854 protein-coding genes, 10 tRNA genes, 3 rRNA genes, 1 other RNA gene, 9 pseudogenes and 3 riboswitches (2 of these 880 only partly in view) are annotated in these 915,210 nt (G+C 70.7%); of the genes and pseudogenes, 499 read left to right on the forward strand and 378 right to left on the reverse strand.

Annotated features, from left to right (window positions below; all coding sequences use genetic code 11):
* Positions 1–112: the 3' portion of a COG1361 family protein gene (locus tag IW248_RS26165; RefSeq protein WP_196929068.1), read on the forward strand. It extends 968 nt beyond the left edge of the window; only the last 112 of its 1,080 coding nucleotides appear in the window; the start codon falls outside the window, past its left edge; the stop codon is at positions 110–112.
* A 12-nt stretch (positions 113–124) separates the two neighbouring features.
* On the opposite strand, the gene IW248_RS26170 is transcribed toward IW248_RS26165, so the two are convergent.
* Positions 125–820, reverse strand: coding sequence for a YoaK family protein (locus IW248_RS26170; RefSeq protein WP_307788243.1), 696 nt, complete (start codon positions 818–820; stop codon positions 125–127).
* A gap of 195 nt (positions 821–1,015) precedes the next feature.
* On the opposite strand from IW248_RS26170, the gene IW248_RS26175 reads away from it, so the two are divergent.
* Positions 1,016–1,987 (forward strand): NADP-dependent oxidoreductase, encoded by a 972-nt coding sequence (locus IW248_RS26175; RefSeq protein WP_196929070.1) that lies wholly within the window; start codon positions 1,016–1,018, stop codon positions 1,985–1,987.
* Between the two features lie 4 nt (positions 1,988–1,991).
* Here the strand turns inward: IW248_RS26175 and IW248_RS26180 are convergent, their stop codons facing one another.
* The 4 genes from IW248_RS26180 to IW248_RS26195 form a co-directional block, all read right to left on the reverse strand.
* Positions 1,992–2,582 carry an HAD family hydrolase gene (locus IW248_RS26180; RefSeq protein ID WP_196929071.1) on the reverse strand — a complete coding sequence of 197 codons (591 nt, stop codon included), beginning with the start codon at positions 2,580–2,582 and terminating at the stop codon, positions 1,992–1,994.
* A 17-nt stretch (positions 2,583–2,599) separates the two neighbouring features.
* A complete protein-coding gene (locus IW248_RS26185; protein ID WP_307788244.1) occupies positions 2,600–3,856 on the reverse strand; it encodes an RNA polymerase sigma factor in 1,257 nt (418 codons plus the stop codon).
* Between the two features lie 2 nt (positions 3,857–3,858).
* Positions 3,859–4,206, reverse strand: coding sequence for a YciI family protein (locus IW248_RS26190; RefSeq protein ID WP_124822484.1), 348 nt, complete (start codon positions 4,204–4,206; stop codon positions 3,859–3,861).
* 86 nt (positions 4,207–4,292) lie between these two features.
* On the reverse strand, positions 4,293–4,961 hold the full coding sequence (locus IW248_RS26195; protein WP_196929073.1) for a winged helix-turn-helix transcriptional regulator: 669 nt from the start codon (positions 4,959–4,961) through the stop codon (positions 4,293–4,295).
* Positions 4,962–5,033: 72 nt separating this feature from the next.
* Between IW248_RS26195 and IW248_RS26200 the strand changes: the two genes are divergently transcribed.
* On the forward strand, positions 5,034–5,756 hold the full coding sequence (locus IW248_RS26200) for a hypothetical protein (RefSeq protein WP_196929074.1): 723 nt from the start codon (positions 5,034–5,036) through the stop codon (positions 5,754–5,756).
* A gap of 57 nt (positions 5,757–5,813) precedes the next feature.
* Here IW248_RS26200 and trpS read toward each other — a convergent pair whose 3' ends face one another.
* Positions 5,814–6,872 (reverse strand): tryptophan--tRNA ligase, encoded by a 1,059-nt coding sequence (trpS, locus tag IW248_RS26205; RefSeq protein ID WP_196929075.1) that lies wholly within the window; start codon positions 6,870–6,872, stop codon positions 5,814–5,816.
* A gap of 268 nt (positions 6,873–7,140) precedes the next feature.
* On the reverse strand, positions 7,141–7,611 hold the full coding sequence (locus IW248_RS26210; RefSeq protein WP_196929076.1) for a PRC-barrel domain-containing protein: 471 nt from the start codon (positions 7,609–7,611) through the stop codon (positions 7,141–7,143).
* A 156-nt stretch (positions 7,612–7,767) separates the two neighbouring features.
* On the opposite strand from IW248_RS26210, the gene IW248_RS26215 reads away from it, so the two are divergent.
* From IW248_RS26215 to IW248_RS26235, 5 genes are all read left to right on the forward strand, one after another.
* Positions 7,768–8,016: an SCO4848 family membrane protein gene (locus tag IW248_RS26215; protein ID WP_196929077.1), complete on the forward strand. Its 249-nt coding sequence runs from the start codon at positions 7,768–7,770 to the stop codon at positions 8,014–8,016.
* Positions 8,017–8,760: 744 nt separating this feature from the next.
* Positions 8,761–10,277: ribosomal RNA gene (locus IW248_RS26220) — 16S ribosomal RNA — on the forward strand.
* A 389-nt stretch (positions 10,278–10,666) separates the two neighbouring features.
* A 23S ribosomal RNA gene (locus IW248_RS26225) occupies positions 10,667–13,777 on the forward strand.
* Positions 13,778–13,863: 86 nt separating this feature from the next.
* Positions 13,864–13,980 (forward strand): 5S ribosomal RNA (rrf, locus tag IW248_RS26230).
* The 16S, 23S and 5S rRNA genes sit together here, the layout of an rRNA operon.
* 400 nt (positions 13,981–14,380) lie before the next feature.
* A complete protein-coding gene (locus tag IW248_RS26235; RefSeq protein WP_196929078.1) occupies positions 14,381–14,647 on the forward strand; it encodes a hypothetical protein in 267 nt (88 codons plus the stop codon).
* On the opposite strand, the gene IW248_RS26240 is transcribed toward IW248_RS26235, so the two are convergent.
* A complete protein-coding gene (locus IW248_RS26240) occupies positions 14,644–16,464 on the reverse strand; it encodes a VanW family protein (protein WP_196929079.1) in 1,821 nt (606 codons plus the stop codon). The two genes, IW248_RS26235 and IW248_RS26240, sit on opposite strands and share 4 nt — an antisense overlap.
* A gap of 182 nt (positions 16,465–16,646) precedes the next feature.
* Between IW248_RS26240 and nudC (IW248_RS26245) the strand changes: the two genes are divergently transcribed.
* Positions 16,647–17,627 carry an NAD(+) diphosphatase gene (gene nudC, locus IW248_RS26245; RefSeq protein ID WP_196929080.1) on the forward strand — a complete coding sequence of 327 codons (981 nt, stop codon included), beginning with the start codon at positions 16,647–16,649 and terminating at the stop codon, positions 17,625–17,627.
* Here nudC (IW248_RS26245) and IW248_RS33275 read toward each other — a convergent pair.
* A pseudogene (locus IW248_RS33275) lies at positions 17,533–18,801 on the reverse strand (lipopolysaccharide biosynthesis protein); the annotation flags it as partial. The gene nudC (IW248_RS26245) and the pseudogene IW248_RS33275 overlap by 95 nt on opposite strands.
* Positions 18,798–23,255: an alpha-(1->3)-arabinofuranosyltransferase gene (locus IW248_RS26250; protein ID WP_231396446.1), complete on the reverse strand. Its 4,458-nt coding sequence runs from the start codon at positions 23,253–23,255 to the stop codon at positions 18,798–18,800. The gene IW248_RS26250 and the pseudogene IW248_RS33275, both read right to left, overlap by 4 nt.
* 167 nt (positions 23,256–23,422) lie before the next feature.
* Here IW248_RS26250 and IW248_RS26255 point away from each other — a divergent pair, with 167 nt between their 5' ends.
* From IW248_RS26255 to IW248_RS26265, 3 genes are read left to right on the forward strand one after another with little or no spacing between them, the layout of a single operon-like run.
* Positions 23,423–25,300 (forward strand): hypothetical protein, encoded by a 1,878-nt coding sequence (locus tag IW248_RS26255; protein WP_372432768.1) that lies wholly within the window; start codon positions 23,423–23,425, stop codon positions 25,298–25,300.
* Positions 25,301–27,010 carry an MmpA family trehalose lipid delivery protein gene (locus IW248_RS26260; RefSeq protein ID WP_196929081.1) on the forward strand — a complete coding sequence of 570 codons (1,710 nt, stop codon included), beginning with the start codon at positions 25,301–25,303 and terminating at the stop codon, positions 27,008–27,010.
* A 35-nt stretch (positions 27,011–27,045) separates the two neighbouring features.
* Positions 27,046–27,240 carry a hypothetical protein gene (locus IW248_RS26265; RefSeq protein ID WP_196929082.1) on the forward strand — a complete coding sequence of 65 codons (195 nt, stop codon included), beginning with the start codon at positions 27,046–27,048 and terminating at the stop codon, positions 27,238–27,240.
* Here the strand turns inward: IW248_RS26265 and IW248_RS26270 are convergent.
* Positions 27,225–28,403: a glycosyltransferase family 4 protein gene (locus IW248_RS26270; protein ID WP_196930372.1), complete on the reverse strand. Its 1,179-nt coding sequence runs from the start codon at positions 28,401–28,403 to the stop codon at positions 27,225–27,227. The two genes, IW248_RS26265 and IW248_RS26270, sit on opposite strands and share 16 nt — an antisense overlap.
* A gap of 116 nt (positions 28,404–28,519) precedes the next feature.
* Complete coding sequence (locus IW248_RS26275; RefSeq protein WP_196929083.1) at positions 28,520–29,776, reverse strand: acyltransferase family protein; 1,257 nt, start codon at positions 29,774–29,776, stop codon at positions 28,520–28,522.
* A gap of 112 nt (positions 29,777–29,888) precedes the next feature.
* Here IW248_RS26275 and pgfA point away from each other — a divergent pair, with 112 nt between their 5' ends.
* Positions 29,889–31,094 (forward strand): cell envelope lipid trafficking protein PgfA, encoded by a 1,206-nt coding sequence (gene pgfA, locus IW248_RS26280; protein ID WP_196929084.1) that lies wholly within the window; start codon positions 29,889–29,891, stop codon positions 31,092–31,094.
* Between the two features lie 52 nt (positions 31,095–31,146).
* On the opposite strand, the gene IW248_RS26285 is transcribed toward pgfA, so the two are convergent.
* Together IW248_RS26285 and IW248_RS26290 are read right to left on the reverse strand one after the other, a co-directional pair.
* Positions 31,147–31,911 carry a class I SAM-dependent methyltransferase gene (locus IW248_RS26285; protein WP_196929085.1) on the reverse strand — a complete coding sequence of 255 codons (765 nt, stop codon included), beginning with the start codon at positions 31,909–31,911 and terminating at the stop codon, positions 31,147–31,149.
* A gap of 165 nt (positions 31,912–32,076) precedes the next feature.
* Positions 32,077–33,747 (reverse strand): DUF885 domain-containing protein, encoded by a 1,671-nt coding sequence (locus IW248_RS26290; protein WP_196929086.1) that lies wholly within the window; start codon positions 33,745–33,747, stop codon positions 32,077–32,079.
* Between the two features lie 130 nt (positions 33,748–33,877).
* Here IW248_RS26290 and IW248_RS26295 point away from each other — a divergent pair.
* Positions 33,878–34,983: pseudogene (locus tag IW248_RS26295) on the forward strand (DMT family transporter); the annotation flags it as partial.
* Here the strand turns inward: IW248_RS26295 and IW248_RS26300 are convergent.
* Positions 34,866–35,939, reverse strand: coding sequence for a PHP domain-containing protein (locus tag IW248_RS26300; RefSeq protein ID WP_196929088.1), 1,074 nt, complete (start codon positions 35,937–35,939; stop codon positions 34,866–34,868). The pseudogene IW248_RS26295 and the gene IW248_RS26300 sit on opposite strands and share 118 nt — an antisense overlap.
* 2 nt (positions 35,940–35,941) lie before the next feature.
* The gene (locus IW248_RS26305) at positions 35,942–36,709 is read right to left on the reverse strand and encodes a M23 family metallopeptidase (RefSeq protein ID WP_196929089.1); all 768 of its coding nucleotides are present in this window, start codon (positions 36,707–36,709) and stop codon (positions 35,942–35,944) included.
* Between the two features lie 64 nt (positions 36,710–36,773).
* On the opposite strand from IW248_RS26305, the gene IW248_RS26310 reads away from it, so the two are divergent.
* The 4 genes from IW248_RS26310 (at position 36,774) to IW248_RS26325 (ending at position 38,679) form a co-directional block, all read left to right on the forward strand.
* Positions 36,774–37,163 carry a hypothetical protein gene (locus tag IW248_RS26310; protein ID WP_196929090.1) on the forward strand — a complete coding sequence of 130 codons (390 nt, stop codon included), beginning with the start codon at positions 36,774–36,776 and terminating at the stop codon, positions 37,161–37,163.
* A 111-nt stretch (positions 37,164–37,274) separates the two neighbouring features.
* The gene (locus tag IW248_RS26315; RefSeq protein ID WP_167493094.1) at positions 37,275–37,442 is read left to right on the forward strand and encodes a hypothetical protein; all 168 of its coding nucleotides are present in this window, start codon (positions 37,275–37,277) and stop codon (positions 37,440–37,442) included.
* 117 nt (positions 37,443–37,559) lie between these two features.
* Positions 37,560–38,087 (forward strand): tRNA adenosine deaminase-associated protein, encoded by a 528-nt coding sequence (locus IW248_RS26320; protein ID WP_196929091.1) that lies wholly within the window; start codon positions 37,560–37,562, stop codon positions 38,085–38,087.
* Positions 38,088–38,232: 145 nt separating this feature from the next.
* On the forward strand, positions 38,233–38,679 hold the full coding sequence (locus tag IW248_RS26325) for a nucleoside deaminase (RefSeq protein ID WP_196930373.1): 447 nt from the start codon (positions 38,233–38,235) through the stop codon (positions 38,677–38,679).
* Positions 38,680–38,692: 13 nt separating this feature from the next.
* Here IW248_RS26325 and IW248_RS26330 read toward each other — a convergent pair whose 3' ends face one another.
* Entirely contained in the window at positions 38,693–39,847 is a 1,155-nt protein-coding gene (locus IW248_RS26330) for a sensor histidine kinase (protein ID WP_196929092.1), read from the reverse strand.
* Positions 39,844–40,500, reverse strand: coding sequence for a response regulator transcription factor (locus IW248_RS26335; RefSeq protein WP_196929093.1), 657 nt, complete (start codon positions 40,498–40,500; stop codon positions 39,844–39,846). Before IW248_RS26335 ends, IW248_RS26330 begins: the two co-directional genes overlap by 4 nt.
* Positions 40,501–40,641: 141 nt before the next feature.
* Between IW248_RS26335 and IW248_RS26340 the strand changes: the two genes are divergently transcribed.
* From IW248_RS26340 to IW248_RS26355, 4 genes are read left to right on the forward strand one after another with little or no spacing between them, the layout of a single operon-like run.
* Complete coding sequence (locus IW248_RS26340; RefSeq protein WP_231396450.1) at positions 40,642–41,154, forward strand: hypothetical protein; 513 nt, start codon at positions 40,642–40,644, stop codon at positions 41,152–41,154.
* Entirely contained in the window at positions 41,151–42,242 is a 1,092-nt protein-coding gene (locus tag IW248_RS26345) for a peptidoglycan-binding protein (RefSeq protein ID WP_196929094.1), read from the forward strand. The genes IW248_RS26340 and IW248_RS26345 overlap by 4 nt, the downstream gene beginning before the upstream one ends.
* Positions 42,239–42,934 (forward strand): ABC transporter ATP-binding protein, encoded by a 696-nt coding sequence (locus IW248_RS26350; RefSeq protein ID WP_196929095.1) that lies wholly within the window; start codon positions 42,239–42,241, stop codon positions 42,932–42,934. The genes IW248_RS26345 and IW248_RS26350 overlap by 4 nt, the downstream gene beginning before the upstream one ends.
* Positions 42,934–44,133, forward strand: a complete 1,200-nt coding sequence (locus IW248_RS26355) for an ABC transporter permease (RefSeq protein ID WP_196929096.1) — start codon at positions 42,934–42,936, stop codon at positions 44,131–44,133. Before IW248_RS26350 ends, IW248_RS26355 begins: the two co-directional genes overlap by 1 nt.
* Before the next feature lie 110 nt (positions 44,134–44,243).
* Here the strand turns inward: IW248_RS26355 and deoD are convergent, their stop codons facing one another.
* A complete protein-coding gene (gene deoD / locus IW248_RS26360; RefSeq protein ID WP_074315244.1) occupies positions 44,244–44,951 on the reverse strand; it encodes a purine-nucleoside phosphorylase in 708 nt (235 codons plus the stop codon).
* Positions 44,952–45,026: 75 nt separating this feature from the next.
* Here deoD and IW248_RS26365 point away from each other — a divergent pair.
* Positions 45,027–45,113 (forward strand) — tRNA-Ser (locus IW248_RS26365).
* 57 nt (positions 45,114–45,170) lie between these two features.
* Here IW248_RS26365 and IW248_RS26370 read toward each other — a convergent pair.
* A complete protein-coding gene (locus IW248_RS26370) occupies positions 45,171–45,920 on the reverse strand; it encodes an SDR family oxidoreductase (protein ID WP_196929097.1) in 750 nt (249 codons plus the stop codon).
* Between the two features lie 167 nt (positions 45,921–46,087).
* Here IW248_RS26370 and IW248_RS26375 point away from each other — a divergent pair, with 167 nt between their 5' ends.
* Entirely contained in the window at positions 46,088–46,774 is a 687-nt protein-coding gene (locus tag IW248_RS26375) for a TetR/AcrR family transcriptional regulator (RefSeq protein ID WP_196929098.1), read from the forward strand.
* On the opposite strand, the gene IW248_RS26380 is transcribed toward IW248_RS26375, so the two are convergent.
* Positions 46,755–47,891 (reverse strand): ice-binding family protein, encoded by a 1,137-nt coding sequence (locus IW248_RS26380; RefSeq protein WP_196929099.1) that lies wholly within the window; start codon positions 47,889–47,891, stop codon positions 46,755–46,757. The genes IW248_RS26375 and IW248_RS26380 overlap by 20 nt on opposite strands.
* A 126-nt stretch (positions 47,892–48,017) precedes the next feature.
* Positions 48,018–48,953, reverse strand: coding sequence for a TetR/AcrR family transcriptional regulator C-terminal domain-containing protein (locus IW248_RS26385; protein ID WP_196929100.1), 936 nt, complete (start codon positions 48,951–48,953; stop codon positions 48,018–48,020).
* Positions 48,954–49,136: 183 nt separating this feature from the next.
* On the opposite strand from IW248_RS26385, the gene IW248_RS26390 reads away from it, so the two are divergent.
* Positions 49,137–50,840 carry a carboxylesterase/lipase family protein gene (locus tag IW248_RS26390; protein WP_196929101.1) on the forward strand — a complete coding sequence of 568 codons (1,704 nt, stop codon included), beginning with the start codon at positions 49,137–49,139 and terminating at the stop codon, positions 50,838–50,840.
* A 47-nt stretch (positions 50,841–50,887) separates the two neighbouring features.
* Here the strand turns inward: IW248_RS26390 and IW248_RS26395 are convergent, their stop codons facing one another.
* Positions 50,888–51,535 carry a response regulator gene (locus IW248_RS26395; RefSeq protein ID WP_196929102.1) on the reverse strand — a complete coding sequence of 216 codons (648 nt, stop codon included), beginning with the start codon at positions 51,533–51,535 and terminating at the stop codon, positions 50,888–50,890.
* Positions 51,523–52,743 carry a sensor histidine kinase gene (locus IW248_RS26400; protein ID WP_196929103.1) on the reverse strand — a complete coding sequence of 407 codons (1,221 nt, stop codon included), beginning with the start codon at positions 52,741–52,743 and terminating at the stop codon, positions 51,523–51,525. Before IW248_RS26400 ends, IW248_RS26395 begins: the two co-directional genes overlap by 13 nt.
* Before the next feature lie 109 nt (positions 52,744–52,852).
* Between IW248_RS26400 and IW248_RS26405 the strand changes: the two genes are divergently transcribed.
* The gene (locus IW248_RS26405; protein WP_196929104.1) at positions 52,853–54,013 is read left to right on the forward strand and encodes a serine hydrolase domain-containing protein; all 1,161 of its coding nucleotides are present in this window, start codon (positions 52,853–52,855) and stop codon (positions 54,011–54,013) included.
* Between the two features lie 38 nt (positions 54,014–54,051).
* Positions 54,052–55,605: an alpha/beta hydrolase gene (locus IW248_RS26410; RefSeq protein ID WP_196929105.1), complete on the forward strand. Its 1,554-nt coding sequence runs from the start codon at positions 54,052–54,054 to the stop codon at positions 55,603–55,605.
* Positions 55,606–55,619: 14 nt separating this feature from the next.
* On the opposite strand, the gene IW248_RS26415 is transcribed toward IW248_RS26410, so the two are convergent.
* The 4 genes from IW248_RS26415 to IW248_RS26430 form a co-directional block, all read right to left on the reverse strand.
* Positions 55,620–56,114, reverse strand: coding sequence for a hypothetical protein (locus tag IW248_RS26415; protein WP_196929106.1), 495 nt, complete (start codon positions 56,112–56,114; stop codon positions 55,620–55,622).
* 92 nt (positions 56,115–56,206) lie between these two features.
* A complete protein-coding gene (locus IW248_RS26420) occupies positions 56,207–56,761 on the reverse strand; it encodes a hypothetical protein (protein ID WP_196929107.1) in 555 nt (184 codons plus the stop codon).
* Positions 56,762–57,142: 381 nt separating this feature from the next.
* Positions 57,143–57,334 (reverse strand): DUF397 domain-containing protein, encoded by a 192-nt coding sequence (locus IW248_RS26425; protein WP_196929108.1) that lies wholly within the window; start codon positions 57,332–57,334, stop codon positions 57,143–57,145.
* 115 nt (positions 57,335–57,449) lie between these two features.
* Positions 57,450–57,534, reverse strand: a tRNA-Ser gene (locus tag IW248_RS26430).
* Between the two features lie 82 nt (positions 57,535–57,616).
* Between IW248_RS26430 and ffs the strand changes: the two genes are divergently transcribed.
* Together ffs and IW248_RS26440 are read left to right on the forward strand one after the other, a co-directional pair.
* Positions 57,617–57,706: signal recognition particle sRNA small type (gene ffs / locus IW248_RS26435), an RNA gene on the forward strand.
* Between the two features lie 233 nt (positions 57,707–57,939).
* Positions 57,940–61,125 (forward strand): DNA polymerase III subunit gamma and tau, encoded by a 3,186-nt coding sequence (locus IW248_RS26440; protein WP_196929109.1) that lies wholly within the window; start codon positions 57,940–57,942, stop codon positions 61,123–61,125.
* Positions 61,126–61,181: 56 nt separating this feature from the next.
* Here IW248_RS26440 and IW248_RS26445 read toward each other — a convergent pair whose 3' ends face one another.
* The gene (locus IW248_RS26445; protein WP_196929110.1) at positions 61,182–61,853 is read right to left on the reverse strand and encodes a DUF998 domain-containing protein; all 672 of its coding nucleotides are present in this window, start codon (positions 61,851–61,853) and stop codon (positions 61,182–61,184) included.
* A gap of 201 nt (positions 61,854–62,054) precedes the next feature.
* Here IW248_RS26445 and IW248_RS26450 point away from each other — a divergent pair, with 201 nt between their 5' ends.
* The 7 genes from IW248_RS26450 (at position 62,055) to IW248_RS26480 (ending at position 69,302) form a co-directional block, all read left to right on the forward strand.
* Positions 62,055–62,363 carry a YbaB/EbfC family nucleoid-associated protein gene (locus IW248_RS26450; protein WP_007466279.1) on the forward strand — a complete coding sequence of 103 codons (309 nt, stop codon included), beginning with the start codon at positions 62,055–62,057 and terminating at the stop codon, positions 62,361–62,363.
* An 8-nt stretch (positions 62,364–62,371) separates the two neighbouring features.
* Complete coding sequence (recR, locus tag IW248_RS26455) at positions 62,372–62,965, forward strand: recombination mediator RecR (protein WP_124823358.1); 594 nt, start codon at positions 62,372–62,374, stop codon at positions 62,963–62,965.
* 313 nt (positions 62,966–63,278) lie between these two features.
* Positions 63,279–64,940 carry an ABC transporter substrate-binding protein gene (locus tag IW248_RS26460; RefSeq protein WP_196929111.1) on the forward strand — a complete coding sequence of 554 codons (1,662 nt, stop codon included), beginning with the start codon at positions 63,279–63,281 and terminating at the stop codon, positions 64,938–64,940.
* 85 nt (positions 64,941–65,025) lie between these two features.
* Complete coding sequence (locus tag IW248_RS26465) at positions 65,026–66,030, forward strand: ABC transporter permease (protein WP_124823356.1); 1,005 nt, start codon at positions 65,026–65,028, stop codon at positions 66,028–66,030.
* The gene (locus IW248_RS26470; RefSeq protein ID WP_124823355.1) at positions 66,027–66,989 is read left to right on the forward strand and encodes an ABC transporter permease; all 963 of its coding nucleotides are present in this window, start codon (positions 66,027–66,029) and stop codon (positions 66,987–66,989) included. The genes IW248_RS26465 and IW248_RS26470 overlap by 4 nt, the downstream gene beginning before the upstream one ends.
* Positions 66,990–67,111: 122 nt before the next feature.
* Positions 67,112–68,122 (forward strand): ABC transporter ATP-binding protein, encoded by a 1,011-nt coding sequence (locus tag IW248_RS26475; RefSeq protein WP_196929112.1) that lies wholly within the window; start codon positions 67,112–67,114, stop codon positions 68,120–68,122.
* A gap of 76 nt (positions 68,123–68,198) precedes the next feature.
* Entirely contained in the window at positions 68,199–69,302 is a 1,104-nt protein-coding gene (locus tag IW248_RS26480; protein WP_124823353.1) for an ABC transporter ATP-binding protein, read from the forward strand.
* Between the two features lie 25 nt (positions 69,303–69,327).
* Here the strand turns inward: IW248_RS26480 and IW248_RS26485 are convergent, their stop codons facing one another.
* Positions 69,328–69,717, reverse strand: coding sequence for a hypothetical protein (locus IW248_RS26485; protein WP_196930374.1), 390 nt, complete (start codon positions 69,715–69,717; stop codon positions 69,328–69,330).
* Positions 69,693–70,349: an HNH endonuclease family protein gene (locus IW248_RS26490; RefSeq protein ID WP_196929113.1), complete on the reverse strand. Its 657-nt coding sequence runs from the start codon at positions 70,347–70,349 to the stop codon at positions 69,693–69,695. Before IW248_RS26490 ends, IW248_RS26485 begins: the two co-directional genes overlap by 25 nt.
* Before the next feature lie 107 nt (positions 70,350–70,456).
* On the opposite strand from IW248_RS26490, the gene IW248_RS26495 reads away from it, so the two are divergent.
* A complete protein-coding gene (locus tag IW248_RS26495) occupies positions 70,457–71,950 on the forward strand; it encodes an MFS transporter (RefSeq protein ID WP_196929114.1) in 1,494 nt (497 codons plus the stop codon).
* A 29-nt stretch (positions 71,951–71,979) separates the two neighbouring features.
* On the opposite strand, the gene leuA is transcribed toward IW248_RS26495, so the two are convergent.
* Positions 71,980–73,731 (reverse strand): 2-isopropylmalate synthase, encoded by a 1,752-nt coding sequence (leuA, locus tag IW248_RS26500; protein ID WP_196929115.1) that lies wholly within the window; start codon positions 73,729–73,731, stop codon positions 71,980–71,982.
* 237 nt (positions 73,732–73,968) lie between these two features.
* Positions 73,969–75,240 carry an MFS transporter gene (locus tag IW248_RS26505; protein WP_196929116.1) on the reverse strand — a complete coding sequence of 424 codons (1,272 nt, stop codon included), beginning with the start codon at positions 75,238–75,240 and terminating at the stop codon, positions 73,969–73,971.
* Between the two features lie 76 nt (positions 75,241–75,316).
* On the opposite strand from IW248_RS26505, the gene IW248_RS26510 reads away from it, so the two are divergent.
* Entirely contained in the window at positions 75,317–76,303 is a 987-nt protein-coding gene (locus tag IW248_RS26510) for an ArsR/SmtB family transcription factor (protein WP_196929117.1), read from the forward strand.
* Between the two features lie 13 nt (positions 76,304–76,316).
* Here the strand turns inward: IW248_RS26510 and IW248_RS26515 are convergent, their stop codons facing one another.
* Both IW248_RS26515 and IW248_RS26520 read right to left on the reverse strand, forming a co-directional pair.
* Complete coding sequence (locus IW248_RS26515; RefSeq protein ID WP_196929118.1) at positions 76,317–76,847, reverse strand: nitroreductase family protein; 531 nt, start codon at positions 76,845–76,847, stop codon at positions 76,317–76,319.
* 85 nt (positions 76,848–76,932) lie between these two features.
* The gene (locus tag IW248_RS26520; RefSeq protein ID WP_307788247.1) at positions 76,933–77,724 is read right to left on the reverse strand and encodes a hypothetical protein; all 792 of its coding nucleotides are present in this window, start codon (positions 77,722–77,724) and stop codon (positions 76,933–76,935) included.
* 261 nt (positions 77,725–77,985) lie between these two features.
* Between IW248_RS26520 and IW248_RS26525 the strand changes: the two genes are divergently transcribed.
* Together IW248_RS26525 and IW248_RS26530 are read left to right on the forward strand one after the other, a co-directional pair.
* The gene (locus IW248_RS26525; protein WP_124823345.1) at positions 77,986–79,251 is read left to right on the forward strand and encodes an aspartate kinase; all 1,266 of its coding nucleotides are present in this window, start codon (positions 77,986–77,988) and stop codon (positions 79,249–79,251) included.
* Positions 79,252–79,256: 5 nt separating this feature from the next.
* On the forward strand, positions 79,257–80,318 hold the full coding sequence (locus tag IW248_RS26530) for an aspartate-semialdehyde dehydrogenase (RefSeq protein ID WP_196929119.1): 1,062 nt from the start codon (positions 79,257–79,259) through the stop codon (positions 80,316–80,318).
* Positions 80,319–80,467: 149 nt separating this feature from the next.
* On the opposite strand, the gene IW248_RS26535 is transcribed toward IW248_RS26530, so the two are convergent.
* Positions 80,468–81,832, reverse strand: a complete 1,365-nt coding sequence (locus tag IW248_RS26535) for a diguanylate cyclase (RefSeq protein ID WP_231397827.1) — start codon at positions 81,830–81,832, stop codon at positions 80,468–80,470.
* A 243-nt stretch (positions 81,833–82,075) separates the two neighbouring features.
* Between IW248_RS26535 and IW248_RS26540 the strand changes: the two genes are divergently transcribed.
* Complete coding sequence (locus IW248_RS26540) at positions 82,076–82,855, forward strand: phosphodiesterase (protein ID WP_196929121.1); 780 nt, start codon at positions 82,076–82,078, stop codon at positions 82,853–82,855.
* Between the two features lie 10 nt (positions 82,856–82,865).
* Positions 82,866–83,516 carry a histone deacetylase gene (locus IW248_RS26545; protein WP_307788248.1) on the forward strand — a complete coding sequence of 217 codons (651 nt, stop codon included), beginning with the start codon at positions 82,866–82,868 and terminating at the stop codon, positions 83,514–83,516.
* Positions 83,517–83,562: 46 nt separating this feature from the next.
* Here the strand turns inward: IW248_RS26545 and IW248_RS26550 are convergent, their stop codons facing one another.
* Entirely contained in the window at positions 83,563–84,360 is a 798-nt protein-coding gene (locus tag IW248_RS26550; RefSeq protein ID WP_196929122.1) for an alpha/beta fold hydrolase, read from the reverse strand.
* 276 nt (positions 84,361–84,636) lie between these two features.
* Here IW248_RS26550 and IW248_RS26555 point away from each other — a divergent pair, with 276 nt between their 5' ends.
* Entirely contained in the window at positions 84,637–86,343 is a 1,707-nt protein-coding gene (locus IW248_RS26555) for a bifunctional metallophosphatase/5'-nucleotidase (RefSeq protein ID WP_196929123.1), read from the forward strand.
* A 259-nt stretch (positions 86,344–86,602) separates the two neighbouring features.
* Here IW248_RS26555 and IW248_RS26560 read toward each other — a convergent pair whose 3' ends face one another.
* The gene (locus IW248_RS26560) at positions 86,603–87,889 is read right to left on the reverse strand and encodes an MFS transporter (protein ID WP_196929124.1); all 1,287 of its coding nucleotides are present in this window, start codon (positions 87,887–87,889) and stop codon (positions 86,603–86,605) included.
* Between the two features lie 150 nt (positions 87,890–88,039).
* On the opposite strand from IW248_RS26560, the gene IW248_RS26565 reads away from it, so the two are divergent.
* Positions 88,040–88,513 carry a hypothetical protein gene (locus IW248_RS26565; protein WP_124815161.1) on the forward strand — a complete coding sequence of 158 codons (474 nt, stop codon included), beginning with the start codon at positions 88,040–88,042 and terminating at the stop codon, positions 88,511–88,513.
* 68 nt (positions 88,514–88,581) lie between these two features.
* Here the strand turns inward: IW248_RS26565 and IW248_RS26570 are convergent, their stop codons facing one another.
* The 5 genes from IW248_RS26570 to IW248_RS26590 form a co-directional block, all read right to left on the reverse strand.
* Positions 88,582–89,406, reverse strand: coding sequence for a class I SAM-dependent methyltransferase (locus IW248_RS26570; RefSeq protein WP_196929125.1), 825 nt, complete (start codon positions 89,404–89,406; stop codon positions 88,582–88,584).
* Positions 89,407–89,505: 99 nt separating this feature from the next.
* Positions 89,506–90,954 carry a hypothetical protein gene (locus IW248_RS26575; RefSeq protein ID WP_196929126.1) on the reverse strand — a complete coding sequence of 483 codons (1,449 nt, stop codon included), beginning with the start codon at positions 90,952–90,954 and terminating at the stop codon, positions 89,506–89,508.
* The gene (locus IW248_RS26580) at positions 90,951–91,517 is read right to left on the reverse strand and encodes a SigE family RNA polymerase sigma factor (protein ID WP_196929127.1); all 567 of its coding nucleotides are present in this window, start codon (positions 91,515–91,517) and stop codon (positions 90,951–90,953) included. The genes IW248_RS26575 and IW248_RS26580 overlap by 4 nt, the downstream gene beginning before the upstream one ends.
* Positions 91,518–91,684: 167 nt before the next feature.
* Positions 91,685–91,761, reverse strand: a tRNA-Pro gene (locus IW248_RS26585).
* Between the two features lie 64 nt (positions 91,762–91,825).
* Positions 91,826–92,719 (reverse strand): metallophosphoesterase, encoded by an 894-nt coding sequence (locus IW248_RS26590; RefSeq protein WP_196929128.1) that lies wholly within the window; start codon positions 92,717–92,719, stop codon positions 91,826–91,828.
* Positions 92,720–92,744: 25 nt separating this feature from the next.
* Here IW248_RS26590 and IW248_RS26595 point away from each other — a divergent pair, with 25 nt between their 5' ends.
* The gene (locus IW248_RS26595) at positions 92,745–93,200 is read left to right on the forward strand and encodes a GatB/YqeY domain-containing protein (protein WP_196929129.1); all 456 of its coding nucleotides are present in this window, start codon (positions 92,745–92,747) and stop codon (positions 93,198–93,200) included.
* 115 nt (positions 93,201–93,315) lie between these two features.
* Here IW248_RS26595 and IW248_RS26600 read toward each other — a convergent pair whose 3' ends face one another.
* Positions 93,316–95,733: a transglycosylase domain-containing protein gene (locus tag IW248_RS26600; RefSeq protein ID WP_196929130.1), complete on the reverse strand. Its 2,418-nt coding sequence runs from the start codon at positions 95,731–95,733 to the stop codon at positions 93,316–93,318.
* A gap of 407 nt (positions 95,734–96,140) precedes the next feature.
* Here IW248_RS26600 and IW248_RS26605 point away from each other — a divergent pair, with 407 nt between their 5' ends.
* Positions 96,141–96,461: a WhiB family transcriptional regulator gene (locus tag IW248_RS26605; protein WP_030328078.1), complete on the forward strand. Its 321-nt coding sequence runs from the start codon at positions 96,141–96,143 to the stop codon at positions 96,459–96,461.
* 6 nt (positions 96,462–96,467) lie between these two features.
* Here the strand turns inward: IW248_RS26605 and bagB are convergent, their stop codons facing one another.
* From bagB to IW248_RS33920, 3 genes are read right to left on the reverse strand one after another with little or no spacing between them, the layout of a single operon-like run.
* The gene (bagB, locus tag IW248_RS26610) at positions 96,468–97,619 is read right to left on the reverse strand and encodes an ArsA family ATPase (protein WP_196929131.1); all 1,152 of its coding nucleotides are present in this window, start codon (positions 97,617–97,619) and stop codon (positions 96,468–96,470) included.
* Between the two features lie 53 nt (positions 97,620–97,672).
* Positions 97,673–98,650 carry an ATPase BagA gene (gene bagA / locus IW248_RS26615; protein WP_124815483.1) on the reverse strand — a complete coding sequence of 326 codons (978 nt, stop codon included), beginning with the start codon at positions 98,648–98,650 and terminating at the stop codon, positions 97,673–97,675.
* 26 nt (positions 98,651–98,676) lie between these two features.
* A complete protein-coding gene (locus IW248_RS33920; protein WP_372432769.1) occupies positions 98,677–99,405 on the reverse strand; it encodes an Rv0361 family membrane protein in 729 nt (242 codons plus the stop codon).
* 444 nt (positions 99,406–99,849) lie between these two features.
* Between IW248_RS33920 and IW248_RS26625 the strand changes: the two genes are divergently transcribed.
* The 7 genes from IW248_RS26625 to IW248_RS26655 all read left to right on the forward strand — a co-directional run bounded on the left by IW248_RS26625 (position 99,850) and on the right by IW248_RS26655 (position 107,904).
* Positions 99,850–100,332, forward strand: coding sequence for a hypothetical protein (locus tag IW248_RS26625; protein ID WP_196929133.1), 483 nt, complete (start codon positions 99,850–99,852; stop codon positions 100,330–100,332).
* Between the two features lie 44 nt (positions 100,333–100,376).
* Positions 100,377–100,532, forward strand: a complete 156-nt coding sequence (sp36, locus tag IW248_RS26630; RefSeq protein ID WP_007466198.1) for a Sp36 family protein — start codon at positions 100,377–100,379, stop codon at positions 100,530–100,532.
* A gap of 55 nt (positions 100,533–100,587) precedes the next feature.
* The gene (locus IW248_RS26635) at positions 100,588–101,049 is read left to right on the forward strand and encodes a RidA family protein (RefSeq protein ID WP_124815393.1); all 462 of its coding nucleotides are present in this window, start codon (positions 100,588–100,590) and stop codon (positions 101,047–101,049) included.
* Positions 101,050–101,172: 123 nt separating this feature from the next.
* On the forward strand, positions 101,173–102,009 hold the full coding sequence (locus IW248_RS26640; protein ID WP_196929134.1) for an MBL fold metallo-hydrolase: 837 nt from the start codon (positions 101,173–101,175) through the stop codon (positions 102,007–102,009).
* Complete coding sequence (locus tag IW248_RS26645) at positions 102,006–105,656, forward strand: adenylate/guanylate cyclase domain-containing protein (RefSeq protein WP_196929135.1); 3,651 nt, start codon at positions 102,006–102,008, stop codon at positions 105,654–105,656. Before IW248_RS26640 ends, IW248_RS26645 begins: the two co-directional genes overlap by 4 nt.
* A 217-nt stretch (positions 105,657–105,873) precedes the next feature.
* Entirely contained in the window at positions 105,874–106,377 is a 504-nt protein-coding gene (locus tag IW248_RS26650; RefSeq protein WP_231396451.1) for a hypothetical protein, read from the forward strand.
* A 30-nt stretch (positions 106,378–106,407) separates the two neighbouring features.
* Positions 106,408–107,904: a serine/threonine-protein kinase gene (locus tag IW248_RS26655; protein WP_196929136.1), complete on the forward strand. Its 1,497-nt coding sequence runs from the start codon at positions 106,408–106,410 to the stop codon at positions 107,902–107,904.
* Here IW248_RS26655 and IW248_RS26660 read toward each other — a convergent pair.
* Entirely contained in the window at positions 107,891–108,223 is a 333-nt protein-coding gene (locus tag IW248_RS26660; RefSeq protein WP_196929137.1) for a hypothetical protein, read from the reverse strand. The genes IW248_RS26655 and IW248_RS26660 overlap by 14 nt on opposite strands.
* Positions 108,224–108,400: 177 nt before the next feature.
* Between IW248_RS26660 and IW248_RS26665 the strand changes: the two genes are divergently transcribed.
* The 4 genes from IW248_RS26665 to IW248_RS26680 all read left to right on the forward strand — a co-directional run bounded on the left by IW248_RS26665 (position 108,401) and on the right by IW248_RS26680 (position 111,964).
* Positions 108,401–109,342: a transporter substrate-binding domain-containing protein gene (locus IW248_RS26665; RefSeq protein ID WP_196929138.1), complete on the forward strand. Its 942-nt coding sequence runs from the start codon at positions 108,401–108,403 to the stop codon at positions 109,340–109,342.
* Entirely contained in the window at positions 109,339–110,538 is a 1,200-nt protein-coding gene (locus tag IW248_RS26670; protein WP_196929139.1) for a hypothetical protein, read from the forward strand. The genes IW248_RS26665 and IW248_RS26670 overlap by 4 nt, the downstream gene beginning before the upstream one ends.
* Positions 110,539–110,606: 68 nt before the next feature.
* Positions 110,607–110,954, forward strand: coding sequence for a PadR family transcriptional regulator (locus IW248_RS26675; RefSeq protein WP_196929140.1), 348 nt, complete (start codon positions 110,607–110,609; stop codon positions 110,952–110,954).
* Positions 110,951–111,964, forward strand: a complete 1,014-nt coding sequence (locus tag IW248_RS26680) for a hypothetical protein (protein ID WP_196929141.1) — start codon at positions 110,951–110,953, stop codon at positions 111,962–111,964. Before IW248_RS26675 ends, IW248_RS26680 begins: the two co-directional genes overlap by 4 nt.
* A gap of 63 nt (positions 111,965–112,027) precedes the next feature.
* On the opposite strand, the gene IW248_RS26685 is transcribed toward IW248_RS26680, so the two are convergent.
* The 9 genes from IW248_RS26685 to IW248_RS26725 all read right to left on the reverse strand — a co-directional run bounded on the left by IW248_RS26685 (position 112,028) and on the right by IW248_RS26725 (position 123,126).
* Positions 112,028–113,218, reverse strand: a complete 1,191-nt coding sequence (locus IW248_RS26685; RefSeq protein ID WP_196929142.1) for an acyl-CoA dehydrogenase family protein — start codon at positions 113,216–113,218, stop codon at positions 112,028–112,030.
* Complete coding sequence (locus IW248_RS26690) at positions 113,215–115,209, reverse strand: ATP-binding protein (protein WP_196929143.1); 1,995 nt, start codon at positions 115,207–115,209, stop codon at positions 113,215–113,217. The genes IW248_RS26685 and IW248_RS26690 overlap by 4 nt, the downstream gene beginning before the upstream one ends.
* Before the next feature lie 69 nt (positions 115,210–115,278).
* A complete protein-coding gene (locus tag IW248_RS26695) occupies positions 115,279–116,880 on the reverse strand; it encodes an acyl-CoA carboxylase subunit beta (protein WP_196929144.1) in 1,602 nt (533 codons plus the stop codon).
* Between the two features lie 114 nt (positions 116,881–116,994).
* Positions 116,995–118,191 carry an acyl-CoA dehydrogenase family protein gene (locus IW248_RS26700; RefSeq protein ID WP_196929145.1) on the reverse strand — a complete coding sequence of 399 codons (1,197 nt, stop codon included), beginning with the start codon at positions 118,189–118,191 and terminating at the stop codon, positions 116,995–116,997.
* The gene (locus IW248_RS26705; RefSeq protein ID WP_196929146.1) at positions 118,188–119,864 is read right to left on the reverse strand and encodes an acyclic terpene utilization AtuA family protein; all 1,677 of its coding nucleotides are present in this window, start codon (positions 119,862–119,864) and stop codon (positions 118,188–118,190) included. The genes IW248_RS26700 and IW248_RS26705 overlap by 4 nt, the downstream gene beginning before the upstream one ends.
* On the reverse strand, positions 119,861–120,658 hold the full coding sequence (locus IW248_RS26710) for a TIGR03084 family metal-binding protein (protein WP_196929147.1): 798 nt from the start codon (positions 120,656–120,658) through the stop codon (positions 119,861–119,863). The genes IW248_RS26705 and IW248_RS26710 overlap by 4 nt, the downstream gene beginning before the upstream one ends.
* A gap of 37 nt (positions 120,659–120,695) precedes the next feature.
* Positions 120,696–121,301, reverse strand: a complete 606-nt coding sequence (locus tag IW248_RS26715; RefSeq protein WP_196929148.1) for a TetR/AcrR family transcriptional regulator — start codon at positions 121,299–121,301, stop codon at positions 120,696–120,698.
* A 290-nt stretch (positions 121,302–121,591) separates the two neighbouring features.
* Positions 121,592–122,335 (reverse strand): metallophosphoesterase family protein, encoded by a 744-nt coding sequence (locus IW248_RS26720; RefSeq protein ID WP_196929149.1) that lies wholly within the window; start codon positions 122,333–122,335, stop codon positions 121,592–121,594.
* 113 nt (positions 122,336–122,448) lie between these two features.
* Positions 122,449–123,126 (reverse strand): Crp/Fnr family transcriptional regulator, encoded by a 678-nt coding sequence (locus IW248_RS26725; RefSeq protein ID WP_007466162.1) that lies wholly within the window; start codon positions 123,124–123,126, stop codon positions 122,449–122,451.
* 143 nt (positions 123,127–123,269) lie between these two features.
* On the opposite strand from IW248_RS26725, the gene IW248_RS26730 reads away from it, so the two are divergent.
* The 6 genes from IW248_RS26730 (at position 123,270) to IW248_RS26755 (ending at position 128,572) form a co-directional block, all read left to right on the forward strand.
* Complete coding sequence (locus IW248_RS26730; protein WP_196929150.1) at positions 123,270–123,977, forward strand: adenosylcobinamide amidohydrolase; 708 nt, start codon at positions 123,270–123,272, stop codon at positions 123,975–123,977.
* An 11-nt stretch (positions 123,978–123,988) separates the two neighbouring features.
* Positions 123,989–125,167 carry a CapA family protein gene (locus IW248_RS26735; RefSeq protein ID WP_196929151.1) on the forward strand — a complete coding sequence of 393 codons (1,179 nt, stop codon included), beginning with the start codon at positions 123,989–123,991 and terminating at the stop codon, positions 125,165–125,167.
* 32 nt (positions 125,168–125,199) lie between these two features.
* On the forward strand, positions 125,200–125,997 hold the full coding sequence (nth, locus tag IW248_RS26740; protein WP_231397836.1) for an endonuclease III: 798 nt from the start codon (positions 125,200–125,202) through the stop codon (positions 125,995–125,997).
* On the forward strand, positions 125,994–126,641 hold the full coding sequence (locus IW248_RS26745) for a TlpA family protein disulfide reductase (protein ID WP_196929153.1): 648 nt from the start codon (positions 125,994–125,996) through the stop codon (positions 126,639–126,641). The genes nth and IW248_RS26745 overlap by 4 nt, the downstream gene beginning before the upstream one ends.
* The gene (locus IW248_RS26750; protein WP_124817196.1) at positions 126,638–127,330 is read left to right on the forward strand and encodes an NUDIX hydrolase; all 693 of its coding nucleotides are present in this window, start codon (positions 126,638–126,640) and stop codon (positions 127,328–127,330) included. Before IW248_RS26745 ends, IW248_RS26750 begins: the two co-directional genes overlap by 4 nt.
* A 63-nt stretch (positions 127,331–127,393) precedes the next feature.
* Positions 127,394–128,572, forward strand: coding sequence for a MarP family serine protease (locus IW248_RS26755; protein WP_196929154.1), 1,179 nt, complete (start codon positions 127,394–127,396; stop codon positions 128,570–128,572).
* A 19-nt stretch (positions 128,573–128,591) separates the two neighbouring features.
* Here the strand turns inward: IW248_RS26755 and IW248_RS26760 are convergent, their stop codons facing one another.
* The 3 genes from IW248_RS26760 to eccCa form a co-directional block, all read right to left on the reverse strand.
* On the reverse strand, positions 128,592–129,389 hold the full coding sequence (locus IW248_RS26760; RefSeq protein ID WP_196929155.1) for a phosphatase PAP2 family protein: 798 nt from the start codon (positions 129,387–129,389) through the stop codon (positions 128,592–128,594).
* Between the two features lie 52 nt (positions 129,390–129,441).
* Positions 129,442–130,782: a type VII secretion-associated serine protease mycosin gene (gene mycP, locus IW248_RS26765; protein ID WP_196929156.1), complete on the reverse strand. Its 1,341-nt coding sequence runs from the start codon at positions 130,780–130,782 to the stop codon at positions 129,442–129,444.
* A gap of 74 nt (positions 130,783–130,856) precedes the next feature.
* Positions 130,857–134,840, reverse strand: a complete 3,984-nt coding sequence (eccCa, locus tag IW248_RS26770) for a type VII secretion protein EccCa (protein ID WP_196929157.1) — start codon at positions 134,838–134,840, stop codon at positions 130,857–130,859.
* 101 nt (positions 134,841–134,941) lie between these two features.
* Here eccCa and eccD point away from each other — a divergent pair, with 101 nt between their 5' ends.
* A complete protein-coding gene (eccD, locus tag IW248_RS26775; protein WP_196929158.1) occupies positions 134,942–136,345 on the forward strand; it encodes a type VII secretion integral membrane protein EccD in 1,404 nt (467 codons plus the stop codon).
* A 31-nt stretch (positions 136,346–136,376) separates the two neighbouring features.
* On the opposite strand, the gene IW248_RS26780 is transcribed toward eccD, so the two are convergent.
* Positions 136,377–136,883, reverse strand: coding sequence for an inorganic diphosphatase (locus IW248_RS26780; protein ID WP_091403280.1), 507 nt, complete (start codon positions 136,881–136,883; stop codon positions 136,377–136,379).
* A gap of 624 nt (positions 136,884–137,507) precedes the next feature.
* Here IW248_RS26780 and dacB point away from each other — a divergent pair.
* The 3 genes from dacB to tilS all read left to right on the forward strand — a co-directional run bounded on the left by dacB (position 137,508) and on the right by tilS (position 141,071).
* The gene (gene dacB, locus IW248_RS26785) at positions 137,508–138,905 is read left to right on the forward strand and encodes a D-alanyl-D-alanine carboxypeptidase/D-alanyl-D-alanine endopeptidase (protein ID WP_372432770.1); all 1,398 of its coding nucleotides are present in this window, start codon (positions 137,508–137,510) and stop codon (positions 138,903–138,905) included.
* Between the two features lie 92 nt (positions 138,906–138,997).
* The gene (locus IW248_RS26790; RefSeq protein WP_196929159.1) at positions 138,998–140,068 is read left to right on the forward strand and encodes an Rv3626c family coenzyme F420 biosynthesis-associated protein; all 1,071 of its coding nucleotides are present in this window, start codon (positions 138,998–139,000) and stop codon (positions 140,066–140,068) included.
* Positions 140,069–140,078: 10 nt separating this feature from the next.
* On the forward strand, positions 140,079–141,071 hold the full coding sequence (tilS, locus tag IW248_RS26795; RefSeq protein WP_196929160.1) for a tRNA lysidine(34) synthetase TilS: 993 nt from the start codon (positions 140,079–140,081) through the stop codon (positions 141,069–141,071).
* Between the two features lie 9 nt (positions 141,072–141,080).
* Here tilS and IW248_RS26800 read toward each other — a convergent pair whose 3' ends face one another.
* Complete coding sequence (locus tag IW248_RS26800; protein WP_196929161.1) at positions 141,081–142,043, reverse strand: GlxA family transcriptional regulator; 963 nt, start codon at positions 142,041–142,043, stop codon at positions 141,081–141,083.
* 138 nt (positions 142,044–142,181) lie between these two features.
* On the opposite strand from IW248_RS26800, the gene IW248_RS26805 reads away from it, so the two are divergent.
* The 4 genes from IW248_RS26805 (at position 142,182) to folE (ending at position 146,255) form a co-directional block, all read left to right on the forward strand.
* Complete coding sequence (locus tag IW248_RS26805) at positions 142,182–142,331, forward strand: hypothetical protein (RefSeq protein ID WP_196930472.1); 150 nt, start codon at positions 142,182–142,184, stop codon at positions 142,329–142,331.
* 100 nt (positions 142,332–142,431) lie between these two features.
* Positions 142,432–143,007, forward strand: a complete 576-nt coding sequence (gene hpt / locus IW248_RS26810) for a hypoxanthine phosphoribosyltransferase (RefSeq protein WP_196929162.1) — start codon at positions 142,432–142,434, stop codon at positions 143,005–143,007.
* A 528-nt stretch (positions 143,008–143,535) separates the two neighbouring features.
* A complete protein-coding gene (ftsH, locus tag IW248_RS26815; RefSeq protein ID WP_124820165.1) occupies positions 143,536–145,554 on the forward strand; it encodes an ATP-dependent zinc metalloprotease FtsH in 2,019 nt (672 codons plus the stop codon).
* A 35-nt stretch (positions 145,555–145,589) separates the two neighbouring features.
* A complete protein-coding gene (gene folE / locus IW248_RS26820; RefSeq protein WP_196930378.1) occupies positions 145,590–146,255 on the forward strand; it encodes a GTP cyclohydrolase I FolE in 666 nt (221 codons plus the stop codon).
* Positions 146,256–146,359: 104 nt separating this feature from the next.
* Here folE and IW248_RS26825 read toward each other — a convergent pair whose 3' ends face one another.
* Together IW248_RS26825 and IW248_RS26830 are read right to left on the reverse strand one after the other, a co-directional pair.
* The gene (locus IW248_RS26825) at positions 146,360–147,004 is read right to left on the reverse strand and encodes a hypothetical protein (protein WP_307788400.1); all 645 of its coding nucleotides are present in this window, start codon (positions 147,002–147,004) and stop codon (positions 146,360–146,362) included.
* Positions 147,005–147,107: 103 nt separating this feature from the next.
* Positions 147,108–149,669, reverse strand: coding sequence for an FtsK/SpoIIIE domain-containing protein (locus tag IW248_RS26830; RefSeq protein WP_196929163.1), 2,562 nt, complete (start codon positions 149,667–149,669; stop codon positions 147,108–147,110).
* Positions 149,670–149,864: 195 nt separating this feature from the next.
* Here IW248_RS26830 and IW248_RS26835 point away from each other — a divergent pair, with 195 nt between their 5' ends.
* Positions 149,865–150,422: a hypothetical protein gene (locus IW248_RS26835; RefSeq protein ID WP_196930380.1), complete on the forward strand. Its 558-nt coding sequence runs from the start codon at positions 149,865–149,867 to the stop codon at positions 150,420–150,422.
* Positions 150,423–150,424: 2 nt separating this feature from the next.
* Here IW248_RS26835 and IW248_RS26840 read toward each other — a convergent pair whose 3' ends face one another.
* The 7 genes from IW248_RS26840 to IW248_RS26870 all read right to left on the reverse strand — a co-directional run bounded on the left by IW248_RS26840 (position 150,425) and on the right by IW248_RS26870 (position 158,928).
* Positions 150,425–151,024 (reverse strand): hypothetical protein, encoded by a 600-nt coding sequence (locus IW248_RS26840; protein ID WP_196929164.1) that lies wholly within the window; start codon positions 151,022–151,024, stop codon positions 150,425–150,427.
* A 13-nt stretch (positions 151,025–151,037) separates the two neighbouring features.
* Positions 151,038–152,216 (reverse strand): M23 family metallopeptidase, encoded by a 1,179-nt coding sequence (locus IW248_RS26845; RefSeq protein WP_196929165.1) that lies wholly within the window; start codon positions 152,214–152,216, stop codon positions 151,038–151,040.
* Positions 152,213–152,770, reverse strand: coding sequence for a hypothetical protein (locus IW248_RS26850; RefSeq protein ID WP_196929166.1), 558 nt, complete (start codon positions 152,768–152,770; stop codon positions 152,213–152,215). The genes IW248_RS26845 and IW248_RS26850 overlap by 4 nt, the downstream gene beginning before the upstream one ends.
* Entirely contained in the window at positions 152,767–154,722 is a 1,956-nt protein-coding gene (locus IW248_RS26855) for an MFS transporter (protein ID WP_196929167.1), read from the reverse strand. Before IW248_RS26855 ends, IW248_RS26850 begins: the two co-directional genes overlap by 4 nt.
* A 1-nt stretch (position 154,723) precedes the next feature.
* Positions 154,724–158,167 carry an ATP-binding protein gene (locus IW248_RS26860; RefSeq protein ID WP_196929168.1) on the reverse strand — a complete coding sequence of 1,148 codons (3,444 nt, stop codon included), beginning with the start codon at positions 158,165–158,167 and terminating at the stop codon, positions 154,724–154,726.
* A 70-nt stretch (positions 158,168–158,237) separates the two neighbouring features.
* Positions 158,238–158,600 carry a hypothetical protein gene (locus IW248_RS26865; RefSeq protein WP_053654782.1) on the reverse strand — a complete coding sequence of 121 codons (363 nt, stop codon included), beginning with the start codon at positions 158,598–158,600 and terminating at the stop codon, positions 158,238–158,240.
* Between the two features lie 13 nt (positions 158,601–158,613).
* On the reverse strand, positions 158,614–158,928 hold the full coding sequence (locus IW248_RS26870; RefSeq protein WP_074315118.1) for a hypothetical protein: 315 nt from the start codon (positions 158,926–158,928) through the stop codon (positions 158,614–158,616).
* 356 nt (positions 158,929–159,284) lie between these two features.
* Here IW248_RS26870 and folP point away from each other — a divergent pair, with 356 nt between their 5' ends.
* From folP to IW248_RS26905, 7 genes are all read left to right on the forward strand, one after another.
* The gene (folP, locus tag IW248_RS26875) at positions 159,285–160,181 is read left to right on the forward strand and encodes a dihydropteroate synthase (protein ID WP_196929169.1); all 897 of its coding nucleotides are present in this window, start codon (positions 159,285–159,287) and stop codon (positions 160,179–160,181) included.
* Positions 160,178–160,546, forward strand: coding sequence for a dihydroneopterin aldolase (folB, locus tag IW248_RS26880; protein WP_124820155.1), 369 nt, complete (start codon positions 160,178–160,180; stop codon positions 160,544–160,546). The genes folP and folB overlap by 4 nt, the downstream gene beginning before the upstream one ends.
* Complete coding sequence (gene folK / locus IW248_RS26885; protein WP_196929170.1) at positions 160,543–161,070, forward strand: 2-amino-4-hydroxy-6-hydroxymethyldihydropteridine diphosphokinase; 528 nt, start codon at positions 160,543–160,545, stop codon at positions 161,068–161,070. Before folB ends, folK begins: the two co-directional genes overlap by 4 nt.
* A 19-nt stretch (positions 161,071–161,089) precedes the next feature.
* The gene (locus IW248_RS26890) at positions 161,090–161,626 is read left to right on the forward strand and encodes a DUF3180 domain-containing protein (protein WP_196929171.1); all 537 of its coding nucleotides are present in this window, start codon (positions 161,090–161,092) and stop codon (positions 161,624–161,626) included.
* Between the two features lie 119 nt (positions 161,627–161,745).
* On the forward strand, positions 161,746–162,960 hold the full coding sequence (locus IW248_RS26895; RefSeq protein WP_196929172.1) for an ABC transporter permease: 1,215 nt from the start codon (positions 161,746–161,748) through the stop codon (positions 162,958–162,960).
* A 53-nt stretch (positions 162,961–163,013) separates the two neighbouring features.
* Positions 163,014–163,322 carry a hypothetical protein gene (locus IW248_RS26900; RefSeq protein WP_124820151.1) on the forward strand — a complete coding sequence of 103 codons (309 nt, stop codon included), beginning with the start codon at positions 163,014–163,016 and terminating at the stop codon, positions 163,320–163,322.
* A gap of 125 nt (positions 163,323–163,447) precedes the next feature.
* Positions 163,448–163,879, forward strand: coding sequence for a hypothetical protein (locus IW248_RS26905; RefSeq protein WP_307788253.1), 432 nt, complete (start codon positions 163,448–163,450; stop codon positions 163,877–163,879).
* Between the two features lie 54 nt (positions 163,880–163,933).
* Here the strand turns inward: IW248_RS26905 and IW248_RS26910 are convergent, their stop codons facing one another.
* Positions 163,934–164,938, reverse strand: a complete 1,005-nt coding sequence (locus IW248_RS26910) for an ABC transporter ATP-binding protein (RefSeq protein WP_196929173.1) — start codon at positions 164,936–164,938, stop codon at positions 163,934–163,936.
* A 2-nt stretch (positions 164,939–164,940) separates the two neighbouring features.
* On the opposite strand from IW248_RS26910, the gene IW248_RS26915 reads away from it, so the two are divergent.
* The 4 genes from IW248_RS26915 to IW248_RS26930 all read left to right on the forward strand — a co-directional run bounded on the left by IW248_RS26915 (position 164,941) and on the right by IW248_RS26930 (position 169,410).
* On the forward strand, positions 164,941–165,627 hold the full coding sequence (locus IW248_RS26915; RefSeq protein WP_124820149.1) for an ABC transporter permease: 687 nt from the start codon (positions 164,941–164,943) through the stop codon (positions 165,625–165,627).
* A complete protein-coding gene (locus tag IW248_RS26920) occupies positions 165,624–166,364 on the forward strand; it encodes an ABC transporter permease (protein ID WP_196929174.1) in 741 nt (246 codons plus the stop codon). The genes IW248_RS26915 and IW248_RS26920 overlap by 4 nt, the downstream gene beginning before the upstream one ends.
* Positions 166,365–166,564: 200 nt before the next feature.
* A complete protein-coding gene (locus IW248_RS26925) occupies positions 166,565–167,569 on the forward strand; it encodes a glycine betaine ABC transporter substrate-binding protein (protein WP_196929175.1) in 1,005 nt (334 codons plus the stop codon).
* A 110-nt stretch (positions 167,570–167,679) separates the two neighbouring features.
* Positions 167,680–169,410: a hypothetical protein gene (locus IW248_RS26930; RefSeq protein ID WP_196929176.1), complete on the forward strand. Its 1,731-nt coding sequence runs from the start codon at positions 167,680–167,682 to the stop codon at positions 169,408–169,410.
* A gap of 18 nt (positions 169,411–169,428) precedes the next feature.
* On the opposite strand, the gene IW248_RS26935 is transcribed toward IW248_RS26930, so the two are convergent.
* The 3 genes from IW248_RS26935 to IW248_RS26945 all read right to left on the reverse strand — a co-directional run bounded on the left by IW248_RS26935 (position 169,429) and on the right by IW248_RS26945 (position 172,882).
* Positions 169,429–170,616 carry an NADH-quinone oxidoreductase subunit D gene (locus tag IW248_RS26935; RefSeq protein ID WP_196929177.1) on the reverse strand — a complete coding sequence of 396 codons (1,188 nt, stop codon included), beginning with the start codon at positions 170,614–170,616 and terminating at the stop codon, positions 169,429–169,431.
* Positions 170,613–171,818 (reverse strand): SAM-dependent methyltransferase, encoded by a 1,206-nt coding sequence (locus tag IW248_RS26940; protein WP_196929178.1) that lies wholly within the window; start codon positions 171,816–171,818, stop codon positions 170,613–170,615. Before IW248_RS26940 ends, IW248_RS26935 begins: the two co-directional genes overlap by 4 nt.
* A 155-nt stretch (positions 171,819–171,973) precedes the next feature.
* Positions 171,974–172,882 carry an SDR family oxidoreductase gene (locus IW248_RS26945; protein ID WP_196929179.1) on the reverse strand — a complete coding sequence of 303 codons (909 nt, stop codon included), beginning with the start codon at positions 172,880–172,882 and terminating at the stop codon, positions 171,974–171,976.
* Positions 172,883–173,001: 119 nt separating this feature from the next.
* On the opposite strand from IW248_RS26945, the gene IW248_RS26950 reads away from it, so the two are divergent.
* From IW248_RS26950 to IW248_RS26985, 8 genes are all read left to right on the forward strand, one after another.
* Positions 173,002–173,574 (forward strand): TetR family transcriptional regulator, encoded by a 573-nt coding sequence (locus tag IW248_RS26950; protein WP_196929180.1) that lies wholly within the window; start codon positions 173,002–173,004, stop codon positions 173,572–173,574.
* Positions 173,575–173,687: 113 nt separating this feature from the next.
* A complete protein-coding gene (locus IW248_RS26955) occupies positions 173,688–174,662 on the forward strand; it encodes a Rossmann-like and DUF2520 domain-containing protein (protein ID WP_196929181.1) in 975 nt (324 codons plus the stop codon).
* 55 nt (positions 174,663–174,717) lie between these two features.
* Positions 174,718–175,566, forward strand: coding sequence for a pantoate--beta-alanine ligase (gene panC / locus IW248_RS26960; RefSeq protein ID WP_196929182.1), 849 nt, complete (start codon positions 174,718–174,720; stop codon positions 175,564–175,566).
* Between the two features lie 45 nt (positions 175,567–175,611).
* Positions 175,612–176,040 (forward strand): aspartate 1-decarboxylase, encoded by a 429-nt coding sequence (gene panD / locus IW248_RS26965; RefSeq protein ID WP_196929183.1) that lies wholly within the window; start codon positions 175,612–175,614, stop codon positions 176,038–176,040.
* Positions 176,041–176,136: 96 nt separating this feature from the next.
* Positions 176,137–177,033 (forward strand): septum formation family protein, encoded by an 897-nt coding sequence (locus IW248_RS26970; protein WP_196929184.1) that lies wholly within the window; start codon positions 176,137–176,139, stop codon positions 177,031–177,033.
* Between the two features lie 98 nt (positions 177,034–177,131).
* Positions 177,132–178,829 carry an L-aspartate oxidase gene (locus IW248_RS26975; protein ID WP_196929185.1) on the forward strand — a complete coding sequence of 566 codons (1,698 nt, stop codon included), beginning with the start codon at positions 177,132–177,134 and terminating at the stop codon, positions 178,827–178,829.
* A 56-nt stretch (positions 178,830–178,885) separates the two neighbouring features.
* The gene (nadC, locus tag IW248_RS26980; RefSeq protein ID WP_196929186.1) at positions 178,886–179,782 is read left to right on the forward strand and encodes a carboxylating nicotinate-nucleotide diphosphorylase; all 897 of its coding nucleotides are present in this window, start codon (positions 178,886–178,888) and stop codon (positions 179,780–179,782) included.
* A 17-nt stretch (positions 179,783–179,799) separates the two neighbouring features.
* On the forward strand, positions 179,800–180,558 hold the full coding sequence (locus IW248_RS26985; protein WP_030489971.1) for a type III pantothenate kinase: 759 nt from the start codon (positions 179,800–179,802) through the stop codon (positions 180,556–180,558).
* A 35-nt stretch (positions 180,559–180,593) separates the two neighbouring features.
* Here IW248_RS26985 and IW248_RS26990 read toward each other — a convergent pair whose 3' ends face one another.
* The gene (locus IW248_RS26990) at positions 180,594–181,334 is read right to left on the reverse strand and encodes a class I SAM-dependent methyltransferase (RefSeq protein ID WP_196929187.1); all 741 of its coding nucleotides are present in this window, start codon (positions 181,332–181,334) and stop codon (positions 180,594–180,596) included.
* Between the two features lie 88 nt (positions 181,335–181,422).
* Here IW248_RS26990 and lysS point away from each other — a divergent pair, with 88 nt between their 5' ends.
* From lysS to IW248_RS27005, 3 genes are all read left to right on the forward strand, one after another.
* Positions 181,423–182,931 (forward strand): lysine--tRNA ligase, encoded by a 1,509-nt coding sequence (lysS, locus tag IW248_RS26995; RefSeq protein ID WP_124819007.1) that lies wholly within the window; start codon positions 181,423–181,425, stop codon positions 182,929–182,931.
* Positions 182,932–183,043: 112 nt separating this feature from the next.
* A complete protein-coding gene (locus IW248_RS27000) occupies positions 183,044–183,388 on the forward strand; it encodes a histone-like nucleoid-structuring protein Lsr2 (RefSeq protein WP_036392792.1) in 345 nt (114 codons plus the stop codon).
* Positions 183,389–183,879: 491 nt separating this feature from the next.
* Positions 183,880–186,423, forward strand: a complete 2,544-nt coding sequence (locus IW248_RS27005; protein ID WP_124819003.1) for an ATP-dependent Clp protease ATP-binding subunit — start codon at positions 183,880–183,882, stop codon at positions 186,421–186,423.
* Positions 186,424–186,979: 556 nt separating this feature from the next.
* Here the strand turns inward: IW248_RS27005 and IW248_RS27010 are convergent.
* Positions 186,980–187,891 carry an iron-sulfur binding domain-containing protein gene (locus IW248_RS27010; protein WP_196929188.1) on the reverse strand — a complete coding sequence of 304 codons (912 nt, stop codon included), beginning with the start codon at positions 187,889–187,891 and terminating at the stop codon, positions 186,980–186,982.
* A gap of 96 nt (positions 187,892–187,987) precedes the next feature.
* Here IW248_RS27010 and IW248_RS27015 point away from each other — a divergent pair, with 96 nt between their 5' ends.
* The 3 genes from IW248_RS27015 (at position 187,988) to IW248_RS27025 (ending at position 189,898) form a co-directional block, all read left to right on the forward strand.
* Complete coding sequence (locus IW248_RS27015) at positions 187,988–188,500, forward strand: glycine cleavage system transcriptional repressor (protein WP_196929189.1); 513 nt, start codon at positions 187,988–187,990, stop codon at positions 188,498–188,500.
* The gene (locus IW248_RS27020; RefSeq protein WP_124818997.1) at positions 188,497–189,069 is read left to right on the forward strand and encodes a peptide deformylase; all 573 of its coding nucleotides are present in this window, start codon (positions 188,497–188,499) and stop codon (positions 189,067–189,069) included. The genes IW248_RS27015 and IW248_RS27020 overlap by 4 nt, the downstream gene beginning before the upstream one ends.
* A 118-nt stretch (positions 189,070–189,187) precedes the next feature.
* Positions 189,188–189,898, forward strand: a complete 711-nt coding sequence (locus IW248_RS27025) for a hypothetical protein (protein WP_196929190.1) — start codon at positions 189,188–189,190, stop codon at positions 189,896–189,898.
* 5 nt (positions 189,899–189,903) lie between these two features.
* On the opposite strand, the gene disA is transcribed toward IW248_RS27025, so the two are convergent.
* From disA to IW248_RS27045, 4 genes are all read right to left on the reverse strand, one after another.
* On the reverse strand, positions 189,904–191,088 hold the full coding sequence (gene disA / locus IW248_RS27030) for a DNA integrity scanning diadenylate cyclase DisA (RefSeq protein ID WP_124818993.1): 1,185 nt from the start codon (positions 191,086–191,088) through the stop codon (positions 189,904–189,906).
* A gap of 131 nt (positions 191,089–191,219) precedes the next feature.
* Positions 191,220–192,677 (reverse strand): DNA repair protein RadA, encoded by a 1,458-nt coding sequence (radA, locus tag IW248_RS27035; RefSeq protein ID WP_196929191.1) that lies wholly within the window; start codon positions 192,675–192,677, stop codon positions 191,220–191,222.
* An 85-nt stretch (positions 192,678–192,762) separates the two neighbouring features.
* On the reverse strand, positions 192,763–193,542 hold the full coding sequence (locus IW248_RS27040; protein WP_196929192.1) for a hypothetical protein: 780 nt from the start codon (positions 193,540–193,542) through the stop codon (positions 192,763–192,765).
* A gap of 140 nt (positions 193,543–193,682) precedes the next feature.
* Positions 193,683–194,570 (reverse strand): UbiA family prenyltransferase, encoded by an 888-nt coding sequence (locus tag IW248_RS27045; protein WP_231396454.1) that lies wholly within the window; start codon positions 194,568–194,570, stop codon positions 193,683–193,685.
* Here IW248_RS27045 and IW248_RS27050 point away from each other — a divergent pair.
* The 4 genes from IW248_RS27050 to IW248_RS27065 all read left to right on the forward strand — a co-directional run bounded on the left by IW248_RS27050 (position 194,569) and on the right by IW248_RS27065 (position 198,366).
* Entirely contained in the window at positions 194,569–195,342 is a 774-nt protein-coding gene (locus tag IW248_RS27050) for a class I SAM-dependent methyltransferase (RefSeq protein ID WP_196929194.1), read from the forward strand. The two genes, IW248_RS27045 and IW248_RS27050, sit on opposite strands and share 2 nt — an antisense overlap.
* Positions 195,343–195,383: 41 nt before the next feature.
* Positions 195,384–196,550, forward strand: coding sequence for an acyl-CoA dehydrogenase family protein (locus tag IW248_RS27055; RefSeq protein WP_124818984.1), 1,167 nt, complete (start codon positions 195,384–195,386; stop codon positions 196,548–196,550).
* A gap of 94 nt (positions 196,551–196,644) precedes the next feature.
* Complete coding sequence (locus IW248_RS27060) at positions 196,645–197,694, forward strand: type III polyketide synthase (protein WP_196929195.1); 1,050 nt, start codon at positions 196,645–196,647, stop codon at positions 197,692–197,694.
* A 24-nt stretch (positions 197,695–197,718) separates the two neighbouring features.
* Positions 197,719–198,366 carry a hypothetical protein gene (locus IW248_RS27065; protein ID WP_196929196.1) on the forward strand — a complete coding sequence of 216 codons (648 nt, stop codon included), beginning with the start codon at positions 197,719–197,721 and terminating at the stop codon, positions 198,364–198,366.
* 8 nt (positions 198,367–198,374) lie between these two features.
* Here IW248_RS27065 and IW248_RS27070 read toward each other — a convergent pair whose 3' ends face one another.
* On the reverse strand, positions 198,375–199,067 hold the full coding sequence (locus IW248_RS27070; RefSeq protein ID WP_196929197.1) for a hypothetical protein: 693 nt from the start codon (positions 199,065–199,067) through the stop codon (positions 198,375–198,377).
* A 329-nt stretch (positions 199,068–199,396) separates the two neighbouring features.
* On the opposite strand from IW248_RS27070, the gene IW248_RS27075 reads away from it, so the two are divergent.
* From IW248_RS27075 to IW248_RS27090, 4 genes are read left to right on the forward strand one after another with little or no spacing between them, the layout of a single operon-like run.
* A complete protein-coding gene (locus tag IW248_RS27075; protein WP_196929198.1) occupies positions 199,397–199,882 on the forward strand; it encodes a CarD family transcriptional regulator in 486 nt (161 codons plus the stop codon).
* A gap of 54 nt (positions 199,883–199,936) precedes the next feature.
* The gene (gene ispD, locus IW248_RS27080; protein WP_196929199.1) at positions 199,937–200,632 is read left to right on the forward strand and encodes a 2-C-methyl-D-erythritol 4-phosphate cytidylyltransferase; all 696 of its coding nucleotides are present in this window, start codon (positions 199,937–199,939) and stop codon (positions 200,630–200,632) included.
* 13 nt (positions 200,633–200,645) lie between these two features.
* Positions 200,646–201,131: a 2-C-methyl-D-erythritol 2,4-cyclodiphosphate synthase gene (gene ispF, locus IW248_RS27085; RefSeq protein ID WP_196924679.1), complete on the forward strand. Its 486-nt coding sequence runs from the start codon at positions 200,646–200,648 to the stop codon at positions 201,129–201,131.
* 10 nt (positions 201,132–201,141) lie between these two features.
* Entirely contained in the window at positions 201,142–202,170 is a 1,029-nt protein-coding gene (locus IW248_RS27090; RefSeq protein ID WP_196929200.1) for a tetratricopeptide repeat protein, read from the forward strand.
* On the opposite strand, the gene IW248_RS27095 is transcribed toward IW248_RS27090, so the two are convergent.
* Positions 202,167–203,357, reverse strand: coding sequence for a homogentisate 1,2-dioxygenase (locus IW248_RS27095; protein WP_196929201.1), 1,191 nt, complete (start codon positions 203,355–203,357; stop codon positions 202,167–202,169). The two genes, IW248_RS27090 and IW248_RS27095, sit on opposite strands and share 4 nt — an antisense overlap.
* A 94-nt stretch (positions 203,358–203,451) precedes the next feature.
* On the opposite strand from IW248_RS27095, the gene IW248_RS27100 reads away from it, so the two are divergent.
* The 6 genes from IW248_RS27100 to IW248_RS27125 all read left to right on the forward strand — a co-directional run bounded on the left by IW248_RS27100 (position 203,452) and on the right by IW248_RS27125 (position 208,328).
* A complete protein-coding gene (locus tag IW248_RS27100) occupies positions 203,452–204,321 on the forward strand; it encodes a hypothetical protein (protein WP_124818968.1) in 870 nt (289 codons plus the stop codon).
* Complete coding sequence (fahA, locus tag IW248_RS27105) at positions 204,318–205,514, forward strand: fumarylacetoacetase (RefSeq protein WP_196929202.1); 1,197 nt, start codon at positions 204,318–204,320, stop codon at positions 205,512–205,514. The genes IW248_RS27100 and fahA overlap by 4 nt, the downstream gene beginning before the upstream one ends.
* A gap of 176 nt (positions 205,515–205,690) precedes the next feature.
* Entirely contained in the window at positions 205,691–205,900 is a 210-nt protein-coding gene (locus IW248_RS27110; RefSeq protein WP_196929203.1) for a DUF397 domain-containing protein, read from the forward strand.
* Between the two features lie 144 nt (positions 205,901–206,044).
* Positions 206,045–206,527: an SRPBCC family protein gene (locus IW248_RS27115; RefSeq protein ID WP_196929204.1), complete on the forward strand. Its 483-nt coding sequence runs from the start codon at positions 206,045–206,047 to the stop codon at positions 206,525–206,527.
* 80 nt (positions 206,528–206,607) lie between these two features.
* On the forward strand, positions 206,608–207,864 hold the full coding sequence (locus IW248_RS27120) for an outer membrane protein assembly factor BamB family protein (protein WP_196929205.1): 1,257 nt from the start codon (positions 206,608–206,610) through the stop codon (positions 207,862–207,864).
* A gap of 101 nt (positions 207,865–207,965) precedes the next feature.
* Positions 207,966–208,328: an LPXTG cell wall anchor domain-containing protein gene (locus tag IW248_RS27125; protein ID WP_196929206.1), complete on the forward strand. Its 363-nt coding sequence runs from the start codon at positions 207,966–207,968 to the stop codon at positions 208,326–208,328.
* Between the two features lie 38 nt (positions 208,329–208,366).
* Here the strand turns inward: IW248_RS27125 and IW248_RS27130 are convergent, their stop codons facing one another.
* The 6 genes from IW248_RS27130 to hppD form a co-directional block, all read right to left on the reverse strand.
* Positions 208,367–209,290: a hypothetical protein gene (locus tag IW248_RS27130; RefSeq protein ID WP_196929207.1), complete on the reverse strand. Its 924-nt coding sequence runs from the start codon at positions 209,288–209,290 to the stop codon at positions 208,367–208,369.
* A 127-nt stretch (positions 209,291–209,417) separates the two neighbouring features.
* Positions 209,418–209,972 carry a hypothetical protein gene (locus IW248_RS27135; protein WP_307788255.1) on the reverse strand — a complete coding sequence of 185 codons (555 nt, stop codon included), beginning with the start codon at positions 209,970–209,972 and terminating at the stop codon, positions 209,418–209,420.
* A gap of 139 nt (positions 209,973–210,111) precedes the next feature.
* Positions 210,112–211,215 (reverse strand): histidinol-phosphate transaminase, encoded by a 1,104-nt coding sequence (gene hisC / locus IW248_RS27140; protein WP_196929208.1) that lies wholly within the window; start codon positions 211,213–211,215, stop codon positions 210,112–210,114.
* Positions 211,212–212,225 carry an RDD family protein gene (locus tag IW248_RS27145; protein ID WP_196929209.1) on the reverse strand — a complete coding sequence of 338 codons (1,014 nt, stop codon included), beginning with the start codon at positions 212,223–212,225 and terminating at the stop codon, positions 211,212–211,214. Before IW248_RS27145 ends, hisC begins: the two co-directional genes overlap by 4 nt.
* 76 nt (positions 212,226–212,301) lie before the next feature.
* On the reverse strand, positions 212,302–213,003 hold the full coding sequence (locus IW248_RS33280; RefSeq protein ID WP_196929210.1) for an RDD family protein: 702 nt from the start codon (positions 213,001–213,003) through the stop codon (positions 212,302–212,304).
* 11 nt (positions 213,004–213,014) lie between these two features.
* Positions 213,015–214,220: a 4-hydroxyphenylpyruvate dioxygenase gene (gene hppD / locus IW248_RS27155; RefSeq protein WP_124818951.1), complete on the reverse strand. Its 1,206-nt coding sequence runs from the start codon at positions 214,218–214,220 to the stop codon at positions 213,015–213,017.
* A 139-nt stretch (positions 214,221–214,359) separates the two neighbouring features.
* Here hppD and IW248_RS27160 point away from each other — a divergent pair, with 139 nt between their 5' ends.
* The 5 genes from IW248_RS27160 (at position 214,360) to IW248_RS27180 (ending at position 222,857) form a co-directional block, all read left to right on the forward strand.
* Complete coding sequence (locus IW248_RS27160; RefSeq protein ID WP_196929211.1) at positions 214,360–214,863, forward strand: Lrp/AsnC family transcriptional regulator; 504 nt, start codon at positions 214,360–214,362, stop codon at positions 214,861–214,863.
* Positions 214,864–214,933: 70 nt separating this feature from the next.
* Complete coding sequence (locus tag IW248_RS27165; RefSeq protein WP_372432772.1) at positions 214,934–216,379, forward strand: outer membrane protein assembly factor BamB family protein; 1,446 nt, start codon at positions 214,934–214,936, stop codon at positions 216,377–216,379.
* A 125-nt stretch (positions 216,380–216,504) separates the two neighbouring features.
* The gene (locus IW248_RS27170) at positions 216,505–218,172 is read left to right on the forward strand and encodes a fumarate hydratase (RefSeq protein WP_196929212.1); all 1,668 of its coding nucleotides are present in this window, start codon (positions 216,505–216,507) and stop codon (positions 218,170–218,172) included.
* Between the two features lie 261 nt (positions 218,173–218,433).
* Positions 218,434–221,412 carry an AfsR/SARP family transcriptional regulator gene (locus IW248_RS27175; RefSeq protein WP_196929213.1) on the forward strand — a complete coding sequence of 993 codons (2,979 nt, stop codon included), beginning with the start codon at positions 218,434–218,436 and terminating at the stop codon, positions 221,410–221,412.
* 35 nt (positions 221,413–221,447) lie between these two features.
* Positions 221,448–222,857 carry a class II fumarate hydratase gene (locus IW248_RS27180; protein ID WP_196929214.1) on the forward strand — a complete coding sequence of 470 codons (1,410 nt, stop codon included), beginning with the start codon at positions 221,448–221,450 and terminating at the stop codon, positions 222,855–222,857.
* 15 nt (positions 222,858–222,872) lie between these two features.
* On the opposite strand, the gene IW248_RS27185 is transcribed toward IW248_RS27180, so the two are convergent.
* Positions 222,873–223,163 (reverse strand): hypothetical protein, encoded by a 291-nt coding sequence (locus IW248_RS27185; RefSeq protein ID WP_196929215.1) that lies wholly within the window; start codon positions 223,161–223,163, stop codon positions 222,873–222,875.
* A gap of 417 nt (positions 223,164–223,580) precedes the next feature.
* On the opposite strand from IW248_RS27185, the gene IW248_RS27190 reads away from it, so the two are divergent.
* The 3 genes from IW248_RS27190 to IW248_RS27200 all read left to right on the forward strand — a co-directional run bounded on the left by IW248_RS27190 (position 223,581) and on the right by IW248_RS27200 (position 225,241).
* The gene (locus IW248_RS27190; protein ID WP_196929216.1) at positions 223,581–224,393 is read left to right on the forward strand and encodes a helix-turn-helix domain-containing protein; all 813 of its coding nucleotides are present in this window, start codon (positions 223,581–223,583) and stop codon (positions 224,391–224,393) included.
* Complete coding sequence (locus IW248_RS27195; RefSeq protein ID WP_196929217.1) at positions 224,384–224,566, forward strand: DUF397 domain-containing protein; 183 nt, start codon at positions 224,384–224,386, stop codon at positions 224,564–224,566. The genes IW248_RS27190 and IW248_RS27195 overlap by 10 nt, the downstream gene beginning before the upstream one ends.
* Positions 224,567–224,656: 90 nt before the next feature.
* Positions 224,657–225,241, forward strand: coding sequence for a GNAT family N-acetyltransferase (locus tag IW248_RS27200; protein WP_196929218.1), 585 nt, complete (start codon positions 224,657–224,659; stop codon positions 225,239–225,241).
* Here the strand turns inward: IW248_RS27200 and IW248_RS27205 are convergent.
* Positions 225,208–225,753 (reverse strand): CGNR zinc finger domain-containing protein, encoded by a 546-nt coding sequence (locus tag IW248_RS27205; protein WP_196929219.1) that lies wholly within the window; start codon positions 225,751–225,753, stop codon positions 225,208–225,210. The two genes, IW248_RS27200 and IW248_RS27205, sit on opposite strands and share 34 nt — an antisense overlap.
* An 86-nt stretch (positions 225,754–225,839) precedes the next feature.
* Between IW248_RS27205 and IW248_RS27210 the strand changes: the two genes are divergently transcribed.
* Genes IW248_RS27210 through IW248_RS27220 form a run of 3 tightly spaced genes read left to right on the forward strand, consistent with a single transcriptional unit; the run spans position 225,840 to position 229,402 of the window.
* Entirely contained in the window at positions 225,840–226,838 is a 999-nt protein-coding gene (locus IW248_RS27210) for an EamA family transporter (protein WP_196929220.1), read from the forward strand.
* Positions 226,839–226,883: 45 nt separating this feature from the next.
* Complete coding sequence (locus tag IW248_RS27215; protein ID WP_196930383.1) at positions 226,884–227,627, forward strand: HAD family hydrolase; 744 nt, start codon at positions 226,884–226,886, stop codon at positions 227,625–227,627.
* Between the two features lie 56 nt (positions 227,628–227,683).
* Positions 227,684–229,402, forward strand: coding sequence for a S8 family serine peptidase (locus IW248_RS27220; protein ID WP_196929221.1), 1,719 nt, complete (start codon positions 227,684–227,686; stop codon positions 229,400–229,402).
* A gap of 125 nt (positions 229,403–229,527) precedes the next feature.
* Here the strand turns inward: IW248_RS27220 and IW248_RS27225 are convergent, their stop codons facing one another.
* Complete coding sequence (locus tag IW248_RS27225) at positions 229,528–230,637, reverse strand: hypothetical protein (RefSeq protein ID WP_196929222.1); 1,110 nt, start codon at positions 230,635–230,637, stop codon at positions 229,528–229,530.
* A 276-nt stretch (positions 230,638–230,913) separates the two neighbouring features.
* Positions 230,914–231,552 (reverse strand): IclR family transcriptional regulator, encoded by a 639-nt coding sequence (locus tag IW248_RS27230; protein ID WP_307788402.1) that lies wholly within the window; start codon positions 231,550–231,552, stop codon positions 230,914–230,916.
* A gap of 168 nt (positions 231,553–231,720) precedes the next feature.
* Here IW248_RS27230 and cysS point away from each other — a divergent pair, with 168 nt between their 5' ends.
* Positions 231,721–233,136 carry a cysteine--tRNA ligase gene (cysS, locus tag IW248_RS27235; protein ID WP_196929224.1) on the forward strand — a complete coding sequence of 472 codons (1,416 nt, stop codon included), beginning with the start codon at positions 231,721–231,723 and terminating at the stop codon, positions 233,134–233,136.
* Complete coding sequence (gene rlmB / locus IW248_RS27240) at positions 233,136–234,269, forward strand: 23S rRNA (guanosine(2251)-2'-O)-methyltransferase RlmB (RefSeq protein WP_124818921.1); 1,134 nt, start codon at positions 233,136–233,138, stop codon at positions 234,267–234,269. Before cysS ends, rlmB begins: the two co-directional genes overlap by 1 nt.
* Before the next feature lie 136 nt (positions 234,270–234,405).
* Here rlmB and IW248_RS27245 read toward each other — a convergent pair whose 3' ends face one another.
* Positions 234,406–235,497, reverse strand: a complete 1,092-nt coding sequence (locus tag IW248_RS27245; protein WP_124818919.1) for an ABC transporter ATP-binding protein — start codon at positions 235,495–235,497, stop codon at positions 234,406–234,408.
* Between the two features lie 339 nt (positions 235,498–235,836).
* On the opposite strand from IW248_RS27245, the gene IW248_RS27250 reads away from it, so the two are divergent.
* A tRNA-Thr gene (locus IW248_RS27250) sits at positions 235,837–235,913 on the forward strand.
* A 73-nt stretch (positions 235,914–235,986) separates the two neighbouring features.
* On the opposite strand, the gene IW248_RS27255 is transcribed toward IW248_RS27250, so the two are convergent.
* The 13 genes from IW248_RS27255 to IW248_RS27315 all read right to left on the reverse strand — a co-directional run bounded on the left by IW248_RS27255 (position 235,987) and on the right by IW248_RS27315 (position 244,516).
* Complete coding sequence (locus IW248_RS27255; RefSeq protein ID WP_196929225.1) at positions 235,987–237,228, reverse strand: tyrosine-type recombinase/integrase; 1,242 nt, start codon at positions 237,226–237,228, stop codon at positions 235,987–235,989.
* Positions 237,228–237,425 carry a helix-turn-helix domain-containing protein gene (locus IW248_RS27260; protein ID WP_196929226.1) on the reverse strand — a complete coding sequence of 66 codons (198 nt, stop codon included), beginning with the start codon at positions 237,423–237,425 and terminating at the stop codon, positions 237,228–237,230. Before IW248_RS27260 ends, IW248_RS27255 begins: the two co-directional genes overlap by 1 nt.
* A 32-nt stretch (positions 237,426–237,457) precedes the next feature.
* Entirely contained in the window at positions 237,458–239,257 is a 1,800-nt protein-coding gene (locus tag IW248_RS27265; protein WP_196929227.1) for a replication initiator, read from the reverse strand.
* The gene (locus IW248_RS27270) at positions 239,257–239,523 is read right to left on the reverse strand and encodes a hypothetical protein (protein ID WP_196929228.1); all 267 of its coding nucleotides are present in this window, start codon (positions 239,521–239,523) and stop codon (positions 239,257–239,259) included. Before IW248_RS27270 ends, IW248_RS27265 begins: the two co-directional genes overlap by 1 nt.
* Positions 239,520–240,236 (reverse strand): hypothetical protein, encoded by a 717-nt coding sequence (locus IW248_RS27275; RefSeq protein WP_196929229.1) that lies wholly within the window; start codon positions 240,234–240,236, stop codon positions 239,520–239,522. The genes IW248_RS27270 and IW248_RS27275 overlap by 4 nt, the downstream gene beginning before the upstream one ends.
* A complete protein-coding gene (locus IW248_RS27280) occupies positions 240,236–240,646 on the reverse strand; it encodes a hypothetical protein (protein ID WP_196929230.1) in 411 nt (136 codons plus the stop codon). Before IW248_RS27280 ends, IW248_RS27275 begins: the two co-directional genes overlap by 1 nt.
* Complete coding sequence (locus tag IW248_RS27285) at positions 240,643–241,050, reverse strand: RRQRL motif-containing zinc-binding protein (protein WP_196929231.1); 408 nt, start codon at positions 241,048–241,050, stop codon at positions 240,643–240,645. The genes IW248_RS27280 and IW248_RS27285 overlap by 4 nt, the downstream gene beginning before the upstream one ends.
* Complete coding sequence (locus IW248_RS27290; RefSeq protein ID WP_196929232.1) at positions 241,047–241,346, reverse strand: hypothetical protein; 300 nt, start codon at positions 241,344–241,346, stop codon at positions 241,047–241,049. The genes IW248_RS27285 and IW248_RS27290 overlap by 4 nt, the downstream gene beginning before the upstream one ends.
* A complete protein-coding gene (locus tag IW248_RS27295; protein WP_196929233.1) occupies positions 241,343–241,783 on the reverse strand; it encodes a DUF6197 family protein in 441 nt (146 codons plus the stop codon). The genes IW248_RS27290 and IW248_RS27295 overlap by 4 nt, the downstream gene beginning before the upstream one ends.
* Before the next feature lie 84 nt (positions 241,784–241,867).
* Entirely contained in the window at positions 241,868–242,077 is a 210-nt protein-coding gene (locus tag IW248_RS27300; protein WP_196929234.1) for a hypothetical protein, read from the reverse strand.
* Positions 242,074–242,943, reverse strand: a complete 870-nt coding sequence (locus IW248_RS27305; protein WP_196929235.1) for an FtsK/SpoIIIE domain-containing protein — start codon at positions 242,941–242,943, stop codon at positions 242,074–242,076. The genes IW248_RS27300 and IW248_RS27305 overlap by 4 nt, the downstream gene beginning before the upstream one ends.
* Before the next feature lie 83 nt (positions 242,944–243,026).
* Positions 243,027–243,959: a hypothetical protein gene (locus tag IW248_RS27310; RefSeq protein ID WP_196930384.1), complete on the reverse strand. Its 933-nt coding sequence runs from the start codon at positions 243,957–243,959 to the stop codon at positions 243,027–243,029.
* 236 nt (positions 243,960–244,195) lie between these two features.
* Complete coding sequence (locus IW248_RS27315; protein ID WP_112681382.1) at positions 244,196–244,516, reverse strand: hypothetical protein; 321 nt, start codon at positions 244,514–244,516, stop codon at positions 244,196–244,198.
* Between the two features lie 176 nt (positions 244,517–244,692).
* On the opposite strand from IW248_RS27315, the gene IW248_RS27320 reads away from it, so the two are divergent.
* Positions 244,693–245,451, forward strand: coding sequence for an XRE family transcriptional regulator (locus tag IW248_RS27320; RefSeq protein ID WP_196929236.1), 759 nt, complete (start codon positions 244,693–244,695; stop codon positions 245,449–245,451).
* 4 nt (positions 245,452–245,455) lie between these two features.
* Positions 245,456–245,926 (forward strand): NUDIX domain-containing protein, encoded by a 471-nt coding sequence (locus IW248_RS27325; RefSeq protein WP_196929237.1) that lies wholly within the window; start codon positions 245,456–245,458, stop codon positions 245,924–245,926.
* Here the strand turns inward: IW248_RS27325 and IW248_RS27330 are convergent.
* The 5 genes from IW248_RS27330 to IW248_RS27350 form a co-directional block, all read right to left on the reverse strand.
* Positions 245,914–246,477: an HD domain-containing protein gene (locus IW248_RS27330; RefSeq protein WP_196929238.1), complete on the reverse strand. Its 564-nt coding sequence runs from the start codon at positions 246,475–246,477 to the stop codon at positions 245,914–245,916. The genes IW248_RS27325 and IW248_RS27330 overlap by 13 nt on opposite strands.
* A gap of 747 nt (positions 246,478–247,224) precedes the next feature.
* On the reverse strand, positions 247,225–247,839 hold the full coding sequence (locus tag IW248_RS27335; protein WP_372432737.1) for a HEPN domain-containing protein: 615 nt from the start codon (positions 247,837–247,839) through the stop codon (positions 247,225–247,227).
* The gene (locus IW248_RS27340; RefSeq protein WP_196929240.1) at positions 247,820–249,001 is read right to left on the reverse strand and encodes a DUF262 domain-containing protein; all 1,182 of its coding nucleotides are present in this window, start codon (positions 248,999–249,001) and stop codon (positions 247,820–247,822) included. Before IW248_RS27340 ends, IW248_RS27335 begins: the two co-directional genes overlap by 20 nt.
* A 96-nt stretch (positions 249,002–249,097) precedes the next feature.
* Positions 249,098–250,042, reverse strand: a complete 945-nt coding sequence (locus IW248_RS33795) for a BsuBI/PstI family type II restriction endonuclease (protein WP_196929241.1) — start codon at positions 250,040–250,042, stop codon at positions 249,098–249,100.
* Between the two features lie 167 nt (positions 250,043–250,209).
* Complete coding sequence (locus IW248_RS27350; protein ID WP_196929242.1) at positions 250,210–251,730, reverse strand: Eco57I restriction-modification methylase domain-containing protein; 1,521 nt, start codon at positions 251,728–251,730, stop codon at positions 250,210–250,212.
* Between the two features lie 871 nt (positions 251,731–252,601).
* Here IW248_RS27350 and IW248_RS27355 point away from each other — a divergent pair.
* Positions 252,602–253,342 carry a hypothetical protein gene (locus IW248_RS27355; RefSeq protein WP_196929243.1) on the forward strand — a complete coding sequence of 247 codons (741 nt, stop codon included), beginning with the start codon at positions 252,602–252,604 and terminating at the stop codon, positions 253,340–253,342.
* Positions 253,343–253,446: 104 nt separating this feature from the next.
* Here IW248_RS27355 and IW248_RS27360 read toward each other — a convergent pair whose 3' ends face one another.
* The gene (locus IW248_RS27360) at positions 253,447–253,848 is read right to left on the reverse strand and encodes a hypothetical protein (protein WP_196929244.1); all 402 of its coding nucleotides are present in this window, start codon (positions 253,846–253,848) and stop codon (positions 253,447–253,449) included.
* Positions 253,849–253,876: 28 nt separating this feature from the next.
* Positions 253,877–255,256 carry an SIR2 family protein gene (locus tag IW248_RS27365; RefSeq protein ID WP_196929245.1) on the reverse strand — a complete coding sequence of 460 codons (1,380 nt, stop codon included), beginning with the start codon at positions 255,254–255,256 and terminating at the stop codon, positions 253,877–253,879.
* Positions 255,257–256,035: 779 nt separating this feature from the next.
* Between IW248_RS27365 and IW248_RS27370 the strand changes: the two genes are divergently transcribed.
* The 4 genes from IW248_RS27370 (at position 256,036) to IW248_RS27385 (ending at position 258,280) form a co-directional block, all read left to right on the forward strand.
* Complete coding sequence (locus IW248_RS27370; protein ID WP_196929246.1) at positions 256,036–256,437, forward strand: helix-turn-helix domain-containing protein; 402 nt, start codon at positions 256,036–256,038, stop codon at positions 256,435–256,437.
* Between the two features lie 35 nt (positions 256,438–256,472).
* On the forward strand, positions 256,473–256,892 hold the full coding sequence (locus tag IW248_RS27375) for a VOC family protein (RefSeq protein WP_196929247.1): 420 nt from the start codon (positions 256,473–256,475) through the stop codon (positions 256,890–256,892).
* Between the two features lie 10 nt (positions 256,893–256,902).
* The gene (locus tag IW248_RS27380) at positions 256,903–257,574 is read left to right on the forward strand and encodes a DUF998 domain-containing protein (protein WP_196929248.1); all 672 of its coding nucleotides are present in this window, start codon (positions 256,903–256,905) and stop codon (positions 257,572–257,574) included.
* Between the two features lie 67 nt (positions 257,575–257,641).
* Positions 257,642–258,280: a histidine phosphatase family protein gene (locus IW248_RS27385; RefSeq protein ID WP_231396456.1), complete on the forward strand. Its 639-nt coding sequence runs from the start codon at positions 257,642–257,644 to the stop codon at positions 258,278–258,280.
* Here the strand turns inward: IW248_RS27385 and IW248_RS27390 are convergent.
* Positions 258,273–258,824, reverse strand: a complete 552-nt coding sequence (locus tag IW248_RS27390) for a hypothetical protein (protein ID WP_196929249.1) — start codon at positions 258,822–258,824, stop codon at positions 258,273–258,275. The genes IW248_RS27385 and IW248_RS27390 overlap by 8 nt on opposite strands.
* A 165-nt stretch (positions 258,825–258,989) precedes the next feature.
* Here IW248_RS27390 and IW248_RS27395 point away from each other — a divergent pair, with 165 nt between their 5' ends.
* The 3 genes from IW248_RS27395 (at position 258,990) to IW248_RS27405 (ending at position 262,144) form a co-directional block, all read left to right on the forward strand.
* Complete coding sequence (locus tag IW248_RS27395; protein WP_196929250.1) at positions 258,990–259,757, forward strand: enoyl-CoA hydratase/isomerase family protein; 768 nt, start codon at positions 258,990–258,992, stop codon at positions 259,755–259,757.
* 203 nt (positions 259,758–259,960) lie between these two features.
* Positions 259,961–260,476, forward strand: a complete 516-nt coding sequence (locus IW248_RS27400; RefSeq protein ID WP_196929251.1) for a hypothetical protein — start codon at positions 259,961–259,963, stop codon at positions 260,474–260,476.
* 78 nt (positions 260,477–260,554) lie between these two features.
* Complete coding sequence (locus IW248_RS27405) at positions 260,555–262,144, forward strand: serine/threonine protein kinase (protein WP_307788259.1); 1,590 nt, start codon at positions 260,555–260,557, stop codon at positions 262,142–262,144.
* Between the two features lie 70 nt (positions 262,145–262,214).
* Here IW248_RS27405 and IW248_RS27410 read toward each other — a convergent pair whose 3' ends face one another.
* From IW248_RS27410 to IW248_RS27420, 3 genes are all read right to left on the reverse strand, one after another.
* A complete protein-coding gene (locus IW248_RS27410; RefSeq protein WP_196929252.1) occupies positions 262,215–262,658 on the reverse strand; it encodes an HNH endonuclease in 444 nt (147 codons plus the stop codon).
* Positions 262,659–262,870: 212 nt separating this feature from the next.
* On the reverse strand, positions 262,871–264,079 hold the full coding sequence (locus IW248_RS27415; RefSeq protein ID WP_231396457.1) for a hypothetical protein: 1,209 nt from the start codon (positions 264,077–264,079) through the stop codon (positions 262,871–262,873).
* A 157-nt stretch (positions 264,080–264,236) separates the two neighbouring features.
* Positions 264,237–265,790: an MSCRAMM family protein gene (locus IW248_RS27420; RefSeq protein WP_196929253.1), complete on the reverse strand. Its 1,554-nt coding sequence runs from the start codon at positions 265,788–265,790 to the stop codon at positions 264,237–264,239.
* Positions 265,791–265,943: 153 nt separating this feature from the next.
* Here IW248_RS27420 and IW248_RS27425 point away from each other — a divergent pair, with 153 nt between their 5' ends.
* Positions 265,944–267,800 (forward strand): hypothetical protein, encoded by a 1,857-nt coding sequence (locus IW248_RS27425; RefSeq protein WP_196929254.1) that lies wholly within the window; start codon positions 265,944–265,946, stop codon positions 267,798–267,800.
* A 61-nt stretch (positions 267,801–267,861) separates the two neighbouring features.
* Here the strand turns inward: IW248_RS27425 and IW248_RS27430 are convergent, their stop codons facing one another.
* Together IW248_RS27430 and IW248_RS27435 are read right to left on the reverse strand one after the other, a co-directional pair.
* Positions 267,862–269,391 carry an FAD-dependent oxidoreductase gene (locus tag IW248_RS27430; RefSeq protein ID WP_196929255.1) on the reverse strand — a complete coding sequence of 510 codons (1,530 nt, stop codon included), beginning with the start codon at positions 269,389–269,391 and terminating at the stop codon, positions 267,862–267,864.
* 25 nt (positions 269,392–269,416) lie between these two features.
* The gene (locus IW248_RS27435; RefSeq protein ID WP_196929256.1) at positions 269,417–269,905 is read right to left on the reverse strand and encodes an MSMEG_6728 family protein; all 489 of its coding nucleotides are present in this window, start codon (positions 269,903–269,905) and stop codon (positions 269,417–269,419) included.
* Positions 269,906–270,000: 95 nt separating this feature from the next.
* Between IW248_RS27435 and IW248_RS27440 the strand changes: the two genes are divergently transcribed.
* From IW248_RS27440 to IW248_RS27465, 6 genes are all read left to right on the forward strand, one after another.
* Positions 270,001–271,971, forward strand: a complete 1,971-nt coding sequence (locus tag IW248_RS27440) for a potassium channel family protein (RefSeq protein WP_231396458.1) — start codon at positions 270,001–270,003, stop codon at positions 271,969–271,971.
* 91 nt (positions 271,972–272,062) lie between these two features.
* Positions 272,063–272,353 carry a type II toxin-antitoxin system TacA family antitoxin gene (locus IW248_RS33290; RefSeq protein WP_210817687.1) on the forward strand — a complete coding sequence of 97 codons (291 nt, stop codon included), beginning with the start codon at positions 272,063–272,065 and terminating at the stop codon, positions 272,351–272,353.
* Positions 272,350–272,871, forward strand: a complete 522-nt coding sequence (locus tag IW248_RS27450) for a GNAT family N-acetyltransferase (RefSeq protein WP_196929258.1) — start codon at positions 272,350–272,352, stop codon at positions 272,869–272,871. The genes IW248_RS33290 and IW248_RS27450 overlap by 4 nt, the downstream gene beginning before the upstream one ends.
* A gap of 68 nt (positions 272,872–272,939) precedes the next feature.
* Positions 272,940–275,792 (forward strand): AfsR/SARP family transcriptional regulator, encoded by a 2,853-nt coding sequence (locus tag IW248_RS27455; RefSeq protein WP_196929259.1) that lies wholly within the window; start codon positions 272,940–272,942, stop codon positions 275,790–275,792.
* 30 nt (positions 275,793–275,822) lie between these two features.
* On the forward strand, positions 275,823–276,812 hold the full coding sequence (locus IW248_RS27460) for an ATP-binding cassette domain-containing protein (RefSeq protein ID WP_196929260.1): 990 nt from the start codon (positions 275,823–275,825) through the stop codon (positions 276,810–276,812).
* Entirely contained in the window at positions 276,809–277,594 is a 786-nt protein-coding gene (locus IW248_RS27465; RefSeq protein ID WP_112582898.1) for an ABC transporter permease, read from the forward strand. Before IW248_RS27460 ends, IW248_RS27465 begins: the two co-directional genes overlap by 4 nt.
* Before the next feature lie 19 nt (positions 277,595–277,613).
* Here IW248_RS27465 and IW248_RS27470 read toward each other — a convergent pair whose 3' ends face one another.
* Both IW248_RS27470 and IW248_RS27475 read right to left on the reverse strand, forming a co-directional pair.
* Positions 277,614–278,849: an APC family permease gene (locus IW248_RS27470; RefSeq protein ID WP_196929261.1), complete on the reverse strand. Its 1,236-nt coding sequence runs from the start codon at positions 278,847–278,849 to the stop codon at positions 277,614–277,616.
* An 11-nt stretch (positions 278,850–278,860) separates the two neighbouring features.
* A complete protein-coding gene (locus IW248_RS27475; protein ID WP_196930387.1) occupies positions 278,861–279,598 on the reverse strand; it encodes a phosphatase PAP2 family protein in 738 nt (245 codons plus the stop codon).
* 119 nt (positions 279,599–279,717) lie between these two features.
* On the opposite strand from IW248_RS27475, the gene IW248_RS27480 reads away from it, so the two are divergent.
* Positions 279,718–280,941 carry a DUF4032 domain-containing protein gene (locus IW248_RS27480; protein WP_196929262.1) on the forward strand — a complete coding sequence of 408 codons (1,224 nt, stop codon included), beginning with the start codon at positions 279,718–279,720 and terminating at the stop codon, positions 280,939–280,941.
* A gap of 87 nt (positions 280,942–281,028) precedes the next feature.
* On the opposite strand, the gene nagA is transcribed toward IW248_RS27480, so the two are convergent.
* Genes nagA through IW248_RS27495 form a run of 3 tightly spaced genes read right to left on the reverse strand, consistent with a single transcriptional unit; the run spans position 281,029 to position 284,011 of the window.
* Entirely contained in the window at positions 281,029–282,138 is a 1,110-nt protein-coding gene (gene nagA, locus IW248_RS27485) for an N-acetylglucosamine-6-phosphate deacetylase (protein ID WP_196929263.1), read from the reverse strand.
* Positions 282,135–283,085 (reverse strand): ROK family protein, encoded by a 951-nt coding sequence (locus tag IW248_RS27490; protein WP_196929264.1) that lies wholly within the window; start codon positions 283,083–283,085, stop codon positions 282,135–282,137. The genes nagA and IW248_RS27490 overlap by 4 nt, the downstream gene beginning before the upstream one ends.
* Positions 283,082–284,011, reverse strand: coding sequence for an SIS domain-containing protein (locus IW248_RS27495; RefSeq protein ID WP_124816278.1), 930 nt, complete (start codon positions 284,009–284,011; stop codon positions 283,082–283,084). The genes IW248_RS27490 and IW248_RS27495 overlap by 4 nt, the downstream gene beginning before the upstream one ends.
* Before the next feature lie 198 nt (positions 284,012–284,209).
* On the opposite strand from IW248_RS27495, the gene IW248_RS27500 reads away from it, so the two are divergent.
* From IW248_RS27500 to IW248_RS27525, 6 genes are all read left to right on the forward strand, one after another.
* Positions 284,210–284,995, forward strand: coding sequence for a DeoR/GlpR family DNA-binding transcription regulator (locus IW248_RS27500; protein ID WP_091403015.1), 786 nt, complete (start codon positions 284,210–284,212; stop codon positions 284,993–284,995).
* Positions 284,996–285,116: 121 nt separating this feature from the next.
* Complete coding sequence (locus IW248_RS27505; protein WP_269155096.1) at positions 285,117–286,127, forward strand: ABC transporter ATP-binding protein; 1,011 nt, start codon at positions 285,117–285,119, stop codon at positions 286,125–286,127.
* Positions 286,124–287,140, forward strand: a complete 1,017-nt coding sequence (locus tag IW248_RS27510) for an ABC transporter permease subunit (protein WP_124816274.1) — start codon at positions 286,124–286,126, stop codon at positions 287,138–287,140. The genes IW248_RS27505 and IW248_RS27510 overlap by 4 nt, the downstream gene beginning before the upstream one ends.
* Before the next feature lie 110 nt (positions 287,141–287,250).
* Positions 287,251–287,652 carry a DUF3263 domain-containing protein gene (locus IW248_RS27515; RefSeq protein ID WP_196929265.1) on the forward strand — a complete coding sequence of 134 codons (402 nt, stop codon included), beginning with the start codon at positions 287,251–287,253 and terminating at the stop codon, positions 287,650–287,652.
* A gap of 121 nt (positions 287,653–287,773) precedes the next feature.
* Positions 287,774–288,598 (forward strand): hypothetical protein, encoded by an 825-nt coding sequence (locus IW248_RS27520; RefSeq protein WP_196929266.1) that lies wholly within the window; start codon positions 287,774–287,776, stop codon positions 288,596–288,598.
* 149 nt (positions 288,599–288,747) lie between these two features.
* On the forward strand, positions 288,748–289,257 hold the full coding sequence (locus tag IW248_RS27525; RefSeq protein ID WP_196929267.1) for a GNAT family N-acetyltransferase: 510 nt from the start codon (positions 288,748–288,750) through the stop codon (positions 289,255–289,257).
* Between the two features lie 52 nt (positions 289,258–289,309).
* Here IW248_RS27525 and IW248_RS27530 read toward each other — a convergent pair whose 3' ends face one another.
* The 8 genes from IW248_RS27530 to IW248_RS27565 form a co-directional block, all read right to left on the reverse strand.
* Positions 289,310–290,242 carry an NHL repeat-containing protein gene (locus IW248_RS27530; RefSeq protein WP_196929268.1) on the reverse strand — a complete coding sequence of 311 codons (933 nt, stop codon included), beginning with the start codon at positions 290,240–290,242 and terminating at the stop codon, positions 289,310–289,312.
* A gap of 93 nt (positions 290,243–290,335) precedes the next feature.
* Complete coding sequence (locus IW248_RS27535) at positions 290,336–292,540, reverse strand: AAA family ATPase (RefSeq protein ID WP_196929269.1); 2,205 nt, start codon at positions 292,538–292,540, stop codon at positions 290,336–290,338.
* A gap of 36 nt (positions 292,541–292,576) precedes the next feature.
* Positions 292,577–293,089, reverse strand: coding sequence for a hypothetical protein (locus IW248_RS27540; protein WP_196929270.1), 513 nt, complete (start codon positions 293,087–293,089; stop codon positions 292,577–292,579).
* A gap of 38 nt (positions 293,090–293,127) precedes the next feature.
* Complete coding sequence (locus tag IW248_RS27545) at positions 293,128–293,886, reverse strand: GTP-binding protein (protein WP_196929271.1); 759 nt, start codon at positions 293,884–293,886, stop codon at positions 293,128–293,130.
* On the reverse strand, positions 293,864–294,346 hold the full coding sequence (locus tag IW248_RS27550) for a DUF742 domain-containing protein (RefSeq protein WP_196929272.1): 483 nt from the start codon (positions 294,344–294,346) through the stop codon (positions 293,864–293,866). The genes IW248_RS27545 and IW248_RS27550 overlap by 23 nt, the downstream gene beginning before the upstream one ends.
* The gene (locus IW248_RS27555) at positions 294,343–294,816 is read right to left on the reverse strand and encodes a roadblock/LC7 domain-containing protein (RefSeq protein ID WP_124816260.1); all 474 of its coding nucleotides are present in this window, start codon (positions 294,814–294,816) and stop codon (positions 294,343–294,345) included. The genes IW248_RS27550 and IW248_RS27555 overlap by 4 nt, the downstream gene beginning before the upstream one ends.
* A complete protein-coding gene (locus IW248_RS27560; RefSeq protein WP_196929273.1) occupies positions 294,813–297,437 on the reverse strand; it encodes a sensor histidine kinase in 2,625 nt (874 codons plus the stop codon). Before IW248_RS27560 ends, IW248_RS27555 begins: the two co-directional genes overlap by 4 nt.
* A complete protein-coding gene (locus IW248_RS27565) occupies positions 297,424–298,602 on the reverse strand; it encodes a hypothetical protein (protein ID WP_196929274.1) in 1,179 nt (392 codons plus the stop codon). Before IW248_RS27565 ends, IW248_RS27560 begins: the two co-directional genes overlap by 14 nt.
* Before the next feature lie 372 nt (positions 298,603–298,974).
* On the opposite strand from IW248_RS27565, the gene IW248_RS27570 reads away from it, so the two are divergent.
* Positions 298,975–301,839 (forward strand): alpha/beta fold hydrolase, encoded by a 2,865-nt coding sequence (locus IW248_RS27570; RefSeq protein ID WP_196929275.1) that lies wholly within the window; start codon positions 298,975–298,977, stop codon positions 301,837–301,839.
* Complete coding sequence (locus IW248_RS27575) at positions 301,839–302,705, forward strand: ABC transporter permease (RefSeq protein WP_124815188.1); 867 nt, start codon at positions 301,839–301,841, stop codon at positions 302,703–302,705. Before IW248_RS27570 ends, IW248_RS27575 begins: the two co-directional genes overlap by 1 nt.
* 9 nt (positions 302,706–302,714) lie before the next feature.
* Here IW248_RS27575 and IW248_RS27580 read toward each other — a convergent pair whose 3' ends face one another.
* The gene (locus IW248_RS27580; protein ID WP_196929276.1) at positions 302,715–303,428 is read right to left on the reverse strand and encodes a DUF4232 domain-containing protein; all 714 of its coding nucleotides are present in this window, start codon (positions 303,426–303,428) and stop codon (positions 302,715–302,717) included.
* Positions 303,429–303,696: 268 nt separating this feature from the next.
* Here IW248_RS27580 and IW248_RS27585 point away from each other — a divergent pair, with 268 nt between their 5' ends.
* Positions 303,697–304,158: a DoxX family protein gene (locus tag IW248_RS27585; protein WP_196929277.1), complete on the forward strand. Its 462-nt coding sequence runs from the start codon at positions 303,697–303,699 to the stop codon at positions 304,156–304,158.
* A 212-nt stretch (positions 304,159–304,370) separates the two neighbouring features.
* Here IW248_RS27585 and IW248_RS27590 read toward each other — a convergent pair whose 3' ends face one another.
* Positions 304,371–304,676 carry an ArsR/SmtB family transcription factor gene (locus tag IW248_RS27590; RefSeq protein WP_124815519.1) on the reverse strand — a complete coding sequence of 102 codons (306 nt, stop codon included), beginning with the start codon at positions 304,674–304,676 and terminating at the stop codon, positions 304,371–304,373.
* A gap of 91 nt (positions 304,677–304,767) precedes the next feature.
* On the opposite strand from IW248_RS27590, the gene IW248_RS27595 reads away from it, so the two are divergent.
* The 4 genes from IW248_RS27595 (at position 304,768) to paaN (ending at position 310,226) form a co-directional block, all read left to right on the forward strand.
* Positions 304,768–305,730 (forward strand): DMT family transporter, encoded by a 963-nt coding sequence (locus IW248_RS27595; RefSeq protein WP_196929278.1) that lies wholly within the window; start codon positions 304,768–304,770, stop codon positions 305,728–305,730.
* A 68-nt stretch (positions 305,731–305,798) separates the two neighbouring features.
* Positions 305,799–305,934, forward strand: a riboswitch (SAM riboswitch).
* 9 nt (positions 305,935–305,943) lie between these two features.
* Positions 305,944–307,230, forward strand: coding sequence for a threonine synthase (gene thrC, locus IW248_RS27600; RefSeq protein WP_124815522.1), 1,287 nt, complete (start codon positions 305,944–305,946; stop codon positions 307,228–307,230).
* A 252-nt stretch (positions 307,231–307,482) separates the two neighbouring features.
* A complete protein-coding gene (locus tag IW248_RS27605; protein WP_196929279.1) occupies positions 307,483–308,502 on the forward strand; it encodes a GNAT family N-acetyltransferase in 1,020 nt (339 codons plus the stop codon).
* Positions 308,503–308,552: 50 nt separating this feature from the next.
* A complete protein-coding gene (paaN, locus tag IW248_RS27610) occupies positions 308,553–310,226 on the forward strand; it encodes a phenylacetic acid degradation protein PaaN (RefSeq protein ID WP_196929280.1) in 1,674 nt (557 codons plus the stop codon).
* 108 nt (positions 310,227–310,334) lie between these two features.
* Here paaN and IW248_RS27615 read toward each other — a convergent pair whose 3' ends face one another.
* Positions 310,335–310,865, reverse strand: coding sequence for a GNAT family N-acetyltransferase (locus tag IW248_RS27615; RefSeq protein ID WP_196929281.1), 531 nt, complete (start codon positions 310,863–310,865; stop codon positions 310,335–310,337).
* 211 nt (positions 310,866–311,076) lie between these two features.
* Here IW248_RS27615 and IW248_RS27620 point away from each other — a divergent pair, with 211 nt between their 5' ends.
* From IW248_RS27620 to groL (IW248_RS27630), 3 genes are all read left to right on the forward strand, one after another.
* Entirely contained in the window at positions 311,077–311,280 is a 204-nt protein-coding gene (locus tag IW248_RS27620; RefSeq protein WP_124815530.1) for a cold-shock protein, read from the forward strand.
* 95 nt (positions 311,281–311,375) lie between these two features.
* Entirely contained in the window at positions 311,376–312,548 is a 1,173-nt protein-coding gene (locus IW248_RS27625; RefSeq protein WP_196929282.1) for a hypothetical protein, read from the forward strand.
* A gap of 269 nt (positions 312,549–312,817) precedes the next feature.
* A complete protein-coding gene (groL, locus tag IW248_RS27630) occupies positions 312,818–314,440 on the forward strand; it encodes a chaperonin GroEL (protein ID WP_196929283.1) in 1,623 nt (540 codons plus the stop codon).
* Positions 314,441–314,498: 58 nt separating this feature from the next.
* On the opposite strand, the gene IW248_RS27635 is transcribed toward groL (IW248_RS27630), so the two are convergent.
* From IW248_RS27635 to IW248_RS27645, 3 genes are all read right to left on the reverse strand, one after another.
* The gene (locus IW248_RS27635) at positions 314,499–314,747 is read right to left on the reverse strand and encodes a hypothetical protein (RefSeq protein WP_124822245.1); all 249 of its coding nucleotides are present in this window, start codon (positions 314,745–314,747) and stop codon (positions 314,499–314,501) included.
* A 78-nt stretch (positions 314,748–314,825) separates the two neighbouring features.
* Positions 314,826–315,761, reverse strand: a complete 936-nt coding sequence (locus IW248_RS27640; protein ID WP_196929284.1) for a GNAT family N-acetyltransferase — start codon at positions 315,759–315,761, stop codon at positions 314,826–314,828.
* Between the two features lie 69 nt (positions 315,762–315,830).
* The gene (locus IW248_RS27645; RefSeq protein WP_196929285.1) at positions 315,831–318,434 is read right to left on the reverse strand and encodes a S8 family serine peptidase; all 2,604 of its coding nucleotides are present in this window, start codon (positions 318,432–318,434) and stop codon (positions 315,831–315,833) included.
* Positions 318,435–318,659: 225 nt separating this feature from the next.
* Between IW248_RS27645 and IW248_RS27650 the strand changes: the two genes are divergently transcribed.
* Complete coding sequence (locus IW248_RS27650) at positions 318,660–320,474, forward strand: glycerol-3-phosphate dehydrogenase/oxidase (RefSeq protein ID WP_196930389.1); 1,815 nt, start codon at positions 318,660–318,662, stop codon at positions 320,472–320,474.
* A gap of 88 nt (positions 320,475–320,562) precedes the next feature.
* Positions 320,563–321,096: a hypothetical protein gene (locus tag IW248_RS27655; RefSeq protein WP_196929286.1), complete on the forward strand. Its 534-nt coding sequence runs from the start codon at positions 320,563–320,565 to the stop codon at positions 321,094–321,096.
* Positions 321,097–321,106: 10 nt separating this feature from the next.
* On the opposite strand, the gene IW248_RS27660 is transcribed toward IW248_RS27655, so the two are convergent.
* On the reverse strand, positions 321,107–322,507 hold the full coding sequence (locus IW248_RS27660; RefSeq protein WP_196929287.1) for an FAD-binding oxidoreductase: 1,401 nt from the start codon (positions 322,505–322,507) through the stop codon (positions 321,107–321,109).
* A 68-nt stretch (positions 322,508–322,575) separates the two neighbouring features.
* On the opposite strand from IW248_RS27660, the gene IW248_RS27665 reads away from it, so the two are divergent.
* Positions 322,576–322,860, forward strand: a complete 285-nt coding sequence (locus IW248_RS27665; RefSeq protein ID WP_124822250.1) for a DUF4031 domain-containing protein — start codon at positions 322,576–322,578, stop codon at positions 322,858–322,860.
* Here IW248_RS27665 and IW248_RS27670 read toward each other — a convergent pair.
* Positions 322,832–323,488, reverse strand: a complete 657-nt coding sequence (locus IW248_RS27670) for an HD domain-containing protein (protein ID WP_307788264.1) — start codon at positions 323,486–323,488, stop codon at positions 322,832–322,834. The genes IW248_RS27665 and IW248_RS27670 overlap by 29 nt on opposite strands.
* Before the next feature lie 139 nt (positions 323,489–323,627).
* Here IW248_RS27670 and IW248_RS27675 point away from each other — a divergent pair, with 139 nt between their 5' ends.
* Positions 323,628–324,830, forward strand: coding sequence for an FUSC family protein (locus tag IW248_RS27675; RefSeq protein WP_307788404.1), 1,203 nt, complete (start codon positions 323,628–323,630; stop codon positions 324,828–324,830).
* Between the two features lie 25 nt (positions 324,831–324,855).
* On the opposite strand, the gene IW248_RS27680 is transcribed toward IW248_RS27675, so the two are convergent.
* The gene (locus IW248_RS27680; RefSeq protein ID WP_372432738.1) at positions 324,856–326,124 is read right to left on the reverse strand and encodes an aminotransferase class V-fold PLP-dependent enzyme; all 1,269 of its coding nucleotides are present in this window, start codon (positions 326,122–326,124) and stop codon (positions 324,856–324,858) included.
* A 46-nt stretch (positions 326,125–326,170) separates the two neighbouring features.
* A riboswitch (SAM riboswitch) is annotated at positions 326,171–326,291 on the reverse strand.
* 23 nt (positions 326,292–326,314) lie between these two features.
* Between IW248_RS27680 and IW248_RS27685 the strand changes: the two genes are divergently transcribed.
* Positions 326,315–327,805, forward strand: a complete 1,491-nt coding sequence (locus IW248_RS27685; RefSeq protein ID WP_196929289.1) for a PrsW family intramembrane metalloprotease — start codon at positions 326,315–326,317, stop codon at positions 327,803–327,805.
* A 7-nt stretch (positions 327,806–327,812) separates the two neighbouring features.
* On the opposite strand, the gene IW248_RS27690 is transcribed toward IW248_RS27685, so the two are convergent.
* Both IW248_RS27690 and IW248_RS27695 read right to left on the reverse strand, forming a co-directional pair.
* On the reverse strand, positions 327,813–327,980 hold the full coding sequence (locus IW248_RS27690) for a hypothetical protein (RefSeq protein ID WP_167493175.1): 168 nt from the start codon (positions 327,978–327,980) through the stop codon (positions 327,813–327,815).
* Positions 327,981–328,073: 93 nt separating this feature from the next.
* Positions 328,074–328,412: a GroES family chaperonin gene (locus IW248_RS27695; protein ID WP_196929290.1), complete on the reverse strand. Its 339-nt coding sequence runs from the start codon at positions 328,410–328,412 to the stop codon at positions 328,074–328,076.
* Positions 328,413–328,517: 105 nt separating this feature from the next.
* Here IW248_RS27695 and IW248_RS27700 point away from each other — a divergent pair, with 105 nt between their 5' ends.
* On the forward strand, positions 328,518–329,882 hold the full coding sequence (locus tag IW248_RS27700; RefSeq protein ID WP_231396462.1) for an AI-2E family transporter: 1,365 nt from the start codon (positions 328,518–328,520) through the stop codon (positions 329,880–329,882).
* Between the two features lie 10 nt (positions 329,883–329,892).
* Here the strand turns inward: IW248_RS27700 and IW248_RS27705 are convergent, their stop codons facing one another.
* Positions 329,893–332,097: an ATP-dependent DNA helicase gene (locus IW248_RS27705; protein ID WP_196929292.1), complete on the reverse strand. Its 2,205-nt coding sequence runs from the start codon at positions 332,095–332,097 to the stop codon at positions 329,893–329,895.
* 103 nt (positions 332,098–332,200) lie between these two features.
* On the opposite strand from IW248_RS27705, the gene IW248_RS27710 reads away from it, so the two are divergent.
* A complete protein-coding gene (locus tag IW248_RS27710) occupies positions 332,201–332,707 on the forward strand; it encodes a DUF402 domain-containing protein (RefSeq protein WP_124823125.1) in 507 nt (168 codons plus the stop codon).
* Between the two features lie 28 nt (positions 332,708–332,735).
* Here IW248_RS27710 and sigJ read toward each other — a convergent pair whose 3' ends face one another.
* Positions 332,736–333,701 carry an RNA polymerase sigma factor SigJ gene (sigJ, locus tag IW248_RS27715; RefSeq protein ID WP_196929293.1) on the reverse strand — a complete coding sequence of 322 codons (966 nt, stop codon included), beginning with the start codon at positions 333,699–333,701 and terminating at the stop codon, positions 332,736–332,738.
* Positions 333,702–333,891: 190 nt separating this feature from the next.
* Between sigJ and IW248_RS27720 the strand changes: the two genes are divergently transcribed.
* The 3 genes from IW248_RS27720 to IW248_RS27730 all read left to right on the forward strand — a co-directional run bounded on the left by IW248_RS27720 (position 333,892) and on the right by IW248_RS27730 (position 336,599).
* On the forward strand, positions 333,892–334,833 hold the full coding sequence (locus IW248_RS27720) for a PPK2 family polyphosphate kinase (RefSeq protein ID WP_196929294.1): 942 nt from the start codon (positions 333,892–333,894) through the stop codon (positions 334,831–334,833).
* Between the two features lie 127 nt (positions 334,834–334,960).
* The gene (locus IW248_RS27725; protein ID WP_124823128.1) at positions 334,961–335,587 is read left to right on the forward strand and encodes a DUF47 domain-containing protein; all 627 of its coding nucleotides are present in this window, start codon (positions 334,961–334,963) and stop codon (positions 335,585–335,587) included.
* A gap of 4 nt (positions 335,588–335,591) precedes the next feature.
* Positions 335,592–336,599, forward strand: a complete 1,008-nt coding sequence (locus IW248_RS27730; RefSeq protein ID WP_124823129.1) for an inorganic phosphate transporter — start codon at positions 335,592–335,594, stop codon at positions 336,597–336,599.
* Between the two features lie 66 nt (positions 336,600–336,665).
* Here IW248_RS27730 and IW248_RS27735 read toward each other — a convergent pair whose 3' ends face one another.
* Complete coding sequence (locus IW248_RS27735; RefSeq protein ID WP_196929295.1) at positions 336,666–337,634, reverse strand: Gfo/Idh/MocA family protein; 969 nt, start codon at positions 337,632–337,634, stop codon at positions 336,666–336,668.
* Between the two features lie 185 nt (positions 337,635–337,819).
* Between IW248_RS27735 and IW248_RS27740 the strand changes: the two genes are divergently transcribed.
* A complete protein-coding gene (locus IW248_RS27740; protein WP_196929296.1) occupies positions 337,820–338,653 on the forward strand; it encodes an NUDIX hydrolase in 834 nt (277 codons plus the stop codon).
* 302 nt (positions 338,654–338,955) lie between these two features.
* Here IW248_RS27740 and pstB read toward each other — a convergent pair whose 3' ends face one another.
* From pstB to IW248_RS27775, 7 genes are all read right to left on the reverse strand, one after another.
* Positions 338,956–339,732 (reverse strand): phosphate ABC transporter ATP-binding protein PstB, encoded by a 777-nt coding sequence (pstB, locus tag IW248_RS27745; protein WP_124820311.1) that lies wholly within the window; start codon positions 339,730–339,732, stop codon positions 338,956–338,958.
* 17 nt (positions 339,733–339,749) lie between these two features.
* Positions 339,750–340,838: a phosphate ABC transporter permease PstA gene (gene pstA, locus IW248_RS27750; protein WP_196929297.1), complete on the reverse strand. Its 1,089-nt coding sequence runs from the start codon at positions 340,836–340,838 to the stop codon at positions 339,750–339,752.
* Positions 340,835–341,926 carry a phosphate ABC transporter permease subunit PstC gene (gene pstC / locus IW248_RS27755; protein WP_196929298.1) on the reverse strand — a complete coding sequence of 364 codons (1,092 nt, stop codon included), beginning with the start codon at positions 341,924–341,926 and terminating at the stop codon, positions 340,835–340,837. Before pstC ends, pstA begins: the two co-directional genes overlap by 4 nt.
* Before the next feature lie 34 nt (positions 341,927–341,960).
* The gene (gene pstS, locus IW248_RS27760; RefSeq protein WP_196929299.1) at positions 341,961–343,067 is read right to left on the reverse strand and encodes a phosphate ABC transporter substrate-binding protein PstS; all 1,107 of its coding nucleotides are present in this window, start codon (positions 343,065–343,067) and stop codon (positions 341,961–341,963) included.
* Between the two features lie 290 nt (positions 343,068–343,357).
* The gene (gene mshD, locus IW248_RS27765) at positions 343,358–344,284 is read right to left on the reverse strand and encodes a mycothiol synthase (RefSeq protein WP_196929300.1); all 927 of its coding nucleotides are present in this window, start codon (positions 344,282–344,284) and stop codon (positions 343,358–343,360) included.
* Between the two features lie 58 nt (positions 344,285–344,342).
* Positions 344,343–345,218, reverse strand: a complete 876-nt coding sequence (locus IW248_RS27770) for a polysaccharide deacetylase family protein (protein WP_196929301.1) — start codon at positions 345,216–345,218, stop codon at positions 344,343–344,345.
* Between the two features lie 157 nt (positions 345,219–345,375).
* Positions 345,376–346,095, reverse strand: a complete 720-nt coding sequence (locus tag IW248_RS27775) for a winged helix-turn-helix transcriptional regulator (protein ID WP_196930392.1) — start codon at positions 346,093–346,095, stop codon at positions 345,376–345,378.
* Between the two features lie 241 nt (positions 346,096–346,336).
* On the opposite strand from IW248_RS27775, the gene IW248_RS27780 reads away from it, so the two are divergent.
* From IW248_RS27780 to IW248_RS27795, 5 genes are all read left to right on the forward strand, one after another.
* Positions 346,337–347,395 (forward strand): hypothetical protein, encoded by a 1,059-nt coding sequence (locus IW248_RS27780; protein ID WP_196929302.1) that lies wholly within the window; start codon positions 346,337–346,339, stop codon positions 347,393–347,395.
* 104 nt (positions 347,396–347,499) lie between these two features.
* Complete coding sequence (locus IW248_RS27785; RefSeq protein WP_196929303.1) at positions 347,500–348,288, forward strand: LmeA family phospholipid-binding protein; 789 nt, start codon at positions 347,500–347,502, stop codon at positions 348,286–348,288.
* A gap of 105 nt (positions 348,289–348,393) precedes the next feature.
* Positions 348,394–348,471: an Ms5788A family Cys-rich leader peptide gene (locus IW248_RS33925; protein ID WP_310503780.1), complete on the forward strand. Its 78-nt coding sequence runs from the start codon at positions 348,394–348,396 to the stop codon at positions 348,469–348,471.
* Positions 348,472–348,677: 206 nt separating this feature from the next.
* A complete protein-coding gene (locus IW248_RS27790) occupies positions 348,678–349,526 on the forward strand; it encodes a sulfurtransferase (RefSeq protein ID WP_124820320.1) in 849 nt (282 codons plus the stop codon).
* 2 nt (positions 349,527–349,528) lie between these two features.
* A complete protein-coding gene (locus IW248_RS27795; protein ID WP_196929304.1) occupies positions 349,529–349,849 on the forward strand; it encodes a DUF1416 domain-containing protein in 321 nt (106 codons plus the stop codon).
* Between the two features lie 70 nt (positions 349,850–349,919).
* Here the strand turns inward: IW248_RS27795 and IW248_RS27800 are convergent, their stop codons facing one another.
* A complete protein-coding gene (locus IW248_RS27800) occupies positions 349,920–350,126 on the reverse strand; it encodes a hypothetical protein (protein ID WP_196929305.1) in 207 nt (68 codons plus the stop codon).
* A gap of 305 nt (positions 350,127–350,431) precedes the next feature.
* On the opposite strand from IW248_RS27800, the gene IW248_RS27805 reads away from it, so the two are divergent.
* Positions 350,432–350,878 (forward strand): winged helix-turn-helix domain-containing protein, encoded by a 447-nt coding sequence (locus tag IW248_RS27805; protein ID WP_196929306.1) that lies wholly within the window; start codon positions 350,432–350,434, stop codon positions 350,876–350,878.
* A 71-nt stretch (positions 350,879–350,949) separates the two neighbouring features.
* On the forward strand, positions 350,950–351,813 hold the full coding sequence (locus IW248_RS27810; protein WP_196929307.1) for a hypothetical protein: 864 nt from the start codon (positions 350,950–350,952) through the stop codon (positions 351,811–351,813).
* Positions 351,814–351,832: 19 nt separating this feature from the next.
* Here IW248_RS27810 and IW248_RS27815 read toward each other — a convergent pair whose 3' ends face one another.
* The 3 genes from IW248_RS27815 to IW248_RS27825 all read right to left on the reverse strand — a co-directional run bounded on the left by IW248_RS27815 (position 351,833) and on the right by IW248_RS27825 (position 354,718).
* Positions 351,833–353,887, reverse strand: a complete 2,055-nt coding sequence (locus IW248_RS27815; RefSeq protein ID WP_196929308.1) for an amylo-alpha-1,6-glucosidase — start codon at positions 353,885–353,887, stop codon at positions 351,833–351,835.
* Positions 353,884–354,264, reverse strand: coding sequence for an SCP2 sterol-binding domain-containing protein (locus IW248_RS27820; RefSeq protein WP_196929309.1), 381 nt, complete (start codon positions 354,262–354,264; stop codon positions 353,884–353,886). The genes IW248_RS27815 and IW248_RS27820 overlap by 4 nt, the downstream gene beginning before the upstream one ends.
* 79 nt (positions 354,265–354,343) lie before the next feature.
* Complete coding sequence (locus tag IW248_RS27825; protein WP_112584197.1) at positions 354,344–354,718, reverse strand: DsrE family protein; 375 nt, start codon at positions 354,716–354,718, stop codon at positions 354,344–354,346.
* Positions 354,719–354,730: 12 nt separating this feature from the next.
* On the opposite strand from IW248_RS27825, the gene mtfM reads away from it, so the two are divergent.
* The gene (mtfM, locus tag IW248_RS33585; RefSeq protein WP_030327764.1) at positions 354,731–354,835 is read left to right on the forward strand and encodes a small membrane protein MtfM; all 105 of its coding nucleotides are present in this window, start codon (positions 354,731–354,733) and stop codon (positions 354,833–354,835) included.
* A gap of 55 nt (positions 354,836–354,890) precedes the next feature.
* Positions 354,891–355,478 (forward strand): heme-binding beta-barrel domain-containing protein, encoded by a 588-nt coding sequence (locus IW248_RS27830; protein WP_124820326.1) that lies wholly within the window; start codon positions 354,891–354,893, stop codon positions 355,476–355,478.
* A 21-nt stretch (positions 355,479–355,499) separates the two neighbouring features.
* On the opposite strand, the gene IW248_RS27835 is transcribed toward IW248_RS27830, so the two are convergent.
* Positions 355,500–356,378 carry an aminotransferase class IV gene (locus tag IW248_RS27835; RefSeq protein WP_196929310.1) on the reverse strand — a complete coding sequence of 293 codons (879 nt, stop codon included), beginning with the start codon at positions 356,376–356,378 and terminating at the stop codon, positions 355,500–355,502.
* Between the two features lie 69 nt (positions 356,379–356,447).
* On the opposite strand from IW248_RS27835, the gene IW248_RS27840 reads away from it, so the two are divergent.
* The 4 genes from IW248_RS27840 (at position 356,448) to IW248_RS27855 (ending at position 359,890) form a co-directional block, all read left to right on the forward strand.
* The gene (locus tag IW248_RS27840; protein ID WP_124820328.1) at positions 356,448–356,876 is read left to right on the forward strand and encodes a Fur family transcriptional regulator; all 429 of its coding nucleotides are present in this window, start codon (positions 356,448–356,450) and stop codon (positions 356,874–356,876) included.
* Positions 356,873–357,985, forward strand: a complete 1,113-nt coding sequence (gene ygfZ, locus IW248_RS27845) for a CAF17-like 4Fe-4S cluster assembly/insertion protein YgfZ (protein ID WP_196929311.1) — start codon at positions 356,873–356,875, stop codon at positions 357,983–357,985. The genes IW248_RS27840 and ygfZ overlap by 4 nt, the downstream gene beginning before the upstream one ends.
* Positions 357,986–358,008: 23 nt before the next feature.
* Entirely contained in the window at positions 358,009–358,836 is an 828-nt protein-coding gene (locus IW248_RS27850) for a beta-keto acid cleavage family enzyme (RefSeq protein ID WP_196929312.1), read from the forward strand.
* A gap of 94 nt (positions 358,837–358,930) precedes the next feature.
* On the forward strand, positions 358,931–359,890 hold the full coding sequence (locus IW248_RS27855; RefSeq protein WP_196929313.1) for an asparaginase: 960 nt from the start codon (positions 358,931–358,933) through the stop codon (positions 359,888–359,890).
* Positions 359,891–359,897: 7 nt separating this feature from the next.
* Here IW248_RS27855 and IW248_RS27860 read toward each other — a convergent pair whose 3' ends face one another.
* Positions 359,898–360,695: an alpha/beta fold hydrolase gene (locus tag IW248_RS27860; RefSeq protein WP_196929314.1), complete on the reverse strand. Its 798-nt coding sequence runs from the start codon at positions 360,693–360,695 to the stop codon at positions 359,898–359,900.
* 112 nt (positions 360,696–360,807) lie between these two features.
* Between IW248_RS27860 and IW248_RS27865 the strand changes: the two genes are divergently transcribed.
* The 6 genes from IW248_RS27865 to IW248_RS27890 all read left to right on the forward strand — a co-directional run bounded on the left by IW248_RS27865 (position 360,808) and on the right by IW248_RS27890 (position 365,049).
* A complete protein-coding gene (locus IW248_RS27865) occupies positions 360,808–361,419 on the forward strand; it encodes a helix-turn-helix domain-containing protein (protein ID WP_196929315.1) in 612 nt (203 codons plus the stop codon).
* Positions 361,416–362,060, forward strand: coding sequence for a hypothetical protein (locus tag IW248_RS27870; protein WP_196929316.1), 645 nt, complete (start codon positions 361,416–361,418; stop codon positions 362,058–362,060). The genes IW248_RS27865 and IW248_RS27870 overlap by 4 nt, the downstream gene beginning before the upstream one ends.
* Positions 362,061–362,131: 71 nt before the next feature.
* Positions 362,132–362,446: a DUF2516 family protein gene (locus tag IW248_RS27875; RefSeq protein ID WP_124820335.1), complete on the forward strand. Its 315-nt coding sequence runs from the start codon at positions 362,132–362,134 to the stop codon at positions 362,444–362,446.
* A complete protein-coding gene (locus IW248_RS27880; RefSeq protein WP_196929317.1) occupies positions 362,443–363,330 on the forward strand; it encodes an alpha/beta fold hydrolase in 888 nt (295 codons plus the stop codon). The genes IW248_RS27875 and IW248_RS27880 overlap by 4 nt, the downstream gene beginning before the upstream one ends.
* A gap of 11 nt (positions 363,331–363,341) precedes the next feature.
* Positions 363,342–364,079: an alanyl-tRNA editing protein gene (locus tag IW248_RS27885; protein WP_196929318.1), complete on the forward strand. Its 738-nt coding sequence runs from the start codon at positions 363,342–363,344 to the stop codon at positions 364,077–364,079.
* Between the two features lie 55 nt (positions 364,080–364,134).
* Positions 364,135–365,049, forward strand: coding sequence for an SDR family oxidoreductase (locus IW248_RS27890; protein ID WP_196929319.1), 915 nt, complete (start codon positions 364,135–364,137; stop codon positions 365,047–365,049).
* Here the strand turns inward: IW248_RS27890 and IW248_RS27895 are convergent.
* Genes IW248_RS27895 through IW248_RS27915 form a run of 5 tightly spaced genes read right to left on the reverse strand, consistent with a single transcriptional unit; the run spans position 365,040 to position 369,605 of the window.
* Complete coding sequence (locus tag IW248_RS27895) at positions 365,040–366,008, reverse strand: helix-turn-helix transcriptional regulator (protein ID WP_196929320.1); 969 nt, start codon at positions 366,006–366,008, stop codon at positions 365,040–365,042. The two genes, IW248_RS27890 and IW248_RS27895, sit on opposite strands and share 10 nt — an antisense overlap.
* A gap of 23 nt (positions 366,009–366,031) precedes the next feature.
* Positions 366,032–366,673, reverse strand: a complete 642-nt coding sequence (locus tag IW248_RS27900; protein WP_124820340.1) for a response regulator — start codon at positions 366,671–366,673, stop codon at positions 366,032–366,034.
* Complete coding sequence (locus IW248_RS27905; protein ID WP_231396464.1) at positions 366,670–367,938, reverse strand: sensor histidine kinase; 1,269 nt, start codon at positions 367,936–367,938, stop codon at positions 366,670–366,672. Before IW248_RS27905 ends, IW248_RS27900 begins: the two co-directional genes overlap by 4 nt.
* Positions 367,939–367,949: 11 nt before the next feature.
* Positions 367,950–368,684 (reverse strand): ABC transporter permease, encoded by a 735-nt coding sequence (locus IW248_RS27910; RefSeq protein WP_124820342.1) that lies wholly within the window; start codon positions 368,682–368,684, stop codon positions 367,950–367,952.
* A gap of 12 nt (positions 368,685–368,696) precedes the next feature.
* On the reverse strand, positions 368,697–369,605 hold the full coding sequence (locus tag IW248_RS27915; RefSeq protein WP_196929322.1) for an ABC transporter ATP-binding protein: 909 nt from the start codon (positions 369,603–369,605) through the stop codon (positions 368,697–368,699).
* Between the two features lie 197 nt (positions 369,606–369,802).
* Here IW248_RS27915 and IW248_RS27920 point away from each other — a divergent pair, with 197 nt between their 5' ends.
* Both IW248_RS27920 and IW248_RS27925 read left to right on the forward strand, forming a co-directional pair.
* A complete protein-coding gene (locus tag IW248_RS27920; protein ID WP_196929324.1) occupies positions 369,803–370,594 on the forward strand; it encodes an EI24 domain-containing protein in 792 nt (263 codons plus the stop codon).
* Position 370,595: 1 nt separating this feature from the next.
* Positions 370,596–371,120 (forward strand): O-acetyl-ADP-ribose deacetylase, encoded by a 525-nt coding sequence (locus IW248_RS27925; protein WP_196929325.1) that lies wholly within the window; start codon positions 370,596–370,598, stop codon positions 371,118–371,120.
* A gap of 298 nt (positions 371,121–371,418) precedes the next feature.
* Here IW248_RS27925 and IW248_RS27930 read toward each other — a convergent pair whose 3' ends face one another.
* Together IW248_RS27930 and IW248_RS33930 are read right to left on the reverse strand one after the other, a co-directional pair.
* Complete coding sequence (locus IW248_RS27930) at positions 371,419–371,973, reverse strand: XRE family transcriptional regulator (RefSeq protein WP_196929326.1); 555 nt, start codon at positions 371,971–371,973, stop codon at positions 371,419–371,421.
* Complete coding sequence (locus tag IW248_RS33930) at positions 371,862–372,149, reverse strand: helix-turn-helix domain-containing protein (RefSeq protein ID WP_372432739.1); 288 nt, start codon at positions 372,147–372,149, stop codon at positions 371,862–371,864. The genes IW248_RS27930 and IW248_RS33930 overlap by 112 nt, the downstream gene beginning before the upstream one ends.
* 194 nt (positions 372,150–372,343) lie before the next feature.
* Between IW248_RS33930 and IW248_RS27935 the strand changes: the two genes are divergently transcribed.
* Positions 372,344–372,649 (forward strand): hypothetical protein, encoded by a 306-nt coding sequence (locus IW248_RS27935; RefSeq protein WP_196929327.1) that lies wholly within the window; start codon positions 372,344–372,346, stop codon positions 372,647–372,649.
* Positions 372,646–372,921, forward strand: a complete 276-nt coding sequence (locus tag IW248_RS27940; protein ID WP_196929328.1) for a hypothetical protein — start codon at positions 372,646–372,648, stop codon at positions 372,919–372,921. Before IW248_RS27935 ends, IW248_RS27940 begins: the two co-directional genes overlap by 4 nt.
* Before the next feature lie 47 nt (positions 372,922–372,968).
* Here IW248_RS27940 and IW248_RS27945 read toward each other — a convergent pair.
* The 9 genes and pseudogenes from IW248_RS27945 to IW248_RS27985 all read right to left on the reverse strand — a co-directional run.
* Positions 372,969–373,115 (reverse strand): annotated as a pseudogene (locus tag IW248_RS27945) (GNAT family N-acetyltransferase); the annotation flags it as partial.
* 20 nt (positions 373,116–373,135) lie between these two features.
* On the reverse strand, positions 373,136–376,027 hold the full coding sequence (locus IW248_RS27950; RefSeq protein ID WP_196929330.1) for a CBM96 family carbohydrate-binding protein: 2,892 nt from the start codon (positions 376,025–376,027) through the stop codon (positions 373,136–373,138).
* Between the two features lie 80 nt (positions 376,028–376,107).
* On the reverse strand, positions 376,108–377,004 hold the full coding sequence (locus IW248_RS27955) for a GNAT family N-acetyltransferase (protein WP_196929332.1): 897 nt from the start codon (positions 377,002–377,004) through the stop codon (positions 376,108–376,110).
* 269 nt (positions 377,005–377,273) lie between these two features.
* Positions 377,274–378,281 carry a LacI family DNA-binding transcriptional regulator gene (locus tag IW248_RS27960; protein WP_196929333.1) on the reverse strand — a complete coding sequence of 336 codons (1,008 nt, stop codon included), beginning with the start codon at positions 378,279–378,281 and terminating at the stop codon, positions 377,274–377,276.
* Between the two features lie 19 nt (positions 378,282–378,300).
* Positions 378,301–379,680 (reverse strand): GH1 family beta-glucosidase, encoded by a 1,380-nt coding sequence (locus tag IW248_RS27965; RefSeq protein ID WP_196929334.1) that lies wholly within the window; start codon positions 379,678–379,680, stop codon positions 378,301–378,303.
* Positions 379,677–380,510 carry a carbohydrate ABC transporter permease gene (locus IW248_RS27970; RefSeq protein ID WP_124820352.1) on the reverse strand — a complete coding sequence of 278 codons (834 nt, stop codon included), beginning with the start codon at positions 380,508–380,510 and terminating at the stop codon, positions 379,677–379,679. The genes IW248_RS27965 and IW248_RS27970 overlap by 4 nt, the downstream gene beginning before the upstream one ends.
* The gene (locus IW248_RS27975) at positions 380,507–381,487 is read right to left on the reverse strand and encodes a carbohydrate ABC transporter permease (protein ID WP_196929335.1); all 981 of its coding nucleotides are present in this window, start codon (positions 381,485–381,487) and stop codon (positions 380,507–380,509) included. The genes IW248_RS27970 and IW248_RS27975 overlap by 4 nt, the downstream gene beginning before the upstream one ends.
* A 69-nt stretch (positions 381,488–381,556) precedes the next feature.
* Positions 381,557–382,861 carry an ABC transporter substrate-binding protein gene (locus IW248_RS27980; RefSeq protein ID WP_196929337.1) on the reverse strand — a complete coding sequence of 435 codons (1,305 nt, stop codon included), beginning with the start codon at positions 382,859–382,861 and terminating at the stop codon, positions 381,557–381,559.
* Positions 382,862–383,099: 238 nt separating this feature from the next.
* Positions 383,100–383,858, reverse strand: coding sequence for a maleylpyruvate isomerase family mycothiol-dependent enzyme (locus tag IW248_RS27985; RefSeq protein WP_196929339.1), 759 nt, complete (start codon positions 383,856–383,858; stop codon positions 383,100–383,102).
* Between the two features lie 69 nt (positions 383,859–383,927).
* On the opposite strand from IW248_RS27985, the gene IW248_RS27990 reads away from it, so the two are divergent.
* A complete protein-coding gene (locus IW248_RS27990) occupies positions 383,928–385,010 on the forward strand; it encodes a UDP-N-acetylmuramate dehydrogenase (protein ID WP_196929340.1) in 1,083 nt (360 codons plus the stop codon).
* A 125-nt stretch (positions 385,011–385,135) separates the two neighbouring features.
* On the opposite strand, the gene IW248_RS27995 is transcribed toward IW248_RS27990, so the two are convergent.
* Positions 385,136–385,924, reverse strand: coding sequence for a class I SAM-dependent methyltransferase (locus IW248_RS27995; RefSeq protein WP_196929342.1), 789 nt, complete (start codon positions 385,922–385,924; stop codon positions 385,136–385,138).
* A 19-nt stretch (positions 385,925–385,943) separates the two neighbouring features.
* On the reverse strand, positions 385,944–386,708 hold the full coding sequence (locus IW248_RS28000; protein WP_196929343.1) for an SDR family oxidoreductase: 765 nt from the start codon (positions 386,706–386,708) through the stop codon (positions 385,944–385,946).
* 204 nt (positions 386,709–386,912) lie between these two features.
* On the opposite strand from IW248_RS28000, the gene mshA reads away from it, so the two are divergent.
* From mshA to IW248_RS33935, 3 genes are all read left to right on the forward strand, one after another.
* Positions 386,913–388,277: a D-inositol-3-phosphate glycosyltransferase gene (gene mshA / locus IW248_RS28005; RefSeq protein WP_196929344.1), complete on the forward strand. Its 1,365-nt coding sequence runs from the start codon at positions 386,913–386,915 to the stop codon at positions 388,275–388,277.
* A 57-nt stretch (positions 388,278–388,334) separates the two neighbouring features.
* Positions 388,335–388,856: a type III secretion system chaperone family protein gene (locus tag IW248_RS28010; RefSeq protein ID WP_196929345.1), complete on the forward strand. Its 522-nt coding sequence runs from the start codon at positions 388,335–388,337 to the stop codon at positions 388,854–388,856.
* 352 nt (positions 388,857–389,208) lie between these two features.
* Positions 389,209–390,096 carry a hypothetical protein gene (locus tag IW248_RS33935; protein WP_196930393.1) on the forward strand — a complete coding sequence of 296 codons (888 nt, stop codon included), beginning with the start codon at positions 389,209–389,211 and terminating at the stop codon, positions 390,094–390,096.
* A 365-nt stretch (positions 390,097–390,461) separates the two neighbouring features.
* Here IW248_RS33935 and IW248_RS28020 read toward each other — a convergent pair whose 3' ends face one another.
* Entirely contained in the window at positions 390,462–391,757 is a 1,296-nt protein-coding gene (locus tag IW248_RS28020) for an MFS transporter (RefSeq protein WP_196929346.1), read from the reverse strand.
* A gap of 74 nt (positions 391,758–391,831) precedes the next feature.
* On the reverse strand, positions 391,832–393,112 hold the full coding sequence (locus tag IW248_RS28025) for an MDR family MFS transporter (RefSeq protein WP_196929347.1): 1,281 nt from the start codon (positions 393,110–393,112) through the stop codon (positions 391,832–391,834).
* A gap of 153 nt (positions 393,113–393,265) precedes the next feature.
* Between IW248_RS28025 and IW248_RS28030 the strand changes: the two genes are divergently transcribed.
* Complete coding sequence (locus tag IW248_RS28030) at positions 393,266–394,033, forward strand: phosphoglyceromutase (protein WP_091403562.1); 768 nt, start codon at positions 393,266–393,268, stop codon at positions 394,031–394,033.
* Between the two features lie 64 nt (positions 394,034–394,097).
* On the opposite strand, the gene phoU is transcribed toward IW248_RS28030, so the two are convergent.
* The gene (gene phoU, locus IW248_RS28035) at positions 394,098–394,751 is read right to left on the reverse strand and encodes a phosphate signaling complex protein PhoU (protein ID WP_091403559.1); all 654 of its coding nucleotides are present in this window, start codon (positions 394,749–394,751) and stop codon (positions 394,098–394,100) included.
* Positions 394,752–394,955: 204 nt separating this feature from the next.
* Here phoU and IW248_RS28040 point away from each other — a divergent pair, with 204 nt between their 5' ends.
* Both IW248_RS28040 and IW248_RS28045 read left to right on the forward strand, forming a co-directional pair.
* A complete protein-coding gene (locus IW248_RS28040; protein WP_196929348.1) occupies positions 394,956–396,239 on the forward strand; it encodes a sensor histidine kinase in 1,284 nt (427 codons plus the stop codon).
* Between the two features lie 24 nt (positions 396,240–396,263).
* The gene (locus IW248_RS28045) at positions 396,264–396,947 is read left to right on the forward strand and encodes a response regulator (protein WP_030329696.1); all 684 of its coding nucleotides are present in this window, start codon (positions 396,264–396,266) and stop codon (positions 396,945–396,947) included.
* A gap of 380 nt (positions 396,948–397,327) precedes the next feature.
* On the opposite strand, the gene IW248_RS28055 is transcribed toward IW248_RS28045, so the two are convergent.
* Positions 397,328–398,125: a DUF3109 family protein gene (locus IW248_RS28055; RefSeq protein WP_124817992.1), complete on the reverse strand. Its 798-nt coding sequence runs from the start codon at positions 398,123–398,125 to the stop codon at positions 397,328–397,330.
* A gap of 79 nt (positions 398,126–398,204) precedes the next feature.
* On the opposite strand from IW248_RS28055, the gene IW248_RS28060 reads away from it, so the two are divergent.
* Positions 398,205–399,149: a Ppx/GppA phosphatase family protein gene (locus IW248_RS28060; RefSeq protein WP_124817988.1), complete on the forward strand. Its 945-nt coding sequence runs from the start codon at positions 398,205–398,207 to the stop codon at positions 399,147–399,149.
* Positions 399,150–399,224: 75 nt separating this feature from the next.
* The gene (locus tag IW248_RS28065) at positions 399,225–400,031 is read left to right on the forward strand and encodes a sugar phosphate isomerase/epimerase family protein (protein ID WP_124817989.1); all 807 of its coding nucleotides are present in this window, start codon (positions 399,225–399,227) and stop codon (positions 400,029–400,031) included.
* 31 nt (positions 400,032–400,062) lie between these two features.
* Here IW248_RS28065 and IW248_RS28070 read toward each other — a convergent pair whose 3' ends face one another.
* The 3 genes from IW248_RS28070 to IW248_RS28080 are packed head-to-tail and all read right to left on the reverse strand — an operon-like array spanning position 400,063 to position 402,109.
* Positions 400,063–400,650: a CGNR zinc finger domain-containing protein gene (locus IW248_RS28070; protein ID WP_196929349.1), complete on the reverse strand. Its 588-nt coding sequence runs from the start codon at positions 400,648–400,650 to the stop codon at positions 400,063–400,065.
* 18 nt (positions 400,651–400,668) lie between these two features.
* A complete protein-coding gene (locus IW248_RS28075) occupies positions 400,669–401,835 on the reverse strand; it encodes a glutathionylspermidine synthase family protein (protein ID WP_196929350.1) in 1,167 nt (388 codons plus the stop codon).
* Between the two features lies 1 nt (position 401,836).
* A complete protein-coding gene (locus tag IW248_RS28080) occupies positions 401,837–402,109 on the reverse strand; it encodes a hypothetical protein (RefSeq protein ID WP_307788271.1) in 273 nt (90 codons plus the stop codon).
* A 107-nt stretch (positions 402,110–402,216) separates the two neighbouring features.
* Between IW248_RS28080 and IW248_RS28085 the strand changes: the two genes are divergently transcribed.
* The 9 genes from IW248_RS28085 (at position 402,217) to IW248_RS28125 (ending at position 411,228) form a co-directional block, all read left to right on the forward strand.
* On the forward strand, positions 402,217–403,137 hold the full coding sequence (locus IW248_RS28085) for a proline dehydrogenase family protein (protein ID WP_196929351.1): 921 nt from the start codon (positions 402,217–402,219) through the stop codon (positions 403,135–403,137).
* Positions 403,138–403,247: 110 nt separating this feature from the next.
* Positions 403,248–404,537, forward strand: a complete 1,290-nt coding sequence (locus IW248_RS28090; RefSeq protein WP_196929352.1) for a hypothetical protein — start codon at positions 403,248–403,250, stop codon at positions 404,535–404,537.
* 40 nt (positions 404,538–404,577) lie between these two features.
* Positions 404,578–405,960: an efflux RND transporter periplasmic adaptor subunit gene (locus tag IW248_RS28095; RefSeq protein WP_196929353.1), complete on the forward strand. Its 1,383-nt coding sequence runs from the start codon at positions 404,578–404,580 to the stop codon at positions 405,958–405,960.
* Entirely contained in the window at positions 405,957–406,916 is a 960-nt protein-coding gene (locus tag IW248_RS28100; RefSeq protein WP_307788273.1) for an ABC transporter ATP-binding protein, read from the forward strand. Before IW248_RS28095 ends, IW248_RS28100 begins: the two co-directional genes overlap by 4 nt.
* Positions 406,913–408,097 (forward strand): ABC transporter permease, encoded by a 1,185-nt coding sequence (locus IW248_RS28105; RefSeq protein ID WP_196929354.1) that lies wholly within the window; start codon positions 406,913–406,915, stop codon positions 408,095–408,097. The genes IW248_RS28100 and IW248_RS28105 overlap by 4 nt, the downstream gene beginning before the upstream one ends.
* Positions 408,098–408,309: 212 nt before the next feature.
* A complete protein-coding gene (locus IW248_RS28110) occupies positions 408,310–408,519 on the forward strand; it encodes a helix-turn-helix domain-containing protein (RefSeq protein ID WP_007465625.1) in 210 nt (69 codons plus the stop codon).
* A 270-nt stretch (positions 408,520–408,789) separates the two neighbouring features.
* Entirely contained in the window at positions 408,790–408,891 is a 102-nt protein-coding gene (locus tag IW248_RS28115; protein ID WP_007465623.1) for a 30S ribosomal protein bS22, read from the forward strand.
* Between the two features lie 122 nt (positions 408,892–409,013).
* The gene (locus IW248_RS28120) at positions 409,014–410,090 is read left to right on the forward strand and encodes an NAD-dependent epimerase/dehydratase family protein (protein WP_196929355.1); all 1,077 of its coding nucleotides are present in this window, start codon (positions 409,014–409,016) and stop codon (positions 410,088–410,090) included.
* 256 nt (positions 410,091–410,346) lie between these two features.
* The gene (locus tag IW248_RS28125; RefSeq protein WP_124819110.1) at positions 410,347–411,228 is read left to right on the forward strand and encodes a lysophospholipid acyltransferase family protein; all 882 of its coding nucleotides are present in this window, start codon (positions 410,347–410,349) and stop codon (positions 411,226–411,228) included.
* Positions 411,229–411,251: 23 nt separating this feature from the next.
* Here IW248_RS28125 and IW248_RS28130 read toward each other — a convergent pair whose 3' ends face one another.
* The 3 genes from IW248_RS28130 to IW248_RS28140 form a co-directional block, all read right to left on the reverse strand.
* Positions 411,252–412,121, reverse strand: coding sequence for an HAD family hydrolase (locus IW248_RS28130; RefSeq protein ID WP_196929356.1), 870 nt, complete (start codon positions 412,119–412,121; stop codon positions 411,252–411,254).
* Positions 412,122–412,247: 126 nt separating this feature from the next.
* Positions 412,248–413,126 (reverse strand): DUF5667 domain-containing protein, encoded by an 879-nt coding sequence (locus tag IW248_RS28135; protein WP_372432740.1) that lies wholly within the window; start codon positions 413,124–413,126, stop codon positions 412,248–412,250.
* A 279-nt stretch (positions 413,127–413,405) separates the two neighbouring features.
* Positions 413,406–414,362, reverse strand: coding sequence for an ECF subfamily RNA polymerase sigma factor, BldN family (locus IW248_RS28140; protein ID WP_196929358.1), 957 nt, complete (start codon positions 414,360–414,362; stop codon positions 413,406–413,408).
* A gap of 586 nt (positions 414,363–414,948) precedes the next feature.
* Between IW248_RS28140 and IW248_RS28145 the strand changes: the two genes are divergently transcribed.
* From IW248_RS28145 to IW248_RS28155, 3 genes are read left to right on the forward strand one after another with little or no spacing between them, the layout of a single operon-like run.
* Positions 414,949–416,556, forward strand: a complete 1,608-nt coding sequence (locus tag IW248_RS28145; RefSeq protein ID WP_307788280.1) for an AMP-binding protein — start codon at positions 414,949–414,951, stop codon at positions 416,554–416,556.
* On the forward strand, positions 416,546–416,800 hold the full coding sequence (locus IW248_RS28150; RefSeq protein ID WP_030329740.1) for a glutaredoxin family protein: 255 nt from the start codon (positions 416,546–416,548) through the stop codon (positions 416,798–416,800). Before IW248_RS28145 ends, IW248_RS28150 begins: the two co-directional genes overlap by 11 nt.
* A 20-nt stretch (positions 416,801–416,820) precedes the next feature.
* Entirely contained in the window at positions 416,821–417,483 is a 663-nt protein-coding gene (locus tag IW248_RS28155) for an HAD family hydrolase (protein ID WP_196929360.1), read from the forward strand.
* On the opposite strand, the gene IW248_RS28160 is transcribed toward IW248_RS28155, so the two are convergent.
* Both IW248_RS28160 and IW248_RS28165 read right to left on the reverse strand, forming a co-directional pair.
* Positions 417,464–418,117 carry a response regulator transcription factor gene (locus IW248_RS28160; RefSeq protein ID WP_030329744.1) on the reverse strand — a complete coding sequence of 218 codons (654 nt, stop codon included), beginning with the start codon at positions 418,115–418,117 and terminating at the stop codon, positions 417,464–417,466. The two genes, IW248_RS28155 and IW248_RS28160, sit on opposite strands and share 20 nt — an antisense overlap.
* A 58-nt stretch (positions 418,118–418,175) precedes the next feature.
* On the reverse strand, positions 418,176–419,480 hold the full coding sequence (locus IW248_RS28165; protein ID WP_124819094.1) for a sensor histidine kinase: 1,305 nt from the start codon (positions 419,478–419,480) through the stop codon (positions 418,176–418,178).
* Positions 419,481–419,849: 369 nt separating this feature from the next.
* Here IW248_RS28165 and IW248_RS28170 point away from each other — a divergent pair, with 369 nt between their 5' ends.
* The 6 genes from IW248_RS28170 to IW248_RS28195 all read left to right on the forward strand — a co-directional run bounded on the left by IW248_RS28170 (position 419,850) and on the right by IW248_RS28195 (position 426,532).
* Complete coding sequence (locus IW248_RS28170; RefSeq protein WP_124819092.1) at positions 419,850–420,620, forward strand: redox-sensing transcriptional repressor Rex; 771 nt, start codon at positions 419,850–419,852, stop codon at positions 420,618–420,620.
* Entirely contained in the window at positions 420,617–422,014 is a 1,398-nt protein-coding gene (locus tag IW248_RS28175) for a glutamyl-tRNA reductase (RefSeq protein WP_196929361.1), read from the forward strand. The genes IW248_RS28170 and IW248_RS28175 overlap by 4 nt, the downstream gene beginning before the upstream one ends.
* The gene (gene hemC, locus IW248_RS28180; RefSeq protein WP_196929362.1) at positions 422,011–422,979 is read left to right on the forward strand and encodes a hydroxymethylbilane synthase; all 969 of its coding nucleotides are present in this window, start codon (positions 422,011–422,013) and stop codon (positions 422,977–422,979) included. The genes IW248_RS28175 and hemC overlap by 4 nt, the downstream gene beginning before the upstream one ends.
* On the forward strand, positions 422,976–424,556 hold the full coding sequence (locus IW248_RS28185) for a bifunctional uroporphyrinogen-III C-methyltransferase/uroporphyrinogen-III synthase (protein WP_124819086.1): 1,581 nt from the start codon (positions 422,976–422,978) through the stop codon (positions 424,554–424,556). Before hemC ends, IW248_RS28185 begins: the two co-directional genes overlap by 4 nt.
* Positions 424,557–424,577: 21 nt before the next feature.
* Positions 424,578–425,561: a porphobilinogen synthase gene (hemB, locus tag IW248_RS28190; RefSeq protein WP_196929363.1), complete on the forward strand. Its 984-nt coding sequence runs from the start codon at positions 424,578–424,580 to the stop codon at positions 425,559–425,561.
* 395 nt (positions 425,562–425,956) lie between these two features.
* On the forward strand, positions 425,957–426,532 hold the full coding sequence (locus tag IW248_RS28195) for a helix-turn-helix transcriptional regulator (protein ID WP_196929364.1): 576 nt from the start codon (positions 425,957–425,959) through the stop codon (positions 426,530–426,532).
* A gap of 66 nt (positions 426,533–426,598) precedes the next feature.
* Here IW248_RS28195 and IW248_RS28200 read toward each other — a convergent pair whose 3' ends face one another.
* The 3 genes from IW248_RS28200 to IW248_RS28210 form a co-directional block, all read right to left on the reverse strand.
* On the reverse strand, positions 426,599–429,877 hold the full coding sequence (locus IW248_RS28200) for a lamin tail domain-containing protein (RefSeq protein ID WP_196929365.1): 3,279 nt from the start codon (positions 429,875–429,877) through the stop codon (positions 426,599–426,601).
* A gap of 92 nt (positions 429,878–429,969) precedes the next feature.
* On the reverse strand, positions 429,970–430,986 hold the full coding sequence (locus IW248_RS28205; protein ID WP_196930397.1) for a GNAT family N-acetyltransferase: 1,017 nt from the start codon (positions 430,984–430,986) through the stop codon (positions 429,970–429,972).
* Positions 430,987–431,058: 72 nt separating this feature from the next.
* Positions 431,059–432,510, reverse strand: a complete 1,452-nt coding sequence (locus IW248_RS28210; protein WP_196929366.1) for a lytic transglycosylase domain-containing protein — start codon at positions 432,508–432,510, stop codon at positions 431,059–431,061.
* 37 nt (positions 432,511–432,547) lie between these two features.
* Between IW248_RS28210 and IW248_RS28215 the strand changes: the two genes are divergently transcribed.
* On the forward strand, positions 432,548–432,763 hold the full coding sequence (locus tag IW248_RS28215; RefSeq protein WP_196929367.1) for an FmdB family zinc ribbon protein: 216 nt from the start codon (positions 432,548–432,550) through the stop codon (positions 432,761–432,763).
* Between the two features lie 152 nt (positions 432,764–432,915).
* Positions 432,916–435,756, forward strand: coding sequence for an ATP-binding protein (locus tag IW248_RS28220; RefSeq protein WP_196929368.1), 2,841 nt, complete (start codon positions 432,916–432,918; stop codon positions 435,754–435,756).
* A gap of 128 nt (positions 435,757–435,884) precedes the next feature.
* Here IW248_RS28220 and IW248_RS28225 read toward each other — a convergent pair whose 3' ends face one another.
* Positions 435,885–436,421 carry a phospholipase gene (locus IW248_RS28225; protein ID WP_196929369.1) on the reverse strand — a complete coding sequence of 179 codons (537 nt, stop codon included), beginning with the start codon at positions 436,419–436,421 and terminating at the stop codon, positions 435,885–435,887.
* Positions 436,422–436,601: 180 nt separating this feature from the next.
* On the reverse strand, positions 436,602–438,260 hold the full coding sequence (locus tag IW248_RS28230) for a glycoside hydrolase family 10-like protein (RefSeq protein WP_196929370.1): 1,659 nt from the start codon (positions 438,258–438,260) through the stop codon (positions 436,602–436,604).
* A gap of 202 nt (positions 438,261–438,462) precedes the next feature.
* Here IW248_RS28230 and IW248_RS28235 point away from each other — a divergent pair, with 202 nt between their 5' ends.
* Entirely contained in the window at positions 438,463–439,965 is a 1,503-nt protein-coding gene (locus IW248_RS28235) for an amino acid permease (protein WP_196929371.1), read from the forward strand.
* Positions 439,966–440,072: 107 nt separating this feature from the next.
* On the opposite strand, the gene IW248_RS28240 is transcribed toward IW248_RS28235, so the two are convergent.
* From IW248_RS28240 to IW248_RS28250, 3 genes are all read right to left on the reverse strand, one after another.
* Positions 440,073–440,798 (reverse strand): methyltransferase domain-containing protein, encoded by a 726-nt coding sequence (locus IW248_RS28240; protein WP_196929372.1) that lies wholly within the window; start codon positions 440,796–440,798, stop codon positions 440,073–440,075.
* Between the two features lie 294 nt (positions 440,799–441,092).
* On the reverse strand, positions 441,093–441,401 hold the full coding sequence (locus tag IW248_RS28245; protein WP_124822832.1) for a hypothetical protein: 309 nt from the start codon (positions 441,399–441,401) through the stop codon (positions 441,093–441,095).
* Positions 441,402–441,439: 38 nt separating this feature from the next.
* Positions 441,440–443,077 (reverse strand): ABC-F family ATP-binding cassette domain-containing protein, encoded by a 1,638-nt coding sequence (locus IW248_RS28250; protein ID WP_196929373.1) that lies wholly within the window; start codon positions 443,075–443,077, stop codon positions 441,440–441,442.
* A 62-nt stretch (positions 443,078–443,139) separates the two neighbouring features.
* Here IW248_RS28250 and IW248_RS28255 point away from each other — a divergent pair, with 62 nt between their 5' ends.
* The 3 genes from IW248_RS28255 to IW248_RS28265 all read left to right on the forward strand — a co-directional run bounded on the left by IW248_RS28255 (position 443,140) and on the right by IW248_RS28265 (position 444,825).
* Complete coding sequence (locus tag IW248_RS28255) at positions 443,140–443,910, forward strand: ROK family protein (RefSeq protein WP_124822830.1); 771 nt, start codon at positions 443,140–443,142, stop codon at positions 443,908–443,910.
* A 175-nt stretch (positions 443,911–444,085) separates the two neighbouring features.
* Positions 444,086–444,454, forward strand: coding sequence for a tetratricopeptide repeat protein (locus IW248_RS28260; RefSeq protein ID WP_196929374.1), 369 nt, complete (start codon positions 444,086–444,088; stop codon positions 444,452–444,454).
* A 116-nt stretch (positions 444,455–444,570) separates the two neighbouring features.
* The gene (locus IW248_RS28265) at positions 444,571–444,825 is read left to right on the forward strand and encodes a Smr/MutS family protein (protein WP_007465523.1); all 255 of its coding nucleotides are present in this window, start codon (positions 444,571–444,573) and stop codon (positions 444,823–444,825) included.
* A 57-nt stretch (positions 444,826–444,882) separates the two neighbouring features.
* Here the strand turns inward: IW248_RS28265 and IW248_RS28270 are convergent, their stop codons facing one another.
* From IW248_RS28270 to IW248_RS28355, 18 genes are all read right to left on the reverse strand, one after another.
* Positions 444,883–446,034 carry a tyrosine-type recombinase/integrase gene (locus tag IW248_RS28270; RefSeq protein WP_231396468.1) on the reverse strand — a complete coding sequence of 384 codons (1,152 nt, stop codon included), beginning with the start codon at positions 446,032–446,034 and terminating at the stop codon, positions 444,883–444,885.
* 91 nt (positions 446,035–446,125) lie between these two features.
* Complete coding sequence (locus tag IW248_RS28275; protein WP_196929376.1) at positions 446,126–446,320, reverse strand: helix-turn-helix domain-containing protein; 195 nt, start codon at positions 446,318–446,320, stop codon at positions 446,126–446,128.
* Positions 446,317–446,520 carry a hypothetical protein gene (locus IW248_RS28280; protein ID WP_196929377.1) on the reverse strand — a complete coding sequence of 68 codons (204 nt, stop codon included), beginning with the start codon at positions 446,518–446,520 and terminating at the stop codon, positions 446,317–446,319. Before IW248_RS28280 ends, IW248_RS28275 begins: the two co-directional genes overlap by 4 nt.
* A gap of 89 nt (positions 446,521–446,609) precedes the next feature.
* Positions 446,610–448,202 carry a replication initiator gene (locus IW248_RS28285; RefSeq protein ID WP_196929378.1) on the reverse strand — a complete coding sequence of 531 codons (1,593 nt, stop codon included), beginning with the start codon at positions 448,200–448,202 and terminating at the stop codon, positions 446,610–446,612.
* Positions 448,199–449,059: a hypothetical protein gene (locus IW248_RS28290; protein ID WP_231396469.1), complete on the reverse strand. Its 861-nt coding sequence runs from the start codon at positions 449,057–449,059 to the stop codon at positions 448,199–448,201. Before IW248_RS28290 ends, IW248_RS28285 begins: the two co-directional genes overlap by 4 nt.
* Positions 449,056–449,343, reverse strand: a complete 288-nt coding sequence (locus IW248_RS28295; protein ID WP_196929379.1) for a hypothetical protein — start codon at positions 449,341–449,343, stop codon at positions 449,056–449,058. Before IW248_RS28295 ends, IW248_RS28290 begins: the two co-directional genes overlap by 4 nt.
* Positions 449,344–449,360: 17 nt before the next feature.
* A complete protein-coding gene (locus IW248_RS28300) occupies positions 449,361–449,951 on the reverse strand; it encodes an NUDIX hydrolase (RefSeq protein WP_196929380.1) in 591 nt (196 codons plus the stop codon).
* A gap of 80 nt (positions 449,952–450,031) precedes the next feature.
* Positions 450,032–450,379 carry an RRQRL motif-containing zinc-binding protein gene (locus IW248_RS28305; RefSeq protein WP_196930398.1) on the reverse strand — a complete coding sequence of 116 codons (348 nt, stop codon included), beginning with the start codon at positions 450,377–450,379 and terminating at the stop codon, positions 450,032–450,034.
* Between the two features lie 776 nt (positions 450,380–451,155).
* Entirely contained in the window at positions 451,156–451,578 is a 423-nt protein-coding gene (locus tag IW248_RS28310) for a DUF6197 family protein (RefSeq protein ID WP_196929381.1), read from the reverse strand.
* The gene (locus IW248_RS28315; RefSeq protein ID WP_196929382.1) at positions 451,575–452,111 is read right to left on the reverse strand and encodes a DUF6197 family protein; all 537 of its coding nucleotides are present in this window, start codon (positions 452,109–452,111) and stop codon (positions 451,575–451,577) included. Before IW248_RS28315 ends, IW248_RS28310 begins: the two co-directional genes overlap by 4 nt.
* A gap of 84 nt (positions 452,112–452,195) precedes the next feature.
* Positions 452,196–452,381 carry a hypothetical protein gene (locus IW248_RS28320; protein ID WP_196929383.1) on the reverse strand — a complete coding sequence of 62 codons (186 nt, stop codon included), beginning with the start codon at positions 452,379–452,381 and terminating at the stop codon, positions 452,196–452,198.
* Positions 452,378–453,256 (reverse strand): FtsK/SpoIIIE domain-containing protein, encoded by an 879-nt coding sequence (locus tag IW248_RS28325; RefSeq protein ID WP_196929384.1) that lies wholly within the window; start codon positions 453,254–453,256, stop codon positions 452,378–452,380. Before IW248_RS28325 ends, IW248_RS28320 begins: the two co-directional genes overlap by 4 nt.
* A gap of 109 nt (positions 453,257–453,365) precedes the next feature.
* Positions 453,366–454,295: a hypothetical protein gene (locus tag IW248_RS28330; RefSeq protein ID WP_196929385.1), complete on the reverse strand. Its 930-nt coding sequence runs from the start codon at positions 454,293–454,295 to the stop codon at positions 453,366–453,368.
* 121 nt (positions 454,296–454,416) lie between these two features.
* Positions 454,417–454,749: a hypothetical protein gene (locus tag IW248_RS28335; protein ID WP_196929386.1), complete on the reverse strand. Its 333-nt coding sequence runs from the start codon at positions 454,747–454,749 to the stop codon at positions 454,417–454,419.
* A 186-nt stretch (positions 454,750–454,935) separates the two neighbouring features.
* Complete coding sequence (locus tag IW248_RS28340) at positions 454,936–456,132, reverse strand: helix-turn-helix domain-containing protein (protein WP_196929387.1); 1,197 nt, start codon at positions 456,130–456,132, stop codon at positions 454,936–454,938.
* A complete protein-coding gene (locus tag IW248_RS28345; protein ID WP_196929388.1) occupies positions 456,125–456,442 on the reverse strand; it encodes a putative quinol monooxygenase in 318 nt (105 codons plus the stop codon). The genes IW248_RS28340 and IW248_RS28345 overlap by 8 nt, the downstream gene beginning before the upstream one ends.
* Before the next feature lie 649 nt (positions 456,443–457,091).
* Entirely contained in the window at positions 457,092–457,721 is a 630-nt protein-coding gene (locus IW248_RS28350; protein WP_196929389.1) for a hypothetical protein, read from the reverse strand.
* Between the two features lie 3 nt (positions 457,722–457,724).
* Positions 457,725–458,123 (reverse strand): hypothetical protein, encoded by a 399-nt coding sequence (locus IW248_RS28355; RefSeq protein ID WP_196929390.1) that lies wholly within the window; start codon positions 458,121–458,123, stop codon positions 457,725–457,727.
* An 843-nt stretch (positions 458,124–458,966) separates the two neighbouring features.
* Here IW248_RS28355 and IW248_RS28360 point away from each other — a divergent pair.
* The 4 genes from IW248_RS28360 to IW248_RS28375 all read left to right on the forward strand — a co-directional run bounded on the left by IW248_RS28360 (position 458,967) and on the right by IW248_RS28375 (position 461,720).
* A complete protein-coding gene (locus IW248_RS28360) occupies positions 458,967–459,473 on the forward strand; it encodes a hypothetical protein (protein WP_196929391.1) in 507 nt (168 codons plus the stop codon).
* A gap of 529 nt (positions 459,474–460,002) precedes the next feature.
* The gene (locus tag IW248_RS28365; RefSeq protein WP_196929392.1) at positions 460,003–460,350 is read left to right on the forward strand and encodes a hypothetical protein; all 348 of its coding nucleotides are present in this window, start codon (positions 460,003–460,005) and stop codon (positions 460,348–460,350) included.
* A gap of 109 nt (positions 460,351–460,459) precedes the next feature.
* Positions 460,460–460,816 (forward strand): hypothetical protein, encoded by a 357-nt coding sequence (locus IW248_RS28370; protein ID WP_196929393.1) that lies wholly within the window; start codon positions 460,460–460,462, stop codon positions 460,814–460,816.
* A gap of 337 nt (positions 460,817–461,153) precedes the next feature.
* Positions 461,154–461,720, forward strand: a complete 567-nt coding sequence (locus IW248_RS28375; protein ID WP_196929394.1) for an NUDIX hydrolase — start codon at positions 461,154–461,156, stop codon at positions 461,718–461,720.
* Here IW248_RS28375 and IW248_RS28380 read toward each other — a convergent pair whose 3' ends face one another.
* Positions 461,721–463,130, reverse strand: a complete 1,410-nt coding sequence (locus IW248_RS28380) for a helix-turn-helix domain-containing protein (protein ID WP_196930399.1) — start codon at positions 463,128–463,130, stop codon at positions 461,721–461,723.
* A gap of 148 nt (positions 463,131–463,278) precedes the next feature.
* Here IW248_RS28380 and IW248_RS28385 point away from each other — a divergent pair, with 148 nt between their 5' ends.
* Positions 463,279–463,614 (forward strand): hypothetical protein, encoded by a 336-nt coding sequence (locus IW248_RS28385; RefSeq protein ID WP_196929395.1) that lies wholly within the window; start codon positions 463,279–463,281, stop codon positions 463,612–463,614.
* A 663-nt stretch (positions 463,615–464,277) separates the two neighbouring features.
* Here the strand turns inward: IW248_RS28385 and IW248_RS28390 are convergent.
* The 3 genes from IW248_RS28390 to IW248_RS28400 are packed head-to-tail and all read right to left on the reverse strand — an operon-like array spanning position 464,278 to position 466,026.
* Positions 464,278–464,772 (reverse strand): GNAT family N-acetyltransferase, encoded by a 495-nt coding sequence (locus IW248_RS28390; protein ID WP_196929396.1) that lies wholly within the window; start codon positions 464,770–464,772, stop codon positions 464,278–464,280.
* A gap of 31 nt (positions 464,773–464,803) precedes the next feature.
* Positions 464,804–465,430 (reverse strand): class I SAM-dependent methyltransferase, encoded by a 627-nt coding sequence (locus tag IW248_RS28395; protein WP_196929397.1) that lies wholly within the window; start codon positions 465,428–465,430, stop codon positions 464,804–464,806.
* Positions 465,427–466,026: a DinB family protein gene (locus IW248_RS28400; RefSeq protein WP_196929398.1), complete on the reverse strand. Its 600-nt coding sequence runs from the start codon at positions 466,024–466,026 to the stop codon at positions 465,427–465,429. Before IW248_RS28400 ends, IW248_RS28395 begins: the two co-directional genes overlap by 4 nt.
* Positions 466,027–466,124: 98 nt before the next feature.
* Between IW248_RS28400 and IW248_RS28405 the strand changes: the two genes are divergently transcribed.
* Positions 466,125–466,622: an NUDIX hydrolase gene (locus tag IW248_RS28405; RefSeq protein WP_196929399.1), complete on the forward strand. Its 498-nt coding sequence runs from the start codon at positions 466,125–466,127 to the stop codon at positions 466,620–466,622.
* 190 nt (positions 466,623–466,812) lie between these two features.
* Here IW248_RS28405 and IW248_RS28410 read toward each other — a convergent pair whose 3' ends face one another.
* Together IW248_RS28410 and IW248_RS28415 are read right to left on the reverse strand one after the other, a co-directional pair.
* Positions 466,813–467,172: a hypothetical protein gene (locus IW248_RS28410; protein ID WP_196929400.1), complete on the reverse strand. Its 360-nt coding sequence runs from the start codon at positions 467,170–467,172 to the stop codon at positions 466,813–466,815.
* A gap of 32 nt (positions 467,173–467,204) precedes the next feature.
* Positions 467,205–467,426 carry a hypothetical protein gene (locus tag IW248_RS28415; RefSeq protein ID WP_196929401.1) on the reverse strand — a complete coding sequence of 74 codons (222 nt, stop codon included), beginning with the start codon at positions 467,424–467,426 and terminating at the stop codon, positions 467,205–467,207.
* A gap of 239 nt (positions 467,427–467,665) precedes the next feature.
* Between IW248_RS28415 and IW248_RS28420 the strand changes: the two genes are divergently transcribed.
* Positions 467,666–468,439: a 2OG-Fe(II)-dependent halogenase WelO5 family protein gene (locus IW248_RS28420; protein ID WP_196929402.1), complete on the forward strand. Its 774-nt coding sequence runs from the start codon at positions 467,666–467,668 to the stop codon at positions 468,437–468,439.
* A gap of 16 nt (positions 468,440–468,455) precedes the next feature.
* Entirely contained in the window at positions 468,456–469,397 is a 942-nt protein-coding gene (locus IW248_RS28425; RefSeq protein ID WP_196929403.1) for a threonine/serine dehydratase, read from the forward strand.
* Between the two features lie 4 nt (positions 469,398–469,401).
* Here the strand turns inward: IW248_RS28425 and IW248_RS33800 are convergent, their stop codons facing one another.
* Entirely contained in the window at positions 469,402–471,552 is a 2,151-nt protein-coding gene (locus IW248_RS33800; RefSeq protein WP_124822822.1) for a tetratricopeptide repeat protein, read from the reverse strand.
* Between the two features lie 280 nt (positions 471,553–471,832).
* Between IW248_RS33800 and IW248_RS28435 the strand changes: the two genes are divergently transcribed.
* Entirely contained in the window at positions 471,833–472,321 is a 489-nt protein-coding gene (locus IW248_RS28435; RefSeq protein WP_196929404.1) for a hypothetical protein, read from the forward strand.
* 59 nt (positions 472,322–472,380) lie between these two features.
* Here the strand turns inward: IW248_RS28435 and IW248_RS28440 are convergent, their stop codons facing one another.
* A complete protein-coding gene (locus tag IW248_RS28440) occupies positions 472,381–474,801 on the reverse strand; it encodes a M28 family peptidase (RefSeq protein ID WP_372432741.1) in 2,421 nt (806 codons plus the stop codon).
* Between the two features lie 290 nt (positions 474,802–475,091).
* Between IW248_RS28440 and IW248_RS28445 the strand changes: the two genes are divergently transcribed.
* The 7 genes from IW248_RS28445 (at position 475,092) to IW248_RS28475 (ending at position 483,803) form a co-directional block, all read left to right on the forward strand.
* Positions 475,092–476,291, forward strand: a complete 1,200-nt coding sequence (locus tag IW248_RS28445) for a PP2C family protein-serine/threonine phosphatase (protein ID WP_196929405.1) — start codon at positions 475,092–475,094, stop codon at positions 476,289–476,291.
* Positions 476,288–478,021, forward strand: coding sequence for a sensor histidine kinase (locus tag IW248_RS28450; protein WP_196929406.1), 1,734 nt, complete (start codon positions 476,288–476,290; stop codon positions 478,019–478,021). Before IW248_RS28445 ends, IW248_RS28450 begins: the two co-directional genes overlap by 4 nt.
* Entirely contained in the window at positions 478,018–478,470 is a 453-nt protein-coding gene (locus IW248_RS28455; protein ID WP_196929407.1) for a response regulator, read from the forward strand. Before IW248_RS28450 ends, IW248_RS28455 begins: the two co-directional genes overlap by 4 nt.
* The gene (locus IW248_RS28460) at positions 478,463–479,272 is read left to right on the forward strand and encodes an inositol monophosphatase family protein (RefSeq protein ID WP_196929408.1); all 810 of its coding nucleotides are present in this window, start codon (positions 478,463–478,465) and stop codon (positions 479,270–479,272) included. Before IW248_RS28455 ends, IW248_RS28460 begins: the two co-directional genes overlap by 8 nt.
* A 180-nt stretch (positions 479,273–479,452) precedes the next feature.
* On the forward strand, positions 479,453–480,469 hold the full coding sequence (locus IW248_RS28465; protein ID WP_196929409.1) for a coiled-coil domain-containing protein: 1,017 nt from the start codon (positions 479,453–479,455) through the stop codon (positions 480,467–480,469).
* A 36-nt stretch (positions 480,470–480,505) separates the two neighbouring features.
* The gene (locus IW248_RS28470; protein WP_231396471.1) at positions 480,506–482,068 is read left to right on the forward strand and encodes a fused MFS/spermidine synthase; all 1,563 of its coding nucleotides are present in this window, start codon (positions 480,506–480,508) and stop codon (positions 482,066–482,068) included.
* Between the two features lie 82 nt (positions 482,069–482,150).
* The gene (locus IW248_RS28475) at positions 482,151–483,803 is read left to right on the forward strand and encodes a serine/threonine-protein kinase (protein ID WP_196929410.1); all 1,653 of its coding nucleotides are present in this window, start codon (positions 482,151–482,153) and stop codon (positions 483,801–483,803) included.
* A 94-nt stretch (positions 483,804–483,897) separates the two neighbouring features.
* Here IW248_RS28475 and IW248_RS28480 read toward each other — a convergent pair whose 3' ends face one another.
* Complete coding sequence (locus tag IW248_RS28480; protein ID WP_196929411.1) at positions 483,898–484,566, reverse strand: potassium channel family protein; 669 nt, start codon at positions 484,564–484,566, stop codon at positions 483,898–483,900.
* A 17-nt stretch (positions 484,567–484,583) separates the two neighbouring features.
* Positions 484,584–485,918: a TrkH family potassium uptake protein gene (locus IW248_RS28485; protein WP_307788282.1), complete on the reverse strand. Its 1,335-nt coding sequence runs from the start codon at positions 485,916–485,918 to the stop codon at positions 484,584–484,586.
* A gap of 139 nt (positions 485,919–486,057) precedes the next feature.
* Here IW248_RS28485 and IW248_RS28490 point away from each other — a divergent pair, with 139 nt between their 5' ends.
* Together IW248_RS28490 and IW248_RS28495 are read left to right on the forward strand one after the other, a co-directional pair.
* On the forward strand, positions 486,058–487,170 hold the full coding sequence (locus IW248_RS28490) for a glycerophosphodiester phosphodiesterase (RefSeq protein WP_196929412.1): 1,113 nt from the start codon (positions 486,058–486,060) through the stop codon (positions 487,168–487,170).
* A gap of 492 nt (positions 487,171–487,662) precedes the next feature.
* Positions 487,663–488,418 carry a DUF5131 family protein gene (locus tag IW248_RS28495; protein WP_196929413.1) on the forward strand — a complete coding sequence of 252 codons (756 nt, stop codon included), beginning with the start codon at positions 487,663–487,665 and terminating at the stop codon, positions 488,416–488,418.
* 36 nt (positions 488,419–488,454) lie between these two features.
* On the opposite strand, the gene IW248_RS28500 is transcribed toward IW248_RS28495, so the two are convergent.
* From IW248_RS28500 to IW248_RS28520, 5 genes are all read right to left on the reverse strand, one after another.
* On the reverse strand, positions 488,455–489,090 hold the full coding sequence (locus IW248_RS28500) for a hypothetical protein (RefSeq protein WP_196929414.1): 636 nt from the start codon (positions 489,088–489,090) through the stop codon (positions 488,455–488,457).
* Positions 489,091–489,338: 248 nt separating this feature from the next.
* Positions 489,339–490,130 (reverse strand): IS21-like element helper ATPase IstB, encoded by a 792-nt coding sequence (istB, locus tag IW248_RS28505; RefSeq protein ID WP_196927835.1) that lies wholly within the window; start codon positions 490,128–490,130, stop codon positions 489,339–489,341.
* Positions 490,130–491,356, reverse strand: a complete 1,227-nt coding sequence (gene istA / locus IW248_RS28510) for an IS21 family transposase (protein ID WP_196927836.1) — start codon at positions 491,354–491,356, stop codon at positions 490,130–490,132. Before istA ends, istB begins: the two co-directional genes overlap by 1 nt.
* Positions 491,357–491,403: 47 nt before the next feature.
* Positions 491,404–491,778 (reverse strand): three-Cys-motif partner protein TcmP, encoded by a 375-nt coding sequence (gene tcmP / locus IW248_RS28515; RefSeq protein ID WP_231396472.1) that lies wholly within the window; start codon positions 491,776–491,778, stop codon positions 491,404–491,406.
* Positions 491,779–491,958: 180 nt separating this feature from the next.
* Entirely contained in the window at positions 491,959–492,225 is a 267-nt protein-coding gene (locus IW248_RS28520) for a GntR family transcriptional regulator (protein WP_231396473.1), read from the reverse strand.
* 261 nt (positions 492,226–492,486) lie between these two features.
* Here IW248_RS28520 and IW248_RS28525 point away from each other — a divergent pair, with 261 nt between their 5' ends.
* The 8 genes from IW248_RS28525 (at position 492,487) to IW248_RS28560 (ending at position 501,234) form a co-directional block, all read left to right on the forward strand.
* Complete coding sequence (locus IW248_RS28525; protein ID WP_196930404.1) at positions 492,487–492,726, forward strand: hypothetical protein; 240 nt, start codon at positions 492,487–492,489, stop codon at positions 492,724–492,726.
* 226 nt (positions 492,727–492,952) lie between these two features.
* Positions 492,953–494,152: a substrate-binding domain-containing protein gene (locus IW248_RS28530; RefSeq protein ID WP_196929415.1), complete on the forward strand. Its 1,200-nt coding sequence runs from the start codon at positions 492,953–492,955 to the stop codon at positions 494,150–494,152.
* Positions 494,153–494,154: 2 nt separating this feature from the next.
* Positions 494,155–494,898 carry an ABC transporter ATP-binding protein gene (locus IW248_RS28535; protein ID WP_196929416.1) on the forward strand — a complete coding sequence of 248 codons (744 nt, stop codon included), beginning with the start codon at positions 494,155–494,157 and terminating at the stop codon, positions 494,896–494,898.
* Positions 494,898–495,677 carry an ABC transporter ATP-binding protein gene (locus IW248_RS28540; RefSeq protein ID WP_196929417.1) on the forward strand — a complete coding sequence of 260 codons (780 nt, stop codon included), beginning with the start codon at positions 494,898–494,900 and terminating at the stop codon, positions 495,675–495,677. Before IW248_RS28535 ends, IW248_RS28540 begins: the two co-directional genes overlap by 1 nt.
* Positions 495,677–496,567 carry a branched-chain amino acid ABC transporter permease gene (locus tag IW248_RS28545; RefSeq protein WP_124815814.1) on the forward strand — a complete coding sequence of 297 codons (891 nt, stop codon included), beginning with the start codon at positions 495,677–495,679 and terminating at the stop codon, positions 496,565–496,567. Before IW248_RS28540 ends, IW248_RS28545 begins: the two co-directional genes overlap by 1 nt.
* Positions 496,564–497,667 (forward strand): branched-chain amino acid ABC transporter permease, encoded by a 1,104-nt coding sequence (locus IW248_RS28550; protein WP_196929418.1) that lies wholly within the window; start codon positions 496,564–496,566, stop codon positions 497,665–497,667. The genes IW248_RS28545 and IW248_RS28550 overlap by 4 nt, the downstream gene beginning before the upstream one ends.
* A gap of 129 nt (positions 497,668–497,796) precedes the next feature.
* Positions 497,797–499,926: a RecQ family ATP-dependent DNA helicase gene (locus IW248_RS28555; RefSeq protein WP_196929419.1), complete on the forward strand. Its 2,130-nt coding sequence runs from the start codon at positions 497,797–497,799 to the stop codon at positions 499,924–499,926.
* Between the two features lie 381 nt (positions 499,927–500,307).
* Positions 500,308–501,234 (forward strand): DUF8832 domain-containing protein, encoded by a 927-nt coding sequence (locus IW248_RS28560; protein ID WP_196929420.1) that lies wholly within the window; start codon positions 500,308–500,310, stop codon positions 501,232–501,234.
* Positions 501,235–501,284: 50 nt separating this feature from the next.
* Here IW248_RS28560 and IW248_RS28565 read toward each other — a convergent pair whose 3' ends face one another.
* The gene (locus IW248_RS28565; protein ID WP_196929421.1) at positions 501,285–501,701 is read right to left on the reverse strand and encodes a helix-turn-helix domain-containing protein; all 417 of its coding nucleotides are present in this window, start codon (positions 501,699–501,701) and stop codon (positions 501,285–501,287) included.
* 246 nt (positions 501,702–501,947) lie between these two features.
* Between IW248_RS28565 and IW248_RS28570 the strand changes: the two genes are divergently transcribed.
* Entirely contained in the window at positions 501,948–502,388 is a 441-nt protein-coding gene (locus tag IW248_RS28570; protein WP_196929422.1) for a hypothetical protein, read from the forward strand.
* An 11-nt stretch (positions 502,389–502,399) separates the two neighbouring features.
* Here IW248_RS28570 and IW248_RS28575 read toward each other — a convergent pair whose 3' ends face one another.
* Complete coding sequence (locus tag IW248_RS28575) at positions 502,400–503,560, reverse strand: class I SAM-dependent methyltransferase (RefSeq protein WP_196929423.1); 1,161 nt, start codon at positions 503,558–503,560, stop codon at positions 502,400–502,402.
* Positions 503,561–503,648: 88 nt separating this feature from the next.
* On the reverse strand, positions 503,649–505,370 hold the full coding sequence (locus IW248_RS28580; RefSeq protein WP_196929424.1) for a DEAD/DEAH box helicase: 1,722 nt from the start codon (positions 505,368–505,370) through the stop codon (positions 503,649–503,651).
* 414 nt (positions 505,371–505,784) lie between these two features.
* Between IW248_RS28580 and IW248_RS28585 the strand changes: the two genes are divergently transcribed.
* Complete coding sequence (locus tag IW248_RS28585; RefSeq protein WP_307788287.1) at positions 505,785–506,420, forward strand: ferritin-like fold-containing protein; 636 nt, start codon at positions 505,785–505,787, stop codon at positions 506,418–506,420.
* A 76-nt stretch (positions 506,421–506,496) separates the two neighbouring features.
* Here the strand turns inward: IW248_RS28585 and IW248_RS28590 are convergent, their stop codons facing one another.
* Complete coding sequence (locus IW248_RS28590; RefSeq protein WP_124822399.1) at positions 506,497–506,724, reverse strand: DUF3107 domain-containing protein; 228 nt, start codon at positions 506,722–506,724, stop codon at positions 506,497–506,499.
* Between the two features lie 64 nt (positions 506,725–506,788).
* Positions 506,789–507,427, reverse strand: coding sequence for a TetR/AcrR family transcriptional regulator (locus IW248_RS28595; RefSeq protein WP_110563158.1), 639 nt, complete (start codon positions 507,425–507,427; stop codon positions 506,789–506,791).
* A 149-nt stretch (positions 507,428–507,576) separates the two neighbouring features.
* On the opposite strand from IW248_RS28595, the gene IW248_RS33940 reads away from it, so the two are divergent.
* The 6 genes from IW248_RS33940 to IW248_RS28625 all read left to right on the forward strand — a co-directional run bounded on the left by IW248_RS33940 (position 507,577) and on the right by IW248_RS28625 (position 515,961).
* Positions 507,577–510,888, forward strand: coding sequence for a hypothetical protein (locus tag IW248_RS33940; RefSeq protein ID WP_196929425.1), 3,312 nt, complete (start codon positions 507,577–507,579; stop codon positions 510,886–510,888).
* Between the two features lie 23 nt (positions 510,889–510,911).
* Positions 510,912–511,886: an alpha/beta fold hydrolase gene (locus IW248_RS28605; protein WP_196929426.1), complete on the forward strand. Its 975-nt coding sequence runs from the start codon at positions 510,912–510,914 to the stop codon at positions 511,884–511,886.
* A 5-nt stretch (positions 511,887–511,891) separates the two neighbouring features.
* The gene (locus tag IW248_RS28610) at positions 511,892–512,746 is read left to right on the forward strand and encodes a DUF3152 domain-containing protein (protein WP_196929427.1); all 855 of its coding nucleotides are present in this window, start codon (positions 511,892–511,894) and stop codon (positions 512,744–512,746) included.
* A gap of 188 nt (positions 512,747–512,934) precedes the next feature.
* Positions 512,935–513,672 (forward strand): DUF3152 domain-containing protein, encoded by a 738-nt coding sequence (locus IW248_RS28615; protein WP_231396474.1) that lies wholly within the window; start codon positions 512,935–512,937, stop codon positions 513,670–513,672.
* 123 nt (positions 513,673–513,795) lie between these two features.
* The gene (moeZ, locus tag IW248_RS28620; RefSeq protein ID WP_196919866.1) at positions 513,796–514,977 is read left to right on the forward strand and encodes an adenylyltransferase/sulfurtransferase MoeZ; all 1,182 of its coding nucleotides are present in this window, start codon (positions 513,796–513,798) and stop codon (positions 514,975–514,977) included.
* A 147-nt stretch (positions 514,978–515,124) separates the two neighbouring features.
* A complete protein-coding gene (locus IW248_RS28625) occupies positions 515,125–515,961 on the forward strand; it encodes a prenyltransferase/squalene oxidase repeat-containing protein (RefSeq protein WP_196929429.1) in 837 nt (278 codons plus the stop codon).
* Here the strand turns inward: IW248_RS28625 and IW248_RS28630 are convergent.
* Positions 515,958–517,199 carry a glutamate-5-semialdehyde dehydrogenase gene (locus IW248_RS28630; protein WP_196929430.1) on the reverse strand — a complete coding sequence of 414 codons (1,242 nt, stop codon included), beginning with the start codon at positions 517,197–517,199 and terminating at the stop codon, positions 515,958–515,960. The genes IW248_RS28625 and IW248_RS28630 overlap by 4 nt on opposite strands.
* Positions 517,200–517,314: 115 nt before the next feature.
* Positions 517,315–518,472 carry a glutamate 5-kinase gene (gene proB / locus IW248_RS28635; RefSeq protein ID WP_196929431.1) on the reverse strand — a complete coding sequence of 386 codons (1,158 nt, stop codon included), beginning with the start codon at positions 518,470–518,472 and terminating at the stop codon, positions 517,315–517,317.
* 13 nt (positions 518,473–518,485) lie between these two features.
* Between proB and IW248_RS28640 the strand changes: the two genes are divergently transcribed.
* Genes IW248_RS28640 through IW248_RS28650 form a run of 3 tightly spaced genes read left to right on the forward strand, consistent with a single transcriptional unit; the run spans position 518,486 to position 521,754 of the window.
* On the forward strand, positions 518,486–518,800 hold the full coding sequence (locus tag IW248_RS28640) for an MGMT family protein (protein WP_196929432.1): 315 nt from the start codon (positions 518,486–518,488) through the stop codon (positions 518,798–518,800).
* A 32-nt stretch (positions 518,801–518,832) separates the two neighbouring features.
* Complete coding sequence (locus IW248_RS28645; protein ID WP_196929433.1) at positions 518,833–520,218, forward strand: MFS transporter; 1,386 nt, start codon at positions 518,833–518,835, stop codon at positions 520,216–520,218.
* Between the two features lie 27 nt (positions 520,219–520,245).
* Positions 520,246–521,754 carry a pyridoxal phosphate-dependent decarboxylase family protein gene (locus tag IW248_RS28650; protein WP_196929434.1) on the forward strand — a complete coding sequence of 503 codons (1,509 nt, stop codon included), beginning with the start codon at positions 520,246–520,248 and terminating at the stop codon, positions 521,752–521,754.
* Between the two features lie 182 nt (positions 521,755–521,936).
* On the opposite strand, the gene IW248_RS28655 is transcribed toward IW248_RS28650, so the two are convergent.
* Both IW248_RS28655 and IW248_RS28660 read right to left on the reverse strand, forming a co-directional pair.
* A complete protein-coding gene (locus IW248_RS28655; RefSeq protein WP_196929435.1) occupies positions 521,937–523,142 on the reverse strand; it encodes a hypothetical protein in 1,206 nt (401 codons plus the stop codon).
* A complete protein-coding gene (locus tag IW248_RS28660; protein WP_196929436.1) occupies positions 523,135–523,695 on the reverse strand; it encodes an RNA polymerase sigma factor in 561 nt (186 codons plus the stop codon). Before IW248_RS28660 ends, IW248_RS28655 begins: the two co-directional genes overlap by 8 nt.
* 195 nt (positions 523,696–523,890) lie before the next feature.
* On the opposite strand from IW248_RS28660, the gene IW248_RS28665 reads away from it, so the two are divergent.
* Together IW248_RS28665 and IW248_RS28670 are read left to right on the forward strand one after the other, a co-directional pair.
* Positions 523,891–524,472 (forward strand): NADH-quinone oxidoreductase subunit B, encoded by a 582-nt coding sequence (locus tag IW248_RS28665; RefSeq protein ID WP_196929437.1) that lies wholly within the window; start codon positions 523,891–523,893, stop codon positions 524,470–524,472.
* 51 nt (positions 524,473–524,523) lie between these two features.
* Positions 524,524–525,840 (forward strand): DUF2252 domain-containing protein, encoded by a 1,317-nt coding sequence (locus IW248_RS28670; protein ID WP_196929438.1) that lies wholly within the window; start codon positions 524,524–524,526, stop codon positions 525,838–525,840.
* Between the two features lie 16 nt (positions 525,841–525,856).
* Here IW248_RS28670 and IW248_RS28675 read toward each other — a convergent pair whose 3' ends face one another.
* On the reverse strand, positions 525,857–526,903 hold the full coding sequence (locus tag IW248_RS28675; RefSeq protein WP_196929439.1) for a glucose 1-dehydrogenase: 1,047 nt from the start codon (positions 526,901–526,903) through the stop codon (positions 525,857–525,859).
* A gap of 105 nt (positions 526,904–527,008) precedes the next feature.
* Between IW248_RS28675 and IW248_RS33315 the strand changes: the two are divergent.
* Positions 527,009–527,605 (forward strand): annotated as a pseudogene (locus IW248_RS33315) (NADH-quinone oxidoreductase subunit C); the annotation flags it as partial.
* 356 nt (positions 527,606–527,961) lie between these two features.
* Positions 527,962–528,924, forward strand: a complete 963-nt coding sequence (locus IW248_RS28685; protein WP_196929441.1) for a complex I subunit 1/NuoH family protein — start codon at positions 527,962–527,964, stop codon at positions 528,922–528,924.
* A 128-nt stretch (positions 528,925–529,052) separates the two neighbouring features.
* On the opposite strand, the gene IW248_RS28690 is transcribed toward IW248_RS28685, so the two are convergent.
* The gene (locus tag IW248_RS28690; protein WP_196929442.1) at positions 529,053–530,072 is read right to left on the reverse strand and encodes a glutathione S-transferase family protein; all 1,020 of its coding nucleotides are present in this window, start codon (positions 530,070–530,072) and stop codon (positions 529,053–529,055) included.
* An 81-nt stretch (positions 530,073–530,153) separates the two neighbouring features.
* Here IW248_RS28690 and IW248_RS28695 point away from each other — a divergent pair, with 81 nt between their 5' ends.
* On the forward strand, positions 530,154–530,582 hold the full coding sequence (locus IW248_RS28695) for an ester cyclase (RefSeq protein ID WP_196919851.1): 429 nt from the start codon (positions 530,154–530,156) through the stop codon (positions 530,580–530,582).
* Here IW248_RS28695 and IW248_RS28700 read toward each other — a convergent pair.
* A complete protein-coding gene (locus IW248_RS28700) occupies positions 530,563–531,135 on the reverse strand; it encodes a Uma2 family endonuclease (RefSeq protein WP_196929443.1) in 573 nt (190 codons plus the stop codon). The two genes, IW248_RS28695 and IW248_RS28700, sit on opposite strands and share 20 nt — an antisense overlap.
* 104 nt (positions 531,136–531,239) lie before the next feature.
* Here IW248_RS28700 and IW248_RS28705 point away from each other — a divergent pair, with 104 nt between their 5' ends.
* The 8 genes from IW248_RS28705 to IW248_RS28740 all read left to right on the forward strand — a co-directional run bounded on the left by IW248_RS28705 (position 531,240) and on the right by IW248_RS28740 (position 540,174).
* Entirely contained in the window at positions 531,240–531,836 is a 597-nt protein-coding gene (locus IW248_RS28705) for a NuoI/complex I 23 kDa subunit family protein (protein ID WP_124820924.1), read from the forward strand.
* 25 nt (positions 531,837–531,861) lie between these two features.
* Complete coding sequence (locus tag IW248_RS28710; RefSeq protein WP_196929444.1) at positions 531,862–532,422, forward strand: NADH-quinone oxidoreductase subunit J family protein; 561 nt, start codon at positions 531,862–531,864, stop codon at positions 532,420–532,422.
* A complete protein-coding gene (nuoK, locus tag IW248_RS28715) occupies positions 532,419–532,781 on the forward strand; it encodes an NADH-quinone oxidoreductase subunit NuoK (protein WP_124820926.1) in 363 nt (120 codons plus the stop codon). Before IW248_RS28710 ends, nuoK begins: the two co-directional genes overlap by 4 nt.
* Positions 532,778–534,709, forward strand: coding sequence for an NADH-quinone oxidoreductase subunit 5 family protein (locus IW248_RS28720; protein ID WP_196929445.1), 1,932 nt, complete (start codon positions 532,778–532,780; stop codon positions 534,707–534,709). Before nuoK ends, IW248_RS28720 begins: the two co-directional genes overlap by 4 nt.
* Positions 534,710–534,764: 55 nt before the next feature.
* A complete protein-coding gene (locus IW248_RS28725; protein ID WP_196929446.1) occupies positions 534,765–536,273 on the forward strand; it encodes a complex I subunit 4 family protein in 1,509 nt (502 codons plus the stop codon).
* Complete coding sequence (locus IW248_RS28730; RefSeq protein ID WP_196929447.1) at positions 536,270–537,769, forward strand: NADH-quinone oxidoreductase subunit N; 1,500 nt, start codon at positions 536,270–536,272, stop codon at positions 537,767–537,769. The genes IW248_RS28725 and IW248_RS28730 overlap by 4 nt, the downstream gene beginning before the upstream one ends.
* A 114-nt stretch (positions 537,770–537,883) precedes the next feature.
* Entirely contained in the window at positions 537,884–538,759 is an 876-nt protein-coding gene (htpX, locus tag IW248_RS28735; protein WP_196929448.1) for a zinc metalloprotease HtpX, read from the forward strand.
* A gap of 155 nt (positions 538,760–538,914) precedes the next feature.
* Positions 538,915–540,174 carry an MFS transporter gene (locus IW248_RS28740; protein ID WP_196929449.1) on the forward strand — a complete coding sequence of 420 codons (1,260 nt, stop codon included), beginning with the start codon at positions 538,915–538,917 and terminating at the stop codon, positions 540,172–540,174.
* Between the two features lie 252 nt (positions 540,175–540,426).
* Here the strand turns inward: IW248_RS28740 and IW248_RS28745 are convergent, their stop codons facing one another.
* The gene (locus IW248_RS28745) at positions 540,427–540,921 is read right to left on the reverse strand and encodes a YajQ family cyclic di-GMP-binding protein (RefSeq protein ID WP_124820931.1); all 495 of its coding nucleotides are present in this window, start codon (positions 540,919–540,921) and stop codon (positions 540,427–540,429) included.
* 147 nt (positions 540,922–541,068) lie between these two features.
* Between IW248_RS28745 and IW248_RS28750 the strand changes: the two genes are divergently transcribed.
* From IW248_RS28750 to IW248_RS28770, 5 genes are all read left to right on the forward strand, one after another.
* Positions 541,069–541,152, forward strand: a tRNA-Tyr gene (locus IW248_RS28750).
* Positions 541,153–541,981: 829 nt separating this feature from the next.
* Positions 541,982–542,275: a hypothetical protein gene (locus IW248_RS28755; RefSeq protein ID WP_196929450.1), complete on the forward strand. Its 294-nt coding sequence runs from the start codon at positions 541,982–541,984 to the stop codon at positions 542,273–542,275.
* Positions 542,276–542,568: 293 nt separating this feature from the next.
* Positions 542,569–545,163, forward strand: coding sequence for an EcoAI/FtnUII family type I restriction enzme subunit R (gene hsdR, locus IW248_RS28760; protein ID WP_372432742.1), 2,595 nt, complete (start codon positions 542,569–542,571; stop codon positions 545,161–545,163).
* Between the two features lie 55 nt (positions 545,164–545,218).
* Positions 545,219–546,766, forward strand: coding sequence for a class I SAM-dependent DNA methyltransferase (locus tag IW248_RS28765; RefSeq protein ID WP_196929452.1), 1,548 nt, complete (start codon positions 545,219–545,221; stop codon positions 546,764–546,766).
* On the forward strand, positions 546,763–547,341 hold the full coding sequence (locus tag IW248_RS28770; protein WP_196929453.1) for a restriction endonuclease subunit S: 579 nt from the start codon (positions 546,763–546,765) through the stop codon (positions 547,339–547,341). The genes IW248_RS28765 and IW248_RS28770 overlap by 4 nt, the downstream gene beginning before the upstream one ends.
* A 367-nt stretch (positions 547,342–547,708) precedes the next feature.
* Here the strand turns inward: IW248_RS28770 and IW248_RS33945 are convergent, their stop codons facing one another.
* Positions 547,709–548,389, reverse strand: a complete 681-nt coding sequence (locus IW248_RS33945; RefSeq protein ID WP_372432743.1) for a GntR family transcriptional regulator — start codon at positions 548,387–548,389, stop codon at positions 547,709–547,711.
* Positions 548,390–548,683: 294 nt separating this feature from the next.
* Between IW248_RS33945 and IW248_RS33320 the strand changes: the two genes are divergently transcribed.
* The 4 genes from IW248_RS33320 to IW248_RS28795 all read left to right on the forward strand — a co-directional run bounded on the left by IW248_RS33320 (position 548,684) and on the right by IW248_RS28795 (position 551,091).
* Positions 548,684–549,019 carry a hypothetical protein gene (locus tag IW248_RS33320; protein WP_231396477.1) on the forward strand — a complete coding sequence of 112 codons (336 nt, stop codon included), beginning with the start codon at positions 548,684–548,686 and terminating at the stop codon, positions 549,017–549,019.
* Between the two features lie 91 nt (positions 549,020–549,110).
* Entirely contained in the window at positions 549,111–549,356 is a 246-nt protein-coding gene (locus tag IW248_RS28785; protein ID WP_112726490.1) for a precorrin-4 C11-methyltransferase, read from the forward strand.
* 149 nt (positions 549,357–549,505) lie between these two features.
* Entirely contained in the window at positions 549,506–550,327 is an 822-nt protein-coding gene (locus tag IW248_RS28790; protein WP_196929455.1) for a GntR family transcriptional regulator, read from the forward strand.
* Positions 550,315–551,091: a glycosyltransferase family 2 protein gene (locus IW248_RS28795; protein ID WP_307788290.1), complete on the forward strand. Its 777-nt coding sequence runs from the start codon at positions 550,315–550,317 to the stop codon at positions 551,089–551,091. The genes IW248_RS28790 and IW248_RS28795 overlap by 13 nt, the downstream gene beginning before the upstream one ends.
* Here IW248_RS28795 and IW248_RS28800 read toward each other — a convergent pair.
* Positions 551,081–551,530 carry a hypothetical protein gene (locus IW248_RS28800; protein WP_196929456.1) on the reverse strand — a complete coding sequence of 150 codons (450 nt, stop codon included), beginning with the start codon at positions 551,528–551,530 and terminating at the stop codon, positions 551,081–551,083. The genes IW248_RS28795 and IW248_RS28800 overlap by 11 nt on opposite strands.
* A 940-nt stretch (positions 551,531–552,470) precedes the next feature.
* On the opposite strand from IW248_RS28800, the gene IW248_RS28805 reads away from it, so the two are divergent.
* The 10 genes from IW248_RS28805 to IW248_RS28850 all read left to right on the forward strand — a co-directional run bounded on the left by IW248_RS28805 (position 552,471) and on the right by IW248_RS28850 (position 560,846).
* Positions 552,471–552,866, forward strand: a complete 396-nt coding sequence (locus tag IW248_RS28805; RefSeq protein WP_091402451.1) for a transcriptional regulator — start codon at positions 552,471–552,473, stop codon at positions 552,864–552,866.
* A gap of 145 nt (positions 552,867–553,011) precedes the next feature.
* Positions 553,012–554,637: an FtsK/SpoIIIE domain-containing protein gene (locus IW248_RS28810; protein ID WP_372432744.1), complete on the forward strand. Its 1,626-nt coding sequence runs from the start codon at positions 553,012–553,014 to the stop codon at positions 554,635–554,637.
* Positions 554,634–554,900, forward strand: coding sequence for a hypothetical protein (locus tag IW248_RS28815; RefSeq protein ID WP_196929457.1), 267 nt, complete (start codon positions 554,634–554,636; stop codon positions 554,898–554,900). Before IW248_RS28810 ends, IW248_RS28815 begins: the two co-directional genes overlap by 4 nt.
* 3 nt (positions 554,901–554,903) lie before the next feature.
* The gene (locus IW248_RS28820; RefSeq protein WP_091402447.1) at positions 554,904–555,092 is read left to right on the forward strand and encodes a hypothetical protein; all 189 of its coding nucleotides are present in this window, start codon (positions 554,904–554,906) and stop codon (positions 555,090–555,092) included.
* The gene (locus tag IW248_RS28825; RefSeq protein ID WP_196929458.1) at positions 555,089–555,631 is read left to right on the forward strand and encodes a DUF2637 domain-containing protein; all 543 of its coding nucleotides are present in this window, start codon (positions 555,089–555,091) and stop codon (positions 555,629–555,631) included. Before IW248_RS28820 ends, IW248_RS28825 begins: the two co-directional genes overlap by 4 nt.
* Positions 555,628–557,382: a replication initiator gene (locus tag IW248_RS28830; RefSeq protein WP_196929459.1), complete on the forward strand. Its 1,755-nt coding sequence runs from the start codon at positions 555,628–555,630 to the stop codon at positions 557,380–557,382. Before IW248_RS28825 ends, IW248_RS28830 begins: the two co-directional genes overlap by 4 nt.
* The gene (locus IW248_RS28835) at positions 557,379–557,564 is read left to right on the forward strand and encodes a helix-turn-helix transcriptional regulator (protein ID WP_030329852.1); all 186 of its coding nucleotides are present in this window, start codon (positions 557,379–557,381) and stop codon (positions 557,562–557,564) included. The genes IW248_RS28830 and IW248_RS28835 overlap by 4 nt, the downstream gene beginning before the upstream one ends.
* Positions 557,561–558,997: a tyrosine-type recombinase/integrase gene (locus IW248_RS28840; RefSeq protein WP_196929460.1), complete on the forward strand. Its 1,437-nt coding sequence runs from the start codon at positions 557,561–557,563 to the stop codon at positions 558,995–558,997. Before IW248_RS28835 ends, IW248_RS28840 begins: the two co-directional genes overlap by 4 nt.
* 330 nt (positions 558,998–559,327) lie before the next feature.
* Positions 559,328–560,338 (forward strand): hypothetical protein, encoded by a 1,011-nt coding sequence (locus IW248_RS28845; protein WP_196929461.1) that lies wholly within the window; start codon positions 559,328–559,330, stop codon positions 560,336–560,338.
* A 34-nt stretch (positions 560,339–560,372) separates the two neighbouring features.
* Positions 560,373–560,846 carry a hypothetical protein gene (locus IW248_RS28850; RefSeq protein WP_196929462.1) on the forward strand — a complete coding sequence of 158 codons (474 nt, stop codon included), beginning with the start codon at positions 560,373–560,375 and terminating at the stop codon, positions 560,844–560,846.
* Between the two features lie 459 nt (positions 560,847–561,305).
* On the opposite strand, the pseudogene IW248_RS28855 reads toward IW248_RS28850, so the two are convergent.
* Positions 561,306–561,520: pseudogene (locus IW248_RS28855) on the reverse strand (ADP-ribosylation/crystallin J1); the annotation flags it as partial.
* 461 nt (positions 561,521–561,981) lie between these two features.
* Here IW248_RS28855 and IW248_RS33595 point away from each other — a divergent pair.
* The 57 genes from IW248_RS33595 (at position 561,982) to truA (ending at position 605,622) form a co-directional block, all read left to right on the forward strand.
* On the forward strand, positions 561,982–562,116 hold the full coding sequence (locus IW248_RS33595) for a hypothetical protein (RefSeq protein ID WP_269155099.1): 135 nt from the start codon (positions 561,982–561,984) through the stop codon (positions 562,114–562,116).
* 102 nt (positions 562,117–562,218) lie between these two features.
* Positions 562,219–564,747: a putative bifunctional diguanylate cyclase/phosphodiesterase gene (locus IW248_RS28860; RefSeq protein WP_196929463.1), complete on the forward strand. Its 2,529-nt coding sequence runs from the start codon at positions 562,219–562,221 to the stop codon at positions 564,745–564,747.
* A 93-nt stretch (positions 564,748–564,840) separates the two neighbouring features.
* Positions 564,841–564,913, forward strand: a tRNA-Thr gene (locus IW248_RS28865).
* Positions 564,914–564,937: 24 nt separating this feature from the next.
* Positions 564,938–565,010 (forward strand) — tRNA-Met (locus IW248_RS28870).
* Positions 565,011–565,142: 132 nt separating this feature from the next.
* A complete protein-coding gene (rpmG, locus tag IW248_RS28875; protein ID WP_007073056.1) occupies positions 565,143–565,310 on the forward strand; it encodes a 50S ribosomal protein L33 in 168 nt (55 codons plus the stop codon).
* 123 nt (positions 565,311–565,433) lie between these two features.
* Complete coding sequence (locus IW248_RS28880; RefSeq protein WP_196929464.1) at positions 565,434–565,880, forward strand: MaoC family dehydratase N-terminal domain-containing protein; 447 nt, start codon at positions 565,434–565,436, stop codon at positions 565,878–565,880.
* Between the two features lies 1 nt (position 565,881).
* On the forward strand, positions 565,882–566,274 hold the full coding sequence (locus IW248_RS28885) for a MaoC family dehydratase (protein ID WP_124820950.1): 393 nt from the start codon (positions 565,882–565,884) through the stop codon (positions 566,272–566,274).
* A gap of 129 nt (positions 566,275–566,403) precedes the next feature.
* Positions 566,404–566,476: transfer RNA gene (locus tag IW248_RS28890), tRNA-Trp, on the forward strand.
* 212 nt (positions 566,477–566,688) lie between these two features.
* On the forward strand, positions 566,689–567,078 hold the full coding sequence (gene secE / locus IW248_RS28895; RefSeq protein ID WP_124820951.1) for a preprotein translocase subunit SecE: 390 nt from the start codon (positions 566,689–566,691) through the stop codon (positions 567,076–567,078).
* Between the two features lie 38 nt (positions 567,079–567,116).
* Complete coding sequence (gene nusG / locus IW248_RS28900) at positions 567,117–567,839, forward strand: transcription termination/antitermination protein NusG (protein ID WP_196929465.1); 723 nt, start codon at positions 567,117–567,119, stop codon at positions 567,837–567,839.
* Between the two features lie 186 nt (positions 567,840–568,025).
* Positions 568,026–568,457, forward strand: a complete 432-nt coding sequence (rplK, locus tag IW248_RS28905) for a 50S ribosomal protein L11 (protein WP_124820953.1) — start codon at positions 568,026–568,028, stop codon at positions 568,455–568,457.
* A gap of 79 nt (positions 568,458–568,536) precedes the next feature.
* Positions 568,537–569,253 (forward strand): 50S ribosomal protein L1, encoded by a 717-nt coding sequence (gene rplA, locus IW248_RS28910; RefSeq protein ID WP_124820954.1) that lies wholly within the window; start codon positions 568,537–568,539, stop codon positions 569,251–569,253.
* Positions 569,254–569,332: 79 nt separating this feature from the next.
* Positions 569,333–570,223 carry an ABC transporter ATP-binding protein gene (locus IW248_RS28915; protein ID WP_196929466.1) on the forward strand — a complete coding sequence of 297 codons (891 nt, stop codon included), beginning with the start codon at positions 569,333–569,335 and terminating at the stop codon, positions 570,221–570,223.
* The gene (locus IW248_RS28920) at positions 570,220–570,909 is read left to right on the forward strand and encodes a hypothetical protein (protein WP_196929467.1); all 690 of its coding nucleotides are present in this window, start codon (positions 570,220–570,222) and stop codon (positions 570,907–570,909) included. Before IW248_RS28915 ends, IW248_RS28920 begins: the two co-directional genes overlap by 4 nt.
* A gap of 340 nt (positions 570,910–571,249) precedes the next feature.
* Positions 571,250–571,795: a 50S ribosomal protein L10 gene (rplJ, locus tag IW248_RS28925; RefSeq protein ID WP_124820957.1), complete on the forward strand. Its 546-nt coding sequence runs from the start codon at positions 571,250–571,252 to the stop codon at positions 571,793–571,795.
* Positions 571,796–571,849: 54 nt separating this feature from the next.
* A complete protein-coding gene (gene rplL, locus IW248_RS28930) occupies positions 571,850–572,233 on the forward strand; it encodes a 50S ribosomal protein L7/L12 (RefSeq protein ID WP_196929468.1) in 384 nt (127 codons plus the stop codon).
* Between the two features lie 569 nt (positions 572,234–572,802).
* Entirely contained in the window at positions 572,803–576,234 is a 3,432-nt protein-coding gene (rpoB, locus tag IW248_RS28935; RefSeq protein ID WP_124816383.1) for a DNA-directed RNA polymerase subunit beta, read from the forward strand.
* Between the two features lie 80 nt (positions 576,235–576,314).
* The gene (locus IW248_RS28940) at positions 576,315–580,202 is read left to right on the forward strand and encodes a DNA-directed RNA polymerase subunit beta' (protein WP_196929469.1); all 3,888 of its coding nucleotides are present in this window, start codon (positions 576,315–576,317) and stop codon (positions 580,200–580,202) included.
* Between the two features lie 95 nt (positions 580,203–580,297).
* Positions 580,298–580,666 (forward strand): hypothetical protein, encoded by a 369-nt coding sequence (locus IW248_RS28945; RefSeq protein WP_124816387.1) that lies wholly within the window; start codon positions 580,298–580,300, stop codon positions 580,664–580,666.
* Between the two features lie 616 nt (positions 580,667–581,282).
* Positions 581,283–581,705, forward strand: a complete 423-nt coding sequence (locus tag IW248_RS28950; RefSeq protein ID WP_307788291.1) for a hypothetical protein — start codon at positions 581,283–581,285, stop codon at positions 581,703–581,705.
* Positions 581,706–582,212: 507 nt separating this feature from the next.
* A complete protein-coding gene (gene rpsL, locus IW248_RS28955; protein ID WP_007465318.1) occupies positions 582,213–582,587 on the forward strand; it encodes a 30S ribosomal protein S12 in 375 nt (124 codons plus the stop codon).
* 1 nt (position 582,588) lies between these two features.
* Entirely contained in the window at positions 582,589–583,059 is a 471-nt protein-coding gene (gene rpsG / locus IW248_RS28960; protein WP_030489583.1) for a 30S ribosomal protein S7, read from the forward strand.
* Positions 583,060–583,133: 74 nt separating this feature from the next.
* Positions 583,134–585,230, forward strand: a complete 2,097-nt coding sequence (gene fusA, locus IW248_RS28965; protein WP_196929470.1) for an elongation factor G — start codon at positions 583,134–583,136, stop codon at positions 585,228–585,230.
* Between the two features lie 212 nt (positions 585,231–585,442).
* On the forward strand, positions 585,443–586,636 hold the full coding sequence (tuf, locus tag IW248_RS28970) for an elongation factor Tu (RefSeq protein WP_030489585.1): 1,194 nt from the start codon (positions 585,443–585,445) through the stop codon (positions 586,634–586,636).
* Between the two features lie 349 nt (positions 586,637–586,985).
* Positions 586,986–587,294 (forward strand): 30S ribosomal protein S10, encoded by a 309-nt coding sequence (gene rpsJ, locus IW248_RS28975; protein WP_007073037.1) that lies wholly within the window; start codon positions 586,986–586,988, stop codon positions 587,292–587,294.
* 11 nt (positions 587,295–587,305) lie between these two features.
* Positions 587,306–587,971, forward strand: a complete 666-nt coding sequence (gene rplC / locus IW248_RS28980) for a 50S ribosomal protein L3 (RefSeq protein ID WP_088987574.1) — start codon at positions 587,306–587,308, stop codon at positions 587,969–587,971.
* Complete coding sequence (gene rplD, locus IW248_RS28985; protein WP_124816393.1) at positions 587,968–588,618, forward strand: 50S ribosomal protein L4; 651 nt, start codon at positions 587,968–587,970, stop codon at positions 588,616–588,618. Before rplC ends, rplD begins: the two co-directional genes overlap by 4 nt.
* Positions 588,615–588,917, forward strand: a complete 303-nt coding sequence (rplW, locus tag IW248_RS28990; protein ID WP_007465304.1) for a 50S ribosomal protein L23 — start codon at positions 588,615–588,617, stop codon at positions 588,915–588,917. The genes rplD and rplW overlap by 4 nt, the downstream gene beginning before the upstream one ends.
* 12 nt (positions 588,918–588,929) lie before the next feature.
* Positions 588,930–589,769: a 50S ribosomal protein L2 gene (rplB, locus tag IW248_RS28995; RefSeq protein WP_088950237.1), complete on the forward strand. Its 840-nt coding sequence runs from the start codon at positions 588,930–588,932 to the stop codon at positions 589,767–589,769.
* A gap of 12 nt (positions 589,770–589,781) precedes the next feature.
* Positions 589,782–590,063 (forward strand): 30S ribosomal protein S19, encoded by a 282-nt coding sequence (gene rpsS, locus IW248_RS29000; RefSeq protein WP_007465299.1) that lies wholly within the window; start codon positions 589,782–589,784, stop codon positions 590,061–590,063.
* Between the two features lie 41 nt (positions 590,064–590,104).
* Positions 590,105–590,563, forward strand: coding sequence for a 50S ribosomal protein L22 (rplV, locus tag IW248_RS29005; RefSeq protein WP_007465297.1), 459 nt, complete (start codon positions 590,105–590,107; stop codon positions 590,561–590,563).
* On the forward strand, positions 590,563–591,435 hold the full coding sequence (gene rpsC / locus IW248_RS29010; protein WP_196929471.1) for a 30S ribosomal protein S3: 873 nt from the start codon (positions 590,563–590,565) through the stop codon (positions 591,433–591,435). Before rplV ends, rpsC begins: the two co-directional genes overlap by 1 nt.
* A gap of 3 nt (positions 591,436–591,438) precedes the next feature.
* A complete protein-coding gene (rplP, locus tag IW248_RS29015) occupies positions 591,439–591,864 on the forward strand; it encodes a 50S ribosomal protein L16 (protein ID WP_053653940.1) in 426 nt (141 codons plus the stop codon).
* A complete protein-coding gene (gene rpmC, locus IW248_RS29020) occupies positions 591,864–592,100 on the forward strand; it encodes a 50S ribosomal protein L29 (RefSeq protein WP_007465283.1) in 237 nt (78 codons plus the stop codon). The genes rplP and rpmC overlap by 1 nt, the downstream gene beginning before the upstream one ends.
* Positions 592,097–592,375 carry a 30S ribosomal protein S17 gene (gene rpsQ, locus IW248_RS29025; protein ID WP_030489590.1) on the forward strand — a complete coding sequence of 93 codons (279 nt, stop codon included), beginning with the start codon at positions 592,097–592,099 and terminating at the stop codon, positions 592,373–592,375. The genes rpmC and rpsQ overlap by 4 nt, the downstream gene beginning before the upstream one ends.
* Before the next feature lie 93 nt (positions 592,376–592,468).
* On the forward strand, positions 592,469–592,837 hold the full coding sequence (gene rplN / locus IW248_RS29030; RefSeq protein WP_023358185.1) for a 50S ribosomal protein L14: 369 nt from the start codon (positions 592,469–592,471) through the stop codon (positions 592,835–592,837).
* Entirely contained in the window at positions 592,834–593,154 is a 321-nt protein-coding gene (rplX, locus tag IW248_RS29035; protein WP_196929472.1) for a 50S ribosomal protein L24, read from the forward strand. Before rplN ends, rplX begins: the two co-directional genes overlap by 4 nt.
* Positions 593,154–593,720, forward strand: a complete 567-nt coding sequence (rplE, locus tag IW248_RS29040) for a 50S ribosomal protein L5 (RefSeq protein ID WP_196929473.1) — start codon at positions 593,154–593,156, stop codon at positions 593,718–593,720. The genes rplX and rplE overlap by 1 nt, the downstream gene beginning before the upstream one ends.
* Position 593,721: 1 nt before the next feature.
* Complete coding sequence (locus IW248_RS29045; protein ID WP_007465272.1) at positions 593,722–593,907, forward strand: type Z 30S ribosomal protein S14; 186 nt, start codon at positions 593,722–593,724, stop codon at positions 593,905–593,907.
* Positions 593,908–594,022: 115 nt separating this feature from the next.
* The gene (rpsH, locus tag IW248_RS29050; RefSeq protein WP_124816396.1) at positions 594,023–594,430 is read left to right on the forward strand and encodes a 30S ribosomal protein S8; all 408 of its coding nucleotides are present in this window, start codon (positions 594,023–594,025) and stop codon (positions 594,428–594,430) included.
* Positions 594,431–594,446: 16 nt separating this feature from the next.
* Positions 594,447–594,989, forward strand: a complete 543-nt coding sequence (gene rplF / locus IW248_RS29055; RefSeq protein WP_091402383.1) for a 50S ribosomal protein L6 — start codon at positions 594,447–594,449, stop codon at positions 594,987–594,989.
* Positions 594,986–595,375, forward strand: a complete 390-nt coding sequence (gene rplR / locus IW248_RS29060) for a 50S ribosomal protein L18 (RefSeq protein ID WP_091402381.1) — start codon at positions 594,986–594,988, stop codon at positions 595,373–595,375. Before rplF ends, rplR begins: the two co-directional genes overlap by 4 nt.
* A 33-nt stretch (positions 595,376–595,408) precedes the next feature.
* On the forward strand, positions 595,409–596,023 hold the full coding sequence (gene rpsE / locus IW248_RS29065; protein WP_007465263.1) for a 30S ribosomal protein S5: 615 nt from the start codon (positions 595,409–595,411) through the stop codon (positions 596,021–596,023).
* Complete coding sequence (rpmD, locus tag IW248_RS29070; protein WP_007465262.1) at positions 596,023–596,205, forward strand: 50S ribosomal protein L30; 183 nt, start codon at positions 596,023–596,025, stop codon at positions 596,203–596,205. The genes rpsE and rpmD overlap by 1 nt, the downstream gene beginning before the upstream one ends.
* Positions 596,205–596,648: a 50S ribosomal protein L15 gene (rplO, locus tag IW248_RS29075; protein WP_030329906.1), complete on the forward strand. Its 444-nt coding sequence runs from the start codon at positions 596,205–596,207 to the stop codon at positions 596,646–596,648. Before rpmD ends, rplO begins: the two co-directional genes overlap by 1 nt.
* A 233-nt stretch (positions 596,649–596,881) precedes the next feature.
* Positions 596,882–598,210, forward strand: a complete 1,329-nt coding sequence (gene secY / locus IW248_RS29080) for a preprotein translocase subunit SecY (protein ID WP_124816398.1) — start codon at positions 596,882–596,884, stop codon at positions 598,208–598,210.
* Positions 598,211–598,864 (forward strand): adenylate kinase, encoded by a 654-nt coding sequence (locus IW248_RS29085; RefSeq protein ID WP_088950228.1) that lies wholly within the window; start codon positions 598,211–598,213, stop codon positions 598,862–598,864.
* Between the two features lie 87 nt (positions 598,865–598,951).
* Positions 598,952–599,803 (forward strand): type I methionyl aminopeptidase, encoded by an 852-nt coding sequence (map, locus tag IW248_RS29090; RefSeq protein WP_196929474.1) that lies wholly within the window; start codon positions 598,952–598,954, stop codon positions 599,801–599,803.
* 144 nt (positions 599,804–599,947) lie between these two features.
* Positions 599,948–600,481 (forward strand): DUF1707 SHOCT-like domain-containing protein, encoded by a 534-nt coding sequence (locus IW248_RS29095; RefSeq protein ID WP_372432773.1) that lies wholly within the window; start codon positions 599,948–599,950, stop codon positions 600,479–600,481.
* A gap of 321 nt (positions 600,482–600,802) precedes the next feature.
* Positions 600,803–601,024 (forward strand): translation initiation factor IF-1, encoded by a 222-nt coding sequence (gene infA / locus IW248_RS29100; RefSeq protein ID WP_007073013.1) that lies wholly within the window; start codon positions 600,803–600,805, stop codon positions 601,022–601,024.
* 91 nt (positions 601,025–601,115) lie between these two features.
* Positions 601,116–601,229 carry a 50S ribosomal protein L36 gene (rpmJ, locus tag IW248_RS29105; protein WP_088952025.1) on the forward strand — a complete coding sequence of 38 codons (114 nt, stop codon included), beginning with the start codon at positions 601,116–601,118 and terminating at the stop codon, positions 601,227–601,229.
* A 265-nt stretch (positions 601,230–601,494) separates the two neighbouring features.
* On the forward strand, positions 601,495–601,875 hold the full coding sequence (rpsM, locus tag IW248_RS29110) for a 30S ribosomal protein S13 (protein ID WP_030329917.1): 381 nt from the start codon (positions 601,495–601,497) through the stop codon (positions 601,873–601,875).
* Positions 601,876–601,962: 87 nt separating this feature from the next.
* Entirely contained in the window at positions 601,963–602,370 is a 408-nt protein-coding gene (gene rpsK / locus IW248_RS29115) for a 30S ribosomal protein S11 (protein ID WP_030329919.1), read from the forward strand.
* Between the two features lie 13 nt (positions 602,371–602,383).
* On the forward strand, positions 602,384–603,010 hold the full coding sequence (gene rpsD, locus IW248_RS29120; RefSeq protein WP_030489600.1) for a 30S ribosomal protein S4: 627 nt from the start codon (positions 602,384–602,386) through the stop codon (positions 603,008–603,010).
* Positions 603,011–603,108: 98 nt separating this feature from the next.
* A complete protein-coding gene (locus IW248_RS29125) occupies positions 603,109–604,131 on the forward strand; it encodes a DNA-directed RNA polymerase subunit alpha (protein WP_007465227.1) in 1,023 nt (340 codons plus the stop codon).
* Positions 604,132–604,165: 34 nt separating this feature from the next.
* Complete coding sequence (rplQ, locus tag IW248_RS29130; RefSeq protein WP_196929475.1) at positions 604,166–604,723, forward strand: 50S ribosomal protein L17; 558 nt, start codon at positions 604,166–604,168, stop codon at positions 604,721–604,723.
* Between the two features lie 68 nt (positions 604,724–604,791).
* Complete coding sequence (truA, locus tag IW248_RS29135) at positions 604,792–605,622, forward strand: tRNA pseudouridine(38-40) synthase TruA (protein WP_196929476.1); 831 nt, start codon at positions 604,792–604,794, stop codon at positions 605,620–605,622.
* A gap of 12 nt (positions 605,623–605,634) precedes the next feature.
* Here truA and IW248_RS29140 read toward each other — a convergent pair whose 3' ends face one another.
* Positions 605,635–606,750, reverse strand: coding sequence for a hypothetical protein (locus IW248_RS29140; RefSeq protein ID WP_231396478.1), 1,116 nt, complete (start codon positions 606,748–606,750; stop codon positions 605,635–605,637).
* 130 nt (positions 606,751–606,880) lie between these two features.
* On the opposite strand from IW248_RS29140, the gene IW248_RS29145 reads away from it, so the two are divergent.
* The 4 genes from IW248_RS29145 to IW248_RS29160 are packed head-to-tail and all read left to right on the forward strand — an operon-like array spanning position 606,881 to position 611,004.
* Positions 606,881–607,486, forward strand: a complete 606-nt coding sequence (locus IW248_RS29145; protein WP_124822879.1) for a class I SAM-dependent methyltransferase — start codon at positions 606,881–606,883, stop codon at positions 607,484–607,486.
* A 41-nt stretch (positions 607,487–607,527) separates the two neighbouring features.
* Positions 607,528–609,207 carry an ABC-F family ATP-binding cassette domain-containing protein gene (locus IW248_RS29150; protein WP_196929478.1) on the forward strand — a complete coding sequence of 560 codons (1,680 nt, stop codon included), beginning with the start codon at positions 607,528–607,530 and terminating at the stop codon, positions 609,205–609,207.
* Positions 609,204–610,004: a nucleotidyltransferase domain-containing protein gene (locus IW248_RS29155; RefSeq protein ID WP_196929479.1), complete on the forward strand. Its 801-nt coding sequence runs from the start codon at positions 609,204–609,206 to the stop codon at positions 610,002–610,004. The genes IW248_RS29150 and IW248_RS29155 overlap by 4 nt, the downstream gene beginning before the upstream one ends.
* Before the next feature lie 55 nt (positions 610,005–610,059).
* On the forward strand, positions 610,060–611,004 hold the full coding sequence (locus tag IW248_RS29160) for an aldo/keto reductase (RefSeq protein ID WP_196930410.1): 945 nt from the start codon (positions 610,060–610,062) through the stop codon (positions 611,002–611,004).
* Positions 611,005–611,065: 61 nt separating this feature from the next.
* Here the strand turns inward: IW248_RS29160 and IW248_RS29165 are convergent, their stop codons facing one another.
* Positions 611,066–611,635 carry a hypothetical protein gene (locus tag IW248_RS29165; RefSeq protein WP_231396479.1) on the reverse strand — a complete coding sequence of 190 codons (570 nt, stop codon included), beginning with the start codon at positions 611,633–611,635 and terminating at the stop codon, positions 611,066–611,068.
* 65 nt (positions 611,636–611,700) lie between these two features.
* Positions 611,701–617,475: a ThuA domain-containing protein gene (locus tag IW248_RS29170; RefSeq protein WP_231396480.1), complete on the reverse strand. Its 5,775-nt coding sequence runs from the start codon at positions 617,473–617,475 to the stop codon at positions 611,701–611,703.
* Between the two features lie 369 nt (positions 617,476–617,844).
* Positions 617,845–617,954: riboswitch (TPP riboswitch) on the forward strand.
* On the opposite strand from IW248_RS29170, the gene thiE reads away from it, so the two are divergent.
* The 7 genes from thiE to thiC all read left to right on the forward strand — a co-directional run bounded on the left by thiE (position 617,949) and on the right by thiC (position 623,885).
* Positions 617,949–618,575 (forward strand): thiamine phosphate synthase, encoded by a 627-nt coding sequence (gene thiE / locus IW248_RS29175; RefSeq protein WP_196929482.1) that lies wholly within the window; start codon positions 617,949–617,951, stop codon positions 618,573–618,575. (Overlaps the previous riboswitch by 6 nt.)
* Positions 618,572–619,726: a glycine oxidase ThiO gene (gene thiO / locus IW248_RS29180; RefSeq protein ID WP_196930411.1), complete on the forward strand. Its 1,155-nt coding sequence runs from the start codon at positions 618,572–618,574 to the stop codon at positions 619,724–619,726. Before thiE ends, thiO begins: the two co-directional genes overlap by 4 nt.
* Positions 619,717–619,917, forward strand: a complete 201-nt coding sequence (gene thiS / locus IW248_RS29185; RefSeq protein WP_124819810.1) for a sulfur carrier protein ThiS — start codon at positions 619,717–619,719, stop codon at positions 619,915–619,917. Before thiO ends, thiS begins: the two co-directional genes overlap by 10 nt.
* Positions 619,914–620,693, forward strand: coding sequence for a thiazole synthase (locus IW248_RS29190; RefSeq protein ID WP_196929483.1), 780 nt, complete (start codon positions 619,914–619,916; stop codon positions 620,691–620,693). Before thiS ends, IW248_RS29190 begins: the two co-directional genes overlap by 4 nt.
* A 65-nt stretch (positions 620,694–620,758) precedes the next feature.
* Positions 620,759–621,493: a thiamine phosphate synthase gene (locus IW248_RS29195; RefSeq protein WP_307788408.1), complete on the forward strand. Its 735-nt coding sequence runs from the start codon at positions 620,759–620,761 to the stop codon at positions 621,491–621,493.
* Positions 621,490–622,275, forward strand: coding sequence for a bifunctional hydroxymethylpyrimidine kinase/phosphomethylpyrimidine kinase (thiD, locus tag IW248_RS29200; protein ID WP_196929484.1), 786 nt, complete (start codon positions 621,490–621,492; stop codon positions 622,273–622,275). Before IW248_RS29195 ends, thiD begins: the two co-directional genes overlap by 4 nt.
* 17 nt (positions 622,276–622,292) lie before the next feature.
* Complete coding sequence (thiC, locus tag IW248_RS29205; RefSeq protein ID WP_196929485.1) at positions 622,293–623,885, forward strand: phosphomethylpyrimidine synthase ThiC; 1,593 nt, start codon at positions 622,293–622,295, stop codon at positions 623,883–623,885.
* Positions 623,886–624,138: 253 nt separating this feature from the next.
* On the opposite strand, the gene IW248_RS29210 is transcribed toward thiC, so the two are convergent.
* The 4 genes from IW248_RS29210 to IW248_RS29225 form a co-directional block, all read right to left on the reverse strand.
* Positions 624,139–627,474: a hypothetical protein gene (locus tag IW248_RS29210; RefSeq protein WP_196929486.1), complete on the reverse strand. Its 3,336-nt coding sequence runs from the start codon at positions 627,472–627,474 to the stop codon at positions 624,139–624,141.
* Between the two features lie 76 nt (positions 627,475–627,550).
* The gene (locus tag IW248_RS29215) at positions 627,551–627,859 is read right to left on the reverse strand and encodes a cupin domain-containing protein (protein ID WP_124819805.1); all 309 of its coding nucleotides are present in this window, start codon (positions 627,857–627,859) and stop codon (positions 627,551–627,553) included.
* Positions 627,856–628,806, reverse strand: a complete 951-nt coding sequence (locus IW248_RS29220) for an LLM class F420-dependent oxidoreductase (RefSeq protein ID WP_196929487.1) — start codon at positions 628,804–628,806, stop codon at positions 627,856–627,858. Before IW248_RS29220 ends, IW248_RS29215 begins: the two co-directional genes overlap by 4 nt.
* A gap of 2 nt (positions 628,807–628,808) precedes the next feature.
* Positions 628,809–629,594 carry an ABC transporter ATP-binding protein gene (locus IW248_RS29225; protein WP_196929488.1) on the reverse strand — a complete coding sequence of 262 codons (786 nt, stop codon included), beginning with the start codon at positions 629,592–629,594 and terminating at the stop codon, positions 628,809–628,811.
* A gap of 270 nt (positions 629,595–629,864) precedes the next feature.
* On the opposite strand from IW248_RS29225, the gene IW248_RS29230 reads away from it, so the two are divergent.
* Positions 629,865–630,896: an ABC transporter substrate-binding protein gene (locus IW248_RS29230; protein WP_196929489.1), complete on the forward strand. Its 1,032-nt coding sequence runs from the start codon at positions 629,865–629,867 to the stop codon at positions 630,894–630,896.
* A 103-nt stretch (positions 630,897–630,999) separates the two neighbouring features.
* Positions 631,000–631,857: an ABC transporter permease gene (locus IW248_RS29235; RefSeq protein WP_196929490.1), complete on the forward strand. Its 858-nt coding sequence runs from the start codon at positions 631,000–631,002 to the stop codon at positions 631,855–631,857.
* 215 nt (positions 631,858–632,072) lie between these two features.
* Here the strand turns inward: IW248_RS29235 and IW248_RS29240 are convergent, their stop codons facing one another.
* Complete coding sequence (locus IW248_RS29240; protein ID WP_196929491.1) at positions 632,073–633,251, reverse strand: ABC transporter substrate-binding protein; 1,179 nt, start codon at positions 633,249–633,251, stop codon at positions 632,073–632,075.
* 444 nt (positions 633,252–633,695) lie between these two features.
* Here IW248_RS29240 and IW248_RS29245 point away from each other — a divergent pair, with 444 nt between their 5' ends.
* The 4 genes from IW248_RS29245 (at position 633,696) to IW248_RS29260 (ending at position 638,339) form a co-directional block, all read left to right on the forward strand.
* Complete coding sequence (locus tag IW248_RS29245; protein ID WP_196929492.1) at positions 633,696–636,875, forward strand: sensor histidine kinase; 3,180 nt, start codon at positions 633,696–633,698, stop codon at positions 636,873–636,875.
* Complete coding sequence (locus IW248_RS29250) at positions 636,872–637,279, forward strand: roadblock/LC7 domain-containing protein (RefSeq protein WP_007465177.1); 408 nt, start codon at positions 636,872–636,874, stop codon at positions 637,277–637,279. The genes IW248_RS29245 and IW248_RS29250 overlap by 4 nt, the downstream gene beginning before the upstream one ends.
* Positions 637,280–637,369: 90 nt before the next feature.
* The gene (locus tag IW248_RS29255; protein ID WP_007465174.1) at positions 637,370–637,735 is read left to right on the forward strand and encodes a DUF742 domain-containing protein; all 366 of its coding nucleotides are present in this window, start codon (positions 637,370–637,372) and stop codon (positions 637,733–637,735) included.
* Complete coding sequence (locus tag IW248_RS29260) at positions 637,716–638,339, forward strand: GTP-binding protein (protein ID WP_030329978.1); 624 nt, start codon at positions 637,716–637,718, stop codon at positions 638,337–638,339. The genes IW248_RS29255 and IW248_RS29260 overlap by 20 nt, the downstream gene beginning before the upstream one ends.
* A 45-nt stretch (positions 638,340–638,384) precedes the next feature.
* Here the strand turns inward: IW248_RS29260 and IW248_RS29265 are convergent, their stop codons facing one another.
* From IW248_RS29265 to IW248_RS33805, 6 genes and pseudogenes are all read right to left on the reverse strand, one after another.
* Positions 638,385–639,473, reverse strand: coding sequence for a uroporphyrinogen-III synthase (locus tag IW248_RS29265; protein ID WP_196929493.1), 1,089 nt, complete (start codon positions 639,471–639,473; stop codon positions 638,385–638,387).
* Positions 639,473–639,820 (reverse strand): nitrite reductase small subunit NirD, encoded by a 348-nt coding sequence (gene nirD / locus IW248_RS29270; RefSeq protein ID WP_196929494.1) that lies wholly within the window; start codon positions 639,818–639,820, stop codon positions 639,473–639,475. The genes IW248_RS29265 and nirD overlap by 1 nt, the downstream gene beginning before the upstream one ends.
* A complete protein-coding gene (nirB, locus tag IW248_RS29275; protein ID WP_196929495.1) occupies positions 639,817–642,354 on the reverse strand; it encodes a nitrite reductase large subunit NirB in 2,538 nt (845 codons plus the stop codon). Before nirB ends, nirD begins: the two co-directional genes overlap by 4 nt.
* Positions 642,351–643,790 (reverse strand): FAD-dependent oxidoreductase, encoded by a 1,440-nt coding sequence (locus IW248_RS29280; protein ID WP_196929496.1) that lies wholly within the window; start codon positions 643,788–643,790, stop codon positions 642,351–642,353. Before IW248_RS29280 ends, nirB begins: the two co-directional genes overlap by 4 nt.
* A complete protein-coding gene (locus IW248_RS29285; protein WP_196929497.1) occupies positions 643,787–645,961 on the reverse strand; it encodes a molybdopterin oxidoreductase family protein in 2,175 nt (724 codons plus the stop codon). The genes IW248_RS29280 and IW248_RS29285 overlap by 4 nt, the downstream gene beginning before the upstream one ends.
* A gap of 405 nt (positions 645,962–646,366) precedes the next feature.
* Positions 646,367–646,697: pseudogene (locus IW248_RS33805) on the reverse strand (hypothetical protein).
* 267 nt (positions 646,698–646,964) lie between these two features.
* Here IW248_RS33805 and IW248_RS29300 point away from each other — a divergent pair.
* The 9 genes from IW248_RS29300 (at position 646,965) to glmM (ending at position 653,863) form a co-directional block, all read left to right on the forward strand.
* The gene (locus IW248_RS29300; RefSeq protein ID WP_196929498.1) at positions 646,965–647,732 is read left to right on the forward strand and encodes a DUF5753 domain-containing protein; all 768 of its coding nucleotides are present in this window, start codon (positions 646,965–646,967) and stop codon (positions 647,730–647,732) included.
* Entirely contained in the window at positions 647,723–647,920 is a 198-nt protein-coding gene (locus IW248_RS29305) for a DUF397 domain-containing protein (RefSeq protein WP_196929499.1), read from the forward strand. The genes IW248_RS29300 and IW248_RS29305 overlap by 10 nt, the downstream gene beginning before the upstream one ends.
* Before the next feature lie 434 nt (positions 647,921–648,354).
* A complete protein-coding gene (locus tag IW248_RS29310) occupies positions 648,355–649,050 on the forward strand; it encodes a class I SAM-dependent methyltransferase (protein ID WP_196929500.1) in 696 nt (231 codons plus the stop codon).
* Positions 649,051–649,164: 114 nt separating this feature from the next.
* Positions 649,165–649,422, forward strand: coding sequence for a DUF6364 family protein (locus IW248_RS29315; RefSeq protein ID WP_091403518.1), 258 nt, complete (start codon positions 649,165–649,167; stop codon positions 649,420–649,422).
* Positions 649,412–649,705, forward strand: coding sequence for a hypothetical protein (locus IW248_RS29320; protein WP_124778100.1), 294 nt, complete (start codon positions 649,412–649,414; stop codon positions 649,703–649,705). The genes IW248_RS29315 and IW248_RS29320 overlap by 11 nt, the downstream gene beginning before the upstream one ends.
* Before the next feature lie 142 nt (positions 649,706–649,847).
* Positions 649,848–651,230: a nitrate/nitrite transporter gene (locus IW248_RS29325; RefSeq protein WP_196929501.1), complete on the forward strand. Its 1,383-nt coding sequence runs from the start codon at positions 649,848–649,850 to the stop codon at positions 651,228–651,230.
* A gap of 209 nt (positions 651,231–651,439) precedes the next feature.
* Positions 651,440–651,883, forward strand: coding sequence for a 50S ribosomal protein L13 (gene rplM / locus IW248_RS29330; RefSeq protein ID WP_053653864.1), 444 nt, complete (start codon positions 651,440–651,442; stop codon positions 651,881–651,883).
* Between the two features lie 20 nt (positions 651,884–651,903).
* A complete protein-coding gene (gene rpsI, locus IW248_RS29335; RefSeq protein ID WP_196929502.1) occupies positions 651,904–652,386 on the forward strand; it encodes a 30S ribosomal protein S9 in 483 nt (160 codons plus the stop codon).
* 118 nt (positions 652,387–652,504) lie between these two features.
* Complete coding sequence (gene glmM, locus IW248_RS29340; RefSeq protein WP_196929503.1) at positions 652,505–653,863, forward strand: phosphoglucosamine mutase; 1,359 nt, start codon at positions 652,505–652,507, stop codon at positions 653,861–653,863.
* 52 nt (positions 653,864–653,915) lie between these two features.
* Here the strand turns inward: glmM and IW248_RS29345 are convergent, their stop codons facing one another.
* The gene (locus tag IW248_RS29345; RefSeq protein ID WP_196929504.1) at positions 653,916–654,788 is read right to left on the reverse strand and encodes a class I SAM-dependent methyltransferase; all 873 of its coding nucleotides are present in this window, start codon (positions 654,786–654,788) and stop codon (positions 653,916–653,918) included.
* Positions 654,789–654,915: 127 nt separating this feature from the next.
* A complete protein-coding gene (locus IW248_RS29350; RefSeq protein ID WP_196929505.1) occupies positions 654,916–655,497 on the reverse strand; it encodes an XRE family transcriptional regulator in 582 nt (193 codons plus the stop codon).
* Between the two features lie 148 nt (positions 655,498–655,645).
* Here IW248_RS29350 and IW248_RS29355 point away from each other — a divergent pair, with 148 nt between their 5' ends.
* The gene (locus IW248_RS29355) at positions 655,646–657,190 is read left to right on the forward strand and encodes an MFS transporter (protein WP_307788304.1); all 1,545 of its coding nucleotides are present in this window, start codon (positions 655,646–655,648) and stop codon (positions 657,188–657,190) included.
* Positions 657,191–657,235: 45 nt separating this feature from the next.
* Here the strand turns inward: IW248_RS29355 and IW248_RS29360 are convergent, their stop codons facing one another.
* Positions 657,236–658,429 (reverse strand): pyridoxal phosphate-dependent aminotransferase, encoded by a 1,194-nt coding sequence (locus tag IW248_RS29360; RefSeq protein ID WP_196929507.1) that lies wholly within the window; start codon positions 658,427–658,429, stop codon positions 657,236–657,238.
* A gap of 43 nt (positions 658,430–658,472) precedes the next feature.
* On the reverse strand, positions 658,473–659,147 hold the full coding sequence (locus tag IW248_RS29365) for an MmpS family transport accessory protein (protein WP_196929508.1): 675 nt from the start codon (positions 659,145–659,147) through the stop codon (positions 658,473–658,475).
* Between the two features lie 596 nt (positions 659,148–659,743).
* Here IW248_RS29365 and glmS point away from each other — a divergent pair.
* The gene (gene glmS, locus IW248_RS29370) at positions 659,744–661,657 is read left to right on the forward strand and encodes a glutamine--fructose-6-phosphate transaminase (isomerizing) (RefSeq protein ID WP_124816105.1); all 1,914 of its coding nucleotides are present in this window, start codon (positions 659,744–659,746) and stop codon (positions 661,655–661,657) included.
* A 3-nt stretch (positions 661,658–661,660) separates the two neighbouring features.
* Here the strand turns inward: glmS and IW248_RS29375 are convergent, their stop codons facing one another.
* The gene (locus IW248_RS29375; RefSeq protein WP_196929509.1) at positions 661,661–663,268 is read right to left on the reverse strand and encodes an alpha/beta hydrolase; all 1,608 of its coding nucleotides are present in this window, start codon (positions 663,266–663,268) and stop codon (positions 661,661–661,663) included.
* On the reverse strand, positions 663,265–663,561 hold the full coding sequence (locus IW248_RS29380) for a hypothetical protein (protein WP_196929510.1): 297 nt from the start codon (positions 663,559–663,561) through the stop codon (positions 663,265–663,267). The genes IW248_RS29375 and IW248_RS29380 overlap by 4 nt, the downstream gene beginning before the upstream one ends.
* A 174-nt stretch (positions 663,562–663,735) precedes the next feature.
* Between IW248_RS29380 and IW248_RS29385 the strand changes: the two genes are divergently transcribed.
* The 6 genes from IW248_RS29385 (at position 663,736) to ung (ending at position 669,243) form a co-directional block, all read left to right on the forward strand.
* Entirely contained in the window at positions 663,736–664,104 is a 369-nt protein-coding gene (locus IW248_RS29385; RefSeq protein ID WP_124815487.1) for a holo-ACP synthase, read from the forward strand.
* 55 nt (positions 664,105–664,159) lie between these two features.
* Positions 664,160–665,629, forward strand: a complete 1,470-nt coding sequence (locus IW248_RS29390) for an NAD(P)H-hydrate dehydratase (RefSeq protein WP_196929511.1) — start codon at positions 664,160–664,162, stop codon at positions 665,627–665,629.
* Positions 665,630–665,719: 90 nt separating this feature from the next.
* A complete protein-coding gene (gene alr / locus IW248_RS29395; protein ID WP_196929512.1) occupies positions 665,720–666,838 on the forward strand; it encodes an alanine racemase in 1,119 nt (372 codons plus the stop codon).
* A gap of 55 nt (positions 666,839–666,893) precedes the next feature.
* Complete coding sequence (locus IW248_RS29400) at positions 666,894–667,997, forward strand: alpha/beta fold hydrolase (RefSeq protein WP_196929513.1); 1,104 nt, start codon at positions 666,894–666,896, stop codon at positions 667,995–667,997.
* Complete coding sequence (gene tsaE, locus IW248_RS29405) at positions 667,994–668,476, forward strand: tRNA (adenosine(37)-N6)-threonylcarbamoyltransferase complex ATPase subunit type 1 TsaE (protein WP_196929514.1); 483 nt, start codon at positions 667,994–667,996, stop codon at positions 668,474–668,476. The genes IW248_RS29400 and tsaE overlap by 4 nt, the downstream gene beginning before the upstream one ends.
* 65 nt (positions 668,477–668,541) lie before the next feature.
* A complete protein-coding gene (gene ung / locus IW248_RS29410; RefSeq protein ID WP_196929515.1) occupies positions 668,542–669,243 on the forward strand; it encodes a uracil-DNA glycosylase in 702 nt (233 codons plus the stop codon).
* 47 nt (positions 669,244–669,290) lie between these two features.
* Here ung and IW248_RS29415 read toward each other — a convergent pair whose 3' ends face one another.
* Positions 669,291–669,995, reverse strand: a complete 705-nt coding sequence (locus IW248_RS29415; RefSeq protein WP_196929516.1) for a helix-turn-helix domain-containing protein — start codon at positions 669,993–669,995, stop codon at positions 669,291–669,293.
* A 456-nt stretch (positions 669,996–670,451) separates the two neighbouring features.
* On the opposite strand from IW248_RS29415, the gene tsaB reads away from it, so the two are divergent.
* The 4 genes from tsaB to IW248_RS29435 are packed head-to-tail and all read left to right on the forward strand — an operon-like array spanning position 670,452 to position 672,916.
* Positions 670,452–671,129, forward strand: coding sequence for a tRNA (adenosine(37)-N6)-threonylcarbamoyltransferase complex dimerization subunit type 1 TsaB (tsaB, locus tag IW248_RS29420; RefSeq protein WP_196929517.1), 678 nt, complete (start codon positions 670,452–670,454; stop codon positions 671,127–671,129).
* The gene (gene rimI, locus IW248_RS29425; RefSeq protein WP_196929518.1) at positions 671,126–671,608 is read left to right on the forward strand and encodes a ribosomal protein S18-alanine N-acetyltransferase; all 483 of its coding nucleotides are present in this window, start codon (positions 671,126–671,128) and stop codon (positions 671,606–671,608) included. Before tsaB ends, rimI begins: the two co-directional genes overlap by 4 nt.
* Positions 671,601–672,647, forward strand: coding sequence for a tRNA (adenosine(37)-N6)-threonylcarbamoyltransferase complex transferase subunit TsaD (tsaD, locus tag IW248_RS29430; RefSeq protein WP_124821699.1), 1,047 nt, complete (start codon positions 671,601–671,603; stop codon positions 672,645–672,647). The genes rimI and tsaD overlap by 8 nt, the downstream gene beginning before the upstream one ends.
* A 14-nt stretch (positions 672,648–672,661) precedes the next feature.
* The gene (locus IW248_RS29435; RefSeq protein ID WP_053660576.1) at positions 672,662–672,916 is read left to right on the forward strand and encodes a hypothetical protein; all 255 of its coding nucleotides are present in this window, start codon (positions 672,662–672,664) and stop codon (positions 672,914–672,916) included.
* 32 nt (positions 672,917–672,948) lie between these two features.
* On the opposite strand, the gene IW248_RS29440 is transcribed toward IW248_RS29435, so the two are convergent.
* The 8 genes from IW248_RS29440 to IW248_RS29475 all read right to left on the reverse strand — a co-directional run bounded on the left by IW248_RS29440 (position 672,949) and on the right by IW248_RS29475 (position 680,481).
* Positions 672,949–673,689: a DUF4142 domain-containing protein gene (locus IW248_RS29440; protein WP_196929519.1), complete on the reverse strand. Its 741-nt coding sequence runs from the start codon at positions 673,687–673,689 to the stop codon at positions 672,949–672,951.
* Positions 673,690–673,814: 125 nt separating this feature from the next.
* Positions 673,815–674,111: a DUF1707 SHOCT-like domain-containing protein gene (locus IW248_RS29445; protein WP_196929520.1), complete on the reverse strand. Its 297-nt coding sequence runs from the start codon at positions 674,109–674,111 to the stop codon at positions 673,815–673,817.
* Between the two features lie 19 nt (positions 674,112–674,130).
* Positions 674,131–675,312: an ROK family protein gene (locus tag IW248_RS29450; RefSeq protein WP_196929521.1), complete on the reverse strand. Its 1,182-nt coding sequence runs from the start codon at positions 675,310–675,312 to the stop codon at positions 674,131–674,133.
* Between the two features lie 22 nt (positions 675,313–675,334).
* On the reverse strand, positions 675,335–676,597 hold the full coding sequence (locus tag IW248_RS29455; RefSeq protein ID WP_124776159.1) for a sugar ABC transporter permease: 1,263 nt from the start codon (positions 676,595–676,597) through the stop codon (positions 675,335–675,337).
* On the reverse strand, positions 676,594–677,412 hold the full coding sequence (locus IW248_RS29460; protein WP_124776161.1) for an ATP-binding cassette domain-containing protein: 819 nt from the start codon (positions 677,410–677,412) through the stop codon (positions 676,594–676,596). Before IW248_RS29460 ends, IW248_RS29455 begins: the two co-directional genes overlap by 4 nt.
* Before the next feature lie 114 nt (positions 677,413–677,526).
* Positions 677,527–678,615 carry a sugar ABC transporter substrate-binding protein gene (locus IW248_RS29465; protein WP_196929522.1) on the reverse strand — a complete coding sequence of 363 codons (1,089 nt, stop codon included), beginning with the start codon at positions 678,613–678,615 and terminating at the stop codon, positions 677,527–677,529.
* Positions 678,616–678,794: 179 nt separating this feature from the next.
* A complete protein-coding gene (gene ybaK / locus IW248_RS29470; protein ID WP_124821692.1) occupies positions 678,795–679,274 on the reverse strand; it encodes a Cys-tRNA(Pro) deacylase in 480 nt (159 codons plus the stop codon).
* 10 nt (positions 679,275–679,284) lie between these two features.
* Positions 679,285–680,481, reverse strand: a complete 1,197-nt coding sequence (locus tag IW248_RS29475) for a THUMP-like domain-containing protein (RefSeq protein ID WP_196929523.1) — start codon at positions 680,479–680,481, stop codon at positions 679,285–679,287.
* Between the two features lie 265 nt (positions 680,482–680,746).
* On the opposite strand from IW248_RS29475, the gene groES reads away from it, so the two are divergent.
* The 3 genes from groES (at position 680,747) to IW248_RS29490 (ending at position 684,591) form a co-directional block, all read left to right on the forward strand.
* Entirely contained in the window at positions 680,747–681,055 is a 309-nt protein-coding gene (gene groES, locus IW248_RS29480; RefSeq protein WP_007465101.1) for a co-chaperone GroES, read from the forward strand.
* 70 nt (positions 681,056–681,125) lie between these two features.
* Positions 681,126–682,766 (forward strand): chaperonin GroEL, encoded by a 1,641-nt coding sequence (gene groL, locus IW248_RS29485; protein ID WP_124821690.1) that lies wholly within the window; start codon positions 681,126–681,128, stop codon positions 682,764–682,766.
* Between the two features lie 163 nt (positions 682,767–682,929).
* On the forward strand, positions 682,930–684,591 hold the full coding sequence (locus IW248_RS29490; protein ID WP_196929524.1) for a molybdopterin-dependent oxidoreductase: 1,662 nt from the start codon (positions 682,930–682,932) through the stop codon (positions 684,589–684,591).
* 438 nt (positions 684,592–685,029) lie between these two features.
* On the opposite strand, the gene IW248_RS29495 is transcribed toward IW248_RS29490, so the two are convergent.
* Positions 685,030–685,587 carry a hypothetical protein gene (locus IW248_RS29495; RefSeq protein WP_196929525.1) on the reverse strand — a complete coding sequence of 186 codons (558 nt, stop codon included), beginning with the start codon at positions 685,585–685,587 and terminating at the stop codon, positions 685,030–685,032.
* Positions 685,588–686,526: 939 nt separating this feature from the next.
* Positions 686,527–686,910 carry a WhiB family transcriptional regulator gene (locus IW248_RS29500; protein ID WP_124822179.1) on the reverse strand — a complete coding sequence of 128 codons (384 nt, stop codon included), beginning with the start codon at positions 686,908–686,910 and terminating at the stop codon, positions 686,527–686,529.
* A gap of 253 nt (positions 686,911–687,163) precedes the next feature.
* Here IW248_RS29500 and IW248_RS29505 point away from each other — a divergent pair, with 253 nt between their 5' ends.
* Complete coding sequence (locus IW248_RS29505; protein WP_124822178.1) at positions 687,164–687,979, forward strand: helix-turn-helix transcriptional regulator; 816 nt, start codon at positions 687,164–687,166, stop codon at positions 687,977–687,979.
* A gap of 83 nt (positions 687,980–688,062) precedes the next feature.
* Here IW248_RS29505 and IW248_RS29510 read toward each other — a convergent pair whose 3' ends face one another.
* Complete coding sequence (locus IW248_RS29510; RefSeq protein WP_196929526.1) at positions 688,063–688,482, reverse strand: DUF5319 domain-containing protein; 420 nt, start codon at positions 688,480–688,482, stop codon at positions 688,063–688,065.
* 186 nt (positions 688,483–688,668) lie between these two features.
* Between IW248_RS29510 and guaB the strand changes: the two genes are divergently transcribed.
* Together guaB and IW248_RS29520 are read left to right on the forward strand one after the other, a co-directional pair.
* Positions 688,669–690,231 carry an IMP dehydrogenase gene (gene guaB / locus IW248_RS29515; protein ID WP_091406429.1) on the forward strand — a complete coding sequence of 521 codons (1,563 nt, stop codon included), beginning with the start codon at positions 688,669–688,671 and terminating at the stop codon, positions 690,229–690,231.
* 30 nt (positions 690,232–690,261) lie between these two features.
* Complete coding sequence (locus IW248_RS29520; RefSeq protein WP_196929527.1) at positions 690,262–691,380, forward strand: GuaB3 family IMP dehydrogenase-related protein; 1,119 nt, start codon at positions 690,262–690,264, stop codon at positions 691,378–691,380.
* Between the two features lie 71 nt (positions 691,381–691,451).
* Here the strand turns inward: IW248_RS29520 and IW248_RS29525 are convergent, their stop codons facing one another.
* Complete coding sequence (locus IW248_RS29525) at positions 691,452–692,567, reverse strand: sugar phosphate isomerase/epimerase family protein (RefSeq protein ID WP_196929528.1); 1,116 nt, start codon at positions 692,565–692,567, stop codon at positions 691,452–691,454.
* A 185-nt stretch (positions 692,568–692,752) separates the two neighbouring features.
* Between IW248_RS29525 and IW248_RS29530 the strand changes: the two genes are divergently transcribed.
* Positions 692,753–694,159, forward strand: coding sequence for a M1 family metallopeptidase (locus IW248_RS29530; protein ID WP_196929529.1), 1,407 nt, complete (start codon positions 692,753–692,755; stop codon positions 694,157–694,159).
* A gap of 110 nt (positions 694,160–694,269) precedes the next feature.
* A complete protein-coding gene (locus IW248_RS29535; protein ID WP_196929530.1) occupies positions 694,270–695,727 on the forward strand; it encodes a M1 family metallopeptidase in 1,458 nt (485 codons plus the stop codon).
* 7 nt (positions 695,728–695,734) lie between these two features.
* Here IW248_RS29535 and IW248_RS29540 read toward each other — a convergent pair whose 3' ends face one another.
* On the reverse strand, positions 695,735–696,853 hold the full coding sequence (locus tag IW248_RS29540) for an LCP family protein (protein WP_196929531.1): 1,119 nt from the start codon (positions 696,851–696,853) through the stop codon (positions 695,735–695,737).
* 145 nt (positions 696,854–696,998) lie between these two features.
* On the opposite strand from IW248_RS29540, the gene IW248_RS29545 reads away from it, so the two are divergent.
* Entirely contained in the window at positions 696,999–698,696 is a 1,698-nt protein-coding gene (locus tag IW248_RS29545; protein ID WP_196929532.1) for an FAD-dependent oxidoreductase, read from the forward strand.
* A gap of 143 nt (positions 698,697–698,839) precedes the next feature.
* On the forward strand, positions 698,840–700,396 hold the full coding sequence (guaA, locus tag IW248_RS29550) for a glutamine-hydrolyzing GMP synthase (protein WP_124822170.1): 1,557 nt from the start codon (positions 698,840–698,842) through the stop codon (positions 700,394–700,396).
* 7 nt (positions 700,397–700,403) lie between these two features.
* Here guaA and IW248_RS29555 read toward each other — a convergent pair whose 3' ends face one another.
* Positions 700,404–700,772 carry a PspC domain-containing protein gene (locus tag IW248_RS29555; protein WP_124822169.1) on the reverse strand — a complete coding sequence of 123 codons (369 nt, stop codon included), beginning with the start codon at positions 700,770–700,772 and terminating at the stop codon, positions 700,404–700,406.
* A 143-nt stretch (positions 700,773–700,915) separates the two neighbouring features.
* On the opposite strand from IW248_RS29555, the gene IW248_RS29560 reads away from it, so the two are divergent.
* From IW248_RS29560 to IW248_RS29570, 3 genes are all read left to right on the forward strand, one after another.
* Positions 700,916–701,866 (forward strand): NUDIX hydrolase, encoded by a 951-nt coding sequence (locus IW248_RS29560; protein WP_124822168.1) that lies wholly within the window; start codon positions 700,916–700,918, stop codon positions 701,864–701,866.
* A 1,142-nt stretch (positions 701,867–703,008) separates the two neighbouring features.
* Positions 703,009–704,001 (forward strand): NUDIX domain-containing protein, encoded by a 993-nt coding sequence (locus IW248_RS29565; RefSeq protein WP_307788307.1) that lies wholly within the window; start codon positions 703,009–703,011, stop codon positions 703,999–704,001.
* 347 nt (positions 704,002–704,348) lie between these two features.
* Complete coding sequence (locus tag IW248_RS29570) at positions 704,349–705,284, forward strand: CDP-alcohol phosphatidyltransferase family protein (protein WP_196929533.1); 936 nt, start codon at positions 704,349–704,351, stop codon at positions 705,282–705,284.
* Between the two features lie 57 nt (positions 705,285–705,341).
* Here the strand turns inward: IW248_RS29570 and IW248_RS29575 are convergent, their stop codons facing one another.
* From IW248_RS29575 to IW248_RS29585, 3 genes and pseudogenes are all read right to left on the reverse strand, one after another.
* A complete protein-coding gene (locus IW248_RS29575; protein WP_196929534.1) occupies positions 705,342–706,595 on the reverse strand; it encodes a phosphatidylserine decarboxylase in 1,254 nt (417 codons plus the stop codon).
* A 620-nt stretch (positions 706,596–707,215) separates the two neighbouring features.
* Positions 707,216–707,464 (reverse strand): annotated as a pseudogene (locus IW248_RS29580) (hypothetical protein); the annotation flags it as partial.
* On the reverse strand, positions 707,461–709,248 hold the full coding sequence (locus IW248_RS29585) for a PspC domain-containing protein (protein WP_231396484.1): 1,788 nt from the start codon (positions 709,246–709,248) through the stop codon (positions 707,461–707,463). The gene IW248_RS29585 and the pseudogene IW248_RS29580, both read right to left, overlap by 4 nt.
* Positions 709,249–709,403: 155 nt before the next feature.
* Between IW248_RS29585 and IW248_RS29590 the strand changes: the two genes are divergently transcribed.
* The 7 genes from IW248_RS29590 (at position 709,404) to IW248_RS29620 (ending at position 717,699) form a co-directional block, all read left to right on the forward strand.
* Complete coding sequence (locus IW248_RS29590) at positions 709,404–710,669, forward strand: ATP-binding protein (protein ID WP_196930415.1); 1,266 nt, start codon at positions 709,404–709,406, stop codon at positions 710,667–710,669.
* A 2-nt stretch (positions 710,670–710,671) separates the two neighbouring features.
* On the forward strand, positions 710,672–711,358 hold the full coding sequence (locus IW248_RS29595) for a response regulator (RefSeq protein WP_196930416.1): 687 nt from the start codon (positions 710,672–710,674) through the stop codon (positions 711,356–711,358).
* Between the two features lie 607 nt (positions 711,359–711,965).
* Positions 711,966–713,603, forward strand: a complete 1,638-nt coding sequence (locus IW248_RS29600; protein WP_196929535.1) for a peptide ABC transporter substrate-binding protein — start codon at positions 711,966–711,968, stop codon at positions 713,601–713,603.
* A gap of 148 nt (positions 713,604–713,751) precedes the next feature.
* A complete protein-coding gene (locus IW248_RS29605; RefSeq protein WP_196929536.1) occupies positions 713,752–714,678 on the forward strand; it encodes an ABC transporter permease in 927 nt (308 codons plus the stop codon).
* Positions 714,671–715,639, forward strand: coding sequence for an ABC transporter permease (locus tag IW248_RS29610; RefSeq protein WP_196929537.1), 969 nt, complete (start codon positions 714,671–714,673; stop codon positions 715,637–715,639). The genes IW248_RS29605 and IW248_RS29610 overlap by 8 nt, the downstream gene beginning before the upstream one ends.
* 25 nt (positions 715,640–715,664) lie before the next feature.
* Positions 715,665–716,693: an ABC transporter ATP-binding protein gene (locus tag IW248_RS29615; RefSeq protein ID WP_091406372.1), complete on the forward strand. Its 1,029-nt coding sequence runs from the start codon at positions 715,665–715,667 to the stop codon at positions 716,691–716,693.
* Positions 716,686–717,699, forward strand: a complete 1,014-nt coding sequence (locus tag IW248_RS29620) for an ABC transporter ATP-binding protein (protein WP_196929538.1) — start codon at positions 716,686–716,688, stop codon at positions 717,697–717,699. Before IW248_RS29615 ends, IW248_RS29620 begins: the two co-directional genes overlap by 8 nt.
* 128 nt (positions 717,700–717,827) lie before the next feature.
* Here IW248_RS29620 and IW248_RS29625 read toward each other — a convergent pair whose 3' ends face one another.
* Positions 717,828–720,866, reverse strand: coding sequence for a non-ribosomal peptide synthetase (locus tag IW248_RS29625; protein ID WP_196929539.1), 3,039 nt, complete (start codon positions 720,864–720,866; stop codon positions 717,828–717,830).
* Between the two features lie 354 nt (positions 720,867–721,220).
* Here IW248_RS29625 and IW248_RS29630 point away from each other — a divergent pair, with 354 nt between their 5' ends.
* A complete protein-coding gene (locus IW248_RS29630) occupies positions 721,221–722,375 on the forward strand; it encodes an argininosuccinate synthase domain-containing protein (protein WP_307788308.1) in 1,155 nt (384 codons plus the stop codon).
* A gap of 45 nt (positions 722,376–722,420) precedes the next feature.
* Here the strand turns inward: IW248_RS29630 and IW248_RS29635 are convergent, their stop codons facing one another.
* The 8 genes from IW248_RS29635 to IW248_RS29670 form a co-directional block, all read right to left on the reverse strand.
* Positions 722,421–723,404 carry an aldo/keto reductase gene (locus tag IW248_RS29635; RefSeq protein ID WP_196929541.1) on the reverse strand — a complete coding sequence of 328 codons (984 nt, stop codon included), beginning with the start codon at positions 723,402–723,404 and terminating at the stop codon, positions 722,421–722,423.
* Positions 723,401–724,207, reverse strand: coding sequence for a methyltransferase domain-containing protein (locus IW248_RS29640; RefSeq protein ID WP_196929542.1), 807 nt, complete (start codon positions 724,205–724,207; stop codon positions 723,401–723,403). The genes IW248_RS29635 and IW248_RS29640 overlap by 4 nt, the downstream gene beginning before the upstream one ends.
* A gap of 102 nt (positions 724,208–724,309) precedes the next feature.
* Positions 724,310–727,465, reverse strand: coding sequence for a non-ribosomal peptide synthetase (locus tag IW248_RS29645; protein WP_196929543.1), 3,156 nt, complete (start codon positions 727,463–727,465; stop codon positions 724,310–724,312).
* Positions 727,466–727,478: 13 nt separating this feature from the next.
* The gene (locus IW248_RS29650) at positions 727,479–730,616 is read right to left on the reverse strand and encodes a non-ribosomal peptide synthetase (protein WP_231396486.1); all 3,138 of its coding nucleotides are present in this window, start codon (positions 730,614–730,616) and stop codon (positions 727,479–727,481) included.
* On the reverse strand, positions 730,603–731,376 hold the full coding sequence (locus IW248_RS29655) for a thioesterase II family protein (RefSeq protein WP_196929545.1): 774 nt from the start codon (positions 731,374–731,376) through the stop codon (positions 730,603–730,605). The genes IW248_RS29650 and IW248_RS29655 overlap by 14 nt, the downstream gene beginning before the upstream one ends.
* The gene (locus tag IW248_RS29660; protein ID WP_196929546.1) at positions 731,373–731,585 is read right to left on the reverse strand and encodes an MbtH family protein; all 213 of its coding nucleotides are present in this window, start codon (positions 731,583–731,585) and stop codon (positions 731,373–731,375) included. The genes IW248_RS29655 and IW248_RS29660 overlap by 4 nt, the downstream gene beginning before the upstream one ends.
* Positions 731,582–733,873 carry an acyl-CoA dehydrogenase family protein gene (locus tag IW248_RS29665; RefSeq protein ID WP_196929547.1) on the reverse strand — a complete coding sequence of 764 codons (2,292 nt, stop codon included), beginning with the start codon at positions 733,871–733,873 and terminating at the stop codon, positions 731,582–731,584. Before IW248_RS29665 ends, IW248_RS29660 begins: the two co-directional genes overlap by 4 nt.
* A complete protein-coding gene (locus IW248_RS29670) occupies positions 733,870–737,166 on the reverse strand; it encodes a non-ribosomal peptide synthetase (RefSeq protein WP_231397974.1) in 3,297 nt (1,098 codons plus the stop codon). The genes IW248_RS29665 and IW248_RS29670 overlap by 4 nt, the downstream gene beginning before the upstream one ends.
* Positions 737,167–737,422: 256 nt before the next feature.
* Between IW248_RS29670 and IW248_RS29675 the strand changes: the two genes are divergently transcribed.
* Genes IW248_RS29675 through IW248_RS29695 form a run of 5 tightly spaced genes read left to right on the forward strand, consistent with a single transcriptional unit; the run spans position 737,423 to position 743,178 of the window.
* A complete protein-coding gene (locus IW248_RS29675) occupies positions 737,423–738,187 on the forward strand; it encodes a sulfotransferase-like domain-containing protein (protein ID WP_196929549.1) in 765 nt (254 codons plus the stop codon).
* Positions 738,184–739,095 carry a thioesterase domain-containing protein gene (locus IW248_RS29680; RefSeq protein WP_196929550.1) on the forward strand — a complete coding sequence of 304 codons (912 nt, stop codon included), beginning with the start codon at positions 738,184–738,186 and terminating at the stop codon, positions 739,093–739,095. The genes IW248_RS29675 and IW248_RS29680 overlap by 4 nt, the downstream gene beginning before the upstream one ends.
* Positions 739,088–739,921: a class I SAM-dependent methyltransferase gene (locus tag IW248_RS29685; RefSeq protein ID WP_196929551.1), complete on the forward strand. Its 834-nt coding sequence runs from the start codon at positions 739,088–739,090 to the stop codon at positions 739,919–739,921. Before IW248_RS29680 ends, IW248_RS29685 begins: the two co-directional genes overlap by 8 nt.
* 46 nt (positions 739,922–739,967) lie before the next feature.
* Complete coding sequence (locus tag IW248_RS29690; protein ID WP_196929552.1) at positions 739,968–741,851, forward strand: non-ribosomal peptide synthetase; 1,884 nt, start codon at positions 739,968–739,970, stop codon at positions 741,849–741,851.
* A gap of 10 nt (positions 741,852–741,861) precedes the next feature.
* Positions 741,862–743,178, forward strand: a complete 1,317-nt coding sequence (locus IW248_RS29695; RefSeq protein WP_231397977.1) for an MFS transporter — start codon at positions 741,862–741,864, stop codon at positions 743,176–743,178.
* A gap of 98 nt (positions 743,179–743,276) precedes the next feature.
* On the opposite strand, the gene IW248_RS29700 is transcribed toward IW248_RS29695, so the two are convergent.
* The 4 genes from IW248_RS29700 to IW248_RS29715 form a co-directional block, all read right to left on the reverse strand.
* Entirely contained in the window at positions 743,277–744,071 is a 795-nt protein-coding gene (locus tag IW248_RS29700; RefSeq protein ID WP_231396487.1) for a LuxR C-terminal-related transcriptional regulator, read from the reverse strand.
* Between the two features lie 52 nt (positions 744,072–744,123).
* Entirely contained in the window at positions 744,124–744,882 is a 759-nt protein-coding gene (locus IW248_RS29705) for an AfsR/SARP family transcriptional regulator (RefSeq protein WP_196929554.1), read from the reverse strand.
* A 371-nt stretch (positions 744,883–745,253) separates the two neighbouring features.
* Complete coding sequence (locus tag IW248_RS29710) at positions 745,254–746,180, reverse strand: serine protein kinase RIO (RefSeq protein WP_231396488.1); 927 nt, start codon at positions 746,178–746,180, stop codon at positions 745,254–745,256.
* 310 nt (positions 746,181–746,490) lie between these two features.
* Positions 746,491–746,844, reverse strand: a complete 354-nt coding sequence (locus IW248_RS29715; RefSeq protein WP_196929556.1) for a chorismate mutase — start codon at positions 746,842–746,844, stop codon at positions 746,491–746,493.
* A 326-nt stretch (positions 746,845–747,170) separates the two neighbouring features.
* Between IW248_RS29715 and pcrA the strand changes: the two genes are divergently transcribed.
* Positions 747,171–749,612 carry a DNA helicase PcrA gene (gene pcrA, locus IW248_RS29720; RefSeq protein ID WP_196929557.1) on the forward strand — a complete coding sequence of 814 codons (2,442 nt, stop codon included), beginning with the start codon at positions 747,171–747,173 and terminating at the stop codon, positions 749,610–749,612.
* 103 nt (positions 749,613–749,715) lie between these two features.
* Here pcrA and IW248_RS29725 read toward each other — a convergent pair whose 3' ends face one another.
* Entirely contained in the window at positions 749,716–750,483 is a 768-nt protein-coding gene (locus tag IW248_RS29725) for a M23 family metallopeptidase (RefSeq protein ID WP_196929558.1), read from the reverse strand.
* A gap of 263 nt (positions 750,484–750,746) precedes the next feature.
* On the reverse strand, positions 750,747–751,454 hold the full coding sequence (locus tag IW248_RS29730; protein ID WP_196929559.1) for a M23 family metallopeptidase: 708 nt from the start codon (positions 751,452–751,454) through the stop codon (positions 750,747–750,749).
* A 476-nt stretch (positions 751,455–751,930) separates the two neighbouring features.
* Here IW248_RS29730 and icmB point away from each other — a divergent pair, with 476 nt between their 5' ends.
* From icmB to sucD, 3 genes are all read left to right on the forward strand, one after another.
* Positions 751,931–752,335 carry a coenzyme B12-dependent isobutyryl CoA mutase small subunit gene (gene icmB, locus IW248_RS29735; RefSeq protein WP_030491849.1) on the forward strand — a complete coding sequence of 135 codons (405 nt, stop codon included), beginning with the start codon at positions 751,931–751,933 and terminating at the stop codon, positions 752,333–752,335.
* Between the two features lie 431 nt (positions 752,336–752,766).
* Entirely contained in the window at positions 752,767–753,945 is a 1,179-nt protein-coding gene (gene sucC / locus IW248_RS29740) for an ADP-forming succinate--CoA ligase subunit beta (RefSeq protein WP_091406357.1), read from the forward strand.
* A 2-nt stretch (positions 753,946–753,947) separates the two neighbouring features.
* On the forward strand, positions 753,948–754,835 hold the full coding sequence (sucD, locus tag IW248_RS29745; RefSeq protein WP_124822699.1) for a succinate--CoA ligase subunit alpha: 888 nt from the start codon (positions 753,948–753,950) through the stop codon (positions 754,833–754,835).
* 61 nt (positions 754,836–754,896) lie between these two features.
* Here the strand turns inward: sucD and IW248_RS29750 are convergent, their stop codons facing one another.
* Positions 754,897–755,163 (reverse strand): DUF4190 domain-containing protein, encoded by a 267-nt coding sequence (locus IW248_RS29750; RefSeq protein ID WP_124822700.1) that lies wholly within the window; start codon positions 755,161–755,163, stop codon positions 754,897–754,899.
* A gap of 200 nt (positions 755,164–755,363) precedes the next feature.
* Here IW248_RS29750 and IW248_RS29755 point away from each other — a divergent pair, with 200 nt between their 5' ends.
* Entirely contained in the window at positions 755,364–756,641 is a 1,278-nt protein-coding gene (locus tag IW248_RS29755; protein WP_196929560.1) for a cell division protein PerM, read from the forward strand.
* Positions 756,642–756,702: 61 nt separating this feature from the next.
* On the opposite strand, the gene IW248_RS29760 is transcribed toward IW248_RS29755, so the two are convergent.
* Positions 756,703–757,260 (reverse strand): DUF4190 domain-containing protein, encoded by a 558-nt coding sequence (locus IW248_RS29760; protein WP_196929561.1) that lies wholly within the window; start codon positions 757,258–757,260, stop codon positions 756,703–756,705.
* A 290-nt stretch (positions 757,261–757,550) separates the two neighbouring features.
* On the opposite strand from IW248_RS29760, the gene purN reads away from it, so the two are divergent.
* On the forward strand, positions 757,551–758,171 hold the full coding sequence (gene purN, locus IW248_RS29765) for a phosphoribosylglycinamide formyltransferase (protein ID WP_124819649.1): 621 nt from the start codon (positions 757,551–757,553) through the stop codon (positions 758,169–758,171).
* Positions 758,168–759,739, forward strand: a complete 1,572-nt coding sequence (gene purH, locus IW248_RS29770; RefSeq protein WP_196929562.1) for a bifunctional phosphoribosylaminoimidazolecarboxamide formyltransferase/IMP cyclohydrolase — start codon at positions 758,168–758,170, stop codon at positions 759,737–759,739. The genes purN and purH overlap by 4 nt, the downstream gene beginning before the upstream one ends.
* A gap of 84 nt (positions 759,740–759,823) precedes the next feature.
* On the opposite strand, the gene IW248_RS29775 is transcribed toward purH, so the two are convergent.
* The 5 genes from IW248_RS29775 to IW248_RS29795 form a co-directional block, all read right to left on the reverse strand.
* Positions 759,824–760,861 (reverse strand): ABC transporter ATP-binding protein, encoded by a 1,038-nt coding sequence (locus IW248_RS29775; protein WP_196929563.1) that lies wholly within the window; start codon positions 760,859–760,861, stop codon positions 759,824–759,826.
* On the reverse strand, positions 760,842–761,873 hold the full coding sequence (locus IW248_RS29780; RefSeq protein WP_196929564.1) for an ABC transporter ATP-binding protein: 1,032 nt from the start codon (positions 761,871–761,873) through the stop codon (positions 760,842–760,844). Before IW248_RS29780 ends, IW248_RS29775 begins: the two co-directional genes overlap by 20 nt.
* Before the next feature lie 70 nt (positions 761,874–761,943).
* Positions 761,944–762,900: an ABC transporter permease gene (locus IW248_RS29785; RefSeq protein WP_196929565.1), complete on the reverse strand. Its 957-nt coding sequence runs from the start codon at positions 762,898–762,900 to the stop codon at positions 761,944–761,946.
* Positions 762,893–763,831 (reverse strand): ABC transporter permease, encoded by a 939-nt coding sequence (locus tag IW248_RS29790; protein WP_091406336.1) that lies wholly within the window; start codon positions 763,829–763,831, stop codon positions 762,893–762,895. The genes IW248_RS29785 and IW248_RS29790 overlap by 8 nt, the downstream gene beginning before the upstream one ends.
* 197 nt (positions 763,832–764,028) lie before the next feature.
* Entirely contained in the window at positions 764,029–765,630 is a 1,602-nt protein-coding gene (locus IW248_RS29795) for a peptide ABC transporter substrate-binding protein (RefSeq protein WP_196929566.1), read from the reverse strand.
* 483 nt (positions 765,631–766,113) lie between these two features.
* Here IW248_RS29795 and IW248_RS29800 point away from each other — a divergent pair, with 483 nt between their 5' ends.
* Together IW248_RS29800 and IW248_RS29805 are read left to right on the forward strand one after the other, a co-directional pair.
* Positions 766,114–766,974 carry a bifunctional methylenetetrahydrofolate dehydrogenase/methenyltetrahydrofolate cyclohydrolase gene (locus tag IW248_RS29800; protein ID WP_124819639.1) on the forward strand — a complete coding sequence of 287 codons (861 nt, stop codon included), beginning with the start codon at positions 766,114–766,116 and terminating at the stop codon, positions 766,972–766,974.
* Positions 766,975–767,113: 139 nt separating this feature from the next.
* Complete coding sequence (locus IW248_RS29805) at positions 767,114–768,064, forward strand: malate dehydrogenase (protein ID WP_196929567.1); 951 nt, start codon at positions 767,114–767,116, stop codon at positions 768,062–768,064.
* 159 nt (positions 768,065–768,223) lie between these two features.
* Here the strand turns inward: IW248_RS29805 and IW248_RS29810 are convergent, their stop codons facing one another.
* Positions 768,224–769,030, reverse strand: a complete 807-nt coding sequence (locus tag IW248_RS29810) for an MBL fold metallo-hydrolase (RefSeq protein ID WP_196929568.1) — start codon at positions 769,028–769,030, stop codon at positions 768,224–768,226.
* 137 nt (positions 769,031–769,167) lie between these two features.
* Here IW248_RS29810 and IW248_RS29815 point away from each other — a divergent pair, with 137 nt between their 5' ends.
* Complete coding sequence (locus IW248_RS29815) at positions 769,168–770,385, forward strand: NADP-dependent isocitrate dehydrogenase (RefSeq protein WP_196929569.1); 1,218 nt, start codon at positions 769,168–769,170, stop codon at positions 770,383–770,385.
* A 496-nt stretch (positions 770,386–770,881) separates the two neighbouring features.
* Here IW248_RS29815 and galT read toward each other — a convergent pair whose 3' ends face one another.
* The 4 genes from galT to IW248_RS29835 form a co-directional block, all read right to left on the reverse strand.
* Complete coding sequence (gene galT / locus IW248_RS29820; RefSeq protein ID WP_196929570.1) at positions 770,882–771,958, reverse strand: galactose-1-phosphate uridylyltransferase; 1,077 nt, start codon at positions 771,956–771,958, stop codon at positions 770,882–770,884.
* A gap of 12 nt (positions 771,959–771,970) precedes the next feature.
* Positions 771,971–772,780, reverse strand: a complete 810-nt coding sequence (locus tag IW248_RS29825) for a DeoR/GlpR family DNA-binding transcription regulator (RefSeq protein ID WP_196929571.1) — start codon at positions 772,778–772,780, stop codon at positions 771,971–771,973.
* A gap of 111 nt (positions 772,781–772,891) precedes the next feature.
* Positions 772,892–774,421 carry an adenylyl-sulfate kinase gene (cysC, locus tag IW248_RS29830; protein ID WP_124822267.1) on the reverse strand — a complete coding sequence of 510 codons (1,530 nt, stop codon included), beginning with the start codon at positions 774,419–774,421 and terminating at the stop codon, positions 772,892–772,894.
* An 88-nt stretch (positions 774,422–774,509) separates the two neighbouring features.
* Complete coding sequence (locus IW248_RS29835; protein ID WP_196929572.1) at positions 774,510–776,024, reverse strand: glycosyltransferase family 2 protein; 1,515 nt, start codon at positions 776,022–776,024, stop codon at positions 774,510–774,512.
* 239 nt (positions 776,025–776,263) lie between these two features.
* On the opposite strand from IW248_RS29835, the gene IW248_RS29840 reads away from it, so the two are divergent.
* The 5 genes from IW248_RS29840 (at position 776,264) to IW248_RS29860 (ending at position 780,605) form a co-directional block, all read left to right on the forward strand.
* Positions 776,264–777,178: an ABC transporter ATP-binding protein gene (locus tag IW248_RS29840; protein ID WP_124822269.1), complete on the forward strand. Its 915-nt coding sequence runs from the start codon at positions 776,264–776,266 to the stop codon at positions 777,176–777,178.
* A complete protein-coding gene (locus tag IW248_RS29845; protein WP_196929573.1) occupies positions 777,171–778,076 on the forward strand; it encodes an ABC transporter permease in 906 nt (301 codons plus the stop codon). The genes IW248_RS29840 and IW248_RS29845 overlap by 8 nt, the downstream gene beginning before the upstream one ends.
* The gene (locus IW248_RS29850; RefSeq protein ID WP_196929574.1) at positions 778,076–778,987 is read left to right on the forward strand and encodes an ABC transporter ATP-binding protein; all 912 of its coding nucleotides are present in this window, start codon (positions 778,076–778,078) and stop codon (positions 778,985–778,987) included. Before IW248_RS29845 ends, IW248_RS29850 begins: the two co-directional genes overlap by 1 nt.
* 4 nt (positions 778,988–778,991) lie before the next feature.
* The gene (locus IW248_RS29855) at positions 778,992–779,702 is read left to right on the forward strand and encodes an ABC transporter permease subunit (protein WP_124822272.1); all 711 of its coding nucleotides are present in this window, start codon (positions 778,992–778,994) and stop codon (positions 779,700–779,702) included.
* Between the two features lie 258 nt (positions 779,703–779,960).
* On the forward strand, positions 779,961–780,605 hold the full coding sequence (locus tag IW248_RS29860) for a hypothetical protein (RefSeq protein ID WP_196929575.1): 645 nt from the start codon (positions 779,961–779,963) through the stop codon (positions 780,603–780,605).
* Between the two features lie 44 nt (positions 780,606–780,649).
* Here IW248_RS29860 and valS read toward each other — a convergent pair whose 3' ends face one another.
* The 8 genes from valS to IW248_RS29900 form a co-directional block, all read right to left on the reverse strand.
* Complete coding sequence (gene valS / locus IW248_RS29865) at positions 780,650–783,214, reverse strand: valine--tRNA ligase (protein ID WP_196929576.1); 2,565 nt, start codon at positions 783,212–783,214, stop codon at positions 780,650–780,652.
* Between the two features lie 93 nt (positions 783,215–783,307).
* Entirely contained in the window at positions 783,308–785,188 is a 1,881-nt protein-coding gene (locus IW248_RS29870; protein WP_196929577.1) for an ABC transporter ATP-binding protein, read from the reverse strand.
* On the reverse strand, positions 785,185–787,041 hold the full coding sequence (locus IW248_RS29875; protein WP_196929578.1) for an ABC transporter ATP-binding protein: 1,857 nt from the start codon (positions 787,039–787,041) through the stop codon (positions 785,185–785,187). Before IW248_RS29875 ends, IW248_RS29870 begins: the two co-directional genes overlap by 4 nt.
* 37 nt (positions 787,042–787,078) lie before the next feature.
* Positions 787,079–787,588: a methylated-DNA--[protein]-cysteine S-methyltransferase gene (locus IW248_RS29880; protein ID WP_124822278.1), complete on the reverse strand. Its 510-nt coding sequence runs from the start codon at positions 787,586–787,588 to the stop codon at positions 787,079–787,081.
* Positions 787,585–789,111, reverse strand: a complete 1,527-nt coding sequence (locus tag IW248_RS29885) for a DNA-3-methyladenine glycosylase 2 family protein (protein WP_196929579.1) — start codon at positions 789,109–789,111, stop codon at positions 787,585–787,587. Before IW248_RS29885 ends, IW248_RS29880 begins: the two co-directional genes overlap by 4 nt.
* Before the next feature lie 87 nt (positions 789,112–789,198).
* A complete protein-coding gene (locus IW248_RS29890; protein WP_196929580.1) occupies positions 789,199–790,614 on the reverse strand; it encodes an FAD-binding oxidoreductase in 1,416 nt (471 codons plus the stop codon).
* 227 nt (positions 790,615–790,841) lie between these two features.
* Positions 790,842–791,342 (reverse strand): hypothetical protein, encoded by a 501-nt coding sequence (locus tag IW248_RS29895; protein ID WP_196929581.1) that lies wholly within the window; start codon positions 791,340–791,342, stop codon positions 790,842–790,844.
* Complete coding sequence (locus IW248_RS29900; protein ID WP_196929582.1) at positions 791,339–791,848, reverse strand: SigE family RNA polymerase sigma factor; 510 nt, start codon at positions 791,846–791,848, stop codon at positions 791,339–791,341. The genes IW248_RS29895 and IW248_RS29900 overlap by 4 nt, the downstream gene beginning before the upstream one ends.
* A gap of 139 nt (positions 791,849–791,987) precedes the next feature.
* Between IW248_RS29900 and IW248_RS29905 the strand changes: the two genes are divergently transcribed.
* Complete coding sequence (locus IW248_RS29905; protein WP_231396489.1) at positions 791,988–792,491, forward strand: hypothetical protein; 504 nt, start codon at positions 791,988–791,990, stop codon at positions 792,489–792,491.
* A 93-nt stretch (positions 792,492–792,584) separates the two neighbouring features.
* A complete protein-coding gene (locus IW248_RS29910; RefSeq protein ID WP_196929583.1) occupies positions 792,585–793,319 on the forward strand; it encodes a Type 1 glutamine amidotransferase-like domain-containing protein in 735 nt (244 codons plus the stop codon).
* Between the two features lie 3 nt (positions 793,320–793,322).
* Here IW248_RS29910 and IW248_RS29915 read toward each other — a convergent pair whose 3' ends face one another.
* Positions 793,323–793,883 carry an exonuclease gene (locus IW248_RS29915; protein ID WP_231396490.1) on the reverse strand — a complete coding sequence of 187 codons (561 nt, stop codon included), beginning with the start codon at positions 793,881–793,883 and terminating at the stop codon, positions 793,323–793,325.
* A gap of 152 nt (positions 793,884–794,035) precedes the next feature.
* Between IW248_RS29915 and ychF the strand changes: the two genes are divergently transcribed.
* The gene (gene ychF / locus IW248_RS29920; protein ID WP_124815243.1) at positions 794,036–795,121 is read left to right on the forward strand and encodes a redox-regulated ATPase YchF; all 1,086 of its coding nucleotides are present in this window, start codon (positions 794,036–794,038) and stop codon (positions 795,119–795,121) included.
* 146 nt (positions 795,122–795,267) lie between these two features.
* Here the strand turns inward: ychF and IW248_RS29925 are convergent, their stop codons facing one another.
* From IW248_RS29925 to IW248_RS29945, 5 genes are read right to left on the reverse strand one after another with little or no spacing between them, the layout of a single operon-like run.
* Positions 795,268–795,525, reverse strand: a complete 258-nt coding sequence (locus IW248_RS29925; protein ID WP_030333696.1) for a hypothetical protein — start codon at positions 795,523–795,525, stop codon at positions 795,268–795,270.
* 22 nt (positions 795,526–795,547) lie between these two features.
* A complete protein-coding gene (locus tag IW248_RS29930) occupies positions 795,548–796,174 on the reverse strand; it encodes an EndoU domain-containing protein (RefSeq protein ID WP_196929585.1) in 627 nt (208 codons plus the stop codon).
* Between the two features lie 10 nt (positions 796,175–796,184).
* Positions 796,185–796,910: a WXG100 family type VII secretion target gene (locus IW248_RS29935; protein ID WP_196929586.1), complete on the reverse strand. Its 726-nt coding sequence runs from the start codon at positions 796,908–796,910 to the stop codon at positions 796,185–796,187.
* A gap of 19 nt (positions 796,911–796,929) precedes the next feature.
* A complete protein-coding gene (locus IW248_RS29940; protein ID WP_196929587.1) occupies positions 796,930–797,244 on the reverse strand; it encodes a hypothetical protein in 315 nt (104 codons plus the stop codon).
* Entirely contained in the window at positions 797,244–797,636 is a 393-nt protein-coding gene (locus IW248_RS29945; protein WP_196919699.1) for a YbaB/EbfC family nucleoid-associated protein, read from the reverse strand. Before IW248_RS29945 ends, IW248_RS29940 begins: the two co-directional genes overlap by 1 nt.
* A gap of 444 nt (positions 797,637–798,080) precedes the next feature.
* Between IW248_RS29945 and IW248_RS29950 the strand changes: the two genes are divergently transcribed.
* The gene (locus IW248_RS29950) at positions 798,081–798,842 is read left to right on the forward strand and encodes a DUF6928 family protein (protein WP_196929588.1); all 762 of its coding nucleotides are present in this window, start codon (positions 798,081–798,083) and stop codon (positions 798,840–798,842) included.
* A 26-nt stretch (positions 798,843–798,868) separates the two neighbouring features.
* Here IW248_RS29950 and IW248_RS29955 read toward each other — a convergent pair whose 3' ends face one another.
* The 3 genes from IW248_RS29955 to IW248_RS29965 form a co-directional block, all read right to left on the reverse strand.
* Entirely contained in the window at positions 798,869–799,240 is a 372-nt protein-coding gene (locus tag IW248_RS29955) for a hypothetical protein (RefSeq protein WP_231396491.1), read from the reverse strand.
* A gap of 20 nt (positions 799,241–799,260) precedes the next feature.
* Positions 799,261–800,025: a hypothetical protein gene (locus IW248_RS29960; protein ID WP_196929589.1), complete on the reverse strand. Its 765-nt coding sequence runs from the start codon at positions 800,023–800,025 to the stop codon at positions 799,261–799,263.
* A gap of 106 nt (positions 800,026–800,131) precedes the next feature.
* On the reverse strand, positions 800,132–800,680 hold the full coding sequence (locus IW248_RS29965) for a DUF3592 domain-containing protein (protein WP_196929590.1): 549 nt from the start codon (positions 800,678–800,680) through the stop codon (positions 800,132–800,134).
* A 40-nt stretch (positions 800,681–800,720) separates the two neighbouring features.
* Between IW248_RS29965 and IW248_RS29970 the strand changes: the two genes are divergently transcribed.
* A complete protein-coding gene (locus IW248_RS29970; protein WP_196929591.1) occupies positions 800,721–801,491 on the forward strand; it encodes a class I SAM-dependent methyltransferase in 771 nt (256 codons plus the stop codon).
* A gap of 40 nt (positions 801,492–801,531) precedes the next feature.
* Here IW248_RS29970 and IW248_RS29975 read toward each other — a convergent pair whose 3' ends face one another.
* Both IW248_RS29975 and IW248_RS29980 read right to left on the reverse strand, forming a co-directional pair.
* Complete coding sequence (locus tag IW248_RS29975; RefSeq protein ID WP_196929592.1) at positions 801,532–802,338, reverse strand: nucleotidyltransferase domain-containing protein; 807 nt, start codon at positions 802,336–802,338, stop codon at positions 801,532–801,534.
* Between the two features lie 60 nt (positions 802,339–802,398).
* Positions 802,399–802,773: a VOC family protein gene (locus IW248_RS29980; protein WP_196929593.1), complete on the reverse strand. Its 375-nt coding sequence runs from the start codon at positions 802,771–802,773 to the stop codon at positions 802,399–802,401.
* A 115-nt stretch (positions 802,774–802,888) separates the two neighbouring features.
* Between IW248_RS29980 and IW248_RS29985 the strand changes: the two genes are divergently transcribed.
* The 3 genes from IW248_RS29985 to IW248_RS29995 are packed head-to-tail and all read left to right on the forward strand — an operon-like array spanning position 802,889 to position 804,140.
* Complete coding sequence (locus IW248_RS29985) at positions 802,889–803,347, forward strand: SRPBCC domain-containing protein (RefSeq protein ID WP_196929594.1); 459 nt, start codon at positions 802,889–802,891, stop codon at positions 803,345–803,347.
* Positions 803,344–803,694, forward strand: coding sequence for an ArsR/SmtB family transcription factor (locus IW248_RS29990; RefSeq protein WP_196929595.1), 351 nt, complete (start codon positions 803,344–803,346; stop codon positions 803,692–803,694). Before IW248_RS29985 ends, IW248_RS29990 begins: the two co-directional genes overlap by 4 nt.
* Before the next feature lie 2 nt (positions 803,695–803,696).
* Positions 803,697–804,140, forward strand: coding sequence for an SRPBCC family protein (locus IW248_RS29995; RefSeq protein ID WP_196929596.1), 444 nt, complete (start codon positions 803,697–803,699; stop codon positions 804,138–804,140).
* Here the strand turns inward: IW248_RS29995 and IW248_RS30000 are convergent.
* The 5 genes from IW248_RS30000 to IW248_RS30020 all read right to left on the reverse strand — a co-directional run bounded on the left by IW248_RS30000 (position 804,070) and on the right by IW248_RS30020 (position 808,107).
* Complete coding sequence (locus IW248_RS30000) at positions 804,070–805,401, reverse strand: MFS transporter (RefSeq protein ID WP_196929597.1); 1,332 nt, start codon at positions 805,399–805,401, stop codon at positions 804,070–804,072. The genes IW248_RS29995 and IW248_RS30000 overlap by 71 nt on opposite strands.
* 82 nt (positions 805,402–805,483) lie before the next feature.
* Complete coding sequence (locus IW248_RS30005; protein ID WP_196929598.1) at positions 805,484–805,684, reverse strand: hypothetical protein; 201 nt, start codon at positions 805,682–805,684, stop codon at positions 805,484–805,486.
* 100 nt (positions 805,685–805,784) lie between these two features.
* Positions 805,785–806,519, reverse strand: a complete 735-nt coding sequence (locus tag IW248_RS30010) for a class I SAM-dependent methyltransferase (RefSeq protein WP_196929599.1) — start codon at positions 806,517–806,519, stop codon at positions 805,785–805,787.
* A gap of 223 nt (positions 806,520–806,742) precedes the next feature.
* A complete protein-coding gene (locus IW248_RS30015) occupies positions 806,743–807,105 on the reverse strand; it encodes a PH domain-containing protein (protein ID WP_030337500.1) in 363 nt (120 codons plus the stop codon).
* Between the two features lie 117 nt (positions 807,106–807,222).
* Positions 807,223–808,107 (reverse strand): LysR family transcriptional regulator, encoded by an 885-nt coding sequence (locus IW248_RS30020; RefSeq protein WP_196929600.1) that lies wholly within the window; start codon positions 808,105–808,107, stop codon positions 807,223–807,225.
* A 218-nt stretch (positions 808,108–808,325) separates the two neighbouring features.
* Between IW248_RS30020 and IW248_RS30025 the strand changes: the two genes are divergently transcribed.
* Positions 808,326–808,748, forward strand: coding sequence for a VOC family protein (locus IW248_RS30025; protein WP_196929601.1), 423 nt, complete (start codon positions 808,326–808,328; stop codon positions 808,746–808,748).
* On the opposite strand, the gene IW248_RS30030 is transcribed toward IW248_RS30025, so the two are convergent.
* Complete coding sequence (locus IW248_RS30030) at positions 808,735–809,043, reverse strand: 4a-hydroxytetrahydrobiopterin dehydratase (protein WP_196929602.1); 309 nt, start codon at positions 809,041–809,043, stop codon at positions 808,735–808,737. The genes IW248_RS30025 and IW248_RS30030 overlap by 14 nt on opposite strands.
* A 183-nt stretch (positions 809,044–809,226) precedes the next feature.
* On the opposite strand from IW248_RS30030, the gene IW248_RS30035 reads away from it, so the two are divergent.
* A complete protein-coding gene (locus IW248_RS30035; protein WP_196929603.1) occupies positions 809,227–809,670 on the forward strand; it encodes a (deoxy)nucleoside triphosphate pyrophosphohydrolase in 444 nt (147 codons plus the stop codon).
* A gap of 144 nt (positions 809,671–809,814) precedes the next feature.
* On the opposite strand, the gene IW248_RS30040 is transcribed toward IW248_RS30035, so the two are convergent.
* The 5 genes from IW248_RS30040 to IW248_RS30060 form a co-directional block, all read right to left on the reverse strand.
* Complete coding sequence (locus tag IW248_RS30040) at positions 809,815–810,879, reverse strand: succinate dehydrogenase/fumarate reductase iron-sulfur subunit (RefSeq protein WP_196929604.1); 1,065 nt, start codon at positions 810,877–810,879, stop codon at positions 809,815–809,817.
* On the reverse strand, positions 810,876–812,804 hold the full coding sequence (locus IW248_RS30045; protein WP_196929605.1) for a fumarate reductase/succinate dehydrogenase flavoprotein subunit: 1,929 nt from the start codon (positions 812,802–812,804) through the stop codon (positions 810,876–810,878). Before IW248_RS30045 ends, IW248_RS30040 begins: the two co-directional genes overlap by 4 nt.
* Positions 812,805–812,816: 12 nt before the next feature.
* Positions 812,817–813,623, reverse strand: a complete 807-nt coding sequence (gene sdhC / locus IW248_RS30050) for a succinate dehydrogenase subunit SdhC (RefSeq protein WP_112583731.1) — start codon at positions 813,621–813,623, stop codon at positions 812,817–812,819.
* A gap of 244 nt (positions 813,624–813,867) precedes the next feature.
* The gene (locus tag IW248_RS30055) at positions 813,868–815,265 is read right to left on the reverse strand and encodes a TldD/PmbA family protein (protein WP_196929606.1); all 1,398 of its coding nucleotides are present in this window, start codon (positions 815,263–815,265) and stop codon (positions 813,868–813,870) included.
* Between the two features lie 120 nt (positions 815,266–815,385).
* Positions 815,386–816,822: a TldD/PmbA family protein gene (locus IW248_RS30060; protein WP_196929607.1), complete on the reverse strand. Its 1,437-nt coding sequence runs from the start codon at positions 816,820–816,822 to the stop codon at positions 815,386–815,388.
* Between the two features lie 573 nt (positions 816,823–817,395).
* Between IW248_RS30060 and IW248_RS30065 the strand changes: the two genes are divergently transcribed.
* The 5 genes from IW248_RS30065 to IW248_RS30085 all read left to right on the forward strand — a co-directional run bounded on the left by IW248_RS30065 (position 817,396) and on the right by IW248_RS30085 (position 823,484).
* The gene (locus IW248_RS30065) at positions 817,396–818,451 is read left to right on the forward strand and encodes an ABC transporter ATP-binding protein (protein ID WP_196930418.1); all 1,056 of its coding nucleotides are present in this window, start codon (positions 817,396–817,398) and stop codon (positions 818,449–818,451) included.
* 55 nt (positions 818,452–818,506) lie between these two features.
* Positions 818,507–819,532 (forward strand): ABC transporter ATP-binding protein, encoded by a 1,026-nt coding sequence (locus IW248_RS30070; RefSeq protein ID WP_196929608.1) that lies wholly within the window; start codon positions 818,507–818,509, stop codon positions 819,530–819,532.
* Positions 819,529–820,536: an ABC transporter permease gene (locus IW248_RS30075; protein WP_196929609.1), complete on the forward strand. Its 1,008-nt coding sequence runs from the start codon at positions 819,529–819,531 to the stop codon at positions 820,534–820,536. The genes IW248_RS30070 and IW248_RS30075 overlap by 4 nt, the downstream gene beginning before the upstream one ends.
* Positions 820,537–820,609: 73 nt before the next feature.
* Positions 820,610–821,596, forward strand: a complete 987-nt coding sequence (locus IW248_RS30080) for an ABC transporter permease (protein WP_124817857.1) — start codon at positions 820,610–820,612, stop codon at positions 821,594–821,596.
* Positions 821,597–821,741: 145 nt separating this feature from the next.
* Positions 821,742–823,484 (forward strand): ABC transporter substrate-binding protein, encoded by a 1,743-nt coding sequence (locus IW248_RS30085; protein ID WP_196929610.1) that lies wholly within the window; start codon positions 821,742–821,744, stop codon positions 823,482–823,484.
* A gap of 151 nt (positions 823,485–823,635) precedes the next feature.
* Here IW248_RS30085 and IW248_RS33330 read toward each other — a convergent pair whose 3' ends face one another.
* Complete coding sequence (locus IW248_RS33330; RefSeq protein ID WP_231396492.1) at positions 823,636–824,850, reverse strand: DUF427 domain-containing protein; 1,215 nt, start codon at positions 824,848–824,850, stop codon at positions 823,636–823,638.
* On the opposite strand from IW248_RS33330, the gene pip reads away from it, so the two are divergent.
* Positions 824,828–825,784 (forward strand): prolyl aminopeptidase, encoded by a 957-nt coding sequence (gene pip, locus IW248_RS30095; RefSeq protein ID WP_196929611.1) that lies wholly within the window; start codon positions 824,828–824,830, stop codon positions 825,782–825,784. The two genes, IW248_RS33330 and pip, sit on opposite strands and share 23 nt — an antisense overlap.
* 19 nt (positions 825,785–825,803) lie before the next feature.
* Here the strand turns inward: pip and IW248_RS30100 are convergent.
* Positions 825,804–826,337, reverse strand: a pseudogene (locus IW248_RS30100) (XRE family transcriptional regulator); the annotation flags it as partial.
* Between the two features lie 221 nt (positions 826,338–826,558).
* Between IW248_RS30100 and IW248_RS30105 the strand changes: the two are divergent.
* The 3 genes from IW248_RS30105 (at position 826,559) to IW248_RS30115 (ending at position 829,194) form a co-directional block, all read left to right on the forward strand.
* Positions 826,559–827,728: an NsdA family TPR-like regulatory protein gene (locus IW248_RS30105; protein WP_307788312.1), complete on the forward strand. Its 1,170-nt coding sequence runs from the start codon at positions 826,559–826,561 to the stop codon at positions 827,726–827,728.
* 136 nt (positions 827,729–827,864) lie between these two features.
* Positions 827,865–828,032, forward strand: a complete 168-nt coding sequence (locus IW248_RS30110; RefSeq protein ID WP_196929613.1) for a hypothetical protein — start codon at positions 827,865–827,867, stop codon at positions 828,030–828,032.
* A complete protein-coding gene (locus IW248_RS30115; RefSeq protein ID WP_307788314.1) occupies positions 828,022–829,194 on the forward strand; it encodes a helix-turn-helix domain-containing protein in 1,173 nt (390 codons plus the stop codon). The genes IW248_RS30110 and IW248_RS30115 overlap by 11 nt, the downstream gene beginning before the upstream one ends.
* A gap of 346 nt (positions 829,195–829,540) precedes the next feature.
* On the opposite strand, the gene IW248_RS30120 is transcribed toward IW248_RS30115, so the two are convergent.
* Positions 829,541–830,533 carry a MerR family transcriptional regulator gene (locus IW248_RS30120; RefSeq protein ID WP_196929614.1) on the reverse strand — a complete coding sequence of 331 codons (993 nt, stop codon included), beginning with the start codon at positions 830,531–830,533 and terminating at the stop codon, positions 829,541–829,543.
* 161 nt (positions 830,534–830,694) lie between these two features.
* Positions 830,695–831,000, reverse strand: a complete 306-nt coding sequence (locus IW248_RS30125; protein ID WP_307788316.1) for a winged helix-turn-helix transcriptional regulator — start codon at positions 830,998–831,000, stop codon at positions 830,695–830,697.
* A gap of 165 nt (positions 831,001–831,165) precedes the next feature.
* On the opposite strand from IW248_RS30125, the gene IW248_RS30130 reads away from it, so the two are divergent.
* A complete protein-coding gene (locus IW248_RS30130) occupies positions 831,166–832,005 on the forward strand; it encodes an NAD(P)H-binding protein (RefSeq protein WP_196929616.1) in 840 nt (279 codons plus the stop codon).
* Positions 832,006–832,116: 111 nt separating this feature from the next.
* Here the strand turns inward: IW248_RS30130 and IW248_RS33950 are convergent, their stop codons facing one another.
* A complete protein-coding gene (locus tag IW248_RS33950; protein ID WP_196929617.1) occupies positions 832,117–832,263 on the reverse strand; it encodes a zinc-binding dehydrogenase in 147 nt (48 codons plus the stop codon).
* 20 nt (positions 832,264–832,283) lie between these two features.
* Between IW248_RS33950 and IW248_RS30140 the strand changes: the two genes are divergently transcribed.
* Positions 832,284–832,718, forward strand: coding sequence for a nuclear transport factor 2 family protein (locus IW248_RS30140; RefSeq protein WP_196929618.1), 435 nt, complete (start codon positions 832,284–832,286; stop codon positions 832,716–832,718).
* 121 nt (positions 832,719–832,839) lie between these two features.
* On the opposite strand, the gene IW248_RS30145 is transcribed toward IW248_RS30140, so the two are convergent.
* Both IW248_RS30145 and IW248_RS30150 read right to left on the reverse strand, forming a co-directional pair.
* On the reverse strand, positions 832,840–833,760 hold the full coding sequence (locus IW248_RS30145) for an alpha/beta fold hydrolase (protein WP_196929619.1): 921 nt from the start codon (positions 833,758–833,760) through the stop codon (positions 832,840–832,842).
* 126 nt (positions 833,761–833,886) lie between these two features.
* Positions 833,887–836,031: a prolyl oligopeptidase family serine peptidase gene (locus IW248_RS30150; RefSeq protein WP_196929620.1), complete on the reverse strand. Its 2,145-nt coding sequence runs from the start codon at positions 836,029–836,031 to the stop codon at positions 833,887–833,889.
* A gap of 87 nt (positions 836,032–836,118) precedes the next feature.
* Here IW248_RS30150 and mshB point away from each other — a divergent pair, with 87 nt between their 5' ends.
* The 3 genes from mshB to IW248_RS30165 all read left to right on the forward strand — a co-directional run bounded on the left by mshB (position 836,119) and on the right by IW248_RS30165 (position 838,068).
* Positions 836,119–837,045 (forward strand): N-acetyl-1-D-myo-inositol-2-amino-2-deoxy-alpha-D-glucopyranoside deacetylase, encoded by a 927-nt coding sequence (gene mshB / locus IW248_RS30155; protein WP_124817836.1) that lies wholly within the window; start codon positions 836,119–836,121, stop codon positions 837,043–837,045.
* 17 nt (positions 837,046–837,062) lie between these two features.
* A complete protein-coding gene (locus tag IW248_RS30160; protein ID WP_196929621.1) occupies positions 837,063–837,500 on the forward strand; it encodes a hypothetical protein in 438 nt (145 codons plus the stop codon).
* 103 nt (positions 837,501–837,603) lie between these two features.
* Complete coding sequence (locus IW248_RS30165; RefSeq protein WP_196930421.1) at positions 837,604–838,068, forward strand: hypothetical protein; 465 nt, start codon at positions 837,604–837,606, stop codon at positions 838,066–838,068.
* Between the two features lie 5 nt (positions 838,069–838,073).
* On the opposite strand, the gene IW248_RS30170 is transcribed toward IW248_RS30165, so the two are convergent.
* On the reverse strand, positions 838,074–839,045 hold the full coding sequence (locus tag IW248_RS30170; protein WP_196929622.1) for a GNAT family N-acetyltransferase: 972 nt from the start codon (positions 839,043–839,045) through the stop codon (positions 838,074–838,076).
* A 79-nt stretch (positions 839,046–839,124) separates the two neighbouring features.
* Here IW248_RS30170 and fdxA point away from each other — a divergent pair, with 79 nt between their 5' ends.
* The 5 genes from fdxA (at position 839,125) to IW248_RS30195 (ending at position 843,062) form a co-directional block, all read left to right on the forward strand.
* Complete coding sequence (gene fdxA, locus IW248_RS30175; RefSeq protein ID WP_196929623.1) at positions 839,125–839,451, forward strand: ferredoxin; 327 nt, start codon at positions 839,125–839,127, stop codon at positions 839,449–839,451.
* A complete protein-coding gene (gene dapC, locus IW248_RS30180) occupies positions 839,448–840,551 on the forward strand; it encodes a succinyldiaminopimelate transaminase (RefSeq protein WP_269155263.1) in 1,104 nt (367 codons plus the stop codon). The genes fdxA and dapC overlap by 4 nt, the downstream gene beginning before the upstream one ends.
* 183 nt (positions 840,552–840,734) lie before the next feature.
* A complete protein-coding gene (locus tag IW248_RS30185) occupies positions 840,735–841,754 on the forward strand; it encodes a prephenate dehydrogenase (RefSeq protein ID WP_196929624.1) in 1,020 nt (339 codons plus the stop codon).
* 13 nt (positions 841,755–841,767) lie between these two features.
* Positions 841,768–842,415 carry an SIMPL domain-containing protein gene (locus IW248_RS30190; RefSeq protein WP_196930423.1) on the forward strand — a complete coding sequence of 216 codons (648 nt, stop codon included), beginning with the start codon at positions 841,768–841,770 and terminating at the stop codon, positions 842,413–842,415.
* On the forward strand, positions 842,415–843,062 hold the full coding sequence (locus IW248_RS30195) for a nucleoside/nucleotide kinase family protein (protein ID WP_196929625.1): 648 nt from the start codon (positions 842,415–842,417) through the stop codon (positions 843,060–843,062). The genes IW248_RS30190 and IW248_RS30195 overlap by 1 nt, the downstream gene beginning before the upstream one ends.
* A gap of 17 nt (positions 843,063–843,079) precedes the next feature.
* Here IW248_RS30195 and IW248_RS30200 read toward each other — a convergent pair whose 3' ends face one another.
* A complete protein-coding gene (locus IW248_RS30200) occupies positions 843,080–843,637 on the reverse strand; it encodes a sugar O-acetyltransferase (RefSeq protein WP_124817825.1) in 558 nt (185 codons plus the stop codon).
* 110 nt (positions 843,638–843,747) lie between these two features.
* Here IW248_RS30200 and IW248_RS30205 point away from each other — a divergent pair, with 110 nt between their 5' ends.
* Positions 843,748–847,137 (forward strand): S8 family serine peptidase, encoded by a 3,390-nt coding sequence (locus tag IW248_RS30205; protein WP_196929626.1) that lies wholly within the window; start codon positions 843,748–843,750, stop codon positions 847,135–847,137.
* 51 nt (positions 847,138–847,188) lie between these two features.
* Here the strand turns inward: IW248_RS30205 and dapD are convergent, their stop codons facing one another.
* Positions 847,189–848,148, reverse strand: coding sequence for a 2,3,4,5-tetrahydropyridine-2,6-dicarboxylate N-succinyltransferase (gene dapD / locus IW248_RS30210; protein ID WP_124817822.1), 960 nt, complete (start codon positions 848,146–848,148; stop codon positions 847,189–847,191).
* Between the two features lie 78 nt (positions 848,149–848,226).
* Between dapD and dapE the strand changes: the two genes are divergently transcribed.
* Positions 848,227–849,300, forward strand: a complete 1,074-nt coding sequence (gene dapE, locus IW248_RS30215; protein ID WP_196929627.1) for a succinyl-diaminopimelate desuccinylase — start codon at positions 848,227–848,229, stop codon at positions 849,298–849,300.
* Between the two features lie 39 nt (positions 849,301–849,339).
* Here dapE and IW248_RS30220 read toward each other — a convergent pair whose 3' ends face one another.
* Positions 849,340–849,507 carry a hypothetical protein gene (locus IW248_RS30220; protein WP_196930473.1) on the reverse strand — a complete coding sequence of 56 codons (168 nt, stop codon included), beginning with the start codon at positions 849,505–849,507 and terminating at the stop codon, positions 849,340–849,342.
* 154 nt (positions 849,508–849,661) lie between these two features.
* On the opposite strand from IW248_RS30220, the gene IW248_RS30225 reads away from it, so the two are divergent.
* From IW248_RS30225 to IW248_RS30255, 7 genes are all read left to right on the forward strand, one after another.
* A complete protein-coding gene (locus tag IW248_RS30225) occupies positions 849,662–850,528 on the forward strand; it encodes an LOG family protein (protein ID WP_196929628.1) in 867 nt (288 codons plus the stop codon).
* Positions 850,528–851,073, forward strand: coding sequence for an LOG family protein (locus IW248_RS30230; RefSeq protein ID WP_124817817.1), 546 nt, complete (start codon positions 850,528–850,530; stop codon positions 851,071–851,073). The genes IW248_RS30225 and IW248_RS30230 overlap by 1 nt, the downstream gene beginning before the upstream one ends.
* A gap of 169 nt (positions 851,074–851,242) precedes the next feature.
* Entirely contained in the window at positions 851,243–854,806 is a 3,564-nt protein-coding gene (locus tag IW248_RS30235) for an ATP-dependent helicase (protein ID WP_196929629.1), read from the forward strand.
* A 79-nt stretch (positions 854,807–854,885) separates the two neighbouring features.
* Positions 854,886–858,323: an ATP-dependent helicase gene (locus tag IW248_RS30240; protein WP_196929630.1), complete on the forward strand. Its 3,438-nt coding sequence runs from the start codon at positions 854,886–854,888 to the stop codon at positions 858,321–858,323.
* Positions 858,324–858,549: 226 nt separating this feature from the next.
* Positions 858,550–858,753, forward strand: coding sequence for a transcription antiterminator/RNA stability regulator CspE (gene cspE / locus IW248_RS30245; RefSeq protein ID WP_007464836.1), 204 nt, complete (start codon positions 858,550–858,552; stop codon positions 858,751–858,753).
* Between the two features lie 224 nt (positions 858,754–858,977).
* Positions 858,978–860,291 carry a DEAD/DEAH box helicase gene (locus IW248_RS30250; RefSeq protein WP_196929631.1) on the forward strand — a complete coding sequence of 438 codons (1,314 nt, stop codon included), beginning with the start codon at positions 858,978–858,980 and terminating at the stop codon, positions 860,289–860,291.
* A 246-nt stretch (positions 860,292–860,537) separates the two neighbouring features.
* Positions 860,538–860,738 (forward strand): hypothetical protein, encoded by a 201-nt coding sequence (locus IW248_RS30255; RefSeq protein WP_196929632.1) that lies wholly within the window; start codon positions 860,538–860,540, stop codon positions 860,736–860,738.
* A 229-nt stretch (positions 860,739–860,967) separates the two neighbouring features.
* Here the strand turns inward: IW248_RS30255 and IW248_RS30260 are convergent, their stop codons facing one another.
* From IW248_RS30260 to IW248_RS30275, 4 genes are read right to left on the reverse strand one after another with little or no spacing between them, the layout of a single operon-like run.
* The gene (locus IW248_RS30260; RefSeq protein ID WP_196929633.1) at positions 860,968–861,408 is read right to left on the reverse strand and encodes an RrF2 family transcriptional regulator; all 441 of its coding nucleotides are present in this window, start codon (positions 861,406–861,408) and stop codon (positions 860,968–860,970) included.
* Between the two features lies 1 nt (position 861,409).
* Entirely contained in the window at positions 861,410–862,294 is an 885-nt protein-coding gene (locus IW248_RS30265) for an ABC transporter permease (protein WP_196929634.1), read from the reverse strand.
* Positions 862,284–863,063 carry an ABC transporter ATP-binding protein gene (locus tag IW248_RS30270; RefSeq protein ID WP_030490447.1) on the reverse strand — a complete coding sequence of 260 codons (780 nt, stop codon included), beginning with the start codon at positions 863,061–863,063 and terminating at the stop codon, positions 862,284–862,286. Before IW248_RS30270 ends, IW248_RS30265 begins: the two co-directional genes overlap by 11 nt.
* The gene (locus IW248_RS30275) at positions 863,060–864,124 is read right to left on the reverse strand and encodes an ABC transporter substrate-binding protein (protein ID WP_196929635.1); all 1,065 of its coding nucleotides are present in this window, start codon (positions 864,122–864,124) and stop codon (positions 863,060–863,062) included. The genes IW248_RS30270 and IW248_RS30275 overlap by 4 nt, the downstream gene beginning before the upstream one ends.
* Positions 864,125–864,297: 173 nt before the next feature.
* Here IW248_RS30275 and IW248_RS30280 point away from each other — a divergent pair, with 173 nt between their 5' ends.
* The 4 genes from IW248_RS30280 to nudC (IW248_RS30295) all read left to right on the forward strand — a co-directional run bounded on the left by IW248_RS30280 (position 864,298) and on the right by nudC (IW248_RS30295) (position 869,193).
* On the forward strand, positions 864,298–865,413 hold the full coding sequence (locus IW248_RS30280) for an LLM class flavin-dependent oxidoreductase (protein WP_196929636.1): 1,116 nt from the start codon (positions 864,298–864,300) through the stop codon (positions 865,411–865,413).
* 10 nt (positions 865,414–865,423) lie between these two features.
* Positions 865,424–866,734, forward strand: a complete 1,311-nt coding sequence (locus IW248_RS30285; RefSeq protein WP_124822948.1) for a M16 family metallopeptidase — start codon at positions 865,424–865,426, stop codon at positions 866,732–866,734.
* Positions 866,735–866,849: 115 nt separating this feature from the next.
* Entirely contained in the window at positions 866,850–868,196 is a 1,347-nt protein-coding gene (locus tag IW248_RS30290; protein ID WP_196929637.1) for a M16 family metallopeptidase, read from the forward strand.
* 37 nt (positions 868,197–868,233) lie between these two features.
* On the forward strand, positions 868,234–869,193 hold the full coding sequence (gene nudC, locus IW248_RS30295; RefSeq protein WP_124822950.1) for an NAD(+) diphosphatase: 960 nt from the start codon (positions 868,234–868,236) through the stop codon (positions 869,191–869,193).
* A 127-nt stretch (positions 869,194–869,320) separates the two neighbouring features.
* On the opposite strand, the gene IW248_RS30300 is transcribed toward nudC (IW248_RS30295), so the two are convergent.
* The 3 genes from IW248_RS30300 to IW248_RS30310 form a co-directional block, all read right to left on the reverse strand.
* Positions 869,321–869,596 carry a hypothetical protein gene (locus IW248_RS30300; RefSeq protein ID WP_196929638.1) on the reverse strand — a complete coding sequence of 92 codons (276 nt, stop codon included), beginning with the start codon at positions 869,594–869,596 and terminating at the stop codon, positions 869,321–869,323.
* Positions 869,597–869,835: 239 nt separating this feature from the next.
* Entirely contained in the window at positions 869,836–870,075 is a 240-nt protein-coding gene (locus tag IW248_RS30305; RefSeq protein WP_124822952.1) for a DUF397 domain-containing protein, read from the reverse strand.
* Between the two features lie 74 nt (positions 870,076–870,149).
* Positions 870,150–871,130, reverse strand: coding sequence for a helix-turn-helix domain-containing protein (locus IW248_RS30310; RefSeq protein ID WP_196929639.1), 981 nt, complete (start codon positions 871,128–871,130; stop codon positions 870,150–870,152).
* 215 nt (positions 871,131–871,345) lie between these two features.
* Between IW248_RS30310 and IW248_RS30315 the strand changes: the two genes are divergently transcribed.
* Entirely contained in the window at positions 871,346–872,719 is a 1,374-nt protein-coding gene (locus IW248_RS30315; RefSeq protein ID WP_196929640.1) for an MFS transporter, read from the forward strand.
* On the opposite strand, the gene IW248_RS30320 is transcribed toward IW248_RS30315, so the two are convergent.
* The gene (locus tag IW248_RS30320) at positions 872,709–872,951 is read right to left on the reverse strand and encodes a mycoredoxin (protein WP_030337579.1); all 243 of its coding nucleotides are present in this window, start codon (positions 872,949–872,951) and stop codon (positions 872,709–872,711) included. The two genes, IW248_RS30315 and IW248_RS30320, sit on opposite strands and share 11 nt — an antisense overlap.
* Positions 872,952–873,043: 92 nt before the next feature.
* On the opposite strand from IW248_RS30320, the gene IW248_RS30325 reads away from it, so the two are divergent.
* The 3 genes from IW248_RS30325 to IW248_RS30335 all read left to right on the forward strand — a co-directional run bounded on the left by IW248_RS30325 (position 873,044) and on the right by IW248_RS30335 (position 876,075).
* Positions 873,044–875,209 (forward strand): ATP-dependent DNA helicase UvrD2, encoded by a 2,166-nt coding sequence (locus IW248_RS30325; RefSeq protein ID WP_196929641.1) that lies wholly within the window; start codon positions 873,044–873,046, stop codon positions 875,207–875,209.
* Positions 875,210–875,363: 154 nt separating this feature from the next.
* Positions 875,364–875,579, forward strand: coding sequence for a hypothetical protein (locus IW248_RS30330; RefSeq protein WP_196930424.1), 216 nt, complete (start codon positions 875,364–875,366; stop codon positions 875,577–875,579).
* 130 nt (positions 875,580–875,709) lie between these two features.
* Positions 875,710–876,075, forward strand: a complete 366-nt coding sequence (locus tag IW248_RS30335; protein ID WP_030490434.1) for a WhiB family transcriptional regulator — start codon at positions 875,710–875,712, stop codon at positions 876,073–876,075.
* Between the two features lie 306 nt (positions 876,076–876,381).
* Here the strand turns inward: IW248_RS30335 and IW248_RS30340 are convergent, their stop codons facing one another.
* The 3 genes from IW248_RS30340 to IW248_RS30350 form a co-directional block, all read right to left on the reverse strand.
* Positions 876,382–877,728, reverse strand: a complete 1,347-nt coding sequence (locus IW248_RS30340) for an ABC1 kinase family protein (RefSeq protein WP_196929642.1) — start codon at positions 877,726–877,728, stop codon at positions 876,382–876,384.
* Positions 877,725–878,837, reverse strand: coding sequence for a TOMM precursor leader peptide-binding protein (locus IW248_RS30345; protein ID WP_196929643.1), 1,113 nt, complete (start codon positions 878,835–878,837; stop codon positions 877,725–877,727). Before IW248_RS30345 ends, IW248_RS30340 begins: the two co-directional genes overlap by 4 nt.
* A gap of 222 nt (positions 878,838–879,059) precedes the next feature.
* Positions 879,060–879,230 carry a DUF5679 domain-containing protein gene (locus IW248_RS30350; protein WP_167457767.1) on the reverse strand — a complete coding sequence of 57 codons (171 nt, stop codon included), beginning with the start codon at positions 879,228–879,230 and terminating at the stop codon, positions 879,060–879,062.
* Positions 879,231–879,743: 513 nt separating this feature from the next.
* Between IW248_RS30350 and IW248_RS30355 the strand changes: the two genes are divergently transcribed.
* Together IW248_RS30355 and IW248_RS30360 are read left to right on the forward strand one after the other, a co-directional pair.
* Entirely contained in the window at positions 879,744–880,274 is a 531-nt protein-coding gene (locus tag IW248_RS30355) for a M48 metallopeptidase family protein (protein WP_124822960.1), read from the forward strand.
* Between the two features lie 412 nt (positions 880,275–880,686).
* Positions 880,687–881,295 carry a hypothetical protein gene (locus tag IW248_RS30360; RefSeq protein ID WP_196929644.1) on the forward strand — a complete coding sequence of 203 codons (609 nt, stop codon included), beginning with the start codon at positions 880,687–880,689 and terminating at the stop codon, positions 881,293–881,295.
* Between the two features lie 256 nt (positions 881,296–881,551).
* Here the strand turns inward: IW248_RS30360 and IW248_RS30365 are convergent, their stop codons facing one another.
* Positions 881,552–882,817 (reverse strand): zinc-dependent metalloprotease, encoded by a 1,266-nt coding sequence (locus IW248_RS30365; protein ID WP_231398015.1) that lies wholly within the window; start codon positions 882,815–882,817, stop codon positions 881,552–881,554.
* Positions 882,818–883,001: 184 nt separating this feature from the next.
* On the opposite strand from IW248_RS30365, the gene IW248_RS30370 reads away from it, so the two are divergent.
* The 6 genes from IW248_RS30370 (at position 883,002) to IW248_RS30395 (ending at position 889,101) form a co-directional block, all read left to right on the forward strand.
* On the forward strand, positions 883,002–884,015 hold the full coding sequence (locus IW248_RS30370) for a YlbL family protein (RefSeq protein WP_196929645.1): 1,014 nt from the start codon (positions 883,002–883,004) through the stop codon (positions 884,013–884,015).
* A gap of 96 nt (positions 884,016–884,111) precedes the next feature.
* Positions 884,112–887,102 carry a UPF0182 family membrane protein gene (locus IW248_RS30375; protein ID WP_231396496.1) on the forward strand — a complete coding sequence of 997 codons (2,991 nt, stop codon included), beginning with the start codon at positions 884,112–884,114 and terminating at the stop codon, positions 887,100–887,102.
* 184 nt (positions 887,103–887,286) lie between these two features.
* Complete coding sequence (locus tag IW248_RS30380) at positions 887,287–887,796, forward strand: RNA polymerase sigma factor (RefSeq protein ID WP_196929647.1); 510 nt, start codon at positions 887,287–887,289, stop codon at positions 887,794–887,796.
* Entirely contained in the window at positions 887,786–888,715 is a 930-nt protein-coding gene (locus IW248_RS30385) for a hypothetical protein (RefSeq protein ID WP_196929648.1), read from the forward strand. The genes IW248_RS30380 and IW248_RS30385 overlap by 11 nt, the downstream gene beginning before the upstream one ends.
* Before the next feature lie 83 nt (positions 888,716–888,798).
* A tRNA-Met gene (locus IW248_RS30390) sits at positions 888,799–888,872 on the forward strand.
* Between the two features lie 152 nt (positions 888,873–889,024).
* Positions 889,025–889,101, forward strand: a tRNA-Met gene (locus tag IW248_RS30395).
* Between the two features lie 118 nt (positions 889,102–889,219).
* Here the strand turns inward: IW248_RS30395 and IW248_RS30400 are convergent.
* Positions 889,220–892,993, reverse strand: a complete 3,774-nt coding sequence (locus IW248_RS30400; protein WP_196929649.1) for a S8 family serine peptidase — start codon at positions 892,991–892,993, stop codon at positions 889,220–889,222.
* Positions 892,994–893,156: 163 nt separating this feature from the next.
* Here IW248_RS30400 and IW248_RS30405 point away from each other — a divergent pair, with 163 nt between their 5' ends.
* Positions 893,157–893,411, forward strand: coding sequence for a hypothetical protein (locus IW248_RS30405; protein WP_196929650.1), 255 nt, complete (start codon positions 893,157–893,159; stop codon positions 893,409–893,411).
* A gap of 22 nt (positions 893,412–893,433) precedes the next feature.
* On the opposite strand, the gene IW248_RS30410 is transcribed toward IW248_RS30405, so the two are convergent.
* Positions 893,434–894,789 (reverse strand): ABC transporter substrate-binding protein, encoded by a 1,356-nt coding sequence (locus IW248_RS30410; RefSeq protein ID WP_196929651.1) that lies wholly within the window; start codon positions 894,787–894,789, stop codon positions 893,434–893,436.
* Between the two features lie 139 nt (positions 894,790–894,928).
* Between IW248_RS30410 and IW248_RS30415 the strand changes: the two genes are divergently transcribed.
* Positions 894,929–895,762, forward strand: a complete 834-nt coding sequence (locus IW248_RS30415) for a phosphoribosylaminoimidazolesuccinocarboxamide synthase (RefSeq protein WP_196929652.1) — start codon at positions 894,929–894,931, stop codon at positions 895,760–895,762.
* Between the two features lie 15 nt (positions 895,763–895,777).
* Here IW248_RS30415 and glpK read toward each other — a convergent pair whose 3' ends face one another.
* Positions 895,778–897,262, reverse strand: a complete 1,485-nt coding sequence (gene glpK, locus IW248_RS30420) for a glycerol kinase GlpK (RefSeq protein WP_196929653.1) — start codon at positions 897,260–897,262, stop codon at positions 895,778–895,780.
* 101 nt (positions 897,263–897,363) lie between these two features.
* Here glpK and IW248_RS30425 point away from each other — a divergent pair, with 101 nt between their 5' ends.
* Positions 897,364–898,302 carry a ribose-phosphate diphosphokinase gene (locus tag IW248_RS30425; protein WP_196929654.1) on the forward strand — a complete coding sequence of 313 codons (939 nt, stop codon included), beginning with the start codon at positions 897,364–897,366 and terminating at the stop codon, positions 898,300–898,302.
* Positions 898,303–898,328: 26 nt separating this feature from the next.
* Here the strand turns inward: IW248_RS30425 and IW248_RS30430 are convergent, their stop codons facing one another.
* Positions 898,329–898,784 (reverse strand): ATP-binding protein, encoded by a 456-nt coding sequence (locus IW248_RS30430; RefSeq protein WP_196930425.1) that lies wholly within the window; start codon positions 898,782–898,784, stop codon positions 898,329–898,331.
* Between the two features lie 119 nt (positions 898,785–898,903).
* Here IW248_RS30430 and macS point away from each other — a divergent pair, with 119 nt between their 5' ends.
* Both macS and IW248_RS30440 read left to right on the forward strand, forming a co-directional pair.
* Positions 898,904–900,037, forward strand: coding sequence for a MacS family sensor histidine kinase (macS, locus tag IW248_RS30435; RefSeq protein WP_196929655.1), 1,134 nt, complete (start codon positions 898,904–898,906; stop codon positions 900,035–900,037).
* Positions 900,038–900,051: 14 nt separating this feature from the next.
* Positions 900,052–900,705: a response regulator gene (locus IW248_RS30440; RefSeq protein ID WP_196930426.1), complete on the forward strand. Its 654-nt coding sequence runs from the start codon at positions 900,052–900,054 to the stop codon at positions 900,703–900,705.
* Between the two features lie 7 nt (positions 900,706–900,712).
* On the opposite strand, the gene IW248_RS30445 is transcribed toward IW248_RS30440, so the two are convergent.
* The 3 genes from IW248_RS30445 to IW248_RS30455 form a co-directional block, all read right to left on the reverse strand.
* Complete coding sequence (locus IW248_RS30445) at positions 900,713–901,285, reverse strand: DUF5709 domain-containing protein (protein ID WP_112583682.1); 573 nt, start codon at positions 901,283–901,285, stop codon at positions 900,713–900,715.
* 88 nt (positions 901,286–901,373) lie between these two features.
* Positions 901,374–902,168, reverse strand: coding sequence for an ATP-binding protein (locus tag IW248_RS30450; protein ID WP_196929656.1), 795 nt, complete (start codon positions 902,166–902,168; stop codon positions 901,374–901,376).
* Positions 902,168–903,166: an SDR family oxidoreductase gene (locus IW248_RS30455; RefSeq protein ID WP_196929657.1), complete on the reverse strand. Its 999-nt coding sequence runs from the start codon at positions 903,164–903,166 to the stop codon at positions 902,168–902,170. Before IW248_RS30455 ends, IW248_RS30450 begins: the two co-directional genes overlap by 1 nt.
* A gap of 224 nt (positions 903,167–903,390) precedes the next feature.
* On the opposite strand from IW248_RS30455, the gene IW248_RS30460 reads away from it, so the two are divergent.
* Complete coding sequence (locus IW248_RS30460) at positions 903,391–904,590, forward strand: glycosyltransferase (RefSeq protein ID WP_196929658.1); 1,200 nt, start codon at positions 903,391–903,393, stop codon at positions 904,588–904,590.
* 46 nt (positions 904,591–904,636) lie between these two features.
* Here the strand turns inward: IW248_RS30460 and IW248_RS30465 are convergent, their stop codons facing one another.
* The 4 genes from IW248_RS30465 to aroA form a co-directional block, all read right to left on the reverse strand.
* Positions 904,637–905,491 (reverse strand): hypothetical protein, encoded by an 855-nt coding sequence (locus IW248_RS30465; RefSeq protein ID WP_231398019.1) that lies wholly within the window; start codon positions 905,489–905,491, stop codon positions 904,637–904,639.
* Positions 905,492–905,550: 59 nt separating this feature from the next.
* Entirely contained in the window at positions 905,551–906,369 is an 819-nt protein-coding gene (gene hisN, locus IW248_RS30470; protein ID WP_196929659.1) for a histidinol-phosphatase, read from the reverse strand.
* A gap of 28 nt (positions 906,370–906,397) precedes the next feature.
* Positions 906,398–907,393, reverse strand: coding sequence for a ribosome small subunit-dependent GTPase A (gene rsgA / locus IW248_RS30475; protein WP_196930427.1), 996 nt, complete (start codon positions 907,391–907,393; stop codon positions 906,398–906,400).
* Positions 907,394–907,529: 136 nt separating this feature from the next.
* A complete protein-coding gene (aroA, locus tag IW248_RS30480; protein WP_196929660.1) occupies positions 907,530–908,831 on the reverse strand; it encodes a 3-phosphoshikimate 1-carboxyvinyltransferase in 1,302 nt (433 codons plus the stop codon).
* A 103-nt stretch (positions 908,832–908,934) separates the two neighbouring features.
* On the opposite strand from aroA, the gene IW248_RS30485 reads away from it, so the two are divergent.
* From IW248_RS30485 to rsrA, 5 genes are all read left to right on the forward strand, one after another.
* Complete coding sequence (locus IW248_RS30485) at positions 908,935–909,645, forward strand: SOS response-associated peptidase (protein ID WP_196929661.1); 711 nt, start codon at positions 908,935–908,937, stop codon at positions 909,643–909,645.
* 194 nt (positions 909,646–909,839) lie between these two features.
* Positions 909,840–910,232, forward strand: a complete 393-nt coding sequence (locus IW248_RS30490) for a WhiB family transcriptional regulator (RefSeq protein ID WP_030336652.1) — start codon at positions 909,840–909,842, stop codon at positions 910,230–910,232.
* 51 nt (positions 910,233–910,283) lie between these two features.
* A complete protein-coding gene (locus IW248_RS30495; RefSeq protein ID WP_196929662.1) occupies positions 910,284–910,901 on the forward strand; it encodes an alpha/beta hydrolase family protein in 618 nt (205 codons plus the stop codon).
* Between the two features lie 235 nt (positions 910,902–911,136).
* Positions 911,137–911,964: a sigma-70 family RNA polymerase sigma factor gene (locus IW248_RS30500; protein WP_124818865.1), complete on the forward strand. Its 828-nt coding sequence runs from the start codon at positions 911,137–911,139 to the stop codon at positions 911,962–911,964.
* 1 nt (position 911,965) lies between these two features.
* Complete coding sequence (gene rsrA, locus IW248_RS30505) at positions 911,966–912,253, forward strand: mycothiol system anti-sigma-R factor (protein ID WP_124818863.1); 288 nt, start codon at positions 911,966–911,968, stop codon at positions 912,251–912,253.
* Positions 912,254–912,386: 133 nt separating this feature from the next.
* Here the strand turns inward: rsrA and IW248_RS30510 are convergent, their stop codons facing one another.
* On the reverse strand, positions 912,387–912,572 hold the full coding sequence (locus IW248_RS30510; protein WP_112624378.1) for a 50S ribosomal protein bL37: 186 nt from the start codon (positions 912,570–912,572) through the stop codon (positions 912,387–912,389).
* A 110-nt stretch (positions 912,573–912,682) separates the two neighbouring features.
* Between IW248_RS30510 and IW248_RS30515 the strand changes: the two genes are divergently transcribed.
* A complete protein-coding gene (locus IW248_RS30515; protein WP_196930429.1) occupies positions 912,683–912,904 on the forward strand; it encodes a biotin/lipoyl-binding carrier protein in 222 nt (73 codons plus the stop codon).
* Positions 912,901–913,410, forward strand: coding sequence for a GNAT family N-acetyltransferase (locus tag IW248_RS30520; RefSeq protein ID WP_196929663.1), 510 nt, complete (start codon positions 912,901–912,903; stop codon positions 913,408–913,410). The genes IW248_RS30515 and IW248_RS30520 overlap by 4 nt, the downstream gene beginning before the upstream one ends.
* Here IW248_RS30520 and IW248_RS30525 read toward each other — a convergent pair.
* A pseudogene (locus tag IW248_RS30525) lies at positions 913,311–914,031 on the reverse strand (TetR/AcrR family transcriptional regulator). The gene IW248_RS30520 and the pseudogene IW248_RS30525 overlap by 100 nt on opposite strands.
* Positions 914,032–914,142: 111 nt before the next feature.
* On the opposite strand from IW248_RS30525, the gene IW248_RS30530 reads away from it, so the two are divergent.
* A protein-coding gene (locus IW248_RS30530) for an MDR family MFS transporter (protein ID WP_196929665.1) crosses the window boundary here: on the forward strand, positions 914,143–915,210 show its 5' portion. It continues 519 nt past the right edge of the window; 1,068 of the gene's 1,587 nt are visible here — the first part of the coding sequence; it begins with the start codon at positions 914,143–914,145; its stop codon lies off the right edge, out of view.

Here is a 915,210-nt window from a genome sequence, read left to right on the forward strand (position 1 = left end):
GGCGTACCTGTACCGGCGCCGCAACCGGGCGCAGAGCAAGGCACGCGAGGACGCCCGCGTACGCGACGCCGTCGAGCAGGCGCTTCGTGGCCCGGAGCCGCAGACCTCCTGATCGCGGCTCCGGTCAACTCGGCTGGCTTCGGCCGGCGGCGGTTCCCGCGCGGTGGGTCAGGCCGATCGCGATCGCGATCACAGCGACCACCAGCACCGCCGCCGGCACGGATGCCCAGGTCGGGGCCGTACGCAGCACCACAGTGCCGAGCACGGCGCCCACCACCAGCCCCGCCAGTCGGCCGACGCCACCCACGTCGGCGAACCGGTGCGGGTCGACGACGCGACGCCTGACCAACTCGGTGAGCGAGCCGGTCAGGTAGGTGGTCGACGCACCCCGTACGCCGGCGGCCACGGTGATCACGCTCTGGATGCCGCTCGACACGGCCGCCATCGCCAGCAGCACGAGCCCGAAGCCGTACCCGGGACGTGCCGAGCAGGCCAACCAGCCCACGGTGAAGCCGAGCAGCAGCACCGCCTCGACCGACGTCACCACAGCGGTACGGCGGTTCCAACCCGGCGGGGTGTGGCGCAACGGCACGGTGGCACCGGCCACGCCCACCGCGTACCCGCCGACCGCCACCACCGCCCCCGCGAGCGAGCGGGTGTCTGCCGTGGCGAGCGCGTGGCCGAAGTGCACGAGGTTGCCGGTGATCACGCTGGCGAAGTAGCCGTTGAGCTTGGTCAGACAGATCACGTCGATGCAGCCGGAGGCCGCGGCGAGTGCCACCAGGAGCCAGGCCGTGGCCCGCGTCGACGGAGCGTGCACGATGCCCCTTCCGTCGGTCCAGCGGCCAGTGCGACGCGCCCCGGCGCGGTACGCGGACATTCCCGTGCCCGCCCCGGCTACGCCTGCCGAGCCTGGGCGTTCGTCCTTGTGGGTGAACGACGCTCAGCTCCGGGCCACGACTGTCCCCCAGCCGGCATGCTGCGACGGTGACGCCGGCACGGAGAGGGAATCCACATGGTTGACGGGGATGTGCCAGAGCGGATGCAGGCCGCGGCCTTGGACGAGTTCGGCGGCCCGGAGGTGATCACCCTGCGGAAGCTGCCGATCCCGCAGGTCGCCGACGACGAGGTGCTGATCAAGGTCTTGAGCGCGGGTGTCGGGGTGTGGGACGCGTACGAGCGGCAGGGCGTGCTGGTGCCGGAGGGTTCGGCGCTGCCGATCGTGCCCGGCTCCGACGGCGCCGGAACGGTCATCGCTGCCGGCAGCAAGGTGACCAGCCTGAAGGTGGGCGACCTGGTCTACGTCTCCGCCACGGCCCGCCCGAAGGGCGGCTTCTACGCCGAGTACGCGTCGGTCAAGGCGGAGTACGCGGCGAAGGTGCCCGACGGTGTGCCAGCCGAGCATGCCGGCGCCATGCCCACCGACGCGCTGACCGCGTTGGCCGGGCTCGACGCGATCAGCCTGTCGGCCGGCGCCTGGCTGCTGATCTTCGGTGCGAGCGGTGGTCAGGGCCACCTGGCCGTGCAGTTGGCGAAGCGGCAGGGGCTGAACGTGATCGCTGTGGCATCCGGGGCGGACGGCGTCGCGCTGGTGACCCGGCTCGGAGCCGACGTGTCCCTCGACGGCCACGGCGACATGACCGACGTGCTGGCCACGATCCGGGATGCCGCGCCGGGCGGAGTGAACGCCATCCTGGCGATGGCCGGCGGCGGAACGCTGGACCGGCTCACCGAGGCGCTGGCCGACGGCGGGGTGGTCGCGTACGCCCACGGGGTGCAGCCGGAGCCGCAGGAACGGCCGGGCGTCACGGTCCGCGCGTACGACGGCGAATCGAACCCTCGACAGTTGCAGCGCCTCAACGAACTCATCGAGGCCGGGCCGTTCGTGGTGCACGTCGCGGAGAAGTTCCCGCTGGGCAAGGTGCGGGATGCGCACAAGCGCCTACAGACGTCCTACGCCGGCAAGCTCCTGCTGACGGTCGCCTGAGACGTCAGGGCGTGCGCTGTTGCGGCACGCGTACCGAAGCCATGCCGGCCGCCGTCGCGGCCTGGATGCCCAGGTCGGTGTCCTCGAAGACCAGGCAGGACTCCGGCGTTACGCCGAGCTGCTCCGCCGCGAGCAGGAACGCCTGCGGGTCGGGCTTGGCCCGGGTGTAGTCGTCGGCGCAGACCAGCACGTCGAACCGGTCCAGCAGGCCGAGCGCGTCCAGGGAAGCGGTGACCGACGCGCGGGTGCTGCCGGAGACGACGGCGAACGGGACCCGCCGGTGCGCGTCGTGGATGTGCGCCAGCACCTCGGGCACGGCGGCGAGCTGCGGCAGCAACTCCTGGTAGTAGCTCTCCCGGCGTTCGACGACTGTCGCCACCGGCATGGCCAGACCCTGCTGCTCGTTCAGGGCGACGATGATGTCGGCGGTGGGCCGGCCGCCCCAGGCGTAGAAGAGGTCCTCCGGGAACTCGCAGCCCCACTCCTGCAGGGCCTGCTGCCAGGCCAGGTAGTGCAGCGGCATCGAGTCGACGATGGTGCCGTCGCAGTCGAACAGGTACGCGGCGAACGGGCCGGGAGGCAGAGGCAGACTCACCCGGGGAAGGGTACAGCTCACTCGCCCGTGACGGTCTTCAGCTGTTCGAGCAGGTACGCGCGCTCCGGTTCGGTGCCGACAAGCGTCAACGCGCTGCGGTACGCGGCCGCGGCCTCGTCGTACCGTCCGAGCCTGCGCAGCAGGTCGGCCCGCGCCGCCGGATAGGGATGATGGCCGCGCAGGCGCGGATCGTCGGCCAACCCGTCGAGCAGCGCGAGCCCGGCCTCCGGCCCGTCCCGCATGGCCACCGCGGCGGCCCGGTTGAGCGCGACGATCGGTGAGGGCACCAGGCCGAGCAGCACGTCGTAGAGCGCCACCACCTGCGGCCAGTCGGTGCTGGCCACGTCGGCGGCCTCGTCGTGCAGCGCGGCGATGGCGGCCTGCAGGCCGTACGGGCCGGGCGCTCGGCCGGTCAGCGAAACCACCACCAGGCCGCACCCCTCCTCGATCATCTGACGGTCCCAGCGTCCGCGATCCTGGTCGTCGAGGAGGATCATGGTGCCGTCCGGTCCGGTACGCGCGTCGCGTCGGGCGTGGACCAGCAACATCAGGCCGAGCAGCCCGGCGACCTCCCGCTCGGCGGGCAGCAGCCGGCGCAGGATCCGGCCCAGCCGGATGGCCTCCTCGGCCAGGTCGATCCGTTGCAGATCCGGGCCGGAGCTGGCCGCGTACCCCTCGGTGAAGACCGAGTAGACGGCCTGGAGCACGGTGGGCAGACGACCGGGCAACTCGTCGGGGCCCGGCACCCGGAACGGGATGCGTGCGTCGCGGATCTTCCGCTTGGCCCGGACGAGTCGCTGGGCCATGGTGGCGGTCGGCACCAGGAAGGCCCGCGCGACCTCGGCCGTGGTGAGGCCGGCCAGGAACCGCAGCGTGAGGGCGCCACGGTCCTGCGCGGCCAGGGCCGGGTGCGCACAGGTGAAGAAGAGCGCCAACCGGTCGTCGGGCAGGTCACGGTCCGCGTCGGCGGGCGGCGCGTGATCGGCCCGCTCGGCCTCCGCCCGGAGTACGGCGAGCCGGGTCGCCAGCACCCGGTCGCGGCGCAGCCGGTCCACGGCTCGACGCCGAGCCGTGGTGAGCAGCCAGGCGCCCGGCCGACTCGGGACGCCGTCGGTCGGCCAGTGCGTCAGTGCCGCCTCGATGGCCTCGGAGGCGACCTCCTCGGCCAGGTCGAGGTCGCCGAAGCGGCGCACCAGCGAGGCGAGCAGTCGGCCGCGTTCCTCCCGGAACACCGCCTCCACCGACGACCCGACCGCCACCTCCTCACCCGGCACGGTCAGACCTGCACGTCGATCTCGAAGATCGGACGGACCTGGACCGACCCGGTGCCGATGGCCCCGGGGCTGCGGGCGGCCCACTCCAGCGCGGCGTCGAGGTCCGGCACGTCGATGACGTCGTACCCGCCGAGCAGCTCTCGGGTCTCGGCGAACGGCCCGTCGGTGATCGTGCGCTCGCCGCCGGGGCCCACCTGCACTGTCGTGCAGGTGGTCAGGTCCTGTAGCGGATGCCCGGAGACCCAGACCCCGGCGTCCTTCATCTCCCGGTCGTAGCGGACCCAGTCCTCGAAGCTGCACCCGTTGTCGACGACCTCCCCGTCGACCATGGGGCTCATGAACAGCAGCATGTACTTCACGTTTCGGCTCCTCTCGGTGCGGCGTGTCGCCGTACAGCATGACGACGCACGGGGGCCGGGGATATCGACACGGCCGGTCAGGTTTTTTGTGACCGGGCGGCACCCGGCGCCGCTCCGAAGAGCAGGAAGAACCGCTCGGCCGCCGTGCTGTCGCCGTGCACCTCGATCTTGCCCGTGGAGACCGCCGACCGCAGCGGCGTGCCGCCGAACATCAGGTCCCGCAGCGCTCTGACCGTGCCGGTGACCGTGACGTCGACCTGACCCGACCGGCCACGGACCACGCTGATCCCACTCGGGGACACCCCCACCTCGAAGGCGTCGGCGCCCACCTGCAACCGGAGTCGAGCGGTCACCGGCGCGTCGGTCGGTGGTCGGTAGAGGGCCTTCAGCAACAGCATGAACGCGTCGGTGCTCATCTCGACGTCCGGCTCCGCGGGCAGGCCGGCGCCCCACCGCGACAGCTCGATCAGTGTCGGCTCCAGTTGCCTACCGCGTTCGGTCAGCTCGTACGCGTGCACGCTGGCGGGTGGCCCGAGCTGCACCCGCCGGACGATGCCGGACTGCTCCAGCTCCCGCAGTCGCTGGCTGAGCACGTTCTGGCTGGCCTTCGGCAGGCCGGCCCGCAGATCACCGAAACGCTTCGGGCCGAACACCAACTCTCGGACGACCAACAGCGCCCAGCGCTCGCCGACGATGTCCATCGTGCGTGCCGCCCCGCAGGCGTCCTGGTAAGTCCGCTGAGTCACATCGCCATCGTAGTCGGCGTCCACCGAGCAGTGCTAACGTCGGACTAGCTAGTCCTAACTTAGGAGCGCGTAATGGATGCACTGCTCGCCAAGGTGATCGAGCGCCACGGCGGCCTCGATCGCTGGAACACCGCGTCTACCCTCACCACCCGGCTCACCTACGGCGGCCCGTTCTGGGCGTTCAAGGGCCGCCCCGACTTCGACAGCACCGAACTGGTCGAGGCCGACCTGCACCGGCAACGGATCCGCCACGTCCAGGAGGGCACCGGCCAGGTCACCGAGTACGACAGCGACACCGACCGGGTCACCGTCACCGCGGCCGACGGCAGCCTGATCGACGAGCTGACGAATCCCCGGGCCAGCTTTGCCGGCTACACCGGGGAGAGCCAGTGGACGCTCGCCCAGGCGGCCTACTTCCGTGGCTACGCCACCTGGCACTACCTCGTCGAGCCGTTCCTGTTCACCTGGCCGGGCGTCGAGGCGCACGAGGTCGAGCCGTGGACGGAGGACGGCGAGTCGTGGCGCGTCCTGCGCGTCACGTTCCCCGAGAGCCTGCACACCCACACCGACACCCAGCTGTACCACTTCGACGACGGCGGGCTGCTCCGGCGCATGGACTACCAGCCGGCGGTCAACGGCTCCTCCCGGGTCGCGCACTACGTCAGCGGGTCCACCGAGGTCGACGGGCTGATCGTGCCGACGCGCCGCCGGATCCACCTCCGCCAGGATGACCGCACCCCGGACCTCTCCTGGACGCCGATCACCCTGGACCTGGCTGACATCCGGATCCGCTGAGGCCCGGTGGTGTCGCAGCGGACCCGGCGTCACGTCGCCGACCGGGCGCCCCGGCCTTCAGGTCGAGGCGTCCGTCCGGCGCCGGCTCCGCTCAGCCCGCCGCCGCACCTGCTGGTACGCGCCGGTCAGCCCCATCGCCCGGCGTACCTCGAGCACCGTCTGGCGTACCTCCTGACGGGTCCGTTCCGTACCCTCGACGATCAGTCGGTCGACCAGGCCCCGGTCGGCTTCGATCTCGGCCCGGCGCTGCCGGATCGGCGCCAGGAACCCCTCCAGCGCGACGACCAGCCGTTCCTTGACCTCCACGTCGCCCACCCGCCCAGCCCGGTAACGCCGGGCCAGGTCGGCCACCTCGTCGCGGTCCGGATTGAAAACCTCGTGGTACGCGAACACCGGATTGCCCTCCACCGTGCCCGGCACGTCGGCTCGCACCCGGTTCGGGTCGGTGTACATGCCGAGCACCTTGCGACGCACAGTCGCCGCGTCGTCGGAGAGCGCGATCGAGTTGCCCCGGCTCTTGCTCATCTTGGCGGCGCCGTCGGTCCCCACCAGGCTCGGTGTGTCCGCCGGGATCAACTCGGGCACCGGGAAGACCGGGCCGTACAGGTGGTTGAACCGCCGGGCGATCTCCCTGGTCACCTCGACGTGCGCGGCGTTGTCCCGGCCGACCGGGACCACCTCGCCCTTGACGCAGAGGATGTCCGCGGCCTGGAGCACCGGATAACCCAGCAGCCCGTACGGCATCTCCTCCTTGCCGGCGTCACGGGCCATGTCCTTGAGCGAGGGCACCCGCTCCAACCGGGGGACGGTCACCAGGTTCTGGAGGAGGGTGTTGAGGTCGCCGACCTCGGGGATGGCCGACTGGAGGTAGAAGGTGGCCCGCTCCGGGTCGACCCCGGCGGCGAGGATGTCGGTCACCATCTCGCGGGCGTTGCCGGCAACCTGGTCGATGTCCTCGCGGCGGTTGCGAGTGGTGAGCATGTGCAGGTCGGCGATGATGAAGAAGCTCTCGTAGCGCCGGTGCAGCTTCACCCGGTTGGCGATGCTGCCGACGTAGTGGCCGAGGTGTAGGCGGCCGGTGGGCCGGTCACCGGTGAGCATTCGTGCGACGGACATGGTGGTGCCTCTCGTATCCGAAGGTGGGTCACGCGTGGGCGCGCGCCGAGCAGGGCTGGCTCAGCCCTGCTCGGTCAGCGGGTCGACTCAGCGAGTCGCCCGCCATCGCGCGCCGGCGCGAAACCGCAGACCACCGGCACGGAGGACGTTCAGAAGTTGCTCGCGGCCATCGCCGGAGCTGGTCGGGATCTCGGACACGGCACCGAAGGGGAGGCCGTCGACCAGGTCGACCGCCTCCGGTGCGCAGTTGCCCGTCCGGACCACGGCCTCAGATTACCCGCGGGATGGCACCGGGAGGGGGGAGGTAGCTGTCGGCGTAGTAGGCGCCCACGCGCTCCCGATACTCCTGGTCGGCCGAAACCGGATCGAACGGTGGCGCGTCCTTGATCTGCTGGCGGGTCCGGTCGACGTACACGACGCGTTCCTGGTGATCCACCCGGTCCACCGTTCCGGCCGGCAGCAACACCTTCTGGCCGAAGATCCACGGACCGGTGTCCACCACCAGGTGCCCGGCGTCCGCCTCGTCACTCGCCTCGTCGATCGTGCCGATGCGCCCGTCGCTCGCCTGCACCTGATAGCCCACCAGGTCGACGGGTGTGCCCGGGCCGGGGGCGTCCGGGCCGTCGTGCCCACCCTCCTGATCATCCGGCGGGGTGACCGAGGGCGTGGTCTGCGTGTAACCACCGGCCAGGGCGGACGGGTCACGCCAGGCCCAGGGGTTGAAGATCGAGGGTTGCATGGGGCACCTCCAGGGGACGGTCCTCAGCTGTCCCCCCTCGCAGTGCCCATCCCGCTACCGACGGAAACAGCCTGCGCCCTGCGCGGCGGCGCTCCTGGCGAGGTGTGGCAGCGCGCTGGCGTCCGCTGAGCAGGTGCGCTGGCATACTCGGCTGCCATGGTGCTGTCGCGAGGGTGGAGTCTCTTCCTGGTCGGAGTCGGCGTCTGGACCTGGGTGATCTGGCCGAGGTTCGCGGTGGCCATCTGGCAGGACCCGCGGTCCTGGGGGTCCGGCACGGTCGCCGACGGAGCAGCCACCAGCTTCCTGTGGGTGCACGCGCTGCTGATCGCCGCGTCCCTGGCAATCGGCACCACAGCGGGCGTCCTCGGGGTCCGGGCCTGGCTCGCCGCCCGACGGACGTCGTGATCGCCCGCCGCCGGCTCTGGGATCAGGCCGTCGGTGCCCGTACCGCTGGTAGGCGCCGAGCCCCCGTTCCTGCCGGAGCGCTTCTGACCTGCGAGAACCGTTCGGATGGGCGAATGTGACGCGCGCCGCTACCCGTGGATTTGACGATCAAACCCGCAGACGCGTAACTTTCTCTCTGCCAGCGCGGAACGGGGCAAACGGGACGAAGGTCCTGGAGCACCGAAACGGGATGGCAACCGGGTCAAGCAGGGGTTCGCTCCTGGGAGACGCGGTCCGGGCGGGGCTTGCCGGATCGGCCGCGAGGCGGATTTGGTGCGGCGAAGCCGACCGGGTAAGGTTCACGACCGGCAGGGAACCGGGCGAGACTGCGGGAGATCGCAGCGGCCGGCTTGCCGAATCCGACGACCTGACGCAGCGGTTCGCTGCTGCGTGAGTGCGCCGGCGCTGACCCGTACGAAGCATGGCAGACCGGGACACACGGTTTGACACGGCGAAGACGGTGAGGTAACGTAGTAAAAGTGCCCGGCGCGAGAGCGGCGGGGACACGGTACGGATAGCCCCGGTTGGGGTTCCACTGTGGTGGGGCTTCTGGTCGGTGTGTGGTTGTTCTTTGAGAACTCAACAGGGTGCTTGTAAAGCCAGTGCCAATTATGATTTATACCCCGGACTGGTCAGTTTTTGCTGGCTGGTTGGGATTCCTTTGGCAACATTTGTTTGTTGTCAGGATGCTGTTCAACTAATTTTTTGTTGGAGAGTTTGATCCTGGCTCAGGACGAACGCTGGCGGCGTGCTTAACACATGCAAGTCGAGCGGAAAGGCCCTTCGGGGTACTCGAGCGGCGAACGGGTGAGTAACACGTGAGCAACCTGCCCCAAGCTTTGGGATAACCCTCGGAAACGGGGGCTAATACCGAATATTACTTCTGGCCGCATGGCTGGTGGTGGAAAGTTTTTCGGCTTGGGATGGGCTCGCGGCCTATCAGCTTGTTGGTGGGGTGATGGCCTACCAAGGCGATGACGGGTAGCCGGCCTGAGAGGGCGACCGGCCACACTGGGACTGAGACACGGCCCAGACTCCTACGGGAGGCAGCAGTGGGGAATATTGCACAATGGGCGGAAGCCTGATGCAGCGACGCCGCGTGAGGGATGACGGCCTTCGGGTTGTAAACCTCTTTCAGCAGGGACGAAGCGAGAGTGACGGTACCTGCAGAAGAAGCACCGGCCAACTACGTGCCAGCAGCCGCGGTAAGACGTAGGGTGCGAGCGTTGTCCGGATTTATTGGGCGTAAAGAGCTCGTAGGCGGCTTGTCGCGTCGACCGTGAAAACTTGGGGCTCAACTCCAAGCCTGCGGTCGATACGGGCAGGCTAGAGTTCGGTAGGGGAGACTGGAATTCCTGGTGTAGCGGTGAAATGCGCAGATATCAGGAGGAACACCGGTGGCGAAGGCGGGTCTCTGGGCCGATACTGACGCTGAGGAGCGAAAGCGTGGGGAGCGAACAGGATTAGATACCCTGGTAGTCCACGCTGTAAACGTTGGGCGCTAGGTGTGGGGGACCTCTCCGGTTTCCTGTGCCGCAGCTAACGCATTAAGCGCCCCGCCTGGGGAGTACGGCCGCAAGGCTAAAACTCAAAGGAATTGACGGGGGCCCGCACAAGCGGCGGAGCATGCGGATTAATTCGATGCAACGCGAAGAACCTTACCTGGGTTTGACATGGCCGCAAAACTCGCAGAGATGTGAGGTCCTTCGGGGGCGGTCACAGGTGGTGCATGGCTGTCGTCAGCTCGTGTCGTGAGATGTTGGGTTAAGTCCCGCAACGAGCGCAACCCTCGTTCGATGTTGCCAGCGCGTTATGGCGGGGACTCATCGAAGACTGCCGGGGTCAACTCGGAGGAAGGTGGGGATGACGTCAAGTCATCATGCCCCTTATGTCCAGGGCTTCACGCATGCTACAATGGCCGGTACAATGGGCTGCGATACCGTGAGGTGGAGCGAATCCCAAAAAGCCGGTCTCAGTTCGGATCGGGGTCTGCAACTCGACCCCGTGAAGTCGGAGTCGCTAGTAATCGCAGATCAGCAACGCTGCGGTGAATACGTTCCCGGGCCTTGTACACACCGCCCGTCACGTCACGAAAGTCGGCAACACCCGAAGCCGGTGGCCCAACCCCTTGTGGGAGGGAGCCGTCGAAGGTGGGGCTGGCGATTGGGACGAAGTCGTAACAAGGTAGCCGTACCGGAAGGTGCGGCTGGATCACCTCCTTTCTAAGGAGCACCTTCACCTGAAAGGGTGCAAGGAGCCCGCGGCCCACGTATGTTGGGTCGGGGTGCTCAGATGGCGGAGACACTGGCAAGTTTTGCCCTGGCAACGGCCGGCGGCGCTTAGTACAGCCTAACTTTCGGGTTGGTGGGAACGGTTGCTGTTGGTGCGGCTGGGGGAGAATGTGAGCACCCTGTTGGGTCCTGAAGGAACAACCATTGGTTGTTGTTTCAGAGACTTGGCCAGCCTCCCGTTGTGGGGGCTGGAAGTCTGCCAGGCATGGCCTGGCCCCACATACCGCTGGTCCCCTTGGGACTGGGTTTTGGTGTGGGGCGGATCGGGTTGTGGGTTGGTCGTTTGTTGAGAATTGCACAGTGGACGCGAGCATCTTTGTGGTCAAGTTGTCAAGGGCGAACGGTGAATGCCTTGGCACCAGGAGCCGATGAAGGACGTGGGAGGCCGCGATAGGCCTGGGGGAGCTGTCAACCAAGCTGTGATCCCAGGGTGTCCGAATGGGGAAACCTGGCACCAGTCATGTGGTGTCACCCACACCTGAACACATAGGGTGTGTGGAGGGAACGCGGGGAAGTGAAACATCTCAGTACCCGTAGGAAGAGAAAACAATTTAGTGATTCCGTGAGTAGTGGCGAGCGAAAGCGGATCGAGGCTAAACCGGCTGCGTGTGATACCTGTCAGGGGTTGCGTGGTCGGGGTTGTGGGACCCTGCTAAACAAGCTGACACTTGTTTGAGAAGTTACAAAGTTAGTGGCTAGTCGAACAGTCTGGAATGGCTGACCGTAGACGGTGAAAGTCCGGTAGGTGAAAGTTGCTGACCTTCTGTGGGTGTTCCCGAGTAGCGGCGGACCCCTGAAATCTGCCGTGAATCTGCCAGGACCACCTGGTAAGCCTAAATACTTCCTGGTGACCGATAGCGGACAAGTACCGTGAGGGAATGGTGAAAAGTACCCCGGGAGGGGAGTGAAATAGTACCTGAAACCGTTCGCCTACAATCCGTCGGAGCCTTACGGGGTGACGGCGTGCCTTTTGAAGAATGAGCCTGCGAGTTAGTGGCATGTGGCGAGGTTAACCCGTGTGGGGGAGCCGTAGCGAAAGCGAGTCTGAATAGGGCGATTCAGTCGCGTGTCCTAGACCCGAAGCGGAGTGATCTAGCCATGGGCAGGCTGAAGCGCGGGTAAGACCGCGTGGAGGGCCGAACCCACCAATGTTGAAAAATTGGGGGATGACCTGTGGTTAGGGGTGAAAGGCCAATCAAACTCCGTGATAGCTGGTTCTCCCCGAAATGCATTTAGGTGCAGCGTCGCGTGTTTCTTGCCGGAGGTAGAGCACTGGATGGTCTAGGGGGCCCACAAGCTTACCGAAATCAGCCAAACTCCGAATGCCGGTAAGTGAGAGCGCGGCAGTGAGACTGCGGGGGATAAGCTTCGTAGTCGAGAGGGAAACAGCCCAGATCACCAGCTAAGGCCCCTAAGCGTGTGCTAAGTGGAAAAGGATGTGGGGTCGCATAGACAACCAGGAGGTTGGCTTAGAAGCAGCCACCCTTTAAAGAGTGCGTAATAGCTCACTGGTCAAGTGGTTCCGCGCCGACAATGTAGCGGGGCTCAAGCACACCGCCGAAGCTGTGGCATTCACATTTTAACCTCGCTTGGACTTGATTCCTTGTGCAGGTGTGTGGATGGGTAGGGGAGCGTCGTGCCGCGAGTGAAGCAGCGGGGTGACCCAGTTGTGGACGCGGCACGAGTGAGAATGCAGGCATGAGTAGCGAAAGAAGGGTGAGAAACCCTTCCGCCGGATGACCAAGGGTTCCAGGGCCAGGCTAATCCGCCCTGGGTGAGTCGGGACCTAAGGCGAGGCCGAGAGGCGTAGTCGATGGACAACGGGTTGATATTCCCGTACCCGCGAAAGAGCGTCCCTGATGAACCTCGTTGTGCTAACCGCCCGAACTTGGTGAGGTCTTCGGACTGATCTGAGGGAGCGTGGGAACCTGATGGGTAGTAGTCAAGCGATGGGGTGACGCAGGAAGGTAGCTGAGCCCGGCCGGTGGTTGTGCCGGGGTAAGCGTGTAGGCCGTGTTGTAGGCAAATCCGCAACACATGAAGGCTGAGACGTGATGCCGAGCCGATTCAGGTGAAGTCAGTGATCCTATGCTGCCGAGAAAAGCCTCTAGCGAGTTCTTAGCGGCCCGTACCCCAAACCGACACAGGTGGTCAGGTAGAGAATACCGAGGCGATCGGGCGAACTGTGGTTAAGGAACTCGGCAAATTGCCCCCGTAACTTAGGGAGAAGGGGGGCCGGAGACGTGAAGCCCCGCGCGGGTGGAGCGTTGTATGGCCGCAGAGAGCAGGGGGAAGCGACTGTTTACTAAAAACACAGGTCCATGCGAAGAAGTAATTCGATGTATATGGACTGACGCCTGCCCGGTGCTGGAACGTTAAGGGGACCTGTTAGCTCTTTCGGGGGCGAAGCGGAGAACTTAAGCGCCAGTAAACGGCGGTGGTAACTATAACCATCCTAAGGTAGCGAAATTCCTTGTCGGGTAAGTTCCGACCTGCACGAATGGCGTAACGACTTCCCCACTGTCTCAACCACAGGCCCGGCGAAATTGCAGTACGAGTAAAGATGCTCGTTACGCGCGGCAGGACGGAAAGACCCCGGGACCTTTACTATAGCTTGACATTGGTACTCGAATTAGCTTGTGTAGGATAGGTGGGAGCCGGTGAAGTCCATACGCCAGTATGGGTGGAGGCAATCTTGAAATACCACTCTGGTTGATTTGGGTATCTAACTTCGGACCGTTATCCGGTTCAGGGACAGTGTCTGGTGGGTAGTTTAACTGGGGCGGTTGCCTCCTAAAAGGTAACGGAGGCGCCCAAAGGTTCCCTCAGCCTGGTTGGCAATCAGGTGTTGAGTGCAAGTACACAAGGGAGCTTGACTGTGAGACTGACAGGTCGAGCAGGGACGAAAGTCGGGACTAGTGATCCGGCACTTGCGAGTGGAAGCGGTGTCGCTCAACGGATAAAAGGTACCCCGGGGATAACAGGCTGATCTTCCCCAAGAGTCCATATCGACGGGATGGTTTGGCACCTCGATGTCGGCTCGTCGCATCCTGGGGCTGTAGCAGGTCCCAAGGGTTGGGCTGTTCGCCCATTAAAGCGGTACGCGAGCTGGGTTTAGAACGTCGTGAGACAGTTCGGTCCCTATCCGCCGTGCGCGTAGGATACTTGAGAAGGGCTGTCCCTAGTACGAGAGGACCGGGACGGACGAACCTCTGGTGTGCCAGTTGTCCTGCCAAGGGCACGGCTGGTTAGCTACGTTCGGAAGGGATAACCGCTGAAAGCATCTAAGCGGGAAGCCTGCTTCAAGATGAGGTATCCCACCCACTATGTGGGGTAAGGCCCCCAGCTAGACGACTGGGTTGATAGGCCGGAAATGTAAGCCCGGTAACGGGTTCAGTTGACCGGTACTAATAGGCCGAGGACTTGACTACTAAGCTGCTACGCGTCCACTGTGCAACTCTGAACAAGCGAACACCCGTGACATTATGCCCGGGGTTGTTTGACATGTTCATAGAGTTACGGCGGTCATGGCGGAGGGGAAACGCCCGGTTACATTCCGAACCCGGAAGCTAAGCCCTCCAGCGCCGATGGTACTGCACTCGTGAGGGTGTGGGAGAGTAGGACGCCGCCGGACAATTTTTCAGAAAAGGCCACCCCTTTCGGGGGTGGCCTTTTCTGCGTTCCCTCGGATTGTCGATCGGCCTGGGTCCTGATGCCTCGGGGTTGCCCGATGACCGGTGAGGCCGTGCACGGGATTTCGACGCGCCGAAGCCAGCAAGGTCACGCTCGATCCTGGTTGTAGTGGTGTCCGCACGTCCTGAGGCCACTACAACCAGGATCGAGCGCGATCTTGTGGCCAAGCCAGGTGTCGGGCAGCAGGTCAGCGGTCTGGGCCCGCACCCGCGCCCCTCTCACTCCGCGATCTTGCAGTTTCTGCGGCGACAAACCAGCTCAGAGTTCGCGTTGCGACGACCGAAAGTGCAAGATCGCGGCGGTTCAGGACCGGGTCTGGCGCCCAGGGCTAGGCTCCGCCTATGGATGAGGTCCTGATATTCGTGGTGTTCGCGGGCTGCGTGGCGGCGGTCCTGGGCATCCTCTGGTGGCTCGCGTCCCGGGTCCGTCGTCGTGGCATCGGTGGCGAGGTCATGGGCCCGTTCGAGGAGATGTGGCACCCCGCGGCGCACCGGTTCCGGGCCGAGATCCGGGTGCAGGAGACTCGTACGGTCCCGATGCCACCGCAGGGCGGCAAGCGCAACGAACACGGCCGCAACGCCGATAAGTTGACCTCGGAGCGGGCTTAGGAAGGCTTCGGACCGCAGACGTAGCGGGGCTCCGCGTCGTAGCGCCAGGTGAACTTCTCCCGCTTGACCACCGCGCCGGCCTTCTTGATGACCCGGAAGGCGTCCTGGGTGAAGCCGTTGATGCCATTGGTCTCGATGCAGGAGGGGCCGGGTGCCAGGTGGATCTGCTTCGGCGTCGTGATGTTGCGGCGCGGCCCGTACTCCGTCTTCACGCTGTCGTAGATCTTCGTGCTCCAGATCGACACGGTGATCGAGCTGGACGTGTACGACGTGTCGATGAGCACCCCGTACTCGGTGTTGTTGCGGAACTTGAAGTCCAGGTTCGGCCAGAAGATGGTCGACTCGATGACCGCCGGGTACCTGTCGAACCAGTACGAGTGCGGCTTGTGCTCGACGTCCTCCAGGCCGGCGTAGTAGGTCGCGTTGAACAGCGTTGTGGTGAACTGCGAGGTGCCGCCGCCGACGCCCGGCACCAGCTTGCCGTCGAGGATCACCGGCGCGTCCCGGTAACCCTGGGCGTAGCCGCGTTCGCCGGTGTGGCCGTTCAGCGAGAACGCCTTCCCGGGCAGCACGACAGTGCCGTCGACCTTCCTCGCGATGGTCGCGATGTTCTGGCTGCGCGACGAGGCCATGCCGCCGGTGAACCGGGTGGTGAAGGTGGACACCCGCTCCTTGATGCCCAGGCCGGCGAGCTTCTCCCCGGTCAGCTGCGGCGGCGTCGGCTTCAACTCGCCGGTCACCTCGCGGCCGTCCGCCTTCGGTAGCACGGCCAGCAGGTCCCGACTGAGGGCGCCCGAGTCCAGTTGCTGCCCCGACCGCCCTTCCTTGGCGGTGGGCCGGCCACCGGAAATTGTCATCGTGGCGTCCTTCGGCGGCACCTCGATGGCGGTCAGCTTGTCGCCGAGAGCCGCCCGAAGCCGCTTGACGTCCACCGACGGGGTCAGCTTGCCGGTCTTGTCGGCGGCGAATCGCAGGCTCTTCGCGATGGCGGCGGGCGCGATCGTCACCTGGCCCTTGTTGGTACGCAGGGTGACCGGCGCGGCAACCGCCGGCTTCGCCAGCTCGCTGACCAGCCGGTCCAACTCTTCCGGGGTGGTCGCCGGGTGGCTCTCCACCAGAGGCACGGTGACCGGGGTGGCTGCCAACCAGCCGGCGCGGACCACCTCGGCGGAGCGCTGCGGGTTCAAGGCCAGCCCGGGCCTGGGCTGTACGACCTTCGGCGTGGTGCCCTGATAGGTGATCGCCGGCATCGTCATGCCCTGGGCCTGGTCGCCGAGCACCTTACGGAGCGCGTCGTCCAACCGGCCCACGTCGACGGTCACCACCGGCTGGACCGTGCGGGAGCCGACCAACCGGCTGACCGGGTGCGCCTCGGCCTCAGCGGCTGCGGCGACGGTCGCCGGCACGTCGACGGCCAGCCCCACGTCGGCAGGGTTGATCTCGGCGGTGCGCCCGTCGACGGTCACCTTCAACGGTGTGGCGAGTGTCGCGGCCCGCCGGTCCAGCTCCGCCCGCAACTCCCGGTCGGCGTCCGCACGGCTCCGGCCACCCAGCTCGGTGCCGAGCACGCTGGTGCCACGGGGAACGTCACCGGCGTACGCCCACGCACCGGCACCCGCCACGGCGGCCAGGACGCCACCGGTGATGCCGGCGGCGAGCAGCACCCGCACCCGACGCGGGCGGCGCGGGCCGCCATCCGGCTCGCCAGGAGCGGCTGTCGTGACCGGCGCAGGCCCATCGTCCGGCCAGGTGACCGCGGTGACCTGCACGGTGGGCCGGTCGTCGGCGGGTGGACTGTTTTCGCCGTACAGCGTCACTGCAACCTCGATCGCCAGGGTGCCGCGGGAGGTCCTCCCTCCCGGAGGCACCTACGGTAACCAATGCCCGGCCGTCGTCGTGGGCTGCGCCCACCAGGCGCTGCTACCGCGTGTCGTTCGGCGTGTCGTGCCGGCCCGGGGGCGGTGGCGACGGCAGACCATCGACGTGGCACGGTGACCGGGTGAGCACTGCGGAGCGAGTGTTGGCGTACGGGGGCAGTTGGCTGGACCGCGCGGGCCCGTTGCGCACCGATCCGGCTCGGTTGAGCGCGCTGCTCACCGAGTCGACCACCGTGCTGCTGCCGATGTGGCGGGACCGCTGTCTCGTCGACGGCCACGGACCGGTTCGGCTCAGCACTGAGCGCGCGGCGCTGGTCCGATCCGCCGCCAGCGAGACCGTCTTCCTGGGGCTCGACGCGGAGGTAGCCGTGTTCGCCGCGGACCTCTCCGCACTCCCCGAGCAGGCCGCCGTCGAGATGGCCGGTGCGGTGAAGTCCGTCGACGTGCGGGCACTGGTCGGGCGACTCGAGCCCGGCGACGCGGCCGCTCAGGCGTACGCCAGGGGTTTGCTGCACTGGCACCGGCAGCAGCGATTCTGCGGAACGTGCGGCGCCCCGGCCGTCACCGACGGCGGCGGCCACGCGCGGACCTGCACCGGCGCGGAGTGCGGACGCCTGCTGTTCCCCCGGATCGAACCGGCGATCATCGTGTTGGTCGAGGCACCCGGTCGGTCGGGGCGCTGTCTGCTGGCCCGGCACGCGGGTGCGCCCGAGGACGCGTACTCGACGCTGGCCGGCTTCGTCGAGATCGGCGAGAGCCTGGAGGACGCGGTCCGTCGGGAGATGGCCGAGGAGGCCGGCGTGACAGTCACCGACGTGACCTACCAGGGGTCGCAGGCGTGGCCGTTCCCCGCCGGCCTGATGGTGGGCTTCCGGGCCACCGCCACGTCCGAGGAGGTACGCGTCGACGGCGAGGAGCTGCTGGAGGCGCGCTGGTTCACCCGGGCGGAGCTGCGGGACCGGGCTGCCTCGGGTCGTTCGCTGGGTCGGGTGGACGCGATCGACCATCGCCTCCTGACGGACTGGCTCGCGGAGAGTTGGTCGGGTCCGCCACCGGTGCAGGAGCGGGGTGACGGGCCGCCACCGCCATCATCGCTGTGGTGACCATCGCCGTGCCCAGGGCCGCGAGGAGAAGACCACTGACGGTGTGGGGTCGGAAGATCGCGGTGCCGGCCACCAAGCCGGCCACGCCCACCCACAGCGGTGCCGCCGCCCATCGCGCGCCAGCCGCTAGACGGTCGTTGAGCAGCACGAACGTCACCGCGTAGAGCGCACCGACCGCCGCGAAGACTGGCGCGTACCGGCCGAGGTGGTCGTAGTCGGGCCCGCCGGCGAGCCGGAAGGCGAGCCCTCCGGCGAGTGTCGAGGCGAGGACCAGCACCGTGCCACAACCGCCCGTCACCGCGAGCGCAACCGTTCGGCTGCGCCGGTCGCCGCGGGCCAGCCGCGGTAGGGCGAGGACGGCGGCGACCTGCGGCGCCCAGAGTGCGCCCTTGCTCAGGACGGTCCCGACCGAGTACGCCCCGGCATCCGACGGGGACAGCAGTTGCCGGGCCAGCAGCAGGTCGGCGTAGGAGACGACGAGCATCGCCAGTGTCGCACCGCAGCCGGCAACGACCCGAGCGGCGCTCAGTCGTGGTGCGGTGGACGGTCGTCCAGGCTCGCGGGCGAGTCGGGCCAGCACCGCCGGGGCGAGCACGGCGGTCAACGCGCCGACCGCCAGCGCGCCGGTCGGTCCCGCGCCGAGCAGCAACCCGGCGATCACGCCGCCGTAGCGGCCGGCGGCGAGCACTGCCATCCCGACGGCGAGTCGCACGAAACGCTGGCCACCCTGCAACTCCCCGAGGGACCGTGAGGAGAGCACGATCGCCGCGGTGGTGACCGCCAGCAGCGCCGGCATCTCGACCGGGAGATCCAGGGCGGCGACCAGCAGGGGTGTCGCCGCGACGAGGGTTCCCGCGCACACGGCGGCGGTGACCGCGGTGAGCCGCCGGGTGTCGGAGGATCCGTGCCGGGCGTGGTGCACGGCCACGGCCAGTTGCAGACCGAGCCCGGGCACACCGACGATGGCCACCAGACCGAGGGCGGCGGCGAGCTCACCGAGGTCGGCCGGGTCGAGCCGTCGGGCGGCCAGCACCGGCACCAGGTAGGCCAGGCCGTTGACGAGAACCCCCGCCAGGGTGACGCTGACCCCAGCAGCGCCGAGGCCCGTACTCCATCCGCGTCTCAGCTCCGTCTGGGCAGTCGTCTCCCGACGGACAGGTCGTCGGGGGCTCACGTGATCTCGGAGAAGGTCGGAAGCTGCCCGTCGGCTGGCCCGGCCGACTGGCCGGGCCTCGCCGGCTCGGCCGCGTCGTGCACGGCCGGCCCGCTGGCGTCCTGCTCAGCCGCAACCGACCCAGCCGCAACCGGCTCGGTCCCGTCCGGCTCGGTGGCGTCCGGCTTGACCGGGTCCGGCTTTGGTCCCTCCGCGACCAGCGCAGCCGTCGCATCGACCGAGGTCCCGGCGGTTGGTCTGGGCCGGCGTGCGGGCCGTCGTCGGGCGGCGGTGGAGAGCCAGAGGGCACCCAGGGCGACGACGATCGTGAATTGCACCAGCGCGTCGGTGTTCCGTCGCGTCGAGTCGAGGTAGAGCCACCCGGCGAGCAGGACGAGCGCGCCCGGGAGCCACGTCTCGACGGCCCGACTGATCGTCCTGGCCCGACGTGGGTCGGCCGGCCAGGGCAGGCGGCGTGGGCCGGGCACCGCCAACATGAATCCCGCAGCGACCAGCAGGCCGCCGATGAGGCCGCTCCACAGCACCAGCGCGGCGGCCCCGACGGCCAGCAGTGGCAGCGAGCGGATGACCCGGCGTCGGCCGCGCGGTACGGCGGCCGCCGGGGTTCGCCCGGTGGGCTGTCGGGCAGGCAGCACCGCGAGCAGGACCACCACCGCGAGCAGGACGCCGCCGAGCAGCAGGCCCGCCCGGTACGTCGTGTCCGGGGCGAAGCGCAGTACGACCTCGCCGGACGTGCCGGCGGGAAGAATCCAGCCCTGCTGCCACCCATCCACCACCAGTGGCTTCAGCGTCTGCCCGCCGAGTGTCGCCTGCCAGCCGGTGTTGGTGTTCTCCCGTACGGCGAGCACCCGGTCGACGGGGTGATCGGCCACCCGTACCCGTCGTTCGGTGGCTGCCCAGGACCCCACCTCGATGGCGCTGGCGACCGCGGCGGGGGTAGGCGTGGACGTCCGCGGCACCAGGGCGACCCGAGTCGGCGAGGCGAGCTTGCTCGGTGTGGTCACGAGGCGGTGCTCGCCGGGGCCCAGGTCAAGCTGTCGGGGCGTGGCCCGGCCGCACGGCACCACCGGCATTTCGCGCATTTCCAGCAGGTCGCGGAGCGTGCCGCGCAGCGAGGTGGTCACCCGCGCCGCGCCGATCTGCAGCGTGGGACCCGATCCGCAGGCCAGCGACAGGGGCGTGTCGAGGCGCGGTCCGACGGTGGGCGCTCCGGGTAGCACTGTCACCTCACCGACCGCGATGGGCAACTTCTCCGGCAACCGCAGCTTGTACGGGTCGGTGCTGGTGGCGGACGGCTTGTCGAGGAACTGGATGGTGATCTCGTCGGTGCGCATCGGCGGGTCCAGGCGGAGCAGCCCGTCGTCGCCGAGCAGGCTGCTGCGGAAGCCGTCGTCGCCGACCACCCGCACACTGCCCAGACGGGTGGCGGCCGTCTTCTCGTCGACCGAGAATCGGAGCCCGGTGATGGTCTGCGGCTTGAGCCACTTGAGTCGCAGGATCGGCGCCTCGTCGTCGATCGTCGGTGACCAACTGGTGGCCGGGTTCCCGTCGAGCGCCGCGCCGGCCCGGCCGGTCGGGTCGGGCACGGCCGTCGAGGAGGCGCTGATCTGCGCCGCGAGGCGCAGCGGCTGCGCGTCGGTCACCAGCTTGTCGAGGGTGTTGTCCAGGTCGGGGCCGGCCGTCGGCCGCGCCCACAGCTTGGCGTCGTACGTGCCGGGCGCCGGCAGGGTCAGGGTCCGGTCGATGGTGGACGCGTCCTCGGAACCACGGATGGCGTCGGTGGAGCAGCGAGGCTGGCCGTCGACGGAGAAGCAGGCCGGCGTGGTGGGCGCAGCCGACACGACGACGGTCGCCGGCCGGTCGGTGACCGGTGCAGCGGGAAGGACCAGGGTGCGGCTGGTCTGGATGCCCGGAATCTTGATCTCGGCGATGCCGACCGAGCCGTTTCCGAACGGGCGGAGGTCGTACGCGCCGTCGACCGAGACCCGGACCTCGCGGGTGGCGTGGACGCCGGGCAGCTCGAACACCATGTGATCGCTGAACTGTTCGAGGGCACGGCTCTCGTACCCGGCGGTGACGGTCACCGTCGTGGGCAGGGCGTCGGCCTTCAGGTCGAACCAGACCTCGACCCGGGTGACCCGTGTCGGGTTGGCGAGGCCGACCTCGACCCACTGGCGGTCGCTGGGCGAGTACGGCGCGGACTGCCAGGAGGTTTCGGGATTGCCGTCCATCGCCGCGTACGGCTGGTGCTCGGGGCGGGCGCCGCCGGGTGAGTCCGCCTGCGAACGGGCGGTCGACGCGCGGATCGCGCTGATGCCCTCGAAGCGGGCGACGGTGGACTGCTGCGCCCCCCACTCGGGCAGGTAGTCGTGGGCGGGTGCCGTCACCTCGAAGGTGTCGTCGGCGGTAAGGGTCTGTGAGGCGTTGTCGCGCGATCGGCCGAACGACACGTCCCGTCTGCGCAGCCCGTCGGTCATCGCGACCGGCCCGGCCCCGCCGGCCGCCGCCGCGTCGCCCGCCAGGACCGTTGGCGCCGCGCCGAGCTGCCCCGCTGCGGCGAGGTCGAGGAGCGATTCCGGGCCGCCCACCACGGTGGTCACGTCGTCACGGTCGTACGCGACCACCGGCTCGACTGGCCGGTCGACCCGGTAGACCTCCAACGCCCGGACGGGCACGTCGAGCCCCTGGTCGCGGAACTCGTCCGGGGACGAGGGCCCGCCGCGCAGGGGGCCGAAGGAGGTGACACGGGTCAACCCGGGTGAGCGCTCCAGTGCCTGGCGGACCACTGCCGGGCGGGCCGTGTCGGAGCGGCCGTGGTCAAGGTCGGCGCGGAACAGGACGTGGCTGATCCCGGACCGGGCCAGCAGGTCGGCCAGCCCGGTCGAGCCGGAGCCGGTGGCCAGTGTCGACTCGATCGCGTCCAGCAGCCGGATCGTGGTCGGTGGGGTGAAGGGGATGGCGTTGCGTACCGCCCACCGGCTGTTCAGCAACGGCTGGGCGATCTCATCCGTGGTGTTGCCCCAGTCGTACGAGGGGAAGCGCGCCCCGGGTACGACGAGTACCCGCCCGCGCCCGGTGTTCGCGTCGAGCCAGTCGGTGGCCTGATGCCAGTAGCCGGGCACCGCCTTGACGCCGCCTGGCGTGGCGAGACCGCCGGCGAGCGCGGGCGTGGCAACCGCCGTGACGGCCACCATGGCCACACCGGCCGTGAGCCAGGCGCGTGCGACCGTTCGTTGGCGGTGCTGCTCGGGCGCGGTGCGTGCCGCGCGGACGGCCAGGCCGATCAGGTGCGCCATGCCCAGGGCCAGGGGCAGGCGGAGCAGGACGTCGAACTTGTGCACGTTGCGCAGCGGGGCACCGACGCTGTCGAGGAACTCCCGCTGCGGGCCGGCGAGGATGTTTGGCAGGTCACCGACGTGCCCGAGACCGACCAGCGCGGCGCCCAGCACCAGACCGGTGATGAGGAACCGGCGGTGCGGCATCCCGCGTCGGGACAGCCCGAGAACACCGAGGGCGGCGACCACCAGGGTGGCGGCGACCAGTAGCGCCTCGTTGGCGAGTCGTGCACCGGGCGGAAGGGCCGGCCCGAACGGCGAGGCCAGGTAGGCGAGCCAGTAGGAGGCGCCGCGGAGCGTCGTCACCGCGTCGGTGACGCTGGTCGTGTTCCGGGCGGTCTCGATGTAGTCCAGGAAGGGTGGGCTGTACCGCCCCAGAACGAGCAGCGGAACCAACCACCACGCCGTGGCCAGCGCCACCGCGCCACACCAGGCGGCGATGGCGGTGACGCGGCGGCGTACGGGCTGGAGGGTGGCGAGCCAGAGCACTGCCAGTGGCACCACCGCGAACACGGCTGTGGCGTTGACTCCACCGGCGCAGGCGACGGCGACGGCCGACCCGGCGACGGCGCGCCGCAGGGAGGTGCCGCGGGCGAGGCCCACCAGCGGGATGAGCACCCAGGGGGCGATGGCGCTGGGCCAGGACTCCACCGAGGCCCAGCCGAGCTGGGTGAGGATGCGGGGTGACAGCGCGAAGGCGACACCGGCGATCATGCGTCCGGCGGGCGTGCCGATGCCCAGCCTGCCCGCTAGCCGTACCACTCCCAGGTAGGCGACACAGAAGATCAGCGCCCACCACAGCCGCTGGACCACCCACGGCGCGAGGCCGAGTTCCGATCCGAGCAGGAAGAACGGGCCCATCGGCCAGAGATATCCGTACGCCTGGTTCTGTAGCTGACCGAACGTGCCGGTGGGGTCCCAGAGGTGCAGCGAGCGGAGTAACCACCCTGCCGCGTTGACGTTCAGGTCGATCTTGGTGTCGGGGACGACCTGACCCGGGACCTGCTGAAAGGCGAGGGCGGTGAGTGCGATGCAGATGGTCAGGTGCCGGAACCGTCGAGCCGTGTGCCGGGTACGGCTGGACCCCGGAGCGGCGCCACTGGCCACCTCTGCACGCATTTCGGCTCCTGTCTACACCGGCCGGACGCGCACCTGCAGCCGACGACTGTCGCGCGACGTTATCCGGACCGGGCACGGACGGGCGACCAGGGGCGCTGCGGTGGCGTTATCGGGAGAACGGCCGTCCCCACGGCGTGTAAGCGTGTGGCAGGCTGCCGACCATGTCAATGCCAGAAGCTGAGGCCGAGACGCATCCGGAACGCGTCGCGTCCGACGGCGACGGGCCGGGGCCGATCGGCCGATGGCTCCGCGCTGACCCCGTCCGCGCCGTGGCGATCGCCCTGATCGCCGTGTCCGTCGCCTGGCGTGCCGGCCTCGCCACCCGCGGCTGGTTCTCGCAGGACGAGTTCGTCATCGCCGCCCAGGTTCTCGACACCGGGCTGGACGCGGACTATCTCCTGCGTACGTTCAACAACCACCTCATGCCCGGCGGCCTGTTGGTGGCGTGGGCGATGGTGCGGGCGGCGGGCTTCGCCACCTGGCCGTGGGTGTTGCTGCTGGCGGTTGGCCAGGCGGCGACCGGGATCGCTCTCTACCGGCTGCTGCGCGATCTGCTCCGGCCCGGTTGGGGCCTGCTCATTCCGTTGTGCCTGTTCGTGTTCAGCCCGCTGACGCTTGAGGTCTCCTCGCTGTGGTTGGTCGGGCTGCTCGTGCTGCCGATGCAGTTGGCCCTGGTCATGGCGGTGGCAGCCCAGGTCCGGTACGTGCGGACCGGTCGCCTGCGGCACCTGGTGGCGGTCGTCCTGTGGGTGGTGTTCGGCCTGCTCTTCGACACCAAGTCCCTGCTGATCGTGCCGCTGCTGTTCCTGCTGACCGTCTTCCTCTTCACGTCGGGCGGCGCCTGGCGCAGCCTGGTGACTACGGTCCGCCGACACTGGCCGGCGTGGCTGGTGCTCGGTGCGCTCTCGGGGGCGTACCTGGCGTTCTATCTGACCCGTCCCGCCCGCGAGTTGGACGAACCCACATCCGTCGGTCAGGTCCTCAAATTCCTCGGTGACCTGGTCGGCGAAACCGTCGTTCCGGGTCTACTCGGAGGCCCCTGGCGTTGGTCGTACGCCGGTGACGGTCCTCCGCCCGTGAACCCGTACGACATCGCCAAGTGGCTGTCCTGGGCGGTGCTGGCGGCTCTCATCGTGGTCACCGCGAGGCGGCGGCCGTCGGCCCGGCGGGCCTGGCTGCTGCTCGCGTGCTACCTCGGGCTGGTCGCCGCGCTCTTCGCCGTGACCCGCCTCGGCGGGCCGCTCGGCACGTTGGTGGGCATCATTCCGCGCTACGTCGCCGATGTGGTGCTGGTCGCCGCGATCTGTGTCGGCGCGGCCCTGTTGGGGACGAAGGACGCCGATGAGGACGACGTGTCCGCGTGGCCGGTGCCGACCGTTCTGCGGGAGCCGGGTGCCTTCGCGGTCGGCCTGGTCTCGATAATCGTCGTCCTGGCCACCATCGGGGTCGGCGCGCTGTGGAGCACGGCCCGTTTCGGGGACAACTGGAGCACCAAGTACGGACGGGACTACCTCGCGACGACGCAGATCGAGCTTGCCGCCGCCGCGCCGGGCACCGTCTTCCTGGAGACCACCGTCCCGGACCGCGTCATCGCCGGCTACTTCTGGCCGGACAATCTCCAGTCGCACTTCTTCCGCCCGGCCGAGCGGCGGCCCACCTTCGTGGGGGAGGCCGAGCAACCGTTCATGTTCGACGACTTCGGCCGGATCCGTCCGGTCGTTGTTCAGGGGCGGAAGATCGTGCCGGGGACGGTGCCCGGCTGCGGGCACCTGGCGGAGGGTGGTCAGCCCGCCCGGATCCCGTTGGACGGGTACCTGGAGGAGTGGCCGTACGCGGTCCATTTCGGCTACGTCAGTTCGGGCGACTCGACGGCACTCTTCCGTCTCGGGGACGCCGTCCGGGTAATCACCCTGAAGCGCGGGCTGAACGACGTGTTCTTCCTGCTGGAGGGGGCTGGGGACGCCGTCGAGGTGACAGTGAGCACCTCGGGGGTCAGGGTGTGCACCCAACTGATCACCGTCGGCCGCGCGCAGCCGGCACCGTGAATGGTTGAGCAGACCACCGGCGTCGGGGCCCCACCGGTGCGGCGGGTGCGGGAAACGCTGCCGCTGTACGCCGTTGCGGCGGCTGTCACGGTGCTGGTGCTGGCCCCGCTCGCGGCGCCCGGCTACGCACTGCTGTACGACATGGTGTTCGTACCCCGGCAGCCGCTGAGTTGGGATCTCGTCGCCCCGGCGCAGACTCTGCCCCGGGCGGTGCCGATGGACGCACTGATGTCCCTGGTCACCCAGCTCGTGCCGGGATGGGCGGTGCAGCGGGTGGCGCTCGGTGGGGCGGTTCTCCTGGCAGCGGTCGGCGCCGGTCGTCTGGTGCCGACCGAACGGCTCGCGGTCCGGTTGCTCGCCGCGGTGGCGTACGCGTGGACGCCCTACCTTGCCGAGCGGCTGCTGATCGGACAGTGGGGGCTGCTGCTCGCGTACGCCGCGCTGCCCTGGTTGGTCCGGGCGGCGCTGGACCTGCGGGCGGGTCGTGATGGCGCGCTCGCCCGGGTGGTGCTCGCCGCCGCTCCCGCCGCGATCACCCCGACCGGCGGGTTGATCGCATTGGGCACTGTGGTCCTGCTGGTGTCGGACCGGACGCGCCTTCGCCGGTCGGCGCTCGTGGTGGGTGGTGTCGCGTTACTCAACGCCCCCTGGGTGACCGCGGCCCTGGTCACCGGTGCTGGCGGTGCATCCGACCCGGCGGGGGTGGCGGCCTTCGCGGCGCGTTCGGAGAACTGGGCCGGCCCGCTGGTGGCGCTCGCGGGTACGGGTGGCGTCTGGAGCGCACAGGCGACCCCCGCCAGTCGCGCGGCACCGCTGGTGCCGCTGGCGACCCTGATCCTGCTGATCCTGGCCGGTGTCGGTGCCGGCCTGCTGCGGCGCCGGCTGCCCCCGGGTACGGCGGTACGGCTGGCGGTGCTCGCCGGAATCGCCTGCCTTCTCGCTGCCCTCGGGGTGCTCCCCGGCGGGGCCGCCGCGTTGCGTTGGGCGGTGGTGCATCTGCCGGGTGCGGGGCTGCTTCGAGACGGCCAGAAGTTCCTGGCCCCGTACGCCCTGCTGCTGGTGGTGTGTGCCGCGTTGGGAGCCGAGCGGCTGGTGGCCAAGATCGGCGGGGAGGTGGCGGGGGTGGTTCTGGTTGGCCTGCTGCTCCTGCCGGTGGCCGTCATGCCGGACCTCGCCTTCGGCGGTGCCGGCCGGCTTCGTCCGGTGAGCTATCCGGCGGACTGGCAGGCGGTGGCCGAGCGGGTGGCCGGCGAGCCGGGGGAGATCCTCGCGCTGCCGCTGTCCGCCTACCGGGCCTACCCGTGGAACCCGGGACGTGTCGTCCTGGATCCGTTGCCGCGCTATCTACCGGGGACGGTGCTGACCGACGACACGCTCCGGGTCGGCGACGTCGCGGTGGCCGGGGAGAATCCACGGCTCCGCGAGGTGCGCCGGGTGTTGGCCGAGGGGCGGCCCGTCTCGGCCACCGGCGTGCGCTGGGTGGTGGTGCAGCACCAAGGGCCCAGCGAGGTTGACCCGGCGACCCTTCGTGATCTCGAAGTCGTCCACGAGGGACCGTTTCTCACTCTCTACCGAAATCCGGCTTTTCCTCCGGAATCGGACCCTCCTGGACGTGGCGCGTGGGCCGTCGTGATGGCGCTCGGCGCTGCCCTTCTGGTGGCCATGGCTGCCGCCATTTCGGCACTACACCGGCGACCTACCGCGTGGTAACGTCCGCTCGCACGTCTCGCCATTGGAGGATTGGCATGCGTAGAGCTCTGACCCTGGTCGTCTCCGGCATGGTGGCGGCGTTGCTGGGGATCCTGGCCCTCGGCGGGCTCTCGGCCGCCGCGACCGCCACCGACAAAGAGGCGGCCAACGAGGCCAAGAGTGCTTCGGAAGCGGCCAAGCTTGCCGGAAAGAAGGACCCGTACGCCCCCGAGGTCTACGGCGACAGGTAGGACGGCTCGCCCCGCCGCCGCATTGGGCGGGGCGACTCCACACCGTTCAGCAGGTCCGCGAAGTGCCCACCTGCGGCCTGCCAGGTGAAGCTCGCCGCGTGCTCCCGGGCCTGCGCCCCCATCTCTCGCCGCAATTCGTCCTCGCGCAGAAGCATGCGCACCTTCGCCAGGTAATCGTCGATGTCGTCGGCCAGCAGGCCGGTACGCCCGTCGACGACAGCTTCGGCGACTCCACCCGCTGCCCGGAACGCAACCGTTGGCGTGCCCGCGGAACCCGCTTCGACAATCGTCAGACCCCAGCCCTCCTTGAGTGACGGGGTCAGGGCGACCCACGCCGAGGCGAGCAGGGCGGCTTTTTCCTCCTCCGTCACGAAGCCCCGGAACTCCACCCGCTCGGTGATGTCCAGCTCCGCGGCGAGCTCGCGTAGGTGCGACTCCCACCAGCCCTGGCCGGCGACGACCAGCCGCAGCTGGGGCAACTCGTCGGCGAGGGCCGCGACCGCCCGCAACGCCACCTCCACCCGCTTGTGTGGCACCAGCCGATTCAGCGTCACGAGCAGCGGGAACGGCGCCCGCTCGACGTCGGTGCGGGGCAGCGCCGGGGTGCCGTTGTGCACCACGGCGACCTGCTCCGGCGGTACACCCAGCACGGCCAGTTCTCTACGGGTGGCCTCGGAGACGGTGACGTATCGGCACCGCCGGTAGACGCGTACGGCAAGCGACGACTCGACCCACCAGCCGAACCGGGCGGCCCACTGCGGAAGGACCACCGGCCACTGCTCGCGATGCACGTGGTGGATCAGCTTGACCACCGGGCGCCGTGTCCACAGCGGGGAGAGGAACGGCAACCCGTTGCAGACGTCGACCAGGATGTCGGGCCGGCCGCCCCGACGGCGCGACAGTGGGCCCACCCCCACTGCGCCGGCCAGGTAGCAGAGCGCCGCCCAGAGGTAGACGGTGTGTCTGCCGCCGCGCCGCACCAGCCGTACGCCTGCCTCGTTGACCTCGTCGCCGGGTGCCTCGCTGTGGGCGGCGCAGAAGAGGGTGGCGCGGAAACCGCGCGCCACCAACTCGGCGGCGATCCGTTCCACGTACACCTCGGAACCGCCACCCTCGGGGTTACGGGTGTCCCGCCAGTTGAGGAACAGCACGTGTCCGGGCATGCCGAAGCGACGCTCCACGCGAACCCTACTCTCAAGTAATTTAGGGACGCGCGTCACACTAGGGGCTGGGGTGGCGGCCGGCAATGCCCCGATGGGGCAGCGCTGATCGGCTGGCGCTACGCGCCGACCGTGGGCGCCGCAGTGACCGTCGGCGCCGTGACGGCCGGTGCGGCCACGTCGACGGCGGATGTCCCGGACACCGGCCCGCGCCTGGCCGGTCGCTTCCGACGCTGCGATCCGAGCACCTGCAGGGGCCGCTCGACGCCGTAGTAGCTGACGGTGGCGTACACCAGACCGAAGACCATGGTGAGTGCGAAGGTGTTGAACAGTCCGCCGGTGAAGAGCGGTCGGTCGTCGATCAGGTAGATCAATTCGATGACCAGCGGGTGCCACAGGAACAGTCCGTACGAGACGGTGCCGAGCCATCGGGCGGACCCGGCGCCGAAGATCTCCTTGACCCGCGTCCGCCCGCCGAAGGCCACCGGGATCAGGATCAGCGTCGCGATCGCGAGGTACAGGGTCAGCTTGACCGTGAACTCGACGGCTGTCGGACCGGCGAGGTCGCGGGGCCCGGCGATGGGCGTCGTCGCGATCGCCATCAGGCCGACCGCCGCTGCCCAGCAGGCAATCGGTGCGGAGGCGAGGTCGTCCAGTACACGGAAGGCGGCGGGCGCGGTCCCGGTGCGCAGGGCGACGTGCGCCGCCGCCAGGGCCATCCCTGCGCTGAACCAGGCCGCGTACGAGGGGAGCCACATGGTGTGCAGGCCATTGCTGAGCCAGCCGATCCCCAGCAGGGTGAGCCATCCCGCGGTCACCAACAAACCCCCGCAGACGATCACGACGGTTCGGACGGGACGCCATGACCGACCAACAGCGAGCACGGCGACCAGCGGCAGGATCAGGTAGAACGCGACTTCGGTGGCGAGACTCCAGGTCTGGCTGAGCCCGGAACGCAACTGGCCGGGCCCGTAGATCTGGGTGAAGGTGAGGTGGCGAATCCAGTCACCGGCGGACGCCGGCCGATTCTGCGGCAGGACGATCAGGCAGACCAGCACCGCGAGCCAGTAGGCGGGCAGGATTCGTAGGGCCCGCCGCCAGAGGTACCGCCCGGCGCGCGGTCGGGCCTGTCCCGTCGCAGCGTTCAGGGCCCACGGTCGGAACAGCAGGAATCCGGAGAGCACGAAGAAGATGGCAACGCCGACGTCGAGCCGGGCCAGCCAGCCGCCCCCCGGGGTGTTCATGGTGGCGGCGGTCTGAAACCCGACGTGGTGACCGACGACCGCCACGGCGCCAATTGCTCGCAGCGCGTCGAGTGCGGGGAGTCGGTCGGTAACCGAAGTCTGCGGAACTGTTGGCGCGGCGGCTGTGGACATCTGGACATCCAGGGGGTCGCTTTTGAAGGTGACCGGGGAGTAACCTCCCGCCATGTTAAGGATCGGGTGCCCCGGACAACATGTCGTAGGGCGGCAGGTTACAGGAGGATGAGTGAAGCTTCGCGTGGGCGCCGCGCTCTTCGGGCTCGGTGTTTTGTTGCTGGTCTTCGCGGCTGGGCTGCCGTTCTATGTGGCCCCCTCCGTGACCAAGCTCCCCTATGATCTTGAACCAACGACGTCCGTCGCAGAGGCAAAGAACGCGAAGTTCCTGAAGATCACTCGCGTCGACGAATCGGTGAGCATCGAGGTCCTGCAAGGTGATCTCGTCTCCAGCGTCGAGGTCATTCCTCAGCCGGACGACACGAGGGACCGGCTACCCACGGAACTCAAGGGCGACGCGGTGATCTGGGACGTCTACCAGACCGTCAGGCGTGCCGACACCCCGGATGCGGTCAGCCAATACAGCACCGAGCTGGCTCTCTACCGGATTTCCGGCGCGGCCGCTCCGTGGAAGGAGCAGTGGCTCAACGAGAGCGGTGCTGAGCAGACTCCGGTCGGGAACGTGAGTTACTCCGGCCAGATCTACAAGTTCCCGTTCGGCACCGACAAGCGGGACTACCAGGTTTTCGACCGTGACCTGAAGCGGGCCGTCCCGGCGAAGTTCGTCGGCACCGAAAAGATCAAGGGCATCGAGGCGTACCGCTTCGAGCAGCGAATCGAGAACGAGGTGCTGAACACCCCGGAGGCGAGCCTCAAGCCGCTGCTCGGCAGGTTCGCCCCCGGCGCCACCAGCGGTCAGATCGTCTACAGCAACACCCGTACGCTCTGGGTCGACCCGGTGACGGGCTCCTACGTGAACGTCCGGGAACAGCAGAACAAGGAGTTGCGCCCGGACACCGGCACCGCCACGGTGCTGCTGGACGCGGACTTCAACTACAACGACGACACGGTCAGCCGCAGTGTCGAGACGGCCAAGGACAACCGCTTCAAGATCGGCCTGATCAGTTTCTGGGGCCCGATCGCCGCCGGTGTCCTTGGTCTGATCGCCCTCGTCATCGGCGTATGGCTGGTGACGCGGACCAACGACGGTGCCGCCCGGCACCGCGCCGACGCGGCTGTGGCACCCGGCACCGACCCGACTCAAACCCGGGTGGACCAGGAACCCGTACGCGACGCGGAGACCGCCGAGCAGCCCAGGACCGAGCCCCCAGCCGGTCCACTGACCGACGAGATCCCGCCGGCGTCGACGAACTGGAAGTCCGAGGACCCGACGGTGCCGACCCAGCGCCCGGCGCACGGCGAGGTGGAGCAGCGCTAACGGGTACGACAGAAAACACGACCGAGGGGTGGGCCGCGATGCGGGCCACCCCTCAGTCGTGAAGCGGCTCCTGCCTCGGACGCCCTGCCCGGCGTACCGCGTACCGGGTGCAGACCCAGTCTTCGCTGTACAGCAGATCGCGCCACTGCCCGACGATCTCCCCGTCGTGTGCGGCCATGAGCCGCACCATGTCGGCGTGCGGGACGACAGTCATCTTCATCGGCGCCGGGTAATTGAGCAGGTGGCACTGTGCCCAGCTGATCAGGCGGGACGGCGCCAGATGCCAGACGATGCCCCTGGCCGTACGCCCCGGCTCGGTTGGCAACCCCACGACGGCGATGCCGCCTGGCCGCAACACGCGCAGGAACTCGGCCAGATAGTGATCGATGGCGGGGCGCGGCAGGTGTTGCAACACCAGGGCGCTGTAGACCAGGTCGAAGTGGCCGTCGGGGAACTGGCTCAGGTCCGGTGCGTCATTGAGGACGAACCGGATGTTCTCGGCGCTCCGGTTCAGGCGTCGGGCGGCCTCCAGCATGGTCGGAGCGATGTCCACACCGACGACCTCGTCCGCGTGTGGGGCGAGTGCCTGCGACAGTCGCCCGACGCCGCAGCCGAAGTCGAGCACCCGCTCCCAGCGGGTGGGCAGGCCGAGTTGGCGAAGTTGGCCGGACGTCTCCTCGACGTCGGTGCGGCCGGTGGCCAGGAACTCCCCGACGTCCCACCGTCCGCCGCGTTTGCCGGGCTCAACGAGTACGGCCCAGAGTGGATCTTCAGCTCCGAGCTTGGTCCAGTCGCGTCGCACGTCGTTCAGATGCACGCCGAAACCCTAGGACCTCGGGCCTTTCAGCGGGGTCCTGCTGTCTCCAGGATCGCCTGGATGTTCGGACGAGAGGATGAGCCGAACGGCTCTCCGCGACCTCATCCGCCCGACGGCTCCGGGCACCGACGACTCGTACCGTCGGTGCCCGGAGCCGTCAGTGGGTCAGAGCCGGGCGAGCGCCCGGCGCAGCGGGTCGAGACCCAGCGCGCCCAGGTCCAACGCCTGCCGGTGGAACTCCCGCAGGTCGAAATCGGCGCCCTTGCGGGCCTTGGCGTCCTCGCGGGCCTGGAGCCAGATCCGCTCACCCACCTTGTACGACGGCGCCTGCCCCGGCCAACCCAGGTAGCGGTTCAGCTCGAAGCGCAGGTTCTCGTCCGGGACCCGGCAGTGCGCCCGCATGAACTCCCAGCCCAGCTCGGGCGTCCACCGCTCGCCCGGGTGGAAGCCGAAGGGATTGTCCTTCGGGATCTCCAGCTCCAGGTGCATGCCGATGTCCACGATCACCCGTGCCGCGCGCATCGCCTGGCCGTCGAGCATGCCCAGCTTGTCGCCCGGATCCTCCAGGTAACCCAGCTCGTCCATCAGCCGCTCCGAGTAGAGCGCCCAGCCCTCGCCGTGCCCGGAGACCCAGCAGAGCAGCCGCTGCCAGCGGTTGAGCAGGTCGGCCCGGACGGCGGTCTGCGCCACCTGGAGATGGTGACCCGGCACGCCCTCGTGGTAGACCGTGGTCACCTCCCGCCAGGTGGAGAAGTCGCTGATGCCCTGCGGCACCGCCCACCACATCCGACCCGGACGGGAGAAGTCCTCACTCGGGCCGGTGTAGTAGATGGCGCCGTCGCTGGTCGGGGCGAGGCAGCACTCGATGCGGCGGACCTGCTCCGGGATGTCGAAGTGGGTGCCGTCCAGCTCGGTGATCGCCTTGTCGGCCAGCGTCTGCATCCAGTCCCGGAACGCCTCCTTGCCCTGGATGGTCCGGGCCGGGTCGGCGTCCAACGTGGCCACGGCCTCGTCGACGGTGGCACCGGAGCCGGAGATGCGCCCCGCCACGACCCGCATTTCCGCCTCCAGGCGGGCCAGCTCCGCGAAGCCCCACGCGTAGGTTTCGTCCAGGTCGATCTTGGCGCCGAGGAAGTACTGCGAGGCGAGCTCGTAGCGCTCCCGGCCGGCGGCCTGCTTGTCCCGCCCGTGCGGGGCCAGCTCGGTACGCAGGAACTGGCCGAACTCCGCGGTCGCCGCGGTCGCCGCCGCCGCACCCCGACGCAGTTCCGAGCCGAGCGTGCCCTCGGCCCCGAGCCGCTCGACCAGCCCGTGGAAGAAGTTGTCCCCGGTCGGGTCGACCCAGATGTCGCACTGCTTGGCCACCTCGACCAGCTGCACCTTCGAGCTGACCTCACCGGCGGCGAGCGCCTCACGCAGCGTGGTCTTGTAGCCCTCCAGGGCGGCGCCGAAGCCGTTGAGCCGGGCGGCGATGTTGGCCTGATCGTCGCTGGTCGCGGCGGGCATCAGGTCGAACACCATGCGAATCTCGTGCAGCCCGCTGGTGATCACGCTGACCTCGCTGGTCACCTCGCCGGCGTCGTACCGGGCGAGGTCCAGGCCGAGCCGTTCCTGCATGGCCTCCTTGGCGGTCCGTTCCGATTCGGTCTCCGGCTCGGTCACCTCCAGCCCCGCGAGGGTCCGGCGGGTGAGGTCCGCGCGCGCCGCGTAGCCGTCGGGCGAGAGATCGTCGAGCTGGTCGTCATGGCCGGCGATGCCGACGAAGGTCGCGCCGGTGGGGCTCAACGGCGCCCACTCGGCCACGTAGCGGTTGGCGAGTTCATCAATTCGTCCCACGCTGCGACCCTACGTGACCACCCCACCCCGTTGTCGCCCACGTTTGCCGTGTTGGACCTGCGGGTTCGGGCACGGCGCGACGGGTGAAAGGCGCGCGACTTTGTCGTACGGATGCGGCAGAGTGTCAGGGGTGACCACCGATACCACTCCTGACAGAGCGCCGGTCCGCGCCTGGCTGCCCGGCTTCGTCGCCCTCGCCGCGATCTGGGGTTCCAGCTTCCTCTTCATCAAGGTCGGGGTGGCCGAGCTGCACCCGGTTCAACTCACCCTCTACCGGGTCGTCGCCGGCGCGTTGACCTTGCTGGTGGTGCTCGCCGTGCTGCGCGACCGGCTGCCCCGCGAACCCCGGGTCTGGGCGCACCTGACCGTCGTCGCCGCCTTCGGCGTGGCCGTGCCGTTCACCCTCTTCGGTTACGGCGAGCAGCGGGTCGAGTCGATGCTGGCCGGCATCTGGAACGCCACCACGCCGTTGATCGTGCTGCCGCTGGCCGTGCTGGTCTTCCGCACCGAGCGGCTCACAGTGCGCCGTGCGATCGGGCTCGGGCTGGGCTTCGTCGGGGTGCTTGTGGTGTTGGGGGTCTGGGAGGGCATCGGCGGGGCGCACTTCACCGGGCAGCTCATGTGCTTCGGTGCGGCGGCCTGCTACGGCCTGGCCATCCCGTACCAGAAGCGGTTCGTCGCCGGCAGCGCGTACTCGGGTCTGTCGCTCTCCACCGCGCAACTGCTGCTCGCCGCCGCGCAGCTGGCCATCGTCACCCCCTTCGTCGCGGGCCTGCCGCCGCTGCCCACCGAGCTGTCGACGGGGGTGGTGGCAAGTGTGCTGACCCTCGGCGCGCTCGGCACCGGCCTCGCGTTCGTGATCAACATGCGCAACATCCGGCTGGCCGGGGCGAGCACCGCGTCCACGGTCACGTACCTGATCCCGATCTTCGCGGTGCTGATCGGTGCCGTGGCGCTCGACGAACGACTCAACTGGCACCAACCGGTCGGCGCGCTGATCGTGCTGCTCGGGGTCGCGGTCTCGCAGGGCATGTTCGGCCGCCGCCGGACCAGCCCGGTCGTCGGCGTCGGCGCACCCGCCACACCCACCGCCGAACTCGCCCGCCGCTGACAGCTGGTCAGGGGCGGTGGTGCGTCCAGGCCACCAGTTGTTCTGCCGACCAGGTGTTGATCACACGGTCGGCGGGGACGCCGCAGAGGGCGGCGCGTTCGCAGCCGAAGCGTTGCCAGTCGAGTTGGCCGGGCGCGTGCGCATCCGTGTTGATGGCGAACTGGCAGCCGGCCTCCAGCGCCCGGCGGATCAGGCGCTTCGGGGGGTCCTGCCGCTCCGGGCGAGAGTTGATCTCGACGGCGGTGTCGTGCTCGGCGCAGGCGGCGAAGACGGCGTCCGCGTCGAAGTCGCTCTCCGCCCGGGTACGCGCGCGGTGCCCCCGATCGCCCGGACCGGTCACCCCGGCGGGGCGGGACGACACCATCCGGCCGGTGACGTGGCCGAGGATGTCCAGGTGCGGGTTGGCGACAGCCTTCAGCATGCGCCGGGTCATCTTCGACCGTTCGTCCTTCAGGCCGCTGTGCACCGACCCGACCACCACGTCGAGTCGCGCCAGCAGGTCGTCGTCCTGATCCAGGGAGCCGTCGGCGAGGATGTCCACCTCGATCCCGGTGAGGATCCGGAAACCCTCGGGCAGCGCCGCGTTGACCTGCGCCACGTGGTCGAGCTGCCGGCGCAGCCGTTCCGCGGTCAGCCCTCGGGCCACCGTCAGCCGGGGCGAGTGGTCGGTCAGCACCAGGTACTCGTGGCCCAACTCCACAGCGGCCAGCGCCATTTCCTCAATGGGCGAGCCGCCGTCGGACCAGTCCGAGTGGGTGTGGCAGTCGCCGCGCAGGGCGGCGCGCAGCGCCGTGGCCTCGGCGTCCAGGTCGCTGCCCTCGGTCGCCACCAGCCGGCGGAGGTAGACCGGCTCCTCACCGGCGAGGGACTCCGCCACGCAGCGAGCCGTGACGTCACCGACCCCGGCCAGCTCGGTGAGCGTGCCGTTGCCGGCCCGTTCGGCCAGCTCGGCCGCAGACAGGCCGGCCAGTGCCTTCGCCGCCGACCGGAACGCGCGTACCCGGTAGGTGGCCTCGTTGGCGCGCTCCAGGAGGAACGCGATCCGGCGCAGATCGGCGATGGGATCTCTCGCGTCAACCATGATCAGGGCGCCTTCGGGCAGCCGTGCTTGCGTTGCCACGCGATGACCTCGGCGGCCGGTTCGCGATTGCCGCCGCGCCGCCAGGAGTCCAGGTAACGCGCCGGCCAGATCACCCCGCGCCGGATCCACCAGCCGTCCTTGCCGGTGCACGCCGGCGAGATGCCGAAGTGCACGTGGCAGACGTTGTTCGCGTTGCCGGTGCGGCCCACCTTGCCGAGCTGCTGCCCGGCGCGGACCCGCACCCCGACGTCGACGCCGCTGGACACGACGCTCAGGTGCGAGCCGTAGTAGCGCACCCCGTCGTCGCCGAGCAGGGAGACCGACAGGCCGCCGTTGTCCGGGCCCTGTGGCCCGCGCTTGCGGTACCTGTCGACCCGGCTCACCTCCAGCACCGTCCCGTCGGTCACCGCCACGAACGGCTCGCCGCAGTCGGCGAAGAGGTCCGTCCCCGGGTACGCCCCGTGGGTCGGGTGGTAGTCGACGTTGTCGGTACGTACCGGAAAGACGTGCTTCAGCCCGGTGCGGGGTGCCGTCGCCGACGGCCGGGCCGACGACGGCGCCGGCGGGCTCGGGTCGGTCGCCGTCGGTGTGGGCGTGGGCGACTGCGACGTCGGCTGGTCGGCGGTCGCCCAGACCGCCGGTGGCGTCGGCGCGGCGCCGTCGGGCACCCCCGGCCGGGTGGTCGCGCAGCCGGCGGCCAGCACCGGGGCGAGGAGCAGCAGGACCGGGTACGCCGGACGAGCGCGGCGGCTGATCGTCGGCGAGGACATCCGGTCATCCTGGCAGAGCCGGTACCGTGGGTACGAGCGGCACGCGTGAGGGAGGGCAGCGACGGTGACCATTGCCCGACCCGAACCTGGCCCGGATTTCGGTGCCGCCCGCCCGGTGCCGCGTACCCCGTCGGGTCTCTTCCCCTCCGGGCCACCGACCCGGCCCACCTACCGTGAACCGCACCCGATCACCGGCGGTGGTGTCGCCGCCGGCGGCGGCACGGCGGCCGGTTGGCTGCTGCTGTTCGGCCTGCTCGGCACCGACGTGGCCAGCTACGCGTGGTGGACGGTCATCGCCGGCCTGTTGGCCTGGGTCACCGCCCTGGTGTTGGTCCGCTACGGCGACCGAGGGGTGGCCACCGGCGTCGCCATCGTCACGGCGGGTGGCTGGAGCATCGCCGCCGCCGTGGTGGCGGTCCGCTGGGCGACCGGTGGTGACTGGCCGCTGTGGTGACCGGCACGGACAGGCCCCGAAAAGGCACTCGTTGACTGCACCGTGTGCCCGGTTGGCTGCGTAGCGAACGCCGTCTTGACGTGGCCGCCCAGACTCGGCACGCTCGGGGCTATGGCCTGGACCACTCCCCGGCAGGATCCCGATCGCAGTCGCCGTCGCCTGCAGTTGCTGGCGGAGTTGGCGGGCGCCCGGGCGGTCCGCCAGCGCAGCCGGCCGCAGCGGCAGCGCACCGAGCGTCTGCGCCAGCTCATCGCCACCCGCCGTCGAGTCGTCGGCTGATCCGACTTTGTCAGGAATGACCCGTCCTTCGGGGCGTTGACGGGTCGCCTGCCGACTCGACCGGCTAACGTGCACGCGTAACGAGTCGACGCTGTGTCGAGGGCTATTGGGGGGACCGTGTCGTACTTCGCTGCGGCCGTGGTGCGCGACGACAGTGGCTGGACCGCCGCCGAGGTCAGCCTGCGTGGCGCCACCGACATCGACGAGGTTGCCGACCGGCTGCGGGACGTCGACCTGGAGGCCGACGTGTCGCTGCTCTTCGTCGAGGCCGACGACTTGTACCTGGTGATCCTGCGCCTCGACGAGGGCGAGGACCTGCGGGTGTTCGGTTCGGACTCCGCGTACGCCGAGGAATCGCAGCTCGGGTCGCTGCTGGTCGGTGACCTGAAGACCTCGGTCACCGGGCTCGACGGTGACGACGAGCCACGCCCGGTGAGCACCGGTGACGAGGAGAGCGAGCAGCCCGTCGTCGACCCGGAGGCCGACCCGGTCGGTGACGCCGACCTGCTGGCCAACCTGGGCATCTCCGCGCAGAAGCTGCTGACCCTGTGCACGCACGAGGGGATGATGCCGGCGGACGTCACCTCCGAGATCTGCCAGGTGCTCGGCTGCGCCGACGAGGTCGAGGAGCTGCGTGAGGTCTGAGCCGGCCGACGCCACCGATCCGTCTCTGGAGTCGATCCGGCCGGGACAGCCGACCCCCGGTGCGGTGGGCCGCGCCGGACCCGGCGCCCACGAGGGCCTCGCCGACCCGGGTGAGGTCGGCCGACGGCAGCGGCACGAGCTGTGGATGCGCCGCGCCCTGGAGATCGCCGTCGCCGGTCCGCCCGTCGACGACGCCGTCAGTACCGACGTCGACGACGTGCCGGTGGGGGCGGTGCTCTACGGGCCGGACGGCACCGAGTTGGCCACCGGACGCAACGAGCGGGAGCTGACCGGCGACCCCACCGCCCACGCCGAGGTGCTGGCCCTGCGCCGAGGCGCCGAGCGCACCGGCCGGTGGCGGTTGGACGGCTGCACCCTGGTCGTCACCTTGGAACCGTGCACCATGTGCGCCGGGGCGCTGGTGTTGGCCCGGGTCTCCACAGTCGTGTTCGGCGCGTGGGAGCCCAAGACCGGCGCGGCCGGGTCGCTCTGGGACGTGCTGCGGGACCGTCGGCTCAACCACCGCCCCGAGGTCTACGGCGGGGTGCTGGAGGCCGAGACCGCCGCCGTCCTGCGCGCGTTCTTCCGCTGAGGCCGGCCGCCGGTCAGGCCGGCGGCAGAGTGACAGTGACGATCAGACCGCCGCCCGGGCGGGGCTGCGCCTCGGCGGTGCCGCCGTGGGCCCGCGCCACCGCGCGGACGATGGACAGCCCCAACCCGAAGCCCCGTGCCCCAGCCACCCGCTCGCGTGACAGCCGGCGGAACGGCTCGAAAATCGGCTCGACGTCGTAGCCGGGGATGACCGGGCCGGTGTTTGTCACAGTGAGGGTGGGACGGCCGTCGACCAGCCCGGTGCGCACCTCCACCCAACCGTCGGCGGGCAGGTTGTGCCGCAGCGCGTTCTCCACCAGGTTGAACGTGAGCCGCTCCAACAGCACCAGATCGCCGCTGGTCGGCGCCGGGGCCAGCGCCCGCCGTACCCGCACGCCGGGGGCCTGCTTCCCGGCCTGGTCGGTCGTGTGCGCGCAGACCTCGGCCAGGTCGACAGGCGTACGTTCGGTCAGCTCGTTCTCCGAGTCGGCCAGGGTCAGCAGGCCGTCGATCAGCCGCTCATGGCGTTCGTTGACCGCCAGCAGCGACTCGCCAAGTCGCCGGGTCTCGGCCGACGCGTCCGGGCGGGTGATCGCCAGCTCCACCAGGGCGCGGTTGAGCGCCAACGGGGTACGCAGCTCGTGCGAGGCGTTCGCCACGAAACGGCGCTGCCCGTCGAAGGAACGGTCCAGCCGCTCCAGCATCTCGTCGAACGTGTCGGCGAGTTCGCGTACCTCGTCGGGAGGGCCGGTCAGCGCGATCCGCTCGTGCAGACCGCGGCCGGCGGTGTCCGCGCCGGCGATCCTGCGGGCCGTGCCGGTGATCTGGTGCAGAGGCTGCAACGCCCGACCGGCGAGCAGCCAGCCGAACGCGATCGCCACCGTCGACACCACGATCAACGCGATGCCGCCCTGGGTGAGCAACGACTCCAACGCGTTGCGCTTCGCCTCGTCCTGCACCTCCTGCAACAGGGCGCGGATGTCGTCGACGTTCTGCCCGCTGGGCGTCGTGAGGGAGGTCTTCGGCAGGTCGCGCAGTTTCACCCCGAACGGCTGCGGCATCCGCTGATCCACGAGCACGTACGTGACGGCGAGCAGGACCACGCCGGCCAACAGGAAGAGCCCGCCGTAGATGAGGGTGAGCCGGGCGCGGATCGTCAGGCGTTTCATCGGATCTGGTACCCCGCCCCGGGGACCGTCTCGATCACCGGCGGGTCGCCGAGTTTGCGGCGCAGCTTCATGACTGTCACCCGGACCACGTTGGTGAACGGGTCGATGTGCTCGTCCCACGCGCGTTCCAGCAGCTCCTCGGCGGAGACCACCGCGCCGTCGGCGCGCAGCAGCTCGGCCAGCACCGCGAACTCCTTGCGGGACAGCGCCACGTGCCTGTCGTCCCGGCGTACCTCGTGTCGGGCCGGGTCGAGCTGAATGCCGGCGCGACGCAGCGTCGGCGGCGCCGCCGGGCGGGACCGGCGAGTCAGCGCGTGCACCCGGGCCGACAGCTCGACCAGGGCGAACGGCTTGGTCAGGTAGTCGTCGGCGCCCAGCGCCAGCCCCGCCACCCGCTCCCGGACCGCCGCCGACGCGGTCAGCATCAGCACCCGGGTCTCCCCACCCGCGTCCACGATCGCCCGGCACACGTCGTCGCCGTGCACCACAGGCAGGTCCCGGTCCAGGACCACCACTGCGTACTCGTTGACGCCGAGCCGTTCCAGCGCGGCGTCCCCGTCGTACGCCACGTCGACGGCGAACGACTCCCGACGCAGCCACTCGGCGATGGCGTCCGCCAGCACGTTCTCGTCCTCGACCACCAGCACTCTCACCCCTCCATGGTGCTCGGGGTGCGGTAACGGCGGCATAACCGCCGACGGTAACGCCGCAGATACGTCCGTTGCCGTGCACTGGGTGTCACGTTCGGCGAACCGCGTCGGACCTGAGCGGAAGCGGACACCATGCGACGACAGATGCTTGCGATCCCCGTCCTGCTCGCCCTGGCGCTGTCCGGGTGCGGCGCGGGAGGCGACGACGACGGCGGGGTAGCGACCGCCGGTGGGGCGAAGGCCGGGGCCACGGCGAGCGGCACGCCGGTCAGTGACTCGGACCGGCAACTCGCCTTCGCCAGGTGCATGCGGGAGAACGGGGTGGACATGCCCGACCCGGAGGCGGGCGGTCGTCCCGGCTTCCGGTTCGGCGCGGACGTGGATCAGCAGAAGGTCCAGGCGGCCATGGAGAAGTGCCAGGACAAGCTGCCCAACGGCGGGCAGGGACCGCAGCTCAACCCCGAACAGGCCGAGCAGATGCGCACGCTGGCCAAGTGCATGCGGGAGAACGGGGTGCCGGACTTCCCGGACCCGGACGCCGACGGGCGGGTCCGGATCGGGACGGGGGGCAACGCCATCGACATCAGCGATCCGGCCATGAAGGCCGCGCTGGAGAAGTGCCGGCAGCACGCGCCGCAGTTCGGCGGTGGCCGGTGACCGGCGCCATCCGACGCTCGCGGCTGCGCGCCGCCGTCACCGGAGGCGTCGTTCTGCTGGTCGCCGCGGTGGGCGTGATCGCCGCGGTGGGTTTCGGGGGCGGCGCCGACGGGGGCCGCGCCCAGGCCGGCAGCGTGCCACCCTCCACCGCCACTGTCACCCGGCAGACCCTCGCCGACTCGGAGACCGCGGACGGCGAGCTGGGGTACGGCACGACGCGTACCGCCACGGCGAAACTCAGCGGCACGGTCACCGCGCTGGCGGCGACCGGGTCGACGGTACGACGGGGCAAGGCGCTCTACCTGGTCGACAACGAGGAGGTGGTGCTGCTCTACGGCGGGTTGCCCGCGTACCGGACCCTCGCCCCCGGGGTGGAGGGTGCCGACGTCGCGCAGTTCGAGCGGAACCTCGACGCGCTGGGCTACAGCGGGTTCACTGTCGACGACGAGTACACCGGCGCCACCGCGGACGCCGTCCGGGAGTGGCAGGAGGACCTGGGTCTGACCGAGACCGGTCGGGTCGAGCCGGGGCGGATCGTGTACGCCGACCGGGAGGTCCGGGTGGAGGGCCAGCAGGCCGACGTCGGCGATCTCACAAAGCCCGGCCAGGCGGTGCTGACCTACACCGGCACCAGCCGGGTCGTCACCGTCGAGTTGGACGTGGACGACCAGCGGTTGGCCAAGCGCGACGCGAAGGTCACCGTGCGGCTGCCGGACGGCCGGACGGTGGCGGGCACCATCAGCACTGTCGAGACGGTCGTCCAGGCCGCCGCCGCTGGCGCCAACGGGCAGTCCGACGACGCCGAGACGAAGATCGAGGTGACCGTCGCGGTGACCGACCCGAAGGCCCTCACCGACTTCGACCAGGCCAGCGCGGATGTCACGTTCACCGTCTCGGAGCGCCGCGACGTGCTCACCGTGCCGGTGGCGGCGCTGTTGGCGCTGGCCGAGGGCGGCTACGGCGTCCAGGTCGCCGAAGACGGCGCGAGCCGGGTCCTCGCCGTGACCACCGGGTTGTTCGCCGACGGCCGGGTGGAGGTCACCGGTACGGGCATCACCGAGGGCACGACGGTTGTGGTGCCGACATGAGCGACGAGGTGATCGTGCTCGATCGGGTCAGCAAGCGGTACGCCGGCGGCGTCGTCGCGTTGGACGACGTGTCGCTGAGGATCGGCCACGGCGAGTTGGTCGCGATCGTCGGCCCGTCCGGATCGGGCAAGTCGACAATGCTGCACCTGATCGGCACCCTGGACCGGCCGTCGTCGGGCAGCGTCCTCATCGACGGGTACGACGCGGCGAAGCTGACCGACCGGGAGCTGTCCGCGTTGCGGGCCACCCGGATCGGCTTCGTGTTCCAGCAGTTCCACCTCGCGCCCGGCGTCCCGGTCGTGGACAACGTGGCCGACGGCTTGCTCTACTCCGGCGTACCGCTGCGGCGGCGGCGCGACCGCGCGGAGGCCGCGTTGGTCCGGGTTGGCCTGGGCCACCGGTTGGGGCACCGGCCGCACGAGCTGTCCGGCGGGGAACGGCAGCGGGTGGCCGTGGCACGCGCGGTGGTCGGCGAGCCGGCGGTGCTGCTGGCCGACGAGCCGACCGGCAACCTCGACTCCCACTCCGGTGCCGGGGTGTTGGAGCTGCTGCACGATCTGCACCGGGCCGGCACCACCGTCGTGGTGATCACCCATGACCGGGAGATCGCGGGAAGCCTGCCCCGGCAGGTGCGGATGCGCGACGGCGCGGTGCGGCACGACTCGGCCCTCTCGTCGGGCGGGGTCGGCTGATGGCGACGCTGACCCCGGCCCGACTGGGACCGGCGGACGTCCTGCGAGTCGGCGGGGTGGGGCTGCGGACCCGTCCGCTAAGGGCGTTCCTCTCCGCGTTGGGCATCGCGATCGGCATCGCCGCGATGATCGCGGTAGTCGGCATCTCCTCGTCGTCCCGTGCCGAGCTGGACCGGGCGCTCGACGCGCTCGGCACCAACCTGCTCACCGTCGCGCCGGGCAGCACCCTGTTCGGTGCGGACGCGCAACTGCCCGAGGAGTCGATCGCGATGATCGGGCGGATCGGCCCGGTGACCGAGGTGTCCGCCACCGGGCAGGTCTCCGACGCCAAGGTGTACCGCTCGGACCGGATCCCGGCGGCGGAGACCGGTGGCATCGCCACCCAGGCGGCCCGGCTGGACCTGCTCGGCACCGTGGGGGCGGAGGTGGCCACCGGCACCTGGCTCAACGATGCGACCGCCCGCTACCCGGCGGTCGTGCTCGGCGCCACCGCTGCGCAGCGGCTCGGGATCATCACGGCGGACCCACAGGTGCAGGTGTGGTTGGGTGGGCGGCCGTTCACAGTGGTCGGCACCCTCGCCGCCGCACCACTCGCCCCGGAACTGGACACCTCGGCGTTGATCGGCTGGCCGGCGGCGACCGAATACCTGGGCTTCGACGGCCACCCGACCACCGTCTACACCCGCGCGCAGGAGTCTCAGGTCGAGGCGGTCCGGTCGGTGCTCGGCGCGACGACCAACCCGGAGGCGCCGAACGAGGTCGAGGTGTCCCGGCCCTCGGACGCGCTGGCCGCCGCCGAGGCCACCGACGACGCGTTCACCGGGCTGTTGCTGGGGCTGGGCGCGGTCGCCCTGCTGGTCGGTGGGGTCGGCGTGGCGAACACCATGGTGATCTCGGTGCTGGAGCGCCGAGCCGAGATCGGCCTGCGCCGGTCACTCGGAGCAACCCGCGGTCAGGTACGGACCCAGTTCCTCACCGAGTCACTGCTGCTCTCCGCGTTCGGCGGGATCGGTGGGGTGGTGCTGGGCATCGTGGTCACCTCGGGCTACGCGCTGTCGCAGAACTGGCCGACAGTGGTGCCGGCCTGGGCGATGCTCGGCGGGGTGGGCGCGACAGTGGTCATCGGCGGCTTCGCGGGCCTCTACCCCGCCGTGCGCGCCGCCCGCCTCGCGCCGACCGAGGCCCTGGCCGCCGCCTGACTTTCTCCGGCCAGGCGGGCCTGCTGCAAAGAGCGTGATGACTGTGCGACATCTTGATGCCCCACAGTCATCACGCTCTCCGCGGTGTTGCCCGCCTGGCCGGAGACGGCTCAGGCGATGATCGTGTCGAGGGCGATCTCGACCATCTGGCTGAAGGTCTGCTCGCGCTCCTCCGAGGTGGTCTTCTCACCGGTCTTGATGTGGTCGCTGACGGTCAACACGGTCAGCGCGCGGGCCTTGAACCGGGCGGCGATCGTGTAGAGCGCCGCCGACTCCATCTCCACCGCCAGCACGCCGTAGTCGGCGAGGGTGTCGTAAAGGTCCGGCCGGTCGGTGTAGAAGGCGTCCGCCGCCAGGATCGGCCCGACGTGCATGGTGATGCCGCGCCGCTCGGCCACCTCGACCGACGTACGCAGCAGCCCGAAGTCGGCCACCGGGGCGTAGTCGATCAACCCGTCGAAGCGCATCCGGTTCATGTTCGAGTCGGTGGACGATCCGATCGCCGCCACCACGTCCCGCAGTTGCAGGTCCGTGCTGAGGGCACCACAGGAGCCGACCCGGATCAGCGTCTTCACGCCGTACTCGTTGATCAACTCGTGGGCGTAGATGGAGGCCGACGGCATGCCCATGCCGGAGCCCTGGACGGAAACCTCGACGCCGTTCCAGCGGCCGGTGAAACCCAGCATGCCCCGAACCGTCGAGTAGCAGGTAGCGCCCTCGAGGTAGGTCTCCGCGATCCACTTGGCCCGCAGGGGGTCACCCGGCATCAGGACCCGCTCGGCGATCTCGCCCGGCTTCGCGCCGATGTGCGTACTCATGGCAAAGATCCTGCCAGGCCGGCCCGGGCGATACCGGTTCGGCGTCGGAACCGGCGGTCCTGTACCCTCGTCGGCGGTGGCGTGTCCGAGCGGCCTAAGGAGCACGCCTCGAAAGCGTGTGAGGGTTAACGCCCTCCGAGGGTTCAAATCCCTCCGCCACCGCTCATGAAATGCAGAAACGCCCGGTCGATCCGCGAGGATCGACCGGGCGTTTTCGCGTCAGAGCTGTTGCTCGCCACCGTCGACGAAGATCTCGCCGCCGGTCATGAAGCTGCTCTGGTCGGAGGCGAGGAAGAGCGCCGCGTTGGCGATCTCGTCCGGGTGCGCCATGCGCTGCATGGGCACGCCCGAGGCGATGGCCTTCAGCAGCCCGGGGGCCTCCGCGGGGCTGGGCGCGAGGCCCGCGAGCCCGGGGGTCTCGGTCGAGCCGGGGATCAGGGTGTTGACCCGGATCTTCCGGCCGATCAGCTCGGCGGCCCAGGTGCGGCCGAACGAGCGGATGGCTGCCTTGGACGCGGCGTAGACGCTGAACGCAGGGGTGCCGTTGCTGGCGGCCGTCGAGCCGGTCAGCACGATCGAGGCGCCCTCGTTGAGCAGGGGTAGGGCCTTCTGCACGGTGAAGATGGTGCCGTAGATGTTGGTGTCGAAGGTGTTGGCGACGTGCTCGACCGTGATCGAGTCGAGCGGACGGAACTCCCCACCGCCGGCGTTGGCGAACACCACGTCCAGCCCGGCGCCCCGCTCCTCGATCGCCCGCATCACCCGGTCCAGGTCGTCGAGCTTGCTGACGTCGCTGGCGATGCCTGTGGCGTTGGCGCCGATGCTGGCCACGGCCTCGTCCAGCGGGCCCTTGCGGCGGCCGGTGACGAAGACGTAGGCGCCTTCGGCGGCGAAGCGGCGGGCGGCGGCCAGGCCGATGCCCGTGGTGCCCCCGGTGACGAGGGCGGTCTTGCCGTCGAGCTGTCCCACGATGGATCTCCTCTGTTGGGGTGTGGCGGTGTGCGGCCGGCCGGGCCTCCAGCAAGTTCTGTACCGGGCGGTCCGTAACCGACCGTAGCAACCGCCGACCGGGTCCGCAAATTTCTGTACCGATCGGTTTTGTCGCCGCTAGGATGTGCGGGGAAAGGGGGTGGGCTGTGCCGCAGCGAGGGCGACCGCGGGGCTTCGACGCCGACGAGGCGCTGGAGCGCGCGGCGGAGGTGTTCTGGCGCCAGGGGTACGAAGGCGCCTCGGTGACCGACCTCACCGAGGCCATGGGGATCAACAAGCCCAGCCTCTACGCCGCCTTCGGCGGCAAGGAGGAGTTGTTCCGCAAGGCCGTGGCCCGCTACGCCGAAAAAGACATGGAGTACGCGCGGGACGCTTTCACCCAACCGACCGCGTACGAGGTGGTTGCCACCCTGCTACGCGGGAACGTGATCGCCGTTACCCGGCCCGACCGACCGCTCGGTTGTCTGTCGATCCAGGGTGGTGTCGCCTGCGCCACGGAGAACGCGCCGGTCGCCGGGTTCCTCGCCACCAGCCGCCTGGCCGGTGAAGGTGCCCTCGCCGACCGGTTCGCCCGCGCCGTCGCCGAAGGCGACCTACCCGCGCACGCCGATCCGGTCGCGCTCGCCCGCTTCGTCATGATCGTCACGGAGGGGCAGGCGGTGCATGCCGCCGCCGGGGTCAGCAGGGAGGACCTGCGCCAGGCGGCGGAGATCGCACTCGCCGGTTTCGCCGCCGCGTCCGGGGCGCGGCTGCCTGAGCGGGCTGCGGACCCGGCCTGGGCGTCCTCGTTCGAGCAGCCGTCGGCGGCAGCCTTCAGGCGACCGAGAACGTGATCGTTCCGGTGTAGACACCCGCGACGGCCGTCAGGGGGATCTGGACCGAGACCACGGGATCCCAGGTGGCCGAGTTGTTGCCGACGCCGTCGGCCAGAGTGAACGCCGTGCGCTCGACATTGATGATCTCTGCATCTCCCGAGGTGGGTTGGCCTGAGGTGAAGGTGCCGATACCGCTGGTTGCGGTGGCCGGGCCCGACCAGTAGGAGGCGTTGGTGTTGGAGATCGTGTGAACCGGGACGCCGCTGGTGACGAAGTCCGTCGCGACGACGGTGGCGGTCCAGGTCGGCTCCGACAGAAGACGCTCATCAGTCACCGTGACCGGTCCCAGATTGCCCGACGCGACTCCGCCCAGGCTGGCGCTGCCCAGATCGGCCGTCTCCGGCGCGCTGATCGACAACTCTCCCGGCTCCGCGCAGGTCGACCTTGTGACCGTGTCCGTGTCCATGGTGACCGCGCCGTTGATCGCCATCGCCCGGCCGTCCACCTCGAGCGCCGCGCCGACCGTGATCGAGGTGAAGGTGAGGAGGTTGCCGCGAAACAGGGAGTTGGCACCGAGCGTGACGGAGCTTCCCACCTGCCAGAAGACGTTGCACGACTGGGCGCCGTTGAGCAGGTTCACAGTGCTCGACGCGCCCGTGATGAGGGTGCTGGTGGTCTTGAAGATGAAGACCGCGTTCGGGTCACCCTCCGCGTCGAGGTTCAGATCCCCGCCGATGGTGAACGTGCCCGCGGCGGATTCGTACACGCCGGTGGTCTTGGTGGTGCCGGCGAGTTCACTGTCAACGATGTCCGTGGTCGTCCGCGAGACCGCGTCGTTGTAGGCGATGACGAGATCGCTCTGGGCCTGCACGGCAGGGCCGTCGTTGGAGTGGATCGCCCCGTTCAATTGACCGGGAGGGAAGCCGGTCACGGCGGTGCCTGGGCTCACGCCGAGGTCACCGGTGACCATGCTGGGCCCGGTGTTGGTGACAGTCGTGCCGGCGAGGATCGCGAAGTTCGCGGCCGTGCCCAGCGGCACCGGCGGCTCGGCGGCGCTCGCGCTGCGTGGTCCGGCCAGGACGGCCAGGACGGTGGTCGCGGCGACCAGAGTCAGGGCGGTGGCTACCCGGGCCACCCCCGTGACCTTCCGAGATGCGCCACTGTGGGCAAGCGTCGCCATGATCTCCTCGGACAGCTCGATGGGTGGTAGCGCTTCAGCGACTCATAGTTGCATAAACAGGCATTAAAGTGGCGTAACCGGTCATTGCTCTAGTAGCTGTTCCACGCCGTCGAGCAAACGTTGCAGACCGAATTCGAAAAGACTTTCGACATTGAGGTCGACCGCTGTCCGGGTGAGCCGGGCCAGATGAGGAAACTCGCCCGCCGCGAGGAGGCCGCCCAACACGTCGGCCTGGGCCGCCATCCACTCGTCGTCGGTCAGGCCGGTGTCCTGCTCCGCCTCGGCCTCCCGTTCCAGGTTGACCGCCGTCCCGCGAACATGGTTGGCCAGTGCAGCGACCAGGTGGAGTTGGTTGTGTTGACCCAGACCACGCCCGGAGAGCGCGCGCAGCGCCCATTCGGTGTGCGCGACGGCGTGCGGTGCCATCAGCGGGCGGGTCAGCGAGATGACCTGGGCCAGCCAGGGATGTCGCCGGTAGATCGACCACTGGAGCCGGCAGAGCAACTCCAGTTGGGCGCGCCATCCGGGCGGGAACGTGCGCGGCAGCCGATGCGCGGCGAAGGCCGCGTCCGCCATCAGCACGAGAAGCTGCTCCTTAGCCCGGACCTGCCGATACAGCGACATCGTGGGGACGTCCAGCTCGGTTGCGATGCGCCGCATGCTCAGCGCCGACAACCCCTCGGCATCGGCGACCTCCATAGCGGTCCGCACCACCTGGTCGCGGGTCAGCCCCTGGGCGGGAACCCGCCGACCGCCGGCCAGCGCGCCCCGAATCGGCGTGGTCGGCTCTGCGCCGGTCACCACCATGCCCACACCTGGCACCGCCCGCACCAGACCCTCCTGCCGCAGCGCGGTGAGGGCACGGCTGGCAGTCGCCATGGCGACGCCCCACTCCCGGACGATCTGCCGAGTGGAAGGCACCCGGTCGCCCGGGCCCAACTCGCCCGCCATGATGCGCCGCCGCAACTCCCCGACGATGCGCAGATAAGGGGGAGCGGTCTCGTCGATCTCCGCCACGGTCGCCTCCCGTCAGCCTTGCGGTGACCGTAGCGCACTAGAACACCGGCCGACGCCCCCGTGGCTGGTCGCGCCCTTCCTGTCACGGCGTACTAGAGCTCCCTGGCCGGGTTGTTGCCAGCTCGACATGCTCAGCGCAGCCGGGTGCGTACGCCGTACCGGCACCGACGAATGGGGAGAGTCATGACCAGCATCCCGTACCCCCGGTGGGTGGTCGCGTTGGGCGCCGCCGCGATTCTCGCGCCGGCGATGGCCGTCGGTCCGGCCGCCGTCGCGGCCGACCGGCATGGCGCGGCCGTCGTGCGGACCGACCAAGGCGCGGTGCGGGGGACCGTCGCGGCGGACCACCGCTCGTTCCAGGGCATTCCGTACGGGCGCCCGCCGCTGGGGACGTTGCGCTGGGCACCGCCACAGCCCGGTCCGACCTGGACCGGAGTACGTGACGCGACTCGGCCCGGTGCCGCCTGCGCCCAACTGCAAGGGCTGCCGATGGACGCGCCGTCGAGAGCCGAGGACTGCCTTTACCTGAACGTCACCACCCCGCGCTCCTCCGCACGAACGGCTCGACCGGTCCTGGTCTGGTTGCACGGCGGCGACTTCCGGTTCGGTAGCGGCGACGGGTACGGCGGGCAGCGGCTGGCGGCCGGTGGTGACGTCATCGTCGTCACGGTGAACTACCGGCTCGGCGCGCTCGGCTTCCTGGCGCATCCGGCGTTGGCCGGTCGGGACGGAATCACAGGCAACTTCGGGTTGCAGGATCAGCAGGCCGCGCTGCGCTGGGTACGGCGCAACGCGGCGGCCTTCGGCGGAGACCCGGGCAACGTCACCCTGTTCGGCCAGTCCGCCGGGGCGACGAGCGTCTGCGCGCAGCTCGCCGCGCCGGGCTCCGCTGGCCTGTTCCATCGCGCGATCATGCAGAGCAACTCGTGCGCCAACCCGGTCCAGACCCGGGCTGAGGCGATCGCGGCGGCAGAGGAGTTCGCTCGGAGGATCGGCTGCACCGATCCGGCCGCGGTCGCCGCCTGCCTGCGCGGACGTACCCCAGCCCGGTTGATCGAGACGGCCGGCTATCCCGGCGCGGGTGTCGACCTCGGCCCGGTCGTCGACGGCCACACGTTGCCGGTGGACCCGGCCGAAGCGCTGACCACAGGGAGGCTGCACCGGGTGCCGGTATTGACCGGGATGAACCGGGACGAGTCCCGGCTCGCGGTGTGGGGGATGGAACGGGTGGGGCTCAACTGCCCGGCGCCCTCGTCGCCACCGGGGACGGCACTCTCGCGGCAAGAGCCGTCGCCCGTGCCGTCGTCCGTGCCCGTGCCGTCGTCCGTGCCGTCGTCCGAGCCGGAGCCGTCGTCCGTGCCGGAGTCGTGCCCGCTCACCGATGATCAGTACCGCGAACAGGTGCGGGCCATGTTCGGTTTCCACGCGGACGAGGTGCTGAGCCGCTATCCGCGCGACCGCGCACATCCCGCCAGCGCGACGTTGGGCGCCGTGCTGACCGATCACGAGTACGCCGAGCCGGTCTACTCCGCCGCGTTGGCATTCGCGCGACGGGTGTCGACCTTCATGTACGAGTTCGCGGACGAGGACGCGCCGTTCTTTACCGAGGGACCCGAACCGACGTTCGCCACCGGCGCGTACCACTGCGCGGAGCTGCCGTACCTGTTCACGGTCGACTATGCCGAGGCGCTTACGCCGACCCAGCGGCGGCTCTCCGACGAGATGGTCCGTACCTGGAGCGACTTCGCCCGGACGGGCCGGGCGGGCTGGCCTCGTCTGCGTCCCGACGCCCCGTACGTGCGGGTGTTCACCGGTGGCGGCGGATCGGTCAGGACGGACTTCGCGGCGGCCCACTCGTACGACTTCTGGCGGTCGCTCGGGCGCTGATGCGGTCGCCGGCAGGAGCGGGCCGGCCCTCGGGGAATCCGGCCCGCTCATCGGCCCGGATCCTTCAGGAAGGTGAGCACGGCGGCGACCCGGCGGTGCACGTCGCCGTCGGGTGGCAGGTCGAGCTTCGTGAAGATGTTCCCGATGTGCTTGCTCACCGCGCGCTCGGTGATCACGAGCTGGGCGGCGATGCCCGTGTTGGTGCTGCCTCCGGCCATCAGCGCGAGCACCTCGCGTTCCCGGGCGGTGAGGCCGGTGAGCGGATTGCGCCGGGCGGTGACGAGCTGGGCCACGACCTGCGGGTCCAGCACGGTGCCCCCGGCGGCGACCCGACGCAGGGCGTCAAGGAACTCCTCGACCCGGGACACCCGGTCCTTGAGCAGGTAGCCGACGCCGCCTTGCCCGTCAGTGAGCAGCTCGGTCGCGTAGGCACGCTCGACGTACTGGGACAGCAGCAGCACCGGCAGCCCGGGGTGCAGCCGGCGGGCGGTCAACGCGGTGCGCAGCCCCTCATCGCGGAACGACGGCGGCAGTCGGATGTCCATGATTGCGATGTCGGGCCGCTGTCGATCGATTGCGGCGATGATGTCGTCCGGTGTGTCGACCGCAGCCGTCACCTCGAAGCCGGCGGTGCTGAGCAGCAGGTTGAGCCCTTCCTGGAGCAGGACGTTGTCTTCGGCGATCAGGACGCGCACGGCAACTCCACCCGTAGCACGGTCGGCCCGCCGACCGGGCTGCTCAGCTCGACAGTGCCATCCAGTGCCGCGACCCGGCGCCGGATGCCGGTCAGGCCGGTGCCGGTCGACGACTGTGCGCCGCCGATGCCGTCGTCGGTCACGTTGACCACCAACTGACCCGCCCGGTGCTCCACCTGCAGGTCACCACCGGTGGCCCTGCTGTGCCGGGTGATGTTGGCCAGCGCTTCCGCCACGACGAAGTACGCCGCGCTCTCCAACGCCGCCGGCAGTCGTTGCAGCGGGGTGACCCGGACCGTGAGCGGCACCGGACAGTCGGCGGCGAGCGCGTGCACCGCGCCGGGCAGCCCCCGGTCGGCCAGAATCGGCGGGTAGATGCCCCGCACCACGGCGCGCAGCTCGGTCAGCGCTGCCTCGACGCTGGTCCGCGCCCGTTCGACCAGTTGGTCCGCCAGCGCCGGGTCAGTCGCCCGTTGACGTTGCGCGACGCCGAGCTGGATGGCGATCGCCACCAACCGTGCCTGGGTGCCGTCGTGCAGGTCGCGCTCGATCCGCCGTAGCTCCGCGGCGTGGGCGTCGAGTGCGCCGGCCCGGGTGGCGGTGAGCTCTGTGACTCGCCGCTCCAACCGGCTCCGCGACGACGGCGCGAACGACACCCGCGCCGCCCGGGCGTACGCCACGGCACAGGCCGGGACGGCCCACCGGAGAAGTGCCAGCGCGGCGAGCCCGAGCAGGGGCGGCACCAGCAGCGCCTGCGCCCAGCTGCGGATCGGCACGACGAAGGTGAGCGGTGCCTCGACCGGCACGGCCCACCACATCAGCGGCACGATCAACCCACCCAGCGCGAATAGCCAGAGCAGCAGCACACCGACAGCGAGCGGCACACCGGCGATTGCGTGCACCGTCAGCCAGACCGCACTTCGGTAGGTGGCCGGATCGGCAGCGGCGACGCGCAGCCAGGCGGCCCGACTGGCGCACGGCACCCGAGGCTCGGCCGGAGCCGCCCTGCCCAGCAGCCGGTCTGCGCGGCGTCGCTCAAGGCGAGCGAGCGAACGGAGGCCACGCACGGCCGACGGCAGCAGTGCGACGCCCACCGCGAGGAGGCTCAGGCCAAGTGCCCCGGCGAGCGCGCCGATCGCGACCGCCGACGCCACCGCTGTGGCCCCGCCGGTCACCAGGTACGTCGTCGCGAACCATGCCCGCCGCATCGTCACATTCTCCGTCCACAAAGGCGGCCGGGCAGTGTAGCCAGCTACACCATTGATTCGGGCCTCTGCTCCCTCGTGGGTCCGCCCAGCCGTCCCTAGCGTCGACGGCATGAGAAGACCGACACGACGACGGCACACATTCGGCGTGCTCGCCGGAGTTGTCCTGCTCACCCTCGTCGGCGCGGTTGCACCGGCCGCGGCTCGTCAACCAGGGCCGGCGTGCTCCGGCCGACCCGCGACGAGCGCCGCGCTGAACGACCTGACCGGCACCCATCGGTTGGTCGGCGCGGCCATCGAGGTGGACGGGCCCGGGTGCGGCCGCTGGTCTGCTGCCAGCGGCCGGGCCGACCTGCGAACGGGCCGGCCGATGCCTGTCGACGAACGGATCCGGATCGGCAGTTCGACGAAGACATTCACCGCGACCGTGGTCCTGCAACTCGTCGCGGAAGGCCGTCTCGTCCTGGACGCCCCGATCGAGAGGTACCTGCCGGGTCGGGTCCGGGGCAACGGGTACGACGGCCGGCGGATCACCGTCCGCGATCTGCTGCGGCACACCAGCGGCCTGCCCGACCACGTCGACGCGCTCGACTGGGACCGGATGGATCGTTGGCGGTATCGGCACTTCGCGCCGACGGAGCTGATCGCGCTGGCGCTGTCCCAGCCGGCACCCGTCACGAGCTGGCACTACTCCACCACCAACTACGTCCTCGCCGGCATGGTCGTCGAGCGGGTCACCGGCCACGACATCAACGTGGAGATCGCCCGGCGGATCATCGGGCCGTTGGGCCTGCGCGATACCTACTGGCCGGGCGACTCGGTGCGGATCCGGGGGGCCCATCCGCGCGGCTACGCGTTGGTCGACGCCGAGCGGCGGCGCGACGTCACCGAGTTCAACATGTCGTACGGCGGCGCTGGTGGGGCGCTGATCTCGACCCTCGCCGACCAGAACCGGTTCTTCGCCGCGCTGCTCGGCGGCCAACTGTTGGACCCTGTCCGCCTCGCCGAGATGACGGACACCGTGCCGACCGATCCGGATCGGCTGTGGCCCGGCGCGCGGTACGGGCTCGGGACCATCTCGACGCCGTTGGCCGGCTGCGGCGGTGCCCTGTACTGGGGCCACGGTGGCACGACGCCGGGCTTTCGCACCCTGGGCGGGGTCACCGCCGACGGTCGCCGGGCGCAGCTGGTGGTGAACGACGAGCCGGCGTCGTACGAGAGCTGGCAGGCATTGTCCACGACTCTGCACACCGCCCTGTGTGAGGCCCGGTGAACCGCCACCGGACCGATTCCCCAACCGAGGAGATGACGATGACCTGGAAGAGATGGACCGCGACGGCGATGAGAATGGTGGCCGCGCTGACTGCGCTGGGAATCACCGTCACTGCCGCCGGGCCGGTGTCGGCCGGGGCTGACGCCGACGACCTGGCCGGTTCCCAGCGACAACGGCTGGACTGGCACACCTGCCAGCAGGGTTCGGCCGACCAGGCTGGTGCCGAGCTGGATCAGGCCGGTGCGACCTGCACCGAGTTGACAGTTCCGCTGGATTACGCCCGCCCGAACGGCCGCACCATCACCCTGGCACTGTCCCGGCTGCGGGCGACCGACACCGCACACCGGCTCGGCGTCCTGCTGCTGAACACCGGCGGTCCCGGCGCGCCGGGGATGTCGGACGTCCTGCCGATCCGACAGTGGCTGGGTGACGTCGGGGCGAGGTTCGACCTCATCGGGCTGGACCCTCGGTTCGTCGGTCGCAGCACCCCACTCGACTGCGGCTGGCCTACCGGCACCTGGACCCGCTCCGCAGGGCCAGACCGTGCCACGTTCAATCAGCTGACCGCATTCCAACGGGACCTGGCTGATCGGTGCGCCCGCCGCCACGCCGAACTGCTGCCGCACGTCACCACCCGGAATACGGCCCGCGACATGGACCTCCTCCGAGCCGTTCTCGGCGAGCAGAGGCTGTCCTACCTCGGCTATTCCTACGGCACCTACCTCGGCGCGGTCTACACGCAGATGTTCCCCGGGCGCGTGGATCGGGTCGTCCTGGACAGCGCGGTCGACCCCGCCGAGTATGGCGCGCGGGTGGTGCGCGAGGCCGGGCCCGCCAACGAGGTCGCACTGCGCGACTGGGCGGAGTGGGCGGCCCGCCGCCATGACCGGTACGGCCTGGGCAGCACGGGCGGACAGGTGCTGGCCATGGTGGACGGGATCCTCGCAGCGGCAGCCCGCCGCCCGCTACAGGTGGGTGGTTATGAGGTTGACCGGCAGTCGGTGCCGTACCTGCTGCTCAATCGGCTCGGTGACGATCGGGACGAGACCCAGGCCGACCTCGCGGAGACGGTAAAAGTGCTTCGGCAAGCCGTGCTGTCGGGCTCGGCGACACCGACCGCGTCATTGGCGGACACGCTGTCGTTCCTGTTCACCGGTGCCGAGTCGGCGACCGGCAGCGTGCAGGCCGCGATTCTCTGCGGGGATGTGCCGGTGCGCCGCGATCCCGAACACTACTGGCGTGACATTCGTCAGCACCGGAGCAGCGAGCCTCGATTCGGGGAGTTGACCAGGTTGATCAGCCCGTGCGCATTCTGGCCACAACAGCCCCGGGAACGGCCGACTGTGGTGCAGAACGCCGTGCCAGCGCTGATCGTCCAGTCCACGGGGGACACTCGCACGATCTATCGGCACGGCCAGGCCATGCACCGGGCGCTCACCGGCTCCCGGCTGCTCACCCTGCGCGACGCTCGGATCCACGGTGTCTTCGGCAACTACGGCAACGTGTGCGTGGACGATGCGGTCGTCACCTATCTTGCCGACGGAAAGCTGCCGGCCAGAGACCTCGACTGCGTCGGCCACACGTCGCCCTGATCAGTCCGCGCCGGTCAGCACGGGCCCGCTCCCTCGTCGAAGAGGCGGCGGGCCCAGTCCGCGTACCCGGCGATGGTTTTTCGGACCGTGCGCCCGTCGTGCAGAAACAGGTACGCGCGGTCGCCGCTGCGGGCGAGCAGCCCGTCGAGGCGGTGCGTTCCCTGTGGAGCGCGCAGCCGGCTGACCTCCGGATAGCGGTCCCAGACCTGGTTGACGGGCGAGCCCGCCGTTATGCCCTCCGGTGTCCGCATCGGGTCGCCGACCCAGAGCAGTACGAGTTTGTCCTCCACGAAGACCGGGCTGACCGTGTCATGGCCGGCAAGCACCGGCCCGCAGGCATCCAGGCTGGTACGCAGGATGCCGCGTCGGGTCAGCTCGTCCTCGGTGGCACCGAACTCGATGTTCTGTAGGCCGTTCAGGCCGATGATCTCCACGCTGCCGGCGGGCCGGCCATCCGGGATCGGCCTGGTTGGCGGTACGCCGCTGCCAGCGATCGAGGCAGCCGTCATCAGCATGGCAATAAAAGCAAATTGTCGCAATTTCATGGAATCCCCCAGTCCCCAACGGGACGGGAGCGTTCAGGTTGCTGCTGGTGGCCGAATTACTGGTTTTCCCACTGTTCGACTAGCTCATCCCAGTAGTCGGCGCTGAGTCGACGTCGCCCGTGCGCGAGCCAGCCGTCGGTGTTCCGCTCCAGGTGCAACCCCAGTTCGGCGAACCTGTCGATCCAGGTGCCGGGCTCCACGCCGAGCCGACTCAGCGCACCGTTGATCGGCCACTGCTCGCGCGACGCGTCCAACTCGTCGTCGAAGCGCGGGCCCCAGGACAGCACCCCGCCCAACCACACCACCGCCGACTGGTAGCCGACGCCACCACCGAATTCCGCCTCCAGATAGGCCACCGGCCCCGACTGTGACCAGCGAGTCAGCACCTCGACCAGCGCTGTCGACAACACCAGGCCGAACGGGCGGGCGGCGCTCCGGTCGTCCGTCGCGAAATCCGGCAACGACCCGGTCAGCTCGATCACCAACTGCGGGGTGACCGGCAGCAACGCGAAGTCCTGGCGCAGCTCGCCGAGGAACGCATGATCCAGCTCGGCGGTCTGCTCGCGGAGCAGCTCAGCGTCCGCGACGACCGCGCTGAGCTGGTAAGCCATCGAACCCTCCGCCGTCCACAGCCTGTGGATAGAACATGTGTACGACGGTCCCGGACTCGCCGGCCGCGCCTCCGGACGGTACCCGTCGTCCGCGCTCAGGTGCGTACTACCGAATGGCGTTTGCGCAGTCCCGGCCGCGAGAGTGCCGTCAATCGGCGGCCGGCCGGTCGTCAGCCCGCCGGCCAGGATCAAACCAGCCCTCAACCGGCACGGACGGTGCCCGCGCATCGAGCCTTCCCGGCATCAAATCCCCAGATCTTGGACACTTTCCGTTCCGCGCGAACGGAAACTGTCCAAGATCTCGACCGAGTTGCGGGCGGCGGGCCGCAGCCGGCGGGCGGGCCGCATCCGGCCGGAGGGGTGACGGATCGTCGGGGCCGTTCAGGCCCGCCGGGCGAGCTGCGTGACGAACGCGCGCCAGGCTGCCGGCGCGAAGGCGAGCGCCGGGCCGGTCGGGTCCTTTGAATCCCGTACGCCGACGACGCTGGGCAGGTTGTCGGCGACCTCGACGCAGGCGCCGCCGTTGCCGCTGCTGCGGCTGCTCTTGCGCCACCGGGCGCCGTTCAGCTCCATGACTCCGCCACTTCCGTAATGAGTTCGACCGACTGCCAGTGCGACAACACCGCACAAACGATTCAGGGCCGGTCCCCGTTGGGGCCGGCCCTGTCGTTCGTGCTGCTCAGATGAGCGGAGGATACGAGATTCGAACTCGTGAGGGTGTAAACCCAACACGCTTTCCAAGCGTGCGCCCTAGGCCTCTAGGCGAATCCTCCGCGAGCCAGGATACAGGCCCGCGTCGGCCGGGCCACCCCACCACCCCCTGAAGATCGACGGGCGGTCGGGTAGGCTGGGCGTCACCTCCCGTGCGGCGGTATCTCGTGAACCTCCCCAGGGCCGGAAGGCAGCAAGGATAAGCGAGCTCTGCCGGGTGCACGGGAGGCCTTTTTGTCTGTGGGCTGGTTGATCCACTCGACATCCGTGATGTCGCGGTGTCCCGGCCACGCGGACACCGCGGTTTCCAGGAAGCCGAGTCGATCAAGCCTCGGCGGCCAGGAAGCCGAGTCGATCAAGGCCGATAGCCGAGTCGATCAAGCCCGAAGGCCCAGGCGCCCGGGGTGGTGGGTGGTCACCCGCTCCCGACCGGCGCAGAATGGCTCGGTCGAGAGGAGGCGGGACGAGTGACGCTGGCGCTCTACCGCAAGTACCGGCCGCGTACCTTCGCTGAGGTCATCGGTCAGGAGCACGTGACCGAGCCGCTGTCGCAGGCGCTGCGTAGCGGACGGCTCAACCACGCCTACCTCTTCTCCGGCCCGCGCGGCTGCGGAAAGACCTCCAGCGCCCGGATCCTGGCCCGCTCTCTCAACTGTGAGCAGGGCCCCACCCCGGAGCCGTGCGGCAAGTGTGAGTCCTGCCGCTCGCTGGCCACCGACGGCGCCGGTTCGATCGACGTGATCGAGATCGACGCGGCCAGCCACGGTGGTGTCGACGACGCCCGCGAGCTGCGCGAGCGCGCCTTCTTCGCGCCGGCCAGCAGCCGCTTCAAGATCTACGTCATCGACGAGGCGCACATGGTCTCGACCCAGGGCTTCAACGCCCTGCTCAAACTGGTCGAGGAGCCCCCGGAGTACGTCAAGTTCATCTTCGCGACGACCGAGCCGGAGAAGGTCCTCGGCACGATCCGCTCGCGCACCCACCACTACCCGTTCCGGCTGATCCCGCCGAAGGTGCTCCGCCCGTACCTGGAGCAGCTCACCCAGGCCGAGGGCGTCTCCGTCGAGCCGGCGGTCTTCCCGCTGGTGGTCCGCGCCGGTGGCGGCAGCGCCCGGGACAGCCTCTCCGTGCTCGACCAGCTCATCGCCGGTGCCGGTCCGGAGGGCGTCACTTACGCACGGGCCGCCGCCCTGCTCGGGGTCACCGACGCCGCGTTGATCGACGAGATGTGCGACGCGCTGGCCGCCGGGGACGGCGCCGCCGCGTACGCCACCGTCGACCGGGTCGCCGAGGCCGGGCACGACCCGCGCCGGTTCGCCTCCGACCTGCTGGAACGGCTGCGCGACCTGATCGTGATCCAGCAGGTGCCGGACGCCGCCGCGAAGGGCCTGATCGAGGGCCCGGCCGACCAGATCGAGCGGATGGCCGCCCAGGCTTCGCAACTCGGCCCGGCCACGCTGTCCCGCTGCGCCGACATCGTGCACGACGGCCTGGTGGAGATGCGCGGCACCACCGCGCCCCGCCTGCTGCTGGAGCTGATCTGCGCCCGGATGCTGCTGCCCGGCGTCGATGACTCCACCGGCGGCCTCCTCCAGCGCCTTGAGCGGATGGAACGTCGGCTCACCCTGAGCGGCACCGACGCGCCGTCGGCCGCCGCCGGCTCCGCGCCAACCAACCACCCAGGGGTACGCCCACAGCCAGCCACCCCGGTCCCGGCTGCCGCCACCCCGGCACCCGCGAACGCCCCGACCTCCGCACCGCCGTGGGCGGTCGACCCGGCGGCGTCCCCGACCCAGAGCGCCGCGGCCTCGGGCGCTCCCGCCCCGGCCGCTTCGGTCACCGGAGCTCCCGCCTCGCACGCACCCGTCTCGGGCGTGCCGGCCTCGGGCGTGCCGGCCTCGTACGTCTCGGCGGCCGACTCGCCGATCCCGGCGTCCCCCGGTGCGTCAACTGGGCCGGCACCCGCTGACCAGGCCGTACCCGTCTCGCCCGCCGGGCCGGCCCCGCGTCGCGTGGTGCCACCGTCGGCGGTGCTGCCCGACCCGGCCACGCCCGCGCCGCCCCGACCGGGGGCACCGCCCGCCGCGCTGGACGCGGTCGCGGTCCGCCGCGTCTGGCCCGACGTGGTCGGCAAGGTCAACCGGACCAACAAGCGGATCGCCGCCCTGATGCGGGACGCGGTCGTCCGCGAACTCGACGGCGACATGCTGGTGCTGACCGTGAAGTCCACGGTGCTGGCCAAGATGATGGCCGACCACGCGGCGGTGCTCACCGACGCGCTCTACGAGGAGTTGGGCGGGCGCTGGCAGATCCGGTGCGAGGTGGCCGGCGAGCGCGGTGGCGTGTCGTTATCCGGCTCAACGCGCTCGCAACCCGCCGCCCGACCCGCCGCGCCGTCCTCCGGGCCGGACACGCCGCCCGCTGCGACGAACGCCGCGACCCCGGCTGCCGCCGCCGGTCCGACGAGCGCGCCGCCAGCCGCAGCGACCTCGAACCCCGCGCCAAGCTCGAACGTTGCGTCTGCCTCGAACGTTGCGCCTAGCTCGATCCCCGCGTCAGGCTCGAACCCTGCGCCAAGCTCGAACGTTGCGCCTGGCTCGCACGTTGCGCCTGGCTCGCACGTTGCGCCTGGCTCGCACGTTGCGCCTGGCTCGCACGTTGCGCCTGGCTCGCACGCTGCGCCTGGCTCGAACCCTTCGTCAGGCTCGCACGCTGCGTCAGGCTCCAACGTCATGCCGGGCTCGAACCCCGCTCCGGGCTCGAACCCTGCCGGGTCGGGGAGTGTGGCACCTAACGCCCCGAACGCCGCCGACTCGACGAACGCCCCGTTCACCTCGGCGAACCCGGCCGGCGCTGCCGGCTCGGCTTCGCGCGGCGGTGTTGGCGCGGGTTCTGGTGGTCACGGTGCCGGTCGGCAGGGTGCGGCGCCGTCCGCCCCGGCGGCGGACGACGAGGGCGACTGGCCGGAGGCGGCTCGCCCCGGCGGCGGCGCTCCCGCCGTCGAGGCGACGGATGACGAGGACTGGCCTGAGGCCGCCCGTCCGGGCGGAGCCTCGGCCGGAAACGAGTCGAGCCCCCACTCTGCACCGGCGTCGACTGGCGCGAACGGCAGCGCCACGATCGGGAGCGCCGGAAGCGGCAGCGGCACCAACGGCATTGGCACCAACGGCGGTGGTACCAACGGCGGTAGCGCGAACGGTGGCGGCGCGAACGGCACCGGACCGGGCGGTTCGGGCGGTCCCGGGACAGCGGCCGGTGGCGGTAAGCCGGGCGGGCGGGGTAACCCGACACCGGCGGCCCGGCAGCCGGCGACAGCCGGTGGTGCCCCGGTGAGCAGCGCCATCGCCGCGGCTCGCGCGGCGGCGGCGGGGCGCGGTGCGCGTACCGGAGCGGCAGCCCGGCCCGTCGCGGACGCCGAATGGGCCGGCGAGCCGCCCTACGACCCGGACTTCGACGGCCCGGCGCGGGCCGGCCGGCCCGGCGGCGCGGCACCGGCGGCGGCCCCGGCCTTCGAGGGGTTCGACCCGGGCGACGAGCCGTTGGACGAGATCATCGACGAGAAGACGGCGCGGGAGTCGAGCGAGGAGCAGGCGGTACGGCTGCTCCGGGAAACCTTCGGCGCCGAGAAGATCAACGAGATCGACGCCCGCTAACAGCCCCGACTCGGCGATCTTGCAGTTTCGGTCGTCGTCTTGCGAAGAATGCCCCCTTATGTCGAGGCAGAAAGTGCAAGATCGCGCAGGGGAGGGGGTTCGGCTAGCAGGACTCCCAGGGCGCAGGCCCAGAGGGGGAAGGGTAGGACGGCTAGGCGTTCCATGCCTCCTACACCGATCCCGACGCCTTGCTGGGCGAAGAACAGCACAGTCCCGGCCAGCGCGATTAGCCCGGCGGTGAGGGTGAGCGGTCGCCAGCGGCCGAGCGTCGTGCTGTGCGGAGCGAAGCCGGCGAGGAGTAGGCCGACGTTGCCCATCCCCATGATCAGGAATGCGCCGAGGACGTGCAGGTTCTCGTCCACGTCGGCCGGGTAGACGGCTGCGAGGGCGTATCCGCCGGTGGCCAGCAGTAGGAGCGTCTGGGCCGAGCGCACCACACCGCCGCGACCGAGGATCCGCCAGGTCAGCAGGAGCCCGACGGCGAGCAGTACGGCGGTGGCCAGCATCGCGGTGTTCATGAGTGGGTGCCACGGCGAGCAGACGTAGCGGGGGCGGGTGGTGTCCCAGACGCCGCAGTGGGCGTTGCCGAGGTCGCTGATGTTGTGGGTGGCCCAGCTGTAGGTGGGCTCGCGCCACCGCAGCCCGCTGATCAGGCTGGCGACGAGGAAGATGGGCGCGGCCGCGAGCCAGCACAGCGCGCCGACCCGGCCGGTGCGGTTGAGGTTCATGACACGAGCAGACCAGTGCGGCGGCTCCCAGCGCACTACCAGCAGATGGCCGGTTCGGGGTAGGGGTAGCCGTACCCAAGGCTCGGCGTGGGCGGGACGAACCGGGCGGGGCGAGGTCGGTCCCAGCGGATAGGCTGAGCGGCGGTCGAGCAGACGAGTGTGAGAAGGAGCCATCCCGTGCGCCCAGGTGGACAGCCGAACATGCAGCAGATGCTGAAGCAGGCGCAGAAGATGCAGCAGCAGATCGCCGCCGCCCAGGCCGAGCTGGCCGAGGCCGAGCTGACCGGCACCGCCGGTGGCGGGCTGGTCACCGCGACCGTCTCCGGCTCCGGCGAGCTGAAGGCCATCAAGATCGACCCGAAGGCCGTCGACCCGGACGACGTGGAGACGCTGGAGGATCTGGTCGTCGCGGCCGTGCACAACGCCGCCGAGGCGGCCCGAGAGTTGACCGAGCGCAAGATGGGCCCGGTCGCCGGCGGCATGGGCGGCCTCGGCCTGCCCGGTTTCTGAGCCGGCAGATGTACGAAGGTGCCATCCAGGATCTGATCGACGAGCTGGGTCGGCTGCCGGGCGTGGGCCCGAAGAGCGCTCAGCGGATCGCGTTCTACGTCCTGTCGGCGGATCCGGCCGACGTCAACCGGCTGGCCGGCGCGCTGCGCAAGGTCAAGGAGCTGGTGCGGTTCTGCACGACCTGTTACAACGTGGCCGAGTCCGAGCAGTGCCGGATCTGCCGCGACCCGCGCCGCACCGACGAGGTGCTGTGCGTGGTGGAGGAGCCCAAGGACGTGGTGGCGGTCGAGCGGACGGGTGAGTTCCGCGGTCGCTACCACGTGCTGGGCGGGGCGATCAATCCGCTGGAGGGGATCGGCCCCGACAACCTGCGCATCCGGGAGCTGATGACCCGGTTGAGCGGTGGGGAGGTGCGGGAGTTGATCCTCGCCACCGACCCGAACACCGAGGGCGAGGCGACCGCCACCTACCTGGCGCTGATGGTGAAGCCGATGGGCATCTCGGTGACCCGGCTGGCCAGTGGGCTGCCGGTCGGCGGCGATCTGGAGTACGCCGACGAGATCACCCTCGGTCGGGCGTTCGAGGGGCGCCGGGCCGTCTGATTCCCTGACGTACGGCCGGTGGCCGGCACCCGGGTGGGTGCCGGCCACCGCTGTGTCTCTGCCCGGAAATGATCTGACACCTGTCCCCTCATCGGGGCTGTTCGACGTAACAGTTCGGCATCGCGGATGCAGATTGATCGGTTTTTGCCGCTGTTTACCTAAGAATCGAATGCCAAGCGGCGGTTGAGGCACGATTCGATACCAACCGTCTACCCGGCGGTTTCCGGGTGGACGGATCGGGAGCTATGGTCACCGCCATCGGTGACCCCTGTCACCACGTTGTCCGTACCCCCAAGGACGAGGTGAAGCACACATGCGTGCACCCAGGCCGAAGGTCGCGATCGCGGCCATCGCGGTCGCGGCCCTCGCGGTAGCAGGCTGCGCCGAGAGCAACCGCGACGACAAATCCGGCGGTAGCAAGAAGGACACCCTCGTCTTCGGCGTCGCCGGAGACCCGAAGGTGCTCGACCCGAGCTTCGCCAGCGACGGTGAGTCGCTGCGCGTGGCGCGTCAGGTCTTCGAGACCCTGGTCCGACCGGAGGAGGGTGGCACGAAGGTCACCCCCGGCCTGGCCGAGTCCTGGACCCCGGACGCCGCCGGCACCACCTGGACCTTCAAGCTCCGCTCGGGCGTGAAGTTCCACGACGGCACCGACTTCAACGCCGAGGCCGTCTGCGTCAACTTCAACCGCTGGTACAACGCCAAGGGCCTCATGCAGAGCCCGGACGTGACCGCGTACTGGCAGGACGTCATGGGCGGCTTCGCCAAGAACGAGAACGCGGATCTCCCGCCGAGTCTCTTCAAGTCCTGCGCCGCCAAGGACGCCACCACTGTGGACCTGTCCTTCACCCGGGTCTCCAGCAAGATCCCGGCCGCGCTGATGCTCCCCTCGTTCTCCATCCACAGCCCGAAGGCGCTGCAGGAGTTCGACGCGAGCAACGTCGCGGGCACCGCCGAGGACATCAAGTACCCGGCGTACGCGACGGAGCACCCGACCGGCACCGGCCCGTTCAAGTTCAAGACCTGGGACGTCGCCAACAAGACGCTGACCCTGGAGCGCAACGAGGACTACTCGGGCGCCAAGGCCAAGCTGAAGACCCTCATCTTCAAGACGATCTCGGATGAGAACGCCCGCAAGCAGGCGCTGCGCTCCGGTGACATCCAGGGCTACGACCTGGTTGGCCCGGCCGACGTCGAGCCGCTGAAGTCCGAGGGCTTCAACATGCTCACGCGCCCGGCGTTCAACGTGCTCTACCTGGCGATGAACCAGAAGGGCAACCCGAAGCTCGCCGACATCCGTGTCCGGCAGGCCATCGCGTACGCCCTGAACCGTCAGCAGCTGGTCACCTCCAAGCTGCCGCCGGGAGCCAAGGTCGCCGACAACTTCATGCCGGACACCGTCGAGGGCTGGAACGGTGACGTCACGAAGTACACCTACGACCCGGCCAAGGCGAAGGCGCTGCTGGCCGAGGCCGGAGCGTCGAACCTGACGCTGAAGTTCCACTACCCGACCGAGGTCACCCGGCCGTACATGCCGAACCCGAAGGACATCTTCGAGTTGCTCTCGGCGGACCTGAAGGCCGTTGGCATCACCGTCGAGGCGATCCCGCTGAAGTGGAGCCCGGACTACCTGAACGCCACCACCTCGGGTAGCAAGCACGACATCCACTTCCTGGGCTGGACCGGTGACTACGGCGACGCCTACAACTTCATCGGCACCTTCTTCGACCGGCCGAAGGACGAGTGGGGCTTCAACAACAAGGCCCTGTTCGACCAGTTCAAGGACGCGGACAGCACCGCTGACATCGCGGCCCGGACCGAGAAGTACAAGGCCCTGAACAAGTCCGTGATGGAGTTCCTGCCCGGTGTGCCGATCTCGCACTCGCCGCCGGCGATCGTGTTCGGCAAGGACGTGACCGGCGTCAAGGCGAGCCCGCTCACCGACGAGCGGTACGCGACCGCCGAGTTCAAGTAAGTCCTGATCTGACGCAGCAAGGAACGCGGGCGGGCGCTGTCGCACAGCGCCCGCCCGCAACCCTCCGCACCCCTTCGAGGCCGCCGTGTTCCGGTTCATCGTCAGGCGCCTGCTTCAGCTGATACCCACGCTGTTCGGGCTCTCCCTCCTGCTCTTCATCTGGCTCCGCCGACTCCCCGGCGGCCCCGAGACCGCCATTCTCGGCGAGCGCGGCACACCCGAGATGCGGGCCGCGATCCGCCGCAACATGGGGCTCGACGAGCCCATCCTGGTGCAGTACGGCCGTTTCGTACGGCGGATGATCAAGCTCGACCTGGGCACCTCGACCTCCACCAAGCGGGCGGTCACCACGGAGTTCATCGAGCGTTTCCCCGGCACCGTCGAGCTGACCATCACCGCGATGATCATCGCCATCGGCGTTGGCATCCCGCTGGGCTACCTGGCGGCCCGTCGTCGCGGCCGTTTCCTGGACCACGCGTCCGTGGGCGGCTCGCTGATCGGCATCTGCATCCCGGTCTTCTTCCTGGGCTACGTGCTCAAAGCGATCTTCTCGGAGAACCTGCACTGGTTCCCGTCCAGCGGCCGGCAGGACCCGACTCTCGGGGCGACCCGGGTCACCAACTTCTTCGTCCTGGACGGGTTGATGACCCGTGAGTGGGACGCCGCAGCCGACGCCCTCTGGCATCTGGTGTTGCCCAGCATTGCGCTGGCCAGCATCCCGCTGGCGATCATCGTCCGGATCACCCGGGCGAGCGTGCTGGAGGTGCTGAACGAGGACTTCGTGCGAACCGCCGAGGCAAAGGGCCTGACCCAGCAGACGGTTCGTCGCCGGCACGTCCTGCGCAACGCCATGCTGCCGGTCGCCACCTCGATCGGTCTGCTCGCGGGCGGCCTGCTCTCGGGCGCGGTGCTGACCGAGACCGTCTTCGCCTTCAGCGGCATCGGAGCGTTCGTCGCCGAGGCCATCGGCCAACGCGACTATCCGGTGCTGATGGGCTTCATTCTGATCATCGCGGTGGTGTACGTGCTGGTGAACCTGCTGGTCGATCTCTCCTACAGCTTCATCGACCCGAGGGTGAGGGTGCGATGACACTCAGCCCAGGCAAGAAGCGCGAAAAGATCGACCGGCTCTCCGAGTTGGCCGCCCGTGACGACGAGCGGGGTGTCAGCCTCTGGCAGGAGGCGTTCCGCCGGCTGCGCGGTAACCCGGCCGCGATCGTCGGCGCCGTCATCCTGGCGCTCTTCGTGCTGGTCGCGGTGGTCGGCCCGTTCCTCGTGCCGTACGCGGCGACGGACACGATCGGCATCCGGGAGGGGCTGATCAAGCCGGGTGTCATCCCCGGCCCGACCGGTGAGCACTGGTTCGGTTACGACCACCAGGGCCGGGACGAGTTCAGCCGGATGATCGTGGGTGCCCGTCAGACCCTGCTGGTCGGCGTGGTCTCCACCCTGATCGGTCTGGCGATCGGCGCCCTGATCGGTGGCGTCTCCGGCGCCGCGGCGGGTCTCGGTGGCCGGTGGGGGCGGTGGATCGACACCACCCTGATGCGCTTCATCGACATGCTGCTGGCGATGCCGAGCCTGCTGCTGGCGGTGAGCATCGCAGCTCTGCTCGGGGCCAGCCTGACCACTGTGATGATCGCGGTCGGTGTGGTCTCGGTGCCGGTGTTCGCCCGGCTGCTGCGCGGCTCGATGATCTCCCAGGCCAACAGTGACTACGTGCTGGCGGCGACCTCGCTCGGCGTGAAGAAGTCGAAGATCGCGCTGACCCACGTGGTGCCGAACTCGCTCGCCCCGGTGATCGTGCAGGCCACGTTGACCCTGGCCACCGCGATCATCGAGGCTGCGGCGCTCTCCTTCCTCGGCCTCGGCAATCCGGACACCGCCGTGCCGGAGTGGGGGGTCATGCTCGCCGACGCGCAGCAGTACCTCGGCATCCGGCCGTCACTGGCGATCTATCCGGCCGTCGCGATCATCATCACCGCGCTCGGTTTCACCCTGCTGGGTGAGGCGATGCGTGAGGCCCTCGACCCGAAGCTGCGGAAGTAGGCCCGTATGTGTGAAGCGCGAGGAGTGAGCTTGCGAGCCCCGCAGTCGCGAACTGTAGGCCGCTTGTGTGAAGCGCGAGGAGTGAGCTTGCGAGCCCCGCAGTCGCGAACGGAGGGCCAGTAATGGCACTGCTCGAAGTTGAAGATCTCGCCGTCACGTTCACCCGCCGCGGTCAGCGGGCCGTGCACGCGGTCGACGGGGTGTCCTTCTCGGTCGACGCCGGTGAGGTGGTCGGCCTGGTCGGCGAGTCCGGCTGCGGCAAGAGCGTCACCTCGCTCGCGATCATGGGCTTGTTGCCCAAGCAGCCCGGCCTGCGGGTCGGCGGCAAGGCCGTATTCGACGGCACCGACCTGCTCCAGCTCGACGACCGGTCGCGGCGGGACATCCGGGGTCGGGACATCGCGATGATCTTCCAGGACCCGCTCTCCTCGTTGAACCCGGTGATCCCGATCGGGTTGCAGGTGACCGAGGTGCTCAGCCGGCACCGGGGGATGAAGGGCGAGGCCGCGTCGAAGGAGGCGGCGGCGCTGCTGGACCGGGTCGGCATCCCCGACCCGAAGCGGCGGCTCAAGGAGTACCCGCACCAGCTATCCGGTGGGATGCGCCAGCGTGCGCTCATCGCGATGGCGGTGGCCTGCCAGCCACGGCTGCTGATCGCCGACGAGCCGACCACCGCGCTGGACGTCACCATCCAGGCCCAGATCCTGGAGCTGCTCAAGGAGCTGGTCCGGGACTCCGGCACCGCGCTGTTGATGATCACGCATGACCTGGGCGTGGTGGCAGGCATGTGCGACACCGTCAACGTGCTCTACGGCGGCCGGGTGGTGGAGACGGCCCGCCGTCGTCCGCTGTTCCGCCAGCCGCGTCACCCGTACACAGTGGGTCTGCTCGGCTCGGTGCCGCGCCTGGACGCCGGGCGGGGCGAGAAGCTCAACCCGATCCCCGGTTCGGTCCGCGACCTGCTGCCCTGGCCGGATGGATGCGCGTTCGCCCCGCGCTGCGCGCGCCGGATCGACGAGTGTGTGGGCGAGCCGCCGGAGCTGGTGCACGCGCACGACGGACGGAGCTACCGGTGCGTCAACCCGGAGCCGCTGCCGGGCCTGGTGCCCGCCCCGCGCGAGGAGTCAGTGTGAGCGAGCGTAGCGAGCGAACCATCAGGCACAGCAGCGTGGCGTCTCGCGCCGGCGCGGAGCGAAGCGGAGTGCTGGCGTGAGTGAGAACGACATCCTCGTCGAGGTGCGCGACCTGAAGGTGCACTTCCCGATCAAGCGGGGGGTGCTCTTCGACCGGGTGGTCGGCCACGTGAAGGCCGTCGACGGGGTCGACCTGAGCATCGCGCGCGGCAAGACGTACGGCCTGGTCGGCGAGTCCGGCTGTGGCAAGTCCACATTGGGTCGGGCGCTGCTCCAGCTGACCCCGCCGACCGCCGGTGAGGTCAGCTTCGACGGTGTCGAGCTGACCACGCTGCCGTCGGGCAAGCTGCGCAGCATGCGTCGCCGGATGCAGATGATCTTTCAGGATCCGATGTCCAGCCTCGATCCTCGGCAGAACGTGGAGTCGATCCTGACCGAGGGCCTCCAGACCCACGGGATCGGCACCGACCGCACCGACCGGCGGCGGATCATCGGCGAGACCCTGGACGCGGTCGGGCTGCCGCGCTGGGCGCTGTCCCGCTACCCGCACGAGTTCTCCGGCGGGCAGCGGCAGCGCATCGGCATCGCCCGCGCGTTGGTGCTCGGGCCGGAGCTGATCGTCGCCGACGAGCCGGTGTCGGCGCTCGACGTGTCGATCCAGGCCCAGGTGGTCAACCTGCTGGACGAACTTCAGGACAGCCTGGGGCTGACCTACCTGGTGATCGCGCACGACCTCGCGGTGGTGCGCCACATCTCCGACACGGTCGGCGTCATGTATCTGGGCGCGCTGGTCGAGGAGGCACCGAGCGACAGGCTCTACACCGAGCCGCTGCACCCGTACACCCGGGCGTTGATGTCGGCGGTGCCGGTGCCGGACCCGGACGTGGAGGACCGCCGGGAGCGCATCCTGCTCGCCGGTGACCTGCCGTCGCCGGCCAACCCGCCGTCGGGCTGCCGGTTCCACACCCGCTGCCCGTGGGCGCAGCCCACCCGCTGCGCCGACGAGCGACCGGTGCTGCGGGACATCGGCGCCAGCCGGGTGGCCTGCCACTGGGCCGAGCAGATCGCCAGCGGCGAACTGCGCCCGCACGGGGTCAGCGCGCAGATCGTCCGGCCCGAGGGCGAGGGGGACGCGCCGGCCGTGGTCTCCGCGCCCACCGAGCCCGGCTCGTACGTCTGAGACTGGACGCGGTGCCCGGCGCTCGTCAGCCCTCGGGGCGGTTCAGCAGCCCCACCGCGACGCCGTGCACCGCGTCCAGCCCGGCCGGGTCGGCCAGCGTGACCGACGCGCCGGTCACCGCGTACCACTCGTCCGCGTCCTTGTACTGCACCCGCACTGTGACTGTGCCGTCCGCGTACTCGGTGCGCAGCGTCAGGTCGCCGGTGACGACCCCGACCTCGTCGGTCATCACGCCGCCGGGGCCGGGCACGATGTCGGTGGTGCGGCTCTGTGGGCCGGCCGCGCCGCCCGAATCCGCGACCATGCCGGCACCAGGCACGGCGGCGGGGGTCTCGGCGGTGCCGTCCGCTGTCATGCCGGCGGCGGACGGGCCGGTGTCCCCGGCGGCGGTCACGAGTCGCTCCCCACTGAACAGCCCTCCAACATGTCGGTCAGGGCGGCCTTCTCGGCGCTGGTCACCGTCAGCTTCCAGTAGTGCTTGACCGTCACCCAGTCTTGCGCATATTTACACCAGTAAGACCGGTTTGCCGGCTTCCACTGGGACGGGTCCTGGTCACCCTTTGACCGGTTCGAGGACGCCGAAACCGCGAAAAGCTGCGGACGGGTGGTGTCGTTGGCGAAATCGCCGCGCTTCGCGTTGTCCCACTCGTCGGCACCCGAGCGCCACGCGTTGGCCAACGGCACCATGTGGTCGATGTCCACGTCGGAGGGATCCGAGAAGCTGCGACCGTCGTACACGCTCTCCCAGCGCCCACCGACCACGTTGCAGCCGGAGAGCTTCACGTCCTTGCCGTCGCGCTGGAGGATGCTGTCCCGCACATCGCAGTTCTTGCCGGTGTCCCGCCAGTGCGGAAAACGCTCCCGGCTGTAGCCCTTCATCGAGCCGGCGGTAGCGACGGCGAGCTGGCTCAGCTGCTCCGCGGCGTTGCCGCCGTCGCTCGGCGGCGGTGTGGTCGGCTCATCCTGCGGGACGCAACCGGCCACGCCGAGCGCCAGCGCCGCGGCAAGCGCGGCCACCGCCGCTCGCGGTCCTGATCTGGTACGCACAGACGACACCTCTCCAGCTTGGGGGCTCCCGGCGATTGCGCACAGTACCCGGGCACGGTTTCGGCGTTTCGTGGCGTCTCCCACATGATGCAAGGCACATTGGTGGGATGACCGCACCCGTACCGGCGTCCCCCCTCCGGATGGGCACCACTGCCGGCCGCGGCACGCTGCTCGCCGCCGTACTCGCCTCTGGCATGGTCTTCCTCGACGGCACCGTCGTCAACGTGGCGCTGCCGAAACTCGGGCAGGACCTCGGCGCGAACGTCGCCGATCTCCAGTGGACCATCAACGGCTACCTGCTGATGCTGGCGGCGTTCGTGCTGCTCGGCGGCGCGCTCGGCGACCGCTTCGGCCGGCGACGCATCTTCCTCATCGGCGTGGTCTGGTTCACCGCCGCCTCCGTGCTCTGCGGGCTGGCCCAGGACACCGGCATGCTGATCGCGGCCCGGTTCCTCCAGGGCGCCGGTGGCGCGCTGCTCACGCCCGGGTCGCTGTCGGTGCTCCAGGCGAGCTTCCATCCCGACGACCGGGGCCGGGCGATCGGTGCCTGGGCCGGGCTGTCCGGGGTGTCCACAGCGCTGGGCCCGTTCATCGGGGGCTGGCTGATCGACACGCTCTCCTGGCGCTGGATCTTCTTCCTCAACCTGCCGATCGCCGTGCTGGTGCTACTGGCCGCCCTGCGCTGGGTGCCGGAGAGCCGGGACGAGAGCGCCTCCCGCACCGAGGGACGGGATCGGGCCCGACGGCGGTTCGACGTGGCCGGAGCCCTGCTCGGAGCGCTCGCCCTCGCCGGCGTCACCTACGCCCTGATCGACGCGCCGGCCCGCGGGTTCGACTCCGCCGAGGTGCTGATCGCGGCAGTGGTCGGGGTGCTCTCCGCGGTGGCCTTCGTCCTGCTGGAGCGGCGGCGTGGCGACGCCGCGATGCTGCCCACCGGGCTGTTCAGCAGCCGGCTCTTCTCGGTGCTGAACCTCTTCACAGTTGTCGTCTACGCGGCGCTCAGCGGCTTCACCTTCTTCTTCGCCGTCTACCTGCAGAACGTGGTCGGGTGGTCGGCCTTCCGCACCGGCATCGCGTTGCTGCCGATGACCCTGCTGCTGTTGGTCGGCTCCGCGCGCGCCGGTGCGCTGTCGGCGCGGATCGGCCCACGGCTGCCGCTCGCCATCGGACCGGTGATCGCCGCGGTCGGCCTGCTGCTGCTGCGCGGCGTCGGACCGGGCGCGTCGTACTGGCGGGACGTGCTGCCCGGTGTGCTGCTCTTCGGCATCGGGTTGACCCTGGTGGTGGCGCCGCTGACCGCGTCGGTGCTGGCCGCCGTGCAGGACCGGTTCTCCGGAGTGGCCAGCGGCTTCAACAACGCCGCGTCCCGGGCCGGCGGTCTGCTCGCGGTGGCGGCGCTGCCGCTGCTGGTCGGGCTCTCCGGCGCCGGGTACGAGCAGAAGGCCGACCTGACCGACGCGTTCCGGGGCGCGATGAAGTGGTGTGCCGGGCTGCTCGTGGCCGGCGCGGTGCTGGCCCTCGTGCTGGTCCACCGACCGCCCCGGAAAGCTCCGCCGTCCCAGCCCTGCCATTCGCTGCCCGTCGCGACACCCCCGAAGTAGGGAACCACCCCGGGGGTGTCGCGCGTAGGTCAGCGGCGGGCGCGGTTGACGGCGCTGGTGACCGCCTTGATCGACGCGGTGACGATGTTGGCGTCGGTGCCGACACCCCAGACCGTCTTCCCGTCCACCTCACACTCCACGTACGCGGCGGCCTGCGCGTCACCACCGGAGGAGAGCGCGTGCTCGTGGTAGTCGAGCACCCGCACGCCCACTCCGACCGACTGGAGCGCGTTGACGTACGCGTCGATCGGGCCGTTGCCGACGGCGGCCAGGGACCGCTGCTCGCCGCCCACACCGACCTGGGCCTCGATCTCGACCTTGCCGTCGGCCGTGCCGATCGTGTAGCCGGCCAGCCGGACCGCCGGGTCGGGCTGGTGGTCGAGCAGGTAGTGCGTCGCGAAGATCTCCCACATGGCGGTCGGGTCGACCTCGCCGCCGTCGTGGTCGGTGACCTGCTGCACCACCCCGGAGAACTCGATCTGGAGCCGGCGCGGCAGGTCCAGTTGGTGCTCGCTCTTCATGATGTACGCGACGCCGCCCTTGCCGGACTGCGAGTTGACCCGGATGACCGCCTCGTAGGTGCGGCCCAGGTCCTTCGGGTCGATCGGCAGGTAGGGCACCGCCCAGGTGTGCTCGTCCACAGGTACGCCGGCCGCCTTCGCGTCGGCGGCGAGGGCGTCGAAGCCCTTCTTGATGGCGTCCTGGTGGGAGCCGGAGAAGGCGGTGTAGACCAGGTCACCCGCGTACGGGTGGCGCTCGTGCACCGGCAGCTGGTTGCAGTACTCAACCGCTCGCCGGATCTCGTCGATGTTCGAGAAGTCGATCATCGGGTCGATGCCCTGGGAGAAGATGTTGAGCCCCAGCGTCACCAGGTCGACGTTGCCGGTGCGCTCACCGTTGCCGAACAGGCAGCCCTCGATGCGGTCCGCGCCGGCGAGCAGGCCCAGCTCGGCGGCGGCCACCCCGGTGCCCCGGTCGTTGTGCGGGTGCAGGCTCAGCACCACGCTGTCGCGGCGCGGCAGGTGCCGGTGCATCCACTCGATCGAGTCGGCGTACACGTTGGGGGTGGCCATCTCGACGGTGGCCGGCAGGTTGATGATCAGCGGCCGGTCCGGGGTCGGGTCGATCACGTCGATCACCCGGGAGCAGACCTCCAGCGCGTACTCCAGCTCGGTGCCCGTGTACGACTCCGGCGAGTACTCGTAGAAGATCTCGGTGTCCGGGGTGTGGATCTCCGCGTACTTCTGGCAGAGCCGCGCGCCGCTGGTGGCGATGTCGGCGATGCCGTCCCGGTCCAGCCCGAAGACCACCCGTCGCTGGAGCGTCGAGGTCGAGTTGTAGAAGTGCACGATGGCCCGCTTGGCGCCGCGCAGCGACTCGAACGTCCGGTCGATCAGGTGCTCGCGGCACTGGGTGAGCACCTGGATGGTGACGTCGTCCGGGATCATGTCGTCTTCGATGAGCTGCCGGACGAAGTCGAAGTCGGTCTGGCTGGCCGACGGGAAGCCGACCTCGATCTCCTTGTAGCCCATCTGGACCAGCAGCTGGAACATCCGGCGCTTGCGCTCCGGCGACATCGGGTCGATCAGGGCCTGGTTGCCGTCGCGGAGATCCACCGCGCACCAGCGGGGGGCGGCGTCGACGGTGCGGGTCGGCCAGGTGCGGTCCGGCAGTTCGACCCGGAACTGCTCCCGGTACGGCTGGTAGCGGTGGTACGGCATCCGGCTGGGGCGCTGCCGGGCGATCGGATCGGTCTCAGCGTCGGTGACAGGTTGAGCCATCTCAGAGTGCTCCCTGGAACATGTGGCGTCAGCAGATCGGAAGGTGTCGGCGAGATGCCGGGCGACGATGCGCGGCGGTGCCGAGAAGAAACTCGGATGTGCTGGACGGCGCGATGCGACTCCGCGACGAGGTGCCGGCCGGTCAGGCCTCGTCGCGGCGGCTAAGGAGGAGCAGCGCCTGCCACATGACCAGGTCACCCTACGTGATGGAACGGGGGGTGGAAAGACAGGTCCGGACTATGGGACCGGAGTCATGGGCTGCTCCGCGACCTCGGCACCCAGCCGTGGCGTCCGTTCGGCCCAGCTCACCGCGGGCACGATCGCCAGCCCTACCAGCACGAAGATCGCTGCCGTCGGTAACCAACCCCACCCGCCGGTGGACACCCCGAGCGCGGTCAGCCCCGCCGGCGCGATCAGGTACTGGACCTGCACGCCGAGCCCGAGCGCCCCCACGTACGCACCGCGCTGGTCGGCCGGCGGCAGGGTGGCGGTGAGCCCCCAGGTACCCGCCGACTCGATCAGCTCGGCCAGGATCAGCAGCAACGCGGCGGCCACCAGCACCACCACGGTGAGCGCCCCGCGAGTGACGCCGGAAACCGGCAGCACCAGGCAGAACAGGGCGACCAGCAGACCGCCCCGGCGGGAGGCCCGGGCCGCGCCCGCCGCAGTGTCCGCGCCCCGGCTGACGCGTACCTGGAGCAGCACGATCAGGATCGTGTTGAGCAACACCAGCCCGGCGATCACCGTCTTCGGGGCGTCGGTGTGGGTGAGGATCCATAGCGGCAGGACCGTCAGGTAGAGCACCCCGTGCGCGGTGAGCAGCCCGGACAGCACTGACACCGCCATGAACGGCCGGTCCCGGAGCACGGCGAGCCGACTCATCGGCTCCGTCGGTCGGGCCACCTGCGGCAGCCGGGGCAGTCGCCGCACGAACAGTGCCGTCACGAGGAAGACCGTCGAGATGAACCAGACCATCCCCCGGTACGCCGTGATCGTGTCCACCGCCAGCACCAGGCCGCTGATCACCGCGCCGAGCCCGAAGCCGACGTTCAGCGACGAGCGCTGGTACGCCATCGCCGTGACCCGTTCGGCGGGCGGGAGCGCGTTGATCGAGTAGACCTGCCGGGCCACGCCGACAGCGGCGTCCACGGCGGCCAGCGCCACCACCACGGCGAGGAACCCCGCGAAGCCGCCCACGAACGGGTAGGTCGCGAACAGCGCCGCATTCAGCACCAGCCCCACCACCCAGACCCGCTGCGGTCCGTACCTGTCGGTGAGCCCACCCAGCGGCACCGTGCCCAGCAGCGACACCCCCGCCGCGATGGACAGCCCCAACCCGACCTGGGCGGCGCTGAGCCCGAGCGCCCGGGTGAAGAAGACGGCGCTGCCGGCATGGAACAGGCCGCTGCCGACGGCGTAGACCATGGCCTGCACCGCCAGGGCGCGGGTCAGCCCGGCCGGCGGTACGACGTCACGAACGGCGGTGCGGATGGTTTCGGTAGCCCCCATGAGCGGAGTGAAGCCGGCCCCCATCGTTCCGGTCGAGTCTTTTAGGCTGGACCGAATCCTGCTCCGGGGGGGGCGTGTGTCCGAGTTGCGGTTCAGCCTGGCCGACGTGGCGGGTGTGCGGCTCGCCGTGTCACCTGTCAACGAGACGGTCATGAGCATGTGGGCGCTGGCCAAACCGGTCCGCTACGCGGTGCACCTGCCCTGGATCGACCGGGCTCGGGTGACGTTGCGTCGTCCCGAGGTGGCCGACCGGGTCCGACCTCTGGTGGGGTTGGTAGTGCCGGGTCGCTGGCTGCCCGACTTCCTCACCCCGGCGGCCCGACCGAACGTGGAGATGGCCGAGCAACTCGACCAGATCGCCGCGACGCCGCCGGCCGTGGTGGTCCAGGACCTGCTGGCGACCACCTCGCGCCGGCCGCTGACCCCGTTCGGGCGGGCGCTACTGGCCGACCCCGGCGGGCTGCTGCCGCAGGTCGTCGACGCGGTGCGGGTCTGGCACGACGAGGCGATCGCCCCGGACTGGCCGCGGATGCGGGCGCTGCTCGACGCCGACGTGGCGTACCGGGCCGCTCAGCTCGCCGAGAGCGGTGCCGGTCGGTTCTTCGAGCAGCTCCACCCGAGCCTGCGCTGGCACGGCGACCGGGTGATCAGCGACGACACGTTCGAGCGGGACTTCGACCTCCGCGGTCGTGGGCTGGCGCTGAACCCGACGGTGTTCACCGAGCGGCACGTGCTGTGGAACCTGCTGGAGGATTCGCTGCCGGCCGGGGCGTACCCGGTTCGTGCCGTCGGGACGCTCTGGGAGGCGACCGCTCCGCCGCCCGGCGACCCACTGGCACGGGTGATCGGGCCGGGCCGGGCCGCGCTGCTGCACCTGCTCGAGACGGCGCTGACCACCACCGACCTGGCCCGACTCACCGGGATGTCCGCCGGGAACGTCTCCCAGCACCTGGCCGCGCTGCACGGCGCCCGCCTGGTGTCCCGGTCCCGCGAGGGTCGGCACGTGCGCTATCGCAACACCGAGGCCGCGGCGGTCCTGCTCCGGGCCAGCCGGGGCCTGTGACCCCGGCGCTCGATCAGCGCAGCAGCAGGTCGGCAACCGGACGGCGGCGGCGCAGACCGGTCTCCCGGGCACGCAGCTCGGCCGGGAGGGCGAACGGGTCCCCGAGCCGGCCGACGGCGGCGACCACCAACGGGCGGACGCCTCCGGGCAGGTCGAGTTCGGTGGAAAGGCCGGCCCGGTCGAAACGGGTGAGCTGGTGCACGTGCAGGCCGAGCGCGGTGGCCTGCACGGTCAGGTGGGCGATCGCCTGCCCGAGGTCGTACGCGGCGCGCTCGGTGTCGAGGCCGGTGTGGGCGCCGACCACAAGGGTCGCGGCGTGCCGGATCCAGGTCTGGTCGTCGACCGGGAGGCTGATCAGGATCCGTTTCCAGGTTTCGTCGTCCCGGTGGCCGAGGGCGAACCGCCAGGGCTGCCCGTTCTCCGCCGACGGGGCCCAGCGCGCGGCCTCGAGCAGCGAGGCGGACTCCTCCGGGGTCAGCTCGGCGCTCGGGTCGAAGGCTCGTGGACTCCAGCGGTAGGCGAGCAGCGGGGTGAGGTCGGCCATACGACGGATCGTCCTGTATGGGCGATTCGCCCTCTCGGGCAGGGGTGGCTGAATGTGGGCAAGAGCACCCGTAACGGGACGAAGGTCAGGGCGTTGTCGCGCCCGTGCTCTCCGACGGGTCCGGGGTCGGCGGCGCCGCGGTGTCGAGCGGCTCCCGGTCGACCACCACCGGGCCGGCCAGCTGCACGGTGGCCGGCGCCGGGCCGGGTGGAGCGGCCAACCGCAGCGTCCCGGCCCCGGTGCGGACGCCGGTCGGCGTGCCGTCCCGGTCGTAGCAGTAGATGCCCACGTCCAGCGGGGCGTTGAGCGACGCCGAGGTGGAGTCCACCGAGTAGCAGGTGCCGGTGACACCCTCGGGCGCGTCGGCCGGGGCCACCGCCAAGGGCGCGCGTCGGTCGGTGAGCACGTCCAGCCAGTCGGTGAGCGGGTGCTGGACCCGGGGGTCCGACCGACGTGGGATCGCGTCGTCGCGATCACCCAGGCGTACGCAAGTCGCCGACTCGGCATGACCGGCCGACGGGAGGGCGCACTGGAACAGCCCGTCGGCCGTCTCGGCCATCGAGACGTCGGCCGTGCCACCCAACGCGCCCCCCGGCACGTCGACCCGCCAGCTGCCGTCGTTGGCACTGGTTAACACGATGGTGCGATCGGGTCGACCCGTCTGGCTGTACACGTACTGGGCCACCAGGTGGCGGTCCTGGGCCGCCGCGGCCAGCGCGGCCAGCTCATCCCGCGCGGCGTCCACGTCGACCGGCCCCGGATCGGCGGGCGGCGGAGCTGGGGGCTGCTGCGCACTGGTGCAGCCGGCCAGGAGCGCGGGCAGGGCGAGGACGAGCGGCCCGAGCACGCGGCCGGCCGAGCGGATGAGGACGGGCACCGGCCCATTCTGGTGGGTGCGGGCGATCGGTGGGTGCCGACGCGTACCGTGGCTCGCCCCGGCGTGTCGGGCGAGGCCGTGTCCGCGTACCGCCCGACCTGGTGGGATCCGGCCCGGCCGGCCCCGGGCGGGCCGGATGGTGGGATCACCTGACCCGGCGTCGTTACCCGCCGGATACCCTCAAGGGGTCTGACACGCGCCGCCGGCCCCGGTTCCGGCGGCGTCGGCACGCTCAGGGTCGCTGGGAGGGAGTGCACCGTCGTGGCACTCGTGGTGCAGAAGTACGGCGGGTCCTCCGTCGCCAACGCCGAGCGGATCAAGCGGGTGGCCGAGCGCATCGTCGCCGCCCGCAAGGCCGGCGACGACGTGGTGGTGGTGGTCTCCGCGATGGGCGACACCACCGACGAGCTGCTCGACCTGGCCAACCAGGTCAGCCCGCTGCCGCCGGGCCGCGAGCTGGACATGCTGCTCACCGCCGGGGAGCGGATCTCCATGGCCCTGCTGGCCATGGCCATCCACAACCTGGGGTACGAAGCCCGCTCGTTCACCGGTTCGCAGGCCGGCGTGATCACCACGTCGGTGCACGGCCGCGCACGGATCATCGACGTCACCCCCGGGCGGCTCAAGGGCGCGCTCGACGAGGGGTCGGTGGTCATCGTGGCCGGCTTCCAGGGCGTCTCACAGGACACCAAGGACGTCACCACGCTGGGCCGCGGTGGTTCGGACACCACCGCCGTGGCGCTCGCCGCCGCCCTGCACGCCGACGTCTGCGAGATCTACACCGACGTGGACGGCGTCTTCACCGCCGACCCGCGGATCGTGCCCAACGCCCGGCACATCCGGCACATCACCTATGAGGAGATGTTGGAGCTGGCCGCGTGCGGCGCGAAGGTGCTGCACCTGCGTAGCGTGGAGTACGCCCGGCGGGCGGGGTTGCCGATCCACGTCCGTTCGTCATACTCGACCAACACCGGCACGATGGTCACCGGATCGATGGAGGACCTTTCCGTGGAGCAGGCACTGATCACCGGGGTCGCGCACGACCGCAGCGAGGCCAAGATCACGATCGTCGGGGTGCCCGACGAGCCGGGTGCCGCCGCGCGGATCTTCGACACCGTCGCCGGCGCCGAGATCAACATCGACATGATCGTGCAGAACGTCTCCACCGAGGGCACCGGTCGGACGGACATCTCGTTCACCCTGCCCAAGGCCGACGGCCCCACCGCGATGGCGGCACTCAGCAAGATCCAGGAGCCGGTCAAGTTCAAGGGCCTGCTCTACGACGACCACGTCGGCAAGGTCTCGCTGATCGGCGCGGGCATGCGCTCGCACCCCGGTGTGGCGGCCGGCTTCTTCGCCGCGCTCGGCGCCGCCGGGGTCAACATCGAGATGATCTCCACCTCCGAGATCCGGGTCTCCGTGGTCTGCCGGGACAGCGACCTCGACGCCGCCGTCCGCGCCATCCACGACGCGTTCGAGCTGGGCGGCGACACCGAAGCCGTGGTCTACGCGGGGACGGGTAGGTAGCGCCGATGACGGCGCTGCCCACCCTCGCCGTGGTCGGAGCGACAGGTGCCGTCGGCACCGTGATGTGTGAGCTGCTCACCGGGCGACGCAACGTCTGGGGTGAGATCCGGCTGCTCGCCTCCGAACGCTCCGTCGGGCGCCGGGTGCGCTGCCGGGGCGAGGAGATGGTCGTCCAGGCGCTGACCCCCGAGGCGTTCGACGGGGTCGACGTGGCCATGTTCGACGTGCCCGACGAGGTCTCCGCCGAGTGGGCCCCGATCGCCGTCTCCCGAGGCGCGATCGCTGTCGACAACTCCGGCGCGTTCCGGATGGACCGCGACGTCCCGCTGGTCGTTCCGGAGATCAACCCTGAGCAGGTCCGCAACCGGCCGCGGGGCATCATCGCCAACGCCAACTGCACCACGCTCGCGATGATCGTCGCGATCGCGCCGCTGCACCGCGAGTACGGCCTACGAGAGCTGGTCCTCGCCTCCTACCAGGCGGTTTCCGGCGCGGGCAAGTCCGGCGTCGACATCCTGCACGACCAGCTCGCCAAGGTCGCCGGCGATCGGGCGTTGGGCTCGCGCACCGGTGACGTGCGGCAGGCGGTCGGCGACGACCTGGGCCCGTTCCCGGCACCCATGGCGCTCAACGTGGTCCCCTGGGCCGGCTCCCCGGCGGACAGCGGCTGGTCATCCGAAGAGATGAAGATCCGCAACGAGTCGCGGAAGATCCTCGGCCTCCCCGACCTCAAGGTGTCCGCCACCTGCGTCCGGGTGCCGGTCGTCACCGCCCACTCGGTAGCCGTGCACGCGGTCTTCGCCACCGAGGTCGACGCCGAGGGCGCCCGTGAGGCGCTGCGCAACGCCCCCGGAGTGATCCTGGTCGACGACCCCGCGGCCGGGGAGTTCCCGATGCCGATCGACGCCGTCGGCACCGACCCGTCCTGGGTCGGCCGGATCCGCCGCGCCCTGGACGACCCCCGCGCCCTCGACTTCTTCGTCACCGGCGACAACCTCCGCAAGGGCGCAGCCCTCAACACCGCCCAGATCGCCGAGCTCCTAGCCAAAGAACTCCGAACCCCCTAACCCCCGCCCTCGCCCCCGCGCTCCCCGCCCTCGCCGCGGCGATCTTGCAGTTTCTGCGGCGGCATAGGGGATGAATGCGGACAAGACGACGACCGAAAGTGCAAGATCGGCGAGAGCTCGGGGCTTGGGGACTCGCGAGGGGCGGTGGGTTAGGCGGCGGAGAGTAGGACGCCGTCTCGGCCTTGGCGTTTTACCGCGTAGAGGGCCTGGTCGGCTCTTTTCAGCGTGCGGTCTGGGGTTTCGCCGGGGCGGGGGAGGGCGACGCCCACGCTGATCGTGCGGCCGATGCGTCGGGCCGCCTCGGTCAGCCGTTCGGCGATCCGGACCGCCTCCTCCGGGCGGCTCACCTCGATCACCGCGACGAACTCGTCGCCACCGATCCGGTACAACTCGTCGCCGTGCCGCAGCGCCTCCTCCAGCGCCCGGGCCAACCCGACCAGCACCCGGTCGCCGGCCTGGTGGCCGTACGTGTCGTTCACGGTCTTGAAGCCGTCCACGTCGATCGCCAGCAGGGCCGTACGTCCGGGGGTGGCCGCCGCGATCCGCTGCCCGAACGGGCCGGTGTGCCGCAACCCGGTCAGCGGATCCGAGCTGGCCTGCTCCCGCAGCCGGGCCAGCGTGCGCAGTCGGTCCACGCTCGTCCAGGCCTGGCCGGCGAGCAACTCCATCAGGCTGACAGTGGTCGGGTCCGGACGCAGCGCGCGTTCGTCGGCGACCAGCAACACCCCGCCGGCGTCCGTCGGCCCGACCGGCACGGCGACCAGCGTGCGTACCCCCGCCCGGGTCAGTGGACGGTAGTCCTCGGTGGGGGGATGTCCGGCCTCGCCCAGCGTGTACCCGGCGCCGTACCGGTGTGCCCGGTCGACCATCCGGTCCAGGGCGGCCGGACCCGCCCCAGCCAGCTCGGCGCGGATCCGGGTCTCCAGGTCACTCGGCGTCGCCGGGGACGGGCCGAGCTGACCGCCGAGCAGGAGCAGCGCGGTGGAGAGCGTGGAGACCTCCCGGGCGGCGCGGGCCGCCACCCCCATCACCTCCCCCTCGGTCGGTGCGGAGGAGAGCGCGGCGGCGTGCCGGAGCAACTTCTCGCTGCGGCTCTCTGCCGGCGGGCCACCGAGGGCGGCGATCCGCGCGCCGAGCCCGTCGGCGAGCCGCTGCGCGGTCTCCCGCCACGGCTCCAGGTCGGTCGGCTCACTCCACTGCAGGTCGAGCACGCCGATCGCCCGACCCGTCGGGTCCAGTACCGGTACGCACAGCTCGGCGGTCACGTCCGGGCGTACCGGCAGGTAGTCCGGGTCGACTGTGACGTCCGGGACGACGGCGGGAGCGCCGGTGGCGTACACCCGGCCGACGATGCCGGTGCGTGCCGGCACGGTGGCGAAGACCTGCCAGGCCCCGGTCGCCGCGACGCAACGCAGGCGGTCGTGGACCGCGAGCAGCACGGAGATGGTCGCCGGGGTGTGGCGGGACAGCGCGGTGACCGTCCACCGACACGCCTCCGGCGTGCTCGACGCCATCGGCAGGCGGGCGGTGACGTCACGGATGACTCGCTGATGATCCACTCGCACGTCGTTCCAGGTAGGGGAGGGGCCCGGCCGACGCCGAACCGCTCGATCAAGCGTACTCACGGTGGCTGGAACAGTCGGGTTTCGTACACACGTGCTATCCACAGGCTGTGGACGCAGCCTGTGGACGCACGCCCCCCGGGATGCCGCGCCTGGCGATAGCGTGGAGCATCCCGGCGCCGAGGAGGCGAGCCCATGCTCATCGCCCAGCTCAGTGACCCGCATCTGACCACCGGCCTGCTCGCCGCCGAACCGGCCGCCGGGTTGCACCGAGCGCTCGGCCGGGTGCTGGCGTTGCGACCCCGACCGGCCTGCGTGGTGATCACCGGCGACCTGGTCGACCACGGCCAGCCCGACGAGTACGCGGCCCTGCGCGAGGTGATCGGCCGGTTCCCGCTGCCGGTGCACCTGACCACCGGCAACCATGACGACCGGGAGTCCCTGCTCGACGCGTTCGGGGGCACTCCGTGGCTCGGCGGCGGCTTCTCGGCCTACTACCACGTCGACCACGAGGCGGCGTCGGTCGTGGTGCTCGACTCGCTCGTCCCCGGCAGCGACGGCGGCCAACTCGGCGAGGAGCAACTCGGCTGGCTCGACGGGGTGCTGGCCGGGCGGCCCGAGGTGCCCGCCGTGCTCTTCCTGCACCATCCGCCGGTCGCGGTCGGCATCCCCGCGGCGGACTCCATCCGGCTCGCCGACGGTGACGCGCTCGCCGAGGTGATCGGCCGGCACCCCCACGTCGTACGGGTCGCCGCCGGCCACCTGCACCGCCCGGTCACCACGGCGTACGCGGGCACGGTCCTCACCGTGGCGCCCAGCACGTGGAAGCAGAGCACCCTCACCATGAGCGCCGACGAGCAGATCGGTTGGGTCAACGAGCCCACCGCCTTCCTGCTGCACTCGGTCGAGGCCGGCGGCTGCGTGACCCACACCGTGCAGGTGAGCCACTCCGCCGGGCAGACCTGCGGCTTCTGAGGGCGTCGTCGTGCTGGCCTGGTACGTCTCGTACGGCTCGAACATGCACGCGGCCCGACTGGGCTGGTACATCGGCGGCGGCTGCCCACCCGGCGGAAAACGGACGTACCCGGGCTGCCGCGACCGGCGTCCACCGAGCCGGTCGACGCCCGTGTCGCTGCCCGGCGGCATCTACTTCGCCGGCGAGTCCGGTGCCTGGACCGGCGGCATGGCCTTCTACGACCCGCACCTGCCGGGCGAGGCCGCGGCCCGCGCCTACCTGGTCACCCTGGAGCAGTTCACCGACATCGCGGCACAGGAGATGTACCGCCCGCCGGGCGACACGGTCGACCTGATCCCCGCCACCGGCGCGGCCATCGACGCCGCCGTCGCCAACGGACGAGCCACGCTCGGCCCGGGACGGTACGAGACGCTGATCTGCCCGGGCAGCCGCGACGGCGTTCCGCTGCTCACCTTCACCGCCCCCGAGGGGGCGTCAGCCGTGCCGTGCCGACCACCCGCGCCGATCTATCTCGGCATGATCGCCCGGGGCCTACGCGAGTCGCACGGCTGGCCGGCCGAGCGGATCGCCACCTACCTGGCGGCCCGGCCCGGCGTGGCGGGCGCCTGGCCACCTGACGCCGTAGCGGCCCTGGTCGAGAAGGCGCTGGTCAACAGCTGACCCGCCCAGGCCCGCCGCCCGCCGGCCGGGTGGTGCGCTGGCGCCGTCAACCGAGGAGGAACTCGCGCAGCGCTGGGGCCAGCGTCGTCGGCGGCACATCGTGGTAGCCGCCGTCGAGGCTGACGGACCGGCCACCCGGAACCGCCTCGGCAGCCGCCAGGCTCGCGTCCCGCAACCACTGTGGACTGCCGGTGCTGTCCACCGCGAGGGTCGGTGTGGTGATGGCCGCCAGCTGGCCCTCGGGGAGTCGTCCTCCGGCGGTGATGATCGCGTCGTACACCAGGGTGTGCGCGACCGCGGTCAGCCCACCCCACATCGGTTGCGACCTCATCGCGGTGATCTGCTCGGCCGGCAGCCCCACCGAGGCGCCGAGGAAGGTCTCCACCGCGCCATCCCGGTCGTCGGCGGCGATCAGCTCGATGAGCTGTGGGGTGATGTTCTTGCGGACGCCCACGTGCGAACCAACCTGGAACGGCGGCTCGAACAGGACCAACCCGGTCACCGGCAACCCCTCAGCGGTGGCGAGGGCGGCCAGGACCGCGCCGGAGGAGATGCCGTAGACGGCGGCGGAACCACCTGCTGCCGCGATCAGGGCAGCCAGGTCGTCGATCTCGCGGCCGATCTCGTACGGCATGGTGTCACCGCTGTGGCCCCGACCCCGACGGTCATAGCCGAAGACTGTGAAATCCGGTGCCAACGCCGCACCCAGGTCCCGGGTCGCGTTGCGATCACTGAACGCGCCGCCGACCAGGATGACCGCCGGCCCGGCACCGGATCGTTCGAACGCGATGGGCGTGCCGTCCGCCGATCGCACCTGCTCCACCACCGGAGTCGATCCGCTCACGATGCCTCCTGTCCGCGTTGGCTGTCCCGTCCTTTCTAGACCCTGGGTCCGACACTGTCCGGCAGACCGCGTTAAACGCCGATCGATTCGGGCCTCGGCGTCCGCGCTGCTCCGATGTGCTGCCCGGGTCGACCGGTCGGCATCCGGATGAGAGGCTGTCGGGGCGGGGGCCATGCTCAACCGCCGCCATCCGCGACCCTTTCGACGGCGTCCGTCGGCGGCCCCGGTCGACCCACAGGCCGGGCACCGTACGCGCCGATTCTCACGAGGAGATCCATGTTCATACCCGGGATGCGTCGGGCCGCTGTCGGCCTGACCGCGCTCGCGGTGGCCGCCCTCGGCGCGGTCGCCACCAGCCCTGAGCAAGCCGACGCGCGGCCGAAGCCGGTCGACGTCACACTGCTGGCCCTCAACGACTTCCACGGCAACCTCGAACCGCCGAGCGGATCCAGCGGCACCATCGCCGGGCAGCCCGCCGGTGGTGTCGAGTTCCTGGCCACCCACCTTGCCGAGCTGCGTGCCGCAGCCAAGAAGAAGAACACCATCACGGTCGCCGCCGGTGACCTGATCGGCGCGTCCCCGCTGCTCTCGGCCGCGTTCCACGACGAGCCGACCATCGAGGCGCTGAGCATGGCCGGGCTCGACTACGCCAGCGTCGGCAACCACGAGTTCGACGAAGGCGCCGCCGAGCTGCTGCGAATCCAGAACGGCGGCTGCCACCCGGTGGACGGCTGCGTCGACGGCACCCCGTACCGCGGGGCCGGCTTCCAGTACCTGTCCGCGAACGCCTTCACGACCGCGACCGGCAAGCCGCTGATGGCCCCGTACGCCATCCACAAGGTGCAGGGCGTCAAGGTCGGCTTCATCGGCATGACCTTGGAGGGCACCCCGCAGATCGTCAGCCAGCAGGGCGTCGCCGGCCTCAGCTTCGCCGACGAGGCGGACACCGCAAACCGGTACGCTCGCGAGCTGCGCCGCAAGGGCGTACAGGCGATCGTCGTCCTGCTGCACGAGGGCGGCACCCAGGCCGCGACCGGTGGGATCAACGACTGCGTCGGCATGACCGGCCCCATCGTGGACATCACCAACCGGATGGACCCGTCGATCGACGTGGTGGTCAGCGGGCACACCCACCAGGCGTACAACTGCGACATCAACGGCAAGCTGGTCACCAGCGCCAGCTCGTTCGGTCGCCTGGTCACCGACATCGACCTCAAGATCGATCGTCGGAGCGGGGACGTGCTATCCGCAGCCGCGAACAACGTCGTGGTCACCCGTGACGTCGCCAAGGACCCGCGGCAGACCGCGCTGATCAACCGGTACAAGACGGTGCTCGGCCCGGTCGCCGGACGCGAGGTCGGCGTGACCAGCCAGGCGATCACCCGGAGCCAGGAAACCCTCTTCGGTACGAGTCTGGGCGAATCGCCACTGGGCAACCTGATCGCCGATGCGCAACTCGCCGCCACCGACAACGAACAGAACGCAGTCGCCGCCTTCATGAACCCGGGCGGGGTCCGGGCCGACCTCGACGCCGGCCCGGTCACCTACGAGGAGGCGTTCACGGTGCAGCCGTTCGCCAACAACCTGGTGACACTGGACCTCACCGGCGCGCAGCTCTACTGCGTACTGGAACAGCAGTTCGTCACCGGTCGGACCCTGTACCCGTCCGCCACCGTGGGCTACGTGGTCGACCCGAACGGCACCACCGGCACGGTCGCCGAGCCGTGCGCCGGCACCCGCGTGGTCCGGGGCAGCCTCACCCTCGGCGGCACCGCCGTCGACACCGCCGCCACCTACCGGGTGACGGTGAACAACTTCCTGGCCGGCGGCGGTGACGGCTTCAGCGCCCTCACCGGCGGCACGAACCTGGTCACCGGCCAGATCGACCTGGACGCCTTCGTGGACTACCTGACCGCCCAGTCGCCGGTCTCCGCACCGACGCTGGACCGGATCCGCACCACCGCCGAGGTCCCCGCCACCTGACGGCCGACCCCGCGATCATCGGGCCCCGGAGCACCAGCTCCGGGGCCCGACCCGTCCCAGACACCGCCCACCCGTGTCCGCGCTCGGGTCCGTGTCCGCGCTCGGGTCCGTGTCCGCGCGATCTTGGCGCGCGACAAGATCAATGAGGAAGATCCGCGCAACATCAGGGTTGTTGGTGCCTCCCGCGCGCCCGAGGCACCAACATCCGGGAAGTTGCTCGGATCTTGGCGCGGGGCGCGAGGTTCGGGGGTGTTCGAGGTCAGGCGGCGGGGGCGGGCGCGGGGTTGGGGGACGCCGGGGTGGTCGTCGCCAGGCCGTCCTGCTCGGTGGTGAGCAGCCGGCGCAGGGACAGCGCTACCAGCGAGGCGAGCAGGCAGCCGCCGACCACTGTCGCAACCCAGACCATGCCGTTGGCGGCGGCGAGGAGCGGGCCGGCGGTCACTGGGCCGATCACACCGCTGATGCCGAAGATCATCGAACTCATCGCGTTGTACCGGCCGCGCAGCTCGTCGGTGGCCAGCGCGTTGGTCAGAGCGGGCATCACCGGGGACAGCATCGTCTCGCCGAAGCCGAAGATCGCCGAGCAGAGCACCACGCACAGGGCGGCCAGCGCGGCGTTCTCACCGCTGACCAGGCCGGCAGCGCCGAGGACCAGCCAGGCGGCGGCGAACACCGCTCCCACCACGGCCAACGCCCGGGTGCGGCTGCGCCCTTCGATTCGGCGGATCACCAGCAGTTGCGCGAGCACGATCATCACGGTGTTGGCCGCGAGCGCCCAGGCCACGACCCGGGGGTTCACCTCGGCCACCCGCACCGCGTACGCGGCGAAGCCCACTTCCACTTGCGCGTACCCGCAGGTGGTGAGGATCAGCCCGAAGATCACCAGCCGCCGGAACGGGCGGTCACGGAGCACCGTCAGGTAGCCGCCGGGCGACGGCTCGTCGGCGCCTCGACGTTTGCCGAGTCGGTGGCCCACGCCCGGCAGGGTGAGCAGGATCAGCGCCGGCAACAGGTAGGTCACAGCGTCCAGCAGGTAGATCGTGTGGAAGGTGCCGGGCCGGGCGGTGTCGACGATCGCGCCCGAGGTCATCCCACCGATGCCGATGCCGAGGTTGAGCAGGGCGAAGTTCAACCCGAAGACGCGTTGCCGCTCATCGTCGTCGGTCAACGACGCGAGGATGGTGTTCTGCCCGGACCAGATCGCCGAGCTGCCGATGGCGATCACCGTCATCACCAGCAGGGCCGAGCCGGTCGAGTGGACCAGCGCCAACGAGCCGGTGCCGATCGCCTCGATGAGCAGGCAGGGCACTACCACCCGGCGGGCGCCGATCCGGTCGATCAGCGTCCCGCCCAGCGGTGACAGGGCCAGGGTGACCACGCCGTACCAGCCGATGACGAGCCCGGCCCGGGTGTCGGTGAGCCCGCGTACGTCGGTCAGGTAGATGAACAGGAACGGCAGGGTCAGACCCCGCCCGATCGCCGACAGCAGAGTGCCGAGGAGGATCCGGCGAGCTTCCGAACGGCGGGGCAGGGCACGACGCAACATGCCCGCATTCTGTTCGGTGGGTCTGACGCCACGCGAACCGTTTTGCCCACGTCTCGCGGCCATCGGGGCCGCCGGGTGACCAACCCCACGTTGATCCACTCGCCGTGATCGCGGTCGGGCGGTGTCCGCCGGGTCTGCGATGCTGGCTCGATGACCGGCACCTGGCGACATCTGCCCGCTACCGCCCGCGCCATCGCGGTGACCGCGACGACTGCCGTCGCCGCCGCCCAGGCACGCGACGGTCAGGCGTACGACGAGGCGGTCGGCGGTCTCGCCGCGGACGAGCGTTCCGGCCTGGTGCTCGGCGCGGTGGTCCGGTTGCTGCTGGAGGAGAGCCATCCGGACGGGTTGACCGGCGACGACATCCGCCAGGTGTTGACCCGCTGCGTGCAGGAGTCGACGCGGTGGCGAACGGACGTCGACCCGCACGTGGTGCTCGTCCTGCTGGCCGGCGCCTTGGGGGTGTACGACCCCGACGGCGACGAGTCACCGCCGGACGCCTCGGCGCTGGCCCGACACGCCCCGCTGCTCGTGGCCGACCTGTTGGCGGCGACCAGCGTGCCGTTGGACGACTACCTGGCCGCCGCGTTTACGGAGATCGAGCGCACCGAGCGGCAGGACTGAGATCGCGCGTACCGACCGGCAGGACTGACCGGCCTGCGTCACCTCGAACGGCGTGGCGCGGACGTGCGTCAGGCCGGGTCGGGGGCCCGCTGCGCCACGACCTCCAGGTATTCTGCCGGGATGCGGACCGTGGCGTCGGTGGCGCGGTTGTGGGTGCGGGCCAGCTCCACCAGATCGGCGTGCAGGTCCGGGCGTCGTTCCTCGGGCAGTGCCTCGAACGCCTTCAACGTCGGCCCGTAGTTGACTCGGAAGAAGTCGGCGAACTCCTCAGGTGTGCCGAAGCGGAAGACGAACTCCCGGCGTACCGCCCGCAGTTCACTGACGGCCGCGCCGAGCAGCTCGCGGACCCGGCCCTCGTCGCCCCACTCGGCCGGCGGGCGCAGCCCCGCCGGTGGCGGCACGTGCCGCCCCACCGTGCGGAACAGGTCGCCGATGAAGCCCTGCGGCGTCCACGACGCCAGCGCCACCGTGCCGCCGGGCCGGCAGACCCGGACCAGCTCGGTCGCCGCCCGCTCCTGGTCCGGCGCGAACATCACGCCGACGACGGAGAGCACCGCGTCGAAGGACCCATCGGCGTACGCCAGGCGCTCCGCGTCGCCGGTCACGAACGTGATCGGGAGTCGTTCCGCAGCGGCACGGGCCTTGCCGCGTTCCAACAGTTCGGGTACGTAGTCGACGCCGGTCACGATGCAGCCGCAGCGGGCGGCGGCGATGGCGGCGTTGCCGGACCCGGTCGCCACGTCGAGGACGCGGGCGCCGGCCGACAGGTCGGCGGCGGTCACCAGAAGCTCGGAGATCGGGTGGATGAGCGCGGCGACCGCGCCGTAGTCACCGCTGGCCCACGTCACCTGCTGGCGTGCCTTCACGGCGATGAGATCGGGTGCGATGGTCATCGGTGGTCCCCCTCGGACATTGTGGTGTGCCGCTGACGTTAGGGGCGGCCGCCCCTCGGGGGATCGGTAGAAACACCTATATTCGCAGCTCGGACGCGATCAATCCTGGTTCCACGTGTCGGTCGCGGGTGTCCCCTGGGCATCCTGCTTGGCCACCTGTCCGCTGGCAATCGTCCCGCGGGACGCGTCGAGCGCCTCCACGACCAGGCCCGCGGTCGGGCGGGGCACCTGCATGGCCGTCCCGGACCCGCTGACGGCGCTCCGCGCCACCTCCTGCCCGTCGCGCAGGACACGCACAGTGGTGGCGGCTGCCGGCGTCACCACGAGCAGGAGCTGCTGACCCTCGCTACCGCCGGTTTCAACGCCGATGGGCACGGCCAGCACGCCGGCGGGATCGGTCGGGTCGGCCGTCGTGGTGAAGGAGGTGCCGGTGCCGAGCACGCCGTCGGACCGTGGCTGATCGGGGGCGATCGACACCTCACCGATCCAGTCGCCGCCCACCCTGGGTGCAGCCAGGACCGTCACCTGGCCGTCCTCCACCGACGGCTCTCCAGCGTTGGGCGACCCGTCGGTCAGCCAGGCAGGCAGGCCAGCAACGTGCCCGCCCCACACCACGCTCGGAAGGGCGGTCAGGCGGTAGCCCTCGGACTGGGCCAACTGGTACACCAGCTCCCGGGCACGTTGCTGCCCGACACTGCCGCGTACACGGGACATCGCCGTCGCGAGCTGAGCGTCGGTGATCGGCTTGGTGGCCAACGAACCCGGCCCGGGCGTTATCTGGCGGGTCACCGCGCCGCAGTCGACCCGCCACCACTCGGGCCTGTGGGTCTTCGCGGTGCGGATCAGGTAGGACCCGGTCGGCTCCGGGGCCCACCGGAAGGTGTTTCTGTCGGGCAATGGTGAGCTGAGGAAGACGCAGCCGGCCGGGGCGATCGCCACGTGTGCCGCCTCCGCGTCATCCACGGCCAGCCTCTCGTACGGTTCCAGCGCGTCGCTGACCCCCCGGATGGCGGCGGTGCTGGCCAGTTCCTGGGCGCTGGCACCCTTGTCGGCGACCAGCCACACCGCGGCGCTCGGCCAGCCGGTGACCGGGTCGGGCTGGTTGCGGACGAAGGCGGCGAGGGCGACCCGGTGGCCGTCCACGTCGTCCGCGAAGAGGATCTTGACCCCGCTCACCGGCACCTTCAGGCGGGAGAACTCTCCCCGGCGTTGGGCCGCCAACAACAGTTCGGAGAGCTGACGCACAAAGCTGCTGTCCCCGGCGACGGCACCGCGCGGCGGCGACTGGAGGAGTCTGTCCGACCACACCAGCACTGGTGCGATGGACTCGGTCGGGTCGGCAGGTAGCGGCTGCGTGGTCCGGCCCGGGCTGGCGATGGCGAAGGCGGTGCTTCCCACGGAGACCACGAGGGCCAGAACCAGCCCGCCGAGGCGTCGCTGCCGGTTCCGTCGGTATCGCGCCCTCGCTCGGCCGTACGGGTCTGGCTGCGGGGTCAGTGTCCTGCTCAGCTCGGCCAGGGCCCGGCTCAGCTCGTCGTCGACCGTCATGGTGTTACCCCCGTCATCTTCGTCGTCCCGGTCGGTGCTGGATCAGCTGACGCTGGTGTCGAAGTCGGGAGCTGTGCCGACGGGGGCGCGTCCGGCGCCAGCGCCAGGCGCAGGCGAGCCAATCCACGTGACGCGCGACTCTTGACCGACCCGACGGAGCAGCCGAGAGCGGTCGCGACCTCGGCCTCCGGCAGATCGACGACGTACCGAAGCACGATCACGGCACGGGTACGAGGTGTCAGCGCTCGCATGGCCTCGTAGAGAGCGCGCCGTTCGGTGACCAACTCGGTCATGTCCCGGGTGGGCCGCTCGGGGAAGAACGCCGTCACCACCTCGTGCATCCGGTGGCGGCGCCAAAGGCTGATGTGCTGGTTGATCATGACTCGTCGCAGGTAGGCCATCGGGTCGTCGACCCGCCGCCACCGACGCATCACCTTCACCAGCGCGGCCTGCACCAGATCCTCGGCATCCTGGGTCGAGCCAGTGAGGTGGTACGCCACGCGCAAGAGATCCATGTAGCGCGTCTCGACGAACTCCCGAAAATGCTCGTCGTCACCTGCCATTAGCCCCCGCCTCGATTGGTTACCTCTCACGACTCCGTCGAGGGCCAAAAGGTTGAAGGCCGGCAGCAGATGGTGAACGTGATGCGGTTGCCGCTGGGACCTGCGCCGCTGCGGACCGTAGATATGCCGGAGGGCACATCCATGGATCGGATGTGCCCTCTTGCCTCTGGTCGGGGTGGCCGGATTCGAACCGACGACCTCTTCGTCCCGAACGAAGCGCGCTACCAAGCTGCGCCACACCCCGAGGCGTGCCGACAAATAGTAGCCCACCCGCCCCGATGGTCAAACTCGGTATCCCCGGCGGGCGGTCAGCGGGGGATGAGGGTGAGGATGCTCGCCTCCGGGGGGCAGGCGAAGCGGATCGGGGCGGTCGGGTGGGTGCCGAGGCCGGCGGAGACGTGCAGCCAGGAGTCCGAGCCCGGCCACCGGTGCAGGCCGCGCGCCATCGAGCGGGGTAGGCCGCAGTTGGTCACCAGCGCCCCGAAGCCCGGTACGCAGACCTGACCACCGTGGGTGTGCCCGGCCAGCAGCAGCCCGAAGCCGTCCGCCGCCATCTGGTCGAGGACCCGTGGCTCGGGTGAGTGCGTCAGCGCGATGGAGAGGTCCGCCGACGACGACACCGCGCCGGCGACGGCGGGGTAGTCGTCCCGATCGATGTGCGGGTCGTCGACGCCGACCAGGTCGAGTTGTCGGCCACCGGCCTTCAGCGTGGTCCGGGCGTTGTTGAGGTCCGCCCAGCCGGCGCCCGTGAACACCTGCCGCAGCTCCTCGTAGGGCAGCTCGACGCCCTCGGTGTACTCCCGGTCGGGCAGGAAGTAGGTGAAGGGGTTCTTCAACACCGGCCCGGTGTAGTCGTTGGAGCCGAACACGAACGCGCCCGGGTAGTCCAGCAGCGGTTGCAGGGCCCGCAGCACCCCGGGCACCGCGCCCGGGTGTGCCATGTTGTCACCGGTCACCACCACCAGGTCGGGGTCGAGGGCGGCCAGCGACGCCACCCAGCGCTGCTTGCGCGCCTGGTCGGGCATCATGTGCAGGTCCGACAGGTGCAGCACGCGCAGCGGCTCCGCGTCGGCCGGGAGCACCGGCACGTCGTACCGCCGCACTGTGAACATGTTGCGCTCGACGAGCGACGCGTACGCGAGCGTGGCCGCGCCGATCGTGGCGGTTCCGGCGGCGAGCCGGAATAGTGTGCGCTTTCGCATGGCGTTCAGGGTAGTTTGACCGTCCATGAGCACGCTGAAGGACCGCCTCACTGCCGACATGCGTTCCGCGCTCAAGGCGCGCGACGAGCTGACCACCTCCACGCTGCGGATGGCCCTGGCCGCCGTCGGCACCGCCGAGGTCGCCGGCAAGGCCAAGCGCGAGCTCACCGATGACGAGGTGCTCGCGGTGCTGACCAAGGAAGCCAAGAAGCGTCGGGAGGCGGCCACCGCCTTCGCCGACGCCGGCCGCGCCGAGCAGGCCGCGAAGGAGAGCGCCGAGGGTGAGGTGTTGGACCGCTACCTGCCCAGGCAGCTGTCGGACGCCGACCTGACCGAGCTGGTGTCGGGGGCGCTCGCCGCGGGCGGCTTCACCGGCAAGGCCCAGATGGGCCCGGCGATGAAGGCAGCCCAGGCCGCGGTGGCGGGCCAGGCCGAGGGTGGCCGGGTGGCCGCCGAGGTACGCCGACAGCTCGGTCTCTGACCCGCAAGCGTCGGCGGCGCGGCGCGACGGTTGTCGCAGCCGCTCGCCGGTCCGGACAGACGAAACGGGCGGGCACCCGAGGAGGGTGCCCGCCCGTCGTGTCCTACTCGTCGGCTCAGCCGCCGGGGCGACCACCGGGTCGGCCCCCGGGCGGGCCGCCCGGATTGCCGTCGGTGTTGCCCGGCGTGCCACCGCCGCTGCTGACCTCGATGGTGACCACACCACCCTTGCTCGTGCGTCCGTCCGGGTTGGTGCCGGCCGCTTCGCCCTGCTTGCAGGAGGACGGCACCTTCGCGCTGGAGACGACCGGCTCGAAGCCGGCACCCTTGAGCCGGGACTTCGCGGTGTCCACCGAAACGCACTTCACGTCGGGGATGCTGCGCTGGTCACCCACGGAGATCTTCTCGCCCGGTGCCGCGAAGTCGACGCGGTCCTTGCCCTTCATCGCGTCCCGCAGCGTCTCCCACACCGGTGGGTTGATGCCGTCCTTCTCCGCGTGCTTCATCTCCACGTTGGTCTGCGGCCAGTCCGGGTCGGCCATGATGCCCGCCACCGCGTACTGCTTGGTCATCGCGACCAGCGCGGCGGTCTTCTCCGAGTCGGTGGTGCCGGACTTGCCGGCCACCGGGAAACCGACGTCGCCGCGGACATTACCGGCGGTGGCTCCCGCGCACCGGGAGGACGACGACTTGTCACCGACCGGGCATCGGGCCGCGTCCACCGCGGCGCGGGCCACCTCGGTGCTGAACCGCTTCTCGCAGCGCGGGTTGGCGATGTCCAGCTTGTTGCCCTCGGGGTCGCGGATCTCCTGCACCGGGATCGGTTCGCAGTACTTGCCGTCGGCGGCCAGAGTGGCGTAGGCGTTGGCCAGGTCCAGCGGGGTGGTCTGCGAGACGCCCAGGGTGAACGCGCCCCACTGGTGCGCGCCCTTCTCCAGGTCCAGGTCTTCCTGGGACCGGAAGTTGATGCCCAGCCGCTTGGCGGCCTTGACCACGTTCTCGGCGCCGACCTGCTGCTGAAGCGGCACGAAGTAGGTGTTCACCGAGCGACCGAACGCGCTCCACATGTTGTGTACGCCGGCCATGCTCTCGGTCGAGTTGGTGGGGCAGTAGAAGTTGGTCCCCGGGCAGGCTGCCGGACCGGGTCGGATGATGTATTCCGACTTGAACTGCTTCGGCGCGTTGATCGTGTGGCTGAGCGGGACGCCCTTCTCCAGCGCCGCGACGATTGTGAACATCTTGAACGTCGACCCGGCCTGGTAGCCGGTGATGCCGTCACCGCCGGTGAGCAGCGGGTTGACAGTCGCCGGGTAGTTGCCCCGGATCTTCTTCTTGCTCTTCGCGGGATCGCTGGAGATCTTGTTCTTCGGGTGCTTCGGGTCGTCGAGCTTGAACTGCCGGTTGACAGCGAGCGCGCGCACCCGGCCGGTGCCCGGCTCGACCACCGCGACCATCGCCGCTTCCTTGCTGTTCTCGCTCTTGGCCTTGCGGACCGCCTTGTCCGCGGCGCGCTGGGCCTGGACGTCGATCGTGGTCACGACGTTGTAGCCGCCGCTCTTCAGCCGGCGCTCCCGGTCGTACCTGGTCGAGCCGAACGTCTCCTGGTCCATCCACCAGCGGTAGAAGTAGTCACAGAAGAAGCCCCAGCTGTTGACGTTGGCGGCGACGCAGCCGTTCGGGGTGCGCTTGTCCTTCACCACCAGCTTGGTCGCCTTGGCGACGTCCGCCTCCTGCTGGGTGATGGCCTTGATGTCGACCATGTTCTGGATGACGTAGTTGCGCCGATCCAGCGCGAGCGGGTAACCGGCCTCGGTGGTCGGATCGTTTGTCGTCGGCGCCTTGACCATGCCGGCCAGCAACGCCGCCTCTTCGATCTTCAGCTTGCTCGGCGGCTTACCGAAGTAGACCTGGCTGGCGGCGAAGATGCCGTACGCGCCGTTGCCGAACGAGGCCAGGTTGAGGTAGCGGGTGAGGATCTCGTCCTTGGAGAATTCCTTGTCGACCTGGAGGGCCAGCTTCATCTCGCGCAGCTTGCGGGCGCTGGTGTCCTCGGTCGCCGCGACCACGTCGGCCGGGTGGGTGGCCGAGTAGGCGATGGCCAGCCGGACGTACTGCATGGTCAGCGTCGAGGCGCCCTGCTGGCCGGAGCCCTCGGTCTGGTTGTTGACGAACGCGCGGGCGACACCGTTGATGTCGACGCCGTTGTGCTTGTAGAAGTCGTGGTCCTCGGCCGCGATGATGGCCTTCCGCATGGGCTCGGAGATGTCGGCGAGCTTCACGTCCCGTCGGTTCTCGTCGTACATCGTCGCGAGCGGGGTCTTGCCGTCCGACGCCAGCAGGTAGCTGATCTGTGGCGCGCGGGCCACCGTCAGCTCCGTGGGCAGAGCACCGAATGTCTCGGCGCCGGCCTTCGCGGCCAGGCCGGACATCGCTACCGCGGGGAAGGCCGCCGCAGCGACCACCACGCCGGCCAGCAGGCCACACACGAGTAGCGATGCGGCGTTGGTCAGCACATTGTGGTCACGTTTCCGCATCCAGGTCACCTCGGCATGGTACGCGAGTAGGGAACGAGGGGCGCTGGGGCGTTCTTTCCCCATTTCCTGCGCGCGCTGCCCTCGTTGTGCTAAACGCACGACCCCCGGTGCTTGGTTGCGTGTGAACTGGCGTGAGTCTCCTCCGATTCAGTGAGGCGGCGCAGCGTTATCGCTGACCTCGGCGGGGTAACCGGCGGTCGAAGGCCCGGGAAGCCGGGAGTGTCCGAAATGATGGATTTCGTCGACAACGTTGCGTAATCAGTCGACTACAGAGCATGATGGGGGCGGCGACAGCGCCACATGTCGTCCGTGCCGCCTTGGGGAAGGCAGGCCGGGCGATCGGGGGGAATTGCCGGCTGACGTGCATCGACGAGGTCGGTAGGTACTGCAAGGGGGGACGTGTACACATGGGCATGATCACTGACTGGCCGTCGCTGGCGGCGTGTCAGAACGGGGACCCGGACGCGTTGTTCGTACAGGGCGCCGAACAGAACGTGGCGAAGCGGATCTGCCGGAGCTGCCCAGTTCGGTACGAGTGCCTGGCCGACGCGCTGGACAACCGGATCGAGTTCGGTGTGTGGGGCGGCATGACCGAACGCGAACGGCGGGCGCTACTGCGTCGTCACCCTCAGGTGACGAGCTGGCGCAAGATGTTCGAGGCCGCGATGAAGAAGAACAGCAAGGACAAGGCCGGCAAGGACAAGATTCTGGTCAGCGCGGCCAACTGACGCCGGTCACGGCCGGCTGATCGCCGCGCCGATCGTCCGTAGCCCGTCGACGTCGTGCACGTCGGCGGGCTGCGCCGTGACCGACACCGCCGGCACGGCCGGGAACGCCTCGGTGAAGCGCGCGGCGACCTGCTGCTCGCGTACCGCCTGGCGAGCCAGCGTCGCGTGCGCCCGCAGCACGTCGGCGGTGGCCTCGTGCCCACCCAGCTCGGTCAGCCGCTCGGCGGCGACCCGGCTCTGCTCGGCGTCCAACTTCGGAACCGACGGGCGGTGCACCCGGTTGAGCACCAGCCCGGCCAGCGGCATCCGCTCGTCCCGCAGGCGGCCCGCGAAGTAGGCGGCCTCCCGGACCGCGTCCGGCTCCGGTGTCGCGACCAGCAGAAAGGCCGTCTCCCGTGCCTGCAGGATGCGGTACGTCTGCTCGGCGCGCTGCCGGAAACCACCGAACATCGAATCCAGTGCCGCCACGAAGCCGGACAGGTCGGTGAGCAGCTGTGCGCCGAGCACCTTCTGCACCACCTTCGAGAACATCCCGAACGAGGCCGTGACCAGGCTGAACATGCTCCGGCCGCCGCTGCGCGCCGGGGCCAGCAGCAATCGCAGCATCCGGCCGTCCAGGAATCGGGAGAGTCGAGCCGGCGCGTCCAGGAAGTCAAGTGCCGAGCGGGACGGTGGTGTGTCCACCACGATCAGGTCCCATTCGCCCCGGGCGTGCAGCTGGCCCAGCTTCTCCATCGCCATGTACTCCTGCGTGCCGGCGAAGGTCGAGCTCATCGCCTGGTAGAACGGGTTCGCGAAGATCTCCGCGGCCTTCGTCGGGTCGGTGTGCTGCAACACGACGTCGTCGAAGGTGCGCTTCATGTCCAGCATCATGGCGTGCAATTCGCCGCCACTGCTCTCGACGTCGATGCCCTTGACCTGGCGGGGGGTGTTGTCCAGCTCGGTCAGGCCCAGCGACTGGGCCAGCCGGCGGGCCGGGTCGATGGTGAGCACCACAGTGCGCCGACCGTGGTGCTCGGCGGCCCGCAGCGCCAGAGCCGCGGCCGTGGTCGTCTTTCCCACCCCGCCGGCACCACAGCACACGACGATCCGCACGCCCGGGTCGGCGAGGATCTGGTCGACGTCCAGCTGCGGCGCCGCGTCTTCGGAAGGCACCAATCGAGCGTATCGGGCCGGTGGGTCCGCGCGCCCGTGCTGCGCTCAGGTGTGAGTCATTCGGCGCGGACGAGGGCCTGGGCCAGCGTCGCGAGCCCCGCCCGGTCCACCCCGTCGGGCAGCAACGGCAGCTCGATCATCGGCAGCCCCAACTCCACCAGGTCGGCGCGGAGCGAATCCTCCAGTTCGCGCCGGATGAGCTGGTCACGTGCCTCATCGTGCAGCCCGGTCACGATGTCCCGATCGGCCGGCAGCCCGGCGGCGACCAGCCCGCGCCGCAACTCCGCGGCGGTGACCGCCGGCCCGGCGGGCAGCGGGGGTCGGACGCCGTTGACGAGCACCCTCCCGACGCCGAAGCCGAGGGCGGTCAGGTCGGCGATCGCGTCGACCGTCTCCTGGATCGGCATCTCCTCCAGCAGCGTGACCACGTGCACCGCGGTCATCGGGGACCGCAGCAACGCGGCGACCCCCTCGCTCTGGGTCTTGATCGGGCCCACCTTGGCCAGCCGGGCGGTCTCCGCCGTCACGTTGAGGAATCGGCCGATCCGCCCGGTCGGCGGGGCGTCCAGCACCACCGCGTCGTACGCGCGCCGCTGCCCGGTGGTGCGGGTGGTGGCCTCCTTCACCTTGCCGGTGAGGAGGACGTCCCGCAGGCCGGGCGCGATGGTGGTGGCGAAGTCGATGGCGCCGAGCTTGCGTAGTGCGCGGCCCGCCGCACCCAGTTTGTAGAACATGTCCAGGTACTCGAGCAGCGCCTCCTCGGCGTCCACCGCGAGCGCGCGCACCTCACCGCCGTCCGGCGCGTCGGCGAGGTGCCGTTCCTCGTAGGGCAGCGGGTCGATGCCGAACAGCTGGGCGATGCCCTGCCGCCCCTCGACCTCGACCAGCAGGGTGCGCCGGCCACCGGCGGCGAGCGCGAGGGCCAACGCCGCCGCCACGCTGGTCTTACCGGTGCCACCCTTGCCGGTCACCACGTGGAGGCGGGCGGGCCAGCCGGTACCGGCCGGGTCGATCGGGCGCTCAGCTGCACACACCCGTCGAGCCTATCCAGGCGTCGCGGTCACGCGACCTCGCAGACCCACCAACCCGTCTTCTGCACCACAGTGAAGCGCAACTCCTGGTCGGCCACCTTCTCGTCGGCGGTGGTCATGGTGAGCCGGGTGGAGACGGTGGCCCGTTCCCCGGTCTGGTTGTCCACCTTCGGGGTGGTCCACCGGAAGCGCGGGTTCTGGTACGTGGAGGCGTACTTCTCCACCTCGGCCACCTTCGCGGCGATCTTGTCGTCGTCTCGGGAGGCGGCGCAGACGCGACTGGCCGCCCTGGTCGCGTCGCGATCCTTGTAGACCGCGGTGAGGAACTCGTCGACGGCGACCGTCGGCTCCTTGGCGCCCTCGCCGGTCTCGGCATCGCGCAGGGTCAGGAAGGCCACCACACCGCCGCCCACGCAGAGCACCATGATCACGACCAGTGCGATCGCCGCGATCAGCAGACCACGCTTCTTCTTCGGCTCGGCCGTGCCCGGGTAGGGCGGGTAGGCCGGCGGGGGCGGGGGGATCGACGAGGGGTTCGGGGCGCCCGACTGTGTCGATGCGGCGGCCGAGGTGGGGCCGCCGAGCCCTTCCGGCTGCCCGGCGCCGGTGGGCTGCCCGGGGAAGGGCGGCTGGCCGTTGCCGGTGGGCTGCCCGGGGAAGGCCGGTGAGGCAGGGGCGGCGGGGAGCGCCGGCGGGGCGGGGGATGCGGGAAGGGCGAGCTGCCCGGGCGGCGGGGCGGGGGTCGGCTGGCTGGGGATGGCCGGCGCGCCGGACTGACCGGCGGGATCCGGGTGGGCCGGCGGGTGAGCGGGTGGGCCGGCCTGGTCGCCGCTGGGCGGGTGGGTCATGTCGTTCCCCCAGGGGTGCGGCGCCCGCCGCCACCCCTGGCGTCGAGCGTGATCGAGCGGGCGGCCGGGCGCTGCGCGACCGTCCGACCGGAAGGGTAGCGGTCGATGACCGGCTCGGTGTCGCCCCTGCCGGTCGGTTGGCCCCAGCGGTCCGGTGAGCGGTACCCGCGTCGGTTTCGGTGTCAGGCCCCCGACCTGCGGTGTGTCGCATATGTGACTGTTGGTGACCTCTTGTGCGCGTCCTGCTGGCGGGACTGCGGTCACAGACCTACCTTCGTCCCGGTGCGGGGGCCGGAACGGACGAATGGGTCCGGGCCGGAAGCATGGTCCGAGAGGTACGACCGGAGGCAGTGCATGCGCGACGCGGACAACATCCCTCGCACCCAGTTCCCGACGAACGACCGGCCCCGCCGGCCCGGGTCCGTGGTCGAGGCCGGCGGGCAGGTCACCAACCAGCCGATCAACGAACGGTCGTACCGCCGGATGCCGGAGCAGGCGGAGACGGCCCGGGTGCCGAGCCAGCCCGCCGAGCGGACCCGCGAAGACGACGAGCCGGGCTTCGTCATCCACCTGCCGATCCGGGTGCCGAACCTGGCGGCGGCGACAGTGCTGGCCGGCCGGGTCGCGGTGTCCCTGGGGTTCCTGCCCGAGCTGGACGCCGGCGAGACCACAGTGTCGAACGCCGACGATCAGAACAACCGGCACCGGGTCTTCTGTGACCTGCTGCTGCCCGACCGGTCCCGCTGCCCCCAGGGGTACGAGCACGAGGGGCACTGCGGGGAGCTGCCGGCCACGCCGGAGCAGCGTCCCGTACCTCGCCCGGCCAGCGGACCGTAGGCTGTCCCACGAACAATTCCGCACCAAGAGGGAGCCCTTCAGCGATGCAGAAGTGGGAATACTCCACGGTCCCGCTGCTGGTCCACGCGACCAAGCAGATCCTCGACAACTGGGGCGAGGACGGGTGGGAACTCGTCGCCGTGGTCCCCGGCCCGAATCCGGACCAGCTGGTCGCCTACCTGAAGCGGCCCAAGGCGTGAGCGCGAGGAGTGCAGCGGAGCGGAGCCCCGCAGTCGCGAACATCGGGGTGGCGCCGTGAGCAACGGTCCGCACGCGAAGCTCGCCGAGTTGGGTCTCGAACTGCCCGAGGTCGTGCCGCCGGTGGCCAGTTACGTCCCGGCGGTGCAGTCCGGGCAGCACGTGTACGTTTCCGGCCAGTTGCCGATCGCCGAGGGCAAGCTGCTCGCGACCGGCAAGGTCGGCGCCGGGATCTCCGCCGACCAGGCGAAGGATCTGGCCCAGCGGTGCGCGCTCAACGCGCTGGCCGCGGTCGACTCGCTGGTCGGCCTGGAGAACGTGGTCAAGGTGGTCAAGGTGACCGGGTTCGTGGCCTCCGCGCCCGGCTTCACCGGTCAGCCCGCCGTGATCAACGGTGCCTCCGACCTCTTCGGCACCGTCTTCGGGGAGGCCGGCCGCCACGCGCGCAGCGCGGTAGGTGTGGCCGAGTTGCCGCTGGACGCCCCGGTGGAGATCGAACTGATCGTCGAGGTCGCCTGACGCGTCCCCATCGCCCCGCGATCTTGCACTTTCTGCCCCGACGAAAGCCCTGAACGGGGATGAATCAGGGGCCGCAAGTGCAAGATCGTGGGGTGTGGCGGGCGGGGTCGTACGATCGCAGCCATGAGCGGGCACGTGACGGGGGCGGTGGCGGCGCTTGCCGACGAACTGCCCGGCTGGGTTTCACTGCTGCGTGCGCCCAACCCGGGGCCGATGACCCTCGACGGCACCAACACCTGGGTGCTGCGTGCCCCGGCGGCCGAGTACGCCATCGTTGTCGACCCGGGGCCGGCGCACGAGGGGCACCTCACCCGGATCGCCGAGCACGGCCCGATCGGGCTGATCCTGATCACCCACGGCCACGCCGACCACACCGAGGGCGCCGCCCGCCTGAGCGAACTGCTCGGCGGGGTGCCCGTCCTCGCCGTCGACCCGACGCACACCATCGGCGGTGAGTCGCTGACCGAGCCGGGCGAGCACCTCGGCGGCTTCGGCTTGGAGATCCGCCTGCTGCAAACGCCAGGGCACACCGCAGACTCGGTCTGCTTCCTGGTCGAGCACGACGACGAGCGGGTGGTGCTCACCGGTGACACCATTCTCGGCCGGGGCACCACTGTTGTCGCCCACCCGGACGGGCATCTCGGTGACTACCTGACCAGCCTGGAGCTGCTGTCCGCGTACCGGGGAATCCCGGCGCTGCCCGGACACGGCCCGGCGCTGGCCGACTGCGCCGCCGCCGCCGACTTCTACCTCGCCCACCGCCGGGCCCGGCTCGACCAGGTCCGGGCGGCGGTCGCCGCCGGCGCCCACACCCCCGCCGACGTGGTGGCGACGGTCTACGCCGACGTGGACCGCTCGCTCTGGTGGGCGGCCGAATGGTCGGTCCGTGCCCAACTGGAGTATCTGGGCGTCGACACCGGGGAATCCGCGCCCGGGGTCAGTGGGTTGGAGCACATGTGACCTGCCCCGTGTGTGGAACCGTTGCCGTTCCCGGCGCGCGGTTCTGCCACAACTGCGGTGCCGCGCTGCCGGCCGCCGCCACGTTGCCGGCGGCCGAGCGCCGGGTGGTCACCGTGCTCTTCGGTGACCTCTCCGAGTTCACCTCCTGGTCGGAGGACCTCGACCCGGAACGCGTCGGCGCGGTCACCGACCGGGTGCTCGCCGCCCTCGCGGGTGCGGTGAAGACGTTCGGCGGGCACGTCGACAAGCTGACCGGTGACGGCATCATGGCGGTCTTCGGCGCCCCGGTGGCGCACGAGGACGACGCCGAACGCGCCGTCCGGGCCGCCCTGTCCATGCAACGGGCCGTCCGCCGGGTGCTCGACGACGAGCGGGGCGGCGGCGCGCCGCTCGGGCTGCGGGTCGGGCTGAACACCGGCGACGTCATCGCCGGCATCCAGGCCGCGATCGAATACACGGTCATCGGCGACACGGTGAACACCGCGGCCCGGCTCGCCGACGCCGCCGCGGTCGGGGCCGTCTACGCCGGTGGACGCACCGCCGCCGCCACCAGGCACGTCTCCTCCTGGCGGGCGCTGCGCCCGCTGCGGCTCAAGGGCAAGCGTGAGCCGGTCGAGGCGTACGAGCTGTTGGGTCTGCTGGATGCGCCGGGCACCCGCTCGGGGCTCGGCGACGAGGCGCCGTACGTCGGCCGGGAGACGGAGATCGGTCGGGTCGCCGGTCGGCTCGCCGAGGTGATCGACCAGGGCGACCCGCGGGTGCTGCTGATGACCGCCGAGGCGGGTATCGGCAAGTCCCGGTTCGCCGCCGAGGTGGAGCGCCTCGCCGCCGGGTACGACGTCGGTGCTGGCCGCTACGCGGCGCACACCGGCGCCCGGGTGCTCTCGGTGCGCTGTGCCGCGTTCGGTGAGCGGCGACGGCTCGCGCCCCTGGCCGACCTGGTACGGGCCGCCGTCGGTCTGCCCAGCGACGCGTCCACCGCGCTGACCCGCCCGGCGGTGGAGGAGCGGCTGCGCCGGCTCGGGCAGCGGCTCGCCCGCTCCGGTGCGGAAACCGCGCCGATCGCCACGGAGCAGCTGCTCGCCCTGCTCGGCTATGCCGAACTTCCGGCGCACTCCGGCACCGACAGCGGTGAGTGGGGCGGTTCGGGCATTCCGGCCGCGGATGCCGAGGTGGTGCCGAACGCGGTCGCCGACCTACTCAGCGGGCTCGCCTCGGAGGCGCCGCTGGTGATCGTTGTGGACGACCTGCACGATGCCACCCCCGAGACGATCAGCGCCCTCGGGTTGACCCTGTCCAGGCTCACCGGCCCGGTGCTGGTGCTGCTGCTCGGCCGCCCCGAGTTGGTGCGTACCGCCGGGGCGCTGACCCGGGTCGCGGACGCCGAGGTGCATTCGCTGCCGCCGCTGCGCGGCGCCGACGCGGCCCGGCTGCTCACGACCTACCTCGGCGGCGGCAAGCTGCCACAGGCCGACGCCGACCGGTTGCTCGCCACCGCGCAGGGCAATCCGTTCTACCTGGCTGAGCTGGTCACCCTGCTTATCGAGCGGGGTGCGCTCACCACCGAGTCGGTGCGCGGCGCTGCCTCGACGCGGGGTGCCGCAGGGGATCGGTCCGGCTCCGGCGAGCGGGAGCAGAGCGGGTCGGCCGGCTGGCGGTTGGTGCCGGGTTCGCTGGGCAGCCGGCTGCTCTCCCGGGACCTCGCCGCCGTGCTGGCGGCCCGGATCGACGCGCTGCCGCCGGACGCCCGGTCGGTGTTGCGTGACGCGGCGGTCACCGGCGACACGGTGCCGACCGGCGCGTTGGAGGCGATGCGGGAGCAGTACGGCCGCCGGGACGGTCGACCGTCGGCAGTGGTCGCCGTGGAGCTCGACCGGGCGGTCGAGGAGTTGCTGCAACGTCGCATGCTGCACCGCTCGCGTACCGGCTACTCGTTCGCGACACCGCTGATGCGGGAGGCCGCGTACGCCGGGGTGAGCAAGGCCGAGTTGGCCGAGCGGCACGCCGCGCTGGCCCGCTGGGCGGCGCCGGTGGACGACGCCACGGCCAGCACCGTGGGCGGCTTCACCGACGAGGCCCGGGACGACTTCGTGGCGACGCACGTCGAGCGGGCCGCCACGCTCGCCGACGCGGTGAAGCTGCGCCCGGACGCGCCGGCCCGGGCGGTGGTTCCGCTCGGTGTCGCCGCGCTCGGTCGGGCCGCCCGCCGGTCGCTGTCCGCCGGTGAGCCGGCCATGGCCGTCGAGTACGCCGAGCGCGCCACCGAACTGGCCCGCGACGGGGTGCCGGCAGCCGATCGGGTGGTGCACGCTCGGGCGCTGCTCCAGGTCGGCCGCGTCTCCGACGCGTTGGCGTACGCGGAGAAGATCGCCGCGAACGCGGGGGACGAGGTCACCCGGGTCAGCGCCCTGCTGTTGGCGGGGCAGGCCCAGGAGACCCTCGGCGACCAGGGCCGGGCGGTGACCGCCTGGCAGGAGGCGTTGCAGGTGGCCACCGAGGGTCGGCTGCCCACGCAGCGGGCAACGGCGATGCGGCGGCTCGGCATGGCCGACTTCGTGGCCGGGCGGCTGAGTCAGGCAAGCAGCCGGTTGGCTGCCTCGTACCAGGTCAGCCTCGGCGCGCAGGACCGACGCGGGCAGGCGTGGTCCCTGCAGAACCTGGCCTGGGTGACCACCACCCGGGGTGACTTCGCCGGCACCGACGCGGTGCTCGGCAGAGCCGCCCGGCTCTTCGCCGAGCTGAAGGACCCGTACGGGCGGGCCTGGCTGCGCGGCACCACGGCGTTCGCCCGGCTGCTCGCCGGCCGGCTGCGCGAGGCGTGTCGGATGGCGCAGGTGTTCCTGCCGTTCGGCGAGCGGGTCGGTGAGGCGTGGGCGGTGGGAACGTTGCGCGCGGTGGCGGCGTTCGCCACTGCCGAGCTGGGTGACCTGGCCGAGGCGGACCGGGAGGCCCGGCGGGCGTACCGGGAGTTCGCCGCCGCCTCCGACGACTGGGGACGCGGGTTCGCCCTGGTGGTCCGGGCGGTGGTGGCGCGCGGGTTGGGCGAGCCGGAGCACGCGGCGGACCTGCTCACCGACGCCCTGGCGTACGCGGAGCGCACCTCGCATCCGCTGCTCACCGGGATGGCCGGGACACTGCGTGGCTTCGTCGCGTTGGACATGGGCGACTGCGAGACGGCCGAGCGGGTGGCCCGCTCGGTGTTGACCGCCGTGGAGCCGCACAACCCGCAGGCTCCGGCGCAGGTGGCGCCCCGGGTGTTGCTGGCGACGGCCCGTCTCGCCGCCGGCGACTCGGCGACCGCGGTCGGGCTGCTCGCCCCGGTGGCCACTGCCGCAGCGAACGCACCGTCGTTGCTCTTCTCCCGCCGCCAGACGATGGCCCAGTACGCTGCGGCGCTGCTCGCTCACGGCCAGCGGGAGCAGGCGTTGGACTGGGCCCGCCGAGCGGTCACCGCACCGGCCGAGGACGTGCGCAGCCAGGTGATCGCGGCGAGTGTGCTGGCCGAGGCGTTGGCCGCCTGCGGGCACCCAGCGGAGGCGCTGTCCTGTGCGCAGGAGGCGGTCCGCCTGGCGTACGCCACCGAGCAGCGCAGCGAACGCGCAGCAGCCGACGCCCTACAAGCCCGCCTGACAACCGCCCAGGCCTAACCCACCCACCCCCACCCACCCACCCCGTTGATCATGAAGTTATTGCCCCGACACGCCGACGCGCAGGGCAATAACTTCATGATCAGCGCGACCCCCCGGGGTGAGGTGGAGGGTTTTGCCGGTTCTGGGGATGTGGTGGTCGGGGTGAGCGGCTAGCGTGTCACCACCGCGTACGGGTCCACAGTGGTGACCGTCGCCGTGCCTGGGGAGGCCCTTCATGAAGCTGCCGCGATCCATCGCGGGCTGGACCATCGCGGTCTTCGGCGTGTTGGCGCTGGTGATGGGCGCGGTCGGGCTGCTCTGGCCGGAGGCGCAGCTGCGCATGCTCGGTTTCGAGGTGCCGGAGACGCGGGCCGTCGGTGACCACACCGGGACGTTCCTGCTGGCGTCCTCGATGGCGGCCTTCAACATGGGCGTCTACTACCTGCTCGCCACGGTGACCGAGTGGCGGGCGTTCTACCGGTTCACAGTGGTCTTCCGACTTGTCACGTTCACCGTGTTCACCATCGCGGTGCTGGCCGACATCGCTCCCGACCGGTTCTTCGGGGTGGCGGCGTGGGAAGGGCTGGGAGCGGTGGCCACCGCCATCGGTCTGCGCCTGGATGCCCGCCGGGGCAGCCCGGCCGGTGGGATCGGATCGACCGAGGGTGCCGGAACGACTGCGGTCGCCGAGGAGGGTACCGGTCCCGCCGGTGCCGCTCCGGCGGACGCGGTGCGCTGAGCCATCGGTCGGGTTGGGTATTTTCGAGCGGTGACCGACAACCCGACCGGCGGCCTGCCAGTGCCGATCGTGCCCGGCCTGACTGATTTGCGGGTCTTTGCCCGGGGCGGGTACGCGACCGTCTACCAGGCCACCCAGATCTCCGTGGGCCGCGAGGTCGCCGTGAAGGTGGAGAACCGCACGCTCGACAGCGAGCGGGACCAGGCCCGCTTCCTGCGCGAGGCGCGGGCGGCCGGGCGGATGTCCTCACACCCGCACGTGGTGGACCTCTTCGATGTTGGGGTCACCATCGACCAGCACCCCTACCTGATCATGGAGCTCTGCGACGGTTCGTACGCCGAACGGATGCGCACCTCGCCGCTGGGCCCGGTGGAGGCTCGCGACCTCGGCATCAAGATCGCCGACGCGCTGGCCCACTCGCACGCCGCCGGGGTGCTGCACCGGGACGTGAAACCGGCCAACATCCTCTACTCGCACTTCAACTCGGCGGTGCTCGCCGACTTCGGGCTCGCCGTTCTCGCCGAGCACCGGGACGCCTCGGTCACCCTGGAGGTGCTCACCCCGGCGTACGCGCCGCCGGAGATGTTCAGCCACAGCCCGCCGTCCCCGGCCGTCGACGTGTACGCGCTCTGCGCCACCCTCTACGCCGTGATGCACGGCCGGCCGCCCCGCTGGCAGTCCGAGCGCAACCCGAGCCTGGTCACCGTGCTGGAGATGTTCAACCAGCCGCTCCCCGCCCTGCCCGGGGTGCCGGACGAGCTGATCGACGTGCTGCGCGTCGGCATGGCCAACGAGCCGACCGAGCGTCCCTCCGCCCTGGAGCTGCACGACCTGCTCACCAACCTGCCACTCGGCTCGCCGGCGACACCTGTCAGCGGCGCTCCGGTCAGCGGTGGCGCGACGCTCTCCGGCCCGTACGCGGCCGGCCGGCCGGTGCCCCGCCCGCCCATCGAGGACACTCAGCGAACTCTGCCCACCGGTCGGCGTTGGCGGCGTTGGCTCTTCGGCGGCGCCGGGGTGCTCGCGCTGGCCGCCTCCGCGACCGCCGGGGCCTGGGTCGCCGACCGGGCGCCACCACCCGCTCCGTACCCGTCGGCGACGCAGATCGCCGCACCGGCGACCGGGCCGCTGCCCGGCTGCGCGACCGGCACCGGTGTGCCCACCGCCCTGCCCGATGGCGCCCGCTGCCTGCCCGAGCTGGAATGCTTCGGCCCGATGCGGATCCGCGGCAGCCGCGCCGAGGCGGCTCGGCTGTCCTGCGCGGGCCGACACACCTGGGAGACGTACGCCGAGGGCATCCTGCCGGTGTCGCTGGTCGGCGCCGACTACGAAGAGGTGACCGCCGCCGAGCCGGTACGGCAGGTGTGCAGCTCCACGACGTTCCGCCTGACCACCGGGATCGCCGAGGCGACCGGCTGGCACCTGGAGGTGCTACCGCCGGTCGACGGCAGCATCGACCGGACCTACCGGTGTCTGGCGGGGCGCGGCGTGGACGCGCTCACCGCGCCCACGCTCACCGGCCGCTGAGCCCGTCCGACCCACGTCGGCGGTCACGCACCGCACGCAACGCGTCCCGGGGATCCAGGGCGTCGAGGGTGTCCGCGTCGATCCCGTACGGCATCAGCTCGGGCGGCCCGAACGCTGCCGACCGGTCCGCCGGCTCCGGATCGTCGACCTGACGAGCGGCGGAGACCGCGACCCCGGCGACCATGGTCATCAGCACGCACAGCAGCGCGAGAACCACGCCGAGGAGATCCTGTCGGCGCCACACGACCAGCATGACCAGCGGCGCGAGGGCTCCCAGCGCGGCGAGCACCGCCACCGCGCGTGCATCTGGTCTGGACAATCGGCTCACCCGTCCAGCATGTCGTGACGAGGCCCGCTGTCAACCGCTGAGCCGACCGCCGCGCCGATCGGCGTCGATCCGAGCACCGGCCCGACATGGGCCCACGGCATCCACACGGATTGGACAAGAACGGCTACTCTCGGTGTCCCGCAGGCTCTTCCGGCAGCGAGGTCGCCCATGAGCTCAGGCAGTTCGCAACCCCGACTCCGGTCGATCGCGTCGACGCTGGCGGTCGCCCTCACCCTCGTGCTCGCCGCCGCCGCCGGTTGCGACAGCCGGAAGGAACCGGAACTGCCCTCCGTGCAGGAGAAGATGCGCGAGACGCACATCTACGGTTCGTCGAAGCTCCGGATCGGTGTCGCCACGAACGAGCCGCTCATGGGCGATCTGCGAAACGGCCAGCACGTCGGGTTCGACGTCGAGATCGCCAGGTACGTCGCGGCCTCCCTCGGCTACGAGGGGGACCAGCGGCTGGAGTTCGTGTCGGTCGCCACCGAGGACCGCATCCCGTCGCTCCAGGGCGGCACCGTCGATCTCGTGGTGTCCAGCTTCTCCATGACGGAGGACCGTAAGCAGTTGGTCAGCTTCGCCGGGCCGTACTTCGTCACCACTCAGGAGGTGATGGTGCCGGTCCGACTGAAGGACAAGGTCCGCACCATTGAGGATCTGCGGGACCCGGCCTACAAGGTCTGCACCAGCGGCGGCTCCACCACCGAGGCCGAGTTGGAGAAGCACCAGGTCAAGACGTTCGTGGTCAAGGACGTCGGCGACTGCGTCGATGGCATCCGGAAGGGCCGGTACGACGCGGTCAGCTCCGACGAGTCGATCCTTGCCGGTTTTCTGGCCAGCTTTCCCAAGGAGTTCGAGATCGTCGACATGCCGTTCGGCACCAGCGAGTTGCTGGGCGTCGGCGTGCCGATCGGTGATCCCGCGCTGCGCGACCTGGTCGCGTACTTCCTGCAGAAGAGCTACGAGCAGGGCCGCGACGGAGATGCCAGCCCCTGGCAGACCGCGTACAACCGGACCCTGGGCCCGTGGTTGAAGGCCGAGAAGCGCCAGCCGCAGCCGCTGGAAGTGCCGAAGCTCGTCGACTTCGACGACAAGGCGCCCGCGAAGTGAGCACGGCGTCGACCGCCACCGGCGGCGACGGGCCGGTCCCGCCGCCCCGTACCTCCGCGCCCGGCGTCGCCGTCGACTCTTCGACAGTCGACGGTACGGCCGCGGCAGCGCCGGTCGTCGACCGCCCGGCGGTCGGTGACGTCACCTGGCCGGCCGGCGTGCCGGTCGCCGAACCGGCCGAGCCGGTCGTCGCCGACGTCGGGCGGGTCCGCTGGGATCCGGCCGAGCGACGTGCACGGGCCAGCCAGTCGTTCTGGACGGCAGTGGTGGGCGTACCGGCGATCTTCTCGGTGCTCCGCCTCGGCGTGGAGGCCGGCGGGGAACTCCAGACCACGCTGCTGCTGGTGGCCAACGTCGGGCCGGTCAACCTGCTCGCCGGCTTCCTGACCACGGCGGCCCGGCTGCTCTCCACCGGCCTGGTGGCCGTCTTCGCGCTCGGCGCGGTGCTGGCCGTCAGCGCGGATCGACTTCCGCCGGGCACCCGTCGCCGTCCGCTCTTCGCCCGCTGGGCCGACATCACCCCGGCCTGGGTGGTGCTGGCCAGCTTCCTGCTCGCCCTGATCACCTGGCCGTTGCTCTACCTTCCGCTGCTGTTGCCGGCGTTCGTGGCCGCGTTCCAACTGCGTCCCGGGCGGCTGCACGAGCGGGTCGTGCCTCGGCTGCTACTGATCGGCGCTCTGCTCGCCGGGTACGGCTGGCTGATGCTGCCCACCCTGCGTGCGGCGGTGCGGCAGGGCGACGAGTGGTTGGCGCTGGCGCTCATCGTGGTGCCTCCGTTGCTGGCCCTGTTCATCGCGGGGCCACTGCCAGGCATGGTGATCCGGCCGCTGGCATCGGTGACCGAGGTGGCGGTGCTGGCCACCCTGGTCTGGGCCGCGGTGCCGGTGATCAGCACACCTGTGTTGCCGCTGACCGTCACCACTGTCGGTCCGGAGAGTGGGCCCACCGAGGACGTACGCGGGCATGTGGTCACCACCGACGACGTCAACATGGTGATCCTCCAGGAGAAGGGCGGCGTCCGGTACGTCCCGGTCGGCCTGGTCCGCGCCCAGGTGCTCTGCCCGAGCGAGGAGGAGCTGCCCCGCCACCAACTGCGCGTTCACGACTTCCACGTCGAGGATTCACTGTTGGAGGGCATGGGCCGCCGGGTCCGCCCGGTGCACCGCATCGACGCCGCCTGCCGTACCCCGGCCTGACCGCCGCAAGCAGACTTCACGGTAGGAGTCTCACCGTATATACAGTCGGACGGTATATGCTGCGGGTCATGGCGAAGGCTTCCATGCATGAGTCCACCTATCTGATCCTCACCGCGCTCGTCGAGGCCCCACGACACGGGTACGCGCTCCTCGACGAGGTTCGCCGAATCTCCGACGGGCGCGTCGACCTGCGTGCCGGCACCCTCTACGCAGCCCTCGACCGGCTGCGGACCGATGGTCTCGTCGACATCGAGCGCGAGGAGCAGGTGCAGTCCAGGTTGCGCCGGTACTACCGACTCACCGCGCCGGGGGCGCGTCGCCTGGCCGAGGAGTCGGCGCGTCTGCGCAGCAACGCCGACGCGGCGAGCGTGCGACTGCGCCGTGCCGGTCTCATCTTCGACGGCGGTGTGGCGTGACGTTGGACCACATCTACCGACGGCTGATGGCCTGTTATCCCCGCGCCTACCGCAGGCAGTACGAGGACGAGATGGTCGGCGTCTTGCTGGACGACGCGGCCCCAGGCCAGCGCAGGCCGGCGGCGCGAGACGTGCTCGCCCTGCTCGGCGGGGCGCTCCGGGCGCATGTCCGCCAGGCTGGTGCGCGATTCTCGGCCGACCCGTGGCGGGAGGCGGCGCAGGCGCTAGCTCTGATCGCCGCGCTGACGTTGTTCGTGCGCGCTGCACGCGTACCGGTGCTGCACCTCGCCATGCTCGCGGAGAGCTACCCCGTTGGGATCGGGGAGCCGGTCGTCCTTTGGCCGGGTGGCCCGGTGTCGGTGCTGTGGCTCATCGTGGCGGTGTTGGCCGTGGTCGGCTGGGCTCGGGCAGGAGCCGCGGTCGCCGTCTGCGGAGCGGCGTTCGAGGTGGTTCGGGTCGCCGCGGACTACGGACAATATTCGACAGTGTTCCATCTGTGGCCCGCCGTGCTCGCCGCGATGGTCCCGCTGGCGCTCGCGGTCCGCGCTCCCCGTTCCGCCGCGGCGGCCCTCGCGCGCTGGCGGCTTGGCACACTGGTGGCAGCGACGCTGGTCAGCGTCGCTGCTCCGAGCGTCGCCCAGGTGACGGGTGCTGATAACGACACGGCTCCCATCTACGGCACGTGGATCTTCACCTCCGGTGTCGGCCGGATCGAGGCAATCCTGCTGACGGCGGGATACCTGCTCTTCGCCCTTGCCATCCTTTCGGCGCCGGCGGTGTTGCGGCGGCGCCTGCTGGCGCTTGTGGTTCCGGTGGGCGTCACGCTGCTGCTCACCCGGGTGGGCTTCGGTGCCACGGGGACGTTCCTGAAGCGCTCCACCCACGACGGTGTCCTCGCTGCGCTCACCCCGGCGCAGTGGCTGGTGTTGGTGCTGACGCCCACGCTGTTCTTCGCGGTGGCCGTGGCGATCCTGCACCACCGGGAACGGCCGGGCCGCCGAGGAGCGTGAGGAGGTCGCACCAGGCTGCCTGCGGCAGGCGGACCGGTCGACCGGTCCGCCTGCGGGGCGGCGTCAGTACGACTTGTCCTGACCGAGGACGTGTTGGGCCACGAAGTTGAGGATCATCTCGCGGCTGACCGGGGCGATCCGCCCGGCCCGGACCGCGCCGAGCAGGGTCGCCACCCCGTACTCGGTGGTCATGCCGGCCCCGCCGAGCACCTGGACGGCGGTGTCCACGGCGAGCGCGGCAGCCTCCCCGGCCGCGTACTTGGCCATGTTGCCGGCCACCCCGGCCTCCAGGTCGCGGCCGGCGTCGTACAGGGTGGCCGCTTTCTGGATCATGAGGCGGGCCAGCTCCACCTGCACCGCCGCGTGTGCCAGCGGATGCGACACCCCCTGGTGGGAGCCGATGCTGCGACCACCCCAGACCTTGCGGGTGGCGGTGTACTCACTGGCCCGCTCGATGGCGTACCGACCGGTGCCGGCGCCCATCGCGGCCACCGTGATCCGCTCCGGGTTGAGCCCGGCGAAGAGGGCCGGCAGTCCGGCGTCCAGCGACTCACCGAGCAGCGCGTCGGCGGGCAGCCGCACGTCGTCCAGGTAGAGCAGGAACTGGTTCTCCGGGGAAACGATCTCCATGTCCAGCTTGGACCGGGTCAACCCGGCCGCATCGGTCGGCACCAGGAACAACGCCGGCTTCAGCTTCTGTGGAGACGCATCCGCTGAACCGGCTGGGCCGTCATCGACGGCGACGCGCGCCACCACCAGCACGTGACCGGCCTCGTCGACCCCGGAGATGTAGCACTTGCGGCCGTTGAGCAGCCAGCCGTCGCCGTCGCGGCGAGCCACAGTGGCGAGCCGGTGGAAGTTCGAGCCGGCCTCCGGCTCGGTGATCGCGAAGACGATCTTCTGCGAGCCGTCGGCGAGGCCCGGCAGGTGCCGCTTGCGCTGCTCCTCGGTGCCGTGTCGGCTGAGGACTGTCGCCGCGATGGCGGGGGAGACCACCAGCAGCAGCAGCGGGCAACCCGCCGCCGCCAACTCCTCGCAGACGATGGCCAGCTCGGTGATGCCGCCGCCCCCGCCGCCGTACTCGGTGGGGATGTTGACCCCCAGGTAGCCGAGCCGCCCGGCGTCCGCCCACAGTTCGGTGGTGTGCTCGCCAGCCTTCGCCTTCTCGACGAAGTAGCTGTGGCCGTAGCGGCGGCCCAGCGCCCGGACGGCGTCGCGCAGCTGGTCCTGTTCGGGGGTGAGGTCGAAGGTCATCGGCTGTCCTTTTCGTCGACAACTGCCAACACGGCGCCCGTCTGCACCTGACCGCCGGTCGGTACCGGCAGCTCGGCGACCACGCCGTCGATCGGGGCGAGCACGGGATGTTCCAGCTTCATCGCTTCCAGCGTGAGCAGCGGATCGCCGGCCGTGACCCGCTGGCCGACCTGGACGTGCACCCGGGTCACCACGCCGGGCAGTGGCGCGAGCAGCGACCCGGCCGCCACCGCCGCGGTGGGCAGCGGGAGACGCGGCAGCTCGGCCAGGCTCGCCGCCCCGTCCGGGCCGTCCACGAAGACAGCCGACCCCACAGGGTGTACGCGGTACGCGCGCCGAACTCCGTCGACGTCGAGCACCACCCGGTCCGGGGTGACCTCCACGAGCACCACATCGGGCGCTCCCGCTGATTCGGCGGCGTCCTTCGTCGGTGTGCTGGCCCAGTCGGCGAGCCGGCCGGTCCGATCCAGGCGGTAGCGGATCTCGATCTCGTCGCCGCCCGGCCCGACGAAGCGGGTGACCTGCGGGACGGCTGGCACGTTGCGCCAGCCGGAGGGGAGCCCGCCCAGCACCTGCGCGGTTGCCCGGCGATGGGCCGCACCCGCCAGCGCGGCGGCGAGGGCGGTGATCGGAAGCCGGTCGGCGGGGAGCAGCGGGGCGAAGACCTCCGGGTGCCGGTCCAGGAAGCCCGTGTCGATCTCCACGGCGGCGAACGCGGCGCTCCGCAGCACCCGGACCAGTAGATCCCGGTTGGTGGTCACCCCGTGCAGCTCGGCCCGGGCCAGCGCGCTGGCCAGCAGCCGGGTCGCCTCCGCGCGGGTACGACCCCAGGCGATCACCTTCGCGAGCATCGAGTCGTAGTGCACCCCGACCACCGAACCGGCCACCACACCCGAGTCGAGCCGCAGACCCGGCCCGGCCAGCCCACCGAACTCGGTCGCCACCCCGCCAACTGTGAACCGGTGCAGGGTCCCGGTGGCCGGCCGCCAACCCGCCGCCGCGTCCTCCGCGCACAGGCGTACCTCGATCGCGTGTCCGGCGCTCTCCGGCAGGCTCGCCGGCAGCGGCTCGCCCTCGGAGACGAGCAGTTGCAAGCCCACCAGGTCCAGCCCGGTGCACAACTCGGTGACCGGGTGCTCCACCTGGAGCCGGGTGTTCATCTCCAGGAAGAAGAACTCACCGCCCGGGGCGAGCAGGAACTCCACGGTGCCCGCGCCCAGGTAGTCCACCGCGTGCCCGGCGGCCACCGCCGCCTCGTGCAACGCCGTCCGCACCCGCTCGGGCACGACCGCCGGCGCCTCCTCGACGATCTTCTGGTGGCGCCGCTGGATCGAGCACTCCCGGTCACCGAGGGCCACCACCCGACCGTGCGAATCGCCGAAGATCTGCACCTCGACGTGCCGGCCACGCTCGACGTACCGCTCGATGAAGACAGTGCCGTCGCCGAACGCGGCAGCCGCCTCCCGGCTGGCGCTGGCGGCGGCCTCGGCCAGTTCGTCGGCGTCCCGCACGATCCGCATCCCGCGCCCGCCGCCACCCGCGGACGCCTTCACCAGCACCGGGAAGTCAGTGACCTCGTCGGTGTCGGTCCAGCTCGGCAGCATCGGCACGCCCGCCTCGGCGAGCAGTGCCTTCGCCGCGAGCTTGTCGCCCATCGCGGCGATCACCTTGGCCGGCGGCCCGACCCAGGTCAGTCCCGCGTCGGTCACGGCCGCCGCGAACTCCGCGTTCTCGGCGAGGAAGCCGTAGCCCGGGTGGACCGCGTCCGCGCCGCTGCGCCGGGCCGCGTCCAGGATCAGGTCGACCCGCAGGTACGTCTCGGCCGGCGAACTCCCCGGCAGGCGTACGCCAAGGTCGGCCTCGGCCACGAAGGGCGCGTCGGCGTCCGCGTCGGAATACACGGCGACGGTCTGCACGCCCATCGCCCGGCAGGTGGCGAAGACCCGGCGGGCGATCTCACCCCGGTTCGCCACGAGCAGTCGGTTGATCATTGCGCCCTGAGCCTGCCTTTCGTTCGCGACTGCGGGACTCCGCTTCGCTGCGTTCCTCGCGCTCACGGTTTACATCCGGAAGACGCCGAAGCCGTCGGCGCCCTCCACCGGTCCGTTGTGGATCGCCGAGAGGCAGAGCCCGAGGACGGTCCGGGTGTCCCGGGGGTCGATCACCCCGTCGTCGTAGAGCCGGCCGGAGAGGAAGAGCGCGCCGGACTGCGACTCGATCTGCTGCTCGACCATCATCCGCATCGCCGCGTCGGACTCCTCGTCGTAGTCGCGCCCCCGTGCGGCAGCCGCCTGCCGGGCCACGATCGACAGCACCCCCGCGAGCTGCGCCGGGCCCATCACCGCCGACTTCGCGTTCGGCCAGGTGAACAGGAACCTCGGCTCGTACGCCCGGCCGCACATGCCGTAGTTGCCGGCCCCGTACGAGGCGCCCAGGTTCACAGTCAGGTGCGGCACCGTCGAGTTCGACACCGCGTTGATCATCAGGGCGCCGTGCTTGATGATGCCGCGCTGCTCGTACTCGGTGCCGACCATGTAGCCGGTGGTGTTCTGCAGAAAGACCAACGGGGTGTCCGAGGCGTTCGCCAGCTGGATGAACTGGGCCGCCTTCTGCGCCTCCGCGCTGAACAGCACCCCTCGGGCGTTGGCCAGCACCCCCACCGGGTACCCGTGCAGCTCGCCCCAACCGGTGACCAGCGCATCCCCGTACGCCGGCTTGAACTCGTCGAAGTCGCTGCCGTCGAGGATCCGGGCCAGCACCTCCCGGGGGTCGAACGGCACCTTCAGGTCGGCGCTGGTGATGCCGAGCAACTCCTCCGGGTCGTACTTCGGCGGCTGCGGCACCGCCGTACGCCGCGACGGGCCCCGCTTGCGCCAGTTCAGCCGGCGGACGCACTGCCGGGCCAGCCGGATGCCGTCCCGCTCGTCGGCGGCCAGATAGTCGGCGAGCCCGGACGTGCCGGCGTGCATCGCCGCGCCACCCAACGACTCGTCGTCGGTGACCTCACCGGTCGCCATCTTCACCAGCGGCGGACCGGCCAGGTAGACCTGCGACCGGTCCCGAATCATGATCACGTGATCGGACATCCCCGGCACGTACGCGCCACCGGCCGTCGCGTTGCCGAAGACCACGCTGACCGTCGGAATGCCGGCCGCCGAGAGCCGGGTGAGGTCACGGAACACCCGGCCACCGGGGATGAAGATCTCCGCCTGGGTGGGCAGGTCCGCCCCGGCCGACTCGACCAGGTTGACCATGGGCAACCGGTTGGCCAGGGCGATCTCGCCGGCCCGCCGGGTCTTCGCGAGCGACCACGGGTTGACCGCGCCCCCGCGTACCGTCGGGTCGTTGGCGACGATCAGGCACTCCACGCCCTCAATCACCCCGATACCGGTGACCACGCTGGCCCCGACCGGAAAATCCGAGCCGTACGCGGCGACGGGCGACAACTCCAGGAAGGGGCTGTCGGCGTCCACCAGCAGCTCGATCCGCTCCCGGGGGAGCAGCTTTCCGCGTGCGTGATGCCGCGTCACGTACTTCTCGCCGCCACCCGCCCGCGCCTGATCCAGCGCGGCGTCCAACTCGGCCAACCGCTCCAGCAACGCCGCCCGGTTCGACACGTACGAGGGTGCGGACGGATCGACCGCACTGTCCAGGATGGTCACCGTGCCTCCTTCGTTCGCGACTGCGGGGCTCGCAAGACCGGCTCACTCCTCGCGCTCACCGTGCCTCCTTCGTTCGCGACTGCGGGGCTCGCAAGACCGGCTCACTCCTCGCGCTCACAGGCCCATGCCTTTCGCGATGATCTCGTTCATGATCTCCGTGGTGCCGCCGCCGATGCCGAGGATCCGCGCGTCGCGGTAGTGCCTCTCCACCTCGGCGTCGCGCAGGTAGCCGAAGCCGCCGTGCAGCTGCAACGCCTGGTCGACGACGTGGTCGCAGGCGGCCACCGCCACGTTCTTCGCCATCGCCACCTCGGTCACCACCGGCTCGCCGGCAGCGACCCGACCCGCGACCTCGTGCACGTACGACCGGGCCGCCTCGGCCCGCGTGTGCATCTCGGCCAACCGGTGTCGGATCAGCTGCCGGCTGGCCAGCGGACGCCCGAAGGTCTCCCGATCCCGGCACCAGCGCACCGCCAACTCGACGCAGCGCTGCGCGGTCGCGTACGCCTGCGTCGCCAGGGACAGCCGTTCCGCCGCGAAGTGCTGCATGATCGCCAGAAAGCCGGTGTTCTCCGCGCCGATCCGGTTGGTGACCGGCACCCGCACGTCCGCGAACGACAGCTCGGCGGTGTCCGAGCAGTGCCAGCCGAGCTTCTCCAACCGGCGTCCCACTGTGAACCCGGGCGACCCCTTGTCGATGACCAGCAGGGTGAGTTCACCGCTGCCGGGGAAGTCGGTACACACCGCGGTGGTCACGAAGTCGGCCCGGTGCCCACTGGTGATGTATGTCTTCGACCCGTTCACCACGTAGTGGTCGCCGTCGCGGCGGGCGGTAGTGCGGATGCCGGCCACGTCCGAACCACCGTCCGGCTCGGTGATGGCAAGCGCGCCGATCATCGTGCCGGACAGGGTGGGCCGGACGTACCGCTCGATCAGACTGTCGTCGCCCGGGGACGCGGTGCCGCCGAGCCGACCGCCCAGCGAGCCACCGGTGCGGGCACCGGCCGCAGCGACCATGTGCGGCAACGCGATGCCGTGCGTGAACAGGGCCGCCACCAGCCCGGACGAGCCGCCGGAGCGGATCAGCTCCTCGGTCACGATGATCGAGTCGAGCAGGTCACCGCCGCTGCCACCGACCGACTCCGGGAAGCCGATGCCGAGCAGGCCGAGCTTCGCGGCGGTGGCGTGCAGCGCCCGGGGCACCTCGCCGGACCGCTCCCAGTCGTCCAGGTGCGGCAGCACCTCCCGGGTCACGAACGCCCGGGTCAGCTCGCGTAGCTGCCGGCGCTCCGGGGTGTCCACGATGCTCACCGGCTTTCCCCCGTCGGAAGATCGACCGGCAGGTCGACGATCCGGGCGCGCAGCAGCTCGCCGAGCGCCTTGGCCTGCGGGTCGAATCGGGTGGAGGCGGCCACCCCCGCGCCGAGCAGGCCCTCGATCACGAAGTTGACCGCGCGCAGGTTCGACAACTCGTAGCGCCGTACCGACAGCGGCGCGGTCTCCGGCAACAGCTCGGCCAGCCGTTCGACTGTCAACCAGGTCCGCAGCCACGCGTACCCGGCATCAGTTCGTGCCCAGACGCCGAGGTTGGCGTCGCCGCCCTTGTCCCCGGAGCGCGCGCCGACCACCTCGCCGAGCGCCCCACGCCGGGTCGGGCCGTCGACCGCAGCCTCGCCGCCCGGGGCGGATTCGTCCTGCGGGGTGGGCGCGGTACGGATCGGCGGGGCGATCGGCACCCGCTCGCCGCCGGGCAGCACCGCTACGTGCACCACCGCGTCCTGCGCCACGGCGTCGGCGGTGAAGACGCCGTACGGTGTCGCGTCGCCGGGCAGCGTGGTCAGCGTGCAGCCCGGGTACGAGGCCAGGGCCAGCTCCACCGCGGCGGCCGAGAAGGCCCGCCCGGCCCGCGCCTTGTCGGCGTCGCGCAGGTGTACGTGCAGCAGGGCGCTGGCCGCCTCGGTGTCGGCGGCGTCCGGATGGTCGGTCCGGGCCAGCGTGAACTCCAGCCCGTCCTTGCCGACCGCCTCCTCGACCTGCCCACGGACCAGGGCAGCCTTCGCCTCGACGTTCAGCCCGCAGAGGACGAAGGTCATCGAGTTGCGGAAGCCGCCGAGGTTGTTGACGCCCACCTTCAGCGTGGGCGGTGGCGGTGTGCCCCGTACGCCTGCGACCCGGACCCGGTCCGGCCCGTCGGGGCGCAGCGTCACAGTGTCCAGTCGGGTGACCACGTCCGGCCCGAGGTAGGACGGCCCGCCGATCTCGTAGAGCAGCTGGGCGGTGACCGTCTCCACTGTGACCGCGCCACCGGTGCCCGGATGTTTGGTGACCACGGACGACCCGTCGGAGTGCACCTCGACGATCGGGAATCCGGGCCGGTGACCGCCGTCGGGCAGCTCGGTGAAGAAGCTGAAGTTGCCGCCGGTGACCTGTGCGCCGCACTCGACGAGGTGCCCCGCGACAGTGGCTCCGGCCAGCTCGTCGAGGTCGTCGCGGCCCCACCCGTACCGGGCGATGGCCGGGCCGACCACCAGCGACGCGTCGGTGACCCGACCGGTGACCACCACGTGCGCACCGGCGTCGAGGCAGGCGGCGATCCCGAACGCGCCGAGGTAGGCGTTCGCGCTCAACGCGTCCGGTCGCTGGATCGTGTCACCTTCGACGTACCCGATCTGGGCCGGCAGCCCGAGCCGTTCGGCGAGCTTCGCGATGGCGGCGGCCAGGCCAGCCGGGTTCAACCCGCCGGCGTTTGTCACGATCCGCACCCCTCGGTCGAGGGCGGTGCCGAGGCAGGTCTCCAGCTGCCGCAGGAACGTCTTCGCGTAGCCCAGGTCGGGGTCGCGCAGGCGGTCGCGGGCGAGGATCAGCATGGTCAACTCGGCCAGATAGTCGCCGGTCAGCACGTCCAGCTCACCGCCGTCGAGCATCTCCCGCCAGGCGGTGAACCGGTCGCCGTAGAAGCCGGAGGCGTTGCCGATGCGGATCATGCCCGTACCCCGTTTCCGCCGGCCGGCTTGCGGCCGTCACCCGGCGGCCCGGCGAAGGCCTGAGCCACGTCGAGCCACTCGTCGGCGACCGGCCCGGTGGCGACCAGAGCGAGGTCCGTGCGGTGTCGGCGCTGGGTGACCAGCTGGCAGAAGTCCCGGGCCGGGCCGGTGACCCGGTCGGCGGCGTCCGCCGGACCCCAGGCCCACGTGTCGCCACCGGGCCCGACCAGCTCCACCCGGACCGGCGCCGTCGGCGCCTCCCGGCCGTGCGCGGCGAAGCCGTGCCCGAGGGTACGCACGCCCAGGTGCGCCACGTGCCGAAGTCGGTCGCTGTCGGGGCGGACCACGTCGAGGGCGTCGGCCACGTCCGTGCCGTGCGCCCACGTCTCCATGATCCGGGCGGTGGCCATCGAGGTGGCCGACATCCGGGTGCCGTACCAGGGCAGCTTGCCACCGGCCGGAACGGCGGCCAGTGCGTCGACGAGCGCGGTTCGCCCGGCCCGCCAGCGGGCGAGAAGGTCGGCCGGCGGGGCGAGGAATTCCTCGGCGCCGACGTCGACGAGTCGGGTCACGTCCGACGCGGCGGTCACCGTCGCGTAGAACGCCTCGGGATCGGTGGCGGCCAACAGCGCGACGTGGTCGGTCCAGGCGAGGTGGGCGATCTGATGCCCGATGCTCCAGCCCGGCGCGGGGGTCGGCCTCGTCCAGTCGTCCGCGGGCAGTGGTGCCACCAGGGCGTCCAACTGGGCGGACTCGTCGGCCAGGTCCGTGAGCAGGTCGCTGAGGTCGACCATGGTGCCTCCGGTCGGTGGTGGCCGGTACGGCCGGCGGTCAGGGCGTGAGCAGGGTGGCGAGCTGGCGCTTCCAGGTGGTCAACAGGGCAGCCCGGCGGGTGGAGTCGTCGCTGAGCAGGTTGGCCACCCCGAGCCCGCGGAGCAGGTCGAGCGTGGCCTGCACCGCTTCGCGGACACCGGGTCGACGCTCGTCGACACCGAGCAGGGCGACGGTGAGCCGGTGCATCTCCCGCCCGACAGTCGCCTCCAGCGGCACCAGCGCGTCCCGGAGTTCCCGATCGGTGCGGGCGGCGACCCAGAGTTCCAGTGCGGCCACGAACAGCGGCCCGGTGAACGCCACGGCGAGCAGGTCGACGACCCGGTCCAACCGTTGTGGCCCAGCCGGCAGCGCCTCGGCCTCGGTGCGCAACTCGTCGGCCCGCCGCTCGGCCAGATGGGCCACGGCGGCCGTCACCAGCGCCGCCTTCGTCGGGTAGTGGTGCAGCTGCGCCCCACGCGAGACACCGGCCCGCGCCGCGACGACGGTGGTCGTGGTGCCGGACCAGCCGTGCTCGATCAGGCAGTCGACGGTCGCCTCCAGCAGCCGGGCCTGGGTGGCGCGGCTGCGTTCCTGCTGAGGGACACGCGTCGATGCGGTGGGCACGGGGACAGCCTGGGGCCTACGAAACAAACAGTCAAGACTGACTTTTTCTAGGTCCGTGTCCCTCGGGTGGGTGCGGCGGGTGGACTCGCGATGGTGTGGCGGGGCGCACGAGGTGGCTCGGGTGCGTTGGTCTCGCTTTGGAGCTGATGTCACAAACGACTCAGCTCCAAAGGCTCCCCGACCCGTATCCCGGCTCCCGCCCAGCGGTGCTCGGACTGCCGCTCCGTCGCGCTCGGACCGCCGGCTCAGTGGCGGTCCGACCACGGCTCAGCGGCAGTCCGACTGCTCGCTCAGCGGCCGTCGCGGGGGCCGAAGGCGGTCAACGCGTCGGCGTCGCTGTGCTGGGAGCGCAGGTACTCGTCGGCCCAGGCGGTGGCGTCGGGAAAGGTCGACTCCGTCGCCACCCGGGCGCAGGCCGCGTCCACGTTGAAGGCGGTGCGGCGCAGCTGGACGCCGGGCCCGAGCAGCGCCCACCACGCGCCCACACCCCCGTACGGCATGCCGATGCTGCCCGGGTTGACCACCAGACGCCGATCGACCAGCCGGGTGAAGGGCATGTGCGTGTGGCCGCAGACCACGGTGGAGACCTCGGCGGGAAGACCATCGAACACCTCGGCCCAGCGCGCCATCCGGGAGTCGACGAGCACGACCTCCTCGTCATTGCGGGGCGTCGCGTGGCAGAACAGCGTCGGCCCGAGGCCGTCCACCTCCAGCGTCACCGTCGCCGGCAGCGCGGCGAGCCGGGCGACCTGGTCGTCGCGCAGCTGGCCGGCGGCCCAGTTCGACACCTCGATCGACGCGGGGCGGCCGGCCCGGGCCTCGACCAGCTCGCGGTCGGCGTTGCCGCCGACCCAGCACACCCGGTCGCCCAGGCCGGCGAGCACGTCCAGCACCTCGACCGGTTGCGGGCCCGCGGCGATGTCACCGCTGAGCACGATCAGATCGGCGGCGGCGACGTCCGGCTCGGCCAGTACGGCCTCCAGCGCCGGCAGGACGCCATGGATGTCGGAGAGCACGGCAACACGGTTCACCATGGCCCCACCCTCACCGCTGACACCGCACCCGGGCCAGCGATTCTGCGTCGGGCAGACATGGCAAACGTCCCCGCCTGCTGCCGGTGGCGGCAGGCGGGGACGTTTCGTGCCGCTCAGACGCGGGCGCGACGGGCCAGGCGCTCCGGGTCCAGGATGATGATGCTCTTGCCGTCCAAGCGCAGCCAGCCGCGCGAGGCGAAGTCGGCAAGCGCCTTGTTGACGGTCTCCCGGGAGGCGCCGACGAGCTGGGCGATCTCCTCCTGGGTGAGGTCGTGGGTCACCCGCAGAACGCCCCCGTCGCGGGTGCCGAAGCGGCCCGCCATCTGGAGCAGGTTCTTGGCGACCCGGCCCGGCACGTCCGTGAAGATCAGGTCGGCGAGCGAGTCGTTGGTCCGGCGCAGCCGCCGGGCGAGCACCCGGAGCAACTGCTCGGCGATCTCCGGGCGGTTGTTGAGCCACGGCCGCAGCGCCTGCTTACGCAGCCGCACCAGCCGGGTGTCGGTAACCGCGGTGGCGGTCGCCGTACGCGGACCCGGGTCGAAGAGCGACAGCTCACCGACCATGTCCGACGGCCCCATCACCGCGATCAGGTTCTGCCGGCCGTCCGCTGCGCGGCGACCAACCTTGATCTTCCCGGACAGCAGGATGTAGAGGCTGTCACCGGGCTCGCCCTCATTGAAGACGATCTCGCCCTTGCGGACTTCGATCGTCTCCATCTCCTTGGCAAGCGCCTCGGCAGCTTCCGGGTCAACACCCTGGAAGATCCCGCTGCGGGCCAGTACCTCGTCCATTGCGCACCTCCGGTTGCGCGTGCCGTCCGTCGGCCGGGGCCGCCGTCCGCTGATCCCCTCGCGCGCCGCCAAGTCTAGGCGCACGTGAGCATGAATCAGAGGTCGCCCCTGGAATCTTGATCGGTGGGCGTAACCTGCCCGACGTGCTGAGCGACCCGATTCTGACCAGCCGCGCCGAGGACGGGCGGCACGTTCCGCTGCTCGTCTGGCGCGCGGGCGTGCCTCTGCGGTCGGTCAGCAGTGGCCCGCTGGGCGGTGGGATCGGGGTCCGGCGGTGGGTGCTGAACGCGACAGTACCGATGTCGTACGACCGGGAGGACCCGGCGGCGCACCTGGCCTCGCTCGCCGCTGAGCTGGCCCTCGACGGGCCCGGGGTTGGTCTGCTGACCGGTGTCGACGTGACCGAGGTGGTGGCGCGGACCGACACCGGGGTGCGGGCCTGGGCGACGGTCGGACTCGGCACGCCGGTGCCCGCGGCCGCGCCGACGCCGGCCGCGCTCGCCCAACGCGTCGGCACTGTCAACATCGTGGTGTACGTGCCGGCCCGGCTCGCCGACTCGGCACTCGTCAACGCGGTGGCGACCGCGACCGAGGCGAAGACCCAGGCGATCACCGAGCTGGGGGTGCCGGGGACCGGCACGCCCACCGACGCGGTCACAGTGCTCTGCCCGGCGGTCGGGCCGGAGGCGGCGTACGGCGGTCCGCGCTCCACCTGGGGCGCCCCGCTCGCCCGAGCGGTGCACGCGGCGGTGCTCGCCGGTGGCGCCCGGCCGGTCGTGCCGTGGTCCGAGCAGGTCAGGGGCGCAAAGTCCACCCGATCGGCTGTCGTCGGCGCGTTTAACGACCGGTAGGGTCGCGGGCGATGTATGCTCCCGCCCCCCTCGCGTCCCGCCCGCGTCGCCGCGTCGCCCTCGGCCTCGCCGCGCTGCTGGCCGCCCTCCTCGTGGCCGGCTGCACCGACCCCGGTGGAGAGGCGCCCGTCTGGCAGCCCGGCGCGGGCGGTGGTGGCACCGGCGCTCCGGTGTCCACGGCCGGCCCGAAGGCCACCGGGCCCGCATCCGCCGGTCCGGGAGGCGCGATCTCGCTCTCCGCCACCGGCGACATCATCATGGGCAACGCGCCCAGTCGGCTGCCCGCCGGCGGCGGTAAGGGCTTCTTCAACTCGGTCACCGAGGCGCTCAAGGCCGACCTGGTGATGGGCAACCTGGAGGAGCCGCTGACTGTCGACACCGGCACCGGCAAGTGCGGGGCCAACTCCACCCGTTGCTTCCAGTTCCGCGCCCCGCCGGAGTACGCCGCCCACCTGCGTGACGCCGGCTTCGACGTGCTCAACCAGGCCAACAACCACGGCTATGACTACGGGCCCAAGGGCTACGAGAACACCCAGAAGGCACTGAAGAAGTACGACCTGGAGCACACCGGCGCACCGAACGAGATCACCGTGGTCGACGTCAAGGGCGTCAAGGTCGCCGTCGCCGGCTTCTCGTCGTACGTCTGGTCCAACAGCCTCGTCGACATCGCCAAGGCGAAGGCGGTGGTCGCCAAGGCCGCCACCATGGCCGACCTGGTCGTGGTGCAGGTGCACATGGGCGGCGAGGGTGCCGACAAGACCCGGGTGAAGCCGGGCACCGAGATGTTCCTGGGCGAGAACCGGGGCGACCCGGTGAAGTTCTCGCACGCCATGATCGACGCTGGCGCCGACCTGATCGTCGGGCACGGCCCGCACGTGCTGCGCGGGATGGAGTTCTACAAGGGGCGCCTGATCGCGTACAGCCTGGGCAACTTCGCCGGCGGCGGCAACTCGCTGAGCAACGACGGTCGCCTCGGCTGGGGCGGGGTGCTGAAGGTGTCGCTCAAGCCGGACGGCAGCTGGGCCGGCGGCTCGTTCACCTCGACGTACATGAACTCCGCCGGCAAGCCGACGATGGACCCGGACGACCGGGGTCTGGGTCTGGTCACCGAGTTGAGCCGCGCCGACTTCCCGAAGGGCGGCGCTCGCCTCGACGGGCAGGGGAAGATCTCGCCGCCGGCCGCCGGCTGACCCGAGCAGGACCGTCCGGGGTGCGACGTAGGCTGACCGTCGTGACCAGTAGCCCTGCCGGTGTCAGCGAGACCGATCTCGGGCGCAAACGCCGTGCCCGCAAGATCGGCCGGGTGCTGACCGAGACGCACCCCGACGCGCATTGTGAGCTGGACCACTCCAACGCTCTGGAGTTGGCCGTCGCCACGATCCTGTCCGCGCAGTGCACGGACAAGAAGGTCAACGAGGTCACCCCGAAGCTCTTCGCCCGCTATCCGAGCGCTGCCGCGTACGCCGGCGCCGACCGGGGCGAGATGGAGGAGCTGATCCGGCCCACCGGCTTCTACCGCAACAAGACCGACTCGCTGCTCAAGCTCGGTCAGGCCCTCCTCGACAGGTACGACGGCCAGGTCCCGGGCCGGCTCGTCGACCTGGTGACGCTTCCCGGCATCGGCCGCAAGACCGCCAACGTGATCCTCGGCAACGCCTTCGACGTCCCGGGCATCACCGTCGACACGCATTTCCAGCGGCTGGTCCACCGGTGGCGACTGACCACCGAGACCGACCCGGTCAAGATCGAGCACGCGATCGGCGCGCTGTACGACAAGCGCGACTGGACCATGCTCTCGCACCGGATCATCTTCCACGGTCGACGGGTCTGCCACGCCCGCAAGCCGGCCTGTGGCGCGTGCACCCTCGCGAAGCTCTGCCCTTCGTACGGCACCGGCCCGACCGAGCCGGTGGCCGCGGCCAAGCTGCTCAAGGGCCCTCGGGCGCGCGACCTCGCGGTTGCCGCCGGGGTCGACCCGGAGCTGGTGCCGGCGCAGGCGATCGCTGCGGAGGTGCCGTGAACCGCCGCCTCGCCCTTGCCGTCCTGCCGTTGCTGCTGGCGGTCACCGCGTGCACCAGCGGCACCGTCGACGACGATCCGGCACCGCGTCCGGCCGCAGCTGAGCGCCCATCCCCGTTCCGGGACTGCGCCACGCTGAGCACGGCGCCCACGGCCGCGTCGCCCGGCTCGGGCCCGACGGCCTCCGGAACGCCCGGCACGACGGCCCGCGCCGCTGGCGGGTCGGCGCTGCCGGAGCTGACGCTCTCCTGCTTCACCGGCGGCGCCCCCGTCGTGCTGCGGGAGGTGGCCGGGCCGGCGGTGATCAACGTGTGGGCCTCCTGGTGCCCGCCGTGCCGTAAGGAGTTGCCCGCCTTCCAACGCCTCAGCGAGCGGACCGCCGGTCAGCTCCAGGTGGTCGGGGTCAACAGCCGGGACAGTCGCAGCGGCGCCCAGTCCATCGGTGAGGACTTCGGCGTCCGGTTCCCGATCCTGGTGGACCAGGGCGAGGCGCTACAGCGCGAGTTGAAGCGCAACGCCATCCCGCTGACCCTCTTCGTCGCCGCTGATGGTCAGGTGCGGCACATCGACGCCAGCGGCGCTCTCGACGACGCCACGCTCGCCAAGCTGGTCCGCCAGCACCTCGGCCTGGCGGTGCCGGCGTGACCCGTCGGCCACCCGAGTGGATCGAGCCGTTGCTGACCCGGCTGGGCACCGCCCGCGCCGAGGACTTCACCCGGCTGATCACCCCGGCCGAGGGCGGTCGGGAGAGCGCGGTGCTGGTGCTGCTCGGCGAACAGCCCGGCGCGGGTCCCGACGTGCTGGTCCTGCAACGCGCCGCGACCCTGCGCAACCACGCCGGCCAACCGGCCTTTCCCGGGGGCGCGGCCGACCCGGAGGACGTCGACGTCCGCGCCACGGCCCTGCGCGAGGCGAACGAGGAGGTGGGCCTCGACCCGGCCAGTGTGACAGTGCTGGCCGAGCTGCCGAAACTGTGGATCCCGGTCAGCGACTTCGTGGTCACGCCGGTGCTGGCCTGGTGGCACGACCCGCATCCGGTGCACCCACGGGAGCCGGCCGAGGTGGCACACGTCGCCCGTCTGCCGGTCAGCGAGCTGGTCGATCCGGCCAACCGACTGCGGGTCCGCCACCCGAGCGGCTGGATCGGGCCGGCGTTCTCGGCGCGCGGGATGCTCGTCTGGGGCTTCACCGCCGGGGTGCTGGCCACCCTGCTGGAGATGGGCGGCTGGGCCCGTCCGTGGTCGCGCGGCCGGGTGGTGGAGCTCCCGCCGACCGGGGCGACACCGGCCCCGTCCGCCGGCACCGACGACGCTGACGAGAACGCCCTGCGCTGACCGCGCGGTCACCATCCGCAAGCGGTGGTCATCCGGCGGGCACACTGCCCGTACGCTTGACCCGTGTCCGTCGTGGATCTCGTCCTGCTGCTGCTCATGCTCGTGTTCGCGATCAGCGGATACCGCCAGGGTTTCGTCATCGGCGTCACGTCGTTGTCCGGCTTCTTCCTGGGTCTGCTGCTGGGTCTCCAGCTCGGGCCGCTGTTCGCCAGACAGTTCGTGGACGCCGGCACCCGCGTGCTGATCTCGCTCGTGGCCATCTTCGGGCTGGCGGTGGTCGGGCAGGCACTCGCCGGATGGCTCGGCTCGCACCTGCGCAAGACGATCACCAGCGACGTGGGCAAACGGATCGACGACGTCGGTGGGGCGTTCGTCTCGCTGTTCGCGGTGCTCCTGCTCGCCTGGCTGGTCGCCGTGCCGCTCGGCTCGTCCTCGGTGCCCTGGCTCGCCGCCTCGGTCCGGAACAGCGCGTTGATCACGGTGGTCAACCAGGTGCTGCCGGAGAAGGCCAACCAGTTGTCCACTGCGTTGGAGGACACCGTCGACACCGACGGGTTCCCGGACGTCTTCGGCGACCTCGCGCCCACCCGGGCCCGGCAGGTCGACCCGCCGGACCCGGCACTGGCCGGCTCGCAGGTGGTGGTCAGTGGTCGGCAGTCGGTCGTCAAGGTGCTCGGCTCCGCGCCCAGCTGCTCACGCCGGATCGAGGGTTCCGGCTTCGTGTACGCGGACGACCGGGTGATGACCAACGCGCACGTCGTGGCCGGCACCCGCTCGGTCTCCGTGGAGTTGGGCGGCGAGCGGTACGACGGCAAGGTGGTGGTCTACGACCCCAACCGGGACCTGGCGGTGCTGCTCGTGCCCGGGCTGCCCGGGCCGTCCCTGCGGTTCGCCGCCGGCAACGCGGGCAGCGGCTCCGACGCCATCGTGCTGGGCTTCCCACTCGACGGCCCCTACAACGCGCAGTCGGCGCGGGTCCGGGACGTCGACCGGATCAAGGGCCCGGACATCTACTCCTCCAGTGACGTGACCCGGGAGATCTACACGATTCGGGCGCTGGTCCGCAGCGGCAACTCGGGCGGCCCGCTGCTCTCCGCCAACGGCCTGGTGCTCGGCGTGATCTTCGCGGCGGCGTCCGACGACCCGAACACCGGCTTCGCGGTGACGGCGGCCGAGGCCCGCCCGGTCGCGTTGGCCGGGGCCGAACGCAACCGGCAGGTCGGCACCGGCGAGTGCACCTGAGCGTCGCCGCCGGGTCAGCTCAGCTCCTCAGGCCGCTCCCGGGATGCTCGACCTCGGGAGCGACGCCGTCGCGGGTCGGCCGGACCGGCCGGAGACCGGTGTGTGCCCGCCAACTGGTGAACGCGGCGCTGGTCGCCGCGACCACCGCCACACCGAGCAGCCATCCGCCCACCACGTCGCTGGTGAAGTGCACGCCGAGCGTCACCCTGCTCAGCCCGGTCACCACGGTGAGCAGCACCGCCGCGACCCAGAGCGCGCCCCGCGCCGCCCCCCGCCCGGCGTAGGGCAGGAGCACCAGCAGCAGCACCCCGGCCGCCAGGGTGGCGTTCAGCGCGTGCCCGGAGGGGAACGAGTAGCCGGCGGCCCGGGCCACCGGGTCCAGCAACTCCGGCCGGTCCCGGCCGACCAGGAGCTTGAGCAGCGGACCGATCAAACCGCCGACGACCATTGTGGTGGCCGCCCAGAGGGCCAGTCGGCGGGCGCCCCGACGCAGCAACCAGACCACCAGCAGCAGTGCGACGGCGCGCAGCGGCATCGGTGCGAACACCTCGGTCCAGACCCGCATCAGCACGACCCAGGCCGGGTGGTCCTGCGCGTAGCCGTGCAGAGCGTCGGTGACCGCCGTGTCCAGCCGGTGCAGCGGCGCCCAGGCGCCGAGCACCAGCAGTGTGAGCAGCGCGAAGGGCACCAGCACCAGGAACGCCGCCGTCGCGGCCAGAGTGAGCCGCAGCCCCAGCGCCCGGTCCCTGTCGAATCGACGCTGCCGCCAGGACTGCTGGCCGGTGCGGGCGAGGACGGGCGGCCGGTGCGTACTCATGGGTCCGTTCTACCCGGCCGGGCGGCCGGTCAGGCCTGCCGGGTGGCCGGGATCAACGGGTTCGCTGGCGGAGGCGACGGACCATCAGCGCCGCACCGCCGACCAGAGCGACGAGCAGCACGACGCTGATCCACAGTTGCTCCGGCGCGGACGTGTCCTGACCGCCCGCCGCCCGAGCCGTCCACCGGCTCTGCTGACCGGATGCGGCGAGACCGAGTGGGTCACTGCCGGCACCGGCCACCGGAGCGTCGTCGACCGAGCCGGGCGCCGGACCGAAACCGGTCACGCCCGGCGACGTCTGGTCGTCCAGCGGGTTGACGGTCACCGGCGGCACCTGAGCGGTCAACGCGGCCACCGGGTCGACCACCCCGTACCCGAAGCGGTCGTCCCGCCCGGTCGGGCCCACATCCCGGGCGGTGGCCAGCAACCGGTTGACCACCTCACCCGCGGGCATCTGCGGATAGCGGGACCGGACCAGCGCGGCGGTCGCCGCCACCAGTGGCGCGGCGAAGCTGGTGCCCTGCACCCGCCAGTACCCGCCGGGGGGCTTGGCGCCGACCAGCCCGCTGGCGGGAGCGGTGAGCACCGTCGCCCGACCGGTGATCGAGCCGGACCACAGGTTGTCGCTGCTGCGTTCGAGGCCGGCGACCGCGATCACACCCGGCTCCCGAGCCGGGTACCAGACCTTGGTGCCGCTGGAGGTGGCCAGGTTGCCGGTGCAGGCGACCACGACCACGTCCCGGACGAACGCGTAGTCCAGGGCGGCGGCCAGGGCCGGGCTGTCGCCGCTGCCGCCCAACGACAGGTTGATCACGCGGGCGCCGTTGTCGACCGCCCAGCGCACCCCCTGGGCGACGATCAGCGCGTCGTCGTAACGGTTCTCCTCGTCGAGCACGCGGACCGGCAGGATCCGGGCGTCCGGTGCCAGCCCGACCACACCCCGCTTGTCGTCGCTGCGCCCGGCGATCAGGCCGGCGACCGTGGTGCCGTGGCCCACCGGATCCGGGCCCGGAGCGCCACCGGGGCCGACCAGGTCCTTGCCGGGCAACACCTGGCCGACCAGGTCGGGGTGGGTGCCGTCCACTCCGGAGTCGACCACCGCCACTGTCACGCCCCGCCCGGTCGAGCTGCGCCACGCCGTCTCGGCCCGCAACTCGTCGAGCTGCCACTGCTCGTCGCGGACCTGGTCGGTGCGGGCGATGGTGTCACCGGGAGCGAACGCCATCGGCGCGCCGGCGAGCTGTCCGCCGTTCGTGGGCGCGGCGACGGGCAAACCCGCCGCGGTCGGGGCCACGACGGCGAGCGCCGCGGCCAGGCCGAGCAGAGCCCGGCCGGTCGCTCGTCGGGCCGCTGACGGACCGCTGTACCGCACCCCAGTCACATCCCCAGCCATTCATCCCGACGGAACCATGACGATCGGAGATTACCGGTTTCCCCACCAGTCACGGGAAGAACCGGCGAGTCAGGTCATTGTGGCGGCAGTTGCGCCAGCTGGACGAGGCGCACCCCCTCCCGCCGGGTGACCAGCCGACCACGCCCCGGCGGTAGCGGTCCGGGCCGCACCGGCCCGACGAGCGCGCCCTCCTCGGGGCTGCCTGCCATCACCAGGCCGGAAGTGGACAACTCCCGCAGCCGCTGCACGATCGGCTCGTACTGCGCCCGGCCCGCCCCACCCGACCGGCGGGCCAGTACCAGGTGCAACCCGATGTCCCGGGCGTGCGGCAGGTGCTCCTCCAGCGCGTGCAACGGGTTCGCCGGCCCCGTCGCCACCAGGTCGTAGTCGTCCACCAGCACGAACAGCTCCGGCCCGGACCACCAGGACCGGTCCCGCAGCTGTTGCGGAGTGACCTCCGGCCCGGGGGCCCGCCGCTCCAGGTAGCCGGCGGCCGACTCGACCAGGTCGGCGGTGTGTGCCGCGGCGGTGCCGTACCCGATCAGGTGTGGCGTCTCGATGGCGCCGAGCAGGCTGCGCCGGTAGTCGACGAGGATCACCCGGGCCTGCTCGGGAGTGAACCGGGTGATGATCGACGTGGCCAGCGCGCGCAGGAACGACGACTTGCCGCACTCCGAGTCCCCGAAGACCACGAAGTGCGGCTCGCTGGCGAAGTCGAGCAGCACCGGGCGCAGGTCCGCCTCCGCGATCCCGATCGGCAGCCGCAGCCCGGTCGTCGAGGTGAGGTCCAGATCGGCGTACGGCAGCACCGGTGGGAGCAGTCGTACCCGGGGCGCCGGAGGACCCGCCCACCCGTCGGCTGCCCTCTTGACCAGATCGGCGGTGTCCCCGCCGGCGGCCCCGAGCTGAGGCAGCGCGGTGAGGAAGTGCAGGCCCTCCGCTGTCACCCCGCGGCCGGAGCGCTCCGGCACGTTCGCGGCCGCACGTCGGGCCACCAACGAGTCGGCCGGGTCACCGAGGCGCAGCTCCAGCCGGGAACCGAACAGATCCCGGATCGCCGGGCGGAAGTCCAGCCAGCGCAGCGCGGTGGCGACCACGTGCAGCCCGTACGACAGACCCCGGGTGGCCAGATCGGTGACGAGCGGCTCCAGGTCGTCGTACTCGCCCCGGATGGTGCTCCACCCGTCGATCACCAGGAACACGTCGCCGTACGGGTCGGCGCCCGGTTGACCTGCCGTCCCCGCCGCCGCTCGACGCTGCCGGTACGCGGCCATCGACTCCACGCCCAACTCGGCGAAGCGGCGTTCCCGGTCGACCAGCAGGGTGGTCATCTCACCGACGGTGCGTCGTACGGCGGTCGGGTCGGCGCGGCCGGTCACCCCACCCACGTGTGGAAGGTCGCGCAGCGCGGCCAGCCCGCCGCCACCGAAGTCGAGGCAGTAGACCTGCACCTCGGCCGGTGTGTGGGTGAGCGCCAGCGCGCAGATCAGCGTGCGCAGGGCTGTGGACTTGCCGCTCTGTGGCGCACCGACCACCGCGACGTGCCCGGCAGCGCCGTCCAGCGTCAGCCAGAGCAGGTCCCGGCGCTGTTCCAAGGGTTTGTCCACGACCGCCATCGGCACGCCGAGCGCGCCGTGCAGCTCCGGGTTGCCCACTGTGAGTCCGCGCCTCGGGTGCACCTCGACCGGACCGAGCAGCTCGTCCAGGGCCGGCGGCTGGCCGAGCGGCGGAAGCCAGACCTGGTGCGCGGGCGGGCCCTGCCCGACGAGCCGGTCCACCAGCAGGTCGAGCAGTGTCCTACCGCCCTCCTCCTCCGCCACGACGGGCACGACCGGGGCTGTCGGCTCGGGCACCGGTACGACGTGGGTGGTGAAGGTGAGCAACCGTGCGCCCCCCTCGGCGGCGACGCCGCCCGACGCGGCCCGACGGCGCACGGCACCGGAGACGTACGCGGCCTTGAAACGGGCCAGCGGGTCGGTGCCGGCGCGTAGGTAGCCGTGGCCCGGCGAGCGGGGCAGCTCGTGCGCGTCCGCCACGCCGAGCACCGTCCGGGACTCCAGCGCCGAGAAGGTGCGCAACCCGATCCGGTACGAGAGGTGGGTGTCCAACCCGCGGAGGCGGCCCTCCTCCAGCCGCTGGCTGGCGAGCAGCAGGTGCACGCCGAGCGACCGGCCCAGCCGGCCGATCTGCACGAACAGGTCGATGAAGTCGGGCTTGGCGGAGAGCAGTTCCGAGAACTCGTCGCAGATCAGCAGCAGCGACGGCAGCGGTGCGAGAGGGCTGCCGGCCGCCCGGGCCCGCTCGTAGTCGCGCACGCTGGCGAAGTTGCCGGCCCGCCGCAGCAACTCCTGGCGGCGGACCAGCTCCCCGTTGATCGCGTCCACCATGCGATCGACCAGGGGTAACGCGTCGGCCAGGTTGGTGATCACGGCCGCGGTGTGCGGCAGCCGGTCGAACGACGTGAAGGTGGCGCCACCCTTGAAGTCGACGAGCACGAAGTTGAGCTGCTCGGAGCTGTGCGTGGCGGCGAGCCCCAGCACCAGCGTGCGGAGCAGCTCGGACTTGCCGGAGCCGGTCGCCCCGATCAGCAGGCCGTGTGGGCCCATGCCGTCCTGAGCGGACTCCTTGAGGTCCAGCTCGATGGCGCCGCCGTCCGCGCCCACCCCGATCGGCACCCGCAACCGGTCCCGTGCCGAGCGCGGCAGCCAGCCCTGTTCCGCCGTGAAGCTCTCCGGGTCACCGAGACCGAGCAGCTCGGGAAGGCCCAGGTCGGCCTGGAGCGGGGCGTCCGGCCCGCGTGCCGCGCCGGCGAGCCGCAGCGGCGCCAACCGTCGGGCGACCGCCTCGGCGTCGGCCAGGTCCAACTGGTCGGCGGTGCCCACCTCGGCATGCCCGTCCGACGACCACGAGTGCAGCCGCCGGCCGTGCAACTCCAGCAGCAGCGCGTACCGGTCCAGCAGTCGGGGCGGCGGGGTGTCCAGGTCCAGCACGGTGACCGCGTCGATGCCGCCGTCGCCGGTCAGGTCACTGGCGCCGGTCAGGTCGCCGCCGTCGAGGACCACCACCACGTGTGGGCCGTCGGTGGCTGCGCCGGCCGGGCTGAACCGGGATCGGGTGGCCAGCACGTCGGCCAGCAGCGCCTCCAATTCGGCGGCGGAACTGGTGACCAGCCGTACCGGGCCGAGCGCGTCGGTCCGGCCGGGGTGGTGGGCGTGCGGGAGCCACTTCACCCACTCCCAGCAGGCGCGGCGCTCCGGCCCGGCGCAGACCGCGACGAGCAGCTCGTCGGGGGCGTGGAAGACCGCCAGCTGGGTCAGCACGGCCCGGACCAGCGCCTGCGCCGCCGGGTCGCCGGTGGGTGGCCCGCCGGTGGTCGGGGTGGTCGCCCGGCCACGGCCGGCGGGACGCACGTGCACCCGGGCGAAGCTGCGCAGCGACAGCGCCACCGGCAGGTCCGGCACCACGGAGTACGCGTCCAGGAAGCGGCGAAGCGCGCCGGCGGTCATCGGCTCAAGCTCTTCCAGCGGCCGGGTGACAGGTGGAACGAGTGGGGTGGCCAGGGTCTGCGGCCCGACGGCGACCCGCACCACAGCGAAATCCGGGTCGGCGGGGCGCCGCTCCCAGACCCGGTGGCTGTCCACCGTCGACCAGAGCCGACCCGGATCCGGGTGCCGGTAGTAGAGCCCGGCCCGTTGCTGGCCCGCGGTCCGCCGGACCCGCCGCCGCAGCGTGGCCAGGTGGCGCAGGTACTCCCGGCGGGCGGCCATCATCTCGGACTTCTTCGGGGTGCCGGAGGCGCTGCCCCAGGACGTCACGAGCATCGCCAACGAGGAGAGCCCGAACATCCCGCCCACCACGTACGAGTAGGCGCCGCCGCCGCGGCCGAACATCATCGCCATCGCCACCGTGCCGCCGAGCATGGGCAGCAGCATGAGCATCTGCTGCCACCGCCCGCCGGTCACGACGGGAATCTCCGGCGGTGCCTCGACCGGCAGCTCACCGGCGGGGATCTCCGGTGCTGGTCGGCGCGGCGGGCGCTTGATGACGACTGTGGACACTCGGCCTCCTGACAGCGCTGGGTAACCCGAGCCTGGCTCATGGTAGGTAAAGTCCTGTCGTCCGCGCAGCCTCCGATCCCCCTCGATATGGAGACCAGTCGATGACTACCGGGCTGGCACGCGTCACCATCAGCGCGCCGCAACGACGGGTGGACGTCGCCCTGCCGGAGCAGGTGCCCCTGGCCGAGCTGCTGCCCGACGTGCTCCGGCACGCCGGTGTCGGGCTGGCCGACGACGGCGAGCAGCACGGCGGCTGGGTGCTCCGCCGTACCGACGGGGCGTTGCTGGTGACGGCACAGGCGCTGCTGCCGCAGGGGGTCCGCGACGGTGAGGTCCTGCACCTCGTGCCGGCCCGCGCGTACTGGCCCGAGTTGGAGTACGACGACGTCATCGAGGCGATCGTCGACGGTGCTCGCCGCCGCGGTGGCGCCTGGTCGCCCACCGCCACCCGGGCAGCTGGTCTGGCCGGTGCCGCCGTACCGCTCGCGGTCGGACTGCTCGCGCTGCTCGCCGGTGGCCCGACGCACCGGGCCGGTTGGCTGGTGGCCGTGGCGGTGGCGCTGGTGCTCACAGTGGCCGGGACGGTGGCCTCCCGCGCCAACGGCGACGGCGCCGCCGGGGCGACGCTCGGCGGTTACGCGCTGCCCTACGCGTTCACGGCCGGCGCCCTGGCGGTCGGCTCCGGCGACCCGGTCGGGCCGTTCGGGCCGGTCCGCTGGGTGGGCGCTCCCGAACTGCTGGCCGGCTCGGTCGCGCTGCTGCTGGTGGCCCTGATCGGTCTGCTCGGGGTGGCCAGCCGGCTGCGGGTCTTCGTGGCCGGTGTCACTGTCGGCCTGGTCGGCGCGGGGGCCGCGTTCGGTGGGCTGCTGATGACCACTGCCGGTACGGCGGCGGTGCTGCTCAGCGCACTGGTCTTCGCCGTCGGCGTGATCCCCCTGCTGGCCATCCGCCTCGGCAAGCTGCCCCTGCCGCCGATCAACCTGCCGACCTCCACCCCGGCGGAGGAGCCGGAGCGGGTCCGGGATCTGCCGGATCGGGGCCGGGTGCACGCCGCGGTGATCCGCACCGAGGAGATGCTCACCGGGATGCTGATCGGCCACGCCTTGCTGGCGGTGGCCACCGCTGTCGTACTCGTGGTTGCCGGTGGCACGGCCGGGCGGGTGCTGGTGGCTGTCACGTCGGCCGTGCTGCTGCTGCGGTCGCGGCTGTTCGTGGCGCTGCGACACCGGGTGCCGACGGTGCTCGCCGGGCTGGCCGGCTACGCGGTGCTGGGTGCGGTGCTGGTCGGTCGGGCCGACGAGACCGGCCGGTTGGTGCTGGTTCTCGGTGGGGCCGCGCTGGCCCTGGTGGCGGCCGCCAGCGGCACCGGGTACGCCCGCCGGCCGGTCTCGCCGTACCTCGGGAGGGTCGCGGACCTCACCGACACGGCCCTGGTGGTCGCCGTGGTGCCGATCGCCTGCGCAGTGCTCGACCTGTACGACCGGGCCCGAGGGCTGCTCGGTTGAGCGACCCTCGGGCCCGGTGCGTCAGCAGTCGTCAGTGCATGGATTCGCCGCGCGCCTCGGCGTCCCTGGCCCGCTGGTAGGAGGCGTGGATCTCGGCCTCGGCCTCGGTGCGGCCGACCCAGGTCGCGCCCTCCACCGACTTGCCGGGCTCCAGGTCCTTGTACACCTCGAAGAAGTGCTGGATCTCCAGGCGGTCGAACTCGCCCAGGTGGTGGATGTCGCGCAGGTGCTCCTGGCGGGGGTCCTCGTAGGGCACGCAGAGGACCTTGTCGTCCCCGCCCTTCTCGTCGGTCATCCGGAACATGCCGATGGTGCGGCAGCGGATCAGACAGCCCGGGAAGGTCGGTTCGGGGACCAGCACGAGGGCGTCCAGCGGGTCGCCGTCCTCGCCCAGTGTGCCCTCGATGAACCCGTAGTCGGCCGGGTACTGGGTGGAGGTGAAGAGGGTGCGGTCCAACCGGATCCGGCCGGTCTTGTGGTCCACCTCGTACTTGTTCCGGTGACCCTTGGGGATCTCAACCGTCACGTCGAAATCCATCTGCACGCTCCCTCGTCTGCCCACGCTGGCTAACGGAACCACTGGCGGCCCCCCCGGACAGGTGAATGCCCACCCGCCGACTCCGGCCGCCGCATAGTCTTCGGACCGAAGTAGTGTCACCCAAGCCGATTTTCGCTGGGGGAGGAGGGGGTCGTGGGGAGGGAAGATTCACACTACCGCCCGGACGGTGGCTCCGCGCACGGTACCGGACGATCCGGCTCCGGCAGTGCCAAGGGGCGGGTCCCGGTGCCGGAGGCGCACCTCCCACGGGCTCCCGAACCATCGATCCCGGCACCGGAGACGGTGCCCGAACGGCCCCCGCCGCTGCCCTGGCGCCCACCGGCCGGTTCGACGTCGCCCCCTCCGAACACCGGCCACTTCCCGGAGGTCGGCGGTGAACGGCCGGTGAGCGGTCCGCCGCGCGGCAGTGCCACGGTCCCGGTAAGCCCCGCGCCGGTCAGCCCGTCGTTCGGCCCCGGGCCGGTCACCCCCGGCCCCGGCGGGGTCCCCCCGTTGGGCCCGCCGATCTCCGCGCTGCCGGCACCCGCCGACGCCGCGCCCGCACCTGCACCCACACCTGCACCCACACCCGCCGCGCCGCGCCGCCGGACACGACTGCCGCTGGTGCTGGCCGCCGTGCTCCTGCTGGCGCTCGCCAGCGTCGGAGTCGTGATCATCCGTCCCGGACCGGTCGCTGGGTGGTTGGGCGACGACGCCGGGTCCGGGCCGAACGCGGCCGGCGTGACCCAGGATCCCGCCCCGTCGGACGTGTTGGCCGGACCGGATTCGAACGCCCCGGTGCCCAGCCCGGACGGGGTCCGTGCCGCGCTCGATCCACTGGTCGGCGTCGCCGCATTGGGTAACCGGGTGAACGTCTCGGTCGCCGACGTGATCACCGGTCAGACGCTGTTCGCCAAGGGGGCGGACGACGGCACCGTCCCCGCGTCGGTGACCAAACTGGCGACCGCGGTGACCGTGCTGGCGGCCCGGGGGTCCGGTTACCGGATTCCCACGCGTGCGGTGGCCGGCGCGAAGGCCGGCGAGGTGGTGATCGTCGGGGGTGGCGACCCGACCCTCGCGATCAACAAGAAGGGCTACTACCCGGGTGCGGCGCGCCTCGACGACCTGGCCGCCCAGGTGCGTGCCGCGCTCGGCGGCACGCCCCCGACCAGTGTCACGGTCGACGGTTCGGTCTACTCCGGCCCGGTCTACGGCCCTGGCTGGGACGACGACATCCCCACCGGCGGTTCGGGGGGCGCGGTGACCGCGTTGATGACCGACGGCGCGCGTACCGACCCGGGCGTCGAGCACGGGTCCGCCCCGCGGTTCGCCGAGCCGGACCTGGCCGCCGGCAAGGCGTTCGCCCGGTTGCTCGGGGTGCCGACCGACTCCGTGAAGCGGGGCGCTGCCCCGCCTCAGGCGGCGACCGGTGCCAGCCCGGCACCGGGTACCGAACTGGGCGTGGTGCAGTCTCCGCCGCTGATCCGGCTGGTCGACGTCATGATCAGCGAGAGCGACAACCTGGTGGCCGAGGCGCTTGCCCGGCAGGTCGCGTTGGCCCGCGGTCAGCCCGCCTCGTTCGACGGCGGCGCCGCCGCCATGGACGCCGAGGTGGCGGAGCTGGGCCTGCCCGCCGACGAGATCAGCGTCTCCGACGGCAGCGGCCTGTCCCGGCTCAACCGGATCAGCCCGTCGCTGCTGACCGATCTGATCCGCTTGGCCGCGACTCCGGACCATCCGGAGCTGGCCGGCGTCTTCGGTGGTCTGCCGGTGGGCGGCTGGTCCGGAACCCTGAACGAGCGCTACCGCAACACAGCGGGCACCGCCGCGGGCGCGGGCAGCGTCCGGGCCAAGACCGGCACCCTGACCGGCGTGCACTCCATCGCGGGCCTGGTCACCACCGCCGATGGTCGGCTGTTGACCTTCGCGGTGCTCACCGACAAGGTGCCGGGCGACCGGGACACCGCCCAGCCGGCGCTGGACCGGATCGCCGCCGCGCTGGCCGGCTGCGGCTGCGGCTGACCGTCGCCGGTCCGGGGTGCCGCGGTCGCCATCGGTGTCGATCGAGGGCGCGAGCCCGGGCCGGGGTGTCGCGGCGCGGGTACGGTGGGTCCATGGCGCAGTTCGTGGACTGGGATCTGGCCGCCGCCACAGCGGGGGCGTTGAGCAAGTCTGGCCCCCGCGTGTCGTACGCCGAAGCCAGTGACGTCGTCGGCGACCTGCGCCGGCTGACCGACGAGGCGGCTGGGCACGTGGCCGACTACACGGGGCTGCGGGCGCAGGTGTCGCATCCGCCGGTCCGGGTGGTCGATCGCCGCGACTGGGCCGCGACCAACATCGCCGGGCTCCGCGAGGTGATCACTCCGCTGATGAGTCGGCTCTCCGGCGACAAGCAGGCGGGCGCGTTGACCGAGGCGATCGGGTCCCGGCTGACCGGTGTGCAGGCCGGCACGGTGCTGGCCTACCTCTCCGGCCGGGTGCTCGGCCAGTACGAGGTCTTCTCGGCTGACCCGGGCCAGTTGCTGCTCGTCGCACCGAACATCGTCGAGGTGGAGCGCAAGCTCGGCGCCGACCCTCGGGATTTCCGGCTCTGGGTGTGTCTGCACGAGGTCACCCACCGCACCCAGTTCACGGCCGTGCCGTGGATGCGGGCCTACTTCCTCAGCGAGGTGCAGGCGTTCGTGGACGCCTCGTCCAGCGGGAGCGAGCACCTGGTCGAGCGGTTGCGGCGCGGGGTGGCCACGTTGTCCGAGGCGGTCCGTGACCCGGAGAGCCGCACCAGCGTGCTGGACATCGTGCAGACCCCGGCGCAGCGGGCCGTACTGGACCGGCTCACCGCGTTGATGACCCTGCTGGAGGGGCACGCCGAGTTCGTGATGGACGGCGTCGGCCCGCAGGTGATCCCGAGCGTGGAGCGGATCCGGGCGTCGTTCAACCGACGCCGGGAGACGGGAAACCCGCTGGAGAAGGCGATCCGCCGGCTGCTCGGGGTGGACGTCAAGATGCGCCAGTACGCCGAGGGGCGCAAGTTCGTGCACGGCGTGGTGGAACGCGTCGGCATGGACGGTTTCAACTCGATCTTCAACTCGCCGCTGACCCTGCCTCGGCTGTCCGAGTTGGGCGACCCGGACGCCTGGGTCGCCCGGGTGCACGGCCCGGCCGGCACCATCCCGGCCGCTGGCTGATCCCCCGCCGGTGGCCGCGCTCGCTCCGCCGGTGGCCGCGATCCGGGTGGCGGTACGCCGCGCCCTGACCGGCCTGCCGTCCGGCGGTCCGGTGCTGGTCGCCTGCTCCGGCGGTGCCGACTCGCTCGCCCTCGCGGCGGCCACCGTGTTCGTGGCACCCCGGCTGGGCCGCGCCACGGTGCTCGTCAGCGTCGACCACGGCTTGCAGGACGGCTCCGCGGAGCGCGCGGAGGCGGTGGCCACCTGGGGCCGGGAGGTTGGTTTCGCATCGGCCACGGTGGTCCGGGTGGAGGTGGCCGGGCGTCCCGGTGGGCCGGAGGCAGCCGCCCGCGAGGCCCGCTACCAGGCGTTGGCCGAGGTGGCCCGACAGCAGAACGCGGTCGCGGTGCTCACCGGGCACACCCGCGACGACCAGGCGGAGACGGTGCTGCTCGCGCTCGCCCGGGGCGCCGGCCCACGAGGGCTGGCCGGGATGCCCGCCCGACGCGATCTGGGCGGGGTGCCGCTGCTGCGCCCCCTGCTGGAGATCAGCCGGGAGCAGACGCGTGCCGCCTGCGCGGTGCTCGGGCTCAGCCCGTGGCAGGACCCGCACAACACCGACCCGTCGTACGCCCGGTCGAGGGTGCGCGCCGACCTGCTGCCGGCGCTGGTGCGGGCGCTCGGACCCGGCGTGGTCGACAACCTCGCGCGTACCGCCCGGTTGGTGGCCGCCGACAACACCGCGCTCGACGAGTTGGCCGGGACGGCGCTGGCGGCGGCCCGGTGTCCCGACGGAGGGCTGTCCGTACCGGTGCTGCTCGGCCTTCTCCCGGCGGTCCGCGGCCGGGTGCTGCACTCCTGGGCGCGTGAGCTGGGCGCCCTGCCGGGTGCGTTGTCCCACCGTCACGTCGCCGCCCTGGACGCGTTGGTCACGGGCTGGCACGGCCAGGGTCCGACCGACCTGCCCGGGGGTGTCCGGGTGCTCCGCCGGGCCGACCGATTGGCCCCCGTCATCCCCGGCTGAGCCCTCTGGTCAGCCGCTGTGCGCCCGGTCCCGGAAGGTCGTCCGGTAGCTGTGTGGGGTGGCGCCGACCCGGCGGCTGAAGTGATGGCGCAGCGCGGCCGCGTCGCCGAAGCCGGACTGGTCGGCGACCGCCTCCACGCTCAACGGGGTCTCCTCCAGCAGCCGCCGGGCGAGCAGCACCCGCTGGTTGGTGAGCCAGTCGTGCGGGGTGGTGCCGGTCTCGGCGCGGAACCGGCGGGCGAACGTGCGGGGCGCCATGCCGGCGCGGGCAGCCACCTCCTCCACCGTGATCGTCCGGTCCAGGTGACCCATCAGCCACTCCAGCACCGGTTCGAGGGTGGGTGCCTCGGGTGCCTTCGGGATGGGCGCCTCGACGTACTGGGACTGACCGCCGTCGCGGTGCGGCGGGACCACCATCCGCCGGGCCAGCCGGGTCGCGGTGGCCGAGCCGTGCTCCTGGCGGATCAGGTGCAGGCACGCGTCGATGCCCGCCGCCGTGCCGGCGCTGGTGAGTAGCCGGCCGTCCTGGACGTAGAGCGAGTTGCAACGCACCCGGGCGCGCGGGTGCCGACGTTGCAGCTCGTCCACGTACCGCCAGTGGGTCGTGCACTCGCGGTCGTCGAGCAGCCCGGCCTCGCCGAGTAGGAAGGCGCCGGAGCAGACGCTGAACAGGTGCGCTCCGCGGGCGTCGGCCCGGCGTAGCGCGTCGAGCACCGGGCCGGGGACGGTGGTGCCCTGGCCGTGCGCGGGGATTGCCACCAGGTCGGCCTCGTCGACCGGGCCGAGGTCCGCGTGTGGGGTGAGGTGGAAGCCGGACGAGGTACGCACCGGAGCGCCGTCCGGGCTGCACACCTGGAAGCGGTAGGCGGGAAAACCGTCGGCCGTCCGGTCGGTGCCGAACACCTCGGCGAGTACGCCGAGCTCGAAGGGGGCGACCTGGTCGAGGGCGAGGACGGCAACGGACCGCAGCATGTGACGAGGGTAACCCGACAGGTGGCAGTAAATCGATGACCAATGGCATTCCTGCCACTGTCCGGTCGCTTCGTGAGGTCGCAGACTGGTCTCAGTCCGGTGCGCACCGGCGGCGAAACCGACAGCAATCATGCGAAAGTGAGCGCCGCCATGGAGTTCCTCGTCTTCCTCCTGTTCCTCGTCCTGCTCGTCGCCGCCTCGGCGGCCGGCCTCACCGTCGACAGTCACGATTCGGCCGACTGGAAGCCCACCGACGATGGCCGCCGCTGGCGGTCACGCACCAACTGACGTGATTAGCCTTGTTTGCGCAGAAAATCCTTGGCGGGACCGCGCCAAAAGGTGCGGCCCCGCCGACGGAGGCCATCCGACGTACGGCAGGCTAGGAGTCATGGCTGACGGCTCCTGGTACGACGCCGACATCGACCACGTGATCATTTCTGAGGCGCAGATCCGCGAGAAGACGGCGGAGCTGGCCAAGCAGGTCTCCGCCGACTACGCCCACGTGAACGACGGGCTGCTGCTGGTGTGCGTACTCAAGGGCGCGGTGATGTTCATGGCGGACTTCGCCCGGTCGCTGGGCCGCAACGGCCCCCCGGCGGAGCTCGACTTCATGGCCATCTCGTCCTACGGACAGGGCACCACCTCCTCCGGGGTGGTCCGCATCCTCAAGGACCTGGACCGGGACATCGCCGGTCGGCACGTGATCGTCGTCGAGGACATCGTCGACTCCGGGCTCACGCTCTCCTGGCTGCTGCGCTACCTCGAGTCGCGCTCGGCGGCGAGCGTCGAGGTGGTCGCCCTGTTCCGCAAGCCGGACGCGGTGAAGGTGCCGGTCCCGGTGAAGTACGTCGGCTTCGACATCCCCACCGAGTTCGTGGTCGGGTACGGCCTCGACTTCGCTGAGCGCTATCGGGAGCTGCCCTACGTCGGGGTGCTCAAGCCCGAGGTCTACGCCCGCTCCTGACGACCGACCCGACCCGTTGGGCGGCCCGCCGGCCGGCATGAGCCCAACTCGCATCGGTACTCATCAAGCCGACGTTCAGCGCGCTCTCAGCTGATGCGGTTACCGTGTAGCACGGTGGCCCGGAGGTTACTCCGCGCTCGACCCCCTCGATCGCGTGACCGGGCGCTCGGGTGGCCGAGCCGGACTCCCCGCCACGCCGGCTTCCACCCGGACTCGCCGTACGTTGGCTGCGGGGCTGGTGGGCCTGCCCACGGTGCGTGTCGTCGATGTCGAAGGCGCGCCGAGTGCGGGGGCTCGCAGGCTCACTGCTGGCGTACGCGGTCTTTTGATGGTGCACGACTGCGGGGCTCGCAAGCTCACTCCTCGCGTGCACGGTGTACCGTCGAATGACCGCGGCGCGGCAGTTTTCGCGCCTCGGGGTCGAGGCCGGCCCGCACGGCGGCTCCGGCCGCCGCTCAGCGCGGCGACACCATCAGACGGTCAGGACGTCGATCAGGAGGATGCGGGCGCTCCGCGCTCGACAACAGTATGGAACGTACGCGTTTCTTCCGCCGACCGGTGGTCTGGATCATCCTGGTCATCCTCGGCGCCGTTGTGCTCAGTCAGCTGTTCACCGCTGGTCCCAGCTACCACCGCGTGGACACTTCCGTTGCGCTCGATCAGCTGCACACCGCCAAGATCAACAAGGTGGTCTTCCAGGACAAGGAGCAGACGCTCCAGCTGGACCTGGCCCAGAAGACCAAGTTCGGTAAGACCGAGACCAACAAGATCGAGGCCCAGTTCCCGTACCAGGCTGGCGACCAGATCTGGAACGAGGTGCTGGACGCCAAGGCGAACAACCGGGTCACCGGCCCGGCCGACGCCAAGGTCTCCTCGGACAGCATCTGGGTGAGCCTGCTGGTCAACCTGCTGCCGATCGCGCTGCTCGTCCTCCTGCTGCTGTTCTTCATGTCGCAGATGCAGGGCGGCGGCTCCCGGGTGCTCAACTTCGGCAAGTCCAAGGCCAAGATGATCACCAAGGACACTCCGAAGACGACCTTCGCGGACGTCGCGGGTGCCGAGGAGGCCGTCGAAGAGCTGTACGAGATCAAGGACTTCCTGCAGAACCCGGCCAAGTACCAGGCCCTGGGCGCCAAGATCCCGAAGGGTGTGCTGCTGTTCGGCCCGCCCGGCACCGGCAAGACGCTGCTGGCCCGCGCGGTCGCCGGCGAGGCCGGGGTGCCCTTCTACTCCATCTCCGGCTCCGACTTCGTGGAGATGTTCGTCGGCGTCGGCGCCAGCCGGGTCCGTGACCTGTTCGAGCAGGCCAAGACGAACGCCCCGGCGATCGTCTTCGTCGACGAGATCGACGCCGTCGGCCGGCACCGTGGCGCCGGCATGGGCGGCGGCCACGACGAGCGGGAGCAGACGCTCAACCAGCTGCTCGTCGAGATGGACGGCTTCGACACCAAGGGTGGGGTCATCCTCATCGCGGCCACCAACCGGCCGGACATCCTCGACCCGGCGCTGCTGCGCCCGGGCCGGTTCGACCGGCAGATCCCGGTGGACGCCCCCGACATGGAAGGCCGCAAGGCCATCCTGCGGGTGCACGCCAAGGGCAAGCCGTTCACGCCCGACGTCGACCTCGACGCGGTGGCCCGTCGCACGCCGGGCTTCAGCGGCGCCGACCTCGCCAACGTGATCAACGAGTCGGCCCTGCTCACCGCTCGCAAGGAGCAGCGGGCGATCTCCAACGACTCGCTCGAAGAGTCGATCGACCGGGTGGTCGCCGGTCCGCAGCGGCGGACCCGGGTGATGAGCGACAACGAAAAGAAGATCACCGCGTACCACGAGGGTGGCCACGCGTTGGTCGCCTGGGCACTGCCGCACGCCGCGCCGGTGCACAAGGTGACGATCCTGTCCCGTGGCCGCTCGCTGGGCCACACCCTGGTGCTCCCGACCGAGGACAAGTACACCCAGACCCGCGCCGAAATGATCGACACCCTGGCGTACGCACTGGGCGGTCGGGCCGCCGAGGAGCTGGTCTTCCACGAGCCGACCACCGGCGCCGGCAACGACATCGAGAAGGCCACCCAACTGGCCCGCGCGATGATCACCCAGTACGGCATGAGCTCCAAGCTCGGCGCGATCAAGTACGGCACCAGCGGGGACGAGCCGTTCCTCGGCCGCAACATGGGCCACGAACGGGACTACTCGGACTCGGTGGCCGCCGAGATCGACGGCGAGATGCGGGCACTTGTCGAGCTGGCGCACGACGAGGCCTGGGAGATCCTGGTGGAATACCGGGACGTCCTGGACAACATCGTGCTCGAGCTGATGGAGAAGGAAACCCTCTCCACTGCCGACATGGCGCGGATCTGCTCCCGGGTGGTCAAGCGCCCGCCGCTGGCGCCGTACAACGGCTTCGGCAAGCGTCAGCCGTCCACCGAGCCGCCCGTGCTCACCCCTGCGGAGAAGGACAAGCTCAAGGCACAGGCCCAGGCTGACGGCGCGCAGGCGTCGGTCGGCGGGGTGGCACCGTCCAACAACTCGGACGGCACGCACTGAGCAACGACCCGACGGCCAGCTCCCCCCACCGGGAGCTGGCCGTCTCCGCGACCGAACCCGACGGCGACGACGAGCTGGACTACGTTGCCGCACGGCTGATCAGCGGCAGGCTGACCGGCCGCCCCGTCGAAGACGCGGTCGACCTCGGCCGGATCGAGAAGGCCGTCCGCGAGATCCTCATCGCGGTCGGCGAGGACCCGGACCGCGACGGACTCCAGCAGACCCCGGCCCGGGTCGCCCGCGCGTACGCCGAACTCTTCGCCGGCCTCCGGGTCGACCCGGCTCAGGTGCTCAGCACCACCTTCGAGGCCAACCACGAAGAGTTGGTCATCGTGCGGGACATCGACGTGATGAGCCTCTGCGAGCACCACCTGCTGCCCTTCCGGGGCAGCGCGCACATCGGCTACATCCCCGGCCCCGACGGGCGGATCACCGGCCTGTCCAAGCTGGCCCGACTCGTCGAGGTCTTCGCCCGTCGGCCCCAGGTGCAGGAGCGACTCACCTCGCAGGTCGCCGACCTGCTGATGAGCAAACTCGCACCACGCGGCGTCGTCGTCGTGCTCGAATGCGAGCACATGTGCATGGCGATGCGCGGCATCCAGAAATCCGGTGCCAAGACCATCACATCGGCCGTGCGCGGAATCCTGCAGTCGGACTCCAAGTCGCGGGCCGAGGCGATGGCGCTGATCATCCCCCGCTGACACAGCGACGCACCACGGCCGGCCGACGCCCTTCCGGGACGGCCGGCCGTTGCGTTCCCGCACCGCCCGCGTTGTTCAGGCCGGACGGTTCCGGCCAAAGCGGGTCAGCCGGCGAGCAGGGCCAGCAGCAGGCCCGCCGTGGCCAGCACCGCCGGCACCAGGCACACCAACGCGCCGAAACGCACCGTGCGGTCCAGCCGTTCGGTGGGGCTGACCCGGAACAACCGTCCAATGGCGATCCAGCCGGCGACGAACGCGACCGCCGGCATCGGCAACCCGCAGATCAACGCCGCCACAGTGGCCGGCCCCGCCCCCGTCGCCGCCAGAACCGCGACCTGGATCAGTGGCACCAGCAACGCGAACGGCCCGTACACCAGGAGATTGCGCACTCGCGCCGGCCAGGACCCCGGCCGGATCCGGCGGCGCGCCGCCAGCGCCGCGTCCGCCGCCTCGGCCCAACCTCGCGCGGTCCGCAACGCCGCCAGCACGGCCGCCGGGCCACCCACCATCGAACGGGCCGCCTCGGTCAGCTCCGGCGGCGACGGCACCAGGGAGATCGGCGGTACGCCCAACTCGCGCAGCCGATCCTGCTGACTCGCCAGCCCGGTACGGACCACCGTCAACTCCTCCCGGGCGGCCTCCGCCGAGCGGGCCTGCTCACCTGCTGCGGCAGCCGCGCTGCGGCGTACCCCGTCCAGCTGGCGGGCGGCCGCAAGATACCCCGCCCAGGCCGTGCTGGGCTCGAGCACCGGCGGCTTGGCGTCCCCGGTCGCCGCGGCGGCCCGCTGCCGCCCCGGCCCGGTCACCGTCGCGTTCGGATTCACCTCGACACCCTCCACGCGCGCCACCCGATCAGCCGGCCACGTCGGCGAACGGCACCAGGACGGTGCCCCGCTCGTCCGGACCGTCCCAGAGCACCGCCCGGTCGGGGCGCGCCTGCCACTCGACCGGCCGACCGAAGACCGCTGTGAGCTGCGCAACCGGCACGTCCATCACGACCACCGCGGCCAGCTTGTCGACCTCGCCCGCCGGCTCGAACAACGAGGCGAACGGCGGCACCGCACGCCACCAGCCCAGCAGATGTCTCCCCGCCGGAGGCCCGTCCCGCAGAAGCGACCGCAGCCGTTCCACCGGCAGCTCCCGAGGACCCGGCCGGTCCAGCCCGAAGACCACCAGGTACGCGGGCAGTTCGTCGGCCGCGTCCGCGAACAACGTCGGCAGATCCACCAACTCGGCCGAATGCCGGGCCGCCAACTCGGCCGTCAACGCCTCCGCGAGCGCCCGGGAGCCCGGGTCCGGTGCCGCCACCAGGAAGCGGGCGCTGCCCGGTGCGTGGTGAGCCGACGTGCTCCGCGCCGCCGTCGCCAACAACCCGCCCGCCGCGGTGCCCGAGCCCAGCACCGCGAGGTTGCGCCCCGCCGCCGGACCCAACGGCACGGCCACCGTCGAACGGGCCACGTCCACCGCACGGCCCAGCAGAGCCGCCGGCCCGTGCGCCTGTCCCGCCAGGGCTGCCCGGTGACGCGGATCGTTGCCCAGCAGTGGCCGGGCGTAACCCGCGAAGACCACCGGCGGCACCGACCCGGCCGGACGCGCCGCCCACAGCTCGTGCCGCAACTTCTCCACGACCTCCGGATGATCCTGCGGATCCGGATGACGGATCAACCGTTCGTGACCCCGGGTCGCACCCCGAGGGCCACCGAGCCCGCCGGCCGTGTTCACCACCGCGCTGCCCACCGGCAGACCCGCCGCCGAGTCGTTCGTCGGCTCCAGCACCGGACTGCCGCCCGGCAGCGCCACCCGCACCGGAAACTGCCCGAGCACCGAATCCCGATGACCAGCATCCGCGCGCGTACTCAGCCCCAACTCGCCCGCGCCCGCCAAGACCAGGTGCACGCCGTACGCACGACCGGCCCGGGCCAGCCCGTCCAACTGGGCGGCGACCTCGCCGGCCAGCCGGTCCCGCTCGGCGAAGAGCAGCGGCACATTGTCCACCACACAGACGATCCGCGGCAGCGGCTGATGCTGACGCAGCTCCGCGAAACGTTGCCCCCCGGCCCGGGCACCCGCATCCGAGCGGCGCTGAACCTCGGCCGTCAACTCCTCCAGCAGATCCCGCACGTACTCCCGGTCGGCGGCCATCGCCGCCGCGCGCACCTGCGGAACCCACGACCGGTCCCGCTCCGTCTGCAAAAACTCCACGAAGGACTCGCCGTCGCCGAGATCCGCCAAGTAGAACGCCAGGTCATCCGGGCCGTACCGGGCGGCCAGGCCGAGCAACGCGGTGGTCAGGAACGCCGCACGACCCGCCGCGGACCGGCCACTCACCAGCCAGTGCGGGGTCAACTCGGTGAAACCCAGCGGCACCGCCCGGCCCCCGGCATCGCCGACGGTCGTGGTCAACCCATCGGCCGAGTCCGACTCCCACAGCCGCTCACCCGTCGGCGGCAACAGAGCACCCAACGCCAACCGGGAACCCGCCTCCACCTGCTCGGCGAGCCGCCGACAGACCGCGTCGACCAACTCGGCCGGCGGGTCCGACTCGACGAAGACCGGCGAGTTCAGACCGCCCGGCGGATCGGCCCCCGGCCCGGCGAACGACGCCCCAGGCGGGTCGCCGAGCAGCGCGTACGCATTACGCAGCGCCAGCGAAGTGGTGTGCGGCAGCGGTGCCCGGGCCGAGTACGGGCCGGCGGGAGGCCAACCCGCCACCACCAGGTGCAGCCCAGCGGCCGGCCCCTGCTCGGCCAACGCCTCGATGCGCGCCAGATCGGTCGGGCCGGTCGACTCCGGCAACGCGGCCACCACCAGCAACAACGTCCGATCGTGCCGGCGTCGCCCACTCGCACCCGGCGTGACCCACTGCTCCGCCTCGGTCAACACCGCGCGCAGACCCGCCACATCCACCGCCGGCGGCGGCAGCAGGCCAGCATCCGCGAGCGCCCCGAACGGCGCCAACACCGCCCCGGTGGCATCCACCGCGCGAATCAACAGGGCACCCGCCGGTGCCGCACCCAACAACCGCAGGAGTACGGCCCGGAGCAACCCCGCCACCCGCGGCTCCCGCGCGTCCGCGTCCACACTGAGGTGACCGGTGCCGACAAGCGGCACCAACGCGGGGAAACGAGCGTCATCCAACGGCGCCGCAGTACCGACCCGAACGAACGGCGGCGGACCATCACCCGCCGGCGAGTTCACAGTGAGCGAATCCAGTGCCGCGCCCGCCCAACCCGGAGCCAACACAGCCGCAGCCGTCCGGAGACGATCGGCCACCTCGTACTGACGGCGCTGATCGGCCGGAGCCGGCCGCGTCTCGTCCAGGATCCCGGCAGCTGCGGTCGCGACCGCCGTCGCCCGACGATGCAGGGCTGCGGCGCGGTTCGTGCGAGCCTTCGGACCGGCCACCGCGTCCACCCCCTCTACCCGAGGTTGGCAACCCCTCCCCAAGCAGAGACGGTATCCCAGCCGAGGGCGCACCTCCGGGAGGTGCCTCGGCGCTGCGCCGGTGATGTCGTGGATCTCACCGGTGGGGAGGGGCCCGTCACGATCCGCTGCATCTGAGGCATTGGCTCCGGGGCGTCCAGCCGATAACTTCAGGAGGTGGAATCAGTGCAGCCCCCCGCCGGTTCCCAGGTCTCCCGCGTACCGGCCCAGCGGACACCGTCCGAGCAGCTGCCGCCCGCCCCGGCGCCGCCGGCACCGCAGCCGCCACGCCGTCGAATGCGGACGGCGCTCACGGTCGTCGCCGGCGTGCTCGCCCTGCTCTGCCTAGGCGGAATCGCAACCGCCTACGTGTGGTACGACCGCGCCTCAACCCCCGACCGCAGCGCACCCGACGTAGTCGTGGACAACTATCTGCGCGCATTCCTCGTGGATCGCAACGACACAAGAGCGGACCTCTTCACCTGCGAGAGCGGGCCGCAGTTGGAGGCGTTGGATGCTCTGCGGGCCGATCTGCTCGCACGAGAACAGCGTTTCGGAGCCACGATAACTGTTAGTTGGGGGCCCTTGGCGGTGCAGAAGCAGGGTGATGTAGCTGCCGTTGAGGTCACGCTGATCATCTCGGCCCGAATCGACGGGATGAACCAGAGCGATCGGCAGCCCTGGCAATTCGAGACCCGGCTAGCCGACGGCTGGCAGGTGTGTGGCGGCGCGCGCGCTAGCTAACGTCACTCAATCCACAACAAATGGACCGGCACTTCCAACGTGGTGGGTGACTGGCCGCGCCAGGCCCACCGATACCACTCCACCTCGGGTGTGACTCGCACGCAGATGTCCCCTTCGGCGCCCGAGTAGGTCTCGGTTACCGCTCGAAGGTCACGGTGCTCCAGGCCGCCCTCGACGTGCACCACCCGCCGACCGGTGACCGCGTCGGCTTCGAAGACCGGTGTGGGGGTCCGGTGTGCCGGGCCGTCCAGCGAGACCAATCGGATACCCGTATCCCGTGTGCCGTCCACCCCCGGTCGACTGCCGACGGTCTCCACCCAGACCCGCTCCACCGGCACCAGTGGCGCGAAGACCTCGACCTGGTCGGCTTCGGCCCGGTACCACTCGTGCTCGGGGATCACCGGCACGTAGGTTCGGGCGCTCTGCACCACCCGGTCGTCCGCACGCAGGTCGCCGCGCCACCCCAACCCCGGCAGGCCGACCAGCACCCGTCGCCCGCGTAGCTCGACCCGTTCGGTCGCGGGGACGATGGCCAGCGGTCTAGGTGGCTGCGGTGCCCAGTCGGGCTGGTCGGCGAACGGGTCGGGCAATGGTCCGGTCATACCCGCGATGGCCTCACTCAGCGGCGCGCAGCGGGGCGCCCCGCTCGCGCATGAACGGGACCGGGTTCACCGCGCCGGACGCGTTGCGGTTGTTACGCAGGTGCACCTCGAAATGCAGATGCGGACCCGAGGAGTTGCCACTGCTGCCGACCTTGCCGATCACCTGACCGGCCGTCACGACCTGATCCTTCTTGACGAAGGGTTGGACCACCATGTGGCAGTACCGGGTGATGTAGCCACCGGCGTGCAACAGGTCGACGAACCAGCCGCAGCCCCCCTTGCCGGGGAATCCGTCCACGTTGCAGTCTTGGCGGCCGCGGCGGTCCTCGTCGCAGGTCGAAACCAACACTCGACCGGTCGCTGCCGCGCGGATCTCGGTGCCCTTGGCCGCGCCGATGTCGACTCCGTTGTGGCTGGGCCGACTGGCGGTGCGAAAACCGGAGCCGACTCCGCCAGGGATCGGCGCGGTCCAGCCGGAGGCGGCGATCTGGCCGCGCTCGGCCGCATTGCACATCGCCTTGCCGTTGATCTCGACGGTGCGGGCCGCGCCGCCGGCCAACGCGTCCACGATCCGGCTGGCTACCTCTTCGTGTTTGGCGTACGCGTCCGGGTATGCGCTGACCTGCACCCGCTGCGCGACCACGGTCAGTGGTCGGCGTTGCCAGCCGTCCACCTTGACGAGCTTCTCGTAGAACTTGCGGGCCGCGTAAGCGGGGGTCAACCGCTGGGCGACCGTGCCCCACCCCGGCCGCTGCTGGAACAGGCCGAGCGAGTCGTGGTCCGCGCCAACGCCCTCGTGCGGCAGGGCCAGGGACTCGGGCACCCCGCTGTTCGCCAGGTTGCGCAGGGCGGACTCCTGCATCGCGGTGCCGAGGGCGATCACCCAACCTCGCGAGGGCACGCCCATGTCCTGGCCGACCTTGATGATGATCGCGGCATTGCGGACCTGGGTGTCGCCGTACTCGGCGAACCGCGGCAGCTTGCCCGCGACGTTCACCGCTCGGACCGGTCCGCACTCCATACCTGCCAGGGTGTCCCCGTTCTCGGCGTCGTCGCCGCCGAGCCCGGTGAGGAAGAACGCCGCGGTGCCGCCGGTGCAGCAGAGCAGGAGCAGCATCCCGGTGAGCACCGCGGCGACCACACCGAGCCGGAGAGGCCCGCGGCGGATTCCGGCGCTACCAATGTCGTTCATGGCCGCTCCCAGTCCAGAACGTCGACCAGCCAACCATCGTCGGAGGTGACCAGCTCCAGCCGGAGCCGGCCGGCATCAAGGGGGAGCAGCAACTCGACGAACGTCTCGGTCCGCTCTCGCATGGTGGGCGGACCGGCGACCTTCTCGGCGGGCACGCTCTCGGGCTCGGCGCCGATCAACTTCTCCCGCAGCGTTGGCGTGGAGAGCGGCCGTAGGCCAGCCTGCCACTCCTCGGTGGTCATCCCGGGGCGGCCCAGCCAGGCCTTGGTGAAGCGGTCGGCGGTCTGCTCGGGCGTGCGGGCGCCGGGCGACGTCACGGGTGACGGCGGAGCCGCACTGTTGAGCAGACCGTCGTCGCCGGCCGTCGGGTCCACGGTGATGATCGGCCCGTCGGGACGGTTGCTCAACCCCTCGGCTGAATCGACCGGGTTGGAGATCAGCCGGGCCGCCCCGAGCACGCCGATGACCACCACCCCGATCAGCAGCGCAACGCCCAGCCGGGACCGCAGCGCCCGAGTGAAGAGGAACTCCAACGCCCGTCGCATGACCGTCACCTCGCCTCTGAGCGCACCCGTGGTCCGGTGCGATCCGGTGCCCGCTCGGTGGAGCCCGGACGGTAGACCACGAACGACGGGTTCTCAGCCGGTACATCCGGCTCGGTCCAGGTGGCTGGCTGTCGGCGTCGCGGCTGCGGAGCGACCGGGCGGCCGCGCCCCCCGCCCTTTTCCGTCGGCGCTTCGTCGGGCCGCTCTCGACCGTCCGGGCGCGCCGCGTCTGCTCGTCGGCCCTCGGCCGCAGCGGTCGGCACCGGGGTCGGGTCCTCTCGCCGCGCCTCCGGTCGAAGCCGGGTCTGCGCCGCTTCGGGTGATCGTCGACGTCCGCCCACCGGTTCGGCGGTGCCACCTGGCTCCGCCACGTCCAGCCGTGCGGCGGTCCGCATGTCGCGGAAGAACCGGCGGTGCCAGGACCCGGCCGAACTGACCGCTTCGCTGCTGTCCTTGCCGCCGAGTTGGGTGATCCGCCGGTACGGCCGCAGCAGCAGCCATCCGACCACCCCGCAGAGCCACACCAGCACCACCTGAAGCCAACCGGGAAGGGCGGGGGTACTCATGATCAGATCGACGGCGAACAGGTAGATGGCGGCCCCGGTGCCGAAGATGGCGATGTTGAACACTGCGGCGACCACGGCGTTCGCCAGTCGCCGGAGGCCCGCGCTGGCAGGCCGGAGCAGACCGATGGTGCCGAGGATGGGCGCCGCGATCACCGCCCACCGGAAGATCAGGAAGCCCAGCAGTACCAGCACCGACGCGGTCAGGTCAAACATCGCGAAGAGCACGGCCGCGAGCACGGCGATGAAGCCAGAGCCGATTCGGTCCATATCGCGGGTGCCCGTCAGGAACTCGTACGCCTCCGGGTCCTCGGCCTTGATCTGCTCCGCGACCGTCATCCACTGCTGCTGCTTGGCCTGGATCGTCGCTGGCCGGGTTGCCGGGTTGGCGCGCAGCTTTTCGGCTTCCTCCCAGGAAAACGCCTTAGCGTCGTACAGGGCAGGGCCATACTTGCGGGCGGTCTCGCTATCCGCCGAGCCGAGCACTCCGCGCAGCCAGTTGCGGTAGAGCATCGCCTCGGTGGCAGTGTCGCTGGCCCGAACAGCGGGCGGTCTTTTATCCACACAAGCGTCTGGGTTGGGAACGGCGCAACGATCCGCCGGTGTATCCCGAGCTGCGGGACCCACCGCATCGTGCACCACGCCGAGCGAGGTGATCAGGGTGCCGTCGGCGATGTTCGCCGACTTGACCGGCCAGGCCGCCAGTGCGGTGACCGCCACCATCACCAGTAGCGCCCACCCAGCCGTCGTCATCGCATTGCTCATGTCCGACTGGCGTGAGCGCCAGAGCAGATAGAGACCCACCACGCAGAGTGTGACGATCCCGAAGACGCTGAATACCTTTTGATAGACGGCTTTGGTGGCCTTCTCCACCAGTGGGTCGGCCCAATCCCACATGGAGCGAGGATCCCAGGCCCGCTCGCGCAGGGCGTTCGAGGCGCCCACGACCGCCGTGGCGATCATGAGCTCCCCGTTGGCGACGGTCGTGGTGAACTTGTAGTCCGGATGGAGAATGGTGGAGGCACAGCCACCCTCCACGTCATACGTGTTGAAGCTGTAACCGCCGTAGCCGTAGTCGCTGTAGATGCCCTTTGGCCCGGCCAGCTTCGACGAGTCCGGGCGAGAGGCGAACCAGCCGGCGAGGCCAGAATCCGGTGCGGACGGCACGGGCGGCTTCCGGCAGTCGATTTCGGCCTGACTGACCTGCTTCAGCTTCGCTACGCAGGCGCGGAAGTCAGCTTGCCATTCCGCGGTCGTGCAGAGGTCAGCGCGGGCCTGGGCGGCGGGCGGTGCGGCGGCTGCGGCCTCCGCGCCGATCAGCGGCCAGGTGAGGGAGGCCCCGGCCAGTACGCCAAGGGCGAGCAGGAACGACACAGTCCTTGCCCAGGCCCTAGCCATGTCACGCCTCCAGATCCGGCAGGGGGATGCTCGGTAGGACTCCGGCCGCTGCGGCGATAGCGGCGGGCGTCGTGTCGAGGTGGTCCAGCAGCCCTTCGACGTACGAGACGTCGACTCGGACCTTCTGCACCCGGCCGTCGACGTCGCGCATCACGAACTCGCGGAAGCCGAGCCGGCTGGACGAGCTGGTGTCGGCGGCGGAGAGTGAGGCGAGCGTGCCCTCGTACCCGTCGTTTACCGGCACCCGCAGCAGTCGCAGAGCTTCGGAGGCGATCTCGGCGTCTTCGGCGATGCGGCCGACGAAGACTGTGGAGACGAGGTTCTGGACGTCGAGGCCGAGGATGTCTTTGGGGTTCTGCGAGGCGACCAGCGCGGCGAGGTTCCACTTGCGGGAGTCGCGGGCGAGTCGGACGAGGAAGGAGCGCCCGGACCGCCAGCCCTCCATGAAGTGCGCCTCGTCGAGGCCGACGAGCTTGCGGGATGACATCGAGCCGCCGTAGCAGCGCCGCACGGCGAGCCGGTGCGCGGTGTGCAGCATCGGCAGGGCCAGGGCCTCTTCGGCTGACCAGTACTCCCGTTCGATCTTGAGGTCGGGCAACCGTAGCCCGGCCATGGTGATCACGGTGAGTGCCGCGTCGGCACCGAGCAGCCCCTCCGGCGGTCGGCCGAAGAAAAGCATGGCCAGTGGCATCTCGGCGGTGTCCAGCAGGAGGTTGGCCAGTTCCTTGCCGGCGTCGTCGTCGAGCCGCCCGAGGCAGCTCACCACGTCGTCCAGGGTGGAGGTTTCCTCGGCGGGGACCTGGCGGACGGCGTGCCGGAAGAGGGTGGCGGTCGACGCCTCCCTGGCGACCTGCGGTGGGACGAGCATCATGCAGATGTCCTGGACGAGCATCCGCCGCTCGGCCCGGGCGTTGGAGACGGCGATCTCGAACTCCCGGTCACCGGCGGCGCCGCTGCCGAACTCGGAGCGCAGCGGCGTCGGGATGAGCGAGTAGGGCGCCAGGGTGCCGTGTTCCGAGCCGGTCAGGTTCAACACCCGGGAGTACGGCCGCAGTTCGGGCATCGCGCAGAGGCGGGCCAGCGGGCCGGACGGGTCGAGCAGGGTCACCTGGACACCTCGGCGGGCGGCCAGGTAGCCCAGGGCGCCGAGCAGTGTCGACTTGCCGCCGCCGGGTTCTGCGACGAAGACCGCGAGCCCGGAGCGTTCCCGGACCTCCATGGGGAAGTGCAGGTCGAGGAAGACCGGGCGGCGGCAGGTGCCGGCGGTGCGGCCGATGAGGTCGCCTCGCCGGTCGCCCACGTTCGACGCGGCCTGGGGGAGCGCGGCGGCGAGCAGTGGCACCGGCATGCGTCGGACGTAGCCGGTGTTGGCGATCGGCTCGCCGGGGATGAACTCGCGGGCCAGCCAGTCCTGGTTCTTCGGGTGCTGCAGCGAGATGCGTAGCTCCCGGGAGTAGAGCTGGATGAGCCGGCGGGCCCGCTCCAGGCATTCCTCCCTGGTCCGGCCGCCGACGGCGATCCGGTGCCAGCCGTGGGCACGGGCCGAGTCGACAGGCAGACCGGTGGTCATCTCGTCGCCGATCACCAGGGCGCGCTTGGCCAGTCGTTCCAGCTCTGGGGGCGCGTCGATGCCGTGCTCGGCGTAGTCGAGCTGTTGCGAGCGGATCATCCGCAGCCGGTGTTCGAGATTGCGGAAGGAGTCGCCGGAGCCGAGGATGTCGACGCGGGTGGAGATTTCCATCGGCCAGGGCAGCCGCTCGTGGAAGTGCAGCCAGGGCTCGTGCCGTTCGGGGATCTCCAGCGGCTCCATCCGACCGACGGCGAGCACGGCGACGTGCCGCTCCTCGCCGGTCATCCGGTTGACCAGCTTGACCGTCGAGCCGTACGGGGTGCGGTAGCGCTCGACCTGCTCGGTCATGGCGAGCAGGTCGCCGCGCTCCCAGCGCCCGTCGGTGACGGGGGAGAGGGTGCTCGGCGGCGACATGCACAGCGCCACCGAGCGGTAGAGCAGCCACTCCAGCTCCTGGGCGGTGACCCGCCGGCCGCGCATGCCGAAAGCGCCGAGCACCTCGTCGAACTGCTCCACGGTGCGGCCCAGCTTGCGGCGCTCCCCATCGGCGGTGCCCCGGCCGAAGGTGCGCAGCAGCCGCTCGGTGAGCGAGTCGCCGAGGGAACGGCGGGCGAAGGTGACACCCAGGTAGGTCTGCCCCTCGGCGTGGTTGACCGACATCAGGTGCCGTTGGGCGGCGACCAGGTGATCGGCCCAGCCGGTGGTGCCGGGTACGTCGGGAAGTGGTGCCGAGGTGTGCGTGTCGATCGTGCGCGCCCACTCGTCGGCGGGGAACGGCCGGGTGGTGCGGCGCAGGTGCAGTCGGAAGCCGGCCAGGCCGGCGTACTGCTCGGAGATCGCCGACAGCAGCGCCTCGCGCTCGGCGTCCGGCCGGAACGCCCAGCGGACCTCGGGCAGCCAGTACCAGGCCGTGACGGTGTTCGGCGTGAAGGTCAGGTGGCCGGCGATCTCGGTGATGGCCAACTCGACCGACGGATCCCGATCGCCGAATTTGATCTTCGGAGCGCGAACCCGGGTCGGCTTGATCGGTCGGTCCGGTCGGCTCGGCGTGCGCTGTCGGGGCGCGGCGACCTCTTTCCCGGTGGACGCGGTGCCGGTGTTCCTGGGCCGCTCCGGGTCGGTGGTCCGCCGCGCCGTGCGCTCCAGCGCTGGCCGATCGGTGGCTGCGATGCTGGCCGGCTGCTCGACCGGTGGCGTGGGCCGGCCCACCGGAGCCGTCGGGGTGGCCGTGGGTCGGCTGCCCGGCAGGGCTCCGGCCGTCCGGCCGGCGGGGCCGGTGAACGCCGTCGGCGAGCCACTGCCGGTGGTCGCCGCCGCCGGGCCACGGCCGGTGGACGGGTCGGGCTCCTCCGGCAGACGCAGCATCGGCCGTCGATCGCCGGCCTGATGCGGCACCCGGGACTCGCTGGCCGGGTGGCCACCGCCGTGCCGTGGCTCGACCGGCCGGCCACCGCTGCCGGGCTGGTCGGCGGGTGTCCACGGTGGCTCCAGCTCGGGAACCGCGCGGGCTGGTGCGGGGCTGGGGGTGGGTGGCGGCTGGTGCGGGATCGCCGGCTGTTCCCGGGTGCTCGGGCCGGCCGTGACGGCTCGTGCCGTGCCGGGTCGTCCCCCGCCGCCGAAGAGGTCCAGGAAGGGGGAGTCGATGTCGGCGTTCTCACCGGCCGACACGGCGGTGGGCTCGGCCGGTGGCGTCCGGCGGGAGACCGGCCGGGGCGCCTGGAACACGCCGACGGCACCGTGACCGGGCGACGTCACAAGCGCGGGGTCGAGGGCAACCTCGTCCTCGTCCTCGACGTAGTCGAATGAGTGCGCACGGTGACCGGCTGGCGCACCCGGGCGGCCGGCCGGGGAGCCCGGCGTGGAGGAGCGGCTCATGCGATCGCCTCGGTGACCGTCGGCAGACCCTTGCCCGCGTCCTGCGACGGACCGTTCGACGTACGTCCGGTCATGCCAGCTCCTCCCGAATCCTGATCCGGCTGCCGACCAGACGCGGATCGCGCTGCTCGACCGCCGGCTCCCGAGTGCGTCGCCAGTCGGTCAGCGCGGTGCGGATGACCACCCGCGCCGGCCGATCGGGGTCGACGTGCCGGAAGATGAACGACGTGGTCACGATGGCGAGCGCGATCTCCCAGGCTGGGAAGAGCTCGACCGTCAACGTGAACAGCCAGTGGATGAACATGTAGAGGGGGACCAGCAGCATGAAGAGCCCGTACTGGGCGTAGGGCAGGTGGACCGGAAGGGTGTAACCGGGCGGCCCGAGGTAGACCAGGCGGGCCCGGTAGATGTCGTCGTCGGTGCGCAGCCGCATCTGGTGAACGCGCCTATTCGAAGATCAGGTCGATCAGATAATCGCCGACGAAGAAGAGTGTTGCCGCGCCGGCGATGAAGGCGAGCCCGACGATGGCGATCGCGGAGCTGGTCAGCACCTTGGAGATCTCGCCCCGGCTGGCACGGCCGATGAAGATGACGCCCAGGACGGCGAGCAGGATCGGCGCGATCTTGCTGGCGAAGAAGGTGACGACACTGTTGGTGTCGATCCCCTTCGGTGCCGGCTCCGCGAGTGGAGTCGACGCCAGGGTGGAGAGCGCGTGGGCGACGCCGGACGACGCCGTCTCCATGAGCTCGAAGGCGATCACTGGAACCTCCCCATAGCGCGGCCGGCGGTGCCGCGGCGGTGCAATAGGCAAGCCTGGCGGGAAAAGTGCTCCACAGGGCATGGCGTTCTTGACCCTGTGTTCGTTACTCACCACGGAGGGTGGCGAGGTTTGGGCGGTTTTCCCCCGCTTCGGCCCTCCCTCCAAGCTTCGCCATCTCGATGCTGGCCAATTCCAAAGCGTACGGGCCGCCCCGGATTGCGACAAGCCGCGAAGGGACTGCCCGATGCTGCCCGAATGACCGATCGTACACCTGTTCTAATTGGCACGTCAGGGGCAGTGGTGTGGGGGCGACCCGGGTCGCTGGGCGCCGCTGCCGCGACCGGTACCGTCTAGTCGTGACCGATCTGGTGCGGGCCTCGGGCCCGGTGGTGATGGGCGTCCTCAACGTCACACCGGACTCCTTCTCCGACGGCGGACGGTACGCCGACCTGGACGCCGCCGTCGGACATGGCGTCCGTCTCCGCGACGCGGGTGCGCACCTGGTCGACATCGGCGGCGAGTCGACCCGTCCGGGCGCTGAGCGGATCGACGCTGCGACCGAGGCCGAGCGGGTGTTGCCGGTCATCCGCGAGCTGACCGCCGCCGGCGTGAGGGTCAGCGTCGACACCAGCCGCGCACGGGTCGCGGAGGCGGCTCTGGCCGCCGGCGCGGCGGTGGTCAACGACGTCTCCGGTGGCCTGGCCGACCCGGACATGGCCCGTGTGGTCCGCGACGCGCACTGCCCGTGGGTGCTGATGCACTGGCGTGGGCACTCCCGTGGGATGCGCGAGCTGGCCACCTACACCGACGTGGTGGCCGACGTCCGGGCCGAGTTGGCCGAACGGATCGACGCGGCGCTGGCCGCCGGGGTGTCCGCCGACCGCCTCATCGTCGACCCCGGGCTCGGCTTCGCCAAGACGGCCGCCCACAACTGGGAACTCAGCGCCCGCCTGCCGGAGCTCCTGGATCTGGGCTACCCGCTGCTCTTCGGGGCCAGCCGTAAGTCGTACCTCGGTGGGTTGCTCGCCGCGTCGGACGGCACGCCGCGACCGACCGCCCAGCGGGAGGCGGCCACCGTGGCCACCAGCGTGCTGGCGGTCGCGGCGGGCGCCTGGGGCGTACGCGTGCACGACGTGCAGGCCACCGCCGACGCGCTCGCCGTCTGGGTCGCCACCGGAAGCCCGCGCCTGGCCGTGCCGCCGCACGACCGGAAGCGAGCGCAACACGACCACGAGCATGGGGTACGGCGATGACGACGGATCGGATCCACCTGACCGGCCTGCGGGCGCGCGGCCGGCACGGGGTGTACGACTTCGAACGCGTACAGGGGCAGGACTTCGTGGTCGACGCCGTCCTGGAGCTGGACCTCGGCCCGGCTGCCGCCACCGACGACGTCACCGCCACCGTGCACTACGGCGAGTTGGCCGAACGCCTGGTCGCGGTGGTGACGGGCGAGCCGGTGAACCTGATCGAGACCCTCGCGGACCGGCTCCTCGCGGTCTGCCTCGCCGACGAACGGGTCGACGCCGCGACGATCACCGTGCACAAGCCGGAGGCCCCGGTGCCGCACACCTTCACCGACGTGGCCGTCACCATGACCCGGGCGCGTGCCAGGTGACCCGGGCGATCCTCTCGCTCGGCAGCAACCTGGGTGACCGCCTGGAGCACCTGCGCACGGCCGTCGCCACCCTCGGCGACGCGGTGCTCGTGCTCTCCGGGGTGTACGAGACTCCACCGTGGGGCGACACCGAGCAGCCCGCGTACCTCAACGCGGTGGTGCTCGCCCAGGACGAGAGCGCGACCCCGCGCGACTGGCTCGAGCGGGCCCGCGACGCGGAGCGCGCGGCCGGCCGGGTCCGTGACCCGCAGCGGCGGTTCGGGCCGCGCACCCTCGACGTGGACGTGATCGCGGTCTGGGGCGACGACGACGAGCCGGTGCTCAGCGACGACGAGGAGCTGACCCTGCCGCACCCCCGGGCGCACCTGCGCGCCTTCGTGCTGCGTCCGTGGATCGACATCCAGCCGTACGGTCGGCTGCCCGGCCACGGCTGGCTGACCGACCTGCTGACCACCGGTCCCGCGGCGGACGAGGCGTTGGAACTGCGTCCCCGGCCGGAGTTGGCGTTAGAGTCGACGGCATGACCGAGCGGAACCGGCCGGCATGACGCAGGCGAAGCCCTCACCCCGCGGGTCGGGCCCGGACGGGTCCCGGATGGGCCCCACCCGGATCTCGACCCTTGTCGTGGCCGGCCTGGGTGCGGCGGCGGTGGCCTGGCTGCTGATCAGCTCCCTCTACTACAGCGGCATTCCCCGGCTGCCCTGGCTGCCGGTGGTGACGCTGGCCGGCCTCGCCGTGCTGGAGGCGTACGCCGCGATCAACACGCGGGGCCGGATCGAGCGCAAGCCGGGCCGGGAGCCGGTCAACCCGCTGGTGGTTGCCCGGTTCGTGGTGCTGGCCAAGGCGTCGGCACTCGCCGCGGCGATCTTCGCGGGCTTCTACGCGGGGCTCAGCGGCTGGCTCTTCGTGGAGACCACCCGCGCAGCCCTGGACGATCGACCGGCCGCTGTTGGTGGCCTGCTCGCCTCGCTGGCCCTGGTCGGCGCCGCGCTCTGGCTGGAGCGCTCCTGCCGGGTGCCGGAACGCCCGGACGACGAGCGCGAGCAGGACCCATGGGAGAGCCACCCCGGCCAGCGCTGAGCAGGGGGTTACGCCCGGCTGCGGGCGCGGGTACGGTGCCTGCGATCGGAGAGCAAGGGCCGCCCAGGGTCCGTCCGCGCGCCGGACCGGGGACGGCCGGCCACTGGGGAGGCGGCGTCATGGGGTACGAAGAAGCGGGCCGGGACCGGTCGGCCGAACCCTCGTCGGGGGTGCCGGCCGCCGTACTGGACAACGTCTTCGACGACCCCACCCACGGTGAGCCTGGCCGGGACCGGATCGGCGTACACCTGGGGTGGGAGCTGCTGCTGCTGGTTGGGCTGGCAGTCGTGAGCTGGTTGCTCTGGCAGGAGGATCCGGCCGCCGTGCGCGACGGCAACCTACGGACGCTGCTGATCGACGCGGTCGGGCTGGGGTTGCTCGCCCTGGCGGCGGGGCTGAGCCTGCGTACGGCCGCACCGAACCTGGCGGTCGGCCCGGTCGCGGTGGCGGCGGCCCTGCACTACGCCGAGCAGGGTGATCGGGGCCTGCCGGCGTCGATCGGGCCGGCCCTGGCGGTCGCCGCGGTGGGCGGGCTCGCGCTGGCGCTGGCCGTGGTGGTGCTGCACGTGCCGGGCTGGGCGGCCAGCCTGGCCGGCGCCGCCGCCGTGGTGGTGTACATCGAACGCCGTTCGGCGCCGGTGCTGGTGCAGGGCGACTACGACCCCACCAGCAGCGCGGGGTATCTCTTCGCCGGCTTCGCCGCGGTGGCCGTCCTCGGCGGGCTGTTCGGCGCGATCCGGGCGATCCGCCGGCTCGTCGGCCGGTACCGACCGATGGCCGACCCGGCCCTTCGGCGGGGCGCGGTGTCCGCCGTGGTGACCGCCGTCGCCCTGGTCGTCTCCACGGTGCTGGCCGCTCTCGCCGGCGTGCTGCTCGCCGCCAACGACCCCGGGCCGGTGGCGCCCACCTCGGGGCTGGACTCGACGGTGCTGGCGATCGGCGTGGCCCTGCTCGCCGGCACCAGCGCGTATGGCCGCCGGGGCGGCGTGTTCGGCACGCTGCTGGCGGTCGGCCTGGTCACCGTCTTCCAGGTGTACGCGGTGGAGCGCGGCTGGACGTTGAGCAACTGGGTGGTCGGTGGGGCCGCGCTCGGCGTCGGGCTGCTGGCCACCAGGCTGGTCGAGACGCTCGGGCGGCCTCGACCGGGCAGCCCGGAGAGGCCGGAGCCGGTCAGCGACGGCACGATCAGCTCGGGTTGGACCATGCAGCAGCCGCAGTCCGTCGAGAACTGGCCTCCCACGCTGCCGACCCAGGCCGCGCCCCAACCGGTCGACCCGTGGCGGGATCCGCGCTGGGAGGACGGCCCGCGGCGGTGGGACACAGACGAGCGGTGACCCCCGTCGCGTCCGCCGAGCCGGAGCTGATCTCGACCGTTAGGCTCGGCGACATGACCGACACACCTGCCGCCACCCCCGGCGGAACCTCGTTCGAGGAGCTTGACGCGCTGTCCACCGAGGAGCTGCGGGAGCGGGCGTTCGCCCGGGCCCGGGAGCGTCGGGACGTGGGCTTCTACTGGTCGGTGCTGCGCCGCCTGCCGAACGCGGACGAGGCGACGGTGCTGGACGGCGCCCCGAACTCGATCGGCCCGACGATCGACGAGGCCAACGCGCTGTGGCGGGAGCTGACCGGTCACGGCTACGAGGAGTCGGCGCCGCTGCTGCGGGCCGCCTTCATCGACTACCTGATGAAGCACTGAGCCGCTCGGGGCAGCCCAGGTCGGCCCGAGCCACCGGTTCGGGGCCTGGGCGGATCGCGTCGCTCATCCACCGCTCCGGCCCGGTCAGCCGCTACGGCACGGCCGCCGGCACCGGGGCGCTCGCCGTGCTGCTGCTGGTGGGCATCTGCGGCAGTCCGGCGTACACCGGTTGGGCCGTCAGCCTGACCGACCCGGAGTCGGGCGGTGCCTTCTACGCGCGCCTGCTCGCCTGGCCGGCCTGGCGGCTCGACGCGGACGGGCAGGCCGGCGGGTTGTTCGCCGCCGACGTGCGGGCCGTGCTGTTGGTGGTCCTGGCGGTGGCCCTGCTCTACCTGTTGCCCGCCGCCCAGGTCGCCCGGGTGCCCGGCCCGGTCAGCCAGTTCTTCTCCGGCTGGGCCGCCTACGTGTTGGCCGGTGGGCTGGCCGCAGTGCTGGCGGCGCTGCTCGGCCCGGCGCCGTCACTGCTGGGGGCCCTGCAGGACGCCAGCGCCGGTGCCGGTTACGGCTTCCTCACCGGGTGGATCATCGGCATCGCCAGCCTCGGCGGTCGCGCCTGACCCGGCCGGGGCGGGGTCAGGCGCGGCGGTCGTGCCCGACCCGGCCGGGGTGGGTCAGCTGGTCGGGCGGCCGAGGTCGAGGAGACGCTGTCGGCTGAGCGCGCCCACCGGTCGGCCGGCGTCGGTCACGACGAGCCGGTCCCGGCCCGAGGTGAGCAGGACCGCCAACGCGTCGTACGCGGAGCCGTCCAGCGCGACGGTGGGCAGGTCCGCTGCGGCGTCCTCGGGCACCGGCTCCAGCGCCTCCCGGTCGAGCGGGGTGACGGCCAGCCGGCGGATGCCCCGGTCGGCGCCGACGAACTCGCGTACGAACGGAGTGGCGGGTGCGCCGAGCAGCGTGGCAGGGGTGTCGTACTGCTCCAGGTGCCCGCCCTCGGAGAGCACCGCGATCCGGTCACCGAGTCGGACCGCCTCGTCGAGGTCGTGGGTGACCAGCACGATGGTCTTGCGCACCTCGGCCTGCAGGCGCAGGAACTCCTCCTGGAGGTGGGCTCGGACGATCGGGTCGACGGCCGAGAACGGCTCGTCCATCAACAGCACCACAGGGTCGGCGGCGAGCGCGCGGGCGACCCCGACCCGCTGCCGCTGGCCACCCGACAGCTCGTGCGGGTAGCGACCACCGAACTCGGTCGGGTCCAGCCCGACCAGGTCGAGCAACTCGTCGACCCGGGCCCGGGTCTGGCCCTTGGGCCAGCGGAGCAGGCCCGGCACGGTGGCCACGTTGGCCCGTACCGTCTGGTGTGGAAAGAGACCGACGTTCTGGATCACGTACCCGATTCGACGGCGTAGTCGTACCGGGTCGACGTCGGTGACATCCTCGTCGCCGAGTGTGATGCGACCGGCGGTCGGTTCGATCAGCCGATTGATCATCCGCAGCACTGTCGACTTGCCGCAGCCGGACGGGCCGATCAGCACCACCAGCTCGCCGGCCCGGACATCCAGGCTGAGGTCCCGGACAGCTTCGGTGCCGTTCGGGTAGCGCTTCTGGATGCCCTGCAGGGTGATCGACGCCGCGCGAGGTGATTGGGCCACGCTGGCAGCCTCCGGGGTAACGTCCACGTATGTCCTTCCGCCTGAGCTACCGGGCCGACCCGGGTAACCCCTGGTTCTCCTGGCAGTACGTGCGGGACAACTCTGACACGATCCTCGCCGCGGTGCGCGAACACGCCTCCCTCACCGGGCGGGCGGTGTTGATCGCGGTGCTGATCGCCCTGCCGTTGTCCGTGCTGGCGTACTGGGTCCGTCCGCTCGCCGGGCCGATCCTCGCCGTCAGCGGGGTGGTCTACACCATCCCGTCGTTGGCCCTCTTCGCGTTCATCGCCCCCTACCTGGGCACCGGGGCGACCACGGTGCTTGTCGGGCTGGTCCTCTACGCGCTGCTGCTGATCGTGCGCAACGTGGTGGCCGGCCTCAACCAGGTGCCCCCGGAGGTCCGGGAGGCCGCCGAGGGCATGGGTTACGGCCGGTGGGGGCGCCTGTTCCGGATCGACCTGCCGCTGGCGCTGCCGGGCATCGTGACAGGCGTACGGCTGGCGACCGTCTCGACGGTGGCGTTGGTCACGGTCGGGGTGCTGGTCGGGCACGGCGGGCTCGGGCAGTTGATCTTCGCGGGTTTCCAGAACAACCTCTACAAGGCTGAGATCATGACCGCCGCGCTGCTCTGCGTGGCGCTCGCGGTCGTGCTCGACCTGCTGCTCATCCTGGTCGCCCGACTGGTGACCCCCTGGTCCACCCGGAGGGCACGGTGACCGTCGCGGCGAACCCGATCGGGCAGGCGATCACCTGGATCAACGACCCGCTGAACTGGACCAACCCCGGCGGCATGCTGGACCGGCTCGGTGAGCACCTGACGATCTCGGCCCTGGCGGTGGCGCTCGGCTGCCTGGTGGCCTGGCCGCTCGGCCTCTGGCTGGGGCACCTCGGCCGCGGTGGCGGCCTCGTGGTGCTGATCTCCAACGCCACCCTGGCCATCCCCACCCTGGCGCTGCTGACCATCCTGCCGGTGGCCTTCGCCAGCGGCTTCGGGCGGACGCCGGTCGTGGTGGCACTGGCCGTCTTCGCCGTGCCGCCGCTGCTGGCCAACGCCTACACCGGGGTGCGGCAGGTCGACCCGGAGGCTCGCGACGCGGCCCGGGGGATGGGCCTGTCCAGCTCGCAACTGTTGCGCCGGGTGGAGTTGCCGCTCGCAGTGCCATATCTGGCGGCCGGCTTCCGCACCGCGGCGGTTCAGGTGATCGCGACCGCGGCGCTGGCGTCCTTCGTCAACGGCGGCGGCCTGGGCCAGATCATCCGGACCGGCTTCGGTATCGGTATCGCGGCCGGCGGCGGGCAGATCGTCGCCGGCGGTGTGCTGGTGGCTGGGCTCGCGCTGCTCGCCGAGGTGGTCCTCGGCGGCGTCGAACGACTGGTGACCCCCAAACCGCTGCGGCGCGGGCGACAGCGCCTGGGGCGGCCCCGAGCCGCAGATGCCACCGGGAGCGCCTGACCCGTCCGGGTGAGCCTGCGTCCGGCTGGCGACCCAGGTCCGTCCGATCGGTGACGATGGGGTGACGAAGTCCATCCCAGGTTGTCGGTCGGTTGCGGAGCATGTTGGGTGGACATTCGCGGGCGACCGATAGTCAGGATCGCCCGTCGGACACGCGGCCGGCCCGGGACGGGCCGCGCCGGGACACGGAAGGCGGGCACATGCGCGCACGTACACGTCTGGCGATCGGTGCCATCAGCGCCGTCGCCGGGGCAGCGCTCCTCACCGGATGCGGTGACGCCGGCTCGTCCGGCACCGACGCACCGCAGACGAGCGCCTCCGGCGCCGGGTGCGCCCCGGTCGCCGGCCAGCAGCTCATCGCTCTGCAGGACGACAAGAAGCTCCAGAACTCCGACAACGTCATTCCCGCGGTCAACACCAAGGCGGCCAACCCGCAGCTGATCGCCGCACTGGACAAGGTCTCCGCCGCACTCGACACCCCGAAGCTCATCCAGCTCAACAAGGCCGTCAACGAGGACCGCAAGACCGCCAAGGTGGCGGCCGAGGAGTTCGCCAGCGCGAACAACCTCACAGCGGGCATCGCCAAGGGCCCAGGTGGAGACATCACGGTGGGTGCCGGCAACTTCGCCGAGAGCCAGATCCTGGGCGAGCTGTACCGGATCGCGCTCACCTCCGCCGGCTACCAGGTCAAGGTGCAGCAGATCGGCAACCGGGAGCTCTACGCGCCGGCTCTGGAGAAGGGCGAGATCCAGGTCGTCCCGGAGTACGCGGCGACGATGGCCGAGTTCCTCAACACCAAGGCCAACGGCCAGAACGCGCAGCCGGTCTCCTCACCGGACATCAACACGACGGTGACCGCGCTCAAGGCCGAGGGCGACAAGGCCGGCCTCACCTTCGGCACCCCGGCCGCCGCACAGGACCAGAACGCCTTCGCGGTGACCCAGGCATTCGCCGACAAGTACGGCGTCCGGACCCTCTCCGAGTTGGCGGCGAAGTGCTCCGGCAGCGCGACCTCGCTGGGTGGCCCGCCGGAGTGCGAGCAGCGTCCGTTCTGCAAGCCGGGCCTGGAGAAGACGTACGGGCTGTCGGTCGGCAAGTTCTCCTCGCTGGACCAGGGCGGCCCGCTGACCAAGAGCGGGCTGCGTGACGGTTCGATCAGCGTGGGCCTGATCTTCTCCTCGGATGGTGCCTTCGCCACCAGCTGAGCCCTCCCCGCACGTGCCGAGGACGCCCCCGCACCCGACCGGGCGGGGGCGTCCGCGCGTCCCGGGGACCCCGTTCCCTCCGATGGATGTCGTGGGTAGGCTGCACATCCATGCCAGCCCCGGCCACCTCTGACGCCCGGCGTCAACCAACACTGCTGACCATGCTCTTCTGGGCGGGCGTCGCCCTGGCGCCGGTGGCGGCGCTGATCCTGCTGGTGGCCGACGGCAACGGCCCGCTGCGTTTCGCCGCTGTGCTCGCCATTCTCGCTGTCGTGCTGATCGGTCTCTCCATCGCGCTGCGGCCCGAGGGCGAAGGCGACTCGGCGCGGACCGACGAGCTGCTGGACGAGATCGAGGAGCTGCGTCGAGAGCTGCGCAGCGAGATCGTGGCCGCCGCCCAGCGCGGCAACCAGGCGCTTGACCAGGCGCAACGGGCCCAGGAGGGGATTGCCGCGGTGCGCCGCCGCCTCGACGCCAGCGGTGCCGCCCTCGCCGGTGCCGCCCTCGCCGGTGCCGCCCCCGCTGTCGAGCCGGCGGGCCCCGGGCGGGCGCGGGTGGCCTCCGTCGAGCCGCCGGCGGACGTCGCGCCGGTGGCCCGCAGCCGGGTCCCGGGTGACGCGTCGGCCGGCCGCGCTCGGGTGTCCGGGCCCGACGACGCGCCCCGACGGGGGCGCCCCGAGCACGACACGCCCCAGTGGGGGCGCTCCGAGCACGACACGCCCCAGTGGGGGCGCTCCGAGCACGACACGCCCCAGTGGGGGCGCTCCGAGCACACGGACGAGGACGAGCCGGCGTACGCACGGGAGGCCCCCGAGCCACCGGCCGCCGCCGGGGTGTACGGCGGGGAACGGCCGGCCGCCACCGCGTACGGCTCAGCCCGCCCCCGGGAACACGACCGCCCCGAACCGGCGCATCGGCCGGGTGGCGTGGTCCGACACACCGAGACCGTGCACGTCACCACCCGGCACACGGTGGTGGACGGCGGCGCGGCCGAGCCGGCTGGGCGCTACGGCGGCGGGTACGCCGGTCAGTGGACCCCGCCCGCGCAGGAGTGGAGCCGGGGCGGTGACGCGGATGAGCGCCCCCGCCCGGCCGGCCGAGCGAGGAGCGAGCCGGAGGAGCGTCCCAGAGCCGGGTACGGCGACGAGCCGGGCTGGGCGGGCCGCCGCGACGAACCGGAGTGGACCGATCGGCGTGACGCGTACGGCCAGCCCGACGAGCCTGCGCCGGTGGCCCGGTCGCACCGCACACCGGAGAGGCCGGCGGCGAACTCCTGGGACAGCCCGGACGATCGGGGCTGGTCGGAGCCGCGCGACCGGACGGACGCCGCGGCGCCGCAGCCCGGGCCGCCTCTGCGGGCCGACGACACCGGCGAGTACTGGTCGCAGTTGCGGGCCGGTGACCGGTGGGCCGCCGTCCGCGACGACGAGAACGGCCGCGAGTTGCGGGTCGGCGAACGCCGGGCCGAGGTGCACGCCGACGCCAGCGGCACCGAGTACCGGGTGGCCGACCGCTGGGCCGCCGTCCGCCACGAGGAGCCGCGCCGTCACGAGGACGCCGGCCGGTATGAAGAGCCGCGCCGTCACGAGGACGCCGGCCGCTACGAGGAGCCGCGCCGTCACGAGGACGCCGGCCGGCGGGCCGAGCCGGGGAGGCCGGCGCTGCCGGTGGGTGGTGTGCCGGTGCCGGACGAGTGGCGCCCACCGCGCCAACGCGGCCACCAGGCGGAACCCGAGCCGGAGCGGACCGGCCGGCGGCGGGTCGACGAGCGCTACGGCTACCCGCCCCAGGACGACGTACCGCGTGCCGGCGGGGCGCCACCCAGCGACCGCTGGCGGTGACCGGTCAGGCGACTCCTGTCACTTGTCGATGTCGCCGACCACGAAGAACATCGAGCCGAGGATCGCGATCAGATCCGGGACCAGGCAGCCGGGGAGCAGGGTGGCCAACGCCTGCACGTTCGCGTACGAGGCGGTGCGCAACTTCAACCGCCACGGCGTCTTCTCACCCCGGGACACCAGGTAGTAACCGTTGATGCCGAGCGGGTTCTCCGTCCAGGCGTACGTGTGCCCCTCCGGCGCCTTGAGCACCTTCGGCAGCCGGGTGTTGATCGGCCCGGTCAGCTGGTCCACCCGGTCGAGGCACTGCTCGGCAAGGTCCAGCGACGCGTACACCTGGTCGAGCAGCACCTCGAAACGGGCGTGGCAGTCCCCGGCGGTCTTGGTGACCACCGGCACGTCCAGCTCGTCGTACGCCAGGTAGGGGTCGTCGCGGCGCAGGTCCAGGTCGAGCCCGGAGGCGCGGGCCACCGGCCCGGACGCGCCGAACGCGGCGGCGTCCGCGGCGGACAGCACGCCCACGCCGACGGTACGGGCCAGGAAGATCTCGTTACGCCGGATCAGGTGGTCCAGGTCGGGCAACCGGCGGCGCACCTCGCCGATGGCCGCGCGGGCCCGCCCGGTCCACCCGTACGGCACCTCCTCCTTGAGGCCACCCACCCGGTTGAACATGTAGTGGATCCGGCCGCCGGAGACCTCCTCCATCACCGCCTGGATGGTCTCCCGTTCCCGGAACGCGTAGAAGATCGGTGTGATCGCCCCGATCTCCAACGGGTACGAGCCGAGGAACATCAGGTGGTTGAGCACCCGGTTCAGCTCCGCGAGGGCCATCCGCAGCCAGGTGGCCCGCTCCGGCACCTCCATGCCCATCAGGCGTTCCACAGTGAGCACCACACCCAGCTCGTTGGAGAACGCCGAGAGCCAGTCGTGCCGGTTGGCCAGCACGATGATCTGCCGGTAGTCACGCACCTCGAAGAGCTTCTCCGCGCCCCGGTGCATGTAACCGACGATCGGTTCGCAGGCGACCACCCGCTCGCCGTCGAGCACCAGCTTCAACCGCAGCACACCATGCGTGGAGGGGTGCTGCGGGCCGATGTTCAGCACCATGTCGGTGCCGAGTTGCTGATCACCGGTGCCGGCGATCAGCCCGGCCCCGGTGCCGACGGTCAGTTCACGGAGGTCCCCGGCGTCGGTGGTCATGCCCGTCATCGTGCCACGGCCGGCCCGAGCGGGATGCCGACCGGCTGGCGCAACCACAGGTGCCCGCCGAGCCCGGCCGGGTCGGTCAGCTCGGCCACCGCCGACGCGGCGGCCAGCGCCCGCACGTAGCCGACCGGGTCGGTGCCGGCCAGGCTGAGCGACGGTCGCCCGCCGTCGGCCCCGAGCGCCCGCAGCGCATCCCGCTGCAGGACCAGTGAGTACGCACACCGGGCGACCGCCGCGCCAGCGGAGGCGACCGAGTCCATGGCCACGTGCGCGGTCACATCACTCGACCCGTCGGGCACCGGAGGCACCTGCCGCCCACCCCGATACCCGGTCAACGTCCCGTGCACGGGCCTGTTCTCCCGCAGGTGCCCGTAGTCGACTGCCACCGCGAGCCCTCGGCTGATCTTTCCTACTGCGTTGGCCCAGGCTTCGTCCCGCGGTCTGCCGATCTCTGCGCGGTGGTCGCTGTGGGGGGTTTCGGGGCAGCCCGGCCGGCTCCGGGCGGTCAGGCTTGATCCCTGCGCCGGCCGGGCTGCCCCGAAACCCGACTCGCCCTCGGTTGTCGCGTCGGACCAGGTCGCCCCCGGGTTCGGGTCACCGTCCGTACTGAGCGGGCTCGCGGGACTCGGCCACCACTTCGTCAGCCACTCAAGATCGGCGGGGCTGACCGGCTCACCGAGCGTTTCGGCGCCGCTGTCGGGGTCGACCAGCAGGTATCGCCAGCCGTCTTCGGTGTGCACTGCGACGTCCAGCGGGACGTTGTCCAGCCACTCGGTGGCGAGCAGCACTCCGGTGATTCCGGCGGGGATCTCGGTTGTCCAGTTGATCTCTTCGGGCAGGTTCTCCGGGCGGTGGGCGTACTCGACTGCTGTGAAGCGGACCCGCTCCGCAAGCGACGGACGGGCGGCGACCGACGACGGCTCGTCGGGCGACAGGCGGGCGGAAACCCCCACCGCGCCCCCGACGGCCTGGTGGATCGCTCGCAGCAGCTCCCCGCGCCCCGCACCCACGTCGACCACGTCGAACCGTGGCGGATGGCCGAGTGTCGAGTCCACCTCCGAGATCAGGCGCAGTAGGGCGCTCGTGAACGCGGGTGAGGCGTGCACGCTGGTGCGGAAGTGGTCGGCCGGCCCGGCGCCGGCGACGAAGAAGCCACCCGGCCCGTAGAGGGCTCGGCTCATCGCGTCCCGCCAGGCGATCGACATCCACCCACTCCGATTCCGGCCCACGTCACGATCATCCGCGCCGTCCCGCTCGGCAGCGGAGGGCGCGCGGTGATCAGTTGCTGAAAAGTAGGCCAGGAAACCTCCCAGCACCTACTTTTCATCATTTGATCAAGGTGGGCTCCCCGGAACTTGGTTCAGGCCTGGAAGTAGTGCCCTTCGTCCAGGTCGGCGATCAGGCCGGGGTGGACAGGGGACCAGCCCAGCAGTTCGCGTGTGAGCGCGGACGACGTCGGATTGTCCATCTGCGCGAACGAGCCGAGGAAGCCGAAGTAGTTGTCTGCCTCGTCGGGGCCGATGCTGCGGACCGGGATGTCCAGGTTGCGGCCGATGGCAGCGGCGATTTGTTGAAAGGGGACTCCTTCGTCGGCGGCTGCGTGGAGACGCGCACCGGCCGGGGCCTTTTCGAGGGCCAGCCGGTAGAGCTCGGCCGCGTCGAGCGTGTGCACGGCCGGCCACCGGTTGGTGCCCTCGCCGACGTACGCGGCGTACCCGTTCTGTCGGGCGGCAGCGATGATGGCGGTGATGAAGCCGTAGCGGTCGAGCGAGCTGTGCACCGTGGGCGCGAGCCGGACGATGGAGGAGCGCACCCCGCGAGAGGCAAAGCCGGCCACGAGGTTCTCGGCGTCGATCCGGTAGCCGCTCGGGAAGGTGTCGCGTTCGGTGCCGGGGCGGCCGACGATGCCGCCCATCGCGAGCATGGCCGTCCCGCTCGTGCCGACCAGGGGTTTGCCGGAGCCGTCCAGGCCGTCGGCAAGTGCCTGCAGGGCGTCCAGGTCGGCCTTGGCTGCGCCGGCCAGGTCGCCGTTGAGCATGAGGTCGTGGCGGAACGCCAGGTGGATGATCCCGTCGGACGCGGCGGCTTCCGCAGAAAGCATGTCGAGGTCCGACAGCTCGCCGCGGCGTGCCTCAGCGCCGAGCTTCTCGATCGCGGCGGCGGACGTGTCGGAGCGGGCCAGGCCGACGACCTCGTGTCCGGCGGAGAGCAGTGCCGGCACGACAGCGGAGCCGAGGTGGCCGGAGGCACCTGTGATGAATACGCGCATGGCGGTCCTTCGTGGGTAGGGGCATGTCACCTTGCGACATGACCGTACCTCGTGATGTCGCAAGGTGACATGGTTCGGGGAAATTAATGTCGCAGGGTGACATCGGATACCATCGCGGCATGGCTCGCTGGCAACCAGACGCGCGCGGCCGCTTGGAGGCGGCCGCTTTCGAGTTGTTCCGTGAGCGCGGCTTCGAGCAGACCACTGTCGCCGACATCGCCGCCCGTGCCGGCCTCGACAAACGCACCTTCTACCGGCTCTTCGGGGACAAGCGCGAGGCTCTCTTCAGCGGCAGCGAGCGGGTCGAGGAAGCCCTGGTCAAGGTGGTGGCCGAGACGGACGCCGCCCCGTTCGAAGCGGTCATCGCGGCCTTCCGTCAGATGGCTGTGGAAATCTTCGCGGACCGCCGCGAGCAGGTCCGGATGCGCCAGTCGATCATTGAGAGCAGCCCGGAGCTGCAGGAACGTGAGCTGCGCAAATCGGGCGCACTGATGGCCGCCGTCACCGCCGCACTCCGGGCCAAGGGCCTCGACGAGACCACGGCCACGCTGGCCACCGAGTCGGGTGGCACGGTCTTCCGCGTGGCGTACGCCCGCTGGGTCGCGCTCGACAGCGATGCCTCGCTCGCCGACCTGATCGCCGAGGTGGCCACCGAGCTGAGCGCCATCACGTCGGCCTCAGGAAGGCGTTGACAAGGGCCTCTCCTTCGGTGGTGAAGGTTTTCACACATGCTTGTCCGGGTTCGGTGGGCCGGGCGCATACTTGCGATCGACCGGTACCCCTTCTCGAGGACTGGATCGTGGTCATGAGCGCACCGTTGCGCCCGCGTCCGGCCGCCCCACACGGGCCCGCCGCATCGTGGGATCGCGCCGTTCCCGGCGCCCGCGCCAGCTCCCGTCTGCTCACCGTCGGTGTCGTTGGCGTCGGTCGGGTAGGCACCGTGCTGGGTGCCGCGCTCGCCGCCGCCGGGCACCGGGTGGTTGCCGTCTCCGGCAGTTCCGGAGCCAGCCGCGCCCGCCTCGCCCTGTTGTTGCCCGAGGTTCCCCGCCGTCCGGTCGCCGCCGTGGCCCACGCCGCCGGCGACCTGTTGCTGATCGCGGTACCGGACGACAGGCTGGCCGGTGTGGTGGCCGACCTCGCGGAGCGGGGCGCGCTGCACCCGGGTCAGATCGTCGCGCACACCTCGGGAGCGCACGGCCTGGCCGTGCTGGGGCCGGCTGTCGCGGCCGGTGCCCGGCCGCTCGCCCTGCACCCGGCGATGACCTTCACCGGTACGCCTGACGACCTGGCCCGGCTGGACGGCATCTCGTACGGGGTGACCGCCCCGGCGGAGCTGCGCCCGCTGGCTGCCCGGCTGGTCGCCGACCTTGGTGGCGTGCCCGAGTGGGTCGCCGAGTCGGACCGCCCGCTCTACCATGCCGCGCTGGCCCACGGCGCGAACCACCTGGTGACCCTGGTCAACGAGGCGACCGATCGGTTGCGTGACGCCGGGGTGTCCCGACCGGAGAAGGTGCTCGCCCCGCTGCTGCACGCCGCCCTGGAGAACGCGCTGCGGCTCGGCGACGACGCGTTGACCGGCCCGGTCTCCCGCGGCGACGCGGGCACCGTGCAGCGGCACCTGGCCCGGTTGGCGGCCACCGCACCGGAGTCCGTCCCCGCGTACCTGGCGCTGGCCCGTCGTACCGCCGACCGGGCGATCGCCGCCGGCCGGCTGCGACCGGTGGACGCACAGTCGCTGCTCGGCGTGTTGGCCGACAGCAGTCGGGAGGTGGCCGCGTGAGCGTGAGGAGTGAGCCGATCTTGCGAGCCCCGCAGTCGCGAACCGAGGTGCCGCTGTGACCCAGGTGGTGCACACGCGGGCCGAGTTGGCCGAGGCCCGGGCCGGGCTGAAGGGCACGGTCGGGGTGGTGATGACGATGGGCGCGCTGCACTCCGGGCACGAGACGTTGCTGCGCGCGGCCCGGGAACAGGCCGACCACGTGCTGGTTACGGTCTTCGTGAACCCGTTGCAGTTCGGGCCGAACGAGGACTTCGACCGCTACCCGCGCACCCTCGACACCGACCTGGAGGTGTGCCGGCGGGCGGGCGCCGATCTGGTCTTCGCCCCGTCGGTGGCGGACATGTATCCGGACGGGCAGCCCCGCGTACGCCTGGATCCGGGGCCGCTCGGCGCCGAGCTGGAGGGGGCGAGCCGGCCCGGCTTCTTCCACGGGGTGCTCACCGTGGTGCTGAAGCTGCTCCAGCTCACCCAGCCGGATCTGGCGTTCTTCGGCGAGAAGGACTACCAGCAGCTCACCCTGGTCCGGCGGATGGCCCGCGACCTGGACGTGCCGGTCGAGGTGGTCGGCGTGCCGACAGTCCGGGAGCCGGACGGGCTGGCGCTGTCCAGCCGCAACCGTTACCTGAGCGAGCCGGAGCGGGCCGCCGCGCTGAGTTTGTCCGCCGCGTTGCGGGCCGGTGCGCGGGCCGCCGACGACGGTCTGGACGCGGGGGCGGTGCTGACCGCCGCGCACGCCGCGTTCGGCGCCGGTACGCCCGGTGCCCGTCTCGACTACCTGGTGCTCACCGATCCCGAGTTGGAACCGGGGCCGGTGTCCGGGCCGGCCCGGCTGGTGATCGCCGCCTGGGTGGGCGCCACCCGTTTGATCGACAACTCGGCGATCCACCTCGCCCCGCGCCCCTGACCCGGCAGCACCACCCTCCACCGAATACCGCGAAAGGTCACTCCGATGTTGCGGACCATGCTCAAGTCGAAGATCCACCGGGCCACGGTGACCCAGGCCGACCTGCACTACGTCGGTTCGGTGACTGTGGACGAGGACCTGCTCGACGCCGCCGACCTGCTCCCCGGCGAGCAGGTGGCGATCGTGGACATCACAAACGGCGCCCGGCTGGAGACGTACGTGATCCCGGGCGTGCGGGGCAGCGGCGTGATCGGCATCAATGGCGCCGCCGCGCACCTGGTGCACCCCGGTGACCTGGTCATCCTGATCTCGTACGGCCAGATGGACGACGCCGAGGCCCGGTCCTACCGGCCACGGGTCGTGCACGTCGACGCCGACAACCGGGTGATCGAGTTGGGTGCCGACCCGGCTGCGGCGGCGCCCGGTACGGCCGGGAGCCCGGTGCCCAGTCCGTTGGCCGTGTCCGGAGTCTGATCCCGCGTACCGCGATTCCGGTCTGTCACCAGAAGGTCATTTCCGGTTACCCTGAGCGCGCTGGCGGAAGCTGGCCGGTGGCTGGGGGAGGCCGCTATGCGCAGTGCGATGACGACACTGTTCGCCGCTGTTGTCACGGCGGTGCTGCTGGTGGGCTGCGCCGGGTCCGGCGGTCTGGACGGTGATCTGACCGACGACTGGGCGGCCTTGCCGGCGCCGTCGGCGTTCACCCCGGCCGCCGGTGTGTGTCACGCCGCCGATTTCACCGATCTGGTCAGCCTGGCCAGCTACGAGCCGGTGGACTGCGCCGGCCCGCACCGACTGGAGACCGTGCATGTGGGGGTGTTCCCGGTCGAGCGGACGACCGCTCCGGCGGGTGGTTCGGCGGAGCTGCGGGGCGCGTTCGCCGAGTGCGACACCCGGGCGGCCGGCTACGTGGGTGACGACTGGCGGTCCGGCCGGCTGCGGCTGTCGGTGGCGCTGCCCAACGGGCCGGGCTGGGCGGCGGGTTCCCGGTGGTTCCGCTGCGACCTCACCGAGCTGACCACTGTCGAGGCGGCGGCCACAGTGGTGGTCCGTTCGGGCAGTCTGCGGGACGCGTTGAAGGGGCCAACCGGGCTGCGCCTCGGTTGTCAGCAGACCCGCGGGGGCGCCGGCCGGGGTGTGCAGACGCTGATCCCGGTGGAGTGCGGCAAACAGCACGACGCCGAGTTCGTCGGGGTGTGGCGCGCACCGGACGTGGCGTACCCGACCCGGGACGCCGAGTGGGTGCCGCTCTACAACGGTTGTCGCAGCATCCTGGCCCGGTACGCGGGCGTACCTGACGACGCCAAGCTGCGCTTCCGCAGCGGTGTGGTGGTCCGGCCACCGGGGGCGGGGCGCTGGAAGGTCGGTGATCGGGGCGTCCGCTGCTATCTGTGGCTCAGCGACCGTACGGTGACCGCCACGCTGAAGGGCGCTGGCCCGGCTGGTCTACCGGTCCGGACGAAGTGAGCACGGCCTGACTGTCGACGCGCGCCGGACGGGGTCGCCCAAAACACTCGTCCCGCCCCCGCCGCCCCGGGCGAGGATGGTTCGGGTTGACTGGGGGGATGGACCTCCCGACCGTCGACCTGCCTGCCCTGCCCGCGCTGCTGGCCGCGCCCGCGCCCGGCTGGGTGGAGACCACCGACGTGATCGTTGTGGGTTCCGGCGTGGCCGGGTTGACCGCGGCGCTGCACCTGCGTGAGGCGGGTCTGCACGTCACGGTGGTCACCAAGGTCAACATTGACGACGGCTCGACCCGGTGGGCACAGGGCGGCATCGCCGCCGTGCTCGACCCGGCGGACACCCCGGCGGCGCATGCCCGGGACACCGAGGTCGCCGGGGTCGGGCTGTGCGACCCGGCGGCGGTCCGGGTGCTGGTCGAGGAGGGGCCGACCCGGCTCCGCGAGCTGATCCGGATCGGCGCCGAGTTCGATCGTCACCTGGACGGCTCGCTGATGCTGACCCGCGAGGGCGGGCACCGGGCGGACCGGATCGTGCACGCCGGCGGGGACGCCACCGGCGCGGAGGTGCAGCGGGCCCTGCACGCCGCGGTGCAGCGCGACCCGTGGATCCGGCTCGTCGAGCACGCCCTCGTACTGGACCTGCTGCGCGCGCCCGGCGACGGCCCGGATGGGCTCGGCCCGGCCTGCGGGATCACCCTGCACGTGTTGGGTGAGGGCAGCGAGGACGGCGTCGGCGCGCTGCTGGCCCGTGCCGTGGTGCTCGCCACCGGCGGCATGGGGCAGATCTTCTCGGCCACCACCAACCCGGCGGTCTCCACCGGGGACGGGGTGGCGCTGGCGCTGCGGGCGGGCGCGGCGGTGACCGACGTGGAGTTCGTCCAGTTCCACCCGACCGCTCTGCTCACCCCGCCCGGCGCGGGAGTGCCCGGGGCGGGGCACGCGCAGCAGCCGCTGGTCTCGGAGGCTTTGCGCGGCGAGGGCGCGTACCTGGTGGACGCGGACGGCAAGAGGTTCATGGTGGGCCAGCACGAGTTGGCCGAGCTGGCACCCCGGGACGTGGTGGCCAAGGGCATCCACCGGGTGCTGCTGGCCACCGGCGCGGACCACGTCTTCCTCGACGCACGGCATCTGGGTGGCGACTTCCTGGCCGGTCGGTTCCCCACCATCGTGGCGTCCTGCCTGGCGATCGGCGTGGACCCGGCGACCGATCTGATTCCGGTGGCGCCGGCCGCCCACTACGCCTCCGGCGGGGTTCGGACGGATCTGCGCGGCCGCACCTCCATCCCCGGCCTGTACGCCTGCGGCGAGGTGGCCTGCACTGGCGTGCACGGCGCGAACCGGCTGGCCAGCAACTCGCTGCTGGAGGGTCTGGTCTTCTCCCGGCGGATCGCCGAGGACATCGCGGCCGGCCTGCCCGAGCAGGCCCAGCCGGCGGACACCGGCGCCTGGCGTGGCGGTACGGGTTGGGTGCTGCCCGCGGAGGTGACGCCCACCCTGCAACGGGCGATGACCCGGGGGGCCGGGGTGCTCCGATCCGCGGCGACGCTGGCCGAGACGGCCGGGACGTTGACCGAGCTGGGCGTTGCCCGGGGCCGGCCGCGGACCGCCGACTGGGAGGCGACGAACCTGCTCACCGTGGCGTCGACGCTTGTCGCCGCCGCGTACGCCCGTGGTGAGACCCGGGGCTGCCACTGGCGGGAGGACTTCCCGACGGCCGACGAACGGTGGCTGGGCCATCTGGTCGGGGCGGTCGGGGCGCAGGGCCGGGTGACGCAACAGTGGGAGGGGATGGCCCAGTGAGCGCGAGGAGTGAGCCGATCTTGCGAGCCCCGCAGTCGGGAACGAAGGAGGCGACGATGACGGAGTCGACGGAGAGGGCGTTGCGGGCGGCTGGGCTGGATCCGGCGTACGTGCGGCAGGTCATCGAGGGCGCGCTCGTCGAGGATCTGGGTCCGGATTTCCTGGACGTCACAAGCGTCGCCACCATCCCGGCGGAGCAGACCGACACCGCCGACCTGGTGGCCCGCGCGGACGGGGTGTTGGCCGGGATGGCGGTGGCCGCCGCCGTGTTCGAGCTGGTGGGCGAGGTGACGGGCTTCGGTCGTACCGTCGAGGTGTCGGTGTTGGCCCGCGACGGCGAGCGGGTGGCCCGCGGCGACGTGCTGGCGACGGTGACCGGCCCGACCCGGCTGCTGCTGACGGCCGAGCGGACGGCGCTCAACCTGCTCTGCCGGATGTCCGGGGTGGCCACCCACACCCGCGCCTGGGCGGACGCGCTGGCCGGCACGAAGGCGATGGTGCTGGACACCCGCAAGACGACGCCGGGTCTGCGGGCGCTGGAGAAGTACGCGGTGCGGGCCGGCGGGGGCACCAACAAGCGGATGGGCCTCTACGACGTGGCCATGATCAAGGACAACCACAAGTTGGCGGCCGGGGGGATCACGGCGGCCTACCGGCGGGTCCGGGAGGCGTTCCCGGAGGTTCCGGTGCAGGTCGAGGTAACCACTGTCGACGAGGCGGTGGAGGCGGTGGAGGCCGGGGCGGACTTCCTGCTCTGCGACAACATGACGCCGGAGGTGCTGGCCGAGGCGGTGGCCGCGGTGGGTGACCGGGCGGAGCTGGAGGCGACCGGCGGGCTGACCCTGGAGGTCGCCGGCCGGTACGCGGCCACCGGCGTGGACTTCCTCTCGGTGGGCGCGTTGACGCACTCGTCGCCGATCCTGGACATCGCGCTGGACCTGCGCACGGAGTAGTTGTCTAGGCTGCGTGCGTGCTGCTCTGCATCGACATCGGAAACACCAACACCGTGCTGGCGACCTTCGACGGCGACAAGCTGGTGCACTCCTGGCGGATCAAGACCGATGCCCGCTCGACGGCGGACGAGCTGGGCCTGATGTTCCGGGGCCTGCTCGCCGGGGACAACGTCGAGATCACCGGTGTGGCCGCCTGCTCCACGGTGCCGGCCGCGCTGCGGTCGCTGCGCACCATGCTGAGCCGTTACTACGCCGACCTGCCGAGCGTCGTGGTCGAGCCGGGCGTGCGGACCGGGGTGCAGCTGGCGATCGACAACCCGAAGGAGGTCGGCGCCGACCGGGTGGTCAACACCCTGGCCGCGTACACCCTCTACGGCGGCCCGTCGATCGTTGTGGACTTCGGCACCACCACCAACTTCGACGTGATCAGCGAGCGGGGTGAGTTCCTCGGCGGGGCGTTCGCCCCGGGCATCGAGATCTCCTTCGACGCGCTGGCCGCCCGGGCCGCGCAGCTGCGCAAGGTCGAGGCCACCAAGCCTCGCTCGGTGATCGGCAAGAACACCGTGGAGTGCCTCCAGGCCGGCCTGTACTTCGGCTTTGCCGGCCAGGTGGACCGGATCGTCGAGCGGATGACCGAGGAGCTGGGCGAGGTGCGGGCGGTGATCGCCACCGGCGGTCTCGCCTCGCTGGTGATCAACGAGTGTCGCAGCATCACCCACCACGAGCCGATGATCACACTGATCGGCCTGCGGATGGTCTACGAACGCAACCTGTGACTTCGGCCGCCGTCTGGGCGGCCTCCGTCCGGGCCTCAGCGCCGCCGGGCGCGGAGCACCAGCGTCCGGTACGGCAGCTCGATGGTGTCCCGGCCAACCAGGGCGGGGTGAATGTTCAGAAGGTCGGTCAGCTCCCGCTCGACCCGCCGCTGATCGTCCGTGGAGGCGGTGAGCCAGTACGAGCGGGTGCGGACCATCCCGAGCAGCTCATCCGGCGTGAGCGTGGTGCGGTGCCTGAACTCGCGCTGCTCGATGGCGTCGAAGTCGGGGCCGAAGTCGGGGTACTCGCCGACGACCAGGCTGCTCGACTTGTCCCCGAGGTGGGCGATACGGCTCAGTTCGGCCACCCAGTCGACGCTGTCGTCCCGGATGTTCCAGATGGGGGCGAAGGTGCCACCGGGGCGAAGTACCCGGGCGATCTCGGCGTGCGCGGGCTCCCGGTCGAACCAGTGGTACGCCGTCCCGGCCAGCACCGCGTCCGCCGTCGAGTCGGGCAGGGGCACGGCCTCGGCGCTGCCCGCCAGCGCCGTCGTACCCGGGGTGCTGTGGGCGAGCTGCGCCCGCATCCCCGGATCGGGCTCCACCGGTACGACCTCGTGGCCCAGGGCCAGCGCGGCGCGGGTCAGGATGCCGGTGCCGGCCGCGAGATCGACCACCCGGGCCTCGGCCAGCCCGTCGAGTGCCCAACGGACCGCGGCCTCGGGATAACGTGGTCGAAACCGGTCGTAATCACTCGCAGCGGCACCGAACGACAGGGCGTGAGTGTGATCGACCATGACGGGCAGGTTATCCCGTAACGGCCTCCGGACCGCTTGAGTACGCTCGGGCCTGACCCCCTGTATCTCCGTGACGAGGAAGCGTGCCGTGAGCGAGCAGAACCCCGTGCCAGTGGACCCCGCCGACGACCTTCCCGAGCAGATGAAGGTCCGCCGGGAGAAGCGGGACCGGATGCTCGCCGAGGGCGTCGAGCCCTACCCGGTCGGCTTCCCCCGCACCACCACCCTGGCGCAGGTCCGGGCGGGCTACGCCGACCTGCCGACCGACACCGCGACCGGCGACCAGGTCGCGGTCACCGGCCGGGTGATCTTCGTACGCAACACGGGCAAGCTCTGCTTCGCGACCCTGCGGGACGGCGACGGCACCGAGTTGCAGGCGATGCTTTCCCTGGACCGGGTCGGGCCGGAGCGGCTGGAGGCGTGGAAGCGCCTCGTCGACCTCGGCGACCACGTCGGCGTCACCGGCGAGGTGATCACCAGCCGTCGGGGTGAGCTGTCGGTGTTGGCCCAGCAGTGGGAGATGACCGCCAAGGCGCTGCGACCGTTGCCGGTGGCCCACAAGCCCCTCTCCGAGGAGGCGCGCGTCCGGCAGCGTTACGTCGACCTGATTGTGCGGCCGCAGGCACGGGAGATGGTGCGTACCCGGGCCGCCGCCGTACGCAGTCTGCGCGATTCACTGCACGGGCAGGGCTTCATTGAGGTGGAAACGCCGATGTTGCAACTGCTGCACGGTGGCGCGGCGGCCCGACCGTTCGTGACCCACAGCAATGCGTTGAACACCGATCTGTATCTGCGAATCGCTCCGGAACTGTTTCTCAAGCGCGCTGTGGTAGGCGGCGTCGACAGCGTCTTCGAGATCAACCGCAACTTCCGTAATGAGGGTGTCGACTCTTCGCACTCGCCGGAGTTCGCGATGCTGGAGACGTACCAGGCGTACGGCGACTACGACACGATGGCCGACTTGACCCGCAATCTCGTGCAACAGGCGGCGATCGCGGTGAGCGGCTCGACGGTGGTGACCCACGCCGACGGGCGGGACTTCGACCTGGGCGGCGAGTGGCGGTCCGTGACGTTGTTCGGCGTGCTTTCCGAAGCACTGGGCGAGGAGGTCACGGTCCGCACCGAACGCTCCCGTCTGGTGGAGTACGCGGACAAGGTGGGATTGGCCGTGGACCCGAAGTGGGGTCCGGGCAAGCTGGCCGAGGAGTTGTTCGAGGAACTGGTCGTTCCCGGTCTGCAGGCGCCCACCTTCGTACGGGACTACCCGGAGGAGACGAGCCCGCTCACCCGGGCGCACCGCAGCGAGCCAGGGCTGGCCGAGAAGTGGGACCTCTACGTGCTCGGGTTCGAGCTGGGCACCGCGTACTCCGAGCTGGTCGACCCGGTCGTGCAGCGGGAACGGCTGGTTGCCCAGGCCCAGTTGGCCGCCCGTGGCGACGACGAGGCGATGCGTCTCGACGAGGACTTCCTACGGGCGATGGAGTATGGAATGCCGCCGGCCGGCGGTATGGGAATGGGAATCGACCGGCTGTTGATGGCCCTGACCGGGCTCGGAATTCGGGAAACGATCCTCTTCCCGTTGGTCCGCCCGGAGTAGTCCCGCCCGGGTGCACGCCGAACCGTAACCGGGTCCTATTGACGCGACGAGCGGCGCGCGGGTTATTGTGCTCTTGTTAGCAGGAGCACCCTGCTCGAAAGGAATGTGGGACGTGGCCAAGCAGATCATTCACAAGCTGGTCGATGACCTGGACGGCGGGGACGCGGACGAGACCGTCAAGTTCGCCCTCGACGGCGTTCAGTACGAGATCGACCTCTCGAGCGCCAACGCCGCGAAATTGCGCGATGCATTTGCCTCGTACGTGGGTGCCGGCACCAAGGTCGGCCGGGGCGGCGTCGTGATCGGTGGGCGGGCTGCCCGCGGTCGGGGTGGCGCGACCGCCGATCGGGAACAGAACAAGGCGATCCGGGAGTGGGCCAAGAAGGCCGGCAAGGACATCTCGGACCGGGGTCGTATCCCCCAGGAGATCGTGGACGAGTTCCACGCGAAGCGCTGATCCGTCAGCAGTTTGGTGGCTGGCCGCCACCGCAGGCGACACCGACGCCGGGCCGGAGGACTCTCTCCGGGCCGGCGTCGCCCGTTCCGGGCCGGGAAGCATTCCGGGCCGACCGACGTTGTCCACAACCAGTGGAACAGCTATCCACAGCCTGTGGACAACCTCCCCCAGGGCCGCGCGGGGCGCTCGTCGCGACCGCCGGTTCGGCCTCCCGGGGCCTCCCGGAGCGCTTCCGGACCCCGGATCGGGCTTCCGTCGAGCCAGTCGGATTTCGCTCTGCGCGTAGCGACAGGGCTACCGGAACACCTCCTGAGCGCGGACGGTTGTTCAAAACGACGTGCAACCGACCCAGAGCAGAGACACACGACCTCAGCTGAGTCGGTCAGCGACGATAGAGTAAGGAGGCACGGACGCCCGTCCTGGACGTCCGCGCACCGGCCCCGCCAAGATCTTGACCATCAAGGCGCACGGCACGTGAGGAGCACGAGGGCATGTTCGAGCGGTTCACCGACCGAGCGCGACGGGTTGTCGTCCTGGCCCAAGAAGAGGCCCGGATGCTCAACCACAACTACATCGGTACGGAACACATCCTGCTGGGCCTGATCCACGAAGGTGAAGGCGTCGCGGCAAAGGCCCTGGAGAGCCTCGGCATCTCCCTGGAGGGCGTCCGCCAGCAGGTCGAGGAGATCATCGGCCAGGGTCAGCAGGCGCCGAGCGGGCACATCCCGTTCACGCCGCGGGCCAAGAAGGTGCTGGAGCTGTCGCTGCGCGAGGCGCTGCAGCTCGGCCACAACTACATCGGCACGGAGCACATCCTGCTCGGGCTGATCCGTGAGGGCGAGGGCGTTGCCGCCCAGGTGCTGGTCAAGCTCGGCGCCGACCTCAACCGGGTCCGCCAGCAGGTGATCCAGCTGCTCTCCGGCTACCAGGGCAAGGAGCCCGCTGCGGCGGGTGCCGCGCCGGGTGAGGCCGCGCCGTCGACCAGCCTGGTGCTGGACCAGTTCGGCCGCAACCTGACTCAGGCCGCCCGCGAGGGCAAGCTCGACCCGGTCATCGGGCGCGAGAAGGAAATCGAGCGGGTCATGCAGGTGCTCTCCCGCCGTACCAAGAACAACCCGGTCCTGATCGGTGAGCCCGGCGTCGGCAAGACCGCCGTGGTGGAGGGCCTGTCCCAGAAGATCATCAAGGGCGAGGTGCCCGAGACCCTCAAGGACAAGCAGCTCTACACGCTCGACCTGGGCGCGCTCGTCGCCGGTTCCCGCTATCGCGGTGACTTCGAGGAGCGCCTCAAGAAGGTGCTCAAGGAGATCCGCACCCGCGGCGACATCATCCTGTTCATCGACGAGATCCACACCCTGGTGGGTGCGGGTGCCGCCGAGGGTGCGATCGACGCCGCGAGCATCCTCAAGCCGATGCTGGCCCGTGGTGAGCTGCAGACCATCGGTGCCACCACGCTCGACGAGTACCGCAAGCACCTGGAGAAGGACGCCGCTCTCGAGCGCCGCTTCCAGCCGATCCAGGTGGGTGAGCCGTCGCTGGCCCACACCATCGAGATCCTCAAGGGCCTGCGCGACCGCTACGAGGCTCACCACCGCGTCTCGATCACGGACGCAGCCCTGGTGGCTGCCGCAACTCTGGCCGACAGATACATCTCCGACCGCTTCCTCCCGGACAAGGCGATCGACCTGATCGACGAGGCCGGTGCCCGGATGCGAATCCGTCGGATGACCGCGCCGCCAGACCTGCGTGACTTCGACGAGCGCATCGCCCAGGTGCGTCGCGACAAGGAGTCCGCGATCGACGCTCAGGACTTCGAGCGCGCCGCCCAGCTGCGCGACAAGGAGAAGCAGCTCCTCGGCCAGAAGGCTCAGCGGGAGAAGGAGTGGAAGGCCGGTGACCTGGACGTCGTCAGCGAGGTTGACGACGAGCAGATCGCTGAGGTGCTCGGCAACTGGACCGGCATCCCGGTCTACAAGCTGACCGAGGAGGAGACCTCGCGCCTGCTGCGCATGGAGGACGAGCTGCACAAGCGCGTCATCGGCCAGGAGGACGCGGTCAAGGCGGTCTCGAAGGCGATCCGGCGTACCCGGGCCGGCCTGAAGGACCCGAAGCGCCCGTCGGGCTCGTTCATCTTCGCCGGCCCGTCCGGTGTCGGTAAGACCGAGCTGTCCAAGGCGCTCGCCGAGTTCCTCTTCGGCAGCGAGGACTCCCTCATCCAGCTGGACATGTCCGAGTTCCACGACCGTTACACGGTCTCCCGGCTCGTGGGTGCCCCTCCCGGCTACGTCGGCTACGACGAGGGCGGGCAGCTGACCGAGAAGGTGCGGCGTCGGCCGTTCTCGGTGGTCCTCTTCGACGAGATCGAGAAGGCCCACCCGGACGTGTTCAACACGCTCCTGCAGATCCTCGAAGACGGTCGGCTCACCGACGGTCAGGGTCGCATCGTGGACTTCAAGAACACGGTCATCATCCTGACCACCAACCTGGGCACCCGAGACGTCGCCAAGGCGGTGTCGCTGGGCTTCCAGCAGTCGGAGGACTCCGAGTCCAACTACGACCGGATGAAGCAGAAGGTCAACGACGAGCTCAAGCAGCACTTCCGGCCTGAGTTCCTCAACCGGATCGACGACACCATCGTCTTCCACCAGCTGCGCCAGACCGAGATCCTCTCGATCGTAGACATCATGATCCAGCGGATCGAGGGCCAGCTGCGCAACAAGGACATGGGTCTGGAGCTGACCGACAACGCCAAGAAGTACCTGGCCGCGAAGGGCTTCGACCCGGTGCTCGGTGCCCGTCCGCTTCGTCGCACGATCCAGCGCGACATCGAGGACAACCTCTCCGAGCGGATCCTGTTCAACGAGCTGACCCCAGGTCAGATCGTCGTGGTCGACTGCGAGGGCGACCCGGACGACATCGAGAACTCCAAGCTCGTCTTCCGGGGCTCGGACAAGCCGGTCGAAGTTCCGGACGCCGTCCCGGCCGATCTCGGTGGCACCGCCGCTGGCACCGCCGCCGCAGGCGTGGACGAGTAACACAACCAGCAAGGGGCGGGGCCTCGGTGGCGCAAGCCACCGGGGCCCCGCCTTTTTGCGCCCCCACAGGTCACGCCGCCGCCCCACACCCACCCCCGCCGCAACCCTCCGGGTCCTCGGGGAGTGTCGCTCCCGGTCGCCGAGCCTGCCGGATGCGGGCGCCTTGCCCGCCGGGCCGCGCTCGTCGCACAGCGCCTGCCCCACCTGGCCCCTGCCTGGTGCGCCCTGCCGGGCCCGCGCGGCGCGTCGCACAAGCCCGATGAACCCGTCACCTGCGCTGCGACGCATGCGCTGCCACGCCCCGCAAGATCCGCGCAACATCGGGGAAAGTGCTGCCTCGCGGCGTCCCGAAGCAGCACTTTCCCCGATGTTGTCTGGCGTAGTGGTCAGCCCGGCGCTGGCCTCGCTCCCGGCGGGGCCTCCGTCGGCAAGATCGCGCAACATCCTGGATGTAGTGGCATCCGGCGCGCCCGACACCACTGCATCCAGGATCGAGCACGATCTTGGGTGACATGCGCACGGGCGTGCAGGCGTACGGCGCGCGGGGTGGGGCGGATCAGGTGGTGAGGTCGGCGGTGGGGAGGGACGGGTCGTCACCGACCAGGCGGAAGGAGTTGACGCCGGCGGGTTCGACCAGCCCGTCCTGCACGAGGCCGGCGAGGGCGCGGGCGCGTTGCACGTCGTCGGTCCAGACCTGGTCCAGTCGCTGGTGCGGGACCGGCCCGGTGCTGTCCCGGAGCACTCCGAGCAGCAGGCCGCGTACCTGTCGGTCGGTGCCCGCGTACCGCTGTGGTCGGCGGGTGGGCCCTGCCGGTGCCTCCTGGCCGGACGCCCGCCAGGCGCAGACCGACTCGACGGGGCAGGCGGTGCAGCGCGGTGACCGGGCTGTGCAGATCACCGCGCCCAGTTCCATGAACGCGGCACTGGCCAGCGCCGCCGAGGCCGGTTCCGTCGGGAGCAGCTCTTCGGTGGCGACCAGGTCGGCTGGTCGGGTGACGGGCCCGGCGTCCGGTTCGCCGGCCACCGCCCGGGACACGACTCTGCGTACGTTGGTGTCGACGACCGGGTGCCGCTGCCCGTACGCGAAGGCGGCCACCGCCCGCGCCGTGTAGGTGCCGACGCCGGGCAGTGCCAGCAGTTGCTCCAGCCGGTCCGGCACCTGGCCGCCATGCCGGTCGACGATCGCGACAGCGCATTCGCGCAGGCGGACCGCCCGACGGGGGTAGCCGAGGCGTCCCCACATCCGGATCGCCTCGGCGGGGGTGTCCGCCGCCAAGGCGGCAGGCTCCGGCCAGCGGGCCAGCCATGCCTGCCAGGCCGGCACCACCCGGACCACGGGTGTCTGCTGGAGCATGACCTCGCTGACCAGGATGGCCCACGGGGTGACCCCGGGCTCGCGCCACGGCAGGTCACGGGCGTGCTGTTGGAACCACCGGCTGACCACTGTGGCGAAGTCGGGTTGAGTCATGGCGTCGTCGATGATGTCACGCCGGGCGTTCCCGTTGGGTGGGCGGCTCGGGCGGGGTGCCGCGTCGTCGTTCGGCGGGCGGGGGAGAATGCGCGGATGAACGAGCTCGCGATCACCGTCATCGGTCGGGACCGGCCGGGCATCGTGGCCGACGTCGCGGAGGTGCTGGCCGGACTCGGCGCGAACCTCACCGACAGCACGATGACGCGGCTGCGGGGGCATTTCGCGATGACCCTCATCTGCACCGGTCCGGCCGCCGCCGAGGTCGAGGCCGCACTGGCGCCGCTGGCCGCCGAGGGTCAGCTGCTGGCGACGGTACGCGCGGTCACCCCGGACGGCGATGTGCCTCCGGTGGGTGAGCCGTACGTGATGGCGGTGCACGGTTCGGACCGGATGGGGATCGTCGCGGCGATGACGCGGGTGCTGGTGGATGCCGGGGGGAACGTCACCGACCTGAGTACCCGGTTGACCGGTGCGCTCTACGTGGTCCTGGCGGAGGTCGAGTTGCCGGCCGGTGTGGCGGACACGCTGGTCGACCGACTGCACCGGACGGCTGCCGAGCTGGGCGTGGAGGTCACGCTCCGGCCGGCGGACCCGGATCTGTTGTGACCGGCGAGGAGCGCGGCCCGGACGTCGGTCTGGGGGACTGGACACCGGAGTCGCTGGACGTGCCGGGCGAGGTGCGGGTGGTGGTGTCCGCCCCGAACCCGGTGTTGAGTCAGGCGGCTGACGAGGTCGATCCCACGGCGAAGGAGACGGTCCAGCTCGCGGCCGACCTGATAGCCACGATGAGGGTCTCGCCGGGCTGTGTCGGGCTGGCCGCGCCGCAGGTCGGGGTGGGCGCTCGGGTCTTCGCCGTTGATGTGACCGGGCATCCGAAGGCGGTGACTGTGCACGGCACCTTCGTGCTGTGCAACGCGCGGGTGGTCGAGGCGACGCGGTGGAAGCCGGGCCGGGAGGGCTGCATGTCGGTGCCGGACCTGACCGGGGACGTGAAGCGGGCCAGCCGGCTGGTGGTGGAGGGTGACCTGCCGGGCAGTGGCGCGCCGGTCCGGCTGGTGACCGACGGCTTCGAGGCCCGGGCGTTGCAGCACGAGATCGACCACTGCGCGGGGCTACTCTTCCTGGACCGGGTGGCCGGTGCGCACGCGGTCTACCAGCGCAAGGTCTACCTGTGATCGGCTGCTCGGCCGGTGTGTCGTCCGTCCTCAGTGGAGGGTGTGGCGAGCGCCCCGGAGTGGCTCCGGCGCGTCGCGCCGCACTGCCCGGTACGGCGCGGCTACGGTGGAGGGCATCATGCGTCTGACGGTCGGCCCCCTGCCACCCGCCGTGTACTGGCGGCGTCGCGTCGTCGTACTCGGAGCGGGGTTTCTGTTCCTGATTGTCCTCCTCTACTCCTGCACCGGTTCGGATCGTTCCGGCGGTCAGGAGCCGAAGGCGGGGAGTTCGCCGTCGACGACGTCCTCCGGGACGTCCGGTCCCGTCGGGCCGGTGTTGACACCGCAGACCGGGGCTCCGTCGGCGTCCGCTGATGCGGGTGCGACGACCCCGAGCCCGGCGATCACCAGCAACACACCGCCGCTGGGTGCGGCGGCCGGTTCGGAGGACGACGGCACCTGCACCAACGAGGAGATCAGCGTGGTCTCGTCGGCGACTCCGACCTCGGTGCAGCGAGGCGCGGTGGTCCAGCTGCAACTGAAGATCAAGAACACGTCGGATCGGACGTGCAGCCGCAACGTCGGCGCCGACCTTCAGGAGATCTTCATCAAGTCCGGTGCCGAGAAGGTCTGGTCGTCGGACACCTGCGGCAAGGTCGAGGGCTCGGACGTGCAGTCCTTCACGCCGAACTTCGAGCGTTCCTACGAGGTGCCGTGGAACGGGCGCGACACCAGCCGCTGCGACGGCGCGTTGGCCGGCGGGCCGTTCCCGCCGGTCGGGTCGTACCAGGTGTTCGCTCGGGTGGGCACGAAGCTCAGCGACCCGGTGAAGCTGACCGTCACCGGCTGAGCCGGTCAGACGTAGCGTTCCAGGATGGATGCCTCGGCGAGCCGGGACAGCCCCTCGCGAACGCCGCGGGCCCGGGCGTCACCGACCCCTTCGACGGCCTGCAGGTCCTCCACTGTCGCGCCGAGCAGACGCTGGAGGCTGCCGAAGTGCAGCACCAGGCGGTCGACCACCGCCACCGGTAGCCGGGGCACCTTGGCCAGCAGTCGGAAGCCGCGCGGACTGACCGCGGCGTCGAGGGCGTCGGACGCGGCCGGGTAGCCGATCGCCTTGGCCACCGACACCAGGTCGATCAGCTCGGTGGCGCCGAGCAGGTCCAGCTCGACGAGAGCCTCGTCGAGGGTGCGCGACTTGCGGCCGACGGGGAGGTAGTCCCGGATGACCAGGGTCCGGTCGGCGTCCACGCCGGCCATCAGCTCGTCGAGTTGCAGGGCGAGCAGGCGGCCGTCGGTGCCCAGCTCCACCACGTAACCGGCGATCTCGTCGGCGATGCGGCGAACCATCTCCAGTCGCTGCACCACGGCCACCGCGTCCCGCACGGTGACCAGATCCTCGATCTCCAGGGCGGAGAGCGTGCCGGAGACCTCGTCGAGCCGGAGCTTGTAGCGCTCCAGGGTGGCGAGCGCCTGGTTGGCGCGGGAGAGGATGGCCGCCGAGTCGTCGAGCACGTGCCGTTGGCCGTTGACGTAGAGGCTGATGATCCGCATGGACTGGCTGACCGAAATGACCGGATAGCCGGTCTGGCGGGCCACCCGCTCGGCGGTGCGGTGCCGGGTGCCGGACTCCTCGGTCGGGATGGACGGGTCGGGCATCAGGTGCACGGCCGCCCGGACGATCCTGGTGCCGTCGCTGGAGAGCACCACAGCGCCGTCCATCTTGCACAGCTCACGCACCCGGGTCGCGGAGAACTCCACGTCCAACGGGAAGCCGCCGGTGCACAGGCCCTCGACCACCTTGTCGTAGCCGAGCACGATGAGCGCACCCGTGCGACCCCGCAGGATGCGCTCCAGACCGTCGCGCAAGGCGGTGCCCGGGGCCATCAGGGCGAGATTCGCCCGCAGCGGATCTCCGGCACTCCCGGTGGCTCCCGCAGTCACGCTCACGCTGATCGGGCGGGCGGGCGAGCCCACGGCGCCGGTGCGGGCCTGGGGCGGCGCGCCGGCTGGCTTGGTGGTATCGCGGTCGATCGGCACGGGCACAGTCTACGGACTGCCGTGCGGTGGGTGCTGTCGTGGTTACTGTGATGTGTCACGATGCCGCCCTCTTCCCCGTTTCCCGCTTGCGACGCGCTGTCCGGTTTCGCCGCCCTCGTCGGCACGGTGGGTCACTCGGCGGACGCACGGGCCGCATGGTGGAGCGCCGAACGGACGTCGGTGACCTCGGTCACCCGCATCTGCTCGGGGCCGGCACCGGTGCTGGCCGGGCCGCAGCCGGGTGGCACCAGGGCCATCTTGAACCCGAGTCGGGCCGCCTCGGCCAGCCGGCGCGGCACCGCCCCGACCCGACGCACCTCGCCGGTCAGCCCCACCTCACCGATCGCCACCAGGTGCGGCGCGATCGCCAGGTTGAGCCCGCCGGAGGCGACCGCCAGGGCCACCGCCAGGTCGGCGGCCGGCTCCACCACCCGGATCCCGCCCACGGTGGCGGCGAAGACCTCCCGGTCGTGCAGGGTCAGCCGCTCGGTGCGCCGTTGCAGCACCGCGAGCACCATCGCCAGTCGCGCCGAGTCGAGGCCGGAGACGGTGCGTCGGGGAGAGCCCGCCACTGTCGCGCCGATCAGAGCCTGCACCTCGGTGACCAGGGCCCGCCGCCCCTCCATGGCCACTGTCACGCAGGTGCCCGGGACCGGCTCCGCGTAGCGGGTCAGGAACAGCCCGGACGGGTCGGCCAGGCTGCTGATGCCGCCCTCGTGCATCTCGAAGCAGCCGACCTCGTCGGCCGCGCCGAACCTGTTCTTCACGCCGCGCACCAGGCGCAGCGACGAGTGCTTGTCGCCCTCGAAGTGCAGCACCACGTCGACCAGGTGCTCCAGCACCCGAGGCCCGGCCACCTGGCCGTCCTTGGTGACGTGCCCGACCAGCACTGTCGCGATGCCTCGCTCCTTGGCGACCGAGACCAGCGCGGCGGTGACCGCGCGGACCTGGGTCACCCCACCGGGCACCCCCTCGGTGCCGGTGGTCGAGATGGTCTGCACCGAGTCGAGCACCAACAGGCCCGGCTTGACCGCGTCGAGGTGACCGAGCACCGAGGCCAGGTCGCTCTCCGCAGCGAGGTAGAGCTGCTCGTGCAGGGTGCCCATCCGCTCGGCGCGCAGGCGCACCTGACTGACCGATTCTTCGCCGCTGACCACGAGCGAAGGGCTGCCGGCACCGACCGCCCAATGCTGCGCCACATCGAGCAGGAGGGTCGACTTGCCGACACCGGGCTCGCCGGCGAGCAGCACCACGGCACCGGGGACCAGGCCGCCGCCGAGCACCCGGTCGAGCTCGCTCACCCCGGTGGGCACGGCGCGGGCCGGGGCGGCGCTGATGGTGGCGATCGGTCGGGCCGGCTCGGACGGCATCCGGGAGCTGACCACCCGACCGGAGACGGTCGGACCGGTGACGGTGTGCTCGACCACCGCTCCCCACTCGCCGCACTCGGGGCAGCGCCCCACCCACTTGGGCGGCTGGTGCCCGCAGGCGTCGCACTGGTAGGCGGGACGCGGCTCGCGGGCGGCGGACCGACCACGGGCGGCACCGGCCGTGCCGCCACGCGGAGGGGTCGATCGGGAGGTGGTCACATCAGGACGCTAGCCCTCGCGTACGACGAAAACACCCCGGCGTGGTGGTCACCACGCCGGGGTGTTTGTCGATGTGCCTGTCGGGTCACTCGTGGGTCGTGCCGCCCTCGTCGCCCTCGTAGCCGCCCTCGCGCTCGATGATCGGCGACGGAGGGGCCGCCGGGGTGAGCGGCACCGCGACCGGGGCCTGGCCGGTGACCGTGTTGCCGTTGCCGAAGTCGAAGGTCACGACGACGTTCTGGCCGGAGCGCAGCGCCTCGGTCAGGCCGATCAGCCGGAGCTGCGTGGTGGCCTCGGAGTTGAACTGGATGTAGCTCAACGGCGCCAGCTCGATACGCGCCGGCTGGCCCGGGACGGAGGGGCTGGCCGAACCGGACGCCCGCGCCGACTCCGGGGCAGACGGGGTGGCCGAGGACGACCCGGTCTCCGAGGGCGTCACCGACGGGCTCGGCGAACCGGACGTCGAGTCCGACGGGCTGGCCGAACCGGACGGCGACGGGCTCATGGAGGCGGACTCCGAGGCGGACGGCGACGGGCTCGCCGAGCCGCCGCTGATCACCACCTCGCGCGCGCTCTCCGTGGTGACGGTGACAGTCACCGTCTCCTTCGAGTCGTTGTAGATCACGGCGCCGAGCCCCGCGTCCTGGCCGGCCTTGTAGCCCTCGGTGCCCGGGAAGTCCACGAGCAGGCCCCGCACGGAGAACGAACCGTTGTTGGTCGTGAGGTTGACGCCCTGGACCGACGGCTCCTTCAACGCGGTCTCGGCGATCTGACCGGTGCCGCATCCGGAAGCCAGCAGGCTGGCCGCCGCAATCCCGGACAGCAACAGGGCCGCCCGCCGGGATCCCCTGATCGAGCGCGTCACGTCGGTCCTCCTCGTCACAATCCCCACCCGGGCCGTACGCCGGGCACGGTGGCCATACCCGCGCAGACCGCGCTCCAGGGTAGTTGGGGCTGATCGAGGTCCGCACGCGGACCCGGCAATGCCACCTGCCCGGGTGGCGTTCACACCACCCGACCGCTCGCCACCAGCAGAACCACGTCGATGAGGGCCACCAGCATCACCGCGCGGAAGGCCGCCACCGGCCGCCGGCCGGCCCGGATCGCCGAGCGCTCGGCGTACCAGCTCAGTGGCGGCACCACGGCGGCCGCGCCGACCGCCGCCCAGCCGATGGCCGACGGCGGCCCGGGTGGTCCGAGGACCAGGGCCGCGGTCGCCGCGAGGAGGAGACCCGCCGCGGCCACCCGGCTGCCGGCGGCGCCCAGCCGGTGGGGCAGGCCGCGCACGCCGGTGCGAGCGTCGTCGGCCAGGTCGGGCAGCACGTTGGCGAAGTGCGCGCCGGCACCCAGGCAGGCCGCCGCCGCAACCAGCCAGACCGGCGGGGTCGGCTGACCGGGCAGTGCCAGCACCACGAAGGCGGGCAGCGCGCCGAACGACACGGCGTAGGGCAGCACGGAGAACGCGGTGGCCTTGAGCGGCCAGTCGTAGAGCAGGGCGGAGACCAGGGCGAGCGTCAGCCAGAACGCCGCCGCCGGGTTCGTGGTCAGCGCCAGCAGAGGGCAGGCCACCGCGGCCACCGCGGCGGCCCAGGCGGTGGCGCGTCGACCGACCGCGCCACTGGCGACCGGTTTGTCGGTACGCCCCACAGTGGCGTCCCGTTCGGCGTCCAGCGCGTCGTTGGTCCAGCCGACGGCGAGTTGGCTGGCCAGCACGGCGAGCACCACCGAGACGATTCCGGCCGGCCGGTGGCCCACGCCCCACGCCAGCAGACCGGCCACCGTGGTCACCGCTGCGCCCGGTTCCGGATGGCTCGCTCTGACCAGCCCTAACACCCTCGACGACATAAGGGAAGTCTGGTCGTTACCGAGCAGTCGTGCCACGCTCGGTCCCATGCGAGACGTGGCTGCGGCCGGGGCGGCCACCGGTCCGAGGGTGTTGCCGCGAAACGATCCGCGTCAGTACGACGATCTGGCCGGTGAGTGGTGGCGGCCGGATGGGGCGTTCGCGATGTTGCACTGGCTGGCGGAGGCCCGTGCGGCACTGGTGCCGCCGGCCACCCGTCTGGACGCGTTGCTCGTCGACCTGGGCTGCGGCGCGGGCCTGCTCGCGCCGCACCTCGTCGGCAAGGGCTACCGCCACGTGGGGGTGGACCTGACCCGGTCGGCGCTCGTTCAGGCGGCCGACCACGGGGTGCGCGTGGTCCAGGGTGATGCCACAGCCGTCCCGCTGCCCGACGGCTGCGCCGATGTGGTCTCCGCGGGCGAGTTGCTGGAGCACGTGCCGGCCTGGCCGCGCGCGGTGGCCGAGGCGTGTCGGCTGCTACGCCCGGGCGGTGTGCTGGTGCTGGACACCCTGAACGACACGGCGCTGGCCCGGCTGGTCGCGGTCCGGATCGCCGAGCGGCTGCCGACGGTCCCGCGCGGCATCCATGATCCACTGTTGTTCGTGGACGCCCGGGCACTGGTGGCGGAGTGCGCCCGGCACGGTGTCGACCTGCGGCTGCGGGGCATCCGTCCGCAGATCGGCGGCATGCTCGCCTGGCTGCTGCGCCGTGCCCGCGCGAGCCGAACGGCCGGCGCGGTGCCCGCCGGCCGCGCGCCGCGCATCGTGCCGACCGGGTCCACCGCCGTGCTCTACCAGGGCCGGGGGGTCCGCAAAGGATAGTCGGGCCGTGGCGGGGTATGGAACGCCAAGGAGGGGGCGAGATGACTGTGCACGCGCTTGAGGCAGCACGCCGGTTGGCGCCACGATTCGCGGCGCGGGCGGCGGAGCACGACCGGGACGGTTCCTTCCCCGTGGACGACTTCGCCGACCTGCGAGAGGCCGGCCTGTTCGGGTTGATGGTGCCCCGGGCGCTCGGCGGCCTGGGCGCCACCTTCGCCGAGTACACCGCTGTGGCCACCGAGCTTGCCCGGGGTAACGGCGCGACCGCCCTGGTGTTCAACATGCACGCCTCGGTGACCGGCGCGTTGGGCGCGGTCACCGAGGAGTTGGCCGAGGCGCTGGGCGTGCCGGACGAGGCGCTGGCCGCCCGCGACCGGCTGCTCAGCGCGGCGGCGCAGGGCTCCTGGTATTCGGTCGCGATGAGCGAGCGTGGCTCGGGCGCGCGGTTGTCCCAGCTGACCACTGCGTACGAGGCGACCGACGGGGGCTGGCACCTCAAGGGCAGCAAGACCTTCTGCTCCGGCGCCGGGCACGCGGACGGCTACCTGGTGGCGGCGCGTAGCGCGGTCGACCAGTCGGTGGTGTCGCAGTTCCTGGTGGCGGCCGGTGACGGGGTGACCGTGGAGCCGACCTGGGACTCGCTCGGCATGCGCGCCACCTCCTCCCACGACCTGCACCTGGACGTCAGCGTGCCCGCCGACCGGCTGCTCGGGGGGGTGGAGGGGCTGGCGCTGGTGGTCGCCCAGCTGATGCCGCACTGGCTGGTGGCCAGCTACGCGGCCGTCTACGTGGGGGTCGCCCGCGCGGCGATCGACGCGGCGGCCGAGCACCTCAACGCCCGCAACCTGGCCGGTCTGCCGGCGGTGCGGGCTCGACTGGGGCGGGCGGACGCGGCGACGGCCGCCGCCCAGCTGGTGGTGGCGGAGGCAGCCCGCCGGGTGGACGAGGCGCCCGGTGACGAGGAGACCAACCGCTGGGTGTGGCGGGCGAAGCTGCTCGCCGGCACCACGGCCGCCGAGGTGGCGGCGTCGGTGCTGGAGGCGGCGGGCACCTCGGCGACCCGCCGTGGTCATCCGCTGGAGCGGCTCTACCGCGATGCCCGCTGCGGCTCACTGCACCCGGCCACGTCGGATGTCTGCGCCGACTGGCTTGGCATCGCCGCGCTGGGTGGCGACCCGGATCGTGACGGATCGGCGCCACGTTGGTGAGCCCGCCGCACCGGGCTCGCACGGAGGAAAGACCAGCCGAGGTGGTTGGTGGGACGGCCAGGGGGAGGACAGCATCTGACGAGAGGTGGGGATCGTGTCCGTACCAGTGATCGCGGGGCTCGGGACAGCGCAGCCGCCGTCCGCTTCGCAGGACGAGTTGTGGGAGGGCTTCTTCTCCCGGCACTTCTCCGGCACCACCCGGTCGTTGGCCGAGCGAATCTTCGCCAACTCGGGGGTGACCCGGCGGCAGGCCGCGGTCAACCCCCTGCTGGAGGACGTCTCGGACTGGCCGACCGAGCGTCGGATGCGCCGCTACCAGGTGGAGGCGCTGCCGCTGGGCAAGGAGGCGGTGGGTCGCGCGTTGACCGCGGCCGGGCTGAGCGCCGGCGACATCGGCATGTTCATCGTCTGCTCCTGCACGGGGTACGCCACTCCTGGGCTGGACATCCTGCTCGCCCGGGACCTGGGCATGGCCGCGGACACCCAGCGGATGTTCATCGGCCACATGGGTTGTTACGCGGCGCTGCCGGGGCTCGGCGCGGCGAGTGACTTCGTCACGGCCCGGGGGCGTCCGGCGCTACTGCTCTGCGCGGAGCTGACCAGCCTGCACATCCAACCGTCCAGCGCCCGGGTGGACACCCAGCAGATCGTCTCCCACGCGCTCTTCTCGGACGCCGCGGTCGCGGCCGTGGTCGTGCCGGGCGGCCCGGGGTACGCGGTGCGCGAGGTCACCGCCGTCACCGACACCTCGACCGCCGACCACATGACCTGGGACGTCACCGACGCGGGGTTCCGGATGGGGCTGTCGTCGAAGGTGCCGCAGGTGCTGTCGAGGCACGTCCAAAGGCTGGTCGACGACCTGTTGGCCCGGCACGGCGTCGCCGGCTCCGAGGTGGACGGTTGGGCGGTGCACCCGGGTGGGCCGCGGATCCTCAACGTGGTCGAGCGGGAGCTGGCGCTGCCTCCGCAGGGGTTGGCGGCGTCCCGCGCGACGCTCGACGAGCACGGCAACTGCTCGTCGCCGACCGTGCTGCTGATCCTGGACCGGCTGGGCCGGGCGACACCGGCGGCTCGGCGCATCGTCATGCTGGCCTTCGGCCCCGGTCTCACCCTGTACGCCGCCCTGCTGGATCGACAGGACTGAGCCTCCGGCCGGTACGCTCGGGGGGTGGATGCGACGGCGGACGACCGGCTGCGCTCGGTGGTGCTGTTTGGTGCTGTGGCGGCCGTTCTGGTCGTCGGCGGCTGGTGGTGGCGTGCCGCCGCGCCCGCGTCGACGGCAGGAGCGGCTGTCCCGTCGGCAGCGGTGCCATCGGTCGGGCCGAGCGTCAGCACCCCAATTGAACGTTTTCTCCTGCCGGACGAGCCTGATGAGCGGCTGACGGTGCGGATGGACCCCAACACCGGCGAGGTCCTGCGGGTGCATAGCGACTCGCGGTTGGTGATCGACCCGGAGACGGGCTCGATCACCGACATCGAGGGCGATCCCCGGGTGCTCTTCTCCGCGGGTGACCTGCCCGTGTTCCAGGAGACGATCTGGCGGGAGCAGCGGGACCTCGCTGCTGGCCAGGAAGTGACCCGGCAGGCCGGCAACGACGGTGCGCGCTACCTGCTCCAGTACCAGTGCACCCGCCCCGGCACGATGGCGGTTACGGCCGACGGAGCCAAGATCAACGGTCCGGTGCGCATCGACTGCGACGGCACGATCGCCCATGCCGAGGTGCTGCCGGGTCCCGGGCCGTTCCGGGTGTCGCTGTCGGCCGTCGCCCGGCCCATCGACATTCAGGCGCAGCTCGTCGCCCTGCCCCCTCGCTAGCAGGCCGCTCAGGCGGCGAGGGCGCTCAGGTCGTTCCGGTAGGAATCGCTGGTGCCCAGGTCGGGCAGTACCCGGGTCACGATGCCGGCACGGTCGACCAGCAGGGCGGCCGCGGCGCCGGGGCGGGCCGGTTGGCCCAGGAACGAGCGCAGTCCTCCGGCGGGGTCGGCGAGGGCGTGAGCCTGCCGCTGGGTGGTCGGCCCACCCGGGCCCGTCCGGCCTCCGGCGACGGTGACCACGGCGACGCCGGCGGGTGCGGCCGCCAGGGCGTCGGTGACCCGGTCCGGGCAGGGGCAGCCGTCCAGCAGAATGATCATGGCGGGTAGTAGGCCGCGCAGTGGCACGGGCTCGTCGTCCGCGTCGACCAGGTCCAGTGCGGGCAGCGCCCGACCGGCGAGCGTCGCGGGTGGCGCGTAGGGGGCCGGGGTCGGACGGTCGGTGCCGCGGTTGGCTCGGGGCCAGGTGACCACCAGCAGGCCGGCGAGCGTGGTGAGGACGGCCACCAGCAGGACCAGCAGTGGCAGGCCCAGGGCCCGGGGACCGCCCGGGAGGCCGCTGGCCCGGCGCAGCTCACGGCGGATCTGGGCAGCCTCGGCGGCCAGTGCGGAGGCGTCGTCGGGAACCACCACGCGGCCCCATTCGGGCGGGAGGCCGGGCAGGCCGTCGGCTGGCCCGTGACCCTCTGCGTCCGGCTTGCCCATCGGACCCCCTGGAAGCGTCTCGGGAGCGGAGTGCGGCTCGTGTCTCCAGGGTCGCGCACCAGGGGCTCCTCCCGCTACATCTGGGCGCAGTCCTGCTGGCCGGGCTACCATGGGAGGAGCGCATAGCCCTTGATCTCGACGTTCTGTTCACCCGTACCGGGCAGTCATTTGCGCGTTACGGAGCGTGTTCGAACCATCGGTTTGACCGCCTGTCAAGCTGAAGCAAGACCTCTCACAGGGCCCCTGAGCTGCGCCAACGGTCAGGACATCGGTGAGACATCGGTGCCTGAGCGTGTTACCCTAGACACAGCGAAAGGGGTTTCGAACCTATGGTTTTCAGTGTCGGCGAGACCGTTGTTTACCCCCACCACGGGGCCGCACTCATCGAGGCAATCGAGACTCGGGTCATCAAGGGCGAGCCTAAGCAATACCTCGTCCTGAGGGTCGCGCAGGGTGACCTGACGGTCCGGGTGCCCGCCGAGAATGCCGAGATCGTGGGCGTGCGCGAGGTGGTCGGCGAAGAGGGCCTCGGCCTGGTCTTCGACGTTCTCCGGGCTCCGCACACCGAGGAGCCGACCAACTGGTCGCGGCGTTACAAGGCCAACCTGGAAAAGCTGGCTTCCGGCAACCCGCTGAAGGTCGCCGAGGTCGTTCGCGACCTGTGGCGCCGGGAGCGGGAGCGGGGCCTCTCTGCGGGCGAGAAGCGGATGCTCGCCAAGGCCCGCGACATTCTCGTCGGCGAGGTCGCGCTGGCGGAAAAGAGCACCAAGGACGAGGCGGAGACGCTGCTCGACAAGGTCCTCACCGAGGCCTAGTCCGCAGAGCATCGTCGTACCCACGAAGTAGCGAAGAAACCACAGGACCGCGACGTGACCGCGCAGCTAAATCCGCGCGGTGACGTCGCGGTCCTCGTGCCTGCGGCGGGTGCCGGCGTACGGCTCGGCCCCGGCCGACCCAAGGCGCTGCGCCTGCTCGCCGGTGAGCCGCTGTTGGTGCACGCCGTGCGTCGACTGGCCGCCGCGCCCTCCGTGCACACCATCGTGGTGGCCGCGCCGGCCGCCGAGGTGCAGGCCGTCCGTGAGCTGTTGGCCCCGATCGCGCCGGTGATCGTGGTGCCCGGCGGTGCGGAACGGCAGGCGTCGGTCGCCGCCGCGCTGGCCGCGGTGCCCACCGGCCCGACGATCGTCCTGGTGCACGATGCCGCCCGGGCGCTGACCCCGCCCGAGCTGGTCGAATCCGTCGCTGCGGCGGTGCGTGGCGGGCTCGACGCGGTGATCCCGGTGCTGCCGGTCGTCGACACGATCAAGGAAGTCGGTGCCGACGAGGTGGTGCTCGGCACCGTCGACCGTTCCGCCCTGCGCGCGGTGCAGACCCCGCAGGGTTTCCGGCGCGCCGTGCTCAGCGCCGCACACGCCGCCGCCGGTGACTCTCTCACCGACGACGCCGGGCTGGTCGAGAAGCAGGGCGTCGCGGTGAGCTGCGTGCCCGGCTCGGAGTACGCAGTGAAAATCACCCGTCCGTTCGACCTGGCTCTGGCGGAGCATCTGCTTGCCGCGTCCGGTTGACGCGTACCCTCTGATCATGATCGTTCCCCGGGTGGCCATCGGCACCGACGTGCACGCGTTCGAGCCGGGCCGGCCCTGCTGGGTGGCCGGGCTGCTCTGGCCCGACCAGGACGGCCTCGCCGGGCACTCGGACGCCGATGTGGCGGCCCACGCCGCCTGCAACGCGCTGCTCTCCGCCGCCGGCCTCGGTGATCTCGGTTCCGCCTTCGGGGTGGGCCAACCGGAGTGGGCCGGCGCGTCCGGGGTGGCGTTGCTGACCGAGACGGCCCGCCGGGTGCGGGCCGCCGGCCTGGAGATCGGCAACGTGTCCGTGCAGGTCATCGGCAACCGTCCCAAGATCGGCCGGCGCCGTGCGGAGGCGCAGGAGGTCCTGTCCGCCGCGGTCGGCGCCCCGGTCACCGTCTCGGCGGCGACCACCGACGGGCTCGGCTTCGCCGGCCGCGAGGAAGGGTTGGCCGGGGTCGCGGTGGCCCTGGTGTACGACGCGCCGGCCGCCTAAGCTCGCCGCGATGTCCAGCGACCCCACCCCCGACCAGTCCGCCGCCGACGGTTACGTCCAGCGGGCCCAACTCCTCGCCGAACTCGGCCGCTACGACGAGGCGGCCGGGGAGTTGGCCTACGGGTTGGCCCTCCAGCCGGATGACGTGGACGCGCTCACCATGCTGGCCCGGGTGCACCTGGCCGCCGACCGCCCGGCCGAGGCTCTCAGCGCCGCCGACACGGCAGTGGCCGCCGCACCGGAGGCCCTGCCGCCGCTGGTCGCGAGGGGCATGGCCCTGGCCGATCTGGAGCGCTACAGCGAGTCGGCGGCCACCGCCGACCGGATCCTCGCCCTGGGCCCGACCGACGCGTACGCCCAGCGGAGCGCGGCGGCGATCCTGGCCGGCACCCGCAATGGTCAGCCGGCGCTGAACGCTGCCTGGCGCGGTGTCGAGTTGGCCCCGCAGGAGCCGCAGGCGCACCTGGTGCTCAGCCTGGTCGCCGCCCGACTGGACCTGTTCGACCTGGCCGAGCGGGCCTACCGGGAGGCGCTGCGGCTCGACCCGCGGATCGCCGAGGCCGGCCACGACGTGGGTGTCATGCGGCTGGAGCAGCGCCGCTGGTCGGAGGCGTTGGAACACGTCGCCGAGGCGGTGACGGTCAGCCCGAGCCGGATCGACTCGCCACGGACCCTCGCGTACGGGCTGCACCGCCTGGTGCTCTACGGCGCGGGCTGGTCGCTGGTGGCGGCGGTGCTCGTCGCGTTCGCGGCGCCGGCGAGCGACGGGTTCTCCCGCATCCTGGCGGTGCTCGCCGCGCTCACCGGCGGGATCGTCGTCTGGCAGCTCGCAGCCCGGCTGCCGGGGCTGACCCGGACCGTCCTGCCCGCCCTGCTGCACGCGGACCGCGCGATGGCCCTGGCGATCTACGCCGTGGCCGCCGCGCCGCTGCTGTTGCTGGTGTACGCCATGGTCGGCTCCCCGTGGCCCCTGGTGCTGGCCATCGCCGTCACGGCGGTGGCCGAGTTCGCCGTCTTCACGCGAACCGCCATCCGCTAGCGCGCCCAGGTCCAGGCGTATCCCTCGTCTTCGCAGGCGCTGGCGGCGTCGCAGAGATCCAGCGGGCGGAAGGTGTCGACCATGACGGCCAGTTCGTCGAAGTAGTCCGCGCCGATGGAACGCTCGGCGGCGCCCGGCTGGGGGCCGTGGGTGAAACCGGACGGGTGCAGGGAGATCGACCCCTGCTCGATGCCGGAGCCGCGCCGCGCCTCGTAGTTGCCACCGGTGTAGAAGAGCATCTCGTCGGAGTCGACGTTGTGGTGGTTGTACGGCACCGGGATCGACTGCGGGTGGTAGTCGACCTTGCGGGGCACGAACGAGCAGATGACGAAGTTGGGCCCCTGGAAGGTCTGGTGCACCGGCGGGGGCTGGTGGATGCGGCCGGTGATCGGCTCGAAGTCGTGGATGGAGAACGCCCACGGGTAGAGGTGCCCGTCCCAGCCGACCACATCGAACGGGTGACGCGCGTAAGTGTGACGAGTCCAAGCAGTGCCGCTGCCACCGGAGCCTGCGGCCCGGGACCTGTGCCGGACCAGCACCTCGACCTCCTCGCCGTCGACGAGCAGCGGGGCGTCGGGGCCGCGGACGTCCCGCTCGCAGTACGGCGAGTGCTCCAGGAACTGGCCGCGTACGGAGAGGTAGCGCTTGGGCGGGCCGATGTGCCCGGACGCCTCGACGGCGAGCATCCGGACGGGCTGGTCGCCGGTGGGCACCAGCCGGTGGATGGTCGAGGTGGGGATGACGATGTAGTCGCCGGCGACCGCGTCCAGCACCCCGAACGGCGACTCGACCCGCAGGGTGCCCGACTCGACGTAGAGGCAGTGGTCGCCGGTGGCGTCGCGGAACAGCGGTGAGGGCCGGTCGGCGAGGACGTACCCGATGCGTACGTCGTCGTTGGCGAGCAGGTACTGCCGGCCGAGGATGGGGTCGGAGCCGCCGGTGTCCAGTTTGTGGGTGCGCAGGTGGCGGGGCTTGAGCGGCAGGTTCGGCGCCCGGGTGAACGCGGGCGGGGTGAACTCGTCGGCGGCCAGGATCGCGGTGGGCGCGTACCGGTGGTAGAGCAGGGACGAGTCGGAGGAGAAGCCCTCCTGGCCCATCAGCTCCTCGGCGTAGAGGCTGCCGTCGGGCTGCCGGAACTGGGTGTGGCGCTTGCGCGGCACCTCGCCGACGCTGCGGTAATACGGCATCTCGCCTCCCGATAGTTCCCGTTCACCGGCCGAAGGCGTCCGATAATCGGACGCTGTTGTCCGTTCCTCGTAGCGTCCCGTACATTCTTGTTCCGTGTCAACGCAGGTGCCAGCACTCCTCCACGGCCTGGTGGACGACGCCGCCGTCTTCCCTCCGGGCAGCGCCGCGCTGCACGACGCCCTGGCCGCCCACCGCCAGCACCGCGCCGCCTGGTACGCCGACCTGGTCGGCCCGCTGCTGATCCCCGCCTCGGACGTGGCGGCCGGTGAGCTGAGCGGTCTCGTCGACCCGGGCGAGGGCCTGGTGGTCGGCGTGATCGGTGACACCGGGATCGGGAACCTGCCGTTCGCGTTGTCGTTCCTCGCCCCGGACGGCGTGACCGCACGTCAGGTCGAGGTGGCGGTCGCCAAGCGCGGTGAGGACCCGCTGCCCGGCATCGCTGATCTGCTGCGGTTGACCGATGCGCTACCGGACGTGGAGGCCGTCTACGCCGAACTGCCGCTGACCTTCGGGCTGATGGGCGCGCTGGACGCGCTCGTCGCCGCGCGGGCCGACGGGGTGCCGATCGCGGCCAAGTTCCGCACCGGCGGCCTGGCCGCCGAACTCTTCCCCACGCCGACCGAGCTGGCCGCGGTGATCTGCGCCTGCCGGGACCGGGGCCTGCCGTTCAAGCTCACCGCCGGGCTGCACCAGGCGATCCGACACCTGGACCCGGAGACCGGGTTCACCCACCACGGCTACGCCAACGTGCTGGCCGCGACCCTGGCCGCCGCCGACGGTGACGGGGCTCGCTCGGTCGCCGAGCTGCTGACCGTTGTCGATCCGCGCCCCCTGGTGGAGCGGACGACGGCACGACTGGACGGGCCCCGGCCCCTGTGGGTGGGCTTCGGCTCGTGCAGCATCCTGGAACCACTTACCGATCTGATCCGGCTTGGGCTGGTGAACGGGGGCTACGACGCATGACCTGGGTGACCGGCGCCGACGGTTCGTCGTACGGGGTGACGAACCTGCCGTACGGGGTGTTCCGGCAGAACGGCGGTCCGTCGCGGATCGGCGTGCGGATCGGATCCTGGGTCTTCGACCTAGCCGCGGCGGAGGCCGCCGAGCTGGTGCTGGCCGCCGGCACGCTGTGCCGACCCGTGCTCAACGACTTCATGGCCCTGGGCCGTCCGCAGTGGACGGCGGTGCGGCAGCGGATCACCGAGCTGCTGACCGACCCGGCGCACCGGGACGCTGTGGAGCCGCTGCTGCTGCCCCTCGACGACGTGGAGCTGCTGCTCCCCATCGAGGTTGCCGACTACGTCGACTTCTACTCATCCGTTCATCACGCGTCGAACGTCGGGCAGATCTTCCGCCCCGGCCAGCCGCCGCTGCTGCCGAACTGGAAGCACCTGCCCATCGGCTACCACGGCCGGGCCGGCACTGTGGTCGTCTCCGGTACGCCGGTGACCCGGCCGACCGGGCAGCGGGCCTCCGCCGAGGGTCCGGTCACCGGCCCATCGGTACGCCTCGACATCGAGGCCGAAGTCGGCTTCGTGGTGGGCGTACCCAGCGCGTTGGGCGATCGGGTCTCCGTGGACGACTTCGCCGAGCACGTGTTCGGGGTGGTGCTGGTCAACGACTGGTCGGCCCGGGACATCCAGGCCTGGGAGTACCAACCGCTCGGCCCGTTCCTCGGCAAGTCGTTCGCCACCTCGGTCTCGGCCTGGGTGACGCCGCTGGACGCGCTCGCCGACGCCTTCGTCCCGGCCCCCGATCAGGACCCGCCGGTGGTCGACTACCTGCGGGACGTGCCGCACCTGGGCCTGGACCTCCGCCTGGCGGTCGAGTGGAACGGTGACCAGGTCAGCGAGCCCCCGTTCGCCACCATGTACTGGACTCCCGCACAGCAGTTGGCGCACCTCACCGTCAACGGCGCTTCGCTGCGTACCGGCGACCTGTACGCCTCCGGCACCGTCTCCGGCCCGGACCGGGGGCAGGTCGGGTCCTTCCTGGAACTGACCTGGGGAGGGGCCGAGCCGGTCAAGGTGGGTGACGAGAGCCGCACCTTCCTCAACGACGGCGACACGGTGACCATCACGGCCACCGCCCCCGGCCCGGACGGCACCACCATCGCCCTCGGTGAGGTATCGGGCACGGTTCGTCCGGCCCGCTGAGCCGCCATCCGTCGCCCGTCTCGTGCACGGGACCCGTGATCGCACCGGCTGTGCGACCGCCGGCAGAGGTTGATCCGTTGAGCGTCCGGATTCCGTTGCTACACCGCGCAATCCGAGCCGGGCTCTGCCCGGCCGCCAGCGGTGGGGCAATCCCGACGCACACGGAGGTAACGACGATGCACGATCTTGCGGGCGCGGTCTGGCGTACCAGCAGCCGCTCAAACGACCAGGGGCTCTGCGTGGAGGTGGCGGACAACCTGGTCGACGTCCATGGTCTGGTCGGAGTCCGCGACTCCAAGGACCAGGCCGGTCCCACACTCGCGGTCAGCCCGCCGGGGTGGACGGCGTTCATCGGCGCGATTCAGGCCGGTCGCTTCGAGCGTTGACCGGCGCTTCGGCACCTGTCGACGACGATCGGTGCCGGAGCGGTCGCCCAATCGGACAGCGTGGCCTCCGGGTGGTGGAAATTCCGTCCCGGGGGCCACGTTCGGCCCTCACTCCGCGTACCGTCGGGGACACGGGAGGGTGGCATGTCGACGGTGGCGATTACCGGGATCATCGAGGCGCACGCTGTCGATGTCTGGCGTCTGCTGACCGACCTGCCCGGCCGCGCGGCCCGACTGACCGCGGCCGGCCCGATCGAGGTGCTCACTCCGGGTTCGTTCGGGCCGGGCACCTCCTGGCGCGAGGAGCGCGTCCAGCCGGGCGGCGGCACGCTGACCGAGGAGTTCCTGGTGGTGGAGGCGCTCGCGCCGCAGCGGCTGGTGCTCTGTTCCTCCGGTGCCGGCGCCGACTACCGAATCACCTGGAGCCTGCGACCGGTCCGCCGCCGCCGTCGGGGTTGCACGGCGATCACCGTCACCCAGGAGGCGGTGCCGACCGCTCCGTACGGTCGGGTGGTGGCACTGCTGCTCGGCGGGCTGGCCGCGCGGGCGGTCGAGGCGGCGCTCTGGCGTGATCTCGCTGATCTGGCCGTCGCGGCCGGTGCCAGCGGCTCCGTCGAAGCCGCCTGACCGCCAGCCGTCATCCCTCGCCCTGACCTGACCGGGGTCCGGCCCCATCCGCTGGGTAGGGTGCCGGGCGGAGGTGCGGCATGACGTTCCCGAGAGGCCGGCGGCGGCTGGTGATCGCGGTCGCGGCGCTGCTCGCGACGGCGGCCGTCGCGGTCATCGTGCACCGGGTCCTCGCGCCGGCAGAGGTGAGCACTGTGGCGCGGGCCGACTATCCGGCCCCGGCCCGACCGGCTGCCGGAGTGATCGGTCGGTTGCCGGTCGCCCCGTTGATCGTCGACGGGAGACTGCGGGTGTACGCCGCACACCGTCAGGTCTACGCGGACCAGCCGGTCGACGGGCGGTACCGGACCAGCCCGTACTGGTCGTACCGGCGGTGGCCGGCCGAGCTGACAGCTGTGGTGGCCAGCGGCAGTACTGTGGTCAGCCGCTGGTCGGACGGGCAACTTGTCGCACTCGACGCCCGGACCGGCGGGGTGCTCTGGCGAACCGGCGGCCCGAAGCCCGCCGAGAGTACGGCGGTGGTGCGTCGTACCTGGGCGGCGACCGTCTGGGACGCTCCCGGGCTCCAGCTCACCGACCTTCCCGACGGGCGGGTCGTGCTGGTGGTGACCGGGGATGCCCAGGCGCGTGGGGTCGAGCTGAGCGGCGGTCGGGAGCTGTGGCGGGTCGAGTTGCCCGGCCGGTGCCGCAGCGATGTCGGCACCACCACCGGCGGGCAGTTGATCGGTCTGGACACCTGCGCCGGGGCGGCCACTGTCGAGTTCCGGGACGCGGCGACGGGCGCGGTGCGGGAGCGTTGGCGACCGCCGAACGGCCCGGACGGGTTGGTGGTGACGCCGCTCGGCTGTCGTACCGGCCGGTCGGACTGTCTGGGGCTGCGGACCGCCGGGCCGGGCGACGAGGGTGGTCGGGGCTGGCTGTTGGGTGCCGGTCCGCCGGTTGCCGCCCCCGCACTGGACCCGGCCGGCGCCGCGCTGGTCGGTGAACAGTCCGTCGTCGTGCTCGACGGGGTCGCGGTGGGCCGGTCGGCGCGTACGGGTGCCGAGCTGTGGCGGTCCGCGAGCCTGGGCGCGGCCCGGGTGCTGGCCGGGCAGCCGGGCCGGGTGCACCTGCTGACCGAGGCGAACGACCTGGTGACGCTGGACCCGGTGACCGGTAGGCAGTTGTCGCGCTTCGCGCTCAACGTCGGCTCGGACGGGACCGGTTGGGCGCCCGGGGCGGTGACGGCCGAGGACGGGTTCGTCGCGGTCGAGCGCCTCCGCAAGCCGGTCGACCCGACTGGCGACGACAGGCGCTATTACTACACCGGCGAGGCGGTGATCCTGGCCGCCACCTGATCGTGGCGTCTTCGACAGCGGAACACCGAACCGTTCCATTCCCTTTGTCGCAAAAGGGTACGTTTTTCACGGTTCAGGTTTCCGGTGGAAGGGGTCGGCGCATGGCCAGGACAGCAGCCAACTACCTCGTGGGCGGCGCGCTCGCCGCCACCGCGAGCCTGGCGTTGGCGGTGTCGCCGATGCTGGCCACCGCTGACCCTGCCTCGGCGCGCGGGTTCAGCGCCGCCCGGCCCGAGCCGTCGGCGGGCGGCAACGTCACGTTCGAGATCCTGCCGGCGTCGCCGACCCCGCCCCCGACCCAGCCGCCACCCACGTCCACGCCGACGGCACCACCCCAACCCACACCCAGCCACGGTGAGTTGCCGGTCACCGGATCGGGTGGGTCGGCGCTGCTGCTCGCCGTGCTGGGCGCAGCCCTGATCGTTGTCGGGTGGATCGCCCTCCGCCGCCGCCGGCCGAGCTGACGGGCCCCGGCCGGAGCCGGCCGAACTGCCGCGCGAGCTCAGCGACCGGCCGTGGTGCGTTCCCTCGGCCGGGTGGTGGGAGGCCCACCGGACCGGCCGGAACGGCGGGCCAGCATGGCGAGGCCGACGACCAGCAGCAGGCCCGCGACGGCCGCCGCCACGGTCCACGCGGAGAAGATCCGGGAGACCACGCTGCCCCGTTTTCCGACCTGACCGGCGTCGGGGAACGTTACCTGCGCGGTGACGCTCCGCTTCACCAGGCCGCTCTCCAAGTTCACCTCCGCCTTCCAGGGGCCGTTCGGCAGCGTGGCCGGGAATCGGGCGATGACCTGCCCGGAAGCGCCCGGCGCCAGCGTGACGCCCTGTACGACAGGAAACGGACCGGCCCGACTGCCGGCTGGGCCATCGGTGAGGGTGACGGCACCGGTCAGGTCGACGGCACGGCCGCCGGTGTTGCTGACCTTGATCGTTAGCGACGGTTCACCCTCGGGGCTGCGAGCCGGGCGTACCTCACCTATCGAGAAGTCGGACGCGGGTTCGCCGCCGGGCCCGATGTCGAGGTACATCCGGACTCCGACCCGGTGAACCTGAGTGATCTCGCCGCCGGCGCGGGGAGTTGACGCGGTGGACGCCCAGATCACCCCGTACCGCTCGCCCCGGGAGGCGGGCGGCGGCACCGTGACGGTCGCCTGGACCCGAGTCTCGCCCCGCGGTCCCAGCTCCACGGAGTGCTCGTCGAGGGTGACCCACGAGGTCAGCTCGTTCTCGGCGCGACCCTCGCCGAACCGGAACGCTCCACCCTCCAGGGTCGCGGCCGCCGGGTAGACGTCGACCCGACGGGTCTGGTCGGTGCGATTGACGATCAGCAGTTGCCGCTTGATGGTGGTGCCCGGCGGTAGGTGGTCGACGATGTAGCGCAGCGCCCGGGGGTCGGTGCGGCGCTCGGTCGGGGCTTCCAGCAACCGGATCCCGATGGTGCCCTCGTCCGATCCCGCTTCCGGTTCGGCCGCGCCGGCCCGGGTCGACAGACCCGGACCGGCGAGGCAGAACAGGGCGAGCGCGACAGCGACGGTCGACCGCCCCCGGGGGCTACGCCACGGAATGTGTCACCGTGCCGGTGTAGACGCCCGCGATGCTGTCCAGCGGGACGTTGACCACCAGGGTGGGGTTCCAGGCCGCGGTGTTGCCGCCGGTGCCGCCGGTGTGGGTGAAGGCGGTGAGTGGGGTGGCGCTGTCCAGGGGTGCGGCGTCCCCGGCAGTGGCCTGCCCCTCCGTGAAGGTGCCGTCGCCGGTGGTCGCCGTCTCCGGGCCGGACCAGTAGTCGATCTCAGAGGGCAGGACCGTCTCGGGCGGGGTGCCGCCGCCGGTCTGGAAGACGGTGGCCGTCACCGTGGCCTCCCAGGAGGCGTCGGCGGCGCCTCGGGAGTCGGTGACCGTCACGGTGCCGAGCTGGCCGGTAATGGTGCCACCGGGGGCGCCGTCACCGAGGTCGGCGGTGGCCGGCGCGACGATGTCGAGGGTGCCGGCGAGCACCTCGAAGGTGGCCGTCGTGTCATCCGTGGGCGCGGCGGCAGCTGGCGCGGCGAGGAAGCCCACCATCGCCGCGGCGGCCGCCCCAGCGAGAAGAATCTTGGCAATGCGCACTGTCTTTTACCCCGTTTTCTCGAAGTGAGCCGGCGTGGTCCTCAGCACGTCCGGTCACTTCGGAAGATAAGGGAGTAAGAAGCAAGAATTGGACAAACAGTACTTATGGCCCGATTCGGTTACAAGTGTGGCAGTTTGATCAGGTCAGCGCCAGCTCCGCGGCCGCCAGGAACGCGTCGTTCTCGGCCGGGGTGCCGATGGTGACCCGGACCCCGTCCCCGGCGAACGGCCGCACGATCACCCCGCGCGCCTCGCACGCCTTGCCGAACGCCACAGCCCGCTCGCCGAGCGGCAGCCAGACGAAGTTGGCCTGGCTCGTCGGGACCTCGGGCACGAACTTGCGCAGCGCCTCGGTGACCCGGTCCCGCTCGGCGACGACCAGGGCGCAGCGGCGCTCCATCTCCGTCACCTGGGTCAGTGCCGCGAGCGCCCCGGCCTGGGCCGCCGTGCTGCTGGAGAACGGGGTCGCCACCTTGCGGATCGCGGCGGCCACCACCGGCTGGGCGACCAGCCAACCCATGCGCAGGCCGGCGAGCCCCCACGCCTTCGACAAGGTGCGCAACACCGCCACGTTGGGCCGGTCCAGGTAGTCGAGCCCGTCCGGCACCTCCGGGTCGGTGACGAACTCCCGGTACGCCTCGTCGATCACCACCAGCACGTCGTCCGGCACGGCGTCGAGGAACCGGTCCAGCTCGGCCCGGCGCACCGCCGTACCCGTGGGGTTGTTCGGGTTGCAGACGAAAATCACCCGGGTCCGGTCGGTCACCGCCGCGGCCATCGCCGCCAGATCGTGCCCGTGCCCGGCGTCGTTGGACACCCGCACGCTTGTCGCGCCGCTGGTCGCCACGATGATCGGGTACGCCTCGAAGGACCGCCACGAGTAGAGCACCTCGTCCCCGGGCAGGCAGGTGGCCCGCACGAGGTGCTCGGCGAGCGCCACCGAGCCGCAGCCCGTGGCGATCCGGTCGGCGTCCACCCCGTACCGCTGGGCCAGTGCGTCACGCAGGGCGACCACGCCCATGTCCGGGTAGCGGTGCGAGGTGGTGATCGCCTCGGTGACCGCCTCCACCACGCCGGGCAGCGGCCCGTACGGCACCTCGTTGCTGGCCAGCTTGATGGCCTCCGGCAGGCCCAACTCCCGGGCCAGGTCGGCGGGGCTGCGCCCCGGCACGTAGCTGGGCAGCGCGTCCAGGTCGGCGCGGGTCAGCCGCAGCGCCGGCTGGTGGCGTCCGGAGTCGGTCATGGGGTGTCTCCCGGGGGCTGGTTGCGGTCGTTCGAGGGGGCGGATTCGGTGCGGTGCGGGACTTCGACGACCACCGTCTGCGCGCGCTTGTCGTGCAGCGCCTGGCGCAGCGGGTGGTCGAAGAGGGGGGAGAGCGCATCGACAAGTTGCAGCACCAGGCCGAGCCCGACGCAGTACCAGAGCAGAGTCGGCAGGCCCAGCGTGCTCCACCGGCTCAGCGCCCGGCGGAAGCCCAGTGGCTGGTCGGCGGCGAGCGGCACCGCCCGGATCCGCATCACCCGCTTGCCGATGGTCTGCCCGCCGGAGGCCATGGTCGGCACCTCGTACGCCAGCCAGAGCGCGGTGGCGATCAGCAGGATCGCCACCAGTAGAGAACCGGCCTGCTCACCGGGCATCGGCAGACCGTCGGCGGAGGTGTCGCCCCGTGCCGCGCGCCGGAAGACCTCCTGCCAGTACGGCGCCCACTCCTGCGCCCAGCGCCAGACGAACCAGCCGTTGACGACCACGTTCAGTGCGAGGACGAGGCCGAAGTCGATCAGCCGGGCGACGAACCTACGGCCGTAGCCGGCCAGCCGGAGGCCGTGCGGGCGTGGCTCGGGCGGTCGTCCGGGCCAACCGGGGTGACCAGCCGGTGGTGCCCAGCCGGGAGGGCCAGCCGGTGGAGCCCAGCCGGGCGGAGCACCCTGCGGACCCCAGCCGGGAGGGCCGGCGTGTGGTCCCCAGCCCGGACCGTGTCCCGGTGGCGGGCCGTACCCCTGGGGTGGGCCCTGCTGCGGCGGCCAGCCCGGCGCGGGGGGTGCCGACGCGGGGGGAGCCGAGGCGGGGGGAGCCGAGGCGGGGGTCGTCGACGCCGCGGGCGTGGCCGGCGCGGGCGGTGGCTCGGGCGGCGGCGGGCCGTCCGGCGGGGTGGCGTCGACGGGAATGGGCGCACCGAGCCAGCCCTCGCCGTCCCAGTAACGCCGAGTCTCGGTGTCGGCGGGGTCGACGTACCAGCCAGGTTGAACGCTCACGCCGTCGCTCCGCTTCGCTTCGCGGCGGCGCGAGGCGCCACGCTACTGAGCCTGCTGGTTCGGTAACTGCGCTCGCTCACTGGGACACCTTAACGACGACCGTCTGAGCGAACTTGTCGTGGAGGCACTGCTGCCACGGCTTGTCCCAGAGCTGCCACAACCCGTCCAGGTAGCTCAGCCCCGGGAGGAAGCCAGAGAGCTGCTGCACCAGGAACCGCTTCGCGGCGGCCCGGCGGTCGAGCGAGCGCGTCGGATCCAGCGGCACGATCCGCAACTTCATCATCTTCTTGCCGAAGGTCTGGCCACTCTTGAACATCATCTCGACGTGGTAGACGTACGCGAGCACGAGCGAGATCGCGATGATCCCGAGGTCCAGCCACAGCAGGGGCAGCAGGAGGTCGCGAACGAAGTCGGCCTCGCCAAGTGAGCCGTCCGGCGCGAACAGGTCGACCTCGGGCGCAATGACAACAAGGAAGATGATCGCCGCGGGCACCGTGAGCACCAGGCCGACCACCATGAAGACCGCGGCGTCGAGCAACATGGCCAGTAGCCGATCGCTGAAGCTGGCCAGCGGCTGTCCGCCCGGGGTCAGCGTCGGGGGCGGGGCCACCGGTCGCGGTGGTCCGCCATAGAACTGCGGCGGGGCGTACCCGGGTGGGGCGTACTGCGGCGGCGCGGCGTACCCATGGGGGTGTGGTCCGGGTTGCGGCGCGACGCCGCCGGTGGTGGGTCGGGGCCCACCGGCCGGCGGCGTCGGGTACGACGGAGGTTGCGTCACGCTGGCAAGTGTTACAGGTTGCCGCGGGCTTCCTGCTCTCGCTCGATCGCCTGGAAGAGCGCCTTGAAGTTGCCCTTGCCGAAGCCCAGCGAGCCGTGCCGCTCGATCAGCTCGAAGAAGACCGTGGGGCGGTCCTGTACTGGCTTGGTGAAGATCTGGAGCAGGTAGCCGTCCTCGTCCCGGTCGACAAGGATCTTGCGGGCCTTCAGCTCCTCGATCGGCACCCGCACCTTGCCGATCCGCTCGCGCAGCTCCGGGTCGTCGTAGTACGAGTCCGGAGTGTCCAGGAACTCCAGACCGGCCGCGCGCATCGCGTCGACGCTGGCGAGGATGTCGTTGGTGGCGACGGCGATGTGCTGCGCGCCCGGGCCCTGGTAGAACTCCAGGTACTCGTCGATCTGGGACTTCTTGCGGGCGATCGCCGGCTCGTTGAGCGGGAACTTCACCTTGCGGGTGCCGTTCGCCACGACCTTGCTCATCAGCGCCGAGTAGTCGGTGGCGATGTCGTCGCCGACGAACTCCGCCATGTTGGAGAAGCCCATGACCCGCTTGTAGAACTCGACCCACTCGTCCATCCGGCCCAGCTCCACGTTGCCGACCACGTGGTCGACGGCCTGGAAGAAGCGCTTCGGCTGGATGCCGGCGTCGATCATCGGCTGCCGGTCCACGATCGGGCCCCGGGCCACGAAGCCGGGCAGGAACGGGCCGGTGTAGCGGGACCTGTCGACAAGCGTGTGCCGGGTGTCGCCGTACGCGGCGATGGCGGCCATCCGGACGGTGCCGTGCTCGTCGGTCACCTCGTGCGGCTCGACGACGCTTGCGGCGCCCTGCGCGATGGCGTGCGCGTACGCGGCGTCCACGTTGGGGACCTCCAGCGCGATGTCGCTGATGCCGTCGCTGTGCCGGGCCACGTGCTCGGCGCCGTCGGCGTCCGGGCGCACCGCACCGGTCAGCACGAACCGGGCCGAGCCGCTGGTCAGCACGTACTGGGCGTGGTCCCGGTAGCCCTGCTCGGGGCCGCGGTACGCCACGCAGGTCATGCCGAAGGCGGTGGAGTAGTAGTGGGCGGCCTGCTTGGCGTTGCCGACCAGGAAGTGCACGTGGTCGAGGCCCCGGACCGGGAACGGGTCGTGGCTGATGTCGTGGTCGACAGCGCCGACGAGCCGGTCGACGTCGACGTCCTCGGTCGACTTGGGTCGGTCGATCGCCTGGGTCATGGTGGGCTCCCTCGCGTACCGGCCGGCCTTGTGGGCCGCCGTGGTCGGTTCTTGTGGCGAGGATCGCTGCCCCGGCGTCGGGTGGGCAACTGTTGCTAGAAATGCTGGTCAGGTTGCGCATTCGGTATGGTCTTCACTCATGAATGGTGAGCAGAATGTACAGCTCGACGCGCTCGACGTGCGCTTGATCGAACTGCTCGCCGAGGAGCCTCGGATCGGGGTGCTGGAGTGCTCCCGGCGGCTCGGGGTGGCCCGGGGCACCGTGCAGGCGAGGCTGGACAAGATGGTCGAGCGGCGGGTCATCGAGGGCTTCGGCCCCGAGATCGCGCCGGCCGCTATCGGTTTCGGGGTGACCAGCTTCGTCACCCTGGAGATCAGCCAGCGGCACGGCCACGACCCGGTCACCGCTCACCTCGCCGCCATTCCCGAGGTGCTGGAGGCACACACCATCACCGGCTCCAGCGACCTGCTCTGCCGGATCGTGGCCCGCTCCAACACCGACCTGCAACGGGTCATCGACCAGATCGTCTCGTCCGCCGGCATCACCCGGGCCTCGACGATCATCGCGTTGGCCGAGCAGATTCCCTACCGCACGCTTCCGTTGGTGCGCAGCGCCGTTCGGGCCGAGGGAAGGGCGCTGTAACACCTCCGAGCCCAGAAAGCGCGGCGACACGGCGGCGCGGGCGTACGGAAGATCCGTGATCGTGGCTACGGTGTGCGGTGTGGCGAAGGGGAGCGTGCGCGGTGGGCTGCTGCTTGGCCTCGCCGTGGTCGTCGCGCTCGCCGCGACCGGCGTGTGGAACCCGTTCCCCGGCATCTGGGAGTGGGTGGACCGCAGCGAACCCATCTCCGAGCCCGACGTGGTCTGGCAGCAACGGGTCGGCGGCACTCCGCGCAGCGTGACCATCGCCGGCGACGCCGTCGTGGTCGAGCAGCGCACCCGGGTCGAGGCGCGCAGCCTGGCCACCGGCGCCCAGCTCTGGGAGCGCAAGGCGGACTGGGCGGCGGTCGCCGGCGGCGACCGCGACCCGGTCGTGGCAGTGGGCAAGCTCCTGGTCAAGGGGTACGAGCTGCTCGACCCGACGACCGGGGTGACCCGGCGACGTGACGACGACGCGGTGGCGGTCTGGACGTACCGCAACCTGCTCCTCGACGCCCGGTGCACGGACGCCACCGACTGCACCCTGAGCGCCTGGGACCCGCGCGGCACCGCGCCGCTCTGGACGGCCTTCCTGCCCGGGGTGCACAGCGGCCTGCTCGCCGACAACCCGGGCCTGCGGGGCACCCGCCGGCTCACCGCCACCCGGATCGACGACGGCGTGGCCGGGGCGGAGGCCGCGCCGCCGCTGCTCGGCTTCCCGGTCGACGGTCGGGTCCACGTGGTCGACACCGCCACCGGCCGGGTGTTGCAGAACGTCGAGCCCAGCCGGGACGAGCGGCTCTCCGTGGTGGGCGGCCGGCTGCTCCGGGTCGCCGCCCGATCCCAGGACGGCACCTGTTACTTCGCCATCTCCGCCCGGGACTCGGCTACCGGGCAGGAGGCCTGGCAGCGGGCCGGCGTCAACCTGCGCACCGCCGACTCCGCCGGCTGTGTGCAACGCGAGGACCCGCAGGGTGCGCGGAACGTGCTGATCGGCGTCGCTCCGGACGGCCGCGAGGCGGTCATCGACGGGTACGACGGGCGGCTGCTCTGGGTCGGTGATTCGGGCACCAAGTTGATCGCGGTGGACGACCGACTGGCGGTGTTCCGGGCCGCCGACAAGCGCTCGGTGATCGCGCGTGAGCTGGGCACCGAGAAGGTGCTCTGGACGCGACAGGCCAGCGGCAAGGCCGGTGCCGCGCTCACCCCGTACGCGGCGGTGGTGGCCGACGAGAAGCCGTCCCGGCTGGTGGCACTGGACCCGCGCACCGGCAAGGAGTTGGCCGCCCTGCGCACCTCGGCGAACGCCCTCGCCGTCGGATCACAGGGCATGATCATCGGCGAGGGGCGGGAGATCGGGTACGTCCGCTTCGGCGCGTCCGGAAACTCGCCCACCCGACCGCCCAGCGACGGTGGGAATCCCCGGCCGGGAAGCACCGGCCCCGGCGGGCAGGACGACGGCGACTGCGGGCCGAAGGGGGAACTCTGCCCCGACCCGGGCGGCGGCAAGGACGGCTGAGCGGGCGGTTCGCCTGATGATCAGCACGGAAGCGGGGCCCGGCACGCCTGGCGGATGAGAGCGGCGTCCCAGGACCCGCCCGGCGGGTGGGAGTGATCGACCGGTCTGCCCTAGGCTTGCCGCTCATGAGCAGTGCCGCCGCATTCTCGTACGCCCCTCTGCTGCCGACCGGCCCGGACCAGACGGACTATCGCCTGGTCACCGACGAGGGCGTGGACGTCGTACACGGCCCGGGAGGCCGCCGGTTCCTCACCGTGGAGCCGGCCGCGCTCACCGCGCTGACCGCCGAGGCGATGCACGACATCGCGCACTTCCTGCGCCCCGCGCACCTGGCGCAGCTCCGGTCGATCATCGACGACCCGGCCGCCTCGCCGAACGACAGGTTCGTCGCGCTGGATCTGCTGCGCAACGCCAACATCGCCGCCGGCGGTGTCCTGCCCATGTGCCAGGACACCGGCACCGCCATCGTGATGGGTAAACGCGGTCGGCACGTGCTGACCGACGGCGCCGACGCGGAGGCCATCTCCCGGGGCGTCTACCAGGCGTACACCAAGCTCAACCTGCGCTACTCCCAGCTCGCCCCGCTGACCATGTGGGACGAGCGGAACACCGGCAGCAACCTGCCCGCCCAGGTGGACCTGTACGCCGAGGACCCGGACGGGCACCCCGACGCGTACAAGTTCCTGTTCATGGCCAAGGGCGGTGGCTCGGCCAACAAGTCGTACCTCTACCAGGAGACGAAGGCGCTGCTCAACCCGACGCGGATGATGCAGTTCCTGGAGGAGAAGCTGCGGCTGATCGGCACCGCCGCCTGCCCGCCGTACCACCTGGCCGTCGTCATCGGCGGCACCTCCGCCGAGTACGCGCTGAAGACCGCGAAGTACGCCAGCGCCAAGTACCTCGACGCGCTGCCGACAGCGGGTTCGATGAGCGCGCACGGCTTCCGCGACCTGGAGCTGGAGGCGGAGGTGCTGGAGCTGACCCGCAACTTCGGCATCGGCGCGCAGTTTGGTGGGCGGTACTTCTGCCACGACGTACGGGTGGTCCGGTTGCCCCGGCACGGCGCGTCCTGCCCGGTGGCGATCGCCGTCTCCTGCTCGGCGGACCGTCAGGCCGTCGCCAAGATCACCCCGTCGGGTGTGTGGCTGGAGCGCCTCGAAACCGACCCGGCGCGGTTCCTGCCCGACGTCACCGACGATTCGCTCGACGCCGAGCTGGTCGTCCGGGTCGACCTGAACCGGCCGATGGACGAGATCCGCGCGGAGCTGTCGAAGTACCCGGTGAAGACGCGCCTCTCGCTCTCCGGGCCGCTCGTGGTCGCCCGGGACATCGCCCACGCCAAGATCGCAGAGCGCTTGGATGCCGGTGAGCCGATGCCGCAGTACCTGCGTGACCACGCGGTCTACTACGCCGGCCCGGCGAAGACCCCCGAGGGGTACGCGTCCGGCTCGTTCGGGCCGACCACGGCCGGCCGGATGGACGCCTACGTGGAGAAGTTCCAGGCCGCCGGCGGTTCGCAGGTGATGCTGGCCAAGGGCAACCGGTCCGGTCAGGTGACCCGCTCCTGCCAGCAGCACGGCGGCTTCTACCTCGGCTCGATCGGCGGCCCCGCGGCCCGCCTCGCTCAGGACTGCATCAAGCACGTCGAGGTGCTCGAGTACGCGGAGCTGGGCATGGAGGCGGTCTGGAAGATCGAGGTCGAGGACTTCCCCGCCTTCATCGTGGTCGACGACAAGGGCAACGACTTCTTCGCCGAGGTCACCAAGCCGGTGCTCACCGTCGGCCGCCGCTGACCCGACAGGTATGGGAACGGGCGCCGGGCGAACTCGCCCGGCGCCCGTTCTGTCGTCGAGCTCTGCCGACATCGGTACGCCCGCCCCACATGGGGGGTGGGACGGGCGTACCGCCCCCGTCGGATGCCGTCACCGACAACTCGGAATGAGTGTGCTGGGCACCGCTGTCGATCCGCTCTCAGATCACTCTCGCCTGACCGAGGCGGTCCGTCACCGCGGGACTACGCTGCTGGAAGTTGCACCATTGACGCGGGAGAGCAGATGCGGTTCGGGATCCTGGGGCCCCTGCGGGTGGGCGGTGGCGAGTCCACTGTCACCGCCGGCCGCGACCGGATCGTGCTCGCCATGCTCTTGTTGCGGGCCGGCCGGCTCGTGCCGGTCGACGAGCTGGTCGACGCGGTGTGGGATGACCGACCGCCGGCCACCGCCCGCGCCCAGTTGCAGACCTGCGTGTCGCGGTTGCGTCGCCGGTTGACCGAACTCGGGCTGGCACCGGAACTCATCGTCACCGACCCGGCGGGGTACGGCGTGCGTACCGCACCGAACGACCTCGACGCCGAGGTCTTCGCCCGGGGTGTGGAGGCGGCGCGAGCCGCCGCCACGGCCGGTCGCCTGGTCGACGCGCGTGCCGAATTCCGCGCCGCCTTGGCGTTGTGGCGCGGGCCGGCGCTGGGTGGAATCCCGAGCCGGAGCGTCCGCCGCCGTGCACAGGCACTCGACGAGCAGCGTCTCACCGCGCTGGAGGAGTGCGTCGACGTCGAGCTGCGCCTCGGGCGGGCCGCCGAGCTGATCGGCGAACTCGCCGAGAGCGTCGACCAGCACCCGGTGCGGGAGCGGCTGCGCGGACAACTGATGCTGGCACTGTCCTCGGTCGGACGGCAGGCCGACGCGCTGGCGGTCTACCGGGAGGGCCGGCGGACCTACGCCGACGAGCTGGGCATCGAGCCGGGCGCCGAGTTGCAGGAGCTGCACCAGCGGGTGCTCGCCGGTGACCTCGCCCTGGCCGGTCGGGAAGCGCGGCCGACCGCTCCGGTCCGCTCGCTGCCCCGGGCGATCGGTGACTTCACCGGCCGGCAGCAGACGCTGGCCCGCCTGGTCAAGGAGGTGGAGGCCGGGGCCCGGATCCAGCTCATCGACGGCATGGCGGGCAGCGGCAAGACCACCCTCGCGGTGCATCTCGCCACCGCTCTCGCAGACGACTACCCGGACGCCCAGCTCTACATCGACCTGCACGGGCACAGCGAGCGCACCCCGTTGACGCCGGCCGCGGCGGTGGCCACGCTCCTGCGGCAGCTCGGCGTGCCCGCCGAGCGGGTGCCGACGAACCTGGACGATCGGTTGGCGCTCTGGCGCACCGAGCTGTCCGGCCTGCGGGCCCTGCTGGTGCTGGACAACGCGGCCACCGCCGACCAGGTGACACCGCTGCTGCCCAACGGCTCGCACTGCCTGATCCTGATCACCAGCCGTCGCCGGCTGGTCGGGGTGGATGAGGGGCGACCGTCGTCGCTGCCCGTGCTCGACAGCGACGAGGCGGTCGAGTTGCTCGGGCAGGTCGTCGGCGTGGCCCGGGTGGCGGCCGAGCCGGAGGCGGCCACCGAGGTCGTCCGACGCTGCGGACACCTGCCGCTGGCCATCCGGCTGGCCGGTGCCCGACTGGCGCACCGACCCCGTTGGCGCATCGCCGACCTGGCCGAGCGGCTGAGTACCCGGCCGGATCCATTGGCCGAGTTCGAAGCCGGCGAACGGTCCGTCGGTCGGGCCTTCGCCCTGTCGTACGCCCAGGTGTCACCGGTCGCGCGGCGTGCGTTCCGGTTGCTGGGCCTGCACCCGGGAGTACGGTTCGACAACTCGGTCACCGCCGTACTGGCCGAACTGCCCCTGCCCGAGGCGCAGGACCTGCTCGACGAGTTGGTGGACGCGCACCTGGTGGAGGAGGCGGAATCCGGCCGGTACCGGTTGCACGACCTGGTCCGGGAGTACGCGCGGACGCTGGTCGCCGATCCGGAGCGGGCAGGCGAGCGGCGGGACGCCATCGAGCGTCTGCTCGATCACCACCTGCACGTCGCCACGGCGATCGCCCGCAAGAGGGAACTCACCTCGGCCCAATCGCTGATCTTGGTGACGGTGCCGATACGTGCTGACCTGGTCACGATCGTCGCCGAGCAGGGTCGAGCCTGGCTCGACGAGAACCTTGCCCTGTGGACCGCCCTGGTCCGGTTGGCGGAGACCGAGGGGTTCCTCCAGCAGTGCTGGCAGTTGGCGAGGGCCTGCTGGCACGCCCAGTTCGAGGGCGGCCGCCTAGACGAGTTGATCGAGACACATTCCGCGGGACTGCGCGCCGCCGAGGAGTTGGGCGACGACCGGGCGGTGGCGACGATGCTCAACTATCTCGCCTCGGCCCATTACCGGCTGGGTGATTTTCCCGAGTCGATCCGGTTGATGGAGAGGTCACTGGAGATTTTCCGCCGGCTCGGTCTGCGCCGCGAGTTCCGCAACACCCTCGGCAACCTGGGCACCTCGTACGCCGCCAACTACCAGTTCCGGAGGGCCCGGGAGCGCTACGACGACGCCCGGGCGTTGGCGACGCGGATGCGCAACACGGCAGCGCTGGCGAACGAACTCAACAACCTGACGATGACCCTGCTGCTCTGGGGACGGCACGACGAGGCGCTACACACCGCCCGGCGGCACCTGGGGATCGCTCGCGAGATCGGCGACCCGCGCCGGATCGGCAACGCCCTCGGGCACCTCGGGATGATCCGGCATCGGATGGGTGACGTGGTGCCGGCCGAGCGGTTGCTGCGGGTGGCGCTGCGCGTCAAGCGAGAGGTGGGCACCCGGTTTGGCGAAGGTGAGGTGTTGAACGAGATCGGGATGATGGAACGGGAGGCTGGCCGTCCGGAACGGGCCGCCGACCTGCACCGTGCGGCACTGGTCGCGATGACCGAGGCGGGGGATCGCATCGGCCAGTGCGGCTCGCGCAACCTGCTGGCCCGAGCCATCCTGGACCAGGGGGACGTGAGCAGCGCCCTCGACCTGCATCGTCGGGTGCTCGTCGACGCCACCGGGCTGGGTTCCCTACACGAGCAGGGTCGGGCGCTGGAGGGCATCGCCCGCTGTTTGCTGGCGACCGATCCGGCGGCGGCGCGGGCGCACCTGACCCGGGCGCTGGCCCTGTTCCGGCAGATCGAGTCGCCGGAACAGCACGAGGTGGAACGGCTGCTCACCGAGTTGGGCTGACGGATCATCTGCGAGTCGGCCACGGGCGCGGCAGGATGGTACGCGTGACGACTCCAGAGGCGACCGGTTACCGCATCGAACGTGACTCGATGGGCGAGGTGGAGGTGCCCGCCGAGGCGCTGTGGCGGGCGCAGACCCAGCGTGCGGTGCAGAATTTCCCGATTTCCGGCCGGGGCCTCGAACCGGCCCAGATCAAGGCCCTCGCCCAGATCAAGGGCGCGGCCGCCGAGGTCAGCGGCGAGCTGGGCGTGATCGACGCCAACGTGGCCGCCGCGATCGCCGCCGCCGCCGCGCACGTGGCCGACGGCGGTTACGACGACCAGTTCCCGGTGGACGTGTTCCAGACCGGCTCGGGCACGTCGTCGAACATGAACACCAACGAGGTCATCGCCACCCTGGCGAGCCGTGAGCTGGGCTCACCGGTGCACCCGAACGACCACGTCAACGCCTCCCAGTCGAGCAACGACGTCTTCCCGTCCTCGATCCACCTGGCGGCCACCCAGTTCATCGTGGAGGACCTGCTGCCGTCGCTGGCGCATCTGGCGGCCGCGCTGGAGGCCAAGGCCGCGGAGTTCGAGACGGTGGTCAAGGCCGGGCGTACCCACCTGATGGACGCCACGCCGGTCACCCTCGGCCAGGAGTTCGGCGGTTACGCCGCCCAGGTCCGCTACGGCATCGAACGGCTGGAGGGCGCGCTGCCCCGACTGGCCGAGCTGCCGTTGGGCGGCACCGCCGTGGGCACCGGGATCAACACCCCGCTCGGTTTCGCCGCCGCCGTGATCGACAAGCTGCGCGAGTCGACCGGGTTGCCGCTGAGCGAGGCGCGTAACCACTTCGAGGCGCAGGGCGCGCGGGACGCGCTGGTGGAGACCTCGGGGCAGTTGCGGACCGCGGCGATCGGCCTCTACAAGATCGCCAACGACATCCGCTGGATGGGTTCCGGCCCCCGCGCCGGCCTGCGTGAGCTGCGCATCCCCGACCTCCAGCCCGGCTCGTCGATCATGCCGGGCAAGGTCAACCCGGTGGTCGCCGAGGCGATGCGGCAGGTCTGCGCCCAGGTGATCGGCAACGACGCGACGGTCGGGTTCGCCGGCTCACAGGGCGACTTCGAGCTGAACGTGATGCTCCCCGTGATGGGTCGCAACCTGCTGGAGTCGATCCGGCTGCTCTCCGCGGTGAGCCGGCTCTTCGCCGACCGGCTGGTGGCCGGCCTGGTCGCGGACGCCGAGGTCTGCCTCGCGTACGCCGAGGGCTCACCGTCGATCGTCACCCCACTCAACCGCTACCTGGGGTACGACGAGGCCGCGTCGATCGCCAAGGAGGCGCTGGCCAAGCAGACCTCGATCCGCGAGGTGGTGATCTCCCGGGGTCACGTCGACTCCGGCAAGCTCACCGAGACCCAGTTGGACGAGACGTTGGACCTGCTCCGGATGACCCACCCCTGACTCGTCCTGCCCTGCTCAGGGCAGGTGCCGTGGTCTCGCCCAGCCGAGGAAGCGGGTGAAGAGCGCGGCGGGGTCCGGGCCGTCGTGCGGGTTCAGGCGGTACAGGTCGGCAGCCGCCTCGTGCAGGACACTGCACAGGTAGATGCTCAACCCGACCCGGTCGTGCGCATACTCCCGGTGGAGGGTGAGCCGGGCGACCGGGCACGGCCAGGGCGCGGCGCAGACCCGGCAGAGCCACAGCGGGCGCAGGGCCAGGTGCTGCCGACGTGGAATCGTGGCACTGTCGGCCGGGGTGGTCCGGGACATGCGGCGCCCTTCCTTTCGACCTGAATCGTTCGTGGCATCACGACGCCCCCGCTCGCGCTCGCCCCGGGCCAGGCTGCGCCAAGATCCCGCTCGATCCAGGACCGCGCCGATCTTGGAGTTTCTGTTGTCGACATGGGTGGATATGCCCCCTGCGTCGGGACGGAAAGTGCAAGATCGCGGAGCGGTGACGGCGTGGCTGTCTGGGAGGTGGGACCGCCCGGCCGGGGGAGCGGGCGGTCCCGTGCGGTGCCGGCAGATCCCGGGGGACGGGGAGCGGCGCTGCGCTTCACAGTCTGGTGATCAGGCGACTACGGTCGGAAGGGTTTGGCCGCGTCGTCATAGCCGCCCTGCGTTGGGTGGCACCGCCGCTGGCGGCCGGCTGGAGTTGATCGTCGGCGGGGTGGAGGGCGGTACGGCATGGCCGATGGGCAGATGACGGCGGCGGCGTTCCTGATCGCGGAGCTGCGCCGGGCGCGGGTGCGGCGCGGCTGGAGTCAGGAGGAGTTGGCGAAGGCGGTCAACTACTCGGCGTCGATGGTCAGCGCCGTCGAGTTGGGCCAGCAACAGCCCACCGTCAAGTACCTGGAACTCGTCGACCGCGCCCTGGACACCGGCGGCCTGTTCGGTCGCATGTCCACCGAGCTGGTCAGCCTGGATCGGGCACAGCCCTGGTTACGCGGCTGGCAGGCGATCTTCGAGCAGGCGCGCACGCTCCGGTGGTACGAGCCCCGCTACGTGCCGGGGCTCTTTCAGACGGAGGACTACGCGCGGGCGGTGTTCGAGGCTGGCGACCTGCTCGCCTCCGAGGAGGTCGACCGGCGACTGACCGCCCGGATGGAGCGTCAGGAGGTGCTGCACAGCGAGCGGTCGCCGCACATCGTTGCGGTGCTGGACGAGGCGGTGCTACGGCGACGCGTCGGCGGCCGGAAGGTGATGCGCGAGCAGGCTCTGCACCTGGCCGGCATCGCCACTGGGCACCCTCGGGTCCGGCTGCACGTGGTGCCGCGATCCGCCGAGGAGTACCCGGGGCTCGGTGGGCAGTTCGCGCTCGCCACCCTGCCCGACGGCACCGAGGTGGCCTATCTGGACTGTCAGGTTCGGGGCCAAGAGCTGGACCAGCCGCAGGATCTGTTGCGGTTGCAGCGGGTCTGGGAGGCTACCTTGGGCGAAGCCCTGCCCCCGCAGGCGTCCATCGACTTGATGAACGAGGTGGCCGAGTCGTGGAGTTGACCGACGCTCGCTGGCGCAAGAGCAGCCGCAGCAATCAGGACGCCAACTGCGTCGAGGTGGCGACGAATCTTGGGGACGTGGTCGGGGTGCGAGACAGCAAGGACTCGGACGGGCCCGTGCTCGTTGTCGACGCGTACTCCTGGCGGCTCTTCGTGGTCGCGCCCCCGCGCTGACGCGATCGCCTCGCCCGCGACGGCGGTCGGGGATTTGCCCGCGCGGGTAAACGGCTCGACGTTGGTGTGGGGCGGCGGGATGATTTCGTTGTGAGTGACCCGCCCTGCACCGAGCGGTTGCGGTTGCGGCGGCTGACCATTGCCGACGTGGACGCGCTGGTCGAGCTGGACAGCGACCCCGAGGTGATGCGTTTCCTCACCGGTGGCGTCGCTACCCCGCTGGCAACCGTGCGGGACGAGCAGTTGCCGAGGCTGCTGGCCCAGTACGACAGGTATCCCGGGCTGGGGCGGTGGGCGGCGCACGATCGGGAGTCCGGCGAGTTCCTGGGCTGGTTCGCGCTCGACCCGTCGGAGGACGGCGCCGAGGCTGAGTTGGGCTACCGGCTGCGCCGCTCGACGTGGGGGCGGGGGCTGGCGACCGAGGGGTCGCGGGCGTTGGTCCGGTACGCCTTCGATGCCGTCGGGGTGCAACGGGTCTGGGCGGAGACGATGACTGTGAACGAACGCTCCCGGCGGGTGATGGTGAAGGCCGGGTTGCGCCACGTGCGGACCTTCCACCAGCAGTGGGACGACCCGATTCCGGGCACCGAGCAGGGCGAGGTGGAGTACGAGGTGCGGGCCGAGGAGTGGGCGGCCGACGGTCAGGAGCGGCCGGCGGCCCGTCGGGCGCGGTAGGCGGTCACCGCGGCGCGGTTGCCGCAGCCGGCCTCGCAGAATCGCCGGGACCGGTTGCGGGACAGGTCGACGACCACGTTGTCGCAGTCCGGGTATTCGCAGATGCGTAGCCGGCTCAGCTCGCCGGTACGAACCAGGTCGGCCATCGCCATGGCGGCCTCCACCGCGATCCGGGTGGCCAGCGGCGCGTCGCGGGGCACGGCGTGCAGGTGGTACGGCTCGTCGTCGTGCTCGATGAGCTGGGGCAGCGCCTTGTGTTCCAGCAGCAGGCCGTTGACGACCGCGACGATCTCGGCTGGCTCGGCGGACCAGATGCGGCGCAGTCGGGGCCGCAGCTCCCGGACGGCGCGTAGCTCGGCGTCGGTGTGTTCGTGCCGGCCGCTGTAGGAGTGGCGGACGAAGAACGCGTCCAGCGCCGCGACGTCGGGCAGTAACTCGCCGTCTCGACCTGCGGTGTTGACCAACGCCGCGGCGGCGATCAGCGAACACTCGGTGTCATGAGCGAATAGCAACTTGACTCCTGTCATGGCTTCCGCCTAGCGTCATCAGCACAAGGATAGTTTGCTCATGACGCAGTGCCCATCCCGAGGAGCGTGACATGCACTCACGACCTGCTGCCGGCGTCGGGTTGGCGCTGCTCTCCGCAGTCACCTTCGCCACCTCCGGCACCTTCGCGCGATCGCTCATCGAGGCCGGCTGGTCAGCCGAATCCGCGGTGATCGCCCGCGTCGGCGTGGCCGCCCTGGTGCTGGCGATCCCCGCACTGCTGTCGCTGCGCGGCAAATGGCACGTGCTGCGGAGCAACGCCACGGCCATCGGGCTGTTCGGGCTCCTCGGGGTGGCGCTGGCCCAGGTGTGCTTCTTCAATGCCGTGCGCTACCTGCCGGTCGGTGTCGCGCTGCTGCTGGAATACCTGGGCATCATCCTTGTCGTGGTCTGGATGTGGCTGCGGCACGGGCAACCGCCCCGCCGGCTCACCATCGCCGGGTCGGTGGCCGCGCTGGACGGGCTGGCGTTCGTGCTCGACCTCGCCGGCACCGCCGACTTCCACCCGGTGGGCGTGCTCTGGGGACTGGGCGCGGCGTTCGGCCTGGCCGGCTACTTCGTGCTCGCGGGACGGGTCGACCCCCGGTTGCCCTCGGTCGCCATGGCCAGCGGCGGGATGGCCGTCGGCGCCGCCGTGCTGCTCCTCATCGGGCTGACCGGCCTGCTGCCGCTGCACGCGACCTTCGGCGAGGTCACCTTCGCCGGGCAGCCCACCAGTTGGCTGGTGCCCATCGCCGGGCTGTCGCTGGTGGCCGCCGTCATCGCGTACCTCACAGGTATCGCCGGCACCCGGATCCTCGGCCCCCGACTGTCGTCGTTCGTCGGGCTGACGGAGGTGCTCTTCGCGGTGCTGATCGCCTGGCTCTTCCTCAACGAGCTGCCCACCGGCTGGCAGTTGTTCGGCGGCGTGCTGATCGTCGCCGGCGTCGCCCTGGTACGCCTCGACGAACTGCGCGGGTCGCCCTCGACGGCCGCACCGTCGGCCTCGCCCGAGCCCGAACTGGCGCTGGACGGTCGGCGAGGTTTGCCGGTCGGTGATCCCGGTCGGTGAGGTTTGCGGGTCGGTGAGTTCCCGGTCGGTGAGAGAGTGGGTTTCGTGCTGACCACTGTGGTGTTCGACGCCGACGAGACGCTGCTGGACCTGCGTCCGGCGGTCACGGGCGGGCTGGTGGCCGTCCTCGACGAGATGCGGCGACGCACACCGGCGGCGGCCGGGGTGACGCTCGCCGAACTGGAGTCGGACTGGGGCGCGGTCTTCGGCGAGCTGAACGCCGCACCGGTGGTGGAGATCCGGCGAGCCGCACTGGCCCGGTCGCTGGCCCGCGCCGAACTGGTCAACCACCTGGACGAGATCGCGGACCTCTTCTTCGCCCGCCGGTTCGCCCTGACCCGCCCGTTCCCGGACGTACCATCGGCGCTGGCCACGCTGCGCGGTCGGTACACGCTGGGCTTCGCCACCAACGGCAACAGCCGCGCCGAACGGTGCGGGCTCGCCGGTGAGTTCGCCTTCGAGTTGTACGCACACGAGAACGGCCTGCCCAAGAAGCCAGCCCCAGAGTTCTACGGCGCGGTGGTCGCGGCGGCCGGGGTGCCAGCCGGGCAGATCGTGTACGTCGGCGACTCGTGGGAGCACGACGTGGTGGCGCCCCGCCGGGCCGGCCTGCGATCGGTGTGGCTGAACCGGCTCGGCCTGCCTCGCCCCCTCGGCTGCACACCCGACGCCGAAGTTTCCAGCATGGCCGATCTGCCGACCGCGCTGGCGGATCTGGGCGTCGACGCGGTCGGTGTGCGGCTGGAACTGGAGGAATTCAGCACCATAACGGGCGCTCAACTGGCGTAATCCAGATCGTTGTTGTGTGATGGCTGCCACGTCCCTCAACGAGAGGATCCGATGTGGTGAGCAAGCGCTTCACCGCCCGTACGGTCGCGACCGCGGCAGTGCTGGCACTTACGGCTACGGGGTTGGGTGTGCCGGCCAACGCCGTGCCGAGCAACTCCCGCACCTTCACCGTCGTCGCCGAGGACGGCGTCTCCGCCGACACGGCAGTCGCCGCGATTCGGGCAGCTGGCGGCACTGTGGTGTCCCGGTCCGATGAGGTCGGCATGTTCCAGGTCAGCAGCGACCGGGCCGACTTCGCGGCCAGGGCGACCGCCGCGCCGACGCTGATCGGCGCCGCCGAGCAGAAGGCCATCGGCCGCAAGCCGAAGCTGGACCGGGTCGAGCAGGAGCACCTGACGGCCGCCGCCGGTGCTCGTGCCGCCGCCGGTGCTGCTGCCAAGAAGGGCGCCAAGCTCGACCCGCTCGATGACAAGCTGTGGGGCCTGGAGATGATCCGGGCCGACAAGGCCCGCAAGATCGAGCCGGGCGATCGTCGGGTGACCGTCGGCGTGCTGGACACCGGCGTCGACGCCAGCAACCCGGACATCGCGCCGAACTTCAACTGGTCGCTGTCGCGCAACTTCGCGCCCGACCTGACCGACGTGGACGGCCCCTGCGAGGTGCCGAGCTGCCTCGACCCGGTCGGCACCGACGACGGCGGGCACGGCACCCACGTGGCCGGCACCATCGGCGCCGCGGCCAACGGCCTCGGCCTCTCCGGTGTCGCCCCGAACGTCTCGCTGGTCGAGCTCAAGGGCGGCCAGGACTCCGGCTACTTCTTCCTCGACCCGGTCGTCAACGCCCTGGTCTACGCCGGCCGGTCCGGGATCGACGTGGTCAACATGTCGTTCTACGTCGACCCGTGGCTCTACAACTGCACAGCCAACCCGGCCGACTCGCCCGAGGACCAGGCCGAGCAGCGGGCCATCATCAAGGCGATGAAGCGGGCGCTGATCTTCGCGCACAACAAGGGCGTGACCCTCGTCGGCGCGCTCGGCAACAACAACGAGGACCTCGGCGCACCGCGCACCGACACCACGAGCCCCGACTACGGCGCCGACCCGTACGACCGGCCGATCGACAACGAGAGCTGCTGGGACCTGCCCACCGAGGGCCCGCACGTGATCGGGGTGTCGTCGGTCGGTCCGTCCGGCAAGAAGTCGGACTTCTCCAACTACGGCACCGAGCAGATCTCGATCGCCGCGCCGGGTGGTTGGTTCCGGGACGGCTTCGGCACCGACACCCACCGGACCCCGGCCAACATGATCCTCTCCACGTACCCGCTGAAGGTGCTGCAGGAGGAGCCGATCTCGGCGACCATCCCGGACCCCCGGGTGGACGCGGACGGCAACATCGACCCCCGGATCGCCAGCGAGGTCTTCAAACAGTGCAAGGCCAATGGTGAGTGCGGCTACTACACCTACCTCCAGGGCACCTCGATGGCGTCCCCGCACGCCGCCGGCGTCGCCGCGCTGATCGTCAGCCGGTATGGCAAGGCGCAGGGTCGGACCGGCTTCGGGATGTCGCCGGACCAGGTCGAGCAGCACCTCTACCGTACGGCCGCCGAGCACGCCTGCCCGGAGCCGCGTCTCCAGCAGTACCGCAACGAGGGCCGGGACGAGACCTATGACGCGTACTGCGCCGGTGGAGTCAACTTCAACGGCTTCTACGGCTACGGGATCGTCGACGCCTACGCGGCGGTGAAGACCCCGCTCAAGCCGAACGCCCGCCCGTAGCGCACATCGCACTGCGGAGGTGGCCCAACCGCCACCACCCTCCGGGGCCCGGTCGACGCTCGTCGACCGGGCCCTGCGCTCGTCCGGGCCTGCTGCTCCGGGCCGCCACCCCGCGCCGCTCATGATCATGTGAAAGACCCCCGTCGCCAGCCGCGGCTGACCAGCGCGTCGCGCACCTCGCGAAACACCGCCGGAAACTCGCCGTGCAGCCGTTGGCTGGTCACGTGCAGGACCAGCCAACCCGCGGCGACCAGCTGATTCAGCCGACGGCGGTCGCGGTGCAGCTGCTCCGCGTCGGAGTGCCACTTCCCGTCGTACTCCACCGCCACCCGATATTGCGGCCAGGCCAGATCGGGGTGCAGAACAACGCCGATCGGCAGGCGTACCGGATGTTGAACCGCTGGGCGCGGCAGCCCACCCAGTACCAACCGCACGCGTAGCTGTGACTCCGGTGGAGACTCAGCTCTGTCGTCGGCCAGGTCGAAGACCCAGCGCGCTCGTCGCCCACCGGGCCGGTCAGCATTGCGGGCAGCCATGGCGGCCAGGGTGTCGCTATCGGTCAGCCCCTGCCCGAGCAGCGAGTCGACGATGGCGACCGCCCGGACCGGGTCGAGCCAGACGGCCGTCTCCCAGGCGGCCCGCCCGGGATCGGACCGGGGGATCGGAAGCTCCGGCTCCCGGGACTTCAGCGGGCTGGCCGCCGCCCACCCGTCGCCCCGGCTGGCCGCCACCATGCCCCCTGCTCCGACGGACACGGCGGCCGGGCGGGACAGTTGCCGTGCTGGGCGTGGTGACATACCGCCGGCGGGTGGGCGCCCTGCTCCCGTAGGTCGGGCCGCATCACGTGGACGTCCAGCGCTCGACGGACGCCCGGCATCCGGCATTGGGGCGATGGCATTGACGTGTACGCGGAGGCCGCGCTGTGGGCCGATCCGCAGCGATCGGGGCACGAGGACGTGCACATCGTCGGTGAAGCTCGCGGCGTGTTGGACGCCGTGCAGGTAGGCGGCCGACGGGCCGCCGACCACCACTCCGGGCGGTAGCCGGAGGAGGGCGGCGCGACACGCGAGGGCGTGGTCGCGGTCCAGTCGTGAATCGGCGTAGATGTCGTGGCGCAACCGCACCCAGGCGGAGTTGCGCAGCTGATGTTCGGTGAGCAGGCCGTCCCGGACAGCGTCGGAGCCACGGAAGACCTGCCAGGCCAGGGCATCGGGGCGATGCGGACGTGGTGGCATGCTGAGCAGCCTGCCGACCACCGATCGGCCACCGAAACCCCTGTGGACAACCCGGCCCGCGCGTGCCGCCACACCTGTGGACAACCACGAATCCGCCTGCTGATCTTGCTATGCGCCGGCCGGATCGACAGGGCATTCGGGCTGCCGCCGAGCGGTGATCCACTCGCGTTCCTGAAAAGCCGGGCGGTTGTTGGCCTTGGGATACCGCGACTTCCGTAAAGCCGAGTTGATCAAGCCGCCCGGGCGCGCGACGGCGAGGTGGGGCGTGGGGCCGGGTCAGCTGAGGGCGGCGGTGATGGCTCGGGCGGCGGCCAGCACGTGGGGGCCGATCGTGTCGACGTCCAGCGGGGCGAGCGCGACCACGCCGACGCTGGCCTCCAAGCCTGGTACGTCGAGCACCGGTGCTGCCAACCCGTACGCCCCGGCCTGCAACTCTCCGCTGCTACTCACCGGCTCTGCCACCCCGGCTCGACCGGCCAGGATCGCCCGGCCCGCCGCTCCCCGGTCCAGTGGGTGTCGTGCCCCGGCCCGGTACGCGACGTGGAACGACGTCGAGCTCGGCTCGACCACGGCCAAGGCGACGCCCTCGCCACCTTCGACCACGGTCAGATGTGCTGTCGCGCCGGCCTGCTCGGCGAGGCGGCGTAGCGCGGGCAGCGCACCCTCGGCGAGCAGCGGCTGGGCCCGTCGGGCCAGGTGCAGCAACCCAGCCCCGAGGCGCAACCGACCGTCTCCGTCGCGGCGCAGCATGCCGTGCCCGGTCAGCGCACTGACCAGCCGGTAGACGGCGGCCCGGCCGATGCCGAGCCGATTCGCGGCCTCGGTGACGGTCAGGCCGCCAGGGGCGTCGGCGACCAGGTGCAGCAGCCGCAAACCCCGGTCCAGCGTCTGCGATGTCTCCCCGGCGCGCCCCACGCCAGGGTCGGCCGAACCGGAGACCGGCCCGGAGGTCGGGTCGGCGGGGGCGGTGGGGTTGGCTGGCGTGTCACCGGAGCCACCGGAGCGTGCGGTCGCATCCACGCCTGGCAGCGTACGACCCGGCACCGGCGGACCCGGACAGGCACGGACAGCTACCCTTGTACGGTGACGCTACGCCTGTATGACACTGCCACCCGATCGGTGCGGGACTTCGTCCCGCGGGAAGCCGGCAAGGTGGGGGTCTACCTGTGTGGTCTCACCCTCCAGGCCCCGCCGCACATCGGTCATCTTCGCTCCGGCGTCAACTATGACGTCCTGCGTCGTTGGCTGTTGGCCGCCGGCTACGAGGTCACCTTCATTCGCAATCTGACCGACATCGACGACAAGATCCTGGTCAAGGCGGGCGAGCAGGGTCGTCCGTTCTGGTCGATCGCGTACGCCAACGAGTTGCTGCTCGCCCAGTCGTACCGGTCGTTGAACGTGTTGGCACCCACCTATGAGCCGCGCGCCACTGGGCACATCCCCGAGATGCATGAGCTGATCACGAAGTTGATCGCCGATGGGCACGCGTACCCGGCGAGTGACGGCTCGGGCGACGTCTACTTCGACGTGGCGTCCTGGCCGGCGTACGGGTCGCTGTCGGGTCAGTCGCCGGACGCCATGCAGTCCGCCGGGGACGCCCCGGATCGGGGCAAGCGGGATCCGCGCGACTTCGCGCTCTGGAAGGGTGCCAAACCGGACGAGCCGGCGGACGCCTACTGGCCCTCACCGTGGGGGCTGGGCCGTCCGGGCTGGCACATCGAGTGCTCGGCGATGTGCTGGCGATATCTCGGCCCGGAGTTCGACATTCACGGCGGTGGCCTGGATCTGACGTTCCCGCACCACGAGAACGAGATCGCCCAGTCCAAGGCGGCCGGGTTGCCGTTCGCCCGCTACTGGGTGCACCACGGGTTGTTGAGCATCGGCGGGGCCAAGATGGGCAAGTCCGCCGGCAACGCGCTGGACCTGGCGTACGTGGATTCGCTCGGTGTGCGGCCGGTGGAGCTGCGCTACTACTACGCCGCCGCGCACTACCGCTCGCTGATCGACTACTCGGAGGATTCGCTGCGCGACGCGGCCACCGCGTACCGGCGGATCGAGGGTTTCGTGCAGCGGGCCGTCGAGCGGGTCGGCGCCGGGCAGCTCGGTGAGCTGCCCGCTGGCTTCGTCGCGGCGATGAACGACGACCTCAACACGTCCGCCGCGCTGGCTGTGCTGCAACAGCACATTCGGGACGGCAACACCGCGCTGAGCGTCGGCGACGATGTGACCGTCCGCACCACGCTGGCCGTGGTGCGGGCAATGCTGGATATTCTCGGGGTCGACCCCCTCGACCCGGCCTGGACCGGTGGCGGCGGATCGGACGATCTTCGTGCCGTGGTTGACTCCCTGATCGCGCTGGCCCTGGAGCAGCGTGCGCAGGCGCGTGGCCGCAAGGACTGGGCCGCCGCGGACGCGGTGCGTGACCAGCTCAAGCTGGCCGGCGTGGTGGTCGAGGACACCCCCCAGGGCCCCCGTTGGACTATTGGAGAGCAGGACTGATGGCCGGCAACTCGCAGCGCCGTGGCCGGCGACTGACGTCGAAGGCAAGCGCCCCCAAGGGCACCGGCGGCAAGAACAAGGACTCGTTGGCCGGGCGGGGCCGCACCCTGCCCGCGGACGAGCGGCCGTGGCACAAGGGTTACTCGGGCACCGAGAAGCTGCCCCAGCGCACCGCCTGGAAGCAGGACAAGGAGCGCCGCGCGGCGGCCGAGGAGGGGCGCGCCCCCAAGATCGGTCAGCCGGGCAGCAAGGACACCACCTGGGGTCGGGGCGGCGGTCGGGGCGTACCGGTCGGTCGGGGTGCTGCCACTGGCGGACGGGGCGGCAAGCCCACCGGGCGGTCCGGTCCGCGGGTCACGCCGGGGCGCAAGTCCAACCCCTCGAAGGACACTCCGGAGCTGCTGGTCGGGCGTAACCCGGTGCTGGAGGCGTTGCGCGCCAACGTGCCGGCGACGGCGCTCTACACCGCCCAGGGCATCGACATGGACGACCGGATCAACGAGATCATCCGGACCGCCGCCGACCGGGGCATCGCCAACCTGGAGATCAGCCGCGCCGAGTTGGACCGGATGACCGGCGGGGTGCTGCACCAGGGTGTCGGCTTGCAGGTGCCGCCCTTCGCGTACCAGCCGTTCGAGGACATGGTCGCCGCTGCCCTGGAGCAGCAGGCTCCGCTGCTGGTCGCACTGGACGGTGTCACCGACCCGCGCAACCTGGGTGCCGTCATCCGGTCGGCTGCCGCGTTCGGCGCGCAGGGTGTCTTCGTACCCGAGCGTCGTGCCGCCGGGATCACCGCGACCGCCTGGCGGACCAGTGCCGGCGCGGCCGCGCGGGTGCCCGTGGCGCAGGTGACCAACCTGACCCGGTCGCTGAAGGCGTGCCGGGACGCCGGCTTCATGGTCGTCGGCCTGGATGCCGACGGCGACACCGACCTCTACAACCTGGAGGCCGCGGTCGGTCCGCTGGTGGTGGTGGTCGGTTCCGAGGGGCGTGGTCTTTCCCGCCTGGTCGGGGAGACCTGCGACCTGACCGTCAGCATTCCGATGATCTCCGAGGTCGAGTCGCTCAACGCCAGCGTGGCCGCGGCGGTCGCCCTGGCCGAGGTCGCCCGTCGGCGCTCCGTCGAGCTGTAGCACGTCGACGAAGGCCCCCTCCCGCCGAGCGCGGGAGGGGACCTTCGTGGTGAGCTCTGCCGGGTCAAGAGCCGCTTCGGTACGACGGAAGGGGCGGCCCGCCGAAGCGGACCGCCCCTTTCGGTACGGCGTTACGTCAGATCCGGCCACCGGTGGAGGCGTGGAAGACGTGGCTGCGACCGGCGACCGGCTTGACGAACACGGTGTCACCCATGTTCGGCATGTTGCGCCGGTCGGTGCGGACGACGAAGCGCTCCGAGTTGCCACCCAGCGCGGCGTGGCCGTAGACGTTGGCGTCCGAGCCGAGGTCCTCGACCAGCTCGACCACGACCGGCATGCCGCCCTCGGTCGGGCTGACCAGCTCGCAGTCCTCCGGGCGGAAGCCCACGGTGACCTTGCCGTCGCCACCCTCGGCGCGGGCCGCCTCGACCTGCTCCCGGGTCAGCGGGATGTGCAGCTCGGCGAACTCGGCGCCCCGCTCGTTCAGCGGAACGGTCTTGATGTTCATGGCGGGAGAGCCCATGAAACCGGCGACGAACACGTTGGCCGGGGTGTCGTAGAGCGCCCGCGGGGTGTCCACCTGCTGAAGGACACCGTCGAGCAGCACCGCGACCCGGTGACCCATGGTCATGGCCTCGACCTGGTCGTGCGTGACGTAGACCGTGGTGACGCCCAGCTTGGCCTGCAGGGACGCGATCTGGGTACGGGTCTGCACACGGAGCTTGGCGTCGAGGTTCGACAGCGGCTCGTCCATGAGGAAGACCTGCGGCTCGCGGACGATCGCCCGGCCCATCGCGACACGCTGACGCTGACCACCGGAGAGCGCCTTCGGCTTACGGCCGAGGTACTCCTCCAGCTGGAGCAGCGCGGCTGCCTCCTTGACCCGCCGGTCGATCTCCGACTTGGAGGTCTTGCGCAGCTTGAGGGCGAACGCCATGTTCTCGTACACCGTCATGTGCGGGTAGAGCGCGTAGTTCTGGAAGACCATCGCGATGTCGCGGGCCTTCGGGGGAAGGTGGGTGACGTCACGCTGGTCGATGTAGATCGAACCGGCGTCCACGTCCTCCAGGCCGGCGAGCATCCGCAGGCTGGTGGACTTACCGCAACCGGAGGGGCCGACCAGGACGAGGAACTCGCCGTCGCCGATCTCGAGGTTGAGCTCGTTGACGGCGGGACGCTCTTGGCCGGGGTAGACCCGGGACGCCTTGGAATAGGTGACCGTAGCCATGGTGAAGCGCTTCCTTTCACCGGCAGGAACGTGCCGGACGATCCGAGTGAAGGAGCAACCGGCACGAGTCCGTGCCGGTCAGCGGACGGCGGCCCGGCCGCGGGGGCCCGGTCGTCCGTCCGTGTGAGTGAACCGTAAACGCGTTTACCCGTGCTGCCAAGGCGGGGGGCCGCCCAGCCCACCAGGCGGGCTACGCATTCCGGTCACTTAGGCACGGTCAGACATCAATCGACGCCACGTCTGATGGCCGCGCGTCGGGTTGTTGACGATTCCCGTGGTCGGGAGGCATCTCGATCGGGATAACCGGACGTCAGTCGCTATGCTGACCTCGACGCACGCGCCCCTGTAGCTCAGCTGGCCAGAGCACTCGCCTTGTAAGCGAGATGTCGCCGGTTCGATCCCGGCCGGGGGCTCCAATTCCATCAGGCATTTCCCGATGGGCACTGCCACGAGTCGACCGGTTGACAGCAACGCTGACAGCAACGGCACTCACGAGAGCTTCCCGTCGAGCTTGCCGAGAGCCTGACGCATCGCGTCGAGGTTGGCGTGAGCGTAGACCTTGAGCGTGATCTTCACGTCGGCGTGCCGAGCGATGGCCTGAACGACGTGCGGCGGTACGCCTAACTCCATCAGCAGCGATACGACGGTGTGCCGCAGGTCGTGTAGGCGGACACCAGGTAGACCGGCGGTTTCCCGGAGCCGGGCGAAGGAGCGGCTAAGGTTGGTGGGCTCCATCGGAGTGCCCCGCTCCGAGGGAAACACGAGATCGTGGTCTTCCCACACCTCGGCGAGGGCGGCTCGCTCTGCCTGCTGCCGTTCCTGGTGTTCGAGAAGAGTGAGCCAGGTGACCTCGGGCAGGGGCAACACCGCCTCCGAATCTTCGGTCTTGGCGTCCTGGACGTGGAGCTGCCCGGCAACCCGCTGGACGGTCTGCTGCACCCGTAGCGTGCCCTCGTCCAGGTCGAGATCCGACCACCGGAGGCCGACCAACTCACCTCGACGCAGACCCATGGTCGCCGCTACGACATAGAGCGCGTGGAGCCGGTGACCGGCTGCGGCGGCCAGGATCTTTCGTACCTGATCGACGGAGAGCCCTTTGCCGACCTTGTAGCGAGGCGACGGGATACGAACCAGCTTGGCGACGTTGCGCGAGACCAGCTCTTCCCGCATGGCGTGCTGTAGCGCGTTGCGGAGCACCGCGTGCACGAACTGGATCTGACGGGCGCTGGGATAGTGCTGACAGCAGCGACCGACAGAGCAGCAGCGGCGTTCAGCCGGTCGAATCTTGTCCAAGCCGTTGGTGCAGCAGAGGCACTTACGGCGGAACTCGTCCATGAACGCCTTGACGTGCTGGACCTGCAACCCGTCGAGACGCTTAGTGCCGAGTGCCGGAACGAGGTGCAGCCGTACCGCGCTTTCGTAACCCCGGGCGGTGGTGGGCTTGAGGTCGCTGACGTAGGCGGCCAGCCAGTACGGCAGATAGTCGGCCAGCTTCCAGGCCCGGTCGGGAACCGGGATGCCCCGCTGCGAGCGGGATTTCAGGTCGACGAGCTTGGTGTGAGCTTCTTCCCAGGTCGCGCCGTAGACGAACTTGCGCTTACGGGTGCCCTCGGTGGTAAGTACGTATGCCTGCCCGACCCAGCGACCGTCGCTGGACCGCTGATAGATCGAGCCTTCGCCGTTGGGATTGCGACGAGCGGCGGACTGGCGTTGCTTGGGCTCTTTGGGCATCAGGCAGCTTCTTCCGTGAGCGTGGTGATGACTTCGTCGATGGCGGCGGCGGGGATCAGCCGGCGGCTTCCGACCTTGAAGGAGCGGAGGCGACCGGAACGGATCAGGTCGTAGACGAGCGAGCGACCGATGCCGAGCGCTCGGGCGGCTTCCTCCACGCGCAGCACGCGAGGAGTGATCGAAGTGGGGGCGTCCATCGGTTGGCCTTCCTCGTGCGGCGCGGCGGGGGTCAAGCGGCGGCCGGCGCGGTGCCGGCCGGGGTGGTGGCGAGTTCGTGGGCGAGTTCTTCGCGGCCGGTGGTTCGTCGTTCGCGGGCGAGGGCGGCGGCGGTGTTGGCGAGGAGTGCGTCTCCGGTGGTGTGCCAGCCGACGCCGGCGAAGGTGAGGGTGCCGACGATGAGCGTCGTGTCGTCGTCGAGGTGGTCGACGGTCCGGAGGGTGCCGGGTTGCTCGTCGGCCTGGTCCTGGTGCTCGTGGCGTCGGAAGGTGACGCGGGTCTCGCGCAGGAGTTGGAAGGTGACGGAGTAGCGGCGGGCTTTGGTGAGGAAGTGGCCGCCGAAGCCGAGCATGTGCGCCCAGCGCCGCAGCCGGGCGTAAGGGTTGCCGGTCGCTGGTTTCGTCGGTTCGGTGTCAAGGGTGGCTTGACGGTGGGCGACGCAGACGGGGCAGGCGGCGTAGCGGGTGTGGGTGCCGCAGTCGGGGCACTCCCAGCGCTTCACGAAGCCAGGTACGGGCCGGTGGTCCCGGGGCCGTTCCGAGAGCGGCACGGATGTGCCGGTGGGTCGGCCGGTGTGCCAGCAGGCGTCGATGAGGCGGGCGGTGTGGTCGCCATCGGGGTCGGCGTAGTCGCCGATGCTGTCGGCGTCGAGCCTGACGGAGCGGTGCCCGGTTACCTCGGTGCTTTTGGTGGCGTACTTGGCAAGGTAGCCCGCGACCATGCTGTCAGTGACCTCACCGTCTCCGGTGAGGCTGATGGGTCGGATGTCGAGGCCCTTGCCCGGGTCACCCCACGCGATCGACCAGCCGGCGGGCTGATCGGGATGACTCGGGGTGGTGAAGGCGACCTGTTCGACGGCGGCCCGGATCGCGTCGTCCAGGTCCGCGACGGTGAACCCGGCCGGTGGTGGAATGACGGCGGTCGAGTCGTCGGGGTGGACGCCGTCGAGGCGCACCAGGGCGTGGAAGTGCACTGCCCCGCGTGCCTGGAACTCGGCCACTTTCCCGTGTGACAGCCGGACCGGTGGGACTTTGCGGATGTTGCCGGAGGCGGTGACGACGTGGACGCGGGGGATTCCCCGGCGGCGGGCGAGTTTGGCGAGCCATCGTTCCGCGGCTTGCTTGGTGCGGTGCCACAGTTCGCCGGAGAAGAGGTTCCACACGACTTGGTGGCTGTGGTCGTAGCAGTCCAGGCACAACGGCTGCCCGAGCACCTGGTCCCCGGCCTCGTGGCGTGCCCAGCAGACGGCCGGTCGGCCGTGCTCGCAGAGTCCAGTGTCGCGGCGGGCGTGGCACGGGTCGGCCCGGCAGTCGCAACGTTTGCGGTTGCCGCAGGTGTGCCGCTTGACCGCCCGGGTGTGCACGGTCCCGAAGGACGGGGCGGTGAACGTGGCGAACACCGCCGGATGCTGGGTGACCGTGTCGGGGACGCCTTTGCCGCCGATAAGGCCGGCGCGTAGAAGTTGGTAGGCGTCGCGTTGGTAGGTGTGGGCGCAGGCGGGGCAGACGGTGGCGCGTCGGTTGCCGCACGCGGTGTAGATCGCCGCATCCGGCAGGGCGTCGGTGTGCCGCTGGTCCAGAACGCGGCCGGTGCCCTGCTCGACGGTGAGGAGTTGCCCGGCGAGTCGGATCGGGCGGGTGCAGCCGGCGGCGGCCCGGACGTGCTCCAGCCAGCCGAAGTAATCCGGCTTAGTGGCGCGGGTGAACGCGGAGCCTTCGGCGGTGTAGTCGTAGACGGGGGTGATGGTGCCGGCGTTCGAGCCCACACCCCGGGCCAAGGCGGATCGGGGTGTGAGGTCCAGCGTCGAGGCCATCAGCCGCGTACCTCGGTGAGGTGGCGGGTGGTGATGGTGCGTTCGGTGACGATGACCCGGCAGGCGCCACACTGGCGCTTCGTGGGTTCGTGCCTGCGGCACGGAATCAGGGCGGTCGTGTCACCGCAGCGGACGGTGACCGGTGCCCGGCAGGGACCACCGGGGATGACGTCGACCAGGGTTCGGCGGATGTCGAACGGGTGCGCGTCGGGAAAGGCTGGGCAGGTGTGGGTGACCTGCTCGATGTCGACCAGGTGAATGGTCATCGGGCACCCCGTGGGATGGTGGCGAGGAGCTTCCCGGCGACGGCCGGGCTGATGTCGAGCCGGTCGGCCAGCTCGGCCGGGGTGATGGGTGCTCCGGTGGCCTGTTCGTGCTGCACGGCAGCGAAACGGGCAGTGGGCAGCAGGTAGGTGGGGACGTCGACCGGCTCCGAGGCCGGTGCGGTGACAGGTTCCGGCTCGGCGGCCGGGGCTGGGGTGATGGCGGCTGGTGGTGCCGGCTCGGTGGTGACCTGCTCGGCTACCTGAACGCGGATCGGTTGCGACGGCTCAGTGGCCGGTGGCATGGGCTGCGGGACCGGTGCCGGGGCGAGGACGAGTTTGACCAGGGCCATGAACGCCAGTGCGGGAACAGCCGACAGGAGCCACCCGGACGGGCCGGGCTTGGCAACGGCCAACTGTGCGGCGAGGGAGAGGCCGGCGGCGGCGATGAGCAGGACCATCGGGTAGCCGATGGGTGCGCCAACCCGGCGGCGTCGGCGGATGGTGAGTAGGGCGGCGATGGGGACGAGTTCGGAGATGACGGCGTTGGCCCAGCCGAACCAGCCCGGTGTGTTGGCGGGGCTGTTGGCCATGGTCCAGTCGTGAACGTGGGTGAAGGACGCGGCCCCGGCGGAGCCGCCGACGACGATGAGGATGAGGACCAGGACCAGGCCCTCCAAGCGGGTGCCGGCGCTGGCCGGAGTGGTCGCGGGCATCACTCGCTCCGCTCGATGGTGTCGTTGTCCGACAGGTGGAAAGCGGTCGGGCGACATGCGGGACAGGGCTTGGTGATATCGAGGTAGGCATCAAGCCCTGGGGAGTCGTCGAAGCCGCCGTGCTGCGCCTCGTAGGTGAGGTCCACCCGGACGTCGATGGTGCCGGCGTTGTGGCAGAGAGGGCAGGGACCGTCGCTGGGTGCCAGGCAGCGTGTTGTGGTCTTGTGGCCGTCCTGTCGGAGCGTGACGTAGATGGTGACGGTGGCGCTGGTCAGCGGGTCGGTGAAGGTCACGAAGTCGTCGGTGAGGGTCGGTCGCCAATTCGGGACCGGGTGCAGGCAGTAGACGCTCCCGCCTGTCAGCGGTGACAGGACGAAGATCGAGGCACCGGTGTCGAAGGGGTCGGTCATGACAGACCTCCGTGGCAGTCAAGGCAGCAGCCGTAGCGGCGGGGGATGTAGTAGGGCTTCACCTGGCCGCAGTGCCGGCAGGTCCGGCGAGCGAGCAGCGCTTTGGCGATGGCCTCCCGCTGGGCGGGGGTGGCGGTGCGCTTCGCTTTGGCGAGGTCGGTGCGGTAGAGGTAGGCGACCCGGCGGTTGGTGCGGTGTCGCCAATAGATCTGGGCGACCGGGTCGTGTCCTCCGGGGCGGAGGCCGGCGGCGCGGAGTTGCCGCAGGGTGGCCAGGCCGGTGGGGGCGCAGTGGTAGGGGAAGGTGGGGAACCCGTAGCGGGTGCCGAGCGGGTCGTAGAATTCGACCCGGATGCTGGTGCGCTCGGCCAGGTTGTCGAGGTCGACGCTGCGTAGGTCGGTCATGGCTTGTCACCGGCCCAGCGCTGTTGGGCGGCTTGGCGGGTGATGCCGAGGCGGGAGCCGATTTCGGCCCAGGAGTAGCCGAAGGCCCGCAGGCCGATCACGGCTTCCCCGATGGCGTCGTCGATGACGGATGACAGGGCGATGAGGTCGCGGAGGGCTTCGACGTCTCCGGTGGCGACGCGGCGGCCGTGGGCGCGGATGATGCGCCGTGCGAACGAGGCGAAGGCGTCGTTCTCGACGACGTCCCGACGCCGTTGGCGCGGAACGGATGTCAAGGGCTTCTTGACGGTGTTCATCGGATCTCACCTCCGGTGGTGCGGAGGGAGTCCCATTCGGTGGCAGCCGCTTGGAGGGCGGTGATGACCTGCTCGGCGGTGCGGGCGGGGTCGTCGTTCCAGGAGTAGGGGGAGTCCCACTCGTCGAGGAGGTAGCCGTCTTCGTCGATGTGGAAGATCGGGGCGGTGGTGTCGAGGTAGTCGACGAACACGCCGAGGGTGGCGAGGTAGTCGGCGAGGGCGTCGGGGTCGAGCTGGGAGAAGTGCTCGACGGTGTGTCCGGCGCAGGCGATGCCGATGGCCCCGGCGGCGCAGGCCGGCGGGGTGAGGGTGTCGGTGTTGTGGGCGTAGTAGGTGCCCTGGTGCCAGCCGTGCCGGCGGAGGTAGAGGGCAGCCATCCGCAGCAGGTCAGCAGGTGTCACCTGGATCTGTGTGGGTGGGTTTTGGGTAGCCTTCATGGCAACCACGTCCTTTCGAGGTTGTTGGTGGAGGTCGGCAGGACCAGCGGTTGCTGCCAGGCGTTGACTGGTCCTGTCGGCCGATCAGTGAGTGCGCAGCCGCAGGTAGCGGCGTTGCCGGTTGTCGTCGCCGCCCATCGGGCTCGGCGAGGACACGTAGACGAGTCGGCCGCTGGCAGACGCGGCACGGACCATGACGGCGATGTCCTCGGGACGGCCGACGATCCACAGCTCGGTGAACTGGGCGGCGCGTTGGTTGTTGGCCTTGGCGTAGGCGCGCTCGCGGGTGGTCATGCCGCCATCTCCCACTCGGTGGGGTTGACCGCCGGGGTGCTGGTGCCGGTGGGGCGGCGGGTCCAGGCGGCGTAGTCGGCGATGTTGTAGATGTCGGTGTCGGTGAGGTACGCCGCTTTGATGCGGCGGGGGACGCCACCTTCGGCCAGGAGGTAGGCCGCGCCCTGGTTGGTGGGTGAGATGTCGGAGGCGGTGTAGCCCTGCTCGGCCCAGCCCTGACCGAGGATGATGTTTGAGCTGTTCAAGCTGGTGCACCGAAACGCGGCCCGGTAGCCGAACAGGTCCCGCAGGCTGGCGGGGATGATGTCCCAACTTGGGCGTTGGGTGGCCGCGACGACGGGCATACCGCAGGCGCGGCCGAGGGAGACGAGCCCTCGCAGGAGGGTGGAGAACTCTTCCTGTTGCTGCTTTGTGCCGAGGACGGTGGAGAACATGGCGAGTTCGTCGATGATGGTGACGATGACGGACATGCCGTCGCCGTCGGCGAGCTTGCGGCGCCGGTTCGCTAGGAGCCAGGCGTAGCGGTTGGTGGCGACGACCAGGAGGCGACGCAGCACCTCAATGGCTTGGTCGATGTCGGGGCCGATGAAGGCGTCGGCGAGGTCGCGCCAGGGGCCGAGTTCGACGAGTTTGGCGTCGAAGAGCACGAGGCGGGTGTTGTCGCACAGCGCGGCGTGGCCGCAGATGTTGTTGATGAGGCCGGACTTACCGCCGCCGGGTTCGCCTGCGGTGAGCAGGTTGCGGTAGATGACGTCCAGGTAGACGGGTTGGCCGAACTCATCGATCCCGATGAAGATCGGGTCGAACATCGACAGGCCAGGACCCACCGGAACCGCCTCAGCAGTGGTGGGAATCGTGGTGGTCATGAGGTGCCCTCCTGGGCGTTGTGGGCGCGAGGAGCCACACGATCGAGCCGCCATGGCTCCTCGCGTCCCGGGTTGGGTTGAGGTCAGATCCAGTCGGAGGTGTCGTCGTCCGGGACGGATGACGAGGAAGCCGCGGGCTTACTGCCGTTGGCTGTGGTGGCCGGCGTCTTCGCCGGCTTGCCCTGGGTTGGGAGGGTGATCGTCGGAGCGGCGACGTCCGGCAGGTCCAGGGCGGTGGGGACCGTCAGCGGTGATGCCGAGACGGGGGCGGTCGGGTCGATCACGTCGACCAGTGGGGAACCGACGTGGGCGGTCAGCACCTCGCGGCGTTTGATGTCGAACCGCAGGTAGGCGGCGTTGTTCTCCGAAGCGCGCTCGATGAGCACGGTGGAGGCGTGGCAGGTGACCGCGATCTTGTCGAGGCGGCCTTCCAGGTCCTTGGCGGACAGGCCGGGGCGCAGGTAGACCCAGACCCGCTCACCAACCGGGGTGGGCCTGGCCCAGAGGATCAGCGGCAGGCTGCCGGACTGGTTGGCGATGATGAACTGCGCGAAGCACACACGCAGCCGATGCCTCACCACGAGGCACCATGTCCAGGCGATGACCTGGCGGCGAACCGGGCGGATGGCGGCGGGGACGCCGACGACCAGGGCGACCACAAGCAGAGTCACCAGGGTCGGGGTGTGGTTGGCCAGCTGCACCCACGCGGTAAGCAGCAGGACCGCCAAGGCGGTTTCGAGGCTCCACCACCACAGCAGCCGAATCACCGGCCAGATCCGCACGAGCAGCCACACGGCGGCACCGGTGGGAACGCCGATCAGCGCACCGACGAACAGGGACACAATGGGGTGCCAGTAAGAAGCGGCCACCACGGCCGACAGAAGGCCGACGATGACCGCCGTGAGGATGAACGCCATCTTGGCGTTGCGTGCGGAGGAGCGGTGGACTTTGGCCTCGATGACCGTCACCGTTCCGGTTGACCTGCCGCCGAAGCGGCGGGGGCTAGACTTGGACATGACGAGTCCTCCCAAGCACATTGGGTTGGATGAGTTGGAGGGCACGGGGTCGGCAGATGTAGGAGTCGGACCGACCCCGCGCCAGCTCTTGCGGGGTTGCCACCACCGTTCGTGGTGACGGGCCGGGAATGTAGGAGTCGGAACCACTCCCGGACCTTGGATCTCAGATCAGCGGACCGTCAGGCCGCTTTCGTTCGTCAGACACCAGGGCTCACACAGTGCGGTGAGCGAGGGACCTACTTAGCCGCCGAGTTACCAGCCTTCGGCTTCAGCGTGATCGCACGGAACGCGACGCCGTTGCGCCCGTTGGTCGCCCACGGAATAGCCTCCAACTGCTCGACAGCGACGAGCTGTCCCACCGTCACGCCCGGCTTCTCACCCGCCGTGGTGATGGTGATGATCTCGCCGCCAGTCTCGTCGAGCACGAAGACCTGGGTCGACCACATGAGCCGGCCAGTGTTCTTCTCCGACCGCTGATTGCCGTTCTGGTCGTTCTTCGGCTCCGGGTCCTTCGTCACCTGGACCTGCTTGCTCTGGGTGTCCACGTACAGCTTCACAACAAACCTCCTGGGTCTCGGGCCAGGTAATGAGCTAGTCCCCGGTGGACTGTTGCTCGTGGCCTCTGCGGATAAGGCTCCCGAAAAGCCAGGGACAACCCATCCGATGGGCTGGACGACTATGGGACGTCTTGGTTACGATGAATGCGTCCCTAGTCGTCCCTTGAGGAGGAACGATGCCTAACGACCGGCTCCGCGATGCCATCCTGCGCAACGGCCTGACGCCGGTCACTGTGGCCGAAAAAATCGGGGTTGACGCGAAGACCGTAGAACGGTGGATCACGCAAGACCGGACGCCGTACCCGCGTCACCGACACGCAATCGCGGCAATGGTGCGGGAGGACGTGCCGTACCTGTGGCCAGACGCGGTGACCCCCGAGAAGGCGTCGAGGATTGGGCAGAGCGAGTTGGTGCAGCTCTACACCCGGCGCTCTGCCGTGCCGTACGACCTATGGCGTCGACTGATCGAACGCGCGGAGAAGCGAATAGACGTGCTGGCCTACGCCGGCTTGTTCCTCGTAGAGCAGGACCGCAGGCTGATCGAAACCCTGCGTCAAAAGGCTGTTGACGGCGTCACGGTGACAATCCTGCTCGGGGACCCGAGTAGCGAGGCGATCGAGCGCAAAAGCATCGAGGAAGGTTCGCCGGGTGTGATGGCGGCGAAGATCCGCCAAGTTCAGCAGTACTACAACCGGCTTGACGATGCGCCCGGGGTGAAGGTCCGTTACCACGACACGACGTTGTACAACTCGATCTATCGCTTCGATGACGAGATGTTGGTGAACATGCACGTGCTCGGGTTTCCGGCGCCACATGCGCCTGTGATGCATCTGCGCAGGCTCAGCGGCGGCGATCTGTTCGGCACGTACGCCGACAGCTTCGACCGGGTCCTAGCTGCCTCGACGACTCAGCCACGCGGCGAGATGGCAGCCTAAGAGCATGGCAAGAACCGAGCACTACCACGACCCGAGCGCGCCGAAGGCCAACAGCATCGTCGTCGCCGTCTCCGTCTTCGCACGAGACGATCGCGGACGGGTGCTGCTCATCCAGCGGACCGACAACGGCCTGTGGTCCCTGCCCGGCGGCGGACAGGAAGTTGGCGAGTCGGTCGCAGAGACGGCAGTCCGGGAAACCCACGAGGAAACCGGCATCCGCGTCGAAGTGTTCGGGATGGTCGGCGTCTACTCCGACCCCGGTCACGTCATTGAGTACTCAGACGGCGAGGTACGACAGCAGTTCTCGCTCTGCTTCCGCGCAGTACCGGTCAGCGGCACACCGACGCCGAGCGAAGAGTCACATGACGTCCGGTGGGTGGCCCGCGACGAGCTGGCCGCGCTCGACATCCACCCGTCGACCCTGCTTCGCATCACCCACGGCTACGAGGAACGCCCCGAGCCCTACATCCGCTGATGGACGCCGGCGAGCCGGCGCTGAGTCCGCTGCACGGCAGCGACCATCTCCGGTTCCGCCCGACCGATGAACCGGGTAACCAGGTGCTCCGGCCCGTACCGCGACCGAATCTCCGCTAGCCGGTCCAACACCTCGAAATCCTGGCCATCCGGTCCAGTCGTCATGTCTGCGCAGCAGATGGCGTCGGTAACCGCGGTTTCCTCCCGAGGGAACTCGGCGGCCAGGGCCTCACCGAGCCCACGCTCGTCGGCTTCCAGCCAGGCGCAGGAGTGATGAGCGACCAAGGCGGCAATCCGCTCATTGAAGTGCTCACGGCGTAGCCAGCGGCCACCGTCAAGCGAGTGGAAGCCGGTGTCGACCAGGTCAGGGCTGTAACCGACGTCGTGTAGCCAAGCCGACGCTACGAGCACCTCACGATCCTCGCTCGGGACTGCTCCGCTAATCCGGTCCGCCTTGGCAGCGACCGCCTGGACGTGACTCCATCGACGGGGCAACGGTGTCTCCAGCAGGCGTCGTGCAACTTCCCGAGCGGTGTCGACGAGGTCGGCCATATCGCCAGGGTACGGAGGCACCCGGTCCGCTCGCCATCCCGTGTTCGGGTGCCGGCCGAGCTGCCGGCGAAGTGGTTCAAAGTTTCTGTACGTCTTCAAGGCGGCCCTGAACGGGCCGCACGCGCCGCCGCCTGGGCGCGCGTCCGTCGCTCCGCTGGCGCTCCGACTCCGGCCACGCAACACGCCCGGCGGCTGGCGCGGAAGCGGGAAGCCCAAGGGGCCGCCGCAGAACGACAGGCGGCTGGCCGGGTGGTGGTGGGCCGGCAGCCGGCCGGGCCGCGCGGCAAGCACCGCGCGGCGCAGGAGAGTGCACGCGGTCGCGTCGGCGAGCTGGCGACGATCGCAGGGTCGCGGCTACTGCGCCTCCGGCGGGGGCGCTCCGGCTCCAGGATGGCCGCGGCTGCGTCGGCGGCTTGCGGTCCGTGGGTGGTTGCGGTGGGGAGCCATCCCGTCGCCGTCGACCCGGGCGAGCCGAGCAGACCGCCGCCCGACCCGCCAACCTCCGTTCGGGTGTCAAGGTCCGCTTGACGTGGCGGGCCGGGCGGCGGCCCGCTCCCAGGAGGGCGGGTCGACGGCGACGGGATGGCACGTCGGCGTGTGCGAGGCGGATACTGCCCCCGCCGTCGGCTTGGGACGGGCGGTCAACAACCAGCTCAGCCCGCCGTCTGTACGAGCCGCCAAGATCCGTTTTTAGTGGCGGGCTGAGCAACAGCCCACCAGCCGAGGAGATTGATTCACAGCCTACGGTCACTTGCGCTTGAGCTTTAAGAGCACGGGCTCCAGGGTCTCGAGACCTAATAGGATGTCAGCAATCGTCTGTCGCATCTGTTGAGGGTCGGGGGGCGTCTGTACCTTGATAACCGAGTTGTGGGCAACAGCACCGCGTTGCCCTCCGAACGAGTTCATCGTTGCAAGCCAAACCGGATCGAGGTCTGCTTCAAGGACACCGACGGGCAGTAACACGCTAAGGAGGTTCTTCTCCTTGATCCCGTGATTGTCATGTGAGACATAACGTTCATGCTCGCTCAGCAGCCTAACTACATGTGCTTCAAATGTATCGTTGTTGGTCTGCCTTACGACAGCTTTTGGCGGCTGGACACTTCGTGCGCCATACAGCATTAGGGCGGCGATGCATCTGCCGGTACGCTGGGAGTTTTGCCACCTCGTCTTTGCTGCGAGAAGAATATCCTGAGCCACGTCTTCGACGTAAGACTCGACTTCGGCATGCGTTAGTACGACGTAAGCGCGCACCCCATCGTACTGCCGTTGCGAGTAGAGGCCAGTCGGATTTACCTTGGGAAGAAATCGGCTTTCGAGTTGGCGAACCCGGCGCTGCAGGGTCTTAAGCCTCCGCGTAGGCAATTCGCCCCTCCGTCGAGGTGCGAGGAATCGGAAGGGTCAGTCCGATCGCCCTTTGTAGTGCCTCACCCCAAAGAACTAGCCTTACGAGGATGGCCTCTCGGCTTTTGGTGGTCGTCGTGATCGATTCCGAGAATTCAGGGTCATTGCAGACTTCCTTGAAGGCATCTATGACTGCTGCGCCGTTCGTGAGCATAGCTGCCCTCACCGCAGGATCCCGGCCGTAGAATACCATCACATCAAATACCGCCCGGTTGAACGGACGTTCGTAGGCTGTCTGGTTCCATCGGCGGAAGGCGTTCGCGCCGAAGATATTGACGGTTATAGCTATTGCGAACCGGCATGATTCGGCGTCAAACCTCAGTTGGTCCCCGTCAGAATCCCAGCGCTTGTTGAGTATCTCGCAAGTGCGGTCGAGCAGTGGCTTTAGGTTGCCGACGTAGCTCGGAAGGAAGTAACTGAACGCATAGAACCTGACTAGTAGCTCGACATCCCTCATTCGGAAGTCTGGAGCCTTCCTCTTGAAGAGGGTGTAGAAGTCCGGATGCTCCGCCGTGTATTGGTTGACGAAAGACACAAAAGGCCCGGGGTGGAGGGCTTGACGTAGTTCCTGTGGACTGAGGGATACGCTTTCCGTGTTGAGTCGCAGGAAAACAAGATATAGAAACTCTTCACGCTGCCAGTTGCGCACCACGATCGTCCGGACCGTTTGGGTCTCGAAGGCTGTCCGGTCGCTTTCGGGCAAGGCCGCGTAGCTTTTCCCATTAAGGTCGGACCGAACGTCTAGCCCCGTCAGCTTGAAACCCGACTCAGGGTCCGTGAACTGCTGAAGCGTAAGGAGCCGCTGTTTTCCGTCGAGCACAACGAACTCGCCGCGGCGTCCCTTTCGCTCTGCTAGGACGATCTGAGGCACCGGAAGTCCGACGATCAGGGACTCGATGAAGCGGCTCTTCTTCCGACGGTCCCACGCGTCACGACGCTGAAATGAAGGGTTAACGTCGATCGTCTTTCGGGAGATTTGATTTAAGATCGTCTCGGCAGTCCAGTCGGTTGAAACCACTACCGCATCAAAGGTGGTATCGACCAACGGGCCGAGATCTTCTTCTGTCTCACCAAAAGCATCTGGTTCGTCGGAGAACGTCTCGTCCTCGAAGCTTCTTCTCACTAGAGGCCACCTTCCAGCTTTCCGACCCGACTCGTCCTTACCGTACTGGCACGGCGTGGACCTGGGCGACAACCACGGCAGGTTACCGGATCCATGTCACGACCAGCCGGTCTCGGTCCGGCTTGGCAGCTGCTTCTGCCAGTGACTCCCTCCAACTTCCATGACCCATACGAAGGTGTTATCCGCGATGTTGTCGTGCTTTCGTTGACGCTGAGCAAATTTCGCAAGGGTCCGATAGGCGGTAGTGAAGCCCGCGATCGTCAGTCCTGCCTCTTCAAAGGAAGTTTCCATCTCATCACGCCGTACATAGTCGACTTCGCCATCACTTTCGACGCAGTCCACTACCCAAAAAACGTTTGATTCGGGGTTATGCAGCAAGATGTCTGGCCAGCGGCCAGCGAGATTTAATGGAATACCTAGCCTGGTAATGGCATCCTGGTATATTGCGTCAATCCGGTCACCGTCTTTATCATCTACATATACCGGCGTGTAGCCAGGCAGGAAAGTTGCGCAATAAAGGGCGATGGTGGCGGGAACGAGTCTGCCTCCCTCGTGGGCCGCCCACGCGGCCGATTCGGCAGTCCTCATTCGGGCTTTTCGGGACTCTGTGTCGGAAAGCCAGATTTCTGCTCGAGGCTTGAACTCGGATGCTGAGCATTCCAGAAGAGACTTAAATTCCTCGTCTAGGCGGTAGACGCAATGATTGCTCTTCGGTTTCCAGTAATAGGGAATAAAGCGGGCTTCTTTGGGCTCTGCCGTCGCTTTAATGATAATTCCCAATTCCCTTAGGGGTAGCTGGACGCTGTCTCTACTCTCGCGATCGATCGTGGGGAGACCCGTTCGTCGAGCCACCTCATCCAGTAGCTTCTTATTGGGAGCGCCGTCGGAAAACTTGAAGCCAAGCCGGGCCATCACGCTAATCGGACTTGGCGCTTCGTCGTCAGCCAGTGCCAAGATGGCCGCCTCTCGCCGTGGAGAGTGTTGTCCGAGCGCATCTAACAGGTACTGGACTCGCCGCTGCTTCTCGCCGCTACTGATCACCGCAAGAGTCTGGCCCACTTGGTTGGCAGTACAAGCGTTCGTGGCGGCGTGTCGTTGGGACATCCGCGAGGACAGTGCCTCCGTTACAACACTCAGCGCGTAAACATCCTCGTTGGCGAGGTAGCTGATGTTTGGGAGACTATGTCCGTTGCGCCTGTTCTGCCCGGCTAGTTCAGTCCCTCGACGGCATGTGTCGACACTAATGGGTGGACTAGTGCGTCGATTTTTTCTTGATCTGGCAGGGCAAGGGGTTGGCCGTGGCCGAGGTCGTTCAGTTCCGCGATCGTAGGGAAGCGCATTGACCGCAAGTCGGTAGCGTTCACTTGGGTGTGGCCAGAGAATGTACGGAAGGCGCGATCGACTACGCTGCTGTTTAGCCAGAGGCTAAGTCCGACCGCGAGTTGACGGTCGATCCCTTGGCCGTTGGCATGAATGATGTTGAGATGGTTCTCGAAGGCGATGGACGTTGGACCATTCACGGCAGGATCCCAGACGGCCGCGACTATCCTTCTCCTTTCCTCCTTGGCTGAAAAGCGCTTTATGGCGACGTAGCAGCCCGACGGGAGTAGTAGCTTTTGGGCAGCGACGTCGAGGGCTGCGAAGCCTTGAGCCTTGCGAATTTTCCGTGGCCACTCAATCAGGCCGTTTCTAAGATTCCCTGGGTAAATGAGGGGTAGATCAGTTGCCTCGGGTTGCTCTCGGAGATACGGTCTGGACCGGAAATCAACGACTTTGCCAGTCGACACCTTCAGCCCAAGATCCTTCAGGGTCGAGGGTAGGCTAGATATCATCTGCGTGGACAGGGCGTCATCTTCGCCTGTTGCAATCCTGATAAAGCGCTCTGGATCTCCGGGACGCACGACATCTTCGTACGAGACCACTCGTCGGACGGCGTCGTCAGCGTCGCCTCTGCTGGACGAGATCGTAATCTCAGATGGTTGTCCTCCCCGGATTCCACTGATTACTACGTTCTCTTGTAGTACGCCTGTGTCCGAAAATACGCTCGACCGGGAGTCGAACAGATGAATTTTCTTGATGGTAATGCGGTCGAGCAGGAAGTCCCGGAATGAGGCAAAGTACGGCCCGTTTGCGAAGGACCGTGGAGTAATTGCCGCAAGCTGCCCCCCGGGTCTAAGAGCTTGGACACCAAGGGCAAGAAATGCTGCGTAAAGATTGGGGCAGTCGACTCCCAGGGCTGATAGTGCCACTCGGCCCTTGGAGCCTGATCCGAGTTTGCCATACGGCGGGTTCATTACCACAAGGTCGAACGGTGTGCGTAGAGCAGGCTCGCTGCCACTGGTGGCCATATCGATGAAGTCCCCTAGTACGACCTTCGCTACCAGCGAACCGCCGGCGGCTTCTGCCGTGCGTGCGGCATCGTCAAGGGTCGCCTCTAGCGAAGGCGCCAGCGAGGGGTCAATCTCGACAGCTACGACTTCGAGCTGGAGGCCGGGCGACTGGGTGAGGACCTGTCTGACGAGAGCGGCAGTGAGAGAGCCGGACCCGGCTCCAGGGTCGAGGACTCGCAGACGCCCGCCGACTGGTAGCTGTGGCATGGCAGCGATCAGGGAGGCGGCCCGAGCCGGGGTGAAGTACTGCCCAAGGCTCGCTTGGCGCGCAGGATCAAGCGACGCCAAGGCCCGGGTCCTCTGGGTCTCTGCCCGATCTGTGAGCTCGTTGAGAAGCACGGGTGTAAGGGTAGGCGCACTGGCTGGCCATGCCTGGCCTTGGTGGGTGCCTGCCGACGGGTTCGTCACTTCGCTACCCCCTGCTCACACGCGTGCATGTTCTTTCTGGCATCGAGGGCAGGGTGCATACGCTGGCCATAGACGAGCAAGGGAGTGGAGGGCGACGACAGCAGCGCTGACAGCAACCGCGCCGGACGGCGGCACGCTGACGAGTCTGGGCATGGACGAAGCTCCGAGCGTGCGGCCGTTCCTGGACGAGCCTGGACGACCTGCACAGAGCTTGTAAGCGAGATGTCGCCGGTTCGATCCCGGCCGGGGGCTCCAATTCCATCAGGCTTCTCTCGATGGGCACGGCCGCGAGTCGACCGGTTGACAGCAACGGGCGCTGACGAGAGCTTCCGGTCGACGCTCCGCTGCCGCTCCACGCCGGTGATGCAGGGCGCCTGGCGGCAGGCGTGGGGCGCGGTAAGCCCGGGGGCGCCGTAGACGGCGGGCCGCCATCTGGCCGGGCGGCGGCAGTGGCACCGCCGCGCCGTCAGTGAGTCGGGCCGGCGTTGCCGGCGGGCGGGGGTTGCCCGTGATGCCCACGCCGCATCCCCACCACGGTCTTCTGCTGTGGAACCTTGATTGCGGTCCCGACCCCCTTGTTGCTGATGCTTTGGCCGCCGCCCGTATGGCGGCCCGAGATGCCTCCCCGACCACGCAGGCGGCAGCACACTTTTGCCATTGGCGGGATGTGTCGATTCACGGACACTTTCCGCGAACGGTATTCGGCAAGATTCTGTGCGCAGGACCACGGAGGGTCCATCTCTGGGCTGTCCGGAGTGGAGAGGGCTGGCTTGTGCGGCTACGCAGCACTGGGCGCGCGATTTTGAAGGACCTCCGGCTGCGCCGGAACATCGACCTCTACGCGATGGCGTTCGTCGCACTGGTTTTCGCCGTACTGTCGGCAGTCGGCGACGTTTTGTCCACGAACCTTCGCTGGACTGTGACCCTCGGGGGCATCGGGCTATTGATATTGCGGGCGGCTCTGCCGGCAAGGGCTGATTTTGACGCAGTGGGCCGAATTCTTGGTAACCGATCCGCCTTTGACGCCGACCCGCTGACGGACCGTCTAAGGGACGCCCAGGAAGTCTGGGTGTATGCACCTTCGGCCGTGAACCTGCTCTCGCCTGAGCGGTGCGAAGTTCTCAGACATCAGGTGCTGGGAAGTGCCGCAGGTCGAGTCCGGATCGTGGTCCTCGATCCGGAGGAGGAAGAGGCGGTTACCGAAGCACGCCGACAACTGGATGACTCTCTCGACTATCCACTCCAGGAGTTCGGCCCATCTCTCGCGTCGGTCGTACAGCAGTTGCGAAGGATGGCGGCCTGGCAGGTTGCGGGGAAGTTGGAGTGCGGGTTCTTGCCCTACAACCCGGGATTTAGCCTGGTTGCAGTGGATCCAAAATCGCATCGGGGCGTGGTGATTGTGGAGATGCATGCCTTCCACAACACGTCGACCGCGTCACGCATGCATCTACGTCTGACTCGGGTGGAGAGTGAGGAATGGTATTTATACTGGACTTCTCAATTTGAGCAGATATGGGATGCGGCGAGAAAGCCAGGCGAGTGACAGGGTGGGTGCAACGTCAGTGGTCCTGGAGGAAGTGGTGCGGGGCATCGAACAGCGGCGCTCTGCTGCCCGACGCATGTCGCGATGCCCCCTTCGCAAGTTTGTCAGCCCAGCGCGTTGAATTCTGAATCGGGAGCGAAGCGCTTCGCGTTCCTCGCGTAGATCTTGACGACCTCGACAACCACGTTGCAATGGCTGAGGTTGGCGAACTGGCTCGCGTGGAAGAGTAGCTCTGCCCCCAGATCCGATCTCTCCTGGAGTACGTTGTCGAAGGCTCGGGCTGCATCCGTGGGGTCGGTGCCATTGTGGAGCTCGTGCTCCACGTGCTCGACGATGACGGCGACATCTGCAGTGATCTTCATCAGATGTAGGAGTATATGGCGGACCTGGGCATAAGACGGGTCCTTGATCTGCCAGCCCACAACGTCGTACCGATCCTGTAGTTCTTGAATGGCGGACGCCCCGTCGCGGGCCCTCGCGATCAAGTCGTTTAGTTCGTCGCTCATCTTGCTTCCTCTCCTCCAGATGTACCCACTACCGGACCGATCGACCTAACTTCCCACCCCAGGGGAAGTAGTACTCGCCTTCCAGGGCAAGCTCGTAGTAGTCCATTTCGTGCTCAACCTGAGGGTGAATTATCAGCGCTGCGCGCTTGACCTCGAAGCCTTTTGAGGTCAGCAATAGCGCCATCCGGCGCTGTGCCTCTCCCGTAACGACTCGGTCATCGAACAGCAGGATCTTGGTCCCTAGCGGCAGGTAGTTAATCACATTGGGTAGATAAATGTCCCACCTCGACGTCCGTTGGTGTATCCACCCTGCTGCTCCTGCCGCTGTCAGGAACTGTTGTTCGGAGATCGACTTGGGCATTCGACTGGGGAAGGTGACGGCACAAACTACGGGTGTGTCGTTCGTGTCGTGCTTCATGCAGTAAGCCGGGGCAAAGTTGCCCGGACCGGACATCGCCACCACGATGTCAGGCTGATAGTCCCGATAAAGCCGATTGAAAAGGCGTCCGAGATACCCGCACACCTCCTCCCAGGTCAACGATCGGGGCTCGCCGGGCTTGCTGGAAGACGCCTCCCGCGCGATGTCGCCCAAGTATGGAGCGAGGTCGTCGTGGCTGACGCCGTACGAGAGAGGCAACACTCCTCTTGCTGTGAAGTCGTCGTAGGAGCGCTTCACTTCCGATTCCGTCAGCAGGACGACTGGAGGACTGGTGTTGTCTGGCAGTGCCGACTTCAGCCATTTGGTGATGCCGGCGAAGTTGGGATCCTTGATGCCCTCGCCCATGCCAATAAAAATTACGGTGTGCAGGGCGCTCAGCGCTCGGACCAGCGCCTGGGAGTATCCATGGTGGATCGCGTCCCCGTAGGATCCGTAGCCGAATACGACGCTTTCGGGCTGAGACCAGACGCCATGCAGATGGGCTATCGCCTTACTCTCGCCGCGCAATGCTACCTGGAGTTGGGCGCCGTCGCGCCAGGTAATGGGGCTTAGGTCGAGGTAATCGTCCAATACGGTGTCATAGTTCGTGGTGCAGATCGGCGCTTTGAGGTCTCGAATGGACTGGAGTAATGAGGTGTCCTGCAGTTTGAGCTTGCCGACAGTGTCCCGTAGCCATTTGTCGAACTGCCCGCCCGGAATTTCCTTGAGCAGGGCCGTCACTCGTTCCGCGGCGACTATGAGATTATCTGCGGTGGGATCACGCAGGAGTCGCTCGATGTCTTGCAATAGACGCTTGGGGACGGTAGGTCGGAGGTCTTGGATCCTTGCGACTCCATGCCTTATCAGTCCCGTCCAAGAAGCCAGTTCATGACTGCGCGTCGCGCTCAGCGTCACGCCTGTCCCTAAGATAAGAAGCGCCGTCTTTTCACGGACGGCGGCCACAAGTTCGCTACGTAGAGTCACGCTCACGTTAAGATCGATTCTGTGGTCGATAAGACGACGCGGAGCAGGGGATGCAAGCGTAGTTAAGCCAGTGCAGAGTGTCAATGGGTCTTGGTTTTTTCTTTTGCCTCCAAGTTTCTTAGCCCGTGCAAGCTTGTCTTCGGAGCGCATTGTCAATTGCAGGATGGTTGGCGTCGGCGACCGCACTCGTTACATCAGTCCAACAAATGGTCGGTGCCGACGGCCCGACTTGCTCGGCGGGCGACCTGAGGAACAACCACGCCCGCCTGGGGAGACAACTCCCACCGGCTACCTGGGTCCGGCGTGCGGACAGTGAGGTGGTGATGGGCGGGCCAAAGGGCCACCCGGCCCACATCGGCACCCGGGCGTCGACCGAGCTCGCTATCGTCCGTCCCGCCATCAGGCGGCGGTCCACGGGGGAATCACAATTGAACAGAGCACCACCCTGCTCGTACTGGGTCTGACCGGCGGTCCGCTCGTTGCTGCCGGCTGCACTCCGACGACTGAGCCCACACGTACCGACAAACCGGTTCGGGCCACCGCCACGGCCACTGCCGTGTCCCCAACGCCGCGGTAACCTGGTCGCGGCATTGCAGCAGTCGCAGAAGGCTGCCCACCGGTACGCAGTGCGCGGCAACCTGCCCGAAGGGCAGGACGTCAACGGTCAACCCGCATACCTACACCGGCCGTTTCGATCCCACCGGCAAGGACGCCACGTCGTTCCGGCCGACGGAGCGCCCGGCGGTAGCCTGGGGCCGGAGCAGCGCGGAGCGGGGCGAGGGCCGATGAGTCGGGCGGTGGAGGAGTCGAACCGGGCGATGCTGCGTGCCCGGGACGCGATGGACCGGGCGTACGCCGAGCCTCTGGACATCCCCGCGTTGGCCCGGATCGCGCACGTCTCGGAGGCGCACTTCATCCGTACCTTCCGGGCCACCTTCGGTGAGACCCCGCACCGCTACCTGCAACGCCGCCGGGTGGAGCGGGCGATGGCGTTGCTGGTGGAGACCGACCGGGACGTGACGGACATATGCTACGCCGTCGGCTTCGGCAGCCTGGGCACGTTCAGCCGGACGTTCCGGCAGATCGTCGGGGATTCGCCCTCGGATTTCCGGCGTCGGCGCGTCGCGCCGGCGAACGTGCCGTCGTGCTTCACCAAAGCCTGGACCCGACCCAGCAGTTTTGGATAAGCCGCAGGTCACGGTCTACCTCTAGCGTCGTGGGCATGACGATGAACGCGATCAGCCGCTCCCAGATCTACGTCCTCGACCAGGACGCCGCGCTTGACTTCTACGTCAACAAGCTCGGCATGGAGGTCAACACCGACCAGGACCTCGGCTTCATGCGGTGGCTCACGGTCAACCTGCCCGGCGACCCGGAGCGCGAGATCCTGTTGGAGAAGCCGGGCCCGCCCGCGCTGGACCCGGCCACCGCCGAGCAGGTCCGGGACCTGCTCACCAAGGGTGCCCTCGGCGGGTACCTCTTCATGACCACTGACGATGCCCGCAAGACGCACGAGGATCTTGTCGCGAAGGGCGTCGAGATCACCGACGAGCCGACCGAGCGCCCGTACGGGATCGACTTCGGCATCCGGGACCCGTTCGGCAACCGGATCCGCATCGGCCAGATGTTCCCCCGGGCGTAGGGGGCAGGCGATGAGCCAGGCCGCGACGTTTCCCGTGGTACGACCGACCGCCGTCGGTCGGGACCGCCTGCTGTTGCTCGGCGGGGTGCTCGCCGGCCCGATATTCGTCAGCTCGGCGATCCTGCAGGCGGCGACCCGGGACGGCTTCGACTTCCGTCGCCACCCGGTCAGCGTGTTGAGCACCGGCGAGCTGGGCTGGATCCAGATCGTCACGTTCCTGGTCACCGGGGTGCTCTGCGTGCTGGCCGCCCAGGCGCTGCGTCGCCGTACCAGCGAAGACGGCGCATCGGTGTGGCTGCCCCGACTGCTCGCGCTCTACGGCCTGGGCCTGGTCGGGGCGGCGATTTTCAGCGCCGACCCGGCCGATGGGTTCCCGGCCGGTACGCCTCGGGGTGCCGGTGAGATCAGTTGGCACGGAGCCCTGCACTTCCTGGTGGCGGCGGTCGCCTTCGTGTCGCTGATCGTGGCGACGGTGGTGGCCGCCCGTCGGGCCGCCCGGCTGGGGGAGCGCGGTCGAGCCGCGTACCACCTGGTTACCGGGATGTTCTTCGCGGTGGCCTGGGTGACGCTGATCGTCCGGCCGGTGCCGGCCGCGATGGTGGCGTTCGGCCTGGCGGTGACGGCCGGCTGGCTGTGGGTGTCGGTCACCTTCGCGCGGGCGGCGTCCGGTCGGGCCGACTGAGCCGACGGCCGCGGCACCGGGAGGTGCGGGTCCAGCCCGTGCCTCCCAGTGTGTTGAGCTGGGGGCCATGGTGACCCGGTTGCTGTACCTGACCCGACACGCCGAGCAGGACCTGCCCGAGCCGAGTGGGCCGGATGCCGGCGAGCCGGATACCGGCCTGTCCGAGCGCGGCCGGCAGCAGGCCATCCTGCTGGGCGAACGTCTGCGGACCCGTCGGTTCGCCGCCGTCCACCACGGGCCGCTGCGCCGGGCCGCGCAGACCGCCGAGCTGATCGCCAAGTCGCTACCCGAGGTTCCGGTGTACGAGACGGAACTGGCCGGCGACCACCTCCCACACGACACGGATCCGGCTGGCCTGCCGCCCGCGTACGCCGAATTCCTGACGCAGTTCTCGGCGGCCGAGCGGGTCGACGGGCCGCGAGTGACGGCGGACGCGGTGCGGCGGTTCGCCGGCCCGGTCGGCGAGGGCCCGGCCGGCGGCGAGCCGGTTCGCGAGTTGGTCGTGACGCACAGCTTCCTGATCGCCTGGCTGGTGCGGCATGCCCTGGACGCGCCGGAGCGGCGGTGGCTGGGCTTGAACTCGCACAACGCGGGCCTGACCGTCATCCGGTACAGCGCGGCCGGCCCGCCGAGTCTGGTCGCCGTCAACGACGTGGCCCACCTCCCGCCGGAGCTGCGGGCACCGGCCTGCCCCCGGACTACCTGACGTAGGTGCCGGTGGCCCGCAGCAGCAGCTTGACCACCGCCTGGGTGGCCGGCGGTGGAGGCCCTTCGGCCGGGCAGTCGGCGTACCCGGTTTCGTTGCTGCCGACGGTGAGGCGGTAGTGCATGACGTCCGCGCAGGTGGTCGCGGTGGTCGGCTGTCGCGCCTCGGTGGCAAGCCGGGGGTCGGCGGCCAGTCCCGCCAGCAGGCCCTGATCGGCAGGGGTGAGCCGGCCGATGCGCCGGCTGCCGGCCCGGTCGGTCACGGTCCACTGGCCGTCCGGCTCGACGACGACGGAGTCACCGCGCCCGGCGAAGCCGCCGGAGCCCCGCAACGTCACGCGGGGGGCCACACCGCTGGCCTCGGCGCTGACGGTGGGGGTGGTGGTCGGCTGCGCGGTGCCGGTGGCCGGGGCGGCCGGGCCGGTAGCGGTGGTGGCCGAGGGCTGCGTCGGGGTGGTGGTGGGGGCTCGGTCGACGCTTGTGCAACCGGTCAGGAGCGCGGCCAGGAGCGCGACCGTGACGGCGGTCGTCGATGCGGGTCTCATCTCCGTCCGACGCGCGACCCCAACCGCTGGTTCCACCATCCGACCGGAAGCGGTCCGCGCCGTTGCGGGCCGCACCGCTCGTTTTGGCTATGGTCGCCGCACCGACGCGCGACGTCGGCGACCAGATTGGCGGCGTCGCCCCCGGGGGCGCGGGAAGGAGCGGACGTGTCGGACGCGGAGTTGACGGTCGAGGTGGCCGGGCCGGTCGCCACGGTGGTGATGCACAACCCGGCTCGGCGTAACGCGATGACCGCAGCCATGTGGCGTCAGCTCCCCGAGCTGCTCGACCGGCTGGAGCCCGACCCCGCCGTACGGGCGTTGGTGCTCACCGGCGCCGGCGACACCTTCTGCGCGGGCGCCGACCTCGGTGACCTGGCCGAGCTGTTGGACGCCGGTGACACCAGCATCGCGGTGGCCGCCGAGGAACGGCTGGCTCGGTTCGCCAAGCCGACCGTCGCGGCCATCCGGGGCGCCTGCGTCGGAGGTGGGGCTCAGCTCGCTGTCGCCTGCGACCTGCGGATCGCAGCGGACGGCGCCCGGTTCGGCGTACCGCCGGCCCGGCTCGGGCTGGTCTATCCGGCACCGACGACGCGCCGGCTGGCCCGGTTGGTCGGCCCTTCCGCAGCCAAGCATCTGCTGTTCACCGCCGAGCTGATCGACACCGAGCGCGCTCTGCGGATCGGCCTGGTCGACGAGGTGCTGCCGGCCGACCGGCTCGCCGCCCGGGTGGACGAGCTGACCGCAACCATCGCCCAGCAGTCGTCGCTGAGCATCGCCGCCGCGAAGGAGATCATCGACGAGCGGGCCGAGCCCGCGCGGATCGCCTGGTGGCACCGGAAGGTGACGACGACGGGCGAGGCCCGGGAGGGGGTCGCGGCGATGACCGAGCGGCGTACGCCCCGCTTCGCCTGGCGGCCACCGACCGACGACTGACCTGCTCCGGCTGCTCCCCGCGGCGGTTGCGGCCAACCCGCCACCGGCCCTCGGCAATCCCGACACCCAAGCGTTTTGGCAGCTGTCGTCGATGGGTAGTTCCCGCTCCACGCGGTGATCGGGGGACCACTATGGACGCGGCAGCGACGAATCCGGACCAGACCGGACGGCAACAACGGCGACTCCGTCTGATCCTTGGTTTCGTGCTCCTGCCCGCCGTGGTCGGCGCGCTCGCCGTCGGTGTCGCGATGGGTGGTCAGAACACAGGCATCTTCGACGGTGAGCCGTCGCGCTGGGCCAGCAGCCTCGGGCGCGTCCTGGTGATTCTCGGAGTCGTCGTCGAGGTGGCCGCGATCGTTTGGCTCGTACGCACCGGGCGCTACCGGGCGGCCCGCCGGTCCCCGTTGTTGACGTTGAGCTGGTCGCACCGTCGGCGGCTGGCGCGGCAGGTTCGGCGCGGCACACCCGAGGCCGACGAAGACCCCACCCTCCTCGTGGAGACCGCCCGACAGTTCGCCGGCCAGCGCTGGTTTGTGGTGCTGGTCGCCGGGTTGGCGATGACGAGCGTCGGTCAGGCGTTCCTGGGGTTCGCGCCGTTCTTCGCGGTGATCGGCGCGTTGCTGCTGGTGATCTGGGTGGTGCTGATCGTGTCGGTCCTCCGGAATGCCCGCCGGGGCGAGGCATTCCTGCGGGACCACCCGGATCTGAGCGGACGGTAGCCGCAAGCCGGTCCCACTCATCGCGATATTTCGATCCCGGGTACCCGATTCTCAGGCCGGTACGGCAGGCTGTCCGTCGTGCAGCGTGATCAGTTGCTTGCGGGCCGCTACCGGCTCCTGGAGCGCCTTGGCAGTGGCGGCATGTCGGCGGTGCACCGGGCGTACGACGAGGTGCTCGAACGGGACGTGGCGGTGAAGGTGTTGGTCGCCTCCGACACCAACGCCCGACAGCGGATCCGGGGCGAGGCCAAGGCCGCGGCCCGGTTGTCGCATCCACACGTCATGAGCGTCTACGACTACGGCGAGTCGGCGTTGGACGGTGCCCAGGTCCCGTTCGTGGTGATGGAGTTGCTCGGCGGTCACACCCTCGAACACCGGTTGGTGGCCGGGCCGTTGCCACCGCGCGCCGGTCTGCGGGTGTGCGCCGAGGTGGCCTCGGCGCTCGCCGCCGCGCATGATCAGGGGCTGGTGCACCGCGACATCAAGCCGGGCAACGTGATGCTCACGCCGACCGGCGCGAAGGTGCTCGACTTCGGCATCGCGGCAGCCGCCGGCGCGCCGGAGATCGACTTCGAGGGGCGGCTGCTGGGCACACCTGCGTACCTGGCGCCGGAGCGGTTGCTGGCCGGCGAGGTGCTGCCGGCCAGCGACGTGTACGCCCTCGGCCTGCTGCTGTATCGAGTGCTCACCAGCCGGTTGCCGTGGCCCGCGGAGGCGCAGACCGGGATGCTCCGCGCGCATACGCACGTCGAGCCGGATCCGCTGCCCCCGCTCGACGGCGTACCGCCCGAGGTGCACCGGCTCTACCGCTGGTGCCTGGCCGACGACCCCGCCGACCGGCCGGCGGCCGCCGACGCGGCCCGCATCCTGCTCGCCGCCGCCAGCGGAGCCGCGCCCGAGGCCGCCGCCGTTGCCGCCGAACCGGCAGCAGACGTCGCCGGCCCGACCAGCGCCGGCCCGACCAGCGCCGGCCCGACCAGCGCCGGCCCGACCAGCGCCGGCCCGACCAGCGCCGGCCCGACCAGCGCCGGCCCGACCAGCGCCGGCCCGACCAGCGCCGGCCCGACAGACCGTTCGGCGGCGGCGATGAGGCGCCGGCCGTGGCGTCGGGGGCGGGCCATCCTGACGGTCGGTGGTGCCGTGATCGCCGCAGTGGCGCTGGCCGGGTCGCTCGGCGACTTCAGCAATCGTCGACAGGGAAAGAGTGCCGCGCCGACGGGCAGCGGCCCGGGTACCACCACGGTGGGGATGCCCCGCGCCGAGGAGCCGATCGACCCGGCCGACACCGGGCCGTCCGCCGTGCCGCCGACCAGGAACACGGCGACCGCTACCCGGACCGGCCCCCCGACCGGTCCGGGCGAAACAGCGTCTCCGGGCCCGACCACCACCACTGGAGGCCCGACCCCGACCACTGGCGCGCCGACACCCACCTCTGCCGCCGGTGTACCCGTGGACTCACGCGGCGGGACGGTCACCGCTCGCTGTGTGGGAAAGATGGTCGAGGTGCTCACGGTGACGCTCGCGCCCGATTTCCGGGCCGAGGCGTACGACCCGGGGCCGGCGAAGCAGATCGTGGTCGAGCTGACCTCCGTGGAGTACCGCAGCGAGATCCGAGTGCAGTGCCCTAACGGCGGACTGAAGTCGAAGGTCAAGGAACGCGCCGCCTGATCGGGGGCCGGCGGGTGCCGCGCCCGGAATGTGCCCGGGACGCGGCCCCCCGTTCCCGCCGGCCGGTCCGTCACCGCCCGGCCAGTGCCCCCCAGCCCGGGTTGACCGGCTCCCGGCGCAGCGGCATGCCCGCCTCCGTCGGCGTCCGGTCCCCCTTGCGCTGGTTGCAGGCGTAGCAGGCGGCGGTGGTGTTTCGCCAGGTGTTCCGGCCGCCGCGTGAGCGGGGCAGGATGTGGTCGATGGTGGAGGCCGGGCCGCCGCAGTACGCGCAGCACCTGTCGTCGCGGCGCAGCACACCGGCGCGCGACCAGGCCGGCCCGGAGTTGAACCTCCACCGGGTGACCACGAAGCGGACCAGCCGCACCACCCGGGGCATCGGGAAGACCCCGATCACCCGGTCCGGCTCGGCCTCGTGGATCTCGGCCACCCGACGGCAGAGCATCCGCACGGCGTGTTGGACGGTGACCCGGTGCAGCGGGCCGAGGTCGGCGTTGATGACGAGAACGGCGTCCACCGGGACTCCTTTCCAGATGGTGACGGACAGCGAAAAGCCGCCCGGTCCGGCTGTCGGACGGGGCGGCTCAGCGCGTACGGGTACGCGTCAGTCGGGCCGGCCCGCCCGGGGACCTTCCGCTCGGTAACCGTCACCGGGCAGCGTCGACGGCACGGTGGTGACGTGCGACATCGTCATGAGTTGCTCCTGCGGTGGTGGTTGACCTTGCGCGCTCACGGTAGGTCGACACGGGAGACGCGAGCAACGTATTTCGATCGGCCGGCATCCTCGGGACGCCGCTGGCGGCGGGTGCGGGGAGGTGCTTTCGCCGAGACCCGGACGGCGATCAGTGGCCGGTTCAGCCGCAGGGCCATCCGTGCGGTGAGTTCGCTGTCCAGCAGGGGCCGGTTGACCTCACCGGCGACCGCCAGCGCCGGCCCGGAGACCGACCGCCAGATCGCGGCCAGCCCGGCGCCGAGGCCCACCAGGGCGACGGTGGCCCGGGTGGTCGGTGAGCCGGCGGCCGCGGCGGCGCTCACCCCGACGACCGCGAAGAGCACTAACAGCAGGGGTACGAGCACCGGCCAGAAGATGCCGCGGGCCGCCTGCGCCACCAGCCGCCGGTCCCGGATGATCAGATTTCTGGCGATCACCGCGTAGTCCTCCTCGTCGAGCAGGTCGCGGGGGTGCAGGCCGCCGGTGAGCACGTCGCGCCAGAGGTCACCCTGACCGCGCAGCGCACGGCTCAGGGCGGCGGGCGTCGGCTCGGTCGGGTCGCCGTGGCTGGCGCGGTCGACCGCGCTCGCCCAGGCGGCCAGCGACCGGCGCACCACTGCGGCCGAGTACGGCGGCAGCACGCTGGCCAGTTCGTCCAGCCATCGGCTGATCTGGACCTGCCGGCCGCCGAACTGTCGCAGCAACTGCGCGACGTCGCCGGCTCGGACGGTGTCGGCCACTGACCGGCCCAGCCGGTAGGCCAGCCCGACCCGGTGGTTGGCGGCCATCGCCCAGCGCAGCACCTCCACGTTGAGGTCGTCGAGGGCGAGCAGCAGCGGCACCGGGTCGGCGGGGTCGGGCCGGCCCGGGGCGGGGAGCAGGGCACGGGCGGCCGACGTGTCGGGTACCGGCCGGGTGTGCCGGGTGAGGTCGGCGATCTGGGCCAGGGCGACGTCCACCCCGTCGAGGTACATCCGCATCCGCCGGTGGGCGGACATCTCGGTGAGGTTGGAGAGTTTGGCCGGCGGTACGGCCGGGCGGGCCTCGACGAAGGCGCGGGGCTCCGCCTGCTGCCCGTGGTGGTAGGCGTCCGCCATCCACCAACCCAGCCGGAGCGCGGTGACGATGCAGGCGCGCTCGTCGTGGATCAGCGGGTACGTGTCGTCGCGGCCGATCTCGTCGATCGACGAGGCGTTCTCCGCGCCGGCGCGGTGCAGTGGTGACATCTCCCGCTGCCCTCCCGCCCGGCCGATCGACGGTTGATCATTCGAGCGTACGGCAGCAAATAGTCGCTTATCACGCCTTTGGTGGTTTTAGCAGCCGTAGTGGCGAAGGGCCGCGCCGGCTGTACCGGCGCGGCCCTTCGTGTGGAACATGGCCAGGTCAGGACGGATCTGGCAACACGATCTTGATGTTCTTGTTGGCGCCGTCACGGAGGGCGACTCCACGCGCGGAGGCGAGGTCGGACCCCCCGTACCAGCCGCCGACCCACGGCGGATTCGGCACGTACCGGACCTTGACCGACTGGTCGGCCATTCCCTCGATGACCCGCTGGCCGTAGAACGAGTACTCCTTGACCAGGTCCCCGGTCCGGGCGTTGTAGACCTCACCCGCGAGCCAACCGTTGTACGGCTGGCCGTCCGCAGACGTCACGCCGATGCTCAACCGGGGGCCGGTCTTGGCGAGCGAGATGTCGGCGACGCCCGGGACGTCGATTCCGGCCCTGGTCGTCGCCGCGGTCTTGCGGTCCGACGCGTTGCCCGTCCACACCGCCGCGTACGGGTCGTTGTAGTCGTAGAAGTGCGAGAACTCCAGCGGCCAGTCGTACGGGCCGAGGTTCGGCACCGTGTAGGTGCCGTCGGAGTCGGTGCAGAAAGCGCCGATCCCCGGCGCGCCGGAGCCCTGGCGTGTCGGCAGGACCGCCGCGCATCCATTGGTGAGGGGCTGCCCGGTTTCGGTGTCCCGAATCGTGCCGGTGATTCGGGCCGCCGGGTCCAGCTTGACGGTGGGCACGGTGCTGAGCAGACCGCCCTGACCGTCGACCCGTAGCGCGTCGTACTGCCGGCCGACACCACCACGGCGTCCCACCCACTGCATGCCGTGCGCCTCGCCACGCGGTAGCGCCAGCAGGGTGTACTCACCCGGCTCCAGCTCCCCGATGGTGACCCGGCCCTGCTCGTCGGTGTAGTTGACGTCCCATTCGCACGTGTCGCCGTCTACCGCGCCGAAGGTCAGCGACAGTGCCGCGACACAGACGTTCGGGACCGGATCTCCACTGGCCCGGTCCACGACGGTGGTGGTGATCGCGGTGGTCGGGCGGAGGGCGACCTCGACAGTGGTGGTCTGACCGAGGGTCACCTTGACGTTCTTGACCTCCTGCGCGGCATGCAGGCCGTCCGAGGGGCGCAGCTCCAGGGTGAACGTTCCCGACTCCAGGTTCGCCAGGCGGATCCGGCCGTCGGTGGCGCCGCACTGCTGGTCGTACGGGCGGACTCCCGCGCAGTACGCGTTGACCGGGTCGCCGCTTACCGCGTCGGTCGCGACCACCTCGACGACGCCTGGCAGGAGCATCTGCTCCTCCGGCACCGTCGTGGTGACACCGGAGGCGACGGTTACCACGTCGGCCGTGGAGTAGCCGAGCTTCTGGTGCGACCACTGGAACCGGCCGAGGAAGCCATATTGGATCTTGTAGGTGCCAACCGGGACGGAGGCGAACCGGAAGGTGCCGTCAGCGTCGGACACGACCTGCCCACCGCTGGCACCGTCGGTGGTGAAGAGGTTGACAGTGACGTTGCCGGGCTTCTCGGTCACCACATGGCCGGTGATGGCGCCGCTGTCGGGCTCCACGGCCTGCGCCGGAGTTGCGGCCAGAGTGGCGGCGAGGGCGAGCGCGGTCGCCGAGGCGAGCACGGAGATTCTGCGGGCGGCTCTGTTCATCGTTCCCCGTTCAGGCGGAGGGTGTGGCGCAGCCGTCGGATTCTGGCTCATGCTTCGCGTCGCTCGAAAACGGGGCCGCCGCCGTCGGTGCGAGTCACTACGATCCGAGCGGTCGCCGCCGCTCTGCTGGCGACCGTACAGGAGGAACTCCACTTGAGACTTGTAAGCCGAGGTGTCCGGCTGGGCGGGCGTCTGCCGGTGCTGGCCGCCGTCGCCACGCTGGCGCTGGGTGCCGTCGTCCTCTCACCCGGGCCGGCCACCGCCGCCGAACCCCACCACGTGTTCACACCTTCGCTCCTCGCCTACACCGACTCCACCACCCCGGACACCGCGGTCTTCTACCCCAGCGGGGGCGACATCCCGGTGGGGTCGTGGCGGGACGACGCCGGCACCACGCACTCCTCCCGCATTTATGTCACGTTCGATGTCGGCGGGATCTACGCCGGTCGGCTGAGCCGGGCGACCCTCGTCGGGCGGGAGAGCCGAGCCAACGACTGCGCACGCACGCGTGCCACAGTCGCCCAGGCAACCGCCGCCTTCACCGGTGAGAGCAGTTGGTCCCACCCGCCGGCCACTGTCGGCAAGGCGGTCACCGCGACCGCCGAGGGCAGTGACTGCAACTCCTGGCGCACCACCTGGGACTTGACCGCCGCGTTGACCAAGGCGCTGGGCCGGGGTGAACATCAACTCACCACCGAGCTGCGGATCCCGAAGCGAAACGAGGGGGATGTCTCCTACGGCCGCTGGCTGGAGACCAACGAGTTCCGGTTCGAGGTGGAGCTGAACAACACCGCCCCGCTCAAGCCGACCAGGCTCTTCAACGCGAACACCGACACCCCCTGCGGGCCGGCGTACTTCGCGGGATCTGAATTCAGCGCACACGCCAACATGACGGACCGGGACCGGGACCCGTACGACGAGCTGACCGCCGAGATGCAGTTCTGGCCGCTCGCCGACCCGTCCGCGGTCACGCCTGTCGACCCCGGCACTTCCAGCGGCGCCGACGGTCTCAACGCTGTCGGTCAGATCCCGGTGGCCTCGCTGACGGATGGCGAGTACGCCTGGCACGCCCGGACGTACGACCAGCGGGCCTGGTCACCGTGGAGCGATCCGTGCCACTTCACTGTGGATCGCACCAAGCCTGCCGTCGCGCCGACAGTCGCCTCTCCGGAATATCCGGAGAACCCGGCGAATCCGACCGGCAGCACTGGGACCGAGGGCACCTTCCTGTTCACGTCGCACGGGGTCGCGGACGTGGTGAGCTTCCGGTACGGCGACAGCCAGTGGACTCTTTACAACCAGGTGGCAGCCGACCAGCTCGGCGGCGCGGCCACCATCCGCTGGCGGCCCCGCGACGCGGGCGAACAGACGCTGTACGTGGCGAGCGTGGATCGCGCCGGCAACAGCTCTCCGGTGCGGGCCTACACGTTCAAGGTGCGCGACCTGACCGTCAACGCGTGGTCGACGGCCCAACAACCTGACCCGTCCGGCAGCGGAATGGCGGTCACGATGCGGTTCAGCACCCAGCCCGGCAACGGCATCACCACGATCGCCTATCGGGTGGACGGTGGGTCCGAGCAGCTGGCGACAGTGGGGGCCGACGGGGTCGCCGAGCAGGTCCTGACGCCCCTCAAGGGCGGCGAGCACCAGCTCAGCTACGTCGGCCGGAGCGCCTCCGGCGAGGCGGGGTACCAGCAGGAGACGACCTTCTTCGTCGACGATGGGCCCACCATCACCTCGGACGGTGTCTATCCGATCGAGGGCTCCGGCGGTGGCGTCGCCGTCCCCGGGGTCTTCACGGTCTCGCCGGCGGTGACCCAGGGCGCCACCTCGGTGCGGTGGTTCGACAGCGTCGACAACAACCCCAGGGTGGTTCCGCTGGCCGCCGACGGCAAGGCAAAGATCACCTGGACGCCCACGACGGCCGGCTGGACCTACTTCTGGTTCACCGTCGAGTACGCCGACGGCAGCCTGTCCAGTTACCGGTCGTTCTCGGTCACTGTCAACTGATCCGACGCGGGGGTGCGGGAACAACGCACCCGCACCCCCGCGCCAGGTCCTCCAAACGGGGTCAGCGCCTCCCGGCCAGCAGGCCGCGCGGTCGGATCGAGCGCACCGGCTCGGCCGCGCCACCCTCGGCGCGCAGGATGTGGTTCGCGGCGATGATCCCGGTCGCGGCCGAGCGTTCCATCAACGCGCTCGGGAAGTCCGTGGCGATGCCGTCGCCGGCCAGGTAGAGGCCGTCCGCGTCGGTGCGTACCCCCGGTCGCCAGGCGTGGCTGCCCGGCGTGAACGCCGGCGCCTGCGCCTCCACCCGGGCCCGCAGCTCCCGGACCCGCAGGTCGCCGGCCTCCGGCCAGAGCGCGACCAGCTCGCGGCGCATCCGCTCGGCCAGCTCCTCGGCCGGCACGCCGGGCTCGCAGGCGTACGCGTGCAACTCGATGACCGACCCGCCGGTCTGCTGCGCCCAGCGACGCGGCTCGTTCTCCAGCCGGTGATAGAGCGTCACCGAGTCCAGAGTGGGCTGGCGGGACACGCCGCTGAACACCGCCCGCTCGGCGGCCACATCCCCGGCACACCAGTACCGCGCCACCGCGTACGGCGGGCCTGGGTTGCCGAAGGCCGGCATCCGTGCCGCCAGTTCGGGTGCCTGCTCGGCCAGGTCCGGTGAGGCCGCGACCAGCGCGGCGAGCGCCGGCGGGTCGACGGCGAGCACCACGTGACCGGCCGGATGGCTGCCGCCGTCGGTGGTCGTCACCCGCCAGCCGTCGGCGTCGCGGTGCACCCCGGTCGCGGCGCAGTTGGTGAGGACCCGACCGCCGTGCTTCTCCACGTGCCGGGTCAGCGGCTCCCAGATCGCCGTGGCGTAGTCCTCGTCGGGGCAGTCGAAGGCCAAGCCTTCCGGGTTGCCGAGCAGGTAGAAGTGGAACTGGGCGACCATCTCGGCGGCCGACATCTCCGCCTCGTGGTTGAAGAACGAGTGCGAGAAGACTTCGAACAGCATCGCCCGCGCCCGGTCCGGCAGTCGCAGCGACGCCAGCAGCTCGTCGGCGGTGGCGTCGTCCAGGTCGGCGTAGGTGCGCACCGGGTCGTAGCTGAGCAGCGGCAGCGCGGCGTCCCGATCCATGCGTCGCAGGTCGGCCAGGCGCAGGCTGGGGCTGCGCAACAGCAACGCGAGCAGGTTCGCCGGTGGCGCGGGCGGCAACTTGCCGAACTCCTCGGTCGGCCACTGACCGCTCAGAATCGGGTAGCCCGGAATGGGCTTGAGGAAGCCCAGGCCAGGGTCAACCCGGCGGAGGATCGACCGCCAGTTGTAGTACTGCCGGAAGAACGCGTGGAAGCCGTGCTCGTTGCGCTGGCTGCCGTCGGCGAGCGCCTCCGGCCAGGCGCCCAGTCGACCGCCCAGCGTCGGCGCCGCCTCCAGCACCGTGACCGCCACACCCCGTTCGGCCAGCACCACCGCCGCCGACATGCCGGCGATGCCGCCACCCACCACCAGCGCCGTGGTCGGTCGCGGCACGAGGTCGGCGCCACCACCGCCCGGGTCCACCTGGTGCTGCCGTACGCCGAGCAGCCGACCTACCAGTTGCGACAGCGCCATGGAGCCCAGTCTGCCGCACCTTCGCTCAGTCGGCCGGCAAGCAACGGCGGGGGCGGTCCGAGGCGGGCCAGACGTACTCCAGATCCTCCGGCACGTCGTCGCCGAACAGCGGGCGGTAGTGCGCCGGGTCCTTCCGCAGCAGCGACGAGCGGTGACTCAGGTGCAGGTCGTCGCGGCCCAGCCACGGTGGCAGCTCACCGGCTCGGGCCAGCTCGTCCTGGGTCCGCACGACGCCGTCCCCGCAGGCGGCGGCGAGGTCGACGGTCATCGTGGCGGCGCAGGTGTCGGCCCGCCCCGGTTCGGTCCAGACCGCGCACATGTCCAGCCCGTAGCGGACCAGCGCCTCCTCGTACCCGGCCCACATCTTCACGGCCGGGTGGTTGCGCCAGCCGTACCCGGGTCGGGTGAGCCCACGCAGCACCTGGATGGCCTCCACCCGCTGCTTGCCCAGCCGCTTCTGGTCCAGCGTGCGGGCGCTGGCCAGAAAGCCCGGGTACGGGAGGAATGTCTGCATGTCGCTGCTCTACCCGTCGCCGTGGCGCGCATGCCTGGTCGCAGGATGATCCGGACGGGGTCGCCCACCAGGGCCGTGCTGATTACGATCCGGGCATGGCGGAGCCGTGGCGGGACCGGGCGCGACGGGCGGTCGAGTGGAACTGGCGGCTGCGGTCCGTCGGTGACCCACGCCCGCACTACGTGATCTGCGGGAAGGACGCGCTCGCCTACTACGTGGCTCGGGCGACGCTCGAATCCGAGCTGCCGGCGGGCGGGGCCCGGGTGACAGTCGTGGTGCCGGAGCGTTATCGCAGCAACGGGCCGGACGTGGCCGGGCTGCGCGGGGTCCGGGTGGTCCGCTCGGACCGGCTGGACGTGGCCACCTTCGAGGCTGCCGGGCTGGCCGGAGCGACCGGACTGGCCCTGCTGCACCAGGACGACGTCGGCAACCTGCACGCCGCGCTCTGCGCCCAGGCCGTCGACCACCGGGTCCGCCAGGTGCTGCGGATGTTCAACGGCACCCTCGCCGACGGCGTACGCAAGCTGCTCAAGGCTCCGGTCGAGGTGCTCTCCGACGCCGAGATGGCCGCGCCGGCCTTCGTGGCCGCCGCGCTCAACGAGGTCGACCCCAGTTCCTTCCAACATCGGGACAAGACACTGCGGGTGGCACGGCGGGCTGACGTCCGACCGCAGGACGTGGTCTGCGCGTTGGCGCACCTCACCGAGGCGCAGGGGGTGGAGTTGCTGCCGGCCGACCAGGCCGGCGCCGACCTGGTACTCGCCGAGGCGACAGGTCAACCACCGGGCACCGAGGTCGCCGCCCGCCGGCTGGTCCGGGCGCGTCGGCGGCGTCGCCCGGTCGCGGTGGTGATGGGAGCGGTACGCGGTTTCGCCACCCGCAAGATCGGCATCGCGGTGATGGTGGTGCTCGCGCTGATTGCGGTGCTGGGGGCGCTGATCTCCCGTGCGGAGGATGTCTCTCCGCTGGAGGCGCTGTACCTGACGCTGGTCACGACCCTCAGCGGCGCCGACCCGGACACCAACAAGGCGGCCGACGCGCAGATCATGCAGGTGGTGCTCAACCTGGCCGGCTTGGCGCTGATTCCGCTGATCACCGCAGTCGTGGTGGACGGCATCGTCAACGCCCGGCTGGCTCTGCACACCGGCCGGTTGCAACCCCCACGGGTCGGGCACGTGGTGGTGATCGGCCTGGGCAACGTCGGCACGCGGGTGATGGCGCAACTGCGCGAGTACGGCGTCGAGGTGGTGGCCATCGACAAGGCCGCGGAGCCGCGCGGCGCAGCCCTGGCCCGCCAACTGGAGGTGCCGCTGATCGTCGGCGACGCCGCGTTGCCCGAGACGCTGGCCGCCGCCTCGGTGGCCGACTGTCAGGCGCTGGTGGTGGCGTCCACAGACGACGTGGCCAACCTGGAGGCTGCGCTCGCCGCCCGCGACCTCCGTGCCGACCTGCGTGTGGTGCTTCGGCTCTTCGACGGTGACTTCGCCGAGCGGGTGGAGGAGACCTTCGCGCTCGGGGTGTCCCGGTCAGTCTCCTACCTGGCCGCCCCGGCCTTCATCGGGGCGCTCACCGAACGCGCCGTGATCAGCACCATTCCGGTCGACCGGCACGCGCTGCCGGTCGCCGAGGTGCCGGTAGCCCCCGGCTGCGAGCTGGACGGCCGACCGCTTGACGTGGTCAACCGGGACGGGCAGGTCCGGCTGATCGCCCGTACTCCGGCGGGCGGTGCCAAGACGATCTGGTGGAAGGACCTGGATCCCCGGCAGGTGATCTTCGCCGGTGACCGGCTGACAGTGGTCGCCCGACGGCGCGGGTTGGACTGGCTGACGCGGCAGTGCGCCCCGCCCGCCCACCCGGGGTCGGACCCTCGGCCGACCGGGCCGGTCCACGGCGGGGTGCACACCCCAGTGGCGGCGTCTCCTCCGGTGCCGGGGCAGACGGACTCCGGGGTCGGCGCGACACATCCCGTTCCCCCCGCCGGGAACGCGCCCTCGACGACCAACGGCGGCCCGGCGGACGAATTCGAGCTGACCCGCCGGCATGACGGGACCGGCGAGGGGAGCTAACGCCGTCTGGCGCGGTCGGTGCGGCCGGTGCGGATCCTCTGATAAACAGCATCGACTTGTGGTGGCGTACTTTGTGCGTACACTTGGGGTCGTGAGTGCCAAGGCGGAGCGACTGCACCTGCGGGTAGACGAGCAGCAGAAGGCGCTGCTGGAGGCGGCCAGTCAAGCGGCCGGGGACAGCGTGTCGACGTTCGTGTTGAAGGCGGCGACCGAAGCCGCTGCGGATGTGCTCGCCGACCGGCGGGCGTTCCTGCTGGACGAGGACGCCTGGCAGGTCTTCGATGAGGCGTTGCAGGGCCCGGCGCAGGACGTCGCCGGGCTGCGGGAACTGTTGACCGGTCCGACAGTGCTCGACCTGCCGACTGATGGTGCGCCCCGGTGAGTTCCCGCTTCTCGGCGGTCGAGCCGCTGTCGGCCGAGTTCGCGGTCACCGGGTTCGACTGCGGCTCCCGCGCACAGTCGGTATGGCTGATCGAGCATGCCCTGCAAGCGCACCGGGCGGGCTTGTCCCGGGTGTACGTGGTGCGGGACAACGACCATCCAGATCAGCGAGTGGCCGGCTACTACGCTCTGGCTGCCGGTAGCGTCGCCCCCGCCGATGCCTCGCCTCGCCTGCAGCAGGGGGCCGGCCGCTACCACCAACCGGTGGTGATCCTGACTCGGCTGGGGGTCGACCGCGGTGCCCAAGGCGTCGGGCTGGGTCGAGCCTTGGTAGTCGACGCACTACGGCGGATAGCCGCCGCCTCCGAGGTCATTGGCGTACGCGCGGTGCTCATTCACTGTGAGACAGAAGCTGCCCGCGACTTCTACCAGCGGCTGGCTAAGTTCGAGGCGAGCCCCACCGACCCCATGCACCTGTTGCTGTTGATGAAGGATCTTCGCCGCGCGCTCAGCGGCTGACCCTCCCGAACGCAAGGCTGGCGGATCGGGCGGTAGGAACCGCCCGGCACTGAGCGACAATCCATGGCATGCGTTTCCGCATCCTGGGGCCGACCCAGGTGGTGCTGGCCGACGGGCGAGAGGTCCCCGTGGGCGGTCCGCGGCTGCGCACTCTGCTGGTGCTCCTCCTGCTCGACGCGGGTCGGGTGGTCTCCGCCGAGCGCCTGATCGACGGCCTGTACGGGGAGCATCCGCCCCGGGGCGCGGCCAACGCGCTCCAGTCCCAGGTGTCGCGCCTGCGCCAGGCTCTGAGCGCCGAGCACGACCCGGTCGAGTTCCACCCGGCCGGTTACCGCCTGGCCGTGGATCCCGGCGACGTCGACGCGTACCGGTTCGAACGGCTCGCCGAGGCGGGACGCCGCGCGCTCGCCGACGGCGACTGGTCCCGGGCGGCGGCCGTGTTGCGCGAGGCACTGGAGTTGTGGCGTGGTCCCGCTCTGGCCGATGCCGTCGGCGCAGCCGGCGCGCCCGCCCAGGCGGCCCGGCTGGACGAGCTGCGGCTGGCCGCCACCGAGGATCGGATCGAGGCGGACCTGGCGTTGGGCGCACCCGGCGCGCTGATCGCGGAGCTACGGGAGTTGGTCGTCGCGCATCCGTTGCGGGAGCGCTTGCGGGGCCAGCTCATGCGCGCCCTGACCGCTCTGGGTCGGTCGGCGGAGGCGCTGGCCGAGTTCGAGGACGCCCGGCACACGTTGGCCGAGCAGCTTGGCGTCGACCCATCGGCGGAGCTGGCCGCGGTGCACCTGGCGGTGCTGCGTGGTGAGGAACGCCTGTCGGCCGAACCCGCGCTGCCGAGTCAGCTCACCACGTTCGTCGGGCGGGAGGAGGAACTCAAGCGCGTCGGCGAGTTGCTTGGCGAGCGCCGGCTCGTCACCCTCACCGGCCCCGGGGGCGCCGGCAAGACGCGCCTGGCGATCGAGGCTGCCGGCCGGGTCGACGGGGAGGTCCGTCTCGTCGAGCTGGCGGGGCTGGCCGACGGGTCGGACGTACCGCAGGCGGTGCTGAGCGCGCTCGGCCTGCGCGATGCGGGCCTGCGCGCCCCGGCCGAGCCGGGCCGGCAGACCATCGATCGGCTGGTCGAGGCGCTCGCCGAGCGGCGACTGCTGCTGGTGCTCGACAACTGTGAGCACGTCCTCGTCGACGCGGCCCGGCTGGCCGCCCGGTTGCTGAGCGCGTGCCCGGCGTTGCGCGTCCTGGCCACGAGTCGGGAGCCGCTCGGGCTGGCCGGTGAGGCGCTGTGCCCGCTGTCCGGGCTCACCCTGCCGCCGCTCGGCGCGTCCGCGCTGGACGCCGACGACTACGCGGCTGTCGGCCTCTTCGCCCAGCGGGCCGTCGACGTCGCGCCCGACTTCACCGTCACGCCGGCCAACGTCGAGATGGTGCTGCGGATCTGCCGCAGCCTGGACGGTCTGCCGCTGGCGATCGAGTTGGCGGCCGCGCGGCTGCGGGCGCTGTCCGTCGCCGAGGTGGCCGCCCGTCTCGACGATCGGTTCCGGTTGCTGTCGACGGGCAGCCGGGCCGTGTCGCCGCGGCACCGCACCCTCCGGGCGGTGGTCGGGTGGAGTTGGGATCTGCTCGACGACGCCGAACGGGAAGTGGCCCGCCGGCTGACCGTCTTCGCCGGTGGGGCCACGCTGGAGGCGGCTGGGCGGGTCTGCGGCCTGCCCACCTCCGAGTTTGTCGACGCGCTCACCGGTCTGGTCGACAAGTCCTTCGTGGAGATGACCGGCGGCCGATACCGGATGCTCGAAACGGTGCGGGCCTTCTGCGCCGAGCGCCTCGCCGAGGCCGGCGAGGCCGACCAGCTACGTCGTGCCCATACCGCGTACTTCCTGGAGTTCGCCTGGACGGCGAGTGACCACCTCCGGTGCGCGGAACAACTGCACTGGCTGCGCCGGCTCGACGCGGAACGGGACAACCTGCACGCGGCGTTGCGTCGCGCCACGGCCGCCGGTGACGCGTCCGACGCGGCCGGGATGGTCGCGGCCCTGTCGTTCTACTGGTGGTTGCGCGGCATGCGCGGGGAAGGGGCGCGGCTGGCCACCGACGTCCTCGAACTGCTCGGTACCGAGGCGCCTCCGGGGCTGAACGAGGAGTTCGCCCTGTGCGTCTACAACGCCTCGCTCGCCGGCTCCGGCCCTCTCCCGTCCCTCGGAACGCAGCGGTCCGTGATCCGTAGTCTCGACCGGCCGCCCCGACAGCCGTTCCTGCTGTACCTGTCGGGGATCTCGACCGGACCGCCGTCCGGCGGCGCCGAGAATGTCGACGAGCTGATGGCGGAGCTGCGACGGCTCGTCGGCCCGGACGCGTGGATCAACGCGCTCGGCGCGATGGGCAGCGGCTCGGCGCTGATGTGGAGTGGCCAGTGGGACCGGGCCAGGACCGCGTTGGCCACCGCGCTCGACGGCTTCCGGAGCACCGGGGACCGGTGGGGCACCATGATCACGCTCGGTGCGCTCGGTGAACTGGCCGCCTGGCAGGGCGATCCGGAGATGGCGGGCGCCCACATGGATGAGGCCATGGGATTGGTCGAGGCGCTCGGGTCGGCCGTCGACCAGGCCGACATGCTGCGTACCCGGGGCGAGATAAGGCTGCGCGCCGGTGACCTCGCGGCGGCGCACGACGACTTCGCCGGTGCGCTGCTGCTCGCGCAGCGCAGCGGCGCGCCCGAGTTCGTGGCCAGCGCCCGGCTCGGCCTCGCCCAGGTGGCCCGCGTGCGTGGGGACCTGGCGGCCGCCAGACGATTCTGCGAGGAAGCGTTGGTCGGCGGCCTCACCGGCTGGTACGTCGGCGACGCCGCCCGCGCGGAGATCATCCTCGCCCTGAAGGAGATCACCGGGGCGGAGGAGGCCGGTGCGCGGCCGTCAGCGGACGGTGCGTGATCCGTCAGCGCCCCACCGCACCGTGGGGGCATGACGACATTCGAGGTGGTCGCCGAGGGTCTGGGCAAGCGGTACGGCCCGACCCGCGCGCTCGACACGTTCGACCTGACCGTGCCGCCCGGCACGGTCCACGGACTGCTGGGACCGAACGGCGCGGGCAAGACGACGGCCGTGCGGATCCTCACCACGCTGCTGCGCTTCGACACCGGAAGGGCCACCGTGGCCGGGTACGACGTGCTGCGTCGGCCGGACGAGGTGCGCGCCCGGATCGGGCTGACCGGGCAGTACGCGGCGGTCGACGAGATCCTCAGCGGCCGGCAGAACCTGGAGCTGTTCGGCCGGCTGTTCCGGCTCGGCCGACGGGAGGCCCGTCGACGCGCCGGCGAACTGCTGGAACGGTTCGGGCTCGACGAGGCGGCGGGCCGGTCCGCCGGTGAGTACTCGGGTGGGATGCGCCGTCGACTGGATCTCGCCGCCAGCCTGATCCGTACGCCGCGCGTGCTCTTTCTGGACGAGCCGACGACCGGCCTGGATCCGCGCAGTCGCAACCAGGTGTGGGATCTGGTTCGTGGTCTCGTGGCGGACGGGACCACTGTGCTGCTCACCACGCAGTACCTGGAGGAGGCCGATCAGCTCGCCGACCGGATCTCGGTGATCGACGCCGGTCGGGTGGTGGCCGAGGGCTCGCCGGACCAGCTGAAGTCGATGACCGGTGGTGACCGGGTCGAGGTGGTGGTACGCGACGCGGCCGAGCTGGGCCGCGCCGCCCGCCTCGTCGCGCGGATCTGCGGCGCGGAGCCCGAACTGGATCCGGAGGTCCGACGGCTCAGCGTGCCGGTGGTCGATCGCGTCGCCGGCCTGGTCGACGTGGTCCGCGCACTGGACGACGCCGGGATCGCTGTCGAGGACATCGGCCTGCGGCGCGCGACGTTGGACGAGGCGTTTCTGCACCTGACCGGGCACCGGCCGGACGAGGTCCGCGAGCCGGTGGCCGCCGGACGAAAGGCGGACGTGGCATGACCACTGTGATCGCCGATGGCTGGACGATGACCAGGCGGAACATGACCCACGTGATCCGCGCGCCGGAGGAGTTGATCCTCTACTTCTCGCTGCCGATCATGTTCGTCCTGGTCTTCGGGTACGTGTTCGGCAGCGGCATGCAGGTGGCCGGTGGTGGCAGCTACCGCGAGTTCCTGCTGCCCGGGGTGTTCGTGATGACGATGCTGTACGGGCTGGGGGCGACCGCGACGGGCGTGGCGCTGGATCTCAGCCGGGGCGTGGTCGACCGGTTCCGGTCGATGCCGATGGCGCGGTCCGCCCTGATGACCGGTCGCAGCGCCGCCGACCTGCTGCGCGCTCTGCTGGAGATGTCCACCCTCCTGGTGTGTGGCCTGCTCGTCGGGTGGCAGTGGCGACAGGGTGTCGGCAAGGCGTTGCTCGCCGTCGGCCTCCTCCTGCTGCTGCGAATCGCGATCACCTGGGTCGGGATCTACCTGGCGTTGCTGGTCCGCAACCCGGACACGGTCGGTGTGATCGTCTTTCCGGCGGCGTTCCCGTTGAGCGCGATCTCCAATGTCTTCGTGTCGCCCGAGCTGATGCCGCCGGTCATCGGGACGATCTCGGAGTGGAATCCGCTGTCGGCCACCGTCGCGGCGATCCGCGAACTGTTCGGCAACCCGGGCCTCGGTGGTGACTCCTGGCCGGCGGAGCACGCGATGCTGTTGGCGGTGCTGTGGCCGGTGTTGCTGATCGCGACGTTCGCCCCGCTGGCCGTGCGCCGCTACCAGCGGTTGAGCCGCTGACTCCGGCCGTCTGGCGGGGTCAGCGGCGGGCCCGCAGAGCGTAGGAGGCGGCACCCACGGCGAGCACACCGAAGCCGGCGAGGACGCTGCCCAGCGGCAGGTTGACCGCCAGCAACAGACAACCGAAGAGCCCGAGGCCGGCGAGCACCCGGACCGGCAACCGCCGGTCCGGGTCCCGGCCCAGTGTGAGTGCCGCCGCGTTGGTGATCGCGTAGTAGACGAGCACCGTGCAGCTGGAGAAGCCGATCGCGGCGCGTACGTCGCCGAGCAGCACCACCACGATCACCACGACTGCGACCGCCAGCTCGGCGCGGTGCGGCACCTGGCGCACCGGGTGCACGGCGGCCAGCGCGCCGGGCAGGTCACGGCGGCGGGCCATGGCGAGGGTGGTCCGCCCGACCCCGGCGACCAGGGACAGCAGCACCCCGACGACCGCGATGGTGGCACCGGCGCGGACCACCCACGCCAGGCCGGGCAGCCCGGCGGCGGTCACCACGTCGACCAGTGGCGCGGCGGAACCGGCGAGCCGGTCGGCGCCGAGCACGCCGAGCGCGACCACGGCCAGCACCAGGTAGATCACGAGCACCACCCCGAGCGCCAGCGGCACCGCGCGTGGAATGGTCCGCTGCGGGTCGCGTACCTCCTCGCCGAGCGTGGCGATCCGGGCGTACCCGGCGAAGGCGAAGAACAGCAACCCGGCGGCGGCGAGCACGCCCCGCGCCGAACCGTCGGCCTCGGTGAGCCGGTCCAGGTGCACCGGCCCGCCGACCACACCGACGACAGTGACGAGGACCAGCACCGCAAGCACCAGCGCGACCAACGCCCTGGTCACGGCCGCGGTCTTGGCGATGCCGCGCAGGTTGACCGCGGTCACCGCGAGCACCGCGCCGGCGGCGACCAACCGGGCCTGACCCGGCCAGAGGTACGCCCCGACGGTCAACGCCATCGCCGCGCAACTCGCCGTCTTGCCGACCACGAAGCCCCAACCGGCCAGGAACCCGGCGAACGGCCCGAGACGCTCCCGGCCGTACACGTAGGTGCCGCCGGACTCCGGGTAACGGGCCGCCAGCCGCGCCGAGCTGGTCGCGTTGCAGAAGGCGACGAAGCCGGCCAGCACCAGCGCGGGCAGCAGGCCGGCGCCGCCGGCCGCCGCCACGGCCGGGCCGAAGACCACGAAGACGCCCGCGCCGAGCATCGAGCCCAACCCGATGACAACCGCATCGGGTACGCCCAGCCGCCGCGCCAGTTGATCCACGAAATAGAACCCTAGGGGTACGAGGTGAACGGCCGATCCCACGCGCGTAGCCGGCCGGGGAGCGGCACGCCGTCCCAGGGTGCCCGGTGCAGCAGCCGGTCCAGGAGCAGGCCCAGCAGCAGCCCGGCCACCGAGTCGGTCAGCCAGTGCCAGCCGAGGTAGGTGGTGGTGGTGAGGACGACCAGCGGCGGCACGACGCGGATCACTGTGACGAGCCGGGCCGGCAGTTGGCGGCCGAAGCTGCGGGCCAGCGGGGCGAGCAGCAGCGCGATGACCCCGTACCAGACGATCGCGTTGGCGACGTGCCCCGACGGGTAGGACTGGGCGAACCGCACCGGCAGGTCGTCGTGGAACAGCGGCAGGGTCTGCTCGGGCGTCAGGAACGGCTCCTTGACGCTGGCGCTCGGCGCCGCCCGTGCGGTCCAGATCTTGAGTGGGCCGATCGTCAGGTTGGTCAGCGCGAACGCGACCACCGGAGGCAGGATCGGCCGCACCGACCGCAGCCGGACGGCCAGCAGCACGCCCAGCCCGGCGGCGATCAACGTCAGCGGAGTGCCCTGGCCGAGGAAGTTCAGCACCCGGGCGACCCAGTACGCGGCGGCCGGCCGGTGCCCGTCGGCCCAGTCGGCGACCGCCCGGTCCACTCCGAAGAGCTGGTCGGCGGCGAGCGCCACCGTCAACCCGACCAGACCGACAAGCAGGAGCGCGTCGAACCACCAGCCGGCCGGGCGGACGGGCCGTAGCCGCAGGTCACGTCGTACCGCTGTGGGTTTGAGCACGCGACCACGCTACCGGCCCGGCGCGAGGCCGGGGTGTGCGGCGCTGTGGGCCGAACCACGATCAGGGGCGGATGCGGGGGCGACCAGTCATGCTTGTGCCCGTGCGGATCACGTCTGCCCTCGTGGACCCGGCGCTGCTCGACCTGCCCTGGTCGACACCGCTGGAGGAGTGGCCTGCCCAACACCTGGTCGCGCTGCCGCAGGGCATCTCCCGGCACATCGTCCGGTTCGTCCGGTTGGGCGAGTACGTGTACGCGTTCAAGGAGACCCGCGAGCGGATCGCCGAGCGGGAGTACGACCTGCTCCGGGCCCTGGAGCGGATCGACTTCCCCTCGGTCGAGGCGGTGGCGGTCGTCGCCGACCGGCAGACCGCGGACGGGGAACCCCTCGAATCGGTGCTGATCACGCGGCACCTGCAGTTCTCGCTGCCGTACCGGGCGCTCTTCTCGCACACCCTCCGGCCGGAGACGATGAGCCGGCTGCTCGACGCGCTCGCCGCCCTGATCGTGCGGATGCACCTGACCGGCTTCTTCTGGGGCGACTGTTCACTGTCGAACACGCTGTTCCGGCGGGACGCGGGCGCCTTCGCCGCCTACCTGGTGGACGCGGAGACGGGTGCCCTGCACAACACGCTCTCCAACGGTCAGCGCGGCGAGGACCTGGAGATCGCCCGGGTGAACATCTTCGGTGAGGCGTTGGACCTGCAGGCCGCCGGCCTGCTGCACGAGTCCATCGACCCGGAGGTGGTCTGCGAGGAGGTCGTGCAGCGCTACGAGCGGCTCTGGCACGAGATCACCTACGAGCAGGCGGTCGAGCGGGAGGCCCGACACGACATCGAGGGCCGGATCCGCCGCCTCAACGAGCTGGGCTTCGACGTCGCCGAGGTGGCCATGTCGTCCATCGACGACGGGCGTTTCCTGGTCCGGCCGAAGGTCGTCGACGCCGGCTACCACACCCGGCGGCTGCTGCGGCTGACCGGTTTGGACGCCGAGGAGAACCAGGCACGCAAGCTGCTCAACGACCTGGACGCCTACCGCGCGGAGAGCGACCTGATCGACGAGCAGCAGGCCGCCCACCGCTGGCTCACCGAGGTCTTCGAGCCGGTGGTCCGGGCCGTCCCCGCGCACCTGCGCCGCAAGCTGGAGCCGCAGGAGCTGTTCGCCCAGATCATCGAGCACAAGTGGTTGCTCTCCGAGCAGGCCGGCCGGGACGTCGGGATGCGCCACGCGGTCCAGTCGTACCTGTCCGACGTGCTGGTGCACCGCCCCGACGAGCAGGCCGTCCTCGGCGTCGAGGTCCCCGCCGTCGGCTGAGTCGGGGCCTCCGCCTGCTCCTGCGGCGTACACATCGGGCCGGCCGAGACGACCCGGCGGATGCGAGCGGCGACCGGGGCGCCCCCGTTACTCCACCCAGGAGCCTCCGCGCAGCACCCGCACCACGTTGAGGTCGTCGTCGAGCACCACCAGGTCGGCGCGGAGGCCCACCTGGAGGGACCCGACCCGGTCACCCAGACCGATGGCCCGCGCCGGGGTGGTGGCCACCATCCGCGCGGCGTCGGCGATCGGGATTCCGGCGTTCACGGCATGCCGCAGCGCCGCGTCCATGGTCAGGGTGCTGCCGGCGATCGCGCCGTCGCGGGCGAGCCGGGCCACCCCGTCGGCGACGGTGACGGCCTGGCCGCCCAGCTCGTACTCGCCGTCGGGCATTCCGGCGGCGGCCATCGCGTCGGTGATCAGCGCGGCGCGGTCCGGACCGGCGGTCGCCGTGACGAAGGTCAGCATGCCGTCGTGCAGGTGCACACCGTCGGCGACCAGCTCGCAGATGACTGTGGGCGCGTCGAGCAGGGCCACCACCGGCCCCGGCTCGCGGTGATGCACCGGTCGCATCCCGTTGAACAGGTGGGTGCCGACACTGGCGCCGGCGGCGACCGCGGCGCGGGTCTGCTCGTACGTGGCGTCGGTGTGGCCCACCGCCGCCACCACCCGCTGCGCGGTGAGCAGCTTGATCGCCTCCAGCGCGCCGTCGCGCTCCGGGGCGAGGGTGACCATCCGGATCGCGCCCCGGCCCAGCTCGATCAGCTCGGTCAGCTCGTCGGTCGACGGGTCGCGCAGGAACTCCGGGTTCTGCGCGCCGCAGCGGGCGGCCGACAGGTACGGCCCCTCGAAGTGGACCCCCGCCAACACTCCCTCGTCGACAAGCGGGGCGAACGCCTCGGTGGCCTTACGCATCAGCGGAAAGGGTGCGCTGACGAGGCTGGCCAGCAGTGTGGTGGTGCCGTGCGAGAGGTGGAAGTCGGCCGCCGCGCGAGCCTCGTCGGCGTCACCGGTGGTGAAGGTGTGCCCGCCACCGCCGTGCGTGTGCATGTCGACGAAGCCGGGCACGATCCAGTGCCCGTCGCGCACCGACGGATACTCGGCCACCGCTGTGATCCGATCACCGTCCCACTCGACGCAGCCCTGTCGGACGACTCCGGTCGGGGTCACCACTCGGCCGTTCACCCGTACGGTCATCGCTTCTCCTGATGGTCACGGACACCCACGGCGTCCAGGGCGAGCAGAGCGGCACCGAGGCAACCGGCCTCGTCGCCGAGGGCTGCCGCGACCAGCTGCGGCTCCCGGTGGAAGGTCATTCGTTCGTGCAGCGCCGCCCGCAGCGGGGTCAACAGCCGGTCCCCGGCCTGCGCGAGGCCACCGCCGAGCACGATCGTCGCCACGTCGAACAGCGCCTGCCCGCTGGCGAGGCCATCGGCGAGCGCCTCGACCGCCTCCTGCCAGACCTGGCCGGCGAGCGGTTCGCCTGCCGCGGCCCGCTCGGCCACCTCGGCCGCCGTCACCGGCGCGTCTGTGGTCTTCCCGCCGAGTTCGGCGTAGCGGCGGCCGATCGCGGCGGCCGACGCGACCGCCTCCAGGCAGCCGGGGCGGCCGCAGCCGCAGCGCGGACCGTCGGGCCGGACCAGGATGTGGCCGATCTCCCCGGCGGCGCCGTGGGCTCCCACGGCGGCCTTGCCGTCCACGACGTGAGCGGCGGCGATGCCGGTGCCGATGGCCACGAACAGCACGTGCCCGGTGCCGCGTCCGGCGCCGAGCCGGGCCTCGGCGAGACCACCGACACGCACGTCGTGGCCGAGCGCCGTCGGCAGGCCGAGCCGCTTCACCGTCAGGTCCCGCAGGGGTACGTCCCGGAAGCCTACGTTCGCCGACCAGACCGCGACGCCGCGCGCCTCGTCCACCACCCCGGGCACGGCGATGCCGACCGCGATCGGGGCGAGCCCGTCGGCGCGGGCCTTGTCGGCCAGCCCGCCTGCCACCTCCAGGATGGTGCCGACCACGGCGGCTGGGCCGCGGGCAGCGTCGGTGGGGTGCCGCTCGCTGCGTACCACGACGCCGTCCGGTCGGACCAGGGCGCACTTCATGCCGGTGCCGCCGACGTCCAGCGCAACGACCACGCGGTCGCTCATGCAAGCACCACGGACCGGGTCAGGTGTCGGGGCGCGTCCGGGTCCAGGCCCCGGCTGGTGGCCAGGGCGACCGCGAAACGTTGGGCCAGGATCAGGTCGGCCATCGGGTCGACCGGGGTCCGGCCGGCGGACCAGCTGCCCAGCACCGTGCGCCAGCCGTGCGTGCGGCTGTGCACGAAGGCCGCGCCGGTGGCGGCCACATCCTCCGGCAGCCCGTCGGGCAGCTCACCGAACGCCCAGACCAGCCGGCCCGGAGCGGCGACCGAGATGGGGCCGTGCCGGTAGTCCATCGCCGGGTACGCCTCGGCCCAGAAGGTGGCCGCCTCGCGGCACTTCAGCGCCGCTTCCTGAGCCAGCCCGATCGTCCACCCCCGGCCAAGGAAGGTGACCTGTTCGATGGTGGCCGGGTCGATCGGCAGCGGTGATCGCACCGCCACCTCGGCGTCGGCGGCGAGCGCGGTCACCGGGTCGCCGAGTTGGGCCCGGAGCACTGCCAACGCGGTGGTTGCGAAGCGGGTCTGCACCACCGACCGTTCGTCGGCGAAGGGCAGGGCCACGGTGGCGGCGGCCAGGTCGACCGCCGGGGACGCGGGGTCACCGACGATGACGGTGGTGGGTGTCCGTCCGCGTAGCGCGGCGAGCAGCTCCAGCACCTCGGTGGTGGTGCCGGAACGGGTGATCGCGATCAGCCGGTCGTAGCGGCGGCCGGCGGGGAACTCGGACGCCTGAAACGCGTCGGTCTCACCCTGGCCGGCCTGCTCGCGGCGGGCCGCGTACGCCATCGCCATGAACCACGATGTGCCGCAACCGACGACGGCGACCCGCTCACCGGGGCGCGGCAGATCACCGCGTACGACCTCGGCCAGCCTGGCCGCCTCCCGCCAGCAGTCGGGTTGGCTCGCGATCTCCGCGTCCACGTGCGCCATGGGAACTCCTCGCAGGCCGATCGGTGCGCAATACGGCTCGTTAGACCCGCATTTCGCGCGTTATTCTGCGCGAACGCGGGTGACCATGGCAACCGACCATCCGATCGCGCAGGTCAGTCTTTTGCGCAAGCCTAGTTTCGCGCACTAGTGTGCACGCAATCAATCACCGTCCGTGCAGTTGCTGGGAGGGCCCCCGCAGTGGACCGGTACGCCAGATGGAACGCCCTGCTCGAAATGCTGACCGACAACGGCCGGGTCAGCGTCGAGGCGGCGGCCGAGCGGCTGGACGTCTCCCAGGCCACCATCCGGCGTGACTTCGACCAGCTCGCCCAGCAGCAGATGATCACGAGGACCCGGGGCGGCGCGGTCGCCAACGGTGTGTCGTACGACCTGCCACTGCGCTACAAGACGGCCAAGCACTCGGCCGAGAAACAGCGGATCGGGGCGGCCGCCGCGGCGCTCGTCACGCCGGGCACAGTGGTCGGCCTGAACGGCGGCACCACCAGCACCGAGGTGGCGAGGGCGCTCGCCGTGCGACCGGATCTGAACACCAGTGCCGAGGGCGCGCAGCTCACAGTGGTGACGAACGCGCTGAACATCGCCAACGAGCTGCTGGTCCGATCCCGGATGAAGGTCGTGGTGGCCGGCGGAGTGGTGCGCCCGAAGTCGTTCGAGCTGGTCGGCCCGCTGGGCGGGGCGCTGCTGCGCGAGGTCACCCTGGACGTCGCCCTGCTCGGTGTGGACGCGATCGACCCACAGCTCGGCGCCGCCGCCCACCACGAGGGGGAGGCGGCGATGAACAACCTGATGGTGGCCCGCGCCAAGCGCGTGGTGATCATCGCGGACTCGTCCAAGCTGGGGGGTCACGCCTTCGCCCGGATCTGCCCGGTCGAGCGGGTGGAGACGCTGGTGACCGACTCCGGTGCCGCGCCGGAGGTGGTGGACGCGTTCCGCGCTGCCGGCGTACAGGTCATCTGCGCCTGAACGGTCACGCTCCGTCGATGAACTAGCCTGTTCGGCGCGTCGGTGCATACCGCGTATTGCATGCTCCTGCATACCGCGTATGGTGTCGGCTGTCACGCCCACCCATCGGGGGAGGTGCAGCTTGCCAGCTGTCCTGGAGATCGAAGGTCTACGTAAGACGTACAAGAGTCGTCGACGCGGCACCCGCAACGCGCTCGACGGCTTCGACATGCAGGTCAACGCGGGGCAGGTGCACGGCTTCCTGGGTCCCAACGGGTCCGGCAAGACCACCACGCTGCGTACCCTGCTCGGCCTGATCCGACCCGACGGCGGCCGGATGGCGCTGCTCGGGCACGAGGTCCCCGACGCACTGCCCACGGTCGCCGGCCAGGTCGGTGCGATCGTGGAGAGCCCGCAGTTCTTCCCGCACTTCACGGCACGGGACACGCTGTCCCTGCTCGCGGGGGCGGGCGAGGTGCCGGCCGTCCGGGTCGACGAGGTGCTGGAACTCGTCGGGCTCCGCGACCGGTCCGGCGAGCGGGTCAAGACGTACTCGTTGGGCATGAAGCAGCGGCTCGCCGTGGCCTCGGCCCTGCTGAAGAACCCGAAGCTGCTCATCCTCGACGAGCCGGCCAACGGCCTCGACCCGGGCGGCATCCGGGAGATGCGCACGCTGATGCGGACGCTCGCCGAGTCCGGAATGACTGTGGTGCTGTCCAGCCACATCCTCGGTGAGATCCAACTGATCTGCGACTCGGTCACCATCATCTCGCTGGGCCGGCGGGTCGCGTTCGGCCCGGTCGACGAGGTGCTCGCGCAGCACTCGTCCGGTGCGGTCCGGATTCGCCTGGAGGCGGTCAGCGACCTGCCGGTGGCAACCGAGACGCTCACCCAGGCGGGGATCCGGGTCACCGGTCACCCGGACCACCTGATGCTGGCCGGTGTCGACAAGCCGGCGTCGGTGACCCGGCTGCTCGCCGAGAAGAACCTCTACGTCAGTGAGCTGGCGCCGATCGCCGTCGATCTGGAGAGCGTCTTCCTCGAACTGACCGCCACCGCGCCGGTACCCGGTCAGCACCGGCAGGTCGACGAGTCCATGAAGGTCGGCGGGACGGGTCAGCCCGGTCCCGCCGGAGGAGGGTGGGGCGCGTGAGCCTCTTTCGTACCGAGCTGCGCCGGCTCAGCAAGCGGCGCTTCACCCGCTACATGACACTGCTCGGCCTGCTGGTGCTGGCCGCGGTGGTGGTGGGGGTGTTCTTCACCAACCAGAAGATCGACGCCGGCCAGTACGCCAAGGCCGAGCGTAAGGCCGACCAGCAGTACCAGGAGCAGGTGCGCTGGAGCGAGCAGGCGCGCGCCGAGTGCGAGCAGGCCAAGACCGCCGGCACGGCGAACAATGATCGCTACCCCGACGACTGCTCGATGATCACGCCGCCGTCGCGGGACCAGATCGAGGCACAGTGGTTCCTGCCCTCGACGTTCAACTTCAAGGAGACGTTCGACGAGACCCTGATCCCGTTCGCGGCGATCCTCGCCCTGGTCGGGTTCGTCATCGGCGCGTCCTTCGTCGGCGCCGAGTGGAGCACCGGCGGCATGATGAACCTGCTGCTCTGGCGGCCGAAGCGGCTCACCGTACTGCTCACCAAGCTGGCCGCGCTGCTCACCGGCATCCTGGCGGTGACGCTTCCGGCCGCGGTGCTGTGGTTTGCCGGGTTCTGGGCGGTCGCCAACTTCCGGGGCAGCACCGAGAAGATGACCTCGGGGGTCTGGCAGTCGTTCATGCTGACCGGTGTACGCGGCGTGGTGCTGGTGTTGGTGCTCACCACAATCGGCTTCGCCCTCGCCTCGCTCGGTCGGCACACCGCGATGGCCCTCGGTGGCGTGGTGGCGGTGATGGTGGTCGGCCAGTTCGGCCTGGGCATCCTGCTGTCCATGGCCGGCGTGCGGTTCGCCGAGGCATGGCTGCTGCCCACGTACGCGCTGGCCTGGATGACGAAGACTGTCACGTTGCAGGACTGGAACTCCTGCAACGCGACCTTCAGCGGGGAGTGCAAGCCGGCCACGATGGACATCAGCTGGCAGCAGTCCTCCGTCCTGCTCTCGGTCGGGGTGGTGGTGATCCTCGGGGCGGCGCTTTGGGCGATGCGTCGCCGCGACATCACCTGACCCGACCGGAGTGACGCGGCGCGGCCGGCCCGGCCGTCGGGGTTCCCGGCGGTGCGGACCGGCCGCGCCGCTTGCTGCGTCCCTGGTCGCCGCTGGCTAGGCTGAGCGACATGTCCGCCGACACCACCCCGGCCGCCCCCGAGCCGTCCATCGACGCTCGTCCGGGTGAGGGCGCGGGTGCCGCCGGGCCGACAGTCCCGAATCCCCGACCGGCGCCGCCCATCGAGACCGACGACTCGGCGTCGCCGGCGGACGAGTCGACGCAGCCCGCTGATCCCGCGCCGGGGCTGACCGAGCGGGAGCGGGCCATCCTCGCCTTCGAGCAGCAGTGGTGGCGGCACGCCGGCGCCAAGGAGCAGGCCGTCCGGGACACTTTCGGGATCTCGTCGACCCGGTACTACCAGTTGCTCAACGGTCTGCTGGACAATCCGGCCGCACTCGCCGCCGACCCCGTGCTGATCAGCCGACTCCGCCGGTTGCGCTCGTCGCGCGCCCGCAACCGCCGCCGCTGACCGCCACCGTCCGGGGCAGGAATGTAGCCGAACCCAAGGGGTACGCGGGGAGCGCGCCTCGCCGGAGGCGACGGAGGAGGCAGGCTATGACGGGCAGCAATCCGACGGGGGAACGCCCGTGATGCGGGTACGCTCCGCGTCCGCGCCGGCCCCGGGCCGGCCGGTCAACGAGGATCTGGTCTTCCGGTTCGGCCCGTTGGTCGGTGTCCTGGACGGCGCGACGGTGCCGGACGGCTTCGACACCGGCTGCGTGCACGGGCCCGAGTGGTACGTCCGGCACCTGGCCGCCCGTATCGGCGTCGCCGAGGCGGTACGCCCGGCCGCCCGGCTGACCAGCAACCTGGCCGCGGCCATCCTCGCGGTGCGCGCCGACCACGGCGGGCAGTGCGACCTCGACCATCCGGGCACCCCGTCCAGCACGGTCTGCCTCCTGCGGGACTGCGGCGACCAGGTGGACTACCTGGTGCTCTGCGACAGCCCACTGGTCCTCGACGCCGGCGGGCAGGTCAGCGTGGTCACCGACAACCGGCTGGACGCGGCGATGGCCGAGCTGCGGGAGACGGTGGCCATCGTGCCGGGCGGCGCGGCGGACCCGGTCACCCGGTTCCGGCACGCCGTGAGCGTCCAGCGGGAGCGGATGAACCGCACCCACGGCTACTGGGTGGCGGCTTCCGACCCGGACGCGGCCTTCCACGCGGTGACCGGGACCGCGCCCCGGCACGGGCCGGGGGCGCTCCGGCGGGCGGCGTTGCTCAGTGACGGCGCGTCCAGCGCGGTGGAGCAGTTCGCGCTGACCGACTGGGCCGGTCTGCTGGACCTGCTGGGCGCCGACGGTCCGGGTGCGTTGATCGACCGGGTGCGGGACGCCGAGCGCGACCACCCCGACCGACTGCGCCGACACAAGTCCACCGACGACGCGTCGGTGGTGTTCTGCGAGTTCGGGTAGGCGTTTTGGGCCGGTGACACCCGGTCGGGTGACAACAGAGCGTGATGCAGAACACCCGAGCCGCCCGACCGGCCGGTACCGCTGTCCGGACCGCCAGTGGATGGCCAATGGGGTGGACTTCGGCCGATGAGGGCGGCAGACTGCGGCACGTGGCGGGTGCGGTCCGGCTGGAGCCGGTGGACGAGCGGAACCTGGAGCCGTTGCTCTCCGTAGCGGCTGCGGAGGCGGAACCGGGTGATGTCATGCCCCCGGTCGAGGCGCCCGCCGGCTGGTCGCTCGCCCGCCGCGAGGCGTTCCGCGAGTTCCACCGGGCGAGCTTCGGTGGGCTGCACGGCCGGACCGGTTCGCAGATGTACGCCATCCTCGTCGGTGGCGAGGTGATGGGCATGGTGCGGATGACGCGCTGCGACGAGCCCCGCACGGTGGAGACCGGAATGTGGCTCGGCCGATCGGCACGGGGGCAGGGGATCGGCGCGGCCGCCCTGCGGGAGCTGCTGAACGCCGCAGCTCGGGCGGGTATGCGGGCGGTGGTCGCCGAGACGACCCCGGACAACATCGGCGCGGTATCGGTCCTGCGCAAGTGCGGCGCGAAGCTGCGCGAGGACGACGGCAAGGTACGCGCCGAGATCTGCCTCGATTCGACGCCGCCCGCCTTCTGAGGTGCCCGTCGGGGCCGGCGGCGACCGTGGGGGCCGCCGCCGACCGCCTGGGTCAGGCCGGTAGCCGGACGATGTCGTAGTCGGTGCTCGGCGTCGACTCCACGTCGAACCGGCCGTTCACCACGTACAACGCCGAGCCGAGCAGGTCGCCGGTGGCCGGCGACCGCAGCTGCGGGCCGGTGATCTCCCGCTGCACCACCCCGGCGGTGTACCCGGCGTTCAACCGGACCACAGCGACGACGTTTGTCAGGTTCCGGATCACGTGCAGCATGCGTCCGCGCAGCACCAGCCCGTCGGCCCGGTCCACCGAGTAGCCGCCCAGGTCGAAGAGACGGCTGCCGCCGGTACGCGGGTCGACGCGCACCAGTTGACCGGTCAGCATCTGCGCGACCAGCAGATCACCGTTCGGCAGCGCCACGATCCCGTTGTTGAACGCGTCCGGCGTCGCGCCCGGACCGGTGAGCGGCAGCACCCGGAACGCGTTCGGGGCCGGCAGTCGACCACCCGGGCCCAGCGGCACCACGTACAGCTCCGGCCGGGTGGAGTCGGTGAAGTAGATCGCCCGCTTGGTGATCACCAGGTCGTTGACCAGGCTGTTGGGGTCGGTGGTGAACTGGTAGTGGGCCAGCCGGGCACCGGTGCGCGGGTCGTACACGCTGGCCCCGCCGCCGGTGAAGTCGGCGGTCCAGAGCCGGCCCTGCGTGTCGATTTTGATGCCCGCCTTGGCGGTGCCCGGTGTGCCGGGGATCAGCACCGAGCCGCGTCCGGTGCGTAAGTCACCTCGCCACACCGCACCATCCAGGACGGAACCCACGTAGACGGTGGTGCCCCGGCCGATCGTCAACCCTTCCGGGGTGAACCCGTTCGGCAGCGCGATCCGGGCGGGGAACGGCTTCGCCGGATGAGCCGTCGCCGGTGCGCCGACCGAGACCAGGGTCGCCGCCGCCATGAGGGGGACGAGGAGGAGGGAGAGCAGCTTACGCAAGGAACACCACCTGACGTCGCAGTGGATGACTCCACTGAGGAATGTGACGTACTAGGAACGTCCCGCGCTCGACAAAAGGTTGTGCTGGTCTGATCACTCCCGGTTGGCGGCGTACGCGGCCAGGGCCGCGACCTGGGCCGGGTCCAGCGACGGGCGTACCCGGGCCCGTGCGGTCGACACGTGCTCGGCGGTGACCGTGGCGGCGGCGAGCGACTCCCGCATCGCGGCCAGCGCCGCCTCGCGGACCAGCGCCGCGCAGTCTGCGGCGGAGAAGCCGGTCAGCTCGTCGCCGAGGGCGGACAGGTCGACGTCCGGCGCCAACGGCACCTGTCGGGACGAGGCCCGCAGGATCTCCGCGCGGGCGGGCCCGTCCGGCGGTGGCACGTAGACCAGCCGCTCCAACCGGCCCGGTCGCAGCAGTGCCGGGTCGACCAGGTCCGGCCGGTTCGTCGCGCCGACCACCACCACGTTGCGCAGCGTCTCGATCCCGTCCAGTTCGGTGAGCAGGGCGGCGACCACCCGGTCCGTGGTGCCACCGTCGGTGGCCTGGCCGCGTACCGGTGCCAGCGCGTCCACCTCGTCCAGGAAGATCAGGGTGGGGGACGCCTCCCGGGCCCGACGGAACAGCTCACGGACCGCGCGTTCGCTCTCACCCACCCACTTGGAGAGCAGTTCGGCGCCCTTGACCGACAGCACGTTGGCCCGCCCCGATCCGGCCAGCGCGGTGACCAGGTAGGTCTTGCCGCAGCCCGGTGGCCCGTAGAGCAGAACGCCGCGCGGCGGCTGCACGCCGAGCCGGGCGAAGGTGTCCGGGTAGGTCAGCGGCCACAACACCGACTCGGTGAGCGTCTGCTTGACCTCGTCCAGGCCGCCCACGTCGTCCAGCGTGACCGAGGCCAGATCCAGTGTGGACGACGCCATCGTGGTGGGCCGGACCACCTCCCGCGCGGCGGTGAAGTCGGCCATCGACACCGTCGGTGTCTCCGCGGACTTCTGTCGCAGTGCCGCGCGTACCCCGGCCTCCCGGACCAGTGCGGCCAGGTCCGCCGCGACGAACCCGGGGGTACGCGCGGCAACGTCGTCCAGCCGGACGTCGTCGGCCAACGGCACCTGCCGGGTCAGTACGGTGAGCTGTTCGCGGCGCAACGCCTGATCCGGAAGCGAGACGCTGATCCGCAGCGACAGCAGGTCGGGCGCGCGCAGTGCGGGGTCGACCGCCTCGGACCGACCGGTGGTGCAGACCACCGCGACGCCGGCGCGGATGCTCTCCGCGAGCACCTGACGGAACACCGTCGCCACCGGGCCGGGATCGTCCGCGGGTGCGAGCGCCTCGACGTCGGTGACCAGCAGCACCGCCGGCCCGCCGGCTCGGGCCGCCGTCGCGGCGACGCGCAACCGCTCGGCGGCGGCCTGACTGGTCAGCGCGGCCACCTCCGGCGCCCAGAGCGGGTGAACGCGGGCACCGACCCGGGCGGCCACCGCCCGGACCAGCGCCGACTTCCCGGAACCCGCCGGGCCGACGAGCAACACTCCCAACGAGATGGTGGTGCCGAGCCGGCCCAACACCTCCCGGTGGTGGAAGCCGAGGTCCAGCAGTTCGGTCAGCTCCTCGGCCTGGGCCCGCAGCCCGGGCAGCTCGTCCACGTCGGGCGCGTCCTCGACCCGAACCGGGTCGGCGCTCGTACCCGGCGCGGTGCCGACCGGGGCGGGCCCGCCGTGGGTGGTCCCGCCGTGCTCCCAACCGATCACCGTGCCCATGGTGACCAGCGCGCCGGCCGCCGGCTCGACAGTGACCACTGTGAGCAGGGTGCTGGTCCAGGCGAAACCGACGGTGTTGGCGAGGCTACGTCGCGCCGCCTCGACCAGGCTGCGGACCGAGGCGTCCGGCAGCACGTCCTGCGGCAGCAGCGACACGTCGTCACCGGCGGTGAGCACCTTGCCCAGCAGGGCGAGCCGCAGCATCTCCGGGCTGACCGCCGCGACGACCCCCGCCGGCCCGGCCAGGACGACGCGGCTCGCCGGCACCAACGGCACCGGACTCACCCGCACCTGACCGCCGTCCCGCAGACCCAGGTTGCCCAACGTCAGGTCGTCGGCGTACAGCAGGGCGCTGCTCGCACCCGGCCCGGCCGCCGCCGCGATCCCGGCCGTCTCGCGGCGGCCGGCGAGGCGGACCGGGTCGCCGGGGCGCAGCCCCAACGCGGTAAGCGCCTCCGGGTGCAGACGCACGATGCCCCGTCGGGCGTCCAGCGCCGCCGGCCGCAGGCTCGCCGTCAGGGTCAGGTCGGGTTGCGCCACTGCCCGACCGTAGCCGCCGACAGCCAGCCCCGCCGGTCAGCGACGCGGATCCAGCTCGTCCAGGAGCGTCGGGTCGCGTCGGATCAGCTCGGCCAACCGGGCCGCCGGGTCCGGAGTCAACCCGTCCGGGCCGGGCCCCCAGGCGGGCACCGTGCGGCCGGAGAGCGGCCAGGCCGGCGGGGGTTCCACAGGGGTCGGCGGGGGCACCGGCCCGACGGTGACGGCGGACCCGTCCCAGGAGACCCGCATCGGGTACGTCCGCCCGGCGTGTTCCACCTGCACGGTCACCGCCAGCCCGGGGTAGGCGCCGACGACCTGGCGGACCGCCTCGGCCACCTCCTCGACCGGCCCCCATCCCGCCACGTCGCCCGGCGCCTCCACCCCGGCGTGCCGCGGGTCGTGCCGGCCCGACCGGGTGTTGCGGGTCTCGCTGTCGAGGCCGGGCGGGCTCGACGGTGCGGTGGTGTCGTCACGGTCGGTGGCCCGACGGCGCGACGCCTCCTCACGTCGGGCCAGCCGGGCCAGCGTCTCGTCCAGGTCGCCCCTCACCAGATCACCTCTTCCCGCCACGGCCGGAGCTGGTCGGCTCAGGCCCTCCTGTCCCGGGTAGCGCGGTCCAGCGCGCGGTCCAGGACGACCAGTAGGGCATCCCGCACCGAGAGCCGGTCGCGGGCATCGAACTGCACCAGGGGTACATGATCGCCGATGGCCAGGGCCCAGCGGATCTCGCCCAGCTCCAGGGCCAGTCGCCCGTCGAAGGCGTTGACCCCGACGACGAACGGCAACCCGGCCCGCTCGAAGAAGTCGATGGCCGGGAAACAGTCGTCCAGCCGTGCGCTGTCCACCACCACCAGCGCGCCGAGCGCTCCCCGGGCCAGGTCGTCCCACATGAAGCCGAACCGGGTCTGCCCCGGCGTGCCGAACAGGTAGAGCTTCAGGCTGCGGTCGATCGTCACGCAGCCGAAATCCATCGCCACAGTGGTGGTGGTCTTGGTGGACCGGGCACCCGGGTCGTCCACGCCGATCCCGGCCGTGGTCATCTCGGCCTCGGTGGTCAGGGGCGCGATCTCGGAGATCGCACCCACTGTGGTGGTCTTGCCCACCCCGAACCCACCGGCGACCAGGATCTTGACCGGGATCGGCGGTGCGGCCGGCTTACCGGCCGGCGGCGACATCGAACCCGTCTCGGACGAAGGCCGGTACGGCGGCGGCGCGGTCGGCGGTGGGCCGGCCCGCCCGACAATCGGCCCGGTGCCCGGGGACATGCCGTAACGGGCGGCGGCGCTGTTCGCGGCGACCCCGCCGAGCGGGGCGGCCGGCCATTCAGGAGATCGCACGGAGTCCATCAATCACTCGCAGGATGAGATCGGGGTCGACAGAGTCGTCGGTGTCGGTGACGTGCACGTCCAGGTGCCCGGCTGCGCGTAGGTCGCCGACCAGGACCCGCGTCACGCCGAAATGCAGTCGGGCGCGGGCCGAGATCTCGGCCACCGAGATCGGCTCCGCGCAGAGCGCGATGATCGTCTGAAGTTCCGGTGCCAGCAGGGCACCGGTTGAGCCGGCCCACCAGCCGCTGTCCGCGCGGACGGTCACCTGGGTCTCCAGCCCGATCGCCGGGTCGGCGCCCGCCACCCGCCCCGAGGTGAGCACGAACGGACGGGGGCCGGCCGGCTGGTCCCCGTCCGGCTCCGGCAGCGCCGGTGTCGCCGCCGCGCCGTCCCCGGTAGGGGGTGACGTGCGCAGGTACGGGCGGATCCGAACCCTGGGTTCCGGATCCGGATCCTCGCCGGCGACGTCGGGGGTCACTGCTGAACGGCGTTCTTCAACTCGACGATCAGTCGCGGGGTCAGGGCGCCACCGGCCCGCCCGGCGAAGAGCGTCATCTCGTACGCGACGGTGCCCAGGTTCGCCGAACGGTCGGCGACCACCCCGAGCACGGAACCGCTGCTGATCGCGCTGATCAGCAGGTAGCCGTCGGCCATGTCGACGATCACCCGGTTCAGGCCGCCGAGCGCGTACCAACTGGCGGCCCCACCGGCGAGGCTCGTCATCCCGGACACGACGGCGGCCAACCGCTCCGCGTTGGACCGATCCTTGATCGCCGACATGGCCATCAGCAGACCGTCCGAGGAGACCGCGATCGCCTCCAGGACCCCTGCGGTGCTGGAGGTGAAGGAGTCCAGCAGCCAGTTGAACGTACGGGCCTCCGGGCTGAGGTCCCCAGTGGCGCTGGGCTGACTCTGGTCGACATTGTCGTGCAGGAAGGGGCTGGTCACCGTGATGATCCTTCTTCGTTCCGGTGGTCGGGGCTGACTTCGCGGAGAGCGCGGGCGACGCCCGCCTCGAACTCGTTGATGAGGTCGCGGACCTCGGCCGGGTCACCGAGATGCGTACTGGGCGGTTGGCAGGCCGGGATGGCGGTGAGGTTCGCCCCCGGTACCCGTCGGCTCAATCGGGGCCGTCCCGGCGCGGCATCGGCCGAGCCGCCAGCACGCGGCACCGTGGGGCCGGCGCCTCCCGGCGTGCTGGGCAGGTCGACGGTCGTGCCCGGGTCCACCACGGCCGTCCCGGCGCTGGCCGACGGGTCGCTGGCCGTCCGCGCCGACGTACCACCGAGGCCCGGTGCCACGTGCAGTTCGGCGCGGCGTACACCGGCCTGGAAGGCTTCGACCAGCGCGCGGGCGGCGGCGGGGTCCGCGCCGGTGGCGTCCACCGGCCGGGTCGTCGCGGCGGTGGCGTGCAGAGTGGCCCCGGGCACCCGCTGCCGCACCCGTGGCCCGGCCGGCTTGCCCGCCGGTTCCGGGCTCTGGGGTTCGGCAACGGCCGGCTCCGGCTGGTCCTGACCGAACGCGTTCCAGGACGGGCCGGCGTCCAGGCTGCGGGTGGCCCGGCTGAGCAGGTCCGAGTCGAAGCGGGCCGGCACGGCGGCGACGGCCGTCGCGCGGGGCCCCGCGCCGTGCTCGGGGTCGAGCGTCGCCGCCGTCGTACGCCGGTCCCGATCCGGCACCGAGGCGCGGGCCACGGCGGCCCCGGGGCGGTCGGCGCGGCGCAGCACCAGCGACGCCGACGGGATCTCCAGCTGTGCGGTCACCCCACCGCCGCCGGTGGCGGCCAGGGCAACCTGCCAGCCGTGCCGACGGGCCAACCGGCCCACCACGAAGAGACCGAGCACCTCGGTCGGGGCCAGGTCGAGCCGTTCCCGGCGGGTCAACCGGGCGTTCTCCTCGGCCAGCCGTTGCTCGCTCATGCCGATGCCGTGGTCCACGACGGTGAGCCGCGCACCGAGGCCGGACGTCTCGGCGGCCACCAGCACCCGGGTGTGCGGCGGGGAGAAGACTGTGGCGTTCTCCATCAGCTCGGCCAGCGCCAGGACGAGGTCACCGACCACCGCCGGCGCGGCCGAGACGCCCGCCGGCACCTGCACCTCCACCCGGGTGTAGTCCTCGATCTCACCGAGCGCCAACCGGACCACGTCGGCCAACGGCACCGGCGCGGTGTGCGCGTCGGCCCCGGCCGAGCCGGAGAGCACCACGAGGCTGCCGGCGTTACGCCGCAACCGGCTGGAGATGTGGTCGAGTCGGTAGAGGTGCTCCAGGCGGCCGGGGTCGGCCTCCTGCTGCTCGAGCCGGTCGATGAGCGCGATCTGCCGACCCACCAGGTTCTGGGTACGCCGCCCGACGTGGCCGAACATCTGCGCCACGTTGCGCCGGCCGGCGACCTGCCGCTCGACCAGCCGCGCCGCGGTGTTCTGCACCCGGTCGAAGGCCCGCGCCAGGTCGCCGATCTCGTCCTTGGCGCGGATGTCCACCGGTTCCAGCCGGACCGCTTGAGGTTTCTCCGCCTCGTCGTCGGTGACCCGGACCAGCTCCGCCTCGGCGACCCGGGCGACCCGGTCGGCCGAGCGGGTGAGTCGGGTCAGCGGCCGGGCCACCGTCCGCGCCACCGCCACGCCGAGCAGAACCACAAGCGTCAGGATCAACGCCGTCACGGCACCGACCAGGTACGCGGCGGTCAACGCGCGCCGCTGCTCGGCCGTCACCTCGGCGAGCACGTCGGCGACCAGCTTCTTCTCGACGAACTGACCGAGCCGGATCATCGTGCGGACGGCTGGGAAGAGCGCCTCCATCGGCACGTCGCGGACCGCGGCGGCCGGGTCCCGGGCGCTGCGGACCAGGAAGTCGGGGCTGGTACGCGCGGCCACGGCGGCGTCGTTGAGCTGGGCCACCGTGAGCTGCTCGGGCGTGATCAGAGTGCGGAAGCGCGTGTTGTCGACCTGGAGCGCGGCGATGCACGCCACGTAACCGGCGGTGGTGTCCGGGGTGCCGACCGCCTTCACCAGCAGGCTCAGGGTGGCGCAGGCGCCCAGGCCCTCGTCGGCGCGGAGCAGACCGTCGAGGGCGAGAACCTGCCGACCCGGCAACGTGTCGGTGTCCACCCCGAACATCAACCGCAGCGACGCGATGATCCCCATGTTGACCGGACCGAAAGCGTCCATCACCTGGCCCGGGTTCGCCGTCCGGGCCAGGACGGCCGTCCGCAGTTCGACGAGGCTGAACACCCCGTCGAGGGCGCTGTCGACCCGGTCGGTCAACGCGTCGCTGCGCGCCGCCCGTAGGTCGGCCACCCGGTCGTCCACGTCGGCGGACTTGCGGACCAGCTCACTCCGTTCGACCCGGCCGAGCAGGAAGCCGACGGAGAGGATGCGTTCCTGTTGGAGGTCCTGGACCAGGCTGCCAACCCGGCTGGCGAACCGTACCCGTTCGGCGGTGTCGCCGGCCCGCTGTGCCGCGGCGACCCGGTCGAGCATCACCGGCACGGCCAGGCCGACCATGCTGAGCAGCGGGATCACCACGAGCAACGCGAGCTTGCCGCGGATCCGGAGCCTACCGAGCAGCATCGAAAGCCCCCCACTGTGCGGTCTCCGGCTCGCGAACCGTCCCGGCCGGTTGCAGAGTCCTCGGCTCGCCGGCCGGCGGTTGCCAGGGGTCGAGGGGCAGCGGGGTATCGGGGCTCTCCGTGTGGGTCGCGGCCTGCGCGGCCCGGCGCCGGGCCCGGCGCCCGGCGGCGATCAGCAGCGCGGCGAGCCAGCCCAGCAGCAGCGCGGTGACGACTCCGGCCCCGACGGTCAGCCAGCGGTCCCGGTCGAGGCCATCGATGCGCTCGACCAGCAGCGCGTCCAGCTCGGCGAGGATGACCGGTTGCAGCTGGCGGGCAGCGCGGTGCGCGTTGAGCGCGGCGGCGCCCAACTGGCCGGGGTCCACCTTGCCGGTGTCCGGGCGTGGCGCGGAGTACGCGGCAAGCGCCTCCACCGACCGCTGGTAGGTGTCCAGCGGGGTCAGCACGTTGGCGCCGAGGTCGGTGCTCTCCGAGCCGTCCACGGCCGAGCGCAGGTTGTCCACGACGTCGGTGGCGGGTGACAGGGCGGCCACCCGCAGGCCGGTCAGCTCCAGCAGGCCGCGGGGCTGCTCGGCGGCCGGCCGGCGGGCGACCAGCGTGCCGAGGTCGCCGAGCCGGCCGGCGGCCACCACTGCCTCGGGGAGTTCCTGGCCGACGCTGTCCTGCAGGAAGAACGAGTCGGCTTCCGGGTCGCGGACCAGCCCGGAGCTTTCCCGGACCTTCCGGTGCAGGGCCAGCAGCAGGTCGGAGACCTCCCCGTACGCCGTGTAGGCGGACAGAGGGTCGGCGGCGCTACGACCGCGCAACGCCTCCAGCTTGGCCCGTACGCCGGCCCAGCGTTCCTGGGTGAGCAGCTCACCGCCGATGCGGGCGTCCACCTCCGCGGCCACTTCGACCGCTTGGTTGAGCGCTTCGCGGGGTACCGGGCGAGCGTTCACCGCGGCGGATTGGGCCTCCACGAGGGCGTCGGTGACCGGGGCCAGCGCCTTGAGGTACTGCACTCCGAGCCGTTCTCGGGCGGCGAGGTCCCGGTCGTCGGTGGTCTGCCGCCAGTTCGTCGTGACGAGCAGGCCCAACGGCGCCAGCAGTGCTCCAATGAGCAGCAGGGGCAGCAGTCGGCCCAGCGTGGACGGCCGTCGACGGGCCCGCGGCGCGGGGACTGTCATGTGTGTCTCCTCCGGCGTGGGGCGCGGATCGGCGCGGCGTCGGACTAGCCGACAAGTCCCGTGCACCGGACCGGAAAACTAATCGAACCCTCCACTGGTCAGACCTCACTCGGCGAGTCAGGTTCGCGTCACTTCGAGCCATGTCACCATTTGTCCTCGTTACCGGCACGCTCTGTGTCGTCTGTGGGTGTGACATGGAGGGATCGAGGTGGATATCCGAGAAAGATCGGAATTCACGGGATCCGAACTCAACTCACTGTGCCGCGTCGGACGTTGCGCGCTCGCACCCCACTGCGCACCGATCGGGGCAACCGGACGGACGTACGGCGGATCTCAGCCAACGCTCAGGCTGCGGGCCGTACCGTGTGCCGCATGACATCGCCGTCGCCGGCCGCGTGGTTCCGGCGTGCCCTGCCCACCCGCCGCCACGCGACCGCCGCCGCGGTGGTCGTCGTGCTGTTGGCCGCCGCCGTGACCTGGGCGGTGTGGCCACAGGGACCGGGCGTACGCACCGAGAGCGCGATGCTCACCGTCCGCTCCGGACCATCCGGCGACCAGCCGGTGGACCTGGACACCACCTTCTACCTGCCGGGCGACGCCTCGTCCGGTCGGAAGGTGCCGGCGGTGCTGCTGGCGCACGGGTTCGGCGGCACGAAGGAGTCGGTGCGCTCGGACGCGGAGGAGTTCGCCGGGCGCGGCTACGCGGTGCTCACCTGGACGGCGCGGGGCTTCGGCCGTAGTGGCGGCGAGATCCACCTGGACAACCCGGACTACGAGGTACGCGACGCGGAGCGGCTGCTGGACTGGCTGGCCGCGCGGCCGGAGGTGCGCACCGACGCTGCCGGCGACCCGACTGTCGGTGTGGTCGGCGGCTCGTACGGCGGTGGGTTGGCGTTGTTGCTCGCCGCCCAGGACCGTCGGGTCGACGCGATCGTGCCCATGATCACTTGGAACGACCTGTCCCGCGCGTTCCTGCCGGAGAGCACCGGCGGAGCCCCGACCGAGGGCGTGTTCAAGAAGGGCTGGGCCGGTCTCTTCTTCGGCGCGGGCGGCAACGTGGGCTCCGGCCCGGCCGGGCTCTCCGGTGCGACCGCCGCCCAGCCGCAGGGCGCACCGGCGTCGGCCGGCCCGCCCAGCCCCGGGCCGGGCGCCGGCCCGGGCAGCGGTCCCGGTGGCGCCCCGGCCGGTGCCGCGGACCCGTCCTGCGGCCGGTTCGCCGCCGACGTGTGTGCCGCGTACCTCCGGATCGCCACCACCGGGCGCGGGGATCAGGCCGCCGTGGACCTGCTGCGCCGCTCCAGCCCGGCGGGTGTGCTGGACCGGATCAAGGCACCCACCCTGCTGGTGCAGGGCGAGGCCGACACGCTCTTCCCGCTCGGCGAGGCGGACGCGAACGCGCGCGGCATCGCCGCCACCGGCACCCCGGTACGCGTCGCCTGGTTCACCGGCGGGCACGACGGCGGCAGTGGACCCCGCTCCGACGAGGACCGGGTGAAGTTCCTGACCGTCCAGTGGCTCGACCACTACGTCAAGGGCGAGGGCGACGCGCCCGGCGACGACTTCACCTGGTCGCGGATCGCCGGCTTCGACGCCCTCGACCGGGGTCTCGTCGCCACCGGCTTCCGTCGCGCCGACTACCCGGGCCTCACCGGCAACGCCCGCCGGGAGGTGACGGTCGCCGGCCCGGCGCAGCCGATCGCGAACCCGCCGAACGGCAACCCGGCCGCCATCTCCTCGATCCCGTTCGCGGGCGGGCTCGCCTCGCTGCTGGACGGCGTGGCCGGCGACGTGCCCGGCCAGCACGCCCAGTTCGAGTCCACCCCGCTGACCGAGGCGGTCGACGTGGCCGGTGCGCCCACAGTCACAGTGCGCGCCGCGTCACCGACCGGCGAGGCGGTGCTCTTCGTCAAGCTCTACGACGTCGACCCGGACGGCGCGGCCACCCTGCCGAACGGCCTGGTCGCCCCGATCCGGCTCACCGGCCTACCGCGGCAGGTGCAGGACGCCCGCCCGGTCACCGTGACGCTGCCCGGGATCGTCCGCCGGGTGGAGGCCGGGCACCGGCTGCGGCTGGTGGTGGCCACCTCCGACCAGGCGTACACCACGCCCGCCGCGCCGACCGTCTACACGGTGGCCGCGGACGGCGCGGTCAGCCTGCCCACTGTCAACGGCGAGCCGATCCCCACCGCGGCGACGATCTGGCGCTGGGTGCTCGCCGGCCTGCTCGCCGCCATCGTGATCGGGCTCGTCGTGGTCGTCGCCCTGGTCCGCCGGCGGCACCGCCGCCAGGACCGGTCGGTGCATCCGGAGTACGCGGACACCCCGCTGGCCGTGCGCGCGCTGCGCAAGGAGTACGCGGACGGCTTCGTCGCGGTGTCGAACGTGGACTTCGAGGTGCACCCGGGTCAGGTGGTGGGTCTACTCGGACCGAACGGGGCCGGCAAGACCACCACCCTGCGTGTGCTGATGGGGTTGACCCAGCCGACCGCCGGGGAGATCTACGTCTTCGGTCGTCGGCTGGTGCCCGGCTCGCCGGTGCTGTCCCGGATCGGGGCGCTCGTGGAGGGGCCGGGTTTCCTGCCGCACCTGTCGGGTCTGGACAACCTGAAGGCGTACTGGCGGGCCACCGGACGGCCGTGGGAGGACGCCCAGTTCGACGCGGCGCTGGAGATCGCCGGGCTGGGCGACTCCGTGCACCGGAGGATCAAGAACTACAGCCACGGCATGCGCCAGCGTCTCGCCATCGCCCAGGCCATGCTCGGCCTCCCCGAACTGCTGGTCCTGGACGAGCCGACCGACGGGCTCGACCCGCCGCAGATCGCCGAGATGCGCCGGGTGCTCCAGCGGTACGCCACCGACGGCCGGGCGGTGCTGGTCTCCAGCCATCTGCTGGCCGAGGTGGAGCAGACGTGTACGCACGCGGTGGTGGTGAACAAGGGCCGGATCGTGGCGTCCGGGCCGGTGGAGGAAATCGTGGGCGAGTCACCCAGCGTGCTCTTCGACGTCACCGACCCGGTGGCGGCGCGGGCGGTGCTGGACCGGCTGCACGGGGTTCGCGTGTTGCCGGAGAGCGACGGCCAACTGGTGGTCGACACCAACGGCACGGCCCGCAGCGAGGTGGTGGCAGAGCTGGTGCGCGCCGGCATCGGGGTGGACCGGGTGGTGCCTCGGCGGCGCCTGGAGGACGCGTTCCTCGCCCTGGTGGGCGAGAACTCTCGGGGAAGCGGTGACCGGTGATGGTTGTTACTGACGCGGGGGAGGCCCGTGGTTACCGACCGTCGGCCACCATGCCGTTCGCGGCGGAGTTCCGTCGACAGGCGTCCCGGCGGCGAACCCAGTTGGCGCTCGGGTTCATGGTGTTGCTGCCGCTGATCATCCTGATCGCGTTCCAGTTCAACTCCGGTGGCGACGACGACAACGGCAACAACGAGTTCGCCAGCCTTGTCGACCTGGCCACCTCCGGCGGGCTCAACTTCACCCTGTTCTCGATCTTCGTGTCGGCGTCGTTCCTGCTGGTGGTGGTCGTCGCACTGTTCTGCGGCGACACGGTGGCCAGTGAGGCGAGCTGGGGCAGCCTGCGGTATCTGTTGGCGATCCCGGTGCCCCGGGCGCGGTTGTTGACTGTGAAGCTGGTGGTGGCGCTCGCGTACTCGGGACTGGCCCTGCTGCTGTTGGCCGGCACCGCGTTGCTGGCCGGCACCCTGCGCTACGGCTGGTCGCCGCTGCGCAGCACTGTCGCCGCCGAGCTGGAACCCACCGAGGGGCTGCTCCGGTTGCTGGCCGTGCTGGGCTACCTGGCGGTCGTACTGCTGGTGGTGGCCGGCCTGGCGTTCCTGCTGTCGGTGATCACGGACGCCGCGCTGGGCGCGGTCGGTGGCGCGGTTCTGCTCTGGATCCTGTCCAGCATCCTGGACCAGATCACCGCCCTGGGCGCGCTGCGCGACTTCTTGCCCACCCACTTCAGCACCGCCTGGCTGGGCCTGTTGTCCACTCCGGTGCAGACCGACGACGTGGTGCGCGGCTGCATCTCGGCGATCAGCTACGCGACACTGTTCTGGGGCTTGGCGTTCTGGCGCTTCACCCGCAAGGACATCACGTCGTAACGGGCTGGCTCACAGCACGCTGTCGGGTGGGCTCACCGACGACGGCACCGCGCTCGGCGCCGGCGGCGGGGCCGGCCGGGTCGGCACCGGCGTGGACGGATCGGCCTTCTTCCAGGCGCTGACGCCGATCCGGCCGGTGTTGCCGAGGTCGATCGGCCCGTCCGGGTCGACCTCTTCGGCCGGCTGCCCGGCGGCGGGTGCCACCGTCAGGAACTCGCCGTTGGTGGCCACCACTGTCGAGTCGGTGACCAGGTTGCGCCAGAGCACCACCGCGGTGGCCCGCTCCCCGGCGGCAAGGGTGACCGGCCGGGGTGGTTGGTCGAAGCCGGAGGTGATCTCCTTGGCGCCGTTTACCACCCGCAGCATGATCGGCTCGCGCTCCTCGTCGAACACGTGCAGCACCGGGTACCCGTTGAGCTGGTAGGGGCGCTCGCCGCAGTTGACCAGCTCCAAGCCCAGGGCGCGCAGGCCCATCGCGGCGTCTCCACCGGTCGACCGGATCCGAACGCCGCTGGCCGGGCACTCGGCCAGCGGGTCGACGCTCCCCGACGGACTTGCGGCGGCGGTGGTGGGCGTGGTGGGTGGTCGCGGGCCGTCCGGGCCGCCCTGGCCGCGATGGTCGCCAGGTAGACACGCGCCGAGTGTGAGAGCCGCCGTGAACACCGTGACCGTCGCGGACGCCGTGCTGCTCCGTCGCCGCGCCGCTGTCCCCCGAGAGATCATCCGTCGATCCTCACCCACGAAGAACCCAAACCATCGCCCGCCCCGGCCCCCGCTCGCGCCGATCTTGCAGTTTCGGTTGCCGATATGCGTGGAGTGCCCGCTATGCCGCGACAGTAAATGCAAGATCGCGGAGAGCGGGCGGGGCGGGGTGGTGAATCGTCATACCATTTTCAGGGGGGATTTTCCCACCAGCAAGGAACTTATGATTTTCGATGTCTTTGTGCCTCACGATGGACGGGCTTCATCCATTCCATTCGATGGAGGTGTCATGAACGTCTCTCGGCTCGGCGGGCCGACCCTGTCCCTGTTCCGCATCGTGATCGGCCTGCTGTTCACGTTGCACGGCCTGTCCTCGGTGTTCGGGTTGTTCGGCGGCAACCCGATGACCGGCAAGGCGGTACCGCTCGGCACCTGGCCGGGCTGGTGGGCCGCCCTGATCCAGTTGGTCTGCGGCGTACTGGTGCTGGTCGGGCTCTTCACCCGACCCGCCGCGCTCCTCGCCTCCGGCTCGATGGCGTACGCCTACTTCGTGGTGCACCAGCCGGACGCTCTGCTTCCGCTGCACAACGGAGGCGAGCAGGCGGCGCTCTTCTGCTGGGCGTTCCTGCTGGTCGCGGCCCTTGGCCCGGGCGCCTGGGCGCTCGACACGCTGCTCGCCAGGCACCGCACCGGCACCCCCTCGGCATTGGCATCGGCTTCGGCGGCCGAGCCCGACGCGGTGTCCGTCTGACCGCGCCCGTGCCACGCGTCGCCGAAGCCTCAACGAGGCGGCTTCGGCGGCGCGCCGGGCGGGGGCGGGCCTACGCGCCCCGTCGGGCTGCGCCTCTCCGCTGATGTCGTAGACGATTCAGCTCCAAAGCGAGCGCCTGAGGCAGGTCCCACCCGCCGCCGTCGGCTGCGGCCGGGGTGGGTCAGGGCGGGCCAGGCCAGGGCGGGGCGGGGTCAGGCCGGCGGGCGTTGGGTGAGGACCGCGTCCAGCAGGCCGGGGTAGAGCTTGTCCAACTCGTCCCGGCGGAGTCGGACCAGTCGACTGGTGCCGGCGGCCCGGGTCCGGGTCAGGCCCGCCTCGCGCAGCACCTTCAGGTGGTGGCTGCGGGTCGCCTTGGAGACGCCGAAGTCGAAGCTGCCGCAGGGGGACTCGCCGCCCTCGGCGAGCGCCCGGACGATCTGTAGCCGCACGTCGTCGGCGAGTGCGGCCAACACGTTGGTGACCGGTACGGCGGTCAGGTCGGGCTCGTGCGGCTCCATGTGACCAGTGTAACCCTTGTTCGACAATCATCGAACAACACCCTATGGTCGGTGTCGTTGGTTCGACGATACTCGAACATTGGAGTTGCCGATGCGATCCCGCGCCACCGCGTACCCACTGGTCGCCGTGCTCGGCTGGGGCGTGATGTTCCCGATCCTGGCCAGCGCGCTCAACCGGGTCGACCCGCTCAACCTGACCACCGCGCGCTACCTGCTGGCCGCCGTCGTCCTGGTCGCCATCCTGCTGCTGCGCGAGGGTGCCGGCGCGCTGCGGCACGGTGGCCGGGCGCTGGAGGTGGTGGTGCTCGGGGTGGTCGGCTTCGCGGGCTTCAACCTGCTCACCAACCTGGCGCTCGAACACGCCGCCCCGCAGCAGATCTCACTCTTCGTGGCCACCACTCCGGTGATCACCCAGCTCGTCCGCTGGGCTCGCGACGGCGTACGCCCGAAGCCGCTCCTGCTGACCCTCTCCCTGGTGGCGCTCCTCGGAGTCGGCCTGGTGATCACGCGCGGGAGCCTGGCCGGGCTCGGCCAGTTCGGCCTCGGCGGGTTGATGATGATCGGCGCGGTGCTGGGCTGGGGCATCTACACCCACGGCGCCAGCCGGTTCGGCGAATGGTCACCGCTGCGCTTCACCACGCTGACCGCGCTCGCCGGCACGGCCGCCATGCTCGTCCTGAGCATCGGCGCCGACGCCGTCGGCTGGCAGCACGCGCCGGCCGCCGCCGACCTCGTGGCGGTCGCCCCACAGCTGGCGTACGCCGTGCTGGTGGGCGCCGTGATCGCGGTCCTGGCCTGGAACACCGGCGTGCAGCGACTCGGCGCCGCCAACGCCGCGCTGTTCATGAACCTGGTCCCGGTCACCACCTTCGCGGTGCAGATCGCCCGCGGCTACCGCCCCGAGCCGGTGGAACTGGTCGGGGCCGCCATCACGATCGCCGCCCTGATCGCCGCGAACCTCGCCGCCCGGCCCCGAACCACGTCGCTGCCCCAGCCCGGCGCGGTAACGGACCCGATCGCGGTGACCGACCCCGTGGCCGTGAGTGCCCGCTGACCCACTCCCTGGGAACAGCGGTGGCAGCGGCCGACAGCGTTGTCCTAGACTCGACGGCACAACTGAATACCTCATCCAGAGGGGCTGAGGGATACGGCCCGACGACGCCCCGGCAACCACCCCGCGCGCTCACCGCTGAGCGACCCGCGGGGCAGGTGCCAATTCCGTCCCCGCCGCACCGTGCGATGCGGGGAAAGATGAGAGGACCTCGACATGACGTCGACGCTCGTCACCTCCGGCATTGACACCTCTGCCAGCCCCGCCCGCGCCCTGGTCTGCCGTGCCTGCTCGGCCCGCTACCCGCTCGCCGCCCAGCACGCCTGTTACGAGTGTTTCGGCCCACTGGAAGTCGACTACGACACCGCCGCGCTGGCCTCCGTCACCCGCGAACAGATCGAGGCCGGCCCGAACAACATCTGGCGGTACGCCGCCCTGCTCCCCGCCGGTCAGGACCCGGCCAGCCGGGTCACCCTCGACCCGGGGCTGACCCCGCTGGTGGCGGCCCCGCACCTCGCCGCCGAACTGGGCATCACCGCGCCGCTCTGGGTCAAGGACGACAGCGCCAACCCCACCCACTCGTTCAAGGACCGGGTCGTCTCGGTGGCGCTCACCGCCGCCAAGGCTCTCGGCTTCACCCGGTTCGCCTGCGCGTCGACCGGCAACCTGGCCAACTCGGTGGCCGCCCACGCCGCCCGCGCCGGCGTGCCCTCGGTGGTCTTCATCCCCAGCGACCTGGAGCAGGGCAAGGTCATCACCACAGCTGTCTACGGCGGTGAGCTGGTCGCCATCGACGGCTCGTACGACGATGTCAACCGGCTCTGCGGCGAACTGGTGGAGACCGACGAGTTCGAGGACACCGCGTTCGTCAACGTGAACGTCCGGCCGTACTACGCGGAGGGCTCCAAGACCCTCGGCTACGAGGTCGCCGAGCAGCTCGGCTGGCGGATCCCGGCGCAGGTGGTCATTCCGATGGCCAGCGGCGAGCTGCTCACCAAGATTGACAAGGCGTTCTCCGAGCTGGTCGAGATCGGCCTGGTCGAGGCGCCGGCCGGCGGCTGGAAGGTCTTCGGCGCGCAGTCGGCCGGCTGCAACCCGATCGCCACCGCCCTGCACGCCGAGACCGACACGATCATCCCGGTCAAGCCGACCGGCATCGCCAAGTCGCTCAACATCGGCGACCCGGCGGCCGGCCTCTACGCCCTGGAGGCGGTCCGCCGCACCGGCGGCTGGATGGAGTACGCCGACGACGACGAGATCCGTGCGGGCATCCGCGATCTGGCCCGTACCACAGGGGTGTTCGCCGAAACCGCGGGTGGGGTGACGGTGGCCGTGCTGCGCAAGCTGGTCGAGTCCGGTCGGCTCGACCCGACGGCCGAGACCGTCGTGTTCAACACCGGCGAGGGTCTGAAGACCATCGACGCGGTGGCCGGCGAGGTCGGGCCGACCCACCACATCAAGCCCTCGCTGCGCGCCGCCCGCGACGCCGGTCTCCTCGGCTGAACCGGGGGTCCGAGTGGATCAGTCGGTAACTGGGTTTTCGCTGTGAGTGTGGAAAACCCGCCGCTACGGACTTGACGGCAGGAACCGGACGGCGCAAGATGCTCCGTGCGGGAGGGCATTTCGCCGAAGACTTTTGAAGTTCTTGCGACCCAACGCCGGAGGCGTTGTGCGAGTGTCCCTCCCGACCACGTTCGATCGGGCCAGCGATTAATCGCTGGCCCGATCGCTTTTCCCGGGTGCACGCTCAGCGGCATGAGCATCACGATCGCGTCGTTCGACGGCGCCGACCACGCTTCGGTCGACGAGGCGTACCGGATCGGATCGGCCGTCAACGACGTCGATCTGCCGGACTTCCCGCCCTTCTGCCGGCGTCGCTTCGACGCGCTGTTCCACACGCCGATGCCCGGCACCCGGTCGCTCTGGGCGCTGGCCCGACTGGACGGCGTGCCGGCCGGCTACCTCCAACTGGACCTGCCGCAGCTCGACAACCCCGACAACGCCACCGCCGAGCTGCTGGTGCATCCGGACCTGCGGCGCCGGGGAATCGGCCGGGCCCTGCACGAGTACGGGGTGCGCCTGCTCCGCGAGCACGGCCGCAAGCGGGTCGTGGCGATGGCCGTCTCCGCGCTGCCCGGCGGGCCGGCCAGAAGTGCGGCGGGCGACGCGTTCGCCGCCGCGACCGGAGCCCAACCCGCCCTCGCCGAGGTGCGTCGCCGGCTCGACGTCGACAAGATCGACCGGGTCGCGCTGCGGGCGGCGCTCGCCGAGGCCCGCCCGCGAGCCGAGGGTTATCAGTCGGTCTGCTGGCAGGGGACGACCCCACCGGAGTACGTCACCGACATCGCCTACCTCGACGGCCGGCTGCTGATGGACGCGCCCATGGGCGACGTGCAGTGGGAGCCGGAGCAGGTGGACGCCGAGCGCATCCGGGGCAACGAACGGGCGTTGGATGCCCGAGGTCGGCGGCGCTACCACCTCGGGATGCGGCACGAGGCGTCCGGTCGGCTGGTCGCCTGGACGCTGCTGGACGTGGGCGCCGCCGCCGACTGGCACGCGTACCAGCAGATCACCATCGTCGACCCGGCCCACCGTGGCCACCGGCTCGGCCTCATCGCCAAGGCCGAGAACCTGCACCACCTGCTCACCCACGAGCCGGCGATACAGGTGATCGACACCTGGAACGCCGCCAGCAACAGCCACATGGTGGCGATCAACGAACAGCTCGGCTTCCGCCCGGTGGACTCCTGGACCGACTGGCAGCTCACCCTCTGACAGGTATCGGCGCTACTGCTCGCGGTGGGTCCTCAGGCATGATTGCGGGCATGACGGAGACCCCGCATCCCCTGTACGACAGGCACGCCGACACCCTCAACCGTGCGCTGACCGCGATCACGGAGCGGGGCTACTGGTCCGCCTACCCCGAATCCCCCAGCCCCCGGGTGTACGGCGAGACCGCCGCCGCCGACGGTAAGGCCGCCTTCGAGGCGTACCTCGGTGGTGACTTTCCGCTCGACCAGCCCGGCGCGGGCGCACGGGTCGCCACCGAGACGAGCCCGTTCGGGGTGGAGTTGGCGGTGCGGTACCCGCATGCCGGCCCCGGCGAGCTGGTCGACGCCGCCTCCGCGGCGCTGCCGGCCTGGCGCGACGCCGGCCCGCAGGCCCGGGTGGGCGTCTGCCTGGAGATCCTCGACCGGCTGCACAAGCACATCTTCGAGCTGGCCAATGCTGTGCAGTTCACCAGCGGGCAGGCGTTCGTGATGGCCTTCCAGGCCGGCGGCGCACACGCGTTGGACCGGGCGTTGGAAGCGCTGGCGTACGCGTACGCCGAGATGACCCGGCACCCGGGCACGGCAGGCTGGGAGAAGGCCGCCGGCAAGGGTGACCCGCTGCGGATGACCAAGACGTTCCACGTGGTGCCGCGCGGGGTGGCGCTGGTGATCGGCTGCAACACCTTCCCGACCTGGAATTCGTACCCCGGGCTGTTCGCCTCGCTGGTCACCGGCAACCCGGTGATCGTCAAGCCGCACCCGCGCGCGGTGCTGCCGCTGGCCATCACCGTGAAGTACGCCCGGGAGGTGCTCGCCGAGGCCGGGTTCGACAGGAACCTGATCATGCTGGCGGCCGAGGCGCCCGGTGAGAAGCTCGCCAGCGACCTGGCCCTGCACCGCTCCATCCGGATCGTCGACTTCACCGGCTCCACCGAGTACGGCGACTGGCTGGAGACCCACGCTCGGCAGGCGTCGGTCTACACCGAGAAGGCCGGCCTCAACACGGTCGTCATCGACTCCACCGACGACTTCGCCGGCATGTGCCGCAACCTCGGTTTCACGCTGACCCTCTACAGCGGGCAGATGTGCACCACCTCGCAGAACATCCTCATCCCCGCCGGGGGCATCGAGACCGACCAGGGGCACAAGAGCTTCGACGAGGTGGCCGGCGGGATCGCCGCCGCCGTCGGCAAGCTCACCGCCGACCCGGCCCGAGGTGTGGAGCTGACCGGCGCCATCGTCAACGACGGGGTGCTGGAACGGCTGGCCGAGGTGACCAAGGTCGGCGAGCCGGTGCTGGAGTCGCGGGCCGTGGCCCACCCGTCGTACGCCGACGCGGTGGTGCGTACCCCGACGATCGTGAAGCTGACCGCGGACGACGCGGAGACGTACGGCCGGGAGTGGTTCGGGCCGATCTCGTTCGCCATCGCTACCGACTCCACCGCGCACAGCCTCGAGCTGCTGCGCCGGACGGTCGGCGAGAAGGGCGCGCTCACCGCCGGGGTCTACTCGACCGACGAGGCGGTGCTGGACGCGACCGAGGCGGTCGCGGTAGAGGTCGGGGTGCACCTGTCCTGCAACCTCACCGGCGGTGTCTTCGTCAACCAGTCGGCGGCGTTCTCCGACTTCCACGGCAGCGGAGCCAACGCGGCGGCGAACTCGGCGTTGACCGATGGGGCTTACGTTTCGAACCGCTTCCGGATTGTGCAGTCTCGGCGGCACGTCTGATCTTTGGTTGCGGTTGGGGGTTTCCGGGGCAGCCCGACCCGCTCCGGGCGGTCTGGCTTGATCCCTGCGCGGGTCGGGCTGCCCCGGAAACCCTTCGTGGGCACGGCTCTAGGCGGTTCTGCGCATCTGTAGCTCGTTCAGGGCTGGGATGGTCGGGTGGGGGACCCGTACGCCGGTGTCCTCGAAGCCCAGGCGCTGGTAGGCGCGGTAGGCGCTGTCATTGCCGACCACCACCTCCAGCAGCAGCTCCGGTCGGCCGCAGGCTCGCGACCAGGCGGCCACCCCGTCGATCAGCTCGCCGACCAGGCCACTGCCGCGCCAGGTGGGCGTGACGTACACGGCGTAGATCACGGTCAGCCCGGGTTCGTTCGGGGCGGTCGTGCCACCGGCGTGCCCGACAAGCCGGCCGCCCGGGTCCGCGATGAACTGCGCGTTTGTGGAACCGGCCGAGGTGTACGCGACCCGGGCGGCGAACTCGTTGTGCGGTCGGGCCGCCGCGTCCGCCAGGGTCTCCAGGAAGGCCAACGGCGCGTCGGCCAGCATCTCCAGGCGCAGCGCCCGCATCCGGGCGGCGTCCTCCGGCCGGACCCGGCGGATCTCGGCGAGCCGCAGGGCCGGCGAGCCCAGTTCGGTGGTCATGTCCGCATGCCTACCACAGGGAATGGACACAATTGGGCACCCCCGACGTGTGTCCGATTTGTGGCCGTGCGCGGCCGTCACTCCTCGTGTAGCGTGCGATTTCGGTCACCACTTCAATGGCGGTCATCGATCGCTGAGTCGGTGGTCCGGGGGCGCTCGGCCGTGCCGCGCGCCTGGTCAGGCACGCCGCGCAGAGTGAGGGAAGTGCACCGTGGCACAGGGCTCCGTGAAGTGGTTCAACGCCGAGAAGGGCTACGGCTTCATTGCCGTCGACGGCGGTCAGGACGTGTTCGTCCACTTCTCCGCGATCGAAATGGACGGTTACAAGGCGCTGGACGACGGTCAGCGGGTCGAGTTCGAGATCGCCCAGGGCCAGAAGGGTCCGCAGGCAGAGCACGTGCGCGTCATCGGCTGATCTTCCTGGCCGATTGGCCGCGTGAGTCGGGGCTGCGGTAGGGGCGTGCACCCGGGAAGATCGTGAACCGTTCCAGCCGATGCCGAGGAGCGTTCATGACCGACCAGCCGCCCCCGCCCACTCCGTCCTCCGGGTCGGGGGAGCCGGACCCCTCCGACCCGTCCTCGCCCGCAGGCGCCCCCGGCCCCTCCGGCCCGCCGCCCGGCTGGGGGCCGGGCATGCCCCCGGCCGGCCCACCCTCCGGCCACGCCGGCCCGCCGCCCGGCTGGGATCCCGCGCAGGGGGTCTGGGGTGCGGCCCCGCCGCCGCAGGGCTGGGCGTTCCCGCCCACCGAGGGCTACCCGCCCGGGTCGGGTCCCTACGGCGGACAGCCGTGGTATCCGGGGCCGCCGGTCGGCTGGTACCCGCCGGGTTACGGGTTCGACCCGAACGACGCCCTGGTCACGCCGCCCGGCGCGGGCCTCGGCGGTTGGTTCAACAGGTGCGCGGGAGCGCTGCGCCGAGGCTGGCGGCAGTTGGTGCCGATCATGCTGCTCACCCAGGTGCTGCCGGCGGCGGTGCTCTCGGTGCTCTCCCTCGGGCTTGACCCGTCGGCGAACTGGGCCCCCCAGGCCGGATCGAGCGCGAGCCCGGTGCTGCCTGACAATTTCGCCGCCGATCTGCTGAGCCTCCTGGTCGTGTTGATTGGTGGCAGCCTGTTGGTCGGGTTGGTACAGAGCGTCGGGTGGGGCGCCGGCACCTGGGTGATCACCCAACAGGCGGCCGGTCAGCCGGCCAGCCTGGAGTCGGCGCTGCGCTACGGCCTGCGGCGGGCCCTCGGGCTGTGGGGCTGGACGCTGCTGGTCAGCCTGCTGATCGGCGTCGGCTTCTGCTTCTGCGTGCTGCCGGGCATCTACCTGGGCTTCGCGCTGAGCATGGCCGGCCCGGTCTACCTCTTCGAACGCCACAATCCGATCGGTCGGTCGTTCCGGATGTTCCACGACCGCCTCGGCCTGCTGCTCGGTCGGGTGGCCCTGGTGGTCCTGGCGGTTTTCGTCGGCACAGCGATCCCCGGTGTTCTGGAAGGGCTGGGCACCTCGCCGTTCGGAACGGACCCGTTCGCCTCGGCGGGTACCGCCGCCGGAGTGGTGGTGGTGATCGGCATCACCGCCGTGCTGGCCCTGCCTGCCCACCTCGCCCAGATGATCGGTCTGCTGGTGACGTACGCGGAGCAGCGCGCCCATGAGGCACCGGTGAACACCGCAGGGCTGGCCGCGGAACTCGGCTGAGCGGCGGCATCGTGCTTGCACTCGGCAGGGGAGAGTGCTAAACAAGTCATTGGCACTCGCATACCGTGAGTGCCAATGGTCGGGACGGTGGGGCCAGGTTGCACCGGCGTGGAGACGCCGGGGCGACACATGGCCGGTCGTCGCGGGCTATCCGGCCCGGCCGAAGGACGTCGTCGTCGCCTGGTGGCGACGTCCCAAATGCGTACACCAGGCGGCCCATCCGGGACACACACTCGGGTGGCCGTGAGTGTCCAGGAGGACAACGCCGTATGGCAAAGATGATCGCGTTCGACGAAGAGGCGCGCCGCGGCCTCGAGCGTGGCATGAACCAGCTCGCCGACGCCGTAAAGGTGACGCTCGGCCCCAAGGGCCGCAACGTCGTGCTCGAGAAGAAGTGGGGTGCCCCCACCATCACCAACGATGGTGTGAGCATCGCCAAGGAGATCGAGCTCGAGGACCCGTACGAGAAGATCGGCGCTGAGCTGGTCAAGGAGGTCGCCAAGAAGACCGACGACGTTGCCGGTGACGGCACGACGACGGCGACCGTCCTGGCCCAGGCTCTGGTTCGCGAGGGCCTGCGCAACGTGGCCGCTGGCGCCAACCCGATGGCCCTGAAGCGGGGCATCGAGGCCGCGGTCCTGAGCGTCTCGGAGGAGCTGTCCAAGCTCGCCAAGGACGTTGAGACCAAGGAGCAGATCGCCTCCACCGCCTCCATCTCCGCTGGCGACAGCACCGTCGGCGAGATCATCGCCGAGGCGATGGACAAGGTCGGCAAGGAAGGCGTCATCACCGTCGAGGAGAGCAACACCTTCGGGCTTGAGCTGGAGCTCACCGAGGGTATGCGCTTCGACAAGGGCTACATCTCGGCCTACTTCATGACCGACCCGGAGCGTATGGAGGCCGTCTTCGACGACCCGTACATCCTGATCGCCAACAGCAAGATCGCGTCGGTGAAGGACCTGCTCCCGATCCTGGAGAAGGTCATGCAGTCGGGCAAGCCGCTGCTGATCATCGCCGAGGACCTGGAGGGCGAGGCCCTCGCCACCCTGGTGGTCAACAAGGTCCGTGGCACCTTCAAGTCGGTCGCCGTCAAGGCGCCGGGCTTCGGTGACCGCCGCAAGGCCATGCTGACCGACATCGCCATCCTCGCCGGTGGCCAGGTCATCAGCGAGGAGGTCGGCCTCAAGCTCGACGCCGCCAGCATCGACATGCTGGGCCGCGCCCGCAAGGTCGTGGTGACCAAGGACGAGACCACCATCGTCGACGGTGCCGGTGACGCCGAGCAGATCCAGGGCCGGGTCAACCAGATCCGGGCCGAGATCGACAAGAGCGACTCCGACTACGACCGGGAGAAGCTGCAGGAGCGGCTGGCCAAGCTGGCCGGCGGCGTTGCGGTGATCAAGGTCGGCGCGGCCACCGAGGTCGAGCTCAAGGAGCGCAAGCACCGCATCGAGGACGCCGTTCGCAACGCGAAGGCCGCCGTCGAAGAGGGCATCGTCCCGGGTGGTGGCGTCGCGCTGGTGCAGGCCGGCAAGACCGCCTTCGACAAGCTCGACCTGGTCGGCGACGAGGCGACCGGTGCGAACATCGTCAAGGTCGCGCTGGACGCCCCGCTGCGGCAGATCGCCGTCAACGCCGGCCTTGAGGGCGGCGTCGTGGTGGAGAAGGTCCGTAACCTCGAAGCGGGTCACGGTCTGAACGCCGCCAACGGCGAGTACGTCGACCTGCTGGCCGCGGGCATCATCGACCCGGCCAAGGTGACGCGCTCGGCGCTGCAGAACGCCGCTTCCATCGCGGCGCTCTTCCTCACCACCGAGGCTGTTGTCGCGGACAAGCCGGAGAAGTCCCCGGCTGCCCCGGCTGGCCCGGGTGGCGGGGACATGGACTTCTGAGTCCAGTTCCGACACACCGAACGGGGCGGGCCGCTGACGCGGTCCGCCCCGTTCGTCGTCAGGTCGGCAGTGGGCGCTGGTTGCGCCGCTTGTGCGCCCGGTTGTATGGCGGAAGCAGTTGGATCGGCGCGTCCACCATCTCCTGCGGCTCCTCGGCCACCGACGACTCGCCGTCGGTGGTCATCTCGGCGAGTTGTTCGGCGTCGCCGTAGTCGAGCCTGTCGAACGGCAGTTGGCCCGGGAGTTCGCCGACCGGTTTCCAGGTGATCGGCGGGCCGTCCTCGGTCTGGTTGTCATCCGTGGTCATGGCTGCCTCCTCTACCGAAACCGTAGGGGGCGTCGATGGCCGGTGCGGGCGAATGGATCTATGTCCTGTTTGCCCCGGTTATGCCCTCGATAGGGTTCGCCGGTACAGGAAGAAGACCCGCTCGATCCACGCACCCGCGCTGCCCGAATAGAACGGCACCGGCCCCACCCAGCCGATCTGTGCCCGGTCCAGCCCCGCCGCCCGCTGGTCGCGCAGGCAGCGCCGCAACAGCACCCCGCCGATGCCCGACCCCTCCGCGGCAGGCGCGGTGCCCATCGGCCCGAACCAACTCGGCCGGGACGACCCGTACGCGGCGAAGCCGAGCACCTCACCGTTCCGCTCCGCCAGGTGGCAGCCGGCGTCGGCGCGCCCCACCGACCCGGCCAACTCGCCGTCCCACGTGCCGCCGAACGTGGACCGGGCGAACGCCGTCAGCGCCGGCAGGTCCGCCGGCTCCGCCCGGCGTACGGTGACGCCCTGGTCGGCCAGCCGCCGCTCCGCCGCCTCGGTGGACCGCAGTGCCGGCGACCCGTCGTACGACAGGTCCGCGGTCATGTTCCAGGCGGTCCGGTCCTGCTGGTAGCCGAGCGCGAGGGCGGCGCAGACCGCCGGCGTGTAGCGGACGTCGATGCCCGGCCACGCGTAGTACGGCGGATTCCCGGCCAGCAGCACCTCGGTCGCCCCGCGCTCGGCGAGCACCCGCTCGGCCCGCTGGAGCAGCGCCCGGCCGACGCCCCGACGCCGCTGATCCGCGAGGACCGCCACCAGGTCCACGTGCCCGATCCCCGGCTCGGTCGACGACACCGAGCAGATCAGCACCCCGACCAGGTCCGCACCCCGGTACGCGCCCAGCCCGACCACGGACCGGTCGGCGGTGGCCCGGGGCCAGAGCACGTCCACGATGGAAGCCGCCTCGGCGGCGTCCTCGGGCAGGTCGAGAGCCTGCTGGCAGAGCTGTACGACGCTGGGGACCAGGTCGGCGGTCAGCTCGGTGACGGTGATCTCGGCGTCCATGGTCGCCGACCCTAGATCACCGGGTGGCGAGCCGCACCCCCGGCTCAGCGCTTCAGGAAGGAAACCTTCCTACTGCTGGGCTGCGCGAACGGCCGCGTAGGCGTCGACCTGGCCGGCGCCTGTCACGTTCGACGGAGCACCACAGGCGTCGGAGGGGCTGTCGGAGCGATAGGTGGGCGTCGCCGCAGTGGCGGTGTCCCGGAGGATCTGCCGGGTCCGGTTCACGTCGCCGACCAGCGCCGGGTTCGCCGACCACATCAGCGCGACCACCCCGGCCACCTGCGGGGTCGCCATCGACGTGCCGTCCAGCGCGCCGTACGTGCCGCCCGGCATGGCCGACACCACGCCCACCCCCGGTGCCAGCACGTCCGGCTTGTTCGCACCGCCGGACACCGGCCCGCGCGAGGAGAACTCGGCGACCCGCCGCTGGGCGTCCACCGCGCCCACTGTCAGGACGTCCGCGTACGGGGCCGGCGGATCGTCGATCGACGCGCACCACGGGCCGGTGTTGCCGGCCGCGGCGACCACGAAGATCCCGGCGGCGTCCAGGGCGGCGGTGGCCGGCCGCAGGACACGCTGGTCGCAACCCTCGATGGGCGGGCAGCCCCACGAGTTGGTCAGCACCTGCGGGGCGCGCTCCGGACGGCCGTCGGTGAACGGGTCGCCGCCGGCCGGAAAGGGCGCCAGCATGAACTGGAGACAGTCCAGGTAGTGCGCGGGGCTGCCGAGGTTGCGGTCCAGGTTGACGCAGCCCACCCACTGCGCGTCAGGTGCCACCCCGATGCCGTCCCGCCCGACCGCGCTGCCCACCGTGTGGGTGCCGTGCCCGCCCTGGTCGGTCGGGCTCCGGGTGTCGTCCCACGGGTCGTACCAGGAGTCGTCCCCGCCGCGGAACCCGGCTCGTAGCGCCGGATGGGTGCCGTCCACCCCCGAATCGGAGCTGCCGATCACGATGCCGGTGCCGGTGACCCGGAGTTGGGACCACACCCGGTCGGCGCCGATCTGGCGGATGTTCCACTCCGGGCCGGTGGGCTTGGGCGCGCTGCCCCGGCTCTGCCCGGCCGGGGCCGGCAGCGGGCGCAGACGCTGGCTGACCAGCACCCGGGCCACCTCCGGTCGGCGGGCGAGCCAGGCCCGCACCGCCGGGCCGCCGTCCACCTCGACGGCGTTGACCAGGTAGTACGACACCGGGTCGAGGCGCAGCCGGTTCAACCCCCGGAGCAGGTCGCCCTGGCTCTGCTCGGCGGTCGTCACGAGTCGCCGGTAGACCTCCGCCGCGCGGGCGTCCCGCCCGGCCCGACCCGGCGCACCGGCCGGCAGATTGCCCAGGTCGGCCTGCGCGCGTAGCACCACGAACAGCCGCTCGCCGTACAGGCCCGGTTGGCCGGGGCCGAGGTCGACCACGCCGAACGCCACAAGCAGCACCACGGCCGCCACCGCGGCGATCCGCCTGTTCGGGGTGCGTGCCGTCGGCCGGGCGAGCAGCACCGCGTACCCGATGGCGACCAGGACCGCGACGGCGAGCCCGGCGCCGGCGGCGGCCGCCACCCAGAACGGGACGTCCCGGGTGCCGACCAGCAGCAGGCTGATCTCTTCCGGGTCGGTGAAGGCCAGCGGGCCGAGCGCGGCCAGGCCCACGAGCCAGCCGGTCGCCGTTCGCCCGGCGCGGGTGGCGGCGGCCGGGTCGGAGGTGGCCGGCTCGGAGGTGGCCGGCTCGGAGGTGGCCGGGTCAGCGGTGGCCGGGTCGGCGGCGGGCCGCCAGGTCGCGGCCCAGAGCGCGGCCAACGCGAAGCCCACCGGCGGCAGGGTCAGCAGGGCGGGCAACTGCGCTCCGGACTGGCCGGTCCCGGCCGCGAGCAGCAGCAGCGCCACCCCGGCGACCAGGCCGCCGACCAGCACCAGCCGGGCCGGCCGGGGCGGCCGCCCAACCGCGAACGGGGACCAGAAGGGGGCATCCAGCAGAGTCGCGGCCAGCATCCCGAGCGCGGCGGCCGCCAGCAGCGCGAGTGCGGTCTCCAGGAGGCCGCCGAGCGCGCCCAGCCAGGCCCACGGCAGCAGCAGCGCCAACCCGGCGGCGACCGCGAGCAGCGGCACCGGCCCGATCCGGCGCGGGCGTCGCTGGGGTCCGACCGGCGTCGGACTCCCGGTGACCTCGGGCCGGGTGGCGTCGCTGTCTCCGGTGGCCCCGGGCCGTGTGGCGTCGCCGTCCGCGGTGGGTGCCGGGCCGCCGACCGAGCCAGCCAGCCCGGGGTACGCCCACCGCCGCGCCGACCAGCGCACGGCAACCGCGCTGAGCACCGCCGCGCCGGCCAGCGCGGCGAGGTACGCCTCGTGGTGCACCGGCGGCACGACCCGCAGCAGTGTGAGCACGCCGAGAGCGAGTGCCCCGATCAACCAGACCCGTCCGGTGGCCCGGACCGCGGCCGACCGGGGGAGCAGCGCCAGCAGCAGGGCGGGTGTGCCCACCAACACGACGGTGGCCAGGCCGAGAACCGGCCAGAGCCAGCCGACTCGGTCCCGTCCGAAGCCCAGCAGCACCTGATCGGTGAGCCAACCACCGGTCTGGGCGCCCACTGTGACCGCAACCGTCCAGCAGCCGATCAGCACGGCCGCGACCACTGGCCAGGGGGAACTGCGGCCGCTGAAGCCGGGGTACGCAGGTTGACCTTGCATCCGAGAACCTTACGACTACGACAAAGGGTTTCGACCCGACCGTCGGGTTCCGGGACTTCGAAGAACCGTGCAGATCTTGGACAGTTTCCGTCAGGCGATGACGGAAACTGTCCAAGATCTCCGATCAGTCGGCCTGGGGCCGGGCGCGTAGGCGCAGTGCCGGGCGGGCGGCGAATGTCGACACGGGGGCACGGCGGTTACGGTGGACGGGTGCGCGACCCCAATATCTCCCGATCCGTCGCCGGTCAGCTCTCACCGGTCCGCCGTGCGTCCGACCTGCGTCGACTGCGTGCCGAGCGCTTCGACGTGCTGGTCATCGGTGGTGGGGTGACCGGAGCCGGTGCCGCCCTGGACGCGGCGTCCCGGGGCCTGAAGGTGGCGCTGGTCGAGGCGCGTGACCTTGCCGCCGGCACCTCCAGCCGGTCCAGCAAACTCATCCACGGTGGCCTGCGCTACCTGGAGCAGTTGGAGTTCCACCTGGTCCACGAGGCGCTCACCGAGCGTGGCCTGCTGGCCACCCGGCTCGCGCCGCACCTGGTACGCCCGGTGCCGATCATGGTGCCGCTGCCGGCCGGGCGTGGCCTGCGGGACCTGCCGGCCCGGGTCTTCCGCCGCTCCTACTACGGGGCTGGCGTGGCCGCGTACGACGCCTTCGCCGGGGTCTTCGGCGGTGGCCGGGGCATGCCCCTGCACCGTCACCTGACCCGGGAGGGTGCCCGGCGGATCTTTCCGAGTCTGCGGGCCGACGCACTGGCCGGGGCGATCCGCTACTACGACGGGCAGGTCGACGACGCCCGGTTGGTGGTCACCCTGGCCCGCACCGCGGCCAGCCTCGGCGCCACGGTGGTGAGCAGTGCCCGCGCCGTCGGGCTGATCCGGCAGGCGCGCGAGGTGACAGGCGTTCGTGTCCGGGACCTGGAGGCGCCGCCCGGCTCGCCGGACGCGGAGTTCGAGGTGCAGGCCCGCACCGTCATCGCCGCCACCGGCGTGTGGAGCGACGACATGTCCCGGATGCTCAACGACGTGGGCCTGCGGCCCGGTGTCCGGGTGCGCGCCTCGAAGGGGGTGCACCTGGTGGTGCCCCGCTCGGCGATCACCGGTGAGACGGGGCTCATCCTGCGTACGGCGAGTTCGGTGCTCTTCGTCATCCCGTGGGGCGGGCACTGGATCATCGGCACCACTGACACCGACTGGCGACTGGATCGTTCCCACCCGGCGGCCTCGGCCCGCGACATCGACTACCTGCTTCAGCAGGTCAACACCGTGCTGGAGCGGCCGCTGACCACCGCCGACATCGAGGGGGTGTACGCCGGGCTGCGGCCGTTGCTGGCCGGCGAGGCCGACTCGACCTCGAAGCTCTCCCGTGAGCACGCGGTCTTCGAGCCGATGCTCGGGCTGCTGCTGGTCGCCGGCGGCAAGTACACGACGTACCGGGTGATGGCGTCCGACGTCGTCGACCGGGCCGCTCGCCGGCTCGGTGGCGCCCGCTCGTCGCGCACCGCCGACCTGCCGCTGCTCGGCGCCGACGGGTACCCGGCGATGTGGCGGGACCGGGCCGACCTGGCTCGCCGGCACGGCGTGCCGGTGGGTGTGGTGGAGCACCTGCTGGAGCGGTACGGCACCCTCACCCTGGACCTGCTGGCGCTTGTCGACGCCGATCCACTGCTGGGGTCCCCGCTGGCTGGTGCTCCGGAGTATCTGGCGGCGGAGGTCGCCTACGCGGCGCGGGCCGAGGGTGCGTTGCACCTGGAGGACGTGCTGACCCGGCGGACCCGGATCTCGTTCGAGACCAGCCATCGGGGGCTGGAGTCGGCGGAGCACACCGCCGAGTTGATGGGCGCGGTGCTGGGTTGGGACGCGGCCACCCGGGCGCGCGAGGTCGAGCACTACCGCGCCCGGGTGGAGGCGGAGCGGCAGTCCCAGTTGATGCCGGACGACGCGGCGGCGGACGCGGCCCGGCTCGGCGCTCCGGACGTCCGGGGTTACGCGGCCGACCGGGGCGACGACGACCAGGTTGCGCTGCGCCCGTCCGCTCGATGACGAATTGCGACGTTACCGATGGGTAACCATCGATACCGGCCCGGATGGTGGTTTCAAACGCTACCTACGGTGGGGTAGGTTTCCGCGCGTGCTAGCCCGCGCGCACCCTCGTCTCCTCGTACCCCTGCTCGCCGTCGTGCTCGTCGGTGCCCTGACCGGGTGCTCGCTCTTCGAGCAGGGCAAGCCGAGCACGCCGGTGGCGCAACCGACCGCCGGCGCGCCGGGCGGATCCCAGCTGGAGATCCCCACCACTGTCGCCGCCGGTCAGGTCAGCCTGCTCCAGCGGCTCGGCGAGGACGGGCCGATGCGCACCCTGAGCGTCGAGCGCAACGGCGCGTGGCAGTGCGTCGACTGCGCCGGCGACGGCGTGACCTCCCGCGGCACCCTCGCACCGGAGCTGACCGAACGGCTCCAGGTGCTGCTCGCCAACCCGCTGCTGGCCGATGAGACCGATCAGACCCGGCGGTACCGGACCACCTGCATCGACGCGCTGACGTCCAGCCTCATCACCTCGGCCGGGCTGATCACCTCGCAGGACTGCCCGGGTGAGGAGCTCACGCCTGTCGCCGGGGAGATCCTGCTGCTGCTCACCCAGGCGACCCCGGCCGAGGTCAAGGGCTGACCGCAGCCGCTCAGAGCACCTTGCCCGGGTTGAGCAGGCCGGCCGGGTCGAGCGCCGACTTGATCGCCTGATGCACCCGAACACCGACCGGTCCGATCTCCCGGGCCAGCCAGTCCCGCTTGAGCAGGCCCACCCCGTGCTCACCGGTGCACGTGCCGCCCAGGTCCAGGCCGAGCCGCATGATCTCGTCGAACGCCCGCCGGCCCCGCTCCACGCTCGCCGGGTCGGCCCGGTCGACCACGATGTTCGGGTGCATGTTGCCGTCCCCGGCATGCCCCACCACGCCGATCGGCACCTCGCACTCGGACGCGATCCGGGCGACCCCGTCCAGGAGCGCCGCGAGTGCGCCGCGCGGCACCGCCACATCGTCGATCACCAGACCGCCGTTGCCGCCCGGGTAGGCGTCCGCCGCGAACTTCTCCATGGCCGGGTGGGCCAGCCGACGAGCCTGGAGCAGCGCCGCCGCCTCCACCGCGTCGGTGGCCGCGTAGACCTCGTCGGCGCCGACGGCCTCGCACACCTCGGCAAGCACGGCCAGGTCGTCCGCCGCCCGGGCGCCGGTGTCGGCGGCGGCCAGCAACAGGGCCTGCGCGTCGGTCCGCAAACCCATCGGCTGGTACGCCTCGATCGCCAGCAGGTGGGTCTGGTCCAGCAACTCCAGCAGGCTGGGGGTGAGCCCGCGAGCCGCGATCTCGGCCACCGCCGCGCCGGCCGTGGCGACGGAGGGGAAGACCGCCACCAGGGTCAGCGAGTCGGCCGGGGCGGGCCGCAGCGCCACGGTCACCTCGGTGATCACGCCGAGGGTGCCCTCCGAACCGACGAACAGCCGGGTCAGGTCGTAACCCGCCACCCCCTTGGCCGTACGCCGCCCGGTGCGCAGCACCTCGCCGGAGGCGAGCACCACCTCCAAACCGAGCACGTACTCGGTGGTCACGCCGTACTTCACACAGCACATGCCGCCGGCGTTGGTGGCCACGTTGCCGCCGATCGTGGACGACTCCCACGAGCCGGGGTCCGGCGGGTACCAGAGGCCCTGCTTGGCCACCGCCCCGGCCAGCGCGGCGTTGACCACCCCCGGTTGGACCACAGCGATCCGGCTCACCGGGTCGATCTCCCGGATCTCGTTCATCGCGACGGTGCTGAGCACCACCGCGCCGTCCACGGCGTTCGCCGCGCCGGCCAGCCCGGTCCGCGCGCCCTGCGGCACCACAGGTACGCCGTGCCGGGCGGCGGCCCGGACCACGGCGACCACCTGCTCGGTGGTGCGCGGGCGGGTCACCACCAGCGGGATGCCGGCGGCGCACAGGTCGGCCTCGTCCCGTTGGTGCATGAGCAGCAGGTCCGGGTCGGTGAGCACGGCGTCGGCACCGAGCGCGGCGCGCAGGTCGTCGAGGAGCGCGGTGGGGGCCATGCAGCCGAGGCTAGGTCGCCGACCGGCGATCATCAACATGATCGACTGGGCGGGATAACTTGGGCACCATGCTCTACCTGGACCGGCCGGCCTGGCCGTGGCGCGGTCGGCTCTGGTCGCACCTGATCAGCGACGTCTCGTACGCCGAGCTGCACGCCTTCGCGGAGGCGCTCGGCGCGCCCCGGCGCGGCTTCGACCGGGACCACTACGACATCCCGGCCGACCGGTTCGCGGCGGCGGTGTGGCTCGGCGCCCAGGTGGTGCCGAGCCGGGAGCTGGTCCGGTTGCTCCGCGCCGCCGACCTGCGGCGGCCAAAGCACCTGGTCAGCCCGCGTTCTCCGGCTCCTCGGTGAGGGTGGCCAGCTCGCGGCGCACGTTGTCCCGGGCGGGCTCCTCCCACCGGCTCGCCAGCGGTGGCGACCGGAACAGCGCGGGCAGCGCCAGCAGGTTGGTCAACACCGCGGCCCGCCCGGCCCGGAAGGCCGGTTCCGGCACATGGGCGTACTCCCGGCGGATCGCCGCCGCGTAACGCTCGTAGCGGGCCGGCGGCGCGGCCAGCACGGCCAGGTCCGCATCACAGAGCAGCGCGCCGTCCCGGTCGTCCGCCGCCACCGCGTGCCCGGCGGTGAGCAGCACCAGCCGACGCACCTCGGCCACCGTGGACGTCGGCACCCCGAGCCCGCTGAGCACGCTCTCGGCCAGTGCGGCGCTGTCGCGTTCATTGGCGTCGCCAGCGGCCCGGGGGTCGTAGACCGCGTCGTGGAACCAGGCCGCCAGCCGGACCACGTCGGCCCGAGCGACCAGGTCGGCGTGCTGGTCCACCACGTCGAGCACCGCCGTCAGGTGGGCCAGCGTGTGATAGTGCCGGTGCGGCTCCCGCCACCGGACGATCACCTTCTCCCCGGCCCGAGTCGTATCCGGATCGGACGTCGCGCCGGCATCCCGGGCCGCCGCCCGAAACCGGTCCAGCAGTTCAACCACCGCCCGAGTCTGCCGCATCCGCCCGTGCCGCGCGGGAAGGGAGGATTCAGCGGGCCCACCCCGGGTAGTCGCGCCCATGGCCGTGGCGCGGGACAAGCGACCTCCGGTGGTGCGACGTACCGCGCTGCGCGAGGGGCTGGTGGACATCGACGGCGCGCGGATCGCCGAGGCCACCGAACAACTGCGCCACCGCAGCCGGGCCACCCTGCACGACCGGCTGCACCGGGTACGGATGGCCGGCGGACTCGCCGTGCAGGCCGGGCTGGCCGCCGGGCTCGCGTACCTGATCTCGCACAAGCTGCTCGGCAACCCGCAACCGGTCTTCGCGCCGATCTCCGCGGTCGGCACCCTGGCCGCGTCGGTCGGCCAACGGTTCCGCCGGACCATCGAATTGATCGTCGGGGTGGGGGTCGGGGTGTTCGTCGGCGACCTCCTGATCTACCTGCTCGGCACCGGGGCGTGGCAGCTCGGCCTGGTGGTCACGGTGGCCATCCTGCTCACCATCTTCGCGGGCGCGAGCGTGGCCATCGTCATTCAGGCGGCGGCCACGGCGGTGCTGATCGTGACGCTGAGCCCGTCGACCCAGAACCTGGAGATCCCCCGCTTCGTCGACGCGTTCCTCGGCGGTGGGATCGCGCTGTTGGTCACGGCGGTGCTGCTGCCGCTGAATCCGCTCCGAGTAATCAACCGCGCCGCTCGGCCCGCACTGGACCTGCTCGCCGCCCAACTCGACGCCACCGCCGACGGGTTGCGCGGCCGGGACCGCGCCACCATCCAACGGGCACTTGATCGGCTGCGCGACAACAAGGAGGAACTGGCCACGCTGGCCGAGGCGATCGAGGGCGCGAAGGAGACGGCCACGCTCTCCCCGGCCCGCTGGCACCGTCGCAGCGAGCTGATCCACTACGCGGAGGCGGCCGACCCGATCGACCGGGCGATGCGCAACAGCGGCACGCTGATCCGCCGGTCCGTCACGCTTGTCGAGGACGAGGAACCGGTGCCCGATCCGATGCCGGACGCGATCGGCCACCTCGCCGAGTCGGTCCGGCTGCTCAAGCACGAGTTCGCCGCCGGCGAGGAGCCGGAGAAGGCCCGCGAGCGGTCGCTGCGGGCGGTCAGCGAGGCCGGCCGGGCGTACGGCGCCGGGGTGGGCTTCTCCGGCAGTGTGGTGGTCGCCCAGATCCGCACCACAGCGAGCGATCTGCTGGTCGCCTCCGGGATCGAGCAGGAGGAGGCGAACCGGTGGATCCGCACCGCCTTCGGCGAGCAGGAGCGCCCGGTCGGTGAGCCCGCCGAGCCCGGCGACACGCCGAAGCCGCCCACCGCCCCGCCGGTCGGCTGAGCGCGCGGCCGCCGCCGGCCGGGCCTCAGCCCAGCTCGGCCAGCGCCGCGAGCAGCCGGTCCACCTGCGCTGCCGTGCTGCCCAGCCCGATGCTGGCGCGCAGCGCGGTGGGCGGCAGGTCCCGCCGGCCGGTACGCCCCGTCGCCTCACTGAGCAGCCGCCGGGCCAGCGGGTGGGCACAGAACAACCCGTCCCGTACGCCGATGTGGTGCTCGGCGGCCAGCCGCGCGGCCACCTCGGTGGAGTCCCGTCCGGCGACCACGAACGAGACGATGCCGACCCGGGGCGCGTCCGGGCCGAAGGTGCGCAGCTCGACGACGTGCGGCAGGGCGGCGAGGCCGGTCCGCAGCCGGGACAGCAGGGCCTGCTCGTGGGCGGCCAACGCAACCTGGTCCGCGTCGTCGAGCGCCGCGCACACCGCCGCCAGCGCGACCGCGCCGAGCAGGTTCGGGGTGCCGCCCTCGTGTCGCGCCGGGCCGGTCGTCCAGGTCACGTCGTGGGTGGCCGGCCCGACGTGGCTGGTGGCCCCACCACCGGCCAGGTACGGCGGGGCGGCGTCCAGCCAGTCCGCCCGGCCGATCAGCACGCCCGCGCCGAACGGCGCGTACAGCTTGTGGCCGGACACGGCCAGGTAGTCGACGTCGAGCGTGCGCAGGTCCACCGGCGCGTGCGGGGCGAGTTGCGCGGCGTCGAGCACGATCCGGGCACCGTGCCGGTGGGCCACCCGTGCGAGTTCGGCGACCGGCCACCGCTCACCTGTCACGTTGCTCGCACCGGTCACGGCGACCAGCACCGGCAGCGCCGGGCTGCTGCCCCGGCGCAGCTCGGTGAGGGCGGCGGCGAGATCGCGTACCGCCCCGTCGGGGTCGGCGGGCACCGGCAGCCGCACCGACCCGCGCGGCCAGGGCAGCAGGTTGGCGTGGTGCTCACCGGCGAACGTGACGACCGTCGTGCCGGCCGGCACGGCCCGCGCCAGCAGGTTGAGCGCGTCAGTCGTGTTGCGGGTGAAGATCACGTGATCCTCGGCGCGCGCGCCGAAGAAGTCACCGATCGTCTGCCGGGCCTGCTCGTACGCGAGGGTGCAGCGCCGCGACAGCGCTCCCGCTCCGCGATGCACGCTGGCGTACCACGGCAGCAGCTCGGCCACGGCGTCGGCGGCCGCCCGCGCGCACGGCGCGGTGGCCGCGTAGTCCAGGTTGATCTCGCCGGGCACGCCGAGGACGTCGAGCGGCGCGGACGGCGCCGACGGCACTGCGGGCAGGGTGGGCAGCGAGGGGACGAGAGTGACGGACACGCCGGAACCTCCGGGGTCAGGGACCCCGGGTGCGACATCGGGACGGGGTCCGCGCTTGCCCAGCACACCGATCGGGCTGGGCCCGGTCATCACCCGGGGCACCCCACCGCGAACTCGACGAGGGTTGCCGGCCAGCAAGCCGGGGCTGAACGCTGGCACTCGTGACCTGCCGGCAGCATAGCGGCTACCGATGCGACCGAACCAGCCGGCGGCGGATGGCTACGCTGACCGCATGGCCGACACCCCGCCCGGTTCACCGCTGCCGCCGTCGCCCGCCGCCCCGCCCGCGCCCGCCGCCCCGCCCGTGGGCGAGACGCCCCGGATGCCGCTGCGCCGGCTCGGCTGGCGGCGGTTCCTGGTGCTGGCCGGGGTGGTGCTGCTCATCGCGGCGTGCGCGGTGTTCATGGTCTTCACGCTCGGCCAGTCGCTCGGTGCGCAGGCCCTGCTGATCGGGGTGGTCGCCGCCATCCTGCCGGTGCCGGTGCTGGTCGCCTGCTTCCTCTGGCTGGACCGGTACGAACCGGAGCCGCTGAAATATCTGATCTTCTGCTTCGCCTGGGGCGCGTTCGTCTCCACCGCCGCCTCGCTCACCGTGAACGACTTCGCGGCCAACCGTTTCGCCGACTGGGGCCTGCCGTCCGCGCTCACCGGCGTGCTGGTGGCACCGTTCATCGAAGAGCTGACAAAGGCGCTGGGCCCGATCCTGCTGCTCGTGTTCCGCCGGCGCGAGTGGTCCGGGATCACCGACGGCCTGGTCTACTGCGGGCTCGCCGCGGTCGGCTTCGCCATGGTGGAGAACATCCTCTACCTGGGCGGGTTGGGGTACGCGTCCGGCGCCGACCGCTACGGTCCGGCCACCGGCATCCAGCAGGTCATCGCGATCTTCATCCTGCGGATCCTGCTGTTCGGGTTCGCCCATCCCCTTTTCACAGCGATGACAGGTGTGGGACTGGGTATCGCCTCCCGGACGGCCGACCGGCGCATCCGGGTGCTCGCCCCGATCGGCGGCCTGCTGCTGGCGATGATGCTGCACGGCACGTGGAACCTGCTGCCCACGCTGACCCAGGCCACCGGCGAGGCCATGATCATGCTGTACGGCTTCCTGGGTCTCATGGTGCCGGTCTTCTTCGGCACCGTGGGGCTGGCGCTGTGGCTGCGCGCCTGGGAGGGACGGCTCACCGAGCGGGCCCTGCCCGACTACGTACGCGCCGGCTGGCTCAGCCCGCCCGAGGTGGCCGCCCTGAGCAGTCTCGGTAGGCGGCACGCCGCCCGCAGTTGGGCGCGGCGGGTGGCCGGCGACGCCGGGGTGCGGGCGATGCGGGGTTACCAGTCCGCGGCGACCCGGCTGGCCCTGCTGCGCGACGGGACGCTGCGCGGCCTGGACCGCAAGCCCGCCGACCAGGAGCGGACCGCCCGCGAGGAGCGGGAGCTGCTGGACGCGATCAGCGCGTACCGGTCGTTCTTCGTCGGTCGGGACCCGCAGGCCCCGGCGGGGGTCTGGGACGGCAGCCGCTACCACCTGCGCTTCCCGGACGGCACTCAGCGCGCGGTGGACGCGCCGGACGAGCCGGTGGTGCCGATCCCGGTGGTGCTGGCTCCCGCCCCGGCTCCGGTGGGGTATGCCCCGCCCGGTTGGCCCGGCCCGCGATCGGCGCCGCCCTGGCCGCCGACGCACCCCTGACAGGGGTTCAGGCCAGCAGCGAGGTCAGGAAGTCACCGAGGCCCTGGAACATCGCGATCAGTGCGGCCCCGATTCCCCTGAACAACTGCGCGGCGCCGTCCGGCCGAAAGGCCATGAAGTAGATCAGGAACGCGACACTGCCCCAGGTCAACAGCTTCTTCACGAATACCGGCATCGTCCCTCCCCAGGGCCACGGTCGCCGGATGGCTTCCCGTCGTGCGGCCGGGCAAACGGTGCGCGACGGGGGCTGGTGGCCGGGGGAGGTGCGTCAGAGGTAGAGGCCGGTCGGGTCGTTCTCGATCCGTTCGGCGGCCACGGCGTGCACGTCCCGCTCTCGCAGCAGCACGTAACCGCGGCCGTGCAACTCGACCTCGGAGCGCTCGTCCGGGTCGAAGAGCACCCGGTCGCCGGAGACGATGGCGCGGACGTTCGGCCCGACCCCGACCGCGGTGGCCCAGGCGAGGCGCTTGCCGACCGCTGCGGTCGCCGGAATGACGATGCCGGCGGTGGAGCGGCGTTCGCCCTCGCTGCCCTCCATCCGCACCAGCACGCGGTCGTGCAGCAGGCGGATCGGCAGGCCGGCGTCGAGATCGTTGTCGGCGGTCACGTCGCAGACGCTACCGTGTGGCCGACGGTGGTCCGCCGGTGGTTACGCCGGAGGTGGTCGGGGCATTGTGTGGCGGAACCGCCCTACGGTGTCGGGAACGGACGTATGCTGTCCGACCTGTCGCCGGTGGCGGGCCGGGTTTTCTGCCAGGAGGTGCGCTTGAGCCGCTTCGAGCGGGTACGCGGGCGGCTTCGCCGCGCCTACCAGTCACGACAGGCGTCGACGGGCGCCGACGAGGGCACGTCGACTGAGGCGTTGAACGACGCGTCGGAGGCGGCCCGGGTGGCGTCGCCGGCCGTCCCGGGCCCGACTGCGCCGCCGAGCGCCACTGTCTACGGCGCGGAACCTCAGGTGGACCTGCACAGCTCCACCACCAGTCGGGATGACGCCGACGTCCCGCACGGGCTGCGGATCGCCGCCGCGTGGTGTTGGCGACTGATCGTGATCGGCGTGGTGGCCTGGGCGCTGCTGCGGATCGTCGGCACGATCAAGATCGTGATCATTCCGCTGGCCATCGCGCTGCTGCTCTCCGCGCTGCTGGCGCCGGCGGTGGGCTGGCTGTTGCGGGTCCGGTTCCCCCGGTCGCTGGCGACGGCGGTGGTGCTGGTCGGCGGCCTGGCCGCGGTGATCGGCACGCTGACGCTCGTGGTCAACGAGTTCATTCGTGGTGTGCCGGAGCTGAGCGAGAAGTCGTCGGAGGGTGTCCGGCAGATCCAGAACTGGCTGAAGACGGGCCCGCTGCACCTCTCCGACACCCAGCTCGACAGGTACATCGACGAGGCGCAGGCCTGGATCAACGACAACACCTCGAAGTTCACAAGCGGGGCGCTGAGCACCGCCGCGACGCTGGCCGAGGTGCTGACCGGCACGCTGCTGGTCCTCTTCGCGACGTTCTTCTTCCTGCGCGACGGCAACCGGATCTGGCGCTTCCTGGTCCGGCTGCTGCCGGTGGCCGCCCGGTGGAAGGTCGACGACGCGGGCCGCGCCTCCTGGCACACGCTTGGCGCCTACGTCCGCGCGACAGTGCTTGTCGCGTTCATCGACGCGGTAGGCATCGGCATCTTCCTGGTCATCTTCGACGTCCCGTTCGCCTTCCCGCTGGCCGCGCTCGTCTTCCTCGGCGCGTTCATCCCGATCGTCGGTGCGGCGCTCTCCGGTGGCGTGGCGGTGCTGGTGGCCCTCGTCGACAGCGGCCCGGTCACCGCGTTGATCATCCTCGGTGCGGTGATCGGCGTGCAGCAGATCGAGGGGCACGTGCTCCAACCGCTGATCATGGGCCGGGCGGTGGCCCTCCACCCGCTCGCGGTGATCATCGGCATCGCCGCCGGTGTCGTACTCGCCGGCATCACCGGCGCGCTGGTCTCCGTGCCGCTCATCGCGGTGCTGAACACCGCGGTCCGCAGGCTTGCCGCCCGAAGGGTCCCGGACACCCCGCCCGACGCCGTGGTCGTCGCCTCCCAGGCCCCCTAGAACGAGGGGCTCAGGACTTGGCCAGGCGTTCCAGGGCGCCCCGGGCCACCTCGGGGCGGGTCGTGTACCAGAACGGTGGCAGTGAACGGCGCAGGAACGGCCCGTAGCCTCGGGCCGTCTCCAGCCGGGAGTCGAGCACCGCGACCACGCCCCGGTCGCCGGTCGCCCGGATCAGCCGGCCCACGCCCTGGGCCAGCCGGACCGCAGCGATCGGCACGCTGACGGCCGAGAAGCCGGAGCCGCCGCCCGCGTCCACGGCCGCCGCGCGGGCAGCCGCCAGCGGTTCGTCCGGACGGGGGAAGGGCAGCCGGTCGATGACGACGAGCTGGCAGGCGTCACCCGGCACATCCACCCCCTGCCAGAGCGACATCACCCCGAACAGGCAGCTGGCGCGCTCCTCGCGGAAGCGACGCACCAGCAGCGGCAGCGCCTCCTCGCCCTGGAGCAACACCGGCAGGTCGGTCCGCGCGCGCAACAGCTCCGCCGCCTGCTGCGCGGCCCTCCGGGAGGAGAAAAGCCCGAGAGTACGACCACCGAGTGCCCCGACCAGCCCGAGCAGCTCCTCACCGGCAGCCTCGGGCAGCCCGGAGACGCTGGGGCGGGGAAGGTGCGCGGCGACGTACAGGATGCCCTGCCGGGCGTAGTCGAACGGCGAACCGACGTCGAGTGACCGCCACCCGGGGCCCTCGGTGGCCGGTACGACGGCGTTCGTTGTGACGTCGCCGGCCAGCCGACGGCCCGGCGCCTCGGCGGCCGGACGGCCCGGGCCGGTGCGGGCGGCCAGCGCGGCCGCCGCGGGGGTCGGTGGCGCGGGCGGTGGCGCGTCCAGCCCGAGGGCGCGGGCGACCGTGTCGAACCGGCCGCCCAGCGCCAGGGTCGCCGAGGTGGCGACGACTGTGCGTTCGTCGTACAGGTGGGTGGCGAGGGTGCCGGCCACCGACAGGGGCGCGACCACCAGCGCGCGGCGGGTGCCGCTGTCGTTCTTCTCCACCCAGGCCACGTCGTGGTCGCCCTCCTCCAGCAGCCGCTGCGCGGTGGTGGAGAGCTCGTCCAGGGCGGCCTTGGCCTGCTGCTTGCGGACCGGGTCGGGGTCGTCGGACTTGACGTCGCCGATCGCGTCCAGGGCGGAGCGGGTCGCCGCGTCGAGCAGCGTGCACGCCTCGCGCAGTGGCGTCGGCAACCCCGCGGTTATCCGCCCGGCCGGCGCCTCGGCCAGGCCGACCGCGAGGGCGTCGCCGGCGGCGGTGAGCGCCTCGGCCGTCTCCGGCCGCAGCAGCGTACGGGCCCGCCGGGTGGTCCGGTCGATCAGCTCTGGCACCAGCTCCGCCTGGGCGGCGGAGGAGACCCGGTCGGCCAGCTCGTGCGCCTCGTCGACGATGAGCAGCTTGTGCGGTGGCACGATGTGCCGGTCGGCGAGCATGTCGACAGCGAGAAGGCTGTGGTTGGTCACCACGATGTCGGCCTCGCGGGCGCGGGCCCGCGACGCCTCGGCGAAGCACTCCTGCCCGAACGGGCAACGGGTCGCGCCGACGCACTCGCGGGCCGGCATGGACACCAGCCGCCAGGCCTGGTCGTCGACGCCTGGGTCCAACTCGTCCCGGTCGCCGGTGGCGGTCTTCTCGGCCCAGTCACGCAGCCGCTCGACCTGCTTGCCCAACCGGCCCGCCTCACCGAGCCACTTCGTCCCGCCACCGGGACGCGCCGCGGGGGCGTCGAAGAGGGTGTCCTCCGGCTCCTCCTCCGTGGAGTTGTCCAGTCGGGCGAGGCAGAGGTAGTGATGGCGGCCCTTGAGCACGGCGAAGGTGGGCCGACGGCCGAGCACCGGCTCGACCGCGTCGGCGAGCCGGGGCAGATCGTGATCGACCAGCTGGGACTGCAACGCCAGGGTGGCGGTGGAGACCACCACCGGGCCGTCCACAGTGAGCGCCGGCGCGAGGTACGCCAACGACTTGCCGGTGCCGGTGCCGGCCTGCACGAGCAGATGCTCGCCGCCGGCCACGCACTCCTCGATCGCCGTGGTCATCTGCAACTGGCCGGGGCGTTCCGCGCCGCCGGGCACGGCGCCGACCGCCGCCGCCAGCAGCTCCGTGCCACTGGGCCGGGCACCCCGCCGTCGCCCCTTGGCACGGGCCGACGGGGTGGCGGAACCGGTGGCGGTGCGGGGCGGAGTCACCGTGCGACGGTACCCGGCGCCGCCGACACCGGCCGCGCCCATCCGCCGCGTGGCGCGATGCCGACCGGGCCGGACATTGCGACCGACCCCGCCCGGTTACGGCCGCGCTACGACGCGTTGGGCCGTATCGGTTAGGGTGCGAATCATGCCGAGCGACATGGTCCGCGTGATCTACCGCAAGTACGACGGCAGCGCCCACCGCGACTACCCGGCCCGTCGGCTCACCGAGGACGACCTCGGCATCTGGCTCGGCGTGCCCGAGGGCACCCAGTCGGTCTACCACGGCCGGCCCTCGGTGGAGAAGATCCCGTTCGTGCTGCTGGTGCCTCATCGTGCCTGGTGGACGGCCATGTTCAACCCCCCGCCCCGCACCAGCGAGGTCTACTGCGACATCGCGACCCCGGCCCGCTGGGAGTCCGACGACACAGTCCACCTGATCGACCTGGATCTGGACGTCGTCCGGCGTCGGGCCACCGGCCTGGTGGAGCTGCTCGACGAGGACGAGTTCGCCGAGCACCGGGCCCGGTTCGGCTACCCGGAGGACGTGGTGGCCGAGGCCGAGGCCGCGGCACAGCGGCTGTTCGGGGCCCTGGGCGACGGCACCGAGCCGTTCGCCACCGCGTACCGCAAGTGGTTGGCCCTGGTGGTCTGACGCCGCACGCCCGCCCGGTCGGGCCGGCTCACCAGCGTGGGGGCCAGCCGTCGTCGGCGTCCAGCGGCGGCAGGTCGGTCAGCTTGTCCGGGTTGAGCTGGTTGTAGATGGCGGTGATCCGGCCCTGGTCCACCGCGAACGCGGTGACCAGACGGATCGGCCGCCCGTCGCTGTGCGCCGTCTCCAGCTGGAGGCCGAGCGCACCGTCGACGAGCACCGGCCGAGCCAGCACCCGGTCGGCGTACCGGCCGGTGCGGCCGAACAGGCCGAGCGTGAGGCGAGCCACGGCGTCCGCGCCGAGCACCGGCCGACGGGCTGCGGGGAAGTGCCCGCCGGAGTCACCGACGAAGACCACGTCCGGCGCGAGCACCTGGAGCAGCTGGTCCAGCTCGCCGGAGTCGGTCGCGGCGACGAACGCCTTGAGCACCCGGCGCTGCTCGGCCGGGTCGGCGGTGTGCCGGGGTACGTCCGGCGCGGTGACCGCCCGACGAGCCCGGGAGGCGAGCTGCCGGGCGGCCACCTCGGTGGTGCCGAGCACCCCCGCGACCCGGGCGAACGGCAGCGCGAACACGTCGTGCAGCACGAGGGCGACCCGCTGCTCCGGCGCGAGCCGCTCCAGCACCACCAGCAGCGCCGTGCCGACCTGGTCGGTGCGGACCGCCCGCTCCGCCGGGTCGGGCGCGTAGCCGTCCGCCGTCGGCCGGCCGCCCAACGGGCTCACCACCGGCTCCGGCAGCCACTGCCCGGGGTACGCCTCCCGGCGGACCCGGGCCGAGCGGAGCACGTCCAGGCAGATCCGGGCGCAGGTCGTGGTCAGCCACGCGGACAGGTCGCGGATCTCGGCGCGGGCCGCCGGGTCGGCCAGCGCCCCGGCGTAGCGCAGCCAGGTCTCCTGCACCGCGTCCTCCGCCTCGCTGCGGCTGCCCAGCATCCGGTGGGCCACCGCGAGCAGTCGGCCACGCTGGGCCTCGAACTCCGTCGCCAGCTCCCGCACGACCCACCACCCCCTCCGGTCGGCGTCCCGGCCTACATCCTCCCGCCGAGCGGGCCTGCCGGCAGCCCCGGAACGGCCCGGCGGGCCGATGCTTTCGGCGGGCGGAGGTCGGTCGGTGCCGATCAGCGGGCCCAGGTCCGGAGGCGGCTCTTGACGGGCGGAACGGCGGTGGGTGGGCGATGATCCGTGCATGAGCGCACCCCAGCAAGGGCAGATCGAGGCACCGGACGGCGGCTCCGTGCGGGACCTGCTGCGAGTCACCGCGCCGGTGGATCTCGGCGCGATCGACCCGCGGTCCATGCCCGGCCTGCCGGGGCCGGCGGGCCGCGGCGAGCGTCGTAAGACCTGGGCGCGGGAGCAGGTGGAACTGGTCGGCGAGGAGCTGGGCCGGCAGCAGGAGATGCTCTTCGCGATGGCCAAGACCGGGTCGGAGCGGCCGGCGCACCGGGTGCTGCTGGTGCTCCAGGCCATGGACTGCGGCGGCAAGGACGGCACGATCAAGCGGGTGGCCGGCGCGATGAACCCGTTGGGCCTGCACATCCGCTCGTTCGGGCCGCCGACCCGCCAGGAGTTGCGGCACGACTTCCTCTGGCGGATCCGCCGGGAGCTGCCGCCGCCGGGGTACGTGGGGATGTTCAACCGTTCGCACTACGAGGACGTGCTGATCGCCCGGGTCGGCTCGCTGGTGCCGGAGGCGACCTGGCGAGCCCGCTATGACGAGATCAACTCGTTCGAGCGGGAGCTGACCGACGGCGGCGTGACCCTGATCAAGGTGATGCTGCACATCTCGTACGCCGAGCAGGGCAAGCGTCTGCTGGAGCGGCTCACCGACCCGCGCAAGCACTGGAAGTACAACCCCTCCGACATCGACTCGCGGGGGCACTGGGACGACTACCAGGCCGCGTACGCCGAGGCCCTGAGCCGGTGCGGCACGGACGCCGCGCCCTGGTTCGTGGTGCCGGCGGACCGCAAGTGGTACCGGGACTGGGCGGTGGCCCACCTGCTACGTGAGACGTTCGACACGCTCGATCTGGGGTATCCCGCTGCCGATTTCGACGTGGTTCGGGAGCGGAAGCGCCTGCTGGCTGGGGGAGCGGGTGCGGGTGGGGCAGCCGAGATGAACGGCAGGTGAACGAGTGGTGAATGGTGCCTGGCCAGGGGTGGGCCGGCGAATTCCCCGTTCTGCCGTTTCCTAGCATTCACCGAGCGGGCGTTCTCGGGCGCCGCCACCCTTCCACCGACGCGACGAGGTCTGTGCTGTGAAGTTTTCCTTCCGCCCCACCGAGGGCGCCTTCTACGAGCTCTTCACCAGGGCCGCGCAGAACCTGGTCCGGGGCACCGCGCTGCTCAACGAGCTGGCCCTGCCCGGCGTGGACGTGCAGTCCGTCAGCGAGCGGCTGACCGAGGTCGAGCACGACAGCGACCAGATCACCCACGAGCTGTACAAGAAGATCAACTCGACCTTCATCACCCCGTTCGACCGGGAGGACATCTACCGGCTCGGCTCGCTGCTGGACGACGTGATGGACCACCTGGAAGCGGTGGGTGACCTGCTCTACCTGTACGGGCTGACCGAGCTTCCGGCACTGCCCCGCGAGCTGCACGAGATGGTCAACGTGCTCGACCAGCAGGCCAAGCTGACCGCCGACGCGATGCCCCGGCTGAAGTCGCTGAAGAATCTCGAGGACTACTGGATCGAGTGCAACCGGCTCGAGAACGAGGGCGACCGGATCAACCGGCAGCTCCTCGTCCGCCTCTTCTCCGGTGAGTACGACGCGTTGACGGTGCTGAAGATGAAGGAGGTCGCCGACGAGCTGGAGGCCGCCTGCGACGCCTTCGAGCACGTGGCCAACACCGTCGAGACCATCGCCGTCAAGGAGTCCTGAGCCGGTGTCCCCTGAACTCATCGCCGTGCTGGCGGTGATCGCGGTGGCCCTGGCGTTCGACTACACCAACGGTTTCCACGACGCCGCCAACGCGATCGCCACAAGCGTCTCCACACGGGCGCTGACACCCCGGATCGCGCTCGGGCTCGCCGCGGTCGGCAACTTCGTCGGCGCCCACTTCGGCGCCGGTGTGGCCAAGACCGTCGGCGACGGCCTGGTCACCCTCCCCATGGGAGTGAGCAGCCTCGGGGTCGTCTTCGCCGGGGTGCTCGGCGCGATCGCCTGGAACCTGATCACCTGGTACTTCGGTCTGCCCTCGTCGTCCTCGCACGCGCTCTTCGGCGGCCTGGTCGGCGCGACCCTGTTGTCCACCGGCGGCCTGGTGCAGTGGGGCAACATCGGCCAGAAGGTGCTGCTGCCGATGGTGCTGTCGCCGATCGTCGGCCTCACCCTCGGTTACCTGCTGATGCTTGCCATCCTCTGGCTGTTCCGGAAGGGGCAGCCGGGCAAGCTCAACCGGGGCTTCCGCTGGGCGCAGACCGCCTCGGCCGCCGCCATGTCGGTCGGTCACGGCATGCAGGACGCCGCCAAGACCATGGGCATCGTGGTGCTGGCGCTTTACACGGGTGGTTTCCAGGAGAGCAAGACGCACATCCCGGGGTGGGTGTTCTGGACCTCGGCGACGATGCTGGCCCTCGGCACGTACGCCGGCGGTTGGCGGATCATCCGTACCCTCGGTCGCAAGATCATCGACCTGGGGCCGCCGGAGGGCTTCGCCGCCGAGACCGTCGCCAGCGCGGTGCTGTACTTCAACGCCCTGGTGTTGAAGGCGCCGATCTCCACCACCCACACCATCACCTCGGCGATCATGGGTGTGGGCGCGACCAAGCGGCTCTCCGCGGTTCGCTGGAACGTGGCCGGCAACATCGTGCTCGCCTGGATCATCACGTTCCCGGCCGCCGCACTGATCGCGTGCGTCACGTACCTGCTGGTCCGGCCGCTCTTCGGCTGAGTTTCTGGAAGGGCCCTCCGCCACGGTCTCGCCGTGGCGGAGGGCCCTTCCCCTGTTCAGTCGGGCTCAGACGTATCGCACGCCGATCTGCTCGCGGACCATGTCCAGCAGGGTCATCACCTCAAGGGTCGTGGCATGCGGCACCGCCGGGCTCTCGGTCAGCCCTGCGGCCAGGCAGCGCTGCACCTCGATCGCCTCGTACTGGTAGCCGTTGCCGGCCCCGTCGGCGACGATCGTCTCCGGCTCCGCGCCGGCTCGGTGCACTGTCACCGAACCTGGCCGGAAGAACGGTTCCGGCAGGTCGATCCGCCCCGTGGTGCCCGTTATCGAGGCGGTCTGCCCGCTCAACCCGACCATGCCGCAGCTCAGGGTCGCCAGCGCTCCGGTGTCATAGCCGAACAGCATGCCGGTGTTCTCGTCCGTCCCCTCCGGGCCGAGCTGCGCCCAGGACCGGACGTCCTGCGGCACCCCGAGCAGCAGGTGGGCCAGGCTGATCGGGTAGATCCCCAGGTCGAGCAGGGCGCCCCCGCCCAGCGCCGCGTTGCGCATCCGATGCTCCGGCGGGAACGGCCCGGCCACCCCGAAGTCGGCCCGGACCCCGGTCACCGTGCCGATCGCCCCGTCCGCGATCAGCTCGACCACCCGCAGGATCATCGGGTTCAGCCGCATCCACATGGCCTCCATCAGGAAGACCCCGGCGGCGCGGGCCGTGTCGATCAACTCGGTGCTGGTGGCCAGGTCGAGGGTGAACGGCTTCTCCAACAGCACCGCCCGCCCGGCGGTGAGGCAGGTCATCGCCGCCTCGTAGTGCGCGGAATGCGGCGTCGCCACGTAGATCGCGTCCACCTCCGGGTCCGCGGCCAACTCCACCCAGGAGCCGTAGGCGCGCTTCGCGCCGTAGGTGTCGGCGAAGCGCCGGGCGCTCTCCGCGGCGCGGGAACCGACCGCTACCAACTCGGCGTCCGGCACCAACCGGAGGTCTTCGGCGAAACGGCTGGCGATGTGGCCGGTGGCCAGGATGCCCCAACGAGTCATGCCGAAACGCTAGCCGAGCCAGGTGAACCCCGCGCTGCCCGGCCCGCGCCCCTCCCACCCTCCGACCACCCTCGTCGATCATGAAGTTATTGCCCGGTGGCACGGCGTGTCGTGGCAATAACTCCATGATCCTTCAACGGCTGGCGGGCGCCGGCGACCGCGCTGCTGGGAACTAGGCTCGCGGCATGACGATCGACAGTGACGGCTTCGACGCCCCGGCCGCCCTGGTCGAGCACGCCCGCCGGTTCCAGGCCGAGGGTGGCATCCCGGCGACGCCGCGGGTTGCGGCCACCGTGTTGCTGCTGCGTCCGACCGACGCCGGCTTCGAGGTGTACGTCATCCGCCGGGTCGCCGCGATGACCTTCGGCGGGATGTACGCCTTCCCCGGAGGCGGGGTGGACCGCTCCGACTCGGACACGCACCTGGACTGGGCCGGCCCGACTCCGGGCGAGTGGGCGGACCGGCTCGGAGTGGCCCCGCAGGCCGCGCAGGCGGTGGTCTGCGCGGCCGCGCGTGAGGTCTTCGAGGAGGCTGGCGTACTGCTCGCCGGCCCGAACCGGGAGACAGTGGTCGGCGACGTCAGCGGGGACGACTGGGAGGCGGCCCGGCAGGACCTGGAGGGACGCCGGCTGGGCTTCGCGGCGCTGCTCGCCGACCGTCAGCTCACCCTCCGATCGGACCTGCTGCTGCCCTGGAGCCGGTGGATCACTCCCGAGTTCGAGCCGCGCCGCTTCGACACGTACTTCTTCATCGCTTTGTTGCCGGAGGGACAACGGACCCGCGACGTCTCCGGCGAGGCCGACCACACCCTGTGGATCCGGCCGGCGGACGCGCTGGCCCGCGCGTTGGCCGGCGAGCTGACCATGCTGCCACCGACCCTTGTCACGCTGGCCGAGGTGGCCGCGGCCGGCGACCTGGCCGGGGTGGCGCGGGCGGCGGCCGATCGGGACGCCGCCAGCCCGATCACCCCGCGCCTGGACCTGCCCCCGAACGGCAAACCCCGCTTCGTCCTGGGCTGACCCTTGGGGCGCTCGCGGCCGGCGCATGCCGTCAAGATCCGCACAACGTCAGGGATACTGCTGCCTCGAACTCGTGGGAGACCGCACTATCCGGGTAGTTGCGCAGATCTTGGGCGCGGTCTGGACCACAGGCGGGCTCCTGTCGAAGATCGCGCTCGAACATGGAAGTAGTGGCCTCCGTTGCGGCGTGAGGCCACTACATCCTTGATCGGGGACGGTCTTGGGGCGGGGCGGGGCGGCGGCGGATATGGCACCGGCGCCCATGCCGGGAGGCGGGGCGCCGGTGACCGGATGTGGTCGGCTCAGCCGAAGCGGCCGGTGATGTAGTCCTCGGTCTTCTTCACGCTCGGGTTGCTGAAGATCTTCTGGGTGTTGTCGTACTCGATCAGCCGGCCCGGGTCGCCGGTCTTCTCGATCGAGAAGAAGGCGGTCCGATCCGACACCCGCGCGGCCTGCTGCATGTTGTGCGTCACGATGATGATCGTGAACTTGTCCTTGAGCTGGAACATCAGGTCCTCGATCGCCAGCGTGGAGATCGGGTCCAGGGCGGAGCACGGCTCGTCCATCAGGACGACCTGCGGCTCGACCGCGATGGTCCGGGCGATGCAGAGCCGCTGCTGCTGACCGCCGGAGAGGCCCGCGCCGGGCTTGCCCAGCCGGTCCTTGACCTCGCCCCACAGGTTCGCGGCGCGCAGGGCCTTCTCGGCCGCGTCCTCCAGGAGCGACTTCTTGCGGACCCCGTTGAGCTTCAGCCCGGCCACCACGTTCTCGAAGATGCTCATGGTGGGGAACGGGTTCGGCCGCTGGAAGACCATGCCGATGGTGCGCCGGACCGCTGTGACGTCCACGTCCCGGTCGTAGATGTCCTGGTCGTCGATGGTCAGGCTGCCCTCGACGCGGGCCCCCGGCAGCACCTCGTGCATCCGGTTGATCGACCGCAGGAACGTCGACTTGCCGCAGCCGGACGGCCCGATGAGAGCGGTGACCGTCTTCGGCTCGACAGTCAGGTTGATGTTCTCGATTGCCTTGAAGCCGCCGTAGTACGCGGTGACGTTCGAGGCGGACACGCGCTTGGCCATGGTGGTACCTCCGGGGTTCATCGGCTGAGCCTGTTGCGACGGGCCAGCAGCTTCGCCGCGATCGTCAGGATGAGCACGAGGGCGACCAGGGTGAGTGCCGCGGTCCACGCCCGTGCCGGGGCGTACTTCGACGCGTCACCGGCCTGCTGGTAGACGAAGAGGGACAGCGACGACTGGTTGTTCTCGAAGGGGTTGGTGTTGATCGCCGCGCCGCCGCCGGCGACCAGCAGCACCGGCGCGGTCTCGCCGGCCGCGCGGGCGATGGCGAGCATGACGCCGGTGACGATGCCGGGCAGCGCCGTCGGCAGCACCACCCGCAGGATGGTCTTCCACTTGGGTACGCCGAGCGCGTACGCGCCCTCGCGCAGTGGCGCCGGTACGAGGCGGAGCATCTCCTCGGTGGACCGGACGATGGTGGGCAGCATGAGCACGCTCAGCGCGAGCGCGGCGGCGAAGCCGGAGAAGCTGGGCCGACCGTCGTTGAACCACGGCGACACGACCAGCACCCAGAACGCCAGCACGAAGAGGCCGGAGACGATCGACGGGATGCCGGTCATCACGTCCACGAAGAACCGGATCGCGAAGGCGAACTTGCCCCGGCCGTACTCGACGATGTAGATCGCGCAGAGAACGCCGAGCGGGACGGTGATCAGGGTGGCGATGCCGACCTGCTCCAGCGTGCCGACGATCGCGTGGTACGCGCCGCCGTTGGCGTCCCGGGCCCCGATGTTGTTCATCGAGGTCTGGAAGAAGTTGGCGTCCAGCCGGTCGGCGCCCTTGCTGACAAGCGTCCAGACCACCGACACGAGTGGCAGCACCGCCAGCACGAAGGCGGAGTGGATCAGTGCGCTCCAGGTGCGGTTGCGGGCCGATCGGCGCCCCTCGACCGCGTTGGCGGCGGCGAAGAGCCCGACCAGGTAGAGGATCGCGCCGAGGACGACCACGAGGACCGGGCCGCCAATGCCGGTGCCGTAGACGATCACGGCGGAGAGTGCCAGGGCCGCCACGGCGATGGCCGGGGCGGCGTACCAGGGCAGCCGCTTGGCCCGCAGCGAGTCGGGCTGGGCCGGCGGCCGGGTGCGGTGGGAGGTGACGGTTGTGGTCATGCGGCCGACTCCGTGAACTCCCGGCGGCGGTAGATGATCGCCCGCGCCGTGATGTTGACGATCAGCGTGATGGCGAACAGCACCAGGCCGGAGGCGATGAGCGCGCCCCGGCCGGTCTCGTTCGCCTCGCCGAACGCGTTGGCGATGTTGGCGGCGATGGTGTTGCCGCCGTTCTGGATCAGGTTGAACGAGATGCCGAAGGTGATGCCGAGGGTCAACGCCAGGGCGATGGTCTCGCCGAGCGCCCGGCCGAGGCCGAGCATCATCGCGGCGATGATGCCGGGGCGGCCGTAGGGGATCACCGCGGTGCGGAGCATCTCCCAGCGGGTGGCGCCGAGGGCGAGGGCGGCCTCCTCGTTCGCCGTCGGCGTCTGGAGGAACACCTCGCGGGAGAGCGAGGTGATGATCGGCAGCACCATGATCGCGAGTACCAGGGCGCCCAGCATGACGGACGCCCCAAAGGGGCCGTCACCGCCGAAGAGCGGGATCCAGCCGAAGTGCTGGTTCAGCCAGACGGAAAAATCCCGGACCGGGCTGCTGAAGACGTCCCGTCCCCAGAGACCGAAGACCACGCTCGGCACGGCGGCGAGCAGGTCGACCAGGAAGCCGAGCGCGGTGCCCAGCCGGCGCGGCGCGTAGTGCGAGAGGTAGAGGGCGATGCCCAGCGCCACCGGCACCGCCATGAGCAGTGCCAGCGCCGAGCTGAGCACGGTGCCGAAGGCGAGCGCACCGATGCCGAACTTCGGCTCCGTCTCGTTGGGCGACCAGCCCTCGTAGGACCAGAAGTTCTCGGTGTTGGCGCGTAGGGCCGGCACCGCCTTGACGACCAGGAAGATCGCGATGGCGGCGATGATGACCAGAACGGCGGTGCCGGCGGCCAGGGTGAGACCGCGGAAGGCCCGCTCGGCGCCGAACCTACGGCTGCGCGGCAGCGCGCCGCCGCCGCCCAGCCCGGTGCCGCCCGGGGAACGGGTGCTGACTGGTGCCTCGGCCACACGCGCCGAGGCACCGACGGGCCACTCGTGACTCTGGGTCACGCGCGTCCCGCCGGTGCCGGCGTCGGCCGAGCGGTGGGGGGTGTCACCCATCTGCTCGCTCGATTCGATTGCGGAGTGGTGTCGGTCAGGAGATGTTCTTGACCGCGGCCTCGACCTTGGTGCGGACGCTTTCCGGCAGCGGGGCGTAGCCCAGCTCGGTCATGGCAGCCTGGCCCTCGGTGCTGGCGGCGTAGCCCAGCAGACCCTTGACCAGCGGCAGCTTGTCGGCCGCGAGGCCCTTGCTGCAGACGATCTCGTACGTCGCCAGGACGATCGGGTAGGCCCCGGCCTCCTTGGTGTTGTAGTCGATCTTCAGCTTGAGGTCGTCGCCCTGACCCTCGACGGCAGCACCGGCGATGGTCTTGCCGGCCGCCTCGGCGGTCAGCGCGGCGAACTCGCCGTTGCCGTTGCCGATCTTCGACATCTTCAGACCGGCGTTCTCGGCGAACGACCACTCCATGTAGCCGATGGAGCCGTCCGCGCCCTTGACCCGGCTGGCCACGCCGTCCGAGCCCTTGGCGCCGGTGCCGCCCGGTGCCTTCCACGCCTTGGCGTTGCCCAGGGTCCAGTCGCTCTCAGCGGTCTTCGACAGGTACTTGGTGAAGTTGTCGGTGGTGCCCGACTCGTCCGAACGGTGGACGGTCTGGATGGTGGTCGCCGGGAGCTTGGCCTCCGGGTTGTCGGCCTTGATCGTGGCGTCGTCCCACTTGGTGACCTTGCCGGCGAAGATCTTCGCCAGGGTGGCCGGCTTGAGCTGGAGGTTGTCCACGCCGCTCACGTTGTAGGCGACGGCCACCGGGCCGATCACCATCGGCAGGTGGATGGCCTTGCCACCGACGCACTTGGCGTCGGCCTGCGGCTGCTCCTCCGGCTTGAGCGCGGAGTCGGAGCCGGCGAAGTCGGCCGTCCCGGCGATGAACGCCTGGATGCCGGCGCCCGAGCCGCTGGGCTCGTAGTTGATCGTGACACCCTGGCACTTCTGCTGGTACGCCTTGATCCATTCGGCCATGGCGTTCTTCTGCGCCGACGAGCCCTGGGCGTTCAGCGTGCCGGTAGCGCAGTCGACCGCGGCGGCCGAGCCCGAAGCGTTCGCGCCGGAGGCGGGCTCGTTGTTGTCCGAGCCGCATGCACTGAGGCCGAGCGTCGCGGCAAGAGCGAGGCAGGCAATAGTGCCGTACCGCTGGAGCTTCACCTGAGGGGTTTCCCTTCGCGTCTGACTTGGCGCCCCGATCCCGGGGCCCGAGGACCGGCACTGACCGGCTGACACGAAAGTTAGAAGTGCCAGGTAGCCGGTTCGCCGGTCGCAAGTGAACGCAAGGTGAACACGTACGGCCACTCAGATGACCGCTTGCTGAGGGTGAGTTGTCCGTTAAGTGAACCGGGATACACCTGTCGGATGTATGGGTATATTTCCGGTTCGTCGTTATGTTGCCGACGCCCGGCCGTTACCCGTCGGTGACCCGGTCGGGGCGACGCCGCCGGTCAGCCCAGGTGGTAGTTGATGTGCGCGGACCAGCGGGCGAAGCCCAGCCGTTCGTAGAGCGCCACCGCCCCGGTGTTCGAGTCGTCCACGTAGAGCATCACCCGGTCCAGGCCGCGCTTGTCCCGCAGGTGTGTCAGCCCAGCGGTGGTGAGGGCCCGGCCGAGCCCGCCGCCGTGCGCGGTCGGCTCCACACCCAGGACGTACACCTCGCCGATCCGGGCCGACCCCGGCCGCTCGTGCACCTTGGTCCAGTGGAAACCGAGTAGGCGGCCGGTCGCGGTCTCCTCGGCGAGCAGGAAGCCCGCCGGGTCGAACCACGGCTCGGCGAGGCGTACCCGCAGGTCGTCCGACGTCCACCGGCCCTGCTCGGGGTGCTCGGCGAAGGCCCGCGCGTTGAGGGTCAGCCAGGCCGAGTCGTCCGCCCCGGGTCGGAACGCGCGCAGCACCACCCCGTCGGGCAGGCGCGGCTCACCCAGCGGGGCGGCCAACGGTCGGCGCAACTGCCAGAGCACCCGGGCGCGGGTGAAGCCGAGGTCGACGGCGAGCGCGGCGGCCGAGGGGTGGTCGCCGTGCGCCCACGCCCGCAGTGGCCCGGTGGCCGAGGCGAGTACGCCCCGGGCGAGCGCCCGCCCGGTGCCACGTCGCCGGTAGGCGGGGTGCACCACCAACTCGACCCCGATCCCACCGATCGGGTCGGTGGTGTCCAGGTGCGCGTACCCGGTGAGGGTGCCGTCGTCGGCGCGGGCGATCAGATGCACGGCGGGGGCGTCGGCGTCGCGCAACCGGAGCAGGACGTGCTCGTCGAGAGGGTCCGCTCCGTCCGTGTCACCGGCGGCGCTGGCCAGGGCCAGTACGTCGGCGATTTCCGCCGCCGCCAACCTGTCGCTCCGGGTCACCTGGTCGCTGGTTGGCTCCGCGCTGCTCATTCCGCCACCGTATCCGCTGCGCGTCGTGGCGCCCGGACCGTCGCCCCAAAGCAGCGGCTCACGTCGGATCGGTGGGGAGTGCCTCCAACTCGAAGCGGGCGGTCAGGTCGGGCAGGATCCGGCGCAGCGCCTCGACAGTGCCCTGCCGGTCCCCACCGGCGTCGTGCAGCAGCACCACCGAGCCCGGTTCGGCCTGGCTCAGCACCGTCGCGCTGATCTTGTTGGCGCCGGGCAGCTCCCAGTCCGACGGGTCCACCGACCAGTGCAGCGGGGTCATGCCGAGTTGCCGCGCCACCGACACCACCGGGTATGTCCAAGCCCCGCCCGGCTGGCGGTACCAGACGATCGGCGCGTTCGGCACCGCCGCCCGGATCGCCGCGTTGGTGCGCAGAAGGTCGGAGCGGATCGCGTCGGCCGACCGGGCGCCCAGGCCGACGTCGTGGTGCCAGGAGTGGTTGCAGAGGGTGTGCCCGGCGTCCACGATCGACCGGACCAGGTCGGGGTGGTTCTGCGCGTTCTCGCCGACCACGCAGAACGTGGCCTGCACGTCGTACTCGCTCAGGAGGGCGAGGACCTGCGGGGTGTAGCGCGGGTCCGGCCCGTCGTCGAAGGTCAGCGCGAGCCGCGGGCTGCCGGTGGTGGCGTGCGCGCCGAACAGGTTGTCGCCGCCGGCGTCTCGTCCGGACCCGTCCTGCCCGGTCTCGACCGGGCCGGCGCTGTTGCTGGCGCTGACGCTCGGGGTTCCGCCCGGCTCGCCAACGCTGGGTTGGTCGGCGTAGTGCGGCCCGTCAGCGCTCGTGGTGACGCCTGTGGAGTGCGGAGGCGTCTGGTCGGGAACGAGGCTGCGGCCCAGCACGTACGCCGAGCCGAGCAGCCCCGCCACCACAAGCGTCACGATCCCCGCGGCCCGCGCGGTGGAACTGCCCCGCGTCACGACTTCCGCCCGGCTCGCCGGCCACGCCGGCCGGTCGCCCCCGTGTTCAGTGCGCGCACCATCACCCCTTTCTACGACAAACCCGGCAGTCAGAATAGAACTGCCAAGCCGCGCAAAAAGGGCATATGGGAAATCGGCCGGGGTGGTGGTCCGCGGATCAGACCGGCAGGGACACGTGCTCCGCCTCGGCCAGCGCCCGCGACGGCGGAACGACGAACTTGTAGCCGACCTGGCGAACGGTGCCGATCATCGACTCGTACTCCGAGCCGAGCTTGGCGCGCAGTCGCCGGACGTGCACATCCACGGTGCGGGTGCCGCCGAAGTAGTCGTAGCCCCAGACCTCGCGCAGGAGCTGGTCCCGGGTGAACACCCGGCCCGGGTGCTGGGCCAGGAACTTCAGCAGCTCGAACTCCTTGTAGGTGAGGTCGAGGGGGCGGCCCTTGAGCTTGGCCGCGTAGGTGTCCGGGTCGATGTTCAGCTCGCCGGCACGGATCGATCCACCCGCGCCAGCTGTCGCGTTGCTGAGCCGGCCCACCGCCAGCCGCAGCCGTGCCTCGACCTCGGCGGGGCCGGCCGAGGCGAGGATGACGTCGTCGACACCCCAGTCGGCGTTCAGCGCGATCAGACCGGCCTCGGTCACCACCGCGACGAGCGGCACGCCGAGCCCGGTGGCGTGCAACATCCGGCAGGTCGCCCGGGCCTCGCTCAACTCCGATCGGGCGTCCACCATCACCGCGTCCGGGCTGGGGCCCGCGACCAGTGTGCGAACATCACGCGGCGCGGTGCGAACCGAGTGCGGCAGCAGGTCGAGTGCCGGCAGCACAGCCGACGGTTCACCTGCGCGCGCGGTCACCAACAGCAGGATCTCCACGATCACCTCCGTCCCGGCGGCGCGAGGCCGCACGCGACCAGTCGCACTCATCAAGGAGTGCGCTGAGAAATTGCGTGGTCCCGGCGTCGCTGACGGGCGGGTAACGCGTTGAGCGTAACCGATCGCCTCGGCCGCGCCGTCAGGCCGTTTCCCGTTTGTCTATCTTGCCCCTGATCGTGGCCCGGATTTTAACGTCGCCGAAACCCTTGACCACCGCGTCGGGCCGTCGGTCTGGCACGATCGGGTCGTGTTTCCCTCCACCTCGCCCGAGGCCGGCCGCGAATCGTGGCCCGCCGGGCCCCAACCGGGCCCGGCCGCCGCAGCGACGCGCGGCCAACCGCCCGGGCCGCGTACCGGTCCGGCCACCACCGATGGCGATCGCCGCGAACGGGGTGGGCCTCGCCGTGCCCGTCGCGCCGGCGAGCCGGCCCGCCGATCCGAAGACGAGATCGACGAGCCGGAAGAGGAGGTCATACCCCCGGTCGAGGTGCACCGCCAGCTGGCGCTGACCATCGCCGGTTTCGCCGCGCTGCTCGGCGTGGGCCTGGTGCTCGGCGCGCAGACCTCGGGCCCCGGTCACCGGCTGCCGTTCGCCTTCATCATCTTCGGCGTCCAACTGCTGTTCGTCCTCGCCTGGACGATGGCCATGCGTCCGCCCGCGTTGCTGGTGGTCGCCGGGATCAGCGCCGCGGTCGCGGCCCTGGCCGACATCGCGGCGGTGCAGACCGACGTCGCCGGCCTGGCGCCGCTGGGCTACCTGGCCGCAGGCGGGTTCCTCGCCGCGGTGCTCGGCCAGCTGGTTCGCCGGGTCGACCGGGTTCGGGTCACCGACTCCCTCGGTGCCACGCTGCTCATCGTCGTCGGGGTGGTGGCCTTCGGCACCCTGATCGTGCTCAGCCGGATTCCGGCCGGCACCCAGGCGATCACCGTCTGCCTCACCGCGAGCGGTGTCGCGCTCACCGTCGCCCGGCTCACCGACGCCGTGCTGCCCTGGCCCCGGCTGGCCCCACAGGTGCCCCGGGGCGCCGCCGGCGTGGTGGCCGGCGCGATGGTCGGCACGTTGACCAGCGCCCTCCTCGGCAGCTACCTGGTGGCTCCCTTCACGCCGACCCGGGCCGCCGTGATCGGCCTGGTCGCGGCGGTCACCGCCGTCCTCTCCGACCTCGCAGTGGGGTACGCGGAGGCGGGCCGGTTGATGGCCGGTGAACCGCCCACGATGTGGGTGGCCCGGCACATGCAGGGTCCGCTCGGCGGCTTCGCCCTGGCGGCGCCCGCCGCGTACGCCATGTGCATGCTCTTCCTCTGAGTCACGGTTGAGCGTGGAGCCGGTCGGGTACCTACGGGTGCGCCGCCCTGCGGCGTCGGTACGAACGACCCGTCGCGGCGCGGCGGGCGGAGACAGGAGGCGGCGTGGCGCGGGACTATCCGGTGGACGAGGCGCGACCCCGACGGCGTGGCCGCAAGCTGCTCATCGGGCTGTTCGTTCTGCTCCTGCTGCTGGCGGGGTTGCTGGTGGTCGCCGACCGGGTGGCCGTCGGGGTCGCCGAGCGGATGATCGGCGACCGCGTGCGTCAGGAGATCGCCAAGCAGGGCGCGCAGTCCGCCGCGCCCGACGTGGAGGTGGGCGGAACTCCGTTCCTCACCCAGGTGCTGGATGGCCGTTACCAGCGCATCACCATCAACCTGCGGGACGTGCAGGCCTCGGTCGAGGGCGACGCCGTCCGGCTGCCGGTGCTGGACGTGACCGCCCGCAACGTTCGGGCCTCGCTGGACACCCTGCGCACCGGCCAGGGTGACGTCGTGGCGGACACCGTCAACGGTGCCGGCACGATCAGCTACGAGAGTCTGGCCGCGCTGCTGAACCGCCCGGGGCTGGCCCTCGGCGAGCAGAACGGCAAGCTCACCGTCACGGCCCCGGCCGACATCCTCGGTCAGAAGCTCACCATCAGCGGCACCGCCGACGTCACGGTCGCCGACAACGGCGCGGTCGCCCTGCGATTCAACGACCTGGACGCCGCGGGTCTGCCGAACCTGCCGCTGGCCCGTGCCTTCCTGAGCAACTACGCCAAGAGCATCTCCATCGACGTCCCCCTCCCGGAGTTGCCGTTCCAGCTCGCGGTCCGGGAGGTCCGTCCACTGCCGGAAGGGCTGGCGGTCACCGCCGACGCGAAGAACGTGCCGATCAACTCCGCTGGCTGACGCCGGAGGCGCGGTGGGACGCCGAAATCGTCGGCGTCCCCCGCGATTCCCGGATGGTGGTCGGCCCAGTGGCAGCACGGTCACTGGCTGGTAAGCTCCCTGGCCATGGGGACCCACCTCACCAAACGGCGCGCGGTCGACCTGTGCCGCGTGGCCACCTGCCTGTGTCGCCCCGTCATCTGACGGCGGGGCTGTCTCCGGCCGCCTGACGGCGGCCACCGGCACAGGGTTCTCGCACCCTCCGGTTATCCCACCGAACGCCCGGCAGCGGCGCCGTCGCACGAACCCGTGATCCCGTCCTTCCGCTGGGTCCCGCGCGTGGTGCGACAGATACATCCATCGATTCGCGCGCGTTGGCTCACCATCCATCCTCACCAGGGAGTGATTCGATGAGTCGCGACACCGCACTCGTTTCGGCCGAGTGGGCCGAGAAGAACCTCGACGCCCCGGGCGTCGTCTTCGTCGAGGTCGACGAGGACACCTCGGTCTACGACACCGGCCACATCGCCGGCGCCATCAAGATTGACTGGAAGACCGACCTCCAGGACCAGGTCCGCCGGGACTTCGTCAACAAGACGCAGTTCGAGGCGCTGCTCTCCGAGCGGGGCATCAGCAACGACGACACCGTCATCCTGTACGGCGGCAACAACAACTGGTTCGCCGCGTACGCCTACTGGTACTTCACGCTCTACGGCCACCGCGACGTGAAGCTGCTCGACGGCGGCCGCAAGAAGTGGGAGCTGGACGCCCGCCCGCTCGTCACCGACGCGGTGTCCCGCCCGGCGACCCAGTACGTCGCGCAGGAGCCGGACACCTCCATCCGGGCCTTCCGCGACGAGGTCGTCGCCGCGATCGGCACCAAGAACCTGGTCGACGTGCGCAGCCCGGACGAGTTCGCCGGTCGCCTGCTCGCCCCCGCCCACCTGCCGCAGGAGCAGGCGCAGCGGGCCGGCCACATCCCCACCGCGATCAGCGTGCCGTGGTCCAAGGCGGCCAACGAGGACGGCACCTTCCGGTCCGACGACGACCTGCGCAAGATCTACGGCGATGCGGGGCTCGACGACGGCAAGGAGACCATCGCCTACTGCCGGATCGGTGAGCGTTCGTCGCACACCTGGTTCGTGCTCCAGGAGCTGCTGGGTCACCGCAACGTCAAGAACTACGACGGTTCCTGGACCGAGTACGGCTCGCTGATCGGTGTGCCGGTCGCGCTCGGTGACGAACCCGGGGAGGCCTGATCATGACTCTTCCCGCCGCCGCGAGTTGCGCTGCACCGGACCAGGCCGCGCCGTTGCCGGCCAGCCTGGATCTGGAGAAGGAAACCGTCATCACCGGCATCGTCCGCTCCGCCGAGGCCGAGCCGGTGCCGGGCGCGTACGTCCGGTTGCTCGACTCGACAGGTGAGTTCACCGCCGAGGTGGTCACGTCGGCCGCCGGGCAGTTCCGGTTCTTCGCCGCGCCGGGTTCGTGGACGCTGCGGGCGTTGTCCCGGCACGGCAACGGCGACACCGCTGTCACTGCCGGCCGAGGCGTCAACGAGGTCGCCGTCACCGTCGCCTGACCCACCGCTCTGATCGACCGGGGCCGGTCACCCTTTCCGGGGTGACCGGCCCCGGTCGTTTCCCGCAGCGTCAGTAAGCCCGCATCCTGCTCTGGTTGTCGGCGGGGGCTGAGTCGGGCGGAACCACCTTGTATTGCAGATCCTCCAGCGCCCGAGCGGCGACGCCCGGGGCGTCGCGCACCGCCGCCAGTAATTGCAGCTTGCGCCACTCCTCCCGGCCTTCGCCGACAGCGCTCCGCCATCCCTCGACAGTGTCGACGGAGAACTCCTCCACCACGGCCTGCAGGACATCCTCAACACAGGGCCGAAAGCGGTGTCCGCCGAGCGGGAAGTGGAACTTCGCAAGCCGTGCGTTTGTGTCGGTTCTGCGACAGTGGTTGCGAGTGGTGCGGCCGGGCGAGGCGCGAGCGGGTGTGTCGTGTGGTAACCCGGAGAAATCTCAGCGTCGCCAAGAGTGCGGGCGGACCAATCAAACCCATCGGCATGCGTCACTATCTAGGGGTGGAGATCACAGTTGGTGCGGACAGCGGGGTGTCCGGTCAAGAGGTTCCGATCATCCTTTGCGTCAGCGCGGATGCCTTGATGCTCGATCAGGTGCGGCAACAGCTCGCCGGGGTCTGCCAGCTGGTGAGTTGTGCAGACCTGGTCCAGTTGCGGGCAATGCTGTTCCCGTCGCCGAGTGCCCCGACGCCGGCCGTCTGGCCGGTCACCGAGGCGCAGGGTCTGGTCGAGTGGGGTGAGCTGGTCGTCGACCGGGCCGGCCACCGGGTCACCTGGCGCGGTGATCCGCTCCCGCTGACCCCCACCGAGCGGGAGTTGCTCGCCCTGCTCATCGGCCCGCCGCTGGTGGTGTGGAGCTACGAACAGCTCTGCGCCTCCGTGCGGGGTGGCGTCGACACCGCGGCGTTGCAGTCCACGGTCAGACGGCTTCGCCGCAGGTTGCGGGGCTTGCCGGGCGGGCCGCACGTGCACACCGTGCGAGGTGTCGGCTATCGACTCGACCCGCCGCCCCGGCTGAACGGTCGCTGACCCGCCGTCGCCCCGCCCTGCCGACCGCCTCCGCTGCCGCCCCGGCGGCGTGAGCGTGACACCATGGCCGGGTGAGCGGTGTTGTCCAGACGGGTTGGGCCTCTTCGGCCGGCCCTGCCGCGCCGACACCGACCCGGTCGCGGCGACGTTGGCTGCTGGCCGTGACCGTGGCCTGGGCCGTGTTGCTGGGCGGGCTCACCTGGATGTCGGCGCGGGACGACCCGCCGACCGTGCGCGAACAGCGTTCCCTCGATCAGGCCGGCCCGGTGGTCGATCGGGCGGTCGGCGAGTTGGCCCGTGCGGCTGGTGTTGCCGGTCTGTTGGAGTTGGGCCCGGCGCGGGTCGCGTCCGGTTGTCGGGTCACCCCGTTCGCCGACGGGGCGCGGCTGCGGCGCGAGGTCGGTGTGCTCGCGGCCACCGGTGACGAGCGGGCCGTGCTGGCCGGCATCGCCGAGCGGCTGCCGGCGAGCTGGCGGGCCGGGGTCGGGCCCGGGGTGGACGGCCCCGAACTGCGCGCCGACGCCGGAGAGTTCGTGGCCGTCGAGGGTCGGCCGACAGTCGACGGCCGGGTGCGACTGCTCGTGGACACCGGTTGCCGGCCGGTCGGCGCCGGCTACACGCCGGCCCCGGCCACCGCTGCCGGCCCGGAAACCGCCGCGCTGACCGCCGCGCTGCGGGCACTCGACCGGCCGGGTGATGCTGCTCCGGAGCTGGTCACCGCTCCCTGCCCGGGCGGCGGGCTCGCCCGTACCGCCCGGTCCGCGGACGGGTCCGGCCCGGCGGCCTCGACGGCCGCGCTCGCCACGCTGGCCGGCAACACCCCACTGCTGGACCAACCCCCGGTGTACGCGTACCGCAGCGGTGACGTCACGGTGCTGGCCGAGATCGGCGAGGACGCCACCCGACTGGCCGCCACCGTCGGCTGCCCGGGCTGAGGCGGGCCGCCCGCTCGGGTCACCCGTTGCCCGGCTGATCCTCCGGGTCGCGGCTGCGGCCCAACGCGTCGACCATGCCCCACCGGCCGGGGATGTCCAGCAGCTCGACCCGGCCCATCCCCGGTGGCACCGCCGGGTCGATGATCAGGTGCTCGCCCTGCGGCTCCAACCCCAGCATCACGCGCAGCAGCAGCAGTGGGGTGCCGGCCGACCAGGCCTGCGGGCTGCACGCGGTCGGGTACTCCACCGGGTAGTCGGTGAGGTCCCGGGCGTAGCCGGCGAACGCCTCCGGCAGCCGCCCCTCGAAGTACCGGGACGCCGCCAGCATGGTGTCGCAGAGCAACCCGGCCTCCTCCCGGAAGCCGTACCGCCACAGGCCCCAGGCGATGATCGAGTTGTCGAACGGCCAGACCGTGCCCACGTGGTAGCCGATCGGGTTGTACCGTCCCTCGTCCGAGGCGAGCGTCCGCACCCCCCAGCCGGAGAACAGTCGTGGCCCGAGCAGGTGCTCGACCACCTTGCCGGCGCGCGACTCGTCCACGATGCCGCTCCACAGCAGGTGCCCGATGTTCGAGGTCAGCGCGTCCACCTGGCGGCCGTCGGCGTCCAACGCGAGGGCGTAGTGCTCGCGGTCGGGGATCCAGAAGTCGCTGTCGAACCGTCGTTTGAGGTCGGCGGCCTGCCGCTCCAGCTCGTCGGCGAACTCCGGGTCGTTCCAGAACTTCCGGGCCAGCCGGGCCGCCCGGATCTTCGCGTCGTACGCGTAGCCCTGCAGTTCGCAGGTGGCCCGGGGGAAGCCGGGCAGCTGACCGTCGGCGTACGAGATGGCGTCCCAGGAGTCCTTCCAGCACTGGTTCTGCAGACCGCTCTCCGGGTTGCGGGTCTGGTACCAGAGGTAGCCGGTGCCGAGCAGATCACCGTAGGTGTCGATCCACTCCAACGCCGCGCGGACCTGCGGCTCCAGCTTGCGGACGAGCGCGGTGTCACCGGTCCACCGCTCGTACTCGTCGATCAGGATGATGAACAGGGGCGTCGAGTCGGCCGACCCGTAGTACGGCGAGTGTGGCTGCTCCTCGAAGCCGGCGGTCTCGCCGTACCGCAGCTCGTGCAGGATCTTGCCGGGTTCCTCGTCCCGGAAGTCGTCCACCCGCTGCCCCTGTAGTCCGGCCAGCATCAGGATGGTCGGCGGGACCAGCTCCGGCAGGAACGGCAGCACCTGCAACGAGGTGATGATGCTGTCCCGGCCGAACAGCGTCATGAACCAGGGCAGCCCCGCAGCGATCAGCCGTACGCCCAGGGCGATCGACTCGTAGCGCAGCGCGGCCAGGTCGTTCAGGCTGCGCCGGTACGCCCCGGCCAGCGGCTCGCAGTCGCAGCCGAGCTTCGGCGCCCGGTCGATCAGCTCCTGCTGCTCGGCCCGGATGGCGTCCGCGCTGCGGCTGCCGCCGTACGGGAGGGTGGCCCGGATGTCCTCGCCACGGGCGCCGTAGACGACGCTGGACACGTGCAGCCGGGTGGTCCACCTGCCGTTGCGGGCTATCCGGATCCGGAAGGTCATCCCGGTGTCGTCGACCTGCGCCGGCGCTGTGGTGCTGACCACCATCTCCCGGTGGAACGCCTCCCGCCGGTAGGTCAGCCGCAGCTCGTTCTGGGCGACCGTGACTGTGGTCCGGCCCCGCTTCTGCCGAGAAAACTTGATCTCGAACAGGTCGGCGAAGTCGGCCCCGATCTCGATCCGGACGGTGCACTCGACCTCCGCGCCGAGGTGGTTCAGCACGGTCAGCTCCTCCTCGAAGCTGCCCACGATCGCCCGGCTGCGGATCACCGACACCTTGGCGTCCAGATAGTGCGTGGGTTCGCCGGGGGCGAGGAAGAACTTGGTGCGGTACGACTCGGCGTCGTCGACGGAGAGGGCGTGCAGCCGTTGGCCGTCCAGGGTGAGCACCCACGTGGACAGGAAGCGGGTGTCGAAGGAGAACAGCCCGGTGGGGAAGTCGTAGGACGGCTCGATGTCCCCACGCCGATCGCTGACCAGGAAGGTGTTGCCGTCCAGAATGCTGACGAGGTCTTTCACCCGAGTCGCCCGGCTGCTCGGCGGGCCGTTTCGCGGGGGTCGCGGGTACCGGGCGGGTCCGGAAAGAACCGGCGGAAGGCGAGGAAGAGCACCACGTTCCCGCTGAACGTGCTCTCGTTGCGCAGCACCGCCGCGACCCCCTGGGCCTCGCCGGTGATCAGTCGGTCGAAGAGGGCGGCGCTGCTGTACCAGATGGCGTCGGCCGGGCCACGCCCGCGGCTGACCTGGACGAACCCGGGCCGCATCCGGACCAGCCAGTGTTCGGTCCGGTGGTCGTCGCCGAGGTCGATCTGAAGGGTGCCGTCGGCCAGGCCGCCAAGGACGTCGGGGGCGCGCGACGGCAGTGCTTCGAAGAACCTCTCCGCCGCCTCGGTCACATCCGAATCGTAGGCAGCCGTCCGAGATGTCGGGTCGGTATCGGCACTCCGCTCGTATCGACCCACCGCCGCCGTGCGGTCAGTAGACGAGTGCCTGCGCGCCCTCGGCCAACGCCTCCTCGACGAAGACCGCGGCACCGGCGATCCGGACCCCGGGGAGTACGTCGTCCGGGCCGATCTCCCGGCGGGCCGCGCACTGCGTGCAGGCGGTCACCCGGCCGCTGGTCAGGATGACGTGCAACAACTCGGCCAACGGGGCGGAGTGCGGCAGGTCGAACTGCTGGGCGCGACCGGGCAACGCGAACCAGGTCGACTCACCGGTCAGCCAGAGCGAGACGTCCACCCCGGCCGCCACCGCCGTCGCGGCGACGGTGAATGCCTGCGCGCACCGCTCCGGGGCGTCCGCCCCAGCGGTGGCCTTGACGACGAGAGTGCGGGCCATGTGGCCCAGCATAGGATGGCCGGGATGGTTACCGAGATCGGGTTTGTCAGCCTGCTGGTCGCTGGCCTGGGCGGGCTCGCCGGTGGCCTGGTCTACCTTGCCGTACGCATTTCGAGAGGACGCTGGTGAGCGCGAGGAGTGAGCCGGGCCTGCGAGCCCCGCAGTCGCGAACGAAGGTGTCAGAGTGAGCGAGAACCCGCTGCAGCCACCGTGGCTGAACGCGCCGCCGGTCGAGGAGTACCCGTTCGAGGAGAGTCACGACCTGCGGGTCGGGCCGAAGCTGCACCCCGCGCTGGATGCCCTGCTGCCGTACATCGGTCTGTGGCGTGGTCGGGGCAAGGGCGGTTTCCCCACCATCGAGGATTTCGACTACGCGCAGGAGATCCGGATCAGCCACGACGGCCGACCGTTCCTGCACTACGAGTCGCGTGCCTGGATCCTCGACGAGCAGAGCAAGCCGGTCCGTCCGGCCGGTCGCGAGGTCGGCTGGTGGCGGCCGGTGCTGGTGGACGGGCGGGCGACCGACGAGCTGGAGGCGCTGCTGACCACCCCGACCGGGGTGATGGAGCTGCACCTGGGCAAGCGCACCGGCACGCAGCTCGAGTTCGCCACCGACGCGGTGATCCGGACTCCGACCGCCAAGGACGTCACCGGCGGGCACCGGCTCTTCGGCATCGTCGAGGGTGCGCTGCTCTACGCCCAGGAGATGGCCGCCATGGGGCACGGGCTCAGCCCGCACCTCTCGGCCCGACTCGTCCGGGTCGGCGGCTGACCTCCACGGGTCGGCGGTCGTCTAGACGGGGAAACCCAGCAGGGCCTGTAGGGCGGGGGTGCGCGGGCAGTGAGCCCGACGTACCCCGTCCAGGGTGTGGACCTCGGCGGCTCCGCGCAGGGACGAGGTGAACCACACGCCGTCCGCCGCGTGCAGCTCGGCGGTGGTGACCATCCGCTCGGCGGCGTTCAGGCCCAGCTCGGTCGCGTGGGCGAGCAGCCACGCCGCGGTGGTGCCGCCGAGGATGCCGGTGGTGGCCGCCGGCACCGTGCAGAGCGTGTCGCCGGTGAGCCACACCACATTGGCGGTGGGGCCCTCCAGCGCGTACCCGTCGGAGGAGATCCAGAGCACGTCGTCCACGCCGGCCCGGCGAGCCCAGCGGCGGGCGGCGCTGCTGACCGCGTACGACGTCGACTTGATGCCGGCCGGCAGCCAGGTCAGCTCGCTCCGGGCGGCGGCGGGCAGCCCCAGCGGCAGGGTGGCCACAGTGATTCCGTCCCGCCGGGAGGCCCGGGAGGACGCCGGCACCTCGGCCAGCGTGGCGTAGACAGTGGGCGGGCCGCCGGCCTCCGGGCCTCGGGTGCAGACCAACCGAAGTGCGCCTTCCACAGGCGCTGGCCAGCCTGTTCGCACCTCGTCCAGCAGGTCGATCAGGGCGGCGGTGGGGGGTAGGGCCAGCTCGACGGCGCTGGCCGCCGTGGCCAGGCGGGCCAGGTGTTCGTCGCGTAGCCACGGCTGGCCGTTCCGCAGGTGCATGGTTTCGAAGAGGCCGTCGCCGTGCAGCACCCCGAGGTCGTCACCGCGGAGCACCGGGTCGCCGGGCGGCACCGGGCCGCGTCCCAGGACGGCGATCCGCGCGGTTGGGTCGGCCGCGTTCTTCCCGACGGACGACCTCACCATGACCGTCGAGCGTAGCGGTGATCGATCGCGGTGCGGGGAACAGCCTGGTGGCCGAACTATGATCGGAGCGTGTCCGAATCCTCCCTCGCGGAAATGCTGCGGGCCCGTGGGCTGCGGCTGACGGCCCAGCGGCAGCTCGTCCTCCAGGCGGTGCTCGATCTGGGCCACGCCACACCGGAGCAGGTGCACACCGCGGTCCGGGAGGTAGCCGCCGGCGTCAACATCACCACCATCTACCGCACGCTGGAGCTGCTGGAACGGCTCGGTCTGGTCACCCACACGCACCTGTCGCACGGCTCACCGACCTATCACGCCGCCGGTGAACACCAACACGTCCACCTGGTCTGCCGGGAGTGTGGCGCGATCGACGAGATCGATCCGGAGCTGCTCCGCCCTCTCGCCGACCAGTTGGCCGCGCAGCGCGGGTTCCGGGTGGACATCGGGCACGTATCACTCTTCGGCGTCTGCGCACGCTGCGAGAACGGGGACGAAAAATGATCGACATCGCGGGTGCGGTGGCCGTCGAGGGCATCGACGAGGCCAGCCGTGACCAGCCGGATCCGGCGCACGTCGCGGCCGGCGTACGGGGGGTGGCCGCGCACTACGGCGACCCGCTGCGCGAGCAGCGCACCCTCGACACCGCTGTTGGTCTGGTCGACCGGTCGCACCGCGGGGTTATCGCGGTGGCCGGGGAGGAACGGGCCAGCTGGCTGCACACTGTCACCTCGCAGCACCTGACCACGCTCTCCGCGGGTGAGGGCACCGAGTTGCTGGTGCTGTCGCCGCACGGTCACATCGAGCAGCACGCCATGGTCGCCGAGGACGGCGAGACCACCTGGCTGGACACCGAGCCCGGTGCCACCCAGGGCCTGCTGACCTACCTGGAGAAGATGCGGTTCTTCAGCAAGGTCGAACCACGCGACGCGACGGCCGATCGCGCGCTGTTGTCGCTCGTCGGGCCGGCGGCCATGGAGGCGCTCGGCACGCTCGGCGTGACCGGGCTCGCCGCACCGGACGTGGTCGCGGTGCCGGGTCCGAAGTTCCCACACGGTGCCGTGCCACTCCGGGCGAGCGCGCGGTACGACGTACGGCCGCTGCCGATCGGCGGCTGGGCCCGACGTGGTCCGCTCGGGGTGGACCTGCTGGTGCCCCGGTCGGCGATGGACCAGGTGGTGGCGGAGCTGCGCGGCGCCGGCGTGCCGGTCGCGGGGCTGTGGGCGTACGAGGCGATCCGGGTGGCCGCCCGGCAACCCCGGGTGGGGGTGGACACCGACCACCGGACCATTCCGGCCGAGGTCGACCTGATCGCTCCGGCGGTGCATCTGGACAAGGGTTGCTACCGGGGGCAGGAGACGGTCGCGCGGGTGCACAACATGGGCCGGCCGCCGCGTCGCCTCGTACTGCTGCATCTGGACGGGGTGACCACCGATCACCCGCCGGTGGCCGGTACGCCGGTGACCCTCGACGGCCGGGCGGTGGGTTTCGTCGGCACCGCAGTGCTGCACCACGAGCTGGGCCAGGTCGCCCTCGCTGTGCTGAAGCGGAACGTCCCGGACGATGCCGCGTTGCTGATCGGCGAGACCGCGGCGGCGATCGACCCGTCCTGAGCGGGCCGTCTAGGATCGCCGGCATGACGACAGGGACGTTGATCACGGTGGCCCCGACCGGCGCTGAGTCGGCCAAGGCGGAGGTGCCGGCGCTGCCGGTGACCCTCGACGAGTTGCTGCTCACCGCCAAGGAGTGCGAGGCGCTCGGCGCCGCCGTGATCCACGTCCACATCCGCGACGACGAGGCCCGGCCGACGCTCGACCCGGTGCGTCTGGCCGACACGGTGGCGGCGCTGCGGGAGAGCACCGACCTGATCGTGCAGCTCTCCTCGGGCGGTGCGGTGACCGACCCGGAGGCCGCCCGGCTCGCCGTGCTCGACGCCCGTCCGGACATGGCCTCCTGCACCATGGGCACTGTCAACTTCGGCGACGACGTGTTCCTCAACCGCTGGGAGTTCATCGTCGACCTGCACACCCGGATGCAGGAACGCGGGATCGTGCCGGAGTACGAGATCTTCGACCTCGGCCACCTGACCGCGTTGCAGCGGTTGCTCGGCAAGTACGGGCTGCCGGCCGGCGGGCACGTGCACGTCGACTTCGTGATGGGAGTGCCGGGCGGGATGCCGGGCACCACCGAGACCCTGGTCGCGGCCCACCGGATGCTGCGGGACCTGCCAGAGGGCACCACCTTCTCGGCCACCGGTGTCGGCCGGAGCACCATCCCGGTGCTGTTGGCCTCGCTGTCGACCGGCGGCCACCTGCGGGTCGGCATGGAGGACACAGTGACGTACGCGAAGGGCCGCCCGGTGGAGTCCAACATGCAGTTGGTCGCCCGCGCGGTGGGTTTCGCCCAGCTCGCGCAGCGCCCGCCGCTGACCACCACCGAGGCCCGCTCGCTGCTCGGGCTGTAAGGCCCTGTCTGTCCCGCGCCCCTGTCACCCGGGCGGTGGACCTCCTGGTCACCCCGCCGCCGGGCACCCCCGGACCGTCGGTACCGTCCAGCGCGTGACGAAGACGTACGAGGGCGGCGCGCCGCTCGCCGAGGTGGTCCGGTCCGGGTTCGTGGAGGGTGCGCACCGCGGCTCGGTGGTGGTGCTGGACGCCGCCGGTGTGGCGGTGGCGTCCGCCGGCGACGTGTCCTCGCCGATCTTCCCTCGCTCGGCCAGCAAGCCGATGCAGGCCATCGGGATGCTCCGGGCCGGCCTGACCCTGACCGACCCGGCCGACGTGGCACTGGTCTCGGCGAGCCACGCGGGCGAGGAATTCCATCTGGCCCGGGTCGGTGCCCTGCTGGAGCGCGCCGGGCTGGACGCGTCGGCGCTGCACTGCCCGCCCGACCTGCCGGTGGGCGCCGCGGCCCGGGAGGCGCTGCTTCGCGCCGGTGGCGGCCCGAGCAGGGTGCAGATGAACTGCTCCGGCAAGCACAGCGGGATGCTGCTGACCTGCGAGGCCGCCGGTTGGCCGCTCGACGGCTACTGGCGGCCGGAGCACCCGCTACAGCAGCGGTTGCGGGCCGCCATCGAGGAGTTCACCGGCGAGCAGGCGGCGGCGGTGGGTGTCGACGGCTGTGGTGCCCCGGTGCTCGCGGTGTCGCTGACCGGCCTGGCCGGGGCGTACCTCCGACTGGTCGACGCCGAGCCCGGCTCGGTGCCGCGCACGGTGGCCGACGCGATGCGGGCCCACCCGGAGATCGTGGGTGGCACCCAGGCCGACGACACCCGGCTGATGCGGGGTGTCCCGGGGCTGCTGGCCAAGGTCGGCGCCGAGGGCGTGATCGCCGTGGCGCTGCCGGGCGTCGGCGCCGTCGCACTGAAGATCGACGACGGCGCCGACCGGGCCCGGATGCCGGTGCTGGTCTCCGCGCTGCGCCGGCTCGGCGTGGAGGCCCCGGTGCTGACCGAGTACGCGGAGGTGCCGCTCTTCGGCGGCGGGGTCCCGGTCGGGGCGGTCCGCCCGCTCTGGTGACTGCGCTCTAGCTCAGGAAGTCGAGCAGCGCGGCGTTGACCGGCTCCGGACGCTCCAGCGGCAGCAGGTGCGCGGCGTCCGGCACGTCGGGCAGTCGTGTCGCGTTGGGAACCTCGGCGGCGATCCGGTCGGCGAGGCGACTGATGTCCGGCACGTCCGCGGCACCGGCGGTGACCAGGACGGGGATCTTCAGCTCGCCGAGACGGCCGGTCGCCGGTGGCGTCAGCTCTCCCACCTCGACCGCGCCGAGCGCCAGCTCGGCGGCGAGGGCGCGCTGGTCCATCTCCTGCGCGAACGCGACCAACTCGGGGTCGACGTCCTCCGGCTGGCGTCCCGGGCCGACCACCCAGAACCGCACCTCACCGGCCGCGCCCGCGACGAAGTCGTCCGGGTCGACCTCTCCGACCAGGTCGTCCCAGAGGTCGTTCGCCTCGTCGGACCACTCGTTGCCGGAGACCGCCGTGTCGAACAGCGCGAGCGCGCTCACCCGGTCGGGGTGGGCCAGCGCGGTGTCGATGGCGACCGCCCCGCCGAAGGAGCAGCCGACCAGGGCGGCCCGGGGCAGGTCGAGCGCGTCCAGCAGCCCGGCCACGTCGTCGTGGTGGGTGAACGCTGCCGGGGGGAGCTCCGAGTCGCCGTAGCCGCGCAGGTCCGGGACGATCACCCGGTGTCGGGCGGCGAGCGCGGACACCTGCCCTCGCCACATCCGCCGGTCGGCGATGCCGGCGTGCAGCAGGACGACTGGCGAACCGGTGCCGGCCTCGTCGTACGCGATGCTTGCTCCATTGACTGTGATCTTGTGCACGGAGGGACCGTACGGACCGGCCGAGCGGCGTGCAAACGGGATGCTGAGACCTTGCTAACTGTGGCTAGCGTTTTGCTTGCAAGAGCTAGCGCCGGCGGTTAGCGTCGCTGTCATGGCCACACCCAAGGACCTTCCCGACGTCGGCGGGTTCATCCGCGATCTGCGGCGCAACGCCAAGATCTCGCTACGGCAACTCGCCGAGCAGGCGGGGGTCAGCAACCCGTACCTCAGCCAGATCGAGCGCGGCCTGCGCAAGCCCAGCGCCGAGGTGCTCCAGCAACTGGCGAGCGCGCTGCGCGTCTCCACACCGGCGATGTACCTGCGCGCCGGGCTGCTCGACGACAAGGAAGGCCACGGGGTGCTCGCCGCCATCGCCGTGGACGCCGACCTGACGATGGCGCAGAAGCAGTCGCTCAGTCAGATCTACGAGACGTTCCGCCGGGAGAACACCCGGCTGTCCGAGACCCGGGCCGAAGCCGAGGCGGCTCAGGCCGACCAGCCCACCGGGCCGGCCGCCAGCCAGGCCGCCGACCAGCCCGCCAGCCAGGCTGCGGACCTGGCCAACGTGGCCGCCACCGGCCCCACCACCGCGAGCGGCACCCCGACCGAGGCCGTGCTCGAGTCGGTCGCCGTCACCGAGGCGGGCACCGCCCCCGCTCCGGGCAGCACCAGCATCCCCCAGAAGAAGAAGGCCGCCGAGGCGGCCGAAGAGGAGACGTCATGAGCGAGCCGAAGACCAACCGCATCCCCGCCCCGATCTACGCCGCAGCCGGCGCCGGTGAGCTGGCCATCGAGCAGCTGCGCAAGCTGCCGGCCGTGGTCGGCGTCCTCAGCACCCGGGTCGTCGCCGACCTGGGTGGTCGGGCCGTGCTGACCGGCTTCGAGCTGAAGCAGAAGGCCACCGAGACGCTGCGTACCGCCAACGAGACCGCTGACCTGGCGAAGCTGCGCGAGGTGGCCGACATCGACAAGCTGCGCGCCGCCGCGACCCGCAACGCCGCCCTGGTGGTCGCGGGCGCCCAGGTCGCCCAGGAGCGCGCGTTCGCCGCGTACGGCGCGCTTGTCGCCCGGGGCGAGCGGGTCGTCGGCGCCGGCGTGCTGGAGGCCGCCGAGACGGTCAACGCCGACATCGAGGCCACCGAGGCCGTGACGCCGGCCACCACCGTGGCCGCCACCACCGCCCCGGCCGCCCCGGCCGTGGCCCCCGCCGACGTGCCGACCCCGGCCGACGTGGCCGAGATCGCCGAGGCCAACCCGGCCGCGGTCAAGAAGGTCGCCCGGGCGCCGAAGGCTGCCAAGCAGCCCGAGACCCCGTCGGCGAAGCTCCCCCGGGCCACCAAGCGGACCCGCCCGGCCGCCGAATAGCTCATCGTGTCCACGACCCCGGCGGCGTCCTTGTCGGACGTAGCCGGGGTCGTGGACATAAACTTGCCGACATGGCCAACGCCGCGCCGATCTTCGCGTTCGAAGTCCGCTACGTGATCGAGCTGATTCTGCTCGTCTTCGCGCTGATCATCCAGGGTGTCGCGCTGGTGCACGCCATCACGCAGCGCTCCGACGCCTTCCCCGCCATCGGGACGCTGCCCAAGGGCGGCTGGATCGCCATCCTGGCGGTCTGCCTGGTGCTCACCCTGCTCGGCTTCGGTCCGATCAGCCTCTTCGGACTGATCGGCATCGCCGCCGCGCTCATCTACCTGCTCGACGTCCGGGTCGGTCTACGCGACCTGAGCGACGGCAAAGGGTTCTGGTGAGAGGTTTTCGCTGGCCGCCCCCACCCGACAGCGGGCCCCGCACCTGGGGGCCCGGGCCGGGTGGGCCGCGTACCGGCCGGCCGGCGCTGCCGGAGCCGGAGACCGAGCTGGTCACCACCCCCCACGGCGTACGGCTGGAGCGGCTGGTCACCGGCACCGGTGATCCGGTCACCGTGTTCGCACACGGGCTGGGTCAGGGCATCGCCACCACCCGCCCGTTCGGCAGTGGGGTGAACGGCCGCAAGGTGTTCTTCCAGTTCCGCGGGCACGGCCGTTCCGAAGCCCCGGACGGGCCATGGGACTACCTGGATCTGGCCCGGGACCTGCGGGCGATCGCCGACCTCGGTGGCGCCAGCCGGGCGTTCGGCGCGAGCCTCGGCGCGGGTGCCCTCAGCCGACTCCTCGTGGAGAGCCCGGAGCGTTTCGACAAGCTGGTCTTCTTCCTGCCGGCGGTCCTCGACGAGCCACACGGGCCGACCGCCCGGGAGCGCGTCACCGACCTGCTGGAGGCGGTGGAGAGCGGCGACGCCTCGGCGGTCGCCGACATCGTCACGCTGGAGTTGCCCCCGGCGGTGCGTAACACCCCGGCCGGCTGGGCCTACCTGCGGCAACGGCTCGACCAGCTGCTCCGCGACGGTCTGGCCGACGGTCTGGCCACGCTCACCGACCAGACACCACTGCGCCAGATCGGTGACCTGACAGCTGTCACCGCGCCGGCGCTGGTGATCGGTTGCGCAGGCGACGACCTGCACCCGGTCGAGGTCGCCGAGCGGCTCGCCGTCGCGCTGCCCCAGGCCAGCCTGCACGTGTACGACCGCCCCGGCGTGCTCTGGTCGGAACGCGCCGATCTGCGGGACCGCATCTCCGGTTTCCTGAACGAGTAACCTGCCCTGTCATGGGCGTCACACAGCATGGCCGTACGCACCGGCTGGACCTTGCCGACCCGACATTGCGCGAATGGACGTGCACGGTCCTGCACGCCGATGCGGAGCAGGGCATCGTGCTGGACCGTTCGGCGTTCTACCCGGGCGGCGGGGGTCAACCACCCGACCACGGCGTGCTGCTCTGGCAGGGCGTACAGACCCGGATCGTCGGCACCCGCAAGGGCGACGACCCCTACCTGATCCCCGCCGAGGGTGACCCGCTGCCGCCGGTCGGCACCGCTGTCGTCGGCGCGGTGGAGGACGAGCGCCGCACCCGGCTGATGCGTACCCACTCCGGGCTGCACGTGCTCTGCGGTGTGGTGTTCCGCGACTTCGGCGCGCTCGTCACCGGAAACTCGATGGAGCCGGGAGAGGCCCGGATGGACTTCAACCTCCCCGAGGTGCCGCCGGACTTCAAGAGCCGCATCGAGGAGCTGGTCAACGCCGAGGTGGCCGCCGACCGCTCGGTCGCCACGCGGGTGCTGCCGCGCACCGAGGCGCTGGCCCTGCCGGACATCATCCGCACCCAGTCCAACCTCATCCCGCCGGATGAGCAGGAGGTCCGGATCGTCGACATCGTCGGGCTGGACGTGCAGGCCGACGGGGGCACGCACGTCGCCTCCACCGCCCAGATCGGCAAGGTGCAGGTGGTCAAGGTGGAGAGCAAGGGCCGGGCCAACCGCCGGGTCCGGGTCCGACTGGTGGATTAGATCGAGTAACGAATTCGGACGTCGGTTGTCAGGTATTCCTGACAACGTCGGAGGCATGACGCAACCGCTCACAGGAAAGATCGCGCTCGTCGCCGGTGCCACCCGTGGTGCCGGGCGGCAGATCGCCGTTCAGCTCGGCGCGGCCGGTGCCACTGTCTACACCACCGGCCGCAGCAGCCGGGCCGGCCGCTCCGAGATGGACCGACCGGAAACCATCGAGGAGACCGCAGAACTGGTCAGCGCCGCCGGCGGCACCGGCATCGCCGTTCAGGTCGACCACCTGGTGCCCGAGCAGGTCCGCGACCTGGTCGCCCGGATCGACGCCGAGCAGGGCCAACTCGACGTGCTGGTGAACGACATCTGGGGCGGCGACCCACTTGTCACCTGGAACAAGCCGGTCTGGGAGCAGTCGCTCGAGGCTGGGTTCCGCACCCTGCGACTGGCCGTCGACACGCACATCATCACCAGCCACTTCGCCCTGCCACTCCTGATCCGTAAGCCCGGCGGGCTGGTGGTGGAGATGGGCGACGGCACCAAGGCGTACAACGACGAGAACTACCGACTGTCGGTCTTCTACGACCTGGCCAAGGTGTCGGTGAACCGGCTCGCCTTCAGCCAGGCGCACGAGTTGAAGCCGCACGGCTGCACGGCCGTGGCGCTCACCCCCGGCTGGATCCGTTCCGAGGCGATGCTGGAGCACTTCGGCGTGACCGAGGAGAACTGGCGCGACGGCGCTGCCACCGACCCGAACTTCCTCATCTCGGAAACCCCGGCCTTCGTCGGCCGGGCGGTGGCCGCGCTCGCCGCCGACGAGGAGAAGGCTCGCTGGAGCGGCAGGTCCGTCGACGCCGGCACGCTGTCCAAGGTGTACGGGTTCACCGACCTGGACGGCAGCCAACCCGAGGGCTTCCGGTACATCACCGAGGTGGTCGACGCGGGCAAACCGGCGGACGTCACCGGCTACCGGTAGAGCGCACCGAGCCGGTCGGCGCTCTCCGCGAACAGCCGCCGCAGCTCGGGTGGGCCGAGGACCTCCACCTCGGGGCCGAGCCCCAGCAGTTGGTGGTACGCCACCTGGACCGACTCGACGGGCAGCCGCGCCACCACCCAGCCCTGCCCGTCGGGTGGGCTGGCGGCGGCGACCATCTCGTCGTACACGAAGGGGGCATCGACCTGGTGCCGGAGCTGGCGCAGGCCGGCGGGGCTCAGCCGGACGGCGACCTCGGCCCGCAGCATTGTCCGCAGGAACGACCCGGCCTGCTCGCGCCAGTGCCCGGCCAGGTCGAAGCCCTCGTCGCGGTCGAAGTGCTCGTCGCCCACCTCGACCCCGGTGACCCGGTCCACCCGGTAGGTGCGCACATCGTCGCCGACCCGGCCGACCAGATACCAGACCCCGCTCTTGAGCACCAGGCCGTACGGCTGGACCTGGCGGGTCACCTCCCGGTCGCCGCGTCGGTAGCGCAGCTCCACCACCCGGTCGCCCCAGACCGCCCGCGCCAGCTCGGGCAACCAGGGCGGTGGCGCGGTCTCCCGGAACCAGCCCGGCACGTCCAGGTGGAACCGCTGCCCGGCACGGGCCGGCGCGTCACGCAGGGCGGGTGGCAGCGCGGCGAGCACCTTCAGCTCGGCGGACGCGACCGCGTCGGCGAGGCCCATCTCGCCGGCCGGCCCGGGCAGCCCGCTGAGGAAGAGCGCCTCCGCCTCGTCCCGGGTCAGCCCGGTCAGTCGGGTGCGGTACCCGCCGAGCAGGCGGTAACCACCGGCCCGCCCCCGGTCGGCGTAGACCGGCACGCCCGCCGCGGAGAGCGCCAGGACGTCCCGGTAGACGGTCCGCTCGGAGACCTCCAACTCCCGTGCCAGCTCGCTCGCGGTCATCGACCCACGCGACTGCAACAGCAACAACAACGAGATCAGTCGGGACGCGCGCACCCACCCATCCTGCCCGGTGCCGCTCACCGCCCGCCGGGCGTCAGCAACCCCCTGTCGTACGCGGTGGCCACCGCGGCGGCCCGGTCGTTGACCCCGAGCTTGGCGTACACGTGCAGCAGGTGCGTCTTGACGGTGGCCTCGCTGATGAACAGCTGACTCGCCGCCTCCCGGTTGGAGGCACCCCGGGCGACCAGGGTGAGCACCTCCAGCTCCCGTTGGCTGAGCGGCTCCTCGACGGGAGCGCGCAACCGGCCCATCAGCCGACCCGCGACGCTCGGCGCGAGCACCGACTCACCCCGGGCGGCGGCCCGGACCGCGCGAACCAGATCTTCCCGAGGGGTGTCCTTGAGCAGGTAACCGGTCGCACCGGCCTCGATCGCCGGCAGCACGTCCGCGTCCGTGTCGTAGGTGGTGAGCACCAGCACCCGGGCGGCGCTGCCGGCGCGAGCCAGCCTGCCGATGGCGGTCACCCCGTCCATGCCGGGCATCCGTAGGTCCATCAGCACCACGTCCGGCCGCAGCGTCGCGACCAGGACCAACGCCTCCGAGCCGTCCGCGGCCTCGCCCACCACCTCGAAATCGGGGTCGCCGGTGAACATCCCCCGCAAACCGTCGCGCACCACCGGATGGTCGTCGACGATCAGGAGTCGTACCGGGGCGGTCAACCGGCACCTCCGGGCAGCGCGGGGACGGACGCCGAAATGGCGGTGCCGCCGCCCGGCTCGGATTCGACTGCCAACTCGCCGCCGACCCGGCTCACCCGTTGCCGCATGGCGGTCAGCCCGTACCCGCCGCCCGGCTCGCGGGGCGCCGGCCGGTCGGTGACGTCGAAGCCGGCCCCGTCGTCGCGAACATCGAGCGTGACCACGTCCGCCATGTACGACAGGGTCAGCCCGACCCGCGACGCGGCGGCGTGCCGGGCCACGTTGGACAGCGCCTCCTGGGCGGCCCGCAGCAGGGTCACCTCCACCTCCGGGTGCAGCGGACGGGGAGTACCGGTGGTGGCCACGTCGGCCCGTACCCCGTTCAGGGCCGACCAGCGCCCGCCCAAATCGACGAGGGCGTCCGGCAGGCGGGCCGTCTCCAACGGCTCCGGGCGGACCGCCTGTACCGACCGGCGGGCCTCGGTGAGGCTCTCCCGGGCCAGGGCGAGCGCGTTGTCGACGTGCCGGCGCCAGTCGGCGGACCTGTCGCGGGTCTGCTCGGCCGCCTCCAGTTGGGTGATGATGCCGGTCAGCCCCTGCGCCAGGGTGTCGTGGATCTCGCGCGCCATTCGTTGCCGCTCGTCCAGCACGCCGGCCTCCCGGGCCTGGGTGAGCAGTTGGGCGTGCAGCCCGGCGTTCTCACTTGCCGTCTCGGTGAGTTGGCGGTTGGTCTCGCCGAGTTCCGCCACCAACCGCTTGCGTTTGGCGTCCTCCTGTTCGGCGACCATCGCGAACCAGCTCACCGAGCCGGCCACCACCAGGTTGAACAGCACCAACACCAGCCAGAGCGGCAGGTGCGACACCACCACCGACAGACCACCGCCCTGAGACGTGGCGACCAGGGTGGCCGTGGTGACCACGCCGGCGACCCGCCAGCGCCCGGGCAGCACCGGAAAGGCGTGGATGTAGCCGATCCAGGCGAAGAAGCCGTACCACGGGCTGGCGGCCACCAGTGCGGCGGCGAACGTGAGCAGGCCGGCGTAGTAGACCGCCATCAGCGTGCGCCGGCTCTGCCAGCCGGGGTGCAGTGTGACGAACCAGGCGACCCAGCATCCGGCCGCCACGGCGATGGCGAGGGTGGGCAGTGCCCCGAGATGATCGGGTGCCGGTGCGACGAGGGCCAGCAGGGTGCCCAGGGTCAGCCCGCCGAAGGGGAACACCCGATAGAGGCTCGCCTCGCGCTCTCGCCAACTGGCCAGACGGTCGTGCCCACCGTTGCAGGTCATCGCATCTCCGCTCACTCCCAGCGGAACAGTTTCGCCGCGCCGGCGCCGGCCACCACGGCGATCACCGCCATTATCCCCAGGTGCAGCGGCTGCGGCGGGGTGCCGGTCCAGGCGTCGAGGAGCGCCTGCACCCCGGGCGGCGTGTAGTCGCCGATCCGCGCCACGACGTCCGGAAGCAGGAACCGGGGAAGGTAGACCCCGCCGAAGAACATGGTGATCAGGAACAGCGGCACGGCCAGGGCCTGTGCCGCCCTCGTCGTGCGGGCCACGGCGGCAACCAGCAGGCCCAGCGACAGCAGGGCGGCCGTGCCGAGGATGAACGCCAGCGTGAAGCCGAGCGGGTGTCGGGGGAGCGGCACCCCGAAAGCCAGCCGGGCGACGACGATGAGCAGCAACGCGCTGGCCAGGATCCCGGCCAGGGCCAGCACCAGTTGGGCGGCGAGCAGCGCCGCCGGATGCGCCGGGGTGGTCGCCAGTCGGCGCAGCACGCCGCGTTCCCGGTAGGTGGCCAGCACGGCCGGCAGGATGTTCACCCCCACCATGGCGAGGGTGACCACCAGCAGCGACGGGGCGAAGTAGCTGACGAAGGTCTGCCCGTCGAAGGTCGGATCCGGCTTGCGCAGCGAGGGAACCAGCCCGAGCACCACCAGGATCACTGTGGGCAGCCCGACGGTGAGAAGCAGCGTCGGCAGGTCCCGCAGATAGAGCCGCGCCTCGATTCTCAGGATGTTGCGGAAGGCGTGCATGCTGGCTCCCTCTCAGTTGGCGGGCCGGTGCCCGGTCAGCTCGACGAAGGCGTCGTCGAGGGTGGACTGCTCCAGCCGCAGGTCCGCGGCGACGATCTGGTGACGGGCGAGCACCGAGGTGACCGCGTGCAGCAACTCGCCGGTGCCGGTCACCACCACCTGGCTGCCGGTGCGTTGCACCGCGGAGACCTCGGGCAGGTCGGTGAGGAGCCGGTTGTCGACCGGGGCCGACGGCCGGAAGCGGATCCGCTGCTCCGGAGCCACCGTCGACACCAGGCCCGCCGGGGTGTCCAGGGCGACCACCCGACCCCGGTCGATCACCGCGACCCGGTCGCAGAGCCGCTCGGCCTCCTCCATGAAGTGGGTGACCAGCACGATCGTCACCCCGCTGTCGCGGACCTGTTCGATGAGGCCCCAGGTGTCCCGGCGGGCCTGCGGGTCCAGCCCGGTGGTCAGCTCGTCGAGGATCGCGATCTCCGGGTTGCCCACCAGGGCCAGCGCGATGGAGAGCCGCTGCTTCTGGCCGCCGGAGAGCTTCTTGTACGCGGTGTTCCGCTTGTCGCCGAGGCCCAGCTTGTCGATCAGCTCGGCCGGGTCGGCCGGGTTGCTGTAGAACGAGGCGTACAGCTCCAGTGCCTCGGCCACCCGCAACCGGTCCGGCAGTTGACTCTCCTGGAGTTGCACCCCGACCCGCTGGCGTAGCTGGGCCGTGTCCCGGCGGGGGTCGAGCCCGAGGACCGACACCCCGCCCCCGTCTGGGACACGCAGCCCGGCGACACACTCCACGGTGGTGGTCTTGCCGGCGCCGTTCGGACCGAGGACGCCGAAGATCTCCCCGGCCTCCACGGCGAGCGACACGTCGTCCACCGCCACCAGATCGCCGTACCGCTTCTTCAGGTGGGTCACCTCGATGACCGGCATCGTGCCGCCTTTCGCCGCTGACTTCGTACCCCATAAGGGTTGTCGCGGTGGCCCGCCGGCGAATCGACCGGTCGGCGACGAACCTCGGCGTCCCCGGTGGATCACTGCCGTCCGTCAACCGGTTGATGCATACGTCGTGGGTCGCTGCTAGCGCTCCGCCCGGCGGATCCGATCACGGCTGGTTAGGCTGCTCGATCGTGGATGCCAGCAGAATCGCCAGCCCGGTGACCGGGGTCGTCGGACGCTTCCTCGCCGGGGCGGGGCTGCTCCTGCGCGGGTTGGGCCTCTACGTCCGCAGCCCGGGGTTGATGCTGCTCGGCATCGTGCCGGCACTGATCTCCGGCGTGCTCTTCCTGGGCGCGCTCGCCACACTTGTGTACTTCGTGGACGACCTCGCCGCGCTTGTCACCCCGTTCGCCGACGACTGGTCGAGCACCGGCCGCAGCCTGGTCCGGGTGATCGCCGGGCTGGCCTTCCTGGGGCTCGGCGGCCTGCTTGGCGTCCTCACCTTCACCGCTGTCACCCTGGTCATCGGCGACCCGTTCTACGAGAAGATCTCCGAGCAGGTCGAGCAGCGGTACGGCGGCACGCCGGGCGCGGTGGACGTGCCGTTCTGGTCGTCGCTGCGCCGCAGCCTCGCCGACTCGGTACGCCTGGTGGCGCTCACGGCGCTGGTCGGCATCCCGCTCTTCGTGGCCGGCTTCATCCCGGTGGTCGGCCAGACTGTCGTCCCGGTCATCGGTGCGGCCGTGGGCGGCTGGTTCCTCGCCGTGGAGCTGGTCGGCGCGCCGTTCTACCGTCGCGGGATGCGGCTGCCGCAGCGCCGGACGATCCTGAAGGCCGACCGGCCCACCGCGCTCGGTTTCGGAGTGGCCGTCTTCCTCTGCTTCCTGATTCCGCTCGGCGCCGTGCTGATCATGCCGGCGGCGGTCGCCGGTGCCACGTTGCTGGCCCGCCGCTCGATGGGCCAGTCGATCGAGGAGAGCTGACATGGAGATCACCCTTGTCGAGGGGGACATCACCGCCCAGCGGGTGGACGCCGTCGTGAACGCCGCGAACTCGTCCCTGCTCGGCGGCGGTGGGGTCGACGGTGCCATCCACCGGCGCGGCGGGCCAGCGATCCTGGCCGAGTGCCGGGCGCTGCGGGCGTCCCGCTACGGCAAGGGCCTGCCCACCGGCCAGGCGGTGGCGACCACCGCCGGGGAGCTGCCGGCGCGCTGGGTGATCCACACAGTCGGGCCGGTCTGGTCGGCCAACGAGGACCGGTCGGCGCTGCTGCGCGACTGCTACGCCAACAGCCTCCGGGTGGCCGACGAGCTGGGCGCTGGCACCGTGGCCTTCCCTCTGATCTCGGCCGGCATCTACGGCTGGCCGGTCGACGACGCGGTCGGTCAGGCGCTGGCGGTGCTGCGATCGGCGAGCCCGGCCGCGGTCAACGAGACGCGCCTGGTGCTCTTCGGCCCCGACACCTATGCCACCGCACGCCAGGTGATCGGGGAGCCGCCCTCCCCGTGATCACTTGCCTTCGCCGTGATCACTTGATGCTGAGTAGTCCAACACCCACGCTGCCGCGTCGATCATGGAGTTGTGGTGGGTGACAAAGCGCCCGTGTCGTACCAAAACGGGCACCACAACTCCATGATCGACGAGGTCGACCTGCGCCCGCTCCGCGATCTTGCACTTTCTGTTGCGGCATAGCGGGTCATTTCGCTCATTACGGCAGCAGAAAGTGCAAGATCGGTGCACGCGTGAAGAGATCGCTAACGCAATCCCGGAATACCGGTCAGGTCATCGTGACTGCGGGACGGTGCGCCTATGCCGCCCGTGCGTCATCCCACAGGGACTCGAAGTGCTCCACGTAACGATCAAACGGACCGCCGGCTTCCCGGCGTCGGAAGTGCATCGTTACCGAGTCCTGCCCCAGCCCCGCGCCGATGTGCGTGGCCACAATCGCCTCGTCATCGAAGACCCAGACGGACATGGCAACGTGCCGTTCTGACATTCGGGCGGCAAGGGGTTCCGGAGACTTCGCGATCTCTGCCTGGGTCATGGCGATGCGGGTCGCAAGCGTCAGAGGAGTTGCCTCGATACGCTCTCGCGCCGTAGTGACCTCGCTGCCAGGATCGCCGAGGAGAAAACGCACGTCGGCGCCGTTCTGTGCCTTCGCACCGAGCGTGGTGGCGGCGTTGGGGACCTCAAGCCATACGAAGTAACTCGTGTATCCGCCGAACCACAACCTCGTACCCGCTTTGTCGATCAATTCGCGGAACAGTGAACGCGGAAGGTCGGATCGGCGCGCGTACATGCCGACCAACTCACGGTCTGAACCGATCTTGACAGCGCGGCGGACGACTTCGGGCCATAGCACCCTACATCCTGACCCAACACCCCCGCAGCCCGCATCCGGGAGCGAGGGTGAGGAATGCGGCCTCTGCTGATCCACCGCTCCACCGTCTTCGGGTCCACCCCGCACTTCTCGGCGAGGTCAGCAACGGTCAGGCCCGTCGATCGTAGGGCGTGGCCGAGGGTGTCGTTTCGCGTCATCGTAAGGGGACCTTTCCTAGACGTCCCCGATGGTCGCACACGGACGGTGCAGGCGTCCGATACGCGCTGAGACCGTGCAGTTGAGCAGTACCGCTGGTGGAGGCGACGCCCGGCGGCGGTGCTAGCCACCCAGGGCCGCCATTTGGGCGAGAACTCAGTGCGGCCCCTCCTAACGATCAGAGAGGAAGGCGTCGATGGGTGGCCGGGTGAGGGGACCTGCGCGGGAGGTGAAGTCGGGCGACGTGTTGCACCTGACCCGCGCGGCGAGTGTGCAGTTCCTCCGGCCGATCTTCGTCCGCGTGATCCGGCTTCCCGACTGGGTGACGTATGACGGCTGGCTCTGGATTGAGGGCTACGAGCTGGGCCCGAAGGGCGAGGCGGTCGTACGGCGGACGCTCTTCGTGCAGAAGGCGGGGCTGATCTGGCAGGACCCTCCGCTGCCAGCCGCCCGGCCGACGGCCCGCCGGCAGGTACGCCGTGGACCGGTGCGGGTCGGATGACTACCCGCCCTCGGCCGCACCTGCCGATGCGCCCCGCGTGGCTGTGTCGCAACTGCGCTGCGCCTTGGCCCTGCGGTCCGGCTCAACTCGACCTCATCGTCGAGTTCTACGGTCACTCGATCGCTCTGGCGTTCTACCTGGCCTCGTCGATGCAAGAAGCCGTCGACGACATGTACGCCCTGGGCGGCCGCCCGGATCCCGCCGTGCTGCACACCCGCTTCCTCGGGTGGCTGTCCCTGGCCCGCCGATCGCGCCGGGCCGATCCCGATTGAGGGCGGAGTCCACCGTCGCCTCGAGAGTGACGTCAGGTCAGGTCAGGTCAGGTCAGTTCGGCCGGGCAGGACCACTGGGACGTCACGGGCCGGTAGCCCAGTCGGGCGTTGGCCTCGTCGTTCGACGTGTACGCGACGCGCACGCCGTTCGCGGCTGCCCGGTGCAGCGCCGCCGTCTTGGCCACCCCTCGGCCAGGCGGCACGGCCCGCACCGTCAGGCCGTGACCAACTCGAACACGTGGCTGCCGGATTTCACCGTGACGGTCCGCCAGCCGATGCCCGCGGCGACCTGAGGGGCGGGAACGCCGCCGAGGCGGACCATCGTGAGCCCTGGGTGATAGAGCGTGACGGAGATGGGAGACCCGGTCGGGTTGACCACACGGCCGCCCTTGCCCCTCGCCGAGATACTCAGGTACGACGTGGTCGTGAAGCCGTAGTCGCGCCACCGCAGCGACGATCCCTTGCGTACGAGGTACTGCGGGACCTCGACCTGGGTCGGGTCGTCCCCGTTGCTGGTCCTGTACCAGGCTGCCCAGCCCTGCCAGGTCACATTCTTGAGGGTGACCATGACGGCGCCGCTCGATTCCAACGCGCAATCGGTGTAGCCACGTGCGTGCGTGATGGTCGCGCCGGAATACCCGGTGCCCGTGACACGGTTCAGAATCGCCTTGTCGTGGCTGTCGTCGAACGGAAACAGCACGGTGACGACGTTCTTCTGCGTGCCGGTCGGCGCCGGGTAGTGCACGAGGAGGTACCTGCCCTGATGGCTGTCGGCCCAGTCGGCCAGCGGGCCGTACCTCAGGGAGGCGCTCTGTGGGGGTGTGCCGAGGAAGACGTTCAGCTTGACGTGCGAGGTGGTACGGGGCTCGACGTCGAGGTCGAAGGTGTAGTCCTTCAGCGCCGGACCGGTCGCCGGGTCCGACCTGGAGTTGGGGTGCCAGGCCACGCACACCGGTGTGCCGGCAGTCGTCGGTACCAGCTCGTCGAAGATCACCCAGTACCCCTGGGTGTCGCTGTTGGGGTGGAGGAAGACGAGACTGCGACGGTGCCTGCCGTTCGCCAGGGCCGTGCCGGAGTCCCCATTGGCATAGTCGACCCCGCCCCAGAGCAGATCCTCGACGATTCCGCTGCCGAACGACTGCTGGTGGTTGTTGACCGTGGGGGGTGCGAAGTCGTCCGGGAAGTCCGGATAGCCGATCAGTGCGGTGTTGCTCAGCACCGCCAAGTCGCGGATCATCACGTGGCTGAAACCAGCGACCGCCTTGCCGGCGCCGACGTATCCCGAGTTGCGAAGGGCATGTTCGCCGTACGCGGTCAGGTGCAGCGAATTGGTATCGCGGTGCTGGTGGCCGTCACCGGCCTTGCTGGCGTTCCACAAAGCTCCGGCAAGAGCCCGATGGTCGTGACTGTTCTGTAGGAACCAGGCACCGGCGCCCTGGAAGATCCGGCTCGGCACCGCGGCGCCTGGCCTGGGCACCTGCTCGGTCAGCGCGTAGGTGGTGAGGAGTGGCAGCGGCTTGGTGGTCACCCGATTCAGGCTCCATGCGGCTCCTGTCTCTGCGGTGGTCTCGAACTTGCCGGCGCTGTAGGAGCGGGCAGACCGGGAAACCGCACCATCCGTGGTGGCGCTGTCGCCGAAGGTGTATTCGTCTCGATCGTATTCGTCGCTCGTGGTGTTGATGATCAACTTCGGTACCAGGTCGGAGAAGTCGTTCTCGGCCTGCCGCGAGTGGAACTGCACTGATCGCTCCGCGCCGGCCAGGGTCGAGCGCAGACCTATCGCGAACGTGCGGGCGCCCTCGGTCAGGGCCTCCTTCACCGCGTCGGTGACGTTCAGCTCCCGAACCGCGCCGACCTGCAGGTCCGGCCAGGTGCCGAGCGATCGGGCACTCTGCGGCCTGTCGTCCCAGCTGGTCTTCTCGGCCATCTCCGGGCTGAGGTCCTCCCAGGTGCCCCTCGCCCGCACGATCTCGACGGTGCACCCGGCCGAGCCGACATCCTTCACGTGCAGCCGCAGCCGAACCTGGTGCACCTCGGCAGCGGTGATGCCGTTGAGGTTGAACCGGACGTAGCTCTCCCGAGTGAAGTCGGGAGTGTCCACCTTGACGACAAGCGTCCCCGAGACGCCGTCGACCACTGTGGCGTGTTGCCCGCCGCGGACGGTGATGTCGGCGTCGGCGGACAGGCGACGGCGGGGCACACGGCGGGTGACCGGTGTGGTCAGGTAGCCCGCGTAGTACTCCATCCGCAGTCGGTGCGCCGGATCCTGGTAGAAGTTGATGTAGCCGGGCACATTCTGGTAAAGCCCAGGCTCACGGCTCAGCACGTCGACGAAGTACGACTTCGAGTCGCGGTCGCCCGACGAGCCGAGGCGATTGCCGACGTAGGTCGCCCCACCGAGCCCGGCCCCGCTGGGAACGCTCTGCTCGGTCAGGACACTCCGCAACTTCTGGATGGCCACACCGAGCGCCGCCTGGTCCGAGGTGTTGCCTCCGGACACCCGGTACGCGAGCCACGTGCCGTGGGCGCCAACCGGTGCCGCCGTCCAGGACGGGAAGGCGGCGTAGTTTGCGAAATTCGCGGCGATCTCGCCCAGCTGCCCCTCGGCGCGCACCTGTTGAGCTGGTGTCAACGACGAGTGGATGACGTCCAGGCCGAGGACGAGGTGGAACAGAGCATTGCTCGGAGGGACGGTGAGGGACCAGTTGGTGCGGTCAACTGGCTTGCTGTCGATCTCGTCCTGCAGGTGGTCGATCATGTCAAGGATCTTCGTGGCGTGGGCGGCGGCGTTCTGGGGCGCATCCTCAAGCTCCAGGACGTACGCGAGCGAGCAGTATCCCGCGATGTGCGCGATCCGTTTCGCACGATCCCCGTCCGGCAGGCCGCCGTCGAATCTCATCGAACCGGCGCGTCCGATGGCGTCGGCCCTCCAGCTCAGCCATGGTTCGGTGGCAGCCCTTGCGCGCAGGGCCGCGAAGTCGGCGGTCGCGACGAGCAGGCACGGGCGTGCGGTGGCCGCGTAGGCCGGTGCCTGCTCGATCAGGGGCAACGCCCCAGCGGCTCCGACCAGAAACGGCAGACGCAGGACGGCCCGACGCTGAATCATGACTTCCCCCGCTGTCGTGAGTGCGCTCGGCGAGGCTACTCCCGGCCTCGCGCTGTCGCTGTCCCGTCGGGGATGGCCGGTCAGGTCACGTCGGCCAGGCAGGTCCACTGGGATGCCACCGGTCGGTAGCCCAGCCGGGCGTTGATCGCCAGCATCGGCGCGTTCGCCTCGTCGTTCGACGTGTACGCGACGCGCACGCCGTTCGCGGCGGCCCGGTGCAGCGCTGCGGTCTTGGTGAGTCGGGCGAGGCCCCGCCCCCGGTAGGCCGGGATGGTGTCGGTGAAGTCCGACCACATCCGGTCCCCGTCTCGCTTCACCAGGCTGAAGGCGGCGACCTCACCATCGAGTTGGGCGGCAGTGCTGGCAGACTTGTCCAAGCCGAGGTTGTCCCAGACGTCGTACTGCCAGCTCTCGTAGCTGATCGAGTCGACTGGCACGTCGCTCGGCTCGTCGGCTGCCGAGGCCACGTCCGCGGCGTACAGCAGGTGCGGGTCCAGGTCGGAGATCGGCAGCAGCCGTACGCCCTGGGGGAGCTCGGGTAGCGCGGGCGCCGGGTCGAGGTCGAGCGCCGAGTAGCGCACCTCGCGGCTGGGCTCGTAGCCGTGTCGGCGGGCGAACGGCAGCCCGTCCGTCTGGGCCATGGCACGGATCCGGCGGACTCCCAGTTGGCGGAGGTGGTCGGTGGCGGTGGTCAGCAGCGCCGTGCCGACGCCGCACCTCCGGTGTTCCGGGTGCACGTGCAGCATCGAGACCTCCCCGAAGTTCGGCGTTGAGGTCCAGCCCGAGCGTTGCGCCGACACCCAGCCGACCACCTGGCGGTCGACCTCGGCCACGAAGGCGGTCCAGCCCTCCTCGGGTGGGGGCTCGGCGATCATCTTCCGGGTCGACTCGACCCCGCGTACCAGGTACGGGTAGACGATCGTCCGCAGTGCCACCACGCCCGGAGCGTCGTCCGGCTGCGCCTTACGAATGCGCATGTCAGACCCCCATCCGTACGGCCTCGACCTCGACGCGCTGGTGGCAACAGCTGAGCACGTGCAGCAGCGCGACAGGATTCGGCATGTCGGCGAGGCTAACCAAGATCGCCCGCCCGAGCGACGCATTAACCACGTGCTCCCCAGCCTGCGACCGACCAGCAGGCAGCAACTTCAGGGAAATAGTGGCCTCCCGGCGCTCCGAGGGCACTATTTCCCTGCAGTTGTGCGGATCTTGCGGCGCGGCGCGGCGCGGCGCGCGGCGGCGCGGGTCAGGCGGAGGCGCGGCGGATCAGTTCGGTGGGGAGCATGATCGACTGCTCGATGGTTTCCCCGGCGGCCAGCCGGAGCAGTTGTCGGGTCATCCGGCGGCCGAGTTCCACGATCGGCTGCCGGACCGTGGTCAGCGGCGGCTCGGTGTAGGCGGCGGTCTCGATGTCGTCGAAGCCGACCACCGCCACGTCGTCGGGCACCCGCCGACCGGCCTCGCGCAGCGTCCGCAGGGCGGCGTGCGCCATGAGGTCGGAGGCGGCGAAGACGCCGTCGAGGTCGGGATGCTCGGTGAGCAGGCGGCGCATCGCCGCCGACCCGGATTCCCGGGTGAAGTCACCGATGGCGATCAGCTCGGGCAGGCCCGCATCGGTGACCGTGTTGCGGTAGCCGCTGAGCCGTTCGATTCCGGCGACCATGTCCTGTGGCCCGGCGATTGTCGCGATCCGTCGGCGACCGTTGTCGATCATGTGCCGGACGGCCGCCGTCACTCCGCCCACGTGGTCGACGTCGACGTACGGGACGGGCACGTCGCCGAGCGGCCGACCGCTGACCACCACCGGGATGCCGAGTCGGGCCAGTGTGCCGGGCAGCGGGTCGGCGCCGTGCAGGGACGCGAAGAGCACACCGTCCACGTGCCGGCCGGTGGTGTACCGCTCGACCCGATGGTGCCCGGCCGGCGAGCCGGCGAGCATCAGCACCAGTTGCTTGTCGGCCGCCTCCAACTCCTGGCTGACGCCCCGGATGATGCCGGGGAAGACCTGGTCGTCGGAGAAGACCCGGGTGGCCGCCTCCGGCATGACCAGGGCGATCGAATCGGTGCGCTGGGTGACCAGGCTGCGGGCGGCGAGGTTGGGGACGTACCCCAACTCGGCGACCGCCCGGGTGACCGCCTCGCGGATCGGTTCGGCGACGGTGGTGGAGCCGTTGACCACCCGGGACACGGTGGCGCGGGACACCCCGGCCCGCGCTGCCACCGCTTCGAGCGTCGGCCGCTGCGCCGTCGTCATCGCGCCTTCCCCCCGCTCGTCACAGCCCGTTCCGGGAGATCACCTCCTGGTACCACCGGGCGCTGGCCTTCGGTGTGCGCCGCTGGGTCAGGTAGTCGACGTGCACGATCCCGAACCGCTTGCGGTAACCCTCCGCCCACTCGAAGTTGTCCAGGAATGACCATACGAGATAACCGCGCAGGTCCACGCCCCGGGAGATCGCTTCGTGCGCCGCACGGAGGTGCCCGTCGAGGTAGGCGATGCGATCGGCGTCGATCACCTGCGCCGGACCGTCGGGCGAGTCGGCGCCGGGTTTGTCGGGGAATGCGGCACCGTTCTCGGTGATTAGCAGCGGCACACCTGGGTAGTCGGCGGCGATCCGCTCCAGCAGCCGGGTGAGCCCGGCCGGCTCGATCATCCATCCCATGTCGGTGAGCGGCCCGGCCGGCGGGAGGAAGTGCACGGCGCCCTCGGTGCCCGGGTACGCGCCGTTGCCGGCGCCGTCGGGCCGCCCGGCCACGTAACTCGGGGCGTAGTAGTTGATGCCGAGCAGGTCGATCGGGGCGGCGATGAGCTTCTCGTCGCCGTCGCGGATGAACGTCGGCTCGACGATCCGGGCCACGTGCTCGCGGACGTCGTCCGGGTAGCCGCCGGCCAGCAGCGGATCGAGGAAGATCCGGTTGTGCAGGCCGTCGACCAGGCGCACCGCGGCGGCGTCGGCCGCGCTCTGCGGGTCGGCCGGGCGTACGTCGGCCGGGTTGACGGTGACGCCCACGCTGCGCGCGCCGGCGGCCCGCAGCGCCCGCGCCGCCAGGCCGTGCCCCAACAGCAGATGGTGTACGGCGGTGAAGGCCGCCGCCCCGTCCTGCTCGCCCGGAGCGTGCAGGCCGTTGGCGTAACCGAGGTAGGCCGAGCACCACGGCTCGTTGAGTGTGGTCCACACGTCGATCCGGTCGCCGAGGCGCGCGTACACGGCGGTGGCGTAGGTGGCGAAGTGTTCGGCGGTGTCCCGGTTGGTCCAGCCACCCCGGTCACCGAGGGCCTGCGGCAGGTCCCAGTGGTAGAGGGTGACGATCGGGTCGATTCCCCGATCCAGCAGCGCATCCGTGAGCCGGTCGTAGAAGTCCAGCCCACGCGGGTTGGCGGGGCCGGTGCCGTCGGGCTGGATCCGTGGCCAGGCGACCGAGAACCGGTACGCCCGAAGGCCCAGCTCGGCCATCAGTGCCACGTCGTCGGCGTACCGGTGGTAGTGGTCGCAGGCGACGTCGCCGGTGTGGCCCTGGTACACCTTGCCCGGCGTACGGCTGAAGGTGTCCCAGATGGACGGACCGCGACCGTCGTCGCGGGCCGCACCCTCGATCTGGTACGCGGCGGTGGCCGCCCCCCAGAGGAAATGCTCGGGAAAACGGATCTCGTTCACGCCTTGACCGCACCTTCCATGATTCCGCCGATGATCTGCCGGCCGAACAACACGAAGACCAGTAGCAGGGGCAGCGTCGCGATGGCAGTTCCGGTGAACACCTGCGACATGTCCTGGTAATACCCGTCCGACAATGCTCGAAGGGACAGTTGCACTGTCGGATTCGCCGGATCGTTCAATACAGCGTACGGCCAGAGGAAGTCGTTCCAGGTGGTCATGAAGGTGAGTAGACCGAGGACGGCGGCGGCGGGACGCAGGGCGGGCAGCACGACGTGCCACCAGATCCGGGCGGTGCCACAGCCGTCGATCCGGGCGGCCTCGATCAGCTCGTCACTGACCGCCTGGCCGGCGTACTGCCGCATCATGAACACCCCGAACCCGGTGACCAGGGCCGGCACGATGACCGCGGGCAGCCGGTCGTTCCACTGCAGTCGGGTCATCAGGAGATACAGCGGGATCACGCCGAGTTGGGTCGGCACCATCATGGTGGCGATGATGACGAGCAGCATGGCGTTGCGGCCGCGGAACCGCAGCTTGGCGAAGGCGAAGCCGGCCAGGCTGGAGAAGAACACCACGGACACTGTGACAGTGGTGGCCACGATCGCCGAGTTGATCAGGCCGGTGAGGAAGTACGCGTCGGTGTTGTCGAACAGTCGGGCGATGTTGGCGCCCAGGTTGCCGCCCGGCGTCACCGGTGGCGGTAGTTGCCCCATCGCGTCGCTGGATCGGCTGGCCACCACGAACATCCACCAGATCGGAAAGACCGACAGGCCGGCGGCGACGACCAGGGCGAGGTAGGTGAGCGGGCTGGCCCGCCAGAGCCGGCTCATCGCGCCGCTCCCTTCTGCCGGCGGTCGCCGCCGAGGCGGCGCAGGAGCAGCACGTTGACCGCCGCGACGATCGCGATGAGTGCGAAGAGCAGCCAGGCCACCGCCGAGCCGTACCCGAAGTTGTAGTGCGGCGCGAAGGCGTTCTCGAACATGTACATGGTCAGCGTCTGCGACTCGCGCATCGGGCCGCCCCGGATCGGGTTGGTGCCGGAGTGGAACAGCCGGGGCTCCGTGAAGAGCTGCAGTCCGCCGATGGTGGCGATGATGGCGCAGAAGATGATCGTCGGTTTGAGCAGCGGCACGGTGACCGACCAGAACTGTCGGACCCGGTTGGCGCCGTCGATCGCCGCCGCCTCGTACAGGTCACGGGGGATGGCCTGCATCGCGGCCAGCAGGATCAGCGCGTTGTAGCCGGTCCACCGCCAGTCGACCATGGCGGAGATCGCCACCCAGGAGGCGAACCGGTTGGACTTCCAGCCGATCGCGTCCAACCCGACCAGGTCGAGCAGCCAGTTGATCATGCCGAACTCGCGGCCGAAGATCACCCCGAACACGATCGCCACCGCTGCGGTGGACGTGACGTTGGGGACGAGCACCGCCATCCGCCAACCGGTGCGGGCGCGCAGGCCACGGTTGAGCAGGTTGGCCATCCAGAGCGCGGCGAGCAACTGCGGCACTGTCGAGATGACGAAGATCCCCAGCGTGTTGACAAGCGCGTGCCAGAAGTCGGCGTCGGCCAGCAGCCGGGTGTAGTTCTCCGCCCCCACGAAGGGATGGTCGGCGCCGAGCAGGTCCCAGTCGTGCAGCGACACCCAGAAGGTGTACGCCAGTGGGTAGACCCCGAAGACCGCGAAGAGCAGGAAGAACGGGGCGATGTAGAGGTACGGCGAGAGTTGGGTGTCGAGCCGGCTGAGCCGACCTGACGAGCGCTGGGGTGCCGGTACGACCGGCGGGCGGGCGTCGAGCTGGACGGTCATGCCCGGGGACTCCTTTCCGCCGTGCGGGCGGGACTCCGGTCCTCGGAGCCCGCCCGCACGCTGGTTGGGCTACTTGGCGGCGGCCTTCTTCGCGTTGGACACCGCGTCGGTCCAGCCCTGCGCGGGGCTGCGCTGGCCCAGCTCCACGGTCCGTACGGCGTTCTCCACCTCGGTCCGTACGGCCTGGTTCTTCGGGCCCATGTAGACCGGCTTCAAGCTCTTCGCGCCGGTGCCGAAGATGGCGCCGACCGGTGCCCCCGAGAAGTACGCGTTGGTCGCGCCGGTGATCGCCGGGTCGTCGAGCGCCTGCGGCGAGGAGGGCAGCGGCCCCTTGGCCTTGAACGCCCCGATCTGCCCCTTGGCGCTGGTCAGGAACTTGGCCAGCTCGATCGCCTCGGCCTGGTGCTTGCTCTGCTTGGGCACGGCGAGGTGCGATCCACCCCAGTTGCCGCCGTTGCCGGGTACCCGGGCGATGTCCCACTTGCCCTGGGCGGCCGTGCCGGCGTTGGCCTCGATGACGCCTGTCATCCAGGCGGGGCAGGCGATGGTGGCGAACTTCGACTGCTTGAAGGCGGAGACCCACTCCTCCGACCAGGAGCCGTACTTTCCGGACAGGCCCGAGTCGATGATGTCCATTGTGGTGTCCCACGCCTGCCGTACCGATGGGTTGCTGTCGACGACCAGGTTGCCGCTGGTGTCGTAGTAGCTGTAGCCGGTCGTGTTCCCAGCGGTCTGCAACAGGATGGTGTTGAAGGTGTTGGTCGCCCCGTCGAGGAAGGACGCGCCGGTCTTCGCAGCGGTGAACCGCTCGCCGGTGGTGATGTAGTCCGGCCAGGTGGGCCAGAGCTTGGAGACGGCGTCCCGCTCGGTGGGCAGGCCGGCCTTCTCGAAGAGGTCCTTGCGGTAGCAGATGGCGATGCCGCCGACGTCGGTCCCGAGGCCGATGAGCTGCTTGCCGTCGGCGGTCAGGCCGGCGTTCCACTTCCACTCCAGGAAGTTGCCCTTGAGGTCGGCGGCGCCGTGGTCCAGCAGGTTGACGAAGTTCGCCGGATTGGCCTTGTACTCGACCAGCAGCCCCTCCTCGATGGCCACCACGTCGCCGGCGCCTCGGCCGGCGGCGAGCCACTGGGTCAGCTTCGGCGAGTACTCGTCGAGGTTGGTGCCGGTGCCGCGCTCGACGATCTTCACGTCGGGGTTCGCGGCCATGTAGTCCTGGTAGAGCTGCTCGTAGCCGAACTGGCCGAAGACGTCGACGGTCAGGGTGATCTTTCCGTCGCCCGGCTCGTTGCCGCCGCCGCAGCCAGCGGTGACGAGCAGGGCGGCGGCGGCGGCGAGGGCCACCGCGGCGTGGCGGCGGCGCGGGAAGACAGCCATTGGTTATCGACCTCTCTCAAGGCGGGCGGGTGATGGCAGATGGCTAAGAGAGCGCTCTCACGACAGGGTGGTGGGTCGCCAACCCGCTGTCAAGAGAGCGCTCTCTCACCGTTGCGGTCTCGTGCCCCGACGCCGTCTCGTGCCCCGACGCCGTCTCGTGCCCCAACGCCGTCTCGTCCCCCGACGCGAACGAGGGCGCCACCCCGGATGGGGTGACGCCCTCGTTCGTGGTGGGCGGTCAGCCGGTGCGCAGACCGTCCAACAGGGTGCTGTCGCCGACGACGTCCAACGTCTCGAAACTCACCCGCCCCCACAGCGCCAACAGCAGGTCGCTCGCGGTGCCACTGACCTGAGCGCGGGCGTGGTGATCGTCGTGGTCGAAGATGGTCGCGGTGTCGAGCAGCGCCACCCCCTCACCGCGCAGCCGCAGATACCACTCCTGGGCCGCATCGGTCGCACAGAGCTGCACCACCCCGTGCCAGTCACCCGGCACCTGCCGCCGGCCCGCGGGCAGCCAGGTGTCCAGCACCTCGCTCACCCCGTCGGCCGCGAGCTTCGCCTCCACCGGGTCACCGGCCCCGATGGCGAGCTGGGCGTCCCAGCGGTGCACAGCCGTCTCGTGCGCCATCCGACGCGGCCAGAAACCGGCCCTCTTCGGCTGTGGGGCCCAGTTCCACGCCGGGGCCTCCGGGTCGAGCCCATCGAACAGGGCCATCACCCGGTCGTACCCCTGCTGCCACAGCTGGAGCGCGTTCACGCCCGGGTCGGCCTCGATCTTCTCCCGCCGGGGCGGTTGGCTGGTCTGGCCGGAACCGGCGAACGACGAAACCCAGTGGTAGATGCCGGCCATGTGCAGTGTGAGGTCGTTGACCGTCCAGCCCGGACAGGACAGCACCGGTGCCTCCGGCGGCGCCTCGCTCACCGCTGCCGCGAAAGCCGGACCCTCCGTCCGGAGCGCCCCGATCCAGAAATCCTTGCTGCCCTGCAGTCTGCTCATCGCCATCCTCCCGGGGGTGCCGGGCGACCAGTGGGTGCCACGGCTACTTGTCAGCCTAAGGTGAAAGGCGTGTCAGACGCCTCCGCCCAGCCGACAACCGACGCCGATCGTGCCACCCCCGGTCCACTCGCCGACCACACCACCCTACGGATGGGTGGGCCGGCCGAGCGGATCGTGGCCGCCGGCAGTGCCGACGAGATCGTCCGGGCGGTCCGGACCGCAGCGGAGCCGGTCCTGATCCTGGCCGGGGGCAGCAACGTGGTGATCGGCGACGCCGGCTTCCCCGGCACCATCGTCCTGGTGCGCTCCCATGGGATGCGGGTCATCGCCGAGGACGCCTCCTCGGTCACCGTACGGGTCGACGCCGGCGAACCGTGGGACGACCTGGTCGCCGCCACCGTCGCCAACGGCTGGTCCGGGCTGGAGTGCCTGTCCGGCATCCCCGGCTCGACCGGTGCCACCCCGATCCAGAACGTCGGCGCGTACGGCCAGGAGGTCGCCGAGACGATCACCGGCGTCGAGGTGTACGACCGGGTCGAGGGCACCCGCCAGGTCATCCCCGCCGCCGACTGCGGCTTCACCTACCGGGGCAGCATCTTCAAGTACGTGGACCGCTGGGTGGTGCTCTCGGTCGACTTCCGGCTCACCAGGTCCCCGCTCTCCGGGCCGGTGCGCTATGCGGAGCTGGCCCGGGCCCTCAATGTCGAGGTGGGCGACCAGGTGCCGCTGGCGGACGCCCGAGCGGCGGTGCTGCGGCTGCGTGCGGGCAAGGGGATGGTGCTCGACGCCAACGACCCGGACACTCGCTCGGTCGGCTCCTTCTTCACCAATCCGGTGCTCGACAGAGCGACGTACGAACAGCTCCTGGAACGCTCTGCGGACCTGGGCGACCCGCCCGCGTGGCCCGGGGCGGACGGCCTGGTCAAGGTCAGCGCCGCCTGGCTGATCGACAAGGCCGGATTCGCCAAGGGCCACCCCGGCGAGGGTGGGGTGGCCATCTCCAGCAAGCACACCCTGGCCCTGACCAACCGCAGCGGCACCGCCCACACCGATGACCTGCTGACCCTGGCCCGCACCATCCGCGACCAGGTCCACGCCCGCTTCGGCGTAACCCTCCACCCCGAACCAGTCCTCATCAACTGCACCCTCTAACCGCCCGGGCCGGCCCCCGCGATCTTGCAGTTTCTGCGGGGACATAACGGCCACAAAAAGGGCGAATCGTCGACAGGAAGTGCAAGATCGACGCGCGGGGTGGGCGGGGTGAGGGTGGGGTGGGTTCAGGGGAGCGGCCAGGGGAGGGTTAGTTCGCCCTGGCGCCAGCGGGTGGGGTTGTTGAGGATGGGCCAGCCCGTCTCGCGCAGGCGGCTCACCGCTCGCAGCCAGCGTTGGCGGGGGCCGAAGGTGGCGTACGGGGCCGCGGCCTGCCAGGCGTCGTCCAGGGCGTGGATCAGCGCGTGCACCGGCTCACCCGGAACGTTGCGGTGGATGAGCGCCTTGGGTAGCCGCTCGGCCAGCTCAGCGGGGCTGCCCAGCGTGGTGAGCTTCGCGGCCAGGGTCAGCGTCCGGGGGCCGTCGGCGTCGATCAGCAGCCAGCTGGCGAGCCGCCCCAACTCGTCACACGTGCCCTCGACGAGCACTCCACCGGGGGCGAGCGCGGCGGTCATCGTCTGCCAGGCTTCGGCCACCTCGCTCTCGTCGTACTGTCGCAGCACGTTGAACGCGCGGACCAGCACCGGCCGGAGCCCGGCCAACTCGAACCCACCTCGGGCGAAGGTCAGCCCGGGTGGGTCGGCGGCCGATGCCGCAGCCGCCACCCGGGCCGCGTCGATCTCCAACCCGACCAGCCGTACGTCCGGACGTACCCCGGCCGCCAGCCGAGCGCGCAACTCCACAGCGGTCACCGGGGTGGCGCCGTAGCCGAGGTCGACCACCAGGGGGTCGTCCGCCGCCAACAGCCGGTCGGCGCAGGTGGCGACGATCCAGTTGTCCACCCGACGGAGCCGGTTCGGGTTGGTCGTGCCGCGCGTGACCACGCCGACCGGCCGGCGCCGCGCAGCAGGGCTCATGTCACCATTCCCGACGGTCTTAGGAGACCCGGTGCACCTTGTGCTGGGCCGCCTGTGCCCGTGGCCGGACCACCAACCGGTCGATGTTGACGTGCTCGGGGCGGGTGGCGCACCAGGCGATGCAGTCGGCGACGTCCTCGGCGACCAGTGGCCCCGGCACCCCGGCGTAGACGGCGGCCGCCCGTTCCGCGTCGCCCTCGAAGCGGACCAGCCCGAACTCGTCGGTCTTCACCATGCCCGGGTCGATCTCGATGACCCGCAGCGGCCGGCCGCACAGCTCCAGGCGGAGCGTGCCGGCGATGGCGGTCTGCGCGTGCTTCGCGGCGGTGTAGCCGCCCCCGCCCTCGTAGACGGTCAGGCCGGCGGTGGAGGAGACCACCACGATGGTGCCGGAACCGGAGGCCTCCAGCGCCGGCAGCAGCGCCTGGGTGACCCGTAGGGTGCCGAGTACGTTCACGTCGTACATCCACTGCCAGTCGGCGATCGAACCGGACTCCACCGGGTCCAGCCCTCGCGCGCCGCCGGCGTTGTTGACCAGGAGGGTGACCGGTCCGGGTGCCTGGGCGGCGGCGTCGGCCAGCCCGGCCACCGACTCGTCCGAGGTGATGTCGCAGGTGACCGCGGTGGCCTGCCCGCCGGCGGCGGCGATCTCGGCGACCAGGTCGGTGAGCCGTTCGGCGCGGCGGGCGGCGGCGAGCACGTGGAAGCCCTCGGCGGCGAGCCGGCGGGCGGTGGCCGCGCCGATCCCGCTGGACGCTCCGGTGACGATGGCGACTGAGGTCATCCCGACATTGTCACCCCGGGCGTATGACCCGCCCCGACCGGGCGTACGGCAGCCATTGGCGGTGTTCGGTGATGAGGTCCGTCACCCCGAGGGGCCGCGCCGGGGAATTTCCGAAGCCCGATGGGGAAGATGACATCCGGCGTACAGGTTGACCGAGAAGCGCCGGTCGTGCGAGACGGCATCAACCGTGACGAAGGAGCGGATGTGGCGGAAATGCACACCGGTGTCGGGCGTCAGCGAGGTGCCCAACCGTGGCCCCGACCGCGCCGCATCGCCACCCTGTCGGTGCACACCTCACCCCTGCACCAGCCCGGCACGGGCGATGCCGGCGGAATGAACGTCTACATCCTCGAAGTCGCCAGGCGTCTCGCCGAGGCCAACGTGGAGGTGGAGATCTTCACCCGGGCCACCTCCGGTGACCTCCCCCCGGTGGTCGAGATGGCGCCCGGCGTGCAGGTCCGACACATCACCTCCGGGCCCCTGGAGGGTCTCACCAAGGAAGAGTTGCCAGGTCAGCTCTGCGCCTTCACGGCGGGGGTGCTGCGTGCGGAGGCGTCCCGTCCGCCCGGCCACTACGACCTGATCCACTCCCACTACTGGCTCTCCGGGCAGGTCGGCTGGTTGGCCAAGGAGCGCTGGGGGGTGCCGCTGGTGCACACCGCGCACACCCTTGCCAAGGTCAAGAATGCCCAGCTCGCGGCCGGTGACCGGCCGGAGCCCAAGGCCCGGGTCATCGGCGAGGAGCAGGTCGTCGCCGAGGCGGACCGGCTGGTCGCCAACACCCGGTTCGAGGCCAGTGACCTGCTCGACCGCTACGACGCCGACCCGACCCGGGTGTCCGTCGTGCAGCCGGGCGTCGACCTGGCCCGGTTCCGACCCGCGCCGGGCGACAGGTCCGCGGCCGCCCGCCAGGCCCGTCGCCGGCTGGGGCTTCCAGTCGACGGGTACGTGGTTGCCTTCGTCGGTCGGATCCAGCCGCTCAAGGCCCCCGACGTGCTGATCCGCGCGATCGCCGCGTTGCGGGAGCGCGACCCGGCGCTGTCTGACCAGGTGACAGTGGTGATCTGCGGTGGGCCCAGCGGCAGTGGGCTGGACCGGCCGACCGCCCTGATCGAGTTGGCCGCCAAGCTCGGGGTCACCGACGGGGTGCGGTTCCTGCCACCGCTCACCGGGGACGACCTCCCGGCCCTGTACCGGGCGGCGGATCTGGTCGCGGTGCCGTCGCACAACGAATCGTTCGGGCTGGTCGCCCTGGAGGCGCAGGCGTGCGGTACGCCGGTGCTGGCCGCCGCCGTCGGAGGGCTGGTCACCGCCGTCCGGGATCAGGTCAGCGGCGTACTCATCGACGGGCACGACCCGGTCGACTGGGCCCGTGCGCTGGGCAACCTGCTGCCGAACCGGGCACTCCGGTCGGTGCTCGCCCGAGGTGCCGAGCAGCACGCACGGCACTTCTCCTGGGACCGTACGGTCGCCGGTCTGCTCGGGGTCTACGGCGAGGCGATCGCCGCGCACCGTGCCCGGCTCGCGGCCGACCTGGCATGCGATCCGGCGCTCTCCTGCTCCTGGTGACCCCGGGCGTAGGTCGCCACCCGGTGCGCGGGCCGGGTCGGTCGTAGAGTGGGTCCGGTGAGCCCGAAGAGCGATCTTGCGACCCTGATCGAGTCGGTCTGCGCCGAGCGGGACCTGGCCTGGGAGGCGACCGGCCCCGGCTCGTACGCGGTGACGCTGCCGGGCACCCACAAGCTCAAGACGATCTGCAACCTGATCATCGGCGAGCACGCGCTGCGGGTCGAGGCGTTCGTGATGCGCCAACCGGACGAGCGCCGCGAGGAGCTGTGGGCCTGGCTGTTGCAGCGCAACGCCCGGATGTACGGCGTCTCCTTCTCCACCGACGCGGTCGGTGACGTGTACCTGACCGGTCGGGTCAACCCGGCCGGCGTGGACGCCGACGAGTTGGACCGACTCTTCGGCGCCGTGCTCACGTACGCCGACGAGTCGTTCGACACGATGCTGGAGATCGGGTTCGGCAGTTCGATCCGGCGCGAGTACGAGTGGCGGGTCAAGCGGGGCGAGTCGACAGCCAACCTGGCCGCCTTCGCCCACCTCTTCGAGCCCTCCGGCTCCGGCTCCGGCCCCGATCCAGCCTGACGCAGCCACTCGATTCCGGGTCCCGCACCACCATGGCGAGTTGACTGTGGTTCGGAGTGCTCCTGAGGGGTATGCCGCACCGCGCGGTGCGGCAAGGGACCCCCGCGCGCCGATGACGGAGTGCCAAGGAGCGGAGCGTCCCATGGCTCAGCGGAACAGCTCAGGTCGCGGCGCGACTGCGACCAGGACGAAGCGACAGGCCGGCAACCAGACGCCGGGTACACCCGGAGTCTCCGAGTCGGAGATCTCCCGGATGCGGGTGGACGACATCCGCGGGCAGTTGCGCAAACGCGGGGTCTCCGGGATCTCCGCACTGCGCAAGCCCGACCTGGTGAAACAGTTGGTGCGCTCGATGCGGGCCGGCGCGGGTCGGAGCAGCACCGGCCCGTCGGGCCGGGCCACCGGCAGTCGGGCGTCGGCGGGTCGTGCCGCCGCCACCAAGAAGTCGGCGGCCAGGCCGGCAGCGAGCCGCGCGAAGGCAGCGCCGGCGAACAAGAGCGCGCCCGCGAAGCGGGCTGCCGCGACGAAGGCGGCCGCCACGCGGAAGTCGACGGCGGCGGTGAAGAGGGCGCCGGCGAAGAAGGCGACCGCCGCGAAGAAGACGACGGCGGCGCGGAAGACCACGGCAGCCCGTAAGACGGCGACCGCGCGTACGGCGCCCGCGCGGAAGGCGCCGGCGAAGAAGGCACCGGCCCGCCCGGCGGCGAAGCGCGCGACGGCGGCCAAGAGCGCGACCGCCAAGCGCACGACGGCGGCGAAGCGCACGGCTCCGGCCAAGAGCGCGACCGCGAAGCGCACGGCGGCGGCCAAGCGCGCGCCGGCCAAGCGCACGCTGACGCCGTCGACAGGTGGCGGGACGACGGCCGGCGGCATCCGGACCGGACGGGGCACCGGTCGGTCGGTCCGCAGTTCACAGGTGATCTCGTCGCCCATGGACCGACCGGAGCGGCCGGGGCGGAGTCTGATCACGGCGAACCACGAGGTGATCCAGCGTTGGGCCCGGGAGCGCGGGGCGAAGCCGGCGACCATCGCCGGCACCGAGCGGGATGGCCGGGCGGGTGTGTTGACCTTCAACATTCCCGGATACCGGGAAAGCGGCCGGATCCGTGAGATCACCTGGGATGAGTGGTTTTACACGTTTGACCTGCGCCGACTGAACCTGATTTATCAGGAGCAGTTGCGGAGCGGCCGGCAGAGCAACTTCTTCCGGACCGAGTCACCCGATCGGGAAGACGGTTGACGTGTTTGCGGGAATGGCCGACGGGTAGTCGGCTGTTGCCAACGGACGAGGCCGGAGCAGCGGATACTCACCAGTTGTGACGGGCGAGACAGCCGTTCTGGGTTGAATCCAGAATCCGGGCGAACTAGCTTTATTGCACCGCGCCACGTTTGGAAACGTTCGGGGGAGCGGCGGATCGATCAGATCCGCGCACCAGACGAGGCGCGAGGGGACGGGTGGATTAACCGTTGGGGGACGGTGCCCACCTGTTAGGACCGGCGGCGTGAGCGGGCGATGCTTACGGGGGTGAGTGTTGCCCGCCGCCGCCGGCCCCACCGGCGGGCGCCCACCACGACCTCAGGGACGTGGTGGGCGCTTTGCGTGGGTTATCCGGTCGGTACGCGGTCTGCCGGGGTTTTCGGCTCCGGGTTGGCGACCCGGCGCAGCGCGGCGACGTGCCGTTCCCGGGATGGTCCGGCGAGCAGGTGCCCGAGCGCGGCCAGCAGACCCAGCCCGCCCACGATCAGCCAGTGCCGGTCGCCGAGGTGCTGGAGGCTCACCCCGCCGAGGGTGGGCGCGACGAACGCCGCGGCCGGGAACGTCAGGTAGAAGACCGACTGGTAGCGCGCCCGGAGCTGCGGTGGTGCCAGGTCCGCGTTGATCTGCGCGTTGGGCGGGGCGGCGAGCATCGAGCCGACCGTCCAGACCACTGCGGCACCGAGGTAGATGGCCAGTTCGTCGGCGATGGCGAGCGCCCCGAAGCCGAGGGCGAGCAGCGCGGTGGAGGCGGCCAGTACGACGTCCTTGCGGTGCCTGTCGATCAGCCGGGGCACGAACAGCTGCCCCACCACGATCAGCGCGCCGCCGAGCGCGACCACCAGCCCGTACGCCGATGGACCCAGGCCGTCCGCGCGCATGGCCAGCGGCATGATCGTCGACGTCTGCATGGTGAGTACGGCCAGCACGAAGGTGAGCCCGACGAAGACCAGGAAGGTGCGGTCGGTGAGTGCGGTGTGCAGTCCTGGCCGGCGGGCTACCCGGACGGACCTCGGCGGGCGGGTGGCAGGCGGGAGGTCGGCCGCCGGCCGGGCCAGCCGCAGGGTTTCCGGCACCTTCCAGCCGATCACCGCGGCGGCGGTCAGGGTGGCGCCCGCGTCGACCAGGAACAGTGCCGTGAAGCTCGCCTCGGCCAGGACCCCGGCGAGCAGCGAGGCGACCGCCATGCCCAGGTTGAACGCCCAGAACTGAAGGTTGAACGCGCGTGAGCGGCGCTCGGCGGGCACCACGTCGACGATCGCCGCCACGAACGCGGGGCTGGGCATCGAGTGGACCACGCCGATCAGCGCGGAGAGCACAGCGATCAGCAGCAGGGGCCGCGTGAAGGCGAGCGCCACCATCAGACCGACGGTGGCCAGGTGCGCGGCGAGCAGTGTCGCCCGGCGGCCCCACCGGTCGGCGAGCACCCCGCCGAGCAGTACGCCGGCGGCCCCGCCGGCCCCGTACGCGCCGACCACGGTGCCGGCCAGCCCTTCGCTCGCGCCGCGTACGTCGGTGAGGTACAGCGAGAGGAACAGCATGGCGAACGCGCCGGCCCGGTTGATCAGCAGGCCGGCCCAGAGGTACCAGAAGGTGGCGGGGAGCCCGCCTGCGGTGTCGTGCCACCAGCGCCGCAGGGCGTGCACCCGACCTCCCGACAGTTCAGGTTGTTAACTGTTTCCACCGAACAGTAGGAACTCCGGCACCGCCGCGCCAGTCGTTACGCCTCGGCGGGCTGCGGCGCCCGGGTGGTGGTGACAGGTGCCAGCGCCTCGCCGGAGCGGCGCAGCGCTGCCGCACGCCGCTCCCGGGCCGGCCCGGACACGAGGTGGGCCACAGCGGTCAGGAGGCCGAGCGCGGCGCAGCCGTACCAGAGGGTGTCGTTGCCGGCGTGCTCGCGCACCAGGCCACCGAGGATCGGCGCGCTGGCCCCGGCGATCTGCCACGAGAGGGAGAACACGCCCTGGTAGCGACCGCGCACCTCGGCCGGGGACAGTTCGGCGATCAGTGTGGAGTTGGACGGCGAGTTCAGCATCTCGCCGACCGTCCAGATCAGCACGGTCAGCCCGTAGAACCAGGCGGTGCTGGCGAACGCAGTCAGCCCGAACCCCACGCCCATCACCACGGACGCGAGCGCGAGCACGTGCGAGCGGCTCCGACCCCGGATCAGTCGGGGCACGAAGAGTTGGCCGACCACGATGAGGATGCCGTTGAGCGCGATCACCGAGCCGTAGGTGGCGGGGCTCAGACCGTCGTCGCCCATCGCGATCGGCAGCATCGAGATGTGCTGGAGGAACACCAGCGCGGCGAACAGGTTGAGGGCCACGAAGCCGAGGTAGACCCGGTCGCTGAGGATCGTGCGCAGGGCGCCGCGCGGAGCCGTCGCTACCGTGCCGGCGGTGGCGGGGCCGGCCTGTCGGGTCTCCGGCACCTTGCTGAAGATGATCAGCGCGGTGATCAGCATGGTGGCCGCGTCGACCACGAACAGCAGCAGGTAGTCGGCCTGTGCGGCGAGGCCGGCGAGGACGGCGGCGCAGGCGAAGCCCAGGTTGATCGCCCAGTAGTTGAGCGAGAAGGCGCGCAGCCGGTCCTTCGCCGGCACCACGTCGATCATCATCGCCCCGAACGCGGGCCGGGCCGCCTCGGCGAAGGCGCCGAGCAGCAGCGCGCCCAGCGCCACCGCCCAGAGATCCCGGGCCAGCCCGAGCCCGAGCATCATGGCCGCCGCGCCCACGTGAGCGGTGAGCAGCGTCGGCCGGCGACCCCACCGGTCCGCGAGGGTGCCGCCGGCGGTCGTGCCGAACGCCCCGCCGACGCCCCAGAGGCCGATCACCAGGCCGGCCTGCGAGGCCGAGAAGCCACGTTCCTGGGTCAGGTAGATGGCGAGGAAGACGAGGACGAACGAGCCGAGTCGGTTGATCAGGGTCCCTGACCACAGGTACCAGAAAGTGGTCGGTAAGCCGCCGGTGGTGTCCCGGAACCAACTCCGCATCGTCCGCATATGGCGCCCCCGCTTGCAAGTAATGACCGATCTGACTGGCGTGCCTTACGACCCTAGTGGCGGTCGGATTCGCTGGTCATCAGCTTTTTCACGTGGTGGTCGTCACGACGGCTGCCCGCGTGTCCGCCGGGCGGTTGAGGCAGGATGATCCGCATGACTGCGAGCGAAGGGCCCACCGTCGGGACGCTGGTCCTGCTGCGACACGGTGAGAGCGACTGGAATGCCAAGAACCTCTTCACCGGCTGGGTGGACGTCGACCTGACCGAGAAGGGCGAGGGCGAGGCGCGGCGCGGCGGCGAGTTGATGCGCGAGCACAGCCTGCTGCCGGACGTCGTGCACACCAGCGTGATGCGCCGTGCGATCCGCACCGCCGAGCTGGCGCTCAACGCCGCCGACCGGCACTGGATCGCCGTGCGCCGGTCGTGGCGGCTCAACGAGCGCCACTACGGCGCCCTGCAGGGCAAGAACAAGAAGCAGACCCTCGACGAGTACGGCGAGGAGCAGTTCATGCTCTGGCGCCGGTCGTACGACACGCCACCGCCGCCGATCGACGACAACGACGAGTGGTCGCAGGTGGGTGACCCGCGCTACGCGCTGCTGCCGACCGAGCTGATGCCGCGCACCGAGTGCCTCAAGGACGTCGTCGACCGGATGCTGCCCTACTGGTACGACTCGATCGTGCCGGACATCCTGGCCGGCCGGACGGTGCTGGTGGCCGCGCACGGCAACTCGCTGCGGGCCCTCGTCAAGCACCTCGACCAGATCTCCGACGAGGCGATCGCCAAGCTGAACATCCCGACGGGCATCCCGTTGCGCTACGACCTCGACCCGCAGCTGCGCCCGCTCACCCTGGGCGGCACCTACCTCGACCCGACCGCTGCGAAGGCAGCCGCCGCCGCGGTGGCCAACCAGGGTCGCTGAGCGACCAGCGAAGGGGCCCCTCGTCATCGCGGACAGCGATGGCGAGGGGCCCCTTCCATGCCGGTCAGTTGCTGCTGGGCGCGCTCTCCCCGGTGATCAGGTAGATCACGTGCTCGCCGGCGTTGACCGCGTGGTCGGCGAAGCGCTCGTAGAAGCGGCCCAGCAGGGTGGCGTCGATCGCCGTCTCCACCCCGTACGGCCAGTCGTCGCCGAGCAGCACCGCGAACAGGTTCTTGTGCAGCTCGTCCATGGCGTCGTCGTCGCGGTCCAGTTCGCCGGCGAGGTCGGCGTCGGGCTTCGCCAGCACCGAACCGATCTTCACGGCCATCCGGTCGGCGATCTCGGACATCTCGGTGAAGACCGTCCGCAGCTCGGCCGGGACGGCGGGGGAGGGGTGCCGGCGCAGCGCGGTCTTCGCCACGTGCTCGGCGAGGTCGCCCATCCGCTCCAGATCAGCGGCCACGTGCAGCGCGGTGATCATCGCCCGGAGGTCGGAGGCGACCGGCGCCTGTCGGGCGAGCAGGTCGCAGACCCGCTCCTCGACGTGCCGGTAGAGGTCGTCGATCTCGGCGTCCCGCTCGATGACCGTCTCGGCGGCCTGCCGGTCGGCGGTGAGCAGGGCCCGGGTGGCCTGGCGCATGGCGGCGCGGACGCCCTCCGCCATGTCCACCAGCAGTTGGCTGACGATCTGGAGGTCGGCCCGGAACTCGTCGCGCATCATCACGTCCTGTGGTCGGTCGCCGCCGACGGGTGCCGGCGCAGGGGGTTGAGCAGGTGCGACGCCAACGGTAGGGCGCGCGGACGGATGCCGGATGAACCACGGTGAACGACGCCAGACGTGGGGGTGAACACTTCCGTAAGTGAGGGTAGTTCGTCCCGTTCTGTGTGGTAGCCAGGTTAACAATGACCCTACGATCGCCGGGTGGAGTGGGCAGTGGCGGTCGTGGTGGCCCTGGCATTGGTGGCCGGGATGGCCGCCGGTCTGCTGCTGCCCCGATTCCTGCCGAGGCGGGACGGTCGCTCCACGTCGACGGGGAGCGTCAGCTTCCGCTGGAGCAGGGGGAGGCCCGCGATCGCCGACGAGCAGCAGGCCGGGCTCGGCCGCAGGACGATCGACTCACTCCGGGCCGGTGTCGTGGTCCTGGACAACGACGACGTCCCCGTGCTGATCAACCCGGCCGCCCGCGCGATGGGGCTCCTGCGCACCGGCAGCACCCCCGGCTCGATCGCCGCGCACCCCCTGATCCGTACCCTTGCCGGCCAGGTGCGACGCACCGGCGTGCGGCGCGAGATCGAGCTGGACCTGCCTCGGGGTCGCGACAGCGCGGGGGAGAACCCGCTCGGCGTGCACCTGCGGGCGATGGGTCTCGGCAACGGCTTCGTCGCGGTCGAGGCGGTCGACGTGACCGAGTCGCACCGGCTGACCCGGGTACGACGCGACTTCGTGGCCAACGTGAGCCACGAGCTGAAGACCCCGATCGGGGCCCTGCAACTGCTCGCCGAGGCGTTGCTGGACGCGACCGAGCCGGCCGACGCCGCAGCCCCCGACCTCTCCGAGGACCTGGTGGCCGCCCGCCGGTTCGCCGAACGGATCCAGCACGAGTCGACCCGGTTGGGTCGGCTGGTGCAGGAGTTGCTGGAGCTGACCCGGTTGCAGGGGGCTGAGCCGCAACCACCACCGGAGCCGGTCGCCCTGGACTGGGTGATCGCCGAGGTGGTCGACCGGACCCGCACCACAGCCTCCGCCCGGGGTGTCACGGTGACCGTGGACGGGGCGCGCGGCCTCACCGCGTACGGCAGCGACTCTCAACTCGCCACGGCGGTGGCGAACCTCGTGGAGAACGCGATCAACTACTCGGGCGAGGACACCACGGTGCGGGTGACCCTCCGCGGCGACGACGAGCACGTCGAGGTCGCCGTCTCCGACCAGGGCATCGGTATCGCCCCCACCGACGTGGACCGGATCTTCGAGCGGTTCTACCGGGCCGACCAGGCCCGCTCGCGTGCCACCGGCGGCACCGGGCTCGGCCTGGCGATCGTGAAACACATTGCGAGCAACCATGGCGGACGGGTCGAGGTGTCGAGCACTCTTGGTGGTGGATCGACGTTCACCCTCCGGCTGCCCGCCAGTCCACCGGATGACCTCCTGGCGACACTGCCGCCGGTTGGGATCGAGTCCGGTCCGGCTGGGCTACGGCAGGTCTGACAGCAAATGGAAAGGAAATCCCCGTTGAGCCGCGTTCTCGTGGTCGAGGACGAGGAGTCGTTCTCCGACGCCTTGTCGTACATGCTCCGTAAGGAGGGCTTTGAGGTTTCGGTCGCCGCGACCGGCACCGACGCCCTCACCGAGTTCGACCGGACCGGCGCCGACATCGTGCTGCTCGACCTGATGTTGCCCGAGATGTCGGGGACCGAGGTCTGCCGGCAGTTGCGGCAGCGCTCCGCCGTGCCGATCATCATGGTCACCGCCCGGGACAGCGAGATCGACAAGGTGGTCGGGCTGGAGATCGGCGCCGACGACTACGTCACGAAGCCGTACTCGCCGCGGGAACTGGTCGCCCGGATCCGGGCGGTGCTGCGCCGGCAGAGCCCGGAGGTGGCTGAGGCCGGCGCGCCGACGCTGGCCGCCGGCCCGGTGCGGATGGACATCGAGCGGCACGTGGTGACCGTCGACGGCGGGGCCGTGCAGCTGCCGCTGAAGGAATTCGAACTGCTGGAGCTGCTGCTGCGCAATGCTGGCCGGGTGCTCACCCGCGGCCAGCTCATCGACCGGGTCTGGGGCGCCGACTACGTCGGTGACACCAAGACGCTGGACGTGCACGTCAAGCGGCTGCGCTCCAAGATCGAGCCGGAGCCGTCAGCGCCGCGCTTCATCGTGACCGTCCGGGGTCTGGGCTACAAGTTCGAGCCGTGATCGGCGTACCCGAAGGGGGCCTGCGCTCGACGCAGGCCCCCTTCGGCCTGTCCGCGCTTGCTCGGCGAGCCAGTTCCGAGAACTGAGCCACCTGAGCGCCGGGGAGGGGAGTCCGTTGGTGCGGCCCTTTGGAGCTGATGTCACAAACGAGTCATTCGCCGGCGTCGTCGAGCAGGTGTCGTAGAGCCAGGTGTCGTCGAGCCAGGTGTCGTCGAGCCAGGCGTCGTCGAGCCGATGCCGTAAACGAGTCAGCTCCAAAGGCGTTCCACCCGACGCCCGGCTCCTTGTCCGCGGCCGCTGTGGCGTCGCTCCGTAGGCGGGCGAGCAGTGCGGCGCGGCGCGGATGATCTCGTGCGGGAGGCCGCCGAAGGCCGAAACCGTTAGATCTCGTCGGCCGGGTGCGGGGCGATCATGCCCTGCTTCGTCCTGGTCGCGCACAGCTCGGCCAGCCGCTCGTAGGCGGCAGCGCCGATGAGGGCGGTCAGCTCCGGGGAGTACGACAGGTACATCGGCTCGGTGCCGACGTGCGCGTCAGTCGAGGAGGTGCACCACCAGTCCAGGTCGTGCCCGCCGGCTCCCCAGCCCCGACGGTCGAACTCGGACAGGGTGGAGACCAGCACCTTGCTGTTGTCCGGCCGCTTCACCCAGTCCTGATCTCGGCGGATCGGCAGCTGCCAACAGACGTCCGGCTTGTATTCCAACGGGTGCACCCCGTCGCGCAGCGCCTGCGCGTGCAGGGCGCAACCGCCCCCGCCGGCGAAGTCGGCGTCGTTGAGGAACACGCACGGGCCGTCGGCACCCTGGGTGGCGGTGCGGCGGGCCGGGCTCTTGCCGTCGATCGTGTCCTCGTCGGTCCAGTTCTTGAACCCGCGCCGGAAGTGCTGCCAGGTCGACGGGGTGAGCCGCCGGACCGCGTTGCGAACCCGCTTCTCGTCGTCCGAGTCGGTGAAGAACGCCCCGTGTGAGCAGCAACCGTCGGCGGCCCGGCCGGCGATGATGCCGTGGCAGCCCTTGCCGAAGATGCAGGTCCAGCGGGAGAGCAACCAGGTCAGGTCGGCCCGGATCAGGTGCGTATCGTCGGCCGGGTCGGTGAACTCGATCCATTCCCGAGGGAAGTCCAGCGGCACCTCGCGGCTGCGCGGGTCACCGGGGTCGTCCACCAGCACACGGAGCTCCATCGTCACTCGGCCCAGCCTACGCGCGGTGACGTCCGCAGGCCGGTGAGCCGCGCAAACGTGTTGCCCTAGGGTTCTCACCATGCGACTGGGTGTACTCGATGTCGGATCCAACACGGTGCACCTCCTCGTGGTGGACGCGCACCACGGCGCGCACCCGTGGCCGGCGCACTCCGAGAAGGTGGTGCTCCGGCTGGCCGAGCAGATCGGCCCCGACGGCGCGCTGACCGAGGCGGGTGCGGACGGCCTGGTCAAGGCCGTGAGCATGGCCAAGGCGGCCGCCGCCGGGCTGGAGGCCGACGACCTGATCGCGTTCGCCACGTCCGCGGTGCGGGACGCCACAAACGCGGCCGACGTGCTGGCCCGGGTGCGGGACGAGACCGGCGTACGCCTGGCGGTGCTCTCCGGGGCGGACGAGGCGCGGATGACGTTCCTGGCCGTACGGCGGTGGTTCGGCTGGTCGGCTGGTCGGCTGCTGGTGCTGGACATCGGCGGTGGCTCGTTGGAGATCGCCGCCGGCATCGACGAGGACCCGGACGTCGCGGTCTCCCTGCCGCTCGGGGCCGGTCGGCTGACCCGTGAGCGGCTGCGGGTCGATCCGGGCAGCACGGCCCCGCCGTCGGCGGAGGCTGTCGACAAGCTCCGGGAGTACGTGGACGGCCGGCTGGACAAGGTCGTCGACCAGATGACGGAGGTGGGCTGGGGTCGGGCGGTGGCCACCTCGAAGACGTTCCGCACCCTGGCCCGACTGGCCGGCGCGGCCCCGTCCGGTTCCGGGCTGTGGGTGCGACGCAGTCTGACCCGGGCCGGCCTGCGGCAGGTCATCGGCTTCATCCGGCACATCCCGCCGGCGCAGTTGATGGAGCTGGAGGGGGTCAGCACGGGCCGGGCCCACCAGTTGCTGGCCGGTGCGGTGGTCGCCGAGGCGGTGATGCGCCGCCTGGATCTGGACTCGCTGGACATCTGCCCGTGGGCGCTGCGGGAGGGCGTCATCCTCCGCCGGCTCGATCAACTCGAACCGATCTGACCCGGCTGCCGTTTTCGGTCGTTTTGCCGGCGCTCGTCACGATGCCCCGGGCGCTGCCGGGCTACGCTGGCTGATGTGACTTCCCGCGTTCCCGTGCTCCTGTCCAGCTCGTCGGTCTTTCCCGAGCCGACCGCGGCGGCGTTCCAACTGGCCGCGGCGCTCGGCTACGACGGCGTCGAGGTGATGGTCTGGACCGACGTGGTCAGCCAGGACGCGGGCGCGCTCCGCGGCCTCTCCACGCACTACGGCGTCCCGGTGCTCTCGGTGCACGCGCCCTGCCTGCTGGTCACCCAGCGGGTGTGGAGTCCGGACCCGTGGGAGCGCCTGCGCAAGGCCGCCGAGCTGGCCGAGACGCTGGGCGCGCCGACAGTCGTGGTGCACCCGCCGTTCACCTGGCAGCGGGACTACGCGCGCAACTTCGCCGAGGGTCTGGCCACCGTCGCGGACCGGTTCACCGGGCTGCGCTTCGCCGTGGAGAACATGTACCCGGTGCGGATGGCGGGTCGGCAGTTCGTCCCGTACGTGCCCGGCTGGGATCCGACCGACGCCGGCTACCCGTCGTACACCCTGGATCTGTCGCACTGCGCGGCCTCGCACAGTGACCCCCTGGAGATGGCCGACCGGATGGGCGCCGGGCTGGCGCACGTGCACCTCGGTGACGGCACCGGCGAGGGCCGCGACGAGCACCTGGTGCCCGGGCGTGGCACCCAGCCCTGCGGGGAGCTGCTCTCCTCGTTGGCCGGCCGGGGTTTCACCGGGGCGGTGGCGGTGGAGGTCGCCACCCGGGGCGCGAAGAGCCGCGCGGTGCGCGAGGCGGACCTGCGCACCGCGCTGGAGTTCGCCCGCCAGCACCTGACCGCGTCGTCACCTGTCGACGCCTGACCCGTCCGCCCACGACGGGGCGGTGGCGGTGTCAGCTGACCGGTGAGAGGGAGTCGACGGCGGAGGTCGGCTGCGGGGCGACCGGCGCCTGCTCGCCGACCGCCGCCCGCTTACGGGCCCGGTGGGCCGCGACGTGCGAGCGGGTGGCGCAGCGCTCCGAGCAGAACCGCCGGCAACAGTTGGACGACGTGTCCAGGTAGACGTTGCCGCACCGCTCGTCGGCGCAGACCCCGAACCGGGCGCTGCCGTACTCGCAGAGCCAGACCGACAGCCCCCAGACCGCGCCGGCCAGGTATTCGGCACTGACCGAGGCGCCCCGACTGGTCACGTGCATGTGCCAGTCGCTGGAGTCGTGCCCGGAGATGCGCGGCTGCACCGGAAACGCCTCAAGCAGCGCGTTCAGCTCGGTGACCGCCTGGCCGTCCCGCCCCGAGGTGCCGTACTCGAAGACGTCGCGCAGCCGTTTCTGCGCCCGGCGGAAAATCGCGACGTCCCGGTCCGCGACCTCGTCGCGCATCCAGGCGTTCTCGTCGGGGAAGAGGGCCCGCAGGTCGTCGAGGTCGTCCAGGCGGGCGTTGACCAGGTCAACGCCGGTCCGGGCGTACGCGTCGAAGTTCACGCCCCAACGGTAGACGACTCAGGGGGTGCGCGGCGCGTCGATGTAGTGCGGAAGGAACCGGGCGTAGCCGTCGGTGATCAGACTCGCGCTCTCCCGTACGCCGACGCCTGCCGACTCGCCGTCGACGACCCAGCTGCCCAGCACCATCCGGTTGCCGGCGAACTGCGGCAACGCCCGGAACTCCTGGTAGCACCAGCCCTCGTCACCGTAGATCCCCGGGTTGGTGATTTCTTCCTCGGCGGTGACGATGCGTACCGAGCCGCCCTCGCGGCCGAGCAGTGGCTTGGCGACGTACTCCGGCATCCCCCGCGGAGAGTCGAGGTACGCCGGGAGCAGGTACTCGTGGCCGGGGTACAGCTCCCAGAGGACCGCGAGCAGCGCCTTGTTGGAGAGCAGCAGCTTCCAGGCCGGCTCGATCCAGGTGGTCGGGGTGCCCGGCGCCAGGGCCGCCGGCCCGTACGGCTCGGCCAGCATCCACTCCCACGGGTAGAGCTTGAAGCAGGTGGTCACCGGGCGGTCGTCGGCGTCAACGAAGCGCCGGCCGTCCCAGCCGATCTCCTGGATGGGCTGGAGTTCGACGCTCAGGCCGGCCTGTCGGGCGGTCTCGGCGAGGTAGCCGGCGGTCATGTGGTCCTCGCCGGACTCCTCCTCGTTCGACCAGAGCACGTGCACCCGGGGGTCGTGCAGCCCGGCGCCGATCTTGGCCCAGGCGCCGACCAGCCGCTCGTGCAGGCTGTTCCACTGGTCCAGCTCCGGCCGGGTCTGCTCCAGCCAGTACCACTGGATGATGCTCGCCTCGACCAGCGCGGTGGGGGTGTCCGCGTTGTACTCCAACATCTTCGGGGGCCAGGTGCCGTCGTACGCGAGGTCGAAGCGCCCGTACAGGGTCGGTGGCGCCTCGCGCAGCGACCGGGCCACCGCCTCGGCCGCCCACTCCGGGATGCCGAACTCGGCGTACCGGCGCTGTGCCACCACGTGCTCGGCGGCGGCCACCGACATCCGGTGCAGTTCCTCGGTGGCCTCCTCCAGCCGCAGCACCTCGTCCAGGTCGAAGACGTACGCGGCGGTCTCGTCCCAGTACGACATGATCCCGCCGTCGGGCAGCTCGGTGTCGACGTAGACCAGCCCCTGCGACCGGATGGTGGCGTCCCAGTCCGGGCGCGGCGTGACCGTCTCGCGGCGCATGTCAGCCGCCGCAGGCGGCGAGGTGGGTGCCGAACCCGCCGCGCTCGGGCAGTGCCGCGGTGGTCGGCTCCGGGGCGGTGCGACCGGCGGCCGGGTCGGTGACCCGCATCGCCAGGGCGACGGTCTCGCCGCCGCCGACCGGCCCGAGGGCGCAGTCGTCGTCATCGTCGTCGTCCGAGGTCATGTTGCAGCCGGAGAGGGCGAGCGCGAGGGCGGTGAGCGCGCCGAGTTGCACGGAGGCCGACCGGAGCCGGCGGCGGGGGCGTTGGTCCACGGCATCGTTGTAGCCGATCGACGCCACCGCCGCCGCCCCGCCCCCCGGTTGGAGGTGCCCCCGCCGCCCCTCGGCGGGGGCACTGGCAGGGGCGTTACGCTCGGCTCATGCTCCGTTCCGTCATCCTCGCCGCCTCCCGGTCATCCCAGGTCGAGCGGCTCGTAGCGACCGCCCCGTACACCCGGGACGTCGTCCGCCGGTTCGTCGCCGGCGCCGCCACCGACGACGCGTTGCGCGCGACCCGCGAACTCGTCGACGACGGCCTCGCGGTCACCCTCGACCACCTCGGTGAGGACACTGTCCGCCCCGAGCAGGCCACCGCCACCCGGGACGAATACCTGAAACTGCTGAAGATGCTCGCCGCCGCGGGGCTCACCCCGGCCGCCGAGGTGAGCGTGAAGCTCTCCGCCCTCGGCCAGATGTTCGACGAGCAGTTGGCGTACGACAACGCGCGGGCGATCTGCGCGGCGGCCGACGCGGCGGGCACCACTGTCACCCTGGACATGGAGGACCACACCACCACGGACTCGACGCTGGAGGTGCTGAGCCGGCTGCGCAAGGACTTCCCGTCGACCGGCGCGGTGCTCCAGGCGTACCTGCGCCGGACCGAGTCGGACTGTCGGGAGCTCTCCTCAGCCGGGTCGCGGGTGCGGCTGTGCAAGGGCGCCTACAAGGAGCCGGAGTCGGTGGCGTACCAGTCGGCCCGTGAGGTAGACAAGTCGTACGTCCGCTGCATGAACATCCTGATGTCCGGCGACGGGTACCCGATGCTGGCCACCCACGACCCTCGGATGATCGCGATCGGTGAGGACCGGGCCCGGTGGTTCGACCGGGGGCCGGAGCGCTTCGAGTTCCAGATGCTCTACGGCATCCGCCCCGAGGAGCAGGCCCGGCTGGCCGGTGAGGGCTACACCGTGCGCACCTACGTCCCGTACGGCGACGAGTGGTACGGCTACCTGATGCGCCGGCTCGCCGAGCGCCCGGCCAACATGGTCTTCTTCGGCCGTGCCCTGATCTCCAAGAAGTAGTTCTTCCCGGTTCGGCCGACGGGCCGGCGGCAGCCCCTCGGGTCACCGCCGGCCCCGATCGGCCCGGGGCGGCCTCGCCGCATCCAGGTAGTGGTCGTACCCTTCGGCGGGTGACTGACGAGGTGCAGCAGCCAGCACCGCGGCGGCTCTGGCCGCTGTGGACGGTGCTCGTGGTGGTCGTCCTGCTGCTGGGCTGCGGCCTGCCGGCGGCGCTCGTCGTTGGAGTGATCCGGGAGACAGGCGCTCGCCCCACCGTCAGCCGGGTCGGCACCTCGACGGCCGACGATCCGGCCACCGCCGTGGCCCGCGGATTGTCCGACCGGATCACCGCCCAGCTTCACCGGCAGTCCGCGGCACTCCTCGGCGGCGACCGCCCCGGGTTCCTCGCCGTCGCCGATCCCGCAGCCCACAACGACCTGCGCCGGCGTTTCGCCGCACTACGCGAGCTCAAGGTGACCGGCTGGCGAGCCGAGCCGAGTGGCCTGCCCGTGCCGATCATCGGCAAGCCCGGCGAGTGGCGGCTGCTGGTGCGCTTCCAGTACTGCTTCGTCACGCCGAACTGCCGGCCCAGCCCGGTGCTGATCGGCACCCGGTGGCGGGAGAACGGTGACCAGCCCCGGATGGTCGCCATGGAGGAATCCAAGTCGGTGGAGACCGGCACCCGGCCGTGGGAGATCAGCGACCTGGCGGTCGCCATCGGCGCGCGGACCATCGTCGCCACCACCCCGGCACTGCGCGGCAAACTGCCCGGCCTACTCGCACAGGCCGAGGCCGCGGCGACGGTCGCCGACGGGTACGCGGTTACCGGCTCACCGCCGGACCGATACCGGATCTTCTACGCCGGGCGCACCGAGTGGCAGCGCTGGTACGGCGGCGAGCGCCCGGAATGGACCGGCGGTTACGCGGTGACCGTGGGCGGCGGGCACCACGAGGTGGTGCTCAACGCCGAAGGGCTCTCGAACAGTGGCACCGACGACCTGCTCCGGCACGAGCTGACCCACGCGGCGTCGTTGCCGGAGCGCGGCTACCCGGGCAAGCTCACCTGGTGGTTGGTGGAGGGCCTGGCCGAGTTCGCCGGTGCCGGCGGCCAGGCGGTCGACCGGTACGAGGGGATCGCCGACGTGCGCAAGATGATCCGGGGCGGCTGGGACGGCAAGTTGGAGGGCGTCAACCCCGCCGACGATGCCTCCGCCGAACGGGTCGCCGCCAGCTACGGCATCGGCTACCTGGCCGTTCGGCACCTCGTCGACAGGTACGGGCCGCTGCGGCTGCTCACCTTCTTCAAGACCGTGGTGCACGACGGTAGGACCATCGACGCGGCCTCCGAGAAGGCGTTCGGTGAGCAGTGGTCGACGCTGCACGACGAGTGCGTGGCGTACATCCGCGCCACCGCCGCCTGACGCAGCTAGGGGGCGGTGCGGCGGTGCGTACCATCGATGGGTGCGCCGTCCTCAGTCACCACGGCCCGCCAGCACCACGCGGCCCCGCCTGCTCGTCGCCCTGACCGCCGTCGTCGTCCTCACCGCCACCACCGCCGCCTCGTGCGGCGACGAAGATCCCGATCTCGCCCTGGCGTCGGCCGCCCGCAACCCGGTCACCGAGGTGATCGACGCCCCGGCCACGGTGGCCGCCCGCGCCGCCGCCACCCTCACCGCTCCCGCCGACGGCACCCTGGCCAGCCTGCGCGTCCAACCCGGACAGCGGGTCAAGCGCGGTCAGGTGCTGGCCGTGGTCGACTCACCGAACGCGCAACAGCGCCTCCGGCAGGCGAAGGAGGCGCTGACCGCCGCGAAGCGCGCCGGCCGAGGCGTCGGAGCGGGCAGCCTGACCAGCAGCCGACGCGGCACCGACAAGGCCGCCGACGAGGCGTTCGACGCGGCCCGCAAGGCCGCCGAGAAGATCGCCGACCCGCAACTGCGGGACGCGCTGCTGACCCAGGTGACGTCCGCGCAACGCCAGTACTCGGCCGCCGCGCGCAGCGCCGACCAGGCGGTCCGCGCGGTGCAGCGGGGGATCAACGGGTTGAGCTCAGCCGTCGGCGCGCTCTCCGCGGCGCAACGGCTCCAGGCCCAGCAGGCGTACGACCTGGCGAAGGCGACTGCCGACGCGCTGACCCTGCGCGCTCCGATCGCCGGGGTGGTGCAGCCCGGCGGCACCCGGGCCGCTGGTGGCGCGAACGGCGGCCTGGCCGGGCTGTTGGAGCAGGCCGGTGGGGCCGGCCTCGACCCGTCCGTGCTGGCCCCCAGCCAGGGCGGTCCGCCGGCCGGCGTGGACGACGCGGTCGCGGTCGGCGCTCAGGTCACCGCCGGCACGCCGGTGCTGACCGTGGTGGACACCGGGCAGTTGGGTCTGCTCGCCGAGGTGGACGAGACCGACGTGCTGTTGGTCAAGGCCGGCGTGCCGGCCACTGTCGAGTTGGACGCCGTCACCGGCGCCAGCTACGACGCCGTCGTCCGGTCGGTCGACGTGCTGCCCACCAGCTCCGCGCAGGGCGGGGTCACCTATCGGGTACGCCTCGCGCTGGGCGCCGGGAAGCTGGCCGAGGACGAGCCGGCCCCGACGCCCCGCCCCGGCATGAACGCGATCGTGCACCTGCGGGTACGCGAGGCCGTCGACGCGGTGACAGTCCCCGCCTCGGCGGTGTTCTCCGCCGACGGCCGGGACGCGGTCTGGGTGGTCCGTGACGGTAAGGCGGACCGGGCGTCGGTGACAGTGGGCGTCCAGGGGTCCGACCTGGTGCAGATCCTCAACGGCGTGCAGCCCGGCGACGAGATCGTGGTGCGCGGCGCCGACCAGGTCCGCGACGGCCAGGAAGTCCGGTGACCGAACCCGCCGTGGCGGATCCGCGCGGCGACCGGCCGGCGGGGGAGCGCGTTCCGGCCATCGAGGCGGTGGACGTGTCCCGGACGTACCAGCTCGACGGGGTGTCGGTGGAGGCGCTGCGTGGGGTGTCGCTGACCGTGCAGCCGGGGGATTACGTGGCCCTGGTCGGTCCGTCCGGCTCGGGGAAGTCGACACTCATGCACCTTCTCGGTGGGCTGGACCGACCCACCGGTGGCCGCCTGGTGATCGGCGGGCGGGACGTCAACGCCCTCGCCCCGCCGGAGATGGCGACCCTGCGCAACGAGACGATCGGTTTCGTCTTCCAGGCGTTCCACCTGCTGCCGCGTACCTCGGCGGTGGAGAACGTGGCGTTGCCCCTGGTCTACCGGGGGGTGTCGGCCCGGCAGCGGCGGGAGCGGGCGGCGGCGATGCTCGGCCGGGTCGGCCTCGGGCACCGGCTCGACCACCGGCCCAACCAGATGTCCGGCGGTGAGCAGCAGCGGGTGGCGATCGCCCGCGCGCTGGTCACCGAGCCGACGGTGCTGCTGGCCGACGAACCCACCGGAAACCTGGACAGCGTCACCGGCGCCGCCGTGCTGGAGCTGTTGGAGCAGTTGAACGCGGAGTCCGGGGTCGCGCTGGTGATGGTCACCCACGACCAGGAGGTGGCGGCCCGCGCCCACCGTCGGATCACCATGCGCGACGGGGTGGTCGTGGCGGACAGTACCGCGAACGCACACCGGGCGAGCGCGGACGGCGCCGACCCGCACTCCGCCCATGATCGACCGCTGTCCGTTGATCACGGTCGACCTGCGACACTGGTCCCCGCTCCCAGCGCGGAGCCCCGGTCCGCGTCCGGAAGCGGCCCGGGGCACCCGTCCGGTGGCTCCGGTGGCGCCGCCGGAGCCACCGGGCGCCTTCCGCGCGAGGTCGAGCGGCCCGGAGGTACGGCATGAGGGTCGCGGAGGCGTGGCGGGTGGCGCTGGACGCCCTCCGAGCCAACCGGTTGCGCAGCGCGCTGACCATGCTCGGGGTGATCATCGGGGTGGCGTCGGTGGTCCTGCTGGTGGCCATCGGCACCGGCACCAAGCAGAAGGTCGAGCAACAGGTCGAGGGCCTCGGCTCGAACCTGCTGCTGGTCGTCCCCGGCCGGATCGAGGTGGGCAACGCGCCTGTCGTCTCGCCGCTGACCCTCAAGGACGTGGACGCCGTCACCCGGGTGGTCGGCGACCCCGACCGGGTGGCGGTCACCGTCGCCTCCGGGGCGACCGCACGGGCCGGCGCCCGCTCCGACTTCACCACCGTGCAGGGCGTCCTGGAGACGACCCCGGCGGTGTTCACCCGGTCGCTGGCGCGGGGACGTTATCTCACACGCACCGACGTGGACACCAGCCGACGGGTTGCGGTGCTCGGCGACTCGGTCGCCCGTGCGCTCTTTCCCGACCGGGACCCGCTCGGCCAGCAGGTGGCGCTGGCCGGGGTGCGGTTCCGGGTGATCGGTGTGTTCGCGCCCCTCGGGCAGAGCCTCGGTGTCGACCGGGACGACGAGGTGCACGTGCCAGTGACCGCCGCGCAGCGACTCTGGGGCACCCAGCGGGTCGACGGCATCGCGGTGAAGGCGCCGGACCGGGAGCGGATCGACGAGTTGGGCGAACGGATCGTCGCCGAGCTGAACCGCCGTCACCCGGACACCGAGTTCAGCGCGGTCACCCAGCAGCAGATCCTCGGCGTGCTCGGCGACATCCTCGGTGTCCTCACCGGCGTGCTGGCCGCCATCGCCGGCATCTCGCTGCTCGTCGGTGGCGTCGGCGTCTCCAACATCATGCTGGTCAGCGTCCGGGAGCGGACCCGGGAGATCGGGCTGCGCAAGGCCGTCGGCGCGCGTCCCCGCGACATCGGTGTGCAGTTCCTGCTGGAGGCGGTGCTGCTCACCACGATCGGCGGGCTCACCGGAATGGCGCTGGGCGTGGGAACCGCCCTGCTGGTCGACGCGCTGTCGCCCATTCCGGCCGCGATCACCTGGTGGTCGTTGGCGCTCGCCTTCGGCGTGTCGGCGGTGGTGGGCATCGTCTTCGGTGTGGTTCCCGCGCAGCGCGCCGGCCGTCTCGACCCGGTGGTCGCGTTGCGCACCGAATGAGCAGCGCCGGAACAACCGGACGGCGGACGCGGACGGGCGGATACCGGGAGCACGGATCGGGTGAACCGACCACCGAAACATGATCAGTTGCAGGAAGGGATCGCGCCGGTCACAACCGTCCCGCTACCGTACTGGTAACACGCGCGTCGCCGGCCCGGCCCGGAGCATCCGTCGGATTGGCACGCGCCGGGCATGGGATGGGTCGGTGAGCCATGGCCGGGTCACAGTCCGACGGACGGCTGTCGGAGGTCAAGTTCCTGACCGTCGCGGAAGTGGCGACGGTCATGCGGGTGTCAAAGATGACTGTCTATCGCCTGGTGCACAGCGGTGAGCTCACCGCCGTCCGGGTCGGCCGGTCATTCCGGGTGCCCGAGCACGCGGTGCACGAATATCTCCGGGGTGCTTTTCAGGAGACCGCCTGAGCCACCGCCCCGCCCGCCGATCACCGGCTGACCGGCATCGGTGCGGGTGAGGAGTGAGCTTGCGAGCCCCGCAGTCGCGGACCGAAGGCGGCCACGACGGGGGCGCGTTGGTCCGGCTGACGCCCTCCGGCTACCCTGGAGCCCGACCGAGACCCCACCGGTGCGCCCCGCCGCCCAGACTGGTCCGGTCCGTTGTCCGCAAGCGGTCGCCGTCGCCACCTGCGTGGTGTCATCCGGTCCGCCCCGCACGTTGTATCGAAAGGCTGTCGTATGGGCTCGGTGGTCAAGAAGCGCCGTAAGCGCATGGCTAAGAAGAAGCACCGCAAGCTGCTGCGCAAGACCCGCGTCCAGCGTCGCCGTCTCGGCAAGTGATCGCCGCCGGGCTCAAAGCCCGGCGCTCGGCGTCACTTGCCAAACTGTCGATCTCCGGAGGCTCAGGTGATCAGGCCGTGGTCGTCCCGGCTCGGTCCATCCTGCCGGGGTAGGTGCGTCAGATGACCCCCGGTGGCACCCCAGGTGCTCCGGGGGTCGTCGTCGTCACCGGAGTGGGCCGTTACCTGGGTGCCCACGTGGCGGCCCGACTGGCCGCCGACCCGCGCATCGAACGGGTCATCGGGGTGGACGCACCGGACTCCGGCATCGAGTTCACCGACCTCCTGGACCGGGTCGAACGGATCCGCGTCGACAGCGGTTCGCTCGGGGGACTCCTCGCCGACCTGGACGTCGACGCGGTGGTGCACCTCGCGCTTGTCACCTCACCCGACCCGCAGCACGGTGGCCGGTCCGCCATGAAGGACCAGAACGTCATCGGCAGCATGCAGATGCTCGCCGCCTGCCAGCGGGCCCCCCGACTGCGCAAACTCGTGGTCCGTTCGTCGACCGCCGCGTACGGGGTGTCGTTCCGGGATCCGGCGGTCTTCACCGAGGAGACGGAGCCCCGCGAGGTGCCGCGCGGCGGTTTCGGCCGCGACATCCTCGACCTTGAGGGGTACGTCCGTGGCTTCCGCCGCCGCCGTTCCGACGTCACCGCCACGGTGCTGCGCTTCGCCCCGTTCATCGGCTCGACCGCCGACACCACGCTGACCCGCTACTTCTCGCAGCCGTTCGTGCCGACAGTCTTCGGCCGCGACCCGCGCCTTCAGTTCCTGCACTTCGACGACGCGTTGGAGGTGCTGCACCGGTCGATCGTGGAGGACCATCCCGGCACGTACAACGTCGCCGGCCCCGGGGTGCTGTCGCTGTCCCAGGCGATCCGGCGCGCCGGCCGGGTGGCCGTTCCGGTGCTGGAGCCGGGTCTCTCCGGGGCCGCCGCGCTGGCCCGCACCATGGGTTTCGGCCGTTACGGCCTGGACCAGGTCGACCTCTTCGTGCACGGCCGGGTGGTCGACACCAGCCGGCTCGAGCAGGAGTACGGCTTCACACCCCGGTCGACCGCCGCGGCGTTCGAGGACTTCATCCGCGCCCACCACGGCGGGGTGGTGGTCACTCGGGATCAGTTGGCCGCTGCCGAGCAACTGGTCCTGGACGGCATCCGGCAGGTCCGTTCAGCGGTACGGGAGCGGCGATCGTGAGCGCGAGGAGTGAGCCGGTCTTGCGAGCCCCGCAGTCGCGAACCGAGGTGGTGCTGTGAGTGGCCGGCCCGAGGAGGGGCGCGACCCGCAGTCGGTCGGGCGTTTCGACGTACCCCAGCAGGTGCCCACGCCGGACGCGGAGCCGGCGCGGCGCAACGGACATCGACCGGCCGCGCAGGTCGCGCCGACCCCGACCCCGACACCGACCCCGACGCCGACTCCGCCCCCCACGCCGGTGGACGAGGTCGACGCCGGGATGTCCGGGGGTACCGAGCCGGCGGTTTCGGACCGGCCCGGGGACCACTGGGACCGCAAGGTCGCGAACGGGTTGGCTTTCCTGCGCCGGCGGTTCTCCGGTGACTACGAGGTCGACGAGTTCGGCTTCGACTCGGAGTTGACCGACGCGGTCTTCCACCCGCTGCTGCGGCTGCTCTACCGGGACTGGTTCCGCACCGAGGTCAGTGGGGTGGAGCACGTGCCAGTGGACGGGCCCGCCCTGGTGGTCGGCAACCACTCCGGGACTGTGGCACTGGACGCCCTGATCCTCTCGGCGGCGCTGCACGACAAACACCCGGCCCACCGTTACCTGCGGCTGCTCGGCGCCGACCTGGTCTTCCGGATGCCTGTGGTTTCCGAGCTGGCCCGTAAGACCGGCGGCACGGTGGCCTGCAACCCGGACGCCGAGCGGCTGCTCGGCGGCGGCGATCTGGTGGGTGTGTTCCCGGAGGGCTTCAAGGGCATCGGCAAGCTCTACGCCGACCGCTACAAGCTGCAACGCTTCGGGCGGGGCGGGTTCGTCTCGGCTGCGCTGCGCACCGGCACCCCGATCGTGCCCGTCGCCATCGTCGGCGGCGAGGAGATCTACCCGATGCTCGCCGACATCAAGCCCCTGGCGCGGCTGCTCAAGCTGCCCTACTTCCCGGTCACGCCGACGTTCCCGCTGCTCGGCCCGCTGGGCATGGTGCCGCTGCCCAGCAAGTGGCTGATCGAGTTCTGCCCGCCGATCCCCACCGCCCACCTGACCGACTCGGCGGACGACCCGCTGGTGGTCTTCAACCTCGCCGACCAGGTGCGGGAGACCATCCAGCAGACCCTGCACACGCTGCTGGAGCGACGGCCCGACCCGTTCGGCCCCTAGGACGTCTCAGCCGGCACGGCGTCTCAGCCGGTGCGGCGGCGGCGCTGCAGGGCCAGGCCGGCGGTGACCGCACCGGCGACCAGCCCCGCTGCGGCGGTCGACGGTACGGCGATCTTGACCGCTCGGCGGCCGGTGCGGAAGTCCCGCACCTCCCAGCCGTGCTGGCGGGCCTGCCGCAGCAGGGCGCCGTCCGGGTTGACCGCCACCGCCCGCCCCACCGCGCAGAGCAGCGGCAGGTCGTTCGCCGAGTCGCTGTAGGCCGCGCAGCGGGCCAGGTCCAGCCCTTCCACCGCGGCCAGCTGGGTGACCGCTTCGGCCTTGGCCGGCCCGTGCATCAGGTCACCCACCAACCGCCCGGTGTACGCCCCGTCCACCACCTCGGCCACGGTGCCGATGGCACCGGTCAGACCGAGCCGGGCAGCGATCACCCGACCGATCTCGACGGGGGCGGCGCTGACCAGCCAGACCCGCTGACCGGCGTCCAGGTGACGCTGAGCGAGCTGGTGGGTGCCGGCCCAGATCCGGGGGGCCATCATCTCGTCGAAGATCTCCTCGGCGAGGTGTTCGACCTCGTTGACCCGCCAACCCTCGACGAAGGCCAGCGCCGCCTCCTTGGCGAGGGACATGTCCCCGGCGTGCTCCCGGGCCAGCAGCCGGAAGCGGAGCTGCTGCCAGGCGAATCGGGCCAGGTCGCCGGTGGTCACGTAGTTTCGGGAGGCGAGCCCACGGGCGAACCAGTAGATCGACGCGCCCTGCATCATCGTGTTGTCCACGTCGAAGAACGCCGCGGCGGTCGGGTCGGGTGCGCTGACCGGGGCCAGGTCGGTTTCCGCCCAGCCCGCGGTGTGCCCCTCGGCGTCGGTGCTGACCGTCACCTTACGGCTACGCGCCACGCGATTCCCTTCCTCACCGGTACGACTGATGCTCCCTCGCGAGGGTATCCGCCGCAGACGGTCGACCGGCCGGGCACACAGCGAACTGTGGCGCGGCCGGTCGGACGTGCGGTATAGGGGCGCTGGTCAGCGAGCCCCGGGGCAGGTGCTCGGGGCCGGGCCGAGCGCGTCGCTGGCGGTCGGTGCCGGCAGGCCGCAGGCGATCGCCGCGCGCAGGCCGTCCGAGCGTTCCCGGATGTCGTCCAGCAGCAGCAGCGACCGCTGGGTCCGTTCCCGGTCGACGCGGGTGCTCCCGTCGAGCAGACCGCGTACGGCCCGGCGCTGACTCGCCACGAAGGCGTTGAGGGTGTCCAGGCTGCCCGGCTCGGCTCGTTGCACCGCCGCCGAGGTCAACAGGCGAACTCCCTGCCGGGTGTCGGCGTCCATGTCGTCGAGGACTGCGCTGTAGCCGATCCGGTCACCGCGCAGCTTGGCGGCTTCGCCGAGTCTGGTCCGGGCGAAGTCCAGGAAGAGCTGGCCTCGGCTGATGTCCGAGCTGGCCAGGGCGAGCTGGGCCCGTTCGGTCGAGCGCTTCATGCCGTACAGCGCGTCACCGGGCACCGCGTTCTCGCTCGCGGCGGAGATCCCGGAGACGGCGATGGCTCCGGCGGCGATGCCGACCAGGATCGCGCCCCGGGCTCTGGCCCGCCGGGCGGTGGCCGCCGGCAGTAGCCGGCCGCGGGTGGTCGTGGCGGCGGGTTCGCTGACCGCCGCTGGTGTGGAGCCCAGTCCTTCCCGCTCGGCGGTGGCGAGCAGCATCGCTCGCAGGCCGGTCCGGAAGTCCTGGTCCACCTCGACAGCCGGGGGGTCGACGCTGAGCCGCTGACCCACCGCGACGAGCGGCGCCAGTTGGCCGTCCACACGCGATCGCACGTGGTGTCGTCGAGCGCCGTTGGCCTCGTCGAGAAGCTGCGCGAAGCGCTCCGCGCGCCGGCGGGAGAAGAGGGTGTTGTCCACCGCAGGCACCTCCTCTCGCTGGTCACGGCCGGTCGGCCGCCGTCGTTGCCAGCGACCGGTCGGCAGTGTGACACCACGGAGGTGAGGTGCCGCCGGCATGCCGGTCGGACCTCGGTGCCCGGGCCTGCCGGGACATCCACCGGTCGCACCCGGAGAAACGCGGCGGACCGGGCACGGGTTACGGGCCTGGCGGAGCCGAAATTACAGAAAGTGATGGTCATCACCGGGCGGGACCGACTCTGAGCTGCGCGGACGTTGATCGACGCCCGTCGGTCCCGCCGTAACAAACTACGGCTGGAAGCCGTCGGGCAGCAGTCGGGCCAGGGCGCGGACGGCGCGGTACTGGAGGGCCTTGATGGCTCCCTCGTTCTTGCCCATCGCGCGGGCCGTCTCGGCGACCGAGAAGCCCTGGAGGAAGCGGAGCACGATGCACTCCTGCTGCTCCGGGTTGAGCTGCTTCACGGCGGTGAGGAGCGCGACGTTTGTGATGTGCTCCACCACCGCCGCCTCCGGGCTGCCCTCCGGGCCCCGGTCCTCCCGGTCGGCGTCGAGCACGTCGCCGGTGGTGACCTCCAGCCGGTAGCGACCCGACTTGAAGTGGTCTGCGACGAGGTTGCGGGCGATCGTCACCAACCAGGCGCCCAGGTCGCGGCCCTGCCAGGTGAAGCTGCCGATCCGCTTGAGCGCACGCAGGAACGTGTCCGAGGTGAGATCCTCGGCGAGTTGCCGGTTGCCCACCCGGAAGTAGACGAACCGGAAGACGGTGTCCACGTACCGGTCGTAGATCAGACCGAACGCCGCCGACTCGCCGGCCTGGGCCCGCTCGATCAGCGTCCAGACCTCGGTCGCCGGGTCCGACGGGTCCGGGCGGCTCGGGAAACCGGTCGGGGTGGTGGCGGTGGTGGCCGGCACCGCCGGGATCACAGCTGTCTCACCCGCCGCCGGGTCGGTGGTGACCGCAGGTGTGTCGCTTACCCGACGACCCTGCACGGGCATGCTGGGTCGGGGCGGCACGGCGACCCGACCGCCTGCCGGTTTCGCGTTTCCACCGGGCACCGCGGGCCGCGGCGGTGGTTCGTTATGGTGTGGCCGGCTGCGGATCCGCTGCGCCGCGCCGTCACCCCGCACGACGCCGCCGTGCTGCTCGTCCATTGGGGCGCGAGCCGCTGGTCGCTCGTTGACATGGGAGCGGGCCGGTTGACCGGTCAGGCCGACCGGGCGTTCCGCGTAACCGAATGCGGTCACCGTGTTGCCCCCGTCCCGTCGGTTGCCGGGCGGGCCGGTCTGGGTCTCGTCGGGGCGACCCGACCGGGTGACCGGTCGGGTAGGACGGTCGCGGGGGTTGCCGACGGGCGGCAATTCCCCTGGAGGTGCTGGTCCAATGCGCTCACAGGCACGGGGGCCTCCTCGGGCTGAGGGGTGTCGACTCACGGCAAATGGGGTGACCCGACCCGTGTGATGATAGGGCCAACGTCACCCGCGCGTGGCAAGTCCGTTACACAAGGCGGAAGTATTTCCCGCTCCGTCGCACCGACGCCGGACCGGTTGTCCGTCGTGTGCGATTGACTTTCCGTCGGCACGGTGTTCCAGGGTGGATGCCCAGGTCGGAGGCACGCCACCCGTTCGGCTGACCCGGCGCGCGGGCCGGTCGGACGGGGGCGGTCGAACCGCCCGCGGACGGGGTCGCCCGTCCCATCGACAGGACCCGATCGGATCGCCGGTGGCACACCGGACAGTCCCGTACATGGGACTGTTGCGCTGCCGTCCTCCGGGCCTGGATCGGACCGTTGGGCGTGGCCCGTCGCCGTCCGCTGTGCCAGACTCGATCACCGTGCAGGACGCCTCGGAAAGCCCCGCGCCGAACCTCGCCGACCGGCTCCGCCGGATGGCTCTCGACAGCTCCGACCGGCCCGCGCTGCACTGGCGTGAGCACACCCTCAGCTGGTCCGAACTGGACGCCGCGGTGGACGCCGCCGCCCGCGGCCTGTCCGCCGCCGCGCCACCCACCGACCCCGGCGGTACGCCGCCACGCGTCGCCATCGCACTGCCCAACACGCCGGACTTCGTGATCGCCTGGCTCGGCGCCCTCCGCGCCGGGCTGATCGCCGTACCGGTCAACCCCGGCTTCACCGCCCCGGAGCTGCGGCACGTGCTGGCCGACTCCGGCGCGTCGGTGCTCATCGCCACCGACCGCGTACGGAACCTGGTCGCCGACGTGGCGGCCGAGCTGCCCGCGCTCACCTCCGTGCACGGCACGCCACCGACGGCCGAGTCGCCCGGACCGATGCCCCGCCCTCGACGAGGCGGCACCGACCTGGCTGTACTGCTCTACACCTCCGGCACCGAGGGGTGGCCCAAGGGAGCGATGCTCTCGCACCAGGCGCTGCTCGCCAACCACGAACAGGTCGCGGAGATCGAGCCGCCGGTGGTCGGCCCGACGGACACTGTTCTCCTCGCGTTGCCGCTGTTCCACGCGTACGGGCTCAACTCGGGGCTCGGCGCGGTAGTGCACGACGGCGCGACAGGCGTGCTGCTCGACGAACCAGGCCCGACGGCAGGGCTGGACGAGGTCGCGCGGCACCGGGTCAGCGTGCTGGTCGGCGTACCGTCGATGTTTCTGACCTGGGCCGCCACGGCCACGGCCCGCGCGGCGACCGCGTCGGTGCGGGTCGCGGTCTGCGGCGCGGCACCGCTCGAACCTGCGGTCGCGGCGCGGTTCACGGAGGTCACCGGGCATCAGGTGCACATCGGGTACGGACTCACCGAGACCGCGCCGGTGCTCACCTCCACCCTGGTCGGTGGCGTGGCCAAGCCGGGTTCGATCGGCCGGCCGCTGCCCGGCGTTCGGCTGCGCCTGGTCGGCGCGGACGGGGTGGACCTGTGGCGCGACGGGCTGGCCGTCCCCGACGACGACCCGGATGAGCTGGACATCTCCGACGTGGCGCCGGGCACCGACCCGGGGCAGATAGTGGTGTCCGGCCCCAACCTCTTCACCGGCTACTGGCCGGACGGTCGGGGCGGCCCGGACGCCGACGGTTGGTGGGGCACCTGTGACATCGCGTACGCCGACGAGGACGGCGACCTCTTCCTGGTCGACCGGCTCGGCGAGTTGATCCTGGTCAACGGGTTCAACGTCTATCCGCATGAGGTCGAGCTGGTGCTCGCCGGGCATCCCGGGGTGGTCGAGTCGGCGGTACTGGGTGTGCCGCACCCGCGGACCGGCGAGACTGTGCGGGCGTACGTGGTGCCGGCCCAGGGCCAACCGGTGACCAGCGAGGAACTGCTCGCCCACTGCGCCCGGAACCTGGCCCGGTTCAAGTGCCCGACCGCTGTCGAGTTCGTCGACGCCCTTCCACACTCGGCGATCGGCAAGGTACGCAAGACCCAGCTCCGGTCGGCGCCGCCGACCGACCGCACGGAGGTAACCGATGGCCACTGACGCCCGACTCGCCCTGATCACCCGACCCGGCTGCCACCTGTGCGACGACGCCAAGGCGGCGCTCGACCGGGTGGTAGCGGTCACCGGCGACAAGTGGGTCGAGTGGGACGTCACAGGCGACGAGGGGCTGGAACGCGAGTACGGCGACCGGCTGCCGGTGGTGATGCTCGACGGCAAGGAGCACGGGTACTGGCGGGTCGAGGAGGACCGGCTGCTGCGGGACCTGACCACGCCGCAGCTCTGAGGAGTGCCTAGGGTGCTCTGATGACCTCTGCGCCCCCGCACCTCGTCTGGGACTGGAACGGCACCCTGCTCAACGACCTCAGCCTTGTGGTGTCCGCCACCAATGTCGTGTTCGCGAGCCTGGGCGGGCCGACTGTCACCCCGGACGAGCACCGGGTGCGGTTCCGCCGGCCGATCGCCGAGTACTACGCCGAGGTGCTCGGGCAGGCCGTGGACGACGACGAGTTCGGCCGACTCGACAAGATCTTCCACGACGCGTACCGCACCGGGTTGACCACCTGTGAGCTGGCCGCCGACGCCCGCGCTGCGATGGCGGCCTGGCCGGGCAGTCAGAGTCTGCTGTCCATGTGGTTCCACGAGGAGCTGGTCCCGACCGTGCACACGTACGGGTTGACCAGCCACTTCACCCGCGTCGACGGGCTGCGGGCGACTGTCGGTGGCGGCCGCAAGGCCGAGTCGCTCCAGCTGCACCTCGCCGAGCTGGGCGTGGACGGCGCCTCGGTGGTGCTGATCGGCGACTCCATCGACGACGCCGACGCGGCGCTCGCGGTGGGCGGCCGCGCCGTGCTCTACACCGGCGGGTTCACCGACCCGACCCGGCTGCGCGCCTCCGGTCACCCGGTGGCCGACACCCTCACCGACGCGGTGGCCCTGGCCCGGGAGGTCAGTTCCGCAGATAGGTGAGAACGGCCAGCACCCGCCGGTGCTGTTCGGTGTCCGGCGGAAGGGTGAGCTTGGTGAAGATGTTGCGCACGTGCTTCTCCACCGCGCCGTCGCTGACCACGAGGGCGCGCGCGATGGCGGTGTTCGAACGACCCTCGGCCATCAGGGCGAGCACCTCCCGCTCACGGGGGGTCAGCTCACGCAGCGGGTCGTCCCGGCGACGCCTGGCGAAGAGCTGACCGACCACCTCCGGGTCGAGCACCGTGCCGCCGCCCGCCACCCTGCGCAACGCGTCCAGGAACTCGTCGATGGCGGCAACCCGGTCCTTGAGCAGGTACCCGATCCCGCCGCCGGCACCGCCGGTGGTGGCGAGCAGATCATCGGCGTACGAGACCTCGACGTACTGGGAGAGCACCAGGATCGGGGTACGCGGCACCAGCCGCCGGGCCTCCACCGCGGCCCGCAGCCCCTCGTCGGTGTGCGACGGCGGCATCCGGACGTCGACGATCGACACGTCGGGCCGGTGCTCGACCACCGCCTCGACCAGGGCGTCACCGTCCCCGACGGCGGCCACCACCTGGTGCCCACTTTCGGTCAGTAGCCGGACCAGCCCCTCCCGGAGCAGGACGGCGTCGTCGGCGATCACGATGCGCATGGCTGTGTTGTCTACCACGTCCGGCCCGTCCTGCGGGCTCGGCGCGGTGCCGGACCGCTCATAGGGGAAGCTCGGCGCGGATCTCGGTGGGGCCGCCGGTCGGGCTGACCACCATCAGTTCGCCACCGGCGGCCCGGACCCGGTCGGCGATGCCGGCCAGCCCGTGCCCCTTCGCCAGATGCGCGCCGCCCTGCCCGTCGTCGCCCACCCGTACCTGCAGGTGGGTGCCCTGCCGCGCCACGGCCACCGTGGCCTCGGTGGCCCGGCTGTGCTTCGCGACGTTTGTCAGCGCCTCGGACACCACGAAGTACGCGGTGTTCTCCACTGCCGGGTCGAGCCGTCCGGCCGGGGTGCCGAGCTGCGGGTCCACCTGGAGCTCGATCGGGATCAGCCCGCGGCCGGCGATCGCGGCCAGGGCGCTGGGCAGGCCCCGGTCGACCAGGATCGGCGGCGCGATGCCCCGGGACAGCGCCCGCAGTTCGGCAAGCGTGTCCCGGGTCTGGGCGACCGCCTCGTCGATGGTGTGGCCGGCTGCCTCCGGGTCCGAGGCGAGCTGCATCCGGGCCCGACTGAGGTCCATCGCCAGCCGGACCAGGCGCTGCTGGGGGCCATCGTGGATGTCACGTTCCAACCGGCGTAGTGCCGAGGCCTCGGCGGACACGGCGGCCCGCTTCTGCTCCTCCAGCACGGTGATCCGGTCGCGCATCTCGGCCACGCCGGTCAGCATGGCCTTGGCGAAGCTGGCCTGGAGCAGCGCGCAGCCCCGCACCACGATCGGCAGGGTGATCAGGAAGAACACCCCGAGCGCGGTGTACAGGCCGATCCGGGCGGTGGTCGAGTCGCCCAGGCCGAGCAGCTGCGCCAGGTCCTGGTCACCCTCGCCGTCAGCCCGGGGCAGGGCCCAGTCGTAGGCCCAGTAGAACGAGCCGGTGATCGCCGCGGCCCACCACGACACCGTCACCACGAAGGTGCCCGCCGCCGCGATCAGCCGCAGGATGCCGTGCGCAAGGTCGAGCCACGACTGCGCGTCGCGCATCGGCACGAAGATCCGCCGCCAGGCGTTCGCGCCCGCCTCGGGCAGCCGGTAGCGCGGCCGGATCCGGGGTTGGTGGAGCACCGCGGGCAGCCGCAGCCGCTCGATGTCGGCCAGCCCACGGGCGGCGTACAGGGTGCCGCTGAGGATCGGCAGGCCGATCACCGTGACCACCAGGCCGATGCCGACCGCGAGGCCGACGATGAGGACGACGAAGCTGGCCAGCGCCAGCGGCAGACCGAGCAGCACGTACCCGGAGTCGACGAAGAGCTGGCGGGGGATGCTCGGTGCCAGCGTCGGTCGGTCGCTGGTGGCGGCAACGGCGGTCATGCTCAAAGGCTAGGCATCTGGGCTCGGTGCACCCATCCCGAAACCCCGCCTCTCCTCCGTAGTGCTACCCCCACCCCGCCAGGAGGGCCCTGGCCAGGGCGGCGCGGGATTGGTCAGAGAAGTCGGGATTGAGCAATAATCGCCCGGGGCCTGGGGTGGACCTGGGCGTTCAATCGATCTTGTGGAATGGAGGTGCTGGTGAGGTCGCGCCACGCAGCGGCAAGATCGCGATTTGTGCACGTCTTCACAAGCGCCTACGCTGTGACTCCGACGCGCCCTGCTAGCACAGCCGGCATCCTCGGTCGCCAGCGGGAGTCCAGAAACGGCCGACCAGCAGAGTTGGCCGAGGATCGCACCGCACGGAGTCTCATGAGTCAGCACCGTCACCCAGGCGCGCCCGGCCGCGCCGGTGCCGTACCAGCGCTCCCGGATCTGCCCGAGGCAACAGTTGCTCGGCTCCCGGAGTACCTGCGCGCGCTGCACAACCTCGCCGACGCCGGGCACGAGACCGTCTCCAGCGAGGGTCTCTCCGCCGCCGCCGGGGTCAACTCCGCCAAACTCCGTAAGGACCTCTCGCACCTCGGCTCGTACGGCACCCGGGGCGTCGGCTACGACGTCGCGCTGCTGATCGAGCAGATCGAGTATGTGCTCGGGCTCACCCAACGCCGGGCGGTCGCCCTGGTCGGCGTGGGTAATCTCGGTCACGCCCTGGCCGGCTACGACGGCTTCGCCAGCCGGGGCTTCCGGATCGCCGCACTGCTCGACGCCGATCCCTCCCGGGTCGGTGAGGAGATCAACGGCCTGGTGGTCCGGCACGTCGACGACCTGCCGACAGTCGCCGCGGAGGAATCCCTCGCGATCGGCGTGATCGCCACCCCGGCCGCCGCCGCCCAGCAGGTCGCCGACCAACTGGTCGCCGTCGGCGTGACGAGCATCCTCAACTTCGCGCCGTGCGTACTCTCGGTTCCGGAGGGGGTCGACGTGCGCAAGGTCGACCTCGCCATCGAGCTGCAGATTCTGTCCTTCCACGAGCACCGCAAGGCGTCGCTGACCGCGCTGCCCGCCACCGGCGGGTCCGCTCTCACCGCCCTGCCGGGCGGGTTCGCGGCCACCGACACCCAGGAGGCGATCGGCACGTGAAACTGCTCGTCGTCGGCGCGTCCTACCGGACCGCCCCGGTCGCCACGCTGGAGCAGCTGGCCGTGCCCCCCGCCGACCTGACCCGCACACTGGACCGCCTGGTCGCCCAGCCGTACGTGGCCGAGGCGGTGATCGTCTCCACCTGCAACCGGGTGGAGGTCTACGCCGCCGTGTCCGGTTTCCACGGTGGGCTCGGCGACGTCTGCGCCGTGCTGGCCGAGCAGGCCGGCAGCTCGCCGACGGCGCTCGCCAGCCACCTGTACGTGCACTACGACACCGCTGCCGTCGACCACGTCTTCCGGGTCGCCACCGGTCTGGACTCGATGGTGGTGGGCGAGGCGCAGATCCTCGGCCAGCTGCGCGACGCGTACCACTGGGCCACCGGCGCCGACTCGGCCGGCCGACTGCTGCACGAGCTCATGCAGCAGGCGCTGCGGGTCGGCAAGCGGGCCCACGCCGAGACCGGCATCGACCGGGCCGGCCAGAGTGTCGTCACCGCCGCACTGGAGCTGGCGGCCGGGCACCTCGACGGGGACCTCGTCGGCCACCCGGCCCTGGTGGTCGGCGCCGGCGCGATGGGTTCACTCGGGGTGGCCACGCTGTCCCGGCTGGGCGCCGGGCCGCTCACCGTCAGCAACCGGGGCGCCGACCGGGCCGTCCGGCTCGCCGAGTCGTACGGGGCGAGTGCCGCGCCGATGACCGAGCTGGCCGACACCCTCTCCACAGTGGACATCGTAGTGGCCGCCACCGCGTCCACCGAACCGGTCCTCACCCGGGCCGTGGTCACCGCGGCGCTGGCCCGACGCGACCCGGCCCGGGGTCCACTGGTCCTGCTCGACCTGGCCGTCCCGCGCGACGTCGAGGACGGCGTCGCCGAGCTGCCCGGCATCGAGGTGATCGACATCGACCGGATGGCGGCGCTGCTCGCCGACGGTCCGGCGGCCGCCGACGCCGCAGCCGTCGAACGCATCGTGCTCGGCGAGGTGGAGGGCTTCCTCACCTGGCTGCGCGGCGCCGACGTGGCACCCACAGTGGCCGCGCTGCGTGGCCGGGCCGACGACGTGGTCACCGCCGAGCTACGCCGACTGGCCCAGCGTCGCCCCGACCTCGGGGACGACCTGCGGGCCGAGGTGGCCCGCACCGTGCACCGGGTCGTGCAGCGGCTGCTGCACCAGCCCACCGTCAAGGTCCGTCAGTTGGCCGCGGAGCCCGGCGGCGACCAGTACGCGGCACTGCTGCGCGAGCTGTTCGACCTCGAGGTGCCGCAGACCTCACCTGTCGACACCGTCCCGGACGTGCTGACCCCCGACCTCGGCCTGGCGTTCCCCGGCACCGACCCGGTGTCCGGAGCCGACGCCGCCGAACCGACCCCACCCACCGGAGGTGCGCGATGACCGCCCCCCTGCGCCTCGGCACCCGGGGCAGCGCCCTGGCGATGGCTCAGTCCGGCCAGGTCGCCGAGGCGGTGACCGCCGCCACCGGCCGGCCCGTCGAGCTGGTCGAGGTGGTCACCGCGGGCGACCGCTCCAGCGCACCGGTGCACCGGCTGGGCGTCGGGGTGTTCGTCTCCGCCCTGCGCGACGCGCTGACCGCCGGGACGATCGACTTCGCCGTGCACTCGTACAAGGATCTGCCCACGGCTGCCGCCGGCGGGCTGCACATCGCGGCGGTGCCGGCCCGGCAGGACCCGCGCGACGCGTTGGTGGCCCGCGAGGGCCGGACGCTCGCGGAACTGCCGCCCGGGGCCACCGTGGGCACCGGAGCGCTGCGCCGGATCGCCCAGTTGCACGCCCTCGGCCTGCAACTGGAGGTCACCCCGGTCCGCGGCAACGTCGACACCCGCCTGGGGCGGGTGCTCGGCCCCGAGGCCGACCTCGACGCCGTCGTCCTGGCCCGGGCCGGTCTGGCCCGACTCGGCCGGCTCGACGTGATCACCGAATCGCTTGACCCGATGCTGATGCTGCCCGCGCCCGCTCAGGGCGCGCTGGCAGTGGAGTGCCGGGTCGACGACCAGGACCTGGTCGAGCTGCTCGCGGTGCTCGACCACGCACCGTCGCGTGCCGCGGTCACCGCGGAACGCGCGTTTCTGGCAACCCTGGAGGCCGGGTGCAGCGCACCCGTCGCCGCCTATGCCGAACTCGCCGAAGGCGAGACCGGCGATGAGATCTACCTGCGCGGGGCGGTGATCAGCCCGGACGGCACTCGTGACCTCCGGCTGTCCCGCACCGGAACGCCCGCCGACGCGGCGGAGATCGGTAAGGCACTCGCCGCCGAACTCCTCGAACTCGGCGCCGACTCGATCCTCGGCCACGAAGGACACACCGGCCCGGGGACCCAGCAATTTGGGAGCACAGAATGACCCGCACCCGTAAGCCCGTCGGCCGTATCGCGTTCGTCGGGGCTGGCCCCGGTGACCCGGGCCTGCTGACCCGTCGGGCCCACGACGCCCTGGTCGACGCCGACCAGGTGATCTACGACCGGGGAGTCCCGGAGTCGTTGCTCGCCGTCGTTCGCGCCGAGGCCAGGGACGATGCCGAGTTCACCCCGGCCGAGGGCGCGCCGGGGGACGTGGCGAAGGTGCTGATCTCCGCGGCCCGCTCCGGGCTGAACGCGGTGCACCTGGTCGCCGGCGACCCGTTCGGGCACGACTCGGTGGTCAAGGAGGTGCAGGCGGTGGCCCGCACCGCCGCCCACTTCGAGGTGGTGCCCGGCGTCGGCCAGGCCGAGGGTGTGGCCACCTACGCCGGGGTCCCGCTGCCGGGCGTGCGTACGGCCGCCGACGTCGAGGACGTCAGCGCACTGGACTTCGAGGCGCTGGCCACGGCCGTCGGCCGGGGCTCGCTCGCGCTCGCCGTGGACGCCGGTGACCTCGCCGCCGTCCGGGACGGGCTGCTCGCCGCCGGGGTCGACGGCACCACCGGCGTCGGGGTGACCGGCGACGGCACCGGCGAGACCCAGTACACGACCACGTCGACCGTGGACAGCTTCGTGGCCGCCGCGCTCGGCTTCACCGGCCGGGTGGTGCTCACCGTCGGCGTCGGGGTGGGGCAGCGCGACAAGCTGAGCTGGTGGGAGAACCGCCCGCTGTACGGCTGGAAGGTGCTCGTACCCCGGACCAAGGAGCAGGCCGGCGCGATGAGCGCCCGGCTGCGCGCGTACGGGGCGATCCCGTGCGAGGTGCCGACCATCGCGGTCGAGCCGCCGCGCACCCCGGCGCAGATGGAGCGGGCGGTCAAGGGCCTGGTCGACGGCAGGTACGCCTGGGTGATCTTCACGTCGGTGAACGCGGTCCGCGCGGTCTGGGAGAAGTTCGCCGAGCACGGCCTGGACGCCCGGCACTTCGGCGGCGTCAAGATCGCCTGCATCGGTGAGGCCACGGCGGACGCGGTCCGCGCGTTCGGCATCCAGCCGGAGCTGATCCCCGCCGGGGAGCAGTCCTCCGAGGGTCTGCTTGCCGAGTTCTCGCCGCACGACGAGATCCTCGACCCGGTGGGCCGGGTGCTGCTGCCGCGCGCCGACATCGCCACCGAGACGCTCGCCGCCGGGCTCACCGAGCGCGGCTGGGAGGTCGACGACGTGACCGCGTACCGGACGGTGCGGGCCGCTCCGCCGCCCGCCGAGATCCGCGACGCGATCAAGTCGGGCGGTTTCGACGCGGTGCTCTTCACCTCGTCCTCCACCGTTCGCAACCTGGTCGGCATCGCTGGGAAGCCGCACGCGCGGACCGTTGTTGCCGTCATTGGGCCCAAGACCGCGGAGACCGCGACGGAGTTCGGCCTGCGGGTCGACGTCCAGCCGCCGCACGCCTCGGTGCCCGACCTGGTGGAGGCGCTCGCCGCCTACGCCGTCGAGCTGCGCGAGAAGCTGGCCGCCATGCCGGCCAAGCAGCGCCGTGGCTCGAAGGTGCAGGGCCCGACCGCCCTGCGCTTCCGGTAGTCGTCTCCGAGGAGGCCCCTCATGTCGTACCCCGAGATCCGGCCCCGCCGGCTGCGCCGTAACGCGGCCGTGCGGCGGCTGGTCTCCGAGACCCGCGTCGACCCGGCCGAGCTGGTCGTGCCGATGTTCGTCAAGGAGGGGCTGACCGAGCCCCGGGCCATCGGGTCGCTCCCGGGGGTGCTCCAGCACTCCCGGGACTCGCTGCGCAAGGCGGCGGTCGAGGCGGTCCAGGCCGGTGTCGGCGGGATCATGCTCTTCGGCGTGCCGGAGCAGCGGGACCCGACCGGCTCCGGCGGCATCGACCCGGACGGCATCCTCAACGTCGCGATCCGTGACGTGGTGGCCGAGGTGGGTGACGCCACTGTGGTGATGAGCGACCTGTGCCTCGACGAGTTCACCTCGCACGGGCACTGTGGGCTGCTCACCCCCGACGGCGAGGTCGACAACGACTCCACCCTGGCCGCGTACGCCGAGATGGCGGTCGCCCAGGCCGCCGCCGGGGTCGGCATGGTCGGGCCGTCCGGGATGATGGACGGCCAGGTCGGCGTGGTACGCCGGGCGCTCGACGCCGCCGGGTACCAGGACGTCTCCGTGCTGGCGTACGCCGTGAAGTACGCCTCCGCGTTCTACGGCCCGTTCCGCGAGGCGGTGGAGTCGGCGCTGGAGGGCGACCGGCGCTCCTACCAGCAGGACCCGGCCAATCTGCGGGAGTCGCTGCGTGAGGTCGCGCTCGACGTCGCCGAGGGCGCCGACCTGGTGATGGTCAAGCCGGCGCTGCCGTACCTCGACGTGGTGTCGGCGGTGCGGGCCGCGGTGGACGTTCCGGTCGCCGCCTACCAGGTCTCCGGCGAGTACGCGATGGTCGAGGCGGCCGCCGCGAACGGCTGGATCGACCGGGAGCGGGTGATGCTGGAGACGCTCACCTCGATCAAGCGGGCCGGCGCGCAGATCATCCTCACCTACTGGGCCGTCGAGGCCGCCGGCCTGCTCCGCCAGCGCTACTGACAGGTGGCCGTGACGGCTGGGCCACCTGCCGCGTCTGGCGGGTCCCTGGCCCCAACGCCGTCCCGCCTCGCGGATTCCTGGCCCCGGTGCTTTCCCGCCTCGCGGATCCCGGGCCTCGACGTCTCCATGTCAGCCTTTGCTCTGCACCCGCGGATGCGACAGCTACGGACCGTGACCGGTGCGTATTGGGGTGCAGAGCAAAGGCAAAGGGTTGGGGATTGGGTTCCCGCTCCCTTGCGGCGAGGACGTGCTGCTCGATGCCCACGGTTTCGCCGGCCGTGCCGGAGCCAACCTCCGTACGGTGACGAGCGCCCGGTTGTCCACAGGTCCTTCCGTTGTCCACAGGCCCGCCGAACGGGACAGCGAGGAACGGAGCGAGCCGGGACGGTGGCGGCATGGACGACTCACCGACACCCCCGGATGTGGGAGCACCCAGCGCCGACGGTTGGATCCCCGACGGTCCGAGCCCCAGCACCGTGCAGCGGAAAGTCATACTCAGCGAGCCCTCCGACACCCCATGGCCGGTCGTTGGCATCGTCCGGGCGCTCCGTCGTCATGCCGACCTGAGCCAACGTGAGCTGGCCCGGTGGGCGGGGGTGCACCACGCGACCATCGGCCGCATCGAGGCCGGTCGGACTGTGCCGAGCATTGAGCTGCTCCGCCGGATAGTCGGGGTCGTCGGATGTCGACTGGCCGTCGTCGACGAGTTCGGCCGGGTGCTCAGGCCGATGCGGGACTGGGAGGACACGCGCGACGGTGCGGGGCGCCGCTACCCGTCGCACCTGGACACCATCCTCGACCCCGAGCCGGGGGAGTGGTGGGCGGACATCTACGGGCTGGCCCGCCCGCCCGAGACGTTCTACCGCAATCGGGAGGTCCGGGACGCGATGCGTCGGCGCAGCCAATGGGAGGTGCGGGTAGCCAGGCACCGCGGGGATCCGCCGCCGCCACAGGTCTGGCGGTACCGCTGACGCAGAATGGACGACGGCCCGCCGCCCGAGTGGGGTTCGGCGGGCCGTCGTCGACCACATCCGTGATCAGTCGTCGTTGGTGATCGTTCCGGTCGCGAGCGGGTCGGCCAGCCGCAGGCCGGGCACGCCGGCCACCAGCAGCGTCAGCCTCTCGTCCGCCTCCCGCCTGCGGTCACCGCGCACCGTCACCGGGAACGCCACAGACGTCTGCCCGGCGGCCAACACCTTGCAGCCGGCGTACGGGTCGAAGTCCGAGCCCGCCTGCGCCGTGAGGCCGACGCTGGCGGCGCAGAGCAGAACCGACTGAGACAGTGGCCGGGACACGGTGGCGTTGAAGGTGAGCTGTCGGGTGCCCTGGTTGCCCTCGGCCACCGTCGCGTCGGCCACTGTCAACGACGCACGGGACCGGAACCGGGCCACCTGCGGGTCGTGGTCACTGGAACCCCGTGACCCGTCACCGGCGAACTCCGCCGGCCAGTCGGCGTTGATGTGCGCCGCCCGCACCTGCACCAGGTCACCGTAGAACGTGTCGTTGACGAACAGGTGGTCGAGGGTCTGCGCCTGCCCCTCGAAGCTGTACGAGTAGGCCGAGGCCGGCACGTCCGCGACGAGGTTGTCCCACAGGTTGTGCAGGCCCGCCTCGTAGAGCGGCGCGAGCTGGTCCGACGGTGTGGGCTGGTCGCCGGTGGCGATGGGATCGTCCGGGCGGGGGAAGACGTTCAGGTCCCCGCCGTAGACCACCCGGGCGGTCTGGTCGGCCGCCTCGATCGCGGTGACGATCGCCGCCCCGTAGCGCGCCTGCTCCCGCCGCTGCCCGACCCGGCTGTCCGGGCCGGAGGAGTAGTGGTTGCTGAGCGCGTACAGGGTGAACCGCTCGGCCGAGCCGGGCGCCGCCGCCACGCTGAACTTGCCCAGCTGCGGAGCACGGGTGAAGACGTTGGTCCCGTCCCGACCGGTCGAGGTGTCCACATCCGAGGGCAACACCGCGTTGAGGGCCTTCGGGTTCTGCACGTCGGCGTTGGCCGGCAGCCCCGGCGCCCGGTACTGAACTGTCGGTGCCGAGCCGAGCAGGGGGTCGTTCGCAGTCGCGGCCGCCAGCGACACCCGGTCCGTGCGGTAGAGGAAGGCGGCGGTGATACCGCGGGCGTCCGCGCCGGTCCGGTCATAGGCGGCGGCGTACGCGGGCCCGCCGGCCGCCGCCACGGCGAGCGCCAACTCCTGGATGCTGTCCGGAGCGCCATCGGCGTCGTTGGTGTCGCCGCAGCTCAGCGCAGCCTCGGAGACCGTGCAGATGTCCTGGTCCTCGGCCTCCTGCACCAGGATCAGGTCCGGTGCGTGCAGGTCCTTGACGATCTGGTCGGCGAGCGCGGCCAGCTGCTCGCGGTATTCCGCCTCACTGCCCGGGACGTAGTCGAACGGCGGGGCGACGCCCACGCAGCCGGCGTTGCCGGCGAAGTCGCAGCCGTCGAACGGGTCGTCGCGGTAGTCGTACAGGTTCTCCACGTTGTAGGTGGCCACTGCCACCTCCTGCGACCGGTCGGCCGGCTTGGGCGGGTTGTTCTTCGACGGGTCGGCCCCGGCGGCGAACTCCGCCCGCTCGACCTGGACGCCGTACTTCTCGAACGAGTAGTAGACCCCGCCCACCGCGTCCGCCCGCAGCGTGTCGAAGGTGTGCGCCGGCGGGAGCAGCGCGGCGCTGTCCCCGGCGGTGGCCTTCACGCCCATGCTGCCGAGCAGCGTCCGCTGGCCGTTGCCGTCGTCGAAGCGGCGGGTCGGGTCGTTGTCCAGCGGGTGCGAATCGCGGAAGACCCGCCGGGAGTACGGGTCGGCGCGGTCCAGCAGCGGGTCGTCGCGGTCGACCACCCACAGCTCCGCGTCGGCGGTGGAGGAGAAGACATCCCGGCCGCTCACCGCGCCGCTGCCCGCGCGAACCCGCATCCGGGAGCCCTCGTGCCGCTCCCAGAAGCGCTGCGCGTCGGTCAGCACGGCCGGCGGCACGGCGTCGGTCACCGCGACCGCGGTGTCCACTGCCAGGCCGCCGCCGATCCGGCGGACCAGCGACGCGCCGGAGAGCTGGGTGAAGTTGTAGTACTCGGACACCCGGGCCCGCAGCACGACCTCGTCGCCGACCGTCGGCACGTAACCGCCGATCAGCGAGGTGAACGTGCCCATGAACACGAAGATGCCGTCGGAACTGGTCGGGTCGCCGTCGGTGTCACCAACGCGGCTCTGCAGGAAGAACCCGTGTTGCTCCGCCCCGGCCGAGGTGCGGGCCACTGTCAACTGGGTGATCACGCCGCGTACGTCGTACATCGTGCTGCTCGTGCCGTTGCCGCTCGCCGGTGCGAGCGGTGACCTGTCGGCCGGACCGGACTCGGAGTCGGTGGTCGAACCCTGCACCTCGCCGACGGTCAGCTCCCGGGTCACCTGCACGGCCAGCGCGCAGCTGGCGGTGCCACCGCCCGCGTCGGTCGCGGTGAGGGTGACGGTGTACGCCCCGGCGGCGAGGTCGGCGCTCACGCCGACCGTGGCGCGGGCGGTACCGCCCACCCCGTCGGCCGGGGTGAACGCGGTGCGGGTGATCGAGCCGGAGGTCGGGCTCGGGCTGATCGCGGTCACCGCCAGGCCGACGACCGTGTCGTCGGGGTCGGCGGCGGTCACCTCGCGGCTGGCGGCCGTGCCGGCGGCGGTGACCAGCGGCCCACCACAGGTCAGCGTGGCCGGTACGTCGACCGGGCCACCGCCGTCCACGGTGTGCGCGCCCAGCCCGTCGAACGTGTCGACGGGGAAGCCGGCCCACTGCGGGGCGGGGTCGAACGCGTCCGACGGGTCGGTGTCACCGGCGGTCACGCTCGGCAGCCGGCGGACTGTGTTGTCAGCGGTGCTGGTGACGCCGGCACCCCACTCGGTGCCCGGGTCGACGCCCACCTGACCGATCGAGTCGAGCACTGTGGTGCCCCGGCGCAGCACTATCGCGTCGTCACCGTTGAAGAGGCTCGCCCCGGTGGTCTGGTCGGCCTGGGCGAGGATGGCGGCCCCGGCCGAGGCGCTGGCGAACACGAACGCGTCGCCGGCGGCCACGCTGCCGGTCAGGGCGATAGTGGTCGCCGTGGTGGAGCCGTTGAAGTAGAGCTGCAACTGGTAGCTGCCGTCGGTCAGATCGACGGCGGCACCCGTGCCGTTGAACAGCTCGATCGCCTTGTTGTTCGACGAACCCTCGACGTACTCCGAGATGAACAGGTCGGTGGGCGCGGCGCTGGCCGCGATGGGTGCGACGCCGAGCGCCGTGACGGTCACGGCGGCGGTGGCGGTCGCGAGCGCGGCGATTGAGCGGCGCGGGCGCATAGGGCCTCCACGATGGGTGGATGGGAGTCAACGCACGTTAAGGTGCGCGACTGTCCACCGTCCATCCCCTAGTGGACAGTTTCGTGAATTCCTCAGCGCGGCGGATCGAGGCGGTGCACCAGCTCAGCGACGTCGACGCTGTATTCGCACCAGTCCCGGTCGGGGCGGTAGCCCAGCTCCGCGTTGACCTTGAGCATCGCCTCGTTGGCCTGCGCGTTCCAGGTCTGCACCTCGATCAGCTCCGGCTCGGCGGAGCGCAGCTCCAGCAGCATCCGAGCCTTGATCGCCCGATCGATGCCGTAGCCCCGGTGATCCTGCGCGACGATCGTGTCGTACTGGTCGGCGCGGGTCGGGTGCTGCGCCGGCACCACCACCTCGGTCAGACCGGCCACCTCGCCACTCTGCTCGTGCCGGGCCAGCACGATGTACGGCTGCATGCCCCGCCGGTGCAGCGTGTCGAGGCTGTCGCGCAGCCGCTCCGGGTCGTAGGAGCTGGGGCGCAACTCACCGTCGTCGACGTCGCGCACCTCGGCCTTGGCCCGCGCGTACGCCTCGATCAGGTCGTCCGGCGGCCCGCCCGGGTAGAACTCCAGCTGGTAGCCCGCCCCGATGCCGGTGGCCATCTCGGCCAACTCGGCCCAGTCCACAGCTGTCAGGTCGAGCACGCTGCGCGTCTCCACGTACTCCCGGTTGAAGCCGAGCGACTCGTAGAACCCGACCGCGGGCGTGTCACCGACGACCTCGACCCCGATCGACCGGAAGCCCTCCTGGTAGACCCGACGCGCGGCACGCAACACCAGGTCACGGCCGAGGCCGCTGCGCCGCGCGGACGGGTGCACCAGCACCTCGAGCACACCGATGTCACCCAGAAGGAGTACGTGCACCTGGCCGAGCACCGCGCCCGTGTCGCCCGGGGCGGTCGGTTCGGCCTGCGCGATCCAGGAGATTCGCCGCTCACCGGGCATCACCTCGGCGAGGTATTCCCGTAGTGAAGTCTCCCGCCAGGGCGGGTCCTGCGGCAGATCGGCCGCCAGGACCGCGTTCAGCGTGGCCAACAGCGACGCGATCTCGGCGGACGACGCGGTCCTGGGGTCCCACTCGCGCACCATCACCCGTCTAGCTTGCCGCTAACAGAGGCCCGGGGGAAGTGTCCAGTTCTCCAACGTATCGAGACGATCACTTCATGGCCGACTGGCCCGTCCGTACCGGTTCGCGGTGTCGTAGACGTCCTGGGCGTACCGCCGTACATCGTTGTAGGAGAGGATCGCGTTCCACCAGTCGCCCGGGATGCTCAGGTTCCGGCCGCCCTTGCAGAGGTAGTTCCCCGCCGCCAGGGCCGCGTCGTCCAGGTCGTGCGGATCCTTGCGGCCGTCATTGTCGGCGTCCGCGCCGATCTCCTGCCAGGTGGTCGGGATGAACTGCATCGGCCCGATGGCCCGGTCGAGGGTGGCGTCCTCGTCGAGCGCCCCACGGTCGGTGTCGATGATCCGCATCCGACCCTCCTTCCCGTCCAGCGGCAGCCCGAAGATATTGGGCACCGCCTTGCCGTCCTGCCCCAACCGCGCCCCGTTGGTCGAGCCGTGATCCGATTCGACCTTTCCGATCGCGGCCAGCGTGGTCCAGCTCAGCGCACAGCTGCGGTTGGTCTGGGCGAGCGCCAACTCGGCGTAGCCGTACGCCTGCATCGCGACCGCGGGGATACCGACCTTGGCGCCGACCTGCTGCGCCCAGCCGGCCAGGGCGTCCGCCGGTCGGCCACCGATCACCGCCCCGGTCGGCAGCCCGTTGCCGGGCAACCCGCCGGTGGGCAGTGGGAGGGTCGGCAGCGGCCCGGTGGGCAGCGGCCCGGTGGGCAGGCCGGACGGTACCGCTGTCGGCGCGACCCCGGTCGGCGCGGCCGAGGCGTCGACCGCCACCGGACGCGGTGCGCGGATAGCGGCCGGCACGAGCAGCGCTCCCGCCGCGCCGGTCGCGGCCACCAGCGCCAGCAGGAAGACACCGGGCAGGGTCAGTCGACCACTCGGCCGGCGAGACCAGGCGCGGGTCGCCCGGGCCGCGGAGGCCGCTGCCCGGCGCGGCGGCATTCGTACCGCGTGCGCGAACTGCACCCGCCGCCGACGGGCCGGGTCGGACGCCGGCACGACCGGAATCTCATCCACAGTGGTCTTCGCCGGATCCGCGGCACCGGTCTTCGCCTCGTCAGCCGGCGTGTCGGCGCTCGACCCGCCGGCCGGCTTCGGTGCGGCCGGGTCACTGGCGCTGCCGTCCGCCTTTGAGTCCTCGCCCTTCGTGGCGTCGGTCTCGGGAGTGTCGGCCGTCCTGCCCTCGACCTTCGTGGCCTCGGTCTTGACGGCCTCGACCTTCGGGTCGTCGACCTTCGGGTCGTCGGCCTTCGTGGCCTCGGCCTTCGTGGCCTCGGGCTTGGGTGCCTCGGCTGGCGCGGTCGCCGGTGGCGTGGTCGGCCTATCCGCCGAACGCCCGCTCAGCCAGGGGCGGCGAGGGCGGGGCACCTTGCGCACCGGATCGGGCGCGGCCCCCGAGCCTTCCAGCGGCCCGTCCAGCGGCGCGGCCGGTCGTAACGATTGCACACGCGTGTCGTCCTCGCCGTCCACCACCTGTCGAGTATCACTCATGCTCCGCCAACCGCCAGATCCACGTACCCTGGGTGGCATGCCCCGGTACGAGTTCCGCTGCCGCGCCTGCGGCGACACCTTCGAGGTCAACCGTTCGATGGCGGCGGCCGGTGAGCCGGCCAGCTGCCCACAGGGACACGCCGACACGGTCAAGCTTCTTTCCGCGGTCGCGGTCACCGGCCGGGCAGGTGCCGCCGGTGGTGCCCCGGCACCCGCCGCTGGTGGTTGCTGCGGCGGCGCCTGCGGCTGCTGATCGGGCCAATTCGCCACCGCCTGGTGGGCCGGCCTTGCCGGGAGCGGGTCCGAGTGGCACGTTGGGGCGGCACTTGCCCGGCCGTTCTCACGATGTGTGATCGTTCGGACTCAGGCAGCATGAACCCGACGTCACGGGCGGAGGTTCCTCGCATGTCGCCACGGATCCAGTTCCCGAGCGGTTGGGTAACCTTCGTGTTCACCGATATCGAGGGCTCGACCCGGCTGGCTCAGCTGCTCGGCGCGGACTACCGCCCGGTGCTCGCCGAGCATCGACGGTTGCTGCGTCGCACGCTGGCCAGCACGGGTGGCGCGGAGTTGCTGACCGAGGGCGACTCGTTCTTCCTTGCCTTCGAGGACGCGACCGCCGCGATGACCGCGTGCCTGACCGCCCAGCGGGCACTGTCCAGCCACGACTGGCCCACCTCCGAGGCCGCGCCCCGGGTGCGGATGGGCCTGCACACCGGCTATGCGGAGCCCCGCGACGGCGAGTACGCCAGCCCCGAGGTGCACCGGGCCGCCCGGGTGGCCGCCGCCGCGCACGGCGGGCAGGTGCTCTGCACGGCGTCCACCGCACGTCGGGCCGAGCCGATGCCGCCGGGTGCGACCCTGCTCGACCTGGGCCTGCACCGCCTGCGCGGCTTCGACGACCGGGAACGCCTGTTCCAACTGGTCGCCCCCGGTCTGGAGCGGCAGTTCCCCCGGCCCCGCACCGCCGACGCGGTGGCGCACAACCTGCCCAGCCAGGTGACCTCGTTCGTCGGCCGGCAGGCCGAGCGCATCGAGCTGGGCCTGCTGGTGCGACAGCACCGCCTGGTCACCGTGCTGGGGGCGGGTGGCGCGGGCAAGACCCGGCTCGCTGTGGAGTTGGCCAGCGGAGTTGTCGAGGCGTACCCGGACGGGGTCTGGTTCGTCGACATCGCCTCGGTGACCGACCCGGGGCTGGTGGCTTTCGCCATCGCCGCCGTGCTCGGCCTGCGACCCGAGCCCGGCCGGCCGATGCTGGACACCCTCGTCGAGTACGCGGCCGGCCGCCGGATGCTCGTCGTACTGGACACCTGCGACACCCAACCGGCCGCCTGCGCCGAGGTGATCGCGCGGTTGCTGTCCGGCGGGGGCGGCGTACGGGTGCTGGCGACCAGTCGTGAGTCGTTCAGCCTGCCCGGCGAGGTGGTGTGGCGGATTCCGCCGCTCTCGGTCGACCCGCGCGCCGACGGCGCGGAGAGCGACGCGGTGGCCCTGCTGCTGGACCGCACGGCGGCGGCGCGGGGTGGTCGGCAACCCGACCCGGCCGAGTCCGCCGATCTGCGCCGGGTCGTGCAGCGGCTGGACGGTCTGCCGCTCGCCATCGAGTTGGCCGCCGCCCGGCTGCGGGTGCTCTCCGTGGGCCAGCTCGCCGAGCGGCTGGACGATGTCCTCGGCACCCTGGACGCCGGTCGCGAGGACCCGGATCCGCCTCCGGTGGAGCGGGGCTGGTCCGGCAACCAACAGGACACCGTGGACCTGGTCGCGGCGGCGGCCGGGGCGTCGCCGCCCACCCCGGCGAGCCGGGCGGTGCAGCGCTCGGCCACCGAACGGCATCTGACCATGCAGGCCACCGTCACCTGGTCGTACCGGACGCTGGGGCCCCGGGCCGCCCGCCTGCTGCGGTGGCTGGCGGTCTTCGCCGGCCCGGTGGATCTGGAGACTGTGGAATGGCTGTTGGGCGACGATCCGCTGGACCCGCTCTCGGTCCTGGTGGACAAGTCGATGGTGTTGGCCGAGCCGCGGGCCGCCGGCAGCACCTACCGGATGCTCGACCCCATCCGGGCGTACGCGGCGAGGCGGCTGGCCGAGGCGGGTGAGGAGCAGGCCGCTCGGGACCGGCACGTGGCCTGGTCGGCGCACGCGTTGGACCGGGCCCACCTGGGCCAGGACGGCCGGCCGGTGACGCTGTCGCTGTATGCCCTCGACCCACTGGCCGGGGAGCTGCGCGCCGCGCTGCGCTGGTGCGCCACCGGCGGCAGCGCCCGTGCCGGTCTCGGTCTGGCGGGCGGGCTGGACCAGTGGTGGCTGGAACGGGGCCTGGCGCGCGAGGGGCGGCTGTGGCTGTTCCGGCTGTACGGGCGGATCGCCGAGACGGGAGAGCGGATCCCGGAGGCCGAGCTGGCGGCGGCGTACCACATGCACTCACTGCATGCCAGCGCCGACGGTGAGTTCGCCGAGGAGCTGCGCTACTCCCAGCGGGCGGAGGCAGCGGCCCGGCAGGCCGGCGACGCCGGTTTGCTGGCCCGGGTGCTCGCCGGCAGGGCGGCGCCGCTTGTGGACATGGGGCAGTTCGTCGAGGCCGAGCGGGTGTGCCGGGAGGTCATCGACTGGGCACACGGGCAGGACGTGGTCGGCGAGGCGTTGTTCGCGGTGTTCAGCCTGGCCGAGCTGCTCTGGCGGCGGGGCGCCCTGGAGGAGGCGGCGGAGCTGCTGGGGGCGGTACGTCCGGTGGAGGCGGCCCGGCCCGTGGAACGCGGCCGACGTTCGGTGGACATGCTGCTCGGAATGGTCGCGCTGGCCCGGGGTGACGTGATCGCCGCCCACGAGCATCTGTTGGTGGCGCTGCGTTCCCGGATGGGTCACGGCTACCACGGCCGGGCGTGCGACACCTTGAACGCGGTCGCGGTGCGCTGCGCCGTCGGCGGGCAGCGGTTGACCGCCGCCCGCCTGTTCGGGGCCGCGCAGGCCACCCGGGCGAGCATGCGTGCCACCCCGGGCATCTACGGCGGTTACTGGGCCGAACAGCAGGCCGAGTTGCGTGCGGTGCTCGGTGACGCGGCGTTCGACGACGCGTACGGCGAGGGTGCCGAACTGGGGCTGGACGAGGCTGCGGCGCTGGCACTCGACGTGGAACACCCGGACCTGGCGGCGGACTCGACCCGCTTCAGCACCGGCCTGTCCCAACCAACGCCCCGCCGTCCCGCCGACCCCGACCGCCACCCAGCCACCCGAACCGAACGCGCCTAGCCCACCCACCCACCCCTCTTGCGCGGTCGATCATGGAGTTAGCGGGTGCGACACGCCGAGCGGACCGCCGCTAACTCCATGATCACCGGGGTTTGGCTAGGGGGTGGGGGTCGGGGGTGGGGTGGGGGTTAGCGGGTTGCTGCTTTGGCTTCGGCTTGGGCCTTCATTTGGGCGGCGCGGTCGATGTCAGCCTGCTGAACGGCCGCTACCGAACCGAAGATGTTGACCGCCTGGTAGTAGGTCCAGGCCAGGCTGTAGCAGGCCGGCCGGACGACCGAGTTGTACGTGGTGCAGACGCGCTTCAGGTCCGCGTAGAAGGCGCTGTCGACGCGGGACTTGTTGGCGGGGAACTGGCCGACGGCCTTGTAGTTGCGGTAGCCGAAGTCGTGTCGGTAGCAGCCCAGGTTGAAGGTGAACCCGAGCGGGTTGTCCGGGCTGGACGAGCAGTAGTCGGTGGACCAGTTGAAGTTGTACTCGGCCCAGGGGGCCCGATTGACCCGGGCGCTGTTCCACGAGTTGTAGCTGGATGCGCTGGTCTGGGTCCAACTGGACAGCACGGAGAGCCGTTGGGCGGGGGTGACGGCGGCGGCGGGGGAGGCGATGGTGAGGGTGGCGAGCAGCGCTAACGCGCCCGAGGCGAGCAGGGTGGCGAGACGTCGGGGCACGGTTTACCTCCGCGGGGGTGGGCGGGTGGAACGGATGTTACCGGCGGGTTACCGGATGTCGATGAGTGTCGATCAGCTGATCAACTGGACGGTATGCGCATCGCCAACTATTGGTGACATGCGTCGAAACAGACCAATGCCCCGGACGCGCGGGGCGTCCGGGGCATTTAGAAGAACGGGTCAGCGCAGTACGAACGCCGGCGGGCTCGCGGGGCTCTCGTTTGCCGACCGGTCCAGCGCTGTCAGCTGGTAGGTGTAGCGCCGGCCGGGCTCGGCCGAGGTGTCCACCCAGGACTGTGTGCCGCCGGGGGTGGCCCGGACGGTGCCGATCAGGTGCGCGGCGTCGGCCGTGGCGCACCGGCCGGGCAGCGTGGTGCCGTCGAACCGGTAGATCGCGTACGAGGTGGCGGTGCCGAGCGGGCCGACGCCGTCGGCGGGCTGCCGCCAGGTGAGCCGGACCCCGTCGGCCTGCCGGGTCGCCTTGCTGACCACCGGGAAGAGCAGCGGCCGGGCCGGCAGGTGAGGCATGGCCGGCACCAGTGCCGGGCGGGAGTAGTGCTCGGCCGCGTAGATGTCGGTGGCGCCGAGGCGGTTGGCCCGCACCTGCACCGCGGAGAAGTGCACGTTGCCCCGCACCTCCGGGTACGACCGATTGAGCGTCAGGTGGTCGGACAGCTCACTGGGGTTCTGCCAGTACGGCCCGTACGCCGGGTCGCCGCTCTTGTAGTCGGCCTGCCCGATGTAGAGCTGTACGCGGGTGCCGCGCACCGTCTCGGCCCACCACGGTACGAGGCGCGCGTAGTCGGCCGCCGGGTACTGGCCGATGTACCAGTAGAGCTGCGGCACCACGTAGTCGATCCACTCCTGCTTGATCCACTTGCGGGTGTCGGCGGAGATGATGTCGTACGACTGGCTGCCGGTGGTGTCGGAGCCGAGCGGGTCTGCGGTCTTGTTCCGCCAGATGCCGAACGGACTGACACCGAACTTCACCCACGGCTTCGCCGCCTTGATCTTGCCATTCATCTCCTGGATCAGCAGGTTGATGTTGTCCCGCCGCCAGTCGGCCCGGTCGGTGAAGCCCCGGTTGTGGGCCGCGAAGGTCGCGTCGTCCGGCACCTGGTAGGTCCCGCTGGGGTAGGGGTAGAAGTAGTCGTCGAAGTGGACGCCGTCGATGTCGTACCGCTTGACCGCGTCCATCATGGCCGTCTGGACGAACTCGCGGACCTCGGGGATCCCGGGGTTGTAGTAGAGCCGGCTGCCGGCCACACCGGGAGGTGGGTAGGCGAAGGTCCAGTCGGGGTGCTGCTGGGCCGGGTGGCCGGGGGCGAGCTGGGCGAGGTCCGCGCCGGCGCCGCCGGGGGCCGGCATGGACACGCGGTACGGGTTGAACCAGGCGTGGAACTCCAGCTTCCGCTTGTGCGACTCGTCGACCAGGAAGGCCAGTGGGTCCCAGTCCGGGTCCTGGCCGCGTACGCCGGTCAGATATTCCGACCAGGGCTCGTACGGCGAGGGCCAGAGCGCGTCGGCGGTGGGCCGGACCTGCACCACGACGGCGTTGTGGTGCAGTCGCCCGGCCAGGTCGAGCAGTTGGCGGTACTCGGCCTGCTGAGCCGCGATCCGGTCCGGGTTGGTCTGGGACGCCTTGCTGGGCCAGTCGATGTTGACCACCGATGAGATCCACATGGCCCGGAACTGTCGCTTCGGGGTGGCCGGGTCGGTGGCGCAGGTGGCGGTGGTGGTGTCGGCCGCGCTGGGTGCGGCGCTCGCGGAGGTGGCGGTGACGAACGTGCCGAGTAGGGCTGCGACCAGCCCGGCGACTCCGAGTCGTGCGGTTTTCATGCGGTGTGTCCCTTCGTTGGGGCTCCCGGATGTTTCGCGCGGCGCGCGGCAAGATTCGCCACTGGTGTCCGCGTTACTGGTAGGAAATTTTCACAGTCTGGCCGTTGCCGCAAGAGTTCGTGGTTGACCAATCGCGCCGCTGGGTAGCAACGGCGGTCACCGGCCGCCACGGAGGTGGTCGCGCGGTGGGAGGGGTGACCGGGTGTCCGTGCTGCGCACAAAACCAATCAAGGACGTGATAGCCCAGGGCGAGGCGGACGGCAGCGACGGCCAGTTGGGGCTGAAGAGACGTCTCGGCGCGGTCGACCTCACCGGCTTCGGCATCGGCATCGTGATCGGCACCGGCATCTTCACGCTCACCGGGATCGAGGCCCGGGACAGCGCCGGGCCGGGCGTGGTGATCTCCTTCGCCATCGCCGGCGTGGTGGCCCTGCTCGCCGCCCTCTGCTACGCCGAGCTGGCCTCCAGCGTGCCGACCGCCGGCAGCGCCTACACCTACGCGTACGCGACGATGGGCGAGATCGTCGCCTGGATCATCGGCTGGGACCTGCTGCTGGAGTTCGCGCTCGGCGCCGCCGTGGTGGCCCGAGGCTGGTCCGGCTACCTCGCCGAACTGCTCGACCTGCCGACCCGATGGTTCGGCGAGGAGGGCAGCACTGTCAACGTGGGCGCCATCGCCATCGTGCTGATCCTCGGCATCGTGGCGATCGTCGGCATCCGGGAATCCGCGCGAATCACCAACCTGCTGGTGCTGGTCAAGGTCGCCATCTGCGTCTTCGTGGTGGTCGCCGGGCTGTTCTTCGTCAAGGCCGCGAACCTCACCCCGTTCATCCCGCCGGCCGAGCCCGCCGGGAGCGGCGACGACGGCATCAAGCAACCTGTCACGCAGGCGCTCTTCGGACTGGAGCCGTCAGTCTTCGGCTTCGTCGGGGTGCTCAGCGCCGCCGCCGTGGTCTTCTTCGCGTACACCGGCTTCGAGGCCGTGGCCAACCTGGGCGAGGAGACGAAAAAGCCCAAGCGGGACCTCACCCTGGGTCTGCTCGGCACGCTGCTGATCTCCACAGTGCTCTACATCGGCGTCTCGCTGGTGGTGGTCGGGATGGTGCCGTACACCGAGATCGACCGGGGCGCCCCGATCGCCTCGGCCTTCGAGTCGGTCGGCGCGGGCTGGGCGGCCGTGCTGGTCTCCATCGCCGCGGTCGCGGGCCTGACCAGCGTCATCCTGGTCGACCTGGTGGCGATGGGCCGGATCGGCTTCGCCATCGCCCGGGACGGGTTGATCCCGCCCTCGATCGCGAAGGTGCATCCGCGCTGGGGCACCCCGTACCGGATCTCGGCGATCATGACGGTGGCGGTCGCGCTGCTGGCCGGCTTCCTGCCGCTGTCCGCGCTGGCCGACCTGGTCAGCATCGGCGCGCTCTGCGCGTTCGTCCTGGTGTCGGTGGCGGTGCCGATCCTGCGCCGCAAGCGCCCGGACCTGGAGCGGCCGTTCCGGGTGCCGTTCTCACCGGTGCTGCCGATCGTCTCGGCGCTGGCCTGCTTCTACCTGATGCTCAACCTGTCGGTGGAGACCTGGCTGCGGTTCCTGGCCTGGATGCTGCTCGGCGCGGTGATCTACTTCGGCTACGGCTACCGCCGCAACCGGCTGGCCCAACACGAACCGGCGGTCGCCCCGGCCCCCCGCGAGCCGACCGCCGACAGCTGACCCCACCCGACCCTCGCGTTGATCATGAAGTTATTGCCATGAATGACGGCGTGTCGCCGCAATAACTTCATGATCAACGCGGGATTGGGTGGGTGGGTGGGTGGGGGTTAGTCGAAGAAGCGGGCCAGGTGGGACTGGGGTGCCGGGTCGGCGTCTGGGGGGAGGGGGGTCAGGTCGGCGAAGATCGAGGCGCCGTCGCAGCCCGCGTGCAGCGGGTACCACCGCGGCGCGCCCGGTGGCCGGAGCTGACAGATCCCCTTGAACGTCTGCACGTCCATCAGCCGAACGTGGGTCGGGTCGGCCACCGCGTTCACATGCCCCCACCACGGGCTCATCACGTGCAGCACGCCACCGGGGCGGAGCACCCGATGGCACTCGTCGACAAGCGGCAGGAAGTCGATCAGGTGCTCCAGGATGTGCACCGCGAAGAGGACGTCCACCGAGTTGTCGGCGAGCGGCAGTGAGCCGGACAGGTCCGCGACGGCGTCCACGCCGGGCGCCGGGTACTTGTCCAGCCCCAGGTTGCTCGACCACTGCTTGGTCGGCCCACAGCCGAGGTCCACGACCACCGGCGCCCGCCCGCCGATGCCGACCCGGCACCAGACGCCGTAGACGCCTGCCAGCTGTCCCACCAGGCTCCGTACCAGCCGTAGCTGAGCGGGCTCGGCCACGTCACCGCCCAGGTGGGCCACCCCCCGGTCGAATCGCACCTCGACCGCCAGGTCCCGCAACCGATCATCGTGGCGGACCTGGTCCGCCCATGCCTGGGCGAGGAATTCGTCGATCGCCCGCAGCCGGTCGGCCGAGGGCGGAGTCTGTGCCAAAGCGACCATTCGGGCCACCTCCCGCCGCGCGTTACCCGCAATCGCGCCCGTTATGCCCACCTCGTCCACCTCCTCGCCGACGCGGGGTGCGGCCGGCCGATGGACGTGTCGCAGGCTGCGGGGCAGGACCGCAGTCATCGTGATGCCACACAGGCATCAAGATGACTCTGTGGCATCAGGCTCAACGCAGACATCGGCTCCGCACGGGCCGAGCCGCGAACGACCAACTCGGCTCATGCCACCGCAGTCGGCCCGGCGCGGTCGGGTCCAGCCGGAGAGGGTGCGGCGGCCGGCGCGGTCGGGTCAGCCGGAGAGGGTGCGGCGGCCCCCGCGCATCCGCTGGCGAGGTGGCGGGTCGGCGGGCTTCGGCCGCTTGAGGTGGTAGCGGTGCAGTTCGTGGTTGCCGGGTAGGGACGGGTCCTCGCTCATCGCGACCAACTCCCAACCCTGGTCGCCGGCCCGGTTCAGGTGGGCCAGCGAGGTGTCGCCGTACGGCGTCACGTCGACCATCGAGCCGTCCGGCCCGTACCAGACGAAGACGACCTCCCAGCCGAGGTCGTTGGTCGCCGCCTGGCGGCGGCGGACCAGCAGGGCGTACTCCCACTTGAGCATGGCGTCATTCTCACCCCGCGCCCGCCAACGGGCACGGATCAATCCTCGGCGATCCGCCCGGCGTCGACCCGCAGTCGCCGGTTGGTCTCGATGGCCGCCAGCATCCGCCGGTCGTGGGTGACCAACAGCAGCGTTCCGGGGTAGCTGGCCAGCGCCGATTCGAGCTGCTCGATGGCGGGCAGGTCCAGGTGGTTGGTGGGCTCGTCCAGCACCAGCAGGTTGACCCCACGGCCCTGCAACAGGGCCAGCGCCGCCCGGGTCCGCTCACCGGGGGAGAGGGTGGCCGCCGGCCGGGGCACGTGCGCCGCCCGCAGGCCGAACTTCGCCAGCAGCGTCCGCGCGTCCGCCGGCGACAGCTGGGGTACGGCCGCCTCGAACGCGTCGATCAGCGGTACGTCGCCGAGGAACAGCCCGCGGGCCTGGTCCACCTCGCCGACCACCACGCCGGGCCCGAGCGAGGCGGTGCCGGCGTCCAACGGCAGCCGGCCCAGCAATGCGGCCAACAGGGTGGACTTGCCCGAACCGTTCGCCCCGGTCACCGCGACCCGGTCCGCCCAGTCGATCTGGAGGTCGACCGGCCCGAGGGTGAAGCCTCCCCGGCGTACCACCGCGGAGCGCAGCGTGGCCACGACGGCGCCGGCGCGGGGCGCGGCGGCGATCTCCATCCGCAGCTCCCACTCTTTGCGGGGCTCCTCGACCACGTCGAGCCGTTCGATCAGCCGTTCGGTCTGCTTGGCCTTCGCGGCCTGCTTCTCACTCGACTCGGCGCGGAACTTGCGGCCGATCTTGTCGTTGTCGGTGGCCTTGCGGCGGGCGTTCTTCACGCCCTTCTCCATCCACCCACGCTGGGTGCGGGCCCGTGCCTCCAGCCCAGCCTTGGTGTCGGCGTACTCCTCGAAGTCCGCGCGGGCGTGCCGGCGGGCCACCTCCCGCTCCTCCAGGTAGGCCGCGTAGCCGCCGCCGTAGTGGTTCACCTGCTGCTGCGCCAGGTCCAGCTCCAGCACCCGGGTCACGGTCCGGGTGAGGAACTCCCGGTCGTGGCTGACCAGCACCGTGCCGGCCCGCAACCCGGTGACGAACTCCTCCAGCCGCTCCAACCCGGCCAGGTCCAGGTCGTTGGTCGGCTCGTCGAGCAGGAACACGTCGTACCGGCTGAGCAGCAGCGACGCGAGCCCGGCCCGGGCCGCCTGGCCGCCGGAGAGCCCGGTCGTTGGGTGATCCAGGTCGACCGCGAGCCCCAGGTCGGCGCTCACCTGCTCGGCGCGTTCGTCCAGGTCCGCGCCGCCCAGGGCGAGCCAGCGCTCCAGCGCGTCGCCGTACGCGTCGTCGGCACCGGCCGCCCCGGCGGTCAGCGCCTCGGTCGCCGCGTCCAACGCCGCCTGGGCGGCGGTCACCCCGGTCCTGCGGGCCAGGAAGTCCCGTACCGTCTCGCCCGGTCGCCGTTCCGGCTCCTGCGGCAGGTGCCCGACGCTCGCAGTGGGCGGGCTGAGCCGCACGCTGCCGGCCTCGACCGGCAACAACCCGGCGAGGGTACGCAGCAGCGTCGACTTGCCGGCCCCGTTCGGCCCGACCAGCCCGACCACGTCACCGGGGGCGACCACCAGGTCCAATCCGGCGAAGAGCGGGCGGTCGCCGTGCCCGGCGGCCAGGTCCTTGACGATCATCGTGGCGCTCATCAGGACGGCAGCCTATCCGGCCCCGCGCATACGACCGGCCGGCAGCGGGCAGACTCAACGACGTGGTGACCACACTGGCGATCGACTGTGGCGGCGGGGGCATCAAGGCGTCCGTGCTCGACGAGGCGGGAACGATGCGGGCCCGGCCGTTGCGGGTGCCGACCCCGTACCCGTTGCCGCCCGCGTTGTTTGTCCGGACCCTGGTGGATCTGGGCGGGCGCCTGCCAACGGCGGACCGACTCACGGTCGGCGTACCCGGGATGATCCGGCACGGAGTGGTCGTGAGCACGCCGCACTACGTCACCCGCAGCGGCCCGCGCAGCCGGGTCGACCCGGACCTGCAAGCTGAGTGGTCCGGCTGGGACGCGCGCGGCGCGTTGGCCGACGCGTTCGGGGTGCCGGCGTTGGTGCTCAACGACGCCGAGGTGCACGGCGCCGGAGTGGTTGCCGGCACCGGCTGTGAGCTGGTGCTCACCCTGGGAACGGGGCTGGGCAGCGCGCTCTTCGACGGCGGGGTGCTTGCACCGCACCTGGAGCTGTCGCACGCGCCGGTGCGCTGGGGCACCACCTACGACACGTACGTCGGCGAGCCGGAACGGCGGCGGCTCGGTGACGCCTTCTGGTCCCGTCGGATCCGGCAGGTGGTGGACGGGCTCCGCCCGGTGTTCCGCTGGGACCGGCTCTACCTGGGCGGGGGCAACTCCCGACTGATCCGGCCCGAGCAACTGGCCCGGATGGGCGACGACGTGGTGGTGGTGCCGAACACCGCCGGAATCGTCGGCGGTGTCCGCGCCTGGGAACTCGCCGCCGGACGCCGGGGCGCCCGCACCTGACCCGTCGGCACTCGTCGGCGGCGTTCGGCGGCACCCGTCGGCGGCGTTCGTCGGCACCCGTCGGCGGCGTTCGGCGGCCGGAAGTGACCTGATCTCGACCGCGGGAACAGTCGCCAAACGCCCGGTGTTGTGCCAGCGTCGGAACAGGTGACGGTGCGACCCGAGGAGGTGGCAGATGGATCTTCTGGCGGACTACCGGCGGGCGACCATGTTCTTCGAGACCGGTGACCCCAGCGGAGCAGCCCGACTGCTGGAGCCGATCATCGACGCCGAACCCGGCAACGCCGCCGTTCGGCAGTTGCTGGCCCGGGCGTACTTCCAGTCGGCCCAGCTCAACCGGGCCGAGGAGCACCTGCGCGAGTTGATCGAGCGGGACCCGAGCGACCACTACGCGCACCACGTGCTCGGTCGGACGCTGGAACGGCTGAACCGGCACAACGACGCGCTGCGGCACCTGCGGATCGCCTCCGCGATGTACGCGGCCAACGACGACTATCGGGCCGCGCTGGAGCGGGTGGAGACCCGCCTCGGCGGCCGGCGCTGAGCGTGCGCAGTTCCATGACAGGGGCGGTCCTTCGGGGCCGCCCCATCGTCGTCGGGCGACCTGCCGGACATGCCTAGGATGGCGGACATGGGACCTGACCGGCCGGGGGCTGCGGCATGAAGCTCAAGCTGGACCTGCACGAGATCTTCAACAAGGGCCAGGACATCGACCGCGCGTTGCGCGGGATCATGGACGAGGCGGTGGCGAAGAAGGCCACCCTCGTCGAGATCATCCCCGGCAAGGGGTCCGGCCAGCTCAAGAAGCGGGTGCTGCGGTTCCTCGACCAGAAGGACGTCAAGCAGCTCTACCACCGCGTGGAAAAGGACTCGAAGAACTTCGGCCGCCTCTTCGTCCACTTCCGCTGGAAGTAGAAGCGGCATAGCTGCTGACCTGCATAGCAAGCCGCTGTCTGGGCCGATGAACCATGATCATGCCGTGTCCAGGCCGTCAAGGGCTTCCGGAGCAACATCGCCGCCCTGGTCCTCACCGAGTGCCTTGTCGATGGCCCGGCGGGTGCGATCCTCGCTGGCCGGCAGTAGGTGGGTGTAGGTCCGGAGGGTGAAGCCCGGGTCCGCGTGGCCCAGGTAGGCCGACAGCGCCTTGATGCTCTCTCCGGCGTCCAGGAGGACCGAGGCGTAGGTGTGCCGCAGGACGTGCATGCCGTTGTGTCGGTCATCGGGGATGCCGGTGGCCCGGATCGCGGGCTTCCAGACGCCGGAGTTGAACATCGAGCGGGAGAGCGCCAGAGCGGCGGGTGTCGTCAGGTACAGCTCTACAGTTCGCGGCTCGCCGGTCAGCGTCTCCCACGGCAGGGTCACTGCGACCGGCGGGCAGTCTCGCGCGTGTTGCTTCAACCGGCCGGCTACCGAGTCTGGCAACGGGACCTCGCGGGACTTGCCCCCCTTCGGCGGGGCGAAGATCAGTGAGCCACGAACCAACTTGATCTGCCGAGTGATTTGCAGGACCGGGCGGGTCGGGTCGAGATCCACGGGGCTGACCGCGAAGATCTCACCCTGCCGTAGGCCACACCCCGCGCCCAGGTCCACCGCCACCCGGTACCGAGGCCGCATGTTCTCCCTGAATGCTGTCAACCGGGCGACCGGCCACGGCACCACTTTGGTTGGAGCGGGTTTCGGTCGGCGGATGCTCTTGACCGCGAACGGGTTGCTGACGATCTTCTTGTCGTCCACCGCCGCGTTGAGAATCATCGACACATCGGTGAAGAGGACCCGCCGGTAACCCACCGACAGCCCCTTCTCCTGGATCTTCCGCGCCCAGTCCCGGATCGTCGTCGGCTGAATGGACGCGATCGGCTTGTGTCCCATGACCGGGTACACGTGCAGCCGGAGTTCGTATTCGATGCGGTCACGGGTGAGGACGTCGGTGGTCGCTGCGGCAAGCCATTCGTCGGCGTACTGCTTGAAGGTGGTTCGACCGGCGTCGGGGTCGACGTAGGTGCCCTTGAGGATGTCGGCCTGGACGTTGGCGAGGAATGCCTGTGCGTCGCGCTTCTTCTTGTCGGGGAACGACTGCGATTTCTCTTTGCCGTCAGGGGCGAGGTACCGAACGCGGTAGCGCATTCCCTGCCCGCACTCTGGCTTTGGTTCCTGCCGGGACTTCCCATCCGGGCCGACAACCGTCCTGTACCAGCGATCAACGATGTGGGCCATGTCAGGCCGCCTTGGACTGGTCGGTAAACCAGGCGCGCACCGAAGCCGGGTCGTAGCGCAGATGCCGGCCGACCCGGGCGGCGGGTGGGCCGTACTTGCGTTTGCGCCACTGGTAGAGCGTCTGCACTGGCACCCGCAGGTATGCGGAGACATCTTCGATTTCCCAGAGCGGTTCGGGTGTAGGCGGTGCGGTCATCGGGGCTCCTTCCGGGTGATGGTGATGTAGGCGCGGCTTTCGCCGCTGTAGCCGGCGGTGCGGGTGCTGGTGCGGCAGGTGACCCGCTCGCGGCCGTAGTAGGCGGTGAGCTGCGCCGCGATGGTGGCGGCGTGAGCAGTGACGGCGGCGGTCGGGCCGATAAGCCGGACCGCGACCAGGGGGCGGGGGCGTGTGGGCATGGCGCTCCTTCCGGGTGACGGGTGGGTGGGTTGTTGCGTGCGCTGTGGAGTTGTCAAGGAACGGCTTCACGGGCGTTGACACGTACGTGTCAAGCGGCCAGGGGTTGGACCGCGCGAGCGGCGGCGAGTTCGTCGGCCAGGGCGTCGATGCCGGCCAGGTGTTGTGCGCGGGCCATGGCGGCGGCGGTGTTGGCGAGCAGGGCGTCTCCGGTGGTGATCCAGCCGGTGGCTTGGTAGCCGAGTTCGTAGATGACCCGTTCGGTCTGTTCGTCGTCCCAGGTGTGCGGGTGGCCCTCGGTGCGCCGCCAGATGGTGCGCTGCAACCGGAGGAAGCCGAGGGTGACGGAGAAGGCGCGGCTCTTGGTGGCGATGTGTCCGCCGTAGCCGAGCTGGTGCGCCCAACGGCGAAGCCTCGCGTAGTCGGGGTGCTCTCCAATGTCCCAGCAGGCGCGGATCAGCCGGCCGAGGTGGGTGCCGGGGTCGCCGTGGACTTCGACGGAGAGGTCGTCGACGCGGCGCAGGCTCAGGCCCGTTACCTCGGTGCTCTTGGTGACGTACTTGGCGATGTAGCCGGTGATCTGGGCGAGGTTGACCTCAGTGCCGGGTGCGTTGACGTGCTTGAGGTCCAGGCCCTTGTCCCCCCACGCGATGTGCCAGCCCTGCCGACCGTTGGCGGGGTGCGGTGCGGAGGTGTAGGCGGTCTTCACGAACGCGGCCCGGACGGCGTGCTCGAACATGTCCCGAGTGATGACGCGTGGTGGCGGCACGATCGCCTCAGGGCAGTCGGGGTTGTAGCCGTCGAGGCGGATCAGGGCGTGGTAGTGGATGACGCCGCGTACCTGGAATTCGTAGACCTTGATGTAGCGGCGACGCAAGTCAACGCCGTGTGCCCGGCCGAGACGGCGTAGCTCCCGGTCGGCTTGCTGGATGGTGCGGCGCCACAACTCGGGTGCCTCGTGGTTCCACACGACCTGGCCGACGTGGTCGTAGCAGTCCATGCACAACGGTTGCCCGAGCTGGGTATCTGCGGCCTTATGGCGCTGGCCGCAGCGCAGCTCCTGGCCGTGAGGGCAGGCCCCGCCGAAGCGGTGGCACACCGAGGGCCGGCAGGTGCAGCCGTCCTTCTTCCGGCAGTCCGCGGAGTGCACCTTCACCACCCGGTGGTGCACCGGCCCGAACGAGGGGGCGGTAGCGGTCAGGAAAATGGCGATGTGCTCGTCCAGCGGGGGTAGTCCCCACCGGTCGCCCTGGAGCCCAGCTTTGATCAGGTGGTAGGTGTCACGGCGGTACAGCTCCGCGCAGGACGGGCAAACCGCAGCGCGGCGGTTACCGCACGGGGTGTAGATCGCCCCGTCGGGCATGTCCTCGGTGTCGACGGTCGCCATCCGGTTGCCGTCAGCGTCGTTGACGTGGATCTGCCCAGCCAGCCGGATGGGGTGCTTGCACGCCGAGGCGGCGCGGACATGGCCGAGCCATTCGGAGTAGTCGGGGTCTTGGGCGCGGGCACGACCGGAGGCGACGGTGCGGGGGTCGTGGCCGCGTACCCACCCGTCGGCGGCGCGGTTGCGGGTGGTGCGGGTGGGCGTGGCCCAGGGCCAGTAGTCGTTTCCTGCTACAGCGGAGGCTCCCGTGCCCGAAACCGTGGTGGTTTCGGGCGCGAGAGGCAGCGTCGAGGAGGTCACGCAGAGGCTCCAACAGCGGTGCCGTTGTGGTGCTTGTCGTTGATGGTCGGTTGGGTGGTGAGGGCCATCAGGATGTCGGCTGCGGTTTGGGTGGGGACGCGCAGTCGCACAGCGAGTTGGCCGGGGGTGATGGGTTCACCGTGGGCTTTCGCGTGGGCGTCGGCGACGATCCGGGCACCTGAGAGCAGCGCCGGGGCGGGCTTGACCGCTGGAATGGCGGGTGCAGCCGGCGGGGTCGCCGGGGCCGGGATGTCCTCGGTGGGGGTGGTCTGCGGTGCTGCGATCGCGGGGGTGTTCTTCTTCGCCTCAGTCGCGGGCTCGTCAGTTGTGATCTCTTCGGTGGGTGCGGTGGCCGTGGTCGCAGCTGCCGGGCGGACCTTCGCGTCGGCGGTGATGTCGGGTGACGACGCCGGGGCGGAGGTGGCCGGCACGGGTGCCGGGACATGGTTGGTGGGCCGGGTTGCGGTGAAGACGAGCTTGGACAGGGCGAAGAAGGCCAGCGCGGGCAGCGCTGAGACCATCCATCCGAAGACGGTGGGCTTGGCGACGGCCAACTGTGCGGTCAGGGACAGTCCGACAGCGGCGATGAGCAGGAACATCGGATAGCCGATCGGGCCGCCAGTTTTGCGGCGGCGGATGATGACGATCATTGCGGCGATCGGGATGAGTTCGGTGATGACCGCGTTGGCCCAGCCGAACCAGTCAGCGGTACCGGTGGGGCTGTTGCTGATGGTCCAGTCGTGGACGTGGTTGAACGAGGCGGCACCAGCCATGGCACCGACGAGAAGCACGATGAGGACCAGGACGCCGTCCTGAAGACGTGCGATGAAGGGGGACTTGGGCGTGGGTGCGGTCATGACCGCCGTCCTCGGGTCGTGGGCCGAGGCGGGGTGTGGGGGTCGCGACGGGCATCGCGGTTCGAGTTCGGGTTGGGGCGGGAGGCGGTGTCCTCGCGCTGGGGGTTGGCGTAGAGGGAGAACGCCAGGATCTTGGCGGAGTGGTAACCCCGGCCGATGAGGTCGGCGGTGATGGGGGCGAGTTCGTCGGCGGTGGTGATGCGCTGCCGGGCGGTGATGTCGAGGGAGGCGATGGCGAAGCCCTGCGGGGCCTGGTAGCTGAACGAGACGTAGTAGCGGTGCATGGTGGTGTCCTTTCGGGTCAGTGGTTGGCCGGGTTGAGGGCCGAGGTGAGTAGGGGTCGGTGGGCGGCGAAGATGTCGCAGCAGGGCAGGTGGGTGGTGAGCGCGTCGTAGGTGTCGGCGCGGACCCAGGCGGCTTGTGCCGCGTCGTCGGCGTGGGCGATGGCCGGGAAGGCGTCGGCGGGGTAGGTGCCGAGGTGGGTGCGGGCGAGGACGGTGACCATCCATGCCTCATCGGAGGCGCGCGGGTCGGGCACGTAGCGCGGAGGCTCGATGGCCCAGGTGGCGTGGGGGATGGTGAGGCCGGTTTCTTCGGCCAGTTCACGGGCGGCAGCGTGGCCGGGGGTTTCGCCGGTGTCGACGTATCCGCCGGGCAGTGCCCAGCCGTGGCCGTCGGCGCGTTCAATCAGGAGGATCCAGCGGTGGCCGCTGGTGTCGGTCAGAGAGACGAGGGCGTCGGCGCAGAGCTGTTCGCCCCAGTGGCCGAGTTCGTTGCGGCCGTAGCGGACGGTGGTCTGCTGGCAGGGGTTGACGGGTCGGCCGTCGATGACGCTGAACGGGATGGCGGCGTGGGCTTGCCGGGTCGTCCAGTCGATGAGGGCAGGGTCCATGGTGGGATCGGCCCAGTCAGCGCCGGCAGCGATACCGGCCAAGACACTCGGGTGGGTGTAGGTGACAGGAGTCGTCGTGGTCACAGGGAACCTCCAGGGGTGCAGTCGAAGCAGGAGCCGGTTCGGCGGGGGATGTAGTAGGGCTTGACCTGGCCGCAGTCGGGGCAGGTACGCCGGGCGGTGAGCGCCTTGTCGATGGCCGCCAACTGGGCGGGGGTCGCGGTCCGCTTCGGGACGGCGAGGTCGAGCCGGTACAGGTAGGCGATGCGCTTGCCGCGACGCCAGAGGATCTGCGCGGCGGGGTCTTGGCCGCCGGGGCGCAGGTCGCGGGCACGGAGTTGCCGGCGGGTCAGCAGGTCGCCGGGGGCGAACTTGTAGGGGTAGGTCGGCAGGCCGTAGCGCTCGCCGGTCGGGTCGTAGAACACCATCGGGTCCTCCGAGTCGTCGTCGGCCTGGTCCTGGTCGTGGTCGTCGCCGGCAGGAGCGCTGCCGGTGGCGAAGGTGGGGTGTTCGTAGGCGTCGCGGTCGATGTCCTCGGGCAGGAACGCCGCCGCGCACAGGGCGCAGACAATCGGGCCTTCCTCGAAGGCGGCCTTGGAGATGCGCAGCTTGCGGGGGCACTCGCATTCGCACGAGACGCCGTTGTTGTTGTTCGTGCGGGTCTTGCCTTCCCCGGTCGGTTCGGGGTGGCGGTAGAAGCGCAGCGCCACGGAGAGGCCGGCAATGGAGGGCCGGTAGCGGGCGCGGGTGAGGTCGGTCAGGGTGCAGGGCGAGTAGCCGAGCTTGTCGTCCTTGGTCGTGGACAGGCCGAGTTCGGCGGCGAGGGTGGCGAACTTCTTGTTGTGCCAGCGGCCCTGCCGGGAGGTGTCCTGGATGCCTCGCACGTCGGCGAGGGCGTGGGTTGCTTCGTGCAGGAGCGTGGTGAACACGGCTTCCGGTTCGCGGGAGAGCCCTTCACCGGAGATGAGGATTTCGGGTAGCTGGGTGTCGCCGGCTTGCCAGCGCAGGGCGGCGAAGTGGCCCCACTTCATGCTCTGACTGGGCTTGGTGGGAGAGCCGGAGCCGACCACGAGAACAGCGGCCGGGACTTCGGTGTGCTGGGCGCGGATGGCCGACCAGGCGGCTTCAAGCGCGCCGACGAGTGCGGCGGTAGAGACGGAGTCTTGACACGTACGTGTCACGTCGGTGATCTGGGCGGCGGTGCTCATGCGGCCCTCCGGATGGTGTGTCGGCGGTAGGCGATGGCGGCGGCGCACAGCGCCTCGATGACGTCGGCCGGGGTGCGGCCGGGCAGGGTTTCCCAGTCGAAGACCGGGGCGTGAAGGCCGGCGTGGCCCACGGCGATGAGGTAGGTGTTGAACCACTCGACGGCGGCGCTGTAGGCGCGCTGCTCGGCGTCGGTGATGCCGGTCAAGTACCAGCGGGGGCGGCCGAACACGGCGGCCCGGATCGCGCCGAGGACCGACGCCGGGTAGGTGCCGGTGCGGTGACAGGCGCACTTCGCCGGGCAGGCGTCGTGGGCGTCGTAGAGGCCGGTCGGGGTCCAGCCGTAGCGGCCCAGGTAGAGGGCGGCACGGTCGAGGACGGCGTGAACGTTGCCGGTCGGCAACGCGGAGACGCTGCTCATCGGGCAGCCCGCCAGACGAGGAACCCGGCGCGGGTCGGCAGCCGTTCCTGGCTGTACTCGTGCTCCGCGTAGGTTTCGAGGTCGTCTTCGGTGGCGTGGGTCCAGTCGTAGTCCTCGGCGCAGGCGCGCAGGATGTCCAGGACATCGGGCAGGGTTTGGGAGGCGTCGTCGTTCCAGTCCGACACGACCTCGCTGCTGGAGTACCAGGAGCCGCTGGTGGCGTCGAAGTCGGGCACGCGCCCGTCTTGCCAGAGGAAGTCAGCCAGGCAGCGGACTGTGGCGTCTCGCAGGGTCGCAGAGGCGTCGTCGCCGTCCTGCTGGTCTTCGATGCTGGCGAGGTGGCCGTAGACGGCCATGGTGATGGCACCGAGGGTGCAGGCCGGCGGAAACGAGTCGTGCTCGCCCAGCTCGTAGGGGTCGCCCTGGGTCCAGCCTCGAAGTTCGAGGTAGCGGGCGGCGCAGCGCAGGGTGTCGGCCGGGGTCAGGTCGGCCAGCGCGGCGGGGGTGGTGGGCTGTTTTTGGGTAGGGTTCATGGCGGCCACGTCCTTTCGTGGGCGGTGGTTGGGCCGGCGGTCCGGGTTCGCTTTCCAGGGCTTGGTCCGGGCCGTCGGTCGCTTCTATCGGTGGTGCAGGTGGAGCCGGAGGATCACCCGTTGCCTGCCGTCGCTGGCAAGGGCGGGTGCGGAGCGGAAGACCAGGGCGCCCGCGTGTCGGGCGATGGCGGTCAGGGCGGCGATGTCTTCGCCGGTCCCGATGAGCACGAGGTCCAGGACGCGGGTCGGGGTGGCGGTCGTGGTGCTCATGCCGCTGTCCGCAGGTCAGCGGGGGCGACGAGGCCGGAGCGGCGGCGGGTCCAGGTGGCGTAGTCGGCGACGCGGATGATGTCGGCGTCGGTCATGTAGGCGGCTTTCACGCGGTTGGGGATGCCGCCTTCGGCGATGAGGTAGCCCTCGCCCTGGTTGTTCGGGTCGATGCTGTTGGAGGAGAAGCCGCGGGCGTACCAGCCGTGTCCGAGCACGATGTCGGAGGACACGTCGTTGGTGCAGCGGCCGGCGAAGCGCCACGCGAACAGGTCCCGCAGTGACGGCGGGATGATGTCTGAGGACGGGCGTTGAGTCGCGGCGGCGACGATGATGCCGACGGCGCGGCCCCGGGCGACGATGTCGCGCAGCAGCGCGGCGAACAGGTCCTGGTCTTTCTTGTCTCCGGCGGTGGCGGAGAAGTACGCGATCTCGTCGCAGGCCACGAGGATCTGACCGAACAGGTCGTTCGGGCCGATCTTCCGGCGGCGGTGCGACAGCAGGAACGCATACCGGTTGTCCATCACCGTCTGGACGCGGCGCAGGGTGCGGATGGCGTGGTCGATGTCGGGGCCGACGAACACGTCGGCGGCGTCCTTCCACAAACCCAGCTCGACCTGCTTGCCATCCAGCAGGCACAGCCGAACGTCCGGGCACAGGGCCGCGTGCCCGACGATGGTGTTCAACAGGCTGGACTTGCCCGCGCCGGGTTCACCGCCGATGAGGATGTTGCGGTAGATCATCGGCAGGTAGGCCGGGTGGCCGAACTCGTCAATGCCGAGGAAGACCGGGTCGAAGATGGACAGGCCCGCGCCGACCGGCACCGTCTGCGGCGCGTCTGGCTGCGGGGGCAGTTCGATGGTGTCCGTGAGATCCATGGCAGGGCTCCCGGGGTCGGTTGACACCTACGTGTCAAAGCGGGTGGGGGAGGGAAGGGGCGCGGACTCTCGACCCGTCAGGGGTGCTTGATCCGCGCCGTCCCGGTGCTTAGGCGTAGTCGGAGGGGTCGAACCCGTTCGGGCTCGTCGTGGTAGTGGGGTTGCGCGGCTTGCGCTGGCGGGGCGCATCGAGTGATGCGGGGACCGGCTGATCAGGTACGTCGGGCAGGTCCAGGCCGACGGGCGGCATGCCCGGTGAGGTGGGGGCGTTGGCCGGGATGTCCGTGGGGACGTAGTCCGGCAGCGGCGACACGACCGTGTGCGCCAGAGGTTCGCGGCGGGTGATGTCGATGCGGATCAGTGCGGCGTACTTGCGGCCGGCGCGCATGACGCGGACCTCGTTGGCCCAGCACGCCACGGCAAGCTTCTGCATCTGGCCGTCCTGCTCCAGATCCCGCAGGGACAGACCGGGTCGCAGCCACACCCAGACCCGTTCACCGGCTGGAGTCGGCTTGGCGAGCAGGATCAGCGGCAGTGAGCCGTGCCGGTTGGTGGCGATGAACGCCGCGAAGCACAACCGCAGCCGGTGCCGCACGATCAGGCACCAGGCCCAAGCCATGACCCGACGGCGCACAGGTGCGATCGCGGCGGGGACGCCGACGACCAGGGCGACGATGAGCAGCGAGCCCCACAGCGGGGTCGACTGCATCAGCGTGGTCCAGCCGTAGACGACGGCCAGTCCGAGCAGGATCTCCGGCAGCCAGTGCCAGAACACGCGGAGCACGGGCCACGCCACGATCAGCGCGAACAGCACCGCGCCGAGCACCGCGCCGAGGACGACGCCGAGAAGACCACCCAGGATCGGGTGCATGTACTCCGAGGCCACCGTGGCGGCCAGAAGGCCGACCACACCGAGGGTGACCCAGAACGCGATGGTGGCCCGACGACGGTACGAGCGGGCAACCGGCGCTTCGATGACAGTGACTTGACCCCCACGGTTCGACCAGCCGAACGGGGACCTCTGGCTAGACTTGGACACGACAAGTCCTCCCTACCTAGGGACCTTGTTGGACAGGACGCGGGGTCGCAGACGACGCCAATCAACGGCGACCCCGTGTCCACCTCTTCGCTTCTGTGGAGCCGAACAGGAACACCCGCCGCTAGACGGTGGCGGTGTCCATCGCGGTCAGCGCCGAAGCCCGAAACGCGACACCCGAGCGGACCTTGCCGTCGCGGTCGTTGACCCAGGGCAGCGCCTCCAGGTTCACCGGCACGACCGGCTGACGAACCGTGACCGCCGGCATCACCGGGCTGACCACCGTCACGTTGATGACCTCAGCGCTACCGTCCGCGAGGGCGTAGAGCTGCACCGCCCACATCGGGGCCTTCGTCTCCCGGTCAAACTTCTGCTGACCCGACTGGTCCAGCTTCGGAACCGGGTTCACCGCGACCTCGTACGACACCCGCGAGGTGTCCAGCAGCAGACGTCCCATGACTGACTCCCTTCAACTAGGGCTCGCTCACCTTGAGCGATTGCCCGTGTTCGATGGAGTCAGCGTAGCCCGTACAAAAGTACGTGTCTAGTACTTGAGTACGGGTCATCGATCAAACCCTCGATACGAAGAAGGGCGCCCCGCTGTGGGACGCCCTTCGGTGCAGCTCGGAACATGTGACGGTAGCTAGGCCACTCCTACGCGGCGAGCCAAGGCTGCCAGTCGGTCGGAGGGGACGGGTTCCATCCGTACAAGGTCGGAAACCATCGTCTCGACCACCGGGTGTCCCTTGACCTGCTCCGGGGTTAGCGCTTCGGCCTGCTCAAGCGCATCGACCGCCTCAGAGACCCTGCGACGCTGAGTCCATGCGCGTGCCACGTACATGAGGAGCCGAGCCTGCCGCTCAGGCGATAGGCCGGACGAGTCGATCCGCTCCGCCGTCCGGAGCGCAGAACCGGCGTCGCCGAGTTCGACTGCCACCGCGACCTCGTGTAGCTGGACATTCGTGGGGCCAAACTCGGTCTCGTAATCGTTGCGGTCGCCCCCCAGGAGCTGAGCTGCCTCTCGCGCTACTCCGAGATACTCGTGAGCCCTCTGGTCATCTCCCATCCGCGCAGAGGCCACAGCCAGTTGCAGATTCAGCGCGCCGAACAGAGACGCAGCCGCGGGCTTGTCCGCCGATACCTCGGACTCAAGCGCTGCCGCAGACGACGATGCAGCACTTATGACCTGCTCGAATTGCCGCCCGCCCTGAAACACCAGCGCAAGGCGGAAGGTTCCAGCGGCGACCAACAACGGGTCTCCGACCTGCTCCGCAACGAGCAACGCCCGATCGATTGCGACCCAGGCCGCCTCGTGCTGACCGAGCTTCGACAGTGCGGCTGAGAGGGCGTGATATACCGACGCTAGCTCGCTGAGGTACGTCTTTCGCGCCTCGCCTTTGGCGGATCGTGTTGCTCTCTCCAGATCCGGCAGTAGGCCCCGCAGCAACTCGGCCAAGTCCTCGTAGCGGGCGGCATGGGCATATGTCCAGCACAGATCGGCTCGCTCGGCTGTCTGCGGCAGGGGAAGCTCTCGGTCCTTGCCCAGGATCGCGGCCATGAGGTAGCTGGTACTTAGCACCGAGCGTAGGGCGGCGGCCGCCGAGGGAACCTCAGCGCTCTCCGGATCCGCAGTGCCCGGGGCTAGTTCGGCCATCGGGATCCCGAGCGCACCCGCAATCCGCTCCAAGATGGAAACCCGGTCAATCGAACGCACCCCGCGCTCGACCTGGGAAAGCCAAGCCTCAGACCGGCCGATCATCTCGGCAAACTCACGCTGAGAAAGTCCGCGCTTCTGCCGCCGCGTAGCAATAAGTCGACCTTGCTCGTTGCTGTCAGGCATTCAGTGAACCGAGGCCCTTGCTAGGTCCGACCGCTAGAAACTCAACCCGCGCGTCCTGCGTGTACGGTTCACGCTCCTTGTGGAAACGGATCACGTGAGGTTGCACTTCGTGCGCCTCGAATGCCTCTCGGTCTGCGTAGCACTCGTAGAAAACTCTGGCGAGCGGTTCTCCCTCGACAGAGTGCGTGGCGTAGATCAGCGTCCCCGGTTCGTGGGCACGGATCTCAATCCCTGTCTCTGCGACAAGGTCGTCAAACGCTTTCGCGCTCTCGTCGTCTTTCAGATCGAAGCGCACCACTAATGCGAACATCAAGCCACCCTTCTTGTTCCACCGAGAGTCACGGCTTGCCTACGCAACTCCGGCCGTACTCTTGTTCGGCCACCCGTATTCTATTACGGATCACCTCGGCGGGGGTAGTCGGCGAACGGGTTGGCTCGCGCAAGAGGAAGGTCCGATAGCGATGAACCAGCGGCTCTCGCCCCCGGGGGGTCTCGCCCGTGGCGGTACGACGTCCGCAAAGATCGGGCGGGTGGCGGATCTGGTCGGTCGACGTGCCGCCGTGGCCTGGTGTGCACGTCCGGGCGGATGTCCGCCAGCAACAGCGAGGATGATTCGCACGTCTGTACGATCGCCCTGTGGTGCGGGAGCTAACGGGACGCTGGTGGAACGGGGTGTGGGGTCGACTCGCACGGCGTGACGTGTGGCTCGCCCGTGAAGTCCGATGGCACCCAATCGCCCGCGCTGGTGATTCGGAGACAGGCAAGGTGCTCCGGTGGGAGTTCGACACAGAGGACGAGGCCCAGCAGATGGTGCAGCGTCTCGTCCAGGCCGACGGCGGCAAGTGGCGGAAGCAAAGCGCGGAGGCGGCTACGCAGCCGCCCACTTAAGAATCAGGCGAATTCCAGTCGTCTGCCGCTCGCACGGGAAGCCGGGCAAGCGTGTTCAACCGAGGCGGCGGCTAGAAGGCAAGCACGAGCAACACCACGACAAGCGCGCCGAGGGTGACTCCTGCGGCGAAGGTCGTTGCCTGCGTCGCGCTCGTTGACCTTTCGATCCGATCGACCTTTCGGGTCAGATTCGCCAGGACTACGCGAATGTACTGGCTGCTGTCAGCCTGGTGGCTTCGCATAACCGGAAGTGGTGCCGCTGCGGCGGGTAGCCTGAAGGACTGAAGCTGATGAGTTGCCTCAGTAATCACTTTCGCCGACTCTTGTATGTCCTGCGCAGCGTTTAAAAACATACGCGCGACGCCTTCATTGATGCCGCTGCTGGCGTCGAGCAGCCAGCGAGCCACGTCCTCGTTTATGTTCCTGCTTGCGACCCACAAGGCCCGCGCTACATCTTCGTTAATGCTGCGGGCGGCGGTTTCAAGCGCGAGAACGGTTCCCGGCGTTATTACTCCCTCCTTCAGCGCGCGACTCAGCAATTTGCCGAGATCGGGCGCATCTTTCGAGAGCTTCCGCAGGGCTGCTTTCGTCTTCTCGTCAACCATTTCGATCGAGCCGTAATTGTCGCGGCCTACGAAAACACCGCTCGAATGGTTGTGCTGCCCGGGATGGTCATCTGGATCTGAGAGGGCGGTGGGCACTTTTCACTCGCTTTCGCGACTACCGATGCCGCCGAAATTGTCTCCGCCGATAAAGACTCCCGAACCGTGATTATGCTGGCTCCCGATTTTGACCGACTTCACGGTTCCTCCTTCGGAGGCCATTGAGTCAATGTCGGCCTGGGCTTCGGGATGGGAGGTGAGGTAAGCAGCAAGCACGGCAGCCCAGCGAGACTTAATTTCTGCTTGCGACATTTGGCCGTGAGTCAACGCGGCGCTGTCCTGCGTCAGGGCCTCCAGGGACGCCCTGCGTTGATCCTCAGTCCCTCGTCGGAACGTTCGTGTTGCCCAGCTGCGAAGCTCATCGATGCGACCGTTGAGCATGTACGCAACGATGTTTCCTGCAGCGCCGGTGATGATGGCCGTGGCCGTCGCGTCGAGCACGCCGGTAGTCCCTCCTGTCAGAGGCTACAAGCATCTACGAGATCTAATGCGGCTTCTACGAGCTGTCGGATTCTTGGCTCTCGTACTTGTGAGAACTTTCTGTACGGGATCAAGGCGGCCCGCTTCGCAGGCCGCTCGCGCCGCCGAACCTGGGCCGGGCCGATGGCCCGCCGTCGCGCCTCTGGCCTTCGGCCGCCAGCGCGCCGGTGACAGCCCGCCGGCGGCGCGACATACGAAGAAGCCCCGGGCCGCCATGGTTGTTGGCAGATCCGGGGCTTCGGTTTGGTCGAGACACAGGCAGTGCCTCCGGCGGGGCGCTCGGGCGCTCTGGGATGGTGGCGCGCCATCCCGACAACCTTCGTCCGGGCTCAGCCGAGCAGATGGGGCCTGCCTGGCCAAGGTCGTTCAGACAGTGGGGTGCTCCACCTTGGCCAGGCAGGCCCCACCCACTCCACCAAGGTGCGGACGAAGGCCGACGGGATGGCTAGGTGACGGCTAACGAGAAGGCTGGCATGCTTACGTCTCACCTCGTCTCATACACAAAGGATGGTCGTGGCGGAGTTAGAGCCGGCGGATGACAGAGTGCTGGCGCAAGTGCGCTTACATGGGATCCGTTTGATTCTCGGGGATCTAGTGGCAATCGCCCACCTTCTCGGTCCTTCGGCCAACAGGTGGACCTTTGCAACCCACTATCTGAGTCCGGTTGCCCCTCGAAGTTCTAAGAAAAGCGCGGCGACTAACGTAGCGTATGTAATGTCCCGGAGTTCTTTAACGGAAGTTTTTTCGACGGCACCTCGTGGAATGCTTCCCTATCTTGAGCTGCGGAGCCAGCAAGAGAGGGGGGTGATCAGCCTCGTCGCCGGTGGGCAAAGCTCGTCCAGTTCGTCCACGACGCTTTCTTATTCAGGGGAAGGAAGCAATGTGCCGATTGAATACCTGCGCGTTGCCAACTACCTTATGACGAACAAGCGAGCGCGAGGCGTCAATCGATGGTTCTTCTCGCTGTCCGCCTTTCTGATCCCACTCATCTACGCCGTAGCGGTCGTCAAGTTCGCTTCTCCAGACGTCGCTACCTTCAGCTTCATCGACACGCTGCTTTTCCTGCTTTTGGCGTCAACATTCTTCTTCGCGCTGTGGATGATGGCATTGGCGATATATTCGAGCAATGCAGCGGCCGGCGTCAGGTTCAAGCCGGTCATCCATAAGCGTCAGGCAAGGCAACGGCTTGTGCAGATTGTAGAAAGCGCCTGGAGGGCTACGAAGGGCGCGAATGGTGGCGCGGTCGCGGCGATCTTTACAATACTGTCGTTCATCGTTGCTCTACTCGCATGGCTTGCGCCTCTGAAGTAGGGGCGGCTGCGGCAGGCGGGCGGCCCAAGATCATGCCGTATCCAGGCCGTCCAACGAGAGCCAACGGCGACCATCGTTGACTATCCATGCCAGGCATAGCGGCAGCTCAAGCCCGCAGTCGTCCGGTTTGATCGCCTACGCCCCGGTGCTAGATCAATACCGCTGGAAGTAAACGCCCCTGCCTCCCGACCTCCCGCGCGACCACGGGCATGGTGGCTGACCTGCCGAAACGCCTTCTGCCGGTTTCGGCGTCTTCCGCAATTACTCGCGCTCGTTGTGCCGGATCTTTGCCCGGGCCTGGCCCATGGATTGCTGGCGCGGCCTTCGCTGACGGCCGGTCGGAGGCTTCGGAGCCACCGTCGCCGCCTGATGCCTCGCTTACACGCCCGCTACACCTCATGCGTGACCGTTGTTGACCGGCCTTGCGGGCACGGTGGACAGCCGGGCGTCCGGATCGCAGTCCTCGCCGCCTCACGCCGGCCAGCATCGTTGATCTAGTCTCACCCGGCGGCGATATGGAGGGGCAACAATGGCTGACGACATCGAACCTGGCAAGCCTCGTCGGCGGGGGTTGGCATTGTGGGTCGCACTGTCTACGGTGGTGGTACTTGGGGCGGGCGCATTCTTCGGTGTTCGTCACATGTGCCAAAGTTTCGGTGCTTTCCGCGTCGGCACCTGCTTCCTGGTGGACGACGGCACGAGCATTTCCGAGGCTGGCGGCCTGCGCGAGGTGAGTGGTCGGGCGAAGGTGGTCGGCTGCGGAACCGCCCACGGGGCCGAAATAACCCGGACCGCCAGGCATCCGTCGGACTGTGGCGCCGAAGGTGCATGGTTGAAGAGCCGCGACCAAATTTTCTGCGTCACCTTGTCGGGATGACGCGTGTGAGGGCTGAATTCACATTGCGTCTCTGACCAGCCCCCTGGATGCCCAAGGTGGCGATCCGCCGACCACTGTCCGACGCCCGACGGGGACTACGCTGTCGCGAATGTCAGTCAGTCATCCCGTTTTCCTCGCCATCGTTGCTGGACTGCTCTTCGCCGGGGCGCTCGCGATACCTTCCGGCGTTCTCGCCATCCGCTTCCGGCTTGCGCGCGGTATCAAGGTCATCGGCACGATGCTCCTGCCGGTGCTGGGACTTGGCGCCGGGATCGGCCTGCTACGGCTGAACCCTGTTGAAGGCGAGTACAAGGTGGGGCTGTGGTTCCTCCTCCTGGGCATACTCGGACCTTTCGCCGCCGTCTATGACCTGCGTCGGGTGCTCACGCAGCGGCGGGAGGCTGAGCGCGACCCCGCACGTCAAGCGGACCTTGACGCACGTATGGACGCTGGCGGAACGCGCTGAGTGTCGGCTCTCGTGTCACGGGCCGCGCCCCCAACGGACACCACGGAGCGGCCCGGTGGCCCAACCTCGACCGGCACGGATCCGGCTCTCAGGGTCAAAGCCGGCCACCGACGCGCACCCCTCCCTCCCAGGCGAGCAGTTGATCTGACCCGGCGCGGCTCCGGAGCCGGCTCCCAGGCGATTGACAGCGGCGAGGTTCGAGGGAGCCGACCGCGCCTGCTGCACCGCTGACGCCCGATGTGTCATCGCGGTCTGGTGAGGTTCGGTGGCGGGTCGAGCCGAATCTCCGCGATGAGGCGCGGCAGTGCGTCCGCGTCGGCGGTCGGATACTGGGCTGGTGACGGAGGAGCAGGTTACGGAGCCGACGCAATGGACGATTCACGGTGAGCGCGTGGTGGACGGCAGCCGGCGAGCGCGGTTGAGCATCGCCGAGGTGGAACTGCCAGATGGGGTCCGCTTCGAGCAGTACGTGATCCGGGCGCCCCGGTCAGTCATGGTTGCGGTGCTTGACGAGCAGGAGCGCCTGCTGCTGATGCGGCGGCACCGGTTCGTGTTCGACCGGTGGGTGTGGGAGCTGCCTGGGGGTTACGTCGACGACGGTGAGCAGCCGGCGAGATGCGCGGTCCGGGAGGTTGAGGAGGAGACCGGATGGCGTCCGGGTGCGGTGGAACCGATGCTGTCGTTCCAGCCGTGGGTGGCGACCGCGGACGCGGAGAATCTGTTGTTCCTTGCGCGCGATGCGATACATATCGGTTCGCCGGTGGACGTCAACGAGGCCGAGCGAGTGGCCTGGATGCCGCTGGCGGAAGCGCGGGACCTCGTGTCCCGGGGTGAGATCGTGGGATCTGGCACGGTGATCGCGGTGTTGGAGCTGGTTGCGCGTAAAGCCCGGGGTGAGCTGTAGTCAGCGGCGTTGACCGAGGGCCACGTCGACGCGATTGATGAAGTGTCTGACGGCTGGCCGGCGGCGGTGCACTGTGAGGTCGGTTTGCAGGTCGCGTAGGTACCGGACGGCTCGGGCTGACCGCAGCTGAGAGGTCAACGTGAGCGCTTTGTCCCCGATGGCGCTGGCGCGATCGGGCTCGCCGCGTTTTGCGTGGATGGAGGCGAGGAGACTGAGGTTGAAGGCCTTCCCGCGTATGTAGCGTTCGTCCATCTGCAGTGAGCGGACGGTGAAGCGTTCGGCCTGCTGATGGTGGCCGAGGGCATGGAAGCAGTGGCCGAACTTGGCTGACAGGTATGCCTCGTCGAAGTAGCCAAGCCATTGCGGGTCACTGCTGCGGTCGGCCCGGTCGAGAGTCTGTTCTGCCTGGTGCAGTGCGGTGGTGCAGGCGCGTTCGTCGCGCGCGGCCGCGTGGGCGTGGGCTTCCATGACCAGCGCCTCGGCGGTCAGCACCGCGAGGCCGGCGCGTTGTGCCGTCTGTCGGGCGGCGCGGGCGAGATCGACGCCGGTGGCATTGTGACCGAGGTAGGTGGCTTGGTGGCTCATCGCGGCGAGGATTTCGGCGCCGAGCCCAGCATCGTCGGCAGTTCGGGCGAGGTCGAGGGCGTGGGTGAGGTAGCGCTGGGCGAGGCCGTGTTCGGCTGTGTCATAAGCCTGCCAGCCGGCGAGCTGGGTCAGTTCGGCGACGGCGGCGAGTAGCTTTCGGCCGGTCGCCGAATCGTAGCGGCCCTCGGTCAGCAGGGGCGTGACCTCGTGGTTGAGGTAGCGGGCCAGGGTTTCGCGCGAGTGGCCGCCTCCGTGCTGGTTGTCGAGTCGCCGGTAGGCGGAGGTCATCTCGCGGATGGTGTCGATGTCCGGCTGACCGACTGATCGGTGACCTTTCTGTGTGACGGGTTGTGTGGTGGGGGCGGTGAACCAGCGCAGCGCGGGCAGGGTGTAGCCAGCGGAGCTGAACACTGTCTGACGGAGCATGTCTCGGCGCTTCACGTCGCCTTCCCACAGCTGCGTGGCGGCGCGGACGTCCTCGCGCCAGGATCGGTCGTTTGGCACATCACCCCGAGGGCTGCCGGGGGTGAGGCGACGTGCTTGGTGGCGCGGTGCAAGGCCGAGCGACATCCGGGTCTCGTCGGGCATGCCGCAGCCGTCGGCGATCCGCTCCAGCACGTCGATGGAGGTCACCTTCCGGCCGGCGATCACGCGGCTGACGTAGCCCTGTTCCAGGCCGACCACTGCCCCGATGCGCGTCTGACTCGCCCCTGTGTGCCGGGCAAGCAGCCGGAAGAGAGTGCCGATGTCGCGGTCACGCACTGCGGTCCTGATGTCCTCCCGCGACCAGAAGCCGTCCGGAGTCCGAAGATGGTCGAGTAGCACAGCCGCCCCCACCGTCGTCGAGTGACTACGCATCGTGCTCAACCTGGAGCTTAGGTCTGGTGCTCGTGCAGGTCGAGCCCGCTCATGTCACCGTGACATGGCTAGCGAACATGGCCGCCGGACCGCAGCCGGCAGGACCGTCTTGGGCATGTTGTTCGATGTCGATAACCCACCGGTCGAGCCGCCTGGCGGCTGTCGCCACCGGCTGCTGTGGCGTCTGTGCCGAGCACTGTGGCAAGACCACCGCCCCGACTGTGCCGGCCACTACCTCACCGTCGACTGCGCGCAGAACGACCAACTCGTGTTGTGCCGCCTGGCACGCCTTGCCGTGGAAGGCCTGCGAACCGCTAACGGCGAGCAGGCCGTCGCGTCACCGCTGTGGCTCGGTGTTGCCCGGAGCCGCATCGCCACGGGCGACATCAACCTCGCCGCCGTCATCGCAGAGGCACGCTGGCACCGTCTTCGTGCAGGCCTGGCGGGGTGAGGATGGCTGCTATTTACGGCCTGGAGGCCCTGATCGACCACGCCCAGGCTCAAGTCGACGCTGCCGACGAACTCCTGAACCACCACGACGAGGTCGGACTCGACCTGTGCCGGTGCGGCCGGCCCCACCCTTGTCCAGAGCGACTGCGGTGGCTCCAGAGGCGAGCGCACTTCGTACACCTAATCGGTGGCCCGCAGTGACCACCCACGGCCCGGTGATGCCGATCTGGACCTGCGGAGGCTGCAATGCGCCTTGGCCCTGCCGGACCCGACAGCAAGAATTACGCGCTGAGTACGAGGGCGCATCCGTCTCCTTGGCGCTCTACATGGGCGCTCAACTGGTCTGCGCCTCGCGGGACCTGACTTGGGTGCCGGCAGGGGTCCTGCACCGTCGCTTCCTCGGTTGGACCCGATGAGCATCCTCCGGCGGGGGGACGAAAAGTTCCATTACAGCGATGGCTCCCACAAGTGGGTCCCCCCGGACCCGGACTACGACCAAGCGGTCTGGGACGAACAGGTCCGCCAGCACAAGCAAAAACACCTGAGGAACGAGCACCCGAAGGTACGCATCCAGCGTCTCGTCTGAGCCCAGTGAGTGTGCAACTCGTGCCAGCAGCCCTCGGGCGTTCCGGGATGGCTAGGGGTGACTGGGACACCCCACGCGTCAGGCCCCGATCTCAGCGACCATCGTGTCCGCGTCCTCGAACGACTCAACCGTGCGGAACCCTTCGGCGGCGTACAGCCTCGCAGCGAAGTTCGCCCGCTCCACGCTCAGCGACACAGTGCGGATGCCACGTTCTCGTGCGGCGTCCAGAACAGCGCGCAAAAGCGCCCGGCCCACACCCCGACCCCTCCAGGTTTCCACCACGCCGATAGTCAGCTCTGGCACGTCGTCACTCACGTACCCGTAGCCCGGATCAGCGGCGGTCAGGTATCGGAACCAGGCCGCGCCGACTGGCCGACCAGCCGGGTCCACCGCAACCAGGCCAAAGTCGTTTGGCTGCATCCACCCAGTGACATAGTGAGCCAGCGCGGGATTCGCCAGTATCTGCTCGCGAGACCAGTTGCGCTCAGGCAGCCAGTTCATGGCCTCCACGAGCATGTCAACCAGGAATTCGGAATCGGTCGAGGTGGCTGCGCGGATGCCGAGGTCGGTCACCGCCGAAGCCTCGCACACGGCTCCGACCAGGTCAGCCCTGTGGGCGCTGTGCCCAGAAGAGGGCATGCCCGCTGCTGCCTTCCGGGACGAAATCCTCGGCGGTGATCGTCAGCCCCGCTTGCCGCAGCCATGAGCGGTAACCAGCGGCGTCGGCGTGGCTCCACCACATGGTGGCGGGGCCATCGAGCCAGTTGTCCTCGGTGCCTGTCCAGGCGGTGCTGCCGACGGTGGTGAGTAGCCAGCCGCCGGGGCGTAACCAGGTGGCGATGCTCTTGATGAGCTGCGGCTGGTCGGCCAGGGGCATGTGGATGAAGGCGTACAGGCACACCACAGCGTCGAGCGAGGCCGGCGGCAGGTCGAGCCGGGTGGCGTCGGCGCGGAGAAAGGTGCCGTCGGGCACCAGGCGGCGCGCCCGCTCAATCTGCACGTCGCTGATGTCAACGCCTGTGACGCGGTGTCCAGCGTCGGTGAGGAAGCGGGCGACCGGCACCCCACAGCCGCATCCGAGGTCGAGGACTGCCGCTGAGGCAGGTAGGCGCTGGTGTAGGCCAGCGAGCCAGGGAGCGTACTGACCTTCGTCAGCGTCGTCCGATCGATAGTGGTAGGAGAGTGCGTCGTACCCGCGTCGGACCATGTCACGCTCGTCGTTCCTGCTCACTCCGGGAACGCTAGGCTCGGTGCCGCTTGCCGACTCATTGGTCGCGGTACGGCTTCGTCCTGCCAGCGGTAGAGGTCGCGCAGCAGGGAAATCTCGGCGCCGTGATGGATCAGTTCCCTGTTGATGTGCAGGACGATGCCTTCCATGGGAAACCGCTCGGGACCCACGGTGGGCGGGTTCTCCAGGTCGGCGTCCGAGAGTTCGCGGACTCCCGCGTTCCACCTCCCGTACATCTCATCGAGCTGTTTCAGCGCCTCGTCAGCGGTCCCCGCGTAGGCGAACGTCTCGGAGTCGATGTCCTGGCCGCCGAAGTGCCACCCGACCCGGTAGCCCAGGCAAGAGACGATGATGTGCGCCAGCCGCCAGGCAATCGTGGTCACCGGCGCCGGCACCGGGTCAGGGGACGCGAAGTCCATCGTCCATTCCCCCGAACCTGCCGACAACGGTGCGGCCGACGTGCCACGTGGCCGGATGCTCCAGCAGCCACGCACCGGCTCCCAGAAGTACTCCTCATCGGCAAGACCGTCCAGCCGCGGCCGCAGGTTCTTGTGCCAGTGCCGGTCCAGCTGGTCCGCGATCCGCTCGCTCCTTGTCATTTCCGCACGGTACCTACAGCGAACACCTGGCGGTGCCCCTCGTGGACGCCGATGCCAGCTGGGCGTCGATGGTGATCGTTGGCCCGTAGGGTGTCCTGATGTCGACGGTGAATCTGCGGCGATCGGCGCGTGGGGTCGTCGTCGATGAGGACGACCGCGTTCTGCTGCTCCGACTCGCCATTCCCGATCCGGCTGGCACGATCGCCGTTTGGATCACTCCCGGGGGTGGCGTCGAAGACGGTGAGACGCCACTGGCCGCCCTGCGGCGAGAGCTGCGCGAAGAGGTTGGCCTTGCTCTCGATGCCGACCCGCCGCAGGTCTGGCACCAGGAAATAGTCGCCTCCGGGTTCGCGCCCGGCCACGACGGCGTCGTGAACGACTACTTCCTCGTTCGGACCGCGTCGTTCACGCCGCGCGGTGCGATGAGCGATGAGGAACTCGCCGCCGAGCACGTCGTCGGCTGGCGTTGGTGGTCGCTGTCAGAGATCAGCGAACACCGCGGCCCGGAGTTGTTCTCGCCCCGCGATCTCTCCACACCGTTGGCCGCGTTGATCGCTGACGGAGTACCAACCCAGCCTGTCCCGCTTGGCCTCTAGGCAGAGCCGAGCGGCCCCAGCGACGACAGCCCCCGGAGCACGAGGGCGGGCTGTCCCTCCTCCGCGATCTTGCGTTTTCTGTGGGGACATAAGCTGGCACTCGGTGCAATTCGGCGACTGAAACTGCAAGATCGCCGCTGGCGGCGCGTTTGTGTAGTGACGAACCCGGGTGTCGGGAGGGTGAGCGCGATCAGAGGATCGTGACGAGGAGGCCGCACGCGACCAGGGGGAGCGCCGCGGCGAGGGTGCCCACCAGTGCCGACGAGCGGAGCCGAGTGCGGGAGATGAGGACCGCGAGCGTCGTCAGGCTGACCAGCAGCGCGAGGAACATCGCAGGTAGGGCCACGTAGAGCCCGAAGAGCAGCGCCCTCGATCGTTCGGAGTCGCACACCTCGCCGCAGTCCGCCGGAACCGACCCGGACAGCGTGCCGAGGAAGAGGCCGAATGCCACGACGACGGCCACGTACCAGCAGGCCAGCACCAGAAACGACGAGCGCGCGTCGGCCTTGTCGGCCTCGGTGACGTCGATGCGCGGCGGTGACAGTGTCATCGCCGGAGTATCCGCTGTTGCGCGCGGAAGCGTCAGCCCGCGAGGGCGTCGGCGCGGCCGGTCGGGCGGCGGGACCAGCACTGTGGGCGCTGCCGGACGGCGAGCTCCAGGGCCTGATGGTCGGACTCGATCATTTCCCGGGCTATTCGACGCGCCATTTCCAGGCGGTCGACGTGCATGTCAAGATCCGTCGGGCCGGCGCCTGCCATCTCGAACTCCTCGTCAGTGTTCGAACTAGTCGCATCATGCGTCATGCCGAGAATCGTCACCATTCCCCGATCGGTGGAAAGCTTCCGCCGTACGGCTCGGGGTCGCTTATCCCGGTTGCGCCGATGGTAGCGGTAGTCGCGCCACCTTGCCTGGAACTGCGGACACGCCGCCTTGCCTGCGGTTTGTACATTGCACGGTGCGCGGATCGGGGGGCGCGACAAGTCCGGTGAGGGATCTTCGTTACGGGAGGACCGCCGTGCAGAATTCGAGCAGAACCGACCCCTTGTTCGTTGCCGTCGAAGCAGAGTCGATCACTCGTGCGGATGTCGCGGGGCTCGTCGCGGGCCGGCTGGCCGCCGTCCGGGTGCCGGGGATGCTGTCCGCGGCCCGTTGTCAGGCGATCACCGCAGCCCTCGCCAACGCGCCGATGGACCGCTACGACGAGAGCCGGGTCTTTCCCGTGGTCGCCAAGTTCGGCCCGGCCATCAACGACCACCGGTCCGTCGGTGAACTCCGCGAGGACTACTGGGACGCGGCCCGCGCTGCCGAAAAGAGCTGGTCGACGCTGGGACTGTCGGATTCGCCCCGAGATCTTTGCCTGGCCGCGTTCCGAGACGCCTGGCCGGATGTCGCACCCGGGCGGCGGCAGCGTCGGGAGATGCACGTCGGCATCGTCCGCGAGATCAACGCGGGGCTCCAGGTGCACTACGACGACGCGGTCCGGGAGTACGCGGGCCGGCTGCTCGACGGCGAGGTGGTGGCACAGTTGGCGTTCAACATCTACGTCCGGGTGCCACCGGCCGGTGGTGAGACCGTGTTGTGGCGGCGGCGCTGGCAGCCGGACGACGAGTCTCGGCGGATTCCCGGCGGGTACGGCTTCCAGGAGGCGGTGGTGGCCGACACGCAGTCGTTGACGCTGCGCCCCATGCTCGGGGAGGGCTTTCTGTTTGATCCGCGGCACTATCACACGGTGCGTCCCGCGTCGGATGGCCGACGGATCTCCATAGGATGTTTCGTCGGGCTCACCGACGATGGTCGACTGGCCCTCTGGTCGTAGTGAAGGGCGTTTCCCCATGGTGGACAGAAGCGACGTCGAGGCGGCCGCGGCCCTTGTCGAGGGGCGGGTCCGGGAAACTCCGGTCATCGCTGTCGACGGTGCCGATCTGGGTGTGCCCGGGCAGCTCAGCCTCAAGTTGGAGCTGCACCAGCACACCGGCTCGTTCAAGCCGCGTGGTGCGTTCAACCGGATGCTCCAGGGGTCGTTGCCCTCGGCCGGAGTGATCGCCGCATCGGGTGGCAACCACGGCCTCGCCGTGGCGTACGCGGCCCGATCGCTTGGCGTGCCGGCGGAGGTCTTCGTGCCCGTTACCGCCTCACCGGTGAAGGTGCAGCGGTTGGCCGGGCTGGGCGCCCAGGTGCGTCAGGTGGGCCAGCACTACGCCGAGGCGTTGGCGGCGAGCACCCAGCGGGCCGGGGAGACCGGCGCGTTGGTCGTGCACGCGTACGACCAGCCGGAGGTGGTGGCCGGTCAGGGCACCGTCGGCCGGGAGTTGGAGCGGCAGGTGGACGGGATCGACACCGTGCTGGTGGCGGTCGGTGGTGGCGGGCTGGTGTCCGGCATCGCCAGTTGGTTCGGTGGGTCGGTGCGCGTCGTCGCGGTCGAGCCCGAGCAGATCCCCACCCTGCACTCGGCCCTGAAGGCGGGCCGGCCGGTCGACATCGAGGTGGGTGGCATCGCCACCGATTCGCTGGGTGCCCGGCGGATCGGCGAGATCGCCTTCGACACCGCCCGCCGGACCGAGGTGGTGTCCGTGCTGGTCCGCGACGAGGACCTGGTGCGGGCACGCCGGTTGCTCTGGTCGGAGTTGCGGGTCGCGGCCGAGTTGGGTGGCGCCGCCGCGCTGGCCGCGCTGGTCGGTGGCGCGTACGTGCCGCAGCCGGGGGAGCGGGTGGCAGTGATCATCTGTGGTGGCAACACCGACCCGAGTGATCTGGGCCCGGTCGCGCCGCACTGACCGTTCAGGCGCCGTCACGCAGCCGGCGCAGCGCGTGTTCCACCTGGAGGGTGTCCAGGTGGGTGTCTCCGAGGAGTCGCCGGCGGTCGGCCAGCAACTGTTCGTACACCTCGATCGCCGCGTCGACCTGCTCCTCCAGCAGCAGCACCAGGCCCAGGGTGGACCGGATGGCGAGCACCTCGCTGCGGTCGGCGTGCCGGGGTTCCACGGTGGCGAGGGTGGCCAGCAGTTCGGCTTCCGCCTCGGCGAGCCGGTCCTGTGCCTGCATGCAGCGGGCCAGCGTGTGCCGGGCCTGCCAGGTCTCCGGCTGGTTGAGCGGCCACAACCGGTAGCGGACCTCCAGGATGGCGTGCAGCATCTCCTCGGCCTCGGGCGCCCGTTGCTGGGCGAGCACCGCCAGCGCCAGGCTGTGCCGCACGATCATGGTGTCCCAGTGTTCCGGGCCGCGGACCTGGTCCTCGGCGGCGACGATCTGCCGCAGCTCCAACTCGGCCTCCGGCCACTGGCGCTGGGCCATGATCGCCTTGGTGAGCTTGTGCCGGCTGGCGAGGGTGTCGGCGTCGTCGCTGCCCAGCACCCTGGTCCGGTCCGCGATCACCTCGCGGAGCACCCGGTCGGCCATTTCCGGCTGGTTGCGCTCCAGCCAGGTGCGGCCCAACTCGTGACGCAGCGCCAGGATCTGCGGCCGGTCCAGGTCGTGGTCGTACGCGGCGCAACCGCGCACGATCGGCTCCAGGATGTCGAAGGCCGAGCCGGGTAGGCCGATCGCGATGAGGTAGCGGGCGGTGAGTCGGGTCAGCTCCAGTGCGCGGCGTACCGTCTCGGGGTCGTGCTTGTGTTTCTGCGGCACGAGGTATTCCCGCACTGCCTCGACCAGGTGCGGCACCAGCACGTCCCAGTTGGTCCAGGCCGCCGAGTCGTCCGGGTTCTGCCCCTCGGTGGCGGCGAGCAGCAGCTTCATGACCAGCCCGTGGTATTCGGCGATCTGCTCACGGACCTCGTCGCGGTCGCGGAACATGGCGTGCACCAGTGGGTGCAGCGACAGCACGTGCGCGAACGCCGGGTCGGTGACCTCCTCCTGGACGTCGAAGTCGACAAGGGCGAGGTTGCCGATGCCCTCCAGCACCTTCACCCGCTGCCGGCCGGTGAGCCCCTTGAAGAGTGGCGACTCGGCCAGGATGGCCGGCTTGAGGACCACCTCGTAGGGCACCGGGGAGATGCTCAGGCAGGCCAGCACGTTGAGCAGTGGCCGGCTCTGTTGGAGCTGGCGGCGGGCCAGCAGGTCCAGTGAGATGTCGTCGACCTCGCGGACGATCTCCAGGCCGAGGGACTCGTCGAGGTCGACGTCGGCGGAGTCGCGCGGCGAGCGGAACCGGCGCTGCACGGCCACCCGGTAGTCGGCGAAGGTGGTGATTGTGGATGAGCCGCGCCAGACCGGGCTGGCGTTGACCGACCGCAGGTAGTTGCCGGCCGCGCGTAGGGCGAGGGGCAACCCGCCCAGCTCCCGGGCGAGCTCTCGGGCGTCGGCCAGGCCGCCGGCCTGGGCGCCGGCCCGGTCGATCAGCACCTGCGCGCCGGCGTCGGCGTCGAGCGGGCGCACCTGGTGCAGCGTCGACCAGGTGCCCCAGGTGGCCCGGTTGCCATCCCGGCTGGTCACGATGACCGTGCCGTCGTCGGCCTCCGGGCTGCGCAGCCAGCCGGTGCCGTCGGCGAGCACCCCGTCGGTGGGGCCCAGGCCGGCGGGCTCGTCGGCGCTGTCGAAGATCAACAGCCAGGGCTGCGCGGCCTGGTTGAGGTAGCGCCACACCAGGTCGGTCGCGCTGATCATGCCGGCCCAGGCCTGGTCGACCTGGGTCTCCGACGCGCCGAGTTGGCTGACCACCTCACGCATTCCGGAGTTGAGCCGCCCGGCCTGCACCCACCAGACCGTCCGGCCGTCGGCCCGGGCGCGGCGGGCGATCTCCAGCGCGACGTGGCTCTTGCCGGAGCCACCCATGCCGCACAGGATGTGCACCGAGGACCGGGCCTCGGCGACGTCCCCCGGTCGCACGATCTCGTCGATCAGGTCGTCGCGCCCGTGCAGTGGGCTGTCCAGTCGTCCGAGTGGTGGATCGACGGAGACGCGACTCGGCCGGTCATACGCCGGCCGAGGCACGCCGGCATCCTCGGGTGGAACGTCCGCAGTCAATGCGGTCCCCCTTCGGTGGCGAATTCGAAATGGGCCGACGGCGAAAGATCCTGTCCATCTGGTGGACAGTCGGAGGGATTGCCACCCGCACCATGTCGACCGCAAGCGTATCCACCCCCGTACTGGGTTGCACACTCTCCGTTTAGGCCGCCCTGCCGACCGGAATCGGTGCCGGAATTCCCAATTCGCGGTCGATTCCGGCTGATCCGCCTGCGGGGCGCTCGACAGCTACATCCACGATGGACCCATGAACTGGTCGCCAATCCAGGACGTCGTCGACTGGGGTTCCGTACCGGATTGGTTCGGGGCGGTCGGCTCCATCGTCAGCGTGCTCTTCGTCTATGTCGGATTGCGACGGGAAATTCGCGCCCGCCGCAGCGACGATCTGCGGATCCGGGCCACCCAGGCCCGGTTGGTCTCGGCGGTGGCCGAGATTCGCGGCACCTCGGTGCTGCGGGTCGCCGTGGCCAACGAGAGCGACGCCCCGGTGCTGGACGTGGTGGTGCTGGCTCGGCTCGTCCCGCCCGACGACCCGGACGGTCCACCGATCGGGTTGGCCGCGGCGAAACAGGTCCGTCGGATACCGGGCCGCGACTCGCACGACCTCTTCGTCACCGTCGCGGCGGAGCACCGGCTACGCACGGTGGACACCGTTCTGGTGGACCTCACCTTCACCGATCACGACGGGAATCGCTGGCACCGGGTCGGTGCCGGCCAACCAGAGCCGGCGGGCTGACCGGAAGACGTGCAACGGTGGTCCGGCGGGGAGGACCCTCCGCCGGACCACCGTTTCGCTCAGATGGGATAGGTGCGGGCGACCGCCAGCATCTCCGAGCTGTGCGACCCGACGACGCCGACGGCCGGCGGTCGGGGGCGGAAGCCGGGCAGTGCGTCCAACCCGTCACTGGCGTCCATCGCCCGCAACGCCACCTGCCCGCCGATGGGCCGCACGACCAACACGACCTCGATGCCTTCCGTCGGCGGGGCGTGGAACACCAGCCCGAAACCCCACTTCCCGGCACGGGGCTCCACCGGCACCGACCGCCCGGCCACCTCGGCGCGCAGCACGGTGGCTGTCGACGTGTCGACGTGCAGGGTGGCGAGCCGGGCCGCTCGCTGCGGGGTGAGCCGCAGCCGCAGCGTCCGTTCACCGCCGGAGGTGGCGTCGGCCACCACCTCCAGCTTCGGCGCCGGCAGGTTCGCCGCCTGTGCCGGGCCGACTCGCAGCTCCCCGCCGCCGAGCCCGGGGAACTCGTCGCCGACGTCGGTCACCCCGTCCACGTAGCCGTCCGTCCACGGCTGCGGGTCGCTCTCGTGGCTGAGCCAACGGGCCTGGCCGGTGTCGGCGTCCATGGCGTACATCAGGTGGGTCGGGGCGGGGTGGGCGGCGTCGAACCTGTCGACGCCCAGCCCGACCCCGGCGAGCACCACCGCCGCCACGGCGGCGGCACCGGCCGGCAGCGCCGCGAGCCGGCGGGCCCGCAGCGCGAGCAGGCCGCGCTGGCCGCCGGCCTGCGGGTGCAGCAGATCCACCACCGGCAGGGCGGTCAGGCCGAGCAGCACCGCGACCAGCGCGGCCACCCCGCCCATGGCCATCCCCAGCGCGGGGAAGAGCAGCACCACTGTGGGCAGCAGGATGACCACACCCACTGCCGCGGCGGCCGTCACCGCCACCACCGGCCACGGTCCGTTCTGCCGGGTACGCAGCGCGACCAGCCCGCCGAGGGCGCCGGCCAGCGCCGGCACTGTGGTGAGGTACGCCCCGCCCGGCACCGCCACGGCGAGCAGCACCCCGAGCAGGGCCAGCCAGGCCAGCCCGCCGACGGCGAGCGCGGCCGGGCCGATCCGGCGGCGGGTCAGCGCGTACCAGGTGAACAGGATGGCGGTGGCGAGCGCCAGGACGGCCAGCCGGTACCAGATCGGTCGGTACGGGTCGAGCAGCTCCGCGTACCCCGGTCGGATCTTGGTGATCGCCAGCCACAGCAGTTGGGCGGCGACCGGCGCGACCACGATTGGCACCAGCCCCAGCGCGAAGCCGGCGGCCAGCCGGCCGGTGCTGGCCCGGCCGCTCCGGCGGGTCAGCCAGCCCAGGGCGGCAACCAGGGCCACCGCGAGCAGGGCCAGCGGCACTGTGAGCCAGCCCGGGTAGCGGACCAGCCCACCGGGGACGGGGAAGTAGGTGGCGTCGTGCCCGGAGCGCAGGTCGGTCAGGTCGGTGCCACCGAACGCCCGGGCCAGGCCCAACGCGTTGTCCCCGTGCTGCTGGAGGCTGCCCCGGTCCATGGCGGCCGGGGTGTCCAACGGCGTGTGGTAGATCGCGCCACCGTCGATGTACGCCGAGTTCAGCCCGACGAACTTCTGATCGAGGAAGGCGGTGAAGTCGGTGTCGTTGGGCAGCGCACGGTAGATCTCCACGGCGAACGAGGTGCCGACCGGGTGCGGGGCGGCCCGGCCGAAGATGTCCACCAGCTTCGCGTTGTTCCGAGACGTCTCGAACATGATCACCGGCCCGGTGGAGCCCCGCGCCTCGAGATTGAGCACCACACCGCCGTCGGCGGCCAGCGGGTGGCTGGCGGCGAACGCGGCCGCGCCGCAGAGGCACGCCTCCTCGGCGTCGGTCAGCACGAAGACGATGTCGTTGCGCGGCCGGGGGCCGGTGGTCAGCGCGCGGGCCACCTCCAGGATGGTCGACGTGCCGGCCGCGTCGTCGTTGCCGCCCGGCCCGGTCTGTACCGAGTCGTAGTGGGAGACCAGGAAGACCCGACCCGTCGAGTTGGTGCCGGGCAGCCGGGCCACCACGTTGCGGACCCGGGCCACTGTCGCCCCGCCCGCAGCCCCGCTGAGCTGACCGGCCTCCGGTGCCACGGTGTCCTGCACCTCGGTCTCCAGGCCCAGCCCCCGCAACTGCTGCTCCAGGTGCGCGCGGACCTGCTCGTTGGCCGGGCTGCCGGCGACGTGCGGCCGGGCGGCGATCACCTGGACGTCCTCGTACGCGCGGCCGGCGCTGAAGGCGCCAGCGGGCGCGTCGGCCGGCTTCGGGGCCGGGGTGCGCAGGTCGAGCAGACTGCCGGCACCGACCGCGGCCAGCGCGACCAGCGCCGCCGCGGCGGCCACGAGCCGCCGACGCGGTCGGGTCAGCGCGCGGTCGGCAGGGGGTACGCCCGGAATCGGACGGGGCGGTTTGCCCGTCGTGGCCGGGGTGGTGGGTGCGCCCACGGGAACTCCTCGGGGGGTGGTGGGGCCTGGGGTGGGATCATCCTGCCCGTCAGCGGCTACGGATGGGATGGCCGGTCCGTCAGGCGTGCACCAGCCGCCCGGTTTGTCCTCGGGCGGGCAGTGATGCGGCCCATCCCCGCCCGCGCCGCCGGCATCGTGTTGTGTGCGACCGTTGTCTAATACAGGATCAGCAGGGCACTCGAAAGGAGCCCGACATCACCAGCGAACTCCCGCGTCTCGCGGCGGTGACCCGGCCGCACCGGGGGGCCGGCTTGGCCGGTTCCCCAGTTGTGCCGTACCCGCACGGCGGCCTGGCGCGGCACGCCAACCTGCCGCCCGGTGAGCGGTTGCGGGTGCTGCTGGTGGAGGACGACGAGGGCGACGCCTTCCTGGTCGGTGAGCTGCTCGCCGAGACGAACTCGATGATCGACCTGCTGGTCGCCACCAGCCTGCGGGAGGCGCGGCAGCGGATCAGCGACGTCGACTGCGTCCTGCTCGACCTTGGCCTGCCCGACGCGCAGGGCCTGGACGGGCTGCGCCAGGTGCTGGAGATGTCCAGCGGCGCCGCGGTCTGCGTGCTGACCGGCCGCACGGACGAGCACCTGGGTGTCGTGGCGGTCGCCGAGGGTGCACAGGACTACCTGGTCAAGGGCCAGGTCGACGGGGTGCTGCTGACCCGGGCGCTGCGCTACGCCGTGGAGCGTAAGCGCGCCGACGAGAACGCCCGCCGGTTGCGCGAGGTCGAGCTGCGCCAGGCCGAGTCGGCCCGACTCGAACGCGGGCTGCTGCCCCAACCGCTGATGACGACCGACCAGGTGGCGGTGCACACCTTCTACCGGCCCGGCCGGCACGCCGCGTTGATCGGCGGGGACTTCTTCGACGTGGTGCAGACCCACCCGGACCGCCTCGACCTGATCGTCGGCGACGTCTGCGGGCACGGGGTGGACGAGGCCGCGCTCGGGGTCGAGCTGCGGGTGGCCTGGCGTGCCCTGGTGCTCGCCCGAGTGCCGGACGACGAGGTGCTGCCCGCCCTGGAGCAGGTGCTGATGAGTGAGCGCCGCCTCCAGGAGATCTTCGCGACGGTGGCCGCCGTCAGACTGGACCTGGCCGCCAACCGGGCGACCGTCCGACTGGCCGGGCACCCGCCACCGCTGCTGCTCTCCGGCGGCCGGGTCGTCCCGGTGCCCGCGCCCGGCGGCCTGCTGCTGGGCGTACGTCCTCGCCGGCCGATAGCCTACGACCTGGAGTTCGACACCGATGACTGGTCCCTGCTGATGTACACCGACGGCCTGATCGAGGGGCGGGTGGGTGCCGGCAACGAACGGCTCGACGTGCCGGGCCTCAGTGGGTTGCTGGACGAGCCGGCCAACCGTTCGGTGTCGCTGCCCGAACTGCCGGCCTGGCTGGTCGGCCGGGCCGAGCGGCTCAACGGTGGCGCGCTCGCCGACGACGTGGCCATGCTGCTGGTCAGCCGCGGTGGTGGCCGGTGAAGCCGGTTATCGGCGGCTGGAGTCTGCGCCGCCGGGTGATCACCCTGCTCACCGTCGTGGGCGTGTTGCTGATCGGCCTGGCCACCGCGGAGGCGGCGATGGCCGCCCGCAACCGCACCCAGATCGACGCCGTCCTGAACGAGACCGGCCCGTTGCGGGTGCAGTCGCAGGAGCTGCTCAACGCGCTGCTCGACCAGGAGACGGCGATCCGGGGGTACGCGGTCAGCGGCGACCCGGACGACCTGAACCCCTATCGGGAGGGGCTGGAGCAGGAGAAGAGCGTCGTCGCCTCGATGCGGACGCTGCTCGACGACTATCCACAGATCAGCCAGGAGCTGCGGACCGTCGAGGAGCATGTCACGCGGTGGCGGCAGTCGGTTGCGCAGCCGGTGATCATCACCACCGAGCAGAGCGGCACCAGCGCCGGCCAGGCGTTGGTCACCGAAGCGGCCCGGCAACAGTTCGACGAGGTGCGCTCGGCGGTGAACGACCTCCAGGAGGAGGTCCTGGCCGCCCGGGAGCAGACCGCCGACAACGTGCGTACCAGCAGCAACGTGCTGGTCGTCCTGCTGATCGTCGCCGCCCTGGTGGTGGTCGTGGCCGGTGCCGTGCTGCTGCTCTCGCTGGACCGGATGGTGGTCCGGCCACTGACCGGCCTGGCCACCCAGGTCCGTGAGGTCGCCGAGGGCGACTACCAGCACCGCATCGCCACCGTCGGCCCCCCGGAGTTCATCCGGCTCGGGGAGGACGTGGACGCGATGCGGCAGAAGATCGCCGCCGACCTGGCCGAGGTCCGGGCCGCCCGCGAGCGGATCGAGTGGGTCAACAGTCAGCTCCAGAAGCAGGCCGAGGAGTTGACCCGGTCCAACCGTGACCTGGAGCAGTTCGCGTACGTCGCCTCGCACGATCTGCAGGAGCCGCTGCGTAAGGTCGCCAGCTTCTGCCAGCTGCTCCAGCGCCGTTACGCCGGGCAGCTCGACGAGCGGGCCGACCAGTACATCGCCTTCGCGGTGGACGGCGCGCAACGGATGCAGCGGCTGATCAACGATCTGCTCGCGTTCTCCCGGATCGGGCGGCTCACCACCGGCTTCGTCGAGGTCGACCTCAACAAGGTGATGGGCGACGTGGCCGGCCAGACCGAGGCCGCCCGGCAGTACGCGGACGCCGAGCTGACCTGGACCGAGCTGCCGGTGATCTCGGGTGAGGAACCGCTGCTCACCAACCTGCTGGCCAACCTGGTCAGCAACTCGATCAAGTTCCGCCGTCCGGACGTACCGTCGAAGGTGCACGTCTCGGCCCGGTTGGTGGGCGCCGAGTGGGAGATCACCTGTCAGGACAACGGCATCGGGATCGAGCCGGAGTTCGCCGACAAGATCTTTGTGATCTTCCAACGGCTGCACTCGAAGGACGCGTACCCGGGCACCGGCATCGGGTTGGCGATCGTCAAGAAGATCGTCGAGTACCACGGCGGTCGCGTCTGGGTGGACACCGACGTGCCGGAGGGCACGGCGATCCGGTTCACCCTGCCGGCGCTCCCCGGGGACGTCGCGGCGGCTGCCGCTGCCGATTCCGCGCAGGAGGCGAACGCCGTGACCGTGGGCGATCCGACGCCCTCGACGGAGGCTCCGGCAGCGCCGACGGAGCAGGCCGACGGGTCGGACCAGCCGGACCGGGCCGACGAGCCGCCGGAAAGCGGTAGAACGGGTGACATGAGGGAGACGGTGGGATGACCGCGCCGGCGGATGGCAAGAGCCCGATCGAGGTCCTGCTCGTGGAGGACGACCCGGGTGACGTGCTGATGACCCAGGAAGCTTTCGAGGAACACAAGCTGCGTAACCGGCTGACCGTCGTCTCCGACGGGGCCGAGGCGCTGGCCTACCTGCGACAGGAGGGCCAGTACGCCGACGCGGTGGCGCCCGACCTGATCCTGCTCGATCTCAACCTCCCCCGGCGCGACGGCCGGGAGGTGCTGGAAGAGATCAAGAAGGACGAGAACCTGCGCCGGATCCCGGTGGTGGTGCTCACCACCTCACAGGCCGACGAGGACATCCTGCGCAGCTACCAGCTGCACGCCAACGCCTACGTGACGAAGCCGGTGGACTTCGAACGCTTCATCTCGGTGGTCCGTCAGATCGACGAGTTCTTCGTCAGCGTGGTCAAGCTGCCGCCGCGTGGCTGACACCCTGCTGGACGACGTTGGCGACCTCCTGTGGGAGGCCGCCGACCAGGTCGTGCTGCCACTGTTCCGCAAGCTCGACGACGACGACGTGTCGGAGAAGGCGCCCGGTGAGGTGGTCACCGTCGCCGACCGCCGGGCCGAGGAGCTGCTCGCGGCGGGGCTGCGGCGACTGCGGCCGGGCTCGATGGTGGTCGGGGAGGAGGGTGTCGCCGACGATCCGGGGTTGCTGCGGCACCTGCGCGACGGCGGGGACGTCTGGCTTGTCGACCCGGTCGACGGCACCGCCAACTTCGCCGCCGGTCGCCGGCCGTTCGCCCTGATGGTGTCGCTGCTGAGCGACGGACGGCCGACCGCCGGCTGGATCCTCGACCCGCTCGCCGGCACCCTCGCCGTCGGCTCGGCGGACGAGGGCACCCTGCTCAACGGCCGGCCGGTGGACAGCGCCGGCTCGGTGCCGCCGCTCGGCGAGCTGCGCGGCGCGGCGATGACCCGGTTCCTGCCGCCGGAGACCCGCGACCGGGTCCGCGCCGGCGGTCAGCGGCTCGGTGAGCTGCTGCCCGGCCAGCACTGCGCCGGCAGGGAGTACCTGGACATCCTCACCGGCGAGCAGCAGTTCGTCCTCTTCTGGCGCACCCTGCCGTGGGACCACGCCCCGGGCAGCCTGCTGGTCCGTGCCGCCGGGGGTGTCGCCCGCCGGTTCGACGGCGTCGACTACCACCCCGCCGACGACGGCCACGGTCTGCTCGTCGCGGCCAACGAGAGGGTCTGGGGCGAGGTACACGAGGCTCTCCTCAGCACCTGATCCGCGCGCTGCGCGACCGCGTCGGGACGCTCCGTCGACATCGAGGCGGCCCGGGGGTCAGGGGGCTGGTCACCGGCCCACAGTCCGGTATCGTGACCGGCGGTCTCCGCCAGCAGGCCGCCGACCGGCGTCGCCGTGCAGTGTTCATCGGGGGCCGGCGGTCGACGGAAGGACGCTTTCGTGCCCAGGACCAGGCTCAGCCCGCGGCTCGGTCGCCGCGCTCTGTTCGCCGTGCTCGCCGCCGTCGCGTTGGTGCTCGGCGGTGCTGCCGTGCCCGCGTACGCGGAGCCTGGCGAGGGCGGCAGCAAGAAGCTGCAGGACGCGTTGGAGCTGACCGCCAAGGGGCACATCGAGGCCAAGGCCAAGCTGGACAACTCCAAGCGTCGCCAAACGGCGCTGACCGGCGAGCTGGTGGCGATGGAGGGTCGGCTGGTCGGGCTCACCAGCCAGGTGGGCGAGGTGGCCGCCCAGTCGTACCGGGTGGGTCGGCTGAGCGCGGTCTCGATGCTGCTCAACACCGCCACGCCGGAGGCGTTCCTGGAACGCGCGGGCGACCTCGACCTGATGGCCCAGCGCGACAGCAAGCGGCTGCGTGACCTCACCGCAGCCCGGCAGCAGGCGCAGCAGGCCAAGGTCGCCATCGACGCCGAGGTCCGCGAGCAGCAGAAGCAACTCGCCGTGATGGCGAAGAAGAAGAAGGAAGCCGAGGAGGCGCTCGCCGAGGTCAGCTCCGGCGGCAGCAACGGTTTCAGCGGCGGCAGCTCCACCTCGGCGAAGCCGGCGCCGCGTAACTCCGACGGGTCCTGGCCGTCGGAATCCTGCTCGGTGAAGGACCCGACCACCTCCGGATGCATCACCCCGCGCACCCTCAACGCGCTCAAGCAGACCCAGGCGGCCGGCTACAAGCGGCACGTCTCCTGCAAGCGCAGCGGCGGCGGCGGCGAGCACCCGAAGGGGCGGGCCTGCGACTTCTCGGCCGCCACCAACGGCTTCGAGGACAAGAACGCGACGGGCGGCGACAAGTCGTACGGGGACAGCCTGGCCGCCTGGCACGTGCGCAACGCCGACCGGCTGGGCGTGCTCTACGTGATCTGGTACCGGCAGATCTGGCATCCCGGCACCGGGTGGCGCTCGTACAGTGGTAGCGGCAGCCCGGCGGCCTCCCACACGAACCATGTTCATCTCTCGATGTACTGACCCGAAGCACCAGCTTCGCTGCGTACCATCGCGACGATGAGCTCCCCACCGTCCGACGTAGCGGCCCCGCCGGCTTCCCCGGCCCTGCCCGTGCCGGTCACCGGCCGGGCGCTGCCCAATGGCCTGGCCGCCTTCCTGGTCTTCTTCTCCAGCGGTGCCGTGCTGGTGCTGGAGACCGTCGCGCTGCGCCTGGTCGGCCCGTACGTCGGGGTGACCCTTCAGGTGACCAGCTCGGTGATCGGCATCGCGCTGGCCGCTATCGCGTACGGGGCGTGGTCCGGCGGTTGGCTGGCCGACCGGCGCAACCCGCGGGGCCTGCTGGCGCCGGCGTTGGTGCTGGCCGGCATCGCCACCGCCATCACCCTGCCCGTCGTCAGGTACGCCGGCGAGGTGCTGCGGGGTGGTGCCGCCAGCGGCATCCTGCTGCTGGTCGCGCTGGCGGTGTTCGTGCCAGCCGCACTGTTGGCCGCGGTCACCCCGTTGGTCGTGAAACTCCAGCTCGCCGACCTGCGCCGCACCGGCCAGGTCGTCGGTCGACTCTCCGGGATCGGCACCCTCGGCGGCATCACCGCGACCCTGCTGACCGGGTTCGTGCTGGTCGCCGCCCTACGCAGCACCGTCATCCTGCTGGCCCTGGCGCTCGCGCTCGGGCTGGTCGGCATCGGCCTCGGCTGGTACCTGCGCCGGCAGGAGCCCACCGAGCTGCCCGGTCCAGCCCGGGTTCGGGCCGCGCTGGCCGTGCTCGGCCTGGCCGGGGCGGGGCTGACCACCGTGGCACCCAACCCGTGCGACATCGAGACGGCGTACCACTGCGCCCGGGTCACCTCGGATCCCTCCCGGCCCAGCGGGCGGACGCTGCTGCTCAACTCCGCCCAGCACTCGTACGTGGACCTCACCGACCCGAAACACCTGGAGTACGCGTACACGAAGTGGATCGGCGCGGTCGCCGACGTCGCCGCGCCGGCCGGTCAGCGCCTGGACGCGCTGCACCTGGGCGGCGGCGGGTTCACCGTGCCGCGTTACCTGACCGCCACCCGACCGGGCACCGACAACCTGGTGTTCGAGATCGACGGCGGGCTGGTCGAGTTGGGCGAGCAGGAGCTGGGCGTACGGCCGGGGCCGGAGCTGCGGGCTGTGGTGGGTGACGCTCGGATGCTTGTCGCCGGCGAGCCGACCGACAGCCGCGACCTGGTGGTCGGTGATGCGTTCGGGCACCTGGTGGTGCCCTGGCACCTGGCCACCCGGGAGATGGCCGCCGACGTCCGGCGGGTGACCCGCCCCGGCGGCGTGTACGTGCAGAACGTCATCGACTACCCGCCGCTGCGGTTCATCCGCGCCGAGCTGGCCACTGTGGCCGCCGAGTTCGGGCACGTCGCGTTGATCGCGCCGCCGGAGGCGCTCGCCGAGGAGCAGGGCGCCAACTTCCTCATCGTCGGCTCCGACGCTCCGCTGCCACTGGAGGCCGTCCGCGCCCGGCTGGCCGAGGTGGACCCGAGGGTCAGCCTGCTCTCCGGCGCGGCGCTGACGGACTTCGTGGGCGGGGCGATGGTGTTGACCGACGACTACGCCCCGGTGGACCAACTGCTGGCCACCGCCTAGGCACGCCCTGAACGGGTGACAATCCTGACCGATTCCGATACTCCAGGTGTAGGCGGGCTGTTCCTGGGCAACAACGCTCACCATGGGTGGTGGGGACCGAAACGGCGCGCAGTTGCTCGATGAGCGGTACCGGCTGATCGAGCAACTCGGCGCGGGCGGGATGTCGGTGGTCTGGCGTGGCTACGACGAGGTGCTCGGCCGCCAGGTCGCGGTGAAGGTGCTGGCCTCCCGCCTGGCCAGCGACCGGGCCTTCCGCCACCGCATCCGGATCGAGGCGCAGGCCGCCGCGCGGCTCTGCCACCCCAACATCACGAACGTGTACGACTACGGCGAGTCCGAGCAGGTCGGTCTGACCGTGCCGTACGTGGTGATGGAGCTGGTCGACGGTGCTTCGCTGGCCAGCCGGTTGGGCCGGGAGAGCCGACTGCCGTGGCGGGAGGCGGTGACCATCGGCGCCGAGGTCAGCTCGGCGCTGGCCACCGCGCACGCCCGTGGGGTTGTGCACCGCGACGTCACCCCGGGCAACGTCATGCTCACCTCGACCGGCGTCAAGGTGGTCGACTTCGGTATCTCCGCGCTCGTCGGGGAGAGCGAGAAGGGGCCGGACGGCGCGCTGTTGGGCACTCCCGCCTACCTCGCCCCGGAGCGGCTGGACAACGGCCAGGTCTCCCCGGCCACCGACGTGTACGCGGTGGGGCTGCTGCTCTACCGGATGCTCACCGGCCGACTGCCGTGGCTGGCCAGCACGACCACCCAGATGCTGCGCGCCCACATGTACAACGACCCGGAGCCGATGCCCACCGTCCCGGGTCTGCCCGACGGGGTGGCCGAGCTGGTCGGACGCTGCCTGGCCAAGCGGCCCGCGGACCGGCCGGCCACCGCCGAGCTGACCCGGACGCTCGCCGAGGCGGCCGGCATGCTCGCGGCGGTGCCGGTCTCCCCGGCCGCCGGACCCCTGGACGCGGCCATGCTCGGCAGTGCGCGCACCACGATCCTGCCCTGGTCGGCGGCGACCGACGCGTTGCCGTTGTCGCGGACCCGCAGCCGGGATCGTCGGACGAGGCAGCGGGTGACCCGGCGTCGGCGGGTGGAGGCCGGCGTGGCCGCCGTCGGGCTGATCGCGGTCACCGGGGCGATGTGGGGGTTCACCTCACGCAGCCCGGCCAGCGGCGGGGACCGGCCGACGACCGAGGCTCGGATGGGCCTGCCGGCGGCGGCGCCCTGCGAGGTGGCGTACGCGCTGCGCACCGACTCCGGCACCGAGTTCGCCGCCGAGCTGACCCTGACCAACACCGGTGGCCGTGAGCTGCGGGACTGGACGATGAGCTTCACCTTCCCCGGCCAGCAGAAGGTGACGAAGTCGGAGCCTGCGCCGGTGCACCAGCAGGGGAGCACGGTGCTGATCCGGCCGGCGGCCCAGCGCACCACGCTGGCCCCCGGTGGGGCCGAGAAGGTGACCCTCACGGGTAAGTACACCGGGGCGAACCCGTTGCCTGTCGAGTTCCGGCTCGGCGAGGCGACCTGCGGGGTTCGGGTGTCCGGGGTCGCCGGCAGTGCGCCGTCCACGGCCCCGCCGGGCAAGGCCGCCACGACGAAGGCACCGCCCAAGGCCGCGAAGGTGCCGAGCGGCTCCGGTTCGGGTGGCGGCGCGGCGAAGGCCAAGCCGCCGAAGCCTCCCAAGGCTCCCGCGCAGCCGAAGGCCGCGGGTGGTGGTCCGGGAAAAGCGGGAAGGTGACCAAGGGACCGGGTGGTCACCGTAAGAAGTAAGAGGCTGTCTCGTTGCAATGAGACGCGCTGAACGTTCCGCTGCTCGGCTGGCGGGTCGTGGATCAGCGCATCCCCGCGAACCGCTGCACCTGGTCGATCCCACCCTCGACGATGAGCACCCCGCCCTGGGGGAGCGCCGTGTCGTCGGAGGTGTACCGGAAGCGTTCGCCCGGCAGCTTGGCGCCGACCACGCGTACCCCGTAACGCTCCTCCGGTCTCAGGTCGAGCAGCGTGCGCCCGACCAGGGACTCCGGCACCCGGACGGTGGCGATGGCGAAGTCATCGTCGAACTCGATGAAGTCGAGCAACCGGCTCACGATCAGGTGCGCGACCCGGTCCCCGGTCTCCGCCTCCGGGAAGATCACGTGGTGCGCGCCCACCGACGCCAGGATCTTGGCGTGCTTCTGCGAGGTGGCCCGAGCCCAGATCTGGGGCACACCCAGCTCGACCAGCGCCAACACGGTCAGCACACTCGCCTCCACCGAGGCCCCGATGGCCACCACCGCCCGTCCGAAACTGGTGATGCCCAGCTGCCGCAGCGCCCCCTCCTCGGTCGCGTCCGCCTGAACCACCCGGTCCAGCACGGCCGACCAGCGCTGCACCTTCGTCGGGCTGCGCTCGATGGCCAACACCTCGCGGTTCATCCGGGTCAGCGACCCGGCCAGGTGACAACCGAACCGACCCAACCCGATCACCACGATGCCGCCGCTGTCCGCCCGTCTAGCCGACACCTCGGCCCTCCCTGCTACTAGCCGACAATGGGTTGCTCCTGGGGGTAGCGGTAGAGCCGGCGCCGGGTGTTCAGGGCGATCGCCGACCCCAGGGTGAGCGTCCCGACCCGGCCGATGAACATGAGCACGGTCAGCGCGAGTTGGCCGCCGGCCGGCAGTTCGGCGGCCAGACCAATGGTCAGACCGGTGGTGCTGAACGCCGAGGTGATCTCGAACAGGGCCGCGACGAAGCGGACGCCCTCGGTGAGCAGCAGCAACAGCATGGTTCCGGCCGCCACCAACGCGACGCTGAGCAGCGCGACGGTGACCGCCTGCCGCTGGCTGGCGGTGGCCACCCGCCGGTGCCCGATCGTCACGTCGGGCTCACCCCGCAACTCGGCCCAGATGGTGAACGCCAGCAGGAAGAACGTGGAGACCTTGATGCCACCCGCCGTGCTGGCGCTGCCGCCGCCGATGAACATCAGCACGATCAGCAGGGGATAGCTCTCCTCCTGGAGGTCGGCGATGTTCAGGACGCTGAAGCCACCGGTGCGGCTCAGCGCGATCTGAGTGAACGACGCGAGGAGCTTTCCCGGTACGTCGTACTGGCCGATCGTGCCCGCGTTTGTCCACTCGGCGGCGAGCAGCCCGGCGAAGCCGACCAGCAGCAGCGCCGCGCTGCCCCAGATGGTCAACTTCGTCGCCACCGCCCAGTGCGCCGGCTGGCGCCACTCGCGGACCGCCTCGAACAACGCGGGAAACCCGAGACCGCCGATGATCGCGCCGATCGCCAGGGGCAGCGACACCCACGGGTCACGGCTGAAGGCGAGCAGACCGTCGGTGTAGAGCGCGAAGCCACCGTTGTTGAAGCCCTGCACGGCGTGGAAGGCACCCGACCAGAGGGCCCGCCCGAACGGATAGTCGTAGGCCAGCCAGAGCCGCCCGGCGATCAGCGCGGTCATCACCGCCTCGCAGGCGAAGACGGTCAGCGCGATCCGGCGGAGCAACCGGCCCACCTCGCCGATGCCGAACTCCGCCGTCTCGGCCTGCACCAGCAACCGGTTGCGGAGCCCGAGCTGACTGGAGACCACCAGGATGACCAACGCCGCGACGGTGAGGATGCCGAGGCCGCCGAGCTGGGTGAGCAGGGTGATCACCAGCAGTCCCCAGCCGGACCAGTAGTTCGGCGTGTCGGTGATCGCCATGCCGGTGACCGACACGGCCGAGGTGGCGGTGAAGAGGGCGGTGACCACGGGTGGCCGTTCGTGTTCGGCGGTCGCCCAGCGCGCCATGAGCAACCCGGTACCGAGCAGGATCGGCACCAGGAACGCGAACGGCACCAGCCGCACGGGATTGCGGAAAAACCGGCGCACCAGACAATCTTCCTGTCCGCCCGCGACCCTGGAGTGGGAACGGGCATTCCGGAGGTTCATCTGCCGGCCAGCCATCGACCAACTCCTGGCAAATCGCGGACGGTCTGCTTATCCGGACCATCGATGACAGGAGACGGCGTTGCGACGTACCCTCTCGACCCTCGGCGTGGCCAGCGCTCTGCTCGCTGCCGCCGTGGCCCTGCCGACCATGGCCACGGCCGAGCCGGCCGCGACCGCCGACCGCACCCGTGCGAACGACCGGCCAATCGTGATCGGCCACCGTGGCGCCAGCGGCTACCGCCCGGAGCACACGCTGGAGGCGTACCGGTTGGCGATCCGGATGGGTGCCGACTACATCGAGCCGGACCTGGTCTCCACCTCCGACGGCGTGCTGGTCGCCCGGCACGAGAACGAGATCTCCGGCACCACCGACGTGTCGACCCGCCCGGAGTTCGCGGCCCGGAAGACGACGAAGACCATCGACGGCGTCGCGGTGACCGGTTGGTTCACCGAGGACTTCACGCTCGCGGAGCTGAAGACACTGCGTGCCAAGGAGCGGCTGCCACAGGTACGCGTCGCGAACACCGCCTTCGACGGCCGCTTCGAGGTGCCCACCCTCCAGGAGGTCATCGACCTGGCCCGGACCGAGGGGCGGGCACGGGGCCGCACCATCGGCATCTACCCGGAGACCAAGCACCCGAGCTACTTCGCCTCGATCAAACTGCCGTTGGAGGAGCCGCTGCTCCGCGTGCTGCGGCAGAACAAGCTGGACCGGAAGAACTCGCCGGTCTTCATCCAGTCGTTCGAGACGGCCAACCTGCGCCGCCTGAGTCGGTTGACCGAGGTGAAGCTGGTCCAACTGCTCGACGCGGCCGGCCGCCCCTACGACTTCACAGTCGCCGGTGACGCCCGCACCTACCTGGATCTGGCCACGCCGGCCGGGCTGAAGTGGATCGCCGGGTACGCCGACGGCATCGGCGCGAACAAGAACCTGATCGTTCCTCGGAACGCCGTCGGCGCCCTGCTCGCCCCCACCAACGTGGTACGCGACGCGCACCGGGAGCACCTGCTCGTGCACTCCTGGACGTTCCGCGCCGAGAACCAGTTCCTCCCGGTGGACTTCCGGATCGGCACCGACCCGAACGCGCGCGGCGACATCACCGCCGAGTACGAGCTCTTCCTTGGCCTGGGCCTCGACGGTGTCTTCAGCGACCACCCGGACACTGCCGTCGCCGCCCGCGCCGGCCTTTGACCCAGACCCCGGCCCGGAGCTGATCCGCTTCGAGCCGACCGCCGGGCCGACACGCGCCCGGCCCACACGCTGGCCCGCCTTCCGCCACCCGGAAGGCGGGCCAGCGGCACGTCCGGGCGGGTCCGTCGCACGATCGCGCTCGATCCAGGTTGTAGTGGTGTCACTAAGCGACCGAGGCCACTACATCCATGATTGAGCACGATCTTGCAGAGGCGGCGGGAGAGTGGCAGCAATTTCACTGATGCTGCTGCCTCGGGGCGGGTTGAGGCAGCAGCATCAGGGATACCGCAGCGGTCTTCGCCAGTTGGTCGTCGAAGAGGCGGCCCAACGGACCAGTGCCGCTGGCTGCCCAATTGGCCGCCACCGACCTGTAGACCGACGCGGGGTGCTATCCCTGTGCCCGGCGAACTCAACCGGCCGACACGCCGCGCAACCCTTCCCATGCGTACGGTTGTTCGACAGTATTGGCGCGACGAGCGGAAGGAGGGGCGCATGGCGGACAAAAGCGCCATCGAGTGGACGGAAGCAACCTGGAACCCCACCACAGGTTGTGACCGCATCTCGTCGGGCTGCGACAACTGCTATGCGTTGACTCTCGCCAAGCGTCTGAAGGCCATGGGCTCAGCCAAGTATCAGACTGACGGTGACCCTCGCACGTCTGGGCCGGGTTTCGGGATCGCGCTCCACCCTGACGCGCTTGACATACCGCGGCGCTGGCGTGATCCCCGGACAGTCTTTGTTAACTCGATGTCGGACTTGTTCCACGCGAGGGTTCCCCTCGAGTACGTGCAGCAAGTTTTTGAGGTGATGCGCGAGACGCCCCGCCACACCTTCCAGGTGCTGACGAAGCGCGCGTCTCGGCTTGCCAAACTGGCGCATCACCTTGACTGGCCCACCAACGTTTGGATGGGTGTGAGCGTCGAAGACGAGAGCCATCGGAGTCGGATCGACTGCCTCCGGCAGGTGCCAGCAGCGGTTCGCTTCATCTCGGCGGAACCCTTGCTTGGTCCATTGCCGCGTCTCAACCTCGCTGGGATGGACTGGTTGATCGCGGGTGGCGAGTCGGGCCAAGGCTGTCGCACGGTGGACCGATCCTGGGTCACTGATCTGCGTGACCAGTGCGACCAGGCAGGGACCGCCTTCTTTTTCAAGCAGTGGGGCGGTCGCACACCCAAGGCCGGAGGGCGCCTGCTCGACGGTCGCACCTGGGATGAGATGCCAACGCCTCGCCTGCCCGCTGCCGCCTAATGGCAGCCGGTCGGCGCTCTGTCGAGGTTCAGCCTCTCAACGTCGCCGGATGGGCTCCTTCCAGAAATCGCCGACGCCGTTGTGGTCGATGAGCCCTTGCCGGTGCAACGACTTGACTGCGTGTCGCGCATGCCGCGTCCACGCTTGGCCGAGCACCCCCCGGTAAACCTCAGACACCCGCTCCGCGAGCTGGACGCTGTTTGATTCCCGCAACAGCCGAACAATGTTCTGCTCAACAACCCGTGCCACGCGCGGTAGTGCGCTGCTCACGAATGCATGGCGATCGAACGCAAGTGATCCGAATAATGTGTCCTGACTCATCTGGTTGTTGTAGCGGGCTTCCTCGAGGTCCACGCCTGCTTGCCCGAGGGCGTCGGCGAAGTGCCATGCGCCTTCTGTGTGCCTCGTGAACAGCATCAGCACATACTTTGGCGAGAGTTCCGGTCGTGGTCGGACCGGCATCGTGATCGCGCTGTAGGTCGTTCCCGTAGTCAGCCGTTTCTCGTACTCCTCGCCGACTTTGAGAGCTACCTCGGTTGCAGTCTCCTCATCTCCCTCGCGGTTGATCCGAGCGAAGTGGTCCTGCCACCAGTCATCGCCGAGAAACCTCGTGAGGTGATCGGCCGTTTTCTGCTCCGCAGGAGGCAGCCGGTCACCTCGGGAGCGCGCCACTTGAACCGCTCGCCCCATCCTGGCAATGGCGGAGACGCTGAAGTGAAGGAGAACCTCCGTCGGCGGAGAGGGCGGTCGGCCGAGGAGCCCTGAGCGCACCAGTCCGAAATCGAGCGCAAGGCCGAAGGGGTCGAGGAAGGCAAAGAGTGACGCTTGACGAGCGACCGAGAGGACCTCATGTCAACGCCGGCTGAAAGTTGACCCCTCCGTTCCGGCCGAATTTTGACCCCCTCGCTTCTTGTTGATGTTCAGTCGTTGGTCTTGATGGCTGCGGGGACGCGGCCGAGGTCGCGGTCTTTGAGCCGGTAGCTGTCGCCCTTCATGGAGACGACTTCTGCGTGGTGGACGAGGCGGTCGATCATGGCTGCGGCGACGACGTCATCGCCGAAGACTTCGCCCCATCTGCCGAAGGGCTTGTTCGAGGTGACGATGAGGCTGGCGCGCTCGTAGCGGTTGGAGACCAGCTGAAAGAACAGGTTCGCGGCTTCGGCTTCGAAGGGGATGTAGCCGACCTCGTCGACGATCAGCAGCGGGATCCGGCCGAGTTTGACCAGTTCGTCTTGCAGGCGCCCGGCGTGGTGGGCGTCGGCGAGGCGGGACACCCATTGGGCGGCGGTGGCGAACGCGACCCGGTGCCCGGCCTGGCAGGCCCGGATCCCGAGGCCGATGGACAGGTGGGTCTTGCCGGTGCCGGGCGGGCCCAAGAAGACGACGTTCTCTTTCGACGCCACGAAGTCCAGGGTTCCGAGGTGTCCGATGGTCTCCCGTTTGAGGGAGCGTTGGTGCTCGAAGTCGAACTCTTCCAGGCTCTTGCGGGCCGGGAAGCGGGCTGCGCGGATGCGTCCCTCACCGCCGTGGGCCTCGCGGGCGGCGACCTCGCGTTGCAGGCAGGCGGCGAGGAACTCCTCATGCGTCCACGACTCCGCCCGAGCCCGCTCGCCCAGACGATCGACCGACGCAGCCAAGGAGGGCGCTTTCAGTGCGCGGGTGAGGAACGCGATCTCGGAGGACACGTTGCGGTTGCTGGTTTTGGTGGCCATCAGGCGGCCACCTCGTCCAGGCCGAACATCCGGTCGTAGTCACTCAACGCTCGACGCTCGACCTGAGCATCGACGGCCGGCACCGGGGTGTGCTGGGCGGCGGCACGCAAGTCAGCCGCCGCTTGGCGGTGGACCGGGTCGGTGATCGTCTGATGTCCGGCCCAACAACGCTCATGCTGGGCGACCAACCGGCCGTCGCAGGACACCTGGACCTGGTCGCCGTCGGCGGTGACCTCGACGCGTCGGCCAACGACCGACGGGTGCACGGAATAGTCGTTGGCGTCCAACCGGACGTAATGATCACGTGGCAAGCGGGTGGCCTGTCGCCAGCCGACCACCGGCGCGACCGGCGGCAGTGACAGCATCGCGGCCCGGTCGGCGTCCCACCGGTCCACCGGGCGGCAGCCCAACACCCGGTGCTGGCGGTTATTCGCCCGCGCCAACCAGTTGGTCAGCTGGGCGTTGAAGTCATGTGCTGAGCCGAACCGGCGCCCCGGCAGAAACGACGTCTCCAGATAGCCGTTGGCTCTCTCGACCAGACCCTTGGCCTCCGGATCCGCCGGCCGGCACTGGATCACCTTGATGCCCAGGGTCCCGCGGAAAGCGTTCATAGTCTCGGTCAACTGCGGCCGGCCCGCCCGCCACTGCCCGACCGCGGACTCGTTGTCCCACACCAACGCCTTGGGCACCCGTCCCCAGCCTGAGATCAACGTCCAGTGCCCGGCCAGCAGATCCGGCGACTGCCTGCTCGGGATCATCACCGCTGACAACCACCGCGAGTAGCCGCACACCATCACCAACACCGGCGGCCTGCCGACCTGCCCAAAGCCCAACGGCACGTCCGCCGGCGGGAACCACAGATCACACTGCGCCAACTCCCCCGGCAAATAATCCGTCCGCTGACTGGGGTCGGGACGGCGGAACAACGGCCGCAGCTGCTGCACCCGATCGGCGAACACCGTCTTGCCCCGAGTCCACCCGACCCGCTCCATGATCACCGTCGTCGGCATGTCCGGGAACTCCGCCAACAACACCCGGATCTGCGGCTCCACCGCATCCACGATCGAGCCCTTCACCGCCCGCTGATAACGAGGCGGCTCATGACTGGCCAAGGCCTTCCGCACCGTGTTCCGCGAGACCTCAAGCCGACGAGCGATGGCCTTGATCGCCATCCCCTCCGCCCGGTGCAACCGACGGATCTCTGCCCAGTCCTCCACGCTCAGCACCTCCCGATGCTTCCGGAGGTGGTCAAGATTCAACCGGAACCACGGGGTCAGTTTTCACGCGGCGTCGACACCTCAGGCAGATGATCTGCCACGTCGCCCTGCCGGAGGATGCGCCTCGTTGAGCCCCCACGCTGCTGCAGAACCCGCTGAAGATTCGCGTAGTGGGAAGGATCTTTCTCGACGAAGAAGAGCAATACGTTGCGAAAGCTCCCGACCGTGTCGGCGCACCGCGACAGCAGCAGCGGTGACCCTTCCTCCCCTTCCTCCTCGTACTCGCCTCGTCCCGCGTAGCCGTCGAGGAAGACGACCGGTTTACCTTGGCCGGTCTTGGATGCGAAGACGACCGGGTAGCGCTTCAAGATCCCGTGCTTGAGTACTGCTGCGGCTTTACGGGACCGGAAGAAGTCGTCGTTGGCCGACACCGCGCCTCCTTGCAAGCATCACCAATGGTGATGCGAAGGTAGCGGACGGTGTGCCTAGCTTCTGTCCTGTCAATCAGGCGGAGCGGTGCACGGGAGAGCGCCATGCCGCTCACCAGTCCTAACGGTTGGCAGGTGGCGGCGGGGGCGAGCGGCGTGTCCTTGATCTGACAGTGGAATGAGTCAGTCGCGTGAGTGTTCAGCGACGTACGTGCCGCGGCCGGGCTGGCCGGTGATCAGCTCGCGGTCGTGCAGCAGGGAGAGCGCCCGCGAGGCCGTGTTCATGTGCACAGCGTGGGCCTCGGCGAGTTCCCGGGTGGAGGGCAGCTTGTCGCCCGGCTTCAGCTCGCCGCTCTTGATCTTCGCGGCGATCTCGTTGGCGATGCGGCGATATGGGGCTTCTGCTGTGGGCATGGTGAGGACTCCGGTCGGTTCGGCGTCTTCGATCATGCCGGCCTACACCAGTTACTGCAACAGGCTGTGGTGTCGCTGCTTCGCAGGGTCGACCTACACAAGCATTTGGGGTAGGTTGCTGATGTCCGGCTCCGGTTGGTTCGGCAAACCCTCGGGGCGTGGGCGTGAGGTGGGCTCCGCGTTCGTACCGCCACCGATGAGGGCTGCGGGCGTGGGGCCGGGCGGTCCGGTGGGCGTCCCCTACCGGCACACCGGACCGCCCACCAGGTTGACGAGTCGAGGGTGATGGCTGTGCGCATGGAGAGAGAGCGTTTCGTGGTGCACCTGCCGGTGGTTGCGGCAGACCTGCCGGGGGCGCTGCGGTTCGCTCGGGTGATCACTCGGGCGCTGGGTTTCCTCGCCGACGTCGATCGGGCCGAGACGACGGTGTCCGAGGAGGACGCTCAGTGCGTACGTCATCGGGTCTTCTGTGACAGCTTGCTCGACGGTCGCCGGCGCTGCCCGCGTGCGGCTGCCCACGACGGGCCCTGCGGTTGACCGAACCGGGCGAATGGTGCGGGGCGACACACGGCTCGGGTGGTCCGTGGGGGTTCGGGCCATCGAAAGCGTGGGCTCCCGGCTGGTGGTGCGGCCCGCTGTAACCTCCGGCCACCTCAATCCTGTTACTTGTGTGTTTCCGCCACATAGCTCGTGGGTGACGTCACTTCTAGCGTGAGCCGTCACGAAGAAGTTCTCTCCCTCCGAGTCCTCATGTGGAGTCGCAATGACGGTCCGGACGACGCGGCGGGTGTTCCTCTCCGCCGCCACGATGATGGCCGCGGCGCTGGCCGCCACGGCCTGTGGTAGCCCGCAGGACACCGCCACCGGCGGCGGCGACAGCGCCGCACCGGTCAAGGTCGGCCTGGTGTACTCCCAGTCGGGAGCTCTGGCCAGCTACGGAAAGCAGTACATCGAGGGGTTCAAGGCGGGGCTGGACTTCGCCACCCAGGGCACCGGCAAGGTCGGTGACCGGAAGATCGAGGTGACCGAGGTCGACGACGCGGGCGACCCGGCCAAGGCGGTCTCCGCGGCGAAGGACCTGATCGGCAAGGGCACGAAGATCATCGCCGGCTCCACCGCCTCCGGTGTGGCGCTCCAGGTGGCGCCGATCGCGGCGCAGAACAAGGTCCTGTTCATCTCCGGCCCGGCCGCCACGGACGCGGTGACCGGCGCGAACAAGTACACGTTCCGCTCCGGTCGGCAGTCCTACCAGGACGTGGTGACCGCCAAGTCGTTCATCGGCGACCCGACCGGCAAGAAGGTAGTGGTCTTCGCCCAGGACGGCGCGTTCGGCGACGCCAACGAGGCGGCCGTCAAGGCCGTCATCGGCACCGCGGGCGCGACAGTGAGCAGTGTCCGGGCCCCGGCCAGTGCCACCGAGTTCACCCCGTTCGCCAGCCAGATCAAGGCCGCCAAGCCGGACCTGCTCTTCGTGGCGTGGGCGGGCACGACCGCCCCGGCCATGTGGCAGACCCTCGACCAGCAGGGCGTGCTCTCGTCCACCACCGTCGTCACCGGCCTGGACATCCGTGCCTCGTGGCCGACCTTCGGTGCCGCCGGCGCGAAGATCTCCTTCCTGTCGCACTACTTCGACGGTGCCAGCGACACCGAGGCCAGTAAGGCACTGAAGGCTAAGGTCAACACCATCGACCTGTTCCACCCGGACGGTTTCGCCGCCGCGCAGATGGTGGTCCGCGCCGCGCAGGACGGTGGGGACGACGTCGACAAGATGGTCACCGCCCTGGAGGGCTGGAGCTTCGACGGGGTCAAGGGCAAGATGACCATCCGGGCCGCCGACCACGCGCTGCTCCAGCCGATGTTCCAGGCGAAGCTGACCGGCAGCGGCACCACCTTCACCGCGACCGCGCAGAAGAGCCTCACCGGTGACGAGACCGCGCCGCCGGCCGTGGCCATGAAGGGCTGAGCATGCTCGCCACCCGCGGTCTGACCTGGCGGATCGGTGAGGTCGCCATCGTCGACAGCGTCTACCTCGATCTGGCGCCCGGGGAGTTCCTGGGTGTCATCGGGCCGAACGGCGCCGGCAAGACCTCACTGTTCAACCTGATCACCGGCCTGCGCCGGGCCACCGAGGGCCGGATCGTCCTGGACGGGCAGGACATCGGGGCGCTCCCGCCGCACCGGCGGGCCCGCCTCGGTCTGGGCCGTACCTTCCAGGCGTCCTCGGTCTTCGGCTCGCTCAGCGTGCGGGAGAACGTCCGGCTCGCCGTGCAGGCGCACCGCGGGGGCTCGATGGCGCTGTGGCGGCGGGCGGCGGCCGACCGGGAGGTCGCCGCCGCCGCCGACGCGGCGCTCGACCGGGTCGGCCTCGCCCACCGGGGTACGGCCCTCGCGGGCACCCTGGCCCACGGCGAGAAGCGCAAGCTGGAGATCGCCCTGCTGCTCGCCGGTGAACCGCGGGTGATGCTGCTGGACGAGCCGATGGCCGGGGTCAGCGCCGAGGACGTACCGGAACTGGTCGCCGTCATCAAGTCGTTGACCGGCGACAGCGGCCGGGCGGTGCTGATGGTCGAACACCACATGGACGTCATCCTGGAGTTGGCCGACCGCATCGCCGTCATGCACCACGGCGCGCTGCTGGCCTGCGACACCCCGGAGACGGTGATGGCCAACCCCACAGTGCAAGAGGCCTACCTGGGGGAGCAGCTCTAATGGAACCGATCCTCAGTGTGGAGGACCTGTCGGTCCGGATCTCCGGGCTGCACATCCTCCAGGGGGTGTCCTTCACTGTCGCCCCGACCGGCGTGACAGTCCTGCTCGGTCGCAACGGCGTCGGCAAGACCACCACGCTGCGCGCGATCGTCGGCCTCACCCCGCCCGCCGGGGAGGTCCGCGGCACCATCCGGATGGGCGCGCAGAGCCTGCTGGCCCGGCCGACGCACCGGCTGGTCCGGGGTGGGCTCGGCTACGTGCCCGAGGACCGCTGCGTGTTCGCCGGGCTCACCGTCGCGGAGAACCTGCGGCTCGCCGAGCGGCGCGGCACCAGCCCGGCGTACGACAAGGTCTTCGCGCTCTTTCCGGAGCTGGACCGGCGCGGACGGCAACGAGCCGGTTCGCTGTCCGGCGGGCAGCAGCAGATGCTCGCCATCGGGCGGGTGCTGCTCAACGACAACCGGCTGCTGCTGGTCGACGAGCCGACCAAGGGGTTGGCGCCGAAGGTGGTGACCGAGGTGGCCGAGGTGTTGGAACGGGTCGCGGAGTCGGTGCCGGTGCTGCTGGTCGAGCAGAACCTGGCCGTCGTACGCCGGCTGGCCCGCGACGCGGTCGTGTTGGCCGCCGGCAAGGTGGCCTGGACCGGCGACGCCCACGAGTTGCTGTTGGAGACCGCGTTGACGAAGTCGCTGCTCGGGGTCGGCTCGGCGGAGGGGGCCTCGCCGAGCGCGAGGAGTGAGCTTGCGAGCCCCGCCGTCGCGAGGAAGGACCAGCTCTGATGGGGACCGTGATTCTGTTGGCGTTGACCGGGCTGGGCCTGGCGGCGCTGTACTTCCTGGTCGCCTCCGGCCTGTCCCTGGTCTTCGGCCTGGCCGACGTGCTCAACTTCGCGCACGGGCTGTTCCTCGGCGTGGGCGCGTACGGCACCTGGTGGGCGGCGGGCAACCTGCCGGGCGCCGGCCCGGACGGGTTCGGCTTCGTGTTCGCTGTCGCTTTCGGGGTGGCCGCCGGCACGCTTGTCGCGATCCTGGTCGAGCTGGTGCTGATCCGCCCGCTGTACTCCCGCACCATCGAGCAGGTTTTGGTCACCGTCGGGCTGTCGCTGGCCGGGGTGGCGTTGCTCCAGGCCACCTGGGGTGCGGACGCCCGACCGTTTCCGCGTCCGGACTGGACCCGGCAGGTGACCGGGATCCTCGGTGCGCAGGTGCCCAACGGTGGCCTGCTGCTGATCATCGCGGCGGTGCTGGTGCTCGGTGCGATCCTGGCGTTCCTGCGCTGGACCCGGTACGGCCTGGTGATCCGGGCCGGGGTGGAGAACCGGGAGATGGTCACCGCGTTGGGCATCGACGTCCGCAAGGCGTTCACCCTCGTCTTCGCGATCGGTGGGGCGGCCGCCGCGCTCGCCGGCGCGCTCGGCGGCGTCTACTTCGGCACCGTCTCGCCCGGGCAGGGCGGCTCACTGCTGATCTTCGCGTTCATCGTGGTGGTGATCGGCGGGATGGGCTCGGTGGTCGGCTCCGCGTACGCGGCGGTCGTGGTCGGGCTGGTGCAGCAGTTCGTCAACTACTACGGCACGTCCGGGCTCGGCGACATCTGCGTGGTCGGGCTGCTGGCCGTGGTGCTGCTGCTGCGCCCGCAGGGCATCGCCGGAAAGGTGGCAACGGCATGACGGTGATCGACGCGCCTCCCGCGCAGGTGCCCGACGAGTTGACCCCGCAGCGGGGGCGGTGGCACCGGGTGCGCCCGTTCCTGCCGCTCGTCGCGCTGGCCGTGCTGGCGATCCTGCCGTACTCGACGATCTCCCTGCCGGGGATCTTCGAGGGGCCGGTCAACTCGCCCGGCACCCTGCAACTGCTCGCCATCTGCCTGATCTTCGGCGGGCTCGCGGCCGGGTACGACCTGCTCTTCGGCCGGACCGGCATGCTCTCCTTCGGGCACGCGCTGTACTTCGCCGCGGGTGTCTACGGCACCGACATCCTGGTCACCCGGGCCGGTCTGCCGTTGTGGCAGGCGGCGCTGCTGACCATCACCGGCGGCACCATCCTCGCGGCGCTGCTCGGCGCGGTGGCGCTGCGGACCGTGGGCATCGCGTTCGCCATGGTCACGTTGGCGTTCGCCCAGGTGGGCGCGATCCTGGTGGCCCGGGACTTCGGCGGGCTCACCGGTGGCGAGGAGGGCCTGCCGCTGGACGTGTCCGGGCTGCCCGCCGGGCTGGTCGGGGTGACCAACACGGTCAACCTGTACTGGTTGGCACTGGCGTACCTGACCCTTGTGGTGTTCGTGGTGCACCGGGTGAGCGGGTCGCCGACCGGGCGGGTGCTCGCCGGGCTGCGCGACGACGAGCGGCGGATCGGCGTGCTCGGGCTGGACCCGTACCGCTACAAGCTGGTGGCGTTCACCCTGGCCGGCGGGTTGGCGTCGGCGGGCGGGGTGGTCTACGTCCTGATCGTCGGCGGCGCGTCGCCGCACATCACGTCCTCCGAGCTGACCCTGTCGCTGCTGGTCATGGTGGTGCTCGGTGGGCCGGGCACCCGCTGGGGTCCGGTGCTCGGCGGTGTCCTCTACATGTACCTGGACCACCGGCTCACCGCCTTCGGCACGAGCGACGCGGTGGACAACCTGCCGGCCATCCTGAGCCGTCCGCTGAGCCAGCCGCTGTTCGTCCTGGGCACGGTCTTCATCCTGGCCGTCTACTTCTTCCCAGGAGGCCTAACCAGCCTGGCCCCCCGCCTGTCCCACCTAACCCGCTCCCTACGCCCCCCACGCTGACCCCCGCCCCGCCTTCACCCCGTCGATCATGAAGTTATTGCCACGACACGCCGCACCGGATGTCGCCAACTTCATGATCGACGGGGTTCTGTGCAGGGGGATGACGGACGGCGCTGGTAGACATGTCGGGTGGATGACGATCGAGCTGGGGTACGGGAGCGGGCCGAGGCGGTGCTGCGCCGGCTGGCCGGTGACCATGCCCGGCTGCGCGAGGATCAGTGGCGCGCCATCGAGGCGCTGGTCGTCGACCGGCGGCGGGTGCTCTGCGTCCAGCGGACCGGTTGGGGCAAGTCGGCCGTCTACTTCGTGGCCACCGCCCTGCTCCGGGACCGTGAGCAGGGCCAACAGGCCGGGCCGACAGTCATCGTCTCGCCGCTGCTCGCGTTGATGCGCAACCAGGTCGAGGCGGCCGCGCGGGCCGGCATCCGGGCCCGCACGATCAACTCGGCGAACCTCGACGAGTGGGACGAGATCACCGCCGAGATCCAGACCGGCGCGGTGGACGTGCTGCTGATCAGCCCGGAACGGCTCAACAACCCGGACTTCCGCGACGGCGTCCTACCGAAGTTGGCCGCCACCACCGGCCTGCTGGTGGTCGACGAGGCGCACTGCGTCTCCGACTGGGGGCACGACTTCCGGCCCGACTACCGGCGGCTGCGGACGTTCCTCGCCGAGCTGCCCGAGCGCACCCCCGTGCTGGCGACCACCGCCACCGCCAACGCCCGGGTCACCCAGGACGTGGCCGAGCAGTTGGGCGACGCCCTCATCCTGCGCGGCACCCTGGACCGCGAGTCGCTGCGCCTCGGGGTGCTCGACCTGCCCAGCCCGGCGCACCGGCTGGCCTGGCTCGCCGACCACCTGGACCAGCTGCCCGGCTCGGGCATCGTCTACACGCTGACCGTGGCGGCAGCGGGGGAGACCGCCGAGTTCCTGCGCTCCCGGGGCTACCCGGTCGCCTCGTACAGCGGGCAGTCCGACGACGCCGACCGGCGGGCCGCCGAACAGGACCTGCTCGACAACAAGATCAAGGCGTTGGTCGCCACCAGCGCCCTCGGCATGGGCTTCGACAAGCCCGACCTGGGCTTCGTCGTCCACCTCGGCGCGCCGCCCTCGCCGATCGCGTACTACCAGCAGGTCGGCCGCGCCGGCCGCGCCGTCGAGCACGCCGAGGTGCTGCTGCTGCCCGGCGTCGAGGACGCCGCGATCTGGCGCTACTTCGCCTCGCTGGCGTTCCCACCGGAGCAGCAGGTCCGGGCCGTGCTGGCCGCCCTGCACACCGACCGTCCGCTCTCCACCCAGGCCCTCGAACCCCTCGTCGACCTGCGGCGGGCCCGGTTGGAGCTGATGCTCAAGGTGCTCGACGTGGACGGCGCGGTCCGCCGGGTGCGCGGTGGTTGGCTCGCCACCGGCGAGCCGTGGGTCTACGACGAGGCCCGGTTGCGCCGCGTCGCCGAGGCGCGCACCGTCGAGCAACAGGCCATGCGGGAGTACGCGACCACGTCCGACTGCCGGATGCGGTATCTACGGGAACGCCTGGACGACACCGGCGCGACCGACTGCGGCCGGTGCGACACGTGCGCCGAGCCCCTCTTCGCCGCCGACGTGTCGACGGCCGCGCACGCCGCCGCGCAGACCTTCCTGGGCCGACCCGGCGTGGAGATCGCGCCGAAGAAGCTCTGGCCGACCGGGCTCGACGCTGTCGGCGTACCCCTCAAGGGCCGGATCGCCCCCGCGGACCAGGCGCTGCCCGGCCGGGCCGTCGGGCGCCTCTCCGACCTGGGTTGGGGTGGCCGGCTGCGTGCTCTCGTCGGCCCGGAAGCGCCGGACGCGCCGCTGCCCGACGACGTCGCCGGTGCGGTCGTGGAGGTGCTGAAGGCGTGGGCGCACGGCGACGACCCGTGGCCCCGCCGGCCGGTGGCGGTGGTCGCTGTCGGTTCCCGGCGGCGGCCCCGGCTGCTCGGGTCGCTCGCCGAGCGGATCGCCACCGTGGGCCGGCTGCCGCTGCTCGGCGAGGTCACCGTTGCCGGCCCCGGCGGCCCAGGCGGGCCGCGCGGCAACAGCGCCCAACGGGTACGCGCGCTGCACGACGCCTTCACCGTGCCGACCGACCTGGCCGACGCGTTGGCCGGGCTGGACGGGCCGGTGCTGCTCGTCGACGACCTCATCGACTCGGGCTGGACGATGACGTTGGTGACCCGGGCGCTGCGCCGGGCCGGGGCGACCGGCGTGCTCCCGCTCGCCCTCGCCGTGGCCGGCTGACGCGCAGCGTTCGCGCCGGTCCTCGGCGCTGCTCGGGTCCGCGGCCGTCGTCGTTGCTCGGGTCCGTGCCGTCGTCGGTGCTCGGGCGGGGTGTTGCTCGGTCCGCGGCCGTCGTCGGTGCTCGGGCGGGGCGTTGCTCGGTCCGCGTCGGTGTCCGTGGCCGGGTCGGGGTGCTGCCTGGCGCTGCGGCACGGTCTGCGGCGGTCGGGTGGGAAAGTTCCCGGGCGGCGTCCAGTGCGACCGTCGCCACGCTGTCCGGGCGTCGGCCGGACGCGGCCGGACGCGGCGGTACCGTGGGCGGCATGACCGACCAGCAGCCCGTCCGCCGCGCACACGCAGGCACGGACCTGAACGCCGCAGCCCAGGCGTTGGGCGTCGGCAGTGTCTGATGACGTCTCCGCCGGGCCGGACCGCAGCACTCTCCGGCTGGCGCTGGTGGTCGGTGGGCTGGTGCTGGCGGTGCTGCTCGGCTTCGGTCTCGGCCGGATGAACGTCAACGGTGCCGCCACCGGCAGCCCCTCGCTGGCCGCCGAGCACACCGATCCGCCCGGCGTCGCCCCGCACAACCACGGCTCCGCCACGGGCGTCGATCAGGGCGCGGCCACCGAGCCGGGCGGTCTGGCGGTCAGCTCGGCCGGGTTGACCCTGGCCCCCCTGGCCACCGAGTTCGCGGCGGGTCGCCCCGGTCAGTTCCGCTTCCAGGTGCGCGACGCGCAGCGCCGGCCGGTCACCCGGTTCGCCATCGTGCACGACAAGCCGATGCACCTCATCGTCGTCCGACGGGACCTGACCGGTTACCAGCACCTGCACCCGACCATGGCGGCGGACGGCACCTGGTCGGTGCCGTTGACCCTCGCGCAACCCGGCCTCTGGCGCGCGTACGCCGACTTCACAGTCGTCGCCGACACCGGCGCGCAGACCGCGGTGACCCTCGGCACGGACCTGGTGGCGCCCGGCGACTACCAGCCCCGTCCACTGCCGGGGCCGGCCACCTCGACGACCGTGGACGGCTTCACCGTCGGCTACCAGGGCACACCGCAGACCGGGGCGGCAGTGCCCCTGACCTTCCGGGTCGACGGCGCTGGCGGCGCGGCCCCGCTGGAGCGGTACCTCGGGGCGTACGGGCACCTGGTGGCGTTGCGCGAGGGCGACCTCGGCTATTTGCACGTGCACCCGGAGACCGAGCTGGTGGACGGTCAGATCAAGTTCTGGTTGACCACCCCCGGCCCAGGCCGCTACCGCCTCTACCTCGACTTCCAGGTGAACGCCGAAGTCCGAACCGCCGAGTTCACCCTCACCGTCCCCTAGCCCCCCTGCGCCGCGGGGGTGGGAGGGGTGGTGGGTGGGGTGGGGTGGGTTTAGCCGGCTCGGCGGATGGGGCGGCGGGCCAGGTAGCGGAGGAGGTCGCGGATGTGGTGCTTCTCCTCGGCGGGGACCGCAGGGTCGGCCAGCCGGTCCAGGATGGCCCGGACGTCGGCCTCGACGGGGCCGTCGTCGTGGCGTCGACGGGGTGTGGGGCCGGCGTCGGGCAACCCGAGCGCGCGGAACGCGGCGGCTACCGGCAGATCCAGTGCGGCGCAAAAGCCGCGCACCTTGGCCAACTCGGGATAATCCTGCCAGTCACCGGCCAGCCAGCGGAAAACGGTGGAGCGACCAACGCCCGTGTGTGAGGCAAGATCAGTCACGGTCCAGCCACGTTCGTCGCGAGCGTCATCGATGGCGCGCCGGACGAAGCGGGCGAAGGCCATCTGCGGTGATACGTCGGCTGATCCCATCCCTGTGTGTCTTCCCCTCCTGCCGGAGCACCGGGACGATGCGCCTTCCGAGGGTAGTACTCCCGGAGCCGGAAACAATTGACTGACCGCACAAACTGTCCCGTGGACGAGACTTTTCTCTGGAAGCGTGTGTGCAGAACGAAAATTGCATCGGGCGATCATCGTCGTTCTTCGATTAGGCTCGGTGCCCGTCCCGACATGGCGTCTCGCCTGCCGCGCCCGACCGGACCACCGCCGAGGAGCACCATGGCCGAATCGAGCCGCCCCCAGCCGTACCAGCCCGGTGCGGTGAGCCTCTTCTTCGTCGCCAAGGCCGGCGTCTTCGCCGCCGCGTTCTGGATCTGGTTGCTGGTCCTGGTGCTCCGCACCGACTCCGCGAGCGGTCTCCACGTGCTGGCCGCCACCGGCACCATCACCACCACGGTGGTCGCGGTCCTGCTCGGTGCCCGGATGGCGTTGCAACACAACGCCGCCATCCGGCACGCCGAGGTGAAGAAGCTGCTGGTGGACATCTCCTGGAACGCCTTCGCGGCAGCCGGCAACGCCGAGAACGGTGGCAAGGTCGTACCGTTCCCGATCGCCCCCGGCGACGGTGAGTGGCCCGCCCAGCGTCCCGGTGCCGATCGGGTGTCCGTCCTCGACTTCGGCGCCAGCGAGCGCAACGGTGGTCGAGACCGCCGGCGCTAGGGCACCCAGGGCTAGGCGCCGGGCGTCTCTCCGGCGGCCAGCAGGGCCTCCAGCCGGGGGGTGACCTGCCACTGGTCCACGAGTTCGCGGTACTCCGCGCGCTGCGGCTCGGTCGCCTCAGCGCCGGTACGACGTGCGCGGATCAGCAGGTTACGTGGCGTGTGCTGTGAGTCCACGAACTCCACCACCTCGGTCCGGTACCCGTGCACCCGCAGCAGCCCGGCGCGCAGTGCGTCGGTGAGCACGTCGGCGAAGCGCTCGCGCAGGATGCCCTGTCGGGTCAGCAGCTCGTAGGGGCCCGGGGCGGGGTGGGCGCGGAGCTGCTTCGCCAGATCGTGGTGGCAACACGGCGCCGCCAGCACCCAGCGGGCCTCCCAGCGCACCGCGCGGGCCAGCGCCTCGTCGGTGGCGGTGTCGCAGGCGTGCAGCGCCAACACCAGGTCGGGGGCGGGGTCGACGACTGCGTCGGCGATCGTCCCGGCCACGAAGCTGATCTGGTCGGCCCAACCCAGCCGCTGCGCCAGCTCGGTGTTGCGCCGCCGCTGGTCCTCCCGGACGTCCACGCCGATCAACTGGACGTCGAGCCCTCGGCTCGTCAGATAGCGGTACGCGGCGAACGTCAGGTAGGCGTTGCCACAGCCCAGGTCGACCACCCGTAGCGAACCGGTCAGGTCGTCGGGCAGGGTCGCGGCCAGGGCACGCAGGAACGCGTCCACCTGGCGACGCTTGGCGGCCGAGCCGCCGATCTCGGCGAAGATCGGGTCACCGGGATCGAGCAGGTATTCCTTCGTCCGGTCATTTCCGGCAGGCGTCGCCGCCGGTCGGGACGCCGCGGCCCGGTGCACCTGCGCTTCGCCGGACTTGGTCACCCGCAGCTGGAGCGTCGCGGCGGCCGTCTCGACGTGCCAGTTGCCGAACGGCTCGGCCAACAATTCGTCGACCGCCGCGGCGGCCTCCGGACCAGGGACGATGTTGCGGGTGTACGGGCGGGCGCCGTCGGACGTGGTGATCTGCATCCGGGGCCCGGCCTTGAGCGTCACCGGCCGCAGTTCGGCCCGCTCGACTGTGGGGCGGCGCCCGCGGCGGCGTCCGGCGGCGACCGCCCGGGTCAGCGCGGGGTCGAGCAGCAGCGCCCGAACCTCGGTCAGGGCGGCATCCAGTGGTTGCGGCATCGTTCCATCTTCGGCAGGTGGGTGGGAGGACGGGAACATCCCCCGCACCGCGCGAGGCGGTGCGGGGGATGTCAGGTGTGGCTGGTGGTCAGTCGGCGGTCGCCTCGGCCGGCGTACCCGCGCCGGAACCGCCACCACGACGGCGCCGGCGGCGGCGCGGCTTGGACGCCTCGCCGTCGGACGCGGTGGCCGGCTCGGCGGGGCCGGCGTCGGCGGAGATCACTGCGGTCGCCTCGGCCGCGACCACCTCGCCGGCCCGGCGGCGACGCCGGCGGCGGGGGGTACGGCTGCTGTCGTCGGCGGTGTCGGCGGCGTCGGTCACGGGTGCCTCGGCGACGGCCGGCGTGCCGGCGTCGGAGCGGTCACGGCGGCCATCGCCCCGACCACGGCGCTCGCCGCGACCCTCGCCACGGCTCTCACCGCGACCCTCGCCACGGCTCTCACCGCGTCGGGGACCCCGACCACCGCTGTCGCCCCGACGGGAGCGGGTCGTCCCACCCAGATCCTCTTCGATCTCGGCGGACAGCCCGGCCCGGGTGCGCTCGGCCGTCGGCAGGGTGCCGCTGACGTCGGTCGGGATGTGCAGGTCGGTGTAGAGGTGCGGCGACGTGTGGTACGTCTCCGGCGGCTCCGGCATGTCCAGACCGAGGGTCTTGTCGATGATCCGCCAGCGCGGCATGTCGTCCCAGTCGACGAAGGTCACCGCGACACCCGTCGCGCCGGCCCGGCCGGTACGACCGATCCGGTGGGTGTAGGTGTCCTGGTCTTCCGGGCAGTCGTAGTTGATGACGTGGGTGACGCCCGTGACGTCCAGCCCACGAGCCGCCACGTCGGTGGCGACCAGGATGTCGATCTTGCCGGCCCGGAAGGCTCGCAGGGCCCGCTCGCGGGCACCCTGGCCAAGGTCACCGTGCACCGCGGCGACCGCGAACCCGCGGAAGTCGAGATCCTCGGCGACCCGGTCGGCGGCCCGCTTGGTACGCGTGAAGATCATGGTCAGCCCACGTCCCTCCGCCTGGAGGATGCGCGCCACCACCTCGACCTTGTTCATCGAGTGGGTGCGGTAGACCAGCTGCTGGGTCTGCGGCGACGGGCCGGTCTCGGCGGTGTGCCCGGCGTGGATCGTCATCGGCTGACGCAGGAAGCGCCGCGACAGGGTGACGATCGGGTCCGGCATGGTGGCCGAGAAGAGCATCGTCTGCCGGTCTTCCGGAAGCATCGCCAGGATCTTCTCGACGTCGTCGAGGAAGCCCAGGTCGAGCATCCGGTCGGCCTCGTCGAGGACGAGTGCGTGCACCCGGTCCAGACGGAGGTGCTTCTGCTTCTGCAGGTCCATCAGTCGACCAGGGGTGCCGACCAGGATCTCGACGCCCTTGCGCAGCGCGTCGATCTGCGGCTCGTACGCCACGCCACCGTAGATCGGCAGCACCCGGACACCACGCGTCCGGCCGGCGGCGGCCAGATCCTTGGCGACCTGGATGCCCAGCTCACGGGTGGGAACGACGACCAGCGCCTGGGGGACGCCGTCGCTGCCCTCGCCCGGGGCGAAGACCCGGTCGAGCAGCGGAACGCCGAAGCCGAGGGTCTTGCCGGTGCCGGTGGGCGCCTGACCGATCAGGTCGACGCCGCGCAGCGCGATCGGGATCGCGTATTCCTGGATGGCGAACGCGCGGGTGATGCCGGCCGAGGCCAGGGCCTCGACGGTCTCGGCGCGGGCGCCGAGTTCGGCGAACGTGGGGGCCTCCGGTCGAACCGGGGCGGTGGGGGCCAGTTCCTGGCCGTCCAGCAAATCTTGAGTCAGGTCGCTCATGTGGATGTGGGGGTGCCCTCTCGTGGGTGCGCCCGTCATGTCCTCAGGGCGCGTTCGGTATGACGCGGGCCACACGGTCGGCGGCAGATTGCCGAGCCGGACCGGGCCGCACGCGCGCCGCGGGCTGAGCTTCGATCAGATCGGCGCCCACGGCAACTGCTCCATGTTACCTGAACAGGCACACCCCCGTCCCGATTCCCAATCGGCCACCAGCCACGCGGGGCAAGTAAATGTGACCTACGCCACACTCGCCGCGCCCGCCCTGCACCCGTCCGCGTCGACCATGGGGTTGTGCTGGGGCACGAAGTTCGCAGAGCGCGACAAGGCAGGCACCATCACTCCTTGATCGACCAGAGGCGGCGCGGCACCGCGCGGGACCGCAGGCGCAGCCCGGCACGCGGTAGCCTGCCGCTCGTGTCTGCTTTCGCCGTCGCTGACCTCTTGGGTCTCGTCGCCTTCGGTGAGCTGCTCGCCTTCGAGCGGATGGCCGGCGACGCCCGACTCGCTCCCGACCTGCGCCGGCGTGCCGCGCTGAGCGAGATGGCCGCAGCCGAGATCGCCAACTATCGGCGCCTCGCCGACCGGCTCGCCGCGCTGGGCGTATCACCGGAGGATGCGATGGCGCCCTATGTCGAACCGGTGCAGGCGTACCACGACTCGACCGAGCCACGGGACTGGGCGGAAGTGGTCACCAAGGCGTACGTCGGCGACGCGATCACCGACGACTTCGTTCGCGAGATCGCCGACGCGCTGGAGGAACCGGACCGGGCGCTGGTGCTGGACGTCCTGCACGACTCCCGGTACGCGGACTTCGCCGCGGCGGAGATCCGGGTGGCCGTCGCCGACGACCCCCGGGTGGCTTCCCGACTCTCGATGTGGGCCCGGCGGCTGGTCGGAGAGGCGTTGTCGCAGGCCGGGCGCGTCGCCGCCGAGCGGGCCACACTCACCGCGCTGATCGCGCGGGACGGCCGGATCGACGTGCCTGGGTTGTTCGGCAGGCTCACCACCGCGCACACCGCGCGGATGGCCGCCGCTGGGCTGAACAACTGACCGCCCGGCTGGTCGGGGCCGGTGCCGGCCTGCGGCAGGTGGGCCGAGTGCCGACCTGCCGCGATGGCCGGACCGGTCAGCGGACGGTGAACCCGACCGCCCGGGACGACGCCTCGGCGATCTCGACGTAGGCGACCTTCTCGATCGGAACGATGACCCGCCGGCCCTTCTCGTCGGTCAGGGAGAGCGTGCCGCCGTTGCCGGCGAAGGCGTCGGTCACGATCTGCTCGATCTCGGCCGGCGACTGCGCGCTGTCCACTACCAGCTCGCGCGGCGCGTACTGCACGCCGATCTTGACCTCCACTGTGCCTCCTCAACTGGGGCGAAAGAACCGCCAGGCGAAGGCTATCCGATCACGGGGTCGGCGGTCAGGCTGACTCACCTTGCAGCGGGAAGCTCGCGATGCCCCGCCAGGACAGCGCGGCCACCAACGCCTCGGCCTCGGCCTTCGGCACCTGCCGGCCACCGGCCAGCCAGAACTGTGCGGCCGTCTCCGCCGCGCCGACCAGCCCGGAGGCGAGCAATTCGGCGTGTGCCCGGCTCACACCGGTGTCGGAGATGATGGTGTCGGTGATCGCCGCGATGCAGCCCTGCTCGACCCGCTCCACCCGCTGCCGTACCGCCGGGTCGTTGCGCAGATCCGACTCGAAGACGAGACGGAACGCCTCGCTCTCGTGGTCGACGAAGTCGAAGTACGCCCGTACCGACGCGCCGACCCGCTCCTTGTTGTCGCTGGTGCCGCGCATCGCATCTTGCACCTGAGCGACGATGGCGTCACAGTGCGTGTCGAGAAGCGCCAGGTAGAGATCCATCTTTCCGGGAAAGTGTTGGTAGAGCACCGGCTTCGACACCCCGGCCCGCTCGGCGATGTCGTCCATCGCGGCGGCGTGGTAGCCCTGCGCGACGAACACCTCCTGCGCCGCAGCGAGAAGCTGCTTACGACGCGCGGAGCGGGGCAGGCGGGTTGGCCGGCCAGCGGTCTGTGCACCGTTCCCCGCAGCGGTCATGGGATCCTCCGAGTTCTCAGTACGAGCCGGCATTTTCCCCCCAGACCGGGCGAGGCCCGTGACCTCGGTCGTGGAAATGGCCCGCCGCTGTAACTTATCGCCACTCTCGGCACACGGTAGCCTCAGCGGGGGCGACCAAGGAGCGCGCGGTGAGTGAAACAGGGCAACCCGGAGCCGCCACCCCGGGAGATCACGGTGACGGAGCGGGTCAGCACGACGACCCGAGCCGTTCCGTCAGCGGGTGGGCGCCTCCGGCGGGGGGGTGGCCCCGAGCCACCGACCGCGAGGACGCCCGGGACGAGGCGCCTCGCTGGCAGCCCGACCCCGCGTCGGGCTGGCGGACCTCCTCGACACGACACGGCGACCTGCCATCGCCGCTGGTCGGGCGGTCGGGCGATCCGGAGCCGCCGGCCCGCACCAACGGCCACCGCGTCAACGGCGCGCACCCCTCGGACGACGTCAACGGCGTCCAGCACCCCGGTCTCGAACCGCAGGCGGGACGCCCCACACCGGTGAGCGCCCCACCCGGGCTGCCCGCCGAGGGTCGCCCCGGGGCGGCCAGCGACCGGCTCGTGGTGCCCGCCCAACGTCCCGCACCGCCAACGGAACAGGGTGCCGCCAAGCCCGACACGGGCCCCGCCCCACACTCCACCGTCGATCCGGCTGCCGCGCACCGTGCCCGCTGGGCCGAGCCAGGGTTGCCCACCTCGGCCCCACCGGCCGTCCAGGTGCCGCCCGTCGGCACCGCCGCCTCGGGTTTCGAGGTGCCGCCCGGCTTCCACGCGCCGACCGGCGAGCGGTTGGCCGCCGACGAGCATCCGACAGCGCCACGCGACTGGCGAGAGCCGCTCGCACCGGAACACGCGGCGACCTCTGGACGCACCCCGGGCCCGGCCGGGCACTCCGACGAGGGCGAGCCCGGTCGCGCAGCCGAGAGTCCCCGGCCCGCTGAGACACACCGCGCCGGGGAGTCGTCGGCCATCGAGCCCGACTGGTCGGGCCCGAGCTGGAACCGTCCGAGTTGGGGCGGCGGGTGGGCCCCGCCCTGGTCCCGCCAGGACGACGAGCCGGTCAGCCCGGCAGCACCTGACGAGTCGGCGCCGGGCTGGGTCGCCGAGCCCAACCAGCCGTACGAGCCGGTGCGCGCCGAGGTGCCTCGCCCGTACGAGCCGGTGCGCGCCGATCAGCCCCGTGCGTACGAACCCGGCCGGGGCGAATCCGAGACCGCGCCGGAGCGCCCAGCGGAACCGACCAGCGCGCCACCCGCCGACCGTCCGTCCTGGGCGGGGTCTGGGGCGACCGGCGGACCCCGGGCCGACCGTCCGTCCTGGGCTGGCGGGGCCGAACCCGACCCCACGAGCGCGTCACCGGCGCTGCCGTCCTGGGCCGGGGGGTCCGATCCGGCGCCGACAAGCGTGCCGCCGGTGCGGCCGTCCTGGGCTGGCGGGGCCGACCCCGACCCCATGAGCGCGCCACCGGCGCTGCCGTCCTGGGCCGGGGGGTCCGATCCGACGCCGACAAGCGTGCCGCCGGCACGGCCGTCCTGGGCCGGCGGGTCCGAGGCAGCGACAAGCGTGCCCCCGGTACGACCGTCCTGGGCCGGCGGGTCCGAACCGCCCGCGACCAGCGCGCCATCCGCGCGGCCGTCCTGGGCCGGCGGGGCCGATCCGATACCGGCCAGCGCCTCGCCGACGCGGCCCTCCTGGGCCTCCAGTCCGTCACCTGCCGACCCGCCCGCGGTGGCCGAGCCGTCACCTCCGGCACCCGCCGGACCGCCTCCGGCGCCAGCCGGGCCACCTCCCACGCTGACCGACGCGCCGCCGGCTCCGGCGGGCCCGCCGCTGGTGGCGGAGCGTTCGTCCTGGACCAGCGGTTCGCCGACGGCGAGCAGTTCCCGGGCCGAGCGGCCGGACTGGTCCGAGGGCAGGCTCCCCGCGACCCCGGTCGAGCGACCGTCCTGGCCGACCAGTCGATCGGCCAGCACCGGTGGGGGCGACGGTGGCGAGACGCCCGGCCAGTCCCGGCCCGAGATCCGGCCGACCGCACCGTTCCGGCTCCGGCCGGCGACACCCGAGCCCGGTCCGTCGCCCGTCAAGTCGCAGCAACCGGCCGTGCCGGCCAACGACCCGCCGTCGACTGACGCCACCCCGCCCTCCATCGCAGCGGTCCCGCCCGCCGCCGTGAAGGGTCCCGGCCGCCGCGATCAGCCCGCACCGGCGTCCGCCTCTCCCTACGCGGCGCGCCGATCCGCACCCGACCTGACGTCGCCGCCCGGCGACGGGCAGCAGTCGTCCCCGAGCGCGGTGGTGCTGCCGCAGCGCGTCCCCGCGGAACCGGACGTGCCCGTCGTGCCGGAGCCGCCAGCCGTGGAGCCACCCGCCGAAACCCCGGAATTCGCCCGCATCGCCACCCACCTGCGTCGGGACGACGAACCAGCTCCACTGCGGGAACGCCCCGAGGGGTTCGACGTCAACGCCATCCTGGACGCCGTCCGGGAGGTGGCAGGTGTCCGCGACGCGGCCCTGCGACGTACGCCGGCCGGGGCGCACAGCCTGCGACTGGACCTGGCCGACGGCGCCGACCCGGCCGAGGTGAGCCGGCAGGTCGCCCGGCTTCTGCAGGAGCGGATGGGGCTGGCCGCGGCCCCGCAGAACGTGCCCGGCCTGCCCACCACGCCACCTCCGCCGGTTCGCCGTCGCGCGGCCGAGCCCGCCGAGCGGCGTACCCCGGAGACTCGAAACGCGGCTTCGCGCGATCCCGGCGAGGTTCGGGCGGCCGAATCGCCGACGGTCGTCCGTCCGCCCGCCGGTCGGGTCGAGGCCGCGCCGGCGGGCCCGGAGCAGCGGACCGGCACGGACCCGACGCGCCGCCGCCGGTCGAACGCTCCGCACCGGGGTCGCGCCACCGTGGAGGAACCCGGGTCGGTCTCGGCCGCGCCGGCCGCGCCGGCCGGCGCCGCGACAGGTAGCCCGGCGACGCTGGGCACGTCGTACTCGGGTGGTCAGGTGACCACGACGGAGTCGGCGCCGTCCCGGCCGCTGGAGACCGGCGGCGAGCCGGGGCCCCGGGTGGTGATCGACCACGTGCAGGTCAGCACCTTCGGCCTGGACGCGAACGTGGAGGTCCGGCTGCTGGCCGGGGAGGACAGCGCCTCCGGGTACGCCACCGGGCCGGCGGTGGACGGTTACGTGCTGCGGCTCTGCGCGGTGGCGGCGGCCGCCGCGGTGGACGAGTTGCTGCGCGGCGCCGAGAACGCCGAGCGGGGGCGCTGCTTCGTCGAACATGCGGCGGTGGTGCCGTTCGGCAACTGCGAAGTGGCCACAGTGGTGGCGCTGCTGGTCTGTGAGGGCTGGGTCGAGCAGCTCGCCGGGTCGGCCCTGGTCGCGGGTGATCCGCGTCAGGCGGTGGTCCGGGCGACGCTGGCGGCGGTCAACCGCCGGCTGGAGGCGCTGCTGTCCTGAGTGGTCCAAGGCAGACTGGAGCAATGAGACGCGCCACCCTCTGGCCGGACCACCTGCTCCCCGACCACCGCGTCCCGCCACCGTGGCCCGGTCGGGAGGTCCGCCTCGACGGCCGGGTCACGTACGTGCGGGACACCCCGGCGACCGCCGCCGGCGCGGAGCCGGCGCTGTACGTGCACGGGCTGGGCGGGTCGTCGCAGAACTGGACGGACCTGGCCGGGCTGCTCGCCGACCGCTTGGACGGTCAGGCCATCGACCTGCCCGGCTTCGGCCGGAGCGAGCCGGGCTCGCGCTACACGATTCCGGCCTTCGCGGATCTGGTCGTCCGCTGGATCGAGCATTCCGGTCGGGGTCCGGTGCACCTGTTCGGCAACTCGCTGGGCGGCGCGGTCGCGGTGCAGGTCGCCGGGCTCCGGCCGGACCTGGTCCGAACCCTCACGCTGATCTCCCCGGCGCTGCCGTTCCTGGATTTCCGGCGCTCGTTGCAGGGGCGGATGCTGCCGGTGCTCGCCATTCCCGGCGGTGAACGGCTGGTCGCCCGGCACCTCACGCAGCTCGCTCCGGAGGTGATGGCCCAGCAGGTGTTGGAGGCGTGCGTCGCCGACCTCAGCCGGATCTGCGATCAGCGCCGGGCCGAGGCGCTGGAGGAGATCCGGGTGCGGTACGAGGCCGAGCACTACGCCGCCGCGTACGTCCGGACGTTCCGGGGGCTGGTGTCCAGCTTCCTGCGGGCGTACCTGCCGGGTCCGGGGTCACTGTGGCGCCTCGCCGGGGCGGTACGCGCTCCGACCCTGGTGGTGGGCGGTCTTCAGGACCGCCTGGTCGACGTGCGGGTCGCGCCGCAGACCGCCCGGGTCATTCCGGACAGCCGATTGATGATGCTCGACGGTGTCGGCCATGTGGCGCAGTTGGAGGTTCCCCGGCTGGTTGCCCGCGCGGTGGTCGGCCTACTCGCCGAAACGGAGGACGCCGCGGGGCGGTCTGATCTGGCAGGCTGACCTGGATGCCCAGCTCAGCACGCCATCCTGTTCGCCGTCGGCGCCGTCTCGCGCTGCTCGCCCAACTGGTGGCGGTGGTGGTGGCCGTCGGCGCGGCGGTGACCGTGATCGCCGAGGGGCAGGGTGGGCACCCCGCCGCCGACCGGTTGGCTGTGGAGCAGATCGGCGCGCCGCCGCCGCTGGTCGCCGGGCCGCTGCCGCCGTCGGCCGACCCCTCGCCCTCCGACGTGGTCCCGTCCAGTCCGCCCCCGCTGTTGCGGGTGCCCGGCGCGGTTCCGAGCGCCGGCACGGGCAGGTTCGGCTATGACGCTCGCTCCGGCCCGGTGCTGGGTCGGGCGGGTGAGCTGCGGCGTTACCGGGTCGCTGTGGAGTCGGGCAGTGACGAGGACGCCGCCGAGTTCGCCCAGGCGGTTCAGACGGCGCTCGCCGGGCCGGGCAGTTGGGTCGACAGCGGCCGGCTGCGGCTGCAGCAGGTGCCCGGGGCCGCGCCTCGCGATTTCACCGTCTACCTGGCCACCGCCCGCACGGCGGGTCGGATGTGCGCCGAGGGTGGGGTGGACATTCGGGTGGGTGGCCGGCCGTACACGTCCTGTCGGGCGCCCGGCAAGGTGATCATCAACCTGGATCGGTGGCGGTTGTCGGTGCCGCACTTCGTCTCGGCCGGTGTGCCGTTGTCGGTCTACCGGACGTACGTGGTCAATCACGAGGTGGGTCACCAGCTCGGGCATCGGCATGAGCGCTGCCCCGGTGCGGGCCGGCCGGCGCCGGTGATGATGCAGCAGACGCTCTTCCTCGACGGGTGCCGGGTCAACCCGTGGCCGTACGTCGGCGGGCGTCGTTACGCCGGCCCCGCCCTCTGAGCCGATCGGCTCGACACGCCGATCATTGACCCCTCCATCAGGCGTCTTGCGGCAATAGCGATAAAAATGGAGAAATGCCCGAATAATCTGGCACGCTTGATGTCATGACGCCGTCGTCCCCTTACGGCCCGCCCCGGCCGCCCGGCCCCCGGTCGGCCTTCCGGGGTGTGCGTCCCGCGCTCGTTCGGATGCACAGGCGTCGTCGCCGCAGCATGCTGCTCGGCCTACTCGTGCTCGCCGCCGCCATCGGCGTGACGGTGAGCCGGGGCGGCGAGCCGCCGGACGAGCCGCCGGCCGCCACCCAGGGCGGAATGGGCCACGGCGGTGGGGTGGCCGCGCACCCGGCGCCCAGCACCTACCCGTCGGTCGGCGCGGGACGCTTCACCGCGGCCGACGGCGAGACACCCGTGCACGGCACGGACGGGCCACTGCGCCGTTACCGGGTCGTCGTCGAACGCGGCGCCGGCCAGGACCCCGACGTGTTCGCCGCCAGGGTGGACGAGGTGTTGGCCGACCCGCGCAGTTGGATCGCGTCAGATGAGCTGCGGGTGCAACGGGTGGCCGACGCCGGTGCCGCCGACTTCACCATCTACCTGGCCACCCCGGTCACGTCCGAGCGGATGTGCGCCGAGGGCGGGTTGACCACCGAGCGCTACACCTCCTGTCGCCTGCCCGGTCAGGTCATCATCAACCTGGCCCGCTGGATGGAGGCGGTCCCCGACTACGGCGCTCCGCTGGACACCTACCGGACCTACGTCATCAACCACGAGGTGGGCCACGAGTTCGGCGAGGAACACGAGGCGTGCCCCGACCCGGGGGAGCCCGCCCCGGTGATGCAGCAGCAGACGTACGGCCTGCATGGCTGCGTCGCCAACGCCTGGCCCTACCTCGACGGCCGTCGCTACGCGGGGGACATCGTCCCCTGATCGGCCGGGTCGTCGGTTATTCCCGCTCCCGCATACCGGACCACGTGTCATCCCTCATGGCCGAGCGGGGCTCCCGCGAGCAACAATGGCGCGGTTCACACCGCCGATCCCGGGGAGTCCACCGTGTCGTTGCCCCCGCTCGTCGAGCCCGCCGCCGAGCTGACCGTAGACGAGATCCGCCGCTACTCACGTCACCTGATCATTCCGGACGTCGGGGTGACCGGCCAGAAGCGGCTGAAGAACGCCCGGGTGCTCTGTGTCGGCGCCGGTGGCCTCGGGTCGCCAGCCCTGATGTACCTCGCCGCGGCCGGGGTCGGCACGCTCGGCATCATCGACTTCGACACCGTCGACGAGTCCAACCTCCAGCGCCAGATCATCCACGGCGTGTCCGACATCGGCCGGTCCAAGGCCGAGTCCGCCGCCGCGTCGATCCGCGAGATCAACCCCCTGGTCAACGTGGAGATCCACAACACCGCGCTGGACCGGGAGAACGTCCGCGAGATCTTCGCCCAGTACGACCTGATCGTCGACGGCACCGACAACTTCGCCACCCGCTACATGGTCAACGACGCGGCGGTGCTGCTAGGCAAGCCGTACGTCTGGGGCTCGATCTACCGCTTCGACGGCCAGGCGTCGGTGTTCTGGGCCGAGCACGGCCCCTGCTACCGCTGCCTCTACCCGGAGCCGCCGCCGCCCGGCATGGTCCCCTCCTGCGCCGAGGGCGGCGTGCTCGGGGTGCTCTGCGCGTCGATCGGCTCGATCCAGGTGAACGAGGCGATCAAGCTGCTCACCGGCATCGGGGAGCCGCTGGTCGGCCGCCTGATGGTCTACGACGCCCTGGAGATGGAATACCGCAAGATCAAGGTCCGCAAGGACCCGAACTGCGCGCTCTGCGGCGACAACCCGACGGTCACCGACCTGCTGGAAGACTACGAGGACTTCTGCGGCGCGGTCTCCGAGGAGGCCCAGGAGGCGACGCTCGACTCGACCATCACCGCCCTTGAGCTCAAGGAGTGGCAGGACGCCGGCAAGGACATCTTCCTCGTCGACGTGCGCGAGCCGGCCGAGTACGAGATCGTCCAGATCCCCGGCGCCACCCTGATCCCCAAGGGCGACATCATCTCCGGCGAGGCCCTCGCGAAGCTGCCGCAGGACCGGCAGATCGTGCTGCACTGCAAGTCCGGCGTCCGCTCGGCGGAGGCGCTCGCCGCGCTCAAGGCGGCCGGATTCAAGGACGCCGTGCACGTGCAGGGCGGCGTGCTCTCCTGGATCAAGCAGATCGACCCGTCGCTGCCCGCGTACTGAGCGATCGCGCCGGGGTGGCCCACGCGGGCCGCCCCGGCGAATCGACGCAGATCACGCCGAGCGGCCCTCCGGCCGGAGCGACGCAGCCATTGCGGGCTGGCCGATTCTCCGAGGCGGCATCGCGTCTGCGCAGGTAGCGTCTCCGCCGTGGTCGACTTGGAAGCCGCGATCGGGTTCGTCGTGGCGCATGGGGATGCGGTGGAACGCGCCCGCCTCTCCTGGCTCCGCAACGGCACCCCCGTGCCCGCGGAGTTGCTGGAGACGGCCGAGGTCGGCCAGTCACCCGACGGCGGTTGGCCGGCCACCTGGGGCGGCGAGGTCGCCTCGATCGACGCCACCTGCTTCCGGCTCGTCGAGCTGGACGACCTGGGCGCGCTCGGCCGTCCCGCCGCACGCCGCGCACTGGACTGGCTGGCGTCCCGGCAGCAGGCCGACGGCGGTTGGGAAGAGGACGCGTCGCTCGCCGAGTCGGCACCGGAGTGGGCCCGGCCCGGCGACCCGGAGGCGGCGTTCCTCGTGTCGGCCAACGCCGCTTTCTGGCTAACCGTCGCCGGCCTGGACGCTCGGGCCTCGGGTCCGCTCGACCATCGCGTCGGTGGGGCGTACGCCGGGGTGGTGCAGGCGGCGGCCCACTCGCTCGCCGGGCGGCTGCGCCCGGACGGTAGCTGGCCGTCGTTCCTCGCCGCTGGCTGGCTGAGCGCGGCCGTGCTGCACCGGCAGGAGATGTTCCAGGAGTCGGCGCGGATCCAGGTGGTGCTCGCCGAGCGGATGCCGAAGATGTCCCCGGGGGACGTGGCGTGGCTGGCGGCCACGCTGCGCCGCGCCGGTGTCGACCCGCAGGACTGGATCATGGTGCGGGCTCTGCGCCGGTTGACCGAGACCCAGCGCAGCGACGGCGGTTGGGAGAGCGACGACGGTCACCAGTTCGATGTGCACGCCACGCTGGCCGCGATCCGGGCGGCGCGCCCCACCCCGCCCGCTTAGCGCAGGTGGCCGTTGCCGGTTACCACGTACTTGGTGCTGGTCAGCTCGGGTAGGCCCATCGGACCGCGGGCGTGCAGCTTCTGGGTGGAGATGCCGATCTCCGCGCCGAAGCCGAACTCGCCCCCGTCGGTGAACCGGGTCGAAGCGTTCACCATCACCGCAGCCGCGTCCACCCGCGCCACGAACTCGCGGGCCGCGCTCTGCGAGTCGGTGAGGATCGCCTCGGTGTGCCCGGTGCCGAAGCGGCGGATGTGCGCGACCGCCGCGTCCAGCGAGTCGACCACCGCCACCGAGATGTCGGCCGACAGGTATTCGGTGGCGTAGTCCTCCTCGGTGGCCGGAACCACGGCGGCGGAGTGGGCGGTCACCTCGGGTGAGCCGTGCACTGTCACCCCCGCCTCGGCGAACGCGGCCAGCACCGGCGGCAGGAACGCGTCGGCGATGCCCGCGTGCACCAGCAGCGACTCGGCCGTGTTGCAGGTGGACAGGCGTTGCGTCTTGGCGTTCAGCGTCACCGCGACGGCCTGCGCCAGATCGGCGGCGGCGTCGACGTACACGTGGCAGTTGCCCACCCCGGTCTCGATCACCGGCACTGTCGACTCCTCGACCACAGTGCGGATCAGCGACGCGCCGCCGCGCGGAATCAGCACGTCGACGAGCCCGCGGGCGCGCATCAGCTCCTTGACCGAGTCACGGGAGCTGGCGTCGAGCAACTGCACCGCATCGGCGGGCAGACCGGCGCCGGCGACCGCGTCGCGCAGTACCGCGACCAGCGCGGCGTTCGAGTGCGCGGCCGACGACGAACCGCGCAGCAGCGCCGCGTTGCCGGACTTGAGGCAGATCCCGGCGGCGTCCACTGTCACGTTGGGCCGCGCCTCGTAGATGATGCCGACCACCCCGAACGGCACCCGGATCTGGCGCAGCTCCAGGCCGTTGGGCAGGGTGGACCCGCGGACCACCTCGCCCACCGGGTCGGGCAACGCGGCCATCTCGCGCAGCGCGTCGGCGATGCCGGCCACCCGGCCCGCGTCGAGCGCGAGCCGGTCCAGCACGGCCGCGCTCAGCCCGGCCTCTCGGCCGGCCGCCAGGTCCGTCTCGTTCGCGGCCAGGATCTCCGGGGTACGCGTCACCAGCGCGTCGGCCATCGCCACCAGCGCGGCGTCCTTGACCGTACGCGTGGCCACTGCCAACTCCGCGGCGGCGTCCCGCGCCCGTCGCGCCTGCTCAACGACACTCATGCCAGCACTCCGCTGCGCTCCGTGCCGCCATGAGGCACCAGCGCCCTGAATTGATGATTCGCACGCTGACGCTCACTCATTCCAGCACTCCTCAGGTGGTGGGAATGGCGCTTGCTCACAGCAGCACCAGGTCGTCGCGGTGGACGACCTCTCGTTCGTACGCCGGGCCGAGCGCCGCGGCGAGTTCGGACGTGGAGCGACCGAGCAGCCCGGGCAGCTCCACCGCGTCGTAGTTGACCAGCCCCCGGGCGACCGATGCGCCGGCGGTGTCCACCAGGTCCACCGGGTCGCCGGCGGTGAACGAGCCGTCCACGGCGGTGATGCCGGCCGGGAGCAGTGACTTGCGGCGCCCGACGACTGCGGCGACCGCGCCCGGGTCGAGGTGCAGCCGCCCCCGGGGCGAGGTGGCGTGGGCCAGCCAGAACAGCCGGGCCGTCGGGCGTCGCCGTTGCGGGTGGAAGAGCGTGCCGACCGGTTCGCCGGCCAGCGCCGGCGCGGCCAGGTCGGCGGCGGTGAGCACCACCGGGATGCCGAAGCCGGTGGCGATCCGGGCGGCCTCGACCTTGGTGACCATGCCGCCGGTGCCGACGCCGGACCGGCCGGCCCTGCCGATGGTGATGCCGGCGAGGTCGGCGTCGTCGCGAACCTCGGCGATCCGGGTCGAGTGCGGATTGGTGGGGTCGCCGGTCCAGAGCGCGTCCACGTCGGAGAGGAGCACCAGCAGGTCGGCGTGCACCAGCGCGGCTACCAGCGCGGCCAGTCGATCGTTGTCGCCGAAGCGGATCTCCTGGGTGGCCACCGTGTCGTTCTCGTTGACGATCGGCACCGCCCGCAGGTCGAGCAGCTTGCGCAGCGTCCGGTAGGCGTTGCGGTAGTGCACTCGCCGGGTCACGTCGTCGACGGTGAGCAGCACCTGCCCGACGGTGCGGCCGTGCCGGGCGAAGCTGGACGCGTACCTGCCGATCAGCAGCCCCTGCCCGACACTGGCGGCGGCCTGCTGGGTGGCCAGGTCGCGCGGGCGTCGGGGCAGCCCGAGCGGGGCGAGCCCGGCGGCGATGGCGCCGGAGGACACCAGCACCACCTCGCGCCCTTCGGCGGTGAGCCGACCGAGGGTGTCGACAAGCGTGTCGACGCGCTCGTCGGCCAGCCCGCCGGTGGCGGTGGTCAACGAGGAGGACCCGATCTTGACGACGACCCGTCGGGCCGTCGTGACTGCGTCGCGCACCCGACCATTCTGCGTGGTCACGGCCGCACCTCCCGGCGGCGTTCCCATATGGTGGCGGATCGTGACTCCTGACGAGTACGTCGAGGCGGTGCTCGACCTGGTCGAGCGGATCCCGGAGGGCCGGGTCATGTCGTACGGCGGGGTGGCCGACGCGTTGTCCGAGCGCTCGGGGCGTGCCTCGGCTCGGTTGGTCGGCAACATCATGGCCCGGCACGGAGGCTCGGTGCCGTGGCATCGGGTGGTGACGGCGAGTGGTCGACTGCCGCCGGGGCACGAGCGGGAGGCGCGGGCTCGACTGCGGGCCGAGGGAGTGCCGCTGCGCGGTGAGGGTGTGGACATCACGACGGCGGGCTGGTCGCCTGATGAGGGGATGTGACCGCCGTCCTAACGTGAGTAACATTCGGCCCCATGAAAACGCCGCCGGGCGCCGGCTCGTCAGCCACCGGCTCGCTGCCCCGATCGGTGCACGCCGGCTACGCGCTCGGTTCACTGGCGACCGGAGCGTTCGGCACCGTGCCCGGTCTGCTGCTGTTGCCGTACCTGACCGACACCCTGGGCGTGGCCGCCGGGCTGGCCGCACTGCTGGTGCTGCTGCCCAAGGCATGGGACGTGTTGGTCAACCCGGTCGCGGGGCGGATCTCCGACCGCACCCGGTCGCAGTGGGGCGCCCGCCGGCCGTACCTGCTCGTCGCCGGCCTCGCGCTCGCCGTCCTGTTCGCGTCGATCTTCGCGGCGCCCTTCGGTAACGGTCCGGCCGCCGTGGCGTACGTGGCGTTCGCCTTCCTCGCCACCGCCACCGCGTTCGCCTTCTTCCAGGTGCCGTACGTGGCGATGCCGGCGGAGCTGACCGGCGACTACGCCGAGCGCACCCGGTTGATGACCTGGCGGATCGCGGTGCTGGCGCTGGCCATCCTGGTCTCCGGCGCGGTCGCGCCGCTGGTGGTGAGCGCCGGTGGTGACGGCGTGGCCGGGCACCGCTGGATGGGCCTGTTCGTGGCGGTGCTGATCGCCCTCGGCGCCCTCGGCGCGTTCCTCGGCACCCGTTCCGCGCCGACCGGCACGGTGGGCGAGAGCGAGCCGACCCTGCGCGCCCAGCTCGCCGTGGCCGGCGCCAACCGCCCGTTCCGGGCGCTGCTGATCTGCTTCGTGGTGCAGTCCGCCGGGGTGGCGACGATCCTGGCCGGGGTCAACTACTTCGCGGGACAGATCCTGCGCGACGAGGAGAGCGGGCCGACGCTGCTCTTCGTCTGCTTCGTCGGACCGGCGCTGCTGGTGATGCCGATCTGGAGCCGGATCGGTGCCCGGCTGGGCAAGCGGACCGCGCTGGTCGTCGCCTCACTGATCCTCGCCGTCGGTGCGTTCGCACTGGTCGCCGCGCCGGTGCTGCCGCCGGTCGCCGTCTACCTCGTGGTCGCGCTGCTCGGTGTGGGGTACGCCGGGCAGCAGGTCTTCGCGCTGGCGATGTTGCCGGACTGCATCGCGCACGAGACGGCGCGCACCGGTCGACGGCAGGCGGGCGTCTTCACCGGGCTGTGGACCGCCGGGGAGACCTTCGGCCTGGCGCTCGGCCCGGGCATCTACGGACTTGTGCTCCAGCTGTCCGGCTACGTGTCCTCCGACACCGGCTCGGCGGCGGCCCAGTCCGACACAGCAAGGCTGGGCGTCCTCCTCGGTTTCACGCTGATCCCAGCCCTCCTGATCGCTCCCCCCATCCTCCTGCTCCGCCAGTACACCCTCACCGCCCACAGCGACCGGGTCGATCATGGAGTTGTGCTGGGGGACGAAAGCCGTTGACCGTCACGAGAAGGGCACCATGACTCCATGATCGACGAGAACAGGGTTGAGGCAGGGGCGCTTTCCGCCGCCGGGGTTCCCGCCGAACGAGTTCTTGAGGAGGTTCGGCAGTTGCGGGGCGCGGACCGGCCCACCCACGGGGGACGGCTGTTCGCGTACGTCTACGACCCGGCGGTGCCCGGGCTGGACGAGCTGGCCGCCAGCGCCCACCGGGAGAGCGCGCACGTCAACGGGTTGGACCCGACCGCGTTCCCGTCCCTGCTGGCCATGGAGAACGCGCTCGTCGGCGCCGCCGGCCGGGTGCTGGGCGCCGGCCCGGGCACCACCGCCCCGGACGTCGTCGGCAGCGTCACCAGCGGCGGCACCGAGTCGCTGATCCTCGCCGTCAAGGCGGCCCGGGACGCCCACCCGGAGATCACCGAACCCCGGATCCTGGTGCCGTCGAGCGCGCACGCGGCATTCGCCAAGGCGGCGCACTACCTGCGGGTGGCGCTGGACGTCGTGCCGGTCTCCCCGGACACGCTGCGTCCCGACCCGGCCGCGATGGCCGCCGCGATCCGCCCGGAGACGGTGCTGGTCGCCTGCTCCGCGCCGTCGTACGCGCACGGCGTGGTGGACCCGGTCACGCAGATCGCGGCCGCCGCGGCCGAGGCCGGGGTGCGCTGCCACGTGGACGCCTGCTTCGGCGGCTGGACGCTGCCGTACCTGCGCCGCCTCGGGGAGCCGGTGCCGGCGTTCGACTTCGCGGTGCCCGGGGTCACCTCCATCTCGGTCGACCTGCACAAGTACGCGTACGCGCCGAAGGGGGTGTCGGTGCTGCTGCACCGCGACGCCACCCTGCGCGCCCCGCAGTACTTCGCGTACGCCGACTGGCCCGGCTACACGATGATCAACCCGGTGATCGCATCCACCCGCTCGGGCGGGCCGATCGCCGCCGCGTACGCCACAGTGCGGCACCTCGGCGACGACGGTTACCTGCGGCTGGCCGCCGTCACCCGCGACGCGGTCGCCGGCCTGGCCGACGCGGTCCGTGCCGTCGACGGGTTGCGGCTGATGGCCGAACCCGAGTCGACGGTGGTCTGCTTCACCGCCACCGAGGGTGGCCCCGACCTGTTCGTCCTGGTCGACGAGCTGACCGCCCGGGGCTGGCACACCCAACCCCAGCTCTCGTACGCCGGTCTGCCCGCCAGCGTGCACCTCACGGTGACCGCCGCTGTCGCGCCCCGGGTCGCCGAGTTCGGGCCGGACCTCACCGACGCGGTGGCCGCGGCCAGGTCCGCCGGCCCGGTGCGGCTGCCCGCCGAGCTGACAGCCCTGGTCGGTGCCCTGACTCCCGAGGCGCTCACCCCGGACCTGGTCGTCGGCCTGGCCGCCGGCCTCGGTCTGGGCGGCGAGCCGGGGTCGGACGCGGGGCCACTCCCGGAGCGGATGGCGCTTGTGAACACGCTGCTCGACGCCGCGCCATCGGCGTTGCGCGAGCGGTTGCTCGTGGAATTCGTCAGCCTGCTCCAGCGCCCCACCTGGGCGCCCAGCTGAGCCTGTGCCAAGGGGCCCGGCCGTCAGTACCGGCCGGGCCCGATCGGCCGGGTCAGGAAATCGACTGTCGTGTGGGGGACTGAATGGCGAGGCGGGGTCGGACGCGGGGCCAGCGCCCGCGTGGTGAGCGGAGCGCCGGCCGCGTCGTACGCCCCCGTGGCGTACGACGCGGCCGGCGACCGTCAGCCGTAGGTAATCGTCATCTGAACCAGGTTGTTGGCCCTGTTGACGTCCGGCAGGACATCACGTTCGCTGTCCATCGGCTGGACGTCCACGTCCGCCTTGTCCGTGCTCAGCGTGATCCCTTCGAGCACCCGGAAGTCCAGGTCCAGCCGCATCTCCGCCCCGGCGGCCAGCCGACCCAGGCGGCAGGTGATCGGTTCAACGGTGTCGTGGACGCCCACGCACGGGTCCCACCCGTCGACGTCCGCGCGCACCGCTGCGGGCACGCCCAACCGCAGCACCACGTGGGTGACCGGGCCCGTGCCCCGGTTACGAATCCGCACCGTGGCCGTACCCGTCCGGGAGCCGTCGTCCGCAGTTCTCAGCACGAGGTCGCCGGTGGTGACGGCGACGTCCGCCAGGTTCGGGTTCGGACCGAAGCTCGTCGGCCCGGAGACCTGGCTGAAGGCGTCACCCTCCCAGCGGTAGCTCCGCCACTGCCGTTGTGACCACCTGGCGTTCCAGCCACCCCCGGGAGCGATGTCACCGACCTGAACGCGAACCGTGCCGTCGCCCACGACATCCAGAGCGAACAGCCACTCCGGCTTGTCGATGGTGGTCGCGACCACCCGGCCGACAGTCGTCGCCTTTCCTTCCTTGTCCCTGTCGAAGGCGACCACCTGCATCGGCCCGCGGGTGCCGAGCACGCACTGCACGAGCGCCACGGTCTCCACCGCGCCGTCCCCGTCGATGTCGCCGTGGTCGAGCGCCAGGAGCCAGTTCGCGCCCTCCCGGGCGTCGGCGGTGAGCCGCGTCTGCGACGTCGGGCAGCCTGGTCCGGCCCGCCATGCCGGCAGCGCCACCGGGACCCCCAGGAGTTGGGCCCGGCTGAACCGGCCGTCCGGCACGGGGGTGGTCGGGCTGGCACTGGTTCCGGTAGGGCTGGGGGTTGGACTCGTCGGCATCGGCGTCGGCGACGCCGACACGCTCGGCGTCGGCTCGACCGGACCGGGCCGGTGGTCCGGGCCGCTCATCGCCGCGTATCCGACGGCCGATCCGCCGACCAGGGCGAGCGCCGTCGTGGCACTGGCGGCCAGCCGGCGTCGGCCGCGGCCTCGTACCGTCCGTCGGACGGCGGCAGGTCCCGGCGCCTCGACCTCCGCCAGCGCGGTACGGCGGTATCGGGCAAACTCCTCGGAGAGGTCAAGAATCTCCTGCTCAGACATCCCGCACCTCCTCTCTGGTGTCGCGCAGGTGTGTGGCGAGCGCAGTCCGGCCCCGATGCAGCCAGGACTTGACAGTCCCTTCCGCTACCTGTTCCTGGGCGGCGATCTCGGCGACCGTCAGGTCAGCGAGGTAGTGCAGTACTACGGCCCGCCGCTGCTTCGGCGGCAACTTCGCCAACGCGGCGTCGACGACGATCCGGTCGGGGCTCGGCTCCGCGACGTGTGTCTCCCGTTGCCGCAGCAGCCACTGCTGGGCGGTCCGCAGCCGCCGCCAGCGGTTGTGGCCGAGGTTCCAGGCGACCCGACGGACCCAGGCCAGGGGGTCCTCGTATCCGGCGAGCCGGTCCCAGCGGGCGTACGCCCGACAGAACGCCTCCTGAACCAGTTCCTGCGCCTGCCCGCGGTCACCCGTGTACGCGGTCAGCTGCACCACCAGGCCACGGAAGTGGGCGTGGTAGAAATCGTCGAAGACCAGCTCTGCCGGCGCGGAGGTTGCGGTTCCCGGTGGGTCCGGCGGGCGTCCACCCACCCGCACGTCTCTTGTCACAAGCACTCGTCCTCCCCGTGGCGGCCGCGGGCGGTGTGTTCGCCAGCACCGGTCACACAACCGAGCGTGCCGGTAGGTTGCGCGTCAATCGCCGCCGAACGCTGTCGGCTCGGGGACAACTGGCGGGGCGCTCAGACCGCTCACCGCCGGACCGTACGGACGTCAGCTGTGATTCACTGTCGCTGAGGAGAGGGGGCGGTCGTGCAGCTACCGGCAGTGCTCGGTGAGCCGATCCGGTTCGTGCTGAACTGGGGCCGCCGCTACTCGCTCTGGGTGTTCAACTTCGGCCTGGCCTGCTGTGCCATCGAGTTCATCGCCACCAGCATGGGTCGGCACGACTTCATCCGACTCGGCGTGATCCCGTTCGCCCACGGCCCCCGCCAGGCCGACCTGATGGTGGTCTCCGGCACGGTGACCGACAAGATGGCCCCGGCGATCAAGCGGCTCTACGACCAGATGCCCGAGCCGAAGTACGTCATCTCGTTCGGTGCCTGCTCCAACTGCGGCGGCCCCTACTGGGACTCGTACTCGGTGACCAAGGGCGTCGACCAGCTCATCCCGGTCGACGTGTACGTGCCCGGCTGCCCGCCCCGGCCGGAGGCGCTGCTGCACGGCATCCTGCGCCTTCAGGAGAAGATCGCCGCCGAGCAGTCCGGCATCGGCGGTGTGCCACAACGGGACGTGCTGGCCGCGCCGCTGGACGCCCCGCCCCGCGAGGCCGCCGCCCCACGCTCGGTGGACTCGCTCACCGCCCCACCGGTACGCCCACCCGCCGCGAACTGACGGCGGTGGGCCGCCGCCCCGTTGTGGACCGGCCGCACTAGCCTGCGGACTATGAGCAGCTCAGCGGACCAGCGGTCCGCCCACATCGTCGACGTGCTCACCGAGGAGTTCGGCGCGTCGATGGCGATCGACCCGGCCGCCTTCCGCCGCAAGTTCCGCAAGATGGCGGCTTCCCCGTTCGCCTTCTACCGGGGCAGTGCCGCGCTGTTCTACGCCGACCAGCTCGGCGACTTCGCCGACGACCGGTTCCTGGACGAGCAGACCAGCCGGGTGTGGATCCACGGTGACCTGCACGCGGAGAACTTCGGCACCTACATGAACGCCTCCGGGCAGCTGGTGTTCAACGTCAACGACTTCGACGAGGCGTACGTCGGGCCGTTCACCTGGGACCTGCGCCGGCTCGCGGCCAGCGTGGCGCTGCTCGGCTACGGCAAGGCGCTCTCCGACACGGCGATCGGGGAACTGGTGGCCGGGTTCGCCCGGTCGTACCTGACCGAACTGCGGGCCATCGCCGCCGGCGGTGACGACGCGATCGGCTCGATCACCCTTGACAACGCCGACGGGGTGCTGCGCCGGGTGCTCCAGCGGGCCCGGCTCAACACCCGCGTCGACCTGCTCGCCGCGCAGACCACCATCGACAACTACGAGCGACGCTTCTCCGTCGGCGACGGGGTCTTCGAGATCGACGACGCCACCCGGGACCTGGTCAGCGCCGCCTTCCTGGACTACCTGGGCACCCTGCCAACCGCCTCGACGCAGCTCCGCCCGGTGGCGGCGCGGATCAAGGACGTGGTGCTGCGCAAGGGGGTGGGCATCGGCTCGGCCGGGCTACCGTCGTACAACCTGCTGCTGGAGGGGCACACCCAGGCACTGGAGAACGATGTCGTCATCTACATGAAGCAGGCGCAGGTGCCGGCCGTGGCGCGGTACGTCACCGACGAGTCGGTCCGTGGCTACTTCCAGCACCAGGGGCACCGGACCGCCGAGTCGCAGCGGGCGTTGCAGGCGCACGCCGACCCGTGGCTGGGCTTCACCGAGCTGAACGGGACCGGTCAGCTCGTCGCCGAGGTCTCCCCGTACGCCGCCGACCTGGACTGGTCGGACGTGAACGAGCCGGAGGAGCTGACCGGGGTTCTCGTCGACCTTGGCCGGGCGGTGGCCCGGATGCATTCGGTGGCCGACGACGAATCCAGTCACGACCTGGTGGACTACTCCACCGAGGAGGCGATCGTCGCGGCGGTGGACACCGACGAGCCGGGTTTCGTCGCCCACCTGGTGGACTTCGCGCACGCGTACGGGGTGCGCGCCCGCCAGGACCATCAGCTCTTCGTCGACCTGTTCCGCAACGGTCGGCTGCCGGGCCTCTGATCGGGCGCGGCGTCGCTCAGGACGCGAACTCCAGCACCACCTTGATGTCGTCCGGCCCGGGGGTGTACGCGTCGGCGTACCGGTTCACCGGCACCCGCCGGGTGATCAGCGACTCGAGCCAGACCTGGTCGGCGCGGGCGAGTGCCTGCGCGGCCATGTTCCAGTGCCGGCGGTTGGCGTTCACCGAGCCGAACACCACGTTGTTCTCCAGCACCAACGCCCGGTTGAGAGCCCCGGCGTCGAAGTCGATGCTCCGGCCACCGCTGGACACCCCGGCCAGGCAGACGATCCCGGTCGGGGCCGCCTTGCACATGACGTCGAGGACCACAGTGGGTGCACCCGTGCACTCGATCACCACGTCCGGCTCGAAGGGCAGGTCGTTGACCGGCACCGTGTGGTAGGTGGCGCCGAGCCCGGCGACCAGCTCCGGCTTGGGCCCCTCGGTGTTCCGGTCCAGCACGTGGACGGTGAGGCCACGCTGGGTGCCGAGCAACGCGGCCAGCAGCCCGATCGGCCCGGCCCCGGTCACCAGGACGGTCTGCGGCTGCCACTCGGCCCGGTGCCCGATCCGTTCGATGTGGTCCCACGCCTTCGCCACCACACTTGTCGGCTCCAGCAGCACACCGACCTGGGCCAGCGCCGGGTCGAGCCCGACCGCGAACCGCGGTTCGACCCGCCAGCGGTCCCGGGCGAACCCGGCAAGTCCCTTGATGCCGTGTTCGGTGTACTGACCGTTGCGGCACATGTCCCACTCGCCTACCGCGCAGTTCGAGCAGGGCACCGGATCGGGATACCTGACGATCCCGGCCACCAGGTCACCGGGTCGCAGGGTGCCGCTGGAATCCTCGATCACCCGACCCAGTGACTCGTGCCCAATGACCAGGCGGTCCGCACCCGGCGGCGCCTCGCCGTACTCCCCGGCGATGATCTCGTGGTCGGTGCCGCAGATCCCCACCGCCAGCGCCTCGACCAGGACAGAACCCTCCTCGGCAGCCGGCTCCGGCTGATCCTCGACGAGGCTCAGCGAGTTGGCGACCCCTGGTCTCACTGTCACAGCGCGCACGCCCTCATCTTTCCCCGCCGAGACGTGCGCCGCGCGCAAAGCCGGCAGATCGCCGGGGATCGGCGGCGGCCAGGCGCGGGGCCGGCCGGCACTAGGATCAGCGGCATGACTCCCGAAGAGGTCGGCGCTCGACTGGTCGCGCTGCTCGCGCCGGTCGAGGCGACCCCGTCGGTCTCCGGCGGGCAACGGTTCGCCCGGGCCACCGTCGACGTCCCGCCCGCGAGTTGGCTGACAGCGGTTTCCGTCGCCCGTGACGATGCCGAGCTGGCCTGCGACTTCTTCGACTGGCTCTCCGCCGTCGACGAGTTGGCCGAGGGCTTCGACGTGGTGGCGCACCTCTGGTCGACGCGACTGCGCCACGGCCTGCTGCTGCGTACCCGGTTGCCGCGCGGCGCGCCCACTGTCGCCTCGGTCGTCGACATCTACCCCGGCGCCGCCTGGCACGAGCGGGAGACGCACGAGATGTTCGGCATCGACTTCGCCGGCCACGGGGAACTGCTGCCGCTGCTGCTGCCCCCGGAGTTCGAGGGCCACCCGCTGCGTAAGGAGTTCGTGCTCGCGTCCCGCGTGGCCAAACCCTGGCCGGGTGCGAAGGAACCGGGCGAGTCCGAGGCCGGCGGCGGGCGTCGACCGATCCGCCCGCCCGGTGTCCCCGCTCCGGGCGAGTGGGGGCCCACGCCCACCCCGGCCGGCGCAGGTGGCGTGGGGGAGGGCCCGCGTGGCGGCACCCCGGCCAGACCGGCCCGTGAGCGTCCGGCGCGGCCCGCCCCGGGGGCCCGTCCGGCGCGTACTCCCGGGCCTGCCGGCACCGCCGACGCCCCGGCCCCCGCCGACCAGCCCGCGCCCGACGTTGGCTCGGCCGGTGAGCCTGCGCCCGGCGTTGGCCCGGCCGACCAGCCTGCGCCCGGCGCAGGCCGGGCCGATCAGCCCGCGCCCGGCGCGACCGCAACTGACAAGCCTGGTGCAGGCTCGGCCGGCCCGGCCGCATCGGGTGGCGAGCCGATCGCGGACCCGCCGGGCCGCGATGGCCGGGGCGACCACGACGGGGGTACGGCCTGATGCCGCTCTGGGTGGAACTGGTGCTCCGGGTCGGCGGCGTGGTTGTCGCGTTCCTCACCCTGCCGTTGCTTGTCGGCCAGGCCGAGCACAAGGTGATGGCGCACATGCAGGGCCGGCTCGGCCCGATGTACGCGGGTGGCTTCCACGGTTGGGCGCAGCTCGTCGCCGACGGGGTCAAGTTCGTGCAGAAGGAGGACATCACGCCGCGCGAGGCGGACCGGGCGGTGTTCCGGCTGGCGCCGGCGGTGGCCCTGGTGCCCTACCTGCTGGTGTTGCTGGTCATCCCGCTCGGTCCGAACGACCTGGTCGGGCAACCATTGGACATCGGCCTCTTCTTCGTGCTGGCCGTGGTCGGCGTCGGCGTGGTGGCGGTGCTGATGTCGGCGTGGGCGTCGGCCAACAAGTACAGCCTGCTGGGCGGGCTGCGCGGGGCCGCCCAGTTGCTCGGTTACGAGCTGCCGCTGGTGCTGGCCGCCGCGTCGGTGGCGATGGCGGCCGGCACGCTCAGCCTGTCGGGCATCGTCGAGGCGTGGCAGCCGTGGTGGCTGCTCTGGCAGGCACCTGCGATGATCATTTTCTTCGTCGCCGGGCTGGCCGAGATCCGCCGGCCACCGTTCGACATGCCGGTGGCCGACTCGGAGCTGGTCTTCGGCTACATGACCGAGTACACCGGTCTGCGGTTCGCGTTCTTCCTGCTCGCCGAGTACGTCGGCATCGTGGTGATCGCCGCGTTGACCACTGTGTTGTTCCTGGGCGGTTGGCAGGGCCCGTTCGCCGACGACCAGCTGGGCTGGCTCTGGACGCTGCTCAAGATCTTCGCGGTCTCCTTCGTGATCATCTGGCTCCGGGTCTCCTACCCCCGGCTACGCGAGGACCAGCTGCAACGCCTCTGCTGGCTGGTCCTGGTGCCAGCATCCCTGGCGCAGTTGGTCCTAACCGCAGCTGTCCGCCTAGCCCTGTAGACCCCCCCGCCCTCCCGCGCCGATCTTGCACTTTCTGTCCCGACGAACATGGCCCAAGTGGGGCATCTCGACATCGGAAAGTGCAAGATCGGCGCGAGCGTGAGGGGCGCGCTACGCGGCGGGGGCGGTTAGCGCAGCGGGGTGTGTGCCGGGTCTACCGGCTCTTTCGGGGGTGGGGGTGGGGTGCCGTCGCCGAAGGGGCGGCCACCCAGCGCCTCCCGGCCGTGCGGGGTGAGCCAGTTGGACAGGTCGGGGCCGAGCGGAACGATCCCGGTCGGGTTGATGTCGCGGTGCACCTCGTAGTAGTGCCGCTTGATGTGGTCGAAGTCGATGGTGTCGCCGAAACCGGGAGTCTGGAACAGGTCCCGGGTGTACGCCCACAGCACCGGCATCTCGCTCAGCTTCTGCCGGTTGCACTTGAAGTGGCCGTGGTAGACCGGGTCGAAGCGGACCAGCGTGGTGAACAGCCGTACGTCAGCCTCGGTGATGGTGTCGCCGACCAGGTAACGCTGGTCGGTCAACCGCTCGGTGAGCCAGTCCAGCCGGTCGAAGAGCTGGTGGTACGCCTTGTCGTACGCCTCCTGATTGCCAGCGAACCCGCACCGGTAGACGCCGTTGTTCACGTCCCGGAACACCACGGCGTTGACTTCGTCGATCTGCTCCCGCAGGTGGTCGGGGTAGAGCTTCGGGGCGCCCTCGCGGTGGTACGCCCTCCACTGGGTGGACAGGTCCAGGCTCATCTGCGCGTAGTCGTTGGTCACCACCTGCCCGGTCGGCACGTCCACGATCGCCGGCACTGTGATGCCGCGCTCGTAGCCGGGGAAGCGCTTGAAGTACGCCTCCTGGATGCGCTCGATGCCGAGCACCGGGTCCCGGCCGTCCGGGTCGAGGTCGAAGGTCCAGCTCCGGGCGTCGTGGGTCGGGCCGGCCACCGCCATCGAGATGGCGTCCTCCAGACCGAGCAACCGTCGCACGATGATCAGTCGGTTGGCCCACGGGCAGGCGCGGCTGACCGCCAGCCGGTACCGGCCGGGCTCGACCGGGTACCCGTCGCGCCCATCCTCGGTGATCCGGGTGGCGATGTACCGCTGGTCGCGGGTGAACTCGCCGCCCGGCTCGACGTACTTGCCGCCTTTTTCCTCGCCCACGTCGCCCTCCCGGTCTGGTCTGTGTCTCTACCCAATCCTCGCGGATCTACGGCGCACAGTGGTCCCGGATACCCTGCCGGCATGACGGATGTGGAGGCGGCGGCCCGGCGGTTCATCGCCGATGTGTGGAATGCCCGCCGGGAGGAGTCGGCGTACGAGCTGGTCGCCGAGGAGTGCCCGGGGCTGGGCGGCACCGGGCCGGAGGCGACGTTGGCCTGGCATCGTGAGCGCCGGGCGGCCTTCCCGGATCTCCGCTACAAGATCGTCGACGTGGTCGCGGCCGGCGAGCGGGTGGCCGTGCACTGGCGGGCCGCCGGCACCCACGTCGGGCAGTTCGGGCCGGTGCCGCCGACCGGGCAGGTGGTCAGCTACTCGGGGGCGACGTTCCTGCGCTTCGACGCGGCGGGCCGGATCGTCGAGGTGTGGAGCTGCAACGAGCTGTTCCAGTTGCTGCAACAACTCGGCGTCGAGATGCTCCCACCGGCCGTCGTCAGCGGACCCGGGGCGTGATCCGGCTGATCGGCAGATTGATCGGAAAGGGCTCGCCGGTGTCGACGAACTTCGTCCACCGCCCGGTCTCGGTGTAGACCTCGTTCACCGCGTCGATCCGGTAGGTCACCACCTCCAGCGCGCCCTCCGTCTCGATCCGCCAGTAGTAGGGGATGCCGGCCTGGGCGTACAGCGCCGGCTTCAACACCCGGTCCATGGATCGGGTGCTCGGTGAGACGATCTCGATGGCGAGCACCACCTCGTGCGGCTCGTACTTCGACGGCTCTCGGGCGGCGGCGACCGACGTGGTGATCAGCACGTCGGGGATGAACGAGCGGGTGCGGTTGATCCGCACCTCGACCGCCTGGGTCACGTCGTAGCCGTCGGGGCAGTCTTCGTCGAGCGCGGTGCCAAGACGCATCGCGATGGTCTGGTGGGTACGGGTGGGGGAGGGGGACATCAGCAGCACTCCATCGAGCAGTTCCCGGCGACGGCCATCCTCGGGCAGCGCATCCAGGTCGTCAGTCGTCCACTCGCTCTCGGGCGGGTAGTCGCTCTGCAGCGCGGCGGTCATGGCAGGTCCTTCCAGGTGCGTTCGTTCTCCCCGCGACCACGGTACCGCCGTCGACCTGTGGGTGGTGGTCGCGCGCGCCGTGGCCACAGGGCAGGATGGTCGACATGAGCGACCCCAGCGAGCGCGGCGACACCAGCGACCGCGGCCTACCCGGCGCGGGCCTGGTGAAAGGGCTGGCGGTCACCCTCAAGACGATGACCAGCCGTTCGACCACCCAGCAGTACCCGGACGTGGCCCCCGACCTGCCGCCCCGCTCGCGTGGGGTGATCGCCCTGTCGGAGGAGAACTGCACGGTCTGCATGCTCTGCGCCCGTGAATGTCCGGACTGGTGCATCTACATCGACTCGCACAAGGAGGAGGTGGTGGTGCCCGGCGCCGCCCGCCCCCGCCAGCGCAACGTGCTCGACAAGTTCGACATCGACTTCTCGCTCTGCATGTACTGCGGCATCTGCATCGAGGTCTGCCCGTTCGACGCGCTCTACTGGTCACCGGAGTTCGAGTACGCCGAGTACGACATCAAGGACCTGCTGCACGACAAGGACCACCTCGGTCAGTGGATGGCCACCGTTCCGCCGCCGCCCGCGCACGACCCGAACGGCGAGCCGGCCAAGGAGGAGACGTCCGCAGCGCGCAAGGCGGCCGCCGCACGTCCCGCTCCGTCGGCGATACCTCCCGACGCCGACCAGGACCCGGCGTCGTGAGCGCCCGAGCCGGCAGGGCGGCCCGGTGACCGGGGCGGATGTGCTGCTGCTCGCCCTCGGCGCGGTGGCGGTCGGCGCCGGCGTGCTGGTGGTGACCACGAAACACCTGGTCCGGGCCGGTCTCTACCTGGTGGTGTGCCTGGGCGCGTTGGCAGGTGACTTCCTGGTGCTCAGCGCCGAGTTGGTGGCCTGGGTGCAGGTGCTGATCTACGTGGGCGCGGTGGTGGTCCTGCTGCTGTTCGCGGTGATGCTGACCCGAGCGCCGATCGGCGCCTCCGACGACCTGGACCGGCCCGGTTGGCCGGCGGCTCTGATCGGTGGCGGCGCCGGGCTGGGGCTGACCGCCCTGCTTGTCGACGCGTACCGCTGGAGCACCGTCGCGCTGCCCGCCGCGGGCACCGCCGAGCGGCTGGGGGAGCAGATCTTCCAGTCCTGGGTGCTGCCGTTCGAGGTGCTCTCGGTGCTGCTGCTCTCCGCCCTGGTGGGCGCGATCGTGTTGTCCCGGCCGGACATCGGCCGAGCCGCCCCGCAACGCGACGGCACGGCAGGCGACCTGGTCGACAGCGAGCCCGGGGGGCTCCGGTGAGGCCGGTCATCCCGTACGTCACCGCCGCGCTGCTGTTCGGCCTCGGCGTGTACGGCGTACTGCGTCGTCGCAACGCGGTGCTGGTGCTGATGTCGGTCGAGTTGATGCTCAACGCGGTCAACCTGATCCTGGTCACCGCGGACACCACCGCCCGCGCCGTGCTGCCGCACTCGGGGCAGGTCTTCGCCCTCTTCGTCATCGTTCTGGCCGCCGCCGAGATCGGGGTGGGGCTGGCGATCGTCCTTCAGCTCTACCGGCTGCGGGCGACAGTCGCCGTGGATGACGTGCCGTTGACCGAGCCGTCGGATCCCGTCGGCGGGCGCGAGCCGGCCGTCCTGGACTCGGAGGTGGGCCGGTGACCGGACTGCTCGGGGCGCTGCTGCCCGCCGTACCCCTGGTCGCCGGTCTGCTCGGTCTGCTGCTGCCGCCGGCCCCCCGGCGCGACAGCGCGTCCGGCGGCGACCGGGCCCGGACGGCCGCCGTGACGCTCGGTGTCGCCGGTGCGGCCGGTGCGTTGGCGCTGGCCGTCGCGCTGCTGCTCACTGTCGACGGGCCGACGGAGACGTCGAGCACCTGGGTCGACTTCGGCGGGCTGGTGGTGACCCTCGGCGTACGACTGGACGGCGCCGCCGCGCTGGTCGCGGTCGCGGTCACAGCGGTCGCCCTCGCCGTGCAGGTCTACTCGATCGGCTACCTGCGGCGTGGTCCCCATGACGACGTCGACGTGGACCACCGCTACCCGCCCTACGCCGCCCAGATCAGCCTCTTCACGGGCGCCATGCTGCTGGTGGTGGTCGCCGGCGACCTGATCATGCTGTTGGTCGGCTGGGAGGTGATGGGCCTCTGTTCGTACCTCCTGATCGCCCACGACCGCCGACTGGCCGGCGCCCCCGCCGCCGCCATGAAGGCGTTCCTGGTGACCCGGGTCGGTGACGTCGGGTTCCTGCTCGGCATCGCGCTGCTGGGCGTGTCGACGGGCAGCTTCCGGATCGCCGACGTGCTCGCCCACGACCACTCCGGCGCGACGTTGACCGCCGCCGGCCTGCTGCTGCTCGCCGGTGTGGCCGGCAAGAGCGCGCAGTTCCCGCTGCACACCTGGCTGCCGGACGCGATGGCCGGCCCGACCCCGATCTCCGCGTTGATCCACGCCGCGACGATGGTCGCCGCCGGGGTGTACGCCGTGGCCCGGCTCTACCCGCTGTTCACGGCCGCGCCTGTGACGTTGACCGTGCTGGGGGTGCTCGGCGCGATCACGCTGCTGCTCGGCGCGCTCGCCGCCACCGCCCAGGACGACATCAAACGGGTGCTGGCCTGGTCGACGGTGTCCCAACTGGGTTACATGACCGGCGCGCTGGCGGTCGGCTCACCGTCGGCAGCCCTGTTCCACCTGCTCACCCACGCCGCCTTCAAGGCGCTGCTGTTCCTCGCCGCCGGCGCGGTGATCCACGCCGTCGGCACCACACTGATGTCGGAGATGGGCGGGCTGCGGCGCAGCATGCCCGTGACGTTCTGGTGCACTGTGGTGGGCCTGGGCGCGCTGGCCGGGGTGCCGCCGCTGGCCGGTTTCTGGAGCAAGGACGGCGTACTGACTGTCGCCGAATCGGCCGCGCTGGAGGGCACCGGAGCGGCCCCGTCCTGGGTGGGTTGGATCGTCTGGGTCGCCGGGCTGGTCGGCGTGGCGGTCACCGCCTGGTACGCCGGTCGGCTGCTGCTGCGCGCCTTCTTCGGCGCTCCGCGCCTGCCCCTGGTTCGGCCACACGACCCGCCGGCGGTGCTGCGCTGGCCGGTGTTGCTGCTGGCCGTACCGGCCGCGCTGCTCGGTCTGGTCGGGTTCGTCGGGGCCTTCACCGACCGCCTGCGGTTCCCCACCGTCCCGGTGGCGGGCTCCGAGGACGGCCTGGTCCATCTGGGGCCGGGGGTGCTGCTGCCGCTCGCGTTCCTGCTGGTCGGCGCCACGCTGGTGACGCTGGGCTGGCGGCGCGACCCGGCCGCCGACCCGGCGACAGCGCTGGGTCCGCTGCGGCCGGTCTTCGCCCGCGCGTTCCGGCTCGACGACGTCCAGAACACAGTTGTGGTACGCCCCGTCCGCGCTCTGGCCCGCGCCGCGCGCACCGGTGACGAGGTGGTGGTGGACGGCGCGGTCGAGGGCAGCGGGCGAGCCGCGTCCGGTCTGGGCGCGGGGCTGGCCGCGCTGCACCGCGCGGCGCTGCCCCGAGCCGCCGCCGGCGTCCTGGCCGGCGCGCTGCTGATCGGCCTGGCCGCCGCAGTGCTTGGAGTTATCCAGTGAGCGCGAGGAGTGAGCCGGGTTTGCGAGCCCCGCAGTCGCGAACAGAGGCGGTCCGATGAGCTTCGGTCAGGTGTTGCTGGTTGCTGTGCTGGCGTTGCCGGCGCTGGGTGCGGTCGCGGTGGCGGCTACGCCCAGGGACCGGGCGGCCCGGCTGGTCGGCACTGTCGCGGCGGCGCTGACCCTGCTGGCCGCGGTGCCGCTGGTGTTCGGCGGTCGCGGTTGGGTCGCCTGGTCGGCCGGTGCGCCGGCGGTGCGCCCGTGGCACCAACTGGATCTGCCCTGGGTGCCCGGCCTGGAGTTGCGCTTCCACCTCGGCGTCGACGGCATCTCCTGGCCGCTTGTGGTGCTGACCGCGCTGCTCACGTTGCTCTGCTGCGCGTACACGATGTGGCGGGTCCCGGACGGCGGCAGCGGCCGGGCGCTCGTCGCGCTGCTGTTGGTGGTCGAGGTGGGCATCCTGGGCACCTTCCTCGCCCTGGACCTGGTGCTGTTCTTCCTCTTCTTCGAGGTCGTCCTGCTGCCGATGTACGCGATCATCGCCGGCTGGGGTGGCGCGGACCGGCGTCGGGCGGCCCGGAAGTTCGCGCTCTACACGCTGTTCGGGTCGGTGCTGCTGCTGGTCGGCGTGTACGTCGTGGTCGCCGCCGCCGGCACCGCCGACCTGGTGACGCTCACCGGTGGCGCGGGGATGTCCAGGGGCACCCAGTTGGCCGCGTTCACACTGCTCGCGGTGGCGTTCGCGGTGAAGAGCCCGCTGTGGCCGCTGCACTCCTGGCTGCCCGACGCGCACACCCAGGCCCCCACGGTGGGCAGTGTCGTGTTGGCCGGGGTGCTGCTGAAGATGGGCACCTACGGTCTGATCCGGGTCGCGGTGGGGGTGGCGCCGGAGGGGGCCCGTTGGGCGGCGCCGGTGCTCGGCGTGCTGGCCGTCGCCGCGATCCTGGTCGGTTCGCTGGTCTGTCTGGCTCAGTCGGACGTGAAGCGGCTGATCGCGTACTCCAGTGTGGGGCACATGGGCTTCGTGCTGCTGGGCGTCGCCACGCTGACCACCGTCGGCATCCAGGCGGCGTTGATCGGCAACGTCGCGCACGGGGTGATCACCGGCCTGCTGTTCTTCCTCGCCGGAGCGGTGAAGGACCGTACCGGCACGGGCACCCTCGCCGAGCTGTCCGGGCTGCGGGAGACCGCGCCCCGGTTGGCGGGTCTGCTCGCGTTCGCGGCGATCGCGTCGCTGGGTCTGCCCGGGTTGGCCGGCTTCTGGGGCGAGGCGTTCGCGGTGATCGCCGCCGTCCAGGTGGGCGGCCCGCTCTGGACCACCCTCGGGGTGCTGGCGGCGGTAGGCGGGGCGCTCACCGCCGCGTACTTCCTGCGGTTGCTGCGCCAGGTCACCCACAACCGGCCGAGCCCCGCCGTCGGGCAGGTTGGCCCCGGCCTGGCCGGTGCGGAGTTGACCGCGTGGGTGCCGCTGGTGCTGCTCGCGTTGGCCATCGGGCTGGCGCCGACGCTGGTCCTCGGCGTAGCCGAGGCCCCCGTCGACGCCCTGATCGGAGTGGTCAAACCATGAACGTCGTGCAGAGCGTGGACAGCGTCGCGCTGCTGCCGGCCTACCTGGCCGCCGGCACGGCCGTACTCGTGCTCATCACCGATCTGCTGGTGGCTCGGCCACGGGCCACGATCGCGGTGGCCGCGCTCGGCGCGCTCGGCACCGCGGTCGGCTCCGCGCTGGTCGGGGCGGGTGCGGAGCGGCGGACGTTCTGTGTGGGCGCCGACTGCTCCTGGATCTTCGGTGGTCGCGCCGCCCTGGTCGGCGTGGTGGTCGCGCTGCTCACAGTGGGCGTGCTCGGGCTGTCGGTGCCCGCGCTGCGGGCCGGGCGGTCACCGGTCGGCGAGTACGCCTTCCTGCTGGCCTGCTCGATGACCGGTGGCGTGGTGCTCGCCGCGGCCGGTGACCTGATCACGCTGATCGTCGCCCTGGAGACGCTGACCCTGCCGCTGTACGTGCTGGTCGGCCTGCGCCGGGGCAGCCTCGCGAGCGCCGAGGCGGCGTTGACCTTCTTCGTGGTCAGCGTGGTGGCGACCACGCTGACCCTGCTCGGCGCGGCGTTGCTGTACGCGGTGACCGGTGGCCTGCACCTGGACCGGCTCGGCGCGTTGCTCGCCGAGCAGCCGGACGTGCGGGACCTGCCGCTGACCACCGCCGCGGTGGCGGTGCTGCTGGTCGGTCTTGCCTTCAAGGTGGCGGCGGTGCCGTTCCACGCCTGGGCGCCGGCCACCTACGACGGCGCGCCGTTGCCGGTGGCCGCCTACCTGTCCACCGCGTCGAAGCTGGGCGGCCTCGTCGCGCTGCTCGCCGTGGTGCAGCGGGCGCTGCCGGCGGACCAGACCGGTCCGGTGCTCGCTCTGCTCGCCGTGCTCACCATGACCGTCGGCAACCTGGTCGCCCTGCGTCAACGGCGGACCGTCCGGCTGCTCGCCTGGTCGTCCGTCGCACAGGCCGGGTACATCCTCGCCCCGCTGGGTGCGTTGGCGCTGGCCGCCGGGCGCACGGAGGAGGCGCGGTCCGCCGCGTACGCGGCCGCCGTGGCGTACGCCGTCTTCTTCGTGGTGTTGGAGCTGGCGGCGTTCGCCGGGCTGACCGCACTGCGCCCGGCCGGCGCGGACGGTGGCACCCTGGACGACCTGCGCGGGGCGGCCCGGCGGCACCCCTGGCGGGCTGCGGCGTTCGGTCTCGCGCTCGTGGGTCTGGCTGGTCTGCCGCCGGGGTTGGCCGGCCTGTTCGCGAAGGTGACAGTGGTCCGGGCGCTGCTGGACGGTGGTGCGGCCTGGTTGGCGCTGGTGGTGGCGCTGAACGCCGTGATCGGCCTCGCCTACTACCTGCGGGTGACCGCCGCCCTCTGGGCGCCGACGACGACGCCCGGCCCGGCAGCGGCGCTCGCCGGTGGCGGAGCGCCGGGCGTACCCGTGGTGGCGGTGGTGGCAGTGGTGCTGGCGGTGGCGACGGTGGCCGCCGTGGTGCTCGGCGTCGCTCCGCAGTTGGTGCTCGACCTGGCCGGCCGCTGACCCCGCCCGACCCCGATCTCAGTCAACTCTCAGCGTTGAGACGGATGGTTGACGGGTACCGGGTTGTTACACCGGTCAGCGGATCCCGGCGATCCGTGCACCGAAGGAGACATCGTGCACCACAACCGTCTGAAGACCGCAGCGCTGCTCGGCCTGCTCAGCGCCCTGATCCTGGCGGTGGGCTACTGGTTCGGCGGCAGCGGCGGCCTGGTCATCGCCGTCCTCGTGTCTCTGGTCATGAACGGCGTCACCTACTTCTACTCCGACAAGCTCGCACTGCGCTCGATGGGCGCGCAACCGGTCACCGAGGCGCAGTTCCCCGAGCTGTACCGAATGGTCCGGGAGTTGGCCACCGACGCCAAGCAGCCGATGCCGCGGCTCTACGTCAGCCCGACCGCGCAGCCCAACGCGTTCGCCACCGGTCGCAACCCGCAGCACGCCGCCGTCTGCGTGACCCAGGGCATCACCGAGATCCTCGACTACCGCGAGCTGCGCGGCGTGATCGGGCACGAGCTGTCCCACGTCTACAACCGGGACATCCTGATCTCCAGCGTGGCGGCCGGCCTGGCCAGCATCATCACCCTGCTGGCGAACCTCGCCTTCTTCATCCCGCTGGGCGGCGGGGACGACGAGGACCGACCCAACCCGGCCGTGCTGTTGCTCACCCTGATCCTGGGCCCGATCGCGGCCACTGTGATCCAGTTGGCGATCAGCCGGAGCCGCGAGTTCCAGGCGGACGCCTCGGGCGCCGAGTTGAGCCGTGACCCGCTGGCCCTGGCCAGCGCGCTCCGCAAGATCGACGCGGTGGCCCGACGTCGGCCGTTGCCCGCCCAGGGCCAGCTCACCAGCACCGCCCACCTCATGATCGCCAACCCGTTCCGGGGCGGCGGCATGGCGGCGCTGTTCTCCACGCACCCGAAGATGGAGGACCGCGTCGCCCGGCTGGAGCAGATGGCCCGCAACTCGGGGCCCGTGCAGTTCCAGCGCTGATCCACCGATCCACTGATCCACCGCCTCCGCCCGTACCCGGCCGCGCCGGGTACGGGCGGATCGCTGCGTCGGAGACCTATTCCGCTGTCTTCCCGTCAGGCGGCGGCGTTAGGGTCATAACGGCTCACGCTCATTACATCCTCGGGAGGTTCACGGTGACCGCGCTGCGTCAGTACCTGGGTGTCTGGCGGATCCCCGGCGCGCCCATGCTGCTGATCACCGGCATCATCGGGCGGCTCGGAATCGGCATGACCCCGCTGGCGCTGCTCCTGGTTGTCGAGCAGGTGACCGGGCGCTACTCGCTGGCCGCCATCGCGGGAGGCATCTACGCCCTCGCCGGCGCCGCGCTCAGCCCGGTCGCCGGACGGATCGCCGACCGGGTCGGCCCCAGCCCCGTCCTGCTGCTCACCGCAGTGGCCCACCCGCTGGCACTCATCGGGTTGCTGCTGGCCAGCCGCTCCGGCGACGACGCCCTCCCCGTCATCTACCTCGCCTCAGGCGTGGCCGGCGCCACCTACCCGCCGCTCACCGCCGCCATCCGCGGCGCCTGGAACGACCTGACCGGCCCCAACTCCGGCCGATCCCCCCTGCGCAACACCGCGCTGGCAGCCGAGACCACCCTGTTCGAAATCGTCTTCGTCCTCGGCCCGCTGCTCGTCGCCGGCTTCGTCCTCGTCGCCGACGCGGCAGCCGCGCTGATCGGAGCGGCAGTGGTCACCCTGGTCGGCACGACCGCCGTGGCCCTCGGTCGGGTCATGCGCGGCTGGCGTCCGCACCCACAGGAGCACCACGCCCGTGGGCTCGGCCCGCTGCGGGTCCCCGGCTTCCCGGCCCTGCTGATCTGCGTGGCCGGCCTGGGCATCGCGTTCGGGGCCGCCGGGGTGATCGTGCCGGCGTTCGCCAGCGACCACACCACCGACGACCCGGAGAGCCTCGCCGGCGTCCTGCTCGCCGTCTGGGGAGTCGGCAGCGCCATCGGCGGGCTCTGGTTCGGCGTCCGCAGGCCAGCACCGAACATGACCCGGCAGTTCGCCCTGCTGCTCGCCGCGCTGGCCGCCACCTTCGCCGTGTTCGCCGTGATGCCCACCCCACTGGCGTTGGGTGTCGCGCTTGTCGTCGGCGGGGCCACCATCGCACCCGCCCTGACCCTGGAGAACACCCTGGTCGGCCGGATCGCCCCGACCGGCATGCTGAACGAGGCTTACACCTGGGTGGTCACCGTCGCGGTGGCGTCCAGCGCCGCCGGCGGCTCGGTAGCCGGCCTGATCGTGGACCACGCCGGCGGCGTCCGCTGGGCGTTCCTGTTCGCCGGGGCGGCCGTCGCCGTCGGGGCCGCGGTAGCCGCACTGCCCGCCGGGCCCATCGCCCGCGCGGAAAACACGGCCGTACGCGCCGAACAACCCGTCCCCGTCTGACCGCCTGCGTCCGGCTCGGCCTTTGTCCGGCTTGGCGTGCGTCCGGCTTGGCGTGCGTCCGGCTTGGCGTGCGTCCGGCTTGGCGTGCGTCCGGCTTGGCGTGCGTCCGGGTCGGCCCCGCGCTTGATCGACTCGGTTTCCTGAAAGTCGCGGTGTCCGGTCGCCCGGACGCCCCGACTTTCAGGAACTCGAGTCGATCTCAGCCGGACAATGTGCGTCCGGAGATCGGTGACGGGTCGGGGCGGGCAGCCGTCAGCGGTAGTTGTTGAACTGAAGGGCGACGCCGAAGTCCTCGCCCTTGAGCAGCGAGATGACGGCCTGCAGGTCGTCGCGCTTCTTGCCGGTCACGCGCAGCTGGTCGCCCTGGATCTGCGCCTGCACGCCCTTGGGGCCCTCGTCGCGGATCTTCTTGCTGATGGCCTTGGCCTTGTCCGTCTCGATGCCCTGGATCACCTTGCAGTCGATCTTGAAGATCTTGCCCGACGGGCGCGGCTCCCCAGCATCCAGCGACTTCAGCGAGATGTTCCGCTTGACGAGCTTCTCCTTGAACACGTCCAGTGCGGCGCGGACGCGCTCCTCGGTCTCCGCCTGAAGGCCGATCGCCTCCTCGCCAGACCAGGAGATCTCAGCGCCGGTGCCACGGAAGTCGAACCGCGTCGCAAGCTCCTTCTCCGCCTGCCGAAGGGCGTTGTCGACCTCCTGACGGTCAACCTTGCTCACGATGTCGAACGACGGGTTCGTTGCCATGTATCTGCTCCTGCTGTCCGGCGGTCTGGGCCTGCCGTCGGCCGCCGACCAGCGGCACGACCCCCTGACCGTACCCGGTTGCGTCGGTACCGGGGGGAGCCGCTATTCTTGCTTCCGCCGCCGCGTTGCGACGCGGTGGGGTGCCCTGGCGGGTTGCCCGAGCGGCCAATGGGAGCGGACTGTAAATCCGTCGCGAAAGCTTCAGAGGTTCGAATCCTCTACCCGCCACCAGGTGCGGACACGGCCCCTGACCAGCAGAGATGCTGATCGGGGGCCGTTGTCGTTGATCTAGCCAAGTCTGGCTGGGTCCAGCCTGTCACGACTGGTTGTGGGCAGATGGTGGGCAGGTCGATGTTGCCTCTCAAGGCTCTCCTGGGGCTGCGACTCTTGGCGTTGGTGGCCGCTCGCCGGGTTGACATGGCCCCGCGCGCTTAGCGACCGGCTGAGGGCTCCGGGCTGGCATCTCGCTGGCCGTGGGAGGTAGGCCGAGGGCAAGCCAGTCCTGGGGTTGGACTGGCGCGGCAGTCGGAAGCCCTGGTCCGCGATCAGGTCGACTCGCCGGCTTCCGTACCGCCTGGCCATGGTCGTGCTGCGTCTAGACCAGCGGAGTTGGGGCGGCGGTCCGGCGGCAGTCGGTGGCTCACCGCCCCGGCGCCGAAGGCAGCCGGGGCGGCTTGCCGCCGGCCGGCTCACCGCCCGCGCCGCGCGGAGCGCGGCGCCTTGATCCAAAACAGAGAAAATCGGCAACAACACCCAAGCATCGCGCCTGCTTGTCGGCGACGCGGGGATCAGTCTTGGGCCACGGCTTCTGGGCCATGGACTCGAACCCTGCGCCCTCCCGGTCGTCGTTCGATCGTGCGTAATCGGGCGGGGCCCGTAGGAATGTCGCTCCCCGGAGCCGGGATAGCCTCGCTCGGTCGCCGAATGAGGCTCGGCGGAGGGCTGCGGATCTTCTCGTGAAGATCGGACCGCAACGTCTGGACCAAGGGTGGGGACGGCCACTGGCTCGGCCTCCAGGTCTACCTGGACCCAGCTGCAAGTAGCTCTTCGGGGAGCGGGAGTGCCGCAGGGGCTGGTTGACGATCTATCCGGCGCCGCCGTGGCGCACTGGGAAGCGGCGGAGCGCTCTGGAGATCCCGACATCGGGTGGTACATCCTTGGGGACGAGATCGATCGGCCGCGCCCATCCAAGGGCTGGCTACTCGACTGGCTCGACCGTCCGTGGAAGATCATTCTGCGCTGGCGAGCGTTCCGGGCCGTCCCCCAGGCACTCAGCTTCCAAGCGTTGACGCTGCGCCAGTGCCTGGGCCCTTACCGGCTGCTAGGAGCCTCCATCGGTCGGATTGGTTGCTGAACTACCTGCTGAACGTCGCTCCATCCCGCGAGGGTTCGATCTCTTCATCGCGAACGCGGGCACGGCGGATCACCTGGTGTCATTGACTGTCGTCCGGTGCTCCCCATCTCGGCTACAACCGCGCTGGCTGTCGCGACATGTCGCCTAAGGGTGGCACGCGCTCGCTGCCTTTGTGCTGCACCCGGGAGCGTTCGCGAGTAGGCGCCACTCGGTCGGCACGTCCAGCGACGGCTACCCCGCTGTTGCTCGGGCGCTTAGGGCCGGATACGTGTCTCGTCTGGGCCCGTAGCACGATGGCGTCTGGCCACACTCTCGGGCTGATTGTCCGTAGTCGCGGTGCGGCCACTACACGTATTCTTCGTCCACTGTCACAGCTGATCTTCGGCCTTAGCTCACAGTTTGGGAGTGGACGCGTGGATGGTTCAGCAAGGTCGGAAGCCCGGACCATCCGCGAGCTCGTGGTTCCGAAACTGCTCCTAGCAGGGTGGTCGCCGGCTCGCTGGCAACGTGAGTACCCGATCACGCCGGGTGGTCGCGTTGTCCTTGACCAACGAGTGCACCAGGCTCCGCCGCTCAGGGCAGACTTCGCACTGCTGCACGCAGAGCGCCCCATCGCGGTCGTTGAGGTCAAGAAGAGTAGCCGGGACGTTCGGCGAGGCGTTCAACAAGCGCGTCGGTATGCCGAGCGCCTCGACGTACCTCTCGCCTACGCGACCAACGGCCAGCGTCTGATTGAGATCGACATGCGCGCCCAGATCGAGCACGAGGTACAGGCGTTTCAGAGTCCGGAGAAGGCCTGGACACATTACCGAAACGCAAATGAGCTCACCTCCGATCTGGCTGTCGCATTTGCTGAGACGCGATATAGTCGGCGCGTCGTTGATGCGGCAGGAAACCCGAAGAAGCTCCGTTACTATCAAGACGTCGCCGTGCAGCGACTAATCCGGGGCATTGCGAGCGACAAAAAACGGCTTTTAGCCGTCCTGGCCACTGGGGCAGGGAAGACTAACGTCGCGATGCAGCTGGTGCACGTGCTGTGGGAGAATCGCTGGCCGCGGGGTGTCGACAGCACGGACTCGCGTCCACGAGTCCTTTACCTTGCCGATCGAGATATTTTAGTCAACCAGCCCATGCGTGATTGGTTTCGGCCTGCATTCGGTGAGGAACCCATCACGCGTGTCACCACATCATCGCCTCGGTCCAAGCACCTCTACTTTGCACTCTATCAAGCGTTGGACCAGGTTGGAGATGGCACCGACCGATTGTTCCGGCAATACGACCCAGAGTGGTTCGACTTGGTGATCGTGGACGAGTGCCATCGGGGCAGCGCGAAGGAAAACTCAGCATGGCGCGAGGTTCTCGAGCACTTCTCGTCCGCAGTGCAGGTCGGGTTGACCGCGACGCCTGTCAGTCAAGGCCATGCAGACACTTACGGCTACTTCGGTCCTCCGATAGTCGAATACAGCCTGCGCCAAGGAATTGAGGATGGATTTCTAGCGCCGTTCCAAGTAGTGCGAGTGCATCTTGACAGCGATATCGATGGCATCGAAATCACAGAGGGTACGCTCGATGCGGTGACGGGCGAACTCGTGCCGGCCGGGATATACAAATTGGGGAGGCTCGAGCGAGAGTTGGTTGTCCCCGCGCGTACCGAGGAAGCAGCCAACTATCTGACCGACCTGATGCGCCGTACCGACCGCCTGGGGAAAACCATCGTGTTCTGCGTGGACCAAGCGCATGCGGCGCGATTCCGCGAGGCGATGGTCAATCGCAACAGCGACATGATGCAGACCCACAACGACTGGGTCGTGCGAATTACGTCTGATGAAGGGGAGCTCGGCAAGGTACTGCTAGACCGGTTTCAGCAGCCTGAAACGGCGGTACCGGTCGTCGTGACAACTTCCCGCCTATTGTCCACTGGCGTGGACGTGCCGACCGTAAAAAACATCGTGTTGTTTACCGCGATCAAGTCGATGCCACAGTTCAAACAGACAATCGGCCGAGGCACTCGGCTCGATGCTGACAACGGCAAGGAGTTCTTCACGATAATCGACTTTACCGGCGCCACGCGTTTGTTCGATGATCCGACTTTCGACGGGCCTCCCATTAGGCGATCTGTCGTAAACTACGGTGATCCCATTCCAGCTGAGGCAACGGAGCCTGCGGAGCTTGATGCGGCTTTCGACGATGACTCTCCGCGATCAACGGTCGAACAGGATGCGGCCAACGACGACGCCACGGACGTTGACGACGATGAGGTTCCCGCCGACGTGACGGATCCCGATCACATCGATGCTGTCCGTCGACGTTCGACGGTATATACGGTTGACGGAATCGACGTACGAGTCGCCAGCGAAGGCGTCTACGTTGTTGACAGGGAAACTGGAAATCTACGACTGATTCGGTTCGAACAGTGGGTGCGTAACCGAATGCTAGCCCTCGAACTGGATCGTGAGTCTCTCCTAGCTCAATGGGCGACTGTCAGCGGGCGGAAAGCGCTCAGGGAGGCGCTTGAGGAGGAACTTGGAATCGGAATAGACGGCCTTGTGGCACGCCTGAACAGGCCTGACTGCGACCCAATTGATCTCTTGATTCACCTTGCGTGGGATGAGCCCCTCAAGACTAGGCGAGAGCGGGCAAATCGGCTTACTCGCGGTGAGCGTGCCTTCTTGAGCACGTATGCCGCGGAAGCCCGTCAGGTACTGGCTGTCCTCGTGGACAAGTACTCGGCTAACGGTCCAGATGACTTGGACGCAAAGGTGCTTGTGCTGCCGCCGTTCCGGGACATGGGGACACCAGCTCAGCTTGCCGCGAGGTTCGGCGGAGTCGACCAACTTAGGGAAGCGTTAGACGATCTGGGTCAACAACTCTTCAAATCAACTGCATGACTAGCGAAACGTTCCGCAAAACATGTTCTGGCGTCAACCCATAGCACCAGCCGTCATGCTGGCGGGGTTTGATAGAGTCAAGGCTCCGCTCAGGAGGTTGAAAGTGCCCCCACGCACGAAAGCGACCGCTAAGTCGCAGTCTACTCAACAACGGCTCGCAGCAGTTATCAAGCGTTGCCGTGACATTATGCGTACAGACCCAGGGCTGAATGGGGACCTCGATCGGCTACCCCAAATGGCATGGCTGCTCTTCCTCAAGGCATATGATGACCTTGAGGAGCAACGCGAGATCCTAAACGCGGACCACGATTCGCTCATCGAAGACGCGTTTCGGTGGCGGACGTGGGCACGGGATGAGAAACTCACTGGCGATGACCTTCTTGCCTTCGTCAACGACAAGCTGATCCCGCACCTGAAGGCCTTGCCGAAAAGCGAAAGTGGCCTGAGCGCGGGAGACGTCATTGCTGGCATCTTTCAGGGCATTGATAATCGGATGCGATCTGGTTACCAACTTCGAGAGTTGGTTAGCGAACTTAATAAAATTCACTTTGATTCTGCCGATGATATCCACACCATGGCGCGGCTCTACGAGTCCATGCTTCGGCAGGTTAGGGACGCCGCCGGAGACTCTGGTGAGTTTTATACTCCGCGGCCGGTGATTCGATTCATGGTGCAGCAAGTAGACCCCAAGCTGGGCGACATAGTTCTCGACCCAGCAGCAGGTACTGGCGGATTCCTCATCGAGAGCCTCGAGTATCTTCGCGAGCGCAACCAAGCAATTTCTGTGCCACAGTCCGAGAAGCTGCACGCATCGCTTAGGGGCTTCGAGAAGAAGTCGCTGCCATACCTGCTGTCGACCATGAACATGCTTCTTCACGACGTTGATTCGCCCCGAATCAGCCTTGGCAATTCGCTACAGGCGTTAATGGCCAATCGGTCTGCATCGGCGCAAGTTGACATTGTGCTAACCAATCCACCGTTTGGAGGCGCGGAAAGCGGTGATATATCTAAGGGTTTCCCGAAGGAGTTCCAGACTGCCGAGACTGCGTGGCTTTTCCTTTACTTAGTGATAGAGACCCTCCGGCCAGGGGGCAGATGCGGGATCGTTGTGCCGAACAACGTTCTGGTAGAGAGCGAGATCGGGGCACGGTTCAAGAGGAAGCTCTTCGAGACCTGCAACGTGCACACCGTAGTACGTCTGCCTGATGGTGTATTCGCGCCTTACACCGACATTCCGTCGAACATAATCTTCTTCGAGAAGGGTGCGCCAACAGAGGCGGTCTGGTTTTACCAGATAAGCCCGCCGCTTGGCCGCAAAAAATACACCAAGACTCGGCCGATGCAGACGGATGAGTTTGCTGAATGCAGTGAGTGGTGGGGCGGGCTGGGTAGATCGAACCGTACGGAGACAGATAATGCATGGCGAGTGACAGCAGAGGAACTCGTCCACAGCAACTACAACTTGGACCTTCGAAGCCCGGTGAGCCTGGCTGACTTAGCCCATCGCCCTCACGGGGAACTGCTGCAGGAATTGATCGCCGCAGAAGAAGAGATTCTTTCCCTCCTTAATGGGCTTCATCGAGCACTGGAAGATGGAAAATGACAAGCTACATGCAGCGCCCGCTAGGAGAGCTGCTCGTCAGGGTTTCCGACAGTGTGACCGTGGAACCGGGCACGAGCTATGAGACAGCCGGCATTTACTCTTACGGTCGGGGATTGTTCAAGCGAGGTGGTCTCGATGGCGCCAGTATCAGCTACACGAGGCTGTTCAAGATTCGCTCTGGCCAACTGGTCTTCAGCCGCCTCTTCGCCTGGGAAGGGGCGATAGCAGTCGTCACTGACGAGTTTGATGGCCTCCTGGTATCGCCTGAGTTTCCTGTCTACGAAATCAGAGAGGATCTGGTCCACCCCGCCTATATGAGTCAGATCTGCACGTGGCCGGCGCTACACGATTCGTTGCGCGACAAGGCGTCCGGAATGGGTAACCGACGGCAGCGCGTGAACGTCGATCAGTTCGAGCGAGCTACAATACCTGTTCCGTCCCGGGACGATCAGATGCGGATCATTGAACGGCTTGGAGTGGTTCGGGATGTTTGTGAGCGAATCGATGAGGTAGCTCGTCGCTCGCAGGCATTGCGCGTGTCATTCCTCAGCGCCGCGTTCTCCGGCAAACTCTGATTACCTTGTGCTGGGTTCAATTGGAGCGGAGGCGCATACCTGAGTTGGTGTCGGCGCGCCTGGGCGAATCCGGACGTAGTGGTGGCAAGGCGGCCCGGAAAAGGATGCCTCACGGGTGCTCGTACGAGACTGTGGTGGGGATTTGGCGGGTGGACCCGGAGCGCCCTGAGCCTGCCGGCGATTGCCGGCCCGACGGGTCAGGGCGGCCCTAGGGCGTCCGCGCCGCGATGCAAAGCACCTTGACGCTGAAGGGGCGACCCCGTAATGGCCGTAGAGCGTCTGCCGCAGCGACCGGCGCTCGTCGTGGCGGCGGCGCGTACGGCCAGTTGCGGGCGTCCCTGAGCGTGTATCGAAGGTGCGCACGCTTCTACTGGTTCGATTGAAGCAGTCGGTAGGTTCTGACGACTATTCTGACGGCTCCATTAGACCGGCCGACCCGCTGTTGTTCGATGAGAGTCGCATCAATATCTACATCGAAGAGGGCTGCAAGCTCGGGGTCTGCGGGGATCTGCCTTTCTCGCGTTTCCGAGTCGGACCCCTCTTCTAGCCCGCGCTCGTGCAGCTTGGCACTCGCGTAGGTGCCGCGCCCGTGTTCGGTAGCGACCAGGCACGCATCTCGTAAGACCGCTATGGCCTGACGGATCGTACCGCGGGCTGCCTGGAATTCGGCGCTGAGGGCGCTCTCAGCCGGTAGGAGAGTGCCCCCCGGGATGGCACCACTCTCGATGCGCTCCTTGAGCTCATCCGCGATGGCGCGATAGCGGGGTTGACCGTAGTGCGGGGTGGGCACCTGCTCACCGTACCTGGCGCTTGTCTTACCAAGTGCCAACCAGATGACCTGTTTCGACGTATAGACAACTCGTCCACTTGTAGATACGTTTCTTCCTGTGCGGCTGGGGTGACGGCTCGTGTCAGGGGTCTTCTCGCGCTGGCCCTGGTCGCACCTGAGGCGCGGCGTCCTGTCGGACCGGTTGCGGTAGCCGCGCGGTACAAGTTGGCTCGGCGATACCCGACCCGTCCGGCGTCGGACGGTGCGCCGTGCCTTCATCCGGGCCGGTGGCCGGCTGCATTCCCCCGTAGCTGGCCACCGGTCTCCGCTTACCTGTGGAGGTGCGATGTCCGGCTCTCACCGTCGGCACCATTGGCTCTCGTCCTGGTGGTCTCGGAGGCGCCCATCTGTCCGGGATGCCAGCAGCATCGGTCAATCGAATCCCCGCGGGGCTTCTACGACCTCCTCGCCGCGGTGGTCGACAGGCGCTACCCGTCAATTGCCTGTGATCCGGTATTCGCCCTTGATGACACGGGCCCAACTCTTCCGAGGCAACGGCGGGCGGTGGGCGCGATGAGTCGTACGAACAAGCCGGCTGCCGTCACGAGCCACCCGGACTGGTGCGCCCCAGATCGCTGCGGTTACCTGGTGCCGCCCGTGATGACGCACATGGCCCGCCGTCATCGCGGCCCCATGCAGCGGGCGGGCGACAGTCGGGCGGGCGGCCTTGTCGTCACTTACCTCATCAGCAGCGAGGCGCTGGGCGGTCCCATGGTCGGTGTTCATGTGACGTGCCGGGCCGGGAACGCCTGGGCGGAACTGTCCTTGCCGCAGGCAGCCCAACTGGTCGAGCAACTTCGCGGATCGCTGGCCCAGGCCAACGGGCAGCAGGGGACCGGCGATGAGTGAGGGTGCTGCCATCCCAAAGAGGCCGTGGCCGTCGTCGATCGCACCGGTCGTGTGCCCGGTCTGGTGTCGAGGCTGCGGACCGAACGATCCGATGCACCGCGGGCTTCTCAGCACCATTGGGCGGGAGCGGACCGGCTGGGTCACCGTCCAACTGGTCGTTGACCGGTTCGCCCGCCGGGACCTGGCCGTGAAGCTCGACGCGACCCGTTACGGCGCTACGCAGACCGTGCTCCTGTCGTCCGCGCAGGTGGACCGGCTCATTGACGAGCTGGTCTACGCCCAGCTGGAGATGCTGACACCGGCGGATGGCGGCGAGCGGGCCGGAGAGACGCGGTGAACGCCAACACCCGTCGGGGCTCAGCCGTTCCTCGTACTCCTGGCCTGCGCTCTGCGCGGCCACCGCGCGCAGCGGTAGCCGTACCGCCGGTTCCTGAGCGGCCCGCTGGCGGGACTACCTGGCAGACGTTGGAACGTCTAGGGGGTACGGTGACCGGTGTGCAAGGCCGGGACTGGCGCCCTCGCTACCTGCAACTCGCGGAAGAGTTGCGGGCGAAGATCGTGAGCGGGGAACTTGCCCCCGGCACCCTGATGCCCAGCGAAACCGAGCTGGCAGACACCTCGGGCCTGTCACGCACAAGCGTCCGCAACGCCATCCGGCAGCTCCGCGAATGGGGCCTGGTCCGCGCGGAGCAGGGGCGCGGCACCTACGTGAGGGCACCCCGCCAGCGGGTACGCCGTCGCAACACCGAGCGGTACCAGTGGGAGAAGGATCGCGTCCTGCTCGACGAGGACGAGCGGCTGAAGACCGGTGCCACCGAGCACGACACCGGCCTGACCGTCGACGATCTGAAGTTCCACGCCGAGTACTCCCGGGTTGAGGCTGATGCGGAGATGGCGGCGGCCTTGCAGGTCGAGCCGGGCACTTCGCTGCTGCGCCGGGTCTACTGGACGTCGTCACGGCACGAGAACGCGCCGCTGACGGTGTCGTACTCCTACCTGCCCTACGACCTCGTGGCCGCGAACCCGGACCTGCTCGACGCAGGCAAGGAGCCGTGGCCGGGGGGGACGCAACACCAGCTCCACACGCTCGGCATTGAGTTGGACCGGATCGACGACGAGATCCGCGCCCGTCCGCCGTCGCCGGATGAGGCCGAGTTGCTGGACATCGACCCGGGCGTCTCCGTGCTCACCGTGCGGAAGACTTCGACCGACACCACCGGCCGGGTCGTAGAGGTCGCCGACGTGGTGATGCCGGGCGACCGCACCGAGCTTGTCTACTCCCACAAACTCCAGCGGTGGAAAACTTGACACAGCTCGTCTCGGTCATCACCCCGGTTCACGCGCCCAGCATCGAACACCTGGCTGGCGCCTACGAGTCGTTGGCCAAGCAGGAGATGCCCGACGGCTGGGGCTGGGAATGGCTGGTTCAGGAGGATGGGCAGACCGGCGCCCTGGTCAACGCGCTGCCGGCAGATCCCCGGATCAGTCTGGGCACCGGCCGTCCCGGTGGGCCAGGTGTTGCCCGCACCCTCGCTCTCGCCCGAGTCTGCGGGCAACTCATCAAGGTGCTGGACGCCGACGACAAGTTGACCCCGGGCGCACTTGCCCGGGACATCGCCGCGTTCGACGCGCACCCGCAGATCGGCTGGACCACCTCGCGGGTACTCGACCTGCTGCCCGACGGGTCGACCGCCGGATGGGACAAGGACCCGGCCGGCGGGGTCATCGACCGCGGTTCAGTCCTGGCGTTCTGGCAAGCCAACGACTACCGAGCGTCGGTGCACCCGGCGACCCTGTGCCTGCGGCGAGATCTCGTTTTCGCCCTGGGCGGCTGGATGGCGCTTCCCGCCTCCGAAGACACTGGCCTTCTGCTCGCCGCCAACACGGTCACTGCGGGCTACTTCACCCGGGAATATGGCCTGCTCTACCGCAAATGGCCCGGCCAGGTCACCAGCCAAGCCGCCCACCGTGAACCGGCCGAGTACCAGGCACGAATGCGGATCATCGAGGCCCGAGCCAACGCCCTGGCCTCGATGATCCCGAACGGCTTCGGCTGCAGCGCTACGGCGTAGCCTCGTGCCCTGGCATCCCGTGGGTACGCCGCCGCTCCTTCATCTCCGCCTCGAAGATGTGCCGCCGACCGCCGGCTAGCTTCTCCCGCGCGTCCCGCTCGATCTCCTGGAACGCGGCGTAATAGCCGTCGTCGAACTCCTCCACGATCTGGAACGTCCACCGGCCGGGTAGCACGTTGCGCCCCAACAGCTCCTGCTCGACCCGGTCGGCCATCTCGTCGTGTCCGGCCTCACGGAGCAGCTTCACCACCCGGTCGAGGGTGAGATCCGCGCCACCGACGAGCTGGTGCGCCGAGTAGAGGTGCCCTCGCACTCGGTGGATCGTCTCCAGTGCCTTGCTGAGTTCACCCAGCGCCTCGATGGTCTTGTCATCCACGCCTGCCGGACGCGCGTGGCGCTGGTCGGCGGATCGGTTGTCCTGCTTGTGCTTGTGCCCCATAGCGCTCCGATACCCCAGAAGTAGCTCCCGAAGCTGGCGGTCATTGAAGTGCGTCGCCAGTCCTCTGTTACAGGGGCCGCCAGCAGACGTCAAGCACGACACGGCTCATGGCTAATAGATCGAGGAAAGAATCCCGCCGCGCAGCAATTATTGGGCGTCGGTTGCGATTCTCCTCGCGTGTATGACTATGATTCTTTCCGAGCCAGACTCGGCCGACCACGCGGCGCGCAACTAGCACGATCGCCTTCCCATCCTAGGGAAGCGATCTCTTATGTCGCCGCAGGGAGGTGAAGTATGGCCAAGCCCCCCAGGAAGTCCAGGCCGCGCGTATCGCGAGGTCGGGTACTAAGGATCGCCGCTCGTTGGCGCCGCTACGTGGTGGGTGCGTTGAGCTGGCTCTTTAAGCTCAGCGCACCCATCGTGGTGTCGTTACTCGTAGCGATGTTCCGCGATGGGGATGGGGGCCGACCTACCTAGGTAGGCCGGCCCTCCGCGGGCTCCCGCCTTTGCTTTCAGCGGCCATGGCGGGGGCCCGTCCTTTCATGGTGACCTTTCCACTCTTCGCAATCGGCCACCACGTTCTGTGGTAGTAGCTAGTGCGTTGAACGTTCAACGCACTGAACTTCCAAAATCAAGTCTTTGGAAGTGCACTCTACACGCCGTCCTTCAGTTGCAGTATCTACTGCGTTACGCATATCAGTACTGGCGAAGCGAACATGCCACTCGCTTCGTCGGTCACCACTGCCCGCGTCATCGTCTAACGCTGCCGATGCGCTAGCAGACCTGCTTGCTAGCTAGCAGCCTAGCTATCGCCCTAGCTATCACTCCACCTATCGCTGCTCCTGACACCTTCCCGCCGCGAGCTTGTTGACTTGTCTGCCAAGTGCCGTCTACCTTGGACGCAACTTGGCAGACAAGTTAACAAGTTGGAGGTTGAGCGATGGCTCTGCGAGGCGGCACCAGGTTCGCGGTGCGGTGTGAGGACGTGTTCCCGGCGGGGTGCGCGTTGGTGCCCGAGTCCCTGGGCGAGGTCGAGGACTACGACGAGAAGACCGGCCGGCGTAGCCCGGCGAAGGACAAGCTGACCGGCCAGCGGGTGTGGCAGGTCCGGGTGATGGACCTGGACCCGGAGCTGGGGAAGCGGTCGCGGGAGACGACGGTGAAGATCTCGGCGGACTACCAGCCGGTGCCGCCGACGGGTGGCCTGTTCGAGGCGGTGGAGTTCGACGGCATGACCGTCACGCCGTACGTGGGCAACAACGGTCGGATGGCGTATTCGCTGCGGGCGACCGGGATGCGTGCCCCGGCGGGCGTGGCCACGAAGGCGGCGCAGTAGCCGCACATGGTGGGGGCGGGGCTGTCAGGTCTTGGCGGACGGCAGCCCCGCCCTCTGTCTCTTTCCCCTGCTCTGTCGAGAGAGGTAGTGACATGTCCAAGCGTATGCCCGCCGTCCTGCGGCGGCCCACAGTGGCGGGTGCGCGATGATCCGCCGGCCGCGGGGCGAGGTCGTGATGACCACCGCCGGGGACCTGATGGTGATCCGGCCGCGTCGGCTGGAGCTGCCGGTCTGGCTGATCGCGCTCGGCCTGGTGCTGCGGTGGTTGTGGCGGGGCCTGTGGTGGTGTCTTCGCCATCCGGTCGCCGTCGCCCTGGTCGTGGCCGGGGTGAGCCTCTACCGCGAGTTCGGCCGGGCTGGCGTGATCGTGCCTTTGGTCTTGGCCGCTGCCGTGTCGGCGCTGTGGCGGTGGCGGCACGAGTCGTCCTGGTGGACCTGGTGCGCCGGTCCGATCCTCGGTCGGTTCCGGCAACTCTTCGTCTACCGGCGGGCCTGGCGCGAGGCAATGACCCTCTGCGGCCTGGCCAAGATGTACGACCACCGCACGGTCCTGCCAGAGCTGCTGCGGGTCCGCTCGGATCAGGCGCTCGACGTGCTGACCATCCGCATGGTCCGCGGCCAGACACCCGAGGAGTTCCAGAAGGCAACGGCAAACCTGGCGTACGCCTTCGGCCGGCGGCACGCCCGGGTCTACTCCGAGCGCCCCGATGACCCGCCGATCCGGTCGGGCTACTGGGCGCTGGTCCTGGGCGCGGTCGACCGGCTGCGATTCCGGGACCGGCCGTCAGCGGTCTACCTGGTGGTGGTCCGCACGGACGCGCTACGCACCCTGGTCGACCCGTTCGACGTCCCGTCGGTGCCCGACTTCACCGCGCTACCCCTGGCCCGGCGGGAAGACCTGCGGCGCTGGTGCCTGCACCTGCTCGCCACCCACGTCCTCATCGGCGGCGCCACCCGCTCCGGTAAGGGCTCGGTGCTGTGGTCGCTGGTCCGGGTCCTGGCCGGCGGGATCTCCTCCGGGCTGGTCCGGCTCTGGGTGATCGATCCCAAGGGCGGTATGGAGTTCGCGATGGGCCGGCCGCTGTTTGCCCGGTTCGCCTGCAAGTCGTTCGAGGCCATGGCCGACCTGCTCGACGAGGCCGTGACAGTGATGCGCGAGCGGCAGACCCGCCTTGCTGGCGCGGTGCGGGTCCACACTCCGACCCTGGCTGACCCCCTGGTCGTGGTCGTCATCGACGAGATGGCGGCACTGACCGCGTACCTCCAGGACGTCGACCTGCGCAAGCGCATCGCCGGGTCGCTCGGATTGCTGCTGTCGCAGGGTGCCGGCGTCGGTGTCCTGGTGGTGGCCGCGTTGCAGGACCCCCGCAAGGAGGTGCTGCCGTTCCGCGACCTGTTCCCGACCCGAATCGCGCTCGGCCTGACCGAGGCCGCTCAGGTCGACCTCGTGTTGGGTGATGGCGCCCGCAACCGGGGTGCCCTCGCCGACCAGATGCCCCGCTGGGCCAAGGGCGTCGGCTACGTGATCCTCGACGGCACCCCGGAACCGGCCCGGGTGCGCTTCTCCTACATCTCTGATGACCACATTCGGGAGCTGGCCGCCGAATATCCGGCCCCGGCCGACGCGGCGGACATCCTCGCCCAGGTCGGCCGGGAAACCGCCACCGAACCGACCCGGCCGCCCCTGCCCCGGCAGCGCCGCGGACCACTGCTGCCCGACTCGCTGCTCAACATCCTCGACCGGGACACCGACGGGGGTGAGCCGCGGTGACCGTCCCGACCGACGGCCGGACCTTCTACCGGCTCCGCGCGCCCGGCACCGATGGTGCCACCAGCACGGCCGTGTCTGTCCGCGTCGACCCCGCTCGACCCGATGCGTACCCGGTCTATCTCGCCGTCGGCGGCGGCCGGCGCCGCATGTCCCTGACCCCCGACGAGGCGTGGGCGCTGTGGCGCTGCCTCTCCGAAGCGGTGGCCTCCCTCGGCGAGCCGCCCGACCACATCCGTACCCGCGTCGCCCCGGCCCGGAGGTAACCGATGTCCCTCAAGAGCTTCTTCCTCGGCACCCACCGCCTCAAGCCGCTGCACATCGAACTCAACGGCTCCCCGGACCGGCTCGCCGGTGCCCTGCACGGCCTGGCACACATGGTCAACCGCCGCCGCGACCTCAACGGCCAGCAGATCTGCATCACCCTGACCGTCCGCGACAACGGCAGCGGCCGATGATCCGCGAACGCGCCGAGTCCGGCGTTCGAGTGCTGATCCTGCTCGCCATCGGCACCATGGCCGGCGCCGCTGCCTTTACCCACGTCCACGACCTGACCGTCGCCCACGGCCAGCCCGATTGGATCGGCTGGGCTAACGCCGTGGCGGTTGAGCTGATGGCCATCTACCTCGGCCTGGAAATCCGCGCCCGCCGTCGCACCGGTCGACCCGTCGGCCTGGTCGGCGTCCTCCTGATCGCGTTCGCGCTGCTCTCCCTCGCCGCCCAGGTCGCCGAAGCCGAACCATCCGTCTGGGGCTGGATCGTGGCGGCGGTGCCGTCGCTGGCCTTCCTCGCCCTGGTGAAGGTCGTCCTGTCCAGCGAACCCGCCACCCCGCCGGCTTCTGAGCCCGATCAGCCGCAGGGCGATTGGTACGACGAGCCGCAGCCTGTCGAACCCGCGCCGCCGACTCCGGTGATGCCGCCGGCATCAGTAGCGGTGCTGCCTCCGGTCGGTGTCGTCCAGCACAACCGGCCCCAGGTCGTCGGGATCATCCGATGACGGCTCCGACCCTGCCCGGTCTCGAACCCGCCCCGACCCCGGTTGCTCCTCGGCCGGGGTCGCGGGCGGCCCGCATGGCGCTACCCCGCTCGATCGATGTGCTCAGGGACATCGCCATCGAGTACGGCGTTTGCGTCCGCCCGCTCGCGATGCGCCGCACCGACCTCGACACCGGCCTGACCGAAGTCATCGACCTTCCCTGCGGCGCGACCCGCGAGGACAAGTGCCCGCCGTGCGCCAAGAAGAACCGCCGGCTACGGCAAGCCCAGATCCGCGAGGGCTGGCACCGCGACGACGAACCGCTACCCGGCCCCGAACCCGCGACCGAGGCGCAGAAGTCCCTGATCCTGTTCCGCGCACACCTGGAGTTCTCCCGCGATGAGGCGGTGAGGGCGGCCCAGTGGGACCAGGTGGCCGACCTCGACGAGGCTATCCGCGAGGTAGAGGAAGCCATCGCCGCTGAGGGCCTGCGCGGGCGCGTCGGGCCACCGCACGCCAGCGACGACGAGGACCAGGACGACGAGCCCGGCCCACGGCGCAAGCGCTCCACCAAGCGGCGCCAGGATGCCCCCGAACTGCCTCGGCGCAAGGTAGAGCGGCGCACCGTCGGCAAGACCTACACCGCCCCGGACGGCGCCACCTACCAACCGTCGATGTGGCTCACCCTCACTCTCGACTCGTACGGCCCGGTCCGCCCCGACGGCACCCCCGTCAACCCCGCCCGGTACGACTATCGGCGGGCAGCCTGGGACGCGGTCCACTTCCCTCGTCTGCTGGACCGGTTCTGGCAGAACCTCCGGCGGTGCGAGGGCTGGAACGTCCAGTACGCCGGCTGCGTCGAGCCGCAACGCCGACTCGCCCCACACGCGCACTTCGCCATCCGGGGCACCATCCCTCGGGACGTGCTGCGCACCGTGGCGGCGGCGACCTACCACCAGGTGTGGTGGCCCTCGGTCGACGTCCAGCGCTACACCCTCGACCGGCTCCCGATCTGGGACGAACAGGCGGCGACATGGGTCGACCCCGACTCCCGCGAGCCGCTGACCACCTGGACGGAAGCCCTCGACTCCATCGACGACGATCCGGACGCGGAACCGGTTCACGTCGTCCGCTTCGGCGCCCAGGTCGACGCCCGTGGCGTCATGCCCGGCACCGAGGACGCCGAACGGACCATCCGGTACGTCACGAAATACATCACCAAGCACACCGGCGACTGCCACAAGGCGACTACCGACCGGCAACGCAAGCACCTCGACCGGCTCTGGCAGCAACTCCAGCTGACGCCCTGCACCGACCGCTGCGCAAACTGGCTGCTCTACGGCGTCCAGCCGAAGAAGGCACACGCCAAGCTCAAGCCGGGCCGCTGCAAGGGCAAGGTCCACCAGCGCGACACTCTCGGCATCGGCGGCCGGCGCATCCTCATCTCCCGCGACTGGTCCGGCAAGACCCTCGCCGACCACAAGCACGACGCTCGGGCCTGGGTGCGAGCGCTGCTCGGCGTCACCACCGACGGCACGCAGCTCGTCGACGACCAGGGCGACACCGCCGAACGAGTCCGGCACGCCTGGGAGTTGGCCCGACCCGATGACCCGGACGTCGGCCCCATGACCCACCGGCTCATGCGGTCGATCAGCGAACGCGCCCGCTGGCGATCCGAACTGCTCGCAGCCAAAGACCGGGCCGCGCAGGGGTCCCCAGATCTTTCGGCAACTCAGCACAGCGCACAGCACGACGGGGAGGAACCGCAGTGAACGAGGAGTTGTTGACCGTGCCGGAAGTGCTCGCCGAGCTGCGCGTACCGCGCTCGACCTGGTTCTACTGGCGGCAGACCGGCAAGGGGCCACGAGTGATCAAGCTCCCGAACGGGCAGCTCCGGGTCCGCCGGTCGGCGCTCGGTCGGTGGCTCGGCGACCTGGAGCAGGACGCCGCATGAAGAGCTACGAGGTCCAGATCTGGGAGATCGCCAAGCGCGCCGACCGGAAGGCTCGGCCGTGGCGGGTCCGCTGGGCGGTGAGCGGCCAACGCTTCGAGGGCATGTTCCGTACCAAGGCCCTGGCGCACTCGTTCCGCGCCGAGCTGGTCCAGACGGCCAACGCGGGGGAGCCGTTCGACCCGGCCACCGGCCGCCCGGTCTCCGAGGCCAGAACCAAGAACCCCACCACCTGGTACGCGCACAGCCGCGCGTACGTCGAGATGAAGTGGCCCCGGGCGGCGGCCAAGACTCGACGCTCGATCGTCGAAGCGCTGACCTCGATCACGGTGACCCTCACCCGGCCGACAAAGCGGGGCCGACCGACTGACGCTCTGCTCCGTGAGGCGCTGTACCTCTACGGGCTCAACCCCCGCCGCTGGTCCGACGAGATCCCGCCCGAACACGCAGCGGCGCTGGCCTGGCTGGAAAGCACATCTCTGCCGGTAGTTGAGCTGGACTCACCCGCGATGGTCCGCCGCGTCCTCGACAGTCTGTGTGTACGCCTGGACGGCAAGCCCGCGGCTGCCTCCACCGTCCAGCGGAAGCGGGCCACCTTCTACAACGTGCTCGGGTACGCCGTCGAGCTGGAGCTGATCGCCTCCAACCCGGTCGACCGGGTCCAGTGGACTGCCCCCGAGGTCGCACAGTCCATCGACCGGCGGGTGGTGGCAAATCCGGCCCAGGTCGCCACGCTGCTGGAGGCGGTGAAATCTCTCGGCAAACGCGCCGACAAAGTCACGGCGTTCTTCGGCTGCCTCTACTACGCGGGGATGCGTCCCTCAGAAGCCTCGGACCTACGGCGGGAGGACTGCGACCTTGCCGGCCGGTGCGCCGACTGCGGCGCAGACTTCGACGACCTGGCGGCGGTCAACCCTTCCCGGTCCTGCGACCACGAGAAGATCGAATATCGCTGGGGCCGCCTGGTGCTCGCCGGCACCTCGCCGCGCGCCGGGTCGCACTGGACCGACGACGGCGGCTCCCACGAGCGGCGCGGACTCAAGCACCGGGGGAGGGCCGAGACTCGGACGGTCCCGATCCCGCCCCGGCTCGTCGAGCTGCTGGGCGCGCACGTAGAGAATCACGGGGTCGGCCCGGACGGTCGATTCTTCCGCGGCCTGCACGGTGGGCCCCTGTCGGAGTCGGTCTACGACCGGTGGTGGAAGCTCGCCCGCGAGAAGGCGCTGACCGAACCGCAGGTTGCCTCGCCGCTCGTTCGCCGGCCCTACGACCTGCGGCACGCGGCGGCCTCGCTCTGGCTGAATGCCGGCGTTCCACCGACCGAGGTAGCCCGGCGCCTGGGTCACGGCGTCGCCGTCCTGCTCCGCGTCTACGCCAACTGCATCGACGGGGGAGACGACACCATGAACGACAAGATCAGCGATGCCCTCCGATGAACCCCTGCCAGTCAGGAAGTAGCCTCTCCGACCGGTCCGGGGTCGCACTCGACCAGCCGGCGGGCTTCCGCAACCACCTCTGCGTTCAACGCCGTCATGTTGGTGCCGATGAACTGGGCGAGCTCGTAGGCGTCATCGAGGCGCACCAACTCGTGAGCCGATCCACTGCATGTCGCACCCAGGTCGTAACTTAGAACACATGTACGACACCCGCTACGCTCGCTCCCCGCCTCCGCCAACGACTGCTGACCGGTTCCTTACAGACACACGGTCAGATCTGCGCTCGAAACTAGGGTGACGAGACATCCCCATCACCCACCGGAGGAACTTATGCCGGAATACAGCCTCGCCGCCTACACCATCAGAGTCCGCCCACGAATGTCATCAAAGTCTTCCGACAACTACCTACCCCTTGACAAGTTTGATGGGTCCGCCTCCGACCTTGCACCCTTTCTCTACGCATTCTTTAACGGCCTCATCAATACTCCATACCAGCACAAGGATGAAGGAAAGTACCTAATCGCCGAGACGGTGCGGGCCGAGGACCGGTCAATTTACACAACAGTCCGCTCAGGGAGCCACGGACACCAGTCGACTCTGCGCGATGTTGAAACACACCAGGATACGTACGAACGCCAGGCAAACGAGGCTGAGCTAATCCCCCTACGAAACCTATTCGTAATCCCGCATAACTCATTGGCGGGGATCTTCCTGACAGAACGCGTCGGCGTCCGAGGGCTCAAGTCCTCACTAGACCACATCCTGACACGTACATTCGCAGCAAGATTTCCTGGTTTCTCCGTCGAACTCAGTCCGCTCGCCCCTGAGGCGGCAGTGAAGGCATCCATCGAAGAAGGCGAACTAAAGAAGATCCGCCTAGTGCGCTATGGGATTCCGAGCGACGTTGCGGATCAGTACAATCTAGGCGCTCACGAAGAAGAGCTGGGAATCATGGAGCTAGTCCTTAAGCCGGACCGTGCATTGGCATTTCCCAAGCAGAAGGTGCGCGACGCCCTAAACGACAACAGCCTCCCGGCGCTGCTAGAGATTCGTGGCCTGGACTACCACGACATAAAACTAGAGGTGAAGGTCGGAAAGTCCATGCGGACGCTCACCGTTACTCAGGAACGCCCTCCTCGCGTAACATTCCCTCTTCCAGAGAATAAGAACATACCGAGCGGTCGCCCCACCGACGGCACCGTGCATGAGGTCGCCGCTGAGGTGGTCGCGGAACTAGCGAAGGACCTGTCTATTCGCGAGTCCGACTATGCCGGCACAGAGTTTTTCTGGACGGCCGACATCCTCGCCAGAAAGCTAGTGATAGCGAATGATGAAGGCTAGTGTACTTCCGATCATCCGGGATCACCTTGATACTATGCGCGATGCTAGGACTGGTCGCGTCAGGATTTCAGATCTGATCTTCTTCTACGGACTGCCAGTCCTGGTCGGGGCGGCCGCCTACCTTCTCTCTTGGCATGTCAAGGGAATCGACAATCTGCTTGCCGCCCTGTCCATCCTTACCGGACTATTGTTCAACCTGCTCGTTCTACTATTTGACACTGCCGCCCGCTTTAAAGGTCGACCGACCGGTAAAGTCAGCGCCGACAACGCACACAAATATCGACTCCTCCATGAACTGCAAGCAAACATTACCTACACACTTGGCGTTGGCCTCCTAGTTGCGATCATATTGGGGGTATGCTCGCTCGCTGGAATAGAGGATGCGCAGCGACCCTGGTCTATAGTCGTGACGGCGTCACTCGCACACTTCGTGCTATTGCTGGGAATGTTGCTTAAACGACTTCGCTCAGTCTTCCTCGCAGAGTTTCCACGGCTTCTTGGCGCGTAGCGCTGTGAGGCGGACGGCTGGTCGAGCTTTGAGGTCGGTTGCGCAACCGATGAATGGAGAGCCGCCTGAACATCAGGCGTCTCGCACCGTGCCGTGGGGCGTGGGCACATGGTGGGCGGCTGATCGGTCGGTGTCGGTGAGGCGGCGAGAAGCAGCAGCTCAGAGGTGCTGACCGAGGCAAGATCACGGACGCCCTGTAAATCCGTCGCGAAAGCTTCAGAGGTTCGAATCCTCTACCCGCCACCAGGTGCAGAAACGGCCCCTGACCAGCAGAGATGCTGATCAGGGGCCGTTGTCGTTGATCTAGCCGGGTCCGGCTGAGTCCAGCCGTTCAGGACTGGTTGTGGGCAGGTCGGTCTTGCCGCTGACGGCTCCTCTGGGCTCGACCACGACTTCTGGTACGGCGGCGGAGAGGCCGTCCAGCCCAGCCGGGCCCAGGTCGTCGGGATCATCCGATGACGGCCACCCGCCGGCCTGCGGCGACCGGAACTCGTGCACGACATCTATCAGGCCAACGACGTGGGCGCTGAACTCGTCCAGCACCCGCAGCTCCAGACCGGGTATCGACTCAGGACCTCCGACTCCACCCGGAAGCGGGTCACGTAGCCGACGCCCGACGCGGGCACATTCCGGTCCCGGGCGATCATCGCCGCGTTGTCCTCGTTCCGGTTCGGGCAGGACAGCGTTTTGCCGAGGGTGCCACGGGCGACCACTTGCGTCCGCTTCGAAGTGTCCTGGTCTGACTGTGAGCCCCTGCTGTCGCCAACTTGTTCGACCCGATCCGCCGGGGTGCTGGCGCGCTGGCGAAGACCGAGTATGGTGGTCGATGGCCGGACCCGGAGCGCAGCGTGAGTTGGCGTCTGGAGCGTCACTGGTAGTGACCGCCACGCAGGATTGGCTGGCTCTGCCGCAGCTGGGTCGAATTGCGGTGAAGGTCGTATTCGACGCTGTGTGAAGCGGTGAGCTGGCCCGAAAGCCCGTGATCTGGCCCAGCGTGACGGGGGCGGTGGGCCGAACGGCGGGAAGTCACAGACGGTGGGGCCAGTCGGGGCCTCCGCTACTTCTCTGGCTGTCTGCGCTGTGGCACGATCGTGGAACCTCCATCAACGCTGCACATCATCCGACAGGAGCGATCATGTCTGGTCGTAGGTTGGGCCGACTGCTTGGCTCATTTTTCGTCCTCGCCGCACTGTTCAGCGGCATCGGCGGTGTCGATCTCGGCGGCAACTCGGGGGACGTCGCGCAGACCGCGGATCTCATCTGGCAGTGAGCCGAGCTTCAGTCCGTCGGTGAGCACGGTCTGTTGCGCGCCGGTGACGGGACGTCTCACGACGCTGCCGTGACCGGCGCGGTGCCAATCTGAAGGAGCGCCATGATCGGTCGCGGTCAGCCCCGGCGCAGATCGTCCGAAGACGCCTGGATCATCACCGCGCCTCTCACGTTGGTCGCGATCTTCTGCGCCACCATCACCGGGCTGGTCGCGCCAGAGCCGTTCGGTGACTGGCCGGAGGCTGCTCTACTCCTCGTCCTCATGATCGCGGCGGGGTTGCCGCTGCTCAGCCTTGTGGTCCGGCGTCAGACGCTGGGCGTCACGCTCACCGAGCTGCCACTGGTCCTCGCGCTCTACTTCTTGCCGCCGCTGACCGTGGTGGTCATCTACACGTTGACCTCGCTCATCACCCACAAGCGGCAGCGGTTGTCGGCGCCCAAGGTGTGGTTCAACGTGGCGCGGGCCGCCGCGGGGAGTTCACTGGCCGTCCTCGTCCTGCAGGCACTTCCGCCCATCGACGGGGTGGGTCCGCGCACCTGGGGCAGCATCTTCGCCGCCGTCAGCATGGTGATTCTCATCAGCTACGCCAGCGTGGTGGGCGTGCACACGCTGCTGCACGGATGGCAGACCGGGCGCGGGGCGTTGCGTACTGCCAAGCCGGTGCTGCTCACTGCGGTGATCAACGTTTCGGTCGGCCTGATCGTGCTGATCCTGGTGCGGAGCACGTGGTGGTCGCTGCTCCTGCTCGCTGCCCTCGGCGTCGGCCTCGCACTGGTCTACCGGGCCTACTCCCAGTTCTTCCGCCAGCACCGCACCCTCACCGACCTGTACGCGCTGACCCGCGCGGTGGTCGAGAGCGGGCAGAGCGGCACGCTGCCGGACGCGCTGCTCGGGCGGGTGCGCGCGCTGATGCAGGCGGAGTACGCGACGCTGTGGCTCCCGGCACAGGGGCGACATCCGGAGGCGCTGTTGACCGCCCGGGTGGACGACCCCGGGCTGCTCGATCTGGCGCACACGCCGGCGGCGATCCGGGAGCGGGTCCGCGATAGCCGGCGTACGGTCGCCGTCGGCCGTGGTGTGACCACCGACGAGGAATTCCGGGCCGACCTCGCCGGGCAGCGGATCAAGGATGCGGTAGTGGTGCCGCTGCGGTCGGGTCAGGTCGTCATCGGCACTCTCGAGGTGGCCAACCGCCTCGGCGACGGCAACAACTTCACGGCGACGGACATCGCGATCTTCGAGACGGTGGCCGCGCACGCCGCGGTGGCCCTGGAGAATTCCCGGCTTGTCGACCGGCTGCGCCACGACGCATACCACGACACGCTGACCAAGCTGCCCAACCGGCGGCGGGTCACCGGCGCGCTGGAGGAGTCGATCAAGATCGGCGCGCCGGACGAGGTGGTGGCGCTGCTGCTGTTCGACGTCGACGGGCTACGTCAGGTCAACGAGTCGCTCGGCCACGCGGCCGGGGACAAGGTCCTCGTCGAGGTCGCCAGCCGGCTGCGGGCCAGCGCCCCGTCGTCGGCTCTGGTCGGGCGCGTCGGCGGGGACGAGTTCCTGGTGACGCTTCGTCTGGAGAGCCCGGCGGCGGCCCTGGAGCTCGCCAGTCAGCTGCGGGACCAGATCCGCGACGAGATGGTCTTCGACGCGCTCACTCTGGTGGTGGACACCGCCGTAGGGGTGGCCGTACACCCGGATCATGGCAGCGACGCGGCCACCTTGCTGCTGCGGGTCGACCTGGCCACGACGGCGGCCAAGTCGGTGCCGGGCAGTGTGCAGTTGTTCAACCCGGGCCTGGAGTCTCGGTCGCTGCGCCGGTTGGGTTTGGCCGGCGATCTGCGCCGAGCACTGGACCAGGACGAGCTGGAGGTCTATTTCCAGCCCAAGGTGACTCTGCGGGACCGGCGCCTGGTTGGTGTCGAGTGTCTGGCCCGGTGGGAGCACCCGGCGCACGGCACTGTCGCTCCCGAGGACTTCGTGGCGGTGGCCGAGCACACCGGCCAGTTGAGCCGGCTCACCGAGGTGGTGCTCCGCGAGGGCCTTCGTCGCAGTCGGGACTGGGCGCTTGCCGACCAGCCGTTGCCCATCGCGGTCAATCTCTCGGCCCGTACGCTCGTCGACCAGCACTTCCCGGACCGGGTCCAGGAGTTGCTGACCGAGTACAAGGTGCCGGCGCAGCGCCTCACCCTGGAGATCACCGAGTCGGGGGTGCTGGACGGCACGGACCGACCCATCCCCACCCTGCAACGGCTGCGGGATCTGGGCGTACGGCTGTCGGTGGACGACTTCGGCACCGGTGACTCGTCTCTGGCGCATCTGCGGCGGTTGCCGGTGCACGAGGTGAAGGTGGACCGCTCCTTCGTGCAGGGAATGGCGACCGATCCGGGGGACCTGGCGATCGTCAACGCGGTGGTGACTCTCTCCCAGCAGTTCGGTCTGGCCGTGGTGGCCGAGGGTGTGGAGAGCGAGCTGACCCTGGAGCTTCTTCAGGACATCGGCTGTGAGATCGGGCAGGGCTTCCTGTTCAGCAGACCGCTGCCGTACGAGCGGTTGGCTGCCTGGTTCGGCGCCCAGGTCGAGCCGGAGTCGATCTCCAGTGGAGAGCTGCCGCGCCTCCGTGTCGTGCCCTGAGCAGGGTGCAGACGATCATCGGGGATCCGATTTCACCTGTCGAGCCGGGCCGTGTACTCTTACTCCTGCGCGCCCCACGGGGAGATCGCGCAGGCCCCCTTAGCTCAGTCGGCAGAGCGTCTCCATGGTAAGGAGAAGGTCTACGGTTCGATTCCGTAAGGGGGCTCGAGGGTTCAGCTGGACCCATCGCAGCGGTGTAGCTCAGATGGTAGAGCAAGCGGCTCATAATCGCTGTGTCGCCGGTTCAAGTCCGGCCACCGCTACTCTCGTCTTCCGGGCTCGTTGCCGGTGGTCGTAAGAATGGGCGCTTCTGGCGCCCACTTTGCATGTCCGCGCTGTCAGCGTCTAGGCTGGCGCGTCGTAGTTGTTTCCGTTAGCGAGGAAGGCACTCCGCCGTGGCGAAGGCTACCGATGTCCGGCCGAAGATCACTTTGGCGTGTGTGGAGTGCAAGGAGCGCAACTACATCACGCGCAAGAATCGGCGCAACGACCCCGACCGCATCGAGCTGAAGAAGTTCTGCCCGCGCGACGGTCGGCACACGGTCCACCGCGAGACCCGCTGACTGCTGGCCGGCCTCGGGGCCGGCCGCTGTCGAAGCTTTTCGATCGCCGATCTGACCGGTTTGGCGCGGCTCCGCCGCCTACCGATCAGGTCGGCGATTGGGCTTTCCGTGTAGGTTCGCGGCATGCCTCTGGACCCTTCCTTCGTCGGCCGGACCTATCCGCCGACCGCCCCCTACCAGGTGGGCCGAGAAAAGATCCGTGAGTTCGCCAGCGCCATCGGCGCCACCGACGCGGCCCACCATGACCCGGAGGCCGCGAAGGCGCTGGGCCACCCCGACGTGGTGGCCCCGCCGACCTTCCCGGTGATCGTCACGATGGCCGCGAGCCGCCAGATCATCGAGGACCCGGCCCTGGGTGTCGACTACAGCCGCCTGGTGCACGGCGATCAGCGCTTCGCGTACACCCGGCCGGTTGTCGCCGGTGACGAGCTGGTCTGCATCAACACCATCGAGGAAGTCAGCACCCGGGGTGGGCACGGCTTCCTGACCACGCGCACCGACGTGAGCACCGCCGGCGGGGAACCCGTCGTCGCTGTCTGGGCCAGGTATGTCATCCGCGGGGAGGCGTGAGATGGAGTTTCCAGCACAGACGTTTCAGGTGACCCGCGCGGACCTGGTCCGCTACGCCGGCGCCTCGGGTGACTTCAACCCGATCCACTGGAGTGACCGGGTCGCCACCACTGTGGGTCTGCCCGGGGTCATCGCCCACGGCATGTTCACCATGGCGCTGGTCGGCCGGGCGGTCACCGAGTGGGCCGGGTCGCCGGACGCGGTGGTCGAGTACGGCGTGCGCTTCACCCGGCCGGTGGCGGTCCCGGACGACGACCAGGGGACCGAGATCGAGGTGACCGCGCGGGTTCGTGGGGTGCCCGAGGACGGTCTCACCCGGATCGAGGTGACCGCCACCTGCCTGGGTGACAAGGTGCTGTCGCAGGCGCGGGCAACCATCCGGACAGCGCCCTGAACCGAGCCCGCCACGCGTGGCGGAGAGACCGGTTGGGAAAGTCGGGCGGGTACCCGTACACTGGTCCGCCGTGGGGCAAGTGACCCCTGCTCGGTCGTCTGTGGCCGCGTGGGGCGAGTGTTGCCACATAGGGGTGTAGCTCAATTGGCAGAGCAGCGGTCTCCAAAACCGCAGGCTGCAGGTTCAAGTCCTGTCACCCCTGCGCCTCAGGCCTGACCGTTCCCGTGGGTCGCGCCGCCAGCTTGGCGGCGTCCGGCCCGTGGTGGTGGCATCGGCGGGGTGGTCCGAGGCAATCGGGCCCTCCGGGTGATCCACCGGCCGCGGCCCGTCGCGGGACGGTTGGGTCCGGCCGGCGTGACCAGCGCCGCGTACGCCGCTCGGCGTGCGACCCCAGATTCCGCGACGGAGGGCGAAGTGGCCGACAACAAGCGGCGCGACGACGACGGCGACGATCGTCTTGACGACGAGATCGTCGACGACGTGGCCGACGACGACGCCTCCGATGCGGACGAGCCGGTTTCCCGGGGAGGCACCGCCACGCGGTCCCGTGCCCGGGCGGAGTCGGCGGACAGCCGGCCGACCACTCGGTCGGAAACGGGTCGGGTGGGCGTCTTCGGCCGCATCGCCCGGTTCTTCCGCGAGGTCGTAGCCGAACTGCGTAAGGTCATCTGGCCGACCCGCAAGGAGTTGCTGACCTACACCGCGGTGGTGGTGGCGTTCGTCGCGGTGATGCTGACGATCGTGGGTGTGCTGGACTTCGGTTTCGCCAAGGTCGTGTTGTTTGTCTTTGGCAACTCGGACTGACCGGCTGCCTCCAGCCATAGTGACGGAAGTGAGCGAGCGTGCCTGAGAACGACGAGACCGCCGGATCGGTGGACGAGCAGTCCACGGTCGCGACGGCGGCTGGTGACGAGTCGGTTGAGGCCGCCAGCGAGCCGGAGTTCCCAACGACCGAGCCCGCACCGGACGAGGACTACGACCCCGTCGCGGAGCTGAGGCAGAAGCTGCGCTACGCGCCGGGTGACTGGTACGTGGTGCACTCGTACGCCGGCTACGAGAACAAGGTCAAGACCAACCTCGAGACCCGGATCACGAGCCTCGACATGGAGGACTTCATCTTCCAGGTCGAGGTGCCGACCCGGGAAGAGGTCGAGGTCAAGAACGGTAAGCGTTCGCAGATCCAGGCCAAGGTCTTCCCTGGTTACATCCTGGTTCGGATGGAGCTGACGGCCGAGTCGTACTCCTGTGTCCGGAACACCCCTGGTGTGACCGGCTTCGTCGGTGCGACCGACCGGGCTGACCGGCCCGCTCCGCTCTCGCTCGACGAGGTGCTGAAGTGGCTGGCGCCGGCCATCGAGACCGAGCAGAAGAAGTCGAAGCCGGAGATCAAGGTCCTCGACTTCGAGGTGGGCGACTCCGTCACCGTCACCGACGGTGCGTTCGCGTCGCTGCCGGCCACGATCAGCGAGATCAACGCCGACCAGCAGAAGCTCAAGGTGCTGGTGTCGATCTTCGGTCGTGAGACTCCGGTGGAGCTCAACTTCAACCAGGTCGCCAAGATCTGATTGGTCGTCGGCGGCGGGCCCGGCCCGCCGCCGACGTCGGCGTACGCGCTCTCGCTCGACCTCGGCGGACGAGTGGGCTGCGGCCTGCGCTACTCTTGAATGTCGCCGCTGTCGCACCGCGCTGACCGTGCGCGCCCGAGGGCGGCGACAGCCGCATTTTCCCAGCTCCAAGCCCCAGGAAGTGACATGCCTCCGAAGAAGAAGCTCGTCAAGACGTTCACGCTTCAGTTGCCGGCGGGCCAGGCCACGCCGGCGCCGCCGGTCGGCCCCGCGCTCGGCCAGCACGGCGTGAACATCATGGAGTTCTGCAAGTCCTACAACGCGCAGACCGAGTCTCAGCGGGGCGACATCGTCCCGGCCGAGATCAGCGTGTACGAGGACCGGTCCTTCACGTTCGTGCTGAAGACCCCGCCCGCTGCCCGGCTGCTGATCAAGGCCGCCGGTGTGCAGAAGGGTTCGGGTGTTCCGCAGTCCGAGAAGGTCGGCTCGGTCAGCCGCGCCCAGCTGCGTGAGATCGCCGAGAAGAAGATGGCCGACCTCAACGCCAACGACATCGCCCAGGCCGAGAAGATCATCGCCGGCACCGCCCGGTCGATGGGCATCACCGTCAACGACTGACGTCGGCCCCGGCCTTCGACCCGACCGTGGGAGGGCTCGCGCCGAGCGAGCCCGCCAGAGACCACAGGAGTAATCAGCAATGCAGCGCAGCAAGAGCTACCGCAAGGCCGCCGATGTCATCGACCGGTCGAAGCTCTACACCCCCACCGAGGCCGTGAAGCTGGCCAAGGAGACCACCAACGTCAAGTTCGACGCCACGGTCGAGGTCGCCATGCGCCTCGGCGTCGACCCCCGCAAGGCGGACCAGATGGTCCGCGGCGTGGTCAACCTGCCGCACGGCACCGGTAAGACCGCCCGCGTGATCGTGTTCGCCAGTGGCGCGAAGGCCGAAGAGGCCGCCGCCGCGGGTGCGGACGAGGTGGGCACCGACGAGCTGGTCGCCCGGATCCAGGGTGGTTGGCTGGACTTCGACGCGGCTATCGCCACGCCGGACCAGATGGCCAAGATCGGTCGGATCGCGCGGATCCTGGGCCCGCGCGGTCTCATGCCGAACCCGAAGACCGGCACGGTGACCATGGACGTCACCAAGGCGGTGTCGGACATCAAGGGCGGCAAGATCACCTTCCGGGTGGACAAGCACTCCAACCTGCACCTGATCATCGGCAAGGCCTCCTTCACGGAGACCCAGCTGGTGGACAACTACGCCGCGGTGCTCGACGAGGTGCTGCGCGCCAAGCCGTCCGCGGCCAAGGGCAAGTTCCTCCGCAAGATCATCTTGACCACCACGATGGGCCCGGGCGTTCCGGTCGACCCCAACCTGGTGAAGAACCTTCGGGAGGACCAGGCCGACGCCTGAGTCGACAGATCGCTCCGCCGGGGCGCCGCCACGACTGTGGCGGCGCCCCGGCGCGTTTGAGATGTGGCAGGCTCGGCCCATGCGGCTGGAAGACATCTGGTTGCGGTACCACCGGCGAGGGCCGTGGGTGCTGCGGGGCATCGACGTGCGCATCGGTCCGGGCGAGGTGGCGGTCGTGCTGGGCCGCAACGGGGTGGGCAAGTCGACACTGCTCCAGGTGGCCGCGGGGGTCCTCCGGCCGGGCCGGGGCCGGGTCACCGGCCGCCCGACGCGGGTGGGCTGGGTGCCGGAGCGTTTCCCCGCTGACCAGCCGTTCACAGTGACCCGCTATCTGACCGGGATGGCCCGCGTCGCGGGGCTGGGCAGGGCGGCGGCCGACGAGGCGGTGACCTCCTGGACCGACCGGCTCGGGCTGTCCGCGTTCCGCTCGGTTCGGCTGCCGGAGCTGTCCAAGGGCACCGCGCAGAAGGTGGGCCTTGCCCAGGCGATGCTGCGCCCGCCGGGCCTCCTGGTCCTCGACGAGCCGTGGGAGGGGCTGGACGCCACCACCCGCGAGCTGGTGCCCGAGTTGATCGCCGAGGTGCTCGCCGCCGAGGGCGCCGTTCTGGTCTCCGACCACCGCGGCGAGACGGTCCGGCTGCCGGCCGCGCGTCGCTGGCTGGTGGCCGACGGCGCGCTCTCCGAGGAGACGCCGTCGTCGGACGAGACGCTCGCGGTGGTCGAGGTCGCCGTGCCGGCCGCGCGGGTCGCCGGCACCGTCGCCCGGTTGCGCGCCGAGGGCCACCAGGTGTTGCGGGTACGCTCCGACGCCTCCACCGCCGCACCCCAGGCTCGACCCGCCGAGCCGCTTCGGTCGGCCGGCGCTGCCCGAGCCGCCGAGCCGTCGCTCCCGGTGGCCGGGGAGCTGACAGCCGAGCAGCCGGAGGCCGCCGACCCGGTGGTCGAGCCGGCAGCGGGGGAGGCCCGGTGAGCGCCCTGGTCCGGATGCGGCTGGCTGGTTTCCTGCGAACCGGGCGGGCGGTGGCACCGTTGCTCGCCGGCCTGATCACGCTCGGCACGCTCTACGGCGGTGGCCGTGCGCAGCCGGCCGAGGCGTACGGCGTCTCGGCGGTGGTGCTCTTCCCGGTGCTCGCCTGGCAGACCAAGATTTTGTTGGACGTCGAGCCGGACGTGCAGCGTCGGCTGGCGCAGGTGACGGTCGGGGTGGCGCGGGAGCGGTTGGCCGGGCTGCTCGCCGCCGTTGTGGCGGCGCTGGTGACGGTGGTCATCGCGCTGCTCTTTCCGTGGCTGGTCGGTGGGGTGTCCGGCCCGGTCGACCCGGGGGACCGGTCGATTCCGGTCGGGCTCGCGCTGGGCGTGTGGGCGCACCTGCTTGTCGTACCCGCTGCGGTTGCTCTTGGGGCGTTGGCCAGCCGTGCGTCGGTGGGCGGCGCGGGGTACGGCGTCGCGGTGCTGGCCCTCGGCGGGGTCGGCGCGGTGGTGCTCGGCCTGACCGGCTCGGTGGCCCCCTGGCTGGCACCGCCGATCATGGCCGCGGCTCGCACCACCGGCGGCGACGCCGCCGCGCTGACCCTGCTGGGCCTGACCGTGTGGGCGCTGACCTGGAGCGCCGCGGTCGTCGGCGGCTACCTGTGGCGGCGGCGGGCCCAGGGCTGACCGCCGCTGGCGCCGGTGGCGCGGCTCACAGGGGGCGATTTGGCGCTGGTGGCCGGGGCGTGTACTCTTCAACCGTCATCCGTGTTCTCATGGATGAGGAACCACCCAAAGACCGCTGGTCACCGTGCTCCGGCACGGTCGAAGGTCCCGCGACAACGGGCGACCCGCGTAGGGCGGCAAGCGTAACTCGGCAGTGAACATGGTCCGCCGACCATGACGATCTGCCGGCCCTCGCCCCGTGCGCCCTGCGCCGGGGCTTTTTCGTTGTCGTGCTGCCTCCGCCCCCGTTCCGGCTTCGGCCGAGACGGGGACCAGCCTCGAGTAACGAGAGAGGAGGGACATGGCGGACAAGCCGATCCGGGCCGACAAGGCCACGGCCGTCGCTGAGCTGACCGAGAGCTTCCGCAGTTCGGGCGCCACCGTGCTGACCGAGTACCGCGGTCTGACGGTTTCCCAGCTCACCCAGCTTCGGCGCTCGCTCGGCGCCGAGACCAGCTACACGGTCGCGAAGAACACGCTGGCCAAGCGTGCTGCGACGGACGCGGGCATCACCGGCCTCGACGAGCTGTTCACCGGTCCTACCGCGCTGACTTTCGTTTCGGGCGACGTCGTCGAGGCGGCGAAGGGGCTTCGCGACTTCGCGAAGGCCAACCCGAAGCTCGTCATCAAGGGCGGTGTCTTCGAGGGCAAGGCCATCACCGCGGCCGAGGTCTCGAAGCTCGCCGACCTGGAGTCCCGCGAGGTGCTGCTGGCCAAGCTGGCCGGCGCGATGAAGGGCAACCTGAGCAAGGCCGCGGCCCTGTTCCAGGCCCCGCTGTCGAAGACCGCCCGTCTGGCGGCTGCACTGCAGGACAAGCGCGAGAAGGAGGGCGCCGAGGCGGCCTGAGGCCCCCACGGCGCACCAGTTCTTACTTAACAGAATCAGGAAAGGACGCCAGATATGGCGAAGCTCAGCACCGACGAGCTGCTCGACGCGTTCAAGGAGATGACGCTGATCGAGCTCTCTGAGTTCGTGAAGCAGTTCGAGACGACCTTCGAGGTCACCGCTGCTGCTCCGGTCGCGGTTGCCGCTGCCGGCGGTGGCGCGGCTACGGCCGAGGCCGAGCCGGAGCAGGACGAGTTCGACGTCATCCTCGAGGCTGACGGTGGCAAGAAGATCCAGGTCATCAAGGTCGTGCGCGAGCTGACCGGCCTGGGCCTCAAGGAGGCCAAGGACGCGGTCGAGTCCGCGCCGAAGGCCATCCTGGAGAAGGTCAACAAGGAGACCGCCGAGAAGGCGAAGGCCAAGCTCGAGGGTGAAGGCGCCAAGGTCACCCTCAAGTGACCTGACGTTCCACCAACGCGTACCCGGCTCGTGAGCCGGGACACCATCGCGTCGCGGCGGGCGGTGATCCGACACGGATCACCGCCCGCCGTATTGGTGGAGCTGGCCCCGATCGGCCCTGAGCTGGGCTCCGACCAGCCGCTCCGTCGATCGGAACGGGGGCGGCGGGTCGCTCTCCAGGGGGAAACACGGGGCGAGGGCAATACCGGCCCTTGACGCGGCCCGGGGCTGCCAGGCACGCTGACACCAGCAAGACACCGCGCTTGCGACGGCCACGACGTGGGTATGACAGCGGCGGCACCATCGGCCGCGGTAACCCGAGCGGCCCAGTGGGGAGTTGCGTTCTGAGCGGCCCGGCAGACCCCGGTTGACGGGGGCCGAGGCGCGCTCCGCAAACAACCTGCGGGGTGGGCTGGACAGCGGTTAGCCTCTCGGCTACACTGCTAGTTTGCGCTGCCTTCCGACTTGACCCCTGCTCGGAAATGTCCGTTTACGGATATTTCTGGTGGGGTCATTGGAGTGCACGCGTACCAGCCGTTCTGCAGCACCGGTCCTCGGAAGGACGCATCTTGGCAGCTTCCCGCCCTGCGAAGACCAGTCGTACGTCGAGCGCATTCGCTCCCCGCCGAGTTTCATTCGGCAGGATCACCGAACACCTCGAGGTCCCCAACCTCCTTGCCATCCAGAACGAGTCCTTCGACTGGCTCGTCGGCAACGAGGGTTGGCAGGGCCGGTCGGCGGACGACCCGCACGCACGCTCGGGTCTCGCGGAGATCCTTGAAGAGATCAGTCCCATTGAGGACTTCTCCGGCACCATGTCGCTCTCCTTCTCAGCGCCGCGCTTCGACGAGGTCAAGGCCTCGATCGAGGAGTGCAAGGAGAAGGACCTGACCTACTGCGCTCCGCTCTTCGTGACCGCGGAGTTCACCAACAACACCACTGGCGAGATCAAGAGCCAGACGGTGTTCATGGGTGACTTCCCGATGATGACGCCCAAGGGCACCTTCGTCATCAACGGCACCGAGCGCGTCGTGGTCAGCCAGCTCGTCCGGTCTCCGGGCGTGTACTTCGACAAGCAGCCGGACAAGACCTCCGACCGCGACCTCTCCAGCGTCAAGGTCATCCCGAGTCGGGGTGCCTGGCTGGAGTTCGACATCGATAAGCGCGACACGGTCGGCGTACGCATCGACCGCAAGCGTCGGCAGGCCGTCACCGTCCTGCTCAAGGCCATCGGATGGTCGGCCGAGCGGATCCGTGAGAAGTTCGGCTGGTCCGAGCTGATGATGACCACGCTCGAGAAGGACCACATCGCCGGCGCCGACGAGGCCCTGCTCGACATCTACCGCAAGCTGCGCCCTGGCGAGCCGCCGACGCGCGAGAACGCCCAGACCCTGCTCGACAACCTCTTCTTCAACCCGAAGAGGTACGACGTCGCCAAGGTCGGGCGCTACAAGTTCAACAAGAAGCTCGAAGTTGGCGTGCCGATCACCACCGGCACGCTGACCGAGGACGACATCGTCGCCACCGTGGAGTATCTGTGCCGGCTGCACGCCGGTGAGGACGGCTACGAGGCCGACGACATCGACCACTTCGGCAACCGGCGCCTCCGTACCGTGGGCGAGCTGATCCAGAACCAGGTTCGGGTCGGCCTGTCCCGGATGGAGCGGGTCGTCCGCGAGCGGATGACCACGCAGGACGTCGAGGCGATCACCCCGCAGACCCTGATCAACATCCGCCCGGTGGTGGCGGCGATCAAGGAGTTCTTCGGGACGTCCCAGCTGTCCCAGTTCATGGACCAGACCAACCCGCTGGCGGGCCTGACCCACCGGCGTCGGCTGAGCGCGCTCGGCCCGGGTGGTCTGTCCCGGGAGCGGGCCGGCTTCGAGGTCCGCGACGTGCACCCGTCCCACTACGGCCGGATGTGCCCGATCGAGACGCCGGAAGGCCCGAACATCGGCCTGATCGGCGCGCTGTCCACCTTCGCCCGGGTCAACCCGTTCGGCTTCATCGAGACGCCGTACCGGAAGGTCGTCGAGGGTCGGGTCACCGACCAGATCGACTACCTGACCGCGGACGAGGAGGACCGGTTCGTCAAGGCCCAGGCCAACGCGCGCCTGAAGGCTGACGGCACGTTCGCCGAGGAGCGGGTGCTCTGCCGTCGTAAGGGCGGCGAGACCGAGGACGTCCTCCCCGGTGCCGTCGACTACATGGACGTCTCGCCCCGGCAGATGACCTCGGTCGCGACCGCCATGATCCCGTTCCTCGAGCACGACGACGCCAACCGGGCACTGATGGGCGCGAACATGCAGCGCCAGGCTGTGCCGCTGGTCAAGGCCGAGGCGCCGCTCGTGGGTACGGGCATGGAGTACCGGGCCGCGGTCGACGCTGGCGACGTGGTGGTCGCCGAGGTCGGCGGTGTGATCGAGGATCTCTGCGCCGACTACGTCACCATCCACCAGGATGACGGCCACCGCCGGACGTACCTGCTGCACAAGTTCCGCCGCTCCAACGCCGGCTCCTGCGTCAACCAGAAGCCGGTGGTCTTCGAGGGCGACCGCGTCGAGGCCGGTCAGGTCATCGCCGACGGTCCGTGCACCGACGAGGGCGAGATGGCACTCGGACGCAACCTGCTGGTGGCGTTCATGTGCTGGGAGGGCCACAACTACGAGGACGCGATCATCCTGTCGCAGCGCCTCGTGCAGCAGGACGTGCTCACCTCGATCCACATCGAGGAGCACGAGGTCGACGCCCGGGACACCAAGCTCGGTCCGGAGGAGATCACCCGCGACATCCCGAACGTCAGCGAGGAAATGCTCGCTGACCTCGACGAGCGCGGCATCATCCGGATCGGTGCCGAGGTCGTCCCCGGTGACATCCTGGTCGGCAAGGTCACGCCCAAGGGTGAGACCGAGCTGACCCCGGAGGAGCGGCTGCTCCGCGCGATCTTCGGTGAGAAGGCGCGTGAGGTTCGGGACACCTCGCTGAAGGTGCCGCACGGCGAGACCGGCACGGTCATCGGTGTGCGCACGTTCTCCCGCGAGGACGGCGACGAGTTGCCGCCGGGTGTCAACGAGCTGGTCCGGGTCTACGTCGCCCAGAAGCGCAAGATCCAGGACGGCGACAAGCTCGCCGGTCGCCACGGCAACAAGGGCGTCATCTCCAAGATCCTGCCGATCGAGGACATGCCGTTCCTTGAGGACGGCACCCCGGTCGACATCGTGCTCAACCCGCTCGGTGTGCCGAGCCGGATGAACATCGGCCAGGTTCTGGAGACCCACCTCGGTTGGGTCGCCAAGACCGGTTGGAAGGTCGAGGGTGACGACGCCGACTGGAAGCGTCAGCTGCGCTCGATCGACGCGCATGAGTCCGAGGGCGACACCAACGTGGCCACCCCGGTCTTCGACGGTGCCCGCGAGGAGGAGATCTCCGGTCTGCTCGAGTCGACCCTGCCCAACCGGGACGGCAAGCAGCTGATCGGGCGTACCGGCAAGGCGCAGCTGTTCGACGGTCGTTCCGGTGAGCCGCTGCCGGACCCGATCGCGGTCGGCTACGTCTACATCCTGAAGCTCAACCACCTGGTCGACGACAAGATCCACGCTCGTTCGACCGGCCCGTACTCGATGATCACGCAGCAGCCGCTGGGTGGTAAGGCGCAGTTCGGTGGTCAGCGTTTCGGTGAGATGGAGTGCTGGGCGATGCAGGCGTACGGCGCTGCCTACGCCCTGCAGGAACTGCTCACGATCAAGTCCGACGACGTGCTCGGCCGCGTGAAGGTCTACGAGGCCATCGTCAAGGGCGAGAACATCCCGGAGCCGGGCATCCCGGAGTCGTTCAAGGTGCTGCTCAAGGAGCTGCAGTCGCTGTGCCTCAACGTTGAGGTGCTCTCCAGCGACGGTGTGGCCCTGGAAATGCGCGAGACCGACGACGAGGTGTTCCGGGCCGCTGAGGAGCTGGGCATCGACCTGTCCCGGCGCGAGCCGAGCTCGGTCGAAGAGGTCTGAGGTGAGCGGTCGGGGGCCGGCTCGCCGGCCCCCGACCCCACCCGAGAATTAGCAGTACAGACGACGACATAGGGGACATAGTGCTCGACGTCAACTTCTTCGACGAGCTGCGCATTGGTCTCGCCACCGCCGACGACATCCGTCAGTGGTCGCACGGCGAGGTCAAGAAGCCTGAGACGATCAACTACCGCACCCTGAAGCCGGAAAAGGACGGGCTCTTCTGCGAGAAGATCTTCGGTCCGCAGCGGGACTGGGAGTGCTACTGCGGTAAGTACAAGCGCGTCCGGTTCAAGGGCATCATCTGTGAGCGCTGTGGCGTCGAGGTGACTCGCTCCAAGGTCCGCCGTGAGCGGATGGGGCACATCGAGCTCGCCGCTCCGGTGACCCACATCTGGTACTTCAAGGGCGTTCCGAGCCGGCTGGGCTACCTGCTGGACCTCGCCCCCAAGGACCTCGAGAAGATCATCTACTTCGCCTCGTACGTCGTGACGAGCGTGGACGCGGAGTCGCGTCACCGTGACCTCTCGACGATCGAGAACGAGATCCTGGCCGAGAAGCGGCAGTCCGAGAACAGCCGCGACTCGGAGATCGAGAAGCGGGCCGCCAAGCTCGAGGCCGACCTGGCCGAGCTGGAGGCCGAGGGTGCCAAGGCGGACGTCCGGCGCAAGGTCAAGGAGGGCGGAGAGCGCGAGATGCGCCAGATCCGCGACCGGGCCCAGCGCGAGATCGACCGCCTGGACGAGGTGCTGGACACCTTCCGCAAGCTGGAGCCGAAGCAGCTGGTCACCGACGAGCTGCTCTACCGCGAGCTGCGCGACCGGTTCGGTGAGTACTTCACCGGTTCCATGGGCGCCGAGGCGATCAAGGCGCTGGTCCAGAACATGGACCTCGACGCCGAGGCCGAGAGCCTGCGGGAGACCATCCGGTCCGGCAAGGGCCAGCGGAAGATCCGGGCGCTCAAGCGACTCAAGGTCGTCGCGGCGTTCCTGAACACCCGCAACTCGCCGCTCGGCATGGTGCTGGACTGCGTCCCGGTCATCCCGCCGGACCTGCGCCCGATGGTGCAGCTCGACGGTGGCCGTTTCGCAACCTCGGACCTGAACGACCTGTACCGCCGCGTGATCAACCGGAACAACCGCCTCAAGCGGCTGATCGACCTCGGCGCGCCCGAGATCATCGTCAACAACGAGAAGCGGATGCTCCAGGAGGCCGTCGACGCGCTGTTCGACAACGGCCGTCGCGGCCGGCCGGTCACCGGCCCGGGTAACCGCCCGCTGAAGTCGCTCTCCGACATGCTCAAGGGCAAGCAGGGCCGGTTCCGCCAGAACCTGCTGGGCAAGCGCGTCGACTACTCCGGCCGTTCGGTCATCGTGGTCGGCCCGAAGCTCAAGCTGCACCAGTGCGGTCTGCCCAAGCAGATGGCGCTGGAGCTGTTCAAGCCGTTCGTGATGAAGCGGCTGGTCGACCTCAACCACGCGCAGAACATCAAGTCCGCCAAGCGGATGGTCGAGCGTCAGCGCCCGGTCGTGTGGGACGTGCTGGAAGAGGTCATCGGCGAGCACCCGGTGCTGCTCAACCGTGCACCGACCCTGCACCGCCTGGGTATCCAGGCCTTCGAGCCGCAGCTGGTCGAGGGCAAGGCGATCCAGATCCACCCGCTGGTCTGCACCGCGTTCAACGCCGACTTCGACGGTGACCAGATGGCGGTGCACGTGCCGCTGTCCGCCGAGGCTCAGGCCGAGGCACGGATCCTGATGCTGTCGTCGAACAACATCCTCAAGCCGGCCGACGGTAAGCCGGTCACCATGCCTACCCAGGACATGGTCATCGGTCTGTACCACCTCACCCACCTCACCGCCGGTGAGAAGGGCGAGGGCCGGGCGTTCAGCTCGGACGCCGAGACGCGGATGGCCTTCGACAACGGCGAGCTGCACCTGCAGGCGCCGGTGAGGATCCGCCTGCGTGGCGTGGTCGGTGTCGACAACGGTGCCGGCGCCGAGGCGTGGACCGCCCCGGAGGGCTGGGTCGAGGGTGACCCGCTGACCGTGGAGACCACCCTGGGTCGGGTGCTGTTCAACGAGACGCTGCCGCAGGGCTACCGCTTCGTGAACTACGAGATCCGCAAGGGTCAGCTCTCCGCGATCGTCAACGACCTCGCCGAGCGCTTCCCCAAGGTGGCGCTGGCCGCCACCCTGGACGGGCTCAAGGAGGCCGGTTTCCACTGGGCCACCTGGTCCGGCGTGACGATCGGCATGGAGGACGTCATCGCTCCGCCGCGCAAGGCGGAGATCCTGGCGAAGTACGAGAAGGACGCCGACCAGATCGACAAGCAGTACCAGCGTGGTCTGATGACCGCCGAGGAGCGTCGCGGCGAGCTCATCGAGATCTGGACCAAGGCGACCAACGAGGTCGCCAAGGAGATGGACACCGCGCTGCCGCAGGAGAACCCACTGTGGAAGATGATCAACTCGGGTGCTCGCGGTAACCTGCTCCAGCTCCGGCAGATCGCGGCGATCCGTGGTCTGGTGGCCAACCCCAAGGGCGAGATCATCCCGCGGCCGATCAAGGCCAGCTACCGGGAGGGTCTGTCCGTGCTGGAGTACTTCATCTCCACGCACGGTGCCCGTAAGGGTCTCGCCGACACCGCGCTGCGGACCGCCGACTCGGGTTACCTGACCCGTCGTCTGGTGGACGTCTCGCAGGACGTCATCATCCGCGAAGAGGACTGCGGCACCGACCGGGCGATCCCGATGCAGATCGGCGAGAAGCTGGACGGCAAGCTCGTCGTCCACACCCACGCCGAGACCAGCGTGCACGCCCGGACCCTCGCCGACGACATCAAGGGGCCGGACGGCACCGTGGTCGCCGAGCGCGGTCAGGACATCAACTCCATCGGGGTCGACAAGATCGTCGCCGCTGGCGTGGAGACCGTCCGGGTGCGCAGCGTGCTCACCTGCGAGTCGAAGCTGGGCGTCTGCGCGGCCTGCTACGGCCGGTCGTTGCCGACCGGTAAGTCGGTCGACATCGGCGAGGCGGTCGGCATCATCGCCGCCCAGTCCATCGGTGAGCCTGGTACGCAGCTGACGATGCGTACCTTCCACACCGGTGGTGTCGCGGGTGAGGACATCACCCAGGGTCTGCCGCGTGTTCAGGAAATCTTCGAGGCTCGGGTCCCGAAGGGCAAGGCGCCCATCGCCGACACCCCGGGTCGGATCCGGATCGAGGACGGCGAGCGCTCGCGCAAGATCATTGTGGTGCCGGACGACGGCAGCGAAGAGATCGTCTACGACAAGATCTCGAAGCGGGTCAAGCTCCGTACCCACGACGGCGGTCACGTCGCGGTCGGCGAGAAGCTGACCGAGGGCACCATCGACCCGCACGAGTTGCTGCGGATCATGGGTCCGCGGGCGGTCCAGGTCCACCTGACCAGTGAGGTCCAGGAGGTCTACCGCTCGCAGGGTGTGCTCATCCACGACAAGCACATCGAGATCATCATCCGCCAGATGCTCAAGCGGGTGACGGTCATCGACTCCGGCTCGACCGAGTTCCTGCCGGGTGTGCTCGTCGACCGGGCGCTGTTCGAGTCGGAGAACCGCCGGCTCGTCTCGGAGGGCGGCGAGCCCGCCGCCGGTCGTCCGGTGCTGATGGGTATCACCAAGGCCTCGCTGGCCACCGACTCCTGGCTCTCGGCGGCCTCCTTCCAGGAGACCACCCGGGTGCTGACCGACGCTGCGATCAACTCGCGCAGCGACTCGCTGGTCGGCCTCAAGGAGAACGTGATCATCGGAAAGCTCATCCCGGCTGGTACCGGCATCAGCAAGTACCGCAACGTCCGGGTCGAGCCGACCGAGGAGGCCAAGGCCAAGGTCTACTCGATGACCGGTTACCCGGAGACCGACTACGGCTTCGGGCCGGCCAGCGGGCAGGCAGTGCCGCTGGACGACTTCGACTTCGGGTCGTACCGCTAAAGCACCAGTCACACGACGAGGCCCCCGGTGAAAGCCGGGGGCCTCGTCGTGTCCGTGCCCACCCACCCCCGGGTCGGGTTCGGCATGATGGGGGGATGACGACCGCACCCGGGCAGGTGTCCGTCGCCCAGCAGGGCCTGCGCCACCCGCTGGACCCGGACCCGGCCCGCGCCACGAAGGCACGGGCGGTCTTCGCGCTGGGCCTGCTCGGCATGCTGACCGGGCTGTTCATCGGTGGCGTGGTGCCGGCCACTGTGGCCCTGCAACTGGCCCGGCAGGCCCGTCGCGAGGCGTACGCCTCGGGGGGTTTCCTGACCGGCAGCGTCTGGCTGCGACGGGGGGAGTGGATGGCCTGGACCGGCCTGGTGCTGGTCGCGGTCAGCGTGGTGGCCGCGGTGGTCATCGGGGTGGTCCGGTTGGCCGGCGCCCCGTTCGGTCACGACTACCCGGCGAACATGGACTGAGCCGCCGGTGGCGGCCGCGCCCGGCGCGGGTGGCAACGCTCGCGGCGGTAGCCTGGCCGATGTCCGCCGTGTGGCGGCGACGGCCTTTCGACAGGAGGACCTCGTGACGGACCCGGCGCGGCCCCCTGCGGACGACGCGGCGCGGCCCCCTGCGGACGACGCGGCGCGGCCCCCTGCGGACGACGCGGCCGGCCCTGCGAAGGAGCCGGCTCCTCCGTCCGAGCCGAGTGACTGGGCGCGACCGGGTCCGAGCGGCGAGCCACACCCGCCGGTGTCACCCCCGGACGCGCCGCCGCCTTCGGCACCGCACCCCGACTGGGGTCCGACCGGCTGGAGTCCGACCACGGCGCCCGGCTCCGGCCAGCCGTACCCGGTCTCCAGCGCGCCGACCTCGACGCCGCAGGGCTGGGGCCCGCCGCCGTCCGGGCCCGGTGTGCCGCCCGGCTGGGGCCCGCCGGCAACTGGACCGGGAGTGCCGTACGGCTGGGGTCCGCCGTCGTCGGGGCCGGGTGTGCCGCCCGGGTGGGGTCCGCCGTCGTCCGGGCCCGGTATGCCACCCGGGTGGGGTCCGCCGTTGGGGCAGGCTCCCGGGTGGGGTGGCACGCCGGGGCGTTCGGTGGCGCCACCCACCGACGACCAACGCCGGCCGCCGAAGCGGGTGGAGAGGGTTTCGGGTACGCCGTTCGGCGTCGTGCACCTGGACGTGGCACCGGTCACCTCGGGGCTCGCCATCGGTGCGTTGGTGGCGGGGATCGCCTCGGTCCTGGTCTCGCTGTTGGTGATCTGTTTCGGAGTGGCCTTCAAGAACGACGGCGGGGCCTGGGCCTCCGGAGCGTTCGCCGCGCTGGGTGTGCTGGCCGGCGGTGCGGCGGTCGTCATCGGGCTGCTCGGCCAGCGGCAGATCCGCCGGCCGACCGCGCCCTCGGCGGTCCAGTTCACCGGCCGCGGGCTGGCGATGGCCGGGATCAGCTGCGGCGCGGCGGGGGGACTGCTCAGCGTGCTGGGCCTGGGTCTGGCCCTGCTTCTCACAGTGACGTGAGGGTGATCACCGAGAGATCCGGCACCTGACCGGAGTTTCCCGCGGAAGGCTTCCGGTCCCCCCGGGGGCGATGGGTGCTTCTGCGGGGAAGCCGGTACACTTGTATTCGTAGGTGCCCATCGCGGGCGACGGGGCAGGACGAGATCCGGCCGGCGGGTGTGAGACGGTCGCCGGGCCATTCCGTTTTGACCTGGGCGGTTGTGGTAGGTACTCTTTCCCCTTGTGCCCGGGCCTGCCCGGGCAACTCGTGCGTGCGCTGTTTCCGGCTTACGGACGGCGGCACGACAAGCCAAAGATCCGGGGCGGGGCGACCCGCGCGCCGGTGACAAACCCGGTACGCACGCGAAAGCGTCGCAACGGGGCCGTGACGAGGGCGACACGCCCGACCGCGGGTGCCGGGGTCTCCGCAAGGCGACCCTGGTCGGAATGTAGGAGAGCCGGTCATCAGGCCGGCTAACGAGCAGACGGCGCGGCCGCGGATGCGGCCGAAGGGAGCGGAGAAACCCGGTGCCCACGATCCAGCAGCTGGTCCGAAAGGGCCGCCAGGCGAAGACGACCAAGACCAAGACCCCGGCGCTGAAGGGTTCCCCTCAGCGGCGCGGCGTGTGCACTCGCGTGTACACCACCACCCCGAAGAAGCCGAACTCGGCGCTGCGCAAGGTCGCTCGCGTGAAGCTCAGCAGCCAGATCGAGGTGACCGCCTACATCCCCGGCGTCGGTCACAACCTGCAGGAGCACTCGATCGTGCTCGTTCGCGGTGGCCGGGTGAAGGACCTTCCCGGCGTGCGTTACAAGATCGTTCGCGGCTCGCTGGACACCCAGGGTGTCCGCAACCGCAAGCAGGCGCGCAGCCGTTACGGCGCGAAGAAGGAGAAGAGCTGACATGCCGCGTAAGGGACCCGCTCCGCGGCGGCCACTGGTCGCTGACCCGGTGTACAACTCGCCGCTGGTCACCCAGCTGGTGAACAAGATCCTGCTGCGCGGCAAGCGTCAGCTCGCCGAGACCATCGTGTACGCGGCCCTCGAGGGCTGCCGCGAGAAGTCCGGCACCGACCCGGTCGTCACCCTCAAGCGGGCGATGGACAACGTCAAGCCGACCCTCGAGGTGCGCAGCCGTCGTGTCGGTGGCGCCACCTACCAGGTTCCGGTCGAGGTCCGCCCGACCCGGGCGACCACCCTGGGCCTGCGCTGGCTGGTCACGTACTCCCGCGCCCGCCGCGAGAAGACCATGGTCGAGCGGCTGATGAACGAGCTGCTGGACGCGAGCAACGGCCTCGGTGCCGCCGTCAAGCGGCGCGAGGACACGCACAAGATGGCCGAGTCGAACAAGGCCTTCGCGCACTACCGCTGGTAACACCCTGGTTCCGGCGCCTCCGGGCGCCGGAACCGCCACCAGTTGAGTCGAGACGACGATAAGTAGGGATTGAAGTGGCCGCCGCAGACGCGCTCGCCAAGGTACGCAACATCGGCATCATGGCGCACATCGATGCCGGTAAGACCACGACCACCGAGCGAATCCTGTTCTACACCGGCATCACGTACAAGATCGGTGAGGTCCACGAGGGCGCTGCCGTCATGGACTGGATGGAGCAGGAGCAGGAGCGTGGTATCACCATCACCTCCGCTGCTACCAAGTGTGAGTGGAAAGACCACACGATCCAGATCATCGACACGCCTGGCCACGTCGACTTCACGGTCGAGGTCGAGCGGTCGCTGCGGGTCCTGGATGGTGCGGTCGCGGTTTACGACGGTGTCGCCGGCGTGGAACCGCAGACGGAGAACGTCTGGCGGCAGGCCGACAAGTACAACGTCCCGCGTATGTGCTTCGTCAACAAGCTCGACCGGACCGGCGCCGACTTCTTCCGCTGCGTGCAGATGATGATCGACCGGTTGAACGCCACCCCGCTGGTGCTGCAGATCCCGATCGGGCTCGAGGGCGACCACATCGGTGTCGTCGACCTGATCGGCATGCGTGCGCTCACCTGGCGTGGGGAGACCCAGAAGGGTGACGACTACGCCATCGAGGAGATCCCGGCCGACCTGGCCGACTCCGCGGCCGAGTGGCGCGAGAAGCTGATGGAGACCCTGGCCGACGTCGACGACTCGGTGATGGAGAAGTACCTGGAAGGCGAAGAGATCTCCGCCGCGGAGATCAAGGCCGCCATCCGGCGTGCCACCATCGCCGGTAAGGCCAACCCGGTGCTGTGCGGCTCGGCGTTCAAGAACAAGGGCGTCCAGCCCATGCTCGACGCCGTGGTCGACTTCCTGCCGTCGCCGCTGGACGTTCCGGCGATCGAGGGCACGGCCACCGACGGCGAGACCCCGCTGCTGCGTAAGCCGTCCAACTCGGAGCCCTTCTCCGGCCTGGCCTTCAAGATCCAGACGGACAAGCACCTGGGCAAGCTCACCTACGTGCGGGTCTACTCCGGCACGCTCGATTCCGGTTCCCAGGTGGTCAACTCCACCAAGGACCGCAAGGAGCGGATCGGCAAGATCTACCAGATGCACGCCAACAAGCGGGAAGAGCGTCCGACGGCGCAGGCCGGCGACATCATCGCCGTGCAGGGTCTCAAGCAGACCACCACCGGCGACACTCTCTCCGACCCGGCGAACCCGGTCATCCTGGAGTCGATGACGTTCCCGGAGCCGGTCATCTCGGTGGCGATCGAGCCGAAGACCAAGTCCGACCAGGAGAAGCTGGGCACGGCCATCCAGCGCCTGGCCGAGGAGGACCCGACCTTCCGCGTCCAGCTGGACGAGGAGACCGGTCAGACGGTCATCTCCGGCATGGGTGAGCTGCACCTGGACATCCTGGTCGACCGGATGCGCCGCGAGTTCAACGTCGAGGCCAACGTCGGCAAGCCGCAGGTGGCGTACCGCGAGACCATCCGCCGCAAGGTGGACAAGGTCGAGTACACCCACAAGAAGCAGACCGGTGGTTCCGGCCAGTACGCCCGCGTGATCGTGAGCGTCGAGCCGCTTCCGCTGGACAACGACTCGCCGACCTACGAGTTCGCCAACGGCGTCAGCGGCGGCCGCATCCCCCGGGAGTTCATCCCCTCGGTGGACGCCGGTGCGCAGGACGCGCTGCAGTACGGCATCCTGGCGGGCTTCCCGCTGGTCGGCGTGAAGCTGACCCTGCTGGACGGCCAGTACCACGAGGTCGACTCGTCGGAAATGGCATTCAAGATCGCCGGCTCGATGGTGATGAAGGACGCGGCCCGCAAGGCCGATCCGGCACTGCTCGAGCCGATGATGGCCGTTGAAGTCACCACTCCTGAGGAGAACATGGGTGACGTCATCGGTGACCTCAACTCCCGCCGCGGCATCATCCAGGCGATGGAGGAGCGCAGCGGCGCCCGCATCGTCAGGGCTCTGGTGCCGTTGTCGGAGATGTTCGGCTACGTCGGCGACCTGCGGTCGAAGACCCAGGGCCGGGCTAGCTACAGCATGCAGTTCGACTCCTACGCCGAGGTTCCGCAGAGCGTCGCGAAGGAGATCATCGCAAAGGCAACGGGCGAGTAGCTCCCTGAGCAGGTGATTCGTGGTTGGTCGCGGGAGGGTTCGCCCGCCTGCGGCCACCACGATCGGATCGCGTGAGACCGGGCCTGTAGGCTTCATCGCCGCAGAACCCACAAAGGCTCTCCGGCCGTCAGGCCGGAAAGGCTGTCGACAGAGTCCTAAGCGCCGACCGGCGCGCCGGGCGTACGAACCAAGAAGTCCACAGGAGGACACCAGTGGCGAAGGCTAAGTTCGAGCGGACTAAGCCGCACGTCAACATCGGCACCATTGGTCACATCGACCACGGTAAGACGACGCTGACGGCGGCCATCACCAAGGTCCTGCACGACCAGTACCCGGACCTGAACCCTTACACGCCGTTCGACGAGATCGACAAGGCGCCGGAGGAGAAGGCCCGCGGCATCACGATCTCGATCGCACACGTCGAGTACCAGACCGAGTCGCGGCACTACGCGCACGTCGACTGCCCTGGGCACGCCGACTACATCAAGAACATGATCACCGGTGCCGCGCAGATGGACGGCGCGATCCTGGTGGTCGCGGCGACCGACGGCCCGATGCCGCAGACCCGCGAGCACGTGCTGCTGGCCCGTCAGGTCGGTGTGCCGTACATCGTCGTGGCGCTCAACAAGAGCGACATGGTCGATGACGAGGAGCTCCTGGAGCTCGTCGAGCTCGAGGTCCGTGAGCTGCTCTCCTCGCAGGAGTACCCGGGTGACGACCTGCCGGTCGTTCGGGTTTCGGCGCTGAAGGCCCTCGAGGGTGACCCCGAGTGGACCGGCAAGCTGCTGGACCTGATGACCGCTGTCGACACCTCGATCCCGCAGCCGGAGCGCGAGGTTGACAAGCCGTTCCTGATGCCGGTTGAGGACGTCTTCACGATCACCGGTCGTGGCACCGTCGTCACCGGTCGCGTGGAGCGCGGCGTTCTCCTGCCGAACGAGGATGTTGAGCTCGTCGGCATCAAGGAGAAGAGCTTCAAGACCAAGGTCACCGCGATCGAGATGTTCCGGAAGACCCTGGACGACGCCCGCGCAGGCGAGAACGTCGGCCTGCTGCTGCGTGGCACCAAGCGCGACGAGGTCGAGCGCGGCATGGTCGTCGTGAAGCCGGGCTCGAACACCCCGCACACGGAGTTCGAGGCGACGGTCTACATCCTCTCCAAGGAGGAGGGCGGCCGGCACACCCCGTTCTTCCAGAACTACCGTCCGCAGTTCTACTTCCGGACCACGGACGTCACCGGTGTCGTCACCCTCCCCGAGGGCACCGAGATGGTCATGCCGGGTGACAACACGTCCATGTCGGTGAAGCTGATCCAGCCCATCGCCATGGAGGAGAACCTCAAGTTCGCGATCCGCGAGGGTGGCCGCACCGTCGGCGCCGGGTTCGTCACCAAGATTAACAAGTGAACTAGGTAACCCCGATTAGACCCGCCGCCGGTCGTGCGGCATACTAGTCAGGTTGCGTAAAGACAGTTCGTCGCCTGTGTTCGGCTTTCGCTGAACCTCCGGGTGGCGAGGCAGTCGAGCGTAGGGTGGTTGGCGGCCCAGTCGCCAACCACCCTCGCACGGCGTTCAGGTCGCGGTAATGCGATCGGCGCCTTGACCCCCACACGGTCAGCACCACTCCGGAACCACGGGGCGGAGCTCGCCCCGAGGGCGCGACACGCCCGACCGCGGGGGTCGGCGAAGTGGGCCTGTGCCAGCCGGTACAGGCGCCCGCAACACAGCGGCATCGAGAGAAGGAACAGAAGCCACCATGGCGGGACAGAAGATCCGCATCCGGCTCAAGGCCTATGACCACGAGGTCGTCGACTCCTCGGCTCGGAAGATCGTCGAGACGGTGACGCGCACCGGGGCGCAGGTCGCGGGCCCGGTGCCGCTGCCCACGGAGATCAACCGTTTCTGCGTTATCCGCTCGCCGCACAAGTACAAGGACTCGCGCGAGCACTTCGAGATGCGCACGCACAAGCGGCTGATCGACATCATCGACCCGACCCCGAAGACGGTCGACTCGCTCATGCGCCTCGACCTGCCGGCTGGCGTCGACATCGAGATCAAGCTGTAGGGACCGGACAAATGGACAGGCAAGTCAAGGGGATCCTGGGCGCCAAGCTCGGCATGACCCAGGTCTGGGACAACAACCGTGTTGTTCCCGTGACCGTGGTCGAGGCCGGCCCGTGCGTCATCAGCCAGGTTCGTAGCGCCGAGAAGGACGGTTACTCAGCGGTCCAGCTGGCATACGGCACCATCGACCCGCGCAAGGTCAAGAAGCCGATCAGCGGGCACTACGCCAAGGCGGATGTGGCGCCGCGCCGGCACATCGTCGAGCTGCGCACCACGGACGCTGGGGAATACTCGCTCGGCCAGGAAGTCACTGTCGAGGAGTTCCCGGCCGGCGTCACCATCGACGTCACCGGCAAGACCAAGGGCAAGGGCTACGCCGGCCCGATGAAGCGGCACGGCTTCCACGGCCTGGGCGCCGGCCACGGTGTCGAGCGTAAGCACCGCTCGCCCGGCTCCATCGGCGCCTGCGCCACTCCGGGTCGTGTCTTCAAGGGCACCCGGATGGCCGGCCGCATGGGTGGCGTGCGATACACCGTGCAGAACCTCACCGTCCAGGCGGTCGACACCGAGAACAACCTGCTGCTCGTCCGGGGTGCCATTCCTGGCCCCAAGGGCGCGCTGGTTCTGGTCCGGACCGCGGCCAAGAGCAAGGTGAAGAAGGGCGGTGCGGCCAAGTGACCACCGTTGACGTGCGCACCGTCGAAGGCACCACCAGCAGCTCGGTCGAGCTGCCGGCGGACATCTTCGACGTGCAGGCCAACGTCGCGCTGATGCACCAGGTCGTGGTGGCCCAGCTCGCGGCGGCCCGACAGGGCACGCACAAGGTTAAGACCCGCGGCGAGGTCGCCGGTGGCGGCAAGAAGCCGTACAAGCAGAAGGGCACCGGTCGCGCCCGGCAGGGCTCGATCCGCGCGCCGCAGTTCGCCGGCGGTGGCGTCGTGCACGGTCCCGTGCCGCGCGACTACAGCCAGCGGACCCCGAAGAAGATGAAGGCCGCCGCTCTGCGCGGTGCCCTCTCCGACCGGGCTCGCGCCGGGCAGGTGCACGTCGTCGAGGCGTTCGTCTCGGGCGAGAAGCCGTCGACCAAGGCGGCCCTGGCCACGCTGACGAAGCTGACCGAGGCCCGTCGGGTCCTGGTCGTGCTGAGCAGCACCGACGAGCTGAACTGGGTGTCGCTGCGCAACGAGCCGCGCGTGCACCTGATCGAGTCCGGCCAGCTGAACACGTACGACGTGCTGGTGGCCGACGACGTGGTCTTCACCAAGGACGCCCTGGACGAGTTCCTGGGCGTGCCCGCCGAGACCACCGAGGAGGGTGGCAAGTGAGCACCATCGCCGACCCGCGCGACATCATCGTGGCGCCGGTCGTCTCGGAGAAGAGCTACAGCGAGCTGAACCGGAACTGGTACACCTTCCTGGTGCACCCGGACGCGAACAAGACCGAGATCAAGATCGCTATCCAGCAGATCTTCAACGTCCGCGTCCTGACGGTCAACACGCTCAACCGCCAGGGTAAGCGCAAGCGCACCAAGACCGGCTTCGGTCAGCGCAAGGCGACCAAGCGGGCGATCGTGAAGCTGGCTGACGGTGACCGTATCGAGGCCTTCGGCGGCCCGGTCAGCTGAGGGGTGTAGACAATGGCTATCCGTAAGTACAAGCCGACGACGCCGGGCCGACGTGGCTCGAGTGTCGCTGACTTCGCCGAGATCACCCGGTCCACGCCGGAGAAGTCGCTGCTGGCTCCGTTGCCGAAGAAGGGCGGGCGTAACGCCCACGGCCGGATCACCACGCGACACCACGGTGGCGGTCACAAGCGTCAGTACCGTCTGATCGACTTCAAGCGGGTCGACAAGGACGGCGTGCCGGCGAAGGTCGCTCACATCGAATACGACCCGAACCGCACGGCGCGCATCGCGCTGCTGCACTACGCCGACGGCGAGAAGCGGTACATCATCGCGCCGAAGGACATGAAGCAGGGCGACCGCGTCGAGTCCGGTCCGGGCGCCGACATCAAGCCGGGTAACAACCTGCCGCTGCGCAACATCCCGGTCGGTACCACGATCCACAACGTGGAGCTGCGTCCGGGCGGCGGGGCCAAGCTGGCCCGTTCCGCAGGCGTCGGCATCCAGCTGCTCGGCCGCGAGGGCGCGTACGCGACCCTTCGTATGCCGTCCGGTGAGATCCGGCGTGTGGACGTGCGCTGCCGCGCCAGCGTCGGCGAGATCGGCAACGCCGACCAGTCGAACATCAACTGGGGTAAGGCCGGCCGGATGCGGTGGAAGGGCAAGCGCCCGACCGTCCGTGGTGTCGCCATGAACCCGGTCGACCACCCGCACGGTGGTGGTGAGGGTAAGACCTCCGGTGGTCGCCACCCGGTCAACCCGCAGGGTAAGCCCGAGGGCCGCACCCGCCGTAAGGGCCAGCCGAGTGACCGGCTGATCGTCCGCCGCCGCTACGCCACGCGTAAGCGCGGCTGAGGGAGATAAGACATGCCTCGCAGCCTGAAGAAGGGCCCGTTCGTAGACGACCACCTGCTCAAGAAGGTGGAAGTTCAGAACGACAAGGGCTCCAAGAACGTGATCAAGACCTGGTCGCGGCGCTCGACGATCATCCCCGAGATGCTGGGGCACACGATCGCCGTGCATGACGGACGCAAGCACGTCCCGGTGTTCGTGACCGAGGCGATGGTCGGGCACAAGCTCGGCGAGTTCGCGCTGACCCGCACGTTCAAGGGTCACGAGAAGGACGACCGGAAGAGCCGTCGGCGCTGACGCCGCGGGCATACGGATAGAGGGAACAAGGGGTTACAGCGATGCCAGGAAAGGGCGACGCTCCGGTGCTTCCGGGCGCGCGGGCGGTTGCGCGGCACGTGCGCATCTCGCCGATGAAGGCGCGCCGGGTGGTCAACCTCGTCCGCGGCCTGCCCGCGAAGGAGGCGCTCACGGTGCTGCAGTTCGCGCCGCAGGCTGCGAGCGAGCAGGTGTACAAGGTGCTCGCTAGCGCGATCGCCAACGCGGAGAACAACGAGCGGCTGGACCCCGACGCGCTGCTCGTCAGCGAGGCCTTCGTGGATGAGGGCCCGACGATGAAGCGGTTCCAGCCGCGGGCGCAGGGTCGGGCGTACCGAATCCGCAAGCGCACCTGCCACATCACCGTGGCGGTCGAAGCGGTCGCGCCGGCAGCGCCGAGGAAGGCCGCGGCGAAGAAGGCCGCCCCGGCCACGGAGGCCGCACCGGCCGAAGCGCAGAGCAAGACGGAGGACGCCGAGTAATGGGTCAGAAGGTTCACCCCACTGGGTTCCGGCTCGGCATCTCGACCGACTGGAAGTCCCGCTGGTTCGCGGACAAGCTCTACAAGGACTACATCGGCGAGGATGTCAAGATCCGCCGCATGATGTCCAAGGGCCTCGAGCGTGCCGGGATTTCCAAGGTCGACATCGAGCGCACCCGCGACCGGGTCCGGGTCGACATCCACACCGCCCGGCCGGGCATTGTCATCGGCCGTAAGGGTGCGGAGGCCGACCGGATCCGCGGTGAGCTCGAGAAGCTCACCGGCAAGCAGGTTCAGCTGAACATCATCGAGGTGAAGAACCCCGAGTCGGACGCTCAGCTGGTCGCGCAGGGCGTGGCCGAGCAGCTGTCCAGCCGGGTCAGCTTCCGTCGGGCGATGCGCAAGGCCATGCAGTCGGCGATGAAGAACCCGGTCTGCAAGGGCATCCGGGTTCAGGTTTCGGGTCGCCTCGGCGGCGCCGAGATGAGCCGGACCGAGTTCTACCGTGAGGGCCGGGTTCCGCTGCACACGCTGCGGGCCAACATCGAGTACGGCTTCTTCGAGGCTCGTACCACGTTCGGTCGGATCGGTGTGAAGGTCTGGATCTACAAGGGCGACGCCGTCATGGGCGGCCGGGAGGCTCCGGCCGAGGCCGGTCCGTCCCGCCCGCGTCGTGGTGAGCGTGGCGACCGTCCCGAGCGTCCGCGTCGTGGCCGGTCGGGTTCGTCCGGCACCACGGCTGGTGGCACCGAGGCCGGTCGGGCTGCTGCGACCACCATCGCGCAGCAGGCCGAGACGCCGAGCGGCGAGCCGGTCGACAGCGCAGCTGTCGCCGCCACTGCTGCTCCGGCAGAAACGCAGCAGGAGGGCTGACAGATGCTGATGCCGCGCAAGCCTCCGAAGGGCTTCCGCAAGCCGCACCACCCGGACCGCAGTGGCGCGTCCAAGGGTGGTAACCGGGTGGTGTTCGGCGAGTTCGGGATCCAGGCTCTCGAGCCGGCGTACGTGACGAACCGGCAGATCGAGTCGGCACGTATCGCGATGACTCGCCACATCAAGCGTGGTGGCAAGGTCTGGATCACGATCTTCCCGGACCAGGCCCTCACCAAGAAGCCTGCCGAGACCCGGATGGGTTCCGGTAAGGGTTCGCCCGAGTGGTGGGTCGCCAACGTCAAGCCGGGGCGGGTTCTCTTCGAGATGTCCTTCCCCAACGAGCAGACCGCGCGAGAGGCTATGCGTCGCGCGATCCACAAGCTCCCGATGAAGTGCCGCATTGTTACGCGCGAAGTGGGTGAATCCTGATGGCAGCGGGCGTTAAGGCGACCGAGCTGCGTGAGCTCTCCGAAGAGGAGCTGGTCACGAAGCTGCGGGAGGCCAAGGCGGAGCTGTTCAACCTCCGCGTGCAGGCCGCAACCGGGCAGCTGGACAACAACCGGCGGTTGCAGGTCATCCGTCGGGAGATCGCCCGGATCTACACGATCATGCGTGAGCGCGAGCTGGGGCTCTCGGCCGCGCCGACTGAGGTGACTGCATCATGACCGAAGAGACCGCCACCGCCGCCGCGCGGTCGCGCCGCAAGGTCCGCGAGGGCCTGGTGATCAGCGACAAGATGGACAAGACCGTCGTTGTCGAGGTCGAGGACCGGGTTCGGCACGCGCTGTACGGCAAGATCATGCGCCGTACGGCCAAGCTGAAGGTGCACGACGAGCAGAACGCCGCTGGCACCGGTGACCGGGTTCTCATCATGGAGACCCGGCCGCTGAGCGCCACCAAGCGTTGGCGGATCGTGGAGATCCTGGAAAAGGCCAAGTAGCGAAGGCTCGAGCCCGGCGTTGCGTCGGGCGTAGGTTCCGCCAGGCTCCGGCCGCTACGGCGGCCGGAGAACCGGCAGACATAGGAGATAGACGTGATTCAGCAGGAGTCGCGACTGCGCGTCGCCGACAACACGGGTGCCCGGGAGATCCTGTGCATCCGGGTTCTCGGCGGCTCGGGTCGGCGCTACGCGAGTATCGGCGACGTCATCGTGGCCACGGTCAAGGACGCGATCCCGGGTGCCGGTGTGAAGAAGGGCGACGTCGTCAAGGCGGTCATCGTTCGCACGGCCAAGGAGAGGCGTCGGCCGGACGGCTCGTACATCCGCTTCGACGAGAACGCCGCCGTCATCATCAAGGACGGCGGGGACCCGCGTGGTACCCGCATCTTCGGCCCGGTGGGCCGGGAGCTGCGGGACAAGCGGTTCATGAAGATTATTTCCCTCGCGCCGGAGGTGTTGTGACCGTGAAGGTCAAGAAGGGCGACACGGTCGTCATCATCGCCGGCAAGGACAAGGGTGCCAAGGGCAAGGTCATCGCGGCCTACCCGCGGCAGGACAAGGTCCTGGTCGAGGGCGTGAACCGGGTCAAGAAGCACACCCGAATCAGCACCACCCAGCGTGGCGCCAAGACCGGCGGCATCGTCACTCAGGAGGCCCCGATCCACGTCTCGAACGTGCAGGTCCTGGACTCCGACGGCAAGCCGACCCGCGTCGGTTACCGGTTCGACGACAACGGCCACAAGGTCCGCATCGCGCGTAGCACCGGTAAGGACCTGTGATGACCACGGCTACCGAAAAGACCATGCCGCGCCTCAAGGAGCGGTACCGCAACGAGATCGCGGCGCAGCTGCGTGAGCAGCACAGCTACGGCAACCCTATGCAGGTGCCGCGGCTGGTCAAGATCGTCGTCAACATGGGTGTCGGTGAGGCTGCTCGCGACGCCAAGCTGATCGACGGTGCGGTCCGCGACCTCGCCACGATCACCGGCCAGAAGCCGCAGGTGCGGCGGGCGACCAAGTCCATCGCGCAGTTCAAGCTCCGCGAGGGCATGCCGATCGGCGCGAAGGTCACCCTTCGTGGCGACCGGATGTGGGAGTTCATGGACCGGCTGCTCTCCATCGCGCTGCCGCGTATCCGCGACTTCCGCGGGCTGGACGGGCGCAAGCTGGACGGGCACGGCAACTACACGTTCGGTCTGACCGAGCAGTCGGTGTTCCACGAGATCGACCAGGACCGGATCGATCGCCAGCGGGGCATGGACATCACGGTGGTCACGACCGCCACGACCGACGACGAGGGCCGGGCGCTGCTCAAGCTCCTGGGCTTCCCGTTCAAGGAGAACTGAGATGGCCAAGAAGGCGCTGATCATCAAGGCGGCCGCGAAGCCGAAGTTCTCGGTTCGCGCGTACACCCGCTGCCAGCGGTGCGGGCGTCCGAAGGCGGTCTACCGCAAGTTCGGGCTCTGCCGGGTCTGCATCCGGGAGATGGCTCACCGCGGTGAGCTGCCGGGCGTGTCCAAGGCTTCCTGGTAAGGGCGACCGCGTCCCGGCCGTCGGCCGGGACTCCTGCACCGATTAGGTATTGCTCTTCGCCGTAGGCCCGGGGCTGATGCCCCGGGAACCCCGGCGAGAAAGGCTGACGAAATCCATGACGATGACCGACCCGATCGCAGACATGCTCACGCGTCTGCGTAACGCCAACCAGGCGTACCACGATCAGGTGAAGATGCCCTACTCCAAGATCAAGGCGAACATCGCCGAGGTCCTGAAGGCCGAGGGTTACATCTCCACCTGGTCGGTCGAGGAGCCCGAGGAGGGCGCCGTCGGCAAGCGACTGGTCGTCGAGCTGAAGTACGGCCAGAGCCGCGAGCGGAGCCTGGCCGGCATCAAGCGCGTGTCCAAGCCCGGTCTCCGGGTGTACGCCAAGTCGGACGGGCTCCCGCGGGTGCTCGGTGGGCTGGGTGTGGCGATCATTTCGACGTCCCAGGGGCTGCTGACCGACCGGCAGGCCCGCAAGCGGAGTGTTGGCGGGGAAGTCCTCGCCTTCGTCTGGTAACGGGAGACAGGTAGAAATGTCGCGAATTGGACGTAAGTCGATCCCGGTGCCAGCCGGCGTCGACATCACGATCGACGGGCAGACCGTCAAGGTCAAGGGCCCCAAGGGCCAGCTCCAGCACACCCTCGCCGAGCCGATCACGGTCGAGCGGGCCGAGGATGGGCAGCTGAGCGTCAACCGGCCGAACGACGAGCGCAAGGCCAAGGAACTCCACGGCCTGAGCCGTACGCTGGTTGCCAACATGATCGTCGGGGTCACCGAGGGCTACCGCAAGAGCCTGGAGATCGCCGGCACCGGTTACCGGGTCACCGCCAAGGGTTCGGACCTCGAGTTCGCGCTCGGGTTCTCGCACCCGGTGGTCGTCCCCGCCCCGGCGGGCATCACCTTCACGGTGGAGCGGCCGACCCTGTTCCACGTGGCTGGCATCGACAAGCAGCAGGTCGGTGAGGTCGCCGCCAACATCCGGAAGATCCGCCCGCCGGAGCCCTACAAGGGCAAGGGCGTCAAGTACCAGGGCGAGGTCATCCGCCGCAAGGCTGGAAAGGCAGGTAAGAAGTGAGCGCCACGCTGCTCAAGCGCCGCCGCGGTGTCGCCGCCAAGCGCGCCGTTGGGCGTGCGCGTCGACACTTCCGCGTCCGCAAGAACGTCAGCGGTACGGCCGAGCGTCCGCGCCTGGTCGTCACCCGCTCGCTGCGGCACATGGTCGCCCAGGTCGTCGACGACACCAAGGGTCACACCCTGGCGTCGGCGTCGACCCTGGACGCCTCGCTGCGCGGTGCGGAGGGCGACAAGAGCGCCCTGGCCGGCAAGGTGGGCGCCCTGCTCGCCGAGCGGGCCAAGGCCGCCGGCGTCTCCAAGGTCGTCTTCGACCGCGGTGGCAACCGGTACGCGGGGCGAGTCGCCGCGCTTGCCGACGCCGCCCGCGAAGCCGGGCTCGAGTTCTAACAACCCCGTCACGAGAGAGAAGGAAGGCTGCTGATGCCAGGTCAACAGCGCCGTGGCGGCGGGTCCGGTGGCAACGAGGGTGGTCGCCGCGACAACCGCCGTGAGGGCGGCCGCGGAAACGCGCCCGTCGAGAAGACCCCGCACCTTGAGCGGGTCGTCGCGATCAACCGCGTCGCCAAGGTCGTGAAGGGTGGTCGTCGCTTCAGCTTCACCGCCCTCGTGATCGTGGGCGACGGCGACGGCACGGTCGGCGTGGGCTACGGAAAGGCCAAGGAGGTGCCCGCGGCCATCGCCAAGGGCGTCGAGGAGGCCAAGAAGCACTTCTTCAAGGTTCCGCGGATCGGTCAGTCGATCCCGCACCCGGTGACGGGTGAGGACGCCGCTGGTGTGGTGCTGCTCAAGCCGGCCTCGGCCGGTACGGGTGTCATCGCCGGTGGACCGGTGCGTGCCGTGCTGGAGTGCGCCGGGATCCACGACGTGCTCTCCAAGAGCCTCGGCTCGTCGAACCCGATCAACATCGTGCACGCCACCGTGGCGGCCCTGAAGGGGCTTGAGTCCCCCGAGCAGGTCGCGGCGCGTCGTGGCCTGCCGGTGGAGGACGTCGCGCCGGCTGCCATGCTGGCGTCGCGTGCGGGGGTGGCGCGCTGATGGCACGCCTGAAGGTCACCCAGCTCCGGTCCGGTATCGGGACCAAGCACAACCAGCGTGAGTCGCTGCGTTCGCTCGGTCTCAAGCGGATCAACGACGTGGTGGTCAAGGAGGACCGGCCCGAGATCCGCGGCATGATCTTCACTGTGAGCCACCTCGTGAAGGTCGAGGAGGTCGAGTAATGACGATCAAGGTGCATCACCTGCGCCCGGCGCCCGGTTCCAAGACCGCGAAGACCCGTGTGGGTCGCGGTGAGGGTTCCAAGGGCAAGACCGCTGGTCGCGGTACCAAGGGTTCCAAGGCCCGCAAGAACATCTCGGCGGCGTTCGAGGGTGGGCAGATGCCCATCCACATGCGCCTGCCGAAGATGAAGGGCTTCAAGAACAAGTTCAAGGTGGTCTTCCAGGTGGTCAACCTGGACCGACTCGCTGAGCTGTTCCCGAACGGTGGTCAGGTCGGCCCGCTGGAGCTCGTCGAGTCCGGCGCGGTCCGCAAGGGTCACCCGGTCAAGGTCCTCGGCACCGGGGACCTCGGCGGTGTGGCGCTCCAGGTGTCTGCGCACGCGTTCAGTGCGTCGGCCAAGGAGAAGATCGCCGCTGCCGGTGGCTCCGTCACCGAACTGTAAGGCGTACGACCATGGCGCCCGTCCAGTTGAGAGCAACTGGCGGGCGCCATGGTGTGCCTGGGGCCCTGAGCGCCCGGTAACATCGGAATCGATTTATGTAGTCGGGCGCATCTGCCCGGACCGGGGTGAGGCTGTTAGAGTCCCATCCCAGCCATGGATTGCGGGCACTCGCCCGTGATCCACCCCGACCCGCCAGGGATCACCGGCGGCCCGCCTCGCGCAGGAGGAAGAAGTTGCTGTCCGCCTTTCTCAGTGCGTTCCGTACGCCTGACCTGCGCAAGAAGCTGCTGTTCACAGTAGGCATCATCGCGGTCTACCGGCTGGGTGCAACGCTCCCCAGCCCGGGCGTCTCGTACGGCAACGTGCAGAAGTGCCTCGACACCATCCAGGGTGACACCACCGGGGTGGTGAACCTGCTGAACCTCTTCTCCGGCGGAGCGCTGCTACAGCTCTCGGTCTTCGCGCTGGGCATCATGCCCTACATCACCGCGTCGATCATCCTGCAGCTGCTGACCGTCGTGATTCCCCGCCTGGAGCAGCTCCGCAAGGAGGGCCAGGCCGGTCAGGCGAAGATCACCCAGTACACCCGCTACCTGACCCTGGGTCTTGGTGTGCTGCAGGCCTCGGCCTTCGTGGCCCTGGCCCGCTCGGGTCAGCTGTTCCAGAACAAGTGCGACCAGTTCCCGATCATCCCCACCGGCACCGGCATCCCGGACTGGCTGACCCTGGCCATCCTGGTGATGACGATGACCGCCGGCACCGGCATGGTCATGTGGCTGGGTGAGCTGATCACCGACCGCGGCGTCGGCAACGGCATGTCCGTCCTGATCTTCACCTCGATCGCGGCGCGGCTGCCCAGCGAGGGCTGGCAGATCAAGACCAGCAAGGGCTGGGACATGTTCGCCCTGGTCATCGCGCTGGTCCTGGTGGTCATCACTGCGGTTACCTTCATCGAGCAGGCGCAGCGCCGGATCCCGGTGCAGTACGCCAAGCGGATGATCGGCCGGCGGATGTACGGCGGCACCTCGACCTACATCCCGCTCAAGGTCAACCAGGCGGGTGTGATCCCGGTCATCTTCGGGTCGTCGCTGCTCTACCTGCCGCAGTTGGCGCTGCAGTTCTTCGACCAGACCGACCCGGGCAAGACCCAGTCGTGGATCCAGAACAACCTGGTCAACCCGAGCAGCCCGATCTACATCGCGGTCTACTTCCTTCTGATCATCTTCTTCACGTACTTCTACGTCTCGATCACGTTCAACCCGACCGAGGTCGCGGACAACATGAAGAAGTACGGCGGGTTCGTGCCGGGCATCCGCCCGGGTAAGCCGACCGCCGACTACCTCGACTTCATCCTCAGCCGGATCACCCTGCCGGGAGCGCTCTACCTCGGCGTCATCTCGATCCTGCCGAACTTCTTCTTCATCTGGCTGGACAACCAGCAGTACCAGAACTTCCCGTTCGGCGGCACCGCTGTGCTCATCATGGTCGGCGTCGGTCTGGAGACCGTGAAGCAGATCGAGAGCCAACTCATGCAGCGGAACTACGAAGGGTTCCTGCGGTAGATGAGACTCGTTCTGGTTGGCCCGCCGGGGGCGGGCAAGGGCACACAGGCCGAGTTCATCGCCGCGCACCTCTCGGTGCCGAAGATTTCGACCGGAGACATCTTCCGGTCGAACGTCACCCAGGGCACCCCGCTCGGTGTCGAAGCGAAGCGGTACATGGACGCAGGCGAGCTGGTCCCGGACGAGGTCACCATCAACATGGTCCGGGACCGGCTGGCCGAGCCCGACGCCAGCGAGGGTTTCCTGCTCGACGGCTTCCCGCGGACGACTCCGCAGGCGGCCGCTCTGGACAAGCTCCTCGCCGATCTGGGCACCGCCCTGGATCTGGTCCTGGAGCTGGTCGTCGACGACGACGAGGTGATCCGGCGGCTCTCCGGTCGGCGTACCTGCCGGGGCTGCGGCAAGATCTGGCACGTCGAGTTCGACGCCACCACCCGGCCGGGCATCTGTGACAGGTGCGGCGCCGAGCTGTTCCAGCGCGACGACGACAAGCCGGAGACGATCGCCACACGCCTCCGCGAATACAGCGAGAAGACCGCACCCCTGGTCGACTACTACGGCGCTCAGGGCAAGCTGGTCGGGATCGACGCCACCGGGCCGGTGGAGGACGTCACCACCCGGGCCATCGACGCGTTGCGGTCGTACGGCGGCTGAGGTCCGGCCGGGCCACGGCGGATAGAGTGCGAACAGCGGGGTACGCGTTATGTGCCCCGCTGTTCGGCAACGAAAGGTAACCGCTCCATGCGTCGTCCCCAGCTGGACATCCAGCTGAAGACCCCTGACCAGATCGAGAAGATGCGGGCCGCCGGGCTGGTGGTGGCCGAGGCGCTGCGCCGGATGCGGGAGGCTGTTGCCCCCGGCGTGAGCACCGCCGATCTGGACGCCATCGCCGAGGCGACCATCCGCGAGGCGGGCGGCGTTCCGTCGTTCAAGGGCTATCACGGTTTCCCGGCGTCGATCTGCTCCTCGGTCAACGAGCAGGTCGTGCACGCCATCCCGTCGCCGAAGCAGGTGCTCCAGGCCGGTGACCTGATCTCCATCGACTGCGGCGCGGTGCTGGACGGGTGGCACGGCGACTCCGCGATCACGGTCGGGGTCGGTGACGTCGACCCGGCGCTGTTGAAGATGGCCGAGGTCGCCGAGGACGCGATGTGGGCTGGCATCGCCGCCGCCGCGCGTGGCGCGGCGAGCGGCAAGGGCCGCCTCACCGACATCTCGCACGCAGTGGAGACCGCTGTCCGCAAGGGCGGCCGGTACGGCATCGTCGACGGCTACGGCGGGCACGGCATCGGCACCGAGATGCACCAGGACCCGCACGTGCTCAACCATGGTCGGCCGGGCAAGGGCCCGCGACTGGTCCCCGGCATGGCGCTGGCCATCGAACCGATGATCACCATGGCGTCCCCGCGTACGGCCGAGCTGGCCGACGGGTGGACGGTCGTCACCCGGGACGGCTCGGTGGCGGCGCACGTCGAGCACTCGATGGCGCTGTTGCCGGACGGCGTCTGGGTGCTCACCGCGTTCGACGGCGGCCGAACCCGCCTGGGCGACCTGGTGACCGCCCGCCAACCAGCAGCCACAAGAACCCCCTAACCCCACCCCCGCCCGTTGATCATGAAGTTATTGCCCTGACACGCCGGTGAGGTTGGCAACAACTTCATGATCGACCAACTGTTGGGGGTCGGACGGGACTGGCGCGACGGTGGCATGCTTGCCGGCATGGACGGGCGCGACGGGATGCGAGCGGCGGACTCGGACCGTGCGGCGGTGGCCGACCGGTTGCGTGTCGCCCTCGACGAGGGCCGGTTGGATCTGCACGAGTACGACGAGCGGTTGCAGCGGGCCTACGCGGCACGCACGTACGCGGATCTGGAGGCTCTGCTCACCGACCTGCCGCCGGTGACGCCGGCGCAGCGTTCGGGCCTGGCGCCGGCCGCCGGAGCGACGGTGGGCCTGCTGGGTGACCAGCCCGGCCCGGCTGCCACCAGGGGCGTCACCGCCCGCTGGTTGGCTGAGGTGTGGTTCCCCTACCTGCGGGTGATCGCCATCGTGGTGACCATCTGGGCGGTCACGTCGTTGCTCAGCCAGGATCTGCTCTACTTCTGGCCGGCCTGGGTGGCGGGGCCGTGGGGCGCGGTGCTGGCGGTCCGTACGTTCACGGGGCTGGCCGCGAAGGAGCCCCAGCGCCAGGCCGTCAAGCGCCAACGCCGCCGAGACCGTAAGCAGGCGAAGCGCGCCATCAAACCGGACAACACCCCACCAGCCCCCTGACGTCCTCCGCCCCCACCCCGCTCGTTGATCATGAAGTTATTGCCGCCGGCGTCGGCGTGTCGTGACAATAACTTCATGATCAACGGCGCTCGGGGTGGGGTTGTTTGGGGTGCCGCGCGAGTCGGTGGGTGGTCGGTTTGGCGGCGGACCGCAGGCGGGCGTACACTTTCAGATCGGCGCACAGCGTCCACTCCGGCATGCCCACCCTGCGCTTCGGTGGGAGCTGGAGCCGCGGCTGGCGCGGGCTTCTGACTCTGATCAGATTTCCGTGTAAGACGTTGTGGGCCGCCCGGAGCAATCGACGTCAGGACAGCGGAGGACATGCCGAAAAAAGACGGAGCCATTGAGATCGAGGGTCGGGTCATCGAGCCCCTGCCGAACGCCATGTTCCGGGTGGAGCTCGCGAACGGCCACAAGGTGTTGGCTCACATCAGCGGCAAGATGCGGCAGCACTACATCCGCATCCTTCCGGAGGACCGGGTCGTCGTCGAACTTTCGCCGTACGACCTGACCCGCGGGCGCATCGTCTACCGCTACAAGTAGTCCTGACGACGGCCGGGAAGTCCCGTGTCCGTCTTCGACGTCTGGTGTCGTGCAACGCGCGTCCCCGGGCCAGATGGGAAGTAAGGCAACCGTGAAGGTCAAGCCGAGCGTCAAGAGGATCTGCCAGAAGTGCCGGGTTATCCGCCGGCACGGCCGGGTCATGGTCATCTGCAGCGACCCGCGCCACAAGCAGCGCCAGGGCTGACTCAGCCCGTCCGGCCGGAGCACGGCCGGGTGGCGTTGGTCCAGGTAGATCCCCAGCGACACGCACATCACACATGCTCGTCCCAGCCACGAGCGGTACGGAGACGTACCTCAGCGTGGCTGACCCCCGGTCGGAGGCCGGGGCCCGCTCGGGCAGCGACCGATCCCGGTCGCCGGCGCTCACCGCGTCGGAAAGACGGGACGGCCGGGAGCGGGGTGGGACGGGTCCACACCTCCGCCACACATCACGAGGAGTACGCCCGCACATGGCACGTCTAGTCGGCGTGGATCTCCCCCGCGAGAAGCGGTTGGAGATCGCGCTCACCTACATCTTCGGGGTCGGTCGCACCCGCGCCCTGGAGACACTCGCCGCCACCGGCATCTCGCCGGACAAGCGCGCTCGGGACCTCACGGACGAGGAGCTCGTGCAGCTCCGCGACCACATCGAGGGCAACTACAAGGTTGAAGGCGACCTGCGCCGCGAGGTCGCCGCTGACATCCGCCGCAAGGTTGAGATCGGCTGCTACGCCGGCATCCGGCACCGCCGGGGTCTGCCCGTGCGTGGCCAGCGGACCAAGACCAACGCACGGACCCGCAAGGGCCCGAAGCGGACCGTCGCCGGCAAGAAGAAGCCCGGCAAGAAGTAGTTCTTGACCGGATGACGGGGGTGGCCGCCGCCAAGGTGGGCCAGGCCGCAACCCGATCCGGACAGTCAACTAGGAGCGCACAGACTTATGCCACCGAAGGCTCGTGCCGGAGCCGCTGTAAAGAAGGTCCGGCGCAAGGAACGCAAGAACGTCGCCCACGGGCAGGCGCACATCAAGAGCACGTTCAACAACACCATCGTGTCCATCACGGACCCGACCGGTGCGGTCATCTCCTGGGCCTCCGCTGGCCAGGTCGGCTTCAAGGGCTCCCGCAAGTCGACTCCGTTCGCCGCGCAGCTGGCCGCCGAGGCTGCCGCGCGTCGCGCCATGGAGCACGGCATGCGCAAGGTCGACGTGTTCGTCAAGGGTCCCGGCTCCGGCCGGGAGACCGCCATCCGTTCGCTGCAGGCAGTGGGCCTCGAGGTCGGGCAGATCGCCGACGTCACCCCGCAGCCGCACAACGGGTGCCGTCCGCCGAAGCGTCGCCGGGTCTGAGAGGTAGAGAGAGATGGCTCGTTACACCGGTGCAGACTGCCGCCGTTGCCGGCGGGAGAAGATGAAGCTGTTCCTCAAGGGCAGCAAGTGCGATGGCCCGAAGTGCCCGTTCGAGTCCCGGCCGTTCCCGCCCGGGCAGCACGGCCGCGGCCGCACCAAGGAGACGGAGTACCTGCTCCAGCTCCGTGAGAAGCAGAAGGCCCGCCGTGTCTACGGCGTGCTGGAGAAGCAGTTCCGCGGTTACTACGAGGAAGCCGTTGGCAAGCAGGCCAAGACCGGTGAGGTCCTCCTGCAGATCCTCGAGTCGCGGCTGGACAACGTCGTTTACCGGGCCGGCTACGCCCACTCGCGGGACATGGCCCGCCAGCTGGTCAAGCACGGTCACTTCACGGTGAACGGCAAGAAGGTCGACATCCCGTCGTACCGCGTCAAGGAGCACGACATCATCGAGGTTCGGGGCAAGAGCAAGGAGCTCACCCCGTTCATCGTCGCGCAGGCTCAGGCCGGCTCGAAGACGGTTCCGGCGTGGCTTGAGGCCATCCCGAGCCAGATGAAGGTGCTCGTGCACTCCCTCCCGGCCCGGCAGGTCATCGACACGCAGGTCCAGGAGCAGTTGATCGTCGAGCTCTACTCCAAGTAGTCCGAGCTCGTTCGGTGGTCCGCCCTTCGGGGCGGGCCACCGGAACAGTTTGTGTCGTGGGCGTCAAATAGCGGGCGCCCCGGAAGAGAAGAGAAAAGATGCTCATCAGCCAGCGGCCCTCCCTCTCCGAGGAGTCGATCAACGAGACCCGGTCCCGGTTCGCCATCGAGCCGCTGGAGCCGGGCTTCGGCTACACCCTGGGCAACTCGCTGCGGCGCACGCTGCTGTCGTCGATCCCGGGCGCGGCCGTCACCTCGATCAAGATCGACGGTGTGCTGCACGAGTTCACCACGATCCCCGGTGTCAAGGAGGACGTGGTCGAGCTCGTCATGAACATCAAGGAGCTGTGCGTCAGCTCCGAGCACGACGAGCCGGTCAGCATGTACCTGCGCAAGCAGGGCCCGGGCGACGTGACCGCGGGCGACATCCAGCCGCCGGCCGGCGTCTCGGTGCACAACCCGGATCTCAAGCTCGCCACCCTGAACGGCAAGGGCCGGCTCGACATGGAGCTGACCGTCGAGCGGGGCCGTGGCTACGTGACGGCGGCGCAGAACAAGCAGTCCGGCGCCGAGATCGGCCGGATCCCGGTCGACTCGATCTACTCGCCGGTGCTGAAGGTGACCTACCGCGTCGAGGCGACCCGTGTCGAGCAGCGCACCGACTTCGACCGGCTGATCATCGACGTCGAGACCAAGCCGTCGATGGGTCCGCGTACCGCGCTGGCCTCCGCCGGTTCGACGCTGGTGGAGCTGTTCGGTCTGGCCCGGGAGCTGGACGAGACCGCCGAGGGCATCGACATCGGGCCGTCCCCGCAGGACGCCCAGCTGGCGGCGGACCTTGCCCTGCCGATCGAGGAGCTGGACCTCACCGTCCGCTCCTACAACTGCCTCAAGCGCGAGGGCATCAACTCCGTTGGTGAGCTCATCGGGCGTACCGAGGCCGACCTCCTCGACATTCGCAACTTCGGTCAGAAGTCGATCGACGAGGTCAAGATGAAGCTCGCCGGGATGGGTCTCGGGCTGAAGGACTCGGCTCCGAACTTCGACCCGGCGCACGTCGTGGACACCTTCGGCGAGGCCGACTACGACACCGACGACTACCGCGAGACCGAGCAGCTCTAGTCCGCGCTGCCGCCACAACTGAGGAGCACCAAAAATGCCCACGCCCACCAAGGGCCCCCGCCTCGGCGGCAGCCCCTCGCACGAGCGGCTGATGCTCGCCAACCTGGCGACCGCGCTGTTCCAGCACGGCAAGATCCAGACCACCGAGACGAAGGCCCGGCGGCTGCGCCCGCTGGCCGAGCAGCTCATCACCAAGGCCAAGCGCGGTGACCTCGCCTCGCGGCGGCGGGTGCTGGGTGTCGTCAAGGACAAGGACGTCGTCTACGCCCTGTTCGACCAGATCGCGCCCCGGTACTCCAACCGCCCCGGCGGTTACACCCGGATCGTGAAGACCGGTCCGCGCAAGGGTGACAACGCTCCGATGGCCATCATCGAGTTGGTGGAGGAGCTTCAGGTCGCCGAGCCGAAGGCGAACAAGAAGACCGCCGCCCGCAAGGCCGCGCAGCAGGACAAGGTCGAGGCGCTCGCCCCGGCCGACGAGGCCCCGAAGTCGGCTTCGGCCGACCAGGACTCCGAGGCGCCGGTGTCGGCGTCCGGTGACACCGCCGCCGCCCGCGAGGACAGCGACGAGGCCACCGAGAACAAGGCCTGATCAAGGGCATCGTCGGGCCCGGCACCCCATCGGGGGTGTCGGGCCCGACCCGTAACAGGAGGTACGAGGTGGACGAGCGGATCCGGCTGCGGCTGGACGTCTCGTACGACGGCACCGACTTCTCCGGCTGGGCAGCCCAGCCGACCCGGCGCACCGTCGCGGGGGTGCTCGTCGAAACCCTGGACCTGGTCCTCGGCGTCGGTACGGCCACCGGGCTGACGGTGGCGGGACGGACCGACGCGGGGGTGCACGCCACGGGGCAGGTGTGCCACCTGGACCTGCCGGTGGACGTGTGGCGACAGCACGAGGGGCGGCTGCTGCGTCGCCTGGCCCGGCTGCTCCCCACCGACGTGCGCGTACGGGCGATGACCGAGGTGCCGGCGGACTTCGACGCCCGGTTCTCGGCCACCTTCCGGCGCTACGAGTACCGGGTCACCGATGCGCCCTTCGGTGCCGAGCCGCTGCGCCGGCACGAGGTGCTGGCCTGGCCGAAGCCGCTGGACCTGGCCGCGCTGAATGCCGCAGCGAACGGGCTGGTGGGGGAGCACGACTTCGCCGCGTACTGCCGGCGCAAGGAGCACGCGACGACGCTGCGCGAGGTGACCCGGCTGGACTGGCGTCGCGACCCGGACGGCATCCTGGTCGCCACCGTGCAGGCCGACGCGTTCTGCCAGGCGATGGTGCGGAGCCTGGTGGGGGCCATGCTGGTGGCCGGGGACGGCCGCCGCCCGGTCGAGTGGCCGGGCACACTGCTCAGCCAGCGGGAGCGGTCCAGCGAGGTGACAGTGGCCCCCGCGCGCGGGCTGACCCTGGTCGCCGTCGGCTACCCGAGCGATCCGGCCGAGTACGCCCACCGCGCCACCCTCACCCGCCGGTTGCGGGTCCCGGTCGAGGGCTGACCGCCCACGGGGTCAGTCGCCCGGCAGGCCGTCGTCGCCGCCCTGGTTCGCGTTGCTGCCGGTCGGGACCGCCGTCGGTTGTGCGGCGGTGCCACCGTCGGCCCGGCTCTGGAGCACGCCCCGGCTGAGGTGCAGCTCGATCATGTCGAACAGGATCTCGCGGACCTTGGCGTCACCGGCCTTGACCGCCGCTCCGTCTTTGCGCACGACCAGGGCGTACGCCAGGTAGTGGCCACGGACCTGCCAGCCGACGCGTGCCGGAGCGCTGGCCAGGACATCGGTGCCGTCGACGTCGTCGGCGGTGAGGCCACGGAAACGGCCCTGCCGCTCGTCGAGCAGTTGCCGGAGCCGGTCTCGGGTTCGTTCCGCGCTGACCTTGTCGGTGAGGTTGAACAGGCCGGCGGTGACCAGGTGGCCGTCGTCGGGCGTACTCAGCGTGGCCCGGACGACCTGGTTGCAGCCGAGCCGGACCAGTAGGTCGGCGACCTCGTCGGTGGCGGCGACGGCGCAACTGCCGCTGGACTGGGTCTTGAGTACCTGGTAGCTGGGTTGGCCGTCGGTGAGCTTCAGCTCCTTGCCGGGGAAGAGTTCCTTGGCGGTGAGCGGGGCCTGGTCGGTGTCCCGGGAGTCGAGGGCCAGCCGTTCCGGCGAGGCCGACGTCGGGGCGGCGTTCGGCTGGTACGTCGGGTTGCTCTGTGGCTGCCCGTCGCGGTCGATGAGCAGCGCGGCGGCACCGAGGCCGCAGAGGGCGAGCAGCACCAGAACGGCTGCGCCGCCGATCAGTACCTGCCACAGTCGGCCGCCGCCGCGTCGGGCGGGCGGCTCCACCGGCGTCGCCGAGGTGTAGACCTGGCTGCGGGGCGGGGCGGCTGGGATGTCGGCACGAGTCGGCACAGGCTGCGGCACGTCGGCACGAGTCGGCACAGGCTGCGACAGGTCCCTGCGGGTCGGCACGTGCGCCGAGGATGGCAGCGAGAGCTGGTTCGGCCGGGGCAGCGACGGCGCGGGGAAGCGCGACGGAGACGGCCCGGCAGGCGGGGGCGGAGTCGCGCCGGGCACCGACAGATCGGACCCGGGCTCCGGGTACTCCTCGAAAGCGTCCTCATCGGACTGGTACCGATACACCATGTCGCCCAGAGTAGGAGGCATTGTCCCTTTAGGGGGTAATTTCAGGGAAATGTGCGCGTGCGCCGTGCCAGGTCCGTGGAGAAGAGGATCGCCCCGGCGGTCGTCCCCGGGCCGATGCGAGAATTGCCGCGTGACCGGCGACCACTACTTCACCGCTCAACCCACCAGCGACGCCCCGGCGCGCGAGGTCGAGTTCTCCGTCGCCGACCGCGACTACCGGCTCACCTCGGCCGGCGGGGTCTTCTCCGCCAGCCGCCTCGACCCGGGCACCGCCGTCCTCCTGCGCAAGGCCGAGCTGCCCGCCGCCGACACCGGCGGCGACCTGCTCGACCTCGGCTGCGGGTTCGGGCCGATCAGCTGCGTGCTGGCCGACCTCGCGCCCACGAGCACCATCTGGGCCGTCGACGTCAACGCCCGGGCCCGCGAGCTGACCGCCGCCAACGCGGCCCGGATCGGTGCCGCCGACCGGGTCCGGGTCAGCGCCCCGGACGACGTTCCGGACGGCGTCCGCTTCGCCCAGCTCTGGTCGAACCCACCCATCCGGATCGGCAAGGACGGGCTGCACGACCTGCTGCTGCGCTGGCTGCCCCGACTCGCCCCGGACGGTGTCGGCTGGTTGGTCGTAGCCCGGCACCTCGGCGGCGACTCGCTGCAACGCTGGCTCACCGAGCAGAGCTGGCAGGTCGAGCGGTACGCCAGTCAAAAGGGCTTCCGGGTGCTGCGCGTCACCCGGTAATTGGATATACCCCCCGACCCTCGCTGGGGCAGGATCCCGGCGTGGGATACGTGGACGTGGCAGCGGTCGGGCACATCCTGCCCGACGGTCGGGAACTCTTCGCCGACGTGTCGTTCCGGGTCGGTGAGGGCAGCAAGGTCGCCCTGGTCGGGCCGAACGGCGCGGGAAAGACGACGCTGCTGAGAATGGTGGCCGGTGACCTGCCGGTGCGCAGCGGCGTCGTCGCGCGGGCCGGCGGGCTGGGCGTGATGCGCCAGTTCATCGGCATGATCGGCGACGAGTCGACCCTCGCCGACCTGGCGTTGTCGCTGGCCCCGCCGGCGCTGCGCGACGCGGGCCGGCGGCTCGGCGAGACCGAGGCGGCCATGCGGGCCGCCGAGGCCCACGGCAAGTTCAGCAACGCGGCGGGCAAGGCTCAGCTGGCGTACGCCGATGCACTCGGCGCCTGGGGCGAGGCCGGCGGGTACGACGTCGAGGTGCTCTTCGACACCGTCGCGACGATCGTGCTCGGCCAGCCCTGGGACGCCGTACGGGACCGGCCGGTGCGCACCCTCTCCGGTGGCCAGCAGAAGCGCTTCGCCCTGGAGTTGCTGCTGCGCGGCCCGGACGAGGTGCTGTTGCTCGACGAGCCGGACAACTTCCTCGACGTGCCCGGCAAACGCTGGCTGGAGGCGCGACTGCGCGAGTCGACGAAATCGGTGCTCTACGTCTCGCACGACCGCGAGCTGCTGGCCCAGAGCGCCGACCGGGTGGTCGCTGTCGAGGGCGGCAGCGCCTGGGTGCACCCGGGCGGCTTCGCCAGCTGGCACGAGGCTCGGGTGGCTCGGCACGCCCGCCTCGACGAGCTGCGCCGGCGCTGGGACGAGGAGCACCAGAAGCTGCGCGAGCTGATGCTGATGTACAAGCAGAAGGCCGCGTACAACGACGGGTTGGCCTCGCGCTACCAGGCCGCGCAGACCCGGTTGCGCAAGTTCGAGGAGGCCGGGCCGCCGCCCGTACCGCCGAAGGACCAGGACATCCGGATGCGGCTCAGCGGCGGACGGACCGGCAAGCGCGCGGTCGTCTGCGAGCAGCTGGAGCTCGACGGCCTGACATTCCCCTTCGACCTGGAGATCTGGTACGGCGATCGGTTGGCGGTGCTCGGTGCCAACGGCACCGGTAAGTCGCACTTCCTGCGGCTGCTGGCCCGCGGCGGCACCGACCCGGACCCGGCGAACGGGGCGGTCGACGGCGCTGGGGCGCTCGCCCCGGTGGCGCACGACGGCACCGCCCGCCTCGGCGCCCGGGTCCGCCCCGGGCACTTCTCCCAGACCCACGACCGGCCGGAGCTGATGTCGAAGACGCTCGTCGAGATCCTCTGGCGGGGTGACGAGCACCGCACCGGGATGGACCGGCACGCGGCGATGGGAGTGCTCAGTCGCTACGAGCTGGCCGCGCAGGGCGACCAGCGCTTCGGCACGCTCTCCGGCGGACAGCAGGCCCGGTTCCTGGTGCTGCTGCTGGAGTTGTCCGGGGCGACCCTGCTGCTGCTCGACGAGCCCACCGACAACCTCGACCTGGCCAGCGCGGAAGCTCTCGAAGCGGGCCTGAACGCCTTCGAGGGGACGGTGATCGCTGTCACCCACGACCGTTGGTTCACCCGCTCCTTCGACCGGTTCCTGCTGTTCCGAGGCGACAGCGAGGTGGTGGAGACCCCGGAACCGGTCTGGGACGTCGGGTGATCCCCACCCACCTGCCCGATCGGCTGTGTGCCGTCGGGGGAGTGGTCGCCGTGGCGCTCGGTGGCAGCCGGGCACGCGGCGAGCACCGCCCCGACTCCGACTGGGACCTGGGCCTGTACTACCAGGGTGAGCTGGACGTGCCGGCGCTACGGGCGGTGGCCGCGACGGTCGCCGACGACCCCGGTGTGGCGCTCACCGCCCCGGGCGGTTGGGGGCCCTGGGTCGACGGTGGTGGTTGGCTGCGCATCGGCGGGGTCGCCGTGGACTGGATCTACCGGGACCTCGACCGGGTGTACGGCGCCTGGACGGACTGCCGGGCCGGTCGGTACGAGATCGGGGTGCAGGCTGGGCACCCGTTCGGCTTCTACTCGTCCGCCTATGTCGGCGAGGTGGCGCTGTGTCAGGTATTGGCGGATCCCACCGGCCGGCTGACCCGGCTGAGGGAACAGACCCGGGACTATCCGCCCGCGCTGGCCGACGCGCTGGTCGCCGGTGGCTGGGAGGCCGAATTTCTGCTGACCGGCGCGGCCAAGGCCGCCGCCGGCGGGGACAGCGGGTACGTCACCGGCTGCCTGTTCCGGGCGGTCGGGGTGCTCGCCCAGGTGCTGCACGCCCGGGCGGGCCGGTGGTTGGTCAACGAGAAGGGGATGATCGCCGCCGCGGGGCGACTGCCCGGGGCGCCCGCGCAGTTCGCGCAGCGGGCGCAGGCGCTGCTTGGCACCGTCGGCCGCAGTCCGGCCGAGCTGGCCGCGACCATCAACGCCGCCCGCGAGCTGGTCACCGAGGTGGTCGGCTGAGCCGCCCCCGAGGTGACTCGCAGTCGGCGGGCATAGGGTGAATGCCGTGACTGACATGACCTATCGCCGGCTGGGCGACTCCGGGCTCGTGGTGTCCGTTGTCGGCATCGGCTGCAACAACTTCGGCCGCAAGCTCGACCTCGACGGCACCCGGGCCGTGGTGGACGCCGCCCTGGACGCCGGGATCACCCTCTTCGACACCGCCGACATCTACGGTGAGCCGCAGGGCAGCTCCGAGGAGCTGCTCGGGCAGGCGCTCAAGGGGCGCCGGGACGACGTGGTGGTGGCCACCAAGTTCGGCATGGACATGAACGGCCTCAACGGGCCGGACTACGGCGCGCGTGGTGCGCGGCGTTACATCGCCCGCGCGGTGGAGGCGTCGCTGCGCCGGCTCGGCACCGACCACATCGACCTGTACCAGATGCACGAGCCCGACCCGGGCACCCCGATCGACGAGACCCTCGCCGCCCTGGACGACCTGGTCCGGGACGGCAAGGTGCGCTACCTGGGCAACTCCAACTTCGCCGGCTGGCAGATCGCCGACGCGGACTGGGTCGCCTCGTCCAACGGCCGGTCCCGCTTCATCAGCGCGCAGAACCACTACAGCCTGCTGGAGCGCTCGGTGGAGGCCGAGGTGATCCCGGCGTGTGAGCGGTTCGGCCTCGGCATGCTGCCGTTCTTCCCGCTCGCCAACGGTCTGCTCACCGGCAAGTACAAGCGCGACGGGCAGCCGCCGGCCGGCAGCCGGCTCTCCGGTGGTGGCCGGTACGCGGAGCGGCTCGCCGCGGCCGACTGGGACACCATCGAGGCGATCGAGGCGTACGCGGCCGAGCGGGGTCTGACGATGCTCCAGGTGGCGATCGGCGGGCTGGCCGCCCAGCCGGCGGTGACCTCGGTGATCGCCGGTGCCACCACGCCCGAGCAGGTGCGTGCCAACGCCGCCGCCGGCACCTGGGAGCCCAGCGACGACGATCTGGCGGCGCTGCGCACCGTCCTTTGAGTCGAAAGAAACTGGGCCGGGCCGCTCGTCGCGGCCCGGCCCGTTCGTGAATGCGTTCGGTCTAGCTGGTGCGGCGGCGGCCGAACAGCATGGCCACGCCCATGGCGGCGGCCACGAGCACGAGACCGGCCGCCGCGAACGGCCACCAGTCCGCTCCGCCGCCGTCCGCCGGCTTGGTCACCGCGACCGGCTTGGGCGCCGGCGGTGACTGTGCCGCCTTCGCCTGCACCGTGGCGGTGGCCTTGCTCTGCAGCGGAGCGGGGGCGCTCACCGTCACCTTCCAGGTGCCGGTGGAGAGCACTGGGCCGCTGCTGTAGAAGCCGTGCCCCTCAGGCTGCGGCTCCAGCTGCACCGGCCCGATCCGCTGCCCGTCCGGGCCGGTGGCGGTGAGGACCAGCCGCACCACCTGCTCCAGCCGACGACCGTCGGTGTGGGTGGCCTGGATGGTGACGCCCTCGGCCCCGTCGCCGGCCACCGTGAGTTTGAGCTTGTCGGCCGCAGCCGCCGGGGCGGCCTGAGCGGCCTGGGCCGCCGGGGCGGCCTGAGCCACCGCCGGGGCGGCGGCGGACAGGGTCAGGGCCAGTCCGACGAACACGGCGGCCAACACCTTGCGGATACCCGTCACGGACATCTCCTCACTACCGATGAGGGAGGCCCCTCCCCGACGCCGCAGCGCCGGGGAGGGGCCTCGTCGGATCAGAGCTGGCGACCGGGTGCCAGCCGGGTGGCGTCGCCACCGAGCCGCCCGGTGCCCTTGACCGAGTCACCGTCGTTCGCCTTGACCCCGGCCTTGCTGGCCGCGCCGCCGAGCCGAACGATCATGGCGTCGGCGTCCCGGATCAGGACGTCCCGGACCTCGGCCTCAGGCACCAACGTGGCGTCGGAGGCGAGCGTCCGGAATGCGGTCAGCTGCCGGACTGCCGCCTTGTCGTCGCCGGCCGCCTCGGACGCGCGAACAGCGTCGAGCTTGTTCGACAGCTGCTTGTGCGCCTTGGTCGAGAGCCGCCCCGTCGCCTTGAACCGGTCCAGCAGACTCTGCATGTCCCGGAACGAGGTGGTGACGAAGAACCGGACCGTCGAGGTGGTCTTGTTGCCCGCCTTGTCGGTCGCGGTCACGGTCAACTCGTGCAGGCCGAGTGACAGGTCGTACATGGCCTGCAGAGTGCCGCTGGCGTACGCCTGGCCGTCGAGCTGGCCGACCACGCTGGCGATGCCCGAGGACGGGTCGACGGCCTGCCAGGCCACCCGGACGTCCTGGCTGTCGCCGTAGAGCTGGCCGTCGGCGAGGCCGGACACCAGCAGCGTCGGCTTGGTGCCGTCGATGCGCAGCACCGCCGACTTCAGCGTCTCGACGTTGCCCGCCTTGTCCGTCGAGCGGAACAGCAGCTCGTGCTGCCCGTCACCGGTCACCTCGACCGGCGCCGAGTACGGCGTCCACGCGCCACCGTCCAGCGACCACTCCACCGTCTTGACGCCGGAACCGGCGTCGGTAGCGGCCAGCACGACCGGGATGGTCCCGTTGTGCCAGCCGGCGTCGTTCGCCGGAGCGAACGTCGCCGAGGTCACCGGCGCGGTGGCGTCGATCTTGACGGAGACGGTCTTCGTCGCCTCCACGTTGCCGGCCTTGTCCGTCGAGCGGAACCGAAGTTCGTGCTCGCCGTCCCCGCTGACCGCCACCGGAGCGGTGTAAGCCGTCCAGGTCGTGGCCCCGTCCAGCTGGTACTCCGTACCGGCGAGCCCGCTACCGCCGGCCTCGTCGGCCCCGGTGAGCGTGATCGTCACCGGCCCGGTGTGCCACCCGTCGGTCGGGGTGCCGGAAACCGCCGAGGTGGTGACCGGCGCGGTCTCGTCGGCCACCTTCGTGCTGAGCCGGAAGTAGTCGAACGAGGCGGTCTTCGACGCCGTCTGGTTGGCGCCGAGGGTGAACAGCCCCACCTTCGGGGTGGCCCCGACCGCGCTGGTGGTCAGCGTCGGCAACGCGGTCCAGGTCGTCCCGTCGGCCGAGTACGACGCGGTGAACGTGTCGCCCGTGCGGGCCAGCCGCAGGTGCCACACCGCCGAGGTCAGGTTGCCCGCCTCGGGCTGCGGGTTCTGGACCACCCCGGCGATCTCGCTGCGGAACTCGATCCGCCGCGTCACCGCCTGGCCGGCCTGGTTGTCCGCGATGAAGTCGAACTTCACGTAGTTGTCGTCGTCGGCCTGCACGAGCAGACCGGCCTGCTGGTACTGCTCGTTCAGCAGGCTGCCGTCGACCTTCGTCTCCAGGGTCCAGTCGCCCGACGGCGCGGTCTGGAGGATGAAGTTCTTCGGCCCGGTGTTGTCGGTGCCGTAGATGTCACCGTTGGGCACGTCGATCCGCAACGCGCCATCGGTGACCCGGTAACCGCTCGGGTCCTCCCGCGTCACGGCGTCCCACCGGCACTTGTCCAGCGTGCTGCCGGTGAACTCGTCCGACGGGTCGACCGGGCCGGCCGGAGCATCCGGCGTGACCTGGAACGAGTCGAACGCGGCGTCGACAACCGGCGCCTCGGTGCCTCCGTTGAGCGCGAAGACCCCGATCCGCGGGTTGGTGATGCCGGCGAGCGCGGCCGAACGGCCGACCGGGGTGAAGGTCTGACCGTCGCCCGAGGCGGACGCGGTCAGGTTCGTCCCGTCGCTGGTGATCCGCAGGTACACGGTGTCACCCGCCGGTGCGTCGGTGGCGTCGGCGGCCTCGTTGCGAGGCGTCGCCGCCGTCTCCCGGATGAACTCCACCCGCCGGCTGCCGTTGTACAGCAGGTCCACCTTGGCGTAGTTGTCGTCGTCGCCGTACACCAGCAGGCCAGCCTGCTGGTAGTTGGCAGTCACCGGGAGGGTGACCTTGGTGGTCATCTCCCACGCCCCGGTCGGGGCCGCCTGGAGCACCAGGTTGGTGGCGTCGTTGCGTGCGCCGTAGAGGTCACCGACGCCGGTGGGCAGCCGCAGCGCGCCGCCACTGAGCGAGTAGAGCTGGTTCTCCCGTACGACGCTGGTCCAGCGCTCCTTGTCGAGGCTGTTGCCGTTGAAGTCGTCCGAACGCGCCCCGAAGCAGGACGTGTCCGGCGCGTCGACCCGCACCGGCACTGTGGCGTACGACTTGGCGCCCTTGCTGTCGGTCACCGTGAGGGTGGCCGTGAAGGTGCCCGCGCTGGTGTAGGTGTGGCTGGCGTCCAGTGTGGTCGCCGAGCCTCCGTCACCGAAGTCCCAGGCGTACGTCAGCGGGGTGTCGCCCTCGGCGTCCGTGGCCGTGCCGTCGAAGGCGACGGTGACCGGTGCGGTGCCGGTGGCCGGGGTGGCCGTGGCGCTGACCGTCGGCGGCCCGTTCTCGGTGACACCGCGGCCGACGAAGTCCATCCAGTTGACGTTGAACAGCGAACCCGTTCCGCCGTTCGGGTCGCGGGCCACGAAGTACAGCGAGCCGCTCGCGGCACCGGTGACCGGTGCGCTCACGTCCGTGTACGTCTGCCACGCGCCGGTCGACGGTACGACGGCCGTGGCGACCACCGGTCCGTCCACCGCACCGGCGTGGACCTCGATCCGACCGCCAGCGGCGGCGGAGGCGGCCCGGAACCGGATCTCGGTGATGTTGGTCAGGTTCGCCGGGGCGACCGACCACCAGTCACCGTCCTCGATGAACGCGATGCTCTGGCCGCCACCGGCGGTGTCGGCGCCGGCCTCCCGCGTCACGCCGGCGTCTCCGCCGCCGGTGCTCACCGGGGCGCGCCCGGTGGCGGTGAAGTACTCGGCCTGCTTCTGCTTCGGCTGGAGGACCTCGATCTGCCGGCCGGTCAGGGCGCCGGCACCGCCGGCACCACCCTCGTCGGTGTAGGTGGCCTCGAAGACCGCGAAGACGTTCGCCTCGGCGCCGTGCCCGGAGGCGAGCGACGTCTGGACGGTGCCGGTGCAGCCGGTGTGCTGCTCCAGCGGGTGGGCGTGCTCGTCGTGACCGAGCAGCACCTGCAGCCCCACCCGATCACAGTCGATCTCCCCGTCCTCCGGGTCGGTCACCTTGATCGTGTAGCGGACCTGGTCGCCCCAGTTGAAGAACCCGCCGTCCGGCGGGAACTCGATGGTGACCGTCGGGGCGGTGTTGCCAACTGTGACCGGCACGTTGGCCACCGCCGTACGACCCTTGGGGTTGGTGACGGTGAGCTGGGCGGTGAAGTTGCCCGCCGTGGCGTACGTGTGGGTCGGGTTGGCCTCGGTGGAGGTCTGCCCGTCGCCGAAGGTCCAGGCGTAGGTGAGAGTGCCACCGTCCGGGTCCCGGGAGCCGGCGCTGGAGAAGGTGACAGTCAAGGGCGCCGGACCCGAGGTCGGGTTGGCGGACGCCGCCGCGATCGGTGCGCGGTCACCGGCGGTGTAGTCGATCCGGTAGACGCCGGAGTTGTCGTTGTTGCCGCCGAAGCCGCTGCCCCACTCGATCAGGTACAGCGCGCCGTCCGGGCCGAACTCGAAGTCCATCGGCCGGATCATGCTCATGCCGGTGAGCAGCTGGTTGATGTCCACCAACGACTTGCCGTCGGGGGTCACCTGCATGGTGTACATCTTGTTCTGGTTCCACTCGCCGAGCAGAGCCTTGCCGTCGTAGTACGCCGGCCACTTGCGGTTGGAGTTGAGGTCGGCGTCGTAGCGGTAGGCCGGGCCGCCCATCGGGGCGCCGCCGCCACCGATCTCCGGGTAGCGCGCGTCACCGGCGTACCCGTAGTCGACGGTCGCCGGGACCACCGGCGGGAGGTTGGTCAGGCCGGTGTTGTTCGGCGAGTTGTTCACCGGCGCGGCGCAGTCGAACTTCGCGCCGCTCGGGCCGGACGGGAACGTGTAGTCGTTGTACGCCTCGTTCGTCCCGGTGCAGTACGGCCAGCCGTAGTTGCCCGGCGTGACGATGTTCCACTCGACCAGACCGCGGGGGCCGCGGTCCGGGTTGTTCGTGTTGGCGTCCGGCCCGTAGTCGCCGACGTACAGCGTGTTGGTCTTCGGGTCGGTGCCGATCCGGAACGGGTTGCGGAAGCCCATCGCGTAGATCTCGGGGCGGGTCTTCTCGGTGCCCGCCGCGAAGAGGTTGCCCGCCGGAACGGTGTACGTCCCGTCGTCCTCCGGGTGGATCCGGATCACCTTGCCGCGCAGGTCGTTCGTATTGGCTGAGGTGCGCTGCGCGTCGTAGTCCTGGCGGCCCGACCGCTCGTCGAGCGGCGAGTACGAGTTCGACTCGAACGGGTTGGTGTTGTCACCGGTGGCCAGGTAGAGGTTGCCGTCGCCGTCGAACGTCATGCTGCCGCCGGCGTGGCAGCAGGTGTTGCGTTGGGTGTCGACCCGCAGCACCTGCTTCTCGCTGGCCAGGTTGATGGTGTCCCCGGTCACCGTGAAACGGGACAGCAGGTTGCGGGTGACCCCGTCGTTCGGGGCGTAGTACAGGTACACCCAGTTGTTGGTGGCGAAGTCCGGATCGAGCCGGATGCCGATGAGGCCGTCCTCGTTACCGGTGAAGACGTCCAGGTCGACGGCGGTGACGGTGTTGCCGGTGTCCGGCTTCACGATCTGCACGCGACCGTCGCGCTCGATGTAGAACACCCGCCCGTCGGGGGCGATGTCCAACTCCATCGGGTTGCTGGTGTTGCTGTCCAGCGTGACCTTCTCGAAGTTCGAGGTCTTCGAGGCGCCGCAGTCGGCGTTCTCGACACCTGCCGCGGTGCGGATGCCGCCGAGCAGGTGGGAGAGGAACTCGGGCTCGGCGTACGACTCCCGGGTGTGCCCCAGGCCCGTGTACCAGGATCGGCCACCGTCGTAGTCCTGACACCAGGCGACCGGGTGGTCCGCACCCATCGCGCCGGCGCCGGGGGTGTAGCTCTTCTCGTCCAGGCTGGCCAGCACGTGTACGTCCGGCCGGGGGTTGGTCTGGTAGTTGTACCACTCGTCGAACCGGGACCAGCGGTCCGGCAAACCGGCAGTGGACGGATGGGCGTGGTCCTCCACCTTGACCGTGGCCTGCTGGTTCTGCGGGTGGTTGGCGAAGTACGCGCCGACCAGGTCGCCGTACCAGGCCCAGCTGTACTCGGTGTCCGACGCGGCGTGGATGCCGACGTAACCGCCGCCGGCCTTCACGTAGCGCTCGAACGCCGCCTGCTGGTCGGCGTTGAGCACGTCACCGGTGGTGGAGAGCCAGATCACGGCCTTGTACTTCGCCAGGTTGGCGTCGTTGAATGCGGCGCCGTCCTCAGAGTTGTCAACTGTGAATCCGTTGGCGACGCCGAGCTGTTGGATGGCGGCGATGCCGGTGGGGATGGAGTCGTGCCGGAAGCCGGCGGTCTTGGAGAAGACGAGGACGGAGAAGGGATCGGCTGCGGCCTTTGGCGCCTTCGGCGCCACCTGGCTGACCGGGGCTGCGGCTTTCGCATCCCGTGGGGGGACCTGGGCGGCCGCCTGGGCGGGCGCGCCGAACAGGGTGGTCGAGGCCATGGCCAGGGAGATCAGGGTTGCGGTGATGGGTAAACGGGCACGACGAGAACGGGACACGCCGCCTCCTGTGTCGTAGTGACGGAGATCGCGGGAGTCGGCTCGCCGAAGGCCGTCCCTGATGGAGCCGGTGGTCACACCCTGCCAAGGTGCCCCCACCGACATTTTGTCGAATCGCTGAACAAATTAATTCGGCTGGCTCGATGTCGGGCAAGATGCGGACGGGTAACGGTTCTGCAACGGGGGGCGACATTCCGAACAGGACCGTATGAAGTGCCCCATTGGATCTAGCTCGTTTTGGCGCGGCCCGGTCGTCGGCCGCCGCCGACCCCGCGCCTTGGCAGGCCGGCGGATCTGTCGTACGGTGACACGCAAGTAACCCACGGGAGCCCGGTGTACCGGGCTGAGAGGGGGGCTGACAGCCCCCGACCGTTGAACCTGATCCGGGTAATGCCGGCGCAGGGAGGAGCGTTGCCGTGCCGTCCCTGGGGCGATTGCATCTCATCACCGACACCCGACCCGGTCGCGACCCGCTCGCCGTGGTTCGCGCCGCCCTCACCGTGGCCCACGCCGAGCTGGTGGTGCAGGTCCGGGTCGAGGACTCCGCCACCGACCGCGAGGCGTACGACCTGACCAGGCGGGTGCTGGCGCTCTGCGCGTCGTACGGGGCGACCTGCCTGGTCAACGACCGGTTGCACGTGGCGTTGGCGGTGGGCGCCGCCGGTGGGCACGTCGGCGCCGACGATCTGCCGGTCGCCGCCGCCCGCCGGGTGCTCGGCCCCACCGGCGTGCTGGGCGCCACCGCCCGCGCCCCGGGCCCGGCGAGCGACGCCGTCGCGGCGGGCGCCAGCTACCTGGGCGTCGGGCCGTGCCACACCACAAGCACCAAGACCGGCCTGCCGGATCCCATCGGGCCCGCCGGGGTACGCGCCGTCGTCGACGCCGTCGACGTTCCGGTCATCGCGATCGGCGGAGTGACCGCCGTCCGGGTGCCGGCGCTGCGGGCCGCCGGGGCGTACGGGGTGGCGGTGGTCGGTGCCGTCTCCGCCGCCGCTGACCCGGCACGGGCCACCGCCGAGCTGATCGAGGCCCTGACGTGCTGACCGGCCGGTCCCCGTCACCGCCGTCGAGCGACCGGGTCCGGCCGGACGTGGCAGTGGTGGGGGCGGGGCCGATCGGGCTGGCGATCGCCTGGCGTTGCGCCGCGCGAGGGCTGCGGGTGGAGGTGCACGATCCGGCACCAGGTTCGGGGGCGTCGGCGGTGGCCGCCGGCATGCTCTCCCCGGTCGCCGAGGCGTACTTCGGTGAGCGGCAGCTGACCGGGTTGCTGCTGGCGTCAGCCGCCCGCTGGCCGGCGTTCGCCGCCGAGCTGACCGAGCTGACCGGATGCCAGATCGGCTACCGGACCGAGGGCACCCTGGTGGTCGGGCTCACCGGCGACGACCTGGCCGAGGCGCGCCGGCTGTGGGCGTACCAGCAGGCTTTGGGTTTGCCCGTGACGCCGCTGCGCCCCAGCGAGCTGCGCGACCGCGAACCGGCGCTCGCCCCACGGGTGCGCGGCGGCGCCCTCGCGCCCACCGACCACCAGGTCGACCCCCGGCTGCTGGTGCCGGCCTTGCGCGCGGCCGCGCAGCGGACTGGCGCGGTGCTCGTGCCGCGGCCGGTCCGACACCTGTCCGATGTGGACGCCGAGGTCACTGTGGTCGCCGCCGGTTGCGGGGCCGCCGCGCTCACCGGCCTGCCCGTGCGGCCGGTGAAGGGCCAGATCCTCCGACTCCGCGCGCCCGACGGCGTCGCGCCGGGCTTCCGGCACGTGATCCGGGGGTACGCCGACGGCGAGCACGTCTACCTGGTGCCCCGAGCCGACGGCGAGGTCGTGCTCGGCGCGACGGTCGAGGAACGCTCCGACACCACTGTCACCGCAGGCGCTGTGCAGCGGCTGCTGCGCGCCGGGGTCGACCTGCTGCCCGAACTGGCCGAGTACGACCTGGTCGAGGCGATCGCCGGGCTGCGCCCGGGCACCCCGGACAACGCGCCGATCCTCGGGCCGCTGCCCGACCGGCCGGACGTCCTGGCCGCCACCGGGCATCACCGGCACGGCATCGTGCTGACCCCGATCACCGCCGACCTGATCGCCGATCTGGTGCTCGGCGGCGTACCCGACCCGCTGCTCACGCCTTTCCGGGCCGACCGCTTCGGCGGTGCCGCGTCGGGCGGACCTGAAGCCACGACGGAGGGGGACCTGTGGAGTTGACCGTGAACGGGACCGGGCGCAGCGTCGCCGCTGACGCGTCGGTGGCGGATCTGGTCCGCGACGTCGTGCCGCACCCGCGTGGGGTGGCGGTCGCGGTGAACGGCGAGGTGGTGCCCCGGGCCGGCTGGCCGGCGCGGGTGCTGCGCGACGGTGACCGGGTCGAGGTGCTCACCGCGGCGCAGGGCGGGTGAGCGGCGTGCCATTCGAACTGGGTGGGGAGACCTTCACCTCACGCCTGATCCTTGGCACCGGCGGCGCCGCGAACCTGCACGTGTTGGAGCAGGCGATCCGGGCGTCCGGCACCGACCTGGTCACACTGGCGCTGCGCCGGGTGGGCACGGCGCCGGGCTCCGCCGGTGGGCTGCTGGAGCTGCTGGACCGATGCGGCGTACGCCTGCTGCCGAACACCGCCGGCTGCCACACGGCGACCGAGGCGGTGAAGGTGGCCCGGCTGGCCCGGGACGCGTTCGACACCGACTGGGTCAAGCTGGAGGTGATCGGCGACGAGCGAACCCTCCTGCCCGACGGGGTGGAGCTGCTCCGCGCCGCCGAGGAGTTGGTCGCCGACGGCTTCACCGTGCTGCCGTACACCAGCGACGACCCGGTGCTCGCCCGCCGCCTCGCCGACGTGGGCTGCGCCGCGGTGATGCCGGCCGGCTCGCCGATCGGTTCGGGGCTCGGCATCGGCAACCCGCACCACATTCGACTCATCCGGCAGGTGGTGGACGTGCCGGTGATCCTCGACGCCGGCATCGGCACCGCGTCCGACGCGGCGCTGGCGATGGAGCTGGGCTGTGACGGGGTGCTGCTGGCGAGCGCTGTCACCCGGGCCGCCGACCCGGTGGCGATGGCCACCGCGATGCGGTACGCGGTCGAGGCCGGGCGCCTGGCCGCGGGCGCGGGCCGGATCGCCCGCCGCTTCCACGCCCTCGCCTCCACTCCCGACGAGGGAAGACCCGACCTGTGACCGGCTTGGTGCCGCCCACGGATCTTGGAAGCTATCTGCCCCTGGAGGGGCCTATTCCTTCCAAGATCCCGTCGGGGGTCGTCGTCCTGACCGATCGGCTGGCCGCTTCCCGGGGCCTTGAGCGGGTTATCGCGGGAGCCATGGCCGGGGGAGTGCGCTGGGTGGTGCTGCGGGAGAAGGACCTGCCCCGCGCCGAACGCGCCGCCCTCGCCGCCGCCCTGCGCGCGATCCTCGCCGACGTCGGCGGGACCCTCGTAGTGGCCGGCCCCGACCCGCTCGGCGGCGACGCCGTGCACCTACCCGCCGCCGGCCCGTACCCACCACCAACCCACCGCCTGGTCGGCCGCTCCTGCCACGACGAAGCCGAGCTGAACCGCCTGACCACCGAGCACTACGCCACCATCTCCCCAATCTGGCCCACCAGAACAAAGCCGGGCTACGGCCCACCATTGGGTGTTGCCGGGCTGGCCAGCCTGGTCCGCGCCAGCCCGGTACCCCTGCTGGCCCTAGGCGGAGTCGAAACCCCAGACCAGGTAACCGCCTGCGTCAAGGCGGGAGCCGTCGGGGTAGCGGTGCTCGGCGCACTAATGCGAGCCAAAGACCCGACCGAGACAGCCGCGATTCTGAACAGCGCTTATGTCGAGGCGGTCACACCCAAGCTCTCAAAACCCGGCGCGGAGGCACCCAGGTCCCCACGAGCGGGGCTGCGGCCGACCGTGCCCACGCAGGGATCAAGCCTGACCGCCCGGAGTGGGCACGGTCGGCCGCAGCCCCAAACCGCAACCAAAGAGGCAACATGACCCCGCGAACACTGCTGACAATCGCAGGCTCAGACTCCGGCGGCGGCGCCGGCATCCAGGCCGACCTCAAGGTCTTCGCCGCGCTGGGCGCGTACGGCACAAGCGTCCTCACGGCTGTCACCGCGCAGAACACCCGGGGTGTCGACGCGGTGCTGCCGCTGCCCCCGCGCACCGTCATCGAGCAGTTGGACAGCGTCCTCACCGATTTCACCGTCTGCGCCGTGAAGACGGGGATGCTCGGCACCCCGGCGATCGCGGACGTGGTGGCCGAGGCGGCCCGGGACGGCCGGCTGCCTCAACTCGTCGTCGACCCGGTGCTGGTCGCCACGAGTGGTCACCGGCTCGGCGTGGTGGGCGCTGTGGAGCGGCTGCTGCCGTACGCCAGGGTGGCGACCCCGAACTGCGCGGAGGCCGCGGCGATCACCGGACGCCCGGTGGACGACGTGGCCGCGATGGTCGTGGCCGCCGAGGCCCTGGTGGCCGGCGGCCCGGAGTACGTGGTGGTCACCGGCGGGGACCTCGACGGGGGTGAGGCGGTCGACGTGCTGCACGGCGGCGGCGTCACCACAGTGTTGCGCGCACCCCGGGTGACCACCCGGCACACCCACGGCACCGGGTGTTCGTTCTCGGCGGCGATCGCGGTGCGGCTCGGTCTGGGCGACCCGGTGCCGGCCGCCGTGGGGGCCGCAAAGGAGTACGTGCTCCGTGCGCTGACCGGCGCGCGGGGCTGGGAGCTGGGCGCGGGACGTGGGCCGCTGAACCACTTCGGCTGGTCCGCTTGATCACCAGGGAGGCTGTCATGCACGCACGAGGCAAGGTGTACGTCGAGGGTTCGCGGCCGGATGTCCGGGTGCCGTTCGCGGAGGTGGGGCTGACCGGAGACCTGCCGCCGGTGCGGCTCTACGACACGTCCGGTCCCGGTTCGGACCCGGAGGTGGGGCTGCCGCCGCTGCGCGGACCGTGGATCGCCGAGCGGGGTGACGTGGCGCCGGTGCGGGGTGCGGGCACGCCGCTCGCCGGGGTGGACGGTCACCGGCCCACCCAGCTCGCGTACGCGCGGGCCGGTGTGGTGACCCCGGAGATGGAGTTCGTGGCGATCCGGGAGAACGTCGACCCGGAACTCGTACGGGCCGAGATCGCCGCCGGTCGGGCGGTGCTCCCGCTCAACGTCAACCACCCGGAGTGCGAGCCGGCGATCATCGGTAAGGCGTTCCTGGTCAAGGTGAACGCCAACATCGGCACCTCCGCGGTCAGCTCGTCGGTCGCTGAGGAGGTGGAGAAGCTGACCTGGGCCACCCGCTGGGGGGCGGACACCGTGATGGACCTGTCCACCGGCAAGCGGATCCACGAAACCCGTGAGGCGATCGTGCGGAACTCGCCGGTGCCGATCGGGACGGTGCCGATCTACCAGGCGCTGGAGAAGGTCGGCGGCGACCCGGTGAAGTTGAGCTGGGACGTGTTCCGGGAGACCGTGATCGAGCAGGCCGAGCAGGGCGTCGACTACATGACCGTGCACGCCGGTGTGCTCCTGCCGTACGTGCCGCTGGCCGTGGACCGGGTGACCGGGATCGTGTCCCGAGGCGGTTCGATCATGGCGGCGTGGTGCCTGGCGCACCACGAGGAGAACTTCCTCTACACCAACTTCGAGGAGCTGTGCGCGCTGCTCGCGAAGTACGACGTGACGTTCTCTCTCGGTGACGGGCTGCGCCCCGGCTCGATCGCCGACGCCAACGACGAGGCGCAGTTCGCCGAGCTGCGCACCCTCGGCGAGCTGACGAAGATCGCCTGGGCGTACGACGTCCAGGTGATGATCGAGGGCCCCGGCCACGTACCGATGCACAAGATCAAGGAGAACGTGGACCTGCAACAGGAGTGGTGCCACGAAGCGCCCTTCTACACGCTCGGTCCGCTGACCACCGACATCGCGCCCGCGTACGACCACATCACCTCGGCGATCGGCGCCGCGATGATCGGCATGTTCGGCACGGCGATGCTCTGCTACGTCACGCCGAAGGAACACCTCGGCCTGCCGGACCGGGACGACGTGAAGGCGGGCGTGATCGCGTACAAGATCGCGGCCCACGCGGCGGACCTGGCCAAGGGGCACCCCGGCGCGCAGGACTGGGACGACGCCCTGTCGAAGGCCCGGTTCGAGTTCCGCTGGGAGGATCAGTTCAACCTCTCGCTGGATCCGGAGACCGCGCGCTCGTACCACGACGCGACCCTGCCCGCCGAGCCGGCGAAGACCGCGCACTTCTGCTCGATGTGCGGCCCGAAGTTCTGCTCCATGAAGATCACCCAAGAACTCAAGGAGTACGCGGCGCGCGGCATGAAGGACAAGTCGGAGGAGTTCGTCTCCGGCGGCAGCCGGGTCTACCTACCGCTCGCCTGACCCACCTGGAGGGTGGGCCGTCTCCGGGGCGTCCCGGGTGTCCCTGGGCCTCGCGGGTCCCTGGGTCCCGCGGGCGTCACGGGGTCGGCCTGCGTGCCCGCTGGGCGGAGGCGTCGCGGGGCGATCGACTCGGGTTCATGGATGTCGGGGTGTCCAGGTCGGTGGGATAGCCCGGTTTCCGTGAACCCGAGTCGATCAAACGGCGGCCGATCGGTGCGTTTGCGCCCGGCGCGGTGGAGTCAGTCGCGGTTGGTCATTCGCGATGGTGTCGACCGGTGGAGCGCAACGACCGGCGGCCGTTTTCCTGCTCGGGCTCGTTGTCCGACACCGGCTTGCTCAGACCGGCGACCCAGTCGACGAATTCCTCGTCCTGGGTCGCCAGCGGTTCCGCCGAGTCCGACGTTGTCGGGCTCTCCTCGTCCGCGCGGGACCGGTTGCGGCGGAACAACCCGCCGAGCCGCCCTCGCCGGGAGGGTTGCTCTGCCAGCTTCGGGGGCGTCGGCGCTGCCGACGTGGCGTCAGTAGGCGCCAAATCGTCGGCGTCGGCGCTGCCGCTGGTAGTAGCGCTGCTCGTGGTGGCGCTGCTCGTGGTGGCGCCGGCGGCGGTTGCGCTGTTGGCGGGGGCGGCGGTGGCGCTGGTGGCGCTGGTGGCGGTGCCGGAGGGCGCGCCCACCGCGCCCGGGGACTCTGCCCGGCCCGGGTGTTCGGCCGGAGCGGTCGTCGCGCTGGCTTCGGTCGGCGCTGTCCGTGCCGTCGAGCTGTCCTGCGATTCCGCCGACCTGGCGCGCCGAGAGGTGTCGAATGCGTTCCAGGTGCCGGCCCGGCTCAGGTCCGGCAAGGGTGCCCGATGCCGGGGCCTGGGCATCGGCTCGCTCGGCTCGTCGGGCCCGCTCGACCCCTCCGATGCCGTTGCCCCAGTGGCCCCCGGCTCGGAGGTCTGCGGTGGCACCGTCCACGTCGAGGTGACCGGCCAGGCCGACGGCGCGGGCGTCCAGCGGTCCGCATCCGGGTCACTGGCGGCGGTGGCCCCGAACAACCCGGCGCCGGGAACGTCCTCGGCGGCGGGCCGTGCGCTGTCGGTGCCACGAACCCCGGTGATTGCAGAATCGCTGGCCGGGGAGGTCGCGTCGGCCGGTGCTGCTTTGCTGCCCGGGCCGGCCTTCGGGACGCGCGGGGAGACAGTGGCTTCCGCACCAGGGTGGCCGGTCGCGGTCGTCGGTACCGCCGGTGCTCGCGTCGTGCCGGTCGCGGTGGTCGGTGCTTGCGCCTCGCCCGCGGTGGTCGGTTCCTGTGTGGCGTTGGTTGCCGTGGTCGGGGATTCCGGGTCGGTAGGCGCCTGCGTCGAGTCGGCTCCGGCGGTCGCCGAGGTGGCCGGCGCTCGCTTCGACCCGGTGACGGGGGTGGCCGGTGCTCGCTTCGTGCCGGTAGCGGTAGCGGTGGCGTCTGCTGCTGCCGTGCCGGCGGCAGAAGCAGAGGCAGCCTCGATCGTCGAACTCGACTGCTCACCCGGGCTCCCCTGGCTGGCCACCGGAGTGCCGGCGGTCGCGTCGGAGCCGGTGCTGTCGGCGGACCTGCCCGGCCGGGTGCCCTTCGTGGCGCGGCCAGTGGCCGTCTCGCGGGTGACTGTCTCGCCGGGGGTCGTCTCGCGGGTGGTCGTCTCGTTGGCGGTCGCCGAGCCGTCAGGCGACACGCCGTCAGCCGTGTCGGAAGCGGTGGCGTCCGGGTTGGCCTTCGACTTGCGGGGCCGTCGCGGCTTGATCGTCAGCGGCGCCTCGGGCGTGCCGTGGTCGGCCGTTCCCGCGCTGGTCGCCCCCGTGCTCGTGCCCGACCCCGCGCTCGCGCTGGTCGTGCCCGCGCTGGTCGTGCCCGCGCTGGTCGTGCCCGCGCTGGTCGTGCCTGTGCCGGTCGGGGCCGCCCCCGACGGGGTCGTGCCCGTGGCGGCGGCGACGGAACTGGAAGCGCTCCTGCCAGTCGGGGATGTGCTGGTCGCCTCCGTGCCACTGCCGGTGCCGCCCGCGGCAGTGCTGGTCCGGGCCGTGCTGCCGGTGGCGGGAATGGGCGTGCCGGCGCTGGGCGTGCCGGCGCTGGGTGTTTCCGGGCTGGTCGGAACGGCTGCGGACCTGCGGGTGGTGCGCCTACTACCGGTCGGCCTGCCGCTCGTGTCCGTCGCCGCGCTGCCGGCCGGCTCGTCGACCGCTCGGCCACCCGTCGGGGTCGCGGCGTCGGTGCGTCCGGCCGTGGTGCTGGTCGGGGTGGCGTCGGCGACGTTGCTGACGTCGGTGCCGGCCGAGGGCTCGGCCGTGGCCGGGACACCATCACGGCGCGCCGGAGGCGTCTGCCCCTTGGCGGTGAACTCACCGGTCGGCGCGGTCAGCCAGGCGGCGGGCTGAGTCGGGGCGGCCGGAGACGAAGGAGCGGCCTGAGACGGAGGAGCGGCGGGAGACGGAGGAGCGGCCTGAGACGGAGGAGCGGCGGGAGTCGGGCCGTGCTGGCCGCTCGCGGTGGTCGTCGGCCAGTCCCAGTGGGCCGGGACTGTGCGTACGCCATCGGGGTCGCCCGCTGCCCGCGGACCCGCAACGACGCCGCCGGGCTGCGTGGTGGCCAGCTCGGCGTTGGTTGTCTCCGTGTCGGGGCGTTCGGCGGTGTCCCGGTCGTTCGTGGCGCTGGGCAGCGCCGGGCCGGCGGGCAGTGGGCGCAGGATGGCGGTGGGCTCGATGGCCTGCGGGTCGGTGGTACGGGTGCTCGTCGGCCAGCGCAGCAGCGCGGCGGCGGCCGCGCCGAGCGCCCCGGCGAGGATCGCGATCAACGAGCCGTAGTAGGGGGTGGCCTGGTAGCGGTCCACCGCGTCGCCCGGACCGGCGGTCAGGTAGGCGAACGCCACCAGTACCGGACCGGCCACCCCGGTGGCCCCGCTGACCAGTGGAACCTGGCCCCGCCAGCGAGCCAGCGCGGCGGTAGCCGCGCCGGCCAGTAGCGCCACGGTGGGCAGCAGGAGCAGCGCCAGCCGCTGTGCCGCGGCGTCGTCGAGCCAGCTCGGTTCCAGTACGCCGAGTCGGACGGTCGGCAGTGGGCCGGCGGTGCCGAGCGACGGTAGGACGGAGATCAGCGCCAGGAGCCAGACCGCGCCGGCCACGGCGGCCATGTTCCAGCCCAGCTCGGGCCGGAACAGGACGGCGATCGCCGCGCCTGCCCCGATCACCGCGCCGACCACGGCGCAGATGCCCACCGCCCAGACCGGGTCGACGGAGATCAGCTCCGCGGCGCGGGCGGGCTGCATGCAGAGCGGGGCGATGACTGTGGCGCCGAGCGCTGCCGCGCCAGCGACCGCCAGTTGCCGGCCGGTGCTGGCTGCCGGGGCGTCGCGGCGAGCGAGGCGTCCGGTTACGACGGCGCCGGCGACTGCGGCGTTCGCGGCGAACCAGCCCACCCAGACCAGCTGGGCCGGCCACTGGTTGACTGTCGTACCGGTGAATGCGCCGGTCAGGCGAACAATGCCGAAACCGTATGCGACGCCGAGCTGGCCGGCTCCGGCCAGCACGCTCACCCCGAGCGCCGTGAGCAGCAGTCTGCCCCAGGTCCGAAAGGCCATGTCCGGCACGTTACGCACCTGGTACACCCGATCGCCACCGGCGCGCCGCGCGGCACACCGGTGGCCATCGGCGGGTCTACTTGAGTTCGACCAGCCGGGCCAGGTAAGTCGTATCTCCGACATTGGTCAGCATGTGCACCGCGCCCGGGTCCCGGTAGACCACTCCGCCGGTGGGCTCGTCGGCGTCGATCCGGGTCCCGTCGACAGTCTGTATAACGTTCTTGGCGCCCTCGATCGCCACCACAAGGTAGGGGTGGTCGTGCCGGTGCAGCGGCTGCCGCTCGCCCGGCTCGAGCCGGATGTGCCAGACCCGGACCCGGTCGTTCTCGTACACGATCTCCTGACCCACCGGGCCGAGTTCGGTTCCGTCGATCACGTCGGTCATCGTGCTCCGTCCAGTTGGGGCAGCACCTCGGCGGCGATCAGCTCAAGGTGGTCGAGATCATCGAAGTCGATCAGGCGTAGGTGGACCCGCGTGGTGCCGATCGCGGCGAACTCACCGATCCGCTGCGCGAGCTGCGCGGGGGACCCGACCACCGGGTCCTCCGGTGGCAGCGCGCTCTTCTCGTGCAGGGGCGCGGCCCGACGCTGGGCCTCCGCGTCGGTCCGGCCGATGGCGACGACGATCCCGGCGGAGAGCACCAACGGGTCGCGCCCGGACTCCGTCCGTCCGGTGCGCTCACACGCCTCGCGCACCCGGTCGTACGCCTCGGCGGTGGCGGCCACGGATTTGAACGGCATGTTGAACTCGTCGGCGTACCGGGCGGCCAGTTCGGGTGTGCGCTTGGGCCCACGTCCGCCCACGATGATCGGCGGGCCGGGCACCTGCACCGGCTTGGGCAGGGCGGGAGCGTCCACCAGCCGGTAGTGGTCGCCGGTGTAGCTGTAGGTCTGGCCGGGCGGGGTCGCCCACAGCCCGGTGAGCACCTCAAGCTGCTCGGCCAGTCGGTCGAAGCGCTCGCTGACGGCTGGGAACGGGATGCCGTACGAGGTGTGCTCGCGCTCGTACCAGCCGGCGCCGATGCCCAGGTCGACACGGCCACCGCTCATCTGGTCGACCTGCGCGACCATCACCGCGAGGGGACCGGGCAGGCGGAACGTGGCCGACGTCACCAGGGTGCCGAGCCGGATCCGCTGGGTTTCCCGGGCCAGGGCGGCGAGGGTCAGCCAGGCGTCCGTGGGGCCGGGTAGGCCCGGGTCGGCGCCCATCGACTGGTAGTGGTCGGCGCGGAGGAAGCCCTCGTAGCCGCATGCCTCGACCAGCCGGGCGAACCGGAGCTGGGTGTCGTAGCTGGCGCCACGGTTCGGCTCGGTGAAGACCGACACCCGCATGGTCAGTGTCCTTCCGCGCCGGCGGTGGCCGGCTGCTCGCGTTCCATCAGTAGTTCGTGCAGGTCGGCGCTGACCTGGGCGACGTCGGCCAGGTGGGCGTTGCGGCCCAGCGTGCGGGGCCGGGGGATGGTCACGTCGACGACCTTGCGGATTCGGCCGGGGCGGGGGCTCAGCACGACCACCCGGTCGGCGAGCAGCACCGCCTCGTCGATCGAGTGGGTGACGAAGACGATTGTCGGCTTGTTCTCCATGTGCACCCGCTGGAGTTCGCCGGAGAGTTCCTCGCGGGTGAGCGCGTCCAAAGCGGAGAACGGTTCGTCCATCAGCATCACCCGGGGGTTGCCGATCAATGACCGGCACAGCGACACCCGTTGCTGCATGCCGCCGGAGAGTTCGTGCGGCAGCCGCTTCTCGAAGCCGGCCAACCCGGCCACGTCGAGTAGTTGCCGGGCCCGTTCCCGGTGCTTGGCACGGCCCCAGCCGAAGACCTCCACGGGCAGCAGGACGTTGTCCAGCACGGTGCGCCAGGGCAGCAGCGCCGGCTTCTGGAACAGCATGGCGATGTCCTGGCGGGGGCGGGTGATCGGCGTACCGGCGACGGTGATCTCACCGGCGCTCAGCGGGAGCAGCCCGGCGATCAGTCGCAGCAGGGTGGACTTGCCGCAGCCAGAGCGGCCGAGCACGGCGACGAACTCGCCCTCGGCGACGTCGAGGTCGATGCCGCGCAGCGCCTCGACCCGGCCGGATCGGCCCTCGAAGGTACGGGACACCCCGGACAGTCGGATCATCTCCGGCGTACCTCCGCTGAGTCGACGGTCAGGAATCCGACAAAGGCTAGCTGCCCGCTCGAGGTATGGCACCGCGTGGGGTGGTCGTCAGGTTGTTTCCGTTCCGCAACCCGATACGCCTGGCGTCGCAACTGTGGGTTTCTCGTACGCTGTGCCCGCGAAGAGTCCCCTCACGACGGCGGCGCCCGGCTTCCACCCCTCTCGCCGGCCCGTCACGACAACCCCCTCCGGTGGCCTGCCGGCCCCGGTCGGAAAGGACATGGTGCACTGATGAGAAGGCTGACCCGTACGGTCGCTACGGCCGCGCTGGCCACCGCCCTCGCCCTTGTCTCCGCCTGCAGCAGCGGGTCGGATTCGGCCGATGACGCCAAGGGCGGCAATGGCAAGACGCCGGACAAGGTGACCTACCTCACCTCGTTCGGCAACTTCGGCCGTGACTCCTACGCCTGGGTGGCGAAGGACAAGGGCTTCTTCAAGGACGCCGGCTTCGACGTCGAGATCAAGGCCGGTCAGGGCACCGGTGGCGTGATCCAGACCGTTGTCGGCGGTCAGGCCGACTTCGGCCCGATCGACCTCACCGGCGGCCTGCTCCAGTTCGGCAACGGCCAGGCGAAGGACTTCACAGTGGTGGCCGCGATTCAGCAGCGCACCATGGCGGGCATCGCCACCGTCGAGGGCAAGAACATCAGCTCGCCGAAGGACCTGGAGGGCAAGAAGCTCGCCGACACCCCCGGGTCCGTGGTCCGCAACCTCTTCCCGACGTACGCCCGGCTCGCCGGCGTGGACGCGAGCAAGGTGACCTGGGTCAACGGTGAGGCGCAGAACCTGATCGGCACGCTGGCCTCCGGGTCGGTCGACGGCATCGGTCAGTTCGTCGTCGGTCAGCCCACCATCGAGGCGGCGGCCAAGAAGAAGGCCGTCATGCTGCCGTACAGCAACGTGATGCAGGACCTCTACGGCAACGTGCTGATCACCTCCTCGAAGATCGCCAAGGAGAAGCCCGAGATGGTGAAGCGGTTCACCGCGGCGCTGCTCAAGGGCCTGGAGTACAGCCTGGCGAACTCCAAGGAGGCCGCCGACATCCTGAAGAAGAACGTCGACGCCACCAACCCGGTCTCCGCCGCCGCCGAGCTGGAGCTGATGGCCGCGTACGTCCGTTCCGGCAACACCGGCACCGCGATCGGCACCCTGGACAGCGGTCGGGTCGCCAAGAGCATCGCCATCCTGCAGGGCGCCGGCGCGCTGAAGCAGACCATCACCCCCGAGCAGATCATCGACTTCAGCCTCGCGCCGAAGGCCTGATCGTCCGGTCGTCATCAGGGGGTACGTCCCGCCGGTTCCGGTGGGGCGTACCCCCGTCGCTCGTCGGCCCTCAGTGGGCCGTGGGATTTCGAGGAGGACAGAGATGACCGACGTCCGGTCGGCGGACCCGGCGGTGGCGGAACCCCCGCCCCCGAGTGCTGGCCCCGAGACGGGGCGTACGGGTCGAGGTGCCGGTCTTCGGGCCGGGGCCGAGGCGGTGCTGCCCGCGGTCGGCATCCTGATCGCGCTGGCGGCGTGGTGGCTGATCGCCCGACTGGAACTGGTCCACCCGGTCGCCCTGCCGCCGCCCGGTGACGTGCTCAGCGCGTTCGTCGAAAAGCCGGCCCAGTTGCTGGAGCACACCTGGGACACCACGCTGGAGATCCTGACCGGCTTCGCCCTCTCGGTGGCCGCCGGTGTGCTGATCGGGCTCTCCCTGGCCAGCTCCCGCACTGTGGAGCGGATGTTCACGCCGCTGCTGGTCGCGGTGAACGCGGTGCCGAAGATCACGTTGGGCCCGCTGTTGGTGGTGGCGCTCGGCTGGGGCCAGAAGCCGATCCTGACCATGGTGTTCCTGCTCTGCTTCTTCCCGATCGTGCTGTCCACCGCGACCGGGCTGACCACCACGCCGGCCGACCTGGCCGAACTGGTGCGTTCCTGGAACGCCTCCCGCTGGCAGGCGTTCCGCAAGGTGCGCTTCCCGGCCGCGCTGCCGCAGATCTTCGTCGGGCTCAAGGTGGCCATGCCCTTGGCCGCGATCGGTGCGGTGATCGGTGAGTTCCAGGCCGGCGAGAGCGGTCTCGGCTACGTCATCACGCAGTACGCCGGCATCGGCGACGCCGCCACCGCCTGGGCGGCGATCATGCTGGTGGCGCTGGTGAGCATCCTGCTCTACACGGCGCTCCTGCTGATCGAGCGGATCGCCCTGCCCTGGGTGCGAGAAACCACAAGCAGCCGCTAACCCAACAGAAGAGATCAATCACAAGAAACGCGAAGGGCCGGCCCCCAGCATGGAGGCCGGCCCGTTCCGTCGAAGCCGCAGGTGCGAAGGGTGTGGCCGACCGTGCCCGGCGGAGGGATCAAGCCTGACCGCCCGGAGCCGGGCACGGTCGGCCACACCCCACCCGGCACTCGACGAACCCGCCGGACCAGCGAGCTACACGAGGCCCAGAAGCGTTACCCCGCCAACCGCCAGCGACCATTGCGGGCGACAAGCGTGGTGAGCGCCTGCGGCATCAGGCCGCTGTGGTTGTCCGGCGTCATGCGGATCGGGCCGGAGAGGCCGTCCATCTGGGACGTCTCCAGCACGTCCCGGATGCCGTCGCGGTCCACCTTCCCGATCTCGCCACCGGCGCGCAGTTCGGCGTCGGCGATCAGTTGGACGGCGTCCGCGGCGAAGGACGAGGACCCGTTGTAGCCACCGAAGCGTGCCGTGTAGTCCTGGAACCACTGCCGCCGGGCCGCCTTGGCCGGCGTGGTCGCGATCACGTCGTCGATCACCATGGTCTGCGTGAAGATCAGCGTGGCCTTCTCGGTCGCCTTGGCCGCCGCGCCCAGGAAGAGATCCCCGGCCGCCGCCGCGTCGAAGTAGATCGACCCGCGGAAGGTGGTCTGTTGGGCGCTGGTGGCGGCCAGTGTCGCCTGCTCCGGCGGGGTCCAGAAGACCATCGCGTCGGGCTTGCCCGACGCGAGCTGCTGGACCTGCTGGCTGACGTCGGTGCCGGTGGTCTTGATCCGCTGCTGTCGAAGCGTGATGTTGGCCTTGTCCAGCTCGCTCTTGAGTGCTGTCGCACCCTCCTGGCCATAGTCGTCGTCGCTGACCAGCATCCCCACCTTGCGGATGTTGTTGCGTCGCAGTTCGGTGGTCAGTGCGGCGGCGCTGTCCGGGGCGTTAGGGCCCAGTTTGAACACGTAGCGCCGTTGGGCGGCAGGCGCGGCGATCGCGCCGGAAGCGGCTAGCGCAATGGTGGGAATCCGCTTCTCGTTGATGGTCCCGACCGCTCCGACCGCGCATTCGTTGCAGCCGCCCATGATGATGGCGCTGACCTTCGAATCGCTGCTGAAGTCGACGATGTTGCGAAGTGACTCGGCGGAGTCGGAACGGTTGTCCTTCACCTTCAGGTCGATCTTCCGGCCGTTCAGTGCTCCGGAGGCGTTCAACTGATCGACCTTGAGTTTGAGGGCTCGCTGGTATGTCTGGCCAACCGTGGCTCCGGCGCCGGAGAGTTCGAGATCGGCGGCGATCACGATCGGACTCGTGTCCTGTTCCGCCTCGCCAAACTGGCAGCCGGTGAGCGTGGTGGCCACTACGGCCGATGCGAGCGCCGCGATGGTCGCGGAGCGGATGGGGCTCAACTCAGTCCTCCAGGTGCGGGCGCGGGCGCTGCCCGGTCACCGCCGCTAATCCGTCCTCAGTGGAGGACGGGATCTCCTCTGCCGTACGGTGTGCGCGAAGCCTGCAAAACCTTGCCAATGGCCGGCGCTGTGGTCAAGCGCGGACCCCGGCAGCATTTTCGGGACGGCCATCCCACATGCTGGGGTAACGCAATGTTTGCAAAAGCTCACTTTGCATACACGCGTGACCACTCTGGAGTTACATGCCCTGTTCAGGGGCTTGCGGAAATGAAGGTATCAGTTGACCGGATCACGGGATGCGCTCCGTCCGACCGTTTCCTACCTCACTGCGGCTTCCCAAACACGATCATCTCTGATGAAATCGCGGCCGTGCCGCGCGTGGTCCCCTCCGCTTACGGCATGGCTCGGCGGCTCAGGCGGGGAAGAAACGACGGAGGCGATGTCGTGAGCACCGGACCGACGACCCTGCCCGCGCTCGGCGACAGCGGTCGGCGCGCGCGCCGACGGATGCCGAGACTGCGTGACGCCCGGATCCGGTCCAAGTTGGCACTGATTCTGGTCGTCCCGGTAGCGGCGGTGATCGCGCTGGCCACGGTACGCCTGATCGCCGTCGGCGAGGGCGCATTCGACGCCACCCGGGCCCGGTCACTGACCGCCCTCTCCGTCGACGTCAGCGCCCTCACCCAGGACCTCCAGGCCGAACGGATGGCCGCGGCCGCCTACCTGGCCGCTCCGCAGCAGCCGGCCGACGCGTACAACCTGCGGGTCCGCCAGACGCAGCAGCAGGTGGACAAGTACCGCGCCGAGCGGGGCCGGATCGGCGAGGTGCCGGCCGCAGTACGCGACCGGCTGGCCGCCATCGACGATCACCTGGCCACCCTGGACGGCACCCGTCAGGAAGTGCTGGACCGCCGGCAGATGGCGGTCGCCGAGGCGGTGCTCCGCTACGGAGTCATCCTCACCGACCTGGTCTCGTACGGTGACGGTCTGGCCCAGCTGCCCGGCGACGAGAGCCTGGCGGACAGCCGCCGCGCGGTCGCCGCCTTCGCCCGCGCCAAGGCTTCCGTCGCCGAGGAAGAGGCAGTCGCCTTCACCGCGCTGTCGGCCGGCCAGCTCGACTCGGAGCAGTTCTCCTCCTTCGTGGCAACGTTGACCGGTCAACAGGAGGCCCTGGTCGCCTTTTCGCTGGCCGCCGACCCGGTGCAGCGCGCCCTGGTCGACAGCACCGTCTCCGGCGACGCGGTCGGCCTGGCCGACCGGGTGGCCACCGACATCACCCGCTCGGTCGGGCAGCGCCCGCTGGTCACCGCCCAGGACGCCACCGCGGCCATCGGGGCCGTGAACGACCTGATGCGCTGGGCCGAGATCCAACTGCAGGACCGACTGCTCCAGCAGGCCGACGAGGCTCGCTCGGACGTCATCCGGCAGGCCGTGGTCGAGTCGGTCCTGGTGCTGCTGACCCTGATCATCGCCGTGTCGCTGGCCGTGGTGCTGGCCCGCTCGCTCAACCACTCGCTGCGCCGGCTGCGTGAGGGCGCCCTCTCGGTGGCCAACCACGACCTGCCCGACGCCGTGCAGCGGCTGCAGAACATGGGCAGCGTGGGTGACGGCGGGGTGGACGAGATCGTCCGACAGGTCCGGGACCCCATCCAGCTCAACACCCGCGACGAGGTCGGTCAGGTGGCGTTGGCCTTCAACGTCGTACACCGGGAGGCGGTACGGGTCGCAGCCGAGCAGGCGGCACTGCGTACCAGCGTCTCGGCGATGTTCCTCAACCTGGCCCGCCGCAGTCAGACCCTGGTCGACCGGATGATCGGCGAGCTGGACGCGATCGAGCGCGGCGAGGAGGACCCGAAGCGGCTCGCGCAGCTCTTCGAACTGGACCACCTGGCCACCCGAATGCGCCGCAACGACGAGAACCTGCTGGTCCTGGCCGGCGCCGACTCTGCCGCACCGCGTCACGACAACGCGTTGGTGGTGGATATCCTGCGCGCCGCCCAGTCTGAGGTGGAGCTGTACAACCGCATCGAGTTCGGGACGGTGGACACCGACATCTCGGTGGCCGCGCACGCGGTCAACGACGTGGTACGTCTCGTCGCCGAACTCCTCGACAACGCCACCCGGTTCTCGCCGCCGAACACCACTGTGGTCGCCGACGGTCGCCGGATCCGCGACTACGTCCTGATCCAGATCGAGGACCGTGGGCTCGGCCTCACCGACGATCAGCTCGACTCGCTCAACCGGCGGCTGGCGGCCCCGCCGAGCGTCGACGTCGCCGCGTTCCGGCTGATGGGTCTGGCCGTGGTCAGCCGGCTCGCCTCCCGTTACGGCATCCGGGTGGAGTTGCGCCGCAACGTCGAGGGCGGCACCGTCGCTCAGGTGACGTTGCCCGCCGCCACCGTGGTGCTGCCCAGCAACCGGGGCCGCGAGCAGGTGCTCACCCGGCCGCGTCAGCCGATGGCCGTGGAGCAGAACCCGCTCACCCCGGTCGGTCACGCCGAGCAGTTCGCCGGTGCCGCCACGTCGGCGGCGACGCTGCCCGACCAGTGGCGGACCAGCACTCCGGCACCCGCTCAGTGGCAGTCGCCGCTGGACTCGCGGGACACCACCCCTGCCGTACAGGCGGGTGGCTACACCGGTCCGCGTTCGAGCATGCCACCCGCGCCGGCCGCGCCCGCCGCTCCCGTACCCGCGGCTCCGGCACCCGCCGCCCCGCTCCCGCCGGCACGACCGGCCTACAGCAACGGCGCGGGTGCCTCGCTGGGCAGCCCGACCGTGGCCTACCCGACCGTCGACCCGCTGCCTCGGCGTGGCTCCACCGCGGACACCGCGGATGCCGCCGACGGGCGCGGCGTCCAGGGCCTCCCGGTCGGCCCGGTCGCCGGGCCGGGCGCGGTGGCACCGCCGGCCGCGCCCTCGGTGCCCGCCGCACCGGTCAGCACCCGGCCCGACTTCCCCGCCGAGGCTCCGATCTTCCGGGAGATGGAGGCGGTCTGGTTCCGGTCGCACGGCGACGACGCCACCGCGATCTTCACCCGGCCCAACTTCGACGAGCCGCCCACGCCCACCACCGCCGCTCCGGCCGAGGCCGGGCTGCGCACCGGCAACGGCAACGGCAGCCAGCCGAGCGCGGCGTCCGCGCCGGCCGCGCCGCCGGCCCGACCGAAGCTGCCGACCCGTACCCCGGGCAGCTCCGGCACCGACGGTACGACCACGCCGGGTGCCGGAGGTCTCGGCACCACAATGGACGGATTCGGAACACGGCCGTCGGCGCCACCGTCGTACAACCAGCCCCCGGCCGGCCGGACGGCTCCGGCGCCCGCGCCCGCGCCGGCCCCCGCACCCGACCCCGACGCCTGGCGTACGGCGGCGGACGAGGGCTGGTCCCGGGCCAGCCGGGCTGCCGAGCCGGCTCCCGCCGGGACCACCCGCTCCGGGTTGCCCAAGCGGGTGCCGCAGGCACAACTCGTGCCGGGTGGCATCGAACCGAAGAGCGGCCGGGACCGCAGCCGGCGGACCCCGGATGAAGTACGTGGTCTGCTGTCGGCCTACCACCGCGGTGTGCAGCGCGGTCGGACGGCCGGAACCGACCTGAACAGCACCTCGACCAAGGAGAGCCGATGAACAGGCCAGCTGCCATGCAGGACATGGGTTGGCTGCTCACCAACTTCGCCGACAGCGTGGCGGGTATCGCCCACGTGGTGGCGGTGTCCGCCGACGGGCTGCTGCTCGCGTCCTCCCGGGATCTGCCGGGGGACCGGGCGGACCAGCTCGCCGCGATCACCTCCGGGGTGGTGAGCCTGACCGAGGGCGCGGCCCGGATGTTCAGCGCGGGCGGGGTGTTGCAGACAGTCATCGAGATGGACAGCGGGTATCTCTTCCTGATGTCGATCAGCGACGGTTCTTCGATGGCCGTGCTGGCCGCGCGCAGCTGCGACGTGGGCCAGGTGGGCTACGAGATGGCGCTGCTGGTCGAGCGGGTGGGTGCCGCGCTGGTGCCACTGCCGCGCGACGCGGTGCGTTCTTAGCACCGGAATACGGCGCTCGTTCCGAGCGCCGGACCAGGGACGAGAGGCGGCACAGTCCGGCTCCGCAGGGGGACGAGGAGGTGATCGGGCATGGACCAACGACGCGCTGACCCGCGTGGCGCGCTGGTGCGTCCGTACGCGGTCACCCGTGGTCGTACCGAGCCCCGGCAGGACATCGCCCTCGAGGCCGTCCTCACCGCGTCTCCCACCCAGGTCGCCGAGTCCCGCTTCGCCGGGCATGACAAGCACCGCATCGCCACGGTCTGTGAGGGCCGAGCACAGTCGCTGGCGGAGATCGCCGCGTACACCCGGATGCCGCTGGGCGTCGCCCGGGTGTTGGTCGCCGACATGGTGGCCGAGAGCCTGCTGACGTTACACACTGCTGCTCCCGCCGAGGGGTTCGAGGAGCGGATGGAACTGCTTGGAAGGGTGCTAAGTGGACTTCGCAGGCTATGACCCCGCAGGGGGGCGGCCGGGCCGGGGAATCGTATCCGCGAAGATCGTCGTCGCGGGCGGCTTCGGCGTCGGTAAGACAACACTGGTCGGGGCGATCTCCGAGATCACACCGCTGACCACCGAGGCGTTGATGACCGCGGCAGGTGTCGGCATCGACGATCCGTCCAAGGTGCCGGGCAAGGAGACCACAACGGTCGCCATGGACTTCGGCCGGATCACCATGGCCCAGGACCTGATCCTGTACCTCTTCGGTACACCGGGTCAGACCCGGTTCTGGTTCATGTGGGACGAGATCATCCGGGGGGCGGTGGGTGCCGCTGTGCTGGTGGACACCCGCCGGATCACCGACGCGTTCGCCCCGCTGGACTACTTCGAGAACCGCAACCTGCCGTACGTGGTGGCGCTGAACAAGTTCGACGGCGCACCGCAGTACGAGGCGGAGGAGGTCCGCGAGGCGCTGGCCATCTCGCCGCAGGTGCCGCTGGTGATGACCGACGCCCGGCAGCGGGACTCGGTCAAGCAGGTGCTGGTGACTGTGGTCGAGCACGCCATGCTCCGGCTCCAGTCCGAGCACGGGCGGGGCTTCCCGACGCCGGTCGGCTGAACCATCGCGTCACGGCCGGCATTCGCGTGCCGGCCGTGACGCGCTTCAGTCGACCCGGAGCCGGTAGCCGCGCTTCACCACTGTCTGCACCACGCGGGGCGCGCGCAAGCCGGCCCGTAGGCGGGCGACGGCCATCTCCACGGCGTGCTCGTCCGCGCCCCGGGGCAGGGTCCGCAGCAACGCCGTGCGGGACAGCACCCGACCGGGGGACTGGGCCAGTGCCCGCAGCACCGCCATCGGCGCGGGCGCGAGTGGCCGCAGCTCGCCGTCGATCACAGCGGCGTGCCCGCGCAACGTGAGCAGGTGCCCGCCGGCCTTGAACGTCACGGTCCGGCGGGGCAGTTCGTCGACGATGGTCCGCACCAGCGCGCCCAACCGGGCCCGACCGGGCGCGCTCACCGGCACCCCGTGCCGCAGCAACGGCTCGGCGGTCACCGCGCCGACGCAGCTGGCCAGCACGTCACCGCGCAACGCGGACAGCACCGCGTCGGCGCGATCCCCGGCGGCCCGCAGCAACGCCTCGGCCGCCGGCGCCGACGTGAACGTCACCGCGTCCACCAGCCGGCCGGCGATCAGGTCGATCAACCGGTGCAGCGGTGCCGGGTCGGTCGGCGGCGCCCAGCGGTAGACCGGCACCTCGATGACAGTGGCACCCGCCGCCTCCAGCGCGAGCGTGCACTCGGGCTGCCGCTCACCGTGCAGCTGCATGGCGATCACCTGCCCGGCCACGCCGCGCCGGCGCAGGTGGTCGACCACCTCGTCGCAGCTCTCCGAGGCGGGCGACCACTGGTCGTGCAGCCCGGCCGCCCGGATCGCGCCGCGTGCCTTCGGGCCGCGCGCCACCACGTACGAGCTGGCCAGCACGGAGCGCAGCGGCTCGGCCAGCCCCCAGCCCTCGGCCGCCTCCAGCCAGCCGCGCATGCCGATGCCGGTGTTGGCCATCAGGATGTCCGGCGGCTGGTCGAGGCAGGCGCGGGTCGCCTCGCGCAGCTCGGTGTCGTCGGACAGCGGCACGATCCGCAACGCCGGGGCGAGCACCACCCGGGCGCCCCGGCGTTCGAGCAGCGCGGCCAACTCGTCGCGCCGCCGGTCGGCGGTCACCCCGATGGTGAAGCCCGCCAGTTCTTCCCGCATCAACCCTCCTGTCGCAGCCGAACCTCGACCAGCCCGTTGCGGCAACGCGCCTCGTGTCGGGCCACGGCCACCCCGGGCAGGTCGAGGCAGTGCCCGCTGCGCAGGTCGTACACCTGCTTGTGCAGCGGTGAGGCGAGCGTCGGCACTCCGTCACGGCTGCCGACGATGCCGCGGGACAGCACGTACGCCCCGGAGACCGGATCGCGGTTGTCTATCGCGAACAGCCCGTCGGCGGTCCGGAAGAGAGCGATCTGCACCCCGTCGACCAGGGCGGCGACGCCCCGGTCCGGCTCCAACCTGTCGAGGAGGCAGACGGTGGTCCAGGTCAGCGTGAGGGTCTGGGTCATCGCCGTACCTCCGGTAGGCCGAGGGTGACCGGTTGCCGACGGTGACCGTTGGTCGGCTCGGATCCGGTCGGGGACTGGTCGCGTACGGGTACCGGTTGGCCGCGTTCGCGGGTGAAGGTGATCGACGGGTCCGGTACGTCGGGGGCGTTGACGAAGGAGGTGTAGCGGCGCAGCCGATCCGGGTCGTCCAGGACGTCGCGCCACTCGTCGGAGTACGACGTCACGTGCCGGGCCATCGCCGCGTCGAGGTCGGCGCAGAGCCCGAGCGTGTCGTCCACGATCACCGAGCGCAGGTGGTCCAGGCCACCGTCCATCGCCTCGATCCAGCCGGCGGTACGTTGCAGCCGGTCGGCGGTGCGAATGTAATAAATTAAGAATCTATCGATTAGCCGAATCAGAGTTTCTGTGGACAGGTCGGTGGCGAACAGGTCGGCGTGCCGGGGCCGGAAGCCGCCGTTACCGCCGACGTAGAGGTTCCAACCGGTCTCGGTGGCGATGATGCCGAAGTCCTTGCTGCGCGCCTCCGCGCATTCCCGGGCGCAGCCGGAGACCGCCGACTTGAGCTTGTGCGGTGCACGCAGCCCGCGATAGCGCAGCTCCAGTGCCACGGCCAGCCCCACCGAGTCCTGCACCCCGTAGCGGCACCATGTCTCGCCCACGCACGACTTCACAGTGCGCAGCGCCTTGCCGTACGCGTGGCCGGACTCGAAGCCGGCGTCGACCAGCCGCCGCCAGATCTGCGGCAGCTGCTCCACCCGCGCCCCGAACAGGTCGATCCGCTGCCCACCGGTGATCTTCGTGTAGAGCTGGAAGTCCCGGGCGACCTCGCCGATCACGATCAGCTTCTCCGGAGTGATCTCGCCGCCCGGGATCCGGGGCACCACCGAGTAGCTGCCGTCGCGTTGCAGGTTGGCCAGGAAGTGGTCGTTGGTGTCCTGCAACGATGCCTGCTCGCCGTCGAGCACGTGCCCGCTGCCCAGCGAGGCGAGGATCGACGCGACCACCGGCTTGCAGATGTCGCAGCCGCGGCCCCGGCCGTGCTCGGCGACCAGCCGGGAGAAGGTGCGGATGCCGCGGACGCGGACGATCTCGAACAGCTCCCGCCGGCTGACGTCGAAGTGCTCGCAGAGCGCGCTGGACTGCGTCACCCCGGCCGCGTCCAGGAGCTGCTTGAGCATCGGCACGCAGGAGCCGCAGCTGGTGCCGGCCCGGGTGCACGCCTTCACCGCCGCCACGTCCGCGCAACCGTCGGCGATGGCGGCGTCCACGTCGCCCCGGGTCACCGCGTTGCAGGAGCAGACCTGCGCGGTGGCGGGCAGCGCCCCGGCGTCCGCGCCGCCACCGTCGGGGGCCAGCAGCGCCAGCGGTGCGGCCGGCAGCGGACCGCCCACACTGGCGCGCAGCGTCGGGTACGCGCTGGCATCACCGACCAGCACCCCGCCGAGCAGGGTGTGCGCGTCGTCGGAGAGGACCAGCTTCGCGTAGACCCGGGTGGCCGGATCGGTGAACGTGACGTCCAGGCAGCCCTCGGTCGCGCCGTGGGCGTCGCCGAACGAGGCCACGTCGACGCCGAGCAGCTTGAGTTTGGTGGCGGTGTCCGCGCCCGGGAAGGTCGCCGCGCCACCGACCAGCCGATCGGCCACCACCTCGGCCGTCGCGTACCCCGGCGCGACCAGACCGTGGCAGATGCCGTCGACCGCCGCGCACTCTCCGACGGCCCAGATCCGTTCGTCGGCGGTGCGGCAGGTCGCGTCGACAAGCACCCCGCCGCGCGGGCCCAGCGGCAGACCGGCATCCCGGGCCAACTGGTCCCGGGGCCGGATGCCGGCGGCCACCACCACCAGCTCCGCGTCGAGGGCGGTGCCGTCGGAGAGTTCCAGGGCCGCGACGCCGCCGTCCGGGCCCTGACGGATCGCTGTGGTCGCCACCCCGAGATGAGTCCGTACGCCCAAGTCGTCGACGTAGCGGCGGAGCATCGCCCCGCCGGCCTGGTCCACCTGCACCGGCATCAACCGGGGCGCGAACTCGACCACGTCGGTGCTCAGGCCGAGCAGTCGCAGGGCGTTCGCGGCCTCCAGGCCGAGCAGCCCGCCACCGATCACCGCGCCGACCCGCCGGCCCCGCGCGTACTCCCGGATTGCCGCCAGGTCGTCCAGGGTCCGGTAGACGAAGACCCCGGGCAGCTCGGTGCCGGCCACCGGCGGCACGAACGCGTACGACCCGGTGGCCAGCACCAGCGCGTCGTAGCGGTATTCGCCGACGGCGGTGGTCACCACCTGTCGGTCCCGGTCGACTGCGGTGGCCGGCTCGCCGAGTCGCAGCCGCACCCCGTCGTGTGGGGTGTGCAGGTTGAGTTCGCTCTCACTCACCCCGTCGAAGTACGCCGAGAGCCGCACCCGGTCGTACGCCGGGCGCCCCTCCTCAGCCAGCACTGTCACCCGCCAGTTGCCCTGTGGGTCACGGGCGTGCAGCGCGTCCACGAAACGCTGCCCGACCATGCCGTTGCCGATGACGACCAGTTCGCCGCCGCTCATCGCGTCACCTCCACCGATTCCGCCTGGCTCAGCCAGTCGACGATGCCGCTCACCGCGTCCCGGCATCCGCCGCATCCGGTGCCGGCCCGGGTCGCGGCCACCACCGCATCGACAGTCCGGGCGCCGGAGCGCCAGCTTCTGACCAGTGCGCCCTTGCTCACCGTGTTGCACTGACAGACCGTGGCCGCGTCCGGCATCAGCGCCGGTGAGGCGGCCGGGGTCGCGCCGACCGCGCCGAGCGCCCGGCCGAGCAGCAGCGCCCGCCGGTCGGTCGGCACCGGCTGACCACGGTCGAAGAGTTGGATCACCGTGCCGACCGCCGGGTTGTCGCCGAGCAGGATCGCGCCGACCAGCCGCTCGTCCCGGATCCGCAACCGGGCGTACGTGCCCCGGGTCGCGTCGGCGAAGGTCAACTCCTCGTCCGGCCTGGCACTGGCCGCGTCACCCATCGAGGCCAGGTCGATCCCGGCTGCCTTCAGCCGGGTCACCACCGGCCGGGGCCGGTACCGGGCCAGTGGGTCCGTTCCGGTCAGCACGTCCGCGAGCACCTGGGCCTGGGCCCAGGCCGGAGCGACAAGCCCGGTGAGTACGCCGTCGTGCTCGGCGCAGTCGCCGATCGCCGAGATGGACCGGTCGCTGGTGCGGAGCCGGTCGTCCACCACCACGCCGCGCCGCACGGTCAGGCCGGCGGCCTGCGCGAGGGCGGTGTCGGGGCGTACACCGCAGGAGAGCACCAGCAGGTCGGCGCGGATCGATCGGCCGTCGGCCAGGTCGAGGCGGACCCCGTTGGCGTCCGCGGCCACGCCGGTCGCCGGCACCCCCAGTTGGACGGTGACGCCGAAGCCGGCGAGCGTGCCCGCGAGCACCGCGCCGGCCGTCGGGTCCAGTTGCCGTTCCATCAGGTGCTCTCTCGGGTGCACCACAGTGGTGGCCAGACCCCGGGTGGCCAGCCCTCGGGCGGCCTCCAGACCGAGCAGCCCGCCGCCGAGCACCAGCGCGCTGCGGGCGCCGTCCGCGGCGGCGAGGATCCGCCGGCAGTCGTCCAGGGTCCGGAAGGGGACCACCCGCTCCGGCAGGTTCGCCGGGTCGAGGCCGGGCAGCGGCGGCACCACCGCGCGGGCGCCGGTGGCCAGCACCAGGTGGTCGTACCCGATGCGTTCGCCGTCGTCGGTGCGGACCTCCCGGGCGGCCCGGTCGACGGCGGTCACCGGTACGCCGCTGCGCAGGTCGACGCCGTGCCCGGCGGCTTCGGTCAGCTCCACGTCCGGCTCGTCGATCCGGCCGGCCAGCAGGGTGGAGAGCAGGATCCGGTTGTACGCGCGGTGCGGCTCGGCCCCGAGCACTGTGACCTTCCGGTCTCCCTCCCGGGCGTGCAGCTCACCGGCGAGGCGCGCGCCCGCCATCCCGTTGCCGACGATGACCACCCGGGCGGTCATGCCTTCTCCACCCGGACCGCGCAGATCTTGAACTCGGGCATCCCGGAGATCGGGTCCACCGCGTCGTTGGTCACCGAGTTGGCGCGTCCCTTCCCCGCGTAGTGGAACGGGGCGAACACGGTGTCGGGTCGGATCCCGGCGCTGAGCCGGGCCGGAGCGGAGAACTCACCTCTGCGCGAGGTGACCCGCACCGGGTCGCCGTCGTCGATGTCCAGCCGGGCGGCCAGGTCGGGGTGCAGCTCGACGAACGCCTCCGGTGCGGCGCGCCGCAGCGCTGCCACCCGTCGGGTCTGGGTGCCCGACTGGTACTGCGCCAGCACGCGACCCGTGGTGAAGTGCAGCGGGTACGTGGCGCAGACCTCCTCGGCGGCCGGCCGATGGTCGACGGGGTGGAAGCGGGCCCGGCCGTCCGGGGTGGCGAACCGGTCGGCGAAGAGTCGGGGCGTGTCCGGCCCGTCCTCGGTCGGGCAGGGCCAGTAGACCCCGTCGTCGGCGTCGATCCGGTCCCAGCTGATGCCGGCGTAGTCGGCGGCCCCACCGGCGGAGGCGCGACGCAGCTCGGCGAAGACGGTGGCCGGGTCGGCCGGGAACCGGGCCGCCGCGACGGCGGCCGGTCGCACGCTGGCCGGGTTGGCGTCGGCCGGGTTGGCGTCCGTCGACTCGGCGCCGGCCAGCCGCGCCGCCAGGTCGGAGATGATGGCGAGGTCGGTCCGGACGCCCGACGGGGGTGGGCGTAGCGCACGTCGACGCAGCACCCGACCCTCCAGGTTGGTCATGGTGCCGTCCTCCTCGGCCCACTGCGCGGTGGGTAGGACCACGTCCGCCAGCGCGGCCGTCTCGGAGAGCAGGAGGTCGGCGACGACCAGCAGGTCGAGGTCGCGCAGCCGGCCCTCGATCCGGGCCGCACGGGGCGCCGAGACCACCGGGTTCGACCCGAACACCAGCAACGCGCGCGGGCCACCCGGGGTGCCGAGCGAGTCGAGCAGTTGGTAGGCGGGCACCCCCGGGCCGGGCAACTCGTCGGCCGGGACACCCCACACCCCGGCCACGTGTTCCCGGGCCGCCGGGTCGTCGATCTTCCGGTAGCCGGGGAGCTGGTCGGCCTTCTGCCCGTGCTCCCGCCCGCCCTGGCCGTTGCCCTGGCCGGTGAGGCAGCCGTACCCCGAACCGTCGCGGCCGGGCAGACCGAGGGCGAGGGCGAGATTGACGTACGCGGTGACGGTGTCCACCCCCTTGGCGTGCTGCTCGGCACCGCGGGCGGTCAGGATGATCACGCGACCGGCGGTGCCCAGCGCGCGGGCGGTCGCCTCCAGGTCGGCCACCGGCACCCCGGAGAGCTGTTCCGCGCGGGCCGGCCACCAGGCGGCGACGCCCCGCCGGACCGCGTCGAACCCGGTGGTGCGGTCGGCCACGTACGCCCGGTCGACCCAACCCTCGGTGAGGGCGATGTGCAGCAGCGCGTTGGCCACCGCGAGGTCGGTGCCGGGCAGCGGTTGCAGGTGCAGGTCGGCCTGGCGGGCGGTGGCGGTGACCCGGGGGTCGATGACGATCAGTTTCCCGCCGTTGCGGCGCTGCTCGGTGAGCCAGCGCACCAGCGGCGGCATGGTCTCCGCCGGGTTCGCCCCGACCAGCAGCAGGGTGTCGGCCCGGCCCAGGTCGGCGAGGGGGAACGGCAACCCTCGGTCGATGCCGAAGGCGCACATCCCGGCGGCTGCCGCCGAGGACATGCAGAACCGTCCGTTGTAGTCGATGTTGCGGGTGCGCAGCCCGATCCGGGCGAACTTCCCCAACGCGTACGCCTTCTCGTTGGTCAGGCCACCACCGCCGAAGACGGCGACCGAGTCCCGGCCGGCGTCGTCCTGGACGGCGCGGATGCCGGCGACCACCCGGTCGAGCGCGGTGTCCCAGCTCGCTGGCTGTAGTTCGCCGCTGGCCGGGTCGCGCACCAGCGGGGTGGTCAGCCGCTCCGGGTGGTCCAGCAGTTCGGCGGCGGTCCAACCCTTCTGGCAGAGCCCGCCCCGGTTGGTGGGGAACTGGCGTGGGTGGACCGTCACCCCGGCGTCGTCCGAGCGCAGCGTCATCCCGCACTGCAGTGCGCAGTACGGGCAGTGCGTCGCCACTTCCCGGGGCAGTAGCCCTGGTGGAGTTGCCGACCGTGCACCGTCTGTCATGTCGGGAAAGCGTGCCGCCGGGCGGTTTCCGGTCCGGGTCCCTTCTGTTTCGGTCCTGTCAAGTGGGGCTCACACCGCACAGGAGCAGCAGGTGTGACGGGTGGCTGGTCGACCGGCGGCCTTCATCCCACGGTCAGCGCAAGTCGACGCGGCGTGGTCGGCGGGTCAGGGACAGCCAGCCCAGGAACCGGGCGTGAAGTGCTCGCGGGTCAGGACGAACGCCGAGGGAGTACAGGTCGTCGACCGCGTCTTGCATGTTCGCTGCCAGATAGAACGCCAGGGCGATCGAATGGCCGTAGAACTCGGTCGCGAGGTGAAGCTGAGCCGGCGCGCACGGCCAGGGGGCGGCGCAGTTGCGGCAGAGCCACGCCGGGCGCATCGGTTGGTGCGGGCGAGGGCGGCGGGTCATCCGACCCTCACCGGACCGCGCCTCACGGGCGCGCGGGTGGCTGGGCGACGGGGCCGCCGGGGCGGGCGGGTCCGGCCAGATCAGGCCCGCGGGCATCACGAACAGGGACCGGCGTGCGACCGCATCACCGTTCCCGGCCAGCTCGTAGCCGTCAATCCACAGCCACCCGTCGTACGTCGGCCAGTCGAGAACCCGAATCACGCGGACGAAGATCGGGCACAGGAACTGCACACTCGCGGCGCGGGTCAGGTGCAGGACGTCACCCGTGTGCGGCTTCCGCGGTTCGGGCCTCGGCTTGGATTTCCGATCGGGCGGCTCGTCCGGCACGGCGTTCTCCCCCTGGTCGTCATCTTGGGAAGGGGCCGCCCCGTGCGTGCTCGCCCATGGAGATCTTGGACAGTTTCCGTTCTCACGTAACGGAAAGTGTCCAAGATCTACGGCAGGTCCGGGGCGGCCCCGGTACGAACGCGTCCGCCGGGTTATGGGTTCCCTACCGGCCGCGCCGCCTGATCCCACCTTGCGGGCAGTGATGGGACAAGAACAGCCCGTAGCGATATGGTCGCGAGACATTCCGCGCATCCGTTGGAGGAAATCGTGAACGATGCGCTACGCGCCGCGCTGGCCGAGACGGGGCACTCGATTGAGTCCCTGGCAGGGTTGGTTCGGGTCGATCGAAAGACGGTCGCGCGCTGGCTGAACCACGACCACATTCCCCACCCCCGACACCGGGAGGCGGCGGCGAGTGCGCTTCGACGGCCCATAGGGGACATCTGGCCGGACACTTCAAGACGTCGCGAGCCAATTTGGTTCCGACCATGGCAAGAGATCGAGCGCGAGGCGATCTCGCTGCGGTCGTTTCAGTCGACGGTCCTTCCCGGCCTACTTCAGACCGAGGCATACGCCCGCGCCGTGCTCGCCGGAGCCGACGTCATCGCCCGCAGCGACGTCGAGCGGCACCTAGCCTCACGACTCGCCCGGCAAAGCATCCTGACCCGTGAAGACCCGCCACACTTCACCGCAGTTGTTGACGAAGCCGTGTTGCGGCGGCCAGTCGGCGGACGAGCCACCATGCGTGAGCAGGTGCAGGCCCTCATCACCGCGTGCGTGGCCCCGCACGTCCGCGTGCACATCGTCCCCTCCACCGTCGGCGCGTACGCTGGCCTGAACGGTCCCTTCGTGATCGCCGTGGGGTCCGAGCATCGGGTTGCCGGCTACCTCGACAATCAGCTTCAGGGGCAAGTCGTTACCGGTGCCGAGGACATAGCGGCGATGCTGGCCGCGTGGGAGAACGTACGCGGCGAGGCGTTGTCCCACTGGCAATCCGTCGACCTACTTACGGAGATGGCGAGGACATGGAACTGACCGGCGCGCGGTGGCGCAAGAGCACCCGCAGCAGCGGCAACGGCGGCGACTGCGTCGAGGTTGCGGACAACCTGCCTGGCATCGTTGGTGTGCGGGACTCGAAGGACCCGGCAGGGCCGGCGTTGGTCTTCGGACCCACGGCCTGGCGGGCGTTCGTCGGTATGGCGAAGGCGCACGACCCGGCCTGACCAGCATGACGCAGAGGCCCCCGGTTCGCCGGGGGCCTTTCGCGTGTTCGAGGTCAAACCACCGCGAGGCAGCGCAAGCGTGGCCAGACTGACCACATAGAACGCTCGCGACGACGCCGGCTCGCCCCCTCCCTGCGGCGATCTTGCACTTTCTGTGGCGGCATAAAGGATGAGTGCGACATAACGACGACCGAAAGTGCAAGATCGGCGGGGGTCACGATGGCCAAGGGCCCTCGTCGAGCGCGCCCTTGAGCCTGACGTCGATGATCCCGTGCGCGGTCGTGCGTCGAGCGGTGACTCTGTGGTGATTTCGGCGTGTGACGGGAGGTGTGACCCGGAGCCTTTGGAGCTGAATCGCTGACGACATCAGCGTCGCCTTCCGGCACACCGCGCTTATAATGTGGGAAAACTGTCTCAAAGTTTGGGAGTCCGCGATGAGTGTGACGGACGTTTTCGACGCGGTTGCCGGCACCTACGACGAGGCGCGTCGGCGACTGATTCCCTGCTTCGACGCCTTCTACGGCACCGCCGTCCAGGTGGCCACGCCGCCGTTGCGCGCCGCGCTCGCCGCCGGGCGTACCCCCGAGGTGTTGGATCTGGGCGCCGGCACCGGGCTGCTCTCGCTGCTGCTGGCCGCGGCGGTGCCCGGAGTCCGGCTGACCCTGGTGGACGGGGCACCGGCGATGCTCGCCCGCGCCACCGACCAGTTGGACGCGCGGTCCGTGCCGCACCGAACGGTCCGGGCCGACCTGGCCGACGAGCTGCCGCCCGGCCGGTACGACGCGGTGGTCAGCGCCCTGGCGATCCACCACCTGGACGACGCCGGCAAGCGTGCGCTCTACCGGCGGGCCGCCGCCGCGCTGGCACCGGGCGGGGTGTTCGTCAACGCCGAGCAGGTTGCTGGCCCGACGCCGGAGCTGGACCGGCGCTACGACGAGGTGTGGATGCAGCGGATTGCCGAGTTGGGCGCGTCGCCCGACGAGATCGCGGCATCCCGGGAGCGGATGCGGCACGACCGGCCGGCCACGGTGGCCGACCAGTGCCGGTGGCTCGCCGAGGCGGGCCTGGTCGACGTCGACTGCTACTTCAAGGAGTGGCGCTTCGCGGTGTTCGGCGGGCGGGCCGGGTAGACCTGGCGCGGCCGGGCCGGGTGAGCCCCGGCGGAATGTGCGTTTCGCCGGTCGGGGGTGAGTCGGTGAACGCGGGGATGACTGTTGGTCACACCGCTGGGTAATCTGCTCGGCATGACTGCCAAGGTGACTCTCTCGTTCACGGACGAGACGATCGAGGAGGCGCGGCGGTTCGCCAAGCGTGAGGGGCTGTCGCTCTCCGCGTGGATGGACCAGGCCGCCCGGGAGAAGGCGCTGCGCGAGGTCTTCACCGCGCACGCCGCCGCCGTGGGCCGCGCCAGCCTCGATCTGGAGTCCGCCGCCCTCGCCGACGCCCGCGAGGTGGGCATGGTCAACGACCTGTTCTCCGGCGGACGGCCGCGTGCTGCGTAGGGGTGAGATCTGGCGCATCGAGGGCGCCCGGGAACGCCTCGGCCTTGTGATCAGCTCGGACGTCTACAACTCCACCGACGTGCCCATCGTGATCGTGGTCGAGGTGGTCGAGGAGTCGCTCCTCCGGGACTCGCCGCTCGCTGTGTCGATGGGCCGGTACGTCGTGATGCCCGACCGGATCTCCTCGCCCATGAAGAAGTGGTTCACCGGCTGCGTGGACGTCGCCGACACCGACACCATGCTCCGGGTCGGCCGCGCGCTGCGCATTCTCCAGCAGCTCTGACCGCGGAGCCCTGGTGGCGTGCTCACCATCGCCGCCGGCCCGTGGTGCGTTAGCCGTTTCCGGCCCGACCCGCGACGGGCACTGCCAGGTAACCGGGTGTTCCTAGCGTTTCCCCTCGTCACATCGACGAGGAGGAGCCGCCGTGAGCACGCTCACCAGCACCGCAGTCACCGCCGAGCCGCCCGCCGTCACCGGTCGCCGGCAACCGCTGCACGACTGGCGCCCCGAGGACCCGGACTTCTGGCAGGCCACCGGAGCGCCGATCGCCCGGCGCAACCTCTGGGTCTCGATCTTCGCCGAGCACGTCGGTTTCTCGGTGTGGAGTCTCTGGTCGGTCACCGTGCTCTTCCTCGGCCCCGCGTACGGCATCGATCCGGCCGGGAAGTTCCTGCTCACCGCCGTGCCGGCCGCGCTGGGCGCGGTGCTGCGGCTGCCGTACACGCTGGCGGTGGCCCGCTTCGGCGGACGACGCTGGACGATCATCAGCGCACTGCTGTTGCTGGTGCCCGCGGTGCCGATGACCGTGCTGCTGGAACCCGGGGTGTCCTACTCCACCCTGATGGTGCTGGCCTGCCTCACCGGGGTCGGTGGCGGCAACTTCGCCTCCTCGATGGCGAACATCAATCTGTTCTACCCGCAGCGGCTCAAGGGTCGGGCGCTCGGGCTCAACGCCGGTGGCGGCAACCTGGGCGTACCCGTCGTGCAGTTGGTCGGTCTGGCGGTCCTCGCCACCGCGGGCGCCGCGTACCCCCGGTTGGTGCCGGCGGTCTACCTGCCGCTGATCGTGTTGGCCGCGCTGGCGGCGGCCCGCTGGTTGGACACCGTGCCCGGGGCGCGCAACGAGCCGGGCGCGTTGCGCGCGGCGGCCCGTGACCCGCACACCTGGGTGATGTCGCTGCTGTACATCGGCACCTTCGGCTCGTTCATCGGCTTCGGCTTCGCCTTCGGTCAGGTGCTCCAGCTCCAGTTTGCCGAACGGTTCCCCACCCCTGTCGACGCCGCCTGGCTGACCTTCCTGGGCCCGCTGGTCGGCTCGCTGATCCGGCCGCTGGGCGGGCACCTCGCCGACCGGTTGGGCGGGGCCCGGGTGACCTTCTGGAACTTCGTGGCGATGGCGGCCGGCGCGAGCATCGTGCTGTACGCGGCCCGGGAACGCTCGTTCGGGCTCTACCTGGCCGGGTTCATCGCCCTCTTCGTCTTCTCCGGGGTCGGCAACGGCTCCACGTACAAGATGATCCCGGCGATCTTCCGGGCCCGGGCGGCGGACGCGGTGGCCACGGGTCACCGTGATCCGGAGGCCGCCGCGCGGTGGGCGCGGAGGATGACCGGCGCGTTGATCGGCGTCGCGGGTGCGATCGGCGCCTTCGGTGGCGTGCTGGTCAACATCGCGTTCCGCCAGTCGTTCCTCAGTTCGGGCAACGCCGACGCCGCCTACCTGGCGTTCATCGGCTGGTACGCGTTGTGTTTCGCGGTCACCTGGGTCGTCTACCTTCGGCCGCGGGCCGGTCGACTCGCCAACGTGTGAGCTGGGTCACCCTCGGCGCGTCGCCGCGCGGCAGCGCACCCCCGTTTTGACCTGCGGACGGGGCGCCGGGTATCGTTGCCTGCTGTTGTACGACATCCAGAGGCGTGCCCCATCAGGTACGCTTGGTCGTTCGTGCGCGCTGGTCCGGCCTGCAAGATCTGGTCACCTCGGCGCGCGACCCCAGACCGACGACGAGACAAGGTAGACCTGTGCGTACGTACAGCCCGAAGCCGGGTGAGATCGAGCGTCAGTGGCACGTCATCGACGCCTCTGATGTCGTGCTGGGCCGCCTGGCCACCCACGCCGCCACGTTGCTGCGTGGTAAGCACAAGCCGACTTTCGCGCCGCACGTCGACACGGGCGACTTTGTCGTCATCGTGAACGCGGGCAAGGTTGCGTTGACCGGCAACAAGCGCCAGACCAAGGTCGCTTACCGCCACTCCGGTTACCCGGGTGGTCTGAAGCAGATCGGCTACGACGAGCTGCTGACCAAGCGTCCCGAGCGGGCCATCGAGCTGGCCGTGAAGGGGATGCTCCCGCACAACAAGCTCGGCCGTCAGCTGATCAAGAAGCTGAAGGTCTACGCCGGTGCCGAGCACCCGCACCTCGCGCAGCAGCCGGTGCCGTTCGAGATCAAGCAGATCGCGCAGTGAGCGCGGGCGAAGGAAGCAGCATGACGGACATCATCGAGACCGAGGTCGCCCCGGAAGCCACGGAGGCCCCCGAGGTCACCGAGGCGCCGGCGCCCGTTGCCCGCGCGCCTCGTGGTGACCGGCCGATCCAGACCGTGGGCCGCCGCAAGGAGGCCATCGTCCGGGTTCGCCTCATCCCGGGCACCGGCAAGATCACCTGCAACGGCCAGGACCTCGAGGCGTACTTCCCGAGCAAGGTGCACCAGCAGCTCATCAAGGACCCGCTGGTCACCGCCGAGAAGCCCGAGCAGTTCGACGTCATCGCCAACCTGCGTGGCGGCGGCACCACCGGCCAGGCCGGTGCGCTCCGGCTGGGCATCGCCCGCGCGCTGATCATCAACGAGCCGGACGACCGCCCGGCCCTGAAGAAGGCCGGCTTCCTCACCCGGGACGCCCGGGTCAAGGAGAGCAAGAAGTACGGCCTCAAGAAGGCCCGTAAGGCTCCCCAGTACTCGAAGCGCTGATCTTTCCCAGCGCGTTGTACTTCTGACGGACGGCCGGTCCGCCTCCCCTCTGCGGGGGAGGCGGGTCGGCCGTTCCGCTTTCTCCTCACAGGCAGTGCTCATTCGGAGGTTGGCGGGTATGGGTCGGTTGTTCGGCACGGACGGCGTACGCGGGCGGGCAAACGCGGATCTCACCCCGGAGTTGGCGCTGGCGCTCGCGGTGGCCGCCGCGCACACACTGGCCGAGAAGGACCGCAGCCATCCGCCGCTCGCCGTCGTCGGCCGGGACACCCGTGCCAGCGGCGAGATGCTGGAGGCCGCGGTGGTCGCCGGTCTGACCAGCGCGGGCGCCAACGTGGTGCGGGTCGGCGTGCTGCCCACCCCCGCGGTGGCGTTCCTCACCGCCGAGGCCAAGGCCGACCTGGGTGTGATGCTCTCCGCGTCGCACAACCCGATGCCGGACAACGGCATCAAGCTCTTCGCCGCCGGTGGCCACAAGCTGCCCGACGAGATCGAGCTGCAGATCGAGGCGGCCGTCGAGACGAACGCCACCACCGCCTGGGACCGGCCGATCGGCGCCGGCGTCGGCCGCGTGCACGACCTGCTCGACGGTGCCGACCACTACGTCCAGCACCTGGTGGGGACCGTCGCGCACCGGCTCGACGGGATCAAGGTCGTTGTCGACTGCGCCAACGGCGCCGCCGCCGAGGTCGCCCCCGTCGCCTACCGGGAGGCCGGCGCGGAGGTCATCGCCATCTACGCGGAGCCCGACGGGCTGAACATCAACGACGACTGTGGCTCCAACCACATCGATGCGCTGCGCGCCGCCGTGGTCGAGAACGGCGCCCACCTGGGCATCGCCCACGACGGCGACGCCGACCGCTGCCTGGCGGTCACCGCTGACGGCGACGAGGTGGACGGCGACCAGGTGATGGCGATCCTCGCGGTGGCCATGCGGGACGCCGGCACGCTCACCCAGGACACCCTGGTGGCCACCGTGATGAGCAACCTCGGGCTGCGGCTCGCGATGTCCGCGCAGGGCATCCGCCTGATCGAGACCAAGGTCGGCGACCGGTACGTGCTGGAGGAGCTGCGCGCCTCCGGGCTGGCGCTCGGCGGTGAGCAGAGCGGCCACATCGTCATGCCCGCGCACGCCACCACCGGCGACGGGGTGCTCACCGGCCTGCACCTGATGGCTCGTATGGCGGCCACCGGTCAGTCCCTCGCCGAGTTGGCCTCGGTGGTCACCAAGCTGCCCCAGGTGTTGATCAACGTGCCGGTCGGCGACCGGACCGTCGGCGCCGCCGCGCCGGCCGTGCGCGCCGAGGTCGAGCGGGCCGAGGCGGAGCTGGGGGAGACCGGTCGGGTGTTGCTGCGCCCGTCGGGCACCGAGCCGCTGGTCCGGGTGATGGTCGAGGCGGCCACCGAGGCGACCGCCCGTGCGGTCGCCGAGCGGATCGCCGAGCTGGTCCGCACCGCGAGCCCCGTCACGTCCTAGGTGTGCCGTCCAGGGACGTTGGTCAACCTGGGGTGATGGGTGCTGTTCGGCGTCAGGCGCGGCGGGCGGCCCAGACGGTGCGCTCGGTTCGCATCGTCAGGTCGTCGCGGCGCAGGATGCTGTGCGGGCTGCCGGTGTCGAGGAGCTGATCGAGGGCGGTGAGGTCCTCGGGAGCGAGCGTGTCGGCGACAGCGCCGCGGATGCGCTGCAGGCCACCGAGGGCGTAGCGGCCGATCGCCGCGCTGTGGGAGCCCTCGATGTTCACGGCAATGGCGTGTTCGCCCTCGATCGTGAATCCGGCGGCGGTCAGCATCGGACCCCAGTCGGCGCCGCGGTGGGGCAGGTGCTCGGCAGTGCGGCGGTCGGTCGCGGCGTGGCAACGCTCTTCCAGACCGGGCCGGTTCTCGGGGGCGCTTTCCGGGAGGAACCGGGGAAAGCCGGCCAGTTCGACGACGGCGAACAGGCCGCCGGGAGTGAGCAGGTCGTGGACAGCGCGCAGTACACGGGCCGGGTGGGCCATGTGGTGCAACGATGCCGACGCCCAGACCAGGTCCGGTGAGCCGAGATCGGGCCAGGCAGCGTCATCGAGGTTGGCCTGCACCCTGCTCACGCGTTCCTCCACGCCGCGGGCGCACGCAGTTGTGCGCAGGCGCTGAAGGTGTTCGGCGGACGCGTCGACGGCGGTGACGTGCGCGTCGGGGAAGCGGTCGAGGAGGGCGAAGGTGCCGGCGCCCGTGCCGCAGCCGAGATCTACGATCTGCCGTGGGTTTGTCTCCAGTGGCAGCCATGCGGTGATCGAGGCTGTGTGCTCGGCGAGGACCTCGGCGTCCAGGTCGAGGATCTCTGCCTGGCCGTCGGTTCCGTGTCCGTGCTGATGTCCGTGCGGAACGCCATGGTGGGAGGTGTGCGGGTGCGCGTGGGTCATGCCCTCACGCTAGGGCGATTATGCGTATGCAGCACGCTGCCTTCCTGTTTGCGCAAGAAGATCGTCAGGTCTGCTGCCTGACGCGCAAGAGGTGATCACTTCGGGAGCGTGGGCGCGTCCCGCGTCATCATTCGGGACTGCCGCTGCTGTCGTCGCGCTGGTGGCTGCGGCGGGCATCGCGGTCGAAGATGCCCAGGATGTCGCACGGTCCACCTGCGGTGCCGATCGCGTGCGGCATCATCGTGGGGAACTCGGCGGCCTGGTTGGTCTCGAGGCGAAAGCTGCGGTGGCCGAGCATGAGGATCGCTGTGCCGGACAGGACGACAAGCCATTCGCGCCCCGAATGGGCACGCATGCGCGCCGGGTTCTCGGGCGGTGGTTCGGTCATGCGCTGGCGCACCACGCTCAAGCCGGGGTCACCCTTCACGAGCCAGCGCAACCCGCCGTGGGTGCCCTCGATGATCGGGCTGGTGACGACGTCGTCAGTGGCGGTCTCCACGAGCTGATCCAGCGTGGTGTCCAGGGCGCGGGCGAGAGTGACCAGCTGATCCAGTGCGAGACGGCGCTGGCCGTTCTCGATGCGGCTCAACGAGGACTGGCTGAGGTGGGCGCGGCTGGCCAGTTCCTCCAGGGACCAGCCCTGCGCCACCCGCAGGGCGCGGAGGCGTTTGCGTACGAGGCTGTCCAGCTCGCCATCTTCTTGCGTCATAGGCAACATGATATGCCGTTGATGCAAAGGTGGGGTTAGCGTCGACGCAGATGATCCCGCAACTTCTGGGACCACCCCATGCCCATCTTGAGAGGCAACCATGAGTACGAACCAGCTCGCACCAGCCGCTGAAGCTGGCGGCGCAGGTGTGCCTGACGCACGTCAGCTGCGCACCATCCTGATCGCCGTTTCCATCGCGCTCATGGCCGTCATCGCGTCGGTTTCCGGGCTGAACGTCGCGCAGACCCACATGGCCGTGGAGTTCGGCGCCTCGCAGAGCACGATCCTGTGGATCATCAACATCTACACCCTCGCCCTGGCCGCGCTCCTGTTGCCGCTCGGTGCGATCGGCGACCGCCTGGGCCGCAAGTCCATGCTGATCGCCGGGCTCGGTGTCTTCGGTGCCGCGCACGTCGTGGCGGGCCTGGCCCCGACGGCGGAGGTCATGCTCGCCGCGCGTGTGGCCAGCGGTATCGGCGCAGCAATGATCATGCCGATCACCCTGGCCGTCATCACCTCCACCTTCCCCGAGGACCAGCGTGGCAAGGCGATCGGCGTGTGGACCGGCGTCGCCGGGGGTGGCGGCATCCTGGGCATGTTCCTCTCGGCCCTCCTCGTCGACGTCGCCGACTGGCGCTGGCTGTTCGCCCTGCCGGCGGCTCTGGTCCTCGTGGCCCTGGCCATGACGCTGAAGTCGGTCCCCGACTCCCGCGAGAAGTCGGCCCATCGCTTCGACACCGTCGGCGCGCTGCTCTCCACAGTGGCCGTGGTCGGCCTCATCTTCGTCCTGCAGGAAGGCCCCGACCGCGGCTGGACCGCCCCCGCCACCCTGACCAGCCTCGCCGTCGGCCTCATCGCCACCGTCGGCTTCGTGGCCTGGGAGCTGCACCGCCGCGACGCCTCGCTGCTGGACGTGCGGCTGTTCCGAGAGCGCGGCCTGGCCGGCGGCTCGGTCACGCTGCTCGTGGTATTCGGTGTCCAGGCTGGCATCGGGGTGGTCCTCTTCCCGTTCTTCCAGGCCGTGCTCGGCTGGTCGGGCCTGCTGTCCACGGCCGCGCTGATGCCGATGGCAGTCATGATGATGATTGCCTCCGGCCTGGCCCCCAGGCTCACCGCACGAATCGGCGCCCGCTCGACGATGGCCACCGGCATTGCGCTGGGCGGCGTCGCCTTGGCGCTCATGGCCCTGTTCGTCTCCGTCGACGGCGGATACCTGTCCATCCTGCCCGGCCTGCTCGCCATGGGCCTCGGCATGGGCCTGTCGATGACCCCATCCACCGAGGTCATCACCGGCTCCCTGTCGCGGGAGAAGCAGGGCGTTGCCTCCGCGCTCAACGACGTCACCCGCGAGTTCGGCACCGCGCTCGGCGTCGCCCTGCTCGGAGCGCTCGTGTCCGCCGGCTATCGCAGCAGCATCGACGACAGGCTCCACGACATCCCCCAGGGGGCCGCGGACACCGCCCGGGAGGGCATCGCCAACGCCGTTGCGGCGGCGGGCGGCACGGACACCCACGCGCAGGACCTGCTCCACGCCGCCCAGCAGTCCTTCGTCGGCGGCTGGCAGCAGGCCATGTGGGCAGGCGTCGCCGTCATGGGGGCACTCTTCCTCTACATCGCCCTCCGCGGCCCGAAGAACACGGTCCCCGTCATCAGGGACGAGACAGCAGCCACCGAGGCCGTCGCCGTCCTCTGACCACGCATGAGCCGGGCGTGCACCGGCTGTGCACCCCGTGCCGGGTCAGCGCGCCGGAGCCAGGGTGCGCAGTCGGTTGACCGCCTCGGTCAGCACCTCGGGGCGCTTGCAGAAGGCGAACCTGACCAGCCGCCGACCCGCGTCGGTGTCGTCGTAGAAGACCTGGGTGGGCACCGCCACCACGCCACAGCGCTCCGGCAACGACAGGCAGAACTCCACCCCGTCCCGGCCGCCCAGGGCCGTGATGTCGGCGGTGACGAAGTACGTCCCCTCCGAGTCGAGCACCTCGAACCCGGCGTCGGTGAGGCCACCGACGAGCTGGTCGCGCCGCTGCTGGAGGCTGTCCCGGAAGCCGGTGTAGTAGTCGTCCGGCAGGGCCAACGCCACAGCCACCGCCGGTTGCAGCGGCGCGGCGTTGACATAGGTGAGGAACTGCTTCACCCGGAGCAGCGCCGAGACCAGCGCCGCCGGGCCGCTCGCCCAGCCGACCTTCCACCCCGTGCAGGAGAACGTCTTGCCGGCCGACGAGATGCGCAGCGTCCGCTCCCGCATCCCGGGCAGGCTGGCCAGTGGCACGTGCGGGCTCGACGCGTCGGTGAAGACCAGGTGCTCGTACACCTCGTCGGTGACCGCGTACGCGCCGAACTCCTGGCACAACTCGGCTACCAGCGCCAACTCGGCCGGGGTGAAGACCTTCCCGGTCGGATTGTGCGGTGAGTTCAGCAGCACGAGCCGGGTGCGCGGGCCGAACGCCGCACGCAACGCCGCCCTGTCGAAGGCGTACCGGCCGTCGGCCGTGGGACGCAGCGTCACCGGCCGGCGGACCGCGCCGGCCAGTGCGATCGAGGCGGCGTACGAGTCGTAGTACGGCTCGAAGCAGACCACCTCGTCGCCCGGTTCGCAGAGGCCGAGGATGCTCGCCGCTACCGCCTCCGTCGCGCCCGCCGTGATCACGATCTCGCCGTCCGGGTCGTACGCCAGGTCGTGGAACCGCCGCTGATGGGCCGCGACGGCCGCGCGCAGGGCGGGGATCCCCGGACCGGGCGGGTACTGGTTCTGCCCGCCGCGCAGCGCCTCGGCGGCGGCGGCCAGCATCTCCGGCGGGCCGTCGGTGTCGGGAAAGCCCTGCCCGAGGTTGACCGCGCCGGTGCGTACGGCGAGGGCGGACATCTCGGCGAAGATCGTCGTGCCGAATGGCCGCATCCGGGCCACCAGCGGGTCGACATCGGTGCTCGTCATCACCTGCGCCAGCCTACGACCACCCGAGACGGAAACCCCAGCGTCACTCTGGCGCGCAGGAGATGCCGTAATACCCCTGTTTCTTGATGACCACCGGCTTGCCGGCGCCGCTGATCGTGACGGTGCAGTCGATTGGCGTGGCGTTGTTGATGTCGGGCCCGGTGGCCTGCACCATCACCCTGGTCTGGCCGTTGGTCCGAATGGTGGTGCGCCACGGCAGTGTCGCGCCGTCGACATGCATGAGATCGCTCTCGGCGTCGTAGTACGCAATGTCCGCCGTACCCGAGCCGGTCACCTCGTAGTCCACTGTCACCGGCGCCGGTCCCGAGGTCGGTCGGGTGATCGGCTTCTTGCTGGGGGTGGGCGCCGCGGTGGATGGCCTGGTGGTGGGTCGCTCCGGGATGAGCGGCCCGGCGCTCGGTGGGGTCCAGCCGTCGTCGTCGGGGACGACCCACGGATCCTCGGCGACCGAGTCCGGGTTGGTCGAGCCGAGCCACAGGCCACCCACGCAGAGGCAGCCACACAGGAGGAGGACGAGCGCCACGACGACCGCGACGACGATCCCGACGATCCGCCCGCTGCTCGCGGGCGGCTTGCCGGGGACCTGCGGATACCCGGGGTAGGCGTACGGCGGCGGATAGCCGGGCGGCGGCCATCCGGTGCCGGGCGGCGGCCAGCCGGCGGCCGGCGGCTGCCCGCCGGGCGTGGGCCATCCCACCGGCGGCGTCGATCCGGTGGGTGTCGGGCCCGAGGCGTCGGGCGACCACGGGAGCGTCTGTGCGTCGGGCGTCCACGGTGCCCCGGGCGGTTGTGGCGTCCACGGCGTCGCGGGCGGTTGTGGCGTCCACTGGGTGGCGGGCGGAGTCGGCGCCCACGGCGCGGCTGGCGGAGAGGGCGACCACGGGGCCGGCGGTGCCCACGGCTGGGCCGGGGCCAGCGGGTCGGAGGCCGGGAACGGAGCCGAGGAGGGCGGTGCCGTCGGATCCGGCGGGGGTGCGGAGGAGGCCGGGTCCGGTGCCGAGGAGGCCGGGTCCGGTGCCGAGGAGGGGGATGGATCGGGCGGGGGCGCGTCGGACATGGCTGCTCCGGGCGGGAGTGGGTATGGGACGAACGGGCCGTGGACGGGAGCGCCAAACCCGCCGAGAGACTGTCGTACCCGAAGGCGTGTCGCAACCCCGCGATCCGGGCGGGGCGCGAGTGGCCTGTGACGCCCGTCCCGTTGCGGCCCTCCGACCACCGATCGCTCAGATTCCGTGATTGATAACCCGACTTTCGAGCACCCATCATGAGTGAAACTGGGTTAGGCTGCGGGCCATGTGTGGAATCGTGGGATACGCGGGCGCGCGCCCTGCACTCGGCATCGTCCTCGACGGGCTGCGGCGGCTGGAATACCGCGGCTACGACTCAGCAGGCGTCGCGATCGTCTGCGACGACCAGCTGCTGACCGAGAAGAAGGCCGGCAAGCTGGCCAACCTGGAGAAGGTGCTGTCCGAGCGGGCCGCCGACGACCCGACCTCCTGCGCGGCGAGCCCGATCGGCATCGGTGACGGCACCACAGGCATCGGGCACACCCGGTGGGCCACCCACGGCGGCCCGACCGACCGCAACGCCCACCCGCACGTCGCCCCCGACGGGCGGGTCGCGGTGATCCATAACGGCATCATCGAGAACTTCGCCAAACTCCGCGCCGAGCTGGAGGCCGACGGCGTCCAGTTCACCAGCGACACCGACACCGAGTGCGCCGCGCACCTGCTCGCCGCCGCGCTGGCCGACCTACGCGCCGCCGGCCAACCGGACAGCCCCCAACTGCTCGCCGCCGGCATGCGCGTGGTCTGCCAGCGGCTGGAGGGCGCGTTCACCCTGCTCGCCGTGGACGCCTCGGTGCCCGGTGCGGTGGTCGGCGCCCGGCGCAACTCGCCGCTTGTCGTCGGTCGCGGCGACGGAGAGAACTACCTGGCCAGCGACGTGGCCGCGTTCATCGAGCACACCCGCGAAGCGGTCGAGCTGGGCCAGGACCAGATCGTGCTGATCACCGGTGACAGCATCGAGATCACCGACTTCGAGGGCCAGCCCGCCGCCGGCAAGGACTTCCACATCGACTGGGACTCCTCGGCCGCCGAGAAGGGCGGCTACGACTGGTTCATGCTCAAGGAGATCGAGGAGCAGCCGCAGGCCATCGCCGACACGCTGCTCGGCCGGCTCACCGAGACCGGTGAGATCGCCCTCGACGAGGTCCGCCTCAGCGACCAGGATCTGCGCGACGTCGACAAGATCTTCATCGTGGCCTGCGGCACGGCGTACCACGCCGGCATGGTCGCCAAGTACGCCATCGAGCACTGGACCCGGATCCCGTGCGAGGTGGAACTGGCCAGCGAGTTCCGCTACCGCGACCCGGTGCTCGACCGGTCCACGCTGATCGTGGTCATCTCGCAGTCCGGCGAAACGATGGACACCCTGATGGCGCTGCGCCACGCCAAGGAGCAGAAGGCCCGGGTGCTGGCGATCTGCAACACCAACGGCTCGACCATCCCCCGCGAGTCCGACGCCGTGCTCTACACCCACGGTGGGCCGGAGATCGCCGTCGCCTCCACCAAGGCGTTCCTCACCCAGGTCGTCGCCTGCTACCTGATCGGCCTGCACCTGGCCCAGGTGCGCGGGATCAAGTTCGCCGACGAGGTCGGCGCGGTGGTCGCGCAGTTGCAGGAGATTCCCGGCAAGCTGCGTGAGCTGCTCGACCGGATCGAGCCCGTCCGCGAGCTGGCCCGGGAGCTGAAGTCCGAGCCGACAGTGCTGTTCATCGGCCGGCACGTCGGCTACCCGGTGGCCCTGGAGGGCGCGCTGAAGCTCAAGGAATTGGCGTACATGCACGCCGAGGGCTTCGCCGCCGGTGAGCTGAAGCACGGCCCGATCGCCCTGATCGACGAGGGCACCCCTGTCATCTGCGTGGTGCCCTCGCCGGTCGGCCGGGGCATGCTGCACGACAAGGTCGTCTCCAACATCCAGGAGGTCCGGGCTCGTGGCGCGCGGACCATCGTCATCGCGGAGGAGGGTGACGAGGCCGTCGTCCGGTACGCCGACCACCTGATCTACGTGCCGCGTACGCCCACCCTGCTGGCCCCGCTCGTCACCACCGTGCCGTTGCAGGTGCTGGCCGCCGAGATCGCCGCCGCCCGGGGGCACGACGTGGACCAGCCCCGCAACCTGGCCAAGTCGGTCACCGTCGAGTAAGCCTCAGCGGCCCAGGACGACCCGGGCCATCCCGTCCAGCGCGGGATTGCCCGGGTCCCAGTAACCGGTGTGGCCGCCTCGCCCACTGCCGAAGACCCGACCGCCGAACCCGGGATCCGACGGGTCGTGCCCGAACCACAACTGGTGCCCGGCCTGGTCGGGCCAGCCCAGCACGGCGGCCAACGGAACCGTACGCAGCAGGGCCCGTCGGCCCAGCTCCTCCGGTGGCCGAGCCGCCCGGATCACGTCGTCGGGGGCGGTGCTCGCCCAGACCTCGCCCGGTGGCACGCCCAGCTCGGCGGCGTGCGACGCGCCGACACCTGGCGAGCCGACGAAGACCAGCGCGTCGGCGGCGAGCCCGTGCTCCCGGGCGGCCACCCCCACCACCAGCGACCCGTAGCTGTGCCCCAGCACGGTCTGCCGGGCCGGTGGCCCGTCGTGGCTGGCGCGCAGCCCCTCCTGGAAGCGGTGCAACGCCGGGCCGGCGTCCCGGGCCTGGCCCGCCGAGGCGGCCTCGTTGAGCAGATCAGGGGCGTCGTAGTCCAACCAGAGCACCGCCGCGCTGCGCTCACCCGGGGCGAGCGCGGCGCACCGGTCCAGCACCCGAGCCGCTCTGCCCAACTCGCCGGGGGCGTCGTCCAGGCCGGCGGTCATCCCCGGCACGTAGGTCAGCACCCGGTCGGCGTGGTCCGGGTCGCCGAGCGCCACCACCACCCGGCCCTCACCGGCCGGATCCAACCCCAGCAGGTACGCCCGCGGCGCCCCGCCGGCCGTCAGCCGCTCAACCAGCGCGTCCAGGCCGGCCAACCGTCCGGCCAACCCACGCAGCCGGATCGACGCGAGCGGCCCCGGCGGCACCCGGGACAGCAGCCGTCGCCGCTCGGCCAGCAACTCCGCGCGCCAGACGTCGAGCCGTAACCGGTTGGCCTGGTCGCGGGCGGCCACCGGCACCCCGTCCAACCGGCCGACCAGAGCCGGCTCGTGCCCGATCAGCCACCGTCGCTGCGCCGGGGTCAGCCCGGACCACCAGGCGCTGACCAGCGCGGGCGCGGCGCCGGGGGCCGGCCGGCCCGGCGGGGGCGGGGACGCCCAGCCGGCCCCGGCGGCTCCCGCCAGCTCGTCCAGGCGGCCGGCGGCGGCCCGGTCCGCTGCTGCTGCCCCGTCGAGCGCGGCCCGCAGGGCCGCGGCCACCCCGGCCACGGCCACCCCCGCCGCTGCCACGCCGGCCCGGTCGGTGGGCCGAACCCGGGCGGGATCGACCCGAACCCCGCCCGAGCGGTCCACCAGCAGACCGGCAGCATCGGCCTGGGCAACCGCCAGGGTGAGCCGTGCCTTCGCCACCGTCAGCCGACCGGCCAACTCGGCCAGCACCTGGTCGACCTCGATCAGCGCGGGTGCGATCGAGGCCAGCTCGTCACGAAGACCGGCGAGCCGAGCGTCCGCCGCCGTGGCTGCCGCACCCGACCAACCGCCCCGCAACCGCCCGCCGGCCGCGCGCAGCCCGTCGACGCGCCGAGCGAGTGGCCCGGTCAACCCCGCCCACGCAGCCCCGGCGGCCCGCCACCCGTCCGGATCGACAGCCCACAGCTGTCGGTAGCCGACGCCGCTCACCGGGGCAGGGAGGCGAACCGGTCGGCGGCCCGGTCGTCCACCGTGTCGTACGCCTCGGCGGACGCCCGGACCCCGGTGGAGGCCGCCGCGACCCGGGCGCCCAGCCGGCAGAACCAGGCGTGCCCGGCTGCCTCCAACCCGGCCAGGGCCGCGCCGGCTCGCCACTCGGGCGCCGCCACCACCAGCCCGGACAGCCCCGCGAGGCCAGACGCCAACCGGCGCGCCTCGTCGTCGAGCAGGACGGCGACCGCCCGCAACTCCTCCAGCCGGACGGCGAACGGCTCGTCGGACATGACCACACCCCCGTGGACGATCGGCATCGACGCGCTGACGCTAGGTGCCTGCCGGAGGTCGCGCGGTGCCCTGTGGACAGCCGGCGTCGAGGCGTACCCCGGGGTGTCCACAGGCGTTGCCCAGCGCGAGCCCGACGGCTAATCTGCGGCCCCGACCGCCGGTAGGGTGGTGTGGTGATCGTCGCTGTCGGCATCGACGTCGTCCTGGTCGACCGGTTCGCCCGGGCCCTGGCACGGACGCCGCTGCTCGCCGACCGGCTCTTCACCGAGGCCGAGCGGCACACCCGCTCCGGCAACCCGCGCTCGCCCGAATCGCTCGCCGCCCGGTTCGCCGCCAAGGAGGCGGTGGCGAAGGCCCTCGGCGCTCCGGCCGGGCTGAACTGGCACGACTGCGAGATCGTGCCCGACCCGGACGGCCGCCCCTGGCTGGCCGTCTCCGGCACTGTCGCGGCGGTGGCCGACGCGCGTGGGGTAAACCACTGGCATCTCTCGTTGTCGCACGACGGCGGGATCGCCTCGGCGATGGTGGTCGCGGAACGATGACGTCGGCCGGGAGGGCCGGTCAGGTCCGCCCGCGAACGGAATGGGACACGGTGGCATGAGAGCGGTGTGGCGGGTTGCCGACGTACGGGCGGCCGAGGCGGGGTTGATGGGCACGCTGCCGGAGGGGACGCTGATGCAGCGGGCCGCCGCCGGCCTGGCCCGCCGCGCCGGGCTCCTGCTCGCCGAACGGGGCGGGGTCTACGGCGGCCACGTGCTGCTGCTGGTCGGCTCCGGTGACAACGGCGGCGACGCGTTGTACGCGGGGGAACGGCTGGCCCGGCGAGGTGTCCAGGTGGCCGCACTGCTGCTCACCCCGGGGCGGGCGCACGCCGCCGGGCTGGCCGCGCTGCGAGCCGCCGGCGGCCGGCTGGTGCCGAGCCCGGCGGGCCCGGTCGACCTGGTCCTCGACGGCATCGTCGGCATCGGTGGCACCGGCGGGCTCCGGGCCAACGCGGACGAGGTGGTCCAGCGCCTCGGCGACCTGCGCGGACGCGACGGGGAGCGGGCCACAGTGCTGGCGGTCGACGTGCCCAGCGGGGTCGCGGTCGACACCGGCCACGTGCCGCTGTCCGCGTCCGGCCGACCCACAGCGGTCCGCGCCGATGTGACGGTGGCCTTCGGCGCGCTGAAGCCCGCCCTGGTGGTCGGCCCGGCCGCCGCGCTGGCCGGGCAGGTCGAGCTTGTCGACATCGGGCTGCGTCCGTGGCTGCGCGGCACCCCGGCGCTGCGGGTCACCGAGTGGTCCGACCTGGTCGACTGGTGGCCCGAGCTGGGCCCGGCGTCGGAGAAGTACACCCGGGGCGTGGTGGGGGTGGCGACCGGCTCGGCGACCTACCCCGGTGCGGCGGTGCTCTCCGTGGGCGGCGCCCTGGCCGGGCCCACCGGCCTGGTCCGCTACGCCGGCGGCGCCCGCGCCGAGGTGCTGCACCAGCACCCCTCGGTGATCGCCAGTGGGCGGGTCGCCGACGCGGGCCGAGTGCAGGCCTGGGTCTGCGGCTCCGGACTGGGCACCGGTGCCGACGCGGCGGCCGAGCTGCGTGCCGTACTGGCCGCCCCGGTTCCGGTGGTGCTCGACGCCGACGCCCTGACCCTGCTGGTGGACGGCTCGCTCGCCGACCGCCTGCGCGGCCGGGACGCGCCCATCGTCGTCACCCCGCACGACCGGGAGTTCACGCGCCTCTGCGGGGAGGAACCGGGCGCCGACCGGGTCGGCGCCGCGCTGCGGCTGGCCGCCTGGATGAACGCGGTGGTGCTGCTCAAGGGCGACCGCACGGTGATCGGCACACCGGACGGTCGGGCGTACGTCAACCCGACCGGCACCCCGGCGCTGGCCACCGGCGGCACCGGCGACGTGTTGGCCGGGCTGCTCGGCTCGCTGCTGGCGGCCGGGGTGCCCGCCGATCGGGCCGCCGCCTCGGCCGCGTACCTGCATGGGCTCGCCGGGCGGGAGGCGGCCCGGAGCGGGCCGGTGACCGCGCCCGACGTGGCGACAGCGTTGCGTCCGGTGCTGGCCCGGCTGGGCTGAACCTGTCGGTTCCGGGTGCGGTGACCGGATCGCCGCGTCGGGACGTGCGTCGCCGCCCGCGGTGATCACGGCGGAAAGTAGGCTGGGCACATGTGGCAGGCCGAGGTACGCGTCGATCTTGACGCCATCCGCGAGAACGTGAGCAGGCTCCGTTCCGGCACCACCGCCGAGTTGATGGCGGTGGTGAAGGCCGACGGGTACGGCCATGGCATGCTTCCGGCCGCCCGCGCGGCGCTCGACGCCGGCGCGGACTGGCTCGGCGTCTGCACCCTCGACGAGGCGCTCACCCTGCGGCGGGCCGGCGTGACAGTGCCGGTGCTGGCCTGGCTGCTCGCGCCCGGGTTGCCGCTGCACGAGGGGGTCAGCGCCGGGGTGGACCTGGGCACGGCCAGCCTGGCGCAATTGGACGAGATGATCGAGGCGAGTCGCCTGGCCGGGCGCCCCGCCCGCCTGCACCTCAAGATCGATACGGGGCTGTCGCGGGGTGGCGCGACAGTCGCCGACTGGCCCGCGCTGCTGGACGCCGCCGCGAAGGCGCAGGCCGACGGCCTGGTCGAGGTGGTCGGCGTGTGGAGCCACTTCGTGTACGCGGACTCGCCCGGCCACCCCACCACCGACCGCCAACTGGCCGTCTTCCACGAGGGGCTGGCCATGGTCGAGCGGGCCGGGCTGCGACCGCGCTGGCGGCACCTCGCCAACTCGGCCGCCACCCTCACCCGCCCGGACACCCACTTCGACCTGGTTCGCCCCGGCCTGGCCATCTACGGGCTCTCCCCGGTGGCCGGCGAGACGTACGGATTGCGGCCGGCGATGACCGCCCGCGCCCGGGTGATGCTCACCAAGCGGGTGCCCGCCGGCACCGGCATCTCCTACGGGCACGCCTACACGACGGAAGCCGACGCGAACCTGGCCGTGGTGCCGCTCGGCTACGCCGACGGGGTTCCCCGGCACGCGTCCAACACCGGCCCGGTGCAGCTCGGCGGCGTACGCCGGACGATCTCGGGGCGGGTCTGCATGGACCAGTTCGTGCTCGACTGCGGCGACGACCCGGTGGCCGACGGCGACGTGGCGACACTCTTCGGCAGCGGCGTCGACGGCGAGCCGACCGCGGACGACTGGGCCGAGGCGGTCGGCACGATCAACTACGAGATCGTCACCCGGTTCGGTGGCACGCGGGTGCCCCGGGTCTACGACGGCGAAAAACCGTGAGCGCGAGGAGTGAGCCGGGGTTGCGAGCCCCGCAGTCGCGAACCAGGGTGGCACCGTGAGCTATCGCGTTCCGCGTCCGCGGACGGCCGTTGGCCGGGTCGCCGGGATCGTCGGCGCGGCGGTGGGGGTGGCCGCGGCGGGTCTGGCGGCCGGGGTCGCGACCGAGCGGACCCTGGTCCGCCGGCTCAAGGCCGACCCGGCTGACCGCTACGCGCACGAGACGTTCGACAAGCAGCGGTACGACGAGGCGTTCCGCCTGGAGCTGCCGGACGGCACGGACATCCACGTCGAGGTGGTCGAGCCGACCCGGCCGGTGCCGGGGCGCCCGACGGTGGTGCTGGTGCACGGCTTCTGCCTGGACATGGGGACGTTCCACTTCCAGCGCCAGATGCTGGCCGCCCGTGGTGACTACCGGATCGTGGCGTACGACCAGCCCGGTCACGGCCGGTCCGGCCGGCTGGAGACCGGGGAGTACGACCTCGCGGTGCTCGGCCGGACGCTGCGCCAGGTGATCGACCGAACCGCACCGGAAGGGCCGCTGGTGCTGGTCGGCCACTCGATGGGCGGCATGACCATCATGGCGTTCGCCGAGCTGTTCCCGGAGCTGTTCGGGGACCGGGTGGTGGGCACCGTTCTGATGGCCACGTCGGGCGGGCTCGTCGCGGAGACCAAGCTGGTCGCGCCCGCGCTGCTCGGCCGGGTCGGTGGCCCGGTGCTGTACATGGTCAGCAACGCCACCCGGTACGGCGGGCCGGTGATCGACAGGGCCCGCAAGTCGACGTCGAACGTGGCCTGGCTGTTGACCCGCAAGTACGGCTTCGGCACCCGCAAGCCCAGCCCGTCGCTGGTGTCCTACGTGGAGACGATGAACTCCCGGACGTCGGCCGACACGGTGACCCGTTACCTGCGGACCCTGGCCACCCACTCGCGCTTCCCGGCGCTGGCGGCGTTGGCGGCGACTCCGGTGCTGGTGGTGGTCGGTGACAAGGACATGATCACTCCGGTGACCCACTCCGAGGAGATCGTCCGCCGGCTGCCGCACGCCGAGTTCGTGAAGATCGAGGACAGCGGTCACGTGGTGATGTTGGAGCACGCGGACGAGGTCAACGCCGCCCTGGCGCGGTTCCTGGAGTCATTGCAGATCGTGGAGGAACGGTGAGTCACGTCGTCAAGCTGCCGACCGTCGAGGACACTCGGGACTTCGGCCGGCGGCTGGCCGGGCTGCTGCGCGCCGGCGACCTGGTGCTGTTGACCGGCCCGCTGGGCGCCGGCAAGACCGCCCTCACCCAGGGCATCGGCGCCGGGCTCGGTGTCCTCGGGGACATCACCTCGCCGACCTTCGTGATCGCTCGGGTGCACCGCCGCGACCCGGCCCGGGGCGGCCGGGTGGCGCTGGTGCACGCCGACGCGTACCGACTGGGTGACGCCACCGACCCGCGCGCCGAGATCGACGACCTGGACCTCGACGCGTCGGTGGACGACTCGGTGACAGTTGTGGAGTGGGGCGAGGGCCTGGTGGAGCAGTTGGTGGACGCGCACCTGCGGGTTCGCATCGACCGCCGCGACGACGACACCCGCATCGTCGAGCTGGACCCGATCGGCGGCGACTGGGCCCGGCGGCTCGCCGACCTGGGCTAGGTCGGTGGCTGTCGTACCCGGTGCCTAGAGTGCGGGGGACCGACCCGCGCTGTGAGAGGTTTCTGATGCCCGACGACGCTCCCGCCCTGGATCTGCTGGCCCTGCTGCCGGAGCAGTGGCGTGCCGTGCTCACCCCGCACCTCGACCCGGCACGCACCGCCGCGCTGGCCGAGTTCGTCGCCCGGGAATACGCGACGCAGACCGTCTTCCCGCCTCTGGAGGACCTGTTCTCGGCCTACCGGCTCTGCCCGCCGCAGGGCACCCGGGTGCTCATCCTCGGGCAGGATCCCTACCACCGGGCCGGGCAGGCACACGGGTTGAGCTTCAGCGTCCGTGACGGTGTGACGGTGCCGCCGTCGTTGCGCAACGTCTTCAAGGAGTTGGGCGAGGACGTGGGCGTCGCCAAGCCGCGCAGCGGCAACCTCGACGGTTGGGCCGCCCAGGGTGTGCTGCTGCTCAACGCGGTGCTGACCGTCCGCCAGGCCACCCCGGGCTCGCACGCCAACGCCGGCTGGGAAGAGTTCACCGACGCGACCATCCGGGCACTGGACGCGGCACCGGACCGGGTGGTCTTCCTGCTCTGGGGTGGCTACGCCCGCAAGAAGGCCGCACTTGTCACCAATCCGCAGCACGTGGTGCTGGAGGCGGGTCACCCCAGCCCGATGAACCCGCGCGGCTTCCTCGGCAGCCGCCCGTTCAGCGCCGCCAACAAGGCACTCGCCGACGCCGGCCTGCCCACCATCGACTGGGAGCACACCGCCGGCTGAGCCGGCACTCGTCGACGTCCTGCTGCTGGTTCGGCCAGGCAGGTGGCTCAGCTCTTGCTGGCCAGCTGCCGGTCCCGGTAGCGGCGCAACAACTCGGCGGCGCGCGGCTCGCTCAGCTCCAGCTCGACAAGCGGCACCACCTGGTAACTCCGCCCGCCGTGGCGCACCTCGATCGTCTCGGGCAACTCGTCGCACATCGTGGCCCTGATCTCCCCGTACCGGGTCGACCACAGGTGTTCGCCCGGCTCTTCGGGCTCCAACCACACCCCGCCGAACTCACCCCAGCGGGCGTTCCATCGCTGGCCGTAGTGCGTCTCCAGCCAGCGGGTGAACGCTCTGGAGTCCTGCCAGCGCAGGGCGATCTCCAGCGCGTCGACCGGCACCGGCGCGCCCTGCAACAGCGCTGCGGTGCTTCCGGTGATCACCTGCGGGAAGTCGGTGAGCCGATCCAGCAGCCGATCCAACCCCAGCCCGTCGATTCGCTCGGCGATCGGCCGGGCGGCCAAGCCGTCGATCCGGGCGTCGAGGTGCGCGTCCAACGGCTCGACCCCGATGACCAACTGCACATCCATCGCGGCAAGCAACCGCTCCAGCACGGCGATGGTCGGCGCTCGCTCACCGCGTTCGAACCGGGCCACCGCTGCCTGGTCGACCTCGGCCAGCGCGGCCAACTGACGCTGACTCAGGTCGCGCAGATGTCGTTGCTGCCGCACGGCAGCGCCGAGAAGGGTGACGAGGCGAGTGGATGACATCCCGGCATGATGAGCCGAGGGCGAGACGTCCGCGATCCCATTGCGGCAGATCGGCGGCTTGTTGTCGATCCGGCCCGGAGAATCGCCCGGTCCGTGATCTGGCGGCGGATGGCGGGCCTTACTTCAATGAGCGTGATGTCTGTGAGTCATCAGGATGATTCAGAGACATCACGCTCACTAGGGTGATGTTGCCGTCCGTCCGTCCGTCGGTTGGGCGGTGGGGGCGGGCCGTCGGTCAGCTGAGGCCGTGCGATGGGTGGGGGCCGTGCGGGACGGGTGGGGGCCGCCCCCGGCGGGGCCCCTGGCGACCGGCTGTGGGCGTGGTGGCACCCAGGGCGAGGCGGCGGGGCAGCAGGACGAGACGGCGGGGCAGCCCTGCGGCGGGGCGAGGTCTGCGGCCGGTGGCGGGGCGGGGCGTGACCGGGGCGCGAGGCGGGGCGGCTAGGCTGGCTTACCGTGCTCGTACTCGTGGTGGACAGCTCGACCCCCGCGGTCACCGCGGCGCTGGTGGAGGTCTCGGCAGACGGCGTGGTATCGCGGGCGCTCCGGTGCACGGTCGACGCCCGCGCGCACGGTGAGTTGCTCGCGCCGCAGGTGGACGCGGTCCTCGCCGACGCCGACGCACGCCCCCGTGACCTGACCGCCATCGTCGCCGGGCTCGGCCCGGGGCCGTTCACCGGGCTACGGGTCGGCCTGGTCACCGCCGCGACCATGGGTCAGGTGCTCGGCATCCCCACGTACGGCGTCTGTTCGCTGGACGCCATCGGCTACCCGGCGGCGTCCGGCGCGCCGGTCCTGGCCGCCAGCGATGCTCGGCGTAAGGAGCTCTACTGGGCCGTCTACGACGGTGCCGGTCAGCGGATCGTCGGGCCTGAGGTGTCCGCACCGGCGGTCGCCGCGGCGCGCGCCCGCGAACTGGGCGCGACGATCGCGGTCGGCGACGGGGCACACCGGTACGCCGAGGTGCTGGACCTGCCCGTTCGGGTCGAGCCGCGCTACCCGGACGCGACCGTGTTGGCGCTGCTGGCCGCCGAGCGAATCCGGGCGGGTGCGGCCAGTGAGCGGCTCACCCCGCTCTACCTGCGCCGCCCCGACGCGGTGGCGGCCACCGGCCGCAAACCGGTCCTGCCATGACCGCGGTACGGCTCGAACCGTTCCGCTGGTGGCACATCGACGACGTGCTGCCGATCGAGGCGGACCTCTTCGGCGCCGAGAAATGGTCACCCGCCATGTTCTGGAGCGAGCTCGCCAACGGGCACCACTACCGCGTCGCCGTCGACTCGGACGGGTCGGTGCTCGGCTACGCCGGACTCGCCGGAGTTCCGCCGGACGAGGTGTGGGTGCAGAACATCGCCGTCCGTCGGGACGCCCAGCGGCGCGGTGTGGGCCGCGTTCTGCTGGAGGAACTGCTCGCGGAGGCGGTCCGGCGCGACGCCCGCAGCACCCTGCTGGAGGTCGCCGTGGACAACGTCGCGGCCCAGCGGCTCTACGCCACTTACGGGTTCGAGCCGGTCGGGGTGCGACGCGGCTACTACCAACCGAGCAACACCGACGCGCTGGTCATGCGGCGCGACGCCGAGCCGACCGGGGACGGACCACACGACCATGGCTGACGAACCACTGATCCTGGGTATCGAGACCTCCTGCGACGAGACCGGTGTCGGCATCGTGCGGGGGCACACCCTGCTGGCCGACGCGCTCGCCTCCAGCGTCGAGGAGCACGCCCGGTTCGGGGGCGTGGTGCCGGAGGTGGCCAGCCGGGCACACCTGGAGGCCATCGTGCCGACCATGGACCGAGCGCTGACCGAGGCCGGCGTCACGCTGGCCGACATCGACGCGATCGCGGTCACCTCCGGGCCCGGGCTGGCCGGCGCGCTGCTGGTCGGCGTCGCCGCCGCCAAGGGGTACGCGGTCGCCGCCGAGAAACCCATCTACGGCGTCAACCACCTCGCCGCCCACGTCGCGGTGGACACCCTTGAGCACGGCCCGTTGCCCGAACCCGCCATCGCGCTCCTGGTGTCCGGCGGCCACTCGTCCCTGCTGCTCGTCGACGACCTGGCCCGGGGTGTCACGCCGCTGGGCGCCACCATCGACGACGCGGCCGGGGAGGCGTTCGACAAGGTCGCCCGGCTACTCGGGTTGCCGTTCCCGGGCGGTCCGCCGATCGACCGGGAGGCCCGGTCCGGCGATGCCGCCTCTATCGCCTTCCCGCGCGGCCTGACCGCCGCGAAGGACCTCGCCGCCCACCGGTACGACTTCTCGTTCTCGGGGCTGAAGACGGCGGTGGCCCGGTGGGTCGAGGCCCGTCAGCGTGCCGGCGAGCCGGTGCCGGTGGCCGACGTCGCCGCGTCCTTCCAGGAGGCGGTCTGTGACGTCCTGACCAGCAAGGCGCTCGCCGCCTGCCGCGCGCAGGGCATCGATACCCTGGTGATCGGCGGGGGAGTGGCGGCGAACTCGCGGCTGCGGGCGCTGGCCGAGCAGCGGGCCGAGAAGTACGGCATCCGGGTCCGGGTACCCCGACCGAAGCTGTGCACCGACAACGGCGCGATGGTGGCCGCGCTCGGTTCGCACCTGGTCGCCGCCGGGGTCGCTCCGAGTCGACTGGACCTGCCAGCCGATTCGGCACTGCCGTTGACAACGGTCAGCGTGTGACGGGAGCGGCGGACATGATCGTGCGGATGTGGGAGGCGCGCGCCGAGGCGTACGGGGTCGCCGACCTGATCACCTGGGTGTGCGACACCGCACTGCCCGAGTTGGAGCACGACCCGCTCCACGTCTCCAGCGAGGTCTTCTCCTCCACCGACCACCGCGTCGTGGTGATCTCCAAGTGGCGCAGCAACCCGCGCCCACTGCCAGACCCGCCAGCCCTGCTGGTGGCCCGCGCCCCGCACTCCTGGGACTTCACCCAGGTAGACCGCTGACGCGAGCCACCATCCAGGCCACTGCTGACTGGTCAGGTGCGGCGCAACATCCGGTAGGTGGCGATTCCGCCAGTGCCCAGCGCGGCGAGGAAGACCAGCCAGACGACGGTGCTGCTGACTCCGACCTGCGGGCCGGAGTTGGCGGAGGCAGCGGCCAGGAGCCCGTCCTCACCCGGGGCGGGCAGCGCAGCCGGCGGCAGCTCCGGCCAGCGGACCAGGCCGGTGCTCTCCAGCATCTGCATGTGGTGCTGGACGAACGCGTTGGCGTCCTCGCAGAGCTTACGGATGGTGGCGTCCCGGGTGCTGGCCCGAACCGCCCCGATCACCGGGAAGATCTTGCCGTGGGCGACCCGGAGCCGGGTGACGAAGATCTGGTCGAACCGGGCGCCGGATGCCTTCTGCATCTCGGCCAGCCAGCCCTTCTGCTCGGCGGTCGGCTCGCTGGGGATGCTCGCGCCCAACTTGTTGGCCGCGTCCACCGTGAGCTGGTCGAGCTTCTGGTGCTCGCCGGCGATGCCGGCGCCGATCTCCCGGACCTTTGCCGACTGTCCCTTCTCGGCGGCCATCTGGCCGGCTGGCATCTCCCACAGCCCGGCCAACCGGACCCCGTTGAGCAGCGTCATGTCGGCGGCGTTGAGTTGTTGGCCGCCGGCTGGCGCGGCGACGGCCATGCCAGGTAGGACACCGACCGCCGCGATGATCGCGATGAGCAGCATCGCCGCTCGGTGGGTCCGGGTGCCCAGTCGGCGATGGGCGGATCTGAGCGGTGCCATGTCTGTGGTGCCTCCTCGGTCCGGACCGGAACGCGTCTGGACCGGGCAGCCGTACCCTGCCGGTTGCCCGTCCGCCCACTGGTACGGACTGATCGCGCGATCAGTTCATCGCGGGGCTACCCGGATCAGCGGGTGACGGAGAGCAGGCCGCCGAGCAGCAGCAGGGTGAGCGCCGCGGCGGCGAATACCATCAGCAACTCCTGCCGCCCGCGCCGGACCGGGCCGGCGTCGACGGTCGGGTCGGGCAGGGCCGGTAGGTCGCGGGTCAGCGCGGCCAGGTCACCGAGGGTGCGCGCCGTCCACACCGCACCCGCCCGATCGGAGAACTCGTCCAACGTCAGCCGGCCCGCAGCGGTGTGTTGGTGCAGCGCGGCGACCACCCGGTTGCGGTCGTCGTCGGAGGCGCGCAGCTCGACATCCACGCCGGACAGCGTACGCGGATCAGCCCACGTCGAGGGGGTCGGCGAGGAGCCGTTCGAAGGCCAGTTCGGCGGCGCCGATCAGCGGCGCGTCCGTACCCAGTTTCGGTGTGCGCAGCCGGACGTGCTCCAGGCAGGCGCCGAGCGCGTTGGAGTTGAGCCGGCTGCGGATCTGGGCCGCCGCCGCGAGGTAGAGGTCACGCATGGTCCCGCCGAAGATGACCATCTCGGGGTTGAAGACGTTCACCAGGTTGGCCACCCCGAAGCCGAGCCAGTCGCCGGCCTGGCGTACCGCCGTCTGTGCCCGGGCGTCCCCGCGGTCGGCCGCGTCGAAGACCCCGAGTAGCGCGTCGCGGCCCCGGGCGTCGGAGCGTCCGGCGGCGCGCAGGATCCCGTGCTCACCGATCTCGGTCTCCCAGCAGCCCCGGGAGCCGCACTCACAGGGCCTGCCGTCGCGGACCACCTTCATGTGGCCGACCTCGCCGCCGTAGCCACCGTGCCCGGTCAGCCGGCGCCCACCGGCGATGATGCCGGCGCCCACGCCGACATCGCCGTACAGGTAGAGGACGTTGTCGCAACCCGCCGCCACACCTCGCGCGTGCTCGGCGAACGCGGCGACGTCGGCCACGTTGCCCACGGTGATCGGCACGTCGATGCCCAACTCGTCGGCGAGGGCCGCGCCGATCGGCTCGTCCACCCAACCGGTGGCGGGGCCGAGTCGGACGAGGCCGTCGTCCCGGCGGACCATGCCGCAGACCGCGACGCCGGCACCGACGCAGATCGCGTCCGCCGGGACCAGCTGCTGCATCTCCTTGACCGCGCCGGCCAGCAGCGGCGCGGCCTCCGCGGCCAGCAGGCCGCGCGGCCGGTCCAGATCCCGGCGGTCCAGGACCGCGCCGCCCAGCCCGATCCGGGCCGCGCGTAGCCGGTCCACCTCCACGGAGTACGCGTACGCGTAGACCCGGGCCGATTCGGGCCGGACGACAAGTGATGGTCGTCCGGCCCGGCCGGTCTCCTTCGGTGCCCCTTCGCTGACCAGCCCCACTGCGGACAGGTCGGCGGTGAGCGCGCCGATGGTGCTGCGGTTGAGCCCCAGCGTGGTGGTCAGTTCGGCACGCGTGGTCGCCCCGTGGACGTGCACGTGCCGCAGCAGGGCCCCGAGGTTCTGCCGTCGGACGTCATCCTGACTCGGTCCTGGGCGCATGCTGGTGCTACCTCCCGCGCGGTCAGCGGGTGCCGGTGGCTGCCGCGCGGCGGCGGGAGAGCGCGTCGACGCTGGCGGCGAGCAGCAGTACGACGCCGGTGACCACGTACTTGACTCCTGCGGTGTACCCCATCAGGCCCATTCCGTTTTCGATGACCGCGACCACCGCGCCGCCGAGGACGGCGTCGAGGACTCGGCCCTTGCCACCGAAGAGGCTCGTGCCGCCGATCACCGCTGCGCCGACCGCGTAGAGCAGTACGTTACTGCCCCCGGTGTTCGGGTCGACCGAGTTGGCCCGGCTGGCGGCCACGATGCCACCGATGGCGGCCATTGACGAGCAGATCACGAAGACGGAGATCCGGATCCGGTCGACTCCGATACCGGCCCGGCGGGCCGCTTCCCGGTTGCCGCCCACGGCGTAGATGTGCCGGCCGTAGCTGGTGCGTTGCAGTACGAAGGTCCAGATGACCAGCAGTACCGCGATGATCGGCACCACGATCGGTACACCCTTGAGCGAGACGATGAGGACGTTGCGGCTGCGCTCCAGGTTGAGCACGTACACCGCGGTGCCGAGGATGACGGCGAGCCCGCCGATCCGCAGCGCCACCACCGCGATCGGGTCGGTGATCAGACCGCGGGCGGCCCGGGTGCGGTGGCGCAGCAGTTGCACCGCCGCGTAGCCGACGACGGCGACAGCTGTCAGCGTCCAGCCCAGGACGGGGGCGAGGTTCCGGTTGGCGATGGCGACCAGCACCTCGTCGCGGACGGAGATGTTGGTGCCCTCCTGCACGAGCAGCAGCACGACGCCCTGGAAGGCGAGGAAGCCGGCGAGGGTGACAACGAAGGACGGAATGCCGATCTTCGCGACGAGCATGCCGAGCGTGGTGCCGATGACCACACCCGTGGCGACCGCGGCGAGCACGGCGACCCACCAGGGGTAGCCGAGCACGGTGACCACATTGGCCAGCACGGCCGCGCAGACGCCGCTGGCGAAGCCGGCGGAGAGGTCGATCTCGCCGAGCAGCAGCACGAAGACCAGGCCCATCGCGATCAGCGTGACCGCCGCGCCCTGGGTGAAGAGGTTGGCGAAGTTGCCGGCCGACAGGAACGACGACGGCCGCAGGATCGCGAAGACGGTGCAGAGCACGATCAGGCCGAGCACGGCCGGCAGCGCGCCGACGTCGCCACCGCGTACCCGACTGAGGTAGTTGCGGACGTGGCCTCCGACGGTCGGCGCCGGTGTGACGGCCGCGGGGCCGTCTTTCCGCACGGCGGTGGTGGTCATCGGACGCCTCCTGAGATCGAGTCGGCCGGCTGCGGGCCGTCGCCGTTGCTGCCCGGGTCGGTGGCGAGGCCGAGCCCGCCCGAGCGCCCGGCGGTGATCAGCTCGACCACCTGGGCGTGGGTGATGTCGGTGGTCTTCACCTGGGCGACCATCTGGCCGAGGTACAGCGCGGCGATCCGGTCAGAGACGGCGAAGACGTCGTTCATGTTGTGCGAGATGAGCACCACGGCCAGGCCGTTGTCGGCGAGGCGGCGGACCAGTTCGAGCACCTGCGCGGTCTGTGCCACGCCGAGCGCCGCGGTCGGCTCGTCGAGGATGACGAGCTTGCTGTTCCACAGCACCGCCTTGGCGATGGCCACGGTCTGGCGCTGGCCGCCGGAGAGGCTGGACACGTGCTGGCGGAGTGAGGTGACGGTGCGGATGGAGAGCCCGGCCAGGGTTTCGGCGGCGAGCTGTTCCATTGTCGGCTCGTCCAGGACGATGCCGCTGCGCTTCTCCCGGCCGAGGAACATGTTCTGCACGATGTCCAGGTTGTCGCAGAGCGCGAGGTCCTGGTAGACGACCTCGATGCCGAGCGTGGCGGCGTCGCGGGGGCTGCCGATGTGTACCGGTTCACCGTTGAACAGGAACTCTCCGGCGTCGGAGGGGTGGATGCCGCTGATGCACTTCACCAGGGTCGACTTGCCGGCGCCGTTGTCGCCGACGAGTGCTGTCACTTCGCCCGGGTGGACGGTCAGGGCGACGTCGCGGAGCACCTGGACGGGACCGAAGCTCTTGTCGATCCCGCGGAGTTCCAGCAGGGGGGTCGCGGACACGGGGGTCTCCTTCTTAAGGGAGGGTCGGGGCCCGTCCGGCGGGCGCCGCCCGGCACGGGAGGGTGCTCCCGTGCCGGGCGGCGATGGTCGTTCCGGCGGGTACTGCGGCGTCGGTCAGCTGATGCCGGCTTCGGCGCAGAACTTGGCGTAGGCCCCGGTGCAGACCTGCTCCTTGGTCGCGTAGCCGTCGGCGATGACGTCCTTGACGTTGTCCTTGTAGATGGCCTTCGGGGTGAGCAGCACCGAGGGGACGTCGCGGTCACCGTCCTTCACCGACTGGCCGGTGTCCTTCTGCTCGCCCTTGGCCAGCGCGATGGCCAGGTCCGCGGCGGCCTTCGCCTCTTCCCGGACCGCCTTGTAGACGGTCATGCACTGGTCACCGGCGAGGATGTTCTGCAGGCCCTCGACGCTGGCGTCCTGGCCGGTCACCGGCACCTTGCCGTTGATCTTGTTCTTCTTCAGGATCGAGATGGCGGCGTTGCCGAGAGTGTCGTTGGCGGCCAGCACGCCGTCGATCTTGCCCTTGGTCGCGGTGAGCTGCTGCTCGAAGATGGTCGCGGCGGTGGGGCCGTCCCAGCCCGGCACGGCGTCGTCCGGGCCCTTTGTGTATTCGTTGGAGTCGAACTTCGGCTTGAGCACCGAGTCGTAGCCGGCCTTGAACAGGGTGGCGTTGTTGTCGGTGGGGGAGCCGTTCAGGTACGCCACGACGGGGTTCTTGGCGCCCTTCTCGGTCAGGCACTTGGCCAGACCCTCGCCCTGGAGCTTCCCGACGGACTCGTTGTCGAAGCTGACGTAGTACTGGGCGGAGCCGCCGAGGGTGAGCCGGTCGTAGTCGATGGTGGCGACGCCCTGCGACTTGGCCTTGTCGAGCACGGCCTTGCCGGTGCCGGAGTCCAGGTTGACGATCATCAGGGCGGTGACGCCGCTGGTGATCATCTGCTCGGCGATGGTCTGGAAGGCGGTCTTGTCGTTCTGGGCGTTCTGGATGTCGTACTGGACGTTGGCGGCCTTGAACGCCTCTTCCAGGAAGCGGCGGTCCGCCGTCTCCCAGCGGGGGGAGGACTTGCTGTCCGGAAGGATCACGCCGATCTTGGGAGTCTTCTTGGAGTCGGCCGAGCCGTTGCCGGAGTCGTCGCTACAGGCTGTCAAGCCGCCGGTCGTGAGCAGGCCCACGGCGGCGATGGTGAGGATCCCCTTACGCATGTGCAGGGTCCTTTCGGAGGTGGGGGAGGTGTTGTTTTGTTGTGTCCGGCAACGTATTTCGCGTCACACCAGCTCCACAAGACCGCGCAGGTCACTAGTTTGTTGGGGGCGATAACAATTCAGCAACGCGACTGTTACTCAGTGGGTATCCCACCGGGCATCCGACGTAACGAACGCCGTCAGTGGGTCTGCAACGGCGCGGTACGCGCGTCGGTCAGCGCCACCAGATCCGCCGCGGCCAGTTCGAGTTGCAGACCGCGCCGACCAGCCGAGACGTAGATCGTCGGGAGGCCCAGCGCGGATTCGTCCAGCACTGTGGGCAACCGCCGACGCTGCCCGAGCGGGCTGATCCCACCGCGTACGTAGCCGGTTGCCCGCTCGGCGACCGCCCGGTCCGCCAGCGCCGCACGCTTGCCGCCGACCGCCGCCGCGAGCGCCTTGAGATCCAGCTCGCCGGTGACCGGAACGACAGCCACGGTGAGCGCGCCGTCGACCTCGGTCACCAGCGACTTGAACACCCGCTCCGGTGCCACGCCGAGCGCCACCGCCACCAACGCGCCGTAGTTCGGGGCGTCCGACGCCACCCGGTACGGATGGGTGCGATGCGCGACCCCGCGCCTGACCAACAGTGCCGTTGCCGGAGTGCCCTGTCCCGCCACACCGGCGACGCTAGTCGACCGGCCGGCCGATCAGCACCGTCGGTGCGCCGGCGACCCGGGTGAGCACCAGACTCGCCGCCTCGTCCCCGGCCAGCCGTAGATCCCGTCGGAGCTGCTCCGGGGTGAGCGCCGAACCCCGCTTGAGGATCTCCACCCGGCCCACCCGACGGTCGCGCAACAGAGCCCGCAGGCGCTTGAGCGAGAACGGCAACACGTCGGTGATCTCCAGGCAGCGCGCGTACGGGGTGCGGACCGGCTGGTCGGCGTAGAGGTAGGCGATGCTCGGATCGCCCAGGGTGGCGTCCAGGTCGGTGGCCAGTTCGGCGACGAGGTGCGCGCGGACCACCGCCGGATCCGGGTCGTACAGGTAGCGGCGCGGCGGCCCGACCGGCGCCTCGTCGGCGCCCGAGCCGGTGAGCTGGTGACGCTGGTTCTCGACGCCCCGCTGGCGGTAGAGGGTGGCGCGGCGGGGCACCTCCGCCAGTGCGCCGCACCAGAGCGCGGCCTCGACCAGGTCACCGTCCACGCCGACCCACTCGGCCTCCGCGCCGGCCGGGATGAGCGCGTGGTCCAGGCCCGGCGCCACCTTCACCACGGTGCGTGGCACCCGCTCGGCCAGCCCGGTGACGAAGTCCCACGGCGGCGAGTACGCGCGCGGGTCGAAGATCCGCCGCCCGGTGCCTGTCGCGCGGCGGGCCGGATCGCAGAAGACCCCGTCGACAGCTGACACGTCGAACCCGGTCGCGTCGCCGCACTCGACAGTGAACAGCTCGGCCAGCCCGGCCGCCGTGGCGTTGGCGGCGGCCATCGCGGCGGTCACCGGGTCGGCCTCCACCCCGTACACCCGGATGCCGGCACGGGCTGCGGCCAGCGCGTCGGCCCCGAGCCCGCACCCGAGGTCGGCCAGGGTGCGCACGCCGGCCGCGTGCAGCCGGGCGGCCCGACGGTCGGCGACCACCCGGCGGGTGGCCTGCTCCAGGCCGGGACGGGTGAGGAACATCCCAGCGGCGGCCGCGCCGAACTTGCCGACCGCCCGGTGGCGCAGCTCGGCCTGGGTGAGGGCCGCCGCGGCCAACGTCGGCGGCACCCCGGCCGCGCGCAGCGCGGACGCCGCGGCCAGTGGGTCACCGCCGGCCAGCCCGGCCGCCGCCGTGAGCGCGGCCGACCCCTCGGGGGTACGCAGCGCCGCCAGCTGATCGAGATCCACCCGGCCATTGTCCGGGTGGACCCGGAAATCCGGGCTGGCGGGGCGCGACTCGCTGGCACTCTCCTTGACGGAGTGCTAGCCACGGAATAACCTGCGATTAGCACTCTCACCATGAGGGTGCCAGCTTCCGGGTCTCGTGACCCGGGTGCGCACGCCAGGCGGACCGGCACCCGCGACGACGGCACCGCCCGGTGGCATGAGGCAGATTGACGCTGGTCAGCCCCGCTGACCAGCAACGAAACCAGTACCCCAGGAGGGTATGCCCGTGACTACCGCGACCAAGGTTGCGATCAAGCCGCTCGAGGACCGCATCGTGGTCCAGGCGAACGAGGCTGAGACCACCACGGCGTCGGGCATCGTGATCCCCGACACCGCCAAGGAGAAGCCGCAGGAGGGCACCGTCCTCGCTGTGGGCCCGGGGCGCGTCGACGACAACGGCAACCGGGTTCCGGTTGACGTGCAGGTCGGCGACACCGTCCTCTACTCGAAGTACGGCGGCACCGAGGTCAAGTACGCCGGCGAGGAGTACCTGGTGCTCTCCGCCCGCGACGTCCTCGCGGTCATCGAGAAGTAAGCAACCGATCAGTTCCATTGCCCCGGTCCGGCTCGCCGGGCCGGGGCAATGGCGCTTCGAAGGGACATTAATGGCGAAGATCCTGAGCTTCTCGGACGACGCCCGGCACCTGCTGGAGCACGGTGTCAACGCCCTCGCGGACACGGTCAAGGTCACCCTCGGCCCGCGCGGGCGCAACGTCGTCCTGGACAAGAAATTCGGTGCGCCGACGATCACCAACGATGGTGTGACCATCGCCAAGGAGATCGAGCTCACCAACCCGTACGAGAACCTTGGCGCACAGCTGGTCAAGGAGGTGGCGACCAAGACCAACGACGTCGCCGGCGACGGGACCACCACCGCGACCGTGCTGGCCCAGGCGATGGTTCGCGAGGGTCTGCGCAACGTGACCGCCGGGACCAACCCGGCCGGCCTCAAGCGGGGCATCGACGCGGCGGCCACCAAGGTCTCCGAGGCGTTGCTCGGCCGCGCCGCCGAGGTCACCAGCAAGGAGTCGATCGCGAACGTGGCGACGATCTCCGCGCAGGACTCCACGATCGGCGATCTGATCGCCGAGGCGATGGAGCGCGTCGGCCGCGACGGTGTCATCACCGTCGAGGAAGGCTCGATGCTCACCACCGAACTGGACGTGACCGAGGGTCTCCAGTTCGACAAGGGCTTCATCTCGCCGAACTTCGTCACCGACCTGGAGGGTCAGGAGTCCGTCCTTGAGGACGCGTACATCCTGGTCACCACCCAGAAGATCTCGGCGATCGAGGAGCTGCTGCCGCTGCTGGAGAAGGTCCTGCAGAACAGCAAGCCCCTGCTGATCATCGCCGAGGACGTGGACGGCCAGGCGCTCTCCACCCTGGTGGTCAACTCGCTGCGGAAGACCCTCAAGGTCTGCGCGGTCAAGGCCCCGGGCTTCGGTGACCGGCGCAAGGCGATGCTCCAGGACATTGCGATCTCCACGGGCGCCGAGCTGGTCGCCCCGGAGCTGGGCTACAAGCTCGACCAGGTTGGCCTGGAGGTGCTCGGCACCGCCCGGCGCGTCGTGGTCGACAAGGAGAACACCACGATCGTCGACGGCGGTGGCCAGAAGGCCGACGTCACCGACCGGGTGTCCCAGATCCGCAAGGAGATCGAGGCCTCCGACTCCGACTGGGACCGGGAGAAGCTGGCCGAGCGGCTGGCGAAGCTCTCCGGTGGCATCGCCGTCATCAAGGCTGGCGCTGCGACCGAGGTCGAGATGAAGGAGCGCAAGCACCGCATCGAGGACGCCATCGCGGCGACCAAGGCTGCGGTCGAGGAGGGCACTGTGCCCGGCGGCGGCGCCGCCCTGGTGCAGATCCGCTCGGTGCTCGACGACGACCTGGGCTTCACCGGTGACGAGAAGGTCGGCGTCTCGGTCGTGCGCAAGGCGCTCGTCGAGCCGCTGCGCTGGATCGCCCAGAACGCCGGTCACGACGGCTACGTCGTGACGCAGAAGGTCGCCGACCTCGAGTGGGGCAACGGCCTCGACGCCGCCAAGGGCGAGTACGTCGACCTGGTCAAGGCCGGCATCATCGACCCGGTGAAGGTGACCCGCAACGCGGTCACCAACGCCGCCTCGATCGCCGGTCTGCTGCTCACCACGGAGAGCCTCGTGGTGGAGAAGCCGGAGCAGGCCGAGCCGGCCGGCGCCGGTGGGCACGGCCACGGTCACGGCCACCAGCACGGCCCGGGCTTCTGATCCGGTAGCGACACCCGTTCCGGGGCACACCGTCGTACGGCGGTGTGCCCCGGCTCGTCTCGCGGGCCTGGGTGTGCCCCGGCTCGTTCTTGCGGGCCGGTAGGTCATTACCGAACGCTGACGTTGTTGGCGACCGGGCGAGATGATCGCGCACACTGGGCCGATGAGCACCACGTCACGGCGGTACGCCGCGTTGGCCGGAATCACCGCCGCCGCCGTCGCGATCGGGATCGCCGAACCGGTCGCGGTGTTGACCGGCCCCCGGTCGGCGCCCCTGGTCGCGGTCGGCGGGGTCATCGTCGACGCCGTCCCCGAGTCGCTGAAGCAACTCGCCATCGACCTCTTCGGCACCGCCGACAAGATCGCGCTGCTGGTCGGCACGGCCCTGTTGCTGGGCGGCTTCGCCGCACTCCTCGGCGTACTGGCGGTTCGCCGACTGACAATCGGCCTGGCCGGCATCGCCGCGTTCGGCGCCATCGGCGTGGCCGCCGCGTTGACCCGCTCCGGCGCGGACCTCGCCGACGCGCTGCCGTCGCTGGTCGGCGCCGGTCTCGGCGCCCTGGTGCTCTGGCTGTTCATCGCCGGCCCGTTCGAGCTGAACCCCTGGTCCTGGTCACCACCCACGCCGCCGGCCGGCCCGGTGTCGCCTGCCGGCCCGGTGCCGTCGGCTGGTCCGGTGTCGCCTGCCGGCCCGGTGCCGGTGACTCCCGCTGGGCCGACGGACGCGACCGAGCCGGTCGGGCCCGTCGAAGTGGACCCGGAGTCGCGGCGGCGGTTCCTCACCGGAAGCGGGGTGCTGCTCGGCAGTGCCGTGGTGGCCGGTCTCGGCGGGCGCTGGCTGGCAGGCCGGCGGGGCGTGTCCGCGGCCCGGGACGCGATCCGCCTGCCCGCGCCTGTCGCCCCCGCACCGGCCGTACCGGCAGGCGCGGACCTCTCACTGGCCCAGCTCGCGCCGTACGTCACCCCGAACTTCGGTTTCTACCGGATCGACACCGCCCTGGTGGTGCCCCAGGTCGACCCGGACACGTGGCGGCTGCGGATCCACGGGCGGGTCGGCAAGGAGCGCACCTACAGCTACGCGGACCTGCTGGCCCGACCACTGGTCGAGCGGTACGTCACGCTCGCCTGCGTCTCCAACGAGGTGGGTGGGGACCTGATCGGCAACGCCCGCTGGCTCGGCGTACCCCTGCGGGAACTGTTGGACGAGGTCGAGCCCGACGACGACGCCGACCAGGTCGTTGGTCGGTCCGTCGACGGCTGGACCTGCGGCACCCCCACCGCCGCACTGCGCGACGGACGGGACGCGCTGCTGGCCGTGGGGATGAACGGTGAGCCGCTGCCGGTCGAGCACGGCTTCCCGGTCCGGGTGGTGGTGCCGGGCCTCTACGGCTACGTGTCAGCGTGCAAGTGGGTGACCGAACTGGAGCTGACCCGGTTCGCTGACTTCGACGCGTACTGGGTGCCGCGCGGCTGGTCCCCCCAAGGGCCGATCAAGACCCAGTCGCGGATCGACACGCCCCGGGGGCGCAACCGGCTGACCGCCGGACCGGTGACCGTCGCCGGGGTGGCGTGGGCGCAGCACCGAGGCATCCGCCGAGTCGAGGTACGCGTCGACAGCGGCCAGTGGCAGCAGGCCGAGCTGGCTCCAACCGTGTCGGTGGACACCTGGGTGCAGTGGTCCTGGCGTTGGGACGCCACGCCGGGCGAACACCGGCTCCAGGTCCGAGCGACGGACGCGACAGGCGAAACCCAAACCGAACGTACGCAGGACGTCGTCCCGGACGGCGCCACCGGCTGGCACACGATCACTGTCAACGTCCGCTGATTCACGGCCCACCGTTACCACCCCTGTCGACAGCGGCCGGTATCCGAGGGCTGCGTCCGTGACGTGCTGTGCGGGTCGGCGGGCGGTGTCCGTGACGTGCCCAGCGGCTCGGCGGGCGTGCCCTGCGGGTCGGCGGGCTGCGTCGGGTACCTGCCCTGCGCGCTCCCGCGACTGCCCTGCGGGCCAGCCGACTGACCGGCGATACGGACCGTGCATGCAGATCTTGGACACTTTCCGTTCCGCGCTAACGGAAAGTGTCCAAGATTGACGGGCGAATGCCGGGTGGTTGACGTCGGCCGCCTCTGCCAGTGCGGTGTGGCATGCGCGGCGACCGACGAGCGCTACGTGTTCAGCAGGAAAGGCCGCTGGCCGGCACCCTGTTGCGGGTGCCGGCCAGCGGTCGGTGTCGTGTTGCGTTGCGGTGGTGTCGTTTGGTGGTCAGCTGTTCCAGTGCTGGGTGACGAGGTCGGTGGCCTGCTGCTCCCACTGGGCGTAGGCGTCCGGGTAGGCGGAGACCTGGACGGTCTGCGCGGCCTGGGTCAGGGGCATGTCCTGCCAGCCGTCGACCTGCTTGAGGCCCTTGAGGAACGCGGTCGTCGAGTAGGCGGGGTCGGTGATCTGTTCCGGGGTGCCCCAACCCGAGCTCGGGCGCTGCTGGAACAGGCCCAGCGAGTCGTGGTCGTTCATGTCGCCGAGGTGACCCAGGTTCTCCAACTTCGACTCCTGCATGCTGGTGGCGATGGAGATGACCGCGGCCCGCTCCGGCAGACCGGCCTTCTTCGTCGCGGCGATGATCGCCTTGACGTTGGCGGTCTGCTCGTCGTTCAGGGTGATCCGGGACTGGTCGCCCTGCGGCTTCGCGCCCTGTACGGCCACGGCGACCGGCTTGGCATCCACGGCCGGGTTGGCGTGGGCGGCGATCGGGCCGGCGAAGACACCACCGGCGAACGCGAGACCAGCAACGGACAGCATGCTCTTGCGGAAGATCGTGTTCATGGGGGTAGCTCCTTCGGGGGTAGGACACCCCGACCGCCAGGGGGCGGCGGCAGGGTGTGAGCACCTCGTCCGGCGCTGCACAAAGAAGTCTTTGGGGGTGACGCCTACGGGGCGGGCGTCGGGGTCGGCGGCCTACGGGCGGGGGCTCGTGGCGCCGGGTCCATGTGTAACGACCGGGGGCCGGGGGTCATTCCGGGGCTGGCCCATCCGTTGGCACCCGCATCGCGGCGGTGCCGTGGTCGTTCGTGGGGACTGTAACGACCGGGTGGAGGCTGGCATTCCACCTGCGCTACCGGCCCGGGGCCGGGCGGCGGGTCGGTGGTGCTGCGATCGTCAGGGTATGTAACGACCCCGGCCCGGCCATGATTCCGGCCCACGGGTGCGACCGGTCACCGGTCAAAGACCGCATACCGCGCAGAATCCTAAGCCCTGCATCAAGCCCGAAACCCGCAGACCGGACAAATCTCCCAGGGGCGTCGTCTCCGCTTGCCTCTCAGCCGTGCAGTCGGGCTTGATCCACTCGACTTCATTGAAGTCGCGGTGTCCGGGTGGGCGGGATGCCCCGACGTCAAGGAACTCGTGTTGATTAAGACCGCGCGTACGCGGTGGCGGGTGGGCCCTGACCGCGCAAACCGTGTGAACCGCGCAGAGCCCTGTGAACCGCGCAGAGCCGCGCGAAGCCACGAACCCCGCAAACCCCGCGAACCCCGCGAACCGCGCGAAGCCGTAAAACCGCGCGGAGGCGTGAACCGCGCGGAGGCGTGAACCGCGTAGAGCCGTGAACCGCGTAGAGGCGCGAAGCGCGTAGAGCCGTGAACCGCGTAGAGCCGCGAACCGCGTAGAGCCGCGAAGCGCGTAGAGGCGCGAAGCGCGTAGAGGCGCGAAACCGCGCCACCCGGAACGGGGGCGCGGTTTCGTGGATGTCGGGGACGTGTCGGGTCAGGCGACGTTGCGTTGGGCCGGGACGGTCGACTTGTGCGGGCGGCCCAGGCGGGCCTCCAGTCGTGCGACGTCGACCCGGGCGTGGCGGCGGTCTGCCAGGTCCTCCCAGCCGACGGCGAGCAGTCGGAGGCGCTCGGACTCGCTGAAGCCGCCCCATACGCCGTACGGCTCGCGTACCGACAGCGCGTGGGCGGCGCACTCGGCGCGAACCGGGCAGGTGCGGCAGACGGCCTTGGCGGCGGACTCGCGACGCAGCCGGGAGGAACCACGCTCACCGTCGGGGTGGAAGAACTGGGCGCTGTCGCGCCCTCGGCAGGCACCGAGTCGCTGCCAGTCCCAGAGGTCGACGATGGGTCCGGGCAGTCTACGTACGTTCGACATCAGCACCCCTCCTCCCGCGCGGCTCCGCGAGAATCTTTATGGCCGGCGTCCGGGCGGCGGGCCGCGCAGGCGCACCGTTCCCGGCCTGGATCTCCCGGTACCCGGGCTGTCGTCAACTCACACGTGTGTGATCGAAAACGTCCGGGAAATTGCGGCTTTTGCCCTATCTGTCGGAAAAGTTCGAAGGATTGCCGGGAACCCCCTCCCCAGCCGACCGCGTCATGGTCTGCTCGTTGGCGGAGAGGAGACCACAGTGCGTACCGTTCTTGTGTGCGTTCGGACACCACTCGCGGCCCAGCACCTTACTTCTGCTGCCGCGCGACTGGGGTTGTCCGCGATCGTTCGTACCGCCGTCTCTGATCCCGAGGTGATGCTGCGGCTCGCCGAGCGACCGGCCGACGTCGTCCTGGCCGACACGGCCCTCACCCGGCCGGACAGCGCCGGCTTCGTCCGCCGGGTGTTGGCGCGCGCGCCGCAGGCGGCGGTGCTGCTGCTCGGCACCGAGGAGTCAGAGGCTGCGGCGGCCACCATCAGCGCCGGCGCCCGGGGGCTCATCCAAAATGTCGACCATGACCTGACCAGCGCGGTGGCGAAGGCTTTACTGCTGCTCACCGCACCTGGTCGAGCCTCCCGGCAGCGGATCACCGATCCGGCCCGCGACGCTGCGGCGGTGGGTGGTTCCGGTCGCTCCGGTCCGTCGCCGCGTGGCTCCGGTGAGCCCGGCTGGGCGGCCACGGCCGCCGACGGGCCGGCCGGTGTGGCGTCAGTCCCGGTCCAGCGGGGCGACGACGAGGCGGAGGCGGGGACCGGCGAGCCGGCAGCGCAGACCGACCCGGGCCGTCCCGCCCCGAACGCCCGACCCAGTCGGGCGTCGATCGGCCTCACCGAGCGCGAGCTTCAGGTGCTGCTCGGAATGGCCGAGGGCAAGAGCAACGCGGAGATCGGCCGGGAGCTGTTCGTCTCGGAGGACACCGTCAAGACGCACGCCCGCCGGTTGTTCCGCAAGCTTGGCGCCCGGGACCGGGCGCACGCGGTGGCGGCGGGCTTCCGCGCCGGCCTGGTCGCCTGACGTACGCGCCGCGCGGCCGGAGGGCAAGCCGCGCGGCAACCCGAGCACGCCGCGAGGCAGCCCGGGTACGCCGCGCGGCGGCGTCAATTGGTGGCGGTCGGAGCGCCCGGCTCGTCCTCGGTGCCCTCGGACAGGGTGTCGTGCACCCCGTCGGCGTACCCCCGGGCGTAGTCCCAGGTCACGTAGTGGTCCGGGTCGGGGTCGTAGGCGGGCTCGTGCACGCGGGGGCGACCGGAGTTGAGCAGGTGCCGCAGGTTGCCGCGGAGCAGGTCCCAGTCGAAGTAGTGCGGCTCGCGGCAGTCCTCGCATTCGATCACCAGCCCGCGGACCCCGATCGGGGCCAGCAGAGCCTGGTAGATCTCCAGGTCGGCGAGGTCTTCCAGCACGTCCTGCCGTTCGACGTCGGTCAGCGGATCCGGCGTCGCGTCATCGCCCGGGTCATCCAGACCCGCGGTCGGATCGGCCGGGTCGCCATTGAACGGGTCGATGGGCTCGTCGTGCACCCCCTCACCGTAGACCCAACGCGGCGGGAACGTCCGCCCCCCGGCCTCGGCGCCCGCCCGGCCTGCCACGGACGGGTCGCCCAGCTCACTGGGTACGATGAGGCGATGTGCCGGCACCGTGGCGCGCTCCGGTGCCCGCCCGCGCCACCTCGCTGAAGCCCATTCGAGCAGCTCAGGGGAGCAATCGTGGAAAATTCGCCCAGCACCGATCTTCCGGCTGGCGTCGAGCACGCCGATCTGGGCGGCCACCTGCCCGAGCTGCCGGCCGGCTCCGCCCGGGTGGTTCCGCTCGGCCTCACTTTCGACGACGTGCTGCTTCAGCCGGGCGAGTCGGACGTGGTGCCCAGCCGGGTCAACACCCGGACGAAGCTCACCCGCAACATCGAGTTGTCCATTCCGCTGCTGTCCAGCGCGATGGACACGGTGACCGAGGCCCGGATGGCGATAGCCATGGCCCGCCAGGGTGGCATCGGCGTGTTGCACCGCAACCTCTCCCTGGAGGACCAGGCGCTCCAGGTCGACCTGGTCAAGCGTTCCGAGTCCGGCATGATCACCAACCCGGTGACGGCCAGCCCGGACGACACGCTGCGCGAGGTCGACGAGCTGTGCGGGCGTTACCGCATCTCCGGGGTTCCGGTGGTGGACGGCGACGGCCAGTTGGTCGGCATCGTCACCAACCGGGACATGCGTTTCGTCTCCGAGCCGAACACTCCGGTCCGCGAGATCATGACCCACACCCCGCTGGTCACCGCCCGGGTCGGGGTGAGCAAGGACGACGCCCTGGCGCTGTTGCGTCAGCACAAGGTCGAGAAGCTGCCGATCGTCGACGACTCGGGCCGGCTGCGTGGCCTGATCACGGTCAAGGACTTCACCAAGAGCGAGCAGTACCCGGACGCCAGCAAGGACGACGCCGGTCGCCTGCGGGTCGCCGCCGCGATCGGTGTGGGTGAGGACGCCTACAAGCGGGCCCGTGCCCTTGTCGACGCGGGCGTCGACGTGTTGATCGTGGACACCGCGCACGGTCACCAGCGGGCCGTGCTGGACATGGTCCGCCGGCTCAAGGCCGACGTGACGGTCGACATCATGGGCGGCAACGTGGCCACGTACGCCGGCGCGAAGGCGCTTGTCGACGCCGGCGCCGACGGCGTCAAGGTGGGCGTGGGGCCGGGCGCGATCTGCACCACGCGGATCGTCGCCGGGGTCGGTGTTCCGCAGGTGACCGCGATCATGGAGGCGGCCCGGGCCGCCCGCCCGGCCGGCGTGCCGGTGATTGGCGACGGCGGCATTCAATATTCCGGCGACATCGCCAAGGCCCTGGTGGCCGGCGCCGACACGGTGATGCTCGGCAGCCTGTTGGCCGGCTGCGAGGAGAGCCCCGGCGAGCTGATCTTCGTCAACGGCAAGCAGTTCAAGACGTACCGCGGGATGGGCTCGCTTGGCGCGATGCAGTCCCGGGGTCAGGCCAAGTCGTACAGCAAGGACCGCTACTTCCAGCAGGACGTGCTCAGCGACGACAAGCTGGTCCCCGAGGGCGTGGAGGGCCAGGTGCCCTACCGGGGGCCGCTCTCCCGGGTGGCCCACCAGCTGGTCGGCGGTCTGCGACTGGCCATGGGGTACGCCGGTGCGGAGAACATCCCCGATCTGCACCGCCGGGGCCAGCTCATCCGGATCACCGCGGCTGGCCTGAAGGAGAGCCACCCGCACGACATCCAGATGACCGTCGAGGCGCCCAACTACCACACCCGCTGACCCATCACCCCCAACCACCTGGAGTCCCCCATGCGTGACGTGGTCGAGATCGGGCTGGGCAAGACCGCGCAGCGCGGCTACCACCTGGACGACATCGCCATCGTGCCGAGCCGCCGCACTCGGGACGTCGACGACGTCTCGACGTCCTGGCAGCTCGACGCGTACCCGTTCGGCATTCCGTGCGTCGGTCACCCCTCCGACGCCACCATGAGCCCGTCCTCGGCCGTGCGCCTCGGTCAGCTCGGTGGCCTCGGCGTGCTCAACGTCGAGGGGCTCTGGACCCGCTACGAGAACCCGACGAAGGTGCTGGAGGAGCTGGCCGGCCTCGACGAGGAGGCCCGCGCCACCAAGCGGCTCCAGGAGGTGTACGCCGAGCCGATCCGCCCGGACCTGATCGCGGAGCGGGTCCGCGAACTGCGCGCCGGTGGCGGCACGGTGGCGGTGCGGGTCTCCCCGCAGCACACCCTGGCGCTGGCGCCGGTGATCCTGGACGCCGGGGTGGACATCCTGGTGATCCAGGGCACCATCGTGTCGGCCGAGCACGTGTCGACCACCGACGAGCCGCTGAACCTCAAGGAGTTCATCGCCGACCTCGACCTGCCGGTGATCGTCGGTGGCTGCACGGACTACAAGACGGCGCTGCACCTGATGCGTACCGGCGCGGCCGGTGTGATCGTGGGCATCGGTGGCGACGAGTGGTCGACCACCGAGTCGGTGCTGGGCATCCGGGTGCCGATGGCCACCGCGATCGCCGACGCCGCGGCGGCCCGCCGTGACTACCTGGACGAGACCGGCGGCCGGTACGTGCACCTGATCGCCGACGGTGACATCCAGACCTCGGGCGACATCGCCAAGGCGCTCGGCTGCGGCGCGGACGCGGTGATGCTCGGTGAGCCGCTGTCGCTCTGCGACGAGGCCCCCGCCGGTGGTGCCTGGTGGCACTCGGCGGCGAGCCACCCGTCGCTGCCGCGGGGCGCCTTCGAGGTTTCCGGCGAGCCGCTCGGGTCGATGGAGCAGTTGCTCTTCGGGCCGGCGGACGAGGCCGACGGTCAGCTCAACCTGTTCGGCGGGCTGCGTCGGGCGATGGCCAAGTGCGGTTACCGCGACCTGAAGGAGTTCCAGAAGGTCGGTCTGGTCCTCGACCGCTGACCGATCCGTCAGACGCCGGAAGGCCGGCCCCGCAGTAGGCGGGGCCGGCCTTCGTCGCGTTCAGCCGGGAGTCACTTCTCCACGTAGATGGTCAGGTCGGACATGTTCTGGTAGCTGGTCGCCGCGAAGTCGAGCGACTGGCCCTTGTTGTCCGTGCCGCCGGGGGCGGTGTCCATCTCCCAGTTGGCGTGGTGGAAGTTGCGTTCGCCGATGGTCTGGAAGAACTGCTGGAAGTTGAGGTCGCCGTCGCCCAGCGGGGTCATCTGGTACCCGTTGGGGACGCTGGTGTCCCGGTCGCCGTCCTTGGCGTGGAAGAGCGGGAACCGGGTGGTCCGGTCGGCCACGGTGAGGATCGGGTCGAACAGGTCGGTCACCTCCTGCCCGGCCGGGTTGACGTACTTCTGGTGCTTGTAGCGGGCCACGTAGGCCCAGTAGATGTCCAGCTCGAAGAAGACGTACCGCGGGTCGGTGATCTCGAAGAAGTACTCCAGCCGGCGGATGCCGGAGGATCGGGTCTGCCGGCCCTGCGCGTCGCGTGGGCCCCGGTCGATGAGGAAGCTGTACGCGGCGTCGTGGTTGTGCGTGTAGAGCCGCATGCCTCGGGCCTTGGCCTGTCGGCCCAACTCGTTCCAGATGTCGGCGGCGGCGTCCCACTCGGCCTTGTACGCGCTGCTGGTCGGGTCGCTGCCGGTGCCGATGTTCTTCATGCCGAGTTCCTCGGCGATGTCCAGTTGTTGCTGGAAGGTGGCCGGTTGGATCGTGGCGTGGGTGCCGTTGGCCACCAGGCCGTTGTCATCGAGGATCTTGCGGATCTCGGTGGGGGTGATCTGCCGGCCCAGGATCTCGGTGCTCTGGGTGTAGCCGGCGAACTCGATCTCCTTGTAGCCGATCTCGGCGAGTCGGGCGAGGACGCGCTCGAAGCCGTACGGCACTCCGCTGTCATCGGGCGCGGCGGTGATCCGGTCGCGGACGCTGTAGAGGATGATGCCGCGGTTTCTGGCCGGGATCAGCGGCTCGACCCGCAGTTTGCTCGCGTTGCCGGGGTTGGCGAGCGCGGGGGTGCCGGTGGCGAGGACGGGTAGGCCGGCCGCGCCGATCGCGGCGGCGGCCCCGGCGGAGGCGGCGAGCAGGGATCGGCGGCTGAGCCGCCCGGTGGGGGTGGCGTCGGGGGCGGTGTGGTCTGGCATGGTTCCACCTTTCGCGACGGTGGTCGGAGACAGACACTAACGTCGGTCTAAGTCGAAAGAAAGGTTCGATCGACGGCAGCTTTTGTTGGATTCGACGAAAGTTACTGATGATCGTCGATACCGGGCCACGCGGCCGTCGCTGCTGACTACGCTCGTCCTGAGCGAACGCCGCAGGAGGGGTGTGCATGGTCCTGACCGGACGGAGACTGCGCGTCGCCGCCGCGCTGACCTGCGTGATCGGGCTGGTCGCTACCGGTTGTACTGGCGACGACCGCGACGGCTTCCGGCCCGGCGCCGCCGATGCCGGCGACCCGTACGTGCCGGGGCACGGCAACGGCGGTTACGACGTCGCGCACTACGGCCTCGACGTCCGCTACGACCCGTCGACCGACCGGCTGACCGGTCGGGCCGTCATCACGGCCACCGCCACCCAGGACCTGTCCCGGTTCAATCTGGACCTTTCCGGCCTGGACGTCAGCGCTGTCACGGTGGCCGACGCGGCGGCCGACCACCGGCGCGGCGACGGCGAGCTGGTGGTGACGCCCCGCGACGGCCTGCCGCGCGGTCGGCAGTTCACAGTGACTGTCGACTACGCGGGCGTACCCGCGGCCGTCGACGACGGGGCGTTGGGCAGCGGCGGTTTCCTGCACACGGCCGACGGCGCGGTGGCGCTCGGTCAACCCGACTCGGCGGCCACCTGGTTCCCGGTCAACGACCACCCGTCGGACAAGGCCACCTACGACCTGGCGGTGACCGTCCCGGACGGCCTGGCCGCGCTGGGCAACGGCGTACCCGGGCCGAGGAGCAGCGCCGGCGGCTGGACCACCTGGCGCTGGTCGGAACGCGCCCCGATGGCCAGCTACCTGAGCACGCTGGTGATCGGCGACTACCGGGTGGTGACCGGCACGCACGCCGGCCGGCCGATGGTCACGGCGGTGGCCGCGAGCCTGCCGGCGGCCGGCGGCGCGGCCACCTCGCTGGCCCGCACCGGCGCGATCGTCGACTTCCTGGCCAGCCGCTTCGGGCCGTACCCGTTCGACTCGTACGGGGGGATCGTGATCGCCGACGACCGGGTCGGGTACGCGCTGGAGACCCAGTCCCGGCCGGTCTACGGGCCTGGCTTCTTCGCCGACGACCGGCCGAACCCGAGCGTCGTCGCACACGAGCTGGCGCACCAGTGGTTCGGCGACAGTGTGTCGTTGACCAGGTGGGGTGACATCTGGCTCAACGAGGGCTTCGCCAGCTACGCCGAGTGGCTGTGGGAGGAGCACGACGGCGGTCGGACCGCCCAACGCAACTTCGAGATCCAGTACGCGAGGACCGACTGGGCACAGCCGTCGGTCGAGCCGGGCCGGGAGCAGATGTTCGGCTCGGCCGTCTACAAGCGCGGGGCGCTCGCCGTACACGCGTTGCGCCGGACCGTTGGTGACGACCTCTTCTTCCGCATCCTGCGCACCTGGACCACCGAGCGGGCGGGGGGCAACGCGACCACCGCGGACCTCGTCGCGCTGGCCGAGCGGGTCGCGCAGCGGCAACTGCGTCCGCTCTTCGACGCCTGGTTGGTGGGCGGATCGGCCCCCACACTGCCGTGACCCGGCCCCGTCGCCCGGTCGATATGCTGCCGCCTGCGAACGGCGGGTAGGCGCCTGTTCGCGCGGGACGGCGGAGGCCGTGACCGGCCACCGTGCGGAAAGGGTGTGGGATGCGGGGGACGCGGCACAGACTGCGAATGGGTGCCGGCCTGCTGGTGACCGGTGCGCTCGCACTGTCCGGATGCGACTCGGCGGGCACGGAGACGGCCTCACCACCGAGCACGTCTCCCACACCGGCTCGGACGTTCACCGCGGGCGCCGACGGGGTCGGCGACGCCTACTTCCCGACCTACGGCAACGGCGGCTACGACGTCGCGCGGTACGCCGTGAAGGTGCGCTACGACCCGGCCAAGGACCAGCTGACGGGTACGACCACAGTGCGGGCCACCGCGACCGCCGACCTGGCGACGTTCAACCTCGACCTGGCCGGCCTGACCGTCAGCGCGGTCACCGTGGACGGCGCGCCGGCGACCCACAGCCGGAAGCGGAACGAGCTGGTGATCAAGCCGACCTCCGGCCTGATCAACGGCAACGGGTTCGTCGCTGAGATCACCTACGCCGGTAAGCCGAAGCCGCTGAAGAACGAGACGCTCGGTGACGGTGGCTTCCTGCACACCTCCGACGGCGCCATCGCGCTGGGTCAGCCCGAGTCGGCCAGCACCTGGTTCCCGGTCAACGACCACCCGTCGGACAAGGCGGCCTACGACTTCGAGGTCACCGTTCCGGACGGCCTGACCGCGATCAGCAACGGCGTTCCCGGCGGCAAGACCAGCTCGGGCGGTTGGACCACCTGGAAGTGGTCGGAGAAGTCGCCGATGGCCAGCTATCTGAGCACGCTGGTGATCGGCAAGTTCCGGATCACCACCGGCGAGCACAAGGGCCGCCCCGTCTACAACGCGGTCACCACCACCGAGGCCAAGGGGAGCGCTGACGCGTCCATCGCGCAGACCGTCGCGGTGGCCGACTACCTGGAGAGCGTGTTCGGGCCGTACCCGTTCGACGCGTACGGCGGGGTGGTGATCTCCGACAGCCGGATCTCCTACGCCCTGGAGACGCAGAGCCGACCGGTCTACGCGGCGAGTTTCTTCCGGCAGGGCGAGAACACCGAGGTCGTCGCCCACGAACTGGCCCACCAGTGGTTCGGCGACAGCGTCGCGTTGGCCAAGTGGGAGGACATCTGGCTCAACGAGGGCTTCGCGACGTACGCGGAGTGGCTCTGGGCCGAGCACACCAAGGCGTACACCGCCAAGGAGGCGTTCGACAGGCGGTACGCCGAGATGTCCGCGCAGGTGTGGAGGACGCCGCCGGGCAAGCCGGGCGTGGAGAAGCTGTTCAGCGAGTCGGTCTACCAGCGCGGCGGCATGACCCTGCACGCCCTGCGGGTGGCCGTCGGTGACAAGGCGTTCTTCGAGATCGTCAAGACCTGGGCGGCGGAGAAGCGCGACGGCACGGCCATCACTGCCGAGTTCGTGGCTGTGGCCGAGCGGATCTCCGGCAAGCAGCTCGACGCGCTCTTCGACGCCTGGCTCTACGACACCAAGAAGCCCGCCCTGCCCAAGCGGCTCTGAGTGGCTTTCAGTTCTTGACGACCAGTTTGGGGTGGGCGGCCAGGTACGCGTCGGCGCGGCCGGCCCGGAGTTCGGTGAGGAACTTCCGGCCCTCCGTGGTCAGCTGTTCACCCCGGTAGGCGCTGCCCTTGCCGACACCGGAACCGGGTAGCCCGACCAGCGTGAAACGGTTCTCCGGCAATCCACTCAGGGCGTACGCGATGTCGACGATCTTCCGCCCGCCCACGTAGACAAGCGTGTCGCCCAGCGCGGAGACCACCTGGTCGACGCGCTCCGGTTGCCGGGCCAGGCCCTCGTCCAGGATCTTGCGGGTCATCGCCCGGATCAGCTGCTGCTGGTGACGCTGCCGCGCGTAGTCACCGCCGGTGATGTAGCGCTGCCGCGCGTAGTCCAGCGCCTGCCAGCCGTTGAGGTGCCGCTCGCCCTTCTCGTAGACCTGCTGCGGCCCCTTGTACCCGCCCGGCGCGCTCTCCCGGTACTTGCCGTCCGGTCGGCGGTGCAACGACTCGACCCGCTGGTCGACGTAGATGTCCACCCCGCCCAGGGTGTCCACCAGCCGGTCGAACCCGTTGAACGTGAGCACCGCGCCGGCGTCGATGCGCAGCCCGGTGTAACCGCTGACCGTGCTGCGCAGCAGTTCGTACCCCTGGGCTGTGCTTGGTTGTTTGGGTTTGCCCGGCACCCGGCTGCCGAAGCTCATCGCGTGCGTGAGCTTGGTCTTGCCGCCCTTGTAGCCGGCCTTCGGGAACGCCGGGATGTCCACCAGCAGGTCGCGGGGGAGCGAGAAGAGGTACGCCCGATCCAACCCCTTGGGTACGTGCAGCACCAGCACGGCGTCCGAGTGCGGCTCCCACCCGGGCACGCTGACCCGGGTGTCCACACCGACCAGCAGCAGGTTGAGCGGGCCGGTGATGTCCGCGCCCGGTGGTGGACCGCTGGGGCTCGGGGTCGGCGTGCCGACCGGCGACGGGGTCGGTGAGCCGCCGACCGGAGCGCCGCCCGGCTTGTTGTCGCCGGTCAGCCGGGTGATCACCACCGCGCCGGCCGCGATCAGCGCGACGACGGCGAGAGCCGCCAACCCCAGCAGCAGCCACCGTCGGCGCGGTGCCATCGACCCGAGAACCATCTTGGATTCCTCCCACCCGTCTGGTGAACAACGCTCCGACGGGTGCTCCGGGTTGCGGCCGAGAGGCGCCGGGTCGGTCGGCCGGAGCATGATCGCGCGAAAAGTGCCGCTGGCGCGAGCGCTACTCGCGAGTAATGATGCGTCCATGCGGTACGACGTGGTCGTCATCGGGTCCGGCTTCGGTGGCAGCGTGACCGCGCTCCGCCTGGCCGAGAAGGGTTACTCGGTCGCGGTCCTGGAAGCCGGCCGCCGATTCGCCGACGACGAGTTCCCGCAGACGTCCTGGCGGGCCCGCCGGTTCCTCTGGGCGCCGAAGCTGGGCTGCTACGGCATCCAACGGCTCACCCTGCTCCGCCCGGCCGACAGGCGATCCGGCGGTGGGGTGCTGGTGCTCTCCGGCGCCGGGGTGGGCGGCGGTTCGCTTGTCTACGCGAACACCCTCTACGAACCGCTGCCGGCCTTCTACGGCGACCCGCAGTGGCGGGACATCACCGACTGGCGCGACGAGTTGGCCGCCCACTACGACCAGGCGAAACGGATGCTCGGCGTCACCACGTACCCGGTGCACACCGGCGCGGACCGGGCCATGCGCGCGGTGGCCGAGCGGATGGGGGTGGGGCACACGTTCCACGCCACCCCGGTGGGTGTGCACATCGGCCGGCCCGGCCAGCGGGTCGCCGACCCGTACTTCGGTGGCGCCGGCCCGGAACGCACCGGCTGCCTGCACTGCGGCTCGTGCATGACCGGCTGCCGGCACGGGGCGAAGAACACGCTTGTCAAAAACTATCTCTGGCTCGCGGAACGGCTCGGGGTCACGGTCCGTCCGTTGACCACTGTGACCGCCGTCCGGCCCGCCGAGGGCGGCGGGTACGAGGTGCACACCGAACGCACCGGCGCCTGGCTGCGCAAGGGTCGGCAGGTCATCCACGCCGACCAGGTGGTCTTCGCCGCCGGGGCGCTCGGCACCCAGCGGCTGCTGCACGCGATGCGGGCCGACGCGTCGCTACCCGGGCTCTCGTCCCGCCTCGGCGAGCTGACCCGGACCAATTCAGAGGCGATCCTCGGCGCCTCGGTGTCACGCCAACGGGCCCGGTCCGAGCGGTTGGACTACACCGAGGGGGTGGCCATCACCAGTTCGTTCCACCCCGACCCCCAGACGCACGTCGAGCCGGTCCGCTACGGGCGAGGCTCCAACGCGATGGGGTTGCTCCAGTCGCTGCTGGTCGACGGCGGCCCGCACCGGGTACGCCGCTGGCTGGGCAGCATCGTGCGGCAGCCCGGTCTGGCCGCGCGGATGCTGTCGGTGCGCGGCTGGTCGGAGCGGACGGTGATCGCCCTGGTCATGCAGTCAGTGGACAACTCGCTGACCACCCGCTGGCGGCGCGGCCCGCTCGGTAGCGGGTTGGTCACCGGACCGGGCCACGGCACGCCCAGCCCCACCTGGATCCCGGCCGGCAACACCGCCGTCCGACTGCTCGCCGACGAGATCGGCGGCACCCCCGGCGGTTCGCTGACCGAACCCTTCGACATACCGGTGACCGCGCACATCCTGGGCGGGGCCGTCATCGGGGCCACCCCGGCCGACGGCGTGATCGACCCCTGGCACCGGGTGTACGGGCACGCCGGGCTGCACGTGATCGACGGCGCGGCCGTCTCGGCCAACCTGGGCGTGAACCCGTCCCTGACGATCACCGCCCAGGCGGAACGAGCGATGTCCTTCTGGCCCAACAAGGGCGAGCCGGACCCCCGCCCACCCCTGAACTCCCCGTATCGCCGCCTGCCCGCCGTACCCCCGAAAAACCCGGCGGTCCCGGCAGGCGCCCCCGGCGCGCTGCGACCCTGACCCCCGGCGATCTTGCAGTTTCGGTCGTCATTCTGTGGCTTTTGCATCTCTTGTCGGGACAGAAGGTGCGAGATCGCGGGGAGAGTGGATTGCCGGCGAGCCGGTGCCGGGAGCGGCCGTGACTGTCGGTAGGCTTCGTGCACATGAGCCTGCCTCGCCCCGTCCTCGTGGTGGACTTCGGAGCCCAGTACGCCCAGCTCATCGCCCGCCGGGTCCGTGAGGCGAAGGTCTACTCCGAGATCGTGCCGCACTCGATGCCGATCGCCGAGATGCTGGCGAAGAACCCCGCCGCGATCATCCTCTCCGGTGGCCCGGCCAGCGTCTACGCCCCGAACGCGCCGCAGATCGACGCGGGCGTGTTCAGCGCCGACGTGCCGGTCTTCGGCATCTGCTACGGCTTCCAGGCGATGGCCCAGGCGCTCGGCGGCACTGTCACGAGGACCGGCAACCGGGAGTACGGCGGCACCCCGCTGCGCCCCCGTCTCCTCGACCCCGGTGTGCTGCTGCGGGACCTGCCGGCGGACCTACCGGTCTGGATGAGCCACGGCGACTGCGTCACCGAGGCGCCCGAGGGCTTCACGGTGACCGCCGAGTCGGCGGGCGCGCCGGTCGCCGCATTCGAGGACCTGGCCGGTCGTCGTGCCGGCGTGCAGTTCCACCCTGAGGTGGGGCACACCGCGCACGGCCAGGAGATGCTGACCCGCTTCCTCTACGACATCGCCGGCATCGAGCCGACCTGGACGCCCGAGAACATCATCGACGAGCAGGTCGCCCGGATCCGCGCCCAGATCGGCGACAAGGAGGTCATCTGCGGCCTGTCCGGCGGGGTGGACTCGGCGGTCGCCGCGGCGCTCGTGCACAAGGCGGTCGGTGACCAGCTCACCTGCGTCTTCGTCGATCACGGCCTGCTGCGCGCCGGCGAGGCCGAGCAGGTGGAGAAGGACTACGTCAGCGCCACCGGCATCAAGCTGAAGGTGGTCGACGCCACCGACCGGTTCCTCGGCGCGCTCGCCGGGGTGACCGACCCCGAGCAGAAGCGCAAGATCATTGGTCGGGAGTTCATCCGGGTCTTCGAGGCCGCGGCCCGCGAGATCGCCGCACACGGCGACGTCGAGTTCCTCGTCCAGGGCACCCTCTACCCCGACGTGGTGGAGTCCGGCGGCGGCACCGGCACCGCCAACATCAAGAGCCACCACAACGTCGGCGGCCTCCCGGAGGACCTGAAATTCGCGCTGGTCGAGCCGCTGCGCACCCTGTTCAAGGACGAGGTTCGGACGCTCGGCCTCCAACTGGGCCTGCCCGAGGCGATGGTCTGGCGGCACCCGTTCCCCGGCCCCGGCCTCGCCATCCGGATCATCGGCGCGGTCGACCAGGAACGCCTCGACCTGCTCCGCCAGGCCGACCTGATCGCCCGCGAGGAGCTGACCGCCGCCGGCCTCGACCGGGGCGTGTGGCAGTTCCCGGTGGTGCTCCTCGCCGACGTACGCAGCGTCGGTGTGCAGGGAGACGGGCGCAGCTACGGGCACCCCGTGGTGCTGCGCCCGGTCTCCAGCGAGGACGCGATGACCGCCGACTGGTCCCGGCTGCCCTACGACGTGGTAGCCCGGATCTCCACCCGGATCACCAACGAGGTCGCCGAGGTCAACCGCGTGGTCCTGGACGTCACCAGCAAGCCGCCGGGCACCATCGAGTGGGAGTGAGCGCCGCTCACGCGGCCGGCGGCATGCTGGGCGGGGTCGTCGGCGGGTAGGGCGGCGTCGGGGCGTACCCCTGCGGCGGCCCACCGGGGGCGGGCCCGGCGGTGGGCGGCGGGCCGTTCTGCGGCGCGACGCCCGCGGCGTGCGGCCAGGCCGGCGCGCCGGTCGGCTCCTCCGGCATCAGGAACCACATGATCGGGTACGCGAACAGCGCGAGCCCGCCGGTGAGCAGGCCAGTGACCGCGAAGATCACCCGGACCAGTGTGGGATCGACGGCGAAGTAGCGGCCGACGCCGCTGGCGACCCCGGCGACCATGCGGTCGGTCGTGGGTCGCCGAAGCTGCTTGTACGGGGCGCGGGGAGCGGTGGTCGATGTCATACCCCCACGGTCCGCGCTCGCGCCCGGCCCGCCCTCGGTGACCGCCCGGATCATTACCCTGACCAATCCCTGACCGGGACCGGATAGTCAGGAATCCGACTCTTTTCCGTCCCGGTAACCCGGCGCGGGGAGAATTTGCTCCCGTGACCACCTTGCTGAAGCCGCTCCGCAGGATCGCGGCATACGCAGTTTGTGCTGATTCAAGCGGCCGAGTCTTGCTGGTCCGCGCATCGGAGCGCTCCGGCACCCCCGGCACGTGGTCGCTGCCCGGCGGGGCGGTCGACCACGGCGAGGACCCCAACCACACGGTCGTTCGCGAGACCGCCGCCGAAACCGGCCTCTCGGTCGCCGTCACCGGCCTGGCCGACGTGCTCGCCGACATGCGCGCACTCCCCGACCGCGGCATCACCATCCACACCGACCGGCTGATCTACCGGGTGGCCGTACGCGGCGGCACCCTTGCCGACCGGGTCGGCGAACGCCCCACCGACCTGGCCCGGTGGTACACCCTCGACGAGGCGCGCGAGCTGCCGCTGCGTTCGTTCACCGCACGCGCCCTCGGGCTGCCCGCCTCCTCGGCCGACGTGGTGCCCGACGAGGCACCCGAATTCCCCTCCTTCTACGCCGTGCCCGGCCCCGACGGGCTGCACCGAGCCCAGCGCTTCGCCGCGTACGCGGTCTGCACCGACCCCGCCGGTCGAGTGCTGCTCACCCGCATCTCCGACGGGTACCCGGGCGCCGGCTGCTGGCACCTCCCCGGCGGCGGCACCGACTACGGCGAGCAACCCGGCGCGGCACTCATCCGGGAACTGATCGAGGAGACCGGGCAGGCCGGCCGCCTCGTCGAACTGCTCGGAGTCGCCAGCCACCGCGACGCCGCCTCACTCGGCCCCGAGGGCTACCCGATCGACTGGCACGGCGTACGCGCCTTCTACCGAGTCGTCGTCGACCAGCCCAACCCCCTGACCGTGGCCGACGTCGGCGGCTCCACCTGCGAGGCCCGCTGGTTCGGCCGCGAGGAGTTGGGCGCCCTCCCCACCGACCGCCTCACCGAGGTGACCGCCGAAGCAGTCCAAGCAGCCCAACTCACCTGACCCCGACCGGCTCGCGAGGAGCCGGCAGCCCACCGCGCGCCCTTCGCCTCGCGCCGCGGGTCTCGCGCCGCGGGTCTCGCGCCGTGCGCCGCGCCTCGAGTCTCGCGCTGCGGGTCTCGCGCCAAGATCGTGCTCGAACCAGGATGTAGTGGCCTCACGGCGCGCCGATGCCACTACATCCTGGATATTGCGCGATCTTGAGCCCGGGAAGCCCCGCAGCGAGGGTCCGCGGGTATCCCGGGCAGGAAGCCTCGGCGCTATCCAGAACCCATTGATGATCCACTCGGTTTCACGGAAGTTGCGCTTTCCGCCTCGCTCGGACACCGCGTCTTCAAGAAAACCGAGTCGATCATGCCGCCGGGACGGGCGTGATCATGCCGCCGGGACGGGTGTGATCATGCCGCCGGGACGGGTGCGGGCATCCTGCCGGGACGGGTGGCGGGCATGCCGCCGGGACGGGTGTGATCATGCCGCCGGGACGGGTATGGGCATGCCGCCGGGACGGGTGTGGGCAATGCCGCCAGGACGGCCGCAGACTGCTCCGGCGCGGACCGTAGGCCGCGCGCCGGCACGGACGCACGACGGTGCGGCCCGTCGACCACGAGTTGGTGGGTGACGCCGACATATTCGCGCGTCCGTTGACGCGTGGTCGGAGCGATCTGCGGTCGGGTCGGTGTGCCCCGGAGGGTCTGCCGTCGGGCAACCCCCGCACGGGCCCCTCCGGTCCCTGATCAACTCGGATTCCTTGAAGGCGCGGCATCCCGGGCGCTGGGATACCGCGCCTTCCGTGAACCCGAGTTGATCACCGTTCGTCTCGACGGCCGTGACGTGAATGGACGCCCCAATAGGGGCTAATGGAGCGAAGCGGGCATTCCTGCAAATCGGATGGAACCGGTTTCGATGGGTCGAAACGCCCCTATCCAGTGGTTGGTCACCTTGGCCGGGGGGTCCTGCTGGTCAGTTCTGCGGGCTTCCGGTGCACGGCCTCGCGTTGATCATGATCTTATTGTCGGGGCGCGAGACGAACGGCGACAACTTCATGATCAGCGGGCCTGGGGTGCAAAGCGGGGGGTGGACAAAGGGTGCAATTTGCGCGGCGAGTCGGGGCCTATGGGCTCTTGCGGGATTCGGGCCGGGTCCTGGTGATCAGGGATGGCGCGGAGGGTGAGTTTCCGGGCGTCTGGCGGTTGCCGGGCGGCACCGTCGAACACGCCGAGCACCCGGAGCGCACCGTGGTCCGCGAGGTCGCCGAACAGGCCGGGCTGGCGGTGACGGTCACGCGACTGCTCGCGGTGGTCGCCGACGTGGTCAGTTTCCCGGAGGGCGACGCCGCGCTGCACGCCGACCGATTGATCTTCGAGCTCAGCACGCCGCGCGGTGCGCAGGCCGAATGCGCACCGTCAGAGGGGACGCGGGCCGACTGGGCGTCGTCCGAGGGTGCGCCAGCCGAGGGTGCGCGGTCCGAGGGCGCGCGGGCCGAATGCGCACCGTCTGCGGGGGTGTGGGCCGGGGGTGAATGGGCCGAGGGTGGGGTGCGGGGCGTCGGAGGTGGTCTGGTTGATCAGGCTCGCTGGCTGTCCCTGCCGGAGGTGGCGGAGTTGCCGTTGACCCCGTTCACCGCCGAGGCGCTCGGTCTGCCGGTCACCCCACTGCCGCCCGGGGCGCACCGGTCGCGGGACCTGTTCCCGCCGTCGCACCCCGACCGTCGGCTGCGCTTCGGGGCGTACGGGCTGGTCACGGACCCGGCTGGGCGGATCCTGCTCACGCAGATCGCGAAGGGTTATCCGGGGGCCGGTCTGTGGCATCTGCCCGGCGGTGGCACCGATCATGGTGAGCAGCCGGCCACCGGGTTGCTCCGGGAGTTGGTCGAGGAGGGTGGGCAGGTGGGCCGGGTCGTGGACTTGCTCGGCGTCAACAACCTGCACAATCCCGCCGCGCTGGGCCCGGAGGGCCGGCCTCTGGACTGGCATGGCGTACGGGTGATCTATCGGGTGCTGGTCGACGTACCTACCGATGCGGTGGTCACCGAATCCGCCGGAGGGTCGACGGCGCGGGCGGGATGGTTCACTCGGGCCGAGGCGGTTGACCTGCCGTTGAGCGACATCGCCGCGGTGGCAATCGGACAGAGTGGTTGATAGCACTCTGCTCGGTGAGCCGAGATGGTGACCCTCCGGTACAGTCAGAGACGGGAATGATGGAGGAAACGGGCGATGAGGCCCGGGATGGGAACAAGCGGGCGGTTCGAGCGGTTTAAGCCAATATAAGTACCGCCGGCAGCTATCGCCAAGCCATGTTCCCCTATGCGATGGTGTACTCCGCAAACGGCTGCCGGGGCAAGGCAAGGTCCGGCACGAGACAGCCGGGCACCCGCCACACGGCGGCTAGCAGATCCGGTGATGGAGGAAACGTGCCGAGAGCCCTATGGCGCCGGCGTCGTACTACTGACAGTCCGCGCCCCGCTGGGCGTCGCTGGGCGGGCCGGTTGCGCCGCAGCAGCACGTTCGCCCGCCAGGTGCTGTTGGTCCGGGTGGGTCGCCGCGACGACGACCTGACCCCGACCGAGCACCGGTACGCCGACCGGCAGCGCCGTCGCTACGGCCTGGACCGGCTCAGCCGACCGACACTGGGTGTGGACCCGACACTGGGCCTGGACCGGGCGGACATCGACGCGGTCGTGCCGGTCAGCCCGGCAATGCCGCCGATGGCGCAGGCCGACGAGGCCCACTCGATCCCGTTGCTCCCCGGCGAGCGCACCATCGCCCGCCGGATGAAGTTCGCCCTGGTCAACGCCTGCACGCTGGCCAGCCTGATGCTCGGCATGCTGGCCATTTTCCTGGCCATGCAGGGCGAGGTGCGCATTGCCGCGCTCTGCCTGATCGCCTGCGTCGGCTTCGACGGTCTGGACGGCGCGCTGGCCCGACGGCTCGGTGTGGCCAGCCCGTTCGGCGCGCAGATGGACTCACTGGCCGACATGTGCTCGTTCGGTCTCGCCGCGCCGGTCGTGGTCTACGCCTCGCTCGCCGGCTCCGTTTCCACGGCCGCGGCGGCGGTGGCGTGCGCCCTGGTCGCGGCGTGTGCCGCGATTCGACTGGCCCGCTTCAACGTCTCGCCGAAGGACGGCCGTTTCTTCTGCGGCGTGCCCACCACCATGGCGGCCGCGGTGCTCGCCGTGACCGTGGCGATCGGCCTGCCGGTGCCCGGTGCCGTGTTGGTCGCCGGGGTGGCGCTGCTGGCGTTCGCGATGGTTTCGAGCTTCCCGTACGCCAAGCTCGCCCGACTGGTGAAGCTGCCGGCGTGGCTGTGGTTGGCTCCGGTGATCGGCGCGCTTGTCGACATTCGGCTCACGTTCGCCCTGATCGTGGTGGGCTACCTGGTCAGCGGGCCGGTTCTCTGGCTGCGGCAGCGTCGTACCGCCTGATTTGAGCAGACAGAACGGGGCGCCGCGGACAGCGGCGCCCCGTTCGTCGTTCGCGGCTCAGCGCCAGCGGGCGATGACCGTGGACCCACCGACCACCTTGTCGCCCGGCCCGACCAGCGGGTCCGCGGCGTCGGCGGGCAGGTAGACGTCGGTCCGGGAGCCGAACCGGATCAGCCCGAAGCGCTCGCCCTTGGCCAGCAGCGCGCCGATCGGCGCGCGCTGCACGATCCGGCGGGCGATCAGCCCGGTCCGCTGCGCGACCACCACCGGGCCGCGGGCGGTGTCCAGCACGGTGTACGCGGCGACGTTGTGCTCGGCGTCCGGCTTCATCGCGTTGACGAAGCCTCCGTCGGCGACGAAGTAGTCCACCACCTTGCCGGCGACCGGGGAGCGGTTGACGTGCACGTCCAGCACCGAGAGGAACACCGCGACCCGGAGCCACTCGCCGTCGCCGAAGCGCTCGTCGTACAGCCGCTGCACCGACAGGACCTTCCCGTCCGCGCTGGCGACGACGGCGCTCGGGTCCTCCGGCACGTCCCGTTCCGGATCCCGGAAGAACGCGGCGACCGGCCCGGCGGCCAGCGCCGGCAGCAGCCACAGCTTGGACGACGGTCGCGCCACCCGGGCCAGCGCCGCGAGGCCCAGCGCGATGCCCGCCGCCGCCACGCCGTTGGAGTCGATGTGCATGCCCCGGGTCACCGGCACACTCGACGGCCGGTACGCGGGGGCCAGCCTGTCGGCGGTGGCCGGGTCGGCCGGGCTGAACCGCAGTCGGTAGACCCGCACCGGTGGCGAGTTGCGCAGTACCAGGTCGGCGCCAACGCCGTAGAGGGCGTCCTGTCGGGCCAGTTCGGCGGCGGCGCCCTCGGTCCGGCCGGGCGTGGCGACGGTCGCGACGCTCAGCATCGCTCCATCGGTCAGGTACTTGGCCAAACCCTCGACGGCGCTGCGGGTCGCCTCGGCGGTGCCGGTGAACACCTCACCGGCGACGACGACCCCGGCGGCCTCGGCTTCGGCCAGGGAGTCGACGACGTTCACCCGGTCGGCGACCCAGCGGCCCTGTGCGGTGACGTGCTCGCGGAGCGCCGCAGCGCCGAACGGCTCGGCGGGGACGACGGTGAGCCGGTCACCGGGGAGTAGCGCCTCGATCGCCGCGGCCAGCACCGCTGAGTCCGGGTTCACCCCGACCAGCAGGGCTGCCTTGGCGTCGTTGATGCGGGCCAACTCGGCGACGAGGGTACGGGCGGCTCGCTCGCCGATGCGGACCGGACCGGACCGGCCGGTGGTACGCACGGCGGAGGACTGGGTCATGTCGGGCGGGCTCCTGACGGGGGTAGAGACGGGAATCGCGGCGGGACCGCCATGGCGGGGACGGGCCGGCCGGCGGAGGCGAGATCTCCACCGGCCAGCATATGCGTCCGTCCGCGCCGGCCGCACCGCCGTGGGGATGCGGTGGACCGACGCGGCCCCGGCGCCCGAGGTCAGGCCTCCCTGCGCGGACCTTCCCGCTCGTCGCCCGGCTGGTCGCCGACGCCCCCGGTCGGTTGGTCGGACCGGTTCGGCTCGTTCCCCTCGGTCGGGGCCGAGCGGTCGAGGAGCCCGATGGTCGGTTCCTCGCCCCCGTTGCCGGGTTGGCCGGAGACGGGCTCGGTCGGCGGCTCCGTTGGTGGATGTGCCAGCCAGGCCGGGTGGATCACGTCGGTGGTCGGCGCATCCTCCGCCCGCGCCTCGGTGGTCGACGTCGCCAGCGTCGGGTCCGAGACGAGCGTCGGGTCCGAGACGAGCGTCGGGTCCGAGGACGGAGCGTCCCAGGTGGACCGTTCGGCCTCCCAGACCGGTAGGGCCGCGCCGGAGGTCGACGTGGCGGCACCGGAGACCGGCACGGGCGTGCCGGAGATGGGTGCGCCGGAGATGGGTGCGCCGGAGACGGACGTGCCGGAGACGGGCGAGACGGCCTCGGCGGCACCGGCCTCGGCGGTGGGCGCCGGCTGGCTCGGTCGACCCGAGCGCAGAGCGCCGACCAGCCCGAAGACCCCGATCAGGATGAGTGCGCCGGCCAGGAACCAGCCGACCGGCGGCAGCGCCAGCCCGAGTAGTTGGGCGAGCAGCCACCAGGCGGACAGCGCCAGGAACACGAGCCCGAAGGCGAACGACACCAGATCCGTGCGGTGAGCCTTCACCGGGTCACCTCCAGGTTGCCGGCATTGACATGGATGTAGAGGCGCAGGGTCCCGCCGCCGGGGCCGTCCGCGCCGACGTCTGTGGATTCCCGCAGGCGGCCGTCCAGCCCGCCGGAGCGGTTGCCGAAGACCTTCGCGTCACCCGCGTTGACGTCGGCCACGGTGGTGACGTCCACGTTCGGAGGGACGACCACTGTCGCCTGGCCGAAGTTGACGGCCACTGTCACCTGGCTGTCCCGTTTCGCGAAGTCGATCCCGCGCAGGTCGAGCACGGCGTCACCGAAGCTGTTCTCGTACCGGTCCGCCAGGTCGCGGTAGTCGGTGGGCGCCCAGGTCACCGCGCCGTCGACTCCCCGGATCCGGTCGTAGGACTCGGCGACGGTCGCCGTGCCCAACGCCGCCGCGGTCACCAGACCGAGCGCGATGAGCCAGCGGGCCCGTCCGAACCACGTCCCGACCAGCAGTCCCAGCGCGATCGTGGCCAATGCGGCCGCGAAGTACGCCGAGGCGCTGATGGCGAAGACGTCCAGCAGGTCGAGCAGGGCGACGAGCCCGAGCACCAGGAAGATCAGCGAGAAGGTCACCGCGCCGAGCGGCGACCGCTCCTTGGGGCGCTTCGGCGGCTTGGGCGGCTTGGGCGGAGGAGGGGCGGCCGGGGCCGGCGAAGCGTACGGGCCGTGTGGCGCGAACGGGGGGCGGTAACCGGAGGGCGGCGGGGCGGTCGGATAGCCGGCCGGGGCAGCGGGTGTGCTGCTCACCGGTGCCGATGGCCAGCCAGCGCTGGACATGGTGCTGCTCGGCCAGCCCGGCTGGGCGGCCGCCGTGGTGGCCGGTTGCCCGGACAGCGGGCCCATCCCGGACACCGGCTGCGTCGCGGTGGGGGGCAACGGACCGCCGGTCGGCGGCACGTCGTACGCCGGGATGGTGACGGTGGGCGCTGCGCCCGTCGTGGTGGCGTACCCCGGACTGGTGCCGAACACCGGCGGCGTCGCCGCTGGGCCGGTCGACGGCGCCGTGCCGTACGACGGTGCGGGCCAGGCCGTCGGCGGGACGACCGGGCCGGCCGGGTTGCCGGACGGTGCGGCGGGCGGCGGACCGCCCGGAGTGCCGGGACGTGGATTGCGGCCGTCCCTGTTGAGCAGGAGCGCGCCGGCGACCAGGATGGCCGCGCCGAGCAGCACCGCGCGGAAGGCGTCGGTGACGATGTACGCGAAGCTGGCCGCGACCAGGATGCCCAGGACGATCACCGTCACCGGCGACATGCTGGAGCGACCGCGTCCGAGCATGGACTCGACGGGGGACGCGGTGTCGCCCTCGTTCGGGATGATCAGCCAGGCGGCGACGTACACCAGGATGCCGATGCCCCCGAAGAACCCGAGCACCGCGAGCAGCACCCGCCAGAGCACCGGATCGGTGTTCGTGGCGCGCCCGATCGCCGCGCAGACGCCGGCCAGATACCGCCCCTCGCGCGGTCGGACCAGCCCGTACCGTGAGGTGAAGCCGCTGCCGCCCAGCGGCGGTGGCGGCGCGGACGGACCGGGACCACCCGGCCCGTAGCCGGTGCCCGCCGCGAACCCCGGGCCGGGGCCGTAGCCGGCCGGGGGCGGCCCGTAGCCGTCGGCCGGACCGCCGGGTGTGGTGTCGGCGGTCGCGTCGGTGCCAGCGTGCGGACCGAACGTGCTGGGCTCGGTCCATTCGGTGGGCGTTGTGGTGGGCGGGGGCGGTGCTGAACCGCCCGGCTGTGCCGACCCCGGTCGGGGCGGCGGGGCAGCTTCCTCGGTCATGCTTCGATCCTGCTGCCCGGTCCACCCGAACGACCTCAGGACCCGACCCTGACCCCACCCTGAGATCCGGCGGCCGGAATGTCGGGGGCGTCCCCGTGGTCGTGGACGCCGCAGCGTGTGACGATCGAGTCACCGACCTCGACCTGTCCGCCACCGTGACCAGGGAGCCTCCGATCAGCACCGTGACCTCGCCTCCGCGCCTCTACCGCGCTCCGGAGCACCGGATGGCCGCCGGCGTCGCCGCCGGTATCGCCGACCATCTCGGCATCTCGGTGCTGCGGGTGCGTGTCGCGTTCATGGTTCTGCTCGGGCTGAGCGGGCTCGGCCTGCTGCTCTACGCGGCCTTCTGGGCGGTGGTGCCGCTGCGTCCCGGTGACACCGCGGTGCCGCCCCGGCGGGACGTCGCCCAGCTCCTGCCGTTCGTGGGGATCGGGCTGGGTGTCCTGTTGATCCAGGTGATGGTCTTCGACTCGGTCGGCGCGGCGGGCACCGCCGGTTGGTTGGTGGCGATCATCGCGGTCGGCGCCGGGGTCATCTGGCACCAGTCCGCGCCCGAGCGGCGGCGACAGTGGGGCGAGGCGATGCCGGTGCCCTGGCTCGGAGCGGTCGTCGAGGAGAGCGACCGGCGGGCCTTCGTGCTCCGGTTCATCGGCGGGGGAGTGCTGGTCGCGGTCGGCATCATCGGTGTCGCGGCCGTCTACTCGCCGGCACAGAACTTCGACGCGGTGATCAATGGCGTGATCTTCGCGCTGGTCGGGTTGGCGGGCGTCGGCGTGGTCGCCGCGCCGGTGCTGTGGCGGACGTACAGTCAGCTCCGCTCGGAGCGCGAGGGGCGCATCCGCGAGCAGGAGCGGGCCGAGTTGGCCGCGATGGTGCACGACCAGGTGTTGCACACGTTGGCCCTGATCCAGCGCAACGCCGGCGACGTCAAGACGGTGCAGCGGCTGGCCCGAGGGCAGGAGCGTTCCCTGCGCAACTGGCTCTACAAGCCGACCGCCTCCCCGAGCGAACGCTTCGCCGCCGCTCTGGAGCAGGCCGCCGCCGAGGTCGAGGACACCTTCGCGATCAGCGTGGAGACGGTGGTGGTGGGGGACCGGGAGACCGACGAGAAGGTCGGCGCGCTGGTCGCGGCCGCGCGGGAGGCGTTGGTGAACGCGGCCCGGCACGCCGACGTGCAGACCGTGTCCCTCTACGCCGAGGTGGAGCCGGATCAGGTCAGCGTCTTCGTTCGGGACCGGGGTAAGGGCTTCGATCCGGATACGGTGGAGGACCACCGGCACGGCGTAAGCGGCTCGATCATCGGGCGGATGAAGCGGCACGGCGGACGGGCCGAAATCCGGTCCGGCCCGGGGGAGGGGACCGAGGTCCGGCTGATTCTGCCGATCTCCCGGGACTCGTCCGCAGCGGAGAGGAACAGATGACCATGGCCGAGCAGCCGACCGAGCACCTCGACCCGGCGGAGGCCCGCCCCGAGCGGCTGCGGGTGTTCCTGGTGGACGACCACGCCATGTTCCGGGCCGGTGTGCGCGCGGAGTTGGGCGCCCACGTCGAGGTGGTGGGCGAGGCGAGCACGGTGGCCGAGGCGATCACCCGGATCGCCTCCGTCGGCCCGGACGTGGTGCTGCTCGACGTGCACATGCCCGACGGCGGCGGTCGCGCGGTGCTGGAGGCGATGCGGCGTACGCACCCGCAGGTCAAGTTCCTGGCGTTGAGCGTCTCCGACGCGGCGGAGGACGTGATCGGGCTGATCCGCGCAGGCGCCCGGGGGTACGTCACCAAGACCATCTCTCCGGACGAGTTGGCTGCCGCGATCCGTCGCGTGGCCGACGGGGACGCGGTGTTCAGCCCACGGCTGGCCGGTTTCGTGCTGGACGCCTTCGCGGCCCGGCCGGACGCACCGGTGGCCGACCCGGAGCTGGACCAGCTCACCAACCGTGAACGGGAGGTGCTGCGGCTGCTGGCCCGGGGGTACGCGTACAAGGAGATCGCCAAGGAGCTGTTCATCTCCATCAAGACGGTGGAGACGCACGTGTCGAACGTGCTGCGCAAGCTCCAGATGTCCAACCGCTACGAGCTGTCCCGGTGGGCGGCGGATCGCCGCCTCGTTTGACCGTGTGTCGCCGGCGACGAGGATCGACGGCTCGTCGCCGGCGACGAGGATCAGAGAAACGTCAGGCGCGCCCTCGTACACCCAGCCGATGATCGTGTCCGGGTAGCCCTGGGCACCCTCATCCGGATGGGTCGAAACATGAGTCGTGACGGACGTCCCACCGGCCCGGGGCGACCTCGGGGCTGGCGCGCGGACCGAGGCCGGCTTTTCGGGTCGCGCAACGTATTTCCTGCTCAGTGCCACCTCCGACGACCGTTTTATGATCATTTTTCAAGTATCGGCAACGTGGCGGGCAACTAACGGCTTGATAACGGCACCTTCACGGAAGAGGCCAGTGGGTGTCACAGTGGCAGCACCTCACCATCGGTGTGTGGCACTCCGTACGCCCCACGACCACGATTCTGCCGATCACGGCGGCCCGTGGCTGTGTCGATTGCGTCGTGTCGCGCCTCGTTGGCGGGGAAGCCCGGCGGATCGGAACATCAGGGGTGTCCCCAACTTCCCTGTGGTCCCGGCGACCCCCGCCCCGGGGTGGTCGGGCGGTGTCACCCCCAAACGTGCGTGAAACCCACGACGGAACCTGGTTAGAAAGAGGAGGCCCCTCGGAATGAGAGTCTCGAAGCGGGCGACGAGCGCGATCGCGCTCAGCGCGGCTGCCGCGCTTGTCGCGAGCGGTTGCTCGAGCGGCGGCGACGGCGATACTGCCGCCAGCGCGGACGGCTCGATCGTTGTTCACGGCGTCCAGCCGGAGAACCCGCTGGTCCCGTCGAACACCACGGAGACCGGCGGCGGAAAGATCATCGACTGGCTGTTCACCGGCCTGGTCGAGTACCCGAACGACGGTGGGGCCCCGCGTAACGCGCTGGCGGAGTCCATCAACACCACGGACTCCAAGGTCTTCACGATCAAGATCAAGGCCGGTACCAAGTTCCACGACGGTACCGAGGTCAAGGCGAAGAACTTCGTCGACGCCTGGAACTGGGCCGCCTACTCGCCGAACGGCGCGCAGAACGGCACCTTCTTCGCGGACATCGCGGGCTTCGAGCAGACCTACACCACGGACCCGGACGGCGCGGACGGCCCGAAGAAGGCCCCGACCCCGACGACCGACAAGATGTCCGGCCTGAAGGTCATCGACGACCAGACCTTCGAGGTCACCCTGTCGGCGCCGACCGCGGTCTTCCCGACCAAGCTCGGCTACAGCGCCTTCATGCCGCTGCCGGACGTGTTCTTCACGATGAAGCCGGAAGAGTTCGGCCGCAAGCCGATCGCCAACGGCCCGGTGAAGTTCGTGTCCTGGGAGGACAACGCCCTCATCAAGCTGACGCGCTTCGACGACTACAACCTTCGCGACAAGATGAAGGTCAAGGACGTCGACGTCAAGCTGTACCAGGACGACAACGCCGCCTACGCCGATCTGCTGGCCAACAACCTCGACTTCATGGAGGTTGTCCCCACCTCGGCCCTCGCCGGTGACAAGTGGAAGACCGACCTCGGTGAGCGGGGCCGCTCGACCGTCACGCCGTCGACCGCGTTCATCGCGTTCCCGATCTACGACAAGCGCTTCGCGAACCCGAAGCTGCGTCGTGCGGTGTCGCTGTCGATCAACCGGCAGGAGATCTCGGACAAGATCTTCTTCGGTACCCGCAAGCCGGCCGACAGCTGGGCGAACCCGCTGACCCCGGGTGCCAAGCCGGGTAACTGCACCGCCTGCAAGTTCGACGTGGCCACGGCCAAGACGCTGCTCGACGAGGCCGGTGGCTTCACCGGTGAGATGGTCTTCTACTACAACTCGGACTCCGCCCACAAGGACTGGATGGACGCCGTCGCGCAGCAGGTCAAGACCAACCTTGGCATCAACGCCCGGGCCGAGGGTGTGCCGACCTTCGCGGTGTTCCGCCAGAACGTCAACGCCCACAAGATGACCGGTCCGTACCGTGCTGCCTGGCAGCAGGACTACCCGGACGTCGAGAACTGGGTCAACCCGCTGTTCGTCACGAACGGCTCCTCGAACGACGGCCTCTACAGCAACACCGAGGTCGACGCCCTTGCCAAGCAGGCCAGCGGCGCGCCGAGCCTGGAGGCCTCGCACGAGGCGTTCGCCAAGGCCGTCGAGAAGGTCGACCAGGACGTCCCGAGCATCCCGATCTACTTCTACGGCCAGCAGTCCGGCCACTCGGAGAAGATCAAGAAGCTCGAGCTGAACAACGTCGGCGAGATCGACATCACCTCGGTCGAGCTCTGATCCGAACGGTCTGACCCCGGGTCGGGCTCGCCACATCCGGTGAGCCCGACCCGGGGCCGTTCCGCGATTGGGTGTTACAACACTCCACTCGCACGTTGTCACCACCGTGTCGGCCGTCCGACGCGCCCCCTGTCTGGAGGACCACCCCATGGGCCGTTATCTGTTGAGACGGCTGCTCCAACTCGTGCCGGTCTTCATCGGTACGACGTTCCTGATCTACTGGCTCGTCTGGGCTGTGCCCGGCGATCCGTTCGCCGGCAAGTGCGGTGAGCGTCGCTGCCCGGACCAGTACATCGCCTTCATGACCGAGAAGTACCACCTCGACCAGAACGTCTTCGTGCAGTACGGCAACTACATGAAGAACCTGCTCCAGGGCGACTTCGGTCAGACGTTCCAGCAACGCGAGATCAGCGACATCATCCTGACCGCGTACCCGAACACGCTGAAGCTGGCCCTCGTGGCGCTCGCCATCGAGGCGATCATCGGTCTCGGCGCCGGCGTGCTGTCCGGTCTGCGGCGAAACGGCTTCCTGGACAACCTGGTCCTGGTCTCCACCCTCTTCCTGATCGCGCTGCCGGTCTTCGTGGTCGGCTTCGTGCTGCAGTGGCTGCTGGGCGTGCAGTGGGGCATCATCAAGCCGACGGTCTCCTCGGAGATGCGGTGGTCCGAGCTGATCGTGCCGGGCTTCGTGCTGGGCAGCGCGTCAGTGGCGTACATCGCCCGGGTGGCACGAACGAGCATCGCGGAGAACCGTCGCGCGGACTACGTGCGTACCGCCATCGCCAAGGGCCTGCCGATGCGCCGGGTTGTGGGCGTGCACCTGCTGCGCAACTCGCTCATCCCGGTGGTGACCCTGCTCGGCACCGACCTCGGTGCCCTGATGGGTGGCGCGATCGTCACCGAGGGAATCTTCGGCATCAACGGAATCGGCCGCCAGGTCTTCCGGTCGATCATCACCAAGGAAAGCGCCACGGTGGTAGGCATCGTGGTCGTCCTGGTGCTGGTCTATCTCGTGATGAACCTGCTGGTTGACCTGCTCTACGCCGCCCTGGACCCGAGGATCCGTTATGAGTGACCCGAGTACCGCATCGATCGTCAGCACCCCTGGCGCACACCCCACCGACTCCGCCGCCCCCGCCACCGCGGGCCAGCCGCAGAGCAACGACAAGCCGCGCGGCCTGCTCGGCGACGCCTGGCGGGACCTGCGGCGCAAGCCGCTGTTCTGGATCTCGGCCACGCTGATCGTGATCTTCCTGCTGATGGCGGCCTTCCCGGCGCTGTTCGTCCCGGGCGACGCGGTCAACGGCTCGCTGTCCCGCAGCCTCGACAAGCCGTCCGCCAATGGCTGGTTCGGGTACGACGTGCAGGGCCGCGACGTCTACGCCCGGGTCATCTACGGCGCACGAGCCTCCATCGTGGTCGCCGTGCTCTCCGTGCTGGGCACCCTGCTCATCGGCGGAACCATGGGCGTCATCTCCGGTTACCGCGGTGGCTGGGTGGACGCGCTGCTCAGCCGGATCGCCGACGTCTTCTTCGGTCTGCCGTTCGTGCTCGGCGCGATCGTCATCCTGACCACGTTCAACGGGTCGGGCGCCGGCAACAGCAAGGCCCAGATCATGACCCTGGTGATCGCGTCGCTGATCGTGCTGAGCTGGCCGGTCGTGATGCGGCTGATGCGCTCCTCGGTGCTCGCCACCAAGGAGGCCGACTACATCGTGGCGGCCCGCGCGCTGGGTGCCGGCACCGGCCGGATCATCCTCAAGCACCTGCTGCCGAACTGCCTGGCCCCGCTGCTGGTCTACGGCACGATCATGGTCGGCTCGTTCATCGGCGCCGAGGCCACCCTGTCCTTCCTGGGCGTCGGTCTGAAGTCGCCAGTGGTGTCCTGGGGCATCATGATCAGTGATGGGCAGAATTTTGTCCGGGTCGCGCCAGGGCTGGTGTTCTTCCCCGCCGCGTTCCTCGTCACCGCAGTGCTGAGCTTCGTGATGCTCGGTGAGTCGGTCCGCGAGGCCCTCGATCCGAAACTCCGCTAGGGGAGATCCAGTGTCCGACATTCTCGTGTCCGAGCAGTCCGCGCCGGGACCCGGCGGGTCCGGACGTCCCTCCGGCAGGCTGCTCGAGGTCGACGACCTGCGGGTGGAGTTCCGTACCCGGGACGGCGTCGCAAAGGTCATCAACGGGGTCACGTACCACGTCGACGCGGGGGAGACCCTCGCCGTGCTCGGCGAGTCCGGCTCCGGTAAGAGCGTCACGGCGCAGACCATCATGGGCATCCTGGACACGCCGCCCGGCTTCGTCACCGGTGGGCAGGTCCGCTTCCACGGCAAGGACATGCTCCGCATGTCCGACGAGGAGCGCCGCCGCATCCGCGGCGAGGGCATCGCGATGATCTTCCAGGACGCGCTCTCCGCGCTGAACCCCGTCTTCACCGTGGGGTTCCAGATCGCCGAGCAGTTCCGGGTCCGGCGGGGCATGGGCCGCGCGGAGGCCAAGAAGCGCGCGATCGACATGCTCGACCAGGTCAAGATCCCGAACGCCAAGGGTCGGTTCAACAACTACCCGCACCAGTTCTCCGGCGGTATGCGGCAGCGCGCGATGATCGCGATGTCGCTGGCGCTCGACCCGGAGGTGCTGATCGCGGACGAGCCGACCACCGCCCTCGACGTGACCGTGCAGGCCCAGATCATGGACCTGCTGGCCGAGCTTCAGCGCGAGCGGCAGATGGGCATGATCCTGATCACCCACGACCTCGGTGTGGTTGCCGATGTCGCGGATCGGATCGCGGTCATGTACGCGGGCCGGATCGTCGAGGAAGCCGACGTGTACGAGCTGTACGCCAAGCCGGCGCACCCGTACACCCTGGGTCTGATCGACTCGATCCCGCGCCTCGACGAGAAGGGGCAGCAGCTCCGGACGATCAAGGGCCTCCCGCCGAACCTGATGAACATCCCGCCGGGCTGCCCGTTCAACCCGCGGTGCCCGATGGCTCAGCCGGTGTGCCGGGAGAAGGTCCCGCCGCTGCTGCAGGTCGGCCCCGCCCGGGCCAGCGCCTGCCACTTCGCCGAGGAGCTGGTGAACCGTGTCTGAGAACATCCTCGAGGTCAATGACCTGGTCAAGCACTACCCCGTCACCCAGGGTGTGGTGTTCAAGAAGACCGTCGGTCAGGTCAAGGCGGTCGACGGGGTCTCGTTCGGTCTGCGCGCCGGCGAGACGCTCGGTGTGGTCGGCGAGTCCGGCTGCGGCAAGTCGACCCTCGCCCGGGTGCTGATGAACCTGGAGAAGCCGACCGCCGGCAACGTGGTCTACAAGGGCCAGGACATCTCCAAGCTCTCCGGTGGGGCGCTGCGACGCCTGCGCCGGCAGATCCAGCTGGTGATGCAGGACCCGTACACCTCGCTGAACCCGCGGATGACCGTCGGCGACCTGCTCGGCGAGCCGTTCGAGATCCACCCGGAGGTGGCGCCGAAGGGTAGCCGCCGGGCCAAGGTCAGGGAGCTGCTCGACCTGGTCGGGCTCAACCCGGAGCACATCAACAGGTACCCGCACCAGTTCTCCGGCGGTCAGCGTCAGCGCATCGGCATCGCCCGCGCGCTCGCGCTGCGGCCCGAGATCATCGTCTGCGACGAGCCGGTGTCGGCGCTGGACGTCTCCATCCAGGCCCAGGTCATGAACCTGCTGGAGCAGTTGCAGGGCGAGTTCGGCCTCTCGTACGTCTTCATCGCGCACGACCTGTCGGTGGTCCGCCACCTCTCGGACCGGGTCGCGGTGATGTACCTCGGCAAGATCGTCGAGATCGGCACCGAGGACGAGATCTACGAGCGACCGACGCACCCGTACACCCAGGCTCTGCTCTCTGCGGTGCCGGTGCCGGACCCGACGCAGCGGAACAACAAGACGATCATCCGGCTCACGGGTGACGTGCCGTCGCCGATCAGCCCGCCCTCGGGATGCCGGTTCCGGACCCGCTGCTGGAAGGCGCAGGACGTGTGCGCCGAGCAGGTCCCGCTGCTGGAGGTCCGGCAGGCCTCGGACCACCCGAGCGCCTGCCACTTCGCGGAGAAGCGCGAGATCGTCGCGACCCACGAGGCCTGATGCGGTCGGAACCGCCTGCGGACGTGGTTTTCCACGCCGGCAGGCGGTTCCGCCGTTTCTGGCTCCCGCACCGGCCGCCGCCGCGGCAGGGCCGAGGATGGTCTCCTCGCTCCGGTCCGTTGCGGCGTTCAACTTTTGAGCGCCGCCAAGCCGGCGGCTGAGCGGTAGTACGCAACGTACCGATTGAAGACGTCGGGACCGACCGGCTGCCAGGTGAGGCCTTCGGACCTGACGAGCTGGGCGGCCCGTCGTCCCGTCCGCCCGGCCGCCGCATCGGAGAAGAGACTCGACAGCCCGTCCTTCACCGCGACGTCGGTGTCGTTGTCCGGCGCCGGAAGCAGAGCCAACAGCCGGGCAAGGTCGCCCTGGTCGGGCTGCTCGGCAGCGCGGACCAGTCGCTGGCGGAACTGCTCGTACGGCAATTCGACGAGCTGGTACTCCTCGACGAAGCCGGCGAGCAGGTCGTCCAGGCTGACCAGCCCGTACTGCACCGGATGGAAGTAGCCCACCCGTCCGGTGACCGCCGCGGCGATGACGGCACTGCTGATGCATTCGACCTGGGTGTAGTCCATGACGATGGGGCTTCGGAACCAAGCGCGGAGATTCACGCACGCCTTGACGATGAGGTCGGCCAGGCCCCGCCGGCTCGGCACCCCGTGCCAGGAGTGGGGCATCACTTCACCGACTCGGTGGACAGTCACGGGCAACCCTCGGGCTGCGGCCTCATCCAACAGGCGTTCAGCCGCCCATTTGGACTGTCCGTAACCGTCGGTGGGCGGATTTCCGGTGGCCGCGCCCTCCAGCGGGTCGCCCAGCTCCGACGGGCCGGAGTCGATGACGCCAAGCGTGGAGATGAAGTGGACCGACTTGGTGCGGTTTGCGGTGGCGAGTCGAATGATGTCGAGGGTGCCCGACACGTTTGTCGCCGCGTGCGCCCGGTAGTCCCGGCGCAGGTTGATCATGGCGCCGCAGTGCAGGATCGTGTCGATGGTCGCCGCCAGCTCATCGAACACCCCGAGACCGAGACCGAGGCCGGGGCGGCCGAGGTCGCCCGGGACCGCCCTGATCCGCCCGCTCAACTCGGGCCGCCAGAGCCGGTAGTGCAGGAGGTTGTCGACGATCCGATCGTGCGCCGAGCGCTCGTCCGAGGCGCGGACCAGGCAGTATGCCGTCGCCGAGGTCTGATCGAGAAGGTCGTACAGCAGTTGCGCTCCGACGAAGCCGGTCGCTCCCGTGAGGAAGACGTCGGCCAGGGGCGCCGGTTCCGCCGCGACGACCGTGGGGATGTCCGGGGGCAGGACGGTAGCCCGTCGCACGTCGTCCGAGGTGGCCGACATCGTGCGAGGCCTCTCGTCCTCGGTCAGCAGGGCGATCTGGGCGCGCAACGTCGGCAACTCGAAGATGTCCCGGGCCGAGACCGGCCGGTTGAAGCGCTGCTCCAGCGCGATCGCCAGGCGCTGCGCGGTCAGTGAGTCGCCGCCCGACTCGAAGAAGTCGTCATCGGGGTCGAGTTGCGCGACCGGCAGCAGTTCGAGCCAGTGGGCCCTCACGACATCGGCCGCATCGGTCGGCACGGCCATGACGGTCTGGCTGGTCAGGCTGTCCGCGAGCGCGACGAGTGCACGCCGGTCGGCCTTGCCGTTGGGCGTCAGGGGCATCTGGTCGAGGATGACGATCCGTCGAGGCAGCATGGTGGCGGGAAGCATGTCCCGGACCTGGGCCATGAGGACACTGGCGTCGGTTCCGGTCGCTCGGGTGGTCACGAAGGCGATGAGCATGCGGTTGTCAAGGTCCGAACTCGCCACGACCTTGGCGTCGGTGACGTCGTCCAAGCGCAGGAAGGCGGCCTCGACGTCGAGCAGCTCGATCCGTACACCAGCGATCTTGACCTGGTTGTCTCGACGGCCGGCGAAGTGGACGAGGCCGTTCGCAGAGTGGAAGCCCAGATCACCCGTCCGGTAGAGCCTGTTGCCGGGAATCTCCGGAAACGGGTTGTCGACGAACGCGGCCTTCGTCCGTTCAGGGTCGTTGAGATAGCCGAGCCCGAGACAGTCGCCGCCGATGTACAACTCCCCGATTTCGCCTGGTCGCACCAGCGTCAGGCCGCTGTCGAGGATCAGCAAATAGGTGTTGTCGATCGGGCGGCCGAGCGGGATGACCTCGCCGTCGGCTTCGGTGACGTGGTGGAACACCGAGCCGATGGATGCCTCGGTCGGACCGTACGTGTTGATCGTGTCGACCGTGGGCAGCATGGCCCGGAAGGCGTGCACGGTCGCCGCGGTCATCTCCTCACCGCCGATGAGCAGGCGACGCAGTGACCTGAGCCGGCCGACCAACTCCGGTTCGGCGTGGAGGAGCTCCACAAGCGTGTTGAAGATGGACGGAACGAAGTCGGTCATCGTCACGCCATATCGTTCGATCGTGTCGATCGTCGACGGCAGGTCGAGGATGCCGCTCCGCGTCGGCATGACGACCATGCTGCCGGTCGTCAGCGGCCACAGCAACTGCCACAACGACGAGTCGAACTGGGGACGGCTGTTCTGCAGCACGACCTCGTCAGACCGGCTGCTCAGTGCCCGGGTCATGTAGCTGAAGCGATTGAGCAGACCGCGGTGGATGTTTACCGCGCACTTCGGCTCTCCGGTGGAGCCGGACGTGTAGAAGCCATAGATGGGGTCGTCAAGCGTCGCCGGCGGCACGGCCGGGGCGGCGGGGGTGCCCGGAGTACGCGTCGCGTCGAGGCTGATGCGGGTGACGGATTCGGGACCGGTCGAGCTTCCGGGCGCATCCACCAGCACCCGCGCTCCCATTGTTTCGATCATGAGGGTGGTCCGCTCCACCGGACCGGCCGGGTCGATGGGCACGAACGGTGCCGCGATCTTCATCGAGGCGATCATCGCCAGCGGCAGCTCAAGCCCGCTCTCGAGCGCCAACGGCAAGAACTCCCCCCGTCGTACGCCTCGTTCGTGCAGTTCGTGGGCGAGGGTGTTGCTCCGCTGGTCAAGTTCGCCGTAGGTGAGGGAGTCGTGCCCGTACACGACCGCCACCCGGTCGGGTCGCGCTGCCGCGCACTCCTGGAAGAGCTGTAGGACCGTGCGGTCGGCCGGATAGGCGACAGCACGCCCGCTCCACCCGGAGAGCAACTGTTCGCGCAGGCTGTCTGACAATTCCTCAATCCCCGCTTCCGCATCAAGGTGATGACTGCGGGTGTCGCGGCATCCGAGCGACCGCATTCATCTGGAGGACAACCAAGGCGCTGTGCAGCCCATTGCGAATGGGTGGCCAGAGCCGGAACCCGCCGTTCACAACATAGGTCACTCCAAAAGGAACCGCGACCCTGCTGCGCTTACGCCGGCGGTAATCTTCGCGTTTACGGCGGCCCGGCCTGTCCACGCTGAACTGATTGACGAATGCTGAGGGAAAATTCTAACGTCGATCGATTGCCTTCCCAGGCCTGCTGCCGGTGGCGGCAGATTCCCGACGAAGCGACATTTCCCTAGGGGGTTACGATTGTGGAACCTGTGGAGTTAGGCTCCCGACGTGTCGGATTGTTCCAATCCGGTGGCCTGCCCGCGATGACGGTCGGCGCCTGGCTCGCGGAGCAGGATGTCGAGGTCGAGCACTTCGTTGCCGACATCGGTCAGACCGGCCCGATGACGGCGGCGCAGACCGCCGAGTGGCTGACCGGCGAGGGGCACAAGGCTCATCTCATCGATCTGCGGGGCGAGATGGCCGACATGGCTCTCGACCTGGCCGCCTGTCAGGCGACGTACGGGGCGGGCTACTGGAACACGACGAGCGCGTCCCGGTACGTGTTGGTCAGCGGGATGGCCCAGATGCTGCGATCGGCCGGTTGCGGCGTCCTGGCGCACGGCTGTGTCGGTGGAGGCAACGACCAGGCCCGCTTCAGCCGTTACGCGGCGGCCCTCACACCCGACGTCGAGGTGCTGATTCCCTGGACGCAGCCGTTTCTGCTGGAGCGCTTCCCGGACCGGGCGAGCATGGGGGCGTACCTGGCCGAGCGGAACTATCCCGCGGAGGTGACGTCGGCCGCGGGCTACTCGATCGATGCGAATCTGGCCGGCGCTTCGCATGAGAGCAACGAACTTGAATCACTGGCGACCCCGCCGACCGCGGCGACGCCGTTGATGACGGTGTGGCCCGTCGACGGTGCGGACACCCCGGAGCTGATGTCCGTGCGGTTCGCCGCTGGGCGTCCCGTGCAGATCCAGGGTCAGCCCGTCTCCTCTCTCGAGGCGCTGACCCTGGCGAACGCCGCCGGCCGGCGTCACGGCATCTCCCTGCGTAGCGTCGTGGAGAACCGAGTCAACGGCACGAAATGCCGGTGCGTCTACGAGTCACCGGGAATGGATGTGCTCGGGACGTGCGTCTCTGCGCTGATGCAGGTGTGCCTGGACAAGCCAGCCACGGCACTGATGCGTGAAATCTCGGACGCGGTCTCGACCGCGGTCTACGAGGGAAGGGTCCTTGAGACGACCCACGTCGGCGCGGCGTCGGCGGCGAAGCAGATCACGGCGGCCCTCAACGGTCTCGTCGAGATCGAGCTCTACAAGGGCAACGTGACGGTCCGGAGCTTCGCCGACCTGGAGGAGCGCCCGGAGGCGGCACGCCAGACCCGCTTTCGGCATGGCGGACACCACTGGGAGATCGGATAGCTGGTGACTGCGGGGCCGCCATCGATCGATGGCGGCCCCGTCACGTCACTGTGACCAGGCCGTCGGGGTGCGGTCCCAGCGGTGGCGACGTAGTTCGGCGCGGACGTCGTCGTCGAGCGGCACCCCGTCGCTCACACCGCAATTCGCCCGTACGTGACGAAGGCTCCGCATACCGGGTATGACGGTCGAGACCGCGGGATTGTCCAGGATGAAGCGCAGCGCCAGCTCCGGGAGGTCCATGCCGGCCGGGACCACGGGCTTCAGCCGGTCGGCTCGCTCGACGCTCGCCTCCAGGTTCTCAGGTACGAAGTAGGAAGCCCGCCAGTCGCCTTCCGGCCAGGTCGTGTCCTTGGTCAACGTGCCGGTGAGGCTCCCCTCGTCGAACGGCACCCGCGCGATCACTGCGATGTCCCGTTCGGCGCAGGCGCCGATGAGATCGTCCTCCGGTGCCTGATCGAAGATGTTGTAGATGACCTGCACCGCGTCGATCAGCCCGGTGTCGAGCGTCTTGAGCACGTTCCACGGTTCCCACCGGTTGATGCTGATGCCGACGCCTGAGATGAGGCCCTCGGATTTCAGCTGCGCGATCGGCTGTTGCCAACGCTCGTCGTCCGCCCACGAGTCTTCCCAGACGTGAAACTGCAGCAGGTCGATCGAGGACACGCCGAGGCATTCCAAGCTGCGGTGGGCGTACTCGATGATGTGGTCGGCCGGGAAGACATCTGCCAGTCCGGAGTCCCGCCTCGAGGGCCAGGCGCGGTCCCTGGGCGGGATCTTGGTCGCCGTGTAGAGGCGACGATCGGGCTGTTCAGCAAGCAGGCGACCGAGCATCTCCTCGCTGTGCCCGCGACCGTAGATCCAGGCGGTGTCGAAGAAATTGCAGCCCAGCTCGACGCTCTCGCGCAGGGCCTCCATGCCCGTCTCATCGTCGGCGCCGGTCCAACCGCCCTCGCCGCCGGCGATGCCCCACATGCCGTAGCCGATCTCGCTGACCTGCCAGCCCAGGCGACCGAAACGGCGGTATCTCATGACTCTCCTCCAGCGGTGACGACCGGCTTTACCCCGATTAGGCCTTCAAAGGCCAGGTTCTTGTGAATCAGTTCGGTGCGGGCGAACCCGGCCTGCTTCAGCATGGCGATGTTCTCGGCCGAGGTGAACGGCTCCAGAACCGAACGCAGACTCCGTGCCTTACCGAGAATCTCATCCGAGGAAAAACCTCGAGTGACTTTGAATTCCTCGTAGCACTGATTGAAGATGTCCTGTAGGTGCGGCTCAGGTAGGCGGGTCTTCTCAAAGAGGACCAGGGCGCCCCCCGGCAGCATTTCCGAACAGATCCGCCTGATCAGGTTGGGTCGCTTGTGCGGGGCGACGAACTGAAGCGTGTAATACATGACGACCAGGCTGCAGTCGCTGTAGTCGATCCGAAGAGCGTCGCCGAGTTCGATGTTCACGTTGGGCAACGCGTTGCATCGTTGGCGGGCCTGCGCCACCATCTCCGAGACGATGTCGATGCCGAGGAACTTCACGTCCGCGTGCAGGTGGCGTTCGGCGAGCTTCGCCGTGAGGGCGGCGGTGGAGCACCCGACCTCGACGATCCGACTGCCGGGTGTGGCGAAGAAGTCGGACAACTGCGCGATGACGTCGTGCCCGTCCTGGTACCCGGGGACACTGCGCGACACGTGCTCGTCGAAGTGCTCGGCCGTGCCGTCGGAGAAGGTCCACTGCGGTGTGGTGAGCGTGATGTTGTCGCCGACCTGGGGCGGGAAGCGTAGCTTGTCCGTCGCCTCGGCCGCGGCGACGTCAGGTGAGGCGATCTTTTCCTTTTGGGACATCTGGCTTACCTTTCGCTTGAACATCGGCGTGGGGCTTGGCGTCGTACACGGTGGTGGAATTGCTGGCTCGTTCTCGGGTCGACAGGTGCGGGTGGGTCCGCGTCATGGACCGCCCACCGTTGAGGGCTGGGACAGCGGCGCCGACACATCGGCGGTGAGCTGCCGCAACGCGTCCTGCATCGTGGCTGAGACGAGCACGGCGGCTGCGGGTGCCAGCTGGGTGGGCTCGATCCGGACGGACAGCTCGACCGCCTCGCCGCCGTGCAGGCGGTTCACCTCCACGACCATGGAAAAGTTGGTGCGGTCCGCGAAGCGCCAGTCCTCAACGGCGATCTCCGTGAGGGTGTCGACCTCCGCAAAGGTGTGAAAGTCCGTGTAGTTGAACATCACCTCGAACGGTGCCCGACCGAGGTCGCGCTGGATGCGAGCCAACGGGTACGTGCGGACCGCGAGCTGTTCGCGTTCCTGCGCGAAAACCGCACGAATGAGGTCCGCCCAGGTCCGGCCGGCCAGCGACAGGCGGATTGGAGTGACGTTCAGGAACACCCCGAGCACCAACTCGGCGCCCTTCGCCTGACTACGCCCGTGCGTGCACAATCCGGCGACGACGTCCGAGGCGTCGGTGATGGCGCCGAGCGCGTAGAGGTATGCCGCCGCGTATACGGACTTCGTGGGAACTCCCAGGGACTCCCCGACACGGCGAGCCGCTCCGGACACTTCAGGGGGCAAGGTCGTCACCGCGAGCGACGTTTCCTGCCGGTCGACGACCCCGAGGGCGCCGGTCTCGGCGCGCAGCGCGCGCAGGTCGAGCGACGGCGCGTCGGCGAGCAGATCTGCCCAGTACGTCCGTGCTTCCGTCGAGGTCAGAATCACCTGCTCTGCCGCGACGAAGTCGCGGAACCGAACCTCGGGCATCGCGGGCAGCATCGCTGGCTTGGCGGCACATCGGGCGTCGTACGCCATTAGCAGCTCGGTCATGAAGCGCGCGAAACTCCATCCGTCCATCAGGATGTGGTGGACCGCGACCGACAGCTGGAACGACTGTGCCGACCGGACGAGGACGTGGGCGCGCGCCATCGGTGCCGTGGTCAGGTCGAAGGGATGCGCGGACTCGCGCTGCCACCAGTCCCGAAGGAACTCCTCCTGGGCGGCGTAACCGGCACCGGTGAGATCGTCGACGGTCAGGGGAATCTGCGCGTTCCCACCGACCAACTGGGTCGGCTGGTCGAACTCGGCCAGGTCGATCCTCGTCCGGAGGATCTCGTGTCGCTCGCACATCTGCGCGAGCGCGTCGCGCAGCGCCGCCTCGGTCCATGGTCCGCGGACCGTGACGCTCGTCAGGTCGTGGTACAGGCCCGGGTCGTCCGACAGCTCACATTGATAGAGGATGCCCAGTTGCAGGGATGTCGTGGGGTACACGGCCTCGACGTCGGGCGGTAACTCCGGGCGGGTGGGCGCGGCGTGCGGCTGCTGCGGAATCCCCACCGGTGGCCCGGAGGTGGCTCCGTCGATCGCCAGGGCGAGTTCCCGGATGGTCGGGTGGAAGAACAGCTTCTCGACGGTCGCGTCGAAGCCGGCTTCGCGGAGTTCGGCAACCAACTGCACCGCGAGGATCGAGTCGCCGCCGAGCGAGAAGAAGTTGTCGTCCACCCCGATGTCGACGACGCCGAGTGTCTCCTGCCACAACGCACTCAGCCTCAGCCCCTTGTCCGACGACTGTCGCAACGGCGGCGGTGGCGGGGTGGTGGTGGGGAGTTGGGTGGGGTCGATTTTGCCGTTGGTGGTGGTGGGGAGGTGGGTGTGGGTGTGGATGTGGGTGGGGATCATGTGGGGTGGTAGGTGGTGGTTGAGGTGGTTTCGGATTGTTTTTTGGGTGTGGGGGTTGTTGGGGGTGTGGGGGGTGAGGGTGATGTGGGCGGTGAGGTGGGGGTGGTCGGTGGTGGTGGTGAGGGTGATGTGGGCGGTGTGGACGTGGGGGTGGGTTTGGAGGGTGTGTTCGATTTCGTGGGGTTCGATGCGGTAGCCGCGGAGTTGGATCTGGTGGTCGGTGCGGCCGTGGTAGTGGTAGGTGCCGTCGGGTTGGCGGGTGGCGGTGTCGCCGGTGCGGTAGCGGCGGGTGTGGGTGTGGTGGTGGGGGTGGGGGTTGGGGGGGAAGTGGTGGGCGGTGAGGGCGGGTCGTTGGTGGTAGCCGAGGCTGAGTCCGGGGCCGCTGATGAACATTTCGCCGAGGGTGTTGTCGGGCACGGGGTTGCCGTCGGGGTCGAGCAGGTCGATGGTGAGGTCGGGTAGTGCTCGTCCGATGGGGCTGTGGGGTTGGGTGAGGTCCTCGGGGGTGATGGTGTGGTGGGTGACGTGGACGGTGGTTTCGGTGATGCCGTACATGTTCACGAGGTGGGGTGTGGTGGTGCCGTAGTGCGTGGCCCAGGTGGTGAGGGTGGCCGGTTGGAGGAGTTCCCCGCCGAAGATGACGTAGCGCAGGTCGGTGGGTGGGTGAGCGGTGGCGGCGGCGGCCTTGGCGAGGTTGGCGAACGCGGTGGGTGTCTGGCTCAGCACGGTGACGTGACGCTCGCGGATGAGGTGCCACATGGCGTCGGGGTCGCGGGTCGTGGTGTGGGCGACGACGACGACGTGGGCGCCGTGCAGCAGAGCGCCGTAGATCTCCCAGACGGAGAAGTCGAACGCGGCGGAGTGGAACATGCTCCACACGTCGGTGTGGGTGAAGTCGAACAGTTCGTCGGTGGTGGTGAACAGCCGGAGGACGTTGCGGTGGGTGACCCGCACACCCTTGGGTTTCCCGGTCGATCCGGAGGTGTAGATGATGTAGGCGGTGTCGTCGTCACACACCGCCACCGGCGTGAACGATCCCCCCACGTCGTCGGTGCCCGCGTCGTCGATCGCCACGAACGTCGGGACCTCGGTGAACACCCCGCGCCACGACGCGTCACCCACCACCACCGGACAACCGGCGTCAGCCAGGACCGCCCGCAGCCGGGCATGAGGATGACCAGGGTCCAGCGGCACATAACCCGCCCCCGTCTTCAACACCGCCACCATCGCCACGACCAGACTCACCGACCGCTGCACGCACAACCCGACCAACGTCCCCCGCCCCACCCCCACCGCAGCCAACCGCGCCGCCAACACCGTCGACGCCTCATCGACCTGCCGATACGTCAACTCCCGCGCGCCATCCGACACCGCCACCCGATCGGCGTAGCGCTGCGCGACACCCACGAACGTCCCATGCACACCCAACACAACAAACCTGCTCTCATTTGTACAGATCGGACACAAGAGCCTCGGGCGTCGTCACGGCCCTCGTCAGCAACCGCAGCCACTCATCGAGCAGCCCGCCGACGGTCTCAGCTGCGAACAGGTCGGTGCAGAACTCGGCCGACACCGCCAGTTCCCCCTCGACCTCGTCCACCTCGACGGTGAGATCGAACTTCGCGGTGCCGTTGTCCACCTCGACCGCCGACACCTCAAGGTCACCCCAGCGGGTTGGTGACCTGCGCGTTCCTTGATAGGCGAAGGCGGTCTGGGTCAGCGGTGGCCGTGACAGGTCGCGTTCGGCGGCGAGTCCCGCGACGAGCCCTTCGAAGGCCACGTACTCGAACTCCAGTGCGGCGAGCATGTCGCCGTAAACCGCGGTCAGGTTGTCCCGGAACGTCGCGGAGGCATCGATCCGCAGCCTGCACACCACGGTGTTGGCGAAGAAGCCGACGACCTCCTCCAGATCCGGGTGCGGTCGGCCCGCTGTCGGTGAGGCGATGAGCAGGTCGGTCTGACCGGTCAGGCGAGCCAGCGCGATTCCCCACGCGGTGAGCGCCACTCCGTTGGCCGTGGCGGCTGAGCGGCGTCCGACATCCTGCATGGCCTTCAGCAGGCCTGATGGCGCCGGACGTCGGATCCGTCGGCCTTGGTAGGTCATCACCGGAGGTCGTGGATGGTCGGTGGGGAGGTTCAGGACCACAGGTGCCCCGTCCAAGCGGGCCAGGGTCCTGGTGAGAGCCACGGATGCGTCGAGTTCGGCCCGCCAGTGCGCAAAGTCGTTGTACCGCAGGGCCGGATGACCGAGCTTGGGCTCCTCGCCTGCACGGCGTGCCGTGTACGCCTCGGCCAGATCCCGTTCGACGAGTTCGAGGCTCAACCCGTCGCCGACGATGTGATGCATGACCATGAGGAAGAGGTGATCGTCCGCCGCGAACCGCAACAGCTCGCCGCGGATGAGCGGCGCGCTGCTCAGGTCGATGTGAGCGGTGGTGAACGCCTGCACGCGTTCACGGGCTACGCGTTCACCCGCCTCGGACCGGGCGAGTGCGATGATCGGTATCCTCGTCACCGGAGCTTCGTTGATCTCCGCGCGGAGCGCCCGGTCGCGATAGACGAATCCGGTCCGAAGTCGTTCGTGGTGCATGACTACGTCGTCGAAGGCGGCCTGCAGCGCGCGCCGATCGAGCGGCCCGCGCAGTCGCACCGCCGAGGGGATGTTGTACGCGACGCCGGCCTGGGGACGCAGCTGGTCGAGGAACCACAACCGCCGCTCACCCGGCCCGACCACCGGTTGGGCTTCGGGGCGTCCGGCGACGGGTGGCAGGTGTCCGACCACTCCGTCGGATCCGATGAGCCGGGCAATCGCGGCCACATTCCGTGCCCGCACCACGTCGCCGGGCGTCAGCGCGTCCCCGTGCCGGTTCCGCAGACGGCTCAGGATACGCAGGACGTGAAGCGAGTTGGCGCCGAGATCGAAAAGGTCGTCGAAGCGTCCGACCGTGGACGACCCCAGCACCTCCCCGACGATCGCGGCGACACGTTCCTCGACGGGTCCCTCCGGTGGCGCGGTCGGCGCGGTCGACGCGAATCGCGCCGGCAGCGCGGCGACATCGACCTTGCCGTTCGCGGTCATGGGCAGCGCAGCGAGGGACACGATGCCGAAGGGCACCTGGTGAGCGGGCAGTCCAGCCGCAGCGATGGCCTTCAGCGCCCCGGTGTCGGCCTCGCCGACGATGTAGGCGATGAGCCGGATGTCCTCCCCGGTCCCGACGGGAACGACGACGCACTCGCGGACGCCGGGTTCCCTCAACAGGAGAGCCTCTGTCTCCGCCGGTTCCACCCGGTATCCACGCACCTTCACCTGGCGATCCGCGCGGCCGAGGAACTCGATCATCCCATCCGGCAGCAGCCTTGCCCGGTCACCGGTGCGGTACATCCGTGAACCCGGCACCGTCGCGAACGGGTCCGGCCAGAAGCGTTGCGCGGTGAGGGCAGGTCTGTGGAGATAACCACGTGCGAGCGCGGGCCCCCCGATGAACAGCTCACCCACCTCGCCGCCGGTGACCGAGGCCATCGCTTCGTCGAGCAGGTACGCCCGCGTGTCACCCAACGGCCGGCCTACTGGCAGCACGGGAGCCGTGGGCATCGGCGTGTCCGCGCTGAAGAGGGCCCCCGTGGCCGTGATCGTGGTCTCGGTGAGCCCGTACGCGTTGATGATCGGCGTGTCACTGTGCCGGCGCCAGCCCGCCAACGATCCCGGGCGTCCCGCATCACTACCGATGATGACGAGACGCAGCGACGGCGGGAGCGCACGCGGGCTCTCGTCGAGGTCGTCGCACCACTGGTGCCAGTACGGCGTGGGCAGGTTGGCCACCGTCGCGCCCTGACTGCGGATCAGTGATTCGAGTTCGGCCGGGGACGGAGTGGGGTCCGGCACGACGACGACGCACGCCCCCGACCCGAGCGTCGGAAACAGTTCCTCGCCCAGCACGTCGAAACCCGGGTTGGCGAACTGCAGGACACGGTCCGTTGCCGTCAGGCCAAATGTCTCGATCGCCATCCGGGCGTGCTGCACGAGGCTGTGATGCTCCACCGCGACGGGCTTCGGCTCCCCGGTGGAGCCGGAGGTGTAGATGACGTAGGCCAACCGCCTGTCGGATTCGGCGGTGTCTCTCGGCCGGCGGTCAGGGGCGGCGACGGCCGCAGCGACGTCGATGACCGTGAACCGGTCGTCCCCGCCGAGGGCGGACACCAGCTGGGGTGCCCCTCCGGTCAGCAGAACCCGCGCCCCGGCGGCGGTCAGCAGCGCGCGTACGCGATCGGCCGGCAGCGCCGGGTCGAGTGGCAGGTACGCGGCACCCGCCTTCAGCGTGGCGAGGATCGCGGTTACCAGCGGGACACCACGGGCGAGACTGACCGCCACCACGGGTTCCGCGCCAGGGCCGTTGACGGCCATGGTCTCCTGCAACCGGGCGGCCACGGCGTCCGCGGCCCTGTTGAGGGCCTGGTAGGTCACGTCAGAGCCGGCGCCCGCGATAGCCGGGGCATTGGGCCGCTCCGCCGCCCGCTTCTCAAACAATCGGTGAACCAACACGTCGTTCCCCCTGTCCTCAACTGCCCGATCAATCAGCGGCATGTAAGTCGCCGGCTCGGGGGGCAGGTGCCGGTGCGGAGAGCATGGCCGCGAGTCGGGTGGTCACGTCCCCCGCGCTGACGTCGTGGAGGTAGAAGTGGCCGCCGGGGAAGGTCAGGTGATCGAAGACGTCGGTGGTGAACCCCCGCCATCGGGCCATCTCCCCCGGCGGTGCGAGCGTGTCGGCGTCCCCACCGAACGCGGCAATGGGCGTGGCGAGCGGGGCGACGGACGCGGGCCGATATGACTCACCCATCCGCAGGTCGGACCGTAGAACAGGTAGGAGAAGCTGCCGCAGCTCCGGATCGTCGAGGGCGGTGTTCGGGCCGCCCATGCCGCGCAACGCGGTGACGATCTCGTCGTCGGTCTGGTTCGACCGCGTGGGGTCACGGCAGGGCGCGTCCGGCGGCGGCGACCCGGACACGATCAGTCGGGCCGCGGGAGTGCCGTTCTGTTCCAGTGCCGCGGCCACCTCGAACGCGATGATGCCGCCGAGGCTGTGCCCGAAGAGGGTCAGCGGCCGGCCCAAAACCGGGAGCAGGGTGGCGGTGATGTCGCCAGCCAGCGATCGGCAGTCGGTGGGCAGCGGCTCGCTGAAGCGACTGGAGTGACCGGGGTACTGGACGGCGAGCACCTCGACCGCGTCACCGAACCAGCTCTGCCAACTGCGGTAGACCCCGGCCGATCCTCCGGCGTGCGGCAGGGCCACGAGGACGGCCCGGGCCTGCGGGCGGCGCGGGCCGATCAACCATCGTCGACTCACTTCGACGTGCCCGCCGAGGTGTAGAGCCGAACGCTGAGCGGCCGCATGTCGACCCAGACCTCTTCGATGTGTGCGAGGCACTCGTCCTCTGAGCCGGCGAAGCCCTCGTCCCGCCACCCGGCTGGAATCGGTGAGGCCTGCGGCCAGATAGAGTACTGCTCGTCGTCGTTGATTACGACCCGATAGGCGGTCCTGACCTCGTCGTTCATGTTTCTTCGGTCTCCTCGTCGGACTTGGGCAGCGGGGTCGGCAGCCCCTCGGTGGACACCAGCCACGGGTCGGTGATGAGCTCGAGGCCGTCGCGGCGCTCCAGGCGTTGCCGGGCAGCCGCACACCACAGGCGCAACGGGCTGCCGTACCGCACCGCCTCGGTACGGGCGAGCCGGTAGTGCCGGTGGACGGAGACGTCCGCGGTGAGGCCGCGCGCGCCACAGACATGAAGCGCGGTGCGAGTGGTGTTGAGAGTCGCCTCGGCGGCCAGTGCGAGCGCGTCGAGCGACGCTCTGGTGGTCGGCCGGCCCTCGTCGCTGAGCCAGCCGGCTCGGCGCACCGCGACCCACGCGGTCTCCAGCGACGTCGCGGCCTCCGCCAGGCCGAAGGCGACCGCCTGGAAGTCGTGGATCGGCCGCTCGAACTGCCGGCGTTCCTGGGTGTAGGCGCGAGCCGCATCGTGGGCTCCGCCCGCGAGCCCGAGGAGGTAGGCCGCCTGTCGAACACGTGCGCGCGCGACCAGGGCGAGGCGATCCTCGGGCGACGTGACGGCGATGACCTCCCCGGCGTCGACCACCAAGCCGTGGAAGGTCGCGAGCGGTTGGTCGCCGTCGATCGCGTGCCAGCCGGGCCGGGTCGTCGGAACCAGTGCGAGCGCTACCGTCCCGTCCGCCAGCAGGGGGATGAGCAGGTGCGTGACCTGACCGCCGTCGATGGCCATCGAGCCGTGAACCCGCCAACCACCCTCGATCGCTTCGGCCGACATCGGCCTGTCGAGAGCGAACATGCCGGTGTCGACCGTGAGCGTGCCAGCGATGAGCGGCTCCAGCAGACCTGCTCGGGCCGCCGTGGAGCTGGTCCGCAAGGCGTCGATGGTCAGCGTCACGCCGCTGTGCGGGCCGCGCAGCAGAGCGCGACCGAGTTCCTCACAGACGACGAGTGACGCCTGAAGACCGAGATCCAGTCCGCCGGCATCCGCCGGCGCCTCGAACGCCGGCACGCCCAGCTCCACGAGCGGAGCCCAGCTCGGGCATCCCTCGCCCGCCGTCGGGAGTGGAGTCCGCACGTCCGGACGAAGGCCCTGCGTGGCTTCCTGGAGACAGTCGCGCACTGCCTTCCGGAGCTGTTTTGCCAGTGCGCTCTCGACCGACGTGAAGTCGGTGTCGGCCGACAATGTGTCAGAGGCTGCGACGATCTGGAGCATCACTTCGGACGTGCCTGCGGAGAAGGTCAATCCGGGTGCCTCCCGGTAAGCGGCTTCGAGCATGCGAGTGGTCGCTGGAAAGGTCGTGTGAGCATCGTGGTGAACCAGGTTCGCCCACGCGGCGAGGTCCGCGGCCAGTTCGCTCGTCACATATTTGGCAGCTGCGGCGGCACCGTCCCCGGCTCCCTCCGGGTGCACGGCAAGTGCGTTGATCAGTTGCCAGGCGTGCAGCCGGGTCGCTTCAACCGCTGCCCCGTACCGCCCGACGGCCGCGAGGTGCGGTTCCAGATCCATTCCGGTGAGCGCGGCGGAATACCACTTCTCGGCCTTGAGTGAGTAGTCCAGCCCGGTCCGTTCCATGGACAGCGCTCGGGTGATCAACGTCCAGCCGTCTTCGCCGATGCCGATGATCCGGTCGGTGCTGACATGCACCCCTTCGAGACGTACGCGATGGAACTGCTCGTCGGCCAGGCACGGAATGATCTCCCTGGTGAGACCCTCGGCGTGCATGTCCACGAGGAACAGTCGGATGCCCCGGTACCGGTTGCCCCCGTCATCGATCCGGGCCGCGCACAACGCGATGTCGGTGACGTCGCTCTTGAGGTTGTAGACCTTCACGCCGTCGAGGCGGTATCCGTCCCCGTCGGGTACGGCCGTCGTCCGGATGGACGCGAGATCCGAACCAGCCTCCGGCTCGGTATAGAGCACGCTCGCGAACTGCAGGCCGACGGCCAGGCTCGGCAGGAATTCAGCCTGCTGCTCGACGGTGCCGGCACGTTGCAGGAAGAGGCCGACGATCTGAATCGTGTTGACGTGCAGCGTGTCCGGAACGCCGGCTCGGGCGAGTTCCTCGGCCACGATCGCGGCCTCCACGAGGCCCAGACCCCGGCCCCCATGCTCCTCGGCCCAGTTGACCGCGAGCAGTCGACGCTCGCCGAGCGCGCGGTACAACGGACGTACCTCGGGCTCGGCCTCGTCCGAGTCGGCCAGCAGCTTGAGGTGCGTCGTGATGTCCGGGGAGGCGAGCTCGACGCGGATCTCGCGGCGGAAGGCCTCCTCCGCGGGTGTGAACCCAAGTTTCATCGGACTGCGTCGCCACCAATCATCCGCTCGGCTTCCTCGTCCGACATGCCCTCGATGAGGGCGACGAGTTGGTCGTCGGACAGGTGAAGCGCCCGCTCCCGGTCGATGATCGAGGCGAGGTGCGCGACGGTCGGTGATCGGAAGAACTCCACCAGCCGAACGTCGACGTCGAAGTCAGCGCTGATGCGCGACATCAGATGGGCCGCCTGGAGGCTGTTACCGCCGAGCTGGAAAAAGTCGTCGTCGATGCTGATCCGATCCCGGTGCAGGACACTGGTGAAGATCTGTTCGGCGAGGCGGCGTTCGGTCTCGGTACGAGGCTCCGCGAACGGCCCCTCGCCCGTGAGCTGATCCGTGTTCGGATCGGGCAGGGCCGCGTGGTCGACCTTGCTGCTCACGGTGAGCGGCAGGGCCGGCAGCTCGACGAAGTAGGCCGGCACCATGTGCGCCGGAACTCGCTGAGCCACGTGGCTGCGTAGGCCGTCACGGCTGACCGGTTGACCGGCCGAGGTGTAGTAGGCGACGAGGTGGCGTTCGCCGTGCGGATCGGTCCACACCACCACAGCCAGCTGTCCGAGCCCGGGATAGCTGGCTGTGGTGGCCTCCACATCGCCGAGCTCGATGCGTAGGCCGCGAATCTTGACCTGGTTGTCCATCCGACCCACGAACTCGAGAGTTCCGTCGCGCCTACGGCGTACCAGATCGCCGGTGTGGTAGAGGCGGCCGTCGACTGTGCTTCCGAAGGGATCGGGCACGATCTTCCTGGCGGACAGCTCGGGGTCGTTCAGGTAGCCGCGAGTGAGACCGGCGCCACCGATGACGCACTCGCCGACCACGCCGTAGGGGACCAGTCGGAACTGCTCATCGACGACGTGGGCGACGTGGTTGGCGATTGGCAGGCCGATCGGGGGTGAGGTCTCCCAGCGCCCCGAACATTCATGCACGATCATCGTGACGGTGCACTCCGTCGGGCCGTAACCGTTGAAGAACTTCCTGCCCTGGTTCCACCTGTTGACCAGCGCCCCGGGGAACGCCTCACCGCCGACGAACACGATCCGCAAGGAGGTGAAGCGTTCGGGCTCCAGCAGCGCCATGACCGTCGGCGGAAGGTCAGCCACGGTGATCCCGGCCTGCTCGATGAGGTCACCGAGTCGACGCATGTCCAGCCGCTGCTCGTCGTCGGCGAGACAGAGTCGGCCGCCGGTGAGCAGAGCGTTGAACATCTCGCCGACCGAGACGTCGAAGTTGGCGGACGCGTATCCGAGCATCCGGTCCTTCGGGGTCAGCTCGAACAGCTCGCGCATGGCATCGACGAATGCGACGACCGAGCGGTGCTCGATCAGGACTCCCTTGGGGCGCCCGGTGGTGCCGGAGGTGTAAAGCGCGTAGGCGACATCGGTGCAACTCGTCGGCACGTTCGGACTGCTGTCGGAGTAGCTCTCGAGTCGCGAACCGAGAGTGTCGAGGGTGAGGACGGTGGCCTCCACGGCCGGTAGGCGGTCGACGAGGTCGGCGTGGGTGAGCACCGCGGCCGGTTCGGCGTCGTCGAGAATCGCCCGCATCCGGGCCGGGGGATAACCCGGATCCACCGGCACGTACGCGGCCCCGGCCTTGAGCACGGCCAGTACCGCCACGCACAGGTCCTGGGTGCGGCGCAGACTGAGCGCCACCCGGTCTCCGGGCCGGATGCCGTGGTCGATCAGCAACCGGGCCATCCGATTGGACATCCGGTCGAGTTCGGCGTACGTGTAAGCCACCTCGTTGACGACGAGCGCCACCGCTGCCGGGTTCTCGGCCACCCGGGTCGCGAAAACCTCGGGAACGGACTGCTCCGGCAATGCGGTCCGCGGCCCGTTCCATCTCGTCAGCAGGTCCTGCTGCTCGGGCTCGGACAACAGCGGAACCCCGGAGACGGTCAGCTCGGGTGCGGCGAGGACCGACTGCAGCACCCGCCGGTAGTGGATGAGCAGCGTCTCCACCCGTTCGGCGTCGAACAGGTCGGTGTTGAACTCGGCCTCCACGACGGTCCCGGTCGGGTCCGGTGTCACGTTCCAGCTCAGGTCGAAGCGCGAGGCGCCCGTGTCGAGCTGCTCAGTCTCCACCCGCAGTCCCGGCAGAGACAGCCGTGCCGATCCGCTCTGAAGGGCGAAGACGATCTGGAACAGCGGCGGACGCGAGGGGTCCCGGGCCGGCCGTACGGCGTCGACGACCCTTCCGAACGGCAGGTCGGCGTGGAGGAAGGCGGCCGTGGTGGTGGAACTGACGCGGCTGAGCAGTTCGCGGAAGCTCGGATCGCCGGACAGGTCGGCACGCAGGGCGACCATGTTGACGAAGAACCCGATGATCCGGTCGACGTCGTCTCCGTCTCGCCCCCACGTCGGTGAGCCGACGACCAGGTCGGTCTGCCCCGTGTAGCGCGCCAACAGCACCAGGAAGGCCGCGAGATACACGACGTTCGGAGTGACCCGGGCCGACCGGGCGAGTCGCTCAACGGCGTCGCTGGCGGACGGGTCGAGAACTGTGCGTCGGTAGGCTCCGGCGTAGGTGACGACGGGTGGGCGAGGCCGATCCGTGGGCAGTGCCACGGTGGGGGCGCCGCGCAGGTTCTCCCGCCAGAACGTTGCCAGCTCACCCAGACGGCCACCCTCGTGGCGGTCCCGCTCGGCGATGGCGTGATCGGCGTACTGCTGCGGCAACGGGGGAAGCTCCTCGCCCGTGTACGCGGCCGACAGTTCCTCTATGAACAGCGTGTTCGACCAGCCGTCGAACACCACGTGGTGCACGACGAAGACGAACACGTGGTGTTCGGCATCCAGTCGTAGCAGCGCCGCCCGGATCAGCGGCCCGACCCCGAGATCAAACGGCTGACAGGTCATCTCGACGGCGATCTTCCGCACGGCGCCCATGACATCGTGGGTACCGGCCTCAACGTTCTGAACTGGCAGGGGCACCGGACCGGCGGGCAGGACGACCTGCTCCGGACCGTGCGAGGCAACTCGCAGCACGCTACGCAGAGCCTCCTGCCGTCGTACGACGGTGGACAGCGCGTCGCTCAGCCGGTCGATGTCCAGCAGCCCGAACACAGTGAACAGCGTGCCGATGTTGTAGGCCGACTGCCCCGGCGCGAGCCGGTCGAGGAACCACAGGGTCTCCTGGGCGTAGGAGAGTGGCGCCGGCGCTCCGGGCTCACGGCGGGGGGAAGGCGGCGGAGCCGGTGCCGTGCTGGCCGCCCGCAGCGCGGCCAGGAACTCGGCCCGTCGGTCGCCCGGGAGCCGGGCAAGCCGCTTCGCCATGTCGCTCACGGCGCACTCCTCACTCCGGAATTACTGGACACGACCTCCATGAATTGGGCGCCGCAGGCAAAGGTTAGGGGTGGGTGGCCGCTCACGTCGACCGTGCCGTGTTGACCCGCTTGTAGTCTTCATACGCATGGCCCGGGTGATGTCATCACAATTCTACGACGTTCGGTAAAGAATGTAATCACACTGATTACACGGGCAGGATTGCGCCGGTTGGTCTCGCCGTCAGGCCTTCCACCGAGGCGATCGGATGCGTAGCCTGCTGGGCGTGCCGGAGTTTGCTGGAATCGCTGGATCCCGCCGTGGCGTGATCGCTTTGTGGAGTGCGCCGAGGTCGAGGTCGACGGCATTCCTGAGGATGATGATGGCCCGCGGGGATGTCCTGGCCGTACATGAACCGTTCTCCCGCCTCGCGGACTTCGGTGAGGCGCAGGTGGAGGGGCGGACGATACGGTCGGAGGACGAACTGATCCACACCCTGTGCCGGATCGGTGAGGAGACCTGCGTCTTCTTCAAGGACACCATGGACTTCCGGTACGAACGGGTGCTGGCGGATGACCGGTTCCTCCGGGACGCGACCCACACCTTCCTCATCCGGAGGCCGGACGAGGTCATCGCCTCGCACTTCGCCCTCAATCCGAACCTCGAACGAGACGAGATCGGATTCGCGTATTTGCACGAGCTGTATCTGGCTGTCGTGGATGCGCAGGGCGTCGAGCCTGTGGTGCTCGACTCGGCGGATCTGCTGGAGAATCCCGAGGCGGCGGTCCGGGCGTACTGCGACCGGACCGGTCTCAAGTTCGACGAGGCCGCGCTTCGTTGGCCTCCCGGCATGCGTCCGGAATGGGGGCGCACCGAACGCTGGCATGCCGATGTGAGTGAGACCGATGGTTTCGTGGCGCGCCAGAGAGTCTATTCCCAGACTGTCTACAACAATGAGATTCTAGCTAGCTACCATAAATATCATCTGCCCTTTTTCGAATACCTGCGCGCCCGACGTGTGGACATCCTGTGAGCGACCGCGTCGAAGGTCTTTCGCCAGCAAAGCGGCGATTGTTGGAAGCGCTGCAGGCGAAGCGTTCGTCGAAAGTCGACAAGGTCGCTGGCGAACTGGTTCGGCTGCGGGACGGTGGCTCGGACAAACCGCCCGTGGTCCTCATCCACCCGATCGGCGGCGGGGTCTTCTGCTACGCGGATCTCGGCCGGCTGATCCCCGGCGATCGCGCCGTCTGGGCGATCGCCGCGGGCGAACTGTTGGCGAAGGGCGCGCCCCCCACGGTCACCCAGATCGCGCTCGCCTACCTGGATCTGCTTCGAGCGAACGGCGTTTCCGGCGCGGCGGTCCTGGCGGGTTGGTCGTTCGGCGGCCTGGTCGCCCGCGAAATGGCGCGCCAGTGCGCCACCCGACCAGTGCTGGTGCTGATCGACACCGCGCCTTGGCCGTCGGACGTACCGGCCTGGAGTTCGGCCGAGACGCTGGAGGTGTTCGTGGAGGACCTGCTCCGCTCCGCCGGAGTCACCTTCGACCGGGTACCCGTCGACTCCGACCTGTGGAACCTGCCGACCGAGCAGGCGCTGAGCGCGGTCGGCGCGTGCCTGAGCGAGCAGGGCCTGGACCTGAAGCTGACGCCGAGCGAGCGGATGACGCGGGTACGCATCTTCGAGAACGCGACCCGGGCGATGCAACGGCACCGTCCGGGGGAGTACGGCGGACCGACCACGGTGCTGCACGCGCTGGAGTCCGATGTCAGTCCGCACTACTGGGCGGAGCGGGCAGAGGGCCGTCCCCCGACAACCATCGCCTTGGCCGGCGATCACTTCAGTTTGCTGCGTCCGCCGACGGTGGCGCAGGTCGCGCAGGCGATCAACAGGGCTGCCGAAGCCGCACCAGTCAACCACACGTTGAGGAGTGTCGATGAGTGAGAGCCAACGGGTCCGTGAGGCCGAGAAGCGCACATCGCGCGCCGACGGCACGCCGGACGACTACCTCTACGAAGCCGCCATCTACGACACGTTGTGGGCCGAGCTGAACGAGCTCGACCTGCCGTTCCTGCTCGCCCGCGCCGAGAAGTTCGGTGGACCGTTGCTGGAGTTGGCCTGCGGAACCGGCCGGGTCCTTCTGCCCTGCGCCGCCAAGGTGGAGCGGGCGGTCGGTATCGACCGATCTCCGTCGATGTTGAAGGAGGCGCGGGCCAATCTGAAGGCCGCCGGCATCGACGAGGAGCGCGTCGATCTGGTTGAGGGTGACCTGCGCACGTTCGAGTTGGGCCAACGTTTTCCACTGATTCTGGCCGGTGGCCAACCGATGTTCCACCTCCCCACCGACGACGACTGGCTGGCAACCCTCCAGACGGTACGAAGGCATCTCGCTCCGGGCGGGACCTTCGTCGCTGGCGTCCCGGTCTTCACGGAGGAGGACATCCGGAACTACGACAGGCGATACCTGTTCTCCGGTGAGGTCCGCCATCCGGAGACCAATCGCCGGATCGCGATGTGGGACTTCAGCACCTTCGACACGGACAAGCAGACCATCACCCGCCGGCGGGTGAGTGAAGTCCTCGACGAGGAGGGTGTGGTGCTGGAGCGGCAGCACGGTCTGCGGGTGAACTTCTACCGATTCCCGGACCAGATCCGGGCGCTGCTGAACCGCGCGGGCTTCCGCATCACGCGCGAGTTCGGGGCTTACGACGAGAGTCCATACTCGACGGACTCCGAGTACTTCATCTGGGAAGTGACGGCGGAGGACTGATCGACGGTCGACTGGAGGCCACAGCCCGGATGAGAGCAGGTTTGTTGTGTTGGGTGTGCATGGGACGTTCGTGGGTGTCGCGCAGCGCTACGCCGATCGGGTGGCGGTGTCGGATGGCGCGCGGGAGTTGACGTATCGGCAGGTCGATGAGGCGTCGACGGTGTTGGCGGCGCGGTTGGCTGCGGTGGGGGTGGGGCGGGGGACGTTGGTCGGGTTGTGCGTGCAGCGGTCGGTGAGTCTGGTCGTGGCGATGGTGGCGGTGTTGAAGACGGGGGCGGGTTATGTGCCGCTGGACCCTGGTCATCCTCATGCCCGGCTGCGGGCGGTCCTGGCTGACGCCGGTTGTCCGGTGGTGGTGGGTGACGCGTCGTGGCGCGGGGTGTTCACCGAGGTCCCGACGTTCGTGGCGATCGACGACGCGGGCGCGGGCGACGACGCGGGCACCGACGACGTGGGGGGATCGTTCACGCCGGTGGCGGTGTGTGACGACGACACCGCCTACATCATCTACACCTCCGGATCGACCGGGAAACCCAAGGGTGTGCGGGTCACCCACCGCAACGTCCTCCGGCTGTTCACCACCACCGACGAACTGTTCGACTTCACCCACACCGACGTGTGGAGCATGTTCCACTCCGCCGCGTTCGACTTCTCCGTCTGGGAGATCTACGGCGCTCTGCTGCACGGCGCCCACGTCGTCGTCGTCGCCCACACCACGACCCGCGACCCCGACGCCATGTGGCACCTCATCCGCGAGCGTCACGTCACCGTGCTGAGCCAGACACCCACCGCGTTCGCCAACCTCGCCAAGGCCGCCGCCGCCACCGCTCACCCACCCACCGACCTGCGCTACGTCATCTTCGGCGGGGAACTCCTCCAACCGGCCACCCTCACCACCTGGGCCACGCACTACGGCACCACCACACCCCACCTCGTGAACATGTACGGCATCACCGAAACCACCGTCCACGTCACCCACCACACCATCACCCCCGAGGACCTCACCCAACCCCACAGCCCCATCGGACGAGCACTACCCGACCTCACCATCGACCTGCTCGACCCCGACGGCAACCCCGTGCCCGACAACACCCTCGGCGAAATGTTCATCAGCGGCCCCGGACTCAGCCTCGGCTACCACCAACGACCCGCCCTCACCGCCCACCACTTCCCCCCCAACCCCCACCCCCACCACCACACCCACACCCGCCGCTACCGCACCGGCGACACCGCCACCCGCCAACCCGACGGCACCTACCACTACCACGGCCGCACCGACCACCAGATCCAACTCCGCGGCTACCGCATCGAACCCCACGAAATCGAACACACCCTCCAAACCCACCCCCACGTCCACACCGCCCACATCACCCTCACCACCACCACCGACCACCCCCACCTCACCGCCCACATCACCCTCACCCCCCACACCCCCAACAACCCCCACACCCAAAAAACAATCCGAAACCACCTCAACCACCACCTACCACCCCACATGATCCCCACCCACATCCACACCCACACCCACCTCCCCACCACCACCAACGGCAAAATCGACCCCACCCAACTCCCCACCACCACCCCGCCACCGCCGTTGCGCGAGTACACCGCTCCTCGCGACGAGATCGAGGCCGGCATCGCGGAGCTCTTCGAGGAAGTGCTGAACTGCGGTCCGGTCGGCGCCCACGACGACTTCTTCGAACGAGGTGGGGACTCGCTCATAGCGTTGAGGTTGATGGCCCGACTGCGAAAGAAATTCGCGGTGGACCTTCGTGTCTCGACCCTGTTGGCTGCTCCACAGGTGGATGAGTTGTCCGCCCACGTCGTCGAGCGACTGATGACGGCCATGGACCCTGGCCGTCTTGACGCGCTCCTCTGGGATACGCAGGGCGTCCTGCCAAGCATCAGTGAAAAGCCAACGATGGGATGACATGGCAGACATGAAGGGTGACCGGCCGGGGTCACGCAGCGGAGAGATCCGGTCGCTGCTGCGACGGCCCGGTTTCCGCTACCTCTACATCGCTCAGACGGCGTCCGTCGTCGGTGACGCCATCATTCCGATCGCACTGGCGTTCGCTGTGCTGCAGTTGACCGGGTCACCCGCGGCGCTGGGGCTGGTACTCGCGGCGCGCATCCTGCCCACCGTGGTCCTGTTGTTGATAGGCGGTGTCATCGCCGATCGGCTTCCACGACGCGCGGTGATGATGGCCTCCGACCTGACCCGGTTCGGTTCGCAGGCCCTGGCCGGAGTGCTGCTGCTGACGGGGGACGCCAACCTGGCCTCCATGATCGTTCTACAGCTGGTGGCGGGTACCGCAGCGGCGTTCTTCCAGCCCGCCTCCTCCGGGCTTCTCCCGGAGGTGGTTCCGGCAAAGGATCTCCAGCCGGCCAATGGCCTGATTCAGCTCAGCGAGAACTTCGCCTGGACGCTCGGGCCGGCCCTGGGTGGTCTCCTGGTGGCGCTGGTCTCGCCCGGCGCGGCGCTCATTTTTGACGGTGTGACCTTCCTGATCAGCGCGATCGCACTGTGGATGCTCAAGGTGGACCGGCGGGCGCCGTCTGTCCAGGAGAATCCCTCGATCTTGCGAGAGTTGCGCGGGGGTTGGACCGAATTCCGAACCCGAACCTGGCTGTGGACGACGGTCGCGTGGGCGGGCACCTTCCACCTGCTCGTCTTGCCGGCTTGGCAGATCTTCGGCCCATCGATCGCCCGTGACCAACTTGGCGGGGCTCCCGCCTGGGCGCTCATCACCACGTGCTCAGGCCTCGGGTCGGTGCTCGGCGGCGTGATCGCGCTTCGGATGCGCCCCCGCTACCTCCTGCGGGCCTCGTTCGTCCCGTTGGGCATGTACGGGCTGCAACTCCTCGCCCTGGGGCTGCTCGCCCCGGTGCCCGTCATCGCGGCTGCCGCGTTGGTGAGCAACATCGGGTTGTCGATGTTCAACGTCTTCTCCTTCACCGCGATGCAGCAGAACGTGCCGATCGAGGCAATGGGCCGCGTCAGCTCGTACGAATGGCTGGGCAGCATCGCTCTGCTCCCCATCGGCCAGGCCCTCATCGCGCCGATCGGTAGCCAGACGTCACCCACAACGATGCTGATCGTGGCGGCCGGCTGGATGGCGATCACACCAGTGCTGCTCTTCATGATCCGTTCTGCCCGGAACCTTCGGGCGGTGGACGACGAATCGCTCGCCGAGGCCGCCGCCCAGCAAGCCGAAGAGGCCGTGGAGCCCGACGTCAGGGCGCAGAAGGTTTGATATGACGAGAGGGATCCGGTGACCACGCGGGACTCCGCGTGGTCACCGGCGGGGAGCAGTCGCCAGCAGCTCGGGCCCGGCTCCCGGTCACAGGCGCCTCACGTCTGCATCAACCCGGCCCGGTACGCGAACGACACGAGCTGGGCCCGATCGGTCAACTGCAACTTGCTGCGCATCCGGTACACGTGCGTCCGGACGGTGGCGATGCCGATGGCCAGCCGGTCGGCGACCTGCTCCGTGGAGAGCCCGGTCGCGATGAGTACGAGGACCTGCCGCTCGCGGGTGGTCAGTGCGGCCGCGATGGGCCGCAGGGTCTCCTCTGGCTGTGTGTTGCGGCGCCGAAACCAGTCGACGAGCCGTCGAGCCACCCGGGGCGGCAACATGACCTCGCCGCGGGCGGCGATCCGGACAGCGGAGGTGAGGTCCTCGGCGTCCGATTCGGGACCCACCACGCAACTGACGCCGGCATGCAGGATCTCACTGATGATCTCGTCCGCGTAATTCATCGTGTAGACGACGAACTGGGCGGTCGGCTGGAGGTTGTCCCGACGCAACCGGGACATCAGTTCCAGCCCGGACGTACCCCGGAGGGAGAGTCCGGTGATGATGACGTCGGGTCGGTGGGACCGGGCGAGCATCACCGCATGGGCTCCACTGTCGGTGGAGTCAATGACCGTTATGCCGTCTCCGGCGGAGAGCATCATCCGCAGTCCGTTGCGGACCACGGGAAGTTCATCACAAATGAGGACGCGCGGCATTTGAACCCCCGTTGCAGCCATTTGGGCAGCGCTTGATCGCTGAACGTCACCGGGCGGCGCAGCCGACACAGTGGCGGACGTCGTTATCTTCACCCAGCCCGCCATCCATCGGCTATTGGTGATCACCAGGGTCATGGATGCAGGCCAGGGCGCCCCCGCGACGGCGGCCGGCCGGGTCGGCGAGGCGTCACGGTGTCATCGAGGGTTCCACCGCCGCATCGGTCAGGGCCGCGTGCAGCAACTTCTGGAGCCCGTCGCCGGGCTCCAGCCCCAGTTCCTGGATGAAGGTCCGTCGCGCGTTCCGGTACGCCGCGAGCACGTCTGCGCGGCGGCCAGTGTAAAGCAGGGCGGTCATCAGCTGTCGATGGAAGCGTTCGCGAAGCGGGTGCTCGGCTACCAGTCCCATCAGTTCGCCGATGAGGTCCTGGGCGCGCCCGAGCTCGAGCTCAAGCTCGATGGTCTGCTCGAGAACGGTCAGCCGTCGCTCGGAAAGCTGGGCCGCAGAGGACTCCACGGCGGCGCTCACCACGTTGCCCAGAGGAGCGCCCCGCCACAGGCTCAATGCCGCTCTGAAAAGTTCGGTGGCTTCGCCTGGTCGGTCGCGTGTCAGCGCGCGACGGCCCTCGGCGACCAGCTGGTCGAAATGGTTGAGATCCAAATCGTCCTTTGCTATTCGAATGGAATAGCCCGGTGCGCTGGTGAGGATTCTGGAGGGTATCCCGGCGGATGCGAAGAGTCTGCGTAGCGTGGAAACGCCGATCTGCACCTGGCCACGGGAGGTCTGAGGTGGGGTGCTTCCCCAGATGGCGTCCGCGAGTCGGGCGACCGGCACGACCTGGTTCGCCGAGATCAGCAGCGCGGCGAGAATCACCCGCTCCCTTGGCGCAATCATGACCTGGCACTCGCCACTCAACACTTCCAGTGGTCCGAGAACACGGAAAATCATGCTTCCCCCGTACTGCCCGCTCTTTTGGCCGACGTGACCGATTCCCACTGAGCGCCGCGCCTAATCGCCCGGCACGTCGTGAATATAGCCTGTTTGCTTAGCGGTCGGCGCGGCAGTAACTTTGGGTGACATCAAGTGATGGTGGTCGAAGCTTGCCGGGTGTCTGAGAAATAGCCGTTTTTCCTGGCTGGGTGGGGTCGACGGCAGGTGCCGGCCGTTGCGAGATCCTTTTCCCGGCTAGCTGGATCAACGCTGAGGTGACGGTGCGTGTGCATTCGGTGCCATGACGGACCGTGCCGGGGAGCTGTCCTGCCCCGGTGATCGGGGACGGTGGCGATGGCCCCTCGACGACTCCGGTGGGCCGGTGCGGGTCAGAGACCCACCTCCTGGCGTAGCAGGCCATGCAGGTCGTCCGGGTCCACGTACGGGCCGACCATGCCTGCGGAGGTGAAGAAGGCGCAGATGTTCCTGACGTCGCGCTCCAGGTACTCGGGGCCTTGAGGGTTTGTCAGCACGTTGACGATCTGCGGCAGGTCGATGATGACGATCTGACCGTCATGGACGAGCAGGTTGTAGGGCGACAGGTCGCCGTGGGTGAAGCCCTCGCGGGCGAGCAGGACGAGCGCGTCCACGAGCTCGTCCCAGATGCCGGTGAGTTCGTCGGCTGTCAGCCGTGCGTCGGCCAATCGAGGGGCGGCGATCCCCTCCTCCTGGCCGACGAACTCCATCAGGATTTCCTGCCCCGAGACCTGGACCGGGTACGGCACGGGCAAGCCGAGCTGGTAAAGGCCGCTCAGTGCCCCGAATTCCGTGCGGGCCCACTGCTCAGCCACCACCTTTCTCCCGTAATCGGTGCTGTTGGCCATCGCCCGCATCTCTCGGGAGTTCCGCACCTTGCGGCCCTCCAGATATCCGGTCTCGCGATGAAACATCCGGTGCTCGGAAACACGGAATCGCTTCGCGGCCATGAGACATCTGCGGTCGGTGTCGGTATTCTCCCGTCGCACCAAGAAGACGTCGGCCTCCTTGCCCGTCTTGAGAATACCCAACTCGATATCGACCGCGCCGGCGTCGGTGACGAGCCAGTCGGGATACGGAATTGGGCCGCGGGAATTCGCCGGAGACGAATTCCAGGTTGACCAGCGCCAATTATCCTGATCGTCGGCCGCGTTCCCGAATGTGGACTCCTCCTCTTCCGTGAACCGGCCGTCGTAGGTCGGCTCATTGTCGCTGTAGCTGCCATACCGCTTCTTTCCGCGTCGCGGAAACGCCGGGGTGTAGCCGTCAAAGTCGGGCAATGCCGACCTCCTCGGATTCGATCGCAGGCCCGGCCGCATCAGTGGTGGACGGGGGAGCCTCCATGAGACCACTCCTCGTGCCAGGTCCGCAGACCGCGGAGACCCCGCAAAGGTGGCCGGCAGCACGGGCGGGACACCGCCGACGAGGCGTAGGAGGTGATCCCGCCACTGCTACCGAAGCCCGCCGGGGCTCGGCGGCAGTGACGGGATCACCGGCAGGTCGTCGAAGGGGATGCGTTGGGATCTGCGGGTCCAGGTGGCCGGGTCGATCGAGGAGATGTGCGGCGGCGGGTAGCGCGCTCCGCGCGTCTCAGAGAGGGCCGCGGCCGGCACGCAGCAGCAGCAGGGCCAGTTGGGTCCCGTCGCCGCCCAGCGCTTGGCGGAACCGCTCCAAGATCTCCCGCTCCCGGGACAGCACCAGCCGCGTGCCCCCGGAGGCCATCCGGGTGGCCCCGACCTCCTGGGAGAGGGCGGCCCGTTCCTGCCACAGGGCAATGATGGTCCGGTCGATCTCGTCGATCCGCTGTCGAATCGCCACGATCCGCTCGGCAGCCGCCGAATCGTCCGTGCCGGTCCGGGCATCGGTCGCCTCCGGCTGGCCCGTGCCCGTCCGGCCGTCGTCCCGTTCCAGGCTGCCGCTCTGCTCCGCCACGTCAGTCATCATCGTCGTTTCCCTCCCCCGGTGCCTGGAACCGAGACGAAAGAGTCCCGGGCTCCAGGAGCCCGGGACTGTTCGTAGGTCTGGTTGATCAGGCGCGACCTACGGCTGCCGGACTCCCGGTGCCGTAGTAAAAGTAGAAGCGCTGACTGAACACGCCGTCGAGTATGCCGACCGTCAGCCGGCTCGCGCAAGGATTCGGCGGAACACGTGCCCCGCCGCACGTTGCCCGAGGCGCGGCAGGCCGAAGCGGACCGGCCGGGTGCGGGCTTCCCGGCACCGGGAGTGCGCGGCGGGGAAGTGTCCGGGTGGCGGCATAGACTTGTCGGGCGATGCATCCTCTCTTCGACATCCCCGCGTCCCCGCCTGCGCCGGAGTCCGCGCCGGCCCGCCCGCACCGACCCGGGGCGGCCGCCGCGCGCCTCGATCCGCAGCAGCTGCTCGCCGGGCTGAACGGGCCGCAGCGCGACGCCGTCAGCCATGCCGGCTCGCCGCTGCTGATCGTGGCCGGCGCCGGGTCCGGCAAGACCAGGGTGCTCACGCACCGGATCGCCTACCTGCTCGCCGCTCGGGACGTGCACCCCGGTGAGATCATCGCGATCACCTTCACCAACAAGGCCGCCGGCGAGATGAAGGAGCGCGTCGCCGCGCTGGTGGGACCCCGGGCCCGCCTGATGTGGGTGTCGACGTTCCACTCGGCCTGCGTGCGGATTCTGCGTGCCGAGCACGAGCACGCCGGCCTCAAGTCGACGTTCTCGATCTACGACGCGGACGACTCCCGCCGACTGATGCAGTTGGTCACCCGCGAGCTGGATCTCGACCCGAAGCGCTACCCGGCGCGTGGGCTGGCGGCCCAGGTCTCCAACCTCAAGAACGAGCTTGTCGATCCGGAGCAGTTCGCGGCGCGGGCCACCGGGCCCAACGAGCGGGCGCTGGCCGAGGCGTACACGCTCTACCAACGGCGGCTGCGTGAGGCACACGCCCTGGACTTCGACGACCTGATCATGACCACGGTGCACCTGCTCCAGTCCCACCCGCACGTGGCGGAGAGCTACCGCCGGCGGTTCCGGCACGTGCTGGTGGACGAATACCAGGACACCAACCACGCGCAGTACACGCTGATCAAGGAGTTGGTCTCCGGCACCGACGGGGTCGAGCCCGCCGAGCTGTGCGTCGTCGGCGACGCCGACCAGTCGATCTATGCGTTCCGGGGCGCGACGATCCGCAACATCCTGGAGTTCGAACGGGACTTCACCGACGCCCGGACGATCCTGCTGGAGCAGAACTACCGCTCCACCCAGACCATTCTCAACGCGGCCAACGCGGTGATCGACCGCAACACCTCCCGCAAACCGAAGCGGCTGTGGAGCGAGGCCGGCGCCGGCGAGCAGATCGTCGGCTACGTGGCCGACACCGAGCACGCCGAGGCCGACTGGGTGGCCCGGGAGATCGACCGGCTGGTCGACGCCGACGAGACCCGCCCCGGCGACGTCGCGGTCTTCTACCGCACCAACGCCCAGTCCCGCGTCTTCGAGGAGGTGTTCATCCGTGTCGGCCTGCCCTACAAGGTGGTCGGCGGGGTGCGCTTCTACGAGCGCAAGGAGGTCCGCGACGCCCTGGCGTACCTGCGTTCGGTGGTCAACGACGACGACACGGTGAGCCTGCGGCGGGTGCTGAACACCCCGCGCCGGGGGATCGGCGACCGCGCGGAGGCCTGTGTCGAGGCCCTCTCCAGCCGCGATCGGATCTCCTTCGGCGCGGCGTTGCGCCGGGCCCGGGAGGCGCCGGGCATCTCCAGCCGGGCAGCCAACGGCATCGCCGACTTCGTGGCGCTGCTCGACGGCGCCCGCGAGCTGGCCGAGACCGGCACCCCGGAGGAGGTGCTGGAGGCGCTGCTCACCCGCTCGGGCTACCTCACCGAGCTGGAGGAGAGCCTGGACCCGCAGGACGCCGGCCGGGTGGACAACCTCCAGGAGTTGGTAAGCGTCGCCCGCGAGTACACCGAACGGATCGAGGCGCTGGGCGAGGAGGGGGAGCGGGCCACCCTGGCCGGCTTCCTGGAGCAGGTGGCGCTTGTCGCCGACGCCGACCAGATCCCTGCGCAGCCCGGCTCGTCGCCTGACGGCGCCGAGGCAGACGACGCCGCGCCTCATCAGGGTGTGGTCACCCTGATGACGTTGCACACCGCCAAGGGTCTGGAATTCCCGGTGGTCTTCCTGACCGGGCTGGAGGACGGCGTCTTCCCGCACCTGCGCTCGCTCGGCGACACCCGCGAGTTGGAGGAGGAGCGCCGGCTGGCGTACGTCGGCATCACCCGCGCCCGACAGCGGCTCTACCTCTCCCGGGCGGTGACCCGCTCGGCCTGGGGGCAGCCGTCCTACAACCCGCCGTCGCGCTTCCTGGAGGAGCTGCCGACCGAGTTGGTGCACTGGGAGCGCACCGAGGGCTCGTACACCTCGTGGGCCGGCGGGGGCGGCGGCGTCGGTGGCCGTGCGGACCGCGTGCCCGGCGGTCGTGGCACCTTCACCGGGGGCACGCCGAAGGCGGCGCAGCTGGCCCAGCGGCTCGGCGTGGACGCCAGTCGGCTGACCACGGCCAGCGAGCTGCCGCAGGGGCCCAAGGTGTCCGCCGGTGACCGGGTCAATCATCAGCGGTACGGGTTGGGGCGGGTGCTCGCCGTCGAGGGGCACGGCCCGGGTGCTCGCGCGCAGATCGACTTCGGCGACCAGACCATGTGGCTGGTGCTCCGGCACGCACCGGTCGACAAGCTCTGACCCGGCGCCCCAAGATCGCACCGGATCAAGGAAAGAGTGGCCTCAGCGGTGCCGGAGGCCACTCTTTCCTTGCTGTTGTTCCGGACTGCGCGGGGATGTCGCCTCAGCAGCCCAGGTCGACGCCGCGCGCCCGCATGAACGGGGCCGGGTCGATCTGGTTCCACATGCCCTGGTGCACCTCGAAGTGCAGGTGCGGGCCGGTGGCGTCGCCGGTGGCGCCCTCGTAGCCGATGACCTGGCCGGCCTTGACCTTCTGTCCCACGGTGACAGCGATGCGGCTCTGGTGGGCGTAGTGGGTCAGGTAGCCGTTGCCGTGGTCGATGAAGACCGAGTTGCCGTACCCGTCGGAGGCGTCGCCGGCCTGGGTCACGGTGCCGGCCGCCGCGGCGTGGATCGGCGTACCGGAGGGCAGCGCCAGGTCGATGCCGGCGTGCAGGGTGCCCCAGCGCTGCCCGTAGCAGGACGTGACGGCTGCGCCCGGCATCGGGTCGACCCAGGCGGGCGTGGGCTTGGTGGTCTTCTTCGGCTTGGGCTTCGGCTTGGCCTTCGCGGCGGCCGTCTTAGTGGGGCTGGCGCTGATCGCCGACGGGCTCGGCGTCGGGCTGAGCGAGGGGGTGACCGGCGTGCTCGACTCACGGACCGAGCGGTCGGCCCGGCTCGCGGCGTCGGCCCGGGACTGGGCGTCGAGGGAGACGGCGGCGGGTGTCGGGTGGTCGGTGCCGCCGGTGGCGACGGCGACACCACCGAGGCCGAGGGCTACCAGGGCGGCGGCCCCGAGCACGATGAGGCGGTTCCGGCGGCCGGTGCGCTGCGGTTCGGTCTGGCTGGTGTCGGGGGTGTTCTCGTTCTGGACGGAGCTGTCTTCCTGCACGGCGGACCTTCGCAGTCGAGGGGCACTTGACCTCGAAATACTGGTGTCGGCCGAGTCGGGGCAGGGTGCGGGGGACCGAACCCCCGACGGGCGGCGGACGGTCGGCTGCCCGGATATGACCTGCTCTGCGGCGCTACGACCGGAAAAGTGATCATGCGGGACGGTGTCTCCGCTCACAATCTCGACTGTGACCTGGCAGACATGCGGCCATGCGAAACCGCCCGGATCGACAGATCCGGGCGGTCAACGGTCGTTACGCACCGTCAGGAGGCGGCTACCTCGCTGTAGATTGCCTCGACTTGCAGCTTGATGTCCACTCCGCGCTCCTGGAGGAACGGCACCGGGTCGATCGGCTGCCCCTTGACATGGATCTCCAGGTGCAGGTGGGTGCCGTACGCGTGGCCGGTCTGACCAACGAGGCCGAGCTGGTCGCCCGCCTTGATCTGCTGGCCTTCCTTGACGCTGACCGCCGAGGAGTGGCCGTAGATGGCCTCGCTGCCGTCGGCGTGCTGAACGATCACCGCGTTGCCGTACCCGCCGAACCAGCCGGCCTTGGTGACCAGCCCGTCGTGGATCGCCACATAGGGAGTGCCCTCGCCGGCGACCAGGTCCACGCCGGTGTGCATCTTGCCCCAGCGGACGCCGTACGGGGAGTTGAAGTCGTAACCCTGCAGCGGCAGCAGCCAGACCTCGGGCTCGGCGTTGTCCTTGCTGCGGCTGTCCCGGGAGGCGCGGTCGGCGTTGTTCGCACGGGCCGCAGCGTCCTGACTGGTGACCGACGCCTGCTTGAGCTCGTCGAGAACCGTCGGGCTGACGTCCTTGGCGTCCGGCAGGGCGCTCGCGCCGAGGGCCACGATGCCGGCACCGACGAACGCGGTGGTGACGACAGCGGCGTAACGGCTGCGGGGTGGGGTGGGTACGCGGCGGCGACCGCGATATCGATCGGGCTCAGACGACAGGCGCTGGCGCACGCACACCCTCCGTTGTCGGGGTTCCGAAGCGGCCGGTGGGCGTCCCCTGAAGCTCCAGAGAAGCGTCCGCTGACCGCGTCGTCACCCGTCCATGGACCTGATGACAACCGTGGACACGTTAGCCAACCGCCAGGCGAGTCACAAGCTAGAGCGGAAAATTGGCGTGTCGATCTGTCCGTTTGCGTCCATGATTGTCATGCATCGCGACACCAAACGGTGCCCCCGTCGCTGCCCGTTCGTCGCCGAGCGTGACCGTTCCGGCGGACTCGTCCGGCTTGACTCCGAGCAGCCGTCGGGGATGGTGTCGGCGGCCCTGTCGGAAGTGAAGCGGGAATGGTTCGGCACCGGACCTCGTCGGGTTGCCCCCGGGCGCGCCGGGTAACGGCCGGTGACAGAGCCCGGATTTCCCGGGCCGGGTCCGCCGGGTTACCGTTCGTTAAGGTGAAGGCGGTCCAGCCGGTGAAAGGTGTGCGCTGATGAGCTCTCGAATTCGGGTCGTCGTCGCCAAGCCTGGCCTGGACGGCCACGACCGGGGCGCGAAGGTCGTAGCGCGCGCCCTGCGGGACGCCGGCATGGAGGTCGTCTACACCGGCCTGCACCAGACCCCCGAGCAGATCGTGGAGACCGCCATCCAGGAGGACGCCGACGCGGTCGGCCTGTCCGTTCTCTCCGGCGCGCACATGACGCTCTTCCGGCGGGTGCTGGAACTGCTCGGTGAGCGGGACGCCCGCGACATCGTCGTGTTCGGCGGCGGCATCATCCCGAACGGCGACATTCCCGAGTTGGAGAAGCTCGGCGTCGCGAAGATCTTCACGCCGGGCGCTACCACCCAGGCGATTGTCGAGTGGGTCCGACAGAACGTGGCCCAGCCGGTTTCCTGAGGCCCGCCGGTCTGCTGCGCCGACCGGATTTGGGCACGGGGGAGGGGCCGGACGCACCCCTCACACGTCCGGCCCCTCTATGCACGATGCCCCGCCGCCACCCCTCGACCGACAGGGCATCGGCCGTATCCCGTCTTTGCGCTGTTCAGCGCTCCGACATCTGACTCAACGACGCCCCCACGGCAGGGTTACGCAAGCCGGACAACATCCTCCGGACGGTGGATGCCACAGGAGTCATGGCCGGAAACCGGCCACGCCTGATGTCCGGTTGTGCATTACCGCACACCGCGCACCCGCTCGGTTGCCGGTGGTGCCGACCTCGCTAGGCTGCGGCCAATGGCCTGTTTCAACTGATGACAGGCGTCAAACTGTTTTTGAACGCTGGTGGCGGCGCGACGGCGCGCCGCGGAGACGGGACGGGACGCGCAATCGTGGACCTGTACGAGTACCAGGGGCGGGACCTGTTCGAGCGGCACGGCTTGCCCGTGCTGGCCGGCGGCGTCGCCACTACCCCGGAAGAGGCCCGCGCGATCGCCGAACGCCTTGGCGGCCGTGTGGTCGTCAAGGCGCAGGTAAAGGTCGGCGGCCGAGGTAAGGCCGGCGGCGTCAAGCTGGCCGAGGGCCCGGATGAGGCGGTGGCCCGGGCCACGGACATCCTCGGCATGGACATCAAGGGTCACACCGTCCACAAGGTCATGATCACGGTGACCGCGGACGTGGCCGAGGAGTACTACTTCTCGTACCTGCTCGACCGGGCGAACCGCACCTTCCTCTGCATCGCCAGCGTCGCCGGCGGCATGGACATCGAGCAGGTCGCCGCCGAGACCCCCGACAAGGTCGTGAAGGCCCCGATCGACGCCGTGAAGGGCGTGGACGAGGCCAAGGCCCGCGAGATCGTGACCGCTGCCGGCTTCCCGGCCGAGGTCGCCGACCAGGTGGTCGAGATCGCCGTGGGTCTGTGGCAGGCGTTCGTCGCCGAGGACGCCACCCTGGTCGAGGTCAACCCACTCGCCAAGAACGGCGACGGCCGGATGCTGCTGCTCGACGCCAAGATCAGCCTGGACGAGAACGCCGCGTTCCGGCACCCGGACCACGAGGCCCTGGTCGACCAGGCCGCGGTGGACCCGCTGGAGCAGGCCGCCAAGGCCAAGGACCTCAACTACGTCAAGCTCGACGGCGAGGTCGGCATCATCGGCAACGGCGCGGGTCTGGTCATGTCGACCCTCGACGTGGTCGCGTACGCCGGTGAGCGGCACGGCAACGTCAAGCCGGCCAACTTCCTCGACATCGGCGGCGGCGCGAGCGCCGCGGTGATGGCGAACGGGCTGGAGATCGTGCTCTCCGACCCGGCCGTGAAGAGCGTCTTCGTCAACGTCTTCGGCGGCATCACCGCCTGCGACGAGGTCGCCAACGGCATCATCCAGGCGCTGGCACTGCTGGAGCAGCGCGGCGAGCAGGTCACCAAGCCGCTCGTCGTCCGTCTCGACGGCAACAACGCCGAGGCTGGCCGGGCGATCCTGGACAGCGCGAACAACCCGCTCGTGCAGCGGGTGGACACCATGGACGGTGCGGCCGAGCGGGCCGCCGAGCTGGCAGCTGCGGGGGTCTGATCATGGCTATCTGGCTGACCAAGGACTCGAAGGTCATCGTCCAGGGGATGACCGGTTCCGAGGGTTCCAAGCACACCCGGCGGATGCTTGCCGCCGGCACCAACGTGGTGGGTGGCGTCAACCCGCGCAAGGCGGGCCAGACTGTCGACTTCGACGGCACCGAGCTGCCGGTCTACGCGTCCGTCGCGGACGCGATGGCCGAGACCGGGGCCGACGTCACTGTCATCTTCGTGCCGCCGCAGTTCACCAAGGCCGCCGTGGTCGAGGCGATCGACGCCGCGATCCCGCTGGCCGTGGTGATCACCGAGGGCGTCCCGGTGCACGACACCGCGTCGTTCTGGGCGTACAACGTGGCGCAGGGCGAGCGGACCCGGATCATCGGGCCGAACTGCCCGGGCATCGCCTCGCCGGGCGCGTCCAACGCCGGCATCATCCCGGCCGACATCACCGGCTCCGGCCGGATCGGCCTGGTCAGCAAGAGCGGCACGCTGACCTACCAGATGATGTACGAGCTGCGCGACATCGGTTTCTCCACCTGCGTCGGCATCGGCGGTGACCCCATCATCGGGACCACCCACATCGACGCCCTCGCGGCGTTCGAGGCCGACCCGGAGACCGACGCCATCGTCATGATCGGTGAGATCGGTGGCGACGCCGAGGAGCGGGCCGCCGAGTTCATCAAGGCCAACGTCACCAAGCCGGTGGTCGGCTACATCGCCGGCTTCACCGCGCCTCCCGGCAAGACCATGGGTCACGCCGGGGCGATCATCTCCGGCTCGGCGGGCACCGCCGAGGGGAAGCAGGCGGCGCTTGAGGCCGTCGGCGTCAAGGTCGGCAAGACGCCTACCGAGACCGCCAACCTGATGCGGGAGATCATGTCCGGCAGCTGAGCCAGGTCAGGCAAGACGAAGGGGGTCGACCGGTTGCGGTCGACCCCCTTCGGCGTACGCGTCAGTCGTTGTTCCAGAACGGGTAGTTGCCGGTTGCGCGCAGGATCGCCCCGCCGATGATGTTGATCACGCCGAACGCGATGGCGAGGTAACCGAGCAGCGGCGACTGCCCGTACCGCCGGGCATCGCGGATGGACAGGTAGCCGAAGACGATGCCGAAGATGCCGCAGCAGATCAGCCCCAGCACGATGCCCAGCACGCCCCACAGGGTGGTTCGATCGCGTCCCTGGGCCGGTGGCGGCGGGGGAGGCGGGTATGGCGTCGTCACAGCTTCCTCCGAGCGGTCGTGGGCGACGTGCCGGCCCGGACCGCGACCGGTGGGCCCGTCCCGGGTGGCGGCGACTCGCGCCCCCTCTGGGCCGAGGCTAGACCGGCCCGGGTGGGCAGGACGTCGGTTCGGTGAACTCGCCGTCCTCAGGAGGGGTTAACGGACTGCCACCGCCCGCGCGACGTGCCAGAGTAGAGCGGATGTCCCCCGTCACCCCTGACCGTCCCAGCCGTCCCGGCGGTGTGAGCGCCGACGACCGGCCGGTCGACCGTGCCGCACCGGCCCGGCGGGTGCCCGCGCCCCGCGCGGGCGGGTCGCCGCGCGGGCGTGCGCCGCTGCCCGTCGCCGCCGGGGTGGCCGCCTGCTGGGCCGCCCTCACCTCGTACCTGCCGGTCGCCATCGTGCTCGGTCTGGTGCAGCTCGGCGCGGACTCCACCACAGTCACCGGCACCCTGCGCACCGCGCTGGCCGGCTGGCTGCTCGGGCACGGCGTGCCCCTGCACACCGAGTCCGGTCCGCTCGGGCTCGCCCCGCTCGCGCTGACAGTGCTCGCGCTCTGGCGGCTGACCCGCGCCGGTGTGCACGTCAGCCGCGCGATCGGCGCTCGCGACACCCGCTCACCGCGCCGGGCACTGCTCGCCGCAGGTGCGGTCGGCATCGCGTACGCGCTGCTCGGCGCGCTCGCGGCGGTGCTGGTCGGCACCGGCGGGCCGGATGTCTCGGTGATCCGGTCGGGCGCCACGTTCGCTGTGGTCGGCACGCTCGCCGCGCTGGTCGGCGCGGTCCGGATCACCGCCGTGACCCGGCTGCTCGTCACCCGGTTGCCGGGTCCGGTGCGCGACGGCGTTCGCACCGGCCTGGTGGCCGTGCTGCTGCTGCTCGGCGCGGGCGCGGGCGCGGCCGGCCTGGCGGTGGCCACCGGCGGTGGCGACGCGGCCGACATGATCGGGGCCTACCGGACCGGGGTCGCCGGGCAGGCCGGCATCACCCTGGTCAGCGTCGCGTACGCGCCCAACGCGGCGGTCTGGTCGACCAGTTACCTGCTCGGGCCGGGTTTCGCGGTCGGGACCGACACCGCGGTCCGCACCAGCGAGGTGTCGGTCGGCGCGCTGCCGGCCGTGCCGCTGCTCGCCGGCCTGCCGCGTGGCCCGGTGGACGGCTTCGGCGCCCTGCTGCTGGCGGTGCCGGTGCTGGCCGGGATGGTCGCCGGCTGGCTGCTCGCCCGTCGGGTGGCTCGACTCGCCGTCCCGGAGCGGGCCGCGCAGCGTTGGGCCGAGTTGCTAGCGCCGGCGGTGCTGGCCGGGCCGGTGGCCGGCGTGGTGCTCGGTGCGGCCGCGGCGGTTTCCGGCGGGCCGCTGGGCGCCGGTCGGCTGTCCCAGGTCGGGCCGGTGGGTTGGCAGGTCGGGGCGGTGGCGGCCGGTGTCATCGCGGCCGGCGCGCTCATCGGCGCCGCCGCCACCCGTGCGCTGACCCGCTAGCCCTGGACGAGCGCGGGGCGCCCCGGGCGAACCCCGGAGCGCCCCGTCGAATCCGAGCCTGTCAGGGCTGGGCGGGCAGGTTGACGTTCAGCACGACGCTCAGGATGACCGCGAGGATGCCGAGCCCGACGCCGACCGCGCCGCAGATCAGGCCGGCCTTGGCCTGACCAGCGTTGCTGGCCTGCCCCTGGGCAGCCTTCTGCCTGCCCAGGTAGCCGGTCACCAGGGCCCCAATGCCGACCGGGATGCCCAGGATGGCGCAGCAGGCCAGGGGGATCGACGCGATACCGAGGATCATCGACACCAGGCCGAGGGTGTTGTTCTGCCCCTGCCCCTGCTGCGGGTACCCGGCGTTCGGGTACGTCGGGCCGGCGCCGTACGGCGGCTGCTGCTGGGCGTACGGGTCCTGGTACGGCGGCTGCTGACCGTACGGCTGTCCCGAGGTGGGCTGCTGGCCGTACGGGGCCTGCGGCGCGGCGTACGGGTCCTGCTGCGGCTGGCCGTACGGCTGGCCGGAGGTGGGCTGCTGGCCGTACGGGGCGGCCGGCGGCTGGGGAGCGGTCGGGTCCTGGTTGGGCTGCTGGCCGTACGGGTCCTGACCGGGGTTACCGGGCTGCATTCGAGAAGCTCCTTGGACTGGTTCCGTCAGTTGGTGCTCTTTGTTTCCATCCATGATCGCGGTCAGTCCTCCCAAAGCCCAGTACAGCAACAGGACGACATGTCTCCTAAAACACCCAAGCAGGCCCTTGTCGGCCACTCGGTGTGCCGGATCAGGGGTGGTGTGTGGGCCGGCGCGGCGTTCGGCCCCAGCGAGCGGCAGCGTACCGGGTCGACGCACGTCGGCACCGTCGAAGATCGGCGCGCCGCCCAGCCGAAGGGCGTCCCTGACCTGCCCGATAGGGTGGCCCGGTGACCGAGCCCGCGTCCGTCGCCCGCATCGTCGTCCTCATCTCCGGCTCCGGGAGCAACCTCCAGTCGCTGCTGGACGCCGCCGCCGACCCCGCGTACGGCGCACAGGTCGTCGCGGTCGGCGCGGACCGCGACGGCATCGCGGGCCTGGACCGGGCCGACGCGGCGGGGGTGCCGACCTTCGTCGAGCGGGTCCGCGACCACGACACCCGGGAGGACTGGGACCACGCGCTCACCGCGCACGTCGCGAAGCACCAGCCCGACCTGGTCATCTCCGCCGGTTTCCTCAAGCTGGTCGGCCCGCACTTCCTCGCCGCCTTCGGTGACCGCTACCTGAACACCCACAACACGCTGCTGCCGGCGTTCCCCGGCATCCACGGCCCGCGTGACGCCCTCGCCTACGGCGTGAAGCTCACCGGAGCCACCCTCTTCTTCGTCGACGCCGGCATGGACACCGGGCCGATCGTCGCGCAGGTCGCGGTGCCGGTGCTGGACGACGACGACGTCGACACGCTCACCGAGCGCATCAAGGAAGCCGAGCGGCGCCAGCTCGTCGAGCAGGTCGGTCGGCTGGTCCGCGAAGGCTGGACCATCACCGGAAGGAAGGTCACGGTTCCGTGAGTCCCACTCAGGACGGGCGCCGCCCGATCAGGCGGGCGCTGGTCAGCGTCTACGACAAGTCCGGGCTGGTCGAGCTGGCTCAGGCCCTGCACGCGGCCGGCGTGGAGATCGTGTCCACCGGCAGCACGGCGGGCACCATCGCCGCCGCCGGGGTGCCGGTGACGCCGGTGGAGACGGTGACCGGGTTCCCCGAGGTGCTCGACGGCCGGGTGAAGACCCTGCACCCGAAGGTGCACGCGGGCCTCCTCGCGGACCTGCGTAAGGACACGCACGTGGCGCAGCTCGACGAGCTGGGCGTGGCGGCGTTCGACCTGCTGGTCTCCAACCTCTACCCGTTCCAGGCGACCGTCGCCTCCGGCGCCGACGTCGAGGAGTGCGTGGAGCAGATCGACATCGGTGGCCCGGCCATGGTGCGGGCCGCCGCCAAGAACCACGCGTCGGTCGCCGTGCTCACCGACCCGACCGGTTACCCGGCGCTGCTCGGAGCGCTCAGCGAGGGTGGCTTCACACTGGCCCAGCGTCGCGCGTTGGCGGCTCGGGCGTTCGCCGACATCGCCGAGTACGACGTGGCGGTGGCCCGGTGGTGCGCCCAGGAGCTGGCACCCACCGACGACTGGTGGCCGCAGTTCGCCGGGCTGGCGCTGCGCAAGTCGACAGCGCTGCGCTACGGGGAGAACCCGCACCAGCCCGCCGCGCTCTACACCGACCCGGACGCCCCGGCGGGGCTGGCCCAGGCCGAGCAGCTGCACGGCAAGGAGATGTCGTACAACAACTACGTCGACGCGGACGCCGCCTGGCGGGCCGCGAACGACTTCGCCGACCAGCCGGCGGTGGCGATCATCAAGCACGCCAACCCGTGCGGCATCGCTGTCGGCGCGGACGTGGCCGAGGCACACCGCCTGGCGCACGCCTGCGACCCGGTGTCGGCGTACGGCGGTGTCATCGCGGTCAACCGGCCGGTCTCGGTCGAGCTGGCCCGGCAGGTCGCCGAGATCTTCACCGAGGTGGTGGTCGCCCCCGGCTTCGACGAGGGCGCGGTCGAGGTGTTGCAGGGCAAGAAGAACGTCCGGCTGCTGCGGGCGCCGGCCTGGACGCCGGCGCTTGTGGAGTTGCGGCCGGTGACCGGTGGCGTGCTGGCCCAGGTCGCCGACCGGGTGAACGCCCCCGGTGACGACCCGGCGAATTGGCAGTTGGCGACCGGTGAGGCCGCCGACGAGGAGCTGTTGCGGGACCTCGCGTTCGCCTGGCGGGCGGTCCGCGCGGTGAAGAGCAACGCGATCCTGCTCGCCAAGGATGGCGCCACCGTCGGGGTCGGCATGGGTCAGGTCAACCGGGTCGACTCGGCGCAGCTCGCGGTCACCCGCGCCGGCGCCGACCGGGCCCGGGGGTCGGTCGCCGCCTCGGACGCGTTCTTCCCGTTCGCCGACGGCCCGCAGATCCTCATCGACGCCGGCGTCCGCGCCATCGTGCAGCCCGGCGGCTCCATCCGCGACGAAGAGGTAATCGAAGCAGCCAAAAAGGCCAACGTAACGATGTACCTAACCGGAACCCGCCACTTCTTCCACTAATCCCGGGTTGATCATGGGGTTGACGGGCGACAAGCCGGACGAAACGGCCCGTCAACCCCATGATCACCGTAGTTGGGAAGCCGGTTAGGCCGGGAGGGTTGGGCGGAGTTCGGCGAAGTGGCAGGCGGACGGGTGCGGGTCCGCTGCCCTCGGCACGGTCGGCGGGTCTTCGACGGCGCAGATGTCCTGGGCCTTCCAGCAGCGGGTGCGGAAGTGGCACCCGCTCGGCGGGTCGGCCGGGCTGGGCACGTCGCCGACCAGCCGGATCATGTTGCGCTGGTCGCGGGCCTCCGGGTCCGGCACCGGCACGGCAGAGAGCAGGGCCTGGGTGTACGGGTGGGTGGCCCGCTCGTAGATCTCGTCCTCGGTGCCGATCTCGACGATCCGGCCGAGGTACATCACCGCGACGCGGTCGGCGATGTGCCGCACCACGGACAGGTCGTGCGCGATGAAGATGTACGAGAGCCCCAGCTCGCCCTGTAGCTGTTTCAGCAGGTTGATCACCTGGGCCTGGATGGAGACGTCCAGCGCGGACACCGGCTCGTCGCAGACGATCACCTCGGGCTTCAGCGCGAGGGCGCGGGCGATGCCGATGCGCTGACGCTGACCGCCGGAGAACTGGTGCGGGTACCTGTTGATGTGCTCCGGGTTGAGCCCGACCAGGTCCAACAGTTCCTGGACCCGCTTGGCCTTGCTGCCCTTCGGCGCGGCGTCCGGGTGGATCTCGAACGGCTCGCCGATGATGTCGCCGACGGTCATCCGCGGGTTCAGCGAGGTGTACGGGTCCTGCATCACCATCTGCATGTTGCGGCGCAACCGGCGCAGCTCGCCCCCGGAAGCCTTGAACAGGTCCTTGCCCTCCAGGGTGGCGCGTCCGGAGGTGGGCGTCTCCAACCGCATCAGCAGCCGGGCGAGGGTGGACTTGCCGCAGCCGGACTCGCCGACCACGCCGAGCGTCTCGCCCCGACGCAGCTCGAAGCTCACCCCGTCGACGGCCTTCACCGCCCCGATCTGCCGCTGGAACAGCACGCCCTGGGTGATCGGGAAGTGCTTCACCAGGTTGTCGACGGAGAGGATGGTCTCGCCGCGGACCTTGGCGGGGCTAGCGGGCGACGCTGTCATCACGGACCTCCTGCGCGAAGTGGCAAGCGCTGGTCCGGCCGTCGCCGAGGACCAGGTCGTGCGGCACCTCGTCCACGCAGACCTGCTGGACGTACGGGCACCGGGGGTGGAACGGGCAGCCGGACGGGATGCGCATCAGGTTCGGCGGCAACCCCTTGATCGTCGACAGTTCCTGGCCGCGGACGTCCAGGCGCGGGATCGACTCCAACAACCCCTTGGTGTACGGGTGGGCGGGCGCCTTGTAGAGCGGGCGGACGTCGGCGTGCTCGACGATCCGGCCGGCGTACATGACAGCGATCCGGTCCGCGACACCGGCGACCACACCCAGGTCGTGGGTGATCAGGATCATTGCCATGTTGAGGTCCCGGCGAAGGTCGGCCAGCAGGTCCATGATCTGGGCCTGCACTGTCACGTCGAGTGCCGTGGTCGGCTCATCGGCGATCAGCACCTTCGGGTCCAGCGCCAACGCCATGGCGATCATGACGCGCTGCCGCATACCGCCGGAGAACTGGTGCGGGTAGTCGCCGATCCGCTTGGCGGCACCCGGGATCTTGACCAGGTCCATCAGTTCGACGGCACGACGTCGAGCGTCGGCTCGGGACATGCCGGCGCGCTGGCGCAGCGTCTCGCCGATCTGCCAACCGACCGGGAAGACCGGGTTGAGGGCGGAGAGCGCGTCCTGGAAGATCATCGCGATCTCCTTGCCGCGTACCTGCCGGCGCTGCTCCTCGGAGCGGGTCAGCAGGTCCTCACCCTGGTAGAGGATCTGGCCGGAGCGGACGAACGCGGGCGGGGTGTCCAGGATGCCCATGATCGCCTGGGCGGTGACCGACTTACCTGAGCCGGATTCGCCGAGCACGGCAAGGGTCTCGCCGGCGTCCAGGTGGTACGACACCCCGTTGATCACCCGGGCGACGCCCTCGTTGGTGCGGAACTCGACGTGCAGGTCCCGCAACTCCAGCAGGTGACCGCCCTCGGGTGTGGCAGAGGCGGGCGTGGGATTGATGGTCATGACTGTGCCTGCCTTTCGCTCGCGACTGCGGGGCTCGCTTCGCTCACTCCTCGCGCTCGCATGTGAGGGATCACCGCAGCTTCGGGTCGAAGGCGTCACGGATCGCGTCGCCGAGCATGATGAACGCCAGCACGGTCAGCGCCAGGAAGGCCGACGGGACGATCAACGGGGTGGCCGCCTCCCGCATGTGGATCCGGCCGGTGTCGATGTCCTGGCCCCACGAGATGGTGGGTGCCTTCAGGCCGATGCCCAGGAAGGAGAGCGTCGCCTCGGCCGCGATGAACGAGCCGAGCGCGATGGTCAGCACGACGATCGCCGGGGCCAGCGAGTTCGGCAGGATGTGCCGCCACATGATCCGGCTGTTGCCGGCGCCGAGCATCCGGGCCGCCGCGACGTAGTCCTGCTCCTTGGCGGTGATCACCGAGGACCGGACCACGCGGGCGGCGGTTGTCCAGCCGAGGAGGGCCAGCACGAAGACGACCGCGCCGATCCGAGCCCACTGGCTGTCACTGGACACCCGCTTGAGCAGCACGATCGCGGCCAGCAGCAGCGGGATGCCGAGCACCACGTCGATCACCCGGGAGAGCACCGCGTCGACCCAGCGGCCGAAGTAGCCGGCCAGCATGCCGATCACCAGCGCGATGATCCCGGTGCCGAACGCGGCGAGTGAGCCGACCAGCAGCGACGCCCGGGTGCCGTAGACCGCCCGGGAGTACGTGTCGCAGCCCTGGAAGTCGTACCCGAAGATTGCCCCGCCGGACGGCCCGGCGTGCTGCCGGGAGAGCAGGCAGTCGTTCGGGTTGTTGGCGGTGAAGACGCCGGGGAACAGCGCCATCAGGCTGAAGATGACGACCAGCGCCAGCGAGATCCAGAAGATCGGGTTGCGGCGCAGGTCGCGCCAGGCGTCCCCGGCCAGGCTGCGGGGCTTGTTCGCGGCGCCGACCTGGTTGGGTGTGCCCGGCTCCCCCGAGGGGCCACGTCGCGCGGCCTGGTTCTCGGTAGCCGCCACAGTTTCAAAATCACTCATAGCGGATCCTCGGGTCGAGTACGGCGTACAGGACGTCCACCACCAGGTTCGAGACCAGGTAGACCACGACCAGCACGCTGACGATGCCCACCACCAGGGGGCCGTCCTCGGTGCGGATGCCGCGGAAGAGGTTGAAGCCCACGCCGGGGATGTTGAAGACGCCCTCGGTGATGATCGCGCCGCTCATCAGGTTGCCCAGTTCCACACCGAGGAAGGTGACCACCGGGATCAGGGAGTTGCGCAGCACGTGGACGACGACGATGCGCCGCTTGACCAGGCCCTTGGACCGGGCGGTCCGGACGTAGTCCGCGCGCAGGTTCTCCGCCACCGAGGCCCGGGTGAGCCGCAGAGCGGTAGCCAACGACAGCGAGCCGAGCACGATGCCGGGCAGCAGGAGCGCGTAGAACGTCGGGTCGGAGCCGGCGGTGGGTGGGAAGAGCTGCCACTTGACGCCGAGGAAGTACTGCGCCAGCGGCGCCAGCACGATGGTCGGGATGCCCAGCACCAGCAGGGTCAGCACAAGCGTCGAGTTGTCGAAGATGCTGGCCCGGCGGATGCCGGCGAGCACCCCGGCGGTGACGCCGAAGATGATCGCCACAGCGAGCGCGATGAGCGCGAGCCGCACGGTGACCGGCCAGGCCTGCTGGAGGATGTCACCGATGCTCCGACCGGTGAGCGACTCGCCCAGGTTGCCCTGGAGCAGGTCCTTCACGTAGTCGAAGTAGCGGTAGAAGAAGCCGCCGACGCCCGTCTGATCAAGGTTGTACTTCTCGGTCAGGTAGGCCCGTTGGGCTGGCGTCACCGGCCGTTCGCCGGCGAGCGCCTGGATCGGGTCGCCCTGCCCGGCGAATGTCAGCGCGTAGACGATCAGGGTGGTCCCGAAGAACGCCAGGACCATCTGCAGTAGGCGCCGCAGGATGTAGCGGAACATGCTTAGCAGTCTCTCCGGAAATGTGCGAAAGGGTCGCAGGACGGCATCTCTGGTCGTACCCGAAATATCGGAGACGTGCCGTCCGGCCCGGGGAAGCCGGCACCACCGACGCCGGGTCCGCTGCTGCGGCCCGGCCCCGGTGGTGCGGTCCGGGCCACCCGGGCTTCGTCGCCCGGGTGGCCCACACCATGGTCAGCTCAGTTGGCTGCTTCGATCTTGACGAGGTTGACCCGCTGGAACAGGTCCATCTCCACGTTCTTGACCTTGGAGGAGTGGCCGAACACGTTCTCGCCGAAGCGGAGCGGGATGACCGGCATCTCCTTGGCCAGGATGTCCTCCGCCTGCTGGTACTTGGCGATCGCCTCGTCCTGCGTCTTGGCGGCGGAACCCTCCTTGACCAGCTTGTCGAACTCCGGGTTGCTGTAGCCGTAGTAGTTCGACGAGCCGTTCGTGCTGTACAGCGGGCCGAGGTAGTCCTCCATGGTCGGGTAGTCCATGACCCAACCCATCCGGAACGCACCCACCGGCGTCTTCTTCTCGACCTTGGTCAGCAGGTCGGCGAACTTCGGCTCGACCGAGCCGACCGCGTCCACACCCAGGTTGGTCTTGAGCTGGTTGACAGTGGCGTCGACCCAGTCCTTGTGCCCGCCGTCGCCGTTGTACGAGATGACGATCTTCGACGGACCGCCGGCGGCCTGGTAGAGCTTCTTGGCCTCGGTCGGGTTGAACTCGGCGGCCTTGCCCGCAGTGTCCTCCCGGTAGCCCGGCAGGACCGGCGCGACGAAGGAGCGCGCCGACGTCTGCGAACCCTTGAAGACCGACTTGGTGATCTCGTCACGGTCGATCGCCATCGAGATGGCCTTGCGCACGTCCGGGTTGCTGTAGTCCTTGTCGAACGTCGGGAACGCGAGGAACTGGAACGACGACATCGGGCTGGTCTTGTACCGGTCACCCAGGTCGCTCGGCGCGGTGCTCAGGCTCTCGGTCGGGATCGTGGGCAGCACGTCCAGGTTGTCCGCCAGGACGTCCGCGTAGGCCGCGGTGAGCTGCTGGTAGATCCGGAACTCGATGTTCTTGACCTTGGGCTTCTCGCCCGGGTACGCGTCGTAGCGCTCGACGTCGATCTTGCTGTCGTGCTGCCAGGTGCCCTTCATCTTGAAGGGGCCCTGCCCGATCGGCGCCTGCTCGTAGGAGTCCTTGAGCACGCCCGGAGCCGAGAATGCGGCGTCCGGCATCGGGAAGAACGCGTTGTAGCCCAGAGTCGTCTTGAAGTCGATGTACGGCTCGGACAGCGTCACGGTGAAGGTGAGGTCGTCGACCTTCTTCAGGCCGGACATCTCCTTGGCCTTCGGCGCCTTGCCCTGCAGGTCGGCGTAACCAGCGATCTTCTCGAAGAACGGGTTGGTGTCCTGACCGTTCGGGGCGTACGCGCCGTAGTTCCAGGCGTTGATGTAGTTCTGGGACGTGACCTTCTCACCGTTGTGGAAGGTGAAGCCGTCCTTGATCTTGATCGTCCAGACCTTGTTGTCGGACGAGGTGATCGACTGTGCGGCGACCTCGTACGGCTTGTTCTGGGCGTCGTAGTCGACGAGCGGGCTGAACAGGCCGGCGATCACCTGTGACCCGGACGTCTCGGTGGTGTTTGTGGGAACCAGGTGCTTCGGCTCGGCGATCTGGATGCTGACCGCCGAACTGTCGCTGCCGCTGGATCCGCCGTCTCCGCCGCTGCCGCAGGCCGCGAGGCCCAGCGTCACCGCGAGCGGGAGGGCGGTCCAGGCGGCGAGTCTACGAACTCGCATTGAGCCTCCTCATCTCCTCACGCTGCGCAGTCAGGCCCGACGCTGGGTTACGCTGCGCAACAAGCGGTAACGGTAGGTCGGCGACGGGCCTTCGACAACGACGCGGTTGCGAGTGGGTAACGGTCCGGGGGTGCCTAGCTTGTCGGGGCCGAGCGAGTCTGCTAGGCGGAACCGGGTTTATCGGTAGTGGCCTGCCGATATTCGGGTCGTTGACGAGGTGTATGGACGCGCCTGGGTTCGGCCGGCACCTTCTGAGGCGACGGTCCGGTGTCCGTGGCATCGGCCCGGTCTGTCTGGTTCGACCGTGATCGAATCCACAGATTGTGACCGAGAGTGACTAGCAACACGTCACACACGGTCACGCCGATGGTGGTCCGCTCAACTCGGCCCGGCCGCCCCGGTGGCTGGCGACAGGGCACTGGCGGCGGACGGCCCGACCGAGGTCGTCTGAACCACGGGTGCTGGCCGTGAGACGATCTGGTCGTGACGGCGACGCTTCTGGACGGCAAGGCAACCGCAGCGGAAATCAAGGACGAGCTGCGCATTCGCGTGAAGGCACTCGCGGAACGCGGCATCATCCCCGGGCTCGGCACGGTCCTGGTCGGGGCGGACCCGGGCAGCCAGGCGTACGTCAACGGCAAGCACCGCGACTGCGCCGAGGTGGGCATCGCCTCGATCCGCCGCGAACTGCCGGCCGACGCCACCCAACAGCAGGTCGACGACGTACTGGCCGAGCTGAACGCCGACCCGGCGTGCCACGGCTACATCGTCCAGTTGCCGCTGCCGGCCCACCTCGACACCCAGCGGGTGCTGGAGTTGATCGACCCGGACAAGGACGCCGACGGCCTGCACCCCGTCAACCTGGGCCGGCTCGTGCTCGGCTACGACGGCCCGCTGCCGTGCACCCCCCGCGGCATCGTCGAGCTGCTCCGCCGGCACGACGTGGCGCTGCGCGGCGCCACCGTCGCGGTGGTCGGTCGCGGCAACACCGTCGGCCGGCCGCTCGGCCTGCTGCTCACCAGGCGCAGCGAGAACGCCACCGTCACCCTCTGCCACACCGGCACCCTGGACCTCGCCTCGCACACCCGTGCCGCCGACATCGTCATCGTCGCGGCCGGCGTACCGGGCCTGCTCACCGCCGACATGATCAGCCCCGGTGCGGTGGTGGTGGACGTCGGCATCACCCGCGTGATCGGCGCGGACGGCAAGGGCCGCTACACCGGCGACGTCGACCCCGGGGTGGCCGAGACGGCTGGCGGGCTGGTCCCCATGCCCGGCGGCGTGGGCCCGATGACCCGGGCCATGCTGCTCAGCAACGTCGTGGAGCGCGCCGAGCGCGGCTGACCCGCACATCGGTAGCGCCCAACCAGGACGGCGGTGACGTTCGCCCCATCCCGGCGACGGCCGCCGCCCCTGGCCCGATCGGTGCCAGGATGACTGATACGGTCCGGAAAACCGACTGGTATCAGGGAGTGGGACGACCATGGGTAAGAAGGTCACTGTCGTCGGGGCTGGCTTCTACGGCTCCACCACCGCACAGCGCCTGGCCGAGTACGACGTCTTCGACACCGTAGTGATCACCGACATCGTGGAGGGCAAGCCCGCGGGCCTCGCACTCGACCTCAACCAGTCCCGGGCCATCGAGGGCTTCGAGACCAAGGTCGTCGGTGTCACCACCGGCCCCAACGGTGAGGGCTACGAGCAGATCGAGGGCTCCGACGTTGTCGTGATCACCGCTGGTCTGCCGCGCAAGCCCGGCATGAGCCGGATGGACCTGCTGGAGACCAACGCCAAGATCGTCCGCCAGGTCGCCGAGAACGTCGCCAAGTACGCCCCGAACGCCGTCGTCATCGTGGTCTCCAACCCGCTGGACGAGATGACCGCGCTGGCGCAGCTCGCCACCCAGTTCCCGAAGAACCGCGTGCTCGGCCAGGCCGGCATGCTCGACACCGCCCGGTTCAGCAACTTCGTCGCCGAGGCGCTGAACGTGCCGGTGGCGTCGGTACGCACGCTGACCCTGGGCTCGCACGGCGACACCATGGTCCCGGTGCCGTCGAAGAGCACCGTCAACGGCAAGCCGCTGCGTGACGCGATGCCGGCCGAGCAGATCGAGGAGTTGGTCGTCAAGACCCGCAACGGTGGCGCCGAGGTGGTCGCGCTGCTCAAGACCGGTTCGGCCTACTACGCCCCGTCCGCCGCCGCGGCCCGGATGGCGAAGGCTGTCGCGGAGGACTCCGGCGACGTCATGCCGGTCTGCGCCTGGGTCGACGGCGAGTACGGCATCTCCGGCGTCTACCTGGGTGTCGAGGCCGAGATCGGCGCCGAGGGTGTCAAGCGGGTCGTCGAGACCGACCTGGACGCCGACGAGCGCGCCAGCCTCCTGGCGGCCGCCGAAGCGGTCCGCGCCAAGCAGGGCGACATCTCCAGCATGTAGTCCCCCGAACCACAGCACCACCGAAGGGCGCGCCGGCAACCCCCGGCGCGCCCTTCCCCGTCCCCACCCCGCCCCCACCCCCACCCCCACCCGCCTACCCACGGTTGATCATGGGGTTAGCGGGGGTGATGGAGATCAACAGCCTCGTTAACCCCATGATCAACCGCCTGTAAGGGGGGTGAAGGGGGTGGAGAGGTGGGGGGTGGCTAGGAGGGTGGGGGAGTGGGTTCGGAGGGTGGTCAGGCGGGAGATGCGGGCTTGGTCCGGGTCTTCCTCGTGGGCGTACGCCAGTGTGGGGTCGACCAGTTGCACCATGTGCACCAGGAGGTCGCCGGTGAGCAGCATCCGCTCGTCGGCCGAGGTCAGGAGCACCGACTGGTGACCGGGGGTGTGGCCGGGGGTGGGCAACAGACGTACCGCTGGGGTGAGAGCGGTTTCCCCGTCGACCACCCGGAGCTGGCCGGCGGCGCGCAAGGGCGCGATGAGGCCGGCCGGAAGCCCCGGGTTGAGCGTCTCCGCCGCGTCGAGTTCGGCGCGTTGCACCAGGTAGCTCGCGTTCGGGAAGTACGGCCGCCCCGGCGTGCCGGTGACCGCCCAGCCGATGTGGTCGCTGTGCAGGTGGGTCAGGACGACCGTGTCGACGTCGGCCGGGTCGATGCCCGCGGCGGCCAACTCGGCGGGCATCCGGCCCGGCACCGGCGCCCAGCTCGCGGCGGGTGCGTCGGTCGGGCCGATTCCGGTGTCGACGAGTGTGACCGGCCCGTCGCCGGCGCGGATCGCGAAGCTGCGGAACGGCAGCCACCACTGCCCGTCGGCGGTCACCGACCCGGGGTCGCGCCGGTCGGCCTCCGCCCAGTGCGCCGCCGTGGCCTGCGGAAACGCCTCCGCGCGGGGCTGGAAGAAGGCACCCTCACCATCGGTGAGTGCGGTGACCGTGATAGACCCGAGGGTGCGGTTCAGTGGCATCGGACGATGATTCCAGGGCATTCCTGTTCCGCGCAGCCCGGTTCCGCCGGCCGGTCGAGGCCGGCTGGGGGCTGCCGGCCCAATTGCAGTACGCTCGTACTGCTTGAGCACGTGTCCCCCGAGAGGAGCGCCGGCCGATGGCGAAGATCAAGGTAAACAACCCGGTCGTAGAACTCGACGGCGACGAGATGACCCGGATCATCTGGAAGCAGATCCGGGAGCAGCTGATCCTGCCCTACCTCGACGTCGACCTGCACTACTACGACCTGTCGATCCAGCACCGCGACGAGACCGACGACCAGGTCACCATCGACGCCGCCAACGCCATCAAGGAGCACGGCGTCGGCGTCAAGTGCGCGACCATCACCCCGGACGAGGCCCGGGTCGAGGAGTTCGGCCTGAAGAAGATGTGGCGGTCGCCCAACGGCACCATCCGCAACATCCTCGGCGGCGTCGTCTTCCGTGAGCCGATCATCATGTCCAACGTGCCGCGGCTGGTCCCCGGCTGGACCAAGCCGATCATCATCGGCCGGCACGCCCACGGTGACCAGTACAAGGCCACCGACTTCGTCGTCCCCGGCCCGGGCACGGTGACCATCACCTACACCCCGGCCGACGGCGGCGCGCCGATGGAGATGGAGGTCGCCAACTTCCCCGGCGGCGGCATCGCCATGGGCATGTACAACTACGACGAGTCGATCCGGGACTTCGCCCGGGCGTCGTTCCGGTACGGACTGGACCGCAACTACCCGGTCTACCTGTCCACCAAGAACACCATCCTCAAGGCGTACGACGGCCGGTTCAAGGACCTCTTCGCCGAGGTGTTCGAGGCCGAGTTCAAGGCCGAGTTCGACGCCGCCGGCATCACCTACGAGCACCGGCTCATCGACGACATGGTCGCCGCCGCGCTCAAGTGGGAGGGCGGCTACGTCTGGGCCTGCAAGAACTACGACGGTGACGTGCAGTCCGACACCGTCGCGCAGGGCTTCGGCTCGCTGGGTCTGATGACCTCCGTCCTGCTCTCCCCGGACGGCCGGACCGTCGAGGCCGAGGCCGCGCACGGCACTGTCACCCGGCACTACCGGCAGTACCAGAAGGGTGAGAAGACCTCGACCAACCCGATCGCGTCGATCTACGCCTGGACCCGGGGCCTGGCCCACCGGGGCAAGCTGGACGGCACGCCGACGGTCACCGAGTTCGCCAACACCCTGGAGCAGGTCATCGTCGACACCGTCGAGGGCGGTCAGATGACCAAGGACCTCTCGCTGCTCATCTCGCGGGACGCCCCGTGGCTGACCACCGACGAGTTCATGAACGCGCTCGACGAGAACCTGGCCCGCAAGATCGCCGCCTGATCCAGGCGTACCGCGTCATCGGAGCCCGTCGGCACCTCTGCCGGCGGGCTTCGGCGTGTCCGGCGCCGCCGCGCCGGTCGGCGTCACTGCGGCCGGCGCGCCTCGTTGACCAGGATGGACGAGATGCCAGTCGAGTCCAGGAAGGTTGACCTCGGTCGACCCGCGGCACCCGTGCGCCGATCAGCCAGCCTTCTCGGCTGTGCCGTGCACAGCCAGCCGTCCCTTCCCTGCGGGGGGCCCTGTCCCGGGCCCCCCGCGCCCTGTTTCCCGCCAAGCCCAGGCCGCGCGCACAGCAGGGCTGATGCCGTCGACGGTGCCGGCCGGCGGGCACTCCAGAGAGAGTGATGTCTGTGAGTCATCACGATGACTCACAGACATCACGCTTCCTGCCGTGTGGGGTGGGAGGTCGGGCCGCGCTCACGGCCGTGCCGAACGCCCCGCGAGCCCGCACGTCCGCGAGCCCGTCGGCGTGCAATTGTTGCCTGGCCGGGAGCGTTCAGGCGGCGCGCAGCAGGTCGGCGGCGCGTTCCGGGGCGATGTCGTTGATGAAGACGCCCATCCCGGACTCGGAGCCCGCCAGGTACTTCAGCTTGTCCGTGGCCCGCCGGATGCTGAACAGCTGTAGGTGCAGGTGGCCCAGCTCGCGGTCGATCCGCACCGGCGCCTGGTGCCAGGCCGAGATGTATGGCATCGGCATGTCGAACAGGCCGTCGAAGCGGCGCAGCAGATCCAGGTAGAGCGGCCCGAAGGCGTCCCGCTCGCTGTCGCTGAGCGCCGGGATATCCGGCACCACGCGGTGCGGCGCGACGTGCACCTCGAACGGCCAGCGCGCGGCCGCCGGGACGAACGCCGTCCAGTGTTCGTTCTCGGCGACCACCCGGTCACCGGTGGCGCGCTCGGCGGCCAGCACGTCCGCGTACAGGTTGCCCCCACCGGTCCGCTCGGCGTGCCGGCGTGCCGCGGCCAGCAGCGCGCGGGTGCGCGGCGTCACGAAAGGGTACGCGTAGATCTGCCCGTGCGGGTGGTGCAGCGTGACACCGATTTCGACGCCCCGGTTCTCGAAGCAGAAGACCTGCTCGACGCCGGGCAGCGCGCCGAGCACCTCGGTGCGGTCGGCGAGCGCGTCCAGCACGGTGCGGACCCGGCGCGGGGGCAGGCTGGCGAAGGAGGAGTTGTGGTCGGAGGTGAAGCAGACCACCTCGCACCGGCCGAGGCCCGGCCGGACCGGTGTGAACGGGGTGATCTCCCCGGGCTCCTCGGCCACCCGACCGCTCAGCGACGGGAACCGGTTCTCGAAGACCACCACGTCGTAGTCGGGGGCGGGGATCTCGGTCAGCCGGTCGCCCACCGACGGGTCGAGGGGGCACTCGTTCGCCGGCGGGAGGAACATGCGGGTCTGCCGGTGCACGGCGACCGCCACCCACTCGTCGGTCAGCGGGTCGTAGCGCAGCTGCGACGCGGGGGGAGGCGGCGGCAGGTCCCGGCGGTCCGGCTGGTCGCGGACCGCGTCGTCGCGCTCGTCGAAGTAGATCAGCTCCCGGCCGTCGGCCAGGTCGATCGCGGTGCGCTTCACGGCGCTGTCCCCTCAGTTGTCGGCGTGCGCGTCACGCGGCCCGCCCCTTGTCGCCTTCACCATGATCAGTTCGCCCACGTGTTCGCCGAGTACCCGTCGTGCGGATGGAGGCAACCGGTCGTCGCTGACCAGTACGTGGGCCGCCGCCAACTCGACGATCGAGGAGATGCCCACACTGCCCCACTTGGTGTGGTCGGCGAGCACCACCAGTTGGTCCGCCGCGGCCACGAGCGCCCGATCGGTCTCCGCCTCCATGAGGTTCGGGGTGGTGAAGCCGGCCCGCTCGGTGATGCCGTGGACGCCCAGGAAGAGCAGATCCAGGTGCAGTGCCCGGACCGCCCCGACCGCGAGCGGACCGACAAGCGCGTCCGACGGTGTGCGTACGCCCCCGGTGAGCACCACCGTCTGGTCCGGGCGGCCCCCGGCGTGCATGATCTCGGCCACCGGCAGCGAGTTGGTCACGACGGTCAGCTCGGGCACGTTCACCAGCCTGCGGGCCAGCTCGGCCGTGGTGGTGCCGGCGGAGAGCGCGACCGCCGCTCCTGGCCGGACCAGCTGAGCGGCCCGGTCGGCGATGGCCGCCTTCTCCGGCAGTTGGCGGACCGACTTGGCGCGGAAACCCGGCTCGTCGGTCGAGCTCGGCCCGGTTGTGGTGGCGCCGCCGTGCACCTTGGCCAGCAGGCCGCGCTCGTGCAGCGCGTCCAGGTCACGCCGGATGGTCATGTCGGAGACGCCGAACTCGCCTGCCAGGTCGCTGACCCGGACGCCGCCGGTCGAGCGGACCCGCTCCAGGATGGCGGCCTGCCGCTGTTGAGCGAGCATCAGCCGTGCCTCCCCGAGCGTCCACGTATCTCACGCAGTCAAACGTGTTCCAACAAAGATGAACACTAGCGCGTGCCGGTCAGCTGTGGAAGGAACGGGTACGGCGACGCCTCAGGCCGACGCGATCGTCAGCTCCACCCAGCCGGTCTCGGTCAGATGGTGCAGCACGGCCTGGACCGCGTCCGCCACGCTCAGGTCGGTGGTGTCGAGCACCAGATCGGCGTCGGTCGGCTCCTCGTACGGATCGTCGATGCCGGTCATCCCGGTGAGCAGGCCGGCCCGCGCTCGCGCGTACAGGCCCTTGCGGTCCCGTTGCTCGCACACCTCCAGCGGGGTGGCCACGTGCACAAGCACGAAACCCGCCCCGGCGGCGAGGGCCATCTCCCGGGCGGTGGCGCGAGCCGCCGCGTACGGGGCGATCGGGCAGCAGATGCCCACCCCACGGTGCCGGGCGATCTCGGCGGCCACCCAGCCGATCCGCCGCACGTTGAGATCGCGATCGGCCTTGCTGAAGCCCAGCCCGGCGGAGAGCTCCCGGCGCACCACGTCCCCGTCGAGCAGGGTGAGTGTGCGGTCGCCGCTCTCCCGTAACGCGTCCGCCAGCCCTCGGGCGATTGTCGACTTGCCGGAGCCGGAGAGACCGGTCAGGAAGACCACCAGCCCTCGCTGCCGACGCGGCGGCCGGGCCCGGGCCAACTCCCGCGCCACAGCGGGCGGAGTGTGCCACTCCGGTAGCGGGAAACCCCGGTCGAGCAGGTCGTCGATCTCCGGCTGGGTCAGCGCGAGCCGACGGTTGCGCGGTGGGATGTCCTCCCGCCAACGCCACTGCCCGTCCCGGTTGTCGTACGCCAGTTCGCGCGGCACCAGCACCCGCAGCCCGGCGCCGGAAAGCATGTCCCCGGTGGAGAGCAGGTGGGTGACCCCGTACGCGGCGGAGACCCGGGCGCGCAGCAACGCGTCACTGATCTCCTCGCGTCGGTGCGACAGCGGCACCGCGACCAGGGTGGCGGGCGGCATCCGGTCCCGCGCGGCGAAGATCGTACGGACCAGCGCCTCCGGTGGGAGCCCGTCGACGCCGCCCTCACCGACCGGGATCATCACGAGTAGATGAGCGGCAAGGGTGCGGGCGGCATGGGCGATCTGGGCGAGCTGCGGCCGATGCAGGGGCCGATCGGCGATCACCCCGAGCACCCGGCCCGGGGGCAGCAGCGCGCGGACCTCCTCCGGGTTGCGACGCAGTCGCTGGAACGGACCGTGCCCACCGTCGCCCAGTCGCCGGACCTGGCCGCCCACCCCGGCCACGCCCTCGCGCACCGGCCAGACGTCGGCCACGTCCAGGGCGGCCGCCGGCGCGCCCTCCCCGTCGGTCAGCACGAGCGCCCGGCGGGCCGGGTCGCGCGGATCGAAGCTCTGCGCCAGTGCGGCCGGCACCTGGAGAACGACCGCTACCTGCCACGGTGTGCCGTCGGCCAGCCGGGCGCGTCGGCTGACCGAGACCAGGTCGGCGCGGGTCATGAAGCCGGTCAGAGGGGCGTACGCGCCGGTCAGCAGCAGCTCCAGATCCGCGAGCTCACCGGGACGTGGCGTGTACGCCGGTGCGTCCCGTAGCACCTCGTCGGGCAGCACCCAGCCGTTGCTCATCCACACCCCCCACTCGCTGACCGGCACACAGTTTCGCAGCCGACCGCCGATCGGTCGAGGGCGCCACTCCCGGACCCCGGCGGGCGGATCAGCGCTTGATCCGCCGGCCTACCGCCGACCGCAGCCGGTTCCACACCTTCCGCTCGTCCCGGATCCGGGGTCGCGAGCCGTCGGCCCGGCAGATGAACACCAGCGGCAGTCGCGCGTCCTCGGTCCAGCCCACGTTGGTGATCCGGGCCTTGAGCAGCCAGCTGCCCCTGGTTCGGCCTCCGTTGAGGGCGGCGAAATCGATCGTGGCGGTGGCCCGGTGCACCAGGTGGACGGTGTCCGCTCCGGTCGTACCGGTGATCCGCTCGGTCTGGAAGGTGTTCGGAAGGAAGATCTCGGCGCCGGTCTCCCGGTGGCGGGCCACCAGGTCCAGGCGGGCCTTGCGCACCTGCGCGGTGGCGTCGAGCACCTCGGGGGCGATCTCCTCCATCGGGAGCATCAGCACGTCGCGGCCGTCGTCGGCCTGGAAGCCGACCGGCTGGTCCGCGGAGCGCAGTTCGGCGGCGACGGTCACCGTGACGGCGTGGTCGGCCTGCCGGAGTTCGTCGATCGTGCCGTGTGCGGCGATGCCCGCCTCCCAGGAGGCAAGCCTGCGCAGGTCCGCGACGCGGCCCCGCTCCGCCAGGTACGCCACGGCGCGGAGCAGGGGCGGCAGCCCGCCCGCGACGCCAGGGGCGAATCGGTCCTGGATGATCTTCTGGACCTCCAGCGCGACCTGGTCCAGCCACGCCTCGGGGGCGTCCAGCAGCCGCTTGCCGCGCAGTCGGCTGAGCATCTCGTTGCGCAGCCAGCGCCGGTGCAGCCGGTCCCGCAGCGCACCCGGCTCGGTGTTGGCGTCCACGACGTCCAGCGCCTCCCGCACGCTGGCGAAGTAGCTCGACGGGTCCAGCCGGCCCGCTGTGACGTTACGCGCGTCGCCCCGCTGGACGTGGTGGTAGCAGGTGTAGTCGGACAGCACCGAGGTGCGCCGGGACAGGAAGTAGGCCCGGACGACAAGCGAGTGGTCCTCCAGCCGGCGCTTGCCGCCCTCCGGGAACCGCAGACCGTGCTCGTTGAGGAACGACCGCCGGAACAGCTTGTGGCAGGTCAGGCTGTCGATCAGCGGGGAGTTGCCAAGAGTGGCGTCGAAGCGGTTCTTCCGGAACAGCTCCCGTGGCACGGGACGCCCGTACCCGGCCATCTTCCCGACCACGATGTCCGCGTCGTTCGCCTTCGCGCACGCGTGCAGCCGCTCCAGCGCCTCGTCGGCGAACCAGTCGTCGTCGTCGGCGAAGAAGACGTACTCGCCCCGGGCGTGCTCGACGCCGAGGTTGCGCGGACGCGACGGCCAGCCGGAGTTCTCGATGTGCAGCACCCTGATGTGCGGGTGCTCAGCGGCCAGCCGATCCAGTCGCTCGGCCGTGTCGTCGGTCGAGCCGTCGTCGACGAAGATCGCTTCGAACTCGTCCGCGGGCAGTGACTGGCGCAGCAACGAGGCGGCGAGCTTCTCGATGTGCGGGCCGCAGTTGTACGCCGGCACCACGACGCTCACCTTGGGGACGCCCACCTCGGCCATCAGGATCCCTCCCGCGTCATAGGTCGATCACCGGGCGGGTCGATGCCTGGTGAACGGGAGGTGAATGGTGTCACCCCGGATGTCTCTTTCTTCAGGCGGGGTCGGGGCGAATGCGGGACCGGCGGAAACGTCGCAGCCGCCTCCGCTAGGACCTTAGGGGTCCGCCGGGGCAAGGAATCAGGGGAGCGCCCGGGGCGTGCCGGTGTTCCTGGTGGGCATCGACTCCCTACGCTGGGCGCGTGACACTGATCGCGACCCAGTCGCTCACCAAGACGTACGGAGGTCGGGTCACCGCACTCGCCGACCTCACCGTCGCCGTCGAGCCCGGGATCATCGGCTTGGTGGGCGCGAACGGCGCCGGCAAATCCACCTTGATCAAGATTCTGCTCGGCCTGATCGCACCAACCAGCGGTCAGGTCTCGGTGCTCGGCATCGACCCGACCGCAGACCCGGCGGCTGTCCGCAACCGGGTCGGCTACATGCCGGAGCACGACTGCCTCCCACCTGACCTGTCCGCCGCCGAGCTGGTCACCCACCTCGGCCGGATGAGCGGTCTGCCCCGCACCGCGGCTCGTGAGCGGGCCTCGGAGGCGCTGCGGCACGTGGGGCTCTACGAGGAGCGCTACCGCCCGGTCGGTGGCTACTCGACCGGCATGAAGCAGCGCGTCAAGCTGGCCCAGGCGCTGGTGCACGACCCCGACCTGCTGTTGCTGGACGAGCCGACCAACGGCCTGGACCCGGCCGGCCGTGACGCCATGCTGGCCCTGGTGCACCGGATCGGCACCGAGTTCGGCATCTCCGTGCTGGTCTGCTCGCACCTGCTCGGCGAGGTCGAGCGGATCTGCGACACGCTGATCGCCATCGACGGCGGCCGGTTGCTGCGCGCCGACAACATCTCCGCGATGACCACGGCCACCGACGTGCTCGCCGTGGAGGTCAGCGAGGGCACCGAGGAGCTCGCCGCCCGACTCGCCGAGCTGAAGCTGCCAGTCGCCCGGGACGGGCGACTGCTGCTCGTGCCGCTCGCCGACGACGGCACCTACGACCTGATCCTCGGTGCGGTCGCCGAACTGGACCTGCCACTGCACCGACTGGACCAGCGCCGGCACCGGGTGGCCGAACTCTTCGCCACGAGGGAGCTCACTCATGCCTGAGCCGTCCACCGCCGCCGTGCGCCCCGCGCCGACCGGCGTCATCCACGACATCGGCTACCAGCGCTACGAGGGCCCGAGGTTGGGCCGTCGGCAGGTCTTCGGCGCGCTCTACCTGCACGGTCTGCGCACCGCATTCGGGTTCGGGCGCAGCGCCAAGGCCAAGATCTTCCCGTGGCTGGTGGTCGGCATCGTCACCCTGGTCGCGGTGGCCCTGGCCGCGGTACGCAGCCAGATCGGTGAGCCGGTCGCCACGTACGCCCAGTTCGCCGACGCGATGAGCTGGCTGGTCATCTTCTTCGTCGCGGTCGTCGCTCCGGAGCTGGTCTCTCGGGACCTGCGCAGCGGTGTGCTGCCGCTGTACTTCTCCCGGCCGCTGCCGCGCACCGACTACGCGCTGGCCAAGCTGCTGGCGCTGGTCACCGCGCTCTGGCTGCTGCTCGGCGGCCCCCAGCTGCTGATGTTCCTGGGTGCCGCGTTCACCACCAAGCAGGGCATGCGCGGGGTGTGGAACGAGCTGCTCGACCTGCTGCCCGGGCTGCTCTACGCCGGGCTGTGGGCCGTGGTCTTCGCCTCGGTCGGGCTGCTGGTCGCCTCGCTGACCGGCAAGCGCGCCTTCGCCGCCGGTGGGGTGGTGGCGGTCTTCCTGATGACCACCCCGATCGTCGGGGTGCTGAGCATCCTGCCGTCGCGCGCCGCCAACGAACTGGCCGGGCTCGCCTCGCCCTCCACGCTGGTGCAGGGGGTGGGCATCTGGTCGCTGGGTGACCTGCTGGTCGAGGGCGATCCGGGCGAGATGATGATCGGCGGGTTCGGCCCGGTCTACGCCCTGGCCGCGGTGCTGCTGGTCGCCGGCGCGACAGCCCTCCTGCTGGCCCGCTACCGGAAGGTCGCCTCCTGATGAGCACGCTGAGCCTGACCGGGGTGTCCCGGTGGTACGGCAACGTGGTCGCGGTCAACGACATCAGCATGGTCCTCGGCGCGGGCGTGACGGGTCTGCTCGGCCCGAACGGCGCCGGCAAGACCACGCTGCTGCACATGATGGCCGGCTTCCTCGCCCCGTCACGTGGCACTGTCACCCTCGACGACCAGCCGACCTGGCGCAACCCCGACGTCTACCGGCGGCTGGGGCTGGTCAGCGAACGGGAGGCGGTGCAGGGTTTCCTCACCGCGTACGAGTTCGTGCTGGCCAGCGCGAAGCTGCACCGGCTGCCCGATCCTGCGGCTGCGGCGCGACGGGCGATCGATCTGGTCGAGCTGGAGTCGGCGCAGGACCGCCGGATCGGCACGTACTCCAAGGGCATGCGGCAGCGGGCCCGGGTTGCCGCCGCATTGGTGCACGACCCGCAGGTGCTGTTGCTCGACGAGCCGTTCAACGGAATGGACCCGCGCCAGCGGCTGCACATGATGCAGCTGCTGCACACCCTGGGTGACGCCGGCCGGACGATCCTGTTCAGCTCGCACATCCTGGAGGAGGTCGAGCAGGTCTCCGGCACGGTGCAGGTGATGGTGGCCGGCCGGTTGGCCGCCTCCGGCGACTTCCGGACCATCCGCCGGTTGATGACCAACCGCCCGCACGTCTTCGCGGTGCGTTCCACCGACGACCGGGCGCTGGCCGTCGCGCTGATCGCCGAGGCGTCGGTGAGTGGGGTCGAGCTGGACCCCACCGGCCTGACCGTGCGGGCCGGTGACTACGGCGCCTTCACCCGGGCGCTACCCCGGATCGCACTGAGCAAAGGCATCCGGGTGCGCCAGCTGGTGCCGTCCGACGAGTCCCTGGAGAGCGTCTTCTCCTACCTGGTGGAGGCCTGAGACCATGTCGACAGTTACCTGGATCACCGCACGAGGGTTGTTCGGTCGACGTCGGTTCCTGCTGCTGCTACCGCTGCCGTTGGTGCTGCTCGGGCTGGCAGTGCTCTGCCGGTCGCTGGGGGTGGACCCGGGCCAGTGGGGGCCGCCGGTGCTGGTCGGCCTCGGGCTGGCCGTGGTGCTGCCGGTGGTTGCGCTGATCATCGGCACGGGTGTGCTGGGCGCCGAGATCGACGACGGCACCGTGGTGCACATTCTGACCAAGCCGCTGCCGCGTTGGCAGATCGTGCTGCCGAAGCTCGCGGTGGCCACCGGGGTCACCGCGGTCACCGCGGCCGTGCCGCTCTACGTCGCGGGCGTGCTCGCCGATTCGGTACGCCTCGGTCTGGGGCTTGCGGTCGCGGCGGCGCTCGGCGCGCTGGCGTACTCGGCGTTGTTCCTCGCGCTCAGCCTGGTCACCAGGCGGCCGGTGCTGCTCGGCCTGGTCTACGTGCTGATCTGGGAGGGGCTGCTGGGCAACTTCGTCAGCGGCACCAAGGTGCTCTCCATCCAGCAGTACGTGATCGCCCTCGCCGACCGGATCGCCCCCACCGGGCTGCTGGAGACGAGCGTGTCGGTGCCGGTGGCGTCGGTGATGACCGCGCTGGTCAGCGTCGGCTTCACAGTGCTGGCCATCGATCGCCTGCGCTCGTTCAGCGTGGCTGGCGAGACGAGCTGACAACGGTGTTAGGGCGTGCGTCAAAGCCCCTGGCCGGCCTGCGGCGGGCCCAGGCGACGACCGGCCGTGTTGGAGATCGGCCCGGATACAACACCGGTATCCGGGCCGATCTCCGCCTTGCCGGACCGCCGCCTGGACTCCGCCTCGGCTCGACCGAGGCTTCGACACACGCCCTGGGCGCTGTTCCGGCCAGCCCCCGCCTGGCGGTAGGGCTGGCCGGATGGACCGGTCGGGCCACATCGGGCCAGGCTGGTGGGCGTGAGCGTCGAAGCGGAGCAGACGTCGTTGGCTGAGCCATACTCCCGGAGCAGCCGGCCGTGGCTGACCAGCCTGGCCGTCGCCGGGCTGGCCTGCGCCACTGTCGCCACGGCGGCGCAGGGCAGCGGCCAGTTCCACTGGTGGGCGGTGTTCATCCTGATCCCGGCCGCGTTGATCGCGGCCAGCGGCGGGCCGTTGCTGGCCCGCGGCGGCGGTCGGGCCTTCGCCGGGTACATGCTCGCCTGCGTCGGCACGATCGTCTTCGCGGTCGGCGCGCTGCTGATGTTCGGCGTGATGGGGCGAGGCTGGCCGCTCCTGGTGGTGCTGCCCTGCCTGGCGGTCGCCGGCACCTACGGCTGGCGCGCGGCGCACCCGCTGGCCCGCGGCCTGCACCGGGCGGTGGCTCTACTCGCGCTGACCGGAGCGCTGCTCGGCCTGACCCTGCAACTGATCCGGGTGGATCTGATCCACCTGGAGACCGGCTGGTGGGGGGCGTTCCTGATGCTGGCCGGCGCCATCGTGCTGGGCAACGCGGGCGAGCTGACCCGGCACCGGATGCCGTACCGCCTCCAGGCGATCACCCTGCTGGTGGGGCCCTCCGTGATCGCGTTCCTCCTCGGGCTGCGTTTCCTGCGCGGTTGGTGACCCGCCGGCCCGCCGCCGCCCGAGGGGGCGGCGGCGGACACCTGTCAGAAGGCGCAGGCGATGACCAGCTGCGGGGTGCGGTCCGGAAGCAGGTCGAGTTTGGCGATCCGGCCCGCCGCCCGTAGGTCGTCGGCGACCAGCGTGAGCTGCTCCAGCAGCGCCGCCGGGCCGAGCGCCTCCGCCAACGGCACCTCAGCCTTCATCGACAGCTTCCGCTCCGACTTGGCCCGTCGCACCTGGCTCAACGCGTCACCGGCGAGCCGCAGCAGCGCCGGCTCACCCGACCCCTCGATCGTCCGGGCCACCTCGTAGGTGGTGGGCCACGGCGCCTGGTGCACCGAGCCGTACCGCCACCACGACCAGACCTCCTCGGTCACGTACGGCAGCACCGGGGCGAACAACCGCAGCTGCACCGACAGCGCCGACGCCAGCGCCGCCCGTGCGGAGTCGGCCGCCGGGCCGGTGCCGTAGGCACGCTCCTTGACCAGCTCGATGTAGTCGTCGCAGAACCGCCAGAAGAACGCCTCGGTGACCTGCAAGGCCGCCGTGTGGTCGTACGAGTCGAAGGCGGTGCTCGCGGCGGTGACCACGGTGGCCAGCTCGGCGAGCATGGCCCGGTCCAGTGGGGTGGTGGCCAGGGCGCGCAGGGCGTCCGCCGCGCCCAGCCCGAGCGCGAACTTGGACGCGTTGAGCAGCTTGGTGGCCAGTCGCCGGCCGACCTTGATCTGCGCCGGGTCGAAGGCCAGGTCCATGCCGGGCTTGCCGCTGGCGGCCCAGTAGCGCACCGCGTCCGAGCCGTGCTGTTCCAACAGGGCCAGCGGGGTGACCACGTTCCCCTTGGACTTGGCCATCTTCTTGTGGTCGGGATCGAGGATCCAGCCGGAGAGCACGGTGTCCCGCCAGGGCAGCACCCCGTGCTCGAAGTGCGAACGGATCACGCTGTCGAAGAGCCAGGTCCGGATGATCTCCTGGCCCTGCGGGCGGAGGTCCATCGGGAAGACCCTGGCGAACAGGTCCGGGTCGGTCTCCCAGCCACCGACGATCTGCGGGGTCACCGAGGACGTGGCCCAGGTGTCCAGCACGTCCGGGTCGCCGACGAAGCCGCCCGGCTGGCCGCGCTGCGACTCGTCGTAACCGGGCGCCGGATCGCTGGATGGATCGACCGGCAGCGCGGACTCGTCCGGCGTGAGAGGGTGGGACCAGTCCGGCTCGCCAGTGTCGTCGAGCCGGTACCACACCGGCACCGGCACCCCGAAGAAGCGTTGGCGACTGACCAGCCAGTCCCCGTTCAGGCCGCCCACCCAATTGTCGTAGCGGTGTTTCATGTGCGCCGGCACCCAGTGCAACTGCTCGCCCCGGGCCAGCAGCGTGGCCCGCAGCGCCTCGTCCCGGCCGCCGTTGCGCAGATACCACTGTCGCGTCGAGACGATCTCCAGTGGCCGGTCGCCGCGTTCGTAGAACTTGACCGGGTGGGTGATCGGGCGCGGCTCGCCGATCAGGTCACCGGCGTCGGCCAGCATCCCGACGATCTCCCGGCGGGCGCCGTTGACGGTCTGCCCGGCCAGCGCCGCGTACGGCTGTGCCGGCACCCCGTGCGGCGGCTCGCGGAGCAGCCGACCGTCCCGGCCGACCACCACCCGGGTGTCCAAACCCAGCTCCCGCCACCACGTCACGTCGGTCAGGTCACCGAACGTGCAGACCATCGCGACGCCGGTGCCCTTTGCCGGATCGGCGAGTGGATGGGCGTACACCGGCACCTCGACGTCGAACAGCGGGCTGCGCACCGTGCCGCCCACCAGGTCGGTGTACCGCTTGTCGTCGGGGTGGCAGACCAGTGCCACACAGGCCGGCAGCAGCTCGGGCCGGGTGGTGTCGATGAGCACCTCACGCCCGTCGGACGCGTTGAACCGCAGCCGGTGGTAGGCGCCGGGGCGCTCCCGGTCCTCCAACTCCGCCTGGGCGACAGCGGTGGCGAAGCCGACGTCCCAGAGCGTCGGCGCCTCCGACTGGTACGCCTCACCGCGGCGCAGGTTGCGGACGAACGCCCGTTGGCTGGTGGTCCGGGCGATCCTGCCGATCGTCGTGTACGTCAGGGACCAGTCCACCGAAAGCCCCAACCGCCGCCACAGCGCCTCGAAGGCCTGCTCGTCGGTGACCGTCAGCCGTTCGCACAGCTCGATGAAGTTGCGCCGGGAGATCGGGGTGGGGTTGCGGCGGGCCGCGTCGTCCACCGGAGCCGCCGGTGGCCGCCACACCGGGTCGTACGCCAGCGCTGGATCGCAGCGCACCCCGTACACGTTCTGCGCCCGACGCTCGGTGGGCAGGCCGTTGTCGTCCCAGCCCATCGGGTAGAAGACGGCCTTGCCGCGCATCCGCTGGTACCGGGCGGTGGTGTCGGTGTGCGTGTACGAGAACACGTGCCCCATGTGCAGCTCGCCCGATACGGTCGGCGGCGGGGTGTCGATCGAGAACACGTCGCTTCGCTGCTTCGAGCGGTCGAACGCGTACGTGCCTTCCTCCTGCCAGCGGCGTGCCCAGCTCTCCTCGAGCCCGTCCAGGGTCGGACGCTCGGGAACGCCGGCGCGGGCCGTCCTCGCCGTATCGGTCATCCTGCGATCGTAGGCACCTCCCGGGTGCGGGGCGACGTAGTTGCGGCCGAACACACCGGCCGACGGGCAACCGCCACGACCGGGGCGGCCGGGCTAGACCAGTGAATCCCGCCACTGCCGATGCAGGGCGGCGTACCGGCCGTCGGCCTGGGCCAGCACGGCGGGTGGACCGTCCTCGACGACAGTTCCGCCGTCGAGGACGAGCACCCGGTCGGCGGTCTCCACCGTGGAGAGTCGATGGGCGATCACCAGTGCGGTGCGGTCGCGCAGGATGGTGCCGAGTGCCCGCTGCACCAGACGCTCCGTCGGCACGTCCAGCGACGACGTCGCCTCGTCCAGGATGAGCACCGTCGGGTCGGCCAGGAACGCGCGGGCGAACGCGACAAGCTGCCGCTGCCCGGCGGAGAGCCGGCCGCCGCGTCGGTGCACCTGGGTGGCGTACCCCTCGGGTAGTGCGGCGATGAAGTCGTGCGCGCCGATCGCCCGCGCGGCGGCCTGGACGGCGACGTCGTCGGCCCCCGGGCAACCGAACCGGATGTTCTCCGCGACGGTCCCGCTGAACAGGTGGTTCTCCTGTGTCACCAGCACCACGGCGCGGCGAAGGTCGGCGTCGCGTACGTCGCGCAGGTCGACCCCGTCCAAGCGGACTGTGCCGGTGTCGGGGTCGTGGAACCGGGCGACCAGTTTGGCGATCGTCGACTTGCCCGCCCCGGTGGGCCCGATCAGCGCCACGGTCTGCCCGGCCGGCACTGTCAACTCCAGCCCGCGGAGGATCGGGGTGTCGACCCGGTAGCCGAAGCTGACCGCCCGGAAGATCAACTCGCCGCGGCCGGGCCCGGTCGGCAGTGGCGTGGGCCGGGCCGGTTCGGCGACGGCCGGTCGTTCGTCGAGCACACCGGCCAGCTTCTCCAGTGCGGCGGTGGCCGACTGCAACGAGTTGTAGAACTGGCTCAGCTCCTGCATCGGCTCGAAGAAGCGGCGCAGGTAGAGCAGGAACGCGGCGAGCACGCCGACCTCGGTCTGCCCGCCGAGCACCCGCCAACCGCCGTAGCAGAGCACCACCGCCACTGTGACGTTGCCGATCAGCTTGATCGCGGGCGAGTACGTGGCGATCAGCCGGAACGCGTGCAGGCTGCTTCGTCGGTAGTCGTCGCCGAGCGCCACGAAGATCCGTTGGTTGCGGGGCTCCCGGCGGAACGCCTGCACCGCCCGGATGCCCCGCATCGACTCCACGAAGTGCACGATGACCAGCGCGACCGCGTCCCGGGTCCGTCGGTACGCGCTGGCCGACGACCGGGCGAACCAGCGGGAGAGGCAGAACAGGAACGGGAAGGCGAACAGCGTCACGGCGGCCAGCGGCAGGTCCAGCCAGAGCAGGATGGCGGCCACCGACAGGATCGAGAGCCCGGCCAGCACCAGGCTGTCGATTCCGCCGTCGACCAGCTCGGCGATCGAGTCCAGGTCGCTGGTGAGCCGGGAGACCATCCGGCCGGACGTGTACCGCTCGTGGAAGCCCACCGACAGCCGCAGGAAGTGCCCGAACACCCGCTGCCGCAGGTCGAGCAGGACGGCCTGGCCGATCCGGGCGGAGAGGGTGAGGAAACCGCGGCGGGCCGCGTACTCGGTCACCGCGGCCACCGCGAACGCCCCGGCGACGGTGATCAGCGGGCCGGGGTCGCCGGCGCGCAACGGCGGGATGGCCCGGTCGATGCCGATCATGACCAGGTACGGGCCGGCCATCGCGGCGCCGTTCTGGGCCAGCAACAGGGTGACCGCCGTGGCGAGTCGCCTCCGGTGCGGGCTGAGCAGGTCGCCCAGCAGGGTGCGGCTGAGCCGGCGCAGCCTGGCCACCGCCTCGGGGCTGGTGTCCTCGGCTCGACTGCGGTCGGCCTCCGGGTCGGTGGCGGTTCCGCGCCAGCGGGTGAGCTCGGGCTCCTCCTCGGGAGGTGGGTCGGCCTGCTTCGGCACGTTCACGAGCGCACCAGCCCCCACCCGTCCGAAGGGGACGGGCTGGGCCCGCTGGCCCCGGCCGGTGGCGGATGCCCGGCGGGCGGCTCGGCGGCGAGCAGCGCCCGGTACGCCGGGACGGTGGCGAGCAGGTCGGAGTGCCGACCGGTCGCAGTGATCCGCCCGTCCTCCAGCAGGGCGACCCGGTCGGCCAGCGCGATCGTCGACGGCCGGTGCACCACCAGCAGCGCGGTGCTGTCGCGCAGGACCCGGCGCAGCGCCACTTCGACCAGGGCCTCGGTGTGCACGTCGAGAGCGGAGAGCGGGTCGTCCAGCACCAGCACCGCCGGTCGGCCGAGCACGGCCCGCGCCAACGCGAGCCGTTGCCGTTGCCCACCGGAGAGCGACAACCCCTGCTCGCCCACCCGGGTGGCCAACCCCCAGGGCAGGTCGTACGCGAACTCGGCCTGGGCCAGCGCGAGGGCCGCGCGGATCTCGTCGTCACCGGCGTCCGGGCGACCCAGGGTCAGGTTCTCCCGGACCGACATGGAGAAGAGCGTGGGCTCCTCGAACGCCACCCCGACCAGCCGGCGCAGCGAGGCCAGCCGCAGCTCGCGCAGGTCGTGCCCGTCCACGGTGATCCGGCCGGCGGTCACCTCGTGCAGCCGGGGCACCAGGGATAGCAGCGTGCTCTTGCCGCTGCCGGTGGCGCCGACCAGGGCCAGCGTCTCGCCCGGCTCGATGGTCAGTTCGATCTCGCGCAGCACCGGCGAGGCGCCGCCCGGGTAGCTGAACGCGACCCGCTCGAAGCGCAGCCGACCGCGAACCGCGTCGCGGGGTAACGCGACCGCGCCGGGCGAGTCCACGATCTCCGGTGGGGTGTCCAGCACCTCCTGGATCCGGTCGGCGGCGGTGGCTGCCTCCTGACCGTTGGCGATGATCCAACCCAGCGACTGCACCGGCCAGATGAGCATCAGTTGCAGACTGACGAACGCGACCAGCTCACCGATGGTGAGCGCGCCCTGCGCGGCGGCGGCCGCCCCCGCCGCGAGCACCACGCCCAGGGTCACGTTGGGCACCAGGTCGAGCAGCGCCGAGGTGTTGGCCAGCAACCGTCCCTTGCCGACGCCGGTGTCGTGCAGCCGCCGGGCCGCACCGGCGAAGCGAGCGGCCAGTTCGGGCCCCCGCCCGTACGCCTTCATGGTGCGCAGACCCTGCGCGGTCTCCTCGACAAGCGTCGCCACGTCGCCCTGCTGATCCTGCATCCGGCGGGACGCGGCGTGGTAGTGCCGCCCGAACCGGCGACTGATCAGCAGCAGCGGCACCGCGCTGGCCGCGACCAGCACCCCGAGCGCCGGGTGCAGGTTGATCAGCAGCACCACCACGACCACGTACGTGGTCAGGTTGAGCACCAGGAAGAACACGCCGAAGGAGAGGAACCTGCGGATCACCGACAGGTCGCTGGTGATCCGGGAGAGCAACTGGCCGGACTGCCAGCGGTCGTGGAAGCTGGTCGGCAGCCGTTGCAGATGGGCGTAGACGTCGGCGCGCAGAGCCGCCTCCATGCCCACCGCCGAGGACGACTGCACCCACCGGCGGATGAAGATGAGCACCGCCTCGACGACGCCGAGCAGCAGCGCCAGGCCGCCGAGCTGGAGCAGCCCGGCCGGTTCCTGTCGGGCCACCGGCCCGTCCACGACCCGCTGCACCACAAGCGGTACGGCGATCCCGGCCGCGGTGCCGGCGAGCCCCGCGACGAGCAACCAGGCGAACTCGGCGGCGTACGGGCGCAGGTAGGGGCGTAGCCGCCAGAGGTTGTGCGCGGGGTGGGTGCCCGCAGCGGCCCGGGCGGCCGGGTCGCCGTCACTCTCCACAGGCACTACCAGACGGTAGCGTCAATGAGTGTCGGTGCTCCTGTCAGCTTGTTGTCAAGCGCCGCTCATGACCGAGAAGCCACTTCTTCACGTCCAGCCCCCAGCGGTAGCCGCCGAGCGTGCCGTCGGTGCGAAGGACCCGGTGGCAGGGCACGAACAGGGCTGCCGCGTTGCGGGCGCAGGCGGCCGCGGCGGCCCGCACCGCCGGTGGTCGACCGGCCAGCGCGGCGTACCCGGTGTAGGTGACCGGGGTGCCCGGCGGCACCTCGCGCAGCACCTGCCAGGCGTGCGCCATGAACTCTCCGCCGGTGCGTTGACGGACCGGCACCGTGTCGATGGCGGCGAGGTCACCGTCCAGGTAGGAGCGGACCGCCGCGCTGACCGGGCCGAGGTCGGCCCGCTCCCGCAGCGGCGCCCGCAGGGCCGGGTGAACCAGGGGCAGCAGCGCCGACGGGTCCGGGGTGAAGCCGGCTGCTCGTACGTCCCCGTCGGGGCCGGCGAGGATGCTCAGTGGGCCGGCAGGTGTGCTCAGTACGGTGCTGTCGATGTTCATGCCGCTCTCCAGAGTCTGATCGTGGCGTAGGACCGCCAGGGACGCCAACGCTCGGCGTACCTGTCGAGGGATTTTTGGGTGTCGGGCAGGCCGAGCGCGGCGGCGCCGCGCCGGACCGCGAGGTCGGAGCTGAGCAGGACGTCCGGGTCGCCGAAGGCGCGCATGGCCAGGTAGTTGGCGGTCCACGGACCGATGCCGGGCAGCGCGAGCAGCCGCCGAACGGCCTCCCCCCGATCCACCCCCGCCGCAAGGTCAACAGACCCGTCCGCCACCCCCCGAGCCAACCCCCGCAGAGCCTCCCGCCGCCCCAAAGGCATCCCAAACCCCGAGTCCGGCACCGACAAAAGTTCCTCCGCGCTCAAAAACCCCCGCAGCTCACCCCGTTCCGGCCCACCCCGTTCCGGCCCACCCCGTTCCGGCCCACCCCGTTGATCATGAGGTTGGCCTGGACTTTGATCTTCATCGACCTCGTCAACCTCATGATCAACGCGATGGGTGAGGAGGAGGCGGGTCAGGGTTGTTTTTGCGGATCTCACCGAGACCTGTTGGCCGATGATGGCGCGGACGGCCAGCTCGAAGGCATCCACGGACCGGGGGACGCGGATTCCTGGCTCGGCGGCCACCGCGGGGGCTAGCGCCGGGTCGGCGGCCAGCGTGGCGTCGATCGCCGCCGGGTCCGCGTCCAGGTCGAGCAACCGGCGGCAGCGAGCCACCGCCGGCGCCAGGTCACGCAGGTCGGCGAGCCGCAGCGTCGCCGCCACGTGCCCGTCCGTCGGGGTCAGCGCCACCTGGCCGGTGCCGTGCGGCAACCGCAGACCCCTGTGGTACGTCCCGTCGCGGACCTCCTCCACGCCGGGCAACGCCCGCACGGCGAGGAAATCCAGCAGCGCCCGGGAGTGCAGCGGCGGGCGGTACGCCAGCCGGAGCGCGATGGTCCCCGCCCCGGCCGGGGCCTGCTGGCGGCCACGGGCCGTGCGCAGGTCCGACGGGGCGCTCGCGTACACCTCGCGAAGCGTGTCGTTGAACTGCCGCACGCTGCCGAAGCCGGCGGCGAACGCGATCTCGGCCATCGCGAGGTCGGTCGTCTCGATCAGGATCCGGGCGGTCTGGGCGCGCTGGGCCCGGGCCAGCGCGAGCGGCCCGGCGCCCATCTCGGCGCTCAGCATCCGGTGCAGGTGCCGCTCGGTGTAGCCCAGACGGGAGGCCAACCCCGGTACGCCGTCCCGGTCGACAACCCCGTCGGCGATCAGCCGCATCGCCCGACCGACCACGTCCGCGCGGACGTCCCAGAGCGGGGAGCCGGGCGCGGCGTCCGGCCGGCAGCGGCGGCAGGCGCGCAGCCCGGAACCCTGCGCGGCGGCGGCGGACGGGAAGAACCGGACGTTCTGCCGTTTGGGCGTGATCGCCGGGCAGGACGGCCGGCAGTAGATGCCGGTGGACGTCACGCCGGTGTAGAACCAGCCGTCGAACCGCTGGTCACGGCTGTCCACGGCCCGGTAACACCGCTCGAAATCCATCTCCATGTCACCGATGATGCCCCGCTGGACCGGTCATCGGCTGGCGGGAATCGGACCTGGGTGTGCGCGCCGGGTGCGGACCCCGCCGCGGTGTCAGCGGCGGCGTCGGTGCGGCTGACCGGACCGACCGGTCCGGGTGGCCTGCCCGGCGCGGCTGCCCTCGCCGGCCCGGTTGGTCTGGGTGGCGCGGCTGCCCTGGCCGGTCAGCAGGGCCGGTCGGAACACACCGTCCGGGTCGTACCGCTTCCACAGCCGCCGGACCCGGGCCCCGGTCTCGCCCGGGTAGATCCGGGCGAACGCGGCCGGGTCCGGCCGGCTCTCGAAGTTGACGTACGCGCCGTCGGCGCGCGCCCCGGCGGCCCGCCAGGCGGCGTTCAACGCGGCATCGGCCTGCGGCGGAAACACCGAGGCCACGATCAGCGTGTCCTGGTGACGATGCGGGTACGCGGTCGCGTCGGAGGCGACGTCGTTGACCGCCCCACCCAACGAGCGGAGCTGGATCACCGCCCGGCCCGGCCCGGTCACCGCCCGCGTCACAGCCCGCGCCCCGGCGTCGTCCAGCGCGGTGAACAGACCGTTTGTGGTCGTGCCACGCTGCTGCCCGACGTTCGGGTTGAGGTGCGCGGTCGGCACCAGCGTCGGGTAGGGCAGCAGGTCGGTGCGGTGTTCGAGCACCTTGCCGATGGCGAGCAGTGGTTCCACCGCCGGTCGGGCCCGGCGCAGGCTCTCGGCGGCGACCACTGCGGTGATGGACATGAGGACCGATCGACCCTCAGCGAACACCACGGCGGCGGCGGACAACTCTCGTGGCGCCCGCGCGAGGTAGCTCGTCCACTCCCGGACGGTGCGACCGTCCGGATGCGCCTCGACGACCAGCTGCGCGACACCGACGTTGCGCTGCTCGGCCGCCTCGATCTCGAACGCCACCACGATTCCCGCGCCGGCCCCCGCCCCGCGGACCAGCCAGAACAGCTCCGGCTCGTGTTCGGCGTCCGCGCGTACCAGCGTCCCGTCCGCCAGCACCACCTCGACGGCACGGACGCGGTCGATGGTGAGGCCGTGGGCGCGGACCAGCCAGCCGACCCCACCGCCGGTGGCCAGACCGCCCACGCCGACGCCGCCGTAGTCACCCGAGCTGATCACCAGGCCGTACGGGGCCAGCGCCTTCGCGACGTTCGCCCAGCGGGCTCCGGCTTCGACCCGGACCAGCCCGGCCCGCTCGTCGATCACCTGAACCCGGTTGAGCATGGACAGGTCGATGACCACCCCACCGTTGTTGGACGAGGCTCCGGAGAGGCCGTGCCCGCCGCTGCGGACCGCGATGGGCAGCCGCTGCTCCCGTGCGTAGCGGAGCGCGTCGACCACCTGCGCGGTGGTCTTCGGCAGCAGGACCGCGGCCGGTGACGCCGACCTGGTGTACGTCGAGCGCAGCTGCGCGTACCGGCGGTCGCCGGGTGTGACGATCTGCCCCCGGAGGGAGTCGGGCACCCGGGCCATGGCGGTGCTCATCGTCGCCCCCGCAGCTCGCACCTCGGGTATCCGGGATCGGTCATGGCCCAAGAATGAGCAGGCATGCCGGTCTCGACAAATTCCGCTCCCGTCGGTCGGTTCGCACGACGCTCGCCGGTACGGGGAGCCCCGTGCGAAGGTGACCGGAATCTCCGATCGATTCCCCGGTCGACCGGTCAGGTCGGGACCGGTCAGGTCGGAAGAACCACCGACCTGACCGGTTCTGCTCAACGCGACGGGCTCGGCACGGCCGTCGGCAGGCCCGGCACACCGGGCGGGCCCAGCGGAGGCGACGGGGTTGGTGAGACAAACGGCTCGCCCGGTGCGCCAGGCAGGCCCGCCGGGCTCGGCTTGGCCGTCGGCCGGCCCGGTACGCCGGGCAGGCCCGGTGTGACAAGCGGGTCCGTCTTCGCGCCGCCGGGGCTCGGTTCGATCGTCGGCACCGCGGTGCGCGCGGACGGCGTGGGTACGGGCGGGCTGGGCACCGCCGCCGGCCCGGCCGGGCTGGGCACGGCCGGCGGAGGCTCGTCCGAGCCGGTCGCTGCCAGGGCGATCGGGGTGGCGATCAGGATCGCCGCCAGGGTGCCCACCGCCCCTGCCGTCACAGTGGCGCGGCGTCGATTGCGTACCCGCCGCTCCGCTCGGCTCAACTGGTCATGCACGATCGGTGCCTCCTCGGCCAGGTCGGTGAGGGTGGAGCGGATGAGGTGCTCGAAGGGTTCGGTCATCGCCGTACCTCCAGCATGTCGACGTCCGGCAGTAGGTCGCGCAGTCGTTGCACCGCTCGATGGGTACGGCTGCGTACGGTGCCCACCGAGCAGCCCAGCAACTCGGCCACCCGGGCTTCTGGCAGGTCCTCGTAGTAGCGGAGGACCACCACCGCCCGTTGCGTCGGTGGCAGGTGACGCAGCGCGGCACGCATCGCCAACCGCACGTCGGAGCCGCCGCTGGGGTCGCCGCCGACCGGTTCGTCCGCCGGGTTGAGCGGTGTCTCCCGCCACCGGCGAAGTCGCCGCCACCAGCTGATCTGCTCGCGGTACATCACCACCCGCAGATAGCCCTCGGGATCGGCGTGCCGAATGCTTCCCCACTTCGGGATGGTCCGCGCCAACGCCGACTGGAACAGGTCCTCGGCGGCGTTGCGGTCCCCGGTCAGCAGGTACGCGACCCGCATCAGCGCCGGAGTCCGACTGCCGACGAACTCGGCCAGCCGCGCGCGCTCGTCCTCGTCCACCCGTCACCCCCGTTTCGTTGTCACAGATACAGACGTCCCAGGTCATCGTCGCTATCCACGATCGGTGGGGTTTTTCGGCCCGAAAGTGTCGGTCGTGCCGGGTAGCGTCCGGCCACCAACTGAAGAAGGGGTGCGGCGGATGACGAGCGTGGCGGGTTGGGCGGCGGCGTCGACACCTGGTGCGTTCCCGCCGTTACCCCGGGCGGTGGCGCAGTCCTTCTACCGCCGGATGCGGGCCGTCGCGCCGGCCGCCAAGGGCGCCCTCGAACGGGACCGGGCGGGCGACCCCGAGCAGAGTTTCCCCGACACCGCCTGCGGCCGGTTGGCCGGCTCGCTCGACGACGCGGGCCTGCGGGCGCTGGGGATGTGGACGCACCACTGGTGCATGCGCTTCTACGACGATGACACGAGGGCTGGCCGGCGGTTGATCCGCGAGATCGCCGCGCGGCCGGGGCTGGGCTGGACGGCCGACGAGGTGCGCTGGATGCTGCGCGAGTCTGTCTCGGCCGGGCCGGCCGCCGCCGACCGGTTCACCCTTCCTCGCGCCGCCGCCGCGCAACTGCCCCCGGCCGACCGCCCGGCCCTGGGTCATTGGCCCGAGGTCGAGGTGCCCCGCCAGCGGCGCCCCGACCAGTCTCGCTGATCATGGGATGAGGTTCGGCCCCGGGCCGAGCGGCCGGGACGCCGGCTGCGGCAGGATGGACGCCGCACCGCCCTCGACCGGAAGGCCGCTCCGATGCCCGCCAGCGAACCGACAATCATCGCCACCAGCATGGGCTTCTTCCGGGGCGGCCGCGGGCCCTACGACCTGCGTCCCAGCCCGGTCTTCGAGCTGGCGGCAGAGCTGGCCGAGGCCGGTCCGCAGCCGCGACTCTGCTATCTCGGGCAGGCCATCGGCGACCAGCCCACCTCGTTGACAGCCGTCTACGGCGCGTTCGCCGACACCCGGTTCCGGCTGTCCCACCTCGCCCTGTTCCCGATGCCGAACGTCGAGGACGTCCGCGCCCACCTGCTCGCCCAGGACGTGATCTGGGTCGACGGTGGCAGCGTGGCCAACCTGGTCGCGGTGTGGCGGGTGCACGGGCTCGACGAGATCCTGCACGAGTGCTGGCAGGCCGGCGTGGTGCTGGCCGGCGTCTCCGCCGGCTCGATCTGCTGGCATGTCGGCGGTGCCACCGACAGCTTCGGCCCCCGGCTGCGCGGCTTCACCGACGGCCTGGCCTGGCTGCCGTACGGCAACGGGGTGCACTACGACAGCGAGGGCCAGCGCCGCCCGCTCATGCACGAGCTGGTCGGTGACGGCACGCTCCCCACCAGCCACTGCACCGACGACGGCGTGGGCCTGGTCTACCGGGGCACCCGGCTGGTCGAGGCAATCGCGGACCGCGAGGGCGTCTCGGCGTACGAGGTCAGTCGCGGCGCGGACGGCAGCGTCCGGGAGGCGGTCATCGCCCCCCGTCAGCTCGGCTGAGCGTCACGCCTCCTCGACCGGCTGTCGTCGGCGCAGCACCGCGTCGAAGACCTGGGCCAGCTCGGCGGCGTCCTCCCCGGCGTGGTGCGTGTGCGGCATGTCGTGCAGGCCCAGCTCGTGCTTGATCGTGCCCTGGCGGGTCGTGGCCCACTCGCTGCCGGTCAACCCCATCCAGTAGCTGCGGAGATCGACACCGGAGCCGGTCGCACCGAACGGGCTGTGGCCGACGAAGCGGACGAAGTACCAGTGCACGAACATGCCGTCCCAGACGGCCGGGGCGGCGAGGAAGACCGGACGGCCGACCCGGCGCAGCCCGTTGACCCAGGCCGCCGCGGCGGACATCGCCTCCTGCGCCGTGGGCGCCTCCCGCAACAGCCGGTCCCGATCCAGGCCGGAGACGGCCAGCGCCGCCGGGACGAACTCGTCGGAGATGGGACGCAGCTCGGTGTAGAAGGTCAGGTCCGGGCGGCCGGCTACGGCCATGCCCAGCGAGATCATGCTGTACGGCCCGGGGATCGGCCCGTCCGCCTCCACGTCGACGGCGATGTACAGCTCAGGCAACATCGAGGTCATCCCACCTCCAGCAGCGGAACATCGAACCGGGAGATTAGCAACGCCGGACAGGGCCCGGGGGGAGCGACGATCGACCACCTGTCCCGCGCCGAATCGGAGCCGCCTGGACCGGCCCGGCCGGGACCGGCGTAAGCTGGCCCGTCGTGAGTCTTACCATCGGCATCGTCGGCCTGCCCAACGTCGGCAAGAGCACGCTTTTCAACGCGTTGACCAAGAACGACGTGCTGGCGGCGAACTACCCGTTCGCCACCATCGAGCCCAACGTCGGCGTGGTCGGGCTGCCCGACGAGCGGCTGGGCAAGCTGGCCGAGATCTTCTCCTCGCAGAAGGTGCTGCCGGCGCCGGTGTCGTTCGTCGACATCGCCGGCCTGGTCCGCGGCGCGTCGAAGGGGCAGGGCCGGGGCAACGCCTTCCTGGCCAACATCCGCGACGCCTCGGCGATCTGTCAGGTCGTCCGTGCCTTCTCCGACCCGAACGTGGTGCACGTCGACGGCAAGATCTCCCCGGCCGACGACATCGAGACGATCAACACCGAGCTGATCCTCGCCGACCTGCAGACCCTGGACAAGGCGCTGCCCCGGTTGGAGAAGGAGGCCAAGCTCCGCAAGGACCGGGCCGCAGCGGTCGCCGCCGCGAAGGCCGCGATCGAGGTCCTCGACGGTGGCACCACCCTCTACTCCGGGGCCGCCGCCGCCAAGATCGAGCTGGAGCACCTGCGCGAGCTGCACCTGCTCACCACCAAGCCCTTCCTGTACGTCTTCAACGTCGACGAGGCCGAGCTGGCCAACGAGACGTTCCTCGACGAGCTGCGCGCCCTGGTCGCCCCCGCCGAGGCCATCTTCATGGACGCCAAGATCGAATCCGAGCTGGTGGACCTGCCCGAGGACGAGGCCCGCGAGCTGCTGGAGTCGATCGGGCAGAACGAGCCCGGCCTCAACCAACTCGTCCGGGTCGGCTTCCGCACGCTCGGCCTCCAGACGTACCTCACGGCCGGCCCCAAGGAAGCGCGCGCCTGGACCGTCTCGGTCGGCGCCACCGCGCCGGAGGCCGCGGGTGTCATCCACAGCGACTTCCAGCGCGGCTTCATCAAGGCCGAGGTGGTCTCGTACCACGACCTGGTCGAGCACGGTTCGATGGCAGCAGCCAAGGCGGCGGGCAAGGTCCGCATCGAGGGCAAGGAGTACGTCATGCAGGACGGCGACGTGGTGGAGTTCCGCTTCAACGTCTGAATCCGACCCGTTGCCGCAGGTCAGTAGTAGTCGTGCCGGTAGGGGCCGGCGAAGCGGGTCGTGAACTGCCGCTCAATCCGCATGGGGGGGGAGTGACACCTTCCGCAGTCGGATGGGTTCGAGGGACCCGATCTACGCTTCCGCCGTCAGTCCGAGGTCCGGATCTGCTCCAGGCGCGTCAGAGGCTCCTGGAGGTACTCCATGAGCTCCCGCAGCGCGTCCTTCTCCGCCGTGGTGATCACAACGCCCTCCTCCCACACGGCGCCGACGAGCGTCGTGATCGCCAGGTCCCAGGCCCCGGCGCCGGCGGCGTCCCGGACGATCGGCAGGTACTTCGGGCTGATCTTGGGTGCGAGCTGGTCGATGATCCGGAGGGTGCGCCGGATGTAATCGTTGACTTCCATGGGTCTCCCGTGGGTGCGGTGGTTAGGGCAGCGGGTTGGTGGTGACGCCCTCGCCGCTGACGGGGTGGCCGCCGGAGATGCTGCCGTCCTTGTCCAGGGTAACTTTGCAGGTGATGCCGTCGCGAGTGCCGATGACGACCCAGCCGTCGCCGCCGGGACGCGCCTGAGGGCGGCTGTCGGGGTTGGCGGCGATGCTCTTGAACCAGCCCTCGACCTGCTCCTTGGTGGTGCCGGGCGGGAAGCGCGTCTTGCCGGGCTCGGTGGAGGAGGGCTTGTGGTCGCCATTGCCCTTGCCGTCGCCGTCCCAGATCTTGTCCATCGCCCCGTCGCCCATCTGACCGAAGCGGTCCATGTCGTACAGGGCGTCGGCGAACTCGGGGTCGTCCCAGGGGTTGGTCCTCTTGGGCGCCTCGGGCTCGGATGGGTCGGCGTCCTTCGGGCGGCCCGCCTGGGCGCGCTCGATGCCGTGCTGCTGGGCTGGTCCCACGCGCTTGGGCATCATTGCGGGGTTGAACTTGGGACGCTTGGGGCCATCGCCGTCACCGCCGTGCGGTGGGGTGGGGACTGAGGGGTGCTTGTGGAGGCCCGCCACAGCGAACAGGACCACCAGGGCGGCGGTGGTCCGCAGAGCCGCCATGAGTTGTCGCATCGTGGGCCGCCTAGACGTCGAGGAGTGCGCGAAGGGCGGAGAGGCTGCTGATCAGGCCCATCAGCCAGCCGAAGATGCGGCCGGTCCAGCGGAGGACGGCCATCGCGAGCTGGGAGACAACCAGCGGTGTGGCGAAGCCGAGAGAGAAGACCACCTCGGCCAGCCACACCACGACCTTGGCGATGCAGTCGGCGATGAAGGCGCGCACCACCTCCCGCACCGTCTGCACCAGGACCCCCGCGCCACGGGTCGCGGCACCCATGCCGGCGGCCGTGCCCGCGAAGATCCCGGCGACGTCGATGTTGATGGTCAGCATGTCGCGGTAGGCGTCGGCGGCCGCGCCCTGCCATCCGTCGAGGTCGCCGACCAGCCGCGCCTTGAGGTCCTCGGCGATGGAGAACAACTCATTGGCCATGTTGTCCCAGGTCAAGGCGTGCGTCTCGATGGTCTGGGGATCGCCGGCCAGCCAGTCGAGTGCCTGCTTCAGTGGCTCGACCTGCTCGATGGCCCACTCGATGCCCATCGACAGGAGCGTGCTGAACGGGTCGATGACGATGGACGCCCCGTCGAGAGCGGCGCCCAAGCCCGCGACTGAGCCGTCGATCCAGCTGCCGGAGTCGATGGCGTCCTTGATGCCCATGTAGTCGTCGGCCAGCGGCAGGCCGGTCCAGCCGTCGCGGTGCGCGGCGCTTGTCGAAGCGATGTCGGAGGTCGTGGCGACCAGTGGGTTGCTCATGAGAGGGCGCCGGGCCGGCTCAGGTCGCGGAGTGGAAGGAGTTGAAGCCGTCGGTGTTCGACTCCTCGGCCCGGTCGTAGGCGTCGGCGTTTTTCTTGATTCCCGCGGCGAGCAGCGCGATGTTCTCGGCGAGCATCCCCACACCCTTGTCCTGGTCCCGGTGGCGTCCCTCCAGGATGGGCGGTAAGAACTGGCAGAGCTGCCCGTACGCATCATCGGCCTGGAAAATGGTGCCGCTCGCGGCCATGACGGCGGCAAAGCGGTCGTGAATGGCCGACATGGCCGTGGCGTGCGCGCGCAGCGCCTCGACGTCGACCTCGAACCCCCCGTGCATCAGTAACGCCCCTCTTCGTCCTCGGTGTCCGCGGTCCGGAATCCGGCCAGCAGGGCCCGGCCGGTCGCCGAGTCGGCGCCGACCGTCTCCCGCACGACCTCGGCGGCGGCCTCGGCGAGCTTGACCCGCGCGTTGCGATAGGCGCCCATGATCGCCTGCTGCGTCTGCTCCAGGCTCACGCGCTGCGCCCGCGCGGAGAGCCGGACGTCGGCCATCGCCCCCGTGGAGTCGACGGTGACCTCGACGATCCCGTGGGCGTCGCTGGCCGTGACCCGCAGCGCGCCCAAGCCGGCAGCGGCGGCCTGCGTGTCGGCTGCCCGGCGCACGGCGTTGGCCTGCCATGCCTCGAGGCGTTCGCGCGCATCCTCGGCGTCCAACAGCGGATTGACCATCGCGCCTCCGTCTCCGTTGACGAGCAGGGGATTCAGAGGCGCCAGTGTAGCTGCGGCCCGCCACACCAGGATTGCCGAGCGAATGCGGCGTGATCCGGTCACTGTGGATCGCGGCAACGTGGGTGCTGACCCTAAGAAAAAGCAGGTCAGCTGCCGTGTTTGAGCGGCTGACCTGGTGGGCGACGGACGAGTCGACCTGTACGCCGGATTCCGTACTGTGGCAACCATGCCGAGCGGCCTGCCTCTCCTCCTGCTGGACGTCGACGGGGTTCTGAACCCGTTCGGGGCTGACCAGTGTCCATCCGGCTACGAGGAGTTCGACTTCTTCCCGGACGAGGAGCCGGTACGGCTGTGCCGCGCTCACGCGGCTTGGCTTCGGGAGCTGGGTGACCGGTTCGAGATAGCCTGGGCAACCGGGTGGGGTGCCGAGGCGAATGGAGGGACGTGGGCGCGAAGACAGCCCTGCTGGCATTCGCCGATGGAGATTTGCGTCCCGCGTTGTATGGGGCGACGCGCTCGGAGCTATCCGAGACCGAAACGCTGGTACGTCAGATCCATCCGGGCCGCGTCGTGGAGCCCTTCGACGAGAGCACGTTGTTCAACGACGTCTACCCGCCAGATGACATCACGTACGCCACGAAGCTGGCCGGGGCCGAGCTGTACTGCGACCGGCGGCTGGCGCTCGACCGTCCGTCCGAGCTGCCGGAGCACCTGCGCGAAGCGGGAGCGGGCAGGCGGATCATCATGCACGGGATGCACTCGGTCGTGGACTGGCTCAGCTTCGCCGTCTGGGAAGACGGCTCGCTCATCAGATCGCTGAGCCTGTCGCCCGACGGCGGTATCCGGGAGTACATCGGCAAGCCGTACGACTTCGAGCTGCCCTACTGGGCAGGCGAGCATCCTGTTGAGCCTGTACCGGGCTGGGCCGATCAAGCGCCGTACCCACTGCCGTTCCATCCCCTCGCGCTGGGCGAGCAAGCATTGCGCGCGCTGTTCGGCTTCGTCGTCGAGGGGCATGCCGAGTCGGACGACATCGACGCCGAGGCTTTTCACCTGCACGGCTTCCGCGTGACCGACCCGTCCGGCGAGGAACAGGCCGCGCGTGAAGCCGCATACGCGCAGGCACGACGGGCCATGGGTGCGCCGCGGAGGTTCCGGTTGGGACCGGACGGGGCGATGCACGAGGTCAGCCTCGAAAGCTCCTGATTCGCCGTCCCTCGGTCGGCGGAGTGTCACGCAGGCCGTGATACCGGACTGCACGTGTCTGGTCCCACCTGGTGCTTGACGCATCCGTCCCAGCTGATGTTGACCGGACGGTGGACCGGCCCGGTGTACTCGGTGAGGGTGAACCGGCGCTGGTCGTCGGCGGCGTGGACGGTGACGTCGAAGGTGCTTCCGTCTTCGAAGCGCAGCGTGAAGACGGGGTCGAGGTCGCAGAGGAACGCGAAGCCGTCGCGTTCTTCGTCGATTTCGCCGACCAGGCGGCCGTGGGCTTCCCAGCCGGCGTCGCTGGCAGTGATCACGGCGGTCACCTCGGCGCTGCCGAACAGTGTGGACGAGTTGGCCCACCAGTCCAGCCAGCAGCGGACCTCGAAACGATCCATGGCCATCACCTCTTCGAAGATCAGACTCGGGCCGGACGACAGTCGGTCCTGCGTGGGTCGGTGAGTTTTACTGTTGCGGTGCGCACTCGTCTCGTTCTCTGCGCCACCTTGCTGCTGGCGGGTGTGGCGACGGCAGGTGGCGGACTCATGGTCGCCTTGGGATCCATCGAGCAGCCAGGACCCTTCAACGAGGCGATACTGGGTGCGGTGGGCATGGGAATGATCGGCGCGGGTTTCCGCCGTTGGAGGAAGGCGATCACTACCCGCACTTCCTCAGCCGTCGTCGCCACTTTGCGGAGTACATCCGTGACCGCCGTGGACCCGTTGCAGGTCTCCGCACCCGAAGCTCCGGGTTGGCTGCGGCGCCAGTGACAGACACGCCCGCCAGTGGGTGTTCGGCGGTCAGCCGGGTCCACCCTCACCCGTGGTCGTCGAAGCGCAGGAGCGCCCACGGTAACGCCGTACGCCATCCGGGCAGTTCGAAGGCCCACGCCGTGAGCACGGAACTCCTCCGAGGGCAGGCTTTCCAGAGTGGGTTCCACCGCCGGGTCGGATAGCGGGAACGGGGCCTCCGGCACAATCCCGTACCGCTGTTCGTACTCGGTCGCCGCGCCCTGGGCCCCCGAATCACGGGCGATCAGCACGTCCGCGAGCGACGCCGCCGCCATGAAGACCCCGTCCGAGCCGCGGAGCTGGACGTGGCGCAGCGCCCACCGGTCGGTGCCCAGTTCGTCGTAGTTCCAGCGGTCGTCATCTGGCCAGTACCAACGGACGTAGGTGGGCATGTGGCTAGTGTTGCGCGTCGTCAGTTCCCGAGCTGACCGGGAAGCGGAGCGTGTGGTGGAGGCTTCGTTCCCGCTGCGGATCGCGAGATCAGTCCAGGTTCGGCCGTCACCGGCTCGGCTTGCGTTTTTCCCCGGCCCTTGCGTTCGCGAACTGTCGTCGGCGCTGGTCTCGTTGCTGCCGCTGCCAGTCGTGTCGCTGGCGGTCGCGTCGGCGCTGGTAGCCACGGGCGATGACGGCCAGCGCCATCCACCCGGACAGGACCAGGCCGGCCGCCCCGACCACCCCTTGCAGCCGGCCCCGATGCCCGCTGAGGATGTCGAAATCGGTGACGAAGTCCCCAGGATCGTTGGGGTTGACCCAGATTCGCACCGCGCTGCCGGCCGGCAGACAGACCTCCCAACAGCCAACCTCGGCCTGACGCTGAGCGCCGGCGAACTCGTAGCGCAGGTGCATCGTGTTCCGCCGCTTGTGCACGAGCTCATCGACGACTGCCTGGGCTGGCACGCCATCGACCCGCAGTCGACGTCCCCAAGCATCGTTGTCCTGGGAGGTCTTGAACGGCAGCCACATCATGACCAACCCGACCGCGAGGCCGAATGCGTAGACGGGGTAGCGGACGCGCCACCAGCTCCGCAAGATCTGCACGGTGGTCATGGTCGCAGTCGATGTCGACAAACGGCGGTACGTTGACTGCATGACGGAACAGCTGCTCCGATCGTCGTTCGGCGCGGCGGCGACCGCGTACGCCGAGCACCGCCCGGACTACGCGCAGGCCGCGGTGCGGTGGGCGCTGGAGCCCGCGCCCGGCCTGCGCGTGCTCGACCTGGGCGCCGGCACCGGCAAGCTGTCCGCGACGCTGGTGGCGGTGGGCGCGGACGTCGTGGCGGTCGAGCCTGACCCGGCGATGCTCACCGAGCTACGCCGTGCGCTGCCTGGGGTCCGTGCCCTGCCCGGTAGCGCGGAGTCGATCCCGCTGCCGGATGCTTCCGTCGACGCCGTGCTGGCTGGCAACGCCCTGCACTGGTTCGACATGGCCGTCGCCGGGGCGGAAATCGCCCGGGTCCTCGCCCCCGGTGGCGTCCTGGCCGGTCTGTGGAACATCATGGACGACCGGATCGACTGGGTCGCCGGGCTCGAACGGGTCAGCGGGAGTGCGGCCATCGGCCCACGTGACACGTTGGGCAGTTGGCGCGCGGCGACGGCGGGGATGCTCGTTCCGAGCACCGGCCTGATCGCCCGGTTCAGGTCGGCGGAGCAGGTCGAGTTCCCGCACGGTCAGCGTCGTACCGCCGACTCGCTCGTCGCGACGCTCGCCACGCGGGCCGGGATGCTGGTCATGCCGGACGAGGAGCGAGCGGCCACGCTCGGTCGGGTCCGCGCCTTCCTCGGGAGCCGACCCGAAACCGCCCACGGCGAATTCACGCTGCCGATGCTGACCGGCGTGCTGCGCGCCCGGCGACGCTGACGGCCGGCGACCTGGCGAACCGACATCGGGGCGGGACAGGTCAGGGACGGGCCGCTTTCTCGCCGTGGACGGTCACGTACTCCGCGGCGAGCCAGGGCCCGAGGTCGTCGATGAGTTCGCGTAGCACGGCCGGGTCCGGCGAGGGCGTGCGGCCGATAACGGCAGCGCTACGCATCTGCTCCGCGCGTTCCGGATAGTGGAGCCCGAACGCCTCGGCGGACTGGGTGAGGTCGCTCGTCCAGCCTCCCCACCGCGGCATGACCAGCGTGAACCCCGTCCTGACGATGCGCCGCGCGACGACCCGGCTGAGGGCCTTCCGTTGCTGGTCGGTGTTCGCTTCGGCGGCCTGACGGCGCCACCCGGGAAGCGCAAGGGACAGGTCGCCGTTCGTCTCGCGGGCGAGCAGGGGAGTGGGCCGATAGCGGGGGAGTTGGTCGGCGAGGTCGTCGCCCAGCAGGGGAGTGCACAGGCAGGCGACGAAGAAGCCAAGGTCGTGCCGCTCAAGCTCGCTGAGCAGCGTACGTGCACTGAACAGCAGGATGCCCACGCCGTCGATCTGCGGAAAGGACCGGTCGAGGTCGTGCTCGATCCTGGTGGCGGCCGCCCGGTCGGCCTCGGTTGGTTCGGTGCGCAGGGCGAGAAGCAGGTCGAGGTCGGAGACGCCGAGGATGGCGGTGCCGCGCGGGATGCTGCCGTAGATGTAGGCGCTGTGCAGCCGACCACAGTCGAACGATTCGGCTATCCGAGCGCGGGCCGCGTCGACTACACCGGCGAAGGCGGCCGGGACCCGGCTCAGTGCACCCTCGCGCGCAATCCATCCCTCGACGTCCAGTCCTGCTCCGGCCATGGCGACACTCTGCCGGAACTGGCGAGGACGCTCAGCCCCCGCCCGGGCGACCTTGGAGTCCTACTGCTCGGCCCAGGCGCCCAGCTCGTTGCCGCTGGGGTCGGTGAAGTGGAACCGCCGGCCACCGGGGAACTCGTACGGCCCGTTCACCACCTGGCCGCCGGCTTCCTTCACGGCCTGCACGGATCGGTCCAGGTCGCTGGAGTAGAGCAGCACGAGTGGGCCGCCCGCCCGGACCTCCCTGTCCAGACGGAGACCACCCACCTCGGGCGCGGAGTCGCCGTGTGGGCTGCGGATGCCTGCGTACTCCGGCCCGTAGTCGTTGAACTGCCAACCGAACGCGTCCGTGTAGAAGCGCTTGGCCACGGCGAGGTCGGTCACCGTGAGCTCGACGTAGTCGATGGCGTGGTGTTGGTGCGTCGACGGCTCAGACATGCCCGGCATTGTGCACCCGGGGTACGACGGAACCGCGATGTGCAACGAAAGGTTGCGCGATGGGCGTGAGTTGTCGTAGGTTCAGTGCAACCAAAGGTTGCGAAAGGTTGTGAGCATGGAACAGGGAACGATCGAACGCGACATTCACGTCAACGCGTCCCCCGAGGTCGTCTTCGAGGTGGTCAGCCAGCCCGAGCACATGCGGGAGTGGTGGCCCGACGACGCGCGGTTCGAGTCGATCGCCGGAGCGCCCGGCGAGCTGGTGTGGCGCGACGGTGACACCGGCGAGACGAAGACCGTCGCGCTCGCCGTCGTCGAGGTCGACCCGCCGAAGCGGTTCTCCTTCCGGTGGTGCTTCACGGAGCCGGACCGGAGTGGGCAGGCGCTGCTCGTCACCTTCGACCTGGTGCCCAGTGGCGTGGGGACCCTGATCCGGATGACCGAGACCGGCTTCCGCGAGCTGGGTTGGGAGGTCGCCGTCCTGGAAGAGCAGTACCGCGACCACGAGAACGGTTGGGACCACTACATGCCCCGGCTGGGCGCGTACGTTGCGCGGCTGGTCGCGACCCCGTGAGCACCTCGGTCGACGACGAGCTGTGGTCGGCGATCGGCGACCCCATTCGCCGTACGATGATCGATCTTCTTCTCTCTGACGGACCGGGCACGGCCACCTCGTTGAGCAGGCGGCTACCCGTCACCCGGCAGGCGGTGTCGAAGCACCTGGCGGTCCTGGACCGGGTTGGGCTGATCCACGCCGAGCCGGCTGGACGCGAACGTCATTACCAGGTGGACGAGGAGCAACTCGCCCGCGCGGTCGCCCAGTTGTCGGCGGTCGGCTCGACCTGGGACGCCCGACTCCGTCGGATCAAGCGCATCGCCGAAACTTTCGAACGCCACCGCACCAACAACCAGGGAGGCTGAAAATGGTCGACATCCTGCACCAGGTCGGCGTCGTCGCTCCGCTCGCCGACGTCTACCGGACGGTGGCGACCCCCGAGGGCGTCGCCGGCTGGTGGTCGGTCGACACGACCGGCAAGACCGAGGTCGGCGGGCAGTTGGCCGTCCACTTCGGTGACGACGGCGGGTTCGACCTGGAGATCCTTGAGCTGGACCCCGCCGGCCGGGTGCGGTGGCAGGTCGTCGGTGGCCCCGACGAATGGATCGGCACCGAGATCAGCTGGCGTCTCGACCAGCGAGGTCGGTACACGATCGTCGACTTCACGCACGCGGGTTGGCGTGCGCCGACCGAACTCATGCACGAGTGCAGCACCAAGTGGGCGATCTTCCTGATGAGTCTCAAGGAGCTGGTGGAGACGGGACGCGGCCGGCCGGCGCCGAACGACGTCCAGATCGGCGACGGGCACTGACCTCGGTGCCGGCCGGATCGCCGGGGGTTCGCGCGCTCCGCCGTGAGAGCGCGAAACCCCCGGTGACCAGGCCGAGGGTCACGATGGCCACGGCGCAGAGCAGCAGCGTCGGTCGGGGGCCGACGGCACCCACCAGTGGCCCACCCAGAATGGTGCCCAGTGGCACCGCCAGCACGAGGATGGCACCGTTCGCGGCGAGCACCGCGGGCAGTTGGTCGGTCGACGTGCTGCGCTGGAACAGCGCCATCGACGTGGACATGTACGGGGCCCAGATGAGGCCCGCCAGGGCGAACGCCGGCAACGACACGCCGACGGGTGCCCCCAGGCCGAGCGGCAGCATGGCGACGCCGAACGCGACGACGATGCCGATGGTGGTGGCTCGCAGTGGCCAACGGCGAAGGTGACCGGCGACCAGACCTCCGGCGAGACCGCCGATGCCGAAGGCGGTGTAGTACGCGCCGAGCAGCGTCGCGGACGCATGCAGGTCGTCGGTGATGTGGATCGGCATCGCCACGTACACCGGTCCGAAGAGGAAGAAGAACCCGAGGCTCAGCACCAGCAGGCCCAGCAGGGCGGGGTTCTGGCGGATGACCGCGAAACCGGCCGTCCGCGAGGCGTCGCGCCCGGACCGTGCGGGTCCGCCGTTGGCGGGTAGGGCGAGACGGTACGTGAGGGCCAGCGCGGCGAAGGTGGCGGCGTCGATGGCGAGGACCCACACCGGCCCCGCCCAGCTGATCAGAATGCCCGCCAGCGGCGGGCCGACGATGATGGCGAACCCTCCGATGGTGCTGAGTACGGCGTTGGCCGGCAAGTGGTGTCGCTGCGGCAGCAGTTCGGCGATCAGGGTGAACCGGCCGGCGGAACCCCACGAGTGCAGTAACGCCGACGCGGCCAGCAGGACGACGTACAGCCAGACGGTGAGCACACCGGTGAGGTGCGCGAGGGGGATCGCCGCAAGCGCGCTGGCCCGCAGGATGGCGTCCCACCCGGCGAGCTGGGCGCCGCTACGCCCCCGCAGCAGCCGGCCGAAGACAACGGTCCCGGCCGCGCTGGGCAGCGTGTACGCCGCCATGGCCAGCGCGATCCAGGTGAACCGCTGATCGTGCGGGGCGAGTTGGATGGCGAGCCAGGTCACCGCGACCACCGCCATACCGTCGCCCAACGCGGAGACGGCCAGCCCGGGCAGGACGCGCCGGAGCTGAGGATGACTGAGCACCGGCCAGTACGGCGAGGAGCGCGGGAATCGGGAGGCGTCCGGCATGCTGTCAGCACACCCGGCGCGGGACCTACGAATCAACAACTACTGCTACCAGCAGAATCAGCCAAGTGCGAAAAGGCCTGACTTACCGGTCCGGGCCATCGTTTCCGCGGGCGGTGCGGGAGGACGAGCCGATGGCCGCCACGATCGAACCCACCGAGGCGAGCGCCATCACCACCGTGCCGGCCGTGTCGGCACCGCCGTCCCCGGCAACCTTGAGGGTGATGCCGGCGGCCATCAGGACGACCGACAGGGCCAGGACTGCGTGGACAGCTCGTCTGCTCATGGCGGCCTCTCACTTCCGGGGGCGGCGGGAGATCGACTCGGGTTCCTCGACGTCGCGGCGATGACACCCCGACTTTCCGGAACCCGAGTCGACCAAACCGCTACTCCGCCCGGTAGACGGAGATGTGCGACGGGCTGTCGGCCTGGAACGGTCGTCGGTGCCAGTCGGCGTACCGCTCGGTGAGCCGGAGCCCGGCCTGCTGCGCCATCTCGTCGATCTGGTGCGGCCAGGCGTACCGCATGGCGAACGGCTTCAGGTGCACACCGTCCGCGTCGAACGTGATGGTCTGCCGGATGAATCGCTGCGCCGGCCGGTCGTACCGGTGCAGTCGGATCGTCGCGGAGTTTTCGGTGACGGCACGCACCTGCACCTCCTCGTCCGAGTCGAAGCTGCGCGGGTCGGGCACGAACGTCTCGATGACGAACGCGCCGCCGGGCGACAGCACCCGGGCGACGTTGCGGAAGCAGTCCGCCTGCCGCTCGGCGTCCACCAGGTTGAACAGGGTGTTGAAGACCAGGTACGCGAGCCGGAACTCACCCGGCACGGGTACGTCCGCCATGTCGGCGACGACCACCGGGATCCGCTCGCCGCCGGGTTTCGCCCGCAACTGGGCGAGCATCTCCTCGGACGCCTCGACGCCGTGCACGGCGAGGCCGCGCTCGGCCAGGGGAAGTGCTACCCGGCCGGTGCCGATCGCCAGTTCGAGAACCGGACCGCCGTCGGCCAGGTCGGCCAGGAAGTCAACGGCGGGGGCCGGGTCGGGGTTGGTGCCGCCGTCGTCGTATCCGGCGGCCCACAGCCGGCCGAAGAGGCCGGGATCGTCGAAGACCGACATCAGCGGCCTCCGGGGTTGGGGTCAGTGGCGCCCAGCGGCGCCAGGGGAGCAGTCCTGCTCACGAAGTCTCGATTCCTCGGGTCGGATGACTGTGGGTTCGGGGGACCTCGTTGTGTTGGGCATGATGGCTGCTCCCTTCGCGCGACTGTCGAGTCAGGACATCAGAGACGGCGTGGGCCCGGCAAGGCGATTACGCCAGCCGGGCCCACGACGGGACGTGCCGTCAGGAGATGTGGTGCAGGATCACGTTGTGCACGTGGTGGCTCTTCTGCGCGCCACGGAACTCCACCTCGTAGGTGTGCGTGCCGACGTGGATGGCGATGGCGCCGGTGGAGAAGAACGACCCACCCCACGACTTGTTGCTGACAACGCTCACGCTGGTGATCTTCGAGTACGGGATGCTGGTGATCGCGAACCGCTTCCCGACGAACGAGCGGTCCTGGATGATCACTCGGCGGTCGGTCAGCCCGATGAACCCGGTGCCGGTGCCGACGGCGTCGTAGACGGCGATGATCTGCTCGCCTTCGAGGAGGCCGCTCTCGATCTGCTGGACCTGCTCTTTGCGGTCGTACGCGATGTTCGCCATGTGATCCAGGCTAGAAAACCGGTGCCAACGTGCCCACCCGGGCGAGAGGCGCGCAGCTCGGCCTCCGTGCGAAAGCACAGGGTCGAAGACTCCCAGGGTGGCGGAACTCGGCGTGTCTCATCGGGGGTTCGCGTCGGTCGCGGCGCGGACGAACTCGCGTACCCGGGTGGTGGTGTTGCTGGGCAGCCAGACCGGCCCGCGTTCGATCGGTGGCGCGTCGTGGATGGGCACGTACGCCACGTCGGGGCGCGGGTAGTAGCGCCGCGTGTGCTCGCCCACCGGCAGGACGCCCCGGCCCAGCGCGACCAGGGACAGCATCTCGGAGAAGGTGTTCCCGGCGGGCCCTCGCGGCACCGGCCGGCCGGAAGGGGTGCGCTCCGGGGTGCGGTCCCGCTTGAACTCGACCGAGGTCACGGTCGGGTACTGCACCACCGGGTGGTCGGCGAGCACCTCCAACGACACCGACAGCTCCCGGGTGAGCGGGTGACCCGCCGCCACCGCCAGCGCCCGGCCTTCGGAGAGCAGCGCCGGGCCGGTGGCCATGCCATCAAAGGGGTACGAGGCGATCAGCACGTCGGTGGAGCCGTCTAGCAGCCCGGATCGGGTGGTGGACAACTGCGCCTCGTGCACCTCCACCCGGCAGTCGGGGTGCCGTTCACCGAACAGAGCCACTGCCCGGAGCAGCACCGGCGCGGTCCACTCGCCGAGGAACGCCACTCGTAGCGTCCCGGTGACGCCCCGGGCAGCGTCCATCGCGCGGCGGACGGCCTCGTTCATCTCGGCGACCAGCGGGGCCAGCTCGTCGGCGAGTTGCCGGCCGATCGGGGTCAGCCGGACGACGCGACTGGTGCGGGCGAACAGCGGTGCGCCGACCCGGCGTTCCAGCTTCTTCACGATGTGGCTGACCCGGCCGGTGCTGACGGTCAACCGCTCGGCGGTCCGGCCGAAGTGAAGTTCCTCCGCGAGCGTCAGGAACGTCTCGACCTCGTACCGCTCCAGCACAGCACTCCCATCGTTGACCTGAGGGCAACGATGGTAGCGGCATCAGGTCTTGGTCGGCGTCCCTCGTCCGGGGATCGTGAACGCGGCAGGCACCACCGAGCGAAAGGCTCTGACGTGAGCATTGACGACTACCTGACCGGCCTGGCCGGCCCACTTCGCGAGATCGGCGAGAAGCTCGTGGCGGCCAACCTGCTCGTGGCGGCCAACCTGGAGGAGGCGTGAGCGCGGTGCGGGTCACCGGTTTCGACCACCTGGTGCTGACCGTCGCCGACGTGGAACGGTCCCTGGACTTCTACTGCGGCCGGCTCGGGCTGACGCCGGTACGGGTCGACGAGTGGCGTGCGGGCACGGCCCCGTTCCCGTCGGTGCGGATCAGCCCCGGCAGCATCATCGACCTCGTCCGAGGGGAGCCGCAGGGCGCGAACGTGGACCACTTCTGCCTGGTGGTGGCACCACTGGACTGGGCGCAAGTGATCGAGTCGGGGGTCTTCACGGTGCTGACCGGTCCGGTCAGCCGGTTCGGCGCCCGCGGTTCGGCGACCTCGATCTACGTGCAGGACCCGGATGGCAACTCGGTGGAGCTGCGCTGGTACCCGCAGGACGCAGGGTCGGCTTCGGGAATGGTCGTCAGGGCTCGGTGACCGCCCGGTACGCGTCCTCGATGCGGGCGGCCAACAGGATCTCGCCCTCGGTCAGGGGGTCGCCGCTGCCGTGCCCGACCCGGATCTGGGTGCTGTCGGCCCGGCGGCTGATCTCGGGCCGCAGATGCAGTGCATCCGCGACGACCTTGACGCGTTCAGTTAGTGCGGCGTGTTGGGTATCGTCGATCACGAGCGTTCGTCGGATCTGCTCGCCTTCGCGTGTCCAACCAGATAGCAAGGTCAACGCGTCGGAAAGGTAGTCGTGCTTGGCCCTGCTGTTGAACAGCACGCGCATCACCGCACCCCCCAAGCGCCGTTGCCGGCTTGTGGCCAAATCGTCGCCATCCCGTGTCTTGTCGGTGTCTCCTAGTCTCTCGCTGCTCGGAAGGGGTGTCCACGCCCACACTTCCGTGTCTTATTGGCCTAGCGGACGGCTACGGTACCCAAACCGCCGATTGATCTGGCACCCTGGACGCCCGTGCAGACCGAACGGGCGAATGGTGGCGGGCAGGCCGAACGACGGGACCTGAAGGTGATCGTCGGTGCGGCGATCATCCGGGATGGGCGGGTGCTCGCCTGTGCGCGTTCCGCCCCACCCGAGGTAGCGGGCATGTGGGAATTTCCGGGCGGAAAGGTCGAGCCGGGGGAGGCCGAGACCGACGCGCTGATCCGGGAGTGCGCCGAGGAGTTGGCCGTACGCGTCGAGATCGGTGAGCGGGTCGGCCGCAACGTACGGATGGCGCACGGCCGCTCGGTGCTCAAGGTGTACGCGGCCCGCCTGCTCGGCGGCGACCAGCCACAGGCGCTGGAGCACGAGGCGCTCCGGTGGCTCACCGCCGACGAACTGGACTCGGTCACCTGGCTCCCCGCCGACGCCCCCATCGTGGCAGCCCTCCGCCCCCTCCTCCTCAACTCGCGTTGATCATGAAGTTATTGCCACCGCCCGCGGCGTGTCGTGGCAATAACTTCATGATCAACGGCGGGGGCGGGGGCGGGGCGGGGGTGGGGTGGGGGAGTGAGACGGGGGCCGTGGCGATAGCCACGGCCCCCGTTGTTGTTCGGGTGGTTAGTGCTTGTTGTCCTGCTCCGGGTGGGCGAAGTTGAGGTGCTCCGGAGGCAACGGGAAGGTCACGTCGTCGCCGAACGGCGACGGCGCGGCGGCCCGGTCGAAGGTGAGCTCGGTCAGCGGAAGCTTGCCCCGGTCGTCGACCGCCGGAGCGGTCGGGTGGGGCACCTCCCGGTGCCAGTTGACGCCGCTCTGCGCCTGCGCCTCGGCCTGCGAATCGTGGGAACCACCCGCATGCGAGTGCACCCCACCTCGGGCGGAGCCCGGCGTCGCCGAGCCCTGACGGGCGGAGGTCACGCTGGTCTGGGGCGTCTCGCCCCGACGGAAGATCTTGCTACCAAGCCACACAAGGGGATCGTACCTGCGGTCGACGACCCGTTCCTTCATGGGGATGATCCCGTTGTCAGTGATCTTGATGTGCTCGGGGCAGACCTCGGTGCAGCACTTGGTGATGTTGCAGAAGCCGAGGCCCTGTTCGGCCTGCGCGTACTCTTTGCGGTCGGTCCGCGCGTCCAGCGGGTGCATGTCCAGCTCGGCCGCCCGGATGAAGTACCGCGGGCCGGAGAACGCCTGCTTGTTCTCGTCGTGGTCACGGATCACGTGGCAGACCGTCTGGCACAGGAAGCACTCGATGCACTTGCGGAACTCCTGCGAGCGCTCGACGTCGACCTGCTGCATCCGGTAGTCACCCGGGGCCAGGTCGGCCGGAGGGGCGAACGCCGGGGTCTCCCGTGCCTTCTCGTAGTTGAACGAGACGTCGGTGACCAGGTCCCGGATGACCGGGAAGGTACGCAGCGGGGTGACCGTGACGGTCTCGTCGTCGCCGAAGGTCGACATCCGCGTCATGCAACCCAACCGCGGCTTGCCGTTGATCTCCATGGAGCAGGAGCCGCACTTGCCGGCCTTGCAGTTCCACCGGCAGGCCAGGTCGGGCGCGTCGGTGGCCTGCAGACGGTGGATGACGTCGAGGACGACCTCGCCCTCGTTCACCTCCACCATGTAGTCCTGGAGGTCACCGCCGGTCTCGTCGCCCCGCCAGATCCGGAACTGACGCTTCGCGCTCATCGGTTGTCCGCCTCTCCAGCGTCGGCAACGAGGGCGTCGAAGTCGGCGATCTCCTCGTCGGTGAGGTACTTGGCCAGCTCGGCCCGGTCGAAGAGGCCGATCAGCTCCGGCCGCATCTTCGGCAGCGGCTTGCGGGTCAGTTGCACGGTGTCGCCGTCCAACGCGCAGACCAGGTTGACCTGCCGCCACTTCGGCTCCATGGCCGGGTAGTCCTCCCGGGTGTGCCCGCCACGCGACTCCTGCCGCTCCAGCGCCGCCTTCGCGGTGCACTCCGAGACCACCAGCATGTTGCGCAGGTCCAGCGCCAGGTGCCAGCCCGGGTTGTAGCGTCGGCCGCCGGCCGCGCTCACCTTTGCCACCCGCTCACGCAGCTCGGCGAGCCGGACCAGCGCGTCGGCCAGCTCACCCTCCCGGCGGATGATCCCCACCAGATCCCCCATGACCGCCTGGAGGTCCTGCTGCAGGGTGTACGGGTTCTCGCCGGTGTCCCGCTGCAGCGGAGCGAGGGCGGTCTCCACGGCGGCCTCGACCTCGTCCACTGCCACCTTCGGCCGGGCCGCCAGCCCGTCGGCGTAGCTGGCGGCGTGCCCGCCCGCCCGCTTGCCGAAGACCAGCAGGTCGGACAGGGAGTTGCCACCGAGTCGGTTGGAGCCGTGCATGCCGCCGGAGACCTCACCGGCGGCGAACAGCCCGCGTACGTGGCCGAAGGCGGCACCCGAATCCGGGTCCACCTCGACGCCGCCCATCACGTAGTGGCAGGTCGGCCCGACCTCCATCGGCTCGGCCGTGATGTCGACGTCGGCCAACTCCTTGAACTGGTGGTACATCGACGGCAGTCGGCGGCGGATCTCGTCGGCCGAACGTCGGCTCGCGATGTCCAGGAAGACACCACCGGCGGGGGAGCCCCGGCCGGCCTTGACCTCGCTGTTGATCGCGCGGGCCACCTCGTCGCGAGGCAGCAGCTCCGGCGGACGCCGGTTGTTGTCCGGGTCGGTGTACCAGCGGTCCGCCTCCTCCTCGGCCTCCGCGTACTGCTTACGGAAGACGTCGGGGACGTAGTCGAACATGAACCGCTTGCCCTCGGAGTTTTTCAGGACGCCACCGTCACCGCGCACCGACTCGGTGACCAGGATGCCCTTCACCGAGGGCGGCCAGACCATGCCGGTCGGGTGGAACTGGAGGAACTCCATGTTGATCAGCGTCGCCCCGGCGCGCAGCGCCAGCGCGTGCCCGTCCCCGGTGTACTCCCAGGAGTTCGAGGTGACCTTGTAGGAGCGCCCGACGCCACCGGTGGCCAGCACGACCGCCGGCGCCTCGAAGAGGATGAACTCGCCCGACTCGCGGTAGTAGCCGAACGCGCCGGCCACCCGGTCACCGTCGAGCAGCAGCTCGGTGATTGTCGTCTCGGAGAACACCCTGATCCGGGCGTCGTACGAGCCGAACTCCCGCTGGTCCTCCTGCTGAAGCGAGACGATCTTCTGCTGCAGGGTGCGGATCAGCTCAAGGCCGGTCCGGTCGCCCACGTGCGCCAGCCGCGGGTACTCGTGGCCACCGAAGTTACGCTGCGAGATCTTGCCGTCCTTGGTGCGGTCGAAGAGCGCACCGTACGTCTCCAGCTCCCAGATCCGCTGCGGCGACTCCTTCGCGTGCAGCTCGGCCATCCGGAAGTTGTTGAGGAACTTGCCGCCGCGCATGGTGTCGCGGAAGTGCACCTGCCAGTTGTCCCGGCTGTTCACATTGCCCATCGCGGCGGCCGCGCCGCCCTCGGCCATCACCGTGTGCGCCTTGCCGAACAGCGACTTGGAGATGATCGCGGTCTTCTTGCCAGCCAGCCGGGCCTCGATCGCCGCGCGCAGACCGGCGCCGCCGGCCCCGATGACGACGACGTCGTAGTGGTGTCGTTCGATGCGAGTGGTTGTGGTCATGTCAGGGGCCCTTTAGTTGATGAACCGCAGGTCGGAGAACCAGCCGGCAGCGAGCGCCATGATGTAGAAGTCGGCCAGCGCCAGGGTGCCGAGGGTGATCCAGGCGAGCTGCATGTGCCGGACGTTCAACGCCGAGACGAAGGTCCAGGCCTTGTACCGCACCGGGTGCTTGGAGAAGTGCTTGAGCCGGCCGCCGATGATGTGCCGGCAGGAGTGGCAGGAGATCGTGTACGCCCAGAGCATCACCACGTTGAGCAGCAGGATGATGTTGCCCAGCCCGAAGCCGAAGCCCTTCGGCGAGTGGAAGGCGAGGATCGCGTCCCAGGTGTTGATCAGCGAGATGATCGCGGCGGCGTAGAAGAAGTAGCGGTGCAGGTTCTGCCCGAGCAGCGGGAAACGGGTCTCACCGCCGTACTCCTTGTGCCCGTCCGGGACCGCGCAGGCCGGCGGCGACAGCCAGAACGACCGGTAGTAGGCCTTGCGGTAGTAGTAGCAGGTGAGCCGGAACAGCAGCAGGAACGGCAGGGTCAGCGCGGCGTCCGGGATGATCCACCAGCCGGGCAGGAACCGGCCGAAGTGCGAGGCTTCCTCGACACACCTGTCGGTCACGCACGGGGAGTAGAACGGGGTCAGGTAGTGGAACTGGTCCACCCAGTACCACTTGTGCATGAAGACCCGGACCGTCGCGTACGCGACCCAGGCGCTGAGCCCGATCACGGTGATCAGCGGGGCGAACCACCATCGGTCGGTACGCAACGTCTTCGCCGCGATGGCGGCGCGCGCCCGCGCCCCCCTCGGCCTCGTTGCCGTTGAAGTCATTCGAGTCGTCTCCTCGACGGGCCCGTACGGGCGGGCTGGTCTCTCTCCGGTCGGCACGCGGACCGGCGAACCCGCACCCGCTGCCACGTCATGCGCACACCAACGACCACGCCGGATCGACCGACGCAGCTAAGTGACACACGTTACGCCGATCTCTGCGAGCCGTCCGCGCAAGGGAGTGTCCCGTGTGTCTGGCCTGCGGAAAAGCCCCCGACACGCCGGTTTGGCGCGCTCGGCGACAACGTCAGCCGGAAGCGCCTCCGGTGAAGTGCCAGGACGCCAGCCGCAGCGAGGGCGCCGCCCACCAGGCACCGTCCACCCGCTCCGGTTGGCGCACCGCCCGCGCGCCCAGCCCGAGCACCGCCCCCGGCCCGAGCGCCCGCGGGTACGACTCGGTGAAGCGCAGGTCACGGACCGCCCGGACGACAGTGCCGTCCTCGATCAACCAGACGCCGTTGCGGGTCAGCCCGGTGACGACGAGGCTCTTCGGGTCCAGCACCCGCGTGTACCAGAGGTCGGTGACCAGCAGCCCTCGGCGTACGCCGGCCACCAACGCGGCGGTGTCCGCGTCGACGACCGCCCCGGCCGCCGCGCCGGTGGTGCTCCGGCCCGCCGCACTGACCGGGCCCGCCGCCGCGCCGGCCAGCCGCAGGTTGCGGGGCATCGGACCCCAGGTGGCACCCCCCGCGACCGCGTGCCCGGTGGACTCCGCGCCCGCCTCGGCGGCGGTCCGACGATCGTGCGCCACCGCCCGGGTGGTGCCCGCCTCGACCAGCGTCAGCGCCCGTCGACCGGTGCCCTCCGCGTCGAACGGCAACCCGGACCCGCCCAGCGGGTCGTCCACCACTGTCACCGCCCGGTCGAACTGGGCCGCGCCCGGCACGGCGAACGACTGCCGCTCGGCGTACCGCTTGCCGTTGAAACCGTAGAACGACAGGTTCTGCAGGAGGTCCGCCACGGCGGCCGGCTCGAACACCACCTCGTAGTGCCCCGGCGGCAACTCGACCGGATCGGCCGCCGCCTGCGCCTTCGCGGCGGCCTGCGCGCCCAACTCGGCGCCGTCGAGGTCGGACAACCGGTCCGCGCTGCGCCGGGCCACCCCGTCCGCGCCGTCGCGGCGGGCGATGCCGTCCATCGCCGCCTCCACGGAGCGGCCGTACGCCGAGTGCCCGGCCGAGTTGGCGAACGCCGACGAGCGGTGCGCGGTGCGGCAGTATCCGGCGGTGCTGAGGCCCCCGGCGGCGGCCACGAACGCCCCCACCCGGTCGGCCCGCTGATCCGGCTCGGCGTGCGCGGTGGCCTCGTCGACGGGCGGGGCGTCCGGCATGGGCATGGGCGGGGCCAGCCCCGGCCAGCCCGGGTCGGGCGGGCAGAGCCGCGCCGCAGCCAGGGTGCGCTCCACCAGGGCGCTCAAACCGTCGGCGGTGACCACGCTGCCGCCGCCGGCGGCCGTCCGACCGTCGACGTGCACCCGCAGCCGGACCCCGACCGTCGACTCGGAGACGTTCTGATGGATGCCCGAGTTCGCGAACCGGGTCAACGCCAGGTCCGCCCGCGTCACCACCGCCTCGGCCTGCGCGGCCGGCCCGCCAAGACGCCGAACCAGCTCCACAACCTGCCCGGCCAGCTCCACCTCCGTCATGCTGAGCCGCCTTTCGTTCGCGACTGCGGGGCTCGCAGGCCCGGCTCACTCCTCGCGCTCACGCTGAGCCACCTTTCGTTCGCGACTGCGGGGCTCGCAAACCCGGCTCACTCCTCGCGCTCACGCTGAAACCCCCACGCGGACGTTGCGGAACCGGGCCGGCGCGGCCGGGTGGCCGGTGTGCCCGACCTGGCCGGGCTGGCCCTTGCCGCAGTTGGGCGTCCCCCAGGAGACCGTCTCGCCGGAGAGCATGTCCATCGAGCGCCAGAACAGCGGGCCGATCCCCGTGTACGTGGGATTGCGCAGCATCCGCCCCCGCCGCCCCTTCTTGATCTCCCAGCCGACTTCGCAGCCGAACTGGAAGTTGAGCCGCTTGTCGTCGATCGACCAGGACCGGTTGAGGTCCATCAACACGCCGTCGTCGGTGGCCGCGATGATCTCCTCCAGGGTGTGCGGGCCGGGTTCCAGGCCGACGTTCGTCATCCGCACCATCGGCAGCCGGGCCCACCCGTCGGCCCGTACGCTGCCGCCGTAGTCGAGGCTGGCCATCGCTGCGGAATCCCGGCCGGCGAGCACACCCACCCAGCGACCGTCCCGGACGGCGTCCCGCTTGACCGCCGGGGAACCCTCGTCGTCGAAACCGAAGCTGCCGAGCGCGCCCGGGATCGTCGGGTCGATGGTGATGTTCATCAGCTCCGAGCCGTAGCGCAGCGAGCCGAGCTGGGCCAGGTCCAGCCAGGACGTGCCGGCGAACGCCGCCTCCCAGCCGAGGATCCGGTCCAGCTCGATGGCGTGCCCGACCGACTCGTGGATCTGCAGGGCCAACTGCTCGCCACCGAGGATCAGATCCGTCTCGCCGGCCGGGCAGGGCGGCGCGGTGAGCAGCGCCCGGGACTCCTCGGCGATCTGCGCGGCGTGCGCGGCCAGGTCCAGCGACTCGACCAGCTCCCACCCGGTGGTGCCGTACTGCCCCCGGTAGCTCGGCCAGGACCGGCGCTGCGTCTCGCCGTCGCCGATCGAGGTGGCCGAGATCCCGCCGCCGCACTCGCGGATCCGCTGGTCGATCCGGTGACCCTCGCTGGAGACGAACCACTTCGCGGTGTCCCAGATCTGGTACAGGCCCTCGGCGAGGTCCGCGCCGTGCTCGGCCATCGTGCGGGTCGCGTCGACAAGCAGATCGCCCTTGGCCGACAGGGGCACCCCGAGCGGGTCGATCTGGCAGCCGGAGGCCCAGCTCGCGGTGACCGCCTCCACCGGCACCAGGTCGACCGGAGGGCCCGGCACCCGCGCGCTCGCCATGGCGGTCCGCGTCGCGCGCCGGCCGGCGTCGCGGGCGGCGGCGTCCGACAGATCGGGTACGGCGTGGAAGCCCCAACTCGCCCCGACCAACGCTCGGACTCCCAGCCCGATGCTCTCGTCCTGGGTCAGCTCCTCCACGTCACCGTTGCGCGCGGTCATCGACTCGTAGCGGCGGTGCATCACCCGGGCGTCGGCGTATCGAGCCCCCGCGTCGAGGGCGGCCTGGACGGCGGCGGTGGCCGCGTCGAACTCGGTCATGGACCGACCCTAGGCCAGCCGACCGACACCCGTCAGGGGACGAGATCCTCCGGTCGAATCGTGGCCCACACCGGCTCGGTCAACTCCAACACCTCGCCGGCCCTGGTCGTCGACCGCTCCCGCCCGGCTGTGCCGCTCCGGGACCGCAAGATCGTGCAACATCCTGGTTTTAGTGGTGTCGGCGCGTCGGCGATGCCACAACATCCTGGTTCGAGCGTGACCTTGCCGGCCGTGGGCGACCCAGACCCCGCCCCCGGTCACTCGGGGCGGCGCTCGTCGTCAAGATCCGCGCAGTATCGGGGATGTTGCTGTCTCTGGCGCGTCGGAGGCAGCAACATCGGGCAAGTTGCGTAGATCTTGGCGCGGGGCGCGGCATGAATGGGTGTGGATGGCGAGGTGACGGGGGTGCGGGGCCGATGCCGACTCGTTACGCTCGGGCCCGCTGACACGTGCCGACTTTGTAGCTTATTTTCACCCTCGGGACTTTCCTGTAAGTTCCCTTCGTCACTGAGGGAGGTGGCCGTGGACAGCTCGGAACCCTCGCCGTCCGGCGAACCGGACGACCGCCCCGCCGTGCCGGCACAGCGCTCCGACCAGGACGCCTACCTGCGGGTGGATGATCTGCGGGTCCGGTTCGACACCGAGGACGGCGTGGTGCGCGCGGTCGACGGGGTGTCGTTCGCCGTCGAGCGGGGCCGCACCCTCGGCATCGTCGGTGAGTCGGGCTCCGGCAAGAGCGTCACCTCGCTGGCGATCCTCGGCCTGCACGACCCGAAACGGACCACCATCACCGGGGAGATCTCCGTGGGTGGCCGGCAGGTGGTCGGTCTCCCCGACGATGAGGTACGCCGGCTGCGCGGCCGGGACATGGCGATGATTTTTCAGGATCCGTTGTCGGCGCTGCACCCGTACTACACGGTGGGCCGGCAGATCGCCGAGGCGTACCGGGTGCATCACCCGAAGGCCAACCGGCGCGAGGCCCGTCAGCGGGCGGTCGACATGTTGGACCGGGTCGGCATCCCGCAGCCCGCGCGCCGCTTCGACCAGTACCCGCACGAGTTTTCCGGCGGCATGCGGCAGCGGGCGATGATCGCGATGTCCCTGGTCAACGACCCGGCGCTGCTGATCGCCGACGAGCCGACCACCGCGTTGGACGTCACAGTGCAGGCGCAGATCCTGGACCTGCTCGCCGACCTCCAGGCCGAGTTCCACTCCGCGATCATCCTGATCACCCACGATCTCGGCGTGGTCGGCCAGGTCGCCGACGACGTGCTGGTCATGTACGGCGGGCGTGCCGTCGAGCGGGGCAGCGTCGAGCAGGTGCTCCGTGCGCCGCAGCATCCGTACACCTGGGGGTTGCTCTCCAGCGTGCCGTCGCTGCACGGCGACGCGGACGCGGACCTGGTGCCCATCCCCGGCAACCCGCCCAGCCTGATCAACCTGCCGTCGGGTTGCGCGTTCCACCCACGCTGCCGGTACGCGGACCGCGCCGGCAGCCGCTCCCGTACCGAGGTCCCCGAGCTGCGAGCCGCTGGCGCGGACGGCCACCTGGTCGCCTGCCACCTGAGTGCCGAGGAGCGCGCCGCGTTCTACGCCGAGGACATCGCACGAGTGGGGGTGGCTGTGTGAGGGCGAGGAACGCAGCGCAGCGGAGTACCGCAGTCCCGAACGGAGGACTGTGGAGATGACCGCTGAGCCGCTGCTGCGGGTACGCGGCCTGAGCAAGCACTTCCCGGTACGCCAGGGGCTGCGCGCCACCGGCCTGGTGCGGGCGGTCGACGGGCTCGACTTCGACGTGCGCCCTGGTGAGACGCTCGGCCTGGTGGGGGAGTCGGGCTGCGGCAAGACCACCACCGGCCGGATGCTGGTGCGGCTGCTGGAGCCGACGAGCGGCAGCATCGAGTTCGACGGGCGGGACATCACCCACGCCGGCCGCCGGGAGTTGCGCCCGCTGCGCCAGGACCTGCAGATCATCTTCCAGGACCCGTACGCCTCGCTGAACCCCCGGCACACAGTGGGCCGGATCGTGGCGATGCCCCTGCAGGTCAACGGGATCAAGCCGCCAGGCGGGATCAAGGCCCGGGTGCAGGAGTTGCTGGAGCTGGTCGGGTTGAACCCGGAGCACTACAACAGATACCCACACGAGTTCTCCGGCGGCCAACGCCAGCGCATCGGCATCGCCCGCGCGCTTGCCCTGCGGCCGAAGTTGATCGTGGCGGACGAGCCGGTGAGCGCGCTGGACGTCTCGATCCAGGCGCAGGTCGTCAACCTGCTGCGCGACCTGCAACGCGAGCTTGGCCTGGCCTTCGTGTTCATCGCGCACGACCTGGCCGTGGTCCGGCACTTCTGCCAGCGGGTCGCTGTCATGTACCTGGGCCGGATCGTGGAGATCGGCGACCGGGCGGACATCTACGAGCGCCCGCAGCACCCGTACACCAAGGCGTTGCTCTCGGCGATCCCGGACGTCACCCAGCTCGGCCCGGCGGGTCGGATCCGGTTGACCGGTGACGTGCCCACCCCGCTGGACCCGCCGTCGGGCTGCCGGTTCCGCACCCGGTGCTGGAAGGCGCAGGACATCTGCGCCAGCGAGGAGCCCGCGCTGGTCCCGCGCGACGGCGGCAACCAGGCCACCGCGTGTCACTTCCCAGAGGGTGGGGCGGCTGCGGAGGCCGGGTCGACAGACGCGATCGTGGAGGAGGTGTCGTCGTGAGCCTGTCCCCGGTGGAGGGTGTGGCGCTGGCCGAGATCGAGTCCGGCACGGACCCGGGCGAGCCCGCCGCGAAGCGCGTCGTCGGCCGCTCGCCCGGTCAGCTCGCCTGGCTGCGACTGCGCCGCGACCGTACGGCGATGGTCAGCGGCGTACTCCTGGTCTTCTTCCTGCTGTTGGGGTTGGCCGCCCCGCTGATCGAGATGGTCTACGGCATTGGGCCGCGGGAGCAGTTCCAGAACATGCTGGACGGCTTCGGCATGCCCCTGGGGTACGCCGGTGGGGTCAGCGGCGGGCACTGGTTCGGTCTGGAGCCGGGGCTGGGCCGGGACATCTTCATCCGGCTGATCTACGGGCTGCGGACGTCGCTGTTCATCGCGTTCGCGGCGGCCCTGATCACCGCGACGATCGGGATCGTGCTGGGCGCGCTCGCCGGCTACCTGGGCGGCTGGCTCGACGCGGTGATCAACTGGATCACCGACCTGACCCTGGCCATGCCCTTCCTGATCATCGCGCTGGCGCTCACGCCCACCATCACGCTGCGCTTCTACGGTGAGCGGGGGCAGGTGTCGTCCGCCTTCGGGGTGGGGGTGCTGATAGCCGTCTTCGCCATCTTCGGCTGGACCAGCACGGCCCGGCTGGTACGCGGGCAGGTGATCGCGCTGCGCGAGCGGGAGTTCGTGGAGGCGGCCCGGGCCAGCGGGGCCGGGCTGGGGCACATGCTCTTCCGACAGCTGCTGCCGAACATCTGGGCGCCGATCCTGGTGTCGTTCTCCCTGGCGGTGCCGCAGTTCATCACCAGCGAGGCGGCGCTGTCGTTCATCGGCGTCGGCCTCAGCGACGAGACGCCGAGCTTCGGCCGAATGATCTACCGCAGTCTGGACTTCCTCCAGACCGACCCGGCGTACGTGTTCTTCCCGGGCATCACGATCTTCGCGCTGGTGTTCGCCTTCAACCTCTTCGGCGACGCGTTGCGGGACGCGCTCGACCCGAAGTCGTCCCGGTAGGGGTCGGCTCCATGGTGAGCGCGAGGAGTGCAGCGAAGCGGAGCCCCGCAGTCGCGAACGAAAGGTGGCACTGGTGTCACGGTTTTTGATCAAGCGGCTCTTCTCGGCCACGCTGACCCTGTTCGCGGTGAGTGTGCTGACCTTCCTGATGTTCTTCGCCCTGCCGCGCGACCCGGTCAGCAGCATCTGCTCGAAGAACTGCAACCCGGAGCGACTGGAGCGGGTCCGCGACGACCTGGGCCTGAACGACCCGCTGATCAGCCAGTACGCCGGTTACATGAAGGGCATCGTTACCGGTCGGGACCTGGGCAGCGCCCAGGGCGGCCGGTGCGACGCGCCCTGCCTGGGCTGGTCGTACGTCACCAACGAGGCCGTCTCGGACACCATCGCCCGGGTGCTGCCGGTGACGCTGAGCATCGTGATCCCGGCGGCCATCCTCTGGTTGCTGCTCGGCGTGGGGCTCGGCATGGTGTCCGCGCTGCGTCGGGGCACCTGGCTGGACCGGCTGGCGATCGGCTTCTCGCTGACCGGCGCGTCGTTGCAGCTGTACTTCGTGGGTGCGGTGCTGCTGTTGGTGTTCGTCTACAACCTGCGGCTGTTGCCGGTGCCGAGCTACACCTCCCTCTTCGACAATCCGGCGAAGTGGGCCAGTGGGCTGGTGCTCGCCTGGGTGGCGCTGGCCTTCCTCTTCTCGGCCATCTACGCGCGGTTGTCGCGGGCGCAGATGTTGGAGACGCTGTCCGAGGACTTCGTCCGGACCGCGCGGGCCAAGGGCCTGGCCAAACCCACTGTGTACGGGCGACACGCGCTACGCGCGGCGATCACCCCGGTGGTGACGATCGCCGGGTTGGACGTGGGCGGGGCGCTGGGCGGAACGGTGATCACCGAGACGACGTTCGGCATCCAGGGGCTGGGGCGGACGGCGGTGGACGCGGTGCGCTCGGGTGACCTGCCCACCATCATGGCCACCGTGCTGATCTCCGCGGTCTTCGTGGTGCTGGCGAACGTGCTGGTGGACCTGCTCTACGCGGCCATCGACCCCCGGGTGCGGCTGCGCTGAGCCGCCTGGTGTCCGCCACGCCGACCGGTGGCGAAATTTATCGACAACTGTTACACAACTCGTAGGTTTTCTTCCTTACGATCCTCGGGACGTCGGCGGTTCTCGCCCCGACGAAACGCACGGCACATGGGTGAAGGGGGTATTCATGAGACCACGCGTGGTGGCTGCCGCAGGCGGCGCGATCGCTCTGGTGGTGGCATTGGGTGCGTGCTCGAAGAACACGGGCGAGGGCACCACTGTCGACACCGAACGGCAGCAGACCGGGGTCATCGCGACCGACCCCAAGGACTCGCAGGGGCCGGCGGCCGAGGTGAGCGGAGCTGCGAAGGGCGGCACCTTCACCATCATTCGGGAGTCGCCGATCTCCCACCTCGACCCGCAGCGGACGTACTCGTTCGCCGGTCTGATGGCCAACCCGCTCTTCGCCCGCTACCTGACCACCTGGAAGGACGACGGCAAGGGTGGCCTGGTCCTGGTGGGTGACCTGGCCGAGACGCCGGGCAAGAACGTCAACAACGACTGCAAGGTCTGGGAATTCACGATCAAGGACGGGGTGAAGTTCGAGGACGGCCGACCGATCACCTCCAAGGAGATCGCGTACGGCATCGCCCGGTCCTTCGACCCGGACCTGTCCGGCGGCCCGACCTACATCCAGGAGTGGCTGGCCGACACGCCGCAGTTCGACACCAAGTGGGACTTCAAGAAGAACAAGACGTCGCTGCCGCCCGGCCTGAGCACGCCGGACGCGAAGACGCTGCGCTTCGAGTTCGCCAAGCCCCGCTGTGACCTGCCGTTCGCGGTCTCGCTGCCGACCACCGCGCCGCTGCCGGCCGACAAGGACACCGGCGTCGACCTGGACAAGCAGCCGTTCTCGTCCGGCCCGTACAAGGTCGCCAAGAACCAGGTCGGCGTGCAGATCACCCTGGACCGCAACACCAACTGGGACCCGGCCACCGACGCCGTGCGGCACCAGTACCCGGACCAGTTCGTCTGGAGCTTCGGCCCGACCGCGGACGCCGCCAACAACCGGGTGATCGCCGACAACGGCGCCGACCAGAGCGCGCTCGCCTTCAACACGGTGCCCGCCTCGCTGGTCGCCAAGGTCGCCGGGGACGCCACGCTCAAGTCGCGCAGCATCCTCTCGCCGACCCCGAGCGCCAACCAGCTGGTCATCAACAACCAGCGGGTCACCGACCTGAAGGTGCGTCAGGCGCTCAACTACGCCATCGACCGCGAGGGCTTCATCAAGGCCATGGGCGGGCAGACCGTCGCCGCGCCGCTGACCACGCTGATGCCGCCGGCCACCATCGGCTACAAGGCGTACGACGCGTACCCGGCGGGTGCCAACGGCAACCTCGACAAGGCCAAGGAGCTGCTCGGCGGGAAGACGCCCGAGTTGGTCCTCGGCGTGGCCGACAACTCCACCGAGCAGCAGCAGGGCGCTCAGCTCAAGGCGAACCTGGAGCGGGCCGGCTTCAAGATCACGTTGCGGAACATCTCCGACGACGCGAAGCTCGACGAGATCAAGAAGAAGAACAACCCCTGGGACCTGTACATCGGTAACTGGGCGGCGGACTGGCCGAGCGGCGCCTCGATCCTGCCGGTGCTCTACGACGGCCGCACCATCAAGGCCGAGGGCAACAGCAACCAGGCCTACTTCAACGACCCGGCGATCAACACCGAGATGGACCGCATTTCGGCGCTTCCCGCGGCCGAGCAGGGCCCGGAGTGGGCCAAGCTCGACGAGCGGATCATGAAGGAGCACGCGCCGGTGGTGCCGCTCTTCGTCGACGTGGCCTACAACGTGCACGGGTCCAAGGCCGGCGGGATCTTCATCTCCAGCGTCTTCGGGTACCCGTCGTTCGTGAACGCGCACGTCAAGCCGTAAGGCACACCGCAGACCAAAGGGTCCCCTCCCGACAACGCCGTCGGGAGGGGACCCTTGCTGGATCTTGATCAATTAAGTGCGGCGTCAATCCCCGGCCGACCGCACCCGGCACTGGCACAGATGCGAGCCGGTGCCAGGGCGTGCCTTTGGTTCAGGTAAAGGGCGTTGTCGGCCGGCTCAGTCGCTCGCCATCGACGAAGAGATCGACTTTCTCGTTGTAGAAGGCGATCAGGCCGGCGATCGGCAGGAGTGCGGCGGTTGGGAAGTCGTACGACCAGGCCAGGTCCGGGTGGACCTGGTCATCGAGACGGACGGACCAGTAGTCGCTGGTTTGGCCCTTGTACGGGCAGGCAGTCCTCGTCGCCGACGCCACCAGGTGCCTGAAGTTCACGTCGGTCCGGTTGAGGTAGTAGCGGGTCGGTAGACCGGTTTCGAAGACCAGCACGGGCGATGTCGACTCGGCCAGGACGACCCCTTCCAGTTCCACCCTGACGCTGCGGGTGGAACGCAGCGCGTCCACCCGGGCATACGGGTTCCGGGGGTGCACGAAGACCTCTTCGTCCTCCTCGAACCAGCCATCCATGGCTGCCCAGTCGAACCGGATCGTGTCCGCCAACCCGGCCAGCGCGTCGTCTCCGTACAACCGCCCGCACGAAGGACGGATCGTCTCGCCAACCTGCAACCCGTGCAGCCGCGCAGTCCCGCGCCGGGACACCTCGGTGCGCTGGCCCTCGATTAACAGGTTGCGATTCAGGTCGTCGATGGGGATGTAGTACTGCGGGAAGAAGGGCCATTCCCACACGTACCGCGCCCGCGTGGTCTCCAGTACCTGCTCGCCGCCGAGGAAGGCTCGGACCCGGCGAGGCACCGGCTCAATGTGGTCGACCGGGACGATCATCTTCGGATAATCCGACACGTTGTCCCCCGCGTTGTCACATGCGTTTGTTGCAGAGACCGTAACCGATGTCGCCTTTCGTGACGAGTCCTTGGCGGCAGATCCGGACCCTCGCCGATGGTGGCCCGATGAGAGCAGCAGTCGATGGGTCAGCTCGCTGGAGGTCGACGACCCGGTCCATCCGGAGGGCTGGAGCTCCGGTGTCAGAGCGCCCGGCTGGAAGGAGCGCTGGGAAGAGCTCACGCCGGCGTACCAGCAGATGGAGATAGGCTGATGTCGGACCTGATCAGGCTCAGCCGGACGACGGTCAATGCGCCCAACGCAATCGCCCTCGCGCGGTTCTACGCCGAGATCACCGGCGGGGTCGCGAAGGGTGACATCGGGTTCCAGCAGATCGATGACTACCGGCCGGAACGGGCCGAGCACCACTACCGATACACGGGGTTGAATGAAGGACTGGTATCCGCCCATCGAGCCGTACGACTCCGGGATGCTCAGCGTCGGCCACGGTAATGAGCTCTACTGGGAACTGTGCGGGAACCCCGGCGGCAAACCCGCAGTGTTCCTGCACGGCGGCCCCGGCGGTGGCCTCCTCCCGGACAATCGGCGATACTTCGACCCGTCCGCCTACCGGGTCGTGCTGTTCGACCAGCGAAACTGCGGTCGCAGCCGGCCCTTCGCGGGCGACCCGAAGACGTCACTGGAACACAACACCACCCCGCACCTGGTGGCGGACATCGAGCGGCTACGCGAGCACCTGGGGATCGAGCGTTGGCTCGTCTTCGGCGGCAGCTGGGGCAGCACCCTCGGCCTTGCCTACGCGCAGGCCCATCCCGAGCGGGTCACCGAACTCGTGCTCCGTGGCGTGTGGTTGGTTCGCAGGTCAGACGAGGCGTGGGCGTTCACTCCGGCGGGCGCGGCGCACCTCTTTCCCGCCGAGTGGGCAGCCTTTCGTGCGGCGATCCCCGTCACGGAACAGGACGACCTTGTCGGCGCTTATGGCCGCCGCATCAACGATTCCGACCCCGCGGTCCACGGCCCGGCGGCCCGCGCCTGGATGAACTGGGAACTCTCGGCCAACACCCTGCTGCCGATGACGCCACCCGCCATCGACGACACCAGCCTGCTGGCGTTCGCCCGCATCACACACCACTACATCAGCAACGGCGGCTTTCTCCCGCCGGAAGGTCTCCTGGCGGGCGTCGACCGCATTCGACACATCCCGACGGTCATCGTGAACGGCCGCTACGACATCAAGACACCGCCCAAGCAAGCCTGGGACCTGCATCGGGTCTGGCCTGAGGCGAAGTTTCACATCGTGGAGGACGCCGGCCACAGTGGCTCCGAAGCTGGCACCCGCGCTGTACTCATCGAAGCCACCACCCAGTTCCTCGCGCCAATGTGATCTTGAGGCGACGTAGTAGCTATTCGGGCGAGGTGTTGTACTGGTCGAGCGTCGCCTTGGACGTGGAAGCATCCCGGAAGGTCAGTTCCCAGGGGCCGGTGTTGACGTCCATGTCCTTGCCGAACCCGACCCATTTTCCGGCCATCCGTCGGCCGGTCGGCTCCACCAGTAGCTGGATCGCGCCGTGGTACCGGGCTCCCCGGTAATAGCCGGTGGGATCGGTCTGCTCTACCCAGGTGCCGGTGACCACGGCACCGTCCACGGTGAGATCCATCGACAGCGACGAGGCCGCCGAGCCGGGAAGGCTTCGCACGGTCAGTCGGTCGCCGTGCTGGAGCACGACCACGAAGTGCTGGCCGGCGAATGATTCTCCCCGGCCGCTGGAGTGGTATTGGTAGCGGCTGAGCCAGACGCCCTCGTAGGACCCGTGGACCGCGAGCGGCTTGGGCGTTGGCGTGGCCAGGCTGGACACGGGTGAGTTCAGGTCGTGGCCGCCGTGTGGGTCATCGACAACCTGGCCATCGGGTATCGCGGCGAAGCCGAGCAGCGAGACCTTCATGCCCGCCACGTTAGCGCTGTGTCACCTCAATGTCGCCCTTGGTGCGCCCGCCGGTCAGGCAGCACGCCGGCTGAGCCTGCCGACGTGGTCCCGTCAACGACGGGACAACGAGAGATTCGATCAGCATGACCCCGCGATTGTTCGATGTACTGTCCGTAGCAGTGGTCCGCCGATCCGGGTGTGAGCTGTCCTGCTTGGCAATTGGGGGCGTTGCCGTGTCGCATGTCGATCCACGCTTCGGTGCCCAACTGCGTGCGCTTCGGGCCGAACGTGGGCTGTCGTTGCGGGCGCTCGGTCAGCTCGCTCACCGGGGGAAGAGCCACCTGCACGATCTGGAGACCGGGGCGAAGGCTCCCACCCCCGAAACGGCGAGGCACCTCGATGAGGTGTTGCGAGCCGACGGGGCACTCGCCCGCCTGGTGGACGAGCCCGTCGACCACGACACCGAGGCCGGGGAGCTGCTGGCTCGGGTGCGGGTCAGCGATGTCAGCGCCGAGACGCTCGCTCGGATCGAGGCGGGTGTGGACGACCTGGCAAGCGCATACGCGCTCGTGCGGCCGGTCGATCTTCTGCCGATGGTGCGTCGCCAGTTGGCCTATGTGGGGCGGCTGCTCGACGGTCGTGGCACGTTGGCGCAGCGCCGGCGACTCGTCGTTGCCGGTGGTTGGCTGACTGTGCTGCGGGCGACGGTGCACATCGATCTGCTGCAACAGCCCGCCGCAGGCGCTCATCTGCGTACGGCCATGGCTCTTGCCGAGCATGCTGAGCATCCGGAGATCCAGGCGTGGTGTCTGGAGACGCAGGCGTGGGACTGGCTCACCCGGGGCGACTGCCGCCGGGCGATGGACCTTTCGCGGCAGGCGCAGCGGGTGGCGCCTCGAGCTAGTTCGGCGTACATCCAGGCGACCGCCCAGGAGGCGCGGGTGTGGGCGCGGTTGGCCGACGTGCGGCGGACGCGTGATGCGCTGGATCGGCTGGAGCGGTTGACAGCCAACTTGCCGGTGCCGGAACGGGCCGAGCACCACTACCGGTACGACCCGACAAAGGCGCTGGCGTACACGGCGACCACGCTGTCGTGGGCGGGCGACCCGGCTGCCGAGCAGATGGCACGGGCTGCCTTGGCGGAATTGGACCCGCGCGGTGATGGTGGTGAGCGGCCACGGCGCTCCGCTTCCGCCCGACTGGATCTCGCCACGGCACTGTTGGCCACCGACCAGCCGGACGAGGCCAGCGTCGTCGCCGCCGACGCGGTCCGGTCGGGGCGAGTGGTGGCCTCGAACTGGTGGCGGGCGCGGGAAGTGCTCAGGAAGGTGGAGCGCACCGGGACAGCGGAGGCGGCGGCATTCCGCGAGGTGTACGAGGAGTGCCGGCCCGTTGCTCGATAGCGGACGGCACACGCGACCAGCGGACACCCGCTAGCTTTCTGTTACCGCCTGTTCACCCGATGATGTGGATGGGGGCGGGATCAGTACGAACAGGTCGCCAAAGCGAGACCACCTGCCCCTGCCAGCGGAGGTGGGAATGAGCGGCAACGGCGACACCGGTACGCCCAACACGGGCGAGCAGATCGATGCGGCCGAACGGGATGAAGCCAAACGTCGGTTGCTCGCGCAGGCCGAGGCCGAGCGGATACCGGTGCAGGAGACGACTCGGGCGGTGCCCGATCGGCGGTGGCGTGGTGAGTCGTGATCCGGTGCCGATCGGTCGGCGGGTCGCGTACCTGCGGGTGCGGCGGAGGTTGTCGCAGCAGTCGTTCGCGGATCGGTTGGGGAAGTCGAAGAGCTGGGTGGACAAGGTCGAGCGCGGAGTCCGTTCCCTGGAGCGGGTGTCGACCATCCGGGAGATCGCGGCCGTGCTGAGGATTGATGCCGCAGTTCTCCTCGGCCGCGATGTCCAGCCCGCCGGAGTGGCCGAGCGTCGCGAGGGCGTGGCGCGGATTCGGGCCGCGCTGTCGACGTACCCGATGGCTTTTGGTCGCGCGACGGACCGGGAGGTGATGTCGCCCGATTGGTTGGCTCGGGAGGTGCGGCATGCGTGGATGACCTACCAGCACGCTCGGTACCCGCGTCTGGTCGAGCTGTTGCCCACGTTGGTGACCGAGGTTCACCGCGCCCACGTGCAGGACCCGGAGGCCGGGCGGGCGGCGGTGGTGGAGGCGTATCGGGTGACGGCGGCGCTCCTGGTCAAGCTGGACGAGGGGAGTCTCGCCTGGCTGGCCGCTGACCGAGCGATGTCGGCCGCCGCCGGTGACCGGGTGTTGTTGGGCTGCGCGGCGGTGCAGCTCGGGCAGGTGCTGCGGGCATCGGCGCGGGCCGGGCCGGTGATGTTGGCCGCCGCTTCGCAGGTCGCCCGTGGCACGCCGGAGGAGATGTCGCTGCGTGGATCGCTGCTCGTGCAGGCCGCCCTGATCGCGGCCAGGGCGGGCGACGACCGGTTGGTCAGTGACCTGCTGGACGAGGCCGCCGCGCTGGCCGTCCAGGTGGGCGACGGGCACGACCATCACCGGACGGCGTTCGGGCCGACGGCCGTCGAGCTGGCGCGGGTCGCCGCCGCTGTGGAGTTGGGCGACGGGCTGCAGGCGGTCGCCCGGCACGAGAAGGCGATCGGACGCGACGGGTGGCGGTGGCTGCCGGTCGAGCACCGCGCCGGGCACCTGATCGACGCGGCGCGCGCCTACCTCCAGGCGGACAACCCCGCCAACGCGGCCCGGGTCCTGTTGCGCGCCGACAGCATCGCGCCCTCCGAGATCCGCCACCGGCCGGCCGCGCGGGACCTGGTCGCCCAAGTCGCCCGCGACCCGGACGTCCCACCGACGATCACGCAGCTCGCCATCGCCCTCGGGGTGCTGTGAGCAGGACGGTCCACACCAACCCGTGCTGGACAGGGGCTCCTGGTAGATCAACGTGTGTCGAGCGAGCAGATGGCGTCGATCTTGCAGTTTCGGTCGTCAATATGGGTGGAATGCCTGTTGTGTCGCGACAGAAAGTGCAAGATCGCCGAGCAGGGGAGTCCGGATCCCGGCGATCATGGAGTTGTGGTGCCTGTTTTGGCAACTTAGGGGCGTTTTGTTGCCCACCATAACTCCATGATCGGCGAGGTGGTGCCTGGTGCCTGGTGGCGGTTGGCGAACAGCCGTTCCGCCAAACGCAACGGCGTTGTCCTGGATCGAGCGCGATCTTGGGAGAGCGGGCGCGCGATCAGGAAGCCGGTACGGCGGACGCGCGCAGTGCGTCGGCCAGCCACTCGTACGGGAACCGCTCCGGTGGCGCGTCGTTCACGACGGTGACCAGTTCCATGTACCTGTCGTACGGTCCCTCCTGCTCCGGCGGCGTGCGGTCCCACTCCGCGCCCTTCAGCATCTGGTCGGCCGCCTGGATCCGGAACTCGGGCGTGTCCGGGATCCCGGGGCTGTCCGGTGTCGCGAAGATGCCGGTCAGCCACCCCATCCACTGGTCGGCGATCTCCCGACCCCGGGGCGAGTCCGGCGGCACCTGCTCGCACGCCGCGTCCATCACCGGCTGGCCGATCGCTGCGCCTTCTTCCAGGGCGTCCAGCATTGGCGACGAGGTCATCAGCGGCCCGGCCCCGGTGGTGCACGCCTCGTGCAGCTCACGGCGTACGGCCTGGCGGACCTCGGTGTCCCGGACCAGCTCGGCCAGTTCGATCCACGCCTCCAACTGGGCGGCGGTGGGATGTTCGGGCAGTTCCGGCCGGGCCGCCCGCCACCACTCGACCATCCGCTCCGGCGGCTCCCAGCCGGTGGAGACCTCGGTCCAGAACTCGTCGATCAGCCGGTCGCGTTCCTCGTCCGACATGCCGACCAGCTTGTGCATCAGCGTGACCTGCTCGGCCGTGGAGTCCTGCCGCAGGATGGCCGACAGCACGGCGCGCCGGCTGCGCAGCCGTGCCTCCTGCCGGGCCAGCAGGGCCAGGTGGGTGCTGGCCAGCTCACGCAGTGTCGCCTCGCCGGCCAGCACCCGCCGGATCTCGTCCAGGCCGGCGTCGAGTTCCCGCAGCGTCCGGACCAGTTCCAGACGGGCGATGGCCGACACGTCGTACAGGCGGTGGCCGGCCGGGGTGCTGGCGTGCGGTGTGACGACACCGGCGTCCGCGTAGTACCGGACGGCGCTGACGCTCAGGCCGGTCCGCCGGGCGACGTCCCCGATGGCATACAGCTCGTTTCGGTCCACGCCGACCACTATGCGATCTCAAGCGGCTTGAGATACAAGCCCCACATCAGTTGATCATGTCGCCCGGGCTGAATCTGTTCAGCAACGCTGACATCCTCTTCGGCGAACTCGGGGCGCAACCGTGGCTGGTTGGTATTCACGTGCTTAAGGTCGGCGCAGGCTCATCGTTCGGCGTCATAGGCGCGCTGTGCCCGCTCCACCTCGCCGAGATGGGCGTCGGCCCAGGTGGCCAGGTGCGCGAAGAGCGGACCGAGGCTGGCGCCCAGCTCGGTGATCTCGTATTCGACCCGGGGCGGCACCTCGGCGTGGTAGGTGCGTGTCACGAGCCCGTCGCGTTCGAGTTGGCGTAGCCGTTGCGTGAGGACTTTCGGTGTGATGCTGGTCAGCCGGCGCTCCAGCTCCACGAATCGCTGCCGACCGTACTCGTGCAGAGCCCACAGGATGGGTGTGGTCCATCGGCTGAACACGATATCTACGACTGGCGAAACGGGGCAGGCTAGCTCGGGATTCGCTGACCGTTGCATGTGTCCTCCGTTACAGACCCAATACTATCCTCTAGGTACCTACTATATCGACGCTACTAACGTCTCCTCCAACCGCGCGAACGACGCGGTCGACCTGGAGGTTCAGACATGTTCGTCGTGACAGGCGCCACCGGGAATGTTGGTCAGAGACTCTTGTCGATCCTCGCGGCCTCGGGTGCCGCGACGACGGCGGTGTCTCGTGCGCGACGCCCGGTCGTCGTACCAGACGGGGTGCGCCACCATCGCGCGGACCTCGAGCGGCCGGAGAGCCTCAGGCCGGCGCTCGCTGGCGCCGAAGCGCTGTACCTGCTCGTGGAGGGCGCCGGGGCGCATCTCAACGTGCCCGAGATCCTGCGGGTCACCACGGCCGCCGGCGTGAAGCGCATCGTGCTGCAATCCTCGCAAGCGGTTGGCACAAGGCCGACGACCGCCTCGCATGCGCCCCTGCACGCCATCGAAGACCTTGTACGCAGGTCCGGCCTCGGCTGGACGATCCTGCGCCCTGGCGGCTTCGCCTCCAATGCCCTCGCTTGGGCCGAACCGGTTCGCAACGGACGGACGGCGGCTGCACCGTTCGGCGATGTCGGTCTGCCTGTGATCGACCCGGACGACATCGCCGAGGTGGCGGCTGTCGCCCTTCGCGACGGTGCGCATGACGGTCACACGTATGAGCTGACCGGTCCGGCGCTGAGCACACCACGTGAACGGGTTGCCGATCTCGCTACCGCGCTCGGCGAACCGATCAGCTTCATCGAACAGACGCCCGACGAGGCCCGCGAACAGATGCTGCAGTTCATGCCACCACCGGTGGTCGAGGGAACGCTGGCGATCCTCGGCGCGCCGATCGCACGGGAGCAGCGGATCAGCCCGGACGTGTCGGAGGTACTGGGCCGACCGCCACGCTCCTTCGCCGCATGGGCCGGGCGCAACATCGACATCTTCCGCTGACGCGACCGGCCATTGCACCAACCCTTCCCTCGGACTGATGACCGGACACCCTTGAACGGCTGTCCGGTCATCGGCAGAGCCGTCATCGGCTGATCGAGCTTTCGCCGCGGATCAGGGGACGATCACCACGCTGCCGCGCACGCCGCCCTGGGCCAGCCGCTCGTGGGCGGCCGCCGCGTCGGCGAAGGGGTACACGTCAGCGACCCGGAGCGGGATGTCTCCGCTGTCATCTGGCCTTGGGAAACTTGCCGCGGGCATCGGTGCTGGCAAGGCCGGTGATGCACCGACGGCCCGCCGGATTGTCGCTGGCGGCGACTAGGGTCCGCGCCGTGGATGACACCTCGACGGCCCGGCAGGCCGCCCACGCCTACGTTGATCTTCTGGAGCGCCGCGACTGGTCCGGGTTGGCCGCCCTGCTCACCGATGATGTGGTCTACGAGATGCCGCAGACTCGGGAGCGCATTCGCGGCAAGGACGCGTTCCTGCGGTTCAACACCGAGTATCCCGGCGACTGGCACCTGCGGCCGCGACGGGTGATCGTCGATGGGCGCCTCGCTGCCCTGTTGCTCGACGTTCGCGTCGGCGACGAGCAGCAGGACGCGTGCGTCTGGCTGGAGATGTCCGAGCAGGGGCTGATCAGCAAGATCATCGACTACTGGCCCGAACCGTACGATCCGCCGCAGGGTCGGGAACACCTCGTGGAGCGGTGGTGATCGTCTGCCCGGCCGCCGCCCCGCTTCGTTCAAGGTCACGTTCGATCCTGGATCGAGCGCGATCTTGGGTGCGCGGGCGACGCGCAAAACGGACGGCGGGCTGGCTGAGCCACCCCTGCGTTCAGGAACGGCCGATGGAGCGGTCCAGGAAATCGTGGATCATCGGCGCGGCGACGTCGAGCTTGTCTTCCAGCAGGAAGTGGCCGGTGTCGAGCAGGTGGAACTCGGCCGACGGCAGGTCGCGCTTGTAGGGGTGGGCGCCAGCGGCCGGGAAGACCGGGTCGTTCTGGCCCCAGACGACAAGCGTCGGTGGCTGGTGGTCGCGGAAGAAGGCCTGGAATTCCGGGTACAACGTGACGTTGCTGCCGTAGTCGTAGAACAGATCCAGCTGGATGTCCGCGTTGCCGGGGCGGGCGAGCTGTACGTCGTCGTGGAGCCACCTGTCGGGGTCGAGCCGGCTGAGGTCCTTCACTCCGGCCGTGTACTGCTGCTTGACCGTGTCGGGCTTGAGGATGAACGCGATGGCCTGGCGGCGCTCGTCGGTCTTGTCCGCCCAGTAGGCCTTGATCGGATCCCAGAACTCGCTGAGGCCCTCTTCGTACGCGTTGCCGTTCTGCACGATGAGCGCGCTGACCCGTTCGGGCCCCTTGAGGGCCAGCCGGTAGCCGGTCGGCGCCCCGTAGTCGAAACAGTAGAGCGCGTATCGGTCCACTCCGAGCTGGTCGATCAGCCCGTTCATGAGGTCGGCGAAGTTGGCGAATGTGTAATCGAATGTCGATCGGTCCGGGCTGGCGCTGTGGCCGAAACCCGGGAAGTCCGGGGCGATCACCCGGTAGCGGTCCGCGAGCAGCGGGATCAGGTGGCGGAACTGCGAGGACGCGGTGGGAAATCCGTGCAGCAGCAGGACCGCAGGGCCATCGGCCGGGCCGGCTTCGCGGTAGAAGATGTCGATCCCGTTCACGGTCGCCGTGCGGAAGTGCGTGACCGGAAACTCGCCTTCCTGGACGGCGGAGACCGAGGGCTTCTGCGCAATGCCAACCATGCTGGAGTCCTTTCAGCACAAGGGAGAGCGGTGCCACCCTGGGAAATCGCGCAGCCGGGTCCCGCTTCGGTCAGCATGGCATTCGGCAGGGGGCTCGGTGTGCCGAACCCACTTATCGAATGCCGCTTACAACAGGTGGGTACGGAGGAAATCCAGTTCCAGGGGGAGCAGCCGTTCGGCGGTGCCGTTCGCGGCCAGGTGGGTGGCCCCGGTGAGCGGCAGCACGGCGTGCGGCCGGCCGGTGCTCAGCAGGGCCGCGGAGAGCCGCAGCGTGTGCGCGGCCACCACGTTGTCGTCGGCCATGCCGTGTACCAGCAGCAACGGGCGGGCCTGGTCCGGGCCGGTGACCGGCTCGGCGGCCAACTCGACGAGCGAATGGTGCGCGTAGATGTCCAGGCCGTCTTCCGGCAACCCCAGATAACGCTCGGTGTACGCGGTGTCGTACAGCGCCCAGTCGGTCACCGGGGCGCCCGCGATCCCGCACCGGAACAGCTCCGGGTGGCGCAGCACCGCCAACCCGGCCAGCCACCCGCCGAACGACCAACCCCGCACCCCCACGCGGCTCAGGTCCAGGTCCGGGTGCTTGCCGGCGAGCGCGGTCAGCGCGTCGATCTGGTCGGTCAGGATCACGTCGGCGACCCGCCGGTGGATCGCCTTCTCGAACGACGGGGCCACGCCCGGCGTACCCCGGTTGTCGATGGTGACCACCGCGAACCCGGCGTCGGCCCACCACTGCCGTTCCAACCACGCGGCCCGCGCCGCCACGACCTCCTGGTGCCCCGGGCCGCCGTAGATGTCCAGCAGCACCGGCAGCCGCCGGCCCGTCACGTGGTTGTCCGGGTAGAGCACCGCCGCCGGCAGCCGCCGATCGGTCACCCGTTCCAGCAACGGCAGCGGAGAGTACGGCGGGGTGGCGGCGAAGGACCGCAGCTCGGCGATCTCCTGGTCGCCGCGGCGCACCGTCCAGCGCACCCCGGCATGATCCAGCGACGCGACGCCGACGGCCAGCACGTCCCCGCCCACCGCCGCGGTGTACCAACCGGAGTCGGTGGTGAGCCGGCGCGCGTCCACCCCACCGCCGATGGTGGTGCGGACCCGGAACAGGTGCCGCTCGCTCGGCTCGCCGTCGCTCGCCTCCACCAGCAGGTCGGCCGGTCCGGCGGCGGCCGGCAGCCGACCCACCACCCGCCGCACGTACAGCGACGGCGGGGTGAGCAGCGTGCCGTCCGCGAACAGGCACCGGGCGTCGTACCCGTCGTGGGCCAGCTCCCCACCGACCAGCACCCGGCCGTCGGGCAGGTGCGTGGGGGTGCCGGCGATCGGTTCGACCCAGCGCGGGTCGGCCAGCTCGGCGTGCACCTGCGTCTCACCCGTCCGCGGGTCCACCGCCAGCACCAGCCCGTGCTGCTGCGAGCGGCGCAGCACGGTGATCAACGGGCTGCCGTCACCCCAGCTGACCCCGGTCAGGTACGGGTAGGTCTCCCGGTCCCAGTGCACGTCGACCCAGCCGTCGTCCAGGTCCAGCAGGTGCAGGCTGACCTCCGCGTTGGGCCCACCAGCCCGGGGGTACGCGATGGCGGTCGGCGGGCTCGCCGGCTCCGCCGGGTCGTGCAGGTGCCACCGCTCCAGGCGGGACTCGTCGACCCGGGCGGCGAGCACCATGCGGCTGTCCGGTGCCCACCAGTACCCCCGGAAACGGCCGAACTCCTCCGCCGCGATGTGCTCGGCCAACCCCCAGCTCACCCCGGCGTCCTCGCCGGCCAGCAGGGTGTCGGTCCCGTCCGGGTCGATCACCCGCAGCTCACCCCGACGCACACCATCGGCCGCGTCCGTCACGTACGCCAACCGCTGCCCGCTCGGGTCCGGACGTGGGTCCAGCACCGGGCCGACGGCCGCCACCTCCACCACGTCGCCGTGCACCAGATCGGCCCGGAACAAGCGCCCGGCCAGCGCGAACACCGCAACCCGACCGACCGCGTCCAACGCGTACGAGCCGATGCCGGCGGCGCTGAGCCGCAGCCGCTCGCGCAGCGCGCGTTCACCGGGGGAGAGGGACCGGACGTCGCCGCCCTCGCCCAGCAGGGTCGCCGGATCGGCGACCAGCCGCTCCTCGCCCGTGGCCACGTCCAGCAGCCAGAGCGCGTCCGCCGGATCCTCGGGGCCGGCGGAGCGCAGGAAGATCACCCGGGAGCCGTCCTCAGCCACCGAGACAGCGCGTGGCGCGCCGTGGCTGAACCGGCGGGTGCGGGCGGCCAGCTCCGGAAAGTCCACACGCCAAATCGTAGAGCCGGAGCGGAGGTGATGTGGCCGACCTGGGCGGACGCGTCAGCGTCAGCCGGGGGAGAACCGCCGGTTAGAGTGACCGTCGTGACGATGCTGCCCGACCGCCGCCTGCTGCTGGTCCACGCGCACCCCGACGACGAGTCGATCGGCACCGGCTCGACGATGGCCCACTACGCCGCCGACGGCGCGCACGTCACGCTGGTGACCTGCACGCTCGGCGAGGAGGGCGAGATCCACCTGCCCGCGCTGGCCCAGCTCGCCGCCGCCGAGGCCGACCAGCTCGGCGGGTACCGCGTCGCCGAGCTGGCCGCCGCGTGCGCCGCGCTCGGCGTCAGCGACCACCGCTTCCTCGGCGGCGCCGGCCGCTACCGCGACTCCGGGATGATGGGGCTCGCGACCAACCAGCACCCCCGGGCCTTCTGGCAGGCCGACCTCGACGAGGCCGCCGGGCATCTCGTGGAGATCATGCGAGAGGTACGCCCGCAGGTGCTCGTCACGTACGACCCGAACGGCTTCTACGGCCACCCCGACCACATCCAGGCCCACCGGGTGGCCATGCGCGCCGTCGAGCTGGCCACCGCCGAGGGCTGCGCCCCGCTCAAGGTCTACTGGACGGCGATGCCGCTCAGCGTCCTGGAGGCCGGCATGACGCACTTCGCCGAGTCCTCCGACAACCCGTTCGGCGGCATCGAGGACATCGCCGACCTGCCCTTCGGCACCCCGGACGCCCAGATCGCCGCCCGGATCGACGGCACCGACCAGCACACGGCCAAGGAGGCCGCGATGCGGGCGCACGCCACCCAGATCCCGGCCAACTCCTGGCTCTACTCGATCGCCGGCAACTTCGGCGGCGAGTTCATGGGCGTGGAGTACTTCACCCTCGCGGTCGGCGAGAAGGGCCCGGGCGCCGGGCCGTACGGCTGGGAGGACGACCTCTTCGCCGGCCTGCCCGCGGAGACCGCCCCGGACCGGTCCCCGGTCGCGGCGGCGGGTCTCCGGTGACAGTGCCGGCCGCACCGATGACCGTCGTGGAGGACCAGGAAGCCCCGCCCCCGGCGGGGCCACCGCCGCGACTGCTGGACCTGGGCGTCCGGCTGGTCGGTGCGATCGTCGTGGTCCTCGCCGGAGTGCTGACCGGCGTACTGGAGCTGCTGCTCGCCACGGTCCGCGTCGGCGGGCAACTGATCGGCGTGTCGGTACTCCTCGCCATCGGCGCCAACATCCTGCTGAGCTGGTTCGCGTACGAGGCGGTCGGCCGTCGCTGGGCGGTGGCGCTGCCAGCGGTGCCGTGGTTCGCGCTGATGGCGGTCGCCGCCATCCGGACCAACGAGGGCGACCTGCTGTTGGCCGGCGACAACTGGGTCGGGCTGGCCATGATCGTGGCCGGCGCGATGACGTTCGCGGTGATGGGCTTCCGACAGATCCTCGCCCCGCAGCCGCCCCTGCTCGCCGGCTGACGCCTGGTGCTGTCGGCTGATGACGTTTCACAGGTAAGGGTGGTAAATATTCCTGCCAGGGATGCGAACCCCACGACGGGGCGTACGGCAGGAGGGTCCGGCGATGGACAAGCGGTGGCGTGACCTCGGGGTGCTCGTAGCAGCGCTGTTCGCGGTCAACGTGGTCGCCCGACTGATCATCCGGCTCGGCTTCGACGGTGACGACACCGTCGCCGACCGGGTGTCACTGGCGATGTTCACGGTGATCGGGCTGATCCTCGCCGTGGTCGCCTTCCGCTGGGGGCGTCGTCGGCCGCTGGCGGGCTGGGCAGCCGACATGGCACTCGTCGTCCCGGTGGCGATGCTGCTGACCGTGCTGGTCGGACCTCTGCTGGTCGGTCACAACCCGTTCGCCGGCGGCGCGGGGACGTTCTTCGCGCAGATCTGGCTCTACCTGCTCGCCACCGGCGCCGGGTTGCTGATCGGCTACCTGGTGCTCACCGCGCTCGGCCGCGACTACCGCTCTCAGCAGCTGAAGCGGTACGCCGAGGTCAAGGCCGCCAAGCCTCGCCGAGTCGTCCGCCGCTGACGATCTCAGTTTGGGGCGACCCGGGTCAGGTAGGTGTGGTGGGTGACGAGACCGAGCCGCTGGTAGAGCGCGACCGCCGCCGCGTTGCGCTGCTCGACCTGGAGGAACGCGTGCGTCGCCCCGCCGGCCGCGCCCCAGCTGGCGAGTTCGTGGATCACGCGGCTGGCCAGCCCTTGTCGGCGGGCCGTCGGTAGTACTTCGACAAGGCTCAGGCCCAGCCAGCGCCCCTGGCCGGTCACTGTGCCGCGGCCGACTGCCACCAGAGCGTTGTCGGCGTACACGTGGGCGAAGCGGACCTGGTCCACGGCGGTGAGCACGTGCCGGGCGGCATCCGGCAGGCCGCCCTTGCGGCCGGCGGCGATGGCCAGCCACTCGTCGCTGGGCGCGGTGGCCAGCTCGACGACCGCGTTGCCCTGCCCGCCGGCCGGAGCGCTGCCGGGTGTCGACGTCAGCAGGGGTAGCGGCGCGATCTGCACCAGCGTCGGTGGGCGGGTGCTCCAGCCGCGGGCGTCCAGTTCGGCGCCGACCGGTGCGGCGAGGGGCAGCGGCGTGTTGATCAACGCGGGTTGGCCCAGTTCGGCGTACCAGCGCTGCACCGCGTCGACCGCTGCGGCCAGCGGTCGGTCCGGGTCGCCGATCGGCAGCGCCGAGTTGGCGCGCCCGGTCCAGCCCTCGGCCGACCGGAGCAACCAGTCACCGAGCCGACCCCGGGTCGGTGCCGGCCAGGCCTCGTCGGCTGCCCGCTCCAGCGCCACGACAGCGGCGGCGGTCGGCCGACGGGTCGGCGGTACGCGCTTGGCGCGGTGGACCTGCGCCACCGGGACCCGTAGCTGTCCCTGCGCGGTGGCCAGCGTGAGATGAGTCTCGCTCAGCTCCACCAGCTCGCCCAGAGCATCGGAGAATAGTGGGCGGCCCTCGCGAATCCCCACAATCCGGCGGACCACGATCCGGTGTCCCACATCCTGCTGTCGGAGCACGATCGACCCCCTCCCCGGCGAGATACTAGGCTCTTACCGTCGCGGGAGATCGCGGCGAGTCTTGCGGAGGAGAAGACCGGTGACCTACATCATCGCCGAGCCGTGCGTAGATGTGCTCGACAAGGCATGCATCGAGGAGTGCCCGGTCGACTGCATTTACGAGGGCAATCGGATGCTCTACATCCACCCCGACGAGTGCGTCGACTGTGGTGCCTGTGAGCCCGTCTGCCCCGTGGAGGCGATCTTCTACGAGGACGACGTCCCGGAGCAGTGGAAGGACTACACAGGCGCGAACTACGAGTTCTTCGAGGACCTGGGCTCGCCCGGTGGCGCCTCGAAGATCGGCAAGGTGGAGAAGGACGCCACCTTCGTCGCCGCGCAGCCGCCGCGCGGCGAGGGCAACTGAACCGGCCCGCGCCGGTCTCGTCGCGGCTGCCCGAGTTCACCTGGGACACCCTGGACGCCGCGGCCACGCTGGCCGCGGCGCATCCGGAGGGCCTGATCAACCTCTCCATGGGTACGCCTGTCGACCCGGTGCCGGAGGTGATCCGGCGGGCGTTGGCTGACGCGTCCGATGCCCCCGGTTACCCGCTGACCGCCGGCACCCCGGCGCTGCGGGCCGCGATCGCGGCGTGGGTGTCCCGAGCCTGTGGCGCTGGCGTCGACGGTCTCGGTGTGCTGCCGACCATCGGCTCTAAGGAGCTGGTGGCCTGGCTGCCCACGCTGCTCGGCATCGGCCCGGGTGACGTGGTGGTGGTGCCGTCGATCGCGTACCCCACCTACGAGGATGGCGCCCGGCTGGCCGGCGCCACAGTCGTCCGTACCGACTCGCTCACCTCGCTCGGGCCGACCCCGCGGGTCCGGTTGGTCTGGGTCAACTCGCCCGGCAACCCGACCGGCCGGGTGTTGCCCGCGGCGCACCTGCGCAAGGTGGTCGACTGGGCCCGCGAACGTGGCGCGGTGGTCGCGAGCGACGAGTGCTACCTGCCACTGGGCTGGTCGGCCGAGCCAATTTCGGTGCTGTCTCCGCAGGTCAGTGGGGGCAGCTATGCCGGGGTGCTCGCCGTGCACTCGCTCTCCAAGCGGTCCAACCTCGCCGGCTACCGGGCCGGCTTCGTCGCCGGCGACCCGGCGCTCGTCGCCGAGCTGCTCAAGGTCCGCAAGCACGCCGGCATGATCGTGCCCGCGCCGGTGCAGGCGGCCATGGTGGCCGCCTTGGAGGACGAGCGACACGCCGAGGAACAGCGGGAGCGTTACCGCGCCCGGCGGGAGGTGCTCCGCGCGGCGTTCACCGCTGCCGGGTTCACCGTCGAGCACTCCGAGGCGGGCCTCTACCTCTGGCTGACCCGGGGTGAGGACTGCTGGCAGACGGTCGACTGGCTGGCCCGACGCGGCATCCTGGTCGCCGCCGGCGTCTTCTACGGCCCCACGGCCGGGCAGCATGTCCGGGTCGCCCTGACCGAGTCCGACGAGCACATCGCCGCCGTCGCCGCGCGCCTCGCCTGATCGCGGTCCGGCGGTCGAGCCCGACGGCCGACCGCCCGGACGGCGTCCGCCGCTGACCTGGCGGAACGCGGTCGGGTCGGCGCAGCGGGCGGGAGCCTGTGGCCCTTGAACGCTATCCTCGGCCGCGGACCTGGTCGGGGCCGTCGCGGCCCCGCACCCCAGCAGGAACATCGAGGTGTGCGGATGGTGGACAGGCCAGGCGCGCGGGTGCGGGCGGCGGTGGTCGGCACCGGCCTGATCGGTGGCTCGGTGCTGCTCCGGATGTACGACGCCGGCATCGACGTGATCGGGTGGGACCCGGACGAGGCCACCCGGCGGGAGACCCGACGAGCGGGCGTACCCGCGCCGGATCGGCTGGTCGAGGCCGTGGCCGACCGGGACGTGGTCTTCCTGTGCGGGCCGTTGCCCACCCTGCCGGCGACGCTTGTCGAGGTGGCGGCGATGACCGGTGACCGGTGTGTGCTGACCGACGTCGGTAGCACCAAGGAGCAGGTGACGGCGTTCGCCGCCGCGCAGGGGCTGACGCATCGGTTCGTGCCCGGCCACCCGATGGCGGGCACCGACCGGTCGGGCTTGACGGCCGCACGGCCGGACCTGCTCACCGGAGCGGCCTGGGTGCTCTGTCCAGCACCTGGGCCGTCCACCACCTCGTTCCGTTGGCTGGCCGAGCTGCTGGTGGAGGTGTTCGAGGCCCGGGTGGTGCCGATGTCCGCCACGGAGCACGACTCGGCCGCCGCACTCGCCTCACACGTGCCGCACCTGCTCGCCGGCGCGCTGGCCGGCGCCGTGCAGCGCGCGCCGCTGCGCGACGCGATCCTCGCGCTCGCCGCCGGCAGCTTCTCCGACGGGACCCGGGTGGCCGGAACCCCCGCCGATCGGACCGCCAACATGCTGCTCGGCAATCGGGACCTGGTGCTCCGTGAGCTGGCCGAGGTCACCGTCTTCCTGGACGACCTGGCGGCCGCGCTGCGCGCCGACGACGCCCCGGCGCTCACCGCCCGGTACGACGAGGCGCGGGCCGCCCGCGCGGCACTGCGCGACCGGCGGTTCGATGCGTACGACCGGCAGTTCCCGGCCGGCGGTGACCACGCCGCGGAGGTGTCCTGGCTGCGTGAGTTGGGGGTGGCCGGCGGCCACCTGACCGGCCTGCGCGTCGACGCGGACACGGTCTCCTACACGGCGCGGCGCCTCGTCGCTGACTAGGCTGAGGGGCATGGTGGTGGACGGTCCGGTGGTGCAGGTACGCGGCGAGGCGTACCGGGAGGTGCCGCCCGAGCTGGCCCGGTTCGCGGTCACCGCGACGGCCCGCGACCGGGACCGGGAGGCGACGCTGACCCGGTTGGCCGAGCGGGCCGCGGCGGTCCGGGTCCTGCTGGACGGCTCCGGGCCGGCGGTGGCGCGGCGGGAGACCGGCGACCTGCGCGTGCGACCGGAGACCCGGCGCTCGGGTGAGCGGGTGGTCGCCTGGCACGGCAGTGTCACCACCACAGTCACCGTCACCGACTTCACCGCGTTGGGTGAGCTGATGCTCCGGCTCGCCGACCAGGACCAGGTCGAGGTGGCCGGCCCGTGGTGGGAGCTTCGTCCGGACAGCCCCGCCCATCGTGCGGCCCGGCACGCCGCGATCAGCGAGGCGCTGCTGCGAGCCCGGGAGTACGCGGAGGCGCTGGGCGCCCGGGTCACCTCGTTGATCGAGCTGGCCGATGCGGGCCCCGCCGACCGGCCGATGTTCGCCCGTGCGGCGTTCGCCAGTGGCGGTGGAGCGGGCGGTGGTCCGCCGGAGCTTGAGCTGGACCCGCAGCCGCAGACCGTGCAGGCGGCGGTGCAGGCGCGGTTCACCATCAGCGACCCGGTTCTGGGCTGATGCCGCCGGCCCGGGTGCTGTCCGTCGACGAGTTGGTGGAACGGGCGTTGGCGCTTGCCGAGGCCGGCTCGCGACAGCTGCTCGGCATCGCCGGTGCGCCGGGCGCGGGGAAGTCCACCCTGGCTGCGCGGATCGTCGCCGAGGTCGGGTCGGCCGCCTGCCTGGTGCCGATGGACGGCTTCCACCTGGCGCAGTCGCAGCTGGCCCGTCTGGGCCGCGCCGACCGCAAGGGCGCTGTGGACACCTTCGATGCCAACGGGTACGTCTCGCTGCTGCGCCGGTTGCGCCGGTTGGAGCCGACGTCGGTCTACGCGCCGGAGTTCCGGCGGGAGCTGGAGGAGCCGGTGGCCGGCGCGATCGAGGTGCTGCCGTCGGTCCGGCTGGTGGTGACCGAGGGCAACTACCTGCTGTTGGAGGATTTCCCCTGGCAGGAGATCCGACCGCTGCTGCACGAGGCGTGGTTCCTCGACCTGGACGCCGAGGTGCGGCACCGCCGGCTGACCGCCCGACACGAGGCGTTCGGTCGGTCTCCGGAGCAGGCGCGGGCGTGGGCGCTGGGCAGCGACGAGTCCAACGCGGCCCTGATCACCCCCACCGCCGGGCGGGCTGACCTGGTGGTCCGCCTGTCGGAGCCCCCGGCGGCCTGACAGCTGGCCGCTGACCGTTAGTCGAGTTGACGGACCGGTCGGGCCGGGTTGCCGACCGCGACCACGTTGGCGGGCAGGTCCCGGGTGACCACCGCGCCCGCGCCGACGACGGTGTTCGCGCCGATCGTCACGCCGGCCAGCACGATCGCGCCACCGCCGAGCCACACGTTGTCGCCGATGGTGATCGGCTTGGCCGCCTCCCACTTGTCCCGTCGTGGGCCGGGCTCGACCGGATGCGTCGGGGTGAGCAGCTGCACGTTCGGGCCGACCTGGACGTCCGCGCCGAGGGTGATCCGACCAACGTCGAGGAAGACCGCGTTGTAGTTGACGAAGCTGCGCGGGCCGATGCGGATCTGCCAGCCGTAGTCGCAGTAGAACGGTGGGCGGATCCAGGTGCCCTCGCCCAGTTCGCCGAGGAGTTCACGCAGTGCCGCGATCCGGGCCCGGGGGTCGGCTGCGGGACTTGTGTTGAAGCGTTCCATCAGCCGGGCGGCCTGCTCCAGGTCGGCGACGATAGCAGGATCGTCGGCGATGTATGGCTCGCCGGCGAGCATCTTGTCCTTCATGGAGGTCACGACCCGATCATGCCGGCCCGGTTCGTCGGCTCGTGGCGGGTTCGTCATCTTTCGGCCTTCATTTTGCATACCGAGTATGCAATTCTGGGTTGTCAATGTGACCCCCATCCATGAAGACGCTTGACGAGGAGGATCCGTTGCACCAGGGAAAAAGATTGGCCGCCCTCGGCCTCGTGTTCGCGCTGGCGCTCTCCGCGCCGGCTCCCGCCTCAGCCACGGCTGCGGCGCCCGCCCCACCCGGCGGCACCGGTCACCAGACCATTGCGGGTGGACCCATCGCCAACCGCTCGACCACCGTCACGCTGATCACCGGTGACCGGGTCACCGTCACCGCTTCCGGCGCCTCCGTCCGGCCCGGCACCGGCCGCGAGGACGTGCGGTTCCTGGTCCAGCGTGACCGCGGTCGCCTCTCGGTGACACCGACGGACGCGCTGCCGTTGCTGCGCTCGGGCCGGGTGGACCGGCGACTCTTCGACGTCACCGGGCTGGTCGAGGCGGGTTACGACGACGCCCGCCGTGACACCCTGCCGCTGCTGGCGGCGTACGGCTCGACGGGTGCCGCCCGGCGTGCCCCGGCCGCTCTGCCCGGCACGCGGGTGACCCGCGACCTGCCGGCGATTCGTGGTGCCGCACTGAACAGCGACAAGTCTTCCCTCGGCGCGGTCTGGGAGACGGTCACCACCACCGGTCCCGCCGGGGCTCGGCTCGACGCGGCGGGGGGCGTCGAGCGGATCTGGCTGGACGGCCGTCGACGGGTGACGCTCGACCACAGCGTGCCGCAGATCGGCGCGCCCGCCGCCTGGGCGGCCGGGTTCACCGGCGCGGGAGTGTCCGTCGCGGTGCTGGACACCGGCGTCGACGCGACCCACCCGGACCTGGCCGGCAAGGTGGCCGAGGCGCGCAACTTCACCGAGGTCGCCGACGCTCGGGACATGGTCGGCCACGGCACCCACGTGGCCTCGACCATCGCGGGCAGCGGCGCTGCCGCAGGCGGCAAGTACCGGGGTGTGGCGCCGGACGCGACGCTGCTGGACGGCAAGGTCTGTGAGGACACCGGCTGCTCCGATTCGGCGATCCTCGCGGGCATGCAGTGGGCCGCGGTGGAGAAGAAGGCCGCCGTGGTCAACATGAGCCTCAGCGGCTGGGACACCCCGGAGGTCGACCCGCTGGAGGAGGCGGTGCAGAGCCTGACCGCTCAGACCGGCACCCTCTTCGTCCTCGCGGCCGGCAACGACGGCATGGACGGCTCGGTCGGCTCCCCGGCCACCGCCGACGCCGGGCTCGCCGTGGGCGCTGTCGACCGCGACGACGAACTGGCCGAATTCTCCAGCCGGGGCCCGCGGGTCGGCGACGACGCGCTGAAGCCGGACATCACCGCGCCCGGCGTCGACATCGTCGCCGCCCGGTCCGCCAACGGCTACATCGGTGATCCGGTGGACGACCGCTACGTCACGCTTTCCGGCACCTCGATGGCCACCCCGCACGTGGCCGGGTCGGCAGCGCTGCTGGCCCAGCAGCACCCGGGATGGCGGGCCGACCGGCTCAAGGCCACCCTGATGGCCGCCGCCAAGCCGCACCCGGACCAGACCGCCTACCAGCAGGGAGCCGGGCGGGTCGACGTCGCCCACGCGATCACCCAGCAGGTCAGCACCGACCCGGTGAGCGTCTCGTTCGGGCGTACGCTCTGGCCGCACACCGACGACGCCCCGATCACCCGCACGGTGACCTGGCGCAACGACGGTCCGGCCGCGGTCACCGTGGACCTGAGCGTCGAGGGCGCTGGCCCCGGCGGTCGCGCGCTACCGGCCGGCCTGTTCCAGTTGGGCGCCAACCAACTCACCGTGCCGGCGGGTGGCACGGCCGCCACGACCGTCACCGCGGACACCCGGCTCGGCGACGCCGACGGTTACTGGACCGGGCGGATCGTGGCCCGATCCGGGACTGCCGTCGCTGTCACCCCGCTCGCCGTGCACCGGGAGGTGGAGAGCTACACGCTGACCGTGGAGCACCTGAACCGCGCCGGCGAGCGCACCGCGGACCACTGGAGCTCCCTGGTCGGGATGGACACCTACGGCTTCTGGGACGTCGTCAGCTCCGACGGGGTGGCCACCGTGCGGGTGCCCAAGGGGCACTACGGCCTGAGCGGCCTCGTCTTCGAGCCCGGACCGGAAGATGAGCAGCGCGGCATGTCCATGCTGATGCAGCCCGAACTGACCCTCGATCGGGACACCCGGATCGTCGTGGACGCCCGCCGGGCCAAGCCGGTACGGACGACCGTGCCGGACCGGACCGCCGTCCCGCAACTGATCGACCTCAGCGGCAACTTCACCGCCGATGACGGCAGCGGATACGGCGTCGGGCTCTGGGCGGAAACGTTCACCGGCCTGGCCAGCGGTCAGCTCGGCAAGCCGGTCTCCGCCGACAAGTTCGTCGCCACCGTCAGCAGCAACTGGACCAAGCCGGACCCGGCCAACAGCCCGTACCTGTACGCGCTGGCCGAAGCGATCCCCGGCCGGATGCCCACCGGCTTCGTCCGCGACTACGCCCGACGGGACCTGGCCACCGTCGTGCACCAGTTCCGCGGTGGCTACCCGGGCATGGAGGCCGAGCGGCTCGTGTTCCCCGAGCTGGAGTACAACGTCGGCTATTCCGCGCTGGTGCTGCCCACCGTCGTGCCCGGCCAGCGGGTGGAGTACTACAACACCACGGGTGTGAAGTGGGAATCCGAGGTCGACTTCGGAACGGTGGACGAGGAAGGGTGGTTGAATCCGAAGGCAGCGCTCTTCTCCACCCCCACCGCGTACCGGGCCGGGCGGACGGTGCAGGAGATCTGGAACCAGGCGCCGTACGGACCGTCCTTCCCGAAGCCGCGCTGGCCGAACCAGAGCGTCAGTCGGGTCGGCGACACCATCCTGGCCGACGTGCCGATCTTCAGCGACGCGGCCGGGCACCCGGGCTTCTCGCTGAGCGACAGTGAGCACACCAAGCTCTGGCGCAACGGCAAGCTGGTCGGCGAGAGCGAGTACGCCGGCTACGGGGAGTTCACAGTGCCACCGGGTGCTGCGGACTACCGGCTCGTCACGTCGTCGAAGCGAAGCTTCACCGACCTGAGCACCGCCGTGGAGTCCAGCTGGACCTTCCGGTCGAGGCACGTCGCCGGTGACACGCCGGCCCGACTGCCCCTGTCGGCGATCCGCTTCGCGCCGCCCTTGCGGGTGGACAACAGCGCCCCGGCCGGTCAGGGCTTCGTCGTCCCCGTGCGGGTGCAGCGGCAGCCCGAATCGGCGGCCACCCGGGTGGAGAAGCTCGCTGTCGACGTCTCGTACGACGGCGGGAAGACCTGGAGCAAGGCCAAGCTGGTCCGCACCTCCGCCGACGGCTGGTCGGCCCTGTTGCGGCACCCGGCCGGCACCGGCTACGTGTCGCTGCGGGCCAGTGCCCGGGACACCGCCGGCAACACGGTGACCCAACGGATCATCCAGGCGTACCGGTTGCGCTGAGGCGTACCCCGTCCGGGTCCGCGGCCGAACGCCGCGGACCCGGCGGGTCCGTCAGTCGTTGGCGTGCAGGGCGGCGTTCAGTTCGATGCCCCGACCGGTGCGCGGCCGCGCCTCCAGCCCGCCGGTGACCGAGTTGCGCCAGAACAACAGGCCGTCGACACCGGACAGCTCCCGGGCCTTGACCACCCGACCGTCGGGGAGCGTGATCTTCGACGCGGCGGTGATGTAGCAGCCGGCCTCGACCACACAGTCGTCGCCGAGCGAGATCCCGACGCCGGCGTTCGCGCCGACCAGGCTCCGCTCGCCGATGCTGATCTTGTCGGTGCCGCCGCCGGAGAGGGTGCCCATGATGGAGGCCCCGCCGCCGATGTCGGAGCCGTCGCCGACCAGCACGCCCTGCACGATCCGCCCCTCGACCATCGAGGTGCCGACGGTGCCGGCGTTGAAGTTCACGAAACCCTCGTGCATCACTGTGGTGCCGGCGGCCAGGTGAGCGCCGAGGCGCACCCGGTCGGCGTCGGCGATCCGCACACCGGAGGGCACCACGTAGTCGGTCATCCGGGGGAACTTGTCGACCCCGTACACCGCCAGGTGCCGGCCGGCGGCCCGCTCGATCACCCGCAGCTCGTCCACCCGCTCCGGGGGGCACGGCCCGGCGGACGTCCAGGCCACGTTGGCCAGCTTGCCGAAGATGCCGTCCAGGTTGAGCTGGTTGGGTCGGACCAGGCGGTGCGACAGCAGATGCAACCGGAGGTACGCGTCGGACGCGTCCTTGATCGGGTCGTCCAGCGAGCCGATCACGGTGACCACCTGCACGGTACGCAGACCGGGCAGGGGCCGGTCGCCGAGCGCGGCCGGTGGCAGGTCGAGCACGTCCGCCTTGTCCTCGCCGGTGACCAGCGGCAGCTCGCCCAGGCCCAGCTTGCCGGTCGGGTACCAGGTATCGAGCACCTGCTCGTCGGCGGTGACCGTAGCCAGGCCGATGCCCCAGGCGGAATCTCCGGACGTCACTGTTACACCTCTCGGTCACGGCCGGGCTGACCTCGGCTCGCTCCTCGCGCTGACAGACCTGAAGGTACCGTGCGAACCATGGAGAACCCGCTGACCCCCGAGGTCCTCGCCGATCCGGTGCAGCTGACCCGCGCACTTGTCGACATAGAGTCCGTGTCCCTCAACGAGAAGGCCATCGCCGACTGTGTCGAAGAGGTGCTGCGGGGCGTACCGCACCTGACCACCCACCGGCACGGCAACACGGTGATGGCGCGCACCGACCTCGGTCGGTCGCAGCGCGTCGTGTTGGCCGGGCACCTCGACACGGTGCCGCTGAACAACAACTTCCCGTCGACCATGCGCGGCGACCTGATGTACGGCTGCGGCACCTCCGACATGAAGTCCGGCACCGCGTACGCGCTGCACCTGGCGGTGACGCTGCCCGAGCCGCGCTACGACGTGACGTACTTTTTCTACGAGGCCGAGGAGATCGAGTCCCGGTACAACGGCCTCAACCTCGTCGCCCAGGCGTTCCCGGAGTGGTTGCAGGCGGACTTCGCGGTGCTGCTGGAGCCGACGTACGGCATCGTCGAGGCGGGCTGCCAGGGCACCATGCGCTCGGTGGTCACCACGACCGGCGTACGCGCCCACTCGGCGCGCTCCTGGCACGGGGTGAACGCCATCCACGCCGCCGGTGAGGTGCTGCGACGTCTCCAGACGTACGAGGCGCGCCGGGTCACCATCGACGGCTGCGACTACCGCGAGGGCATGAACGCGGTCCGGATCAACGGCGGGGTGGCCGGCAACGTGGTCCCCGATCTCTGTCAGGTCGAGGTCAACTACCGGTTCGCCCCGGATCGCACCCCGGCCGAGGCGGAGGCGCACCTGCGTGAGGTGTTCGCCGGCTTCGAGGTGACAGTCACCGACACGGCTGCCGGTGCCGCGCCCGGGCTCGACGCGGCTCCCGCGAAGGAGTTCCTGGCGGCGGTCGGCGCCGCGCCGATCGGCAAGCTGGGCTGGACGGATGTGGCCCGGTTCGCGGCGATGGGCATCCCCGCGCTGAACTTCGGGCCGGGCGACCCGAACCTCGCCCACCACCCCGACGAGCACGTCGAGATCAGCAAGATCCGCGACGGTGCGGCAACCCTGCACCGCTGGCTGGCCCCGGCCTAACCCCGGCTCCCGCGCCCGTCGGTGATCAAGAGGTTTGCGTCAGCCTGGCCCGTTGTCGGCGACGCAAACCTCTTGATCGGCTCCGGAAGGTGTGGGGGAGGTGGGGGTTGGGTTCTGCTGGCGGGTGCGGCGGCGCTCGGCCACCACGTCTTGGATCCGTCGCTGCATCTGGCGACGAATCCGGATCATCTCGCTGTTGCTGATCACGCTGTCTCCTCCCCCGAAGGCGCGCGCCGGGGCATACCCGGTATGTGAATAGTAAGACGTACGGGAGCGCCGAATAGTTGCCCATGATCCCGAACTATTTCTCGGCGTCTGCGCCCCGCGTACCCGGCCGGTGCTGCTCCACTACGGTTGGCCCATGAGCCAGAGCAACGGGCGGGAGGCCGGTCGCGGCCCGGGACAGGAGCGTCATCGCGGTGCGGTCACCCTTCGCAGGGGGTCGATCCCGAGCAGCACCGCGGACCAGCGGTTGCTGGATTCGCGGGGGCGGGGCGACTGGAAGAGCAAGGACGCCTGGCGCGCGCTGCGCATCCTCGCCGAGTTCGTCGAGGGTTTCGACACCCTCGCCGACGTGCCGTCGGCGGTCAGCGTCTTCGGCTCCGCGCGCAGCGCGCCGGACAGCGTCGAGTGTCAGTTGGCCGAGCGGTTGGCCGGCGCGCTGGCCCGAGCCGGCTACGCGGTGATCACCGGAGGTGGGCCCGGAGTGATGGAGGCCGCCAACCGCGGCGCCAGCGAGGCCGGTGGGCTCTCCGTGGGGCTCGGCATCGAGCTTCCGTTCGAGCAGGGCATCAACGAGTGGGTCGACCTGGCCATCGACTTCCGCTACTTCTTCGCCCGCAAGACGATGTTCGTCAAGTACGCCCAGGCGTTCGTCGTGCTGCCCGGTGGGTTCGGCACCATGGACGAGCTGTTCGAGGCGCTCACCCTGGTGCAGACCGGCAAGGTCACCCGGTTCCCGGTGGTGCTCATGGGGGTCGCCTACTGGCAGGGCCTGCTGGACTGGCTGCGCGACACGATGGCCGCCACCGGCAAGATCGGGCCGGTCGACCTTGACCTCATCTGCCTCACCGACGACGTCAACGAGGCGGTCAAGTACATCGTCGAGGCGGAGGCCGCGCTCTCCGCCGAGCAGGAGGCGGTCCGGGAAGAAGCCGTCGCCCGCACCGGCGCAGCCCAGCAGGCCGCCGCCGAACAGGCCGCCGAGCAGCCCCGGGATCACGACTGATGGCGGCGATCTGCGTCTTCTGCGCCTCCTCTCGTACCCTCGATCAGCGCTGGTTGGACCTGGCCGCCGAGACTGGCGCGGAGCTTGCCCGGCGCGGGCACACGCTGGTCAGCGGTGGTGGCTGTGTCGGCATGATGGGCGCGCTGGCGGACGGCGCCCGATCCGCCGGTGGGCGCACCGTCGGCGTGATCCCGCAGTCGCTCGTCGATCTGGAGGTCGCCGACCTGGCCTCGGACGAGCTGCTGGTGACCGACTCGATGGCCAGCCGCAAGACCCTGATGATCGACAAGTCGGATGCCTTCCTCACCCTGCCCGGTGGGCTGGGCACCCTGGACGAGTTGTTCGAGGTCTGGACCACCGCCACCCTCGCCCTGCACACCAAGCCGATGGTGCTGATCGACACCGACGGGTTCTACCGCCCCCTGCTGGACTGGCTGGACACGCTGGCCGACCAGACCTTCCTGAAGCCCGCCGGCCGCGACCTCCTGACGGTCACCACCACCGTCCAAGAGGCCCTGAACGTCCTGGAATCCCACCTAACCTAACCCCCACCCCAGCCCCCCCGCCTCTTCCGGGTTGATCATGGAGTTGGCGACGTCGCTGTCGGCGTGTCGCGCCGCTAACTTCATGATCGGCGGGGGTGGATGGGGTGCGGTGGTGGGGTTGGGGTTGGGGTTTGGGGTGGGTGTCGTATGGGTCTGATGGGATGAGCTGATGCAGGCGTACCGGTTGGTGCGGCGGCCCGGAGGGCCGGCGCGGGAGGGCGGGGGGACGCCTGACCGTGCTTCCGTGCCTGGCAGCGGCGGCACGTCTGGGGGCGTTGTCGGCGCGGCGGGTGGGCCCGACGGCGTGGCCGGGCCCGCGCCGGCGGTCGGCGGCAGCGGCTGGCGGGTCGATCGGGTGCAGGCCGAGGTGGTCGGGCACACCGACGGGCCGATGCTCGTGCTCGGAGGCCCGGGCACCGGCAAGACCAGCACGCTTGTCGAGGCGGTCGCCGCCCGGGTGGCCGAGGGGGTCGACCCCGAACGGATCCTCGTGCTGACCTTCGGCCGCCGAGGCGCCACCGCGCTGCGGCAGCGCATCGAGGCCCGGATCGCGCAGGACGGCCACCGGGTGCTGCGCGAGCCGCTGGTGCGCACCTTCCCGGCGTACGCCTTCGGGTTGCTCCGCCGCGCCGCCGCCGAGCGGGGCGAACCGTCGCCCCGGCTGCTCACCGGCCCCGAGCAGGATCTGATCATCCGTGAGCTGCTGGACGTGGTGGGCGAGGAGCCCGAGGACGACCCGATCGGCTGGCCGACCGACCTGCGCCCCGCCCTACGGACCCGGGCGTTCGCCGGCCAGCTGCGCGACCTGCTCATGCGCGCCGCCGAACGCGGCGTGGGCCCGATCGACCTGGCCCGGCTGGGTGAGAAGCTAGGCCGCGCCGACTGGCCGGCCGCCGCCCGCTTCCTCCGGGAGTACGTCGCAGTGCTCGCGCTGCGCGACGTCAGCAACCGAGGCTCCATCGCGTACGACCCGGCGGAGCTGGTCCGGGCGGCCACCGGGCTGCTGCGCGACGACGAGGAGTTGCTGGCCGCCGAGCGCCGCCGCCTCGCCCACGTCTACCTCGACGAGTTGGCCGACACCGACCCCGCCCAACTGGAGTTGCTCTCGGTCATCGCGGGCGGGGGCAAGTCCCTGGTCGCGTTCGCCGACCCGGATTCCTCCACGTACGCCTTCCGGGGCGCCGATCCGGCCGGGGTGGCGATGTTCCCGCACCGCTTCCGGACGGCTTCCGGCGCGCCGGCCGCGCAGGTGCTGCTGACCACGTCGTACCGTGCCGGGCCGGATCTGCTCGCGGCGATCGCCCGGCTGGGTCGCCGGCTGCGGGGTCCGGCCGCGCACCGCCGGCTGCACCCCCTGCCGGACGCGCCGCCCGGCGTGGTCGAGGTGCACACGTTCCGCTCGGCGACCAGCGAGGCCGCCTGGTTGGCCCACGCGCTGCGTTCGGCTCACCTGCTCGACGGCGTGCCCTGGTCGCGGATGGCGGTGCTGGTGCGGTCGACCGCGTTGCAGCTGCCCACCCTGCGACGGGCCCTGCACGCCGCCGGCGTACCCACTGTGGTGCACGGGGAGGATCTGCCCCTGCACCTGCAACCGGCGGTCGCGCCGCTGCTGCTCCTGCTGCGCTGCGCCTTGGAGCCGGAACGACTCGACGAGGAGGCGGCCGTCGCACTGCTGCACTCGTCACTGGGCGGGGCCGACCCGCTGGCCGAGCGGCGGCTGCGGCAGGGCCTGCGCGCGCTCGCGTTGGCCGGCGGTGACCGACGCCCCTCCGGGGAGCTGATCGTCGAGGCGTTGCAGGACCCGGAGGAGTTGGCGGGCATCGAGCGGCGCTGGGCGGAGCCGGCGCAGGCGGTGGCCGGGCTGCTGGCCATCGCACGCGAAGCCGCCGCCCGGCCGGGTTCGACCGCCGAGGACGTGCTCTGGGCCGTCTGGCACGCCAGTGGTCTCGCCGAGCGGTGGGCCGGCGCGATCAACCAGGGGCGCCCGGAGGCCGGCGAGGGCGACCTGGCCCGGCGGCGGCGGGCCGAGGCCGCCGACCGCGACCTGGACGCCGTGCTGGTCCTCTTCGACGCGGCGGCCCGGTTCACCGACCGGCTGCCGGGCGCGCGCGCCGAGGTCTTCCTCGACCACGTGCTCGCCCAGGACCTGCCGGCCGACACCATCGCGCCGACCGCCGACCGGGGTGCGGCGGTACGCCTGCTCACCGCGCACGCCGCGAAGGGCCTGGAATGGGATCTCGTCGCGGTGGCCGGCGTACAGGAGGGCATCTGGCCGGACCTGCGACTACGCGGCAGCCTGCTCGGCTCCGAGCGACTGGTCGACGTGCTGGCCGGCCGGTCGGTCGACGGCGCGACAGCGGCGAACGTGGTGGGTCAGACCTCAGCGTTGCTGGACGAGGAGCGTCGGCTCTTCCACGTCGCCATCAGCCGGGCCCGGCACCGACTGCTGGTCAGCGCCGTGGCGTCGGCCGCCGTCGGCGGTGACGATCACGAGGAGCAGCCGAGCCGGTTCCTGCACGAGCTGGGCCCGAGCACCCCGCCCACGCCGCCGAGCACCCCGCCCACGCCGCCGAGCACGCCCGGCCCCCCGCCCACGCCGCCGACAGCGCCCGGCCCGCCGCCCGGTCCACGCAGCGAGCCGTCCTCGGGCGGCACCGGAGGCGGTGCTGCGGGCGAGACCGGTGATGAGGAGCCGGACCGCCCCGGGGCACTGCCGGTGACCCGTCCACCTCGGGCGCTCACCCTGCCGGCGTTGGTCGCGGAACTGCGTACCGCCATCACCGACCCGGCCGCCCCGGCGGCCCGGCGGCGCGCCGCGGCGGCCGAACTCGCCCGGCTCGCCGCCGCCGGGGTGCCCGGCGCGCACCCCGACGACTGGTGGGGGTTGCGGGTGCTCTCCGACGACCGGCCGCTCGTCGACGACGGAGACCCGGTGCGGGTCACCCCGTCGGCCATGGAGAGCGCCCTGCGGTGCAGCCTCCGCTGGCTGCTGGAACGGCATGGCGGCAGCGGCCCGACCAGCACCGCGCAGGGAGTCGGCAACTTGGTGCACGCTGCCGCGATGCTCGCCGAGGACGCCAGTGCCGACCGCGGCGCGCTGCTCGACTACGTGGCGGCCCGGTTCGACGCGATCGAGCTGGCGGCCCGGTGGATGGCCGGGCCGGAGCGGGAACGCGCCGAGGCGATGGTCGACAAGTTGCTGCGCTGGCTGGCCACCAACCCGCGTCGGTTGCTCGCGATCGAGCACGAGTTCGCCGTCCGCCTGGATGATCCGAATCGGCCCGTCGACCTGACCGGTCGGGTCGACCGGCTGGAGGTCGACGAGGCCGGGCGGCTCGTGGTGATCGACCTGAAGACCGGCAAGTCCACAGCTGTCACCGGCAGCGACCTGGCGGAACACCCACAGCTCGGCGCCTACCAGGCGGCGGTGGAGGCGGGGGCGTTCGCCGAGTTCGGTGACGAGTCCGGGGGTGCCGCGCTGGTGCAGCTCGGGACCACCGCCAAGGACGCCAGGGAGCAGAACCAGCCGGCGGCCAGCGAGGGGCCGGCGGCCGGTTGGGCGACCGCGCTGGTCCGGCGGACCGCCGATACGATGGCAGCCGCCACGTTCGCCGCGGTGGCCAACTCGAAGTGCCGGGTCTGCCCGGTGCGCACCAGCTGCCCGGTCTCCGGGCAGGGCCGCCAGGTCGTCGAGCCGCCCACCGTCCGGCGCGCCCGTGAGGGTGAGGAGTGATCTTGCGAGCCCAGTCACGACCTGGGACGGCACCCGTGAGGGCAAGGAGTGCGCCGGTGTTGGGAACCGAGACGGCACGGTGAGTCAGCCCACCCTGTTCGGCGCGGGTCCCGCGCCGACGCCCCGGCTCGCGGACTCCGGCCCCCGGTACACGCCTGTGGAGCTGGCCAAGCTGCTGCGGTTGCCGGCGCCCACCCGGGAGCAGGCCGCGATCATCGCCGCCCCGGTGGAGCCGCTGCTGGTGGTCGCGGGCGCCGGGTCGGGCAAGACCGAGACGATGGCCGCGCGGGTGGTCTGGCTGGTGGCCAACTCGTACGTGCGGCCGGAGCAGATCCTCGGGTTGACCTTCACCCGCAAGGCGGCCGGCGAGCTGGCCCATCGCGTACGGGCCCGGCTCGACCAGCTGATCCGCCGCCTCGGCCGGCAGGGACGGGACCCGCTGGACGATCCGCTCGCGGGCGAGCCCACCGTCTCCACCTACCACTCGTACGCGGGGCGGATCGTCACCGAGCACGGGCTGCGGGCCGGCTACGAGCCGTCCACCCGGCTGCTCACCGAGGCGTCCCGCTGGCAGTTGGTCGACCTGCTGGTGCGCAACTACGACGGCGACATGTCCGAGGTGGACCGGATGCCGAGCACCATCACCGACGCGGTGCTGGCGCTCGCCGGGGAGTTGGACGAGCATCTGGTCGCGCCGGACGACCTGGCGGCCTGGACCGGTCGGTTCTTCGCCGAGGTGCAGTCCCGGCCGGGTCGGGTGTACGCCGACGTGCGCAAGGCACTCGGCCTCCAGCAGACCCGGTTGCGCCTGTTGCCGCTGGTGCGGGCGTACGCCCGGCGCAAGGAGGACTTCGAGGCGATGGACTTCGCCGACCAGCTCGCCCGGGCGGCCCGGGTGGCCCGGGACCACCCGGGGGTCGGTGTGATCGAGCGGGACCGCTTCCGGGTGGTGCTGCTCGACGAGTACCAGGACACCAGCCACGCCCAGGTGGTGTTGCTCAACGCCCTGTTCGGCGGTGGGCACCCGGTGACCGCGGTGGGCGACCCGTGCCAGTCGATCTACGGCTGGAGGGGGGCCAGCGCGGGCACCCTGGACCGGTTCCCCACCGAGTTCGCCCGCGCCAACGGTGAGCCGGCCCCGGCGCTGGGGCTCACCACGAGTTGGCGCAACCGACCGGAGATCCTCCGGGTGGCGAACGCGCTCTCCACCCCGCTGCGGGCGGCGGGTGCCCGGGTTCCGGAGCTGCGCTCCGCGCTGACCGTCCGGGACCCGATCCCGCACCGCAGCCCGAGCGGTGCGGCCGGCGGCACGGTGCACTGCGCGATGCTGCCCACGTACGCCGACGAGGCCGACTGGATCGCCGACAGCGTGCTCGCAGCCTGGCGCGGGGCGGCCGGGATGCCGGGCGCGGCCCCGGAGCACATCCCGGTGGCGCAGCGCCCGACGACCGCCGTGCTGGTCCGGGTCCGCAGCCAGATCCCGGCGATCGAGTCGGCGCTGCGTGCGCGGGGCCTTCCGGTCGAGGTGGTCGGGCTGGGTGGCCTGCTGGACACCCCCGAGGTACGCGACGTGGTGTGCACGCTGCGGGTGCTGGCCGACCCGACAGATGGCGCGGCGCTGCTGCGGTTGCTCACCGGCGCCCGTTGGCGGATCGGGCCGCGTGACCTGGTGGCGTTGCACCGACGGGCTCGGGCCATCGCGAACGCCCGGCGACAGGTGGCCGCCGACGACGACGCCGCCGAGATCAGCCCCGACCTGTTGGACGAGGCGACCCTGGTGGAGGCGTTGGCCGACCTCGGGCCGGCGCAGGCGTACTCGGCGGAGGGTTTCGCGCGGCTGCGCGCGTACGGCCGGGAGTTGGCGCTGCTGCGCTACCGACTGGACCAGGCGCTGCCGGACCTTATCGCGGACATCGAGCGGACCATCGGCCTGGACGTGGAGGTCGCGGTGCGGGCCGGCCGGGACGGCGCCGGCGACGCGGGCCTGGCCCGGGGGCATCTGGACGCGCTCGGCGACGTGGCGGCGCGGTTCAGCGGGGAGACGCCCGGCGCGACCCTGTCCGGCTTCCTGTCCTACCTGGCCGCCGCCGAGGACGAGGAGCGTGGTCTCGCGCCGGGTGAGGTCGAGGTGGTGGACGGCGCGGTGCAGGTGGTCACCGCGCACGCGGCCAAGGGCCTGGAGTGGGACGTGGTGGCGGTGGCCGGGCTCAGTCGTGGGCTGTGGCCGGGGCCGGTGCGCAACTCCGACCACTGGCTGGGTGGGCTGGGCGTGCTGCCGTTCCCGCTGCGCGGCGACGCCGACGGGCTGCCGGAGCTGGCGCTCGACGAGGCGGAGGACCAGCGGGCCGTGGCGCGGGCGGTGACCGACTTCACCGACGCGTGGCGGGCCCACGACGAGCGGGAGGAACGCCGGCTGACGTACGTGGCGGTGACCCGGCCGCGCCGGCTGCTGCTCTGCTCCGGCTACTGGTGGGGGGAGGGCACGAAGCGACCGCGGGGTCCGTCGGTCTTCCTGCGTGAGATGTACGACGCCTGCCTCGACGGCGGGCCGGGGCACCTGATCGACGCGTGGGCGCCGGAGCCGACCCCCGACGCGACGAACCCCACGGCCGAGGTGGTGCTTCGCGCGGAGTGGCCGGCCGACCCGCTGGGCGGTCGCCGGCCGGCGTTGGCCGAGGCGGCCGGGCTGGTACGTCGCCTGATGGCCGACGGTCCGGCGGCGGCGCTTCCGGGGCCGGTCGGGCCGGTGCTTGCCGGGCCGGTGACGGCGCACGGGTCGGAGGTCGAGCTGGCCGAGCCGGTTGAGCCGGAGGTGGATCCGGAGGTGGCGCGCTGGCAGCGCGAGGCGGACCTGCTGTTGGCGGAGCGCGCCGAGCTGACCCGGCTCTCCGGTGCGGTCGAGGTGGCTCTGCCCGGGGCGCTGAGCGTCACCCAACTGGTCGCGTTGCGGCGCGATCCGGCGGCGCTGGCCCGTACGCTGCGTCGCCCGGTGCCGACCGAACCCAACCCGTACGCCCGTCGAGGCACCGCCTTCCACGCCTGGTTGGAGCAGCGCTTCGGAGCCGACCGTCTGTTGGACCTGGACGAGCTGCCCGGCGCGGCCGACGCCGACGCCGCACCCGACGAGGCTCTGGTCGAGCTTCAGGAGCGGTTCCTGGCCAGCGAGTGGGCCGACCGGTCACCGGTGGAGGTGGAGGTGCCGTTCGCCACTGTGATCGCCGGAGTGGTGGTGCGGGGCCGGATGGACGCGGTCTTCGCGCGGCCGGGTGGTCGGTTCGACGTGGTCGACTGGAAGACCGGCGCGCAGCCCACCGGGTCGGCGGCCGAGGTGGCCGCCGTGCAGCTGGCCGTGTACCGGCTGGCCTGGGCGGAGCTGGCCGGTGTGCCGGTCGACCGGGTGGGCGCGGCGTTCCATTACGTCCGACACGGGGTGACCGTCCGGCCCGCCGATCTGCTGGATGTGACGGGCCTCACGGCCATGATCGCCCAGTTGCCCGAGGATTCTGCCCGAAGTTGACCACTGCGGGGAAAACCGTGGTAGGTTGAACGGGTTGCAGTTTTGGTTACCAGAGACTCTGTGTGCGCCTGGCGGGATTGTGGCCCCAGGCGCTCTTTGTTGTGTCCGGAGTTCTCCGGGCGGGGCGACCAGAAGCGACAGGCGATTCGCGCATCCCCGCGCGGAGCGCTCCTCTTCGGGCACGCAACAAGTGCGTGACCGACGTTCCGTCAAGGAGACGAAACACATGGCTATTGGCACCGTGAAGTGGTTCAACGCTGACAAGGGCTTCGGCTTCATCACCCCCGACGGCGGCGGCGCCGACGTCTTCGCCCACTTCTCGGCGATCCAGTCCTCCGGCTACCGGAGCCTGGACGAGAACCAGCGGGTCGAGTTCGAGGTGACCCAGGGCCAGAAGGGCCCGCAGGCGGAGAACATCCGCCCGCTCTGATCTTCGGATCGGTCAGCATTACCTGTCGCGCCCTCCGGGTGTGACGGTGACGGGACCGGCCCGCCCCGCCGCCGCCTGCCTACGCAGGCGACGGCCCGGCGGCGGGCCGGCCTGTACTCCCTTTCGGTTCGTGCTTGTGAGTCCTGGCGGCCTTTTTCCGCTGGTGACAGCGCCGACTTCGGCGCCCTCCCTCGACACGTGCCGCGTCGAGGAAAGGCCTCCGCATGACCACAGTTATTCCGTCTTTCGCTCATACCGGTCTGGCTCCCGCACTGCTCAGCGCGTTGACCGCGCAGGGCATCAACGAGCCGTTCCCGATCCAGTCGGCGACGCTGCCCGACTCGCTCGCCGGCCGGGACGTGCTGGGCCGGGGTCGTACCGGTTCCGGCAAGACCCTCGCCTTCGGGCTTCCGCTGCTGTCCCGCACCGCCGGCCGTAAGGCGCGGCCGGGTCGCCCGCTGGCCCTGGTGCTGGTGCCGACCCGCGAACTGGCCCAGCAGGTCACCACCGCCCTGGCCCCGTACGCCCGCGCCGTCGGGCTGCGCTGCGCCACCGTCGTGGGCGGGCTGTCGTTGCAGCGGCAGGCGGACGCCCTGCGCGCCGGCACCGAGGTGGTCGTCGCCACCCCAGGCCGGCTGCACGACCTGATCAACCGTGGCGACGCCCGGCTCGACCAGGTCGAGATCACCGTGCTCGACGAGGCCGACCAGATGGCCGACATGGGGTTCCTGCCCCAGGTCACCAAGCTGCTGGAGCAGGTCGCGCCGCGGGGGCAGCGGATGCTCTTCTCCGCGACCCTGGACGGCGGCGTGGACCGGTTGGTCCGCCGCTTCCTGAGCAACCCGGTCACCCACTCGGTGGACCCGGGCACAGCGACGGTCACCGCGATGACCCACCACGTGCTGCACGTCGACGCCGCGGACAAGCCCGACGCGCTGACCCGGATCGCTGCCCGTGAGGGCCGCACCATCCTGTTCATGGGCACCAAGCACCGCGCCGACCGGCTGGCCCGCCAGCTGCTCTCCAAGGGCGTACGCGCGGCCGCGCTGCACGGCGGCAAGTCCCAGCCACAGCGCACCCGGATCCTGGAGCAGTTCCGCAACGGTCAGGTGACCGCCCTGGTCGCCACCGACGTGGCGGCCCGTGGCATCCACGTGGACGGCCTGGACATGGTGGTCAACGTGGACCCGCCGACCGAGGCGAAGGACTACCTGCACCGAGGCGGCCGTACCGCCCGGGCCGGCGAGTCCGGCTCCGTGGTCACCCTGGTCCTGCCGGAGCAGCGTCGGGACGTGTCCCGGCTGATGGCCACCGCCGGCATCCGGCCCGAGTCGGTTCAGGTGCGCGCGGGTGACGGGGCGCTGGCCCGGGTGACCGGTGCCCGCGAGCCGTCCGGAGTGCCGGTGACCATCGTGGCTCCGCCGGCGCCCGTCGCTCGGGTACGCACCTCCGGTGGCTCGGCCACCGACGGTGGCGCCCGGCCGGCGCACCGCGCGTCGGGCCGCTCCCGCCGCCCGCGTCGCCCCCGTACCGTCTGATCTTCTGCGCGTCGACCGACCCGTTCCGCTTCGGCGGGGCGGGTCGGTTTCGTTTGCGCGGTGTTCCGGGCCGGTCGGCTGTCCGTGCGGCCCGACCGGTCAGCCGGCCGCGCCGGTCGGCTCACTCTGCTGAGTCGGTAATCAGCCTCCGCTGGGTCGGCTGGCCGACTGCGCCCCGGCCGGTCGTGGTCGAGGCTGACCGACGGGGGAAGTCGGGCGGGGGGCCCGGCGCGGGGAGGGGTGACCATGGCGGGCGAAGCCGGCTCGGGCGCACTGCGTGAACTGATCCTGGTGGTCGCGGTCGCGCTCGCCGGATTGTTGCTCGCCATGGTTGCGGCCTTCGCACCCTGGCACGCCACCCCGGCGGGTAACGCTCCCGCCGGTCTGGTGGAGCTGCACAGTCCCGGCGACCCGGGCCCCGGCCCGGCGACCGCACACGTGGGCTGAGCAGCGACCGGCCTACCGGCGCCGGCGGAGGGGCAGGCCCGGTCAGGATCGGTACGAGATGTGGTCGGGTCGGGAGGGGCACCGGCCCGACCACATCACCGTCGCCGCTCCCGGCCGCGCCTCTCGCGCGCCGATCTTGCACTTTCGGTTGTCGATATGACGGGGCCTGCCCCTTATGCCGGGACAGTAAGTGCAAGATCGCGGTGTGGAGGCGGTCCGGCCTGCGGACTCAAGACGTGGTGGGGGCGTGGGTGAGCAGGTCGGCCAGGGTGGTGCTGTCGACCACCGTGGCGATCGCCCCGTGCACCGCCAGCCAGACGTCGGTGAGCCCCGCGGCCACCCCGTGATAGCCGGCCCGCTCGGCCGGTAGACCGCGCACCGTCGTGAGCGAGCCCCCGACCGCGCGCAGCACGTCTCCGACGGTGATCTCGTCGGCCGGGCGGGTCAGCGCGTACCCGCCGTCGGCACCGCGATGGCTGTGCAGCAGACCGGCCCGGCGCAGGTCGAGCAGGATGCCCTGCAGGAAGCTGAGCGGGATGTCCTGCACCTCGGCCAGGCTGGCCGCCTTCACCAACTCGCCGACCCGGTCGCCGCCGTCGCCGCCACCGGCGGTGGCGGCGACGGCGAGCATCGCCCGGAGCGCATAGTCGCTGCGCGCGGAGACGAACACGTCACTGACCAGCCTGGTCCAGTACGCCCCAGCGGCGCCGGATCGCCTTGTCCGCCGCGCCGAACGCGGCGTCCACGACCAGGCCGACGACCAGGATGACGATCATCGTGGAGAGCAGCCAGGGTGAGTCGGACAACTCGCGGGAGTAGGTGAGCTGGGCGCCGAGCGAGGTCTGTGAGATGCCGACCACGAGCAGCTCACCGGCCATCAGGCTGCGCCAGGAGAAGGCCCAGCCCTGCTTGAGCCCGGCGACGATCGCCGGCAGGGCGGCCGGCGCGATGACGTACCGGTAGAGGTTGAGCCCCCGGGCACCCAGGTTGCGGCCGGCGCGTTTCAGCAGTGGCGGCACGTAGTCCACTCCGGAGATCACCCCGTTGGCGATGGACGGCGCCGCACCGAGCACCACCACGAAGAAGATCGCCTTCTCGCTCAGCTCGAAGAGCAGGATGGCCAGCGGGAACCAGGCGATCGACGGCATGGTCTGCAACGCGGTGATCATCGAGCCGATGGCGGCGCGCAGCACCGTGGATCGGGCCACCGCCAGGCCGAGCAGCAGGCCGACGGCGACCGAGAAGACGTACCCGAGGGCGGCCCGGCGGAGCGTGGTGACCAGGCCCTCCCAGAGCTGCGGGCCCTGGGCCTGGGTCATCAGCTCGCGGCCGACCTCCAGCGGACCGGGCAGCGAGTACGGCGGCTTCCAACCCGAGAGGACCACGAGTTGCCAGGCGGCGATGGCGATGGCCAGCGCGGCCAGCTTGGGCCAGGTGGCCGACCAGATCCGGGTGCCCCGGGAAACCTCCTTGTCCCGACCGGCGATCTCCAGCGCGTCGAGGCCGGTGATCTCCGCGTCGGTACGCGCCGAACTGGTGAGGGTGTCATTGGCCATGGCGGCCCACCTCCGTACGGAGCCGCTCGGTGACCTCGGCGGCGATGGCGGCGACCTCGGGGGAGTCGATCCGGCGAGGGCGCGGGATGTTCACCTCCGTGGAGTAGATGATCCGACCGGGCCGGCTGGAGAGCAGGATGATCCGGTCGGCCAGTCGGGCCGCCTCGCGGACGTTGTGCGTCACGAAGAGCACCGAGAGCTTGCGCTCGGACCAGATCCGTTCCAGCTCGTCGTGCAGGATGTCCCGGGTCATCGCGTCCAGCGCGCCGAACGGCTCGTCCATCAGCAGCACCGGAGTGTCCAGGGCCAGCGTGCGGGCGAGCGCGACTCGCTGCCGCATTCCGCCGGAGAGCTCGTGTGGGCGCTTGCGGCCGAAGTCGGCCAGGTGCACCGTGCGCAGCAGCTCGGCCACCCGCTCGCGGCGTTGGGCCCGGGGGAGCCGGCGCAGCTTGAGGGGCACCTCCACGTTGGCGTCGACGGTCAGCCACGGGAAGAGCGCCGGCTCCTGGAACATCAGGCCCGGGTTGGCGTCACCGGCCAGGGTGATCTGCCCACCACTGACCCGGTCCAGCCCGGCCACCAGGTTGAGCAGCGTGCTCTTGCCGCAGCCGGACGCGCCGACCAGACAGACGAACTCGCCGGGCGCGACGTCCAGCGACACACCGTCCAGGGCCAGGACGGCGTTCGCCCCGCGCCCGTACACCTTGGTCACGCCGGAGAGCGCGACCGCGGTGGTCGCGCTCTGCGGCGTCGTCGTGGTCGACGTCATGGCTGGACGACCTCGGGCTTGCCCTGCGCCTTGAGCGCGTTGTTGAGGTACTTCAGGTCGTACAGGCCCTTGAGGTCCACCGGCTCGGTCAGTCCCACGTCGACGGCGTGGTCGAGCCCGGCCTTGAGGGAGGACGAGATCGGGTCGTTTGTGAACTCCAACGTCGGCCACGCCTGCTTGATCAGCTTCAGGTCCAGCGGCTTGCCGGTGATCTTGCCGATCGCGTTGGAGATCGCCTGCTGCGCCTCGTCGGGCTTGCTGTTGACGAACTCGTTGGCGGCCACCTGGCCGTCGACAAGCTTCTGCACCACGTCCGGGTGTGCCTTGAGGAACTTCGTGCTCACCAGCAGGTTGGTGATGACGAACTTCTTGTCCGGCCACAGGTCGCGCTCGTCGACAAGCACCTTGCCGCCGGCGTTGACCAGGCGGGAGACGAACGGCTCGGGCACCCAGGCACCGTCGATCGCGCCGCTGTTGAACGTCTCGACGGTCTGGGCGTTCTCCTGCGGCACGATCTTGACGTCGCCCCCGCCCTCCTTGGTGGTGGTGAGGCCCTGCTGCTTGAGCCAGTAGCGGATCGCCACGTCCTGGGTGTTGCCCAGCTGCGGGGTGGAGATCTTCTTGCCCTTCAGGTCCTGCACGCCGGTGATGCCGGGCTTGACCACCAGCGCCACGCCGCCGGAGGCCGCGCCGGAGATGACCCGGACGGCCGCACCCTTGGACTTGGAGAAGGCGTTCACTGTCGGGTTCGGGCCGATGTAGGTGGCGTCCAGCGCACCGGAGAAGACCGCCTCGATGGCGGCCGGGCCGGCGTTGAAGGTCTTCGGGTCCAGCTTGACGTCGGTGCCGAGCTTCTCCGCGAAGATGCCCTTCTCCACGCCGACGACCGCCGGCGCGTGGGTGATGTTGGGGAAGTAGCCGAGGCGCAGCGTCACCGGGCCGGAGCTGCCGCCCGTGCCCTCGCTGTCGTCGCCGCACGCGGCGGTGCTGCCCAGGGTCGCCGCGCCGACCACGGCGAGGGTGGCCAGGGTGACCAACCGGCGCAGGGGGAGCCGTCTCATCGTCCATCCAATCCGCAGTATTCCTACTTAGTTGGTAGGAAGAGTGGGCCAGGCTGCGGTCAGCGTCAAGACCCATCCACATGGCGGGATGGCGCGTCTCAGTCATGTCTGTATTTCCTACCAGCTTGCTAGGGTAATCGGCATTCGGTCACCGGCAGAGAGGCGACTTCGCGATGACCTTCCACTGGTTCCTGCCCACCTCCGGCGACGGCGACCAGGTCGGCGCCGCCACCGTCACCGCGGGGGCTGCGAGGCACGACCGGGCCGCGACGGTGGCCTACCTGGCCGAGGTTGGCCGGGCCGCCGAGGCGAACGGATTCACCGCCGTTCTCACGCCGGTGGGCGCCGGCTGCCCCGACCCGTGGATCGTCTGCGCGGCGGTCGCCCAGCACACCGAGCGGCTCGGCATGCTCGTCGCGGTCCGGGCCGGTTTCGCGCTGCCGACCCTGATCGCCCAGCAGGCCGAGGCGTTCCAGGCCGTCTCGGGTGGCCGGCTGTCGCTCAACATCGTCACCGGGGGCGACCCGGCCGAGCAGCGGGCGTACGGCGACTTCCTCGAGCACGACGACCGCTACGCGCGCACCGGCGAGTTCGTCGAGGTGCTTCGCCGCGCCTGGGCCGGCGGGCCGTTCGACTACGCCGGAAAGCACTACCGGATCGACGGCGGGGGCCTGGCCACCCCGCTCGCCGCGCCGCCGCCTGTCTACTTCGGCGGCGCGTCCCCGGCTGCCGAGACGGTGGCCGCCCGACAGGCCGACGTGTACCTGATGTGGGGTGAGCCGCCGACGTCGATCGCGGCCCGCGTCGCCCGGGTCCGGGCGCTCGCCGCCGGGCACTGTCGCACGTTGCGCACGGGCCTCCGGCTGCACGTCATCGCCCGGCCGACCGGCGCCGAGGCGTGGGCGGAGGCCGACCGGCTGCTGGTCGGTATGAGCCCCGAGCGGATCGCCGCCGCCCAGGCCCGATTCCGCCGGATGGACTCGGTGGGTCAGGCCCGGATGGCCGCGCTGAACACCGGCCGCACCGACGGGCTCACCGTCGCACCGAACCTCTGGGCCGGCGTCGGCCTGGTCCGCGAGGGCGCCGGCACCGCGCTTGTCGGCAGCTACGCCGAGGTCGCCGCCCGCATCGACGAGTACGCCGCGCTCGGCGTCGACGAGTTCATTCTTTCCGGCTGGCCGCACCGCGAGGAGGCCGAGCGGGTCGGCGCCGAGGTGCTGCCCCTGGTGACGGCCCCGGTCGCGGCGGCTCCGGGAAGGTCGCGGGTGGCGGAGGTGTCGACGCGCTAGGGTCGACTCCGTGGCGGCGCGGAGATCCAGAATTCCAGCGACGAAGTATCCGGTCGAGCGGTTCACCCTCGACAACGGCCTGCGGGTGGTGCTCACCCCCGATCGCAGTGCCCCGGTGATCGGGGTGGCGGTGGTCTACGACGTCGGCATCCGCTCGGAGCCGGAGGGGCGCACCGGCTTCGCTCACCTCTTCGAGCACCTGATGTTCCAGGGCTCGGAGAACCTGGAGAAGTTGGCCCACTTCCGGCACGTGCAGGGGGCGGGTGGCACCTTCAACGGCTCCACCCACCTGGACTACACCGACTACTTCGAAACGCTGCCGAGCAACGCGCTGGAACGCGCGCTGTTCCTGGAGGCGGACCGGATGCGTGGCCCTCGGCTGACCGAGGAGAACCTGCGCAACCAGGTCGACGTGGTCAAGGAGGAGATCCGGGTCAACGTCCTCAACCGGCCGTACGGCGGCTTCCCCTGGCTGACCCTGCCGCCGGTCATGTTCGACACCTTCCCGAACGCCCACGACGGCTACGGCTCCTTCGACGACCTGGAGTCGGCGACCGTCGCCGACGCCGCAGACTTCTTCCGTCGCTACTACGCCAGCGGCAACGCCGTGCTCGCCGTCAGCGGCGACATCGACGTGGCCGAGGCGACCGAGCTGGTCACCCGGCACTTCGGCGACGTGCCGGCCCGACCGGCACCACAACGGCCCGACTTCACCGAGCCCGACCTGACCGCCGAGCGGCGCACCTCGTACACCGATGCCCTGGCGCCGCTGCCCGCGGTGGCCGGCGCCTGGCGCGTGCCCGACCCGGTCACCGACTTCGCCGGCTACCTGCCGTACGTGGTGCTGGCCGAGGTGCTCACCGACGGCGACGCGTCGCGGCTGGTCGAGCGGCTGGTGCAGCGTGACCGCACGGTGACCAGCCTCGGCGGATACCTCGGTTTCATGGGCGACCCGTTCGACGTCCGTGATCCCACCGCGCTGCTGTTGCAGGCGCACCTGCCGCCCGGGGGCGACGTGGACAAGGTGCTGCGCACCATCGACGAGGAACTGGACCGGCTGGCCGCCGACGGGCTGACCGACGGTGAGCTGGCCCGCACCCAGGCCCGGATGGCGACCCACCTGCTGCGGGACACCGACGCGGTGCTCGGTCGGGCGCTCCGGATGGCAGTGCTGGAGCAGCAACGCGGCGAGCCGGGCCTGCTCAACGAGTTGCCCCGGCTGGTCGGCGAGGTCACCGAGGAGCAGGTCCGGGCCGCCGCGGCCACCCTGCGCCCGGAGCGTCGGGCCGCCATCGAGGTAATTGCCGGAGGTGTTCGGTGAGCGCGAGGAGTGAGCCGGTTTTGCGAGCCCCGCAGTCGCGAACGAATTGTGGCCCGGTGAGCGCGAGGAGTGAGCCGGTTTTGCGAGCCCCGCAGTCGCGAACGAAGGTGGCACAGTGACGACCACCACCACCGCTCCGGTCGGGCCGCGTACGCTGCCGCCGCTCGGTCCGACCCGCAAGCTCAAGGTGCCCAAGCAGGCCGAGCGCACGCTGCGCAACGGTCTCACCGTGATCGCCGTACGCCGGCCCGCCGTACCCCTTGTCGAGCTGCGGCTCTGGGTGCCGTTCGGCCGGGTCCACCTGGCCCGTGGCGCGATGCTTTCGCAGACCATGCTCTCCGGCACCGAGTCGATGACCAGCGTGCAGATCGCCGCCGAGTTGCAGAAGGTGGGCGGCGGCCTCTCCGCGGGCGTCGACCCGGACCGGCTGATGCTCTCCGGCGCCGGCCTGGTCACCGGTCTGGACCGGATGCTGGAGTTGCTGGCCGAGGTGCTGACCGGCGCCAGCTACCCCAGTGACGAGGTGGCCACCGAACGGGACCGGCTGGTCGACCGGATCCAGGTGGCGCAGAGTCAACCGGCGCACCTGGCCCGGGAGGCGCTGCTGAAGCGAATCTACGGCCGACACCCGTACGCGACGCAGACGCCGGAGCCCGGCCAGATCCGTGCCGTCCGACCGGCCGCGCTGCGTGCGGTGCACTCGGAGCGGGTCCATCCGGCCGGCGCGCAGTTGGTGCTGGTCGGTGACGTGCAGCCGGAAAAGGCACTGGACGCGGCCGAGCGGGCGCTCGGTGGCTGGTCGGGTGCCGGGCGTACGGCCGAACTGCCCGCGACCCCGCCGCTGGAGCCGGGGCCGCTGTTGCTGATCGACCGGCCGGGCTCGGTGCAGTCCTCGCTGCGGATCGCGCTCCCGGCGGTGTCGCGCACCGACCCTGACCATGCCCCGCTGCAACTGGCCAATCTGATCTTCGGCGGCTACTTCTCCTCCCGGTGGGTGGAGAACATCCGCGAGGACAAGGGCTACACGTACGGCCCGCACTCGGTGATCGAGCATTCCGTCGCCGGGTCGGTGCTGGTCGCCGCCGCCGACGTGGCCACCGAGGTCACCGGTCCGGCATTGCTGGAGACCACGTATGAGCTGGGTCGTTTGGCGTCGCTGCCACCGAAGCCCGAGGAGTTGGAGCAGGCCCGGCAGTACGCCCTGGGCACCCTCCAGCTCGGCATGTCCACCCAGGCCGGGTTGGCGGCGTTGACCAGCGCGTACGCGGGCAACGGCCTGCGCCTGGACTTCCTCGCCGAGTACGCGGCGAGGTTGGCGAAGGCGAGCATCGACGACGTCGCGCGGGCCGCGGCCCGGTACCTGGCACCGGCTCGGGCGGCGATCGTGGTGCTCGGCGACGCGGAGCGGGTCACCCCGGGGCTGGCCGCGCTGACCACGGTGCAGACCGAGCAAGAGACGTGAGCGAGCGAGCCATGGGGTTCAGCAGCGGAGCGCTGGCGTGAGTGGGGAGGCGGCGCCGCCGTTGGCGCGGTCCACGCTGGATCGGGCGGCGCACCGGCGGGGCGATTCGCAGTGGCTGACCGAGGCGTGGTTGCGCGCCCGGGTGCTGCTGCTCGACTCGACCGACGAGGGTCGGACGCTGGCCCGCACGGAGGCGTCGCCTCCGACGTTGGTGCTGTTCGGGGCGGGCGACGTGCCCGCCGGGTCCGAGTCGACGGCGATGTTCCTGGGTGTCGAGCCGGACGGGGTGCCGGTCTTCGCGGTCGACGCGCCGCTGCCGGCGATCCCGGGCACCCGGCCGGTTCACCTCCGGGAGGTGGGTCACCTGCTCGCCGACCGGGAGGCCGGCATCTTCACCACCGCGCTTGCACTGGTCAACTGGCACACCCGACACGGTTACTCGACGAGCACCGGGGCGCCGACCGCGATGGACGAGGCCGGTTGGTCCCGGGTGGACCGCAATGGTGGGCGGATCTGGCCGCGTACCGACCCGGCGATGATCGTGCTCGTCCACGATGGTGTGGACGGCGCGGATGGTCGCTGCCTGCTCGGTAACAACGCCAGCTGGCAGGGCACCCCGGGTGGCCGTCGTTACTCCTGCCTGGCCGGCTACGTGGAGCCGGGCGAGTCGGCGGAGGCGGCCGTGCTGCGCGAGGTCCGCGAGGAGGTGGGCATCGGGGTCGAGCGCATCGGGTACGTGGGCAGCCAGGCATGGCCGTTCCCCGGCTCGCTGATGCTGGGCTTCCTGGCCACCGCGAACCCGACCGAGCCGGTGCGTGTCGACCCGTCGGAGATCGCGTACGCCAGGTGGTTTTCCCGCCGGGAGGTCGGGGCCGCGTTGGCGGGGGAGACGGTGGACGTGGGCGATGGGGCCCGGCTGATCCTGCCGCCGCCGTCGTCGATCGCGCTGTTCCTCATTCACCGTTGGCTGGACGGCTGGGTGGACGCCGACCGCTGAGCACGGTCCCGACCCGTGGCCGCCGTTGCCGCGGCGGTCACGGGCCGGGAACACGGGCCGTCGTGGTCGGCGGGTGCGAGTAACGCGGCGGGGGAGCCGGTCCGACCACGACGGACGACCTGTGGAATCAGGTGCCGATGCGGCCCGGTCTGTGTCGGAAGGCGGGCCGCGGCTCGATCAGCGGGAGGACCTTGACCCGCTGCTTGCCGGCGCGGACCGCGCCGACAGTGGCCAGGGCGCGGGCGAGCAGCAGTGCGGCGTCCCGGTCCTCGGCGTGCACGATCTGCCGTCGGGGCTCGGGCGCGGTCGTCTCGTCGCGAAGTCGGTGGCCGTCCGCCCAGGCGGCGGCGATGTCCCCGTCGGCGACGGCGCGGATGTCGGTGCGAACGATCAGGAACCGCATGAGGGTCTCCGGATGAACCGCGACGGATGAGCCAGTGTGGAAGTTCCACGTTCTCGAAGGCCATGTTACGCCCCGTGTTCGTCCCAGCAACTGAAACGCGCCTATCGGTTTCGAGCCTCGTCCGATCAGTGGATGGCTGCTCAGCAGGGTCGCCGGCTCGCAGAGTGACGGGGCCGGCGGGGGTGTGACACGACGGGGCCGCCGGCTGTGCGCCGACGGCCCCGTACCCGGTCACCGAATCAGTTCAGATCGAACTGGCCCTTCTTCGCTCCGGTGATGAAACCGAGCCACCCCGTGCGGTTGAACAGCAGCACCGGGCCGCCCCGGTCCTTGCTGTCGCGCAGGGCGACCGCCGACGGGCCGGTGGCGAGCGGTGCGACCTCCACGCAGTTGGAGGTCTGGCTGCGTGTGCTGGTACGCCACGGGGCGTCCGCCAACGAGTGGGCGGAGACGGACGGCGTGTTGCGGATGTCGTTCATGGCTCTGCTCCTGATGTGCAGCGATCCGATGGGACGAGTGGTGCCGCACGTCCCGACGGAGGGTCCCCCGTGGATCACCGGTCCGTCAGTCGCCCCGAGTCCCGGCGGCGTTGGGTCGGCGCCGTTGCCGGCCCGAACGCCACTGTGGATGGGGGCGTCGCCTCGGTCAGCCGTCCCGTCGCCTCGATCAGCCAGGAGAGGGTGTCCGAAGCGTTAAGTGCCGCCGTGCATAGCCACTCGAACACCACTTTATAGCGATTTAGCGTGATTGCCTCGGTCGACATGACGTCGGTGAAGCCACCTTCGATGGTTAATGTCTCCGGATCGAGGGGATCGGCGAACCGATAGACCGAGAAAGCGGTCGGCGGAAGGTACCAATCGCCGATCTGGGTGTCCCTGGGCAGCACGTGCAGGGCCACGTTGGGCAGCAGAGCCAACTCGCAGAGTTGGAGCAGCTGCTCGTGCAGTACCTCCGGCGGCCCGGCCCGGCGGCCGAGAGCGGCCTCCTCCAACACTGCTGTGTATTGCGGAGCGTGCGGCTCGCGGGTCAGCAGCGACTGGCGGGCCAGCCGCGCCTGCACCTCGATCTCCGGCTCGTCGCCGGGCTCCGGCTCGCCCGCGCCCGCGTTCACCTGTCCGGCCGACACGATCCGGAGCTGGGCGTACCCGGGGGTCTGCAACAGGCCCGGCACCAGCACCGGGTTGTACTCGGAGATCTCCGCGCAGCCCGCCTCCAACTCGGCCCAACCGCGCTGCTGCTGTGTCATCACCGGGAAGTTCTTCAACCAGCCGCGCATGTCGCCGGCCTCGTTGGTGATGCCCAGTAGGTCGTCGTGCAGCGCCTGGTCGGCGCCGTAGAGGTCGAGCAGGTCGCCGACGTCCTGCGGGTCCGGTCGGCTGCGGCCGTTCTCCAAGCGGGACAGTTTGGACGCGGAGGCCCAACCGATACGCTCGATGACCTGATCGCCAGTGAGGCCCGCGGCCTCCCGCAGGCGGCGCAGCTCGATGCCCAACCGGCGACGACGCAGGATCGGGCTGGGTGCGGCAGGAGGCACAGTGTCCTCTTTCCCGTCGACCGCCGCAGACGCGACGGTAACTGTATGAAATTCGCCCCCCACGGTCAGTATGGACGGCGCGACCGGTGTCGGAGGTTCCGGCGAGGGCGTGTCTTGCGAAAATCGCACCACGGGAATGCCGGACGACGACGGACCCGCGGTCGCGGCCCGTCGACCTCGCCCATCTGGGCACGCCATCCCGCCGGAGGGACCCCATGCGCACGATCCTGCGCCGACCCGACTTCCGCCTGCTCTTCGGCGGCCTGCTGGCCAGCATCACCGCCGAGTCGATCCTGCTGCTCGCACTCGCCATCTGGGTCAAGGATCTGACCGGCTCGAACGGGTTGGCCGGTGCCACGATTTTCGCGGTCATCGCGCCGATGACGCTGGCGCCGCTGGTCGGCTGGGTCGTCGACCGCTACCCGCGCCGGCCGTTCTTCGTGGCCGCGAACGTGATGACCGCGGCCCTGCTCGCCCCGCTGTTCACAGTCCGCGACGCGGGCGACGTCTGGGTCGTCTATCTGGTGGCCGCCCTGTACGGACTCTCGTCCATCACGCTCGGCGCGGCGCTCAGTGGGCTCATCCGCGAGCTGGTGCCGGTCGAGCTGCTGGCCGAGGCGAACGGCGTGCTCCAGACCGTACGCCAGGGGATACGGCTGGTCGGCCCGTTGGTGGGCGCGGCGCTCTACGCGGCGCTCGGCGGGTGGGCACTGGCCGGAATCGGCATGGTCGGATTTCTGACCGCGGCGGCGGTGGTGACCGCGCTACCCACCCCGCAACAGGTGCCGCCGGCCGTACGGCTGCGGTGGCCGGCCGAACTCGGCGCCGGCCTGCGGCACCTGGCCGGCGAGCCGGCGCTGCGGCGGGCCCTGCTCGGCTACGGCCTCGGGTCACTGGTGATGGGCTTCAGCGAGTCGCTCATCTTCGCCTACGTCGACCAGGGGCTGAACCGGGACGCCGCGTTCGTGGGCGTGCTGGTCACCGTGCAGGGCGTGGGTGGGTTGCTCGGCGGGCTCTGCTCACCGACGCTGGTTCGCCGGCTCGGAGAGGTCGGCACGCTCGCCGCAGGGGTGGCCTTCTTCTCTCCGGCCGCGCTCGCGCTCGCGTACCCGGATCTGCGGCTCGGGTTCGCGGCGGTGCTGCTGGCCGGGGTCTCGCTCCCGCTGACGATGGTGGGGTTGCACACGCTCATCCAGCGTCGTACCCCGCCCGCGCTGGTCGGCCGGGTAGCCGCCGCCACCCAGGCGGTGGTCAGCGGGCCGCAGGCGTTCTCCATCGGGGCGGGTGCCCTGCTGGTCGGGTTCCTGGACTACCGGCTGTTGTTCGTGCTGGTCGGGATCGCCACCCTGGCCGCCGGGGCCTACCTGTGGCGGGGCCGGCACCTGAGCGCGCCGACCGGGGTCCGCCCGCCGACGCCACCCACCCGCCCGACGCTCCCGGCGCCCCGCCGGCCGGCCGAGGACACCGACCTTCCCGGGCTGCCGGCACCCACCGACCGTCGCCACCGTGGCCCGTACCCGAACACGACGAACGGCCGCCCCGGGTGGGGCGGCCGCGCACCGAGAATGAACCGGCAGATCAGGCGTTGAGCGTCTCCAGGTGCTGCTTGACCTGGGTGATCGAGGGATTCGTCAGGGCACTTCCGTCGGCGAAGCGCAGCGTCGGCACCGTCTGGTTACCGCCGTTGACGCTCATCACGAACTCCGCGGCCTTCGGGTCCTGCTCGATGTCGACCACCTCGTACCCGATGCCCTCCCGGTCGAGCTGCGACTTCAGCCGGTGGCAGTAGCCGCACCAGGGGGTGGAATACATCGTCAGCATGGTCGGATCCTCCAACTGCTCCGGCCGCGGCTTGCGGATCAAGCCGAGGCTGTTCGCTGCAACGTTAGGGGGAGCTGAGATGATTCCTGGTTGTGGTGGTTCACTCAGCGTCGGAACAGGTGCTCGCCGGGCTGGACCCGGAGCAACGCTCCGCGGTGACCGCACCCGCCGGCCCGGTCTGCATCCTGGCCGGCGCCGGCACCGGTAAGACCCGGGCGATCACCTCCCGGATCGCCCACCGGGTGCTTTCCGGCGAGATCTCCCCCCGGCACGTGCTCGCGGTCACCTTCACCGCCCGCGCCGCCGCCGAGATGCGGAGCCGGCTCACCGTCCTCGGGGTGGGCGGTGTGCAGGCCCGGACATTTCACGCCGCCGCGCTGCGGCAGGTGCGGTACTTCGCGCCCCGGCTGCTGTCCGGCCGCGCCATGCCCGAGCTGCTGGACAGCAAGGTACGGCTGGTCACCCTCGCCGCCGCCCGGGTCGGCCTACGGACCGACCGGGCCGCCGCGCGGGACCTGGCCGGTGAGATTGAGTGGGCCAAGTCGTCGCTTGTCGAGCCGACGGACTACGTGGTGTCCGCGGCCCGGGCGCTGCGCGACACACCGCACGAACCGGCGAAGGTCGCCGACGTGTTCACCGCGTACGAGCAGCTCAAGCGCGCGAACGGGGTGATCGACTTCGAGGACATGCTGCGGGCCGCGGTGTGGGGGATCGAGGAGCACTCGGACGTCGGCGAGCAGGTCCGCACCCAGTACCGGCACTTCGTGGTCGACGAGTACCAGGACGTCAACCCCCTCCAGCAGCGGTTGCTCGACGCCTGGCTGGCTGGCCGCAACGACCTGACAGTGGTCGGGGACGCCAGCCAGACGATCTACTCGTTCACCGGGGCCACCTCGGCGTACCTGGTCGACTTCCCCCGCCGGCACCGCGGCGCCACAGTGGTCCGGCTGGTCCGCGACTACCGCTCCACCCCGCAGGTGGTCGGGCTGGCCAACGCGGTGATCGCCCAGGCCCGGGGCACCGAGGCGCGGCTGCGGCTGGAGTTGAGCGGGCAACGCCCTCCCGGCCCCGAACCGGACCTGCGGATCTTCACCGACGAGCCGGCCGAGGCGAACGCGGTGGCCACGCGCTGCCGGTCGCTGATCGACGCGGGCACGCCGGCGAAGGAGATCGCCGTGCTGTTCCGCGTCAACGCGCAGTCCGAGGCGTACGAGAAGGCGCTCACCGAGGCCGCGGTGCCGTACGTCGTGCAGGGCGCGGAGCGGTTCTTCGAACGGACCGAGGTGCGCCAGGCGATGGTCGCGCTGCGCGCCGCCACCCGCTCGATCCCGGGGGAGACACCGTTGCCGGCCGCCGTCGTCGAGGCGCTCACCGCGGTCGGCTGGGCCCCGGACGCGCCCCCGGCCGGCGGCGCCGCCCGCGAGCGCTGGGAGGCGCTGTCCGCGCTGGTCCAGCTCTCCGAGGAGTACGCGGCCACCCCCGAGGTCGTGCCGATCGGCGAGGCCGCCTCGGTGGAGCGCCCGGTCACCCTCTCCGGCTTCACCGAGGAGTTGGCGCGCCGGGCCGCCCAGCAGCACGTGCCGACGGTGGACGGCGTGACGCTGGCGTCCCTGCACTCGGCGAAGGGCCTGGAGTGGGACGCGGTCTTCCTGGTCGGCCTCGCCGAGGGCACCCTGCCCACCACGTACGCCAAGACCGTCGAGCAGGTCGAGGAGGAGCGGCGGCTGCTCTACGTCGGGATCACCCGCGCCCGGGAGTGGCTCTGGCTGTCGTACGCCGCCGCACGCTCCCCGGGCGGACGGGCCCGACGGCCGTCGCGGTTCCTTCCCCAGCTGGACCGCTCCGGCGGCACCGAACGGGCCACCGGCGGCGCCGGTCCGGCCAGCCGTCCCGAGCGGCGGCGAACGCAGATCGTCTCCTGCCGGATCTGCGGCGCCACCCTGCTCGCCGGCCCGGACCGCAAGCTCGGCCGCTGTCCGACCTGCCCGTCCGACATAGACGATGAGCTGCACGAACGGCTGCGCGAGTGGCGGCAGCGGGTGGCCGGTGCGCAGAAGGTCCCGGCGTACGTGGTCTTCACCGACGCGACGCTTGTCGCGTTGGCCGAGCGGCGACCCGGCCGGTCGGAGGAGTTGATCGCCATCGCCGGTATCGGCCCTCGCAAGCTGGGCCTCTACGGCGAGTCGGTGCTGGCCCTCGTGGCCGGCGCCGGGGTGGACGATGTCTGCCCGGAGAAAACTTTCGAAATCTCGTCGTAAATTCGTTTGCCCTCGCCCCGGCGCGAGGAATAGCCTCAGGACACACCACGCGAGCGGCGCCATTCCGGCTGCTCACGGGGCCGGTCCAGTCGATACGAGGAACGTGAGGGAGGTGGCACCCGTGAAGATCTTCACCTATGAGCGTCTGACGGCGATGCCGTCTGTCCACGCCCCGCTGTCGGCTGTCCGGGTGGCCCTTACGGCCGCACGACCGTCGGTTCCACAGGTGCACCAGGTTCAGGCCGAGCTGATCCTGACCGTCGCGCCCGCTGGAGTCGAGGGGACCAGTGGCTTCACGGGCAATGGCATCCGAGTCGCCAAGAAGCGCATGGATGTCCGCGGCGTTCCACCTCGAGGTAAACCGGTCTGACCATCAGACTCCGGCTCACCTCGAGGCCGCGGAACCCGCTTACCGGGATCCGCGGCCTCAGTTTTTTGCCCGCCGTAAGTACGTCGGAATGCGATCCACGAGATCGAAGTGAGAGAGAGGTGACCGGGAGATGAGTCTGGCGTTGGCCCCCCTCGACATGAGCGTCGAGATGGAGGCGAACCTGCCCTGCCGGAAGTTCGACCCCGACCTGTGGTTCTCCGACTCGCCCACCGAGCTCGAGCTGGCCAAGTCGCTCTGCGGGGACTGCCCGCTGCGCGTCGAATGCCTGGCCGGAGCCGTTGAGCGAGCGGAGCCGTGGGGCGTCTGGGGCGGCGAGATCTTCGAGCGTGGCGCGGTTGTCCCGCGTAAGCGGCCCCGTGGCCGTCCGCGTAAGGAGGACGTCGCCCGTGACGCCGAGCTTCGCGTCGAGGCCGAGGCGCGCCTGGCAGCCAGTGGGCTGTCCGAGGTGCGTGGCGCGGTCCGGCTGGCAGCCTGACATGTTCCCGACCCGTACCAACTACGCCGGTGCCACACCGGCAGTGAGTGAGAAAACGATGTTGAACGTTCCGAGTGGAGCCTTCGAGATGCAACTACTCCACGAAGCGTTGTCCCGGGCTCGAATGCGCCGGCCTCAGGCCGGTCGTACCACCACGAGCACTGAGGCAACCCGATCCGCCCGTACCGTCGCCATGACCGGCCGCAACCAGGCGGCTCGCGACCTGGGCATTCTCTAGTACCACCCCACACGGAAGGGCGGGTGCCGACCGGCACCCGCCCTTCCCCATGTCGTCTCTTGACGCGCTCAGGCGACCGGGGCGAAGCCGGGCAGCCAGCGCTCCAGGATGCTCCGGTAGGGGGCCTTCGCCTCCAACTGGCAGAGCACCCCGATCGACCCGAGTGTCACCCGGTGGATCAGCAGGTACGACGGTGGCAGGTTGAGCTGCCTGCTCAGCTGGTACGTGGGGGAGCGGGGGCTGGCCAGTCGACCCGCCTCGCCCCGCAACCAGGCCCGGGTGAAGCGGAAGCCGTCCGCCGCGATGGGTTCCAGCATGGGGCGGATGAAGTCGAGCACCCCCTCGGCGTCGATCTCCTCGGCCGAGCCGATGAACCCCTCCGACCGCAGCCCCGCCACGACCTCGTCGGCGTCGCCGCGCAGGGCCATCGCCGCGATACGACCGATCGGCTCCGGAGTGCCCTCCGGCATCCGGGCCACCGCACCGAAGTCGATCACCCCGAGCCGACCGTCGGGCAGCAGCCGGAAGTTTCCCGGGTGCGGGTCGGCGTGCAGCAGCCCAGCCCGCTGCGGCGCGGAGAGGTGCAGGGTGGCCATCAGCCGGCCCGCCTCGTCGCGATCCTCCTCGGTGCCCTCGCGGATGATGTCGGCCAGCGGGGTGCCCGTCACCCACTCGGTGACCAGCACCCGGGGCGAGGCGTTGACCACCTCCGGGATGAAGATCTCCGGGTCGTCGGCGTACGCGGCCGCGAAGGTGCGCTGCGACTCGGCCTCCAACTCGTAGTCCAACTCCTCGGTGATCCGTTCGCGCAGCTCGGCCAGGAGCGGCTTGACGTCCAGGCCGGGCTGGATGGCCCGGAACATCCCGCCCAGTCGGGAGAGCTGCTTGAGGTCGGCGAGCAGGGCGTCGCCGGCCCCCGGATACTGGATCTTGACCGCTACGTCGCGGCTGTTCGGAGCGCCCGACTCGTCGAACCCGGGCTCGCGCCAGCGCGCCCGGTGCACCTGGCCGATGCTCGCGGCGGCGGCCGGCACGTCGTTGAACTCGACGAACAGGTCCCGCCAGTCGGGGCCGAGTTGCTCTGCCAGCACCTTGTGCACGCTGGCGACCGGCAGCGGTGGCGCCGCCTCCTGCAACTTCGTCAGCGCCTGCCGGTAGGGCGCGGCGATCTCCTCCGGCAAAGCCGCCTCGAAGACCGACAGCGCCTGGCCGAACTTCATCGCCCCGCCCTTGAGCTGGCCCAGCACGCTGAACAGCTGCTCGGCGGTGCGCTGCTGGATCTCCGCGGAGATCACGTCGGAGGCGAGCCCGGTGACGCGCTTTCCCATGCCGAGAACGGTCCGGCCGGCGAAGCCGAGCGGCAGGGCGGCGAGCTTGGCGGTGCGGGACACGGCGCGGCGCGGGATGTCGGTCACCCGGTCATTGTTACCGACCGGAGGGCCCCGCTGCTGCTCTGCGGCCGGGCTGGTGCGGACACTCGGCCCTGCGAGCACCCGCACGCCGGGTGTGGCGGCCAACCCCGACGACGGAAACGGCAGGTACCGGTGATCTCCATGGCGCCACCCAGCGTCTCCGGCTGACCTCCGTCCAGCTGCGTCAGCACTTCGGTCAGCGCGTACCCGCAGGCGACGAGCAGCGTGCCGGTCGTTCCGGCGGCCGGCGGGTCGGCGACGGCGAGTTGTGCGGCGAGCCGCGGCCAGTCCGGGTCGCGGTCGGCCCGGTGCAGCTCGACGCAGTGCAGACAGGGCCCGGCGGGTGGGCGGACCAACGGCCCGATCACCGGTACGCCCTCGCGCAGCGTGACCAGCAGGTGCGGCTGCCGGCGCTGGGCGTGACCGGCGGCGAGCAGCGCGGGAGGCCGGTCGGTGCCGAGCTGAATCACCAGGTCGATCCGTCCGGCGCGGCTCGGATGGGTGCCGGTGCCCGGTGCGACGCGGTTGAGCGCGGCCCGCACCGCCGGTGCCAGTGGGCTACCCAGCTCGGTGGCGGGGATGCCCGTGCCGATCAGGTCGACGGCGCGCACCAGGCCGGTGAGCTGGGGAATCACCTGCCCCACACCGGACTGGGCCAATGCCACCGCCAGCGGCCCGCCGAGCGCCCCGCCGCCGGTGAGCAGGACGCGGGCCGCCCGCCGCCGACGCAGGACCTGCGCGGGCGTGCCGGGCAGTCGGGCGGCGGTCAGGGCCAACGCGCCGGCCTCCGCCGCGAGCCGGGCACGGACCGGGCCGGTCAGGTCGCGGGGGATCAGGCTGTGCGCGGGCACCAACAGGCCGGCGGCCCGCAGGGTGTCCAGCAGGGTACGCGCGTCGTCGGCGTCGACCTGGGCGCTCGCCGCCTGGGCCAGCACGGCGCGCTCGCTGCGGGTGCCGTCGAGCAGGTCGAGCAGGTGGGCGGCGCGTGGGTTGGCCAACTCCAGCAGAGCGGCCGGCGCACGGCCGACGCCGAGCTGGAGTGTGTGCCGGTCCCGCCAGAGCCGGTTGAGGCCGGGCAGCAGGGTGGGGCGCGGTAGCACGGTGCGGCTCATGGTCACGAATCGTGACCGCATCTTCGCGTTCAGTCGATCGTTGTCCACAGGTCGCCAGGCCGCTGTCCAGCGCTATCCACAGGATTTCGCGGGTTTTCCACAGCCTGCCATCGCCGTTGTCGGTCACCCGACAGGGCTACCGACGCCGGTGGCACCGCACTCCCGATCGGCAACGGGGGTGGGATGGCCACCGGCCGCCCCACCCCCGTTCACCCGTTCGGGTCAGACCTTGGCCTTGCCCAGGATGCGGTTCACTGTTGTTCCGCATACCGGACACTTGCCCTTGGCCATGTTCATTCCGGTCTTCGAGACCTCGACGTGCCCCTCGAAGTCCCGCTTCTCCTTGCACTTCACGCAGTAACCGTTGTAGGTCGTCTGGGCCTGGTCGGCCACGGTGCCCTCCTCGTCTCGTCCGCCGGTCAATGCCGTTCCGGCGGGGTGCCCGGCGGCGGGCCACATGGGGCGCCGGCGCTGGGTCTCACTCCGCGGCCACCTTCGTGACCGCTGGTCCGCGGACCCTACCCAGGTCTGGGCAGTTCCATGTCAGCTGTGCATCGACACTGTGAGCAAGTCGACGTCGAGAGTGTGCATGGCGAAATAGGTCGGATAAGTCAGTTTGGCGGGGACACGCCGACCAAACCCTGACAGCCACCCGTGCGAGTGCCCCTGCGGAGGCATTCGGGACGCTGATCACCTACGGTGGGGACGTGTCGTGTACCGGCGCTATCGGCGTTCACCAAGGGTGACGAGATGGCGCGATGGCGCTGCGGTCAAGAAATTTTCGGGACGCCTGGCGACCAATCACCATTTTCTGGGCGCGTGTCGTGCGGTTGACTCTTGCGGACCCCTGGTCAGTGGGCATTAGCTTTCCTTCGTGACACGTAGTCGAGGCTGCGCGGGCCAGTGATGGCGGGGACGCGCAAGCCGGTCGTCGAGGTGCGGCGCAGCCAGCGTCGACGACGCACGGTGTCCGCGTACCGTGACGGTGAGCGAGTGGTCGTCCTCATCCCCGACCAGTTCTCCCGCGCCGAGGAGAGCGAATGGGTCGACCGGATGCTCGCCCGCCTCGCCGCCCGGGAGGGCCGCCTCGCCCGCTCGGACGCCGAGCTGGTGGCCCGCGCCAACCGGCTCATCGACCTCTACCTCCCCGGGTACGCCACGAAAGCGGTGCCGGCCAGCGTCCGATGGGTCACCAACCAGAACGGCCGATGGGGCTCCTGCACGCCGGCCGACCGCAGCATCCGAATCTCGCACCGCGTCCAGGAGATGCCTGAATGGGTGATCGACTACGTGTTGCTGCACGAGCTGGCGCACCTCATCGTGCCCAGCCACAACGCCCGGTTCTGGGCGTTGGTCGGTCGCTATCCCAAGGCGGAACGCGCCCGCGGCTACCTCGAAGGGGTCGCCGCCGCCTCCGGCGCACCCCTCCCCACCTGATCGACACCCCCTCCTGACCCGCCTGGGTCCCGCGCGCGCCGAGCCCCTGGGTCCGGCGCGCGGAGCCCCTGGCCCCGGCGCGCGGAGCCCCTGGCCCCGGCGCGCTGAGCCCCTGGTCCCGCGCGCGCCGGACGCCGTCAGAGGCGCGATCGGCCTAGATCGACTCGGTTTCCTGGATACCGTGCTGTCGATGGCCCTGGGACCCCGCGACTTCCTTGAACCGAGTCGATCATGTCTGCGGGCCCACGTCAGGGCGTTCCGGGTCGGGTCCGAATGGTCCGGGGTCGGACGCTTGGGGCGGAATGGGCTCAGGTAGGTGGGTCCGGCAGGGTGGGACAGCTGTGCCGGGCGGTGCGATGGCTGTGCCGGGCGGGTGGGTTGGCTGTGCCGGGCGGGGCGCTAGGGTCGGGGGATGGCGCGACGAGTGGTGGTGGCGTTGCTCGGGCCGGCTGACTGGTCGCCGCCGGGCGTCGACCTGGCGGAGTGGCGAGCGGCACTCGCGGAAGACGTCATCGACCTGCTCGCCACCCTCAATGAGGTGGAGGTCGCGGTCGCGGTGACCCCGGCCGATCGGGCTCTGGCCGATGCGCTGGTGTGGCCCGGCACGGCGGTGTACGAGGTGGCCGAGGCGACGCCGAACGCCGTGTTCGCCGCGCTGGAGGGGTACGACCAGGCGGCTGTGCTGGTAAGTGACGTGCCCGACCTACCCGCCCTGACCGTCGGCAAGCTGCTCCGCCCGCTCACCACCCGACCGGTCGCGGTGGCTCCGGTCGAGGGCGGCGGCCCTGGCCTGCTCGGGGTCGCGGTACGACTGCCCGCGCCGGACTGGCTACCGACCCTGGAGCTGGACACGGCGACGCCGGCTGATGCGCGCGCCAATGCTCCGCGCCCGGGCGACGTGGCGGTCACCGCAGGCTGGCGACGACTGCGCGGCCCGGCTGACCTGGCCACGCTGGACCCAGCCTTCGAGGGTTGGGAAGCGACCCGCGCCCTTCTCTCTGGGTCGGGCCGCCCCGCCTGAACCGTCAGCCGGCCGACAGGACCAGAGTCACTGCCCGCCGACACGGCTACCCCGCGCTGGCCGCTGGCCCGCCTGCCCGGCCCGCCTGCCCGGCCTGCGCTGCCTGCCCGGCCCGCGCTGGCCGCTGGCCCCGGGCCGCCCGACCGGCCCCGCGCTGCCCGCCCGACCTGCCGACAGGCCAACCCTGCGCGAACGCGTCCGGGTGCCCGCTGTCGATCATGCGGGCACCCGGGCGCGGTTCGTCGACGCGCGGACGTCAGGACTTGGCGTCGCCCTCGCCGTCGGTCTCGCCCGACTGACCGGACTCACCCGACTGACCGGACTCACCCGACGGGCCGGCCTGACCCGGGGCCTTCTCCTCCACCCCGCTGGGGGCGGTGAAGTCGAAGCTGTCCAGCTCGCTGAGGTCCATGTCGTTCATCGCGAAGGCGACCGGGTCGGCGAAGTCGTCGTCCGACGGGAGCAGGTCCGGGTGGCCCCAGACGGCGTCGCGGCCTTCGATGCCACGGTGCTGGGTGAGCGCGGCCCAGAGCGCCGCGGCCTCGCGCAGGCGGCGGGGGCGCAGTTCCAGGCCGACCAGTGCGGCGAAGGTCTGCTCGGCGGGACCGCCGGCGGCCCGGCGACGGCGGAACGCCTCGCCCAACCGGACGACGTTGGGCAGCCGGTCGCTGGCGGCGTTGTCCACGACGTGGCACACCCAGCCTTCGACCAGGGCGAGTGCGGTTTCCAGGCGGGCCAGTGAGGCCTTCTGCGCCGGGGTGTCCTCCGGGGTGAAGATGCCTTCCAGGGCGATCGCCTGCATCGACTCGGGGTCGGTCGGGTCGACCCGGCCCATCGCCTCCTCGATTGCCTCCCGGTTGACCCGGATGCCCGAGGCGTACATCTCGACCGCGCTGAGCACGTGCCCACGCAGCCACGGGACGTGCTGGAACAGCCGCTGGTGGGCGGCTTCGCGCAGCGCCACGTAGAGGCGGACCTCGTCCTCGGGCAGTTCCAGGCCCTCGCCGTACGCCCGGATGTTGGCCGGGATCAGCGCGGCCGTGCCGGCCGGGCCGAGCGGCAGCCCGATGTCGCCGGCGGAGAGCACCTCCGCGGCGAGCGAACCGAGGGCCTGACCGAGCTGACCGCCGAAGAGCGCGCCACCGAGGGAGGCCACCATCGACTGCATCGGGCCGAGCTGGGCGCGCGCCTCCGGTGGCACCAGGTCGCCCATCGCGCCGACCATCCGGCTGGCGACCGGGTCGCACAGCTTGCGCCACACGTCCAGCGTCTTGAAGATCCACTCGTTGCGGTTCCACGCAACCGGGTTCTGGATGCCGGAGGGCCACGCCGAGGCGGGCTCCAACCACAGGTCGGCCAGGCGCAGCGCCTCCTCGACCGCGTTGCGCTCGTACATCGACACGGCCGGGTCACCGGCGGCCGAGAGCTGGCTGGCTGCTACCTGCCGGGCCAGGTCCCAGTTGACCGGCCCGCTGCCCGGCGCGGAGAGCAGGTGCTGCAACTGCGACATGAACTGCTGCATCTGCGCGGGATCGTTGGGGTCTGGTGGTTGCCCACCCGGGAGCGCGAAACCGAACGGAATATCAGGCACGACATCTACGGTACGCGGACCGCGCCCCAGGTAGCCGCCACCGGCGTTGCGCTGAGGGCGAAGTCGCGTGGCGCATCCGGCGGGTGGACCGCGACCGGTCGGTACGCTCTGCGGCATGAGACGTCGTGGCCTGACGGTCCTGCTCGGTGCCCTGTTCACCGCCCTGCTGAGCATCGGGGTGCTCCGGGTGCCGATCCCGTACGTGGTGCTGGGCCCGGGTCCGACGGTCAACACCCTCGGCACGACCGACGGTAAGGAGGTCATCCAGGTCTCCGGTCGGGAGACCTCGACCTCGGCCGGCCAGTTGCGGCTGACCACGGTGGGGGTGCAGCCCACTGTGCGGTTGCGGGGGGCGATCGCGGGTTGGTTCTCCGACGACGAGGCGGTGGTGCCGCGCGAGCTGGTCTACCCACCGGGGGAGTCGACGGAGCAGGTCGAGCAGCGCAACGCCGAGGATTTCAAGGCGTCGCAGACCAGCGCGGAGACCGCCGCGCTGCGGGAGTTGGGCTTTCCGGTGCAGGTGGTGATCAAGACGGTGGCCGGAGACGGCCCGGCGGCCGGGGCGCTGAAGGCCGGTGATCTGATCACCTCGGTCGACGGCCAGCCGGTGCCGGTGGCCTCGAAGGTCACCGAGCTGGTCCGGACCAAGCCGGCGGGGACGGCGTTGTCCGTCGGCTACACCCGTGACGGCGTGCAGGCCACCGCGACGGTGACCAGTCAGGAGCAGGACGGCCGACCGCGGATCGGTGTCGAGATCGATCAGCAGCAGCCGCACCCGTTCACGCTCGGCATCGACCTGGGGGACATCGGTGGGCCGAGCGCCGGTCTGATGTTCGCCCTGGGGATCGTGGACAAGTTGACCCCGGCCGACCTCACCGGCGGCCAGGTCATCGCCGGCACCGGCACCATCGACGACGAGGGCACCGTCGGCCCGATCGGCGGGATCGCCCAGAAGTTGGTCGGCGCCAAGCGCGCCGGGGCCAAGGTCTTCCTCGTGCCGGCGGACAACTGCGCCGAGGCGGTCCGCAATCCGCAGCCCGATCTGCCGCTGTTGCGGGTGGGCTCGTTGGACGAGGCGATGACCGCTCTGGAGACGTTGCGTGCGGGCGGACAGCCGACGCGTTGCTGACCGGTGTGACCGTGCCCCGACACGCTCAGGAACACCCCGTACTCTGGGTGCCTGGTCGGAGCCGATCATATCGAGCGTGCGGAGCCAACAGTGGTCATGCGTAGCAGCAGCCCCCTCCCGAGGATGAGCCGGCGCGGGCGCGTCACCATCGCTGTCCTGGTCGGGGTGTTCGTGCTCTTCACCCTGCTCGGCTGGGGTGTCCAGGCGTGGACCGACTGGCTCTGGTTCGACGAGGTCCGTTACACCGAGGTCTTCACCGGCGTCCTGCTCACCCGGCTGGTGCTCTTCCTCGCCATCGGCCTCGGCATGGCGGTGATCGTCGGTGGCAACCTGTGGCTGGCCTACCGGTTGCGGCCGCGACTGCGTCCGCACTCGGTGGAGCAGGCGACGCTGGAGCGCTACCGGATGGTGCTCAGCCCGCGTCTCGGCACCTGGATCTCGCTGGCCGCCGCGGTGGTCGGGCTCTTCGCCGGCCTCTCCGCGCAGAACCGGTGGAACCAGTGGCTGCTCTTCCGCAACGGCGGCGACTTCGGCATCAAGGACCCGGAGTTCGGGGTCGACATCGGCTTCTACGTCTTCCAACTGCCGTTCTGGCGTTACCTGCTCGGGGTCGCCTTCACCGCTGTGGTGCTGGCCGTGATCGGCGCGCTTGCGGTGCACTACCTCTTCGGTGGGGTCCGCCTCCAGGGCGTCGGCGATCGGATGAGCAACGGGGCCCGCGCGCACCTGAGCACCCTGGTCGCGGTCTTCGTGCTGTTGAAGGCGATCGCGTACGTGTTGGACCGGCGGGCGATGCTGCTGGAGTACAACGAGGGCGCCAAGTTGTACGGCGCCGGCTACGCCGACGTGAACGCGTTGCTGCCGGCGAAGGAGATCCTCGCCTACATCTCGATCGTGGTGGCGATAGCGATCCTCGTGTTCTCCAACGCCTGGATGCGGAACCTGGTCTGGCCGGGGATCTCGTTGGCGCTGCTCGGCGTGTCCGCGGTGGCCATCGGTGGCATCTACCCCTGGGCGGTGCAGACCTTCGAGGTCAAGCCGAGCGCCAAGGACAAGGAAGCGCCGTACATCCAGCGGAGCATCGACGCGACGCGTGCGGCGTTCGGGTTGGGGGCCACCGAGACGACCCCGTACGCGGCGAACAACCTCACCCCACCGGGGAACCTGGCCACCGACACGTCGGTGGTGTCGAACGTGCGGCTGCTCGACCCGCAGTTGGTCAGCGAGACGTACACCCAGCTCCAGCAGGTGCGTGGCTTCTACGACTTCGGTCCGAAGCTGGACATCGACAGGTACGGGGTGAACGGCAAGGTCTCCGACTACGTGGTCGGCGTCCGCGAGATCAACTACGGCGAGTTGACCGACCAGCAGAACACCTGGATCAACCGGCACACCGTCTACACCCACGGGTACGGGCTGGTGGCCGCGCCGGCCAACCAGGTGGTCTGTGGCGGGCAGCCGTTCTTCGTCTCCGGCTTCCTCGGCGAGAAGACCCAGGAGGCGTGTTCCTCGCAGACCGAGCAGATCCCGGCCAAGCAGCCGCGCATCTACTACGGCGAGCGGATGGCGGCCGACGACTACGCCATCGTCGGGCAGGCCGACCCGAACAAGAAGGCCGAGTTCGACAGGCCGGTCGGTGAGGGTGGCGGCGAGTCCTACACCTACACCGGTGAGGGCGGTGTGGAGATCGGTTCCTTCACCCGGCGACTGCTGTACGCCATCAAAGAGCAGGAGTCGAACTTCCTGCTCTCCGAGGCGGTCAACAAGGACTCCAAGCTGCTGTACGTGCGTAACCCGCGCGACCGGGTGGAGAAGGTCGCGCCGTTCCTCACCCTGGACGGCGACCCGTACCCGGCGGTGGTCGACGGTCGGGTGCAGTGGATCGTGGACGGCTACACCACGGCGGCCTCGTACCCGTACGCCGAGAAGGTCAACCTGCAGACCGAGACCACCGACGAGCTGACCAACCGGGGCACCTTCCAGCTGGCCCGGGAGGACGTCAACTACATGCGCAACTCGGTGAAGGCCACCGTCGACGCGTACGACGGCACTGTGAAGCTGTACGAGTACGACGACACCGACCCGGTGCTCAAGGCGTGGAACAAGGCGTTCGGCGGTGACCTGGTGCTGCCGAAGGCGGAGATCCCGGTCGAGCTGACCGAGCACCTGCGCTACCCGGCGGACATGTTCAAGGTGCAGCGCAACCTGCTGACCAAGTTCCACGTGACGAACCCGGGTGACTTCTACTCGGCGCAGGACTTCTGGCAGGTGCCCAACGTGCCGGACGCTCCGGACAGCGGTCAGAAGCAGCCTCCGTATTACCTGTTCACCCAGTTCCCGGGGCAGGAGAGCCCTCGGTTCCAGCTCACCTCGGCGGTCACCCCGAACGGCCGGCAGAACCTCGCCGCGCTGATCTCCGGGTCGTACGTCGAGGGGAAGCCCCGGCTGGAGGTGCTGGAGTTGCCGGATCAGACCCGGATCTCCGGCCCGGTGCAGGTGCACCAGCAGATGACCAACAACGCGAACATCCGTCAGCAGCTCAACCTGCTCTCCAGCAACCAGGCGCAGGTGCAGTACGGCAACCTGCTCTCGTTGCCCTTCGCCGACGGGATGCTCTACGTCGAGCCGGTCTACGTGAAGAGCAACCAGCAGGACGCGTACCCGCTGTTGCAGAAGGTGCTGCTCTCGTACGGTGACGGTGGCTCCTTCGTGGCGCTCGCCGACAACATCAACGACGGCATCAAGCAGTTGGTCGAGCAGGGCAAGAAGGCCGGGCAGGGCACGTCGCCGCCTCCGACGACCGGAGGCAATCCGACGACTCCGACGCCGACGCCTTCGGGGTCGGCGGCACCGACGCCAACGCCGACGGGGACCCCGAGCCCCGGCACCCCACCGCCGGCCGGTGATCTGGCTGCCGCCGCGGACCGGGTGCAGACCGCGATCACCGAGGTCCGGGCCGCGCAGACGTCCGGCGACTTCGAGCGGTACGGGCGTGCGCTGAAGGCCCTCGACGAGGCGCTCACCGCGTTCCAGCAGGCGCAGCAGGCCGCTGGTGCGCCGGGTGCCACCCCGAGCGCCGGCGGCTGACCCGCCACCGGCGGGAGTACGTCTCGGAGCCCTCGTCGTCGGACCGCACCGGTCCGACGGCGGGGGCTCTGCCGCGTCCGGAGCTGTGCCCGCTGTCACCTCGCGGACAGGCGCAGCCGGGCCGCAACCTGCGACAGCGGTCCGCCGTCCTCATTTGCAACGGGGTGGATGAGGGGGAGCAGTTGTGAGGGATGGGCAAAGCTTCGATGACTTCTACCGCAGCACCACGCGGCGGATGATGCGGTACGGCTACGCGGTGGTCGGCGACTACAACGAGGCGCAGGACCTGGTGCAGGAGGCGTATGCCCGGGCCTGGCGGCAGTGGGCGAGGTTGTCGGCGCATCCGGCGCCGGAGGCGTGGCTGCGGCTGGTGGTGTCCCGGTTGGCGACCGACCGCTGGCGGCGGCTGCGCGGTCTGCGGGGCGCGTTGCGGTTGGCCGGCCCTCCGCCGTCGGTGTCTCCGCCCAACGAGGACAGCGTGTTGCTGGTCCAGGCCCTGCGTCAGCTGCCGGCTACCCACCGGCGAGCGTTGGCGCTGCACTACCTCTTCGACATGCCGGTCGAGGAGATCGCCGAAGAGATCGGCGTACCCGTCGGCACGGTGAAGTCGTGGCTTTCCCGCGGCCGGGCCCGACTCGCCGCCTTGCTGCCCGATCTGGCTGTCGTGGAATTGGAGGCCACCGATGTCGCGTGAACTGTCCGAGCTGTACAGGTCCCTCGCCGCCGACGCTGACGCCCGCGATCTGGGCCTTCCTGACGTCCTGCGGCACCAGGCGGACCGCCGGGCCCGATTCCGTGCGGCCGGGAGCACCCTTGCCGTGGGGCTGGTGGTGGTGGGCGTGGTGATCGGTGCCCAGGTGATCACCCCGCCGCCGGCGTCCGTACCCGCGCCGGCCGGGACGCCGACGCCGTCGGCGTCGCCGTCTCCGAGCGCGACCGGCGGTTCGCCATCGCCGTCCGTCTCGCCGACGACGCCCGACCGCTCTCCGGGTACGGCGGTGACGGTTCCGGGTGGCACCGGCACGCAGCAGCCCAGGACGCCGACGCGCATCCCGGATCGGGCGTTCTTCGCGCTGGCGCCGGCAAACCAGATCGGCATCGCGCCGGAGTTCCGGGACGTGGCTGCGCTGCCGGGCCTGTGCGGGGCAGACATACCGAGTGAGGCGGCCGTGCATCGCCGAACCCGGCTCCTGACCTACAAGCTGCCGCAGAACCCCGGCGAGGGGTACGTCCCGGACGGCACCTACACGCACTCCATCGCGATCTACCGGGCCGGGCGCGCCGACGACGTGCTGAAGGAATTGCGGCAGGCGGTGCGGGACTGCCCCGACCAGAAGCGGCCTGGCGACAGTTCGGTGCGGAGCCGGCAGCGGCTGCTTCCCGACAGTGGGTTCGGCGACGAGTCGGTGCTGTTCGAGATGCGCAGCGCGGGTCAGGACGTCAACGGCGACCCGACCGGTGTGGAGGACGTTCGGCTGGTCCGGGCGATCCGGATCGGCGACGTGGTGACCATCCTCTGGGAGCAGGGCTGGGAGAACACCTCCAGCCAGCGGGCGCAGGTCGACGCGGACAGTCGCCGCGCGGTCGCCGCCATCCGGAGCTGGCTTGGTTGACCGGGGTGTGCCGACCGCTGTCCGGCGGATTCGGACGTCGTTTTGCGGGGCCCGGGGGTGGTGCGCTACGGTTAGCGAGCCGACGCGGGGTGGAGCAGCTCGGTAGCTCGCTGGGCTCATAACCCAGAGGTCGCAGGTTCAAATCCTGTCCCCGCTACAAGAAACATCGAAAGCCCGTTTCCGGTCCACCGGAGGCGGGCTTTCGACATTCCTCCGCACGCTCGTCAGCGCGGTGTACGGCATCCGCAGTGGTTGACGACCCCCCCGCTGATCATCGCCGGAACGGATGGGTTAGTCTTAACCAGTCGACGCGGGGTGGAGCAGCTCGGTAGCTCGCTGGGCTCATAACCCAGAGGTCGCAGGTTCAAATCCTGTCCCCGCTACCACTGAAAGTGAAACAAGTCCGGCCCCCACAGTGTGGGGGCCGGACTTATTTGGTGCCGCTGCGGAATGCGGGCCCCCAAGGGGGCCGGCACCACGCAGGCGCCGGCCCCCGGGCGGGTTCTACCGCAGGCCGAAGGCCCGGGTGACGGTCTGGGTGACGCCGCCACCGTTGCGCTGCTTGGCGGTGACCCGGATCGACACGAAGTCGGCCCGGTGCGGCGCGTTCAAAGACGCCTGCCAGGTGCCCTTCTTCTCCTTCAGGCCCTGCCGCTGCCAGGTCGCCCCGTCGTCGTAGGAGATCTCCAGCTGGAGCGACGACACGGCGTCCCGAGCCGCGGTGCTGCCCACCACCACGGGCGTGATCGCGAAATCGGTTCGGCGCTTCGTCCGACCCACGAGGTCCACGTCCGTTCCGTAGTCCAGTTGGACCAGCGGGATGGCCTGCACCTCCGTGCTGCCGCCGGAGACGAAGTTCCACTCGGTGTGCGTGGCGGTCGAGTACGGGCTGAACTCGGGCTTGCCAGTGGTCTCGACGACCAGTCGGTACGGCAGCTTCTCCGGTGACAGGTCACCGGCGCCGACCTCGGGCCAGCCGTCGAACTGGGTCAGCTGCTTGTCGCCCTGATAGAACGTGGCGATCTGCGACATGCTGGCCCCGCCGCTGTGTGCGGCGCCCGCGTCGCCGAACCCCTGGATGTACGCGCTCATTGCGGTCTCACCGCGGAACGGGATCTCGGTGCTGAGCAGCCGTGGTCGGGTGATGGGCCCGAACCAGCGGTCCTTCTGGACGCTGCCCGGCCGGTAGGCGATGGCCTCCGTGTTGGACCGCGCCCAGTCGGCGACGTCGGCGTACTGCATCCACTTGATGCCACCGCCTGCGGAGACCCAGTCGGTACGCGGGCCCGGCGCGACCGGCTCGAACGGGAACGGGCGTGCCGCCGCGTACTCGTACGGCGGGAAGTCCATCCGCGTCTCGCTGGACTGCTTCCCCGGGGGCGGGGAGAAGGTCAGATCGATCCGGGCGAGGTTGCGGGGGTCGGTCTTGGCGGACGGGTCCTTCGGCACCCCGCCGCGGTGGTAGTCCACCAGGTCGTACAGGTACTTCGCCGTGGGGTGGGCGACGACGACCAGTCGTACCGTGTTGCGGCCCGCAGCGGTGATCTTCTGGATCAGCGCCTCGCCCTCGTCCATGGTCACCGAGGCCACCGGGATCGGTCCGGTCGTCACGGCGTCGGGGTTGCCGTACCAGTCGCTCTTGCGGCCCGGCCGGTCGTTGACCACGACGAGCATCGCCGCACCGGCGGTGTGCGCCGCCGCGGCCTGATCCGTGGGGGTCACCGAGTCGTTGCCGCGGACGACCACGGCCTTGCCGCGGGCGGAGAGGCCGGCGTAGTCGGCGGTGCCGCCGACGCCCGCGAAGACGGCGTCCAGGCGCGAGGTGCCGTCGGGCAGCGGCGGGGAACCGGGCTGCGCGAGCGGGTCGCTGAGGTGCCGGCCGTGGTAGCTGATCGCCAGCGGCGTCTGCTCGGCGCGGATCCGGGTGGTGAAGACGAAGCTGCCCTTCTTCACCTTGTCCCCGGTCGGCAGGGCCCACAGGCTGTCGTAGGCGGTGCCCGGCCAGAACGTCTCGCGGAGGGCGCTCCAGTCGGTGGGTGTCGGCTCGCTTGAGGTGAAGGAGCGGTAGACGTCGATTCTGCTGTTGACGACGGCGGTCGGCTGGGGTGTCGCCACCTTCACCTGGCGGGCCCGCGCGGCGTCGAGTTCCACGACCCGGTTGGCCGTCAGATCGACCTCGGGAGCGGTCAGCATCGCGAGCCCGAGGGAGCGGGGCCCGTGCAGACCCTCCACGTCGGCCGCCGCGACGACCGTGTAGGAGCCGGGCGCCAGGCGGGCGGTGAGCTTTCCGTCCGGCACCCACATGAAGGCGGAGCCGGTCTCGGCGTTGACGACCTCGACCTCGCCGCTGATCGGCCGGCCGGCGCGGTCCTTCAGGTGGATGGTGAGGTCGTACTTCTTGGACTCGACGGCGACCCCGACGGCCGTGTGCACCTCGCCGGCGGCGAACCGGGCCGTGACCTGGGCGGAGTACCTGCCGGAGGGAAGGCCGGCCGGGGCCACCACGACATCGACGGTCGCGCTCCCGTGAGCGGGCACCGTGACTCGGTCGGCGGTTGCGGTGAACGTCTGTGCGGGGGCGGTGCCGCGGTCGACGGAGAGTTCCGCCGTGATCGGGCTGTCCGTGGTGTTGGTGTAGGTGATCGTCCGCTTGATCGGCTGTGGTGCGGTGCCCCAGCCGACGAGTCCGGCGTCCACCGACCCGGATGCGACGACCTGGTCCTGGTGGTAGGCGGCGGCGACGTTCAACCGACCGCTACCGGCCTGGTAGGCGTTGTAGTCGGGCGTCCGGACGCTGGTGCCCATCAGCGCGTCCTTGATCTGCCGCGCACTCCAGGTGGGGTGTTTCTGCGCCAGCAGTGCGGCCGCCCCGGCGACGTGCGGCGCCGCCATCGAGGTGCCACTGTCGACGTAGTAGTAGCCCTCGCCCCAGGAGATGTGCTGCGAGCGTGCCGCCAGCACGTCCACACCGGGAGCGGTCATGTCGGGCTTGAGGGCCTCGTCGTTCATTCGGGGTCCGACGCTGGAGAAGTCCGCCAGGTGGTCGGAGGCATCCACCGCGCCGATGGTCAGCGCGGCGTCCGCGGTGCCCGGCGCGCCAAGGGTGTACGGATCTGGCCCGCTGTTGCCGGCAGCGACGACGAAGAGCGCACCCGTCTCGGCGGTCAGTTGGTTGACGGCCTGGCTCAGCGGGTCGTCCTGGGTGTGCCACGCGCTCACGCCGAGGCTCATGTTGATCACTTTGGCGTGCTCGGCCCGCGCCGCCCACTCCATGCCCGCGATGATCCCGGAGATCGACCCGCTGCCGTACTCGTCGAGGACCTTGCCGATCACCAGGTCGGCGTCGGGGGCCACGCCCCGTTCCTTGCCGCCGGAGGCGGCGCCCGTTCCGGCGACGGTGGAGGCGGTGTGGGTGCCGTGCCCGTTCCGGTCGATCACGTCCTGGCCGGGGATGAAGCTTCGGGAGGCCACCACCCGGTCGGCGAGATCCGGGTGGGTGGTGTCCACCCCGCTGTCCAGGACGGCGACCCGGACACCGTCGCCGGTGCCACCCGCGGCCCACGCCGCGGGTGCCCCGATCTGGGCGGTGGTGTCGGCCAGGGTGGCCTTCGCCTTGCCGTCGAGCCACACCTTGTCGACGCCCGCCGTGAAGGAGGGTGCCGGGGCGGCAGCGCTGCGGCCGGTCGGCGACTGTCCGTCGGTGAGGGCCGACCAGAAGTCCGCGGCCTGCGATCGGCGGGTACGGATCGCCTCACCACGGACCGAGGGAAGCTCCATAGTGGTCCGGGCGCCCGGCAGGGTGGTGCCGGTCCTGAGCTTCGCCGAACCCGTCGTGCGGGTGACGATCAGGGGGAGTTCGGCGGCCCGCGTGTCGTCGTAGCCCTCAGCGATGAGCTGGGTGACGTCGAACAGCTGCTTGTCGAGTCGACCGGTCGCGAGGTAGGGCACCGCCTCGTCCGGGTACACATAGGTGTCCCGGCCCTCGGTGGAGATGCGCACGGAGCCGGTGGCTCCCGGCGCGCGCTTGACGTCCACCGAGGGTGTCGCCCCCTGGACGCCCGGGGTGACCGTCACCCGGTCGCCGGTGATCAGGGTGACAGTGACGGGTGTGCGGTCCGCGTTGCCGCTCGGAGCGGGTCTCGTCGGCGGCGGTGTGGGCGGCGGGGCGCCGTGTGCCGCCGTGGGGGTGAGGAGTGCGGCGACGAGGGTGACGCCGACCGCTGCCGCCGCAGATCTTCGGGTGCGAGAGATCCGCGCACCGTCTACAGAGTTGACCATGAGGCGAATCCGATCACCTCAGGAGATTCATGTAAAGATCATCGTCTTTGCCAGGACGTTGCCAGCACGTTGCGCGCTGACCGGGAGGCTTTCGGACGATCCGGTCCCGTGATTCGGCGTGGACCGACGTGCCGAGGTTGCACCCTTCGGCGAGGATGGGCACATGTCTTCATTCGGTAAGTGGTGGGGCCGCCTGAGCGCGGTCTTCGGTGCGGTAGTACTTGCGGTCTTCGTCCCCGTCGCGGCCTGGGCGTCCACGGGCACCGGCGAACTCGTGGTGGAGGCCGCCCGGCGGCGAGGCCGCAGCGGCTTCGGGATACTCCCGCTGCTCTGCTGCCTGGTGGTGGTCGCGATCGTCGTGTTCCTGGTGCTGCGTCTGATGCGCAACCGCCGGGGTGGCGGTGGCCCGCAGCGCTGACTTGGTCGGCGGCGCCGATGGGTCACCAGCGGCCGGCTCCGGGCTGGCCGCCGGTGCTCACGGCCGCCAGGGCCGCGATGGCCTGGGACAGGAAGCGCGCGGTGGCCTCGCGGGTGCCGTCGCGCTTGACCCGGATGCGTTCGGCGGCGGTGACCAGCAGGGTGCGCACCTTGGCGTGCCCCTGGGGCGGCGGCGCCGGCGCCGGCCCGAGCAGGTCGGCGATGCTGGCGCCGAACACGGCGGCCCGTCGCTGGGCCGGGTCGGTGATGCTGCCCTCGGCGTAGCGACGGACCGCGGCGCTGGCGTTCAGCCCACGCTCGTGGCCGAGGACGGCGCCGACCTCACCATTGTTGGTCAAAAAGTTGATCACGTCGGCGACCGTGTCCGGGTGGCGGGTGCCCCGGAACCCCGCCCAGTACATCGACGCCCGCGCCCACTGGGCCCCCGGCGGGCCGGGGAAGCCGACGATGCCCAACTCGGACTCGGTGAGTCGTTGCAGCTCCGGTAGCTGGTGCGACCAGGCGAAGGACGCGGCGGTCACCCCGTTGACCACAAGTTGTCGGGCCGGCTCGCCGCTGTCGGCCTGCTCGACAAGCGCCGCGCTCGGCGTGGCCCGACCCCTGCGGGCCCGCTGCCACAGCTCGAACCACGCGATCAGCTCGTCCGCGCCGAAACCGAGCTGGTTGCCCCGGTAGAACTCACCGCCCTGCGACCGCAGCCAGAGCCAGAGTGCCCGGTAGTCGCCCGACCCGTCCATCGTGCCGGCGACCCGGCGGTCGCTGGCCTCGGTGACCTGCGTGGCCCAGGAGATGTAGTCGGCCCAGGTCATCCCGGCGCGTGGCTCCGGCATGTGCAGCTCCCGCAGCAGGTCCCGGTTGAACACCACGACGGCGTGGGTCTGCCCGGCGGCCACCGCCATCGTCCGCCCCTCCACCGTGCCGTAACGGATCAGACCCTCCGGCAGGCCCCGAAGATCCAGGTGGTGGTCGGTGAGGTCGAGGATGACCTGACGTTGGGTGTACTCGGTCAGCATGGCGTCGTCGATCTGGATCAGATCCGGTACGTTCCCGCCGCCCGCCTGGGTGGCCAGCCGGTCGTAGTAGCCGTCGGCGCCCTGCCAGGTGACCCGGAAGGTGACCCGGGGGTTGCGATTCGAGTAGAGCCGAAGCGCCTTCTCGGTGAGCTCGGCCCGCTTGGTGCCACCCCACCAGAAGACCGACAGCTCGACGGGCCCGTCCTGGGTCGAGGAGGCAGCGTCGTCGCTGCACCCCGCCAGCCCGCCGGACGCGAGCAGAGGTGCGCCGAGCAGCGCGCTGAGCAGTCGGCGCCGGCCCGGGTCTGCGCCGAGGCGGTCGAGCTGCTGTCGAACAACGGGCACGGGGCTCTCCTGGACCTACGGGGGTGGCGGTCGGACCATTCACGCAGGCAGCGCACGAAGGTGTCAACGTCCGTCCGGTCACCCTCCGGCTGGGTGGTCGAATCAGGGCCTTCCAATGTCGCGTGGTGTACTAGGGCGCGTGGAACTTCTGCACTCGGGCAAGGTTCGGGACATCTACGCCGACGGCGACGACCTGATCCTGGTGGCCTCGGATCGCATCTCGATCTACGACGTGGCGCTGCCGACGCCTATCCCGGACAAGGGTCGCCTGCTCACCGCGCTCTCGCTCTGGTGGTTCGAGCAGCTCGCCGACCTGGTGCCGAACCACGTCATCTCGGCCACCGACGTGCCCGCCGAGTTCGCCGGGCGGGCCATCCGCTGCCAGCGGCTGGACATCATCCCGGTCGAGTGTGTCGCCCGCGGATACCTGACCGGTGGCGGCCTGCGGGAGTACGAGCGGACCGGCGCGGTCTCCGGTTTGCCACTGCCGCGAGGGCTCGGCGAGGCGTCGATCCTGCCCGAGCCGATCTTCACGCCGTCGAGCAAGGCGCCGGCGGGTGAGCACGACGAGCCCATCACGTACGACGACGTGGTGGACACTGTGGGTCAGGCCACCGCCGAGCGGCTGCGCCAGATCACCCTCGACGTCTACCGGCGCGGTGCCGAGCTGGCCGCCGACCGGGGCATCCTGGTCGCCGACACCAAGATCGAGCTGGGCTGGGCGCCGGACGGCACCCTGGTCCTCGCCGACGAACTGCTCACCTCCGACTCGTCGCGGTTCTGGCCGGCCGAGTCGTACCAGCCGGGCCGGGTGCAGTTCTCCTACGACAAGCAGTACGTGCGGGACTGGGCCACCGGCAGCGGCTGGGACAAGCAGGGCCCCGCACCCGACGTGCCGGCCGAGGTGGTCGAGGCGACCCGGGCCCGCTACGTGGAGGTCTACGAGAAGCTCACCGGCAACCGCTGGGAGTGACCGCCGGACCGGCGATCACTCCACCCAGTCGAGGGTGCGCCGCACGGCCTTGCGCCAGTTGTGCAGCTCCCGATCGCGCAGGTCCGGGGCCATGGTCGGCTCCCACTGCGCGTCGGAGCGCCACTGGGCCCGCAGGGTGGCCAGGTCCGGCCAGAAACCAACCGCCAGACCGGCCGCGTACGCGGCGCCCAGGCAGGTGGTCTCGGTGATCCGGGAGCGGACCACCGGCACGTCGAGCACATCGGCGAGGAACTGCATCAGCAGGCCGTTGGCGGTCATCCCGCCGTCCACCCGGAGCCGGCGCAGCGCCACATCCGAGTCGGCGTTCATCGCGTCGACCACCTCGCGGGTCTGCCACGCCGACGCCTCCAGCGCCGCGCGCGCCAGGTGCCCCTTGGTGATGTAACCGGTCAGGCCGGCGATCACCCCGCGGGCGTCGCTGCGCCAGTGCGGAGCAAACAGCCCCGAGAACGCCGGCACCACGTAGCAGCCGCCGTTGTCGTCCACGGTGCGGGCCAACTCCTCCACCTCGGCGGCCGTGGAGATCAGCCCCAGGTTGTCCCGCAGCCACTGGACCAGTGAGCCGGTGACCGCGATGGCGCCCTCGAGGGCGTACGCCGGTGGTTGGTCCTTGATCCGGTAGGCGACCGTGGTGAGCAGGCCGTGCGTCGACGGGACCGGGCTGGCGCCGGTGTTGAGCAGCAGGAAGCTGCCGGTGCCGTAGGTGCACTTCGCCTCACCCGGCTGGAAGCAGGTCTGCCCGAACAGGGCGGCCTGCTGGTCGCCGAGCGCACTGGCCACCGGCACCCCGGCGAGGACCCCACCGGCCGTGCCGTACACCTCGGCGGAGCAGCGGATCTGCGGCAGCATCGCCGCCGGCACGCCCATCGCGTCCAGCAGCTCCGGCGCCCAGTCCAGGGTCGTGAGGTCCATCAGCATGGTCCGGCTGGCGTTCGTCACGTCGGTGACGTGCTCGCCTGTCAACTTCCAGATCAGCCAGCTGTCCATGGTGCCGAAGAGCACCTCGCCGCGCTCGGCGCGCCCGCGCAGGCCGTCGACCTCGTCGAGCAGCCAGCGCAGCTTCGGACCGGCGAAGTAGGTGGCCAGCGGCAGGCCCGTGCGGGCCCGGAACTGCTCCTCGCCGTACGCCGAGGCAAGCTCGCGCAGCAGCGGCCCGGTCCGGGTGTCCTGCCAGACGATGGCGTTGGCCACCGGGCGGCCGGTGGCCCGGTCCCAGACGACAGTGGTCTCCCGCTGGTTGGTGATGCCGACGGCGGCCAACCCGGACGGGTCGGTGCCCGCGGACCGCAGCGCCTCGGCGACCACCTGCTGGACGTTGTCCCAGATCTCCTCGGCGTCGTGCTCCACCCAACCCGGTCGGGGGAAGATCTGCCGGTGCTCGCGCTGGGCCACGGCGACGATGTCCCCGGCCCGGTCGAAGACGATGCACCGCGACGAGGTGGTGCCCTGGTCGATGGCGGCGACGTACTGGGGGGTCACCGCAGCACCGTACCCGGACGGCGGCGCGGCGCGACAGGCGTCACGGTGGGTTCCGGCCCGCCGCCGACGGTGGCGATCCGCTTCGCCTACGATGTGCGAACGTGCGCGACATCGCAGTTTTCAGTGGAACCGCCCATCCCGACCTGGCTGCCGAGATCTGCGCCCACCTGGGGGTGCCGCTGCACCCGGTGCGGGTCTCCCGGTTCGCGAACGACTGTCTGGAAGTCCAGTTGCAGGCCAACTGCCGGGAGCGGGACGTCTTCCTGATCCAGCCGCTGGTGCCGCCGGTGCAGGAGCACCTGGTCGAGCTGCTGCTGATGATCGACGCCGCCCGGGGTGCGTCCGCCGGTCGGATCACCGTGGTGCTGCCGCACTACGCCTACGCCCGGTCGGACAAGAAGGACGCGCCGCGGATCTCGATCGGCGCGCGGCTCGTCGCTGACCTGCTCACCTCGGCCGGGGCGGACCGGGTGCTCGCGATGACCCTGCACTCGCCGCAGGTGCACGGCTTCTTCAGCGTCCCGGTGGACCACCTGCACGCGCTGCGGGAGTTGGCCACCCACTTCCGCCGCTACGACCTCAGCAACGCAGTGGTGGTCTCGCCGGACCTGGGCAATGCCAAGGAGGCCGCGGCCTTCGCCCGGCTGCTCGGCACGCCGGTCGCGGCCGGGGCGAAGCAGCGGTTCAGCGACGACCTGGTCAAGATCAGCGCGGTGATCGGTGACGTGGCCGACCGGGACGTCATCGTGCTGGACGACGAGATCGCCAAGGGCAGCACTGTGGTCGAGCTGATGGAGCATCTGCGCGGCCTGAAGGTCCGGTCGATCCGGCTCGCCTGCACGCACGGCCTCTTCTCCGGCGACGCGCTGCAGCGGCTCAGCGACCAGGAGGGCGTCCTGGAGATCGTCTGCACCAACACGGTGCCCATCCCGGACGCCAAGCGGGTCCCCAAGTTGCAGGTCCTGTCGGTGGCTCCCGCCCTGGCCGAGGCGACGCGCCGAATCCACAACGGCGAATCCGTCTCCGCCCTCTTCGCCTAACTAGCCACTCCCTCGCCGCACAGGGGTTAGCTGGGGGTGGGGTTGTGGTTGTTCAGGCCTGTTGTGATGCGGACTGTGGTGCCGACGGTGCCGGTGACGACCTCCATCGCGTCGGTCAGCTCGCGGGCCAGCCAGAGGCCCCAGCCGCCGGCGGTGTCCGGGGTCGGTCGACTGCGATCACCCAGCCGCTGCGGGCTGATCCCGTGCCCGTGATCGGCGACCTCGCAGACCAGCACCCCGGACTCGCGCCAGAGTCGCAGCCAGCCGCGCCCGCCGCCGTGTCGCACCGCATTGGTGATCAATTCATTGATCGCGAGCACGAAGTCGTCAAGCCGTTGGCCGCTGAGGCCCGAGGCATGCGCGCAGGAGGTGACCGAGTGTCGAATCTCGGTCACCTGGGCCTGGTCAAAGGCTTCGGCGATCAGGAGGGCAGGTTCGATGGGCACAACCGTACGCGGTGCGTGCGGATCTGCGTTCGTCATGGGCCCGTCCCGGCGGCACATCTCGGAGTATTTCGCGGCTTTTCCACCGTACGTCAGGGTTCTGCGAACCGCACTCGCTGCTCGCCGTGCGGCCGGGCGGTTGTGGCATCCTGACCGCCATGCCGTCGCCGCCGGGTGGGTTCGAGGTGCCGCTGTGGCGTGCGCTCACCGTGTTCAGGCTGGCCTCCCTGGCGTACGTCTGCGCGCTCGCGGTGCGCGACGCCGACCGGTACGCCCACCCGTACGCCGTCGGCGCCCTGATCCTGCTGATGATCGCCTGGACCGGGGCGACGACGATCGGGTACGCCCGACCGGCCTGGCGGCGTTGGCCGCTGCTGCTGGCCGACCTCGGGGTCGTGGTGGCCATCGTGCTGGCCACCCCGTGGGTGGTCGGCCGGACGGCGCTCACCCACGGCGTACCCACCCTCGGGGTGGCTTGGATGGCCGGCCCGGTGCTGGCCTGGGCCGTCTCGGGTGGCCGGCGGCGGGGCACTGTCGCCGCGCTGCTGGTCGCCGGCGCGGACCTGGCCACCCGGGAGCGGATCGGCCAGTCCTCGTTCACCGGGGTGATCCTGATGCTGCTGGCCGGGGTGGTGGTCGGGCACGTGGCCCGGCTGGCGGCGGGCGCCGAGGAGCGGCTGCAGCGCGCGGTGGAGTTGGAGGCCGCCACCCGGGAGCGGGAGCGGCTGGCCCGGGGCATTCACGACTCGGTTCTCCAGGTGCTGGCGCTGGTGCAGCGGCGCGGCGCTGACCTGCCCGGGGAGGCTGGCGAGCTGGCCCGGCTGGCCGGTGAGCAGGAGGCTGCGCTGCGGGCGCTGATCGCCGGCACCAGCCCGGCCGCCGCGAGCCTCCCGGACGGCGGCGAGGCGGTGGACCTGCGGACCCTGCTCGGCCGGTACGCCTCGGCGGCGGTGGCGCTGTCCGCCCCGGCCACCCCGGTGCCGCTGCCCCGACGGGTGGCCGGCGAGTTGGCCGCCGCGACCGGCGCGGCCCTGGACAACGTGGGGCGGCACGCCGGTGGGCGGGCCTGGGTGCTGATCGAGGACGAGGGGGCGACGGTGACCGTGTCGATCCGCGACGAGGGGCCGGGCATCCCGGACGGCCGGCTGGACGAGGCGGCCGCCCAGGGGCGGCTCGGCGTGACCCAGTCGATCCGGGGCCGGGTGGCCGACGTGGGTGGGACGGTTCGGATCGTGTCCGCACCCGAGGCGGGCACCGAGATCGAGCTGAGCGTGCCGAGGTCACCGCGGTGAACCCGATCCGGGTGATGGTGGTGGACGACCATCCGATGTGGCGGGAGGGGGTGGCCCGCGACCTGACCGAGGCCGGGTTCCTGGTGGTGGCGACCAGCGGCGAGGGGCGCCAGGCCATTCGGGTGGCCGCCGCCGCCCGGCCCGACGTCGTCGTCCTCGACCTGCAACTACCGGACATCTCCGGCGTTGAGGTGATCCTGGGGTTGCGCGCGGCGCTACCCGCCGTACGGGTGCTGATGCTCAGCGCCAGCGGCGAACAGCAGAGCGTGCTGGACGCGGTCAAGGCCGGGGCCACCGGTTACCTGGTGAAGTCGACAGCGCCCGCCGAGTTCCTGGAGGCGGTCCACCGCACCGCTGCCGGCGACGCGGTCTTCACCCCCGGCCTGGCCGGGTTGGTTCTCGGGGAGTACCGCCGGCTGGCCGCCGGACCGGGGCGGGAGACCGGCCCGGCCGGCGCTGCCGAACCCCCGACGCCCCAGCTCACCGAACGGGAGACGGAGGTGCTGCGGCTGGTGGCGAAGGGGATGTCGTACAAGCAGATCGCCCAGCGGCTCGGCCTGTCGCACCGCACGGTGCAGAACCACGTGCAGAACACCCTGGGCAAGCTGCAACTGCACAACCGGGTCGAGCTGACCCGGTACGCCATCGAACGCGGCCTGGACGACTGAACTGTCGTCAGACCGAGCGCGGCGGCTCCGTCTCGTGGATGGCCAACTCCTCGGCGGTCGCGCCGCCCCCGGCCGATCCGGCGTCGTACGCCACCGAGTCGGTCTCCTGGTCGGTGTGCGACCCCTCGTCCGGTTCCACAAGCCGGCCCACTGTGGCGTCGGCGACCGTGCCGAGCTGACCGTGGTCGTAGAGGGAGACCGGTGAGTTCGGGTCCGAGGTCGGCCCGGGATCCATCACGTCGGCGTCCAGCTGGGCCTCCGCCGCGGCTTCCAGGTTGTCCGCCTCGAAGGCGATCTTCGGGTCGATCGTGCCGGCCAGCGGGTCGTCCGCCGGGCGCTCGTAGACCTCGCGGTCGAGCTTGTAGTCCAACGACTCACCGTCGAGTTGCTCCTCGGCGGTCGTTCCGAACCGGTCCACAGCCACCGGCGTCCGGTCGCCGGGCAGCTGGGCCGGGTCCGGGCCGTCGGCCTCGCGCCCGGTGAGGACGTCGTCGTTGGCGGTCGAGTCGTCATCGGCGGTGTCGGGCAGCCCTTGCGCCTCGGTGTCGGACACGGGGGTCGGGTACTCGTTGTCGCGCATGTCTGATCACTACCCGCTGCCCTGCCGCCATAACCGGGCGACCTTCGGCGGTACGGCGCCGAACCGGGCGTCGACGGCGAAAGCCCCGTCAGGCGAGCTCGTCGTCCGGGTGCAGCACACACCAGACGACCTTGCCGTCCGGTACGGCGCTGCTGCCCCAGCGACGGGTCACCGTGTCGATCAGCAGCAGACCCCGGCCGCCGGCCCGGGTCGGCGGGGATATCCCGGCGAACGTCGGCCGACGCGGGGAGTGGTCGCGAACCGCCAGGTGCAGGGTGCTCTCCTGAGGTGCCAGCCGAACAGTCATCGGGGTCCGGGCGTGCGCCACCACGTTGTTGACCATCTCGGTGATCGCGATGCACGCCGGGTCGGTGAGCGTCGGCATGCCCCAGCGCTCGCAACCTGTGTTGACCAGCTCGCGGGCCTGCCGGGCGGCTCCCACCGCCGGTGCCAGTTCGGCGGTGAGCACCGCCGCCAGTGGTGTCGCCGCGACCGCGGCCAGCGCGCCGTCGAGCGTCGGCCAGGCCGGCACGCCAGCGAACGCGGCGTCCGGGTGGGCGGGCCCGTCGACCGCCGCCGGGTCGCACAGCAGCAGATCCGCGGCGGGCCAGTCGGCCACCTCCCGACGAATGTCGGCGAAGACGCCCCGCCCGGCCGCGTCGACGACCCGCAGACCTGTCACGTCGGCCACCACCGGACCGGGCCGGGCCACGAGGCGGGCGAGCAGCGCGCCGCGTACCGCCTCGGCTCCGGCGGCGTCGAGCACACCGGTCAGCCGGACCACCGCTGACGAGTCGTCGATTTCCACGAGACAGCTCGACATGATCGCCCCATTGTGCGCGCCGGTGACGGTCAGCGCATTCGGGCGCTCGACATCGGCCATCAGCGTTCCAACCGGGAGCGGCGGTTGATGGCGGCCAGGGTGCCGACAGCGGTGCCGGCGGCGGCCAGACCGAACGCGGCGGTCATCCGCACCAACTGTCGCCGTCGACCGTGCCAGCCCCCGTCCTGGTGCGCCTGGGCATCGGCGTGGAACACGTTGCCGCTGCTGTCCACCCGGGCGCCCGGCCCGAACTGGGTGCGGTGGGCGTACCAGCCGAGGGTGCGCTCCACCAGCGCGGGCGCCAGCCGCCACTGCAGGCCGATCAGCCGGGCCGCGCCACCGGCGTACGCCTCGCGGCGGGGCCGGCGCAGCAGCCGGACGATGGTCTCGGCGACCACCTCCGGCGGGTAGATCGGAGGAGGCGGCACCAGCGCCCGGCCGCTGTGGTTGCCCGTGTGCCGGAAGAACGGGGTGTCGATCGTGGCCGGCAGCACGGTGCAGACGGAGATGTGACCCCGACCGGTGACCCGCAGCTCCTGTCGGACGGTGTCGGCCAGCCCCCGGATGCCGTGCTTGGTGGCGTTGTACGCCGACTGGTACGGCATGGCCACCTCGGCCAGCACCGAGGCGTTGTTGACAAGCACACCGCCACCGGCGGCGCCCAGGTAGGGCAGTGCCGCCTTGATGCCGTGCACGGCCCCGAGCAGGTTGACCTCCAGCACCCGGCGGAACTCGGCGACCGGGATCTCGTCGAACAGACCCACGGCGCTCACCGCGGCGTTGTTCACCCAGGCGTCGATCCGGCCGAACTCGGCCGCCGCCTGATCGGCCAGCCGCCGCACCGACTCCAGCTCGGTCACGTCGGTCGGTACGACAAGCGCCCGGCCGCCCAACTCCCGGCAGCGCCGCGCGACCTGTCGCAGGGCGGGTTCGCTGCGGGCGGCCAGCACGACGGCGGCGCCCCGGCGGGCCAGTGCGTACGCGGTCGCCGTGCCGATCCCGCTGGACGCGCCGGTGATCACCACGGTCGATTCGTCGAGGCTGCGGGTCAGCGGCATTCTTCAGCGGTACCCCCGGCCGGGCCTGGTCACACCGATCACGGGTTGTCGATCATCCTCGAACCGTGCGGTGGCGTGCCGCGTGTGCTTGCCGTGGCGCAAGTGTCGGTGGCACTCGCGCTGACTCTTCCTGATCTGCCAGGTTTCGGCTCAGCGTCGCGAGGTTAATGGGACGCTCTGACCGGGAGGACCACCGCCGAGGAAAGATCGCAGGGAGGTGACCCATGCGCGTCGGCCTCGTCTGCGCGCACGCCAGTTCCTACCGCCACGCCGACGGCCCGCCGGTCGGCACCCGACAGCACATCGCGCGGGTCGCCGCCGAGCTGGCCGAGCGAGGCCATGACGTCCGGCTCTACGACCGCCGGGACGACCCGTCGCTGCCGGCGACGATGAACGTCGACGGCTACCAGGTGCACCAGGTGCCCGCCGGCCCGCCCACCCCACTACCCACCGCCGAGCTGATCCCGTACGTGACGGAGGTCGGCCGCTGGCTGGCCGACGAGTGGTCGGGCGCCTGGCGGCCGGAGGTGGTGCACGGGCATTACTGGGTCGGTGGCCTGGCCGCCGCGCACGCCGTTCGGGAGACCGACATCCCGGTGGTGCAGACGTTCCACTCGCTCGGCATCGAGCAGCTGCGCCACCTGGGCGGTCACTACGACGGGCCGGGACAGCGGATCACGCTGGAGCGCGCGTTGACCCGGGCTGTCGACATCGCCGTGGCCCAGTCCAACGACGAGGTCGACGAGCTGACCCGGATGGGTCTGCAACGCAGCTCGGTCGCGTTGGTGCCGGCCGGTGTCGACATCGAGCAGTTCCATCCCGACGGCGAGGCCGCACCGCGCGAACAGCGACCCCGCATCCTCTCGGTGGGCTCGCTCGCCGCCGGGCACGGCCAGGAGGACCTGATCCGGGCGATGCGGCTGGTCGGTGACGCCGAACTGGTGATCGCCGGCGGGCCGCCGGCCGACCAGTTGGCCAACCACGCCGAGGCGCGACGCCTGCGCCAACTGGCCGAACAGATCGGCGTCGTCGACCAGGTACGGCTCGTCGGGGCGGTGCCGCACGACCAGATGGCCACCTGGTACCGGTCAGCGGACGTGGTCGCCTGCACGCCGCACTACTCCTCGGCCGGGCGGGTCTCGCTGGAGGCGATGGCCTGCGGGGTGCCGGTGATCGGCTACGCGATGGGTGGCCTGGCGGATGCCGTCGTCGACGAGGTCACCGGCCGCCTGGTGCCCCCCGGTGACGTACGCGCACTCGGGGTGTCGCTGCGCCGGCTGCTCGCCGACAACGCCGGCCGGTTCGCGTACGGGCACGCCGCCGTGGACCGGGTTCGCAGCAGCTACACCTGGGAGCGGACCGCCGGCGCGTTGGAGCGTCTCTACGAGCGGGTGGTCAGCCGCCGCAAGCCGGTCGAGGCCTGAGCCAAGGGGTGCCACGGCACCCTTGTCGTGGTGCGGTGCCGGATGGTCAGCCCGGCCGGCCGGCACCGACCATGGCCGGGTCCCGACGGCGTGCCACCGGGCGATGCTGCTGCGGTTCGGCGTACCTGGTCAGGCCGATCACCGCGGCCAGGGTGACCAGGAAGCCGACCGCGGCCAGCCACTCCCGCCCCGGCCAGATCTTGTCGTTGAGCAGCAGCAGGCCGACGATCGCGGCCGGCACCGCGCCGGCCGCGTCCATCGCGGCGACCGCGGCGGTCGTCGAGCCGCGCTGCATGGCCAGCCCGAGCAGCAGCTGACCGACGATCGAGTGGGCGATCAGCAGGTAGAACAGTGGGTCGGCGAGGAACGCCTCGGCGGACGGCGCGGAGGCCAGTGGCCGGGCGGCGACCGCGGCCGAGCTGAACGCCAGCCCGGCCAGCGAGCCGAGAGCCACCGAACCCGGCGCCCCGTGCAGCCGGACGGCGAAGAAGCCGAGCACCGCGATCACGCCGAGCGCCACCAGCAGGGCGATCGAGCCGGCGGTGCCGAGCTGCTTCGACGGCGCCGGCCGGGCGGACAGCACCAGCGCGGTGATCCCCGCGAAGAGCAGCGCCAGCAGCACCACCTCCGCCGCCGGTAGCCGCCACTTCAGCACCAGCACCCCGAGGATCGCGGTCACCCCGAGCCCGGCGGCCACGCTGGCCTGCACGAGGAACAGCGGCAGGTCCCGTCGGGCCAGGAAGGCGAGCACGAACCCGCCGATCTGGCAGCCGAGGCCGACCAGGTACGTCCGGTGCCCGGCGAGGCGCAGCAGCAGACCCGGATCGAAGGTGTGGTGGACCGTGGTGCGGGCCGCCGCCACCGACTGGAGGAGGTTGGCGAAGCCGTACGCGACGATCATCGCCGCGAGGAAGCACCAGCCGGAGGAGACCACCTGGCGAGGATAGAGGTTGCCGGGGGTCAGCGCTCGGCTGGTCGATCGAGGCGGGTGAGGATGTCGGCGTGCAGCACACCGTTGGTGGCCACCACGCTGCTGTCGGTGCCCGGAGCGCCGGCGGGCGCCGGTTGTCCGGTCAGATCCGTGACCGTGCCACCCGCCTCCGTGACGATCGGCACCAGCGCCGCCACGTCCCACAGGGACAGCTCCGGCTCGGCCATCACGTCGAGTGCCCCCTCGGCCAACAGCATGTAGCCGTAGAAGTCGCCGTACGCCCTGTTGCGCCAGCTGTCCCGGATCAGGTCGAGTACCGCGTCGAGCCGCCCGGCGCTCTCCCACCCGTTCAGTGACGAGTAGCAGAAGCTGGCGTCCGAAACACCGCGCACTGCGGACACACCGATCCGTTCGCCCGCCGTGGGGCCGGGCCCGGCGTACGCGCCCGCGCCCGCGCTGGCCCACCAGCGTCGTCCGAGCGCCGGTGCGGACACCACGCCGACCGCCGGCCGGTCGCCGTCGTAGAGCGCGATCAGGGTGGCCCAGATGGGCACGCCACGGACGAAGTTCTTGGTGCCGTCGATCGGGTCGATGATCCAGCGGCGGCCGTTCGGGTCGGCGGACGGCTGCGCGCCGTACTCCTCACCGAGCAGCCCGTCGGCCGGCCGGCGCTCGGCCAGCAGGGCGCGGATCTCCCGCTCCACTGCGGTGTCCGCGTCGGAGACCGGTGTCAGGTCGGGCTTCGCCTCGACGCGCAGGTCGAGCGCGCGGAACCGGGCCGTGGAGATGGCGTCGGCCCGGTCGGCGAGCAGGTGGGCGAGGGCGAGGTCGTCGGCGTACCCGGTCATGCCGGCAACCTAGCCGACGCCCGTCGGCTCACTCGTCGGGCCCGCGCCGGTCACCCTCGCCGGGCCCGCGCTGGTCGCTGTCGCCGCGCGAGTCACCCTCGCCGGCGCGGGAGGCGAGCAGCCGACGGTACGAGGCCAGCCGGCGCGGGTCGGCCTTACCGGCGGCCACCCAGGCGTCCAGCCCACAGTCGGCCTCGTCGGCCGTGTGCGGGCAGTTCGGCGGGCAGTCGACGGTGCCCTCGACCAGGTCCGGAAAGCCGTGCAGCAGACTGTCGGCGGAGACGTGCGCCAACCCGAAGCTGCGGATCCCGGGGGTGTCGATGATCCAGCCCGGGTCGGTGTCGACCCCGTGCACCGGTGGCAGCCGCAGCGCCACCGCGCTGGTCGAGGTGTGCCGACCCCGGCCGATCGCGCTGACCACGCCGACCGCGCGCAGCGCGTCCGGAACGAGGCGGTTGACAAGCGTCGACTTGCCCACCCCGGAGTGCCCGACCAACACCGACACCTTGCCGCTCAGCAGCGTACGGAGCGCGTCGAGGTCGGAGTCGGGGCGGTTGAGCACGTACGGCAGCTCCAGCTCGGTGTAGTAGCCGAGCACCTCCTCGGGCCCGGCCAAATCGGCCTTCGTGAGGCAGAGCAGCGGCTCCACGTCCGCGTCGTACGCGGCCACCAGGCAACGGTCGATGAACCCGGTGCGCGGCGGCGGGTCGGCCAACGCGCTCACGATCACCAACTGGTCGGCGTTCGCCACCACCACCCGTTCCAGCCGGCCCTCGGCGGTGGTCTCGTCGTCGTCAGCGGTGCGGCGCAGCACCGAACGGCGCTCGGCGATCCGGACGATGCGGGCGAGAGCGCCCTCCGCGCCGGACGTGTCGCCGACCAGGCTGACCCGGTCACCGACCACCACCGACTTGCGGCCCAGCTCGCGGGCCCGCATGGCGGTCACCGTGGGCAGCTCGGCCCCGACCACGCCGCGCTCGGCACCGGCCAGCACGCACTGGTAGCGCCCCCGGTCCACGGCGATGACGAACCCGTCGACCGCGTCGGAGTGCTGCGGGCGGGTGCGCGTACGTGGGCGCGACGACTTTCCGGGTCGGACCCGTACGTCGTCCTCGTCGTACTCCCGCCGTTTGGTCGCCAGGACCTGTCCTCTTCTCGCGTCAGCTCTTGCCGGTCACCATCGCTGACCATAGCGCCGGGAACTCGGGCATGGTCTTGGAGGTGCACCCCACGTCGTCCACCTCGATGCCGGGAACGGCGAGCCCGGCCACCGCGGCGGCGTGTGCCATCCGGTGGTCGTGGTAGGTGCGGAAGACCCCGCCGCGCAGCGGGCGGGGCCGGATCTCCAACCCGTCCGGCGCCTCGGTGATGTCCGCCCCGAGCGCGGTGAACTCGCGCGTGAGCGCGGTCAGCCGGTCGGTCTCGTGGCCACGGATGTGCCCGACGCCGGTGAACACCGACGGCGAGTCGGCAAGCATGGCCAGCGCGGTCAGCGCCGGGGTCAGCTCGCTGACGTCGGAGAGGTCGGCGGTCAGGCCGTGCACCACGCCGGTGCCACGGACGGTCAGCCCGTTGGTGGAGAGGGTGACCTCGCCGCCCATCCGCTGGAGCAGCGAGCGGAGTTGCTCGACCGGCTGCGCGCTGCTGTGCGGCCAACCCTGCAGGGTCACCTCGCCGCCGGTGACCAGGGCGGCGGCGAAGAACGGCACGGCGCCGGAGAGGTCCGGTTCGATGTCCCAGCCGCGCCCGGTGAGCGGGCCGGGCTCGACGGCCCAGACGTCGGGGGTGCTGTCGTCGACCGCCGCGCCGGCGGCCCGCAGCATCCGCACCGTCATCCGAAGGTGCGGCGCGGAGGGCACCGGCGGGCCGACGTGGCGGACCACGACGCCCCGGTCGAAGCGCGGGGCGGCCAGCAACAGCCCGGAGACGAGCTGGCTGGAGGCGGACGCGTCGATCACCACCTCGCCCCCGGCGACCCGGCCGGTGCCGAGCACTGTCAGCGGAAGGCTGCCGGTGCCGGTGACGTCGATCCGGACGCCCAGCGAGCGCAGCGCGCCGACCAGCGGGCCGAGCGGCCGGGTGCGGACGTACGGGTCACCGTCGAAGGTGACCTGCCCGTCGGCCAGGCCCGCCACCGGTGGCACGAACCGCATCACGGTGCCGGCCAGGCCCACGTCGACGTGCGCGGGGCCGACCAGCGGGTGCGGTCGGACCAGCCAGCGCTCGTCGTCGCTGATCGAGACGTGCGCGCCCATCGCCCGCAGGCCGGCGGCCATCAACTGGGTGTCGCGGGCGCGCAGTGGCCGGGCCAGCGTCGACGGGCCGGCGGCCAGCGCGCTGAGCACCAGGGCGCGGGCGGTCATCGATTTGGAACCGGGCAGGCGCAGCGTCGTGGCCACCGGGTCGGATGCGGTCGGTGCGGTCCACGGCTGCGGCGGCCGGGTCGCGGTCAGGTTCCCCACGGTTACATTCTGCCGTGTCGGCGGGTGGGCGGCGGCGCCCGGCGTTCGTACTCCCGGTTGGCGGGACAGCCGACGGGGCCTCCGACGCGTTAGCGTGTGCCCCATGTGCGGCAGGTACGCGACGACCCGGAGCTCCGGCGAGCTGAGCGCGCTGTTCGAGTCGTCCGACGACTCCGACGGCCTGGTCCGAGCGGATCACAACGTCGCGCCGACCGATCCGGTGCCGCTGGTCCGGGTGAGCCCGGAGGGGCATCGCAGCCTCTGTGTCGGCCGCTGGGGTCTGCTGCCGCACTGGTCCCGGTCCGCCTCGGGCGCCGCCCGCATGATCAACGCGCGGGCGGAGACGGTGGCCACCAGCCGGGCGTACGCCGGCTCCTTCTCGCGTCGCCGCTGCCTGGTCCCGGCCGACGGCTGGTACGAGTGGGTCCGTCTGCCCGAGGGCGGCCGACAGGCGTACTTCATGACCCCCCGGGACGGCTCGGTGCTCGCGCTGGCCGGCATCTGGTCGGTCTGGGAGTCCGACGCCGAGACCCGGCTCACCTTCAGCGTGCTGACCACCGCGGCGCTCGGCGACCTGGCCGAGGTGCACGACCGGATGCCGGTGCTGCTGCCACCCGAGCGGTGGTCGTCGTGGCTCGCGCCGACGGACGAGCCGGGGCGGCTGCTCACTCCGGCGTCGGCGGAGCAGTTGGCGGGGTTGGAGATCCGCCCGGTGGGTGCGGCGGTGGGAGATGTTCGCAACGACGGGCCGCACCTCAGCGCCCGGGTGGCGGCGGCGTCGACGGTGACACCGCAGGAGTTGACCCTGTTCTGACGCCGCCGCATCGTCGGCCGCCGATTTGCGAGGGTTCCGCGCGATTCGTCTCCTGACTGTTCAGTCATGTTCCCGGCAGACCCTTGTCCCGGTGTTGTGAAGTGCGATAGAACACAGCGCCGGTAGTGGCTGTCGATCCGCACGGGGCGGACGACGTCCACAGATCTTGCCGGTCCCACGGGGGAGGTGGGTGGATGACACGGGCACGTATGCCGCGCCCGCACGAGGTGGCGGCGGCGCGGCGAGATCCGCGACTGCTGCGGGCCGTGCGGGAACGGCGACAGGACGACGCGTGGCGCACCAGGGGCACCTGTCAGAGCGTCGATCCGGAGACCTTCTTTCCGGCACCGAACGAGCCGGCGGACGCCGCCGTCGCGCTGTGCCGCAGTTGTGACGTGCAGGGGTCCTGCCTGGCCTGGGCCCTCGACGTCGGCGACTGCCATGGTGTGTGGGGCGGCACCACGCCGCGGGAACGGCGGGCGATGCTTGTCGCCTGGCGTGGCGAGGTCGACCCCGACCCGGACGCCATCGACGACGCCGGCCCGCCGGTGCGCGATCGCCTGCTCGCCCTGGTCCCGCTGAGCTGATCGGCGGCCCGGTTCACACCCGTCGCCCGTCCGGCGGCGCAGAATGGGCCGGTGCCACCCAGCAACGAGATCGACACACCGCGCGGTCCGGCGCGGATCGACACCGACCTGCCGGTCCGCCCGGCCACCGCCCTGCTCGTCCTCGGGCACGGCGCGGGCGGCAGCGTCGACGCGCCCGACCTGCTCGCGGTCCGGGACGCGTCGGTCGCGGCCGGCCTGGCGGTGGTCCGGGTGACCCAGCCCTACCGGGTCGCCGGTCGACGTGCGCCGGCACCGGCAGGTCACCTCGACGAGGCCTGGGCGGCGGTGCTCGCCGTGCTGCGTGACCGGCACGCCGACGTGCCGACGGTGGTGGTCGGTGGACGTTCCAGTGGCGCGCGGGTGGCCTGCCGGACGGCCCGTGCGGTGGGCGCGGTGGGCGTGGTCGCGTTGGCGTTCCCGCTGCACCCGCCCGGCCGGCCGGAACGCTCGCGGGCCGCCGAACTGGACACCGGCCTGCCGACGTTGGTCGTCAACGGTGACCGGGATCCGTTCGGGACGCCGGAGCCGGGGCCGGCCGTACGGGTGGTGAGCCGTCCCGGTGAGACGCACGATCTGCGCCGGGATCCCGCCGGCACCGCCGCCGCCGTGCGCGACTGGCTGTACGCCCAGGGCTGGGCGGCCGACTGACCCGTTCGCGGCCGGCTCGCCGGGGCGACCGTTTCCGGCGCGGGCACGGGTCGTTGCATCCGATGGTGCCGTCGGCCCGATTCGGGCCGTTGACACCAGTCCTCCCAGGCCCTTCCTGGTCCCAGCGCCGGCCGCCGTCGGGGCCGGGACCAGGAACGGGAGGGCTGGCCGGAATGCCCCAGTGGTCATCTCGCGTTACTACCCCCGGACGACTTTTCTGTGAGGGGGGTGACCGGTGCCAACCGAGACACGAAGCCTGGAACGGGACGAACGGGACGCCCGGCAGCTGAAGCGGCTGCTGGATGGCCCGGAGTGGCCCGCGACGGCGGGACCGGGCGGGGTGGGTGCGGTGAGCACGGGCACACCGGCCGGAAGTGAATCTGCGGGCAGGGCCGTGCGCGTATCCTCGGCGGGAAAGCATCCGACGCGAGGGGATGTGCGGTTGACCACCGAGAAGACGGACGAGCGCAGGGCCCGGTTCGAGCGGGACGCGATGCCATTCGTCGATCAGCTCTACGCTGCTGGGCTGCGGATGACACGCAACCCGGCGGATGCCGAGGACCTGGTCCAGGAGACCTACCTGAAGGCGTACGCGGCCTTCCACCAGTTCGAGCAGGGCACGAACCTGAAGGCCTGGCTCTACCGGATCCTGACCAACACCTACATCAACTCCTACCGCAAGCGGCAGCGCCAGCCGATCCAGGCGCCCACCGAGGAGATCACCGACTGGCAGCTCGCCGAGGCCGAGTCGCACACCTCTAGCGGGTTGCGCTCCGCCGAGACGGAGGCACTGGACCGGCTTCCGGACAGTGACGTCAAGGAAGCCCTCCAGCAGTTGCCGGAGGAGTTCCGCCTGGCCGTCTACCTCACCGACGTCGAGGGCTTCTCCTACAAGGAGGTCGCGGACATCATGGGCACGCCGATCGGCACCGTGATGTCGCGTCTGCACCGGGGGCGTCGTAATCTGCGCAAGCTGCTCGAGCGCTACGCGGGGGAGCGGGGCTTCAGCGCTGCCCGCTCGGCGAAGGGCTCGACCGCCGCCGCTGCCGGCCGGGAGGTGTGACGTGAGCTGTGGGGAGCCGCACGAGACGGACTGCCGCGAAGTGCTCGCGGAGGTGTACCTCTACCTGGATCTGGAGTGCGCCGACGAGCGCCGCTCGCTGATCCGGCACCACCTGGACGAGTGCGGGCCCTGCCTGCGCGAGTACGGGCTGGAGCAGGAGGTGCGGGCGCTGGTGGCTCGTTGCTGTGGCAACGAGACCGCGCCGGACCAGCTGCGCGAGCGGCTGCGGATCAAGCTCACCGAGCTGGTGGTCTTCGAGACCAGCGACTCCCGTGAGCTGGCCGACTGAGCGACTGAGCTGGCCGACCGAGCGTTGGCACCAGCTGGCAAGACCGGTGGCCCGGGTCGATCTCGACCCGGGCCACCGGTGTACCCGGCCTCGGCCGGCTGAGCGGCGACGGGCACCCGGCCCGTCGACCCGTTCAGGAGTTGGGACGCTTGCCGTGGTTCGCGGCGTTCTTCTTACGAGCCTTCTTCTTCCGGGACTTCTTCGCCATGCTGACCTCCTCGTGATGGGTCGGATCCGTCCTGCGCACGACCTCGGCGCGGATGCGGCCACCGGCGGTCCGGCGTCGGGTCCGACCCGCTGATGGTAGTGCGGTCGACACCCGCCGCCTTCCCCAGGGCGGGCCTGCCATCCCGGCTGTGCCGCTGCGCGCCCACCGCCGGTCGACGCATGATTGGATACATCGGCAGGCACGTCGCGAAGAGGGAGGGCCTGGACATGGCCGAGGAGATCCGCGCCGAGATGGTGGCCAACGTCTGGAAGGTCGTCGCCACGGCCGGTGACACGGTGGCTGAGGGTGACACCCTGGTGATCCTCGAGTCGATGAAGATGGAGATCCCGGTCGTCGCCGAGTCCGATGGTGTGCTCCAGCAGCTCGTCGTCAACGAGGGTGACGTCGTGCAGGACGGTGACCTGATCGCGGTGATCGCTTGACCGGGTTGCGGGTCCGCCCGGCGGAGCCGGCCGACTTCCCGGCGGTGGCCCGGCTGACAGTGGCCGCGTACGAGGCGGACGGCCAACTCAAGGGCGAACACGGGTACGGCGAGGTGCTGGCCGATGTGGCGACCCGGGCCGCCAGCGGCGAGGTGCTGGTCGCGGTGGACGAGCTGACCGGCGCGGTGCTCGGCTCGGTCACGTTCGTGCTGCCGGGCACCCGGTTCGCCGAGTTGTCCGGGCCGGGCGAGGCGGAGTTCCGGATGCTCGCTGTCGACCCGGGCGCTCAGGGGCGGGGTGTCGGCGCCGCGTTGGTCGAGACGTGTGTCGACCGTGCGACCGAGTTGGGTTGCACGGCGATGGTGATCTGCGTCCGGGCCGGGATGGCCGATCCGGCGCACCGGCTCTACTCGCGGCGCGGGTTCGTCCGTTCGCCGGAGAAGGACTGGACTCCGGCGCCGGGCGTGGACCTGCTGGGCCTGCGGCTGGAGCTGACCCGCGGCTGAGTCGCCGGCCGACGACCCCGGGCTGTGGCGATCACACCCGGGTCAGGCGCCGGGCTGCGTGCCGATGGCGGCCAGCAGCTCGTCGGCCACCTCCAGGGCGAGCTTGCGGCGTTCGTCGTCGCTGATGTGCGGCGCGCGGACCGCGAACCAGCTGGTGTGCACCGCGAAGATTGACAGCGCGGCGCGCAGTTGGGCGGCTGGGGAGTCGTCGCCCCGGCAGAGCGCGTCGGCCAGCTCCAACATCCGACCGCGCATCTTCTGGCCGGAGGAGAGGCTCTTGAGCGCGGTCTGGTTCTGCTCGAAAAAGCGCATCACCGACGGCTGGGTGCCGTCGAACATCGTGTCGGCGTACCGGGAGATCAGCTCGCGCCGGGTGTCCAGGGTGGCGGGCTGGGTGGCGGCCCAGGCGATCAGCGCGTCCATCCCCTCCAGCCGGTCCTCGACGAAGCTGGCGACGATGTCGTCCTTGCTCTTGAAGTGGTAGTAGAGCGCGGCCTTGGTGACGTTGAGGCGCTCGGCGATTTCCCGGAGCGAGGTCTTCTCGTACCCCTGCTCGGTGAAGAGTTCGAGCGCGACGGCCTTGATCCGTTCCCGCGTGCCGCCGCCTGTGCTCTCGCTCACCTACGCCCTCCAAATGGCTTGACCGTTGCTCGTACCCAACTTACCGTGCGGCTAGTAAGGTGACTAGCCGGGCGGCAAGTAAGTATGACAATCCTCGGGGGGAGCTTACCCATGACTCAGGCAACCCAGGCCGGCACGCGACCCAACAACATCCGGGTCGTGCTGTTCGGGCTGATGATCGCGATGATGCTCGCGATGCTCGACAATATGATCGTCAGCACCGCGTTACCGCGGATCGTCGGCGAGTTCGGCGGGCTCAACCACTTCACCTGGGTGGTTACCGCGTACGTCCTCGGCACCACCGTCTCCACCCCGATCTGGGGCAAGCTCGGTGACCTCTACGGCCGCAAGTCGGTCTTCCTGACCTCGGTCGTCGTCTTCCTGGTCGGCTCCGCCCTCTGTGGCATGGCCGGCTCCGGGATGCTCGGCGGCCCAGAGGACGGCATGGTCCAGCTCATCGCCTTCCGGGCCGTGCAGGGCCTCGGCGCCGGCGGCCTCATGGTCGGCGTGATGGCGATCATCGGTGACCTGGTCCCGCCCCGCGAGCGCGGGCGCTACCAGGGCATGATCGCCGGCATCATGGCCATCGCCATGGTCGCCGGCCCGCTGGCCGGCGGATTCATCACCGACCACCTCTCCTGGCGCTGGGCGTTCTACGTGAACCTGCCGCTGGGCGGAATCGCGCTGCTCGTGCTGATCACCACCATGCACCTGCCGAAGTACCGCACCGAGCACCGGATCGACTGGCTCGGCGCAGGGCTGCTCTCGGTCGGCATCACCGCGATCGTGCTCATCACCACCTGGGGTGGCAACGAGTACGACTGGACGTCGCCGCAGATCCTCGGCCTGGCCGTGCTGGCCGTCGTCGCGTTGGCGGTGTTCGGGATGGTGGAACGCCGTGTCCAGGAGCCGATCCTGCCGCTGGCGCTCTTCGCCAACCGCAACTTCGCGCTGATCTCGGTGATCGGCTTCCTGCTCGGCTTCGCGATGTTCGGCGCGATGAACTTCCTGCCGCTCTACCAGCAGACCGTGCAGGGGGCGTCGGCGACCAACAGTGGTCTGCTGCTGCTGCCGCTGATGTTCGGCATGCTTGTCGTCTCGCTGGTCATCGGCCGGGCGATCACCCGCAACGGCAAATACCGGGCGTACCCGATCATCGGTGGCGTGGCGATGACGGGG

Source organism: Micromonospora ureilytica, assembly GCF_015751765.1.
Classification (GTDB): domain Bacteria; phylum Actinomycetota; class Actinomycetes; order Mycobacteriales; family Micromonosporaceae; genus Micromonospora; species Micromonospora ureilytica.

Excerpts from the sequence above, each read along its gene's own strand:
- IW248_RS26175 (WP_196929070.1), top strand. The coding sequence starts at position 1,016 with ATGGTTGACGGGGATGTGCCAGAGCGGATGCAGGCCGCGGCCTTGGAC.
- IW248_RS26190 (WP_124822484.1), bottom strand. The coding sequence starts at position 4,206 with ATGCTGCTGTTCATGAGCCCCATGGTCGACGGGGAGGTCGTCGACAAC.
- IW248_RS26200 (WP_196929074.1), top strand. The coding sequence starts at position 5,034 with ATGGATGCACTGCTCGCCAAGGTGATCGAGCGCCACGGCGGCCTCGAT.
- trpS (WP_196929075.1), bottom strand. The coding sequence starts at position 6,872 with ATGTCCGTCGCACGAATGCTCACCGGTGACCGGCCCACCGGCCGCCTA.
- IW248_RS26210 (WP_196929076.1), bottom strand. The coding sequence starts at position 7,611 with ATGCAACCCTCGATCTTCAACCCCTGGGCCTGGCGTGACCCGTCCGCC.
- IW248_RS26215 (WP_196929077.1), top strand. The coding sequence starts at position 7,768 with ATGGTGCTGTCGCGAGGGTGGAGTCTCTTCCTGGTCGGAGTCGGCGTC.
- IW248_RS26235 (WP_196929078.1), top strand. The coding sequence starts at position 14,381 with ATGGATGAGGTCCTGATATTCGTGGTGTTCGCGGGCTGCGTGGCGGCG.
- IW248_RS26250 (WP_231396446.1), bottom strand. The coding sequence starts at position 23,255 with ATGCGTGCAGAGGTGGCCAGTGGCGCCGCTCCGGGGTCCAGCCGTACC.
- IW248_RS26255 (WP_372432768.1), top strand. The coding sequence starts at position 23,423 with ATGCCAGAAGCTGAGGCCGAGACGCATCCGGAACGCGTCGCGTCCGAC.
- IW248_RS26260 (WP_196929081.1), top strand. The coding sequence starts at position 25,301 with ATGGTTGAGCAGACCACCGGCGTCGGGGCCCCACCGGTGCGGCGGGTG.
- IW248_RS26265 (WP_196929082.1), top strand. The coding sequence starts at position 27,046 with ATGCGTAGAGCTCTGACCCTGGTCGTCTCCGGCATGGTGGCGGCGTTG.
- IW248_RS26270 (WP_196930372.1), bottom strand. The coding sequence starts at position 28,403 with ATGCCCGGACACGTGCTGTTCCTCAACTGGCGGGACACCCGTAACCCC.
- IW248_RS26275 (WP_196929083.1), bottom strand. The coding sequence starts at position 29,776 with ATGTCCACAGCCGCCGCGCCAACAGTTCCGCAGACTTCGGTTACCGAC.
- IW248_RS26300 (WP_196929088.1), bottom strand. The coding sequence starts at position 35,939 with ATGGTTGACGCGAGAGATCCCATCGCCGATCTGCGCCGGATCGCGTTC.
- IW248_RS26305 (WP_196929089.1), bottom strand. The coding sequence starts at position 36,709 with ATGTCCTCGCCGACGATCAGCCGCCGCGCTCGTCCGGCGTACCCGGTC.
- IW248_RS26315 (WP_167493094.1), top strand. The coding sequence starts at position 37,275 with ATGGCCTGGACCACTCCCCGGCAGGATCCCGATCGCAGTCGCCGTCGC.
- IW248_RS26325 (WP_196930373.1), top strand. The coding sequence starts at position 38,233 with ATGCGCCGCGCCCTGGAGATCGCCGTCGCCGGTCCGCCCGTCGACGAC.
- IW248_RS26330 (WP_196929092.1), bottom strand. The coding sequence starts at position 39,847 with ATGAAACGCCTGACGATCCGCGCCCGGCTCACCCTCATCTACGGCGGG.
- IW248_RS26340 (WP_231396450.1), top strand. The coding sequence starts at position 40,642 with ATGCTTGCGATCCCCGTCCTGCTCGCCCTGGCGCTGTCCGGGTGCGGC.
- IW248_RS26350 (WP_196929095.1), top strand. The coding sequence starts at position 42,239 with ATGAGCGACGAGGTGATCGTGCTCGATCGGGTCAGCAAGCGGTACGCC.
- IW248_RS26355 (WP_196929096.1), top strand. The coding sequence starts at position 42,934 with ATGGCGACGCTGACCCCGGCCCGACTGGGACCGGCGGACGTCCTGCGA.
- deoD (WP_074315244.1), bottom strand. The coding sequence starts at position 44,951 with ATGAGTACGCACATCGGCGCGAAGCCGGGCGAGATCGCCGAGCGGGTC.
- IW248_RS26390 (WP_196929101.1), top strand. The coding sequence starts at position 49,137 with ATGACCAGCATCCCGTACCCCCGGTGGGTGGTCGCGTTGGGCGCCGCC.
- IW248_RS26400 (WP_196929103.1), bottom strand. The coding sequence starts at position 52,743 with ATGCGGCGGGCATGGTTCGCGACGACGTACCTGGTGACCGGCGGGGCC.
- IW248_RS26405 (WP_196929104.1), top strand. The coding sequence starts at position 52,853 with ATGAGAAGACCGACACGACGACGGCACACATTCGGCGTGCTCGCCGGA.
- IW248_RS26410 (WP_196929105.1), top strand. The coding sequence starts at position 54,052 with ATGACCTGGAAGAGATGGACCGCGACGGCGATGAGAATGGTGGCCGCG.
- IW248_RS26415 (WP_196929106.1), bottom strand. The coding sequence starts at position 56,114 with ATGACGGCTGCCTCGATCGCTGGCAGCGGCGTACCGCCAACCAGGCCG.
- IW248_RS26420 (WP_196929107.1), bottom strand. The coding sequence starts at position 56,761 with ATGGCTTACCAGCTCAGCGCGGTCGTCGCGGACGCTGAGCTGCTCCGC.
- IW248_RS26425 (WP_196929108.1), bottom strand. The coding sequence starts at position 57,334 with ATGGAGCTGAACGGCGCCCGGTGGCGCAAGAGCAGCCGCAGCAGCGGC.
- IW248_RS26445 (WP_196929110.1), bottom strand. The coding sequence starts at position 61,853 with ATGAACCTCAACCGCACCGGCCGGGTCGGCGCGCTGTGCTGGCTCGCG.
- IW248_RS26450 (WP_007466279.1), top strand. The coding sequence starts at position 62,055 with ATGCAGCAGATGCTGAAGCAGGCGCAGAAGATGCAGCAGCAGATCGCC.
- recR (WP_124823358.1), top strand. The coding sequence starts at position 62,372 with ATGTACGAAGGTGCCATCCAGGATCTGATCGACGAGCTGGGTCGGCTG.
- IW248_RS26460 (WP_196929111.1), top strand. The coding sequence starts at position 63,279 with ATGCGTGCACCCAGGCCGAAGGTCGCGATCGCGGCCATCGCGGTCGCG.
- IW248_RS26470 (WP_124823355.1), top strand. The coding sequence starts at position 66,027 with ATGACACTCAGCCCAGGCAAGAAGCGCGAAAAGATCGACCGGCTCTCC.
- IW248_RS26475 (WP_196929112.1), top strand. The coding sequence starts at position 67,112 with ATGGCACTGCTCGAAGTTGAAGATCTCGCCGTCACGTTCACCCGCCGC.
- IW248_RS26495 (WP_196929114.1), top strand. The coding sequence starts at position 70,457 with ATGACCGCACCCGTACCGGCGTCCCCCCTCCGGATGGGCACCACTGCC.
- leuA (WP_196929115.1), bottom strand. The coding sequence starts at position 73,731 with ATGGCTCAACCTGTCACCGACGCTGAGACCGATCCGATCGCCCGGCAG.
- IW248_RS26505 (WP_196929116.1), bottom strand. The coding sequence starts at position 75,240 with ATGGGGGCTACCGAAACCATCCGCACCGCCGTTCGTGACGTCGTACCG.
- IW248_RS26515 (WP_196929118.1), bottom strand. The coding sequence starts at position 76,847 with ATGGCCGACCTCACCCCGCTGCTCGCCTACCGCTGGAGTCCACGAGCC.
- IW248_RS26530 (WP_196929119.1), top strand. The coding sequence starts at position 79,257 with ATGACGGCGCTGCCCACCCTCGCCGTGGTCGGAGCGACAGGTGCCGTC.
- IW248_RS26535 (WP_231397827.1), bottom strand. The coding sequence starts at position 81,832 with ATGGCGTCGAGCACGCCGGAGGCGTGTCGGTGGACGGTCACCGCGCTG.
- IW248_RS26540 (WP_196929121.1), top strand. The coding sequence starts at position 82,076 with ATGCTCATCGCCCAGCTCAGTGACCCGCATCTGACCACCGGCCTGCTC.
- IW248_RS26555 (WP_196929123.1), top strand. The coding sequence starts at position 84,637 with ATGTTCATACCCGGGATGCGTCGGGCCGCTGTCGGCCTGACCGCGCTC.
- IW248_RS26560 (WP_196929124.1), bottom strand. The coding sequence starts at position 87,889 with ATGTTGCGTCGTGCCCTGCCCCGCCGTTCGGAAGCTCGCCGGATCCTC.
- IW248_RS26565 (WP_124815161.1), top strand. The coding sequence starts at position 88,040 with ATGACCGGCACCTGGCGACATCTGCCCGCTACCGCCCGCGCCATCGCG.
- IW248_RS26570 (WP_196929125.1), bottom strand. The coding sequence starts at position 89,406 with ATGACCATCGCACCCGATCTCATCGCCGTGAAGGCACGCCAGCAGGTG.
- IW248_RS26575 (WP_196929126.1), bottom strand. The coding sequence starts at position 90,954 with ATGACGGTCGACGACGAGCTGAGCCGGGCCCTGGCCGAGCTGAGCAGG.
- IW248_RS26580 (WP_196929127.1), bottom strand. The coding sequence starts at position 91,517 with ATGGCAGGTGACGACGAGCATTTTCGGGAGTTCGTCGAGACGCGCTAC.
- IW248_RS26590 (WP_196929128.1), bottom strand. The coding sequence starts at position 92,719 with ATGCGAAAGCGCACACTATTCCGGCTCGCCGCCGGAACCGCCACGATC.
- IW248_RS26595 (WP_196929129.1), top strand. The coding sequence starts at position 92,745 with ATGAGCACGCTGAAGGACCGCCTCACTGCCGACATGCGTTCCGCGCTC.
- IW248_RS26600 (WP_196929130.1), bottom strand. The coding sequence starts at position 95,733 with ATGCGGAAACGTGACCACAATGTGCTGACCAACGCCGCATCGCTACTC.
- IW248_RS26605 (WP_030328078.1), top strand. The coding sequence starts at position 96,141 with ATGGGCATGATCACTGACTGGCCGTCGCTGGCGGCGTGTCAGAACGGG.
- IW248_RS26625 (WP_196929133.1), top strand. The coding sequence starts at position 99,850 with ATGCGCGACGCGGACAACATCCCTCGCACCCAGTTCCCGACGAACGAC.
- sp36 (WP_007466198.1), top strand. The coding sequence starts at position 100,377 with ATGCAGAAGTGGGAATACTCCACGGTCCCGCTGCTGGTCCACGCGACC.
- IW248_RS26640 (WP_196929134.1), top strand. The coding sequence starts at position 101,173 with ATGAGCGGGCACGTGACGGGGGCGGTGGCGGCGCTTGCCGACGAACTG.
- IW248_RS26650 (WP_231396451.1), top strand. The coding sequence starts at position 105,874 with ATGAAGCTGCCGCGATCCATCGCGGGCTGGACCATCGCGGTCTTCGGC.
- IW248_RS26665 (WP_196929138.1), top strand. The coding sequence starts at position 108,401 with ATGAGCTCAGGCAGTTCGCAACCCCGACTCCGGTCGATCGCGTCGACG.
- IW248_RS26675 (WP_196929140.1), top strand. The coding sequence starts at position 110,607 with ATGGCGAAGGCTTCCATGCATGAGTCCACCTATCTGATCCTCACCGCG.
- IW248_RS26685 (WP_196929142.1), bottom strand. The coding sequence starts at position 113,218 with ATGACCTTCGACCTCACCCCCGAACAGGACCAGCTGCGCGACGCCGTC.
- IW248_RS26690 (WP_196929143.1), bottom strand. The coding sequence starts at position 115,209 with ATGATCAACCGACTGCTCGTGGCGAACCGGGGTGAGATCGCCCGCCGG.
- IW248_RS26705 (WP_196929146.1), bottom strand. The coding sequence starts at position 119,864 with ATGATCCGCATCGGCAACGCCTCCGGCTTCTACGGCGACCGGTTCACC.
- IW248_RS26710 (WP_196929147.1), bottom strand. The coding sequence starts at position 120,658 with ATGGTCGACCTCAGCGACCTGCTCACGGACCTGGCCGACGAGTCCGCC.
- IW248_RS26720 (WP_196929149.1), bottom strand. The coding sequence starts at position 122,335 with ATGGTGAACCGTGTTGCCGTGCTCTCCGACATCCATGGCGTCCTGCCG.
- IW248_RS26725 (WP_007466162.1), bottom strand. The coding sequence starts at position 123,126 with ATGGACGAGGTACTGGCCCGCAGCGGGATCTTCCAGGGTGTTGACCCG.
- IW248_RS26735 (WP_196929151.1), top strand. The coding sequence starts at position 123,989 with ATGTATGCTCCCGCCCCCCTCGCGTCCCGCCCGCGTCGCCGCGTCGCC.
- IW248_RS26760 (WP_196929155.1), bottom strand. The coding sequence starts at position 129,389 with ATGAGTACGCACCGGCCGCCCGTCCTCGCCCGCACCGGCCAGCAGTCC.
- mycP (WP_196929156.1), bottom strand. The coding sequence starts at position 130,782 with ATGGCTGGGGATGTGACTGGGGTGCGGTACAGCGGTCCGTCAGCGGCC.
- eccD (WP_196929158.1), top strand. The coding sequence starts at position 134,942 with ATGACTACCGGGCTGGCACGCGTCACCATCAGCGCGCCGCAACGACGG.
- IW248_RS26780 (WP_091403280.1), bottom strand. The coding sequence starts at position 136,883 with ATGGATTTCGACGTGACGGTTGAGATCCCCAAGGGTCACCGGAACAAG.
- IW248_RS26790 (WP_196929159.1), top strand. The coding sequence starts at position 138,998 with ATGGCGCAGTTCGTGGACTGGGATCTGGCCGCCGCCACAGCGGGGGCG.
- IW248_RS26800 (WP_196929161.1), bottom strand. The coding sequence starts at position 142,043 with ATGCTGCGGTCCGTTGCCGTCCTCGCCCTCGACCAGGTCGCCCCCTTC.
- hpt (WP_196929162.1), top strand. The coding sequence starts at position 142,432 with ATGGCTGACGGCTCCTGGTACGACGCCGACATCGACCACGTGATCATT.
- ftsH (WP_124820165.1), top strand. The coding sequence starts at position 143,536 with ATGGAACGTACGCGTTTCTTCCGCCGACCGGTGGTCTGGATCATCCTG.
- IW248_RS26840 (WP_196929164.1), bottom strand. The coding sequence starts at position 151,024 with ATGACCGGACCATTGCCCGACCCGTTCGCCGACCAGCCCGACTGGGCA.
- IW248_RS26845 (WP_196929165.1), bottom strand. The coding sequence starts at position 152,216 with ATGAACGACATTGGTAGCGCCGGAATCCGCCGCGGGCCTCTCCGGCTC.
- IW248_RS26855 (WP_196929167.1), bottom strand. The coding sequence starts at position 154,722 with ATGGCTAGGGCCTGGGCAAGGACTGTGTCGTTCCTGCTCGCCCTTGGC.
- IW248_RS26860 (WP_196929168.1), bottom strand. The coding sequence starts at position 158,167 with ATGAGCCGCTCCTCCACGCCGGGCTCCCCGGCCGGCCGCCCGGGTGCG.
- IW248_RS26865 (WP_053654782.1), bottom strand. The coding sequence starts at position 158,600 with ATGCGGCTGCGCACCGACGACGACATCTACCGGGCCCGCCTGGTCTAC.
- folB (WP_124820155.1), top strand. The coding sequence starts at position 160,178 with ATGACGACGGATCGGATCCACCTGACCGGCCTGCGGGCGCGCGGCCGG.
- IW248_RS26890 (WP_196929171.1), top strand. The coding sequence starts at position 161,090 with ATGACGCAGGCGAAGCCCTCACCCCGCGGGTCGGGCCCGGACGGGTCC.
- IW248_RS26895 (WP_196929172.1), top strand. The coding sequence starts at position 161,746 with ATGGGGTACGAAGAAGCGGGCCGGGACCGGTCGGCCGAACCCTCGTCG.
- IW248_RS26900 (WP_124820151.1), top strand. The coding sequence starts at position 163,014 with ATGACCGACACACCTGCCGCCACCCCCGGCGGAACCTCGTTCGAGGAG.
- IW248_RS26915 (WP_124820149.1), top strand. The coding sequence starts at position 164,941 with ATGTCCTTCCGCCTGAGCTACCGGGCCGACCCGGGTAACCCCTGGTTC.
- IW248_RS26925 (WP_196929175.1), top strand. The coding sequence starts at position 166,565 with ATGCGCGCACGTACACGTCTGGCGATCGGTGCCATCAGCGCCGTCGCC.
- IW248_RS26930 (WP_196929176.1), top strand. The coding sequence starts at position 167,680 with ATGCCAGCCCCGGCCACCTCTGACGCCCGGCGTCAACCAACACTGCTG.
- IW248_RS26935 (WP_196929177.1), bottom strand. The coding sequence starts at position 170,616 with ATGACGGGCATGACCACCGACGCCGGGGACCTCCGTGAACTGACCGTC.
- IW248_RS26940 (WP_196929178.1), bottom strand. The coding sequence starts at position 171,818 with ATGTCGATCGCCTGGCGGGACGCGATGAGCCGAGCCCTCTACGGGCCG.
- IW248_RS26945 (WP_196929179.1), bottom strand. The coding sequence starts at position 172,882 with ATGCGCGTATTCATCACAGGTGCCTCCGGCCACCTCGGCTCCGCTGTC.
- IW248_RS26950 (WP_196929180.1), top strand. The coding sequence starts at position 173,002 with ATGGCTCGCTGGCAACCAGACGCGCGCGGCCGCTTGGAGGCGGCCGCT.
- IW248_RS26955 (WP_196929181.1), top strand. The coding sequence starts at position 173,688 with ATGAGCGCACCGTTGCGCCCGCGTCCGGCCGCCCCACACGGGCCCGCC.
- panD (WP_196929183.1), top strand. The coding sequence starts at position 175,612 with ATGTTGCGGACCATGCTCAAGTCGAAGATCCACCGGGCCACGGTGACC.
- IW248_RS26970 (WP_196929184.1), top strand. The coding sequence starts at position 176,137 with ATGCGCAGTGCGATGACGACACTGTTCGCCGCTGTTGTCACGGCGGTG.
- IW248_RS26975 (WP_196929185.1), top strand. The coding sequence starts at position 177,132 with ATGGACCTCCCGACCGTCGACCTGCCTGCCCTGCCCGCGCTGCTGGCC.
- nadC (WP_196929186.1), top strand. The coding sequence starts at position 178,886 with ATGACGGAGTCGACGGAGAGGGCGTTGCGGGCGGCTGGGCTGGATCCG.
- IW248_RS26990 (WP_196929187.1), bottom strand. The coding sequence starts at position 181,334 with ATGGTCGATCACACTCACGCCCTGTCGTTCGGTGCCGCTGCGAGTGAT.
- IW248_RS27005 (WP_124819003.1), top strand. The coding sequence starts at position 183,880 with ATGTTCGAGCGGTTCACCGACCGAGCGCGACGGGTTGTCGTCCTGGCC.
- IW248_RS27010 (WP_196929188.1), bottom strand. The coding sequence starts at position 187,891 with ATGACTCAACCCGACTTCGCCACAGTGGTCAGCCGGTGGTTCCAACAG.
- IW248_RS27015 (WP_196929189.1), top strand. The coding sequence starts at position 187,988 with ATGAACGAGCTCGCGATCACCGTCATCGGTCGGGACCGGCCGGGCATC.
- IW248_RS27025 (WP_196929190.1), top strand. The coding sequence starts at position 189,188 with ATGCGTCTGACGGTCGGCCCCCTGCCACCCGCCGTGTACTGGCGGCGT.
- IW248_RS27050 (WP_196929194.1), top strand. The coding sequence starts at position 194,569 with ATGCGAGACGTGGCTGCGGCCGGGGCGGCCACCGGTCCGAGGGTGTTG.
- IW248_RS27045 (WP_231396454.1), bottom strand. The coding sequence starts at position 194,570 with ATGGGACCGAGCGTGGCACGACTGCTCGGTAACGACCAGACTTCCCTT.
- IW248_RS27055 (WP_124818984.1), top strand. The coding sequence starts at position 195,384 with ATGACTGTGCACGCGCTTGAGGCAGCACGCCGGTTGGCGCCACGATTC.
- IW248_RS27070 (WP_196929197.1), bottom strand. The coding sequence starts at position 199,067 with ATGGGCAAGCCGGACGCAGAGGGTCACGGGCCAGCCGACGGCCTGCCC.
- IW248_RS27075 (WP_196929198.1), top strand. The coding sequence starts at position 199,397 with ATGGTTTTCAGTGTCGGCGAGACCGTTGTTTACCCCCACCACGGGGCC.
- IW248_RS27090 (WP_196929200.1), top strand. The coding sequence starts at position 201,142 with ATGTCCAGCGACCCCACCCCCGACCAGTCCGCCGCCGACGGTTACGTC.
- IW248_RS27095 (WP_196929201.1), bottom strand. The coding sequence starts at position 203,357 with ATGCCGTATTACCGCAGCGTCGGCGAGGTGCCGCGCAAGCGCCACACC.
- fahA (WP_196929202.1), top strand. The coding sequence starts at position 204,318 with ATGACCTGGGTGACCGGCGCCGACGGTTCGTCGTACGGGGTGACGAAC.
- IW248_RS27110 (WP_196929203.1), top strand. The coding sequence starts at position 205,691 with ATGCACGATCTTGCGGGCGCGGTCTGGCGTACCAGCAGCCGCTCAAAC.
- IW248_RS27115 (WP_196929204.1), top strand. The coding sequence starts at position 206,045 with ATGTCGACGGTGGCGATTACCGGGATCATCGAGGCGCACGCTGTCGAT.
- IW248_RS27120 (WP_196929205.1), top strand. The coding sequence starts at position 206,608 with ATGACGTTCCCGAGAGGCCGGCGGCGGCTGGTGATCGCGGTCGCGGCG.
- IW248_RS27125 (WP_196929206.1), top strand. The coding sequence starts at position 207,966 with ATGGCCAGGACAGCAGCCAACTACCTCGTGGGCGGCGCGCTCGCCGCC.
- hisC (WP_196929208.1), bottom strand. The coding sequence starts at position 211,215 with ATGACCGACTCCGGACGCCACCAGCCGGCGCTGCGGCTGACCCGCGCC.
- hppD (WP_124818951.1), bottom strand. The coding sequence starts at position 214,220 with ATGACCCAGGCGATCGACCGACCCAAGTCGACCGAGGACGTCGACGTC.
- IW248_RS27160 (WP_196929211.1), top strand. The coding sequence starts at position 214,360 with ATGAATGGTGAGCAGAATGTACAGCTCGACGCGCTCGACGTGCGCTTG.
- IW248_RS27170 (WP_196929212.1), top strand. The coding sequence starts at position 216,505 with ATGAGCAGTGCCGCCGCATTCTCGTACGCCCCTCTGCTGCCGACCGGC.
- IW248_RS27175 (WP_196929213.1), top strand. The coding sequence starts at position 218,434 with ATGCGGTTCGGGATCCTGGGGCCCCTGCGGGTGGGCGGTGGCGAGTCC.
- IW248_RS27180 (WP_196929214.1), top strand. The coding sequence starts at position 221,448 with ATGGTACGCGTGACGACTCCAGAGGCGACCGGTTACCGCATCGAACGT.
- IW248_RS27185 (WP_196929215.1), bottom strand. The coding sequence starts at position 223,163 with ATGTCCCGGACCACCCCGGCCGACAGTGCCACGATTCCACGTCGGCAG.
- IW248_RS27190 (WP_196929216.1), top strand. The coding sequence starts at position 223,581 with ATGGCCGATGGGCAGATGACGGCGGCGGCGTTCCTGATCGCGGAGCTG.
- IW248_RS27210 (WP_196929220.1), top strand. The coding sequence starts at position 225,840 with ATGCACTCACGACCTGCTGCCGGCGTCGGGTTGGCGCTGCTCTCCGCA.
- IW248_RS27225 (WP_196929222.1), bottom strand. The coding sequence starts at position 230,637 with ATGCCACCACGTCCGCATCGCCCCGATGCCCTGGCCTGGCAGGTCTTC.
- rlmB (WP_124818921.1), top strand. The coding sequence starts at position 233,136 with ATGGCCGGCAACTCGCAGCGCCGTGGCCGGCGACTGACGTCGAAGGCA.
- IW248_RS27245 (WP_124818919.1), bottom strand. The coding sequence starts at position 235,497 with ATGGCTACGGTCACCTATTCCAAGGCGTCCCGGGTCTACCCCGGCCAA.
- IW248_RS27255 (WP_196929225.1), bottom strand. The coding sequence starts at position 237,228 with ATGCCCAAAGAGCCCAAGCAACGCCAGTCCGCCGCTCGTCGCAATCCC.
- IW248_RS27260 (WP_196929226.1), bottom strand. The coding sequence starts at position 237,425 with ATGGACGCCCCCACTTCGATCACTCCTCGCGTGCTGCGCGTGGAGGAA.
- IW248_RS27265 (WP_196929227.1), bottom strand. The coding sequence starts at position 239,257 with ATGGCCTCGACGCTGGACCTCACACCCCGATCCGCCTTGGCCCGGGGT.
- IW248_RS27270 (WP_196929228.1), bottom strand. The coding sequence starts at position 239,523 with ATGACCATTCACCTGGTCGACATCGAGCAGGTCACCCACACCTGCCCA.
- IW248_RS27275 (WP_196929229.1), bottom strand. The coding sequence starts at position 240,236 with ATGCCCGCGACCACTCCGGCCAGCGCCGGCACCCGCTTGGAGGGCCTG.
- IW248_RS27280 (WP_196929230.1), bottom strand. The coding sequence starts at position 240,646 with ATGACCGACCCCTTCGACACCGGTGCCTCGATCTTCGTCCTGTCACCG.
- IW248_RS27285 (WP_196929231.1), bottom strand. The coding sequence starts at position 241,050 with ATGACCGACCTACGCAGCGTCGACCTCGACAACCTGGCCGAGCGCACC.
- IW248_RS27290 (WP_196929232.1), bottom strand. The coding sequence starts at position 241,346 with ATGAACACCGTCAAGAAGCCCTTGACATCCGTTCCGCGCCAACGGCGT.
- IW248_RS27295 (WP_196929233.1), bottom strand. The coding sequence starts at position 241,783 with ATGAAGGCTACCCAAAACCCACCCACACAGATCCAGGTGACACCTGCT.
- IW248_RS27300 (WP_196929234.1), bottom strand. The coding sequence starts at position 242,077 with ATGACCACCCGCGAGCGCGCCTACGCCAAGGCCAACAACCAACGCGCC.
- IW248_RS27305 (WP_196929235.1), bottom strand. The coding sequence starts at position 242,943 with ATGACCACCACGATTCCCACCACTGCTGAGGCGGTTCCGGTGGGTCCT.
- IW248_RS27310 (WP_196930384.1), bottom strand. The coding sequence starts at position 243,959 with ATGTCCAAGTCTAGCCCCCGCCGCTTCGGCGGCAGGTCAACCGGAACG.
- IW248_RS27320 (WP_196929236.1), top strand. The coding sequence starts at position 244,693 with ATGCCTAACGACCGGCTCCGCGATGCCATCCTGCGCAACGGCCTGACG.
- IW248_RS27325 (WP_196929237.1), top strand. The coding sequence starts at position 245,456 with ATGGCAAGAACCGAGCACTACCACGACCCGAGCGCGCCGAAGGCCAAC.
- IW248_RS27330 (WP_196929238.1), bottom strand. The coding sequence starts at position 246,477 with ATGGCCGACCTCGTCGACACCGCTCGGGAAGTTGCACGACGCCTGCTG.
- IW248_RS27360 (WP_196929244.1), bottom strand. The coding sequence starts at position 253,848 with ATGAGCGACGAACTAAACGACTTGATCGCGAGGGCCCGCGACGGGGCG.
- IW248_RS27370 (WP_196929246.1), top strand. The coding sequence starts at position 256,036 with ATGAGTCGGGCGGTGGAGGAGTCGAACCGGGCGATGCTGCGTGCCCGG.
- IW248_RS27375 (WP_196929247.1), top strand. The coding sequence starts at position 256,473 with ATGACGATGAACGCGATCAGCCGCTCCCAGATCTACGTCCTCGACCAG.
- IW248_RS27380 (WP_196929248.1), top strand. The coding sequence starts at position 256,903 with ATGAGCCAGGCCGCGACGTTTCCCGTGGTACGACCGACCGCCGTCGGT.
- IW248_RS27385 (WP_231396456.1), top strand. The coding sequence starts at position 257,642 with ATGGTGACCCGGTTGCTGTACCTGACCCGACACGCCGAGCAGGACCTG.
- IW248_RS27390 (WP_196929249.1), bottom strand. The coding sequence starts at position 258,824 with ATGAGACCCGCATCGACGACCGCCGTCACGGTCGCGCTCCTGGCCGCG.
- IW248_RS27415 (WP_231396457.1), bottom strand. The coding sequence starts at position 264,079 with ATGTCACCACTGCACCGCGCCGGCGCGGAGAACGCCTCGTCGATCGAC.
- IW248_RS27420 (WP_196929253.1), bottom strand. The coding sequence starts at position 265,790 with ATGAACAGAGCCGCCCGCAGAATCTCCGTGCTCGCCTCGGCGACCGCG.
- IW248_RS27430 (WP_196929255.1), bottom strand. The coding sequence starts at position 269,391 with ATGGCGCTGTCGCAACTGGTAGGTCGGCTGCTCGGCGTACGGCAGCAC.
- IW248_RS27435 (WP_196929256.1), bottom strand. The coding sequence starts at position 269,905 with ATGCAGACATTCCTCCCGTACCCGGGCTTTCTGGCCAGCGCCCGCACG.
- IW248_RS27440 (WP_231396458.1), top strand. The coding sequence starts at position 270,001 with ATGGCGGAGCCGTGGCGGGACCGGGCGCGACGGGCGGTCGAGTGGAAC.
- IW248_RS27455 (WP_196929259.1), top strand. The coding sequence starts at position 272,940 with ATGCGTTTCCGCATCCTGGGGCCGACCCAGGTGGTGCTGGCCGACGGG.
- IW248_RS27460 (WP_196929260.1), top strand. The coding sequence starts at position 275,823 with ATGACGACATTCGAGGTGGTCGCCGAGGGTCTGGGCAAGCGGTACGGC.
- IW248_RS27465 (WP_112582898.1), top strand. The coding sequence starts at position 276,809 with ATGACCACTGTGATCGCCGATGGCTGGACGATGACCAGGCGGAACATG.
- IW248_RS27480 (WP_196929262.1), top strand. The coding sequence starts at position 279,718 with ATGCTTGTGCCCGTGCGGATCACGTCTGCCCTCGTGGACCCGGCGCTG.
- nagA (WP_196929263.1), bottom strand. The coding sequence starts at position 282,138 with ATGACCGTACGGGTGAACGGCCGAGTGGTGACCCCGACCGGAGTCGTC.
- IW248_RS27490 (WP_196929264.1), bottom strand. The coding sequence starts at position 283,085 with ATGAGCGACCGCGTGGTCGTTGCGCTGGACGTCGGCGGCACCGGCATG.
- IW248_RS27495 (WP_124816278.1), bottom strand. The coding sequence starts at position 284,011 with ATGGCGCACGTGGACGCGGAGATCGCGAGCCAACCCGACTGCTGGCGG.
- IW248_RS27515 (WP_196929265.1), top strand. The coding sequence starts at position 287,251 with ATGTCCGCCGACACCACCCCGGCCGCCCCCGAGCCGTCCATCGACGCT.
- IW248_RS27520 (WP_196929266.1), top strand. The coding sequence starts at position 287,774 with ATGCGGGTACGCTCCGCGTCCGCGCCGGCCCCGGGCCGGCCGGTCAAC.
- IW248_RS27545 (WP_196929271.1), bottom strand. The coding sequence starts at position 293,886 with ATGGACTCCGTGCGATCTCCTGAATGGCCGGCCGCCCCGCTCGGCGGG.
- IW248_RS27560 (WP_196929273.1), bottom strand. The coding sequence starts at position 297,437 with ATGCTGCTCGGTAGGCTCCGGATCCGCGGCAAGCTCGCGTTGCTCGTG.
- IW248_RS27565 (WP_196929274.1), bottom strand. The coding sequence starts at position 298,602 with ATGACAGTCCCCGCGCCGCGGGCCCGTCGACGGCCGTCCACGCTGGGC.
- IW248_RS27570 (WP_196929275.1), top strand. The coding sequence starts at position 298,975 with ATGACATCGCCGTCGCCGGCCGCGTGGTTCCGGCGTGCCCTGCCCACC.
- IW248_RS27575 (WP_124815188.1), top strand. The coding sequence starts at position 301,839 with ATGGTTGTTACTGACGCGGGGGAGGCCCGTGGTTACCGACCGTCGGCC.
- IW248_RS27580 (WP_196929276.1), bottom strand. The coding sequence starts at position 303,428 with ATGATCTCTCGGGGGACAGCGGCGCGGCGACGGAGCAGCACGGCGTCC.
- IW248_RS27585 (WP_196929277.1), top strand. The coding sequence starts at position 303,697 with ATGAACGTCTCTCGGCTCGGCGGGCCGACCCTGTCCCTGTTCCGCATC.
- IW248_RS27590 (WP_124815519.1), bottom strand. The coding sequence starts at position 304,676 with ATGGAGCCGCACGAGCCCGACCTGACCGCCGTACCGGTCACCAACGTG.
- IW248_RS27595 (WP_196929278.1), top strand. The coding sequence starts at position 304,768 with ATGCGATCCCGCGCCACCGCGTACCCACTGGTCGCCGTGCTCGGCTGG.
- thrC (WP_124815522.1), top strand. The coding sequence starts at position 305,944 with ATGACGTCGACGCTCGTCACCTCCGGCATTGACACCTCTGCCAGCCCC.
- IW248_RS27605 (WP_196929279.1), top strand. The coding sequence starts at position 307,483 with ATGAGCATCACGATCGCGTCGTTCGACGGCGCCGACCACGCTTCGGTC.
- paaN (WP_196929280.1), top strand. The coding sequence starts at position 308,553 with ATGACGGAGACCCCGCATCCCCTGTACGACAGGCACGCCGACACCCTC.
- IW248_RS27615 (WP_196929281.1), bottom strand. The coding sequence starts at position 310,865 with ATGACCACCGAACTGGGCTCGCCGGCCCTGCGGCTCGCCGAGATCCGC.
- IW248_RS27625 (WP_196929282.1), top strand. The coding sequence starts at position 311,376 with ATGACCGACCAGCCGCCCCCGCCCACTCCGTCCTCCGGGTCGGGGGAG.
- groL (WP_196929283.1), top strand. The coding sequence starts at position 312,818 with ATGGCAAAGATGATCGCGTTCGACGAAGAGGCGCGCCGCGGCCTCGAG.
- IW248_RS27635 (WP_124822245.1), bottom strand. The coding sequence starts at position 314,747 with ATGACCACGGATGACAACCAGACCGAGGACGGCCCGCCGATCACCTGG.
- IW248_RS27640 (WP_196929284.1), bottom strand. The coding sequence starts at position 315,761 with ATGGACGCCGAGATCACCGTCACCGAGCTGACCGCCGACCTGGTCCCC.
- IW248_RS27645 (WP_196929285.1), bottom strand. The coding sequence starts at position 318,434 with ATGCAAGGTCAACCTGCGTACCCCGGCTTCAGCGGCCGCAGTTCCCCC.
- IW248_RS27660 (WP_196929287.1), bottom strand. The coding sequence starts at position 322,507 with ATGGCCCCCACCGCGCTCCTCGACGACCTGCGCGCCGCGCTCGGTGCC.
- IW248_RS27665 (WP_124822250.1), top strand. The coding sequence starts at position 322,576 with ATGCTCTACCTGGACCGGCCGGCCTGGCCGTGGCGCGGTCGGCTCTGG.
- IW248_RS27685 (WP_196929289.1), top strand. The coding sequence starts at position 326,315 with ATGCGACCGAACCAGCCGGCGGCGGATGGCTACGCTGACCGCATGGCC.
- IW248_RS27690 (WP_167493175.1), bottom strand. The coding sequence starts at position 327,980 with ATGCCGGTATTCGTGAAGAAGCTGTTGACCTGGGGCAGTGTCGCGTTC.
- IW248_RS27700 (WP_231396462.1), top strand. The coding sequence starts at position 328,518 with ATGCTGTCCGACCTGTCGCCGGTGGCGGGCCGGGTTTTCTGCCAGGAG.
- IW248_RS27705 (WP_196929292.1), bottom strand. The coding sequence starts at position 332,097 with ATGGGCGCGGCCGGTGTCGGCGGCGCCGGGTACCGTCGCACGGTGACT.
- IW248_RS27710 (WP_124823125.1), top strand. The coding sequence starts at position 332,201 with ATGCCGAGCGACATGGTCCGCGTGATCTACCGCAAGTACGACGGCAGC.
- IW248_RS27720 (WP_196929294.1), top strand. The coding sequence starts at position 333,892 with ATGAGCGCACCCCAGCAAGGGCAGATCGAGGCACCGGACGGCGGCTCC.
- IW248_RS27735 (WP_196929295.1), bottom strand. The coding sequence starts at position 337,634 with ATGACTCGTTGGGGCATCCTGGCCACCGGCCACATCGCCAGCCGTTTC.
- IW248_RS27740 (WP_196929296.1), top strand. The coding sequence starts at position 337,820 with ATGACGATCGACAGTGACGGCTTCGACGCCCCGGCCGCCCTGGTCGAG.
- pstB (WP_124820311.1), bottom strand. The coding sequence starts at position 339,732 with ATGGCCAAGCGCGTGTCCGCCTCGAACGTCACCGCGTACTACGGCGGC.
- pstA (WP_196929297.1), bottom strand. The coding sequence starts at position 340,838 with ATGACCACAACCGTCACCTCCCACCGCACCCGGCCGCCGGCCCAGCCC.
- pstC (WP_196929298.1), bottom strand. The coding sequence starts at position 341,926 with ATGGGTGACACCCCCCACCGCTCGGCCGACGCCGGCACCGGCGGGACG.
- mshD (WP_196929300.1), bottom strand. The coding sequence starts at position 344,284 with ATGAGCAGCGCGGAGCCAACCAGCGACCAGGTGACCCGGAGCGACAGG.
- IW248_RS33925 (WP_310503780.1), top strand. The coding sequence starts at position 348,394 with ATGGGGACCCACCTCACCAAACGGCGCGCGGTCGACCTGTGCCGCGTG.
- IW248_RS27790 (WP_124820320.1), top strand. The coding sequence starts at position 348,678 with ATGAGTCGCGACACCGCACTCGTTTCGGCCGAGTGGGCCGAGAAGAAC.
- IW248_RS27795 (WP_196929304.1), top strand. The coding sequence starts at position 349,529 with ATGACTCTTCCCGCCGCCGCGAGTTGCGCTGCACCGGACCAGGCCGCG.
- IW248_RS27805 (WP_196929306.1), top strand. The coding sequence starts at position 350,432 with ATGCTCGATCAGGTGCGGCAACAGCTCGCCGGGGTCTGCCAGCTGGTG.
- IW248_RS27825 (WP_112584197.1), bottom strand. The coding sequence starts at position 354,718 with ATGCTGGGCCACATGGCCCGCACTCTCGTCGTCAAGGCCACCGCTGGG.
- mtfM (WP_030327764.1), top strand. The coding sequence starts at position 354,731 with ATGGTTACCGAGATCGGGTTTGTCAGCCTGCTGGTCGCTGGCCTGGGC.
- IW248_RS27835 (WP_196929310.1), bottom strand. The coding sequence starts at position 356,378 with ATGGTGAGGTCGTCCGTCGGGAAGAACGCGGCCGACCCAACCGCGCGG.
- ygfZ (WP_196929311.1), top strand. The coding sequence starts at position 356,873 with ATGATCGACATCGCGGGTGCGGTGGCCGTCGAGGGCATCGACGAGGCC.
- IW248_RS27850 (WP_196929312.1), top strand. The coding sequence starts at position 358,009 with ATGACGACAGGGACGTTGATCACGGTGGCCCCGACCGGCGCTGAGTCG.
- IW248_RS27865 (WP_196929315.1), top strand. The coding sequence starts at position 360,808 with ATGGCCACACCCAAGGACCTTCCCGACGTCGGCGGGTTCATCCGCGAT.
- IW248_RS27870 (WP_196929316.1), top strand. The coding sequence starts at position 361,416 with ATGAGCGAGCCGAAGACCAACCGCATCCCCGCCCCGATCTACGCCGCA.
- IW248_RS27875 (WP_124820335.1), top strand. The coding sequence starts at position 362,132 with ATGGCCAACGCCGCGCCGATCTTCGCGTTCGAAGTCCGCTACGTGATC.
- IW248_RS27885 (WP_196929318.1), top strand. The coding sequence starts at position 363,342 with ATGGGCGTCACACAGCATGGCCGTACGCACCGGCTGGACCTTGCCGAC.
- IW248_RS27890 (WP_196929319.1), top strand. The coding sequence starts at position 364,135 with ATGACGCAACCGCTCACAGGAAAGATCGCGCTCGTCGCCGGTGCCACC.
- IW248_RS27905 (WP_231396464.1), bottom strand. The coding sequence starts at position 367,938 with ATGACCTGCAACGGTGGGCACGACCGTCTGGCCAGTTGGCGAGAGCGC.
- IW248_RS27910 (WP_124820342.1), bottom strand. The coding sequence starts at position 368,684 with ATGCACGCCTTCCGCAACATCCTGAGAATCGAGGCGCGGCTCTATCTG.
- IW248_RS27915 (WP_196929322.1), bottom strand. The coding sequence starts at position 369,605 with ATGCCGGTCATCGAGGTGACCCACCTGAAGAAGCGGTACGGCGATCTG.
- IW248_RS27925 (WP_196929325.1), top strand. The coding sequence starts at position 370,596 with ATGGAGATCACCCTTGTCGAGGGGGACATCACCGCCCAGCGGGTGGAC.
- IW248_RS33930 (WP_372432739.1), bottom strand. The coding sequence starts at position 372,149 with ATGACGCGAAACGACACCCTCGGCCACGCCCTACGATCGACGGGCCTG.
- IW248_RS27935 (WP_196929327.1), top strand. The coding sequence starts at position 372,344 with ATGGGTGGCCGGGTGAGGGGACCTGCGCGGGAGGTGAAGTCGGGCGAC.
- IW248_RS27940 (WP_196929328.1), top strand. The coding sequence starts at position 372,646 with ATGACTACCCGCCCTCGGCCGCACCTGCCGATGCGCCCCGCGTGGCTG.
- IW248_RS27950 (WP_196929330.1), bottom strand. The coding sequence starts at position 376,027 with ATGATTCAGCGTCGGGCCGTCCTGCGTCTGCCGTTTCTGGTCGGAGCC.
- IW248_RS27955 (WP_196929332.1), bottom strand. The coding sequence starts at position 377,004 with ATGCGCATTCGTAAGGCGCAGCCGGACGACGCTCCGGGCGTGGTGGCA.
- IW248_RS27960 (WP_196929333.1), bottom strand. The coding sequence starts at position 378,281 with ATGACGACGGCGCAGCGGCCGACGCTCGAAGCGGTGGCAGCGCGGGCC.
- IW248_RS27970 (WP_124820352.1), bottom strand. The coding sequence starts at position 380,510 with ATGAGCCGGCTCTGGCGGGCCAGCCCGCTCACCTACCTCGCCCTGGTC.
- IW248_RS27975 (WP_196929335.1), bottom strand. The coding sequence starts at position 381,487 with ATGACCGTCCAGCTCGACGCCCGCCCGCCGGTCGTACCGGCACCCCAG.
- IW248_RS27980 (WP_196929337.1), bottom strand. The coding sequence starts at position 382,861 with ATGGCTGTCTTCCCGCGCCGCCGCCACGCCGCGGTGGCCCTCGCCGCC.
- IW248_RS27985 (WP_196929339.1), bottom strand. The coding sequence starts at position 383,858 with ATGAGCAGACTGCAGGGCAGCAAGGATTTCTGGATCGGGGCGCTCCGG.
- IW248_RS27995 (WP_196929342.1), bottom strand. The coding sequence starts at position 385,924 with ATGAGCCCTGCTGCGCGGCGCCGGCCGGTCGGCGTGGTCACGCGCGGC.
- IW248_RS28000 (WP_196929343.1), bottom strand. The coding sequence starts at position 386,708 with ATGACCTCAGTCGCCATCGTCACCGGAGCGTCCAGCGGGATCGGCGCG.
- IW248_RS33935 (WP_196930393.1), top strand. The coding sequence starts at position 389,209 with ATGCGGGCCGGCGCGGGTCGGAGCAGCACCGGCCCGTCGGGCCGGGCC.
- IW248_RS28025 (WP_196929347.1), bottom strand. The coding sequence starts at position 393,112 with ATGCGGACGATGCGGAGTTGGTTCCGGGACACCACCGGCGGCTTACCG.
- IW248_RS28030 (WP_091403562.1), top strand. The coding sequence starts at position 393,266 with ATGACTGCGAGCGAAGGGCCCACCGTCGGGACGCTGGTCCTGCTGCGA.
- phoU (WP_091403559.1), bottom strand. The coding sequence starts at position 394,751 with ATGCGCGACGAGTTCCGGGCCGACCTCCAGATCGTCAGCCAACTGCTG.
- IW248_RS28055 (WP_124817992.1), bottom strand. The coding sequence starts at position 398,125 with ATGGAGCTCCGTGTGCTGGTGGACGACCCCGGTGACCCGCGCAGCCGC.
- IW248_RS28060 (WP_124817988.1), top strand. The coding sequence starts at position 398,205 with ATGCGACTGGGTGTACTCGATGTCGGATCCAACACGGTGCACCTCCTC.
- IW248_RS28075 (WP_196929350.1), bottom strand. The coding sequence starts at position 401,835 with ATGCGCCGCGAGACGGTCACGCCGCGCCCGGACTGGGACGCCACCATC.
- IW248_RS28085 (WP_196929351.1), top strand. The coding sequence starts at position 402,217 with ATGCTCCGTTCCGTCATCCTCGCCGCCTCCCGGTCATCCCAGGTCGAG.
- IW248_RS28105 (WP_196929354.1), top strand. The coding sequence starts at position 406,913 with ATGAGGGTCGCGGAGGCGTGGCGGGTGGCGCTGGACGCCCTCCGAGCC.
- IW248_RS28110 (WP_007465625.1), top strand. The coding sequence starts at position 408,310 with ATGGCCGGGTCACAGTCCGACGGACGGCTGTCGGAGGTCAAGTTCCTG.
- IW248_RS28115 (WP_007465623.1), top strand. The coding sequence starts at position 408,790 with ATGGGCTCGGTGGTCAAGAAGCGCCGTAAGCGCATGGCTAAGAAGAAG.
- IW248_RS28120 (WP_196929355.1), top strand. The coding sequence starts at position 409,014 with ATGACCCCCGGTGGCACCCCAGGTGCTCCGGGGGTCGTCGTCGTCACC.
- IW248_RS28125 (WP_124819110.1), top strand. The coding sequence starts at position 410,347 with ATGTCCGGGGGTACCGAGCCGGCGGTTTCGGACCGGCCCGGGGACCAC.
- IW248_RS28150 (WP_030329740.1), top strand. The coding sequence starts at position 416,546 with ATGGCCACTGACGCCCGACTCGCCCTGATCACCCGACCCGGCTGCCAC.
- IW248_RS28155 (WP_196929360.1), top strand. The coding sequence starts at position 416,821 with ATGACCTCTGCGCCCCCGCACCTCGTCTGGGACTGGAACGGCACCCTG.
- IW248_RS28160 (WP_030329744.1), bottom strand. The coding sequence starts at position 418,117 with ATGCGCATCGTGATCGCCGACGACGCCGTCCTGCTCCGGGAGGGGCTG.
- IW248_RS28165 (WP_124819094.1), bottom strand. The coding sequence starts at position 419,480 with ATGACCGCCGTTGCCGCCACCAGCGACCGACCGACGCTGGCACCGAGC.
- IW248_RS28170 (WP_124819092.1), top strand. The coding sequence starts at position 419,850 with ATGAGTCAGCACCGTCACCCAGGCGCGCCCGGCCGCGCCGGTGCCGTA.
- hemC (WP_196929362.1), top strand. The coding sequence starts at position 422,011 with ATGACCGCCCCCCTGCGCCTCGGCACCCGGGGCAGCGCCCTGGCGATG.
- IW248_RS28185 (WP_124819086.1), top strand. The coding sequence starts at position 422,976 with ATGACCCGCACCCGTAAGCCCGTCGGCCGTATCGCGTTCGTCGGGGCT.
- hemB (WP_196929363.1), top strand. The coding sequence starts at position 424,578 with ATGTCGTACCCCGAGATCCGGCCCCGCCGGCTGCGCCGTAACGCGGCC.
- IW248_RS28195 (WP_196929364.1), top strand. The coding sequence starts at position 425,957 with ATGGACGACTCACCGACACCCCCGGATGTGGGAGCACCCAGCGCCGAC.
- IW248_RS28200 (WP_196929365.1), bottom strand. The coding sequence starts at position 429,877 with ATGCGCCCGCGCCGCTCAATCGCCGCGCTCGCGACCGCCACCGCCGCC.
- IW248_RS28205 (WP_196930397.1), bottom strand. The coding sequence starts at position 430,986 with ATGGTGCGCGAGTGGGACCCCAGGACCGCGTCGTCCGCCGAGATCGCG.
- IW248_RS28210 (WP_196929366.1), bottom strand. The coding sequence starts at position 432,510 with ATGAGTGATACTCGACAGGTGGTGGACGGCGAGGACGACACGCGTGTG.
- IW248_RS28215 (WP_196929367.1), top strand. The coding sequence starts at position 432,548 with ATGCCCCGGTACGAGTTCCGCTGCCGCGCCTGCGGCGACACCTTCGAG.
- IW248_RS28220 (WP_196929368.1), top strand. The coding sequence starts at position 432,916 with ATGTCGCCACGGATCCAGTTCCCGAGCGGTTGGGTAACCTTCGTGTTC.
- IW248_RS28230 (WP_196929370.1), bottom strand. The coding sequence starts at position 438,260 with ATGAAAACCGCACGACTCGGAGTCGCCGGGCTGGTCGCAGCCCTACTC.
- IW248_RS28240 (WP_196929372.1), bottom strand. The coding sequence starts at position 440,798 with ATGGTCGCTTTGGCACAGACTCCGCCCTCGGCCGACCGGCTGCGGGCG.
- IW248_RS28245 (WP_124822832.1), bottom strand. The coding sequence starts at position 441,401 with ATGCTCAAGTGGGAGTACGCCCTGCTGGTCCGCCGCCGCCAGGCGGCG.
- IW248_RS28250 (WP_196929373.1), bottom strand. The coding sequence starts at position 443,077 with ATGAGCGCCACGATGATCGTCAAGGACCTGGCCGCCGGGCACGGCGAC.
- IW248_RS28260 (WP_196929374.1), top strand. The coding sequence starts at position 444,086 with ATGGATCTTCTGGCGGACTACCGGCGGGCGACCATGTTCTTCGAGACC.
- IW248_RS28265 (WP_007465523.1), top strand. The coding sequence starts at position 444,571 with ATGAAGCTCAAGCTGGACCTGCACGAGATCTTCAACAAGGGCCAGGAC.
- IW248_RS28270 (WP_231396468.1), bottom strand. The coding sequence starts at position 446,034 with ATGCGCTACCGCGTTCGGTACCTCGCCCCTGACGGCAAAGAGAAATCG.
- IW248_RS28275 (WP_196929376.1), bottom strand. The coding sequence starts at position 446,320 with ATGACCGCACCGCCTACACCCGAACCGCTCTGGGAAATCGAAGATGTC.
- IW248_RS28280 (WP_196929377.1), bottom strand. The coding sequence starts at position 446,520 with ATGCCCACACGCCCCCGCCCCCTGGTCGCGGTCCGGCTTATCGGCCCG.
- IW248_RS28290 (WP_231396469.1), bottom strand. The coding sequence starts at position 449,059 with ATGACCGCACCCACGCCCAAGTCCCCCTTCATCGCACGTCTTCAGGAC.
- IW248_RS28295 (WP_196929379.1), bottom strand. The coding sequence starts at position 449,343 with ATGCACCGCTACTACGTCTCGTTCAGCTACCAGGCCCCGCAGGGCTTC.
- IW248_RS28300 (WP_196929380.1), bottom strand. The coding sequence starts at position 449,951 with ATGGACCCTGCCCTCATCGACTGGACGACCCGGCAAGCCCACGCCGCC.
- IW248_RS28305 (WP_196930398.1), bottom strand. The coding sequence starts at position 450,379 with ATGGTGTTCTACGACCCGACCGGCGAGCGCTACGGCCTGCCGACCTAC.
- IW248_RS28310 (WP_196929381.1), bottom strand. The coding sequence starts at position 451,578 with ATGAGCAGCGTCTCCGCGTTGCCGACCGGCAACGTTCACGCCGTCCTC.
- IW248_RS28315 (WP_196929382.1), bottom strand. The coding sequence starts at position 452,111 with ATGAACCCTACCCAAAAACAGCCCACCACCCCCGCCGCGCTGGCCGAC.
- IW248_RS28320 (WP_196929383.1), bottom strand. The coding sequence starts at position 452,381 with ATGAGCACCACGACCGCCACCCCGACCCGCGTCCTGGACCTCGTGCTC.
- IW248_RS28325 (WP_196929384.1), bottom strand. The coding sequence starts at position 453,256 with ATGGATCTCACGGACACCATCGAACTGCCCCCGCAGCCAGACGCGCCG.
- IW248_RS28335 (WP_196929386.1), bottom strand. The coding sequence starts at position 454,749 with ATGGGACGTCTGCTGCTGGACACCTCGCGGGTGTCGTACGAGGTCGCG.
- IW248_RS28340 (WP_196929387.1), bottom strand. The coding sequence starts at position 456,132 with ATGCCTGACAGCAACGAGCAAGGTCGACTTATTGCTACGCGGCGGCAG.
- IW248_RS28345 (WP_196929388.1), bottom strand. The coding sequence starts at position 456,442 with ATGTTCGCATTAGTGGTGCGCTTCGATCTGAAAGACGACGAGAGCGCG.
- IW248_RS28365 (WP_196929392.1), top strand. The coding sequence starts at position 460,003 with ATGGCTGACGACATCGAACCTGGCAAGCCTCGTCGGCGGGGGTTGGCA.
- IW248_RS28370 (WP_196929393.1), top strand. The coding sequence starts at position 460,460 with ATGTCAGTCAGTCATCCCGTTTTCCTCGCCATCGTTGCTGGACTGCTC.
- IW248_RS28385 (WP_196929395.1), top strand. The coding sequence starts at position 463,279 with ATGTTGTTCGATGTCGATAACCCACCGGTCGAGCCGCCTGGCGGCTGT.
- IW248_RS28400 (WP_196929398.1), bottom strand. The coding sequence starts at position 466,026 with ATGACAAGGAGCGAGCGGATCGCGGACCAGCTGGACCGGCACTGGCAC.
- IW248_RS28405 (WP_196929399.1), top strand. The coding sequence starts at position 466,125 with ATGTCGACGGTGAATCTGCGGCGATCGGCGCGTGGGGTCGTCGTCGAT.
- IW248_RS28410 (WP_196929400.1), bottom strand. The coding sequence starts at position 467,172 with ATGACACTGTCACCGCCGCGCATCGACGTCACCGAGGCCGACAAGGCC.
- IW248_RS28415 (WP_196929401.1), bottom strand. The coding sequence starts at position 467,426 with ATGACGCATGATGCGACTAGTTCGAACACTGACGAGGAGTTCGAGATG.
- IW248_RS28425 (WP_196929403.1), top strand. The coding sequence starts at position 468,456 with ATGGTGGACAGAAGCGACGTCGAGGCGGCCGCGGCCCTTGTCGAGGGG.
- IW248_RS28435 (WP_196929404.1), top strand. The coding sequence starts at position 471,833 with ATGAACTGGTCGCCAATCCAGGACGTCGTCGACTGGGGTTCCGTACCG.
- IW248_RS28455 (WP_196929407.1), top strand. The coding sequence starts at position 478,018 with ATGACCGCGCCGGCGGATGGCAAGAGCCCGATCGAGGTCCTGCTCGTG.
- IW248_RS28470 (WP_231396471.1), top strand. The coding sequence starts at position 480,506 with ATGAGCTCCCCACCGTCCGACGTAGCGGCCCCGCCGGCTTCCCCGGCC.
- IW248_RS28475 (WP_196929410.1), top strand. The coding sequence starts at position 482,151 with ATGGGTGGTGGGGACCGAAACGGCGCGCAGTTGCTCGATGAGCGGTAC.
- IW248_RS28495 (WP_196929413.1), top strand. The coding sequence starts at position 487,663 with ATGGCGGACAAAAGCGCCATCGAGTGGACGGAAGCAACCTGGAACCCC.
- istB (WP_196927835.1), bottom strand. The coding sequence starts at position 490,130 with ATGGCCACCAAAACCAGCAACCGCAACGTGTCCTCCGAGATCGCGTTC.
- IW248_RS28520 (WP_231396473.1), bottom strand. The coding sequence starts at position 492,225 with ATGATCGAAGACGCCGAACCGACCGGAGTCCTCACCATGCCCACAGCA.
- IW248_RS28525 (WP_196930404.1), top strand. The coding sequence starts at position 492,487 with ATGGAGAGAGAGCGTTTCGTGGTGCACCTGCCGGTGGTTGCGGCAGAC.
- IW248_RS28530 (WP_196929415.1), top strand. The coding sequence starts at position 492,953 with ATGACGGTCCGGACGACGCGGCGGGTGTTCCTCTCCGCCGCCACGATG.
- IW248_RS28535 (WP_196929416.1), top strand. The coding sequence starts at position 494,155 with ATGCTCGCCACCCGCGGTCTGACCTGGCGGATCGGTGAGGTCGCCATC.
- IW248_RS28540 (WP_196929417.1), top strand. The coding sequence starts at position 494,898 with ATGGAACCGATCCTCAGTGTGGAGGACCTGTCGGTCCGGATCTCCGGG.
- IW248_RS28545 (WP_124815814.1), top strand. The coding sequence starts at position 495,677 with ATGGGGACCGTGATTCTGTTGGCGTTGACCGGGCTGGGCCTGGCGGCG.
- IW248_RS28550 (WP_196929418.1), top strand. The coding sequence starts at position 496,564 with ATGACGGTGATCGACGCGCCTCCCGCGCAGGTGCCCGACGAGTTGACC.
- IW248_RS28565 (WP_196929421.1), bottom strand. The coding sequence starts at position 501,701 with ATGGGATCAGCCGACGTATCACCGCAGATGGCCTTCGCCCGCTTCGTC.
- IW248_RS28570 (WP_196929422.1), top strand. The coding sequence starts at position 501,948 with ATGGCCGAATCGAGCCGCCCCCAGCCGTACCAGCCCGGTGCGGTGAGC.
- IW248_RS28575 (WP_196929423.1), bottom strand. The coding sequence starts at position 503,560 with ATGCCGCAACCACTGGATGCCGCCCTGACCGAGGTTCGGGCGCTGCTG.
- IW248_RS28580 (WP_196929424.1), bottom strand. The coding sequence starts at position 505,370 with ATGAGCGACCTGACTCAAGATTTGCTGGACGGCCAGGAACTGGCCCCC.
- IW248_RS28595 (WP_110563158.1), bottom strand. The coding sequence starts at position 507,427 with ATGACCGCTGCGGGGAACGGTGCACAGACCGCTGGCCGGCCAACCCGC.
- IW248_RS28605 (WP_196929426.1), top strand. The coding sequence starts at position 510,912 with ATGAGACGCGCCACCCTCTGGCCGGACCACCTGCTCCCCGACCACCGC.
- IW248_RS28610 (WP_196929427.1), top strand. The coding sequence starts at position 511,892 with ATGCCCAGCTCAGCACGCCATCCTGTTCGCCGTCGGCGCCGTCTCGCG.
- IW248_RS28615 (WP_231396474.1), top strand. The coding sequence starts at position 512,935 with ATGCACAGGCGTCGTCGCCGCAGCATGCTGCTCGGCCTACTCGTGCTC.
- IW248_RS28630 (WP_196929430.1), bottom strand. The coding sequence starts at position 517,199 with ATGAGTGTCGTTGAGCAGGCGCGACGGGCGCGGGACGCCGCCGCGGAG.
- proB (WP_196929431.1), bottom strand. The coding sequence starts at position 518,472 with ATGGGAACGCCGCCGGGAGGTGCGGCCGTGACCACGCAGAATGGTCGG.
- IW248_RS28645 (WP_196929433.1), top strand. The coding sequence starts at position 518,833 with ATGAAAACGCCGCCGGGCGCCGGCTCGTCAGCCACCGGCTCGCTGCCC.
- IW248_RS28650 (WP_196929434.1), top strand. The coding sequence starts at position 520,246 with ATGATCGACGAGAACAGGGTTGAGGCAGGGGCGCTTTCCGCCGCCGGG.
- IW248_RS28655 (WP_196929435.1), bottom strand. The coding sequence starts at position 523,142 with ATGTCTGAGCAGGAGATTCTTGACCTCTCCGAGGAGTTTGCCCGATAC.
- IW248_RS28670 (WP_196929438.1), top strand. The coding sequence starts at position 524,524 with ATGAGCAGCTCAGCGGACCAGCGGTCCGCCCACATCGTCGACGTGCTC.
- IW248_RS28685 (WP_196929441.1), top strand. The coding sequence starts at position 527,962 with ATGCCGCTCTGGGTGGAACTGGTGCTCCGGGTCGGCGGCGTGGTTGTC.
- IW248_RS28695 (WP_196919851.1), top strand. The coding sequence starts at position 530,154 with ATGACGGATGTGGAGGCGGCGGCCCGGCGGTTCATCGCCGATGTGTGG.
- IW248_RS28700 (WP_196929443.1), bottom strand. The coding sequence starts at position 531,135 with ATGACCGCCGCGCTGCAGAGCGACTACCCGCCCGAGAGCGAGTGGACG.
- IW248_RS28705 (WP_124820924.1), top strand. The coding sequence starts at position 531,240 with ATGAGCGACCCCAGCGAGCGCGGCGACACCAGCGACCGCGGCCTACCC.
- IW248_RS28725 (WP_196929446.1), top strand. The coding sequence starts at position 534,765 with ATGAGCTTCGGTCAGGTGTTGCTGGTTGCTGTGCTGGCGTTGCCGGCG.
- IW248_RS28730 (WP_196929447.1), top strand. The coding sequence starts at position 536,270 with ATGAACGTCGTGCAGAGCGTGGACAGCGTCGCGCTGCTGCCGGCCTAC.
- IW248_RS28745 (WP_124820931.1), bottom strand. The coding sequence starts at position 540,921 with ATGGCAACGAACCCGTCGTTCGACATCGTGAGCAAGGTTGACCGTCAG.
- hsdR (WP_372432742.1), top strand. The coding sequence starts at position 542,569 with ATGGCGTCTGGCCACACTCTCGGGCTGATTGTCCGTAGTCGCGGTGCG.
- IW248_RS28765 (WP_196929452.1), top strand. The coding sequence starts at position 545,219 with ATGCTGGCGGGGTTTGATAGAGTCAAGGCTCCGCTCAGGAGGTTGAAA.
- IW248_RS28770 (WP_196929453.1), top strand. The coding sequence starts at position 546,763 with ATGACAAGCTACATGCAGCGCCCGCTAGGAGAGCTGCTCGTCAGGGTT.
- IW248_RS33945 (WP_372432743.1), bottom strand. The coding sequence starts at position 548,389 with ATGAAGGCACGGCGCACCGTCCGACGCCGGACGGGTCGGGTATCGCCG.
- IW248_RS33320 (WP_231396477.1), top strand. The coding sequence starts at position 548,684 with ATGAGTCGTACGAACAAGCCGGCTGCCGTCACGAGCCACCCGGACTGG.
- IW248_RS28785 (WP_112726490.1), top strand. The coding sequence starts at position 549,111 with ATGCACCGCGGGCTTCTCAGCACCATTGGGCGGGAGCGGACCGGCTGG.
- IW248_RS28800 (WP_196929456.1), bottom strand. The coding sequence starts at position 551,530 with ATGGGGCACAAGCACAAGCAGGACAACCGATCCGCCGACCAGCGCCAC.
- IW248_RS28805 (WP_091402451.1), top strand. The coding sequence starts at position 552,471 with ATGGCTCTGCGAGGCGGCACCAGGTTCGCGGTGCGGTGTGAGGACGTG.
- IW248_RS28810 (WP_372432744.1), top strand. The coding sequence starts at position 553,012 with ATGATCCGCCGGCCGCGGGGCGAGGTCGTGATGACCACCGCCGGGGAC.
- IW248_RS28820 (WP_091402447.1), top strand. The coding sequence starts at position 554,904 with ATGTCCCTCAAGAGCTTCTTCCTCGGCACCCACCGCCTCAAGCCGCTG.
- IW248_RS28825 (WP_196929458.1), top strand. The coding sequence starts at position 555,089 with ATGATCCGCGAACGCGCCGAGTCCGGCGTTCGAGTGCTGATCCTGCTC.
- IW248_RS28830 (WP_196929459.1), top strand. The coding sequence starts at position 555,628 with ATGACGGCTCCGACCCTGCCCGGTCTCGAACCCGCCCCGACCCCGGTT.
- IW248_RS28840 (WP_196929460.1), top strand. The coding sequence starts at position 557,561 with ATGAAGAGCTACGAGGTCCAGATCTGGGAGATCGCCAAGCGCGCCGAC.
- IW248_RS28845 (WP_196929461.1), top strand. The coding sequence starts at position 559,328 with ATGCCGGAATACAGCCTCGCCGCCTACACCATCAGAGTCCGCCCACGA.
- IW248_RS28850 (WP_196929462.1), top strand. The coding sequence starts at position 560,373 with ATGCGCGATGCTAGGACTGGTCGCGTCAGGATTTCAGATCTGATCTTC.
- IW248_RS33595 (WP_269155099.1), top strand. The coding sequence starts at position 561,982 with ATGTCTGGTCGTAGGTTGGGCCGACTGCTTGGCTCATTTTTCGTCCTC.
- IW248_RS28860 (WP_196929463.1), top strand. The coding sequence starts at position 562,219 with ATGATCGGTCGCGGTCAGCCCCGGCGCAGATCGTCCGAAGACGCCTGG.
- IW248_RS28880 (WP_196929464.1), top strand. The coding sequence starts at position 565,434 with ATGCCTCTGGACCCTTCCTTCGTCGGCCGGACCTATCCGCCGACCGCC.
- IW248_RS28885 (WP_124820950.1), top strand. The coding sequence starts at position 565,882 with ATGGAGTTTCCAGCACAGACGTTTCAGGTGACCCGCGCGGACCTGGTC.
- rplK (WP_124820953.1), top strand. The coding sequence starts at position 568,026 with ATGCCTCCGAAGAAGAAGCTCGTCAAGACGTTCACGCTTCAGTTGCCG.
- rplA (WP_124820954.1), top strand. The coding sequence starts at position 568,537 with ATGCAGCGCAGCAAGAGCTACCGCAAGGCCGCCGATGTCATCGACCGG.
- IW248_RS28915 (WP_196929466.1), top strand. The coding sequence starts at position 569,333 with ATGCGGCTGGAAGACATCTGGTTGCGGTACCACCGGCGAGGGCCGTGG.
- rplJ (WP_124820957.1), top strand. The coding sequence starts at position 571,250 with ATGGCGGACAAGCCGATCCGGGCCGACAAGGCCACGGCCGTCGCTGAG.
- rplL (WP_196929468.1), top strand. The coding sequence starts at position 571,850 with ATGGCGAAGCTCAGCACCGACGAGCTGCTCGACGCGTTCAAGGAGATG.
- IW248_RS28945 (WP_124816387.1), top strand. The coding sequence starts at position 580,298 with ATGACGACCGCACCCGGGCAGGTGTCCGTCGCCCAGCAGGGCCTGCGC.
- rpsG (WP_030489583.1), top strand. The coding sequence starts at position 582,589 with ATGCCGCGTAAGGGACCCGCTCCGCGGCGGCCACTGGTCGCTGACCCG.
- rpsJ (WP_007073037.1), top strand. The coding sequence starts at position 586,986 with ATGGCGGGACAGAAGATCCGCATCCGGCTCAAGGCCTATGACCACGAG.
- rplC (WP_088987574.1), top strand. The coding sequence starts at position 587,306 with ATGGACAGGCAAGTCAAGGGGATCCTGGGCGCCAAGCTCGGCATGACC.
- rplB (WP_088950237.1), top strand. The coding sequence starts at position 588,930 with ATGGCTATCCGTAAGTACAAGCCGACGACGCCGGGCCGACGTGGCTCG.
- rpsS (WP_007465299.1), top strand. The coding sequence starts at position 589,782 with ATGCCTCGCAGCCTGAAGAAGGGCCCGTTCGTAGACGACCACCTGCTC.
- rplV (WP_007465297.1), top strand. The coding sequence starts at position 590,105 with ATGCCAGGAAAGGGCGACGCTCCGGTGCTTCCGGGCGCGCGGGCGGTT.
- rpsC (WP_196929471.1), top strand. The coding sequence starts at position 590,563 with ATGGGTCAGAAGGTTCACCCCACTGGGTTCCGGCTCGGCATCTCGACC.
- rplP (WP_053653940.1), top strand. The coding sequence starts at position 591,439 with ATGCTGATGCCGCGCAAGCCTCCGAAGGGCTTCCGCAAGCCGCACCAC.
- rpmC (WP_007465283.1), top strand. The coding sequence starts at position 591,864 with ATGGCAGCGGGCGTTAAGGCGACCGAGCTGCGTGAGCTCTCCGAAGAG.
- rpsQ (WP_030489590.1), top strand. The coding sequence starts at position 592,097 with ATGACCGAAGAGACCGCCACCGCCGCCGCGCGGTCGCGCCGCAAGGTC.
- rplE (WP_196929473.1), top strand. The coding sequence starts at position 593,154 with ATGACCACGGCTACCGAAAAGACCATGCCGCGCCTCAAGGAGCGGTAC.
- IW248_RS29045 (WP_007465272.1), top strand. The coding sequence starts at position 593,722 with ATGGCCAAGAAGGCGCTGATCATCAAGGCGGCCGCGAAGCCGAAGTTC.
- rpsH (WP_124816396.1), top strand. The coding sequence starts at position 594,023 with ATGACGATGACCGACCCGATCGCAGACATGCTCACGCGTCTGCGTAAC.
- rplF (WP_091402383.1), top strand. The coding sequence starts at position 594,447 with ATGTCGCGAATTGGACGTAAGTCGATCCCGGTGCCAGCCGGCGTCGAC.
- rpsE (WP_007465263.1), top strand. The coding sequence starts at position 595,409 with ATGCCAGGTCAACAGCGCCGTGGCGGCGGGTCCGGTGGCAACGAGGGT.
- rpmD (WP_007465262.1), top strand. The coding sequence starts at position 596,023 with ATGGCACGCCTGAAGGTCACCCAGCTCCGGTCCGGTATCGGGACCAAG.
- rplO (WP_030329906.1), top strand. The coding sequence starts at position 596,205 with ATGACGATCAAGGTGCATCACCTGCGCCCGGCGCCCGGTTCCAAGACC.
- IW248_RS29085 (WP_088950228.1), top strand. The coding sequence starts at position 598,211 with ATGAGACTCGTTCTGGTTGGCCCGCCGGGGGCGGGCAAGGGCACACAG.
- map (WP_196929474.1), top strand. The coding sequence starts at position 598,952 with ATGCGTCGTCCCCAGCTGGACATCCAGCTGAAGACCCCTGACCAGATC.
- IW248_RS29095 (WP_372432773.1), top strand. The coding sequence starts at position 599,948 with ATGCGAGCGGCGGACTCGGACCGTGCGGCGGTGGCCGACCGGTTGCGT.
- infA (WP_007073013.1), top strand. The coding sequence starts at position 600,803 with ATGCCGAAAAAAGACGGAGCCATTGAGATCGAGGGTCGGGTCATCGAG.
- rpsM (WP_030329917.1), top strand. The coding sequence starts at position 601,495 with ATGGCACGTCTAGTCGGCGTGGATCTCCCCCGCGAGAAGCGGTTGGAG.
- rpsK (WP_030329919.1), top strand. The coding sequence starts at position 601,963 with ATGCCACCGAAGGCTCGTGCCGGAGCCGCTGTAAAGAAGGTCCGGCGC.
- rpsD (WP_030489600.1), top strand. The coding sequence starts at position 602,384 with ATGGCTCGTTACACCGGTGCAGACTGCCGCCGTTGCCGGCGGGAGAAG.
- IW248_RS29125 (WP_007465227.1), top strand. The coding sequence starts at position 603,109 with ATGCTCATCAGCCAGCGGCCCTCCCTCTCCGAGGAGTCGATCAACGAG.
- rplQ (WP_196929475.1), top strand. The coding sequence starts at position 604,166 with ATGCCCACGCCCACCAAGGGCCCCCGCCTCGGCGGCAGCCCCTCGCAC.
- IW248_RS29140 (WP_231396478.1), bottom strand. The coding sequence starts at position 606,750 with ATGGTGTATCGGTACCAGTCCGATGAGGACGCTTTCGAGGAGTACCCG.
- IW248_RS29160 (WP_196930410.1), top strand. The coding sequence starts at position 610,060 with ATGACCTATCGCCGGCTGGGCGACTCCGGGCTCGTGGTGTCCGTTGTC.
- IW248_RS29165 (WP_231396479.1), bottom strand. The coding sequence starts at position 611,635 with ATGTCCGTGACGGGTATCCGCAAGGTGTTGGCCGCCGTGTTCGTCGGA.
- IW248_RS29170 (WP_231396480.1), bottom strand. The coding sequence starts at position 617,475 with ATGGCCTCGACCACCCTGTTCGGCGCGCCCGCCCAGGCGGCCGCCCAG.
- thiD (WP_196929484.1), top strand. The coding sequence starts at position 621,490 with ATGACCCCGCGAACACTGCTGACAATCGCAGGCTCAGACTCCGGCGGC.
- thiC (WP_196929485.1), top strand. The coding sequence starts at position 622,293 with ATGCACGCACGAGGCAAGGTGTACGTCGAGGGTTCGCGGCCGGATGTC.
- IW248_RS29210 (WP_196929486.1), bottom strand. The coding sequence starts at position 627,474 with ATGGCCTTTCGGACCTGGGGCAGACTGCTGCTCACGGCGCTCGGGGTG.
- IW248_RS29215 (WP_124819805.1), bottom strand. The coding sequence starts at position 627,859 with ATGACCGACGTGATCGACGGAACCGAACTCGGCCCGGTGGGTCAGGAG.
- IW248_RS29220 (WP_196929487.1), bottom strand. The coding sequence starts at position 628,806 with ATGCGGGTGTCGGTCTTCACCGAGCCGAACCGTGGCGCCAGCTACGAC.
- IW248_RS29225 (WP_196929488.1), bottom strand. The coding sequence starts at position 629,594 with ATGATCCGACTGTCCGGGGTGTCCCGTACCTTCGAGGGCCGATCCGGC.
- IW248_RS29230 (WP_196929489.1), top strand. The coding sequence starts at position 629,865 with ATGAGAAGGCTGACCCGTACGGTCGCTACGGCCGCGCTGGCCACCGCC.
- IW248_RS29235 (WP_196929490.1), top strand. The coding sequence starts at position 631,000 with ATGACCGACGTCCGGTCGGCGGACCCGGCGGTGGCGGAACCCCCGCCC.
- IW248_RS29250 (WP_007465177.1), top strand. The coding sequence starts at position 636,872 with ATGAACAGGCCAGCTGCCATGCAGGACATGGGTTGGCTGCTCACCAAC.
- IW248_RS29255 (WP_007465174.1), top strand. The coding sequence starts at position 637,370 with ATGGACCAACGACGCGCTGACCCGCGTGGCGCGCTGGTGCGTCCGTAC.
- IW248_RS29265 (WP_196929493.1), bottom strand. The coding sequence starts at position 639,473 with ATGCGGGAAGAACTGGCGGGCTTCACCATCGGGGTGACCGCCGACCGG.
- nirD (WP_196929494.1), bottom strand. The coding sequence starts at position 639,820 with ATGACCCAGACCCTCACGCTGACCTGGACCACCGTCTGCCTCCTCGAC.
- nirB (WP_196929495.1), bottom strand. The coding sequence starts at position 642,354 with ATGAGCGGCGGCGAACTGGTCGTCATCGGCAACGGCATGGTCGGGCAG.
- IW248_RS29280 (WP_196929496.1), bottom strand. The coding sequence starts at position 643,790 with ATGACCGCCCGGGTGGTCATCGTCGGCAACGGGATGGCGGGCGCGCGC.
- IW248_RS29285 (WP_196929497.1), bottom strand. The coding sequence starts at position 645,961 with ATGACAGACGGTGCACGGTCGGCAACTCCACCAGGGCTACTGCCCCGG.
- IW248_RS29305 (WP_196929499.1), top strand. The coding sequence starts at position 647,723 with ATGGAACTGACCGGCGCGCGGTGGCGCAAGAGCACCCGCAGCAGCGGC.
- IW248_RS29310 (WP_196929500.1), top strand. The coding sequence starts at position 648,355 with ATGAGTGTGACGGACGTTTTCGACGCGGTTGCCGGCACCTACGACGAG.
- IW248_RS29315 (WP_091403518.1), top strand. The coding sequence starts at position 649,165 with ATGACTGCCAAGGTGACTCTCTCGTTCACGGACGAGACGATCGAGGAG.
- rpsI (WP_196929502.1), top strand. The coding sequence starts at position 651,904 with ATGACGGACATCATCGAGACCGAGGTCGCCCCGGAAGCCACGGAGGCC.
- glmM (WP_196929503.1), top strand. The coding sequence starts at position 652,505 with ATGGGTCGGTTGTTCGGCACGGACGGCGTACGCGGGCGGGCAAACGCG.
- IW248_RS29345 (WP_196929504.1), bottom strand. The coding sequence starts at position 654,788 with ATGACCCACGCGCACCCGCACACCTCCCACCATGGCGTTCCGCACGGA.
- IW248_RS29350 (WP_196929505.1), bottom strand. The coding sequence starts at position 655,497 with ATGACGCAAGAAGATGGCGAGCTGGACAGCCTCGTACGCAAACGCCTC.
- IW248_RS29360 (WP_196929507.1), bottom strand. The coding sequence starts at position 658,429 with ATGACGAGCACCGATGTCGACCCGCTGGTGGCCCGGATGCGGCCATTC.
- glmS (WP_124816105.1), top strand. The coding sequence starts at position 659,744 with ATGTGTGGAATCGTGGGATACGCGGGCGCGCGCCCTGCACTCGGCATC.
- IW248_RS29380 (WP_196929510.1), bottom strand. The coding sequence starts at position 663,561 with ATGTCCGACGAGCCGTTCGCCGTCCGGCTGGAGGAGTTGCGGGCGGTC.
- IW248_RS29390 (WP_196929511.1), top strand. The coding sequence starts at position 664,160 with ATGAGAGCGGTGTGGCGGGTTGCCGACGTACGGGCGGCCGAGGCGGGG.
- alr (WP_196929512.1), top strand. The coding sequence starts at position 665,720 with ATGTGGCAGGCCGAGGTACGCGTCGATCTTGACGCCATCCGCGAGAAC.
- ung (WP_196929515.1), top strand. The coding sequence starts at position 668,542 with ATGCCCGACGACGCTCCCGCCCTGGATCTGCTGGCCCTGCTGCCGGAG.
- IW248_RS29415 (WP_196929516.1), bottom strand. The coding sequence starts at position 669,995 with ATGTCATCCACTCGCCTCGTCACCCTTCTCGGCGCTGCCGTGCGGCAG.
- rimI (WP_196929518.1), top strand. The coding sequence starts at position 671,126 with ATGACCGCGGTACGGCTCGAACCGTTCCGCTGGTGGCACATCGACGAC.
- tsaD (WP_124821699.1), top strand. The coding sequence starts at position 671,601 with ATGGCTGACGAACCACTGATCCTGGGTATCGAGACCTCCTGCGACGAG.
- IW248_RS29435 (WP_053660576.1), top strand. The coding sequence starts at position 672,662 with ATGATCGTGCGGATGTGGGAGGCGCGCGCCGAGGCGTACGGGGTCGCC.
- IW248_RS29440 (WP_196929519.1), bottom strand. The coding sequence starts at position 673,689 with ATGGCACCGCTCAGATCCGCCCATCGCCGACTGGGCACCCGGACCCAC.
- IW248_RS29450 (WP_196929521.1), bottom strand. The coding sequence starts at position 675,312 with ATGCGCCCAGGACCGAGTCAGGATGACGTCCGACGGCAGAACCTCGGG.
- IW248_RS29455 (WP_124776159.1), bottom strand. The coding sequence starts at position 676,597 with ATGACCACCACCGCCGTGCGGAAAGACGGCCCCGCGGCCGTCACACCG.
- IW248_RS29465 (WP_196929522.1), bottom strand. The coding sequence starts at position 678,615 with ATGCGTAAGGGGATCCTCACCATCGCCGCCGTGGGCCTGCTCACGACC.
- groL (WP_124821690.1), top strand. The coding sequence starts at position 681,126 with ATGGCGAAGATCCTGAGCTTCTCGGACGACGCCCGGCACCTGCTGGAG.
- IW248_RS29490 (WP_196929524.1), top strand. The coding sequence starts at position 682,930 with ATGAGCACCACGTCACGGCGGTACGCCGCGTTGGCCGGAATCACCGCC.
- IW248_RS29495 (WP_196929525.1), bottom strand. The coding sequence starts at position 685,587 with ATGAACACGATCTTCCGCAAGAGCATGCTGTCCGTTGCTGGTCTCGCG.
- IW248_RS29500 (WP_124822179.1), bottom strand. The coding sequence starts at position 686,910 with ATGTCGAACGTACGTAGACTGCCCGGACCCATCGTCGACCTCTGGGAC.
- IW248_RS29520 (WP_196929527.1), top strand. The coding sequence starts at position 690,262 with ATGCGTGACGTGGTCGAGATCGGGCTGGGCAAGACCGCGCAGCGCGGC.
- IW248_RS29525 (WP_196929528.1), bottom strand. The coding sequence starts at position 692,567 with ATGCCAGACCACACCGCCCCCGACGCCACCCCCACCGGGCGGCTCAGC.
- IW248_RS29530 (WP_196929529.1), top strand. The coding sequence starts at position 692,753 with ATGGTCCTGACCGGACGGAGACTGCGCGTCGCCGCCGCGCTGACCTGC.
- IW248_RS29535 (WP_196929530.1), top strand. The coding sequence starts at position 694,270 with ATGCGGGGGACGCGGCACAGACTGCGAATGGGTGCCGGCCTGCTGGTG.
- IW248_RS29540 (WP_196929531.1), bottom strand. The coding sequence starts at position 696,853 with ATGGTTCTCGGGTCGATGGCACCGCGCCGACGGTGGCTGCTGCTGGGG.
- IW248_RS29545 (WP_196929532.1), top strand. The coding sequence starts at position 696,999 with ATGCGGTACGACGTGGTCGTCATCGGGTCCGGCTTCGGTGGCAGCGTG.
- guaA (WP_124822170.1), top strand. The coding sequence starts at position 698,840 with ATGAGCCTGCCTCGCCCCGTCCTCGTGGTGGACTTCGGAGCCCAGTAC.
- IW248_RS29555 (WP_124822169.1), bottom strand. The coding sequence starts at position 700,772 with ATGACATCGACCACCGCTCCCCGCGCCCCGTACAAGCAGCTTCGGCGA.
- IW248_RS29575 (WP_196929534.1), bottom strand. The coding sequence starts at position 706,595 with ATGACCCAGTCCTCCGCCGTGCGTACCACCGGCCGGTCCGGTCCGGTC.
- IW248_RS29585 (WP_231396484.1), bottom strand. The coding sequence starts at position 709,248 with ATGACCGAGGAAGCTGCCCCGCCGCCCCGACCGGGGTCGGCACAGCCG.
- IW248_RS29595 (WP_196930416.1), top strand. The coding sequence starts at position 710,672 with ATGGCCGAGCAGCCGACCGAGCACCTCGACCCGGCGGAGGCCCGCCCC.
- IW248_RS29600 (WP_196929535.1), top strand. The coding sequence starts at position 711,966 with ATGAGAGTCTCGAAGCGGGCGACGAGCGCGATCGCGCTCAGCGCGGCT.
- IW248_RS29605 (WP_196929536.1), top strand. The coding sequence starts at position 713,752 with ATGGGCCGTTATCTGTTGAGACGGCTGCTCCAACTCGTGCCGGTCTTC.
- IW248_RS29610 (WP_196929537.1), top strand. The coding sequence starts at position 714,671 with ATGAGTGACCCGAGTACCGCATCGATCGTCAGCACCCCTGGCGCACAC.
- IW248_RS29635 (WP_196929541.1), bottom strand. The coding sequence starts at position 723,404 with ATGAGATACCGCCGTTTCGGTCGCCTGGGCTGGCAGGTCAGCGAGATC.
- IW248_RS29640 (WP_196929542.1), bottom strand. The coding sequence starts at position 724,207 with ATGTCCCAAAAGGAAAAGATCGCCTCACCTGACGTCGCCGCGGCCGAG.
- IW248_RS29650 (WP_231396486.1), bottom strand. The coding sequence starts at position 730,616 with ATGCCGCTGATTGATCGGGCAGTTGAGGACAGGGGGAACGACGTGTTG.
- IW248_RS29660 (WP_196929546.1), bottom strand. The coding sequence starts at position 731,585 with ATGAACGACGAGGTCAGGACCGCCTATCGGGTCGTAATCAACGACGAC.
- IW248_RS29665 (WP_196929547.1), bottom strand. The coding sequence starts at position 733,873 with ATGAAACTTGGGTTCACACCCGCGGAGGAGGCCTTCCGCCGCGAGATC.
- IW248_RS29670 (WP_231397974.1), bottom strand. The coding sequence starts at position 737,166 with ATGGCGAAGCGGCTTGCCCGGCTCCCGGGCGACCGACGGGCCGAGTTC.
- IW248_RS29675 (WP_196929549.1), top strand. The coding sequence starts at position 737,423 with ATGCGTAGCCTGCTGGGCGTGCCGGAGTTTGCTGGAATCGCTGGATCC.
- IW248_RS29685 (WP_196929551.1), top strand. The coding sequence starts at position 739,088 with ATGAGTGAGAGCCAACGGGTCCGTGAGGCCGAGAAGCGCACATCGCGC.
- IW248_RS29695 (WP_231397977.1), top strand. The coding sequence starts at position 741,862 with ATGAAGGGTGACCGGCCGGGGTCACGCAGCGGAGAGATCCGGTCGCTG.
- IW248_RS29700 (WP_231396487.1), bottom strand. The coding sequence starts at position 744,071 with ATGACCCTGGTGATCACCAATAGCCGATGGATGGCGGGCTGGGTGAAG.
- IW248_RS29705 (WP_196929554.1), bottom strand. The coding sequence starts at position 744,882 with ATGATTTTCCGTGTTCTCGGACCACTGGAAGTGTTGAGTGGCGAGTGC.
- IW248_RS29715 (WP_196929556.1), bottom strand. The coding sequence starts at position 746,844 with ATGATGACTGACGTGGCGGAGCAGAGCGGCAGCCTGGAACGGGACGAC.
- pcrA (WP_196929557.1), top strand. The coding sequence starts at position 747,171 with ATGCATCCTCTCTTCGACATCCCCGCGTCCCCGCCTGCGCCGGAGTCC.
- icmB (WP_030491849.1), top strand. The coding sequence starts at position 751,931 with ATGAGCTCTCGAATTCGGGTCGTCGTCGCCAAGCCTGGCCTGGACGGC.
- sucD (WP_124822699.1), top strand. The coding sequence starts at position 753,948 with ATGGCTATCTGGCTGACCAAGGACTCGAAGGTCATCGTCCAGGGGATG.
- IW248_RS29755 (WP_196929560.1), top strand. The coding sequence starts at position 755,364 with ATGTCCCCCGTCACCCCTGACCGTCCCAGCCGTCCCGGCGGTGTGAGC.
- IW248_RS29760 (WP_196929561.1), bottom strand. The coding sequence starts at position 757,260 with ATGCAGCCCGGTAACCCCGGTCAGGACCCGTACGGCCAGCAGCCCAAC.
- IW248_RS29775 (WP_196929563.1), bottom strand. The coding sequence starts at position 760,861 with ATGACAGCGTCGCCCGCTAGCCCCGCCAAGGTCCGCGGCGAGACCATC.
- IW248_RS29780 (WP_196929564.1), bottom strand. The coding sequence starts at position 761,873 with ATGACCATCAATCCCACGCCCGCCTCTGCCACACCCGAGGGCGGTCAC.
- IW248_RS29785 (WP_196929565.1), bottom strand. The coding sequence starts at position 762,900 with ATGAGTGATTTTGAAACTGTGGCGGCTACCGAGAACCAGGCCGCGCGA.
- IW248_RS29790 (WP_091406336.1), bottom strand. The coding sequence starts at position 763,831 with ATGTTCCGCTACATCCTGCGGCGCCTACTGCAGATGGTCCTGGCGTTC.
- IW248_RS29795 (WP_196929566.1), bottom strand. The coding sequence starts at position 765,630 with ATGCGAGTTCGTAGACTCGCCGCCTGGACCGCCCTCCCGCTCGCGGTG.
- IW248_RS29805 (WP_196929567.1), top strand. The coding sequence starts at position 767,114 with ATGGGTAAGAAGGTCACTGTCGTCGGGGCTGGCTTCTACGGCTCCACC.
- IW248_RS29810 (WP_196929568.1), bottom strand. The coding sequence starts at position 769,030 with ATGCCACTGAACCGCACCCTCGGGTCTATCACGGTCACCGCACTCACC.
- IW248_RS29815 (WP_196929569.1), top strand. The coding sequence starts at position 769,168 with ATGGCGAAGATCAAGGTAAACAACCCGGTCGTAGAACTCGACGGCGAC.
- IW248_RS29825 (WP_196929571.1), bottom strand. The coding sequence starts at position 772,780 with ATGCTCGCTCAACAGCGGCAGGCCGCCATCCTGGAGCGGGTCCGCTCG.
- cysC (WP_124822267.1), bottom strand. The coding sequence starts at position 774,421 with ATGAGCAACGGCTGGGTGCTGCCCGACGAGGTGCTACGGGACGCACCG.
- IW248_RS29835 (WP_196929572.1), bottom strand. The coding sequence starts at position 776,024 with ATGGCCGAGGTGGGCGTCCCCAAGGTGAGCGTCGTGGTGCCGGCGTAC.
- IW248_RS29845 (WP_196929573.1), top strand. The coding sequence starts at position 777,171 with ATGCCTGAGCCGTCCACCGCCGCCGTGCGCCCCGCGCCGACCGGCGTC.
- IW248_RS29850 (WP_196929574.1), top strand. The coding sequence starts at position 778,076 with ATGAGCACGCTGAGCCTGACCGGGGTGTCCCGGTGGTACGGCAACGTG.
- IW248_RS29855 (WP_124822272.1), top strand. The coding sequence starts at position 778,992 with ATGTCGACAGTTACCTGGATCACCGCACGAGGGTTGTTCGGTCGACGT.
- valS (WP_196929576.1), bottom strand. The coding sequence starts at position 783,214 with ATGACCGATACGGCGAGGACGGCCCGCGCCGGCGTTCCCGAGCGTCCG.
- IW248_RS29880 (WP_124822278.1), bottom strand. The coding sequence starts at position 787,588 with ATGAACATCGACAGCACCGTACTGAGCACACCTGCCGGCCCACTGAGC.
- IW248_RS29885 (WP_196929579.1), bottom strand. The coding sequence starts at position 789,111 with ATGGAGATGGATTTCGAGCGGTGTTACCGGGCCGTGGACAGCCGTGAC.
- IW248_RS29890 (WP_196929580.1), bottom strand. The coding sequence starts at position 790,614 with ATGAGCACCGCCATGGCCCGGGTGCCCGACTCCCTCCGGGGGCAGATC.
- IW248_RS29895 (WP_196929581.1), bottom strand. The coding sequence starts at position 791,342 with ATGACCGAACCCTTCGAGCACCTCATCCGCTCCACCCTCACCGACCTG.
- IW248_RS29905 (WP_231396489.1), top strand. The coding sequence starts at position 791,988 with ATGACGAGCGTGGCGGGTTGGGCGGCGGCGTCGACACCTGGTGCGTTC.
- IW248_RS29910 (WP_196929583.1), top strand. The coding sequence starts at position 792,585 with ATGCCCGCCAGCGAACCGACAATCATCGCCACCAGCATGGGCTTCTTC.
- IW248_RS29915 (WP_231396490.1), bottom strand. The coding sequence starts at position 793,883 with ATGTTGCCTGAGCTGTACATCGCCGTCGACGTGGAGGCGGACGGGCCG.
- IW248_RS29925 (WP_030333696.1), bottom strand. The coding sequence starts at position 795,525 with ATGGAAGTCAACGATTACATCCGGCGCACCCTCCGGATCATCGACCAG.
- IW248_RS29930 (WP_196929585.1), bottom strand. The coding sequence starts at position 796,174 with ATGCGACAACTCATGGCGGCTCTGCGGACCACCGCCGCCCTGGTGGTC.
- IW248_RS29935 (WP_196929586.1), bottom strand. The coding sequence starts at position 796,910 with ATGAGCAACCCACTGGTCGCCACGACCTCCGACATCGCTTCGACAAGC.
- IW248_RS29940 (WP_196929587.1), bottom strand. The coding sequence starts at position 797,244 with ATGCACGGGGGGTTCGAGGTCGACGTCGAGGCGCTGCGCGCGCACGCC.
- IW248_RS29945 (WP_196919699.1), bottom strand. The coding sequence starts at position 797,636 with ATGGTCAATCCGCTGTTGGACGCCGAGGATGCGCGCGAACGCCTCGAG.
- IW248_RS29955 (WP_231396491.1), bottom strand. The coding sequence starts at position 799,240 with ATGGATCGTTTCGAGGTCCGCTGCTGGCTGGACTGGTGGGCCAACTCG.
- IW248_RS29960 (WP_196929589.1), bottom strand. The coding sequence starts at position 800,025 with ATGCCCACCTACGTCCGTTGGTACTGGCCAGATGACGACCGCTGGAAC.
- IW248_RS29965 (WP_196929590.1), bottom strand. The coding sequence starts at position 800,680 with ATGACCACCGTGCAGATCTTGCGGAGCTGGTGGCGCGTCCGCTACCCC.
- IW248_RS29970 (WP_196929591.1), top strand. The coding sequence starts at position 800,721 with ATGACGGAACAGCTGCTCCGATCGTCGTTCGGCGCGGCGGCGACCGCG.
- IW248_RS29975 (WP_196929592.1), bottom strand. The coding sequence starts at position 802,338 with ATGGCCGGAGCAGGACTGGACGTCGAGGGATGGATTGCGCGCGAGGGT.
- IW248_RS29980 (WP_196929593.1), bottom strand. The coding sequence starts at position 802,773 with ATGTCTGAGCCGTCGACGCACCAACACCACGCCATCGACTACGTCGAG.
- IW248_RS29985 (WP_196929594.1), top strand. The coding sequence starts at position 802,889 with ATGGAACAGGGAACGATCGAACGCGACATTCACGTCAACGCGTCCCCC.
- IW248_RS29995 (WP_196929596.1), top strand. The coding sequence starts at position 803,697 with ATGGTCGACATCCTGCACCAGGTCGGCGTCGTCGCTCCGCTCGCCGAC.
- IW248_RS30000 (WP_196929597.1), bottom strand. The coding sequence starts at position 805,401 with ATGCCGGACGCCTCCCGATTCCCGCGCTCCTCGCCGTACTGGCCGGTG.
- IW248_RS30005 (WP_196929598.1), bottom strand. The coding sequence starts at position 805,684 with ATGAGCAGACGAGCTGTCCACGCAGTCCTGGCCCTGTCGGTCGTCCTG.
- IW248_RS30010 (WP_196929599.1), bottom strand. The coding sequence starts at position 806,519 with ATGTCGGTCTTCGACGATCCCGGCCTCTTCGGCCGGCTGTGGGCCGCC.
- IW248_RS30015 (WP_030337500.1), bottom strand. The coding sequence starts at position 807,105 with ATGGCGAACATCGCGTACGACCGCAAAGAGCAGGTCCAGCAGATCGAG.
- IW248_RS30030 (WP_196929602.1), bottom strand. The coding sequence starts at position 809,043 with ATGCGCGTGCTGTTCAACAGCAGGGCCAAGCACGACTACCTTTCCGAC.
- IW248_RS30040 (WP_196929604.1), bottom strand. The coding sequence starts at position 810,879 with ATGAGCGCGAAGCGTCAGTTCCGGATCTGGCGGGGCGACGAGACCGGC.
- IW248_RS30045 (WP_196929605.1), bottom strand. The coding sequence starts at position 812,804 with ATGACCACAACCACTCGCATCGAACGACACCACTACGACGTCGTCGTC.
- sdhC (WP_112583731.1), bottom strand. The coding sequence starts at position 813,623 with ATGACTTCAACGGCAACGAGGCCGAGGGGGGCGCGGGCGCGCGCCGCC.
- IW248_RS30055 (WP_196929606.1), bottom strand. The coding sequence starts at position 815,265 with ATGACGGAGGTGGAGCTGGCCGGGCAGGTTGTGGAGCTGGTTCGGCGT.
- IW248_RS30060 (WP_196929607.1), bottom strand. The coding sequence starts at position 816,822 with ATGACCGAGTTCGACGCGGCCACCGCCGCCGTCCAGGCCGCCCTCGAC.
- IW248_RS30070 (WP_196929608.1), top strand. The coding sequence starts at position 818,507 with ATGACCGCTGAGCCGCTGCTGCGGGTACGCGGCCTGAGCAAGCACTTC.
- IW248_RS30085 (WP_196929610.1), top strand. The coding sequence starts at position 821,742 with ATGAGACCACGCGTGGTGGCTGCCGCAGGCGGCGCGATCGCTCTGGTG.
- pip (WP_196929611.1), top strand. The coding sequence starts at position 824,828 with ATGAAGGACTGGTATCCGCCCATCGAGCCGTACGACTCCGGGATGCTC.
- IW248_RS33330 (WP_231396492.1), bottom strand. The coding sequence starts at position 824,850 with ATGGGCGGATACCAGTCCTTCATTCAACCCCGTGTATCGGTAGTGGTG.
- IW248_RS30110 (WP_196929613.1), top strand. The coding sequence starts at position 827,865 with ATGAGCGGCAACGGCGACACCGGTACGCCCAACACGGGCGAGCAGATC.
- IW248_RS30130 (WP_196929616.1), top strand. The coding sequence starts at position 831,166 with ATGTTCGTCGTGACAGGCGCCACCGGGAATGTTGGTCAGAGACTCTTG.
- IW248_RS33950 (WP_196929617.1), bottom strand. The coding sequence starts at position 832,263 with ATGCCCGCGGCAAGTTTCCCAAGGCCAGATGACAGCGGAGACATCCCG.
- IW248_RS30140 (WP_196929618.1), top strand. The coding sequence starts at position 832,284 with ATGCACCGACGGCCCGCCGGATTGTCGCTGGCGGCGACTAGGGTCCGC.
- IW248_RS30145 (WP_196929619.1), bottom strand. The coding sequence starts at position 833,760 with ATGGTTGGCATTGCGCAGAAGCCCTCGGTCTCCGCCGTCCAGGAAGGC.
- IW248_RS30160 (WP_196929621.1), top strand. The coding sequence starts at position 837,063 with ATGACCGTCGTGGAGGACCAGGAAGCCCCGCCCCCGGCGGGGCCACCG.
- IW248_RS30165 (WP_196930421.1), top strand. The coding sequence starts at position 837,604 with ATGGACAAGCGGTGGCGTGACCTCGGGGTGCTCGTAGCAGCGCTGTTC.
- IW248_RS30185 (WP_196929624.1), top strand. The coding sequence starts at position 840,735 with ATGGTGGACAGGCCAGGCGCGCGGGTGCGGGCGGCGGTGGTCGGCACC.
- IW248_RS30195 (WP_196929625.1), top strand. The coding sequence starts at position 842,415 with ATGCCGCCGGCCCGGGTGCTGTCCGTCGACGAGTTGGTGGAACGGGCG.
- IW248_RS30205 (WP_196929626.1), top strand. The coding sequence starts at position 843,748 with ATGAAGACGCTTGACGAGGAGGATCCGTTGCACCAGGGAAAAAGATTG.
- dapE (WP_196929627.1), top strand. The coding sequence starts at position 848,227 with ATGGAGAACCCGCTGACCCCCGAGGTCCTCGCCGATCCGGTGCAGCTG.
- IW248_RS30225 (WP_196929628.1), top strand. The coding sequence starts at position 849,662 with ATGAGCCAGAGCAACGGGCGGGAGGCCGGTCGCGGCCCGGGACAGGAG.
- IW248_RS30230 (WP_124817817.1), top strand. The coding sequence starts at position 850,528 with ATGGCGGCGATCTGCGTCTTCTGCGCCTCCTCTCGTACCCTCGATCAG.
- IW248_RS30235 (WP_196929629.1), top strand. The coding sequence starts at position 851,243 with ATGCAGGCGTACCGGTTGGTGCGGCGGCCCGGAGGGCCGGCGCGGGAG.
- cspE (WP_007464836.1), top strand. The coding sequence starts at position 858,550 with ATGGCTATTGGCACCGTGAAGTGGTTCAACGCTGACAAGGGCTTCGGC.
- IW248_RS30250 (WP_196929631.1), top strand. The coding sequence starts at position 858,978 with ATGACCACAGTTATTCCGTCTTTCGCTCATACCGGTCTGGCTCCCGCA.
- IW248_RS30255 (WP_196929632.1), top strand. The coding sequence starts at position 860,538 with ATGGCGGGCGAAGCCGGCTCGGGCGCACTGCGTGAACTGATCCTGGTG.
- IW248_RS30265 (WP_196929634.1), bottom strand. The coding sequence starts at position 862,294 with ATGGCCAATGACACCCTCACCAGTTCGGCGCGTACCGACGCGGAGATC.
- IW248_RS30270 (WP_030490447.1), bottom strand. The coding sequence starts at position 863,063 with ATGACGTCGACCACGACGACGCCGCAGAGCGCGACCACCGCGGTCGCG.
- IW248_RS30275 (WP_196929635.1), bottom strand. The coding sequence starts at position 864,124 with ATGAGACGGCTCCCCCTGCGCCGGTTGGTCACCCTGGCCACCCTCGCC.
- IW248_RS30280 (WP_196929636.1), top strand. The coding sequence starts at position 864,298 with ATGACCTTCCACTGGTTCCTGCCCACCTCCGGCGACGGCGACCAGGTC.
- IW248_RS30300 (WP_196929638.1), bottom strand. The coding sequence starts at position 869,596 with ATGCGGTTCCTGATCGTTCGCACCGACATCCGCGCCGTCGCCGACGGG.
- IW248_RS30305 (WP_124822952.1), bottom strand. The coding sequence starts at position 870,075 with ATGAACGACATCCGCAACACGCCGTCCGTCTCCGCCCACTCGTTGGCG.
- IW248_RS30315 (WP_196929640.1), top strand. The coding sequence starts at position 871,346 with ATGCGCACGATCCTGCGCCGACCCGACTTCCGCCTGCTCTTCGGCGGC.
- IW248_RS30320 (WP_030337579.1), bottom strand. The coding sequence starts at position 872,951 with ATGCTGACGATGTATTCCACCCCCTGGTGCGGCTACTGCCACCGGCTG.
- IW248_RS30330 (WP_196930424.1), top strand. The coding sequence starts at position 875,364 with ATGCCGTCTGTCCACGCCCCGCTGTCGGCTGTCCGGGTGGCCCTTACG.
- IW248_RS30335 (WP_030490434.1), top strand. The coding sequence starts at position 875,710 with ATGAGTCTGGCGTTGGCCCCCCTCGACATGAGCGTCGAGATGGAGGCG.
- IW248_RS30345 (WP_196929643.1), bottom strand. The coding sequence starts at position 878,837 with ATGAGCCGCACCGTGCTACCGCGCCCCACCCTGCTGCCCGGCCTCAAC.
- IW248_RS30355 (WP_124822960.1), top strand. The coding sequence starts at position 879,744 with ATGGCGGGGACGCGCAAGCCGGTCGTCGAGGTGCGGCGCAGCCAGCGT.
- IW248_RS30360 (WP_196929644.1), top strand. The coding sequence starts at position 880,687 with ATGGCGCGACGAGTGGTGGTGGCGTTGCTCGGGCCGGCTGACTGGTCG.
- IW248_RS30365 (WP_231398015.1), bottom strand. The coding sequence starts at position 882,817 with ATGCAGCAGTTCATGTCGCAGTTGCAGCACCTGCTCTCCGCGCCGGGC.
- IW248_RS30370 (WP_196929645.1), top strand. The coding sequence starts at position 883,002 with ATGAGACGTCGTGGCCTGACGGTCCTGCTCGGTGCCCTGTTCACCGCC.
- IW248_RS30375 (WP_231396496.1), top strand. The coding sequence starts at position 884,112 with ATGCGTAGCAGCAGCCCCCTCCCGAGGATGAGCCGGCGCGGGCGCGTC.
- IW248_RS30385 (WP_196929648.1), top strand. The coding sequence starts at position 887,786 with ATGTCGCGTGAACTGTCCGAGCTGTACAGGTCCCTCGCCGCCGACGCT.
- IW248_RS30400 (WP_196929649.1), bottom strand. The coding sequence starts at position 892,993 with ATGGTCAACTCTGTAGACGGTGCGCGGATCTCTCGCACCCGAAGATCT.
- IW248_RS30405 (WP_196929650.1), top strand. The coding sequence starts at position 893,157 with ATGTCTTCATTCGGTAAGTGGTGGGGCCGCCTGAGCGCGGTCTTCGGT.
- IW248_RS30430 (WP_196930425.1), bottom strand. The coding sequence starts at position 898,784 with ATGACGAACGCAGATCCGCACGCACCGCGTACGGTTGTGCCCATCGAA.
- macS (WP_196929655.1), top strand. The coding sequence starts at position 898,904 with ATGCCGTCGCCGCCGGGTGGGTTCGAGGTGCCGCTGTGGCGTGCGCTC.
- IW248_RS30440 (WP_196930426.1), top strand. The coding sequence starts at position 900,052 with ATGGTGGTGGACGACCATCCGATGTGGCGGGAGGGGGTGGCCCGCGAC.
- IW248_RS30445 (WP_112583682.1), bottom strand. The coding sequence starts at position 901,285 with ATGCGCGACAACGAGTACCCGACCCCCGTGTCCGACACCGAGGCGCAA.
- IW248_RS30450 (WP_196929656.1), bottom strand. The coding sequence starts at position 902,168 with ATGGCCGATGTCGAGCGCCCGAATGCGCTGACCGTCACCGGCGCGCAC.
- IW248_RS30455 (WP_196929657.1), bottom strand. The coding sequence starts at position 903,166 with ATGCCGCTGACCCGCAGCCTCGACGAATCGACCGTGGTGATCACCGGC.
- IW248_RS30460 (WP_196929658.1), top strand. The coding sequence starts at position 903,391 with ATGCGCGTCGGCCTCGTCTGCGCGCACGCCAGTTCCTACCGCCACGCC.
- IW248_RS30465 (WP_231398019.1), bottom strand. The coding sequence starts at position 905,491 with ATGATCGTCGCGTACGGCTTCGCCAACCTCCTCCAGTCGGTGGCGGCG.
- hisN (WP_196929659.1), bottom strand. The coding sequence starts at position 906,369 with ATGACCGGGTACGCCGACGACCTCGCCCTCGCCCACCTGCTCGCCGAC.
- IW248_RS30485 (WP_196929661.1), top strand. The coding sequence starts at position 908,935 with ATGTGCGGCAGGTACGCGACGACCCGGAGCTCCGGCGAGCTGAGCGCG.
- IW248_RS30490 (WP_030336652.1), top strand. The coding sequence starts at position 909,840 with ATGACACGGGCACGTATGCCGCGCCCGCACGAGGTGGCGGCGGCGCGG.